The organism is Embleya sp. L77, assembly GCF_055557415.1.
In genome coordinates this window covers 2,798,269-3,635,383 of sequence record NZ_CM145710.1, presented here as the reverse complement: position 1 = coordinate 3,635,383, position 837,115 = coordinate 2,798,269, and the positions used below count along the sequence as shown (strand labels likewise).

691 protein-coding genes, 4 tRNA genes and 67 pseudogenes (1 of these 762 cut by a window edge) are annotated in these 837,115 nt (G+C 70.5%); 380 read left to right on the top strand and 382 right to left on the bottom strand.

Annotated elements, in window-relative coordinates:
- The first annotated feature begins 137 nt into the window (after positions 1-137).
- Together ACZOOI_RS45575 and ACZOOI_RS45570 are read left to right on the top strand one after the other, a co-directional pair.
- A complete protein-coding gene (locus ACZOOI_RS45575; protein WP_465282695.1) occupies positions 138-503 on the top strand; it encodes a hypothetical protein in 366 nt (121 codons plus the stop codon).
- 301 nt (positions 504-804) lie between these two features.
- Positions 805-1,289 (top strand): annotated as a pseudogene (locus tag ACZOOI_RS45570) (ATP/GTP-binding protein); the annotation flags it as partial.
- Positions 1,290-2,062: 773 nt separating this feature from the next.
- Here ACZOOI_RS45570 and ACZOOI_RS45565 read toward each other — a convergent pair.
- Both ACZOOI_RS45565 and ACZOOI_RS45560 read right to left on the bottom strand, forming a co-directional pair.
- Positions 2,063-3,094: an ArsR/SmtB family transcription factor gene (locus ACZOOI_RS45565; RefSeq protein ID WP_465282694.1), complete on the bottom strand. Its 1,032-nt coding sequence runs from the start codon at positions 3,092-3,094 to the stop codon at positions 2,063-2,065.
- Positions 3,095-3,248: 154 nt separating this feature from the next.
- A pseudogene (locus ACZOOI_RS45560) lies at positions 3,249-3,437 on the bottom strand (hypothetical protein); the annotation flags it as partial.
- Between the two features lie 26 nt (positions 3,438-3,463).
- Between ACZOOI_RS45560 and lanKC the strand changes: the two are divergent.
- The 3 genes from lanKC to ACZOOI_RS45545 all read left to right on the top strand — a co-directional run bounded on the left by lanKC (position 3,464) and on the right by ACZOOI_RS45545 (position 8,514).
- Positions 3,464-6,307: a class III lanthionine synthetase LanKC gene (gene lanKC / locus ACZOOI_RS45555; RefSeq protein WP_465282693.1), complete on the top strand. Its 2,844-nt coding sequence runs from the start codon at positions 3,464-3,466 to the stop codon at positions 6,305-6,307.
- Positions 6,308-6,413: 106 nt separating this feature from the next.
- Complete coding sequence (locus ACZOOI_RS45550; protein ID WP_465282692.1) at positions 6,414-6,551, top strand: SapB/AmfS family lanthipeptide; 138 nt, start codon at positions 6,414-6,416, stop codon at positions 6,549-6,551.
- 148 nt (positions 6,552-6,699) lie between these two features.
- Positions 6,700-8,514, top strand: coding sequence for an ABC transporter ATP-binding protein (locus ACZOOI_RS45545; RefSeq protein WP_465282691.1), 1,815 nt, complete (start codon positions 6,700-6,702; stop codon positions 8,512-8,514).
- A 537-nt stretch (positions 8,515-9,051) separates the two neighbouring features.
- Here ACZOOI_RS45545 and ACZOOI_RS45540 read toward each other — a convergent pair.
- A complete protein-coding gene (locus ACZOOI_RS45540) occupies positions 9,052-9,429 on the bottom strand; it encodes a VOC family protein (RefSeq protein ID WP_465282690.1) in 378 nt (125 codons plus the stop codon).
- Positions 9,430-9,632: 203 nt separating this feature from the next.
- Here ACZOOI_RS45540 and ACZOOI_RS45535 point away from each other — a divergent pair, with 203 nt between their 5' ends.
- Together ACZOOI_RS45535 and ACZOOI_RS45530 are read left to right on the top strand one after the other, a co-directional pair.
- The gene (locus ACZOOI_RS45535) at positions 9,633-10,637 is read left to right on the top strand and encodes a methyltransferase domain-containing protein (RefSeq protein ID WP_465282689.1); all 1,005 of its coding nucleotides are present in this window, start codon (positions 9,633-9,635) and stop codon (positions 10,635-10,637) included.
- A 40-nt stretch (positions 10,638-10,677) separates the two neighbouring features.
- On the top strand, positions 10,678-10,872 hold the full coding sequence (locus ACZOOI_RS45530; protein ID WP_465282688.1) for a hypothetical protein: 195 nt from the start codon (positions 10,678-10,680) through the stop codon (positions 10,870-10,872).
- Positions 10,873-10,968: 96 nt separating this feature from the next.
- On the opposite strand, the gene ACZOOI_RS45525 is transcribed toward ACZOOI_RS45530, so the two are convergent.
- On the bottom strand, positions 10,969-11,418 hold the full coding sequence (locus tag ACZOOI_RS45525) for a hypothetical protein (RefSeq protein ID WP_465282687.1): 450 nt from the start codon (positions 11,416-11,418) through the stop codon (positions 10,969-10,971).
- A 460-nt stretch (positions 11,419-11,878) separates the two neighbouring features.
- On the opposite strand from ACZOOI_RS45525, the pseudogene ACZOOI_RS45520 reads away from it, so the two are divergent.
- Positions 11,879-12,106 (top strand): annotated as a pseudogene (locus ACZOOI_RS45520) (16S rRNA (adenine(1518)-N(6)/adenine(1519)-N(6))-dimethyltransferase RsmA); the annotation flags it as partial.
- 43 nt (positions 12,107-12,149) lie between these two features.
- On the opposite strand, the gene ACZOOI_RS45515 reads toward ACZOOI_RS45520, so the two are convergent.
- From ACZOOI_RS45515 to ACZOOI_RS45500, 4 genes are all read right to left on the bottom strand, one after another.
- Complete coding sequence (locus ACZOOI_RS45515; protein ID WP_465282686.1) at positions 12,150-13,094, bottom strand: hypothetical protein; 945 nt, start codon at positions 13,092-13,094, stop codon at positions 12,150-12,152.
- A 44-nt stretch (positions 13,095-13,138) separates the two neighbouring features.
- Positions 13,139-13,693 (bottom strand): hypothetical protein, encoded by a 555-nt coding sequence (locus tag ACZOOI_RS45510; protein WP_465282685.1) that lies wholly within the window; start codon positions 13,691-13,693, stop codon positions 13,139-13,141.
- 122 nt (positions 13,694-13,815) lie between these two features.
- Positions 13,816-14,874: a helix-turn-helix transcriptional regulator gene (locus tag ACZOOI_RS45505; protein WP_465282684.1), complete on the bottom strand. Its 1,059-nt coding sequence runs from the start codon at positions 14,872-14,874 to the stop codon at positions 13,816-13,818.
- Complete coding sequence (locus tag ACZOOI_RS45500) at positions 14,861-15,742, bottom strand: NAD(P)-dependent oxidoreductase (protein ID WP_465284177.1); 882 nt, start codon at positions 15,740-15,742, stop codon at positions 14,861-14,863. The genes ACZOOI_RS45505 and ACZOOI_RS45500 overlap by 14 nt, the downstream gene beginning before the upstream one ends.
- A 111-nt stretch (positions 15,743-15,853) precedes the next feature.
- Here ACZOOI_RS45500 and ACZOOI_RS45495 point away from each other — a divergent pair, with 111 nt between their 5' ends.
- Complete coding sequence (locus ACZOOI_RS45495; protein ID WP_452132195.1) at positions 15,854-16,456, top strand: TetR/AcrR family transcriptional regulator; 603 nt, start codon at positions 15,854-15,856, stop codon at positions 16,454-16,456.
- A gap of 138 nt (positions 16,457-16,594) precedes the next feature.
- Here the strand turns inward: ACZOOI_RS45495 and ACZOOI_RS45490 are convergent.
- A pseudogene (locus ACZOOI_RS45490) lies at positions 16,595-16,738 on the bottom strand (IS5/IS1182 family transposase); the annotation flags it as partial.
- A gap of 92 nt (positions 16,739-16,830) precedes the next feature.
- Between ACZOOI_RS45490 and ACZOOI_RS45485 the strand changes: the two are divergent.
- On the top strand, positions 16,831-16,974 hold the full coding sequence (locus ACZOOI_RS45485) for a hypothetical protein (RefSeq protein ID WP_465282683.1): 144 nt from the start codon (positions 16,831-16,833) through the stop codon (positions 16,972-16,974).
- The gene (locus tag ACZOOI_RS45480) at positions 16,975-17,148 is read left to right on the top strand and encodes a hypothetical protein (protein ID WP_465282682.1); all 174 of its coding nucleotides are present in this window, start codon (positions 16,975-16,977) and stop codon (positions 17,146-17,148) included.
- Positions 17,149-18,535: 1,387 nt separating this feature from the next.
- On the opposite strand, the gene ACZOOI_RS45475 is transcribed toward ACZOOI_RS45480, so the two are convergent.
- Positions 18,536-19,177 (bottom strand): hypothetical protein, encoded by a 642-nt coding sequence (locus ACZOOI_RS45475; protein WP_465282681.1) that lies wholly within the window; start codon positions 19,175-19,177, stop codon positions 18,536-18,538.
- Positions 19,178-19,499: 322 nt separating this feature from the next.
- Here ACZOOI_RS45475 and ACZOOI_RS45470 point away from each other — a divergent pair.
- Positions 19,500-21,034: pseudogene (locus ACZOOI_RS45470) on the top strand (ISL3 family transposase).
- A gap of 167 nt (positions 21,035-21,201) precedes the next feature.
- On the opposite strand, the gene ACZOOI_RS45465 reads toward ACZOOI_RS45470, so the two are convergent.
- Positions 21,202-22,647, bottom strand: a complete 1,446-nt coding sequence (locus ACZOOI_RS45465) for a hypothetical protein (RefSeq protein WP_465282680.1) — start codon at positions 22,645-22,647, stop codon at positions 21,202-21,204.
- A gap of 120 nt (positions 22,648-22,767) precedes the next feature.
- Between ACZOOI_RS45465 and ACZOOI_RS45460 the strand changes: the two genes are divergently transcribed.
- The 3 genes from ACZOOI_RS45460 to ACZOOI_RS45450 all read left to right on the top strand — a co-directional run bounded on the left by ACZOOI_RS45460 (position 22,768) and on the right by ACZOOI_RS45450 (position 24,843).
- Positions 22,768-22,932 carry a hypothetical protein gene (locus ACZOOI_RS45460; RefSeq protein WP_465282679.1) on the top strand — a complete coding sequence of 55 codons (165 nt, stop codon included), beginning with the start codon at positions 22,768-22,770 and terminating at the stop codon, positions 22,930-22,932.
- A gap of 256 nt (positions 22,933-23,188) precedes the next feature.
- Positions 23,189-23,431: a hypothetical protein gene (locus ACZOOI_RS45455; RefSeq protein ID WP_465282678.1), complete on the top strand. Its 243-nt coding sequence runs from the start codon at positions 23,189-23,191 to the stop codon at positions 23,429-23,431.
- A 206-nt stretch (positions 23,432-23,637) separates the two neighbouring features.
- Positions 23,638-24,843, top strand: coding sequence for a tetratricopeptide repeat protein (locus tag ACZOOI_RS45450; protein WP_465282677.1), 1,206 nt, complete (start codon positions 23,638-23,640; stop codon positions 24,841-24,843).
- A gap of 665 nt (positions 24,844-25,508) precedes the next feature.
- Here ACZOOI_RS45450 and ACZOOI_RS45445 read toward each other — a convergent pair.
- Together ACZOOI_RS45445 and ACZOOI_RS45440 are read right to left on the bottom strand one after the other, a co-directional pair.
- Positions 25,509-26,633, bottom strand: a complete 1,125-nt coding sequence (locus ACZOOI_RS45445; RefSeq protein WP_465282676.1) for a methyltransferase domain-containing protein — start codon at positions 26,631-26,633, stop codon at positions 25,509-25,511.
- 1,077 nt (positions 26,634-27,710) lie between these two features.
- The gene (locus ACZOOI_RS45440) at positions 27,711-29,903 is read right to left on the bottom strand and encodes an outer membrane protein assembly factor BamB family protein (RefSeq protein ID WP_465282675.1); all 2,193 of its coding nucleotides are present in this window, start codon (positions 29,901-29,903) and stop codon (positions 27,711-27,713) included.
- 268 nt (positions 29,904-30,171) lie between these two features.
- Between ACZOOI_RS45440 and ACZOOI_RS45435 the strand changes: the two genes are divergently transcribed.
- Positions 30,172-30,357 carry a hypothetical protein gene (locus tag ACZOOI_RS45435; protein WP_465282674.1) on the top strand — a complete coding sequence of 62 codons (186 nt, stop codon included), beginning with the start codon at positions 30,172-30,174 and terminating at the stop codon, positions 30,355-30,357.
- A gap of 75 nt (positions 30,358-30,432) precedes the next feature.
- On the opposite strand, the gene ACZOOI_RS45430 is transcribed toward ACZOOI_RS45435, so the two are convergent.
- The 3 genes from ACZOOI_RS45430 to ACZOOI_RS45420 all read right to left on the bottom strand — a co-directional run bounded on the left by ACZOOI_RS45430 (position 30,433) and on the right by ACZOOI_RS45420 (position 33,243).
- On the bottom strand, positions 30,433-30,678 hold the full coding sequence (locus tag ACZOOI_RS45430) for a hypothetical protein (protein WP_465282673.1): 246 nt from the start codon (positions 30,676-30,678) through the stop codon (positions 30,433-30,435).
- Between the two features lie 657 nt (positions 30,679-31,335).
- The gene (locus ACZOOI_RS45425; protein ID WP_465282672.1) at positions 31,336-32,076 is read right to left on the bottom strand and encodes a TIGR02391 family protein; all 741 of its coding nucleotides are present in this window, start codon (positions 32,074-32,076) and stop codon (positions 31,336-31,338) included.
- A 387-nt stretch (positions 32,077-32,463) separates the two neighbouring features.
- Positions 32,464-33,243 carry a hypothetical protein gene (locus ACZOOI_RS45420; RefSeq protein WP_465282671.1) on the bottom strand — a complete coding sequence of 260 codons (780 nt, stop codon included), beginning with the start codon at positions 33,241-33,243 and terminating at the stop codon, positions 32,464-32,466.
- Positions 33,244-33,927: 684 nt separating this feature from the next.
- Here ACZOOI_RS45420 and ACZOOI_RS45415 point away from each other — a divergent pair.
- The 3 genes from ACZOOI_RS45415 to istB (ACZOOI_RS45405) all read left to right on the top strand — a co-directional run bounded on the left by ACZOOI_RS45415 (position 33,928) and on the right by istB (ACZOOI_RS45405) (position 37,291).
- Entirely contained in the window at positions 33,928-34,722 is a 795-nt protein-coding gene (locus ACZOOI_RS45415; RefSeq protein WP_465282670.1) for a hypothetical protein, read from the top strand.
- A 143-nt stretch (positions 34,723-34,865) separates the two neighbouring features.
- Positions 34,866-36,503, top strand: a complete 1,638-nt coding sequence (gene istA / locus ACZOOI_RS45410; protein WP_465282669.1) for an IS21 family transposase — start codon at positions 34,866-34,868, stop codon at positions 36,501-36,503.
- Positions 36,500-37,291: an IS21-like element helper ATPase IstB gene (istB, locus tag ACZOOI_RS45405; protein ID WP_465278674.1), complete on the top strand. Its 792-nt coding sequence runs from the start codon at positions 36,500-36,502 to the stop codon at positions 37,289-37,291. The genes istA and istB (ACZOOI_RS45405) overlap by 4 nt, the downstream gene beginning before the upstream one ends.
- On the opposite strand, the gene ACZOOI_RS45400 is transcribed toward istB (ACZOOI_RS45405), so the two are convergent.
- Positions 37,292-37,687, bottom strand: coding sequence for a hypothetical protein (locus ACZOOI_RS45400; protein ID WP_465278675.1), 396 nt, complete (start codon positions 37,685-37,687; stop codon positions 37,292-37,294).
- A 181-nt stretch (positions 37,688-37,868) separates the two neighbouring features.
- Here ACZOOI_RS45400 and ACZOOI_RS45395 point away from each other — a divergent pair, with 181 nt between their 5' ends.
- Both ACZOOI_RS45395 and ACZOOI_RS45390 read left to right on the top strand, forming a co-directional pair.
- The gene (locus ACZOOI_RS45395; RefSeq protein WP_465282668.1) at positions 37,869-39,176 is read left to right on the top strand and encodes a hypothetical protein; all 1,308 of its coding nucleotides are present in this window, start codon (positions 37,869-37,871) and stop codon (positions 39,174-39,176) included.
- A gap of 8 nt (positions 39,177-39,184) precedes the next feature.
- On the top strand, positions 39,185-39,643 hold the full coding sequence (locus ACZOOI_RS45390; RefSeq protein ID WP_465282667.1) for a hypothetical protein: 459 nt from the start codon (positions 39,185-39,187) through the stop codon (positions 39,641-39,643).
- A 917-nt stretch (positions 39,644-40,560) separates the two neighbouring features.
- Here the strand turns inward: ACZOOI_RS45390 and ACZOOI_RS45385 are convergent.
- The gene (locus ACZOOI_RS45385) at positions 40,561-40,956 is read right to left on the bottom strand and encodes a TY-Chap domain-containing protein (RefSeq protein WP_465282666.1); all 396 of its coding nucleotides are present in this window, start codon (positions 40,954-40,956) and stop codon (positions 40,561-40,563) included.
- A 467-nt stretch (positions 40,957-41,423) separates the two neighbouring features.
- Here ACZOOI_RS45385 and ACZOOI_RS45380 point away from each other — a divergent pair, with 467 nt between their 5' ends.
- Positions 41,424-41,741, top strand: coding sequence for a hypothetical protein (locus ACZOOI_RS45380; protein ID WP_465282665.1), 318 nt, complete (start codon positions 41,424-41,426; stop codon positions 41,739-41,741).
- Between the two features lie 787 nt (positions 41,742-42,528).
- Here ACZOOI_RS45380 and ACZOOI_RS45375 read toward each other — a convergent pair.
- The 6 genes from ACZOOI_RS45375 to ACZOOI_RS45350 form a co-directional block, all read right to left on the bottom strand.
- Positions 42,529-44,490, bottom strand: a complete 1,962-nt coding sequence (locus ACZOOI_RS45375; protein ID WP_465282664.1) for a DUF3732 domain-containing protein — start codon at positions 44,488-44,490, stop codon at positions 42,529-42,531.
- Positions 44,491-44,494: 4 nt separating this feature from the next.
- Positions 44,495-44,980, bottom strand: a complete 486-nt coding sequence (locus tag ACZOOI_RS45370; RefSeq protein WP_465282663.1) for a three component ABC system middle component — start codon at positions 44,978-44,980, stop codon at positions 44,495-44,497.
- 27 nt (positions 44,981-45,007) lie between these two features.
- The gene (locus ACZOOI_RS45365) at positions 45,008-46,195 is read right to left on the bottom strand and encodes an ABC-three component system protein (protein WP_465282662.1); all 1,188 of its coding nucleotides are present in this window, start codon (positions 46,193-46,195) and stop codon (positions 45,008-45,010) included.
- Between the two features lie 271 nt (positions 46,196-46,466).
- Positions 46,467-47,096 (bottom strand): hypothetical protein, encoded by a 630-nt coding sequence (locus ACZOOI_RS45360; RefSeq protein ID WP_465282661.1) that lies wholly within the window; start codon positions 47,094-47,096, stop codon positions 46,467-46,469.
- A complete protein-coding gene (locus ACZOOI_RS45355) occupies positions 47,072-47,419 on the bottom strand; it encodes a hypothetical protein (protein WP_465282660.1) in 348 nt (115 codons plus the stop codon). Before ACZOOI_RS45355 ends, ACZOOI_RS45360 begins: the two co-directional genes overlap by 25 nt.
- 3 nt (positions 47,420-47,422) lie before the next feature.
- Positions 47,423-48,001 carry a hypothetical protein gene (locus tag ACZOOI_RS45350; RefSeq protein ID WP_465282659.1) on the bottom strand — a complete coding sequence of 193 codons (579 nt, stop codon included), beginning with the start codon at positions 47,999-48,001 and terminating at the stop codon, positions 47,423-47,425.
- A gap of 169 nt (positions 48,002-48,170) precedes the next feature.
- Here ACZOOI_RS45350 and ACZOOI_RS45345 point away from each other — a divergent pair, with 169 nt between their 5' ends.
- From ACZOOI_RS45345 to ACZOOI_RS45335, 3 genes are all read left to right on the top strand, one after another.
- Positions 48,171-48,779: a DUF6461 domain-containing protein gene (locus ACZOOI_RS45345; RefSeq protein ID WP_465282658.1), complete on the top strand. Its 609-nt coding sequence runs from the start codon at positions 48,171-48,173 to the stop codon at positions 48,777-48,779.
- A 226-nt stretch (positions 48,780-49,005) separates the two neighbouring features.
- Positions 49,006-49,794 carry a hypothetical protein gene (locus tag ACZOOI_RS45340; protein ID WP_465282657.1) on the top strand — a complete coding sequence of 263 codons (789 nt, stop codon included), beginning with the start codon at positions 49,006-49,008 and terminating at the stop codon, positions 49,792-49,794.
- Between the two features lie 527 nt (positions 49,795-50,321).
- The gene (locus tag ACZOOI_RS45335) at positions 50,322-50,630 is read left to right on the top strand and encodes a hypothetical protein (RefSeq protein WP_465282656.1); all 309 of its coding nucleotides are present in this window, start codon (positions 50,322-50,324) and stop codon (positions 50,628-50,630) included.
- Positions 50,631-50,796: 166 nt separating this feature from the next.
- Here the strand turns inward: ACZOOI_RS45335 and ACZOOI_RS45330 are convergent, their stop codons facing one another.
- A complete protein-coding gene (locus ACZOOI_RS45330) occupies positions 50,797-51,828 on the bottom strand; it encodes an LbetaH domain-containing protein (RefSeq protein ID WP_465282655.1) in 1,032 nt (343 codons plus the stop codon).
- A gap of 221 nt (positions 51,829-52,049) precedes the next feature.
- Here ACZOOI_RS45330 and ACZOOI_RS45325 point away from each other — a divergent pair, with 221 nt between their 5' ends.
- A complete protein-coding gene (locus ACZOOI_RS45325) occupies positions 52,050-53,399 on the top strand; it encodes a helix-turn-helix domain-containing protein (RefSeq protein WP_465282654.1) in 1,350 nt (449 codons plus the stop codon).
- Between the two features lie 701 nt (positions 53,400-54,100).
- On the opposite strand, the pseudogene ACZOOI_RS45320 reads toward ACZOOI_RS45325, so the two are convergent.
- A pseudogene (locus tag ACZOOI_RS45320) lies at positions 54,101-54,604 on the bottom strand (DUF6461 domain-containing protein); the annotation flags it as partial.
- A gap of 30 nt (positions 54,605-54,634) precedes the next feature.
- Here ACZOOI_RS45320 and ACZOOI_RS45315 point away from each other — a divergent pair.
- A tRNA-Met gene (locus ACZOOI_RS45315) sits at positions 54,635-54,712 on the top strand.
- A 401-nt stretch (positions 54,713-55,113) separates the two neighbouring features.
- On the top strand, positions 55,114-55,833 hold the full coding sequence (locus ACZOOI_RS45310; RefSeq protein WP_465282653.1) for a hypothetical protein: 720 nt from the start codon (positions 55,114-55,116) through the stop codon (positions 55,831-55,833).
- 192 nt (positions 55,834-56,025) lie between these two features.
- Here the strand turns inward: ACZOOI_RS45310 and ACZOOI_RS45305 are convergent, their stop codons facing one another.
- The 6 genes and pseudogenes from ACZOOI_RS45305 to ACZOOI_RS45280 all read right to left on the bottom strand — a co-directional run bounded on the left by ACZOOI_RS45305 (position 56,026) and on the right by ACZOOI_RS45280 (position 64,636).
- A complete protein-coding gene (locus ACZOOI_RS45305) occupies positions 56,026-56,487 on the bottom strand; it encodes a hypothetical protein (protein ID WP_465282652.1) in 462 nt (153 codons plus the stop codon).
- A 415-nt stretch (positions 56,488-56,902) separates the two neighbouring features.
- Positions 56,903-57,685, bottom strand: a complete 783-nt coding sequence (locus ACZOOI_RS45300) for a DUF6461 domain-containing protein (RefSeq protein WP_465282651.1) — start codon at positions 57,683-57,685, stop codon at positions 56,903-56,905.
- Positions 57,686-58,561: 876 nt separating this feature from the next.
- Positions 58,562-62,000, bottom strand: a pseudogene (locus tag ACZOOI_RS45295) (DNA polymerase III subunit alpha).
- Between the two features lie 213 nt (positions 62,001-62,213).
- A complete protein-coding gene (locus ACZOOI_RS45290; RefSeq protein ID WP_465282650.1) occupies positions 62,214-63,248 on the bottom strand; it encodes a zinc finger domain-containing protein in 1,035 nt (344 codons plus the stop codon).
- Positions 63,245-63,856, bottom strand: coding sequence for a helix-turn-helix domain-containing protein (locus ACZOOI_RS45285; RefSeq protein WP_465282649.1), 612 nt, complete (start codon positions 63,854-63,856; stop codon positions 63,245-63,247). The genes ACZOOI_RS45290 and ACZOOI_RS45285 overlap by 4 nt, the downstream gene beginning before the upstream one ends.
- A 390-nt stretch (positions 63,857-64,246) precedes the next feature.
- Positions 64,247-64,636 carry a hypothetical protein gene (locus tag ACZOOI_RS45280; protein WP_465282648.1) on the bottom strand — a complete coding sequence of 130 codons (390 nt, stop codon included), beginning with the start codon at positions 64,634-64,636 and terminating at the stop codon, positions 64,247-64,249.
- Between the two features lie 589 nt (positions 64,637-65,225).
- On the opposite strand from ACZOOI_RS45280, the gene ACZOOI_RS45275 reads away from it, so the two are divergent.
- Positions 65,226-66,800, top strand: a complete 1,575-nt coding sequence (locus ACZOOI_RS45275) for a serine/threonine-protein kinase (RefSeq protein ID WP_465282647.1) — start codon at positions 65,226-65,228, stop codon at positions 66,798-66,800.
- A 307-nt stretch (positions 66,801-67,107) separates the two neighbouring features.
- On the opposite strand, the gene ACZOOI_RS45270 is transcribed toward ACZOOI_RS45275, so the two are convergent.
- The 4 genes and pseudogenes from ACZOOI_RS45270 to ACZOOI_RS45255 form a co-directional block, all read right to left on the bottom strand.
- Positions 67,108-67,596: a DUF4265 domain-containing protein gene (locus ACZOOI_RS45270; protein WP_465282646.1), complete on the bottom strand. Its 489-nt coding sequence runs from the start codon at positions 67,594-67,596 to the stop codon at positions 67,108-67,110.
- A gap of 1,376 nt (positions 67,597-68,972) precedes the next feature.
- Positions 68,973-69,539 (bottom strand): IS630 family transposase, encoded by a 567-nt coding sequence (locus tag ACZOOI_RS45265; protein WP_465282645.1) that lies wholly within the window; start codon positions 69,537-69,539, stop codon positions 68,973-68,975.
- Complete coding sequence (locus ACZOOI_RS45260; protein ID WP_465282644.1) at positions 69,497-69,754, bottom strand: helix-turn-helix domain-containing protein; 258 nt, start codon at positions 69,752-69,754, stop codon at positions 69,497-69,499. Before ACZOOI_RS45260 ends, ACZOOI_RS45265 begins: the two co-directional genes overlap by 43 nt.
- Positions 69,682-69,918 (bottom strand): annotated as a pseudogene (locus tag ACZOOI_RS45255) (helix-turn-helix domain-containing protein); the annotation flags it as partial. The pseudogene ACZOOI_RS45255 and the gene ACZOOI_RS45260, both read right to left, overlap by 73 nt.
- 94 nt (positions 69,919-70,012) lie before the next feature.
- Here ACZOOI_RS45255 and ACZOOI_RS45250 point away from each other — a divergent pair.
- Together ACZOOI_RS45250 and ACZOOI_RS45245 are read left to right on the top strand one after the other, a co-directional pair.
- Positions 70,013-70,465: pseudogene (locus ACZOOI_RS45250) on the top strand (helicase associated domain-containing protein); the annotation flags it as partial.
- A gap of 103 nt (positions 70,466-70,568) precedes the next feature.
- A complete protein-coding gene (locus ACZOOI_RS45245; RefSeq protein WP_465284176.1) occupies positions 70,569-71,078 on the top strand; it encodes a helicase associated domain-containing protein in 510 nt (169 codons plus the stop codon).
- 382 nt (positions 71,079-71,460) lie between these two features.
- Here ACZOOI_RS45245 and ACZOOI_RS45240 read toward each other — a convergent pair whose 3' ends face one another.
- Positions 71,461-71,775 (bottom strand): hypothetical protein, encoded by a 315-nt coding sequence (locus ACZOOI_RS45240; RefSeq protein WP_465282643.1) that lies wholly within the window; start codon positions 71,773-71,775, stop codon positions 71,461-71,463.
- 980 nt (positions 71,776-72,755) lie between these two features.
- On the bottom strand, positions 72,756-73,868 hold the full coding sequence (locus ACZOOI_RS45235; RefSeq protein ID WP_465282642.1) for a protein kinase domain-containing protein: 1,113 nt from the start codon (positions 73,866-73,868) through the stop codon (positions 72,756-72,758).
- Positions 73,869-74,220: 352 nt separating this feature from the next.
- Here ACZOOI_RS45235 and ACZOOI_RS45230 point away from each other — a divergent pair, with 352 nt between their 5' ends.
- From ACZOOI_RS45230 to ACZOOI_RS45180, 11 genes and pseudogenes are all read left to right on the top strand, one after another.
- Positions 74,221-75,621, top strand: a complete 1,401-nt coding sequence (locus ACZOOI_RS45230; RefSeq protein ID WP_465282641.1) for a serine/threonine-protein kinase — start codon at positions 74,221-74,223, stop codon at positions 75,619-75,621.
- 795 nt (positions 75,622-76,416) lie between these two features.
- Positions 76,417-77,994 carry a serine/threonine-protein kinase gene (locus ACZOOI_RS45225; RefSeq protein WP_465282640.1) on the top strand — a complete coding sequence of 526 codons (1,578 nt, stop codon included), beginning with the start codon at positions 76,417-76,419 and terminating at the stop codon, positions 77,992-77,994.
- Positions 77,995-78,067: 73 nt separating this feature from the next.
- The gene (locus tag ACZOOI_RS45220) at positions 78,068-78,508 is read left to right on the top strand and encodes a hypothetical protein (protein WP_465282639.1); all 441 of its coding nucleotides are present in this window, start codon (positions 78,068-78,070) and stop codon (positions 78,506-78,508) included.
- A 260-nt stretch (positions 78,509-78,768) separates the two neighbouring features.
- Positions 78,769-79,032, top strand: a pseudogene (locus tag ACZOOI_RS45215) (transposase); the annotation flags it as partial.
- A 373-nt stretch (positions 79,033-79,405) separates the two neighbouring features.
- Positions 79,406-79,972: a hypothetical protein gene (locus ACZOOI_RS45210; RefSeq protein ID WP_465282638.1), complete on the top strand. Its 567-nt coding sequence runs from the start codon at positions 79,406-79,408 to the stop codon at positions 79,970-79,972.
- A gap of 603 nt (positions 79,973-80,575) precedes the next feature.
- Positions 80,576-81,904 (top strand): HEAT repeat domain-containing protein, encoded by a 1,329-nt coding sequence (locus ACZOOI_RS45205; RefSeq protein WP_465282637.1) that lies wholly within the window; start codon positions 80,576-80,578, stop codon positions 81,902-81,904.
- 111 nt (positions 81,905-82,015) lie between these two features.
- Entirely contained in the window at positions 82,016-82,294 is a 279-nt protein-coding gene (locus tag ACZOOI_RS45200) for a hypothetical protein (protein WP_465282636.1), read from the top strand.
- A 1-nt stretch (position 82,295) separates the two neighbouring features.
- Complete coding sequence (locus ACZOOI_RS45195; protein WP_396012422.1) at positions 82,296-82,547, top strand: hypothetical protein; 252 nt, start codon at positions 82,296-82,298, stop codon at positions 82,545-82,547.
- A 798-nt stretch (positions 82,548-83,345) separates the two neighbouring features.
- Positions 83,346-84,092: a hypothetical protein gene (locus tag ACZOOI_RS45190; protein ID WP_465282635.1), complete on the top strand. Its 747-nt coding sequence runs from the start codon at positions 83,346-83,348 to the stop codon at positions 84,090-84,092.
- 328 nt (positions 84,093-84,420) lie between these two features.
- A complete protein-coding gene (locus tag ACZOOI_RS45185) occupies positions 84,421-85,113 on the top strand; it encodes an ATP-binding protein (RefSeq protein WP_465282634.1) in 693 nt (230 codons plus the stop codon).
- A gap of 857 nt (positions 85,114-85,970) precedes the next feature.
- Entirely contained in the window at positions 85,971-86,453 is a 483-nt protein-coding gene (locus ACZOOI_RS45180; protein ID WP_465282633.1) for a hypothetical protein, read from the top strand.
- 150 nt (positions 86,454-86,603) lie between these two features.
- Here ACZOOI_RS45180 and ACZOOI_RS45175 read toward each other — a convergent pair whose 3' ends face one another.
- Complete coding sequence (locus tag ACZOOI_RS45175; RefSeq protein WP_465282632.1) at positions 86,604-86,777, bottom strand: hypothetical protein; 174 nt, start codon at positions 86,775-86,777, stop codon at positions 86,604-86,606.
- A gap of 74 nt (positions 86,778-86,851) precedes the next feature.
- Here ACZOOI_RS45175 and ACZOOI_RS45170 point away from each other — a divergent pair, with 74 nt between their 5' ends.
- A complete protein-coding gene (locus ACZOOI_RS45170; RefSeq protein WP_465282631.1) occupies positions 86,852-87,103 on the top strand; it encodes a hypothetical protein in 252 nt (83 codons plus the stop codon).
- 543 nt (positions 87,104-87,646) lie between these two features.
- Here ACZOOI_RS45170 and ACZOOI_RS45165 read toward each other — a convergent pair.
- A complete protein-coding gene (locus ACZOOI_RS45165; RefSeq protein ID WP_465282630.1) occupies positions 87,647-88,342 on the bottom strand; it encodes a hypothetical protein in 696 nt (231 codons plus the stop codon).
- 88 nt (positions 88,343-88,430) lie between these two features.
- Entirely contained in the window at positions 88,431-88,976 is a 546-nt protein-coding gene (locus ACZOOI_RS45160) for a recombinase family protein (protein WP_465282629.1), read from the bottom strand.
- A gap of 330 nt (positions 88,977-89,306) precedes the next feature.
- Between ACZOOI_RS45160 and ACZOOI_RS45155 the strand changes: the two genes are divergently transcribed.
- The 5 genes from ACZOOI_RS45155 to ACZOOI_RS45135 all read left to right on the top strand — a co-directional run bounded on the left by ACZOOI_RS45155 (position 89,307) and on the right by ACZOOI_RS45135 (position 95,439).
- Positions 89,307-89,729 (top strand): hypothetical protein, encoded by a 423-nt coding sequence (locus ACZOOI_RS45155; RefSeq protein ID WP_465282628.1) that lies wholly within the window; start codon positions 89,307-89,309, stop codon positions 89,727-89,729.
- Positions 89,730-89,909: 180 nt separating this feature from the next.
- Positions 89,910-90,407: a hypothetical protein gene (locus tag ACZOOI_RS45150; protein WP_465282627.1), complete on the top strand. Its 498-nt coding sequence runs from the start codon at positions 89,910-89,912 to the stop codon at positions 90,405-90,407.
- Between the two features lie 1,767 nt (positions 90,408-92,174).
- A complete protein-coding gene (locus ACZOOI_RS45145; protein ID WP_465282626.1) occupies positions 92,175-92,882 on the top strand; it encodes a GIY-YIG nuclease family protein in 708 nt (235 codons plus the stop codon).
- 429 nt (positions 92,883-93,311) lie between these two features.
- Positions 93,312-94,010: a hypothetical protein gene (locus tag ACZOOI_RS45140; RefSeq protein ID WP_465282625.1), complete on the top strand. Its 699-nt coding sequence runs from the start codon at positions 93,312-93,314 to the stop codon at positions 94,008-94,010.
- 130 nt (positions 94,011-94,140) lie between these two features.
- Positions 94,141-95,439: a hypothetical protein gene (locus ACZOOI_RS45135; protein WP_465282624.1), complete on the top strand. Its 1,299-nt coding sequence runs from the start codon at positions 94,141-94,143 to the stop codon at positions 95,437-95,439.
- A 1,317-nt stretch (positions 95,440-96,756) separates the two neighbouring features.
- On the opposite strand, the gene ACZOOI_RS45130 is transcribed toward ACZOOI_RS45135, so the two are convergent.
- The 3 genes from ACZOOI_RS45130 to ACZOOI_RS45120 all read right to left on the bottom strand — a co-directional run bounded on the left by ACZOOI_RS45130 (position 96,757) and on the right by ACZOOI_RS45120 (position 99,374).
- The gene (locus tag ACZOOI_RS45130; protein WP_465282623.1) at positions 96,757-97,839 is read right to left on the bottom strand and encodes a hypothetical protein; all 1,083 of its coding nucleotides are present in this window, start codon (positions 97,837-97,839) and stop codon (positions 96,757-96,759) included.
- Between the two features lie 256 nt (positions 97,840-98,095).
- Positions 98,096-98,602 carry a hypothetical protein gene (locus ACZOOI_RS45125; RefSeq protein WP_465282622.1) on the bottom strand — a complete coding sequence of 169 codons (507 nt, stop codon included), beginning with the start codon at positions 98,600-98,602 and terminating at the stop codon, positions 98,096-98,098.
- A 259-nt stretch (positions 98,603-98,861) separates the two neighbouring features.
- A complete protein-coding gene (locus tag ACZOOI_RS45120; RefSeq protein ID WP_465282621.1) occupies positions 98,862-99,374 on the bottom strand; it encodes a hypothetical protein in 513 nt (170 codons plus the stop codon).
- Positions 99,375-100,206: 832 nt separating this feature from the next.
- Here ACZOOI_RS45120 and ACZOOI_RS45115 point away from each other — a divergent pair.
- The gene (locus ACZOOI_RS45115) at positions 100,207-100,731 is read left to right on the top strand and encodes a hypothetical protein (protein WP_465282620.1); all 525 of its coding nucleotides are present in this window, start codon (positions 100,207-100,209) and stop codon (positions 100,729-100,731) included.
- Between the two features lie 1,775 nt (positions 100,732-102,506).
- On the opposite strand, the gene ACZOOI_RS45110 is transcribed toward ACZOOI_RS45115, so the two are convergent.
- Positions 102,507-103,325, bottom strand: a complete 819-nt coding sequence (locus ACZOOI_RS45110) for a DUF3825 domain-containing protein (RefSeq protein WP_465282619.1) — start codon at positions 103,323-103,325, stop codon at positions 102,507-102,509.
- 629 nt (positions 103,326-103,954) lie between these two features.
- Here ACZOOI_RS45110 and ACZOOI_RS45105 point away from each other — a divergent pair.
- Positions 103,955-104,551: a hypothetical protein gene (locus tag ACZOOI_RS45105; protein WP_465282618.1), complete on the top strand. Its 597-nt coding sequence runs from the start codon at positions 103,955-103,957 to the stop codon at positions 104,549-104,551.
- A gap of 293 nt (positions 104,552-104,844) precedes the next feature.
- Here ACZOOI_RS45105 and ACZOOI_RS45100 read toward each other — a convergent pair whose 3' ends face one another.
- On the bottom strand, positions 104,845-105,015 hold the full coding sequence (locus tag ACZOOI_RS45100; protein WP_465282617.1) for a hypothetical protein: 171 nt from the start codon (positions 105,013-105,015) through the stop codon (positions 104,845-104,847).
- 383 nt (positions 105,016-105,398) lie between these two features.
- Here ACZOOI_RS45100 and ACZOOI_RS45095 point away from each other — a divergent pair, with 383 nt between their 5' ends.
- The 7 genes and pseudogenes from ACZOOI_RS45095 to ACZOOI_RS45065 all read left to right on the top strand — a co-directional run bounded on the left by ACZOOI_RS45095 (position 105,399) and on the right by ACZOOI_RS45065 (position 110,147).
- Positions 105,399-105,587, top strand: a complete 189-nt coding sequence (locus tag ACZOOI_RS45095) for a hypothetical protein (RefSeq protein WP_465282616.1) — start codon at positions 105,399-105,401, stop codon at positions 105,585-105,587.
- Between the two features lie 956 nt (positions 105,588-106,543).
- Positions 106,544-107,506, top strand: a complete 963-nt coding sequence (locus ACZOOI_RS45090) for a PIN domain-containing protein (protein WP_465282615.1) — start codon at positions 106,544-106,546, stop codon at positions 107,504-107,506.
- Positions 107,507-107,604: 98 nt separating this feature from the next.
- Positions 107,605-107,727: a hypothetical protein gene (locus ACZOOI_RS45085; RefSeq protein WP_465282614.1), complete on the top strand. Its 123-nt coding sequence runs from the start codon at positions 107,605-107,607 to the stop codon at positions 107,725-107,727.
- 297 nt (positions 107,728-108,024) lie between these two features.
- A pseudogene (locus ACZOOI_RS45080) lies at positions 108,025-108,312 on the top strand (protein-L-isoaspartate O-methyltransferase family protein); the annotation flags it as partial.
- A gap of 112 nt (positions 108,313-108,424) precedes the next feature.
- Positions 108,425-108,883: a hypothetical protein gene (locus tag ACZOOI_RS45075; RefSeq protein ID WP_465284217.1), complete on the top strand. Its 459-nt coding sequence runs from the start codon at positions 108,425-108,427 to the stop codon at positions 108,881-108,883.
- A gap of 551 nt (positions 108,884-109,434) precedes the next feature.
- A pseudogene (locus ACZOOI_RS45070) lies at positions 109,435-109,701 on the top strand (IS5/IS1182 family transposase); the annotation flags it as partial.
- Positions 109,698-110,147, top strand: coding sequence for a hypothetical protein (locus ACZOOI_RS45065; protein WP_465282613.1), 450 nt, complete (start codon positions 109,698-109,700; stop codon positions 110,145-110,147). The pseudogene ACZOOI_RS45070 and the gene ACZOOI_RS45065, both read left to right, overlap by 4 nt.
- 441 nt (positions 110,148-110,588) lie before the next feature.
- Here ACZOOI_RS45065 and ACZOOI_RS45060 read toward each other — a convergent pair whose 3' ends face one another.
- A complete protein-coding gene (locus ACZOOI_RS45060) occupies positions 110,589-111,587 on the bottom strand; it encodes a hypothetical protein (protein ID WP_465282612.1) in 999 nt (332 codons plus the stop codon).
- Between the two features lie 98 nt (positions 111,588-111,685).
- On the opposite strand from ACZOOI_RS45060, the gene ACZOOI_RS45055 reads away from it, so the two are divergent.
- Positions 111,686-112,057, top strand: coding sequence for a hypothetical protein (locus ACZOOI_RS45055; protein ID WP_465282611.1), 372 nt, complete (start codon positions 111,686-111,688; stop codon positions 112,055-112,057).
- A gap of 222 nt (positions 112,058-112,279) precedes the next feature.
- On the opposite strand, the gene ACZOOI_RS45050 is transcribed toward ACZOOI_RS45055, so the two are convergent.
- A complete protein-coding gene (locus tag ACZOOI_RS45050; RefSeq protein ID WP_465282610.1) occupies positions 112,280-113,158 on the bottom strand; it encodes an NAD(P)-dependent oxidoreductase in 879 nt (292 codons plus the stop codon).
- Between the two features lie 139 nt (positions 113,159-113,297).
- Here ACZOOI_RS45050 and ACZOOI_RS45045 point away from each other — a divergent pair, with 139 nt between their 5' ends.
- Positions 113,298-113,660, top strand: coding sequence for a winged helix-turn-helix transcriptional regulator (locus tag ACZOOI_RS45045; RefSeq protein ID WP_465282609.1), 363 nt, complete (start codon positions 113,298-113,300; stop codon positions 113,658-113,660).
- Between the two features lie 234 nt (positions 113,661-113,894).
- On the opposite strand, the gene ACZOOI_RS45040 is transcribed toward ACZOOI_RS45045, so the two are convergent.
- On the bottom strand, positions 113,895-114,065 hold the full coding sequence (locus ACZOOI_RS45040; RefSeq protein WP_465282608.1) for a hypothetical protein: 171 nt from the start codon (positions 114,063-114,065) through the stop codon (positions 113,895-113,897).
- Between the two features lie 44 nt (positions 114,066-114,109).
- On the opposite strand from ACZOOI_RS45040, the gene ku reads away from it, so the two are divergent.
- The 3 genes from ku to ACZOOI_RS45025 all read left to right on the top strand — a co-directional run bounded on the left by ku (position 114,110) and on the right by ACZOOI_RS45025 (position 115,969).
- Complete coding sequence (gene ku / locus ACZOOI_RS45035) at positions 114,110-114,622, top strand: non-homologous end joining protein Ku (RefSeq protein WP_465282607.1); 513 nt, start codon at positions 114,110-114,112, stop codon at positions 114,620-114,622.
- A 2-nt stretch (positions 114,623-114,624) separates the two neighbouring features.
- On the top strand, positions 114,625-114,933 hold the full coding sequence (locus ACZOOI_RS45030; protein WP_465282606.1) for a hypothetical protein: 309 nt from the start codon (positions 114,625-114,627) through the stop codon (positions 114,931-114,933).
- A gap of 532 nt (positions 114,934-115,465) precedes the next feature.
- A complete protein-coding gene (locus ACZOOI_RS45025) occupies positions 115,466-115,969 on the top strand; it encodes a hypothetical protein (protein WP_465282605.1) in 504 nt (167 codons plus the stop codon).
- A 21-nt stretch (positions 115,970-115,990) separates the two neighbouring features.
- On the opposite strand, the gene ACZOOI_RS45020 is transcribed toward ACZOOI_RS45025, so the two are convergent.
- The 6 genes from ACZOOI_RS45020 to ACZOOI_RS44995 form a co-directional block, all read right to left on the bottom strand.
- Positions 115,991-116,983 (bottom strand): ankyrin repeat domain-containing protein, encoded by a 993-nt coding sequence (locus ACZOOI_RS45020; protein WP_465282604.1) that lies wholly within the window; start codon positions 116,981-116,983, stop codon positions 115,991-115,993.
- A 212-nt stretch (positions 116,984-117,195) separates the two neighbouring features.
- Positions 117,196-117,432: a hypothetical protein gene (locus tag ACZOOI_RS45015; RefSeq protein ID WP_465282603.1), complete on the bottom strand. Its 237-nt coding sequence runs from the start codon at positions 117,430-117,432 to the stop codon at positions 117,196-117,198.
- Entirely contained in the window at positions 117,411-117,989 is a 579-nt protein-coding gene (locus ACZOOI_RS45010) for a hypothetical protein (RefSeq protein WP_465282602.1), read from the bottom strand. The genes ACZOOI_RS45015 and ACZOOI_RS45010 overlap by 22 nt, the downstream gene beginning before the upstream one ends.
- A 514-nt stretch (positions 117,990-118,503) precedes the next feature.
- Entirely contained in the window at positions 118,504-120,606 is a 2,103-nt protein-coding gene (locus ACZOOI_RS45005; protein WP_465282601.1) for an NACHT domain-containing protein, read from the bottom strand.
- 838 nt (positions 120,607-121,444) lie between these two features.
- Positions 121,445-121,816: a fic family toxin-antitoxin system, toxin component gene (locus ACZOOI_RS45000; protein ID WP_465282600.1), complete on the bottom strand. Its 372-nt coding sequence runs from the start codon at positions 121,814-121,816 to the stop codon at positions 121,445-121,447.
- A 2-nt stretch (positions 121,817-121,818) separates the two neighbouring features.
- A complete protein-coding gene (locus ACZOOI_RS44995; protein WP_465282599.1) occupies positions 121,819-122,031 on the bottom strand; it encodes a hypothetical protein in 213 nt (70 codons plus the stop codon).
- Positions 122,032-122,742: 711 nt separating this feature from the next.
- Here ACZOOI_RS44995 and ACZOOI_RS44990 point away from each other — a divergent pair.
- The 8 genes from ACZOOI_RS44990 to ACZOOI_RS44955 all read left to right on the top strand — a co-directional run bounded on the left by ACZOOI_RS44990 (position 122,743) and on the right by ACZOOI_RS44955 (position 129,512).
- A complete protein-coding gene (locus ACZOOI_RS44990; RefSeq protein WP_465282598.1) occupies positions 122,743-122,976 on the top strand; it encodes a hypothetical protein in 234 nt (77 codons plus the stop codon).
- A 68-nt stretch (positions 122,977-123,044) separates the two neighbouring features.
- Positions 123,045-123,458: an actin-binding ADF family protein gene (locus ACZOOI_RS44985; protein WP_465282597.1), complete on the top strand. Its 414-nt coding sequence runs from the start codon at positions 123,045-123,047 to the stop codon at positions 123,456-123,458.
- Between the two features lie 370 nt (positions 123,459-123,828).
- A complete protein-coding gene (locus ACZOOI_RS44980) occupies positions 123,829-124,092 on the top strand; it encodes a hypothetical protein (protein WP_465282596.1) in 264 nt (87 codons plus the stop codon).
- 337 nt (positions 124,093-124,429) lie between these two features.
- Complete coding sequence (locus tag ACZOOI_RS44975; RefSeq protein WP_465282595.1) at positions 124,430-126,427, top strand: hypothetical protein; 1,998 nt, start codon at positions 124,430-124,432, stop codon at positions 126,425-126,427.
- Positions 126,428-126,917: 490 nt separating this feature from the next.
- Positions 126,918-127,160 (top strand): hypothetical protein, encoded by a 243-nt coding sequence (locus tag ACZOOI_RS44970; RefSeq protein WP_465282594.1) that lies wholly within the window; start codon positions 126,918-126,920, stop codon positions 127,158-127,160.
- 354 nt (positions 127,161-127,514) lie between these two features.
- Complete coding sequence (locus tag ACZOOI_RS44965) at positions 127,515-127,688, top strand: cold-shock protein (RefSeq protein WP_465282593.1); 174 nt, start codon at positions 127,515-127,517, stop codon at positions 127,686-127,688.
- A gap of 540 nt (positions 127,689-128,228) precedes the next feature.
- The gene (locus ACZOOI_RS44960) at positions 128,229-128,465 is read left to right on the top strand and encodes a hypothetical protein (protein ID WP_465282592.1); all 237 of its coding nucleotides are present in this window, start codon (positions 128,229-128,231) and stop codon (positions 128,463-128,465) included.
- Positions 128,466-129,092: 627 nt separating this feature from the next.
- Complete coding sequence (locus ACZOOI_RS44955) at positions 129,093-129,512, top strand: hypothetical protein (RefSeq protein WP_465282591.1); 420 nt, start codon at positions 129,093-129,095, stop codon at positions 129,510-129,512.
- Between the two features lie 176 nt (positions 129,513-129,688).
- On the opposite strand, the gene ACZOOI_RS44950 is transcribed toward ACZOOI_RS44955, so the two are convergent.
- Positions 129,689-130,120, bottom strand: a complete 432-nt coding sequence (locus tag ACZOOI_RS44950; protein WP_465282590.1) for an Hsp20/alpha crystallin family protein — start codon at positions 130,118-130,120, stop codon at positions 129,689-129,691.
- Between the two features lie 144 nt (positions 130,121-130,264).
- Between ACZOOI_RS44950 and ACZOOI_RS44945 the strand changes: the two genes are divergently transcribed.
- On the top strand, positions 130,265-130,906 hold the full coding sequence (locus ACZOOI_RS44945; RefSeq protein ID WP_465282589.1) for a type III effector protein: 642 nt from the start codon (positions 130,265-130,267) through the stop codon (positions 130,904-130,906).
- A gap of 188 nt (positions 130,907-131,094) precedes the next feature.
- On the opposite strand, the gene ACZOOI_RS44940 is transcribed toward ACZOOI_RS44945, so the two are convergent.
- Positions 131,095-131,751 carry a MarC family protein gene (locus ACZOOI_RS44940; protein WP_465282588.1) on the bottom strand — a complete coding sequence of 219 codons (657 nt, stop codon included), beginning with the start codon at positions 131,749-131,751 and terminating at the stop codon, positions 131,095-131,097.
- A gap of 13 nt (positions 131,752-131,764) precedes the next feature.
- The gene (locus tag ACZOOI_RS44935; RefSeq protein WP_465282587.1) at positions 131,765-133,012 is read right to left on the bottom strand and encodes an arginine deiminase; all 1,248 of its coding nucleotides are present in this window, start codon (positions 133,010-133,012) and stop codon (positions 131,765-131,767) included.
- 914 nt (positions 133,013-133,926) lie between these two features.
- Between ACZOOI_RS44935 and ACZOOI_RS44930 the strand changes: the two genes are divergently transcribed.
- The 5 genes and pseudogenes from ACZOOI_RS44930 to ACZOOI_RS44910 all read left to right on the top strand — a co-directional run bounded on the left by ACZOOI_RS44930 (position 133,927) and on the right by ACZOOI_RS44910 (position 137,467).
- A complete protein-coding gene (locus ACZOOI_RS44930; RefSeq protein WP_465282586.1) occupies positions 133,927-134,199 on the top strand; it encodes a hypothetical protein in 273 nt (90 codons plus the stop codon).
- A gap of 309 nt (positions 134,200-134,508) precedes the next feature.
- The gene (locus tag ACZOOI_RS44925; protein WP_465282585.1) at positions 134,509-134,721 is read left to right on the top strand and encodes a hypothetical protein; all 213 of its coding nucleotides are present in this window, start codon (positions 134,509-134,511) and stop codon (positions 134,719-134,721) included.
- Positions 134,721-135,991: pseudogene (locus ACZOOI_RS44920) on the top strand (FAD-dependent monooxygenase). The gene ACZOOI_RS44925 and the pseudogene ACZOOI_RS44920 overlap by 1 nt, the downstream one beginning before the upstream one ends.
- Positions 135,894-136,109, top strand: a complete 216-nt coding sequence (locus ACZOOI_RS44915) for an aromatic-ring hydroxylase C-terminal domain-containing protein (RefSeq protein WP_465284175.1) — start codon at positions 135,894-135,896, stop codon at positions 136,107-136,109. Before ACZOOI_RS44920 ends, ACZOOI_RS44915 begins: the two are co-directional and overlap by 98 nt.
- 446 nt (positions 136,110-136,555) lie before the next feature.
- Positions 136,556-137,467, top strand: a complete 912-nt coding sequence (locus ACZOOI_RS44910; RefSeq protein ID WP_465282584.1) for a phosphotransferase family protein — start codon at positions 136,556-136,558, stop codon at positions 137,465-137,467.
- Positions 137,468-137,692: 225 nt separating this feature from the next.
- Here the strand turns inward: ACZOOI_RS44910 and ACZOOI_RS44905 are convergent, their stop codons facing one another.
- Positions 137,693-139,135 carry a hypothetical protein gene (locus ACZOOI_RS44905; RefSeq protein ID WP_465282583.1) on the bottom strand — a complete coding sequence of 481 codons (1,443 nt, stop codon included), beginning with the start codon at positions 139,133-139,135 and terminating at the stop codon, positions 137,693-137,695.
- Between the two features lie 373 nt (positions 139,136-139,508).
- Here ACZOOI_RS44905 and ACZOOI_RS44900 point away from each other — a divergent pair, with 373 nt between their 5' ends.
- A complete protein-coding gene (locus ACZOOI_RS44900; RefSeq protein ID WP_465282582.1) occupies positions 139,509-140,957 on the top strand; it encodes a cellulase family glycosylhydrolase in 1,449 nt (482 codons plus the stop codon).
- 438 nt (positions 140,958-141,395) lie between these two features.
- Here ACZOOI_RS44900 and ACZOOI_RS44895 read toward each other — a convergent pair.
- The 5 genes and pseudogenes from ACZOOI_RS44895 to ACZOOI_RS44875 all read right to left on the bottom strand — a co-directional run bounded on the left by ACZOOI_RS44895 (position 141,396) and on the right by ACZOOI_RS44875 (position 145,414).
- Positions 141,396-142,270 (bottom strand): IS5 family transposase gene (locus ACZOOI_RS44895; protein WP_465282581.1). Its coding sequence is split into 2 segments (ribosomal slippage): positions 141,396-141,913 and positions 141,913-142,270, totalling 876 coding nucleotides; the frame shifts between segments, so codons are not numbered across the junction.
- Positions 142,271-142,398: 128 nt separating this feature from the next.
- A pseudogene (locus ACZOOI_RS44890) lies at positions 142,399-143,063 on the bottom strand (transposase); the annotation flags it as partial.
- 602 nt (positions 143,064-143,665) lie between these two features.
- On the bottom strand, positions 143,666-144,163 hold the full coding sequence (locus ACZOOI_RS44885) for a nucleoside deaminase (RefSeq protein WP_465282580.1): 498 nt from the start codon (positions 144,161-144,163) through the stop codon (positions 143,666-143,668).
- A 78-nt stretch (positions 144,164-144,241) separates the two neighbouring features.
- Entirely contained in the window at positions 144,242-144,712 is a 471-nt protein-coding gene (gene cynS, locus ACZOOI_RS44880; protein WP_465282579.1) for a cyanase, read from the bottom strand.
- A 90-nt stretch (positions 144,713-144,802) separates the two neighbouring features.
- Positions 144,803-145,414, bottom strand: a complete 612-nt coding sequence (locus ACZOOI_RS44875; protein ID WP_465282578.1) for a carbonic anhydrase — start codon at positions 145,412-145,414, stop codon at positions 144,803-144,805.
- A 128-nt stretch (positions 145,415-145,542) separates the two neighbouring features.
- Between ACZOOI_RS44875 and cynR the strand changes: the two genes are divergently transcribed.
- Entirely contained in the window at positions 145,543-146,451 is a 909-nt protein-coding gene (cynR, locus tag ACZOOI_RS44870; protein WP_465282577.1) for a transcriptional regulator CynR, read from the top strand.
- A gap of 198 nt (positions 146,452-146,649) precedes the next feature.
- Positions 146,650-146,784, top strand: a complete 135-nt coding sequence (locus ACZOOI_RS44865; RefSeq protein ID WP_465282576.1) for a hypothetical protein — start codon at positions 146,650-146,652, stop codon at positions 146,782-146,784.
- Between the two features lie 15 nt (positions 146,785-146,799).
- On the opposite strand, the gene ACZOOI_RS44860 is transcribed toward ACZOOI_RS44865, so the two are convergent.
- A complete protein-coding gene (locus tag ACZOOI_RS44860) occupies positions 146,800-146,997 on the bottom strand; it encodes a DUF3703 domain-containing protein (RefSeq protein WP_465282575.1) in 198 nt (65 codons plus the stop codon).
- Between the two features lie 226 nt (positions 146,998-147,223).
- On the opposite strand from ACZOOI_RS44860, the gene ACZOOI_RS44855 reads away from it, so the two are divergent.
- On the top strand, positions 147,224-147,562 hold the full coding sequence (locus ACZOOI_RS44855; protein WP_465282574.1) for an ArsR/SmtB family transcription factor: 339 nt from the start codon (positions 147,224-147,226) through the stop codon (positions 147,560-147,562).
- Positions 147,559-148,272, top strand: coding sequence for a cation efflux transmembrane domain-containing protein (locus ACZOOI_RS44850; protein WP_465282573.1), 714 nt, complete (start codon positions 147,559-147,561; stop codon positions 148,270-148,272). Before ACZOOI_RS44855 ends, ACZOOI_RS44850 begins: the two co-directional genes overlap by 4 nt.
- 162 nt (positions 148,273-148,434) lie before the next feature.
- On the opposite strand, the gene ACZOOI_RS44845 is transcribed toward ACZOOI_RS44850, so the two are convergent.
- From ACZOOI_RS44845 to ACZOOI_RS44830, 4 genes are all read right to left on the bottom strand, one after another.
- On the bottom strand, positions 148,435-148,908 hold the full coding sequence (locus ACZOOI_RS44845) for a GNAT family N-acetyltransferase (protein WP_465282572.1): 474 nt from the start codon (positions 148,906-148,908) through the stop codon (positions 148,435-148,437).
- A gap of 327 nt (positions 148,909-149,235) precedes the next feature.
- Positions 149,236-149,619 (bottom strand): hypothetical protein, encoded by a 384-nt coding sequence (locus ACZOOI_RS44840; protein ID WP_465282571.1) that lies wholly within the window; start codon positions 149,617-149,619, stop codon positions 149,236-149,238.
- Positions 149,620-149,747: 128 nt separating this feature from the next.
- Positions 149,748-150,017, bottom strand: coding sequence for a hypothetical protein (locus ACZOOI_RS44835; RefSeq protein ID WP_465282570.1), 270 nt, complete (start codon positions 150,015-150,017; stop codon positions 149,748-149,750).
- Positions 150,018-150,101: 84 nt separating this feature from the next.
- Positions 150,102-150,731: a hypothetical protein gene (locus ACZOOI_RS44830; RefSeq protein ID WP_465282569.1), complete on the bottom strand. Its 630-nt coding sequence runs from the start codon at positions 150,729-150,731 to the stop codon at positions 150,102-150,104.
- 500 nt (positions 150,732-151,231) lie between these two features.
- On the opposite strand from ACZOOI_RS44830, the gene ACZOOI_RS44825 reads away from it, so the two are divergent.
- Positions 151,232-151,636, top strand: coding sequence for a transposase (locus tag ACZOOI_RS44825; RefSeq protein WP_465282568.1), 405 nt, complete (start codon positions 151,232-151,234; stop codon positions 151,634-151,636).
- A gap of 59 nt (positions 151,637-151,695) precedes the next feature.
- Positions 151,696-152,643, top strand: a pseudogene (locus ACZOOI_RS44820) (IS481 family transposase); the annotation flags it as partial.
- 16 nt (positions 152,644-152,659) lie between these two features.
- Here the strand turns inward: ACZOOI_RS44820 and ACZOOI_RS44815 are convergent.
- The gene (locus tag ACZOOI_RS44815; RefSeq protein WP_465282567.1) at positions 152,660-153,004 is read right to left on the bottom strand and encodes a hypothetical protein; all 345 of its coding nucleotides are present in this window, start codon (positions 153,002-153,004) and stop codon (positions 152,660-152,662) included.
- Between the two features lie 9 nt (positions 153,005-153,013).
- Between ACZOOI_RS44815 and ACZOOI_RS44810 the strand changes: the two genes are divergently transcribed.
- The 5 genes and pseudogenes from ACZOOI_RS44810 to ACZOOI_RS44790 form a co-directional block, all read left to right on the top strand.
- Positions 153,014-153,424, top strand: a complete 411-nt coding sequence (locus ACZOOI_RS44810) for a hypothetical protein (protein WP_465282566.1) — start codon at positions 153,014-153,016, stop codon at positions 153,422-153,424.
- A 9-nt stretch (positions 153,425-153,433) separates the two neighbouring features.
- Entirely contained in the window at positions 153,434-154,852 is a 1,419-nt protein-coding gene (locus ACZOOI_RS44805; protein WP_465282565.1) for an NACHT domain-containing protein, read from the top strand.
- A gap of 168 nt (positions 154,853-155,020) precedes the next feature.
- A complete protein-coding gene (locus ACZOOI_RS44800) occupies positions 155,021-155,557 on the top strand; it encodes a GNAT family N-acetyltransferase (protein WP_465282564.1) in 537 nt (178 codons plus the stop codon).
- A 443-nt stretch (positions 155,558-156,000) separates the two neighbouring features.
- The gene (locus tag ACZOOI_RS44795) at positions 156,001-156,423 is read left to right on the top strand and encodes a hypothetical protein (protein ID WP_465282563.1); all 423 of its coding nucleotides are present in this window, start codon (positions 156,001-156,003) and stop codon (positions 156,421-156,423) included.
- 101 nt (positions 156,424-156,524) lie between these two features.
- Positions 156,525-156,662, top strand: a pseudogene (locus ACZOOI_RS44790) (IS5 family transposase); the annotation flags it as partial.
- Here ACZOOI_RS44790 and ACZOOI_RS44785 read toward each other — a convergent pair.
- The 4 genes and pseudogenes from ACZOOI_RS44785 to ACZOOI_RS44770 all read right to left on the bottom strand — a co-directional run bounded on the left by ACZOOI_RS44785 (position 156,643) and on the right by ACZOOI_RS44770 (position 161,324).
- Entirely contained in the window at positions 156,643-156,906 is a 264-nt protein-coding gene (locus ACZOOI_RS44785; protein WP_465284216.1) for a hypothetical protein, read from the bottom strand. The pseudogene ACZOOI_RS44790 and the gene ACZOOI_RS44785 sit on opposite strands and share 20 nt — an antisense overlap.
- 401 nt (positions 156,907-157,307) lie before the next feature.
- Positions 157,308-157,598: pseudogene (locus ACZOOI_RS44780) on the bottom strand (DNA-processing protein DprA); the annotation flags it as partial.
- Between the two features lie 312 nt (positions 157,599-157,910).
- A complete protein-coding gene (locus ACZOOI_RS44775; RefSeq protein WP_465284174.1) occupies positions 157,911-160,049 on the bottom strand; it encodes an AAA family ATPase in 2,139 nt (712 codons plus the stop codon).
- Between the two features lie 831 nt (positions 160,050-160,880).
- On the bottom strand, positions 160,881-161,324 hold the full coding sequence (locus ACZOOI_RS44770) for a DUF3732 domain-containing protein (RefSeq protein ID WP_465282562.1): 444 nt from the start codon (positions 161,322-161,324) through the stop codon (positions 160,881-160,883).
- A gap of 157 nt (positions 161,325-161,481) precedes the next feature.
- Between ACZOOI_RS44770 and ACZOOI_RS44765 the strand changes: the two genes are divergently transcribed.
- From ACZOOI_RS44765 to ACZOOI_RS44750, 4 genes and pseudogenes are all read left to right on the top strand, one after another.
- Complete coding sequence (locus ACZOOI_RS44765; RefSeq protein ID WP_465282561.1) at positions 161,482-162,240, top strand: hypothetical protein; 759 nt, start codon at positions 161,482-161,484, stop codon at positions 162,238-162,240.
- Positions 162,241-162,350: 110 nt separating this feature from the next.
- Positions 162,351-163,776, top strand: a pseudogene (ligA, locus tag ACZOOI_RS44760) (NAD-dependent DNA ligase LigA); the annotation flags it as partial.
- A 231-nt stretch (positions 163,777-164,007) separates the two neighbouring features.
- Positions 164,008-164,580: a hypothetical protein gene (locus ACZOOI_RS44755; protein WP_465282560.1), complete on the top strand. Its 573-nt coding sequence runs from the start codon at positions 164,008-164,010 to the stop codon at positions 164,578-164,580.
- Between the two features lie 206 nt (positions 164,581-164,786).
- Positions 164,787-165,146 (top strand): hypothetical protein, encoded by a 360-nt coding sequence (locus ACZOOI_RS44750; RefSeq protein WP_465282559.1) that lies wholly within the window; start codon positions 164,787-164,789, stop codon positions 165,144-165,146.
- A gap of 303 nt (positions 165,147-165,449) precedes the next feature.
- Here ACZOOI_RS44750 and ACZOOI_RS44745 read toward each other — a convergent pair whose 3' ends face one another.
- Entirely contained in the window at positions 165,450-166,007 is a 558-nt protein-coding gene (locus ACZOOI_RS44745; protein ID WP_465282558.1) for a DUF2716 domain-containing protein, read from the bottom strand.
- 254 nt (positions 166,008-166,261) lie between these two features.
- Positions 166,262-167,377 (bottom strand): hypothetical protein, encoded by a 1,116-nt coding sequence (locus ACZOOI_RS44740; RefSeq protein ID WP_465282557.1) that lies wholly within the window; start codon positions 167,375-167,377, stop codon positions 166,262-166,264.
- 693 nt (positions 167,378-168,070) lie between these two features.
- On the opposite strand from ACZOOI_RS44740, the pseudogene ACZOOI_RS44735 reads away from it, so the two are divergent.
- A pseudogene (locus ACZOOI_RS44735) lies at positions 168,071-168,319 on the top strand (MFS transporter); the annotation flags it as partial.
- Between the two features lie 656 nt (positions 168,320-168,975).
- Here the strand turns inward: ACZOOI_RS44735 and ACZOOI_RS44730 are convergent.
- The 5 genes and pseudogenes from ACZOOI_RS44730 to ACZOOI_RS44710 form a co-directional block, all read right to left on the bottom strand.
- A pseudogene (locus tag ACZOOI_RS44730) lies at positions 168,976-169,074 on the bottom strand (gfo/Idh/MocA family oxidoreductase); the annotation flags it as partial.
- A 61-nt stretch (positions 169,075-169,135) separates the two neighbouring features.
- A complete protein-coding gene (locus ACZOOI_RS44725) occupies positions 169,136-169,720 on the bottom strand; it encodes a dTDP-4-dehydrorhamnose 3,5-epimerase family protein (RefSeq protein ID WP_465282556.1) in 585 nt (194 codons plus the stop codon).
- A 15-nt stretch (positions 169,721-169,735) separates the two neighbouring features.
- Positions 169,736-170,383, bottom strand: coding sequence for an NDP-hexose 2,3-dehydratase family protein (locus ACZOOI_RS44720; RefSeq protein ID WP_465282555.1), 648 nt, complete (start codon positions 170,381-170,383; stop codon positions 169,736-169,738).
- A gap of 112 nt (positions 170,384-170,495) precedes the next feature.
- Positions 170,496-170,744 (bottom strand): annotated as a pseudogene (locus tag ACZOOI_RS44715) (hypothetical protein); the annotation flags it as partial.
- 378 nt (positions 170,745-171,122) lie between these two features.
- A complete protein-coding gene (locus ACZOOI_RS44710) occupies positions 171,123-172,511 on the bottom strand; it encodes a DHA2 family efflux MFS transporter permease subunit (RefSeq protein WP_465282554.1) in 1,389 nt (462 codons plus the stop codon).
- Positions 172,512-172,650: 139 nt separating this feature from the next.
- Here ACZOOI_RS44710 and ACZOOI_RS44705 point away from each other — a divergent pair, with 139 nt between their 5' ends.
- The gene (locus tag ACZOOI_RS44705; RefSeq protein WP_465282553.1) at positions 172,651-173,607 is read left to right on the top strand and encodes an Lrp/AsnC family transcriptional regulator; all 957 of its coding nucleotides are present in this window, start codon (positions 172,651-172,653) and stop codon (positions 173,605-173,607) included.
- A gap of 82 nt (positions 173,608-173,689) precedes the next feature.
- Here ACZOOI_RS44705 and ACZOOI_RS44700 read toward each other — a convergent pair whose 3' ends face one another.
- The 4 genes from ACZOOI_RS44700 to ACZOOI_RS44685 form a co-directional block, all read right to left on the bottom strand.
- Positions 173,690-174,292, bottom strand: a complete 603-nt coding sequence (locus tag ACZOOI_RS44700) for a thioesterase II family protein (protein ID WP_465282552.1) — start codon at positions 174,290-174,292, stop codon at positions 173,690-173,692.
- Between the two features lie 128 nt (positions 174,293-174,420).
- Positions 174,421-175,770 carry an acetyl-CoA carboxylase biotin carboxylase subunit gene (locus ACZOOI_RS44695; RefSeq protein WP_465282551.1) on the bottom strand — a complete coding sequence of 450 codons (1,350 nt, stop codon included), beginning with the start codon at positions 175,768-175,770 and terminating at the stop codon, positions 174,421-174,423.
- 9 nt (positions 175,771-175,779) lie between these two features.
- Positions 175,780-176,190 carry an acetyl-CoA carboxylase biotin carboxyl carrier protein gene (locus tag ACZOOI_RS44690; protein WP_465282550.1) on the bottom strand — a complete coding sequence of 137 codons (411 nt, stop codon included), beginning with the start codon at positions 176,188-176,190 and terminating at the stop codon, positions 175,780-175,782.
- A 20-nt stretch (positions 176,191-176,210) separates the two neighbouring features.
- Positions 176,211-177,311, bottom strand: coding sequence for a carboxyl transferase domain-containing protein (locus tag ACZOOI_RS44685; protein ID WP_465282549.1), 1,101 nt, complete (start codon positions 177,309-177,311; stop codon positions 176,211-176,213).
- A gap of 653 nt (positions 177,312-177,964) precedes the next feature.
- On the opposite strand from ACZOOI_RS44685, the gene ACZOOI_RS44680 reads away from it, so the two are divergent.
- On the top strand, positions 177,965-180,256 hold the full coding sequence (locus ACZOOI_RS44680) for a serine/threonine-protein kinase (protein WP_465282548.1): 2,292 nt from the start codon (positions 177,965-177,967) through the stop codon (positions 180,254-180,256).
- Between the two features lie 97 nt (positions 180,257-180,353).
- Here ACZOOI_RS44680 and ACZOOI_RS44675 read toward each other — a convergent pair whose 3' ends face one another.
- The gene (locus tag ACZOOI_RS44675) at positions 180,354-180,644 is read right to left on the bottom strand and encodes a hypothetical protein (RefSeq protein WP_465282547.1); all 291 of its coding nucleotides are present in this window, start codon (positions 180,642-180,644) and stop codon (positions 180,354-180,356) included.
- Positions 180,645-180,701: 57 nt separating this feature from the next.
- A complete protein-coding gene (locus ACZOOI_RS44670; RefSeq protein ID WP_465282546.1) occupies positions 180,702-181,172 on the bottom strand; it encodes a hypothetical protein in 471 nt (156 codons plus the stop codon).
- A 237-nt stretch (positions 181,173-181,409) separates the two neighbouring features.
- Here ACZOOI_RS44670 and ACZOOI_RS44665 point away from each other — a divergent pair, with 237 nt between their 5' ends.
- From ACZOOI_RS44665 to ACZOOI_RS44655, 3 genes are all read left to right on the top strand, one after another.
- Positions 181,410-181,547 carry a hypothetical protein gene (locus tag ACZOOI_RS44665; protein WP_465282545.1) on the top strand — a complete coding sequence of 46 codons (138 nt, stop codon included), beginning with the start codon at positions 181,410-181,412 and terminating at the stop codon, positions 181,545-181,547.
- A gap of 3 nt (positions 181,548-181,550) precedes the next feature.
- A complete protein-coding gene (locus ACZOOI_RS44660) occupies positions 181,551-181,739 on the top strand; it encodes a DUF397 domain-containing protein (RefSeq protein ID WP_465282544.1) in 189 nt (62 codons plus the stop codon).
- Positions 181,740-183,143: 1,404 nt separating this feature from the next.
- A complete protein-coding gene (locus ACZOOI_RS44655; protein WP_465282543.1) occupies positions 183,144-183,383 on the top strand; it encodes a hypothetical protein in 240 nt (79 codons plus the stop codon).
- A gap of 51 nt (positions 183,384-183,434) precedes the next feature.
- Here the strand turns inward: ACZOOI_RS44655 and ACZOOI_RS44650 are convergent, their stop codons facing one another.
- Complete coding sequence (locus tag ACZOOI_RS44650; protein ID WP_465282542.1) at positions 183,435-184,007, bottom strand: transposase; 573 nt, start codon at positions 184,005-184,007, stop codon at positions 183,435-183,437.
- A 489-nt stretch (positions 184,008-184,496) separates the two neighbouring features.
- Here ACZOOI_RS44650 and ACZOOI_RS44645 point away from each other — a divergent pair, with 489 nt between their 5' ends.
- The gene (locus tag ACZOOI_RS44645) at positions 184,497-184,865 is read left to right on the top strand and encodes a hypothetical protein (protein ID WP_465282541.1); all 369 of its coding nucleotides are present in this window, start codon (positions 184,497-184,499) and stop codon (positions 184,863-184,865) included.
- A 225-nt stretch (positions 184,866-185,090) separates the two neighbouring features.
- Complete coding sequence (locus ACZOOI_RS44640; protein WP_465282540.1) at positions 185,091-185,708, top strand: hypothetical protein; 618 nt, start codon at positions 185,091-185,093, stop codon at positions 185,706-185,708.
- A gap of 971 nt (positions 185,709-186,679) precedes the next feature.
- On the opposite strand, the gene ACZOOI_RS44635 is transcribed toward ACZOOI_RS44640, so the two are convergent.
- A complete protein-coding gene (locus tag ACZOOI_RS44635; protein ID WP_465282539.1) occupies positions 186,680-187,201 on the bottom strand; it encodes a YbaK/EbsC family protein in 522 nt (173 codons plus the stop codon).
- Positions 187,171-188,106 carry a DMT family transporter gene (locus ACZOOI_RS44630; protein WP_465282538.1) on the bottom strand — a complete coding sequence of 312 codons (936 nt, stop codon included), beginning with the start codon at positions 188,104-188,106 and terminating at the stop codon, positions 187,171-187,173. Before ACZOOI_RS44630 ends, ACZOOI_RS44635 begins: the two co-directional genes overlap by 31 nt.
- Positions 188,107-188,186: 80 nt before the next feature.
- Between ACZOOI_RS44630 and ACZOOI_RS44625 the strand changes: the two genes are divergently transcribed.
- Positions 188,187-189,092 (top strand): LysR family transcriptional regulator, encoded by a 906-nt coding sequence (locus tag ACZOOI_RS44625; protein WP_465282537.1) that lies wholly within the window; start codon positions 188,187-188,189, stop codon positions 189,090-189,092.
- A 387-nt stretch (positions 189,093-189,479) separates the two neighbouring features.
- On the opposite strand, the gene ACZOOI_RS44620 is transcribed toward ACZOOI_RS44625, so the two are convergent.
- Complete coding sequence (locus ACZOOI_RS44620) at positions 189,480-189,779, bottom strand: hypothetical protein (RefSeq protein WP_465282536.1); 300 nt, start codon at positions 189,777-189,779, stop codon at positions 189,480-189,482.
- A gap of 16 nt (positions 189,780-189,795) precedes the next feature.
- A complete protein-coding gene (locus ACZOOI_RS44615) occupies positions 189,796-190,218 on the bottom strand; it encodes a DUF3592 domain-containing protein (protein ID WP_465282535.1) in 423 nt (140 codons plus the stop codon).
- 229 nt (positions 190,219-190,447) lie between these two features.
- Here ACZOOI_RS44615 and ACZOOI_RS44610 point away from each other — a divergent pair.
- The 3 genes and pseudogenes from ACZOOI_RS44610 to ACZOOI_RS44600 form a co-directional block, all read left to right on the top strand.
- A pseudogene (locus ACZOOI_RS44610) lies at positions 190,448-190,609 on the top strand (DUF6251 family protein); the annotation flags it as partial.
- 595 nt (positions 190,610-191,204) lie between these two features.
- Positions 191,205-191,699 (top strand): hypothetical protein, encoded by a 495-nt coding sequence (locus ACZOOI_RS44605; protein WP_465282534.1) that lies wholly within the window; start codon positions 191,205-191,207, stop codon positions 191,697-191,699.
- Between the two features lie 1,455 nt (positions 191,700-193,154).
- Positions 193,155-194,772: pseudogene (locus tag ACZOOI_RS44600) on the top strand (ISAzo13 family transposase); the annotation flags it as partial.
- Here ACZOOI_RS44600 and ACZOOI_RS44595 read toward each other — a convergent pair.
- The 9 genes and pseudogenes from ACZOOI_RS44595 to ACZOOI_RS44555 form a co-directional block, all read right to left on the bottom strand.
- A pseudogene (locus ACZOOI_RS44595) lies at positions 194,759-194,991 on the bottom strand (IS701 family transposase); the annotation flags it as partial. The pseudogenes ACZOOI_RS44600 and ACZOOI_RS44595 overlap by 14 nt on opposite strands.
- A gap of 41 nt (positions 194,992-195,032) precedes the next feature.
- Positions 195,033-195,809 (bottom strand): annotated as a pseudogene (locus tag ACZOOI_RS44590) (IS5 family transposase).
- 74 nt (positions 195,810-195,883) lie between these two features.
- A complete protein-coding gene (locus ACZOOI_RS44585) occupies positions 195,884-196,624 on the bottom strand; it encodes a maleylpyruvate isomerase family mycothiol-dependent enzyme (protein ID WP_465282533.1) in 741 nt (246 codons plus the stop codon).
- Positions 196,614-197,453, bottom strand: a complete 840-nt coding sequence (locus ACZOOI_RS44580) for a fumarylacetoacetate hydrolase family protein (RefSeq protein ID WP_465282532.1) — start codon at positions 197,451-197,453, stop codon at positions 196,614-196,616. Before ACZOOI_RS44580 ends, ACZOOI_RS44585 begins: the two co-directional genes overlap by 11 nt.
- Complete coding sequence (locus tag ACZOOI_RS44575) at positions 197,450-198,526, bottom strand: cupin domain-containing protein (RefSeq protein ID WP_465282531.1); 1,077 nt, start codon at positions 198,524-198,526, stop codon at positions 197,450-197,452. The genes ACZOOI_RS44580 and ACZOOI_RS44575 overlap by 4 nt, the downstream gene beginning before the upstream one ends.
- Positions 198,523-199,218, bottom strand: a complete 696-nt coding sequence (locus ACZOOI_RS44570) for a class II aldolase/adducin family protein (RefSeq protein WP_465282530.1) — start codon at positions 199,216-199,218, stop codon at positions 198,523-198,525. Before ACZOOI_RS44570 ends, ACZOOI_RS44575 begins: the two co-directional genes overlap by 4 nt.
- Positions 199,215-200,414, bottom strand: coding sequence for an FAD-dependent monooxygenase (locus tag ACZOOI_RS44565; RefSeq protein WP_465282529.1), 1,200 nt, complete (start codon positions 200,412-200,414; stop codon positions 199,215-199,217). The genes ACZOOI_RS44570 and ACZOOI_RS44565 overlap by 4 nt, the downstream gene beginning before the upstream one ends.
- Before the next feature lie 3 nt (positions 200,415-200,417).
- Positions 200,418-200,756, bottom strand: a complete 339-nt coding sequence (locus ACZOOI_RS44560) for an indolepyruvate ferredoxin oxidoreductase subunit alpha (protein ID WP_465282528.1) — start codon at positions 200,754-200,756, stop codon at positions 200,418-200,420.
- Positions 200,757-200,785: 29 nt separating this feature from the next.
- The gene (locus ACZOOI_RS44555; RefSeq protein WP_465282527.1) at positions 200,786-201,835 is read right to left on the bottom strand and encodes an NAD(P)/FAD-dependent oxidoreductase; all 1,050 of its coding nucleotides are present in this window, start codon (positions 201,833-201,835) and stop codon (positions 200,786-200,788) included.
- Positions 201,836-202,033: 198 nt separating this feature from the next.
- On the opposite strand from ACZOOI_RS44555, the gene ACZOOI_RS44550 reads away from it, so the two are divergent.
- The 3 genes from ACZOOI_RS44550 (at position 202,034) to ACZOOI_RS44540 (ending at position 205,184) form a co-directional block, all read left to right on the top strand.
- Positions 202,034-202,810, top strand: a complete 777-nt coding sequence (locus ACZOOI_RS44550; RefSeq protein WP_465282526.1) for an IclR family transcriptional regulator — start codon at positions 202,034-202,036, stop codon at positions 202,808-202,810.
- Between the two features lie 226 nt (positions 202,811-203,036).
- Positions 203,037-203,612: a pyridoxamine 5'-phosphate oxidase family protein gene (locus tag ACZOOI_RS44545; protein ID WP_465282525.1), complete on the top strand. Its 576-nt coding sequence runs from the start codon at positions 203,037-203,039 to the stop codon at positions 203,610-203,612.
- 123 nt (positions 203,613-203,735) lie between these two features.
- Complete coding sequence (locus tag ACZOOI_RS44540; RefSeq protein ID WP_465282524.1) at positions 203,736-205,184, top strand: MFS transporter; 1,449 nt, start codon at positions 203,736-203,738, stop codon at positions 205,182-205,184.
- Positions 205,185-205,262: 78 nt separating this feature from the next.
- Here the strand turns inward: ACZOOI_RS44540 and ACZOOI_RS44535 are convergent, their stop codons facing one another.
- Positions 205,263-206,021: a FadR/GntR family transcriptional regulator gene (locus ACZOOI_RS44535; protein WP_465282523.1), complete on the bottom strand. Its 759-nt coding sequence runs from the start codon at positions 206,019-206,021 to the stop codon at positions 205,263-205,265.
- 106 nt (positions 206,022-206,127) lie between these two features.
- On the opposite strand from ACZOOI_RS44535, the gene ACZOOI_RS44530 reads away from it, so the two are divergent.
- From ACZOOI_RS44530 to ACZOOI_RS44505, 6 genes and pseudogenes are all read left to right on the top strand, one after another.
- Positions 206,128-206,652, top strand: a complete 525-nt coding sequence (locus tag ACZOOI_RS44530; RefSeq protein ID WP_465282522.1) for a flavin reductase family protein — start codon at positions 206,128-206,130, stop codon at positions 206,650-206,652.
- Positions 206,653-206,711: 59 nt separating this feature from the next.
- Positions 206,712-207,884 carry an acyl-CoA dehydrogenase family protein gene (locus ACZOOI_RS44525; RefSeq protein WP_465282521.1) on the top strand — a complete coding sequence of 391 codons (1,173 nt, stop codon included), beginning with the start codon at positions 206,712-206,714 and terminating at the stop codon, positions 207,882-207,884.
- Positions 207,885-207,924: 40 nt separating this feature from the next.
- Positions 207,925-208,767 (top strand): fumarylacetoacetate hydrolase family protein, encoded by an 843-nt coding sequence (locus tag ACZOOI_RS44520; RefSeq protein ID WP_465282520.1) that lies wholly within the window; start codon positions 207,925-207,927, stop codon positions 208,765-208,767.
- A gap of 26 nt (positions 208,768-208,793) precedes the next feature.
- A complete protein-coding gene (locus tag ACZOOI_RS44515) occupies positions 208,794-209,726 on the top strand; it encodes a VOC family protein (RefSeq protein WP_465282519.1) in 933 nt (310 codons plus the stop codon).
- 14 nt (positions 209,727-209,740) lie between these two features.
- Complete coding sequence (locus ACZOOI_RS44510; protein WP_465282518.1) at positions 209,741-210,565, top strand: antibiotic biosynthesis monooxygenase; 825 nt, start codon at positions 209,741-209,743, stop codon at positions 210,563-210,565.
- A gap of 185 nt (positions 210,566-210,750) precedes the next feature.
- Positions 210,751-210,972 (top strand): annotated as a pseudogene (locus ACZOOI_RS44505) (CoA-transferase); the annotation flags it as partial.
- A 165-nt stretch (positions 210,973-211,137) separates the two neighbouring features.
- On the opposite strand, the gene ACZOOI_RS44500 reads toward ACZOOI_RS44505, so the two are convergent.
- From ACZOOI_RS44500 to ACZOOI_RS44490, 3 genes are all read right to left on the bottom strand, one after another.
- The gene (locus ACZOOI_RS44500) at positions 211,138-211,509 is read right to left on the bottom strand and encodes an antibiotic biosynthesis monooxygenase family protein (protein WP_465282517.1); all 372 of its coding nucleotides are present in this window, start codon (positions 211,507-211,509) and stop codon (positions 211,138-211,140) included.
- Positions 211,510-211,577: 68 nt separating this feature from the next.
- A complete protein-coding gene (locus ACZOOI_RS44495; RefSeq protein ID WP_465282516.1) occupies positions 211,578-212,543 on the bottom strand; it encodes a TAXI family TRAP transporter solute-binding subunit in 966 nt (321 codons plus the stop codon).
- Positions 212,540-212,827 (bottom strand): nickel-binding protein, encoded by a 288-nt coding sequence (locus ACZOOI_RS44490; RefSeq protein ID WP_465282515.1) that lies wholly within the window; start codon positions 212,825-212,827, stop codon positions 212,540-212,542. The genes ACZOOI_RS44495 and ACZOOI_RS44490 overlap by 4 nt, the downstream gene beginning before the upstream one ends.
- A gap of 193 nt (positions 212,828-213,020) precedes the next feature.
- On the opposite strand from ACZOOI_RS44490, the gene ACZOOI_RS44485 reads away from it, so the two are divergent.
- Genes ACZOOI_RS44485 through ACZOOI_RS44475 form a run of 3 tightly spaced genes read left to right on the top strand, consistent with a single transcriptional unit; the run spans position 213,021 to position 214,854 of the window.
- Positions 213,021-213,779, top strand: coding sequence for a hypothetical protein (locus ACZOOI_RS44485; RefSeq protein WP_465282514.1), 759 nt, complete (start codon positions 213,021-213,023; stop codon positions 213,777-213,779).
- A complete protein-coding gene (locus tag ACZOOI_RS44480; RefSeq protein ID WP_465282513.1) occupies positions 213,776-214,315 on the top strand; it encodes a cupin domain-containing protein in 540 nt (179 codons plus the stop codon). Before ACZOOI_RS44485 ends, ACZOOI_RS44480 begins: the two co-directional genes overlap by 4 nt.
- 44 nt (positions 214,316-214,359) lie before the next feature.
- The gene (locus ACZOOI_RS44475) at positions 214,360-214,854 is read left to right on the top strand and encodes a VOC family protein (protein ID WP_465282512.1); all 495 of its coding nucleotides are present in this window, start codon (positions 214,360-214,362) and stop codon (positions 214,852-214,854) included.
- A gap of 188 nt (positions 214,855-215,042) precedes the next feature.
- Here ACZOOI_RS44475 and ACZOOI_RS44470 read toward each other — a convergent pair whose 3' ends face one another.
- The 3 genes from ACZOOI_RS44470 to ACZOOI_RS44460 form a co-directional block, all read right to left on the bottom strand.
- Positions 215,043-216,491, bottom strand: coding sequence for an aldehyde dehydrogenase family protein (locus tag ACZOOI_RS44470; protein ID WP_465282511.1), 1,449 nt, complete (start codon positions 216,489-216,491; stop codon positions 215,043-215,045).
- Positions 216,488-217,645, bottom strand: coding sequence for an NAD(P)-dependent alcohol dehydrogenase (locus ACZOOI_RS44465; protein ID WP_465282510.1), 1,158 nt, complete (start codon positions 217,643-217,645; stop codon positions 216,488-216,490). Before ACZOOI_RS44465 ends, ACZOOI_RS44470 begins: the two co-directional genes overlap by 4 nt.
- A gap of 128 nt (positions 217,646-217,773) precedes the next feature.
- A complete protein-coding gene (locus ACZOOI_RS44460; protein ID WP_465282509.1) occupies positions 217,774-218,493 on the bottom strand; it encodes a dienelactone hydrolase family protein in 720 nt (239 codons plus the stop codon).
- Between the two features lie 266 nt (positions 218,494-218,759).
- Here ACZOOI_RS44460 and ACZOOI_RS44455 point away from each other — a divergent pair.
- Positions 218,760-218,926, top strand: a pseudogene (locus ACZOOI_RS44455) (YnfA family protein); the annotation flags it as partial.
- 110 nt (positions 218,927-219,036) lie between these two features.
- Here the strand turns inward: ACZOOI_RS44455 and ACZOOI_RS44450 are convergent.
- A complete protein-coding gene (locus ACZOOI_RS44450) occupies positions 219,037-219,531 on the bottom strand; it encodes a hypothetical protein (protein WP_465282508.1) in 495 nt (164 codons plus the stop codon).
- 497 nt (positions 219,532-220,028) lie between these two features.
- Between ACZOOI_RS44450 and ACZOOI_RS44445 the strand changes: the two genes are divergently transcribed.
- Both ACZOOI_RS44445 and ACZOOI_RS44440 read left to right on the top strand, forming a co-directional pair.
- A complete protein-coding gene (locus ACZOOI_RS44445; protein ID WP_465282507.1) occupies positions 220,029-220,592 on the top strand; it encodes a TnsA-like heteromeric transposase endonuclease subunit in 564 nt (187 codons plus the stop codon).
- Entirely contained in the window at positions 220,589-221,419 is an 831-nt protein-coding gene (locus ACZOOI_RS44440) for an IS3 family transposase (RefSeq protein WP_465282506.1), read from the top strand. The genes ACZOOI_RS44445 and ACZOOI_RS44440 overlap by 4 nt, the downstream gene beginning before the upstream one ends.
- 194 nt (positions 221,420-221,613) lie before the next feature.
- Here ACZOOI_RS44440 and ACZOOI_RS44435 read toward each other — a convergent pair whose 3' ends face one another.
- Complete coding sequence (locus ACZOOI_RS44435; RefSeq protein WP_465282505.1) at positions 221,614-222,387, bottom strand: hypothetical protein; 774 nt, start codon at positions 222,385-222,387, stop codon at positions 221,614-221,616.
- 1,607 nt (positions 222,388-223,994) lie between these two features.
- Between ACZOOI_RS44435 and ACZOOI_RS44430 the strand changes: the two genes are divergently transcribed.
- Positions 223,995-224,618 (top strand): hypothetical protein, encoded by a 624-nt coding sequence (locus ACZOOI_RS44430; protein ID WP_465282504.1) that lies wholly within the window; start codon positions 223,995-223,997, stop codon positions 224,616-224,618.
- A gap of 169 nt (positions 224,619-224,787) precedes the next feature.
- Here ACZOOI_RS44430 and ACZOOI_RS44425 read toward each other — a convergent pair whose 3' ends face one another.
- Together ACZOOI_RS44425 and ACZOOI_RS44420 are read right to left on the bottom strand one after the other, a co-directional pair.
- Positions 224,788-225,072, bottom strand: a complete 285-nt coding sequence (locus tag ACZOOI_RS44425; RefSeq protein WP_380015655.1) for a DUF6221 family protein — start codon at positions 225,070-225,072, stop codon at positions 224,788-224,790.
- A gap of 46 nt (positions 225,073-225,118) precedes the next feature.
- Entirely contained in the window at positions 225,119-226,633 is a 1,515-nt protein-coding gene (locus ACZOOI_RS44420; protein WP_465284173.1) for an ISL3 family transposase, read from the bottom strand.
- 200 nt (positions 226,634-226,833) lie between these two features.
- Between ACZOOI_RS44420 and ACZOOI_RS44415 the strand changes: the two genes are divergently transcribed.
- Complete coding sequence (locus ACZOOI_RS44415; RefSeq protein ID WP_465282503.1) at positions 226,834-227,250, top strand: hypothetical protein; 417 nt, start codon at positions 226,834-226,836, stop codon at positions 227,248-227,250.
- Between the two features lie 22 nt (positions 227,251-227,272).
- Here the strand turns inward: ACZOOI_RS44415 and istB (ACZOOI_RS44410) are convergent.
- Both istB (ACZOOI_RS44410) and ACZOOI_RS44405 read right to left on the bottom strand, forming a co-directional pair.
- Positions 227,273-228,040 (bottom strand): annotated as a pseudogene (gene istB, locus ACZOOI_RS44410) (IS21-like element helper ATPase IstB).
- Positions 228,041-228,217: 177 nt separating this feature from the next.
- A complete protein-coding gene (locus tag ACZOOI_RS44405) occupies positions 228,218-228,583 on the bottom strand; it encodes a Mu transposase domain-containing protein (protein ID WP_465282502.1) in 366 nt (121 codons plus the stop codon).
- Positions 228,584-229,644: 1,061 nt separating this feature from the next.
- Between ACZOOI_RS44405 and ACZOOI_RS44400 the strand changes: the two genes are divergently transcribed.
- Positions 229,645-230,217 carry a hypothetical protein gene (locus ACZOOI_RS44400; protein WP_465282501.1) on the top strand — a complete coding sequence of 191 codons (573 nt, stop codon included), beginning with the start codon at positions 229,645-229,647 and terminating at the stop codon, positions 230,215-230,217.
- 285 nt (positions 230,218-230,502) lie between these two features.
- Here the strand turns inward: ACZOOI_RS44400 and ACZOOI_RS44395 are convergent, their stop codons facing one another.
- A complete protein-coding gene (locus ACZOOI_RS44395) occupies positions 230,503-230,682 on the bottom strand; it encodes a hypothetical protein (RefSeq protein WP_465282500.1) in 180 nt (59 codons plus the stop codon).
- A gap of 337 nt (positions 230,683-231,019) precedes the next feature.
- Here ACZOOI_RS44395 and ACZOOI_RS44390 point away from each other — a divergent pair, with 337 nt between their 5' ends.
- From ACZOOI_RS44390 to ACZOOI_RS44380, 3 genes are all read left to right on the top strand, one after another.
- Positions 231,020-231,955: a TY-Chap domain-containing protein gene (locus ACZOOI_RS44390; RefSeq protein WP_465282499.1), complete on the top strand. Its 936-nt coding sequence runs from the start codon at positions 231,020-231,022 to the stop codon at positions 231,953-231,955.
- Positions 231,956-232,566: 611 nt separating this feature from the next.
- The gene (locus tag ACZOOI_RS44385; protein ID WP_465282498.1) at positions 232,567-233,199 is read left to right on the top strand and encodes a DUF6461 domain-containing protein; all 633 of its coding nucleotides are present in this window, start codon (positions 232,567-232,569) and stop codon (positions 233,197-233,199) included.
- Positions 233,200-233,380: 181 nt separating this feature from the next.
- Positions 233,381-233,818 carry a hypothetical protein gene (locus tag ACZOOI_RS44380; protein WP_465282497.1) on the top strand — a complete coding sequence of 146 codons (438 nt, stop codon included), beginning with the start codon at positions 233,381-233,383 and terminating at the stop codon, positions 233,816-233,818.
- A gap of 322 nt (positions 233,819-234,140) precedes the next feature.
- Here the strand turns inward: ACZOOI_RS44380 and ACZOOI_RS44375 are convergent, their stop codons facing one another.
- On the bottom strand, positions 234,141-234,734 hold the full coding sequence (locus ACZOOI_RS44375) for a hypothetical protein (RefSeq protein WP_465282496.1): 594 nt from the start codon (positions 234,732-234,734) through the stop codon (positions 234,141-234,143).
- A gap of 639 nt (positions 234,735-235,373) precedes the next feature.
- The gene (locus tag ACZOOI_RS44370; protein ID WP_465282495.1) at positions 235,374-236,033 is read right to left on the bottom strand and encodes an SDR family NAD(P)-dependent oxidoreductase; all 660 of its coding nucleotides are present in this window, start codon (positions 236,031-236,033) and stop codon (positions 235,374-235,376) included.
- A gap of 77 nt (positions 236,034-236,110) precedes the next feature.
- Here ACZOOI_RS44370 and ACZOOI_RS44365 point away from each other — a divergent pair, with 77 nt between their 5' ends.
- From ACZOOI_RS44365 to ACZOOI_RS44355, 3 genes are all read left to right on the top strand, one after another.
- Entirely contained in the window at positions 236,111-236,503 is a 393-nt protein-coding gene (locus ACZOOI_RS44365) for a MerR family transcriptional regulator (protein ID WP_465282494.1), read from the top strand.
- Positions 236,504-237,215: 712 nt separating this feature from the next.
- Positions 237,216-237,560, top strand: coding sequence for a hypothetical protein (locus tag ACZOOI_RS44360; RefSeq protein ID WP_465282493.1), 345 nt, complete (start codon positions 237,216-237,218; stop codon positions 237,558-237,560).
- 196 nt (positions 237,561-237,756) lie between these two features.
- Positions 237,757-239,430 (top strand): tyrosine-type recombinase/integrase, encoded by a 1,674-nt coding sequence (locus ACZOOI_RS44355; RefSeq protein ID WP_465282492.1) that lies wholly within the window; start codon positions 237,757-237,759, stop codon positions 239,428-239,430.
- On the opposite strand, the gene ACZOOI_RS44350 is transcribed toward ACZOOI_RS44355, so the two are convergent.
- A complete protein-coding gene (locus ACZOOI_RS44350; RefSeq protein ID WP_465282491.1) occupies positions 239,421-240,074 on the bottom strand; it encodes a class I SAM-dependent methyltransferase in 654 nt (217 codons plus the stop codon). The two genes, ACZOOI_RS44355 and ACZOOI_RS44350, sit on opposite strands and share 10 nt — an antisense overlap.
- A gap of 816 nt (positions 240,075-240,890) precedes the next feature.
- Between ACZOOI_RS44350 and ACZOOI_RS44345 the strand changes: the two genes are divergently transcribed.
- Positions 240,891-241,955 carry a hypothetical protein gene (locus ACZOOI_RS44345; RefSeq protein WP_465282490.1) on the top strand — a complete coding sequence of 355 codons (1,065 nt, stop codon included), beginning with the start codon at positions 240,891-240,893 and terminating at the stop codon, positions 241,953-241,955.
- Positions 241,956-242,293: 338 nt separating this feature from the next.
- Positions 242,294-242,542: an AAA family ATPase gene (locus tag ACZOOI_RS44340; protein ID WP_465282489.1), complete on the top strand. Its 249-nt coding sequence runs from the start codon at positions 242,294-242,296 to the stop codon at positions 242,540-242,542.
- A 237-nt stretch (positions 242,543-242,779) separates the two neighbouring features.
- Here ACZOOI_RS44340 and ACZOOI_RS44335 read toward each other — a convergent pair whose 3' ends face one another.
- Complete coding sequence (locus tag ACZOOI_RS44335) at positions 242,780-243,049, bottom strand: SRPBCC family protein (protein ID WP_465282488.1); 270 nt, start codon at positions 243,047-243,049, stop codon at positions 242,780-242,782.
- A gap of 266 nt (positions 243,050-243,315) precedes the next feature.
- Positions 243,316-244,057 (bottom strand): annotated as a pseudogene (locus tag ACZOOI_RS44330) (SDR family NAD(P)-dependent oxidoreductase).
- Positions 244,058-244,148: 91 nt separating this feature from the next.
- On the opposite strand from ACZOOI_RS44330, the gene ACZOOI_RS44325 reads away from it, so the two are divergent.
- Positions 244,149-244,541 carry a MerR family transcriptional regulator gene (locus ACZOOI_RS44325; protein WP_465282487.1) on the top strand — a complete coding sequence of 131 codons (393 nt, stop codon included), beginning with the start codon at positions 244,149-244,151 and terminating at the stop codon, positions 244,539-244,541.
- 466 nt (positions 244,542-245,007) lie between these two features.
- Here the strand turns inward: ACZOOI_RS44325 and ACZOOI_RS44320 are convergent, their stop codons facing one another.
- Positions 245,008-245,601 carry a TetR/AcrR family transcriptional regulator gene (locus ACZOOI_RS44320; RefSeq protein WP_465282486.1) on the bottom strand — a complete coding sequence of 198 codons (594 nt, stop codon included), beginning with the start codon at positions 245,599-245,601 and terminating at the stop codon, positions 245,008-245,010.
- Positions 245,602-245,694: 93 nt separating this feature from the next.
- On the opposite strand from ACZOOI_RS44320, the gene ACZOOI_RS44315 reads away from it, so the two are divergent.
- From ACZOOI_RS44315 to ACZOOI_RS44300, 4 genes and pseudogenes are all read left to right on the top strand, one after another.
- Complete coding sequence (locus tag ACZOOI_RS44315; RefSeq protein WP_465282485.1) at positions 245,695-246,540, top strand: alpha/beta hydrolase family protein; 846 nt, start codon at positions 245,695-245,697, stop codon at positions 246,538-246,540.
- Positions 246,537-247,766: a YbfB/YjiJ family MFS transporter gene (locus ACZOOI_RS44310; protein ID WP_465282484.1), complete on the top strand. Its 1,230-nt coding sequence runs from the start codon at positions 246,537-246,539 to the stop codon at positions 247,764-247,766. Before ACZOOI_RS44315 ends, ACZOOI_RS44310 begins: the two co-directional genes overlap by 4 nt.
- Before the next feature lie 719 nt (positions 247,767-248,485).
- Positions 248,486-248,896, top strand: a pseudogene (locus tag ACZOOI_RS44305) (ATP-binding cassette domain-containing protein); the annotation flags it as partial.
- A 216-nt stretch (positions 248,897-249,112) separates the two neighbouring features.
- Positions 249,113-250,000 carry an ATP-binding cassette domain-containing protein gene (locus ACZOOI_RS44300; protein ID WP_465284172.1) on the top strand — a complete coding sequence of 296 codons (888 nt, stop codon included), beginning with the start codon at positions 249,113-249,115 and terminating at the stop codon, positions 249,998-250,000.
- Between the two features lie 30 nt (positions 250,001-250,030).
- Here the strand turns inward: ACZOOI_RS44300 and ACZOOI_RS44295 are convergent, their stop codons facing one another.
- Complete coding sequence (locus ACZOOI_RS44295) at positions 250,031-250,366, bottom strand: hypothetical protein (RefSeq protein WP_465282483.1); 336 nt, start codon at positions 250,364-250,366, stop codon at positions 250,031-250,033.
- Between ACZOOI_RS44295 and ACZOOI_RS44290 the strand changes: the two genes are divergently transcribed.
- The 11 genes from ACZOOI_RS44290 to ACZOOI_RS44240 all read left to right on the top strand — a co-directional run bounded on the left by ACZOOI_RS44290 (position 250,353) and on the right by ACZOOI_RS44240 (position 261,605).
- Positions 250,353-251,189 carry an AraC family transcriptional regulator gene (locus tag ACZOOI_RS44290; protein ID WP_465282482.1) on the top strand — a complete coding sequence of 279 codons (837 nt, stop codon included), beginning with the start codon at positions 250,353-250,355 and terminating at the stop codon, positions 251,187-251,189. The genes ACZOOI_RS44295 and ACZOOI_RS44290 overlap by 14 nt on opposite strands.
- Positions 251,190-251,272: 83 nt before the next feature.
- Entirely contained in the window at positions 251,273-251,740 is a 468-nt protein-coding gene (locus ACZOOI_RS44285; protein ID WP_465282481.1) for a cupin domain-containing protein, read from the top strand.
- Positions 251,737-252,480 carry an SGNH/GDSL hydrolase family protein gene (locus ACZOOI_RS44280; protein WP_465282480.1) on the top strand — a complete coding sequence of 248 codons (744 nt, stop codon included), beginning with the start codon at positions 251,737-251,739 and terminating at the stop codon, positions 252,478-252,480. The genes ACZOOI_RS44285 and ACZOOI_RS44280 overlap by 4 nt, the downstream gene beginning before the upstream one ends.
- A gap of 585 nt (positions 252,481-253,065) precedes the next feature.
- The gene (locus tag ACZOOI_RS44275) at positions 253,066-253,836 is read left to right on the top strand and encodes an alpha/beta fold hydrolase (protein ID WP_465282479.1); all 771 of its coding nucleotides are present in this window, start codon (positions 253,066-253,068) and stop codon (positions 253,834-253,836) included.
- Between the two features lie 166 nt (positions 253,837-254,002).
- On the top strand, positions 254,003-254,800 hold the full coding sequence (locus tag ACZOOI_RS44270) for an FAD-dependent monooxygenase (protein WP_465282478.1): 798 nt from the start codon (positions 254,003-254,005) through the stop codon (positions 254,798-254,800).
- A gap of 44 nt (positions 254,801-254,844) precedes the next feature.
- Complete coding sequence (locus tag ACZOOI_RS44265; RefSeq protein WP_465282477.1) at positions 254,845-255,396, top strand: VOC family protein; 552 nt, start codon at positions 254,845-254,847, stop codon at positions 255,394-255,396.
- 1,234 nt (positions 255,397-256,630) lie between these two features.
- The gene (locus ACZOOI_RS44260) at positions 256,631-257,260 is read left to right on the top strand and encodes a histidine phosphatase family protein (protein ID WP_465284171.1); all 630 of its coding nucleotides are present in this window, start codon (positions 256,631-256,633) and stop codon (positions 257,258-257,260) included.
- Between the two features lie 65 nt (positions 257,261-257,325).
- Positions 257,326-257,802 (top strand): hypothetical protein, encoded by a 477-nt coding sequence (locus ACZOOI_RS44255; protein ID WP_465282476.1) that lies wholly within the window; start codon positions 257,326-257,328, stop codon positions 257,800-257,802.
- Between the two features lie 157 nt (positions 257,803-257,959).
- The gene (locus tag ACZOOI_RS44250) at positions 257,960-258,232 is read left to right on the top strand and encodes a hypothetical protein (protein ID WP_465282475.1); all 273 of its coding nucleotides are present in this window, start codon (positions 257,960-257,962) and stop codon (positions 258,230-258,232) included.
- A 141-nt stretch (positions 258,233-258,373) separates the two neighbouring features.
- Positions 258,374-258,631 (top strand): hypothetical protein, encoded by a 258-nt coding sequence (locus ACZOOI_RS44245; RefSeq protein ID WP_465282474.1) that lies wholly within the window; start codon positions 258,374-258,376, stop codon positions 258,629-258,631.
- An 829-nt stretch (positions 258,632-259,460) separates the two neighbouring features.
- Positions 259,461-261,605, top strand: a complete 2,145-nt coding sequence (locus ACZOOI_RS44240) for a hypothetical protein (protein WP_465282473.1) — start codon at positions 259,461-259,463, stop codon at positions 261,603-261,605.
- 508 nt (positions 261,606-262,113) lie between these two features.
- On the opposite strand, the gene ACZOOI_RS44235 is transcribed toward ACZOOI_RS44240, so the two are convergent.
- Together ACZOOI_RS44235 and ACZOOI_RS44230 are read right to left on the bottom strand one after the other, a co-directional pair.
- Entirely contained in the window at positions 262,114-262,269 is a 156-nt protein-coding gene (locus ACZOOI_RS44235; RefSeq protein WP_465282472.1) for a hypothetical protein, read from the bottom strand.
- A 339-nt stretch (positions 262,270-262,608) separates the two neighbouring features.
- Positions 262,609-262,878, bottom strand: a complete 270-nt coding sequence (locus ACZOOI_RS44230; RefSeq protein WP_465282471.1) for a hypothetical protein — start codon at positions 262,876-262,878, stop codon at positions 262,609-262,611.
- Positions 262,879-262,948: 70 nt separating this feature from the next.
- Between ACZOOI_RS44230 and ACZOOI_RS44225 the strand changes: the two genes are divergently transcribed.
- Positions 262,949-263,149 (top strand): hypothetical protein, encoded by a 201-nt coding sequence (locus ACZOOI_RS44225; protein WP_465282470.1) that lies wholly within the window; start codon positions 262,949-262,951, stop codon positions 263,147-263,149.
- Positions 263,150-264,131: 982 nt separating this feature from the next.
- A complete protein-coding gene (locus ACZOOI_RS44220; RefSeq protein ID WP_465282469.1) occupies positions 264,132-265,961 on the top strand; it encodes a hypothetical protein in 1,830 nt (609 codons plus the stop codon).
- Positions 265,962-266,517: 556 nt separating this feature from the next.
- Here the strand turns inward: ACZOOI_RS44220 and ACZOOI_RS44215 are convergent.
- Entirely contained in the window at positions 266,518-267,087 is a 570-nt protein-coding gene (locus ACZOOI_RS44215; protein ID WP_465282468.1) for an SMI1/KNR4 family protein, read from the bottom strand.
- 52 nt (positions 267,088-267,139) lie between these two features.
- Positions 267,140-267,718 carry a TetR/AcrR family transcriptional regulator gene (locus ACZOOI_RS44210; RefSeq protein ID WP_465282467.1) on the bottom strand — a complete coding sequence of 193 codons (579 nt, stop codon included), beginning with the start codon at positions 267,716-267,718 and terminating at the stop codon, positions 267,140-267,142.
- Between the two features lie 140 nt (positions 267,719-267,858).
- Here ACZOOI_RS44210 and ACZOOI_RS44205 point away from each other — a divergent pair, with 140 nt between their 5' ends.
- From ACZOOI_RS44205 to ACZOOI_RS44185, 5 genes are all read left to right on the top strand, one after another.
- Entirely contained in the window at positions 267,859-268,701 is an 843-nt protein-coding gene (locus ACZOOI_RS44205) for an SDR family NAD(P)-dependent oxidoreductase (protein WP_465282466.1), read from the top strand.
- Positions 268,698-269,684 (top strand): DMT family transporter, encoded by a 987-nt coding sequence (locus tag ACZOOI_RS44200; RefSeq protein WP_465282465.1) that lies wholly within the window; start codon positions 268,698-268,700, stop codon positions 269,682-269,684. The genes ACZOOI_RS44205 and ACZOOI_RS44200 overlap by 4 nt, the downstream gene beginning before the upstream one ends.
- A 595-nt stretch (positions 269,685-270,279) precedes the next feature.
- Positions 270,280-270,864 (top strand): hypothetical protein, encoded by a 585-nt coding sequence (locus ACZOOI_RS44195; RefSeq protein ID WP_465284170.1) that lies wholly within the window; start codon positions 270,280-270,282, stop codon positions 270,862-270,864.
- Positions 270,861-271,514 (top strand): OmpA family protein, encoded by a 654-nt coding sequence (locus ACZOOI_RS44190; RefSeq protein ID WP_465282464.1) that lies wholly within the window; start codon positions 270,861-270,863, stop codon positions 271,512-271,514. The genes ACZOOI_RS44195 and ACZOOI_RS44190 overlap by 4 nt, the downstream gene beginning before the upstream one ends.
- A 448-nt stretch (positions 271,515-271,962) precedes the next feature.
- Entirely contained in the window at positions 271,963-272,157 is a 195-nt protein-coding gene (locus ACZOOI_RS44185) for a hypothetical protein (protein ID WP_465282463.1), read from the top strand.
- Positions 272,158-272,713: 556 nt separating this feature from the next.
- Here the strand turns inward: ACZOOI_RS44185 and ACZOOI_RS44180 are convergent.
- The 16 genes from ACZOOI_RS44180 to ACZOOI_RS44105 form a co-directional block, all read right to left on the bottom strand.
- Positions 272,714-273,865, bottom strand: coding sequence for a methyltransferase domain-containing protein (locus tag ACZOOI_RS44180; RefSeq protein ID WP_465282462.1), 1,152 nt, complete (start codon positions 273,863-273,865; stop codon positions 272,714-272,716).
- Between the two features lie 133 nt (positions 273,866-273,998).
- Complete coding sequence (locus ACZOOI_RS44175) at positions 273,999-274,514, bottom strand: hypothetical protein (protein ID WP_465282461.1); 516 nt, start codon at positions 274,512-274,514, stop codon at positions 273,999-274,001.
- 322 nt (positions 274,515-274,836) lie between these two features.
- Positions 274,837-275,898 carry an alpha/beta fold hydrolase gene (locus ACZOOI_RS44170; protein WP_465282460.1) on the bottom strand — a complete coding sequence of 354 codons (1,062 nt, stop codon included), beginning with the start codon at positions 275,896-275,898 and terminating at the stop codon, positions 274,837-274,839.
- 10 nt (positions 275,899-275,908) lie between these two features.
- Positions 275,909-277,171 carry an esterase/lipase family protein gene (locus ACZOOI_RS44165; RefSeq protein ID WP_465282459.1) on the bottom strand — a complete coding sequence of 421 codons (1,263 nt, stop codon included), beginning with the start codon at positions 277,169-277,171 and terminating at the stop codon, positions 275,909-275,911.
- 1,093 nt (positions 277,172-278,264) lie between these two features.
- Entirely contained in the window at positions 278,265-280,217 is a 1,953-nt protein-coding gene (locus tag ACZOOI_RS44160) for a helix-turn-helix domain-containing protein (protein WP_465282458.1), read from the bottom strand.
- Positions 280,218-280,564: 347 nt separating this feature from the next.
- Positions 280,565-281,359, bottom strand: a complete 795-nt coding sequence (locus ACZOOI_RS44155) for a 3-hydroxybutyrate dehydrogenase (protein WP_465282457.1) — start codon at positions 281,357-281,359, stop codon at positions 280,565-280,567.
- A 187-nt stretch (positions 281,360-281,546) separates the two neighbouring features.
- Positions 281,547-282,866, bottom strand: coding sequence for a tannase/feruloyl esterase family alpha/beta hydrolase (locus tag ACZOOI_RS44150; RefSeq protein ID WP_465282456.1), 1,320 nt, complete (start codon positions 282,864-282,866; stop codon positions 281,547-281,549).
- A gap of 590 nt (positions 282,867-283,456) precedes the next feature.
- Complete coding sequence (locus tag ACZOOI_RS44145) at positions 283,457-283,921, bottom strand: hypothetical protein (protein WP_465282455.1); 465 nt, start codon at positions 283,919-283,921, stop codon at positions 283,457-283,459.
- Between the two features lie 241 nt (positions 283,922-284,162).
- The gene (locus tag ACZOOI_RS44140) at positions 284,163-284,681 is read right to left on the bottom strand and encodes a hypothetical protein (protein WP_465282454.1); all 519 of its coding nucleotides are present in this window, start codon (positions 284,679-284,681) and stop codon (positions 284,163-284,165) included.
- A gap of 353 nt (positions 284,682-285,034) precedes the next feature.
- A complete protein-coding gene (locus ACZOOI_RS44135; protein ID WP_465282453.1) occupies positions 285,035-285,607 on the bottom strand; it encodes a S26 family signal peptidase in 573 nt (190 codons plus the stop codon).
- Positions 285,604-287,451, bottom strand: coding sequence for an ABC transporter ATP-binding protein (locus ACZOOI_RS44130; RefSeq protein ID WP_465282452.1), 1,848 nt, complete (start codon positions 287,449-287,451; stop codon positions 285,604-285,606). Before ACZOOI_RS44130 ends, ACZOOI_RS44135 begins: the two co-directional genes overlap by 4 nt.
- Positions 287,448-288,014, bottom strand: coding sequence for a TlpA family protein disulfide reductase (locus ACZOOI_RS44125; RefSeq protein WP_465282451.1), 567 nt, complete (start codon positions 288,012-288,014; stop codon positions 287,448-287,450). The genes ACZOOI_RS44130 and ACZOOI_RS44125 overlap by 4 nt, the downstream gene beginning before the upstream one ends.
- 14 nt (positions 288,015-288,028) lie before the next feature.
- The gene (locus ACZOOI_RS44120; RefSeq protein WP_465282450.1) at positions 288,029-288,562 is read right to left on the bottom strand and encodes a MauE/DoxX family redox-associated membrane protein; all 534 of its coding nucleotides are present in this window, start codon (positions 288,560-288,562) and stop codon (positions 288,029-288,031) included.
- Positions 288,563-288,627: 65 nt separating this feature from the next.
- Positions 288,628-288,807, bottom strand: coding sequence for a hypothetical protein (locus tag ACZOOI_RS44115; protein ID WP_465282449.1), 180 nt, complete (start codon positions 288,805-288,807; stop codon positions 288,628-288,630).
- A gap of 67 nt (positions 288,808-288,874) precedes the next feature.
- The gene (locus ACZOOI_RS44110; RefSeq protein WP_465282448.1) at positions 288,875-289,408 is read right to left on the bottom strand and encodes a redoxin domain-containing protein; all 534 of its coding nucleotides are present in this window, start codon (positions 289,406-289,408) and stop codon (positions 288,875-288,877) included.
- Positions 289,409-289,567: 159 nt separating this feature from the next.
- A complete protein-coding gene (locus ACZOOI_RS44105; RefSeq protein WP_465282447.1) occupies positions 289,568-290,953 on the bottom strand; it encodes an amidohydrolase in 1,386 nt (461 codons plus the stop codon).
- 758 nt (positions 290,954-291,711) lie between these two features.
- Between ACZOOI_RS44105 and ACZOOI_RS44100 the strand changes: the two genes are divergently transcribed.
- On the top strand, positions 291,712-292,473 hold the full coding sequence (locus tag ACZOOI_RS44100; RefSeq protein ID WP_465282446.1) for a hypothetical protein: 762 nt from the start codon (positions 291,712-291,714) through the stop codon (positions 292,471-292,473).
- Between the two features lie 245 nt (positions 292,474-292,718).
- Here the strand turns inward: ACZOOI_RS44100 and ACZOOI_RS44095 are convergent, their stop codons facing one another.
- From ACZOOI_RS44095 to ACZOOI_RS44085, 3 genes are all read right to left on the bottom strand, one after another.
- Positions 292,719-293,027, bottom strand: a complete 309-nt coding sequence (locus ACZOOI_RS44095; RefSeq protein WP_465282445.1) for a DUF4190 domain-containing protein — start codon at positions 293,025-293,027, stop codon at positions 292,719-292,721.
- A gap of 806 nt (positions 293,028-293,833) precedes the next feature.
- Positions 293,834-295,732, bottom strand: coding sequence for a sensor histidine kinase (locus tag ACZOOI_RS44090; protein WP_465282444.1), 1,899 nt, complete (start codon positions 295,730-295,732; stop codon positions 293,834-293,836).
- Complete coding sequence (locus tag ACZOOI_RS44085) at positions 295,729-296,406, bottom strand: response regulator (RefSeq protein WP_465282443.1); 678 nt, start codon at positions 296,404-296,406, stop codon at positions 295,729-295,731. The genes ACZOOI_RS44090 and ACZOOI_RS44085 overlap by 4 nt, the downstream gene beginning before the upstream one ends.
- Before the next feature lie 190 nt (positions 296,407-296,596).
- Between ACZOOI_RS44085 and ACZOOI_RS44080 the strand changes: the two genes are divergently transcribed.
- The 4 genes from ACZOOI_RS44080 (at position 296,597) to ACZOOI_RS44065 (ending at position 299,355) form a co-directional block, all read left to right on the top strand.
- Positions 296,597-297,016, top strand: coding sequence for a hypothetical protein (locus ACZOOI_RS44080; RefSeq protein WP_465282442.1), 420 nt, complete (start codon positions 296,597-296,599; stop codon positions 297,014-297,016).
- Between the two features lie 34 nt (positions 297,017-297,050).
- Positions 297,051-297,278 carry a hypothetical protein gene (locus tag ACZOOI_RS44075; RefSeq protein WP_465282441.1) on the top strand — a complete coding sequence of 76 codons (228 nt, stop codon included), beginning with the start codon at positions 297,051-297,053 and terminating at the stop codon, positions 297,276-297,278.
- 319 nt (positions 297,279-297,597) lie between these two features.
- Positions 297,598-298,992 carry a DUF6777 domain-containing protein gene (locus tag ACZOOI_RS44070; RefSeq protein WP_465282440.1) on the top strand — a complete coding sequence of 465 codons (1,395 nt, stop codon included), beginning with the start codon at positions 297,598-297,600 and terminating at the stop codon, positions 298,990-298,992.
- Positions 298,993-299,157: 165 nt separating this feature from the next.
- Positions 299,158-299,355 (top strand): hypothetical protein, encoded by a 198-nt coding sequence (locus ACZOOI_RS44065; RefSeq protein ID WP_465282439.1) that lies wholly within the window; start codon positions 299,158-299,160, stop codon positions 299,353-299,355.
- On the opposite strand, the gene ACZOOI_RS44060 is transcribed toward ACZOOI_RS44065, so the two are convergent.
- Positions 299,298-300,887 carry an MFS transporter gene (locus tag ACZOOI_RS44060; RefSeq protein ID WP_465282438.1) on the bottom strand — a complete coding sequence of 530 codons (1,590 nt, stop codon included), beginning with the start codon at positions 300,885-300,887 and terminating at the stop codon, positions 299,298-299,300. The genes ACZOOI_RS44065 and ACZOOI_RS44060 overlap by 58 nt on opposite strands.
- Positions 300,888-301,035: 148 nt before the next feature.
- On the opposite strand from ACZOOI_RS44060, the gene ACZOOI_RS44055 reads away from it, so the two are divergent.
- The gene (locus tag ACZOOI_RS44055; RefSeq protein WP_465282437.1) at positions 301,036-301,908 is read left to right on the top strand and encodes a helix-turn-helix domain-containing protein; all 873 of its coding nucleotides are present in this window, start codon (positions 301,036-301,038) and stop codon (positions 301,906-301,908) included.
- 528 nt (positions 301,909-302,436) lie between these two features.
- Here the strand turns inward: ACZOOI_RS44055 and ACZOOI_RS44050 are convergent.
- Positions 302,437-303,591 (bottom strand): ROK family protein, encoded by a 1,155-nt coding sequence (locus ACZOOI_RS44050; protein WP_465282436.1) that lies wholly within the window; start codon positions 303,589-303,591, stop codon positions 302,437-302,439.
- Between the two features lie 161 nt (positions 303,592-303,752).
- Here ACZOOI_RS44050 and ACZOOI_RS44045 point away from each other — a divergent pair, with 161 nt between their 5' ends.
- From ACZOOI_RS44045 to ACZOOI_RS44030, 4 genes are read left to right on the top strand one after another with little or no spacing between them, the layout of a single operon-like run.
- Positions 303,753-305,057, top strand: a complete 1,305-nt coding sequence (locus ACZOOI_RS44045; protein ID WP_465282435.1) for an ABC transporter substrate-binding protein — start codon at positions 303,753-303,755, stop codon at positions 305,055-305,057.
- Positions 305,050-305,994 carry a carbohydrate ABC transporter permease gene (locus ACZOOI_RS44040; protein WP_465282434.1) on the top strand — a complete coding sequence of 315 codons (945 nt, stop codon included), beginning with the start codon at positions 305,050-305,052 and terminating at the stop codon, positions 305,992-305,994. The genes ACZOOI_RS44045 and ACZOOI_RS44040 overlap by 8 nt, the downstream gene beginning before the upstream one ends.
- 3 nt (positions 305,995-305,997) lie before the next feature.
- Positions 305,998-306,804 (top strand): carbohydrate ABC transporter permease, encoded by an 807-nt coding sequence (locus ACZOOI_RS44035; protein ID WP_465282433.1) that lies wholly within the window; start codon positions 305,998-306,000, stop codon positions 306,802-306,804.
- A gap of 12 nt (positions 306,805-306,816) precedes the next feature.
- Positions 306,817-308,091, top strand: coding sequence for a Gfo/Idh/MocA family protein (locus ACZOOI_RS44030; protein ID WP_465282432.1), 1,275 nt, complete (start codon positions 306,817-306,819; stop codon positions 308,089-308,091).
- Positions 308,092-308,357: 266 nt separating this feature from the next.
- On the opposite strand, the gene ACZOOI_RS44025 is transcribed toward ACZOOI_RS44030, so the two are convergent.
- Both ACZOOI_RS44025 and ACZOOI_RS44020 read right to left on the bottom strand, forming a co-directional pair.
- Positions 308,358-308,873, bottom strand: a complete 516-nt coding sequence (locus ACZOOI_RS44025; protein WP_465282431.1) for an RICIN domain-containing protein — start codon at positions 308,871-308,873, stop codon at positions 308,358-308,360.
- A gap of 190 nt (positions 308,874-309,063) precedes the next feature.
- Complete coding sequence (locus tag ACZOOI_RS44020; RefSeq protein WP_465282430.1) at positions 309,064-310,617, bottom strand: MFS transporter; 1,554 nt, start codon at positions 310,615-310,617, stop codon at positions 309,064-309,066.
- A gap of 123 nt (positions 310,618-310,740) precedes the next feature.
- Here ACZOOI_RS44020 and ACZOOI_RS44015 point away from each other — a divergent pair, with 123 nt between their 5' ends.
- Positions 310,741-311,355 (top strand): TetR/AcrR family transcriptional regulator, encoded by a 615-nt coding sequence (locus ACZOOI_RS44015; RefSeq protein ID WP_465282429.1) that lies wholly within the window; start codon positions 310,741-310,743, stop codon positions 311,353-311,355.
- A gap of 189 nt (positions 311,356-311,544) precedes the next feature.
- On the opposite strand, the gene ACZOOI_RS44010 is transcribed toward ACZOOI_RS44015, so the two are convergent.
- Positions 311,545-311,811 (bottom strand): hypothetical protein, encoded by a 267-nt coding sequence (locus tag ACZOOI_RS44010; RefSeq protein ID WP_391587869.1) that lies wholly within the window; start codon positions 311,809-311,811, stop codon positions 311,545-311,547.
- Positions 311,804-312,163, bottom strand: coding sequence for a hypothetical protein (locus ACZOOI_RS44005; protein ID WP_465282428.1), 360 nt, complete (start codon positions 312,161-312,163; stop codon positions 311,804-311,806). The genes ACZOOI_RS44010 and ACZOOI_RS44005 overlap by 8 nt, the downstream gene beginning before the upstream one ends.
- Positions 312,164-312,447: 284 nt before the next feature.
- Between ACZOOI_RS44005 and ACZOOI_RS44000 the strand changes: the two genes are divergently transcribed.
- Both ACZOOI_RS44000 and ACZOOI_RS43995 read left to right on the top strand, forming a co-directional pair.
- Positions 312,448-312,909, top strand: coding sequence for a hypothetical protein (locus ACZOOI_RS44000; RefSeq protein WP_465282427.1), 462 nt, complete (start codon positions 312,448-312,450; stop codon positions 312,907-312,909).
- Positions 312,910-313,061: 152 nt separating this feature from the next.
- Positions 313,062-315,854: a helicase associated domain-containing protein gene (locus ACZOOI_RS43995; protein WP_465282426.1), complete on the top strand. Its 2,793-nt coding sequence runs from the start codon at positions 313,062-313,064 to the stop codon at positions 315,852-315,854.
- 658 nt (positions 315,855-316,512) lie between these two features.
- Here ACZOOI_RS43995 and ACZOOI_RS43990 read toward each other — a convergent pair.
- From ACZOOI_RS43990 to ACZOOI_RS43975, 4 genes are all read right to left on the bottom strand, one after another.
- Complete coding sequence (locus ACZOOI_RS43990) at positions 316,513-317,709, bottom strand: 4-hydroxybenzoate 3-monooxygenase (protein ID WP_465282425.1); 1,197 nt, start codon at positions 317,707-317,709, stop codon at positions 316,513-316,515.
- Positions 317,710-317,896: 187 nt separating this feature from the next.
- Positions 317,897-318,637, bottom strand: coding sequence for a helix-turn-helix domain-containing protein (locus ACZOOI_RS43985; RefSeq protein ID WP_465282424.1), 741 nt, complete (start codon positions 318,635-318,637; stop codon positions 317,897-317,899).
- A gap of 422 nt (positions 318,638-319,059) precedes the next feature.
- A complete protein-coding gene (locus ACZOOI_RS43980) occupies positions 319,060-319,461 on the bottom strand; it encodes a DUF3291 domain-containing protein (protein WP_465282423.1) in 402 nt (133 codons plus the stop codon).
- 52 nt (positions 319,462-319,513) lie between these two features.
- Positions 319,514-320,386 carry a VOC family protein gene (locus ACZOOI_RS43975; RefSeq protein WP_465282422.1) on the bottom strand — a complete coding sequence of 291 codons (873 nt, stop codon included), beginning with the start codon at positions 320,384-320,386 and terminating at the stop codon, positions 319,514-319,516.
- 84 nt (positions 320,387-320,470) lie between these two features.
- Between ACZOOI_RS43975 and ACZOOI_RS43970 the strand changes: the two genes are divergently transcribed.
- The 4 genes and pseudogenes from ACZOOI_RS43970 to ACZOOI_RS43955 all read left to right on the top strand — a co-directional run bounded on the left by ACZOOI_RS43970 (position 320,471) and on the right by ACZOOI_RS43955 (position 325,924).
- Positions 320,471-321,481, top strand: a complete 1,011-nt coding sequence (locus tag ACZOOI_RS43970) for an Lrp/AsnC family transcriptional regulator (RefSeq protein ID WP_465282421.1) — start codon at positions 320,471-320,473, stop codon at positions 321,479-321,481.
- 460 nt (positions 321,482-321,941) lie between these two features.
- Positions 321,942-322,190 (top strand): hypothetical protein, encoded by a 249-nt coding sequence (locus tag ACZOOI_RS43965; RefSeq protein WP_465282420.1) that lies wholly within the window; start codon positions 321,942-321,944, stop codon positions 322,188-322,190.
- A 240-nt stretch (positions 322,191-322,430) separates the two neighbouring features.
- A pseudogene (locus ACZOOI_RS43960) lies at positions 322,431-324,033 on the top strand (ABC-F family ATP-binding cassette domain-containing protein).
- Between the two features lie 1,456 nt (positions 324,034-325,489).
- Positions 325,490-325,924: an ATP-binding protein gene (locus tag ACZOOI_RS43955; protein ID WP_465282419.1), complete on the top strand. Its 435-nt coding sequence runs from the start codon at positions 325,490-325,492 to the stop codon at positions 325,922-325,924.
- A gap of 349 nt (positions 325,925-326,273) precedes the next feature.
- On the opposite strand, the gene ACZOOI_RS43950 is transcribed toward ACZOOI_RS43955, so the two are convergent.
- Complete coding sequence (locus tag ACZOOI_RS43950) at positions 326,274-327,842, bottom strand: MFS transporter (RefSeq protein WP_465282418.1); 1,569 nt, start codon at positions 327,840-327,842, stop codon at positions 326,274-326,276.
- Positions 327,839-328,789 (bottom strand): zinc-binding dehydrogenase, encoded by a 951-nt coding sequence (locus tag ACZOOI_RS43945; RefSeq protein ID WP_465282417.1) that lies wholly within the window; start codon positions 328,787-328,789, stop codon positions 327,839-327,841. The genes ACZOOI_RS43950 and ACZOOI_RS43945 overlap by 4 nt, the downstream gene beginning before the upstream one ends.
- 171 nt (positions 328,790-328,960) lie before the next feature.
- On the opposite strand from ACZOOI_RS43945, the gene ACZOOI_RS43940 reads away from it, so the two are divergent.
- From ACZOOI_RS43940 to ACZOOI_RS43900, 9 genes and pseudogenes are all read left to right on the top strand, one after another.
- Positions 328,961-329,611, top strand: coding sequence for a TetR/AcrR family transcriptional regulator (locus tag ACZOOI_RS43940; RefSeq protein ID WP_465282416.1), 651 nt, complete (start codon positions 328,961-328,963; stop codon positions 329,609-329,611).
- Between the two features lie 1,004 nt (positions 329,612-330,615).
- Positions 330,616-331,332: a DUF3152 domain-containing protein gene (locus ACZOOI_RS43935; protein ID WP_465282415.1), complete on the top strand. Its 717-nt coding sequence runs from the start codon at positions 330,616-330,618 to the stop codon at positions 331,330-331,332.
- A gap of 267 nt (positions 331,333-331,599) precedes the next feature.
- Positions 331,600-332,547 (top strand): hypothetical protein, encoded by a 948-nt coding sequence (locus tag ACZOOI_RS43930; RefSeq protein ID WP_465282414.1) that lies wholly within the window; start codon positions 331,600-331,602, stop codon positions 332,545-332,547.
- Between the two features lie 111 nt (positions 332,548-332,658).
- A pseudogene (locus ACZOOI_RS43925) lies at positions 332,659-333,023 on the top strand (sugar phosphate isomerase/epimerase); the annotation flags it as partial.
- A 461-nt stretch (positions 333,024-333,484) separates the two neighbouring features.
- On the top strand, positions 333,485-335,716 hold the full coding sequence (locus ACZOOI_RS43920) for an RICIN domain-containing protein (RefSeq protein WP_465282413.1): 2,232 nt from the start codon (positions 333,485-333,487) through the stop codon (positions 335,714-335,716).
- A gap of 158 nt (positions 335,717-335,874) precedes the next feature.
- Complete coding sequence (locus ACZOOI_RS43915) at positions 335,875-336,906, top strand: LacI family DNA-binding transcriptional regulator (RefSeq protein ID WP_465282412.1); 1,032 nt, start codon at positions 335,875-335,877, stop codon at positions 336,904-336,906.
- A 287-nt stretch (positions 336,907-337,193) separates the two neighbouring features.
- Complete coding sequence (locus tag ACZOOI_RS43910) at positions 337,194-338,186, top strand: NADPH:quinone oxidoreductase family protein (protein WP_465282411.1); 993 nt, start codon at positions 337,194-337,196, stop codon at positions 338,184-338,186.
- A gap of 246 nt (positions 338,187-338,432) precedes the next feature.
- Positions 338,433-338,795, top strand: coding sequence for a sigma-70 family RNA polymerase sigma factor (locus tag ACZOOI_RS43905; RefSeq protein ID WP_465282410.1), 363 nt, complete (start codon positions 338,433-338,435; stop codon positions 338,793-338,795).
- Between the two features lie 195 nt (positions 338,796-338,990).
- Entirely contained in the window at positions 338,991-339,596 is a 606-nt protein-coding gene (locus ACZOOI_RS43900; protein ID WP_465282409.1) for a sigma factor-like helix-turn-helix DNA-binding protein, read from the top strand.
- A gap of 27 nt (positions 339,597-339,623) precedes the next feature.
- Here the strand turns inward: ACZOOI_RS43900 and ACZOOI_RS43895 are convergent.
- The 6 genes and pseudogenes from ACZOOI_RS43895 to ACZOOI_RS43870 all read right to left on the bottom strand — a co-directional run.
- Positions 339,624-339,778 (bottom strand): annotated as a pseudogene (locus ACZOOI_RS43895) (glutathione-dependent formaldehyde dehydrogenase); the annotation flags it as partial.
- 7 nt (positions 339,779-339,785) lie between these two features.
- Positions 339,786-341,087: an aspartyl protease family protein gene (locus ACZOOI_RS43890; RefSeq protein ID WP_465282408.1), complete on the bottom strand. Its 1,302-nt coding sequence runs from the start codon at positions 341,085-341,087 to the stop codon at positions 339,786-339,788.
- Between the two features lie 271 nt (positions 341,088-341,358).
- A complete protein-coding gene (locus ACZOOI_RS43885; RefSeq protein WP_465282407.1) occupies positions 341,359-342,564 on the bottom strand; it encodes an ABC transporter permease in 1,206 nt (401 codons plus the stop codon).
- Positions 342,564-343,256 carry an ABC transporter ATP-binding protein gene (locus tag ACZOOI_RS43880; protein ID WP_465282406.1) on the bottom strand — a complete coding sequence of 231 codons (693 nt, stop codon included), beginning with the start codon at positions 343,254-343,256 and terminating at the stop codon, positions 342,564-342,566. Before ACZOOI_RS43880 ends, ACZOOI_RS43885 begins: the two co-directional genes overlap by 1 nt.
- Positions 343,253-344,284 carry a peptidoglycan-binding protein gene (locus ACZOOI_RS43875; protein WP_465282405.1) on the bottom strand — a complete coding sequence of 344 codons (1,032 nt, stop codon included), beginning with the start codon at positions 344,282-344,284 and terminating at the stop codon, positions 343,253-343,255. The genes ACZOOI_RS43880 and ACZOOI_RS43875 overlap by 4 nt, the downstream gene beginning before the upstream one ends.
- A 113-nt stretch (positions 344,285-344,397) precedes the next feature.
- Positions 344,398-344,946, bottom strand: coding sequence for a hypothetical protein (locus ACZOOI_RS43870; protein WP_465282404.1), 549 nt, complete (start codon positions 344,944-344,946; stop codon positions 344,398-344,400).
- Positions 344,947-345,131: 185 nt separating this feature from the next.
- Here ACZOOI_RS43870 and ACZOOI_RS43865 point away from each other — a divergent pair, with 185 nt between their 5' ends.
- The 6 genes and pseudogenes from ACZOOI_RS43865 to ACZOOI_RS43840 all read left to right on the top strand — a co-directional run bounded on the left by ACZOOI_RS43865 (position 345,132) and on the right by ACZOOI_RS43840 (position 350,090).
- Positions 345,132-345,788 carry a response regulator transcription factor gene (locus ACZOOI_RS43865; protein ID WP_465282403.1) on the top strand — a complete coding sequence of 219 codons (657 nt, stop codon included), beginning with the start codon at positions 345,132-345,134 and terminating at the stop codon, positions 345,786-345,788.
- 128 nt (positions 345,789-345,916) lie between these two features.
- Entirely contained in the window at positions 345,917-347,143 is a 1,227-nt protein-coding gene (locus ACZOOI_RS43860; RefSeq protein WP_465282402.1) for a sensor histidine kinase, read from the top strand.
- A gap of 211 nt (positions 347,144-347,354) precedes the next feature.
- Complete coding sequence (locus ACZOOI_RS43855) at positions 347,355-347,789, top strand: DUF6892 domain-containing protein (protein WP_465282401.1); 435 nt, start codon at positions 347,355-347,357, stop codon at positions 347,787-347,789.
- A 124-nt stretch (positions 347,790-347,913) separates the two neighbouring features.
- Positions 347,914-348,102, top strand: a pseudogene (locus tag ACZOOI_RS43850) (methyltransferase domain-containing protein); the annotation flags it as partial.
- A 43-nt stretch (positions 348,103-348,145) separates the two neighbouring features.
- Entirely contained in the window at positions 348,146-348,604 is a 459-nt protein-coding gene (locus ACZOOI_RS43845) for a protein-L-isoaspartate O-methyltransferase family protein (RefSeq protein WP_465284169.1), read from the top strand.
- Positions 348,605-349,928: 1,324 nt separating this feature from the next.
- Positions 349,929-350,090 (top strand): hypothetical protein, encoded by a 162-nt coding sequence (locus ACZOOI_RS43840; protein WP_465282400.1) that lies wholly within the window; start codon positions 349,929-349,931, stop codon positions 350,088-350,090.
- On the opposite strand, the gene ACZOOI_RS43835 is transcribed toward ACZOOI_RS43840, so the two are convergent.
- On the bottom strand, positions 350,087-350,512 hold the full coding sequence (locus tag ACZOOI_RS43835; protein WP_465284168.1) for a DUF8189 domain-containing protein: 426 nt from the start codon (positions 350,510-350,512) through the stop codon (positions 350,087-350,089). The two genes, ACZOOI_RS43840 and ACZOOI_RS43835, sit on opposite strands and share 4 nt — an antisense overlap.
- A 227-nt stretch (positions 350,513-350,739) precedes the next feature.
- On the bottom strand, positions 350,740-351,105 hold the full coding sequence (locus tag ACZOOI_RS43830) for a hypothetical protein (protein ID WP_465282399.1): 366 nt from the start codon (positions 351,103-351,105) through the stop codon (positions 350,740-350,742).
- Between the two features lie 120 nt (positions 351,106-351,225).
- On the opposite strand from ACZOOI_RS43830, the gene ACZOOI_RS43825 reads away from it, so the two are divergent.
- Both ACZOOI_RS43825 and ACZOOI_RS43820 read left to right on the top strand, forming a co-directional pair.
- Positions 351,226-351,471: a hypothetical protein gene (locus ACZOOI_RS43825; RefSeq protein WP_465282398.1), complete on the top strand. Its 246-nt coding sequence runs from the start codon at positions 351,226-351,228 to the stop codon at positions 351,469-351,471.
- Between the two features lie 163 nt (positions 351,472-351,634).
- On the top strand, positions 351,635-351,928 hold the full coding sequence (locus ACZOOI_RS43820; RefSeq protein WP_465282397.1) for a hypothetical protein: 294 nt from the start codon (positions 351,635-351,637) through the stop codon (positions 351,926-351,928).
- A gap of 282 nt (positions 351,929-352,210) precedes the next feature.
- On the opposite strand, the gene ACZOOI_RS43815 is transcribed toward ACZOOI_RS43820, so the two are convergent.
- Together ACZOOI_RS43815 and ACZOOI_RS43810 are read right to left on the bottom strand one after the other, a co-directional pair.
- Positions 352,211-352,561 (bottom strand): hypothetical protein, encoded by a 351-nt coding sequence (locus tag ACZOOI_RS43815; RefSeq protein WP_465282396.1) that lies wholly within the window; start codon positions 352,559-352,561, stop codon positions 352,211-352,213.
- Positions 352,562-352,744: 183 nt separating this feature from the next.
- Positions 352,745-353,299 (bottom strand): hypothetical protein, encoded by a 555-nt coding sequence (locus tag ACZOOI_RS43810; protein ID WP_465282395.1) that lies wholly within the window; start codon positions 353,297-353,299, stop codon positions 352,745-352,747.
- Positions 353,300-353,451: 152 nt separating this feature from the next.
- Between ACZOOI_RS43810 and ACZOOI_RS43805 the strand changes: the two genes are divergently transcribed.
- Positions 353,452-354,051 carry an AbiTii domain-containing protein gene (locus ACZOOI_RS43805; RefSeq protein ID WP_465282394.1) on the top strand — a complete coding sequence of 200 codons (600 nt, stop codon included), beginning with the start codon at positions 353,452-353,454 and terminating at the stop codon, positions 354,049-354,051.
- Positions 354,052-355,260: 1,209 nt separating this feature from the next.
- Here ACZOOI_RS43805 and ACZOOI_RS43800 read toward each other — a convergent pair.
- The 7 genes from ACZOOI_RS43800 to ACZOOI_RS43770 form a co-directional block, all read right to left on the bottom strand.
- Entirely contained in the window at positions 355,261-355,554 is a 294-nt protein-coding gene (locus ACZOOI_RS43800) for a hypothetical protein (protein ID WP_465282393.1), read from the bottom strand.
- Between the two features lie 148 nt (positions 355,555-355,702).
- Entirely contained in the window at positions 355,703-356,335 is a 633-nt protein-coding gene (locus ACZOOI_RS43795; RefSeq protein WP_465282392.1) for a LysE family transporter, read from the bottom strand.
- 454 nt (positions 356,336-356,789) lie between these two features.
- Entirely contained in the window at positions 356,790-357,335 is a 546-nt protein-coding gene (locus ACZOOI_RS43790; protein ID WP_465282391.1) for an MOSC domain-containing protein, read from the bottom strand.
- Positions 357,336-358,525: 1,190 nt separating this feature from the next.
- On the bottom strand, positions 358,526-360,061 hold the full coding sequence (locus ACZOOI_RS43785; protein ID WP_465282390.1) for a serine hydrolase domain-containing protein: 1,536 nt from the start codon (positions 360,059-360,061) through the stop codon (positions 358,526-358,528).
- 1,434 nt (positions 360,062-361,495) lie between these two features.
- Positions 361,496-362,227, bottom strand: a complete 732-nt coding sequence (locus tag ACZOOI_RS43780; RefSeq protein WP_465282389.1) for an SH3 domain-containing protein — start codon at positions 362,225-362,227, stop codon at positions 361,496-361,498.
- Positions 362,228-362,336: 109 nt separating this feature from the next.
- On the bottom strand, positions 362,337-362,528 hold the full coding sequence (locus tag ACZOOI_RS43775; RefSeq protein ID WP_465282388.1) for a hypothetical protein: 192 nt from the start codon (positions 362,526-362,528) through the stop codon (positions 362,337-362,339).
- A 252-nt stretch (positions 362,529-362,780) separates the two neighbouring features.
- On the bottom strand, positions 362,781-363,560 hold the full coding sequence (locus ACZOOI_RS43770) for a ferritin-like domain-containing protein (RefSeq protein WP_465282387.1): 780 nt from the start codon (positions 363,558-363,560) through the stop codon (positions 362,781-362,783).
- A gap of 102 nt (positions 363,561-363,662) precedes the next feature.
- Between ACZOOI_RS43770 and ACZOOI_RS43765 the strand changes: the two genes are divergently transcribed.
- Positions 363,663-364,082, top strand: coding sequence for a hypothetical protein (locus ACZOOI_RS43765; protein WP_465282386.1), 420 nt, complete (start codon positions 363,663-363,665; stop codon positions 364,080-364,082).
- A gap of 647 nt (positions 364,083-364,729) precedes the next feature.
- Here the strand turns inward: ACZOOI_RS43765 and ACZOOI_RS43760 are convergent.
- Entirely contained in the window at positions 364,730-365,542 is an 813-nt protein-coding gene (locus ACZOOI_RS43760; protein ID WP_465282385.1) for an alpha/beta fold hydrolase, read from the bottom strand.
- Positions 365,543-365,698: 156 nt separating this feature from the next.
- Between ACZOOI_RS43760 and ACZOOI_RS43755 the strand changes: the two genes are divergently transcribed.
- Both ACZOOI_RS43755 and ACZOOI_RS43750 read left to right on the top strand, forming a co-directional pair.
- Positions 365,699-366,403 (top strand): TetR/AcrR family transcriptional regulator, encoded by a 705-nt coding sequence (locus ACZOOI_RS43755; protein WP_465282384.1) that lies wholly within the window; start codon positions 365,699-365,701, stop codon positions 366,401-366,403.
- 1,398 nt (positions 366,404-367,801) lie between these two features.
- Positions 367,802-368,719: a DUF6891 domain-containing protein gene (locus ACZOOI_RS43750; RefSeq protein WP_465282383.1), complete on the top strand. Its 918-nt coding sequence runs from the start codon at positions 367,802-367,804 to the stop codon at positions 368,717-368,719.
- Between the two features lie 329 nt (positions 368,720-369,048).
- On the opposite strand, the gene ACZOOI_RS43745 is transcribed toward ACZOOI_RS43750, so the two are convergent.
- Entirely contained in the window at positions 369,049-369,510 is a 462-nt protein-coding gene (locus ACZOOI_RS43745; RefSeq protein ID WP_465282382.1) for a replication-relaxation family protein, read from the bottom strand.
- On the opposite strand from ACZOOI_RS43745, the gene ACZOOI_RS43740 reads away from it, so the two are divergent.
- Both ACZOOI_RS43740 and ACZOOI_RS43735 read left to right on the top strand, forming a co-directional pair.
- Positions 369,417-369,713, top strand: coding sequence for a YciI family protein (locus tag ACZOOI_RS43740; RefSeq protein WP_465282381.1), 297 nt, complete (start codon positions 369,417-369,419; stop codon positions 369,711-369,713). The two genes, ACZOOI_RS43745 and ACZOOI_RS43740, sit on opposite strands and share 94 nt — an antisense overlap.
- 165 nt (positions 369,714-369,878) lie before the next feature.
- The gene (locus tag ACZOOI_RS43735) at positions 369,879-370,463 is read left to right on the top strand and encodes a DUF3558 family protein (protein WP_465282380.1); all 585 of its coding nucleotides are present in this window, start codon (positions 369,879-369,881) and stop codon (positions 370,461-370,463) included.
- 49 nt (positions 370,464-370,512) lie between these two features.
- Here ACZOOI_RS43735 and ACZOOI_RS43730 read toward each other — a convergent pair.
- From ACZOOI_RS43730 to ACZOOI_RS43715, 4 genes and pseudogenes are all read right to left on the bottom strand, one after another.
- Positions 370,513-370,727 (bottom strand): annotated as a pseudogene (locus tag ACZOOI_RS43730) (ISNCY family transposase); the annotation flags it as partial.
- Positions 370,728-370,904: 177 nt separating this feature from the next.
- Positions 370,905-372,392, bottom strand: a complete 1,488-nt coding sequence (locus tag ACZOOI_RS43725; RefSeq protein WP_465282379.1) for an MFS transporter — start codon at positions 372,390-372,392, stop codon at positions 370,905-370,907.
- Between the two features lie 113 nt (positions 372,393-372,505).
- Positions 372,506-373,714 carry an acyl-CoA dehydrogenase family protein gene (locus ACZOOI_RS43720; RefSeq protein ID WP_465282378.1) on the bottom strand — a complete coding sequence of 403 codons (1,209 nt, stop codon included), beginning with the start codon at positions 373,712-373,714 and terminating at the stop codon, positions 372,506-372,508.
- Between the two features lie 66 nt (positions 373,715-373,780).
- On the bottom strand, positions 373,781-375,337 hold the full coding sequence (locus ACZOOI_RS43715) for an acyl-CoA synthetase (RefSeq protein WP_465282377.1): 1,557 nt from the start codon (positions 375,335-375,337) through the stop codon (positions 373,781-373,783).
- Positions 375,338-375,511: 174 nt separating this feature from the next.
- Here ACZOOI_RS43715 and ACZOOI_RS43710 point away from each other — a divergent pair, with 174 nt between their 5' ends.
- The 3 genes from ACZOOI_RS43710 (at position 375,512) to ACZOOI_RS43700 (ending at position 378,419) form a co-directional block, all read left to right on the top strand.
- A complete protein-coding gene (locus ACZOOI_RS43710; RefSeq protein ID WP_465282376.1) occupies positions 375,512-376,177 on the top strand; it encodes a TetR/AcrR family transcriptional regulator in 666 nt (221 codons plus the stop codon).
- A gap of 429 nt (positions 376,178-376,606) precedes the next feature.
- Positions 376,607-377,176 (top strand): hypothetical protein, encoded by a 570-nt coding sequence (locus ACZOOI_RS43705; protein ID WP_465282375.1) that lies wholly within the window; start codon positions 376,607-376,609, stop codon positions 377,174-377,176.
- 166 nt (positions 377,177-377,342) lie between these two features.
- Positions 377,343-378,419 carry a protein kinase family protein gene (locus ACZOOI_RS43700; RefSeq protein ID WP_465282374.1) on the top strand — a complete coding sequence of 359 codons (1,077 nt, stop codon included), beginning with the start codon at positions 377,343-377,345 and terminating at the stop codon, positions 378,417-378,419.
- A gap of 381 nt (positions 378,420-378,800) precedes the next feature.
- Here ACZOOI_RS43700 and ACZOOI_RS43695 read toward each other — a convergent pair whose 3' ends face one another.
- The gene (locus ACZOOI_RS43695) at positions 378,801-379,388 is read right to left on the bottom strand and encodes a TetR/AcrR family transcriptional regulator (protein WP_465282373.1); all 588 of its coding nucleotides are present in this window, start codon (positions 379,386-379,388) and stop codon (positions 378,801-378,803) included.
- Between the two features lie 85 nt (positions 379,389-379,473).
- Between ACZOOI_RS43695 and ACZOOI_RS43690 the strand changes: the two genes are divergently transcribed.
- Positions 379,474-380,487, top strand: a complete 1,014-nt coding sequence (locus ACZOOI_RS43690) for a saccharopine dehydrogenase (RefSeq protein ID WP_465282372.1) — start codon at positions 379,474-379,476, stop codon at positions 380,485-380,487.
- 165 nt (positions 380,488-380,652) lie between these two features.
- On the opposite strand, the gene ACZOOI_RS43685 is transcribed toward ACZOOI_RS43690, so the two are convergent.
- The 6 genes from ACZOOI_RS43685 to ACZOOI_RS43660 all read right to left on the bottom strand — a co-directional run bounded on the left by ACZOOI_RS43685 (position 380,653) and on the right by ACZOOI_RS43660 (position 384,964).
- Positions 380,653-381,381 (bottom strand): hypothetical protein, encoded by a 729-nt coding sequence (locus ACZOOI_RS43685; protein ID WP_465282371.1) that lies wholly within the window; start codon positions 381,379-381,381, stop codon positions 380,653-380,655.
- The gene (locus ACZOOI_RS43680) at positions 381,326-382,132 is read right to left on the bottom strand and encodes a hypothetical protein (RefSeq protein WP_465282370.1); all 807 of its coding nucleotides are present in this window, start codon (positions 382,130-382,132) and stop codon (positions 381,326-381,328) included. Before ACZOOI_RS43680 ends, ACZOOI_RS43685 begins: the two co-directional genes overlap by 56 nt.
- Positions 382,133-382,229: 97 nt before the next feature.
- Entirely contained in the window at positions 382,230-382,415 is a 186-nt protein-coding gene (locus ACZOOI_RS43675; protein WP_465282369.1) for a DUF4240 domain-containing protein, read from the bottom strand.
- A gap of 114 nt (positions 382,416-382,529) precedes the next feature.
- Complete coding sequence (locus ACZOOI_RS43670) at positions 382,530-383,534, bottom strand: YdcF family protein (RefSeq protein ID WP_465282368.1); 1,005 nt, start codon at positions 383,532-383,534, stop codon at positions 382,530-382,532.
- A 650-nt stretch (positions 383,535-384,184) separates the two neighbouring features.
- Positions 384,185-384,499 (bottom strand): integration host factor, actinobacterial type, encoded by a 315-nt coding sequence (mihF, locus tag ACZOOI_RS43665; RefSeq protein ID WP_465282367.1) that lies wholly within the window; start codon positions 384,497-384,499, stop codon positions 384,185-384,187.
- Between the two features lie 333 nt (positions 384,500-384,832).
- On the bottom strand, positions 384,833-384,964 hold the full coding sequence (locus ACZOOI_RS43660) for a hypothetical protein (RefSeq protein ID WP_465282366.1): 132 nt from the start codon (positions 384,962-384,964) through the stop codon (positions 384,833-384,835).
- Between the two features lie 276 nt (positions 384,965-385,240).
- On the opposite strand from ACZOOI_RS43660, the gene ACZOOI_RS43655 reads away from it, so the two are divergent.
- Complete coding sequence (locus ACZOOI_RS43655) at positions 385,241-385,417, top strand: hypothetical protein (RefSeq protein WP_465282365.1); 177 nt, start codon at positions 385,241-385,243, stop codon at positions 385,415-385,417.
- Here the strand turns inward: ACZOOI_RS43655 and ACZOOI_RS43650 are convergent.
- The 5 genes from ACZOOI_RS43650 to ACZOOI_RS43630 all read right to left on the bottom strand — a co-directional run bounded on the left by ACZOOI_RS43650 (position 385,392) and on the right by ACZOOI_RS43630 (position 388,685).
- Entirely contained in the window at positions 385,392-385,853 is a 462-nt protein-coding gene (locus ACZOOI_RS43650; protein WP_465284167.1) for a DUF5954 family protein, read from the bottom strand. The genes ACZOOI_RS43655 and ACZOOI_RS43650 overlap by 26 nt on opposite strands.
- A gap of 31 nt (positions 385,854-385,884) precedes the next feature.
- The gene (locus ACZOOI_RS43645; RefSeq protein ID WP_465282364.1) at positions 385,885-386,421 is read right to left on the bottom strand and encodes a DUF2716 domain-containing protein; all 537 of its coding nucleotides are present in this window, start codon (positions 386,419-386,421) and stop codon (positions 385,885-385,887) included.
- A 340-nt stretch (positions 386,422-386,761) separates the two neighbouring features.
- Entirely contained in the window at positions 386,762-387,397 is a 636-nt protein-coding gene (thpR, locus tag ACZOOI_RS43640) for an RNA 2',3'-cyclic phosphodiesterase (RefSeq protein ID WP_465282363.1), read from the bottom strand.
- An 89-nt stretch (positions 387,398-387,486) separates the two neighbouring features.
- On the bottom strand, positions 387,487-387,753 hold the full coding sequence (locus ACZOOI_RS43635) for a hypothetical protein (protein ID WP_465282362.1): 267 nt from the start codon (positions 387,751-387,753) through the stop codon (positions 387,487-387,489).
- A 41-nt stretch (positions 387,754-387,794) separates the two neighbouring features.
- Positions 387,795-388,685, bottom strand: a complete 891-nt coding sequence (locus ACZOOI_RS43630) for an aminoglycoside phosphotransferase family protein (protein ID WP_465282361.1) — start codon at positions 388,683-388,685, stop codon at positions 387,795-387,797.
- 238 nt (positions 388,686-388,923) lie between these two features.
- Between ACZOOI_RS43630 and ACZOOI_RS43625 the strand changes: the two genes are divergently transcribed.
- The 3 genes from ACZOOI_RS43625 (at position 388,924) to ACZOOI_RS43615 (ending at position 390,332) form a co-directional block, all read left to right on the top strand.
- Positions 388,924-389,220 (top strand): hypothetical protein, encoded by a 297-nt coding sequence (locus tag ACZOOI_RS43625; RefSeq protein WP_465282360.1) that lies wholly within the window; start codon positions 388,924-388,926, stop codon positions 389,218-389,220.
- A gap of 229 nt (positions 389,221-389,449) precedes the next feature.
- Entirely contained in the window at positions 389,450-389,716 is a 267-nt protein-coding gene (locus ACZOOI_RS43620) for a hypothetical protein (RefSeq protein ID WP_465282359.1), read from the top strand.
- A gap of 448 nt (positions 389,717-390,164) precedes the next feature.
- Positions 390,165-390,332 carry a hypothetical protein gene (locus tag ACZOOI_RS43615; RefSeq protein WP_465282358.1) on the top strand — a complete coding sequence of 56 codons (168 nt, stop codon included), beginning with the start codon at positions 390,165-390,167 and terminating at the stop codon, positions 390,330-390,332.
- A gap of 324 nt (positions 390,333-390,656) precedes the next feature.
- On the opposite strand, the gene ACZOOI_RS43610 is transcribed toward ACZOOI_RS43615, so the two are convergent.
- The 3 genes and pseudogenes from ACZOOI_RS43610 to ACZOOI_RS43600 all read right to left on the bottom strand — a co-directional run bounded on the left by ACZOOI_RS43610 (position 390,657) and on the right by ACZOOI_RS43600 (position 393,527).
- Entirely contained in the window at positions 390,657-391,691 is a 1,035-nt protein-coding gene (locus tag ACZOOI_RS43610) for a GlxA family transcriptional regulator (protein ID WP_465282357.1), read from the bottom strand.
- Positions 391,692-392,590: 899 nt separating this feature from the next.
- Positions 392,591-392,800, bottom strand: a pseudogene (locus ACZOOI_RS43605) (zinc-binding dehydrogenase); the annotation flags it as partial.
- Positions 392,801-392,885: 85 nt separating this feature from the next.
- The gene (locus tag ACZOOI_RS43600; protein ID WP_465282356.1) at positions 392,886-393,527 is read right to left on the bottom strand and encodes an iron-sulfur cluster assembly scaffold protein; all 642 of its coding nucleotides are present in this window, start codon (positions 393,525-393,527) and stop codon (positions 392,886-392,888) included.
- Between the two features lie 769 nt (positions 393,528-394,296).
- On the opposite strand from ACZOOI_RS43600, the pseudogene ACZOOI_RS43595 reads away from it, so the two are divergent.
- A pseudogene (locus ACZOOI_RS43595) lies at positions 394,297-394,377 on the top strand (oxidoreductase); the annotation flags it as partial.
- A gap of 169 nt (positions 394,378-394,546) precedes the next feature.
- Here the strand turns inward: ACZOOI_RS43595 and ACZOOI_RS43590 are convergent.
- Positions 394,547-396,265: a choice-of-anchor P family protein gene (locus tag ACZOOI_RS43590; protein WP_465282355.1), complete on the bottom strand. Its 1,719-nt coding sequence runs from the start codon at positions 396,263-396,265 to the stop codon at positions 394,547-394,549.
- A 524-nt stretch (positions 396,266-396,789) separates the two neighbouring features.
- On the opposite strand from ACZOOI_RS43590, the gene aspT reads away from it, so the two are divergent.
- The gene (gene aspT, locus ACZOOI_RS43585) at positions 396,790-398,472 is read left to right on the top strand and encodes an aspartate-alanine antiporter (protein ID WP_465282354.1); all 1,683 of its coding nucleotides are present in this window, start codon (positions 396,790-396,792) and stop codon (positions 398,470-398,472) included.
- A 77-nt stretch (positions 398,473-398,549) separates the two neighbouring features.
- Here the strand turns inward: aspT and ACZOOI_RS43580 are convergent, their stop codons facing one another.
- Complete coding sequence (locus ACZOOI_RS43580; protein ID WP_465282353.1) at positions 398,550-400,238, bottom strand: bifunctional aspartate transaminase/aspartate 4-decarboxylase; 1,689 nt, start codon at positions 400,236-400,238, stop codon at positions 398,550-398,552.
- A gap of 309 nt (positions 400,239-400,547) precedes the next feature.
- Positions 400,548-400,891: pseudogene (locus tag ACZOOI_RS43575) on the bottom strand (aspartate-alanine antiporter-like transporter); the annotation flags it as partial.
- Between the two features lie 307 nt (positions 400,892-401,198).
- On the opposite strand from ACZOOI_RS43575, the pseudogene ACZOOI_RS43570 reads away from it, so the two are divergent.
- The 3 genes and pseudogenes from ACZOOI_RS43570 to ACZOOI_RS43560 form a co-directional block, all read left to right on the top strand.
- Positions 401,199-401,451: pseudogene (locus ACZOOI_RS43570) on the top strand (3-oxoacyl-[acyl-carrier-protein] synthase III C-terminal domain-containing protein); the annotation flags it as partial.
- Between the two features lie 44 nt (positions 401,452-401,495).
- Positions 401,496-402,036 (top strand): annotated as a pseudogene (locus ACZOOI_RS43565) (cupin domain-containing protein); the annotation flags it as partial.
- Between the two features lie 22 nt (positions 402,037-402,058).
- A complete protein-coding gene (locus tag ACZOOI_RS43560) occupies positions 402,059-403,267 on the top strand; it encodes a cytochrome P450 (RefSeq protein WP_465282352.1) in 1,209 nt (402 codons plus the stop codon).
- An 821-nt stretch (positions 403,268-404,088) separates the two neighbouring features.
- Here ACZOOI_RS43560 and ACZOOI_RS43555 read toward each other — a convergent pair.
- The 3 genes and pseudogenes from ACZOOI_RS43555 to ACZOOI_RS43545 all read right to left on the bottom strand — a co-directional run.
- Entirely contained in the window at positions 404,089-404,271 is a 183-nt protein-coding gene (locus ACZOOI_RS43555; RefSeq protein WP_465282351.1) for a YegP family protein, read from the bottom strand.
- Between the two features lie 182 nt (positions 404,272-404,453).
- Positions 404,454-404,843: a PRC-barrel domain-containing protein gene (locus ACZOOI_RS43550; RefSeq protein WP_465282350.1), complete on the bottom strand. Its 390-nt coding sequence runs from the start codon at positions 404,841-404,843 to the stop codon at positions 404,454-404,456.
- Positions 404,844-405,491: 648 nt separating this feature from the next.
- A pseudogene (locus ACZOOI_RS43545) lies at positions 405,492-405,748 on the bottom strand (oxidoreductase); the annotation flags it as partial.
- Positions 405,749-405,915: 167 nt separating this feature from the next.
- Between ACZOOI_RS43545 and ACZOOI_RS43540 the strand changes: the two are divergent.
- Entirely contained in the window at positions 405,916-406,353 is a 438-nt protein-coding gene (locus ACZOOI_RS43540) for a MerR family transcriptional regulator (RefSeq protein WP_465282349.1), read from the top strand.
- A 173-nt stretch (positions 406,354-406,526) separates the two neighbouring features.
- On the opposite strand, the gene ACZOOI_RS43535 is transcribed toward ACZOOI_RS43540, so the two are convergent.
- A complete protein-coding gene (locus ACZOOI_RS43535) occupies positions 406,527-407,426 on the bottom strand; it encodes a helix-turn-helix transcriptional regulator (RefSeq protein ID WP_465282348.1) in 900 nt (299 codons plus the stop codon).
- Between the two features lie 216 nt (positions 407,427-407,642).
- On the opposite strand from ACZOOI_RS43535, the gene ACZOOI_RS43530 reads away from it, so the two are divergent.
- The 3 genes from ACZOOI_RS43530 (at position 407,643) to ACZOOI_RS43520 (ending at position 410,392) form a co-directional block, all read left to right on the top strand.
- Positions 407,643-408,659, top strand: a complete 1,017-nt coding sequence (locus ACZOOI_RS43530; RefSeq protein WP_465282347.1) for a zinc-dependent alcohol dehydrogenase family protein — start codon at positions 407,643-407,645, stop codon at positions 408,657-408,659.
- Between the two features lie 54 nt (positions 408,660-408,713).
- Positions 408,714-409,124: a (R)-mandelonitrile lyase gene (locus ACZOOI_RS43525; RefSeq protein WP_465282346.1), complete on the top strand. Its 411-nt coding sequence runs from the start codon at positions 408,714-408,716 to the stop codon at positions 409,122-409,124.
- A gap of 500 nt (positions 409,125-409,624) precedes the next feature.
- Positions 409,625-410,392 carry a hypothetical protein gene (locus tag ACZOOI_RS43520; RefSeq protein WP_465282345.1) on the top strand — a complete coding sequence of 256 codons (768 nt, stop codon included), beginning with the start codon at positions 409,625-409,627 and terminating at the stop codon, positions 410,390-410,392.
- Positions 410,393-410,682: 290 nt separating this feature from the next.
- Here ACZOOI_RS43520 and ACZOOI_RS43515 read toward each other — a convergent pair whose 3' ends face one another.
- A complete protein-coding gene (locus ACZOOI_RS43515; RefSeq protein ID WP_465282344.1) occupies positions 410,683-411,156 on the bottom strand; it encodes an SRPBCC family protein in 474 nt (157 codons plus the stop codon).
- Positions 411,157-412,299: 1,143 nt separating this feature from the next.
- On the opposite strand from ACZOOI_RS43515, the gene ACZOOI_RS43510 reads away from it, so the two are divergent.
- The 3 genes from ACZOOI_RS43510 to ACZOOI_RS43500 all read left to right on the top strand — a co-directional run bounded on the left by ACZOOI_RS43510 (position 412,300) and on the right by ACZOOI_RS43500 (position 415,664).
- Positions 412,300-413,403, top strand: coding sequence for a hypothetical protein (locus tag ACZOOI_RS43510; RefSeq protein ID WP_465282343.1), 1,104 nt, complete (start codon positions 412,300-412,302; stop codon positions 413,401-413,403).
- Between the two features lie 399 nt (positions 413,404-413,802).
- On the top strand, positions 413,803-414,372 hold the full coding sequence (locus ACZOOI_RS43505) for an ArsR/SmtB family transcription factor (protein ID WP_465282342.1): 570 nt from the start codon (positions 413,803-413,805) through the stop codon (positions 414,370-414,372).
- Positions 414,369-415,664 carry an MFS transporter gene (locus ACZOOI_RS43500; protein WP_465282341.1) on the top strand — a complete coding sequence of 432 codons (1,296 nt, stop codon included), beginning with the start codon at positions 414,369-414,371 and terminating at the stop codon, positions 415,662-415,664. Before ACZOOI_RS43505 ends, ACZOOI_RS43500 begins: the two co-directional genes overlap by 4 nt.
- Positions 415,665-415,748: 84 nt before the next feature.
- On the opposite strand, the gene ACZOOI_RS43495 is transcribed toward ACZOOI_RS43500, so the two are convergent.
- The gene (locus tag ACZOOI_RS43495; protein WP_465282340.1) at positions 415,749-416,837 is read right to left on the bottom strand and encodes a DUF8189 domain-containing protein; all 1,089 of its coding nucleotides are present in this window, start codon (positions 416,835-416,837) and stop codon (positions 415,749-415,751) included.
- 333 nt (positions 416,838-417,170) lie between these two features.
- On the opposite strand from ACZOOI_RS43495, the gene ACZOOI_RS43490 reads away from it, so the two are divergent.
- From ACZOOI_RS43490 to ACZOOI_RS43480, 3 genes are all read left to right on the top strand, one after another.
- The gene (locus ACZOOI_RS43490) at positions 417,171-419,768 is read left to right on the top strand and encodes an ATP-binding protein (RefSeq protein ID WP_465282339.1); all 2,598 of its coding nucleotides are present in this window, start codon (positions 417,171-417,173) and stop codon (positions 419,766-419,768) included.
- A gap of 158 nt (positions 419,769-419,926) precedes the next feature.
- Positions 419,927-420,970 (top strand): hypothetical protein, encoded by a 1,044-nt coding sequence (locus ACZOOI_RS43485; protein ID WP_465282338.1) that lies wholly within the window; start codon positions 419,927-419,929, stop codon positions 420,968-420,970.
- Between the two features lie 41 nt (positions 420,971-421,011).
- Positions 421,012-422,022, top strand: a complete 1,011-nt coding sequence (locus ACZOOI_RS43480; RefSeq protein WP_465282337.1) for a TauD/TfdA family dioxygenase — start codon at positions 421,012-421,014, stop codon at positions 422,020-422,022.
- A 160-nt stretch (positions 422,023-422,182) separates the two neighbouring features.
- On the opposite strand, the gene ACZOOI_RS43475 is transcribed toward ACZOOI_RS43480, so the two are convergent.
- Positions 422,183-422,788: a dihydrofolate reductase family protein gene (locus ACZOOI_RS43475; RefSeq protein WP_465282336.1), complete on the bottom strand. Its 606-nt coding sequence runs from the start codon at positions 422,786-422,788 to the stop codon at positions 422,183-422,185.
- Positions 422,758-423,198 (bottom strand): hypothetical protein, encoded by a 441-nt coding sequence (locus tag ACZOOI_RS43470; protein WP_465282335.1) that lies wholly within the window; start codon positions 423,196-423,198, stop codon positions 422,758-422,760. The genes ACZOOI_RS43475 and ACZOOI_RS43470 overlap by 31 nt, the downstream gene beginning before the upstream one ends.
- Before the next feature lie 39 nt (positions 423,199-423,237).
- Between ACZOOI_RS43470 and ACZOOI_RS43465 the strand changes: the two genes are divergently transcribed.
- Positions 423,238-423,450, top strand: coding sequence for a MerR family DNA-binding protein (locus ACZOOI_RS43465; RefSeq protein WP_465282334.1), 213 nt, complete (start codon positions 423,238-423,240; stop codon positions 423,448-423,450).
- Between the two features lie 137 nt (positions 423,451-423,587).
- On the opposite strand, the gene ACZOOI_RS43460 is transcribed toward ACZOOI_RS43465, so the two are convergent.
- The gene (locus ACZOOI_RS43460; RefSeq protein ID WP_465282333.1) at positions 423,588-424,655 is read right to left on the bottom strand and encodes a phosphotransferase enzyme family protein; all 1,068 of its coding nucleotides are present in this window, start codon (positions 424,653-424,655) and stop codon (positions 423,588-423,590) included.
- Positions 424,656-424,728: 73 nt separating this feature from the next.
- Here ACZOOI_RS43460 and ACZOOI_RS43455 point away from each other — a divergent pair.
- The 4 genes and pseudogenes from ACZOOI_RS43455 to ACZOOI_RS43440 all read left to right on the top strand — a co-directional run.
- Positions 424,729-425,236: pseudogene (locus ACZOOI_RS43455) on the top strand (NF041680 family putative transposase); the annotation flags it as partial.
- 52 nt (positions 425,237-425,288) lie between these two features.
- Positions 425,289-425,444: pseudogene (locus ACZOOI_RS43450) on the top strand (aldo/keto reductase); the annotation flags it as partial.
- A gap of 267 nt (positions 425,445-425,711) precedes the next feature.
- Positions 425,712-429,152 carry a DNA polymerase III subunit alpha gene (locus ACZOOI_RS43445; protein ID WP_465282332.1) on the top strand — a complete coding sequence of 1,147 codons (3,441 nt, stop codon included), beginning with the start codon at positions 425,712-425,714 and terminating at the stop codon, positions 429,150-429,152.
- 66 nt (positions 429,153-429,218) lie between these two features.
- Complete coding sequence (locus tag ACZOOI_RS43440) at positions 429,219-429,794, top strand: Imm21 family immunity protein (RefSeq protein ID WP_465282331.1); 576 nt, start codon at positions 429,219-429,221, stop codon at positions 429,792-429,794.
- Positions 429,795-429,833: 39 nt separating this feature from the next.
- Here ACZOOI_RS43440 and ACZOOI_RS43435 read toward each other — a convergent pair whose 3' ends face one another.
- From ACZOOI_RS43435 to ACZOOI_RS43420, 4 genes are all read right to left on the bottom strand, one after another.
- Positions 429,834-430,730, bottom strand: coding sequence for a hypothetical protein (locus ACZOOI_RS43435; RefSeq protein WP_465282330.1), 897 nt, complete (start codon positions 430,728-430,730; stop codon positions 429,834-429,836).
- 10 nt (positions 430,731-430,740) lie between these two features.
- Complete coding sequence (locus tag ACZOOI_RS43430; protein WP_465282329.1) at positions 430,741-431,397, bottom strand: hypothetical protein; 657 nt, start codon at positions 431,395-431,397, stop codon at positions 430,741-430,743.
- A 524-nt stretch (positions 431,398-431,921) separates the two neighbouring features.
- Positions 431,922-432,467, bottom strand: coding sequence for a hypothetical protein (locus tag ACZOOI_RS43425; protein WP_465282328.1), 546 nt, complete (start codon positions 432,465-432,467; stop codon positions 431,922-431,924).
- Positions 432,468-433,264: 797 nt separating this feature from the next.
- A complete protein-coding gene (locus ACZOOI_RS43420; RefSeq protein ID WP_465282327.1) occupies positions 433,265-433,852 on the bottom strand; it encodes a GNAT family N-acetyltransferase in 588 nt (195 codons plus the stop codon).
- Positions 433,853-434,039: 187 nt separating this feature from the next.
- Between ACZOOI_RS43420 and ACZOOI_RS43415 the strand changes: the two genes are divergently transcribed.
- The 6 genes and pseudogenes from ACZOOI_RS43415 to ACZOOI_RS43390 form a co-directional block, all read left to right on the top strand.
- Entirely contained in the window at positions 434,040-436,223 is a 2,184-nt protein-coding gene (locus ACZOOI_RS43415) for a HEAT repeat domain-containing protein (protein ID WP_465282326.1), read from the top strand.
- 1,201 nt (positions 436,224-437,424) lie between these two features.
- Positions 437,425-438,522: a ribosome small subunit-dependent GTPase A gene (rsgA, locus tag ACZOOI_RS43410; RefSeq protein ID WP_465282325.1), complete on the top strand. Its 1,098-nt coding sequence runs from the start codon at positions 437,425-437,427 to the stop codon at positions 438,520-438,522.
- Positions 438,519-438,920 (top strand): annotated as a pseudogene (locus tag ACZOOI_RS43405) (class I SAM-dependent methyltransferase); the annotation flags it as partial. The gene rsgA and the pseudogene ACZOOI_RS43405, both read left to right, overlap by 4 nt.
- A gap of 59 nt (positions 438,921-438,979) precedes the next feature.
- On the top strand, positions 438,980-439,825 hold the full coding sequence (locus tag ACZOOI_RS43400) for a GNAT family N-acetyltransferase (RefSeq protein ID WP_465282324.1): 846 nt from the start codon (positions 438,980-438,982) through the stop codon (positions 439,823-439,825).
- 1,146 nt (positions 439,826-440,971) lie between these two features.
- Positions 440,972-441,406: a DUF6892 domain-containing protein gene (locus ACZOOI_RS43395; protein ID WP_465282323.1), complete on the top strand. Its 435-nt coding sequence runs from the start codon at positions 440,972-440,974 to the stop codon at positions 441,404-441,406.
- A gap of 135 nt (positions 441,407-441,541) precedes the next feature.
- Positions 441,542-442,129, top strand: a pseudogene (locus ACZOOI_RS43390) (transposase); the annotation flags it as partial.
- Positions 442,130-442,179: 50 nt separating this feature from the next.
- On the opposite strand, the gene ACZOOI_RS43385 reads toward ACZOOI_RS43390, so the two are convergent.
- Positions 442,180-442,704 (bottom strand): hypothetical protein, encoded by a 525-nt coding sequence (locus ACZOOI_RS43385; protein WP_465282322.1) that lies wholly within the window; start codon positions 442,702-442,704, stop codon positions 442,180-442,182.
- 660 nt (positions 442,705-443,364) lie between these two features.
- Between ACZOOI_RS43385 and ACZOOI_RS43380 the strand changes: the two genes are divergently transcribed.
- The 4 genes and pseudogenes from ACZOOI_RS43380 to ACZOOI_RS43365 form a co-directional block, all read left to right on the top strand.
- On the top strand, positions 443,365-444,018 hold the full coding sequence (locus ACZOOI_RS43380) for a DUF6461 domain-containing protein (protein WP_465282321.1): 654 nt from the start codon (positions 443,365-443,367) through the stop codon (positions 444,016-444,018).
- Positions 444,019-444,484: 466 nt separating this feature from the next.
- Positions 444,485-445,195, top strand: a complete 711-nt coding sequence (locus ACZOOI_RS43375; protein WP_465282320.1) for a substrate-binding domain-containing protein — start codon at positions 444,485-444,487, stop codon at positions 445,193-445,195.
- A 678-nt stretch (positions 445,196-445,873) separates the two neighbouring features.
- Positions 445,874-446,797, top strand: a complete 924-nt coding sequence (locus tag ACZOOI_RS43370) for a GNAT family N-acetyltransferase (RefSeq protein ID WP_465282319.1) — start codon at positions 445,874-445,876, stop codon at positions 446,795-446,797.
- Between the two features lie 294 nt (positions 446,798-447,091).
- Positions 447,092-447,538 (top strand): annotated as a pseudogene (locus tag ACZOOI_RS43365) (helix-turn-helix domain-containing protein); the annotation flags it as partial.
- Positions 447,539-448,102: 564 nt separating this feature from the next.
- Here the strand turns inward: ACZOOI_RS43365 and ACZOOI_RS43360 are convergent.
- Positions 448,103-449,746, bottom strand: a complete 1,644-nt coding sequence (locus tag ACZOOI_RS43360) for a PLP-dependent aminotransferase family protein (RefSeq protein WP_465282318.1) — start codon at positions 449,744-449,746, stop codon at positions 448,103-448,105.
- A 1,183-nt stretch (positions 449,747-450,929) separates the two neighbouring features.
- Here ACZOOI_RS43360 and ACZOOI_RS43355 point away from each other — a divergent pair.
- The 3 genes and pseudogenes from ACZOOI_RS43355 (at position 450,930) to ACZOOI_RS43345 (ending at position 452,394) form a co-directional block, all read left to right on the top strand.
- On the top strand, positions 450,930-451,199 hold the full coding sequence (locus ACZOOI_RS43355) for a hypothetical protein (protein WP_465282317.1): 270 nt from the start codon (positions 450,930-450,932) through the stop codon (positions 451,197-451,199).
- A 114-nt stretch (positions 451,200-451,313) separates the two neighbouring features.
- Positions 451,314-451,906, top strand: a pseudogene (locus tag ACZOOI_RS43350) (transposase); the annotation flags it as partial.
- A gap of 167 nt (positions 451,907-452,073) precedes the next feature.
- Complete coding sequence (locus ACZOOI_RS43345) at positions 452,074-452,394, top strand: hypothetical protein (RefSeq protein WP_465282316.1); 321 nt, start codon at positions 452,074-452,076, stop codon at positions 452,392-452,394.
- 1,077 nt (positions 452,395-453,471) lie between these two features.
- Here the strand turns inward: ACZOOI_RS43345 and ACZOOI_RS43340 are convergent.
- The 5 genes from ACZOOI_RS43340 to ACZOOI_RS43320 all read right to left on the bottom strand — a co-directional run bounded on the left by ACZOOI_RS43340 (position 453,472) and on the right by ACZOOI_RS43320 (position 459,396).
- A complete protein-coding gene (locus tag ACZOOI_RS43340) occupies positions 453,472-454,461 on the bottom strand; it encodes a LacI family DNA-binding transcriptional regulator (RefSeq protein WP_465282315.1) in 990 nt (329 codons plus the stop codon).
- Between the two features lie 33 nt (positions 454,462-454,494).
- Entirely contained in the window at positions 454,495-456,249 is a 1,755-nt protein-coding gene (locus ACZOOI_RS43335) for a glycoside hydrolase family 36 protein (RefSeq protein WP_465282314.1), read from the bottom strand.
- Positions 456,250-456,251: 2 nt separating this feature from the next.
- The gene (locus ACZOOI_RS43330; RefSeq protein WP_465282313.1) at positions 456,252-457,112 is read right to left on the bottom strand and encodes a carbohydrate ABC transporter permease; all 861 of its coding nucleotides are present in this window, start codon (positions 457,110-457,112) and stop codon (positions 456,252-456,254) included.
- Positions 457,109-457,921, bottom strand: a complete 813-nt coding sequence (locus tag ACZOOI_RS43325; RefSeq protein ID WP_465284166.1) for a carbohydrate ABC transporter permease — start codon at positions 457,919-457,921, stop codon at positions 457,109-457,111. The genes ACZOOI_RS43330 and ACZOOI_RS43325 overlap by 4 nt, the downstream gene beginning before the upstream one ends.
- A 128-nt stretch (positions 457,922-458,049) precedes the next feature.
- Entirely contained in the window at positions 458,050-459,396 is a 1,347-nt protein-coding gene (locus tag ACZOOI_RS43320) for an ABC transporter substrate-binding protein (protein WP_465282312.1), read from the bottom strand.
- A gap of 316 nt (positions 459,397-459,712) precedes the next feature.
- Here ACZOOI_RS43320 and ACZOOI_RS43315 point away from each other — a divergent pair, with 316 nt between their 5' ends.
- Positions 459,713-461,554 carry a carbohydrate-binding protein gene (locus tag ACZOOI_RS43315; RefSeq protein WP_465282311.1) on the top strand — a complete coding sequence of 614 codons (1,842 nt, stop codon included), beginning with the start codon at positions 459,713-459,715 and terminating at the stop codon, positions 461,552-461,554.
- Between the two features lie 169 nt (positions 461,555-461,723).
- Here the strand turns inward: ACZOOI_RS43315 and ACZOOI_RS43310 are convergent, their stop codons facing one another.
- The 8 genes from ACZOOI_RS43310 to ACZOOI_RS43275 form a co-directional block, all read right to left on the bottom strand.
- On the bottom strand, positions 461,724-462,098 hold the full coding sequence (locus tag ACZOOI_RS43310; RefSeq protein WP_465282310.1) for an alcohol dehydrogenase catalytic domain-containing protein: 375 nt from the start codon (positions 462,096-462,098) through the stop codon (positions 461,724-461,726).
- Positions 462,099-462,201: 103 nt separating this feature from the next.
- On the bottom strand, positions 462,202-462,549 hold the full coding sequence (locus ACZOOI_RS43305; protein ID WP_465282309.1) for a hypothetical protein: 348 nt from the start codon (positions 462,547-462,549) through the stop codon (positions 462,202-462,204).
- Positions 462,550-463,640: 1,091 nt separating this feature from the next.
- Entirely contained in the window at positions 463,641-464,507 is an 867-nt protein-coding gene (locus ACZOOI_RS43300; RefSeq protein WP_465282308.1) for an ABC transporter ATP-binding protein, read from the bottom strand.
- Between the two features lie 117 nt (positions 464,508-464,624).
- The gene (locus ACZOOI_RS43295; protein ID WP_465282307.1) at positions 464,625-465,842 is read right to left on the bottom strand and encodes a FecCD family ABC transporter permease; all 1,218 of its coding nucleotides are present in this window, start codon (positions 465,840-465,842) and stop codon (positions 464,625-464,627) included.
- On the bottom strand, positions 465,839-466,843 hold the full coding sequence (locus ACZOOI_RS43290; RefSeq protein ID WP_465282306.1) for a Fe(3+)-siderophore ABC transporter permease: 1,005 nt from the start codon (positions 466,841-466,843) through the stop codon (positions 465,839-465,841). The genes ACZOOI_RS43295 and ACZOOI_RS43290 overlap by 4 nt, the downstream gene beginning before the upstream one ends.
- Positions 466,844-467,058: 215 nt before the next feature.
- A complete protein-coding gene (locus ACZOOI_RS43285; RefSeq protein ID WP_465282305.1) occupies positions 467,059-467,979 on the bottom strand; it encodes a siderophore-interacting protein in 921 nt (306 codons plus the stop codon).
- A 7-nt stretch (positions 467,980-467,986) separates the two neighbouring features.
- A complete protein-coding gene (locus ACZOOI_RS43280) occupies positions 467,987-469,015 on the bottom strand; it encodes an ABC transporter substrate-binding protein (RefSeq protein WP_465282304.1) in 1,029 nt (342 codons plus the stop codon).
- Positions 469,012-469,542, bottom strand: coding sequence for a hypothetical protein (locus ACZOOI_RS43275; RefSeq protein WP_465282303.1), 531 nt, complete (start codon positions 469,540-469,542; stop codon positions 469,012-469,014). Before ACZOOI_RS43275 ends, ACZOOI_RS43280 begins: the two co-directional genes overlap by 4 nt.
- Positions 469,543-469,821: 279 nt before the next feature.
- On the opposite strand from ACZOOI_RS43275, the gene ACZOOI_RS43270 reads away from it, so the two are divergent.
- The gene (locus ACZOOI_RS43270; protein WP_465282302.1) at positions 469,822-471,522 is read left to right on the top strand and encodes an ABC transporter transmembrane domain-containing protein; all 1,701 of its coding nucleotides are present in this window, start codon (positions 469,822-469,824) and stop codon (positions 471,520-471,522) included.
- Positions 471,519-473,429 carry an ABC transporter ATP-binding protein gene (locus ACZOOI_RS43265; protein ID WP_465282301.1) on the top strand — a complete coding sequence of 637 codons (1,911 nt, stop codon included), beginning with the start codon at positions 471,519-471,521 and terminating at the stop codon, positions 473,427-473,429. Before ACZOOI_RS43270 ends, ACZOOI_RS43265 begins: the two co-directional genes overlap by 4 nt.
- Here ACZOOI_RS43265 and ACZOOI_RS43260 read toward each other — a convergent pair.
- A complete protein-coding gene (locus tag ACZOOI_RS43260; RefSeq protein ID WP_465282300.1) occupies positions 473,354-474,202 on the bottom strand; it encodes a helix-turn-helix domain-containing protein in 849 nt (282 codons plus the stop codon). The genes ACZOOI_RS43265 and ACZOOI_RS43260 overlap by 76 nt on opposite strands.
- Before the next feature lie 258 nt (positions 474,203-474,460).
- Here ACZOOI_RS43260 and ACZOOI_RS43255 point away from each other — a divergent pair, with 258 nt between their 5' ends.
- The gene (locus ACZOOI_RS43255; RefSeq protein ID WP_465282299.1) at positions 474,461-474,808 is read left to right on the top strand and encodes a hypothetical protein; all 348 of its coding nucleotides are present in this window, start codon (positions 474,461-474,463) and stop codon (positions 474,806-474,808) included.
- A gap of 320 nt (positions 474,809-475,128) precedes the next feature.
- Here the strand turns inward: ACZOOI_RS43255 and ACZOOI_RS43250 are convergent, their stop codons facing one another.
- The 7 genes and pseudogenes from ACZOOI_RS43250 to ACZOOI_RS43220 all read right to left on the bottom strand — a co-directional run bounded on the left by ACZOOI_RS43250 (position 475,129) and on the right by ACZOOI_RS43220 (position 481,244).
- Positions 475,129-475,290, bottom strand: a complete 162-nt coding sequence (locus ACZOOI_RS43250) for a hypothetical protein (RefSeq protein WP_465282298.1) — start codon at positions 475,288-475,290, stop codon at positions 475,129-475,131.
- 1,015 nt (positions 475,291-476,305) lie between these two features.
- Entirely contained in the window at positions 476,306-476,524 is a 219-nt protein-coding gene (locus tag ACZOOI_RS43245; RefSeq protein WP_465282297.1) for a hypothetical protein, read from the bottom strand.
- 420 nt (positions 476,525-476,944) lie between these two features.
- Positions 476,945-477,256: a hypothetical protein gene (locus ACZOOI_RS43240; protein ID WP_465284215.1), complete on the bottom strand. Its 312-nt coding sequence runs from the start codon at positions 477,254-477,256 to the stop codon at positions 476,945-476,947.
- A 251-nt stretch (positions 477,257-477,507) separates the two neighbouring features.
- Positions 477,508-478,287 (bottom strand): annotated as a pseudogene (locus ACZOOI_RS43235) (DUF8094 domain-containing protein); the annotation flags it as partial.
- A 296-nt stretch (positions 478,288-478,583) separates the two neighbouring features.
- A complete protein-coding gene (locus tag ACZOOI_RS43230) occupies positions 478,584-480,089 on the bottom strand; it encodes a TerD family protein (RefSeq protein WP_465282296.1) in 1,506 nt (501 codons plus the stop codon).
- 137 nt (positions 480,090-480,226) lie between these two features.
- A pseudogene (locus ACZOOI_RS43225) lies at positions 480,227-480,376 on the bottom strand (IS5/IS1182 family transposase); the annotation flags it as partial.
- A gap of 211 nt (positions 480,377-480,587) precedes the next feature.
- Positions 480,588-481,244 (bottom strand): TetR/AcrR family transcriptional regulator, encoded by a 657-nt coding sequence (locus ACZOOI_RS43220; RefSeq protein WP_465282295.1) that lies wholly within the window; start codon positions 481,242-481,244, stop codon positions 480,588-480,590.
- A gap of 363 nt (positions 481,245-481,607) precedes the next feature.
- Here ACZOOI_RS43220 and ACZOOI_RS43215 point away from each other — a divergent pair, with 363 nt between their 5' ends.
- The 9 genes and pseudogenes from ACZOOI_RS43215 (at position 481,608) to ACZOOI_RS43175 (ending at position 488,593) form a co-directional block, all read left to right on the top strand.
- On the top strand, positions 481,608-481,799 hold the full coding sequence (locus ACZOOI_RS43215) for a hypothetical protein (RefSeq protein WP_465282294.1): 192 nt from the start codon (positions 481,608-481,610) through the stop codon (positions 481,797-481,799).
- A gap of 20 nt (positions 481,800-481,819) precedes the next feature.
- On the top strand, positions 481,820-482,245 hold the full coding sequence (locus ACZOOI_RS43210; RefSeq protein ID WP_465282293.1) for a hypothetical protein: 426 nt from the start codon (positions 481,820-481,822) through the stop codon (positions 482,243-482,245).
- A complete protein-coding gene (locus tag ACZOOI_RS43205) occupies positions 482,242-483,744 on the top strand; it encodes a glycoside hydrolase family 6 protein (RefSeq protein ID WP_465282292.1) in 1,503 nt (500 codons plus the stop codon). The genes ACZOOI_RS43210 and ACZOOI_RS43205 overlap by 4 nt, the downstream gene beginning before the upstream one ends.
- A 118-nt stretch (positions 483,745-483,862) precedes the next feature.
- A complete protein-coding gene (locus ACZOOI_RS43200; RefSeq protein ID WP_465282291.1) occupies positions 483,863-484,000 on the top strand; it encodes a hypothetical protein in 138 nt (45 codons plus the stop codon).
- Positions 484,001-484,180: 180 nt separating this feature from the next.
- Positions 484,181-484,600 carry a hypothetical protein gene (locus ACZOOI_RS43195; RefSeq protein WP_465282290.1) on the top strand — a complete coding sequence of 140 codons (420 nt, stop codon included), beginning with the start codon at positions 484,181-484,183 and terminating at the stop codon, positions 484,598-484,600.
- Between the two features lie 189 nt (positions 484,601-484,789).
- A complete protein-coding gene (locus ACZOOI_RS43190) occupies positions 484,790-485,287 on the top strand; it encodes a helicase associated domain-containing protein (RefSeq protein WP_465282289.1) in 498 nt (165 codons plus the stop codon).
- An 848-nt stretch (positions 485,288-486,135) separates the two neighbouring features.
- Complete coding sequence (locus ACZOOI_RS43185; RefSeq protein ID WP_465282288.1) at positions 486,136-486,900, top strand: hypothetical protein; 765 nt, start codon at positions 486,136-486,138, stop codon at positions 486,898-486,900.
- Between the two features lie 324 nt (positions 486,901-487,224).
- A pseudogene (locus ACZOOI_RS43180) lies at positions 487,225-487,722 on the top strand (IS5/IS1182 family transposase); the annotation flags it as partial.
- Between the two features lie 265 nt (positions 487,723-487,987).
- Complete coding sequence (locus tag ACZOOI_RS43175) at positions 487,988-488,593, top strand: dihydrofolate reductase family protein (RefSeq protein WP_465282287.1); 606 nt, start codon at positions 487,988-487,990, stop codon at positions 488,591-488,593.
- Between the two features lie 926 nt (positions 488,594-489,519).
- Here ACZOOI_RS43175 and ACZOOI_RS43170 read toward each other — a convergent pair.
- The 3 genes from ACZOOI_RS43170 to ACZOOI_RS43160 are packed head-to-tail and all read right to left on the bottom strand — an operon-like array spanning position 489,520 to position 491,268.
- Positions 489,520-490,206 carry a DUF3618 domain-containing protein gene (locus ACZOOI_RS43170; protein ID WP_465282286.1) on the bottom strand — a complete coding sequence of 229 codons (687 nt, stop codon included), beginning with the start codon at positions 490,204-490,206 and terminating at the stop codon, positions 489,520-489,522.
- The gene (locus ACZOOI_RS43165) at positions 490,170-490,622 is read right to left on the bottom strand and encodes a phage holin family protein (RefSeq protein ID WP_465282285.1); all 453 of its coding nucleotides are present in this window, start codon (positions 490,620-490,622) and stop codon (positions 490,170-490,172) included. Before ACZOOI_RS43165 ends, ACZOOI_RS43170 begins: the two co-directional genes overlap by 37 nt.
- Position 490,623: 1 nt before the next feature.
- Positions 490,624-491,268 carry an ATP synthase subunit B family protein gene (locus tag ACZOOI_RS43160; RefSeq protein WP_465282284.1) on the bottom strand — a complete coding sequence of 215 codons (645 nt, stop codon included), beginning with the start codon at positions 491,266-491,268 and terminating at the stop codon, positions 490,624-490,626.
- A gap of 756 nt (positions 491,269-492,024) precedes the next feature.
- Here ACZOOI_RS43160 and ACZOOI_RS43155 point away from each other — a divergent pair.
- Positions 492,025-492,655, top strand: a pseudogene (locus ACZOOI_RS43155) (transposase family protein); the annotation flags it as partial.
- 111 nt (positions 492,656-492,766) lie between these two features.
- Complete coding sequence (locus ACZOOI_RS43150; protein ID WP_465284214.1) at positions 492,767-493,168, top strand: hypothetical protein; 402 nt, start codon at positions 492,767-492,769, stop codon at positions 493,166-493,168.
- Positions 493,169-493,629: 461 nt separating this feature from the next.
- On the opposite strand, the gene ACZOOI_RS43145 is transcribed toward ACZOOI_RS43150, so the two are convergent.
- Positions 493,630-494,598, bottom strand: coding sequence for an ArsR/SmtB family transcription factor (locus ACZOOI_RS43145; RefSeq protein ID WP_465282283.1), 969 nt, complete (start codon positions 494,596-494,598; stop codon positions 493,630-493,632).
- Positions 494,599-494,808: 210 nt separating this feature from the next.
- On the opposite strand from ACZOOI_RS43145, the gene ACZOOI_RS43140 reads away from it, so the two are divergent.
- The 3 genes and pseudogenes from ACZOOI_RS43140 to ACZOOI_RS43130 all read left to right on the top strand — a co-directional run bounded on the left by ACZOOI_RS43140 (position 494,809) and on the right by ACZOOI_RS43130 (position 497,100).
- Positions 494,809-495,087 (top strand): hypothetical protein, encoded by a 279-nt coding sequence (locus ACZOOI_RS43140; protein WP_465282282.1) that lies wholly within the window; start codon positions 494,809-494,811, stop codon positions 495,085-495,087.
- A 312-nt stretch (positions 495,088-495,399) separates the two neighbouring features.
- A pseudogene (locus tag ACZOOI_RS43135) lies at positions 495,400-495,933 on the top strand (IS701 family transposase); the annotation flags it as partial.
- Positions 495,934-496,947: 1,014 nt separating this feature from the next.
- Positions 496,948-497,100 (top strand): hypothetical protein, encoded by a 153-nt coding sequence (locus ACZOOI_RS43130; protein WP_465282281.1) that lies wholly within the window; start codon positions 496,948-496,950, stop codon positions 497,098-497,100.
- Positions 497,101-497,215: 115 nt separating this feature from the next.
- Here the strand turns inward: ACZOOI_RS43130 and ACZOOI_RS43125 are convergent, their stop codons facing one another.
- The 4 genes from ACZOOI_RS43125 to ACZOOI_RS43110 form a co-directional block, all read right to left on the bottom strand.
- Positions 497,216-497,563: a hypothetical protein gene (locus ACZOOI_RS43125; RefSeq protein WP_465284213.1), complete on the bottom strand. Its 348-nt coding sequence runs from the start codon at positions 497,561-497,563 to the stop codon at positions 497,216-497,218.
- Positions 497,461-497,814, bottom strand: a complete 354-nt coding sequence (locus ACZOOI_RS43120; protein ID WP_465284165.1) for a DUF6192 family protein — start codon at positions 497,812-497,814, stop codon at positions 497,461-497,463. Before ACZOOI_RS43120 ends, ACZOOI_RS43125 begins: the two co-directional genes overlap by 103 nt.
- A 45-nt stretch (positions 497,815-497,859) precedes the next feature.
- Complete coding sequence (locus ACZOOI_RS43115) at positions 497,860-498,042, bottom strand: DUF6192 family protein (RefSeq protein ID WP_465282280.1); 183 nt, start codon at positions 498,040-498,042, stop codon at positions 497,860-497,862.
- Between the two features lie 256 nt (positions 498,043-498,298).
- Entirely contained in the window at positions 498,299-499,027 is a 729-nt protein-coding gene (locus ACZOOI_RS43110) for a hypothetical protein (RefSeq protein WP_465282279.1), read from the bottom strand.
- 669 nt (positions 499,028-499,696) lie between these two features.
- Between ACZOOI_RS43110 and ACZOOI_RS43105 the strand changes: the two are divergent.
- Positions 499,697-500,511, top strand: a pseudogene (locus ACZOOI_RS43105) (hypothetical protein); the annotation flags it as partial.
- A gap of 175 nt (positions 500,512-500,686) precedes the next feature.
- Positions 500,687-500,821, top strand: coding sequence for a MarR family transcriptional regulator (locus ACZOOI_RS43100; RefSeq protein WP_465282278.1), 135 nt, complete (start codon positions 500,687-500,689; stop codon positions 500,819-500,821).
- Positions 500,822-500,880: 59 nt separating this feature from the next.
- On the opposite strand, the gene ACZOOI_RS43095 is transcribed toward ACZOOI_RS43100, so the two are convergent.
- The gene (locus ACZOOI_RS43095; protein ID WP_465282277.1) at positions 500,881-501,441 is read right to left on the bottom strand and encodes a histidine phosphatase family protein; all 561 of its coding nucleotides are present in this window, start codon (positions 501,439-501,441) and stop codon (positions 500,881-500,883) included.
- 742 nt (positions 501,442-502,183) lie between these two features.
- Here ACZOOI_RS43095 and ACZOOI_RS43090 point away from each other — a divergent pair.
- Complete coding sequence (locus tag ACZOOI_RS43090) at positions 502,184-502,522, top strand: hypothetical protein (RefSeq protein ID WP_465282276.1); 339 nt, start codon at positions 502,184-502,186, stop codon at positions 502,520-502,522.
- 1,530 nt (positions 502,523-504,052) lie between these two features.
- On the opposite strand, the gene ACZOOI_RS43085 is transcribed toward ACZOOI_RS43090, so the two are convergent.
- The 3 genes and pseudogenes from ACZOOI_RS43085 to ACZOOI_RS43075 form a co-directional block, all read right to left on the bottom strand.
- Positions 504,053-504,568 (bottom strand): DDE-type integrase/transposase/recombinase, encoded by a 516-nt coding sequence (locus tag ACZOOI_RS43085; RefSeq protein ID WP_465282275.1) that lies wholly within the window; start codon positions 504,566-504,568, stop codon positions 504,053-504,055.
- Between the two features lie 48 nt (positions 504,569-504,616).
- Positions 504,617-504,721 (bottom strand): annotated as a pseudogene (locus ACZOOI_RS43080) (IS3 family transposase); the annotation flags it as partial.
- A 93-nt stretch (positions 504,722-504,814) separates the two neighbouring features.
- The gene (locus tag ACZOOI_RS43075; protein WP_465282274.1) at positions 504,815-505,411 is read right to left on the bottom strand and encodes a hypothetical protein; all 597 of its coding nucleotides are present in this window, start codon (positions 505,409-505,411) and stop codon (positions 504,815-504,817) included.
- 190 nt (positions 505,412-505,601) lie between these two features.
- Here ACZOOI_RS43075 and ACZOOI_RS43070 point away from each other — a divergent pair, with 190 nt between their 5' ends.
- The 6 genes from ACZOOI_RS43070 (at position 505,602) to ACZOOI_RS43045 (ending at position 513,803) form a co-directional block, all read left to right on the top strand.
- Positions 505,602-506,315 carry a GntR family transcriptional regulator gene (locus ACZOOI_RS43070; RefSeq protein WP_465282273.1) on the top strand — a complete coding sequence of 238 codons (714 nt, stop codon included), beginning with the start codon at positions 505,602-505,604 and terminating at the stop codon, positions 506,313-506,315.
- A gap of 316 nt (positions 506,316-506,631) precedes the next feature.
- Positions 506,632-507,768 (top strand): pyridoxal phosphate-dependent aminotransferase, encoded by a 1,137-nt coding sequence (locus tag ACZOOI_RS43065; protein ID WP_465282272.1) that lies wholly within the window; start codon positions 506,632-506,634, stop codon positions 507,766-507,768.
- Between the two features lie 179 nt (positions 507,769-507,947).
- Positions 507,948-510,059 (top strand): hydantoinase/oxoprolinase family protein, encoded by a 2,112-nt coding sequence (locus tag ACZOOI_RS43060; RefSeq protein ID WP_465282271.1) that lies wholly within the window; start codon positions 507,948-507,950, stop codon positions 510,057-510,059.
- Positions 510,056-511,789, top strand: coding sequence for a hydantoinase B/oxoprolinase family protein (locus ACZOOI_RS43055; RefSeq protein WP_465282270.1), 1,734 nt, complete (start codon positions 510,056-510,058; stop codon positions 511,787-511,789). The genes ACZOOI_RS43060 and ACZOOI_RS43055 overlap by 4 nt, the downstream gene beginning before the upstream one ends.
- Before the next feature lie 71 nt (positions 511,790-511,860).
- Positions 511,861-513,225, top strand: a complete 1,365-nt coding sequence (locus ACZOOI_RS43050) for an MFS transporter (RefSeq protein ID WP_465282269.1) — start codon at positions 511,861-511,863, stop codon at positions 513,223-513,225.
- Complete coding sequence (locus ACZOOI_RS43045) at positions 513,222-513,803, top strand: cysteine hydrolase family protein (RefSeq protein ID WP_465282268.1); 582 nt, start codon at positions 513,222-513,224, stop codon at positions 513,801-513,803. Before ACZOOI_RS43050 ends, ACZOOI_RS43045 begins: the two co-directional genes overlap by 4 nt.
- A gap of 378 nt (positions 513,804-514,181) precedes the next feature.
- Here the strand turns inward: ACZOOI_RS43045 and ACZOOI_RS43040 are convergent, their stop codons facing one another.
- On the bottom strand, positions 514,182-514,451 hold the full coding sequence (locus tag ACZOOI_RS43040) for an HGxxPAAW family protein (protein ID WP_465282267.1): 270 nt from the start codon (positions 514,449-514,451) through the stop codon (positions 514,182-514,184).
- Between the two features lie 689 nt (positions 514,452-515,140).
- Between ACZOOI_RS43040 and ACZOOI_RS43035 the strand changes: the two genes are divergently transcribed.
- The gene (locus ACZOOI_RS43035; protein ID WP_465282266.1) at positions 515,141-515,635 is read left to right on the top strand and encodes a hemerythrin domain-containing protein; all 495 of its coding nucleotides are present in this window, start codon (positions 515,141-515,143) and stop codon (positions 515,633-515,635) included.
- 1,595 nt (positions 515,636-517,230) lie between these two features.
- Positions 517,231-517,605: a hypothetical protein gene (locus ACZOOI_RS43030; RefSeq protein WP_465282265.1), complete on the top strand. Its 375-nt coding sequence runs from the start codon at positions 517,231-517,233 to the stop codon at positions 517,603-517,605.
- 925 nt (positions 517,606-518,530) lie between these two features.
- On the opposite strand, the gene ACZOOI_RS43025 is transcribed toward ACZOOI_RS43030, so the two are convergent.
- Positions 518,531-519,802 (bottom strand): helix-turn-helix domain-containing protein, encoded by a 1,272-nt coding sequence (locus ACZOOI_RS43025; protein ID WP_465282264.1) that lies wholly within the window; start codon positions 519,800-519,802, stop codon positions 518,531-518,533.
- A 190-nt stretch (positions 519,803-519,992) separates the two neighbouring features.
- Between ACZOOI_RS43025 and ACZOOI_RS43020 the strand changes: the two genes are divergently transcribed.
- Positions 519,993-520,211, top strand: coding sequence for a type II toxin-antitoxin system HicA family toxin (locus ACZOOI_RS43020; protein WP_465282263.1), 219 nt, complete (start codon positions 519,993-519,995; stop codon positions 520,209-520,211).
- Positions 520,212-520,301: 90 nt separating this feature from the next.
- Here ACZOOI_RS43020 and ACZOOI_RS43015 read toward each other — a convergent pair whose 3' ends face one another.
- From ACZOOI_RS43015 to ACZOOI_RS42985, 7 genes are all read right to left on the bottom strand, one after another.
- The gene (locus ACZOOI_RS43015) at positions 520,302-520,637 is read right to left on the bottom strand and encodes a hypothetical protein (protein ID WP_465282262.1); all 336 of its coding nucleotides are present in this window, start codon (positions 520,635-520,637) and stop codon (positions 520,302-520,304) included.
- A 51-nt stretch (positions 520,638-520,688) separates the two neighbouring features.
- Positions 520,689-523,736, bottom strand: a complete 3,048-nt coding sequence (locus tag ACZOOI_RS43010; RefSeq protein ID WP_465282261.1) for an alpha-mannosidase — start codon at positions 523,734-523,736, stop codon at positions 520,689-520,691.
- Between the two features lie 80 nt (positions 523,737-523,816).
- The gene (locus ACZOOI_RS43005) at positions 523,817-525,139 is read right to left on the bottom strand and encodes a glycoside hydrolase 5 family protein (RefSeq protein WP_465282260.1); all 1,323 of its coding nucleotides are present in this window, start codon (positions 525,137-525,139) and stop codon (positions 523,817-523,819) included.
- Positions 525,140-525,214: 75 nt separating this feature from the next.
- A complete protein-coding gene (locus ACZOOI_RS43000) occupies positions 525,215-526,018 on the bottom strand; it encodes a carbohydrate ABC transporter permease (RefSeq protein WP_465282259.1) in 804 nt (267 codons plus the stop codon).
- A 170-nt stretch (positions 526,019-526,188) separates the two neighbouring features.
- A complete protein-coding gene (locus tag ACZOOI_RS42995; protein WP_465282258.1) occupies positions 526,189-527,064 on the bottom strand; it encodes a carbohydrate ABC transporter permease in 876 nt (291 codons plus the stop codon).
- 72 nt (positions 527,065-527,136) lie between these two features.
- Positions 527,137-528,435 (bottom strand): ABC transporter substrate-binding protein, encoded by a 1,299-nt coding sequence (locus tag ACZOOI_RS42990; RefSeq protein WP_465282257.1) that lies wholly within the window; start codon positions 528,433-528,435, stop codon positions 527,137-527,139.
- Positions 528,436-528,870: 435 nt separating this feature from the next.
- Positions 528,871-529,965 carry a LacI family DNA-binding transcriptional regulator gene (locus tag ACZOOI_RS42985; protein ID WP_465282256.1) on the bottom strand — a complete coding sequence of 365 codons (1,095 nt, stop codon included), beginning with the start codon at positions 529,963-529,965 and terminating at the stop codon, positions 528,871-528,873.
- 419 nt (positions 529,966-530,384) lie between these two features.
- Between ACZOOI_RS42985 and ACZOOI_RS42980 the strand changes: the two genes are divergently transcribed.
- Positions 530,385-531,308 (top strand): endo-beta-N-acetylglucosaminidase H, encoded by a 924-nt coding sequence (locus ACZOOI_RS42980; protein ID WP_465282255.1) that lies wholly within the window; start codon positions 530,385-530,387, stop codon positions 531,306-531,308.
- On the opposite strand, the gene ACZOOI_RS42975 is transcribed toward ACZOOI_RS42980, so the two are convergent.
- The 3 genes from ACZOOI_RS42975 to ACZOOI_RS42965 all read right to left on the bottom strand — a co-directional run bounded on the left by ACZOOI_RS42975 (position 531,265) and on the right by ACZOOI_RS42965 (position 533,577).
- The gene (locus tag ACZOOI_RS42975) at positions 531,265-531,654 is read right to left on the bottom strand and encodes a MoaF-related domain-containing protein (RefSeq protein ID WP_465282254.1); all 390 of its coding nucleotides are present in this window, start codon (positions 531,652-531,654) and stop codon (positions 531,265-531,267) included. The two genes, ACZOOI_RS42980 and ACZOOI_RS42975, sit on opposite strands and share 44 nt — an antisense overlap.
- 16 nt (positions 531,655-531,670) lie before the next feature.
- Positions 531,671-532,429, bottom strand: a complete 759-nt coding sequence (locus ACZOOI_RS42970; protein ID WP_465282253.1) for a nuclear transport factor 2 family protein — start codon at positions 532,427-532,429, stop codon at positions 531,671-531,673.
- Positions 532,430-532,749: 320 nt separating this feature from the next.
- Positions 532,750-533,577 (bottom strand): TetR/AcrR family transcriptional regulator, encoded by an 828-nt coding sequence (locus tag ACZOOI_RS42965; protein ID WP_465282252.1) that lies wholly within the window; start codon positions 533,575-533,577, stop codon positions 532,750-532,752.
- A 185-nt stretch (positions 533,578-533,762) separates the two neighbouring features.
- Here ACZOOI_RS42965 and ACZOOI_RS42960 point away from each other — a divergent pair, with 185 nt between their 5' ends.
- The gene (locus ACZOOI_RS42960; protein WP_465284164.1) at positions 533,763-535,340 is read left to right on the top strand and encodes an MFS transporter; all 1,578 of its coding nucleotides are present in this window, start codon (positions 533,763-533,765) and stop codon (positions 535,338-535,340) included.
- Between the two features lie 222 nt (positions 535,341-535,562).
- Here the strand turns inward: ACZOOI_RS42960 and ACZOOI_RS42955 are convergent, their stop codons facing one another.
- Both ACZOOI_RS42955 and ACZOOI_RS42950 read right to left on the bottom strand, forming a co-directional pair.
- Complete coding sequence (locus ACZOOI_RS42955; protein WP_465282251.1) at positions 535,563-538,349, bottom strand: SpoIIE family protein phosphatase; 2,787 nt, start codon at positions 538,347-538,349, stop codon at positions 535,563-535,565.
- A 439-nt stretch (positions 538,350-538,788) separates the two neighbouring features.
- On the bottom strand, positions 538,789-540,465 hold the full coding sequence (locus tag ACZOOI_RS42950) for a hypothetical protein (RefSeq protein ID WP_465282250.1): 1,677 nt from the start codon (positions 540,463-540,465) through the stop codon (positions 538,789-538,791).
- A 1,104-nt stretch (positions 540,466-541,569) separates the two neighbouring features.
- Here ACZOOI_RS42950 and ACZOOI_RS42945 point away from each other — a divergent pair.
- Entirely contained in the window at positions 541,570-542,700 is a 1,131-nt protein-coding gene (locus tag ACZOOI_RS42945; protein ID WP_465282249.1) for an acyl-CoA dehydrogenase family protein, read from the top strand.
- Positions 542,701-543,026: 326 nt separating this feature from the next.
- Entirely contained in the window at positions 543,027-543,932 is a 906-nt protein-coding gene (locus ACZOOI_RS42940) for a class I SAM-dependent methyltransferase (protein ID WP_465282248.1), read from the top strand.
- Between the two features lie 49 nt (positions 543,933-543,981).
- On the opposite strand, the gene ACZOOI_RS42935 is transcribed toward ACZOOI_RS42940, so the two are convergent.
- The 6 genes and pseudogenes from ACZOOI_RS42935 to ACZOOI_RS42910 all read right to left on the bottom strand — a co-directional run bounded on the left by ACZOOI_RS42935 (position 543,982) and on the right by ACZOOI_RS42910 (position 552,209).
- The gene (locus tag ACZOOI_RS42935) at positions 543,982-545,070 is read right to left on the bottom strand and encodes an NAD(P)-dependent alcohol dehydrogenase (protein ID WP_465282247.1); all 1,089 of its coding nucleotides are present in this window, start codon (positions 545,068-545,070) and stop codon (positions 543,982-543,984) included.
- Positions 545,067-546,554, bottom strand: coding sequence for an aldehyde dehydrogenase family protein (locus ACZOOI_RS42930; protein WP_465282246.1), 1,488 nt, complete (start codon positions 546,552-546,554; stop codon positions 545,067-545,069). The genes ACZOOI_RS42935 and ACZOOI_RS42930 overlap by 4 nt, the downstream gene beginning before the upstream one ends.
- Positions 546,555-546,562: 8 nt before the next feature.
- Positions 546,563-547,312: a (5-formylfuran-3-yl)methyl phosphate synthase gene (locus ACZOOI_RS42925; RefSeq protein ID WP_465282245.1), complete on the bottom strand. Its 750-nt coding sequence runs from the start codon at positions 547,310-547,312 to the stop codon at positions 546,563-546,565.
- Positions 547,313-547,749: 437 nt separating this feature from the next.
- Positions 547,750-550,305: a DUF7617 domain-containing protein gene (locus ACZOOI_RS42920; RefSeq protein WP_465282244.1), complete on the bottom strand. Its 2,556-nt coding sequence runs from the start codon at positions 550,303-550,305 to the stop codon at positions 547,750-547,752.
- 506 nt (positions 550,306-550,811) lie between these two features.
- A pseudogene (locus ACZOOI_RS42915) lies at positions 550,812-551,412 on the bottom strand (STAS domain-containing protein); the annotation flags it as partial.
- A gap of 308 nt (positions 551,413-551,720) precedes the next feature.
- A complete protein-coding gene (locus ACZOOI_RS42910) occupies positions 551,721-552,209 on the bottom strand; it encodes a MarR family transcriptional regulator (protein WP_465282243.1) in 489 nt (162 codons plus the stop codon).
- Positions 552,210-552,381: 172 nt separating this feature from the next.
- Here ACZOOI_RS42910 and ACZOOI_RS42905 point away from each other — a divergent pair, with 172 nt between their 5' ends.
- Entirely contained in the window at positions 552,382-553,626 is a 1,245-nt protein-coding gene (locus tag ACZOOI_RS42905; RefSeq protein WP_465282242.1) for a PP2C family protein-serine/threonine phosphatase, read from the top strand.
- 318 nt (positions 553,627-553,944) lie between these two features.
- Here ACZOOI_RS42905 and ACZOOI_RS42900 read toward each other — a convergent pair whose 3' ends face one another.
- Positions 553,945-554,412 carry a MarR family winged helix-turn-helix transcriptional regulator gene (locus ACZOOI_RS42900; protein ID WP_465282241.1) on the bottom strand — a complete coding sequence of 156 codons (468 nt, stop codon included), beginning with the start codon at positions 554,410-554,412 and terminating at the stop codon, positions 553,945-553,947.
- Between the two features lie 343 nt (positions 554,413-554,755).
- Positions 554,756-556,342 carry a PP2C family protein-serine/threonine phosphatase gene (locus ACZOOI_RS42895; RefSeq protein ID WP_465282240.1) on the bottom strand — a complete coding sequence of 529 codons (1,587 nt, stop codon included), beginning with the start codon at positions 556,340-556,342 and terminating at the stop codon, positions 554,756-554,758.
- Positions 556,343-556,735: 393 nt separating this feature from the next.
- Here ACZOOI_RS42895 and ACZOOI_RS42890 point away from each other — a divergent pair, with 393 nt between their 5' ends.
- Complete coding sequence (locus ACZOOI_RS42890) at positions 556,736-557,644, top strand: hypothetical protein (RefSeq protein WP_465282239.1); 909 nt, start codon at positions 556,736-556,738, stop codon at positions 557,642-557,644.
- 494 nt (positions 557,645-558,138) lie between these two features.
- Here the strand turns inward: ACZOOI_RS42890 and ACZOOI_RS42885 are convergent, their stop codons facing one another.
- The 4 genes and pseudogenes from ACZOOI_RS42885 to ACZOOI_RS42870 form a co-directional block, all read right to left on the bottom strand.
- Positions 558,139-558,444, bottom strand: a complete 306-nt coding sequence (locus tag ACZOOI_RS42885) for an ATP-binding protein (RefSeq protein ID WP_465282238.1) — start codon at positions 558,442-558,444, stop codon at positions 558,139-558,141.
- A gap of 704 nt (positions 558,445-559,148) precedes the next feature.
- Complete coding sequence (locus ACZOOI_RS42880) at positions 559,149-559,571, bottom strand: Hsp20/alpha crystallin family protein (protein ID WP_465282237.1); 423 nt, start codon at positions 559,569-559,571, stop codon at positions 559,149-559,151.
- 267 nt (positions 559,572-559,838) lie between these two features.
- Positions 559,839-560,273, bottom strand: a complete 435-nt coding sequence (locus tag ACZOOI_RS42875) for an Hsp20/alpha crystallin family protein (RefSeq protein WP_465282236.1) — start codon at positions 560,271-560,273, stop codon at positions 559,839-559,841.
- A 418-nt stretch (positions 560,274-560,691) separates the two neighbouring features.
- A pseudogene (locus ACZOOI_RS42870) lies at positions 560,692-560,953 on the bottom strand (serine hydrolase); the annotation flags it as partial.
- 588 nt (positions 560,954-561,541) lie between these two features.
- Here ACZOOI_RS42870 and ACZOOI_RS42865 point away from each other — a divergent pair.
- Complete coding sequence (locus tag ACZOOI_RS42865; protein ID WP_465282235.1) at positions 561,542-563,014, top strand: hypothetical protein; 1,473 nt, start codon at positions 561,542-561,544, stop codon at positions 563,012-563,014.
- 288 nt (positions 563,015-563,302) lie between these two features.
- Here the strand turns inward: ACZOOI_RS42865 and ACZOOI_RS42860 are convergent, their stop codons facing one another.
- The gene (locus tag ACZOOI_RS42860; protein WP_465282234.1) at positions 563,303-565,357 is read right to left on the bottom strand and encodes an APC family permease; all 2,055 of its coding nucleotides are present in this window, start codon (positions 565,355-565,357) and stop codon (positions 563,303-563,305) included.
- A gap of 398 nt (positions 565,358-565,755) precedes the next feature.
- Between ACZOOI_RS42860 and ACZOOI_RS42855 the strand changes: the two genes are divergently transcribed.
- Positions 565,756-565,965 (top strand): hypothetical protein, encoded by a 210-nt coding sequence (locus ACZOOI_RS42855; protein WP_465282233.1) that lies wholly within the window; start codon positions 565,756-565,758, stop codon positions 565,963-565,965.
- 444 nt (positions 565,966-566,409) lie between these two features.
- On the opposite strand, the gene ACZOOI_RS42850 is transcribed toward ACZOOI_RS42855, so the two are convergent.
- From ACZOOI_RS42850 to ACZOOI_RS42815, 8 genes are all read right to left on the bottom strand, one after another.
- On the bottom strand, positions 566,410-568,794 hold the full coding sequence (locus tag ACZOOI_RS42850) for a hypothetical protein (protein ID WP_465282232.1): 2,385 nt from the start codon (positions 568,792-568,794) through the stop codon (positions 566,410-566,412).
- Between the two features lies 1 nt (position 568,795).
- Positions 568,796-568,868: transfer RNA gene (locus ACZOOI_RS42845), tRNA-Glu, on the bottom strand.
- Positions 568,869-568,975: 107 nt separating this feature from the next.
- Positions 568,976-569,049, bottom strand: a tRNA-Pro gene (locus tag ACZOOI_RS42840).
- A gap of 12 nt (positions 569,050-569,061) precedes the next feature.
- Positions 569,062-569,134: transfer RNA gene (locus ACZOOI_RS42835), tRNA-Arg, on the bottom strand.
- Between the two features lie 429 nt (positions 569,135-569,563).
- Positions 569,564-576,898: a LamG-like jellyroll fold domain-containing protein gene (locus ACZOOI_RS42830; RefSeq protein ID WP_465282231.1), complete on the bottom strand. Its 7,335-nt coding sequence runs from the start codon at positions 576,896-576,898 to the stop codon at positions 569,564-569,566.
- Positions 576,899-577,467: 569 nt separating this feature from the next.
- Positions 577,468-577,827 carry a hypothetical protein gene (locus ACZOOI_RS42825; protein ID WP_465282230.1) on the bottom strand — a complete coding sequence of 120 codons (360 nt, stop codon included), beginning with the start codon at positions 577,825-577,827 and terminating at the stop codon, positions 577,468-577,470.
- 83 nt (positions 577,828-577,910) lie between these two features.
- The gene (locus tag ACZOOI_RS42820; protein WP_465282229.1) at positions 577,911-578,771 is read right to left on the bottom strand and encodes a hypothetical protein; all 861 of its coding nucleotides are present in this window, start codon (positions 578,769-578,771) and stop codon (positions 577,911-577,913) included.
- Positions 578,772-579,129: 358 nt separating this feature from the next.
- A complete protein-coding gene (locus ACZOOI_RS42815; RefSeq protein WP_465282228.1) occupies positions 579,130-579,438 on the bottom strand; it encodes a hypothetical protein in 309 nt (102 codons plus the stop codon).
- A gap of 146 nt (positions 579,439-579,584) precedes the next feature.
- On the opposite strand from ACZOOI_RS42815, the gene ACZOOI_RS42810 reads away from it, so the two are divergent.
- Positions 579,585-580,022, top strand: coding sequence for a hypothetical protein (locus ACZOOI_RS42810; RefSeq protein WP_465282227.1), 438 nt, complete (start codon positions 579,585-579,587; stop codon positions 580,020-580,022).
- A 1,779-nt stretch (positions 580,023-581,801) separates the two neighbouring features.
- Positions 581,802-582,371 (top strand): hypothetical protein, encoded by a 570-nt coding sequence (locus ACZOOI_RS42805; RefSeq protein ID WP_465282226.1) that lies wholly within the window; start codon positions 581,802-581,804, stop codon positions 582,369-582,371.
- Between the two features lie 453 nt (positions 582,372-582,824).
- On the opposite strand, the gene ACZOOI_RS42800 is transcribed toward ACZOOI_RS42805, so the two are convergent.
- Complete coding sequence (locus ACZOOI_RS42800) at positions 582,825-583,514, bottom strand: class I SAM-dependent methyltransferase (RefSeq protein WP_465282225.1); 690 nt, start codon at positions 583,512-583,514, stop codon at positions 582,825-582,827.
- Positions 583,515-584,386: 872 nt separating this feature from the next.
- Here ACZOOI_RS42800 and ACZOOI_RS42795 point away from each other — a divergent pair.
- Positions 584,387-585,133 (top strand): carbon-nitrogen hydrolase family protein, encoded by a 747-nt coding sequence (locus tag ACZOOI_RS42795; RefSeq protein WP_465282224.1) that lies wholly within the window; start codon positions 584,387-584,389, stop codon positions 585,131-585,133.
- A gap of 175 nt (positions 585,134-585,308) precedes the next feature.
- Positions 585,309-585,929: a hypothetical protein gene (locus tag ACZOOI_RS42790; RefSeq protein ID WP_465282223.1), complete on the top strand. Its 621-nt coding sequence runs from the start codon at positions 585,309-585,311 to the stop codon at positions 585,927-585,929.
- A 642-nt stretch (positions 585,930-586,571) separates the two neighbouring features.
- On the opposite strand, the gene ACZOOI_RS42785 is transcribed toward ACZOOI_RS42790, so the two are convergent.
- From ACZOOI_RS42785 to ACZOOI_RS42750, 8 genes and pseudogenes are all read right to left on the bottom strand, one after another.
- Positions 586,572-587,108 (bottom strand): hypothetical protein, encoded by a 537-nt coding sequence (locus ACZOOI_RS42785; protein ID WP_465282222.1) that lies wholly within the window; start codon positions 587,106-587,108, stop codon positions 586,572-586,574.
- 630 nt (positions 587,109-587,738) lie between these two features.
- The gene (locus ACZOOI_RS42780) at positions 587,739-587,888 is read right to left on the bottom strand and encodes a hypothetical protein (RefSeq protein WP_465282221.1); all 150 of its coding nucleotides are present in this window, start codon (positions 587,886-587,888) and stop codon (positions 587,739-587,741) included.
- Positions 587,889-588,866: 978 nt separating this feature from the next.
- A complete protein-coding gene (locus ACZOOI_RS42775) occupies positions 588,867-589,652 on the bottom strand; it encodes an ABC transporter permease (protein WP_465284163.1) in 786 nt (261 codons plus the stop codon).
- Positions 589,653-589,735: 83 nt separating this feature from the next.
- Positions 589,736-590,383: pseudogene (locus tag ACZOOI_RS42770) on the bottom strand (ABC transporter ATP-binding protein); the annotation flags it as partial.
- 75 nt (positions 590,384-590,458) lie between these two features.
- Positions 590,459-591,031, bottom strand: coding sequence for a class I SAM-dependent methyltransferase (locus ACZOOI_RS42765; RefSeq protein ID WP_465282220.1), 573 nt, complete (start codon positions 591,029-591,031; stop codon positions 590,459-590,461).
- Positions 590,991-592,007: an aminotransferase class I/II-fold pyridoxal phosphate-dependent enzyme gene (locus tag ACZOOI_RS42760; protein ID WP_465282219.1), complete on the bottom strand. Its 1,017-nt coding sequence runs from the start codon at positions 592,005-592,007 to the stop codon at positions 590,991-590,993. Before ACZOOI_RS42760 ends, ACZOOI_RS42765 begins: the two co-directional genes overlap by 41 nt.
- Positions 592,004-593,335: a radical SAM protein gene (locus tag ACZOOI_RS42755; protein ID WP_465282218.1), complete on the bottom strand. Its 1,332-nt coding sequence runs from the start codon at positions 593,333-593,335 to the stop codon at positions 592,004-592,006. The genes ACZOOI_RS42760 and ACZOOI_RS42755 overlap by 4 nt, the downstream gene beginning before the upstream one ends.
- 152 nt (positions 593,336-593,487) lie before the next feature.
- Positions 593,488-593,637: pseudogene (locus tag ACZOOI_RS42750) on the bottom strand (winged helix-turn-helix transcriptional regulator); the annotation flags it as partial.
- Here ACZOOI_RS42750 and ACZOOI_RS42745 point away from each other — a divergent pair.
- Positions 593,637-593,966 (top strand): annotated as a pseudogene (locus tag ACZOOI_RS42745) (RidA family protein); the annotation flags it as partial. The pseudogenes ACZOOI_RS42750 and ACZOOI_RS42745 overlap by 1 nt on opposite strands.
- 367 nt (positions 593,967-594,333) lie before the next feature.
- Here ACZOOI_RS42745 and ACZOOI_RS42740 read toward each other — a convergent pair.
- From ACZOOI_RS42740 to ACZOOI_RS42730, 3 genes are all read right to left on the bottom strand, one after another.
- On the bottom strand, positions 594,334-594,705 hold the full coding sequence (locus ACZOOI_RS42740) for a peptidase inhibitor family I36 protein (RefSeq protein WP_465282217.1): 372 nt from the start codon (positions 594,703-594,705) through the stop codon (positions 594,334-594,336).
- Positions 594,706-595,321: 616 nt separating this feature from the next.
- The gene (locus ACZOOI_RS42735; RefSeq protein WP_465282216.1) at positions 595,322-596,656 is read right to left on the bottom strand and encodes a VWA domain-containing protein; all 1,335 of its coding nucleotides are present in this window, start codon (positions 596,654-596,656) and stop codon (positions 595,322-595,324) included.
- Positions 596,657-596,839: 183 nt separating this feature from the next.
- On the bottom strand, positions 596,840-597,535 hold the full coding sequence (locus ACZOOI_RS42730) for a GntR family transcriptional regulator (RefSeq protein WP_465282215.1): 696 nt from the start codon (positions 597,533-597,535) through the stop codon (positions 596,840-596,842).
- Between the two features lie 219 nt (positions 597,536-597,754).
- Here ACZOOI_RS42730 and ACZOOI_RS42725 point away from each other — a divergent pair, with 219 nt between their 5' ends.
- Both ACZOOI_RS42725 and ACZOOI_RS42720 read left to right on the top strand, forming a co-directional pair.
- Positions 597,755-598,978 carry an amidohydrolase family protein gene (locus ACZOOI_RS42725; protein WP_465282214.1) on the top strand — a complete coding sequence of 408 codons (1,224 nt, stop codon included), beginning with the start codon at positions 597,755-597,757 and terminating at the stop codon, positions 598,976-598,978.
- A 74-nt stretch (positions 598,979-599,052) separates the two neighbouring features.
- Complete coding sequence (locus ACZOOI_RS42720; RefSeq protein WP_465282213.1) at positions 599,053-600,531, top strand: APC family permease; 1,479 nt, start codon at positions 599,053-599,055, stop codon at positions 600,529-600,531.
- A 513-nt stretch (positions 600,532-601,044) separates the two neighbouring features.
- Here ACZOOI_RS42720 and ACZOOI_RS42715 read toward each other — a convergent pair.
- Both ACZOOI_RS42715 and ACZOOI_RS42710 read right to left on the bottom strand, forming a co-directional pair.
- Entirely contained in the window at positions 601,045-601,707 is a 663-nt protein-coding gene (locus ACZOOI_RS42715; protein WP_465282212.1) for a hypothetical protein, read from the bottom strand.
- Between the two features lie 91 nt (positions 601,708-601,798).
- Positions 601,799-602,338 (bottom strand): hypothetical protein, encoded by a 540-nt coding sequence (locus ACZOOI_RS42710; RefSeq protein WP_465282211.1) that lies wholly within the window; start codon positions 602,336-602,338, stop codon positions 601,799-601,801.
- A gap of 357 nt (positions 602,339-602,695) precedes the next feature.
- Between ACZOOI_RS42710 and ACZOOI_RS42705 the strand changes: the two genes are divergently transcribed.
- The 3 genes and pseudogenes from ACZOOI_RS42705 (at position 602,696) to ACZOOI_RS42695 (ending at position 606,783) form a co-directional block, all read left to right on the top strand.
- Complete coding sequence (locus ACZOOI_RS42705; RefSeq protein WP_465282210.1) at positions 602,696-605,401, top strand: AAA family ATPase; 2,706 nt, start codon at positions 602,696-602,698, stop codon at positions 605,399-605,401.
- Positions 605,402-605,664: 263 nt separating this feature from the next.
- Positions 605,665-605,905 (top strand): annotated as a pseudogene (locus ACZOOI_RS42700) (IS5/IS1182 family transposase); the annotation flags it as partial.
- Positions 605,906-605,991: 86 nt separating this feature from the next.
- Positions 605,992-606,783: a hypothetical protein gene (locus ACZOOI_RS42695; RefSeq protein WP_465282209.1), complete on the top strand. Its 792-nt coding sequence runs from the start codon at positions 605,992-605,994 to the stop codon at positions 606,781-606,783.
- Positions 606,784-607,246: 463 nt separating this feature from the next.
- Here the strand turns inward: ACZOOI_RS42695 and ACZOOI_RS42690 are convergent, their stop codons facing one another.
- On the bottom strand, positions 607,247-607,624 hold the full coding sequence (locus ACZOOI_RS42690; protein WP_465282208.1) for a fic family toxin-antitoxin system, toxin component: 378 nt from the start codon (positions 607,622-607,624) through the stop codon (positions 607,247-607,249).
- Positions 607,625-607,955: 331 nt separating this feature from the next.
- Here ACZOOI_RS42690 and ACZOOI_RS42685 point away from each other — a divergent pair, with 331 nt between their 5' ends.
- Positions 607,956-608,267 (top strand): chaplin, encoded by a 312-nt coding sequence (locus ACZOOI_RS42685; protein WP_465282207.1) that lies wholly within the window; start codon positions 607,956-607,958, stop codon positions 608,265-608,267.
- Between the two features lie 514 nt (positions 608,268-608,781).
- On the opposite strand, the gene ACZOOI_RS42680 is transcribed toward ACZOOI_RS42685, so the two are convergent.
- Entirely contained in the window at positions 608,782-609,696 is a 915-nt protein-coding gene (locus ACZOOI_RS42680; protein WP_465282206.1) for a LysR family transcriptional regulator, read from the bottom strand.
- A gap of 101 nt (positions 609,697-609,797) precedes the next feature.
- Here ACZOOI_RS42680 and ACZOOI_RS42675 point away from each other — a divergent pair, with 101 nt between their 5' ends.
- Both ACZOOI_RS42675 and ACZOOI_RS42670 read left to right on the top strand, forming a co-directional pair.
- Complete coding sequence (locus ACZOOI_RS42675; RefSeq protein WP_465282205.1) at positions 609,798-610,802, top strand: NADP-dependent oxidoreductase; 1,005 nt, start codon at positions 609,798-609,800, stop codon at positions 610,800-610,802.
- Positions 610,803-611,426: 624 nt separating this feature from the next.
- The gene (locus ACZOOI_RS42670; RefSeq protein WP_465282204.1) at positions 611,427-612,287 is read left to right on the top strand and encodes a S1 family peptidase; all 861 of its coding nucleotides are present in this window, start codon (positions 611,427-611,429) and stop codon (positions 612,285-612,287) included.
- 470 nt (positions 612,288-612,757) lie between these two features.
- Here ACZOOI_RS42670 and ACZOOI_RS42665 read toward each other — a convergent pair whose 3' ends face one another.
- Both ACZOOI_RS42665 and ACZOOI_RS42660 read right to left on the bottom strand, forming a co-directional pair.
- Entirely contained in the window at positions 612,758-613,336 is a 579-nt protein-coding gene (locus ACZOOI_RS42665; protein ID WP_465282203.1) for an extracellular solute-binding protein, read from the bottom strand.
- A gap of 10 nt (positions 613,337-613,346) precedes the next feature.
- A complete protein-coding gene (locus ACZOOI_RS42660) occupies positions 613,347-613,910 on the bottom strand; it encodes an ATP-binding protein (RefSeq protein WP_465282202.1) in 564 nt (187 codons plus the stop codon).
- A gap of 168 nt (positions 613,911-614,078) precedes the next feature.
- Here ACZOOI_RS42660 and ACZOOI_RS42655 point away from each other — a divergent pair, with 168 nt between their 5' ends.
- Complete coding sequence (locus tag ACZOOI_RS42655; RefSeq protein WP_465282201.1) at positions 614,079-615,326, top strand: ROK family protein; 1,248 nt, start codon at positions 614,079-614,081, stop codon at positions 615,324-615,326.
- A gap of 222 nt (positions 615,327-615,548) precedes the next feature.
- Here ACZOOI_RS42655 and ACZOOI_RS42650 read toward each other — a convergent pair whose 3' ends face one another.
- Both ACZOOI_RS42650 and ACZOOI_RS42645 read right to left on the bottom strand, forming a co-directional pair.
- Complete coding sequence (locus tag ACZOOI_RS42650; RefSeq protein ID WP_465282200.1) at positions 615,549-615,947, bottom strand: STAS domain-containing protein; 399 nt, start codon at positions 615,945-615,947, stop codon at positions 615,549-615,551.
- A gap of 309 nt (positions 615,948-616,256) precedes the next feature.
- Entirely contained in the window at positions 616,257-616,655 is a 399-nt protein-coding gene (locus ACZOOI_RS42645; protein ID WP_465282199.1) for a PRC-barrel domain-containing protein, read from the bottom strand.
- A gap of 167 nt (positions 616,656-616,822) precedes the next feature.
- Between ACZOOI_RS42645 and ACZOOI_RS42640 the strand changes: the two genes are divergently transcribed.
- Positions 616,823-616,978 carry a hypothetical protein gene (locus ACZOOI_RS42640; protein WP_465282198.1) on the top strand — a complete coding sequence of 52 codons (156 nt, stop codon included), beginning with the start codon at positions 616,823-616,825 and terminating at the stop codon, positions 616,976-616,978.
- Positions 616,979-617,559: 581 nt separating this feature from the next.
- The gene (locus tag ACZOOI_RS42635; protein ID WP_465282197.1) at positions 617,560-618,408 is read left to right on the top strand and encodes a CAP domain-containing protein; all 849 of its coding nucleotides are present in this window, start codon (positions 617,560-617,562) and stop codon (positions 618,406-618,408) included.
- A 392-nt stretch (positions 618,409-618,800) separates the two neighbouring features.
- Here ACZOOI_RS42635 and ACZOOI_RS42630 read toward each other — a convergent pair whose 3' ends face one another.
- From ACZOOI_RS42630 to ACZOOI_RS42615, 4 genes are all read right to left on the bottom strand, one after another.
- A complete protein-coding gene (locus ACZOOI_RS42630; RefSeq protein ID WP_465282196.1) occupies positions 618,801-619,652 on the bottom strand; it encodes an SDR family NAD(P)-dependent oxidoreductase in 852 nt (283 codons plus the stop codon).
- 269 nt (positions 619,653-619,921) lie between these two features.
- Positions 619,922-620,737 (bottom strand): hypothetical protein, encoded by an 816-nt coding sequence (locus tag ACZOOI_RS42625; protein WP_465282195.1) that lies wholly within the window; start codon positions 620,735-620,737, stop codon positions 619,922-619,924.
- A 262-nt stretch (positions 620,738-620,999) separates the two neighbouring features.
- Positions 621,000-623,042 (bottom strand): DUF6596 domain-containing protein, encoded by a 2,043-nt coding sequence (locus tag ACZOOI_RS42620; protein WP_465282194.1) that lies wholly within the window; start codon positions 623,040-623,042, stop codon positions 621,000-621,002.
- Positions 623,039-623,368, bottom strand: a complete 330-nt coding sequence (locus ACZOOI_RS42615; RefSeq protein WP_465282193.1) for a YciI family protein — start codon at positions 623,366-623,368, stop codon at positions 623,039-623,041. The genes ACZOOI_RS42620 and ACZOOI_RS42615 overlap by 4 nt, the downstream gene beginning before the upstream one ends.
- A gap of 220 nt (positions 623,369-623,588) precedes the next feature.
- Between ACZOOI_RS42615 and ACZOOI_RS42610 the strand changes: the two genes are divergently transcribed.
- The 3 genes from ACZOOI_RS42610 to ACZOOI_RS42600 all read left to right on the top strand — a co-directional run bounded on the left by ACZOOI_RS42610 (position 623,589) and on the right by ACZOOI_RS42600 (position 626,556).
- On the top strand, positions 623,589-624,185 hold the full coding sequence (locus ACZOOI_RS42610) for a dihydrofolate reductase family protein (RefSeq protein WP_465282192.1): 597 nt from the start codon (positions 623,589-623,591) through the stop codon (positions 624,183-624,185).
- Between the two features lie 521 nt (positions 624,186-624,706).
- A complete protein-coding gene (locus ACZOOI_RS42605; protein ID WP_465282191.1) occupies positions 624,707-625,315 on the top strand; it encodes an RNA polymerase sigma factor in 609 nt (202 codons plus the stop codon).
- On the top strand, positions 625,312-626,556 hold the full coding sequence (locus ACZOOI_RS42600) for a hypothetical protein (protein WP_465282190.1): 1,245 nt from the start codon (positions 625,312-625,314) through the stop codon (positions 626,554-626,556). Before ACZOOI_RS42605 ends, ACZOOI_RS42600 begins: the two co-directional genes overlap by 4 nt.
- Positions 626,557-626,902: 346 nt before the next feature.
- On the opposite strand, the gene ACZOOI_RS42595 is transcribed toward ACZOOI_RS42600, so the two are convergent.
- The 6 genes from ACZOOI_RS42595 to ACZOOI_RS42570 all read right to left on the bottom strand — a co-directional run bounded on the left by ACZOOI_RS42595 (position 626,903) and on the right by ACZOOI_RS42570 (position 639,222).
- Positions 626,903-628,399, bottom strand: coding sequence for a hypothetical protein (locus ACZOOI_RS42595; RefSeq protein WP_465282189.1), 1,497 nt, complete (start codon positions 628,397-628,399; stop codon positions 626,903-626,905).
- A 385-nt stretch (positions 628,400-628,784) separates the two neighbouring features.
- A complete protein-coding gene (locus ACZOOI_RS42590; protein ID WP_465282188.1) occupies positions 628,785-630,647 on the bottom strand; it encodes an acyl-CoA dehydrogenase family protein in 1,863 nt (620 codons plus the stop codon).
- A 299-nt stretch (positions 630,648-630,946) separates the two neighbouring features.
- Positions 630,947-631,528, bottom strand: coding sequence for a transcriptional regulator (locus tag ACZOOI_RS42585; RefSeq protein ID WP_465282187.1), 582 nt, complete (start codon positions 631,526-631,528; stop codon positions 630,947-630,949).
- Positions 631,529-631,590: 62 nt separating this feature from the next.
- Positions 631,591-634,092: a DnaB-like helicase C-terminal domain-containing protein gene (locus tag ACZOOI_RS42580; RefSeq protein WP_465282186.1), complete on the bottom strand. Its 2,502-nt coding sequence runs from the start codon at positions 634,090-634,092 to the stop codon at positions 631,591-631,593.
- A 584-nt stretch (positions 634,093-634,676) separates the two neighbouring features.
- Entirely contained in the window at positions 634,677-635,228 is a 552-nt protein-coding gene (locus tag ACZOOI_RS42575) for an aldehyde dehydrogenase family protein (protein WP_465282185.1), read from the bottom strand.
- 214 nt (positions 635,229-635,442) lie between these two features.
- Positions 635,443-639,222: an AAA family ATPase gene (locus ACZOOI_RS42570; RefSeq protein WP_465282184.1), complete on the bottom strand. Its 3,780-nt coding sequence runs from the start codon at positions 639,220-639,222 to the stop codon at positions 635,443-635,445.
- A gap of 753 nt (positions 639,223-639,975) precedes the next feature.
- Here ACZOOI_RS42570 and ACZOOI_RS42565 point away from each other — a divergent pair.
- Both ACZOOI_RS42565 and ACZOOI_RS42560 read left to right on the top strand, forming a co-directional pair.
- Positions 639,976-640,440 (top strand): protein kinase domain-containing protein, encoded by a 465-nt coding sequence (locus ACZOOI_RS42565; protein WP_465282183.1) that lies wholly within the window; start codon positions 639,976-639,978, stop codon positions 640,438-640,440.
- Positions 640,332-641,477, top strand: coding sequence for a protein kinase domain-containing protein (locus ACZOOI_RS42560; RefSeq protein ID WP_465282182.1), 1,146 nt, complete (start codon positions 640,332-640,334; stop codon positions 641,475-641,477). The genes ACZOOI_RS42565 and ACZOOI_RS42560 overlap by 109 nt, the downstream gene beginning before the upstream one ends.
- Positions 641,478-641,724: 247 nt before the next feature.
- Here the strand turns inward: ACZOOI_RS42560 and ACZOOI_RS42555 are convergent, their stop codons facing one another.
- Together ACZOOI_RS42555 and ACZOOI_RS42550 are read right to left on the bottom strand one after the other, a co-directional pair.
- Positions 641,725-643,068, bottom strand: coding sequence for a glycoside hydrolase family 18 protein (locus ACZOOI_RS42555; RefSeq protein ID WP_465282181.1), 1,344 nt, complete (start codon positions 643,066-643,068; stop codon positions 641,725-641,727).
- Positions 643,069-643,417: 349 nt separating this feature from the next.
- The gene (locus ACZOOI_RS42550) at positions 643,418-645,553 is read right to left on the bottom strand and encodes a PQQ-dependent sugar dehydrogenase (protein ID WP_465282180.1); all 2,136 of its coding nucleotides are present in this window, start codon (positions 645,551-645,553) and stop codon (positions 643,418-643,420) included.
- A 343-nt stretch (positions 645,554-645,896) separates the two neighbouring features.
- Here ACZOOI_RS42550 and ACZOOI_RS42545 point away from each other — a divergent pair, with 343 nt between their 5' ends.
- On the top strand, positions 645,897-647,117 hold the full coding sequence (locus tag ACZOOI_RS42545) for a hypothetical protein (protein ID WP_465282179.1): 1,221 nt from the start codon (positions 645,897-645,899) through the stop codon (positions 647,115-647,117).
- A gap of 551 nt (positions 647,118-647,668) precedes the next feature.
- Positions 647,669-649,216 (top strand): ABC transporter substrate-binding protein, encoded by a 1,548-nt coding sequence (locus ACZOOI_RS42540; RefSeq protein ID WP_465282178.1) that lies wholly within the window; start codon positions 647,669-647,671, stop codon positions 649,214-649,216.
- Between the two features lie 358 nt (positions 649,217-649,574).
- On the opposite strand, the pseudogene ACZOOI_RS42535 reads toward ACZOOI_RS42540, so the two are convergent.
- Positions 649,575-651,110: pseudogene (locus ACZOOI_RS42535) on the bottom strand (M4 family metallopeptidase); the annotation flags it as partial.
- A 763-nt stretch (positions 651,111-651,873) separates the two neighbouring features.
- Between ACZOOI_RS42535 and ACZOOI_RS42530 the strand changes: the two are divergent.
- The gene (locus tag ACZOOI_RS42530) at positions 651,874-652,590 is read left to right on the top strand and encodes a neocarzinostatin apoprotein domain-containing protein (RefSeq protein WP_465282177.1); all 717 of its coding nucleotides are present in this window, start codon (positions 651,874-651,876) and stop codon (positions 652,588-652,590) included.
- Between the two features lie 118 nt (positions 652,591-652,708).
- Here ACZOOI_RS42530 and ACZOOI_RS42525 read toward each other — a convergent pair whose 3' ends face one another.
- Complete coding sequence (locus ACZOOI_RS42525) at positions 652,709-653,593, bottom strand: HEAT repeat domain-containing protein (RefSeq protein WP_465282176.1); 885 nt, start codon at positions 653,591-653,593, stop codon at positions 652,709-652,711.
- 436 nt (positions 653,594-654,029) lie between these two features.
- Positions 654,030-654,398 (bottom strand): hypothetical protein, encoded by a 369-nt coding sequence (locus ACZOOI_RS42520; RefSeq protein ID WP_391589577.1) that lies wholly within the window; start codon positions 654,396-654,398, stop codon positions 654,030-654,032.
- 407 nt (positions 654,399-654,805) lie between these two features.
- Here ACZOOI_RS42520 and ACZOOI_RS42515 point away from each other — a divergent pair.
- The 3 genes and pseudogenes from ACZOOI_RS42515 to ACZOOI_RS42505 form a co-directional block, all read left to right on the top strand.
- Positions 654,806-655,003: pseudogene (locus ACZOOI_RS42515) on the top strand (response regulator); the annotation flags it as partial.
- A 139-nt stretch (positions 655,004-655,142) separates the two neighbouring features.
- Positions 655,143-656,261, top strand: a complete 1,119-nt coding sequence (locus tag ACZOOI_RS42510; protein WP_465284162.1) for a sensor histidine kinase — start codon at positions 655,143-655,145, stop codon at positions 656,259-656,261.
- A 130-nt stretch (positions 656,262-656,391) separates the two neighbouring features.
- Positions 656,392-657,378 (top strand): endonuclease/exonuclease/phosphatase family protein, encoded by a 987-nt coding sequence (locus tag ACZOOI_RS42505; protein ID WP_465284161.1) that lies wholly within the window; start codon positions 656,392-656,394, stop codon positions 657,376-657,378.
- Positions 657,379-657,662: 284 nt separating this feature from the next.
- Here the strand turns inward: ACZOOI_RS42505 and ACZOOI_RS42500 are convergent, their stop codons facing one another.
- Positions 657,663-657,929: a YciI family protein gene (locus ACZOOI_RS42500; RefSeq protein WP_465282175.1), complete on the bottom strand. Its 267-nt coding sequence runs from the start codon at positions 657,927-657,929 to the stop codon at positions 657,663-657,665.
- A gap of 23 nt (positions 657,930-657,952) precedes the next feature.
- On the opposite strand from ACZOOI_RS42500, the gene ACZOOI_RS42495 reads away from it, so the two are divergent.
- The 3 genes from ACZOOI_RS42495 (at position 657,953) to ACZOOI_RS42485 (ending at position 659,527) form a co-directional block, all read left to right on the top strand.
- A complete protein-coding gene (locus ACZOOI_RS42495) occupies positions 657,953-658,702 on the top strand; it encodes a Crp/Fnr family transcriptional regulator (protein ID WP_465282174.1) in 750 nt (249 codons plus the stop codon).
- A 253-nt stretch (positions 658,703-658,955) separates the two neighbouring features.
- Positions 658,956-659,219: a hypothetical protein gene (locus tag ACZOOI_RS42490; RefSeq protein ID WP_465282173.1), complete on the top strand. Its 264-nt coding sequence runs from the start codon at positions 658,956-658,958 to the stop codon at positions 659,217-659,219.
- Between the two features lie 47 nt (positions 659,220-659,266).
- The gene (locus tag ACZOOI_RS42485) at positions 659,267-659,527 is read left to right on the top strand and encodes a hypothetical protein (RefSeq protein ID WP_465282172.1); all 261 of its coding nucleotides are present in this window, start codon (positions 659,267-659,269) and stop codon (positions 659,525-659,527) included.
- A gap of 203 nt (positions 659,528-659,730) precedes the next feature.
- Here ACZOOI_RS42485 and ACZOOI_RS42480 read toward each other — a convergent pair whose 3' ends face one another.
- Entirely contained in the window at positions 659,731-660,582 is an 852-nt protein-coding gene (locus tag ACZOOI_RS42480) for an alpha/beta fold hydrolase (protein ID WP_465282171.1), read from the bottom strand.
- Between the two features lie 104 nt (positions 660,583-660,686).
- Between ACZOOI_RS42480 and ACZOOI_RS42475 the strand changes: the two genes are divergently transcribed.
- Positions 660,687-661,553 (top strand): helix-turn-helix transcriptional regulator, encoded by an 867-nt coding sequence (locus ACZOOI_RS42475; RefSeq protein WP_465282170.1) that lies wholly within the window; start codon positions 660,687-660,689, stop codon positions 661,551-661,553.
- Between the two features lie 193 nt (positions 661,554-661,746).
- Entirely contained in the window at positions 661,747-662,289 is a 543-nt protein-coding gene (locus ACZOOI_RS42470; protein WP_465282169.1) for an anthrone oxygenase family protein, read from the top strand.
- A gap of 102 nt (positions 662,290-662,391) precedes the next feature.
- Here ACZOOI_RS42470 and menC (ACZOOI_RS42465) read toward each other — a convergent pair whose 3' ends face one another.
- A complete protein-coding gene (gene menC, locus ACZOOI_RS42465; RefSeq protein ID WP_465282168.1) occupies positions 662,392-663,501 on the bottom strand; it encodes an o-succinylbenzoate synthase in 1,110 nt (369 codons plus the stop codon).
- The gene (locus ACZOOI_RS42460) at positions 663,498-663,764 is read right to left on the bottom strand and encodes a hypothetical protein (RefSeq protein ID WP_465284212.1); all 267 of its coding nucleotides are present in this window, start codon (positions 663,762-663,764) and stop codon (positions 663,498-663,500) included. The genes menC (ACZOOI_RS42465) and ACZOOI_RS42460 overlap by 4 nt, the downstream gene beginning before the upstream one ends.
- Between ACZOOI_RS42460 and ACZOOI_RS42455 the strand changes: the two genes are divergently transcribed.
- Entirely contained in the window at positions 663,652-667,116 is a 3,465-nt protein-coding gene (locus ACZOOI_RS42455; protein ID WP_465282167.1) for an MFS transporter, read from the top strand. The genes ACZOOI_RS42460 and ACZOOI_RS42455 overlap by 113 nt on opposite strands.
- Positions 667,117-667,130: 14 nt before the next feature.
- Positions 667,131-667,856, top strand: coding sequence for a pyridoxal-phosphate dependent enzyme (locus ACZOOI_RS42450; RefSeq protein WP_465282166.1), 726 nt, complete (start codon positions 667,131-667,133; stop codon positions 667,854-667,856).
- A gap of 345 nt (positions 667,857-668,201) precedes the next feature.
- Here the strand turns inward: ACZOOI_RS42450 and ACZOOI_RS42445 are convergent, their stop codons facing one another.
- The 4 genes from ACZOOI_RS42445 to ACZOOI_RS42430 form a co-directional block, all read right to left on the bottom strand.
- Complete coding sequence (locus ACZOOI_RS42445) at positions 668,202-668,852, bottom strand: carbonic anhydrase (RefSeq protein ID WP_465282165.1); 651 nt, start codon at positions 668,850-668,852, stop codon at positions 668,202-668,204.
- Between the two features lie 217 nt (positions 668,853-669,069).
- Positions 669,070-669,717: an L-threonylcarbamoyladenylate synthase gene (locus ACZOOI_RS42440; RefSeq protein WP_465282164.1), complete on the bottom strand. Its 648-nt coding sequence runs from the start codon at positions 669,715-669,717 to the stop codon at positions 669,070-669,072.
- Between the two features lie 252 nt (positions 669,718-669,969).
- Positions 669,970-671,034 carry a methyltransferase gene (locus tag ACZOOI_RS42435; RefSeq protein WP_465282163.1) on the bottom strand — a complete coding sequence of 355 codons (1,065 nt, stop codon included), beginning with the start codon at positions 671,032-671,034 and terminating at the stop codon, positions 669,970-669,972.
- Between the two features lie 129 nt (positions 671,035-671,163).
- Positions 671,164-671,721: a hypothetical protein gene (locus ACZOOI_RS42430; RefSeq protein ID WP_465282162.1), complete on the bottom strand. Its 558-nt coding sequence runs from the start codon at positions 671,719-671,721 to the stop codon at positions 671,164-671,166.
- Between the two features lie 513 nt (positions 671,722-672,234).
- Between ACZOOI_RS42430 and ACZOOI_RS42425 the strand changes: the two genes are divergently transcribed.
- Complete coding sequence (locus tag ACZOOI_RS42425; protein WP_465282161.1) at positions 672,235-674,166, top strand: flavin-containing monooxygenase; 1,932 nt, start codon at positions 672,235-672,237, stop codon at positions 674,164-674,166.
- Between the two features lie 18 nt (positions 674,167-674,184).
- On the opposite strand, the gene ACZOOI_RS42420 is transcribed toward ACZOOI_RS42425, so the two are convergent.
- Positions 674,185-675,123: a hypothetical protein gene (locus tag ACZOOI_RS42420; RefSeq protein WP_465282160.1), complete on the bottom strand. Its 939-nt coding sequence runs from the start codon at positions 675,121-675,123 to the stop codon at positions 674,185-674,187.
- 40 nt (positions 675,124-675,163) lie between these two features.
- Between ACZOOI_RS42420 and ACZOOI_RS42415 the strand changes: the two genes are divergently transcribed.
- The 6 genes from ACZOOI_RS42415 to rox all read left to right on the top strand — a co-directional run bounded on the left by ACZOOI_RS42415 (position 675,164) and on the right by rox (position 684,117).
- Complete coding sequence (locus tag ACZOOI_RS42415; protein ID WP_465282159.1) at positions 675,164-676,651, top strand: pyridoxal-dependent decarboxylase; 1,488 nt, start codon at positions 675,164-675,166, stop codon at positions 676,649-676,651.
- Between the two features lie 231 nt (positions 676,652-676,882).
- Complete coding sequence (locus tag ACZOOI_RS42410; protein ID WP_465282158.1) at positions 676,883-678,202, top strand: WS/DGAT domain-containing protein; 1,320 nt, start codon at positions 676,883-676,885, stop codon at positions 678,200-678,202.
- 396 nt (positions 678,203-678,598) lie between these two features.
- Positions 678,599-679,093: a hypothetical protein gene (locus tag ACZOOI_RS42405; RefSeq protein WP_465282157.1), complete on the top strand. Its 495-nt coding sequence runs from the start codon at positions 678,599-678,601 to the stop codon at positions 679,091-679,093.
- Between the two features lie 53 nt (positions 679,094-679,146).
- Positions 679,147-681,486 carry a protein translocase subunit SecD gene (gene secD / locus ACZOOI_RS42400; RefSeq protein ID WP_465282156.1) on the top strand — a complete coding sequence of 780 codons (2,340 nt, stop codon included), beginning with the start codon at positions 679,147-679,149 and terminating at the stop codon, positions 681,484-681,486.
- 199 nt (positions 681,487-681,685) lie between these two features.
- Positions 681,686-682,474 carry an aminotransferase class IV family protein gene (locus ACZOOI_RS42395; protein WP_465282155.1) on the top strand — a complete coding sequence of 263 codons (789 nt, stop codon included), beginning with the start codon at positions 681,686-681,688 and terminating at the stop codon, positions 682,472-682,474.
- 200 nt (positions 682,475-682,674) lie between these two features.
- The gene (gene rox, locus ACZOOI_RS42390; RefSeq protein ID WP_465284160.1) at positions 682,675-684,117 is read left to right on the top strand and encodes a rifampin monooxygenase; all 1,443 of its coding nucleotides are present in this window, start codon (positions 682,675-682,677) and stop codon (positions 684,115-684,117) included.
- 62 nt (positions 684,118-684,179) lie between these two features.
- Here rox and ACZOOI_RS42385 read toward each other — a convergent pair whose 3' ends face one another.
- Positions 684,180-684,914, bottom strand: a complete 735-nt coding sequence (locus tag ACZOOI_RS42385; protein WP_465282154.1) for a dienelactone hydrolase family protein — start codon at positions 684,912-684,914, stop codon at positions 684,180-684,182.
- A 546-nt stretch (positions 684,915-685,460) separates the two neighbouring features.
- Here ACZOOI_RS42385 and ACZOOI_RS42380 point away from each other — a divergent pair.
- A complete protein-coding gene (locus tag ACZOOI_RS42380) occupies positions 685,461-686,219 on the top strand; it encodes a hypothetical protein (RefSeq protein ID WP_465282153.1) in 759 nt (252 codons plus the stop codon).
- 64 nt (positions 686,220-686,283) lie between these two features.
- Here ACZOOI_RS42380 and ACZOOI_RS42375 read toward each other — a convergent pair whose 3' ends face one another.
- Positions 686,284-687,792 (bottom strand): DUF4246 domain-containing protein, encoded by a 1,509-nt coding sequence (locus ACZOOI_RS42375; protein ID WP_465282152.1) that lies wholly within the window; start codon positions 687,790-687,792, stop codon positions 686,284-686,286.
- A 329-nt stretch (positions 687,793-688,121) separates the two neighbouring features.
- On the opposite strand from ACZOOI_RS42375, the gene ACZOOI_RS42370 reads away from it, so the two are divergent.
- The 4 genes from ACZOOI_RS42370 to ACZOOI_RS42355 all read left to right on the top strand — a co-directional run bounded on the left by ACZOOI_RS42370 (position 688,122) and on the right by ACZOOI_RS42355 (position 690,633).
- Positions 688,122-688,562 (top strand): peptidoglycan-binding protein, encoded by a 441-nt coding sequence (locus ACZOOI_RS42370; RefSeq protein ID WP_465282151.1) that lies wholly within the window; start codon positions 688,122-688,124, stop codon positions 688,560-688,562.
- A 249-nt stretch (positions 688,563-688,811) separates the two neighbouring features.
- Positions 688,812-689,354, top strand: a complete 543-nt coding sequence (locus ACZOOI_RS42365; RefSeq protein ID WP_465282150.1) for a hypothetical protein — start codon at positions 688,812-688,814, stop codon at positions 689,352-689,354.
- Between the two features lie 407 nt (positions 689,355-689,761).
- Positions 689,762-689,941 (top strand): hypothetical protein, encoded by a 180-nt coding sequence (locus ACZOOI_RS42360; RefSeq protein WP_465282149.1) that lies wholly within the window; start codon positions 689,762-689,764, stop codon positions 689,939-689,941.
- On the top strand, positions 689,938-690,633 hold the full coding sequence (locus ACZOOI_RS42355; RefSeq protein ID WP_465282148.1) for a hypothetical protein: 696 nt from the start codon (positions 689,938-689,940) through the stop codon (positions 690,631-690,633). The genes ACZOOI_RS42360 and ACZOOI_RS42355 overlap by 4 nt, the downstream gene beginning before the upstream one ends.
- Before the next feature lie 128 nt (positions 690,634-690,761).
- Here ACZOOI_RS42355 and ACZOOI_RS42350 read toward each other — a convergent pair whose 3' ends face one another.
- Entirely contained in the window at positions 690,762-691,244 is a 483-nt protein-coding gene (locus ACZOOI_RS42350; RefSeq protein ID WP_465282147.1) for a hypothetical protein, read from the bottom strand.
- 445 nt (positions 691,245-691,689) lie between these two features.
- Here ACZOOI_RS42350 and ACZOOI_RS42345 point away from each other — a divergent pair, with 445 nt between their 5' ends.
- From ACZOOI_RS42345 to ACZOOI_RS42320, 6 genes are all read left to right on the top strand, one after another.
- A complete protein-coding gene (locus ACZOOI_RS42345) occupies positions 691,690-692,544 on the top strand; it encodes an ABC transporter ATP-binding protein (protein WP_465284159.1) in 855 nt (284 codons plus the stop codon).
- Entirely contained in the window at positions 692,541-693,413 is an 873-nt protein-coding gene (locus tag ACZOOI_RS42340) for an ABC transporter permease (RefSeq protein ID WP_465282146.1), read from the top strand. Before ACZOOI_RS42345 ends, ACZOOI_RS42340 begins: the two co-directional genes overlap by 4 nt.
- 84 nt (positions 693,414-693,497) lie before the next feature.
- Positions 693,498-694,643, top strand: a complete 1,146-nt coding sequence (locus ACZOOI_RS42335) for an ABC transporter substrate-binding protein (protein ID WP_465282145.1) — start codon at positions 693,498-693,500, stop codon at positions 694,641-694,643.
- A 460-nt stretch (positions 694,644-695,103) separates the two neighbouring features.
- Positions 695,104-696,690, top strand: a complete 1,587-nt coding sequence (locus tag ACZOOI_RS42330; protein ID WP_465282144.1) for a PP2C family protein-serine/threonine phosphatase — start codon at positions 695,104-695,106, stop codon at positions 696,688-696,690.
- Positions 696,690-697,775, top strand: a complete 1,086-nt coding sequence (locus tag ACZOOI_RS42325; RefSeq protein WP_465282143.1) for a cobalamin B12-binding domain-containing protein — start codon at positions 696,690-696,692, stop codon at positions 697,773-697,775. The genes ACZOOI_RS42330 and ACZOOI_RS42325 overlap by 1 nt, the downstream gene beginning before the upstream one ends.
- A complete protein-coding gene (locus ACZOOI_RS42320) occupies positions 697,772-698,188 on the top strand; it encodes an STAS domain-containing protein (RefSeq protein WP_465282142.1) in 417 nt (138 codons plus the stop codon). Before ACZOOI_RS42325 ends, ACZOOI_RS42320 begins: the two co-directional genes overlap by 4 nt.
- Positions 698,189-698,663: 475 nt before the next feature.
- Here ACZOOI_RS42320 and ACZOOI_RS42315 read toward each other — a convergent pair whose 3' ends face one another.
- Positions 698,664-699,107, bottom strand: coding sequence for a MarR family winged helix-turn-helix transcriptional regulator (locus ACZOOI_RS42315; protein WP_465284158.1), 444 nt, complete (start codon positions 699,105-699,107; stop codon positions 698,664-698,666).
- Positions 699,108-699,319: 212 nt separating this feature from the next.
- Here ACZOOI_RS42315 and ACZOOI_RS42310 point away from each other — a divergent pair, with 212 nt between their 5' ends.
- From ACZOOI_RS42310 to ACZOOI_RS42300, 3 genes are all read left to right on the top strand, one after another.
- A complete protein-coding gene (locus ACZOOI_RS42310) occupies positions 699,320-700,552 on the top strand; it encodes a PP2C family protein-serine/threonine phosphatase (protein WP_465282141.1) in 1,233 nt (410 codons plus the stop codon).
- Positions 700,553-701,018: 466 nt separating this feature from the next.
- Positions 701,019-701,699 carry a hypothetical protein gene (locus tag ACZOOI_RS42305; RefSeq protein WP_465282140.1) on the top strand — a complete coding sequence of 227 codons (681 nt, stop codon included), beginning with the start codon at positions 701,019-701,021 and terminating at the stop codon, positions 701,697-701,699.
- A 102-nt stretch (positions 701,700-701,801) separates the two neighbouring features.
- Positions 701,802-704,600, top strand: a complete 2,799-nt coding sequence (locus tag ACZOOI_RS42300; protein ID WP_465282139.1) for a hypothetical protein — start codon at positions 701,802-701,804, stop codon at positions 704,598-704,600.
- Here ACZOOI_RS42300 and ACZOOI_RS42295 read toward each other — a convergent pair.
- Positions 704,484-704,930 (bottom strand): helix-turn-helix domain-containing protein, encoded by a 447-nt coding sequence (locus tag ACZOOI_RS42295; RefSeq protein ID WP_465284157.1) that lies wholly within the window; start codon positions 704,928-704,930, stop codon positions 704,484-704,486. The two genes, ACZOOI_RS42300 and ACZOOI_RS42295, sit on opposite strands and share 117 nt — an antisense overlap.
- A 28-nt stretch (positions 704,931-704,958) precedes the next feature.
- Between ACZOOI_RS42295 and ACZOOI_RS42290 the strand changes: the two genes are divergently transcribed.
- Positions 704,959-705,732 (top strand): methyltransferase domain-containing protein, encoded by a 774-nt coding sequence (locus ACZOOI_RS42290; protein WP_465282138.1) that lies wholly within the window; start codon positions 704,959-704,961, stop codon positions 705,730-705,732.
- Between the two features lie 88 nt (positions 705,733-705,820).
- On the opposite strand, the pseudogene ACZOOI_RS42285 reads toward ACZOOI_RS42290, so the two are convergent.
- Positions 705,821-706,416: pseudogene (locus ACZOOI_RS42285) on the bottom strand (VOC family protein); the annotation flags it as partial.
- An 89-nt stretch (positions 706,417-706,505) separates the two neighbouring features.
- Positions 706,506-706,718 (bottom strand): annotated as a pseudogene (locus ACZOOI_RS42280) (fumarylacetoacetate hydrolase family protein); the annotation flags it as partial.
- 504 nt (positions 706,719-707,222) lie between these two features.
- Here ACZOOI_RS42280 and ACZOOI_RS42275 point away from each other — a divergent pair.
- Entirely contained in the window at positions 707,223-707,993 is a 771-nt protein-coding gene (locus ACZOOI_RS42275; protein WP_465282137.1) for a FadR/GntR family transcriptional regulator, read from the top strand.
- Between the two features lie 159 nt (positions 707,994-708,152).
- On the opposite strand, the gene ACZOOI_RS42270 is transcribed toward ACZOOI_RS42275, so the two are convergent.
- Together ACZOOI_RS42270 and ACZOOI_RS42265 are read right to left on the bottom strand one after the other, a co-directional pair.
- Positions 708,153-708,575 (bottom strand): nuclear transport factor 2 family protein, encoded by a 423-nt coding sequence (locus tag ACZOOI_RS42270; protein WP_465282136.1) that lies wholly within the window; start codon positions 708,573-708,575, stop codon positions 708,153-708,155.
- Positions 708,576-709,198: 623 nt separating this feature from the next.
- Positions 709,199-709,672, bottom strand: coding sequence for a MarR family winged helix-turn-helix transcriptional regulator (locus ACZOOI_RS42265; RefSeq protein ID WP_465282135.1), 474 nt, complete (start codon positions 709,670-709,672; stop codon positions 709,199-709,201).
- A gap of 123 nt (positions 709,673-709,795) precedes the next feature.
- Here ACZOOI_RS42265 and ACZOOI_RS42260 point away from each other — a divergent pair, with 123 nt between their 5' ends.
- A complete protein-coding gene (locus tag ACZOOI_RS42260; protein WP_465282134.1) occupies positions 709,796-710,710 on the top strand; it encodes a DODA-type extradiol aromatic ring-opening family dioxygenase in 915 nt (304 codons plus the stop codon).
- Positions 710,711-710,791: 81 nt separating this feature from the next.
- A complete protein-coding gene (locus tag ACZOOI_RS42255) occupies positions 710,792-711,727 on the top strand; it encodes an NADP-dependent oxidoreductase (protein WP_465282133.1) in 936 nt (311 codons plus the stop codon).
- A gap of 193 nt (positions 711,728-711,920) precedes the next feature.
- Here ACZOOI_RS42255 and ACZOOI_RS42250 read toward each other — a convergent pair whose 3' ends face one another.
- Positions 711,921-712,772: an SAM-dependent methyltransferase gene (locus ACZOOI_RS42250; protein ID WP_465282132.1), complete on the bottom strand. Its 852-nt coding sequence runs from the start codon at positions 712,770-712,772 to the stop codon at positions 711,921-711,923.
- A 162-nt stretch (positions 712,773-712,934) separates the two neighbouring features.
- Entirely contained in the window at positions 712,935-713,222 is a 288-nt protein-coding gene (locus ACZOOI_RS42245; protein WP_465282131.1) for a hypothetical protein, read from the bottom strand.
- Between the two features lie 343 nt (positions 713,223-713,565).
- Between ACZOOI_RS42245 and ACZOOI_RS42240 the strand changes: the two genes are divergently transcribed.
- From ACZOOI_RS42240 to ACZOOI_RS42225, 4 genes are all read left to right on the top strand, one after another.
- Complete coding sequence (locus ACZOOI_RS42240; RefSeq protein ID WP_465282130.1) at positions 713,566-714,285, top strand: D-alanyl-D-alanine carboxypeptidase family protein; 720 nt, start codon at positions 713,566-713,568, stop codon at positions 714,283-714,285.
- Between the two features lie 505 nt (positions 714,286-714,790).
- Positions 714,791-715,303: a hypothetical protein gene (locus ACZOOI_RS42235; protein ID WP_465282129.1), complete on the top strand. Its 513-nt coding sequence runs from the start codon at positions 714,791-714,793 to the stop codon at positions 715,301-715,303.
- A complete protein-coding gene (locus ACZOOI_RS42230; RefSeq protein ID WP_465282128.1) occupies positions 715,195-715,851 on the top strand; it encodes a tetratricopeptide repeat protein in 657 nt (218 codons plus the stop codon). Before ACZOOI_RS42235 ends, ACZOOI_RS42230 begins: the two co-directional genes overlap by 109 nt.
- 885 nt (positions 715,852-716,736) lie before the next feature.
- The gene (locus ACZOOI_RS42225; protein ID WP_465282127.1) at positions 716,737-718,503 is read left to right on the top strand and encodes a transthyretin-like family protein; all 1,767 of its coding nucleotides are present in this window, start codon (positions 716,737-716,739) and stop codon (positions 718,501-718,503) included.
- A gap of 177 nt (positions 718,504-718,680) precedes the next feature.
- Here the strand turns inward: ACZOOI_RS42225 and ACZOOI_RS42220 are convergent, their stop codons facing one another.
- Together ACZOOI_RS42220 and ACZOOI_RS42215 are read right to left on the bottom strand one after the other, a co-directional pair.
- Entirely contained in the window at positions 718,681-720,240 is a 1,560-nt protein-coding gene (locus tag ACZOOI_RS42220; protein WP_465282126.1) for an ABC transporter substrate-binding protein, read from the bottom strand.
- Between the two features lie 527 nt (positions 720,241-720,767).
- A complete protein-coding gene (locus ACZOOI_RS42215; RefSeq protein ID WP_465282125.1) occupies positions 720,768-721,259 on the bottom strand; it encodes a MarR family winged helix-turn-helix transcriptional regulator in 492 nt (163 codons plus the stop codon).
- Between the two features lie 85 nt (positions 721,260-721,344).
- Here ACZOOI_RS42215 and ACZOOI_RS42210 point away from each other — a divergent pair, with 85 nt between their 5' ends.
- Entirely contained in the window at positions 721,345-722,232 is an 888-nt protein-coding gene (locus tag ACZOOI_RS42210) for an NAD(P)H-binding protein (protein ID WP_465282124.1), read from the top strand.
- Positions 722,229-722,765 carry an anthrone oxygenase family protein gene (locus ACZOOI_RS42205; protein WP_465282123.1) on the top strand — a complete coding sequence of 179 codons (537 nt, stop codon included), beginning with the start codon at positions 722,229-722,231 and terminating at the stop codon, positions 722,763-722,765. The genes ACZOOI_RS42210 and ACZOOI_RS42205 overlap by 4 nt, the downstream gene beginning before the upstream one ends.
- Positions 722,766-722,810: 45 nt before the next feature.
- Here the strand turns inward: ACZOOI_RS42205 and ACZOOI_RS42200 are convergent, their stop codons facing one another.
- The 3 genes from ACZOOI_RS42200 to ACZOOI_RS42190 form a co-directional block, all read right to left on the bottom strand.
- A complete protein-coding gene (locus tag ACZOOI_RS42200) occupies positions 722,811-723,794 on the bottom strand; it encodes a BtrH N-terminal domain-containing protein (protein ID WP_465284156.1) in 984 nt (327 codons plus the stop codon).
- 408 nt (positions 723,795-724,202) lie between these two features.
- A complete protein-coding gene (gene menC / locus ACZOOI_RS42195; RefSeq protein WP_465282122.1) occupies positions 724,203-725,312 on the bottom strand; it encodes an o-succinylbenzoate synthase in 1,110 nt (369 codons plus the stop codon).
- 24 nt (positions 725,313-725,336) lie between these two features.
- Positions 725,337-726,287: a GNAT family N-acetyltransferase gene (locus ACZOOI_RS42190; protein WP_465282121.1), complete on the bottom strand. Its 951-nt coding sequence runs from the start codon at positions 726,285-726,287 to the stop codon at positions 725,337-725,339.
- A gap of 967 nt (positions 726,288-727,254) precedes the next feature.
- Between ACZOOI_RS42190 and ACZOOI_RS42185 the strand changes: the two genes are divergently transcribed.
- The 5 genes and pseudogenes from ACZOOI_RS42185 to ACZOOI_RS42165 form a co-directional block, all read left to right on the top strand.
- Complete coding sequence (locus ACZOOI_RS42185; RefSeq protein WP_465282120.1) at positions 727,255-728,262, top strand: ABC transporter permease; 1,008 nt, start codon at positions 727,255-727,257, stop codon at positions 728,260-728,262.
- A gap of 70 nt (positions 728,263-728,332) precedes the next feature.
- Positions 728,333-730,102 (top strand): ABC transporter substrate-binding protein, encoded by a 1,770-nt coding sequence (locus ACZOOI_RS42180; protein ID WP_465282119.1) that lies wholly within the window; start codon positions 728,333-728,335, stop codon positions 730,100-730,102.
- A gap of 109 nt (positions 730,103-730,211) precedes the next feature.
- On the top strand, positions 730,212-731,210 hold the full coding sequence (locus ACZOOI_RS42175; protein WP_465282118.1) for an ABC transporter permease: 999 nt from the start codon (positions 730,212-730,214) through the stop codon (positions 731,208-731,210).
- Positions 731,207-732,304, top strand: coding sequence for an ABC transporter ATP-binding protein (locus ACZOOI_RS42170; protein ID WP_465282117.1), 1,098 nt, complete (start codon positions 731,207-731,209; stop codon positions 732,302-732,304). The genes ACZOOI_RS42175 and ACZOOI_RS42170 overlap by 4 nt, the downstream gene beginning before the upstream one ends.
- Positions 732,305-732,327: 23 nt before the next feature.
- Positions 732,328-733,458 (top strand): annotated as a pseudogene (locus ACZOOI_RS42165) (ABC transporter ATP-binding protein); the annotation flags it as partial.
- Between the two features lie 141 nt (positions 733,459-733,599).
- Here the strand turns inward: ACZOOI_RS42165 and ACZOOI_RS42160 are convergent.
- Positions 733,600-734,715 (bottom strand): serine hydrolase domain-containing protein, encoded by a 1,116-nt coding sequence (locus ACZOOI_RS42160; RefSeq protein WP_465282116.1) that lies wholly within the window; start codon positions 734,713-734,715, stop codon positions 733,600-733,602.
- A gap of 283 nt (positions 734,716-734,998) precedes the next feature.
- Here ACZOOI_RS42160 and ACZOOI_RS42155 point away from each other — a divergent pair, with 283 nt between their 5' ends.
- A complete protein-coding gene (locus ACZOOI_RS42155) occupies positions 734,999-736,612 on the top strand; it encodes a PucR family transcriptional regulator (protein ID WP_465282115.1) in 1,614 nt (537 codons plus the stop codon).
- 175 nt (positions 736,613-736,787) lie between these two features.
- Here ACZOOI_RS42155 and ACZOOI_RS42150 read toward each other — a convergent pair whose 3' ends face one another.
- The 4 genes from ACZOOI_RS42150 to ACZOOI_RS42135 all read right to left on the bottom strand — a co-directional run bounded on the left by ACZOOI_RS42150 (position 736,788) and on the right by ACZOOI_RS42135 (position 739,248).
- Positions 736,788-737,723, bottom strand: coding sequence for an anti-sigma factor RsbA family regulatory protein (locus tag ACZOOI_RS42150; protein WP_465282114.1), 936 nt, complete (start codon positions 737,721-737,723; stop codon positions 736,788-736,790).
- The gene (locus ACZOOI_RS42145) at positions 737,720-738,061 is read right to left on the bottom strand and encodes an STAS domain-containing protein (RefSeq protein WP_465282113.1); all 342 of its coding nucleotides are present in this window, start codon (positions 738,059-738,061) and stop codon (positions 737,720-737,722) included. Before ACZOOI_RS42145 ends, ACZOOI_RS42150 begins: the two co-directional genes overlap by 4 nt.
- A gap of 187 nt (positions 738,062-738,248) precedes the next feature.
- Entirely contained in the window at positions 738,249-738,974 is a 726-nt protein-coding gene (locus ACZOOI_RS42140; RefSeq protein WP_465282112.1) for a DUF2637 domain-containing protein, read from the bottom strand.
- A gap of 76 nt (positions 738,975-739,050) precedes the next feature.
- The gene (locus tag ACZOOI_RS42135) at positions 739,051-739,248 is read right to left on the bottom strand and encodes a hypothetical protein (protein WP_465282111.1); all 198 of its coding nucleotides are present in this window, start codon (positions 739,246-739,248) and stop codon (positions 739,051-739,053) included.
- A gap of 1,024 nt (positions 739,249-740,272) precedes the next feature.
- Between ACZOOI_RS42135 and ACZOOI_RS42130 the strand changes: the two genes are divergently transcribed.
- Both ACZOOI_RS42130 and ACZOOI_RS42125 read left to right on the top strand, forming a co-directional pair.
- On the top strand, positions 740,273-741,019 hold the full coding sequence (locus tag ACZOOI_RS42130; protein WP_465282110.1) for an IPT/TIG domain-containing protein: 747 nt from the start codon (positions 740,273-740,275) through the stop codon (positions 741,017-741,019).
- A gap of 179 nt (positions 741,020-741,198) precedes the next feature.
- A complete protein-coding gene (locus ACZOOI_RS42125) occupies positions 741,199-742,500 on the top strand; it encodes an IPT/TIG domain-containing protein (RefSeq protein WP_465282109.1) in 1,302 nt (433 codons plus the stop codon).
- Positions 742,501-742,576: 76 nt separating this feature from the next.
- Here the strand turns inward: ACZOOI_RS42125 and ACZOOI_RS42120 are convergent, their stop codons facing one another.
- From ACZOOI_RS42120 to ACZOOI_RS42110, 3 genes are all read right to left on the bottom strand, one after another.
- Complete coding sequence (locus tag ACZOOI_RS42120) at positions 742,577-744,214, bottom strand: FAD-binding oxidoreductase (RefSeq protein WP_465282108.1); 1,638 nt, start codon at positions 744,212-744,214, stop codon at positions 742,577-742,579.
- Between the two features lie 320 nt (positions 744,215-744,534).
- Positions 744,535-744,858 (bottom strand): SH3 domain-containing protein, encoded by a 324-nt coding sequence (locus ACZOOI_RS42115; protein WP_465282107.1) that lies wholly within the window; start codon positions 744,856-744,858, stop codon positions 744,535-744,537.
- Positions 744,859-745,089: 231 nt separating this feature from the next.
- Positions 745,090-745,497, bottom strand: a complete 408-nt coding sequence (locus ACZOOI_RS42110; RefSeq protein ID WP_465282106.1) for a multicopper oxidase domain-containing protein — start codon at positions 745,495-745,497, stop codon at positions 745,090-745,092.
- Positions 745,498-745,952: 455 nt separating this feature from the next.
- Between ACZOOI_RS42110 and ACZOOI_RS42105 the strand changes: the two genes are divergently transcribed.
- The 3 genes from ACZOOI_RS42105 (at position 745,953) to ACZOOI_RS42095 (ending at position 748,853) form a co-directional block, all read left to right on the top strand.
- Entirely contained in the window at positions 745,953-746,693 is a 741-nt protein-coding gene (locus ACZOOI_RS42105) for an ANTAR domain-containing protein (RefSeq protein WP_465282105.1), read from the top strand.
- A 42-nt stretch (positions 746,694-746,735) separates the two neighbouring features.
- Positions 746,736-747,467, top strand: a complete 732-nt coding sequence (locus ACZOOI_RS42100; RefSeq protein ID WP_465282104.1) for an ANTAR domain-containing protein — start codon at positions 746,736-746,738, stop codon at positions 747,465-747,467.
- Positions 747,468-747,539: 72 nt separating this feature from the next.
- Positions 747,540-748,853, top strand: a complete 1,314-nt coding sequence (locus ACZOOI_RS42095; RefSeq protein ID WP_465282103.1) for a PP2C family protein-serine/threonine phosphatase — start codon at positions 747,540-747,542, stop codon at positions 748,851-748,853.
- Positions 748,854-749,831: 978 nt separating this feature from the next.
- Here the strand turns inward: ACZOOI_RS42095 and ACZOOI_RS42090 are convergent.
- Positions 749,832-750,242 (bottom strand): tautomerase family protein, encoded by a 411-nt coding sequence (locus ACZOOI_RS42090; protein ID WP_465282102.1) that lies wholly within the window; start codon positions 750,240-750,242, stop codon positions 749,832-749,834.
- Between the two features lie 428 nt (positions 750,243-750,670).
- Between ACZOOI_RS42090 and ACZOOI_RS42085 the strand changes: the two genes are divergently transcribed.
- A complete protein-coding gene (locus tag ACZOOI_RS42085; RefSeq protein WP_465282101.1) occupies positions 750,671-751,984 on the top strand; it encodes a ricin-type beta-trefoil lectin domain protein in 1,314 nt (437 codons plus the stop codon).
- Positions 751,985-752,244: 260 nt separating this feature from the next.
- On the opposite strand, the gene ACZOOI_RS42080 is transcribed toward ACZOOI_RS42085, so the two are convergent.
- The 3 genes from ACZOOI_RS42080 to ACZOOI_RS42070 form a co-directional block, all read right to left on the bottom strand.
- On the bottom strand, positions 752,245-753,921 hold the full coding sequence (locus tag ACZOOI_RS42080; RefSeq protein WP_465282100.1) for a hypothetical protein: 1,677 nt from the start codon (positions 753,919-753,921) through the stop codon (positions 752,245-752,247).
- Positions 753,922-754,266: 345 nt separating this feature from the next.
- Positions 754,267-754,785 (bottom strand): pyridoxamine 5'-phosphate oxidase family protein, encoded by a 519-nt coding sequence (locus tag ACZOOI_RS42075; protein ID WP_465282099.1) that lies wholly within the window; start codon positions 754,783-754,785, stop codon positions 754,267-754,269.
- 170 nt (positions 754,786-754,955) lie between these two features.
- Complete coding sequence (locus ACZOOI_RS42070; protein ID WP_465282098.1) at positions 754,956-755,747, bottom strand: DeoR/GlpR family DNA-binding transcription regulator; 792 nt, start codon at positions 755,745-755,747, stop codon at positions 754,956-754,958.
- A gap of 436 nt (positions 755,748-756,183) precedes the next feature.
- Between ACZOOI_RS42070 and ACZOOI_RS42065 the strand changes: the two genes are divergently transcribed.
- The 8 genes from ACZOOI_RS42065 (at position 756,184) to ACZOOI_RS42030 (ending at position 765,978) form a co-directional block, all read left to right on the top strand.
- Positions 756,184-757,242, top strand: a complete 1,059-nt coding sequence (locus ACZOOI_RS42065; RefSeq protein ID WP_465282097.1) for a substrate-binding domain-containing protein — start codon at positions 756,184-756,186, stop codon at positions 757,240-757,242.
- A gap of 130 nt (positions 757,243-757,372) precedes the next feature.
- Positions 757,373-758,920, top strand: coding sequence for a sugar ABC transporter ATP-binding protein (locus ACZOOI_RS42060; protein WP_465282096.1), 1,548 nt, complete (start codon positions 757,373-757,375; stop codon positions 758,918-758,920).
- On the top strand, positions 758,917-759,957 hold the full coding sequence (locus ACZOOI_RS42055) for an ABC transporter permease (RefSeq protein ID WP_465282095.1): 1,041 nt from the start codon (positions 758,917-758,919) through the stop codon (positions 759,955-759,957). The genes ACZOOI_RS42060 and ACZOOI_RS42055 overlap by 4 nt, the downstream gene beginning before the upstream one ends.
- 65 nt (positions 759,958-760,022) lie before the next feature.
- Positions 760,023-761,711 (top strand): NPCBM/NEW2 domain-containing protein, encoded by a 1,689-nt coding sequence (locus ACZOOI_RS42050; RefSeq protein ID WP_465282094.1) that lies wholly within the window; start codon positions 760,023-760,025, stop codon positions 761,709-761,711.
- A 378-nt stretch (positions 761,712-762,089) separates the two neighbouring features.
- Positions 762,090-763,544, top strand: a complete 1,455-nt coding sequence (locus ACZOOI_RS42045) for an alkaline phosphatase PhoX (RefSeq protein ID WP_465282093.1) — start codon at positions 762,090-762,092, stop codon at positions 763,542-763,544.
- Positions 763,545-763,705: 161 nt separating this feature from the next.
- Positions 763,706-764,164: a cupin domain-containing protein gene (locus tag ACZOOI_RS42040; RefSeq protein WP_465282092.1), complete on the top strand. Its 459-nt coding sequence runs from the start codon at positions 763,706-763,708 to the stop codon at positions 764,162-764,164.
- Between the two features lie 364 nt (positions 764,165-764,528).
- Positions 764,529-765,092 (top strand): papain-like cysteine protease family protein, encoded by a 564-nt coding sequence (locus ACZOOI_RS42035; protein WP_465282091.1) that lies wholly within the window; start codon positions 764,529-764,531, stop codon positions 765,090-765,092.
- Positions 765,093-765,102: 10 nt separating this feature from the next.
- Positions 765,103-765,978, top strand: coding sequence for a hypothetical protein (locus ACZOOI_RS42030; protein WP_465282090.1), 876 nt, complete (start codon positions 765,103-765,105; stop codon positions 765,976-765,978).
- 159 nt (positions 765,979-766,137) lie between these two features.
- Here ACZOOI_RS42030 and ACZOOI_RS42025 read toward each other — a convergent pair whose 3' ends face one another.
- A complete protein-coding gene (locus ACZOOI_RS42025) occupies positions 766,138-766,917 on the bottom strand; it encodes an NAD(P)H-dependent oxidoreductase (protein ID WP_465282089.1) in 780 nt (259 codons plus the stop codon).
- Positions 766,918-767,061: 144 nt separating this feature from the next.
- On the opposite strand from ACZOOI_RS42025, the gene ACZOOI_RS42020 reads away from it, so the two are divergent.
- Complete coding sequence (locus tag ACZOOI_RS42020; protein WP_465282088.1) at positions 767,062-767,934, top strand: helix-turn-helix transcriptional regulator; 873 nt, start codon at positions 767,062-767,064, stop codon at positions 767,932-767,934.
- Between the two features lie 94 nt (positions 767,935-768,028).
- Here ACZOOI_RS42020 and ACZOOI_RS42015 read toward each other — a convergent pair whose 3' ends face one another.
- The 3 genes and pseudogenes from ACZOOI_RS42015 to ACZOOI_RS42005 form a co-directional block, all read right to left on the bottom strand.
- On the bottom strand, positions 768,029-769,204 hold the full coding sequence (locus ACZOOI_RS42015; RefSeq protein WP_465282087.1) for a PP2C family protein-serine/threonine phosphatase: 1,176 nt from the start codon (positions 769,202-769,204) through the stop codon (positions 768,029-768,031).
- Between the two features lie 147 nt (positions 769,205-769,351).
- A complete protein-coding gene (locus ACZOOI_RS42010; protein ID WP_465282086.1) occupies positions 769,352-770,602 on the bottom strand; it encodes an NAD(P)/FAD-dependent oxidoreductase in 1,251 nt (416 codons plus the stop codon).
- Positions 770,603-770,957: 355 nt separating this feature from the next.
- A pseudogene (locus ACZOOI_RS42005) lies at positions 770,958-771,563 on the bottom strand (SDR family oxidoreductase); the annotation flags it as partial.
- A gap of 167 nt (positions 771,564-771,730) precedes the next feature.
- Between ACZOOI_RS42005 and ACZOOI_RS42000 the strand changes: the two are divergent.
- The 7 genes from ACZOOI_RS42000 to ACZOOI_RS41970 all read left to right on the top strand — a co-directional run bounded on the left by ACZOOI_RS42000 (position 771,731) and on the right by ACZOOI_RS41970 (position 781,265).
- On the top strand, positions 771,731-772,297 hold the full coding sequence (locus ACZOOI_RS42000) for an FKBP-type peptidyl-prolyl cis-trans isomerase (protein ID WP_465282085.1): 567 nt from the start codon (positions 771,731-771,733) through the stop codon (positions 772,295-772,297).
- Between the two features lie 200 nt (positions 772,298-772,497).
- On the top strand, positions 772,498-773,853 hold the full coding sequence (locus ACZOOI_RS41995) for a serine/threonine-protein kinase (RefSeq protein WP_465282084.1): 1,356 nt from the start codon (positions 772,498-772,500) through the stop codon (positions 773,851-773,853).
- A 394-nt stretch (positions 773,854-774,247) separates the two neighbouring features.
- Positions 774,248-776,989, top strand: coding sequence for a helix-turn-helix transcriptional regulator (locus tag ACZOOI_RS41990; protein ID WP_465282083.1), 2,742 nt, complete (start codon positions 774,248-774,250; stop codon positions 776,987-776,989).
- 217 nt (positions 776,990-777,206) lie between these two features.
- Positions 777,207-778,217, top strand: coding sequence for an alpha/beta hydrolase (locus ACZOOI_RS41985; RefSeq protein WP_465282082.1), 1,011 nt, complete (start codon positions 777,207-777,209; stop codon positions 778,215-778,217).
- 158 nt (positions 778,218-778,375) lie between these two features.
- Complete coding sequence (locus ACZOOI_RS41980) at positions 778,376-779,089, top strand: AraC-like ligand-binding domain-containing protein (RefSeq protein WP_465282081.1); 714 nt, start codon at positions 778,376-778,378, stop codon at positions 779,087-779,089.
- Positions 779,090-779,172: 83 nt separating this feature from the next.
- Positions 779,173-780,057: a helix-turn-helix transcriptional regulator gene (locus ACZOOI_RS41975; RefSeq protein WP_465282080.1), complete on the top strand. Its 885-nt coding sequence runs from the start codon at positions 779,173-779,175 to the stop codon at positions 780,055-780,057.
- Positions 780,058-780,395: 338 nt separating this feature from the next.
- On the top strand, positions 780,396-781,265 hold the full coding sequence (locus ACZOOI_RS41970) for a helix-turn-helix domain-containing protein (protein WP_465282079.1): 870 nt from the start codon (positions 780,396-780,398) through the stop codon (positions 781,263-781,265).
- A gap of 40 nt (positions 781,266-781,305) precedes the next feature.
- Here ACZOOI_RS41970 and ACZOOI_RS41965 read toward each other — a convergent pair whose 3' ends face one another.
- The 5 genes from ACZOOI_RS41965 to ACZOOI_RS41945 all read right to left on the bottom strand — a co-directional run bounded on the left by ACZOOI_RS41965 (position 781,306) and on the right by ACZOOI_RS41945 (position 788,431).
- The gene (locus ACZOOI_RS41965; protein WP_465282078.1) at positions 781,306-782,292 is read right to left on the bottom strand and encodes an alpha/beta hydrolase; all 987 of its coding nucleotides are present in this window, start codon (positions 782,290-782,292) and stop codon (positions 781,306-781,308) included.
- A 150-nt stretch (positions 782,293-782,442) separates the two neighbouring features.
- On the bottom strand, positions 782,443-785,337 hold the full coding sequence (locus ACZOOI_RS41960) for a helix-turn-helix transcriptional regulator (protein ID WP_465282077.1): 2,895 nt from the start codon (positions 785,335-785,337) through the stop codon (positions 782,443-782,445).
- 373 nt (positions 785,338-785,710) lie between these two features.
- Positions 785,711-786,685 (bottom strand): alpha/beta hydrolase, encoded by a 975-nt coding sequence (locus ACZOOI_RS41955; RefSeq protein WP_465282076.1) that lies wholly within the window; start codon positions 786,683-786,685, stop codon positions 785,711-785,713.
- 109 nt (positions 786,686-786,794) lie between these two features.
- On the bottom strand, positions 786,795-787,649 hold the full coding sequence (locus ACZOOI_RS41950; protein ID WP_465282075.1) for an alpha/beta fold hydrolase: 855 nt from the start codon (positions 787,647-787,649) through the stop codon (positions 786,795-786,797).
- A gap of 65 nt (positions 787,650-787,714) precedes the next feature.
- A complete protein-coding gene (locus ACZOOI_RS41945; RefSeq protein ID WP_465282074.1) occupies positions 787,715-788,431 on the bottom strand; it encodes an alpha/beta fold hydrolase in 717 nt (238 codons plus the stop codon).
- Between the two features lie 268 nt (positions 788,432-788,699).
- Here ACZOOI_RS41945 and ACZOOI_RS41940 point away from each other — a divergent pair, with 268 nt between their 5' ends.
- Entirely contained in the window at positions 788,700-789,629 is a 930-nt protein-coding gene (locus tag ACZOOI_RS41940) for a hypothetical protein (RefSeq protein WP_465282073.1), read from the top strand.
- Positions 789,630-789,685: 56 nt separating this feature from the next.
- Here the strand turns inward: ACZOOI_RS41940 and ACZOOI_RS41935 are convergent, their stop codons facing one another.
- From ACZOOI_RS41935 to ACZOOI_RS41900, 8 genes are all read right to left on the bottom strand, one after another.
- Entirely contained in the window at positions 789,686-790,462 is a 777-nt protein-coding gene (locus ACZOOI_RS41935; RefSeq protein WP_465282072.1) for an SDR family oxidoreductase, read from the bottom strand.
- A 67-nt stretch (positions 790,463-790,529) separates the two neighbouring features.
- Positions 790,530-791,450 (bottom strand): RNA polymerase sigma-70 factor, encoded by a 921-nt coding sequence (locus tag ACZOOI_RS41930; RefSeq protein WP_465282071.1) that lies wholly within the window; start codon positions 791,448-791,450, stop codon positions 790,530-790,532.
- A 122-nt stretch (positions 791,451-791,572) separates the two neighbouring features.
- Positions 791,573-792,628 carry a zinc-binding dehydrogenase gene (locus tag ACZOOI_RS41925; protein ID WP_465282070.1) on the bottom strand — a complete coding sequence of 352 codons (1,056 nt, stop codon included), beginning with the start codon at positions 792,626-792,628 and terminating at the stop codon, positions 791,573-791,575.
- Positions 792,618-794,309: a phytoene desaturase family protein gene (locus ACZOOI_RS41920; RefSeq protein WP_465282069.1), complete on the bottom strand. Its 1,692-nt coding sequence runs from the start codon at positions 794,307-794,309 to the stop codon at positions 792,618-792,620. The genes ACZOOI_RS41925 and ACZOOI_RS41920 overlap by 11 nt, the downstream gene beginning before the upstream one ends.
- A 14-nt stretch (positions 794,310-794,323) precedes the next feature.
- Positions 794,324-795,976 carry a phytoene desaturase family protein gene (locus tag ACZOOI_RS41915; RefSeq protein ID WP_465282068.1) on the bottom strand — a complete coding sequence of 551 codons (1,653 nt, stop codon included), beginning with the start codon at positions 795,974-795,976 and terminating at the stop codon, positions 794,324-794,326.
- A 58-nt stretch (positions 795,977-796,034) separates the two neighbouring features.
- Complete coding sequence (locus ACZOOI_RS41910; protein WP_465282067.1) at positions 796,035-805,460, bottom strand: non-ribosomal peptide synthetase/type I polyketide synthase; 9,426 nt, start codon at positions 805,458-805,460, stop codon at positions 796,035-796,037.
- Between the two features lie 100 nt (positions 805,461-805,560).
- Entirely contained in the window at positions 805,561-806,100 is a 540-nt protein-coding gene (locus tag ACZOOI_RS41905) for an EF-hand domain-containing protein (RefSeq protein ID WP_465282066.1), read from the bottom strand.
- 179 nt (positions 806,101-806,279) lie between these two features.
- Positions 806,280-807,422 (bottom strand): Rieske 2Fe-2S domain-containing protein, encoded by a 1,143-nt coding sequence (locus tag ACZOOI_RS41900; protein ID WP_465282065.1) that lies wholly within the window; start codon positions 807,420-807,422, stop codon positions 806,280-806,282.
- 596 nt (positions 807,423-808,018) lie between these two features.
- On the opposite strand from ACZOOI_RS41900, the gene ACZOOI_RS41895 reads away from it, so the two are divergent.
- Both ACZOOI_RS41895 and ACZOOI_RS41890 read left to right on the top strand, forming a co-directional pair.
- Complete coding sequence (locus tag ACZOOI_RS41895) at positions 808,019-808,225, top strand: cold-shock protein (RefSeq protein ID WP_355548848.1); 207 nt, start codon at positions 808,019-808,021, stop codon at positions 808,223-808,225.
- 371 nt (positions 808,226-808,596) lie between these two features.
- Positions 808,597-810,162, top strand: a complete 1,566-nt coding sequence (locus tag ACZOOI_RS41890) for a DEAD/DEAH box helicase (protein ID WP_465282064.1) — start codon at positions 808,597-808,599, stop codon at positions 810,160-810,162.
- 110 nt (positions 810,163-810,272) lie between these two features.
- Here ACZOOI_RS41890 and ACZOOI_RS41885 read toward each other — a convergent pair whose 3' ends face one another.
- Together ACZOOI_RS41885 and ACZOOI_RS41880 are read right to left on the bottom strand one after the other, a co-directional pair.
- Positions 810,273-810,503 (bottom strand): hypothetical protein, encoded by a 231-nt coding sequence (locus tag ACZOOI_RS41885; protein ID WP_391589744.1) that lies wholly within the window; start codon positions 810,501-810,503, stop codon positions 810,273-810,275.
- A gap of 764 nt (positions 810,504-811,267) precedes the next feature.
- Positions 811,268-812,116, bottom strand: coding sequence for a LysR family transcriptional regulator (locus ACZOOI_RS41880; protein WP_465282063.1), 849 nt, complete (start codon positions 812,114-812,116; stop codon positions 811,268-811,270).
- A gap of 96 nt (positions 812,117-812,212) precedes the next feature.
- Between ACZOOI_RS41880 and ACZOOI_RS41875 the strand changes: the two genes are divergently transcribed.
- Both ACZOOI_RS41875 and ACZOOI_RS41870 read left to right on the top strand, forming a co-directional pair.
- On the top strand, positions 812,213-812,944 hold the full coding sequence (locus ACZOOI_RS41875) for an SDR family NAD(P)-dependent oxidoreductase (RefSeq protein ID WP_465282062.1): 732 nt from the start codon (positions 812,213-812,215) through the stop codon (positions 812,942-812,944).
- A 212-nt stretch (positions 812,945-813,156) separates the two neighbouring features.
- On the top strand, positions 813,157-814,209 hold the full coding sequence (locus ACZOOI_RS41870; RefSeq protein ID WP_465282061.1) for a YihY/virulence factor BrkB family protein: 1,053 nt from the start codon (positions 813,157-813,159) through the stop codon (positions 814,207-814,209).
- A gap of 333 nt (positions 814,210-814,542) precedes the next feature.
- Here the strand turns inward: ACZOOI_RS41870 and ACZOOI_RS41865 are convergent, their stop codons facing one another.
- Positions 814,543-814,713 carry a DUF5670 family protein gene (locus ACZOOI_RS41865; RefSeq protein WP_380002274.1) on the bottom strand — a complete coding sequence of 57 codons (171 nt, stop codon included), beginning with the start codon at positions 814,711-814,713 and terminating at the stop codon, positions 814,543-814,545.
- A gap of 440 nt (positions 814,714-815,153) precedes the next feature.
- Here ACZOOI_RS41865 and ACZOOI_RS41860 point away from each other — a divergent pair, with 440 nt between their 5' ends.
- On the top strand, positions 815,154-815,936 hold the full coding sequence (locus ACZOOI_RS41860) for a restriction endonuclease (RefSeq protein WP_465282060.1): 783 nt from the start codon (positions 815,154-815,156) through the stop codon (positions 815,934-815,936).
- A 263-nt stretch (positions 815,937-816,199) separates the two neighbouring features.
- The gene (locus ACZOOI_RS41855) at positions 816,200-818,233 is read left to right on the top strand and encodes a M4 family metallopeptidase (protein WP_465282059.1); all 2,034 of its coding nucleotides are present in this window, start codon (positions 816,200-816,202) and stop codon (positions 818,231-818,233) included.
- A 276-nt stretch (positions 818,234-818,509) separates the two neighbouring features.
- Here ACZOOI_RS41855 and ACZOOI_RS41850 read toward each other — a convergent pair whose 3' ends face one another.
- Positions 818,510-819,484: an alpha/beta fold hydrolase gene (locus ACZOOI_RS41850; protein WP_465282058.1), complete on the bottom strand. Its 975-nt coding sequence runs from the start codon at positions 819,482-819,484 to the stop codon at positions 818,510-818,512.
- A 94-nt stretch (positions 819,485-819,578) separates the two neighbouring features.
- On the opposite strand from ACZOOI_RS41850, the gene ACZOOI_RS41845 reads away from it, so the two are divergent.
- Positions 819,579-820,277 carry a TetR/AcrR family transcriptional regulator gene (locus tag ACZOOI_RS41845; protein ID WP_465282057.1) on the top strand — a complete coding sequence of 233 codons (699 nt, stop codon included), beginning with the start codon at positions 819,579-819,581 and terminating at the stop codon, positions 820,275-820,277.
- Between the two features lie 1,040 nt (positions 820,278-821,317).
- On the opposite strand, the gene ACZOOI_RS41840 is transcribed toward ACZOOI_RS41845, so the two are convergent.
- Positions 821,318-821,665 carry a MerR family transcriptional regulator gene (locus tag ACZOOI_RS41840; RefSeq protein ID WP_465282056.1) on the bottom strand — a complete coding sequence of 116 codons (348 nt, stop codon included), beginning with the start codon at positions 821,663-821,665 and terminating at the stop codon, positions 821,318-821,320.
- Between the two features lie 871 nt (positions 821,666-822,536).
- On the opposite strand from ACZOOI_RS41840, the gene ACZOOI_RS41835 reads away from it, so the two are divergent.
- Both ACZOOI_RS41835 and ACZOOI_RS41830 read left to right on the top strand, forming a co-directional pair.
- Positions 822,537-822,959 carry a hypothetical protein gene (locus tag ACZOOI_RS41835; protein ID WP_465282055.1) on the top strand — a complete coding sequence of 141 codons (423 nt, stop codon included), beginning with the start codon at positions 822,537-822,539 and terminating at the stop codon, positions 822,957-822,959.
- A gap of 513 nt (positions 822,960-823,472) precedes the next feature.
- Positions 823,473-823,796 carry a cupin domain-containing protein gene (locus ACZOOI_RS41830; RefSeq protein WP_391584735.1) on the top strand — a complete coding sequence of 108 codons (324 nt, stop codon included), beginning with the start codon at positions 823,473-823,475 and terminating at the stop codon, positions 823,794-823,796.
- 124 nt (positions 823,797-823,920) lie between these two features.
- Here the strand turns inward: ACZOOI_RS41830 and ACZOOI_RS41825 are convergent, their stop codons facing one another.
- Positions 823,921-824,142, bottom strand: coding sequence for a hypothetical protein (locus tag ACZOOI_RS41825; RefSeq protein ID WP_391584734.1), 222 nt, complete (start codon positions 824,140-824,142; stop codon positions 823,921-823,923).
- Positions 824,143-824,519: 377 nt separating this feature from the next.
- On the opposite strand from ACZOOI_RS41825, the pseudogene ACZOOI_RS41820 reads away from it, so the two are divergent.
- Positions 824,520-825,252 (top strand): annotated as a pseudogene (locus ACZOOI_RS41820) (dienelactone hydrolase family protein).
- A 156-nt stretch (positions 825,253-825,408) separates the two neighbouring features.
- Here the strand turns inward: ACZOOI_RS41820 and bla are convergent.
- The gene (gene bla / locus ACZOOI_RS41815; RefSeq protein ID WP_465282054.1) at positions 825,409-826,401 is read right to left on the bottom strand and encodes a class A beta-lactamase; all 993 of its coding nucleotides are present in this window, start codon (positions 826,399-826,401) and stop codon (positions 825,409-825,411) included.
- Between the two features lie 765 nt (positions 826,402-827,166).
- Here bla and ACZOOI_RS41810 point away from each other — a divergent pair.
- The 3 genes from ACZOOI_RS41810 (at position 827,167) to ACZOOI_RS41800 (ending at position 829,242) form a co-directional block, all read left to right on the top strand.
- Entirely contained in the window at positions 827,167-827,760 is a 594-nt protein-coding gene (locus ACZOOI_RS41810) for a YbhB/YbcL family Raf kinase inhibitor-like protein (protein WP_465282053.1), read from the top strand.
- Positions 827,761-827,854: 94 nt separating this feature from the next.
- Entirely contained in the window at positions 827,855-828,376 is a 522-nt protein-coding gene (locus tag ACZOOI_RS41805; RefSeq protein ID WP_465282052.1) for an FAD-dependent oxidoreductase, read from the top strand.
- On the top strand, positions 828,373-829,242 hold the full coding sequence (locus tag ACZOOI_RS41800) for a hypothetical protein (protein WP_465282051.1): 870 nt from the start codon (positions 828,373-828,375) through the stop codon (positions 829,240-829,242). Before ACZOOI_RS41805 ends, ACZOOI_RS41800 begins: the two co-directional genes overlap by 4 nt.
- Positions 829,243-829,445: 203 nt before the next feature.
- Here ACZOOI_RS41800 and ACZOOI_RS41795 read toward each other — a convergent pair whose 3' ends face one another.
- Positions 829,446-831,674 (bottom strand): MMPL family transporter, encoded by a 2,229-nt coding sequence (locus tag ACZOOI_RS41795; protein WP_465282050.1) that lies wholly within the window; start codon positions 831,672-831,674, stop codon positions 829,446-829,448.
- 511 nt (positions 831,675-832,185) lie between these two features.
- Positions 832,186-833,361, bottom strand: a complete 1,176-nt coding sequence (locus ACZOOI_RS41790; protein ID WP_465282049.1) for a cytochrome P450 — start codon at positions 833,359-833,361, stop codon at positions 832,186-832,188.
- Positions 833,362-833,714: 353 nt separating this feature from the next.
- Between ACZOOI_RS41790 and ACZOOI_RS41785 the strand changes: the two genes are divergently transcribed.
- Positions 833,715-834,089 (top strand): nitroreductase family deazaflavin-dependent oxidoreductase, encoded by a 375-nt coding sequence (locus tag ACZOOI_RS41785; RefSeq protein ID WP_465282048.1) that lies wholly within the window; start codon positions 833,715-833,717, stop codon positions 834,087-834,089.
- Between the two features lie 95 nt (positions 834,090-834,184).
- Here ACZOOI_RS41785 and ACZOOI_RS41780 read toward each other — a convergent pair whose 3' ends face one another.
- The 3 genes from ACZOOI_RS41780 to ACZOOI_RS41770 all read right to left on the bottom strand — a co-directional run.
- Positions 834,185-835,138: a 2-dehydropantoate 2-reductase gene (locus ACZOOI_RS41780; RefSeq protein WP_465282047.1), complete on the bottom strand. Its 954-nt coding sequence runs from the start codon at positions 835,136-835,138 to the stop codon at positions 834,185-834,187.
- Between the two features lie 191 nt (positions 835,139-835,329).
- Complete coding sequence (locus tag ACZOOI_RS41775) at positions 835,330-836,442, bottom strand: ABC transporter ATP-binding protein (RefSeq protein WP_465284155.1); 1,113 nt, start codon at positions 836,440-836,442, stop codon at positions 835,330-835,332.
- Between the two features lie 2 nt (positions 836,443-836,444).
- On the bottom strand, positions 836,445-837,115 hold the 3' portion of the coding sequence (locus ACZOOI_RS41770; protein ID WP_465282046.1) for an ABC transporter permease. Its footprint extends 190 nt past the window's final position; the window shows 671 of its 861 coding nt (coding positions 191-861); its start codon lies off the right edge, out of view; it ends in the stop codon at positions 836,445-836,447.

The following is an 837,115-nucleotide window of genomic DNA, read 5'->3' as shown; positions in this document are numbered from 1 at the left end:
GATATACGCGAGAGAGTCAGAGGGAGGACGACTCCGATCAGTACATGTGGGCCCTGTTAATTGCCGTACCCGGCTTCTTCGCATTTCGGGCAGGTGGATCCCGAATACTGGCCGCGAGGGAGCAGCGGACGCTGCTCATGTCGCATCCGTGGCAGGTGTGGCCGTGTCGGGTCGCGGCCATTCCCGGCACGCAGAAGACGGATCTGTACACCGCCATCGAACGACGCATCCTGCTGCTGACGCCCGACGACGAGGTGGCTCGCGCCTTCCGGGGCAGAATTCCCCCCCTGACGTGGGCGGCCATGCCCGACGGACTGGGGCTGCTCTGGGTGTGCGGCGATCTGCGTGAGACCGTCGTCGTGGCCGAACCGGGCGGATCCCCCATATGGTCCGCGAAGCCGGACGACAATCTCGCGGGCGGCGGAGGCGGCAGAGGCTCGGAATTCGTGGCCGATCTCGCCCGCGAGGCCGCCCGCGACACGGTGTGGCCCTGGCTGAACTGACGAGGATTTCCGGAGCCCATTCCTGTCGGGTCGCGCGCGTCCCGGAGGGACGCTGCCGGGCGGGTGCGATCGCGGGGCTTGGTGGTCGGTCTTTATGCGTGCCAAGGTCGGAGGGGCCCGAACCGGGGTGTCGTGTCGTCCTGCGGCCACGAACGCCGGAGCCCCAAACGCCAAAGGCGTCCGGGGCTCCGGCGAGACTTCCCCGATAATCGACAGCGACGGCCCCAACTTCCCGTCGCGGATATGTAGTCTATGAATCGTCGCAGTTCAGAGCCGTTTCACGAGTTCCTGCGGTCGGTAAATCGACGAGGTCCACCGCCTCAACCCGCGGACCACCACCGGCGCGGAGACCGCCGACCTGTCGAAGAGACCTCACCGAACGGGGGTTCGTGTACGCAGGCATCGATGTCACGGCGACCGCGTTGTTCAGCGGTGTGCGCGGGGCCGGGCTCGCCGGACGCGCCTCCCTCGTCGAGTGCGACGCGTTCCCGGCACGGCTCGGGAAACACGAACCCTTCACCGAGTTGATCACCGGCGTTGGAAGCCGCCCTCGACCTGAACGCACACCGGGCCGGGACACTCCCCTGCCTCGCCGCCTACCTCCACCAACGCACCGCCGGACGCATCGGCAGCCTCACCCGCCTCATCCGACAGGCCGCGATCACCGCGATCGTCGACGGCACCGAACACATCACCAAAACCAGCCTCGACCGGATCCGCCTCGACCACCTCGCCGAAACCCGGCACCACCCGCGGACCACCCGGCCACACACATCCGGACGGTAGGGCCGCCACCCCACCCCTGCGACCAGGGCAAAAGCCCGTGACCAGCACAAACAAGGTTCGGGCCTTTAGACGCACCCGGCTATGTGCAACACACCCGGGTGTTCTCAACGAAACCGCGATTATCCCAGGTCAGGCCCCCACGGCCCTCGCCCGGACGGCCACGAAACGTTCTCAACCAACCTGCAACACCCCAGCCCACACCACCACCCACACACCAACCACCACCCCCGGAATCACATCGGGATGAATGTCTCCCGGATGGACGAAGTCGGCAGGCAGCCAGGTCATGGGCCGGAGGCCAGCAGCCGGCGGGCCGCCGCCCCGCACACCTCCGGGCGACCCGCCCGGTCCCACCACCGGTAGGCCTCCTCGACCTCGCTCCACAACGAACGCGCCCCCACCTGAAGGACGTTCGCCCGACGACCATCGGCAAAGCCTGCCGCGGCCACCGAGGCATCCCGCCGCCGGCCGTCAACCACAGCGTGCCGTCACCGGCCGGCTCGCCGGGAACCAGCACCGGCACACACCCCGGAACCCGCAGACCGACGACGACCACCGACCACATCCGCCAATGACAGCTCGGTGCCGCCGGCACGGGCGGTGTCCGGCCACCCTTCGGGAAGGTCGATCGCGGGCGGCACGGCACATTGCGCCGTCAGCGGTCAAACGGCGCTCCGGGTCCGGGTGCCCCCGGGTCATGCGTTCGGCCTCCCCTCGATCATGCGCATCCTCGTGGGGACGCCGGGCTGTGTGGTGTGGCGTCCGTTGGGTGGTTAGGGAGGTGGCTTCTGAAAGTGGTGGCCGTTGAGCAGTGCGTTTCCAAGGGGGGTGAGCTCGTGCAGTACGGCGCTGCCGTGTCGGGTGGTGGTGATGAGACCGGCCTGGCGAAGTACGGTGGCCTGCTCGCTGGCGGTGGGCAGGGATGCGGAGATTCGCTCGGCGAGTTGTCCGGTGGTGCATGGGCCGTTGCCGATGGCGTCGAGGGTGTGGGCGCGCGTGCGGCCCAGGAGAGCGGACAGGGCTTTGTCCAGTCCGTTTTCCCATGTCGTCAGCAGGGTGGCGGCGTCGGTGACGTTGCGAATGACGGGTATGAACAGCAGGTCGGGTGCCTGGTCGTCGGCGCGATGGGTGTACGTACCGAGCCTGGCCCGGCAGAAGGCGGAGGGGACCAGCAGCAGACCTCGGCCGGCCGGTTCGGCGGTAACGAAGAGTGCTCCCCGGCCGATCTCCAGCATTGGGGGCCGCCAGCGGAATCCGGGTGGCAGCCCGGCGAGCATCGCCTCCACTCCGTGCTCGGCGAGTGTGCAGGCATGACGGGCCTGCTCGGCCCGTAATCGTGACAGGATGCGCGGCCAGTGGGGGGCCACGGCGGCGCGGTGGGCGTCCTGGAGGTAGGTCACCAGTTCCTTGCGGTCCGCGCGGTCGTGCGCGATGTCTCCCCAGGCGGTGCCCGCCCACGGTCCCGTGGAGCGCGTGTAGTGGATGCGGGCCTTGAGCGCTCCGGCGAGTTCGGTGTGCAGGTGGTCCGCTCGGGCCGCACGAAGCGCGTCGAGGCCTTCCTCTATCGAGGTCGAGGCTCCCGTCACGGTGAACAGATCCAGGAGACCCTCGTGGAAGAGAGCGGAAGCCGGATGCGTTCGAGCGGCCGACTCGGCGTGCACTCCCCGGCGCCATTCCCCGAACAGAGCTTCCTCCTGGGGCTGTTGCAGGGTCGCCAGGGAGAAGAACGTCTCGCCGAGTGGGCCCCACGTGGGGGCGATCCGAGTCCTGGCCAGGTCTTCCGACGTGAGCTTGATGCGTATCACGCGATGTCCCTCCGGTGTGACTTGAAGGTCATCCTTTCCGGCTGTCTCGGACCGCGCCAAGGCGCTTTTTCGACAGGTATTTCGGCGAGGACCGAAAGGGTTTCGGCTCCGGAGGGATCGGCTGCCAGGATCTGTTCCGAGGCGCAAGAGACACCTACGACACACTCCGCACGGTGAACCACTGTGCGCCGCAACCGCATCCCGCTGCGGCTCGAACAGTGGACGCGGCCGCGGAGATGACAGTGCCGTGGAAGGCGTAGCCGCGTTTGTCGTATCGGGTCGCCACGCCGTGGAACTGTTTCTAGCAGCCGATAGCACGCTCCGCAGCATTGCGTTTCTTGTAGGTCTCAAGGATCCGTTCGAGGATGAATGGAAAGGAAAAGCGTGCATGTTCGAGACGCGTCCGGACGACGCCGAACATCCGAATTCCGGCGTTTCGGGCGCGCACGGTCAACACGGGAGGCGGACGGTCGACGACTCGCGGCCGCCCGCTCGGTCATGGCGGTCGCACAGGCACCGCCCACGCCGACCGAGAACACTCGACGAGCTATCCGACACGAACGCAGGACCGGAGGAGTCGTGGATCCCCGTTACCAGGAATTCTGTTTGAGCGACGGCGAGTTCTACGACCGGCCCGATCTCGCACTCCGCGCCTCGGACATGCTGGCCGCGCACGGAGCGACCCTGCCCGACGGTTGGGAACGTCGGACGATGGACGCCTGGATCACGTACCTGCCACCCCGGGCCGCGATGCCGGCGCAGGGCTGGAAGGTGCACGTGTCCGCGGTCGTCCACAACGCCGACTCGGTCGCCACCCGGATCCACACCTACTGTGTCGCCCGGAACATTCCCTTCAAGGTGGTGCCGAACCTGCGGGAGTACGCGTTCAAGAACTCCAAGTACGCGGAGCGACCCGGCAGCGGGAAGCTCGCCACCATCTATCCCCATGACGAGGCGGAGCTACTCGGCATCCTGGAAGGCCTCGGCCCGATCCTGGCCGGCGAACCGGGTCCCTACATCCTCAGTGATCTGCGGTGGGCGACGGGCCCCCTGTACGTGCGCTACGGGTCCTTCCTCGAACGCCGATTCATCGACGCGAACGGCGATGTTCGGTCGGGGATCGAAAACCCGTCGGGAGAGTTGGAACCGGACACGCGCGGGCCGGTGTTTCGTCCACCGTCCTGGGTGACACTGCCGACGTTTCTCGAATCGGCGTTGGAGCGGCGCAACCAGGTCACGGTCGACGACTTCCCCTACGAGATCGTTCGTGCGATGCACTTCTCCAACGGTGGCGGGGTCTACGAGGGCAAGGACCGCACATCGGGCCGCCGACTGGTCGTCAAGGAGGCCCGTCCGCACGCCGGGCTGGACGCGAGCGGGGAAGACGCGGTCACGCGGCTGCGGAACGAGCGCGACATCCTGAACCGCCTGCGCGGTATCCGCCACGTCCCGGCATCCGTGGATTACCGCGTGATGGGCGAGAACGAGTACCTCGTCGAAGAATTTGTCGAGGGAGTTCCGCTCAACGAGTGTTACGCCCGGCGCAACCCGCTCTTCGGATCGCTGCGCACGCGCGACGGCCACGCCGACTACGGCCGATGGGCCGAACGCGTATGGAAGGCCGTCGCGGACGCGGTGCGCGCCGTGCACGAGCGCGACGTCGTCTTCGGTGACCTGCACCCGTTCAACATCCTCATCCGTGAGGAGGCCGACGAGATTTCCGCCGTGCTCGTCGACTTCGAAGTGAGCCGGCACGCCGGGCAACCACGGCGACCCAGCCTCGAGCATCCCGGCTTCGGCGCGCCGGCCGATCGAGCAGGATTCGAGGTCGACGAATATGCCTTGGCCGCCCTCAAACTGGCCCTGTTCGTACCGTTGACCACGTTGATTCGCCTCGACCGCAGGAAGGCCGAACACCTCGCCGACCTCATCGCCGACACCTTCGCCGTCGATCGGGCCCTGTTCGCCGACGCGGTGGGCGTACTCGGAGAGCAGGAGCACGAACCTCCGGCGGCGAGCGCACGACCCGACGTCAACCGAAGGCGCGCCGACTCCTGGTCGCTTCGATCCAGTCCTCGCATCGAAGCCGACCCGATGCGATGGCCCGCACTCCGGGAATCGCTGACCGCCGCGATCTTCGACAGCGCGTCCCCGCTGCGCACCGACCGCCTGTTTCCCGGCGACATCGAGCAATTCACCGGAGCGGGAGGCCTCTCCTTCGCGTACGGCGCCGCAGGTGTGCTGTGGGCGCTCCACGTCGCGGGCGCTCCACGCCATCCCACCGGAGAGGCGTGGCTGCTCCGTCAGGCCCGCGACACCACGCGTTCGACACCGCCCGGCTTCTACAACGGCAGATCCGGTCTGGCCTACGTCCTGTGGGAACTCGGGCATCACCAAGAGGCCATCGAACTCCTCGCCGCATTGGGCGACATCGACACCGATCGGCTGAACGACAGCCTGTTCTCCGGACTGTCCGGCATCGGCCTGACCTTCCTCGCGTTCGCCGAACACAGCGGTGACCCGCGCTACCTCGAACGTGCCGACGAACTCGCCCATCTCGTGCGCTCCCGGGTCCTGGACGCAGCCGCCCCCAACCGCAAGGACGACCCGAGTCCGCGCCGGGCCCGCCGGATCGGGCTCATGCACGGAGCGTGCGGTCCGGCCCTGTTCCTGACCGCCATGTACGAGGCAACGCGAGAGGACGGACACCGCGAGAGCGCGGCCCTCGCCCTCGAACAGGACCTACACGGTTGCATCCTTGACGATGCCGGGGCATTGCACGTCGACGAGGGTTGGCGCACGATTCCCTACCTGGCGACCGGAAGCGTCGGCGTGGGATTCGCGTTGCGACGCTACCTGCGCGGCACGGCCACACCACCGTGGCAGACGACCCTGAGCGCGATCGACGCTGCGGCCCGCTCCGATCTCTACATCTTCTCCGGGCTCTTCAACGGCCGTGCGGGTCCACTGCTGTTCAACGCCACCCGCGACGGCGCACCACATCCGCGCATGAGCGAGGACACGGCCCACCAGATCCGGGGCCTGAACTGGCACGCACTGCGCCGCCGCAACGATGTGGTCTTCCCGGGCGATCAATTGATGCGCCTGTCGATGGACCTGGCGACCGGAAGCGCCGGTGTCCTGGTGGCCCTGGCCGCCGCGTACGGCGTCCGGCACGCGAGCGCCCGGGTGAATCTGCCATTCCTGGAGTGAGGCGCACGCAGGTCCGAGCATCGGACCCATCTGCTTCCGGGACCGACCGGTCCCGGGAAGAGCCCTCGTCATCCCGGCGAGGGCGACAAGAAAGAAGGAGCAAGCAATGAGTATGTACGACCTGCAGGGCCTTGACTCCCCGAAGGAGTCCCTCGCGGAGAGCGAGGCGATGGCCAGCGACATCAGCCTCTGGTCGTGTGGCAACCACCGTCCCTCCAACGCGTCCTGGTTCGCCTGCGGCTGAACCTCCGTGTCGGCCCGTTGAACCGGCGGTCGACCGAACGGTCGAGTGATCCGTCGAGGAGGGCACAACACCCGGGCGGTCGGGCTTCGGTCCGACCGCCCGTCCGCACATCCGTCGGTACATCCACCTCGAGAAACGGTGGCCGTTGATGGCTCACGAGCCCTACGCGAGACTGCGCACCTTCATGGCCATGTTTCGCCTGCGCATCGTCCTCGCCGTCCTCCTGATCACGGGCAACGCCATACTGGCGGTACTGCCGGCGTTCGTGACCCAGCGGCTGATCGACGACGGGGCCATACCGGGCGACACCACACGCATCTACGTCCTGGGCGGAGTACTTCTGGGCATCGGCGTGCTCACGGCCGGCGCCGCGTTGACCGAGCGCTGGTTGGTCGCGAGCCTGGGCGAGGAGGTGTCCGCCCGCATGCGTACCGACCTCTACGAGCACATGCAGGGTCAGACCGCCGCGTTCTTCGCCGGCGCCCGGGTCGGCGCGATCGTCTCGCGCCTTCACGGAGACGTCCAGGGTGTACGTGATGTCATCACCAGGACACTTGCCACCGTCGTGTCCGCCATGGTCACCCTCGTCGTCGCCGGCGCGGCGATCCTCCTGCTGGACTGGCGGATCGCCCTGGCCGTCTTCTTCCTCGCCCCCCTGATCCACGTCCTGACCACCAGGTTCGGCACCACCTTGCGCACGCTGACCCGCGAGCAGTTGGCCGCGACCGCCGACCTGGACTCCACCGCGGCGGAACGACTCGGCCCGCAGGGCGCGGAAGCAATCCGGCTCTACGGCGACGAGCGCACCGAAGCGGAACGGTTTCGGCGACACGTGCACCGACTGCGCGACGTATCCGTACGCGGCGCCGTCCTGGACGGCCGACTGGGAGCGGTCCTGACGCTGCTCGTGGCCGTGGCGACGACCGGTGTCTACACGGCCTCGGGTGTTCTGGTCGCGCGCGGCGCGCTGTCGGTGGGCACCATGGTCGCCCTGGTCGCTCTATTGGCGAGGATCTACGGGCCGCTGACCGCACTGCCGGGCTGCCGACTCGAATTGGTGGCGGGTACCGTCAGCTTCGAGCGGGTGCGCGAGATCATGTTGTTCCGGCCGACCATTCGCGAAGCCGCGAACGCGGCCGAGCCGTGCGGGACATCGGTGGCATTCGTCGACGTCGCATTCGCCTATCCCCCGGAAGACACCGGCGTCCCCGCGTCTTTGCGTGCCGACGCCGACGCCGACCCCGGCACCGCACGATCGACCGGTCGACCGCGTGCCGTCCTCGACGGCATCACATTCGAACTCGCGGCGGGACACACACTGGGCATCGTCGGCCCCTCGGGCGCCGGCAAATCCACGCTCGGACGCCTCCTGACCCGATGCCGGGACGTCGACTCGGGGCACGTGGAGGTCGGCGGCCGAGACGTGCGCGACCTGCGGTTGCGCTCACTGCGCTCCACGGTGGGAGTGGTCACCCAGCAGGCATTCCTCTTCCACGCCACGGTGCGGGAAAACCTACTCTTCGGCGATCCGCTCGCGGACGAACAGGCCTTGATCCGGGCGTGCCGCCTCGCGCAGGTGTGGGCAACGGTCCAACGTCTGCCCCATGGCCTGGACACCGTCCTGGGCGACCGCGGAGTCAACCTCTCGGGCGGCGAACGCCAACGGCTCGCCATCGCGCGCCTGGTGCTCAAGGCACCGGGCATCGTCGTCCTGGACGAGGCCACATCCCAGCTCGACAACGCGACCGAACGGGCACTGATGGACGCCCTTCAGCCATTCCTGAGCACGCGGACATGCCTGATCATCGCGCACCGGCTCTCCACGGTTCGCTACGCCGACCGGGTCCTGGTGATCCAGGACGGCCGCGTGGCCCAGGAGGGAACCCACGCGGAACTGCTCGCCGTCGAGGGCGTCTACCGCCACCTGACCCACGCATGGGAACACGTCCCGACGCGGGCCTGAGCACGGATGCGACCGGTCGGGTGTGCGGCCTTGGTGGCGGTTCAGGCGGTCGAAGTGATCGCTTGGGTGACGGTCGTGCTCGCCGGGGTGGGTGGCCGCAGAGGCGTGCCACAAGCACCCGGCGCAGCTCGGGGGTGCGCCGTCGACGCGCTGCACGCTCACCCTGGCCAGCGGCCTCGATGAGAGCCCGGAAGGCCGCGCCGGGAACGACCGCGGCAAGGTCGGATCGGGCCGTGCCGTAGCCCTGCCGGGCCGCCGCGAGCGCGGCCCCCACGTGCTGCAGGGCCATCCGCACCAGGAGCACCGGGTGTTTGCGCAGGACCTCGTGGCTGCGGTAGCCGGGTGGGCACAGGTCCCACAACCACGCCACCGCCGTGCGCTCCCGGCCGGGCACACCCGGCGAACGCACCTGCTGCGGCCACCCCGGCGGCGCGACACCCGCCCGTCCCCGCAACCTCGGCGACGCCACAGCGAACCCAGTCGTTTGGGCCTTTGCGCCGGCGATCCTAGGCGTTCGTGGTCGGACGCCGACGGTTCTCAGTGGCGGACCAGGCAGAAGGGGTGCCCGGCCGGGTCAGCGTAGATACGCCAGCTTCGCCCGTCCGGGCCGCTGTCGAGCACCGTTGCGCCTGCGGCGAGCACCTCTTGCTGCGCCCGATCGAGATCCGCAACACCCAGGTCCAGATGGAATTGCTGGGGCAGGGCGGGGTTCGGCCACTGTGGGCGTCGGTAGTCCGCGACGCGCTGGAAGGCGAGCACGAGACCGGACGGAGAGTGGAGCGTCGCCCAGGCGTCATCGGTTGCCCAGCGCCGATCCGGCCGATTGACGGCGCCGCCGAGAAGGGACCGGTAGAACTCGGACAACTGCCTCGGATCGGCACAGTCCAACACCACGCACTGCAGGTCGGCAATCACGATCAAACCTTAGGCGCGGCGCTCGGTCGGTTGGTTGGTGGGCGTCGAACCGGGCAACGTCGGAGGCGTCGAATGGGTGGACGTCGTCAACTTCGGCCCCGGCGTGGGTCAGTTGACCGGGCCCGGGCTGCGCTGACATCCCTCGCCGGATGGGTGGGGCGTTCCGGGCGAGCGCCGCGCGGCAGGAGGAGTTGATGCGGCGAATGCAGCAGGGGACCCGCGGGGTGGTCGATGTCGTGGTCGACCGCCACGCGGACCCCGACGCGTGGAACGAGGCGGTACTGCGCCCCGACCCCGTCGTCACCCAGGTCGACGACGGCACCTCCGACACGGTGGGGGATGTGGCGAGCAGCTCGCTCAGCGACTACCGCGCCGTCGCCTCCTTCCTCACCGAACTCGACGTCCGCCCCGGCCAACGCGTCCTGGAGATCGGCACCGGACCCGGCTGGACCGCCGCCCTCCTCGCCTGGCACCTCGGCGACGAGAACATCGTCTCGGTCGAGATCGACCCCGCACTCGCGGCAGACGCCCGCGCCGCCCACGCCCGACTCGGCCTCGCACCTTCGGTGCTCACCGGCGACGGAACCCTCGGCGCCCCCGACCACGGGACGTTCGAGCGCGTACACGCCACCGCCGCGTTCACCCACAAAGTCCCCTACGCGTGGATCGAACAGGCTCGCCCGGGCGCGGTGATCGTCGCCCCGTGGTCGCCCGGCTTCGGCGCCGGCGCCCTCCTGCGCCTGGTCGCGGGCGACGACGGCACGGCGTCGGGGAAACTCGTACGCAGCGTGGCGTTCATGGAGCTGCGCGGCCAACGCGACGACGGCAGCGAAGGATTCGACGCGGCGCGCGAGGCCGAGCCGGCCACGGGCGAGGCGGAGGTGGAGTGGGTCCTGGGGTCGCTGTACCGGGACGGGAACTTCACCCACGCCGTCGCGCTGCACCTCCCCGACGTGCGACTGCAGACACTCGGCGGCGGGACGGTGTGGCGCCTGTGGGACCGGGAGCGTTCCTGGGCGCTGGTCGACGACCGCCCCGGGATCGGCAAGGCCGTCCAAGGCGGGCCCAGGCGGTTGTGGGACGAAGTCGACGCCGCCCTGCAATGGCAGGACGAACACCGTATCCGCGGCTACGACTTCGGCATCACCGTCGAAGCCGACCGACAATGGGCCTGGGCACAACACCCCGAACGACGCTGGGAGATGTAGCCCTCCCTCAGGCATTGCGTCGTCGCGTTCAGATCCGGGGATGCCCTTTGACAACCCGGTGGACCCGGCGATCGGCGGCCCCGAGGAGGACCACCCCGAACGCGGGCTGTGTCGGGCCGCGTTCGTCACCCACCGGTCGTGGGTACGCCGGCTCCTCGACGACTCCACCCTCCCGGCGCACGCCCCGCCCCACGACGACGAACGCGCCGGCCCGCACACCGCCGCCCGACCGTGACACCACCGACCGGCCCGCCACCGCCCCGGCGGCCAGGATCGGGAACCGACCGTCGTCCGGCTCGGCCGGGATCGTCCGTGTCGGCCGTGCAGGCGCTCACGCGGGCGGCTCGACCCGCCCCCGCCAGACGACCGTGTCGAGGGAATCCATCGACGCGTCGTCCAGGAACGGGCTCGGATCGTTCCACCCGATGTCCCACCACGCCCACGACACGCTCCCGCACAGGACCCAGTGCCCGACGGCGCCGCCGTGCAGGGCGCTGGTCCCCGTGACGGAGAAATACCTCGCCCGACGGTGCTCCGGCACCGGCACCTCACCCGGCGGCGGCACATCCAGCGGACGCACGACGGCACCGGGCACGTACGGCTCGATCATCGCCTTCCGCACATCCCGGAAACACACGTCCAGGACCCGGTCGTCCTCGTAACGGATCCCGTACTGCGTCTGACGACGGAACACCATCCTCGAATGACCCGCGTGGTAGGCCCACAACTGCAACGGCGACTGCGGCACCACCAACGGAAACCCACCCGACTCGAAGCTCACCCCGAACCCTCCCCCACACCACGGCCGATGCCCGTGAACCCCACGACCGCACCATCATCCCCACCACAACCACCCGACGACGAACGAACCCCGAGCCCCGAGCGCGGACCGCGCGGCACTTCGACGGCGGCACACCGTGGCCGGACCCCGAGGATCCCCAACCCACGGTCGTGCAACACCACGCCCACACCGGACACCGCGACGGGCCCGCGCCGTCGGAGCGGTCGTACAGGCGTGCCCTGCCCGACCACGGCGACCGCGACAACCCGCAGGTCTTCCCAACGGAACCGACCATCCGTCCCGGATCCCGCAAAACCACAGGCCACACGCCAGACAAGGCCGAACAGGACAGCAAAACCCAGGCCACGCCGTCAAGATCCAAAGTCCCAGATACTGCAAATCCCCTGGTCACCACAAGATCGATCGACAAGATCCTTCAAAGCAGCCGGGACGGAGCAGCCGCGACCCGCCGACCACGTCGGCGACGCGCGCGGAGGTGTTCGCCGTGATCGACGCCGCGTTCGCCCAACGCCGCAAGACGCTGCGCGCCGCCCTGGCGGGCTCGGCGGCGGCGGCGGCCGAGGAGGCCGCCCTGCGCGCCGCGGACATCGACCCACGTACGCGCGGCGAGGCGCTCGGCGTCGCGGAGTTCGCCCGCATCGCCGAGGGGCGACCGGGGCGCGGCTGACCGCGCCCCGGTCGCCCCGGTGCCCGCTACTCGTCGGTCGAGGTCACTTCACACAGACGGCCCGAGCGGTGCCGTGTCGGGTTTGCGGACTGTAGCTGTTCTCGAACCCGACCACCCAGGTCGAACCGCTCATGGGGTAGGAATCGGCGATCGTCGACTCGCCGGAGTCGAAGAGCCCGCCGCTCTCGAAGCCTCCACCGCTCAGCACCGACATGTCCGGAGGGCACGAGACGGCGATCGACCGGTACACACCCGGCTCTATGTCCACGGACAGGGCCTGCACGACCTCGAACCTCTCGAAGCCGCTGCCGCAGACGCCGGACGCCTGGGCGTTGAAGGAGTTCGACGGGGAGAGATTGGTGACGTCGGCCATCCATTCGTCCCACCGATCGACATGGCTGTCGGGGTCCCGGCTGTTGTGCGGCTCCGAAGCCCTGATCGCGATGGGACCCACGGTGGAGTACGACACGCCCCCGCCGAGGATGACCATCCCTGCCGGGCACTGCGGGGAGAACGCGTACTGACTGGACCCCGTGTCGACCCGGACCGGGGCGCCGGTGACTTGATGCCGGTTCAGGCCGTTCGCGCAGACGGCGTAGACGGTGAAGCCCCCGTCGCTGCCGCCGGGTTCGGTGTCGAAGCGAACCCACACGTTCCAGCCGGAGCCGTCCGGCGCGGGCGTCGAGTCGGTGAGCAGCATGCGGTTGAGGAACCCGTAGGCGCCGCCACCGAAGGCGTACGTGCCCGCCGGACACGTGGCCGACGCGGGATTGCTGGTGCCGCGCGGCACCGTGCCCGTGCCGGTGACGATCTGGTACCCGCCGATGGCGTTGCTCCCCGCCGTGCTCGTCGCGGGTGCGGGCGGCGGCTTCCCGGTCTTGTGCGCCGGCGTCGGCGCGGTGCCGGCCGAGGCGACGCCGCCGGCGGCGACGGTGACGGCCAGGGCCACCGCGGCCATCACGGTGCGGGTCGATCGGATGAACGACACGATGAATTTCCCCGTTTCGGTCTTTCCGTGCGATGTCCGGTCGGCTACCAGGTGCAGGTCAGGGTGAAGTCGTCGAGGCGCACCCATTCGCCGTCGTATCCTCGGCCGCTGTCGCTCACGGTGAACCGGACGAAAACCGACTGATAACCGTAGAGCCGGAACGGGTTGGACTGGACGCGCTGATACCCCGTGAAGCTCAGATCCCGGGTGATGTTGTCGATCAGATTGCCGGACGAGTCCCACACCCCGACGGTGATCTCCCGACTGCGGTCGTTGAGCGGATTCGCGAACACCTGGGCCGCGCAGTCGCTCGCCCCGGCGTCCCCCGTGGACACCCAGATGCCCTCGGCGGCGAACCCCTGGGTTCCCGCGTTGAGCCATCCGTTGTTGCTGCCGGAACGCGCGTTGTTCAGACCGAAGTCGAAGCCGGTCGCCGCGTTTCCGACGGTCTCCCTGATCCACTTGCCGGACGGGTTCGACTCGAACCCGTCCTGGTACTGCCGTAACCCGGCCTGGGCCGTTCCGGTGCCGGTGATCAGGAGCGCGGCCAGCGCGACGCCGACGGTCGACCGGCGCAGCGTCTTCGTGGATTTCGTCATGTGGTTTTCCTCGTTTCCCCGTGTCCGCTTCTCAGCGGTCGAATGACGCGACCGTCGACTCGATGCTCGATCGACTCGCCCAGGGCTCGACATCCCCAAATCTGGGGAGGGCGTGGGCGCGGTCAGTATCCGAGAATGGCGCGCAACTCGTCGCGACCGTTGACGCCGATTTTGCGGAATACCGCCTTCAGATGGGTGTTGACGGTGTGCACCGATACGTCGAGCGCGCGGGCGATCTGCTTGGGGGCCGCGCCGGAGTGCAGCTGGCGGACGACCTGGCCCTCGCGGGCGGTGAGACCGTGCCAGGCCGCGAACTCGGGCAGGACGCGGGTGCCGCAGGCGTCCTGGAGGAGCACGGCGACGTCGCCCGTGCCGTCCGGGTTCAGGGGCTGGGCGTGCACGGCGACGCGGCGTCCGAGGAACGCGGCGGGACTGTACGCCACCGGGCGTGGCGCGCCCGGGTCGATCGCGTGGCGCCGCGCGGCCAGGGCGATCTCGCGCATCGACACGTCGGGCATCCACTCCGGGGCCAGGCCGCGTGCGGGGGAGATCTCCCGGAGCCACGCCCGCCCCTCGGCCGTGACCGAACGCACGCGGTCGTCGGGGCCGACGACGACGATCCCCGCGGGCAGGTACGCGTCGCCCGCAGGCGGCAGTTCGGCGCTCGCGTACCCGCGCAACAGGGCGATCAGCGACGGGGCGATCAGGGTCAGTCGCCGCGCGTCGTCGTGGTCGAACGCCGTGCCGCCCGCGCTGCGCAGCAGGGCCAACAGGCCCCACATGCCTCGGCCGTCCCGCAGCAGCAGGCGCACCTCGCTGCCGGCTCCGTGCGCCGTCAGGGTCTCCAGCGCGCGTCGATGCCCCGGCGTGGAACGGTCGTTGCCGCCGAGCAGCCCCACCGGTTCCGGCAGCCTGGCGATGTCGACCGGACTGAACGGGTCCGCCCCCAGGTAGGAGTCGAACAGTTGCGCCCGTGCCAGATCGGGACCCAGGCCGTGCAGGAATCCGAACGAGACGGCCCCGGTGACGGGGTTCATCCCGGACAGCCGCAACCCGTCGTGGGCCACCCACGCATGGAGCGCCTGGGAGACCCGCGCGGCCAACTCGTCCCGGACGAAGCGCTCGCCCGCCGCCGCGCGCAGGGTCCGAGCGAGTCGGTCCGGGGCCTCACGCCTCGACACCGTCGGTTCGAGCCTCGATGGCGCGGAGCACGGCGACCATGTCGCTCGCCCCGTGTCCCAGGGCGACGGTCTCGGCGAACAGCGCGTGACAGACGTCGAGCAGGGGCGAGGCGATGTCGGACTTCGCGGCGGCCTCGGCGATCAGTCGGTTGTTCATGAGCACGTCCAGGGCCGCGGCCTGCGCGGCGAAGTCGCGGGCGAGCAGCTTGGGCGCCTTCATCCGGGACACGGCGCTGGCCATCGGACCGGCGTCGAGCACGTCCAGGAACTGCCGCCGGTCGAGCCCGTGCCGGTCGGCGAAGTGAAACGCCTCGGTGAGGCCGGTGACCATGGTGATCAGGAAGAGGTTGACCGAGAGCTTCATGACCAGCGCGTTCGGGACGGGCCCGCACGTGAAGACCTCCCGACACACCGGCGCCAGCAGCGGGCGCAGCGCCTCGACGGCGTGGGGATCTCCGGCCGTCATGGCCACGAGTTGCCCGGCCTCGGCGGGCACGCGCGAACCGGAGACCGGCGCCTCGACATAACCACCGCCGGCCGCGCGGATGTCGGCTTCGAGGCCGCGCGAGTAGTCGGGTGAGGTCGTCCCCATGTGGACGATCGTGTGTGCGCTCACCCGCTTGTGGAAGGCGGGGGTGTCGCGGCCCAGGACGGCGTCGATGGCGGCCTCGTCGGCCAGCATGAGGATCACAAGCCGCGCCCGTTCGAAGACTTCGTCGGGACGCGCCGCCACCTCGGCGCCGGCCGCGCGCAGCGGCTCGGTCTTGGCGACGGTGCGGTTCCAGACCACGAGCGGTGTTCCGGCTCGGGCCAGGTTGAGTGCCATGGGTTGTCCCATGAAGCCGAGACCGACGAAACCGACGTCCACCATGTTCAACCACCATCGTCCCTGGCCGCTGACCTCGTCTTCTATGACGAGTGTCATAGTATCGTGAGAATGCGATGATCGTCTGCGGTACGCGGGCGAGGGGAGGTTGGCATGGCGGAGCGGGGACCGCGTGAGCGGATCGTGTTCAGCGCGGCCCAACTCATCCGGCGCGACGGTGTGACCGGAACGGGCGTCCGGGACGTGGTCGAGCATGCGCACGCGCCGCGCGGGTCGCTCCGGCACTACTTCCCGGGCGGCAAGGAGCAGTTGGTCAACGAGGCCGTGGCCTGGGCCGGGCGCTACGCCGAGAGGCGGATCGCCCGCTTCCTGGCGGAGATCCCCGAGCCGCTGCCGAGTCTGCTCTTCGCCGCCATGGTCGGGCAGTGGGTCGACGAGTTCGAGACGGCGGGCTTCACGGGCGGCTGCCCGTTGGTCGCCGCGACGGTGGACTGCTCGCAGACGGCCGACTCCACCCGGACGGCGGTGGCCGCGGCGTTCGCCCGATGGAACCGACCGGTGGCCGCGGCGCTCGCCGACATGGGCGTGCCCGGCGCTCGCACGGAGGCTCTGGCGACGCTGACGATCAGCGCGCTGGAGGGCGCCATCCTGATCGCGAGGGCGGAGCGGGATGTGCGGGCACTCACGACGGTGGCCCGGGAACTGGGGCCGCTTTTGGATGCGTGTGTGGTGGGGGTGGATGAGGGCGGGGGGTGAGGCGGGCTGGTTGGTGGGGTGGATCTCCGGGGAGCGCTCTGCGTTTGTTCGGCGTTGGCTTTTTCTATGCTGCGGCCGGATCACCACTTTTTCTCCCCCGTTTCGCCGAGCGAGAACAACTGGGTTCTATTTCTCGGATCATGTGCGGAGCCAGATGAAGAGCGCGGCGAGGGTGACGGTCCCGAGGTAGACGTAGGCGCGTTTGTCGTAACGAGTCGCGACGGCCCGGTGGATTTTGAGACGGTTGATCGCCCGTTCGACGACGTTGCGTTTGCGGTACAACTCCGCACCGAACCCGACCGGACGACCACCCGCGGAACTGAACCGCTCCGGGTTAGATCGAGACTCTCATTCTTGAGAGGATCGGACGAATCATGCCGAAGCACTATCCAAAGGACCTCAAGGAACGGGCCGTGCGCTTGGTGCTGGAGTCCCGCGACCAGTACGAATCCGAACGCGCAGCGATCCGATCGGTCGCCGCCAAGCTCGATGTGGGATCCGAGTCGCTGCGCCATTGAGTGCGTCAGGCCGAGGTCGACGCGGGCGGCCGGCCCGGGACCACGACGGAGGAATCCGCGCACCTCAAGGCGTTGAAACGGAAGAACGGCGAGCTCGAGCGCGCGAACGAAATCCTCAAGGCGGCGGCGTCTTTCTTCGCGGCCGAGCTCGACCGGCCACACACACGCTCGTAGCCTTCATCGACGAGCATCGGGACCGCTTCGGCGGAGTCAAGCCGATCTGCACTGTGCTCACCGCACACGACTGCAGCATCCACCCGAGCACCTACTACGCGTACAAGAAGCGCACACCCTCGGCACGGTCCGTTCGCGACGCGAAACCGACCGCAGGCGATCACCGCATCACATCAAGATCAGCATCCTCGAGGCGACCTCATCCTCCGTCCAAGGGTTTTCCCAACGGAACCGACCATCCGTCCCAGATTCTGCAAAGCCACAGACCACAGGCCAGACAAAGCCGAGCAACACAGCAAAACCCAGGCCACACAGCCAAGATCCAAAATCCCGGATCCTGCAAACCCAATGGTCAACACATGATCGACCGACAAGGCCTTTCAAAACAGCCGGGACGGAGCACCCCGGACGCCCTCCTGCGGCCCTCGTATCCCAGATCCGCCACCAGGCCACCCAACCGGCCGACACAACGCCACACAGCGCCATCGACAGGCTCAGGCGTCAGACCGACAACCCCACCCAAAAGTCGTAAGGAAAACCAGACAGGAAAACTCGACAGGAAACCGAAAGACGCCCCACAGGAACCGCCACGCCAGCGACACCGGTCCGCCTCAACCGCGGCCAGGACCCACCGACCGGACGTCCCAGGCCTCACCCGCCGAAACAGCCCACCCCCGTCCACGGGTTTTCCCGACGGAACCGACCATCCGTCCCAAATCCTGCAAAACCACAGGCCACAAGCCAGACCAAAGCCGCGCAAGACAGCAAAACCCAGGCCACGCACCCAAGATCCAAAATCCCAGACCCTGCAAACGCACTGGTCAACACATGATCAACCGACAAGAACTTTCAAAACAGCCGAGACGGAGCAAGCGAAGTGCCTCTCGGTCGACGCGGGTGCGCCCGGTGCGTTCGAGGGGGGCGGTGTCTGTGGTGTCGATGGCGCAGGTGTCGGAGGGCGGCCGGGCCCACTACGTCCCGGCCGAGCCGTGCGACGGCCGGCCCCGGCGCTCGGCGCCTTGCTGGCCACGCCCGGAAACCGGTGGTGAGCGTGTCCCGACGAGCCGACCTCGACGAGTTGATCCCCGCCGGCACCGCGCACCGCCCCCAACAGCCCGCGGCGCCGGCGTCCACCGCGACACGGCGGGCCCCCGATCGGGGGCCGGCCGTGTCGTCGGGCGGGGTGTCGCGTCAGGCGTGGGTGGGGCCGGGCAAAAGGGGTTGGCGGACGTCGCGGTGGGTGACGCGGGTGTCGCCGTCGGCGAGCGCGTACCCCGGGGCGACGGCCGCCGCGACCGCCACCGCCGGAACGGATCGACCGACCCATTCGCTGGCTCCCTCAACGCGAGCTCCACCGGTCCCGGGCGGTCCGGACTCCTCGGAAGTCTCAGGTGTGGGGTATCTCGATGTGACGAGGTTTGGAACGGTCGGGGGCGTCGTACCGAAACTGGAAGACGTGGATCCGCTTCGGGTCGACCGACGCTGGCACCGGCTCCCGGAGGTAGCAACGGAGCTTGTATGTCGCTCCGGCCGGCATAGGCTCCCCGGAGTCGTCGAGTTCCTCGGGGTCCCCCTCGAAGGTCCGGTCCCGGTGCTCGCAGACCGGCCACGCGTAAATGCATCCGGGGCCGGGCGGTTGTTCGCAGACCGCACCGCCGGCTCCCGAGCCCGGATCCGCGGCGAAAACGAGTTCCTCGACGAGTTTGCTCGGTTCGGCGGTCCGATCCCTCTGGAGATTCTCCAGGGTGAGGTCGACATGGAGGAACACCTTCCCCGGGGGTGCCGCCTCCTTCCGCGCCTGGGGCCCACTGCCGAGGATCGGCAGAGGCGTGCGATACCGGAAACCCTCCCAGTCGGTCAACTCGATCGTCTCGTCCGCGGGTCGCGGATCGGGTCGGCGCTCTGCGCCCTCGGCCGGGGCCGTCGAGGCCGACGAGGCGCGAGGGGGCGGATCGTCACCGTTCCCACCACAGGCCGACGCCAGTAAGAGCCCCGCGGCGACACCCGCGGACACCAGTCCGTTGCGCATGATCGATCTCCCACCTGTGGGACGGGACGAACACGACGGCCCCAGCCTGCCAGCCCCACCCCCCATCCGAAGGGCAACTCCCGGACTTCGACCGCCCACCCCCCGGGGAGACACCCCGGTGGACCCGGACCGACGCCCGGCCACCGCCACCACCGACCGGCCTCGGCCTCCATCCACGCAGAAGGAACCGCCACACCTTCGAACCCGATTCGGCTCACCGCGACACCGCACGACCTCAGTACCTGACGCTGTGGGTCTGTAAATCGAACGGCTCTGGATCACATCCGGTGGTAGCGGAGCGTCAGTCCCCGATCATGTTCGGGTGCTGAGTGCGAATGAGCTTGCGGGTGTGGTGTTTTCGGGGCTTTCGCCGCTGGTTGTCATTGACGTGGCGGACAGTGAGGGGGTGATCCGGGTCCGGGCGCGGACTGCCGATTCACCGGTGTCGTGTCCGGCATGCGGGTGTCTGAGTGGCCGGGTGCACGCCTTCCACGAACGCAGAGTGACGGATGTACCGGAGGATGGTCGTCCGGTCGTGCTGTCGGTACGGATGCGGCGTCTGGCCTGTCCTCGGTTGGGCTGTCCGCGTCGCACGTTCCGTGAGCAAGTACCCGGCCTGCTCGAGCGCTACTGCCGTCGGACGACGCGGTTGACGAGACAACTCGGCTGCGTGGTCCGCGAGTTGGCGGGGAGGGCGGGTGCCCGCTTGTCCCGGGCTTTGGGAACGGCGATATCGCGGTCGACCGCGCTGCGGATGCTGCTGCGGCTTCCGCTGCCGCCGCTGCACGTTCCACAGGTCTTGGGTGTCGACGACTTCGCGCTCAGGCGCCGAGCCGGTACGCAACCATCCTGACGGACGCGGAGACCGGCGCGCGGATCGACGTCCTGCCCGGCCGCGGCGTGGACGCGCTCGAAGCCTGGCTCCGCCGGCACCCCGGCGTCGAGGTCGTCTGCCGGGACGGCTCCGGCGCCTACGCCGAGGCGATTCGCCGCGCGCTTCCCGACGCGGTGCAGGTCAGCGATCGGTGGCACCTGTGGAGCAACCTATGCGGCAAGACACTCGCCGAGGTGCGATCGCACAGCGCCTGCTGGGCCACCGTCAACCCACCCCGCCCTGGCGGAGCACACGAGCAGACCACTCGCGAACGATGGCATCGGATCCACGACTTGATCGGCAAAGGCGTCGGCCTGCTCGAGTGCGCCCGCCGACTGAACCCGACACTGAACACCGTCAAACGCTATGCGCGCATCCGCGAACCGGAAGCCCTGCGGCGGGCACAGCGCTACCGGCCCACCCTCGTCGACCCGTTCCGCGACCACCTGCGCACCCGCCGGGCCGACGACCCCGCAGCCCCCGTCCTCCAGCTCTACCGCGAGATCCAGGAACAGGGCTACACCGGCAGTCTCAATCTCCTCTACCGCTACCTCACCCAAGGTCGGGCCGAAGGCGACCGGCCCGTCATCACCCCCAGGCGCTTGGCCCGCCTCCTCCTCACCCGCCCCGATAACCTTCGGGACAAGGACGCCGAGCTCTTACGGGAGCTCACCGCATCCTGCTCGGAGATGACCGAACTCTCCTGCCTTATCGGTCAGTTCGGTGAACTCCTCGCACCATCCGCCGGCAACGACACCAAGCTCACCGCCTGGATCACCGCCGTCCGCGCGTCCGACCTGCCCCATCTGCACGCCTTCGCCAACGGCCTCGAGCTCGACCGCCCCGCAGTCGACGCCGGGCTCACCCTGCCCCACCACAACGGCCGCACCGAGGGCGTCAACACACGGACCAAACGCATCATGCGGCAGATGCACGCACGCGCCGGCTTCAGCCTCCTCCGCCACCGGATCCTGCTCGACTGACGTCGCACACCGCTACCACCGGATGTGATCCAGAGCCGTTAGTTTTACAGTCCCCGGAATACGGGAGCCGGGCGCGAGGCCGGCGCCCGGGTATCGAGCTGTGACCGCGAACTCCGGTACATGGAAAGGCAGTGTCGGGTTCGTCGGGCAGTGAGCCGTGCCGTGGATCAGGCACACGCGTCGGATTCCACGTGTCCCGGGTCGGCGGCTTCGACGAGGCGCGAGTCGGACAACTCCCAGGCGCGCCGGTACGCGGCCGGGCCGCGGGTCACCTCGATGGGAACGGGTGGCAGAGCCGGGTTCCTTGCCTCGGTGGCGGCTGCGGGAGTCGGCTTCGCCTTCGCCCCACGGAGGCAGTTCATGGGTGTGACGGCGAAGAGGCGGCCGTTGTTGGTCACCAGGAGATGTCCCGGCTTGTTCCGGATGCGGTAGTCGATGCGAATGTCGAACGACACGGCGTGCGTCGTGGTGATGGATCTGATCATCAGGACGTCTTCCCGATCGTTGAGTGTCAGGGTCTTGCCCTGGAAGAAGAGACCCCCCGGACGGGGCTGCAGGTCGTCGCCCTCGACCGCCACGCGTGCGCGCGGTTCGATCTCGTCGAGATCGAACATCATCTTCAGGGTCGTCCCGGAATCCTGAGGCGGTACGTTCACCAAGGTCCCGGCGTAGGGCGCGGTGCGTCGGATGTCGACCGGGCGGATCTCGTCCACCTCGATCGGCTCTCCCCGTGCGGACGTCAGCGGGACACGCAAGGTGAGTCGCCCCAACTCGGCTCCTCCGGCCACTCGCAGTTCGGCGGCCAGCCGGTCGAAGGTGTAGGAGTCGTCGTACGGGGGTCCCAGTGTCCAGCGACGCATGTACGCCTGCTGTTCCGGAGTCGGCTCGACGCCGACGGGCAAGGCGAGAAGCCAACCGTGGTCCTGGAATTGCACCGTGTAGCGGATGTCGGGTTCGACCTGGGCGGAACGTCGAGTCGCCTGTTTCCGCTCCCACGGAAACACGGGGTGGTCCTGGAACACCGCGAGGCCGGTCACGGTGCCCACCAGGACGGCGGCGATCCCCACCCTGCCCCGCGTGATCCACGGGAAGGACCGCGGCGCATCCTTCGGGAAGGACGCGGGCGATCCGGCGCTCTCGCCGGCCGGGGACGCGGAACTCGACACCGGGGGCGCGACCGGTCTGCTGGGGAGAGCGGGCGCGTCGTCGACGAACCCACCATGTACACCACGCCCTCGCCCGGGCCGGCGTTGCGCCTCCGCGGCGGCCCGAAGCTCGAAGAGGTCCGGCAAGGGCCTGCGATTCGGATTCTTGGCCGCGAGCTCTTGGAGTCGTTCCACCAGGAACCGAAACACCGGAGAGTCGCCCGGGACCACCGGTCGGTCCGCCTGGAACCACTCGCTCAGCGACGCCTTCCTCAGCGACACCCGTGGTTCACGGCGCGCTCCGGCATCGATGAGGCTCTGATAGGACGGATTTCCGGCGTCCTCGCGCAGGACACGCAGAGCGGTCTTGAACGCCTCCACGGCGGCGCCGCTACGCGTCACGGGCAGCTCGCGACCGTTCGGCGCGTGCGACCCGAACCCGGCCCCGGACACTTTCTCATCCGACATCCCGCCAGCGTAGATGTGCCGTTCGCCGCGCGCAGCCACTCGCCGAACCCCTCCCTGAACTCCCCGGATTGGTCCCACCACCCGGCCCGCATCGGCCGGACCGACCCGCAAGGAGACACGATGAACCACCGGCGCCCCCACCACTCGACCCAAGAGACCGACCCCGCCGCGTCGACGCCTCGAACCGCCTCAGGACTGCGAGGGCCGATCCTCTCCGGCACCGCCTCGGGCATCGCGCGGGCCGTCCTCGACTGGATCATCGGCCGGATCACCGACACCTGGTGAGACACCCGACCGGACGACCCGTGCCGAACCTTCGGCCCGGCCTTCCCGAACGGGGCGACGAAGAAGGGCGGTTCGGCGCGGAGGCACCGAGTGCTTCACTCCCCCGGATCAGCTGTCCCGGCGCTACCCGCAGGTACGAAAGCCCGTTGTCGCCGCCGTGCGAGCCCGCGGGGCGCAGCGGGCGAACGTGCGCCGTCGTAGCGTCCTCAACCACGCAGGCGAGGGCGCAGCAGGAGCTGTGGCCAGAGTCGGTGTCGTGGTGGTCGAAGTGCCGGCGCTGCGGACGGCCCCGGAGCTGTGGATACCGGCCCTGGCCGCGGCGGCGGCGTACCGGGAGAAGGAGGGGCGTCCGGTCGTGCCGCGCGAACACGTCGAGACCGTCGGGATCGACGGCGCGGCGCACCACATCGGACTCGGCGTCGACGTGGTCCGCCGAGTGGGTCCGGGTGCTCACCGTGCCGGGGATGCGGTGGGCATGCGATCGGTCTCGTTCGCATGAACCGCCCGCCGTCCGGTCCAGATCGGCACCCTCGAGGCGACCCCGTCCTCCTCACTCCACCGGTTTTCCCAACGGAACCGAGCATCCGTCCCAGGTTCTACAAACCCACAGGCCACAGGCCAGGCCACGTCGAGCAAGACAGCGAAACCCCAGGCCACACGGTCAGGATCCAAAATCCCGGATTCTGCAAACCCAATGGTCAACACATGATCGATCGACAAGATCTTTCAAAACAGCCGGGACGGAGCAGCCAGCGCGTCGAAGGACTGGACGCAATCCAGGAGGCGGTCGCCATCCGACGGCGCCTGGCGGCCGCAGACCCCGCCGCACACGAGGCAGACCTCGCCAACTCGTTGAACAACCTGTCGATCCGGTACGGGGAGGTCGGCCAGCGCGATGAGAGCCTGGCCGCCATCGAGGAAGCCGTCAAGATCCGCCGCCGCCTCGCAACCGCGAACCCCGCCGCACACGAAGCCGACCTCGCCACGGCGTTGAGCAACCTGTCGGTGCGGTACGAGGAAGTGGACCGGCCGGACGAGGGCTTTGCCGCAATCACGGAAGCCGTCGAGGTCTACCGCCGCCTCGCAACCGCGAACCCCGTCGCGCATCACGCCGACCTCGCCACGGCGTTGGACAGCCTGGCGATCCGGTACGGGGAGGTCGGCCGGCGCGATGAGAGCCTGGCCGCGATCGACGAAGCCGTCGAGATCTACCGCCGCCTCGCAACGGCGAACCCCGCCGCACACCCGGAGCTCGCCACGACATCGAACAACGTGTCGGTCGATTACGGCGCGCGGGGCCGGCGCAGCGAGGGTCCGGCCGCGATCGATGAAGTCGTTGGGGTCTACCGCCGCCTCGCGCAGGCGAACCCCGCCGCGCATCTGGCCGATCTCGCCATGGCGTTGAACAACCTGGCGGCCTGGTACGGCGGGTTGGGCCGGCGCAGCGAGAGCCTGGCCGCGATCGAGGAAGCCGTCAAGATCCACCGCCGCCTGGCGCAGGCGAACCCCGCCGCACATCTGGCCGATCTCGCCATGGCGTTGAACAGCCTGTCGATCCGGCTCGGGGAGATGGGCCGGCGCATCGAGGGACTGGCCGCGATCGAGGAAGCCGTCAAGATCCGCCGCCGTCTCGCAATCGCGAACCCCGCCGCACACGAAGCCGACCTCGCCACGGCGTTGAGCAACGTGGCGGTCGAATACGGCACGCTGGGCCGGCCGGACGAGGGCTTGGCCGCGATCGAGGAAGCCGTCGACGTCTATCGCCGCCTGGCCCTGGAACTGCCGGAGGCATTCGCCGCACGCCTACGATCCGCACGGGAGACACACGCAGATCTGCTCGATGCCCTCGGGCGCTTCGACGAAGCCCGCAGGATCCGCCGCCAGCTCACCGACGAGGACCCCGAGGACTGACGACTCCCGCGCCCCCGGCCCCGCGCTCCGACGTCGGGCCATCGGCCGGACACGGCATCTCCGGGTGTCCCAGCGCCTGGACGGGGCCGTTGCCGAGTCGGTGCCGCCTTGGACGGGCCGGGGGCCACTGCGAGCTCGTCGCGGTCGGCCGTCGTCTCCATCGAGGTGTCGGCGCAGCGCCGCATCGCCGAGTTCCTCGACGAGTGTGCCTGCGTGTAGGCGGTGTTCCACCGGTTGCACGTCTCGTCCTGTGGATCGACCCAGGCAACCGAATGCTTTCCCTGAACGTGAGGCCGAGCAGGGCCGGGTTCCTCCTGTTCAAGTGATGCACCAGCTGTGTTGCTCGAGGCAGCGGTCACGAGACCCCTCCGAGCAGGGATGGTTTCTCCCTGCAGCAGGCACCAACCGGCGGCCCGCTGGGACTCGTAGGGATGAAGGACCTACAGCAACCCCGCGGAGACGACACATCCAACCGGAAACCGAGCCAAAAGGCGTAAGGAAACCCGACAGGAAAACCGAGCAGGAACCAAAGGCCAACTACTCACCGCCACCGGCACAACCCCGCTCCTCGCGGTAGCGAACGCCGGCAACCACGCCCCGCGTTCGGCGCACCGGCCGCCGGACCCACCCCGCGGCACGACTGGCGCGACGGGACGAGGGCCCGGTCAGGAGCGTTCGGGGATCTCGTGATCGGGCCTGTCGTACCACGGGACCTGGTGCACCTCGCCCGCGCCGACGGTCACCGTCAGGCCGAAGTCGAACACCTCCGGACGACCCACCCCGTCCCACCACCGGTAGGCATCCTCGACCTCGCTCCACAACGAACGCGGCCCCGCCTGAAGGACGTTCGCCCGACGGCCCCGGGCAAAGCCCGCCGCGGCCACCGACGCAGCCGCGCCACCGGCCGTCAACCACAGCGTGCCCTCACCGGCGCCCTCGCCGGGAACGAGTACGGGCACGCACCCGGGAACCCGCAGACCGATCACGAAGGCGACCGGATCGTAAGGACCACCGACCACATCCGCCAACGACAGCTCGGTGCCACCGGCACGCGCGGTGTCCGGCCACCCCTCGGGAACATCGATCCTCGGCGGCACCGCACGTTGCGCCCGCAGCTTCATGAACGACAACGCCATCGTGAACGGACCACACGCCCGCGCCGGCCCCTCCACGACCAGGCGCAGTGCCGCGTCGTGGGGGCTGTAGTCGGTCCCCCAGGGGAGCAGGAGGATCGCGCCGGGGGCGGCCTGTTCGAGCCAGCCGGCGGGGATGTGTCGGACTCCGGCGGTCACGTGGATCCGGTCGTAGGGGGCGCCTGCGGGGTGGCCGTGGGCACCGTCGCCGGTGATCACGGTGACGTGCGGGTAGCCGGCGCGGACGAGGTTTTTCCGGGCCCGGTCGGCGAGGTGCTCGTCGACCTCAACGGTCGTCACCGCGCAGCCGCGGGCCGCCAGCAGGGCGGACGTGTAGCCGGTTCCGGTGCCGATGTCGAGGACGCGTTCGCCGCCGTGGATGTCCAGGTCCATGAGCATGTCGGCGACGGCGGAGGGCATCGACGCCGACGACGACGCCACCAGGCCCGGGGCGGGCCCGGTGTGGCGGCCGTCGTCCCACTGGGTCACCAACGCGGTGTTCCCCCGCACCGCCTCCTCCCACGCGACGGGGTCCAGCGCGCGGTCCACGGCGCCGTGTTGGCCGTCGTAGGTGAACGGCCACACCCGATCCGGGACGAACAGCGCGCGGTCCACGTCGCGAAACGCCCGCTCCCACCCCGCCGGCATACGGTCCATCGACACCAACAGGTCCGCAATCGACGCCGGTTCCACCGCTCAGTCGTCCTTACGGCGACGACCCGGCCCCGGCGGGCGATCCCCATCCGGACTCGGCGTCGGGGACGGACTCGGACGCGGATTCGTCGGCGGCTCCAGAATCGGCGCAGGATCACCACCGTGATCTCCAGGCATTGCGCCACCTCCAGTGACCGAGACGCTACACGTCGGAGCGTAGGAGGAACGAACCACGCACGTCAACGAAACCGCGACGTTCCCCATCCAGCCGTCACAGACCCACCACGGCCGTCCCGAGAGTCGCTCCGCACCCCACCGAAGGCCACGAAACACGGCCCGGCTGCCGCCCTTCCCGCCCCCGAACACCTGGGCGCAGCGGGGAACATGACCATCCCAGAGCGCGAACGATTGTGCCGGGCCCGGCGCAGCGCAAGGACACAGGACTCGTCTCTCAGTTCTCGGTCGTATCGAGAAGGTCCGCCTGTGTGGCAATGATCGAGATTGCGCCTCCTGCGGTGTCCGGTCCCACAGCGCTGCCAGTTGGGCGACCACCTCCGGGAGATCGGAGGGGCGACTGGGTCGAGAGGTGTGGCGTGCGAATGGCCCGTCCGTTTTCAGAAGGACTCGAGCCGGTGGCAGCGCTTGCATGAGCGTTCGGCCTTTGACCTGGAGGTCATGGCTGTGTTCACGGAGAAGTACATGCCAGCGTCGAGGGCGTCGTCGAGGTGTCGTGGGCCGGTGTACCAGTGCAGGATCGCCGGGATCCGCCGTCGGCCAATTTGCGGATGGTGTCCGCTTCGGCCCCTCGGCTGTGCACCGTTACCGGCCGTGTTCGCAGGTGGATTCACGCGTAGCCGACAAGATCGACCGCCGTGCGCTGCTGCCCGGCCTGATCCACGCGGACCCGACCGAGGGCAGCGTCCTCATCGATACTCGCGGCGTGGACGTGTTCGACGTCGCGGTCGTGAGTTGGCACCCCAGGACCCGGGAACTCGCGGTCGTCGCCGCGAACCTCCCCACGGATATCCTGAACCGCTCCCCGCGCACTGTGAGCATTCACGTGACGTCACCGCCGGGAGATCAGGCGTCGAACGCGTACAGGTGCCGCCCGATCACCGTATACGCCGTTCCGTCGGCGACCGCCGTCATTTTCGCCGCGGCGCCCCGAATGCCCGCGTGCCATCGCCGCGCACCGGTCCAGAGGTCGAACGCCCGCACCCAGGGACCCTGGCCGACGTACACCGTCTTTCCGGACACGATCGGCGGCCCCGCTTCGCCGACGTACACCCTCTTCCCGGGCACGATCTCCACTGCGCCGACGTACACCGTCTTCCCGGACGGGATCGGCGGCCCCGCTTCGTCGACACGAGGACCCGACGATGCGGTTGCGGATGATGGGTGTACCAGGTACAGCCACCCTTCGTGGTCGATCCCGCACACCACGCCCTCGACCACGGTAGGGGACACTCCCGCCAGGCGGTTGCGCGACTTTCCGGCGGGTCCCAAGACAATCGACGTTCCCGGGGGCCCGGGCGGATCCAGGGGTGTCCTCCACAGGCCCCCACCCTTCGCGAGGAAGTAGAGGAAGCCGCCGGCCGCCACGGGGACAGATTCGGGGTCGAGGGCGTGAGCGAACCCGTTCGACAGTTGCCGACCGGTATGGGCGTCGAAGACGTAGATGCGGTTGTCTGCGCAGGCGGCGATCACGTGGTCCGCTGTCACGAAGGGGGTGCCGAAGCCGGGTTGAACGTCGTTCACGGCCGTCCAGCGCTCGCGGCCGGTGTCCGCTTCGAGGCAGGTCAGGGTGCGGAGGTCGACGACACACACCATCCTATGGCCGACAGCGAGGTGGACGGTCGGGTAGCGCGCGGGCGAGGACCATCGTTCCGTACCTCGCGCGGCGTCGAAGGCGCGGACGGCCCAATCCGAACCGAAGCCCCCGTAAACGACTCCGTCGTGGACCGTCATGCCCATCAGTCCCCCGGGCTTTGACCATCGCTCGGCGCCGGTCCGGGTGTCGAACGCGACCAGCGCCCCCCGTGTCTCGATGTACAGGGTCTCGTCGTCGGCTGCCACCACCGTGTGCGCGCCGGGCACGGGCCGCCACCATCGCGGTTCACCGCCGATGGTGAATGAACGCGCGCCCTCGTCGTCGACCACATGCACCGCTCCGCTCCCTGCCGTCACTCCCACGACGCGGGCGCCCACCGGCTGGCGCCATCGGAAACGAGTCCCGGTCACCGTGAGACCCGCCCCCGCGAAATCGGCCGCCGCCGCAGCACCCGGCAGGGCGACGGTCGCCGCGACCCGCACGCCCAGGCGCAGCAGGCTGCGGCGGGTCTGCGGCCTCGGGGCGGGTTTGGCGGGGTCGGTGGGAGGTGGGATGGGGTGTTCGGGGCGGGGAGTGAGGCGACGGTCGGCGGTGTCGACGAGGGTGAGGCACTCATCGAGGAGCGCGTGGACCCGGCCCAGGACAATCGCCGCGTCTGCGTGGGTATCGACGTGGGGCGAGACGGGCGTGGGGGTGACGTGGTGAGGGTGTTCGGTGTGGGCGCGCAGTTGGGCGAGCTCGTGTTCGCGTAGGGCCAGCGCCCGGGCGGCGCGCTCGGCGACATCTCGGGCCCGGTTGCGGGCGTTTCGGGCTCGGGTGAGGTGGTCCAGGGCGGTGTCGCCGTCGGTGCGGGTGCGGTCGATGGCGTGGTCGAGTCCGGCCAGGCGGTCTGGGTCGACCGGGGGATCCGTGACCGCGAGGACGCGTTCACGGGTCAGGTCGGCGAGTCGGCGACGCAGGTGCTCGACGAGGAAGTACAGCACGAGGGCGACCTTCTCGGCGTGGGCCTGGGCCTGGTGGCTCTCGTCGAGTGCCCTGCGGAGTTCGTTGACCTGCTCCAGCGCGGTGATCAGGCGTTCGCGATCGTCGTCCGTCCGCGTCATCTGCGCTGCGGCGGATGCCGGCGCGGGCGGTGGGACCGGGGTTGGGTAGGCCGTGTGGACGGGGGTGGGGCGGGTGTGGGCGGCGGTCCACAGGGTTCGGGCGTGGTCCAGCCTCGACCGGTGGGTGGAGACGTCGCCGGAGCAGGAGTCGACGACGGCGACGACGAGGTCCCAGGTGAGGCCCTCGCCGTTGAGGCGAGTGCGCAGCACCTTCAGGGAAGGTACCTCGACGGGTTCGGCGTCGGGGTGTTCGCGGGGGAAGTGTTCCGGGGTCAGCGCGGCGTGCAGACGCCCCACGGTGAGCCCCGCCTGCTCGATCCACGTGCGCAGCGTCCGCACCAGGTCGTTGATCTCCCTACTCGAACCCCTGGGTTCGCCCCAAGACCGCCCCGGCCGCCTGCCCGTCCCTCTCCCGCCCACGTCCCCCACCCGCCCACGTCCCCCCACCCGCTCGTCGCCCCCAGGGAGCAGGCCCGGGTTGTTCCCGGAACGACCCGGTGACGTTCCCCGGACATCATCGAACCGTCTTCGGGCCCGGTCCGGGGCCGGGATCGTGGGATTCGCCGGTCACGACGACCATCACCCCTCTTCGCTCCGGGAGACGACCATGCCCCGCTCACACCCGCACGCCCGCGACACCGACGCATCCACGACCACGCCGTCCCGCCGGCGCCGCCGGGTCCGCACCGCCGTCGCCACCCTCGCGCTCGCGATCCTGGTGGGCGTCGGCCAGGAGACCGGCCGCCACCTGACGACCGAGACCGTCGACGTCGTACGCGCTGTCGTCGAGTAGAACCCGCGACCTTGTGTGTCCCGCGTCGCTCCCGCGCCAGGGGCGGGACACACGTCCGGGCGAACGGCGCGAGCGTCACGAGCGGCCCGCGAGCCGTTCGGCACGGCGACCGAGCCCCACGCGCCCGTCGGCGTCCCACGGCCGGGACGGGCTGGGCACGATCGCGGTCCTGCCGGATGCTTCGGGGGCGTCGGCCACCACCGATGGCCCCGGGGCGTCGACCTCGCTTCTCGGCGCGACGGGTGCCGTGGCCGCCGCCGGGATCGCGATGTCGGCACCGGCCGACGCGAAGGCCCCGACCGTCAGGATCGTCACCACCACGGAGGCGAGCGTCCCGCCGAGGCCACGGTCCGATGCCCCTCCGGCCACCACCTCACCGGCGGCGGGACCGGCGACATGGACGTGTACCTGTGGAAGTCCCGCCCCACCGACCACGGCAACGGATGGATCGCGGCCTCCTGCGGGGTCCTGAGCAACGAGAAGGCTCCGCCGAGGGCTGCGGCATCAACCTCGCGTGGAAGGCGACCGTGTACGCGGCGTGCGAATCCGACTCCTGACCCCCACACGCGGACGACGACACGACCGCCGACCCGGGACACCCGGGCCGGCCGGTCGGGACGCGTCCCCGGGCCACACTCGCCGGGTACGCGAGCGTCGCAACCGGGCGGATCCCACGCGACACGACGACGACGGACACCCGGCCACTCCGGGGCCGTCGGGCCGGGCTGACGGTTCCGAGACGAGCACTCGCCCCGGCGGCGGATCGGGCGTCACCCCGAGGGCGGGCCGGCATCGGGGCCCGGCGTGGCGGTGGCGAATTCTGAGACGTTCACGCGAAAAGGTGCCCCGGCCGGAGCGTTTCCTCCTCGTGTCGCCGCCGACTTGGCCTGGGGAGCTGACGACCCCGGCCCGGCGATGGGTCGTCGTAGCCGCCGCTTCCGGTCGGGGCCTCCTGCGACCTGTCGGATGGACGGTCCTCTACGGCCGGGATCGGCGCTGCGCGGCGCGGTCGACCTGACGGAGCAGCAGGTTCGCGAACTGGATGATCTCGGCGGCTTCGATCGGGTCGTCGAAGTCGACAGTGCGGTGGCTGGCGGGGTTCTTGTAGGCGCCCATGGCGCCGGCGAACAGCGCCGAGGCGGCCTCCTGTTCTCCGACTTCCGCGTCGGCGTCGGCGAGCGGGCCGCCGGGCTTGCCGTTCTGGTGCGGTTGGAACGCGGCGCGCATCAGCCGCACTCCGACCAGGGAGTGGTCCAGGCCGGATGCTTCCCGGACTGCGACCTCCACCGCCTTCGTCGCGGCGAAGCACGCCGTCTCGTAGTCGCCCAGGTCGAAGTTGGTGCGTACGGTCCCTTCGAGACGCGGATGCAGCGGGCCGGAGAGGCGTTCGCGTGCCTGGAATCGCGCCAGGCCGTCCGGGGCCTTGGCCAGGGCTCTGCCCTCCGTCGATATCCGTCGAAAAGCCTCGGACTGTGTGGGGTCGCGCGCGAGCAGGGCACGCGATTCCAACCACGTCCAGGCGTCGGCCAGTCCGTCCACCAGCGCGCCCACGTCCGGTTCGCCCTCGAACGCCTGACGGGCCGAGCCGATCAGTCCGGCGAACTGCACGTGGCGGCTGGTGCCTTCGGCGAGGTGTCGCAGGAGCGACAGCGCGACGTCTCTTGTGGGTAGTTGACGAATCTGCTCTGCCGGGACCGGTGGGATATAGCTGAAGTTCATGCGTTCACGGTACGGCTTCGTACCGGAGCAAGGACGGGCCGACGGTCAGGCCGGGGCCCGGGCCGGGACGTGGCTGTGCGGCCTCGGCCGCCCCGGCAGCTCCGCCTGGGCTCTCGCCGGCGCCGTCGAACACGCGCTGAACCGCGCCGGGACCGCGTCCCGCATCCGACGCGATCGACCACGCCCGACGCCACGACCACACCCTGGAGCAGTTCGTGGGTTCACCGATGGGGGCACCGACACCGACGGCGGGACGTAGCGGGAGCGGCGTTCGTTGGGTCTGTCTACCGGCCGGGCGTCGGGGGCGAAGGCGTCACCATCGGACGAATTCCAGGGTCTTCCCGGGCGTGACCGAGGTGCTCTTCCAGTCCGGAAGTCGCTTCGTCGTCAGGTGGCGCGCACGGTGTAGCGCGTGCGGCTGTGGTTCAGCAGGGTCAGGACGGGGTTTGTCAGGTTGGCGAGGTGTTCCTCGTCGAGGACCAGGGCGACCATGTGGCCGTTGTTGTTGGCGATCGCGCCGACGGGGGCTCCGACGCGTACGAGGGGCCAGTGGCGGCCGTGGGCGAATCCGGAGCCAACGCGCCAGGCCGCGCGCACCGCTGCGGGGTCGAGGCCGGTCTCGGAGGCGGCGGATTCGATGATCTTCCTGACCTCGGGGCGCGGCAACGGTGCAAGGCCCAATGTCGTGGCGAGGGCGTGGATTTCGTCGCGTCGCTGTGTACCCATCCTGGCGTCGGGGCCGGTGGGGGTGTGGCCGGTGTCGTCCTCGTACTGGCCGCGGTTGTGCATGTCCTGGGCCCAGGATGCCAGGGCGCGGGCGCGGCGTTCGTCGCGTCCGGTGCCGGCGAGGAGCCAGGTCGAGGTGGCGAAGTTCTCCAACGCGCCGCGCAGGAGCGTCCACGGGCTGTGGGGGTCGATCACGCGGGCCACGGTGATCTGCCGGGCGAGGGCGTCCACGTGGGACAGGCCCGCGGCGAAGGAGTTGCGGATCAAGGTGCTCGCCGTCCAGCCGCCCAGGGGCCGGTCGTCGGCCGCGAGGCTGGAGCGTGGGGCCGGCTCGGGGAGTGGGATGTAGGCGTCGGGGCCGTGGTGCGCCGAGACCGCGTCGAACAGTGGTTTCAGGAAAGCGAACTTGCCCTCGGTATCGGGCTTCGTTGTCGTCGTCATCGCGAATGCCACGCTAGGCCACGGCGGCGGGCGCACGCATCCGAATACCGGTGCTGTGCGTACTCGGCCCGAATCGGTCACGGGGTTGTCGTCGTCCGGGGCTCACGATGCCTTGTCAGATCGATGTGGCGCGCCTGCGGCGAACCATGACGCGCATCAGGCGTCCGAGGGCCGTCGGGCGGGAGGTGTCGCATTGAAGAAGTTCCGCAGGGGGGTCTCGACGAAGGTTGTGCGGTCCGGGCCCGGGGTCATCGTCGTGGGTAGGCGCGGCACGATGTCGCTGCCGAGAGCGTGGGAGGTCACGAGCCAGCGCAGGATGGTGTCCCGTAGAAGGGTTCGTGCTTCCAGGACGGCAGTTCCCCAATTCCCGGGACCGTCACCGAATGTAAGTGCTAGCTTCCGGTCGGCGATAGTTCGCTGGGAACGTCGTACGCGCCCGTCGTGAAAGCCAATCACGTTCCGGCGAGACCAGCACAGCACCGCTGCGGCTGCCGAACGGCAGCCCCCGCACCGCTGTGGCTGCCGAACGCTCGACCGCACCGCGCGCTCCGTCCGTCAGGTCCGGAACCACCGAATCATCCGGCCGGAAACGCCGAGGTCCACACGTCCGTCACGGATGTCCCTCGCGTTGATCGCACGCCAGCGGCGTGCCGCTTCGGCACGCCCGAAACGCCGAGGGCGTCCATGACCGACCAAGCGCAGCTTTGCTTCCCCGAACAGACTGGGCCTTTACCTCCGTCGGCCGCCGTTGACCAGGATGAGGACCTGGGCCCGGGCGTCACAGACCGCGCGTGCGAACTCGAAGTACGAGCCCGACAGGTCCGCCCGCTGACGTGGCTGCAATTCAAGACCATCCGCACGCTGTGCGGGGAACTCGGCCTGTCCGAACATGTCGCCGCCACCACCGCATGGCTCGCCGCCGACCCCCAGGTCATGATCCAACAACTCAAACAGCGGCGCCACGAGGTCGTCGCCCCCGGTGTTGCGGGCGTGGTCCTCAAACTCGACGTTCTCACCGCGTCGATCATCCGCGCACCGGAGAACCTACGGATGCGTGGCCTCCGCTACACCGGCGAGTTCACGATGCCCCTGTACGTCGCGGCGGCACGCAACGCCGCCCTGAGCCTGGACTTGTCGACGCAAGCCGGTCCTTCCGGCGCAACCTCGCTCGAAGACGCCGCCGCGTACCTGTTCACCCAACTCGAGCTCGTCGACGCATGCGTCGACGAGGACAACAAGTACGGCGACGACATCGCCGCGAACGGTATCCGCGTCGGCGGAATCCTCTTCCCGCTGGAGATCGCCCTCCCGGAGCGTCCCCGCATCGGAGGATGGGAGACCGCAGACTGCTACGGACGCCTGTATTTCGTACAGAAGGCCGAACGCATCGACGCGCGACAAGTCCTGGACTGGTTGACGCAGGTACCGACCAAACCCGGTGAGCTCAAGGAACACCCGCTTCTGGCTATGACGTCTTGAGTTGGCCCCGGCGGGACGCCTTGAATCGGCCCCACCCGGGGGGCGCGTTGGAGTGTTCGGGGGTGGTGTCGGCTTGAAGTGGCCCCGGGAGGGGTCTTGCGGTGGGACGCTGACTGTGTTTCACCGGCTTGGGGGACGCCGCCATGTCCTTGTCGAAGGAAGAGCTCTTCTCGCGCATACGTCACGACTCGTGGCGGGACGGTTTGTCGGTGCGGGCGTTGGCCCGCAGGCATGGCGTCCATCGCCGTCTCGTCCGTGAGGCGTTGTCGTCGCCGGTGCCCAAGCCACGCAAGCGTCCGGTCCGCAGATCTCCCCGGTTGGACCCGTTCAAGAAGACCATCGACGACTGGTTGCGCGCGGATCTGGACGCGCCGCGCAAGCAACGCCACACGACCAGGCGGATCGTGGCCCGACTCGAGCAGGAGCTCGACGCCCGGATCTCGTATCCGACGGTCCGTGACTACGTGACGGCCCGGCGCCCGGAGATCGCGGCGGAAGCGGGGGCGCCGGCCGAGGGATTCGTCGTCCGACACAACCGCCCGGGTGCGGACGCGGAAGTCGATTTCGGCGAGCTGTGGGTCGATCTCGACGGGACGCTCACCAAGTGTTTTCTCTTCGCGTTCCGCATGGCCTACTCGGGCAAAGCGGTTCACAGAATCACCGTCTCGTGCGGCCAGGAGGCATTCCTCGAAGGACACGTCCACGCCTTGTCGGTTCTCGGCGGGGTGCCCGGTGGTCAGATTCGCTACGACAATCTCACCCCGGCGGTGAAGAGAGTGGTCTTCCACAGCCGTTCCCGGGACGAGAACCCCCGATGGTCGGCGTTCCACCGGCATTACGGATTCACTCCTTTCTATTGCGAGCCGGGTCTGCGCGGCGCCCACGAAAAGGGCGGAGTGGAGGGACAGGTCGGCTACTTTCGCCGCAACTACCTCACTCCCGTTCCGAAAGTCACCTCGCTGGAGGAACTCAACGTCCGCATCCGCGAGTTCGAGGCGATCGAGGAGAACCGGCGGATCGGGTTGCGCATCCGCACGATCGGCCAAGACTTCCTCCACGAGTCCGGCCTGCTGATGAGCCTTCCCGACGACGCCTTCGAGACCGGCCTCGTCCTCACACCCCGGGTCGACCGCTACGCGCTGATCACCGTGCGGATGTGCCGGTACTCGGTCCCGGCCCGTTTCATCGGCCGCAAGGTCCGGGTGGTGCTGCGCTCCACCGACCTGGTCGCCTACGACGGGCGCGTCGAGATCGCACGACACTCCCGATTGACCGGTCGCGGCGGGGAACGCCTCGTCCTGGACCACTACCTGGAGGTGCTGCTGCGCAAGCCCGGCGCGCTGGCCGGTTCCGAAGCCTTGGACCAGGCCCGCAAGGAAGGTTCCTTCACCACCGCCCACGAGGCTTTGTGGGCGGCCGCCAAATCCGCGCACGGCGACGGGGAAGGCACAAAAGCCCTGGTCAACGTTCTCCTGCTGCACCGACACATGCACCATCAGGACGTCGTCGACGGCATCCGGGCGGCCTTGGCGGTGGGTTCCCACACCCCGGACGTCGTCGCGCTGGAGGCCCGCAAGGCGGCCGAGAGCCGCAACAGGTCGCCGACGGTCGCCGCCGAATCCCCTCGCGCGGCCCCGCCGCCGGTCGCCCCGGACCCGCAGAAACGGGTGACCAGCCTGACGATGCGGCGGGTCGCGCAGCTTCCCGGCGACGTCCGCCCGCCGCCCGCTCTGAACGACTGGGACCAGTTACTGCGGCTCAACCGGAAGGACTCGTCATGACGATCCCGCACCACAGCCTGACCGAACCGGCCTCGAACGCCGCGATCGACACCGCCTGCCGCGTCCTGCGTCTGCCCACGATCCGCAGCCAGTTCGAGGCCACCGTCTCGCGCGCGGAACGCGAGCATCTGTCCTACCGGGGGTTCCTCGCCGAGCTGTTGATGGCCGAGTGCGAGGACCGCGACCGCCGCCGGTCCGAGCGGCGGATCCGCGCGGCGGGTTTCCCCAGGCAGAAGTGGCTGACCGATTTCGAATACTCCGCCAACCCCAACATCCCACCGGCGTTGGTGAACAACCTCGCCACCTGCGAGTGGATCCGCAAAGGCGAACCGCTGTGTCTGATCGGCGACTCCGGCACGGGAAAGTCGCACCTGTTGATTGCACTGGGAACGGCCGCGGCGATGGCCGGATACCGGGTTCGTTACGCGCTCGCCGCCAAACTCGTGAACGAACTCGTGGAAGCGGCAGACGAGAAGCAGTTGACCAAGACAATCGCCCGTTACGGACGCGTCGATCTTTTGTGCATCGACGAACTCGGCTATCTCGAACTGGACCGCAGGGGTGCCGAGATGCTCTTCCAGGTATTGACCGAGCGGGAGGAGAAGAACAGCGTCGCCATCGCATCCAATGAATCGTTTGGAGGCTGGACGAAAACGTTCACGGACCCGCGTTTGTGCGCGGCGATCGTGGACCGGCTCACGTTCAACGGCACGATCATCGAGACGGGCACCGAATCCTATCGACTCGCCCACACCAAAGCCCGGATGCAGGCGAACGCTTCGGCGTAGTCACCCGTTCGGCGGTCGGTTCCGCTTCCCCATCCACTCGCGCACCGACGACGCGCGGTCCATCCGGGCCGCGATCTCGGTCTTGGCCGGCGCGTCCAGCGTCTCGGGGAGTTCCTCGAAGGCGGCCGGTCGAACATCGAGCAGACTCAAGATCTGTTCGCCGGTCCGCACCGACAACAGCAGTTGGCACCGCCACTGCGGGGAGACCGCGGGCCGATGTTCCAGGCGGTGTTCGAACATCGGATACAGGTGGTGCACGGCGTCTTCGGGGACGTGCCGCCGCAGCCAGTCGACCGACAACCTCTGGCTGAACCCGTAATCGGCGGCCTCGCCTTCCAAGCGGAGCAGTTCAGGGGTCCCGATCGCCCGGATCGTTCGCGGGAGGACAGCTGTCACGGGCCGATCATCCCACCGAACCGAGCGACCCCGGAGCCACGTCAAGCCAACACCCGGGGCCACTTCAAGACGTCACCAACCCCGGAATCATCCCCGGGTGGGGCCGATTCAAGGCGTCCCGCCGGGGCCAACTCAAGACGTCATAGCCACGCTTCAAGAGCGGCGCAACGCCCTGTTGTCCGTGTGCGGCAAAATCATCGCGGAGAACTCCCGCACCACGCCCCGCGAAGAACGTCTCCTCCTGCGGGCGGTCATGCCCAACACCACGCTCGTGCTGACCGTCGGCCAGCGGGTGCCCATGCCGGAGGTCCGCCGTCGTCTGGTATCCCTGCAACACCTCGATCGCCCCACGCCCTTCAGCCCGGACGCGGAAGGCGAGACACGCGCCGAAGCCGTCCTGGACGCCCTCCAGGCCAAGAACCTCCTCGCCAAACTTCCGGGCAGCTCACCCGAACAGGTTCGGGAGCTCCTCGACCAACCGGCAACGGCTATCTCGGCGGGAACCGCCCACATGGACGACATCGCGGTGCTTGCACTCGCGACCCTCTTGCACAATCCCGGAACACGTACCGACAACGTCATAGGCGCCGCCTTGAAAACCCGAGGGGTGATCGGCGCGCGCCGTACGCACGCGCGCTCCGAAGTCGCCGCACAGGTCGTCGCGCGCATCCTGCCCGACGACGGGACCCGCGACGCCCGCAGATCGGCCTTCGAACGCATCTGCCGCTGGGCCGAGATTCGCGACCTCACCGTCGACCCCCGCCCGTTCGACGAGATCCTGACTGACGCCCGCACCGAACTCAAGGCGCGAGAGGACGCCCGCGCACGGGGTACCACCCCACCGATCGGGCACGCCGTCGCACAAGTCGCAGTCCGAGGTGCCGCCCACCTGATCTGGAGCCCCACCCTCAACGCACCGCTGCTGCGACGCAGCAGCCACGGCGCCGGCAAGGGCAACGCCGGCGAACCGGGCGAGCTCCTACGTCAATTGGCGACCAGGGACCACGGACTGGAGCAACTCGGCCAAGCCGTATACGACGGCCGCGCCCAGCGCCCGGTGCACCTGCTCGAACCCGGCCGAAACGCGCACGAACGCCCGCCCCGGACAGACTCCCCGGACGAGCCCGACCACGTCGAGACCGCCAAGGCCGTGTCCGACACCGACCTCTTGGACATCGCGTCCGTCCCACGAAAGGCGATTCCCGACCCGACCGCGGCGACGAGAGTCGCCACGGACACGGACGTCCTGCGCGAACACGTCGCGGCCGTCAAGGCCGTGGTGGAGAGAATCTGGGCGCACCGCGACGACAAGGCGACCCGGCCGCACGTTCTGGCACGAGGATGGGCCGATCCGCACAACATCGTGGAAGACCTTGAGAAGCTCCACAGGGATCTCCTATCCGGCGTGATCCGCCACGAGACGATGAACCAGTCCCGTCACCTCGACGACGACGGAATCGACAACCTCGGCACGGACACCGACGAGTGAGACCTCCGGTGAAGTTCGGCGAACACCTGGCCGAGCACGTCCAAATCCTCGTGCGCATCGAAGTCCCCACCCTCGACGCTCCCACCGACGTCAATCCACTGGGCGTGGTCATGGGATGGTCTCGACCCGTCATGGCCCCGATGAGCGAAGTCACCGCCCGCCGCCGGTGGACGGACGTACGCAGCGGCGTGTACATCGTGTGCGAACCCGACGGCACGGTGCGCTACGTGGGCAGCATCCGCCGCCGAACCCCCGCGCTCGGCGAGCGCCTGCTCGCACACCTGAAGGAGAAACCGCTCCGGCGGGCCACATGGGCCCGTGTGGCCCTGATCCGGACACCGGACGTGCTTGCCACAGAAGCGGTCCGGCGTACCGAGGGCAGAGTCGGTCGGGCACTGGACCCGCAGGACAACGAACGTTTGCCGGCCGTGCCCAGTCGTGACCCGTGGATCCCACGGACCCGCTGACGAACAAACAGGGGAGGGGCATCAGTTGGCGTCGCCCCGCGTGATGCCCCTCCCCACACCGAGCATGAGATCCACCCGGTTTCCTGCGCCGCCGGTGCCCAAGCATGACGCTGCCTTCGCGTCGGTGATAGCAGTCGACCATGGTACCGACCAACCGATTTCGACGCGGTCCTCCGCGGTTTCGGCCCGGGTGACCGCCCGGGGCCGGGGGTGGCGGTGGCGCGACCGATCGGCCGGTGCATCGGTACGCGATCCCACCGCACGCGTGGCGGGCCCGGCAGCCACTCCGAGGGCGTGTTCGCGCAACGTCAGCCGCTTACGGCCCGGTCATCCGGGGTGTGGTCGGGGCTGGCATCCGAGCCGCGGTCGTCGGCAATAGTGCCGGCACTTCGGTTCGAGTTCGGCCATGCTGTCGGCATCGGATTCTCTCGTGGAACGGGCGCGGGGTATGAGCTTCGACGTTGCGGTGTCGTCCCTCGACCAACGACGGTTTGTTGGAGCTGGTCCTGGCGGTTCGTGACGGCGAGTTGGAGGAGTCCACCTGGCTGGAGACCAAATCGACCCTGACGCTGGGCAGCAAGGAGGGGATCTGCCACATCGCGCGGGCGATCCTGTCGTTCGCGAACCGGATGCCGGACGACGCCTCGCCCTATGTCGAAGGACACGCGTATCTTCTGGTGGGCGTCGAACCGGGCAACGTCGGGGGCGTCGAATGGGTGGACGTCGTCAAGTTCGGCCCCGGCGTGAGTCAGCTGATCGGGCCCGGTCTGCGATGGCATCGGAAACCGAGAAGCGCCGCGGGAACCGCCGCGCCCGCCGCGCCGGTTCGGCTCCATTGCGAGCTGGGGCCGACGTCAGGACCGCTCAGAGCGTCTCAAGGCCCAGCCCGTACAGGATCAACATGCAGTCGCTCCTGTTCAGCCACGCCGTGTGGCGCAGATCGTCCAACTGCACGTTTTGCGCGCGCAGGGTGGCCACCAGCATCCGAGCCGCGGGCACCGCGTCCCGGGGCCGGGGGTGCGGGAGATCGAGGATGTGGAATTCGGCCTCGGGCCGGGCCGCCAGCCCAGTCTGGCGAGTGTGGACGGGCTCAGCACCGCGGTGCTCGCCTCCAGGTGCAGCAGCCGACCGCTGCAGATCAACTGCACCACGTTCGGGTTGTCCTGGTCCGTTCTCGGCCGCATCACCAGGACCAGTTCGTCGTCCAGTCGGCCCATGTCCCCCACCATCGCCGACAGCGTCTCCTCCAGCCCCCGGCCGAACTCCTCCCAACTCTGGGCCCGGTGGTCGCCCGGCAGGAACACGTCCTCCATCCCGCGCGGCCGAGTTCAAGAGCCTGCCACACGCCGAGTTCGGCGACCGCGTCGTCGCGTTCGCTCCACCTGGAGACCTGGTACTCGTGGTTCTCGACCACCACCGCCGCCAACAGCGCCAACCGCACCGCTCCCCTGCCCCACTCGAGCTCCAGAAGGGTCTCCTCACGGCGCCAACGCAACACCGGCCCGGGCCCGCGCCGGATCGGCGCAGGCCCGACGCGCCTCGACCGCCCTCCTGCCCGCCTCGAACACCGCTCCAAGGACGGCCTCGTCCTCGCTACGCGCCAACTCGCACTCCAACAGGGTGAAGCAGCCCTCACGCGGCGAACCGTGGACATGACCTCGGTGGGCGAAGGTCCATCCGCCCGACAACGGCCCCTCGAGCCGAACCGCAGCGGTACGCCCGGCTGCTCGCGGCGCTGACCCGGCCGACTGCCCTGGCGCTCCTGCCCGCCGCGAGCCGGATGTGGGACCACCACAAGGGCTCGGGATGGACGCTCGTGCTTCCGGCGCTCGCCCAGTGCCTGCGTGCGGGCACGCTCACGCCGGACGACCTGCTGACGCATGCCGCGGCGGCCCCGTTCCTGCTGTCGGCCTTCGGCGACGAGCAGCGGAGCCGGGGGAAACTGCGGCCGCTCGCCGGGCCGTTGCGTACGCTCGTCGACGCACACCTCGGCGAGGATCCGGACGCGTGGACGATCGCAATGCGGCTGCTGCCGGACTTCGCGGACTCGGTCTACGAACTCCTCGCCACCGCCGGTCGCGCCGCCGGTCGTCCGTGATACCGCACCGGTGATCGGCGACGCGCGCCGCGTCGAATCGGTGGTGGCCCGGCGCGAATCGCTCGACCGGGGGCGCCCCCCGACCGAGCGATTCGCCGGACTCCCGCGTCAGGCGTACCAACCCCACTGCTTGACACGCTTGTAGCCGCCTCCGGGGCAGTACATGCTGATCCCGCGTCGGTCGCCGAGCCAGGGTCCATTGTTGTAGTTCAGTTGCTTGACCATGGACCCCTTCTTGCACTGGATGCTGGCGCCGTAGCGGGCCGGACCGTGGCCGTCGCACCAGAGGTTGGCGGATGTGGACGTCTGCCAATTCGTGTGACACTTCGGCCCGCTCAACGCCGCCGCCGGCGGTGCGTCGGCCGTGGGTGCGGCCATGACCGGCGTCGACGGCATCGCGATCGCGACGGCTGCCGCCGCTGTGACGAGTAACGTGCGTGCGCGCATGGGAATCTCCCTCTCGGGTGTCGACGAGGCCGCGGTACCCGGGTTGCCGGGTGTCGGCCTCGGAGAAGACGACACTACGGTCCGTCGCCCGCGCGGTCGTCCCGCGCTCGTTCGACTTTGCGGCTGCACCCTGCGCGGCAGGTCCGTCCGCGACTCGACCCCCGGCGGTATACCCGCACCCGCCCGCTACGCCTTCGGCCGGCCGGGGAGGGAACCTTTCTCGGAGGTTCGGTCGCTGTCGACTCCACCGAACCCGACGCAGCACTCCCTACACCCGCTCCACTTCCGGTGCTCCCACCAAGGATTCGGGCCCGAATTTGTCACATCGACCGGACGGGTCCTAGCCGTTGCGGGCGGCTTCGTCGATCCATTCCTGGGGGATCAGCTTCTCGCCATGGCGCCAGTTGTGGACGACGGATTCTTGGAACCAGTCTTCGGCCAGGTTGGCGTGGTCGCAGACGATGATCTGCATGTCGGGGGCGAGTTCACGGGCGACATCGTGGATGAGGCGGAAGAGTCTGCTGACTGCTTCGCGGTCGGTGTCGTCGCTGGGGGCGCCGGAGCGCTGGTCGACTTCGGAGCGGTACCAGACCTGGGTGGGCTGGTCGAGCATCAGGATCCGTGGGACCGGGCGGTGTTGGCGGACGAAGTAGCGGTGCAAGGCGAGGTGGGCAACCAGGTGGTAGCCGACCCAGTTTTCCCCGCTGCCGATGCGGAAGAGGGGCGCCGGCCCTTGTTCGGTGTCGGCGACCACCGTGAGGCGGCTGAGGTCCAGGCGCACGCTGCTGTCGCCGTGCTCGAGTTCCAGCCGGTTGGACCACGCGGTCATGTCCTGACTGATGGCGACCAGGCGTGAGGTCACCTGTTCGCGCTCTTCTGCGGGGTCGAGTTCGGCCTCCAGTGTGCGGACGTGGCCGAGCGCGAACTCGAACAGTTGCCCCAGGCGATGCAGTTCCGCCTTCGCTGTCGAGGGAAGCGTGGCGAGGGTGGCGTGGATGCGGCCGCGGGTGAAGTCGTGGCGCGAGTCCTGCGGAAGCTGGTCGCCTGCGGTGGTCGCCGCTGTGATGGCGCGCAGCGCTGCCTCGACGTCGCGGAGTTCGGTGCGCAGGGTGGTGCTGCGTTCGTCCAGGGCGGTGAGGGCGGAGCGGCGCGCCGGGCGCGCGGCGTCGATGGCCTGTAGTTGATCGCTCAGGTGGCGCAGGCTCTGGTCGAGTTCGGTGACTGAGGGGTCGGGGTGGGTGAGTTGGTTGCCGCAGAGCGCGCATGTGGTGGTGGCGTCGTTGCCGTCGGGGGTGAGTGCGAGCAGGTTCAGGCTGGTCAGGCGCGCGGCCTGGGTACGGACTGCGCCTTCGTAGCCGACTTCGCTGGATTCCTGTTGGAGGAGGATCTCGCGTTCGGCTGCGGTGGCCCTGAGTTGATTGCGCAGGGAGTCGCGCCGCTGCTCCAGCTCGTGGTTGCGGGTGGCGGTTTCGCGGTCGGAGCCGACGTCGGAGGTGGGCGTGGTGGGGACGATGGCAGCCTGTAAGGCTGCGACGGCGGTGGGCCTGTCCGGCTCCTCCAACCTGTCGACGAGGCCGAGCGCGTAGGCCTCGCGCCAGAGCACCGACAGGGTTACGCCCGACTGTTTGTCTGCGTCCATCGCGCGCCGGTAGGCGGTCTCGGCGTTCTTCAGTTCTCGTTTGGCGGCGCTCAGTTGGGCGCGTCGCAGGGCCTGGTCGCGGGGAACGGCGCCGAGGAAGTAGGGGATGGTGTCCTTGAGGGTTTGCGCCATGCCCTGCTCACCCTGTCGGTGGAACAAGAGGTTTCGGTCGGCGATCTCGCTCTGCCGCTGAAGGCACAGCATCGTGGCGTGACCGAGGTGGGCCTCGACGTTGTGGCGCGCCGACCCGGCCGGGGGCTCGTGCAGGTTCTCCTCGATACCGATTCTGCGGCCGAGTTGCTCTCGGACCGCGTCGGAGTCCAGGTTGGCCTCGAGTTCGGTGTAAGGGAGGGGCGCCAGGTTCGAGCCGAAGCGGAGCATTGCCCGCTGGGTCGAGCTCTTGCCGGGAAGAGGCGCGGGGCGTGCGACGAAGGCCTGCCCGCCGTTGAGGTCGAGCACGGCCGCGTACCAGGCGACGGTCCGGGTGATCGGGCCGATGGGCATCTGAAGGCTGTCGCGGCCCAGGCAGTACTCCAGGATGTCCAGGAGGGCGCTCTTGCCGGTCTTGGACTCGCCGGTGACCACGTTGAGCGAACCCGGCTTGAACTCCAGGACCCGCTGGGCGCCCGTGGTGCTGTAGAGGATGATCGCGAGCAGCTGCACCGGATCAGGGTGCCACGCCCAGCAGCGCGAGGACAGTTGCGGGGCTGTCGGTCTTCGAGAGCCAGCGGCCGACCAGGTTGGCCTTGCGCAGGATCAGATCCAGCTCTCGGGGGCTGCGAAAGCCCTTGGGTCGTCGGCGGGGAACGGCGGCGAGCCGGTCCTCCTGCAGGCTGAGGATTTCGTGGGCGAGGCCGAAGCGCAGGCCGGCGCGCACGGGTTCGACCAAACCGACCGCGCGTTGGGGCAGGCCTGCACGCAGTACCGGGTTCCGCGACACCCAGGTGGCCAGGTGGGTCGCGGTGGACGCCGGCAGTGCTTCGCGGGTGCCGCGGTGCAGCACCATCGGCGCGGCGACGAACGACAGTACCCACGGCACGCCCGTGCCGGCCTCTTTCGCGTGTCCGTCGGCTGTGGTGGCAAGCACTGCGGCGATGAGCGCGGGGTTGAGCATCGTCGCGACGACGGACGGCCGCTCGTTCCACGTCGTCACGATGTCTCCTCGTGGTCCGGGCGGCGTTCAGGCATGGACGTGCAGCAGTTGTGCGATCCGGTCCTTGAAGTCGGCATGCCAGCCGATCCTGCCGGAGTCCGCCAGCGCGTGCCGGTGGCCGCGGGCGAAGAACGGGTCGTTGTAGCGGGATCGCACAGTGATCCCCGTCTGCGCGAGCAGAGTACGCAGGAGCGCCTTGCCGGCGTCCTGCTTGGCCTTCTCGTCGGTGTCGGAGTCCAGGCCGTCGAGCATCCACTCGAACTCGCGCTCCCACTCGTCGATCAACTCGGCTTCGAAGCGGCCCAGTTCGGAGACCCCGATGAGGTCCTCGTCGACCCATTGCACGGCCTGGGTGTATGCGCGGTAGTAGTCGACGATCGCCTTCTGCAGGTTCCGTGGGGGGTAGGCCACCCACTCCATCTGCTGGACGAACGGTCGGCCGCGGTACCGGGCGCCGATCGAGTCCTCGTCGACGTCGGCGAGGTGGACGAGGGTGGGCACGTTCTCGCGGGTGAACCGGTCACGGATCTCGGCGATGGCCGCCTGTGCGGCACCCACGTCCAGGCCGCCCAGGCGGCCTTGCAGCAGCGCCAGGGACTGCTCGTCCCACCACTTCCACACCATCGCGAGGAACATCTCCTCGTGGCCGGTGGGCAGAGTCCACTGCAGCGCCGCACGCACCGCCTGGTGCACGTCCTCGGCGTGCGGCGATCCGTCGGCCACCCGGATGCGATGCAGCAGGGTCCGGCGCTCCGACGGGGCCAGAGCGAGGAATTGGCGGCGGGTGTCCCGCGTGTCCTTGGCCCCCTCCTCGTCGGCCGTCTCCTCCAGAATCCTCAGGGCCTGCACCTCGTCGCGGCCCACCGAACGCAAGAGCGACATCGCGCTTCCGGTGGCGGCGACTTGCGTGGTGACCAGGATTAGATCGGGGCCGTTCGGGTCGCCGGGATTGGCCGTGTCCAGCCACACCTGGATCGTCTTCCACACGTCCATGGCCCGGTCGGTGAGCCGGCGAGTGCTCATCTGGTGGTGCTTGACCTGCAGCAGTTCGGTCGGGGTTCCCGCCCGGTCCCAGGCGATGTCGTCGTACAACTCCAGGGTGAGAGCCGAGTCGGGTCGCTGCGGACCGGCCCGCAGCAATTCGACCAGCGCCCACCAGGTCTGATGCTGGTAGCCGACGGCATTGGGGGCGGCATCGTGGGAACCCTTGGCCATGGCTCGAGTCTCCACCGCAGCAAACGATCACGTCCAGACGACAAACCGGACGCCGCCCGACCGGTCGTCACCGATTGCAGGACAGGCTCCGTTACGCCGGGCAGGCTGCGGCCGGCTTGGTCGTCGCGCGATTCGAGGACGACGCAGGGAGGACTCCCCGATCAGCAGCCATGGCGAACGTCGCGCGACCATGTGGTGAGAGCCTGCGGCGCTGGCGAAGCGGTGAGGTGGACGGCGCACGTCGCAGCCCGCTTTCTGTGGCCGGGCCGGTTCAGCCCGGGGTGGGGAGTTCGGCGGTGAAGGTGGTGGCCGTGGCGCGGATGCGCGCGGCGGGCATGGAGCCGGCGAGTGCGGCGACGGCCATGTCCACTCCGGGGCTGCGGGGGGCCGCGAACAGGGTGCGCAGGTGGGCCAGTCCGGTGCGGGCGGCATCGGCGCTGTCGGGGTGGTCCAGGATGCGCTTGCAGCGGGCGGCCGCGTCGTCGGGGTCGGTGGCGACCATGAGTTGGAGGATGTCGCCGGCGTCCTTGTCGCGGAGCCGGTCGGGGGTGGCGAGGCGTTCGGCGATCTTGGTGGCCTTGGAGCAGAGCACGGCGGCGGGGCCGGCGACCTTGACCGGGATGCGGCGGGGGTCGGTGTCGGGGGTGTGGCTGGTGACGGTCATCGGGTCGTTGTCGACGAGGACCGGTTCCAGGCCGGAGACTTGGTGGGCCGCCCAGCGGCCGTGGCCGGCGACGTTGGCGCCGTTGCCTTTGCGGCCGGCGAGGCCGGCCGGGACGAGAAGGTCCACGCAGACCGGTGCCGGGACGCCGGCGACGAGTTCGGTGCGTTCCCAGATCCCGGGCCGGCGGCGGGTCCCGTGGAGGCCTTTGGTCTTCAGCTCGAAGCCGGCCTTGCACATGGCTTCTTCGAGTTTCGGGTCGTCGGCGAGGCCGCGCGGGTCCAGACCGAGATCGCCGTCGGAGGTGTGGTCGCGCCCGGTAGCGGGTCCGCCTGGGCGCGCAGGTGGACGGCCTGGGCGCCGACGATGATCAGCGCGTGACGGTGCTCCTCGAGAGCGTCGAGGGCGTCCAGGAGGACGCGGCGGGCGGTGACGGAAAGCGCGTCGAGATCGACACCGGGCGGAACGCGGGACATGCGGGGCGACCAGCCCCGCTTGTCCTGCGCGAGCAAGGTCGCCCGCAGCGGGGGCTCGGACGCCACCTGCGAGGACGTCTTGTCCAAAATTCAAACCTGGACTGGCGTGCACCACAGCACCGGCAGATCAGGGGTGTCGTACCAGGGCGTGTGGTGGATGGTGCCGTCCTGGGCAACGGTGACGATCAGTCCGAAGTCGTAGACCTCCGGCTTGCCCAGGGCCGCCCACCACGTGTGCGCGGCTTCGACTTCGCCCCACAGCGCGCGCGGACCGGCCTGCCAGACCGCCGAGGCCTGTCGGGCGTCGTGGTGGAAGGTCGCGGCCGCGACCGACAGCCCGGTGGCTTCGGCGGCCGCGCCACGGGCGGGCAGGCTGTAGAGCCACACCATGGTCGCGTCAGTGCTCGGGGCGATGGACTTGGCGCAGTCGGGGACGGCCAGGCCGACGGCGAACTCGCGTGCGTCGTACGCCCCGCCGGTGACCTCCCCCAGCGTCAGCGCCGGTGCAGAGATGCGTGCGTGGTCGGTCCAGCCGGGCGGGGTATAGGCGGCGTGGCCGGGCCGGTTGGGGCACTGGTCGCGCAACTGCACCCGGTAGGGGCCGACACCACCGCCCGCGAAATCACCGACCTCAACCGCGACGTCGACGGAACACTGCGCGGATGGCACCGGGTCACCACACACCGACTCGCCGCCTCCGCCACGGGCGCATGACGCGGACCCGCCGACCCGCCGACCATCGTGCACCTTGGCCGTCGGGAGGGAGAAGGGTCGTGTCGGCTCGCTCGGGTAGCGTCCCGAGTCCCGCGACGGTCGAACCATGCCAAGGAGCCGAGCCGTGAGTAGCGACACCGTCGAGTGGCTGCAGGACTCCTACTTCACCGAGTTCGGCTACTGCGTGACCTTCGCACGCAGGCTGTCGGCGACGGAGCTGCTGCGGCGCATGGGCTGCGACGTGACGCGCACGGCCCGCAAGAGCGTGATCGACGCGAACCACTGGATCGAGGACGTCGCCGAGGAGTTCGGCCACCGGGCGGTCGCGGACAAGGAGAGGGTGATCCGGGCCGGCGAGGCCGACGGGTGGGCCTTCGCCGTCGAGGACGCCGGCACCCGCGGCACCCACCACGACGTCCTCGCCGCCGTGTCGGCCGGCACGGTGGCCCTGAGCACCTTCGAGAACATCAACGCGCTCACGATGTTCCACTACGCGCAATCCGGGGACGTGGTGTGCGGATTCGACCGGCCCCGCGACCGCCGGGGCTCCGACCCCAATCGGCTGGTACCGCACCTGACCCGCGCGGGCCTGCTGCTCCCCGACGGAACCCAATCCGACCACGGCATCGACGAACGACAACGCCTCACCCACCGCATGATGCACACCGAGTTCGGCACGACCCTGCCCCGCGAGGACGTCGAGCACGGCGAACTCCTCGCCGCGATGCATTGAACCCCGGCCCACGCCCATCCCGGGAGCGTCTCCTCGGCTTCGCCCATGAGTTGCATCCCGGTGCGCTCAAACCGATTGAACAGCACGTTGGCCGAGAGATCTCGGCCGAGACGGGAGCGATCCTGGGCGTGAGCGACCAACGGGCCCGGGACCTGCTCAAGCAGGCCCGAAAACTCCTGCGCCGGCAACTCGCCGCCCAGGCCGGACCGGACGACGGGAGGACCTCGTGACCATCGACACCCACGGGCTCGACGACGACACCCTCGACACCCTGCTGGCGCGTGCGGACGCCGAACTCCTGACATACGCACGTTCACGCGTCGATCCCACCACCGTCCTGCTCGCCCTCCTGGACGAGACACCGAACATCGCGAAAGCCGGTCGCGAGGACGCCGCCCGACGCATGCCCACGTGGGCCGAGGCGCTCGAGAACCGCCGCATCGCCTGCCGGATGGAGAAGCTGGTCGACGCGTATCTCACGCGACTGGAGGACCTGGAGAGGCGATTCGACGCCGAGACGGACGTCGAGCGGGCCGTAGGGGAATGCGCCAGCGAACTCGACGCCCTGTGGACCCTCGCCCTGCGGATGGACGTTCCCCACGGCGAGGCGGACCTTCACGACATCCTCGCGTGGTCGCGGGACCTGTTCGACGATCTGACGAAACCGGCGCCCCGACCGGAAACGCCCATGGTCCGCCCCGTCGGGGACGACACCGCCCCGGCCGTGTCGAGGGCGGACTTCGACCGGCTGCACAGCGCCGCCTACATGGCGATGAGCACGACCGAACGACGGATGTACCTCATGCTGCGGGAGACCGTGGACGTCTCCGACGCGGACCTGTCCGCAATGGTGTTCCCGGACCTGGAGGTCTTGGAGAACGTCGTGTGGACCGACGCCACACGATGGCACCCCACAGCCCGCGACGCCGTCCGCGAGTGCTCCCACGTCATCGGCGAAGGCGTGTACCGGATCCACACCCAGGGCCTTCGAGACCGCGACCACGCATGCGTGTGACGACCCGTACCCGCCCGACACGAACGGCCCGCACCCCGATCGGCCGATGACACCGTGGCCCGGCCGCCGCACACACGGCGGCCGGGCCACGCCCTCGGAGACGATCCCGGGACATCGCAGGAGCGCCGAGCGGGGCCTGTGAACCCGGCTTCGGCGAGGCCGTGTTCGTCGGCCCGGAACAGGCCACGCAACCCCGACTCTCCACGGGTGTTCGGCGCCAGCGCCGGACACCGCCGATGTCGGCCAACGGCCGTACGGTCCGGGCTGTGACGAGTGATCAGTGGCAGCCTCTGTCCCGCCGTGAAGCGGCCCTTCCCGCCGACGAGACCGTGTACGACGGTGTCCCCCCGCACTTGGAGATGGCCCTTCGGGACTGGGTGGAGCGTGTCGTGCCCACGGATGCCTTCCGCTCGGCGGCGGCAATCGCAGCGGACCGACAGGCTCGCGATTCGGGTGGCGGGCGCAACTCCTGCACCTTCCCCGACGGTTGGACACGCGCCGGATGCGCAGGTCGTACGATCCGTGGCATGGCAGGACTTGCGACGGTACGCGCGTGCGACCAAGACCATGTCGTCCAGTACCCGGAGACCCTGGACGCCACGGCCATCGAATCGATGCGGGAGTTGGCGTTCTGCTCGACGTGTGAGTGCGGCACGGTGCACTTCGTCGTGGTGTGGGCCGGGGACCGTACCCGAGTCATGGCATCCGGCGGCCCCGAGGTCCTCGAGAAGTTCGAAGCCCAGACCTGGCCGAAGGCGACGCACACGGACGAGCACGGTGCCTTCTTCTACCGGGTCGTCGACAATCCCCTCGCGGTCACCCTCTTCACGAGCTGATCACCGGCTCTGCACACTCCATCAGGCGCTGGACGTCACAGCACACCCGCGACGAAGGCCGCACGGCCACGGACAAGTTCGCGCGACGCCACCACGGCTCCCGCTCGTCGGCCGTCGCACCGCCCGGGTCACCGATTTCCCCGCCGGTGACCGTGCGGCAGCCGTTTCATCCGTCCGCCCGGTCACCGGTCGGAGGTACACCCGGTGCGCCGCACCCGACGGGAACCCCGGGCGGCCCCGGTGCAGTTCGTGGTCGACGACGGCCAGGCCCGCCCTCGGACGGCCGCTGCCTCCGAAGGTGCGACTCGACGCCCGTGGAAGGCGAGTCGGCCGAGCCGAGCGCGGCTCGCCGGCGGGAGCCGCGCTCGACGGGGGCGATGTTCTTGCCGCCCTGGATAGTGGCGGTGCCGGTGAGCGGGGTGCCGCCGGTGATCCGCAGGACGTCCGTGGTTTGGGTCGCCGTGGTGATGGGGCGTGTTGTGATCATAAGGTCACCTGATTCGGGTGCCCGCGGCAGGACGCCGCCGACGTGGTTACGGGGGAAGATCACCGTGCCGGGGCCGATGAGAGTGGCGGGGCTGAGAACGGTTGCGGCGGGGAGGGCGACGTCGTCGCCGATCACCGCGCCCAACTTCGTCTGGCCGGTGCCGATGCGCTCGTCGTCGAGGACGAGGGTGATCTCGTCGGTGGCGGGTTCGGTCACCGGGCCGGTGACGCGCATGCCGGTGGTGGTGCAGAACGCGCCGACGTTGACGCCGTGGCCCAGGATCGAGTCCCCGACGAACGCCTGGTGCACCATCAGCACTCGGCCGGCCAGGAGGCTGCGGGTGATCTCCGCGCCGCCCGCGATCCGGCAAGCCGGGCCGATCACGGTGTGGTCGCGGATCACCGCGCCGGAGCCGATCACGGCGCCGGCGCAGATCAGCACGGGACCCGTGATCGTGGCGCCGGCCTCGATCCTTGCCCCGTCCTCGACGCGGATAGCTCCGGTCAGGCGCGCGTCGGGGTGGACGTCGGCAGTGTCGGCGATCGTGGCGGTGAGGTGGGCCAGGTCGGCGGCAATAGCCGGCTTGACGTCGAACACGGTGGCGCAGCGAGGCAGCAGGTCGGCGATGTAGCGGTGTGTGGTCCGGCGGGGGTCGATGTAGTACGCGGGGGTGAGGCGTTCGTCGGGGTGGTGCGGGTTCGGGGTGCGCACGGTTGCTCCTCGTGCGGTGGGGCCGGACGGCATGGTGGCCGCCTCGGACGCGGACCGGGAGTGGGTACCGCGTGGTGCCATCACGCCCCGGATGGGGTCGTCGCGTCCCGGCCGGGAACGCATGGCGCAAACCCTTTGCGTGTTGTGCAAAGCGGTTCATCGTGGGGGTGTGCGGGTGCTATCACTGGGAGTTCCTGCACCGGCAGGCGAGGAGGTCGTTCGTGGCCACCGTCAGGCAACAGCGGCAGCGCCCGGGTTCGGGCACGCGGGTACGGCAGGCTCGGCTGGCCCGGGCGTGGACGCTGGCCGAACTCGGTCGGCGTGCCGGATACTCCGCCGCGCAGGTCTCCCGGTACGAACGCGGCCTCGCGCCGTTGACGGACGTCACGGTCATCCGGCGGTTCGCCCACGCGCTGGAGTTGCCGGTCGAGGACTTCGGGCTCGCGCCCGCGCCGGCGTTACCGCGATCGCGTCCGGCCGCGAGTGGATCGTTTCCTGGGTTGCCGGGTCCTACTGTGGTGCGCGAGGAACCACGAGAGGGCGAGAACGTGCGCAGACGACGCCTGTTGGCGAACCTGGCGGCCACCGCCTCCCTCCCTCTCGTCGGGGCCGGAGGCGCGCGGACGCCGGCGTCGGGCGATGTCCTGGTCGCGCGGGTGCGCGATGCGATGCTCGGCCTGGACACAGCGCCGCCGACGACCACTACGGCGCGGGTGCGCGGCGCGTTGGCGGTGGCCATGGGCGACTATCACGCCGGTCGTTACGGCGCGCTCGCGGAACGTCTGCCGTGCCTGGTCGCGGCCGGCCACGCCCTGGCCGACGCCACCGCGAGCGCCGAGCACCAGGCGCTGCTCGGGGAGGTCTACGTGCTGACCACGCGCATGCTGATCAAGCTCGACGACGTCCAGTTGGGGTGGATGGCCGCCGACCGCGCCCGCACCACCGCCCACGCAGGCAACAGCCCTCTCGTCGCGGCGGAGGCCGCCCGCAACCTGGCCGTCCTCGCCCGCAAGGCCGGATGGCACGAACAGGCCATGCGCATCGCGCTCGACGCCGCCGACCACCCCACCCTGCACGGCCCGTCCCCGCGCTTCGCCGCCGAACGCGGACTGCTCCTCCAGTCCGCCGCGTACACCGCCGCTCGGGCCGGGGACCGCGAGGGGATGCGTGAACTCACCGACGAGGCGGCCGCCGTCGCCGTCCGCCTGGGCGGGGTCATGCTCCGCGACCACGGCGGCGGTTTCGGGACCTCGACCGTCGCTCTCCACCGGATCTCCGCCGAGAACGCCGCAGGTGACCCCGGCGCGGCCGTCGCCGCCGCCCGCACCATCACGCCCGCGGCCCTGCCCACGGTGGAGCGCCGCTGCCGCTACTTCACCGACGTCGCCACCGCCTACGCCCGCTGGGGACGCCGCGACCAAAGCCTGCACGCACTCCTGAACGCCGAACGCTGCTCCCCCGAGGAAACCCACACCCGACCCGCCGTCCGCGCCCTCGTCACCGGACTCCTCGTCGGCGGGCGCACCACACCCGAACTCCGCGCACTCGCCACACGCTGCGCCATCACCTGACCATCGGCGAGGCGCGGCTGGCGCAGGCGGATCGGTGGGCGCTCAGGTTCGTTCGGGCCGATGCCGAAGGGCCGGTGCGGAGCACGCCCCTGCCGGTGCCGGGCGCGTCGAACCGATCGCGACTTCTCGGCTCGGTGGGCGGGATCGACGCTGGTTCGTCCGAGTGAACACGCCCTTCGACTCGGGCCGGGCACAGGGGCACGCGTTCGCGTGCCGGTCCGCTCCTCGTCGCGACCGGCCGCACCGCCACCGAGCACCGCCACGGCGCGGACGGCATCGAGGACACCCCCGACACCGCCCTGGTGGGCGAAGCTCTCGCCCCGGGCCCCGAATACGAGTATGCCTTCGACCTCGACGACAACCGCGGGCAAGTGCGTCGTCGCCACCGAGCCCGTCGATCCGGAGAAAGCGGTGGGATCGTCCCAGACCGGCCGCTGCCCTACCCTCGAGCCGATCCTCGATCCCGAGTCGTGGCCCGAGGGTCCACAGCGGGGACGAGCGTTTGCGGCTCCTCGGTACGTTGCCGGCCGAGAGGGGCCCAGCACCTGGTTGGGTTCCCGGGTCGGGGTTCGGTACTTCGCTGCGAGGAGTTCGCCGAACTCGGCGTCTGCGCGGGGCAGTGTCGTGCCGAACTCGGTGTGCATCATGCGGTGGACGAGGCGTTGTCGTTCGTCGATGCCCAGGTCGGGTTGCGTCCCGTCGGACAGCAGCAGGCCCGCGCGGGTCAGGTGGGGAACCAGCCGATCCGGGTCGCTGCCCCAGCGGTCTCGGGGCCGGTCGAACCCGCACACCACGTCCCCGGACTCCGCGTAGTGGAACATCGTGAGCGCGTTGATGTTCTCGAAGGTGCTCAGGACCACCGTGCCGGCCGACACGGCGGCGAGGACGTCGCGGTGTGTACCGCGGCTGCCGGCGTCCTCGACGGCGAACGCCCACCCGTCGGCCTCGCCGCCCCGGATCACCCCCTCCCTGCCCGCGACCGCGGCGTGGCCGAACTCCTCGAGTCGTCGATCGCCTGCGCCAACCGGTGGAGCGTGTGTGTGGGACGCGCCGCGAACACGCGTCCTGGTCGCCGTTGTGCAACGAGGCGCATCCGCCGTCCGATGGCCATCCCGGGCCGGCGATCTGCAAATTCGGGGATTGGGCACCAGTAGTGGGCCGCCCGGGGCGACGGCCCGGCACGGAGAAAATGGGGACGCGCTCATCGCCGGGAATCCGTAGACTGGTCGTACCGACGCGGGGTGGAGCAGCTCGGTAGCTCGCTGGGCTCATAACCCAGAGGTCGCATGGTTCGAATCCTGCCCCCGCTACCAGTGTTGAGGAGTCCGGCCGGTGGCCGGGCTCCTGCTTTTTGTGTGCTCGGGTCGTCAGTGGGCGATGCCTTTGTCGAGGACGCCGGTGGAATACGGACCGGAACCGGGCAGCGTTGTCGAACCGGTGACTTCGACCCGAACGGCGGACACCGGAGTGCCGGCCGGCTCGATACCGAGAGTGCCGGGGGCGGAGGATCATCGGCTCTGTACCAACGCCGTCGGCCTGTAATGGAGTTGTCGTCGGTAACGGCCTCGACCGTGGCCGCCGGGCCCGGCCGTGCGTCACGCGCCGGGACGGGGGCTTGCCGCGTCGTGGCACACCAAGCGGATGTGCGCGGCGGATGGGTTGCGAGTGCGCAACGACCACCGATGCGGGCGCGGTTGCGGGCCACGATGGGTGCATGTCTTCGCGTCCCGATACGCGGCCGATGGGTGGTTGCCTGTTGTGGCTCGGCCGGTTCGTCCTGGCCGTGATCACCCTGGCGGTCGTGACCTTCCTCGGCGGGCTCTACGCCTGTCAGCGGCAGTTCGCGGCGGACGAAAGGGAGAGGGAGGCGCACGAGAGGCATCGCGCGGAGGAACGGCGTGCCCGGATCGAGGTGGAGGAGCCTTTCCGGGTCTTCGGCCGGCCGACGAGTGCGGAGTTCGAGCGCTTCGTCTTCGACCGGTGTTGGCGCGACACTACACCACGGATCAAGCCGCAGGCGGGCATGGTGGGCGTGGTCTGCACCTCCACGCTCGTGTACTTCTACGGTGCGGACGATCCCACGATGTCGACGGCCGAGTTCGGGCGCGAGGCGCGAAGGCTCGGGTCGACGCCCGACACGGCGACCTGGGCGCGGCCACAACCGGTTCCGGACCTGCGCCCCCCGGACCCGACGCCCCCGCCGGGGGCGGACGAGCAATACGGCCCGCTCGAAGGGAGCGGGAGCAGCCCGGACGCCAAGCCCGTGCGTTGGCAACATGCCTACACCGAGCACCCGTTCGTCGTCCGCGCATCCGTGACGATCCACTACCGGACCGAACGCACCAAGCCGAAACCCACCCCGCCGCACACCCCGATGTTCCCCCAACCACCCGCGACCTGCGCAGGCGGCAACCGCCCGTGGAGCTGCCTGTGACCCGCGACGGCTTCTCCTCGCACATGCCCGCCCGGGCGGGCATGTGCGCGCCCGAACTTCGTGACCATTCCGGCGAGGCGCCTCCATGGGCCGCCGCAGATCACCCGGGCCGCGAAGCCGCCGCCGACGGCGCGGGATGCGCTGAACCCATGGGCCGTCGCCGAGGGCGAGAACCTCCGACGGCACCATGCCTCAGCCCGGCAGCGGCCACACAGTGACGTGGACCAGGATGCCCTTGCCGGTGGGGAAACGAACGGTGTCGATACGGGCGACACGATTGTTGTCGGTGCGCACGCACAACACGCTGTCGCGCCCGACCCGATTGGCCGCGGCCGTGCCCTGGGGGCCCAGGAGGTCGCGACAACCGCGCTCGTCCGGCATCCGCCCCGGCGCCACCACGGCGAGGTTCGTGCTGTTCGACGCGACGAAGACCTCGACGTAAGTCCCGTAGGACGCGCCGATTCTCACGTCGCTCGCCGGCGCGTTCCGGTCGAGCAGGTCGACCTGGACAACGGGAACGGCGTCGAGATCGACCGCGCCCAACAGGACGTCCCCGCTCCACTGGGCGCCCCCCTGACCCGACGGCACCGCACTCGTCGCGGGTGCCCCGCCGGCCGCCGGCGGCAGGGCGCCCGCCGTGACTGTCGCCGTCACCGTCACGGTACTCGTGACCGCCGGGGCCGCCGAGCCGTCGGAGGCGTTTTGCACCTGACACCCCCGAAGAACCCGGCACCCACCAACGCGGCCACCAACGTGACCACGGCCGGGGCGTTGTCCCAGAACCGCTGACCACCCCTGCCCGACCGATCGTCGACCGGTATGCGTCTCCCACCGTCGTCCCACCGCTGCGTCACCCGAACCCCCCGCATCCACACAACCCCACGGCACCGACGAGGAACATCCTGCCGTGCGTTCGCCGAACGGCGAGCGCACTACGGTCGCGCGCACCCGTCCTCGCGGGGAGGGCGGACCGTGCGATGCCCCGGCCCGCCACGGGCCGCTGCCCGGTCGTGTGGCGGACCCATCACACGCGTCGCGGGCTTCTCGCGCGACGCGTCCGGCCTGCTTCCTATGTTTCGTCCGGGCGGAGGGGCTCGTCGCGCTGAGCCCGGCAGTGCTCCATCGCGTGCTCGACCTGCTCGCGGGTCACTTCCTCATGCAAGCCCTCACCGTTCGCGTCGGTGAGGTCGATCACGACGCCGGTCCAATCCTCGGCGGGTTCCTCCGGGACATGCCCCAGCCGGTACGCGGAGGTGTCCAGCAGGTCCTCGGTCAGCCGCACACCGGTCAGCCGTTCGGCCAATGCCAGGACCGCGGCTTTGCGGTCGTACGTGTCGGCGTCGGACTCCTCCCCCCTGTCGAACCCGGCCTCGCGCATGAGCGGCACCAGGTCGTCGGGGGCGCTGCCATGGCGGACCGTGGGCCACTCGAACCCGGCCCGCAGTTCACCGTCTTCGTACCATTCGAACGTGTGGATGGGCTTTCCCCCGTTGCCGGCGTGCGTGACCGCGCGCGACCCCGCCGACAGGGCCTCCAGGAACCGCGGCTGCATGCCGATGCCTCCGTCGAAGTGCAGGACGAGGGTCCAGTCCCCGCCCTCGCCCGGCACCGCGCATACGCCGGCGAGGAAGGACTCGTCCCACTCGTCGGATCCGGCGAAAAGCTCCTCCTGGCGCTCGAAGAGTTCCTCCGCGCCCCGACACCCCCCGCGCGGCTCGGCACCCATCACCCGCAGCACCTCCTCGGGTGGGACACCCCGCACCAGCGTCAGGCAGTACCCGACGTCGATCCCCAGGGGGAACACGAACGAGGAACGTATCCAGCCGTAGTCGGCCGCAGTCGCCGCACTCATGCGCACACCCTCCCAACAACCACCGACACCAGGAACCCCCTCCCGAGAACGGCCCGCCCCCGCCCCACGACAGGCACGTCCGGCCGGGCGACGTCGGGCGCGACTTCCGGGCCCCTGCGGTCGCGAATCGACGTCGAACACGGCATCACCCACGCCGGCGGGTACGGCACCGGGGGGCGGACGGGGCGAAGTCGCCGATCACACCGCGCCGTCGGACTCGTGGACGAGCATCCCTCGGATCCCGTCCCGCTTCGGCCGCGCGTCGCCCGCACGGCCACACATCGACCGCCCGGGGGTGTTGCCGCCCGGGCGCGGTGATGCCGCGGTCGAACGGACGAGCAAGCGGACGCCGCCGTGGGTGGAGGGTTCACGTTCCGTCGGCGCCGGTTGTGTCGGGACGGGGGTGACACGACGTCGTGGGAGTTCGCCGTCTCCGGCAACTTCGACCGGACGTGTGCGCCGGAGGCGGGGCTGTCGCCGGGACCGCGTCACGGGTCGCGGTGTGACGGGGGGCCGCTCGCCGTCGTAATGAAGCGCTGGCGTTGCGGTGTCCTCGTGACCGCCGGGGCAGTGCTCGTCGTCACACCGAACAGACGCACCCCGGGCAACGGAGTCGCCCACCTCGATGTCCGATCCTGCCCTCGGATGTCGCTCGCACGTTCAGGCTCGCGTTATCACGAGGGTGGCTTCCTCGGGTTCCCGGCCCCGCTTTCATGCTCGACCTGTTTCGGTCCCTTCGAGCGCCTTCCTCAAGCGATGCCTCCACCATTGGGACATCTCGGGCGACGCGGACAGGCGTCGGATCAGGTCGTGCACGAGTGCCTCGTCGAAGCCTGACGTGGCCCCCATCTCGACGGCCCCGAACGCGTGTCGGGCTCAGCCGGCGCTCCCCCGGCTTCGGTGCCCGTAGCGGCTCAGGTCCGCGGAACGCTGCCCCGGGGGTTGGAGGTCGGCGTAGGGGTGCCGGCGGGCGCCGGTGCCGTGGACCAGGACGCGCCGCGGTTGGGCCGGGGTGGGGTGCGGGGCGGGCGCGCCGAGCAGGTCGAGCGCGGCCCGGGGGCCGTGGTCGCGTCGGGTGGCGGCGATCTCGTCGAGGTCCCAGGCCATGGCGGCGACGATCGTGCGTCGGCGGCCGCGGACCTGGACCTTGCCGCGGATCAGCAGCAGGCCGGAGTGGAACACGGTGTGCGCGCAGGAGTGGGAGTCCTCGAAGAAGGCGACGTCGACGAGTCCGGAGCCGTCGTCGAGGGTGACGAAGATGATGCGCCGGCCGGAGGCGATGGGCGGGGTCTGGGTGGAGGCGCGGACGCCGGCGACCAGGACGGTGCGGCCGGGGGGTGTGTCGGCGAGGTGGCGGGCGTCGACGGCGCCGATCTCGCGCAGGAGTCGGTGGTGGTGGTCCATGAGGTGGCGGGGGCGGGTGACGTCGATGCCCAGGATGCGCAGTTCCGCGCCGACGGCCTCGCGGGTGGTCATCTCCGGTAGGCCGCTGGGGGCGGTGGCGTCGAGTCGGCTGTCGGCGAGGGGGAGTTGGCCGTCGCCGGCCGTGCGGGTGCGGCGGTGGAGTTCGGGGAGTTGCAGGAGCAGGTCGCGGCGGGTGAGGCGTCCGTTGTGGAGGCCGTCGAGGGCGCCGATGCGGGCGAGGTGTTCGGCGGTGGGCAGGCTGGGGCGGGCGCGTTGCCACAGGTCCGTCAGGGAGGTGTAGGGGCGGCCGGCGGCGATGCGGGCGCATTCCTCGTCGGTGATGCCGCGCACCGCCGACAGGGCCAAACGCACACCCCACGTTCCGTTGGCGGCCTGTTCGAGAGTGTGGTGGGGGTGGGAGCGGTTGACGTCGACGGGCAGGATCGGCACGCCGTGGCGGCGGGCGTCGGCGACGATCACCCGGCGCGGCCACATCCCCGGATCGTGCTCGAGCAGGCCCGCGTACAACGCGGCGGGATGATGCGCCTTGAGCCAGGCGGACTGCAGCGCGGGGACGGCGAACGCCACCGCGTGCGCCCGGCAGAATCCATAGGCGCCGAAGCTCTCGACCACCCGCCACACCTCGTCGCGCACGTCGGGCGCGTAGCCGCGGGCGGTGGCGTGTTCGTGGAACCAGGCGCGGACCTGCGGCGTGCGTTCGCGGTCGGCCAGGGCGCGGCGGGCGACGTCGGCCAGGGCCAGGTCGCAGCCGGTCATGGTCACCAGGAGGCCCGATCTGTTCGTGCCAGATCGTGACGCCGTAGGTGTCGGCGAGGACGGGTTCCAGGTCGGGGTGGGGGTAGGTGAGGGCGGCGCCGTGGCGGGCGGCGATGTAGCGCTCGGGCATGCCGCCGGCGACCGGCCCGGGGCGGAACAGCGAGATGTCCGCGATGACGTCCTGCACGCCGCGCGGCTGAAGGCGGCCGAGCAGGTCCTGTTGGCCGGGGGATTCCAGTTGGAACATGCCGATGGTGTCGGATACCTGGATGAGCTTGAACGCGAAGAAGTCGTCGAGCGGCACCTGGCCGGGGTCGTCGAGGTCGATGTGTTGGCCGGTGGCGTGTTCGACCTCGGCCACCGCGTGTGCCATCGCCGACTGCATCCGCACCCCCAGCACGTCCAGCTTGATGAGGCCCAGGGCTTCGACTTCCTCCTTCGCGGCCTGGACCATCGGATAGCTCCCGCCCGGGGTGGGCTGCACCGGGAGGCGGTCGAGGAGGGTGGCGTCGGTGATGATCACCCCGCACGGGTGCATCGCCATCCCGCGCGGCAACGCGTCCAGGCGCTCGGCGAGGGCGAACAGAGGCCCGTACCGGGCCGCTTCCGCCGCCAGGGGCCGTAGTTCGGGCAGTTCCGCCAGCGCCGCGGTAATGCCCCGGGCGCGGATGTGCGGGAAGGACTTGGCGATGCGGTCGATGTCGCCCGGGGCCAGGCCCAGCGCGAGCCCGGTGTCGCGCAGCGCGTGCCGGGCCCGGTAGGTCTCCGGCATCGCGGTGACCGCGACCCGCTCCGGACCGAAGCGCTCGAAGATCCGGTCGTACACCTCCAACCTGCGCGCGGACTCCACGTCGAGGTCCACATCCGGCAGCGCCGAGCGCCGCTCGGACAGGAAACGCTCGAACAACAGGCCGTGCTCCAGGGGGTTGGCGGTGGCGATGTCCAGCGCGTGGCACACCATCGACCCCGCCCCCGAGCCGCGCGCCGCCACCCTGATCCCCAACGCCCGCACGTCCGCCACCACCTGCCCGACGGTCAGGAAGTACGTGGCGCAGCCCAGCCGCCCGATCACCTCGAGTTCCCGATCCAGCCGCTCGATCGCCGCCCGATCACGATCCAGGCCCCGGCGCGCCATTCCGGCCTCGCACCGCTCGCGCAGGACGTGTCCGACCGAGGTCGGCGTCGCGCCGACCACGGCCGGCTCCGGCAGATGCACACTCCCCACGCCCAGATCCCGCACCGGGCCGACCCGACACGCGTCCGCGGTGTCCGCGGTCTCGGCCAACAACCCTGCGGCCCGCCCGGGGCCGGAGCCCGCGGCGTGCACGATCCGGGTCGCGGCCTCGGCCATCGCGGATGGGTCCTTCAGCCACCGCTCGCCGCAGTCCAGCCAGTCCCGATGCCACCGGATCGGCCGCAGCAGTCGGGCGGCGTCCAGCACGTCGGCGACCTTGTGCAGGTCCGGGTCGGCGTAGCGCACGGCGTTGGTCACCACGGCCGCTACGTTGTTCGTGTCGGCGAGGTGCAGGGTGCGGGCGGCCAGGCGCAGCGAACCCGGTCCGGTGCCCGAGAGCCCGTAATACACGCACTCCAGGCGCAGGGCGTCACCGAACAGTTCACGCCACGGCGTCAACAGGCGCTCCGCGATGTCCGGGCGGCCGTCGGACAGGGCGCGCACCGGCTCCGATGTCGGCCCGAGAAGCACCGTCAATCCGGGCCCGGCGTGCTCGCGCAGCGCCGACCACTCCAGCGGGGGCGTCCCACCGGTGGCGTGTGCCGCCGAGGCCAGACGACACAGCCGCGACCAGCCCGCCTTGGCTTGGGCGAGGAGAGTCACGCGCAGCGGTGGTTCGGCCACGTGTGCGCCTCCGCGGGCAGGGGTGCGGCGGCGCCCGGCCCGGGGCGTTGGGGGCGCGGTGGGGGCGACGGCCACGTCGACGCCGAAAATCGGGCGCACCCCGTGGGTCGCGCACGCCTTCGCGAACCGGACGGCCCCGGCGACCGTGTCCCGGTCCGTCAACGCGAGAGCCGTCATGCCCCGCTCGGCGGCCCGCGCCGCCAAATCCTCCGGGTGCGAGGCGCCGTACCGGGCGGAGTAGCCCGAGGCGGTGTGCAGATGCGTGAAGTCGGCCATCGCACACCTCCGCCCTCAGCCACCTCCCTGTCCGAAAACCGCCTCTTGTACTCGGACATTAGTTCGAATGGTTCGAGGTTGCCAACCCGGCTCGTGTGACCGACAGCGGTGGTTGGCCAACTCCCTTGTCGGCCGTCGGGGCTTCGGACTACTCCCCTTCGGCGTACCCCCCCGGTGGCGAGGACGGCACCGGCTCGCGAACGGCTCTCGGCGTCAGATCGCCGCAGTCAGGCGCGGGGTGTGTGTCGCGCGGGCCGGCACCCCTCGGGGCGTCACGCATCCGGTCTCCGGCGCGGCGCGGCACTTCGGGCAGGGTGTGGCCCATGCGGGGTCGGGGCCGGGGGCGACGCGTTCTCCGGGCGGTACGAGGAGGTCCTGGAGGGCGGTGCGCAGTTCGCGCAGGGTCGCGGTGGCGCCGAGCAGGGGCAGGAATTCCGAGACGTGCCATCCCAGGGCGGCGCCCTGGCGGGACAGGTACAGGCTCAGGAAGCGGATGTGGTGGTGGTCGTCGAAGTCGAGCAGGAGGTATCCGGCGAGTTGGTACAGCTCGCGTGCGCCGAGCCGGGAGGGTTGTGTCGTCGCCTTGCAGTCGATCAGTTCGCCCGCGCACAGCAGGTCCGCGTCGGCCCCGCCGATGTGCGCGCTGCCGGCGAACACCGGCCCGCACTCCACGGGTTGCCCGATCAGCCATCCCAACGCCTCGCGGGGTTCGGCCAGGCGCAGTTGCGCGGTGATGTCGTCGACCGCCTGGGGTGTGACCTCGGCCAGGAGGGTGTCCAGGGTCGTGTCGGGGCCGGCCCGGTCGAGGGGGTCGCCGCGGTCGCACCCGCCCGAGCGGTACACGTGCTCGAAGTAGGAGGCGATCACGCACAACCGGATCAGCCGGTCCCCGTCCGCGCCGTCCAGGAGCAGCGGTGCGCCGGTGAACTGGTCGAGTTCGGCCAGGAGTCGGCTCCCGGCTCGTTGGATCGCCTCGCGTGTGGCGGGGGTGTCGGGGTGGTGGCGTTTGATGCCGTAGCGGACGGGGTCGCCGTAGGGGGTGCCGAGGGTGACGCGGATGCGGTGGTCGATCGTGTGTCCGAGCGTCCAGGCGGGTGTGGTGCATCCGGCCGCCGGTCGGATCGGTGGGGGCAGGTGCGTGGCCCAGCGGCGCAGTGCGGCGGCGGCGCGGGCCGCGTCGGGCAGGTGTGCGGTGAAGAATCGTGCCACGTCGGAATCGGTGTGCCGCAGTTCGCCGGTCAGACTCACGCTCGTATTGTGCGGTCGCTGCCGCCGTCGCGAGGGGCGTTTGGCGCAACGGGGTTCGCAGCTGACGTGTGACAAGGGGGGCGAGGCGTACGCCGACCGGTTCCGCGCCGTCCTCGGCCGGTTTCGTCGTTCCCCACCGCACTCCGGCACCGGCTGCGCCGGCGGCGCACCGGCGCCGTTTCGGGTCGGCCGAAATTGCCCGGCGGGTGTGGGTGCGTGAGACGCGCTCGACCACGCGCGCCGTGGAGACGAACGTCCTCGGGAAGCCCGCGCCGGTGTGGTCGCCGTTGACGTTGAGCCGCACGGTGATGGAGAACGCTCTCCTCCAGCACTATCTGCTGGATTCCTCGATAGCCGGCGGGCTGCGACTGGCGAGGCTCGCGGGGCTGTGGCGGGTGTATCTGCTGCGCGCGGGGCCGCCGCGTATCCTGGGCGGCGGCCAACCGCGGGAGCACCCCGGGTCGGGGGACGCGGGTGCCGGCCAGGTACAGGTTCACCGCGCGCTCGGTCACCCCGGCGGCCCGCGCGATCCGGGCGACCGAGGCGCCGGCGGCGGTTCGGGCCGCGCGCAATCGCGCCGCGTCGAATCCGTATCGGGCCTCGCTCACACCTGTCCCCCACCCACGTCCGGGGTGGTTCGTTCAGGGGTGAACACACCACGACCGACCACCGGGTGTCGGGGTTCGTTCAGGGGTGAACACACCGTTGCCCGGGCCCCGGTGCGAGGGTTCGTTCAGAGGCGGGCTTCCCACCGCTCCGCGCCGAGGGCTTCCTCGACCAGGCGCACCGCGCGTTCGGTCGCCGCGGCGCGCGATCCTTCGCACTCGTGGACGCGCAGCATTCGCGTCGACGTCGGCGGCCGGGAGCGTCGGGCCGATCTCGGCCCGCGCGGTGGTACCCGTGCCGCGCCGCGGCGAGCGCGGCCGACACATGCCGGCGCGCCATCCGGGCCTGCCGGGCCGGCTCCCGGGACGCTCGTCTCGCCGACCAACGTCGGGCTACCGCGGATGGTAGGAGTTCGCGATCTCCCCCACCGCGACCACCATCACGACCAGGCCGACGGCCCACGCGAGGACCGCGCCGTGGCGCAGGGCCCGCACCCGGGAGAGGATCGCCGCCGTCCCGGCGACGGCCAGGACCGGCCCGCCGAACCACGGGATCCGCCAACACAACGCCTGCCCCCTCGCCGTGCAGATCAGACCGTCCGCCGCCGAACCACACGGATCACTCGCCATCGCCCCCAGCGGCAGGAACAACATCAACACCCCGGTCGCCGCCCACAACAACACCAGCGACGACGCCACCAGCACGCCACGGCCCCCGGCGCTCGCCTCCGGTGCCCGCGTCCCGCCCATCGAATCGCGCCGCCCCAATGTCTTCGTCGTCATGCACCCACCCTCCCGGGCGAGGAAACACACCCACAGGGGTGACGTACTCGGCCAGGCGCGTCCACGTACTCAACCGACCGCGCTCACCCCGGCCGTCGCCACGCACGCGGGGCGCGACACAGGGCGGATACCGGGCCGCCTGCGGTGCGCGTGGACGCTGAGGGTCGCATCGGGCGAACGGCGCTCCGTGGTGGGTGGTCCACGTACTGTCGGCACGGCGTTGCGTCGGGACGGGCTCGACACGATGCCGTGGAAGTTCGCCGAGCCGGGCAACTTCGCGCGATCGTGCCCGTGGTGGATGACGCCCGCTCGAGCGTCCGGGAGTTCATGGCCCGGCTCGACCACGACCCGGACCGCCGGACTGAAGAGCACAGGTCAGCCACCTCTCTGTGCACTCCTGGGCGCAAAAGGCTGATGCGATCATGGCTCCTCTCGCAGGCATGGTGATCCCACGTCACCGTCGGGGCGTCGTGCCGATTCGGTCGCTCCAAACCGAAGCCGTTCCGGAATGAGCCCCGAGGTCTCCTCGGAGCCGCGCGGTGAGCCATACCCTGTTGGCCGGTATAGCCGTTGTCATCGGGGGTGGCGGGTGGAACGCGGGGAACTGGTCGCGGGACGTTACGAGTTGCTGAAACGGCTCGGCCGTGGCGGGATGGGCGAGGTGTGGGCGGGGCGGGACCGGGTGCTGCGCCGGGACGTCGCGGTCAAGATGCTGATCCTGGACGAGGCGGTACACGCGGACCTCCCGCGCCGGTTCGAACGCGAGGCGGTGGCCGCCGCCCAGATCAACCATCCGAACGTGGTCGCCCTGCACGACCGGGGAATCCACGAGGACTTGTGGTTCCTGGTGATGGAACGGGTCGAGGGCGCCGACCTCGCCGAGCACATCCGCGACGGGGAACCCATGGATCCGGCCCGCGCGCTCGACATCGCGCGGGAGATCTGCGCGGCGCTGGTCGCCGCGCACCGGGCCGGGGTCGTCCACTACGACATCAAGCCGCACAACGTGATGATCACCCCCGACGGTGGGGTCAAGGTCGTCGACTTCGGCATCGCCGGGTTCCTCCAGACCGCCCTCACCCTCGCCGCCTCCTCCCAACTCGCCCCCGCCGGCACCCCGCCGTACGGCGCGCCCGAACAGTTCCTGACCGAACGCGGCGACGCCCGCTCCGACCTGTACGCCCTGGGCAGCGTCCTGTTCGCCCTCCTCACGGGCCGACCACCGTTCACCGGCCACACCAGCTTCGCGATCATGCAACGCAAACTCACCGAGAACGCCCCACGCCTGGACACCCTCCGCCCCGACCTGCCGGCCGCCCTGACGGATCTGGTCGCCGAACTCCTGGAACGCGAACCCGACCGGCGACCCCAGACCGCCGAGGAGGTCCACGAACACCTGAGCCGACTCCGCACCTCTCTCGCCGCCGCCGGCGCGTCCACCGTCACCGCCAAGCCTCCGCGGGACACGACCCCACCCCGCACCGAACGCGAACCCGCTCGCGACGGTGCCTTCGAGATCTCCTGGACCGGCCAAGAACCGATCACCGACTACGCCCGTGGGAGACTCAAAAGCACCATCGTTCTCGCGCTCGGGAGCGTGATTCTCTTGGCGGTCACGGCGGCCGGCATCTACGGCGAGATCCCGGACGGCTTCGCCGGCGAAAACAGGGAGAGCAGCCCCTGGGACCTGCTGTTCGCCGTAGGGATCTTCACCCTGGTGGCGGGGCTCTATTGCCTCTACATTCTGGTGAACACCGCCTTCTTGCACGGGCGACACCGGCGTGCGTTCCGGACGAGGGCCCCCTGGTCCCTGCACATCGGCCCAGGCGGCATCACGACCATCGACAACTTCCGCCGTACGGTCCCCTGGGACCAGGTCAAGAAGGTCACCACGGAAATCATCGACGCCCCTGAGCTGTACACCTATACCGGACTGCACGTCCGCTTCGTCAAGGCCGCCAATGTCACCCCCCTACGCCCCGCGGGCTGGTTCTACCCCGGCGACGCTCCTCCCGGCACGGGAGACCGCATCCCCCTGTGCGTCCTCGGCCCACTGACCGAACACCAGCACTTCGAACTCACCCAGGCCCTCACCCGCCACGCCGGCACCCGGTGGCGTCCGAAACTCGGACACACAGGCGGAAACCCCACGGTGACTCGATGAGCCATGAGGTCGCAGCCCAAGCACGCCAACCACACGGAACGCGAGGAAGAACCAGATTGCTGGGATTGCGAGGTGTTACGCCCGAAGGGCGCCCCCCTGGGGGGCGCCCTTCGGGCGTAACACCTCGCAATCCCAAGAAGGCCGTGGACTCGGTCTGGCCGGAGCCGCGGAAGAAGCCGCCGCCGCGGCGGACCGGTCTGGACCCGTACAAGCCAGCGATGCTGCGGACGGACCTCGACGCGCCGGCGATCGCCCTTCGAGGGCGAGTAGCGGTGATACGTCACCACCAATCGACCTCGATCGGCCATCAGATCGTGGCTGCCTCCCACGCGTCGCCCACACAGCTCTCCTCGAAGTCCCACCACTCTTCGATCGCGCCCCGCGCCAACAACTCCCGGACCGGCCCGAAGTCCGCGTTCGCCGGCACGCCAAGTGCCACGAGCCCGAAACGCTCGACCCCCTCACCGGAGACCCCCAACGGCCCGAACAGGTCGAGCACGGCCTGCATATCACCCCGCAGGGCCCCGTCCCGGAACGGAATCACACGCACAGTGCAGTTTCCCGACCAGCGCAGCCGTTCCCGAAAGTGCAGGCGCCCGTCCTCGGAGTCGACCCGGGTGCGCACGATGTCACCGAGCGCGAGGTCGCGCACGAAGAACGGCACGTTGTCGATCCGAACCAGTCCCTCGCCGACGTCGACCGCCCAAAGGCTCTCGACACCGACCGGCGGCCAACCGTCCTCGTCCGGGTCAAGGGCGAACCACACCTTCACCGGAACACCTGCACGATCACTCATCGCACCAGCATGTCGAACCCGAGTTTCTGTTCACCGATCAGGGCGGTCCGCTTTGGGCCGCAGCCGCTGACCGCCCACACAACGGGACCTCGGTGACGTCATTTCACGTGAACATCGACGCCACCGACCCTCATCCACCGCAGCCCAAAACAATGAACAAACGCTGCTCTCGGAAGTGAACGAAGCCAGGGCCATGAGGAGCGAGTCGTCACAGAAGCAAGTCGTCCTTCAATACCGCGGCTGGTCAGGGCTGATCTGCTACACGGGGGTGGCGGAATCGGGTTCACACAACACGGCAGCGTGGCTGGAGGAAGTGCTTACACACCCGCTAGGCGAGCGCAGCACGAAACAGGTGATCGATCGGGTGGTCGAGGGAGGAAACGCGTGGCTGCGCGAGGTCCCTGCCGAGTCTCGGCGCCATACGTTCACGATGATCGCGTATGTGGGTGCCACGCCCTATGTCTACGTGATTTCCAACTTCGAGCGCCCGGGTGGGCAGTGGTTGCCGGAGCCGGCCAACGCGCTCTTCTGTACTCGCATACGACCGCGTGGGCCCCGATGCGTGGTCACAGGGTGGGGTCCTGCTGTATCCGAACGGCAGCGGGTCGATCTGACGGACTTGTTGGGCACGAACCCTGCACCTGAACGGCTACGTGAAAAGGTGGCTCTCACCAGCCGGGCCTCGTCGGCTCATGCCAACGGAACAGTCAGCGAAGCATGCGTCGTCTCCCATCTCTGTCCAGACAGGTCCGGTGAGGCGCAGGTATTTGGGCACCTGAGCGCGGAGTTCATCCCTGCGCTGATCACCAGGGGCGCCTGCACTGTTCCCGATGTCAGAGCAGCGCTGCACGACGAGGGAAGGCCGGTCCCCACCGGCTCGTCGGCGTGACGTGGAACAGGAACGGGGACGCAACCGTGATGAACACGGCCTTCCGTGCACTCTCAGATCAGACCGGGAGCGGCTGGCCGGATGACTGAAATCTCCCGAGCGGACGCCATCCGCGTCCTGCGAGCCTGCTCAAGCTTCGATGGCACACGATCAAGATTCAATGACACGGGACACTCGGCGGCCGAGGGCGGCGCCCGGCGGGCACCGAGGTGGCAGGTGGCACGGCCGGGCGGTAGGGCGCCGGAAACAGGCACCCGGGTGCCCGGCCGGGCCACCGGGGCGGGCGGTTGCGTCGATCGGTCCGCGCGAGAGGGGCCGTAGGGAAGTAGTCAGCATGGGGAGCGGGGCCCGGCGTGGCTATGACCAGGGAATTCGGGGGCGGGGCGGGGCGTAGGCAATAGGAAACGCAATACGAAATGCAACAGGTATGGCAACAGGTAGAGCCGGGCCTTTACTGAGCTTTGCGGATTGGCTTGTTGTTTGTTTGTCATGTCAGGCCGGTTGCTGCGAGGAAGCCGTTGAGGAGTGCGGGGTGGTGTTGGATGTGTCGCAGGCCTTGGCGGGCCAAGGTGACGAGTTCGTCGAGGGTGCGGGCGCCGAGGTTGGCCAGGGCCCCGCTCTTCAGATGCGCCCAACTGCCCTCGACCGGGTTGAGATCGGGTGCGTAGGGCGGCAGGAAGACCAGGGTCAGCCAGTCGACGCGGTCGGCGAACGCACGCATCCGGCGGCTGCGATGACTGCCCAGGTTGTCCCACACCAGGACGATCGGGCGATCGAAAGTCCTGTGTATGTCGGGCAGTTGGCGAATCAGCTCCCGGTCGGTGACCGAGCCCGGCACCATGCGGTAGAGGAACTTCGGCAGTCCGCCCGGTGGGTAACAGCACCAGCCGACCAACGAGGTCTTCGGCCGTTTCCCCATCCGCACCCGCAGTGTCGGGGTGCAACCCCGCGGGGCCCACGTGGCGCGGACCGGCGGCAACAGGGACAGCGCCGTCTCGTCCGCGAACACGATCACCGCACCCGTTCGCCTCGCGGTGGTTTTACCCGGGGCCACACCGTGCTCCTCCAGGTCGTCACCGCCTCCTCGTCCCGTTCCAACGCGCGCCGGGCGGGCCGCTGCCGCGACCAGCCGTGGGCCTTCAAAAGCCGCCACACGCTCGACGGCGACGCGTAGACCACCCCGGTGACCTGCGTGATCACTCGCCCGACCCGCGCGAGCGTCCAGATCTGCCCGGTGAATCCGGCCGCCTCCGGCCCTGCCTCCAGCACCGCCGCCACCTCGGCGAACCCTCGTCCGACACCCGCCGCCGGGCACCCGGCGGGCCGGCGGAGCGCAACGCGTCCGCCCCGCCGTCCACCCACGCGCGATGCCACGTCGACACCGCCTGCGGCGACACACCCGACCGACGCGCCACCTCCGCCTGCGACACACCCTCCGCGAACCAACCAGCCGCCCCCCCGCAAACGCATCTTCTCCCGGCGGTCCCGCTCCACCGGGGTCATCCCCGAGATCCCCATACAACGGGTATGCCCTCATTTGACGCACCGTCAATCGGACTCGGAAACCTCAGTAGACGGACGGGGTATGTGCAACACACCCGCGTGTTCTCAACGAAACCGCGATATTCCCAGGTCAAACCCCTCACGGCCCCACCCGGACAGCCACGAAACGTTCCCATCCAACCTGCAACACCCCAGCCCACACCACCACCCACACACCAAACACGACCCCCGGAATCACAGCTCCTGCGCGACTTCATCAACTTGCGCGTGATCAACCCGGAACGGCGTGACTGGCGGCGCGGCTACCATGCCGCCAAACGCTGGCACACGGCCCACGGCCACCTGCGCGTGCCGTTGGAGAGCATCGACTACGACACCGAGACCGGGACGTCCTACCCGCTCGGGCAGTGGGTCGGCGACCAGCGACGGGCCCGGGCGGCCAGCTCGATCACCCCGCACCGGATCGAGCTGCTCGAGCGGCTGGGGATGGTGTGGAACACCGACGACACCGCCTTCGAAACCGGACTCGCCATAAGCCGCGCCTACTTCGCCGTCCACGGCCACCTCGCGGCGCCCAAACATAGACCCCGACTGGAACCCCACCGGACGCGACGACCCCGCCGAGCGGTGGTCGCTGGACTGGCAGCGCATGCTCGCCGCCGTACGCCTCCACACCGAAGCCGGCGGCCGTATCGACGACCTGGTGCCCGGGCACACCGTCGGCGGCGAAGACGTCGGGGCCTGGCTCCGGCGGCAACGACGCGGCGGGGCGGACCTGACACCGGCGCAGCGGGAGGCGCTGGCGGGTGTGGGTGTCGACGTCACCGAGCGGGAAGAGCAGTCGGCGGTGTCGGTGACAGGGGTGGTGCGGGCGGATCGGTGGGCGCTCACCCTCGCAGCGGCTGCGGCGTTTCGGGAGCGCGAGGGGCACTTCACCGTCCCGCGCAAGCACGTCGAATCCGTTGAACACGACGGCGAGGCGCACCAGGTCAAGCTCGGGGTCGCCCTCGCCAACGCGCGGCAACGGCGGGCTGCCTTCCCGCCTGAGCGGCTCGACGCGCTCTCCGCGCTCGGCATGAGGTGGACGTGAGTTCAGGCATCGGGTCCGGGCCGGCCCCGATGCCACGTTCGGCCAAGCGCGTGGTGATCCCGATCGGAGGGATCCCGCGCGCCCCGGTCGGATGTGCGGCTCGGTCTCGGGTTCGGGGTCGGCCGGCGGCTTCGCTCTTTCGGGCGGGCGTGTTCGTCTCGTTGGGGTGAACTGCCCGTGCCGGGGGCCGGGTTGGTGTCACTGTGGGTGAGTGCCCTTCGTGGGGTCCACACTTTTCGCCCTGTGGCGTGTTGTGCGGGCTGTGCCCCGCGACGGAGACGAGGGAATGGCTCCGGTCGCGGCAACGCGCGGCCGGAGCCATTCCTGTTCGTCGCGCGGGCACTTCGGTGGAGGGGACGACCGGTCGGTGACCGTGGACGGGTCAGGGTGTCTCGCCGCGTCTGATCCGGTCCGCGATGGTCTCGATGTGTTGGTCGAAAATGCGGTTCATGGTCTCCACCAGCTGCGGGTCCATGTCCGGGCGGAGCAAGCCCGGGACCAGGTCGTCGAGGCCGATGTGCCGGCCGGGAGTGTGCATGCCTTCGAGGCGCTCCGGGACGAAGGCGTCGAGGTTGCTGTTGAGCACCGCGTTGAGGGGTTCGAGCGCGGGGTCGGGGGGCTGTCGGGCGAGGAGTTCGAGCCGGCGGTGCATCGCGCGGAGTTCCTCGTCGGAGCGGGCGGCGGCCTCTTCGCTCATGACGGCTTTGCAGGTGTGGTCTTCGTCGTCGGTCCCTTCACGGATGACCCACACGTGACCTCCCGGGATCGGGACCGGGAACGGTACTCCGCGGATCCGACAAGCAGAGAGGGGTCGCATCGCGGGGCGCCGGGGCCGTCGGTGCTCGCGGTCCGGGCCGGTGGGGGCGGCACTGGGGAAGAGCGGCTGTCGGCCCGAATAAACGAGACGCACGAGGTCGATCCGGTCGCGGCGTCTTCGCCTCGCACAGCGCCGAACGAGTTCAGGTCGTCATCGCGTGGCGACCCGTGTCCCCAGTGGCCAGGACGGACCGGACGGTCGTGTCGTCCGAGACGCGGACCCAGCGCGAAATCCCCACGGGAGACCAATGTAGAGACCGATGCACGCGTGTACAGGCCATTGCGCAAAGACATGGGGCACCAGGCCCTCCCACGCGAATCGGCCGAACGTCATATGGGCGCGGGCGACCACCACGTCGAAGAAGTAGGACGCCGTGTCCGCGCCGCAGGGCACAACCCACACGAGGCGCCTGGAAGGCTTCCATCCTCCGGCCGGCAGGTCGGCCTCGACGACCCGGTTCCCGGCCTGTTGCGCTTGACCTGGTTCAGCGTCCGACGGCGAGGCCAGGATCACTGATGAGGATCTGCGAAAACGGCCAGGCCTGCTCTTCGTTCCCCACGTGCTTGAACGCTCAGCAAGTGTCGGGAGCCGCCCGACAGTTGAGGGTCGGGGCCGTGCCGGCCGGTCAAGGGCGCCTGCGGCGTCGCTGACGCGATGGCTTCGCCACCCTGGACAGTCCGACGCGACCCCTGCAAGCGCGGGTTATCGGGCGGCTCCCACGGGCCTGGCGTCCGACCCCAGGTCAGGGGCCTGCGGGTGGGGAATCAAGGTGAGCAACTCCGTCCCAACCCCGAGCAGGGGGTGGGGAGATTCAAGAAGCCTCATCATCACCGGTTGCCGGCACCGCGGTAGCCCGGGCCTCAGGGCGCGAAGCGTGTCAGGGTGGAGGCCTGGTGTGTCTCGACCATCGTGCGTACGGGTGGGGGAAGCCAGCCGTCGGCGGATATGGGGTGCGAGGTCAGCCGGTGGAGTATTTCGGAGGGATTCGGACGTTTGGTCGGATCGTGGCCCAGGCATCGGCCGACGAGGTCGGCGAGCGTGGCGGGCAACAGGCCGAGAGCCACGGTCGCGGGTTCGTTGTCCCGGAAGGGTGCGGCTCCCGTGGCGTGGCACAGCACCATGCCGAACGCGTAGAGATCGGCGGCCGGCGTGACGGCTTGGCCGGTGAGTTGCTCCGGCGCGAGGAAGCCGGGGGTTCCGACGACGTGATCGGTGCGGGTGAGCGCCGTTGCGTCGAAGGCCCGGGCGATGCCGAAGTCGATGACGCGGGGACCGGAACCGGTGACGATGATGTTGCCGGGCTTGAGATCGCGGTGGATGACGCCGCCGGCATGGATCGCCTCGAGTGCCTCGGCGATGCCGACGGCCAGCGTGTGGACGGTGCGCAGCGGCAACGCGCCCTGCAGTCGCAGGATCTCCTGCAAGGACACGCCGGGTATGTACTCGGTGGCCATCCAGGGCGGGTCGCCGTGGGCGTCCGCGTCGACCACAGCGGCGGTGTAGAAGCCGCCGACGCGACGGGAGGTCTGTATCTCGCGGTCGAATCGGGCGCGGAAGTGCGGATCGAGGGCGAACTCGCGCCGGACGACCTTGACCGCGACCATCCGCTGCGCGGGTGAGCGGCCGAGGTAGACGGTGCCCATACCTCCTTCGCCCAGGCGGGCCGACAGGCGATAGCGGCCGATGGTTCGGGGATCGCTGTCGCGCAGCGCCTGGTGCCCGGGCTCGGGGCCCACGAGACGGACCGGGGGCAGGGAGTCGTGCGGCTCCGAGAAGTCGCGTGTCTCGGAGTGCTGTCGGCGTTCGTGGTTCTGCGCGAGTCGGGCGCGGAGGTCTGCGACTTCCTTCTCCCGCCGCTCGATCTCTTTCTCGACCTCGTCGAGGAAGGCGTCGACCTGGTCTTCGTCGTAGCCCTCACGGAAGCGGACGGTCGTGAACTGCTTGTTGCGAACGTCCTCGGCAGTCAACGGCAACGTGTTCACCTCGGCGCGTCCGGCGGCATGTCAGCACACCGTACTGCCATATGAATCCCACGAGTTCACCCGGGCCCGGCCGGTTCCCGGCCTGGTTCGCGGCGCACGGGTGAGGTGCCCGGGCCGAAACGGAGTTCTCCGACATCCGACCGCCGCGGAACTGTCTCCACCTTGGGCCTTGCTCACGTGACCCGATCGGCTGCAGGGCGTATGGTCCGCGGCTGCTTGAAGCTCGTGTTTCCGGTGCGTCGATGGAGACGATTCGGTCCAACGCCCGGGCTGATTGGGCTGTTTCGTGATCGTGCCGCTCGTACCCTGGTCCCGACATGTCGGTGCCGGCGCGGGGAGGGTCATGGAACGCGGCGAGATGATCGCTGGTCGGTACGAGCTGGTCAAGCGGCTTGGCCGCGGCGGCATGGGCGAGGTGTGGGCTGCGCGGGACAGGGACCTGCGTCGGGACGTTGCGCTCAAGTTGCTCGTCCTCGACGATGCCGAAGGCCCGGACCTGCCCCTACGTTTTGACCGGGAAGCGGTGGCCGCCGCGCAGATCAACCACCCGAACGTGGTCGCCCTTTACGACCGTGGCGTTCACGAGGACGTGCTCTTCATCGTCCTGGAGAAGGTCGAGGGCGCCACGCTCACCGAACTCATCCGTCGCGAGGGCCGGATGGTGCCCGGTCGTGCGCTCGCGATCGCCGGTGGGATCTGTGCGGCGCTGGTCGCCGCGCACCGGGCCGGCGTCATTCACTACGACATCAAGCCGCACAACGTGATGCTCACCCCCGAGGGGCTGGTGAAGGTCGTCGACTTCGGAATCGCAGGGTTCATCCTTACTTCGCTCTCCGTGGCGCGATCCTCCCAGCTGACTCCGGCCGGCACCCCGGAATATGGAGCGCCGGAACAATTCCTCACCGAACGCGGCGACGAACGCTCGGACCTGTACGCGCTCGGCGGAGTGCTGTTCGCAATGCTCGCCGGCCGGCCTCCGTTTACCGGACACAACGGCATTGCCGTCATGCGACGCAAGCTGGACGAGGACGCAGCACGGCTGGACTCGATCTGTCCGGCCCTGCCGCCTGCTTTGACGGCACTCGTCGCCGAACTCCTGGACCGGGATCCGAAACGGCGCCCCCAGTCCGCGCGGCAGGTGCACGAGCGCATCAGCGCCCAACTCGCCGGCCTGGGCACCGGCGCCGGAGTCGCCGGCCCCGCCACGCTGGTCCTGCCCACGTCCGTGATGGACGACCGCGTTCCGGTGCTTCTTCCCGCTCTCGGCAAGAGCGTCACCGAGGGAACGGTCACCCGGTGGCTCAAGCGTGTCGGTGACAGAGTCCGCGAAGGCGAGCCACTCGTGGAAATCACCACGGACAAGGTGGACACCGAGATCCCCTCCCCTGCCACCGGAACCCTCACCTCCATCACCGTGCCAGAAGACGAGACCACCCACGTGGGAGCAACCCTCGCAACCATCACCGCCAACCCCCCAGCGGCCCGCGCCACATCCGTGATGGACGACCGCGTTCCGGTGCTTCTTCCCGCTCTCGGCAAGAGCGTCACCGAGGGAACGGTCACCCGGTGGCTCAAGCGTGTCGGTGACAGAGTCCGCGAAGGCGAGCCACTCGTGGAAATCACCACGGACAAGGTGGACACCGAGATCCCCTCCCCTGCCACCGGAACCCTCACCTCCATCACCGTGCCAGAAGACGAGACCACCCACGTGGGAGCAACCCTCGCAACCATCACGGCCAACTGATCGAAAGCGATGAGGCGATCGGTTTCGTCACCGGAGGGGATGAAAAGGCGGCCGACGACGGGGCTCATTCCCCGTGCTCACGGTGGGTGTGCGCGGGTCGGGTACCGCATCGCTGCTGACGGTCGGCGAGTGGATCGCCGACAACGCCTGCCGTACGCGTACCGGCGGCAGCGGCTACGCCGGCGACGTGCCGATTCACCGATACCGGGCCGCCCCGAAGCGACGACGTCGATCCGCTTTGAACGTGCCTGCCGGGCGACTCCGGCGCCGACGAGGCAGCCTGGAGGGGTCGCCGGTGGGAAGACGCTGCGGCGTGGGACAGTGCGGAACGCCTCTTCCGGACGGTGCGCGGAGCAACCGCCGGTATTGCTCGGCGGTGTGCGGAACCAGGGCGGGGCGGACCGGGTGCGCCCGGAAGGTCGCACAGGTCTCCGCCGAAGCCATCCGGAGACGACCGGGCCGGGTGCGGGGCTGGGGCTATCCGGTGACTTCGCGGAGAACGATAACGGCGTCGCTCTGGCGACGCGCGACGGCGTGACCCACCCGTTCCGGGCCGTCCTCGTGCTGTATCGCGGCGCGGACGGCGTCCTCGGCCAGAGACCGGGCGAAGAGCAGGGCCCCCACTCCCGCCGGGTGAACCAGGCCAGGTCGCCCAGTCGATCGGTGGTTGGCCAAGCCCGGGCCGGCCCGCCGGTTCTGGGACGCCGATCAAGGGACGTGCTCGGAACCTCCTTGCGGCTGACCACCGTGGTCATACGCTGATGGCCGGCCTGGCTTTGTCATCGGGGGTGGCGAGTGGAGCGCGGCGAGCTGATCGCGGGGCGGTACGAGCTGATCAAGCGGCTCGGACGGGGCGGCATGGGCGAGGTGTGGGCCGGCCGGGACCGGATGCTGCGCCGGGATGTGGCGATCAAGATGCTGGTCCTGGAGGAGGGGGTACACGCGGATCTGCCGCGCCGCTTCGAGCGGGAGGCGGTGGCCGCCGCGCAGATCGCCCACCCGAACGTCGTTGCCCTGTACGACCGTGGTGTCCACGAGGATCTGTGGTTTCTGGTCATGGAGCGGGTCGAGGGTGCCAACCTCGCCGAGCACATCAGCGACGAGAGCCCGATGGGCGTGGCTCGCGCGCTGGAGATCGCGCAGGGAATATGCGGGGCGCTCATCGCGGCGCACGGAGCGCAGGTCATCCACTACGACATCAAGCCGCACAACGTGATGATCACCCCGGACGGTCGGGTCAAGGTGGTCGACTTCGGCATCGCCGGGTTCATCCAGAGCGCCTTCACCCTCGCCCCCTCCTCCCAGCTCACCCCCGCCGGCACCCCGCAGTACGGGGCGCCCGAGCAGTTCCTCGCCGAACGCGGCGACGCCCGCTCCGACCTCTACTCCCTCGGCAGCGTCCTCTTCGCCCTGCTCGCGGGCCGCCCGCCGTTCACCGGCCACCACAGCCTCGCGATCATGCGCCACAAGCTCGACGAGGACGCCCCATCACTGGGCACGCTCCGCCCGGACCTGCCGCCCGCGGTGATCCGGCTGGTCGCCGAACTGCTGGAACGCGATCCGGACCGGCGCCCCCAGACGGCAGTCGCGGTCCACGAACAGCTGGGCCGTCTCCGGACGTTGCTCGACAACCCCGACCATTCCCGTGAGAACACCGTCACCGTCACGGCGCCCCGCACCAAAGTCCCACCGCCCACCGAGCGGGAGCCCGCTCACGACGGCACCTTCGAGGTCTCCTGGACCGGCCGCGAGCCGGTCACCGACTACGCCTCCCGCACCCTTCCGGGTCGTTCCCGGTATGTGTGGTGGGCCGGCATCTCCGCGGCGATCGGGGCAGTCACCACCCCCACTCTGCTGGCGACAGACGCCTTCCGGTCGGAGGAACCCACTGACCTCCTGATATTCGTGTGCGTGGTGTGGATCTGCGCCGCGATTTCCACGTTTATGGGCCTTCTCAGCGTGGTGATCATCGTCGTCAAGGAGGGACGGCACCGTCGCTCGTTCCGGGAGGGATCCCCTTGGTCCCTCGGCGTCGGCCCGGACGGCGTCGTCACCACCGGCGCCTTCCGCCGTACGGTCACCTGGGACCGGATCACGATGGTCACCCTGGAGGACATCAGAACCGAGACGCCGCTCCAGGCATCACCACCTCTGTACCGCTATCGCGGACTGCACGTCCGCTTCACCGAAGATGCCAACGTCGCCGACCTCCGTCCCGCGGGCTGGTTCCGTCTCGGCAACCTCCCCTATCCCAAGGAGGACCGTGTTCCGTTGTGCGTCCTCGGCCCACTGTCCGAGAAGCAACACTTCGAGCTCACCGAGGCCCTCTCCCGCCACGCCGGCCGCCTCTGGCATCCGAAAGTCGGCCCATGACGCCGCCCGGGCGCTGAGCTTGTGCTTTAAGGTCTGGCGCCTGATGCTCTGTCAGCGCTGGGCCCTATCCTCCGTGAACGTCACAGAGGGAATGGGAGTCGTTGCTGTGCAGATCGCAGGTGTCGACCTGTACGTGAATCACCCGGTGATGGCTCTCGGTTCGAACGAGTGGATACCCACAACACTGGCTCTCGACAACGAGCCCGCGGCAGCCTGCGACACCCACGTCATTGTTCGGGTGCAGGCCCAGGTGGGGCTGGTCAAGGTCCGAATCTTCACGGATCGCAGTGAGGCGGGTGGCGCGGGACGGGATCCAGAGGCAATGACCACAGTGTTCGACGGACAACTTCTGCTGAGCGATGGGCGGCTCGACGTGGGGGATGTCATCGGGGAGAGCCGGTTCACCACGTCCCTGCTCGGGAATCCGGGCAGAAGGCGGGTGCGGGTCTCGGTAGACGCCGCGCAGGGATGGGCCCGCGCCGTTGACATCGTCGTTGGCGCCGAGACGGTGTGACAGGCAGCCCATCGACTCGAAGGTGGCGCAATTGCGGATTCTCCGTACGGCAAGCCGGACTTCGTCTGATCATGTGCTCCGACCAGGGTGAGCTGATCAAGACGAAAGCTGTGAGGATGAGTCTGCGACCTGCTGCTGACCTCGAACAATGCCTCGAACGGGATCACTCGTCCGGGAGTTCGCCGGACGTGGACACGGCCTTCGTCTGATCATGTGCTCCGACCAAGGACACACGTGATCGACACGAAGGCCGTGGGGGAATGAGTCTGCTGCACCACGATGTTCAGCGGGAGCCGTTCGCGGAAGCGTCACACTTCCGTGAGGACTTCTTCGCGTGTCTGACCGCGCGGCGTGACGAACTGTTCGAACTCATGGACGCGTTGCTGTGTGCGGACGGGCCGGTGACGGCGCCGGTGGACCTGACGCTGCCGGCCGAGCACCGCCGCGGGCACGGCGCGCTGTACGACGCTCTCAACCGTGGCCGCCTCGACGTCGGGCGACTACGGAGGACGCTCGCCCCATTGTCGAAAGACTCGACGACTTCCTGTCCCCGCAAGTGGCGGCCATGGCCCGCAAAGTGGCAGAAGCCCTCGAGGAATCGCGTCCCGCCGTCGTGGGAAACCGCAACAAGGCAACGCGCAGGGTCCGCGTGTTCGGGAGGTGGCCGCCGGTCAACGGCGGTCCCGGCGGCGGATCCGACCAGCGCGCTCCCACGCGCCCAACGACGTTCATCCCAGGAAACGCGTCGACACGCGCGGTCCGGTCGTCGGGGTCGGGTGTGCGCGTCGTGGGGCGGCTCCCAGTGCCGCAGGCCGTGTCCTGAGGGGCGTCGAATCGTTGGGGAGTTCGGCAGCACGATCGACGCCTCGGTCCCAGCTCGCCCGGTCCCGTGGCCGGGTGGGTGCCGAGTCGGACCCGGCTTCCGCTCTCGACCGGACGATCGATGCCGCCCTGCGCGACTACGACCACGTCGTGCGCATCGGCGACGACGCCCGCTGTGTCCCGACGACGACCCACGACACGGTGATCATGACAATCCCCCGCGCGGAAATCGCCACCCACGGGTGGCGTCTGGACATCCCCATCGACGAACTCGGCCGTCTGGACCCCACATCGCGCCGACACCGCCTGGACCTGACCCCCGCCCAGAGCTCCGTGCTGTTCCGGCAGATGTTCGCGAACCGAATCGTCATGCAGCCCTGCGTCGGGCTGGTGACGACCGTCGAGGACGACGCCGACCCCGACACGAACCGCGACTTCCACGACGCCGTCTACCGTGACATCGCCGCCAGCGGACTCCCGGTCCTGGCGGAACTCCCCCACACCTGGCGCGCACGCCCGAAGCAACGCGTCGACGACCGTGTCCTGGACCTGCCCGACGGCCCGTTCGCGAACGCGTACCGCCACGCCGCACGCGAAGTACGCGCCGCGGCGCAACTCCGCCGCGCCGATCGCCTCGGGTGAGCACAATGTCGGTCGGCGGGTCTTCGGCGTGCTCGGTCCCGAACGCAGCGGCGGGTGCGGCCGAGCACCGACCGTCGCGGTCTCGCCGTCGCTCGTCGTATCGCGTCATGCTCGAAGCGTCATCTCGCTTCCGAGGACGTGGAGGCCCCGTCGTGGGTGACCACAGCTGATCGGCCGGACAACTCCTAGTCGGGCGGGTCGGGCGTGCGCGGCCGGGCGTGCCAGCGTTCGCCGGCCAGCGCCCGCGCCACCAGGTCGACGGCGCGCTCGGCGGCGGCGCGGGATCCCTCGTACTCGTACATCCTCAACACCCCGTCGATCGCGTGCACCGGGACGGCGTCGCGCAGTTCCAGGCTGGCTCCGTACCCGTCCCGCGCCGCGGCGAGGGTGGCAACGACGTGTTGGCGGCCATCCGGGCCAGGATCACCGGGAACGTCCGCAGCACGTCGTGATCGCGGTAGCCGGGCGGCACCTGGTCGAACAGCCACACCACGGCGGTCTCCTCCCAGCCCGCCTCACCGGGCGGACTACCCCTCGGGGCCACCCGGGCGAGGCGACTCGTTCGCGGGATCGGCGTCAGCGGTAGCTGCGAGCATGCGGATCATGAAGCGATCCGACGATCTCCTGGCCGGGCTGGATGACATCGACTGGGCGGCCCTGGGGCACGCCTACGGCAGCGCCGAGGACGTGCCCGACCAGCTCCGGGCGGTGTGCGGGCCGGACGAGGAAGCCCGGGAGGACGCCTTCCGGAGCCTGTTCGGCAACATCTTCCACCAGGGAACCCGATACTCCGCCTCCCCGTACGCCGTGCCGTTCCTCGCCCGGATCGCCGCGACCGGCCCGCCCGGCGCACGGGGCGACGCGCTGCTGCTGCTGACCCGGTTGGCCGTCGACTGGCACGACGAGTACGACCTCCCGCTCGGCATCGATACCGCCGCCTGGCGCGCCGCGGCCGTCAGCCCCGAGGAGACCCTGCGCTGGTACGACGAGGAGATCGCCGCCGAGACCGACGAGATGCGGCTGCGGGGCCTGCGCGAGGGGCGGGCGTACTGCGCGGCGGGGCACCCGATCGACGCCCGCGAGGGCGCACTGCGCTCCTACGACGCGGTCCGCGCCCGACTCCCCGCGCTGTTCGACCTGCTCGGTGACCCGGACCCCGAGATCCGCACCCGGACCGCGTACCTCCTCGGCTGGTTCCCCGAAGAGGCCGACACAGCCCTGCCCCCGCTGCTGGCCCGCCTCGACCGCGAGCCGGACCCGATTACGGCCGCCACGGTCCTCGTCGCCGTCGGGCTGCTCGCCGACCACGACCCGGACGGCCGGCTCCGGCGCCACCTCGACCACGGACACCCCCTGCCGCGCTGGGCCGCCGCCACCGCCCTGGCCCGCCTGCGGATCGCACACCCGACCACCGCGCCCGGCCTGCCGCCGACGCAGCGCATCGCCGCCGAACTGGCCGCCTTCGGCGCCCGTCCCGTCCCCGAACCCGCCACCGCCCACCACGAGGGCGACCTGCACAGCTACACCGTCCGCAGCCTGCTGAGCCTGATGCGCGCCGCCGAGGACCCGGACGCAATCCTCCGGAGGATCGCCGCCGTCCTGCCCCACATCAAGGAGACCCGGGTCGTCCCCCGCCCACTCGCGGCCCGCACCCAGAACCTGCTGGCAGCACTGTTCGACCCCGCCGACACCGCACCGGTGTTCGCCGATCTCTCCCCCGGACGCCGGGAACTGCTACACGTCCTCGCCGACCTGCTGACCGCCGCGGACTTCCAGTCCTGGCCGTTCGGCTCGGACCTCCACGAGCGGTTCACCGAGCGCGGCCTCCCCGGCACCCGCCCCGCCCTGCGCGCCTGGGTCGGCCTACCCACCGAGGGCGAGGACCCGACGGCACCCCTCCCCGACCCCTGGGAAGCGTTCCGCACCCGCTGAGGCCGCAGCCCTTCACCGCACATCGGCAGCCGGGCGGGGCGGGTACCGATCAACGCCGGCGGGATGTCACGCTGGAGTCGTCGGATCGTGGCGGGAAACGAGAGGGTATCGATGGCCGAGGGGTACACCACCGTGGTCCGCGGTGAACGCGTCGAACTGCCGAACACACTCGGCAAGATCCGCGCCGCGCTGCCGGAGGAACGGCGCGCCGCGTTCGACGAGGAGATGTACTCCACACCGCTGGATCAGATCCAGGCGCGCGCCCTGTTGGGGTGGGCGTTGCCGCCGGAGGCGGACGTCGAGGACGACGAGGCGGCGGCGCGGGCCCGGGCGGGTGAGAGGTTCGGATTCTTCGACCACGAGGGAAAGCCACGCGAACTGGGGGACTGAAATGGCGTATCTCGTGCAGTACGCGAGCACGGCCGAGGCGGAGTTGACCAAACTGAGCGCCTCGCGACAGCGCGAGGTCCGCTCCGGGATCGACGGTTCCATCGGCCGCGACCCCTACGGCTGCGGCTCCGCCCCGGTCCGCGGCGACAGGGATCGCCGCGAGGTGTCCGTCGCCGGCGTCGTCCTGCGCTACGAGGTCAGTCCCGGCGTTCTGATCGTCACCGTCCTGCGCCTGGTCGCGCCCTTCGGCTGACCACGAACTCGTGACGGCAGGGGGTCAGGTGCCGGCGGCGCCCGCCGTGACGAGGGCGCGGGGCAGGTCTTCGTCGGGTTGGGGAATCTCGCCGTAGTCCTCGTCGTCGCCCTCGACACGCAGCCGGTTCACGACGGCCTCGAGGGCGTGGGGCAGGCGGGGCAGGTTGCCGCAGCGACATTGTTCGAGGATCGCGGCGCGGGCGTGGTCGGGTAACAGGAGTCGGTCGCGATTGTCCTGGTGGTCGGCCGGGGGCGGTGTGCGGGCGAGTTGGTGGGCCTGGTCGAGCCGGAAGTGGGCGTCGCCGATCTCGCCGCGGGTGCGGTGGTCGAGGTGGAGGCAGTAGGCGGCGGTGCGGCTGCCGGCCCCGGCGGCGAAACGCCACCAGAAGCCGGCCGCCTCGTCCGCGTCCGGTGATGTGCAGCAGGCAGGCGAACACCAGGGCTCCCCGCGGTTCGATGTGGCGGTCGTTGACCAGCCGTGACAGGCGGTGCGCCGCGTAGGGGGAGTTGAGGATCATCACGTCGGTGGAGCCGAGTTCGCGGGCGGCGCGCTCGTGCCGCGACAGGTCCAGACCCCGGCCGAGCATCCCGAGCCTGGACACGTCCACGCCGTGGGAGGCCATCCCCGACGCACAGGGAAGCCGGGCTTCCGGGCTTCCGTGTGTTGTGTCGGGCGCGGACGGAACGCTCTGGCGGCACGGGACTGTCGCCGTGCGTCCACCAGACATTACGATCCGCACGCGTGGGTCGCGTGTGCGCGGCTGCGCGCCATGGATCGACGTTCGGGGGAGAAATCGTGTTGTCGTATTCGAGGGTCCGTCGTGCCCACGCGGCCGCCGCAACCGCCGCGCTGCTGTTCGGGATGACCGCCTGCGGATCCGACGGCGGCTCCCTCCCGCGCCCGCACCGCACCCAGGCCCCGCCGCTACCCCAGTTCGCCCCGACGGCGGGCCCTTTGACCCAGGATCAGGCGCGGCGCAGCGTCCTGACCCCCGAGGACGTCGGTCCGGGTTGGAGCGCGGGAGCCCTCAAGGACGGCGTGCCCGATCCCGGCGACGAACCGTTTCCGAAGTCCGCCGGGAGCCGGGCGTGCGACAAGGCGCTCGACGATATGCCGACCGGCGCCACCCGCGTGACCGTCGGTGCGGAGCGCGAGTTCGAGCAGGACGGGACCGGGGTCAAGGTGATCGTCTCCACGCATGTCCATTCGGGGGACGGCGCGGTGGTCCAGCTCCGCTGGACCCGCGCGATGGTGGAGAGCTGCGGGGATGTCGATTTCCCTGTGGCCGACGGTGCCGCCACCATCCGATATCGTGCCATCGCCGCCCCTGTCGTCGGGGACGAGGCTGTGGGCATGCGGATGGTGATGCGCCCGGGCGTCAACCCGGGTACGGCTGCCACGACCGGGGACATCATCACCGTGCGGGTGGGCCCCAACACCGTCACCGTCCTCGTCGTCGGCGACGCCGGCCTCGACCCCGTCGTCCTGGAACGGCTCGCCCGCCGCGCCGGCGAACGTCTGGTGACCGCCACCCGGGAGTGAGCGACCACACCCTGACCCGGACGCGGCGCCCCCGACGAAATCCGTTGCGCCCGGGACGGCCGTCCAGTGGGTCACATCACCGCTCGCCCTGAGTGCTGCGCCTGGCGGCCGGAACATCAGGAGCCGCGCCGACCGGGCGCCGGTTCGTGCGAGTCCACCCCGTACGGGGATCGGGGTGCTCAGGCGAAGAGGCGTGCGGTCGTGGTGGATCACGACGGCGCCGCGGGTGCGGTGGTCGGTGGTCTTCGTCGGTTTCGGTGTCGTGGTGGGTGAGGCGCGGCCAGACTGGGTCGCGCCGGAGGGTGTGCCGATCGGGAGGAATCGTCGCGTGTTCGTGGAGTCCGAGGTCGTGTCCGGATGGGGTACGGCGGTGACCGCCGGGCTGCTGGAGGTCCACGAGGCGGTGCGGGAGGTTGCCGCGGTGCCCGCGGTGGCGTGTGTCACCGGGGTGCCCGGGGTCGGGAAGAGCGCCGCCGTCGCCGACGCGTTGCGCGCCGAGCGTGGTGAACGCGGGCGGGACGCGGTGTGGTTGACGTTCCGCTCGCGTCCCACGATGGCAATGCTGCGTGACGCCCTGTGGCAGCGACTGTGGCCGGGGACTCTGACCCCGCGCTCGCGCACCGATTTCGAGCACGGCGTCACCCGGGCGTTCGAACGCACCCGCCGCACCGTCGTCCTCGATCGCGCCGACGTGCTGCCGCGCGAGGCGTTGGAGTACTTCGCCGCCCTCGCGGAGGATCCGCGCGTCGACATCGCTCTGATCGCGATCGGCTCCCCCGCCTGGGGTGCGGCGCTGCCGCAACGGGCCCCGAACCTGCACTCGTTCAGCTACCGCCGCATCCGCCTCCAGCCGTTGACCGACACCGAGGCCCGCACGGTCGTCCCCTGCCTGCACCCCATCTGGGCCGGCGCCGCCGCCCCCGCGATCACCGACCTCAACCACGACGTCGCGGGGGCCTTGCGGGGGTGGCGGCGGGTCACCGCGCACCGCCTCGCCACGCCGGGCGCCGATCGCACGTAACGCCCGAGGACGAGCCCGGCTCGTACCGGCCGTGTCGGTGAGGGCGTGTACGTTCGCGCGTGGCCGCCGGAGACCTTGCCTCCCCACCCGGGTCCGACGGCCACGATCGGCCCGCCGGCCACACGTGCGCACCCCCCTGGCCGGCGGGCCGACCGGCGTCCCGGACACGGGCCCGCGCGGGGGTCGGGCCCTTCCGGGACGCCGCAACGGACACCATGATCATCACCTCGGCCCGCCGTTCGACGTAGTGGCGACGGTCGCAGAACCTGTGCGGTCACCGGGAGGCCGCCGACACCGGCGACTCCGACCCGCTGCGGCACTGCATCGCGATGCGGTGGATGGTGTCGCAGCGTGTGCGGGCGCGAGTGTCGTTGGCCGTGAAGCTGTCAGGGGCTTCGGCTGTCGGTTGTCGGTGGGCTGGCCGTGAAAGTTGTCTGAGCGAGCCCCGCACAACCGAGGGAGCCGCGATTGTGACTTTCGGAGCTGTCCGGCGTGCTACTCGCGGTATTTGGCGTGGTGTCGGCCTCGCCGCCCTCGCCATCCGCGGCTGCGTCAAACGCTGAACCACGCGGTGGGTGGCAAGAACGCAGCCAACCTCGTTACCTACACCTGCGTGCGCGCGTTCCCGCCCCGCTCGCGTTGCGCCGCAACGCGCTCGCAAAGTGCGCGGTCCTGACCGGCGCCGGCGGCGCCGCAGCCGCACGCAAGGCTCGCCGCGCGTATGCGGACCGCATCGGCGCCGCGTCGCCTTCGTAGACACTCAGACGAGGTCGAGGCGACCGAGTTCGTGAGCGGTGGGCAGGAATTCGGCTGGGGCCCGAGGCCGCACAGGTTGATCGACTGAAGGGCGGGCTGTTATGAGCACGGCGTTGCTGGCTGCTGTGGCGGGCCTCCTCGGTCTCGTCGTGGGGAGGTTGTGGGATGTGCGGTCAGAGACATCACGCTGGCGCCGAGACCAGAAGGTGGTGAGCTATCAGCGCCGGGCCGAGGCTTTCATCGTGCTCTACGAGGATGTGCGATCGATTGCGCTGGCGGCGCCTGGTACCCCCGCCGCGACCGAAGCAGTTGACCGCGCACGACGAGACAAGACATGGGACAACGCCCTCGTCGCGGTCTGGCTGCATGGGTCGGCTCCGGTTGCCTCGGGGGCCGCCGTGATGGACCGCGTGGTCACCGAACTCTTCTACGGAGTACAAGAGCGGCTGTTCTCCCTGGCGGACTGGGACCAGGCCCGACGGCCTGCCGAGGAAGCATTCAAGGGCTTTATCACAGCCGTGCGAGACGAATTCGACCTGTCGTCGATATCGATCAACTTGTTTCCGCACACGCCGCCGCACTGAGTCTGCTCGATCAGCCGCTCCGCAAGGTCCTCGGTGCCGGCTGGGTGATCCGCCGCGTCCGCGCCGAATGCCCGCTGCCGGGCCGGCCCTCACCTCCCGCGCGAGGCGCGCCGTGCCGGGCGATCGCTGACGGGTCTGAAGACGATGCGGCTATCGCGGTGGGGCGCACTCGGTGAGGAACGCGGGCATGGCGTGGCGTTCCACGAACAGCTCGCGCAGGTGCGCCGGGGCGTCGTCCGAGGGCAGGAACACCCCGTCGCACCGGCGGCAGCAGAACAAGCGGGCCCACACCGCTCGGCGCTCGCGCCACAGTGGATGGGCCACGTGGTACCGCTTGCGGTAGGAACCAGGCGGCGAACCCAAGTCCCGCCCACGAGGCCGCCGACCCCAGCGTCGCGTTGATCAGCAGCGCCGTCACGGACATCACCACGAACGCCGCCAGGATCGCCTGCCGCCACCCGCGCGCCGCCCACGGACGCACCGGCGGCGCCAACGAACGCGACAACGAGGTCTGCGCCCTCCCCGAACCACGCACCGAACCGGACGCACTCTGCAGGCCGCGCGGGCCTTGGAGACGTACGGACGCCGTTGCGCGCGTCCTGGTCACCGTCACCCCGCTCTCGTACAACGCCCGGACCTTGACGACCTGATCGACCTGACGGCAACGCGGGCAAGGAATCACTCTGGTCTCCTCCCATGGGGACGATTCGACATCGGCCGCCCGGCGATCGCAGGGCAGCGTGGGGCGCACCGCGCGGTGGAGGGTCGAACGCGACCGAGCAGTGGCTCGTCGAAGACGGCCGCGGCCGCGTAGACGCGCATCGATCGACGCGGCGGCAATGACGCGACACACGCGCGGCGCCCGAGGCAGGCCGGCGGAACCTCGTGCCCGGCCTTTCTCGTGTCCGCGCCGTCACGACCGTTCCACGTCAGTCAACCACCCAAGCACCCACGCTCGCACGGGAGTTCGCAAGGCGATCCGAGCACACGGCGACTTCGTTGGCCGAGATCGACTTCTATGGGACCTGCGGAGACGGCCCGACGGACGACCCGTATCGCTCGTCGTGCCGTGCGGGCTCGGGCGACCGCAGCCACCGATGAGCGTGACCGGCGGAGCATGTTGGTTCCTGCCCGAGAGGTCGAAGGGCCGGGCGACATAGTCGACTTCGGTGGCGGTCTCCGCCTGAAGTGGGTCAGCATGCATCGATCCATACCAAGATCGATCCCAGTGGGTTTATCGGTTGTATGCGTCGATAGGGTTCCGAAATGATCATCGATCGGAACGCCGCCGTCACTCCCCGGCGGTATGTCAGCAAGGACCTCCGCCAGGAAGTGGGAATGAACATCGGCAAGGCCGGTCCCGATGATCTCTCCCCGGCCCGACCCGTCGACGCCGCCAGCACGTACGCGGCCGCTTCGCGCACGTCGGGGTCGGGGTCGTCCAGGAGCGCGATCGGGATATGCGCATCGGCGGCGATCGCGTCGCGTGCCGCCTCGACGGTCCAGTTCCGGAAGTAGCCGCTCATGTCGAAGTGCCAGTCGTCGTCGCCATCGGCGACCTGCAACAGATCGGTACGGGACCCGTCGTCCCAGCAGTTGCGGCGCGCCACGACGGCAACCAGTTCGAGCGTGTCCGGGCGGTGGTGGGTGGAGCGATCCGCGGCGATCCGCAACAGGAACGGCACCGCCAGCGGCGCCACCGAACACCGCGAGCCCTGATGGGAGATCGAGTTCCACAACGACCGGAGACCCCGCTCCGCCGTCACGGCGTCGGCACAACGCATCTCCTCCAGGTCCTCGGGGACGTTCTCGCCCGAGCCGTAGGCGTGGGAGAACCGGCCCCACGGCACCCGTTCGTAGACGAAGCCGTCCCGCACCTCGACCGGCATCCGGGCCACCACCACACGCACGTCCCGCTCGGTCCCCCGCCACTCGGGGGGCGGTAAGAATCGTGTCACCACCCGCAAACGGCGGTGATCAGTCCTCGGACCTGGCAGGTCGAGGCAGTCCTGGCGGATTGGTCGCCTGGGCGAGTGCGAGGCGACCGCCCTTCAGTTCGGGAACGTGGTTGTAGATCGTGTTTCTGGAGACGCCGAGGAGCTTCGCGATTGAGGTGACGGTGTTCTCCGGGCGGGCGAGCAGGTCGCGGGCGTGACGTACCTGCTCGTCGGTCATGGCCGGTGGGCGGCCGAGTCGGGTGCCGCGGGCGCGAGCGGCGTCCAGGCCCTCGTTGGTGCCTTGGACGATGAGTTCGCGGATGAATTCGGCGAGGGCGGCGAAGACGTGGAAGACCAGGCGCCCGCCGGGTGTGGTGGTGTCGAGTGCCTCGTGGAGCGAGGTGAAGCCGATGCCGCGCCTGCGCAGGCCGGACACGATGGCGATGAGGTCCTGGATGGAGCGGCCGAGCCGGTCGAGCGACGGGACGACGAGGGTGTCGCCGGGCCGCAGGTAGTCGAGGGCCTTCCACAGTTCCTCGCGTTCGGCGGTCTTCCCCGACTTCTTGTCGGCGAAGATCCGCAGCAACCGGCCTCGGAAAGAGCGTGGATCTGCCGATCGAGCAACTGCCCCTTGGTCGAGACGCGGGCGTATCCGATCAACGCGCCCGACAGGACGGCGGGTTCGGGCGCGAGCGGGTCGTCGGAGCGCGATTCCATACGTCGGATCGTATGGAAAACGGTGGTGTGGGGGTTGTTGAACAGTCGGACTTCTTGACACCGATTCCTGGACACCCCGAACGTCGGATTCGACGCGCACCGCCTCCCGCGCGATCTTGCTCATCTATCGGTCGATTCATGAGCACCTTACGAAAGGCGTTCTCTGGCCATGGGGGCGCCCCGAGGAGCGTCACTGAGCTTGTTCTTCAACCGCAGACCCGTCCGGCGCGTGCCTGTACGGTTCTTCGTCATGACGGCGGCTCGGTATTGGAGGTTGGTGGACGTCTTCCCGGAGCTCGCCGCCGAGATTGTCGAGCTCTTGCGTGCCGACGACGATGACGCCTTGGCCGACGTGTTCGGCGACCTCCGGTATTTCGGACCGTACACGTGCTCGCCGACGTGTTCCAACCTGCTGACCGCACCGGCGGGTTCATCCGGCTTCACCATGGCTCATCTGGGACGTGATGGGGAGGACGTGATCTGGCTGAGTCTGGATCCCACCATGACGACCATTACCGACATCGAGGTCCTCGACGGCCGCGACCTGGGCCCCGCTGCCCGTCGGTCGGATCAGCCCGCTCGCGGGCAACTCGGTCGAGCTCCACGGCGCGGCGCCTGGTGATGGGAGGCGGCGTTGATCATGCCGTCCCGTCGGGTTGCGTCAATGCCCCATCCCATACGTTGCCTCCGTTTGCCCAGGTCCACAACCACTGGCGCAGGGAAGGCGCCGCGTACCGCAGCCCGTTGTGCGGATCCTGGCCCCGGTGCGGTTCCGGGGTCCCGCCGGTAATGCTCCAGGAATGTGACCCGCGTCGACGCGGCGACCCGTGCCCTGCCCGAGGAAACGCGCCATGCCCTGGCCATGGGCTCCAGCCGCATCGGCGCAGCCATGCTGACCGCTCCGCGCAAAACGAGCGTCCTCGCGGCGACCGACGGGCTCTCTCCTCTGACGGGTCTGCTCGTCGCCCACCATGTCCACCCGGGACGTTCCCCTGCGTTCATCGCCACACCGGCGGAGATGGCACGGTACGGCGCCGCGACCTGGCCACTCAGAGAGATGGGACAATTAGTTACACAGTGGAACCAGGATGATTTCATGACGGCGCTGCATTCGCGTGTATCGCACGAGCACGACCCCCTCCCGCTGACGCAGGAGCGCGTGGACGCCCTCGCCAAGGTGGTGACGACCAGACCCTTCGACCTTCCCTTGGGATGGGTTCTCGCCGCCGTGGCCGCACTCTCGCTCACCTCAGAAAGCGCACTCGGCGAAGTCGCCGACACCGAGGGCTGGTTCGGATAGCGGTCCTCGTGTACACCGGGAGCCTGTCCTGTCGGGAAGGCGCTGTAATCCGCGTGCTCATGGCCGCCCTGGCATCCGGCATGGTAGTCGGTGGCACCCGTCGTGATGGCGGGATGCGGTGGGCCACCGGTTTCGGTCAGGCATGTTCGAGGGTGCCGGCGTGCGGTGTCGCGGTCGTCGTGCCGTGAGTGGTTGCCGGCTGCGGCTGGTGGTGGCTCGGGGGCCCGGTCGCCCGTTGGTGTTCCTCGTGTGTGGGGTCCGGTGCGGACGCCTATTGCCGAGATCCGAGCGGAACGTCGTCGGTCGGGGCGTCGACCCGCGTTCGGGTGCCGCGCCAGATCCGGGCAGCCACCGAACGTCCACACCTGTGGCGCGTGCCGGGCGCGAGCCATGTCGTCGGTGCCGGTGGAACCCCGGTCCGACGCTCGTCCGCTGCGTGATCGCGCGGTGGACTTGTCACACGGCTGTCGGCGGCGTGCGTCATCCGGCGCGACCGAGGCGTGGTGAGGATCAGGGCGTGTCGCCACGGTCGTCCTGGCGTGCCGCTGTCCGGAAGGCGTGGTCCGGATCGTCCTTGGCGGCGGCCTTCTCCTTGAACCGGGTGTTGCAGGCGTCCAGTCGGCCGTGTCCGGCCCGGCATGCCTCGGTGTGAGGTCGTGCCGGCGTGGTTCATCGCGGCGAGTGCGTCGTACAGCGTGTCGGCCGCGTCGGCGACCGCGCGGGGGCCGGCCACGGTCACGGCGGCGGACGCGGCGCCGAACCGCGTCCAGGCGTCGTGTGCCTCGTCGAGCGCCGCCTGCCACTGCGTGGGTGTGCTGGCGTCCCGGCGAAGTTGATCCGTCAGCCTCCACAGCGCCGTGGACAGGTGTTGCCAGGCGTCTTTGCACGCGTGGTAGGCGTCGCCCCGAAGGTCGTCCCGCCGGCGCTCCCGATCGGCGCATTGTTGTTCACGCAGGTGGCGTCCTTGACCGAGTACGGTCGGCCATCCACCTCCCAGGCCCGTGATCGCGCCGATGGCGGCGCCGAGTATCGCGGCCTCTCTCCCGTCCATACGAAGCGATCGCATCCGACGACGCGTTCCGGCACCAGAGAGTGCGGCCGGATCGCGGCCGGGGAAGGTGGTCCGTGCCCGGCGCGCCGCCTGTGGCGAACGGGTTCGTCTCGTTCGGTGAACGGCGCGCGGCGGGGCGGGTGTCGGTGGCAGGGTGGGTGGGCGGTCTTCGTGGGGTCCTCATATCCGCCTCGTGGCGTGTGTGCGGGCTGTGCCCCGCGGCGGCGGTGAACCGGTATGGCCTCGACGGCGCGTGCGCGCGCCGTCGAGGCCATACCCATCGCGACACCGCGGGTCGCCGAGGACACCGCTGCCCCGGTCCACGTGAAGGCCTCGCCGAGATGGCGGTTCGTGCCGGGACCCGGCTCTGCCTGTGCGGCGGCGCAGCGGGGTGGCCCGTTTCGGGTATTGCGGTCCGATGGGTGAAGTCGCGATGCCACGATGGCGGCATGGGGCGACGATTACGACAAGTGGTGCGTGGTGGAACTATCTCCGCCGATCCGGCGGCCTGTCCTGTCGTGAACGATGCCGGGCGGGGCGCCGAGCCGGGTCCTGGCCCGGGCGGGGCGGCGTCGGGTGGTGGTGGCGGTCGATTCCTGCGCCGGCTCCGGTGGGTGTTCCGTCGGGCCGGGACGACGCCTCCGCCCGCGGGCGGCCCCGTCATCGGCTGTGTCGAGGCGGGGCGGGACGCGTCAAAACGGGTTTCGGTGGGGCCGATGGATTGCGACGAGTTCGAGCGGCATCGTGCTCGCCGGGCGGCGCTCGAGGGCCGGCGCACCGCGTTGTACCGGCTGTTCGATGTCGAGGGTGTCCTGTTGTACGTGGGTATCTCCGTGGATCCGAGGAAGAGGTTCCACGGGCACCGGTACGGCAACGGGCGGTCGAAGCCGAAGGAATGGTGGCCGCAGGTCGCGTCGACGCGCATCGAGTGGTTCGACTCCCGCCCGCGGGCCGAGTTCGCGGAGTCGTTCGCTGTGGTCACCGAACATCCGCGCCACAACAAGGCCAAGACCGGGGAGGCTGCCGCCCGTTGGTTCCGCCATCGTTGGCTGGAGGAACGCCTCGCCGGTGGACCCCGTCCGGGGCTCGGCGCGGGCGCGCAGGCGTGGAAGGCGTGGGACGAGGCCACCGCCGAGATCTGCGGCCACGAGGTGCCGTTCGAGTCGTGGTGGAGCCCGCACCCGCCGTGCGGCCGGCTGATGGCGGAACGCGCCGAGGTCGCGCGCGGGCACGGTCGGACGATCCCGGAGCACACCGCGTGGCCGTTGCGGGCCGAGGCACTGACACGTCTGACGCTTCATCATCACGGTCACTGTGAGCGTTGCCGGGCGCCGTACCCGTGTGCGGTGGTCCGGTCGGCCGCGGCGCGCTTCGCGCACGACCCGCAGTACGCGCTGCTGTGGGACCCGCCGGCACTGCCGTGAACGCCATGGCGGTTCGAGCCGCCGCGCCGCGACGGGCCGAGTGTCGTGCGGCGACCGACCGGGATCGGTGGTCGGGTGTTCAGGCGGGGGCAGGGGCCGGGGTGGGCAGGTGGTGGCGGCCGGTGTCGGGATCGCCTTCCCAGACGTCCCGCTTCTTTCCACGCTCGACCTCGCAGCCGTGCGCATCGGCAGATCACCGGACCAGGCCTCGATCGGCCTCCAGGGTTGCCCTGTCCGCTCCCTGTGGCGGGACTTTCGCGTCGACCGAGGGATCGTGTCGCCGCTTCGGTGAAGCGCCTCCCGCTGGTGGGCGCCGACTATCGGGGACCGTCACGTCGACGGCATGCGTTTTCGGCCGGTTCGGCAACCACCGTCCGAGACCACGGAATGGGCGGACACGCGGGTGGACGGGGTTCTACCGTCGACGGTATGTGGGGTGGACGACGTGGCGAGGCGCCGGAGTTCGGTTTCGGGCGGCGTGGGCGGCCGTTGTGGACCGAGCGCGACCGTGACGCCGAGGACGTGCGCCGGGTGTTGCGGCGGGCGCGGTGTCGGGAGTTCTCCGATCGTCGTGGGGGCTTCGTCGTCGAGGGCGGCGCGGACGGCGGGCCGTTCGCTCTGGCGTGCGCGTCCGAGTCCCTGCCCGGCCGCGGGGAGGTCGCGCGGTACGCGGCTGCGTTGCGCGCGGCCGGGTATCACGTCGAGCCCGACGCGGACGACGACGCCTCGCTGTCGGTGTGGCGGCCGGGAACGGCGCCCGCTCCGCACCGGGCCGACCGCACGCCGGCGCGCGAATTGGTGGCACGCGTGATCCGGACCGTCACGATCCTCGGCGACCCGAATACGCCGCCGACGCAACGCTGGGACCTGGTCCGCAGCGTCAACGCCGTGAAACCGGCCCCGGTCCGCCTCACCCGGCTGTCGGCCCGCGACCTGGCGACCCTGGAAACCGCGCTGCACGACCTGGCCGTCGCGCACGACAGGGACCTGTCGGCCCACACGCTGGTCATCGTCGAACTCCTCGACCGCCTCGCCCAGGCCACCGACAGGCCCCGCGACGAAGTGCTCCAGGACGTGGCGCTCGCCTTGGAACAGGCCCTGCCGCCCGAACCGGACCACGGCACATGACCTTCCGATCGCCCGCGACGCCGGCGGCGCGCGAACGCGGGACCGACGGCGGCGCCGAACTCGATCGGCGACCGCGCTCGCCAGGGCCGGCACGGTCCCGGCCGATCCGATCCTTCGAAGGGGGGTCCGTGTGGGTGCGCCCGTCCCGCCCGAGCGGGCGGAGGCCGCGATGCGGGCCGTCGGCTGGGCACCGCTGGAACCGTATCCCGGAGCGCTGCGCCCGTGGCGGTGCGTGTGCACGAAGTGCGGCACCGAGGGCTCGCCCCGGTACGCGCACCTGAAATCGCGCGGCCGCGCCTGCCGGGTCTGCTCCAAGGCGCGTGTCGCGGCGCGGCTGCTCGATGCGGAACACCCGCGCGCGGAGGCGGACGTGCGCGCGGCCGGGTTCGAGCCGCTGGAGCCCTACCCCGGCGCACACCGGGCCTGGCGCAGCAGGCACGCCCCGTGTGGGCGGGTGGTGGCGGTACGGCTCGTCCAGGTGCGAATCGCGGGTCGGGGGTGCCCGGTGTGTTCCGGCGGCGTGGCGATCGATTCCGAGCGGGCGGCGGCGTTCATGCGCGGCCGGGGTCTGGAGCCGTTGGAGTCCTATCCGGGGGCGGGCGCACCGTGGCGGTGCCTGTGCCTGGCCTGTGGTCTGGTGGGCGCGCCCGCGTACGGCTCGGTGCGTGCGGGAGGCACGGGGTGTGTCCGGTGCGGGAAGTCCCGGGCGGTGGAGGCCCGGCGGGCGGGGTTCGCCGAGCGGGCGATCGCGGACATGCGCGCGATGGGTCTCGAACCGCTGGAGCCCTACCGATCCTCGACGTCTCGATGGAAGTGCCGGCACCGGCCGTGCCGCCGCATCGTGTTCCCGACCCATCACATGGCCCGGATCGGCCTGCGGGTCTGCCGGCAGTGCTCGGGCAACGCCCATGTGGAGCCCGCCGAAGCCCACGCACGCATGGTGGCGCGCGGGCAGCTGCCGTTGGAGCCCTATCCGGGACGCGTCCGGGCACCGTGGCGGGTGCGGTGCGTCGGGTGCGGCGCGGAATACCGCAAGGCGCTGCGCGGGAGCGGGGGTTGCCGCCGATGTCGCCCGTTCGGCTTCGACCACGGGCTGCCCGCGCTGGTGTACGTGCTCCATCATCCCGGCCTGAACGCCGTCAAGGTCGGCATCACCAACCCGGGCACCACCCGCCTGGCGACCTTTCGTCGCGCGGGGTGGAGCGTGGTGTCCACCGTGGAGTTCGCGTACGGAGCCGACGCCTTCGACGTCGAACAACAAGTGTTGTACCGGCTGCGCAACGAGCTGCGGGTCCCCGCGTTCGTGACGGCCGACCGGATGCCGTACGGCGGCGCCACCGAAACCGCCTGCGCCGACCTGGTCGACCCCGCGACGCTGTGGGCCCTGGTCCGCGAGGAACATGCCCTCATCCACGCGGAACCCGGCTGAGGACCCGTCGGCACCGGTGCGGGCAGCACCGGCACGTGGTTCCAACGGCCTCCGCACGGAAGGACAGGCACGGAGCTGCCCTGCAGGCCCGTTCACGCAATCGGCGCTCCCCGATGCCGGGTTCTCGGGCTTTTCGCCGCTCGGTGACGGGGGTGGCGCCTATCGTGTGGCTCTCGATGACGGCTCGGGGCGTCGTACGGGCCACGCCCCCGCCGCGCGTTTCGTCGTCTCCCCGATGCCAGGGCCGCCGTTCGCGCGTCGACGGCGGCCCGCACGGCCCGCCGATGTCCCGATCGGACGAACGGTGCGCAGCGTTCGACGCGTGAGTCGCTTCGGTCGCTCCCGCGTCCACGAACCCGGCTCCGTCGTCGCCCCCATGCCCTCGACGCGCGGTCGAACGAGCACTCGACGACGGGGGTGGGGCAATCCGCGGCCGGACGCGGCCGGCAGGCGCTCGGGGCCGAACACGCCGACAGGCGAAGGGCTCGGCGCGGTGCGGCGGGTTCCGGGCCGCGGCGCGGCGCCCGGGCGCTACGGTCGATGCGCCGCCGTGGAGCGGCTGTTCGTCGTGTTCACCGGTGGACAGCGGGACGCTCTCGACCGGCTATCGGCACCGGCGCGGCGTCGCGCCCGGCGCCGGGTCGCACCCTGATTCCTCTCCCGGGCAGTGGATTCGGTACTCGCGCCGCCGCCGGACACCCGTGGGGGCCGATGCCGCGCTCGCCCCACGCGGTGCTGGTTCCGTGTCCGCATCGCCTGGGCCACCGGCATCGGCCGCCCCGTCGCGCCGGTGTCGCCAGGCGTGCTCGGTCGTCGAGATCGAGTTCGCCGGTGGGACGACCGCGTCGTCCGGGCGTGCGCACCGTCGTCTCGTTCGGCCCCGTCGGGTGTAGGTCTGCCTGTTGTTCCTCCCCTACTGCCATCCCCATAGGGGTGTCCCCGCGAACGGGCAGGTCACGGAGGATGTCGGCGCTTCACGTCCGGTCCGATTAAGGGGGGTTGGGCGGGTGCCGGGTGATGTGTCGGGAGGGTGTGGCGATTCGAGGAGGGGTGAGGCGGGCGGGAGACGAGACGGCGGGTGGAGGAGCGGGCAGGTAGGCCGGCCGGTGATGGGCGGAGGGGCTTGGTGGGGGTGGGTGGAGGTGAGGGTGTTCGGGGGGTGTGACGGGTCCGTCGGTGGTCCGTGCGTGGCGTGGTGCCGCGGGGCCCTTCCCGGGGCGGGTCGGCGGGGCCTGTCGGGCGGGTGCCGGGTTCGGTCGTGCCGCCGTCGGAAGGTCGTCGCGCTCCCGACGGCGGCGTGTGGGTGGCGGCCCGGGTCTATGTCAGGGGCCGGTATCGGCGGCGGGTGGTCTGGCCCTGACGGTTCGTGGTGCGGGTGTCGACCACGCCGGCGCCGTCGATGACGAGCAGTTCGGTGGCCGCGTCCGCTGTGCGGGCGACGTCTCGGCCTTTCATGCTCGATGTCCGCGCGGTCGGGTCCTCGGTGCCGTGCGCGTCCACCGTGTGCTCCGCGTAGTGTCCGTCCGGTCGGAAAGCGGGGTGGTCGGCGAGTCCTGAGTCGGTGTCGTCCCGGAGGACGTCGACGGGGACGTATCGGGCCGCCAGGGTTCCGCGCCCCCACGTTATGTACACGGTCCCGTCTTTCACGGTCGCGCCGCCGTGGGGCCGGCGTCTCATCACGTCGTCGATGAGGCCGGCGACTTCGCGGCCGGTGAGGATGTCGGGTTCGCTGTGTCGTGTGCGTTTCCAGGTCCCTTCGCCGGCGGGGTCGATGCGGTAGTGGGGTTGTTCGCGGATCGCGGTCAGGCCGTGGTCGAGGGTGATCGCGACGCCGGGCATGTAGTCGCCGGTGTCGCCGCCGACCACGGTCGTCCGGTCGGAGGGGCGCAGCAGCACCTGTGTCCCGTCGTGTTCGAGTGCCACGGTTCCGCCGGGCAGGGCCCACACGCGGTGTCCTTGTTCGAGGACGCGAGCGAGTTCGGCGTGGACCCGGGCGCGCGTCGAGCGTGTGGCGCTCTCGGGACCGTCGGTGAACGCGCCGGCGGGTACGTCGTATACGAGGCAGGCGCGGACCGTGTCGACGTCGTGGATGGGCAGGCGTGTGCCGTCGCCGCCGTTGGTCCAGCCTCCGGGGCCGCAGGTGACGGTGACGTGGGCGGTGTCGGGGTCGGTGCCGACTCCGGCGCCGGCCTTGGCCGTCCAGCCGTGGGGGCTGCGGTCCAGGTGTCGGGCGATGGCCTGGGCCCGGCGCAGGGGGTGGGGCAGGTGTTCGCCGCGCACGATCGTGCTGACGAAGTGGTCGCCGGTGAGGCGGTGTCGGGTGCCGTGGGGGTAGGGGGATCCGAGTTGGTCCAGGTGGATCGCGAGGAGATCGGCGACGCTTCGGGCGCTTTCGGGCATGGCAGGGGGTTCTCCTGGTGTTCGCGGGGGATTTCCCGGTCGCGGATTTGTTTCGGGGTCGCGGTTCGGGTCGTGGACGGCTCGGTGGGTGAAGGGGTCCGACCAGCGTAGGAACGTCCCGGGGCGCGCCCCGACCGCCGACACCCCACCCCCGGACCGGCCGGAACCGGGAAGGGGGCCGAAACGCACCGGGCACGACTCTCGGCCGCCGTCGGGACTCGGCGCGGCCGGCGCGCCGAGTCCCGATCGGTTCACGTCACGGCGTGATGAGCTGATCCGGGCATTGCGGGTCCGGCTCGCCCACCGCACCGGCGATCATCCGTTCCATGGCGTCCGCAGGGGTCAAGGACGACTGGGTGAGGAGCACTCGTGCGCCGAAGGGCACGGGCAGCGGCCCGGATCCTTCGAGTTCCGGTCGGAGGTGGGTCATCGTCCGGTCCGGGCGGAGCACGAACAGCCCGCATCCGGGCGTGGCTGCGGCGACGACCGAGCACTCGCCGCCTTCGGGGCGGCCGAAGACGGCCACGATGGCGGACTCCGCCCTTCCCATGGGGGAGTGCTCTGCGTGGGGGTCCGTCAACCTGCCCAGGACGCCGCCGACGCCGTGGGCGGCCACGAATCGCACCGTACGGACGGCGGCGTCGTGGCCGAGCCATCCGTTCCCGGGTTCCGGCGCGGTCAGCGACACGACGACCCGGCCCCACCCGGTGGAGTGGTGCCCGAACCTGATGTCCGCGTGACGGTAGCGGGACTGGTCGCTCATGAAGTGCCTTTCGCGTGGGGGCTGTTCGGGCCGCGAACCGGCCTGCCCCATCAGTTTCGGGCCGCCCCGGGCCCCGACCCGCCGGCCGGCGCCCACCCCCGGACCGGCCGCACCGGGGAGGGGTCGCGGAGACGACCCGGCCCGGTCTCGCCGAGTCACGCGTGCGGTCCGATCCGCCGCAACGGACCGGACGCGCGGGGACCGACGGGGGCCGGGACGCGCACCGCGCGTACCCGACCCCCGTCGCCGCCCACGCCGCTCACGGCGGCGGTGCCTCAACCGGGGGCGTCGGTGGGGGGTAGGGATGGCGGAATCGCTCCGGGATCAGGTTCGCGGGCGTGTCGGGCGCGGGGGCGTCGGGGTCGCCGCTCCCGGACTGGTGCCACAGGTACAGGGCGAGTTCGTCGGTGGCCGCGTCCCGGGCCGCCCGCCCCTGGTACGCGTCCACGCGGACGTCGCCCTCGGTGTACACGGCAAGCCCGAAGTACTTGTTCCCGATGTCGTCGTCGTGGTGCGCGACGATGACGTACGGCCAGTCCCCCAGGTCCCATCCCTGCGATCCCCAGAGCGCGACGGCATGCCACAGGGGCTTGATCGTGCCCGTCCACGCCCAGCCGTCGCTCTCGTGGTCGTCCTCCGGGACCCAGGGCAGGCGATCGACCGGCACTCGGCCGTCCGGGCCGGCGGGAGCCGGATCATCGCTCTCCGACTCCGACACGGGCCCCGGCTCGGGCATGGACTCGGGCATGGGATCGGGCATGGGATCGGGCATCAAGGATGTCTCCTCACGGGTGGGGAACGGATCATGCGGCGCCCACCAACGTAGGAGCGTTGCGGGACCCGCCGAACCTCGCCGACACCCACCCCCGAACCGGCGGCAACCGGGAAGAGGCACCCACCGGGCCGGTGACGCTCACCACGACGGACGGCGCAGGATCCGGTGCCGGAAGGACCACGTCGATCGTGTGCCCACCGACCGAGCTCCACGTCCCGCTCGCGACGAACCACCCGCTCACCATCCGACATCGCAGGTGACGAGGCGAGGATCCGGGCCACGCGAGACCACGGCCGCGCCCGGAATTCCCCACCCCCCCCGCTCAGGGTTGGGACAGAGTCGCTCACCTTGAATCCCCACCCGCGGGCCGCCGACCCGGGGTCGGGCGCCATGCCTGTGGGAGCCGCCCGACAACCCGCGCTTCCGGCGGGCCGGGTCGAACTGCCCCGGGGTGGCGTGGCCATCGCGCCGGCGACGCCGAAGGCACTCGTGACCGGCCGGCGCGGCCCCGGCCCTCGACTGTCGGTTGGCTCCCGATCCTTGCCGAGCGTTCCGGCATGTGGCGAACGAAGAGCATGCCCGGCCGTTTCGGGGTTGTGCCCTCTATGTCGTGACGGCAACGCACAGTTCCGCCTGGCGGTGCGCTCCGGTCGGTGCGCCAGGACCGGCCGGGGTCGAGGAACACGTCGTCAGGGGGCGCGCTTGAATAGGCGCAGCAGTGAGTGCGATCGAGGCGGATCGATCCGGGGTGAAGCGCGCTGCCGGGCCGGGGTGCCCCAGGCTGTGACGAACGCGTTCTGCGGGAGCGCCCGAGGTTGTCGAGGTGCAGGTGCCGGATTTTGAAGCGCAGGTGCGGCGCCTGCTCGGTCTCGGGGTGGCCGGCCCCGAGGATCCCGCCTGGGGGCGCCTGGAGGCGCCGCTGGGCACCGCTTTCCCTGACGACTACAAACGTTTCGTCGACTCGGTGCCACCGTGCCTGGTGAACGGCAAGCTCTACATCCTGAGGCCGGGTGTGCGGCGTTGGGGGCTCGACGCCTGGGTCGTCGAAACCACCGAGGCCTTCAGGGACGCCGAATGGGCCGACCTGCCCGAACCGATCTTCGCCGGGCCCACGGGTCTGATTCCCTGCCTGTCGAGCGACGAGGGGCACGTGGTGTTCGTCCGTCGGGACTCGTCCGAGGTCGTGGTGCACGTCGGAGACGGCGACTGCCCCGGCTACGCCATGGGCTTCTCCGAATGGATGTACCGGTTCCTCACGGGCGAGGACATGCTGGGCGAGGACACCGCCTACGACTACTCCCACGGGGTGGCCGCCGGTTTGCCCGGGACGCCGTTCATCGAGCGGCTCCCGTAGTCGCCGTTCGGAGGTCGAGGTAATTCTCGACGGGCCATCGCACGGCGGTGGTGGTGCGGGTGAGGTGGGGGCCGGGCTGTCGACAGCGAACAGGGTGCGGTCGCGGCCCGGTATCGGGCCGCGACCGCAAGCAGGCGGGCCGGGTGGTCCCCCTGGCGGGCGCGGTCGAGAGGAGGGCCTCGGTCGTCGGGGCGCAGGGCGTGGACGGTCTCTGCGAGTCGGCCGCCGCTCGTATCCGGCGGTCCGCGGGACGGCTTCCCGCGTCAGCGCAGCAGGCGACGCCGATGGGTGTCGCGAGGTCGACCGGTTGTGCGGCGGTGAAGGCCGGGAGCAGCGGTTGGTCGATCGCGGTTCCGACGGTGCCGGCTTCCGTTCCCCCGCCGGGTGGGCCTCGCGGTCGGGGACGGGCGTGCTGTTCGTGGGAGAGCTTTCGCGCAACGGTTCCGCTCCGGCCGGGAGTTCGCGGTCGAGGAAGCGGCGCAGCGGGGTGCGGGGGCGGTCCGGTGCGGGGGCGGGCTCGTGTCGGCCGCCCGCAGGGGTGCGTGTGGGGATGTGTTCACCGGGTCGGAGGTGTCTCGTGGTGGGGCTCGGAGGTGTCTCGTGGTGGGGCGATGCGTGCGGTCCGTCGCGGCCGGGCGGACGATGCGACGCGTCGGTCGTTCGCCGGCTCGCCGGGTCGTTGTCGGTGGGGGTCGGTAGCGTCACGACACGGTCGTCGGGGCTTGCCCTCCCAATCGGGTCCGACGGCCGGGATCGGCCCGCCGGCTTCTCCCCCCTGCCGGCGGGCCGGATCGGCGTATCGGGCGCGGCCCGCACGGGGGTTCGGCCGCGTTCGGTACGCCCTGCGGGGCACACGAGCCGGGTCCGCCTCGCCCGTGGCGCTCGTGCGGGAACCGCGGGTGGCACCGTTCGGGCGGAGCCGCCCGCCTGGCCGATTTCCCCTTGGAGAAGCCGACGGGCCGGCCTCGCGGGAGGGTGCCGCATCGGCGAAGCCGCCCTCGGCGGGCCCTGCTTCCCGGGAAAGCGCACCGGGCCCCGTTTGTGCGACGCGGTTCGCGACACCACGTACTCCACCGACCGCCATCGGCTTCGGGTGTGCCGTGTTCGATTGCCGCCTCGCCGCCGTCGGCCGCCGCGCGGTGACGTCGACGTCGTGCACGGGACCGACGCGGGCTTCCCGGGGGGGGGGAGGAACGGGGCCGTCGATCGCCATGGGATACGGGAGCCGTACCCACCCGCGCCGCGGTTCTGACGTTTGTTCGACCGACGGCGTCAGTCGAACGGCTCGGCGCGACCTGGAGGGGGGTCGATCCTCCGGGATCCGTGAACGGCGTCTCGTCTCGCCCGGACGACCGTCTGTCGAGCCGAACGCGCGGACGCATCCACGGTGTGCTTTCGGTCGTGGCGGCGCGTTGCTTCGCGAACTTCGCAGGCGCGGTCGGCAGGCGGCTGTGCGGACCGGCCGGAAGCGTCGTTCGAACGCCCCCGCAGGTCGCCCGCGCCGCGGCCCGCACATGCGGATCGTCGCGGGACGAAGGCGCGTCGGCGACCACCGACTCACGGCCGCAGTCGGCGACCTGCCGCGTGGCGAGCCGCGGCGGATCCGGGAATCGCATCGCCGTGGACGCGGCGTCGACTCGCGTCCTGGAACGGCCACCGCGCACGTCGACGGGGGCCGAGGCGGGGTGGGGCGGGTCCGAGGTTGTTGTGGCGTGTGGACACCGCGATCCGCGGCCGGGTGACGCGAGAGCGTCCCTTTCGCGGTCGCACCGAGGTCATGCCGCCGGATGCTCGCCGGTATCCGGTGTGTCCGAGGAGTCCGCCACGGGCTGGAGCCAGTCCCCGTCCGGGCGGGCCAGGAGCCGGGCGTGGCTGTAGGCCATGCCCATGGTGAGAACGGTGTTCCCGCGATAGTGCTCGCCGTGGCGGGAGACGACCAGTGCGAGATCCACGATTCGGGGGTGGGTGAGCGAGAGCGGCAGCAGCAGCTGGACTTCGTCGGCCTTGGGGTACCACATCGGAACGGCGGCCTTGTAGTTGCGCCGTACCAGCTTCGTGGCCCGCTCCACGGCGCCGTTCAGGCACAGTTCCAGCCGGTAGGGGTCCGATTGCAGGGATGGGGGGAACCTGTCGAGGTTGTCCTCCACGATGTGGCGTGCGTTCACTTTCAGTTCCCGGTTCCAGTCGTAGTAGTAGACGGCGGGAGTGTCGGTGTACGTGGCGGGCTCCGGTGGGGTGGGGAAGTTCCGCAGGAAGTCGCGGTCGCTGCCCACGCGCCAGCCCCGATGGAACCAGGGCTGACGGCCTTCGTTGCGGTTGGGTTCGAAGAGCCCGTAGATGTCCTCCTGTTCCTTGGTGGCCAGGCCGGTGTTGAACGTGCTGTGGCGTTCGTCGGGGGCGGTGAGGACCTTGCCCTGGAGGTGGGCGCGCTCGAAGGTCCACTCGACGTAGTTGCGCAGGATCCGCTGTTCGCCGGAGAAGTTCGGGTCGCGGCCGTCCCAGTCCTCGTCCTCGGCGAGTTCCGCGAGCTTGTCGAAGGCGTCCGGATCGCCCTCGTGGGCGCGGCGCTGGGCGGCGGAGCGGATCCGCCCCATGTGGGCATGGGTATAGAGGGCGCGGTCCTGTGTCTTGGGCCGGCCACCGACCGTGGGGTGGGGCGTGCCGTGGGATGCGAGGCCCTGTTTGAAAGCCGCGAGGTCGGCGGGTGTGGCGGAGGGGCGTCCGTCGGACATCGGGAGGTCTCGCTCTCGGGGTGTCGGGGTGTCGTGTCCGGTATTCGGGTGGCGGGGGCGGGAGTTGGTCCCGTGACCGACCTCGCGGATGCGTGCGTGTCGGCTGTTCGTCACCCGAGGAGGTGACCGTGCCGAACGCGCCACGGCGGTCGGAGGTCCCTGGCGGCCCTCGACGGTCGATCACCCTCACATCATGGATTGCTCTCGCCGAATAGCGGGCGGGAACGGGAAATCGGACCTGCTCCGGTGCTCCGGTGTCCGGTGCTCCGATGTCGCGCTCCCGCATGCTGTCGGGCTCCCGCGTGCCCGCGCCGGCGCGTCGTGCGGGCCCGGGTTCCGAACGACCCGGTGAGGGCCGGGCGCGATGGTGGGCCCGGCCTCGTCGAAATCGGCCGTTCCCCCACGAGGCACCGCCGTGAACGGCGATCATGTGCGCATTCCGGGCGAATCCCGCCCCGGTCTTACGGAACGTCGAGCGAAGGAGTCGTCGGATGCCGTCGTCGGTTCGGGAAGTGCGTGTGGCGTTGGAGTTCGAGGTCGAGAAACTGGCCGAGCGTCGCGAGTGCCTGGAGAGGGAACTCGCCGAGGTCGAACGGCAACTGGAGGCCCGACGCAACGCGGTCGCCGCGCTGGCCTTGATCCGCCCCCTCGCGCTCCCGCCCCGTTCCCGCGCGCGGACGGTGCGGCCACGGATCGTCGACGACGCCCCTGCGGGGGATCCGGGCAAGGCCCCCGGCGAGCATGCGTCCACCGACAACCCCCGGCCCGACGGCTCCCGGCCCGAGACCACCCGGCGGCGTACGCCCGCGCGAGCCGCGGTCCCCTCGGCGACGGTTTCCTCGACGCGCGTCCCGGGGCCGACCGCGCCGTCGGGCGCGCGCCGGGTTCGCGGCGGGCTGCGCGAGGAGATCGCCACGCTCCTGGCCCGGACCGCGGAGCCGGTGAACGTACGCCGACTCTCCGAGGCCCTGGGCGAGAGGGCCACCAAGAGCCGCATGGAGAGCGTGCGGATCTCCGCCGAGGGCCTGGTCAAGGCCGGACGGGCCGCCAAGGCCGGACGTGGCCTGTTCACCGGTGTCTCCCCCTGAACCAGCCGGTCGTCCCGGGCGCCCACGTGGCAACGATCGACGCCTCGACCCCACGCATACGACGACGCGGTAGGAAACCCCCCGGCACGGCCGCGGGTTCGGGCCGGGCGGAACCCTGCTCCCCCGGCCTCCGCACGCAGGCGGCCGTGGCCCGTCGGCTGCGGCAGCCGCTCGCCGCCGGCCGCGACCGCCGCATGCCACGACGACACGAACCCGGGTGTCCCTTCGGCGTGCGATCTCCCTCCCGGCGTGTTCACGGGTGGTGGCGGGTCGCCGGAAGGCGCGCGTCGGTTCTAGGTGTCCCTTCGGCGTGCGATCTCCCTGCCTGCGTGCTCACGGGCGGTGGCGTGGCGTCGGAAGGCGCGCGCGTCGGCGGTGGTGGCCGCGCGCTCGACCAGGTCTCGGCCCAGGAGTCGGACGAGTTCACCGGGCAGGTCGCAGGTGCCCACCAACGGCGGCGACACATCCCTGGCCCACCCGGAACGAGCCTCCCGTGAACACCGGGTCACCGCTGGCGGGCCGCTGCCCGGCAGCCCCATTCCGCCGGCACCGCACAATCGAGGGCCTTGGCCGGGACGACTTCCACATCGACTTCGACCGCCGGCAGGTCAGCTATCCCCCGGGGCGCGGTGGGCAAAGGCCGGCACGGCCCGTACCCGATCTCCTTCACCCACCGCCACACCGCTGATCGTGGCACGGCTCGTCAAGAGCCGGTGCCGTCCCCGCCCGGTCCGCACCCCGCCGCACGACCACCGCCGACAGCGCACGAACCGTGGGCCTTCCACCGCGAGAACTCCGCGACCTGCGTCATGAGGTCGAATGAGGACATGCCGAGGAGTGATTCGAAATGACAGAATTCTATACAATCTACTATCTGGCCCTGCTCGTGATCTACATGTTGCTTCCGGTGCTGTTCCGGTTTTCTTCTCTTCTTGCGAAGAAGACCGACGACAGCCTCGAAGGGCGCATCCTCCACCACAAGAAGGAGCAGCGCGGACACGCCCTCGTGTCAATCATCCTCTCGGGGTCGTGCTGAGTTTCATTCCGCCCGCGATTACGGGCATGGAGGACTCCAAAGGGGTCGATGTCTGGCTGAACGGAATCTTCGCCCTTGCGTGTGTTGGGTTCGCTGGCTTCTTCCTGTGGGGCGGAATTCAGGGGATTGAGATGAATCGACGGTCCCTGCGAAAGGCTCAGGTTGAGTTGGGGAAGGCACGGGACGAGAAATAGAAGCCCGTCTTTGTGTTCTCCGTGTTGGCCTCGATCGTTCATGAGTGATCGCCGTCGGCGCTTTTGTGGACAAGGCTCTGTCCTCCCCGACGCAGAAGCAGAAATACGAGACGAGAACCACAGCGCCGAGGACGATGCGAGCGCATACCTGCACATGCACACGGATCCGGACGTGGGGATCGGGGATGCCAGGCAGCAGAAGGTGCGAATCCGGATCGATCACATCGATGCCTGGTGGCCGTGTGCCTAGAACGGGGCGGGCCGCCAATTCCATTCAGTGCCCGACCTCGCGCAACTGAAGCCCCGCCGGGACACGACCCGGACCGCTCTGCGGCCTCGTCATCGCTCCTGCCAGCCGAAACCGGCACCGACCGATACGTGGAGAAGCCGTGCGCGCCTGCACCGTCCGCAACGGCGACAGCAGCCGCTCGGTGCCGCTCAAGCAGACGAACGGCAGGCGCCACCAAGCCGATGTGGTCATGAGGGCGCGTCGGACGCGACAGGGGAAACGAGGCTCTCGAGCACGGCGCTCGGTGTTCGACTACGCCGATCGGCGCGTTCACGGACTCGCCTGTCGGCTCCGCCGGGAACCGACTCGCACGGTGGAACGTCCCCCGGGGCCCCTGGCGTCGTCATCGGTCGTGGGTGGGCGACCCTCGGAATGCTTGCACCGAACGAGCTGCGGTGGGGTGACGCAGAGGCCGATTCGTCCCGATCACGAAAGACGGCCCGCCCGCCCCGGCTTGCCGGCACGATCGGCGCATGCTCATCACGCCCCGGCCGGGAGCCGACCGCAGAAACATCCGTGAAGCACTCCGTCATGCCCTCCACGCGGCCGGCAACCTTCGCGGCGCCTCCGCGGACACCGCCTACGACCGGCTTCTGCGCTACCTCGAATGGGCGACCGAAACAGCCGGCAGCCTGCGCCACCAGATCAGTGACGCGGACATCGACCATCTCGTCCTGACGTCCCGCCACCAGGCCCTCCTGGGCAGTTGCGGCACCCTCGCCGGAAGCTCCCAACAGCGTCTCGTCAACGCCTTGGTGGATCTCGAACTCTCCGAACGCGTTCGCGCTTTCGAGACCGCCGGGCAGGCGTTGGAAGCGCGGATAGGCCTGTGGAACGGGCCGGAGGCGTTCGTGGTCGCCGACTCCAGCTTCTACTGCCACAACCCCGAAAAGCTCGCCGACGCCGACCTGCACAAGATCCTGGATCTGCCCGATCACGCGAGTATTCATCTGCTGTTCCCGATCGCGGTCGTCGACGAGCTCGACGGTCTCAAGGAGTCCGGCAAGCAACCGGGCCGCTGGCGCGCGTCACACACCCTCGGCCTGCTGGACGAACGCCTACGCGGGTCCACGTGCGGCACCTTGCCCCGGGACCGCGCCGTTTCGGGCATTCCGATCCGCAGCGACGTGAGCGTCGAAATCGTCCTGGACCCGCCCGGCCACAGACGCCTGCCCATCGTCGACGACGAAATCATCGACCGGACGGTCGCCATCCAGTCCCTGGCCGCCCGCGAGGTCCGACTACTGACCTGCGACACCGGACAGCACACGCGCGGACGCGCGGCCGGCCTGGCCGTGACGAAGATCCCCGCCAAGGACCCAGGCCCGGAACCCGACCCGGCCGCACAAACCGGCAACGGAACAAGGGCCAGACGAAACGAGCGCAAGGCCGCCCAGGCAACAGACACACCGACGCAGACCGATACCGCCGGCTGAGCTATGGCCTTCGGTCGTCGTCAACCGTTCCCCTCCCGCCCTGGGTTCCGTCATCATGAGGTTTCGGACCGTGACGACCCAAAGAGGTGACCACCACCATGGGCGAGCACAACAAACCGGCTCCCGACCCGTCCAAGGGCAACCCCCCGCCGGGCAACAAGGACGGCCAGCCCACTCCGGAGCCGACCCTGGACGGCCGCCACAAGAAGGACCCCAAGTAGATGACCGGCGCCCTCGAGGAACGCCGCCGCGCGCTGGACGAGGCGATGCGCGCACGCGGGGCGTGGCCCGAGGACGCCCCGTGGGTGCGCGCCACGTTCGACGCGCTGCCCCGCCACGCGTTCGCGCCCGAGCGCCTGTGGGACTGGGACGGGAGCACGTACGTACCCGTCGACCGCGGCGCGAGCCCGGACCGGTGGGCCGAACTCGTCTACGCCGGGCCCGACGACGCGGCCGTCACCGAGGTCACCGACGGCATCCCGTCGTCGTCCCTGTCCGCCCCCACGGTCGTGGCGACCATGCTCGACTCCCTCGACGTCGAACCCGGACACCGCGTCCTGGAGCTGGGCACCGGGACCGGCTGGAACGCGGCACTGATCGCCCACCGCGTCGGCACCTCCGAGCGAGTCACCAGCGTGGAGGCCTCACCGGAACTCGCCGAAGCGGCGGCCGGGAGGCTGGGGCGTGCCGAGATGCGCGTCAACGTCGCGGTCGGCGACGGCAACCTCGGCCGGCCCGCAACGGCCCCGTACGATCGGGTGATCGCCACCTACGCCGTCGACCACGTCCCCTGGGCCTGGGTCGAGCAGACCGTCCCCGGCGGCGACCTGGTCTTCCCTCTCGGGCGCATGGGGCACTTCGCCGTCACCGTCGCCGACGACCACCGCAGACGGCTGGATGCACGGCCTGGCCCAATTCATGAACGCACGCGATACACCGGCGCCCGCCGCCACCGTCCGCTCCTACACGCAGGTCCGCGCCGGCCGCGCGCCCGACGACAAGCGGGGCGTCGACCGCGACATCACTCCCCTGCACACCGACGTGAACCTGCTCTGGGCGCTGCGCATGGCCCTGCCCGACATCGTCTACACCACCGACACCGACCAGGACGGCGTCAACGCCTGGATCCACGACGGCACCTCCTCCTGGGCCGTCGTCACCACCGAGCCCGACGGCAGCGCCCGTAGCGAACAAGGCGGACCCCGCCGCCTGTTCGACGCGGTCGAAACCGCCTGGGACGCGTGGACCGCACACGGACAGGTCAGCCGCTGGGACCACGGCATCACCATCGGCCGGGACGAGCAGTACGTGTGGGAAGGCGACCCCGACACCGGCCGCCGCTTCGTCCTCCCCACACCGGTATCAGCCCTCGGCTGATCCCCACACCATCGACCACGACCAAGGCCCCGCCCGCACGCCCCGACCCGCCTCTGTGGTGCTGCGCAGTCCGACGCGCGTCACAGGACAGGTCGTACGTCGACGCGGGCCCGGATCGGGCCCGGACAAGAGGCAGCAGCCGGCAAATACGGAGTCTGCCGCGTGGTGCTGCGACTCGGGGCCGTGATCGACGGCGGCGTGGCGAGGTCCGTCCTCTTGGTCGGTGCCGCGGCCCCGAGCCGTCTCCGCCCGCTCTTGTGAGGGCTGTTGGTCGAGCACAGGGTTCAGTGGGCGCCGAGATCGAGTACGGCAAGGCGGAGCGGGCCTTCGTGGTGGGAAAACGGGTTGTGCACGACGGTGTCCGGGGACGCGGATGCCAAGATCCTGGCAGCATCCGCTGCCTCCAACTGCGACAGTGAGCCTGTTTGACGCAGTACAACAGCAAACAGGTATGTACGTTGCAGATACTCGACCTCTGGGTGTGCATCGACAATCGGGTCCCAAGGTCCCCCCAGGATGGAGCTGGTCTCCCGCGTGGCCATGGGGCTTCCGTCGCGCACGGCGCCGGCCCGGGCATCGACGTCGAGATCGTCGAACGCAACCCGCAGCAGAAGGGGTTCGTCCCGCTGCCCAAGCGCTGGAGGGTCGAGCAGACCTACGCGATCCTGATGCTGCACCGGCGCCTGGTCCGCGACTACGAGCACCGCCCCGCCTCCTCCGCCTCCCGCGTCCACTGGGCGATGACCCACGTCATGGCCCGCCGCCTCACCGGCACGAACACCCCCACCTGGCGCGAACCGAAGGCGGTGGCAGCGTGAACATCGAGCCCCTGCTCGACGCACTCGGCCTCCAGGAGGACGCCGCCCGCGCACTCGCCGACGAACTACGCACCCGGATCACACACTTGCAGAGCCGGCTGAGGGACGCCGAGACCCACCTCGAACACCTCGCGATCACCCGCAGGACCGTCACCGCCCTCGCCGACCGGATCCCCACACAGAGCGCCTCACCCGACCTGCCCGACCACCCGGACTACCCCCGCATCCTCAACGTCTGCAACGACGCCGACAGCCCACTGCGAGCCCGAGACGTCTGCGAAGCACTCGACCACGAACCCCTCCCGAAGAACATCGAAGGCACCCGCGCCAAGCTGAAACGCCTGGTCAAGCTCGGCCTCCTCACCGAAGTCGACACCGGCAGCTTCGCCACGAAGCAGCAGCCGACAGACCCCGGAACCACCAGCCCCGCTCCAGCCTCACCCTGAAACGGACATCAATTCACGAACCGTCCTCTGAGACGAAGCACTCCGTGCCAACACGAGCCACGACAGCCAGAGCGGCGGCTTCGTGGTCGAGACCGTGGAGCCCACCCTCAACCAGCCGCCGCCCGGCCGGCTCGCGCCCCGCGGCCTGTGGCCTGTGGTGCGCGGCCTCCCGAGACAAGGCCCCGTGCCAGCCCGGTTCACGCGTTCGTAGCGCCGTCACCGTGACGGCGCTACGAACGGCGGTGTGACGGCAGCGGAGACGATGATCTCCCGGCGAGCTCGCGGCGCTCGCGCTCGTCCGGGCCGACCAGCACCGCGCCCGGCGGCGCGGGCCGGGGAACCCCGGCCGGCCCGCGTCGGGGCCCGGGGCTTGTCGTCGGCCGGGGCGAACGGTCGTGCGGCTGTACCGGCGGCGTTGTTCGGGCGGGTCCATGCGGGGTGTCAAGCGCGGCGGCCCGGGCGAGGGTCCCGATCGTGGTCTCTCCGTCCGGGCCGGGGTGTCAGTAGCTGAACAGGGCGCACCGCGCGTCGTCGGTGGGCCTGGCGCTGCTTCGCGCCCCTCGAAGCGTCCAGCCCGGCGCCGTGTCGCCATCGAATGCGGATCAGGGCGCAGCAGGCCCGGGAACCGGGCAGAAAACGACGAAACGCCCACCGGGTACGGCGACTCGGCGCAGACATGCGCCGCCCCCGGCCGGCACAGGACCGGGGCAGTCCGAGTGGGCTGCGGAGGTGCTCGGTGGATCCCAGCCCACGGTTTCGTGGATCCTTCAAGGCCTCCTCGGCGGCCACGGTCGCCGGGTCGATCAGGTGCACGCCGTCCTCGAAGGCTTCGAAGCCGACCCTGGCCCACGCGGCGGTGATCCGCGCCGTGACGCGGTCCCTCTCCTCCTGCCCGGGCTCCCAGCCCGGTTCACGGTCGGAGATTCCGGGCATGCAGGCGACCGCTCTCGTGCCCGGGGACAGTCGTTCGATCGCCTCCGCGGCCAGGATCGGCCCCAGGCCGAAGCCCCGCCACCGCTCGTCCCGGACGACCCGGTCCATGACCAGCAGATCCACGCCCATGTACTCCAGGTACTCGTCGGCCCGCTCGCCGAAGTCCCCGCTGTCCTGGTCGAGCAGCACGCAGCCGATGCGGTGCAGGTCCGCGGACTCCTCCTCCATCGCCCACCACGCGTTCATCCCCCGGTCGATCCGGACACGGAAGAACATCATTCGACCCACCGCGACGCCTTCCGGCTCGAACGCCGGGCAGAAGGTGTCGCCCCGGCCCGGCGCCTCGTCCTCGCAGGAGATCTCGCCGTCCGAGCCGAGGAGGGTCGGGCAGCGGGTGTCGTCGTGTACCTCGTTGATCGGCCAACGGTTCGACGCACTGACGTTCGCCTCGCGCAACATCGCCCCCATCGGGTACGCCGCCTTCGCGTTCCTCCTCGGCACAGTCATCGGGCTGCTCGTACGCCGCACGCTGTCGGCCATGGCGCTCACCCTCGCCCTGTTCGCCGTGATCCAGGTCCTCGTGCCCACCCCCCCGGCAGCACCTCATGACCCCGGTCACCAGCACCGTGAAGCTCGACGCCGAGGCGATCTCACGAGCGGACTTCATGGGTTTCAACGAACGCGGCGCGGAGATCGACGGCTACACGATGCCCGGCGCGTGGTCGCTGACGTCCGACAGCCAGGTATTCAATGCCGACGGCACTCCGTATACCACCGAACAGGCGGAACCGTGCCGGCAGAGGGACCCGCAGGCGGCAATGGCCTGCACCGCCCGGCAGAACCTGCACTTCGACTACACATATCAGCCCGCCGACCGCTATTGGCGTTTCCAGTGGACCGAGCTGTCGGTGTTCCTCGGGCTTACTTTGCTGCTGACCGGATTCGGTCTCTGGCGGATTCGCACCTACTCCACCTGAACCACGCCGAGCCCTGTGGGATCTTGGCTGCCAATTCGCAATTCGACGCGTAGGGTGCTGGGTTCGCCGGGTGATATGTCGGCCGGTCCGACCACCGCTCGGCAAGCGGTGACCGGACCGGGCTGTCGGGACGCCGCCCCACGACGTACTCCTGCCCGTGGTCGCGCGCCGCGAATTCGCCGACCACGGTGCGGAGATCAGCACCCGGGCCGGTCGCGCCGGTCACGCGGCAGGGTGCTTGATGCTCTCGATGATCCGGGCGAAGCCGTCACTCCCGTGGCCGGCCTCCACCTGCTGCTGGATGAGCCGCTGGACCATGGCGACCGGTTCGGGGCTGACTCCCTCTTCGGCGATCGCCTCGATGAACAGGCCGAGGTTGGAGAACGTCAGGCTCTGCTGCCCCGGGACCGTGTAGTCGCCGCCGTCGATGACCGCCGCGTACCCGGCGAGTTCGCCGGTCATCGCGGTCAGCCACGGCGCGGCCATCTCCGCGAACCGGCCTGCGGACACCCCCGCGGGGGCGAGCAGGGCCGCACCCTGCATGAATCCCGCGAACATCACGTACATCGCCGAGAGCAACGCGAAGTCGTAGAGCGACGCCAGCCCCGCGTCCTCGCCGAAGTAGGTGCTGCTCGCCCACTGGTCGAGCAGTGCCGCGTGCTCACGGAACGCCTTCTCCGAACCGCTGTACAGGATCGAGGCGCCGGGCTGCCCGATCATGGACGGCACCGCCATGATGCCGCCGTCCAGATAGGCGATCTGCGCCTCGGCCGCCCAGACGGCCGACTGCCTGGCCTGCTCGGGCTTGGTCGTGGTCAGGTTGACCAACGTCCGCCCGGACAGGTCGTCGACCAGCGGGTCGAGCACCTCGTGCACCGAGTCGTGGTCGAAGAGGCACACGATCACCAGCCGGCTCGCCCGGACCGCTTCGGCGGGAGAGGCGGCCTCGGTCGCCCCCCGCGCAACGAGCGTGTCCGCCTTCCCCGCCGAGCGGTTCCACACCGTGGTCCGCAGCCCGGCCTTCACCAAGGCCTCGGCCAGCGCGCTGCCCATCGCGCCCAGTCCGAGAACGCTCACCTCGGTCTCGTGGATCTGCGGCATGTCACTGCTCCCTCACGTCGTACGGCAGGTTCCTTTGCGACTCCAATCCTTCTCAGACCCAATAGAGTTGACCAGTACGGACTAATTAGTGCGGTACTCACCTGAAAGTAAGTACCGCCCGAGCGATGCGGAGGCGCGCATGGCGACGTCAGCGCGACGGGGCCCCTACTTCTGCGGGATCGACGCGGCGATGGACGTCGTCGCCGGCAAGTGGAAGTCCCTGATCCTCTGGGAACTGCACGAGCACGGCACGTGCCGTTTCGCCGAGTTGCGGCGCGGACTCCCGGGCGTCAGCGAGAAGATGCTCGTGCAACACCTGCGGGAGATGGAGGAGGACGGCCTCGTACGCCGCGAGGTGTTCCCGGTAGTGCCGCCGAAGGTCGAGTACACCCTCACCGAGCACGGCACGACCCTCAACACCGCCCTGGAGTCCCTGGCCGCGTGGGGGCAGGAACGGATCCAACGGATCGGCGCGGAAAGGGTCGCGCTCGAAACCGTGTGAGAGACCCGCCGGCCCACGGTTCCAGCCCTGCCGCCTCCGGACAGGCCACCAACCGCCGTGCGCCGTCACCGTATGCGCGGCCGTTCGGGTGGCCACAGCGGCCGGACACCCCGCGGTGCACGAAGGAGGCGGCGCGGCCGGGCACCCTCGAAAACCGAGCCCGTCACCGCATCGGTCTACCGAACGGCGTGCATCTGCCCGCGCGTGCCCTTGGACGCTGCGACGTGCACGGGCCTACCGGAGTTCGGGAAACCACTCGGTGAGGTCGATGACTTCGATACGGGCGGCCGCGGTGAACTCGGCAACGGTCGTGCCAGCGGTGAGGCCTGGTGTGGCCCGGACCCTGAGTGCGCCTTTGACCAGCGTCTGGGCCGCCTTGCGGGTGCTGTGCTTGAGGAAGTGCACCGGCCGGTGGCCGACGACGTAGACCTGACGTCGGCCCGGTCGAGTTGTATCCCGCAACTGTTTCGGAGAGTCGCTCCGCCGCGCATCAGGTCCACGAGAGCGACAGCGGCCGAATCCGATACCGCAGGGTCTGCGAGCTGGACGGCCAAGAGGTCCCCTACGCCGAGATCGCCAAGGCGTACGAGTCCTCGGACGGGCGCCAGGTGGTGCTCACCGACGAGGACATGGCCGAGCTGCCGTTGCCCAGCAAGAAGGTCGTCGACGTGCTCGCGTTCGTCGACGAGGCCGACATCGACCCCCTGGTCCTGTCCACGCCCTACTACCTCGGGCCCGCCGGGCCGACCGGAACCAAGCCGTACGTCCTCATTCGCGAGGCCCTTGCCGGACAGGGCCGGGCGGCGGTCACCAAGATCACCCTGTCCACCCGCGAGAGCCTGGCCCTGGTCCGCGCGCAAGGAGACGTCCTCACCCTCCAGACGATGTTGTGGCCGGACGAACTCCGTGCCCCCGAGGGCATCGCCCTGCAGGGCGAGGTGACATCCGGCCCCAGGAATTGAAGATGGCCGCCTCGCTCATGGACACACTCAGCGAGGATTTCGAACTCTCCGATGTTCACGACGACTATCAACGCGCGCTTGACGCCCTGGTCGAGGCCAAGGCCGCCGGCGCGCACCCCGACGAGGCCACCGAGCGCACCGCGACCGCGAACAACGTCGTCGACCTGATGTCCGCACTCACCGCCGGCGTCGAGGCCGCCGCCAAGGACCGCCCCAAGACCACGAAACCCGCGAAGGGAACGGCGGCCAAGACCGCGGGCGACGCGAGGAAGAGCAGCCCTGCGGCCCGAACGCGCAAGAAGACGGGCTGAACCCGATCCCAGCCGCATGGGGCCGGCCGGGCCCCGTTCGCACCGCGAGTCGGCGCCTGCCGAGAGTCGGTCCTGCCGGCTCTGGAAGAGGCTGATGGTCGTGTGGTGCGTGAGGTTCGCGAGGAGGCCTCGCGCAGCCACGGGAAGCGAACGGCCGGCAGCCAGGGAGTGCTGGAACCTTCCCGGTCGGTCCGGAAGGGGCCGTTGGGGAGTGGGGGTGGGTCGTCGCGGAGGACGTCCCGGGGCAGGACGCCCGACACGGGAACCGCCAGGCGCGGCCGGGGGCGGCAACAGCCACACAGGACGCGAGGGCATGCCGAGCGTCCTCGACCATATCCCCACACCCGAGAACGGCCTCGCGGACGGCCGCCGGGATGCGCCGGCCCGACCGTGATCGGTTCAGGGGCTCGATGTGTCCGACGAACGCGGGATCATCGTGCAGACGGTCGCGGCACGCGTGCGGCGCAGCCGGCCGGGCGAGCCGGCCGAACACGCCCTCGGAGCGGGGGCCTTCACTTCGAGGAGACGTCCGATGGCGCCCGATCCCGGCCCCACGAGCGGCCCGGCCGAGTCCAACGGGCCCGGCACCAGTCGACTCTTTCGATACGAGGACAGCGTTTCGATGCCTGCGGCGCTGCTCTTCCGGGTCGGCAGGGCCGGCCGAATAGTCCCGGGCGACATTCTGCAAGCGTTCCTGGCGGCCGAGTTGCGGAGCGTGTCGCCGTTGCCCGGGGCCCGGTGGGAGTGGTTGGGCGTGCTCGTGCGCACCACTCGGATCGACCGGTCCTGGTCCGAACGGCCCGGTAGCCTGCTCGCCGACGCGGTCCGCCGAGCCTCACCCAATCGGGGCGCGGAGTTCACCGAACTCGCCGAGGCGTGTGCGGCTTGGACCAGGGTTCAGGCGCTGGCCGTGATCGACGCCTGCCAACGCGACGACATCGCGGCCCTGCCGACACGCGACCGGGTCCAACGGACCGCGGACGCCCGACGCTTCGGCGTCGGCCCCACCGGTGACGCCGATCCGCGCAGGCGGTGAGGCTGTTCGGCCTCGGCGGTGTCAGTGTTTCCAGTAGTTGCGTTCCGGCAATCGAACCCACAGGTCGGGGGGTCCGACGACCGCCCGCGGCCCTGTCGGGCGCAGTCCCGCGAAGGCGCAGGTGAAGGCCACCGCCTGGTGTTGGTAGAGGTAGGCGGTCAAGACCTCCTCGGGGGTGTCGTCCTCGTACGGTCCGCCGCCCGGATGCAGGTCCCAGCTCTCGATGGCTCCGTCGCGTGCGATGGCGCCCTGGTTGCCGCTCTTGGGGTTGGCGTAGAGGCCGTAGCAGAGGGTTCCCACCGACAACCGGGTCAGTACGCCCGGCATCTTCGGCGCGTATCCCCACGGTTGGGTCACTGCGCAGCCGCCCGGCACGGACGTCACACCGACGATCCGCAGGATCTCGTCCCGTTCGGCGGTGTGCGAATTCTCCAGCGCCGCGTCGACGATGTCGGCCGGTGCGGGTGCCCCCCCGAGGCGGCGGATCGCCTCGGTGGCGTCGATCCCGGCCACGCAGGCCAATCCGGTGCCATCCCAGTGGAAGCTGCCCAGCGCCGCGATGAGCCGGCCGGCGTCCTGTGCCGCCGCGCGCTCCGTGTCGGTCAGGTGTTCGCCGGGCGGCACGGTGAACAGGTCCGGGGTGGGCCCGGCCAGGCTCAGGCGGCCCGGCGACCAGCCGCCGAGCGATCGCCGCCACGGATCGGCCCCGGCGGCGGCAAGGGCCCGTGCGTTGTCCGGTTTCCTGGACACGACGGCCTCCCACAACGCCGTCACCCCGTTCTCGAGCGCGTCCACGTCCGCAACCCGTCGGGCCAACTCGGCAACCACCTCCGGAGAGCCGAACACGGCCGCACGGTGCAGGGGCCGCCGCCCGCGCCACGCTTCCGGGTCGGCGCCCCGGTCGAGGCGACGGCGGATGTCGTCATGGTCCTTCCAGTCCCAGCCGATACCGGCCCAACCATCCCCCTGCACCGACACCGATGACCCCTCCAGCCGCGACCCGACAAGCCCCATGCGGGGCTCCCCCGGGACATTCGCACACGGCTCGGACACCGCCGACACCCCGGATCGGGCGGTCGCAGCCGCGTCCCACACCGGGCACCGATACGGCCGATGCGCCGCGCGCGGTTCACGACGCGACTCCCTCGACGGATGAACTCGGCGTGCCCGCAGGGGAGATCATGCCGGGTGCGAGCACAGGAAACGACAGCGAATCCGCCCCCTGTTCAGCCGACGTCGTGAGGCTCCTCCTCGCCGTCGCCGTCGCCGTCGGTGTCGGTGTCGGGGTTGACGCCCTTGTTCGGGACACCCGCCAGGCCGTATACCGCGGCGGGCTCGGCAGCCGCAGGGCGGCCCGAGGATCCTGCGACGAGGACGAACCGAACCCCGTCCATCGAGGTGGCTGCGCCGGCGGGGCGGTGCTGGGGGCCGCAGGCCGGGATCAGCGACGCGACGCCGCCCAACGGGCGATCTCGCGTTGCGTCGTGTCGTCCACGCGCGCGATCGCGTGGACCAGGTGCACATCGAGCATGCGCATCCCGTGCATGTTCCCGCCCACCCGCCGCAGCCGCTCCGTCGGCAACCGGCCCGCCCACTCGCACAGTTCGTACTCCCGGACACGCTCCGCCCGCGCGCGGGCCTCTTCCTCGCGGGCCGCGCGCGCTGCCGCGGCCCGCTCGCTGGGCGTCGGCGGCGGCTGTTGCCGGGCGAACTTGTGCCAGTACGCCGCCTTGTCGCTCGTCTGCCGCACCACGCGGTCCGGTTCCACGGGCGCGGGCCAGAACTGCAGCAGGTAGCGGTCCACCGGCTGCTCGCCGTCGAACACCACGCCGTGGGCGCCGGCCTCGTCCATCCCCGCCGCGCAGTACCGCACCCGATGGTCGACCGGGTCGAGTTCGAACCCGCACGCGTCGGCGTCCCCCCACTGCGCGAGCCGCACGGCGCGGGTCAGCGGGGTGAACGGGGCCTCGACCACGTCCTCCCACCGCCCGTCCACTGCCGGCCGGAACGGAGACGACACCGGTGATCAATTCCCGGTTGGCGCAGCACGTACCCGTAGGGGTTTTCCACGTGGCGGGTGCCGAAGGAAAGCGAACGGCTCTCAAGCGCAGGCCGGGTACCCTGTGCGGTGTCGCCGCGGGGTCGACCCATGGCAAAGGGCCCGACCCGGATGCCACCGGGTCAGGCCCTCGCGATGCAGTCCGTGAGCCCGGCCGTCCAGACATCGGCCGGGCTCACGATGTGAGCGGCCGAAACGCCCGGGCTCGTGCGGCTACTGCATGAACGTCCCTACACAGGCGACGATCGCCACCAGTAACCCGCTCAATCCGAGCGCGACCTGCCATCTTTCAAATCGGGACCAACGCTCCCGGCGAGGTCCCACACCATGATCCGTCACTCATTCACCTCCGTCCGGGCATGGCGACGCCGGGCAGCCCCCGGGGGTGGCTGCCCGGCGTCGAGTCATCGCTCCGACGGGGGATGCGGAGCCACCAACATTCTGACAGAGGCCAAGCGGGCCGACGCCTCGAAAATCATTCACCGGGCATCTCTCGCTGCCGTCGGTGCGGACGCCGCCGGCGGCGGCTACGCCTCGACACCGGCTGGGAACCCTCCCCCGGACCCCGGTCGAGCCGGTCGAGCCCGGGCCAGGCAACACCGGGCCGGCCGACGACTGCCGCAGCGAGCCCGAGCGCTGGGCGACACTCGCCGAACACCTCGCCGACGTCGAGGCCGAAGTCCGCGTCATCGCCGACGAGATCCTTGCAGTCGCCGTCCCCGACGACCTCGTCGACGCGGCCGGCCGACTCCACGACATCGGCAAGGACCACGCGGTGGTCCGCCACGCCAACACCGCGGCGGTCATGCCTGACCCGGTGGGTGCCCGCAGCAGCGACGGCAGGCCCCCTTCCGCGAGTCGTTCCTGGTAGGGAGACGGTGTCCGCCCCTCGCGCCACCCCGCCCGTAGCGGCAAGGACGAAAGCCCGGAAGGAACACGCAAAGCACCGCGAACGACACCCGCAACCGCCTGCCCCTCCCCGCCGTGACGACCGCACGGCCACGGCCCGGACGCGGCAGCCGGCCACGGCAGCGAACAGCGTGGCGACTTCGGCCGCTGCCATGCGTGTTCCGCGCGCGTGTGAGGCGCGTTGGCGCATCTGGGGGTGCTTTTCGACGAGTAGTTCGACGAGGCGGGCGTAGATCTTGAAGCGTTGGCGTGGGAGCGGCTCGCCTTGCCAGGTCGCGGCCAGCAGGGTCAGGAACAAGGGTGACCTGGACAGTTGCGCAGTTTCCGGGGCGGCCTCGACTTGGTCGAGGAACGGCTCGACTCCGGCGACCCATGGGGAACGGGTCGGTGTCGCGCTCTCGTGCCGTGTGGTCGGTCGCAGCACCTGTTCTGCGATGCTTCGGCGCTGATGGTCGGTGAGTGGTGCGATCTCGGCGTGGGCCCAGGGCCGACTCCAGTTGAGTCGGTCGACCGCGTAGGGGCGGGTGGACAGGATCGCGGACGCGTCGGTGCGCCCCAGGAACGCCTCGAGGGTCCCGAGGGCGCGTTCGGCCGCGCCGACGTCGCTCCACTCGTCCACGCCGTCGACGAGCAGGAGCAGCCGGTCGTCGTACAGGGCACGCCGGACCAGGGGCCAAAGGTGGTGGGCGCTTTGGGATTTCAGCCAGGCTTCGGCGGCCGAGACCAGGGAGTTTTCCGTCGATCCTTCGAGGTGGCGGCACAGGAATCCGAACGGCAGCCAGATCGGGAGGTCGGTGGCGTGTTCGCGCTGCAGCGCGGTCGACTGGGGTTGTGCGGCCAGCAGGTCGATCGCCGTGTATCGCAGGAGGCTGGACTTTCCCGCGCCCGGTCGGCCGATGAGCAGCTGGTATTTGCCGCCGGCCAGCCATTCGTCGGCCGGTACTCGGGTTGTTGCCGCCGGGGTTGCCTGGCTCTTGCGCTGAAGGACGTGGCGGGCGGGTCGGAACGATTGCCGGCGGGCTCCCCACTGCGAGGCGATCGAGGTGTGCTCGTCGAGCGAACCCGCCGTGAAGGGTTGATCGTCGGCGATCGTCTCGGGTGTCTCGGCCTCGATGAACGTGTCGTGTGCACGGTGGGGGTCGACGTCCAGGACGACGAACTCGACGTCTGCGGCGTGGGCTCCGCCCTGGGCGGTGAAGACGGCGTGATAGAGAGCGCGCAGTCCCGCCCGCAGGTCACGGCTGTCCTGGTAGGGAAGATTGTGCGCGAGGGCCTCGGCGGCGTCGGCGCCGCAGAAGCGTTCCACCCACGGCCGGCCGAAGAAGTCGTCGACGAGGCGTGGCTCCTCCTTCAGCAAAACGGATACTTCCTGCACACCCCACGGCACGAAAGTGATGTCGCGCTTGGCCAGGCGCTCGGTCTGCCTACGGATCTCGGCATCCAGCTTGGTGTTCTGCAGATCGAACGAGGTCGCGAAGTGGAACGCCGAGCATCGGTCGGCCCATTCGCCCTTGAGCAGCTCGTCGACCGCATTTTTGATATCGGTCGCGGTCAGCGACTCGACGCGTCGCGATTGCAGGGTGATGTAGTCCCGGCCGCCGGATCCGTGCTCAAGGTCGAGCGGGAGTCGGGCATAGGTCGATCCCTTGCTGGGCCTGACCCGGGACACCGAAGAGCTTGGCGTACTGGACCGGGCGAACAGTGTGCAGGAGCCGAAGGAACAACTTCTCGGCATTCGGCCACGCCAGTTTGCCGATCGGCAGCACCTGGTCCCTCGTGTCGACCGGCGGTTCCGGCAACGGCCCCGTGGGGGCGGACCACAAGAGCGCCTCGGCGTCGTCTCGGCTGCCCGCCGTACTCGTGAACCCGCTCATCGGTGGTCCCCTCGCTGCCTGCCCCGGTTTCGACGCCAGGTTAGGCACAGGAACGCCATCGTGAAGGCCGAAACCCCCGAGCGGACACGATCTCCGCGACCGTCGGGGTCGTTGCCGCCGCTGATCGGTCCGAGCGACAGCTCACGGGTCGGCTCTTCCAGGATCGTCAGGTGGCGCGGCCTGCGCGGCCGATGCCGGTGATCGCGACGTCGGACGCGGTGGCAGTGTCGGGGAAGGAGCATCGCCATCCACGTCGACGAAAACCCGCGCGCCCAGGCACAGGGACCGGACGGGAGGTACACCATCGCCGATGCCCCCGGCATCCTGGGGAACTCCCCGGAGTCGATTTCCTCGACCGGGCCATTGGCTGACCGCCATCGCGACGTTGAACGCCGAAGTGTCCCTGGAGGATGCAGCCCGGGGCGGGTCGTCCAGCGCGACGGGCTCCCCGTCCGGCACCGCTTTCACCGCGCCGAATGCCTCGCCCGGGGACTTGGCGTCAGGAACGGCGCGGAACACGGATTCGTCGGCGACTCCAGGAGCTGAGCAGGATCACCGCCACCGTGATCGCCGGGCGCCACGCCACCTTCCCGCGCAGGCAGTTCCCGACACACGCAAGGTCCCCGCCATGACTCAGTCGGCGGTGTCCCAGGACTTGAGGACCGCCGCAACGCTCGCCGCGGTGGACGACGCGCGGGTCAACTCAACGGCGAGCGCGGTGACTCCGGCCTGGGTGAGCTTGACCGACACGCCGCACGCCGAGAGGTAGCCGTGGGCCACCGCGACGGCCACCCGCAGGTTCGAGCGCTCCAGCCAGCGCATCCGGCCCAGGCTGTGCGCAAGCGCGGCGGCCTTGGCGTAGGGGCCGTGGTAGACGTCCTGTCCGGCGATCACCGCCCGATGCCGCTCCACGGCCGCGACCGGCACGCCGTAGTCGTCCGGGGCCGGGTCGTCGTGCCCCGCGCGGCGGGCGACCTCGAGGATCCACGCCAGATCGACGCTCACGCTCACCCGCGGGCCTCGATCTCGTCCAGGAGGTCGCCGTAGCCGTCCAGAACCTCCTGCGCGCCCGCGAGGAACCTTTCGCGCAGACGTTCGTTGTCCGTGCGGATCAACTGTTCCACGTACTCGTTCACCGGGATGTGCCGCGTCTCCGCCGCCTGGCGCGCCATCTCCGCCGCGGCCTCCTCCAACCGGAGATTCACCTGAGTCTTCGCCATACCCCGCAAGCTACCACCTGATAGCACCATACGGAATCGGGGACGCGACCCCGGCACCGGGCGCAGGGTTCGGCGCGGCGCACGAGCGTGGCATGCCACCGGACGGCTCGCCCTCGATACGCTCGGGCGTTCCAGAGCACGGTGCGGCGGTGTGCCCACGTGCGGCAGCGGCGGGCCACGTACCCACCCGAACGGCTCGAGGCGCTCTCCGCGCTCGACATGCAATGGCCATGAGTTCGGGGATTGGGTCAGGGTGGGGTTCGAGGTCCCGTTCAGCCGACCGCGACGTGATCCCGGTCGAAGGAAGACCACACGCCCCGAACAGGATTTCGGTCACCGAATGCTTGACCGCCGCCAGCGTGCTCACGGGCGAGCACCGATCGCGCTGGGGTGCCTGGATGCGCGCTCCGTGGAGGCGCCGCCGACCTACTCGGCGATCGGTCGCGTGGGAGCGTCGAGCCACGCGTGCTCGCCGTGTGGATCGATCGTGAGGCCGAATCGATCGGAGGTCGGGCTTCCCGCGTGTGTCCACCAGCGATGAGGTTTCTCGAGCTCGTCCCACAGGCGTCTGGGGCCGCTCTGGTACACCGTGCTCTGCGGCTTCGCGTCGTCCAGGACCGCCGCGGCCCAGGAGCGGTCGGCGAGTCCAAGCGGGTGGTCGAACCTGTCGGCGTTGCTCCGGACAGGCGGGGTCGGGGGCTTGTCCGGCGGGTGGTGAATGGCAGCCTGGAGCACGCCCGGGTGGTGGGGCCCGGGTTCGCGATCCTGTTCTGCCGCCCGGACGTGGCCGGCCTCCGCAGGCGGCTCGGCCGGCGCGAGGTGGCTGATGTGGAGGTGAAGCAGGCCGCCGGCCCGGCGGTGGTGCCGCTGCGGACGATGTGGTTCCCGCTGCGGGAGGGGCCCGGTGGCCCGGGGCGGGTTCGGCTGCGCTCCCGCCCGATGTGACCACCCGGGACGCGACGATGCGTTAGGTGCCCGAGCGGAGTGCAACGACTCACGGGTGGAGGGACGCTATGGCATCGGGTGTCGCGGTCAACGACATGTGCCTGCAGGAATTCCAGGCATTGAAGGTCGACAAGAAGCACAAGTACATCGTCTTCAACCTGAACAAGGACAACACGGAGGTCTTCGTCGAGAAGGTCTCCAGCTCCGCCGAGTACGCCGACTTCGTCGCGGATCTGCCGGAGGCGGAGTGTCGATTGGCCGTCTACGACTTCGAGTTCGAGAAGGACGGGGCGGGCAGGAACAAGCTCGTTTTCCTCTCGTGGGCGCCGGACGAAGCCAGGATCAAGCAGAAGATGGCCTTCGTTCCCGCCAAGGACGCGCTCCGGCGCTCGCTCGTGGGCATCACCGTGGAAGTCCTGGGGACCGGGTACTCCGAGGTCTCCTACGAGTCGGTCCTCGACAAGGCGCAGCGCGGGAACTGACCCGCCGGCCCGCTCACACGCTCGGCGAGGGTGTGCTGCAGGGGTGATGGGGCGGCGGCGCCACGAGGCAGCCATCGGCGCCGCCGGGCGCATCGACAAGCGAGAGGCCGTGACCGGAGGCTCCGCCGCAAGGCGAGGAACGCGTTCCGCCCGCCGGGAGCGCCACGCCGGTGCGAGGGCGTCGACCACGGGGACCGCACCTCGTGCTCCGGCACCGCACGCCAGTCCCCGATGACGGCGTAGCGGCCGCGGCACCGCCGCGAAGCACCGCCGACGGCGTCCGCTCCGCGGTTCACCACCCACGACGTTGATCCCGCTGCCCTTCGCCCAGGGCGTGTGGTCGATCCGGTGACGGACCCGTTCCTGTCGGATGCGCAGACCGGTCCCGGATGTCGCCGTCGAGACCTCGATCCCCGGGCCGCAACCCCCAACCGGCGCAGCGCCGGCGACCCGCGCGCCGTGGACCGGACACGAGCAACTCCCGGACCACGCCGCAGGAACCGGGCCGCGGCACGTCCGCACCTACGCGCGGATCATCAACGAGCTCTCCCTGTGCACCAAGGCATTGCGCGAGACCACCCGTGCGCACATCGTCGTGACCTCGCTCGCAACGCACCGTCGGGACGAACGGTGACCGGCAGGTTCGCCACGGCACGCCCGACGGACGTGACCGGACGGCAGCGGATCGCCGTCGTCACCGGTACGGCTCGTCCCCGGCGGGGTCGCCCGCTCCCGGCCCGCACGCTGGTCGTCCGTCACATGCATGTGTCCAAGGTGCGCTTGGGATCAAGCGTCCCCACGCGGACGGTCTGCCGGGTCGACCGTGTGGTGTTCGTCGGCGATGGCCGATACGGCCCCACGATGATCGGGACACTGTCCGTAAACGATCTATTGCCCTTGGTGGTCGGGTGGTGAGGATGTAAGGGCGCCCGTCGGGCGTGGACGTGTCCTTGCGGTCATTGGAGGCGCCGGTGTCTTCCGACGTTGTCGAGGTTTCCCAGAGCGAGCGGTTGGAGCGTCTGCGCGCGCAGTTGCAGGGCCGGGCGGTGGGCGGGCGTACCGCGTCGCGGGCCGAGGCCTCTCCGGCGACGGGCCTGTTGTACGGGGTGATGCTGCGCGGCGCGGCCAGGTTGGACGCGGGGCTGGAGTTGACCGACCTCGAACAGTCGATGGTGGAGTTCCTGTACACCTGGATGACCGAGGAGGAGGTCCGCGAGTTCGGGCGGGTCTTCCGGGAGGAGGGATCGGCGCGGAGCGCGGCCCGGTTGTTCCCCGACGCGCTGTCCGCGCGCGCGCTCGAGGAGGGGTACGCGTACGCGGACCTGATCAAGGACCTGCCGGACCTGCGCGCGGAGGTGGCCGCGCAGACGAACGTGGCCCTGGTCGACCTCGACCGGCTCGGCGAGGGCGAGTCGATCACCGGCGCGGGGTTTCTGCGGGGGGTGGCCGAGTACGGGTACGGGATCACGTTGGTGACCGCCTCCGAGCACGTGCCCGACGCGCGGGCGACGGCCAAGCCGGAGAACGTGGCGGTGGAGTTGAAGTCCTTCGTCGGCCGGAACAACGGCGGTGAGGTCGGTGAGGAGGAGATCTACTGGTCCTACTCCGCAGCCTCGGACACGGGCGTCAAGCAGAGCGGGCGGACCCCCGTCCATCAGATGTCGGAGGGCTGGCGCGCGGACTTCGCCCCGGGCACCTTCTTGTTCAACGGCCCGGTCGACAAGTTCCTCACCGCCAGGATCATCTGTTGGGAGGAGGACCACAGTTCCGACGAGTGGCGCCGGGAGGTGGACGCCACGATGCGCAAGATCGCGGATCTGCTGTTCCTGCTGGCGGACAAACTCGCGGAGTACGGCGGCCACTTCCCGGTGCCGGAATACCACTCGCTGATCGACTACGTGGAGATCGCCGGGATGATGGCCCTGTTCATCGCGGGGTTGATCGAGATGTTCACCAACCACGACGATCTGGTGAAGGAACAGACGTACGTCTTCGACCGCGCCGCGCTGGGCGCGTGGGTCAACGACATCAATGCGCTTGCGGTCCTGGAGTTCGACGGCGGCTACGAGGGCCACTACTCGCTCGTGACCAAGGCCACCGGCGCCGTCAACAGCCGCGTGCGGGTGACGTCGACGGCCGTCGGCCAAACCGCCGCCTGGACCCCGGACGAGGCGATTCCCCACGGATGGGTCTCCGGCGCGCCGGCCGCGGCCGAGGTGGGCAACAACCTCTTCGTCGTGACCAACGGATTCGCCGACCCGGACCGCCGCCTGTACTTCAACAGGTACCCCCTCGGGGGCTCGTGGGCCGGGTTCCAACAGATCCCGGACATCAAATCCGCCCACGCGGTGGGCCTGACCGGCCTGCAAGGATGGTTGAACCTCGTCCACAACGACGGGAACAACCTGTACTTGAGCCAGTACCTCTCTCCGAGGTGGCACAGAACCAACTTCCTGATCGCCCGCAACGTCGTCCTGGGCGCACCCGCCCTGAGCTACTACGACACCAAACTCGTGTGCGTCATCCGCGGCGGGGACGACCGCCTGCGCTGGAGCAGCGCCCGCAAGGACGCGTCGGCCTGGCCCACGTTCGCGCTCTTTCCCGACGGCCTCACCCGCGACACGCCCGCGCTGAGTAGGACCGGCGACGGCTCGCTGTACTGCGTGGTCCGCGCCGCGAGCGGCACCGGGCTGTACTGGAGCAAGTTCACCGGATACTCCTGGACCGGCTTCCGCCAGTTCTCGGCCACCATCTCGGCCACCCCCGCGCTGGGCACCTTCGGCGACAAACTCGTCTGCATGGTCCGCGCCGCGGACAAGTCCGAGGAACTGCACTGGGCCACCTTCGACGGGACCACCTGGAGTTCCTTCACCAAACACCCCACGGCCACCAGCGCCGACGTCCCCGCCCTGGTCCAGTTCCCCGCCTCCGGACCCGACCCGCGCCTGTACTGCATCCACCGCGGCTGACCAACGGGCTCACGTCCAATCCTCCCCACGGACCGTCACGACCACCCTTCGGAAGCGGTCGGAGCGCGCGGGCAGGGCAGACGCGCGACGCGCCAAAGGGTCGACAGGCGCGCGAGGATGGTTGCCTCCCCAGGTCCCCGATACCGGGGGGAGGCCCCGCCTCCACGCCCTGACCGTGCCCCGGGACGTCATCGCCGCGACCGGCGACGGCGGCGAGATTCCGATCGCCCACACGGCGCCGCCGACCGCACCGCCCCGAGCCCTACGCCCCCAGGGGGCGTTCCCTCCGTGGTCGGCTATCGGCCGTTCCGCCGACGGTGGTTGATCAACGACACGCGGACCCGACACGCTCCGACCGGCGGCGGACGAGGATTCGCCACCGGACACGCGCGCGTGCCTCGCCCATCTCCCGGGTCCGCACCGCGCGGCCCGTGATCGATTCGAAGTGCCGGCCCGGCCGGGCCGGCACCCCTTCGGAGAGGACCTCCCCGTGGCCGACGACGCCCGATGCGAGCACCACCAGGCGGTCATCCAGCATCTCGAGGACTCCATCACCTCCGACACCACGCAGAAGGGCGCCGAACGGACCCTCGTCTCCGTGGCCGAGCAGGACGGCCCCTCCGCGGAACACCGCACGTTCTTCCACGACGACATCGACGCGATCCGGGAGTTCCTCCACAGCGAGCCGGACCCCAGGCAGTTCTGCGCCGCGTTGGGCGTCTGCCCGCAATAGCGGTATCCGGTGCCCGACCCCGGCAACGACGCAAGCCCCCGGACGTCGACAGCGAACGGGCCCTTTTCGAGGGAACGTTCGCCCCGGAGCGCGGCCGCGGGGGTTCGGGGCACCCTCGTGCGCCGACACGCCCCCGCGCCGGGCAGCCCCGAGGCGGCGAACGGCGGGACGCGCCGGGGCCCGGCAGGGTGCAGTCCTGCGGGACACGGATGGACACGAGCGGGTGAGGTTCCCCGACACGGGGCCGCGACGAGTCCTGACATCGGGTCGGGACGGGCAAGGTGGGAATGCCGCCGCCACGCGGGGCCGCGGCGGGCGCGGCGCGCCATGGCACGCGAGAAGGGATCGACACCGATGGCAACGGGCATCGTGAAGTGGTTCAACACCGAGAAGGGCTACGGCTTCATCGAACAGGACGGCGGCGGCCCGGACGTGTTCGTCCACTTCTCCGCGATCCGGAGCACCGGCTTCAAGGAACTCGCCGAGGGAACCAAGGTCGAATACGACATCACCCAGGGACGCAAGTGACCCCAGGCGGACCAGGTCGTCCCCATCTGACACAAGGCTCCCCGACCGTTCGTCGGGCGGGGGCCGCGGGGCCCCGACGAACGAAGGCGCCGAGGCCGAACCGCCCCCGTCGGACGCGGATCCACGCTCGGGTCGGGCCCCCGACACGTTCCCGAAGCGGCCCTGCCCGGTGTCGGGGACGGTCGTGGGGGCGTCGAAACGGCGGCGGGTGCCGGCCTGCCGGGTGTGGCAGCCGGCCATCCGGGCGATGATGACCTGGATGTAGGCGTCCACCGCCGCGCGTTGCCCTGCGGGCACGCCACCGGGCGCCGGTGATCCACGCCGCCCGTGGACCACGACGCGTCGAGGGGGTCCGGTACGGGGATTCGGTGGCTGTTCGGCGAGGAGTCGGGTCGGCCGTTCGGACGGCTTCGCGCGCAAGGACGAGTGATCCGGCGCCACGGGCGCGGCGCGGCTTCAGTGTCGCGGCGCGGGGTAGAAGCAGCACACCCCGCGGTCCGTTATGGCCCCGGGTCGTACACCGATCCGGAAAGGGCGTCGATGCCCACCACCCGCCACGAGGACCTGCGCGCGGCCATCACCGCCGCCCGCCGCACCCTCGCCGCGCACCCCGACAGCGCGACCTCACCGGCCCTGGCCGACCTGATCGCCGCCGCCGAACCCTTCGCCAACTTCGCCCCCGCCGTCCCACCCCCCACACCACGCGTGGGAGCGAACGACCGCGACAGGACCGCCCACCTCGTCCTCGCCGCCGAGACGGCCGAACCACTCGGATAGCCCGACACACCACCCGCGTCCCGCGCACCCGGCAACGCGCCGCACCCTTCACGTCGACCACGACCTCGGACCTGCCGGCGCCCCTTGCGCGGGGCGGGCGCCGGTGCTCGTCCTCGCGCCCCGCCCAGAGGAACAGCCCCACCGAGTCACCGACCGGATCAGTGGGTCCGCGTCCGCGACGACTTCGACATCTGGGGCGAGGAGGACCACATGCCCGGGGCCATCCACGCCCCGCCCGTCCCGGTCAACGGCCCCGACCACCGCATCGCCACCCTCGTCCGGGGCGACGACCACACCGTCCCGATCAACCAACAGACCAAGCCCGGGACAACGGCCGGGGACCCGTGCACGCGCATCGGCGACCACATGGACGGCCCCGCCACCGCCCTACGCGACCACACCGGCCGCGTCCACCTCGCCCAACGACGACAGCGGACACCTGCACGTCACCAGCCACATCAACACCGACGGCGCCGGGGCGGGCGGGCACGCTGGGCGCATGTGCCACGACGACGACCACCGGTGGTCCGACCCCGACGACGGCCGGGTGAGCGAGCTCGCGAGCGCGTCCCGCCGGGCGTGGCCGCGACCGAAGGAGCCCGCCGGGAAATCGCGGAGGAGCGGTGGGTGCCCGACCCGGCGGAGCGTGATCTCGCGCGCCAGGTGGGGTGCTTGTTGACGGGGCCGCCGGTGCCGGGCGCGTGCGAGGACCCGGCCGAGGACGATCCGGTCATCTCGTGGGGCCTGACCCACGCCGGAACCGTGGCCGCCGCGCTGCCCGTCCTGGTCGAACACGCCGCCGTGGCCGCTTCGTCGCCGTTGTTGCCGGTCCTGGCCGCTGCCCGCGCAGCGCACGCCCTGGTCGAACCGCTGTGCCGGGCCCTCGACGCACACATGAGCCGGCGCCCACCCGGACGCCCGGCCTCCGCCTGGGAACTGGAGCACCTGGGCGCGGTCGGCCCCACCCACGAGAACCTCCTGCTGCTGGGCGAGGCCCGAGGCGCGCTCACCGCGCTGTGCACGGCCTTGACCCACCCGACCGGGTGACCAGGCCGTCGGCACGACCGGGCCCCGGCGGCCGAACGAGGAGCCCCGCCTCCCGGAGCCCGATCCCGGGCCCGACACGTTCGCGGCGACCGACCCCTATTCGGGCCGGCGGCGGGCGTGCCGTGTCCCGGCGCACCCGCCGCCGACCCCCGCACCGCGGATGTCGCGGCTTTGCGTCAGGCGGTGATGACCTTGCGGTCGGCGCCGCCGCCGATCGGGATCCTGCGGGGCTTGGCGCGCTCGGCGATGGGGATCCGCAGGGTGAGCACGCCGGCTTCGTAGTCGGCGTCGATGCGTTCGGTGTCGAGGGTGTCGGCGAGGACGATCTGGCGGGAGAAGACGCCCACGGGTCGCTCGGACAACTCCACCTGTACCTCGTCGGCCTTGGCGACGGGTTCGCGACGGGCCTTGACGGTGAGCATGTTGCGCTCGACGTCGATGTCGATCGCCTCGGGCGTCACGCCCGGCAGGTCGAACGCGACCACGTACACCTCGCCGTCGCGCCAGGCGTCCATCGGCATCGCGGTCGGCCGCGAGGGGTTGCCGGGTACGAGGAGTTGCTGCGCGAGCCGGTCGAGCTCACGGAAGGGGTCGGTACGCATCAACATAACGAGAACACCTCCGAAAGTATCGGTCGGTAGCGCCCTGACGGGCTTCCTGGAACCGTCGGAGCATGTCATCGAAAGGATGACAAACACGTGGGTCGTCCAAATGATGACGGCGCAGGAGACGACGTTGTGAGAGGGGCTCCGGTGAACGCGAACGACCGACCCGACAACCCCGCCGCAGGGCCCGCGTCCTTCCTGGCCGCAGCCGCAGCCCTGGAAGCCATCGACCGAGCCGTTCGCACGGCCCAGGACGGCGAGGCCGGGCCGCCGCACCCGGACGAGGGCCCCGAACAGGCTTTGGCCTCGCTGCTGTTGCTCCGCGAGATCCGCGAGCGGCTCGCCCGATGGGAGAGCGGACTGATCGAGAACGCCCGCGACGCCGGCGCCAGTTGGGCGGACCTCGCCCACCCCCTGGGCGTCGCCAGCCGACAGGCGGCCGAACGCCGCTACCTGCGGCTGCGCCCCGGGCCCGCCGGAACCACCGGCGACCAACGCGTCACCGCCACCCGCGAACGCCGCGCCGCCGACCGCGCCGCCGGCGCCCGGGCCCGCGACAACGCCGCCGACCTGCGACGCCTCGCAGGCCGCATCACCGCACTCACCGACCTCCCCGCCGCATCCCGCGCAAGCGTGGCAAGACTGGACCAGGCCCTGGGCCAGGACGACCCCGCCGCCCTGATCGACCCCCTCAACGCCGCCCGACCGCACCTGGCCACCGCCCACCCGGAGTTGGCCGCCCGCATCGACGCCCTCGTGGATCCGCCCGGAGCCGACACCACGACGTGACGGCCCGCCCGCTCCAGGGCGGGGCCGCCCGCAACACTCTCCTTCGGCGTCCGCGGCGCCCTGTCCGGCGGCCAAGAGCAGGTCACCGAGCCGTAACGTCAGGTCCAGGATGGCATCCGCGGACGGCGCCGGTCCTGCGGACTGCGCCGATGTGTCATGGTGGTCGCCGGCCGGTCGCGGAGTCGGGTTCATGGCGAGTGCAGGACCTCAAGGACCAAGCGGGTTCCGCCGCTTGCGAGGAGGATCACCGCGATGGCGGTGAGCAGGATCCCGGCGATCTTCTCCAGGACCGCGCTGATGTTCGGTGAGATGCGGCGGCCGAGGTGCCCGGCCGCGTAGAGGGTGATCCCGGTTACGGCCGCGTAGGCGAGGGCTGCGACCGAGAGTCCGATCGCACCGGTCCAACTGTTGGACTCGGCGCGGTAGGCGACGAAGAAGCCGAAGGTGGTGCCGCCGAAGGTGAGGGGAAAGGTCAGCGGGGTGAACACGATGGAACGCCAGGGCGGGCGGTCCTCGGGAGATACCGTCGCCAACGGTTCCGCCGCTTGGGAGGCGCCCGTCATCATCGGCACGGCGGCGAGCAGCAGTGCGATGCCTCCGGTGGCGGACAGGGCCGCGGTGCTGATGCCCAACAGCTCCAACAGGGGCTCGCCGACCCACAGGGCCGTCATGGACATGAGCAGCACGTTGAGGAACAGGCCGAAGGCGAGTCTGCGCTGTTCGGCGTTGCTGTAGCCCTCGACGTAGGGGAGGTAGGAGGAAAGCGCGGCGACGGGACTGTAGAGCGCGAACAACGCGAGGAACAGCAGCCAGGCGTTGGCGAATTCGAGGTGTTCAGTGATCATGTTCGCGTCCCGGTCAGAAGTCGACGGCGTCGCGGATGATCGGGCAGGTCATGCAGTGTCCGCCGCCGCGTCCGCGGCCGAGTTCGGCGCCGACGATGGTGATGACCTCGACGCCGGCCTTGCGCAGGAGGGCGTTGGTGACGGTGTTGCGGTCGTACGTGAACACGACGCCGGGTTCGAGGGCGACGGCGTTGTTGCCGCTGTCCCATTGTTGGCGTTCGGACGCGTAGACGTCGCCGCCGGTCTCCACGACGCGCAGTTTCGGCAGCCCCAGACCCTTGGCGACGACGTCGACGAACGGGGTGCTGCCCTCGTCGGTCACGTCCAGGCCGGTGGGGTTGTCGGCGGGGCGCAGGGAGAAGGTGTGGACGGCGTCCATGATGGTCGGGTACAGGGTGACCAGGTCGCGGTCGGCGAAGGTGAACACGGTGTCCAGGTGCATCGCGGCGCGGAGCTTGGGCATGCCGGCGACGATGACGTGTTCGGCCGCGCCTTGGGCGAACAGGGCGGCGGCGACCTGGGTGATCGCCTGGCGGGATGTGCGTTCGCTCATGCCCATCAGGACGACGCCGTTGCCGACCGGCATGATGTCGCCGCCCTCGAAGGTGGCCTGGCCCCAGTCCTGTTCGGGGTCGCCCCACCACACCGTCGAGTCGACGAAGTCGGGGTGGAAGGCGTAGATCGCCTTCATCAGGAGTGTCTCGTCGTGGCGGGCGGGCCAGTACAGCGGGTTGAGGGTGAGGCCGCCGTAGAGCCAGCAGGTGGTGTCGCGGGTGTACAGGGTGTTGGGCAGCGGCGGCATGAGGTATTCGCGCACGCCGGTGGTCTCGCGGGCGAGGGCGAGGTAGCCGTTGCGGAAGTCGTCGGGCAGGTCGGTGGTGGCGAGTCCGCCGATGAGGAACTCGGCGAGTTTCCGGGGTTCGAGGGATTCCAGGAACGCGCGGGTGGTGTCGACCAGGCCCAGGCCGACCTCGTTGGTGACGACCTTGCGTTCCAGGAGCCAGGACCGTGCTTCGGGGATCGCCATCGTCTGGGCGAGGAGGTCGTGCAACTCGACGACGTCGACGTCGCGTTCGCGGAGCTTGTCGACGAAGTCGGCATGGTCGCGTTGGGCGTTGTCGACCCACATGACATCGTCGAAGAGGAGGTCGTCGGCATTGGTCGGCGTGAGTCTGCGGTGCGCGAGACCGGGCGCACACACCAGGACCTTGCGGAGCTTTCCGACCTCGGAGTGCACGCCGTATGGGGTGGGAGTGGTCATGTCGTGTCCTGCCTTCTGGGGGATCGGGGGTGCATGGTCTGCGAGTCCGGTCGGATGTGGACCGGATCGAGCGGGAGAACGGACGTCGTGCGATCACGCGTCTCCCGTGCAAAGCGGCGTGGCGGTCCCTCGATGCGGTCCCTCTCGTGGACGCTCACACCGGACACGTCGTACGGGGATCGCGAACGTTTACCGTGAGCGTGGCCATGCGGGGTGGCACTCTCGGTCGCAGGCGCGGGCTCGACGCGTGTCACCGACACGACGACCCCGTCGGGCAATGCCACCCATCCCCCACCGGCGCGGTGTTCTCCGGTCCTGTGTCGTGACCGGACCCGGACCCGGGCCCGCAGGCCCGTAGCCATTCGTTCTGTGGCAGGCCCCGGGGATCACAGCTCACCGAGGGGGACGCCGGCGCGGCACCCGGATCACTCTCGTCGCCCCCGTCGCCGCAACCCGTCGGCGCGAGGTAAGCCACGACCACAATGCAGACGGACAGGATCCGACGTGACATGACTCCCCTTGGGACCGGCGAATAAGGGGGAATGTGGCCGAACGGACACTTCGTCAAACGGCCCAAGTGGCTCTTGTGGTCGGTTCGATTGGTTGGTTGTGCGACGCGGAGAGCATGTCCGCGGTCCAAACGGCGATGGGGTTTCGTCGATGCAGGCCCTGCCGCCCCTGTGCGCCGCGTTCGCCGTTCTCGTTCCTGTCGCGGATGTCGAAGTGGGGAACAACGGGCAGTGCCGTGCAATGGGTTCGCATCACGCCCATCCCGGATCCCGTGCTCACCGTGGACGTCGACTTCAGGGACGGGCCGGGTCTCGCCGAGTGCTGTCCACGCCCGCCCCCAACTCACCCCCGCCACCTACAAGTTCGGCTTCGGAGCGTCCACCGGGCTATTTACCGACGTACACGTGATCCGCAACGTCGCCGTGTCCCCGATCGACCCGCTGCCCGCGCTCAACCTGGTCAAGCAGGTCCGCCAGTCGCCACCGCTGCCCGAGGTCCTGCCCGCGGGAGTCCCGGTACCGTACGAATGTCGTCGTCCCGCCTCACGTGCGCCACGCGCAATGGCGACCGCGTTCACCGCCGATCGCCGACCCGGTCGCGCGGACCGGCTCGCCACACCCGCCGTCCCCACGTGGCGGGTCGCTCGGCGACCCGGTGCCCGCGAACACGGCCGGTGATGAGGACGACGGGGCCGTGGCCGGAACGCCGGCGGCGCGGCGAGCCGATGTGACGCCGACGCAGCCGGAGGCGTCGGCCGAGGCGGGTGTCGAGGCGGTGACGGGGCCGCCGACGCGCCTCTGCGGCCCGGCGTTTATCACGCGTTCGGCACGACCCGGGTTCGGTAGCGTTGCTCCGCGAATCGGGCTCCGAGTCGGGTTCGTGCATTGGTTGTCGAGGCCTCGGATCCCGGACGGCGGATCCCGCCCACCTGGGTTGCGTGCGAGGAACGGGGGTTCGCGGTGTGCGATGTGGATCACGAGGCGGCAGTGGCCGCGATCGCAAAGCTGGTGGCGGCGTATCCGCATCTGGCGCAGGGACCCTGTTCACACCCGGCGTCGGCGGGGTGTGACGAGGTGGCGTGGTCGGCGATCCCCGGCTGCCCGGCCGAGGTCCCGGTCGTGCTGCGCGGCCTGCTGGACCCCGTCGCGGCCGAGGAGGCCGAACGGGCGTCGTTGCCGGCGGTGGACCGACCGGGTTGATGCTGGCCGCCGAACTGCGGCTGCACGGCGTGCACGTGGTCGTGCTGGAGAAGTTGACCGAGCCGGGCAGTCCCGCGGGCAGGGCCTGCACGCACGCAGCGTCGAGGGGATGGACCAGCGCGGCCTGCTGGACCGCTTCCTCGCGGTCAGTGAGAAGTTCCAAGTCGGCGGTCTCTTCGGCGGCATCGCCAAGCCGTGGCCGGAGCGGTTGGACACGGCGCACCCGTACGGCCTCGCCACGCCACAGCCGCTGACCGAGCGCGTGCTCGACGAGCGGGCCCGCGAACTCGGTGCCGAGATTCGGCGCGGCTGCGAAGTGGTGGGGCTGAGCCAGGACGAGGACGGGGTGAGCGTCGAGTTGGCGGACGGTACGCACCTGCGCTCGCGCTACCTCGTCGGGTGCGACGGCGCCCGCAGTGCGGTGCGCAAGGGGATCGGCGTCGGCTTCCCCGGCGAGCCCGCCAAGGTCGAGACGCTGCTGGGTGACATGGAGGTGACCGAGGACCCGGCGACGGTTGCCGCCATCGTCGAGGAGGTCCGCAAGACCCAACTGCGGTTCGGCGTCACCCCCGCCGGGGACGGGAACGACGGGCTGTACCGCATCGTCGTGCCCGCAGACGGCGTGGCAGAGGACCGTGCGACCGCGCCGACCCTCGAGGATTTCAAGCAGCAGCTGCGGGCGTTCGCGGGCACCGACTTCGGCGCGCACTCGCCGCGCTGGCTGTCCCGGTTCGGCGACGCCACCCGGCAGGCCGAGCGCTACCGGGTCGGCCAGGTGCTGCTGGCCGGCGACGCGGCGCACATCCACCCGCCGACCGGCGGGCAGGGGCTCAACCTGGGTGTCCAGGACGCGTTCAACCTCGGTTGGAAACTGGCCGCTGCGGTCGACGGCTGGGCGCCGGAGGGACTGCTGGACAGCTACCACACCGAACGGCACCCGGTGGGCGCCCGCGTGTTGGAGAACACCCGCGCGCAGATCACGCTGCTGGGAACCGATCCGGGTGACCGCGCTGCGGGAACTGTTCTCGAAGCTGATGGACTTCGAGGAGGTGAACCGGTATGTCACCGAGATCATCACCGCTGTCGGGGTCCGCTACGACCTCGGCGATGGCCACGAAGTGCTCGGCCGGCGGCTGCGGGACGTGAGGCTGAAGCGGAGGCGCCTCTACGAGCTGATGCACGGCGGCCGCGGGCTGCTGCTCGACCAGACCGGGCGGCTGTCGGTGGCGGGCTGGGCGGATCGGGTCGACCACGTCGTCGACGTCAGTGAGGAACTGGACGTGCCCGCGGTACTGCTGCGGCCGGACGGCCACGTGGCGTGGGTCGGTGAGGACCAGCAGGATCTCCTCAGCCGGCTGCCCAAGTGGTTCGGCGCTGCCGTCGGCTGAGCACACAGTCGCAGCCCGAAAGGGCGCGGCCGTGACCGAGACGCCGAACCGGCCGATGGAGAGCCGCGAGCGCACAGCCGAGGCCCCGGACTCGCTGCCGGATGACCGCCTCGCCGAACCGGAGCCGGCGGTGCCCGCACCGCGGCGCCGGTGGTGGCGGTTGCGCCGTGCCCAACCGGGCTGCAGCGCGGGCTTCCACCGGCGCGCCGGTGGGTGCCTTCGCGCGCTGCCGCCGCGTGCGCGGCCGGGTGCCGCATGAGGGCAGCGGCACCATCGTCAACTCCTCCTCCGTCGACCTCGTCGGGCTCGTCGGCCTCCTTCTCCCCGCACCGACGCGCGAGCACCCCGCGCCGTGCCGGAGAATTGAGACGACTCTCGACGGGCTCGGCCCGGCCCGGCGGGCACACCCACCCGGCCGACATCTCGCGCGAAGGTTCCCCTCAGCCATGCCGCACCGCATTCAATGGTTCGACCTGCCCACCCCGGTCCGAACCCACATCGAGCACGCCCTCGGCGGCGGCGTCATCGACGTGTCCGGACCCGCCGGCGGGTTCGGCCACCAACTCGCCGCCGTGCTCACCCTCGCGGGCGGGCGTCGCGTGTTCGTCAAGGCCGCCCCCGACGACGACCCCCTCACCGCCGCCAACGCCGCGGAGGCTGCCGTCCTGGGCGCCCTGCCGCACCGCGCGCCGGCGCCGGAACTGATCACGCTGGAGCGGGCCCACGGCTGGACGCTGGTCGTCATCGAACACCTCGACGGCGCCCATCCCGACCTCGGGCCCGGCTCACCCGACATGGCCGCAGTGCTGGCGCGCCTCGACGAACTCGCCGCCGACCCCGCCGACGACCGCTACCGCACCGCGGTGGGCACCACCGCCGCCCAGAGCATCCGCCTCCACGGCTGGAGCGATCCCCACCTCACCGACCTCGACCCGTGGGCCCGCACCCGGCTCGACCGACTGCGCGAACTCGAACAGGCATGGCCCGCACACGCGTTCGGCGACCGCGTCGTCCACGGGGACCTGCGCGCGGACAACATGGTCCGCGACCGTATCCACGGACCCGTATTCGTCGACTGGGCCCACGCCACCCTGGGCCCCGGCTGGGTCGACCTCGCGTCCCTGGCCCCGCAACTCGTCCTCGCCGGACACCGACCCGTCGACGTCGCCGACCTCCTCGCCGGCCACCCCCTCACCGCCAACGCCCCCGACGGCGTCGACGCGTTCCTCGCCGCCCTCACCGGCCACTGGGAACGCGGCAGCCGCCAAGACGACCCCGCCCGCGCCCCGGGCTTGCGCGCCTACCAACGCCGCGCCGCCGCGGCCGGACGCGCCGTCCTCGCCGCGCGCCTGAGCTGACACCCGGCCGAAAACCAAGACGTCCGAACGTTTGGCCGTCGAGAGTCGAATGACGCGCTACGAGTACGGGCCATATCGCACGAGCTCAAGGAAGGGGCAGAGGGCCTGCTCCCGTACCCCGCGATCTCCCGGTGACCGTCCTTGTCGGTGCCGTGGGTGCCGTGCCGTGGCGAGATGTCTCGGTGCCGTGGTGCGGCGTCTCGGCGGTGTGGTGGTGCCGTGGTGTCATCGGGGTTTCTTGGGTGGGGTTTCGGGTGTGGCGGTGGTGGGGTGGGGGTGTAGCGGGGTCCAGGGAGGCAGGTGCAGGGTCCAAGCGGTGTCGGTTCGGGTCCCGACCACGGGTAGGCGTCGCCAATCCGCGGCCCATGTGGGTGGGGCGGACCCGCGGGTGGTCAGGAGCGCGGCGGGGACGCGGTGTGTCTCGGCGATCAGGCTCTCGCGCGTGTGGGTCGCGTTGTTGCCGGAGACGGCGGCGGAGGCGCATCCGGCGTGGTAGGCGATCGGGATGGCCTCGACGCCGGTGAGCAGGCAGGGTGGGCGCACGCCCGCCACGCGTGCGGTGCGTGCGATCAGTTCCCAGTCCCGGCGCGCGGTGCGGTGGCTGTCCGCCCAGTGCGCGGTGATCGCGATCTGGATGGCCAGGTGCCCGACGAGCGCCGCGCCCAGCAGGCCGCCGAGCACGAGTCGGGTCCCACGCGCGGGTCGTGCTCGGACCGCGTCGACCAGCGTCAGTGATCCCCAGGCCGCAGGCAGCGCGAGAAGGGCATAGCCGGGCTGGAGGAAACGCGGCGCGGAGTAGTCGACGAACAGCAGGTACGTGAGCGCCACGGAGGCGGCCACCGCGCACGGCAACCAGGCGAGTGCCGGCATCCGGGCGCGTCGCGCCGCCCACACACCGACGGCCACCAGCAGCGGCAGGGCGAACCACCAGAAGAGCGCGGGCGCGGCGACCGTGTCGCCCGTGCAGGGCCTGCACAGCAGCGGGCCGTCCAACGTCGAGGCGGTCTCCGGCAGCGAATTGGTGGGCCCGGTACCACCCTGGATCTCGCTCGCGCGCCGCAGCCGTTCGACGATCCCGCCGAACCGCTCGTGTGCCTCGATCAGCCACGCCCCGGCCCCGGCGGCCGATCCACCCAGGGCCGCCGCCAGGACGTCCATCCGCCGCCACGCGGGCACCGCGATCGTCGCGACGATCAGGGGCAACACCAGCCAGAAGGCGTCGCCGGGCCGCATCAGACCGGCAACGGCTAGCGCCAGGGCCAACGCGATCCGCCCGCTCCCGCCCCGCACCACGCGCAGGTACCAGCCGACGGCGGCGACCGAGGCCATGGCCGAGTAGTGGTTGGGCATCGCGGCGCCCACGTAGAACATCGTGATCCACAAGGTGGCGTAGCCGGCCGCCGCGCACGTCACCACGGCCGGTCGGGGCAGCAAACGCAGCCACGGCAGGTACCCCAGGAACAGCGCCACCGCGGCCGCACCCGCCAACCAGTACCGAAGAGCGACCATCGAACCGGTGAGCATCACCACCGGTGCGGCCAACCACGCCACGCCACGGGATCGGGGCGCGCTGAAGAACGCCGCCGGTTTGCTCGGGTCGTACTGGCTCACATAGACGATCTCGTCCCAGCCCAGCCCCAACTCCGGGGAGACCAGGGCCAGTCCCACGGCGGCGCAGACGAAACACACGAGTGCCAGAGCGAGAGGCGATCGAACGCTGACCTGTGACATTCAGACCCTTTACCCCCTCTATTCGGATGCCTCGACCCATTGGGCCGTACGGCGCCGCCCTGTCACCCCACCCGCGGACGCCCGGCACCGCGCCACCCACACCTGTGATTCCGGGGGCGGTGGTTGGTGTGTTGGCAGTGGCCGCGCGTCTCGACACCGAGTGCTTCGAATGTGTGGCCGAAACCGCGACGGCATCTGGGAAGTTGCCGCACCCGCCAGTAACATCCGACTCGCTCGCGCACCACCACCGCGCCGACTCTCGCCTGTCCCACGGGCCGTCCGCACATCCGCGTCCCCGAAAGGTCTGCGCATGCGCTTTCGCCTTCGCCTTCGCCTTCGCCTCCGAGCGTCGCCGGCTCTCGTCGTCGCCGCACTCCTGTTCACCCTCAGCGCGATCCCCGCCCAGGCCCATCCGGGCGGCGGGGGAGGTGGCCCGACGCCGGACCGGGTGACCGTGGGAGACCGCACGTATATCGCCGACGACCGCGGCCGGGCCACCCAGTGGCGTGGCTTCAACCTCTCCGACAAGAACCACCGGGGCGCCGAGGCGTTCGCCGACATCCACGAGTCGGATCTGCGCGAGATGGCCGCGCGCGGCTTCAACCTCGCGCGCCTCGCCTTCTTCTGGGACGACCTCGAACCCGCCCAGGGTCGGTACGACCGCATCTATCTCGCCAAGATGCGCCGCATTCTCGACTGGGCCGACCGCTACGGTGTCAAGGTCGTCCTCGACGCCCACCAGGACATCTACGGCCCGCACTTCGGCGCCCGCGGCATCCCCGACTGGGCCACACGCGACGAGGGTCTACCGTTCGAGCCGATACCCGGCGACTGGTTCTCGGGATACTTCGAGCCGTCCGTACAAGCGGCGTTCGACCACCTGTACAACGACAGCGACCTGCGCGCCGCCCACGCCCGTATGTGGACGACGGTCGCCGCGACACTCGGACGGCACCCGGCGCTGCTCGGCTACGACCTGATGAACGAGCCGTTTGGAAGGTTCCTCGAAGGCGAGGACCTGCCGACCGCCGCGAGCCGCTTCGAGGCCACCCAGCTGACCGACCTGTGGAACCGCCTCGCCGACGCCGTACGCCTCGTCGACCGCAGGTCCTGGGTCTTCGTCGAACCCACGGTCATCGTCGGCCTGGGCGTCCCGACCGCCCTCGGTCACATCGACGACCCGCATGCCGCCTACATGCCGCACTTCTACGAGACCGCGATGGAATCCGGCGCCGACTACGACCCGAACGGCACCTTCATCGCCGCCTACGAGGCGGCTATCAGCGACTACCCGACCCGCAATCGCATGCCGGTCATCGTCGGCGAGTGGGGTACGAGCCCGGCCATCCCGCACAGTGCGCAGTTCATCAACGACATGACCGCTGCCATGTCCCGCTTCGCCGGCGGCTGGACGTGGTGGCAGTGGTGCCTGGGCAACCACGGCTACTGCAACCTCGACCCGAGCGGGAACTGGCGTCCGAACGCCGAACTCCTCAGTCAGCCCTACGCGTCCGCCATTGCCGGCAACCCGCTGACAGCCACCTACGACCCGGCGACCCGCACCTACCGCCTGACCTTCACCACGCGCCGAAACGCCGACGGACCCACCGAGATCGCCGTCCCGAAGGGCGTCTATCCGCACGGCTACCACGTCAAGATCGACGGCCGCAGGGCAAGTTGGGACGACCGAGGCCGGACGGTCGAGGTCACCACGCGCGGCCGCCCAGGCACCGCGTACACGGTCACCCTCACGCCGTAGGGCGCCCAGTCGTCGGCGCCCGAGACCGGCACCGACGACTACCCACGCTCTTGCCCGCGGACGTGCCGCGCCGCCGCAGGCGATCCGGGAACGCCCTCCCCTCGGCGACCTCGTCCACCGAGCAGCCCCAGGACGGCAACGGTATATTCGCCGCCCTGCCGGCACTCGCCGGCCGCACGTGCCGGGCACCCGGGGTCGGTTCACCGTGTGCCGTCGGTGACCGCCGAGCCGCGCGAGCGCCGGATCGTGGGCAACTGTCGGGGAAGACCGCACGCGCGGTCGGGCCGTGCGCACTCGTTGGTTGAAGTGTCCCTGTTTCGACGCCGGGGCGGTCGGATTGTGTGGAAGTTCGGTGCCGTACCGGTCAGTTCCGAAGATTCATATTGTCAGATAAATAGTAGGACTCCGCTGGGGCCTGTTTCAGAAGTTGATCTTGCTTCATAGCCATTCGCCGATGGCGGCGATCGTGATGGTGGCTTCGAATCGGACGGCGAGTTTGTCGTACCTGGTCGCGACGGCCCGGTTCCTCTTCAGACGGTTGATGCCGCATTCGACCGCGTGGCGGGCCTTGTAGTCCTCGCGGTCGAACGCGGGCGGCCGGCCGCCCTTGTGGCCGCGTTTGCGGCGGTTGCGGGCCTGGTCGACCTTCTCCGGGATGGTGCAGGCGATGCGGCGCCTTCGCAGGAGCGCGCGGTTGGCGCGGGAGCTGTAGGCCTTGTCGCCGCGCACCCGGTCGGGTCGGGTGCGCGGCCGGCCCGGCCCGATCCGGGGCACCCGGATTCGGTCCAGGACCGCCGCGAACTGCGGCGAGTCGCCCCGCTGTCCGGCCGTGACCGGCACCGACAAGGGTTTCTGGCCCTGTTCGCAAGCCAGATGGATCTTCGTCGTCAGCCCGCCGCGCGAGCGCCCGAGCGCGTGGTCGTCCGGCTCGACGGCGACACCGCCGGGCGGCTCTATTTGGAGTGCCCCCTTTTGCGGGCTCCGGCGGCGTGTCGGTGGGCACGGCAGACCGTCGAGTCGATGTTGACGTCCCAGGTGATCAGCCCCTGTGCGTCGGCCTCGGCCTGGAGTCGCTCCAGAATACGTTTCCAGGTGCCGTCACGCTGCCACCGGCGAAACAGCCCGTAGACCGTCTGCCACGGCCCGTACCGCTCGGGAACGTCACGCCACGGAACCCCGGCCCGGGTTCGCCACCGGATCCCGTCGATCAGCTGCCGTTTCGTCCATATCGGTGGTCGTCCGGACTTGACGCCGACCGGCAACAGCGGTTCCAGGCGCGCCCATTGGCCATCGGTCAGATCTCCCCGTCCCACACGATGATCATGGCAGAGCAAGATCAACTTCTGAAACAGGCCCTAGGTCGGATCGGTGGGTCTGAGGTGTCGTGGGGTGTTGGTTGGAAGTGGTCTGTGGCAGGTGTTGCAGGTGCCCGTCCAACACTTCAGGAGACATTGGCAGGCGTCGACGACCTGGTAGAGCGTGAGACCAACGTGGGTACTTTTGGGGAGAGCCGTTGTTCCGTGAGGAAGGCGTGGGCGGCGGTGACCAGGGTGACGTGGTGATGCCACCCCACCCAGGAACGACCCTCGAAATGGTCCAGTCCCAGAGCGTGTTTCATCTCCCGGTAGTCATGCTCGATCCGCCAACGGATCTTCGCCAACCGCACAACCTCCGCCGTCGGCGTCGCCTCGGGAAGGTCGAACAGCCGTTACTCCGTGGGTTGTTCGGCCTACTCTGGCCACACGACCAACAACCCCACCTCGGGCAGGACACCGTCCCACGACCCACCCGCGGCCTCGGCCGCCTCGCGGGCCGGGCGCCGTACCGCCACGCCGGCCGGTCGCACCCGCAACCGCAGGAACCGCGAACGCATCGACCCGCGCGAGCCCCGACGCCACATGACCTCTTCGAAGGCGCCCCGTCCGATCCCCGCCACCAGCGCGGCCACGCTCACCGCCCGTTCCCGATACCGAGGGGCCGGGCGGTGCCCGGTCCCCGACCATGGCGGTGCGACGGGCGGCGCCCGGCCGGGTGGACGGTGGTGTCGGCGCGGATCGCGACCACGTAGTCGAGTTCACGCTCGGTCAGTCCGGCCCGGGCCGACGCGCGGGCATCGGGCTGCCATCCCCCGATACCGAGGCCGGGAAACGGGTGTCCTGCCGCCGAGCCGGTTCGTCAGGACGACCGTCAACTCATCGGCTGTTGCCATGACTCCGTGAAGGCGAAACGGCCATGATCGGATCTCCTCGGAAGCAGGCGCTCAGGGTGTCGTGAAGGCGTGGTCGATGGTGTCGAGCAGGACAGGCAGGTCCCGCAGCCGCGGCGGTGGGTGCTGTGCCCGGGTGGGACCCGGGCCGTGGACGCGGCGCTTTGACTGCGGAGACGGCCGTCCCCCACCCGGTCCGGCCCACCTGATCCGACCCGCTTCGCCCACAGGTGGGTACTCCCCCACGCCCGGCTCGGCCGCTCTTCCCATCGGCCCTGGACAACTTCACTCCCCCCAACTCCGCCGCCAACGTCGCCACCGACAACCTGTCCTGCGGCCCGTTCGACGCTGAAGCAGTACGGCAAATCCCCCGCACGCACCGAGTATCGCCGCTTCGACGATCGCGGCCGGCGGACTCTCGCTGATCGTCGACCACGGCCGGCCCGAACTCGCGGAGACCACGTTCACCTGGTTCGACGAGGGCTGCCCGGCTGATCCGCGACTACGCCGTGGGCGTGCCGGCCACGCGGCGTTCGCCGCCGTTGCGCAGTTGCCAGGCGCGGTAGACGTCGGTGGCGGCGGTGCGCGGCTCGTACCGCATCGGCAACCGGCGCTGCTCCCAGGTCTTGGTGAACTCGGCGTAGAAGGTGGCGAGTTCGAAGTACTTGCGGTCGTCTACGTAGTGCGGCTCGTAGGCGTCGCGGGTGGTCAGGAAAACGACCTCGTCGGGCGAGCAGTAGTACAGCGAGCCCAGGCACATCGGGCAGGGGTGGGCGAGTACGTAGATGGTGCTGCCGGTCAGGTGTTCGGTGCCCAGCTTCGTGCATGCCTCGCGAATGGCGAGGATCTCGGCGTGGGCGGTCGGATCGGCGGTCTGGGCCACCTTGTTCGCGCTCTCGGCGAGGATCTCGCCGTTGCGGACGATCACCGTCGCGAATGGTCGGCCGCCCTCCTCGACGTTGTGGCGGGCGAGGTCGATGGTGCGCTGGGCGAAGTCCATGGGGGTTCCTCGGGGGAGTCGGAATACGTGGAGGGGAAGGGGCCGGCCCAAGTCGGGGCCCGCCCCGGGGCGTTGGGATCAGAACGGTTTGGTGGGCAGGTACTTGCCGTCCAGAGTGATCACCGCGCGTTCGCCGCCGTCGGGGTCGGCGACCTTGCGCACGTCCAGCTTGAAGTTGATCGCGCTGATGATGCCGTCGCCGAACTGCTCGTGGACCAGCGCCTTGAGGGTGGTGCCGTAGACCAGGAGCATCTCGTGGAAGCGGTAGATGGTCGGGTCGGTCGGGACGCCGCCCGGGATCGAGCCGCGCGTCGGAATGGTCTGCAGCAGCGTCGCCGCGTCCGGGTCCAGGCCCAGGAGTTCGGCGACCGCGTGCGCGGCGTCGGCGGGCAGCGGGTGCTGACCGAGCACTGCGGCGGTGACGAAGGCGACCGACAGGCCGGTCGGGTCGGCGATCTGCTGCCAGGTCAGGTCCTTGCGGGTCTTGGCCTCGACTGCGGCGATGGCCAGGTTCTGCCGGGCGGTGGGGTCGAACTGGGCTTGCACCATGGCGGGTTGTCCTTATCCGAGGGGTGGGTTGACGCGGTTGCGTGGGTGGGGCGGTGCCGGTGGCCCGGCGGATGGAGGCGAGTGGGAGCGTCAGGCCGGGAGGGCGATCGGCCGGCCGGTCGCGGCGTCGAGCGCGGTGATCGTGCCCGAGGCGATGTCGTAGACCCAGCCGTGCAGCGTGACCGTGTCCCGCGCGAGGGCGTGGGCCACGCTGGGGTGGGTGGTCAGGTTCGCGAGCTGGGCGGCGACGTTGTCCCGGACCAGCGCGCCCACCGCGTCCGGGCCCGTACCGGCGCCGGCACGGCTGCGGGCCCGAGCGGCCTCCGCGTGCCGCAGCCAATCGGCGATCTTCGGAGTCGCGGTCAGGTCGTGGCCCTCGACCAGGGCGGTCATCGCGCCACAGGCCGAGTGGCCGCAGACGATGATGTCGGTGACCGCCAGGACCGCGACGGCGTATTCGATGCTCGCGGCCACACCGTCGGCGCCCGACGCATGGGCGGGGACGAGATTGCCGGCCGTACGGATCACGAACAGCTCGCCCGGGTCGCTCTGGGTGATCAGTTCGGGGACGACCCGGGCGTCGGAACAGCCGATGAGCAGCGTCTTCGGCCGGTGGGTGTCCGCGAGTCGCCCGAACAGCGGCGCCTTGGCCGGGAACACGTCCCGCTGGAAACGGCTGATGCCCTCCGTGAGGTGATGCATGGTCACTACTCCTTCTCGGTGGTCGTCCGCCCTGCGGGGCCGACGAGTTCCACCATGCATGACCTGTATCTATAGTGTCCAAGACGCATTGACCATCACCTCAATAGATCTCATCTATACTCGGGCTCATGGTCGTGGAACTGCGTCACCTGCGCTACCTGCTCGCCGTCGCCGAGCACGGCAACTTCACCCGCGCCGCCGAGGACCTGCGGATTTCCCAGCCGACCCTGTCCCAGCAGATCAAGCAGCTCGAACGCGCACTGGGCGTGCAACTTCTCGACCGCACCGGCCGCACCGTGCGCCCCACCGACGTGGGCGAGACCTACCTGGGCTACGCGCGGCGGTCCCTGCGCGACCTGGCCAGTGCCGAACGCGCCGTGCACGACGTGGCCGACCTGTCCCGCGGCAGCCTGCGCCTGGCGGTGACCCCGACCTTCACCGCGTATCTGGTAGGTCCGCTGACCGAGGAGCTGTACACCCGGCATCCGGGGATCACCCTGGAGATCGAGGAGGCCACCCAGGACCGGATCGAATCGGGGCTGCTCGCCGACGAGTTCGACCTGGGCATCGGGTTTCGCGGCGCACACCCGCCCGGTGTCTCCGCGACCGCGCTGTGTACCGAGAAGCTCAGCCTGGTCGTGGCGGGCTCCCGCGTCGGCCGCGCCCGGCCGGCGCTGCCCGTCGGTGAGCTCGCCGACCGCCGACTGGCGCTGCTCAGCGCCGACTTCGCCACCCGCGGCCACATCGACGCCTACTTCACGCAGCACGGCGTGCGGCCGCGGATCGCGGTCCAGGCGAACTCGATCCAGGCGCTGATCGAAATCGTCCGCCGCACCCCGCTGGCCACCGTGCTGCCGGACGCGATCACCCACGACCACCCGCACCTGCATCCGGTCCCGCTGGACCCACCGCTGCCGGTGCGCACCGTCGTCGTGCTGCGCCGGGAGAGCGGCTACCAAAGCGCCGCCGGCCGAGCCTTCGTCGAACTCACCCGGGACGTGGTCCGCAGCCGCGGCTACCCGCCGCCCGACGCCTGAGGAGCCCGGGCGAGGCCGTCGCACGTTCTGCGGGGATGCCTTGATCGCCCGCAGCCCGGCTCGCGCTTCGGCCTCGTCGACCTTCTTCAGCCGTGTCGGCGTCATCAGGGCGATGGCGTGCCCGGCGGCCAAGGCGTCCACGGCAAGCCGCTCGAGCGGCGACGCGTCGGTCAGCACCCAGGCCGACGCCGTCGGCAGTTGGATGTCCGGCGGCGCCGCAACGAGGAGCGCCGGACATTTCAGCCGCACGCCGCCGCACTGCCGGGCGCCTGGGACGCGGTCGAGGCGGAGGCCGGGTGGGGCACCTGGGCGGCACTGCGCCGCACCCGCTGACCTCGGCGGCGAGGTTCAGAGGGCGACGCCCGCGTCGCGCAGCAGCGCGGCGAGGTCGTCGGGCACCGGCATCGGGGTGGTGAGGCCGTCGCGGGTGCGGCCGGTGTTGCCGTCGGGGTACTTGCCGGCGGCCGATGCGGGCGCGGCGACCAGGAGCCGCGCCACCTGGCCGGCCACTTCGATGTCGCGGTCGCGGACGGCGAGGTGGAGCATGACCGCGTGGGTGCGGGTGTGGGGTCGGCCAGGGCTGGGACAGGATGTGCGCGCGTTCCGCCGCCCGCCAAGCGCCGCCGGTGGGGCCCGCGGTGCGGGCGGCGGACATCTCGGCGTCGTGGACGGCACGGAGCGCTTCGGGCATGGCGCGGCTCGGCACAGCGGTCCTCCCCAAGTCGTGAGTTCACTGTTTCGTGGATTCAGGCACACGTGTACTGTCGTGGGCATGCTGCATCTCGCCGCCGACATCGACGTCCTGGCCCGGTTCGGGCGGGCCCTCGCCGACCCGATCCGCTGCCGCATCCTGCTCGCCCTGCGCGAGGCGCCGGCGCATCCGGCCGACCTGGCCGACGCGCTCGGAATCTCCCGCACCCGGCTGTCGAACCACCTCGCGTGCCTGCGCGACTGCGGCCTGGTCGTCGCCGTGCCGGTCGGCCGGCGCAGCCGCTACGAACTCGCCGACGCCCGCCTGGGCACCGCACTCGACACCCTGCGTGCCACCGTCCTCGCGGTCGAGGCGGACCCGTCCTGCCCCGACACCGCGGACCAGGGCTGCTGCCGATGACCGCTCCCATGTCCCTGTCGCCGGGCCCGAGTCCGTCCCGCCGCGAGGCCCTGGCGCGCCGGATACGATTGCTGGTCGCCGCGACGATCGCCTACAACGTCGTCGAGGCCGTCGTCGCACTCACCGCCGGGACCATCGCCTCCTCCACCGCGCTGGTCGGCTTCGGGCTTGACTCGGTCATCGAGGTCTCCTCCGCCGCCGCGGTGGCCTGGCAGTTCTCCGCCCGCGACCACGCGGTGCGCGAGGCCCGCGAGCAGCGCACCCTGCGCATCATCGCGGTCTCGTTCTTCGTCCTCGCCGCGTACGTCGCCATCGACGCCGCCCGTACCCTCGCCGGGGACGGCGAAGCCGACCGGTCGATCACCGGCATCGTGCTGGCCGCGCTCTCCCTCGCGGTGATGCCGTTCCTGTCCGCCGCCCAACGCAAAGCCGGACGCGAGATCGGCTCCGCTAGCGCGGTCGCCGACTCCAAGCAGACGCTGCTGTGCACCTACCTGTCCGCGGTCCTGCTCGTCGGACTGCTCCTCAACGCCGCCCTCGGCTGGACCTGGGCCGACCCGATCGCCGCCCTGGTCATCGCCGCCATCGCCGTCAAGGAAGGCACAGGCGCCTGGCGCGGGGAAGGCTGCTGCGCGCCCGCGACCACCGGCGCCACCGGGAAGACCGGCACCGATGCATGCGGATGCCCGGCGGGATGCTCCTGCTGCTGACCCGCGGACGCGGGTCGCTCGGGCGGTGCCGGCCTGTTCGGCGCAGGCGCCGGGTCTGCGCGAAGCGGTACGAGTCGGTGCCGGTCTCGATGGTGTCGCCGCCGAACGTCCCGGCGCGTTCTGGAACCGCCGTCGAGACGTTGCTACTTCCCCTGAACAAAGTCAAACGGTCGGACTGCGGCGCTCGACGAGGACCACGTCGCGCCATATCCCGTGATGGCGACCGATGCACTCACGGGTACCGATCACGCGGAACCCGGCCGCGGCGTGCAGGGCCAGGCTGGCGGTGTTCTCGGGGAAAATTCCCGATTGGATCGTCCAGATCCCGGTGTTCTCGGTCGAGGCGATCAGGGCGTCGAGCAACGCCCGTCCCACGCCGCGCCCCTGGGCGGCGGGGTCGACGTAGACGGAGTGTTCGACGACTCCGGCGTACGCGCACCGGTCCGACACCGCGGACGCCGCCGCCCAGCCCAGGACGCCGCCGGTGGTGATGTCGAGGGCGACGTGGCAGTGTGCGTGGGCCTTCTTCGCGAAGAACGCCTCCCACGTGGCGGGTTCGGTCTCGAAGGTGGCGTTGGCTCCGGCGATCCCCGCGGCGTAGACGGCCAGCACGCCATTCGCGTGTGCGGAGGTCATGCGGGTGATCGTGAACGTGGGTGAAGTCGGTCTTGTCACGGGCGGCTTCCAGCAGCATGTCCGCGATCGCGCGGCGGCTGGGCAGGTCGTCGTGGTCGGGTATCGCGAGAAGGGCGCGCACGTGGTCGAGGTCCTTCTGGGCCTCGGTGGCGCTGGTGTAGCCGTTGCGGCGGAGCTTGCGGCGGCCCCCGTCCTCCGCTTCGAGCAGCTCCTGACGCAGCGACCAGGTGCCGTGTCGTTGCGAGGTGTGGGTGGGGGCAGGCGGCGCCGTAGGCGTCCGGTGGCCAGATTGCGGCGGGCGGCAGCGTCGGAAGACGCCTCCGCCCTTCACGCGTTCTCCTCGTCGTCGGCCTCGTCCACGAAGCGCAGGTCCTCCGGCAACGCGGGTGGGACGAGACCGCGTTCGCGCAGGTCCGCGCGCAGTGCCCGGAGGGCTTGCGCGTCCTGGAGGAGCATGGCGCCGTACTGCTCGGCCGAGCGCAGGTGATCGGTGCGACGGCCCGGTTGCAGTGTGGTGGCGGCCTTGCCTTGGTGCTCGCCCAGCAGGCGCTGTGAGGTGCGGGCGGTGGTGACGGCGTCGGCGTGGATGCGGAAGCTGTCGATGATCGCCCGGGGGGAGCCGTCGGGCGCGGCCTTGGCGAGCGGGGTCTCGTCGGTGAACCACGCGACGGCCTCCCACACCGGCATTTGGCGCCCGGGCAGGATCTCCACCGTCTCCTGCAGGCCAGCGGGAACAGCAGGTTCACCGGCGCCACGCCCAGCGCCGGCGGACACGACGAGCAGCTCGGCTAAGCCCAGCGAGGCCCGTGAGGTGATGGGCGGGTGTGGGGCGTTGCTGTTCAGCTGCCGACCGCGGTGACGCCGAACATCAGGGTGCGGCGGTCGATGTCGTAGTGAACTGTGGGCGTACTGCTGAGGAGGTCTTGGAGGACGTCGGCGTCATCGGTGTCGACGGTCAGGACTTCTTCCCAGGCGCCTTCGTCGAGCACCAACTGCAGGGTGAGGGTGCCGCGGTCACCAGGCTGCCCGGCGACCCACGTGAACTGGTAGTGGCTCAGCTGGCGCACTTTGATGCTGTCGTCGGTGATGGGCTGTGTGACCTTGGCCATGGCTTCTCCTGTTTGAGCGTGAAGGGTAAGCCCGCACGGAGGTCGCGGGCTCGGTCGAGCATTTCGGGTGAGGTGTGCCGCGTCTCAGCAGTGTCTTGTCATGGCACCGTGCCGGCCGGCGCGGCGTACGGCGGCCAGACCGGTTCCTCCGGCCATGGCCAGGGGCGAGCCTGCGCGGCGCAGCATTCCCTGCTTCTGCTGCTCGGGGCGCTGCTGCTCTCCGTGGAGGGCGTTGAGTACCAGCACGCCGGCGGTGAGTGCCGGCAGGGCCCACTGCAGGACCGTGAGGTGGCGCTGTGCCTGCTGCAGTTCCACGGGGTGGTCTGCGGCCGCCTCTTGGTCCTCGGAGTCCGGGGATGAGGCGAGTTCGACCTTCTTGCCCAGGACTCGGCTGTAGGCGGTGGCGGCGAGGGCGGCTCCTGTGAGGACCGTCTTGGCGATGGTGGAGGCGCCGACGCCGCTCTGGTAGGCCACCCGTGCGCTGTTGGCACCCAGCAGGGCGGCGCCGCCCACCAGGTGGGCGCCGATCGCGGCCGCGTTCACGGGCGTCCAGGCAGCCCAGCCGGCGCCGGCGATCCGCGAGGCGAGAAACGGCTCCTTCACGGCGTTACGCGCCGCTCCGTTCAATCCGACGGCTCCCATGAGAGAGCCGCCGAACCAGGCGGCCAGGCCGATGTCGTGCAGACTGCGCATGACCGTGTTGCGTTGAGACATCCGAGTCCTTCCAGACACACGCGTCCCTGCGGTCGCAGGGCCTCGCAATCAGTCTCAGGGTGATCGACGCCACCGGCCAGACGAGGCGCGCACATGGACGAATCCCACCCGTAAACCCGGTGAGGATGGCCACTACGCAGTAGTAGCCGGGCGGGCCGGGCCGACGCCGGCCGGCTGCGCTCACCGCCTGCTGCGCAACTGTGGCGCCCAGGCGCCGCGGAGACGACCAAGGAGCGTCTACCGCGTCTACTTCTCCCTGATCCCGTCGCTGCGTAAGCCGGCTGAACACGAACGGGCGGGCCCCGCGGATTTCCCCGCTGGGCCCGCCCCTCACGTTTCACGTTCTGCGGCGCCGTCTATGCTTGACTCTGTCGGGGATCTTGGAGTTTTCCCGCGCGCTGGATTGATCAGCAGGCATGCTCGGGGCTGTTTCGAAGACCGATGCAGTCGTGAGGTGTCCGTTGTCGCTCCGTCCTCGTTCCGGTGAGCAAGTCCCCTCGTTGACCGCGCAGATCGCACGGGCGAGCAACCGGGGCGGTACCACCGCGATGTGGGTGAGAGACCGCCTGGACGGGCTGTGGTGCGACGAGGATTTCGCGGGCTGGTACACGCGCGATGGACGCCCCTGCATTTCGTCCGCCCAATTGGCCACTGTCTGCGTGCTGCAGTTCCTGCTCGATCTGTCGGATCGTCAGGCGGCGGAAGCGGTTCGCTGCCGCATTGATTTCAAGTATGCCCTGGCCATGGAGCTGGACGATCCCGGCTTCCACCACAGCGTGCCGGCCGACTTCCGCGAGCGCCTCACCCGGGAAGACCGCGCCGACCGTCTTCTCGATCTGGCGCTAGCTGTACTGCCCACGGAGGTTGGTGACGGATCCCACGGTGGGTTGATCTTGAACGAGTGAGGACCTTCCGGGTTCGGTGTGGATTGCGACGTCTACACCGAACTGATCAGAAGGCCCTCATGCCCCACCGTAATGCACCTCTGACCGAGACCGGGCGCCTGCGCCTGGCCCGCTGCGTCGTGAAGGACGCGTGGCCGCTGCGACGGGCCGCGGAACGCTTCCAGGTGTCCGTGACCACCGCCGCGAGGTGGGCCGCCCGCTACCGCGAAGCGGGCGAGGCCGGCATGACCGACCGCTCCTCGCGGCCGCATCGGAGCCCGCGCAGGACACCGACGCGGACCGAGCGTCGGATCGTCAAGGTCCGCGTCCTGCGCCGCTGGGGACCGGCCCGCATCGCCTACCTCCTCGGCCTGAACCCGGCCACGGTGCACCGCGTCCTCACCCGCTACCGCCCCGCCCGCCTCACCCACCTCGACCGGGCCACCGGCCGGGCGATCCGCCGCTACGAACACCCCGCACCCGGCGACCTCGTCCACGTCGACATCAAGAGACTCGGCAACATCCCCGACGGCGGCGGCCACAAGACCCTGGGCCGCGCCGCCGGACGCAAAACCCGCTCCGGTGCCGGATACGCCTACCTGCACAACGCCGTCGACGACCACTCCCGCCTCGCATACGGCGAGATCCTCGCCGACGAGAAGAAGGAAACCGCCATCGCGTTCTGGAACCGCGCGAACGCCTACTTCGCGTCCTGCGGCATCACGGTGCGACGCGTCCTGACCGACAACGGCTCCTGCTACAAGTCCCACGACTGGCGCAACACCCTCGCGGGGCAAGGGATATCGCACAAGCGCACGCGCCCGTATCGGCCACAGACCAACGGCAAGGTCGAGCGGTTCAACCGCACCCTCCTCGACGAATGGGCCTACGCGAAGCCCTACCGCACCGAGACGGAGCGACGCGAGGCATTCCCGGCCTGGCTCCACTCCTACAATCACCACCGCGGACACACCGCACTCAAAGGCCACCCACCCGCCAGCCGCGTCACCAACCTCACGGGTGAATACAAGCGAACCCAGCGCGTCACTGATTCACTGCGTCGAAGGGCTCGTCGTGCCACCGCCAGCTGGCGGTGCCGTCGTCGTGGATGCGCAGCATGAACTCAGCGACCGGGCCGCCGCCGGGAAACGTCATGGTGAGCGCACTGCGAATCTGGGTGTAGCAGACGTCGGCCCGTTCCCAGTCCTCCTCGTCGACAGCCTGTTCCTGCTCGTTGAAGAGGGGACGGAACGCTTCAAAGCCAGGAAGTGTCTCGACTTCGGCATGAGTCCAGGGCATATCGGCACCGGTCACGGTCAGCCGGGCAATCCCTTGGTCGCCGTGGTCGAGCCGCCAGATACTGCCGGTGGTCAGGTTCGGATTGGTCATATCCCCAGGATGGCGATCACCGCTGACGGACAGGGAACGAGATCACCGCAATTTCTCGATCATGGGCACGACCGTCTCACGCAGCGGAAGCTGGTGGGTTGCGACGTTCAGTCGCTGTGCTGCTTCGGTGGGCAGTTGGCGGTGGTCTCGCCAGTATGCCGAGGCGAACAGGCCGGTGAGGACGACGGCTTCGGGGTAGGTGACCAGATCGATCCGGGCCTCGGAAGGACGGTTGGGTTGGAGGAATGGATGCCCCGGCGCACGACCGGGGCCGGCACGGAGCCGGGCCGGGTGCGCCGCGCGGCCTCGTCGGCGTTGGTTGGGGCTTCGGCCTGCGCCGCTGCGCCTCACGATTTCGAGGTCATCCTCAGGGGTCGTGATCCGGCGAAGTCCGGCGGGCGCCGGTTCGGGTCGACATGATGGCTGGTCATGGGGCGACGTGGGGGACGTGCGGCCGGCTGGGCCTGGGCATTGTTGTGTGTGGTGGGGGTGGTCTGGCTCGTCGTGTGGGGATCGCACGACGCCGAACGCGGGGATGTCGACTGGGCGAGTGCGTCGATCGCGTTGCCGGGGCTGGGTGTCGCGGTGTGGTCGGCGTGGATGTCACGGACCGCGTTGCGGTCGCAGGACACGAACGTCGTCGTGGGGGCGGCCCGGCTGGCCGTCCTCGTCACCCGTGCCGAATCCCCGGAGCGGGCCCGTCTGTTGGGTGACGACCACACGCCGATCGACCTGCGTTTCGTCATGCGTCCCGCTCCGGCGCACAACGCTGAGGGGGCGGATCCGGAGGGGCGCCTGCGTACGGTCGTCGACTACTACCGCAGGTTGCGGCCGGGCCGTCTGGTGATCACCGGCGCCCCGGGATCCGGAAAGACCGTCCTGGCCCTCGAACTCCTCCTCGCGATCCTGGAGAGCCGCGCTCCGGGCGACCCGGTGCCGTTGCGGATGTCCCTGGCCTCGTGGACCACCCCGCTCGCCACCGGGAACGGCGCGGACGCGGGCGGGGCCTTCGAGGAATGGGTGCGTGATCATTTGGAACGCGTGTACCGGCTCTCCCCCACCGCCGCGCGGGCGTTGGTCGAGGCGGGAATGATCCTGCCCGTCCTGGACGGGCTGGACGAGATGGACGCCACCGACTCCACGACGGGCGGCCCGTACCCGCGCGGCGGTCCGCGGGCGCACCGGGCGCTCGAAGCCCTGAACGCCTACACACATGGGCGGACCCGCGCCGCGTTGGTGCTGACCTGCCGCAGCGGCCCCTACGAAGCACTCGACACCTGGGCCAAGAGCGCCGCCCGCGTCGAGATCACCGGCGTAACCCCTGCCCAGGCCAAAGACTTCATCCTCGCCCGCGTCGACGACCCCCACCGGTGGCGCGAGGTGATCCACGCCCTGGACACCGACCCCTCGGGGCCCCTCGCCCGGAACCTGTCCACACCCTGGCGACTGACCACCGCCGTCATGGTCCACGAACAACGCCACCCCGAAACGGGCGCATACCCGCATGCGCCCCGCAACCTCCTGTCCCCCGCTCTGGCGAACGACACATCCTGCCGGGAACTCGAAGCCACCGTCGGACATGTCCGCGACTTCGCCAGCCTCATGCACGACCACCGGGGTGAGGACCTCGATGCTTGGATCAACCAGGTCAGACACAATGACCTACCTCACCTTCGACAGTTCGCCGAGGGACTTCTCCACGATCGGGACGCAGTCGTCGCAGGGTTGTCCAGCTCCTGGAGTTCCGGCCGAAGGGCAGGTCACCAGAGTCAAGCTCCTCAAGCGAGCCGGATACGGCCGAGCCAAGCTCGCGACCTCCTCCGCACCCGCATCCTGCTCAGGAGCTGACTCGGCAGCGTCACAAGATCAGCGACAGACCCGCCAAACGGGCACAGCTCCAAGACGACGCTCAGGGATTGATCGCAATTATCCCGCATATCGAGCGTCCACGATCGGCAGGACCGACCACGCGCCCCGTGGCACGACAGTGCGTTCGCCCGTGAGACGGTTGCTGTCATGACAGTCGACGCGACCCCGGGCGGCGAGGTTGTACTCGAGACGAGTCGCCTGCTGCTCAGACCTTGGCGGGTAGCCGAGGCTGACGTCCAGCGTGGGCTGTGGACCGAACGCGATCCACGAGTGCCGCCGCACCGCCGAATCGACGCGGACGGACACCCCACGGTCGCCGAGCTCGAGGATTCGATCCGCACCAACCAACTGTGGTCGATCGGGTTGCTGGCGGTCGAGCGGAAGGCCTCTCGTGACGTCATCGGCTACTGCGGGCTGGTCGACAGCGGCCGAGGGTCGGTAGCGGAACCGGAACTGGCATTCGAGCTGCTACGCCGAGTTCGGCGTCAGGGATACGCGACCGAGGCCTCGTTGGCGGTTCTGGAATGGGCTAGATCGTCCGGGCACGAACGTCTGGCGGCCACGGTCTGGGACTGGAACACCGCTTCTCGCCGTGTTCTGGCCAAGGTCGGGTTCACCGAGACCGAACGCAAGGAAGTGGACGCGGTGTACGGGACCACCCTGTTTGCCACGAGACGGCTCTGACACACCGGATGTTTGGCCTTGCGCACGGCCCCGCGCAGTACCGGCAGGCGGCAAGTGTGCCCATTCCGTCGGCAGAAGCCATTGCGGCACACGCTCGATGCCGGGGCGCTCGGCACGGAACATCACGGTGGCCGACAAACCCTTCATGGTGGGTCTCGCTGAGTCCGGTGGTCGGATCGAGGTCGGTTGGAGCGTCGAACCTACCTCCGCGCGTCTCATCATCGATGGGCGAGCGGCGCACTGCCGACATCCGGGGCATTCGTGGCCCTGCGGCGGAGCCAGTAGTTCCAAGGACGCTCGGCCCGTGCTGAGAGGCCGATGCGTCGACGCCGCGACCGCCGGTTCCTCGCGCAGCTGCGAAAGACCTTCGCGAGGAAAGCAGAGTCGACGAGAGGGGGCTGTTGCGACACGATCCTCGGCAAGGTCCGATGGCGAGGAGCTCAGTGATCACCCAGGGCGTGAAGATCGCAACGCGGTGCGAAGCCTGCGGCGGTGTGTTGATACGCGACACCGGCCAGTTCATCGACCGCGGACGGTTGTGGTGGGGAACCGAGGGGACCTGCCTGACTTGCCCCGTCGCCTGGTGCGATCAGGACTTCGGCGACGCGACGCCGGAGGAGATTCGCCAGGCCCTCTTGGCGGAACACGGACCCGCCCGGCTCCGGCTGTCAGAACCCGAGGCGAGTGCAGTGCCCGTCCTTCGCGCTCTTCGAGAGGTGCACGGCTTGTCACTGGCACAAGCACGGTCCATGACGGACGAGCTGAAGACGACCGGCCTCGTGGGCACGTTCGTCGAGATGGAACTCGTAGCCTCCCGACTCCGGCACCATTCCGTCGGAGTGACCGTCGAGACATCGTCCGGCTGACCGTCCAGAGCGAGCGACACGCCGGGCGACACAATCTCCGCAGCCGGAAAGGTCTCCAACTCTCCGCGTCGAGGACACCGTCCGCATTGTCCCTGGTCAGCCACGTCGGCGTCGACACCGTCGGTCTCCTGCTCGCCGTGTGGGTCACCGCGGCGAGCGTCTCCGACAACGTCGGCGGCATCCACCCGCTCTCGGCGATCGCCGCCACCCACCCCCGCGTCACCAAGGCCTGGGTCGACATCCTTTCCGCGTCGACGGCGGCCAAAGCGGCAGCGATCTCGGCGACGGCCCCGGGGCCAGGAGGGCGGGTGCTTCGGAAATGCCGTCGTAGACCTGGTCGTGATCGAGAAAGGCGACGTCCCCGTCGGGGTCGCCGTCCAGTGCGCGGTCAATCGCCACCACCGACCGGGAATCGAGGTCGGCCCGACGAAACAGCGCCGGCAGAGGCCAGGCGTCCCAGTTCATGTCGAGGCAATCGTCCATGGGCGGATCCCAGCCGGGATCACCGGTGGAAGACGCGGCCGCCCGCCGACGGCAGGCCTCGATTACGCCGGAGTCACCCTCGCGAACTGCTGCGTCAACGCCATCGGCACAGTCTTCCGTACGCTTCCGACCATGTCGCGGGAGATGATCCATACGGGAGCAACGGCCTCGATCCGTGCGACGGCCGCGTCGGCGTCGTCGCGGGCCTCTTCCGGGATCGCCCGCGACACCGCGCCGTGGGGCCTGGACGTCGCGCACCGATCATCCATTCCATTCGATGACGACGCTGCCCAACGTGGTGCCCGAGGTGACGACGTTGCGGCACGGGAAGGTGTGCTTCGCCGGGGGCTGGTGGGCCAGAATTGGCTGAGCAACGCCCCATCGGCGGCGAGGATCGCCTTGGCGAGCGGCCGGTTCTCGGCCGGGTAGACGGGCGCGGCGATGCCGGTGCCCATGACGGTGAAGGTCCGGCCCCCGGCGGTGAGGGTGGCCTGGTGGGCTGCGGCATCGATGCCCTTGGCGAGGCCGCTGGCGATCACGACGTCGTGTTCGACGAGCTCGCGGGCCATCCGGGCCGCCCGGCGCAGTCTTTCCTCGGATGCCTGGCGGGTACCGACGACGGCGATGGAGCGGGCGTCGCGCTGGTCGAGCTCGCCGCGGTAGAAGAGGAACGGCGGAAGGTTGCCGATCACGCGCAGATTCGCCGGGAAGTCCTCGTCGAGGACGGTGACCAGACGGGCGCCGGCCTTCCCGGCCGCGGCCAGTTCCTCGTCGACGCGCGCTTCCTCCTGCGGATCGCCAGGTACAGCGCGGCGTCGTGAGGGCTGTAGTGGTGTACCTCAGGCCAAAGGAGGACGGGCCGGGAGCGACCTGTTCGAGCCGGCGCCGGCCGTGCGTGAACCGCGCCGGGGCCAGGCGGGCCTGGATTGGCGTCATCCTCCGCCCGGCGCGCCGGTGACATTCGCGTCGACGACGCGAAGGTCATCGGAATCGGTACGGATGCTTCAAAGCCTCCACAATGCCTCGGAAGCCTGCTCGGCCTCCTTGGCATGTCTGTCCCGGGAATGCTCGAGACAGCGCGTGAGGTAGGTGGCCGCCAGCCGCCGATCGCGGGCGTCGCGCGCGACAGCGGCGAGAACCAGCAAAGTTTGTGCGTACACGCGGCCGTCTCCGATCGAGTCGGCGAGTGCCAGGGCTCGGTGAGCCGCCTGATTCGCCGAGTATCGCCGGTGTAGGGAGTTGCGCAGTTCAGCGAGGCGCAGAAGCGACATTGCACTGCTGCGTCGGTCCCCGATGCGTTCGAGCAGTGCTGCGGATTCGAGGAAATCCCTCTCTGCGCCCGCATGGTCGTTCTGTCGCATGCGTACGCTTCCGGAACTGCGCAGGGTCCAGCCGACCCCGCGTAGTTCACCTACTTCGGCGAAGAGCTCCCTCGCCCTGTGTACCGCAGCTGCGGCTATGTCGATGCGTCCGTCTTGCAGTGCAAGGTCGGCCAGCATCTGATGGGCCCATGCCTGGCATCGGCGAACTCCCGTAATCTCGAACAGTTCCAGCGATCGACGCAGACTCGCGTACGCCTGCGTCATGTGTCCCAACTCGCTGTAGACGTCGGACATGTGCCCCAGCGTGTCGGCCTGTTGCTCCAAGGCCCCATGGTTCTCGAAGAGCGCCAGGGCGACCCGGTGGTGTTCGAGGGCATGCTCCGGTCCCCGACGGGCGCGCTCGGCCACGCCGAGGTTGCGCCGGACGACGGCTTCGCCGAGGGAGGAAGGAGATCTGCGTGTCGCGTCGAGCGCCAATTGATGGGCCTCCCACCATTCGTCCCAAGCACCGAGGAGGTCCCACTCGGCGGCGAGGTTGTCTGCCAGTTCCCAGGTCGCCTCCCATTGGCGCGCGGTATGGGCGGCGCGGACGCAGGCCATGAGGAATACGCGCTCCGTCGCGGCCCAGGCGAACGCGTCGCGCTCCACCGGGCCCATCAGTGGATCGCCGGTCCTCGACCAGCGTGGTGCGCCACCGGCGGCGTGCGTGAAGCCGGCCGGCTCGATGATCTGTTCTGCCCTTTCGGTCAATGCGAGAGCTGCGCCGAGCACGCGCTCCAGCATCGCGGAACGTTCCATATCGGGCAGTGCATCGAGGTGCTCGGCGGCGAATGCCCGTACGAGGTCGTGCATGCGATACCGGAGCGCGTCGCCGTGGTCGACGCTCAGGGGAGCAACGAGTTGGGCGTCCTCCAGCCCATCGAGCAGTCGCTCGGCCTCAGCCCCCGTGACGTCGAGGGCGGCAGCCAGAGGCCAGACACCGAAATCCGCGCTTTCGACCAGCGCCAAGGCGAGCAGGGCACGCCGCACCTCGGGCGGGGCTGCGGCGAAGCTCACCATGACGCTTGCGCGCACGTCGAGGTCGCCGTGAACGAGTTCGTCCAAAAGTGCCGACTCACGCGCCCGGTTCAGGCGCGCGGCCATCTCGGCCAACGTCCAGGTCGGACGTCGATACAGGCGGGCGCCCGCGACTCGCACCGCCAGGGGAAGCAGCCCACACGCCTCGACGATCCACCCCGCAGCCTCGGCCTCGGCGACGACCCGCTCCGGTCCGATATGAGCCGCGAGCAATCCCAACGCCTCCTCACGCGAAAGAAGGCCCAGGTCGATGCGCTCCCCGCCGGGAAACACCAACCTGTTCCGGCTCGTGACAACGACCGCGCATGCCCGCTCCGAGGGCAGAAGCGGTCGGACCTGCGCTTCGTCGACGGCGTTGTCGAGCAGAAACAGCACTTTCCTCCCCGAGCAGCGGTCGCGCAACATCTGGAAGCGCTCCGCGTCGATCGCCGGAATGACGGCCGGATCGACCCCCAACGCCCTCAGGAATGCACCGGCGACCGCCGCGGGTGCCATCGCCACGCCACCGAAACCCTGAAGGTCGACGTGCACATGACCGTCCGGATATCGAGAGCCGGCACGATGACACGCCCGCACCGCGACGGTCGTCTTCCCGATGCCCCCGGGCCCCGACACGACCACGGGGCCGACACCCCCACCTCGTCGCCGCCGCAACAAAGCGTGGATCTTGTCGAGTTCCCCGCCTCTTCCGACGAGATCCGGGGTATCCGGGGGCAGGTGGCGCGGAACCGCAGGCGATGGCATCGCTCCCGACGGCGAAGCCGAAGACAGCGCGAGCACTCGGTCCGTCAGTACCGGAACCACAACACCCAATCCGCCCGCCGCGGCCAGGAGCCAAATGCCCTTTCCTCCGACTCCGGCGACGACCGCAGCCGCAGCCGCAGCAAGGAGCCATCCACCCGTAAGGAGCCAACGTCGCACGTGCGTCTCCCTCTCACCCCCGAACGTTTCTCACTATCACGCACACCGGACGCCCGCATCCGTGAAACAGCCGGCCCGCACCCAACCGCTCCGCGGAAAGGCCGAACTCGTAGCCCTCGGTGGTGGTGGAGCCGACCGTGACCGCGTACCGGGTCTCCCACGTCTGCGCCGCGGGGCCCTGTCAAGCGGTGGAGTGGTTCACCAACGCGCCTGCGCGACGAGGGTGCCGACGAAGCCGGCGGAAAGCACCGAAACCCAGGCGGCCCTGCGCTTCTTGCTGTAACCGCCCCAGTCGGTGTCCCACTTCCGGTGCGCCGGAGAGCGGCGGGGCGGCGGGTTGGGCGAGTCGGACCGGGGACACACTCGTCAGGCGACGGACGTCCTCGCGTCCGCGGGGCCGATGCGCCCGGGCCCGGCTCACCGGTGAATCGGAGTTCGTCGATCTCCATCACCCGCACGATCAACGCATCGTGCTCGCCGGGAAAGAGCGTGCGCGTGCAAACTCGGAAAGCCCACAGGCAGACCCGTCAGTTCCGCCCGCGGCGCTTCACTACAACGGGATCGCAATCGCGGCCATCACACACACGATCATGAACGCCATCACAATCCACTCGGCCCCGCCGATACTGCCGGCGGAGCACGTTCCCGGTTGGGTCATCGGTCGAAACGTCCACTGATCCCCCTGAGTCCGGTCGCCGAAAGTCCGGACCGGGAGCCTGTCCCGGAACGCGGGGCCCATGCGGTGCCGGGAACGACCCCCGCCTCGCAGAGACAGGCGTGGCGACGTATGGGCACACGCCCGTCCTCCGTGGTGTGTCTCCGGGGTTCGTCGTCGAGGTCGGCGTGCTCCATCACGATGGCCTGCAGGGCGCCGTTCAGGGAGTCGACCGTGTTCTGGATCGTCTTGTGGAGGTTCGGGAGGGCGGCTCGGTCGGATCCCGCGGGCAGGCTGCCCTCTCGCGCGTCCTCGGGGAAGCAGACCTGGGACGGCTGATCGAGGACGAGGAAGCGATCCGTGCCGCGCTCGGGTCGGAACACCGCACACCCTGACCCGCCATCAAGAAGACACAACCCTCGTGCGCGACCTCGCCCCCGCATTCACACCCCGCGACACCGTCCATGGTGTACCCGAACTCCCGGGGCCCACCGGGCAATCCGGGCATCGAATCCAAAGGCTGGATACACCGCAAGGGCAGCTGGATTGGGCCTGTTCTGCGGCAAGCGGAAGGCCCGTACCGTGAGCCACCATGGGGCAATGAATTCCGTGGCGAAGCGCGTGACCAAGTGGTTCCTGGGCTCGGTGGCGTCGGTCATTCTGGTGATACTCGGCCTCCTCGCGTGGGGCCTGTTCGTGCACCAGAAGCTTCCCAGTCCGCCCGACGTCGACAAGGTGGCCGGTGCTCCCGAGGTTCGTGCGGCCCAGCGGACGGCCGTGTGGGACGTCGAGGCCGTGTACACGACGCTGGAACAGACCATGGGTGGGCGGGCGGAGCAGCGTGCCGAGGCGGTGTCGGACGTGTGCGGCAGTGTGTTGCTCGACCGGGGGTTCTACCGCCGGGAGGTGTGGAGCGGCGTCCGCTGCGAACGCGAGGTGATGCGCGCGTATGTGCTCGACGGTCCCCGGGCGGAGAGCGCGACGGTCGTTGCCGTCGCGCTGGAAGCCGGCGGCTGGTTGCGGAACGGGCCGGGTGCCGTGGATCCGGGTACGCCCCCGTGTCCCGCGCCCGCGTCATCCGCTGTCGACGCCACTTCCACGCCGCTCGGCGACGAACCGACTTGCCGCATCGAGGCGATGCTGCCGTCGCGCGTGAGTGTGTGCGCGGAGTTCTGGGACGTGCTGGGCCGCTCGGCGTACTTCCCCTCTCGTTTGGGGAGCACGGGCGTGAGCTCGACGACCAGCACGACCGCGTACATCGATGCCCGAGCGCTCACGAACGTGCCCCGGCCACCCGGGAGCAGCGTCGTGGTCGTGTCCGTCCTCGCCCCCTACTTCACGCAACAAGGGCATTCCTGAGGCGACTTCGTTCCTGCGCCCGAGCCGCTCCGAACGGCGTGTCCGTCCACTGCCGCGGGTGAGCGGGAACACATGAACGAGTTCCACGATCGCGTGATCGACGACCGGACGACGAAAGCCCCACGGCCGTGGCCCTGCGCGGCGCGGCGCATTCCGAGGTGATGGCCACCGTCGCGAACCTGGGCGTCAACACGACCGGGAACACCGCGGCCGGGTTGCGGGTGTGCCCGACGTTGGTGGAGGTGCAGGAGGCGGTGGACGCGATCGCGGCCATGCGGGTCGAGTTGCCGTTCGGGATCGACGGCGTGGTGATCAAGGCCGATGCGGCCGCCGACCAGGCCGACGCGGGCAACGGTTCGCGTGCGCCGCGGTGGGCGATCGCGTACAACTTGGCTGCCGTACACAAGATCACGCGGCTGACCGGTGTCGACTGGGCCGTGGGCCGCACCGGGGTCATCGCGCCCCGGGCGATCCTGGATCCGATCGAGATCGACGGAAGCGTGGTGGGCTTTGCGACATTGCACAATCCGGCCGACATCGAGCGTCGCGGGTTGATGGTCGGCGATCAAGTCAGTGTGTACAAAGTGGGCGATATCATCCCGCGGGTGGAAGCGCCGTTGGTGCACGTGCGCACCGGCGACGAGACGCCGATCGAATTCCCCACCGTGTGCCCGCAGTGCGGTGGGGGCATCGATCGGTCGGAGCAGCGGTGGCGGTGTGTGCAGGGGCGGGCGTGCGGGTTGCGCGCGGGGATCCTGTACGCGGTCGGGCGTGACCAGCTCGGCGTCGAGGGCACCAGCGGCCGCCTCGTCACGCAACTCGTCGCCTCCGGCGCGGTGGCCGATGTGGCCGACCTGTTCACCCTCACCCGCGAGCAACTCCTCGCGCTGGAGCGCATGGGCGACACCAGCGTCGACAACATTCTCGGGCGGTCGAGGACGCACGTTCCCGACCGTTGAGCCGGGTGTTGTGCGCGTTGGGGATCCGGGGCACCGGGCGCTCGATGTCGCGGCGGATCGCCCGCCACTTCGGCACGATGGACGCGATCCGTGCGGCAGACGTCGTCGAGATGGGGCGGGTGGAGGGCATCGGTGACGGCAAGGCCCCGGTGATCGTCGCCGAACTCGCCGAACTCGCCGACGTGATCGACAAGTTGGTCGCCGCCGGCGTCAACACCACCGAACCCGGCGCCCACCCCGCAACGTCGGCCGCGACGTACGGCGCCGACGCGGAGGACAACACCCCCCGCCGGGCCACTGCCGTTGGCCGGGCAGGCCGTGGTCGTCACCGGCGCCATGGCCGGCCCCCTGGCCGCGCTGTCCCGCAACAATGAACGAACTCATCGAACGCGCCGGCGGACGCGCCGGCGGACGCGCCGGCGGACGCGCCGCCTCCAGCGTCTCCGCCAAGACCACACTCGTCGTCGCCGGCGACAAGGCCGGATCCAAACGCACCAAGGCCGAGACCCTGGGCATCCCCATCATGACCCCGGAGGAATTCGCGACGCTGGTGGCGCCGCTCCTGGAGGGTCGATGACGAGTCGGGCTCGGCCTGCCCGTGAGATCGATGTCCGGTCTTCCCCGTGATCGTTTCCCGGGTGTGGCCGTGACGTCGACGTCCCGCAATCCTCGGGCCGGCGTCGGGTTCGACACGGTTTTCGAGCGCCGGACGGCGGTTGCGTGTTCTCGGGGCGGGCGGGGGCCGTATGCCGGGTGTACACGGTGGTGTTCGCGGGTTCGAGGACGTCAGGGGGTTGGCGTGTGGTGGATGCAGCAGTGGGCCGTGATCGCCGAGGGTGAACGCGCGCAATGGGACTACGTGCCGTTCGAGCGGGTAGGGCCGCTGTGTTTCGGCATGAGCCGCGAGGCCGCGGGGGCCGCGATGCGGAAGGCGGACTTCGTCGCCGAATTCGAGTCGATCGGCAAGTTCGGCCCGTACCGGCAACAACGAGGCACCTTCCGCCGGAACAGGACGGACGGGAACGGGACGGACGTCTGGGCACCCGTCTACGACGTCCTCGCGTACTTCGTCGACACGATCGGTCTGACCTGCGTCGTCGTCGGCGCCCGTCGTGGTCCGCAGGTGGTGATGGACGGGATACGACTCATCGGCCGCCCACCCTCCGACGTGGCCGTCGAGCTCGTCGCGCATCTCGAAGAACGAGGCATGGACATCATGTTCATGCCGAACGGGGACCTCGGCTCGACGGACCTGGGATTCTTCCCGGACACGCAGCGGGCGGGCGACACCCTCGTCTCCTGTGCACTGTTCGGCAGAGCGAACACGTGGGCCAACACCGTGTGGGACAGCATTCCGGGCGACGCCTGGGAATGGATCTGACGCACCGTCGGACCGGACGAGCGTGTCGTCGGCCCGACCGTCGCCCAGCGGATGGGGGTGCACCACCTTCACCGCCACCGCCGCCCTCCCGAGGAACACCCGCCCCATCCCACCGGACCCCGACACCCCGACCAACCAGAGGCCGCATCCGTCGCCGTGCCGCCGACCCGCACGCCGCCCGACGTGGCCTGCCGGCGGGGGCGTCGATGCTCGCCGCGAGCGCCGCAATGGCCTTGGCCGTACTCGGCGCGGCCGACGACCGCGGCGCCCGGTACGCCGAACTCGACGCGGCCGCATGCCGGATGCTCGCCGTTCTGCTGCCCTACGCCGGGATCGTCGCGGTGTCGATGCTCTGCCACCTCGCGGGCCCGTTCCGCCTCGCCACGCTCGCCATCCTCGCCGGGCTCGGCCCGTTGACCTTGGTGCGACCGCTGCTGGTCGCGGGCGGCGTCGTCGCGGCGGGGTGGGGAACACCCGCGGGCGCGGCCGTCGCCGCCACCGCGGGGACCGGGATCCTCCACGTGGGACCGTACGTGCACCGGCGCTGGTGCCGCACGCCGGTATAGGCGCATCGCCGGCGCACCCGCCGTCGTGGCATCGACGCCGACGGCACCCGCGACGCTCGCCCCCGACACAAGGAAAAGCGGGGGCGGGAACGTCGAGTAGGAACCACTGGCCGACCGCCCACCACCGGTACAGCCCGGCTGCTCGTGATCGTCGACACAGGGCAACCACGGCCGTGATGGCGGGTCGAGATCCCGACCTGTCGCACGGGACGCCCGCAACGTATCGGCGCGGGGATGCCGGTGTCCGGAGTGCCGGGACGCCATGCGGCCCGGCGGGAGCTCCGGGGTGAGCACGAGCACGCGTCACCGCGGTGGCGCGGGTCGATCGACGGGTACACCGCCCCGGCGCAGGGGTCGTCCCAGAATGTGGCGCACGTCCTGTTCGATCTCGTCCAGGAGTTCCGCGCCGAACACGCAGAGGGTGTGTTCCCAGGGGTGCCCGAAGGTGCCGAATCGCAGGTCCTCCGCGAGGAAGACGTGGTAGTTGCGCTCGGGGTACGGGCCGAACGGCCAACCCTCGCGCGAGCGCCCCTCGAGCACGCGCGGCAGGAACATGTCGGTCTCCGGGACGTGCGGGCGGAGCCGGTAGCAGGTGTGCTGCCAGTCCGGGATCCACAGCCACTCCCCCGGCCCGCAGCGGTCGGCGAGCCCGTCCTGGACGACGCCGACCAGACGGTCGAGGTTTCGCTCCCCCGGGTCGTGGTGCAACGCGTCGAGACTCCACGTGACCGACGGCGAGGGCCTCGTGATCCCCGGGAACACGTGCACGCCGGGCCTGAATAAGGCGAATCGGGCATCGAAACGGTCCCGGACCTCGGCGTATTCGAGACCGGACAGACAATGCAGGCGTTCGCCGACCACCAGGCAAACCTAACGTCACCGGGCCCACCCACCGGTGGTACCGGCACCCCGACCGGTCACCCGACCCGCCCTCGAAGTCGTGAGGACGATCGCACGAGCACGCACCGACCCCTCCTCCTGCGAACACGGAACCTCGCACGAGACTCGAACAGCCAACGCCCCCGGCCCCGGGGGGCGCGGGTGAGGGTCGGGGTTCGAGACTCCATCGTCCGCGCCGTCACGACCGGTTCACGCCGGTCGGTGTACCCGGCGCGCTACCGCGGCTGGACGGCGAAGACGAACACCGCGAGGTGGGTGGCGACCACCGCGAAACGCTCGTCGATCGGCGTCGGCAGGTAGGTCGTGTCGAAGCCCTGCGCCAGAACCTGCTTGGTACGCACGTCGACGGCGATGGGGATCCGGGTGTTCATCGCGTCCTGGTCGGCCCGGATCCCGTAGAGCACACCGCCGACGACGCTGTCGGCACGAAGCGGGTGTTCGTCTGCGTCCTGCTGCCACAACGTACGGCCCGACGACGACTCCCAGACGGTGCTCCGGGAGTTCGTGCCGCCGCTGCCCAGCACCGCCACCGCGCCGGTCGCGTCGGTGAGGACGGTCGACGCTCCCTCGGGACTGGTGGGCCCGGTGGCCACCAGGCGACCGGTGGCCCGATCGTGGAGACTCACCACCGCGGCCTGGCCGAAGGGCTTCGTGTCCCACGCGATGGCGATCCTGCCGTCGACGGCGCCGAGGACGTTCGGCACCGAACCGGTGTCGTACGCCTTCGGATCGGCGCCGGTCGGCTTGTCCACCGTGTCCGTGGCCCACAGCCGCGCGCCGGAGGCCGCGTCATGGGCGACGATCCGGCGCGGGGCGAGCGTGCCGGTGCCCGTGCGCTCGATCGTGAACACCGTCCCGTTCACCAGGAGCGGCACCTCGCCATCGCCGACCACCGAGGCGCGACGCCCGCTCCCGACTGCGAAACTGCAATCGTTCGCGCAGGTGAACGACTGCCCCGGTCCCATGTCACCCGCGCGCAGCACGGTCACACTCCCGCCCGGGCGGCTGTCGGTGGTCCGGATCAGCCAACCGTCCTCGATGGCGGCGCCACCGGTGTTCTGCCGTCCCAGGAAAGGCAGTTCGGTTCGCCCGAGCGGCTCGCCGCGCTCGTCGTAGGCGTCGACCGACCACGAACGTTTTTCGGCACTCAGTCCGTCCGACGGCACAACGCGCTGTTCCCGCACGACGATCGCCGGTTTGCCCCACCACGTTTCACCGCTGACCCGGCCGTCGGTGGTGAAGCTTTTGCGCACGTGTCCGGTGGCGGCGTCCCGCAACTCCACCGTCGTCCGCGCGCCGTTCGCGGTGGCGACAACGACCGCCGTACCCACCGGGAAGACGTTCGGCTTCTCGCCGCCCGCCCCCTGCGGCGTCGCGAGCGACCACACCGGGCTCGGCTGGAGCCCCGGGAGCGCGGGGCCCGAATAGGACGGCCCCTTCCCGGCGTTCGGGCCACTCGCCGACCCGGGGGCTCCCTTCGAAGCGGAGGAACCCGAGCCATCCGACGAAGTACAGCCGGACAGCCACATCGGACCCCCGAGTCCGAGCACCCCCGCCGCGACGACACCGACAATCCTCTGACGCATGACGTTCCCCCCGAACTCGCCGACACTGATCGTCGCGAGGATAGAGCAACGCCCGGCGAGGTCGGCAGGTCGTCTGCGGGGAACCCGACTTGCGCGTCGACGAACCGATCGCCCGCATCTCGTCAGGCTCCAGCCCCACACGGCCCGAATGGCCGAGTTCGTGCGCGGCTCAGCTTCCGCCCAGTCGCTCGACAACTGTGCTCTTCCCTGGCTCCCGGCAGCCCGGTCATCGCGATCAGCATCGGCCCGGCTTGGCATGCCATTACGACCGCACTATTCGATACGGCCGCCGGCGGTCGGTGCCGGGTCAGCCCTTCCCTTGAGAGGAACCACATCCGCTGGCCGCGCCGCCGCCTCCGGTTCCTCGTGGGCGCCCTCGCGCTGCTCAAACGCTACAAGCCCGCCCCGGCCCACACCCGAGCGGTGGTCAAGGCCGCCATGGACGCCCGCCGCCTCGGACACGGACCCGTCTCCTACGGCAGGCGTTCCCTGGACGGCACGGTGGTCGACATCGCGCTGCCGACGCTTCAGCGGGATCTGGAGATCTCCGACGGTGATCGGCAGTGGATCATCACCGCGTACACCCTCGCGTTCGGCAGCCTGCTGCTGCTCGGTGGCCGGATCGCGGACTACATCGGTCGCAAGCGAGCCTTTCTGATCGGGTTGCTCGGCTTCGCCGTTCCGAGTGAAGTGCCGATCTGCTGGGTGGTGTTGACGCCGGCGGAAGCGATGCCCGCGTCACCGGCGTCGACGCCGTGGGTGGCGTAGTTGTAGGCCGTGGCCTCGCCAGGCAGGCGGCGATCGAAGGTTTCCAAATGGGCACCGACTCGTCCCTCGTGGTGTCGCGGGCGACGGTCGCAGATTCGGGCCGCGGAGTGTTCATCAGCACGCCGCCGTCCCCACGAAGCGATCCCCCGACGTCGGTGACTACCCATCACCAGCGGGAATCGCGGCCGGCTCCGAAACCACGGCAGTGGCGGGCCCACGCGCGTGGGGCTGGTGGAGCGTTCCGTTCAGCAGTGCCGCACCCAGGGGGGTCAGTACGTGGAGAACGCCGCTGCCGTGGCGGGTCGTGGTGATGAGGCCGCTCTTGCGCAGCACGGTCGCATGTTCGCTGGCGGTGGGGAGGGACATGGCCAGGCGTTGCGCAAGCTGTCCCGTCGCGGAGGCGCGCACGTGTCCGAACCACCGCTGCGCGTGACCCTCCTCGCCCGAGACAAGGCGGGCTGGTCGCGGCAGTGTCGTCTGATCTCGGCGGCCCACGCCACGGGCGGGACGCGGGGCACATACACCGCGTCGATGTCTTCGCGGTCCAGGAGGGCCTGGTATCCCACTACGGGGCGGCAGCCGAACCGTTTTACGAACCGACTCGCCTTCTCCCCCTGTCTGCTTGCCACCGCGATCAGCTCGACATCCTCGTCCGCCGTCAGGGCGGGCAGCATCCGCCGCCAGGCGATATCCGCGCAGCTGATCACACCGAACCGAATCCCTCGCCCGCCCACGTCAACTCCCCGCAATCGCCGCTGCGTAGGTCGACAGCAGGCCCCGCTCCACCGCTTGCGCCAACGTGGGAGCGCGGGCGTCCTTGTCGGACCTGATCGGCGGTCCGTCCAGGTCCCAGGGAATGCCCAACTCCGGGTCCAGCGCCTGGATGTCGATCATCGTTCCCGGTACGTACTCCGCGGCGCACAGGTAATTCATGCAGGTGTCGTCGGTGAGCGCCCGGAAGGCGTGGCCGAGGCCGTCCGCCAGGTGCACGCCGACCCCCGATCCGGGCTCCTGCACGGTGACGTCGAACACTCCGAACGTCGGGGATCCCACGCGCAGATCGACCACCACGTCGAGCGCGGCGCCCCTCACACAGGTGACCAGCTTCGCCTGACCCGGCGGCAGCATGGTGCCGTGAATCCCGCGAAGCGTGTTGCGGGCCGACGTCGAGTAGTTGACCTGTGCCACCACGAAGGGATGGCCGATCGCTTCGGTCAGTTCGCTGTGTCGCCACGCCTCGAAGAAACTCCCTCGTCGGTCGGGCAGGAACGTGGGGGTGATGCGGTAGGCATCGAGTACCGCGGTTTCGGCGATGTCCATGTGTCTCTCCATGAATCAGGGTCGGGGTCCGATGGCCGGCAGTGGCGCCGGTTCGCCGACGAGGCAGCTCAAGAGACAGCGAGCCGCTACGTTGACGTGGTTGCCATACCGGACGAACCGGGTGAGCTGACCCACGGTCATCCAGCAGAAGTCGGCCGGAATTTCCACGTCGAATTCTTCACCCACATCGGTGACGACGTACCGGCTCTCCGCTTGGAAGAAGCGCCCCCCTTCTTCGGACTGCACGACATCAACGAGATGCGCGGACGACGGTTCCCAGGCGACATCTCGTAGATACCGGGGAACGTGCTCGTCGGGCAGCCCCGAGTAGTTCGCCGGTATGCAGCTGATCGTGGGGGCCATCTCGACCACGTCGTGCGTGCCCGCCTCGGTTCGCGCGTGCACCAGAATATGGAAGACACCGTTGATGTGCCTGCCGAGAAAAGCGATCAGACCTCGACCGGCCGGTTGCAGCATCGGCTGCGACCGGCTGAGGACTTCCCGATTGCTGGCGCGTACATCGATCCCGACGATCGAGAAGTACCTGCTCTCGTCGTGCACGATCCGACCGGATTTCCGGCTCCAGTGCGGGATGTCGGCCAGAGGAACGAGGCGGCGATCCAAGCGATATCGGGATTTGACCTCGGTGAACCAGCTCAGCACGTACTCGAACGGATGCAGTGCGCCTCGGTCCGCTTCGGAAACGGCGAACAGGAACGGAACTCCGGACAGTATCGATGCTCCACTGACCGACCAACAGATCGTCGTCGAACTCGATGCCGAAGCGCCGAAGCGTCGGCTCCATCAGGTCGGCCATCAAGTCTCGGCGCCCGAAGGATCCGCCCGCGTTCAGCTTGTCGACGAACTTCGACCTGGTCCAGGCAAAGTAGTCCGGTCCCCAGAGCAGGCGTGCATGCGCGGCGCCGGATGTGCGCGCGGCGATCGGCGCCGGGAAGAACATCGGATCCCACAGCACCAGATCGGGCTTCCAGGACTCGGCGAACTCGACGAGTTCATCCACCATCCGTCGCCCCCCGGCATCGGGTTGACGGGCCGGATAGTGCATCCAGAACGAGGACATGAGGTAGAGCCGGATCAGCTTCCACAAGCCGTCGTCCGTCGAGTCCGCCGCCAGTGGATCGATGATCCGGTCCAGCCGCCCGTCCAGGGCGCACCCGCGCACCGCCGCCGTGAGATCGTTCGCCGACGCGGTGGCGGTCCCGATCGGTCACCACGACTGCCGCGCCGGCTCCCGTCAATGCCTCGGCCATGGCTTGTCCTATCGCTGAAGAGACCCCGGAGAGCAGGGCTGTCCGCCCGGTCAGATCGATGTTCACCCGTCCGTGCCTTCCAGAACCATTGAGCCACGTGACCCACCCGACCGGCTGCGCGCGCCGAACAGTCAACCGGCGGCGGCCGTCTCCGGCTCGGCCGCGGCGGGAGAGGGAGCGCCCGGCGATCCCCGCACGACCAGGAAGGCCAGCAGACATGCGGCCAACCCCAGGCCCGCAGTGGTGAGGTACACCTCGCCGAGCCCACGGGCCGCCGCAGCGCGAGTTCCTCGCCCGCTCTGCGGCCCGGACAGATACACCAGGCCCAGGACGGCAACGCCCAAGGCCTGACCGAGTTGCCGGAAGGTGGCCATCGCGCCCGACGCCATGCCGCCGCGGTTCGCGGGCACCGCCGCCAGTACCGCGGCGTTCGTGCCGGGACCGCCGATGCCGATACCCGCGCCGATGAGCACCAGCCCCGGGGCGGGCGTGTACCACGAGGAGCCGCCGTCGAGGACCAGGCCGATCAGTGCGCAGCCCAGTCCGGTCAACAGCAGGCCGACCCCAATGCTCACCTTCGGCGCGACGTCGTGCAGTTGTTTGCCGATGAACGTCGAGGCGAGGAAAGACGTCACAGCCATCGGAATCAGCGCCAGGCCGGCCCGGAAGGGACCGAGGCCGAGCACCGATTGGAGCCAGATCGAGGTGTAGACCAGACACGCGAAGGTCACGGCCGAGGCGACGACACAGAACATGATCACCGAGAACGAGGCGCTGCGGAACAGGGCCACGTCGAGCATCGGGTGCGGTTGGCGCTCCTCGACCACGACGAAGACGAGCAGCGCGATCGCCGAGCCGACGAACAGGATCAGCGTCGGAACCGACGACCAGCCGCTGTCGCCCGCTCGGATCAGCCCGAAGGTGAGCGCGCCGGAGAAGACGGCGAACGACAACATTCCGGCCACGTCGAGCCGGGCCTCCTCGCAGCGGGGCGAGTCGCCGATCGAAAGCGCCGCGAGCACGAGGGTCACCGCGCTCACCGGCAGGTTGATGAAGAAGATGGCCCGCCAGCTGAGGTATTGGGTGAGCAGGCCGCCGAGCATCGGGCCGGCCGCGGCGGCGACACCGAGCACGGCGCTCCACATGCCGATCGCGGTGCCCAGTTCCTTGCCGCTGTAGCTGCCGCCGAGCAGGGCCAACGTGGTACCGATCATCGCGGCTCCGCCGACACCCTGGACCCCGCGGGCCGCGATGAGTACATCCGCGTTCGGGGCCAACCCGCACGCCAGCGACGCCGACGCGAAGGTCGCCAATGAGCCGATGAACACCTTGCGCCGGCCGAAGAGATCCGCCAGCGATCCCGCGCTCAGGGTCATCACGGCGAGAGCGAGCGTGTAGATGTTCATCACCCATTGCAGGTGGGCCATCGAAGCGTCCAACCCGACCGCCATGTCCGGCAGCGCGACGGTTACCACGGTGGTGTCCACGATCAGCATGAACGATCCCGAGCAAACGGCCATGAGAGGCCACCATTTGCGCACGGCTGGTCCTTTCGTCGAGTACGTCGAAAAGCCTGTCGCCGACTCACACACGTCGCCAGTCAGATCGCCATCTGTGCAAGTTTCCGGCATGAGTTAGTCTGACGTGGTGAATTCCATCATGTTGGATCAGGTTGATCGGGGCTTGCTGCACGCGCTCCAAGTCGATGGACGGGCGCCGTTCAGTCGGATCGCCGAAGTGCTGGAGGTTTCCGAGCACACCATCGCTCGGCGCTATCGGAAGCTGCACTCGTCCGGGACCCTGCGGGTGATCGGTGCCGTCGTCGGCTCCAGACTGGGCCATGTCCCGTGGACCATTCGGTTGCGCTGCACGCCCGACGCGGCCGACGCAATCGCCACCGCGCTCGCCCGACGACCCGACACGTTTTGGGTGCACGTACTGTCCGGCGGGACCGAGATCTCCTGTGTCACGCATTCCCGCATGCACGATGAGCGAGACGCGTTGCTCCTTCGGAAGCTGTCCCGAACCAGTCGCGTGACCTCGGTGACCGCGCACTCGATGCTCCAGGGATTCGCACGCCCGAGCGGCTGGGCAGCCCTGACCTGTCTGTCCGACGAGCAGATCGGGCGTCTGCGGCCGGCGTTCCCGCTGCCGGGCGACGATCCCATCGAGTTGGCCGATGGTGATCACCTGTTGTTGGACGCCTTGTCGCTGGACGGCAGAACCGGCTACGCCGACCTGGCTGCCGCAACCGGTTGGTCCGAGTCCACTGTGAAACGACGGATGGATCACTTGCGGCGCAGCGGCGTCTTGTCGTACGAAGTCGACTTGCCACCGGAGACGTTGGGCTATCACGCCGAGGCCCGGCTGTGGATGTCCGTCCGCCCGTCGGCGCTGGTATCCGTGGCGGAGACGCTGGCGAGCCACCCGGAGGTCTCGTTCGCCGCGGTGACCACCGGTCCCACCAACCTGGTGGCCGCCGTCATCTGCAAGGACTCCCGCGACCTGTACAGATACCTGACCGAACGCGTCGGCGCGCTCGATGACGTCCACAACGTGGAGACCGCACCGGTCATCCGTACGGTCAAGCGCAATGGCGCGGTGATCCCCCGGTGACACGCCCGGCCCGTGCGCTCGCGCCGCTTCCGTCCCATCGGGCTCGGCCGGCCGGCGCCACGTGCAATGGGGTCGACCACGGTCACCGCGGGACGTCCGCGAGCGCGGGCGGCCCCTCGAGGTGGAACAGGTGCCCACCGGGCACCACATGGAGCCGGAACGTACCGGCCGAAAAGTGTGCCCAATGCGCCATGACGTCCGGGCCGGCGATGGGATCGTGGTCACCGGCGACGGCCACCACCGGCACGAGTCGTTCGGGTGGGTCGGTGACCCGATATCCGGCCAGCCAGGCCAGATCGGCTCGAAGCACCCTGAGGATGCGCCTGCGCGCTCGTTCGTGCTCGGCGACGACCGAGGGTACGCCACCGAGCCGGGCGATCTCGTCGAGCAGGTCGTCGTCGGACAGCCCGGTCCACCGGTTCACCGCTGTGTTCTCCAGGTGCGGAGGGTGGCTCGCGCCGACATACAGCCGATCCGGCAGCGGTGCCCGGGTCCTGTGCAGTCGACGAACCACTTCCAGCGCGAGTACGCCTCCCATGCTGTACCCGTAGAGCACGTAGGGGCGATCGATATGGCGTCGAAGTGCCTCGGTGAGTTCGGCCGGCTCCAGGTTGGGCGGCTCGGTGATGCGGTTGTCCCTGCCCGGCAGTTGTATCGGCTGCACGTACACGTTCGGGGACAGCACACTTGCCAGCCGCGGAAGGTCGCGGCGCTCCCTCCGGCGTGGGGCAGGCAGTAGAGGATCGTCTCCGCTTCCTTGGGCGGCGGTGTTGCCGGAAACCAGCGAGCGTACCTGTGCGCGATCACGACACTTCACATCCCGAAGTCGCGGGCCAGGAAATCCGTCCACACGTCGCCGAAGCGGAAATCCGGTCGGTCGAGCACGCGTTGGTGGAAAGGGATCGTGGTCTTGATCCCGGGGCCGTCGATGTGCAGTTCAGCCAATGCGCGCCGCATGCGTGCCAGCGCGATGGGGCGATCCGGCGCCCAGACGATCAGCTTGGCGATCATCGAGTCGTAGTGCGCGGAGATCACCGCTCCGGGCCTGCAGTGCGCGTCCACCCGGACCCCCGGTCCACCGGGTAGCCGACAGTCGACCAACGTGCCCAAGGCCGGAGCGAATTCGCGGTCCGGGTCCTCGACATTGATCCGCATCTCCAGGGCGTGCCCGGTCAACGTCACGTCCGCCTGGTCGATGGCGAGGTACTCGCCTGCGGCGATCCTGATCTGCTCACGGACGAGGTCGACGCCGGTGATCATCTCCGTGACCGGGTGCTCCACCTGGGTTCGGGCGTTGACCTCCATGAACCAGTAGCGGCCGTCCTCGTCGAGGAGGAACTCCATGGTGCCTGCCCCGGTGTAGCCGAGAGCCTTGGCGCCGCGCAGGGCGGCCTCCCCCATCTCCGCGCGCAGATCCTCGTCCAACGCAGGGGATGGTCCCTCCTCGATACGTTTCTGGTGCCGTCGCTGGATCGAGCAGTCGCGTTCGCCGAGATGGACCACGTTGCCGTGGTGGTCGGCCAATACCTGGAACTCGATGTGCCGGACACGAGGCAGGTTCCGCTCCAGATACACGCGGCTGTCACCGAACACGGCTCGCGCGCGTTCGCGGGTGTCCTGGTACTGGCGTTTGAGCTCGTGCGGTGCGCGGACCACGCCGATCCCACGTCCTCCGCCACCCGCCACCGCCTTCAACACGACGGGAAAACCGATGCGTTCGGCGAGGGACACCGCGCTGTCCACGGATGCGACCGGCTCGGACGTCCCGCTCAGCACGGGAAGGCCCGCATCGGCCATCAGCCGGCGTGCGGTGGCCTTGTCTCCCGCAGCCTCCATCACGTCCGGCAGCGGCCCGATGAAGGTGATGCCGTTGGTGCGGCAGATCTCGGCGAAGTACGGGTCCTCGGAAAGAAGGCCGTATCCCGGATGGATCGCGTCCGCCCTCGTCTTCAGCGCGGCGCCGATCACGTTGGGGACGTCGAGGTAGCTGCGCTTCACCGGGGCCGGACCGACGCACACCGCCTCGTCCGCGAGTACGACGTGCAGTGCGTCGGAGTCCTCGACCGACTGGACGGCCACGGTGGCGATGTCCAGTTCTCGGCAGGCCCTGATCACGCGGACCGCGATCTCTCCTCGATTGGCGATGAGTATCTTGCGGAACATCCCCCCTCCTCACTCGACCGGCGAGATGTCGATTAGGACCTGGCCGAACTCCACCGTGTCCCCGGCGCGGACCCGGACGGCGGTCACCCGGCCGCGGAGGTTCGACAGCACCGGGGTGAACAGCTTCATCGCCTCCAGGATCGCGATCTGATCGCCCGGAGCCACCAGGTCGCCGACGTCGACGAAGGCGGGTGCGTCCGGTGCCGGGCGCCCGTAGAACGTGCCGACCATCGGTGCGGTGACGAACTCGCCCTCGTCCTGCGGTTCGGCGGATGGGTCCGTCGCGGACGTGGTCGCGATGTCGGCCCCGGTGTCCCACGCGACGTCGATGCAGCAGTCGCCCGCGCGCACCGTGACGTGACTGACCCGACCCGAAATACTCTCGACGATCGACCGGAACGTCACTCCGAGGTCATCCATGGGGTCGGTTTCGCCTTCCCTCATGTCAACAACCCTCCATGGGCTCCGGGGCCCCGAATCGCGCGAAGCGTCGCCGTCGCTGCTCGGCGAATCCGGAGGCCGGAAGTTCGTCGAGGACCCGGAGCAACGCCGATCTGATCGCACCGCTCATGGCCGGGTGGTCGACATGTGCTCCGCCCGCCGGTTCGCGGATGACGCCGTCGATGACACCCAGCCTCAACAAGTGCGCGGCAGTTAGGCCGAGTTGCTCGGCGCTCCGGGCAGCGAAGTCCGCGCTGCCGAACAGGATTGTGGAGCAACCTTCCGGGAACCGCCTTCACCCGTGACCACGGATACGGTGGGAACGGAGAGTTGCGACATGCGTGTGATACAGCCCGCGCGATGGCGTGGGTCTGGCCACGCTGCTCGGCCTCGACGCCGGGATACGCTCCGGGAGTGTCGACGAAGGTGATGAGCGCGTACCCGAACCGCTCGGCGTAGTCCATCAACCGAAGCGCCTTCCGGTAGCCCCACGGTTGGGCATGCCGAAGGTGCGCCGCGCCAGTTCGGCAAGGTCGTGCCCCTTTTGCTGGCTCCCGACGAATCGTCTGCCTGATCACTTGCGGACCGGCAAAGCCGATCCGGGCGCCGGGTTCGGCGATGACGACGTCACCGAGCATCGCGAAGGAGGCGGTCGCGCCACCGTAGGTCGGGTCGGTGTCGATGTTGACGACCAACACACCCGCGTCGTTAAGCCTGCAGATTTCCTGACTGGTCTTGGCCAACTGCATGAGCGAGATCGCGCCTTCCTGCATGCGCGCGCCGCCGGAAGCGGAGACCACGAGCAAGGGGATGCGTTCGCGGAGTGCCCGTCGGGCCGCGCGCGCGATCGACTCGCCCACCGCGCCACCGACGCTGCCGCCGAGAAAGGCGAAGTCCAGTACGGCGACGACGATCGGCATGTCGTCGACGCGGGCCGTTCCGCATACGACGGCATCCGCCTTCCCGGTCTTGGCTCGGTTGGCCGCCAGTCTGCTCGGATGCGGTGTGGAGTCGACGAAGCCGAGCACGTCCACAGCGGAGACATCCGCGAACGGCTCGAAACTGCGCTCGTCCACCAGAAGGTGCAGTCGCTCATCCACCGTCAACGGAGCGTGGTGAGGCGACCGCGGCCCTGATCCGCTCGCGATACTCCTCGAGGTCCTTGCCTTTTCGGCTGCGGACCGGCGTCGTGGTGCGAACGGGAGCGGGCCCCGCGTCCGCCGGCCGGTGGGCGGCGCACCAACCGTTGTCCACCGGCACCAGTGCCCGGCACTGCTGCCCGCGGGTCGTGGTGCCCGGGCATCGCTGCACGGCTCCGGCATCGGTAAGTGATGTCACGGACACATCATGGAGCAATCGTTCGGATTTCGGCCCCCGCCGGGCGGGCCGTGCGTGTCCGCGAGATGCGTCGGCGCACGCGCAACGCCCCCTGTCGTCCCGGGGTTTGGGCTCTTTTCGACGGGCGGGCAGCGCATCGCTCGAGTTCCGCATCCACGCCGGGGAACGGCAGCCGGCTCCGTGACGGCCCCCGCCTCGTCCGCCCTTTGTGCATCGGCTGCGTCAGCCGGCGGCATCGGTTGCATTCCGGGCCGGCCTGCTCGACCGGTCATCCGAAAAACGCGCGTGGAGGCGACGACGGGCGGTGTGCCGAAATATCTTTCGGCGTGGCGCGACAGCGGCTGCCGCCAACGTCGGCATGCCTGTGACGCCGCCGAGATCTCAACCGGTCGGAAGCTTGGGGGACAGCGTGGCAATGGGCGGAGCGGTGTGGGGCACCGAACTCGGGGATGACGATCCGCGGCGTCTGGGGCCGTTCAGGCCTCTTCGGCTGCTCGGGCAGGGCGGGATGGGAAGGGTCTATCTCGCACAAGGACAAAGCACACGGCTGTACGCCGTGAAGACGATCCGCGCCCACCTCGCCGAAGACCCCGGGTTTCGGGCGCGCTTCGTCCGTGAGGCGCGGTCGGCGCAACGGGTGAGCGCAGCGTTCACCGCCCCCGTGGTCGCGGTGTCCGCCGAGGACGCGCCCATGCCATGGATCGCGACGGCTTTCGTCCCCGCCCCGGCGCTCGACGTCTTGGTCGCGCAGTGCGGCGTGCTGCCGCCGCTTGCCGTGTGGTGGCTGGCTGCGGGGATCGCCGAGGCCCTGGAGTCGGTACACCGCGCCGGGTTGGTGCACCGGGACCTGAAACCGGGGAACGTCCTGGTGACCCTCGACGGTCCGCGCGTCATCGATTTCGGTATCGCGAAGGCCGCGGAGGACAGCGCGACATCGCACACCGCGACGGGCCAACTGCTGGGCACCCCCGGCTACATGGCACCTGAGCACATCCGCGGCGGCGCCGCGACGCACAGTGACGTCTTCGCACTGGGAGCGGTGCTGACGTTCGCCGCGACGGGCCACCCTCCGTTCGTCGGCCGCAGTGCGTGGGAGACCTTCGAGCGGACGCTCTACGAAGACCCGGATCTCAGCGGCCTGCCCGACGAATTGATGAACCTGGTGGCGCGGTGCCTCGCCAAGGACCCACGGGAGCGCGTCACTTCCCAGGAGGTTCTCAAGAGGTTCGAGACCGTCAGGAGCGGCGTCGCGGACGCGCATCTGGCGGCAAGCTGGCTGCCGGGTACGGCGGTGGAGCGGATCGAGAGTTCGAAGCTGCATGCGGCACCGGGGTCGCCGGCGCACGCCCGTCAGACGCAAGCGACGCTCACGGCGACGGTCGTCGCCACCACGGTGAAGAAGGACACCTGGCAACGGACGCGCGACCTCACCGACTCCGGCGACACGGCCGATACCTTTGACACATATGTGGCCCAGGCCGCCGACCGCGAGCGTGAACTCGGCCCCGCCCATCCGGAAACCCTCAGGGCGCGCGCCAGGCTTGCCGGCGCCACTGGGGAGGCGGGGGACGCCGGCCGGGCCCGCGACCTCTACGCCGCGGGTGTCGCCGATTTCACGCGCGTGCTGGGACCCGACCACCCCGACACGCTGCACGTGCGCCGCGCGCACGCCGTCTGGACGAAGAAGGCCGGGAACAAGGCGCTTGCCTGCGCCCTGATGGAAACGCTGCTCGCAGACCGTGCCCGGGTATTCGTACCCGATCATCCCGACACGCTTTCCACCCGCGCCTGGCACGCCGAACTGCTGGGCGAACTCGGTGACGCGGCGAAGGCCCGGAGCCGTCTCGCCGATCTGGCGTCCGACTGCGCGCGAGCGCTTCCTCCGGACCATCCAACCACGTTGTCGGTCGCCCAGTCGCTCGGGTCGTGGACCGGCAGGGCCGGAGATCCCGCGAAGGCGCGGGAGCTGTACGCCGAGCTGATCCCCGGCATGGAACGGGCCTGCGGCCCCGATCATCCGCATTCGCTCGTGGCCCGCGACAATCTCGCGCACTGGACCGACGAGACCGGCGATGCGGCCGGGGCTCGGGATCTGTACGCCGCCTTGGTGTTGCATCGCGAGCGCCTGCTCGGCCCCGACCACGGCGATACGCTCGACAGCCGCTACAGGCACGCACTTTCGACGGAAAGGGCCGGCGACGCGGCGCGGGCCAGGGACCTGTGCGCCGCCGTGGCCCGCGACCGTGCCCGGGTACTCGGACCCGATCATCCGGACACCCTGCGGTCCCGACGCCACTACGCGCGACTGACCGGTCTGGCGGGCGACGCGGCCGCGGCTCGCGACCTCTACGCCGAACTGACGAGCCGCACCGACCTGGTGTTCGGCCGGGACGCCACCGAGGCGTTCACGGTCCGCCACGGCCTCGTCCACTGGACCGCCGAATGCGGCGATTGGAAGCGGGCCGGCGAACTCGCCGCCGAGCTGGCCCGCGATCGCGGGCGTGTGCTCGGCGCGGACCACCCCGACAGCATTCAAAGCCGTTTTTTCGTCGCCACCGCGGCAGGGAAGACCGGCGACGCGGCCCGTGCCCGGGATCTGTTCGCGCAGGTGGTGTCCGATCGGGAACGCGTACTCGGTCCCGATCACGCGGCGACGGTACGCGCCCGCAAGAACTACGCGATGTGGGCCGCACGAAGCGGCAGTTGAGGCAGAAAGGCAGCGCGTTGAACAGCGAGGATGCGACCGAACCGCTCCGCGTCCGTGGGCTGTGGTGTGACTTTTGAGATGGTCATGATGTTGTTCCTTACTGCTGGTGACGGCGACTGCTGCCGGTGAGGGCGACGGGCGAGGAGCGTGGCTGGCGTCGGGCCATCCGGCCCATGAACCGGACGGTCAGGCGGCGCGGCAGGAACTTGCCGGCGAGGGCGAGCGGGCGGCCGTTCGTGATCACCGACAGGGGCGCGGAGCGGCGGTCGAGCGTGTCGAGGGCCGTCCTGACGACGTCGGCGGGGGTGGCCCGCTTCTTCGTGCCGTAGTCGGCCGACTGGCTGCCGGCGGCGTCGTAGAACTCGGTCTTCGTGGCGCCGGGGCACACGGCGAGGACGCGTAGGCCGGTGTCGCGGGTCTCCTCCCACAGCGATTCCGAGGACCGCTACGCGGCACAGCCGCAATGGGCACGCTCCCGAACGCCCGCGAACTTCCGGTCGGCGTCCGCGACGTCGCGCCCGGTGATCGACGCGGCGGCATCGAGGGAAGGCGTCAACGGCCGCGGCGGTTCGGCAGGCCGGCACGGAAGGCCCATCACCGCGTACTCGTCGACCACGAACGCGTACGCGCCGGGATCGCGCACAAACGCGGACTGCGCGGGTGTCTGCTCCTCACAGTCGCGGACGTGGCGGGCCCACGTCTTCTCGGCCTCCTCGGCACTGGTGTGCAGCGCGCGGCCGATGCGTTCCCACGGGGTCCCACGAAGCCGCTCCGCGACGATGGCCGTACTGCGCAACGATTCCATAGATCGCAGCACGCCCTCGACCTGTTGGACGTAGTCCCCGGCCATGGCCATGTCCTGGCACAGCGACCTCACGACGCGGTCCAGTTCGGATGCACCTACTGCGATCGCCATTCCAAGTCGGATCCGGGCGTGGTCGGAGCGGGTGAATGCTTCGACGGGAAGCGCACGAGGATCGATACTCCCTGTCTCAGATTCATCACTCATAGTCAACAAGGATCACGAGTCCCCTGCGTGATCGGGAATCGCCCGTGTCGATCGGGTGGGATCGTGGGGTCCGTGAAGGGATCGCCCGTCTGTTCCCGAATTGGTGTCCTCGCCCCAAGGGACTCGCCGCAGTAGAGCCCCCCGGTGGCCGACGAACACCGCGACACCGCGAGCCGCTACCGCAGCACCGCGGACGACATCGCCGCCCACCCGGGCACCGAGATCTACGCCGGTCTCGACCAGGACCGGTCCACCACGGACACCGACCACAAGCAGGAGTAAGCAATGACCGATCGGGTGATGTGGCGCACGTCGAGCCACAGCGGCAATTGGGATGACAACTGCGTGGAGATCGCGCCCGTCCTGCCGGGCGTGGGGGTGCGTGACTCCAAGATCGTGGGACCGAATCTGCACTTCGGCGCCCGCCAGTGGGCCGACTTCCTCGCGAGTTCGGCGGCCACCCGACCGCAGTGAGTCGGACGGGGGTCGCAGGCCGCCCATGCGCCGTGAGGTGACGGCGCAGGCGCTGGGGGAACGTATGCATATCGGCGCGGCGACGGCCCGCACTCTGCGGGACGCGGTGCTGGTGAGAGCGGTTGGTCGGTGTGTCGGCGACCATCGATGAAACAGTGGCGGAGCTCGGCCGAGTGTCTGCGCGGGCCCGGGTTCGCCGCCGCGCGAGGATGTCCGGAAGTTACTCGGATGGACGTCGGCGACGGGAGTGGTCGGATGAGCACGGCGAACAGGTTCGGCGGTGCGTGCGCGAATCGCGAGTGCAGCATCTACGTGGCGCCGCGCAAGGGCGTCGTCACGCGCACGCCCGGTGGGTGGGTGACCTGGTGCGCGAAGTGTGGGCCCGAGTCTGATCGAGCGGCGGTGTCCGGCCGTACTGCCCCGGACGCCCAATCGGAGCCGACGGGCGAGAGGACTCGGGTGTGATCCGGCTGCCCGTGCATCGCACGAAGGGGCCGGGCGTGCTCGGCGCCGGGCCCGGCGGCACCGGGCCCTTCGGCCGGTGGCCCGACGCCGGGGACGACGAGGGCCCCGAAGTCGGGACCGACTTCGACGACGACCACCGGCGAGCGATGCTTGATGTGTGGCCTGCGGGTCGCCTTGTGCGTCGCGGCTGTGATGCTGATAGCCACCACGGCCGCGGCCCTCAGCTGCCGCGCGGCCGTAGCTGACGGGACGGAGACGGGGATGTCCGGCGCGGGGCCCGGTAATGAACTCAACCTGAGGGAGCCGGGCTGCGCACGGCGTTGGCCTCGGTGTTTCGTGACAGGGCGCGTGAGCAGCATCAGGTAACGATCTACGGCTGGAGTACTACCGGTGGTTTGTTGGCAGCGGGTCAGGGTCGGCGGTGCGCCGATGGGAGGGAACTTCGCCTGCGCCTCGGGGGGTTGCGATGGCCAAGTGTGCCCTGTCCGCCTGCATCGGGGCCGCTGGAGGCCTATGCCGCGCGGTTTGACGACCTCTTCTCGACGTTGGCACAGCGCCGCGGGTTCCGCGAGTACCTGGCCGGGCTGTTGCTGCCGACTCCGAGCAGAACCGGCAGCGGATAGCCCGCGCCGGCGAGCGGCGCGGTATCACCCACTCCACACGTAGAGCATCTGTTCCGCGGCTCGAAAACACAACGGAACAGACGATCGGAAAGGCACGGCCGCCCCGGGCGCGGTGGCCGGCTCGTACCGTGCCTGGGCCCCACCCCCCGCGCAGAGGACACGGGGAATCAGGCTCGGTCGGCGACCGGAGTCCCGCGTCACGCCGACACGGACGGTCCGGCTCGGTCGCAGGTATCGATTCGATTCACGGCGCCTTGGGTCGATCCGTTGTTTCCGGAGGGTTCGCCCGAAGGCGGGGTTCGCGGAGAGTGATGCCGTGGGCGAGCGCCCGTTTGTGGACGGTGGCGGTGCAGACCCCGAGGTCGGCGGCGATGGCGGCGAGGGTGCGGCGGAGGGTGGTGTACTGCTCGCGGAGCCAGTCCGGGTCGATGGTGGCGCGCCGGGTACCCGGGTTGGCGTGGATGCCGGCGGCTTTCGCCTGTTCGGCGACGAGGTTGCGGTGGATCCCGGTCTCGGCCGCGATCGTACTCAGAGGCCGTTGTCTTATCGAACGTGATCGCTGGGTTTCCGCTGGTCAGGCGTGAACTCGGTTGCTGTGCGGGAGAGATCACCGCGTCGGGATGTCTCGCTCGTGGGGGTTGTTGTGGCGTCGGTGATGGGGTTGCTGGAGGCACGGGAGACGGCCGCGCGGGTTCGGGTCGAGGAACTGCGCGTGGAGGCAGAGCGGGTGTCGACCGCGTTGCGGGAGACCGAGGCTGTGTTGGAACGGCGGGTGATCGCGGTCGCGGAACTCGCGGAGGCTCTCGATGGGCCGGCGTGCACGGAGGACGCCGAGAGCGCGGTTCCGGGGCCGGCGGCGGTGAAGGCCGCGGTGCAGGGGTCGGTGGTGCCGTATCGGCGCGAGGGGGTGGCGACCGAGGTTCTCGCGGCGGATTACCGGCGGATCGTGGATCTCGTGGATCAGGCCGTGGTCGCGCCGGCGGCGGAAGAAGGCGTAGGCACAGGTCCAGGCGGGAAAGTCGGCGGGCAGCGCCCGCCACTTCACGCCGTTGTCGGCCAGATAACGCATCGCGTCGATCATCTGCCGGTGGCAGTACGCCTCCAGCTGCCCACCCCGGCCCTCCAGCCGGGCCGGCACCGGCAACGCGGCTCGGACGACTTGCCACTCGACGTCCGTCATATCCGACGGATACGTGCGCACCCGGTCAGGTTGACCGGCCGCGTTCCCGTACACGTGCGCGAGACAATCACACTCCCTGCGCGACGAATTGGACTCGACGGCCGCGACCGCGTACAACCTTGACAACAGGGCCTCCTGGACCTCGTCGGCGTAGACAACCACCGAGATTCCAAGGGGCCCTGTCTTCATGCACAGCCAACGCCAAGATCACCCCAGCGAGAAGCCAAGTCCTATAAATCGACGCCACGTTCGATACAGCAACGGCTTCTTGGACGGACGGGGCTATGTGCGACACACCCGCGTGTTCTCAACGAAACCGCGACAATCCCAGGCCAGACCACGCACCACCCCCACCCGGACGGCCACGAAACGTTCTCACCCAACCCGCGACACCCCAGCCCACACCACCACCCACACACCAAACACCACCCCCCAGGCTCATCCGTCGACGACAGTCACGGAGTTCTCTTGGCGTCGAAACGGTGACGCGTGGGATCCTTCCTCCATGCCTTCGGTTTCCTCTCCCGTCCGTGCTCCGTGGTGAACGGGCGCTGGTTCGCCGACACCCCGCGAGATCAGGTGAACCCGCTGCGGGCCGCGCTGTGGCGGGCGGGGACGCGGGGCGACCCCTACCCGGTCTCCGACCCCGATCTCGTCCGGGCGCGCACCGTGGCCGAGGTGGAGGAGATCCTGGCCAAAGGGCTGATGGACGCACAGGGGCACGTCCGAGATGTCAGAGTCGATTTCGGGCGGGACGCAGATCTCGAAACAGTGCGATCCTTCGCCGACGGCGTGCGGGTGCGTCGCACTTTCCCGACACCCCGACCCGCAGAGTCCGCGCCGGCAAACTGCCGCTGAACTGTACGGCGAGGGCGTGCACCTCGATTACCACGGACTCCGAGCACAGGTTCGAGAAGGCGTCCGCGGAGCTCGTGGTCAATCACACCTGGGTGAGCCGCAAACGCACCAGGCGCGAACGCGCCGCCGTCCTCCAGCGCCAGGGGGCCGACCGAGGATGGCACAAGGGCGCGGGCATGGGCTCCCCCCAAGGCCATCGGCCTGCACGAGTTCATCCATCCGGTGATGGACGCCCTCGCGCATCCGGAGTGGCAGGAGCCCAACGTCGTGCCGGATCATCCACTGGCCATCATCGGCGACGTGATGACCACCCTGGGCAAGCGTCTGGGCATCTCGCCCTACAAGGTCTTCGCGAAGGACGTCGCCGCGGAGGTCGGAATCTATCCGACGACCAACTCGGCCGAACTCACCGCCGACCTGTGTACTCAGGCAATCATCAACGGCTCGCAGGCCCACGAAGTCAGCCAAAGACTGCTCGCCCGCCTCAAGGCCGCCGTCGCACCTCTTCACGCCCGGCCCCGGGGCAACGCTCAAGGCGTCGCACGACCGTACGAAGACGCCCCAGCCGTACCCCCAAAACGCGAACCCTCGCTACACCTTCGTCGATCTCGACATGTCCGGGACACCGCGTCCGGACCTATCGCACCTGGTCACCACCAAGGGAAAGGCGCAACTGGCGGCCGCCGGACTACCCCCGTGCGGGACGTGGTCAAGACCTACGCGCGGACCCGCATCGATCGCACCAACGGCGCCCAGGCGGCGGACGTGCTGTACGCGCCAGGCGTGACGAGCGGCATCGACAAGGATCGGGGCGGCACGTTCCGGGCCGGCCTCGGTCGCTGAAACCGGCAGGAAGACCCGGTCAGTGCAGCCCATCCACTCGGGCGGATCGGCTTCCCGGGTGATCATGGCGTTCACGTCACACAAGCATCTCGGTGGGTGGGGAACACGCCCTGGGGTGCGCAGCGACACCCCGGCCGTGGCCGCGGCGATCCGCACGCGCACCGTCTCCACCGTCCCCGCCTTGTCCAGCACGAGAAGACGGCCCACCGCCAACCGGCGTGCCAGGGACCGGATTTGTAATGGCGAAGCGACGGAGAAAGCCTGTGCAACCGCGAGCGAGGAGATGCCGGGCTCACCCGGGACCGAAGGCTCGGACGGCGAAGACGACTTGGCGCTCATGCCCGCCAGCACATCCTCCGTCCGCACCGAGCGACACAGGAATGCGCGCCCTTGGGCAGGCCACGACAGCAGATCGGTCACCCCGTGACAGCCGACAAAACCCCAGCTCAACGCTGAATCACCGAAACCGGCCCCGCTGACACCCACCTCCCTGACACCACACCACACCACACACTCGCACAGGGCATTCTCGCCGTGTGGCCGGCCGATTCCGGGGTGTCGTCTCACTCACCCGGCCGGGACGAGATCACCAACTCCCCTACGGATAAAGACGGGTCCCGGTTTCGCGCCCACGCCCCCACGGACAGTCCGATGAGAAACCGCCGAACGACAACGCAGACTCACCACCCGACCCCGGCGCCCGGACCCGGCCCGCTCCACGGGCTCCGCCATCGGCGCTCTCCGGCCCTCCCGGAGGCGAGTCGGCAGACAGTCCCACCGAACCGAACGAGCCTCCAAGGCGGCCATGAGCTCGTCCCGGTACTACCAGGAAGCCCACAACAAGCCACCCTGGACGCTCCGTACGGCCCCCGCGCCATCGCACCCGGGGACGATTCGCCGTGTCGATGGACGCACGGGCGGCTTCTCGTCATTCGATCGTTTACCGACGTTCGGGTCAGACGGCCTTGCGCTCATGACGGTGTGGCTTCTCGGGCTTTGCCAGGCTCTGGGCAGGCGATCGGCTCGATGCGTGGCTGGGCGAGTAGGGCATAGTCGGCGCCTGAGATGGCTGCTGACCGGTCGAGGCGAGCGGCGTTGAAATAGAGCTGCGGTTGGGCGATGACCGCGGGGTCGGCGACGAGTTCGAGGTCGGGATCGAAGGCGAAGGGAAGGACGGTGCCAGGTACGGCGTGGGACAGCCGTTCGGCGGTGGCGGCGTCGCTGAATCCGACGTAGCGGGCGTTGAACAGCATGCGGACGGCATCCAGGTCGACGCGCCGATCGCCTGGGACGACCGCCAACACGTGGCGGGTGGTCTTCTTGTCGGTTTTGACTCTGAGGATGATGCACTTCGCTGCCTGGGAGGCGGGGTGTCCTCGCAGGGCGCTGACCGAGTTCGTGGTGCCGTCCGGTTCGTGATCGATGAGCTGATAGGGGGTCTGGGTGGTGTCGAGCAGGGTGATCAGGCGGTGGTAGGTGTCATTGTCGGGCACGTGTCATCCTCTTTTTCGGTTCTTGCAGTGGTGGTGCGGTGGGTGCGTTCGATGGCCTGTCCCCAGTAGGTTCCGGCGATCATGAGCATGGCGCCGAGAGTGGCCCAGAGGGTGAGCCGTTCGCCGCCGACGCTGATCCCGATGGCGACAGCCCAGATCGGTTCAGTGCCCAGCAGCAGGCTGGCCCGGCTGGCTGAAGTGCCTTGCACGGCCCAGGTCTGGGCGAGGAAGGCGAACACGCTGCAGAACAGGGCGAGATGGATCAGCTGGGTCCAGGTGGTGGCATTGCTGTGGACCAGAGCGGGCAGGTGGGTGACGGCGAGCGGCAGGAACAATGCCGTGCCGACGACGGTCTGAGCAGTCGTCAGGTGCAGCGGGTCCATGGAACGGCCCGCAGTGAGCCGTCCGACGAGAGCGACGTGCCCGGCCCGGACGACTGCGGCGGCGAGCATCAGGACGTCTCCGAGCCGTGGTGCGTGCACCCCGGTGCTGGAAGTGAGCAGACTGACGGCCACAACGCAGAGTCCGGCGGCCAGGAAGAACGTCCACGGCAGCCGGCGGCTGCCGGTGCGGTCCAACAGCGGTGTCAGCACGATGGTCAGGCTGATGATCAGCCCGGCATTCGCGGCGCTGGTGTACGCCACCCCGTACGTCTCCAGCACGAGCACGGCCGCCTGGGTGACTCCCAGCAGCGACCCGACGTGAACCTCCGCGCGGGACCAGCGGCGCCTCCGGCGGCGAGAGGCGACCAGAACTCCACACGCGAGCGCGGAGATCGCATACCGGGCGAACAGGACCGCCAGGACCGGGAGTGCGACGGTGGCCGTCTTGGCCGCGAGATAGCTGGAACCCCAGACCAGCGCGACCAGGAGAAGTACCGCATCGGTGCGGCGGGCAACATGCATGCCCCCACGCTGCCCCACCGGAAGTTTGAAGGCTACGATCAACTTCTAAACCTAAGGTGTAGCAGCCCTACACTGTCAAAGTGGATGAACGGCAGCTGCGCATCCTGCGCGAACTGGGAGACCTGGGCAGCGTCAGCGCGGTCGCCGAGGCACTGCACGTGACACCTTCCGCGATCTCGCAGCAGCTGCGACTGCTGCAGCGCTCGATCCCCGTCCCGCTCACCGAACGCGCCGGACGTCGCGTGGTATTGACCAACGCCGGGCTGGCCTTGGCCGCGGCGGCCATCAAGGTCGAGACCGCCTTGGCGCAGGCCCGGCACACGATCACCGACTTCGCCGAGCAACCCGACGGCGACGTGTCGGTGGCCGCGTTCCACAGCGCAGCGTCCGCGTTCTTCCCGCCCCTGCTGCGCAACCTCGCCGGCCCCGGCCGACCCCGCTTGGCGCTCTCGGACGAGGACGTCGTCCAGGACCGCTTCCCCGCTCTCACCCGTCACTACGATCTCGTGCTCGCCCACCGCCTCGACCACGGCGCGCCGTGGCCACACAGCGTGACGTCCACGACGCTGCTGCGCGAGCCCCTCGATGTCGCCCTGCCGACCGGCCATCCGTTGGCGTCCAAGCCTCTGCTCACGCCCCGGGACGTGGCGGACCAGCCGTGGATCACGGTGCACGACGGCTTCCCGCTGATGTCCACCATCGAGGCCATCGCCTGCGTCGCCAACCGCCGACTCGACATCGTCCACCGCATCAACGAATTCGCGGTGGTCACCGAGGTCGTCGCCGCCGGCGGCGGCCTCGCGCTGATGCCCCGGTGGACCGCCCGGCCGCACCCGGATGTCGTCCTCAGACCGCTCAGCGGAGTACATGCTCGACGCGCCATCGACGTCCTCCACCGGCCCGAGCGAACCGCCCGAATGGCCGTCCGAACGGTCCTTGCCGAATTGCAACGCGCCGCCGCGCAAATCCAGGGCCGAGACTGCTGAGCCACCCCAGCCGGGGGTCCCAGGCAGCGGGTCTCGACCGCCGCGAAGCGCCCGACCGGCGAGGGCACGCACGCTGATCACCGTCTTGGTCGGCCACTGACCCCTCGGTCCTGCGCACCCCGTCGTCGTCCTCGTCCAGCTCCGGCGCGTCCAAGTCGCGCAACGGGCGCAGTGCACCGGCTGCTGGGGTGGAGGGGGAGAAGCGTCCAGGCACCTGCCGGCGAACGTCCAGATGCGGAACGGGCCCAGGGGGCAAGGTCGAGGTTTCGACCCGTGGACTGAGCCTGCCGGATCCAACCCACGACGCCTGGTCGAGCTCCCGCCGGCACCCCTTTCGCGAACCCGGCCCGCGGCCCGACGCACCTGCGAGAGCCGTCCCGAACATGCCTACCGCACAGGTACGGGCCGCCGGCGTCGGTCGGCGAGGTGTGTCATCGCGTTCTCGATGAGGCCCTCGAGTTCGGGGGCCGGCCAGGGTCGTGCCTGGGCCAGGGGAACGCGGTGTCGGCCGGTGGCGATGTCCTCCATGATGTCGCGGGCGTCGACGCCGGTTTCCATCCCGCGTGTGGTGGCGGGGTTGCGGCCGGTCCAGGCCCAGCGGAACGCGGCGCCCAGGCTGTAGATCTCGGCGGCGGCGTCCAGGTCGACGCTCGCCTGCGGGTGCCGGCGCTGAGCCGGGCCTAGCATGTACAGGACGTGCGGGTCAGTGGAAGAGCCACCACAGGCCGGCGCCGAACCAGGGTCCGCAGAAGGCCAGTGCGACAACACCGCCGACAATCCCAGTACCGGGGCTCTCGTTGAACGTTTCGGGATGACGGGGGTCGTACACCACGCTGATCGTGTCCGGGGCCACGTACTCGTTGATACGGGCGTACGACTCGCCCCGGACCGTTTCACCGCTCGGAAGCATGAAACGAAGGATCGGGTAGAAGTGCACGTCGCCGTCACCGTCTTCGCACTCCCGCACCCCAACGACCTCGGCGTCCACGCGTATGCCTCGGCACTTCAGTCCGATGTCGGACCGGATCGCCACCATCCCGGCTACGCAACCGGCGACGCTGACGATGATGACCAGCCAAATCCCTATCAGGTCCCCCACAGGCCATTGTAGAGGCGGGACCTTCACGCCGAAGGGCTGAGCCGGGTGCGCACGCGCACCTCTAGTCCACTACGAACGCCACGACTCGACCACCCGGTACTTCGCCCGGTGCCAGTTGCCGCAGAAGCGCTTCGGTGCCCACCAGCGGCACTTTTCGAGCGGCCGCTTACACCACTTGCACGGCAGTGGATCCACCTCGATCTCAATGACCCCCACGGCCGCGACTGTAGCCGCCGCCTCTGACCTGGGAGAACCCATGTCGCACCTGCCTGAGCCGGTCCGGGTCGTGCAACTCCCGGACGGCACCTACACCTACGCCGACCACCTCCCCACCCCCATCCAGCCGGCCGCCGCGCCGCAGGTGGTGCACCAGCACATCCACCAGGCCCCGCCGGACCGCACCGTCCAGCGCATCGCGCGACGACGAAGTCCAGGGCGGCGTAGACGAGTCCGAGGTCGCGTACGTGCTCGACGCAGGCGGCCTCGACGCCGGCGGGCGCGGTGACGGGCGCGTAGCGGCAGGCGGTGCCGGCGGTGCGCCAGTCGAGGTGGCCGTCGGTGGTGATCGCCGCGGTGAACACGCGGTCGTCGACGACGGTGACCCGGGCGTCGAAGCGGCGTTCGCCGACGCTACTCCGCGTCGACGGTTTCCCGGCTGGAGTCGGGCGCGCGTTCGGGTCTGGACGTGGCCGTGTTGCGCCGGTTGACCGATGCGGTGGAGATGCCCGCCGGGGTGCTGGGCGCGGCACTGGGCGTGAGCGCGCCGCTACCGGCCCGGGTGGCCCGGACCGCCGTGCGGCGGGACGAGGAGGACGACTCGATGCGCCGACGCCGCCTGCTGACCGCATCCCTCGCGGCCGTTCCCGTCGCGATGCTCGGCGGGGGTCGACCAGGCGCTCGCCTCGATCCCCAACCGCTCCTCCCCCACCACCACCGGCGCCCGGCTTACCGCCCTGCTGGGGCGCGCCCGCCGCCTGTACGACGGGGGCGATCAGGCGGCCCTGATCCCGGCGTTGCCGGAGTTGCTCGCGGCCGGGCACACCCATGCCGACACCGCCGCCGGCGATCAGGGCGCGTTCGCGCGCCTGGCCGCGTGCTACGACCTCGCGACCGAGACGCTCTCGAAGATCGGCCAGTACCAGCGGGCGCGGACCGCCGCCGACCGGGCGACGGTGTACGCACACCAGTCCGGATCGCCGCTGGCCGCCGCATCGTCGGCGCGGATGCTCGGCATCGTGTTGCGTCACCAGGGGCAGGAGGCCACGGCGCAGCGCGTGACGCTGGAGGCGGCCGCGCGCCTGGAGGCCACCGGACTGGCCACACCGCAACAGGCCGCCGCCTACGCGCAGATGGCTGTGCACCGCCGCATACACCTGCGCCGGGGCGGGCGACCGGGCGAACGCGCTGGAGTTGATGGCCGACGCCGAACGCGCCGTGCAGCGGGTCCCGGCCGGGCCCGAGGCTCGGACGGTGTTCACGGTGACCCCGGCGTCGGTGGGACTGTATGAGGTGGGGGTGCTGTATTCGCTGGGCGACGCCGGCGCGGCCCTGCACGCCGGACGCCGGCTGCACCCGGGTCAGTTCCCCACCCCGAGCGACGCGGGCGCCTGCACACCGACCTCGCCCGCGCCTGGTGGCAACTCGGCAAACCCGAACAAGCCGCTACGGCTCTTGCCGCCGCCCACCGCGAAGCACCCGGCGAAGTCCGCGACCGACCCGCCATCCGCCGCATCGTCACCGACTTGCCGAGCGACACCCCAACGCCATCGGAGTGCGAGGCCTCCTGACCGACACCGGAGCCCGTTGAAGGCCCTTCGCGGCCGGCTTCAGCGTGGTTACGGCGCAGCGGGAGCGGAGCGGGCCACCGTGCCGCGCTCATGGGTGCACGCGTAGGGATGGAAGCGGGGGTTGAGGCAGGTGTCGCGTTCGTAGGCGTCCGCCCCTGGGAAAGCGGGTGGATCGGCGATCACCGCGTGGGGACGCCCGACGCGGGCGGCTTCGCCGTCGGCCGACGGCGTCCGGACCCCTTCCGGCTGGCACCAGGGGGGTACCGACGCGGCCGGGGCTGTGTCGTGGGCGTGAACGAGGCTGTGTGGTGTCCCTGCGGGGCAATGGGGAGTTGGTGGTGTCGGCGTCCGGGTCTGCCCGCTCCGGGACGTACACACCGGCGACGAACCCCGCGAAGGGATCACGGCGTTACCCCAGCCGTCGACACGCACGGACGACCCTCGACGCCGTGAGAATCGACCATCGGCTGCCGCATCCGCAGGGGTACGGACCGCCCCGGACCAAACGTCGCGCATCGGCGGCCGGGCGCCGCAGCTTCTGGGAGGTTCCTCGCCGGTGGCCAATGGACGGGCGGGGGCACAGGGGTGAGGATCAGCAGGATCACGGCACAGGGCTTCTTGTGCTTCGCCGACGTGAGCGTGGACCTGGGGCTGGGTCTGACCGTGGTCACCGGCCCGAACGCCGCGGGCAAGTCGAACCCGTGCCGGATCCTCGACGTCGTATCCGCGTTCCTGGGCCGCCACCGCGACCCGGAGAAGCACGATCTGCTTTCCTTGTACGAGCGGGCCGGCCACAACGAGGCCTCCGCCTTCACGTTGACGGTCTCCTTCGAGTTGGACCAGGCGTGGGAACAGGACCTGGTCACCACGTTCGTGAGGGCCTCCAGCATCAGCCACGGCGTCCGGGTAGCTGACGCAGGGGGTTGGGATCCCCTATTCGTCGAGAATTTCGAGCGGAGCGCCGAGGCCCATATCACCGCCGAGTCGGTGGCCGCGCTGTTTCGCGGCACGCTCCGGTTGGACTTCGACTCCCACCGGCCCGGCGGCTGGTCCTGCGCCTGGCAGTTCGACGACGGCGAGGACACCTTTCACAGCCAGTTGGCAACAGTCGCTCGTCCCCGGGGCCTGTCCTTCAATAAGTGCACGGTAGAAGGGGAGTTGGTGGGAGCCTGGACGATGGCTCCGCTTCTGACTGACCGCGTCGATGTCCGCGTGCTGCGGGCCAAGTTCGATCAGATATTGTGAGCGCCGGCGTCGGTTGTACCTGGCCAGCGAGGCCACCGCCCTCGGTCACGGCGGGATCGCCTTTGTCGCCGCGGTTTCCGGCACCAGTACTGCCACCGTCGCGCGTGGTATCGCCGAGTTGGCTGATGGCTCCGTCCCAACCCTCCGGATCCGGGCCCCAGGTGCCGGCCGCAAGCGTCTGACGGACACCGATCCCGGCCTGGTGCCCGCACTTGAGTCGTTGATCGAGCCACACACCCGGGGCGACCCCGTTTCTCCACTGCGGTGGACCACGCTGTCGCTGCGGGTCGTGGCCTCGGCCCTCACGGCACGAGGCCATCCCGTCAGCGCGTCCACTGTCGGGCACCTGCTGCACACCTTGGGATACAGCCTGCAGGGCACCGCGAAGACGACGGAGGGCATCAGCCATCCGAACCGCGATGCCCCGTTCACCCACCTGAACACCACCGCCTCCGCCTTCCTCAACGACGCTCAGCCGGTGATCAGCGTCGATACCAAGGCCAAGGAATGGCTCGGCAACCGCGACCGGCCCGGCCGCACCTGGCGGGTGGGCAAGGACGCGATCAAGGTGGACTGCCACACATTCACCACCACCGATCAGCCGATGGCGATTCCCTACGGGATCTAGGACATCGCCCACAACACCGGATGGGTCAACGTCGGCACCGACCACGACACCGCCCAGTTCGCGATGGAGTCCATCCGCCGCTGGTGGCAGCACCGCGGACAGGCCGACCATCCGCATGCCAGTCGGCTCCTGATCACCGCTGACTCCGGCGGTTCCAACGACCCTCGCCGCTGGACCTGGAAGAGCAACCTGGCCGCTTTCGCCCGGGAAAGCGGGCTGGAGATCTCGGTCTGCCACCTGCCTCCCGGAACGTCGAAGTGGAACAAGATCGAGCACCGGATGTTCTGCCACATCACCGCGAACTGGCGAGGGCGACCGCTGACCAGCTACCAGGTCGTTCTCGAGACCATCGCCGCCACCACCAAGACCGGGCTGACCATCGGGGCCGAACTGGACACCGGCAAGTACGACCTGGGCGTCAGCGTCCCGCCCGCCAAGTTCCACGCCCTGCCGATCACGCCGAATGCCTTTCCACGGCGACTGGAACTACAAGCTGGCTCCCCTCCCACCCCGAACACCAGAGGCACCAGCAGGCACTCGCAGGATCGACCCGGCCCTGACCACGATGCTCACCGATCCGGCCCTGACCGGCATGTCACGGACCGCGTTCGCGCATTTGGTGGTGGTCTCGGAACCCTGCTGGGACGCCATGGCCGAGGCGGCATTCCAGCGACGCTTCCATCGCCCGCGCGGCTACCGCCACCCGCAGATCAGCAGCGTGGATCACCTCCACCGGCTCTTGGCCGCCATCTTGCGCCGCCGCAGAGCAATCACCATGACGCTCCTGGCTCAGCTCATGGGCGTCAAACGCACCAATCTGTCCATCCAGTACCAAGACGCAAAGCGACTCCTGGACTTGCACCAGATCCTCGTCACGCCTCTCCCCGAACCGGCCGCCCGCACCCGCGTCGGCGTCCCAGTCGATCCGGTTCAGCAACCGATGGATCCCGTCCGGACCGCCGTGCCCGGCCTCCTCCGCGAGCGTCCACCCGTTCTTGCGCTCCAACGGCGCGATCAACCCGCGCATGTACGCAAGCGCGCTCTCCCGCGGCTCCGCCCGCCCGAACCGATGCAGAGACGCCCGTGCACCCGCTCCAACTCCCCGGCCCACACACGCACATCATCAACGACTGAACACACGAACCGTCACGGGAAACACCGTTGCAGTATTAGAAGCCATCTCATTTGGTGAGTCTGCGGTAGCGCATGAGGGTGCAGGCGAGGAAGTGTTCGGCCTTGCGTTCGTAGCGGCGGTGCAGGCGTCGGCATCCGGCCGGCCATGACATGGTGCGTTCGATGGTCCAGCGGTGGCGGCCGAGTCGAGCGGAGGACTCGACGCCCTTGCGGGCGATGCGGTGCCGGATGCCGCGCTTGCTCAGCCAACGACGAAGGTGACGGTAGTCGTAGCCCTTGTCGGCGTGGAGTTTGGCGGGGCGCCTGCGGCGTGGGCCGCGGCGGGAGCGGATCGGCGGGATGCCGAGGACCGGCGGTTCGAGAGCCGTCGTGGAGGTTCGCGCCGGAGATGCCGATCGACAGGGGCGGACCTGTCCGTTCGGTGATCAGGTGGATCTTCGAGCCCTTCTTGCCCCGATCCACAGGATTCGGACCTGTCAGCTCCCCCCTTTCATCGCCCGCATGTTCACCGAGTCGATCGCGCAGCGCGACCGGTCCAACTCCCCCCGCGCACCGAGTTCGTCGAGGACGAGGCGGTAGAGCTTCGCCCACACCCGCGCCTTGGTCCACTCGGTGAACCTGCGGTGCGCGGTCGGTCCGGACGGGCCGAACACAGGCGGCAACTGCTGCCAGGTGCAGCCCGTCGTCGCCACGAACACGATCGCGGCCGGCACCTCGCGGTCGCCGTGTCGCCGCCGGCCACCGCCCTGCGGACGGACCGGAGCGGGAGGGACCACCCGCTCGAAGAGCTCGTACAACTCATCCGGCACCAAACGCTCAACCATCGACACCAGCCCAGGCTATCGAGCCAAATGAGAATAGGGCATAAGGGGTAACTCGCCCACGCTAAACGCCCATCTCAGAGCCAAGCGGCCAGTGTGGGGAGGGAGGTGTCGGTGTGGTGGAGCTTGTGGCCGTCGTCGCGCCCGGTGAGCCAGGCGAGGAGGTCGGCTCTTGTTCCGGTGATCTCGTGCTGGACTTCCCCCGGCCCCGGCGGCCGGGTGGACCGCACACATCCGTCTGTGACGGTGCGTACGGTCATGGCCGGGGCGTTCGTTCCCTTGGTGGCGTAGGTGGCGACGATGTCGTCGAGGAGGGCGTCGGCGAGATCGTCCGGCGCATCGGCGAAGCTGACGCCGCTGCCCAGGTCGACGACGTGGATCCAGACTTCGCGCACCCGCAACCATGGGATGGAGGTCGCGGGGAGCCGGCGCCCTTGAGCGGTGCGGACGGTCCGACCCCATGCATCGTCGGTCATGCCGGTCAGGCGGGTACGCAGCCGGGTACTGCTGATGAAGAGGTCGTGGCGGATCGCCACCACGGTGCGGCGTGCGCCGGCGTCGATGTCGTCGAGGCGCTGCTGGGGCCCGCCCGGGTACATCGGGGTCTCGATACCGGTGACTGCCCAGTCGACCAGGTTGGCCAGGGCGTCGGCGTTGCGGGCGATGTGGGTGAGCAGGTGTGCGTTCGTCCAGCCGGGAAGCGCAGAGGCCTGGGCGACCTGGCGGTCGCCCAGGCCGGCTGCTGCCACGTGCAGCAGCCGGGTTCCCTCGTCGAGCCAGTCCAGGACCGTCGAACGGGTGGGAGGCTCAGGCGTCATCGCGCTTCTGCCGGATGCAGGTGTTGCGGCATTCCCCGAGGCCTTCGATACGGGTGACGAGGCTGTTGCCGTCGGCCAGGTAGCGTCCGGGTGTCCGGGCGTGGCCGACGCCGCCGGGGGTGCCGGTGGCGATCACGTCGCCGGGTTCGAGGGTGATGATGGTCGACAGGTACGCGACGAGGTGTGCGCCGTCGAAGACGAGGTCCTCGGTGCCGGCGTCCTGCATGGTCTCGCCGTCCACCCGGGTGGTCAGGCGCCGTGCCACGCCGTGGCCGGCTTCGTCGGCGGTGACCAGGTGGGGGCCGAACGGCGTGGTGGCTTCGAAGACTTTGCCCTGGAGCCATTCCTTGGTGCGGTATTGCCAATCGCGGGCGGTGAGGTCGTTGAGGACCGAGTAGCCGGCGATGTGCGCCTCCGCCTCGTCCGCCGACACGTTGCGGGCCCGCTTGCCGATGACGACGGCCATTTCTCCCTCCCAGTCCATGGCCTCGGAGGCGTCGGGGAGCACGATGTCGTCGTACGCGCCGATGAGCACCGCGGGGAACTTGGCGAACAAGGTCGGGTACTGGGGGATTTCGCGGCCCATCTCGGTGATGTGGGAGCGGTAGTTGAGTCCGACGCAGAAGATCTTCTGCGGGGTGGGGACGACGGGCGCGTAGTCGAGGGTGTCCACGTCGTGGCGGGGGCCGCCTGCTGCTGCGGCGCGGGCCTGCCAGTCGGGGCGGGCCAGCAGCGCGCCCACGTCCTGGTAGCCGATCTCCACGGCTTCGGTGTCGTCGACGCGGACGGCGGCGGTGGTGCCGCGGGTGCGGATGGTTGCCAGCCTCATGAGTACTCCTTGCGGGCGAGGTTGAGCTTTTCGAAGACGGGGGCGTCGGAGAAGCGGAAGAGGTCGAGGTCGCGGTGTGCTTCGAAGACGACCTCGCACCACGAGGGCACGGCGATGACGTCACCGCGCACCAGGTCGGTGCGGACGCCGTCGAGGTGGACGGCGCCGGCGCCGTCGAACACCTGCCACACGCTGGAGCCGGTCTCCCGGACGCCCATGGTGCGGTGGCCCGCCGCCAGGCGGTGCATCTCGGTGCGGATCGTGGCGAGCGCGTCCGAGCCGGTGGTCGGGTTGGCGAACCGGACCGCCGCGTGTCCGGGTTCGAGAGCGCCGGGGTGTCCTTCCGCGGCGACCTCGAGTTGGGCGGTCAGCGCGGCATCGGTGTGCTCCCACCGGTAGGCGGCCAGCGGTGAGTTGGGGGTGGGCTCCGGGGCCGAGAGTGGCCGCAGTCCGGGGTGGCCCCACAGGCGCTCGGAGCGGGACCGGTCCGGTGTCGAGCGGTCCTGGACGCCGTTCTCTCCGAACTCGAAGAAGCCGGTGTCGGTGTAGGCGACGAGGGGGATGTCGAGGCCGTCGAGCCACGCCATCGGCTGCGGGTTCGGGTTGTGGTGGCCGTGGAAGTGCCAACCGGGTGTGAGCAGCAGGTCGCCGCGGCGCATGGCGACGGGGTCGCCGTCGACGACGGTCCAGACGCCTTCGCCTTCGAGGACGAAGCGGAACGCGTTCTGGCTGTGCCGGTGGGCGGGGGCGACTTCGTTCGGGCCGAGGTACTGGATCGCCGCCCACAGGGTCGGCGTCGCGTAGGGCAGCCCCGGCAGCCCGGGGTTGGACACCGCGATGGCGCGCCTTTCCCCGCCGCGGCCGACCGGGATCAGGTCGCCGGCGCGGGCCGCGAGCGGGTAGAGGTCGTCCCAGTGCCAGATGTGCGGCACCGCGCGCGGTGTCGGCGTCTTGGGCATGAGGTCCGCGCGTTGTGTCCACAGCGGGATGAGCCCGTGCTTGGCGAAGTCGCGGTACAGCTCCTGCTCGGCGGCGATCGTCTCCGGCTCGGTGGGCGTGGCGTTCGGTGTCATGGCGTGCTCCCGTCGGCGAGCCGGTTCAGGTAGGCGTAGCCCGCGTCGCGTTGTGCGGGGTTCCAGACCTGGTCGCGCTTGAACGCTGCTTCCGCGTCGTCGGACCAGACCTTGGGGCCGCCTGCGGCCATCGCCATGAGCTGGGTGCGGCAGGCGCGTTCGAGGAGGACGGCGTACATGACGGCGGTGGCCGCGTCGGGGCCGGCGGTGACGGCGCCGTGCTGCGGCATCAGGCAGGCGATGCCGTCGCCCAGTGTCTCGGCCAGTGCGCTGCCGAGGTCGGCGTCGGCGATCAGGGCGCCGGTGTGGGTGAAGCGCGGGATCTGCGGGTCGTTGAACAGCACGCCGTCGTGGGAGATCGGCAGCAGGGGCGTGTCCAGTGACGCGAAGGCGCTCATCGCGGGCGCGTGGGTGTGGACGACGCAGCCGACGTCGGGCCGGGCCGCCATGATCTCGGTGTGGATGGGGTATTCGATGTGGCGCTTGCCCTGGCCGTGCAGGACGCCGCCGTCGCGGTCCACGAGGAGGACGCGTTCGGCGTCGATCTCCTCGAAGCCCCAGCCGGACGCCTTCATCCACACGCCGCGGCCCTCGGAGTCGCGTACGGCGGCGTGGCCCCAGACCATGTCGGTCAGTCCGGCTGCGGCGAGCGCTCCGCTCGCGCGGACGACCTCGTCGATTTCGATGCTCATGAGCGTGGGTTTCCTCGTCGGATCGCGGCGGGCCGGTACAGCCAGTCCAGGTCGCTGTAGTCGTCGGCGGCCCGGCCCCGGAAGACACGGTCGCGCAGCGCGGCGATGACGTCGTCGTCGTGCCAGACCTGGCCCCAGCCGCGGGCCACGCGCTGGACCAGGGCGGTACGCGGGATGCGTTCGGCCTGGTACGCGGCGAACGCCTTCTCCGGGTCGCCGCCGTACGCGGCCATCTGCCGGGCCAGGCATTCGGCGTCCTCGATCGCCTGGCAGGCGCCCTGCGCGAGGTACTGCACCATCGGGTGGGCGGCGTCCCCGAGGAGGGTGATGCGGCCGCGGGTCCAGGTGGCGAGCGGTTCGCGGTCGTACATGACCCAGCGCCGGTCGCGGTTGAACAGGCCGATGGACGCGCGGACATGCTCGTGGCTGCCGGCGAAGGCCGCGTCGAGCTCGGCCGGGGTACCCCACTCGGTGGTGTGCTCCAGCTCGGGCGTGTAACCGGAGCTGCGGAAGACCGCGACCTGGTTGTACAGCTCGCCGCGGCGGATCGGGTACTGCACGAGGTGCTTGTCGGGGCCGATCCAGATGATCTCGTCGTCCGGTTCGAGGGGGACGGTGATCCCGCTCATCGGCAGCGCGCCGCGGTAGGCGACGTAGGTGTCGGCGATCGGCCGGTCGTCCGACAGGAGCGCGCGGGCCCGCGACCACAGGCCGTCGGCGCCGATCAGGGCGTCGGTGCGGTAGGTCTCGCCGTCGGCGAAACGGACTTCGGCGGCGTCGCCCGCGTCGCGGATGTCGACCGCCTGGCGGTTGTTCTCCAGCGTGACGAGCGGGTGGGCGCGGCAGGCTTCCAGCAGGACGTCGAGCAGGTCGCCGCGGTGCATGACGCTGTACGCCTGGCCGTAGCGCTCGACGAACCTCTCGCCGAAGTCGATGGTGGTCAGGTGTTCGCCGGTGTCGGCGTGCATGAAGACGAGGTTGCGCGGCCGAACGGCGAGCTTGTGGATCGCGGGGAGCACCCCGAGGCCGTCCAGGACCCGCATCGCATTGGGGGCGAGCTGGATTCCGGCGCCGATCTCCCCGAATTCGGGGGCCTGTTCGACGATGTGGGCGTCGAATCCGGCGCGGGCCAGGGACAGGCCCGCAGCCATGCCGCCGATGCCGCCGCCGATGATCAGAAGAGGGATGCGCTGCATGGCTTAGTGGGACTCCTTGTTCCAGTCGGCGACGAGCGGGGTGTCCACCCCGATCGGTCCGGTTCCGTACGCCCCGCCGGGACTGTCCAGCGGGGTCTCGCGCCCGGGGAGGGGCAGGGCGAAGAAGGCGGCGTTGTCGCGGGCCCACTCGGGGTCGGGATCGCCGGTGGGCGCGACGATCGCGTCGACCGGGCATTCCGGCAGGCAGGCGCCGCAGTCGATGCATTCGCTGGGGTTGATGTAGCGCTTGGTCAGGCCTTCGTAGATGCAGTCGACGGGACACACGTCGACGCACGCGCCGTCGAGTTCGCCGATGCACTTTTCGTTGATCACGTACGCCATGGCGTCCTCCTGGGGGACCGATGCGTGCGTCAGTGGGCGGTGGCGGGGACGCCGGCCGGGGCGAGGTCGCTGGAGTGGCCGGGGAAGAGGTCCTCGCCGGGGCGGATGCGGACCGCGATGTTGTTGACCGCGGTGGCGGCCTCGCCGAACCCGACGGCCATCAGCCGCACCTTGCCGCCGTAGGCGGTGATGTCGCCTGCGGCGTAGACGCGGTCCACGCCGGTGGACATGTCGGTGTCGACCTGGATCTGCTGACGGTCGATGCGCAGGCCCCAGCCGGTCAGCGGCCCGAGCGAGGCGATGTGGCCGAGTGCCGGGATGAGCACGTCGGCGGGGAACCGCTCGAAGTTCCCGGTGCCGCAGTCGCGGACGGTCACCGCATGGACGGACCGCTCCCCGTGCACCTCGGCGATCTCGCTGTTGGTGAGGACGCGGACGGGTGAGTCCATAAGTTGCGAGACGGCGTGCTCGTGGGCGCGGAACCTGCTCCGGCGGTGCACGAGCGTGACCCTGCGGGCATGCGGTGCCAGGGAGTTGGCCCAGTCGACGGCGCTGTCTCCGCCGCCGACCACGACCACGTCGCGGCCCTCGTAGGTGTGCGGTGCTGCCACGACGTGCTCGACGCCGAGGCCGGTGTAGCCGTCGAGTGCCGGCAGTGGCCGCGGGGTGAAGCGGCCGATGCCCGCGGTGATCAGGACCGCGCGGGTGCGTATGACGCGCCCCGCCGAGGTGGTCACGGTCACCGCGTCCGGTCCTTCGGACAGTGTTCCCGCTGCCTCCTCGAGCAGGATCCGGGGCCGCGCGGTCAGCGCCTGCTCGGTCAACCGGGCGATCAGTTCGCGGCCGCGCACGGCGGGGAATCCGGCGAGGTCGAAGATCTCCTTGTCCGGGTACAGCGCCGCGACCTGCCCGCCGAGATGCGGCAGCGAGTCGAGCAGGACCACGTCGAGACCGCGCAGTCCCGCGTAGTAGCAGGCGAACAGTCCGGCGGGGCCGGCGCCGACGATCAGCAGTTCGGTGTCCAGCCCGGGCGGCAGGGCGGGCCGCCCGGCGGCAGCCGGATCTAGGGGTTGGTCCATGGTCAGCTCCCCAGGGGGCGCAACGACTTTCGCCGTCGCGGGAGACGGTGCGGCACGGATGCGCCGGTGCGAGGCACCCGCTTCACTATGACGCATCATACGGAACACTGTCCCGTAGAATGGCTCATGTTAGAGAGAGGAGCAAGGGGTTGAATTCACTGGGGTATTGTGCTCCGTGTGGATGACAACGGTGGTTCCGTGAAGGACAACGCCCAGGTGGAACGGCCGAACGGCCTCATCGGCGCAGTGGACAACGTGCTGCGCCTGCTGCGCCTGTTCGAGGATCACCAGATGATCCGGGTCAACCAGGTGGCCCGCGATATGGGACTGTCGCGCTCTACGGTGCACCGGATGCTTGCGACGCTCAGCCATCACCACTTCGTCGAGCAGGACAGCATGTCCCGCGCCTACAAGCCCGGCCCGGTCCTGATCGACATCGGCCTGTCCGTGGTGCAGAACATGGACCTGCGCGCACTGTCGAACAGTGCTCTCACGCGGCTGCGCGACGAGACCGGGGAGACGGCCCACATGGCCGCGCTGCGCGGGGCCGAGGTGGTCTTCGTCGACAGTGTGGAGAGCACGCAGACCGTCCGCACCGGCAGCCGGATGGGCTGGACGCTGCCCGCGCACGCCACCGCGGCGGGCAAGGCCCTGCTCGCGGAGCTCTCGGAGGCGGAGCTGAACGCCCTGTATCCGGGCGGAGTCCTGCCCACCCCGACGCCGCGCGCGGTCAGCACGCTGGGGCAGCTGATGGTCCAGCTCGAGGAGACGCGCCGGCGCGGCTACGCGACCAACAACGGCGAGAGCGAGGACGACGTCTACGCCGTCGGCGCCGTCGTGCGCGACAAGCGCGGGCGCGCCCGCGCGTCCATCTCGGCGACGGCGCCCCGCTCGCGGGCCGACGACGCCTGGGTCGCCGCCACCGGCGAGGCGGTCAAGCGCGTCGCGAAGGAGCTCGGCGACCGCGTGGGCTGAGCATTCGAGAACAGGCCGCAGCGGCCGGTCCCCGTCATCGGGGGCCGGCCGCTGTTTTGCGTCCCGGGCGGATGGGTCTTGCCAAGTCTCGGATTTTGGTGTCACCCTGACGGCCGATGTTCCGCATCGTGCAACAGTACCGAAATCTGGACGTGCTGGAGACCGCGGTTCCTGGAGCCGGAGCGCGCAGGTGGCCGTTCGCACGTCCACGAACCCGAGGAGCGCCATGGCAGCCAAGGAACCGACCCTGGGCGACATCGAGAAGTCGGTCTGCGAGCTTCTGCAGGACGAGCCGGTCGCCACGCTGGCGACGCTGTCCGCCGACGGATTCCCGTCCGCCTCGCACATGCACTTCGCCGCGGACGGGCTGATCGTCTACATGCACACGTTCGTCTACACCCGCAAGTACGGCGACGTGCTGCGCGACCCCCGGGTGAGCTACGCCGTCAGCTACGACCCGCCCGGCGGCTACGACGAACGGACCTCGACCCGCTCCCTCCAGGTCAAGGGCCGCGCTTCGGTCGTCAGCGACCCCGCGGAGATCGCGCACGCCGTGGAGATCTCGATGTGCAAGGCCCAGCACGAGGCCCAGGAGACGCTGCTGGGCAACGTGAAGCCGCCCGAGGCCGCCGGCCAGCAGGTCCTGCTGCGCATCGAACCGGTCGAGGCGATGTGGGCCGACTTCCGGGTGCGCCTGATGTGGCGCCAGTTCCTCGACTTCAGCGACGACGGACGGCAGATCACCCGCATGCGTCCGTACGACTCGGTCATCGGGCGGCGAGGCCAGAACGCCACCGCCTGAGCCACCACGCACCACAGCCACCCCCGGTACCACCGCACACCCGCGCCGCGCTGCACCGTGCCCGGTCTCCGTCCGGCCCGGCCGCGACGCGGTCCCCGTCCGCACCTCCCGGGAGTCAAAGCCGTGCCCACCAGCACCCCTGCCCTGGCCGCCGAAGCGGCCGCCCCCCGAGGCATCGTCCGAAGACCACTGCTGATCGCCCTGGCCCTGATCTGGCCGGCCCAACTCCTGGCCGTGGTCGGCGCCTTGAGCGGCAACGCGCAGCCGCAGATCGCCCAGCACTTCCACACGACCCAGATCGCCTGGTTCTCCCAGGCGTTCGTCCTCGTCTCGATCGTGACCGTGCCGTTCGCGATGCGCTGCGGCGAGATCTTCGGCAAGCGCCGCGTCATGCTGATCCTCGCGGCCGCCGGCATCGTCGGCGACATCGTCACCGTGCTCGCCCCGAACTACCCGATCATGCTGGTCGGCCGCGCCATCGGCGGCCTCTACGGGCCGATCGCGGCACTGATCATGGCCTCGGTGCGCGACCTGTTCCCGCCGCGCCGCGTCGCCGCGGTCTACGGCGTCATCGCCGGATCGGTCGGCCTCGCCCAGGTCCTGAGCCCTTTGCTGGCAGGCCAGTTGCTCGACCGCTACGGCTGGCAGTCCGCCCTGTGGGCACTGACCATCTCCACCGCGGTGGCCGCAGCGTGTATCGCGCTGACCCCGGAGACCCCGCACACCGCCAGCATGGCCGGCTTCGACTGGCTCGGCGGCCTGCTCCTGGGCGGCGGCATGGGCCTGATCGTCTGGGGCATCGGCAAGGGCGACGCCTGGGGATGGAGCAGCGGCCGCTTCGTGATCTGTGTCGGCGGCGGGCTGCTCGCGCTGGTGCTGTTCGTGCTCGTCGAACTCCGGGCCGCACACCCGGTCGTGGACGTGCGCATGTTCAAGCGGCGCTCGGTCGCCGCGGTACTGGCCGGACCGTCGCTCGCCCAAGGCGTGTTCTTCGTGTCCCCGGTCGTGCTCACCTTCCTCGCCCTCTACCCCGCCATCCCGCACACCTCGGACGGGCTCGGCTGGACGATGACGCACACCGCGGTCGTCGGCATCCCGGCCGGCATCATCACCACGGCCGCGGGCGTGGCCGCCGGCCTGCTGCTGCGCCGCGCCGGACTGCGGACCCTGTGGTTCGCCGGCACCGCGATCCTGGCGACCGGCTTCGTCCTCGCCGGCCTGCACCACGCCGACGAGGCACAGATCATCGCCACGGGAGCGGTGATCGGCCTGGGCGGTGGCATCATGGTCGCCGCGGTCGGATCGATGATCGTCTCGGTGGTGAACCCCGAGGAACAGGCCGCGGCGAGTGGGGTGGGCGCACTGCTCTACCAGGCGACCGGGGTGATCGCGTACCAGATCCTGTTCGTCGTCCTCGACCGTCATTCCGCGGTCATGCAGGGGACGGCGTTCTATCTCGACGACGGGTACCGCAACGCGTACTTCGCCCTCGCCGCCCTGGTGGTCCTCGCGATGCTCATGGCACTGGCGCTGCCCAGGATCGAGCGTCCGGACCGTGCGCTCTCACGCTGACGTGTACGGGCCGTGCCGGCGCCGCTCCCGGGCGCCGGCACGGCCATCTTGCCGTGATCGGAAGCGGCAGCACGTACGTCAAGACGCGGCGTCGCCGTCGCGGGCGGTGGTGTTGTGCGCCTGGACCAGCCGCATCACGGCGTCGCGGTCCCGGCGGTCCAGGGCCTCGACGAGGTCCACATGGAGCTGCAGCCGACGCGCGATGTGCTCGGACAGCGAGGTGTCGCCGTCCGGCCGGACGGCTTGGGTGCGTGCCTCGACCAACTCGACCAGGCTCAGGTACAGCGACCGCAGCAGCGTGTGCGGGCTGACATGCGCGATCCGTGCGTGCAGCCGCCAGTTGGCACGGATGAACGCATGGGCGTCGTCGGCCTCGGAGGCCGCGCGCATCTCGTCCAAGACCTTGCGCATGTCGGCGAGGTCCGCAGGCGAGGCGTGCCACAGGGCATCCTCCAGCAGCAGCGGCTCGAGCGCGTTGCGGATCCGCACGGCCTCCGCAACGTCGGAACCGTCGGCATCGAGCGCCAGGACCGAGTGGCCGAGCCGCACCATGGGCGACTGCTCGGCCGCGAACAGACCGCCGCCTGGGCCCGAACGCACCGTGACCAACCCCCGCGCCTGCAGCAGGCGGAGCGTCTCGTTGAACGTCCCGACCGACACCCCGCACAAGGAGCGCAGCTCCTCCTTGGTGCCGAGCCGCGCCCCGGGATCGGCCTCGGCGACCAGCGCGGCGATCCGGGCGGCGGCCATCTCGGGCCGGCTGGGCGCCGTACCGCCGCGCTCCCAGTCGCCGCGCCGCAGCGCCGGGGGCTCCATGCCGCCGTTGTCCACCGACACCCGGACCTCCTCGTGAATTGAATATGGCGAATATGTTGCCACAGTCTTGACCGCCCCACACACTGCGGGCACTATCGTCATATTCAACATGCTGAATGGAGCGGCGATGGTTCACGAGCAGGACTTCCGCGACCTGATGGCCGGTGTCTGCGCCCCCGTCACCGTGGTCACCACCGCGAACTCGGGTACGCCGTACGGCGCGACGGTCAGTGCGTTCGCTTCGCTGTCGCTGCGGCCGCCGATGGTCACCGTCGCCCTGGACCGCGGATCGCGCGTGCTGGCCGAGATCCTGGCCGCCGGGCGGTTCGCGGTGAACGTGCTGGCCGCCGAGCAGGCCGACCTGGCGCTCGGCTTCGCCCGCCGGGACCCGGACCGCTTCGCCGGGGTGGCGTGGGAGTGGGACGCGGGACTGCCGCGGCTCGGCGGTGCCCCGAACTGGCTGGCGTGCACGGTCGAGCAGGCCGTCGAAGGCGGCGACCACCTGCTGGTGCTGGGTGCGGTCGACGCGGTACGGACGCGCGACGCCGCGCCCCTGGTCTACGGCTACCGCACGTTCGGCACCCATTCGGCGTACGCCGGATCGGTCGACCAGGCCATCCACCGGCACATTCGCGCACTGGCCCGCGTATGAGAGCGCCCGCCCCGACCGCCCGGCGGTCACGTCCTACGAAGCCTTGGAGGAGAACAGAAATGGCCCCCCGGGAAGAACTGGTCCAGCGCGCCGTCGCGCTCCAACCCCTGCTGCGCGAGCACGCCGCCAAGACCGAAGCCGACCGGCGCGTCCCCGACGAGGTCATCGACGCGATCGCCGCGGCGGGCCTGTTCAAGCTCGGCACCCCGAAGCGCTACGGCGGCCACGAGGCCGGCGCGCGGGCGATGCTCGACACCTCCGCGGCCCTCGCGGAAGGCGACGGGTCGACCGCCTGGGTCGTCACCCTGGTCAACGTCTGCAACTGGCTCACCGGCCTCTTCCCGACCCAGGCCCAGGACGACGTCTTCGGCGCCGACCCGGACGCGCGCGTCACCGGGGTGCTCAGCCCCACCGCGACCGCCGTCAAGACCGACGGCGGATGGCGGGTGACCGGCCGCTGGTACTACAACTCCGGCTCCTGGCACTCCTCGTGGGCGGTGCTCGGCGTCCCGATCACCGACGACGCCGGCGAGATCGTCGACCAGGGACTCGTGCTGGTCCCGCGCGCGGACCTCAGTCTGGAAGACACCTGGTTCGTCGCCGGCATGAAGGGCACGGCCAGCAACTGCCTCATCGCCGAAAACGTGTTCGTGCCCGCGCACCGGGTGCTCTCCGTCCCGGCCGCCATCGAGGGCGACTTCGGCACCGAGCACAAGGACGAACCCTTCTACCGGTCCGGATTCGTCGCCGTCCTCGCGTTCGTCCTGGCCGGCCCGCAACTCGGCCTCGGCAAGGCCGCGCTGGACTACGTGTGCGCCAAGGCGGTCAGCAAGCCCATCTCGTACACCTTCTACGAGCGGCAGGCCGATTCGGTCGGCGTACAACTGAAGATCGCCGAGGCCGCGCTGCGCCTGGACACCGCGCGGCTGCACGCCGAGCGCGCCGCCGCCGACATCGACGAGGCCGCGGCCGCGGGCGTCTACCCGGACGCACTGGTCCGGGCGCGCGTGCGCGCCGACACCGGTTGGGCCGTGCAGAACGTCCTCGACGCCATCAACCTGCTCGTCGACGTCCACGGCGCCGGCAGCTTCGCCGAGGTCAACCCGCTCCAGCGGATATGGCGCGATGCCAACGTCGCCGGTCGCCACGCGGTCGCCGCACCCGCCATCGGCATCGAAGTCCTCGGCAAGGCCCTCCTCGGCGTCGACGAGAAGATCACCCCCCTCGTGTGACGCCCGCACCACCACCGACCCGAACCACGGAGCCACCACCATGCGCATCGCCAACCTTGCCGGCCGCCTCGTCCTGCTCGCCGACGGCACCGCCGTCGACGTTGAGACCGCGAGCGCGGGCCGGTTCGGCCCCGACCCCCAGGGCGTCTACGAGAACTGGGCCGAGTTCCGCGACTGGACCCGGACCGCGGACCTGCCCGCCGGCACCCCCTACCAGCCCGAATACCTCGGATCCCCGGCGCCCGCGCCGCGACAGCTGCTCGCGATCGGGCTCAACTACCGCGCGCACGCCGACGAAGCCGGCTTCGACGTCCCCGACCTGCTGCCGCCGGTGTTCACCAAGTTCACCACCGCCATCACCGGCCCGGTCACCCGGGTACGCCTGCCCGAGGGTGGCCACACCGACTGGGAGGTCGAACTCGTCGTCGTCATCGGCAAGCCCGCCTACCAGGTCGCGCCCGAAACCGCGTGGGACCACGTGGCAGGCCTGACCGCCGGGCAGGACCTGTCCGAGCGGATCACCCAGATGACGGGACCCGCACCGCAGTTCGGGCTCGGCAAGTCCTTCCCGGGATTCGCCCCGATGGGCCCGTGCCTGGTCACACCCGACGAGTTCACCGACCGCGACGACCTGGACCTGTGGTGCACCGTCAACGGCGAACAGGTCCAGAAGGGCCGGACCGCCGACCTGATCTTCCCGGTCCCCGAACTGATCGCCCGCCTGTCGATGATCCTGCCGCTCCTCCCGGGCGACGTGATCTTCACCGGCACCCCGGCCGGCGTCGGCATCGGCCGCAGCCCCCAGCGCTTCCTGGCCCCCGGTGACGAGCTGGTCAGCCACATCGAAGGCATCGGCGAGCTGCGCCAGACCTTCCACGCCTGACCGGAACCGACACCGAGGAGCTCACCGTGGCACTGCACCGCTTGGCCTCCGCGACCATCGGAGTCCCCAACCCGAAGGAAACCTCCGACTACTACGCCGACTTCGGTCTCGGCCATGCCGGAGACGGCTGGCACACCACCCGGGACGGCGGACGCCAGCTGCGCATCGTCCGCGCCCCGACCCGCCGCCTCGTCGAGGCGCGGATCGGCGCCGACAGCCCCGACGATCTCGGCCGCGCCGCAGCCGCCCTGCAACGTCTCGGCATCACCGCCACCACTGCGGCCGGAGCGGCCGAGGAACTGGTGGTCGTCGAACCGGTCACCGGCGTACGGGCGGTCCTGCAGGTGGAGCCGCGTGTCTCCCAGGAGGCCGCGCCGGCCACCCCGTACAACGGCCCGGGGCGTACCGAACGTGCCGACACCCGCGCGCCCGGCATCCTGCGCTCCGCACCGGTGCGACCGCGCAAGCTCGGCCACATCGTCCTGGGCACCCCCGATTTCGCCGCCACCACCGCGTTCTTCCGGGACGGCCTGGGCTTCAAAGTGAGCGACCTGATGGGCGACGTGGGCGCCTTCCTGCGCTGTTCCACCGACCACCACAACCTGCTGGTGCTGCGCGCCCCCGTCGTGTTCCTGCACCACACGTCCTGGCAGGTCGACGACGTCGACGACGTCGGTCGCGGCGCGATGGCCATGCTCCAGGAGCACCCCGAGCGGCATGTCTGGGGCCTTGGGCGGCATCACGTGGGGTCGAACTTCTTCTGGTACCTCAAGGATCCGGCGGGCAATTTCAGCGAGTACTACTCCGACCTGGACACGGTGCTCGACGACGCGGCGTGGACCCCGGAGGTCTTCGAGGGCGCCCGCGGTTTGTTCAACTGGGGCCCGCCCCCGCCGCCGTCCTTCATCGAACCGGACGACCTCGCTGCCCTGATGACCGGCGCGCACAGCGCAAGATGACGGAGGTGCACCGCATGATCGAGCTGAAGGCCCTGGACCCGTCCACTCCCTTCCCCGCACAACTGCAAGACAGCACCGATGACGACCCCGCCGTTGTGATCAACACCTTCGTGGCCCCGGACGGTCGCATACCCGAAGTCCGGGAGGCGTGGCGCGCCGGTGCGCTCATCATGAAGGCCCAACCCGGTGCCGTCTCGGCACAGCTTTACACCGGCACCGGCGACAGCCATGTGATGACGAACGTAGCCGTGTGGGAATCCCTCGGTGCGCTGCGCGACGCCTTCCACCAGCAGGCATTCCAGGCCAGTCTGGCCGCCTATCCGGAAGGCACTGTGGCGTATCCGCACCTGGTGCGCAGGATCGCCGTGCCAAGTGTGTGCCTCGGCGCCCGTCGTCGGCCCGATCAGGCCTCCGAGCGGACATCGGGCGCGGCAGCCGACCTCGATACGGGCATGTCCGGAACGGACGACGGGCTCGGCTTCGCCGAGTTCGACGAAAGCCGCCCCTTTCACGGCCAGTTCGGCGTGGACGCCGGGCCATGCGTGCTCCTCGACGTGCTTGTTGCACCGGAAGGCGCGGGTGACGCGGTGCTGGCGGGCTGGACGGCGCATGCGATCTACATGAAGACCCGTCCGGGACTCATCTCCGCACAAATGCACCAGGGCACCTCAGGCAGCCGGGTGTTCGTGAACCTGGCGGTGTGGGAGTCGGCGCAAGCGCTGAGCGACGCCGTTGCGGCACCGGAATTCGCGGCACTCGCCGTCGACTACCCCAAGGGCACGACCTGCCTGCGCCGGCTCCTCCGGCCGACAGCGGTGCCCGGAGTGTGTGTCGCCTGAGAAGGCGCCATCCTCCGGAATCCCGGGCCGGCGCATGACGGCGTCGCGTTCGTCTTGACGATCTCCGAAGCGGTGCAGGGCGGTAGGGCCTGGTGATCCTCGGCGTCGGTGGAAACGGTGCGCAGGCATCCGAGGCCCTGCCGCACATGCGCGGGCCGCAGACTCACACCAGAAGTCCCTTCACCATGGACAAGACATTCGCCACCGCGCAGAGCGCCGTGGCAGACATCGCCGACGGCTCTTCGATCGCCGTCGGTGGATTCGGGCTGTGCGGCATACCGGACACCCTGATCCGCGCACTCCACGACCAGGGCGCCACCGCGCTGCGCCTGGTCTCGAACAACTGCGGCGTGGACGGCCAAGGCCTGGGAGTGCTCCTGGACGCCGGCCGGGTGCCGCACGTGACGGCCTATCCTCTTGCCGGCGGACGGGGAGCGGGGACTGGGGGTGGTCACGGTTGGCTTGTGCTCTCTGGAGTGAGGGGCCGACGTATGCCGGTACGTGCGGGAGGACCGGTCCGGCAACCGCGGAGGATGTCGGACCGGCCCTCGGCCTGATGGAAGAGTCGATGCTCAGGCGACGCAGATGCCTTCGACGGCGACCTTCTCGTAGACGTGGGGGGACGCGACCGTGCCGTCCGGGTAGCGCCTCATGTGCTCCTGGAACTCGGGAGCGGCGAAGGCCGCCGCGAGCTGCTGCGTGGACTCCCACACGGCGATGTTCACCAGGGCGTTGCTGCCTGCGGTGCCGCGGTGCAGCTGGGCCGAGATGAAGCCGGGCTTGCTCTTGAAGTACTCGGAGTCGAGCTTCCAGGCCGCCAGGACTTCGTCCATCTTGCCTTCCGGTGCGATGAAGGTGTTGACGAGGACGATCGGCCCGGTGGGGGCGGCGAGTTGCGTGCGGTACGGGGTTGCTTCGTCGACGTGCGCGAGCTGGACGGCCACGGTCTCTCCTGTCACCTGACTGGTTACTGGTGTGGTTGCCTGAGCGGTCGATCCGACACCGTCCGGGGTCAGCCCCAGATCGGCGGGCCGACCACGGCGTCGCCTTCCGAACCGAGGTCCAGATAGGCGCGGGCTGCCCCGGGGTGCAGCGGGATCGGGGCTCGTGCCATGTCGGCAGGGACCACCGGATAGGTCACCGGCGTGTGGTCGGCCGGGAGGTGCGCGTACTGGGCCTCCAGCGCATGGCGTGTCTTGACCATGCACCACGTCGCCAGGTAGGCGACGTCCTCGGCGAGGTCTTCGCGGCACAGGATGACGAAGTCGGAGAAGTCCAGCGTCTCCAAGTCGTGTTCCAGCCCGGGCAAGTACCCGGCCTCGACGACGGCCGTCGGCCAGCCCTCTGCGGCGAAGGCCTGCACGGCCTCGTCGCCCCACGGCAGGTACTTCACGGGCCGTACGCGGTCGATCCGCTGCCAGTGTGGCGTCATGATCGCCTCGTGGACCAGGACGTCCGTCTGGGCGTCGGCGAACCGGGCGATCGCGGGGAACGGCCGCTCGTCGTAGGCGAACCGCGGTTTGGCCAGGTCCAGCCCGGCGAGCCGCAGCGCCTTGTGCGCGGCGAGCCCGATGAGGTTGACGCCGTCGTCGGGGGACGTCGCGATGGTCAGCCGGTCCGCGTGCTGCGCCAGCTCCGGGACGCTCGCGACCTGCAGGCCGGCGTCCACGGCCACCACGAGGCGGTCCCGCTGGCCGATCACACCCAGCGCGCGCAGGCCGTCCAGATGTCCGGACCGGTCGAGCATCTGCACGGCCGCGGAGGGCGTGACGACGGTGATGTCGGCCTCGCCGCGGCGCAGCGCCGCGACGGAGTCGAGGCCGCCGCGTCCGGACCAGATGGCGAACCGCGAGCCCTCGGGGACGCGGTCGCCGACCTCCTGGGCGATCCATCCGCAGATGCGGTGCATGTTCGCCTGGCCCCAGTCGCCGCGCAGGTGCAGGGTGATCGGGCGGTCCAGGAACGGCTCGTCGGTCACGAGGAGGACCCGTCGAGCCGCGCGACCAGGGCAGCGAGGGCGTCCGCGTCCTGGACGAAGTCGATCTCGTGGATCGCGTCGAACGGGAAGCCGACCCGCTCGAATTCCTGCTCCACCGCGCCGACGTTCTCGGCCTCGTACACCGAGGCGATGAAGCCGGAGTCGGTGTTGACGTAGAGCCGGACGAACTTCGCGTGGACCTGCCGCGCCACCTCGGGCGCATTGCCGGCGATCTCCTCGGGCGACAGGCCGGGGGCCTGGTGGAGGCTCAGGTACAGAGGCATGGCCACTCCTCGATGTGTCACTGTGCGGAACGCTGACCCGTACTGTGACCCATTGAATTGGCCAATGCAAGGTCTGGACAAACGGCGGATCGCCTGCTCTCGCGGGCGCGTTCTTGCCAATCGACGAATTGTGGTACCACAATGGCGGTCAGTGTTCCGCACGATGCAACATTCTTGCCAGGAAGGACACGACGTGACGCAGACGTCCACCCAGCGCGTCGCGCTGGAGGAGACCCGGCACATCCCGCCGCCCGCCGCCGACTTCGAACCGCTGAAAGCGAGCGTGTACGAGCGGATGGCCAAGGCTGCCGCCCAGCTGACCCCGCTGTTCCCATACGACCACGCCGGCGCGATCGTGCCGTGCGGCAACGTCCTGATCGGCGGCCCCGACCAGGAGTACGGCCACTTCTTCCACTGGAACACGGTGAACGAGGTGGTGGTCGTCTACGGCGCCAACAAGTCGCTGCTGGCCTCCGGCCAGATCATGGCGACCCAGAACCTGCACGGAGTGAACTCGTTCCTCCGCGACGAGAAGGACCCCGAGGCCTTCGCCGTCATCGTGGTGACCCAGCACCAGTCCGAGGCCGGCGACCAGTCCGAGGCCCTCATCGGCCGCTGCAAGGCGTGCAAGGCCGAGTTGGTGCACCACACGTACGACGCGACGCCGCACGGTCTGCCCGGCTACGACAGCGCCCGCTACGGCGAGGACCACGACCCGGTACGGCAGTTCGCCACCGCACTCGGCTCGGCCGAGTTCGCGGACATGCGCAACACCGAACAGGGCCGCACCTGCTCCGCATGCGGACACGTCAACGAGGGCTTCCCGAGCGCCCAGTGGGGCTGGGCCCGCGAGGTCGCCCAGACACGGGCCGTCAACGCCGCCCACCACGCCCTGGCCGAGGCGGCCGCAGCGGTCGCGGCCGCCGCCGACACGAAGGAGGCCGACCGGTGACCCGCCGCCGCATGCTCCACGCCATCAAGGTCGCCCCCGAGCTCGGCGACTACGCCGACATCCCGGTCCTGCCGGCCGACACCGACCCGCAGATCTACCTCGCGCACAACACCCACGCGCAGCCGTTCCACCTGATCTGCGAACGCGACACCGTGATCAGCCAGCTGTCCGGCGTCGTCGACGTCCACCTGCGCGACAGCACGGTCAACCGGTTCAAGGCGGTCCCCGGCGACCACGTCTACGTACCCGCCGGAACCCCGCACCGCCTCGTGCCCCGCGAACCCGGCATCACCATCCGCTACCTCGCCGCCGACGCCGGGCGGCTCGGCGCCGCCTGGTACTGCCCGGGATGCGAGCAGGAACTGCACCGCTACGAGTGGCAGCACGACAACGACGTCCCTCCAGGCGAGGTCTACGCGGCAGCGTGCGCACGCTTCAACGCCGACAAGGACGCCCGCACATGCACCGGCTGCTCTGCCGTCCACCCCGAAATCGACCTGGCCGCGTACGGCCGGCCCGCGCCCGTGCCGGCCTGACACCGACGGCCGACACCACCCCTGGAACCTGGAGGCAAACCACCATGCCGATCTCGGAGCTCGGACACACCGGGCTGTGGGTCAACGACCTGGCCGCCATGCGCGACTTCTACACGCGCGTCATGGGCCTGACGGTCACCGACGAGGACGAGGACTTCGGCATCGTCTTCCTCAGCGCCCGGCCGGACGTCGAGCACCACGAGTTCGTCCTGCAGATCGGGCGCACGGCCGAGATCGGCGCCAAGCAGCAGCACCAGATCTCCTGGCGGGTCGAGTCCCTGGACGACATCGTCGCCTTCCACCGGCGGTTCCGGGCCGAAGGCGTCATCGTCCAGCAGGAAGTGACGCACGGGAACGCGTTCGGGATCTACTTCTTCGACCCCGAGGGCAACCGCAACGAGGTGTACCTGCGCATCGACCGCGACGTACGCCAGCCGTTCCGCAAGACGCTCAACCTCGACCAGGACGCCGCGGCGATCTACGCAGAGGCCGAACGCCTCCTGACCGAGGGCGGCGCGGACTACCGGCCCGTCCAGTAGCCGCAGCAGACCCGCCCGGGGCCGCACGTGTCGCGCCCCGGCCCCGGGCGGACCGAGGGCCCGCAGCGCATGCCGTGCTGCGGGCCCTCGGCACGTCCGACGCCCAGCGGCTCCGGACGGAAACGCCGAGGCCCGGCCGGATGATCTCCGACCGGGCCTCGGCTGCATGCCGGCTCGTGCGGGGACGCTCAGATGTTGTGTGCGAAGTGCTTGATCTCCTGGAACTCGGCCAGCGCGCGCGGCCCGTTGAGACGCCCGACGCCGCTTTGCTTGAAGCCGCCCTCCTCCGTCTGGTCGTGGACGACGGCCCAGCCGTTCGTCCACACCGTCCCGGCGTCGATCTCGCGCGCGACGCGCAAGGGACGGTCGACGTCCCGGGTCCAGACCGATGCCGCAAGCCCGTACTCGGTGGCGTTGGCCCGCAGGACGGCGTCGGCCTCGTCGTCGAAGACCTCGAAGGTCGCGACCGGACCGAATGCCTCCTGCTGCACCAGCGGCGCCGCGGTGTCGGCGACCTCGACCAGCGCGGGCCGGAACAGTGCGTCCTTGGCGTCCGCGCCGCGATGGACAAGGCCCCCGCGCACCAGGACCCTGCCGTACGCCGCGGCGTCCTCGACCAGCCGGTCCAAGCGCAGCGCCTGCGCGCGGTCGATGACCGGTCCCATCCCGGTGGTCGGATCGGCCGACGGACCGACGACCACGTCCTCGAGGGCGGCGCTGAGCCGGGCGCGCAGTTCGTCGGCGATGCCGCGCTGCGCCAGGACTCGGCTGCCCGCCATGCAGAACTGCCCGGCGAACGTGGTGACCGCGGCGGTCAGCACCGGCACCGCGGCGTCCAAGTCGGCGTCGTCGAACACGATCATCGGGCTCTTGCCGCCCAGTTCGAGAGAGACCGGCTTGAGCCGCGTCGCCGCCTGCCCCATGATCGCCCGGCCCACTGCGGTGCTCCCCGTGTAGCTCACCACATCGGTGCCCGGGTCGGAGACCAGCAGCGGCGCGCCTTCGTTGCCGGACTCGGTGAACGCGTTGACCACGCCCGGCGGCAGCGACCGCGTGGCAGCGAAGATCTCGTACAGCAGGCCGTTGGTCAGCGCGGTCTGCGCAGGCATCTTCATGGCCACCGTGCACCCGGCGGCGAGCGCCGGAGCGAGGGAGCGTATCGCCAGGATCACCGGCGAGTTCCACGGCACGATCACCGCCGCCACCCCCAACGGCTGATGCAGCGTCATCGAGTACATCCCGGGCCGCGCCTCCAGCGCGCGGCCGGCGTCGGTGAGCGCGAGCGCGGCGTTGTAGCGCAGCTTCGGGATCGCCCCGTCGACCTCCATCGCCGCCTCGGGGAGCCGCTTGCCGTTCTCCCGGGCCAACGATGCGACCAGCTCGTCGCGCCGCTCCGCCATCCGATCGGCCAGTTCGAGCAGCGCACGCGCCCGCAGATCGCGATCCCGCGCCCAGGAACCGGAAACGAACGCGCGACGGGCGGCGTCGATGGCCGCGCGGGCGGTGGCCGCACCGCCGTCGGCGAACGTGCCGAGCACCGCGCCGGTCGCCGGGTCGTACGAGTGGCCGACGGCGTCCTCGTCGCGCCAGTGGCCGTCGACGAGGTTGCGGGCATGCGGCTGGAGCTGCGCGGTCACGGGGTTTCCTCACGGGTGTCGTCGGCGTCCAGGCCGCGGTCGTCGAACCGGATGACGGGCTTGACGGTCGCTCCGGTCCGGGCGTCCTCGACCGCGTCGGCCAGGCGCTCGGGCGGGTAGAAGCGGATCAGCCGGTCGTAGGGCAGACGCCCCTGCCGGAACAGGTCGATCAGTGCGGGAATGAACGTGACACGGTCGCTCGCGCCTTCCGTGACGCCGCGGATCGCCCGGCCTTCGATGAGGCTGTTGACCTCGAAGGAAGCACGGCTACCGGCCGCCGGAGCGCCGATCACCGCCACCGTCCCGTACGGGGCGAGGACCTCAGCGCCCAGCTCCAGCAGGGCGGGCACGCCGGTGGTCTCCACGACGAAAGCGAGCCCCGCGCCGTCGGTGAGATCGGCGAGCGTCTTCTTCAAGACGGCAGGCTCCGCCGCGAGGACGGTGTCGGTGGCGCCCAGTTCGGCGGCCAGGGCAAGGCGTGCAGGAACCCGGTCCAACGCGAGGATCCGGCTCGCTCCGGTGAGCGCGGCCGCCATCACGGCGGACAGGCCGACCGCACCGGCACCGAACACCGCAACGGTGTCGCCCGGTGCGGGACGGAGCACGTTGAGAACCGCCCCCGCGCCGGTCTGGATCCCGCATCCGATGGGCGCGAGGAGCGCCAGTTCATCGTCGTCGGCGACGTCGACCCTGACGACACTGTGGCCGGACACGACGGCATGGCGGGCCATGGACGACTGCCCGAAGAACAGGCCGCCGACGGCCGAGCCGTCCGCGGCCGCCACGGGAGTGGTGCCGTCCGCCCGCGCTGCGCCGAAGTTCTGGACGAAGAAGCTGGTGCACTGCGTCGGCCGCCCGGTCCGGCAACCTCGGCAGTCGCCGCACGAGGTGAACGACAACACGACCCGGTCACCGGCTCGCACATGCGTGACCGCGGCGCCGACGGCCTCGACGACCCCGGCGCCTTCATGCCCGAGCACGGCCGGCAGCGGCACCGGCAGCCGACCGGCCAATGCCGACAGGTCCGTGTGGCATATGCCGAACGCGACCATGCGGACGAGGACTTCGTCCGGTCGAGGGTCGCTCAGCGTCACGTCCTCCCAAACGAAATCGCGGTGGCCCGGATGGGCCACCGCGGCGGTGGTGACGGTCATAGGGCGGTGCTCCTCACTGTGGCAGGTGGGAGCGGAACGGCCGGGGTCGGGCGGACGCGCCCCTGCGAAAGCCCCAGTGGCACCCGGCCGTTCCGCACTGGTGGGGTTATCCGGCGCCGACGCCTCGGTCAGCCGGAGGACCGGGGCAGGCGCTCCTCCAGGAAGCTGTAGGTGCGCTCCCAAGCCGTGTCGGACGCGTCCTGCCGGTACATGTGCGGCCGGGCGTCACAGGCGAACGCATGCCCCGCGCCGTCGTACACGTGCTGGGCGAAATCGACTTCCGCAGAACGCAGCTCCGCATCGATCGCGGCAACCTGCTCAGCCGGAATGGTCGGGTCCGCGGAGCCCACGTGCAGCAGCATCGGCGCGTCGACGGCCTTCGCTCGATCGAGCACCGCGTGCGGCCCCGCCGCGATCCCAGGCCCGTAGAAGACCACGCTCGCCGCCAAGCCCGGGATCGTCGCGGCCGCGGTGAACGCGGCCCGACCGCCGAAGCAGAATCCCACGACCGCGGTCCTGTCGGCGGCCATGCCTTCCTCGACCCGCAGGTGGGCGAGCACCGCCGCCACGTCCTCGGTGATCGCGTCCGGCCCGATCGCCCCGATCAGCGGCATCGCCTCGGCATGCTGCTCGTACGCGAGCGTCCCCACCCCATTGCGGTGGAACAGGTCCGGCGCGACCGCCAGGTAACCGCGCTGCGCGAACCGCTCCGCGACGTCCTGGATGTGCTCGTTGACCCCGAAGGCCTCCTGCAGCACCACCACAGCCCGGTCCGCCACGCCCTCCGGACGGGCCACGTACACACGCATGGGCCCGCTCGCCGTCGGAATCGTCGTCCACCCGCTCATGTGCTGCTTCCTCCGCTCATCGAACCGCAACAGCGCGGCGTACCGCTGGCAACCAGAGGCCACAACGTATCATTCAGCGACACATATGTTGCACGATGCGGAACACATTAAGCGCGCATGCCGGCCGGCGCAAGGTCGCCGCAGCCGGCTGCAGTGGCGTGGGCGCAGGCATGAGCCAGATCCGCTGCCACACCTCCGCTGAGTTGCCGGATGCCCGTGCAATGGTGATCACCGGTCCGAGCTGCTCCGACGGAGTACCAAGGGCAGCCGAGTTCGGGCGCATCCTCGCCGCTTACGGCGGGGTGTTCGTCGCCGGATCGCTCGCCTGGGCATGGCCCTGGACGGCTACCATCCCGACCGATACGACGTCATCGGCGCGTTGATCTGCCTGGCCGGGGTCGGCGTCATCATGTACGCCCCACGGGGCAACTGACCGAACTTGCGGTGCGAGCCCCGAACCCACGGACACGGGCTACGGATTACGCTGCTCAGCCCCCGGGTTCCGCTCGATGCGCGTTTCAGAAATCGCGAACCCACGGGGGATCAGCTTTGCGCGGTGCCGGCGAATTCGGCCAGGGAGCAGCCGCGCACTGCCTGGTCCCAGCCGGGGCGAATCACCGTCGGCGGCCGGGTGGGTGTCGTGTGCTCGAACAGGGCTGAGCTGCGCGCTGGTTCGGCCCAGCCGTCGTGCTGCCACACCAGTTGCTCAGCGCTCGGCCGCGGCAGGAACGGAGCGAGGCACTCGTCTGGGGTGTCGTGTCGGAACTGGTCGTCCTGGTTGAGGCAGTAGGCGAGGATGTCGCGTAGATCCTCCTCGGTCGCCGGACTGCGGTGCTCGTTGCCGAGGCACGCCGACACGCGAGCGACGTCCGCGAGCGCCCACGGCCGGTAGGGGACGCGCCGGTTGCCCAGCCAAGAGTTCGGGTAGGCGTACGCGGCGCCGGCGGCGGCCACCAACGGGAGCAGGGAGGAGGGTGAGTACCGGCGCACGCGCTGCACGTACGCGTCGGGCCGCCCAACATGGGGAACACGAGCCACCACTGAATCGTCCCACTCCTCCCCCGGCCTCCCACCCGATTTCGCGGGTGCCCACGCCGACTACTGCATGCGTCAGCTGCGGCCGCGCGTCCGCTCCGTGATCCGAGCACCGGAATGGGCCGCCTCCGACGAGAGTTGGCGAACCCGTCGCGCAAAGTGTTCCCGCGGGGAAGGATCTTCTTCGTGCCACAGTCCGGCCTGGCATGCCGAGGGGGTGGTTGTGTGGTGGGGCGTACGTGGCCGCGGTTGGCTCACACGTTGCGGATCGGGGACTACCTGCGCATCGGGGGCCGGCGGTCCGGTGCTCGGCGGTTGTCCACCGGCGTTCGAGGACCTGGATCCGGTGTCGGCGTTCCCGGTGGTGCCGGGACGGCGGTGGGGGCCGGGGCTGTGGTGGTCGTCGACCACGGGGCGGCACGTGTCCGCGGGGTCGAACGCGATGCGCGACCGGTTGATGGTGTTGGACCGTGATCCGCGGGTGGTGGGTTTGGCGGGGCGTGCCCGTGCGGCTGTGGTGGCGCGACGCGGTGGACGGGCGTGCACGCTCGTGGGTGCCGCCGCTCTTCGTCCGGTACGCGGGTGGCACCGCGCTGCCGGCCGACTGCCCCAGTCGCGCCGACGCGGGCGGTGAACGGGCCCTGCAGGCTGAGGCGGTGATGGCCGGGGCGTGTGCGCAGGTCGGCTGGTCGTATCGGCGGCTCGAGCCACCGGATCTGGTGTCGGCGGCGAACGTGCGCCGGCCGGCCGGGTATCGACACCCCTGCAACCGGGACCGCCCGGGGCTGATGGCCTCGGTGTTCGAGGCGTTCACACGAGAGCGGCCACTGATCGAAGGCATCGAGGTGGTCGGCGACTCGCTCGAAGTTCTCCCTTGTGTCCTTCATGCCTTGTGGCACGGGCGATTGACGGCGCCGTTGGACGAGCCGCTGCACGAACGCGTCCTGGTCGGTCCGGGTGATCCTTCCGGCGGCGGAAACGACATTCGTGGCGGTGGGTCGGACGAGGAGGTCGTCGGTGACGAGGACACACCGTGTGCCGATCGGCGGGGAGACGCGGGATGAACGAGGTGGAGCGGAGTGGGCGGCCGGTCGTGGCGGTCGGCGCGCAGGTGTGCTTTCGCGACGGGTGGTGGCAGGTCGTCGGCTTGGCCGGAGCGCGAGTCCATCTGGCCCGAGAGGACGGGGAGGACGAGGTGCTGCTCGCCGGGCACCCGGACGGTAGACACGCTCCGGCCCTGCGACCAGGGCAAAAGCCCGTGACCAGCACAACGCGCGAACTCGGCCTGGTGGCCTGCCAACCGCGCCCGTGGCGGCCGGTGACCACACTCGGCGACGGATCCCATCCGCGGATCCCCGATCTGGTCGCACGCGACTTCGACGCCGACCGGATCGGCGCCAAACTCGTCGGCGAAATCACCTACATCCCCACGTGGGAAGGATTCCTCTACCTGGCCACGGTCATCGACTGCCACAGCAGGGCAGTCGTCGGTCGGGCCATGGCCGACCACTTCAAGACCTCCCTGATATCGTCGGCCCTGGACATGGCCGCGCAACGGATATGCATCGAACCGGACGCCGTCTTCCATTCCGATCGAGGCAGCAACCACACCTCCGAAGAGTTCGCGAGGGCACTCGCCGGTCACGGGATGAGGCAATCCGTCGGCCACACCGGCGTCTGCTGGGACAACGCCATGGCCGAGTCGTTCTTTGGAGCCCTGAAGAACGAATGGCTCCACCGTTACATCTTCACCACACGCGCAAAAGCACGCGGCGAAGTCGTCCGATACATCGAGGGCTTCTACATCCGCCGACGCCTCCACTCGGGAATCGGCTATCGCACGCCCCACGAAGTCCTGCATCCAGACCGGGATTTGGAACTCGCGGCATAGAACAGAAAACAGCCAAGCTGTCCGGAAAACGTAGGGCCCCTCAACCCGACCCGAAAGTTGTGAGGAACCGGACGGGAAAACACGACAGGAAATCGGGAGACGCCGCGGGAACCGCCGCGCCCGCGACACCGGTTCGGCACAACCGCGCCAGGGCCCCGACAACACAGATCATCATGCTCCACCACAGGATCTGCTCAATCGAGCGGGGGCTTCAGGTCGATGGGCTTGTCCAGTTCGGTGATGTCGACCGTGATGCGCGAGCTCGCGGTCCGGTTCGTCCAGCGCCGCAGGTATCCCGCGTCACCCGGCGTGAAATAGGCAACCATCGACCCACCCTGCACACCGAAACAGCGCACGCCGTCGATCTCGATCGCATCCACGACCGTCAGTGTCTCCGGGCGGGCGGCCAGTTCGTAGATCGGCTGCGCCAGTTTCGGCATCTCGTTGGCCTGGTTGGCCCCCGCCGACCGCTTGGCGGGGTCGACCCGACCGTGTTCCCACGACGCACCACCGTTGCGGGTGAAGACGTCCTCGCCGATCACGATCTGCTCCATCGAGAAGCCGTCCTGCCGTGACCTGGTGTGGCTGCCCTTGCCGGTGACGATGCGCGAGTCGATCACGGACGGCGAACCGCCTTCGGTCTCGGCTGTGTTGACCATGCGCAACGACGAGGCCGCACGCACGCGCTCGATCCCGATACGCATGATCCGAGCAACCTCGTCCGGCGCCGTGCCCCCAGGCGGGGCTGCAGCCCCATTCGCCGCGCTGGTCGCACCGACGGCCGAACTCGCGGACGCAGTCCCTCGATCCGCCGCATCGTGTCCGCCGGATGAACACCCGGCCACCAACAGCGCAACGGCGCCCAGAACAAAGACCGCGAACGAGCGCAAGGATTCCTCCGACAGGGAAACGCACACCGAATACACGCAGCGCACCCGCCGCAGCCGCTCATTCTGCTGCAGGGGCAACCAGCGGCTCCCTCCAGGGCGAACGTCACCGCCCGCCGACCCTCCCGCGCGGGCCCACGCCGCACCCACCCCCAAGCAGCCCCTTGTGTGTCCATGCCCCTCAACAAGCACGGCGGCGACGTCTCCAACCCATGGGCGAGGCTGGCGGGGTCGTCCAGCGGTGAGTTGCACGGACCGTCGTCACGCCTGTCTCTATGCCGTCTCCGGGATCTCGACCCTTGGCCGCCGACGCAATGGCACCCACCTCCCCGCCATACGGACGGGCCGGGCCGTCCACCATCCACCCCCTGGCCGCCGGCGTGGGCAGAAGCACAGCCAGCCCCACCGCCAGACTTCCCAGTCCAAAGACTCAGCATCAATGCGCATGCCGCATGCTCGGTATGGACGCAGACGGTCCATACGATCTCGACGTAGACCTTCGGCTCCGACGCTCCCGAAGACCAAACATCCAGTTTGATTGTCTCCGAGCCAGCGCTCATCCCGTGCCTCAAACAAGGATGAGGACGACGACTTCACCGCCAGAGCGCCGGGAACTCTGACCTCCACGTTGTGCACAACGGCAGTCCCAACCGCGCGCGCCTCGAACGTCGCCTTGGCTCTCCGGTGGACCCTCGTGCCCTCTTCGGTCTCCTCGTCCACCTCCGGGTCTTTCGTCCTGTGAATGCTCCACCCGTGCTGGGGGCGATCAATCCAGCCCCAACGGGCCGCCGCAAGGCAGCAACCGCTGCGATAACAGCGAAAACCAGATTCCACACGTCCATCCACGAACCGTAGGTCCGGCAGGCCGCTGCCCTGGTCATCGACACTGCGCTCTGCTTCGTCCGGCCTGGACCACCGGGCGCCTGCCCACGCTTCATGGGTGGCTGGTCAACGATGCCGCCAAGGCGCTACGAGCTGCGGATCGTCGGCCTCGGCGCTGCGGCGGGGCCGGCGACGGTTCGCACCACGCGGGCCCGGTCCCCAGGAGTGGGAACCGGCCTTCGTGATCGCGGCCAGCCGATCCCGATTCACGCTCCCGTGCTTTTCGCCAGGGTCGGGCGCGAATGAAAACCGATTTGTTGGCCAGGTCGATGGCCTGTCGTGGTCGCGCTCGAAAAGTACGTCCGGGGACGCTCGGGGACCGGCAGGTGGCGTCGCCCGTGATGGCGCTGGCATCATCGATTTCACCAGCGCAGACCGGGCCCGCGAACCCGGGAACGCTTCCGGGCGCGGTATCTCGCGCCACCGACGCTTCGGGCACACGCGCCCCTCACCACCGAAGTTCCGCAGTGCCCTGGCACCGCCATATCCCGACGGCCTGTTCGCCGACTCCCTGTCCCCTCGGGGCTGTCCTTCCCGGATGCCCTGGTTGTCATCGTCATCATCGTCGCGGCTGCCGTCCTCACCGCCTCGGGCCTGACACCGAAAATCGCGCTCGGTCTCGTCGCCGGCGTCGCCTTCGTCGGCACTGCGGTGGTCTGCCCCCGGCCCGTCCTCGCCGCCCGTTTCCCCATCCCGGTAAGGGGGTGACGGTCATGAGGCGCCGTCAGAAGGAAATCCCCAAAGGGGCGGGTCCGGCGTCGAAGGCGTTGGTCCGGTGGTTGCACGAGCAACAGGCGGATCCCGGGATGACTTTCAGGCAGTTGACCGCACGGTCGCGAACGTGCGGCCGCGCCTACGGCGAGACCACCTTCGTGCGTGCAGCCTCGGGGAATCGGGTTCCCAGCCGGAATGTCGTCGAGGCCTTCGCGCGGGCCTGCGATCGTAACCTCGCCGACCCCGAAGAAGCAACGCGCCTATGGGAGACCGCCGATCGGGAGCAAACCCCGGACGTCTCGCGGCAGGTGGCCGCCGACCTGAAGAATCCACAAGTCCCGCCGACACTCCCTGCGGACTCTGGAGAACCCAGTGGGGGTCTGCCCCGCAACACCCTGCGGCTCATCCTCGACGGGACCCGCTCACCCAGCGCGCGGCACCTGGACATCTTCCTCGACGGCTGCGGGGTCCCGGAACCCTCAAAAACCCGACTGCGGGCCATGCGCGCGGAGTTGGTCGCCAGCGACCCCAGACTCACCGCCCGCGAGGGGTCTCGGCGCAAGCCCCCACCGGCCTACATCTGTGGGTGCACGGAAGAGGCACACGAAAGAAGCGAGTCAGCGCGCGAGATCAAGGCAAAGACCGGGTCCCCTGACGACTTCGACGAGGAGGAACGAGCGAACCGATACGCCAATGACAAAGCCGCCCGCTGGTAGCCCGACCATCCGGGCGGGCGCTCGTATCCACGGCGTTAGGGCACGGGCGTATGCGGTAGCCACGCCCAGGGAGGCACCGCGACCGCGCGACTCCGGATCCTGTCGGCGTACTGGTCTATCTGCTCAACGACGTACGAATGAACGGGCTCTGTCGCTGATTTTGTGACGCTCAGGGTCCTGCTGTTGGCTCAGGTGTCCTGGGTCGCCACTCCTCGCGGTAGTCGGGGTGTTCGGCGTACGACTGTGTGAGCACGCGGAGGGCGTACCCGAGTCCGGCGAAGCGGGTATCGGAGGGATCCATGCCCTCGTAGTCGCGCGCCAGCATGTCGACCAAGTCGAGCATCGGCAGGTGACTGTCGAGGAGGGCGTCACCTCCGAAGCAGTGGGCCACGTAGGCATAGGCATGGTTGTCCGCCTCGTTACGGGCGTGAAGGAACTTCAGAAGGTCGTCCACGAGATGATTTTCCTCGCTTGGGGATGCCGGTGGGCTCCTACCTGTCTCAAGACTGAAGGAGGATACGGGTGCGGAGGAGGTCCAGCTTGGGCCGGCCATAGCCGGCGCGTTTGAGGAGCTTGACCCTGGTCACCTGGCCTTCGACCTGGCCGGAGCTCCACGTGCTCGACAGGCCCGCCACGACGGCCTCCCAGTCATGGAGAAGGCCGTCGGCGAACTGTCGCAAGGCCGGCAAGTCGTTCTTTCTGACCTGCTCGATCCATTCGTCGAGATCATCGCCACGGTGTTCGTGCATGAGCGAGCCGAAGGCTCGGACGTGGTCAACGGCGGCGTCGAGTTCGGGGCAGACTGCCCGGATCTCCTTGAGACCGACTGCTTCCTCGGGGCGAAGGTGCTCGGGGCGGGTCATGATCCACCGCAGAGCCCGCCTGGGCTTCGGCAGCGCTGGAGGCGGCGGTGCCGTGACGGTGCCCTGCTTCAGCAGGCGGACGTAGGAGTTGACCACGCTCCGATCACCCCGGAAGCCCTGGTCGCGCACTTCGCGGAAGAGCTGGCTGGCATTGCGGCAGCCCTGTACGAACCGTTCGTAGATATAGGGCTTGTAGTCGTCCAGCAGGGTTCGGCGCTGGGTGACCTTCACCAGCAGCTCGTCGACATCCGCAGCTCGGGCGTATCGCCGGACGGCGTAGTAGTCCAGGTCCAGGTCTCGGCTGATGCCGCGCAGAGATCGGCCCTGGGAAAGGAGTTCCTGGACGGCACGGTGGCGTTCACGGATGGTGGCGACGATTCGGCGGGGCCGGCCGCGGACGTCGAGCATGCCGTCCGGTTCCGCCGGTGGCTGTCGTTCTCCGGACTGGTGCGTCGCCTGGTGGGCTGTGCGGATGCAGCCGTAGTGGCTGGTGATGGTCTTCTCCACGGCCTTGGCGAGGTTGCTCCACAGGTGCCAGACGTCGGCGACCTGGACGGCCTGTGGGGCAGCCTGCCGGGCGGCTTCGACGTAAGCGGAGGCACGGTCCCGGCATATGATCTGCACCTCTGGGTGGTCGGCCAGCCAGCGGGCCACCGGGGCGGCTTCGCGGCCGGGCAGCACGTCGATCGGGCGGCGGGCATCCAGATCGACCAGCAGGGTGGCGTACGTGTGGCCCTTGAGCAGGGCGAAGTCGTCGATGCCCAGGACCCGGACGGGCCCTGGTTCGGTCAACGCCGTGGCTCGCAACAACCTCAGCAGGGTGTCCTTCGCCGCGGCCATGCCCAGCCTTCGGGCAAGCCTCGCACCGGGCCGTCCTGCCAGCACCCGCGCGATACGGCCGAGCTGATCCCGCAGTACCGGCGTGTGCCGGGCGTGCGACCGGGTCAGTCCCGGAATCTGCTCCGCGAAGGTGACTGCCGGGCACTCGGCTGTCAGGCATTTGAACCGTCGTATCAGCATGACGATCACTACCGGCAAGCCTCCCAACGGCGCATCCGCGAGCCGTCGTTCGTACCTGCCGTGTATCCGACTCGACCGTACTCCGCATCGCGGACAACGCGCCGAGTGTCCACGAGAGCGAGCATGCAGCACGACCGTGCTCACGTCTCGATGCACCGACTCGATCACGACGTCCGTCAAATGAGGCAGAATCCGCTGCCATCCCCCAGAACAGCACACCCATCCGAAACGATCGAACGGCTCCAACGTCACAAGATCAGCGACAGAGCCAATGAACGTGCTCAGTCGGTCCGGCTCGATCGACGTCGTCGGGAGTCGAGTTCACTCCGAATGTGACCTCGAATCGGTGCAATGATGCGTTTGTGCGAAATCCCGATGTCTCTTTCTTGTGGCGCCTGTTGATCGAGTCGTTGACCACGCTCGCCGCGGATCCTGCCGACCAGCTTGCCTGGCTGGACGAGTATTGCGTGGGAACGGACGAGTTGGCGTTGGACTTCGATCATGCCCATCGTCTCGTCCCGAGTCTCGTGGAGGCAGGGCGCCTCGATGGGGAAGTCGTGGCCGAACTCCGCAGGATCGGTGTGCTGTTCGAGGGCATGAGCAGCCGGGAGAACGTTGAGCGTTGGGCTCGCGAGGCCCTGCTCGCCGACTCGGGATGGATCGAGGTCCGCACGTCGTCCCGCCGGCTGCTCATCGACCTCGTGGGAGACTGGCGCCTACCGATGCCGGTGATCTGTGTGGTTCGTTGACTGGTGGGCGCGGTTCGACGAGTCAGGCGACGCCGGCTTGGCCCTCGATGGCGGTGAGTCGGTTCTTGAGGCGGTAGCTGGGGCCGTTGATGGCCACGACATCGCAGTGGTGCAAGAGGCGGTCCAGGATGGCGATGGCGAGGACTTCGTCGCCGAAGACCTGTCCCCACTCACCGAAGCTCGTGTTCGAGGTCAGCAAAATGGAGCCCTTCTCGTACCGCTTCGAGACCGGTTGGAAGACGAGGTTGGCCTCGTCGCGGTCCAGGGCAGCTAGCCGACCTCGTCCACCACGAGGACGTTCGGTCGCAGGTAGGTCCGCAGTTCACGGCCAGGCGGCCGATCTCGTCGGCGGCCTTGAGTTGACGAACCATGTCGTCGAGCGTGGTGAAGTAGACGCTGCAGCCGGCTCGGCAGGCCGCGACCGCGAGCGAGACCGCGATGTGTGTTTTGCCGACCCCGGGCGGCCCCAGCAGGGCGACGTTCGCCTTGGACTCGACGAAGGACAACGCGGCGAGGTTGCGGATCTCGCGCGGGTTCAGATCGGGCTGGAACGAGAAGTCGTACTGGTCGAGCGTCTTGTGGTACGGCAGTTTCGACAACCGCAGGGCACCGCGGAAGCGGCCATCCTCACGAACGGCGAGTTCCTCCTCGAGGACCAGGTCCAGAGGTCGAGGTAGCCCATCTTCGCGGCGTCCGCGCGGGAGAGGTATCCGTCCAGTCCTTGCGCCAGGTGGCGCAGTCCCAGCCTGATCGCGGTGGCACGGATCCGGGCGGTGACCAACTCGCTCACGCGGTGTCCTTGTCGTCGGTGGGTGCGGGGTTGAACGGGCGGGTGCCCGCTGCCCGGTCGTAGACCGACAACGGTCGGCGGCCGACGACGACTTGGGCCGCGGCGGCCCGGTTCAACAGGGCGGCGAGCGTGCCCGGTGCGGCCTCGGCCGTCTTGTCGGCGGGTCGCGGGGCGGGCTCACCGGTGGTGACGGCGCGGGTGTCCGTCGGGCAGGCCGTCCCAGTGGCGGGGGTGCACGACGCGCGAGCCACGTCGAGGGGCCCGCAGGTGGGAGGCGAGGAGGGTGATTCCGTCGGTGCCGGCGACGGGCAGGTGCAACTCGACGGTGTCCCTCGTCGCGCGGACCTCGACCAGCCGACGGGCCCGGACCCGGCGGGCGGGCACCGAGTAGAGGCAGGCGTCGAACGCGACCAGACGGTCCTTGCCGACGTGTCGCAGGTGCCGGTCCGAGACCTGGTAGAGCCGTTTCGGCAGCGGTCGCGGAGCCGCGTGGTCGCGTTCGGCCCATGAACGCGTGGGCGTCCGCCGGATCTTCCCGATCACGACCGGTCGTCCGTCTTCCGATCTCGGATCTCGTACGTGGGGGCGGAGGGACACGGACGGGTGTTGTGATTCCGGCGGCGCGCGACGTTCGTACGCGGCCGCACCGAGGGTGCGGGCTCGCCCGCAGACATCGTCGCCCGTGTCACCAGGTACGGGGAGCGCGAAGGAGTCGAGGCGTATGCCGGCTCGGTACAGGTCCTGCGTGACCGGGAGGAAGCGGCCGGACGCGTCGACGTAGGGGGATGTGGCGGCCCGCGTGCGGGCCAACCTCACCACGGCCTTCGTCGGAACGCCCGGTTCCGCTGCGGCCCGCGGCGCTGCGGTTCCACCGGCTCGGCATCGACATCCTCCGGGTCTCGACCCCCCTGGAGACGGACGAGGACCGGGCACTGCACGGCGAGTTGATCGCGTTCGATCGTGCCGCGCATCGGGATGTCGGACCACGATGCAATCGATCGTGTTACCCGAACTCCTACCCTTGGCAAACCGGTTCGTACCCGGCCCAGGCCCTGACCGCGACCCCCGCGAGACCCTCCCGGCCGAGCTGGTCGCCGAGCCGCAACCGCGGCCATGGCACCGGTCGCTCGTCCGGGTCGGCGAGATCGAAGCCGACTCCCGGAGGACGCGCCGATGCCCACGTCGCGCCCCGGTGCATCCCGGTCGAGCGCGTCGACTTGGACAATGGGAACGGCGTCGAGAGAGAGATCGACCGCGCCCAGCAGGACGTCCCCGCTCCACTGAGCGGCCCCTTGACCCGACCGCACGGCACTCGTCGAGAGTCCCCCATCGGCCGCCGGCTGCGAGACGCCCACCGTGACGGTCGCCGTCACCGTCGTACCCACGCGAACCGAGCGGGCATCGACGCTGTTCGCCCATGTGGCCATGTAAGTGGGTGGATTCATGATCGGGTGGCGTTGCCAGGTTGGAGCGGGCCTGAACGGCTCCGTATCCCACCCTCGCCCCGAGCAGAGGACAACTCGGCGCTCCGACCAGTGGGGTGGTAGCTTCGCGGCGAGGTGGTCGGGGCGGTGGATGGGGGAAGTGGCATGCCTGGATCGGCCGTGTACTTTTTCGGGCTCGGTGGCTTGGCGCTCCTGCTGGGCGTGGTCGATCTCCCTTGGTTGTACCGGAAGTTCGCGGGCCCGGGTGACGGCTCGGAGGCCGCGCCGCGTTGGGGGGAGTCGTTCGGGAAGGGCCAGGTCTGTGGGATCCTGACCGCGCTGTGCGGCTTCGGGTTGGGCGTACTGACGGTGAACCAGCACGATCGGTCGACGTGGGACCGGGACTCCGTCCGGTCGGCAGCGGACGGGCTCGCGGCGGAGTTGTCGAGTGGGTCGGTGCTGGAAGGGTTCGCCGGGTCCATCGACTACACCACACTCGTGGGGACCACGCTCGATTCGCCGAACGGTTCTCGGTCGGCCTTGCGGATCGAAGGCGCCTCGGGGACGACAGCGGGCGCGCGGTTCACGATCGCGACGGACGGCGGGCGCTATCCGGTGTGTCTGACCGTGGAGAACGCGGGGCGCGATCCGGCGGATGTCCCGATGCAGATACCCAACGCACCGGCAGGTTGGACCTCGCACCGCGATCTCATACACGCGTGGGTCGACAACGGGGCGTGCCGGGCGACCTGACCGCCGCCGCCCCGCTCCCCCGCGGCTTGAGCGATCCGGGTGCTGGACCGCGCCGCGGTGATGGGTCGGGGTCGGCGCGGGTTTCGGGTTCGGTCGCCGGCGGTCCAGGGGCGCGCTACCCGGGTCGAGGGCTTTGCCGGGCGGCAGTTGCGTGAGGTTTGCCGCGCCGCGGGGCAGTGGCTGCTGAGGATTGCTCGCCGTCGCGGGGTACGAGGTGATGCCGTGGGTACCGGACTCGGCGTTGTCGCGCGACCGGGGGTTGTACACCCTGGGAGGGAGGCCCTCTTACACGCCGGTCTGCGCGTCCTCGTCGTGGCCGACGTCGGCGGGCAGGATGCCGCCGGTGCCGGTGATAGGGACCTGGAACCGAAAGGCGAACGGCACCGGGCCTTGTCGATCCGACAGGTCCGGCAGCCGCTCCGCCCCCGACGGGTCCACCGGCAACCGCAGCTCCGGTGCGTCCAACGCGAAGCCCGCGGTGCGTTGTCACGTGCCCCCGCATCGGCCACGATCGTCCCCTCCCGCACGGTGATGACATTCCGAGCATGCACATCCACTTACCGCAACCACGAGGACAAGAGACAGGCACGGATCTTGATGGTCTGGCCGGCAGGGGAGGACCGTCTTCGTGCAGACGCCCTCGTTGATGCTGTACACGGTTCGAACCCGATCACGGGGTCTGCGGGGAGAAGGGCAGAGACTTCTCCGAGCACGGATGCGGCACCTCCGCGAACACGCGAATCGCCGTTGGTCGCCACGACGACCGGTGCGGTCTGTCGGCCTGCTTTGGCACACTGCCGCCATGGAACACGCCCTCTGGGACGCGCTGTCGCGTCCGGACCATGCCGCAATCCCGTATATCGCCCACCTCGTAGGCGACGAAGGCGAGCCCGACTACACACGGGTCCGCATCGGTGCCCCCGAGGCGGGTCCGTCCGTCACCCTCACGCGGCTCAACGACTTCGTCGTCGCCGAGATCCGGGCCGGCGACGGCATCCCGCTCACCGCGGAACAGGAAAGGCTGCTCACCGCAGCGGAGTGGCGACACGTATCGAGCTCGGTCATGCCGGTCCAGGAACGCGTCTGGTCGCTCTCTTGGCGGTGGTACAGCGACGCCTCGGAGCGCGGAGCGCGCGGACGCGCGGTCGTCGAAGCCCTCCGCGACGTTCTCCGCCTGCCCCCGGACGACGTGGTGGTCCGCGGCGCGGACGACGACGGCCCGACCGAGCTCTATTCCGTGCGGGAGTTCGGCGACCGTCCGAGCGCTCTCGGCAGCGCGCCGGAGTGCACCGAGTGGGACGATCTACAGCGCCGCCTCGACTGGGTGCTGACCACGCTCGCCGCCGACTCGGCGGTCGTCATGGCCGGTCCGGACGGCCAGGTCGTGCAGTTCATGACCAGCCCGCACGGGGGTTCCCTCTACACCAGCGTCATGGACCCCGAGCTCGACGCCGCCAAGTTGCCCGACGCGTCGAACCCCGGCTCCGAACGAGCCCGGCGCATGTTCGCGATCGGCTGGCAACCGCAAGAGTGCGCGCCCGGAATCGCGGAATGGACCCTCGGCGTACCGATCGTGTACTGGGGCGCCGGCGCCGTCCCCGCCCAAGCCGTCGCCGCCGCACGCGCCCTGGGCATCCCCTCCCCGACCGACCTGACCGTCCGCGCGTTCCGCAACGGCCCGCACACCCAACCGGCCTACGTGCCCACCGAACTCGGCCTCCGCGAAGACGCGTCGTAACTGGACGCCCGCAGTACCACGTCGTGCTCGGCAACGCGGATACCGGTCACTGCCACCGGCCCCGGCTGCCTTCCAGAGCGAAAGGTCCGCAAGAACCTGCGGGCTCCCGGCCGCGCGGACCACGTCTCGGGCGCTCGCCCGCCGGCCTCGTGGGCACTGCCCGTCCGGCATCGGCCGCAGACCGGGAGATGAACGCGGCCGGCGAGTGGGACTGCTCCAAGGCTGCGGGATCGGGTACGGCGCAGCGGTGGGCGTGTCCGGTCCTGCGGTGTGCCACGAACGCCGCGTTGTCGCTCCTTGGGCCTCGGTATGAGGATCGGTGGAGGCTCGATGCGCGGACCCACATCCGGCTCTATGACGGACGCCCGGGGTCTCCCACCTTCCAGGGCGCGACACCGGCCGAGGCGCGCGACGCCATCGCCGCGGACACCGGCCATCGACGGGGATGCTTCCCGGACGGAGGACGGACCGCCGAGATGTGGGTGGTCGAGGACGGCGTCCTCACCGGCTACGGCAGAGTCGGCGCGGACCGGTCGTTCACGACCGGGGCACGCGACACATTCCCCGCCCGCAGGGGTTCCGACGTCGCACGCCGGTCCTGGGGTGGGGGCATGAGCGTTGGGGACGGCATCGCGTGGCTGCGTGAGGCCCGCGAGTTCGAGTCCGACCGCTGCGTCACGTTCGCCCGGGGCCTGGAGCCGTTGGAGTTGCTGACCCGTCTGGGGTGCGATCCGGCGACGGCCTCGCCGATGGGGCTCGCCGACGCCACCGAGACCTTCTTCGACACCGGGGTCGAGACCATCCGGGCCGGCGCCTCGCGCGGATGGGCCTACGCCGTGGAGACCGCGGGAGGCCGGGGATTCGAGGACGGTGTCCTGGCCGCGGTCTCGACCGGCACCGAGGCGGTACTGGTGTACCGCGACTGCAATCCCGTCGCGTACCCGATCCACGCCCGGGACGGCGAGATCGTGTGCGGCTTCGAGGCATACGCCCCCGGGCACCGCTTCGGAACGGACCCCGACCGGCTCCTCCCGCACATGATCGCCGCCGGGCTCCTCCGCCCCGACGGCCACCCACCCGACGACGGCACCCAGGCGCGGGGATGCGAACTGCGCACGGCCGAGAGCGCGTTCGGCCTCGACCTGCCCCACCACGACGTCGTCCAAGGTCTGCTCCTCGCGGCCGGACTCCGCGAAGGACTCTCCGAACCCCTACCCCTCGTCACCCAGCCAAGGCGTGTCTGACAAATATGCAGGGATCGGGTGGAAAGACAGGTGCACCGACCGAGCCCGTCCGCGACCGCAGACGGCGACCCCGTCGGGACGGGGCGATGCGACGGAGGTCGGGAATGGCCGCGACGTACAATCGCGATGGGGGCGAAGCGCCAGGCCGAGATTCCGGCACCGGTGTGAGGGAGGGGTCGGGATGTTCGGTTCGAAGAAGAAGCTCGACGATCTGATGGCGCAGCTCAGGCCCGACCTGAGTCGGGAATCGCTCGGCGTCGGGCCCGACTTCCCGGGCGTCGCCCCGAACCCGCTCCTGAGCGTTGATGCGCGGAAGCGCAATGCGGAACTGCGTACGGGGGCGCTTGCGCTCGGCGTTCTCGTCGACTGGCGGGAGGTCAACAGCAGTCCACGCGTGGTCCTGATGTTCGACGTGGAGACCGCCGACGGCATCTCGTTCCGCGGTATCGCGGACGAAGACCTCACGATCACCGAGCTCACCCGACTCGCCTCGGGACAGACGTTGCCCGTGCGCTACCGGCCGGCCGTCATGGACCACTACGTCTCCCTCGCCCGGGACGCGGACCCCGCCCACGTGCAGCGGCTCTCCGACGAGATCGCGAGCCGCAAGCGGACCTGACCCGAAGCCGTTGGCCGGATCCCCGGGGCGTGTCCGGCAAAGGTTGAGCGTTCCGGCCGGAACTTCGGTCCCGTGTCGCGGTTTCGGTTGCTCTCGGATGCCCGGTGGTCGTTGATCGAGGGGATGCTCCCGAAGCCGACGGGACGGCCGGGCAGGAAGTTCTCGGATGCGCGGTCGATGGTCGAGGGGATCATCCACCGCCATCGGTGCGGGATCGCAGCCCGGATCGCGCCGTGCGCATCGAAATCAACCGAACCCCGGGGGCGGGCGTGCGCGAAACGTCGGCCGCCCGTGGTCCTCTCGTCTCGGCGGCGACCGTCGGCTACCGCGGATGGTAGGAGTTCGCGATCTCCCCGACCCAGACCACCATCACGACCAGACCGACGGCCCACGCGAGGACCGCGCCGTAGCGCACAGCCCGCACACGGGCGAGGATCGCCGCCGTCCCGGTGACGGCCAGGACCGGCCCGCCGAACCACGGGATCTGCCAACACAACGCCTGCCCCCTCGCCGTGCAGATCAGACCGTCCGCCGCCGAACCACACGGATCACTCGCCATCGCCCCCAACGGCAGAACCAACATCAACACCCCGGTCGCCGCCCACAACAACAGGCCCGGGGAATCGATGCCGGCCGCGCGCATCCCGTCGGGCGATGTCCCGGGCGGGATCGTCGCACCGGGCGCGTACCCGTCCCGGGGGATGCCGTGCCCTCCGCGATCGGGTCGATCGTTGCGCCCGTCATGGCGAACCGGCGTCCCCCGGCGCCGCCGTGCCACCTCCGACGGCCCCTCCCCCGAAGCCGTCGGCTCCGGTGGGATCGGCGCGGTGTCGTAGTGCTCCAGGGCCTGCCGGGCCTCGGCCTCGGAGATCACCGGCGGGTCGGGAGCCGGCGACACCGCCGACGCGCTCGGCACGGGTCTCGTGTCCCCGCCGCCCGACGGACAACCCGCCACCGCGCATCCCGCCGATACCAACACGGCCACCGTTGTATCGAGACGTTCACAATCCCCGCACTGCTCCGACGCGTCCCCACCGCCGCCGTCACGCGATCGTGGGCCCCGTTCACGGCGTGGCAGCTCCCCGACCTGACCAACGACCGGACGACCGAGGGCTTTCGTGCGCGTGCCCTGCTGAACGCCTCGCCTGCATCGCGGCGCCGGCCGCACCGCCTGTCGGAGCGAGCAGTCCTCGTTCCGGCTCGCCGCACGAAGGCCGGTCGCCGCGCGGCCATGTCCGGGCCATCGGCCCTGTCGAAGCGGCGGCAACTCCCGCCCACCTTCGCCGGGATGCGACCACCGATGCCGTTTCGCCGACGCCGAGTTCCTCGAAGCCCATGGCGGCTCCGCATCGATGCCGGTCGCGGAGCAGGGAGCGCAGAACCACGGCGGCGACGCCACGAGATGGCTGCGACGGCGACGGCGGCCAGGAACGCGGTGAGGACGACTCGGCCGACGAGGACGGCCACGACGGTCTTCTGATCGTTGACGCCCGGTCAACGGCTGCTGCCAGTCGCGCGGCGGGCCGGCAAGGACGCCCGATGCCGTGTCGCCCGGTCATCGGGATCGGCCGGCGTGCAGGACTTCGTGATCCCACTGGTGTGGTGGTTGGGTGTGCAGCCGCCAGTAGTGTTCGGCGATGTCGTCCGGGTCGAAGTCGGTGCCGGGAGCGACCGGGCCGTCGACGGTGATACTCGCGACGTGCACTCCGGATCCGCCGTACTGCTGGTGAAGCAGGGCGACCAGGGTTCGCACACCCGCCTTGCCCAAGGACAAGCTCACGTACTGCGGCTTCGGTTCGGGCATGCCGCCGGTGATCAAGAACGTTCCGCTGCGGCGTGCCGCCATGGCCGGCGCGAGGTGAGCCGCCGCATTGAGCGCGCCGACCACATTGACCGCCCACGCCTCCAAGTGACCCTGTACGGACAACTCGCCGAGCGAATCCCCCCGGACGAGTGCGGCGTTGTACACCGCGACGTCGGGTACACCGTGCTTGCCGACGACCGTGTCGAGAGCGGCGTCCAACCCGGCCCGGTCGGTGCTGTCGGCCTGTACCGTCACTACCGGAACGCCACCGGCCCCGACGGCGTCGGCCGCAGCCCTCAGCGTCGGCCCGCTCCGGGCGATCAACGCGACCGGCAGCCCGGCCGCCGCGAACCGACGTGCCACCGCCTGGCCGATTCCCGGACCCGCACCGATGATCACTGCACCTGACATGGACGTTTCTCCCTTTCACGATCAGCGATACTGGCGACGGTAGGGCGTCACATCAGTGTGAAGGTCAAGGGAGACCGATGCGCATCGGCGATCTGGAACACGAAACCGGTGTCAGCAAGCGGCTGTTGCGCTACTACGAGGAACAGGGGCTGCTCACACCGACCCGACGGGACAACGGCTACCGCGAGTACACCGAAGCGGACGTCACAAGAGTGCGCCACATTCGAGCCCTGCTCGCCGCCGGACTTCCCACCGCGGTCATCGCCAAGGTGATCCACTGCGTGCACGACAAGGACGGACTCGGGACGCCTTCCGCCGCCTGCCCGACCTTCGTCGAGGAATTGCGGCGCGAAAGCGCCCGCATCACGGAGACGATCACGCACCTCGAAGGTTCCCGGCACGTACTGGACACCATTTTGGCCGTGGCACTCCGCGAGACGGAAGGTATGGCGCACGAACGCGTCTCGTGAAGCGAATCGGTCCCGGCCGATTCACCGCGAAGGGTCGCGCTGTCGGCTGCCGCAGGGCTTTTGTACAGGGCTCATCGAATGCGACGCGACGGCCGCGACCCGAGTACCGTGATCCACCCGTCCCGCGGGGGTGAGCAGGCGTTTGCGTCGTGGTCGGCGCCGTGCGCTGCGGACGGTCCCGGCCGGTTGCGCGTGCCCCGGAGCGGACGATCCGCCCCCGGCGTTGCTCGTTCGGACGCCGCGGGAGCGTTGTGGTCGAACACGGTCCGGTTCCCAACGGTCTCGTCCCGGTGCTCCTGTAGACCACCTTCCCGGGCGTCGAGCACCTGCGGGGCGCCACGGCCGGCGAATTCGGCGCCGGGCTGCGCGTGGTCGGCACCGCTCAAAGCCCCGCTCCCTCCCCCACCGTGTCGCGGCACGCGAATCGAGCCCGGGACATCGGCGAACCGGCGCTACGGAACCTCCACGAAGCCGAAGTTCGCTCTCCGCCCGACGAGGCGGACGACGCCGCCCAGGTCTTCTTCGGCGCGAGGTGTCAGGAGCAACTACCTTCAGTGCTGGAACAGTTGCTCCACCCGGAGTAGCCGCCTTCCTGGAACGCATCGACGTCGTCCACGACGTTGTCACCGAACCCTGCCTGCCCCGCCGGAAGCGTCACTTGGCGAAGTCCAGACCCTGCGGGCTACGGGCCTCGCACGACGATTCGGTGCCCATGAAGCCCGCACGCTGCGCTCCGGGCGTTTGTGAAGTGCGCCGGTGGTCCGGGCTTCGACGCCCCCGCGAGCTGGTTGACCGCGGCGGCGCAGGCCAGGACGGCACCCTGACGGGTCGCGAGCAGGACGCGCAGGGCCTCGCGTTCCCCTCGCCGACGGGGATGGATCGGGTGTTCGGAGGTCAGGGCCTCGCGGGCCGCGCGCACGGCGTCGAGTATGTCGGTCTTGCGGCCGCCGCGAACCGCGGGCCGCTTGGGCCGGCAGACCTCGACGACGGGTTCGCCGGCGGCGGCCGGGAACGCGGCAAGTCCCGCTCAGTAGCTGCCTGTTCTGCGCGCTGCTGACCGCCCAGGGCATCGCCCTGAGCGACGTGACGGCACCGACCGTCCTGCACTTCGCCCAGGAGAACCGCCGAGCGAGGAACACGCTGCAACCAGGGAACAAGGTCGCGAACCGCCTGTTCGGGCGGGGGGATGGAACGTCCTGCACACCATGGGCCACTTCCCGCCCGCCACCCCCACCACCATGCGGGCGGCCCTGATGCGCGGTCAACGAAGCATCGAGGAACTGGTCGACAGCTGCGACATCCGCAACCGGGCGGTGCGCGGCCTGCTCATCGACTACTTCGCACGACGTCGCGTCGACAGCGACTACGCGACCGTGAAGAACCTCGTCCTGCTCGTAGCCCATCACTTCTGGGCCACGATCGAACGGATCAACCCCGACCAGGCCGACCTGCGGATCGCGCCGGACGTCTACGCCGCCTGGCGGCAGGCCATCACCGTGAAGGAGGACGACAGCCACCGAGGCGGACAGGACAGCATCGTCATCTCGGTGCGAAGCTTCTACTTCGACTTGCACACCTGGGCCGCCGAGGAACTTGAGCGGTGGGGACTCTGGGTCGCTCCCTGCCCGGTCCCCCCGTCCGAGCTGCGGGGGCTGGGGACGCGCCGGCGTCGGATCAACGAGCGGAGCGCGGACCGGACCCGGCAACGTCAGCCCCTCCTGCCCGTCCTGGTGGAACACGTCGAGGCGCGCTACGACCGGGCCCGCGAGTTGTTGGAGCGCGCCGAACAGGCCCGCGAGGATGCGGTGTTCAACCTCGCCGGACGGGCCTATCGACGCGTCGTCACGGAGGCGGACCGCAGAACCTTGCGTCACACGAACGCGACCCCGGCCCGGCTGATCGACGAGGAGACCGGGGACGTGATCCACGTCGCGGCCGATGAGGAGAGTGCCTTCTGGGAGTGGGCCTGCGTGGAGACATTGAGGCACTCCGGGGTCCGCATCGAGGAGTTGTGCGAGTTGACGCACCTCAGCGTTCGCCAGTACCAGAGGGCGAACGGCGAAGTCATCGCGCTTCTGGTCATCGCGCCGTCCAAGACCGACCGCGAACGCGTCATCCCGATGTCCGCCGAACTCTTCCACGTCATCGCGTCGATCATTCGCCGGCACGCCCGCACCGGACGGCCGATCCCGTTGACCAGCCGATACGACCCGCACGACAAGCTGTGGAGCGCGCCCATGCCGTTCCTGTTCCAACGCCAGAACGGATCGGCACCGGCCGTCTTCAGCACCGCCGCCATCGCACAGATGATCCGTCGGCGGTGTGACGCCCTCGCCGGGGAACACCCCGGCTTCAAGGGCCTCAAGTTCACGCCCCACGACTTCCGGAGAATCTTCGCCACCGAACTCGTGAACAGTGGACTGCCCATCCACATCGGCGCGGCTCTGATGGGCCACCTCAACATCGAAACCACCCGCGGCTACGTCGCCGCCTTCGACGAGGACGTCATCCGGCACTACCAGGCCCACCTGCACCAACGGCGCCAAGTCCGCCCGGAAGAGGAATATCGCGACGCCACGGCGGAGGAGTGGTCCGAGTTCGAGGAACACTTCGACCGCCGCAAGGTCGAACTCGGCTCCTGCGGAAGGCCCTACGGCACCCCCTGCCAGCACGAACACGCCTGCATCCGCTGCCCGATGCTCCACGTCAACCTGAAGATGTTGCCCCGCCTCGCAGAGCTGGAAGCCGACCTGCTCGATCGTCGGACAAGGGCCGAAGCCGAGGGCTGGGTCGGTGAGGGCGAAGGCATCGACCTCACTCTCACCTTCCTTCGCGCGAAGCGAGACGAGGCCCGGCGCCGGTCACAACGCCCGGCTGTTGACTTGGGCATGCCGGGACCCAGACCCGCACCAGATCGTCAAACCTGAGCGATCAGCGCGTATCGGATGTCGTCGACCGGGCGACCCCACAGGTCTGTGATGCCGCTGAGTTCTTCCACTCGCACGGTGGAGACCAGCGGTTCGACCGCCGAAGCTAGGTCGTCGGGAAGCACTCCGCCGTTCCAGGGGAGCGTTTCGGCCCCCATGACATATGGCTCCCCAGATTGCCCCGACTCCCGCCAACGCCCTTCGACGAGGAGCAGAGTGCCTCCCGGGCGAAGACGGGTCACCCACTCTCGCAACGCGCCCTCAGGATCCGGGAGGGTCCACAGAAGGTGCCGGGCGAGGATCAAGTCGAACTGCTCACTGCCCGTGGGGGGTGCGGCGGCATCCCCCACGACAAAGCGCCCCGGGAGACCGGCGGTTGACAGCTTTGCCCGGGCTTGCTCAACCATTTTTGCGGAGAGGTCAACCCCGGTCAGTCGGTGGCCGGCGGCGGCGAGTAGCGCGGAAAGCGAGCCCGTACCGCAGCCGATGTCGAGGACATCAGCCGGCCCAGGCGGCGCCCACCGGCGCAGGAACTCGTCCCAGGCACGGTGCGTGCGCTCCGCTTGCAGGCCATGATCCGGCTCCTCGTCGAACGACGGAGCTGCGGCATCCCAGTAATCCGCGATCTCAGAGGCGTTGATCATGCCTCGCATCCTCGCAGCAGTCACTGACACCTCCGCATGCCAGTCAGGTCTCTCAACCACACCGAATGGAGCCAAACCGCGATGAGACAGGAGAAAGTCATCTACGCACCCGCAGTCACCCATCCGGGTGAAGTGCAGAGAAGCACCCCAGGTCACAACACCGCACCCCTGACCCGCCATTGAGGCAACGCAACCGTGACAACAAACATCCCAGGACCCTGGCCGACTGCTACGTCCGCGAGTTGAGGGTGGACGGTCGGCGGCAGTCGACCGTGGGTCGTGGACGGGAGGGCGTCGGTCGGAGTCGCCCGGCAGTACGCGGCGCGACGACGAAATCACCCACGTCGGCGACGCGACCCCGGCAGGCGCGGACGCGCCGACTGGCCCGTGCTGGAGAGCCGGACCCCCGGGAAGCCGTGCTCTCGATCCCTGCCAATCGATCGCGCACTCCCCCCGGCCACAACTCGCCGATGGATCGTCGTGTGATTGGTCGGCGGGATCATGAATGCCCACCAGGACGTACGGGACTGCGCGCGACTGCCGCAACACAACCACCGGGAACATTATCCCGGCACCCGGCCAGGCTTTTTGGGCCACCTTGGCGCCCTGGTTTGTCCCGGTGGCAGGACAGCACGCATGATCGTATTGCGGCACGCTGCCCACCGGTGCGGAGATCATATTCCCGCCCCGCGCTCTTGCAGTGCTTTTCGTAGCCGCCCGAGGCTTGCTCCGAGGTTGCGTTGACACGCTCGTTGGGGAGCGTGGCATGGTGCTATTGCACCGCCGAAGAAGATCTTGAGGAGAATCATGAAACGAATGAATACCGTTACCCGCCTCCTATTTTCGACGGGACTGACGGCGGCGATGATCGGTGTCGCGGCACCCACCGCCACCGCCACCGCTGCCACCGCCGCCACCACCACGAACGCCTGTAAGTGGACACCGTCCCTCCTGCCGATTCCCGCCGGTGCGCTTTCCGGTGAGGTGGACGCGGCCGACGGTAGTGGTGGTTACGCGGGCACGATTTCGTACGCCACGGACCGCAAAATGGCAAACCGTGCCGTGGTGTGGAAGAACGGCAATCTCACCGACTACGGCTACCTTGACGACCCCGCCTTCAAAAAGGTGATCGAGGTCGCCGGGGTGAACAAGTCCGGGACGGTCGTCGGAATCGCCCGACGGACGGACGGCGGATTCAACGCCGTCCGCTCGCGCAACGGAAAGATCGAGCGGCTGCCCGAATTGCCGGGCACCTATTACTCGTCCGTCAAAAACATCAACGACAAGGGGGATATTCTCGGAAATATCACAGTCATCGTCGACAAGTACCCGGTCCACCATCCGGTGGTCTGGCCCGCCGACCGACCCGGAACAGTGGTGGACCTGCCCCTGCCGGGCCCCTCGCCCATAGCCGAAGGCATCGATCAGGACGGCACCGTGCTGTTCACGGTGGAGTCCGTCACCGGAGCGGTCCCCTACCTGTGGAAGGACGGCGCGGCGCGCCGGCTCGCGCTCCCCGATGGGATCGATCGTGCCACCATGCGCGGGATATCGAACGGCCGTGTCGTCGCCGATGTCGCCAAGGGCCCGTTCAGCAACCCGGTCGGCGTGCTGTGGGACCGCGACGGCCGGCCGCAGTACATACCGCAGGCCCGCAATATCCGAAGCATCAACCGCGACGGCCTGATCGTCGGCCGTACCGATGGCTCCGACGGATACCAGTTCGGCGTTTGGCAGTTGACGACGCTCGGTGCCACGTTGGACCAGGCATCCGACCGCCGATTCGACATCGTCGTCGCCGGTGACGACGGCACGATCGCCGGGCGCAGCGCGAGCTATCCCGTCGGTTGGGACCAGCCGACCGTCTGGGCCTGCCGCTGAACGACTTCGGGGGCCGCGTCCGCACTCTTAATCGGGCGCAGCCCCCGAGGCGGGGCGCGCGCACCGCTGCGGGGTCGAGGCCGGTCTCGGAGGCGCCGGATTCGATGATCTTCCCGACCTCGAGGCGCGCCAACGGTGAAAGGCCCAGTGTGGCAACGCGTTGCCCCCCGGCCGTCGACACCCACGGGTGGCCCTCGCCACCGTAAGGGTCGACCGCCAAGTGCCGCACCCGCATCGGTACGTTCCGCCCCGGACCAAGGTTCGCGCATCGGCGGCCGGATGCCGCGGTTTCTGGGAGGTTCCTCGCCGGTGGCCAATGGACGGGCGGGGGCACAGGGGTGAGGATCAGCAGGATCACGGCACAGGGCTTCTTGTGCTTCGCCGACGTGAGCGTGGACCTGGGGCTGGGTCTGACCGTGGTCACCGGCCCGAACGCCGCAGGCAAGTCGAACCTGGGCCGGATCCTCGACGTCGTATCCGCGTTCCTGGGCCACCATCGCGCTGGAACAACCCGATGTCGTTGGAGGAAGCGCGGCCCGGACGCTCGACGAACGGGCAGCGGAGGGCGCCCGCGTGACCGTCGATGAAGCTCCCGCTCGGACCACCACCCTGGCCGGGGCGGCCGGAGAACGCCGCCTGCGGCCGGGGCGGGTTCGGACGCGAAGGGGGCGGGGTCTGCTCGCCCAAGGGCTCACCCGCGTCACGGGTTCGGGCTCCGGTTCCAGCGCGGCGAAGTGCAACCTCCCGCGTCGTCGAATGTGACGTGCGCGTTGACTGGCAGTCGGGAGGCGACAATGAAGCTGCGCCGGCCTCGTGTCGCACCGTCAGGTCGGTTTCAGGGCTGCCGCCAGGCCGTTCAGCCGCAGACGGGTGGCGCCGCGTAGGTGAGGGAGGTCGTGCTCCGGCTCTGCGGATGGCGCGAGGAATGCCGCCTGTTCGGTCCACAGCAGGCGTGTGCCGCTGTTGTCGGGGTGAAGCTCGACGGTCACCAGCGAGGCCCAGCGCCGGATGCCGTCCACCTGGGAGGTGTAGGTGTAGCTGGTCGGCGATCGCGCGGAACCGCGAGGCGTTCGACGCGTCTTGACAAAGCCCACCGACATCCACAGGTAGCGCCGAATGGCCGGCGGGAGTTGGCCCCCTTCGGACTGCGTCGTCCCCGGGACTGGTTGTTGATGGTGCGGCCGGATGTGACCGACGGGTGCGCAGGGTTGCCGGTGTCGCCGGCGGATCGGCACGCCAGATCACTCGTACACTCGCGTTCCTGCTCTGCGGTTGTTGTGTTCTACGTCGTATGCCGGCCGACCGGGCCTCGCCGGCGCTCCTGTTCGAGTGGGGAGCGGGCGAGGCCCGGCCGGTGCCGTCAGGTGGTGTAACCGCCGTCGACGGCGAGCGAGGTACCGGTGATGAAGCGGCCCCCAGGGCCGGCCAGATAGGCCACGGCGGCAGCGATGTCCTCGGCGTGGCCGTAGTGGCCCAGTGCGGTGAGGGAGCGTTGGAAGCCGGACGTCTCGCCGTCGGCCGGGTTCATGTCGGTGTCGATGGGCCCGGGGTCCACGACAGTTGCGGTGATGCCTCGCGGGCCCAGCTCCCGGGCAAGCCCGTTGGTCAACCCGACGAGTGCGGACTTGGCGGTCGCCTGGAGCACGAAGTGCTCGCCGGGGACCCGCCCGTTGAAACACGACCCTATGCTGATGATGCGGCCGCCGTGGCCCATGTGCCGGGCCGCGACCTGCGCGGCCAGGAAGACCGACCGGATGTCCACGGCGAGCACCCGGTCCAGCTCATCGGCGGACACGTCGGCGAGAGGACCATGCGGGAGGAAACCCGCATTGTTCACCAGGACGTCGATGCGCCCCAGTTCCCGCACCGTCCGTTCGACCGCCTCGGCCGCCGCGTCCGGAGCGGCCAGGTCGGCCTGGATGACGGCGGCCCTGCCGCCCCCCGCCTCGATCCGTTCGGCGACCTCGTGCGCCCGGTCTGCCGCGTTGACGTACGTCAACGCCACCCCCGGCTCCCGCGCCGGCCAGCCGCTTCACGATCGCCGCGCCGATCCCGCGGCTGCCGCCGGTCACGAGCGCCACCTTGCCGCTCAGCTCAGGCATGAGTACCTCCTCCATGGACAATGTGCCCGGTGTCCCGGCAAGGTAGAACCTGACACCAGTGTCAGGTTCAAGTCGTCAGGCGAGGTCGAGGATGCGAATTGGCGAGTTGTCCAAGCGCAGCGGTGTGAGCGGGCGTTCGCTGCGCTACTACGAGGCACAGAAGTTGCTGCACGCCGAACGCACGCCCGGCGGTCAACGGGAGTACGGCGGTTGGGCCGTCGACCGCGTCATACGCATCCAGACCCTCTACGCTGCCGGACTCCGCAGCAAGACGATCGCCAAACTCCTGCCCTGCATCCACGACGCGGACGGCCGTCCGAACGACGCCGCCACTTCTGAGCTCCTCGATGAACTCACCGCCCAGCGCCACCGCATCGACCGCGTGATCACCGACCTCGTCCGCTCCCGGGACGTCCTTGACGAAGTGATCGCCGCGGCCGCCGACGGCACCGCCGACCGGTCCTCAAGCGCACATCGGCGCTGAGCGATCAGCAGCCGCTGCCCATTGGATGCCCGGACAACGTCTCCGGTGCCATCAACCCCGCGAAGCGGCAGGTCGCGGCGGCCACACCGCCGACCGCCTGCGACGCGGCAGCCATCGCCGGTTCCGGAAGCGCGGCCGAATCGGCCCAGGTCCGGCGACCGGTGCCGGGTCGACGCGACGTAGCGATCCCCGGCGCCACCGCTGCTGCCTCCATCCCATCGGAGTGTCATCGGCGACGCGGGGGCGCCCTCCCCGATCGCTCCGACCCGCGCGTGTCGTCGACGGGTGATGGCAGTGGCGACGATCCGGATGAGCACGTCCCCGGGCGGGAGACAGCCTCGACATGGGCTCCGTCGGGCCGGCCGCCGACGAGACGGACGGGTTGGCGGACGCACTCATCACCTCGGACACGACTGCCTGTGCCAGTCGGCAACGGCCGTCTGGGCACCTACCCGACGCCGAGGCGTCAGGCACGTGGCAATGCCGCGGCGTCGAGGAGGGTGAGCGATGCGGACAGGGCCGCGTCGGATGCGTCCGGGGTACCGAGGTGGTCGGCTACAACGGTTGCGCCTTCCAAGATGATCAGGAGTTGCAGGCCGAGGGTGTCGGGGTCGGAAGCACCGGAGGCGCGGGCAATGCCGTTGAGCAGGTCGCGGTAGCCGGTCAGGTGTCGTGCGGCGATCCGGTCCGCGGGGGCGGTGTGACGCTGCGTCGCGGCGTTGACAATGGCGCAACCGCGGAAGCCGGGGGTTGCGTACCAGGTGCCCAGGGCGTCGAAGACGGCAGTGATCCGGGCCTTCGGGTCGGTTCCGGCTGCCGCGGCGGCGTCGGTGATCCAGGCGAGGACGCCTCTCGATCGCTTTTCCAGGACCGCCTCGACAAGGCCGTCCTTGGAGCGGAAATGGCGGTAGAGGGTTTCCTTGGAGATTCCTGCCGACGCGCACAGCTCGGCTACGCCGACGCCGTCCAAACCACGCTCGTAGAGCAGTTGGGCCGTGGACTCGATGATCATCTCGCGGGTGCGTACCGGGTCGAGTGAGGCGCCTTTGGGGACGGGCATGACAGTCATGGTACCGATCGGTTCGATTGCGTGCTAGCGTCCGTCCGCGTGAGATCGAACCGATCGGTTCGATCAGTCGTCGAGGAGGCGCCCATGCCGTCGGATCCGCTCGTGAACGACCCGTCTTTGTCACTCGTGCCGCACGCCGTCAACGTCCCCGTCGCGTTCGACAGTTCAGGGCAGCTGCTCCTGGGAGTCCTCCACACCCCTGCCGGCCCGGGACCGCATCCGATCGTCGTCCTCCTGCATGGATTCCCGGGCAACGAACGCAACTTCGACCTGGCACAGGTGCTGAGTCGCGCCGGATACGCGACAGTGGTCTTCCATTACCGGGGTTCCTGGGGAATCGGGGGCACATGGACGTGGCGCCACGTCCTGGAGGATGCGAAACGGGTCGTGGACGCGGTCCGAGCCGCCGACTTCGTCGCCCGCCACCGGCTTGCCCCGGACCGTGTGGCCGTCGTGGGGCACAGCCTCGGCGGATTCGCCGCGCTGCGGATCGCGGCCGCCGACCGGGACATCGCGGCAGTCGGGTCGATCGCCGGATTCGACTTGGGCGCCGCGGCCGGCGCCGCGGCAGTCGACCCCGAGGCGCGTGCCGGGTATGTGGCGGCGTTCGCGGACTCACTGCTGCCGCTGACCGGGACCAGCGGCGAGGCGCTGGTCGCCGAGATGGAAGCGGCCGGGGACGAATGGGCGTTGGCCCGGCTGGCGGGGCCGTTGGCCGACCGCCCCGTCCTGCTGGTCGCAGGCTCGCGCGACGATGTCGCTCCGACGGCGCTGCATCACGAGCCCCTGGTCGCCGCCTTTCTGATGCACTCGGTGGCTGCCCTGGAGCACGTCACCCATCCGACCGACCATGCATTCTCCGACCACCGGGTGGCGCTGGCCCGCACAGTCCTGGCTTTCCTGAACCGGCACATGCGGGCAGCGAGGTGATCGCCGCATCACTGCGCCTGGCCCTGGGCACGACAGTGGCTCTCGGGTTCGCGCGGTTCGGCTACGGCCTCGTGCTGCCGGCCATGCGCGTCGAGCTGGGCTGGAGCCTGGCCGGAGCCGGGCTGCTCACCACGGCGAACGGCCTCGGATACCTGCTCGGCGCCGCGACCGCCGCGACCGCCGGGCGCCGCTGGGGCAGTACCGGCACGTTCCGCTCCGGCATGGCCGTGTGTTCGCTGTCCCTCGCCGCGACCGCGATCGGCGGCGGATTCGCCGTAGTGGCGGCTGCACGGGTGGTTGCCGGGTTCGGCGGCGCGCTGGTGTTCATCACCGGCGGGGTGATCGCCGCCCGGGATGCGGAGCGCACGGGATCGACGCTGCCGATAGCGGTGTACTTCGCCGGGACCGGCGTCGGCATCGCCGTCAGCGGCGCCCTCATCCCTGCGTTGCTCGCCGGAGCGCCCGGGCGGTGGCCGCTCGCGTGGCTCGCACTGGCTGCGGCATCGGCACTGGCCACCGCGGCGAGTTGGGGCGCGGCGCGGACAACCGATCCATTGCCGGCCCCGCGAGGGGAAAAGAGTCGGCGGTCACTCGCGCCGCTGTGGCGGCCGGCCGTGGCATACCTGCTCTTTGCGGCCGGATACATCGCCTACATCACCTTCCTGTCCACCACGCTCGTCGCGCGGGGCGCGGGGAGTGTCGAAGTCGCCTTCACTTGGGCGCTGTTGGGTGCGGCGGTCGTCGCAGCCCCCTGGATGTGGCGGGGAGTCTCGGCAGCGTCGCCGCCGGGACGGGTGCTGGCCATGTTGTTGGCCGTGATCACGGCAGCGAGCTGCCTCGCGCTGGTGAAGTCGGGCGGTCCTGCCGTCGTCCTGGCATCTGCGACGGCGTACGGTGCGGCCTTCATGGCGGTACCCGCATCCGTGACAGCCCTGGTCCGCTCGGCTACCCCGCCCGAGGACTGGTCGCGGGCACTCGGGAGTTTCACAGTCCTCTTCGCGGTCGGGCAGACCGCGGGTCCGTGGGTGGCCGGAGCCATCGCCGACCGGACCGGGCCGAACGCGCCGCTGGTTTGGACGGCGGCGTTGTGCGCGCTCGGCGCTCTCGTCGCGGCCGGCGGCAGCGCGGATCGGCCGGCCATCGCCGAGCGCGCCCGGGGGTCCGCGGCCCCGACGGATGGCACCGCCCGAAACCGGGGAGGTAGCCCCCGCCAGGGCAACGACTGATCCAACCGAAACGCGGTATCGGCCACCCGCCTAACCGCCGCACGGGGCCCCGCGCGCCGAACCGCGAGCCCGGCGAGCCGGCACCCACACGCCTACAAGACGTCGAAGAACTTCTCCATGGCGTGTGGGACGCGGGACCGTACGCCGGGAAAGAGCGTCGTGGCAACCCGTCCCGAGCACGTTCGGCTTCCCCGCCTACGTCGGCGGACACGGCTGGATCGGCCGGCCGCCGTGGGCCGCGACGAACCGGCCGAACTCGTCGCCGAGGCCCGGCGGTCGACCGCACCGAAGCGGCTCGTGGAGGCGTACGACGCGGAAAATGCGTTGCCGGACGCCTGAGGCTCGCCTAGGTTCGCACTGGCCCGAGTCGCTCGGGCCGCACATGATCCGGCGGGACCCGAAGGAGAAGGCCGTTGCTCGTCTGAGGCAGGAGACCCGCACCGCACCCGGGCAACCGTGGTGCGCAGGCGCGCGATCTCGACCTCGGCACGGAGCCGCCTTCCCGATCCTCGGGACCGCCTGATCCCAGGCGTTGCCGCCCTCCCCTCCACCGGTCGATGCACCGCGCGCCCGCGGATCTTCCAGACGCCACCCTGTCCGCGAGCGCCCCGGAGGCATCAACCATGTCAACCTTCACCGTGTCCATCGTCTGCACCGACCTCGGTTTCGCGTGGCCGGACGGCGGCACCCTCTTCGACGACTTCCAGATGGCCGTGGGCCCGGGCCGTACCGGCCTCGTGGGCCTGAACGGCGCCGGGAAGTCCACGCTGCTGCGCCTGATGGCGGGCGAACTCGCGCCCACCCGCGGCTCGGTGCGGGTCACCGGTGAACTCGGCTACCTGCCGCAGAACCTCACGCTCGACACGACCGCCCGGGTGGACTCGGTGCTCGGCATCGCGGCGCAACGGGCGGCCCTGCACGCGGTGGAGGCGGGAGAGGTCGACGCGGCGCACTTCGCGGCGCTCGGCGACGACTGGGACGTCGAGGAGCGCGCGATCGCGATGCTCGACCGTCTGGGCCTCGCGCATCTCGACCTGGATCGCACCACGGGCGAACTCTCCGGCGGGGAGTCCGTCATGCTGGCTCTCGCGGGCCGGTTGCTGCGCCGCCCGGACGTGCTGCTGCTCGACGAGCCGACCAACAACCTCGACCTCGTGGCGCGCGAACGCCTGTACGAGGCGGTCGAGGCGTGGCCCGGCGTCCTGGTCGTGGTCAGCCACGACCGCGGGCTGCTGGAGCTGGTGGACCGGGTGGCCGATCTCCGGGACGGCGAAGTGCGCTGGTACGGCGGCACGTTCAGTGCGTACCAGAACTCGCTGGAGGTGGAGCAGGAGGCCGCCGAGCGCATGGTGCGGGTGGCGGAGTCCGACGTACGCCGCCAAAAGCGCGAGCTGACCGAAGCACACCACAAGCTGGCCCGCCGCAAGCGCTACGGCCAGAAGATGTGGGACAACAAGCGCGAGCCGAAGGTCATCATGGCCCAGCGCAAGCGTTCGGCGCAGGTCGCGGCGGGCAAGCACCGCACGATGCACGGCGAGCGCCTGGCCGACGCGCGCGAGCGTTTGACCGAGGCGGAGCGGGCGGTACGCGACGACGACGTGATCCGCGTCGACCTGCCGCTGACCGAGGTGCCGGAGGGCCGCCAGGTCGTGGCGCTGCCGGGCGTCGGGCTTCGGTTCGGGCCGCGGGTGAAGCTCGACGTACGCGGTCCCGAGCGCATCGCGCTGCTCGGCCGCAACGGTGCGGGCAAGACGACGCTGCTGCGGACCATCGCGGGGCTGACCGAGCCGCGCACCGGCGAGGTGCGGCGGGAGGTGCCGATGCGCTGCCTGCCGCAGCGCCTGGACCTGTTGTTCGACGACCTGACCGTGGTGGAGAACGTCGGCCGTTTCGCGCCGGGTGCGAGCGACAACGAGATCCGCGCGCGGCTGGCCCGGTTCCTGTTCCGGGGACGCCGGGCCGACCAGCGGGCGGACTCGTTGTCGGGCGGCGAGCGGTTCCGGGCCACGCTGGCGGCGCTGCTGCTGGCCGAGCCCGCGCCGCAGTTGCTGATGCTCGACGAGCCGACGAACAACCTCGACATGGCGAGCGTGCGGCAGTTGACGACCGCGCTGGAGTCGTACCGGGGTGCGCTGATCGTGGCGAGCCACGACGTGTCGTTCCTGCGCGGGCTCGGCATCACGCGGTGGCTGAACCTCGACGAGCGGGGGCTGACGGCGGTGGATCCGCGGTAGTGCGGGCGTGACGCGCGCCGCGTCGGCGGGTCAGCATCCCGGGACCGGCAGGACCAGGGCGCAGGTGCACTGTGCGTTCGCCGGATCGAGCGCGTTGAGCACCTCGCCCAGCGCGACGCGGTCGAAGATGACCGCGAGGTGGTCGGCGAAGTCGATGGCGCAGCGGTCGTGGACGACGATGTTGGCCGCCGGGGCCGGCAGGAAGCCGCCCTCCGACACCGGCGGCGACGACTTCGCCGACGCCCCGACGGGCCGGTCCGCGCCCTCCCGGCCCACGACGACCGGTCGAACCGCCGGGTTCGCGGTCCGGGTGACGATCTTGCCGGCTCGCCCGCTCCGTACACTGAGGAGCGTGGAGGAGCGCATAGCCACCGGTATCGGTGCACGTCCGGCGCCCGCTTTGCGGCGGTATGTCGACTCGTACGTCGGCTTCGACCTGCGCGCGCTCCCGGCCGGTGTGCACTGCGGCCCGCCGAGCCGCGCGCTCACGGCAGTGATCAGCCTGTCCGCCCCGTTGGAGGTCGCGGCGGGCGTTGACGACGGCTCTCCGGTCACCCGGTTCGGCAGCGTGGCCGGTGGTCTGATGAGCCGGTCCGTCGCGATCCACCACGACGGACGCCAGCAGGGTGTGCAGGTGGCGCTGACACCGCTCGGGGCTCGGGCCGTCTACGGCCTACCCGCCGCCGCGCTCGCCGACCGACTGGTCCCGCTCGACGAGCTTCTCGGAGCGCTCGGCGCGGAGCTGGTTGACCGGCTCCGCACGGCCGAGACATGGGCAGCGCGCTTCACCGTGCTGGACGCATTGCTCCTCCGCGCTGTCGGTCGCGGCACCGGCGGCGACCGTGTGCACCGGGTGCGCCCCGAGGTTGCCGAGGCCTGGCGCCGACTCGTCGCCGCGCGGGGATGTGTCCACGTCGGCGCGGTCGCCGCGGAACTCGGCTGGAGCCGCCGGTACCTCACCGAACGGTTCCGCGGAGAACTGGGCCAGTCGCCGAAGACCGTCGCCCGGATTCTGCGTTTCGAGCACGCGCACGAACTGGCAACGGCACAGGCCCCGCTCCCGTGGGCCGAGGTGGCGACCATCTCCGGCTACGCCGACCAAGCCCATCTCGTACGGGAGTGGAGCGAGTTCACGGGACGGTCGCCGACGGCCTGGCGGCGCGGCGAAGTTCTCCTCGGGCCCGGGTAGTCGCCACCCGACCGACCGTCGCGTCAACTTCTGTTCCCATTCCTTCAAGACCGCCCGACCGCTGTCGAGTGATGATCGTCGGCATGAGACTCGTCAACAACGAACGCAATGCCGTCGACTTGCGGACCACCCCCGTGCACCTCGGACTGGGATCGCGAGCGAAACCCGTCGAGGGCTTCGCCTGGGACCCGGAGGTGCTTCAGGCGTACAGCGCCGCGGTCGCGGCGGACGGCGCCGAGGGCCGAATGGTGATGATCTTCGACGGCGACGGGGACGGCGACCATTGGGAGAGCCACCCTGCCGGCGACGAACTGGTCGTATGCCTCAGCGGGTCGGTGACGGTCACCCGCGACGTGGACGGGGTGCCCGAACGCGTCCTGCTCGGGCCGGGCGAAGCCACCATCAACCCGGCCGGGGTATGGCACGCGGTCGACATGTCGGGGCCGACGTCCATCCTGGCCATCACCGCCGGCCTCGGCACCGACCATCGTCCTCGGACCGACTCCCGTACGACCGAACCCCTCGCTACGCCCGGCCGGGAAACGCCGTGACGATACGCATCGCGTGCCTCGGCGACAGCCTCACGCGCGCACAGTTCAGCGTCGACTACCTGGACCTCCTCGGACGACGCCACCCTCTCGGTGATGGTGATGGTGGTGGTGACAGTGACGTGCAGTCGGCCCGCTTCTGTGCCAACGGTGACTTCGCCTACAACCTGTTGCAGCGCGTGGATGCCGTCGTCGCGAACCCGCCCGATGTGATCACCGTGTTGATTGGGACCAACGACGCCCGAGCGAGCCTTCCGGGCTACCCCGTCGAGCAGGCCATGAAGCGCAAACGTCTCCCCGAACGCCCGTCCGCCGGCTGGTTCCAGGAGTGCCTCGCAACCATCGTCGAACGGCTGCGAACCGAGACCGATGCGACGATCGGTCTGCTGTCGCTGCCGGTTCTCGGCCAACAACTCGACGGACCCGCGGCGCGGGCGTCGCAGGAGTACAGCCGGATGATCGCCGAGGTCGCCGCCACCAACGAGGTGGCCTACCTTCCGCTCCACGAACGCCAGATCGAGGAACTGCGCCGAGCGGACCCGCCGCCGATTCCCTACCGGGAGGTGACACCCGCGGCGGTCGTCGGAGTCCTCCTCCAGCACACCGTGCTGCGCCGCAGCCTCGACACGATTTCGCGGCGCCGGGGTCTGGTGCTCACGACCGACCAGATCCACCAGAACAGCCGCGGCGCCGCCCTCATCGCCGAGGTCATCGACGCCGGCCTGTTGGCGAAGAGCGCGTAGCGGGAGTGCAGATACGCGCACCCTCCACGGCCGGTCTTCTTGTTCCGACCGACTGCCCGGGAGTGCTCGCTGATGCGGCAACGTGGGCGATCGGACGTGACGTGCATCTCTGACTGAGCATTTCAATATCCCCACCAGGCGTCTCCGGCGCCGGGCGCTGGAGGTAGCGGCGCCGGAGACGCGCGACATCCGAGGCCATCCGGGAGTCCTCGCAGCAGGCCTTGCTCAGGGTGCCTGGTTCGGAGATGCGGACGTCGCGGGCCGCCCCGCCGGCCGAACCGGCCCTGCGGCCCGCCGGGTTCGTCGAACTCATGCCTGACGGGGTGCCTCTGCGGACAGCGCCCGCGCAACCGGTATTCGGCCTGCCCGGCCCCGTCGGACTCAGGCCGGCGTCGGGAGGATGTCGACTTCGGCAACCAGCGGCAACAGCGCACGCTCGTCTGCCACCCGGCCGTATTTCGGGGTACCCGGGTCGTGCCGGTCTTCCCGGGCCGGACGAGATCGCGCGTGACCACTACCGTCACACCCCGGCTGGAGCGGGCGCCGCGCCCGGCCGGCGAATTGCCGCCTGGCAGGATGCTCCCCATGCCTACCGTTAACCTCGACAACCTCGTGACCTGGTACGACACCCACGGCGACCCGGCGGGGCAGCCCGTCGTGCTGTTGCACGGCGGCTTCGTGGACTCGCGCATGTTCGCCCCTGCCCTGCCCCTACTGACGGAACGTTTGCATGTCTTCACGGTGGATCGGCGCGGGCAGGGCCACTCACCCCACACACCCGGTCCGCTCTCCTACGACCAGATGGCGCGGGACACAGCCGCCTTCCTGGAGGAAGTGGTGGGCGGGCCGGCGCATTTGGTGGGCTACAGCGACGGCGCCACCGTGGCGATGCTCGTGGCCCTCCAAAGGCCCGACCTGGCCCGGAAACTGGTATTGATCAGCGGCAACCACCACCACGACGGCCTGGTGCCCGGCGTTCTGGACGGATTCGCCCACGAGGACACGTTGCGGTTCCTGGGATCGAGGTACGGCGAGGTCTCGCCCCACGGCGCGGAGCACTTCCCCGTGCTCGTGGACGAGTTGCTGCGGATGGCGGCTGCGGAACCCACCTTGACCACCGACGACCTCGGACGGATCAGCTGCCGCACCCTCGTGATGGCCGCGGACGACGATGCGATGACTCTGGAACACACGATCGCGCAGTATCGGGCCATCCCCGAGTCGGAACTGGCGGTCGTCCCCGGCAGTTCGCATCTCCTCGTGATGGAAAAGCCCGAACACGTCTACGGTCTCGTCGCCGAATTCCTGCTGACCGACGCGGCCCCCACCCGACAACCCATCCGACGTGCCCACTGACTCGGAGCCCCTGCCCCGGAGCCCTGACCACGAGTCATTCGTCGGCGACCGGGAGCGGCAGCACGAAGGGTCGGCGGTCGGCGGCCAACGACTGGTTGCGGCGGGTGCCGTTCCCTGTACAGACCGCTCGAACGATCGCCTGCCGGCAGCGAATGGCCGTCGCCCGATGCGGATAAGGCCGAGCGCCGACGCGTCCTGGGGTTCCGAGGAAATCGGCGCTCTGGAGGCGTATATGAACGGCTATCGCGGTGCACGGACGGCCGTGATCGTGGGTGCGGGAGTGGCCGGTCTGACCGCGGCCACCGCCCTGGCACGCGACGGTTGGCAGGTCGAGATCGTCGAGATCGGCCCGCCGGAGGCGACGTCCGGATGGGGGTTGTGCCTGACCGGTCCTTCGCTGCGCGCGCTGGACGAGTTGGGTCTGGCGGACGCGTGTCTGGCCGAGGGCTTCGGCATGAACACGATCACGCACGTGGACGTGAACGGCGAGCGGGCGGACGAGATCCGGTTGCCGCGCCTTATCGGTGCGCGGCGGCCGGCGATGGTCGGCATCGCGCGCCCCGTACTGCACCGGATCCTGCGCGCGGAAGCCGAGCGGCGCGGCGTGGAGATACGCCACGGAGTGACCGTTGCCGCGGTGGAGCAGGAGGGCGAGCCGGTCCGGGCGCGGTTGTCGGACGGGACGGTCCGCGAGGTCGCGCTGCTGGTGGGCGCGGACGGGATCCGCTCGACGACGCGGGACCTGCTGGGGCTCCGGACCTCACTCGACTTTCACGGGCAGATGGTCTGGCGGGCTCTGGTGCCCCGCCCGCCGTTGGCCACCGGGATCCATCAGTTCGCCGGGAGGACCGACACGGCCGGCCTCGTGCCCCTCTCGGACACGGGAGCGCCAAGACGGCCCGGATGTTCCCCGGCGGCCACATGGGCGAAGGGCCCGTGCTGCCCACCGTCCTGGACTGGCTGACCGAACGACTGAGCTGACCGGCACGGCTCGAAGAGGAGAGCACCATGAACAACAGCAGTCTGATCACCCACCTGCGGCACATCGACATCGCCATGCCGAACCTCGCCGAACAGCGCCGGTTCTACACCGAGTTGTGGGGCCTGACCGAGACCGCCGCTGACACCGGCGTCTCGTTTCTGGCGGCCGAAGGCTCACCGGAGCAGTACGTGGTGCGGCTGCGCAAGGACGCCCACAAGCGTACCGACCTGATCGCCTTCGGCGCCGCCGGCGCCGACGATGTCGACGCCCTGGCCGTACGACTGACCGCTCAGGGCGTGCGGTTGGTGCACGAGCCGCAGTCGCTGGACACTCCCGGCGGCGGCTACGCGGTCCGCTTCTTCGACAACGAGGGCCGCGTGGTCGAGGTCTCCGCCGACGTCGCCGCCCGTCGGCACCGCAGGATCGAGCGCCGCGAGTCGGTTCCCGTGCGCCTGTCCCATGTGCTGATGAACTCTCCCACCCCCGAGGTCACGGTGACCTGGTACATCAAGCACCTGGGGTTCCGTCTCTCGGACACGATGTGCGTGGGCGACTGCGGCGAGATCATGAGGAGATGAACGAGTTCATCGCCGCCAAGTCCCACAACGACGTCGATCCGGGCCTGTTCACGGCCCCGCCGATGTGAGCGGAATGGAGAACCACGTGGAACCCGCGCACTTTCGGCTCACCGGCGAGTTGCACGACGGTCCGCAACCCGGCTACCCGCGCTCCTTGCGGGAAGCCCTCGCGTTCATCGAGGCGAACCTCGCCGAGCAATCCTCGCCTCCACCGACCCCGTCGGCACGATCGCCTACCGGTGGGGCGTCTCGCATCTCGGCCGCTTCGCCGGCGAGTATCGCGAACGTTTCGCCGAACTGCCCTCCCACACCGCGATGCGCCGGTAGCCCGACGTCGTCCCTCGCCTACCTGCCGAACACCGCCTCGGCCCGGTCCGCTCCGGGCCGTCATCGGGATGTATGTCCAAGCCACGCGCATGTCTGTCCACTCGTCCGAGCAAGTCCGCCAGGGCGCTGCGGCCGGCGGCGGGGCCACGGCCCGGATCCCACTGCGTGGCACGCTGCGCTGCGCGATCTGCTCTTGGCGGCCGTCCGTCGAGGCGAACCCTGGGCGAAGGTGTGGCCGGCCGGGGCCGCGCGGCTCGCTGTGGAACGCGGAACCGAGACGGCGGATACAGCCCGGGCGGTCGGCGGCGACCCGGTCCTTGCGGTCGCCGCGACGCACGGCGTGTCCTTGCCCGGCAGCGCAGTGGCTGGTCGGCCTGGTCGGCCCGGACTGGGACATGCCGTGACCGCGAATCGCCGCCTGGCGAACACCCCCGCGTGGTCGGCCGGTACGACTCCAGGAGACGGGACCGCCCCACAGGCAACCGCACGCGGCGATCCCTTGAACAGGCAGTCCGCCGGGCGGCGCGTCCACGAGTTCACGACGGTCTTGATGACGATCGGGATGTCGCCGCGCCAGGCTACGGCGCGCAGGACCACCAGATCGTCGTCGGTGTACTCGCCGCCGGCGTCGCGGACCGCCCCCAGATGGGACATCCACGTGTCGGACCCGGGGACGTGCAGTTGGTCGCGTCGATATCCGTCGATCCGGGTGATGGCAGCGCGACCCTTCGGCTGTGATGACCAGCACGTGCCGGTCGTCCCACCAGCGCTGCGCACAGCGCTGGTTCGTATTGTGGATACCGTGCCTTGTGCATCCGCGCTGCCCGCGTAGGTTACGGATTTCCGACCACAGCCGGGAGGCGCACAGGTGACCACAAAGGACAATGACATCACTGTCGTCCACTTGATGCGCCACGGTGAGGTGTTCAACCCGGAGGGCGTGTTGTACGGCCGTCTGCCCGGCTACCACCTGTCCGAGTTGGGCGTGAAGATGGCCGAGCGCGTCGCGGACCACCTCGCCGACCGCGACATCACCTACGTCGCCGCCTCGCCGCTGGAGCGGGCGCAGGAGACGGCCACGCCGATCGCCGTCCGCCACGACCTCGAGGTCGCGACCGATCCGCGCCTGACCGAGGCGAAGAACAGCTTCGAAGGTAAGACGTTCGGTGTCGGCGCGGGCGCGCTGCGCAATCCGCGGTACTGGAAGTACCTGCGCAACCCCTTCCAGCCGTCGTGGGGCGAGCCGTACATCGACCAGGTCGTGCGCATGACCTCGGCCCTCGATGCCGCGCGGGACAAGGCGCGCGGGCACGAGGCGGTACTCGTCAGCCACCAGGTGGTGGTGTGGATCGTGCGTTCGTACATCGAGGGGCGGCGCCTGCTGCACGACCCGCGCAAGCGGCAGTGCTCCCTGGCGTCGCTGACGACGTTCACGTACGCGGGCGACCGCATCGTGTCCGTCGGCTACAGCGAGCCCGCGAAAGACCTGCTGCCGTCGAAAGCCGAGGCGTCGTCGAGGACCCAGTTCGGCGCCTGACGCGACGAGCGCCAACCTCACGCCCGGGGTTAGGTCCCAGTGGCGCGGCGGCAGGCGGAGCACCCATGTCGGCCCGGGTCCGCGGAGCACCCCGGGTGGCCCTGGTCCCGCCCGGCACCCGGCCGTTCTTCACGAACGACCTGCTGCGGCAGTGGCTCGCGGCGTGTGTCAGCCGTATCGGGGCACAGTGCGACGACGTCACCATCACCACCCGCGAGCTGCCACAGGTCGGCGAAGTCGCGGCGTGGGCCGAGTCGTTCGCGCCCCGCATCGACAACGCCGACGTGGTGCTGCTCATGTCTCCGTGGCGGTTCCCGCCGGTACCCGAAACACGGAAGTCGTCCTGCGACACGATACGAACGCGCCAGGCCGCGAAGCCCTTCGCCGAGGTCGGGTACGGTGGACCGTACTTCGACGTGCCCGGCGTACCTCACCCGCACGACACCATCTTCTACTTCGACATCGACAAACGGCGCCCCACGTACCCGCAGTGGTCGAGCACGCACTCTCCCCGCGGGTCTCCTCTCCTCGACTGCGCATAGCCACCCCGCGGGACGCGGAGCTCGGTGCCGGGAAGCAACAGGCCGCCGATGTCCAGTTCGCGCAGGCCGAGTCCGGCGGCGCGCACCGGGTGGTTTCATTGGCTGCGCGCGGGCGCTCCCGCACGCAGTACAGGGCGAACGGCAAACGGGGGGACACGTGTACGGCGTCGAGGGCATGATCAGCGCGCATGCGCGGGCGGCGGTCGAGGCGACCGGCGCAGCGGACGCGGCGACGCGCGAAGAGCGCTTGTCGGAACTCGCCGCACAGTGGGCCGCGGACGCGGGCGGTCACACGGTCGACACCCTGGCCGTACGGCTGATCCACGCGCAGACCGTCGCGGAAGCCGGTGACGTGTGCTGCGCTGCTGGGAGTTGCTCGGGAAGGTTGTCCGAGACGCCTCCCGTGTCCTGGGCCGTGACCACGAGCTGACCCTGCGCGTGCGCGCCGCAAGTGCGACGCACGTGGCCGCGGCCATGGCCGACGCGGAGCGACAGGCCCGCGCCGACGTGGCCAGGAGCATCGCCGACGCGGAGCTGAAGTCGCGCGCTCTCAGCCGGAGGAGAAGACATTGTGACGCGAGCAGTGGTGACGGACTCGTTCGCCTTTTCGAACGGCGACTCCGCGGTCTTCATGACCGTCGAGCGCGGAGAGTTCACCCGGGGGCAACGGGTCAGGGTGAGTCGCGACGCAAGCCTCCTGGGCGAGGCGGTGATCCAGTTCGGTTTCGCCGAGGTGGGAGCGAACACGGAGGGCAGCCGGTCACCTCACGCCATGATCAAGGGCATCATCTGTATGCGCGGCGACGTGATCGAGGGCATGGAAGGGTGACGTGCCCCCGGAGGCGGCGGCACGCTCGTCGTGTCCGCCACCTGCGGTTGCGTCTCGAACCAACGGCGTGCCGCTGATGGTCGCGGGGAACCCGCTTCCTCGACTGCCTCCGCATCGAGTCCGCCACCCGTGTCCGGTTTCGACGAGCCGGTCCATCGCCTGCGGCCCCGACCTCGCGAACCGGACCGAGGGACGAGTGGCGGCGCGCCCGAAGCCAGGCGCCGCCGTGGCCGGAAGAAGTCGGGATCCGCCTCCACCACCGCACCTACGACTGCGACCCGTTGGGCCGCGACCGGGGCCACGCCTCCCCGATCACTCCCGGGGCGGGAAGTAGGAGGCCCACATCAACCCCCACGACGCCCGCCGGATCTGGATCCGCCTCCCCGAACTCGGGCTGACGATGGTGGACGCGGAGATGCTGAGCCTCGGACAGGGGATGCCTCGTAAACGCCCCTCCACCGTCCGACCGGAGCCCGGATCATGCCCGCGCTGCGGCAACGGGCAGGACTACTGCGAACGGTTCGACGCAGCGCTGTGCGTGGCGTGCGATGAATGGCGTGAAGGCGTCTGCAACTCTGCGGTACCGCACGTCAACCGAGCCTTCGCCAAGGAGCACCCGACACCACACAGCGAAGTCCCAGGTCACAAAGCACAGACCAACATTCTCAATCGGCGCCGCGCCCCACGTCGGAACACCGCACCCCGAACCCGCCATTGGGAAGAAGCACCGCAAAGGGCTCGCCATCTCCTGCCTCTCCGGCGGAGGTTCGACGGCCCGTAGGCGCCGCTCCACGGCAGCCGCGTCGGAGGGCGCCGGCATGATCGCGCCATGACCATCGAACGTGTGCTCGCCGACGTCGACGCCCACCCCTGGGACGCCACGAGTCACGCCTACGGCCCCGCGAGCGACACCCCCGGGCTGATCCGCCAAGTCGCCGACGACGACGAGGAGATCGCGGACGCGGCGGTGGGCGAGTTGTACGGCTCGTTGCTGCACCAGGGAACCGTGTACGCGGCCTCGGCCGAGGCCGTTCCGTTCCTGGCCCGACTGGCCGCCGCCGGATGCCGGCCGGCGCGGTTGACGGCCCTCGTCGGTGGCATCGCCGCGAGCGAGGACGAACACGAGGTGGCACCGGGGGCGTGCCGGTCCGCCGTCGCCGCGCAGGTTCCACTCCTGCTGCCACTGGTTGCCGACGCCGATGCGGTTGTGCGGCAATACGCGACGTGGGCGCTGGGCCACACCGGACGGGTCGATCCGCTCCTCACCGCCCTGCGCGAGCGGTGGGCGTACGAACGCGAAGCGGTGGTCCGGGCCGAGTTGTTGACGGCGATCGTCCGGTTGGATCAGGCGGGCGCGGAGAAGTTCGCGTTCGAGGGCCTGGCCGGGTGCCAACCACCCCAGGTGCGTGTGGCGGCGGTGTTGGCCGTCGTCGACGCGGGCCTTCCGTGGACGCGGGCCGCGCACGAGGCGACGCTCGCCGTGGTCCCGGCCGACGAGTACCTGGCCGAACGTCCGTACCTGGAGCAGGACGAGCCGCTGACCCACGTCGTGACTGCCCTTCTGGAGCGCGATCGCGCCGGTGATCGCGAGGCCGCGTGCGCGCTCTTGGACGCCGGGCTGCACGATGTGTGCGCGGACGTGCGAGAGGCGGCCCTATACGCGGCGCACACCGCGTGCGCGACCTCCCGCGGGGCGACGGCCGCGCTGTTGCCGGCGCTGGTGGAGCTGCTCGACGATCCGGAGTCGGCGTCCGGCGCGTTGCAGATCCTGAGCGAGATCGCCCCGCACGTCGCCCTGCCCGCAGCCGCCCCGGACGCACTCGCCGCGCTCATCGAGCGTGCCGAGCACACCGACAATGCCTTGGCCGGCGAGACGCATCGCGCCTTGGCGGTGCTCGCCGCCGTCGCGCCCGAACGGGCCGCCGGGATGCTCGCGCACGATCTCGAACACCGGCATCACGCGCTCGGTCTGCTCGCCGACACTCGGGTGCCGGACGGGGTGCCGTTCCCGTTCGACCCGGCGCTCCTGGACGCGATACGCGCGCGTTTGGGCCGCACCGACCTGGGCGAGGCCGAGGCTCGCCACCTGCTGTGGGTCGTCACGTACTGGGGTGGCGAGGCCGCCTCGATCACGTCGCAACTGTGCGCCGTCCTGGAGCGGTTCCCGGCCGGCGCCGCGCGAGCGTTGGGCGCCGTGTGCCCGCCCGACCTGTGCGACGAGGTGGGCGAGCGAGTGCGCGCGGCCTACGCCACCGGCCCCGAGTCCGGTCGCCCCGAGGCGGCACGCGCGCTGCACACACTGACCGGTTCGACCGCTCCGCTGTTGGCGACCCTCGGGGCCGAACTCGCCGCCCGTGACCACCGGGTGACCACCGCCGTGACGGAGGCCGCCGCACTCGGCCCGGCCGCCGTCGAGCTCGAGGCGCTGCTGCGCGCCGCGTGCCCCTCGTCCGAACGCCGGCGCACGATCCCCGGCCTGCACCTCGAGATCACCATCGCCGATGCCCTGTGGCGGATCACCGGCGACGCCGACGCCGCGGTGCGCACGCTGGACGCGGCCCTGGCCGACGCCGAGGGCGCGGCGTGGTTCGACTCGGTGCGCGCGCACGCCGCACGCACGGCGGCCGACCTGGGCCGGGCCGCACTGCCGCTGCGGCCACGCCTGACCGCGCTCCTGGACAAGCCGCCCTCGGCACCCTCGGCCGTACTGGCACTGCTCGCCCTCGATCCCGCGGCCGACCGTGCGGCGCTCGCGGACGCGGCGTTGACCGCTCTCGAAGCGGCCGCCGATACCGACACCGCGTTCCGGGCCTTGGCGGCGGTCGGCACTCAGGACTTGACCTCCGACCGGGTCGCCAGGCTCACCGCGCTGGCCGAACGCGACCTGCGCGTCGTGCGGTGGGGCGTGAGAACCCGGATCGTCGCCGCCGACGAGCACCTGCGCACACGGGCGCGGCAGGCGGCCCGCGGCTGACGCCGACGCGGAACGCGGGGACCGTTCGCGAACGACGTCGACCCGACTCGCGGGACGGGCGCGCGGCGCGGTGGTTGGGGCGGCATCGGCCTGCCGTCACCGACGGTGGCGCCAAGATCACCGTTCGACCTGTTCGACCGGCCCGACCACCGACGGTGCCTTGCGGGCACGAGGGCCGCGACGGGCTTCCCCGGCGCCTGCCCGCGCGCCGGCGCTTCTCCCTGCAGGAGCCGGCCGGCCCTCTCGACCTGAGCGACGGCAGCAACGTCGTGGCTCAGGCGTACAGGTTGAAGTTTGTCATGGGTGCCGGGCGCGACGGCCACGCTCGCATCGGTGGTCGAGCACCCCGTGCTCCGCCGTAGGCGCCACGAAGCCGTGTGGAGCCCCGCCCACAACGATGGAGCGGACGTCCGGGGGCGCCGCATCGGGTCGGGAGAACGTTGCCCATGGCGATGCCGCTCGGCGGCCGGGAGCGTCCGTTCGCCGTTGTGTGCCGCGGCCCCTCGGGTCAGCGTCTGCGGTTTTTGAGAACGCGCGGAATCACGACGATCGCGACGATCACCCACAGGGCGACGAACGCGTACGGGAACCAACTCGGCCCGTCCGGACGATGGTTGGCCAACAACGCCCCATGCTCCGTGATCGCTGCCACCTCAAGGCCCATGATCGTCCCCTTTCGTGACGGCCGTCGTCGGCCGACCGCCCGAGTCGGCACCGACAGGGTTGTTCCCGTCGACGCGGACGGCGTCTACCCCGGCCCCACGCCCCCAGTCGTCGCGGCCGGCGAGTCGGGCGGCGAGACGGCGGTTGCCCCGACAAGCAGACCCGGCACTCTCGGGCGACCCCGACCCTGCGAACTGGTCGATCGACCCCTGTCAACACGGTCGCGCCGTCCGGCACGGACGGTGTCGCCGGCGACCACCCGGGCCGGGGCGTCGGCGAGTTCGTCGAGCCTGGACAGCCCGTTGTGGGGCAGAATCACCGGCTCGGTGAACATGATCAGCTAGTGGCCGGAGCGCGGGCCTTTGAACCGGCCGGTGTCGGGATCGATGCTCGCGGTGTGGACGTACATCTTGCCTTCGGGGCCGTAGAGCAGGAATACGTCGTCTCTTGGGGCGCCGATGGCCATCGCCGCGGTGGAACGCACCTCTTGGCGGGCGGTGTCGCGAACGGTCACGGGCGGGGACCGGTGTTCGCCGTTGTAGGTGGTCACCTCGACGATGTCCGCCTCGTCCCGATAGGCCGCGCACAGCTTGTTTCCGTGCGCGAACATGCTCGGGCGTGTGGCGGACGAGGCCGGTTGCGGTCCGAGGCCCCGGGCCGGGGGGTTCGGTCGCGGTGGTGTGGCCACGGGCGCCGTCCTGTCCTACCTCTTCGCCGTGACCTGTATGCAGGCCACGTTCGGCGGGGAGCACATCGACGCGTGGTCGGAGGAGACCGTGGGTGGCGGCGTCGGCGAGTCCGCGGCTGGTGGCCGCTCGGTGGAGGAGCTCTCGTCGAGCGCACGTGTCGCCGTCCAGGCGGCCGCGACGACGACAACGTAAACCAGGATGTGTTTCCGGTACCGACGCATGACTCCCCCGTGGACTCGGACCGGCAACAGCGTAACCGCCGCTCCCGACAACCGCGTTCGCCACCGCGCATCTCGTCCGCGCGCTTGTGGGCGACGGCTTCGTCGTTGGCTGGGTGCCCGCGAGACCACGGTAAAAGCGTTCGAGAACCACCTTGAACGGTTCGAGCGGCCCACCCACGAGGCGGGATGGTTGTACCCGGCGAGGCTTCCCGCAGGGTGGCCGGCGATCGGCTGCGCCGAACAACCGCGACGGCGAACACATCGTCCGGACGGGCCGGCGCAACCCCGTCAGGAAAGCGGTCGGCCTGCCGGAACTCCGGTTCTCCGCCCATCAGTACGAGACCGAGCTCCGGCGCGCCGGAGCCGACCTCGATGGGGAGTGGCCGGCGGAAACGGTCGCACGCCTGCTCGAGGCGGCACTGAGGGAACACGAGGACCGGCCGGCACGGTGGGACTGCGACCTGGACGCCATCCGGTCCGCGGGCACGGAACCCGATCGCGTCGACGTGACGTTTCCCCGCGGCGCGGCCGACACCGACCGCCGCCGGCTTCAGGGTTGGCCGGCATGTGGCCCTCCAAGGGTCAAGGGCCCGCCGTTTCGGCGGGCCGTACGCGGCGCGTACGCGTTCACGGCCAACCGGACCCACGCATGCTGCTCGTTCTTCTCCTTCTCCGTCACGATCGCCCACGACCGCGAGCCGGTGGCCCCTGAGGCGAAACACGAGGCGGGCACCACGTCCCACCCGGTCCTCGCGCTCACACTCGCTGCCTCGCCGTGTCCTACGCCGTCCTACCACAGGGCCGCCGGTCTCCCCTCGATCGAGCCCGATCCGCCCCCGAGCACCACACGGCGCTCCTGGCCAACTAGTCTTCGTGCGTCATCCTGATGCCTGAGCAGGCTCCGCATCCGTCGAGCGGTTCCGGAGCCCAGTTGTCCCTGTGAGGAACCTGTCATGAGCGAGCCGCGCGGGGGCGTCGGCCGGGATCATTTCGCTCGACTGCGCCGCCTGCGGTGGGGTCCACGCCCGCGTCGTTCGGTGTTCGGACGCGAGGGCGGCCGCATCGTGACGGCGGTCGTCGGCGCCGCCTCCGGCGAACGGCGCGGTGGTCGCCTGGGCCAGGCGTCCGGCGCGCGTCACGGCGGGGATCCCGAGCCCGCGAAGCCGTCCGGCGTCTCCCCGCCCCGGTGGCGGATATGTCATGTGGCGGTTGCGCTCGCACTACCCCTGTATGTGGGATGGGGCCTCCTGCTGGCCACCGGTGGCGGTGATCTCGCGGCTCAGTACTCCTGGGCGGAGTTCGCCGTGCGGCATCCGGGTACCCCGTACGGCCTGTTCTGGTTTGGCGGGATCGACGTCGGCAGCTACAGCGTCCTCTCGCCGCCGCTGATGGCGTTGGTCGGGGTCCGCACTCTCGCCGCCCTCAGTGGGTTGATCTCGACCTGGCTGTTGGCCGCGCTGTTGGTGCGCACCACCCGGAGAGTGCCGACGTGGCCGGCGCTGATAGGGGCGCTGGCGGTGTGGGCCAACGTCGTCTCGGGCCGCGCCACATTCGCTCTCGGTGTCGCAAGCGCGCTGGGCACCTTGCTGGTCCTCGTGGGGCGGCACACACCTGTGTGGCGGCTCGTCGCGGGGGTCGTGGGGACGGGGCTGACCGTGCTGTTCAGCCCCGTGGCCGGCCTGTTCCTTCTCGTGGCGGGCGCGGGGTTCCTGCTCGACCGGCAGTGGGCGAGAGGCCTGGCCCTGACCGTACCGACGGGTGTGGTCGGTGGGTTGGTGAGCGCGCTGTTCCCCTCCCATGGCCAACAGCCCATGGGAGCCGAGCGGATCATCCTGCCGGTCCTGGCCGGCGTCGTGGTGGCGTTGACGGCACCGCGCGACTGGCGCGAGCTGCGGGCCGGTGGCGCGGTCTACGCCGTCGGAGTGGTGCTGACCTGGCTGATTCCTTCGCCGGTGGGCACCAACGTCGAGCGCCTGGGCACGCTTCTCGGCGCGCCCGTGCTGCTGGCAATCTGGTTCGAGCGGAGACGGCGAGACCCGCAGCCCGGGAGGTTCTTGCTCCGAGTCGGTGGTGACGTGTCCTTCCGCACGCGCTTCTGTGCAGCGGGGCTGGCGATGTGCGTGATCTGGACGGCGGTGGTGACGGTCCGAGATGTGCAGGCGCACACGGAGGTGCCCGGCTGGTCGCGGCACACCGCCGGGGTCATCGCCGAGTTGGACCGGCTGGGCGCCTATCGCGGCCGTGTCGAAGTGGTCCCCACCGGCTCGCACCGCGAGGCCCGGGTGTTCGCCCGGTATTTCCAGACGGTGCGCGGCTGGAACCGCCAACTCGACATGGAGCGCGGCCGGTTGTTCTACTCCGAGGAGCTCGACGAGGCGAGCTATCGGGCGTGGCTGAACGATTGGGCGGTCGGCTACGTCATCCTGCCGCACGCCCCACCGGACGGCTACGCCAGGACCGAGGCCGCGTTGATCCGGTCCGGCCGTCTGGGCTCCTGGCTGGAGCCGGTCTGGAACGACGCCTATTGGACCATCTTCCGCGTCCGGGACGCAGTGCCATTGGCCACCGCCCCCGCCGAAGTGCTCCGTGCCGGCGACGCCGACATCGTGCTCAGGATGCCCCGCCCGGGAACGGTCACCGTGCGTGCCGCCTACTCGCATTGGCTCTACTCCGACGGCGCCTGCCTGCGCGCGAGCGGCCCCTGGATACAACTGACCGCTTCGCGCCCCGGGATCTACCGGATCACCTCCAGCTACTTCCCCCCGGATGGCTGCCGAACATGAGGCTCGCGGCCGGGAGGCACCGACGCCGTCCCACATCCCCGAGACCGCTCAGCCTTTGCCGGCATACGCGCACTCGACCTGCGCCACGCCGCACATCCACCCGTCGACGTCCTGGAGCGCGGCGACCCGGCCGACTCCGCCGTGGACCGCTACACCCGCACCTGCATACGGACGTTCGCCGACCACGACGTACCGGCGACGCTGATCGTGCGGCAGACGGCCGCGCAGTGGAAACGGCGCAGCGATGGGGGACGCGGGGTACGGAGTGGCGCGGGGACCGCCGAGGGCGTGGGTGGGGTCGTGGAGGGCGCGGTCGGGCCGGAAGACTCGGATGTGCCGGGCGGGGGCGGGGAGGTGTACGGGCTCGGCCTCACCGCTGGAATCACCTCACCCACGCCTGCACAGTCGCGGAAGTGAGCCAGAGCCTGCACGCCAACCGTGACGACGGGGAATGGATCCGCAGGTGGGGGTCGGACCCGAACGTCTTCGGCCGGGAACCGATCTTGAAATCGCTCCTTGTCGAGGTCTTCAAACCGGAATCTCGACCGACGAAGGGCTACAACCGCGCGGACGCCTCGGGCCACAGGGCCCTGTCGAAGCCTCCGCCCGCAACGTCCTCCTCATACCATCCCCGGCCCGCGAGCCAGGTCTCGAGCCACTCTGCGAGGCTTCCCGCATCCACGAACCACGCCCGGGACAGGTCCTGCCCGCTGATCGCGTTCGGCTCGAACAGGAGGACCGTTCCGTCCTCGCTCCGGCAGTCGACGCACGCGAACATGGCACAACCCCAGTCCAGGATGGGCAGGACGCCCTTGGGCCACGACCACCAGGTGTCCGCATCCGCAGTCGGAACCCGTCCCAGGTAGCCCTCGACCGCGGCCTCCTCACCATCCGGATCCGGGTCACCGGACAGCGGCAGCAGCGCGTCCATGGGGCCGAATCCGCCGTTGCCCACCTTCGAGTACAGCGCGGCAAGGAGGGGATGCAGGCGGAAGCCGAGCCTCTGCTCGGCCTCGTTCAGAGCCTCCGCAGAGACCGGGGGCCGCAGCCACTCGCTCTCGGCAGCCTTGGCTGCGACTCGTTCAACCAACTGCTCGAAGTTGTCCACGGCGACATACTCGCTCACTCGGGGCGGAATTCGGCGGGCTCGGCGAAGTCCTCGCCATCATCGGCTCGGCTCAGGTACGTGGGCCGGCGCCGCGGAGCAGGGTGTCGATGATGCGGGCGGCGAGAGCGTCGGGGTCGGCGCCGCCGTCCGCGTTGCCGTGCAAGGACTCCCCCAGGAGTGCGTAGTAGACCCGGCGCACCCAGTCGAGGTCGGCCGCCTCGTCGATGAGCCTCTCGTCTTGCGCCCTTTTCAGTACGGCGGTGCAGCGGCGGGCGATGTCCTGGTGGAGGACGGCGGCCTCGCTGTCCGGGTCGGCGGGCAGTTCCAGGGCGAATGCCCAGGCGCTCTTGACCTGGAGCACGTTGGCGGTGATCCGGTGCATCGCCACCAGGGGCGGCGCGGTGTCCGGTCGGCCGTCGTCCACCGCTTGGGCGAGTTGGTGCGCCGCGGATGAGGCCAGCGCCTCGATCAGCGCCTGCCGATTGGCGAACCGCCTGTGGATCGTCGTGCGGGCCACCCCGGCGGCCGCGGCGATCTGCTCCATGGAGGCGCCGGGTTCTTCGGCGAGGACCCGCTCGGCCGCTTCCAAAATCGCGCGCACGCTGCGCTCCGCGTCCGAGCGCAACGATCGCGCCGCAGTCCCACCCATCGCGCCTCCCAGTCAGAACAATTATCGAACACAACAATACAACACTGATGCAAGGGCATCCATATCTGCATCAACTCTGTTGCACTTTGGCGAGTTACTGCTACCTTCTCATCTCAGTTGCCAGCCTGAAGGAGAATCTCATGCACAGCACCGCCCTCATCACCGGAGCGTCGTCCGGCCTCGGCGCGGAATTCGCCGCGCAGCTCGCCGCCCGCGGAAACGACGTGATCCTGGTCGCGCGTTCCGAAGACCGTCTCGCCGCGCTCGCCGAGCGCCTGAACGCCGAGCACGGCGTGCGCACGCACGTGCTCGTCCAGGATCTCGCCGAGCCGGACGCGGCCCGCCGCATCGCGGTCGAGCTGGCCGCCCGCGGTCTCGGCGTCGACCTGTTGGTCAACAACGCCGGCTTCGGCACCTGCGGCCGCTTCGAGGAGATACCCGCATCCCGCGACCACGACCAGCTGATGGTCAATGTCGTCGCACTCGTCGACCTCACCCACGAGTTGCTGCCCGGGATGCTGCAACGCGGCCGCGGCGCGGTCGTCAACGTGGCCTCCAACGCCGGGTTCCAGCCGGCGCCGTACTTCGCCGTCTACGGCGCGGCCAAGGCGTTCGTCCTCAACTTCGGCCTCGCCCTGCGACAGGAGTACCGTCGGCGCGGCATCCGCGTGCTCACCCTGTGCCCGGGCCCGGTCGAGACCGCCTTCTTCGACACCATCGGCACCCGCCGGGCGGCCGTCACCGGCTCGATGACCACCCCGGAGCCCGTCGTACGCGCCGCCCTGCGCGCGCTGGAGCGCGACCGCGGCTATGTCGCCCCCGGACTCGGCAACGCCCTCACCGCGCACCTGACACCCCGCCGCCCCCGAACCCTGGTCGCCGCCATCGCCGAACGCATCACCCGCAAGGTCCTGGCCTCCCCGGACCACGCCCCGGCAGCCGCCTCCACGTCGCCGGAACACGCCGCGGAGCACGCCGCATGAGAACCACCGCCGCCTCCGTCGGCGCGGCCTCGGCGATGCTGCTCGTCGGTACGTCGACCGCGGTCTCCGCCACCATCGCCGACTACCCGGTCTTCGCCGGACAGGCACTGCGCTACGCGCTTGCCGCAGCGATCCTGCTCGCCGTCGCACAACACCGGCGCCTGCCCCCTGTCCGCCTGACCCCGCGTGACATCCTGCTCCTCATCGCGTTGGCCGCCACCGGTCTGGCCGGGTTCAACCTCTTCCTGGTCGAAGCCACCCGGCACGCCGGCCCCGCCATGATCGGCAGCGTGATCGGAACCGTCCCCCTCGTCCTGGCACTCGTCGGACCCTTGGCACAACGCCGACGCCCCGCCCCCCGCATCGTCGGCGCCGCGCTCGTCGTGGCACTGGGCGCAGCAGTCGCCGCCGGCCTCGGCTCGGGCAGCCCGACGGGTCTGCTCCTGGCGCTGGGCGCGCTCGCCGGCGAGGTGGCCTTCTCCCTGCTCGCCATCCCGCTCCTGCCCAAACTCGGCCCCCTGAGGGTCGCCGCCTATCCCGCCGCTCTGTCGGTGCCCATGCTCCTGGCCGCGAGTCTCGCGGTGGACGGTACCGACTCCCTACGGCTCCCCACCCCCAGCGAAGCAGCCGCCTTCGGCTACCTCGGCGCGATCGTCACCGCGCTCGCCTTCTTCCTCTGGTACGACGCGCTGCGCCGCCTCGGCGCCGACCACGCGGGCCTCTTCGCCGGCCTGGTGCCGGTGGGCGCACTGCTCACCACCCTCGCCCTCGGCCTCGGCCGGCCGGGCCCCGCCGACACCGCCGGCGCCCTGATCGTCGCGGCAGGCGTCGCCCTCGGCCTGCGACGACCCGCCACGAAAACACCCCAACACACCATCTCCAAAGGGGCGTTCCCGAGCCCATCCGGACGCCCCACCCAAGTCCGCTCGTCGGGTGCGGCACCCGGGCGACTCAGGCGGACGTGGTGCGCCAACAGTAGGTGACGCCTACGACGATGCGCCGAGATCCCTGGCTGGGCAGCGCCACCGGATCGGAGCGCCCGTTCGGGAGCGCCCTCCAGCCCGCCCGTGCCCGGCGCACCACGCCTGCGGGACCGCTGCGACGAACTGGCCCGGCGCCGCTGACGCGAGCTGCTTCCGCCCGCTACTTGTCACATCGGCGGCGCGGGTAGTCCTCCGGCGACCACGGAGCCGTTTTTGACGCCGAAACGGCGTCGCACGAGAGGTGCCGAGCCGACTACCGGGTACTTGGGTACGTCACCGCGCGCCCCGGTCGTCATGCGTGCGACGTTCGTGTCAAGGCGGGACGGCCGGGCCGGCGCATCCTGTAGGACCGGTGCCGGCGCGTCCGACTCCACCTGGGGGTCCCTCGATGCCGACGATGAGGGTCCCTCACTCCGTTCACCGTCTCGAAGTCGATCTACTGTCTTGCCCGGCACCGCTTCGCGGAAATCGATCATGCGACGGATGACTGCCCTGCGGACCGACGATCGCGTCATGCGTCGGGCGATCGGCGAGACGGGGCACTCGACGAGTAAGGATGAAATCCATGAAGGCAGGACCCTCCCGTCCTCGAAGAATGACGGTGGCGGTTGTGGTGACGGCCGTCGCGTCGGCTCTCGTCGTCACGGGGTGCAGCGGCGACAGCGATTCGGGCGCGAGCAAGGGCGCGGATTCACCGCTCAGCCGGTCGGCTGCAGCGGGCAGCGCTCCGGCGGACAACGCTCCGGCGGGTACCGCCGCAGGGAAGCCGGTCGACCCGAACGCCGAGCTCGCCGAACTGAGGGGCGCCGGAGGGGCTGTGTTGGTCGTCAAACAGGTGCTGCGGGACTCCGGCGGGTTCGTCACGGTCCAGGGCATGCTCACCAACAACGGCCCCATTGCCCTGAACCCCGCCGCGTGGTCCGGCACCGAGACCGTCATCCAGAACCGAAATCTCAACTCGGTGGGCGGAGCGACCCTGGTCGACAAAGCCGGCAGGAAGCGCTACTACATCCTGCGTGATACCGACGGACAGTGCTTGTGCACCAACAAGCTCACCGCACTGACGCCGGGGGAATCGATCCCCGTCTTCATGCAGTTCCCGGCACCTCCGGCCGGAACGACCGAGGTCGACTTCACGCTGCCGAACTTCGCCACCGCCTCGCTGAGGATCTCCGGATGAGGATGTCGATGACTCGCCTGCGGATTCCGCGTGGTACCTCGTTCATTGCGGGCCGTACTACCGCCGGCGTTGCGCTCGTGGCCGGCACGTCACTCCTCGGCGCCGGCATCGCCGTCGCCGTCGATGTCCCGGCCCCGCCGCCGGGTACGACGATATCGACCGTGCCGCCCGTCCGGATCGACGCGGCCGACCCCGATCTGAAACTGAGCGCAGGAGCCACCCTTGCACCCGGCCGAGTCCTTGACATCGGTCGGATCGTCGAGGACGAAGGCGGTGAAGAGCGTCGCCAGGAGACCAACACCGATGTCCGGGTCGCGCTTCAAGCCGAGGTACTGTTCGGCAAGGACAGTGCCGTGCTGGGCGACACGGCCAAGACGCGAATCGCTGCCCTGGCCGAAGAGATCAGGAAGTCGAATCCCGCCAAGGTGACCGTACTCGGCTACACCGACAACCTCGGCTCGTCCGCGCACGGAGACGTGCTGTCGCGACAGCGCGCCGACGCGGTGCACACGGTCTTGGTCGGGATCCTGGGCTCAGCCGTGTCCTTCGATGTCCGCGGATTGGGTGAAAAGGATCCGGTTGCCGACAACGGCACCGAGGAAGGCCGGAAGAAGAATCGCCGCGTGGAAATCGTCCACCCGCGCGCATGACAACCCAGCCTGTCGGCCCGCCCGCCGAGCAGCGCCACGCAGACCTGGTTCGGCCCCTCGTACGCGCGCGGGGCAGAACCCGCACGGCGTCGACGACCGTGCGCTCGACCCGGTCGCGTGCGCCCTGCCTCCACTGCGTCGACCTCCTGCGCCGCCTGCACACCGCCCTCGACGCACACCGACACCGGCCACCGACGTCGAAAACGTCCGCACCGCCCTCGAACGGGCAATTCCCGCGTAGAAGAAGGTTGTTGGCCGGTGCGTACGCTGCGTCGACACCCGGCGACGATCACCGTGGTCTCGAAGATCGCACGAGGTGAAGCAACGGTGACCATCGTGCGTCGCTGACGCGCTTCGGATTCCCGGTGCCCCTCCCGAGTTCGCTGCGCGACTCTGGGCACACCACTCCCCCACGCCCCTACCGAAGTCCGACGATGGAGACGACACCGTGAACCGCCGCCGACTCTTGCGCGGTGCGCTCGCCACCGGCCTCACCGCAACCGCGCTCGGCGCCCTGACCGAGCCGGAACTGGCCCTCGCCGCCGATGCCGCGCCAGCCGAATTGTCCGATCCGGACGTGGCCACCGAGACGTACGGCTACGGCTACCGCGGCCAGGCCCTGCGCCGGCATCGTGCCCCGTGACGGCTGCGGACCACCCTCGACGACCGTGTGCCGGTCGTCCGCATGAGTGAGGAGGAGAACGGCGCCGGCGGCGGAGCCATGCACCCGATGTAGGCGCGCGGCATCCGGGCGGGGGCGAGTGCGCCCGGGCGGGGGCGAGTGCGCCGTGCGGAGGCGGTCGCGCGGTGCCGACCGTGCCGCACCGGTCGGCGTCCAGCGCGGCGGGAGCATTCGTGGGTGCGGCCGGGGTCGGCCCGTCATCGGTCGACGCGGGGGGTCGGCCGGTGGGGGCGTGGACTCGCCGCCGCGGCCGTGGCGCGGCACCGTGAGGGAGAGTTGTTCGTGCCGCGTACGCGTCGGAATCGTCGAACACGGCGGCGTGGCACATCGGATGGTGGCCGTCACCGCGTAGTGCAGCCGGGCCTGCGGGGGGGGCGGGGCGTCGGTGAGCAGCGTCGCGTGGTGGGGGTGGACGGTTGCGTTTCGGCGATCGACGGCCGTGGCAGCGCCGAAGGGGACGGTACGGCGCGGCCCGGGCCGCTCGTCACGGCCGTGTGGGCCGTGGCTCGTTGCGGGATCAACTCCCGATCGGTGCCGGGTCCCGGATCGGCCATCGGCGTCCGGTGTCGGGATCGCCGGCCCACACGTACTGCTCGGTGGGCGTGACGGTCATGCCGTAGTCGTACAGCCGGATCCGCCCGTCGTCGGTCCATCGGTCCCAGGCTGCGAGGAGTTCGTCGGCGAGGCGTCGGGGTCCGCCTTCGCGGACGAGGACGTGGTCGTCGTCGCGCGTGGTGGTCAGGGTCGCCCAGGACGCGGCGCCGTCGTGCACACGCACCGTTGTGCCGTCCGGCCCGGGCGGGGTGACGGTGTAGCGGACGTCGGGCAGGGCCACGCGCAGCGCCCACAGCACGTTGTTCGTGCGCAGCGGGGCCGGGTCGCGGATGATCTCGTGTTCATGGTCGGCGGTGGGGTGGTGGGTGTGGATGTCGTCGAAGGTGGGTGTGGGGGTGATGTCGCGGGAGCTCATGAATTGGGCGAGGCCCTGGCACCAGCCGGTGGCGGTGGTGCCGGTGGCGTCGAGGGTGAGGGCGAAGTGGCCGAGTCGGCCCCAGGGGAAGACGAGGTCGCCGCCGGGTTCGAGTTGTTCGATCCACGCGTTCGGGACGGGGTCGACGGCGTAGGTGGCGATGATCCGCTGGTAGGGGGCGTTGTCGGGCCATCCCTTGGCGCCGTCGCCGACGCGCACGTCCACCTCGACTCCCGCGGCGGCCAGGGTGGTTGCGGCGCGGTCGGCGAGCGCGGGGTCGACCTCGACGCTGGTGACCGAGCCGGTGGGGCCGACGTGGTGGGCGATCAGGGCGGCGTTCCAGCCGGTGCCGGTGCCCAGTTCCAGGACGCGGTGTCCCGGGCCGAGGTCGAGGGAGTCGATCATGTCGGCCACCACCGACGTGCAGGACAGGCTCGAGGCGGGGCGGCCGTCGGTGACCTCGGTGATCGCCGCGTCGTAGGGCCCGGCGTACACCAGACGCGCCCACCGTTCCGGGTCGGTGGTGCGGTCCACGGGGACGTACGCGTGGCCGTCCCAGTCCCACAGGCGGTCCGGGGCGAAGACGTGCCGGGGCAGGGCCTCGAACGCCTCGGCCAGCCACGGGGCGTCCGCGGGCCACGCACCGTGGGCGTCCATCGCCTCCGCCGACGCCCGCCGATGTGCGGCAAGTTCGGTCACGGCTTCGGTTTCTTGTACTTGCCGTCCGGGTCCGGCTCCGGCGGCAACTGACCATCGGAATTGTCCGGCGGGGCCTTGCCCTTCGACGGATCCGGACTCGGCCTACCGTGATCACCCATACCAACCTCCGACGTCACGCCCGGTCACTCTCGGGGGTCCATGATGACCCGCCCCGACCGAACCCGGGAACTCCCGACGCCGGCACGAAACCGCCGTCCGGGCAGGACGGTGGGACGATCGTGAAATGCGTGCCCGACCACCGCCGTGTCCAGGCCCTGGAGGCGCCCGTGATCGCCGCACCGGCCCACGCGGTGACCGACGCCCGCCCGCCCGAACGCGTCTGCGCCCAGGCGCCGTCGGTCCCGGACAACTGCTCGCGCAACCGCGCGGCACGCTCGTCCGCGGCGAAGTCGCGGGCGAGAATGTGGTTCACGCGCAGCGACTCGGCTCGGGGCGGGAGCATGCCCTCCGCGGACAGGCGCTCGGCGACGTCGTACCCCACCCACCCGATCACCAACGTCACCACCAGGGCCGCGATCGCCACCAGGTGCCGATGACGGACGACGAACATCGCGGATGGCGCGGTCCCCGAGGCGGGTTCGGGCGCCGACGCGGACTCGTCGGGCATCGAGGTCGTCTGCTGCGTCACGCGGGACGCCTCCACTCGTCGGGCGGGGCCACGCACGGCGCATGCCTTCAAAACCGTTCCTCGGTCGTATGCGAGCGCCCCTGCAGGGCCTCCGGCCCGAACCACCCGTTCGGCGCCCTCGAAGCGGCGGTGAGCCCGCACACCGAGCGGGCGCGCCCACCGCCGGGCCGCCGGTGCGCCGGTGCGCCGCCGCGGCCGGTCGGCTGTTCCTGCTCACTGCCCGGTCCGGCTCGCGGACGGCCTTTGAACTCTGCCCTGTTCGATTCCCGATCCGGGTACACACCACCCGGAGGCGTGAAACAGGCTCTTCAAGCCCGCGCAGTCACCCGGTCGGGGCTCCGGCGCCGGCCTCGCGCAGCACGCCGAGCAGTTCCGCCAGGAACTCCTTCGGGCGCTCGATGTGCACGCTGTGCCCAGCGCCCTCGATCACCGCCTCGCGGACCGGGCCGCCGGCTGCCGCGTAGCGGGCCAGGACGGCGCGGGTCTGGGCGAGCATGGGCTGGGCCGGGCAGCGGTCCTCGCCGGGCCAGCCGGGGACGGCGCCCAGCGCGCCCAGGTGGGCGAGGTCGAAGAGCGAGGTGTCGGAGACGATCACGTCGGCCGCGCCGCGCAGCCACAGCACCGGGGGTCGGGCCCCGGCGAGCTCCAGGTCGTCGATCCGAAAGTGCGTCGGTGCCAGGCAGTTGAGCACACCGCGGTCGCCCGGAGCGATACCCGGCCAGGTCTCGCTGGTGCGGGAGTCGCCGGGGTAGTGGTCGTCGCCGACCCGGGTGGAGAGCATCGAGGCGACATAGGCGTCGGCCGGCTCCACGGGCGCGTCGACGTAGCAGGCGGCGAAAACGGCGCGGGGTGAGAGCGGCGACTCTCCGCCGGTCTCGCCGGCCGCCAGCAGCCGGACGAACTCCGGGTTCGCCGAACCGCCGCCGGAGCCCGCGCCGTCCGGGCTGTTCAGCCGGCCGTCGACGCCGTGCGTGCCGCCGAAACCGTAGGGCGAGACCGGGTTGACCAGTGTCACCGAGCGCAACCGCTCGGCGTGGTCCCGCAGTTGCTGCAGGACCACGCCCCCGCCCAGGCTCCAGCCCACCAGGTGCACCCGGCCCAGGTCGAGCGCCTCGATCAGCGCGCTCAGATCGTCGCTGTAGTCGCGCAGGCCGCGGGTCGCGTCCACCGGCAGCGGGTCGGTGTCGCCGAAGCCGCGCAGGTCGAGCGCGATCGGCCGGTACCGCGCGGGCAGGTCGAGCATCGCCTGTTGCCAAAAGAGCGAGGAGGAGACGTTGCCGTGCACGAAGACCACCGGCTCGCCGAGGCGTCCTTCGATCTCGAGGCGGTTGACGGTGAGCCGGGAGGTCGCGATCCGGCCCGCGGTGATGGTGGGCAGCAGCATGTTTGATCCTTCAGTCCAGCCAGCCGGCGACCTGCGCCGCGACCGTGGTGTTCCAGCCGAGTTCGAGGTGGTTGGCACCGGCGACCAATGCGGTCCCGCCGACGGTACCGACTCCGGTGGTGTCCAAGGCACTGGAGACGAAGACCACGCCGTCGCTGGGTCCGCGGTTCTCGTTGAAGATGCCGAGGACGCTCGGTGTACCGCCGGCCAGCAGGAAGGTGCGGACCTGGGCGGGGATGCCGGCCTGGTGCAGCGGTGTGATCAACGAGCCCGCGGCGATGGCCGGTTGGATGCCGGTACCGTCGGTGTAGAAGCCCTGGCCGCCGTAGTAGGTGGTGTACCAGTCCTGTTGGCTCTGGTCGACTCCGTACGTACCGTCCCAGCGGGCCAGCATCTGTCGCTGCCCCGGGTAGTCGTCGTAGCCGCCGGTCGGGGTGAAAGCGTACTCGGGGTGGGCCTGGTAGGTGCCGTAGCAGGTCATGTGCAGGTGTGGAGAGGGCGCGTTGACCTTGCCGCCGCACTCCGGCCAGATGCTGAAATCGTGCGCCCAGCCGTGCGCGTAGGGGTAGTCGTAGCCGCCGTTGGGGCCGCCCAGGGTGACCAGTCGCCGGACGTCGCCGGCGTACGGCCGCCCCCAGGAGGGCTTGACCGAGGAGACGTACGCCCGCGAGGACATCTCACCCTTGCTCCACCCGACCACATCCACCTGGCCGACGCCCAGCCTCGCGCGGATCAACGCGACCGCGTCGCCCACCTCCTGCGCCTGCATCAGGTTGTCGCCCTGCTTGTGCGCGAAGCCGATGGCGAAGACCCGGTATCCCCGCGTGGAGAGGTACTGCATCAGCCCGGTGTTCGGGCAGGAGGCCCGCCCGCAGCCGTAGCCGCCCGACTCGCCCGGGTTGGCCCAGGCCCGGTCCGGGTTGTCGTTGGCGCCGTGCACCAGCAGCACCGGCACCTGGTGCGCGCCACTGTTCCAGCCGGGCGCGGAGTAGAGCAGGAAGCGTCCGGAATACGGCTGCTTCACCCCGCCGAAGAAGGTCAAGCGCTGACCGTCCTGGTCACCGCGACCGTCCGGCGGGTACTGCTCCTGGTGAAAGCCGGCGGTGGTGTCGAGATAACGCTCGACGTGGTCCCAGCCGTTGGCCGGCGTGTCGTACCTCGCCTCCATCGTGAGGTGGGCCGGTGCCGCGGCCGAGGCGGGCCGCGCTGCGGCAAGCCCGGTCATCAGCGCGAGCAACACCGCGAGGATCCAGCCGCCAGACTTCCGCACCATCGTCGACTCCTCCGCCCGGCGGGCCCGGAGCGGCCCGCCCCGACACGGTAGGCGGGACCGCCGGACCGGGCCCATGAGGACGGCCCACACGACGAGCGGCCAGAGGTGTGGGTCACACCCCTGGTGGCTCGTCGATCAAACGACGAACTGTCGGTGGCCGACCATGTCGACGACCTCGGGGCCGGTGATCGCACGTTCCCGCCCGCGCGCGGGTGGACGCCGGGTCGCGGAGGAACTGGCCGCCTCCGAGGGGAACTTCCCGCCCACGGGGATGGACGCCGGACGGGCGCCGCATGAAGTCCGCGGTGTAGCGGCGGTCGTGGGCGAAAGCCGACAGGTCGCCGCGTCAGTGCCGCCTTCCGCGGCAGGCTCACATCGAGACCGTGACCGACCCCGAGCACGCGGCCGTTCCGGTGGATCCCCACGGATCCGCCGGAACGGCCGCGTTCGTGGTCGACTCCTTCGTCACCCGCCGCCTTCACCGGGCCCTGCCCTGATATCAGGGACAGCCCCCATCGGCGAGCACGTAGTATCCGCCGCTCTGGTGCGCACGGCCGGCCGCGACGTGGGCATGGTTGCTCGCCGTGGTGTCGGTGACGCCGGACACCACCAGCCCGCCGGGGCGGGCAGTGCGGGTGCCCCGTCGCCGGTGCGGTCCAGATCCCGGAACTTCGCGGTCTGGAAGCTGGAGCAGACGGAGTCGAGGAAGAACGCGCCGGTGCCGCCGCATTGTTCCGCGGCGCCGCCGGGGTCGACGGCGAGGCCGTGCCCCATGCCGGGGATGGTGTAGAGCGCCACCGCGTTCCGGCCGCGACTCAGGGTGACCGGGATGCCGCAGACGCCGAAGCCCCGACGGCCGGCGTCGCGCCGTCGGGTATGTCCGCGACGGGGGCGGCGGCCTCCATCACCTTGTCCACCTCTCGCCCGTGATCCGTGGCATGACGACGGCACCACGCCGATGTGGTGCCGGTCGATACCACTTCGGTGGCGGCGCGGGGGGACGGGTCGAGGTGAGCCGACCGCATGTCTCGGGGTCCGGCTCGGTGCCCGGCTCCGAGGGCGTGGACGTCCGGTCGTCGGTTCCTGCCGAGGGTCAGGTGCTCGGTTTCGCCGGTGCGCGTTCGGTGAGTTGGTGCAGGCGCAGGGCGAGTTGCAGTTCGAGGGCTTGCTGCGGCTGGTTCCACTCCGGGCCCAGGAGGGCCTCGATGCGGTCCAGGCGTTGCACGACGGTGTTGACGTGGATGTGCAGCTCGTCCTTGGCCCGGGTCAGGCTGCCGCCGCACGCGAAGTAGGCCCGGAGCGTGCGCACGAGTTCGGTGCCGCGTCGCGTGTCGTACGCCAGCAATGGGCCCAACGCGTCACCGACGAACGCGTCGACGTCCTGCCGGTTGCCGAGCACGACGCCCAGGAAACCCAGCTCCGCGGCGCACGCGCCGTCGCCGGCGCGACCCAGTACCACCAGGGCACGCAGGCACCGGGCCGCCTCGGAGTGGGCCGCTGCGATGCCGCGCGCACCCGCGGCGGGACCGGCCGCGGCGACCGTGACCGGGGCTCCGGTCCGTACGCCGAGCCGGCTCGCGGCGCGCCGGGCCGCCTCACCCGGCGGTGTGCCGTCGTCCGGCAGGAGCAGCACCGTGGACCCGGCGTGCTGCGCGGTCACCCCGCTGCCCGCGAACAGGTACTGCCGGGCGCGGGCCGCGAGCCGTTCCTGACACGAGTTCGTGGTGTCGGCGACCAGGATCAGGTGGGGGCGGTCGAGATCGATTCCGGAACGCCGCGCCCGTGCCGACAAGGACGCGGGGTCGCGGTCGGGATCGGTCAGCAGGTCGGCCAGCAACTCGCCGCGGACCCGGTTCTCGGTCTCGGTGACCGAGCGGCGCAGCAGCAGCAGGAGCGCGGCCACGACGCCGGCCCGCTCGAAGACGTGCCGGTCGGCGTCGTCGAGATCGGCGCGGTGCAGCACCAGGCTGCCCAGGGCCTCGGGTCCGGCCAGGATGGCGCAGACCCACACGCCGTGCCGCGGCACCGCGCGGCCGAGCGCGTGGGACTTCTCCGCGGCCCGGACCAGGCCGGCGCGGTCGAGCGGCGCGGAGTCGGCGTCCGTCGCGGTGCCGGTCAGGTCCAGGCCGCCGGTGTCGTGGATGGCGACCGGCCCGCCGAGGAGTTCGGCGACGGCGGCGGCCACGTCCGGCAGGTCGCCGCCGCGCAACACCAGGTCGGTGAGTTTGTCGTGCGCCTCCTCGGCCCGCTGCACCGCGTTGGCGTGGGCCCGGATGACGGTGTTCGCCTCGGCCAATTCGGCGAGTGCCGCACGGGTGTCGGCCATGGCGCGCGCGGTGTCGATGGCGATGGCGGCATGGGTGGCCAGCGAGCTCATCAGCGCCACCTCGTCGCCGCCGAACGCACGCGGCGCCCGGTCGGCGGCCATCAGGACACCGACGACCTTGCCGCCGTCCCCGCGTGTGGAACCCAGGAGCAGGGGCACGCCGAGGATGGCGACCAGTCCCTCGTCGAACACCCCCGCGTCGACCTGGTCGACATGCCGAAAGCGCGTGTCCGTGCGGTAGTCCGGGGTCGCGTACGGCCGTGCGGTCTGCGCGACGAGGCCGCCGAGCCCGTCCCCGAGTCCCAGGCGCAGGCCCTGGAAGATCGGGGAGACCGATCCGTCGGTCACCCGCATGTACGTGTCGCCGGCCTCCTCGTCGGGCAGCGTCAGGTACGCGGTGTCGGTGCCCAGCAGCATCCGCGCCCGCCGGACGATCGACCGCAGCACCGAATCCAGGTCCCGCAGCGCCGCGAGGTCGCTCGCGGTGTCGAACAACGCGGTCAACTCCCGCTCCCGGCGCCGGTGTTCGCGCAGTGTGGCGCGGATACGCAGGGCCTTCGCCGTGGCCTCGTCGAGGTCCGCGAGGTCGTCGGGAGCGGCACCGGCCGCCCGGGCCTGCGCGGTCAGGGCTCGGAAGTCCTCGGCGGGCGCATCCGCGGAGAGGAGGTCGAGAAGGTCCCGGGTGAATCGTGTCGTCGGCCCGGGATGGTGCTCTGCCATGGTCGTCCGTCCATCCGCCGAGGTGGTGGCAGGGAAGGGATGCGTGCGCCACCGTAGACGCCCCCTGCGGAAGCAGGAAATGGTGCCACAGGACACAACCGGGCGTCGATACATGTGTGGGCACACCATGATTGCGTCCGGGCGAAGCGGCCCTCCCCGCCCGTGCGGTGGGTATCGCACGTGGTCGAAGGGGTCCACGCCGCCCGCACGCGGGGCGGCACGTCGCGCACGACGTGATACCGACAGCCGCGGCGCGTCCACCGGGCTGGGTTCGCGGCGTCTCCCGGCGTCGTGCCGCTCTCCGCACGGTCTCGAGATGTGCCGGCGGGGCGTGACCCCGGCGCGGGTCAGTGCGCGGTCCAGCCGCCGTCCAGCGCGAAGGAGGTCCCGGTGATGTGGCGGGCGTGCGGTCGGCACAGGAAGAGGGCCGCCTCGGCGACCTCCTCGGGTTCGATCAGTCGCTTGATCGCCGTGCGGTCCAGCAGGATGTCGCGGATCACTTCGTCGGCGTCGATCCCGTGCGCGGTGGCCTGGGCGGCGATCTGGCCCTCGATCAGCGGCGTGCGGACGTAGCCGGGGCAGACGCAGTTGCTGGTCACCCCGTGCGGAGCGCCTTCCAGGGCGGCGACCTTGCTGAGTCCCTCCAGGGCGTGCTTGGCGCTCACGTACGCCGACTTGAACGGGCTCGCCCGCAGGCCGTGCACCGAGGAGATGTTGACGATGCGCCCCCAGTCGTGCGCGTACATGTGCGGCAGGGTGCGGCGCATGATGCGAAAGGGCGCCTCCACCATCACCCTGTGGATGAGGGTGAACCGTTCGAGGGGGAATTCCTGGATCGGCGCCACGTGTTGCAGGCCGGCGTTGTTCACCACGATGTCGACCCGGGCCGGCAGGTCGTCCACGGCGTCCGGGTCGGCCAGGTCGGTTCCGTGTGCGGTGCCGCCGATCTCCTCGGCGACCGCCTTGGCGGCGTCGGCCGCGATGTCCACGACGTGTACGTGCGCGCCCGCGGCGGCGAACGCGAGGGCGCAGGCGCGGCCGATCCCGCTCGCCGCCCCGGTCACCAACGCGACGCGTCCGGCCAGGAATGGGGCGTCGAGGGGGGTGGGCGAGTGGTCGCCGCTGATCGCGCTGGTTTCCATGGCGATACCGTAGGAACCGCGTGCCCGCGGGCACATGGAGTCCATCACCATAGTTGCGGGGATCGCCGTGGGCCGCGGCCCCATGTCGGTCCGCGGACGCGGAGTCGTCGCCCGACGTCGACCGGCCGGGGTGCGGCAAGGAGCGGTCGACTCCCGGAGCCGAGGAGACGAACCTCGGCCGCAGGGGTCACCAGGTGCCGATGTCGCCGTCGTCCACGTCGTCGTTCCAGGCCACGGTGCGGTTCGCCGGCGGGTTCGCGCCGTGCTCGACCCAGTCTTCCAGGGCCTTGAACACGGTGCGGTACGCGGGCAGGAGAGGACGCAGCCGTTCGGGGAAGAGGTCGCAGAATCCGTCGACGTGATTACCACCCTCGATCCTGTACTGGCGGTGCAGCCGGCCGCGACCGGCGGAGGCGACGAGGTCGGCGTAGCGGTCGGAATGCAGGGCGACGGGCAGGAACGCGTCGAGGGTCCCGTGCAAGGAAAGCAGGGGCTTGCCGATCGCCCCGGTGAGCGCGACCCGGGCGACAGCCTCGTGGACGGCGGAGGGGCGGTTCGGGTAGTCGTAGTCGGCGTCGCTTCCGGGTTCGCCGGGACCCCCGAAGGGAACACCGGTGGGCGGTAGTCCCGGTCCGGGATAGTGCGGGTCGAAGACCGCCCGGTAGGTGCGTTGCGTGACATCCCAGTACGTCCGGTGGTGGATCCCCCACAGGAACTCCGAGCCGGCCGGAAGTCCCGCCTCGATCAGCCGTGCCCGGGCGTCCGGATCGCCGCTGTCCCGGTAGCGCGGATAGTGGGCGAGGACGGTCGGTAGATGGGTGAACAGGTTGGGTCCCTCGGCCGACCACAGTGGGCCCTCCCAGTCCACGCCGCCGTCGTAGAGGTCCGGGTGCCGCTCGAGTTGCACGCGGGTCAGGTAGCCGCCGTTGGAGATCCCGGTGACATAGGTGCGCAGCGGTTCCGTGCCGTAGTGCCGTCGCACCGCCAGGCGCGCGGCGACGGCGAGTTCGTACAGGCGGCGGGACCAGTCGACGAGCGCGTCGCCGGGGCGGTGACCCGCGGTGTGGAAGTCGGGGCCGGAGTTGCCCTTGTCGGTGGCCGCGTAGGCGTAGCCTGCGGCGAGCGCCCCGTCGGCGATGATGCGATCGGTGGCGTATTGCCGTCGGATTCCCGGAGCGGCGGTGACGACCAACTTGCCGTTCCAGTCGTCGGGGAGCCGCAGCACGAACTGCGCGTCGTGGTTCCAGCCGTGATGCGGGTTCAGCCGCGTCTCGGCGGGGAAGCAGCCGTCGATCTGCAGCCCCGGCACCGGCTCGGGCCGGGGAGTGCTGCGCGCGTGCAGGTGCTGCCAGTCCGCGAGGACGGTGTGTCCGGTGACGGCGGTTCCGAGTGTGGTCAAGTCCTCGAGCCGCACGGCCTGTTGGTGTTCGGCTCCCGGTACGCGCACCGTCCCGCCGGCTTCGATGCCCACGGCGCGCAATGCGCCGCGTGGTGTGGTGTCCGCCATCGCGGGGCTCCTCCGAGAGACTGGTGGTACGCCCGCACCGTGCCGGGGCGCCGTGTATCCGCACGACGGTACGGCGGCGCCCGGACCTCGTCCATGGTGCCGAGCCTCATGCGAGGCTGTCCGGACATGGTCTCGGAGCACACCGGCTGCGACATCGACCGCAGGACGGCGCGGGCCCATCGGCGACGGGCCGGCTCTCGCGTTCGCCGGTACGGTCTGCCGCACCTGATGTCCGAAGCCACGTGCGAGTTCGGCGCCGTAGGCACCGGCTCGCCGAACGGTGCCTCCCCCATCATCGCTGTCAGTGCGTCGGCGAAGGTTTTGTCAGGCTTACGGGCGGGTGTCCCGGATCGGTCGCGGGCCGCCGTCCTCCACCGAGATCGCGCTGTCGAGGGCGCCGTCCCAGTCACGTACGAGGACGCCGGAGTCCACCGGTTGCAGTCGCTGCGTCGGTACCCAAGTTCGCCGGGGATCCGTTCGGGCTGCGTCCGGTGGCTCGGGAGGACGGCGGCGGTCGCCACGAAGGCGGTGGGGTTCTCGTCGCCGACCATTCGCCGTGTGTGCGGTACGCCTCGAAATACTCCCGGGACTCAGGCTCCGTCTGCCTGCCGACTCGGGCGAACGTTGCCGGGGTCATCCGACTCGGGGATGATCTGCGCAAGGGCTTCCTGGAGCCGGCGGACGGCATCCTCCGCCTCGGTGTATTGCTCGGGACTCGCGAGGACGGTGCCGAAGGTGCCGCCGCGGTCGGCGGGCAGGGCGCGCCAGCGCAGGACGGGTTCGAGTGCCTCGATGGCACCGGAGAGGAACCAGGCCATGCGGCCGTGAGTGCGAGCCAGGGTGACCGCCAGGACGGCGAGCGTTTCCCGTAGGTGTTCGAGCCGGTCGATCCGCGGCAACGCCTCCTGGACTTCCGGCGGGCCGACAGCGTCACGCAGGCCGGTCACGGCCTTGAGAGCGAGGTCGCGGTCGCGCGGCGCCAGTTCCCACGTCCGGTCTCGGGTCTGTTGTTCGGCTTCCTCGGCCAGTACCGCGACGATCCTTCGCATGTCCATGCGGCTCACCCTAATGAACGACTCCCACCGACCACGTTGTCTCTTCCTTCGATGTCGAAGGCGAAGGTCAACGACACTGTGCACGCGAGGGTGGCCGCGTCGTTGTGCCGGTATGAGCCCGCCTCCAGCATCCTTCCGCCTCGTCGGCGGGGCGAGCCGCCGCGGGCACGACGATGCGCCGCGCCGCGAGCAACACCCCACTGTCGCAGCCCGTGGTTCCATCGCGGGTCGGCGAGTCGGTTCAGATCAGGTCGATCGTCAGTCGGTCGTCGTCCCTGGTCGGGTGTTCGATCGTGATCGTGCCGGCGGCGGCGATGTAGGCGCCGGTGCCGCCGGTGACCGCGAAGGTGTGTGACCACGGCGTGTAGGTCGCCGCGATTTCGGTGACCGATGGCAGCGGACGCGGGAATCCGGAAGCGGCGGTGATCAGGTCGCCGTTCAGGCTCAGGACGAGGTTCGAGATGACGAAGGCGCCGCCCGTCCCGACGGTCACCGGGACGGTGAACGCGCTTTCCGTGCCCGCCGCCTTCCCGTCCGCGTCGGTCAGGTCGTAGTGCACGAAGTATCCGGCGCCCGGTGTCAGGATGTTCGGGATGTTCGCGCCGGACCGCTTGCCGGTCAGGGTGAACTTCCGGGCCCGGGCCGGCGCGGCGCCCGCAGTGCCCCCGGCACCGACGGCCAGGCCTGTGCCGACCGCGGCGGCCGAGGTCAGGCGCAGTGCGCTCCGGCGGTCGATACTCGTACGGTCGGCACTCGTCATGTGTACCCCTCGTTCGTCGTGGGATCGGCGCGCGTATCCGCGCACCGTGGCGAGGGCTTCCTCCCCCATCGGCGCGACAACCCCTCCACCGCCCACCCGGATTCACCACAATGGGCGAACGTCCCCCGTCCCCGCACAGCGCCCGACCGTCGCAGCGGTCTCACGCGGTCGTGTCCCGCGTTTCAGGCAGTCGTGGGCGCGGGCCGGGTCGAGCAGCCGGTTGGAGGTCTGCGGGGTCGGCGTGGCCTGGGACGACGACGGTTCGTCCGCCCGGGTCGATGCACGCGCGTCGACGTGTCGGTCGGTGAGGTCCATCAGGGCCGGCTGCACACACCGCGCGAGGATGTGCTCGCTCACCCACCCGTGCCGGCCGACGTCGGGTCCGCAACTTCGCCGGCCGCCACGCGGCGCAGCGTGTGAGCAGGGGTCGCCGGCGGCGACGAGTCCCGCGCGGGGCGGCGCGAGGAGGGCGCGCCGGCTGCGGTCCCCAGCCGGAGCAGGACGGTGCCGATCAGCTTGTCCTCGGGGCAGTAGCCCCATTGTTTGGAGTCCACCGAGCCCGGCCTCTCGCCCAGGAGGACGAGCATGCCCGGCGGCACGTGAATGCCGGGGCATCGGCCTGCCCAGTCCGGTACGGGCTCTCCGGCGACAGCGGCGATGCGTTTGATGTACCACGAGACGGGTGTGGCGCCCGCGGGAGGACTCCAGCCGGACTCGGGGTGGGGCGCGACGACGACGGCCAGCCGACCGGTGGCGACCCGGCGTCCGCCGCGAAGCATCAGGACCCGGTCGCCCGGCATGAGGGTCGGCGACATGCTGTAGCCGCGAACGGTCACCGCGACCAACCGCCCACGCGCCGACCACAGGGCTGCGGCGGACAGGAGCACGCCGGCGAGGGCGAGGAGCCTTGGGGTCGCGGCGGTCACCGGACGATCTCCTCGTAGCCTTCGGCCTGCGTGGTGAAGAGCTCGGCATAGACGCCGTCGATGGCCATGAGCTGTTCGTGGGTGCCGCTCTCGTGCACGGTGCCGTCGGCGATGACGACGATGGCGTCCGCGGCGCGGACGGTGTTGAGACGGTGGGAGACCAGGACGCTCGTCGCACCTTGGCGCAGTGCGGTGAGCCGGTCGTGGACGTGGCGTTCGGCGACCGCGTCGAGGCCGGTGCTGGGTTCGTCGAGAATCATCAGGTCGCGTTCGGAACGCATCAGGGCCCGGGCGAGGGCCAGGCGCTGCCACTGGCCGCCGGACAGCTGGACGCCGGTGCCGGAGTCTTCGGTGTCGTCGGGAAAGAACACCCGGCTGAGCATGGTGTCGTAGCCCTGCGGGAGGCGGGCGAGGGCGGTGTGGATGTCCGCGTCGGCGGCGGCGGCGTGGATGCGCTCGTCGTCGTCGAGGGAGCCGAGATCGCCGAGACCGATGTTCTCCTTGGCGGTGAGGTCGTACTCCATCGGGTCCTGGAAGACCACGCTGACCCGCCGGCGCAACCGGTCCGCGGGGATGTCCTTGAGGTCGATGCCGTCCCAGTGGATGGTGCCTCGCTGCGGGTCGTAGAGGCGGCACAGCAGTTTGACGAGGGTGCTCTTGCCGGCCCCGTTGAGACCGACGACGGCCAGGCTGGTGCCGTGCGGGATGGTCAGGGTGACGCCGCGGAGGATCCACGGTCCGTCGTCGGTGTAGCGGAACCAGACATCCCGGATTTCGAGGCCGCGGCTCAGCGGCGGTGGTGTGATCGGGTTCGCGGGTGGGGGGAGGTCGTCGCGGACCCGGGTGACATGCCGGTAGTGGCTGAACAACAGGGCCGTCTGGTGGCTTTGGGCAATGCACCCCACCAGGCCGACCAGCGCCGTCTGCATGCCGGCCAAGGCCGCGACGAGAAGGGACACGTCACCGGCGGTGAGGGCATGGGCGGCGGCTTGGTGCACACCCCAGACGAGTGCGCCGGTGGAGATGCCGGCGCCGAGGACGGCGAGGGCCGTCTCGTAGCCGGCGAGGCGGCGGTCGAGGCGTTCCTCCTGCCGGTTGATGTTGTCGAGGTCGGTACGCATGCGCCGTGCGAAGTAGTCGCCGAGGTCGTAGAGGCGGATCTCTTTCGCCGCTTGCGTGTCGGTGAGGAGTCCCCGGTAGAAGATCTGGCGGCGGGCGAGGTTGCTGGTGCGCCAGAACATGTCCGCGCGATGGCGGCTGTTGGCCAGGTGGGCGAACAGGGCCGGGATAGCCGCGGCGACGAGGATGGCGGCCAACGTGGGACTGACGAGCAGGAGACTGCCCAGGAAGCCCGCCATGGTGAGCACGCCCTGCGCGCCTTGGAGTGCCGCGGCGACGAGCCGGTCGGCTCCTTGCGCGCTTTGGATGGCGAGTTGGACGCGGTTTTGGAAGGTCGGCGTCTCGAGCTTGGACAGGCCGCTGAGTCGGTTGACGGCGGCGAGCAGGTCGCTCTGGGCCTGGGTGGAGGTGGCGCGGCGAATGCGGCCGTCGGCGTAGGAGGAGATGGCCGAGCCGGCGGCGAGGAGGACGGTGAGCAGGCCGATGCCACCTGCGGCCCGGTAGAGGTCCCAGGTGCGGAAGTCGTTCGCGGCGAGGCCGTCGACCACGTACTTGAGCAGCCAGGAGGCGGCCACCGGGGCGGCGCCCGCGACGACCACGGTGGCGATGCGGACGGCGAGCGCCCCGGGGCAGGCTCGGATCGTCAGGGCGAGCACTGCGGCGAGGCCCCGCAGGTACTCGGCCGTGCGGGCGGCGAACGCACGGTACGTGGACGTCCCGGTCATGCGGAGAGGTAGTCGAGGGCGGGCAGCGAGCCCTGGCCGATACCTGTCTCCGTGACGGTTCCGTCGGCGTCGAGGAGGACGAAGCTGGGGTGGTGACGTACACCGAAGGCGCGAGCGACGGGACCGTTCGGGGGTTCGGTGGCGACGAGTTCGGTGAGCGGGCCGACCGCTTCGATCAGCGGATCGGCCTCGGGGGCCTCTCCGCTGATGACGGCGACGAGGCGCGCACCCGACGGAGTGTTCGCCCGCGCCCACCGCTCGATCACGGGGAGGCTGTTCCTGGTCGGCCCGCAGTCGGGACGCAGGAAGCAGATGAGGGCGGGGTGCCCGGCCAGGGCGGACTCGGTGACGTCGCCTCGGGGAGTGTGCAAGGTGAACGCGGGGGTGTGGTCGCCCTCTTGTACGGCGAGGACCGGCGGGGCCGGGGCGTGGGCCGGGGCGTGGGCGGCCGGGGTCGAGGCGGCTATCGTCGCGCGCCAGCCTCTGACGACTGCGAGGGTGAAGAGGGCGTTGACGAGGGCGGCCGCGGCGAGAAGGGCGAGGCCGGCAACGGCGTAGTTCACGTGTGGTCGTCCTTTCAGCGTCGGCCGCTACGGGCGGAGAAGAAGAAGGCGATGTCGTCGGTGAAGACGGCGAGCGTGGTGAGATATGCGGCGCTCCCGACGGCGAGCGCGAGCGCGGGGGCGTCGAGGGGCGTGGTCGTGCCGTGCGCGACGGCGACGGCGCCCCCGAGGACGGCCAACACGGTGAGTGTGGCATTGCGGGCGACATGCCAGGGGCCCATGGGCACGGTCGTCCTGCTGCCGAAGCAGGGGCAGGCTGCGGGGCTGCCGCGGCGCATGGTGGTGACGGCCACGGCGCTGAACGCCGCGCACAGGACCGCGGCGAGGGCCAGGCCCGCGGTCAGCGTCGCGGGCAGCGCCAGGAGCACGGCGGCGGCGAGCTCGGCCGCGGGGACCAGGACGGTGAGAGCGGGCCTGGCTGCGGCCGGCAGAAAGGCGAAGTCGCCCAGCGCCGTGGCGAATCGGGCGCGGTCGCGCAGCTTGGCGAGGCCGGCCACGGCCAGCACGCAGATCAGGGTCAGGCGGCAGATGAGCAGCAGGTCCGACAAGTGTGGCTCCGGGAGAGTGGGCGCGAGGATGCGGGGCGGGCCGCACGCGGCCCGCCCCGCAACTGTCAGCAGTAGTCGAAGCTGCCGCAGCTGACCCCGCACCTGGGCGTGATACAGCAGCGACGGCACCGCTGGCCGTTGGCGGTCCACTCGGTCCAGCAGTCCGTCGGGCAGCCGGCCTCGGCATCCGCCTTGGGCAGAATCCGCTCGATCAGGCGGCCGGCACCGGCCTTGAATGTGCGCATGGTTCTCCTCATGGTGTGTGGATGAACGTGCGTAATCCACGGTGTGACCTCGCGGCCGCACCGGGGTTCAGGACGCCGCGGGCACCGGTTGACGGCCGTCGGCGGAAGGGGCGGCGAGTACGCCGCCTCGGTAGCTGAGGATCGTGGGGAAGCCGGGAACGCGCAGGGCCCGGAACAGCGGTGACGCCTCGGGCTCCGGGACGACCTCGTCCGCCGGCCCGACGAGTTCGGCGATCAGGCCGCTCTCACCGGCTTCGGCACCCATCACCAGCGCCACGACCCGGCCGCCCGCTTCCCGGACCCGGTCGGCCTGTTCGGCGAAGTCGGGGACCTTGTCGATGCAGGACGGACAGTCATGGGAGAAGACCCCCAGCAGCAGCTCCCCCGCACCGACGTCCTCCCGGGTCAGGGTCCGGCCGCTGATCCCGGTGGCGGTGAAGTCCGGCAGCCTGTCGCCCGGTTGCGGACCCTGGGCGGTGAAGTCGGCGCGCCTGCGCACGACTTCGAGCTCCTGCCAACGGCGCAGAATGACGACGAGCAGTGCGAGGTTGAGCAGGACGACGATGCCGACGAGCACTAAACCGGCAATGACATAAGGCAAGTTCGACCCCCTGGCGCAGTTGCACAGGGGCCCAGTGTGCAGTCGGTAGCTGTCGGTGTCTATCCACAATGCGAGACTCTTTTGACATTTCCCACGACCGCACTTATCCGGCAGGCGCGGGCGCGGAGGCACTACGCCGGCCCGCCCCGACGCACCTGCTCAACCATGTCCCCGGGAACACCCCGCATCGGCGGCACCGCCCGCATCGCCCGAACCGCACCGGGTCGCGCCGGTCGTGCTCGTCCACGAGCGCACCACGTCGTCACCGGCGACGCCGGTCGAGCGCCGGCGTCCGGGATCGTCGGGCGATCCGGCGCCCATGCGAGCCAGGTAGGCCGCTCCGACGCCGATGGCCTCTTCCGCGACGTCGAAGCCTCCCTGGTGCAGGTGGGGGAACGAGTCGGTGTCCGTGCCGCGTGGCCGCACCCCCAGCCGGGCGAGGTTACCCGGTACGCCGGGGGTGTCGGGAACCTCCGGCACACCCCGGGTGCCGGACAGATACCACGCGAAGTCCTCGCCGCCGAGGCTCTGTTGCGTCTCGGCGACCGCCTCCGTGCCGAACAAATCGAGGACGGCCGCCCGTGATCTGTCCACCAGGGTGTTGACGACCGGAGGGCGCCGGCTGAGGTCGAAGGTCCACCTCACGCCGTCGCCCGCCCGGGCCGCGCCTTCGAACTGGTCGGCCAAGGCCGCCGGGATCCGCTCCCACGCGGTGGGGTTCATCGTGCGCAGGGAACCGCCCAGGGTCCCCCGGGTCGGGATCACGTTGAGGGCATCTCCGGCCCGCACAAGCGTCCAGGTGAAGACGAGACCGTCCTGCGGGGCGAACCGGCGCACCACGTGCGGGAGGGTGGACATCATTCCCGACATCGCGTGTACCAGGTCCTCGGTCAGGTGCGGACGGGAGCTGTGTCCCCCGCGGCCCTCGGCGGTGAGGAGGAACTCGTCCTGCCCCGAGGTGATCGGCCCGTCCAGCAAGGCGATCCGCCCCACCTCGATGGCCGGGTCGCAGTGCTGGGCGAACATCGCCTCCACGTCGGCGAGTACCCCCGCCGCAATGGCCCGAAGGGCTCCGCCGGGGAGGACCTCCTCACCGGGCTGGAACAGCAGCCGTACCGGTGTCGCCAACTCGCCCGCATCGGCGAGTTCGGCCAGGACCAGACCCGCGCCGAGCAACGCCGCGGTGTGCACGTCGTGCCCGCACGCGTGGCTGACGCCCGGCACGTTCGAGCGGTACGCGACCGACTTCGTGTCCTGCACCGGCAACGCGTCGATATCGCTTCGCAGCGCGACGAATCCTCGATCGCCCGCCGCGCCCCGGCCTCTCGGCACCCGGGGGACGATGTCGCAGACCACCCCGGTGCCTTCGGGGAGAACGCGCGGAGCCAGGCCCGCTTGTCGCAGCCGAGCAACCAGGAGCGAGGTGGTGCGCACCTCCCGGAAGGCCGGTTCCGGATGACGATGCAGCTCGCGCCGGAAGGCGACCAACTCGTCGTCGAGCGCGGCGAGTCGCCCGATGATGCGTCTGCCCAGGAGGGAGGTCATGTTGGATGCACCTCACGTATGGTGGCCGGTTTCCCGGAGGGCCGAAACAGTGGGAGATCGTGGCCCGTGGTCGATGGATCGGTGGATTGCGCCGGGGACGTCGCATCGGCGGAGACGTCCTCGGCGGTGCGGCACGCATCGTCGGGCGTGGACGACCGCCCGACCACGGCACCTGTGGCCGCCGGCGAGGCACCCCCGCACCCCGAACCACCGACCGGGGCCGACGTCGAACCGCTCGTCGGGGCCGTGGCCGCGCTTGGCGTCCGGGCACCAGGAGCAGACCTGCTCCGTGCCCCGGTCGTGCGCAATCGCCCGACGACCCTCGGACGCGATGTCCTCGACGGTGAGGTGGCCGCTGCCGTGGTCGTACGTGGCCCCGGTACTCCCGGTGGGGTCGGAAACCGAGGTCGTCGCCGCACACGCCGGCACGGCGACGACTGCGGTGACCCCGCGACTCGCGAGACCGGCTGCGAGGCGATGGCGAGCCTGCGGAAGACGGCATGCATGTGGAAACCCTTTCCCGGGGTGGTGTTTCGAACCGGTCTTGTGCACCGGCGACATGCGGATGATCTTGGAGGCGCCACGGCCCCCGGACAACACCATCAGGGACCGACGAGGGAATCCCGAGGGGAGCGCACCTCACCGACACGCGCCGACCGACGGGCAGCGTCGCAGACCTGCTTCGGCAGCACACCCGACCCGCGCGCCCTCGGCCGCCCCCGATCCGTGGCGCGGGGGCGGGGCGGCAGACTTGGCGGATGGACGATGACGCGGAGTGCGCGCGGAAGTGGCTTGCGGCCGCAGGAGTCACGGCCGTCGGGGACGGCATGTGGCTGGACGCGGAGACGCCCGGTACGCCGATGACCGGGAACGAGTTGGCCCACCAGTGGACGAGCGTGGCGTTGACGGATCCGGACTTGGACGGGGCGGGTCGGCTACGGGTCGCGTTCGGTTTTCTGGATCTGTTGGACGATTACTGGGTGACCTGCGAGATGGGGTTCGCCCTCGAGGACGGGACCGACCCGGCCCCCGCCGAGGTCTTCTGGGCCGGATACCGCACCCGCCTGGAGGCGGAACGGGAGTACGAGGCGGTCGCCTATTCCCTGTGGGTGGACTGGTTCGAGGACAGGAGCACCGTGGAACACGCCTTCGCCGAGGTCCTGGGCAGCGACCTTCCGCGACTGCACCCCTCGGGCGAACAAGGCGGCGAAAAGCCGTTGTTGCGTCGCGCCCGCCGCGTCCTCGAGTGCTCCGGTCCGGTGCCCTGGCCGGTCAAGTACCCGGCCTACCAAGCCGCCACGGAACGCCCCGAGTTGCACCCGGCGCTGTTCAAGGCCCTTCGAGACAGCTACCTCGACCTCTACGGCAGCCTCGACGTCGACGCCGCCCTCGCTCTCCTGCGGGAACTACGCCTGCCGCCCGACACTCCCGACCTCGCAACTCTGCGTACCGTCATGGAAGGTGGCCACAACAACCACTACCGCTCCCCCAAGGCCTGGTCCGCGGCCACGGCATCCTGACCGCCGCGGTTGTGGTGTCGCCGGAGGCACCTTGCACCTGTCCGCGCTACGGGTCGAGTGCGTCACCCCGAGGGCCCTGGGCTGCGGCCGGCGCTTGCCGTCTACGGGGACAGCCTTGCGGATCAGCGAACCGGCCGGCGACGCGTCGCCGTTTCCCTTCACGCGTGAAATCCACGGCAGGGTCACCCCCATCACAGGTGAGGGGTGTGACCCTGCCGTGGATTTCACGCGGACCGCAGGGCGGATCAGCCGTAGTTGAAGTAGAAGCTGCCGCCGTTGTTCGCCGCCGCAATCAGGAGGATCACGAACAGCAGTACGTCCACGACACCGAGCACGATCGCGGCGATCGACATGCCCCGCCCACCCGCACCGGCATGGCTGCGCCGCAGCCCGACCGCACCGAAGATCACGGCGAGCGGACCCAGGATGATGTTGAACAGGAATACGCCCACGACACCGCACACCAGACCCGCCACCGCGAGACCGTTGGTGCCGGCGCGAGCTCCCGATGTCGCCCGACCAGTGCGCTCGTAGGAACTGCCATAGCCCGCCATGTCGACGCCCTTCCCGTGCTGATCGATTGTCGCGCTTGCCTGACCGGCGCCTGCCCCGACCTGAGCGCTTCACGCCGGGGCGAAGTGAATTTCCGAGCACGCGAACAGCAGCGACCGCGAAGCGAACCCCCGTGCGGGCAAGGCCGCGTCGAGCCGTCCGCTACGCGCCGGGGATGCACGTCCGCTACGCGCCCGTCACCCCACACCACACGACCAACCCGCCCCGTAGGGGCCGAGCAACCCGGCTCGGAGAGACCGGCCCGACCCCGAACCCGTAGGGGAAGCGCAACCGGCCCCGTAGGGGCCGAGCAACCCGGTCGAGCGCACCGGGGTGCATGCCCGCTCCGCGGTCACGGTCGAGCCGTCCGCTACGCGCCCGCGATGCACGTCCGCTACGCGCCCGGGATGCACGTCCGCTACGCGCCCGCGATGCACGTCCGCTACGCGCCCGGGGTGCACGTACCACCGAAGAAGTGTGCCGACGAGCGCCTTGGATGCCTGGAAATGTTGGGCTGTCGAGCCTGCCGAAGGCACGGAACACAGACCATCCGAACCAATAGCTCGATGCCTTCGGGAGCGTCCGCACCCATGCGCGCCGACTGCGAAAGCCTACGCGGCACCGGCAACATCGGCCTGTTCGGCGAATTCCGTCTTGTTTGAGTGCAGTCGGGTTCGCCCGCCGGGATCACCCACGATCTGCTGCCCGACCTGACCGGCAACCCGGCCGACCGGGGGCTCGGTCCGCGGGGTGAGGGGCGTGGGGACGACCCTGCCCAGCTCGAGGCTCACGAGCGTCGACAGGGGGGTTACGGCGGGTACGTGCGCGGTAGAGCGGGGACGGTTACGGGGAACACGGCTGTCACCGTGGTGCCCGCCTGCGTCGTGTGGATGGTGAGAGTGCCGCCGATGCGTTCGGCGCGTTCGTGCATCGACTGGATGCCCACGCCATGCGTCCACGGCTCGGTTGCGCGGCCGCTGTCGGCGATCGTCACGCGCAGCGAGTCGCTGTCGGGGAGGTCGAGGGTGAGGGTCGCGGTGGTGACGGCGGCGTGCCTCGCGATGTTGGTGACGGCTTCCACCGCGACCCGGTAGGCGGCGACTTCGACGGCGGCGGGCAGTGGCGGAAGTTCCGGTGGGGCGTCGATGGTCACCATGAGGGCACGCCCGTCGGCGGCGTGCAGCGGTGCGATGCGCTGCCGGATGGCGTCGACGAGGCCGAGTTCGTCGAGGGCGCGGGGGCGCAGCCCGTACACGATGCGGCGGATCTCGGCGATCGCGTCGCCGACGTCGGTGCGCAGTCCGCGCAGCGTCTCGACGGCGCGCTGCGGGTCTGTGGTCATCAGGTTGACCGCGGCGTCGGCGGTGTACGCGATACCGGTGAGCGTGGGACCGAGGCCGTCGTGCAGATCCCGGCGCATGCGGCGGCGCTCCTCTTCCAGCGCGGTAACCACCAGGCCGCGGGAGACCCGCAGTTGCTCGCTGAGCCGGGCGGCGTGCAGTGCCTGCGCGAGCGGCGTGGCGACCAGGTCGACAACGGCCGCGGCGCCGCGCGGCAGCCTGAGGTGCCCGGGCGGCAGCCCGACCACGAGATCGCCGACCTCGTCGCCGCCCGCGCGCAGCCGGGTGACCGTGGCGTGCCGGGTGTCGACGGTGCCGGCTGTGGCGATCGTCTCGCCGTCCTGGCGCAGCGCGATGCCCGGCACTCCGAGCGTGGTGCGCAGCGTGTGCAGCCACAGGGGCGGCGGCGCGCCCGCGGTGAGGTCTGTGCCGAGGCGGGTGAGCGTTTCCACGGCGTCGGCGGACCGGCCGAACAACATCTCGTCCATGCTCGCCTCGACCCTGAGCCGCACCGGCTGGTAACCGGCGGCTATGGCGGCTGCGAGCAGTGCGGGGACGCCCTTGGTTGGACGGGAGCCGGCCGCCATCTCCCATACCGCCGCGATGCCTTCGTACACGGCGGCGCTCAGCGAGAGCATGACGAGCAGCACGGCCGCGCTGCGGATCACCGCGCGCACGTCGACGGCCTGCGGAGCGACCAGCGCGATGGTGAGCGTGAACGGGAGGAGCAGGGCCAGCAGGCCCGAGCTCGCCATGTCCGTCCGGTGCCCGATGGTCACCGAGTTCTGTGCGGCGAAGTACAGCATGCCGCCGAGCGTCGACGCGGCCGCGCCGAGGACGGGCCACAGCACACGGCGCCGATCGTCCTGCGAGCCGACCTCGAACAGCACCCACAGGCCGGCGCTCACCGCGACCGTGGACGCGAGCCCGGCCGTGACGCGCTCGGACTGCCCGCCCCATACCGCGGCCGCCGTGCATCCGGCGCCGGCGACGACGGCGCAGGTGTCCGCCACGCGCGGCAGCAGTGTGGCCGGCCGTGCCTCGACGACCCGCAGGAGCGCCAGCGGCAGCGGCACGGTCGGCCCCAGGACACCGAGCGCCACAGCGGCCCGGGGGCTTCCCGCGGCGACGGCGAGCGGAGCCGCCAGCAGCGCGGCGGAGGCGGCGGCAAGGCACCACGCCGCCGGTGCGCTGCCGCGATACGCGACCGTGCCGGCCGACAGCGCGAGACCCGTGCCGACGACGAGAGCCCAGATCACCCATTCGTCGGCTACGGCCGGCGTCGCGAAGCCCAGTGACGCGGCCGCCGCACCGGCCAGCAGCGCGAGGCCCGCGCACAACACCGCCGCGCCGGGGCCTCGGATCACGGGCGGGAGCCGGACGTGCCCAGGCCGTGTTCCCGGGCGAGGATCATCGCTTCGGCCCGACTGCTCACCCCCAGCTTGGTGAAGACGGCGGACAGATGGTTGGCGACGGTCTTGGCGGCGAGCGCGAGGTCGGCTGCCACCCGGGTGTTGCTGTCACCACGCGCCACCCGGTCGAGGACTTCGCGCTCGCGAGCCGTCAACTCCGGGAAGGGGACGGCCGGTCGCGGCGCGGGATCGAGATGCCCCAGCAGCCGCGCGGCGACACCCGGCCCCATGACGACCTGACCGGCCGCCACCGCCCGGATGGTGGCCAGGATCTCCTCCTGCTCGGCGCCCTTGAGGACGTAGCCGCGTGCGCCGGCCCGCATCGCCGACAGCACCGTCTCGTCGTCCTCGAACATCGTCACGACCAGCACCGCCGCATCGGGCACGAGGGCGGCGAGCCGCCGGGTGGCCGAGATGCCGTCCATCGTCGGCATCTGAATGTCCATCACCACTACGTCCGGGTGGGTCAATTGGGCCTCGCGCAACGCTTCGTCGCCGCTCGCCGCCTCGGCCACGACGACGACGCCGTCGAGCGAGGCGAGCAGGGCGCACATGCCGCGTCGTACCACGGGGTGGTCGTCGGCGATGAGAACCCGAATGGGGCGGGCGGCGGACGTCGCGAAAGCCATGCCCCGATGATGGCCGACGCAGGCCGCCGCCGCGAGGGCCCGGGATTCCCGCGCGCCCGGGAAAGTCTCCCGGGATTCCGGGAACGTTCGCCGATGCGTCCCGAAGGGTGCGACCCCGATGCTGAGTCCACGAGGTCGCCGCACGGGTCGACCGCCGGGCATCGGACAACCATCGGACGGGGTGCGGGACATGACGAAGACACAGGCACCGGCGCGGGAGCCGTTCACCGGAAGAAACAAGGTGGGGCTCGTGCTCGCCGCGGTCCTGGGCGCTTTCGACACCACGAGCTTCTTCGGCAGCCCGGGCGGCGACTCGGACAGCCCCGGCCCGCCCCTGGGCGTGGTGATCGCCGGCGGAGTGCTCGGCGTGATCACCCTGGTCGCGGTCGTCTACGCGTGGCGCACCGCGAACCGGACCGGCTCTCGGATCGTCGCCGGGTCCCGGCTCCTGTCGGCGATCACGGCGCTGCCGGCGTTCTTCGTCAACGGCGTGCCGGCCGGGGCCGTGGTCGTGGTCGCGGTGATCGTCATCCTCACCGCCGTGGCGACCGCCCTCGTCCTGTCCCGGCCCGCGCCGGACGCGGCCGTGCCGGAATCCGCAGCTCCGTGACGCCCGGCGTACCGGGCCGTCAAGGAGAGCGGCAATGAGCGGGGGCGGGTACTTCACGTGGGACGGCTACTACCGCGGCCCCGACGCGCGCATCAGCTTTCCGATCACGATCGGCCCGATCATCCACGGAGCGACGTACCCGGGCATGGTGCGGGAGGTCGTGCACCGGATCCACACGAACCTTCCGGACCGGTCGCCCGCGATGCCGGAGGGACCCGGCCACCAGCCGTGGCCCACCGACTCCCCCGGGCCGCCACGGTAACGAGGGCACCGACACGGGGATGGGGGACGGGGCGCCCGACCGGGATCCGGTCGTCCCGGCGTGGCGGAGACTCTGGGGTCTCCGCCACGCGGCATGGCCACCGCAGCCGAACAGGTACGCGCAACCACTCTGGGGGAGTTGTGTGATGTCCGTCTTCATGTCTTCCGGCATATCCACGCACGCAGGCTCACAGAACAGGAACCGGTACCGGTGGCTTCGGGCCGCCTCACGGCAAGGTGAACGGGCCCACGCCAAAAGCGCGTTCGCGGCATGGATCGCGGCGGTTCTGGCATTGGTCCTGGCCGTCTCCGGCTGCGCCGTGGCCGCCAGGGAAGGCGCGAAGAGGCTCGTTCCGGTCGTCGCCGAAGCCCTGTTGACAGCCGGCGTCGACGCGTTCATGCACAAGGGCTTCGGTCAGGACCGTACCGATGTCACCCCGATCGGCTCGGGTGGCTCCCATAAGGGGAGCGAAGTCGGCCTCTACGGCGGCTCGTTGAAGAAGGACGTGTGTGACGGGAAGCAGCTGACCGCATTCCTGACCGACCCGGCGAACGCGGCGCAGGCCGCCGAATGGGCACGTGTCCTGGACATCTCGGTCAAAGACATCCCGAGATTCGTCCGGTCCCTGACCCCGGTCACGTTGCGGTTCGACACCCTCGTCAAGAATCATCGCTTCACCAAGGGCAAGGCGGTGCCGTACGAGGCGCTGCTGCCGGCCGGGATGGCCGTGCTCGCCGGGGAGTCCGGCGTACCGGCCGTCAAGTGCAACTGCGGCAACCCGCTGGGCACCACGAAGACGAAGGTCGACGAGATCGACGTCGACATCAAGGACCCGAAGTGGAAGGGCCGTTACCGCCCGGACAAGGTCCGCAAGATCACACCGGACGAGGACAAGGTCTCCAGCTTCAAGCTGACCAACCTGGATGGCGTCGACAACTCCGGCATCGAACGGCCCACGGGCAGCACCGGCGAGAAGGACCAGACGGGCACGAAGATCTCGCCCGAGCCCGACCTGACGCTCTCGGTGATCGAGATCGCGCCGGGCGGCACCTACAGGGCGACGGCGTCGAACTTCCGGCCGGGCGAGACCGTGAGCTTCGGCTCCAAGGACAAGGACGCCGACCCGGACGCCGTCGCCACCGCTGACAAGAGCGGCACCGCCACCGCCACGATCACGACCGACGCCGACACCAAGACCGGCGAGAAGACCGTTCACGCACGCGGCATGAAGAGCGGCTTGACGGCCACGGCGGCACTGGACGTGGTCAAGCCGGAGGGCGGCGAGCCGTCCGCGACCGCGACCGCGACCGCGACCGCGACCGCGACCGCGACCGATGGCACCCCGCGACTCGGCCTGACTCCGACGTCGATTGGCCGGGGCGGCACCAGTACCGCAAAGGCAACCGGATTCGAGCCCGGGGAGACGGTGCGGTTCAGCCGCACCGGTGACGCGCCCGCCCGGCTGGGCGAGGCCGAAGCCGACGGCTCGGGCACCGCGACCCTCAGGATCACGATCGACCGGGGGCCCGGCACATACCCCCTCCAGGCCGAGGGTCTCACCAGCGGGACCACAGCCAAGGCCACGCTCACCGTCAGAACGGGCTCGTCGGCGAGCGCCCCGCCGACCTCCTCCGCCAAGGTCACCCTGCGCCCATCGACGGTATCCCTCGGCAGGCGACTTCGAGATCGTCCTGTCCGGGTTCAAGGCGGATGAGGGCATCGAACCCACCCGCACCGGAGCATCGGAGCGATCGCGACGACCACAGCCGAGCCGGGTGCGCGCCGCGCACGGGACGGGCGAGCCGCGGAAGAGGGACACTGGAGACATAGCGGAACCGCACCCGGCGGGGCCGGGTGCGGTGGGCCGCGGGAGGTTTTCATGCCTGACACCGAGGTGCGTGGCGAGCACCGGCTTCACGACGATCACCACGGAATGCACTCGCCCCAGCGCGTGGTGGTGCGGGGAAGCGACATGCGCCTGTCCGACGAAGACGCCACATCGGAGCAGACCGCCCACGCCTACGAGACGTCGCAGGCCGAGGGTGATCGCGCAGAGGACGAGGACGAAGACGACTGACCGATCGGAACGACAGGCCCGGCGGCCGGATCGGCAGGAGGTCGCACGGCCTTCGGGAGAGCCAACGCGGCCGGGAGACCGATGAGGGCGCCCACCGCGACCACCGCCACGGCCGTCCGGATCCCGCCCACCGAGACCAGCACCGCCAGGCCGGCCCCGGAGCCGAACTGGAGTGCGGTGGACGCCAGTCCGGAGGCGGCGCCCTGCTCGGCGTCCGTGACGCCCGACGCCGCGGCGACCCATATCGTGGTGAACACGATGCCGGTGCCCAGCCCGAACGCGACGATGCCGGGCAGCAGGCCGGCGTACGACGAGTCGTCCGTCATCCCGGCCGCCAGCACCGCGGCCCCCAGTGCGGCGACCGCGAACCCCACCATCAGAGTCCGACGCACGCCCAGGCGCCCCGCGAGGCGCTCACCCGCGAGATTGCCCACCGTGATCGACAACGTGGGACCCAGGAACGCGACCCCCGTGCGCAGCGCCGAAAAGCCCATCTCGTCCTGGAACCACAACGTCAGGAAAAACGGCACGGCCTGCAGAGTCAGTCCGAACACCAGGATCACCCCGGTCGCCGCCGTGAGGCTGCGGTGCGTGAGCAGACGCAGCGGCAGCAGCGGATCGGCCGTCCGCGACTCCACCGCGACGAATCCCGCGAGCAGCAACAGTGCCACTCCCGCCGCGCCCGCCACCTTGGGATCCGTCCAGCCCCACTCCGGGCCCTGCGCAATCGCGAATACCAGCAGAGTGAGCCCGATCGTGCCGGTCAGCGCGCCCGGGAAGTCGAAGCCGGGCCGGACCGCACCCACGCCGACGCGCCCGTCGGGCTCCTTGCGTCCGTCCTGTCCCTCATACCCCTCGTACTCCTCGCACCCGTCGCACCCGTCGTGCTCGCTGTGTCCGTTCTGTCCCTCACACCCCTTGCGCCCGCCGCGCCACGCCGCGTCGGCGGGCAGCAACGCGAACGCGGCCGACGCGGCGACCACGACCAGCGGCACATTGACGTAGAACACCGCCTGCCAGCCGAACGCACTTGTCAGTACGCCGCCGAGCAGTGCCCCCAGGCTCAGCCCGGCCGCTCCCGAGACAGCCCACACGGTCAGCGCCCGGGTCCGGGAACGCCCTTCCGCGAACAGCGTGTTCACCAGCGACAGCGTCGCGGGGAACAGGACCGCGCCGCCCACGCCCTGCACGGCCCGCGCGCCGATCAGCGCGCCCGGCACGGTGGCGACGCCGCCCAGGAGGGAGCCGGCACCGTACAGCGCCATGCCGAGCACGAACATGCGGCGTCTGCCGAGCAGGTCCGAGAGGCGGCCGCCGAGCAGCAGGAGTCCGCCGTACACGACGGCGTACGAGCTGACGACCCATTGCAGCCCGCGGTCCGAGAAGCCGACGTCGGCGGCGATCTCGGGCAGCGCGATGTACACGATCGTGAAGTCGAGCGCGGTGATCAGGCCCGCGAGGGCGAGGAGGGCGAGTGTCCAGGCGGGGCGTGCGACGTTGGCGGGGCGTACCAGGTGGGCAGGCGACGGCATGAGGCCGACCTCCGGAAAGGGCCTCGGGAGTGAGGCGGGCGGCTGGGTCGCTTCCCAGCCTGGGCGGGCCGCCGCACGCTACCCAGGTCCCGGCTGTGCCTACGCACCGCGTGATCACCCTCGCGCCGTCCCCGGTTATGGTCGCGGTGTGGACGCACGTATCGAACTGAGCGAGTTTCTCAAGTCCCGCCGCGCCCGCCTGAGTCCGGAGGACGTCGGACTGCGGGCGTACGGCGGCCGCCGCCGCGTCGCGGGCCTGCGCCGCGAGGAACTGGCGGGTCTCGCCGGCGTCAGCGTCGCGCACTACACGCGGCTCGAACAGGGCCGGGCCGACAGCGTCTCGGCGGAGATTCTGGCCGCGATCGGGAGGGCGTTGCGTCTGGACGAGGACGAGCGGACGTACCTGAACCAACTCGCCAGGCCCGACGCGCGCACGTGTCCCGAGACCGCCGTCCCGCCGCGTCCTGGCCTGCGGCACCTGGTGGCGTCCTTCGACACGATCCCGGCGATCCTGGTCGGGCGGCACACCGAGGTCGTGGCGTGGAACCCCGTCGCGACTGCGCTCTTCGGCGACTTCGCGACGATGCCCGAGGGCGAACGCAGCATCTCCGACCTGATCTTCCGCCGGCCGGACATGCGCGACCTGCACGGCGACGGCTGGGAACGCACGGCGGTCGAACACGTCGCGCACCTGCGGGTGTTGTCCGCCTGCTACCGGGGCGACCGGCGCCTCGCCGCACACATCGAGCGGCTGCGCGTGGCCAGTCCCGAATTCGCACGGATGTGGTCGTCCCATCCCGTCGCGCGCACGGGCCACCGCTTCTACCGGCTGCACCACCCCGTCGTCGGCGACCTCGAGCTGTACGGCGAACTCGTGACTTTGCCCGGCGACCTCGAATACAGCGGTCTCGACCTGTTCGCCGCCGAGCCGGGCTCCCCGTCCGAGCACGCACTACGCCGCCTGGCCGACCTGGGCCGCAACCGGGACACGGCCTCGCCCTCGGCCGCGGGATCACGCTAGCGATACTCCCAGCGGCCTCGGCCGCCACCGTCTACCGGGCCTGCGTTCTCACGGTCGGGCGTCCAGAGCGGCAGGTAGTACGGCAGCCACTTGCGCAGGTCGAGTGTCGTTCCGTCGAACTCCTCCTGAAGGCCGGCGTGTAGCCGGTCTTCGGGGTGGGTTCGCGGGGAAGTCCGCGACGACGGCGGACGGCGCGCCGGAGGTGGTGCCGAACACGGTCAAGCCGACGACGAGCAGGGCTGCGGCGGGCAGGTGGAAGCGGCGCTGTCTCAATCCGGCTCCTCAGGGGCGCGGGCGGAAACGGAGCGCACATACTTACGAAAGAAAGTTACCTACGCAAGGGTTGCGCCTGCGGGGAAGGCATACCTGCTGCCGTCCGACCCGGGCGGACCGCCCTCCCGCGACGCATCGGGGCCGTATCCGCCCGGGAGGCGCGCGGGAGTCGGGCCGGGAACCGAGTGCCCCCGCAGGACCGGTCGTACCCGCCTGTGCCGGGACGGTCGTGCAGCCGACCCGGCCGCCCTCTCGTCAGCGATCGGCCGCGGCGACCCCCTCCGCGGGAGCAGGCAGCCCGTCGCGCAGAAGATCGCGTGCCGCCTCCACGCCGCCGACCACGACGGCCTCCTCGGTCAGGGCGCTCAAAACCACCGGCGGTACGTCGTAGCAGATGTCCGCGAGGTGCTCGCGCACGTCGTCGACAACCGCCGCTCCGGCGCCCGGCAAGGTCCCGCCGAGCACGATGAGGCGGGGATCCATCGCGAGCACCATCGCACCGACACCTGCGGCCAACGCCCGGGCGTACGCGGCGACCGCGGCTCGCGCGGCGGGATCGCCGTGTCGGGCGCGGGTCAGGACCAGGGCGGTCTGCTGCGCCCCGCCGTCGTCGCGCTCCCCCGCCGCGGCCAGCAGCCGAGCGGGGGCGTCGTTCCAGCCCAGGCCCGGGTGCCGGCCGATCTCGCCGGCCGCGCCGGTGCGGCCGGTGAACGGCCTACCGTCCACGAGTACGCCCACGCCCAGGCGGCGCCCGATCTGCACGTAGAGCACGTCCGCGGTGCCCTGCGCCGCGCCGACGCGGTGCTCGGCCAGCGCTGCGAGGTTGGTGTCCTTCATCGCCGTGACCCGGCAGCCGAGCCGCGCGCCGAGGTTTTCGGCCAGGCGCACCCCGCTCCACCGCGGGATGGCGACGCTCAGTCGCACCGCTCCCGCGGCGTCGATGATGCCGGGGGTCCCGGCGCCGACCGCCCACAGGGGCGCCGGGTCGTCGGCGAGCAGCTCGCGCACCAACTCCGCGGCCGCCGCGATGCGCGCCTGGGGTGCGGAGTCGGCGGGCAGCGGAAGGGTCTCCGACGCGAGATGGCGGCCACCGAGGTCGGTCAGGCGTGCGGACACCGTGGCCGCGTCGATGTGGACGCCGGCCAGGCGGCCCGCGTCCAGGTCGAAGGCATAGCGCTGGGCGGGACGGCCGCCGGTGGGCACGGACTCCCAACCGTCGGAGCGCACGGTGCCCGACTCCAGCAGCGCGGCCACGATGCCCCGCGCCGTCGGCCGGGAGAGCCCGGTCACCCGGGCGATCGCGTTGATCGCGAGCGGGCCGCCCTCGTAGAGCAGTCGCAGTACGCGACTTGTGTTGAGCCGGCGCAGCGCGCTCTGGTCGCCGCCGGGCAGGGCATCGGTGTCCTTCATGAATTTCTCGTGCGTCCCCTCTTGACGTGGTGTGGCCAGGGTCCCATTCTCTAGCGAAAGAAAGTTTCTTTTCAAACCCGTAGCTTAGAGTCGTGCGTCTTTCCGGTCGGACGTGACCACGCCCACACCCATTCTCTCGTTTCTCGTTGGAGACCCCCGCCATGAAAATCGGCAAGATTCTGGCCTGCGCGGCCGCCGTCGCGGTGGCCGCGACGGCATGTGCGCCCGGCTCCTCGAACACCGCGAGTGCCCCCCAGCCGTCCGGGCCCGTGCAAACCGGCGTACCGGAGGGCCAGGCGAGGCTGAAGCTGGTCTCGACCCCCGAGTCGGGGGCCGCGATCAAGGCCGTCATCCAGGCTTTCCAGGCCAAGCACCCCAACATCAGGATCGACTACCAGGACACCAACTACGACGACTACAACAAGAGCCTGAACCTGTCCCTCGCCTCCGATCAGGCGCCCGACATAGCGCTGCTCAACACCGTCGGCGCGACCGTCAAGGACAAGCTGGTCCGCGACCTGAGCCCGTACGCGGCGAGTTACGGCTGGGACAAGACCTACCCCAGCACGCAACTCGACCAGTGGCGGGTCGACGTCGACGGAAGCACACTCGGCCGAGGCGGGCTGTACGCCGCGCCCGCCGGCTTCTCCCTGGTCGGCGTCTACTACAACAAGGCGGTCGCCGCGAAGCTCGGCATCACCGCCCCGCCCACCTCCCTGGCCGAGTTCGAGGCCGATCTCGGCAAGGCCAAGCAGGCCGGCGAAGTGCCGCTGCAACTGGGCAACGCCGAAGGCCACGCGTCCTTCGCCATCCAGCTCATGGGGCAGTCGGCGGACGGTGCCGAGGCGGCGGCGAAGTGGGTCTTCGGACAGAAGGGCGCGACCTTCGACACGCCGGGCAACCGCGCCGCGGTCGACAAGGTCGCCGACTGGAGCAGGAACGGCTACCTGCCCAAGGGCGCCAATGGCACCGATCTGCAGGGCGCCGTCGACAAGTTCACCAAGGGCGAGGGCCTGTTCTTCATCGACGGCAACTGGGACGCCAAGAAGATCGCGGACAAGCTCGGCAAGGACGCCGGCTTCTTCGCCTTCCCCGCCCCCAAGGCCACCACGATCGGCACGTCGGTCGCCTACGCCGTCTCGGCCAAAACCAAGCACCCCGACGCCGCCGCGGCGTTCCTGGACTTCCTGCGCTCCCCGGCGGCCTCGGCCGAGGAGTTCAAGGCCGGATTCATGCCGGCCGACCTGTCCGCGGCCAAGCCCGAGCCCGGCACCCTGATGGCCGACATCGTCGCCGCCTGGACCAGGGTCGACGCCGACAACGGCCTGGTCGGGTTCAACAACAACGCGACCGCCACGATGAACGACAAGCTCACCTCCGCCGGCCAGGAGCTGATCGCGGGCAAGAGCGACACCGCCGGCTTCATCTCGGCCGTCCAGGGCGAGTGGGCCAAGACGCATGGCTGACACGCTCGTCCGCGCCGACCGGGCGACGGCGCCCGCCGTCGCCGGCACGTGGGGTGGCGGGGTCCGCACCGGTGCCGGAAGGCGCCGCCGCGCCGTCCCCCTGTTGTACGTGCTCCCTGCCCTGCTTTTCTACGGGGCCTTCGTCATCGCGCCGTGGCTGCACAGCATCTGGATCTCGTTCTGGACGTGGGACGGCGTCGGCACCGCCACCTGGGCCGGGCTCGCCAACTACCGCGAGGTCCTGGAAGAGCCCGAACTGCGCAGCGCGCTGGTCCACGCGTTCGGATTCATCCTGTTCTACACGGTGATCCCCGTGGCGCTCGGACTGGTGCTCGCCGCGCTCGTCGCCGCCACCCCGTGGCGCGCGATGCCGGTGATCCGCACGATCATCTTCCTGCCGCAGATCCTCCCCCTGGTCGCCGTCGGCGTCGTGTGGAAGTGGATCTACAGCGAGGACGGACCGCTGAACGAACTGCTGCGCGCGGTCGGCCTCGGCGGCGTCGCCCGAGTCTGGCTCGGCGACTTCACCTGGGCCTTCCCCGCCGTCGGGTTCATCGGCAGCTGGGTCTCCACCGGCCTGTGCTTCCTCCTGCTGCTGTCCGGCATCGGCCGGATCGACCCCGCGCTGTACGAGGCCGCCCGCCTCGACGGCGCGAGCCGGCTCCGCGAGTTCCGCCACATCACCGTGCCGGGGCTGCGCAGCGAGATCGGCGTCGCGTGCACGGTCACCGTCATCGCGGCGCTCGCCGGATTCGACGTGGTCTACGTGATGACCGGGGGCGGACCCGGCACCTCCACCACGGTCCCCGGCGTCGAGGTCTACAAGCTGGTGTTCACCGCGGGCCGCGTAGGCACCGCGTGCGCACTGGCGACTGTCCTGTCCCTGCTCACCTGTGCGGTCATGTTCACGGTGAACCGGCTCACGCGGGAGCGATAGCGCATGTCCAAACACCTTCCGCGGCTCGTCCTGCTGCTCGCCGCCGCTACCGTCCTGTTTCCCTTCCTCGCGCTGATGTCCGCCGCGCTACAGCCGCAGAGCAACCTCGCCCCCGGGCTGGACTTCCCCACCGACCCCCACTGGGAGAACTTCAAGACCGCGTGGACCACGGCCGGCTTCGGGTCGCTGCTCAAGTCCAGCGCGCTGATCGCGCTGGGCGTGGTCCCGATCGCCCTCGTGCTCGCGACGCTGGCCGGCTACGGCCTCGCCACGATGCGAATCAAGGCGAAGGGCCCGCTGTTCGCCCTGTTCATGGTGGGCATGGCGCTGCCGTACGAAGCCATCGTCATCCCGCTCTACTACGACCTGCGCTCGCTGGGCCTGCTCAACAGTTATTGGGCGGTGATCCTCCCGCTCATCGGCCTGTTCATGCCGTTCGGCGTCTTTTGGATGCGTGCCCACTTCGAGTCGCTGCCCCGCGAACTGACCGAGGCCGCCGCCGTGGACGGGGCGGGGAGTTGGCGCACGCTCACCCGCGTGCTGCTGCCCACCGCGCGTCCCGCGCTCACCACCCTCGGGTTGTTGTACTTCATGTGGGCGTGGAATCAGTTCCTCCTCGCCTTGGTGCTCATCCAGGACCCGGACAAGCGCACCGCGCCCGCGGGACTGGGCAAATTCGTCCAGCAGTTCGGCAAGAACATCCCGCTGCTGTCCGCCGGGACGCTCATCGTGATCACCCCGATCGTCCTGCTCTATCTGTTCTTCCAGCGTCACTTCATCAAGGGCATCCTCCAGGGTGCCGTGAAATAGGGGGACTTCGACGTGACCGTCACACTGGCGATCGTCGGCGCCGGCGCCCGGGGCGCGGGCTATGCCCGGATCGCCGCCGCGGAGGGACTCGCCGCCCTCGTCGCCGTCGCCGATCCCGATCCCGCCCGACGCGGGGCCCTGGCCGCCGAGTTCGGCATCCCCGACGACCGGGTGTTCGCCGACTGGCGCGACCTGGCCGCCCTGCCCCGGCTCGCCGACGCCGTGATCGTCGCCACGCCCGACCGCCTGCACGCCGATCCGGCCGTCGCGTTCGCCGATCTCGGCTACGCGCTGCTGCTGGAGAAGCCGATGGCGCCCACCGAGCACGAAGCCCGGCGGATCGTCGACGCGGCCGTGCGCAACGATGTCCTGTTCGCGGTGTGCCACGTCCTGCGCTACACGCCCTACTCGGTCACGCTGAAGCGGCTGATCGACACCGGTCGGATCGGCGACGTGGTCAGCGTCGAGCATCTCGAACCGGTGGGCTGGTGGCACCAGGCCCACTCGTACGTGCGCGGCCAGTGGGCCGTCGAGGCCGAGTCGTCCTCGATGTTGCTCGCCAAGTCCTGCCATGACATCGACTGGCTCGGCCACCTCGTCGGGCGGCCTGTCGCACGCGTGTCGTCGTTCGGCGGACTGCATCACTTCCGCGCCGAGAACAAACCGGCGGGAGCCGGCGATCGCTGCGTGACGTGCCCGGTCGAACGCACCTGCGCCTACTCCGCGCCGCGCATCTACGAGCGCTTCCTCGGCGACCCGGTCCACGAGCAGTGGCCGCTCGGCGTGTTGACCGACGACGTCAGCACCGCGGGGCTGCGCAAGGCGCTCGCCGAAGGGCCGTACGGTGCCTGCGTCTACACCGGACGCAACGACGTCGTCGACCACCAGGTGGTGAACCTCGAGTACGCCGGCGGCGCCACCGCCTCGTTCACCATGACCGCGTTCACCGCGCTCGACTTCCGCAAGACCCGCGTCTTCGGCACCCGCGGCTCACTCGACGGCGACGGCCGCACCCTCACCCTCCACGACTTCCTGACCGACGAGGTCGAGAGGTTCGCCGTCGAACCCGACGGCGGCGCCTCGGCCGCGGACGGGCACGGGGGCGCGGACACGGAGCTGATCCGCGCCTTCCTCGGCGCGGTGGCGACCGGCGACCGGACACTGATCAGCTCGGGGCCGTACGAGACGTTGATGTCCCACCTCGTCGTGTGGGCCGCCGAACAAGCCCGCCGAGAAGGCACCGTGGTGAGCATGGAGCGTGCCTCGACACCGGCTGTGGGCATCTGAGGGCACGGGGGCCGGCACGCGTCGGCACCGGGGCGAAGGGGGCGAACATGCCGTAGGCGTTCGCGCCCCGGGAATCGCGACATCGCGTCGTCCCTCGGAACTCCCCCCGGACGCCGCGCCGTTCATGGCGCGGCGGCGGGTATCGGACCGCAGGTGACGCCGGGCGCGCCAATCACCGGCACCGGGCGGCCGAGCAGCGCGCCGCCGCCGGATGCCTCGTCCATGGCGATGGTGAGTGCCGAACGAGATCGCGCGTCGGCCCGCCATCAAGTAGGCATCGCCCGCCGAGGCCGCGAACTCGTCGACCACGGCGCCACCATCGACACCCCCGGCCAGGCGCCGCGCCGCCTCGGCGAGTCTCGGCATCGGGGTGGACGGGCTGTCCGGGACAGTCCCGAACGGGGTGAAGTGCAGCCGTCGTAGCGGACGACGAACGGCTCCCATGCCTGGCTGGAGCTGTTGTGACACGGGGTCTGCCGGACGCGCGCGCCGGAGGCGCGGCTGCCGCCCTCGACGTCCATGCACATGCGGCTGTGCGAGGCCATGATCTGCCACGTATAGCCGTTCGAGGGGCGTGGGAGGAACTGCCAGCGCTGGTTCTGCCCGCCGTGGAAGGGCCAGAGCCGCACCCCGGCGCCGGATGCCACCGACGAGTTCTCCACTTCCGCGACCGCGCTGGAGCCGGGGCTCCCGAGATAGCCGGCAGTGGGCCAGAGCGGTTGGTCGGCCGCGGAGGCGCGGGGTGCGCCCGCCGTCGTCATCAGGGCGAGGAGCGTGGCCATCAGTGCCGCCCACAGGCAAGCGGAGCGCGATGCGCGATGCCTCCGCCGTGGTTGTTCGTTCATCGGCCGTCCCTTCGGCCAGGGGCCGCCGAAAGCGGCCCGTTCGGAGGAGACGTGGCCCGGCGAAGCAGAATCTCTCAAAGTCCGCCTCGGAACTTTTTTCTCGGGGTCAGAACGGATGGCTCCGCCGCTATGTCGTCCGCTCGGTGGAGAGTGGGGCGCGCGTCGTCTCATCCGGTTGCGCCGGGCGCGCGGGGCGGAACAGTGTGAGCGCCGTGGCGGCGGCGAGTCCGGCGCTGATCGCGGCGGCGCCGAACGCGGTCGCGACACCGTGCGTGAGGACGTGTTCGGCGCTCTGCGTCGGGGGCGCCCCACGCGTCGCGGCGCCGAACACGGTGACCCACACCGCCAGCCCCAGGGTGCCCCCCATCCACTGCGTGGTCTGCAACAGCCCGGACGCCGCGCCCGATTCGTGCGCCGCGACGCCCGACAGGCCGTAGATGTTCAGCGGCGTCATGGCGATTCCGGCGCCCGCTCCGATGAGTATCACCGGTCCGAGAACGCCCGTCGGGTACCCGGTGGCGTCCCCGAGGCGGGCCAGCCACACGAACCCGGTGGTGCAGGCGAGCGCGCCGACCACCACCGGCCACGCGGTGCCCACGCGCCGGGCGAGCGCGGGCGCGACCCTGGCCATCGTGAACTGGGCGGCCATCAGGGGCAGGAAGGCCAGGCCGCTCTCGACCGGGCCGAGGCCCCGCCCTTCCTGGAAGTACCGGCCGAGCATGAAGAGCACGCTGAACATCGCGGCCGAATAGAACGCGAGGACGGGCAGTACCCGGGCAAGGGTGCCGGACGCGGCCAGGCGCAGCGGTAGGACGGGTTCGGTGGCGCGCCGCTCGACCAGCCCGAACGCGGGCAGGAGGACGGCTGCGGCGGCGAGGCCGGCGATGGTGCGGTCGTCGCGCCAGCCGTCGGACGCCGCGCGGATGAAGGCGTACACCAGGGCGGTGATTCCGGCGGTGCCGAACAGCGCGCCGGCGAGGTCGAAGCGTGGGCGGACGGCCGGGGCGGGCCGCTCCGGCTCGCGCACGACACGTACGGCGAGCCCGAGGAGCAGCGCACCGAGCGGCACGTTGACGAGGAAGACCCATCGCCACGAGGCGAGTTGGGTAAGCACCCCGCCGAGGATGAGGCCGACGGAGGCGCCGCCGCCGAGGACGGCCGAGTACCACGACAGGGCGCGCGCCCGTGCGGGTCCCTCGAACGTGCTGATGATGAGGGCCATCGTGCTGGGCCCGACGAGCGCGCCGCCGACGCCTTGCAGGACACGGGCGCCGACCAGCCACCAGGCCCACGGTGCGAGGCCCGCGAGTAGCGACGCCGCGGTGAACAGGAGGACGCCGGCGAGGAACATCCGGCGGCGCCCGAATGCGTCCCCCAGCCGCCCGCCGAGCAGGAGCAGGCCGCCGAAGGCGAGCGTGTACGCGTTGAGTACCCACGATGACGCGGTCGGCGAGAGGTCGAGGGCGGAGCCCATGTCGGGCAGTGCGAGGTTGACCACGGTGACGTCGATGCCGATGAGCAGCATCGAGCCGCTGATGACGGCGAGGACGAGGCCGGCCGCCCGGGCTGCGGGCCCGGGTGGGCCGCCGGACGACCCGGGTGAAGAACCGGCCGGCGCGTCGGATGACGCCTCGGACGCGTTGGACGGGGTGGACCCGCTGGATGCGGTGGTAGAGGGCATGGCTGACCTCCGAAGGTCGGGACAGGGGAATTTAAGAGACCTACGGGTCTCCTATGAGGACTATAGGAGACTTGACAGTCTCTTACAAGGAATTGGGGATACTGGAGTCCGCAGACGAGAAAGGTGACCGCGTTGGAACCCCCCACCGGAGAATCCCGCCACGCCGCGGCGTCACCCACCCGACGGCGCGGCCGCGAGCTCCAACAGGCCATCTACCAAGCGACCTTCGAGCAACTGCGCGAGGTCGGCTACGCGGGCCTGACGATGGACGGCGTCGCCGCCGCCGCGCGGACCGGCAAGGCCCCGCTGTACCGGCGCTGGCCCGACAAGGACGCCCTGCTCGTCGACGCGCTGCGGGACCGACTGCCCTCGGCCGACGACATCCCGCTCGTCGGCGATCTGCGATCCGACCTGATCGCGATCCTGCGGTTCCTGCACAGCGCGTGCACGATCACCGCCGACATGGCCCTGCAAACGGTCAAGCAGCAGTCCCAGGCCACATACGCAATGATGCGCGAACGCATCTCCGAGCCGACCCGGCGCCTGATCCTGCAGACCATGCGCGCGGCGGAAGAGCGCGGCGAGACCCGCCCCGGTTCCGCGACCCCCCTCACCGCCCGCGTCGGCCCGGCCATGATCGCCTACCAAAACCTGAGCGCACCTGTGGAACTCACCGACGAATTCGTGGTGTCGGTCGTCGACGAGGTCCTGCTCCCCATGCTGCGCGGCCGAGCCTGAGCCCGGCGGTCACCGCGTCGCCCCGCTCGGCACCCGCGTCGGGCACGCACGTCGACCAACCGCCGGGCGGCCACGACGGGGAACAAACGGCGGCGTTGGTGCTCGAGGGCCGAACGCGACAACCGGGCCAAGACCCGCGCCCACCACGCCCGAAGCCGCCCGACCACCGTCCCCCGACAGGAGACGGTGTCAGGGTCCGAGCCAGGTGACCTGGGTGATGTAGATGCATTCCTGGCGCGGGACGGTGAGGTATTCGAAGAGGAGGTTTCGGGCCGGGTCACTGTGGGTGCGAATGCCCGGGCCGGTGCCCTGGAAGTCGACACCGTCGAGATAGACCATGGAGTTGACCGTGGCCAGGTCCGCGGCCGCCTTCTCGACGGCGGACAGGACCTCGGACGGCAGACCCGCGGCGACCTCTTCCAGGCTGGGCAGCCATTCCCAGGACCAGTCACTCACCGGCGATCTCGCGGTGCGCCTCGGCGCGCAGGCGGGCGATCTCGGTACCCGCGTCGCGGATCTCCTCGGGATCGTTCGACCGCGCCACGACACGCTCCAACTCGCGCAGACGCCGCGCAAGGGCGGGGCGGCGCTCGATCGCCACGAATACGGCCCATTTCCGTAGGAACAGACGCACCGCGTTCGGCTGGAGGTTCTCGGCGACCCAGTCCAGCGCCTCGTCCTCCTCCTGCTGGAACTCCGGCAGATAGGTCGGACTCAACACGGCCACCGCCTCCCGCAGCGCCCGGATCTTCAAGGACGGCATCGGAATCAGCGGCTCGTCGCCCCACTCGGCATGCTCAGCGGTCATGATCTCCTCCTCCACCACCCAGTCAACCAGAACCATCCGACCCACACCCCGACGACCACAAGTCCCACGACCGCCGGGAGTGCACCAGGCCTCGAATGACTCACGTCCGGGAGCAGCCCCGGTCGATCCCCTCCCCCGACGCCTGCCGTCGACGAAGTCGCGACCTCCTGACCGGGCGGGCACCGAGCCCGTCCGCGGCCTCTGACGAGCACACGGGACGCGCTCACCTGGGATCAGGCCGGTCGAATACCGTCCGGACTGAGTCCAGTCCATATGCTTGCGGTATGGCCACCACGGACCTGCGGGCGATCCGCGACGACTTCCTCGGCGAGAGGCAACAGTTGATCGACGCGATCACCCGGGCATCGCGCGAGGGCATCGCGGCCAAGGAGGTCGCCCGACTGGTGGCCCCCGCGTTCGGCCGCGACCAGGTGCTCCAATTCCTCGCCGCCGTCACCTTGCGGGACTCGGCCCGCAAGGCACTGGCCGAGGCCGATCTCGACGCTGTCGTGGACGCGTCGGTCACCGGCATCGACCCGCCCCGCGAGGCCCGGCTGCTCCTGTCGGCAGACCCCGACGAGACCCCCGACCACGCGCTGCTTCCCGACCGGATCCGCGCCGCGCTCCGCGACTTCCACATCACCCTGGCACCGGCCCGCGACGGCGGCGACCCCCACGCCAACCCCGACGACCTCCTGCGCGACGGACTACCGGTACGACTCGTCCGGATCGAACCCCGCGCCTGAACAACAAGCGGGCACACCCGAGATCGGGCGGATCGCACGACACCGACCGACACCCCCCGACGAACCGCGCGGACCCGCCGTCGCCGCCACCAGTCCCGACAACCCCCGCCACCCCCGACATGCACACCCGACTCGCACACGCGGAGACAGCGATGCGGAACCCCGCCCCCTCGACGCGTCGCTCCGCCCGCCACACTGCGCCCGCGCTGCGCCCCCACCAACGCGACGCCCTCGCCGCGATCGTCCGCGAGCTGGAGAACCCGGACCCCGAAACGGTGGGCAGCGCCCGGTACGGCGGACGCCGCGCCACCGCGGTCATGGCCTGCGGCACCGGCAAGACGTGGGTGGCCGCCGGGGCGGCGGCGACCCTCGCCGCGCGCGATCGTGTCCTGGTCCTGGTACCCACCCTCGACCTCCTCGTCCAGACCGTCCGGGCGTGGCAGCGGGCCGGGCGGGTGGGTGGGACGCAGGTGGCGGTGTGTTCCCTCGGCGGCGACGCGGCGTTGGGCGGCGCCGGGGTGCGGGCGACCACCAGCGCGCCGCAACTGGCCCTGTGGGCCGCCGGCGACGGGCCGCTGACGGTGTACGGCACCTACCAGTCTCTGGGCACGATCCTGGACGCGCACACGGGCGTCTACGGGCTGCGGTTGAAGCCGTGGCGGCTCGTGTGCATCGACGAGGGACACCGCACCAGCGGATCGCTCGCGAAGGACTGGGGCGCCGTCCACGACGACCGACGCCTCCCCGCGCAGGGCCGGTTGTACCTCACCGCGACCCCACGCGTGTGGGAGCCGCCCGCCAACAGCACCTACAGCGAAGGAACCGGCGAGGGCGAAGCCGAACTGCCCCCGGTCCTCGCCGAGGACGAGGCGTGGGACGACCCGGACGCGGCGGGCCCGGGTGGGCTCGACCACCTCGCCGAAGACGAAGTCGACTGGGGCGACGAGGGCGGCGCCGGGCCGATCCGGGTGCGCGGGGGACGTCCGGTCCACTCGTCGCTGCCGGTCCAGGCGGTCGCGTCCATGGAGAACGAGGAGATCTTCGGCCCCACCGTCCACCGGCTGGAACTCGCGGCCGGCGTGCGCCTGGGCCTGCTCGCCAAGCCCCGGATCGTGGTGGTCGACGTCGCCGACCCCACCCTCCAGGACCTGGCCGCCGCGGGCGGCCTCGACCTCAACCGCGGCCCGGGCCGGCGCACCCTGGAAGAGGTCGAGGAATACCGGGCCGCGCGCCTGGCCGCCCTGCAGACCGCCGTGCTGCGAGTCGCCGCCGACCAGGGCCTGAACACGGTGATCGCCTACCACGCGCGGACGGCCGAGGCCCAGGCGTGCGCGGAGACCCTGCCCGACGTCGCGAAGCGGCTGCACGAGACGGACCCGCAGCGGTATCCGGCCGGGGTGTGGGCGGACTGGCTGTGCGGCGAACACGAGGCCGAGCACCGGCGGCGCGTGTTGGGCGAGTTCGCCGCGCACACCGACCAAGGACCCGCCGCACTCTTCGAGGTTCCCGACCGGGGCGCGGTGGTGATGCGGCGGGCGGTCCTGTCGAACGTGCGCGTCCTCGCCGAAGGCGTCGACCTGCGCGCCGACGCGGTCGCCTTCATGGACCCCAAACTGAGCGTGATCGAAATCGTCCAGGCCATCGGGAGAGTCCTGCGCCAGGAACCCCACGAAGGCCGCACCGCGACGATCATCGTGCCCGTCTTCCTCGCCGCCGGCGAACAACCCGACGACATGCTCGTCTCCGACTCCTACCACTTCCTCGTCCGCGTCCTGCACGCCCTCGCCGCGCACGACAGCCGCGTCCTGGACATGCTCGCCACCCCCGCACCCAGCGGCAGCCACCTCCGGCTCACGGCCCCGACGGACACCGGCGCCGAGGGCGGCGAAGGCGGCGAGAGCGCGCCGGCCGAGGAGGACTTCGAAGGGGGCGGGGACGAGGAGCCCGAGGACGACGAGGAACGGTTCCTCGTGCGGTTCATGACCGAGCGCGATCCCGCCCTCCTCGCCGACTTCGTCAAACTCAGGGTCATCGACCCCGAACGGCGAGACTGGCGCCGCGGCTACCTCGCCGCCCGGCGATGGCACGCCGCGCACGGCGACCTGCGCGTGCCGCTGGAGGCCATCGACTACGACGCCGAAACCGGCACCAGCCATCCCGTGGGGGCGTGGATCAGCGAGCAGCGCAGGGCGTGGTCGGCGGGGACGATCAGTGCCCGGCGGATCGAGCTGCTCGAGGCACTGGGGATGGTGTGGAGCCCGGACGACGCCGCGTTCGAGGACGGACTCGCCATGTGCCGCGCGTACTTCGCCGTCCACGGACACTTGGCCGCACCCAAGAACGCCGCCGTCAACAACTACCCCGTCGGGCAATTCCTCGCCAACTGCCGCCGCCCGTTGGAGTCCCGCAAGAACCCCGCACGCTGGGCGCAGCGGTGGGAACGCCTGGCCGAGATCGACCCCGACTGGAACCCCACCGGACGCCAGGACCCCGCCCTGCGGTGGTCCCTGGACTGGCAACGCATACTCGCGACGGTCCGACTGCACACCGAGGCGGGCGGAAGCCTCGACGAGCTCGTGCCCGGACACACCATCGGCGGCGAGGACGTCGGAGCCTGGCTGGAACGACAACGACGCAGCGGGGCGGACCTGACACCGGCGCAGCGGGAGGCGTTGGCCGGCGTCGGCGTCGAGGTGGCCGACGTCCCGGCGCAGCGCGCGGCGCCGGTGGACCGGTGGGCGTTGACCCTGGCCGCGGCGGCGGCATTCCGCGAGCGGGAAGGGCATTTGACCGTGCCCCGCAAACACGTCGAGACCGTCGAGGCGGACGGTGAGACACACCGGGTGAAACTGGGTGTGGCACTCGCCAACGCACGCCAACGACACGCTTCTTGGGCGCAGGAGCGCGTCGCGGCCCTCACCGCGCTCGGGATGCGGTGGACGTAGGAGGATCCCGGCGGGTTTGGGAGTTCTCGCGGGTGTGCCGGCGACGGAATGCAGTTCGCCCTGGTCGGCCCCGACCCCCGTATTCGTCGAGGCCGGTGACTGAGAGCCCTCGGCGACATCCTCGACTGAACCGGCCACACCACCGCGCAACCGCCGAACTGATCGACGCGAAGGATCGCGGCGGGAGCCTCCGTCCGCCGACGGCGATCGTCTCGTTCCGGACAACCACCCCCGTCGGGGGCCGGGCTGCTGTAAGGCTGGACGGGTACCCTTCGCGGGGTCCACACATCCCCGCGCCTCGTGGCGTGCCGTGCGGGCTGAGCCTCGCGCGGGTCGACGGGGAAAGGCTCCGGTCGCCACAACGCGCGGCCGGAGCCTTTCTCGTTCGTCGCGCATACGATCCGATGGAGGGGAGGTCCGGTCGCCCGTAAACGGGTTCAGGCCGACTCGCCCCGCCGGATCCGGTCCGCGATGGTCTCGATCCGTCGGTCGGACAACTGGTTCATGGTTGCCGGGAGTTGCGGGTCGATGTCCGGGCGCAGCGGGAGATGCCGTCTCCTCTCCCTGGCCCTGACGCCCGGCCAAAGCGGCGACCAACACCGCAATTCACCACACCCCAGTCGTCAAAATGCGCCCGGCTATCCCCGGGTGGGCAGGATCAGCCTTCGCCGGATTCCGTGGCAAGGCGATTCGATGCGGGTGGCTCCAGAATGGTTTCCAGGTTTTTTCGGGCGATCTGCTTGCGGAACTCCCCTTCATAGGAGGCGTCACCGGCATCGTGCATTACCTCGGTCATCCAAACCGCGGATGCCTGCCGCTCCCAAGTGTGATTCAGACAGGTTTCGGAGTAACTGTCGAGCAGACTGGAATCGTGCTTCTCGACCCGGTGGACGACCGCGCGGGTGAACACCTCCGCGTCGTGGAGGGCCAGACTCATGCCTTGCGCGCTCATCGGGGAGATGAGGTGGGCCGCGTCCCCGAGAAGGTAGAGCCTGCCGTAGCTCATGGGGCTGAACACCACACCGCGAAGGGGCACGACCTGCTTGCTCGTCACCGGGCCCCTGGACGCCACAGGCCCACCGAAGCGAGTTTCCAGTTCGCTCCAGATGCGCTCGTCCGGCCATTGTCCGACGGTGTCGGTGAGCGGGCACTGCAGGTAGAGGCGACTCGCATTCGGGCCGCGAGTGATTTGTGCGGCGAAGCCGCGCGAGTGCACCGCCAGCACGGCCGGCGGATCCGCCGGTACTTCCGTCATGACGGTCAGCCAGGCGTAACCGAACTCGTGGGTGGAACAGGTGAGGACGTCCGCGGGGACGGCCGTCCTGCTGACGCCGCGGTAGCCGTCGCTGCCGGCGACGAAGTCACAGCTGAGGACCTTCGTCGAGCCGGCGGCGTCGCGGTAGCGAATCCGGGGACGCTCGGTGTCGATGTCGTGCAGCGAAACGTCTCCGGCCTCGAAGCGAAGATCGCCGCCGTCTCGGAGAAAGACCCTGATGAGGTTTCGGACGATCACCTGCTGGGGGCAGAACGCACCGTCGACATCGTCCCCGTCGTCCCCGTCGTCCCCGCCCATCTTCCACTGCCGCATTTCTCCGTCGATCAGCACCGGCATGCCCGAATCCGAGGAACCGTGGCTGTGGCCTTCCACAACCTCTCCCAGCCCCCACTCGTGCAACAGTCGCACCCCGTCGGCATCGAGAGCCCCGGCCCTTTGCCGCTGCTCGACGTATTCACGGCTGTGCTTTTCCAGGACGATACAACCGATGCCCTTGCGCAACAGGAAATTGCCGAGAGCCAGTCCGGCGACCCCGCCCCCGACGATGACGACGGATGTGTCCTTGCCACTTTCAACCATGTGTTTGCGAGCTCCTTGCAAAAGGCGAACAATTGCGCCGGCCGGGTGGGTGCGGCGGGCCGACCACCACACTGGACCCGAAGGTGGAGCACGCCAACCAACGAATGTGCGCCGGATGCCGAAAAGTCGCCAACCTGGGGTCGGTAAACCCTGTGCGACCCGAACCCGGCGGGCGAACGGGGCGCGGTTATTTGGCGTCGTCGCGCAGATTTGCCTGGAAGCTACCCGGGGTCTGGCCCACGATCTCCGTGAACGCCTCGATGAGGCTGGAGGGGTTGGACCACCCGCACTCCATCGCGGTCTCGGTGACGGAGCGGCCGTCGGTGAGATGAACCAAGGCGTGATGGATGCGCAGGATCGTTCGCCAGCGGTGGAAGCTCATGCCCAGTTCGGTGTGGAACAGGCGGCTCAGGGTGCGTGTCCCCGCTCCTGCGGTGCGCCCCAACTCGGCCAGGGTCGCGGTCCGGCCGGGATCGGCGTGCAGCAGATCGGTGACGGCGCGCAGACGGTCGTCGCGCGGTTCGGGCAGGTGCAGGGACTGCTCCGGAGCCTCGGCAAGCTCGTCGATCGCCACCGCACGCAGCCGATCGTAGGCGTCGGGGCGCATCTCCCGCCGATCGGTCAGTACCAGAATGGCCTCTCGCAGCAGGGGACTTACTGCGGACACGCAGGGGTGCGCCACGAGCGAACCGCACAGGCCTGCCGGGATGGTGACGAGGCGGACGTCGGTCCTGCCGTAGAAACGATGGGAATGCTCGAATCCGGGCGGCGTCCACGTCACCCTGTGGGCGGGGGCCACCCAGGTCCCGCGCTCGGTCGTGGTGGCCAGAGCACCTGCCGCCGCGTACACCAGTTGGCCATGGACGTGGGAGTGAGTGCCGACGTGGTACCCGTGCGGGAGCCACCCCCTACCACGAACCGACGCCATCCGTGGCGTCGAAGGCGACGGCGAAGTTGGGCGGGGTTCCATCATGCAGCCTGAATTTACCGGTGGCATGTCCTGCAACGGGCCGGAGATCACTCCGTGCGCACTGAGTACGTACCCGCGCTCCGCGAGTAGACCGCGCGTAGCCACGCAAGGCACGAGTCTGCCGGGCGGTCGGGCGGCCGGGACCAGGCCCGGCACCGCCCGGTCCGGGGTGGTCTTGCCCGAGCCGGATACGCCGACCAAGCCCACGGTTTCGGGTGGGTGCATCGTCAGGTCGACGCCGTGCGGGACCCGCTCGGCGTTCCGGGCCGGACCTGCTCGAGGGGTTCCGGCAGGTTCGGCTCCGGTTCACATCCGAGATGCTGTCGGTGATCCGTTCGCCTTGGTTCACCACGTGACGGCCCCTGCTAGTGCTTGTCCGCTCACATCGGGGCGTCGGGTCTTTCGGCGAGTCGCCCCTCGGCCTCGCTCCAGGTGATCGGCAGGTCGGAGGCGTCGGCTTCCCAGAAGACGTGGGTGAAGGTTCGCGTCCTGGGGCGCATCGCCTTCACGGCGTCGCCGTGCGGATTCGAGCCGGCATACCGGCGCAGGCTGTCCCGATCCTTCCATGCCGAAAGCGTGAGGAACACGCCTTGGGCGGGTCGGGCCACCACCGAGGCGCCGTAGGCGCCCGGGGCCGTCTTGATCTGTCTCCACACGGACAGCGACCTGACGAGGAACGAGGGGACGGCGGTCAGGGATTGCAGCTCGAAGCGGGACGCCATGACGAGTACCCGCGCGTGCGCGGGGACGGGGTTCGGCGTGATCCAGCGGAGCGTCGGCACGGTGAGGGCCCTTCATGTGGGTGATCCGGTCGGGTTGTCGGAACGATCGCGTTCAGCGGCCGGCGAAGAACAATCCGGTGTGCGCCTGTCGGGCGGACACGAAGAACCCGTCCGCTGTGGACCGGGTGTCGAAGCCGCCACGTTCGACCACGTCCCGAGCGCCGGCGACGTCATCGACCAGGACGGTCACGGCCGCCAAGTAGGAGGCCGCCGGCACCGGTTCGCCGGGGAGCACTTCGGCGACCTCGCCGGCCCGGACCACTTCGAGGCGCGCGGGCGAAGCGTCCAGCGTCGCCACCGGCCCGTCGAACCCGACGCCGGTCTGCAGGATGCGGCTGTAGCGGTCGACGATCGCGTCGAACTGGTCGTCGTCGGCCACGATCAGCACGGAGGCCAGACCCCGGGCGGTGTTGGGGTGGCCGAGGTATCGAGGCTGATGGACATACTCCCGCGTGAGGTGTTGGGCGATCCCCACGTACGCCTCGGGTGTGGTGCGGGGATCCAGATGCACGGCGCGGGCGCGCACGGTGCGCGGCCCCTCCCGCGTGTCGACCTCGCGCTCCAGCCCCAGCACCCCGGAGGTGCGCAGCCCTGCGGCCGTGAGCCTGGCATCGACGAGCTCGGCGTCGTCGGTGTCCAGGTTGAGCAGCCGAAAGCCCTCGTACTCGTCGGCCATCGCCCTGGTGTGCCAGGGATCCGGCGCGGACTCGTCCACGATGCCGAGGAGCTCGATGTACGAGCCGCCGAACAGCGCGCACATGTTCGCGGTGCAGCCCGGGGTCGGCACGTCGCCCGGCGCGCCGGCGAGCATGTGTCGCGATCGCGGACTAAGCGTGAAGCCGAGAGCGGTGTAGTCGTGTTCGAGCCCGTCCAGGTCGCGTGTGAGGATGCCGATGTGGTGGATGCCGTGGATGTCTCGTCGCATGCACCGATCGTGCGAGAGCGACAGGCGGACGAACGTCAACGGACGGGCACACGCCGGAATCCGACATCCGTCTACCATGACCGCATGGAATCGGTCACGCTCGACGACCTGGACGTGAGGCTGTTGCACGCGCTTCAGGTCGACGGCCGTGCGCCGTTCGCCAGGATCGCCAGCGTGCTGGGGGTCTCGGACCGAACGGTGGCCCGCCGCTACGGGAAGCTGAGCCTTTCCGGGCACGTTCGTGTGGTAGGCGTCACGACCGGTCATCGCATCGGGTACGCGGAATGGTTGGTGCGGCTCCGGGTCCTGCCCCCGGACGCTGCCCCCGTCGCACGCGCACTGGCCGGGCGCCCCGACACCGCCTGGGTGACGATCGGCGCCGGCGGTACGGAAATCGTCTGCGTCCTGCGCACCCAGCAGGAAAAGGCAACCCCGCTCGACGGTTTGGGGAGGGCGTTGCCAATGACCGGAGTGGAGGCGTATCGGCTGCTGAACCCGGTGATGCGACACCACAGATGGCACGGCCGGACCTCGGCGCTGAACGCCGACGAGGTCGCCGCACTGCTCCCGGCGCCGCACCCCGCGACGACCGGGCAACCCGCACCGGTGCCGTTGACGGCGTTGGACCGGCGGCTGCTCCCCGCACTGGCGACGGACGGGCGGGCCGCCTACCCCGACCTCGCACGCCGCATCGGGTGGTCGGAATCCGCCGTCCGCCGCCGCCTCGACGACCTCCGCCGTTCCCATGTACTCCAGTTCGACGTCGAAGTGGACCCGGCACTGTTCGGCTTCGCCGTGCAATGCCTGTTGTGGTTGACCATCGCCCCCGCCCTGATCGGCGACATCTCCCGGACCCTGAGCGCGGACCCGGAGACGGCGTTCGTCGGCACCACCACCGGTCCCCACAACGTGGTCGCGATCGTGATCTGCCGCGACGCCGTCGCCCTGGACACCTACCTCACCGACCGAATCGGCTCCCTCGACGGCGTCCAACGCCTGGAAACCACACCCGTCAACCGCTACACCAAACGCGCCGCCCCCTCCCCCGCCGCCGTCGGGCGGCCGCGGGGAGCTGCGCCGGAACCAACCGGCTGACCGACCATGGCGCCACCCAGCGCCGGGCCGACGCAGCCGAACGCCTCGCCCTCGACGACCTCTTGACGTTCACCATCAGCGCCGACGGCGTTCGCTCCACGAGGCCGAGGTAGGCGAGTGCGGCCCCGGAGACAGCGAACGTGGCCGCATCGACCCAGCAGCGCGTGCACCGGCGTCGGAGGCGGCCGCAGGTCCGAGGAGTCAGGCCATGCGGCCGGTGGCCGGCCTCACCCAACGCGACGAAGGCGCTCGGCTCCCAGCCGCGGTGGGGTCGGGGCGCGATTCCGACCGAGTCGGCGGCCGCCGAGGCAATCGCCATCACCGGCGAGGCGCTGAGGCGCGCCTTGCGGACCAGGCACGCCGACACGTCGTAATCCCACCCACCTCGATCGCAATGGTGGTCGAGCGCCATTGCCGTTTGACTCCCAACCCCCACAAGGCATCACGAACGTCACACGGCATGGAATTGCAGGGCAAAACCGCACTGGTCGCCGGCGGCACTTCCGGCATCGGTCCGGCAGCCACTCGCTTGCCGGCCCGCACGGGTGCCGAGTCCTCGGCAACGGCCGCGACGGCCGGCGCATTGCGCGAGCATGTCCCGGGCGACCTTGTCGGGGTTGATGGTGGCCTTGCAGTCGGTGCGCGTTACGCCCGTCGCGCGACCACTGCGGTGTTCGTCCAACCTACGACCGCGTCCACATCGACCTGACCCGCAACGGCTCGCGCCGCTTCTGCTCCGCCGCCCGCTCCTCGCGCGCCAAGACGGCCGCCTACCGGGCCCGTCGCGCCGCGCCCTTGCGGACCCGCCAACGGCGCCGAAGGGAAAGGGGATGCGCCGCCCGCGGGGCGTCGGTTACGGTGTGTCCATGTCTACGCCCCGAGTTTCCTAGCCAAAGGACCCGCTTCCACGCCAGAAGTGTCTCCTTTTGCTTTCTCGGAGCGTTACCTCATGATTACCGTTCGCGGTGTCGAGCAGCAGGCGGGCGCCCGCCTGCTGCTCTCCGACATCTCCTTCACCGTCTCCCCCGGCGACCGCATCGGCCTGGTCGGCCGCAACGGTGCGGGCAAGACCACCCTCATGACCGCCCTCGCCGGGCAGACCAGGCCCGCCGCCGGCACCATCACCCACACCGGCCCGGTCGAGTTCCTGGCACAGGACTCCCGCGCCGCCGACCCCGCCGTCACCGTCACTGACCGGGTGCTCGCCGCCCGCGGCCTGGACCGGGCACTGCACCGGCTGCGTACGGCCGAGGCGGCAATGGCCGACGCCGACGGACCCGCCGCGCTGGAGCGGGCCATGAACGCCTACACCCGCGCCGAGGCCGCCTTCCAGGCCGGTGGCGGCTACGCGGCCGAGGCCGAGGCGGCCCGAGTGGCTGCCGGACTCGGGTTGCCCGAGCGGGTGTTGGGCAAGCCGGTCGGCACGCTGTCCGGCGGCCAGAAGCGCCGGGTCGAACTGGCTCGCATTCTGTTCGCCGGACACGACGGCACGCTGCTGCTCGACGAGCCGACCAACCACCTCGACGCCGACTCGGTCGCCTGGCTGCGCACCTTCCTCCGAGGCCACACCGGCGGCCTGGTGGTCATCAGTCACGACATCTCGCTGCTGGCCGACGTGGTCAACCGGGTCTTCCACTTGGACGCCACCCGCGCCACGATCGACATCCACAACACCGGCTGGAGCACCTACCTCGCCCAGCGGGCAGCCGATGAGCGCCGCCGCGCCCGCGAGCGGGCCGCCGCCGAGCGCAAGGCCACAGCCCTGCACGCACAGGCCGACAAGATGAAGGCCCGCTCGGCGACCGCCGTGATGGCCAAAAGCATGGCCCGGCGCGCCGACCGGATGCTGGCCGAGCTGGAACCGGCCCGGCGCACCGAGAAGATCGCCAGGATCCGGCTGCCCGAGCCCGCCCCATGCGGGCGGATGCCGCTCGGCGCGGTCAGCCTGGCCAAGTCCTACGGCGACCACCAGGTCCTGGGCGGCGTGGACCTGGCGGTGGACCGGGGCAGCCGCCTGGTCGTCCTCGGCCTCAACGGCGCCGGCAAGACCACCTTGCTGCGCATCCTCGCCGGCCGGGAACGACCGGACTCCGGCCGCGTGGTGCACGGCCACGGGCTGCGCCTGGGCTACTTCGCCCAGGAACACGAAACCCTCGACCCGGCGCGTACGGTGCACCAGAACCTGGCCGACGCGGCCCCGCACCTGAGCGACGGTGAAGTCCGCCGCGTACTGGGCGCGTTCCTCTTCTCCGGGGACGACGCCGACAAGCGGGCCGAAGTACTCTCCGGCGGGGAGAAGACCCGCCTGGCCCTGGCCGGCCTGGTCCACTGCGGCGCGAACGTCCTGCTGCTGGACGAGCCGACCAACAACCTCGATCCCGCCTCCCGCGACGAGGTCCTGGCCGCCATCGGCTCCTACCCGGGCGCGATCATGATGGTCACCCACGACGAGGACGCCATCGACGCCCTGCGCCCCGACCGGGTCCTGCTGCTGCGACGCGGACGAGGACCTGTGGAGCGAGGACTACCGCGACCTGGTCGCCCTGGCCTGACCCACCACCCGGCCCGGCCGGACAGCGTGGCTTCCCCCGCGCCGGCCGGGCCTCGACGCGGCCCGTGGCCACCTGCCGCGCACCGCGCCACGTGCTTCGCCGAACCCACCCCGTATGCACCGAAGGGCGCCACGTCGTCCACCACCGGTACCGCTTCCGCCGCATCCCACCCCACCGGGCGCCTGCACATCCAGCGATGCCGTCTCCTCGGCAAAACGATGAGTCCACGGCTGAGCCACCGAACACGAGGACTACATGTGAACTCAAATCACGCACCGATGAGTTCCCGCGCCGCGCCGGTCTGTACGCGTGAGATTGACTCACGGAAGGCCGGCACCATGCGGAAACTCAGCTACGGCATGAACCTGAGCCTGGACGGCTACATCGCCGCGCCCGGCGACGACATCGGCTGGGGCGTCCCGAGGAGTTCGGCTGCACGGCCGGTGGTGTAGGCGGCGTGGTGGTCGTCGTCGAGACGGCCGGGGTCGTCTGCTGTCGTCGCACCTCTTTGTTGTCGGTGGAACGCGTGGAGGGGCCCTGGTGCCAATGGCACCAGGGCCCCGAAGGAACTGCTACACCATCTGCCGGCCCTGATACTGCGCCGGCCCGTTTCCGCGGACCCGACCGAACTGCCGTCGGGGGTGCGGGGATCGCGGATGCGTGACCGGAGACCACCTCGCTATCGATGTCCTCTGCGGTACCCGGGCCGAGACTTCCGCCCGGGCGATCCCGATGGCGCTTCCACTCCCTCGTTGTTTCCTCTATGACATCTATCTACTGCGTACTGCGGGTACTGCCACTACGGGTACTGCGTACTGCCGGTACTGCTCTATCGGTTACTGCGTACTGCCGGTGATATGTACTGCTCGGTGGCCTGCGACAGCGCCACTCTTCGACAGCCGGCCCCGTTGCCCGTCCTGCGCCCTGCCTTGGCTTGGAACCCCACTGCCGAACCTCCCGGTGCGCGCGTCCGCAGCCGACGCCTTCACCGAGGTACCGCTCACCTACTCCGCTGCTCTACTGCCTACTGCGAACTGCACTTGCCGGTACTGCCACTGCGTGAACTGCGGTACTGCTCACCGCTGCCCCTGATCACTGCGGGACCACCCGGTGCGGCCGTCAGCCCCGTCGCCGTCCTACGACAACCCTGGCTTCGGGACTCCACAAGCGCACCGTCCTGCAAACTTGCGACTACGGGTACTGCGGCCGGCAGTTCGTCTCTGCCAGGCCCTTCGGTCTCTCTGGGCTACGAGAGAAACCATAACCACACCACCACCTGATGTCTACTCCGGCCGGCATAGATTTTTGCGTGGTCGACGGTGAGGTAATCGACTTCGAGCGGCGATGAAACGGCGCAGGCGAGGCCGTCACCACCAGGATTGGCGAGCCAAGGGCCGCGCAGGCACCGGAAGTTGGGCAGCCGAGCACGGACGGTCCCGAAACCCCGGGGGATCCGATGGACACAATGAGCGTCACCGTCGCACCCACCCATTCCGCCACACCCGTCGCCGGCGCACGCGAAAGCACCCGGCGGTTCCTCCGAGAACGACTCGAACCGGCGATCACGGACGAGGCCGCCGACACGGTGCTCCCGGTCGTCTCGGAACCGGTCACCAACGCCCTGCGCCACGGCCGCGGCACTGCCACCCTGGATTTGACCGCGCACCGGGACGGCATCGAGGCGGCCGTGCACGACCACAGCCCCCAGGCCCCGCGCATGCGCGCCCCCGACCCTCATGGCGGCTTCGGTCGGCCCATGGTCAACCGCCTCGCCCGCACCACCGCGGTCGCCCGAAAGGCGGCCGGCGGCAAGACCGTCAGCGCCCGGCGCCCCGCCGGGGCCGCGAACCGTGACACGCACGCTCGCGGCGTTGCAACCCCTTGCGAGTAGAACCGGCTACGAACTGCGGGGTTGCGCCTTGCGAGCGCACACACACCACGGCCCGGGTGCTTTCCGACGGGGATTGGTCCATTTGGAGACTCGGTGATGCCGAGCGCGTGGATGTGGTCGGCACGGGCGCGGGTCCGGGCGGCGGCGGGCTGGTGGCTGCGGATGACGTCGGCGGCGGTCCGGCCGGGGTGCGGCTGCCGTCCGGAGCGAGTTCCGGGCCGCGCCGGACGATGGTGATGTCGTCGCGCCCGACGAGGTCGCGGGCGCGGGGGCGGCGGCGCCTTTCGATGTGGCCAGGCTTTCCGATGTGGCCAGGGGCAGAGCACGTCGAAGTACACGTCCGGACGCGTCATGCGACTTCCTTCGGGAGGGATGCGGCCGCGGCATCGGTGTCGAGGGCGCCGGCGTCGGGGGCGGTCCGGCGGCGGGCCACGGGCGTGACCGCCGCAAGGAGGATCAGGAGCGGCAACAGCACGAGCGCGTGCACGTGAAGGCTGTGGGTGAAGGCGCTCCGCGCGCTTTCCGCGAGGGCGTTGCCGAGCGGGTCGGGAGTGTCGGCGGCGCGGCGCAGGGTCTCGGCGAGGGTGCTGTCCCGGTCCGCAACGTCGGGGGGCAGGCCGGCGGGGAGGCGGTCGGCGAGGCGTTGGCTGTAGACGCCCCCGGCGATGCTGCCGAGCACGGCGATGCCGAGGGCGCCGCCGAGTTCGCCGCCCGTCTCGGAGATGGCGGAGGCGGCACCGGCGCGTTCGGGCGGCGCGGCGGCGAGGACCAGGCCGGTGCCCAGGGCCATGAACGGCGTGAGCCCGGCGAACAGCAGGACGGATCCGGCGACGACGAATCCCGGTGCCCGGTCGGCTTGCAGGAGCATCAGCGGTCCCGCGAGGGCCAGTACGGCTCCGGAGCTCATCAGCACGGCGGGGTGCACCCGCGTGGCGAGGCCGGAGATCCACAGGGCGACGACGGTGCCGGACACCGCGGTCGGAAGCTGCCACAGTCCGGCGGTGAACGGCGGGTATCCGACGACCATTTGGAGGTACTGCGAGGTGAGGAGGCTGGTGCCGTAGAGCACGGCGCCGACCACGATCATGCCGCCCACCGAGACGGCGAACGCCGGTACCCGGAACAGCGACAAGTCGAAGAGCGGCGCGGCAAGACGATTCTGGCGGCGCACGAAACCGATCCCCAGGGCCACTCCGGCTGCCAGGGACCCGAGTGCGGGCGCCGTGACGCCTTCCAGGGCGAGTTGCTTGATCCCGTAGACCACGGCGAGTGGGACGAGGAACGACAGGACCACACTGGGCGGATCGATTCTGCCCTCGGCGGTCGCCGCCCGATGCTCGGGGAGGAGGAATGGCGCGGTCACGACCAGCAGCACCATGGCGGGCGGCGTGACCAGGAAGACCGAGCCCCACCAGAAGAAGTGCAGGAGGGTCCCGCCGATCAGCGGGCCGAGGGCACCGCCGGCCATGAAGCCGAGCATCCACAAGGTGATCGCGAGCCGACGCTGGTCGGGATCGGTGAACAGGTGGCGGATCACCGCCAGCGACGCGGGGGCCAGCGCCGCCGCCCCGACGCCCTGGCAGGCGCGCGCGGCGATCAGCATGCCGGTGTCCCCGGCGTAGGCCGCCGCGACCGAGCCGACCGTGAAGACCGCTGCTCCGCAGATCAGTACGCGGCGGTGGCCGAATCGGTCCCCGAGGGAGCCCATGGTGATGAGGAACCCGGCGACGGTGAAGCCGTACATGTCGGTGATCCATAGCTGCCCCGTGGCGCTCGGCGCCAACTCCGCGGTGACGCTCGGAAGTGCCAGGTACAGCACGGACATGTTCATCATGACCAGGACGGCCGGGACGCCGAGCACGGCCAAGGCGGACCACTCGCGGGCACCCGCCCTCGGCGGGGGTGTGCGGGACGTCATGCGTCACCGGTCAGCAAGGTCTTGCCCAGGGTGTCGCGGGACTCGATCGCCGCATGCGCGGCCGCCGCCCGGGCGAGCGGGTGGGTCTGCCCGACGACGGGGCGCCACCGGCCCGTGTCCGCCAGGTCGAGCGCTTGTCGGATCAGCGCGCGGTTCTCGGCCGCGTCCGGCGCACCGGTCAGGCCGAAGACCTGCAAAGATCGGGCCGCGACGGTCTCGTCGGCCAGTTCGGTCCCGGTGCCCGAGGCCATGCCGTAGATGCTGATCCGCCCCCCGACCCGCAGGGTGTCGGCCGCCGCACTGCCGATCTCGCCGCCCACTCCGTCGAAAACCAGGTCCACCGGGGGGAGCCCGGCGGCCCAGGTGGGCTGGTTGTAGTCGGCGAAATCGGCGCCGAGCCGGGTCACCAGTTCGCCCTTGCGGGCGCCGCCGGCCGCGCCGATCACGCGTGCGCCTGCGGCGAGGGCGTACTGGACGAGCAGAGTTCCGACGCCGCCGGCTGCCGCCGTCACCAGGACGGTGTCGCCCTTCCGCGGCTGCGCGTCGCGGGCCAGCATCAACGCGGTCCGCCCGTCGGCCATGAGGGCCACCGCGTCCCGCAGTTCCACGCCCGGCGGGACGGGCACCACGTCTTCGGCGCGGACCTTGGCCTGCTGCGCGTACCCCCCGGTTCCGCCCGTGGTGGTGACCACGGTCGTCCCGAGCAGAGCCGGGTCGACGCCGTCGCCGACGGCCGTGATCCGTCCGCCGACACCGTTGCCGGGAATCCGCGGCAGCGCCGGCTTTCCGAAGGGCCCGTTGCCGGCCCGGACTTGCGTCTCGACGAACGTCACACTCGCGTACGCCACGGTCACCACCACCTCGCCGCCGCACGGGGAGAGGTCGGCTACGTGTTCGGCCCGCAAAACCTCGGGACCGCCGAACTCGCGCATGACAACGGCCAGCATGAAAACCCCCAACAAGGGACGAAGAGGCGCGGCCGGGCCCGCGACGCGCACCCGCCGCTGCGGGTGTGACCTTGCGGAGGCACGGGGACGGGGGGCGCCTCTTAAAACGGATAGCACCTGTCCGTTAAGCTATAACGGATAGGATCCATCCGCAAGGAATGGGGTGGGGAAATGGCTCGCAAGGCGCCTCGGCACGCCGAGGCCGAACGCAACGACGCGGAACTGCTGGCAGCGGCGAAGGCGGTCCTCAGGGCCGATGGCGCACGCGCCTCGGTGTCCGCCATCGCTGCGCACGCCGGAGTCGGAATGGCGACCGTGTACCGCCGCTATCGCACCAAGGAGGAGTTCTTCCAGCGCCTGTGCGTGCTGGCGCTGCGGCAGTGGATCGACGCCGCCGAGGAGGGTTTGCGGATGGCGGACCCCTGGGCCGGCCTGGTCCATTACGTGAATGCGGCACTGGAATTCGGCGGCGGCTCCCTCGGCTCGCTCGCCGGGACGGTGCCCGTCTCCGATGACATGGCCGAGGCGTTCACCCGGTCCGACGCCCTATGGCGCGCGCTGGTCGCCCGGGCGCACGACTTTGGCGTGCTCCGCGAGGACGTGACCAGCGTTGACCTCGACCTGCTGATCGAGCAGCTCGGCAAGCCCTCGCTGGTCGAGGACCTCGAACGCCGAGGGCACCCCGACCTGGCCGCGGCCCGGGACGCCCGGCGCCGCACGGTGGCGATCGCCCTCGACGGCCTGCGCCCCGGCCACCCGCGGCTGGAAGGCCCGCAGCCGCCGACGGGCCTGCTGACCCAGCGCTGGGAGAACGACGGTTGACACACGGCGTCGTGGAGGGCGCTGCGCGGGTGGCGACGGGTCTTCGGTGGGGAGAGGCCCGCGCTCGTGGACATCTACCGCTGCCGGGCGACGGGGGCGGATACACGGCAGCAGCAGCCGGGCCGGCCGGTGTGGTGTGGTGTGGTGTGGGAGATCAGTGCCGGTGTCGGGGGTCCGGGGCCGCGCCGTCCACCCCTCGACGGTCACCGTGTGCATCTCGCGCCCGCGCCGTCCTCGAGGACGTCGACCAACGCGACGCCGCCACGATCGTGCACACCGCCGCCTCAAAGGGCGGCACCTGGTCGGAACCGGCCGTGCTCGCGCGGACCGCGGGCACGGGTCGGCCGGTCCTGGCGGTGCACGACGACCGGCTAAGTGCGGCGGAATACACCGGGATGCGGTCCGGGCCCGACAGTCGAAAGCGTCAGCATCCACCGCGGCGCAGCCCGGGCCTGTCTGCGACAACACCCGGGCACCGGAGCGTCCGCTGAACGCGCACCGACAGCGAGGACTTCGAACTCGCCGACGCCCTCTGCGGGAAGTTGACCTGCTCGCTTAAAGGTGACGCTCGTCCATAGCCGGCTCTATCGGTTGCTGCTGCGCGGTTGGCTGGGATCGACCTTCAGCCGCAGCCGGACATAGTCGCTGTCCATCGGCCCCGGACGGCACGCACCGTCCGGCCCCCAGCCGTGCCGGGCGTAGAAGCGCTGCGCACGAGTGTTGGACGTTCCGATCCGGAGGAGAAGACACCCGCGGCCCCAGGCGCTCCTGATCGCCCGCGAACCCGCCGGGCCGGCCGAGTAGCCGGGCAGCGGGTGGGCGTTTCGCCTCCGTGTCCGGCGAGTCCGTGACGATCGCGACCCGTTCCCCGGTGACGCATTCGCTCACACGAGCGGAAACTGCTTGTCTTGGCCCCGAGCACCCGCTCGCCGTCCGACGACGCGACGCACCCCACGCGGCGCGACGGGCGGGACAGACCACACAGACGGGAAGCCCGACCCATCGTGAACTCGGCTCTCAAGTCGCTCCTCGCCGCCCTGTTGGCATCCGGCCTGCTCCTGGCCACGGCCGCCTGCCGACCCGCGGACGAGAAGGACGAGAAGTACTTCTCCGGCGTCGCGGATACCCGCCCGTACGAGGAGTGGCTTGCGGCACGTTCGGACATATCGGCCGACCTCGCGCTCTCGGGCCGGTTCCGTACCGTTCCCGGCCACGACGCGGCCAGGGGCGGGACGCGCGTACTGCGCTATCGAATACAGGTCGAGGAGGGCCTGTCGATCGACGCCAAGTATCTCGCGCGCGCCGTGCACGAGACGCTCAACGACACGCACAGTTGGGGAGGCGACGGAACCATCGCCCTGGAACGGGTGAGTTCGGGCGAATCCTCCTTCGTCGTGACCCTCGCCAGTACCGGCACGGTCAACAGCTGGTGCGCCAAGGACGGCTTGGACACCGGCGAACAACGCGTCTCGTGCAACGTCGCCTCCACCCGGCGGGTGATGCTCAACGCGTGGCGGTGGGCGACGGGATCCACCACATACGGCAACGACCTGGCGAACTACCGACGCATGCTGATAAACCACGAAGTCGGCCATCGGCTCGGCCACATGCACGAGACGTGCGACCGCGCGGGCGCCCCCGCGCCGGTGATGATGCAGCAGACGCTGACCCTGGTCACCGGCGGCGCCAAGTGTACGCCCAACCCGTGGCCGCACCCGTAGTCGAACGATCCGTCCGACCGGAGGAACCGATCCGTAGGGACCAGGCCCCGGAATTGTCGGCCCCACCCCCGCAGCCTCGCGACCTCAACCCCTGGGCAAACGCGGAACACTCGCGCAGGATGGTCGGCGGGGTTGGTCAGCCCCACCGGCGAACCGCACCGGCGGTGAACCGGCTTCGGGGCCTGTCCTTCGACAGCGTCGTCGAAGCGTGGACAGGCTCCGAGCAATCGGCCGGGCAGCGACCCGCGCCTCACTCTCGGAGGAACAGTGACCGTCACTCATCACGGTGACAGGCTCAACGGCGAGCCTGTCACGATCACGGCATCCACGACACGGATCGCGTCGTGGCTGGAGGACATCGCGACGGTGGACCGGATCCACCACTACCTGGACGCCCGACTCCGCAACCGGACCACGGATCCCGGTGCGAGACCGCTGCGTGCGATGCGCCTGCACAACGACGAGGCGCAGGCCGCCATCCTCTCGGCCGTACGCGCCGGCGCCACGGAGACGACGGATGGCCCGCTCGCGAAGGAGCTGAGCGACCACGCGGCGCGTTGGGCGCACGCGTTGGCCCGCCTGGTCGAGAACGCGGGGTGGTTCGACCACCTGTGCGACGCCCTGATCGCGACCCACCAGGTCGTGCGAGTCGGCCCCGCCAAACCCTGCGGTCGCTGCGGGAAAGACGGCGAGCGGGTGGTGTACACCAGCCTCTACCCGGGCGTCATGGACCGGGTCACCGTGTCCTGCCGGCCGTGCGGCAGAACCGCCCACCACCCCTACGGCGAGCCCGGTCCCGAGATCGACGCCCGCCTGGGCGCCCGCGCCGGCTCCGCCGTCCTCGAGATCACGACGGTCGCCGATCCGCGAGCCGTCGCCCCGACGGCGCTGTACTTCCGGCTCGCTCCCGGCGATGAGGACGGCGGCCCCGGAAAGCCGTTGCCCGGGGAGCACTTCCGCCTGGAACCGGGTGGGCGTTCGGCCACGACGATGGAGCTTCCCGCCACTCTGGGAGAGGGTGCCCGACTCCAGGTCCTGTGCGTCGGCGGTTTCCAGGTCTTCACGCGCGGCATCGCGCTCTCCGGCCTGGCGTCGATCCCACGCCCCCGCGCCACGATGTCCCGCCGCCCGGACGCCCGCATGGTCACCTCGAAGCGCGGTGCGGTGATCACCGAGCGGGCGGCCGGCGCCGAGCCCGCCCGATCGAAGGCGTAGCACCCGTCCCCACACGTCGCCGCCCGGAACGACGACCCGTTCCGGGCGGTCGGCACGGGGAGATCGCCGCACCGCCTCGGACTCCCGATACGCCCGGCGCGTACGCTCGTCGGCGACGACTTCGAGGTCGACAAGGCCATCGCCGACTCCGCGTCCGTGTCCTCCGGGCGTGCGGTGCTCGCCAGTTACGACCTTCAGTGCCGGGCGATCTCGAACCACCTGGTCGGCCGGGCCGTATGCGACGCCCTCATCGACGGGCGGCACCGGTCGAGCCTGCCCACGCGCATCCGGGGCGACGGCCGGCCCGAGGGCGTGCGGCGGCGTACCGCGGCCGAGATCGTGGACACCGCGCGGGCGCCGGCTGCCTTCGGCGTTGACACCGTCGTCGGCTTCACCGGTTCGGCCATCCGGCACCTGGTCGCCATCTTCCCGCCCGCCACCGAGCCATGGTCGAGGACGGCTTCCAGGACTGGGCTCCATCGGCTGCGCGGGCCCGTCTGCGTCGCGTGGGAGGACGCGGGCGCGGACCGCCTGCGGCGTGCGCCGGAGGCACTTGCCTGCCCATCTCAGGAGCTTCGATCTCGAACGGCCCTCGCCTCCTTCGACGCGGCCTTCCAGCGAACCGACTGAGGCGGCATCCCGACAACCGGGCCGCTCCGGTGACGGGAGCGGCCCGGTGACTTCCGGCCGGGACGTTCCCGCAGGCGTCAGTAGTCTCCTCGCGGCCATTGGCATCGATAACATCCTCTGCCATAGTGCCTGGCATCGGCGCTCCGGCGTCGGCACGACGTACTCGCGATTCACTCGGAGTTCCGGCCTTCCCGGGCCGCCACGACCGAGCAGCCCGACCTGATATCGATATCAGAACGCCCTGCGACAGGTATCACGGCAGGTCGTCGGAGAACGGAGAGAGATGTCACCTCCCGGAAGAATCATCGTGGCGGTCCTCGGCACGGCCCTGGCACTCGTGGGCATCGGCGCGCCCACGACGACGGCTTCGCCGGCGGACAGGACTTCGCCGACGGCGGCCGCCCAGTCTTCGCCTACGGCGGTCCCGTCCTCCGCCACTTACTCCGTCACCGTCGGCGCCAAGGGCTCGTGGACGCACCCGGACGACACCCCGGCCAACCCCTACATCGACAAGGACGGCACCTTCTACTTCCAGCAGGCCCATTCCCTCTACGGCGCCACCCAGGACCGCGCGTGGAGCTTCTTCACCGGGACCGACTTCGACTCGGCCACCTTCTCCGATGCGATCGGCAACGCGGGCACGAATCCGGATACCACCGCCCTGTGCAACAACAGCCCCACCGGCGTGGAGTCCACCTACGCGCCCGGCGCTTCGGGCTACTCGCAGCGGAACTTCTGCGACCTGACCGGGATGTGGGTGGATCCGGACACCGGCGACTGGTACGGGCTGGTCCACAACGAGTTCAGTCCGCAACCCTTCGGCGACGGCGTCCACTACGACTCCATCGACTACGCGATCTCCCGGGACCAGGGCCGGACGTGGACGATCAAGGACCACGCCATCACGTCCCCCTACAGCACCAAGCGGGGCGACACCGCCGCCTTCCCGAACCAGACCTACTACTACGGCGACGGCGACCAACGGCTGTACGTGGACACCGCCTCGGGCTACTTCTACGCTTTCTACGGCTCGCGCGCCGTGGACAAGAACGGCGGCTGGAAGGCGTTCTACGCCCACGTGGCCCGGGCACCCATCTCGGGGAAGATGGCGGCCGGTTCCTGGCAGAAGTGGTACGACGGCTCCTGGTCGCAACCCGGTGTGGGCGGCAAGGAGAGCAACATGGTGCCGGTGAACTCCGCCGACACCACGGGCTATACGCCCGCGTCGAAGGAGTACGACCCGGCCAACACCGGCACGGTGGCCCAGCAGGTCGCGGCCGGCACCGCCCCGCCGACCTCGCCGCTGTTCGTCATGGACATCACGTACAACGCCTACCTGGGGCTGTACATCGGGCAGCCGCAGGCGGTCGACCAAAGCGGAAACGCGCCCCAGCAGTTCTACGCCACCGACAACCTCGCCACCCAGAAGTGGACGCTGATCGGCGACACCGGCGGCTACCACACGGCCTCGTGGTATCGCTGGTTCCTCGACGGCACGAGCAAGACCGGTTCCGCCATCGTCGGCAAGGACTTCCGCTCCTACTGCTCCTTCGGCTGCTCCGCCGGCTCCTCCGGCGAGTACGTCAACCTCGCCATCGCCGGTTCGGCGCCCGCCGTCCCGCCGTTCGACCCCGCGAAGACCTACCGCATCAGCAGCGGGGGCAACCGGGTCCTGGCCCAGGTATCCGGCGGATCCGCCACCACCTCACTCGCCGCCTCCGACGGATCGAACCTGGACGCGTGGAGCTTCGCGGCCAACGGTGACGGCTCCTACCGCATCACCAACGCCGCCACCGGCCGACTCCTCGGCGTACCCGGCACCCCGGCTGCGGGCCGTGCCTGGGGAACCACACCCACCGTCACCCCGGCCGGCGCCGGCGGGCCGACCGTCGGCCAACAGTGGTTCGTCATCCCCGCGACCTCCGCCGGCAACGGCGGGACCACGGGCACCTACAAGCTGGTGAACCGCTACAGCGGCCTGGTCATCGGCCTCTCCGCCACGACCGGCCGACTCGCCGAGACGACCCCGGTCCGGGCCTGGACCGACACCACCGGCAACCGCGTCGGCGCGGGCCGCACCGCCGCGGAACAGACCCTGACCATCACCGCGATCGGCACCGGGCCCGGTTCCCTGGACGGCATCCACACCCTTACCACCGGCGGCAAGGCGCTCGACGACCCGAACCACAGCACCACCGCGGGCACCCCACTCATCACCTGGGCCGCCGGCGCCGGCCTCAACCAGCGTTGGCGGTTCACCCGGCAGAGCGACGGCTCCTACGAACTGGCCAACGCCGAATCCGGGTTGTGCGCCGACGTCGAAGGCGCCTCCACCACGGCCGGCGCCAGGATCATCCAATGGACCTGCAACGGCCACGACAATCAGCACTGGACCGTCACCAGGCAGCCCACCGGCACCTACATCGTCGCTTCCGTGCGCAGCGGACTGACGCTCACCACCGCCTCAGCCGCAAACGGCGCCGCGGTGACGCAGCAACCGGACGCCCAATCGCCGCTCCAGCGGTGGACGATCACCTGACCGGATCCGGCCCACGGAACACCCAGGCGAGGTCCGTCCTCGCCGCCCGCGCATGTCATCGATCCCAATCCGGGGGTCGGTCGGGCCGCCTTGTATCGATATCGCGTTTGTGATCGACTGGCATCGATATCAAGGCGGCCCGACGGGGAAGGAGTCCCATGGCGAACGACGGCGCATCCCACACCGCCCGGCCTCCCGGGATGGCCGATGTCGCCAGGGTCGCGGGCGTCTCCGCGCAGACCGTCTCCCGGGCGCTGGCCGGCCATCCGAACGTCCAGGCCGCGACCCTCGCGCGAGTGCTCGTCGCCGTGGATCAACTCGGCTACCGCAAGAACAACGCGGCCAGGGTGCTCTCCTCCGGCCGCAGCCGCTCCATCGGCGTGGTCACGCTACAGACCGGCTTCCACTCGCGGACCGCCCTCACCGTCGGCGTCGAACGCGCGGCGGACCGGGCCGGCTACACCGTGAGTACCGCCACCACCGCCTCGCTGGACACCTCCGCGATCGAAGCCGCGCTCGTTCGGCTGTCCGAACAACACGTCGAGGGCGTCATCCTCGCCGTGCCGCTGATCCACGTCAGCCGACGCATCGAACAGCTCACCTCCGCGGTGCCCACCATCACCGTCGACGGTTCGCGTACTGCGGCGACCGAAGTGGTGGCCGTCGACCAGCAGTTGGTGGCCAGGCTGGCCACCCGGCACCTGCTCGATCTCGGACACGAGACGGTCTGGCACGTCTCCGGGCCGCAGGAGTGGCTCGACGCGGCCAGCCGCTCGCGGGGCTGGCTCGCGACCCTGGAGGAGGAGGGCCGGTCGGCACCGCCGGTGTTGGAGGGCGACTGGTCACCCGCCTCCGGTTATCGCAACGGCCTGATCCTGGGCAAGATCCCCGACGTCACCGCGGTCTTCGTGGCCAGCGACGAGATGGCCTTCGGGGTGCTCCGTGCCCTGCACGAACTCGGCCGCCGCGTGCCCGCGGACATCTCGGTGGTGGGTGTGGACGACATCCCGCTGGCCGAGTACTGCTCGCCGTCCCTGACCACGGTGGCCCAGCCGTTCGAGGAGATGGGAGCCCTCGCGGTCGGCCACCTCCTGCGCCACATCGCCGACCCGTCGGCCCCGGAGCAACCGGCCACGGTGGAACCGGCGCTCGTGGTCCGAGCCAGCACGGGACCGGTACCCGGAGCGTAGTCGCGGCCTCGCCCGTCGAGCGTCGCGCCGGCGTGGCCCGGTCGATCGACTCCTTCCGCGCCCACCGGCCGAGCACGGACGCGCGGCGGGCCGGACGGGTCACCGAGGTGCGGCGGGCGCGCGGCGGATGGCGGGGCACCGGGTCGGGGCCGATGGGCGGATGTCGGTCCCGCCTGCTTCGAGAGTGGCCGATTCCTTTCGGCGGTGGCCGAGGTCTACATGGTGGAGGCGCGGCCCGGGACGGGTCCGCCCCGATCGTGTACGCCCGGAACGAAAGGCTGATCGACATGAGCATTCCCGGGACCATGCGCGCGCTGCGGCAGACCTCCCTCGACGGTCCGCAGGACATGCACCTGATCACCGACGCGCCCGTGCCCGTCCCCGGCCGGGGCGAGGTGCTGATCCGGGTCGCCGCCGCCGGGGTCAACTTCGCCGACGTCTCGAAGGCCCACGGTACGTTCCGGGGCGGCCCGCAGGCGCCGTACTCGGCGGGCTTCGAGGCCGCCGGCGAGGTCGTCGCCGTGGGCGAGGGGGTGACCGGCCCGCAGCCGGGGACGCTGGTCGTCGGCGTCGGGGACGGCGCCTTCGCCGAGTACATGCTGTTGCCCGCGGCGGCGGCTGTGCCGGTGCCCGACGGCTGGACGGCGCAGCAGGCGCTCGGTCTGGTCGTGAACTGGCCCACGGCGCTGGCCGTGCTCCGCCCGCTGGGCGGCATCACCGCGGGGCAGACCGTGCTGATCCATGCGGCGGCTGGCGCGACCGGTCAAGCCGCCGTGAGAATCGCCGAACACTATGGCGCGACGGTCATCGCCACCGCCTCTCCGGGCAAGCACGAGACCGTACTGGCGCTGGGCGCCCACCACGTCCTGGACTCGCTCGGCGGCGATGTGGTCGCCGAGGTGCTGCGGCTGACCGACGGCGCCGGTGTCGACCTGGTGCTGGATTCGGCGGGCGGCGACACGTTCGAGGGCAGCCTCGCCGCGGCCAAGAGGGTCACCGGCCGAGTCGTCGTCTACGGCGTGGCGGGCGGCGAGGCGTCGATCACCAACCGGGACCTGCTGTACAGGCACCAGGTTCATGTCATCGGCTTCAACATCGGCGTGCTGATACAGACCGCTCCGCGGATCTTCGGCGAGGTCATGGGCGAGCTGTCCGGGCTCATCGCCGCAGGCGTGTTGGAACCGACCCGGCCCACCGCGTACGACCTGGCCGACGGCCCGAAGGCGCTCGCGGATCTGGAATCCAGGGCCACCATCGGAAAACTGGCCCTGCTGCCCTGAACCCCCCTCGTACGCCGGGACGACACGGCCGCTCGAACGCCGCGCTGGGGTCCGAGATCGGCAGCCGCACCGCCGAGGACGCGGCGACGAACCTGGGCCCCCGGCGACCTGCCGCGGCATGCTCCTGCGGCTCGACGACGTCTGAGCACGGACGGACCACCCACGCCGGGGCGCCGCGTCCTCGGCGGTGACGAAAGCGGCGCCCGGTGCGGCGGGTTCGCTCGCGATGTGCACTAGGCTCGCGGCGTGACCTCACGTTCGGCCGCGGGATCGCATCAGGACCGGTTCACCGTCGAGACCGAACGGTTTCGCCGCGAGCTGTTGGCGCACTGCTACCGCATGGTCGGATCGGCGCACGACGCCGAGGACTTGGTGCAGGAGACCTACCTGCGGGCGTGGCGGTCCTACGGCGACTTCGAGGGCCGGGCGTCGATCCGAACCTGGCTGTACAAGATCGCCACCAACGTCTGCCTGACGGCGTTGAAACCGCGCCCGATCCGGGTGCTGCCCTCCGGGCTGGCAGGCCCGTACGACGGACCCGACCGCGTCCCGAGTCCCGTCGCGCCGGGCGGTGGGATCTCGTGGCTGGAACCGCTGCCGGACGCCTAGGCCGTTTCCGGCGGATCTTGGCGGGGCCGCGCCGCCTGGTACCGCGTCTCGCCGCACCGGAGAAACAGCCGAATAGAACCACTATGCGGCTGCTTCTCCGGCACGCCGAGCCACGGCACCAGACGACGCGACCTCATCCACCAAGATCCACCGGACACGGCCTAGATCTCCCCGCCCGCCGACGACCCGGCCGCGGTGGTGGTCGCGCGCGAGTCGCTGAGGTTGGCGCTCATCGCCGGCCTGCAGCACCTGACCGCCCGTCAGCGGGCGATCCTCATCCTGCGCGAAGTCCTGGCCCTCTCCGCGGCCGAGACCGCGGAGATCCTGGACACCACCACCGCGGCGGTCAAGAGCGGGCTGCAGCGCGCCCGCGGCCGGTTGGACGAACTGGAGCCGCGGCCCGAGGAATTGCTCGAACCGACGGACAAGCGGGCACGGGCGCTGCTCGACGGGTACATCGCGGCCTTCGAACGCTCCGACGCCGGTCTGTTGGAGCAGGTGTTGCGCACCGACGCCACGCTGGAGGCCACGCCGTTCCGCGACTGGCAGTCGGGCCGGGCGATGTGCGTGCACGTGCTCGACGCGTACGTGCTGGGCGAGCCCGGCGACTGGCGGATGATCCCGACGACCGCGAACGGCCAGCCCGCCGCGGTCGTGTACCACCGTGACACCGACGGCGTGCTCCGAGCCGACGGCGCGGTGGTGCTGGCACCCACCGCCGCCGGTGTCTCCCGCGTGATCAAGTTCCACGATCCCGCGCTGGTCGCGATGTTCGGCTTCCCGAACACGCTCGCGCCCTGACCCGTCGGTCTTCGGCCCCGCGACCGGTCACGGGCGCAGGAGGACCTTCACGGCGCCGTCCTGCTTCTTCTGGAATCGCTCACATGCGGCCGGCGCGTCGACCAGCGGGATCCGGTGGGTCGCGAAGTCCTCGGTGCCCAGCGGGTCGTCGCCCCCCACAGGGGCAGGATGGCGTCGACCCAGCCGGTCTCACCCCCGGGTGATGGAAAGTTTCATGCCGACGTAGTCGAAGCTGACCGCGTACGGCTTGAAGAACTCGTGGGTGAAGTTGGCGATCAGGTCGAAACCGAACTGCGCCGACTGCCCGGGGCCGGGAAACCCGGGAAAGACTCTCTCCGCGCCCACGCCCCGGACGTTGCGTCGCACCGCGCCACCGAGACTGATCCGGTCGGCGGTGATCGGGTAGGACCTGTTCCCGAACCGCTCCGTGGGGTGGGCGTAGTCCACGGTGAGCCCGTACTGCTCGGCGATGGCCACCGTGGTGTCCACGGCGCTGGCGATGCCGCCGGTGTCCACGGTCACCATCCTGGGCTCGCGCTGCCCGAGGCTGCCCAGTGTGCACGGGAAGTGATCATCGGCCAACCACAGCGGCAACCGGGCGAGTTCGTCGGGCGACGGACGTGCGACCGTGCGTCGTCGCAGGAGCAGCGCCCGGTGCGCGTAGTCCATCGTGGTCAGGAAGTGGTAGAAGATCGTCGTGCCGAACGCGCCCGCCGCCTGCGATCCGTCGGGCAGTGGTGGGCGTAGTGTGTCGTTCCACTGCACCGGGATGTTGCGGATCTCGATGTCCCCGATTCGGAACAAATCCAGGACGCCCACGTGAATCACGACGGGATGGCCGTCCACGACCCCGCCTTCCCAGGAGGCCAGTGCCCGCAGTCCGGCCTCTTGCGCCGCCTCCGTCGACAGGTCGAGCGTGCTGTAGGTGTCGAGATAGAACTTCTGCGGCTTTCCGCCGTTGACACTCGCCTCGACCGAGGGCACCGGGTCCAGGGTGTGGAAGGGCACGCGGGTGTCGCGGGCGCCGGAGATCTGCCACGGCGTGCCGTCGATCCGGGAGTAGGCCTCGGCGAACGCCCCATCACGCGGCCGGCCGGTACGGCGCATCAGCGGGACCGCGCGCGAGAGTTGGTCCTGTCGTACGAAGCACTCCGCGAGGCGCTGGGTGGAGGGGACGTCGTCGGGAGCCAGGGTGAGGGCCTCGGACAGGTGCCCCTCGGCGGTGCGGAACCGGTTGGACAGCAGTGCGATGTAGCCGATCCGGGCGTGCGCGTGCGCGTTGCCCGGGTCGTCGCGCAGAAGGCATCGGTAGCCCCGCTCGGCGTCGGCGAACCGGCCTTGCCAAAAGAGCTGATCGGGATCGTCCGCGGCGGCGAGCGCCGAGGGCGCGGAACCGATCAGGGGAAGGGCCGCGCCCACCGCCGCCGCCGCACCCGCTCGCTGCAGGAACGCTCGGCGGTCGAGACCTTGGCCGACCTTTCGAAAGGACATGTCGTGCTCCTCGGATGACACGGGATGTGTGGGATGTACGGGATGTCTGGGATGTACGGGGTGTGTGCGATGCGCGGGGTGTCGGATATCGCCGCCGGTGCCGCTGCCGTCGCCGTGACGGTGCGGCTCTTCCGCCGTGCCGCGGCTGTCACCACGACCGATGCGGCTGCGGACAATCAACACCAGGAGGCGTTTCGTCGGCGTTTCCGCCGCGGAGGGGACGGTGTCGGGGGCCGCCTTTCGAAAGAGACGGCCCCCGACGAGCGACGGGTCAGGCGGTGGCAAGGGCCTCCGTGGGCGCCAGTCGCGATGCCCGCACCGCCGGATACAGCCCGGCGAGCGCGCCGATCACCAACGTGGCCCCCAACCCGCCGGCGAGCGCCCAGAGCGGCACGACCACGGGCCAGGTCTGGTATCGGGCGTAGCCGGCGGTGACCGCGGCGCCCGACAGCGCGCCGCCTGCCCCGCCCAGCGCGGACAACAACAACGATTCGGCCAGGAACTGGGTGCGGATCTGCCCCCGAGTGGCGCCCAACGCGCGGCGCAGCCCGATCTCGGCGCGCCGCTCCAGCACCGAGATGACCATGGTGTTGGCCACCCCCACGCCGCCGACGAGCAGGGCCACCGCGCCCAGCCCGAGCAGCAGTCCGGTCAGCGCCTCGCCTGCCGCCTGCTTGGCGGCCAACGCGTCCGAGGGTCGCGAGACCTCGACTTCGTTGGGCGCCTTCGGATTGGCGGTGGCACCGAGCACCGTACGCACCTGCTCGATCGCCGATTCCCGTACGCGGGCGTAGATCTCGGTGGGATGGCCGTCGTAGGCCAACCGTGCCTCGGCCACCGACGAACCCACCAGCGCGGCGGAGTCCAGTTCGGGGGCGAGGGCGATCGGCTCGAGGATGCCGACCACGGTGAACCATTGGCCACCGAGCAACACCCGGGTGTCCGGGCTCGCGTGGCCCACGCCCAGACGTTCGGCCGCGGCCGCGCCCAGGACCGTCGCCGGGTGCTGCCCGGTGGCGGCGTTGAGCCAGGTGCCGCTGCGCACCTCGGCTCCGATCGCCGCGAGCAGGTCGGGCCGCGCGGCGTACGCCCCGATGCCGTTGGTCTCGGCGGCCGGGATGCGATCGGTGCGGTACACCTTGGCGTCGGCGATCCGGCCGACCGAGGACACCGTTTCCACCGGCGCGATTCTCGCCACCATCGCCTCGGCCTCGACCGGCATCCGGGCCCGGTCGCCGGTCATCGTGGTGCCGGGCCCGACGGTGAGCAGGTTGGTGCCCAGGGCGGCGAGCGTACGGTCCAGGTCGGCCCGCGAGGACGAGGAGATCCCCACGACGGCGACCATCGCCGCGATGCCGATCGCGATGCCCAGTGCGGACAGGAAGGCGCGCATCGGTCGGGTCCGCAGCCCCACCGCGCCGACCCCGAGCACGTCGCGCGGACCCAACCGCGCGGGCCGCAGGCTCGTGGTCGCCATCAGCCCGCCTCCGCCGCGACGGGTCCACGCCGGGCGGAGTCCGCCTCCACCCGGCCGTCGCGCATGCGCACCCGGCGGGGCAGGCCGGCCGCGATGTCGCGGTCGTGCGTGATGACCACCACCGTCGTACCGCTCGCGTGCAGTTCGCGCAGCAGGCTCATCACCCCCGTGCCCGCGACCGTGTCCAGGGCTCCGGTGGGCTCGTCCGCGAGCAACAGCGGCGGATCGCCCGCCACCGCGCGCGCGATGGCCACCCGTTGGCGCTCGCCGCCGGACAACTCGTGCGGCTCGTGGTCCATTCGATGGCCCAGACCGACCCGCTCCAGCGCCGCGGCGGCCCGCCGGCGGCGTTCCGTGGCGCGGTGTCCGCTGTACAGCAGTCCGTCCGCGACGTTGCGCAACGCCGAGGTGCCCGCCGCGAGGTGGAAGTGTTGGAAGACGAAGCCGATTCGGTTCGCCCGCAGCGCGGACAGTCGTGCGTCCGACAGGCGCCCCACGTCGTACCCGGCCAGGCGCACGGTACCCGAGGTCGGCCGATCGAGGGTGCCCAGCACGTTGAGCACGGTCGACTTGCCCGAACCGGACGGTCCGACGATGGCCAACAGTTCGCCCGCGTCGATCTCCAGGTCCACCCCGTCGAGCGCCACCACGCCGCCCGCGTACACGCGAGACACGTTCGTCAACGAGATCACTTCGGCATCCCGACGGTGGTACCCGCCGCGATCCCGTCGCCGGTCACCTCGACGCGGCCCGCCGCGAACAGCCCGGTGTGCACCGGGACGTATCGCGACGTCGTGCCCTGGACCACCTCGACACCGAAGCCGCCCTCGGCCAGTGCCACCAGCGCGGCGACGGGCACGGTGAGCACGTCGGCGCGGGTGGCCGCGGTCAGGGTCACCGACACCGCTGCCGAGGTGTACGCCTCGACCGCCGCGGGGACCTCGTGGTCCGCGAAACCGACCACGACCTCGATCACGGTCCGCGGCTCGGCGCCCTGCCCCTCACCGGGTCGAATCACCGTGGTGACCTCGCGGATCGTGCCCGCCACCGAGGTGTCGTCCGGCAGGGTGATCGTCACGGGGGCATCCCGCACGGCCAACCGGCGGTCCACCGCGCCGAGTTCGACCGTGACCGCTCGAGTCGTGCCGGTGTGCGTGGCCACCTTGCCGCCGGGCTGAGCCGGCGTGCCGACCTCGGCCTGCACGGCGTCCACTCGAATCGCCGTCGGTGTCAACACCACTCGGCCCAACTCGACCCGGCCGGTCTCCGTCAACCCCAGATCCTCCTGCCACTCGCGGACGGCGTCCGCCGTCGCCTCGGTGTACTCGTCGTCCACCGTGAAGCCGCGATAGCCCAGCGCCTTCAGGTTCTCCTCGAACTCGCGCACATCCACTCCCTCGACATCCGGCCGCAACTCGCGGTAGGCGGGAGTCGAGCCGTACATCAGCGTCACCGGCTTCGCGTCCACGTCGTACAGCGCCTCTCCGCGTTCGACCTCGGCGCCCGCCTCGGGCAACCGGGTGAACGTCCCGGACAACCGATTGACCAGCGTCCGGGTCGGGCCGTAGCCCAGCTCGCCGTTCTCCTCCCGGGTGTCGTGCAGGGTCTGCCGGCTCACCGTCGCCGTGTTCGGCGGCAGCGTGCCGGTCGTCTCGCCCCCGCCGGTGCCGCCCCCGCCGAGCGCGAGCACGGCCGCCCCGGCCGCACCCACCCCGGTCACCAGGACGACAGCGGCGGCAATGCGTCGCCCCCGTCGCCCGCGCCGCCGGCCGGGTGTGCGCGGCGCCCGGTCCGTCACCGGTTGTCCGACGGTCTCCTCCGGGGCTTCGGCCGTCACTTCGCCCCGCCGCCCATCAGCGGCCGGCACTTCTCGATCGCGGCCTCGAACTCCGGATCCTCCTGCGTGCCGCGTTCCATCCGCACACCGCGTTGGCCGGGTTCCGGGTCGGGGAAGTCCTGGACGCCGTTCTCGCGCATGCACGCGGCGAACTTGCGGCCGTTCTCCTCCGACTTGGCGTCCCCGCCAGGGCCCGCCTGGCCCTGCGGTGCGAGGGTGCGGCAGGTCTCCTCGGCCTTGGTCACCGTCTCCTTCGGCACGCTGCCGTCCAGCTTCATGATCACGCCCTGGCCGGGCAACGGGTCCTCCATCGAGACTCCGTTCTTGCGCATGCACTCGGCGTACTTCACGCCCATCTCGTCGCGGCTCAGGCTCGGCGCGGCGGATGCGGCGGCCTGCGGGGCGTCCTTGTCCGCGGCCGAGGCCACGCCGCGGTCCTCGTCCCCGTCGTCGGATCCGCAGCCCGTCACGGCGAAGGCGAGCGCGAGAGCCGCGGCAGGCCACAACGAGCGGGTCCTACCGCCGGTGAGCAGCTGTGTTCGCATCGGATCCCTCCCATCGGCGGACCGGATCCCTTCCGGTCCGACGGAGGACGATGCAACGCGACAACGCGTTTCCGTACCGTTTCCGCGCCCGGGCGCCGACGGGCGGCGGCGCTCCTTACGCTGCGGAAACAGCCCGTCCACGAGCATGAACCCCGCGGCGGGCCGGTTCGGGAAGGACGACACACATGCGGGTACTGGTGGTCGAGGACGAGCCGATGCTCGCCGACGCGATCACGGAGTGGTTACGCGAGGAGGCACACGCGGTGGACGTGGCCTACGACGGCGGGCGGGCACTGGAATGCCTGGGCGTCAACGACTACGACGTGGTGGTCCTGGACCGGGACCTGCCCGCCGTACAGGGCGACGACGTGTGCCGCACCGTGGTGGCCTCCGACTCGCCGGTGCGCGTGCTGATGCTCACGGCCGCCGCCGGGATCGCCGACCGCGTCGCCGGGCTGGGCCTGGGCGCCGACGACTACCTGACCAAGCCCTTCGCGTTCGCCGAACTTGCCGCGCGGGTCCTGGCGCTGGGACGACGCTCCCGAGCGGCGATGCCACCGGTGCTGCGCCGCGCCGACATCACGTTGGACGCGGCCCGACGCGAGGTGTACCGCAATGGACGCTATGTGCCGCTCTCCCGCAAGGAGTTCGCCGTCCTGGTCGAACTCCTGCGTGCCGACGGCGCGCCGGTCTCCGCGGAGGAACTGCTGGAGAAGGCGTGGGACGAGCACACCGACCCGTTCACCGGGGCGGTGCGGCTGGTGGTGCTCAAGCTGCGTCGCAAACTGGGCGATCCGCCGGTGATCGAGACCGTCACCGGCGTGGGGTATCTGATCCGATGAGACCCCGACTCGCTCACCGGCGCCGGACATCGCGGCCGACCGATGGCGGGGCCCGCACCGCCCGCCGCGGCAGGCTGCGCCCAGAACGGCGCAGGGAGCCGGGGCGCTTCGCGGTCCTTCCGCGCCGGATGGGGCTGCGCACCCGGCTCACGGTGATCTACGGCGTGATGTTCCTGGTGGCCGGCGTACTGCTGCTGACCGTCACGTACACCCTGTTCACCCAGCAGCTCGACCGGCGGGGCACGAAGGTGATCGCCAAGGTCGGGCCGGAGGGTTCGCAGGTGCTGCTCTCCGTGCCGGGCAAGGGCGAGACGGTCCTCCCGCCGGACTCGGCCCGCACCCTTTCGGCAGCGGGGCCCATGACGCCGGCTGCCGACGCCGAGCGGTGGTTCGAGGACCAGCGCCGCGAGTTGCGCAAGGCCGCCTCCCATTCGCTGATCACTCAGGGCGGCATCGCGCTGCTCGCGGTCGGCGGCACGGCGACCGGCCTGGGCGCGGTGATCGCCGGACGGGTCCTGGCTCCGCTGCGTCGGGTCACCGACACCGCGCGCCGCATCGCGGGCGCCCCGTCCGCCGTTCCCCTCCTGCACGAACGCATCGCGCTCCGCGGTCCGGACGACGAGGTCAAGGATCTCGCCGACACCTTCGACACGATGGTCGAACGATTGGACCGCTCGTTCGACGGCCAACGCCGCTTCGTGGCGAACGCCTCACACGAGTTGCGTACACCGCTGACCCTGGGCCGCGCGCTGGTGGAGGTGGCGATGCATCGCCGCACCGCCTCGCCCGACCTGCGCACGCTCGGCACCAGGCTGTTGGAGATCAACGCGCGCCACGAGCGGTTGATCGCGGGCCTGCTGGCATTGGCCGGGTCGGACAACGCGATCACCGAGCGGGCGTTGGTCGATCTCGCGGACATCGCCACACACGTGAGCGCGCAAAGCGAACCGGAGGCGCGGCGGGCCGGCGTCGAGATGATCGAGGAGTACCACGAGGCGCCGACCAGCGGTGACGCGCTGCTCCTGGAGCAACTGGTGCGCAATCTCGTGGAGAACGCCATTCGCCACAACACGGTGCACGCCGGCCGGCTCCACGTGCGCACCGGTACCGGCGCGGACGGTGTCGCGCTTCTCGAAGTGGGCAACACCGGACCGGAGTTGAGTGCCGACGTGATCCCTACGCTGTTCGAACCCTTTCGCCGCGCGGGCCCCGCTCGCCTGGTCACCGCGAAGGGAGCCGGCCTGGGCCTGTCCATCGTCCGCTCCATCTGCGTCGCGCACGGTGGTTCGGTCGATGCCGAACCCCGCCCGGGCGGCGGCCTGATCGTGCGGGTCGAGCTGCCGCCCGTGCCGTGACGCCCCGGCAGCCGAGGCCGGGAAACTGGGCATCGTGGTGGGTCGAAGTCGGGTCCGCAGGTTCCTGCTCGCCGAGGGTGTGCAATGGCGCCGCACACGCTCGGGTGGGCCGCCGGGTGCGGGGCCGGGGACGGCCCGGTCCGCCGCCTGCTTCCGATCGGCCGGAGACCGGGCGAAGGCCCGTGTCGTACCTCCGTGGTACTCAAGTCCTATGAGCCAGTTCCGCGATTTCAACTTCAAGCTGCTCGTCATCGATGAGCTCATGTACAGCCGTAAGCCGCTCCTCCCGGTCTACGACCTGCCCGGGCGGCTGGCCGAGCGCGGGATCCGCGACGCCGCGTCCTACGTTCTGAGGAACGGCCTTCACGAGGAGGTACTGCCGGAGTCCCGGGCTCATTTCGAGGCCCTGGAGATCCCGGCCGAGTTGCTCGCCCGCGTCGAGGAGCTGTGCTTCGACGCCGGGGCGGAGGTCTTCCGGCACTGTGCCCCCGCCTGGGACGGCGAGGACGACCTGTTCGACGTCCGCTCGCTCGACGACCTCGTCCTGCTGCCCAACCTGCGGGCGGTCACCTTCGTGGAGGACGGCGTCCTGGCGGTGCCGGACGCGGCGAACGTCTTCGCCGCGCGCGGCATCGACACCGACTGAGCCCCGACACCCATGGACGCCCCGGGCCCACCACCCACCTCGCGCGACCCGTAGGCGCGACCGTGATCGTCTGCGGTACCGCGCGCTGGAGCGGTCCACGGAGCCGAAACGGTGGGCCGAGGCGGTGTACGCGCCGCATGCCCCGCTGGTCGTCCAGGTCGACGACGGCCGCCCCGCTCTCCCGGGCAGCGGCCGCGAGGCGTCGAGTTCGATCAGCGCGCCCTCCGCGGTGTTGTTCATGCTCCGCGCGCTGGACGTGCAACCGGGCGACCGGGTCCTGGAGATCGGCGCCGGGACCGGCTGGAACGCCGCGCTGCTGTGCGAACGCGCCGGGCCCGACCGGGTGCACGGTCGAGATCGACCCCGGGCTCGCCGCCCGGGCCCGCGAGGAGCTGAAGGCGGCCGGCCGGCGGGTGGACGTGGTGAGCGGGGACGGCGAACTCGGCCACCGCGAACACGCGCCGTTCGAGCGGGTGATGGCCACCGCCGCCGTGGGTCGCGTGCCGCACGCGTGGGTCGAACAGAGCGCGCCCGGAGGCGTGATCGTCGCTCCCCGCATCGTCCCCTTCCATCAGGGCGGCCTGCTCCGACTCGTCGTCGCCGACGACGGGGCCGCGTCGGGGTCCTTCGACGGCGGGGTGATGTTCATGCCCACCTGCGGCCAACGCCACCCCCGTTTCGACCCCGCGACGCTGATCGACGACGACGCGTGGGAGCCGGTCCCCCTCTTCACCCCGCCCGGCACCGGCGCGGAACCGGACACACAGGTCGGCACGCGGGAGAGCTTCGGCATCGTCATGAACCAGAGCGCCTGACACCCGCGAACGATCGATCCGGCCGCCGCCGGCTTTGCCGCGCACGAGCTGGAAGGCGAACCACGTCGCGACCGGCCGGCCCCCGAAGCGGTCGCGACGCGGCTGGTGCGGCCTCCTGGCGACGCCGCGTACCTCGATGTTGTCCAACGCCCAAGATCGGGAAGCGCCGGAAACGGCCGGCTGTTGCGGCATTCGCCCGATGGTCCGCCCCGCTCGTGGGCTCGCCCACCGGATGGCCGAGCCGGTCGGTGGTGACAGCGGGCCTTGTCGCCTTTGTGGCCCTGGACACTCCCCCGCCTCGCGCCCTATCTCCACCAACGCACCGCCGGCCGGATCGGCAGCCCCCTCCCGCCTCATCCGCCAAGCAGCCATCACCGCCATCGACGACGGCACCGAACGCATCACCAAAACCAGCCTCGACCGGATCCGTCTCGACCACACCGCCGAAACCCGACACCACCCCACCGCCACCGGGCCCCGCGCACCCGGGCGATAGACACATCCACCTATCCGCGACCACGCGAAACCCTGTGACCAGCACAAACACGATCCGGGCCTTTAGACGGAGAAGGTATGTGCAACACACCCGCGTGTTCTCACCACAACTACGACACCCCCAGGCCAAACCCCTCACGGCCCTCACCCGGACGGCCACAAAACATTCTCATCCAACCTGCAACACCCCAACCCACACCACCACCCACACACCAACCAACCACCCCCCAGGCTCACCCGACCACGCGTGCGTGGTCGGGGCCGCGACCGTTCCCCGCGTGGCGGCCGCCGCTGCGGCGGCGGCCGTCCGGCACGTCGGTGATGGACGAGCCACCGCACGAACCCGGTGCCGGTGACGACGACGGGTGCGCGAGGCCGGTTCGGGGAAGCCGTCGCCCGCTTCGACATGGGCACGGCGGGTGTCGCGGGGCGGTCGGTGTCACGGGCGGGTCACCGTCGGCCCGAGTGCGCTCCGCGGCGGGAGCCGCGGTCGGACGATGGGGGAATGACGGCGAAGACACAGGCGTGAATCGGCGGTGTGGTGGCGGGTACGGCGCTGGTCGGGCTGGCGGCGTATCTCGCCGTGGTCGGGCTGGTATGAGGCGGACAAGTGGGCCAGCGTGCTCGGGCTGTTCGTGGCGTTGGTCGGACTGGCGGTGTCGGTGGTCGGTGTGCGTCGCGAACGCTCCGGGTCGGTTGGGCAGTCGGTCGCGGGGAGCACGATCGGCGGTGGTGCAGCGCAGGTCTCCGACACCGGCGGGAACGTGCGGATCACCCGCCGCAGCACCGTGCCGGTCGTTCCGCTCCCGGTCCCGCCCGGGGTGCCGCAGTGGCCACGCACGCCGCCCGGGTCCTCGATCACCCTTCCGACATCGCCCTGATCAACGGGGACGACTCAACCGTCACCCTCATCGTGCTGTGCGACGTCTCCATCGCAGTGGAGACGTCGCAGTCACCCAGGCCGCCGGGCCGCCTGATGGACGAGTCCTAACAGGCGCCCCAAGCGGTCCAGCCGGAGCTGGTGAGGTACGTGCACCAGTACTGGTTGTCTCCACCGACTACCTGAATGGCCCCGTTCAGCAGACCCCAGACCCCGTTCTTGACGTCATGGCTCGAGCCAAGCGTCCCCCAGACGGACCAGGAACCGCCCGCGCTGAACTGGTACGCGTGCCACACCCTCCCGTCTGTTCCGACCACGAATCGCTCGAGACGATGATCGTTGTCCCATTCGATTTCGAGCTTATTGGTCCCACATACATATGTGGCGTCCGTAGGTCCACCCGCGCCGCCGGACCAGATACAGGCGCTCAGGGTTGACGGAGTGGCTGCGGAGTTGGTGGTCGTGGTGGAGGCGACGGTGAAGCGAGCCGAGGACTCGGATGCCTGTGCGGGAGAAGCCGGGGCCAGAAACATCGTGAGCGCAAGCGCCAACGATGCGAGCCCACCGAATATCTTCATGCGGTCTTCCTCTCGATGTGAAGATTTCCGTCTTGCCAACCAATGATGTCGTTGGAGGCTCCTGGGGTACACCATGGATTCTCGGGAATTTCCGGGAGGAAGGACACGTTTGACCAGACCGTCAGCCCATTAAACATGCATTTCAGAGAGTTTTTCTCATTCGTATCAGGCAAATATTTCTTTCATATCCCGATATAGATCCTGAAATCTCCAATGATTCGAATTCCCCGCACCGGGCTGGACACCCGAACCCCCTCGCGATCTGCGGCCGGGACTGGGCCGCGTACGTCGACGAGGTCGAACACGCCGACGTGCGCGCTCCCGGCGAACACCACTTCGCACTCCATCTCTCGGCCGACCAGCCATCCCAGCGCCTCGCGCGGTTCGGCCAGGCGCAGTTGCGTGGTGATGTCCTCGACGGTTTCGTGCGGGACGTCGGCCGGAAGGGAGGAGAGAGTCGTGTGGGCGCCGGCCCGGTCCGGGAGGTCGCCGCAGTCGCACTCTCCGAAGTGGTAGACGTGTTCGAAGTCGGAAGCGACCGCGCACAATCGGATCAACCGTCGAGCAACAGGGGTGCGCTGGCGAAGCGGTCGAGTTCGGTGAGGAGTTCGGCCCCGGCTCGCCCGATCGCGTCGCGTACGCCCGGGTCGTCGGGTCGGAATCGTTTGATGCCGAACCGGATGTGGGCCGCGCTGGTCGTGGTGGCCGGATACGTGTCGGTACCGCCGGCCGGCAACGACTACCTCGAACTGCTGCCGGTGCGATGGCCGGCCGCCGGCGAACGCGGGATCCGTATCGACCACCGCACCTACGACTGCAACCTGTTGGGGAAGTGGGAGATCCACCACAATCCCCACGACGGCCGCCAGGTATGGGTGCGCCTGCCCGAGCGTGGGCTCACCGAGGTGCCGTAGATCCACCGCGACCACGCCCGCCGCATGGGAGCCGCCGAGCCGGTTCGCGCGCGTGCTGGCCGAGGCGGCCGGGCCCAAGCCCCGGGGTCGGGACGGAATCGCGCCGCCGGGGTGGCCCCGGGGTGTCCGCCCGCCCGGCGTGCCGGGGTGGGAGGAGACGGCCGTGGCGTGGCTGTTCGACCTGTGCCCGCCCGGCTACCGCACCCACGACGTGTTGCGGAAGCACCCGTTGATCCTGGCCCGGATGGCACGACAGCACGTGTCGGCCGCGCTCGCCGCGGCGCGGCACGGGTACGGCACCGCGCGGGCCGAGATCGGCCCGACGCTCCCGGCCGCCGAGGTCGACGCGATGCTGCGCGTCTACGAGCACGAGGGATCGCGCGCCGCCGCGACCGAGCACGCGGTCCGCTTGGTGGAGGAAGCCCTCGGCGGGGAGCGGTGGGAACCGCGCCTGTGATGGCGTGGGTTGCCTACCGTGTTGCCTTTCGTATTGCCTACCGTGTTGCGATTCCTGTTGCCCACCGTGTTGCGTTTCGTGTTGCCTACGCATCCGGCAGGACGGGACCGTTTCCCCTGGTCGAAGCCACCGGCCGCCTGGGATCGGACGCGGACTTCTTCCCTGGGGCACCCCTCGGCCGTGGGTCGTCCCGCTCGAACACCGCCCGCGGCCGGTGGCGCCCCGCCCGGTCGGTCGGGCACCGATGGCCGGTACGACCCGTACCGCACCGGACGCGGCGGATCAGCGGGCGGTTTCCCCGCTCGCCGCGCGTACCGCTCTCGCCAGCTCGTTCGGGCCGGCCGGCTTCGGTACCCCGTCCTCCGGGTCGGTGCCCACGATCCACCGGCCCTCGGCAACCTCGGCCGCGACCCCCTCGGCCGCCCGCGCCACGGTGGCCGTGTCGTCGCTGCTGCCGTGCGATCCGATGCCGTGCCATTCCCCCGGATCCCACACCACCAGCACCTCCCCCAGGTGCACCGCGCACCCGAGTGCGGAGTCCTCGGCCCCGCCGCACGCGGCCACCCACCCCAGCAGCAGTTCGCCCGTGTCGTCGGTCGGCCCGTCGCAGGGGTGCGCCGACCGCACACCCAACGGGCACCGCTCCCCACCGCCGCCGTGCGGTTCGTCGTGCTCCTGGTCCTCGAGCGAGAAACCGCAGGGCGGCGCGGTCGTTGGCCCGAGACGGGGGGTCTACCGCGAGTCGAGTCGAAAGAACACCAACCACTCGATGACCGGCGCCTACCAGTCTCGACCGCCCACTAACGACGGCGCCGCTCAGGCGTATCGGCCGTCGCCGCTCGACGCGCCCTCGGCCGCGTTGACGATGCCCAGGGCGAACGCCCGGCGCATGTCGTCGAGGGCACTGCCTCCGACGGCCGCGACGCTCTTCCACGCCCGCACGCGGGCGGCGATGCCGAACGCGACGCGGGCGAGTTCGTGGTCCGCGGTCGCGTCTCCGGTACGCAGGGCCCGGCGCCACGGTCCTTTGGCGGTCCGTGCCAGGGCCTCCAACCGGTGGAGCAGCTCGCGTCGTTCGGGCGAGGTGACGAAGTTCGGCGGTGTCTGCACGAGGGTGGTATTCGATGCCGTCGCGCTCGCGAGCCAGGTGCCGCCCGGCGGCGGCTGGAGGGTCGGTAGGACGAGTCGCTCCAACAGGGGGGCGATGTCCAGGAAGTCCAGGAGCAGCATCGCGCACCGGACGGCGTCCTTCGATTGTCGCGGCGCCAGCAGGTTCACCACCGGGTGGATCGGGTCGTGGTCTGGGAGGGTCTGATCGGCTCGGCGAACGACGAGTCCGACGACGGTGACCAGGAAGGCGGCGGGTGTCACCTGGCAGGTGATGATCGCGACAGTGCCGACCCGGGTGATGCGATGGGTCCTCGATCCGCCCCGCCGCCACGGCGACCGCCGCCACCTCCCGCCGATGCCGGCGCCACCCCGGCGCCCGCGAGTGTCACCATGAGGACGGAGAATGTCTCCACATGAAGATGAACCGGCAAGACCCGACCGTACCGACACACAAAGTCCCGGGCGAGTCTCCTTCGCTCGCGTCCCTGCTTCGTCGGTACGTCACCCTGGGGAACGACGCGGACTTCGCGCCGTTGCGGACGTGGGCCCGGCGCGAGTTGCGGGGATACGAGGACGCGGCCCTGGACGAACTGCCCGCCTACCGCCTCGTCGAGACGCCACCCAAAGGGCTCGAGGTCGACGCCGAGGGGAGCGGCTGGAAGACCAGGGGGGAGCGCGTCGACGACTACGGGTTGCCCGAAGCGTCTCGCGCCTGGGTGCCGGAACGGGTCCCGTTGCGACACGGGGTCGATGAGATCGAGCGTCTGATCGCCGCCCGTACGCGCTTCGACCACTTCATCGCCGTGTCTCACCCACGCGCGGAGGAGATCGCCCTGCTGCTCACCAAGAAGGTGCGGCCATTGAGGCCACCGGGTAGCGGTTTCACCGTCACCGCCGTGTACTGGTCGGTTCCGTACTCGGCCCTGAGTGGCCTGCTGGACCGGATCCGCGACCAACTGTCACAACTTGTCGCGGAGACGGGAGCCGTCATGCCCGACGGGCAACAGGTGTGAGGTGCGGGAAATCCGTCACCGACCGATACGGCTTCATGTCACCGCACGTTCGGGAAAACGTCACCGCGATCAACCCCTCCGCCTGGCGGAGAACACCCCACCACCCACCGACACGCGAAACCGGATGTGCCGAAGCACGGTGGTTGTCACCCGACGCAGAACGCCACGGACCCGTCGAGCCGCACAGGAACTCCACCCAAGCGGCACACACCCACGTACCCACGATCCTGGTGCAACAAGCCTGACTTGGTGACGACGCCGACGGCGGCAGGCGCGGCGACGACGTCGGGCGCGGCCGGTGCAGTGGCGGTCGCGGCGGTGGGCGCGGCCGGCGTCCCCGCGGTGGGTGGGGTCGCGGGTGCGGCCGGGCCGGGCACCACCGAGGTTTCCGAGGCCGGGATCGTGACCGCCGGCGGAACGAAACAGCGGCGGAGGCGACTTCGGCCGTAGGCGCCAGCGGCGGCGCGGCGCCGGTGGCCGACGCCTGCGGCGGTTGCGGCTGCTGTGGGGGGCGTGGTGGTGGGAGCGACCGCAGCAGCGGCGGGAGGAGGAACGGCGACGGGCTCGACCGGGACTTCGACTGGGACGAAAGGCCGCCCGGTCGACGGCACGGCGGCGTAGCCGGCCGGAACGGCGGGCGATGGCCCGGTCGGAGGCACCGGTGGGGCGGTGGAGGGGCCGTTCGGGGTGAAGCCGGCGGCCGGGACCGGCGCGCCGGTCGCGGTCGCGGGGACCAGTGCGGCGACGTGGGCGCTGTGTCGGCGCAGGCTCTGGGCCGGCCTCGGACGGCGAGGCGAGATGAGGTCGCCGAGCTTCTTGCGGCCGTCGGCGATCCCGTGGGCATCCGCACCGGCCCTGTCCCAACCCAGCGCGGCGGCATGGGCGGGGGTCGTCAGAAGGGCGCGGTCGGCGTCACGGGTCCGCGCCGTCGACGGCGCGGAGGGGCGGGCGTCGGTACATCACGTACAGGTTGCCGTCGTGGGAGACGGCGGTGGATTCGTCCAGTGGCCGGGCCGCAACCTGCGCGGTGATCTGGATGTCGTCCCAGGCGTCGCCGTCGAGGATGCCGGCGCACAGGGTGCCGTCGGTGTTGCGGCGGAAAAGCCACAGGCGGCCCCGGTGTTCGACCAGGGTCGGGCCGTGGGTGGTCTCCCAGGTGGGGTGGGTACCCAGATTCGTCCGCTGGAGGGCGTCGGTCGAATTGCTGAGCTACACCTTGCCCAATCCCACAGGCCGCCACAGTCGGCCGCCGTGGAAGGCCATGATCGCGGGGCGGCCCACCACCCACCCGATGTTGCCCTGGGCCCATGAACGCCGGCCGGCGGCTTCGCGGAACGAGTGATACACGCACCCGTTTTGACCGATGCACACCACCCATCGGCCGTCGGGAAGGGACATCACGACGGGGGCCAGGCGGGTATCGCTGCCCGTGTCGATCGTGGACGGCAGCCACGTCGCCCCGTCGAGGGCGCACGTGCGCACGTGGTCGCTCTTGTTGGTCAAGGTGCAAACCAGGTTGCCGAAGTCCACGCACCGGGCGGGGGGGTGATGCCTGTTGAGGACGCGCGGGCCCTTCGGTTCGGGCGCGCGCCACACACCGTCCTCCGCCCGGTGATCGATTTCCTCGGCCTTGACACACAACGAGACCCGGTCAGGGCGCCGAGATGAGCAGGTGCGCAGCGAGTGCGGCGATCAGGACGCTGGAAGCCATGGCGGTGACGAGTCGGCCCCGACTGCCGGTCAACGTTCGGCCGAGCAGTGCTCCCCCGCCGGCGAGAAGTAGCTGCCAGCTGGCGGAAGCCGCGAAGGCCGCGAGCACGAACACAGCCTGTTCCAAGCCGTCCGGAGCCGCCGTGCCCTGGCTGCCGAGCACGAGTGCCGCGAAGTAGATCACGGTCATGGGGTTCATCACTGTGATCCCCAGCAGCCCCAGATAGGCGCGTACGGGGCTGAGGACAACCTCGCCGGTCCGGGGTGTCGCCCCTCGAGTGAGGTATTGGTTGATCGCCGTGACGCCACTCCAGGCCGCCAGTGCGATGAGCACCGAGGCCGAGACCCACCGCAGGGGAACCATGACCGGTTCGATCACGGGGACGAGCGCGGAGCCTCCGAGCGCGGCGATCAGCGCATAGAGACCGTCGGCGGTTGCCACGCCCAGCGCGGCACAAATGCCGACCTTCAAAGACGTCCGGGCCGTCAGAGCCACCAGATATGTCGCCACAGCTCCCACGGGCACGGCGATGCCGTAGCCGGCGAGGAGCCCCGCGACCAGGGCGGCGATCACGAGTGCGGAAGCGTCGGCCTTCGCAGTCGGCCGGGCTGCTGCTGGACTCGCACCGATCGAACGGTGGAGGGCAGCGGCAGAAGGGCGACAGTCGTAGTCATGGGCTGATCTTGGGGGCGCTGCGGCTGCCGGGACAACTCATTATCGAGAGTGACATCGTCGAGAGTGGTCCGCATCGCCGTCGCGGCCGCTGCCACTGCCGCTGCCGCCCGAGATCACCCGCACGACATGTCCACGACGCCTTCGCCATCGGGATCGTGACGTGGTACCGGGCAATGGCGGTGTAGTCGGGACGGTTGTCGACGTCGTCGAAGTCGCGGAAACCGTGCGGGTCCAGTGTCCCGAACGCACGGCACCGGGACGAGGTTCGAGCGCGTCCAGCGGTTGCCTCGTCACCGCACGCGAGTGTCCATGCCCTCGGTGGCACGGACGCGTCGAAACAGGCACCCGGTGGTCAGACCCGTTCCAGCGGGTGGTGGGGAAGGGGCGGGAGTTCGATCCGGATGGGGTCGTCGGGGTGGACGGCCCCTCCACGGCGGACCACGGCCATGACGCCGCACTTGAAGGTGAACTCGCCGGACACCGGGTCGATGGTGAAGACCTCACCGAGCAGGCCCTTGCGGAAGTCGTTGATCTTCGCGCACGGGTTGCGCAGTCCCGTGACCTCGAGCACCGCGTGCTCTCCGAGGTGCAGCAGAGCGCCGGTGGGCAGGCCCAGCAGGTCCACCCCGCGCGTGGTGATGTTCTCGCCGAGTTGACCCGCGCAGACCTCGAAGTCCTTGAGCGCGAGTTCCTCGAAGAGTTCCTCGTGGATCAGGTGGACCTGGCGCAGGTTCGGCAAGTCGGGCTCGTAGGTCATGCGGAACTGGTGGCGGATCGTCTCACCCGCGTGGACGTCTCCCTCCACTCCGAGCCCCGTCAGCAGCGTGATGGAATCACGGTTGGGCTTGCCGAACGAGTAGACCTCGTTGCGACTCACCGCGGCGACCCGACCAGTCATCACACCTTCCACCCCTCGTTGTTCCGCCTCCCGTCGATCCTAAGGGGCGGTACGGTCGGCCCGCCGAACCCCCGGCAGACGAACGGGGCTCACCGGCGATCGGCGTTGGTCGCAACGGCGAGCCCCCGCGATGGAGCGGTTGTCGATACGCGTACGCGCCCTCTTCCCACGGCCGAGACGCGCGGCACGGGCGCGCTACGGCCCTGGTTCCCACACGCAGGGAGAACGCACACCGTGACCTTCGCATCCGAACCTCGCCCGCCCACGCCACCACCGACGACGAGGTCGGCACGTCTCGAACCCGCCCGACGCACCGGGCAATTCGAGGCCCGGGCGCCCCCACCCGGGCCGCCCGTGACGACGCCTTGCTTGTGTCGGTCGGATGGAGACAGCCGTCCTTATCGAGTCGGCCTGGGTCTCGATCTCGATCTCCGGTGTGCACCCGGCCGCCCGCATACCGGCAGCGGTTTGTTCCGGGCGCCGCCGGTACGCGCCGGCGGCGGCGTCCGAACTGATCCACATCTCCCCGACGGCGTCGGACTTGCCGTGGCGGCGGCGCGCGGCCTTTTCCGGCTGGTTGACCTCGATCACCTCGACGCCTTCGGCGCGCAGATGGCGGGGCCAGGGCGGCTCCGTAGGAGCCGGTGCACTCCACTCCGGATCTGCGAAGCGCTGGGAACGACCTTGCCCAGGAAAGGAGTTGGCGGTGCCCCTCGGCCGTCGCCGGGATGCTGCGGCCGTCCGGGTCGGCACCCGGCACCGTGACCACTCACTGCGGCAGCGTGGACATCTTTGTGGGTGTCCACTCCAAGCAGGATGTCCTCCTCGGTGTCGGTCGGGAGGTGGGACGGGGCTGCGGTCCCCGTAATGCCGGGCACGGTCGTCTGTCTCCTGATCGCCTCGGGAGCCGGTGGCCGTCGCCGGACTGGGGCCGGGGCTGGGGCCGTCGCCGGGCCGGGGCCGGGGCCGGTCAAGACTGTGACGGTGCCTGTCGCGAAGGCCCTTACCGGGACGCCTCCCCTCCCCGCCGGCACCAAGTACCGCTCCGAGCAGGTGGCCGACAGATCAAACCTCGGCCGCCCTGTGCGCCACCGGCTCCTCGGCGGGCTCCGGATACCGCCGCCGGCGTCCCCGCGACCACCACCGGTGTCGTGCCCCGAACGGTCGTCCGGAATCCGGAACGCGCGGCGTCAGGAGGTCTGTGGCAGCACCCGGTCGCTCTGGCACACGTAACGCGTGCCGTCCAGGGTGAAGCACTTGAGCGGCTCCCAGTCGCGAACGCCGGGCAAGCGGTGGACGTAGAGGTCCCGACCGGCGGGGTGGAGCTCGAACTCGCTGGGAGTGCCTCCCGTGAAGGTCCGGCGCAGGAACAGCGCACCGCCGCGTTCGAGGATCTCTTCGAGCACCCCCACGCGTTGGTAACGGCCCAGATAGCCTCCCGCGTCGTGCGGTGGCCTGGTGCCGTCGGGGGTGTGCGGCGGGCGGGGCGCGACGCCGGCGAGGTCGGTGAAGATCTCCCGGTACAGGTCGTGGTAGAGCGCCTGGGCGTCGCCTCCGTTGGTGAGCAGAACGACCGCGAGACGGGCGTCGGGCAGTACACGAAGGTAGGACGACTGACCCTGGGTTCTGCCGTCGTGGCCGTACACCGCCCGACCGTCCCAGTCCCAACGGGCCCACCCCAGGCCGCGGGTTTCGCCGTTGTCCGGGGTGTTGGGCGTGGCCGTCTGGAACGAGCGCATCTCCTCGGCGGCGCGCGCCGACAGCAGCCGGGTGCCGTCGGGCCCGAGGCCGTCGCTCAGGTGCAGGCGGACGAAGGTGAGCACGTCGCCGACGCTGGAGCACACGATGCCGGCCGGGCCCGAGGAGCGGGGCATCCACGTGGGGTCCACGCGCGGCCGCCCGTCCGGTCCCGAGGTGTGACCGGCGGCGGCGCGATGCGCGAGCACGTCCTCCGGCAGCGTGTGGCTGCGGGTCAGGCCCAGCGGCCTGATCACGCGTTCGCGCAGCGCGGTGTCCCAGGTCGTGCCGATGCGGCGTTCGATCAGCCGGCCGGTGAGGATCAGGCCGAGGTTGCAGTACGAGTACGCGCGGCCCAGCGGGTGGACCGCCGGAACGTCCTTGAGCAGGGCGGTGAACCGCTCCAGGCAGTCGTCGCCGCGTCCGGTGTCGGGGAGCACGTCACCATCGATCCCGCTGGTGTGCGCGAGCAGGTGACGCAGCGTCAGGCGCCTGGTCCGGTCGGGGTCGGGCAGTCGCAGCTCGGGCAGGTAGCGTACGACCGGGGTGTCGAGGTCGATGGCGCCCTCGTCCACCAGGCGCATGGCGAGTGTGGCGGTCCAAACCTTGGTGATGGAGCCGATCTGCCAGAGCGTGTCGGGCGTGGCCTCGATACGGTCGTCGGCGTTGGCCAGACCGGTGGCGACCTTGACGACCCGGTCGCCGGCCAGAATGCCCAACGAGGCGCCGGGGACCTCGTGTCGGGCGGCCAGCGTGGCAAGCCTGGAGCGCCAGTGCCGGGCCGTGGACGTGTCGCCCGCAGGGTCCGCCTCGGCCGATGGTGCCTCGCTCGCGTGCGCGGCCGGCGCGATGCCGACGACCGCCGTTCCGGCCGTGCCCGCCACCGCGGCGGCGGCCAGCGAACCGCGCAGCACGGTACGCCGGGTGGGTGTGCTTCGGGTGCTGTCGGCGGCTTCCGCCGAGGAAGGGATCCGGGGAGGGTGGGTCACGACTCTGCCTCTCGATCGATGTCGGTCGTGCAGGCGGGGAAGCGACCGGACCGTGCGCGCCCGAAGACGCCGACGACCGTCCTGCCGTCGCCCCGGGAACACGGCGTCCACACGCGACGCGTCCCGGCGACGTCGCGCCCCGGGTGCGGGCGCGTCACTCCCCCCGTTCGACGAGAGTAGGAAGCGGGGTCTCGAGCGGCATCGTTCTCACGTGGGAGGACTCGGATACCTCTCCGGTTCCCCTTACGCCCACCGCCGGTCGCGCGAACCCAGGACGAAGATCAGCCGTCCGGGGGGTTCGGACGTCTGCGTCGGTGTGGTGCGTGACCTCGCGCTCGGCGCCGAGCCCACGACGACCACCGGGTGAACCGACGACGTGGTGCTTCGACACAGGGCGCCGAGCGGCCACGGTGACGTCCGGGACCGCCCGGGACCGCCCGGAACCGTCCGGGACCGGCCGGATCCGCACCGGACGACCCGACCGACCGTGGGCGGATCCCGCTGATCGACGCGGGGGCGACGGCACGGATCGAGGGCCCCGACCATCGGCACTGCCTCAACGTGGCCCGCGCGCACCTGACGACCGAGGGGCGGCTCTTGTGCTGCCGGGGCGCACGCACACACATGCACGCTTCCGGCATGCTGCTCCGGTTTTCGAACTGCCGGGCGGCGTCCGTATCGGAGCGAAGCCCACGGCGAACGACCCTGAGCGGCACGCGTGTTCGGTAGTGAGCCGGCCGACACCCCCGCGCGTCCGCCGCATCCGCTACCGCATCTCCCGCCCCGCGAAGGCGCGGAAGTCGCGCGGCGGACGGCCGGTGGTCCTGGATGCCCCAGCCACACCCGGGAGATGATCACCAAGGGAAGACCTCAGGCGCCGAACGCCAGGCTGCCGTTCGGCGCGGTGGTGCGGTGGTGCGGTGGTGAACCTTTCCCGATCCGGGACGGCCACGGGTCGCGGCGGCCGCCGCACTCGTGGAAGGGTCGGCGCCCAGTGCGCGAGGAAAGTGGCAGGTGCAGCGGCCGTGCCCTCGGCGTCGGTCTCGGAAAGGCGGGTCGTCGGCGAAACCCTCGGAGCCGCCCGGGGATTGGGGCACGTGGGGACGGGGTGGAACAGCCGCCGACGATCCCTCCGAGCAGGCACAGCAACTCGCAGCAAGGCTGACCGCAGGCGACCCCCGCGCCATCGCCCGACTCCGGGGCGATACGCGGGACGCCGCCGAACAATACGGCTACCCCCTGGCCACCGGACCACCTGTAGTCCCACGAACCGCAGACCGCCGCGACATCGGCCCCCTGGCACCCACCGCCCACGTGGCGACAGCCACGCGAACAGGCCCGCTACCGACCTCACCGAGAAGACCTCGCGAGCCGCCCTCGCGCCGGACCGACGAGGAGGACGTCACGGGCACCGACGACGCGAACACCTCTTCGTCACAGCGCAGTTGCGACGCCGGGTCCGTCCGGATCGGATGGCCGTGCGCTCTCCGACATCAACAACACCATCTGCCCGACTCGCAGAACGCAGCAGGCCATGATCGCCGCCATGCGGCGGTCCCGAGCCGTGTCCGCTGCGCGCAGGACGGCGGCGGACTCGCTGCGGGTGGCGGCCGGCCTCGCGGACGCGTGGCTGGGGCGGCCGTCGACGCGGATCCGCGGCAGGAAAACGACGCCCGGCCGCCGGACGGGGAGGGCACCGTGGTGAACAGGGTGACGTCCTGGTCGACCAGTCCCAGGTCGCGCGGGTTCGAGTGACGTGCGGGTTGAAGTGCCGTGCGGGTTCAAGTGCCGGCCTCCGGAAGGCGTTCGGCGTGTGGTCACGGCCTGAACCAAGCCGCGTTCGCGACCGCCGATCAGCGAACATACTTGGTCAGCACCCCCCTTGACGCCCGATGCCTGGTGCTTGACGTAGTACCACTCGCCGGCCTCGGCGTTGCCGTCCCGGTACACCACGCCCTGGCAGTAGACGGTGACCTTCGCGCCCTTCCGCAGCACCCGCAGGCTCGGGTTCCAGGTGCCCTTTGCCTTGCGCAGGCTGACGTTGTTGCTCGTGATCTTGGCGGTGCGATCCCGGTAATCCCGGTAGCACGCCGGGTGGCTCGCGGCGGAGGCGGACGGCGCGAGCGCGACGCCCACGCCCGCGAAGAGCGACACCGACACCAGCACTGCGGCGGCGTTCCGGCCTGGCTCGCTCACTGACAGCGGCGAACGACAAAGCCTTACTGCGACAGGGAGTTCGTGCGCGCACCCGAGAACGATCCATCCGGGTCGGCGATCAAGTGCGACCTTCGTGGTACTCGACTCGGCGCAGGATCGCCGAGGCGGGCATCCGGTCGGCTCGAACCGCGTGGAACCCCGCGGCCTCGTAGGCGTCGCGGTCCTGGGCATCGTCGTCGACGACCATGGCCACGCCCCGGCCCCGCGCGAGTTTGCGCAGCAGTTTCGGGTTTCGCGACGCGGGCCGCACGACGGCCCCGATCGGCGCGCATCGACAGCCGACCGGAGGGCGGGCCGTGCCGTCCCAGCCGAGCCACGGTGTCGCGGCGGCAGCGCTCCGGGCGGCCGGTGACGGACACCACCTCGTGTGCTTCGGTCTCGCGGACCGATTGTTCGGCTGTGGGCCGCGCTGTTCGAGCACGTGCGGGTTCGGGACGACGCGGTCGGCCGAATCGGCTGGTCGGCGTCGGTGGACTCGACGATCGTCCGCAGGGTGGGGGTGCTATGCGGTCCGGGGTTCGGTGGGTCTCGGGCCCATGGCGTTGACGCGCTTCGGGGGGCGCAGGTCGACCATGCGGCGTGTGCCCCACAGTCGGTCGTAGGCGTACGTCGCGTGGATGCCGATCCTCAGGGCCAGTCGTCGAGCGCGCGACCAGCCGAGCAGGTGACCCATGCGGGCCGTCACTGCGAGGCTCACGTCGCGGTTCACCTTGATTTCGGCGCGGGCGGTCCTGCGCAGGGCGCGCCGGATGTCCGTCGCACCGGCGCGCGCGGACAGGCGCAGCAGTTCCTCGTGGCAGTACGCGAGGTGGTTCTCCTCGTCGTCGCAGATCATCCGAATGCCTGTGCCGATGTCGGGCTCGTCGCCGAGGTATCGGCGCAACATCCGCATGTCCTCGGCGGCGCGCTGTTCGGTGACACGGCTGTGCACCAGGTATTCGACGATGTCGGCCTCGGTCAGCGGCTCGCCGCGGCGCAGCCGGTCGTGGGCGAGGCCGAAGCCTTGGCGTTCGAGCAGCATGCAGTAGTCCGTCTCGGGCGGGACCTCGACCGGCTCGAGCCCGCGGCGGTGCAGCATGGCGTTGAAGATGCGTCCGTGCTTGTCCTCGTCGGCGCCGTGCCGCGCGATCTTGGGCGCGAGTTCCGGGTCGGGGACCAGGGCGGCGATGCGCCCGTTCTCCCACCCGCCCTGGCTCTCGCCTTTTGCCGCGATGCTGCAGAACAGGCGGAATGCCTCGTCGTCTCGGTGGATCTCCCGAAGGATGCCGCGGGGGCTGAGCATGACCGGGCCCTCCATCTCCGCAGGCACTGCGCGTGCCGCCGAACTCGGTCATCGGACCAGGTACGGGAACAATCGTCGGATGAGCGTGCATACCACCTCGCGGTGAAGCGAAACCGGATGATCGATCCACAGCCGTTCGCCACGATCACCGCCGACACCGGTTCCGCCATCATTCCCCTCACGCCGGTTCGGCCCGGTAGCTTCACCGAGGGCGGCCACTCCAAGGATGAACGGTGGTGCCGGGCCGACCCACCCTGCCAGGGCCGCCCCGGCCAGAGCCCTCCGGACGCGGCCGCAACCCTCGCCCGCACGTGGCACACCCGCCTGGCCACCGGCCTGCGCCTCGCCGGAGCCACGGAACCGGCACCGCCCGTGCCCGTGCCCGTGCACGTGGCGTACTACGCCGACCTGCTGCGCAAAAGAGCCCCTGTGGTTGCACGCGCCACTCGCAAGCTGTTCCCGAACGGCGAAACGCGCACGACCGCAGATGAGTCTCGGAACGTGAAGCCAGTGGTCGACTGAGGGCCGGGCGGTATCCGACCGCCGGCCTCGACGAAAGCAGGCCGCGCATGGGGGAGAACGAGCCGGCCGGTCGGGTCGGTGTCGTCCGTCTGGCCTGTGTACCGGGCCCGAACGCATTGCAAGGAACTCGACCACGCAACCACAGCCCCCGGGGTCGAAGACGTGACCGAGGAGGAGGTCACCCGCCGCCTCACCGACCCGAAGTTCACCGAGGGAGGCGATGGAGTACGTCGAAGGCGAGCGGCTCTTCGCGGCATGACAACCGGCGAGCACACAACCATGGGCGTGCTTGCGAGATCGCACCAAGGTCGGACCGAGCGGCTCGACACCGGGTCATGCCCGGCGCCGTGCCCTCGTAGCCGACCACCGTTCCTTGCGCGGCTCCCCCGGTTCCCCCGTTCATCGCCGACATCGACGATGGCCACCGAGTCCGTCGCGCCCCGGCCGGGATCCGGATGCTCCGGACGGTGGGCGCGGAGACCGAACAGATTCGAAACAGAGCGTCCGTCCGGGGCCTCCTCACCAAGGTGAGGAGAGCCCCGGACGAGTTCGGCCCGCACTACAGCACCGGGTGGGCGCACTCGGCGACCCTCGTCCACCCGGCTGACGCGGCCGTGCTCGAGCGCGTGGGTCCGTCCGGTGGGTGCTCAGGCGAAGAAGTCGGTGAGGACGGGAGCGAGGACGGCCGGGGCTACTTCGTGGGTCTGGTCGGGCAGGGTGGCGTACCGGGCGGTGGGGGCCGCGGCGGCGACGCCGCGGGTGGGGGCACGAAGGGTTTCGGGGCTCGCGCCGCCGTCGACGGCCAGGACGGGCACGGTGATGCCCGCGAGGAGCCCGACGGGGACGGCCGCCCCGGTGTCGGCGCCGAGTGCCGCGGCGTCGTACGCGAGGGTGGGCGCGACGGCTTCGAAGGCCGGCCACATCGGGGTGGCGCGCATCTGCTCCACCACCGGGGCCGGGGCGCCCGCGTAGAGCATGAGTTCGGCGACGGCGTCGCCGTACCGGTCTTCCGCGAGCGCGGTGCGAAGGTTGCGAACGTAGCCGGCGAAGCGCGCGGCGCCGTCGTCGTCGGTGGTGAACGGGGGCTCGTAGACCGCGACCTTGCGCACGCCGATGTCGGCGGTGGCGGCGCGCAGGGCGAGCGCGGACCCCGAGGACATCCCGACGACGTACGCGGTCCCGCCGGCCGCGGCGATGACCGCGGCGAGGTCCTCGATCTCGCGCTCGACGTCGAACGGCGTGGTGTCGCCGCTGTCGCCGCGCCCGCGCCGGTCGTAGGTGAGGACCGTGTGGTGCGCGGCCAGTTCCGCGGCGAGGGCGGGGCCGGGACCGAAGACGCGGTGGCACAGGGCGCCGTCGACGAACACGACCGCGGGGCCGCTGCCGGTGGCGGTGTAGGCGATCGGCGTGCCGTCCGCGGAGACGACGGTGGCGGGGGCGGTGTCGAGCGTGACGGTCATGACGAGCCTTTCGGGGTGTGTGCGGGGCCGCTGCTCGCGCGGCGGACCGCTATTGTGGACGACGTCCACATGGTGCGTGCGGCCGGGATCCGGTCGCCGTGGCGGACGACCGGATCCTGCCACACACATGTGGACGACGTCCACAATGGAGGAAGCGTGCCCGCCGACACCCCCGAGCCCCCGTCCCGCTCGCGAAGCACCTACCGACACGGCAACCTGCGCCACGCCCTGGTCGAAGCCGCTCTGGAACTGGCCCGCACCGGAGGGCCGGACGCGGTCGTACTGCGGGAGGCCACACGCCGCGTCGGCGTTGCCCCGAACGCCGCCTACCGGCACTTCGCCGACCGCCACGCCCTCCTCGCCGCCGTCGCCCAGGCCGCCATGGCCCGACTCGCGGCCGCCATGGAGACCGAGATCGGCGCCGTCACCGCACATTCGGCCGACGACGCCGACCGACTCACCACCGCCCGCGCCCGTTTCCGCGCCGTCGGCCGGGGCTACGTCGCCTTCGCCCAGGCCGAACCCGGCCTGTTCCGGATCGCGTTCACCTTCCACGCCGACATGGCCCGGGCCGAGGACAGCACCGCCGCCGGCCCCGCGGGCCGTACTCCGTTCCAAATCCTCGGCGACGCCCTCGACGGCTTGGTCGACGCGGGAGCACTCGACGAAAGCCACCGCCCCGGCGCCGAGTTCCTCGCCTGGTCCGCCGTCCACGGCCTCGCCGCGCTCCTCGTCGACGGCCCCCTGCGCGGCCTCACCCCCGCCCAGGCCCGCGCGTCCACCGACGACCTCGTCGACATGATCGAACACGGCCTCCACACACCGCCGACAACCAACGATCACCCGCGCACGGACGGTTGAACGTTCCACCACCGACCCGGTGCGTCGGAGCCCGACCGGCACCCGAACGTGAAGGCGACGACGTCGCGTTCACGGACAGCGCGCCCGGTCGCACGCACACCGTCGCGTCCACACCGCAAGGTCCCCGCCCCGGCCGGCCCACGCCGGATCCGCCGGCGCCCCTCCGGTGACGTCCACGCTCGGCCGATGGCGCTTCCGCGCTGTGCGACGCCCACTTCGTCGCGCACTGACGATTCGGCGCCGACGCCCGGTTCGGTGGCGCAACGTTCATCACGGGTGCCGACTTTCCCCCTGGCCGTCGTCTCGGCTGCCGTGGACATCGACCCGGTGCGGGTTCGGACCGTGATCGGGGTCGAGGCCGCGTACCCGGTCCTCACCGACACCGACCTCACCCAGTGCCGGGTTCCTCGGCGCCTTCCACCTCGACCAACTCCGCCTGGAGGGCAACACCCGCTTCGCCCGCACACCACCCGGGACCGACCTGCTCCGCGGCCTGCCCTGGGCTGGACCGACCGCCCGGCGCCGGCCGAGGAACACCACTGGCGCGCCCTGCCCCTACCCGGACGTCGCCCGCGACTGCGCGCCGGCTGGACACCCGCCCCCACCGCCCTCCGGCTCGCCACCCAGCACGTGATCCCGCCCGACGCGGTGTCGCGGTGTCGGATGGTCCTTACCGGCCATCGGCACACGAGAGCCGCGGGTAAGTCGTCGGGCTGGTCGGCGGCCGGGACCGTGTGCGGCTCCAGGCGGAGTTCGCGGTGGCAGGCCGCGACCAGCGCGGTCGGGGCCTCCGGCTTCCAGGCCGGGAGCGTGTCCTTCTCGACCAGAGCTGTGTACCACCAAAGCACGTTCATGCCCAGGATCAGGATCCCGGCGAGTTCGGCCCATGCGGGTGCATGGTTCGGCGAGGAACGACCCTCGGCGCACAGGTCCTTGGCCTCGAGTTCGAGGGGGTCGATCTCCCAGCAGGTCCGGGGTACGACGGCGGCCGTGTGGATACGGTGCTTGTTGCCCCGGTGGCGTGCCTGCACGGAGTTCACCAGGCTGTGGGCACTCGGGTTGGGGTTCGTCAGTGAGTGGCCAAGTCCCATCGCACCGGCGTCGGTCTCCCAACGCAGGACGACGAAGTCCCCGACCACGTCGGCCCCCGAGAACGAACCCGGCTTTCCGGGAGGTGCTCGTTTGAGAACCGGTCGTGAGTCGTCGCGGGTTTCGGTGGCTCGCTTGAGCACGGACATGGCTTCGCCCGTCCGGGCGTCGCCCCTATGGCGCCCCCGCCCACAACCACGTTCTCGCGCAGGGCGACTCCTCGACTGCGTTCGCGAACAATCGTTCATGTTGTCGTTTGACCTCCGAGGCCGCTGCTTCACTGTCAGAGGGCTGTGGCAGAGTCTGCGGATGCTCGAGATCGTGGTGCAGACGGAGAATGGGGAGCGGCACGTCCGTGTGTCCGCCGAGGACTTGGCCGAGTTGGTGCGGCGAATCGGCCGTGACGGTGATCGGTTCCTGGTGGTCCAGCGGGTACCCGACCTGCCGGATGTCTTCGCCCAGGTCTGGCACGAGGCCGGCGGGGACTACACGCTGGAGCACCGCGACGGCGCCGCGGATCGACACTTCCAGGTGATGGTCGACAATCCCGAGGCCGTGGTCGCGGCGATGACCGGCTGGGCCCGCCGGGAGTTCGGCTGGGGCGCCGGTCTGGCCTGGTCGGTGCTGGACATGGGGCCATCACGTGAGGTGCCGCCGCTCGACCTGGACGCAAGCGAGTGCGAGTTGCTGGAGAAGCGGGTTCGCGAAGTGCTGGTCGGCGGGTACGCCTCCCGCGCCGAACTGGCGGAGCTTGCCGAGGAGTACTTGGTCACGGAAGATCGTCGGCCCGTTTCGCGTGAGCAGGGAGCGGCGCTGGCCGACCGGATGTGGCTGGAACGCGTGGCGGAGCAGGCCGAGTGGCAGGGCGAGACCGACCCGGAACGGCTGACCCGCGCGTTTGCCTTCCTGCAGGAGGTCGGTATCACCGCCCGTGAGCACTTCACCTGCTGCCGCACCTGCGGCGACTCCGAGATCGGCGGCGAAAGCAGGCCCGGCGCTCGCGGATTCGTCTACTTCCACGCCCAGTGCACGGACTCGGCGGCGGCAGGCCGCGGATTGACGCTGTTCTACGGCGGCTTCGACGGTTCACCCGAGACCACCGCAGCCGTCGGCCACGAGGTCGTGGCCGCGCTCGAAGCGGTGGGCCTGGCCGTCGAGTGGGACCGCGACCCCGGTCGGGCGATCATCGTCAGCCCTATGGACTGGCGTCGCCGCCTGGTCGGATAGAACACCTCGGTAGCGGCCTGCCGCTCGGATGTCCGGGCTTTCGGCCGTCACGCACCGGCTCCTCGGTGCGGCAGCGGTCGGTGGCCCGGGCGCAGCGGGGCGCGAACGTGGCGTGGGCGGCCTTCACCTGATCCTCTGCTTCGATGCGCGGCCGGGCGGGCAGCGAGTTTGGCCGCCGCCGCGGCAAGCAGACTCACGACAGCCTCCAGCACGACCCCGATGAGCACCAGGGCGAGAATTATCACGAACTCCCGTCAATAGGGCGGATGTTGATGTCGCCAACCATCGGCGAAACGACGAACGCCGGTGTCCGCGCCGGACGATGACGGTCACCGTCCGCCACCACCGGGGGGCCCATGGGGGCCCGGTTCATGGACGAGGACGACACCCGCGCGGCCGCCGCGGCGGAGCTGCGTCCGCCGGCTGGACGACGCGCCGGCGCGACCGCCGGCGCGGCGGATCGCCGGCTTCGTCTCCCGTTCCGCGTCCAAGGCCACCACCGCCGCGCCGGCCGGAGCCAAGGCGAAGTGTGAGGGGTACGAGCCGCGGTCCGCCCTGGGGCGGAACCGGATCACGGCCTGTGCGGCCTCCAGGTCGCGGGCCGGGATCCGGGGCGTTCGGGAGTGCGGCGCAGGCGTGAGGCGTGCTACCCACGTGCGGTTCGGTAGAGTCCGAGCGTGTTCGGTAGAGTCCGAGCGTGGCTGTGTTCCTCGTCTTCCTCCGCCGCTCCGGTCCTCACTGGGATTCGTCACGCCCCACGGAGGAGCAGTCCGACTGGCCCGCCCACGCATCCTTCATGGACGAGCTGGTGAAGTCCGGTGTCGTCGTGTTGGGCGGACCACTCGCCGACGAGCATCGCGTGGTGCTCGTCGTCGAGGCCGAATCGCAGGACACCGTCCGTGCCCTGCTCGCGCGTGATCCGTGGAGCGAGACGCACCTTCGCGTGGACGGCGTCGAGCCGTGGACGATCCGCCTCGATGGTCGGCGCGCCTAGAGTCCGCCCGAGGCTCAGGGGGGTGGCGTCGGACTGCCACGGCGTGCATTCCTCCGCCTCGTCACCACTCCCCCACCCGACCGGGTGGCGGCAGACCGGGACGCGCGGCAGAGCGGCCGCCGAGGTTCGTGGCCCGGCGGTGCCGCCGTGTGCCAGTCTGCCCCCATGCAGAAACGACAGATGGCCGCAACGGCAGCGATACTGACCGTCCTGGTCGGCGGTGTCGGATGCAGCGGGGACGACTCGGATTCCTCGGCGAGCGAATCATCGACGGGAGCCACCTCACCCGCGAAGACGCCGAGCGCTTCGAGCGGCGGCAAGACCACGAAGTCGGACTCCTCGAAGTCCGCCGCGACGCTGGCCGGCCTGGACTACTGCGCCCTGCTGAGCGCGGCTTCGCTCGGCCCACTCGGATACCAGCCGGGTGATGGCAAGCCGGACACCATGAACAACCTCTACGACGGGGGCTGCAAGTACGACAACCGGAGCACCAGGGTGGCCATGGTCGTCGACATCGACACGATCACGCTCGACACATCCCAGGGCCGGACGTTCGACGTGTCGGGCTTCCCCAACGTGGCGTCGTTCGACACCGCCACCTCATGCCAGCTGGACGTCCAGGTCGGCAAGGACCTGCTGCACATGGGGGTGGAGAACTTCTACGGCGACACCCCCGCGGTCAACGGCAAACTGTGCGACGTGGCCGCGGACTTCGCCAAGCAGGTGGTCGCCGCCGCCACCCGAACATGACTCGCCGCAGGACACGACGGCGGGACCCGGCGAAGTTCAGTCGCCGTCAGAACCGCCGCCAACTCGAGGAGTCCGCGACCTCACGCCACTGCGTCTCGTAGCCGAACCGGTGGCGGCGTCGCTCGGCGAGCACCACCCGAACCGCGCGATGAGCCGCTCGTCGTCCAAGGAGGCGTCGATCCGGGCGAGTTCGTCGGGCAGCCGCCGGGCTTGCTCCGGCAGCCTCTCCCGCCACGGGTCTTGCACCACAGCCACATCCAGCACCGCCACCACCCCCGACGTCTCACCTCCACTGTGACGGCCCACGGAAAGGCACGGCACTTCCTCGGGTCACCGCAGCCCTGACCCGGACTTCCTCGGGTCACCGCAGCACCGACCCGCACTTCCTCAGGTCACCGCAGCACTGACCCGCACTTCTCCAAGAGCAAGCAGCCGGCGGCATCATCGGTGTGGGGCGGGCGTTGGAGTGGCGATGCCCGGCCGGGTTCGGGTGGTCGTGGTGAGGACCGCCGCGGTGGCGGCGATCAGCAGGGAGAAGCCTGCGGAGATCCACCAGACCACCTCGAAGGCGGTTTCGGTGGGGAATCGGCCGCCTTTGAAGGTCATGCCGGTGAGGACGGCGGCGAACACGGCTCCGGAGATGCTGCCGCCGAGGGTCTTGGCGGTGCTGTAGATGCCGGTGTCGACGCCGGTGCGCTCGGCGGCGCCGGCGTCGAGGACGAGGACGGGCAGCATGCTGAGTCCCAGACCCAGTCCGAGGCCGAGTGCGACGTCGGCGACGATGAACTGCCAGGGTTCGCTGTGTGCGAGGGCGAGGAAGGCGAATCCCGACGCCATGGACGCGCTGCTGAGTACGAGGACCGCGCGCGAGCCGATGGCACGGGCGATGCGTGGCGCGAGTGCCGATCCAAGGAAGGCGCACAGCGCGGCGGGCAGGAGCATCCAGCCGATGGTGAGGGTGTCGTAGCCGAAGCCGTAGCCGAGCTTGTTGGGCGGTGTGGCGAGGAAGAGCGCGGCGGCGGTCTTGGAGGCGTACAGGGTGACGCCGAGCATGAGGGCGGCGGCGTAGACCGGCCAGAGGCTGCGGCGTGTGGCGGTGCGGATGTCGACGACCGGGTATTCGACGCGTAGTTCGACCAGTACCCACGCGGCGAGCAAAAGGGCGGACGCGGTGAACACGACCAGGGTGCCGGGCCGGCCCCAGCCGTGCTCGGCTCCGCGGGAGAAGCCGAGCATCAGGCCCGCGAGCCCGCCGCTCAGCAGCGCGGCGCCGGTCCAGTCGACGCCGCCGGGCGCCCGGGTTGCGGTGTCGGGGACCAGGACGAACGTCAGGACCGCGCAGACGATGGTCGCGATCGCCGGCACCCAGAGAATGGCGTGGACGTTCGACAGTGCCTCGCCCAGCAGACCCGAGGCGACGAACCCGATGCCGGTTCCGCACGTGAGCGCGCCGACGAGCATCCCGACCGACTTCCGGGCGCCGTCGGCGGTAAGACGCCCGCGCACCAGGCCGATTTCCAGGGGCAGCAGCGCGGTGAGCGGCCCCTGCAGAACCCGGCCGAGCAGCAGAACCTCGAAGGACGGCGCCCAGGCGACCAACACCGATCCGGCGGCGACGAAGACCATGGCGATGCGCAGCAACAGGCGGTGGCCGTACAGGTCGCCGAGGCGGCCGAACAGCGGGACGCACACGGTCGCGGCGACCAGTTGCACCGCGCCGATCCAGTTGAGGTCGCCGGTGCCGATGTGCAGGTCGGTGCCGAATCTGGGCAGCAGCGGCGGGATCATGCTCTGCACGATTCCGCTGAGCAACTCGATGAAGACCAGGAATCCGACCACGGCCGCGACGCGGCCGGTGCCCGGCGGCATGTCCGGGGCCGGGTCGGCCGCGGGTCTGCCGGCGGCGGGGTGGTTGAGGGCACGCGACATCAAGGACTCCAGGCGGGGTGGCCGGGCGGGGCCCGGGAGGAAGGACCGGCACGTACGGGAGGCGATGCGGAGCGGGTGGTGCGGGTGGTGCGGGACAGCCGCGGCAACGCGGGTCAGGGCCGGCGGTCGCCGAGCAGGAGGCGTCCGGCGATGGCGTTCTTCTGGATCTCCGAGGAGCCGGTGAGGATCCGGAACATGCGCAGGCGGCGGAACAGCGATTCGGGTTCGGAGCCCTGGACGAGCCCGGCCTTGCCGTGGATCTGCACGGCCTCGTCGGCGATCCGGAAGGCATTCTCGGCGACGAACAGCTTGCACATGAACGCCTCCGTGCTCGGCCGTCCCCCGGCGTCCAGGACGGCGAGCGCGTCGTACGTCATGGCGCGTGCCGCGTAGTACGCGGTGGCCATGTCGGCGAGCTTGTGCTGGATCGACTGCAGCATGCCCAGCGGGGCGCCGCCGACCTGGCGGGTGCGGGCGAAGTCGACGCTCAGTTCGAGTGCGCGGCGGGTCATGCCAAGCACCGTCGGGCAGTGCAGCAACCGGTTGACGGTGATGCGGCCCAGCCCGATGCGCAGGCCGTCGCCGACCGCACCGAGGAGGTGCTCGGGGCCGACGCGGCAGCCCTCGAGCACGATGTCGGCTTCGATGTGCTCGCCGGACATCGGGGTCCGGCCGTCCAGGACGGTGACCCCGGCGGCGTCGAGGTCGACGAGGAACGCCGAGAACACCGGCTTCGTGTCGGCCTGCGGGGGTTGGGAGTCGGCCATCCTCGCGATCACGACGGCGAAGTCGGCGAACGGTCCCGCCGAGGAGAACACCTTGTGGCCGGTGATCCGCCAGCCGTCGCCGTCGGGCGTGGCGGTGGTGCGTATCGCCCGCACATCGGACCCGGCGTCCGTCTCGGTGAGCGAGAAGCAGCACGCGCGTTCGCCGCGGATCACCGGCAGCAGGTACCGGTGCAGTTGCTCCTCGGTGGCGTGGTCGAGGATCGAGCCGGCGCGCAGCGGGCCCCCCATGTCGCCGAGCACGCTGTGCTGCAGGACGCGGCCGGACGCGCCGACTTCCTCCTTCAGCGCGGCGAGTTCGGTGTACGTGAGCCCTTGACCGCCGTGCTCGACCGGCAAGTGAACGCCGTAGAAACCGAGTTCGCGGCTGCGTCGCCACACGGGCTCCAACTCGGCCCGGGTATAGCGGGATTCCTGGGTGAGCCCCAAGTTGTTCTCGTAGTCGGCGAGTTCACCGCGCAGGTAGTCGCGCAGCCGGGCGACGAGTTCACGCAGACGCGGGTTGTGGTCGTATGAGGGTTCGAGGGTGAAGGACATGGTGGTACTCCTGGCCGGTGGCGTGGGCTGCGGGACGCGGGGAGGTGCTCGGATGCGGGAGGGCTTTCAGTGGACGCGGCGGTCCGTACCGGCCCAGTAGGGTTCGCGGATCGCCCGGCGGTCGATCTTGCCGTTGGGGTTGTGTGGGAGCGCGTGGGTGAAGGCGACCGATTGCGGCTTCTTCACGCGGGCCAGCCGGGACGCGCAGAACTCGATCAGTTCCGCCTCGGTCGGCGCGGCCCCTTCGCGCGGGACCACGACCGCTTTGACCGCTTCGCCCCACTGGGGGTCGGGGATGCCGATCACGGCCGCCTCGAACACGTCGGGGTGCTGATGGAGTACGGATTCGACCTCGACGGCGTAGATGTTGAAGCCGCCGGAGATGATCATGTCCTTCTTGCGGTCGACGATGAAGACGTACCCGTCGGCGCGGCGCCTGGCCAGGTCCCCGGTGTGGAACCAGCCGTCGCGGAAGGACTCGGCGGTCAGCCCGGGCTCGTTGTAGTAGCCGGCGACGACGTCGGGGCCGCGGACGGTGATCTCGCCGATCTCGCCGTCGGGCACCTCGTTGCCGCTTTCGTCGACGATCCTGACGTCGGCCTCGCTCAGCGCCCGTCCGCAGGAGAGCAGCAGTTCCTCGTCGTCGCCGTCGATGGCGCGCCGGTGGTCGTCGGTCGACAGGAAGAGGACGCCCGAGGTGGTCTCGCCGCAGCCGTAGCCCTGGGACAGGACGGGGCCGAAGAGGTCCCAGGCGGCGCGGATGCGGGCGGCGGACATGGGGGCTGCGCCGTAGATGAGCTGCCGCAGGCTGGACAGGTCGTACTTCCGGTTGTCCGGCAGCGCCAGCACGGTGTTGACCATGGTGGGGACGACGAAGGCGTGGGTGGCCCGCTCGCGTTCCACGGTCGCGAGGAACTCCTCGGCATCCCAGCGCGGCATGATCACCGCGCAGCCGCCGGCGAAGAGGGTGCCCAGCAAGGGCATGCCGGAGGCGTGTGTGACGGGTCCGGCGAGGATCTGCCGGGATCCGGGGCCGACGCGGGTCTCCGGGTTCATGACCGTCTTGCGCATCAGCGCCAGCCGGTTGCCGTACGTCTGCACCGCGGCCTTGAGCTTGCCGGTGGAGCCGGAGGTGAAGTGCAGGACGGCGATGCCGTCCTCGGCGCAGTCCACGTCGACGGGCTCGCGGGCGGCCGCCGCGAGCGCTTCCGCGTAGCCCTCGCCGAGGTCGCTCGGACCGTCGTAGCCGAGCACGGTCGCAACCGAGGTGCCGGGTAGGGCCTCGCGGGCGACGCCCAGGTGCGCGGCGTCGGTGAGCAGTGCCTTCGCGCCGGACTCGCGCAGCAGGTGTCCGACCTCGGCCACACCGAGGCGGGCGTTGACCGGTACGCGGGCCAGCCCGGCCTTGTACAGCGCGACTTCGGTGACGACGAGTTCGGCGCGGTTGGCGGCGAGCGTCGCCACCCGGTCGCCGGGCCGCAGACCCTCGGTGCGCAGGACGTCGGCCAGCCGGTCGCTGCCCTCGTCGAGATCCGCGTAGCCCAGGCGCACGTCGCCGCAGACGACGGCTTCCGCGTCGGGCTGGTGGCTGCTGGTCCGGCGCACATACCGACCAAGGTTCATCGGGACTCCATTGCCGCGGGACGGCGGCGCACGCCGACGTCCCGCTGTCGATCGGCGCTCCCAGTCGAGTCACGTTATTGAACAGTGAGTCTGGAAACGTCTTTGGTGTCCGGCAACGTAATATGGCGGGGCCGCCAGGTCAACGGTTCGCGTACGAGAGAGATGAGTCCGGCCATGAAGCCCGCCCAGGACCGCCGCGTCCGCCGCTCCCGCCGCGCGCTGCGCCAAGCCCTCGTCGACCTGGTCCTGGAGAAGGGCTTCCAGGCGATCACCGTGGAGGAGATCACCGCGCGGGCGGACGTCGCCCGCGCGACGTTCTACGCGCACTACCGCGACAAGGACGACCTGCTCGTCGGCATCGTGCGCGACCTGGCCGAGGACCGCGAGCGACTGCTGCCGGCGGTGACCCAGGCCCAGGCCCGCGGGTTCACCGGGCTGCCGGTGCGCTACATCTTCGAACACGCGGAACAGGAGCGGGACGTCTACCGCGTCATCCTCCGCGGCGAGGGCGACGGACGGGCGCTGCGGGAGTTCACCGCGATCATCTGCGACCGGGTCGAACGGGTCTTCCGGGAGCGGGCCGAGCAGCACGGCGCCACGCCCCGAGTGCCGCTCGACGTCGTCGCCCGGGCCTGGACCGGCGAACTGGTCGGCGTCCTCACCTGGTGGGTGGAGACCGACACCGGCTACACCGCGACGGAGATCACCACGCACCTGCGCGACCTGTCGGTGTACGGCCGCGTCTGGGCCTCCGGGCTGGCCCCCGCGGACGTGCCCGGCGCGTTCGACGTCCCGCCCACCGCACCTCCGGCCGGCGAAGCCGCGCCCGGGGAGGCGTGAGCCCACATCCGCGCCGCTTCCTGTCGGGCAGCGTTTCCCGGACGCCATGTCCGGTAACGGCTCTCCACTGAGCACCGGGGAACGCCACCGATGCTCCAGCCGACCTGGTTCGCCACCGATCCGGTGGTGTCGTGGTGCGGGCGAAGCGTGTGCGACGAGGTGAGGCAAACGGCTGTCAGCTGCCGCGAAGATGTCCTGGGTACCCGGTTCGGCGGCGACTTCTCGGCGACGGCTCGCGATCCGCCGGCCGTCGGGGCTGCGTACCGCCTCGGCGTGGTACAGCCGAAGCTTCGCAGGTGAATGCGGCGCGTTCGCCGGCTCCCCGGTGGTGGACGCGCATCTCGACGGTCGCGCCGGCCTTGTGGCCCGCGCGGGCGGGGTTTCATCGACAACGACCCCGATCGACTGCTGACCCGCGCGGTCACAGCCGTGCTGACCCCGGCGCGGGCCGGGCGCGCCGTGTTGACCGTGGACGACGTCGGCACCGGCTGGACCGCCGGCGCGCCGACCGACACCGGGCCCAAGCCGGCCGCCGCGCCGTACTCGGGCGTCAGCGGCGACGCCGGGTGCGACCGCGCCCTGGCGGGCGCCCCGACCGGCCCGATCGTCGTCCTCCTAGGCGTACAACGAACCTTCGAGAACACGGCCGGAATCCGACTGGTCGCCACCGTCCAGGCATACGAAGGCAACGGCGCCGCGCCTCAGTTGGCCAAGACCCGCGCCATGCCGGCCGGCTGTGCCGACCTGCCCGTGCCGTGGGCGGGTGCCACCTCACGCTTTCGTGCCGTCGCCTCCCCCACGGTCGGGGACGAAACACTCGGCATGCGCATCGTCACGAACCAGAGCGGCGGCACCGGAACCGTCGACTCGATCCTCGTACGCATCGGGCCCAACCTCGCCACCATCACGCTCCCCGCCGACGCCGGCCTCGACCCCACCACCTCGGACCGACTCGCCCGCCGCGCAGCGGAACACCTCCGACATGCCGGCCGCGACTGACCGACCCACACATGTCGCGCATGATTCTCTCGTACACACCCACAAAGTCACCGGGCAGGTGCGGCCGGTGGTGCGGTGGTCGCAGCTCGGCTCGGATTCGCCGCCATCGCGGGATGCGCGACGCGAGGCCGGCATCCGGATGGAGGCAACAGTGAAAGTCCCTGACATGTCGCACGGTGCGCGTCTCACCGCCCATGGCGCCGTCTCCACATCCCTGGCCATGTGCAGTGATCGCGCACTGCGCGAACTCGTGGACACGGCAGTGCCGATCGGGTCCGGCATCGGCGGGAAGTCGTCCCTGCTGGAGGTCGCCGGAACCCCGATCTTCGTGAAGCGGGTGCCTCTCACCGACCTGGAAAGGCAGCCCGAGCATGTCCGGTCCACGGCGAACCTGTTCGAGCTGCCCGACTTCTGCCACTACGGCGTCGGCGCCATCGGCGGGCCGGGCTTCGGGGCCTGGAGAGAGCTCGCCGTGCACACCATGACGACCAACTGGGTACTCGCGGGCGAATACGAGGGCTTCCCCCTGATGTACCACTGGAGAGTGCTGCCCGACACGACGCCCCTGCCCGAGGAACTGGCAGACGTCGAACGGGCCGTGGCCTACTGGGGCGGCGGATCGCAGGTGCGCCGCCGGATTCGGGCTCTCCAACAATCCTCGGCGAGCGTCGCGCTGTTCCTGGAGTACATCCCGCAGAACCTGCACCAGTGGCTGGGCACCCGGATCGAAGCAGGAGACCGGACCACCAACCGGGCCTGCACCATGGTGGAGAGGGAACTGGCAGCCGGCACCTCGTTCATGAACAGCCGCGGGCTCCTGCACTTCGACGCGCACTTCGAGAACATCCTGACCGACGGTCGGCGCCTCTATTTCGCGGACTACGGCCTCGCCTTGTCCTCCCGGTTCGAACTGTCGAAGGACGAGGCCGACTTCTTCGACCGGCACCAGACCTACGACCGCGATTACACCGCCACGTATCTGGTGAACTGGCTGGTCACCGCTCTGTTCGGATATCGGAGAGAGGACGGGGACGGCCGCTACGAGCTGGTGCGCGCCTTCGCGGAGGGCAAGCGCCCCATCGGAATCCCCGAGGAGGCCGCAGCGATCCTCGCCCGGCATGCGCCGACCGCCGCCGTGATATCGGACTTCAACCGCACGTTCCAGCGCCGGAGCAGGCGGACCCCATATCCGCTGGAGGAGACCCGCCGAATCGGCCGCATGTACAGCCCATCCGTCGACTGACGAGCCTGCAAGACGGATACCACCCGGCGCAGGGAAGCCCTGCCCTGGCACCAAGCGACGGCCTGCGGGGGACACGGTCTCCCCCGACACAACCCGTGCGGGCGAGCCGCGTCGTCCCCGTGCGGGGACTCAGGGTCGCCAGGCACGCGCTGACGGCCTGTTCCCACGGGTCGCCGGGCACCGGGCAGGGCCATGGCGCAGAGTTCGAGTGCGCCGCGAGTGTGGCCGGCGCATCCCGCTCGACGCGGCGGCGCCCGACCCGGGCACCGCACGGGACCGGCATCGCATGCACGCGCGGGGGTCCGTGGCTGCCGCGCGAGGCGCGGTGGGCGTCGATGATCCGCTCCGTCGGAGTTACGGGTGAAATCCAACCAAGCGACATCACAACGGAGACCTCAGTAGTCCGCCCACGATCAGGCCGGTCAGCGCGTTGACCACATCATCCACCGAGGCCCGTCCGCGATTCAGTTCGGCGGCGAGCGCCTCGGCCGCACCCAGTACGCCGGCACAGCACAGCCGAAGGGCGTCGGGCTCGAGATGTGTGTACGGCCGCAGCGCGGCGGCCATCAGGTCCGCGTAGTTGTCGGTCATCTCCTGTCCGCCCGTCTCCATGTCCGGATTGCCCTTCAGCGCCGCGGAAACGGCGTTGAGTTCCGGCATGTCGGTGGCGCAGGCGAAGTACGCGGCGCTGATGACGCCGGCGACCTCCTCGGCGGCGGGAGCTGCCTCTTGCAGTGCCCGGGTGACCGAGGCCCGGTGGCGTTCGTCCAGGCGCCGGTAGAGCGCGAGCAGCAGGCCGGGGCGGGTGCCGAAGTGGTCGTACACGATCGGCCTGCTGACGCCCGCGGCCTCGGCGAGGGTGACCAGCGTGAGTCCGTCGGCGCCGCGGGTGCGCACGATCGCCGCGGCGGTGTCGAGCAACTGCTCCCGCCTGGCCGGCTTGGACAGGCGGGTCGGTGTGGTCGCCATGGTCCTCCCTTGCTGTCACCTCCCAGGCTATGCTACAAAACGTAGGTTACAAAATGTAGGTTAGTGACTGCGAAGGAGACTCACCATGGGACGGCCCAACTCGGTTCTGATCCTGGGCGGTTCGGGACAGGCGGGTGCGGGCGCCGCCGCCGTGCTGCGCCGATGGCACCCGGAATTGCCCCTGACGATCGCGGGCCGCGACCTCGGCCGCGCGCAGCGGGTCGCCGACGAACTCGGCGCGGCCACGGCCGCGACCGTCGACCTGCGGCGCGGGGATCTGGGCCTGCCGACCGACGGAGAATATCTGGCGGTCGTCGCCGCGCTGTGGGACAACCGATTGCAGGGGCTGCGGTACGCGCAGGAGCGCGGACTGCCCTACCTGAGCATCTCCAGTGGCCTGGTGGACATCGCACCGGAGATCGTCGCGAGCGCCCAACGGCCGGGAAGTCCACCGGTCTTGGTGGCGAGTCACTTCTGCGCGGGGATCGGTGTTCTGGCGACGCTGTACGCCACCAGGGAATTCGAACGGATCGACACGATCCGGATCGGCGCCGTCCTGGACGAGTCGGATGCCGGCGGCCCCGCGGGGCTGGCGGATCTGGAGCGATGGGCCACCGCCACCTCGGCCGGACTGGTACGCCGTGACGGCGTGTTCACGTGGGTCGCCGAACCCGATGCACGAACGGATGTACCAGCTACCGACGGGATCCTCGTGCCCGGCCAGAGCATCGCCATCCTCGACGTGCCGAGTCTCGCCCTGGCGACGGGAGCGCCGAACGTCCGCTTCGACCTCGCCGTCGGCGAGTCCGCGCGTCGGCGACGCGGCGGCCCCGCCTCCGTCGAGGTCCGGATCGACGTCGAAGGAACCGGCCCGGGAGGGCAACCGCGCAGCCTGCACCGCTACCTCGTCCATCCGGAAGGGCAGCGACCGCTGACCGCGCTGGGCATCGCCCTCGGTGTCGAGCGACTGCTCGGGCTGCGCGGCGAAGCCGTACCGCCGGGCGTCCACACCCCCGAGGCGCTGCTCGACGCGTCCTACGCGGCCGAGCGTCTGGAGGAAATCGGCGCCGAGTTCGTCGACGCGCCCGGCGACAACTGAACACCTGCCACCGAAGGGTCGAGCCAGGTCACGCATCGGCACCGAAAAGGCCGATGCGTCGCGCGGTTCATGAAGTGGCTCGTTGATGGACGAACTCGGCGTATTCGCCCGGACGATCGTGGCGGGCACCAGCGCAGGAAGCGACGGGGAATCCACACCCCCTGTTCATCCGGCGTCCGAAGGCTCCTGCTCGCCGTCGCCGTCGGAATCGACGTCCTTGATCGGGAAACGCGCCGCGCCGTCCGCTGCGACGGCCTCGGTGGCCGCCGGCCGGTCCGGGGACGTCGCGGTGATGACGATCCGAGCTCGTGCGATCGGGGCTGCTTCGCCGGCGGGGCGCGGCCGGGGGCCAGTGGCCGGAATCGGCGGTGCGAGGCCCATGCCAGGGGGCCGCCGTGCGGTGGGGGGAGCGACGGGAGGCATGGTCGGTGGGCGGGTCCGGGGTGGGGCGGCCGGGGCCTTCGGGTCGGGCGCCGAAGCGGTGGGCTGTGCTTCGGCTGCCGGGGTCGGCTCGCCCGACGCGGTGTCGTCGGGCGCGTCCCGGGTGAACAGGTGGAAGGGAAAGGGCGGCGGGGGCGGCTCGGCCGGCGCTGGTGGTACGACACCGAGCCCGGGCCAGGTGTCGCGGACCTCGTCCAGGAAGGCCCGGTAGTCGGTGCCGTGTGCGTACGCGGCTGCGTGCAGGGCGTCGAGGGCGGCCTGCAGGGAGTCCGGCTGGGCGGCGCCGAGCAACGCCGGCAGGGCGAACGCCTGTTGGAGCGCGTTGGGGGTGGTGCCGTTCGGGAGGGTGATCGTGGTGCGCGGGACATCGGGGTCCTCGAACAGGCGCTGCCACAGCTCACCGGAATCGTCGAACGGCGCGGGCAGCGGCAGGCCCGCGTCGAGCGCCGCCAACGCGGGAGCGATCCAGTCGACATCGGCGAGCCCCGCAAGGGTGGACGTTCCCGCCCACCCGCCGCAGCCGCTCCATCGGCAACCGGCCCGCCCACTCGCGCAGTTCGTACTCCCGGACACACTCCGCCCGCGCGCGGGCCTCTTCCTCGCGGGCCGCGCGCGCTGCCGCGGCCCGCTCGCTGGGCGTCGGCGGCGGTGGTCGATCCCGGGCGACCTTGTGCCAGTACGCCGCCTTGTCGCTCGTCTGCCGCACCACGCGGTCCGGTTCCACGGGCGCGGGCCAGAACTGCAGCAGGTATCGGTCGACCGGCGGCTCGTCGTCGAACACCACGCCGTGGGCGCCCGCCTCGTCCATCCCCACCGCGCAGTAACGCACCCGATGGTCCACCGGATCGAGTTCGAACTCGCACGCGTCCGCGTCCCCCCACTGCGCGAGCCGCACGGTGCGGGTCAGCGGGGTGAACGGGGCCTCGACCACCTCCTCCCACCGCCCGTCCACGGTGGGCGGGCCGTCGTGGACCTCGATGGTCAGCCCCACACTGCCGGTGTGCATACCGGTGACCAGGAACAGGAACCCCTCCACCGCGGCGCCGCACAGGCCGTTCGCCTGACCCGCCCGGTGATCCCCTTCGGACGCCGCCCACTCCGCGCGGCTGCCGAGTTCGAGGCACGGGGCGTGCGACACACCAGCGTGTCCGGCGCGGGTGAAGGCGTGGCGGGCCGCGTAGTTGACCTCTTCGTAGAACAGCACTTCCTCGGCCTCCGTGTCCCCCGGGGATGCAGCACCGGCTAATCGGCGAGGCTGTCAGGGTTGGCCAAGGCATTCCCGTACCAGTCCCGTCCTTGAGCTATGAGGCCGCGGCGCGGAAGTCGATGAAGCTGTCGTCCGAGCAGCCGCCGGCGATGAGGTAGGCGGCGGACCACCGGTCCCAGCGGTATGCGGCGTCGTGCAGTTCGGTGAAGCGCTGCTCGTAGGCGAACACGTCGTTGCGGGTCCGCACAGCCAGGACGTCGACCAGCCTCTCGGCTTCCATGACCAACAACCCGCATCGACTGTTGGTGGCCGATTGGGATTCCCCACTGGCGGCCATTTGGCGGGGAGTCATCCGGCCGCGATTGTCACAAGGAGGCCCACCGATGCCCCGCGCTCACAGCCGCAGCCAGGCGGCCATGCCGGATACGGCAATGAGCAGGCACACACCGAGGTTGACGACCTTGTAGGTGAGGAACACCGCGACGAACTCGCGGATCGTTGCGCTGGGGCGGAAGTACGAGGCCGTCGGAGCGCCGATCACGTGGCCGCGGACTCCGGTGCGTCGGGCGGTGAGGGCGGCGCGGAAGGCGTGGAAGTTGTTGGTGACGATCAGGCACCGGTAGTCGGGGTCGGCGGCCGTCATGATCGCCTTGCTGAAGAGCAGGTTCTCCTCGGTGGTGCGTGAGCGGTCCTCGCGCACGATCCGTTCCGCGGGAAACCCGCCGGCGATCAGGTAGTCGGCCATCGCGTGCGACTCCGGCAGGTTCTCGTCGGGGCCCTGGCCGCCCGACGTGATGAGTACGGGCTGGTTGCCGCGCGCTGCTTGGGCGTCGAAGAGGGCTCGCGCGCGGTCGAGTCGACCGGCCAGCAGGGGTGGCACCGTATCTCCGCCGACGAGTCCCGAGCCGAGTACGACCACGAAGTCGACCGAGCGGCGCACCCGCAACCGCTCGTAGAGGAAGGCGTAGCAGACGAAGCACAGAAAGAGGAAGGACACATAGCCGACCACCAGGACGACGGTGCCGGTGACCACGATCAGTGTGCGCGATCGGGTGATCAGGGCCGTCACCAGGAGCGCGACCACGGCGACGATGCTCAGCCCCGCCAGCAGCGAGAGCAGGTTGGCGGGGCGGATTCCCTCCCGGCGCACCATCGTCGCGCCGTTGGACACCAGCGCCCCGGCCAGCACGAGCACGCCAACGGCCGGCGCGAGCAGCAGGACCACGGTCACCGCCGTGACGAGCGGCCCCGGCAGCCGAGCGAGTTCACCGAGCAGCCCGACGACGAGGGCGACGAAGGCCAACCCCAGGTACACGGCGTTGCCGAACCGGCGGCGGTCGCGCAGGACTCCGACGAGGAAGAACACAAAGAACAATGCGGAAAGGAGATAGGCGAACACCGCCGAATCCTACGCAGCGCAGACGGCGGCACTCACGAGGGTGTCACGCAGGATCACGGCCGCGATCACGGTCGGATCGCGGCGCTCGACGTCGGGAGCGTCGGGGACGTCGGGGACGTGCCGGCGGCTGGGGGCCGTCGCTGTGCAGGGTCGGCATCGACTCTCTGTTCCACGGCCGGTGTTGGGGTGCCGGTGGGCTCATCGGGCTGCCGGTGGGCTCCCTGGGCGATGCGTCGGGCCGGACCACCGGGTGCGGAGCCGCGCTCGGTGGTGGGCGGGGACGCGGTAATAGGGTCGGCAGGGACTGTCGTCGGCATCGGGGTGGGGGTCCATAGGGTGTACCGCGTGTCGGGGAACGGCTTCCCGGCAGGACGACACGACCGGCGAGCGCGACGGACCGCCGCCCTCAGCACGCGAGCGCACGGAGAAACCACTCGGGCACCCTCCACCTGCGCCCTCGGGATCGTGTGGGGCGACGTCGGGGCGACCGCCCGTGAGGCAAGGAACCCACGGCCCGGGGCAGGACCGGGAACGACTTCCGCAGATGAACCGGGAGATACACCACGCCATGGGCGGTTTCGGGCGCGGCGCGATACGACTGCACATCCTCCCCACAACCCGTGCCCGGCGCAGGGACCAAGCCTTGTCGGTCAGCCCTGCGGGTCGAACCGCTCCAGAAGCCGGTTGCGTTGTTGGACGCCGAGGCCGCGTACGCGGCGGCGCTCGGAGATCTCCAACTCGCCCAAGAGCCTGGCGGCCCGCGCCTTGCCGACGCCGGGAAGGGATTCGAGCAGGGCACGGACCGGCATCCTGCGCACGGCGTCGGAGTCGGCCGCCAACACCTCGCCCAACGACAACCGGCCGCGCTTGAGCGCCTCCCTCACCTCCGCCCGCTCCCTCCGCACGGCGGCGGCCTTCGCGAGCGCCGCCCGGCGCTCCTCGGTGGTCAATGACGGCACGGCCATCGGGGTGCTCTCCTCGCATCGCTCGGAACGGGACGGAACAGAACGGAACAGGACGAGACGGGACGGAATGAAACGGGAGGGGGCGGGACGGGCCCATCATGCCCCTCCGCCCGGAGCCTCGACCAGCGACTTCGACGACCCGGGGTCCCGATCGAGGGCGCGAGCACACGACATCATGCGGCCGACCGGCCATGTCTCGGGGCTCGGGGCCATGCGGGGAATCACCGAAACGCGGGTGCCCGCCGCGGACTTCCCGTTCCCTGGAAGCCGGGACACTCCGCGGGTCGACGACCGGTCGGCCGCGAGGGCGCAGGCCCAGGCACGGGTGCGGGATCAATCGATACCGGAGCGGCGGCCGACCTGGTGCAGCCAGGGCACCTCGGCCATCAGGCGGCCGAGTTCGTGCGCGACCGTCTCGTCCAGAACGGCACGCAGGTCCTCGGGCACCGGTCGTCGCCCAGGCACGGCCATCCCAGCGCGGCGGCAACACCGATCTCGGGCGGGCGCGCGGGGTCCGACCAACACGCGCGCGTGAACACGGCGGCAGCCTCGTGGCGGTGTCCCCTCGCCAGTTGCGCGATCGCCAGGACCAAGCCGGCCCGCAGGCGGGGAACCTCCTCGACGAGCCCGGCCGGTCCGAGGGGGAGGCCGATCGGCCGCCCCGGGGGTGGCGTGCGGAGGAGCGCGGGCCATCTGCCGAGCGGCTTCGGCGAGGAGCTCCCAGAAGTCCGCGGACACGGGATGGACATCCCCGATCTCTTCGAGAACGCCGAGCACCAACCCCCACTCCTGGCGCCCGACGTCCTCGCGAACGTCCCCGACCGTCTGGCCGTTGTCTGCCGCGGCGTCCTCGGGCAGCAGATCGACGGCCTGGCGAAGGAGTGTGAACGCGTCATCCATGCCCGGCATTGTCCGTGACCCCGGACGCCCTGTTCAATGACCGATTACGGCGGCCCCACTTGGTCGTCAGTGGTTCGAGGTCCGGATCGGGGTCCTTCGCGCCCTGCCCCGGTCCGGTGTGGCGGGGCCGGGGTCGGTGTGGCGGGGCCGGGGTCGGTCTGGCGGGGCCGGGGTCGGTGGGTCGGGGTGGTTCCGGGGTGTCGCCGTCGGTGTGGATGTACTCCTCGCCGCGCACGATCCGGTAGCGGGTTCCCAGGACGCGGAGTTCGTCGACGGTCTCGGTCTCCAGGCGGGCCACCGCCGCCAGGAGTTCGCGGCGTACGGCCGGTCGTCGGTGTCGTCCCGGGCCTTGAACCACACGCACCGGCGCCCGGACGGCGCGGGCGACAAGGAGCCGGTGACGGTCCTGCAGGAGGGGATCGAATTCCTCGGCTGGGGCCGGGCGGACGAGCATCACGAACACGCGTCGCCGCCGCGCGGTCCGGTCAGCCGGCGGGTGCCCCGTCCCGGCGGAGGGGTCGCCCGAGGATGCGTCGCACGTCCTGTTCGACCTCGTCCAGGAGTTCCGCGCCGAACACGCACAAGGTGTGTTCCCAAGGGTGCCCGAAAGCGCCGAAGCGAAGGTCCTCCGCGAGGAAGACGTGGTAGTCCCCCTCCGGGTACGGACCGAACGGCCAACCCTCGCGCGAACGCCCCTCGAGCACGCGCGGCAGGAACATGTCGGTCTCCGGGACATCCGGGCGGAGCCGGTAACAGGTGTGCTGCCAATCCAGGATCCACAGCCACTCCCCCGGCCCGCAGCGCTCGGCGAGCCCGTCCTGGACGACGCCGACCAGACGGTCGAGGTTTCGCTCCCCCGGGTCGTGGTGCAACGCGTCGAGACTCCACGTGACCGACGGCGAGGGCTCCGTGATCCCCGGGAACACGCACACGCCGGGCCTGAAGGCGAACCGGGCATCGAAACGGTCCCAGATATCGGAGTATTCGGGACCGGACAGACAACGCAGGCGTTCGGCGACCACCAGGCAAACCTATCGTCGCGTTGCCCGATCCGGCTTGGCGAGGTCCGTCAAGGCGCACCCTCCCCCGACGCAGCGCTCCCCCCGCTCCTGGTCGCGGACGAACCCGCCCTGGAAACGATCTCATCTCCCGCACGGGAAACCGGACGAACGTTCGCGCTGTGCCGCCGGGTACACGGCTCTCGTGAACAGCCCGTCGGAAGCGTCGAGGCCGGATGTGTCCGAGAGTTGGCTCTCACGGGAACGTTCGCCGGGTCGCCCGTCGACTCCCCGAAGCGTGCGAATGGTGACGTTCGATCCGGCGGGAGCACGTCGCGTGAACGTCGGCCGGCCCGGGCGGCGCTCACGTCGAACGGGACTCCTCGGCACCATCACCATCCCGGGTTCCCGCGCGGACGTGCGCTGAGAACCTGCCCACCAACGGCCACGTCGCCACGTCCTGGTATCGGGCCGGGCCGTCGCCGACGAGGCTCCGCACCAGGTGCAGCCGGGTCGCGATCCATTCCACCCCGTCGAATCCGGCGAGGTCGGCCGCCGGGGCGGCGAGCACACTGCCCCGAGGGCGCCGCCCGCCCGCCCCGCGTGGTTGGGCGGCGCGGGCCACAGTCACGTGACCGTGCCACGGCCGTTCCTCGATCGGGATGTGGCATTTGTCGGCCGCGCGCCGTACGCCCACGGCCAGGGCAGCCATCGCCCGCCGATCACCCCGGATCCCGATCCACAGGGCGCGATCACCGAAACGGCCGCTGCCGGTGAGCGCGAGGTTCTGCGGCGGATGGCGTGCGGCGACGCGGGCGAGCCGGGTCTCCAACCCGATCCGGGTCTTCGGCTCCACCGTGCCGAGAAAGGCGAGAGTGAGGTGCCAACCTCGGGGCCCGGTCCAGCGCAGTCCCTCGTACCGGGAGCGGATCGGGTCGACGGCACGACGCAATTCCGCCACCGCCTCGGGGGGCGGCACGAGCGCCACGAACAAGCGCATGGAGCCGTTTTCGCTCACCCATCCATCAGAACACGGCTGCGGCACGACCGCGAACACCCCATCCCGCCCGGTACACCTGTCCTTGTCAGTCAGTAGCGGAAGAACACGACCGTGCGGCCGTTGGGGGATTCGGTGGGGCACGGCTTGCCGAGATCCGCGACAACTTGGTAGCCCGAATCGCCGAAGCTGAGAGGGAAGGTTGGCTCGGCGAGGTTGAGGGTCTCCAGGTCGGCCTGGCCGGCGCCGAGGAGAAGCTCAGCCGGCTCGATCAGGTCCCCGGGCGGCATGCGCCCGTGGACCTTGGCATTCCCACCACGCGTGGTGATCGATGAACCCCCGAAGGTGGGCTGCCGCATGGCCCTCGATCAAGATCGAGAACAGGTTGAAGAAGCGTGCGTCAAACGCCCTTCAGAACACGATCAAGTGCCGCCCGGCCTGCAGGTCCCCAGTGCGGCTTGCCGCCGGGAAGGCCCCGTTCTCCGTTCTGCCCCATGAGCATCAGGAAGAGGCTCTTCATCGCGGCCAGCCCGCGGGCGCGCCGGATCGCCGCCTCGTCTGCATGCGCGTACACGTCGAAGAACCGTGAGGCCGTGCCGGCGGGCAGCAGCACCCATGCGGCGGCGAGGTCCCACGCTGGGTCGCCGGCGAACATGTCGCCGAAGTCGACGATGCCGGAGAGCGTTCCGTCCGAGACGACGACGTTCGCGGGATGGAGGTCGCCGTGCACCCACATCCGCGGGCCCTCCCACGCGTGGGCCGCAACGGCGTCGTCCCAGACGGCCCGGACGTCGGCAGCGATGTCGTCGGGGACAACGGCCTGGAAGAAGTTCTCGAAGCCCTCCGTGCAGTCCTTGGGATGGCCACCGCGGTCCGTAGCGATCGGTGCCTCGGCGGGCGCCTCCACATGGAGCGCCCGGAGGAAGCCCGCCAGCGCGTCGGCCGCGTGGGCGCCGCGGCTGATCGAGCCGTGGTCCAGCGGCTCGCCGGGAACCCACGTCATCACGGTCCAGTGCTTGGGGAAGCGCTCGGACGGTTCGCCGAACCGCACCGGCGTCGGCACCGGGAGCGGCAGGCGCGGGGCCAGTGCGGGGAGCCACCGCCGTTCCTTGAGCTGGTGCTCCGAGGTGGGGTCCATGCGCTGCATGCGCACGGCCAACTCGTCCCCGAGGCGCCACATTTGGTTGCCCCAGCCGCCCGCCACCTCGCGGATGTCCAGCCCTGCAAGGTCTGGATGTTGCTCCTGCAGCAGGTCGCGGACCAAGTCCGCAGTGATCTCGGTGTCGGTCATGCGAAGTCACAGTACCAACGCGACAGATGGAGCGAGCTCTCGCTCTCCGGAACATCTCGCTGTGATCCCTCGGACATCACCAATTCGGTTTCAGAGAGCTACGAATCAGAGGCATGGGACAGACCGGCCCCAAGTTCAGAGAAGCAGGCGTGCTCATGCACACATTGGTGCCGAAGGCGCGGGCGCATGTACCGACGGAGAGCTTGCGCTTCTCGAAGTGGGCCAGGAAGGCGTCCCCGTGCACGCGTCAGACCTGCGCGACCTCGGTGGTTTGGTGGCGTGGTGCGATCGACTTGTGGCCGAGGGCGGGCCGCTGGACGTTCTGGTCAACGACGCGGCGCAGACGATCCGGCGGCCGTCGGCGGCGTACGGGCTGTTGCCGGCGGCCGAGCGGGCCGCGCGCGGGGCCGGCGCGTTCGAGTTCGCGCCCGAGGTCGGCGCGTTCGCGCTGGGTCGGTTGCCCTCCGACGAGTGGGACCCGGCCGCGCCGCTCGTTGCGCAGCCACCCGGGTCGAGCCGGACGCGGTGGGGCTGATTCCGGACCGGGCTTCGGCCAACTCGTGGTCCAAGCGGGTGAGCGAGGTGGATCCGGTGGAGTTGCTCAAGGCGCAACTCGTCAATGTCACAAGGCCGTTCGTGCTGGTGAGCCGGTTGCTGCCGCTGCTGCGCGCGGCCGGGCGCGAGCGGCGCTACATCGTCAACGTGTCGGCGGTGGAGGGCCGGTTCGGGCGCGCGTCCAGGTCGCCCGGGCATCCGCACACCAAATGGCCAAGGCCGTGCTCAACATGCCGGCCCGAACCAGCGCCGAGGAACTGGCCACCAATGGTGTGTACATGACCAGCGTGGACACGGGCCGGATCACCGACGAGAAGCCGCTCCCGGCCAGGGCCCGGGTCGCGGCGGCCGGGTTCCGCACGCCGTTGGACATCGTCGACGGTGCGGCCCGGGTGTACGACGCCATCGTGCGTGGGGAGCGCGGCAAGCCGGTGTTCGGGTGTCTCCTCAAGGACTATCGGGTCGCGCCCTGGTGATCGAGGGGCATCCCGGACAGGGTCGGGTTCGGCCGGCCGGAGGGTGCCCCGGCAGTCGGTTTCGACCACCGGGACACCCCGCACGGAACCCCCGGTGTGGCGGCACGGGTCCAGTGAACCGGTGGGCTCGTCCGCGAACAGCACGTCGGGCCGGATGACCAGCGCGGGCGATCGCCACGCACTGCCGCCGGCCGCCGGACAGTTGGGCGGGCCGCCGGCTCGCGTGCCGGTCCATGGCGGTGCCGGCGTCGGTAACGGCGCCGATCCGAACCAGGGTGTCGCCGCCTGACCGGTCGCGCCTCGGCGCAAAGGCCGCCGTGGAGGCCCGTGATTTTCCGCTCCTGGTCAACAACTCGCGGCCTTCGTCACGGCGGTGCGCGTCCGTCGTCGGGTTCCGACGCGCCGGCGTCCGCGTGCCGGGTAGCGTCGGAGGGTGACACTTTCACGTATGGCCGCTCTCACCGCGGTGGTCGCCGTGTTCCTCCTGACGGGATGCTCCGACGACGACGGGTCCCCTACCCCCGACCCCGATGCTCCGCGCATCCAACCCAACGTCTACTACTACGACGGCCCCTCCCCCGGATTCGCGACATGGGGCTCCCCGACGCGGGGATGACCACCGCGATCCGGCGAACCGCCGGGCACGGCGCCCGCCGCAGCCGGTGACCGGGTACGGGTAAGGGCGCGAGCGCATCGCCCATCCGACCAACCTTGATGGGTGCGCGAGGGCGACGCGGTCCTGACCGGCACCACCCAGGCGGCGGCCAGCCTCGAAGGGATGACGTCCAACCGCCGAGCCGCCCCTGGCACGGCGCCGGGCCGGTTGGCTGGCCAGCTGGCTGTCTGGCTGTCTGGCTGTCTGGCGGAGACGGTGAACACCTCCCAGGGTTCTACCGGGTCGATTTCCTCGAAGTGTTCGGACGCGAGAGTCAGTAGGTGGTCACCGGTACTCCGGGCTCGGTTGGGCGGCGGTGTTGCCGCCGCTCGGGGAGTCGGTGGCCCGACGGTCGCAGGAGCGGTCGGTTCGGTCGGTGGTGCGGAACCGGTCCCGGTAGTCGGAGGGTGGGACGCCGAGGTGTCGGTGGAAGGTGCGGCGCAGCGTCTCGGCGCTGCCGAAGCCGCAGCGCCGGGCCACGGTGTCGATCGGTTCGTCGCTCTCGGCGAGGGCGCGCCGGGCGGCTTCGACGCGTACGCGTTCGACGTAGCCGGCGGGCGGCACACCGAGGTCGGCGGTGAAGCGGCGTTGGAAGTGGCGCGGGCTGAGGCCGCAGCGGCGTGCCAGCTCGTCGATGGTGTGCCGGGCACCGGGATCGGCGTGCACCGCGTCGACCGCCGCGCGCAGCGGGCGCGAGGCGGGGCGGGCACTCCACAGCGGCACGCTGAACTGGGACTGGCTCCCCGGGCGACGCAGGAACAGAACCAGGTCGCGGGCCACGCGGTGCGCGATCTCGTGGCCGTGGTCGTGTTCGACCAGGGCGAGCGCGAGATCCATGCCGGCGGCGACGCCGGCGGAGGTCCACAGCCGGCCGTGTCGGACGAAGATGGGGTCGGCGTCGACGATCGCGTCGGGGTGGGCGCGGGCGAGTTCCTCGGCCCGCCGCCAGTGGGTGGTGACCCGGTGGCCGTCGATGAGCCCGGCGGCGGCGAGCAGGAACACGCCCGTGCACACGGACGCGATCCGCGGCGCGTGTCGCGCGGTGTCGGCGATCCAGTCGACCAGGGTGGGGTCGGCGCACGCGTCGCGTACTCCGGGACCGCCCACCACCATCAGGGTGTCGACGTCGTGCGGTTCGAGGTCGGCGAGCGAGGTGTCGGCGTGGACCGGAAGGCCGCCGGCGCCCCTGACCGGTCCGGCATGCGGGGCGACGATGCGGCTGGTGTAGTCCGGGACATGGGAGAAGACACTGTGTGGGCCGACGAGGTCGAGCGGTTCGAAGTCGTCGAAGATCAGGAAGGCCACGCGGTGTCCGGTCATGGGTCCACCTTGAGTGCTCGATGCTCTGGCGTCCAGGTCATGTGTCCCACGGATCGTGCCATTGGCGGGACCGGCCGTCCGGCGTCATATCGGCGGGCCCCAGTACAACAGCGCGATCACTGCGGGCGGCAGCGGAGCGGTGTGCGGGGAGTCGGCGGAGCCGGCCTCGCGGCGGTGGCGGCGGCGGGCGGCGAACCGGGCACGGGCGGTCGGGGGCGCTTCCGATTCGGGGGCCGGCTCGGAGCTGGGCGCGGGCGACGCGCGTGGTTCCGGCGCCGCGCGGGTTCGGGTGGGGAGAACGGTCGCGGTAGGCGAAAGCCGGTCCGGTTCGGTTGCCGCTTCGCGAGGGTCGCGGGAGTCACCGGAGTCACGAGAGTCGGTGAAGGCCGTGGGCTCGGGTTGGACCTGTCGTGTGGTCATGCCCCCAGCCTGGGGCCGCCTGGTTCATGGCGTCTACGACAGGCATCCCACAGATCGTGCCACCCGAGCGGGGGTCGAGTTCATCGGGTCATCGCCGGCTCCCCGTCGGGTGACTCGATGCACCTCCTTGTCGATGCGCCTCCGTGCCGATGGCCTCTGATCTTCCGTTCTGTCGCAAGTTTGCTGAAACCCGAGATGTGGCTCTTGTTCAGCCCTGATCGTTCCGCCGTGATCGTTTCGGGTGTCCGTCGCTGAACTGGTCAACGTGCTCTTCCCCCGTGTCGCCCTGCCGCAGGTCGAGCTGATTCGCCCGATCGGCGGCGACTCACGCCTCCAGCGCGAGGCAGAGCACCTGCTGCGTCGCGCCCGGACTGCGCCGGAAAGTCGCGTCCTACGTACACAGGCCGTTCGACGTGCGGTCGGTCTTCCCGACGCACGGGTCTCGCCGGGGCCTCGCGCGCGAGGCCCCGGCGACGAGGTCAGACAGTGAGGACGAGTTTGCCCTGGAGGTGGCCGGCGTCGAGCAGTCGGTGTGCGTCGGCGACGCGTTCGAAGGGGAACGTCTCCTGGACGTGGACCCGGAGCCTGCCCTGTTCGACGAGTTCGACGAGACCTCGCAGGGCGACCGGGTCGGGGTCGACCGCGATGCCGCTGAAGCGCATCCCGGCCGCCTCGTACGCGGCGATCAGCCCCGCGTGTGCGGTGCACGAGGTCGAGCGCGCGGTCCACGGCGGAAAGGGTCGCCCACGACCGTCCGCACCACCCGCACCGGCGTCACGGGCAGGAGATGCGCACCTCGTCCCCCTTCGCGTCCGCCGCAGCGCTCGGCGCGCCCTCCAACGTGGCGCTCGCGACTTCGTAGCTGCCGTCCTGCCATTCGCTGGAGGCCTTGCTCATCGCCTCGGCGTTGGCTTGGTACAGGTCCCGCCATTCCCGCAGCGGGCGCGCCTCGTTCGGGTCGGTCGGCAAGGCGACGCCCTTGATCCGCGTCGTCAACGCGGCAAGTTCCGTACTCGCCTGGGACAGGCTCAGACCGACGGCGTTCAGGTCCTGATCGGCGACGGCCTGGTTGAGTTCGGTGACCCGTCGCGTGATGTCGTCGATCTTGTCGCCACAGATCCTGTTCACCGTCTCGACGTACGCCGCGCCGGTCTGCGCCGGCTTGCCGTCGTCCCTGGGACCCGAATCCCCGCCGGCACGCGGGTTGTTGGCCCCTTCCCCGCTCCCGCCGTCGCCCGTCACGTCGAACGGGCCGATGCCCATCGCGACCAGCACGCTGAGCACGGTCGCGAGCGTACCCACCAGTGTGAGGACCAGCATGAGCCTGCCGTGTCCCTCCTCGCGTCTGCGCTCGCCACCGGGCGGCGGCATCTGCTGCGGATACGACTGATAGGGCTGTTCCTGTCGATAACGCATTCTGTCTCCGGATCCCCGCGTTTCCCAAAGCTTCGATGCCCCGCGCACGCGCGCCGAGCAGACTTCAGGCCGTGCCGGATCCCGCCCAGTCGTCCGCAGGACCCCCCTCGCGGAAACCACCGACTGGACCGGGCCCCCCGCTCCGACCCCTGTGTGACTTGTGTGGGGTATTCGCGTCGACCCGGGCCGAAGCCGCATCGACGTCGATGTCCGGATGGACGGCACCGCACCGGCGGCGGTTCCCTAAGCGGGCCTTCGGAGATCACGACGAGGGATGACCATCGGCGAAAGCCCTGCCGCAGACGCCCGAACCAAGACATGGCGCCCATATCCGCTGCTCACTCGACGGAACCACGCCGTTCGTCCGTCCGTCCGCGGTAAGGACGGCCATCGACCGTCCACGAGACGGATTCGAATCGGGTGGGCGTGGTGGGCGTGGTGGGCGGCGTGTCGTGGATGACCGTTGCGGATGTTGGCCGCCCGCATGTCGCCGCGACGGGGGAGAGGTCCCGCAACGCGCCGATCGCGCTCATGAGCCTCCGCGCTCCCAGGCGTCCCCACCACGCGCGAGGCCCCGGACCGAACTCGACCTGCTCGCCGTCAAACCCGGGAAGTCCCCATCCCCCGCGACGAATTGCGCGCCCTCGCCGGGCTGAGCGCCGACTCTTCGGCCGATACCTGCGCGCGTACAGAGCGGTATCGGCCTGTCGGGTGCGGGGATCGGCGTAGTGCTGGATCATCGAGCACACTCTCCGCGGCGCCCCGCCGCCGGGCCCCCGAGCGCGACGGCACCTACGAGGACCTCGTCGCACAGCGTTCCCGGGCCCCGGCCATGCTCCCCGGCCGCGAAGCCGAAGCTGACGCCCTCGGCCCGCCGGCGGCCTCCTCGTGCCGAAACGAACACCGACGCGCATCGAATCGAATGCCGGGTCGAGTGCCGACACCGCCGACGCCAACGCCGAGATGCCCGGACACGGCGACCGCGAACGACCGCCGTGTCCAGGCCCGTCCCCCTCACCTCACGCGGTCGGGCACGTAGCTCCCGGCAGCGTGAGCGCCACCCGCGCGTGCGACACCACGACGCTCACGCCGGACAACAGCGTGATTCGCAGTGCGTTGACCGTGATCCCCCGGCCGCCGGGGTCGACCACCTGCTCGTTCACGCGTACCGTCGCCACCAGCGGGATCGTGATGTCCACGTTGACGTTCGGGTTCACCACCGGCACCCCGGCCACCCGCAGGTTCGCCAAGGTGACCGAACCGCTCGGCGTCGCCCCGCCGTTCGCGTCACCCTGCACCGTGGCGACCGCTTCGACGACGTCCGCCGTGACCAGTCCGCCGAGCAGGTTCACCCCGGCCGTCTCGGCGCGCGCGTTCGCCCGCTGCAGGCCGTTGGCGTCGATCGTGCCCTCCGCGCGGGTGGTGACCACGCCCGCGTTGCCGACGACGCCCAGCGACACCGTCGCGACGTTGCCGGTGTCGACCGCCGCGACGTTCGAGCACGTCACGTCGGACGCGGCGATCGGGCCGATGTTCGCGAGCGGGGACTTCAGTGCGGCCCCGTACGCGTGCGCGTCGAAGCGCATCGTGTCGAACACGACGCTCGCGCACCCGGGCAGGCTCACCCCGACCACGTTCGTGAAGCCGGCCGCGCAGTTCGTGTACGTCCCGCGCGCCGCCGAGGTCACCTGGACCTGCGCCGTGCAGGATTCCTGACCCGCCGTCAGGTTGCCGGATACGTCCACCGAGCCCGCACCCGCCGGCGCGACGACCGAACCGCCATCGCACGTCGTCGTGGCCACCCCGGTCGCCCGGAGCCCGGCCGGCAGCGCGTCCGAGAACGACCAACCGGGCTTGGCGCCCAGCTCGTTCGTATTCGTGATCGTGAAGGTCAGGGTCGAGGTGCCACCGGTGAGCACCGGCGTCGGCGCGAAGCCGATGTCGACCTGCGGGCTCGCGTCGACGAGCTTGACGTTGTCGAAGGCCACGTCGTTGCCGGTGCCGCTCGGCTGCTCGTTCACCAGCCGGATGCCGGCCTGGCTGCCGGCGAACAGCACGGCGCCGTTGCTGGTGAAGGTGCCGACCTTGGCCCCGCCGATCGTCGTCGTGGCATCCACGCACGCCTCGATCGGGCGGGTGAACGCGGGCGTGGCCTGGTCGCCGTCGAGCAGGTAGAAGCTGAACTTGGAGTGGTTGGCGAAGCAGTTGACTTCGGCGATGTCGACCGAGAACGCGATGAAGCGCCGCCCCGCGGGCAACGGGATCGGGGTTGCCGTCTCCAATTGCACCTTGCCGGCGCCCGGGTTGCCCGCGGTGTACGCCGTCACGGCGTGGTTCGTGGTCGAGGAACCGCCCGACCACTGACCGAGTACGCTCGCGAGGTGCTTGACCTGGGCCCAGTCGCCCGGGACGCACCCGCTGCCGGCGGGCGGTGTGGTCGACGCGGCCGGCGACGTGACCCAGCCGTTGCACGCGGTCAACCAGGCCGGGTCGGCGGTGTAGGTCTCCCCCACCGGCGGACCGCCGGTGTAGTTCGTGAGCAGGGTCGGCGTCGCACCCTGGCCGTTCTCGAAGCCCTCGGCGAAGATCGCCGCGGGCGCCTGCGGCACACCCGGTGTGCCGGGCGCGGCCTGCGCGCTGCCGGCGGCGAACGGTGCGGTCAGACCCGCAACGGCCACCGCGATCGATATACCGACGCTCCCGAAGCGTCCGGTGAGCCGTCTTCTCATCGTGGACATGACGAAACCCCTTACGTCGCAAGGTGTCCGACCCCACGACCCGCCCCGCGAGGCCGGCCGAGGACGGCGAGCCCGAACCGATCGCGGGCACCACGACCGGTCCGGCACATCGCCCCGAGCAGCACAGCACCCCCAACGCCGAACGACCGCCTCTCGGCAGCCAAACCACACCTACAGGTGACACCGTTGCGCGCCGGTGCGCCCACCGAACCACCACGCACCACCCGAGCGCCCCGAGCATCTCGGCCAACTGCCGGGGTCCGGTGCCGATCCTCCGCGTCGCAGCGGCCGATCTCGGTCGGGAACCGTTCGTAGCGGGCGTTCACGTTCGCCTGGTGGCGAGCCAAGGAGGTGGGGCACGCGTCCCGTCGGGCGGATGCCCCGTCGGGTCCCCGTCTGCGATACCCGGCGTCGGCCCCGCCCCCGCGCCACCCCATCACTCGTTCGGCGTTGGTGGCCTACCGGACTCGGGGACGGCAAATGTGATGCTTTATGCAATACCTGTTGTTTTGCGGAGGAGTGTCGTGCTCAATCTCATGCGGGAGAACGCCGTGCTGGCGTTGTTCGCGTGCCTCGCGTTGGGCTACCTGGTCGGGAAATTACGCGTGGGGCCGATCACGTTGGGCGGCATCTGCGGCACGCTGATCGTGTCGATGCTGATCGGCGCGCAGCACGTGTCGGTCGGCGCCGACGTGAAGAACGTGGCGTTCGCGCTGTTCATCTTCTCCCTCGGATACATCGCCGGTCCCGGGTTCGTGGCCAACCTGAACGCCAAGGGCCTGCGCTTCGGCGTGCTGTCCGTCATGGAAGCCGTCGTGGTCGTGATCATCGCCATCGTGATCACCAAGGCCGGCGGCCTGGATGTCGGCACCGGCGCGGGCATCCTGGCCGGCGCCGCCACCGAGTCCGCGGTCGTCGGCACCGCGCAGGAGGCGATCAGCAACCTGTCCGGCATCACCGCGGACCAGTCCAAGGAGATGCAGGCGCACGTCGCCACCGCGTATTCGGTGTGCTATCTGTTCGGTCTGATCACCATCGTGATGCTGACCAGCCAGCTCTTCCCGCGGCTGATGAAGATCGATCTGGCGGACGCCAGCCGCGAGTTGTGGCAGCGGATGCGCGGCGCGGACCCGACGCTGGAGGAGGGTCAGGAGGCGTCGATGCCGGCCCTGGTCGGCCGGACGTACCACGTGATCGACGGCAGCGGGGTCACGATCGCGGCGCTCGAGGAAGCGGTCGGGCTGCACGCCTCCGTCGAGGGCGTCAAACGCGGCACCAAGGTGCTGACCGTCGCCCCGGACCTGACACTGGCCCGCGACGACCGGGTGCTGGTGGTCGGACGGCGCGAAGGCGTCATGGCGGCCGGCGAACGGCTCGGGCCGGAGACCGCGGGCGTCCCCGGTCTCGAAACCCCGCTGACGGTGCGGGAACTGGTACTCACCGAGAAGAAGTTGGCCGGCAAGACGGTCACCGAGCTCAACCGGGCGTACCCGGTCGAGACCGAGGGCGTGTACCTCACCGGCCTGCAGCGGGTCGGCCAGGACCTCCCCGCGACCGGGGAGACGGAGCTGCGCCACGGCGACACGCTGACCATCGTCGGCAGCGGTTCCAAGGTCGACCGATTCCAGCGGAAGTTCGGCGCGAAGGTTCGCACCGAGAGCGCCGACTGGGTCTACATCGGCCTGGGCATCTGCCTCGGCGTACTGCTCGGCCAAATCGTGGTGCACGCCGGCGGCGCGGACCTCACGCTGGGCACCGGCGGCGGCTGCCTGATCTCCGGACTGCTGTTCGGCTGGTTCCGCTCCACGCAGCCCACCTTCGGGGCGTACCCGCCGGTCGCCGCACAGACCATGAAGGATCTCGGTCTGGCCATGTTCATCGCCGTCACCGGCCTGGCCGCCGGACCGGACGCCGGGCCGCTGCTGAAGCAGTACCCGCTGCTGCTGCCGCTCTCCGGCATCGCGATGGTGGTGATCCCGGCGTTCCTGGGACTGTGGATCGGCCGGAGGTTCCTGAAAATCGACAAGCCCATCCTCGTCGGTGCCATTGCCGGACAGCAGTGCTCGACCCCGGCGATCACTGCGGTCACCAACACCGCGAACAGCTCCGTACCGATGCTCGGCTACACGATCACCTACACACTCTCCAACTTCCTGCTCCCGCTCACCGGCCCGATCTTCGTCGGCATCATCGGCCTCAAGACCTGATCCACCGGGCCGACCGGAACGGCGGCGTGGGGCGCTACGGCTGCCGCAGTGCCCCACCCCGTTCCCGGGCCGGTTGCTCAGCGGCCGCTGCCGCCGTCGGCGCCCGGGCTGCCCGCGTCGACCCACTCGTGGTGGTAGTCGTCGAAGATCCCGCGCACGGCGTGGCCGATCCTCAGGTAGTCGAGATCGTCGAGGTTCGCCAGCGACGCGCGGATCGACCATTGCGGCCCGTCGAAACCGCCGCCGTTGAGAAGTACGACCGAGGTCTGTTCGGCGAGCCGGAACAGCGGGTCGATCGGCTCGTAGTTGGCTTCCAGGAACTGCGCGAAGCCGTCCCCGTGCACGCGTTCGGCCTCCGCCACCAGATCCAGTTCGATGTAGTAGCAGGCACGCTTCGGATCGTCCGCGATCCGCATCCCCGACCCCTCCAGGAGCAGATCGAGCCGGCGGCGCACAGTCTCCCGCAGGAGTCGCTTGTACGCCTGGCCCTCCTCCAGCAGCCCGAACAGCGAGAACAGCGCCATCTGCACCTGCTGTGGCAGACCCAGGCCCGCGGTGTGGTTGAGCGCGACCTGCCGCGAGTCCGCGACGAGCCGGTCGATGAACTTCAGGGCACCGGGCTCGAGCGCGATGGAGCCGTACCGCTCGGCGAGCCGCTGCTTCTCGGGGTCCGGCAGGGTGGCGATCCGCGCGTCGATCACGTTGTCGTCGTGGACGCCGATGACACCCAGCCGCCAGCCGGTCGCGCCGAAGTGCTTGGAGTACGAGTAGACCAGGAGCGTGTTGCGCGGCAGTTCGGCGGCGATGGTGCGGAAGCCGTCGACGAACGTGCCGTACACGTCGTCGGTCACCACGATCAGGTGCGGGTTCTTGTCACGGACGATTTCCGCCATCTGGTGCGCGACCCGCTCCGACAACGCGAGCGAGGGCGGGTTGCTGGGGTTGACCAGGCACACCAGTTTGATCGAGGGGTCCTCCAGCTTGGCGATCTCCGATTCGGGATAGCGCCACTCGCGCACTCCGTTCGCGGCGAACAGGTCGGCTTTGATGTCGACCACGTCGAAGCCGTAGGTGTCCAGTTCGGGGATCTCGATGTAGGGCGTGAAGATCGGCACCATCAAGGCGATTCGGTCGCCCTGGTGCAGGATGCCGTTCTTCATCAGCGAGTCGAAGATGTAGCACATCGCCGCGGTGCCACCCTCGGTGGCGAACAGGCTCAGGTTGTTGCCGGCGGCCGCCTTGCCGTCGAAGATCTCGTGGTGCAGGTAGGTTCGCACGACCTGCTCGGTGCACGGCAGAATGCGGTCCGGCATCGGGTAGTTGTCCCCGATGTAGCCGTCCACCAGCTCGTGGATCCACACGTCCGGATCGAAGCCGAGTTCGTCGATGCCGTGCCGCACGCACTTGTTCAGCACCTGCACACCGACGAGGCCCGGATTCGCGGCGCGGAACGCCTCGAATCGGTCCGCGACTCCGGGCTGTGTGGGCATGCCGCCCAGGTCGTCGGCGGTCCACACCCGACGGCTCTCGCCGAGCGCGAAATGCCCCAGCGCGAGGTACGCCTCGCGCGGCCCGGTCGCGATCCAGTTCGGATTGCCGCGCCCCGCGTTGAGCATCTGCCGTGCCGCCCGGTGCTTCTGCGCGTCCTCGGGACTCGCGTCCGCCGCGTGGGCCTCGGCGAGCCTGATGAACTCGGCCTTCAGCTCGAACGGGCTCAGCGCGGCGAGGGTGCGCATCTTCTCGCGACTGTAGGTGGCCTTGGGCACGGCACTACTCCTCGGGAGGGAACCGGGACGGGAATCGGAACGAGAATCCGGACCGGAATCGGGACGGAAATCGGGACGAAGATCGGGACGAGCCTGCGGAGTGGAAGGCGAGGGACGGGTCGGTCAGTGGGTGAGGAGCACGACGACCGAGCCCCGGATGGTCAGCAGCACGTTCCCCTCCGCGCAGGGGACCGACCATGTAGCCGAGGTGGGCACCTGGCTGCGCGCGTTCTCGTCGATCGCGCTGATCGCGGCGTTGATGCCGACCACGACGACGAACAGGCACAACGCGCCGGGCGGGACGCCGAGGATCACGTTCGCGAGCAGCGGCGCGCACAGGATCGTGCCGAGCGGAGGGGTGACGGCGCAACCGATCGCGACAAGGTTGGCCTCGCTCCGGCCCTTCGCCCCGCTGTAGCCGGGCAGTTGGCCGATGGCGACCTGCGCGACGCCGATGACCGCGGACCGGGTCGGCGCGCCGCCCAGCAGACCGGCGCTCGGCCCCGGCCCGCAGCCGAGCGTCGTGGCGAACCCCCAGCACGCCGGCAGTCCGGTCACGCACACCACCAGCGCGTTGACGACCTGCGGCAGGCTGTCCTTCTCTTCAGGCCCCGGAAGAACCGCGGGCCGACCTGGTATCCCGGCGCGAACAGGACGAAATCCGACGGGAGCTGGCCTGCCTCGCCCCCGTCCGACGGGCGGAGCCGCCTCGGGCCCGTACACGTGGACGGCACCCGTCGGCGACAGCGCGGTTCCATGCTCTCCTCCCGGGGCCGCCGCGGTCAGGGGTCGAGCGTCGCGGCGCCCGCCGGAAAGAGTGAACGGATCATCCGCGCGCCACACCGCTGCTGCGCCGTACGGGTCCGCGGTGCACCCGTCGGGCCCAACCCCCGCCGCCCCGCGATACCGGCGGGGCGCGCGGGATACGCGGCCCGATGTGGCGCGAACGAGCCGCCGCCCATCGTGCATGCCGGCGGGCCGCGGATCCTCGACGACCTGAGCATGTTCCCTCGAGGTCAAGCCGGAGGCGTTCGACCACAGCCGGGCCACGCTCACCGAATACGGGAACATCGCGAGCGCCGTCGTACTGGACGCGCTGCGCCGACTGTTCGACGCCGGGGGCGCCGCCGACCGGGCACGCGGCCTGCTGGCCGGGTTCGGCCCCGGCATCACCGCCGAGATGGCACTGGGCCGATGGAACCGCACGCCCTGAGCCGAGGGAACCGCACGCCCTGACCCCGCACGGAAGGAACCCCGATGACCGGACACCCGCACACCGCCGCCCCCGCGGCGACCGGCGGCCTGATCGCCCCCGGGCGAGGGCCGCACCCTACGCGCCGCGGCCCAGCACGTGACCTTCAAGGTGACCGGCGCGCGGTCGCGCCTGGCATCGAGCTTCGAGGTGCTCGTGCCACCGGGCTTCGACGTCGGCGCGCACGTGCACGCGCGCAGCGAGGAACTGTTCTACGTCCTCGAAGGCGAAGTCGACATCTTCGCGTTCGAGCCACGCGTGCGCACCCCGCACGGCTGGCGCGGATGGCAATCGCCCGAGGGTGAGCGGGTGACCCGCGCCACGCCCGGCACGGTCATCGCGGTCCCGCCCGGCTGCCCCCACGCCTTCGCCAACCCCACCGACGTCCCGGCCCGAATGTTCTTCCAGTCGTCCCCGCCCCCGGACCACGAGCGCTACTTCGAGGAACTCCTGGAAATCCTGTCCCTCGACGGGCCCGTGGATCACGACGCCATCGCCGCACTGCGCGGCCGCCACGACATCGAACAACTCACACCGCTGCGCCACGACCAGCCGGCGAGGACCACACATGACGCCCGACGCAAACGCCCCCCTGTACGAAGCGGCGGACCTTGCCGCGCTCGCCTTCGACCCCTTCCTCCACCAAGCGCTGCAGGGCGAACCGATCATGCGGATCCGGCTGCCGCACGGAGCCCCCGGCGAGTGCTGGCTGGTGACGGGACACGACGCGGTCCGGTTCGTCACCTCCGATCCCCGGTTCAGTCGCGACATCGTCGGCCGGCCGCTGCCCACCATGAACCGATACCTGGTTCCGCTCGACCGCGCGGTCAGCTTCGTCGACCCGCCCGACCACACACGCGTGCGCTCCGTGGTCTCCCCGGCGTTCAACCGCCTCGGCATGGCAGCCCTGCGTCCCCGCGTCCAGGCCGTACTCGACGAACTCCTCGACGCCATGGTCGCGATCGGACCGCCCGCCGACCTGGTCCGACACGTGACCTCCCCCTTCCCCATGCACGTCATCGGCGGCCTGCTGGGGGTGCCGCGGGCCGACCGGCCGCGCCTGTGCTCGTGGGCAAACGACATCCTGACCCGGGCGAAGGACGAGACGGGAGTCGAGCGTGCCCGACAGGCCAAGGAGGAGGCCCGCGCCTTCTTCCGCGAACTGGCCCGCGAACGCGGACTCCGACCGCAAGACGACCTCGTCAGCGACCTGGCGGCCGCCGTCGCGAGCGGCAGGATCGAGGAGGAGGAACTCCTCGCCCTGGCAGTGCTGATGGGCATCAACGGCTGGCACGCCGTCCGCAACCACACCTCCAACATGGTCCACGTCCTGCTCACCCACGACACCCTGCACAACCGGCTGCGGTCCGACCCCCACGCCGTACCTGCCGCCGTGGAGGAACTGCTGCGCTGGATCCCCCACAAACACGGTGTGGGACAGGCCCGCATCGCCACCGAGGACGTCGAGGTGGCAGGCGTCCTGATCCGCCGCGGCGAGGCCGCCTACGTCTCCTACGTGGCAGCGAACCGGGACGAACGGCACTACCCCGAGCCGTCCAGGATCGACATCGACCGCCAGGGACCGCCCCATCTGGCCTTCGGCCACGGCCCCCACCACTGCCTGGCGCCACTGCTGGCCCGCATGGAAGCCGAACTGCTGCTGAGCACCCTCCTCACCCGCTTCCCCCACCTGCGGTCGGCCGTCGGTCCCGACGACGTGGCCTGGCAGAAGGACGTACTCATCCGAGGCCCCGTGGCGCTACCGGTCACCTGGTAGAGCAACCGGCGGACCACCGACACGGCAAACCCGCGGACGGCCGATGTCGACCAGGAGTGCGCACGGCACGACGATGACACCGGGGCCTGCGGGGTGGTTCGCCGGCGCGGTCGCGGCGGTGGACGCCGGCTCCGATTCGTCGGTATGGATCAGGCGAACGATCCCGACATCGGTGCGCCAGTCGGTCGGCGGGCCTGCGGAGTGCCGGACCCGGCGACCCGGCGCGTGGGCCCTGCGAAGTACCGGGCGCCGGCCCGGCGCCCGGGGGCGGGGTGTGGGAGGCCGTGCGCAGCGGGTTGCGCCGCGGTGGGCAAAGTGGCGGTCGTTGGGCCCACCGGTACACCTCGGTCGCGTTCCACACGGGGTACCACTCGAATGCCCCGGCCCGCCCGGTGGTTCGCGAAGCCGCGCAATCACGGCGCGGCGGAACACGTTGGCCCCGTCACGACGTCCGACCGACGCCGGCGTCGGCGCCCGGCGGCGGTTCGCCTCGTTCCGGTGAACCGCCCACGCCGGGGCCGAGTCGCCGCGCGGTTCCGGGACCGGCTCCAGGTACCGAGCATGTCGCGGACCGCAGCCCGGACGCATCCCAGGACACCGGGGCCGCGTGTCGGGATCGAACTCGAGGCCGGTGTAGACGAATTGCGTGGCGAAATGGTCGCATCCGGGCCCCGAACCCCCTGACGGTCTCGGAGCAGCGCCGCCGATCCGAATGATCGGCGGGGCGGCCCGTGGAGAACGCGGAGACGGTCCACGCCGGGGCCCTCTTGTGGCCGGACCCGGGCCCGCCGCGCTCGCGAGGGCGGCGGGCCCGGTCGGGGTCACGAGTCCAGAGTCTCGACCTTGGCGTCGGCCGCGTTGCTCCTCACCGATTCGACACCCTTGAGACAGGCGGCCTTGGTCTCGTAGGCCTCACCGGTGGCGATTATCTCGCCGTTGCCCGCCTTGAGTCGGAACCTGAACTTGCCGTTCTTGTCGCTGTACACCTCGAACTTGCCTGCCATGGGGTTCACCCGGCCTCTCGATTCGTGCGGGCGTGGGACACGATGGGTCTCGGTACCCGCGGATGTGGGTCTTGGGTGCGGTACGGCCGCGCCGAACCGCGAATGTGGGGCGGAATACCGGCCCACGCCACCGGCGGGGACAGCCTCGCGGAGTCGGCGTCGAGGCCGGTACCGCCCGCCGGTTACGGCGTGCCGGCGGGGCCGGTGCCCGGGGTGCCCGGCGCCGTGTTGCCGTAATAGTCGCCGGTGCGGGTGCGGTGGTCGTGGTTGCCGAGGTGCTTGTCCTTGTCGAACTCGGGCGAGTTCTTGATCTCTTCCTTGGTGCGCGAGACGTGCAAGACCTTGTTCTCGGTGTCGATGCTCGCGATCGTGCCCGCCGGGAGCAGGACGTGCTTGCCGAAGATCCATACACCGGTGTCGACCACCAGGTAGGACGCGTCGACCTCGTCGTTGTGCTTGTCGACCTTGCCGATGTGACCGTCGGTGGCATGGACCTTGTAGCCGACCAGGCTCGTACCCACGATGTAGCCGGACTCGGGACGGTGACCCCACACGTTGTCGCCGGTGCTCACAGGAACCCTCCTCGGATATCGACGACTATCGACGACCCCCGCGGCGGGCGGCGAACCGCCGCCGTGCGCCCGGGATTCGTCGTTGCAATGGCTCTGCGCACGCCTGCCCCACCGCTCCCCCTCCACACCCATGGTCTGAGGAAAGGACGGTATTCGGCGGCTTGGTCGCCTTAACCGGAACGGGAGTGCACAGGAGGAGCCCCGTTCCGGCACGAGCCCAGTCCGTCGTGCCCCAGGCACGGGACGCCCGTGGCGACAGCGGACGGACGACACGCTCGGGCGAACTCGATCCGACTCGAACGCACGCACACAGTCGCCATCCGCGGTGTTCTCGCATCGCGCCGGTAGAGACCCGAGTGCTTGAGGTCCGCGCACTCCCCGAGGCGCCGCCTCCATCGCGCCTCCGCGTTCGTGCAGCCGGACGAGGGTCGCCGTACCGGCCGCGCGGCCGAGTGCGGACAGGGCCGGCCGCGCAACGCCACATCGGCCGCGGCGACACCTTCACCGAGGTGTTCGTCCGCGCGATGCCCGACCCGCGGGCTCACCCGAACGAGCGACCCATGACGGGACGGGAGCGGGGCAGAAACGAACCGGGCGGCGCGGCACAGGGTCCTCGGGGAAGGACCACCCTGTGCCGCGCGACCCACACCGCCACCGCCGAACCCCCGACCCGACTGGGCGCTGCGCGGTGGCAGCGTTCCGGGACGAGGACTGCCCGCCGCGGCTGGGCCGGACGCCCTCCGTGACGATCAGGCCGGCCGTGGCGCGCTGCGCGTAGTAGGTGGCCATGGAGGGCGTGGCCAGACCGCCGCCGGCGGCTGCCCGGACGCGGCTCATGGGGCCATCACGGTCCGGTTGGCCAGCGTGAGTGCGCCGAGGCGGCAACTGCCGAACAAGGACGGTATGAAGGACGGTATGTCGGTTCTCCTCGTGCACACGTGTGCTCCGATTGCCGAAGCACATGGGTACGCTAAGACCTGACACCCATGTCAGAGGCAACCGGAGAACACCGCGGATCCGTGTGGGGCGCACCCACACGTCCTGCGGTGCTTGGACCACGCGGGAGGCAGTCATGCGGATCGGGGATCTCGCGGCACGCGCCGGAGTAAGCGTGCGGTCCTTGCGCTACTACGAGCAGCAGGGACTGCTCACCAGCACCCGCACGCCGAGCGGACAACGGCAGTTCACGGAACACGACGTGGATCGCGTCCACTTCATCCAGGGGCTGTACGCGGCCAATCTCTCCAGCCGCACCATCGCCGAACTCATGCCGTGCCGCGACACCCCGAGCACGCACAACTCCGACGCCACGCTGGAGCGGATGGCCCGCGAACGCGAGCGAATCACGGCGCAGATCGACGATCTCCTGCGGGCCCGGGACACCCTCGACAGGATGGTGGCCTCGGCCCGGTCCTACCGCGAGTCGCTGCTGCACCCGGTCGCCGTCGCGGACGAAGCGGCGGTGCCCGAGAACTGCACACCGCTTTCGTCCCCGACCACCTCCGGGTGAGCCGACGCGGCGGCGGAGCCTTTGTCCCCGGCCTCCTCGCCTTGACCCGACCATCGATCGGTCGGAACCGGTGAGAACGCTTCGGGATTCCTGAAGCGCGGGCTGCCTGTCGTCACACGATCGTTCGACGACAGGATCGGCGTGATGATCCCGGCCCCTTCGGTCGGGGATCCTCAATCACTGGCGTGTGGTGCGGGCGCGGGCGCGGGCGCCGGGGTCTGGGGCGTGGCTGCCCAGGAGGCGAGCAGGCGCAGGCTCTGTTCGGAGGGGGAGGCGGGTTCGGCGGTGTAGATGGTGAGGGTGAGGCCGGGTTCGGCGGTCATCTCCAGGCCTTCGTAGGCGAGGGTGAGTTCGCCGACGGCCGCGTGGTGGTAGTGCTTGAAGCCGGTGCCGTGGTGGCGGACGTCGTGGGCGCCCCAGCGGGTGCGGAACGCGTCGCTGCGGGTGGAGAGTTCGCCGACGAGGTCGTGCAGGTCCTTGTCGTGGGGGTCGCGGCCGGCCTCGGTGCGCAGGATGGCGACGGTGATGTCGGCGGCCTGGTCCCAGTCGGGGTAGAAGCGGCGGGCGGCGGGGCTGAGGAAGGTGAAGCGGGCGAGGTTCTCCTGGTTGTGGGGGTCGGCGTAGACGTCGGCGTAGAAGGCGCGGGCGAGCCGGTTGGTGGCCAGGAGGTCCATGCGGCCGTTGCGGACGAACGCGGGGCCCTCGGTGACCGCGTCCAGGGTCCACTGCAGGCTCGGGTGCGGCTTCCACCGCCGGGTGGCGCGGCGGCGGGGCCGGGTGAGGACGTCGGAGCCGTCGGCTGTCCGGGCCAGGTGGAGCAGGTGGGCGCGTTCCGCGTCGTCGAGCCGGAGGGCGCGGGCGACGGCTTCGAGGACGGCCGGGGAGACGCCGGCGAGGTTGCCGCGCTCCAGTTTGGCGTAGTACTCGACGCTCACGTCGGCCAGCGCCGCGACCTCGCTGCGGCGCAGACCGGGGACGCGTCGCCGGGGGCCTGCGGGCAGCCCGGCCCGCTCGGGGGTGATCTTCGCTCGCCGCGAGGTCAGGAACTCGCGGACCTCTTCACGGTTGTCCACCCCTCGACAGTATGCCGCCGGGACCGCCGGAAGGGTGTACTGCCGGTACGCCCTTCGCCAGTGACTCGCTGCGCGTGCGGACTGGGGGTTAGCTGGATGACGTGGTGCTCTCCGCCGCGCCCGGCACGCCGGGCCGGGAGGAGGCGCTCGGCCCTGCACTCGGCGGCGGTGCCGGATTTCCGGTGCCGGACGCCTCGGCGACGTAAGGAACCCCCCATGCGCGGAGCAGTGATCCACGCCCCCGGTGACGTCCGGTTCGAGACCCTGGACGACCCGAAGATCCTTCACCCGACCGACGCGGTCATCCGCACGGCCGTGACCTGCGTGTGCGGCTCGGACCTGTGGCCGTACCGCGGCGCCGAGCCGGTCGGCGACCCGCACCCGATGGGCCACGAGTACGTCGGCTTCGTGGAGGAGGTCGGCAGCGAGGTCACCTCGGTCCGGCCCGGACAGTTCGTCGTCGGCTCCTTCGCCACCTCGGACAACACCTGCGTGAATTGCCGGAACGGCTTCCCGTCGAACTGCCTGCACCGCGAGTTCATGTCGACCTGCCAGGCGGAGTACGTGCGCATCCCGAACGCCCAGGGCACTCTGGTCGCCACCGACGAGGTGCCGGACGAGGAGTTCCGGCCCGGTCTGCTGGCCGTCTCCGACGTCATGGGCACCGGCTGGTGGGCCGCGGATGCCGCCGAGGTGAGGCCCGGCTCCACCGTCGTGGTCGTCGGCGACGGCGCGGTCGGATTGTGCGGCGTGATCGCTGCGAAGGAGCTGGGCGCGGAGCGCATCATCGCCATGTCGCGGCACGAGCCCCGGCAGAAGCTGGCGCGTGAGTTCGGCGCCACCGACATCGTCACCGAACGCGGTGAGGAGGGCATCGCCCGCATCAAGGAGATGACGAACGGGATCGGCGCGGACTCCGTCCTGGAGTGCGTCGGCACCGCCGAGGCCATGCAGCAGGCCCTGCACACGGCCCGGCCCGGCGGAAACGTCGGCTTCGTCGGGGTCCCGCACGAGGTCGCGATCGACGGGCAGGAGCTGTTCTTCTCCCACGTCGGCCTGCGCGGCGGCCCCGCCCCCGTCCGCCGCTACCTGCCCGACCTGATCGACCGCGTCCTCACCCGCCGGATCGACCCGGGCAAGGTCTTCGACCTCACCCTCCCCCTCGCCCGGGTCGCCGAGGGCTATCAGGCCATGGACGAGCGCCGCGCCATCAAGACGCTCCTCACGCCCTGACCCCCTCCAACGGACTCCTCACACCGTGCCCCCTCCACCGGACAAGGAGCAACCGTGCAGATCACCCGCAGCTCGATCGACACCGCCAAGGGGCCGACCGACTGGTTCACCGGCGACGTCTTCATCGACGCCGTCGCCGCCGCGCCCGCCCCGTCCCGGGTCACCGCCAACCTGGTGCACTTCACGCCCGGCGCCCGCACCCACTGGCACCGCCACCCGCTGGGCCAGACCGTCTTCGTCACCGAAGGCGTCGGCCTGTGTCAGCGTCGCGGCGGACCGGTGGAGGTCATCCGGCCCGGCGACCGTGTCCTGTTCGAGGCCGACGAGGAGCATTGGCACGGCGCCGCCCCGAACCGGCTGATGGTCCACCTGGCCATCAACGAGGGCGACGCCGAGCACGACGTCGTGCACTGGCTGACACCCGTCACCGATGCCGAGTACGCCGCTGCTCCGGTATCCGTCTGACCTCACGCCCGGCCTCGCCGCCATGCCTGCATGGCGGCCCTGGAGGTCCTCTCCACGCACTCCCGCCCCCACTTGGCGATCCCGGCTCGCCGATCACGACGCGTCCGGCCGGGACCGGTTCAGGCATGCAACGACCGGACCAATAGGGCTTGGTGACGCACGATCAGGAACCGGGGCGGTAGCCGTTCGGTACCCCGTCCACGAACACGACGCTCCGGTCGATGTGGTTGGTGCGGTACGGAAGGGTCGCCTGATAGGCATCCGATCCGTACCAGGCGTGCGCGTCGTCCGGCGTCGGGCTGCCTCGATCGCCCTGTCCGGATCGGCCGCCGCCGCGTCGGGTCCCTTCGCGGCGGCCTCGATGGCGTTCGACCCCCACCGCCGCCCGGGGCGGTGTGCACCGAACCGTGGACGAGCATCTCCCCGCCCGAAGGGGGTCGCGGAAGCCCTGTGCGAGGATGCGCGCGGCCCCACCATCGAACGATTGGCCGATCCGGTTCATGCGCCCCACCCGCGGACGTTTCACCATCCCCCTCATCCCTCTGCTCCTGGCGGCCGGCGCGTGTGGGCCCGACTCCGACAATGCCCGCAATGCGAGACACGGGTCGAACGGCCCGGTCGCCGCGGCGAGTTCGGCTGCAAGCCCGTCGAACGTTGCGTCCGACGCGCCGAAGGGCCGGGAGTTCACCGCCGAGCAATTGCGGGCGGCCTGGGTCGTGGAGCGGGACCTGCCGAGAGGGTGGACGCCGACGGGGGAGGTCACCCGGCCCGCGTTGCATCCGAAGGCGGCCAAGCCGCAGTGCCAGCCGATCGCCGATCTGGAGGATCTGTCCGGGGCCGCCGCGCCGAGGGCTGTGACCCACCTCGGACTGGAGTCGGAGGAGGCGCCGGGCACCTCCCACTCGGTGAGCATCGCTCTCCTTTCCGGGGACGACGCGATTGGGGCCCTGGAGGCGGCGAGGAAGGCATTGCCGTCGTGCGGCGACTTCGCGGAGACGACCGACAACCCCGCCCCCGAGGAGAGTTCCACCGTCGAGTACGCGTTGACCGGCGGCGCCGGCTACGACCTCGGTGACGACAGCCTGTCGCTTCGATTCGGCACGGACGACGGGCAGTACTCGATCGTCGTCACCGTGGTCCGGGTAGGGCCGGTACTGCTCAGAAGCATGTCCGCGGCCATGTTCGGCCCACCACCGGTGGCGATACCCGAGGCGGTCATGAAGGCGCAGGTCGACAAGGTCGCGGCGATCACGCGCCCCGCACAATGAGATTCAGCGACGACACCCGCCTACGACCGAGTGGTCGTCGGCGGGTGTCGTCTGTCGCCGGCGGTACACAAGGCGCGGATCACCGGAGGCCGAACGCGAACGACTCCGACCGTACTCGGCCGCCACCGCAGCTGCAGCGGCTTGTGCTCGGCGTCTGCCGGCCGAGCCGGAGGCGGCAGCCAACGACCGGGCAGCGCGGCCAAGGCCCGCCGAAGCCCGGACGGGCCTCGCGCTCCGCGACCCGCCGCGCCGGAAGGTAGGGATTACTGACCGGGTGCGGGCTGTGCCGATCAGACTGGATGATGGTCGGAGACGGCGTTGAGTTCGATGCCGTGTTCCAGCAGGGCCTTCATGGCGCACAGGGCTGAGGCGAATCCGCCGACGGTGTCGTTCACCCAGCGCACGACATCATCCCCCGAGCCCTCGAAACCGGTCTCGGTGACCTCGACGAACGTGGCTCCTGCCGCGTGTGGCGTGAACCGCAACTCAACGGTCGTCGGCTGCCCGTAGTTGCCCCACTCGAACCGGATCAGCCGGGCCTCCTGGACCTCCTTGACCCGGACTTCGGCCGATGCACCATACGTCTCCCACTCCCAGCGCAACTCGGCTCCCGCAACCATCGGACCGCTGCTCTTGCTGTACCAGAATCGGGAGGTCACAGCCGGGTCGGCGAAGGCACGGAACGCCTCCTCGGCGGGCTTGCGAACGATCAAGCAGGCGTACGCGGCATGGGCGCGCGAGAGCGCGGAGTCAGGGGTCTCCATACGGATAATCATGCCCTACGGGCGCCCCTGTCCCCCAGGATTCGGCCCCACTCGTCCGTGAACACCACGGCGTTCGCGCTCAGTTCGAGGAGGTTCGCAGCGCACCGCCGGACAAATCGCCGGCCCGACCCGCCTGATCCGCCGAGCCGCGCTCACGCCATCGTCGACGACACCGAACGCACCACCGGAACCGGCCTCGACACCGTGCGCCTGAACCACCTCTCCGGCGCTTCATCCAACTCCCCCACACCCGGCGGCAACGTCGTGTCGTCGACGCGGAGTACGACGCGGTGGACTAGTGCCCGCACCGGGTGGGCCTCGGGCCTCCCCCGAACGCCCGCCCGGTCCGGGGCGGTTCGGCTGGTTCGGGTGATCGGTCCGCAACCGAAGGTTCACGCAGGGTCGTCTCCGGTGGCATGACGTCGTCCCCCACGTTTTCGCCCACACCCCCGCCGTGGCCGTACTGCGCGGAAGGCGCGACCACAAGCGACCCCGTCGGATGCCGGGGCATACACGTCACCGGACATGCCCGGTGCCTGGCCCACCTCAACCCCACCGACCGGGCCGCGTACCTGGCCACCCTGACGCCGGGCGCCGACGTCGACCACCGCGGCACCACCTTCGACGCGCCCCTCCTGGCCGCACTCCTCGACGCACTCCGCGACCCCACCACCCACCCACGTCTCGGCACGGCCGCGTTCGACGGCGCGACGTTCTCCGCCCATGCCGGATTCGACCGCGCCACGTTCTGCGCCGACACCGTGTTCCGCGGCGCGACTTTTTCCGCCGACGCCGCGTTCGGCGGCACGACATTCTCTGCCCAAGCCGTGTTCGACCGCGCCACGTTCTCCGCCGACGCCGTGTTCGACCGCGCGACATTCTCCGCCGACGCCGTCTTCCGCGGCGCGAGCTTCTTCGCCCACGCCAGATTCGACCGCGCCACGTTCTCCGCCGACACCGTGTTCCGCGGCGCGACGTTCTCCGCCCACGCCGTGTTCGACCGTGCCACGTTCTCGGCCCACGCCGTGTTCGACCGCGCGACGTTCTCCGCCGACACCGTGTTCGACGGCGCGACGTTCTCCGCCCACGCCGCCTTCCGCGGCGCGACGTTCCAGTCCGCGGCGATGCTGGGGCCTCTGGCGTGTGCGGGGACTCTCGACCTGTCCGGGGGCGGTCTTCGCCGCGCCGGTGGTGATCGAGGTCGCCGCGACAACGGTGCGGTGCACCCGAACCCGCTGGGACGCCACCGCGACCTTGCGCCTTCGACATTCCGCCCTGGACCTGTCCGAAGCGATCGTCACCCAACCGATCGCCGTCGCCGCCCACCCCACCCGCTTCAACACCCGGACCGGTGCGGTCCTCGCCGAAGGATCACCAGCCGGACCGGTTCGGGTCGTCTCACTGCGCGGGGTCGACGCCGCTCACCTGGTCCTGACCGACGCGGACCTGTCCGGCTGCGTGTTCACCGGGGCGTTCCACCTCGACCAACTCCGCCTCACCGGCCGCACCGTCTTCGCTGCACCGCCTGCCGCCACGCACTGGCGGTACGGCGTCCCCTGGCGGTGGACCCGTCGCCGCGTCCTCGCCGAGGAGCACCACTGGCGCGCCACCCGCACTCCACCCGCCAACCCGGCCACACCCACCACCCGCGACTGGACCCCGGGCCCCCACCATCCCGACCCCGACCAAACCCCCGGACCCGACGACCTCGCCCCCGTCTACCGCGACCTACGCAAAGCGTTCGAGGACGGCAGAAACGAACCCGGCGCCGCCGACTTCTACTACGGCGAGATGGAGATGCGCCGCCACGACCACCACGACACCCCCCAAGCGGAACGCGCCCTGATCACCGCCTACTGGGCCCTGTCCGGCTACGGACTACGCGCCACCCGCGCACTCACCTGGCTCGGCCTGGCCATGACCGCCACGGTGATCGCGATGATGCTCTGGGGCCTGCCCACCAGCGACCCCAAACCGTTGACCACCGGCATCCAGGCCGCACCCGGGCAACCCGTACGGCTCGTCACCGACAACCCCGACCCGGTCCTGACCGGCTCACCTCATCAGCGACTGACCGCCAAGCGAGCTGGGAAGGCGACGCGAGTCGTCCTGAACTCCGTGGTCTTCCGCTCCTCCGGCCAAAACCTCACCGCCACGGGCACCTACATCGAGATGACGTCCCGCTTCCTCGAACCCGTCCTTCTGGGCCTCGCAGCCCTAGCCATTCGAGGCCGCGTCAAACGCTGAACCCCGCAGACATTTGACCGTGGTGGGAGCTCCGGGCCTGATGGCCGACCGGTGTGACACGTGCACCGCCGGGCACTTCGGGTCGCGCGAACCGCGCGCCCGCCCCAAGCTCCAAGCCTGCCTGGCACGTCCGTTGTCGTGGCGCTTCCGCGTCCTGACCGCCGAGTCCGGCGCGGCCCTCACCACCACCGGAGCGCGCCCCACCCGAAGACCGGGAGCGTGGCCACGACCCGAACCCGCACACCGTCCCCGCACCCCGGAAACCCTGCCCCTGCCACCCTGTTCGAAGGCGGGGAGGCCACACGCCGCGCCGAGGCGTCCCGCGTCGAGGGGCAGCGAATTTCGGTACCGCACGAAACCCCCTTGCTCAATGGTCAAGAATCGTTGACCATTGACCGCATGCCTGCCGACGATCTTCCCGAGACGCTTCACGTCACCACCGCCGCGCAGCTGCGCGCCGTCTCCAATCTCACGCGCCATCGGATCATGGCCGTGCTCCGCTTCGAGCCCGCGACGATCACGCAGATCGCCGAGCGAGTGGGCCTTGCCAAAGGGAGTTCCAGCTACCACGTGCGGCTGCTGGAACGGGCCGGCCTGGTGAAGGTGGTACGGACGCGGAAGGTGCGGGGGGTCACCGAGCGGTACTACGCGATGGCCGCCCGGTCGATCGTGCTGCCTGATCCGGGTGAGGGAGGGCCGGATGTGCTGATGCGGCATGCGGTGGCGGACCTGGAGGCCGCGCCGGTCGACGGCGAGCGGCACGTACGGATGGCGCATCTGCGGCTCACCGACGAGCAGTTCGCGGAGCTGGGGGCACGGCTGCAGGCATTGGCGGACGAGTACCGGGAGCTGTCCGATCCGTCGCTGCCGGACGCGTCACTCGTCTTCGCCCTGTTCCACCCGGCACCGCGCGGGCAGGCCGAACCCGAGAAGGCCGAACCCGAGCAGACCGAGGGGGACGCCAAGTGACCTCGGACATCCGGAAGTTGCCGACCGGGTTCGGACGGCTGTGGACCGCGCAGACGGTGTCCTCGCTCGGTGACGGGGTGACGCATGCCGCACTGCCGCTGCTCGCGTTGGCGTTGACGCGGGATCCGATGGCGCTCGCCCTCGTCACGGCCGCCGGCACGCTGCCCTGGCTGCTCTTCGGGGTGCTCGGCGGAGCCCTCGTGGATCGCTGGGACCGCCGGCGCACGATGTGGGTCGCGGACGCGGCGCGTGCGGTGCTGCTCGCGATACCGGCGGCGGCGGCCGCGCTCGACGTCCTGAGCATTCCGCTGCTCGCGGCCGTCGCCTTCCTCCTCGGCCTCGGCGGACTCTTCTTCGACACGGCCGCCACGGCCTATCTGCCGGATCTGCTCGGCCGCGACCCCGTGCTCCTGGAGCGCGCCAACTCCCGCCTGCGCGGCACCCAGACCGCCGCGTCCGGCTTCGCGGGACCACCCGCGGGCAGTGCGCTGCTCGCGCTCGGGCGGGCGGTCCCGCTGCTCGCCGACGCGGTCTCGTTCGCGCTCTCCGCGCTGCTCGTACGGTCGCTGCCCGCCGCACCCAGGCCCGTACCGCAGGCTCGTGAGTCGCTGCTGCGGCAGGCGCGGGCCGGCGCCTCGCACGTCTTCCGGGACCGGCTGCTGCTCGGACTCGCGCTGCGCCCGGCCGTCGGGAACATCGCCTTCGTCGCCCTGGAGACCGTACTCGCCCTCTTCGCGCACGACCGGCTCGGCATCGACACCTTCGGCTTCGGCCTGCTCCTCACGGCGGAGGCCACCGGCGGCCTCCTCGGCGCGGCCATCGCCTCCCGCCTCGGCCGACTACTGGGCACCGGCACCGCGCTGACCTGCACGGCCGCCGTCGAGGGCCTCGCCGTCCTCGGCCTTGCCGCCGCCCCGAACCCGAACGTCGCCGGCCTCGCGCTCGCCGTCTGCGGAGCGGGCATGGGCGCCACGATGGTGCTCGGCCCCTCCCTCCGGCAGGCGATCGTTCCCGCCCACCTGATGGGCCGCGTCGCCTCCACCTCCCGCATGCTCGCCATGTGCGCCGCCCCGTTCGGCGCCTTCCTCGGCGGCTGGCTGGCCACCGCATACGACGTACGCACCCCGCTCTACGCCGCCGCCGGCCTCCTCCTCGCCATGACCGCCGTCACGGCGACCATGACCGGCAACCGCCGCGTCGAGGCGGCGCTGCGTGCCGCTGCCGCGACCGGCGGCCCGGGCCACCCGGAATCCGAGGATCCCGTTCGGGCGGCTGCACCCCAATCGTTGTGACGCTCTCACGCGGCGCTGCTCCGCGGGTGGTGTCCCGGTTTCACGGCACACCCACCCGCGGAACTCGGATGACGCGCGGTGCGGTTACTGCACCGGGTAGAAGTGGTTCGGGACGACCACGCCTCGCCACCCGTGCCAGGTTCCCTTCCAGCGGTTGGTCAGGAACTCCTTGGTGTGACCCGGGACGAACAGGTCCAGCGTCCCCACCTGGTGGCTCACCACGATCGGGGTCGCCTGGCGGTAGAGCCCGGCCGTGGAGTTGTTGGGCTTGGGAAGCTTCTCCCAGTTCCAGCCCTCCTGGTCGCGGTACCAGGCGTTCCACACGTGGCCGTCCACGCCCATCGCGAAGATCTCCTCGGCCCACCAGCCCCAGTTCACCGCGGTGGGTGCGCCGGCCAGCTGCACCGGCTGGTTGCCGACTCGCTGCCAGGTCTCCCAACTGGACGGTGTCGACTGGCGTCCCTGCGTGCGGTACAGATAGCCGTCCGCCCCGCGCGCGTACAGCCGCATCACGTTGATCTCGGGGGCGGCCCCCGCGCAGGCCGAGGTGAACTCGACCGGACCCGGGCGCGTGAACCCCCAGCCGGACGAGGAGAACGTCGACTCGTTCCAGGTCGCGGTCCAGAACTGCTTGTCGGTGCCGCGGACCGCGTAGTGCAGCAGATGGTCCGCGGACGACCACACGGCCGGCATCGAGGTGTTGTCCGGCGGGCTGTGCGGTCCGTTCCAGCCGGTCACGCCCTGCTGGTAGTCGCGCCAGTGGTGCCAGGTCGCCGAGTCGAGGCCGCGCGCGAAGACGTCTATGCGTTGGCGGTTCTTCCACAGCGTCGCTCCGGGAGCGGAGGTCAGCGCTCCGCCCAGGGCCTCTTCGTGGACCGTGGCGAAGCCGGGCGTCCAGTCCATCGCCACGAGCTGGTCCGCGCCGCCCTGGAACCAGCCGCCCACCTTGAAGATCCGGAACCAGCCGATGCTCGGGCCGCCCGGGCGCACCGCGACGCCCATGTAGGAACTGTCGAGCGCGAACGCGTTGTTGACCAGCGCCTCGTCGGACTCGACGGGCGGTTCGACGGCTTCGATGTCCAGCCGCGGCGCGGGCCGCTGAACCCGACGGTCCGGTTCGGACGGCGGTTCTCCGCTACGGCCGACGACCGCCGGGGACTCCACTTCGGTCATTTCTCCCCCACATTCATATTCCCGTTGTGTCCTGCCTTGCAGTGCCTGTCGCCGCCTCGCGTCGTGACCGGCCCGCGGGCCGCGGGCCGCCGTGGATCGAAGGCCGTCGCCGCCGCTCCCCTCGGCGAGGTGCCGACACGATCCGTTCTACGGGCGTTGACCGGTGGTCGGCATCGGTGGTCGCCACCTATGTTGGGGAGCGTGGCCACCTAGGCCGTGTCCGGTGGATTTTGGTGGATGAGGTCGCGTCGTCCGGTGCCGTGACCGCCGTGGACGGCACGCATCGAGGCGACAACGGATCGGCAGCGGGGCAGGCTGTCGGTTGGGGGCGCCATGCTGGAACGCGACCGGGAAATGGCCGAGTTACTCGCGGCGAGCGACGACGCCGGGCACGGGCGGGGCTCGGTAGTACTGGTGTTCGGCGAGGCCGGGATCGGCAAGACCAGCCTGATCCGAGCATTCACGCAAGCCGTCCGAGCGGACGTGCGCGTCCTCGTCGGCGCCTGCGACGACCTGATGGCGCCGCGCGCGCTCGGCGCGTTGCGCGATGCCGCCGCGGGCACCGGCGGCCCTTTGGAGCGGACTCTCACCCAAGGGGCGGCGGGCGAGGCCGTGTTCGCCGCGATCTCCGCGGAAATGTCGCAGGCGGGCCCGATCGTGCTGGTCGTCGAGGACGTGCACTGGGCCGACGACGCCACTCTGGACGCCCTCACCTATCTGGCCGGACGCGTCGACGACCTCGGCACGGTCCTGGTCCTCACCTTCCGCGACGACGAGTTGGGTACCCGGCATCCGCTGCAGAGGCTGCTCGGCGCCCTCACCCGCGCCCGGGTGCGCAGACTCCCCCTGCGACCGCTGTCCCCGAACGCCGTCGCCCGACTCGCCGCCGGATCCGGACGCGATCCGCGGACCCTGCACGCCGTCACCTGCGGCAACCCGTTCTACGTCACCGAGGTCCTCGCCGACACCCCCGGGGAGGTGCCGGAGACCGTCGCGGACGCCGTGCTGGCCCGGGTGCGTGTCCTCGACGAGGACTGCCGCACCGCGCTGGAGCAGTTGTCCGTGGTGCCCACCCACGTCGGCCTGCGCCTCGCCGAGGAACTGCTCGGCGACCGGCTCGACGCCCTGGCCGAGGCGGAACGGCGCGGCATCGTCGAAGTACGGCCCGAGGGGCTGGCGTTCCGGCACGAGCTCGCCCGTCGCGCGATCGAGGGCAGCCTGCCCGCCCTGCGCCGCCGTACCCTCGACCGTGCCGTGGTGCGCGCCCTGCTCGCCCGGCGGGAACCGGACCGGGACCGGCTCCTGCACCACGCGGTCCGCTCCGACGACGCCGAGACCATCGCGGCCCACGCCCCGGCCGCCGCCCGGGAGGCGGCGCGCGTCGGCTCGCACCGGCAGGCGCTGACGCACTTCGAGGCCGCGCTGCGCCACCCCGATCGCTTCACCGCCGCAGACCGCGCGGGCCTGATGGACGACTACGCCTGGGAGCTGTACAACGCCCACCGCTTCGCCTCGGCGGTACGCGCGGGCCAGGAGGCGGTGCGCCGGTACGAACCGCTGGAGGACCCGGCGGCATTCGGCCGGGCCCTGGTCCGGCTCTCGCGCCACCACTACATGGCCGGGGAGACCGACGCCGCCGAGGACGCCGTGTCCCGGGCGGTCCGCGTCCTGGCCCCGCTCGGCCGCACCCCGGCGCTGGCATCGGCACTCACCCACCAAGGCGCGCTGCTCGCGCTGACCGGCCACAGCCAACGCGCCGTCGGCGTCCTCGACCAGGCCCGGCGGCTCGCCGGTGAACACGGCTGCTCGGATCTGATCTCGTTGTGCCTGAACTACCTCGGGGTGGCCCGGGCGGACCTGGGCGAACCGGCCTCCGCGCTGCGCTGCGTCCGCGAGAGCCTCGCCACCGCCCTGCACGACGGGTCCCACGAGAGTGCCGCCCGCGCCTATACCAACCTCGCCGAACTGCTCTACCGCTTCGACGACTTGGCCGATCTGGACCGGTGCGTCGACGAGGGCTTGGCGTTCACGCGCGAATGCGGCTTCTGGTCGCACGCCTACAACCTGGACGTGCACCGTTGCCTGGCCCTGATGCGACGCGGCGAGACCGCGTCCGCCGAGCAGGCGCTGCGGGCGCTCGTGGAGGGCGTCGACGACCCGGGGATGCTCTACGTCTACAGCGTCCCGCCGTATGCGCGGCTCCTTGCCCGCCGTGGCGACGCCGGCGCCGAGAAACCGCTGCTTCAGGCGTGGCATCGCGCGTTGCGCCAGCGCTCCCTGCCCGGGCTCGCCTACGCCGGCATCGCCTACGCCGAATGGGCCTGGCTCGCCCGCCGGCCGGAAGCCGCCGGCGTCGTCCGCGACGTGCTGCTGCCGTGTCTGGACCGGCCCGGCAGGGAATCCTTCCGGGCCGAACTCCTGTGGCATCTGGCCCGATCCGGGCCCGCGGCCGAGCCGTTCGAGGGCTGCCCGGAGCCGTACGCGGCGAGCCTGCGCGGCGACTGGCGAACTGCCGCGCAGGGCTTCGCCGCCGCCGGGGCACCCTACGAACAGGCCATGGAGCTCGCCGAGTCCGGGGAACTCGACCCGACCCTGACAGCGCTGGGCATACTGGACGGACTCGGCGCCTCGGCCGCGGCCGACCTGGTCCGCGCCCGCCTGCGCGCCCTCGGACTGCGCCGCGTGCCCCGCGGCCCCGTACCCGCCACCCGCACCCATCCGGCGGGACTGACCACCCGCCAATCGCACGTCCTCGAGTTGCTCGCCGAAGGCCGCACGAACGCCGAGATCGCCCGGCACCTGGTGTTGTCGGTGCGGACCGTGGAACATCACGTCGCGGCGATCCTCGACAAACTGGGCGCGACGTCCCGCCGCGAGGCCACCGAAACCGCCCGCGCCGCCGGCCTGTTGGACCCGCGCCCACGAACATGACGCAGCCGATCGGGTTGCCGGGGCCTCAGGAACGGTCTTGCGGTTCAGGGTTTCGTGTGGGGTGTTCTTGGCGAACGTCAGCCATGGGCATATCGCCGGTTGCCGGTCATCCTGCTGTCGCTGTTTTCCGTGAGCCCCGAGGCGGGCGCTCCGTCCCGGTGCTGGGCACGCGGGTCGATGCCGAGGCGCAGCGCACCGCGCGCGTGCTGGCCGGTCTGGCGACCCATGCCAGACCTGTCGAGCGGACCGTCGCGCTGCGGCATGCCGCCGCGGCTGCCGGTGAGTTGGTGGCCGCGCTGTCGGTTCTGGCTCCGGCCGTGGCCGGCGAGGAACTGCCGGCGGAGTCGACGAGTCAGTCGTACTTCCGGGTCCGTGAAGGGGAGCTGTCGGATCAGCAAGCCGCCCTGCACGGTGTCCTGGTCGTCCAGCGCGGTCTGGAAGACCTGTGTGAGGCCCCGCTGTCGGGTGCCGACCTGGCGCTGGAGGCGGCCGGGATGCGGCAGTCGGTGCTCGACCTGACCGGCGCGGTGCCGAGCGCCGACCCCGACTCCGTACCGCCGCCGGCCGTCCCCGAGCCTGCCGCGGCGGCCTCGTTGGAGAGTGTGTGGAGTGCTCGGTGGCTCATCGGGCACCAGGTCCATGTCCTGTTCAACGTCTGCGCCGCGGTCGCCGTGGCCGACGCCACCCGCCACCTCCGGCACGGCGACGGCGATGCCGCCCTGCTGCGGCTGGCGGACGCGACGGTGTACGTGCGGGGCTTCCCGGCGGCCATGACCCACGCCAGTACGGTCCCGGCCGATTACTACATGGCGGCGATCCGGCACACCATGGCGCCGCCGTCGGTGGACGTCCCGTTGAGCGGGCGCCAACATCGCGGATACAAGCTGTTCCGGGCGGCGATGAAGGACCTGCTGTCCGCGGTTCCCGACTCCTACGAGCAGTTGGCGGCCCGCGCCCCGGAGTTGGCCGAGGTACGGGGCGCTCTCCTGGAGGCCGACATCGTGGACGGTGAACGGCACGTCACCCTCGCGTACTCGATGGTGCATCTGCATCGTTCCATCGCCCAGAAACCGGAAGGCCCCGACAACGCCGTCGCCGAACTACGGCACATGCGCCATCGCCGCGCAGCCCGGTACGCCTCCCTGATCCGTTTCGGGGACCACTACGTCGCCGACGCCGTGGCCGGCCTGCGCCACTCGTGAGTCCGCATGTCCGCCGCCCCCACCTTCGGCAGGAGACCCCGATGCCCGAGACCACGCCCGACACCACCCGAGGCTCTGCCGTCGCCGCCGACTGGGCACTCGACCCGGCCGATGCCGGCGCGTGCGAGCAGTTGGCCCGCACCCTGTGCGCCGGCGGGCACGAGCGCGTCGACGACCCCGAGTGGGTGGCCCGGGCCCGGGACGCCTGGGAGGACCTTCCGTCCCCGTTGCGCCGTGGGGTGCGCCGCTTCCGAAGGCACTCCGGCCCACACGGCACATTGGTGATCGGCGGCCTGCCCGTCGATCAGGCGGCCCTGCCCGCGACACCGTCCGTACCGGGCTCGGTCCAGCGCCGGGCCACCGTCTCGGCCGCGGTGCTCACCATGGTGGCCTGCGGGCTCGGCGAGCCTCTCGCCTACCGGGCCGAGAAATCCGGTGCCCTCGTGCAGGACGTCGTGCCCGTGCCCGGGCAGGAGAGCTTCCACGGCAACGCCGGATCGGTGCCGCTGTCCTTCCACACCGAGAACGGCTTCCACCCCCACCCACCCGACTATGTGATCTTCCTGTGCCTGCGCGCCGACCACGACCGGATCGCCGGCATGCGCGTCGCAGGCATCCGCCAAGCGCTGCCGCTTCTCACCCCGGCCGGCCGCCAGGCCCTGTTCGCACCGGAGTTCATCACCACACCACCACCTTCCTTCGGCGCCGACGCCGCCGCGGGTGAGCCCGCCGTCAAGCCCCGACCGGTGCTGTCGGGAGCGGCCGAGGATCCCGACATACGGATGGCCCAACTCGTCACCACCCCGCTCACCCCTCGGGCCACCGCGGCACTGATCGAATTCGGCCGCGCCTGCGAGGCGACCGCCCGCACCCTGCGCCTGGCACCCGGCGACCTGGTCGTCATCGACAACCGCGTCACCGTCCATGGCCGCACCGCCTTCCACTCCCGTTACGACGGAGCAGACCGCTGGCTGCAACGCACCTACGTCACCACCGACCTGCGCCGCTCCCGCGACCACCGCCCCCACGACGGCCACGTACTCGCCCGCTGACCGGCGTCCGGTCCACTCCGAACAGGGGCCGAACCTGCCTCGCGGCAGGAACGGCTCGACCAACTCCCGTTCCTCATCGCTCAGTTCACGTCATGCCACTCCAGTGCTCCATCAGTTCGCGGACAGCATCGATCACAACTCCTACAGGCCCTGGCTCTCGCTAGTAGCTGTCGTAGCGGGGCTTGCCGTTCGGCCGGTAGATGCCGAGGACGGTGCCGCCCTTCGTCGTCGAGACGCTGACCGGCTCCAGCGCGGTGGGGATGGCTCCGTCGGCGAACAGCCGCTTGCCGGTGCCGATGATCACCGGGTGAATGGTCAGCCGGTACTCGTCGACGAGGTCGTGCCGCATGAGGGTTTGGGCGAGGTCGCCGCTGCCGACGACGTTGATGTTGCCGCCCTCGGACCCCTTCAACGTGCGCACGGCATCGACGATGTCGCCCTCCAGCAGCGTGGAGTTCCGCCATTCGACGGACGTCAGGGTCCGGGACGCCACGTACTTGTGCATGCTGTTCATCCGCTCGGTGAACGGGTTGTCGGGATCGGCGGTCGGCCAGTACGACGCGAAGATCTCGTACGTCTTGCGGCCGAGCAGCATCGCGTCGGAGTGCTGGTACCAACCGGCGATAGCCGCGCCGACCTCGTCGTCGGACACCGATTTCTGCCAGCCGCCGTGCTCGAAGCCGCTCTCCGCGTCCTCGTCCGGACCGCCCGGCGCCTGCATGACGCCGTCCAGCGTCAGGAACGTGCAAACGATGATCTTGCGCATGGTGTGCTCCCTTTGTCGTTGATGGGTAGACCCCGCAACCGCCGAAAAATCATCGGTGAACCTACCTCCGTGGCCCAGCACCACGGCGTCTCACCGCGTGTCGGATCCGACATCCGTCCGACGTCAACCGCGAGATTGGTCCCCACGCGGCAGGAATCGCCGACGCCTGCGGCGGAGACCTCGTCAGGGCGCGATGGGATCGTCCACGCATGGACCACAGAGATGATGCGGCTGCCGGAGGTGATGCCGAGCATGCCGTCATCGCGCACTACCGCTTGGGCGGGGACGGCTTCGGTGAGCCGGATGAGCGGGCTGCGGTTCGGCGAGTCGAGCGCGCCCTCGGCACCCTGGTCGAACATGCCGGCGTCGGCGAACTCGACGGCAACGAGTTCGGCGGTGGCGAAACGCATCGGCATCCCGTTGTTCGACCTCCGAGAGCGTTCGCCGACGTGCCGCTCGACCGTCCGCCCAGTCACCAGGAGTGGCAGCGCGCCTCGCGTGGCTGGCGGCGTCGGCTGGAGGAGCGTCGGCAGACCATCGAACGACTCGAGGCCGAGCTCACCGGGTGTATCGGCTGCGGATGTCTCTCGATGAAGGCATGCGCTCTGCTGAACCCCGGCGACGCGCTCGCCGGGGATGGTGTCGGGCCCCGACGACTCTGAGTGACGAACTGTCGCAACAGCGGCGGCCGTTGCCACCCCGGACCGGGGCGACGCCGACACGCGGCACGCCTCGGTCGATCACCGACGACGGCGACCCACATCCCGTCCGAGGTGGATGTCGGGCCCGGCTGCACGAGCTACCTGGTGAATCGAGGTCGTCTCGTCGATGTCCCGAGGGCGTCCTCGATGTCGGGCAGAGCTTCGAGGAGGCGGCGGGTCATCTGCCACCTGCGATGCCAATAGCCGTCGAGGTCGGCCTGGTGGACCGGGTCGGGGCGTTCGTAGTGCTCGCGGACGCCGAAGAACGACTGCATGGCCTGGAGCAGGGCCATGCGCGCGCAGGCGACGACCTGCTCGGCGGGCAGTTCGGGGTTCTCGGAGCGGTATGCGGCGACCGTGGTCAGCGCCGTGGCGGGCCAATCGTCGCCGGTGGCCACGGTCAGGGGATCGAACGCGATCCGGCCGAGTTCCCAGGCCGGTGGGGCGATGCGGTCGTGGAAGTCGATGACGGCCGCGATCGTGTCGTCGGGCGCGACGAGTACGTTCGGGCGGGTGAAGTCGTAGTGCACCGGCTGCACCACCACCCGAGGCAGGCCCGCGGTCAGGCCCGGAGCGTGGGTCGCCAGGTCCGCGCGGCGGGTCGCGACCTGCTCGCGCCGCGCGGCGTCGGCCTGCGTTCGCGGCTCGCCGATCCGGCGCAGGACACCGTCCGCGATCTCCAGGGCACGCCCGGGGTCGCGGTCCCACCACAGCGGCCGGACAGGGACCAGCCGTCGCGCCGACGGGTGGTCCGCGAAGACGCGATGCAAATGCCCGAGCGTCAGGCCGAGGTTCTCGGCGAGGCGGCGGGTCCACGGGTGAGCGGAGGGAGTCGCGGTCACGAACTCCCAGACGGACAGGGCCGGTCCCGGCCCCGGCGAGATCACCCGGCCGACGTGGTCGGGGATCACGGCGGCGGTGGGAACGCCGTGGGCGTGGGCGTGACGCGTCGACTCCACACGCACGATCTGCCGCCCGAGGTCCTGACCCGATCGATACACCTTGACGAAGAAGCGGCAGTCATCCGCCGAGTGGGCCATGAAGTTGTCGGTCTCCACGCCGAACGGAATGCGCTCGACGGCGGTCACACGCAGACCGTATGCGTGAGCGAGCCTGCCCGCCACGGCGTCCTCGACTCGACCGGCGGCATCATCGCGCTCTGTCACCGCCGAAGAATAGCGGCCGACTATCCCTTGAACTCGTCACGAACGCGCGAATTTCGGACCGCTGCCCCGAGGCGCGATGGCCCGTGACCGCATCCGCCCCGGGCTCACCACCCGCTCCGCGTGGATCGACGACGACGGCGAACTCCCGTACATCGAGGGCACGTTGCTCCGCCCGGAGGTCGACCATCCGCCCCGGCGGCGGAGACCCGCCGCCGCTCCGGCTGTGGTCCTCGGCCACCGGCTTGACCGCCGACGCCGTCGACCGGCGGTGGCAGGCGTTCCTTCGACGCTTCGACCTGGAGCACACGTTCCGGATCACCAAGCGGAAACTCGGCTGGACCCGACCGAAGCTCCGCACCCCGGAAGCCGCCGACCGGTGGACTTGGCTGGTCATCACGGCGCACACCCGACTCCGACTCCGCCTCGCCCGCCCACTCGCCGAGGACGTCCGCCGACCGTGGGAACGACCGGCCGCACCGAAAAGGCTCACCCCGGCCCGAGTCCGCCGGCGGTTCAGGAACCTCCGTCCAACCTCGCCCCGCCCGTCCCGAGCACCGAAACCGGCCCCGACCCGCTCGGGCCCCGGCCGGCGCGGGCCGGAGCGAGGCCGGGCCAGGGCCCGCGGGGCATCGAGGTGCGGCTGAACACCGCGAAACCGTCGAGGCTCACGAGAAGCCGAGCGCCGACATCGGCGAGGACCCCGCCCACGTCGGACTGGCCTGGCTGCTCGCCCAGGAGGGCGTGACCGGGCCCATCATCGGCCCCCGGACCGCCGGGCACCTCGACGGCTCGCTGCGTGCGCTCCGGATCGGGCTCGACGACGCCACCCTGGCCGCGCTGGACGAACTGTTCCCGCCACCCGGCCCGCACGGAGCCAAGCCGCACCGCACCCGAGGCGTACACCTGGTGACCACCCGCCGCAGCCGCGCGATCGCACGCCGGTCCCATCGGCGATCACGCCCGGGGTGGCGGTTGGCGAAGTCGATCTCTTCGAACTATTGTCCGAATGAGAGGCAGTTTTCGGACAGGGGGGGTGGACGCGGGCGGAGGTGCGCGGTGGACGGTTTTGCGCACCTGCACGTCGCGTCGGGCTACTCGGCCCGGTACGGCGCCTCCCACCCCGAGGACCTGGTGGCGCGGGCCGCCGAGCGCGGCATGACCACGCTGGCGCTGACGGACCGCGACACCGTCGGCGGCGCGGTGCGCTTCGCGCATGCCTGCACGGCCCACCGCGTGCGCCCCATTTTCGGCGTAGACGTCGCCGTCGCCCCCGCCGCGCCCAGCACTCCCCGCGCACAGCGGCGCCGAACACCGGTCCGCGGCGGGGCCCACGTCGAACAGCCCCCGCTGCGGGTGACCCTCCTCGCCCGCAACGCGGCCGGTTGGGCGCGGCTGTGCCACCTGGTCTCGGCCGCACACGCCGTCCAAGGGCCGCCGGTGGTGCCGTGGTCGGCGCTGCGCGAGCACGCGGGACCCGGACTGACCGTGCTGCTCGGCCCGACCTCGGAACCGGTGAGGGCGCTGTCGGCCGGCCGCCTCGACACCGCCGAGCACCTGCTGGCGCCGTGGCGTGAATTGTTCGGTGACGCGCTGCGCCTGGAGTGTCTGTACTACGGGTCGTCGGGGACCGGGCCGGGTTCGCCGCGTCTGGCCGCCCGCACCGTGCACCTGGCCGACCGGGTCGGGGTGGCGGCGGTGTTGACCAACGCCGTGCGCTACGCCGACCCCGACCAGCACAAGATCGCCGACGTCCTGGACGCGGCCCGCCTGCTGCGCCCGATCCGTTTCCATCGCCCGGACGTTCTCGATCCGCGCGAGCGCTGGTTGAAGGACCCGGCGGCGATGGCCGCGACCGCGGCACGGATCGCGGACGCCGCCGGGGCCGGACCCGACCGGGCCCGAACACTGCTCGCGCGGACCGCGGCCACCGCCGACGAGTGCCGGGTGGATCCGGTGGCGGACCTGGGTCTGGGCGGCACGTTCTTCCCCGAGCCGGCCGTGGTCGGTGCCACGGCCGACTCGGCGGCGCGGGTGTTGCGCGAGCGTTGCCAGGCCGGGATGGTCCGCCGCGGCCTGGACCGCGACGAGGCCGCGATGGAGCGGTTGGCGCGGGAGCTGGAGGTGATCGGACGCCTGCGGGTGGACACGTACTTCCTCACCGTCGGCCAGGTGGTCGCGGACGTACGGGAGATGGGGGTGCGGGTGGCGGCGCGCGGGTCGGGGGCGGGTTCGATGGTGTGCCACGCGCTGGACATCGCCACCGCCAATCCGCTGGACCACGGCCTGCTGTTCGAACGGTTCCTGTCCGAGCGCCGGTCGTCGCTGCCGGACGTGGACATCGACGTGGAGTCCGCCCGGCGCCTGGACGTCTATCGCAGGATCTTCGAACGGTTCGGGAGCGAGCGCGTCGCGGTGACGTCGATGCCCGAGACCTACCGGGCCCGCCACGCGCTGCGCGACGTCGGCCTCGCCCTGGGCCTGGCCGCACCCGACATCGACCGCATCGCCAAATCCTTCCCCCACATCCGCGCCCGCGGAATCACCACCGCACTGGCCGAGTTGCCCGAATTGCGGTCGCTGGCGGCCGAGGCGGGGCGATTCGGGCCGCTGTTCGCACTGGCCGAGAAATTGGACGCGTTGCCGCGCGGGATGGCGATGCACCCGTGCGGGGTCATCATCACCGACGCCACATTGTTGGACCGGCTGCCGGTCCAGCCCACGCCCGGCGACGCCTTCCCCATGGTCCAGGCCGCGAAGGAGGAGGTCGAAGCCCTCGGCCTGATCAAGTTGGACGTGCTGGGGGTGCGGATGCAGTCCGCGATGACGCACGCCGTCGCCGAGGTCGAGCGCACCACCGGCGAACACATCGACCTCGACGACCCGCGCCAGGTGCCGCTCGACGACTTCTTCGCGTTCAAGCTGATCCAGGCATCCGACACCATCGGCATGTTCCAGCTCGAGAGCCCCGGACAACAGGACCTGCTCAGCCGCCTGCAACCGCGCGGCGTCCAGGACGTCATCGCCGACATCTCCCTGTTCCGGCCCGGACCGGTCGCGGGCGGCATGCCCGAGCGGTACATCGCCGCCCGCCACGGCGCCGCCCCCACCTACCCCCACCCCGACCTGGAGCCCGTCCTCGCCGACACCTACGGCGTCACCATCTGGCACGAACAGATCATGGGCCTGCTGTCCGTGATGACCGGTTGCGACCTGGCGCTGGCCGACGTCGCCCGCCGCGCACTCGGCGACCGCGACCGCCTGCCCTCGCTCCGGACCTGGTTCCACCAACGCGCCGCCACCCGCGGCTACACCCCCGAAGTGCGCGAGGAGGTGTGGCGCATCGTCGAGAGCTTCGGTGCGTACGGCTTCTGCCGCGCACACGCCGTGGCGTTCGCGGTGCCCGCGTTGCAGAGCGCGTGGCTCAAGGCCCACCACCCCGCCGCGCTGTACGCCGGGCTCCTCGAGCACGATCCGGGGATGTGGCCGCGCCGGGTGATCGTCGCCGACGCCCGCCGCCACCGGGTCCCGATCCTGCCCGTCGACGTCAACCGCTCCCGCCCCGGCCACACCATCGAGCAGACCGGCGACGGCACGTGGGGGGTGCGCCTGGCGCTGTCGGCGGTGCGCGGCATCACCGACGAGGAATGCGCCCGCATCGACGCCGGCCGCCCCTACACCTCCGTGTCCGACCTGTGGCAACGCGCCCGCCCCGCCCTGCCCACCGCCGAACACCTCGCCCGCATCGGCGCCCTCGACGGCCTCCACGACGGACGCCTCACCCGCCGGGACCTGCTCCTGCAACTGCCCGAACTCCACCGCCGCACCCGCAGGGTCGGCGACGGCCAACTCCCCCTCGCCGACAGCCGACTCGACGCCACCGCCCCCAGCGGCCTGCCGGAAATGACCACCCGTGAAGCCGTCGGCGCCGAACTCCACGTCCTGGGCATCGACCTCTCCCGGCACCTGATGGAACACCACCACCGACTCCTCCGCGAGATCGGCGCCGTCGACGCCGCCCACCTCGCCGAACAACCGGCAGGCCGGCAGGTCCTGGTCGCCGGCGTCCGCGCCTCCACCCAGACCCCACCCATCGCCTCCGGCAAACGCGTCATCTTCGTCACCCTCGAGGACGGCTCCGGCCTCGTCGACCTCGCCTTCTTCGAGGACTCCCACCCCGCCTGCGCCCACACCGTCTTCCACTCCGGGCTCCTCCTGGTCCGAGGCAAGATCCAAGTCCGCGGCCGCCGGCGCACCATCGTCGGCACCATGGCCTGGGACCTCGACGAGATCGCCACCCTCCGCCGCGACCACGGACCCCAAGCCGCCCTCGACCTCCTCGGCACCCCCACCGCGCACCCCACCCCCGCCCAACCACGGCGCATCCTCGTCCACGGCACCGGAGCACTCCAACACCCCTACGCCGACCTCCAACCCCCCGGCCAACGCTCCGCCGACCTCACCCGCTACGGCCACCGCAGCCCCGGTTCTCCAGGCTGAGTCGGGGCGTGAAGCTGTCGGACACCAGGTGGATGGGGGTTCGACGGGTCGGTGAACAATCACCGCATGCATGAAGTGTCGTCCGGTGCTTTCGGCGCGGTCCGCAACTCCTTGTCTTGGGTGGAGTCGACGGGCGGTCCGCTGATCGTGGTCCCACTCTCGGCGCGAGCGGACTGGACGGGCTCGTCGCAGTCGTGGGGTCGGACGGGAGCCCGCGAGGACTACGACCGTGCCTGTGACGTGGAGGGCTTGGCCGGGGTGCTCGCCGTCGGAACCGGCGGTGCCCGGGCGCTGGTGTTGGGCGATGAGCCGGCGAGCAGCTGCTTCGTGCCGGATCTGCGGGCGTTCGTGCGGTGGCTCGGGGCCGGCTCCGAGGCGGAACTCCTTGCCATGGCGGAAGCCGTCATCGCCGACCGGGAGACCGTGTGGGAGGACTGCGGCGTCTGGGAGACGGACGGGGCCGCAGTGCTGATGGACTCCGTGATTGCCGGGAACGAGTTGGACGTCGGGTATCGCGGCGGGGGCGGTCTCCCCGAGCAGGCGCCCGTCCCGGTCGAGGCCGGCCGATGGCGCGTGAGGGCCGCACACGTGCATGGGGACGACGCGTCGGTGGGCGTGATCCGGCTCCTCCCCGCAACCTGAAAGCGGGGCCTCCCCCTCGGCCGCCCCGCCTCGTTCGCGCTATAAGTCGGCCCGGGCCAGGAGTGCTTCCGCCTGTTCCCGGGTGAGTATCGGCGGGTCCGGTGACGGTGTGCCCCCGACGTTGGGATTGCGGCGGTACCTCAGGGCCCACTCGGCGACGGGGTTGTCGGTCTGCAGGGTGGCCACGATCCGCTCGCGCAAAGCCGGTGGGGTGTCCGGGCGGGCCGCGATCGCGTTGCGGACGAACATGTCCGGATCTTCCGCGAGTTGGTCGCGCAGGTCCGTGGGAAGGTCCGGATGGTCGGCGACGGCCACGCGTACGGCGGAATCGGGGTCGGCGGCCAACTCCGGCGACGGGGGCACGTATTCGACGGCGGCGGCGCGGGTCTCGGGGTCGGCGAGGACGGCGGGCAGCAGGTCCGCCGGAGGGACGTACTTCCGGACACTGTCCCTGCGGACCTGGGGGTTGGGATCGGTCATCAAGGCCCGACGCACACGGCCCGGGGCGTCACGCCAGTGGTGGACGATCTGCCGGCGCACACGCGGATCCGGATCCGCGGCCAGACGGGCCAACAGTTCTGGCGGCAGATGATCGTTCCCCGTGAGGAACATCCGCACGGAGGGATCCGGATCGTCCGCCAGCCGGGCGAGCAGTCCCGGCGGATCGTCGGCGACGCTGGTGGCGATCCCGCACCGGACGATCGATTCCGGGTGCTTCGCCAGGCGGGCCCTGATGTCGGCGGGGACGGAGGCGTTGACCGAGAGGGAGCGTATGGAGCCGAGCGCGATGATCTCCTGGATCATCGCCTCGGTCAGATCTTCGCGCAGCAGCGCCACCGTGCGGCGGGCCTGCGGGTGTCGGAGCAGACGCCACACCAGGTCGGCGGGAAGATTCTTTTGGGCCGCCAACGCGCGCAGTTCGGCATCCGGACTCATGGACCGCAGGCTAGCGGTCGGGAGGAATTTGTCGGTCGTCGTCCGCGGTCCGCCGCACGGCCTCGATGGTTGTGGGGCGTTGCCCGCCGGCCGACGCGGGCGCGGACATCGGGCGCGGTTCGGTCGTGGGGCGCCCGTGCGGGTGCCCGGGTGGGAGCAGGAGAGGTGGCAGGGGGTTGCGGGCGTGGGCGATCGCGGCGTCCAGGCCGCGCCGGGCGAAGGCGCTCAGCCGTACGACGCGGTCCGGGGCGTGGGCCGCGGGCCACAGTTGGACGAGGTAGCGCTCGCCCGCCGGGTCGCCGGCGCTGCCGTCGTATTCCAGGCCCCGTCCGTGGGCGTGGACCCGGACCCGGTACGCGGCCGCCCCGTCGGGGCCCAGGGGCAGGCGCACGGAGGGGACGTCGCAGATCTCCACGACGTGGAAGTCGTCGGTGTGCACGGTCAGCGAGGACTCCGCGACGTCCTCCCACCCGCCTGCGGGCGTGCCCGGGTCCGTGTCGTGGACCTCCACCGTCAACGGCATCCGCACACACGTCGCCGGCCCGCTCTTCAGGCGGACCTCGTCGTCCCGGGCCTGGACGAGACCGGTGGTGTTCCCGGAATACGGCCAGTCCCAGGAAAACCTCTCCCCCGCAACCAGGTGCAGCGAGTGATTGTCGACGAACACGAGACCACGCGCGGAATCGCGAACAGTCCTCCGCCGCGCAGGTGTCCGCGGGAGGCGACCGCGTTTCCCGGGTGGATGTCGGTGACGCCGGCGGACCTCCTCGAGCAGGCCGTCGGCACGGCGACGCAACTGCTCGGCGCCCGGCAGTACACCCTGCCGGTCGCGCGCATCGGCCGAGCGACGACGCCCGGGTGCGGATGGCGCACGGGAATGTGGGGCGGCACGGCGGAGTGCTGCGGGTCGCCGACGGGTGGCGGCGGCTGGGCTGCCGCTACCGGATCGACTTGCCGGCCGACGCGGCAGCCGCGGCGGCCGTCGGCCCGGACTCGGTCACCGTCCTCCGCTCGGCGCCCGGCACCCGCCGCTCCCGCGCCGCACGCGGTGCACCGGCAGCCGCCGACGTGGGCGGTGGCCGACACGACCGGGCTGCGGCGGTCGGACGAACCGGCGCTGCCGAGTCGGCGCCCGCCCGAGCCGGAGATCGCGCCCCGGCGGAACTACCGCGGGTAGGGCAGTGGGTCGCGTCAGGGCCGGCTCGGGCGCGGCCGGACGGGTCCGGGGCCGGGCTGTGTTCCTTCGCGCTGCTCGACGAGGAGGGTGTTGAGCGCGGCGCGCAGAATCGCCGTGTCGACGTCGAGCAGAATCGGCAACTTCACGGGCGGCAGCGGGCCGGCGGCGCCGACGCGTTCGACCAGCACGTAGCTTTGCGGTGCCCGCCCAGCGGCGATCCCGGTCCGGAACTCGGCCACGTCCTCCCACGCCACGACGCGCCGCCCGCGGACCGCGATGCCGTCCGCGTCGACCCGCAGCCGCACGCGCGGCACGACCAGCCGGACGATCCACACGACGACGGGCACCAGCAGCACCGTCATGACCGGGACGAGCACCTTCGGCGTGTCCGGATTCGGACTCGCGAACGACCCCGCCATCGCCGCGAGCAACGGCACCGTGCAGCCGGCAATGGCCGCGAGGGCCTTCGTGGAGGTCCGCGCTTCGAACGCGCCATCGCGCCGAACGCCGTCGACGACGCGACGCACTGCTTGCCATTCGTCCAGCGGGCTGCGCTCCATCCGGCCACGCTAGCGGGCACCCTCAGACCTCCCCTCGTCCGTCCCCGCTCACCCGCCCACGCCCCCTTGGTCGCCGGCGCCACCTGCGCCTTGAAGCGTTCGATCATCCGGTCCGCAACGCCGAGTTCGACGCACTCGAATCCCTCGCCGTCGACCTCGACAGGGTGCGGCGCCACGGCCGACAGCGGTTCTGCCCGACGCGGCCACCGGCCCCGGTCCGAGGGCACTCACGCCGGTGCCGCTGGACCTGCCCGGCTATCCGGACGTCGCGTAAGGCAGCGCCCCGGCGCCGGTCGGCACCGACACGGAGCACTAGGCTGCGGGTCGAGACGGCCCGGACGCCCGCGCGGGGCGGGAGGGTTCTGTGACGATCCTGGTTCTTGCGTTCGTCGGCGCGCTGGTCGGCGCAGTCGTGCGGCCGCTGGTCCTCTCTCGCGCCGTCGCGTATGGCGAGGCCCGCGCACCCGGAAATCAGACGAAAGGACTCCCGTGTTCCCGGTGCCGGCACCGGTGCTCGGTCACACTTTCGACAGTCCCGGTTCCTCGAAGGCGTAGTCGGGATCGGTCCGTGTGGAGTCGACCTGAATCGGGGCTCAGGGTTGCCCACGCCACCGCGTATCCCGCTGCGCGGCCCGATCACTGGGTCGATATGCCCGCAACCGTCTATCCCCGACGTCCGTATCGCTCGCCCGAGCCGAAAAGTCGGCCGGTTCCTCGTGCCGCGCCGACTGTACCGAAGGCCATGGCCCTGCGAGGCCGCCGAGAGTCGGCCGCCATGGACTGCGCGGACCCGCTCCTCAGCGCGGTGGGGCCGACAGGGGGCGGGCGCCGGCACCGGACGACAGCGGTTTGGCCACCACTCGGTCGGCCGCAGCGTCCCGGTGCCGGGAGTGGGGGTCACAGGGCGTGAATCCGGCGGCGGCGAGGGCGTCGGCGGTGTGGGTGTCGCTCCCCGCGACCAGGCGTCGTGCTCCGGCCTGGGCGGCGGTGTGTTCCAGCGTGGCGAGCAGGTGGCGGCCGTGGCCCCTGTCGCGATGTTCCGGGACGACGAACAGGTACGCGAGTTCCGCCGTCCTGCCCGGCAGGGTGCGCCACCCGCCGCAGGCGATCGGCGTCGGTCCGTCGTAGGTCAGGACGAACAAACCCTCGGGGGGTTCGAAGTCGCGGGGCTCGGTGGCGTCGGGGTGGTCGGCGAATCCGTGGAGGGCGACCTGTTCCGCGTACAGGGCGCGCAGCAGGGCCCGGGCGTCGGGATGGGTGCAGGACCGGGGAACCAGACGCAGGTTCGTCGAAGGGTGCGGGCCGTCGGTGCCGAACGGCCCGTGGCGGCCCCGGTGTCCGCCGAGGACTGCCCCGCCCTTGGCGCGATGCGCGAAACCGATCAACGACCTCCTCCTGTCCCACGTATCGGTGTCGCCGGCATTCTCCGGGACGTTCCCACCGGTGAACAGCCGCCGCGACGAACACACCGAGATCGAACTCCCCCGGATCACCGCAATCCATGCGATCCCTGCCCTGGGACCCGAAGTCTTCCGGTCCGTGAGCGAGGGTCCGACGCGGCACTGTGCCCGCATGTTCCACGGAATCGACGACATCGACTGGGCTTCGCTGGGGCACGCGTACGGCTCGGCAGAGGAGGTCCCGGCTCTGCTACGGGCCATGGGTTCGGCGGACGCCAAGGAGCGCACCACCGCGTTCGACGAGTTCCACGCCTCGGTCTGCCATCAGAACAGCGTCTACGACGCCACGGCTGCGAGCATTGCGTTCCTGGTCGAACTCGCCTGTGATGCCGCCACCCCCGATCGTGCCGCCGTGGTGGAGACGATCGTCGGCATCGGGCACGACGCCATGGCATCCCTCGACCACTCCTTCGGATACGAACCCTCCCGGGCATGCCTGGACGCCGTCACCGGACTGCGCCGGCGCGCCGACACACTGGTCGCGTTCACCGCCGATCCCGACCCGAGCGTGCGCCGGGCCGCGATCCCCGCCCTGGCGCTGTTCGTCGACGACGGCGGCGGAGCCCGCGCTGCCGCGCTGCTGCGCGATCGGCTGCCGGCCGAACACGGACTCGTCGAACAGTTGGCGGTCATCGAGGCCATGACGACGCCGGCCCTGCGGCTCCCGGCCGTGTCCGAGAACGCGCGGGCGTGGCTCGCCGCCGTGGCCGCCGACGCGGACGCACACGCGCAGACCCGGCTGGCGGCCGTGGCCCAGCGCGCCCGCTGCACCCCGGAGTCGATCGGGCCCGAAGTCGTTGCGACAGCGGTCGAGTTGCTCGACGAGATCGCGGCCGGCGCTCCGTCGGAACGCACGTGGCGGCATCCCACACCGGAAGCGGTGACGACACAGGACGTGCCACCGCGGGTCGCGGCCGCGTTCGACGACCTCGAGCGGTTCACGCGCGTGTACGCGCTCACCACCGGTACGCTTCGCACCCTGCACGAGGCACTCGCCGAACGTGTCGCGCTGCGCACGGAGTTGCTGACCGCGCAGCTGCGCAGCTCCGATCCGGGCACGCGCCTGGACGCGATACGCATGAGCGGCGACCTAGTGAAGAACTGGCGCGGCGACCACGGGGCGCTCCTCCTGCTGGTCGCGGACCAGCTCGGCTCACAAGACGGGGAAGTCGCCGCCGAGGCGGCCGCCGTCCTGGACACCTGCCACGCGATCGCCGGGCCGGCCCGCGAGGCGTTGGCGTTGCACGTCGCGGCGCGGCGTGCCGAGCGCGGCCCGAACGTGTGGGCCGATCCCGACCCGGAGTTGCGGCGGGCGCACCAGTCGGCCGTGTGTGTGCCGGCCCGGTTCGGTGACGTGCGGGCGCTGCCGTGTCTGCTGGTGGCGTTGGACGGTGGGGTCGACACCTGGCGGACGTTCCCGGTCGCGGGCCATCTGCCTCAGGCGTCGCAGGTCCTGGTACCGCGGTTGTGCGGGCACCTGCGCGACGCCGACCTCGCGCGGTCGTGGTTCGAGGGCACCGCGCATCCGCTGCTGTATGCCCTGTCCCGGCTCGGGGACGCAAGCGCGGTGCCCGCGATCGTCGACACGCTGGCGGCCGCAGTACGCGACGGGCATTGGGGCACCGCCGACGCGGCGCTGAAGGCCCTGGCACCGTTCAGGGTGGCAGCCGCGTCCGCCCTGCCGCTGGTCCGGCGGTTGACCGCGGCTCCCGAGACGCGCGTTCGAATCGCCGCCGTCAAGGCTCTGCACGCCCTCGGCGGCGAGCACGACGAGGTGCGGGCGGTGATCGTCGAACTGGCGGAATCCGAAGGCGCGTCCTGGATCCGCGAGGTGGGGGACCTGCTCGGCCCTATCGGCCCCCCCGGTCCCGGCCGCTCTGGTGGCACACCTGCGGGAGGCGCTGACGCACGACTACGAGTGGCAGCGGGTCCACGCCGCCACGGCACTGTGGGACCTGTTCGGCGAGCCCGAGGCACAGACGGTGCTGAACACGCTGCTGCGGGCGTGGGAGGTGAACTCCTCGACGGCCAACCACAGTGTGGCCTGCCTGGACCGGATGGGCGCGGCCGCGGAACCGGCGGTGCCGACGCTCAGGGCCGCGCTGGCGCTTGCGCGCCGCGACGGCTGGTCCAGAGCGCTCGAGAGCGACGAGGAACTGCAGCGGATCATCCGCCGGATCCTGTCGAGGTTCGACTAGAGACCCACGCCGGTCGGCGGCCGCGGACACCGCGTCTGGAGCGCACGAGGCCGGGGGCACGAGCGTGTATCTGCGCGGGTGGCGTCTGCGGGCATTGAAGGGGCGATTGAGTATGCGTACTCGGGCGCGGATCGGCCGGGGCACCTACGTTGAGGTGCGGCCGACCTCGATCCGACCACCAGTCTCAGCGAGACCCACTATGAAGGGTTTGACGGCCACCGTGATGTTCCGTCCCGAGCGCTCCGGCATCGAGCGTGTGCCGCATCCGCTTTTGCCGACACAGGGTGGTCCCGTACACCGCGTCCGCTTCCTTCCGTTCGGTCTCGGTTGGTTGGTGCGGATCGAATCCTCGAGCTCCGCGACCGTGGGGTGTCCGTCCGCGTCGATTCGGCGGTGCGGCGGCACTCGTGGATCACGTTCAATCCACAGCTCACGCTGGACGACAGCCTCGGCCACCCGCCAAGGTCTGAGCAGCAGGCGACTCGTCTCGAGTACAACCTCGCCGCCCGGGGTCGCGCCAACTGTCATGACAGCAACCGTCTCACGGGCGAACGCACGGAGCAGCCCGAACCCGGCGAACGCCCGGCGGCCGACGCCGTCGAGGCCCGCGCCATCACCGCAGTTCCGCGAAGTCCCGCTTACCGGTGTGCTGCATGCCCAGGACGTGCGCCGGCCCGAAGACGGGAAACTCCGACCTTGCGTGTCCGCGTGCACCCGACCGGGCTCGACCCGCGGGATGTTCGCCGGCGGGCGTCGACTCGTCTTCGAGGAGAACAATCGGCCGCCGGCCAACCCGCTCACCTCCCCCGAGTACATCAAGGACATCGAGGGCCCGGACGGCCGGTCCCTGTGCCAAGCTGCGCCAAAGCACCCGGACCTGGACCGAGTCCGCAGCCTCCGCCCCGATGCTGCCGGCCCGCTCCCGCCACGCCTGCGTCCGCCCCCAGGACCGGTACGCCCGCCCCGGCGTCGACACCGGGGCGCGACATGTCGCCGCACGCGACCCCGCCGCCCGAGCCGAACCGTGCGCCGACGCACCTCCGTTCCCGGCATTGTCCGAAGCCGGGAACGGAGGTGCTAGCATCACCGGCGCAGAGACAACCAGGTCACTGCGGGACCAGAATTGGGGGGTGAGTTGATGTCTGTCGCCAAGGCCGCTGCCGTGTGCAGTGCCCGCCGGACCATCCTCACGTCCCGGGCCCCGGTCTGACCTGACGGCGATGCCCCCGCAAGAGCCCTGACAGCTCGCGGAAGGCAATCCACTGTGCCGATCGGGGTCCCTTTTCAAGGGTCCCTACGTTGTCTCAATCCTTTTCGCATCATGCTCAACCGTATTCCCTGGCGGACTACGGCTGGGACGAGGCGTGTGAGCACGCCTTCGCACCCCATCGCGCCGCCGGACTGATCCCCGCCCGCATCGTGCGAGCCGAACGCGGCTCGTGCGAAGCAGTCACCGACGCCGGAATCGTCCGTGCGGAGATTCCCGGCACCGCCGATCACGGTGATCCGTTGTCGGCACCGTGCACGGGAGACTGGGCGGCACTGCGCCCCGCCACCACCGGCCGCGCGCCGGTGCTGCACGCGATGCTGGAACGTCGCACCGCCCTGGTGCGCTCGTCTTCTTCGCGTACCTCGCACGGCCAGGTCCTGGCCGCCAACGTCGACACCGTCGTGGTGACGGTGTCGCTCGCGGCACCGCTCAAACACGGTCGAACCGAACGCATGCTCGCCCTGGCATGGGAGAGCGGCGCCCAGCCGGTCGTGGTGCTCACCAAGGCCGACGCATGCGCGGACCCGCCCTCCGCCGAGGAGCAGGTGTCCGGGGTGGCCGCCGGTGTGGACGTACTGGTCACCAGCGCCGTGACCGGACAAGGCCTGGACACCCTGACCGCCGTCCTGAACGGCACCATCGTGCTGCTCGGCCCTTCCGGAGCGGGCAAGTCCACCCTGGGCAACCGGTTGCTGGCCGAGGACCGGCTGGCCACCGGCGCCGTCCGCGAGGTGGACGGCAAGGGCCGACACACCACTTCCTGGCGGGAACTGCTCCCGCTACCCGGCAGCGGGGTCCTACTGGACACCCCCGGCCTGCGCGCGATCGGTCTCCACGACGCCCAGAGCGGGCTGGAACAGACCTTCGCCGAGATCGAGCACCTCGCACAGGCCTGCCGGTTCACGGACTGCGCACACGTGAACGAACCCGGCTGCGCGGTGCTCGCCGCCGTCGAGACAGGCGAGATTCCCCAACGCCGCCTGGACAGCTACCACCGACTACTGCGCGAGAACGCCTACTCCGCCTCCCGCACCGACTCGCGGCTGCGCGCCGAGCGCGAGGCCACCAGGAAGGACATCACACGCCACCTGCGCGCCACCTACCAGTTCCGGGAGCACCGGAAGTGAACAACAACGACACCCCCACCCCCGGCGGCGACCCGGTGACGCAGGCGTTGTTCACCCTGCACCGCGACCTGCCCCGGCAGGGCCCGGGCTCGGACGCCACCACACGGCACGCGCTGCAGACGGCCGGACCGCTGCCCGAGCACCCGCAGGTCCTGGACGCGGGCTGCGGCCCCGGCCGCTCCACACTGCCGCCGGCCGAAGAAGCCGGCGCGCACGTGACCGCGGTCGACCTGCACCAGCCGTACCTGGACAGCCTCGCCGCCGAAGCGGCCCGCCGGGGCTTGGACGACCGGATCACGGTCGTCAACCGCTCGATGGACCGGCTGCCCGTCCCCGATCACAGCTTCGACGTGATCAGGGCCGAGGGGTCCGTCTACACCATCGGCTTCGACGTCGCCCTGCGCGCCCGGCGTCGCCTGCCCGCCCCGGGCGGCGTCCTCGTCGTCACCGAAATCGAATGGACCGTGCCCAGCCCCGCCGCCCGGTACGCGCCTACTGGGACGCGGCCTACCCGCTGCGCACCCACGCCGCAAGCACCGACGCCGCACAGGCCGCCGGCTACCGTCTCCCCGCGCACCGGCCACTGCCGGAAAGCGACTGGTGGGACGAGTACTACGCGCCGCTCACCCGGCGCATGGACCGAGCGGACCCCCAGCACCCCGGCACGCCGCAGGCCCTGGCCGCACACCGGACAGAGATCCACATGCGGCGCGAACACGGCAGCGACTACAACTACGCCGTCTACATCCTCCGCCCCCACGACCACACTCCCGACACCACCGAGGACGAAACCATGACCACCTGGACCACCTGTTCCGAGACCACCGAGGACATCCCCGCCATCCGCGACATCCTCCTCGCGGCCTTCCCCACCGCCCTGGAGGCCGACATCGTCGACGCCCTGCGCGCCGACCCGAAGGCGTGGATCGCCGGACTGTCCATGGTCGCCGCGGCCCCCGACGGCACCGCGACCGGGTACGCGCTGCTCACCCGCTGCCACGTCGACGGCGCACCCGCCCTCGCCCTGGCACCCTGCGCGGTGCTGCCCTCGGCCCAGCGCACCGGCGCCGGCTCCGCCGCCATCCGCGCCGCACTCGACGCCGCCCGGGCCATGGGTGAAAACCTCGTCCTCGTCCTGGGACACGCCGACTACTACCCGCGGTTCGGCTTCACACCGGCCTCCCGCCTCGGTATCCGCGCACCCTTCGAGGTACCGGACGAGGCCATGATGGCCATGGCCCTCGACAACACCCGCACGGTCCCCGCCGGAACCATCCAGTACCCCGCCGCGTTCGGCGTCTGACCCCTCCTGTGGTACCCCGGGGCTCGAACACCCGGGGTACCACAGCCCCTTCCGTCGAGGAGCGGACCGGCACGACGATCGGAGCTGTCCCGCCACGCGGGACGCCACACGAGGGGGGCCCGGTCGCCGCGCGGCCAAGAGTTCGCCGGCGTATGTCAGGCGTCTGGGGCGATTGCCGTGCAATCGCCCGAGTCGCACTATACGTGGCGACGTCGGGGCGGCGTTCGGCGTCGACATGCAGATGGCCGAGGCGCACGAGGTGGGCAACCGAATCGCAGCCATACACAAGGCGGGCGGGTGTGCCCACATGTCCGGCCGGCAATACACGCGGGGCCTGAGCGACCCCGACATCCTTCCGGGACAGACGAAATGCGCGTCCGGGTGTGGCCGCATATTCGAGTCCGATCAGGCTTGGTACGACGCCCAGAACGAGGCGCTGACGGAGTGAATCGGATGCCGGGTCGGCGTTACGCCCGCCGATCCGGCATCCGATTGGGTAAGCCGCCGGCTCGTCGCTTCGTCTCGGGTCCGACCATGTCGAACCGGCTCCTCGCAACCAGGCAACGACCCGACCGATTCGGACGGAGGATGGATAGTGAAGTTCCTGATCAAGAGCGAGGGCGCGGTGCCGGCCGAGGTGACCGGACCCGCGGATGAGATCACCGGCGTGGCATTCGAATGTGCCGACCGGCCGGCGGTGCAGTACATCGGTGTGGACCCTGCACGGCGACGGGTCGGTGTCTGTTGGGCACTGGCCGGACGGGGAGCACTGGCGCGCGGAGATACGCACGAACGGGACGTCCTACACCGATCAATGAGTGGCGGTGGAGTGTTGGCAGCGAGTCGAGGTCGCGGCGTGATTGCGCACGATCTTCAGGTGGTGCGCCGGGTGCGGGGCCGCGTCCTCGCCCCCGCCCGGGTGGGGCAAATGCGTGGCGGACCGGACGTCTGCGCCCTGCTCTCTCGGCGGCGCCCTCGCCGCCTCCCCGTCCGCCATGGCATGCGCTTGCGCAGGCCGACCGCCACGGCGGTCCGAGCGGGGGCCTGGCTCGGCCGGGGGAGGGCTCGGTCCGCCCGCCGCCCTTCTTCCGATCGGCCGGAGACCGGGCGAAGACCCCTGTCTTACCTCCGTGGTGCTCAAGTCCTATGAGCCGGTTCCGCGATTTCAACTTCAAGCTGCTCGTCATCGAGAAGCTCATGTACGGACGTGAGCGACTCCTCCCGGTCTACGACCTGCCCGGGCGGCTGGCCGAGCGTGGGATCCGCGACGCCGCGTCCTACGTTCTGAGGAACGGCCTTCACGAGGAGGTACTGCCGGAGTCCCGGGCTCATTTCGAGGCCCTGGAGATCCCGGCCGAGTTGCTCGCCCGCGTCGAGGAGCTGTGCTTCGACGCCGGGGCGGAGGTCTTCCGGCACTGTGCCCCCGCCTGGGACGGCGAGGACGATCTGTTCGACGTCCGCTCGCTCGACGACCTCGTCCTGCTGCCCAACCTGCGGGCGGTCACCTTCGTGGAGGACGGCGTCCTGGCGGTGCCGGACGCGGCGGAAGTCTTCGCCGCGCGCGGCATCGACACCGACTGAACCCCGGCACCCATTCGCCGCCCGCCGCCTCGGCCGGGGCCCTTGGGGCCCGGCCGAGGAAGGCCGCCCACCGCCGTCACACGGGCGCCTACGGCTGCTCCGGCGCCCCGACGGCCCCGGCTCGCCCACGACCCCATGCCCCACCTCGCGCCAGGTTTTCGCCAAGCGTTCGCAGAACTGGCCCATTTTGGGGGCGAGTTCCATGCCTGCCTGACCCGTCGCAGTGATGCGCTGTTCGAGCTGACGGACGCGATGCTGTGTGCGGACGGGCCGGTGAGGACTTTGATCGGGCTGTCGCCGGCGCCGGAGCATCGCCGTGGCCACGGAGCGCTCTATGACGCGGTCAACCACGGCCGGATCGACGCCGACCGGCTGCGGAACGCGCTGGTTCGGCTGACCCTGCCCAGAGCCGTGGACGGGCGGATCGTGCTCGCGGTCGACGTCTCGCCGTGGCTGCGACCGGACGCGGACGCCAGTCCGGACCGCTCGTTCTGCCCCCACTTCGGCCGGGCCGAGGGCAAACACCGGATAGTGCCCGGCCGGCCGTGCTCGATCGTCGCGGCGCTGGAGCCGGGCCGCAGCTCGTGGACCGTGGTACTGGACGCGGTCCGGCTCGGGCCGGGTGAGGACGTCGCGGCCTCCACCGCCGTCCAGGTCCGCGAGGTCGTCGAACGCTTGGTCATCGCCGGGCAGTACGAACCACGGGACCCGGACATGCTGGTCGGTACTCGTCGCAACTGTCCTTGTAGATATCCGCATCATGAGTGAATGAATTATCGCAGATGATGTCCCGATTGGCCTTCTCCCCCGATTTGCCCGGAATGCTTGACTCTTCGGGGCCACGAGTCAAGGGAATTCCCCGACCGCTGGTCAATTTTTGACCCCATTTTGATATCGCTTTGTTCTTGGAAGAGGCGGATCATGGCTGCGGAGGAACCGTACTTCGGATCAGCGATGTCGATGGTCGGGATGAAACCCGGAATGACACAGCCTGTCGTCGACCCCACCCATTTGTCATCACATCGAACATTCTGCAGAGCACCACCTCCCCATTTTGCTTTTTGAGGTAGGGGCGTCGTGTCGGGGATATGACCGGTGAGTTCCCATCCGGGGACAATACTCGATTGGCCCACACCACTGCCGGCCCCCGTCCACTCCATGGTCCCGTTCTCGAACTTTAACTGTGCACCCTTCGAGATCTTCCGGGCCGGCCAATTTTCTTTCACGGTACAGAACGGTGAACAACTCGATTTAATGGTCACTTCGAGATCTTTGGCGAGCCCCTTGACCTCGTCCATCTGGACTATAAGCTCGTTACTGAAGACCGGACTGTTCGATTTGACGTTGAGCACCTGCGCGATTCGGCGCTGCCCACCTTGTCGTGGGTGTTCCCGTCGAAAATTGCGTAGTCTTTCGCCGCGGCGTAACACCAGGTGAATCGATCGAAGTCCTCTTTTTCATAGCCGGGCTTGCATGTCCAAGCCGCCGCAGGACCGATGCTGTCGGTGTTCTCGAATGTGAAACCAGGCCGGCCTGTTTTCCTTCCGTCGCTCACGCACGAGAAATATCGGCCAGGCGGTGTAATCGGAGCTGCGGGTAACCCTGGGCACGCAGCCGCCAAAGATCCGCCTTCCGATCGGGAACGGCTCGCGGCCTGGCCGAGTGCGACATCCTCCTCCGGCACGTATGGCGCGGCCTCGACCTCGTCGTAACGGGCGCCACCCTGAGCGGCCGGTAATCGGGGCAGGTCGGCGACTTGCGCAGACGAAGCAGGCGGCGGCGCGGCAGCCAGAGGCAGGCTGCCGAGGAGGGCCGTCACGACACAGGTGCCAAACCCGCGAGGCACGTTCTTCTTGATTTCCTGACAAGAGGAACCGTCCATTCCACTCAGATTCCGAATGAGATCGAGTGAGAGTACTGGCGCATCGGGACCCGCGACGCGACATCAATGTGTGGATATGGAAGAAATGACACTATCTGCGCGCTTTCGGGCTTCGGGATACGATGACCTGCCGGACTTGGCGGTCAAGCCCAATGCACCGACCGGCGGAGAGAAACGCGGAGAGAACATGAGCGGATCGCAATGGGAAATGATTCGACGTTCATTCATCCATGGAGGCTTTTTTGCCTATGCAAAAGGCGTCACCGTGACAGAATTGATCTCAGCGGCAGCAGGGGACGATGCGCACATCTTTTCCACTACACGAGACGAAGGACTGGATCCTGAACTCTTCAATCGAGGCCTGACGCTGCTCCGTGCCGGCGTCTCGAATGACTGGACATTCTGCACGAACGCCTTCTCCAGCGCGATGATGAACGATCGGTTCCTGCGCAGTGTCTCCCGTCGCGGGCAGGTGTTCGCCTTCACGTGGGATATCAACTCGTTCGCATGGTTCGGTTTTGCGCGAAACGGAACGATCGAGGCGTCTTTCGATCCGAGTACCGGCCCGGGAGGCCAGTTGGCGAGTGCGACGTTCATGGACATGCTGGGTGTTTCGCTCACCAGATGTGATTTGGGCGAGGTGTTTGCCCTGTGCGAGAACGCAACGTCGTTCTCGATTTTCGAGAGGGACATCGAGGGCCCACTGCCGTCTGTGTACCTCGAGGTCTGAGACCTCGATTGCGTCACAGCATGGGATTCGCCCTCGCTACCCGGCTCGCGTGATCGGGTCCGGGGCCTGCCGTCACGGCGACCTCAATCGGCGGGCCGGGACTTCCCCGCCGCCGACCCGGCGGCGATCGACGGGAGGATCCTCTTCTCCTTGTCGGCGCTGCGGAGTGCCGTTCGGACCGGCCGGCGCATGGACGGGCCTTTGCCCGGGCGCACCGGGTCGGCCCGTCCGGGTCGCGGCGGTGTCTTCGCGTAGCCGCCCCACGACACGCGAGCGGGTGCCCCCGCCGCGACTCGAATGATCGTCGTACGACAAACGATCGTTCGGTTCGGCAGCAGGAGGGCCAGGACGCCCCGGTGGGGCCGGGGGCCGAGAGAGGGGTCACCCGGGGAGGAGGACGGGAACCTCGACTACGTGATGGAGAAGATGAAGGAGGTCCTCGCCGGGATCGCCGGACAGACCCCCGGTGTGGATTCCGGCTCGGCATGCTGGTCGGCGCCGCCTGGGACGCCGCCTTCAACAAGAAGGAAATCGAGTCGGAGAGGTGACGGTGCCCGGCAACCGGATCGTCCGCAGCGGCTTCGACACACGCTCCGGTCGCGACGCCGGAGACACGCTGCTGACGCACGAGGATTCCCCGACAGCGCGCTTCGCGGTCAACGACTTCGCCGCCATCGCCGCCATGGGCGGGGCCCGCGACCGTGCTCTGCGGGTGGGACGGGACATCGCGATCATGGGCTACAACGACACGGCGCTCGCCGCCGAACTTCCCGTCCCGCTCACCAGCATCGACTCGTCACCGAGCGACGGTGAAGGCGGGCCCGTTCCCGACGAGGCGGTGCACCCGTGCCCCCGGTCGGTAAAACCAACCGAGACGACGTTAACCGAACCCCACCCACGCGCGAGCCCGGACCACGACAAGACCGGCAGGACCGGCAGGGCCACTGCTCCTGGAACCCGGGCACCGGGTCCGGGAGTCGGGCACGGGGACGGGGCGGAGCGCGGCGCCAGCCGCCCGACGCGCCGGGCCCGCGCGAGTGAGACAACCCCCGCCCCGGCCTCCCGCGGGCGCGCTGGTCGTGCGTTCCCGGTGGCCCGGGGCGCCGGCCAGTGTCGCGGCCGGCGCCCCGGGCCTGTCGGGGCACGATCACGCGCCCTCGTCCGCCCGGCTCGTTAGCACTTCCGGCCGGGCGCGGTTTTCACCTGAGCGTCCCGGGGTGAGGCGCCTCGCCGGCCGGGACCCGAACGAAGACGAACAGCCGCGTGGTCGAAGGAATCGGGGTCGGGCTCGGGCTGCGCCGTGCGGCTCAGCGCGGGGGCCCGCTGTCCAGGCGCCGAGGAGGAGCCCGCTGTGGTCGGCGAGAAGGCCGCCGGCGCGTTCCCCCTGCGGGAAGGCCCCAGGGAGCATCGGCCACGTCCCGCCTACGCACGAACGGACGGCGGCCCGCGCCGGCGCGAGCGACTCAGGACCGACCGATGGGCGGATGCTCGGCGGTGATCGCCCCGCCGGACAACGGCCTGGCCGGGGCGCAGTTCGACGTAGGCCCAGGGGCGGCGCCGGCGATCGAGGGCATGGTGCGCCGGATGGGCCGGCAGTGCGCGTTCGGTGGCGTGGTCAGCCCGCCCGGATACCTCTCGAGAAACCTTTTCAGCTCATCGGTGTTCATGGTCCCCCAAGTCCGGAAGCAGGGTGAAGCCGTGGTTCGCGCTCCGACGGGTGTGAACGCGCGTACCGACACTTGCCCGAGCCGGGGCCGGGGCCGGCAAGCCGCCCGACCGCGTGAGGTATCGTCGGCGACATACCGCATCGCATGGCGGCCTCCTTTCTCGCAGTAGAGCCGTTCGGAGGTCCTTCATGCCTGCTCTCACCGTGCGCCCCTTTCACCGTGACGATCGCGACCAGTTGACCGAGCTCGTCAACGCGCATGTCGCCGCCGTGGTGCCCGGCGTGTCCGTGTCCGTCAATACCGTTCTCGGGCAACTCACCCGGCGCCCCGACGAGTTCGTCACCGATCCGTGGGTGGCGGAGCGGGCCACCCTGGTCGCCGAACAGCACGGGGCCGTGGTCGCCGCCGCGCATCTGCTGCGCTACCGCGACGACGCCGAGGTCGGCCCGGACCTTCGCGGCGCGGGCGAGATCGCTTGGTTCCTCCACCGCCCGCCGGCGTCGTTCCGGCCCGGCTCCGAGACGGCGGCGGATCAACTCATGGCCGCGTGCCTGGCCCGGTTGGCGCGTTGGCACGTGCGGGTCCGCTACGCCGACGGAACCCTGCCCGCGCCCGGGGTCTACGGCCTGCCCGACGCGTGGCCTCACGTGCGGGCGGCCTACGAGCGGGCCGGCTTCCGGCACACCGGCCACACCGAGGTGGTGCTGCTCGCCGAGGTCGCCGACCTGCCGGCGCCGCCTACCGAGCCGTCGATGCCCCGACCGGCCGTGCGGCGCACGCTCGGCGAGTGCGGAACCCGACTGACGGCCCATCTCGACGGCCGCGTCCTCGGCTTCATCGAGGTGGACACCACCCTCGACCGGCCCGAACGGCTCGCCCGCAACGGAGGATTGGCCGACATCGGCAACCTCGTCGTCGAACCGGACCACCGCGTCGACGGGTTGGCGGACTGGCTCCTGGCCCAGGCGGCCCGGTGGCTCCGCCTGGCCGGGGTCGACCGCGTGCTCGCCTACGAGTCGGCCGACGACGCGGACGCGATCGGGCGACTGACCGCCGCCGGCTTCCGCGAACTGACCCGTACCGACCGAGGGTGGGAGCACCGACAGGGCTGACGCGGCGAGAATCCGGGCGGGGGCGTCCCCGTCCGGATCCGCCGACCGGTAACGCGAAACCGCGCACCCGCCGGGAGTACGCGCTTGCTCCCGACCTCCCGTCGCCACGGCCCGGCACCGCGTCACCACGGCGGCCGTCGAGCGAGTTCGGGGCAACTCACCGGACCGACTTCATCATCGGCGACTCGACCGGCACGCCCCGGCCCACGACCATGCGCTCCCGAAAGCCGAACGGCTATGCGGTATCGGCAACGTTCGTTGCCTTCTTCGCTGTGGTCGGATTGACTCCAACGCATGGACGAGTCACCCGCTGTCGCCGTCACACCGGCACAGGTCGGCCCACGACTTCGCCGTATCCGTACGCAGCGGGGCCTGACCCTGTCCGCACTGGCCGAGGTAACGGGAATCTCCATCAGCACCCTGTCCAGGCTGGAATCCGGCCGACGCCGCGCAAGCCTCGAAGTGCTGTTGCCGATCGCGCAGGCCTACCGGTTGCCGTTGGACGAGCTCGTCGGAGCCCCCGGGGTGGGCAGGCCCCGGATTCGTGCCAGGCCACGTGTGCACAACGGCAGAACCCGCTTTCCGCCGACCGTCCGAGCCCCCTCCAGGCGTCGAAGTCGGTCATCCCGACCCGAGCCGTGCACGCACGAGGGGTACGAGTGTCTGTACGTCCTGTCCGGACGGGTACGACTCGTCCTGGGCGACCGCGATCTGGTCCCGGAGCCGGGCGAGGCCATTGAACGCCGGTTCCGGCGGACGAGCACAACTGCGCTGTCCCAGTGCGTGTCGAAGGCGCCCGGCTGCGCAGCCTCCACGCGACCATCTCCTCGCCCGGATGCGCCGTGACCTACAACCCCTCCAGGTGCGCGCTCAGGCTCGCCCTGGTGAAGGACCCGGCGACGGCCCGCGTGGGCGACCGCCTCCGGCGCGCATCCCCGGCTGAGGAAGACACGCCGCCCGGTGGCGCCGTCACGTTGGTCATCTTCCGTGTCGACGCTTCCGTTCGTGTGGATGACGAGCGCGGTGGTCATGCCGGCCCTCTCGGTCGGCTGTCGACAACCCTCGACAGTTGGCGCGACCGTACCTGACGCCGGCAGTTCCCCGGCCGGCGTGGATGTCCCCTTGGGCCGGTGGCACGGCAGCCAGGAGCGGCAACCAGGGCCGTTCACCTGTCCGGGGATGCCCGTTGCCTGGATCACCCGCTCCGGTGCGGCCCGTCCGCTCGCGACCGTGGGCGGACCCGACGGCCGCCCGCACGGGGCGTGCGGGCGGCCGTCGGGTAGATGAGGGACCTGGAATCCGTCGTCAGCGCTGCTTTGGCAGCCGCGGCCGTTCGGCGTCCGGGTCGTCGGAGCGGTCGAAGGCTCCGGGACGGGAGAGGTCGTCGAGGAGCTCGTCGATGAGTTCCCGGGTGACGTGCGGCATGACGTAGATGTGGCTGTAGTCGTGGCGGCGGCCGCCGAGGTTGAGGGGGACGCAGGCCAGGGAGTACTTCTGCGTGATCTCGGCCCGGGGCTGCTGGAACCAGACGCTGAGCGCGTGGTCGCCGTGGCCGACCTCGATGCCGTCCTCGGCCCAGGGCTCACCGCGCTCCTGCAACTGCGAGCTCAGCAGCCTGAGGCGATCGGCCGTGTACTCGGCGATCCGCAGGACCTCCGCGGCCTGCCGTACCTGCTGCTCCTCGCTGAACTGGGCGAGGTGGTTCCACATGGCCAGGGAGGCGAATCCGCTGCGGGAGCCGGCGAAGGTGCTGTCCGGGGAGGAGACGACCGCCGGGTCGGATGGCGGGCGCAGCTTGGATCCCGCGCGGGACATGTAGATCCCGGTGGGGACGGGCGCGCCGGGGTACTTGTGGCCGCTGGTGACGATCGAGGACACCTCGGGGACCCGGAAGTCGAAGACCGGGGGTGCGCTGTCGACGAGACCCGTGTCACGGGCCTTCTCCAGGTAGGGGGCGTAGGCGCCGCCCAGTGCTCCGTCGACGTGGATCCAGTAGCCGTTGCGGATACTGACCCGATCGGGGTCGTCGGGGTCGAAGCGCACGGTGCGGTCGACCAGGTGGTGCTTCTCGAAGACGGGGCGCAGCCGCTCGCAGGCCGCCCGGACGTCGTCGTAGGCGCCCTTGAAGACGCTGCCGATGTTGAAGTTGACCAGGACGGGGTGTCCCTTGGCGGCGAAGAAGTCCACGAGGGCGACCAGGGCGTCGACGTCGACGGTGCCGGGGCCCTCGTCGCCGCCGGTGGTCGGGACGCCGCCGAGCGGCCAGCCGTTGTATGTCTGCGTGCCGGTGCCGGCCATGTCGATGGGGCACTCGCCCGGGTAGAGACTTCCGCCCAGATCGTAAAAGGTCGGGATGTCCAGCACCCGCATCGCCTTGATGTGGGAGTAGTGGGTCTCCTGTGAGAAGAACGCCACGGGGGAGTAGGCGTTGGGGTTGTCGTCCGGGTGTGTCGCTCGCAGGTAGGTGGTGCGGCAACTGGCGTCGCCGGAGACCTCGTCGCGTACCAGGGCGTTGCCGTCGAGGTAGTCACGGGCGTTCCACATGGCGTAGAGGTTGCCCTCGGTACTGCCCATGGACAGGACGTAGCCCCACCCGTCCTGATCCCGCGGGTTGGCCGGGTCCTGGGGCAACGGGGCATGCCACAGGCGGGCGTAGTGCTCCAGGACCGCGCGCTCGAGCCACCGGGAGTGGAGGCTGTAGTTGCTGTCGACGAACGGGTCCCCGATGTTGTTGATGTGGTAGCCCAGGAAACGGCCGAGGGCGGCGTGACCGTCGAGTGACAGGTTGACCTGGTAGCCCAGCAGACGCCCGCTCCGCTCGCCGAGGTACCCCTCCAGCTTGGCGAGGACCGCATTCCGCTGCTCGTCGGTGTAGGCGTCGGTGCCCAGTCGGTAGTCCTCGTTGTTCGGCAGTGCGGTCAGCCGCGCATCGGAGTGTTCGATGGTCATTTCAATATCCGATTCTGAGTGATTCCGCGAAACGGCAGCCGGGCGTCGACCAGGACAGCGACAAACGTCTCGGAAAGTACTCGGGTCAATGAGGCGAAGCGAGTTCGTTATGTACCGGGGCCCGGCCGCCCGGCATTCGCGTGGGTCGCCGGTGCGCCGACCCTGGTCTTGGGGACAGTGGCCATCGGGCGGTTCGACCACTTGTCGCCGGGCGTCTCACAGGCCACAGAATATGGATGATTCGGTGCCTCGACTACCGGATCGTCGATGTTTATCGTCCGCTAATCATTTCGGGTGAATCGACGGCTTATCCGGCGTGTCCGCGTCGGGTCGACCGATATGGCCGGCCTCGAATCGGCAGCCTATTTCGGGGGCCGCCCTCATGACGGCGCGCGGCCGACCGCAAAGCCGCAGTCGGCCCGAAGGTGAACGGAAAATCGATTCGAGCTGGAGTTTTCCGACTGCTTTACCACTCCCCGAATCACTCGTTCGAGCGGTCTCCGACGCTGTCACGTTTTGGGGAGAACGAGTTCTACAGCGAATACGTGGGCATCAAAGGGACCCATTCGATACCGGACGTCGACCGAATGACCGAAGCCGGCGACGAACACGACTTCGGCACGGTGCGGCCCCTAACCGCATCAGTGATCCGGGACGGGTTCGGCTCGAATCAACCCAGCCGCGCGGACTTCGACGCCATGGATTTCCGGACCCTGGAAGCCTTGGACTACGCCCCCAGGTGGAGTGGCCACCGCATGGCTCCTACCGCGACGGCGCCCCGCACGAGATTCCCGGACCACGCCGCAGGAACGTGCCCGCGGCACGGAGTGCCGGGATTGGCCGGACAGGGAGCCGGTCGTCGGGTTCCCCTTCCCGTAACCGCCGCCATCGCCCCAGGACGCCCTGCGAGGTCAGCCGCAGGGGGCGGCGACCTGGACGATCGAACCTTTGTCGTACGGCAAACAAAAGCGGAGCACAGACGTCGCTCCCGCGCCGACACAGCATGGACGACACCTTCACCGACACCCTGACGTCTTCTTCGCCTTCGACATCGAAAGATGAGACGGCGTGGTCGGTGGGAGTCGTTCATTAGGGTGAGCCGCATGGCCCGATCCGGGACACCCGCCCGCAAGCCTGGGCTTGTGATTTATCCACTCGTCCTCGTCAGTGGAACAGGTGATCCGTGGTGATCATCATGCGGAAGACTGTGTGCGTGACGCTTCCTACTCCGCTTGCCGCTGCTGAAGAGATCCACGATCACCTCGTTGATCAGCTCAACCTCGCCTTGCGCCGGCCCGGGATGCACGGGGGCGAGGTGGCTTTCCGGATGCATGCGCAACCCTTGCTCCTCGCAGTGCGTTTCGGCGGCGGCTTGTTCCGCGGATCGTTGACCTTCACCCCCGAGGGCGAGCGGAGAAAGCCGACTGTCGAGGATCCTTGCCTGACTCAGTAGCAGGTCCGACGGCGAGCGCAGGTCACCCACATGGGGATTTCCAGGACAGCGGACCCGCCCCCGGATGCTTCTGGACCTCCAAGAGGTACAGGACTCGACGTGAAGGCCGTGCTGGTGAGCGTGGTGGAACAGGGCGTGCTGGGCGATCCGCTTGCGGAACTGCCACGCTTCCGAGGGGTCTTCTACAACTGCCTGACTGGTAGGCGTGACGCGCTGTTCGAGCTCACCGACGCGGTGCTGTGCACCGATGGACCGGTGAAGACCCTGGTCGGCCTGGCGCTGGCTCCCGAGCACCGGCGCGGGCACGGCGCCCTCTACAGCGCGCTGAACCGAGGCCGCCTGGACGTCGACCGGCTGCGGGCCGAGTTGGTCGGCCTGCCGCTGCCCCGTGCCGCAGGCGGCCGGCTGGTGCCGGCGGTGGACGTCTCGCCGTGGCTGCGGCCCGATGCCGACACGAGCGATGCCCGCTCGTTCTGCCACACCTACGCCGGGGCGACGCCAGGCACCAGATGATCCCGGGCCGGCCGTACTCGTGGGTCGTCGCCCTGGAATCGGGCCGGACCTCGTGGGTCGCCCCGCTGGACGCGGTGCGGCTGCGGCCCGGCGACGACCTCGCCGCGGTGACCGCCGCACAGCTGCGGGACCTGGTCGAGCGCTTGGTCGCCGCCGGCCAGTGGCGCCTGGGCGATTATGCATTTTTCATTATTTCGGGTGAATGGCCTGTTGATCGGGTTCGGGGTGCTGGGACGCTCGTGGTGCAGGCCGGATGTGTCGGCCGGGGGAACCGGGGGGTCGGTGGCGGCTGCCGGGTCACCGGCCGCGCGCGGCGGCGGTGTTCCCCGTCTTCGGTGACGAAGCACGGACAGGAGTCCTGATGGGAATCGTTCTCGGTCGTCTCGCCCGGCTGGTGTGTGCCGGGGTCGTGGCGCTCGCCGCGCCCGCGGTGTTCGCCGCGCCCGCCCACGCCGCGACCACCACGCCCTTGTACTGCAACCTGGTCGGCACCGCCGCCAACACCCCGGGTCTCGACCTCATCGAGGCCCTGCTCAACATCCACATCGCGCCGAGCGCGGAGGTAGGTCTGACCTGCTCCGCGCCGGCCGCGGGCGGGCAGGTCAACTTCTGCGGCCAAACCGTCTTCGGCGGCGGCCTGTTGGCTGTCGGGCAAAGGCCGGTCGGCGGGGTCTGCCCCTGACCGGGGAACCACCGGAGCATCGGACACGCACTCCGCCCGCGCCGCGAGTCCTGGCCCCGGGCGGGGTGCGTCCGGGACCCGAGGCGGTCTGCCGAGCAGCGGTCACACGGTCCTTGGCGTCCTGCCTGCGGCCGGACGTCGGGCCACGTGGGCGGGCCCCCGAGCCACCGCCCGGTCCGGCGACCCGGTCCACCACCTCGGACACCGTCCGCCGGCGCAAGTCGGCGTTCCCGCACCCGCCTTGGCGGTGCACCTGGATCCCCTTGGCCGGTACTCACGCCCCGGCCGTCGAGGCCGGCACCGTCCCCGCGCCCCGATCGACGGACGCGGGAGGCGTGCACCCGCTCGTCCATTCCTCGCGGTCCGGTGGCAGGCGGGGCCGCGGCATCACCCCGCAGGCACGGTGGGCGTGTCTCCGGGTGTGCCGCGCCGCAGCCGCCGGTGCCGCTCGTTCCCGACGGGAGCCGACATGACGTCGCCACGAAGATTGCCTCACGTCCTTGCGATCGTGCTCGGCGGTGTTCTGGCCGCGGTCACCTGTGTGCAGGCCCCGGCGACCGGGGCACCGATCAACGTGGCCGTCGAAGCGCACTACGGTCACACCATCATCGGCTCCGAGGCAACACGGCCAGCGGCTACCTCCCCCTCAAACCGGGCGAGTACGGCTGGCTGGAGAGGGGCCTGGTCACCAAGAAGGTCGTCGGCAACTGGTCGTTCCAGGGCGCGAACCCCTGGAGCACGCCCGGACAGTCCACCGTCCAAGCCGTCGAGCACACCGACGGACAGACCAGCACGCCGGTGATCCTCCGCATCTCGAAGGCACCGCCCCTCACCTGCTAGCAGACCCCTCACACAGGCGCACATCCATCCCACCGCCCGGCCACCCGGTGCTTCCCCGACACCCCGCGCACCGCACGGGGAAGCACCCGAGGCCGCCACCGGACCCGAGAACCCGGCCGTACGCATTGCGGGAACGTTCCCACTCGGCGTACCTCGGCGCGCACCCTCGCCGGGCCCCTCCGTCCGGCCACCGGCTTCCGCGGGCCGGCTCGCGCGGAACGGCACCACCACCGAACCTCACACGGGCCCCGTCGTCGCGCGGATCACCAGCTCAGGGTCGAAGAGAAGCTCCCCCGTCGGGACGTCCCGGTTGCTGACCAGAGCCAGAACGCTGCGGCCCACTTCCAGTGCCAGTCGGTCTCCCGGCTGGCGCACCGTCGTCAGCGGCGGATCCACGAATTCCGTGATCATCGATCCGTCGTAGCCGACGACCGAGATGTCATCGGGCACCGAGCCGCCCTGCCGGCGGATCCCACGGATCGCGCCGAGCGCCATGTAGTCGCTGGCGGCGACGATGGCCGTAACCCCCAGTTGGAGCAAGACATTCGCAGCCGCCTGACCGCCCTCCAGGGTGTAGGACTGGCGGCTGACCCAACGCTCCGGCTCCTCGACTCCCCGTTTGGCCATGGCTTCGATGAAGCCACGCACGCGCCGGTCTGCCGGACGGTTTCCCTTCGGCCCTGAAGCCATGCCGATGGTCCGATGACCCAGCTGGTACAGATGGTCGACGGCCAGCTCCGCGGCCAGCGCGTCGTCGGTGGAGAAGACGGGCACAGGCACGCCGTCGGCGAACTCTCCGTTGATCCCGACATACGGGATGTGCCGGGCCCTGAGTATTTCGTAGGTTTCCGGGTCCGCTCCCTCCACGGTGTTCGATGCGGAGAGGAAGACGACGGCCGCGATGCCCTTGTCGACGATCGAGGTGATGAACTCGCGCTCCTGGACACCACCGGGGAAGGACGGGCAGATCACGGTCTTCAGGCCATGCGGGGCGAGCGCGGACTCGATGCGTTCGGCGACGTCGGCGAAGAAGGGGTTGGACACGTGCTCGGTGATCACGGCCACGAGCTGGCCCTGCACCGGGCGCTCGTAGCCCAGCTCGGCCATGACGCGCTCAACCGCTTCCCTCGTCTTACGCGCGACACCCTGCCGGCGGTTGATGACCCGGCTGACGGTTGCCTCGCTTACGCCCGCGCGCGCTGCGATCTCGACGATGCCGACTTTCATGTCTTCCCTTTTCCAGGTGGTTGATCGTGCCGTTCAGGTGCTGCTCCGAAAACGGACCAGACCCATTCTCGGAACCGGCAGCCTGTGCAGACCGGGCAGGAGAGAGATCCGGGACTGTCTGGTCATACGACCGGTGGGAGCGTGCACCTCGATATCCACTGTCGCTCCGCCGTCCCGCACGTCCAGAACGACATTGTCTGTGGAAGTCGCATTGACCAGTACGGTCTCCGAGAAAACGGTGGGTCGGAGGGGAACGGTCCGCTCGCTGTACACGCTGAGCACGCACCGGCCGTCTGCCACGGCTTCGACCAGCGAGTACAGGTCGTCGGGACGGCCGGGCTCGACGATCCCGTCGAGCAGCTGCGGCCGCAGACGCTGCCACTCGGCCAGCCAGAAGCGCGTGGTCTCGAGCTGTTCCTGGGTCAGCGTGTCGAGTCTGACGGAGATCTGCGGCACCGAGTGCAGCGTACCGATGAGCTGCCGCGCCGCCGCCTCGGCCGACGCCGAGGTGTCCCACAGCAGCATGTCGGAGTGGACCGCGCCTCCCACCGCCAGCAGCGAGGTGTCGATGGTGCGCACCCGGTTGGCTGTCGCGTCGGCGGGGCAGTCGATGGATCTCAGCATGTTCCCGAAGGCCGCCATGCCGGGGCCGACATAGGGCTGACGGAGTTCGAGCAGCACGTCGGGGCGTACGGCTTCCAGCGCGGATCGCAGCTCGGTGAGCAGCTCGGTGAGCGCGTGCCCGATGTCACCGCGGCCGTCACCGGCATAAACCATGGCTTCGTTCAGGAAGTCGACCTTGAGGCCGTCCAGGCCGTAGTCGTTCACCAGGGACACGCACATGCGAACGACGTGGGCGCGTACTTCCGGTCGGCGCGGGTCGAGCACCTTGGCCCCGGGCACCCTGGCAGCGGCCGGCGCGAAACCCGCCCACTCCTTGTAGCACATCGCGAGTGGGCCGAGGAGAAACGGGGCAATCCATGCCATGTATCGAATTCCCCCCTTGCGGACGCGCGCCACGTGCCCGGCGAAGTCGGGAAACTTGTCGGGGTCGGGAACCCAGTCGCCGCACCCCGCATACCCCCGGCCGCTTCCCAGGCTCTGCCAGCCGTCGTCGAGGATGAGGACGCCGCAGCCCAGGCCCGCAGCCAGATCTGCCTGTGTTTCGACCGCGGCCGCGTTCACCTGCTGGTTGAAGGCGTACCAGGTGGAGTAGACGGGGACGCGTGCGGACTCCGGGACGGGCATGGCCGGCACTTCGGCCGCAAACCAGTTACGCAGCTTCCGCATTGCGGCGGCGACCGACTCGGCACGGGGTACGAAGAGCAGTTGACGGGCAGTGGGAGCCGCCGGCAGGTCCAGATGCACGACGTAGGTGTCCTGCTCCTCGGACACCCCGAAGCGCAGGGTCACTTCGGACACCGGGTCGGCCGCGGCGAATGTGAGCATGGTCGCGCCGGCGTAGTCGTAGAGGCACCCCGCGGCGAGCCCGTCGACGAGGCTGACACTGGCCCGGCCTTCCCAGTCCGCCACCAGCGTCCTGTGCCAATCGGCCTGGGGGTGCCAGTAGCCGGCCGCGTCGCCCAGCGGGACGGACAGCCGGATCGTGACCGGCCTCCCCGGCGCGTCGACGCTCAGCATCTTCAGCCCGCCGGGAAGTTCGGACAGGGTCCATGCCGCCTCGGTGCCGGAGGCCAGGACGGCGACGTGCACGGTGTCGAGAAGTGGGTGATACGACGTCTGGACCAGCTCGGCGGTGGTGACGGCTTCGTGGGACAGGATGCTCACATTCACTCCTTGACGGCCCCGGCGAGCAGGCCGGAGACAAAGTGGCGCTGGAGGGCCAGGAAGACGATGACCATGGGGATCGAGGCGACGGCCGTCCCGGTGAAAAGTGCTCCGTAGTCGGTGTCATCCACGCCCTGCAGCGAGGCGAGCGCCACGGGGATGGTGAAGGAGGCGTTGTCTCGCAGCACGATCAGCGGCCATACGAAGTCGTTCCACTGGTACAGGAACAGGAAGATCCCCAGTGCCGCGAGCGCCGGTTTCATGGGAGGCAGGACCACCTTGCAGAAGAGCCGGAACTCTCCGCAGCCGTCCATCCGGCCCGCATCCAGCAACTCGTCGGGGAGGGCCGCCATCGACTGGCGCATGAGGAAGATCCCGAAGGGCAGTGCAAGGTTGGGCATGATGACGGCCTGGTAGGTGTCGAGCCACTGCAGCTCGGCCATCATCTTGAACAACGGCACCAGTGTGACCTGGGTGGGGATGACAAGTCCCAGCATGAGCACACCGAACAGCGCATCACGTCCCTTGAAGCGGTACTTGGCGAATGCGTAGCCGGCCAGCGTGCAGACCGCTCCGGCGCAGATGGTGTAGATAGCGGCGATCAGAGCCGAGTTGAACACGACCCTGCCGAAGGATGCCGTCTCCTGGAGGCTCGCGAGGTTGTCTCCCAGGTGCCCGCCGGGCAGCAGCGGCGGCGGCGAGCCGAAGATGTCGTCGGAGTTGTGCGTGGCGGCGATAGCGAGCCAGTAGAACGGGATGGCGACGGCCGCGAGAGCGATGGCGAGGCCGGACGTCAGCAGGATGCTGTTGCGGCGCCGGCGTGCAGGAGCGAGGCGGCTGAACCCTGTCGAACGGCTCTTCATGCTCTGTCTCCCAGGACACGGAATTGGATCAGCCCGAGGACTCCGATCAGAACCGTCAGGGCGTAGGCGATGGCCGAGGCATAGCCGAAGTCGAAGTACATGAAGGCGTTTTGGTACAGGTACACACCGATGGTGAGCGTCGCGTTGTCCGGACCGCCCTGTGTCAGGATGTAGGGCTCGTCGAAGATCTGCAGGGTGCCGATGGTGGAAAGCACCGTGGTCAGCAGGATCGCCGGCCGCAGGCCGGGCAGTGTCACGTGGCGAAACGTCCCCCAGGCTCCCGCACCGTCGACTGCGGCGGCGTCGTAGAGCTCCGAGGGAATCGTCTGGAGTCTCGCCAGCAGGATGACGGCGTTGTATCCGGTGTAGTGCCAGGTGAGCACCAGACCGAGCGAGATCTTCGCCCAGAGCGGGTCGGTCAGCCAGGGCACCTCGCCGATCCCGACGAGCCCGAGAAGCCAGTTGACCAGACCGTACTTCTCATTGAGGAGCACCGAGAAGATGACTCCGTAGGCCACCAGGCCGGTGACCATCGGGAGGAAGAAGCCGAGGCGGAAGACCGAACGTGCGCGCAGAGTCGCAGAGTTGAAGGCGAGGGCGAGTCCCGTGGCCAGGGCCAGCATGAGAGGGACCTGGATCACCAGGATGACGCAGGTGTTTTCCAGCGCGGTCCAAAAGAGCGAATCACGCAGGAGCCGCCGGTAGTTGTCGGCTCCGACGAAGGTGTCGACGCCCCCGACGCTCTTGTGCAGGCTGAGGACGAAGGACCAGCCGATGGGATAGAGCTTGAAGGCGGCGAAGAGGAGCACTGCAGGCATGACGAACGCGTACGGCGCGACGCGACGTGCGGTCAGCCGTGGTGACGGCGGGCTCTGCGTACGCCGCCGGGTCTGAGCCGGTTCCTGCGGGGGGCGCGGCTGTGCGCCGACGGTGGTCGTCACAGGACCTTGCGTCCCGTCTGCTCCGCCAGTTGCTCGGCGGCCTTCTGCAGTGCCGAGGCGGGATCGGCTCCCTTGAGGAGGACCTTCGTCTGGGCGTCGGAGACGACCTTGAGCGCACGGGCGTAGTCGGCGGTGTAGTTGAAAGCGGGCGAGGGAGCCTTGAGAGCCTCCAGGAAGACCTCTCCCTTCTTCTGGCCGCGGAAGAACTCCGACGGTGTATGGAAGACGAGGTCGTCATAGGCCGTCATCAGGGCGGGGGCGATGCCCTTCCCCTTGTAGATCTGGACCTGCGACTCCGGCCGGGTGAGAACGAATTCGACGAACTTCCAGGCCGCGGCCTGTTGCTTGCTGCTTCCTGCGATGGCGAGGTGTGTGGAGTTCACCGTCGTGGCCTGCGTGCCTCCGCGGGTGACGGCAGGCGGTAGACGTACGCCCCATTTCCCGGCCTCCGCAGGAACCGTCTCCTCGATGATGCCGCCGAACCAGGTCGGCCACGGCAGGACCGCCGCTGTGCCCTTCTTGATCGAGCTGATCAGGGCGTTCCACCCGCCGGCGAGGTCGCTCACCAGTCCCGCGTCATTGAGCTCCTTGATGATCGTCATGGCCTTCACGGCCGCGGGCGAGGCGAGAGTGATGTCGCCGTCGAGGTTGAAGTAGAAGGCCCCCTGCAGCTGGAGCAGCATCTGGAAGAAGTTCGCGGCGTCCGCCTGAGAGGCGGGCTTGTCGATGCCGAGCAGGTACTTGCCGGTCTTCTGTTTGATCTTCTTTCCCGCTTCGAGCGCGTCGTCCCAGGTTTCGAGGGCGGCGGCGTCCACCCCCGACTCCTCGAAGATGTCGGCACGGTAGTAGAACCCGGCCGAGTTGGCCTCCCAGGGCAGGGCGCTGACCCGGTCGCCCTTGGCGGCCACCGTCTGCCACATGCCCTGCGCGAAGGAGTCCTTGTAGTTGGCGGCGCCGAGCTTGCCGAGGTCCGCGAGGCCGTCCGGGAACTTATCGACGTACCCGGGAAGGTAGTCGACGCCGATGTGGAGCACATCGGCGAGACCCGCGCCGCCGGCCGCCATGGCCGTGGTGATCTTGTTCCAGATGGCCGGGTTGCCGATGTCCTGGACGTTTACCTTGATGTCCGGGTACCGCTTGTTGAAGTCGGGGACGAGGGCTTTCAGTTCTGCGGCCGGGCCCTGCCAGCTCCAGACCGTTATGTCACCCTTCTTACCATCCCCGGCGGACCCGGAACCGGCCCCGGCTGTGCCTGTGCCGGAGCAGGCGGTGAGGCCGGCCAGGCCGGCACCTGCGGCGAGAGCCCCACCGATTCCGAGGACCTTGCGACGACTGACGTTCATGACCAGGCCACCTTTGTTCGCGAAATCACGCCCACGTCTGACAGACCGGGAAGCTAGCAACCAGCCATCGTGCTTGCAAGATTCCATTGAAAATTTTCTGTCGTAACCGACAATCAAAGTGCGCAAGAGTCTTGCGAGCGGCTGGAAACCGTGGCTAGTTTCGAGCTGCCCTCACCCATCGATCCAGCCTGGAGCCGCCATGAGACCCTCCCGACCTGCGCGCCTTGCATTGACTGCCGCACTCGCGACGCTCGCGCCCCTCGCTCCCCTGCCCGTCGGCGACTCGGCCGCCGCTGCGGCACCGCGACTCCTCACCGTGACGAATCCCGGCTTCGAACAGGACGCCACTGGCTGGAACTTCACGTCCGGCACCGGTGTCGCCACCAACCGCCCGCACGGCGGCGCAAAGCTGATCTACCTCGACGCGGGGGCGGGCAGGAAGGTCTCCCAGACGAAGACGGTGTCCGCCACGGGTTCCTATGACTTCTCGGCCTGGATCGCCGCGGGCGGAACGGGCGGGACGTTCGTCGTACGCGTCAACGGGAACCCGGTCGGGGCGGTGGCCCTGCCCAGCCGCTCCGGCTACGCGCGGTACACAGTTAGCCGGGTGGCGCTCAGATCCGGTGACACACTGGAGATCGCCTTCGAATCCGGCGACGGGTGGATCAACGCCGACGACGTCATGGTCTCGCCGGCAGCCCCCGCCGACCCGGTCGTCACCTCGTCCGACCCGAAGATCGTCGAGATCTTCGACTGGTCGAAGCACAAGGCGAACAGCTGGGTCCAGCTGAGCGGCACCGAGGGCAGGCTCAACGTCGACGAGGGCAACCCCTCCGGCACCGCGTCGGGCGTCTATGCCCCCTCGTACTGGGCCGGATACTCGCACCGCAGCGGCTACTACTCACGCGACATGGTCCACCAGGTGGCCGGCGCCGCCGTCCTCGGACTGAACCGCGAGAACAAGACGATGCTGCGTTCCTTCGCCGCCTCCGCGACGGCCGAGCACAAGTACTTCCCCGTATGGGCGTTCAACTTCGACGCCAAGACCTACCTCTCGATCGACTACAAGAGCCCGACCAACTACGTCCGGGAAGTCCCCGCGGCGTTCGAACTGGTGGAGAAGGCCAACGAGGCATACCGCTGGAGCGGTGACCGCGCGTACATCGACGACGCGGCGTTCTGGAACTTCTACCGGCACGCCACCGATGAATTCATCAACCTGCACGACGGCGCGAAGCCGAACAGCGTCGCCGAGGGCACGGGGAACGGCATCTTCGCCGGCTCGGCCAGCTACAACGAAGCCGACGACGAGCACCTCGCGGAGGCGGGCGACGCGATCAGCTCCCAGTACCAGGCCTACCTCGCCATGTCGGCACTCGCCACCGACAAGGGAGACAAGGAACTCGCCACCCGGTTCAGCCAGAAGGCCGCCGACCTGAAGTCGTACTTCAACTCGACCTGGAGCGGCAACGGTTCAGGCAGCCGGATGGTTCGGGGATACACCGTCGACGGCCAGGCGCTCACCGGCTGGGGCAAGGAGAACAGCTGGTTCATGCCCATGAAGCAGATCATCGCTCCGGGCGCACGCAACAGCGCCTATCTCGACTTCATCGACCAGCAGGCCGGCGGCAGCGGCGCGCCGGACAACATCGAGGCCATCACCTATCTGCCCGACACGTTCTTCGCCCATGAGCGGAACGACACCGCCTGGAAGTGGATGCAGCAGGTCTACGACCGGCGGAACGAACAGCACCCCGTCGGCAAGCAGGGCACCAACGGCGACTACCCCGAGGTGTCGTACACCTTGGTGAGCCAGACAGTGGAGGGCCTCATGGGCGTCGCCCCCAATGCTCCCAGCCGTGCTCTGACCACACAGTCGCGCCTGCCGACCGGCACCGATTGGCTTCAGATCAAGGACATGCGCATCGGCCGGAACACCTTCGCCCTACGCCATGACGGCGCCACGAAGTCGACGCTCACAAACAGCGCAGGCCCCGACAAGTACACCTGGGAAGCGCGGTTCCGAGGCGACCACGACACCATCGAGGTGAACGGCAAGTCGCACAAGGCCGACACGAAAGTGGTGAACGGTGTGACCTATGCCTACGTCACCGTGACCATCGCTCCCGGAGCGACTGCGACTGCCAAGGTCCGCTGACCCCCTGCCAATCACGGTGACGACCGCCCTGGGGCTCGCCGGGTCCACCGCGAACCGGTCCGGCAGCGCCTCCCGACACACGGCGCAGTCGTCGAGGACCGCGTCCCCAGGCCCAGCGCGAGCAGCTGCTCGCGCTGGGCTCGCCCCGCCCGCGATGGCCGACGCCGCCTCAGCGGCAGGTCGTGCCGAAGCCGGCCTCGTCGGGCAGCGGCACGGCCTGTTCGGCGGGCACGACGGTGAACTCGGCGGCGGCGCCGGTGGGCCGCCCGGCGGCGGCCATGAACAGCCAGACCCGCTGACCGATCCGGCTCCGGTCGACACCCTCACCGACGGCGTCGATGGTGCCGGCGCCGTCGAGGTGCGGGGTGACCTCGGGGAAGCGCTTGGGGTGGCCGGCGCCGGAACGCGCCTGCCAGTCGGTCGGGTTGACCCCGGACACGGCCACCCGGACGCGAACCTCGCCGGGGCCGGGCGCGGGCAGGTCACGGTCGGCGAACCGGAGAACGTCGGGGGCGCCGTTGTCGCGGTAGATGATGGCCTTCATGATCCGTCCTTGGAGCCTGGTGAAGCGGGTTTCCCGGCGTGGCCTGGCGGTTCGTCGGGGCATCCGGCGTGAGAGGTGTGATCGCGACCCGCGGCGATTCCGGTCAGCCGATGGGCACTTCGTTGGAGCGGGACTCGATGGCGTCGAGGGTGGCGAGGGTCGCGGCGTCGAGGGTGATCTCGCCGGCCGCGATGTTGGCCTCCAGATGGGCGGCGTCGGCGGTGCCGGGGGGAGCAGCACTCGGCCGAAGGGGGCGTCGTCGCCGCTGATGTCGGCCCCGGGCGGTGTCGACGGTGAAGGAACAGACGCAGTCGCCGATCCAGAGCAGGCGGGCGCGGGCCAGGGCCTTCGGGTCGAAGCGGGGATCGGCGCCGCGGATCGCACCGCTCCAGGCACCGTCGGGTCGGCGGGCCGGCCGGGCACGGACCTCCAAGCGCCCGGCTTCGGTCATCACCCACGCCCTCGTACTCGGCGTGCGCCGTCGGTCCCACCACCTTCGGCCGGACGCCCCGGCCATCGTCGAGCGACTGAGGTGCTCATTTTCTTCCGGACAGCGATCACCGTTTCGTGCGGCGACAACGCGACCGGACCGACCGGAGTTCACCACAACGGGCGACCCATGAACCCCTCGGCGTCGGGCAGAAACCCCTCGGGCGCGGTGCCGGGTCCTCGGGGAAGAAAGACCCGGCCCGCGTTCCCTCACCAACCGGCACCACGCGCCGCCCGGCCCAACGCGAACCGGCCCCTCGGGACACGGCCGTTGCGACGTCGTGATGCCCCGGCCGAGTTCCGCGCGGCCGGCGAGAGGTCCCGTCCCGGCGCACCGCGCGATGCCGGCCCCACGCAAGGGTCGGCGCCTCGTCGTATCACGTGGCGGCGATCGGGGCCTGCCCGAGGTCACGTCCGCAACCTTCCCTGGACGGCAAGCAGCGGCTCCCCAAGACGCGGCTTTGAACACACCCCATCCAGGACGGGAGGGTCTCAGTCCCGGATGCCGCTCATCCTGGCCTGGTCCAAGGCCTTCCGTCGACGGAGCACCCACCAACACCGCCATCGCGCTGCGCCCGTCCTGCACCGCGTCGACGAGGTCGCCCAGCTTCGCGTCGTGCTCACGGGGTTATCGCTGCGTCGTCGGCAACGATCCATGCCCGGCGATCTTCCGCAGCGCGTGCACCGGGACCCCCGCCCGGCCGCAAGCCCCGCCCCGTCGTCGATCCACCCATACACGGCACGATCCACCGCGCCGTAGGTGATGGCGGTGTGCACCGGCAGACGCCCCAGCCACGGCTTGACCCGCATCCGCCACCCCGCCATATACGGGTCGGTGGGGTCACCGCCGGTCGCACGGATGGGACCCGGGGGTTCACGCCGGAGGAGTGCCGGGAGGCGGTGACGGGCCAGGGCGCTGCAATCCGCGCCGCGTGTGCGCGGATTCACCGTGACAACGCGGGAGAGAGGTATCCACACCGCCGATCCCGAGATCCTGCGCGGAAACGGAAGCGTCCGCCGGCGGGTCGTTCCGGACCGGAAGGGTCGTTGTGCCTACGGACGTTCCGGGTGTGGTGGCCGTGCCGGTGGCCGGCGGCGGCCCAGGGGGATGATCAAAGGGGTGCCCGAGACCGGGTCGTCGATGATTTGGCACGGTAGACCGAAGACGTCCTCGACCAGCTCCGGCGTGACGATGTCGCGGGGTGGCCCGACGGCGAGCACCGTGCCGTCGCGCATGGCGATGATGTGGTCGGCGTAGCGGCAGGCGTGGTTGAGGTCGTGCAGGACCGCGACGAGGGTGTGGCCATCGCGTTCGTTGAGGTCGCGCAGGAGTTCCAGGAGTTCGATCTGGTGGGCGATGTCGAGGAACGTGGTGGGCTCGTCCAGGAGCAGCAGTGGGGTCTGCTGGGCGAGCACCATGGCCACCCATACGCGTTGGCGCTGGCCCCCCGACAGGGCGTCCACCAGGCGCGGCGACAGGTCGGTGGTCCCGGTCGCGGCCAGGGCGTTCAGCACGGCCGTCTCGTCCTCGTCGGACCACTGGCGCAGTAGCTTCTGGTGGGGATAGCGGCCTCGGGCGACGAGGTCGGCCACCGTGATGCCGTCGGGGGCGACCGAGGTCTGCGGGAGCAGGCCCATCCGCCGGGCCACCTCCTTGGCCGGGTAGGACGAGATGGCCTTGCCGTCCAGGTGCACCGTGCCGGCGGCCGGGGTGAGCAGACGGGACAGTGCGCGCAGGAGCGTGGACTTGCCGCACGCGTTGGGGCCGATGATCGCGGTGATCGCTCCGTCGGGGATGTGCACGGTGAGGTCGCGGGCCACGACGCGATCGTCGTACCCGAGGGTCAGTCCCTGTGCCCACAGCCGGGGCGCGGAAGTCGGCGTGGCGGGGTGCGCGCGGGGGTCGACGGCGATGTTCATCGTGGCCAAGTCCGTTCTGCGAAGGAGGGGTTGGGGCTCCGTGGGCGCGGGCGCGGGTGCCGGCGCCGCGAACCGAGGCGGACGCCGGGCGGCCGACCGCTCGCGTCGCCCGGGTCGTCACTGCCGCCGTGCCTCGCCGACCAGCAGCCGAATCAGGTACGCGCCGCCGATGCTGACCGTGACCACCCCCACCGGCAATTGGGTCGGTGCGAACAGGCTTTGGGCGAACCAGTCGCTCGTGATCAGCAGCGCCGCCCCCATCGCGGCCGACGGCAGTATCGTCACCCCCGCGCTGCGGGCGACGCGGCGGGCCAGTTGCGGCGCGGCGAGCGCGACGAACGAGATCGGTCCGGCCGCGGCGGTGACCATGGCGGTCAGCGCGACCCCGGTGACCACGAGGGCGATGCGGGTCGGCTCGGTGCGCACCCCCAGGGCGCGGGCGGCATCGTCGCCCATCTCCAACACCCGCATGCGTCGGCCGAGGATCAGGGCGATCGGCAGCAGGATCGCGAACACGACGGTCACCGGGCGCACTTGCTGCCAGCCCAGGCCGTTGAGCGAGCCGGCTCCCCACACCGCCGCCGCCATCGCGGTCTCCAGGTCGGCCCTGACGATGACCCAGGTGTTGACCGACGCGAGCAGCGCGCTGATGCCGATGCCCACGATGATCAGCCGAAAGCCCTGGATTCCTTGCCGGTAGGCCAGCAGGTAGACCAGCGCGGCGGTTGCGATGCCGCCCACGAGGGCTCCACAGGCGACCTGGTAGTAGCCGCCGTGGGCGAGCATGATCACCATGAGCGCACCGGTGTTGGCGCCGGTATTGAAGCCGATGATGTCCGGGCTGCCGAGCGGATTGCGGGTCAACGACTGGAAGATGGCACCACTGACACCGAGCGCGGCACCGGCGAGCAGGGCCAGCAGGACGCGAGGCAGTCGCCATTCGATCACGACCATGTGCACCTTGGCGGGTACGTCCGTGAACAGTGCCTCGGTCACCTGGACGGGCGAGAGCGAGTACTCCCCCGTGCCCAATGCCAGGACGGCGACGGCGGCCGTGACGACGAGCAGCACCACACACGCGACGCCGGCCCGGACGTCCAGGCGCAACGACACACGTCCGTCGAGGAGCCGGATCACCCGGACCGCGCGCCCGAAGTCGATCGCCGCGCGCGTTCCGGGGCGTACGCCCGCCCGATCCGCCTCCTTGTCACCGGCGTCCGGGCCGGCCGAGCCGCGGCCCGGCGCGGTGGGCGGCGACGCGGGAGTGGACGTGGACGACGCGGCGCCCGGCAACGGCGTGATGGGCGAAGTCGGCAACGGGTCCGGCGACTTCACAGTCCGCTCACCTTCTGTCGACGCACCAGGGCGATGAGCACGGGGACGCCGACGAACGCCGTCACGATGCCGACCTGGAGTTCGCCCGGGCGCACCACCAGGCGGCCCAGGACGTCGGCAACGAGCAACAGGATCGGCGACAGGACCAGGGTGTAGGCCAGGATCCAGCGCTGATCGGGGCCGGTGATCCAGCGCGCCACGTGCGGCACCATCAGGCCCACGAAGCCGATGGGTCCGGCGACCGCGGTCGCGCCGCCACACAGCAGGGTGATCGCGATCACCGACGACACGCGGGTACGGGTGATGTTCACCCCGAGCGCGCGGGCGGCGTCGCCGCCGAGGGCGACCGCGTTGAGCGCACGGGCCACGCTCGCCGCCACCACGAGTCCGATCAGCAGGAAGGGGGCGACCTGCGCGATGGTGTCCCACTGTCGTCCGGCGATGGAGCCCGCCGACCAGAAGCGCATGCGGTCGAACGTGGTCGGATCCAGCAGTGTGATCCCGGAGCTGATCCCGCCCAGCACCGCGCCCAGCGCCACGCCCGCCAGGGTCAGCCGCACCGGGGTGGCGCCGCCGCGACCGCGCGAGCCGATCGTGTACACCGCGACGGTGGTCACGATCGCGCCCAGGAACGCGAACCAGATGTAGCCGCGCAGGTCGGTGATGTCGAACACGGCGATCGCCAGGACCGCCGCGAACCCGGCACCGGCGTTGACCCCGAGGATGCCGGGGTCGGCGAGCGGATTGCGGCCGACCGCCTGGATCACCGCTCCGGCGACGCCCAGCGCCGTGCCGACGAGCACCCCCAGCAGGGTGCGGGGCAGCCGCAGGTCACGGACGATCACGTGGTCGTTGGAGCCGTCGTAGTGGAACAGCGCGTCCCACACGGTCGGGAGCGGGATGTTCTTCGACCCGATCGCGACGCTCAGCAGGATCACGAGTACGAGTGCGGCGGTGGCCACGATCAGCCACAGGCCGCGACGCACGGGCGAGTCCGCCACCGGCCCGCGCTCCGCTTTCGCGTGCGTGGGAGCGGCCGGAGCCGCCGAGGCCGCGGCGGTGTCCGTGCCCGCCGAAACCGCCTCGCCCGGGGCGGTGTCCCGGACGGGTCCGACCGGTCCGACGCGTCCAGCACGTCCGGCAGGCTCGGCAGCGTCGACCCTCTCGACCGGCGAGCCGGACCCCGCGGGCGCGATCCGCGCGCCCCGTGGTGCGTTCACAGCCCGACACCCTCCAACGTGGCCTCGACCTCGTCGAGAATGTTCTCGATCTCCTCCTCGGGCTGCTCCTCGTGCACGGCGTCGAAGGCCGTCTCCAAGCGCCGCTTCACCTCGGGGTCGAGGCCGGCGTACCGCTCGCCCCACTCCTCCGCGTTGTGCGTCCAGTAGCCGACGACCTTGTACATCCGGGCGGGCAGCCTCAGTTCGTGCCGCACGTGGCGGCGGATCTCGCGCATTGCACGGGTCTCGCCCGCGGCCCACACGTAGCCGGGGCCCTCGGGCAGCGTCAGCGAGAGCAGCGCCTGGGGCAGCCGACTGGGCGCGTCGCCGTTGCCGCTGCCGTGCAGCCAGACGTACTCGACGTCGGCGGCGCTGTCGAAGACCTGCTCGTGGCCGGTGTCCGCGACCTCGACGATCACCCGGGCCCGTGTTCGGGCCGGGAGTTGTTCGACGAGTCGGCCCAGCGCGGGCAGGCCGGTGGCGTCGCAGGCGAGGATCTGCCAGACGGTCTCGGCCGGTGGAGCGTACAGGCCGCGCGGTGTACCGATGCCCACCCGGTCACCCGGCCGGGCGGCGAGTGCCCACGCACTTGCCAGGCCCCCGTCGTGGACGACGAAGTCGATGGTGACCTCGCCGCGTTCCGCGTCGAAGCGCCGCACCGTGTAGCGCCGGGTCTGCGCGTAGCGGTCGGCCTCGTCGGCGCCGTTCCCGGCCTCTCGGGGACTCGCGCCCGTGTTCTCGTCGGACGGTATCGGTTCGGTGGTGTCGGGGAACGGGAAGTGCAAGCGCAGGTATTCGTCGCCGACGCCGGTGCTCTCGAAGGCGCGCAGTCCCTCGCCGCCGAACACGATCCGGATCATGCCGGTCGTCAGGCGGGAATGTTCCAGCACCGTTCCCCGGTGCAGCGGGTCGTTCATCACGTGGTCACCCCAACACCTTCGCGGCGGATACGAGTTCGTCGAGCAGGGCCGTCGCGGTCAGGACGAGGCCGGCGGTGGTGTCGTAGTTCAGCGGTACGACCCGCCCGGCCCGCACGGCGGGCAGCCGCTGCCACGTCTTGGCCTGCGTCGCCGGCGCGTCGGGGTCCTTCCAGATGATCAGGTCCGCCGGTGCGAAGACGTCGATCTGTTCGGGACTGTAGAAGTCGTTGAACGGCTTGTTCGGGTCACGGTCGGGCTGATGGAACATCACGTCCATGCCCAACTCCAGTGCGACACTCAGGTAGAAGCTGCGCCTTTGCACCCAGAAGTCGGTGTCGTCGGACCCGCCGATGAGCACCTTGCGGCCCGCCAACAGGGGACCGACCTCGGCTCGGGCCCGGGCCAGGCGCGCGTCGTAGTCGGCGAGCAGTCGGCGGGCGAGGTCGCCGCGCCCGAGCAGGGTCAACTGCTCCTGGCTGTAGCGGCGCCAGAACGGGCTGAAGCCGCCGCTGACCACGAGCACGGGGGCGATGTCCTGGGTCAACAACTTCTTGTCCTGGTAGAACTTCCACCAGTCGGCGCCGACCACCAGCAGATCCGGTCGCTGGGCCAGGATCGCCTCGGCGTTGGGCTCGCGGACATTGCCCTGCAACACCTGGAAGTTCGCGGGCAGCCGGTCGGAGAGGTGGTTGCGGCCGTCGATGCGGTAGCCGCCGATCATCGGATATCCGGCCATGGCGGCGAACTCGACGCCGGTGCGCGGATCCAGCACGATCACGCGCCGGGGATCGACCGGGATTCGCGTGCTGCGGCCCTCGTAGGAGAAGTCGAGGGTGGTCGCGGACGGTGGCGCGTCCTTCGTCTTCTCGGTGCCGCCGCACGCGGCGAGCAGTGTGCTCAGCGACAACATCCCCGCGCCCAGCGCGAATCGACGTCGGGTCAACTCGCCGCCGACGCGGGTCCCTCGCGTGTCGCCCGCCCCGGGGCGGGCGGGCGTCGGTTGGGTGTGGGTCGAGGTGACGGTCGCGCTCATGCGTACAGCTCCGCGGCGCGGGCGAGCACGTCGAACACGATCCCGCGGCCGCCGAGCCGGTCGGTCGGCCGTGGCCGTGGTCGGGCCGGTTTCGCGTCGTAGGCGGCGATGTGGGTGCGCGCCTGTTCCCCGTCGGGCATCGTGATGCTCTCGAATCGGGAGCCCGCGCGGGCGCCGGGCATCCACGCTTTGCGCGAACCGATCACCGGGTGGCCCGCGAGCAGGGCGAGTTCGAGGTCCCTGCGGCCCACGGTGGTGACCGCCCGTCGGGGTGTGCGGGGAAGGACGCGGTCGGCGCCGCCGTAGGTGTGGTGGATCGTGTCGCCGGCCGTTCCGGCCGGCTCGGCGGCGCCGTCGGAGGTGCCGGCGCACGCGGCGCGCAGCCCCGCCGGCACCGGCACGCCCGCCCCCGAGCCGAACCGAAGCCGGGTCGGTCCATGGCCGACGCGTGCCTGTTGTGGGTCGCCGAAGAGGGCGTCGGGCGGTCGCGGCGGGGTGCGGCGCAGCGGGGGTGCGGTCGTCGGCATCGGCGTCTCCGGGGACAGGAACCACGAGGGGAAGATTAGGTAAGCCTTGCCTATGAATACGCGAGGTGATCTCATCCCGCAACACCCGATGTCGGGCACACGCCAGACCTTGTCGCGAATCGGACACCGAACGCCGCGCCGGCCGATTCGAGCCATGGTCCGTCCGTTTCGCGCGCGACCGGCACGGCCGCGTCACTACCGTCGGCTCCCATGCCCGCACCCACCGTCCCGCCGAAACTCCCTGTTCACTCAGTCCCGTCCGGCCTTCCCGGTACGTCCGTGACCTCGCGCGCCGTGTTGCGGTACGCGCTCACCGGCGATCGACGGGGTCGATATCTGGTCGGCGCCTCCGTGGGCCTGACCGGTCATCAGGTGGCCGAGGCGGCCGTCCCGGTCGTCGTCGGTGTGGTGATCGACCAGGCGGTGGCCACCGGCGACGCGGCCGCGCTCGGGCGCTGGCTGACCGTGCTGGCCGTAGTGTTCGTCGGCCTGTTGTGCTCGTGGCGCTTCGCCGCCCGCGCCGCCGCCCGCGTCACCGAGTACGGCGCCCACGACGTGCGGATGGCCGTCGCCCGCCGGGCCCTGGACCCGCACGGCACGACGCCACGACGGATGCCCGGCGAACTCGTGGCGCTCGCCACCTCCGACGCGCAGACGGTGGCCCGGTTCACTCACACCCTCAGCAGCAAACTCGCGGCAGCCGCAGCCATCGTCACGGCCGCAGTCGCGCTCCTGGTGATCTCCGTCCCGCTGGGCCTGCTGGTCCTGCTGGGCACGCCACCGGTGCTGATCGCGATGCAGTACCTGAGCCGCCCGCTGGAACGGCGCAGCGAACACGACCACGAACTCGCCGCCCGCGCCGGTGCCGTCGCCACCGACCTGCTCACCGGACTGCGCGTCCTGGACGGCATCGGCGCCCGCTCCGAGGCCGCCCGCCGCTACCGCCGCGACAGTCGCGCCGCACTCGCCGCGACGCTGCGCACCGAACGCGCCCAGGCGTGGTACACCGCCGCGAACACTTTGCTCACCGGCGGCCTGTTGGCGCTGATCGCCCTGGTGGGCGCGCACCTGGCGGCGCGGGGCCGGATCACCGTGGGCGAGTTGGTGACCGTCGTGGGTCTTGCCCAGTTCCTCCAAGGCCCCCTGGTGGACGTCGCCTATTTCGCCTCCGGCCTGGGCCGCGCCCGCGCCTCGGCACGCCGTGTCGTGGCCCTGCTCACCACGGACCCGGCGGTGGGCCCGGGCACCCGCACACCCGCGAGCGCGGACCCGGGGCGGCCGGTCGGGCATGTCCGCGCGGACGGGCTCGGCGTCGGCGGCCTGATCGACGTCGGCTTCGTGGTCGAGCCCGGCGAGTTCGTCGGCATCGTCACCGACGACGCCGGGCACGCCGAAGCGCTGGTCGACGTCCTCGCCCGGCGCCGCGACCCCGACGCCGGCGCCCTGTACCTGGACGGCATACCCGTGGCCGAACTCGATCCCGACGACCTACGCCGAACGGTGATCGCCCCACCCCACGACGCCGCCCTGTTCGCGGGCACCATCGCCGACAACGTCGGGGTATCGGGGCGGGCCGGGCCGCAGGCGGTCCGAGCCGCGCTCGCCGCGGCCTGCGTGGACGAGGACATCGCGGCCCTGCCCGCCGGCCTCGACACCACCGTCACCGAACAGGGCCTGTCCCTGTCCGGTGGGCAGCGCCAACGCCTGGCCCTGGCCCGCGCGTTGGCCACCCGCGCCGCGGTCCTGGTCCTGCACGACCCCACCACCTCGGTCGACACCGTCACCGAGGCCCGGATCGCCGCCGGCCTGCGCGCAAACCGGGTCGGCCGCACCACGATCGTGTTCACCACGAGCCCGACCCTGCTCGCCGTATGCGACCGGGTGGTGGTGCTCGCGGCCGACGTCACCCGCGGCACCACCGGTACCCACGCCCAACTGGCCGCCGTCTCGCCCGGCTACCGTGAACTGGTGCTCGCATGACCCGTCACGCCGACCCGACACCCGAACCACCCCTGCTTCCCGTCGCCGACACCGCGCAGACCCGACACGCCGCCCGACACCTGCTGCGCCCGCACGGCCGCCGGGCCCTGGCCGCGGTCGCCCTGCTCATCACCTCCACCGCGATCGGCCTGGCCGGCCCGCTCGTCCTGGGCCGCATGATCGACGCCGTCGACCGGCACGGGTCCGACGCCGGATCGCGCGTCACGGTCTCGGCCGGCCTGCTCGCGGCCATCGCCCTCGCCCAGGCCGTATTGGGCGCGATCAGCCACTATCTGGTGGTCAGGGTCGGCGAGAGCATGGTGGCCGACCTGCGCGAGGACGTCCTGGGCCGGGCACTCGACCTACCCCTGGACGACATCGAGCGCACCGGCCGCGGCGACCTGGTCGCCCGCGCCGGCGGCGACGTACGCGTGGTCGCGGACGCCGCCGCCGAAACCGTCCCGGTGTTCACCACGGCGCTGGCCACCATCGTGCTGACCCTGATCGGCATGGGCACCCTCGACTGGCGCTTCGCCCTCGCCGCCCTGGTGGCCGCGCCGATCCAGATCGGCGCGCTGCGCTGGTACCTGCGCCGATCCGCACCGGTGTACCGAGCCGAGCGGATCGCCGAGGGACAACGCGCCCAGCGCCTCCTGGACGCCCTCGGCGCGGTGGACACCGTCACCGCGATGCGACTCGGCCCGGCCCACCTGGACGCCGTCGCCGACCGCTCCCGCGCCTCGATCGACCTGAGCCTGACCGCGACCCGGCTGCGCACCCGCTTCTTCGGCCGACTCAACGCCGCCGAACTCGTCGGGCTCGCCTCGGTACTCGCCGTCGGATTCCAGTTGGTCCGCTCGGGCACGGTCTCGATCGGCGAGGCGACCGCCGCCGCGCTGTTCTTCCACCGCCTGTTCAACCCCGTCGGCTCCCTGCTCGCCGTCTTCGACCAACTCCAGGAAGCCGCCGCCGGCCTGGCCCGACTCGTCGGGGTCACCCTGCTCCCGCGCACCGAAGAGCCCACCCACCCGCCGACGCCGCACGACGCGTCCCTCCACGTGCAGCACGTCTCGTTCGCCTACCCCGACGGTCCCGACGTGCTCGCCGGGCTCGACCTGTGGATCGCGCCGGGCGAGCGGGTCGCCCTGGTGGGCACGACCGGCGCGGGCAAGTCGACCGCCGCCGGGCTGATCGCCGGCGTCCGCGCACCACGCGCCGGCACGATCCGCCTCGGCACGGTGGGGCTCGCCGATCTGGGCCGCACGGCCACCCGTCGGCAGATCGCGGTCGTCACCCAGGAGGTACACGTCTTCGCCGGCACCCTCGCCGACGACCTGCGGCTGGCCCGACCGGACGCGGACGACGCGACGATCGCACGCGTCCTCGCGACGGTCGGCGCCGACGGGTGGGTCGGCGCACTGCCCGAGGGCACCGACACCCGCGTCGGCGCCGGGGGCCACATCCCGACCGCCACTCAGGCGCAACAACTCGCGCTCGCCCGGGTCCTGCTCCTGGATCCGCCGATCGTGGTCCTGGACGAGGCGACCGCGGACGCGGGCAGTACCGGCGCCCGCACCCTGGAGGCTGCCGCGTCGGCGGTGCTCGACGGGCGCACCGCGATCGTGGTCGCGCATCGTCTCCGGCAGGCCGCGACCGCGGACCGGGTGATCGTCCTGGATCACGGACGGATCGTCGAACAGGGACGGCACGACGATCTGGTGGCGGCGGGCGGGCGCTACGCGAGACTATGGCGGGCCTGGTCGGCGCCCGCAGAGGGCCGGGTGCCCGCCACAGGTGGGGTGCCCGCCGCAGGTGGGGGGTCGCAGACGCTTCAGGCGCCTGCGGCGGATCGTACGCCGACGGGACGGGGCTCGATGTCGTCGTCGTCGCAGACGAGCCCGGAGTAGTGACCGGGTGTGCGACCGGTGACCCGGCGAAAGACCGCCACGAACGCACTGGGACTGTCGTATCCGACCCGACGGGCGACGACCGAAACCGGCAGACCGGCGGCCAGATACGTCAACGCCGCGCGCACCCGCGCCTGGATGCGCCACTGCACGAAGCCCATCCCGGTGTCCGCGGTGAACACCCGGGTCAACGTACGCCCACTGCACCCCGACCACCGCGCGAACTCGTCCAGCCCACGCGGATCCGCCGGCCGGGCCACCAATGCTCGAGCCACGGCCAACGCGCGCGGATCGCGGGGCATCGGCACGTCCACCGCGGCCTCCTCCAACGGCTGGAGCATGTCGAAAACCACCCGCTCCGCTCGCGAGCGCGCGGCGAACGGCATGTCGTAGCGCCGCATGTGCAACAACACCTCGCGCAGCGCCCCGTACATCGGCACCAGACCGGGCAGGTCGCACGCCCACTCGGGGGCGAAGACCTCGGTCCTGAAGTACGTCGCGTAGAAGTCGGTGCCGGGCCCGGTCGTCACCTCGTGCTCCGCGCCGGCGGGCACCCACAGCCCCACGGTGGGCGGCACCACCCATGTCACCCCGTCGACCACCGCGGTGACCGACCCCACGACGCCCCACAACAACTCGTGGTCGAGGTGGCGATGCGACTCCCACGTATGACCGCCCGGCCGCACCTCGCGCCCCAACCGCGACGTGCTGACGGCATACGGCGGCTCCACCTCGCGCGTCGGGCCGCCGCCCGACCTCGTGACCTGCTGCACGGACCGCACTATACCGGCGGCAATTTAGGGTCCCCTAACCTCTCCCGGCCGGGCTTCGGCGCGGATGCCGGTTCCATCCGGGACCGCCGGCCACCCGCCGATACGGCCGACACCGAGGGCGGTGCGTATCGGGGCCAGGTGGGGCCGGGCGGGATCGGCGGCGGTGCGCGTGTCGGTCGGTTCAGGTCTTCGGGGCCCCGCCTGGACGAACAGCAACACACCGCACTGAGAACGACGCAGGGCTGGGAGGACCCCGCTGTGCCGGTCGGCACTCTCGTACGATCGGCCTGGCAGCTCAGCCTGAGCGAGGCGGAACTGCCCATGACGCGGCTGATCCGCGAGATCGAAGGACTCGGCGCGGCGGGCCGACTGCCCGTGCCGGTACCGGACTTCCTACGGGACAGAGCGCAGTTCGTCGCCACGTGTCCGACACCGCGCGGCGTGCCGCAGCAGACGGCGCTGGTCACGGCGACGATGCTCAACGCCGCGTTCGCCGGTCTCCAGGCGGACTACCTCACCACCGGCGACGGCGAGCGAACCCGGCGCGCGCTGAACGAACTGTGCGACTGGCTGGACACGACGGTACGGGCGGCAGCGGACCGATAGGCGAAGCCGCATCCCACGGACGAGACATGGGTGTCGATCCGGGCACCGCTGTGGTCTCTGCACACCGCAGCCACAGCCCGGCGAATCGTCGGCGACTCGGGCCGCCTATCACTGAAGTCGTCGTCGTGGACGGTTGAAGTTACCTGCCGTGCCGCGGGTTTGGGGTATGCGCAGGGTAATGGGTTGACTCCCCAGGAACGGGTCTCGCGGGAGCCGGTGTCCAGGGACCGGCCGGCGTCTTTCGCAATACGGGCGCCGGGCCCACACGTTCCTCGACAACCGGCCCCACGACAGGCGCACGCACGGACGCGGACCACACGTCATCCAGGGTCCGCGGCCGGCGGTTGCTCGTCCGCGTCGATGTCGTCGTCGCGGTCCCGGTCGTCCTCGGGATCGGGCCACCGGCCGAAAGGCCCGATGCCGCCCGGGCCCGTGCCGAGCACGCCCGGCCCCTTCGTGCGGTGCGGATACAGCGGGATCACGCCGGGCTCCCTTCGTCGAGTACCTGCCGCCGGAGCCGCTCCGTCAGCTCGTCGTCGGCGCCCCTGCCGTACCTCGGGCTCGGCGACCGCCCGGTGCGGCGAGGCGACCGAGTACCGCGAGCATCGGCCCGCGCGTCTGCCCAACGACAGCCCCGGTTCAGGGGTTTCCTTGGTTGGGCCACCCGGGCGACCGTCTCGGCACGTGCCACTCTCCGGCGGCCACCGGTACGCGGACGCCTCCCGCCACCCGGCAACCCACCGCGCGAGGACCACGGCCCGGCCGGGCTCGCGGTCGCGGCTCTGTGGAGCACCCGCAGCGTGGTGACGTCGCCGCAACCGGCGCTGAAACGGACCGCGGCCGCCGCAGGGTGGACGCCGTAGCCGCAAGGTGCCGGGGCATCGGACCGACGCGGCCGAGGACGAAAGCGGGCTCGAAGTCCTCGAACGACACTGGACAGGGCGCGAGACGCAGTGCGCGTCCAGGGGTAGCACAACGCCAGAGTATGTAGGCGGAGTTCGCGCTTGGGCACAGGCGACTCCGCCCTCCTCGCCTGGGCCGGCTCCCGCGAGACCTCGACCACCGCCTGCGCACGAATCCGACCACCGGGCGGCCCGCGCGTCGACCGTATCCCGTACGCGATGCGCCCCGACACGGCGCAAGCGGTCACACCGGGCGGGTGGTATGCCCCCGACGACGTCGGCACGCGCCCGATCGACGGCAACGCACACGGCATCCGACAAGCGCGAACCGCCCACCCGGCAAATCCACACCGTCGAAGCCCCGCGCGCTCCTCGGGGTGCCAACGGCGGCAGTCGGCAGTCGGGCAAAGCGCCGGAAACGGCCGTCCGTCGCCGCCCCCCGGTATCGAGTCCTCGCCTGGAGCGGACCCGTTTCTCTCCCACCCGGACCGAAGCTGGTGGTGAGTTCGGTGGTCGTGGGGCGAGGCAGCGCGATGCCTCCGGCAGTTGCCGCAGCCGGTCGTCGGTCCTCGCCCCACGATGTCGGTACAGGTCGTCAGTCCCGGTTCTCCTCGAGCCGGAGAGCGATACCGATCGCAAAGAAGGTGGGCGCCCACTCGCCCACGAACAAGCCCCATCGGTCGGCGCGATCAACGCCGTGGGGCTCGATCTTCATCGATCCCAGCCAGGAAAGCACCGACAACCCGATCGAGGCGAAACCCGCCATGTAGGCGTGCTCGGAACGCAGACCCTTGTCGTGCAGCGACTTCATCATCGGCAGCTCCTCCTTCGACGAAACGGTTGTCACACAGCCTCACGCCGGTACCCGCCACACCACCGGCCACACCACCGGCCACACCCCGGCGGCTCCACCCTCGGCCCAGGTGGTGTCGTGCGCGCTGCGGGGCGTCTCCTACCCGGCCGGCCCGGACGAATTGGCGACGCAGGCCGCGCGCAACCGGGCCGAGCGCACGGATCGTCGACGCCGTCCGGGCCCTGCCTTCGCGCGCGTACGAGGGGCCGAACCAGGTCTGCATGGCGCTGTTCGGCTGCTTCGCGCAGGGCGAGATCATCCCGTGAATGCCTGTCCCCGTGTCGCCGGTTCCCATGCGTCGTGGGCGCCGCCGCGACGGCCCCATTCCGACGCTCGCGGCGCGGGAGCCGAACCATGCGAGATCCCGGCCCGGGTACGCGTCTACGTTCCGGTGGCGTCCAGGGCCTTCGAACGGCCCAGCCCGCCGGTGACGACGGTTGCGGGTGCATCCGGCGCGGACGGGACCCGGACGAGGACGCACGCGAGGAACGTGGTCCGTATCTCGGTGAACGGCCCGTCCCTGCCCAGGAGTGCGATGGTCTCGGGGACGGTCGCTCTCAGGTTCGCTTCGGGCACCAATGTCTTGGTGTCGATCGCCTTGTCCAGGACGCAGGGGACGAGCCGGGCGCCGGAGGCGGTTTCGAAGACCTGCCGGGTGGCGGGGCGGGCGGTGACGGTGGTGGTCTGCGACATGCGTTCGTCCCGGTGGGCGTCGTCGAGGACCCTCTTGCGCAGGTCGGTGGTCCAACTCCCGGGCTCCAGGCCCGGATCGGTGGTGTGGGGCTGTCACCGCTCACCGACAGCAACGCCGCGTACCGTTCGCACACCCCGCCCGCCGCCCCGGCGGGGGCCGTGCGCGCGGCACCGGAGGCGTCCCGGGCGACGTCCTCGAGCTTGGGAACGGCCTGACGCTCGGGGCTCGGGCTCGCGCTTGCGGGCGGGTCGCCGACCCGGGCGTGGGCGGTGAACACCGCCTTCCACGGCGCGCCGGGCGCGTCCTGCACGAAGTGGACCACCGCCTGGTTCTCGTCGTCGGCGTGGGTGGCGGCGACGGCGACGAACGTGCGGGGATGACCGCTCCCGCGCGGGATCCGGAATCGCGGTTCCGGGTGGGTGAACGGCTCGTAGGGTTTGCGGTCCTTCGTCAGTCGGTCGGCACGGTACGCGGCCGGCGACCCTTCCAACAGTTCGCCGCCCTCGACGCCGGCGAGGCGGTCGCCGTCCAGCGCGGCGTTGGCGGCGTTGTTCTCGGCGTCGTAGTGCTCCGGGACCTTCCGGGCCTCCGCCTCGGAGATCACCGACGGGTCGGGCGCCGGCACCACCGTCGACGCGCTCGGCGCGGGCGCGCTGTCCCGGCCGCCACCACCCGACGAACACCCCACCACCACGGAGCCCGCCCACACCAGCACCGCCGTCGCACCCAGACGCCTCGCCCATCCGCGCACACGGTTCCCCCGAACCCCGACCCAATCACCGACCACGCCACACCCCCACTCCTCCGACGACGTGAGGCCCGCCCGGGTACGGACGACGCGCACACCACCGAACGCACGTCGAACCCCCCCACGGACAGCGCGATCGGGTGCCGGCGTCACGCCGGCCGGCGCCGATCGCACCGGAGCCGACGGCCTCGCGGGACGGGCCGTCGGATGTGGCACGGCGGCGACGGGGATGCGTTCGCCAGGACGGGCAACAACGATCGACCCGATCGCGGGTGCCTGCATCCTCCGGGACGGGCGGAGCCCGATGCGCCAATGGCGACGACCGCGACATCCGGTCGCGCTCCCCTCCGTCAGCCCGCTTCTCCCGCATGGCCTGCACGGGTTGCCGTAGCGGGCGGCAAGGCTCGGTCGGCCTTGCGCATCCGTTCCCACCGCCGGTCACGCCGGACCGTCCCGTACGTAGGTGATGCCGCTACGCAGTGGCCGGCCGAAGCTACGGATCCAGGCACCGGTGAGCCGTGGGCGTCCGCTTCGTGCGGGGGCCGGCGTCACCGACGCGATAGGGCCGGGCGCACCGGTCAGTGGCGAACCTTCAGGCTCCACTTCTCGGAGGTGCGGACCCCGATCAGGCCCGGCGGGACGAGGTAGGTTCCCGACTTCCGGCACAGCTGCCGCTCGGGGCGCAGGTACGCGTCCAGGGTGGCCAGCACTATCGAGTCGGACTCGGCCCCGCGGTCGACCCGGACCTTCACCTTCGCGGCGGGGCCGGTCATCTCGAGCAGTTCCCAGCCGTGGCCGGACAGTTTCCCTCGCAGCTCGCGGACGTCGTCCAGGGGCAGCACCTCCAGCTTCCACGACGCCGCGTGGTCCAGTTTCACGACCACGTGGCACCAGCCGTCGGGCCCGACGGCGAGCGGACCGGTCATCGGCAGCATGGTGCCGATCTGTCCGACCCTGTGGCTGGTGCCGTCGGGCTGGATGGTGTGCACGTAGCCGGTGGTGTTCTCGGGGCCGTCGCACGTGGCCCGGATCAGGGCGGGCGGGCCGGCGTAGCGCAGCACGGCCTGTCCCCGCCCCTCGACGAGCTTGCCCAGGGTCTCCACCGTGTCGATCGGGCGGACGCGGAGCTGCCAGTCGCCGGAGCCCTCGACCCTGATCCGCACTTCGGGCTCGCCCTTGGCGAACGCCGGCAGCTGTCCCCGCGCGTCCCTGGTGGAGGAGAAGATGCTCAGCTCCTCCACTTCGCCCTGCTGGTCGAGCCGCCAGATGTAGAACCAGCTGTGCGGCCTGGGTACGCGGGTCCGCTCGAACTCCACGACCGCCGACCGGCCGGGCTCCGGGTTGACCAGGGTCAGCTCCAGCTTGCCGTGGCCTTCATGGACCTCGGTGACCGGGCCCGGTGCCTTTGCCAGGGACATCACCCGGGCCCCGCTCACGGGCACGCCCGGGGTCACGGCCGGAGTTTCGTTCATGGTCGGGCCCGGGATCACGGCCGGGGCCGGGACGGCCTCCTTGTGGGCCTCGGCCATCGCGGGGCCCGGCAGCAGCGCGGTCGGCAGCGCCTGCGCGGGTATGCCGTAGTCGGCGGCGAGTGCGGCCGGTCCGGCGCTGTAGCCCTGGCCCACGGCGCGGAAGCGCCAGGCCCCGTTGCGGCGGTAGCACTCTCCGAGCACCAGGGCGGTATCCCCGCCGGCGTCCGTGACCTCGTACCTCGCCGCCGCCGCGCCCTCGGCGCCGGCCACCTCCACGAACAGCCCGGTGACCGCGTCGAAGGTCCCGTCTGCGGCGAGGACGGCGATCAGCACCCGCTGTACGGCGGCCTCCACCGCTTCCTCGTTCACCTCCAGCCGTTGGACGAGGAGCCCGCCCTCCGCCGCCCCGCCCAGGTGCCGTACCGCGCCCGAGGGGTACGAGGGCCGATCGCCCCGGACCACGTCGGCTTCACCGCGGGCCCGGCCCGCCGCGTCCAGCAGCACCGCGGTGGCGGCCAGCAGGGGGGTGCCCGGCCGGGCATCGTGGGCCACGGTGATGCGGAACGGGCCTCCGGGCAGCTGAGTGTTGGCCCCCTTGATGATGATCGTCATACCGGCATCCTGGCACCGGCCGCCATCCGAGGTCGATGGATTGCGTCGGAGTCCGAGGGCGGGTGACCCCGCATGCCGAACGCGCCTGACGAACCCGCAGACAACCGTGAGGTACGTACGGAGACGAGCCTGGGAGTGGTGTTGCCGACGGCGGTTTTGGCATCGGATTCCGCCCAGGCCCGGCAGTCGTTGCGGTTACCCGGCAGCGGTCGGCCGACCACCACGACCAGGCGGGTGTCGGTGTCTATGGCTACCTGGTGGTTGGTGGAGTAGCGGTAGTTCTTCGACCCCTGCGGATTCGGGGAACCTGATCGAAACGCCGCCTCGTTCGGTGGGCGGGTTTCACGGCGGAAGGCGCACCGTCGCTCCGGCCGGACCGGTATTCCACGGAGACGATGGGTGGCCGGGGGGCACACCCTCACCGCCCTCACCGACCTCATCGACAACCGGCGACCCCGGCGGATCGCCGCGGCGGCTGTCGTCGAAGGGTCGGCGGCCTCACTCGGTGCAGAGGTGGGCAGTGAGGGCCGCGCAGGCCCATTCCTCCCAGGCGTCGGGGGACCAGCCCCGGTCGCGGACGAAGATCAGGTACAGCTCCGGGCTCAGCAGCCCGTACAGCAGGTCGGCGGCCCGCGCCGCGTCGATGTCGGGGCGGGCGTCGGGCTTGGAGGTCAGGGTCTTCGCCGCGGCGTGCTGAACGGTGTGGCGCGGGTCGGGGCCGGCGGGCCACAGCGCGGCGATCTCCGGGTCCGTGGCGGCGGCAGCCGCGATCAACGGCACGATCGGGGCGACACGGCCGAGGATCTCGCGTACACCCCGCACGTGGGCGCGCAGTTGCCCGGCCGCGGTGGGCTCGGCGCACGCGGCGCGGAACCAGTCGCGATCCATCGTGGCGACCGGTTCGACGTCGCCCGCGATGGACGTGTCGACGACGTCCTTGAACAGCGCGCGCTTGTTGCGGAACACGAAGTACACGGTCTGGACGGCCACGCCCGCGCGATCCGCGACCTCCTGAAGGCTTGTCGCTCCGTACCCCTGCGCGACGAACAGGTCCCGCGCCGCCGCGACGATCTTCTCGCGGGTGCGCCGCGAGCGCTCGGCCCGCTTGTCGGGGCGCTTGACGTCCTGCCTGTCGGATCCCTTGACCGCGTCCATACCGGGAGGACGCCGTCCTGCTGATCCCGCTGTACCTGCTGGTGGCTGCCGCCGCCTTCGTCGTCTGCGGGCGGCTCCTTCGAGGAAGACCCGGGCCGGTGTCCACCGCGACGGCGACCCCCGAGAGCGTCGGGCGGTGAACCCGCTTCCTCCTGACGGGCGGGGCAAGCGCACGACGCTCACACCCCGACCGGTCCGGCCTGGAGCGGGCCCACACTGCCGGCCTCACGGAGAAGCCGCTGTGGTCGCTTGCCGCCACCCGCCTCGACACCCGGCGCATTCACCGACACCTGCCAGGTCACATACGTCCTGGGAAACTCCGTGGTGATTGCCCGCCGTTCGTACGACGGGTCGGGATACCAGGTGACCGACAAGAACCAGGGAACCTGGAACACCGAGTTCCGACAGGCGTCCACCGGCAAGGTCCTGACCGCGGCCGCACTGACCGGAAGCCTCCACATCGAGACGTGGAAGGGCAAACCCGCACTGATCGTCCGAGGAGCCAGGACCGCCTCCACCGACGGCCTGTCCGATTGGGGAGCGACGTCCTGCTGAAGTGCACAGGTTTGAGCGGGTTGACCCCGCATCCCCTCGGCATCGTCGATCTGCGCCCCGAACCGGACCGTCTCACGGTGCGCCTGGTGAACGAACCGTTCGTGATCGCCCATTGGGCCACGTGTCTCCTGCCCCACTTCGATCCGACCGCCGACGACCCGGGTGACGCGGTCGGTGGCGTGCCCGGATTCGGCGTATTCCACGTCTGCCGCGTGTTCGACGTGTTCCGTGTTCGGTCACAACGCGCGTTCGCCTTGGGCTTGTTGCGAGGCGACCGGCTGTCGGCTCCCGCTTCCGCGACTCCGCGCGGGTTCGTCGATTCGCGTTCGGTGGATAGCGGTGCCGTGGACCCGGCCCTAACATGCCGGCAAGCCAAGCGTTCGCACGGGCTCTCGGAGGACACATGCATGGTCGGCGCGCAGCACTGGCAACGATGGTGGCGGTGACCTGCGTTGTGGGCCTGCCGGGCGTCGGGCAGGCCACGCCCGCGGCCGGCGGCAAGGACCTCGTCACCAACGGGGCCTTCGAGCCGGATCCCGCCTATTGGTGGACCACCGGTGCGACCACGGCCGAGACCGTGGACGGGCGGGCGCGGGTCACGGTTCCCGATCACACCCGCGCGCCCTGGGATTCGATGCTCGGGCAAGGTGGTCTGCATCTGACGAATCTCGCCGTGTACACGCTTTCCTTCGACGCCTCGGCGACCACGTCCGCCAAGGTTCGGGTCACCGTCCAGTCGTATCTCCCGCCCTACAAGACCGTCTTGGACCGAACCGTCACGTTCGCCGAGAAGACCGGCAGGCACACGCTGCGCTTCCTGGCCATGCCCGGCATCGACGCGACCCAGGTCACCTTCCAACTCGGGGGCCGCGCCAAGGGATTCCAGGCGACCTTGGACAACGTGTCGCTGCTGCCCACCGGTTCGCAGGTCCCCGGTGTGCCCTCCAAACCCTCGGCCTCCTCCCACCCTGGCATGAAGCCGACCGGCACCCCCGTCGCCCGACCGTCCTCCGCTTCCCCTCCGGCCGGCACGACGACGTCCTCGCCCACCGCCAAGGTCCCTGCGGCGAGTTCGGCCGAGAAGTTCTACACCGACCCGACGAACAACGCCGCGGCGTGGGTACGAGAACACGGGTCCGACCCGCGTGCGGCGAAGATTCGCACCGCGATCGCCACGCAGGCCGGCGCCCACTGGTTCGGCGCCTGGAGCGGGGACATCGGCAAGGCGGTGCGTACATACGTCGATGCCGCCACCGCCGCCCGGAGCACGCCGATCCTGGTGCCTTACAACATCCCGGATCGGGACTGCGGCGGCGCGTCCGGCGGCGGCGCCGCCGGTCCGGATGCCTACCGCCGTTGGATCTCCGACTTCGCGGGCGCGATCGGCGACCGCTCGGCGATCGTGGTGATCGAGCCCGACGCCGTTGCGAACGTCGACTGCATGTCGGCCCAGGGACGGGATGCTCGCTTCGCCCTGTTGCGCTACGCCACCGAGCAGTTCACGGCCAAGGCGCCCAACGCCAAGGTCTACCTCGACGGCGGCAACGCGGGTTGGATCGCACCCACCACCATGGCCTCGCGGCTGGCCCGGGCCGGAGTGGCCAATGTGCGCGGATTCGCGGTCAACGTCTCGAACTACAAGACCACGGCGGACTCGGCCGGTTACGCCGAGAAGGTCCGCGCCGCGCTGCCGAACGGCGGGGCACGTACCGCCAAGTACCTGATCGACACCAGTCGCAACGGCAACGGCGGCACCGACGGCGCGTGGTGCAACCCGGCCGGCAGCAAGCTCGGCAAACCGTCCCGAGCGGGGACCGGCGGTGCCGAGTACGAGCTGTGGATCAAGGTGCCGGGTGACTCCGACGGCCCGTGCGGTATCGCCCCGGGCGTCGCGGCCGGAACCTTCGACCCGAACCTCGCCACCCGCCTGATCGACGGCAACTGATCACGCCGGCCACGCCCGCGCCGGGTCGGGACGGATCGGCCCCGGACGACGCCTGCCTTCCTCGCGGCCGCCGGGGCGAGGCGACCGGGGGACCTTTCCCGCCGGACCCACCGCGGTCGTGGCGAACCTCGAACACATCGCGCCGCGCGAACCCTGCCGCCACACGACCTCGGCGCCGGACCCGGTCGACCGCGAACCCCGTGACTTCTCCGACTACGCCCGCGACGCCGCCGCACGCGGGGTCTGGAACGTGTAGTCGGCGCCGATCCCCCAAGACCCTCGCCAACGGCGCCACGGTGACGTCTTCCTCGCCGCCGCGCGGTCGTGCCCCGCCGCCATTCGCGCGAACTGCCAGGCGCAGAACGGCTATTGCGAATGCTCACCCCGGCCCATACTCCACAGGTAAACCGCGCCGTATCGAGCAAAGGACGAGGCCTTGCGCAAAATCATCAAGCGAGCCGCGACGATCACCGCCTCCACCGCGGTCGCGTTGAGCGCTCTCGCCATCGCGGCCACACCCGCCGGCGCCGCCGGCACTGCCCGGGCCACCTCGCGAACACATGTCTACGGCGGGGGCTCCGTCACGGGCGACGCCACGTTCTACAGCCAAGGGGACAAGTTGCGCATTCGCAACCTGCTCCCCCGTCACCCCACCGTGGTCGTCGTGCACTTCCAGTACTACTACAAAGGCCAATGGCGCAACCAGGGTGGGTACCTGACCTCCGTCGAGGGAACCACGTGGTTCGACTTCGACTTCGCCGAAGGGCGGGCCCTGCGGTTCAGCGTCGCTCGCCAGGAACCAGAGGCCGGCGGCAATCGTGTAGGCGGCGAAGGCTGGGTCTACGCGACCGCCTGATGCCTCCAAAGGTCCGGCCATCCCCCGCGGAACGGCCGGCACTCCCGATCGGCGCCGTGGCCGACCGCTACCCCATCGGGACGTGGCTCGCGAACCGACGCGCCCAGGACCGGCAGGGCAAGCTGTCCGCCGGGCGCTGCGCGGCGCTGGACGCGTTGGCGGAGGGTGAGCCGCCCGCCGCATTGGCCGGTGGCGTGGCAGCGGCACCTGACCCACGCGGCCGAGTACCCGACCGAACTCGGCGACGGGGCCCGGTGGGACGACGTCGGCCTGGACGTGGTGCACTGCGGTACCGGGATCGGCCGGTGGGTCGCCCGGCAGCGGTCCGGATGGGACCGGCTCAACGCGGCGCAGCGCGAGCAGCTGCTCGCGCTCGGGCTGACGCCGCCCGCGATGGTCGACGCGGCGGCCGAGGCCGGGGCGGCGGTGCCCGTGCCGGAAGGGCCTCCGGCCGAGGCGCACGCGGGAGCAGGCATTCGAGATCGCGTCGAGCGCGGCGGCGGCGTACCGCGCCCGCGTGGGACATCTCGAAGTCCCGCGCGACCACGTCGAATCGGTCGTGGCGTTCGACGGGTGGCCGGAGGATGTGCGCTTGAGGGTGTGGCTGACCACCACCAGGAGCAGGCGGCCGAAACTCCCGCCGAGCGGATCGCGGCGTTGGACGCGCCCGGCATGCGGTGGACGTAGCCGCGTCGAACGCGGAAGGGCCGGCCCGGCGAACCGGGCCGGCCCTTCCGCGTGTGGGGGTCGGTGGAACGTCCGTCACTCGGGGGCAGGCGGGCCAGGGTCTCCGTCAGCTCATCGGCCGCAGCCATGAGCCGCTCCGCGTATGCCGGGTCGTCGGCCACCGACTGTCCGGCGGCGAACGCCGGCAACGGGCGCACTCCCGTGAGAACGGCCCGCAGGTCGACGATGTGCTGATCACGAATAAGGAATCGCTGCGGCCATGGAACGCGAAACCTTCCGGAAGGAGTTCACGGTCGCCACGGGCCTGCGGGACCGCAACGGAGGCCCGTACGACGAATTCGGGAACCGGCCGGGAGGCTCGCCTCGATCCTGGCCGCGTTGCGTTCCGCGATCGTGCGCACCCACCCCTACGGGTGCGTGGGGTGGTGTCAGCGGGGTTGGTGACAGCGGTACCGGTTCTGGCTTCCTCCTTGTTGAGCTGGGGACTTGTTGGTCCGGCAGGGGGTTTCGCCGGCTGTTGCCGGGGTGACCGAACTGCTGTCGTGGTCCGCTCAAGGGCATCAGCACATGCGGGGCCTGGCTGTCGTGGGGATGCACAGTCACCCGGTGCGGCCGCGGAATGGCTTGCGGGTACGAGCGCGAAGTCGTCGGTCGTGCCTCGTCGCGATCCTCGGCCGGCTCGAAGGCCGACTGCCGCCGCCGGGGCCGGGGCCGGTCGCGGCCGAACTCCGGGTGGCCGGCAAGCTGTTCCTCGACGTCGAAGAGCCGGCGTCCGTACCCCCACCACCGCGAAGGATCCGGCTTTGCACACCGCACGCAAGCGAGCACGCGTTGGAGTCGCCTTCTCCATGGCCCTTCTTCTGCTCGGTGCCGCGGCGTGCGGCTCCGACGAGAAGAGCACGGCCGAAGACGCGGTCGCCGACACCGCCTCGCCGACCGGCACGACGTCGGCCCCGTCACCGAACGACTCGGGAGCGGCGGCCACGCCTGCCGGATCGAAGCCGGTGGCCGCTCCGCTCACCCAGGCCCAGGTGCAGGCCGCGCTGGTCCAGCCCGCCGACATGCCGGCGGGCTGGACCGTACGCAAGGACCCGGACCCGCTCGCCCGCGCCACCACCTCCCCCACCGAGCCCTCGAAAAGCAACAAACCGCAGTGCGACGGCATCGCCGACCTGCTCGACCCGGCCCGAGGCTCGACACCCGCGAAGGCGAGCGCCGGTATCTTCGCCTCCACGGGGACCCCGAGCGGCAAAGACACCACCGCGATCCTCGGCGTCACCGTGACCTCGTTCGCCCCCGGCGACGCCGAACGATTGATCTCCAGGGCCATGGCCCTGGTCCCCGGCTGCGCGAACTTCGAAGACGTCGACGAGGGACGCACCTTCCACGTGAACGTGGCGGAGGCCAAGGCACCGAACCTCGGTGACCAGGCCGTCGCGATCACCCAGACCACCCGAACCAACGGACAGGAATACGTCCACGCCGTCGTGGTCGTCCGGTACGGCACCACCCTGATCCAATCCACCCACGTCAACCTGACCGGTACCACACCGGTGATGCCCGACACCGCACTGCTCACAAAGCAAGTCGACCGCATCCGCGCCGCCCGTTAGCGCCTGCGCGAAGGGAGGCTCCTTCGACCGCACGGGGATCGCGGTTCGAAGGACCGCGCCTCGCCGGTGGGGCCCCTCGCGAGGAAGCCATCGAGGACTTGTCCCATCGGGGTCCCGCGCCACGCCGAACGCCTCGACGACCCCGTGCCCGGCTCCGACCCCGACCGGCCGCGCCCCCACCGCCGCGGCGACGGCGGTCTTCCCGGTACCGGTGGCCGCGACGGTCCGGGCGCGCAGGCCGGGTGCATTTCGCGGGGTCCACACATTCGCTGTCGGCGTGTCGTGCGGGCTGTGCCCCGCGGAGGATGACGGGGAACGGCTCCGGTCGCGGCCCGGCATCGAGGACTGGCCACCGCCGCCGGTCGAGCGCGCACGGATTCCACGCACGTGCTCTCCGCGATGCGTGAGCTGAACCAGCTGGAACCGGTGGCGGAAAGCCTTCGGGCAGCCCCGAACGCGGTGGCCTGCGCCGAGCCGGACCGGCTGCGTGAACGCGCCGTGCCGAACCGGTTCGGGCACTATGCCACCCGCGCCGACGAATCCCGCTTCCCCAAGGACCGGTCCAAGCGCACGCGGCTCTACGAGCGGATCGGCACCGACGGCATGCACCCGTTGCGGATGACCCGCGCGAACGACGCCCCGCCGGCGCTACGGACACTGCCCGAGGTGGAGATCCTGCGGCAGGTTAGGGTCCGACACTTCCACCTGCTCGACGGCGAAGTGGGCCGCCGCGCCCCGAAGGACCGCCCTCCGGGCACCACCCGCCTGGTCGCCCCCTACGACCCCGAGGCCCGCAACGGCGGGAAAGGGGACGTGCTCTGGCGCGCGGTCGACCGCGTCCAGCGCGACGAGCAGGGCTGCGAGGGAGTGCCGGTACACGGCGTCCTTCGCGGGCGGGACGGTGGTCGTCTCCAGACCGCGCAGAAGCCCTCCGCTCGGGTCCGCGCGACCAGCCCCAAAAGTGGGTAGTTCCGGTTACTGACTGTGATGACTTCGAACCCGTCGTCGAAACAATCGACCGGACCGATGAGTTCGTGGCCCGCGGCCGGTCCAAGCTCATGACACCCTCGAAAGGTAGGACACCGCCATGTCAGAGCTTCTCGTCGACTTCATCACCTCCCTCGACGGCTACGCATCAGGAGAGGGCTGGCCCGGGTTCTGGGGACTCGAGGGCCCGGAGTATCTCGCCTGGCTCGGCGAGCAGCCCGAGGTCACCTACCTCATGGGAGCCAACACCTACCGCCTGATGTCAGGCTTCGCCGCCGGCGAGGTCCCGCACGGCCAAGACGAGTTCAGGGACGAAGAAGAGGCGTCCGTCGACGAGCTCACGCAAGCGTCCAAGGTGGTGTTCTCCTCCTCGCTCGAGGAGCCACTGACGTGGGCCAACTCCACGCTCGTCCGCGACGACGCCGTCGAGGCGGTCCGCGCCATGAAGTCGAGTGGCTCGGGGCTCCTCAGCACGATCGGCAGCCTCAGCCTGTGCCGGTCCCTGCTACGGGCCGGACTCGTCGACCGCTTCCGGGTGGGGATCTTCCCGGTGATCACCGGGGCCACGGGCGCGGAACGCATCTACGACGGCTACCCGGACGTCGCCCTCGAGATGATCGAGCACCGCACCTTCGACGGCCGCATCCAGCTGGTCGAGTACAAGCCACGCGTGCTCGAGCACCCGCCGCTCGGCGCCCCCGCGTGACGTCGCCCCGTCCGCAGGTGTCGAACGCCACCGGCCGCCGCCTCTTCCAAGTGGTCGAACCGGCGAGACCGGCCCCTGCATGGGCACGCTTGGTCGGCCGCGCCTCGGCCTGGAACGGCCGTGGCGCGCCCTGACCCACCACCTCGGTGGCACCTTCACCCCGGCCCACGAACCCGTCGCCCTGGACCTCGTCGGCGACGACGACTTCCGGGTGCAGGTGTACGCGACGCACTCCGGGATCTCCCCCGAGGACATCGACGCCAAGGCGGCCGTCGCCCGGGGCCACGCGCCGGGCCTGTTCGCCCGTGCCCTGCGGGAGATCAACGGCCCGCACGAAGCGCCCGCGTGGCGACGGAAGCCTCCCGTGACGACGTTCACGCTCGACTCCCGACACGATCTGCCCAGTGCGAACATCTACGTTCCGCTGATCCCGGTACACGACAACGACGCGGCGGCCCGCGATCGGGTGGCGGCCTTCCTGCGCGCCGAGAACGCGGCCGCCGCCGAACCCTACGTCCTTCTTCTCGACGCCCTCACGGATCGGCCCCTGTCGCGATCACTGACCCAGAACTTCATGTCCTATCGGGGCGGCAACCCCCGCGCTTCTCCATCTACCTCACCCCGGGCACGTACCACGCGGCCGACGTGCTCACCTGACCCGCCGGCCCGTCGGCCGGCCGGGGAGGCAACCGCTCCGACGAAAACGAGATGCGCTTGCCGAGCACGGCCGGGCCGGCGGGGGCGTCCCGCAGGTTCCACCAGTGGACGGCCACGATCTCCTCGTTGGCCTGGAACTCGCGAACGTCCGCGGTAGCGCACGGGACAATCCGCCCACACGAGCCGTCTCCGTGAGCAACACCCCGCCGGCCTGCGAGACGATCCCGGAACCACCGGACTCGATCGACACGCTCCAGGAAAGCGCGAGGCTAGGGTCGGTCGGTGCTCGGGGATCGGTCGCGCGCGGCATCGGCCACGTTCTGCGCGGAGGTACCGGCTTGATCCTTCACCTGCGCCGCCTGTTCGCGGGCCCGATCACCGGTCGTGCTCGCGGCCTCGGTGGTGGCCTCCTTGACCTCGTGGACCGCCTGCTGGGACGACTGGGCCGCGCTCTCCTTCAAGTGCCGGGCCGACTCCGTCGCTGCCTCCTTGACGGACTCGATGGGGCCTTCGGCACGCTCCGCGAGTTCGGCGACGGCCTGCTCCTCGGTCTGCGAACTCGGCAGCATCGCGGCCGCCAGGAGGCCGGCTCCGAACGCGATGAGCCCGGCCGCCAACGGATTGCCCTGGGTCTGTTCGACGGCTCTGTGCGGCGCCTCCTGCAAAACCGAGCCCGCCTGGCGGGCCGCGCGGCCGGTGACTTGTGCGGCCTGCTCGGCGCCCTCCCCGGTGGACTGGCCGGCCTGCCGGACCCGGTGCCGGGTCTGTGCAACACCATCGGACGCGGTGCCCATGACTCGGTTGCGCAGCCCGGTAACGGCGCCGCGTGCGCGTTGCCGGCGTCGCCGCACGATACGTCCGGGGCTGGTGCGATCCGCCAACCTGTCGACGTCGTAGGCCAAGTCGGCTTGGGTCGCTTCTATGTCGGCCCTGATTTGGTCGGGTGACGTGCCCATTGCGCATCCTCCTTCAACGTGTCCAGCGTTCGTTCCGGTTTCGGCGAGACGTCGCGCATGCGAGTGCGACCCAGCACGAACAGGACCGCGCCGATCACCGCCCAGATCGCGGTGACGATGAGCGCGGCCCATCCGAGGTCCATCGCGTTGCCCAAGCCGAACATCGCGGCCAGGGTGAGGAACAGGGCGACCATGTAGCCGGCGAAGCCCGCGCCGCCGAACATCCCGGCGGCCTTGCCCGCCTTGCCGGCCTCCTCGCGGACCTCTGCCTTGGCCAGTTCCACTTCCTGTCGGAGCAGTTTTTGCATGTCCGCAACCACGTCGGACAGCACTGCACCCACCGAACCGTCGTGCCGGGGCGTCGACGGCGGCTGCGGGGGCGCGGTGGGGCGGTGCGGCGCCAGGGGTGAGGACATGTCACACCTCCGGACCCGGCAATGGCCGCCGTTCCTCGCCGACGGCGGAAAGTGAACCTTGTCCGCGAACGGCGGGAGCGTTGCGATCGGCGTAGGCCGACGATCCGGCACCCCGGTTGCCCGAGTTGCCGTCACCGTCGCCGGAGCCGCCATGAGCGCTGCCGCTCGCCTTGGTCAGGCGGCCGACGGCGAGCCCGGCGACGGTCGCTCCGACGAGAAAGGTGGTCGGGCGTCGACGGGCGAACCCCTGGATGTCTCCCACCAGGGTGCCGACGTCACGCTTGTCGAGAAAGTCTGCCGCGCGATGCCCGCTGTCTGCCGCCTGGGCGGCGAGGCTGCGAGCCGGCGAGTCCCCGGGGGCGTTCTTCGCCATCCCGGCCAGGTCGTCCGCCCATTGCCGCAGAACGGCCGACGATCGTTGCACCTGCGTTTGCGCTTCTTCTCGGGCTCGCTCGCGTAGATCGTGGATCACACTGCGAGCTTGTTCACGGGCCTCGTCCGTTGCGGCCCGCGCCTGCTGACGAGCGGTGTCCACGACCTCTCCGGCCGCTTCCTTCGCCCGCTCGGTGGTGGCAGCACCCTCCTCCTGGGCACTCTGGCCGACCTGCGCCGCGGAGTCGGTGGACATCTTCGAGGATTCCTTCACGGGAGATCCCTCTCTCCGGAAATGACCGCAGCCTCGCTTCCGCGGAGTGGCCTGCGGCGCCCGGGCCTCACAGCAGAGTGCCCCAAGACCAAGGCTGACTGATTACCCCATTTGCATGCTTAGCCCCATTTGTCCGCATCAAACGCCCCCAGATCCATCACCACCGGGCGTGAGGGTTCGGTGGGATGGCCATCCGAAGGTGAAGGTCTCCGGTCTCCGCCGGATGGGCGCCACTATTCCCGCCCCCCACCGCGTGACCAGCCATGGCCGGCCTGCTGGACTGCTGCATCGACCCCGCCGATCCGTCGCCGGAGTAGGCCCTGGTGGATGCTGCTCGTCAAGGCACTGGCCGACGTGAAAGGGCCGGTGGACCGACGCGGCTTCCTCATCGCCACGACGAGCACTCTGTCCGCGAGCATCCCGCCGGGCGAACGCCAACGGCGCGACCATCGACCGGCGGTGCCTGGGCGCACATGCCGCCGACCTGTTCGACAACCGGCCTGGACGCCCTGCGACACCTGGACGACAGGTCGGATCTTCCCGGGTTACCGTGACCTCCGCAGGCGGGCCCCGGGCCATGGAGCCCGAGAACGATTCCGACGCCCGAGCCCCCCGCGAATTCGCGAGGTCGGGCGTGTCATCCGGCGGGCTCGGGCGTCGGCGGTGTCACGGTCGGCGCCCTGTGGCCGCCCGGCCGTGATCACGCGCCCTCGCCCGCGCGGCGGCTGCCTTCGTCGGGGGGGGCGATCCCTGGTCGGCCGGCAAGTCCACGCGGAACTCGACACCGCCACCTACGAGACGGGCCTCCGAATCGGTGACGGGCAGATGGCATCCCTACCCCTGAGTCGCCACGACTGGCACGGCGACTGGAACTACCCGCTGAAGCCCGAGAAATACGCCCGGTCAGCGACGCCCCGGACCCGTTCGACCAGCCGAGCCCCGACCTCGCCTGACTCTGCCACCCGGCCCTGCCCGGGCTGCCGATCCCCCAGTGGGAGGCCCTGATCGCCACACTGCCCCCACTCCACGAGGCCCAGCAAGAAACACACCCGGACAAGCGGCGCGGCCATCCTCCCCGCATGGTCGCCTCCGGGACGGACCGACGCCCCCGCCCTCACCCTCGCCGATCGGCTCCTCGCCGCTCTTCTCCACTATCGGTTCGGACTCCCGCAGGTCGCCGTCGCCCGGCTCTTCACGATCACACCCGAAACCGTCAACCGGCGCATCCGCGACATCCGCCAACTCCTCGGCACAGCCGGACACCTCATCCAGCCCTGCGGCATCCAACCCGCCACCCCTCGACGACCTCGACGACTGCGATGACTTCGACGACTTCGCGAGCACAGCAGGCGTCCCGCTCCCACTCAAGATCAGACAAGCGAGTTGATTCTCTGCAGACCCTTACACCGGTCGCACCCTTGACCGGCCGGCACGGCCCCGACCCTCAACTGTCGGGCGGCTCCGGACCTTGCTGAGCATGCAAGAGAGCTTCGAGGAGGTGGAGCCGCCGCCCTGGTGGTATGCGGAGGACGCGGAACCCAACGCGGACATGTGGGCCACCGCAGACGAGTCGCGCGAAGACGTGTGGCCGGCCGGGGCCCGGCTCTCCTACCGCTTTGATCCGCTTCACACGCCGAGCCAACAGGGAATAGCCACGCCGAGGCGGCTTTGGGGACCCCATGAGGAGCACCCGCCCACGATGCCGGCCGGCCGGGGCGCCCGCGTGGGTGATCGTCCGAACGATGACGAAACGGCCGGTCTCGGGTGGATCCCGGGGGCCGGCCGTGCCGGCATCGCCTCCGACCTCGGCCGCACGCTCGCCAAAGACCTCGTGGCCGAGATGCGGATGGTCGAACACTTCCGCCACGCACGCGACGACACCGCGGCCACCGAGCCCTGACACGGCCGATGGGAACGGCCCCGGCGTCGTCCGGGCGGTGGGCCGCGCACCATACGTTCTCCGCGAGGACCAGTGCCCGGCATCGAGGTCCTTGCAGCGCGGTGCCCGAGGATTGCCGAACGGGGCCGGCCGCGGCAGATGACGTCGCGATCACATCACGGGGCACGACGCCGGGACAGTCCCGGCACTACGGGCTCGCGAACGCATGGCTGCGGCGTTCCATGGTGGAGCCGCGATCGACCCCGACGACGAGCATGGCCGAGTCGCGTCGCGGACCGCGTCGCGGAAGCCCGGGCCGGTCCGCCGCCTCCGCACGGCCCTTCCGGCCGGGTGCAGGATGATCACGTCGGTCATAAGCGCGGGCTGCTCCGGGACAACGGGCGCCGGATGGCGACCCGGTGGTGTGAGCGGGACTGGAGGTGATCGGGCGCCGTGCCGGGGTGCCCGGCCGGTTGGTGAGTTCACCGGGCGCCGCGCGGTCGGGTGTGTGGTCGGCCGAGCGTCGGGCGCCCTCGGGATTCGGGGAGGCAGGAAAGGAGTTCGAGCCCGAGGGGGGTGCAGGAGTGCCAGATCGCCTTGCCGTCGCGTTGGGCGGTGATCAGGCGGGCGGCGCGCAGGGCCTTGGTGTGTTCGGACACCGAGGACTTGGCCAGGCCGAGGTCGCGCACGAGATCGCTGCCTGTGCGAGGTCGGAGAAGTTGTTCCAGGATCGTGGCGCGGGTGCGGCCCAGCAGCATGGCCAGTGCGTCCGTGCCCGTGGAGTCCTCGATCAGGGGCAGCGGGGTGACGGCCGGGTAGACCAGGAACCATCCCTGGGCATAGCGGCCCACCAGGGGGCGGCCGGTCCAGTAGACGGATGGCAGCACAGTGATACCCGTCCCGTCGAGGGTGACCTCGACGTCGTCGGTGCTGTCGAACTCCAGGGCCGTGTCGTGCCAGCGTGCCGTCGGCGTCAGTCCGGTCAGCATCGCGCGGATGCCCTGGCCGGCCAAGAGGTGGGTTCGCCATGCACGTTCGGCGTCGAAGCCGACGCAAATGCGTTCCCATGGCTCGGCGACGATGTGCGTGTGTGCTGTTCGTAGGGCGTGTTCGAGGTTCTGCCAGGCGTCCCTGTCGCGGTCGGCCAGCAGGCGCGCCCAGGGGCTCGGGGGGCGATCCCGGGCGTGGACACGGTGCAGTTCGGAACGGACGAGCGCGGTGGGGGTCGACAGGACGTGTTCCAGCCCGTCGTCGAATCCCGGAATCGGTGGATCGAGGAACAACGGCCCCTTGCCGGTGGCCGGCACCAGTTCCAGCAACGGTCTCGCGGAGCGCGTCAGGGCCCTGCCCATGCGTCGCCGCCACAGGCCGAAGACCGCCTCGGAACGCTGCAGCGTCGCGACGGCGAGCATCAACTCCACCATCGGTGCCGGTTCGTCGGCGAACCGCACGCGCAACAGATCCTCGGCCGTAAAGCACACCCGCAGCACGACGCTCCCCTCGCCACGAAAGCGGTCCTGCCGCCCGCTCGGTTCGGCCCATGCCGAACCGAGTGCGCCGAACCGCCGGACGTCCGATGGTGGAACTGCAAATCCAAGTCTGAGTCGTTTCCCGGAAGCCGAGGAAGCGGCGATCCGGCCATTGTCGAAGGGACCACACGAATGCGAACTCGAGTCTGGATCACGGGCGTTGCCCTGGGGGCCGCGCTGTTGACCGGCGGCACTGTCGCCACCGCCCAAGCGGCACCCGCACGCGCGACCTCCGGCGCGAGCGCGACCACCTCCGGCGTGGTGGCGCCCTACACCTATACCGACATCGGCACCTATCCCAGCAAGCGGACCTGCGAGGCGGACGGGCGGAACTCGGTCTACTCCGACTGGTTCTGCCGCAAGAGCACCACGACCTCCAACTGGCACCTCTGGGCGGACCTGAACTCGTAGGGTGTGACGACCGGCAACAGCCGCACTCGAACGCGCTCCGACCCCGGCCCCGACGCCGGGGTCGGAGCGCGTTCGGCGTGGATGACCATGCGGTCACCCGGATGGGGCTTCGGTGCTGCACTCGTGTAGTACTCCGAGCAGTTCTGCCAGGAATTCCTTTGGGCGTGCGATGTGCACGCTGTGCCCCGCGTCCTCGACCACCGCCTCCCGGAAGGGGCCGCCGGCCGCCGCTTACCGGTGGTTTGTTGACAGCGGGTCGGGGTCGCGGTATGCCGATAGGAGGGAACGTCGCCTGTGCCTCGGGGGGTTGCGATGACCAAGCGTGTGCCCTGTCCGCCCGCACCGGGGCCGTTGGAGGCCTATGCCGCGCGGTTCGACGACCTCTTCTCGACGTTGGCACAGCGGCGTGGGTTCCGCGAGTACCTGGCCGGGCTGTTGCTTCCGAGGGACCGCAACAAAACGCTGACCTGCCTGGCAGGTACGGAACCCGTGGTCGATGCACAGCATCCGGCGGTACAGCGGCTCCAGTTCTTCCTGTCCGAGTCGACCTGGGACCAAGAGCGGATCAACGCCCGCCGCGTGGAGCTGTTACTGGCGGATCCGGCGACCGCACCGCACGCGGGCGGGGTCTTGGTGATCGACGACTCCGGCGACCGCAAGGACGGCACGGCGACCGCGCACGTCGGCAAGCAGTACCTGGGCTCGGTGGGCAAGAGCGACCGCGGCGTCGTCACCGTGACCACGTGTTGGGCGGACGAGCGCCTCTACCACCCCCTGCACGCCGTTCCCTACACCCCGGCCCAGCACTTCCCACAAGGCAGGAACGACCCCGACTTCCGCACGAAACCGAACCGCACCGCCCAGAGAGGGGGAACTCCCACGTCCCACCAGCCCCGAACGGCCTCCTGGCCCCAAGCGATCCGGGCCGTCCGTGGCTGGTTGACGCCCTGGACCACGCTGCAACGCTACTGGCGGGCATGGTCGACCAAGCCCCCGCCCACCGATCTCCAGACCCTGATCAACGCCCTCGGCACAGGAAGACCCATCGACATCTACATCCCGGTCCAACAAACCACCGGTAGCCTGAGTCGTGGAGTGCACGGCCCGATCGCACGGCAGGCGAACGCGCGCCTGATCGAACGCCGTTGCCGTGCAACGCCTTTCGGCCGGTCCTGTCGCCGCATCGCTGCGTACATGGCGGTTGTGCCTCGCCGAAGTGCCCACGACACCGACGCAAGTGTGCGCCCCGCTCCCGTCGCGTCCGACGGGAGGGCTTTCTTCGTCTGGTCCGTGCGTGGCCTGCGGGGATTCGCCGTCTCGGAACCGGATTTCGGTTCGGCGCCTGGTCGGTAGTGGAGAAGAGGGGGCCGATGGGGGGCGAAGAGACGTTCGACAGGGTCATGAAGTGGATCTTCGGCCATTGTCGTCGTCCTGGGTGCAGCCAAAGTGTCCTGGCACTGGTTGAATACCCAAGCCGGGTGCTGGATTCGCGGTGACCGGGGTGCAACCCAGACGGAGGGCGACGATGGTGTTCGCTCCGGCGTGGTTGTCGAACCCGTACACAAGGCCGGATGCAGTGCCAGTCCGCAGCCTTCCGCGACCCGTACCGAGCGGACGGTGTTCGTGTCGATCGTCGGGGTGGCCCCGGCCCGACACGGGCAGCGGAACGGTGACGATTCGCTGTGGCTTCCCGGAACGACCAGCGGGTAGGCACGCCGCGCGGGCCGCGTGAAGCGGAACCCACACGTAAATGCCCGGTTCCTCGCGGACCGCGTGCGGGCTCGTTCGGGACCGCAGGGGAACGAACGCAGAGGCCGGCTCCGGTCCGGGGTCCCGGACCGGGGAATCAGTCACGGTGGCGTGACCACGGGAGCCGTCCTGTCCTACCTCTTCGCCGTGACCTGTATGCACGCCACGTTCGGCTGGGAGCACATCGACGCGGCGTCGGAGGACACCATGGGTGGCGACGTCGGCGAGTCCACGGCCGGCGGCCGCTCGGTGGCGGACGGATAGCGCCGCCGGCGCATCCGGGCCGGCTCGGCGGGGCTGGGTCTGTTGCGCATGACAGTTCGAGGGCGCGGCCCGCGAAGCGGGCCGGCCCTCCTTCCCCCTTTCCTCGCGGGGAGGTTCAGGCGGTTCTGCGGACGGTTTCCAACTGCATGATCAGGAACTCGAATCCCGACTCGATGCCACTGAGTTGCCCGAGCATCAGTTGGACGGCCTTGTCGTCGGGACGGTGCATCGAGTGCGGGATCACGCAGCCGCTGATCAGCCACTTGACCGCGGACGTCTCCCTGCGGAAGGCCCGCAGCTCATAGGCCATCCAGTCCTCGGAATTCGAGGTGAACCGGTAGCCGTGCATGCGATCCCAGATCAGCGGGGTCGGGGCGAGCTCGGCGGCGGTGTCGCGCAGATAGGCGATCCCGCGTCGCACCTGGTGGTGGGACAACTCGGTGGCCAGGACCAACTGGGGCATGTGCAGACCCGCCGGCCGGGCCTCGAGAGCACGTCGCGCTCGTCCGCGGTGAACTCGTGCCCCCGCAGGCCCGGGACGGCCCGCCCGGCGCCGGTGACGAACGCGACGCAGGCGCTCAACAGGTCGATGAACTGTGCGGTCCGCTCGACCCGGTCCAATGCCGGGAACCGCTCGCGCAGGCCCTGGTCGAACCGGCGGGAGTTGTCGAACTGGGCGGTGTTGACCGCGTCACGGGCACCCGGGTCGGTCATCGCCCGCCGCGCGACGGCCGGCCTGCGCAACACGTCCGCAGCGACCTACGCTGCGGCCCCCGGGTCCTCGAACTGGACCTTGTTGACGACCTTCCGGGCACCGGTGTCGCCCATCGCCCCGGCCGCGACCTCCGGCCTGCGCAACAGGTCCGCGGCGACCTCGGCGGCCGCCGCGCTGTCCTGGAACTGGACGGTGTTGACCACGCGCTTCGCGGCGCTGTCGCCCATCGCGGCCCGGTTCGCCGGGCCGGCCCATCGTCGTGTGGGAGTCGGTGGAGGGCCCGTCACCCAAAGCCGGGTCGGGTCGTGGTGGTTCCCCTGGCCGCTGTGGGCGAAGAGGGACCCCACCTTGGCTTTCATTTGGGCCCCTGGGCCTTTGATGATGCCGATCACGCTGTTGTTTCACAGCCGTGGTCGAACGGAACAGGGGCTCACCCTCACGTGGGACGCGCCGCTGCGCCGGGTGGGGTTGGGGGCGGTTGTTTCAGCAGGTGCCGCTGCCGATGCCGGGGGCGCCGTGGGTACCGTTGCCGGCGCCGCCGAGTCCGCCGTTGCCGCCGGGACCGCAGTGTCCGATCAGGCCGCTCCCGGTGGCCGCCCCGCCGTTCCCGCCGCCTCCGCCGGCACCGCCTGTGCCGGTGGTGCCGCTGTTGCCGCCGTCGCCACCCCTGCCGCCGGCGCCGCCGTTGTAGTTGCCGCCGGTCGCCGCACCGCCGGCACCGCCGCGACCGCCCGTCCCGCCAGTGCCGACGGTGGAATTGCCGCCGAGTCCGCCGGCGCCACCCATGGCGCCTGCGCTGCCCGAGGAACTCCCGGCTCCGCCGGCTCCGCCGATTCCCCCGACCCCGCCGGCTCCGCCGTCCGGGCCGGAGTTGCCACCGTTGCCACCGGCTCCGCCGAAGCCTGTCGTGCCCGCACCGCCGACGCCACCATTGCCGCCGGCACCCCCCGCTCCGCCGCCCCATCCGGCTCCGCCGTTGCCGCCTTTCCCGCCGGCACAGCCGGGAGCACCGTTGCCGCCGTCGGTACCGGGCCAGCCGGCCGGGTGGGTGGGCGTTCCGTCCGCGCCGTTGAGGCCGTTCGTGCCGGAACAGGCGGCGACCGCCGGGGCTGCGCCCACAGCCAGGGCCGCGGTGGGCACCGCGATGAGCAACACCGCGATGAAGAGGGCGCGCACTCCTGGAAGGGCGGCAGGTCGTCGTTTCTCGGTCATGACGCAATCTCCTTGAGGGAGGGAGTCGGGCTCGCCGATACCCGTGACGGCGTAGTTCGTTGGCGTTTCCCACTCCCCGACGGCCGGTGGATCAGGCTCCATTTGCCCGATCAGGCTCGCCCGCCGGGACAGCAGGGAGAAGTGAGCCCATGGTCCCGACCGGGGACCGTCGGGTACTCACGTCGTTTCGAATCATCTCACGCCAATGCGAATGCGATGGATAATCCAGGTGTCGGAAATTTTGGGGGGCGCAAGTATTCTTATCTTCTTTTGGATGGTCCGCTTCGAGCATGGGCCGGCTGGGCGGTGGCGGTGGTATTGGCCTGGAGGCTTAGTTGTAAGCCCTGATGAAAGTCATGGCGGCGTAGCCGCCTTTAGTCCAATACACGCCGGCGATGTGCTTCCCGTCCCAGGATGGGGCGATCGTGCCGTCGACCGGCAGCGTCCCGGCGCCGGCGATATCCGGCGGGCGGGCGCGGGACGAGGGACACCGCGGCCCGCCGGATGGTCGGCCTCGGCGCAGGTCCCAGCGGCGGCTCGCCGCGGACCGGACGACGCCGAAGACCGCAGCCGTGACTTTTTCTGTGTGCGGTTCCTGCGCATCGAGCAGACCGCCGGCATCACCGACCCGGTACAGCCCGATCGCTGCCGGACGTCCGCCCCGGCCTCATGACCTCGCCGAGCAGCTCCGCAGACCGCCGTACGGCAGAACCCTTGGTTGCGCCTTCGACGTTGCAGGATGCTGACTTGATCAGGGACTTCCTCGGGTCCACGATCACGCCGGAGGACCTTGCTTGCGGTTTGCTCGACCTCGCGCAGGAGACCGTCTATCTGTGTGGCGATATATCCGGGATCAGCGGCCGCCGACTGCAGGCGGCTGCCCGGGTATTCGTCATCCGGGAGCTGTCACACGTGTATTATCGTCGCTTCTTCGGACTCGGCGACGATTACTTCGGACGGATCCGTGCGGAGCGTGCCTTCCCGTCCCTGACGGAGTCCACCAAGCCCGGAACGGCCCATCGCAGCGGAATCTATCTGACGCCCGTCACACGAAATGGTGACGAACTGCATTTCCGCCTGCTTCGGTGTTCCACGAATCTCTCGAGGCCGACGAAAGCTTTCGCCCGACCGACACGCGCATCGTCGAGGCCCTGAACCGCGAGGCCGCCGCCGTCTTCCGGAATCGGGCATCGCTGAATCACCTCCTCGCTTAGATCCACCACAACACCCTTGCCACGGCCGAGCGCAAGCAGTTCAAGGCCAAGATCTCGGCCCATGCCGACAAGACCAAGGACATGCCTGTCAACGGGATCATGGCCTTCTTTAGCTTCTATGACCGGCTCGAAAATTTACGGCCTTTACCCGAAGACCCCTTCGACTATGGCGCGAAGGGCGCCAGTGGGCTGACCAGACTCCACTTTCGCCTCAAGGAGCCGACCGAAAGGCGTGACGGGAGTGCGCTCCCCCCGCAATTCACCGTGAGCCCATGGAGACTCGGACACCCTGGCTAGATGACGACCAGCAGGACCTGTGGCAGGCGCTGCTCACCGCGGTCATCGCCCTGCCGGCGGCCCTCGACCGACAATTGCAGCGAGACGCGGGCATCTCCAACTTCGAGTACGGGGTCTGGCCCGGCTGTCCATTGCGGACGAGGCCACGATGCGGCTCAGCGACCTGGCCCGGGTCTGCGACAGCACCCAACCCCGCCTGTCGAAGGCGATGGACCGCTTCGAAGCCCGCGACTGGGTCGCCCGCCGACCCGACCCCGAGCCGGCACGGACCGCCTCGGCGTAGGGGGACCCTTCGGCGAGCTCTACGAACTCCAGCAGGGCTGGTGCTGTGGCCGGGAAGGTTCACCGGTTCTTGGCGGTCCAGCCGCTGGGAAGCGTGTAGTGCCAGCCTGGGCGCCAGGCGGGTGGGGCTTCGAGGAGGCCTTCGATCGAGGCGCCGGTGAGCAGGCAGTCCAGGGCCCATCGGTTGGCCGAGTGGGCGATCACGAGGATCCGGCTGCCGTTCCGGCGGGTGGCCAGGTCGTGGAGGAACGCGTCGGTGGCTTCGAGGACCTGGCGGTAGCTCTGACCACCGGGGAAGGGTTCGTCGATGCGGCAAGCTCTCTGGGCGGCAACGCCGGAGACCGGAGTTCCGTTGAGGTCGCCGTAGTTGCACTCGCGCAGCCGAAGGTCCTGGTGGATCGGGGGCCTGCCGTCGGGGAACGCGATCCGGGCCGTCTCCACAGCTCGGTGGAGGTCGGAGGTGAACACCGCGGCGAAGCCGCCGGCACGTCGGCGTTCGCCGAGTTCCGCGGCCTGGCGGCGACCGAGTTCCGAGAGCCGACCGGGGAACCAGCCGGTGGCGAAGCCGGCCTCGTTGTCGGTGGTGGTGGCGTGCGTCTCGTAGACGATCTCTACGGCCATCTCTGGGCTCCTGGGTGCGGGGCGGGGCGGGCCGCCCACGTCTTGGTGCGCTGGAAGGTGACTCCGCATCCAGCTTCGGTGACATGGTCCTCGAGTAGGGCGTGTTCTGCGGATCATCTGATCGTTGGTTGATGTGTTTCGTTGACTGATGTCCAGCGGGTACGCGTCGAGCCGTTGCTGCCGGATCGGATTCCTCGGCGGGGTGGGCGGTGGCGGGATCACCGGGAGGTGATGGCGCTGCCTGGAAATCGGCTGTGGCGCGTATTTCGTGACAGAGGCAGGCCCAGTGGTGGGTGGATGTGCTTCTAATCCGGTGGAATCAGCGTGTAGTTGGGCACCAAGTGGCGGTCATACTGCTCTTCCTTCCCGGTCCGGACCCTTCCTGTTGTGGGCCTGACGGCGTTGCCCAGGTGGATCCCTCGGAGGCAGGCAGCGCACCAGAGGGCCGCCATGACGGCGGTAGAGGGCTCCGCATGTGCCGTGAAGACCAGGTTGAGTTCGGCTTGCCCGCAGTTCGGACACCGTTGCTCCGCCAATGTCGAGCCGTCCGCCCACGCCGCTTCGTAGATGTCGAGCCATTGCGAGAAACTCATTGCGCACCCTTCAGTGCTGTGACCGGACAGGAACAGCCCGTCCCGCTTTTATTTAGCGCACGCCATGAACTTGCGTCTCCTCTGCCTCTGTACTGGTCGCTTTCGGTCATCCTTCCGCGTCGGGGCCGCGGCTGTGCAGCGTGCTGTTCGTGGGGGACGAGCCGGAGTTCCGGAACTTGGTGTGGCCCGACGTCGAATGCCTGGTCGTCGACGCCGTCGACGCCGTCGGGGTCGCCGAAGACGTGTTGCAGATCGATGTCCACAGCCAGATGCCCGTCGTGACCTGCCCGGACTGTGGATCCGGCGCATCGCGCGTGCACAGCACCTACCTGCGGTGGCGCGCCCACGCCGTGGCGACCAACCGGCACGGCCGGGCGTGGTTGCGCGAGACGCTCACCGGCGACTGCGGCACCCCGCTGATGGCCACCTCGGCGGCCCTACCGGGCTCCTTAATCCCTGGACGTGGCTGGTGGCCATGGAAGGCCTGATCACGGTCGCCTCGCTCACCCAGCACGTGGGGCGCCCGGTTCGTCGGCCGTGCGCGCGTCGACGACCCCGGTGGGGGTTTCCGTGCCCAAGCACTGCACCCACGACCTGTGGCTGCCCCTGTGGTCGCACCCCGCGCCGTGGACCGCCCTCGAGCACGCGATCGCCGGGCCCGACTACCCGCCGAACCTCCGGCCGGTACCGGCGCCCGGCCCTGCACACCGTCGCCACCGCGCTCGCCGCGAGCACCGTCTGGATGTGGCTGATCGTCGCCGCCCACATCCGACGCCGGCTCGTCCACGCGGTCGCCGCCGACCTGGCGGCGCCGCTGGAAGAAGCCGGCCGAGCCTGGCCGGCTCACCCCCATCCGGGTTTGCCGTGGGGTCCGGCACCTCCGCCTGCATCTCGCCTGCCCGGCTCGTGCACCCAGCGAAACGAAACGGTGCCTCTCCGGTCGACCGGAGAGGCACCACCGCCCTGCTATAAAGCCGCCAGGGCTGGCCAGGAGCCGTCAAACCGGCTTCTGGCAAGAGGCCCTGCCTTCATGCGCGTACAGCGGGAAGATCATCCGGCCAGGAACCCAGTTCGACCTGCACCCCCGTGACCGATTGAGATCCAGCTACTTACGGAATCAGAGGCAGATGTCCGGGGCCGGATCGGTCAGTTGTAGACCCACAGCTCGTAGTCGTCCCCAGGAATCCAGCTGCCGTTCTTGCACTCATAGCGCGTCCACCAGCCGTTGCTCTTCCCAACCTGGCCCGCCCAATTGCAGTCGCTCTTCCAGGCGTAATAGTCGTAGAGGGATCAACCCGCAGCCGACTTGGCACCAAGCGTGCGGCCCTGCGCCGGTTCGGACGCGGCCTGGGCGGGGGCGGCGAGGCCTCCTACGAGGAGTGCGGATCCCAGCGTTGCGCTGGCAAGGATCTTGCGAATACGCATCGGTCTTCCTTTCCGTGAGGCGCTCCCGGAAACCGGTGGCGCGGCGGTCCTGACATGTGCGCTGTTGTCATCGACTGCTTCTGCTCGTCACCTGACGAACCGAAAGTGAACGAAGCCACCTGTACGAAGGCCGGTCCGCAGTCGGGAGGATCGGTGCTTGCCCCCGGAACCAGCGTGCCGAGAAAAGGTCAGGAGGTCCTTGTCGTGGCCTGCACGGTTCTTGTCCGTTCTCGCACAGCTCCAGGAGGGTGAAGGTTTCGGTACTCCCCGGGAGGCATGCCGTATGCAGCTCGAAAGGCCGGCTGAAGTTGGCGCCGTCCGTGAAGCCCCATCTGGCCGCAACGGCCAGGACCGGGCGGGAACGCAGGGCGGGATCGGCCAGATCGTCTCTGCAGCCTCCAGCCGACTTCTGCGGATCCAGTCGACCACGGCAAGACCCTGCTCCTGGAAGAGCTTGTAGAGGTGGCGAGTGGAGATTCGGTGGGCTGCGGCGATGGTGTCGGGTGAGAGGGTGGGGTCGCCGAGGCGCCGCCGAATGAACTCGTGGATCTGTGCCCTGCATCGCCCTGCGATGTGTCTCCGTCGGCAGCGCGTCAATGGATTCCGGTTCGTGCGCGCACAGAGCGGCGGAAAGGTCCACGGTGACGGCCGCCAAGCGGACGGCGTCGGCCGGGGTACAGCTCGAGGCGTGCTTGACCAGCTGATCGATATGGCCGACGAGAAGGCGCCGAACCGGCGCGCAGGTCGAAGTGCACGACGTACACCGACTCTGCGATCGGTGCCATCCGGGGCAGGCTCGGGTCGGTCGTGGAAGCGTGCACGGTGCCGCCGTATCGGGCCACGACGCCCAGGACGGTGTGGAGTTCGTCGAGGTCGCCGGCCTCGACATCCTGCACGCAGTCGCTGGGCCACGCCTGCGGCGGCCCCGCCCCTATCAGCGGGGTTCGGTAGTGGTCGTCCATCGCGTAGCCGACGACTTCCTTAGTGCAGCAGTCGATGACGGTTGCCAGATGAAGCCATCCCTCGGCCGTCGGAATGTAGGTGATGTCCCCGACGAGCTTTTCGCCGGGAGCCGGGGCGCTGAAGTCGCGGCCGACCAGGTCCGGCACGGGCGCGGACTCCGGCTGGGTCAGCGACCGTCGCCTCGGGCGAGGCTGACAAGGCACCAGGTCCAGGGCGCGCATGATCCAGCGGACCAGCTCCGGGCCGGCCGGGGCGCCCCAGCGCAGCAGCTGGGCGTGGATGCGGCGATGTCCGTAGGTGCCGTCCCCTCGATTCCTTACAGGACAACCCTATTGGGTCCCTGTCCGGAACCTTCGTGGCACCTCGATCATCCACCGCCCACAACGAAGACCTCAGCGAGTATGCGTGGCGAATTCGGATTCACGCAGATCCGATCGCGTCAGAAGGATGCCGAGTTCTCGACACGCCAGATTGAAGAGTTCCGCGAAGGATTCGTCCTCCTCGTGGTGTGTGCGAAGCAGCTCGACGAGAGGAGTATTCGTTTCTGCGAAGAAACCTCCGGAAACCCCGGGTTCGAAGGACGCCTCGATACTTCCGGACTGTGCGTACTCGATCCACGTGAGTGCGTTCACATTCCACATGAAGGACACGGCCTCGCCGTTCCGGGAAGCCCACGCGGTGACGGATGCGGCGTCGACGCCCAGCATATGGAAGCAATACGACCAGTTCCCGGCGCGGCCGGCCCTGAGGATCATCCCACCGGGAAAGCAACGGGGATCAAGCACGTCGTCGGGCGAGGGCGGCCGAAGTACCGTTCCCGGGCCCCCCACTGCTCGCAACAGGTCCGACGGGTCAACGTTGGTGGCAAAGACGATGCTCCCCTCTTCCTGATATTCGGTGCGCAGCCACGCCGGATCGGCGGAATCCATCATTCCTCCTTGGCGGTTGTCTGTGAAGATCCCGAACGACATAACCAACCAGTCGGGCATGTCGGTTTTCTGGCCTTCAATGAATGGTGGTCAGCGCATAGTTTCCTGTGGACGGAAGACGGGCGGCGATGGGTTCCCGGTCGTGGGCTCTCCGCGAACCGCGCGGACGGGTCCCCGTTCTACCCTCCCCGGCGAGACCCTCTGAGATCTGAGAGATACCAACTGGGATCATCAGCGCTAGGATGGCCAGGTGAAGTATCTGCCGGCCATCCTCAGCACCGATCACGCCGGCTCGAATGCCACGGAGCGCGCTTACCTGGCGATCAAGCGGCAGATCATCGAACTCGAGCTGCGACCCGGTGCACACGTCACCAAGACCGACCTTTCGCGCCTGACGAGTGCGGGCACCATGCCCGTCCGGGAAGCCCTGACCCGTCTCCAGCGCGACGGCTTGGTCCAGGCGCTGCCCCGATCGGGGTACCGCATCCTGCCGGTGACTGTGAAGGGCACCCGGGACCTGTGTGCGTTCCGGCAACTCCTGGAGACCGAGGCCGCGGGCCTGGCCGCGGAGCACGGCTGTCCGGAGCCGAGCTTGGCCCGCATGGAGAAACTGCTGGGCGCATCCTACGAGTTGGGCGACACGGCCGGCGTCGACGACTTCTTGCGGGCCAACCTCGAGTTCGACGCCATCATCGCCAACTGCTGCGGCAACGACATGCTGGCCCAGTCGATCGTCCGTGCCTTCGACGAGTTGGAACGCGTCCTGCGGATCACCTTGAAGTCGCTACCGTTCTCGGCAACGGCCGCACACCAGCGGCGCGCCATTCTGGAGGCCATCCGCGAGCGCGACCCCGCGGCCGCCCGCGCGGCCATGAGCGCCCGTACGCGGACCTCGCAGGAGCACATCATCGGCGCGCTCCTGTCCAGCGATTCGATCACCGGGGCCAGTATCCAGGTGTCCTGACGCGTGACGACGAGTTCCCCAGACGTTCCGGAACCGTTGACAGAAGGTTTTCCCAGTGATGAACTGAGATCTCAGTTAGTTAACTAGAGATCTCAGCGTTCGATTCGCTGAGATGTCCGCTCACTACGTGCAGCGAGACCGCCATGAACACCAGCACGCTCCACCCCCCAGTCCGCACCTTCGAGCTACCGCCTTCGCGCTCAGCGGGTTCGGAGAGAACCCCGGCCAGGCGGCGCCGTATCCGAGGCACCGGTGAGCCGGCCCCCGACAGAACGGCGCCCGTTGCGGCCGTTCAATGCCTCCGAAGGGAATCACCATGCCTCTGCAACGCCTGCCGGCCCTCGAACTCGCCGAACGCGTGCTCGACGCGTCGGGGCCGTGCGCCGACCTGATCCCCATGGGCGGCGTCCCGGTGCTGCCGATGCCCGCACACGTCGTCGAGGCCGCCCGGATCGCGGCGGGCCAGGTCTTCCCCCGCCGGAGCCGGGGCTCGGCCGAACTGCGCCGAACGATCTCCGATCACCTGCGGATCACCCTCGGGGTCGACGTGGATCCGGAGGCCGAACTGCTCATCACCCACGGAGCGCAACATGGCATGAGCATGGTCCTCCGTGCCCTCCTGGACCCGGGCGACGAGGTCCTCGTGCCCGCCCCCACCTACTTCTTCGACGGCATGATCCGGCTGGCGGGAGTCCGCCCGGTCTATGTGCCGTCGGAGGAGAAGCGCGGATGGGACCACGACCCTGCGGCCGTCGAGGCCGCCGTCACCCCCGCCACCAGGGCGCTGCTGATCTGCAATCCCAACAACCCCACCGGCTACCTTCCCAGTCGGGAGCGGCTTGAGCAGCTTCTGGACGTGGCGGCGCGGCACGGCCTGATCGTCCTGGCCGACGAATCCTACGAGCGTTACGTATGGGACGGCCCGGGCTACCAGCCCCAGATGCTGCTGCGCGACCGCCATCCCGACCTGGTCACGGTGACCAGCCTCAGCAAGAACTACGCCTTCACGAGCTGGCGGGTGGGATACGTGAACGCTCCCGCCCACCTGCTGGAACCGATCCACCGTGCACTCGAATGGGACGTGATCAACGTGGGCGACGTCGCGCAGGCCGCCGCGGTCGCCGTCCTCACCGGGCCGCAGGACTGGATCGAACCCTCCTTCGCGACCCTGCGCTCGCGGCGCGATCTGCTGGTGGCCGGCCTGGCCCAGGCGGGCCTGAGAACCTCACCGCCCGACGCGGGAGTCTTCGCCTTCGTCGACTTCGGCCCGCTCGGCGTGGCCGGCCGCGCACTGGAGGATCTGCTGCTGTCCCATGGTGTCACCGCTCTGGCAGGCGATGCCTTTCAGGGCCCGGCCACCCATGCCCGCGTGCTGTACGGCGGGAGCGCGGCCAGCCTCACCGAAGTCACAGACCGGCTGGCTTCCCTGACCGCCGGTGCCCGCCGCACCTGAGCCCCCGCCGGACCCGCAATCCCGGCTGCTTCGCGTCCCTCCCCCACTGTGGGCACGCGCTCTGTATCTCGCTTTCTTAAAAGATCTCAGAGGAGTCCTATGAGATCTCAATTCTCCAGCCCACGCATCCGCCTGCGAGACGTCCGCGTCACCCAGGCCCACCCCCGAAGGAGCCGAACGTGTCAGGAGCACCCACGACCGGTCGCGACGAAGGCTGGCGCGTCAGTGCCGACATCGGCGGCACTTTCACCGACGTCATCGCCCTCGGGCCCGACGGCCGCGTCCTGCCCGTCAAGGTTCTCTCCACTCCGCCCGACTTCGGCACCGCGGTCCTGGAGGGGACGGCCACCGCGCTCGGTGACGCGGGCGTCGAGACGCATGAGGTCCACGCGATGCTGCACGCCACCACCGTGGCCACCAACGCGATCCTTGAAATGCGCGGCGCGCGCACCGCGCTGGTCACCACCAAAGGCTTCCGGGACGTCCTGGAACTCGGCCGCCTGCGCCGCCCCCTGCTGTACGACCTGTCCTGGCAAAAGCCCGTGCCCCTCGCACCGCGCCGCCACCGCTACGAGCTGAACCAGCGCATCACCGCGAGCGGTGCGCTCAGGCCCGCCGCGGACAACGCCGAGGTGGCCGACCTGGCCGATCGGATCCGTGCGGCGGGCATCGAGGCCGTCGCCGTCTGTTTGATCAACTCCCATGTCCGCCCGGATGAGGAACAACGTGTCGCAGCCGAGCTGCGCGAACTGCTGCCCGGCGTCTACGTCACCGCCTCCGTGGACATCTCACCGCAGATCAGGGAGTTCGAGCGCACCAGCACCGCAGTCGTGAACAGCTACGTCGGGCCGCAGGTGCACGACTACGTCAGCGCGCTCAGCGACGGGCTGCGCGCGGCGGGCATCACCGAACCCCTCATGATCATGCAGTCCAGCGGCGGCCTCCTCGACGCGGCGTCCGTGGTGCAGCGGCCTGTCCAGATCATCGAATCAGGCCCCGCCGCAGGCGTCATCGCCGTCCAGAAGCTCGCCCAACTGATGGGCCTCGACTCCGTCGTAGCGTTCGACATGGGCGGCACCACCGCCAAGGCCTCGCTCATCGAAAACGGGGAGCCTTTCGTCGCCGCCGACTACGAGGTCGGCGGAGGAATGAACCTCACGAGAAGCATGGGCCGGGGCGCCGGCTACACCGTGCGGGTGCCGTCCATCGATATCGCCGAGGTGGGCGCCGGCGGCGGCAGCATCGTCTCCGTGGACGCGGCAGGCTCCCTGAGGGTCGGTCCCGAAAGCGCGGGATCCCGGCCCGGCCCCGCGTGCTACGGCAACGGCGGCGACCATCCCACCCTCACCGACGCCAATGTCGTCCTGGGCTACCTCAGTCCCCGGTCCCTCGCCGGCGGTCGGGTGGCGATCCGTCCGGACCTCGCCGAGAAGTCCCTCGACACCATCGCCCAACAGTTGGACGTCGACATCCCCGCTGCCGCGCGCGGCGCCTACGAGGTCGCCGTCTCCAACATGACGAAGGCCGTCAAGGCCGTCACGAGTGAACGAGGCCGCGACCCGCGGGACGCGGTCATGGTGGCCTTCGGAGGAGCGGGCCCCCTCTACGGTGCCGCTCTGGCGAAGGAACTGGGCATCGACACCGTCATCGTTCCCGTGCACACCGGCCTGTTCAGCAGCCTCGGCCTGCTCGTGGCCGACACCTCCCGCGAGTCGGTCACACCCCACCGCCCCCAACTCGACGAACCCGGCGTGCTCACCGCCGAGTTCGACCGTATGGCCGAGGACATCACCCGGGCGCTGCGGGAAGCCGCGCCGGGCGCAGAAGCCGATGTGCAGCGGGTCCTCGACATGCGCTACCACGGCCAGAGGTTCGAGCTCCCGATCGTGGTACCCAACGGCACCGTCACACCCGCCCTCATGGCCGGAGCCCGCACGCGGTTCCACGCCGAGCACCGCCGGACCTACGGTCGCGCGGGCGGTGACGAGCTGATCGAGATCGTCAACATCCGCGTGCGGGGCACGGTACGCAACCCCATCACCATCGACCGCGCGCTGCGTCTGCTCCCGCAGCACTCCCGCCCCGCCCATTCCCGGGCCTGCCGGTTCGACCGCACGGAAGACACCCCGGTCATCGCCCGCGCCGAACTGCCCTCCCACCGCGTGCCCGGACCGCTGGTCGTCGAGGACATGGACTCGACGACCCTGGTGCCGCCGGGGGCCACCGCGCACCGCGACAGCCTCGACAACATCGTCATCCGCTGGACCACTGCCACCAAGGAATCGTCATGAGCCCGCACCCCATCCGCAACGCCGCCACATTCGAGGTGTTCCGCAACGCGGTAACAGGAGTGTCCGACGAGATGGCGATCACCATCCTGCGTACGGCCCACTCGCAGATCGTCGCCTCCAGCATGGACTTCTCGGCCGCGCTGTGCGACGCCTCCGGGCGTGTCATCGCCCAGGCCAACACATGCCCGGTGCACCTCGGTTCCATACCCGAGGCCATGAGCGCCGTCCTGGACGCGTTCGGGGACACCGTCCGCCCCGGCGACGTCTACCTCCTCAACGATCCGGACCTGGGCGGTATGCATCTGCCCGACATCTTCGCTGTCGGGCCGGTCTTCACCGATGAGCAGGAACTGATCGGCTACTCGGTCACGGTCGTCAACCACGCCGACGTGGGTGGCTGGGCCGCCGGATCGATGGCCGTGCAGTCCACCAGCATCTTCGCCGAAGGCGTCCAGATCCCGCCGTCCCGCCTGGTGGAAGCGGGCGTACTGAACGAAACGTTCCTGGCCCTGATCCTGCGCAACGTACGCGAGCCCGGTCTGCTGCGCGGTGACCTCGAGGCGCAACTCGCCGCCTGCCACGCCGGCGGCGAAGGACTGAAGGAACTTGCCAGGCGCCACGGAACCGACGAATTGGCTGTGCTGATCGACGAACTCCTCGACTACTCCGAGACCCTCCTGCGTGCCGCAGTCGCCGAAGCCGCCGACGGCAGCTACACATTCGAGGATTACATCGACGACGACGGGCTCGGCTCGCCCCCCATCCCCTTCCGCGTCACCGTCGACATCGTCGGCGACGCCCTGCACCTGGACTTCACCGGATCGTCCCCGCAGGTCGCCTCGGCGCTCAACGCCACCGCCTCGTTCACCAAGTCCGCCTCCTACGCCGCCATCCAGGGAGCCCTCGGATCCGACATCCCGGCCAACAGCGGCTTCTACCGCCCCTTCACGTTCGTCATCCCCGAAGGCAGCATCCTCAACGGCAGACGGCCGTCTGCCCGCGGGGCACGCGGCCTGGTCGCCTACCGCATCATCGACACCGTCCTGGGCGCTCTGGCACCGGTCTTCCCGCACCGAGTCCCTGCCGCCGGCGACGGCGGCCCCGACTCCATCGCGATCGGCGTCACCGAGCAGGACGGATCCAGCACCGTCCTGTGGGACGTCCTGTGCGGCGCCTGGGGGGCCAGACCCGACCGCGACGGGGTGGACGGCATCAGCCCGCTCGGTGCGAACCTGGCCAACACGCCGATCGAGGAGCTCGAGCAGTCCGGGCACCTTCGCATCGACGGTTACGGCTATCTCCCCGACACCGGCGGACCGGGCAGGTGGCGCGGTGGCCTGTCGACCTTCCGCGACATAACGATCCTCCACCCCGAGGCCTCGGTACAGATCCGTTCGGACCGGCGCCGGCACCTCCCCTACGGCCTTGCGGGAGGAGGACCGGGAACTCCCTCGTCCAACATCCTCAACACCGGAACGCCGCAGGAGCAGATCCTGCCGACCAAGGTCATCCGGACCCTGGTCGCCGGCGACCGCCACCGCCACGTCACCGCCGGCGGAGGAGGTCACGGCAGCGCCCTGACCCGGGAAGCCGACCGGGTCCTGCAGGACGTACTCGACCAGAAAGTGACCGTCGCCGGCGCGGCCCGCGACTACGGCGTGGTCATCACGCCCACCGGCACCGTCGACACCGCCGCCACGCAGGAACTCCGCTCCGCTCACCACCGCTGAGCGACCGCTCTCCCCTGCCCGGCCGCGCCCCGGAGCATCCCCTGCACCACGCCTGAGAAGAGGTCACCGTCATGGCCGAGGTCACCGTCCCCGCCCCCACCGACCCATCCATGCGCCGGCTGTGGCGCAAGGTGGGCATACGCATCATCCCGTTCATCGGAATCGCCTACGTCATGAGCTACATCGACCGCGCCAATCTCGGCTACATGGCTGCGCCCCTCAGCAAGGACCTGGGCATCTCCAGCTCGCAGATGGGACTGGCCTCCGGATTGTTCTTCATCGGCTACGTCCTCGTCGAGGTGCCGAGCAACATGATGCTGCGCCGGTTCGGGGCACGACGGTGGATCACTCGCATCCTCGTCACCTGGGGCGCGGTCACGATGGCGACGGCAGCGGTGCAAAACGTCGGCCAGCTCTACGCCATGCGGATCCTTCTCGGCTTCGCCGAAGCAGGACTGGCCGCGGGCATCCTCCTGTACCTGACCGGCTGGTTTCCTCGCAGGTACCGGGCCTGGGCCCTGTCGGCGTTCTTCATGATGATTCCGCTCTCGGGCATCATCGGCTCGCCCCTGGCCGCCGCCCTCCTGTCCTGGGGGCAGAGCCTCACCGGACTGGCCGGATGGAGATCGCTGTTCCTGGTCGAGGGGGCCATCACCCTCCTCGCCGGAATCCTCGTCTTCACGATGCTGCCCGACCAGCCCCGCGACGCCAAGTGGCTGACGACGGCCGAGAAGGAAGCCATCGAACGCCGGCTCGCGCAGGAAACATCCGAGCAGGAAGCGCGTGGCGCGCTGTCCAGCGTGCGCCAGACCCTCACCAGCGCGCGGGTGTGGACCCTGGCGCTGGCCTTCTTCACCATCGTCTTCGGCCTGTACCCGATCGCGTTCTTCCTCCCCACGATGATCTCCACATTGACCGGCAGCATCTCCGGCATGTCGAACGTCAGCAGTGTGCTGCTGGCCGGCATCCCGTCGGCGTTCGCGATCATCGCCATGGCGGTCTGGCCCAAGGTCGCCTCAGGCATGTCGGCGGTGTCCTCCACCGTGATTCCCATGGGCGTCGGAATCGTCGGCCTGGTGACGGCCACGTTCACGCACAACAACGTCGTCTTCATCGCGTCGTTCTGCCTCAGCGTCTCCGGTATCTACACGGCCATGCCCCAGTTCTGGCGGCTGCCGCCGCTGTCTCTGACCGGTGCGGCCGCCGCTTCGGGCATCGCTGTGATCAACTCGGTGAGCAACATCAGCGGCTTCGTCGGCCCCTACTTCACCGGCTTCATCGCCGACACGACCGGCAGCTACACCTACGCTCTGCTGACCATCGCGCTCATCATGGTCGCAGGCGCGGCAATCCTCCTCACCGCCGGGCGCAAAGCGGAGCACGATGGAACGAGTCGTCAGGTGCTCCCGCTGTCCGAGAAGGAGAAGATCGCATGATCGTGCCGGCGAATCCGGCCTTGATCGTCGGTGACATGCAAAAGGGCATCCTCGTCAGCTATCCCTTCGCCCGGCAACCCGTTCCCGCTCTGTTGTCGCTGCTGCCCGCAGCGCGGGCCAACGGCTTGCTCGTGATCTTCGTGCGCACCCATCTGCGGCCCACAGGCGCCGACGTCTCGGCGAACAACCCGCTGTTCCAGCAGTTCCACCAGGCCGGGAACCTTTTCCACGAAGGGGCGGAGGCCACCGAAATCGCCGCGGAGCTAAAGGCACGGGCGGACGAAGCCGTCGTGGGCAAGCGGCGGACCAGCGCCTTCGCCGGCACTGACCTCGACCTGCTGCTGCGGGCCGGGCACGTCGACTCTCTCGTCCTGACCGGTGTCGCGACCAGCGCGATGGTGGCGGCAACCCTCATCGACGCACTCGACCTCGACTACCGCGTCACCGTCGTGAGCGACGCCTGCGCCGACGCCGAGCCGGACGTCCACGACTTCTTCATGGAGCGTGTCTTCCCTGCTCGGGGCGCCCGGGTAACGACCTCCCAGGCCTGGATCGAGGACCACCGCCTGGAAGCCTGAGCATCTCGACGGTCCGGCGTGCGTGTGCGGTGCGGGTGGTGAAACCGGGTGCCGCACGGGCCAACGCGCACCAACGACATGCCACATGGCCGACGGAACGTGTCGCGGCCTCGACCGGGCTGGGAAGCATACCGCCGGCCCGGGCCGGGGCGCACGGATCGACCGTGGGGCACCGGAGGCGGTTCGTTCGGTGGGAAGCCACCGAACCCCGGCGCGCCCACCATGAAGTGGGCGACATGGCCGTCGGCACCGACATCGCGGCCGCCGACACGGAGCAGGCCCCGAGGAGGCTACGGGCCGAGAGCTGCCGTCACGCGGCGGCGCGGCCCGAACACCCCTGCGGAACCGTGCGTGCCGCGGGTCGGCGGAAGGGATCCCTCAGACGTCCGTGTCCGGGGGCACGGGTCGCTGCGCGGCCCATGTGTCCCGTGTCGCCTCGTCGACGGGCCGGTGGTAGCCGGGGGCCGCCCCGTACCCGAGCACGGACATCACCTTGCCCACGACCACACCGAGCACGGCGATGCCCACCGCGACGGCGAACAACCACGGCCGTGCGATGACGACGGCGAAACCCCCGAGGAAGGCACCCACCAGGATCACCGAGATCCCCGTCCACGACGCCGCCGATGTACCGTGCTGCGCGTTCATCCGCTTCCCCCTTTCGATCCCCCGGTCCGGCTCCCGAAAGAACCATCGGTACTCCGATGTCCCCGCCCGGGACCGCCCCGCAGATTCGTGTGGTGGTGCCCTCTACCCGACCCTGCGCGAACCATGTCGGCCGGGCACGGGCCATGCCGGCGAGGCGAAGTCCCCTTCGGTGCAGGCCAATGTCTTCCGCGGGCGTTGCCGGTTCGGAGCGCCGGGATGCGGTGGCGTGGCGCACCGATGTGTCGCCCGGTCTGGGCGCCCCGCATCCCCCCACTTCTGCCGCAGGTCTTGGCGCTGCTCTTTCCCGACCCGGCTTACGGCATCGCGTTCGAGGTGGGTGTGGCACGCGCCTCGGCGGTACTGACACCGGGTGGGCGACGATTCGAATTTCAGCGCAGACACGGCGGGCCGGAAGTTTCACCCGTCGGTCGATCTCGGAGCAGGTATCGCAATTCTTCTGTCGCCGTTGAAGGCCGGACGTATCGGACAGCGAAACGCACGCACCCCTGGTTCCACCCATACTTCGCGTGCATGTGCGCTTCACGCACGATCGGCCCCTGGACGCGACACATCGACGGGTGATCGACGCTGTCGCCCCCCGGCCCGCATGCGCCCCGTCCCGGCGGGTAGCCGTGCGACGTCTCCGCAGGCGAATCGGTCATGCGGACGTGCAACGGAAGGAACCAGTCGTGGCCGCACAGAGCGACGTCGTCGAACTCATCCTCAAGGACCACCGGCGGATGGAGGAACTTCTTCGGCGCATGCGCAGCGTCGAGGCCGACCGGGCCGCCGCGCTGGCCGAGTTCGCCGGTCTGCTCATCGCGCACGGCCTCGCGGAGGAAGCCCGGGTCTACCCGGCGCTCAAGCGCTACAAGCACATCGACGACGAAGAGGTCGATCACGGCGAAGAGGAACACGCGGAAGGCAACAAGGCGCTCCTCGCCCTCCTCGAGGTCGACCGGGTCGGCTCGGACGAGTGGGACGAAAAGTTGGAGAAACTCGTGGAGAAGGTCAACCACCACGCCGACGAGGAGGAACGCACCATCCTCAATGGCGCCCGCGACAACGTCGCCATGGACCGCCGCGAAGAACTCGGCACCGCGTTCACCCAGGCGCGCGCCGAACACCTCGAGGCAGGCTGCGGAAACATCGACAACGTCCGGGCGATCGTGAACGGCCGGTGAGCCCAGCGCCCCCGCGCAGACATCTGCCACGGCCCCTCCCGTCGGGGTCGCCTCACGGCGAGCAGCCCTGCGCGTGACCAGCCACCGGCCGCGCGGGCGCTACGGTCAGGCCCGCGCGGCACCGTGCGAGCGGGTGGCACGGCTCCCGACCCGGATCCCGCGGGTACGCAGGGGTCGTGCCTGCCCGCCGGCCTCGGGGCGTCGGCCGGTGTCGCGGTCGGCGCCCCGTGGCCGTTCGGTGTGATCCCGCAGCCTCGTCCGCCCGGCCCCCGGGCCCGGTGGTCGCGTGGTGACCAGGACGTGCCGGGCGACCCGGATCCGCCCGCTACCCGCGCCACGGGTCCGACGCGTGGAGCGCCGACGGGATCCGCGTGACTTTCGGTCTCCGGTGCCCGTTGATCCCGGTATGACAACAACCCGCCGCATCACCGCCGTCACCGTCCTCACCGCCCTGGCCGTCGGCTCCGCCGGCACCTTAGCCTCCGGCGCCTGTGCCGCCGGCGAGGCGAACCACTCGATCAGCGTGGTCGCGCACGTCCCCACCAACGGGTTCTACGTCGTCCCCACGGAACCTGGTCGCCGGCTACAAGGGCCCCAAACGGATCCACCTCGTGCAAGCCATCACACGCACTCCCGCCGGCAAGGTCGACCTGCGCGCGGCCAAGGAACTGGCCGAGACACTCTCCTGAGCGTCGCCCCGACCGACGGGCGGCCGCGCGGACGCCGATGTCGAGGGCGGTCGGACGCGGCCACGGCGGGGTGCTTGCGCCGGGTGGCCCCACGGCGGGCTCGATCGAGCGGGAACCAGCGGATGAAGGGGTGGACGAGTGTGGCGTGGTGGGGCGGGCGGTCGGTGTTCGACCCACCACACGCTCGCCCACGCAACGCCGTGGCCGGCCCCACCTCTATGCCTCCGAGGACCTGGCTTCGTGCACTTTCGGCAGCAGCGTATGTCCACCGGTTCGGGAGGCAGTAGGCGATCCGAGACTCCGAAGATGTTCACCGGAAATGACGGTACGCAGGGTGTTCAGGTGGCGGCGCCGGCGTCATCCGCCGTCAGGTGTCTAGACGTCACAAGGTCCACGTGTACACGCGCCCGTTTGGGGCTGCGAGGTGGACGTGTCGGCCGGTGGGGCCCGCGTCGAGGGTGAACCATTCGCAGCGGGGCCGGCTCGGGTCCCGCCACAGTCGGTGCGCCTGTTCGTCACAGCGCGCTCGGTCGACGGGCCGTCGAAAGCGTCCAGGTCGGTGTCGAGGGTGCGATGTACCGGTGCCCTCGCGGGGCGGTGGCGCGGTCCGCGGTCCACCGCGCGGCGTTGCCCATCCGGTCGTGCCGCAACCTCCACGGTCGTCACGACCCCGACGAGCAGCCTGTGCGGCAAGCGCTGCCCTCCTGGTCGGTCGATGTGCGGACTTTGGCCGGCTCTGCACCGCGCACCGGATCGGATGAGTCCCCACATCCAACGGGCCCACAGCCCCCACCGCCACGAGCGATCCGGTGAATATCCCGGTCTGGGAGACTTCGCTGCCCTGGGCGTGGATATTCTGCGTCCCACCGGTGCGCCTGGGCGGGGTACCGAATAGAATCGCCTTCCATGTCGAACCCTGACGAGCTGCTCGTGGGCATCTCCGCCATGGTGGAGTCCGGGCAAAGCAATCAGATGTCGTTGACCGTGGTGGTCGGCGGAGCCGTCATCACCGGCCGTTTGGCCCCGGAAGCGGTGTGGCGGGAGCGTGTGTCCGAGGTCCTGAAGAACTCGGACCGCCTCGGTCCGTTCTCCGATGTCTTCGCGGTGGACCGGACGCCGGGCCAACCCGGCCGCGTCACCGCGCCCACGCACCTCCACTTCCATCTTGCCCGGGTCCTGCAGGGCAGCCTCGGGATCCCCGAGACGGGCGGAATGTATCGCGTCGCGATCGAGGACATCAGCGCCTGGAGCGTCGGTGATGTCAGCTATTCCAACCAGTGAGGTGCGCCGGACCTTACCCCCTTCCCTCGTGGTCGGCAGGGCCAGGTCTGAAGGGCGAGGGTCCCGGCCGCGGTATGGGCGGACCGCGTGCGGGCGTCGTGGATGTCAGCCTCGGAGTGGTCGACAAAGAAGGGCCTGGCGTTTGAGTTCATCGACGAGATGATCCAGGACGTCAACGGTGTGGCAAATCTGCACGCGCCGTGCACACGCCTGGGCGGCGAGCCGGGAGTCATCAAGAACAAGCTCACGTCGGAACTGGCGAACATCGGAACAAGGCCGCGCAAGGCCGCGCGGAGGGAAGATCCCCACCTCGGAGCAAGTACTCGCCGCCGGTAAGCATGCCGTAACCATCGTTCACGTGTTGGCCGGTGGGACCCACGTTGTAGTCGCTGCCGGTGCCGATCTCCAGCGTACGGGCACCCGGGACGGGGTCGAGGGCGTCGAGCATGTCGGCCATCAGGTCCGGCGCGGCCGACGAGGACGTCGGCACCCCGGACACACCTTCGGGCGGGGCGTGTTCGGCGTGGACGCCGTCGACCTCGGTGATCAGCGACTCCGCCCGACCCGGAGGCGGCAACCACCGGCACGGCAACGCGGCCAGGATCCCGCCGAAGCCCAGGCGGACAGGCGGACCTCACGCTCCGCAACCCGCCGCGCCGGCGCCGACGTGTCGGCCGGGAACCGCGGTCGGGTCGAACGGCGGTAGTAGACCGAGCGCACGGCGACGAGGTCCAGCTCGCGCCGGTCGTTGCGCAACGTCCCGGACCAGGCCGTGCCGTCGAACGACGCGGCCAGGCACAGCTTGAGCGGAAACGCGGAAGCGGCCCACGCCGGTACCGGTCGGGCGGCAAACGGGCGGGGGGCTCCTGTCGGTTCGGGCGGTGCGCGGCGCGGGCCCGGGCGCCCGGTTCGGCCGTGCGACCGCTCAGGAATGGCAGGCCCGGGAGGTCGGCATGGTGCCGGTTCCGACTTCGCGCAGGGAGTAGTCGCTCGCCAACGCGTAGATCCTTCGGTACGAGACCTCGCCCGCGCCGGCCCGATTGAGCGCGGTGACACGAAAGGGACGGCCGGCGTCGTCGACGACGACCTCCTTGCGGACCCTGCCCAGCATGTAGGTGACGCGCAGGCGGAAGGCGACCTGATTGCGCGTGGTGAACGCCCGTGCGACGACGATCTGTTGCTCGTGTTTCTTCAGCGTGATGGTCTTCTCGTTGAAGAACGGTCCTTTCGGTCTTCCGGGGCTGGGCATCAGCGTCTCGGTCAGCCGGGCGATCGGCTGCGGACTGTCCAGGTCGAAGACCATCTGCAGGGTCGGATTCCCCGCCTGGGGCGGAATGCAGAAGAAGGTGCCCGACCAGGGTGCGGAGCGTTCGACGATGTCGGGTCGTATGTCGACGATGTTGACGTCGTGGCCGCCGTCACCGGTCAGGGTGAGGCCGACCGTGACGGAGTCCAGGGTGATCGCCCCCGCCTCGTCCATCACCCGCGCGACCTCCGGGCGGCCCACGGAGTAGGGCGTGGTGATGACCTCCCGCTGCGCGGCACTCGGATGGAAGTCGTCCCGGGACACGGCGCTCAGGCCCTTGTCGTCCTGCGGCATCAACTGTGTGGAGACTGCGAAGTCCGGGTGGGCCGGCGGCGACGCGACATCGCCGGGACCGGGCGTGTGGGCCCGCGTTCCCGTCGGGGAACGATCCTCGAGTCGGGCGTGGACCGCGACACCGACGAGCACCAGGACCAGCACCGCGGCTGCGATCGGAACGAGGCCGCGACGCAGGCCCGTTCCGCCCGGCCGCGCGGGATCGGGACCCGGCGGTGGGGGCGGTGTCGACCCGGGTTCGGACTCGGCCGTGGCACCGTCCTCGGGCATCGCGGTCCGAGTGCCCACCGGGGCGGGGTCCGCGGCGGCGGGGGTGTCGCCGGCTCTGCGGGCCCGTTCGGCGATCCAGCGTTCGCGGCATTCGCGAACCAGCGCCGGGTCCCCGTTCATCGCCTGCACGATCGCGATGGCGTTGTCGTACGTGGGCAGGTTCGTGCCATTCAGCGAGGCCGAGATCGTCGACCGCGGAACTCGGAAACCGGCCGCGGCCGTGGCCTGTTCGAGGGCACGCATCGACATGCCCCTGCCGTGCTCTCGGTGGATCTTGCGCAGCCAAGCGGCGAATTCCGCCGTCGACCGGTCGGCGTCGTCATTCACGATCGCGTCCCCCCAGGGTGTCCGGATCCGTCCGGAGCCTAGCCCCCACGCGTCCGGAACCGTCCCGTGTTTACCGAAACCGTCCGGCCGGCTCGATCCGGACGCACCCGGACCGGCTCACTGGAGACACCGGCGCCCCACCTCTCCCGGTCGCGCCGTCTGCCGCCACCGGTCCGACAAAAGGACGCCCATGACCCGACGAGCCCGAACGGGACAACCTCCCGGACACCCGTGTTCCGCGGCCGAGCTGATCCGATACCTCGCGGACCACGGCTTCCGTCTGGTCCACGTCGCCGCCCACTGCAAGCTCCGCGACGACCTCGGCCGCACGATCGTCGTCCCCAACCACAAGCGCCTCGCCAAGGGCACCTACCACCGCATACTCCGCCAGGCATCACGACCGTCCTGACCGCCGACACACCGCCAACGGTCCGGACGACAAGCCGGAGCCGGAGAACGCGCTCGACGAACCGGGCCTCGACCACATCATGGACACGAGCTACTCACCACCGGAACGACCCCTGGTGGTCGACGATTTCGGTACGACAACGGCCGAGCAGTCCAGGGGCGAGCCGAACGGCGCTCGAGTCGGGAACAGCCGGATGTCGGGCCGGACTCCGGTGACGACATCGGTGACCCGACGCAGCCACCGGCGAGGTTCTCGACGCCCGTCGACGAACACCGCCTCTGAATGTCCCCGTCCGCGGGAATGGCCGGTCGCGAGGGGGAATTCAGCACGATCCGACATCCCTTGGTCCTCGAACCAGATGTTGTCCACCGAGGTCCAGTCCTTGGTGTCGGTCGTCCGCGAGGGGGAGACGAGTTCGCCGAACACGGGGCCGCCGTCGAGCCGGACGTTCAGGGAGCTGTCCGGCTCGACGGCGGTTCAGGCACCGGTCGAGCGGCGGGTGAATCGCAGGGTGACCAGCTCGAAGGGGCGCAGCTTCAGGCGGACGGCGCCGTCCGCCACGAGTTCGGGTCCCTCGCTGTCGGCGACCCGGCGCTCCAACAGGTCACAGATGGCGACGCCGGCATGGGGGAATCCCGCCGTCAGGCGCGTTTCGGCCCGGCCGCCTCGGGCCTCGTAGACCCGTACGACGACGTCGCCGCTCTTGTCGTCGGCGAGCTTGACGGCGCTGACGATCACGGCGTCGTTGTCCATACCCACCAGCGGCGCGACCTCCGTGTCGCCCGGTATGCGGCGCTCGGGCAGGTTGATCGCCCAACCCTCGCGGACCGCGTCGCCGATGCCGGCGCCGGGCACCAGCGCGTGCCGGAAGCGGTGCGTTCCCTGGTCGGTCTCCGGGTCGGGAAAACGTGGCGCGCGCAGGAGTGAGGCCCGCACCGTGGTGGTGGTGCCGTGGTCCTCACGCACGGTCCGGGTGACGTCGTGGCCGTAGGTCGAGTCGTTGACCAGTGCCACGCCCCAACCCGGTTCGTCGAAATGCAGGAAGCGGTGGTTGCATGCCTCGAATTTGGCGTGCTCCCAGCTCGTGTTGGTGTGTGTCGGTCGGTAGAGGTGTCCGAACTGCGTCTCGGAGGCGTAGCGTTCGGTGTGGATGTCGAGGGGGAATGCCAGCTTGAGGAACTTCTCGGTCTCGTGCCAGTCGACCTCGGTCTCGATGTCCAGGCGCTTGGCCCCGGCGGTGAGCGTGAGCGTCTGGACGGCCTTCGAGGATCCGAACGAACGGTCCACACGGACCGTGACGGCCTCGTCCGTGTCCAGGGTGACCGTCACCTCGTCGGCGTCGGTCAGGTCGGTCACGGTGTTCCGGTAGAACTTGTCGACGTCCCACGCGTCCCACATGTTCGGGAAGTCCGGGTGCAGTTGGAGCAGGTTGCCGGGCTGTCGGGGAGCCAGCGACTCGCGCCCGGCGGCGATGTCGTAGACCGACGTGACCAGTCCGCGCTCGTCCACGGTCACTCGGATCAGTCCGTTGTCCAGCACGAATCGGCCGTCGTCCCGCGTGGAGAGACTGCACCCGGACGACCTGTCCGCGGCCCGGCTGCCGGCTCCGGGGGCGACACCGCCGCGCGTGTGCGGTGCGGCGTTGAACGCGATGACGCCGCCGGAGGCCGGATCGCCGGCCAACGCACACTGCGCCGCATCGATGATGGCGTCGAGTTCGGCGGCGACCACCGCGTATGTCGCCTCCGCCTCGCGGTGCACCCACGCGATCGACGAGCCCGGCAGAATGTCATGGAACTGATGCAGCAGCACCGTTTTCCAGATGCGGTCCAGAGCCTCGTACGGGTAGGCGTGACCGGTTCGTACCGCGGCGGTCGCGGCCCACAGTTCGGCCTCGTGCAGCAGGTGTTCGCTGCGCCGGTTGCCCTGCTTGGTCTTGGCCTGGCTGGTCAGTGTCGCGCGGTGCAGTTCCAGGTACAGTTCGCCGACCCACACCGGCGGGTTCGCATACTCGGCCTCCGCTTTGGCGAAGAAGTCCGCGGGTTTTTCCCAGACGACTTTCGCGGACCCCTCCAGGTCACGCATCCGGGCGGCTTTCGCGATCATCTCCCGGGTGGTGCCGCCCCCGCCGTCGCCCCAGCCGGTCGGGGCCATCGAGTGCCTGGCGACACCCTTGTCCTTGAAGTTGCGTGCCGCGTGCGCTATTTCGCGGCCGTGCATCGAGCAGTTGTAGGTGTCGATCGGCGGGAAGTGCGTGAAGATTCGTGTTCCGTCGATCCCCTCCCACAGGAACGTGTGGTGGGGGAACTTGTTGATCTGGCTCCATGAGATCTTTTGTGTCAGCAGCCATTTGCTGCCTGCGGCCTTGATGATCTGCGGCAATCCGCCCGCGAACCCGAACGTGTCCGGCAGCCATACCTCGTCGTTCTCGATGCCGAACTCGTCCAGGAAGAATCGTTTGCCGTGGACGAACTGCCGCGCCATGGCCTCGGAGCCGGGCATGTTCGTGTCCGACTCGACCCACATGCCACCGGTCGGCACGAAACGGCCGGCGGCGACCGCCTTCTTCACCCGGTCGTACACCTCCGGCCGGTGCACCTTGACGAACTCGTACTGGGCGGCCTGCGACATCGTGTAGACGAAGTCCGGTTCGTCATCCAGCAGTGCGGTCATGTTCGCTGTCGTCCGGGCGACCTTGCGGACCGTCTCCCGCAGCGGCCACAACCAGGCCGAGTCGATGTGCGCGTGCCCCACTGCGCTCAGTCGGTGCGCCGACGCGCCGGCCGGCACGGACAGGACCCCGGCGAGCTGCGACCGCGCCGCGGCGGCCGTGCCGTTCACATCCTGCAGATCGATCGCGTCCAACGACCGCTCGATCGCCCGCAGGATCTCGTATCGGCGCCCGGCGTCCTTGGGCAGTTCCAGCATGAGTTCACCGAGCACCTCGAGATCCTGCACCAGGTTCCACACGTCCTCGTCGAACACCGCGAGGTCGATCCGCTGCAGCCGATACTGAGGCTCGTCCCCGGAGGTCTCCTTCTCGCCGAGCTGGGTCGGCAGGAAGGGGTGGTAGTCGAGCACGACCGGGTTGGAGGCGGCCTCGACATGCAGCAACACCTCTTCCCCACCGACCGCAGGCGCAGCGATCCGTACCCACTGATTGCGCGGATTGAGGCCCTTGACCGGGGTACCGTCCGGCCGGTACACGAGGCCCTCGCACTGGAATCCGGGCATGTTCTTGTCGAAGCCCAGATCGATCAGCGCCTCGACGGTCTTCCCGGCCCATGCGGTGGGCACGGTCCCGGAAACCGTCAGCCAGCTCGTCCCCCACGGTGCGCCCCACTTCGCCCCGGTTTCGATGGGGGTTCGCGGTGCGGCCAGCCCCTCGGCCACCGGCACCGGCTCGCCGGGCGCGACCCAGATTCCGATCCGGAGAGGCACCGACTCCGGGTAGATCGCGGGTATGACGCGCTCCTCCAGGACGCGCTTGAGGCGGCTTTCGACCAAAGACCGGTCATCATGCATCGCTGCGGCTCCAAAATCGGTGGCGGCTGTGTGGCCGGGAACTGGGCGGGCAGGAAGGTTCGGCGGCGGGTGGGCAACGGTCAACGTGCCGTGACATCCCCCACCCTCACGATCTCGGTGACCCCTCGGGCGTCCAGATAGGTCTGGTCCCGGACACGCTCGGCCAGCACGGTGGTGGGTCGCACGCCGTCTCCGGCCAGGCGCATGAACGCTTCGAAGTACGCGCCGCCGGGGCCGCAGGTCGAGCGCGCGGTCACAGTGTCGGGGAGGTCGAGGACGAGGGCGGTGGTACGCGGCTGCGGCTCGTGACCGCGCCGGCGCACCTCGTCGACGATCTTGGCGATCTCCAGACCGGCCGGCTTCGGCTCCCGGTGGTGCGTCAGCAGTCCGAGGCTGTATTCCACCTCGGGAAAGTCCGCCAACGCGCGGTCGATGTCGTGCGAGCACCACCACGTGACACCCCACAGGTCTTCGCAGTCCAGAGCGTTCTCGATGGTCCTGCGGGTGAAGTCGGCGGCATCTGCGGCCGCTATGTGAGGCGCCGGAGCGCCGACCTCCTGCAGCCACACCGGCCGGTGCGCATCGGCCGACCATGCCTTCGACAATTCGATCAGGTACGCGGCGTGCTGGTCGGACGCCGTCGACTTCGCGCCGTAGCGCTGCGCGGTGCCGTTGAAGACCCAGGAATGGACCGCCGTGGCGGTTCCGATGCGGGCCGAGTGGGCCGGGGTGAAGGGATGGTCGTCCAGGTACCAGGCCGCGTCATAGGAGCAGTGCAGGTGGAACCGGCCCGGTGCTCCGGTCTCGCATGCCTCGAGCATGCGCTCCAACCATGCCGCGGCCTGCTCGGAGCTGATCCGGTCCGGGTCCGGGTGCGGGTCGCCGGAGAACTGGTTGGTCTCGTTGCCCAGCGTCATGCCGAGGAAGTTGGGACGATCCGCCAGGGCCGCTGCCAGGGTCCGCAGATACTCCTCCTCGCCGGAGAGCGCCTGCGGGTCGGTGAACATGTTGCGCCGGTGCCATGTCTGGAGCCACGAGGGTTGGAAGTCGAAGCTGGACAGATGCCCCTGGAGTCCGTCCACGCTCACGTCGAGCCCACGCTCGCCGGCCGCGTCCGCCAGCGCCACCAAGTGCTCGACGGCACGCGGCCGGATCAGCGTCCGGTTCGGCTGGAACAGCGGCCACAGGGGGAAGACCCGGATGTGGTCCATCCCCAGCGCTGTGATCGAGTCCAGATCCGCGCGCACGACGTCCGGATCGAAGTCCAACCAGTGGTGGAACCAGCCGACGCTGGGGGTGTAGTTGACACCGAAGCGCGGTGTCGTCGAAGCGGCCGCGGGAGTCGGCGCGGTGGGGGCTGCGGGCCTTGCGGACCCTGGAAAGACGTGCCGGGACTCGGGCATGGGCGCGAAGCTTCCTCCGTGCAAGGGGCGGTGTGGCCGCCGGGGTGATGGGCGAAAACCCGCGCGGTACCTGGCTCAGCCCTTCACGGCGCCCTCCCCGACGCCCTTGAAGAAGAGCCGTTGCAGGCAGACGAACAGGACGAGGATGGGCACCAGCGCGATCATCGCGCCGGCCGCGATGGTCCGCGGATCGGCGGAGAAGGTGCTCTTCAGGTAGGACAGGCCGACGGTGAGCGTCAGGTTGGACGGTGTCTGCAGGACCAGCAACGGCCACAGGAAGTCGTCCCATGCGCCGATGAACGTCAGGATCGCGATCACGGCCAGCGTGCCCTTGACGTTCGGCAGACCGACGAAACGGATCCGCTGCAGGACGGTCGCGCCGTCGATGACCGCGGCCTCGTCGATGTCCTGCGGGATCGACAGGAAGGCGTTCCGCATCAGCAGTACGTTCAGCACGCCGATCATGCCGGGCAGGGCCACCCCCAGCAGCGAGTCCCCCAGGCCCAGACGGGTGATGGTCTGGAACTGGGAGATGATCGTGACCTCGGCCGGAAGCAGCAGGGCGGACAGGAACAACCCGAACACCAGTCCCCGGCCCCGGAACCGCAGCCGGGCCAGGGCGAATCCCGCGAAGGTGGCTCCGATCAGATTCCCGGCCACGCAAAGGACGGCGACCACCAGGGAGTTGGCGGCGAAGTGCCAGACCGGGATCGTACGGGCGACCTCGCCGTAGTTGTCGAACGTCGGGTGCTGCGGCAGGAACTGCGGCGTGGCCGCGTAGACGTCCTCGCTCTTGCTCTTGAGCGAGGTCGACAGCTCCCACAACAGCGGTCCGATCGTGATTGCCGTGGCGAACAGCAGTGTCGTGTAGCGGACCACCAGGCCGGCGGGGGTGGTCCGGCCGAAGGCGCGTGAGCGCCGGCTGCGGTGGCGGCGGCCCGCGGGGCCGGCGAACCTCGGGCGGCTCCCGGACTCGGTGGCGCGGGCAACGAATGCGCCGCCGACGTGATCGGCGTGGTCGGCCCGATCCGCGTGTTCGTGGATGGTGCTCAGCGCTCTGCCCTCCGGTTGAGCAGGACCAGAAGTGCCATCGGCCCGATGGTGATCACGAACAACAGGACGCTGAGCGCGGAGGCGTATCCCACTCGGCCGTCGCTGCCGGACACGGACTGCTGGATCAACATGACGACGGAGACGTCCCGGCCGCCGACGCCCCCGGTCCTGCCGCCGAGGATGTACAGCTCGGTGAAGACCCGCATGGCCGACACCGTCACGAGCATCGACGCCAGCAGCATGGTGCCCCGGACCCCGGGGACGGTGACCGACCAAAACCGCCGCACCGGGCCCGCCCCGTCGACCGCCGCCGCCTCGTGCAGCTCGCGGCGCACGTGTCCCAGCGCCGACAGGTAGAGGATCATGTAGTAGCCGAGGCCCTTCCAGACCGTCAGGGCGATGGCGCTGAACAGCAGCAGCCACCTGCCGGTCAGGAACGGAATCGCGGAGTGGATCAAATCCGCCTGCTGCGCCAGTCCGTTGGCGATTCCGCGGTCGTCCAGGAGCCACTGCCAGATGAGCGCGACGACCACGGCCGAGGCGATGACGGGGAAGTACAGGACGGTTCTGAAGAACGCCATGAACGGCAGGTTCCGCTCCACCAGCAACGCGAGAAGCAGCGGCAGCAGGGTGAGCAGCGGAACGCAGACCGCGACGTAGACGAGACAGTTGACCAGGGCGTCCCGTAGCTGCGGGTCGTCCAGTATTCGGTGGTAGTTGCGCAATCCGACGAAGTGCCCGCCGGTCAGGGTGTGGACGTTGGTGAAGGACAGCACCCCGGTGTTGACCGCCGGCCACAGGCTGAACAGGGCCAGGAACGCGAACGCGGGGAGAACCAGCAGCCATGGCGTGTACCAGCGGTGGGGCCTCATGATCTCCTCATGGGTCCGGGACCGCCGGCGGGCAAGGGGGAAGGCACCCGCCGACGGCGCACGGGGCGGGTGTCAGTCGCTGAGCAGTTGGTTCGCCTTGGTGACGGCGTTGTCGAGCGCCTGCTTGGACGATTGCTTCCCGGTCATCGCGAGTGCGATCTGTTGGTTGAGGTAGGTGTTCATCGCGTCCGTCCACCCGGGGGGCGTGAAGTTCACGGCGTGCTGCATGCCCTGGTACGCGAGGGCCGTGGCGTCGCCTTGGGGTGTGCCGTCGCTCCTGCTGTACACCGGGTCGGCGGCCGCGGCGGCGGTGCCGGGGAGGTAACCCTGGGCCAGCTTGACGAAGGCCGTCTGGTTGGCGTTGTCCGTCACGAACCTGGCGAATGCCAGCGCCAGCGGCAGGTTCTTGCTCTTCGCGGCGACGGAGATGCCCTGCACGTACAGCGGTGGGGTGTCCAGGGACGGCGAGGGGACGACCTGGGCGGCGAGTGTGGGGTTGGTCTGCGCGAGGCTGTTGATGTAGTTGCCGGCGCCCGTCGTCCACGCCACCTGCTGCTTGGAGAACAGCGTCGAGTTGCCCTCGTAGGTGTCGTTGAGCACGTTGGACGGCAGGTAGCCCGCTTCGAACGCCTTGGTGTACTGGTCCAGCATCGCCTGGGCGGCGGGGGTGCTGAAGTCGAACCTCTTCCCGTCGGCGGTCATCAGTTTCGTACCGGAGTTGACGATGTCGGAGAGGCCGGGCGCGCGGCTCATCAGGAAGTCCTTGCCGCCCGACCTGTCGTGCATGATCTTGGCCTGGGCGACCAGGTCCGCGAAGGTCCTCGGCGGCTTCGTGGGGTCGAGCCCGTTGCGGGTGAGCATGGCCTTGTTCCAGTAGCTGACATCCGTGCCGAGGTACCAGGGCAGTCCGTAGGTGGCGTTCGCGAAGTCGGCGAACGTGTAGGCGTCCAGGCCGCTCTTGACGTAGTCGGCGGAGAGTGTGGGCACGTTCTTGGTCAGGTCGAGCAGTGCGCCCACCTTGGCCATCGAATGGGCGATGTCGGGCGGCAGGTTGACGACGTCCGGAAGGCTGCCGCTGGTCACCTGGCTGCTGACCTTGGTCGAGTATCCGTCCCCCGGCTGGTCGATCCAGTTGATGGTGGTACCGGGGTGCTTCGTCTGGAAGTCCGCGATGAGCGCGGTGAAGTAGGGCGTGAACTTGTCGTTCTTCAGCGACCAGGTCTGGAACGTCACCGAGCCCTTGAGCGGGGCGTCCGTGGCGACGGTCTTGTGGTCGGCCTGCTTGTCACCGCCGCCGACACCGCAACCGGCCAGGGGCAGCAGAACCGCGACCGCGGCGAGCGTCCCCGCGAACTTGAGTCTGAAGTGCATGAGCGCCAACTTTCTCGTCGGACCGAAAGGGCGGTGCATGGGGATGCCGGGCTGTGCCCGAAAAACACTGCAGAAAGCGTCGACCACAACGGGACGCAGGATTTACAAGGTGGACCCGGAGAGAAACTAAAGCGCTATAGCCGGTGAACGAAACTATGGAACGACCCCGGAATGCGTGTCAAGACGCGGCCATGGAGGATCCCGTCTCGCCGACCCGTCTTGCCTGCACGTCGGGACCACGCCGTGACGCGCGCGGGCAGCCCTGCCGCGGGTCCCGTCCCGGAAGATGCGAAGCCCCTACGGCGACGAGCCGGGAGACCGCGCCGATCCGGGGCGAGCCGATCCCCGGGCCGCCGGACGCACCGGGGGCGGGCGCCGCGGGAGCGCCGATCGGGCCCCGGCAGGCGCGGGACCCGCGGCGGGCTCGGCCCCGCCTCAACCGCGCGGTCGAACCCGCCGAACTCCGGGGGGCGCCGCCGTGCTGCCGCGAGCCACCAGGGTGGGCAGGGGGTCCGGGACCACGCTCGCCGGGCCGCCGTCCAGCAGGCGCAGGAGCTGCTCCGCCGCATGGCGGCCGTAGGCCGCGGTGTCGCGGACCAGGGAGGTCAGCGGCGGATGCGCGGTACGGCACAAGACGGAGTCGTCCCAGGCGACGATGGACAGGTCCCGCGGCACCACCAGCCCGCTCTCGACCGCGACCGCGAGGCCCGCCATGGCCAATATGTCGTTGTCGTAGACGATCGCCGTCGGGGGCAGCGGTGCTTCCAGGGCCCTGCGGGTGGCCTCGGCGCCCTCGGCCTCGGAGTAGTCCGTGGGCACCGAGGTGACGTCGACCAGGCCGAGCCGGGCCGCCTCCGCCCGAAGCGACTCCACCCGGCGCCGGGTGTGCACCAGTGCGGGCAGGCCCGCGATGTGCAGGATTCGGTGATGGCCGAGCCCGTGCAGGTGTCCGACGATCGATGCCATCGCGGCCGCGTCGTCCGCCCATACCGTGGAGATGGCCGGGTAGGCGGGCGTGTGCGTGGCGAGCGTTCCGATGACGACGGCGGGCAGGCCGAGTTCGTCGAGCAGCCGCGGGCGCGGGTCGTCCAGTCTCGGATCGACGACGAGCAGACCATCCACCCGGCGCTCCGCCCACCACCGGCGGTAGACCGCGCACTCCTCGGCCACGTCCTCCACCACCTGGAAGAGCAGTCCCAGGTGGCGGACGGCAAGCGACTCCTGGATACCGGAGACGAGTTGCAGAAAGAAGGACTCCACTTCGAGCGTCCGCGCGGGCCGGGCCAAGACCAGGCCCACGGTGGCCGCGCCCTCGCCGGACAGGGCCCGGGCCGCGGTGCTGGCCCGCCAGCCGAGCTCCTCGGCCACTCGTCGAACCCGCTCACGGGTCGTGGGTGAGACCCCGGGACGGTCGTTGAGCGCGAAGGAGACCGCGCTCTCCGACACACCCGCCCGCCGGGCGATGTCCTTCATCGTGGGACGGCGGGCCGGCCTCCGCCGACCGGGCTCCGGCGGGTCCGTGGCATCCATGGCGGGAAGCCTACCCCCAGCCGCATCACCCGGGTAATGCGCTTGACCTGGCGGGAACTAAAGCGAATTAGTTGAGTGGCCTCCCCGCTCCCACCTCGCCTGTTGTCGGCATCGGCGAATTGGTGCGGAAGAAACCGTTGACAGCCCCGATGGCAGCCGCCAATCTGACGTTCGGCTCATCCGCACCAGCCCGGCGGCCCCGCCGGGTCCCCCGGAATCGGCGACATCCTCGGCTCCGTCGACCGCGACCGAGGTGGCGGCCCACCGCCCCTGAGCACCCTTCGACCAGGGGGTCGGACCACGCCTTCCCCCTTCGGTGCGGCGTGACGCAACCCGACCGGGCGACGCGACACCACCGGCTCACTCGGCGCTTCCGAACAGGTCGGGCGCCGACTCCTACGACGGGAGATCGATCGACCATGTCGAAACTGCTACGACACAGGGTGCGGACAGCCGCGCTCGCGCTCTCGACCATCGCGGCCCTCGCCTTCGGCGCGACCGCCCCGACCGGCGCGGCAGCGGCCCCCGCCCCCGCCCCCATGAAGCAGGGACCGACCTCGGTGGCGTACGTCGAGGTGAACGACCAGAGCATGCTGAACGTGGGCAAGTACACCCTCGCCAACAGCGGCGGCAACGTCTTCGACGTAGCCGTGATCTTCGCAGCGAACATCAACTACAACACGGACACGAAGACGGCGTATCTGCACTTCAACGAGAACGTGCAGCACGTTCTCGACAACGTTGCCACCGAGGTCCGGCCGTTGCAGCGGAAGGGCATCAAGGTCGTCCTCTCGGTGCTCGGCAACCACCAGGGCGCGGGTTTCGCCAACTTCCCCTCGCAGCAGGCGGCTTCGGCGTTCGCGACCCAGCTGTCGGACACCGTGACCCGGTACGGCCTGGACGGCATCGACTTCGACGACGAGTACGCCGAGTACGGCAACAACGGCACCGGCCGGCCCAACAGCAGCTCGTTCGTGCACTTGGTGACGGCACTGCGGGCGAACATGCCGAACAAGATCATCAGCCTCTACAACATCGGCCCGTCAGCATCGCGCCTCTCCTACGGCGGCGTCGACATCTCCGCCAAGTTCGACTACGCCTGGAACCCGTACTACGGCACCTGGCGGGTCCCCGGCATCGCCCTGCCCAAGTCGAAGCTTTCACCGGCGGCCGTCGAGATCGGCGGAACCTCGCAGAGCACGGCCGCCGGCCTCGCCCGCCGCACCGTCCGCGAGGGGTACGGCGTGTATCTCACGTACAACCTCGACGGCACCGATCGCAGCGCCGATGTCTCCGCGTTCACCAGGGAGTTGTACGGCAGTGACGCCGTCTACACGCCGTAGGGCGGCCGCGCGCCTCGGCGCATGGTGCCCTCTCGGGGCTCGTCGCATCCGGTAGGAGGACGACCCGCGCAAGCCGCGCCCTCGACAACGACGTCAGGGCGCGGCCCGGGGTGTCTCCCCACCTCTGTTGATCATGCATGCCCGACTGCTCGGTCCAGCCCACGAGGAAGATGCCGGGGCTGATCTCGGCCGCGTGCAGGGCGACGTCCTCGACCGTGCCCGTGCCGGGGCCGGCGACGGTCTCGTAGTGCAGCCCGCTGCCGTCGGCCGCGTAGCTGTTGTGGAACACCGTGCCGTTGTCGACGGTGAACCGGAAGGTCTTCCCGGCGTAGGTCGAAGTGCTCACGACGTTCTCCGGCGGGTCAGAACAGGCCGTTCGCGTGCGGCAACTCGGCGGGCACCGGGGCGACGACGTCCCAGTGCTCGACGATCCTGCCGTCGGCGACCCGGAAGAGATCCCAGTAGGCGACCGGAACCCCGAACTCGCCTTCGGACTGCAGGAGGACGAAGTCGCCCTCGGCGACCGCCTTGTGGACGGTGTGGTACACCAGGTTCTTGCCCTGCTCGGCCCACCGCGCGGCGGCGGCGCCGAAGCCGTCCAGGCCGTCGGCTGCCTCCGGGTTGTGCTGGTCGTAGGTCTCCGTGGAGATGTAGTCGGCGAGGACGGAGTAGTCGGCGCCCTTGAGGACCTTTTCTGCGAACTCCAGGACGAGCGCCCGGTTGGCCTCGGTCTTGTCGAGGTCCGAGGGCCGGGTGGGGCCGTCGGTCTGCGTACGACCGGAGGCGGTGTCCGCCACACGGGGAGTCAGCGCATCCCAGTGCTCGGCGAGCTTGCCGTCCGCGTCCACACGAAACAGGTCGAAGGCCACCAGAGGATCGGGCCCGAAGCCGTGGTAGGTGCCGTGCAGCGCGACCAGGTCACCGTCGGCGATCCCCCGGGCGGCCTCGTAGCGGAAGCCCTCCGGCAGACCCGCCACCAGCCGACGCAGCGCCTCCGGCCCGTCCGCAGCCAGACTGCTGTGCTGGCGGTAGTCGGCGGCGACCCAACGGTCGACCGCGCCGGGGTCCTTCCGGCCGAACAGTTCCTCCGCGGCCTGGGTGACGATGTCCTTGCTGCTCATGGGATGACTCCGATCTGCGGGTTCCGCTGTCAAGCGGCTCACCGGTCTGCCACCCAGTGTCCCCGCATTCGACCGCCGACGAGCGGTGCATTCAGGTGTAAATATGGTGAAACAGGACAGGCGGTCGGGGTAAAGGCGCCCCGGGGCCCGCGTCCCGGAAGGGGCCCCGCCGCACTCGGATGGCCCTGCTCGCGCGTCGGACCTTCAGCGCCGGCGGCCGGCGCCGGGTGCCGGAAGACCGGTCGGCTCCGCGATCGCCGGGGCGAGGTGACGTATCCGCGGACGTTCTCCGGCTCCCGTGTCGGGACTTTGCCGAGGGGTCAACCGTGCTCGCCTCGCCGGGCCAGGGACGCGGCGATGCCGTCCAGGACGCCGGTGAGGCCGGAACGGAACAGGGCGTCCAGGTCCCATGAGTCGCCGGCGGCGCGCATCGCGCGGGTCAGGCGCGGATACGCACCGGACTCGAACAGCGAATCCCACGAGGGAGTGGCGGCCTTGCGCCACTGCGCCGCGGTGAGCCCCGATCGCCGTTCGGCCTCGATCTCGTCGACCAGGGTCATGGCCACGCCCTGGGTGTACGCGGCGATCATGAAGACGTACCGGAACGCCTCACGCGGGTCGAGGTCGAGACCGTCGAAGGACGTGAAGGTGCGTTCGCTGTCCGCCGCGATGCCGGGGCTGGTCCTCAGCCGGGTGCTCACCATGACGTTCCGCAGGATCCACGGGTGCCGGCGGTACAGCTGCCAGTCGCGGTGGGCGGCGGATTCGAGCCCCTCTCGCCACCCTCGTGGGGCGGGATCGGGTGGCGGCGCCTCGGTCATCGCCGCCTCCACCATCAGGGCGACCAACTCGTCCTTGGACGGCACGTAGCGATACAGGGACATGGTGCCCGCGTCGAGATCGGACGCCACGCGACGCATCGAGAGCGCGTCGAGCCCCTCGGCGTCGGCGATCGCGATGCCGGTGCGCACGATGGCCTCGACCGTGAGGTGCGTTGCGTGGGCGTCGGGGTTCGCCGCGGTGTCGTCGGGCTCCTGTGCCAGGCGTGCCCGGTAGGCCTTCGCCCGGCACGCCCGGGAACAGTAGCGCCGTGGCCTCCCCCGCTCGGCCGACTCCAGCGCGTTGCCGCAGCGGGCGCACGTCGCCATTGCGTGCCTCCTTTTCGTCACGGGTCAAGGTGTGTGTCGAAATTCTAGCGGCGCGGGCGGGGTCGGCGCCAATTTCCCATCCTATAAAGAGCTTGGCGGGCCGCTGTGCCCTGCGTATCTTGTACGCGATCGACACGTACGCAGTACGCATCGATGTACAGGTACCGATGCACACGCCTCAGGGAATGGTGGAGATGACGGAAACCCGGAACAAAGCCGGAACGAAGGAGTGGATCGGGCTCGCGGTCCTGGTGCTCTCCTGCGTACTGGTCTCGATGGACATGTCCGTGCTCTTCGTCGCGCTCCCGTTCCTGACGACCGACCTCGAACCGAGCAGTTCCGAATTGCTCTGGATCACGGACGCCTACGGCTTCCTCCTGGCCGGAATGCTCATCACCATGGGGACGCTGGGCGACCGGATCGGCCGACGACGGTTGCTGCTCGCGGGCGCCCTCGGCTTCGGCGTCGCCTCGGTCCTGGCGGCCCTCTCCACCGGTCCGGGCACACTGATCGCGGCCCGCGCGCTGCTGGGCGTCGCCGGGGCGACACTCGCGCCGTCCACGCTCTCGCTGATCCGGAACATGTTCCACGACGACCAGGAGCGGGCCACCGCCGTCGGCGTGTGGACCGCCGGTTTCGCGGGCGGTGCCGCGCTCGGCCCGGTCATCGGCGGCGCGCTGCTCGAGCACTTCTGGTGGGGCTCGGTCTTCCTCGTCAACGTGCCGGTGATGCTGCTGCTGCTCGTTCTCGGCCCCTTGTTGCTCCCGGAGTATCGCGATCCCGAGCCCGGCCGGTTCGACATCCTCGGCGCCGTCCTGTCACTCGTCGCCGTCCTCGGCATCGTGTACGGCATCAAGCAGGCCGCGGAACACGGTCTCGGCTGGGCCCCCGCGGCCTACGCCGCCGCCGGGGCCCTGGTCGGCGGCGGATTCCTGTACCGGCAACGGGTGATCGACAACCCGATGATCGACTTGGCGCTGTTCCGCTCCCGCAGGTTCAGCGTGTCGTTGGCCACCGAAACCCTGGCGATATTCGCCCTCGTCGGCTACAGCCTGTTCACCTCGCAATACATGCAACTCGTGCTGGGCATGGGGCCGTTGGAAGCGGCGCTGTGGTCGCTGCCGACCTTCCTGGTGATGCCCGCGGGCATCGCGGCGGCCACGGTGCTCGCGCCGCGGATCGGCAACGCGAACGTGATGGTCGTGGGGTTGCTGGTGTCCGTCGCCGGCTACGTCGCACTGGCGCTGATCCGTACCGACTCCGGAAGCGGTCATCTGATCGGCGCGTTGACCGTCGTCGCACTCGGCATCGGCGGGGTCGTCGCGGTGGTCACCGACATGATCCTGTCCTCCGCGCCGCCCGAGCGGGCCGGATCCGCGTCGGCGATATCCGAGACCGCCGCCGAATTCGGCGGCGCCCTCGGCATCGCGGTACTGGGCAGCATCGGCACCGCGATCTACCGAACGACGGTGACCGACAATGCCCCCGACGGCCTGTCGTCCCAGGGGCTCGACGCGGCCCGGGACACGCTCGGCGCCGCCGTCGACACCGCCGCGACCCTGCCCGGGAGCAGCGGCGAGGCATTGCGACAGGTGGCGTTCGACGCCTTCACCCGGGAGATGCGGATCACTGCCGTGGTCAGCGCGATCCTGCTGACCGGCGCGGCGCTCGTGATCGGGATGCTGCTGCGGAGCACAACCCCCGAAGCCGCCGCGCAAGGCGGGACGACGGCGACCGAGGCGACGAGCGAACCGATGGGATGAGGTCCTTCAGGCCCGGCGGCCCGGCGGGTTCGAGGGGTCGGCGGGCACGAGGGGTCGAGGGGTTCGAAGGGTTCGACCCTTCGGGTCGAGGCATGCGGACGGCAGGCGTACTCGTCGCCGATCCCGAGCCGGTGGCGCCGCCCCGCGCACGCCACGACGGCCTGACGCCGCCTCGGCCCATGCGGGCTCGCCGGAGTGTCGGCTCCCGGAGGCATTGACCCCTCATCCGCCGAGTGCTTGTTCGGTCCAGATGCATTTGCCGGCGAGGGTGTAGCGAGTGCCCCACCGCTGGGCCATGGCGGCGACGAGTTGGAGGCCGCGACCACCTTCGTCCGTCGCGCGGGCATGTCGGATGTGGGGCGTGGTCAGGCTGCCGTCGCTGACCTCGCAGATGAGGGTGCGACTGCGCAGCAGGCGCAGCTGGATCGGACCTGTTGCGTGGCGGATGACATTGCCGACGAGCTCGCTGACGATGAGTTCGGTGGCCATTTCCAGTTCCGCGTCCAAGCACCAGATCCGGAACTGCTCGTGGACATGGCGCCGGGCTTGGCCCGCGGCCGTGGGGTCTTCGGGGAGGGTCCAGGCGGCGATGTCATTCGGCGGGAGGGAACGGGCGCGGGCGATGAGGAGGGCGGTGTCGTCGGTGGTGCGACGGTGGGCCGGCAGCAGGGCCGCGGTGACGGCATTGCACAGCGGGTCGGGTTCCCCGGCCGGCCCACCGCGGTCGGCGAGAGCGGCGGAGATGGCCTCGGTGAGGTGCCGCAGGCCCTCGTCGATGTTGTGCCCCGGCGTCTCCACGAGACCGTCGGTGTACAGAACGAGGTGACTGCCGTCGGGCAGGGGGACCTCGTGGACGCCGAAGGGCGGGGCGGCGATCCCCAGTGGGGGGTCGGGGTCGAATGTCAGCAGGGACACGCTGCCGTCGGGGCGGGCGACCACGGGCGGGAGATGGCCGGCGTTGGCGTAGGTGAGGACCTCGGTGGTCGGGTCGTAGACGCCGTACAGGCAGGTGACGAAGGTTTCCTCCCTGAGTTCCCCGACGATGTCGTTGAGCCGGGCGAGGACGTCGTCCGGAGGCAGTTCGAGGTCGGAGAGGGTGCGCACGGCGGTGCGCAGGCGGCCCATGGTGGCGGCCTCGGGCATGCCGTGGCCCATGACGTCGCCGATGACCAGGGCCACACGGTCGGCGGACAGCCCGATGATGTCGTACCAGTCGCCACCGACGTCCGCACCGTGTCCGGCAGGCAGATAGCGGGCGGCGGCGGTGACCGCGGGAAGCGCGGGCAGGGCACGGGGCAGGAGGGCATGCTGCAGGTCACGGGCGCGAGTCGTGGCCACGTCGTACTGGTGGGCCCGCTCCAACGCGTGGGCGAGCTGGCCGCCGAACACGGTCAGCAGGGTCCGTTCGTCCTCGGTGAGATGTCGCGGGCGGTCGAAGGAGACGACGACGACACCGATCTCGCGGCCCGAGACGACCAACGGAAGGAAGGCCCACGCCTTCTTCCCTCCGGCAATCGGGAAGTCCGCCGCCTCGGGATGACGATCGGTGAGGTCGTCGGGTGATTCGACGAACATCGGTGCGTGGGTGTGCAGAACCTCTTCCAGGACCGTGTCGACCGGCATGCCGTGGATGCGGTCGAGGTCCGCCGACGCGTAGCCGACGGAGCCGACGAGGTCCAGCCGGTCGTTTTCCAGGGCGAGGATGACCAGTCCGGTGGCTTGGAGAGGAGGAAGGACGCTCTCGGCCACGGCGGTGGTCACGTCCCGGGTGGTCGCCGCCTCGGCGAGGGCGCGGGTCAGCCGGGCTATGAAGGCGGCGCGCTCTGCGGCGGCGCGCTCGGCGGCGGCGCTCTCCGCCTCGCGCAGGCGCCTTTCGGTGACATCCGTGATGTAGAGGGTGAGTCCATCGGTGATGGGGACCAGTCGTAGGTGGTACCAGCGATCGGTGCCCGGCCACGGCACCTCGAACCCGTCGGGCACTCCCGCGCCGGCGGCTCGGCGGGAGCGCTCCTCCAGCCAGGGCACCTTCCGGACGATGGGAACCTCCCACAGCGACCGTCCCACCAGGTCGCGCGGTCGGCCGAACAGGCGCTCGGCGGCCACGTTGACGAATCCGATCCGCCCGTCGCGGTCCACGGACAGGAAGCCGTCACTCATGTGTGCCAGGGCATGCCCCACCGATTCCAACGCGGCATGGGTGTCCGTGGTGTACGACATGGTTCCGACCAGACGGGTCGGCTTGCTGCCTCGGCGCGAGACCGCCCGGCCGCGGAAGCGCACCCACGCGTACGTCCCGTCCGAACGGCGGACTCGGTACTCGCTATCCGCTCGGCCGCGGGTCCGGAGTGCTTGTTCGACGTCTCCCATCACCCAGGGAAGGTCGTCGGGATGGACGTAGTCGTCAAAGGTCGCGAGCCGCCCGTCGAATGTCTCTCGGTCGATGCCGATGGCGTCGAGCAACCGCTCGTCGAGGACGACCTCGTTCGCGTGTACATCGAATTCGAACTTGAATTCGGTGGAGGTCTCGCCGGGTCCCCGTCCAGGGGCGCGGTCCGGTGCTGTCCCCAACAAGGCGCGGGACACGCCGTCCGGCGTGGGCGGGGCCAGGCGCAGCCGTTCCGCCGCCCACCGGGCCACCTCCTCGAGAAACGTTTGTTGCTCGGCGGAGGGCACCTCGGCCACGGGGAGCAGCACCGACAGGACGCCGAGCGGTCCGTCCGGTCCGGACAGCGGTACGGCCGCCATGGCGGAGCGTGCCGAGACGTCCGCGGCAGGCGACAGGTGCGGCGGATCCGATGGGTTGCGGGCCGGGCTGTTCGCCGTGGACGCGTAGGCGAATTCGCCGGTCCGGAAGGCTCGCGCCGGAGCCACCGAATCGGTGACGCGGATGTCCTCCCAGTTGCGGGTGACGGCCCGGGGCAGTCCACCGCTCGCGACCAAGTGCAGGCCCTGGGAGGCGCTTGCGCTCAGGTGTCCCATGGCGCCGAAGCCACCGAGCGCTGCGGTCACGTGCTGCACCGCGGCAGTCAATACGTCGGTGTCCGTCGCTTGGTCGTCCAAAGCCGCAAGCAGGCACAGCCTGTCGGTCCGCGCCTTCTCCGCACTGCTTCCCCGGCTCGTGGGGGTGCCAAGCTCCACCGTCGGTCCCGCCCTTCCGTCGGATCCGGCTACGGCTCGATTCTCTACGCACCTATATGATCTCTACGTATTGTAAAATATCACATTCACGTTTATACATTGATTTGCCGGAATTTATTTGCGCTACTGCTTGGTCGAAACCTCCGAAGGAAAAGGCCACCGGGGGCTGGATACGGGAAGCCCGATCGACTCCTCGCCTCCTCCCCGCACGCTTCTCGGCCACGGATGTCGGCATGCCGGCACTCCCCGCATCCGACCGCGCCGGGAACTCGGCCGATGCGCTTGCGGCCACGCGTCCGAGCCTGGTCGATCACGGCGCCGGATCCACGGCATGCAGGACCGCTCGGTCCCCGTCGCCGGTGAGCAGGATCGCGCGGCCGGCGCTGACGCTCCAGGGGATGGCGGCCCGGTCCGGCACCGCGACGACGCCGGACGTCGTCAACGCGACGGTGTGGTGGTCGCGCGTGCCGTACACCCGGCCACCGGCGACGGAGCGGGCCACGAAGCCCGGGGTGACCGACGAGCGCCCCCCGGCGAGATCGACGACGACGGGTCCCAAAGCCGCGAGGGTCTCGCCGGCCGGGCGGATCCAGGCGCTCGCCAGGGACCCGGCGGGGGCGTCGGCGCCGGCGACCACCCGGCCGGAGGACGAGTCGTGCACGGCGAGTGTTTCACTGCCGTCTCCAGGGCCGGACCACACGACGGCGACCGTCCCGTGCCCTCCGCCGGCCATACGCAGTATGCGCGCGCCGGGGCGTGGCGGCAGCGGAGTCACCACGCGTGTCCTCCCGTCGAAGCCGAGCAGTTCCCAGGGTCCGACGGTGCGCCCCGCGAGGACGTGTGCCGCGTCGGCGGCCATCGCAACGGTTCCGGGAGACAACCGAACCGGAACGAGGGCATCGCCGCGCAGCGCGGCGGCCGATCCGTCGGCCCCGGTCACCAGCGGGAGGGCGCCCGCGTAGCTGACGCGGGCGCCGGGTGCGAGTTCGACGGTGGTGGGCAGGCGCGCGGGTCGCGGAGCGCGCTGTGGGGCCCACACCACGAGTCGGCCCTCGGTCTCGGCGACGAGCACCGGTGCGGCCGGGTCGCCGGTCGCGTGCAGCGCGGCGTTGCCCGCCGGCAGCGGCTCACCCATCCAATCGATCCGCCCGTCGTGCGGATCGAGGAGGGCGACCCGACGGTCCGGTGTGAGGGCGGCCAGCAGGCCCCCGAGTGCTGCCACGCTCGGCCGACCGGCCCCCGGCGGCGCGATCGACCGCGACCAGGCGGACGTCTGTCGCCAGCCGGCCGGAGCGGTGACCGCGGCCGACTCGGCACGCGAGGTCGCGCTCGGCGGGGACCCTGCGGACTCGTCGTCCGGCCACACCAGGACCGCGACGACCGTGATCGCCGTGGCGACCACGAGAGCGATCGCGGCCGGCGCGACGCGGATGCGGGAGCGGGTGGCACGCCGCCGCGCGCGCCCGGGTCGCGCGGGCGCGGTCGAAGGCGGCTGCTCGGCCGGCGGCGGGTCGGCTTCGGACGGATTCGGCGGCTCGGGCGGGTCGTGCGGCTCGGGCGGGTCGTGCTCGTCGGTGGCCCGCCGGTGCGGGTCGTTACCGTCGGTGTCGACCCACCACTCGCCGAAGTCGCCGTCGTGGTCGTCGTGGTCGTCGGTCGATGCCGCACCCTGCTCGTTCGACGGGGCGTGCGCCTCGTCGTCGGGGGTGTCCGGGTCGGGATCGGGATGGGGCTCGGCCAGGAAAGTGAGCGTCCCGTCCGGGTCGATGAGTAGGGGATAACGCGTACCGTCCGGGTCGACGTCGATCGCGCGCACGGGCCGGTCGAGGAGGGACGCGGTGAAGCGGACCTCGTCGATGGCGGCGTGCCGGGCTTCCGCTCCCTCGGGAACGTAGACGGGCGTACCGTCCACCGTCGCGGTGCCGTCTTCGGGGTACTCGATGACGAACAGGGGCGTGGCCGGAACGGCGGAGGCGTGGGTGGTCAACGGTTCTCCCGAGTTCTCGGACGGTTCGGCTGGGCGCGGACACCGTCGGCGGGAGGCCGCCGGCGCGCGGGCGGCCGGACCGGCGTGTGGCCACGGGCGAAGTGCGGCGCTCGTTGCGCCGGCCCGACTCGGCGAAAAGGTGATCCTCTCGGCCATGGTCGGCTCCTCGCCGTCGTCGATCGGGTGATTCGGGCACCCCGGCTTCCGTACCGTCACGTGGGCACGCGCCGGCCGCGATACCGGTTCAACGAGCAACCCCCGGCCCGGCAACGGATCAGTCGCCGGATCGCGGCGTCGGCGGCACCGGAAGATCCGCCCGGGTCGGTCGGGGAAGCCGACGTGACCTGCGCCGAAAGACGTCCGAACGCGATGGGTCCGAATCCGTGCACCGCCCGGCGTGCTTCGTGCCCCGCGCCGCGAGGCCGGCACGGCACCGGAGTAACTCCCCGGGCCTGCACGCGTTACCCCCTGTGGGACAAATCCCGTGCTCACGGAGGAACGCGTGCATATCACTCGACCGGCCGCCGCGGCGGCTCTCCTGCTCCTGCTCGTGGCCGCCTGCGATACCGCGCCGACAACCACCCCTACCCGGGCTCTCGATCCCGCCCTGGCCGCGGACAGCGTCCCTCTTCCCGACGCCGGCACGCCCGGCATCTCGCCGTCCACGACGAATTCCCTCGGTTCGACCGGCGCCGTGACACCCGCGACTCCGGCGGGAACCGCACCTCCCGACCCGCAGGAAGGGGGCCCGCGCGCCGACAGTCGATCGTCCGTATCCTCCCCGTCGTCGCGTGGATCCGGTGCGTCGGACCGCGCCGACCATTCCCCCGCGTCCGAGACCTCGCCACGAGGCGGCCGACCCGGCCGCGCCACGCCCAAGGTGGGCGCCGTCGATCCCTGGGCCGCCTGTGACTTCGGCGTTCGGTTCAGCGGCCGGCGAGACGATGCCCCCGAGGCCCGCTTCTGCCGTTCCGCCCACGGCTGACCGCACCGCACGGTATCCGGGGTCGTGGGATGGTGTCGGACGTTCCGCAGACCTCGGCGGGCGACCGCGACCAGCCGGAACCGACCCCGACATCCGTAGGGAACTTCTAGGCTGGGTCGGTGACTTCACCGTTTGCGGTTCCCAGGGAAGAACAGCGGTTCGTCGACGCGGCGCGGGATCTGGCCTCGCAGTTCGCGGCGGCGGCGGATGAACATGATCACGAGGCCACCCTGCCCATTGCCAATCTGACCGCGTTGCACAAGGCCGGTCTGGACATGGCCGCGATGCCCCGAGACCGGGGCGGCTCCGGGCTGTCCTACCAGGCGCTCGGAGAGATCCTTCGCATCGTCGGCAAGGCATGCCCGTCGACGGCGTGCGTCTGGACGATGCATCTGGGCGCGGCGCAGGCGCTGGTCGGCTACGGCCCGCCGGTCTATGCGGAGGAGTTGGCGGCGGGCAAACGGTTCGCGAACGCGCTGTCGGAGCCGACCGGCGGGAACCTGTTCCTGATGCCGCTCCAGCGGGCCGAACCGGTGGACGGCGGCTTCGAGTTGGACGGCGCGAAGCGGTTCGTGTCCGGTTGTGAGATCGCGGACCACTTCCTGGTCAACGCGCTGCTCGACGACGGGCCGGCGTTCTTCGGGGTGAGCCGGGACGACAGCATCGAGATGGTGTCGATCTGGGACTCGATGGGCCTGCGCGGCACCCGCAGCCAGTTGGTGAACTTCCGCAACACCCTGCTGCGCCACGAGAATCGATGCCACATCGTCGACCCGACGGCGCCGAACATCATCGCGCTCGGCCTGCCGTGGCTGTCGATCGGTGTGGCCGAGGCCGCGCTCGACGCGGCGACCGACCATGCCCGCGAACGTGTCGTACCGAGTACCGGCAAACCGGTCGGTGACATGCAATGGGTCCATTTCGACGCCGCCGACGCGCACGTGAAGCTCCTGGCCGCACGCGTTCTCGCGGAACGATCCATGTGGCTCGCCGACCGGAACGAGCCCGGCGCCCTCGTCGCCGCCGTGGAGGCGAAGCTCTACGCCAACCAAGTAGCGAAGGAGATCGCGGAGTTCGGGCTCCGGGTCGGCGGTGGCTCGGGCTTCCTGCGGTCCTCCCCGATCCAGCGACACTTCCGCGACGCCCAGGCCGGCGCACTGATGGCCTTCTCGGTCGAGGTCTGCCGGGACATGATCGGCAAACGCCTGACCGGTGGCGAACAGCCCGAGTACGGCGACAACGCCGTGTGAGCCGTACAGGCCGGACGTCCGCCGTGTTGCCGAACACACCACGACACCCGCCGCATCCCTCCACCGGCAACCACGTCCGTCCGGTCCCGAGCGGCGAGACCGTCCCCACCGTCCTTCACCACTGATTCACTCCAACGGGGGAATCGGGGCGATTCCCGCGCGTGTGGAGGAGTCCTGACGCGATGGTGGATGAGAAGACGATGTCCGCGTCCGAGTTCCGGCACGGTTTCGGATCCGGGTTCGCTCGCCTCCGGGTTCCGGTTCGGCAGGCGGCCCGGGTTCGTCGTCCTCGCCATTCATGGTCACGGCTCGTCTCAGGGGGACTCATGGTCGGCATCGTGCGTCGGGACATCCACGCGGAGGGTGTGGGAGGGGGCGTCGGTCTGACCGCACTGATGGTCGCCGCGGCGCGGGCGATCGAGACCCACCGCCGCGACAGCCTGGCGCGGGACGTCTACGCGGAGCACTTCGTGCTCGCGGCCCCGGCGTCCGCCGGATGGCCGGTGCGCATGGAGCAGGTCCCGGACGGGGACGAGAACCCTTTGTGGGGGCGCTTCGCGCGCTACTTCGGTCTGCGGACGCGGGTTCTGGACGACTTCCTCCTTCGGTCGGTGCGTGCCGGCGTACGCCAAGTGGTCCTGCTCGGGGCGGGGTTGGATGCTCGTGCGTTTCGACTCGAGTGGCCGTCCGACTGTGTGATCTTCGAGATCGACCGGGAGGGCGTACTGGCGTTCAAGCACGATGTGCTCGGCGGTCTGTCCGCCGTACCGAAGTCGGCCCGTGTGCCGATTCCGATCGATCTGCGCGGCGACTGGGTCGGTGCGTTGACCGATGCCGGGTTCGAGCCGGGTGCTCCCAGTGTCTGGTTGGCCGAGGGGCTGTTGTTCTACCTGCCCCGCGTCGTCGAGACGTATCTCATCGACACGGTGGATCGGTTGAGTACCGGGGGCAGCGCTCTCGCGTTCGAGGTCAAGCTGGAGAAGGATCTGTGGGAGTACCGGGACAGTCCGATCTACACCTCGACGAAGCACCAGATCGGCATCGACCTGCTCGCCTTGTTCGCCCGCGACTCGCGACCCGATTCCGCGGGCGAGTTGGCCGGCAAGGGCTGGTCCACCTCGATCCACACCCCGTTCGACTTCACCCGTCGGCACGGGCGCGGCCCGCTGCCCGAACACAACGACGCGCTGGCGGGCAACCGCTGGGTTTTCGCGAACAAGCCCGGGCGGTGATCGGCTTGTCCCGTCGTCGTCCGACCGGCCCGGCTCACCTGCTCGCGGCCTACGGGATCAGGACGGGTTTCACCACCAGGCCCGCGTCGCAGTCCCGTTCGGCGTGGTTGATGTCGGCCAGCGGGTAGGTGCGGATCAACCGGTCGAAGGGGAACAGCCCGGCCCGCCACAGTGCCGTCAGTCGAGGAATCAGCAGCGCGGGGACCGCGTCGCCCTCGCAGATGTGGGAGATCCCTCGGCCTCGGTCGAGGGATCCCGGTTCGAGCGACAACGCGGTGTGCAGGCGAGCCACCAGGCCGAGCCTGCCGGTGGGGCGCAGGGCCCCCAGCGCGTCGTTGATCAGGCGCCCGGAGCCCGTGGTGTCCAGCGCGTAGCGTGCGCCTCCGTCGGTCAGTCGGCGGATGCGCTCGGGCAGGCCGGTTGTCGAGGCCGGCAACGGGATCGCGCCGAATCGTTCGGCGAGTTCCAGCCGTTCGGGATGACGATCGACCGCCACGACGAAGGCTCCGGCGGCGTGGGCCGCCATCGTCGCGGCCAGGCCCACCGCTCCCGCACCGAAGACCACGAGGGTGTCGCCGGGGCCGATCCCGAAGGAGTTCAGCACCGCGCCGGCACCGGTGAGGAATCCGCAGCCGAGCGGTCCGAGCAGTTCGACGGGCAGGGCCGGGTCGACCCTGACCGCGTTTCGGGCCGAGACCATCGCGTATTCGGCGAACGCGGACTGGCCGAACCACTGCGGCGCCAGTCGGCCCCCGGCCGTGTCGGTGAAGCGTGCCGGGTTCCGTGGTCGTCCGCCGTAGAGGTTGAGCGGGGCGAAGGAGTCGCAGTAGGCCGGGGATGCGCCCAGGCAACTCCGGCAGTGCCCGCAGGAGTCGAAGCTCAGCACGACATGGTCGCCGACGTTCAACCCGGTGTCCGGTCCCCCCGTCTCCACGACGACCCCCGCCCCTTCGTGACCGAGCACCGCCGGGAGCGGTGAGCGGCCCGCGGAGTGCCGCACCGCGAGATCGGTCCGGCACATCCCACAGCCCGCGATCTCGACCAGCACCTCGGCGGGTCCCGGGCCGCCGTCCAGGTTCACCGTCTCGACGGCGAACCGGCCCTCGTAGGAGCGCAGTACCGCGGCGTCGAATCTCACGGCCGCTCCCTCCACGGTGGATTCCCGTCCTGCCGGCGCCCGTCCGGGTCCCGGCCCTGTCGTTCCTCGGCCGCTGGTTCCCTCCCCGGCTCGGGCCGGTGCAGCACGAACGGTCTGAGGTTCCCGTACAGCCCCCAGGGTCCGCCCGCGACGCCGACGCCGCTGTCCTTCGTCCCCGCGAAGGGTTGCGCGAGGGACAACTCGGCGTGGTGATTGATCCACGCCGTCCCGCACTCCAGCTGCTCCGCCACAGCCTCCGCCCGGTCGAGGTCGGTGCTCCACACCGAGCCGCCGAGCCCGAAGCCGGTGCCGTTGGCCGCCGCCACGGCCTCGTCGAGGTGGTCGTACGGCAACACCGGCAGGATCGGTCCGAACTGTTCCTCCACTACCACCGGGCTGTCGGGCGGGACATCGGCCAGGATGGTCGGGGCGAAGAAGTAGCCCGGCCGGTCCAGTCGCCGACCGCCCGCCGCCGCTCTCGCGCCGTCGCCCAGCGCCCGCGCCGTGTACCGCTCCACCCGTGCCAATTGGGGAAGGTTGTTGAGCGGCCCCAGCTGCGTACCCGGATCGAGCCCGGCGCCGACCACCACCGCCCTCGCGCGATCCGCGAGGGCCTCGACCACCCGCGCGTACAGTCGGGCCGGAGCGTACACCCGCTTGATCGCCATGCAGACCTGTCCGCAATTGCGAAACGCGGCCCAGAACAGGCGATCCGCGATGCCGTCCACGTCCACGTCGTCGAGCAGCACGGCGGCGTCGTTGCCGCCCAACTCCAGGGTCACGCGCGCCAGCGAGGCGCCCGCGCCGCGCGCGACGGCCCGTCCGCCGGCAACCGAACCGGTGAACGTGACGTGCCGGATTCCCCGATGGGCCGCGAGGCACGCGCCGAGCGGTTCTCGACCCGTGACGACCGTCAGGACGTGCTCGGGCAGCGCGGTGGAGACGACGGATCCCAGCAGTTGCGTCGCCAGGGGGGTGAACGGGGAGGGTTTGAGCACCACCGTGTTGCCCGCGGCGAGCGCGGGCGCGAACTTCGCCGACGCGAGTTGGAGGGGAAAGTTCCACGGGACGATCGCGGCCACCGGCCCCAGCGAGCGCCAGCGGATCTCGCCGCGCACCGGCCGGCCGTCGACGATCGGCTGCCTGCCGGGATCCAGCGCGGCGAAATAGCGCAGACGTGCCGCCGTGCGGGCGACCTCCGCGTGCGACTCGGCCAGCGGCTTGCCCTGTTCCCGCGTCAGCAGCGGAGCGAGGTCGCCCGCGGCCGCCGCCACCGCGTCGGCCGCGGCGAGCAGCGCGACGCCCCGTGCGGCCGAGTCGGCCCGCCATCCGGGCCAGGCATGGTGGGCCCGGTCGACGACGGCGTCCAGTTCCCGCGACCGCCGGTCGCGGGCCTCGTCGAAGGGTTCACCCGTCGCCGGGTCCACGACGGGGAAGCAGCCGTTGCCGCGCTCGGACACCTCGCGTGGAACCTCGATCGGCACGACGGCCCTCAAGCCGCGCCGGCGGCGGCATGCGCGCGGGCCTGCCGGTCCATCTCCGCCCGGAAGTCGGCCACCAACCGTGCGTCGATCCGCCCCCTGGTACGGTCGCCGCCCGCACACACCGCGCCGCGCACACCCACGATGTCCGTGCCCATGGCGGTCAGTTCGCCGAGGTCGCCGACCTTGATGCTGCCCGCGAGGGCGGCGAGCAGATCGGCCTCGTGGGCCAACCGTACGAACTCCGCACAGACATCGGGCGGAACGTGGTCGAACAGCCGTGTCCCGTCCTTGATCGCGGTGTCGAGCATGGCGGCGTCGGAGCCGGAGCGACGGGCGATGTCGGGGAGCGCGAGCGGATTCACGCACCCGACCCGGTGAGCGTCGGCATAGCCGGAGGCGACGACGAACGCGTCCGGCCGGTGGTCCTTCACGGCCCGAACGACCCCTCGCATGACCTCGACGGCCTGTTCGGGCGTCGTACATCCGTGCAGACCGACCTTGATGTAGGTCGCTCCGGAGACGACCGCGCCCAGCGCTGCCTGGGCCACCGTACCCGGCTTGTACGGGACGTCGCCGACCGTGGCGGATACCGGCTTGTCCGCCGGAACCACTTCACGGATCTCCCGAATCACCCAGGGGAAGTTCGCGCCGAGCGAGCCCTCGTCGGGCTTCTTGACGTCGACGATGTCGAGATGTGCCGCCGCCCTCGCACAATCCAGGGCTTCCTCGACACTGTCGGGGGAGATGAGAAGCAACAACGCGGACTCCTTCCACCCCGCGCGCCCGCCATGAGCCGGTGCGCGAAGTCGCCTGGGTCACTTACGGTTCGCTCATCATCACCACGCCCCGACGGCTCCGGTAGGGCGCACGAAGCGCGAATGGATCACCACACCGGTGCGCGCCCCCACACGCGCCGCCCGCGCGGGCGCGAACAAACCCCGGACGAACGCCCGGCGTTCGGGCCATGCGGTCGGCGGACGCGAACGCGAACCCGACCCTCCCACCGGACCTCTCCCGGCTCGGCCCGCCCGCCCCACCGACCCCGCCGACCGGGGTGCCCGGGGAAGGCCCAACACCTCGGTGCCAAAGGGATTTTGACGATCCCCGCCCCCCAACGGCCCATCGGAACCCGACGACCCCTCTCCGCCCGACAGGCAGCCGCGGCGGGGAGGGGTCGAGGGCAGGCGGAGGCGGATCAGTCCTTGCCGGGCACCGCCAGGATGCACAGCAGCGAGCAGGCCACCGCCGAGGACGGTGCGGTGGTGGTGCGAGGGGTGCCGGCGGGCGAGTTCGCGGCGACGAAGCTCGCGGACGCGGTGTTCTTCAGCGGCAGCGCCAGCAGCAGGGAGTCGCAGTGGACCCGGCGGCTGCTCCCGGCGGCGAGGGTGAAGGTGCCGGCGGCTTGCCGGCACGCGGGTGTGGTGGCGTCGTTGACGGTGACGGAGGCGGCGTCCACGGGACCGGCGTTGCTGACGGTGATCCGCCAGTGCGCGGTGCCGAGGAGACCGAGCAGGCCGACGGGACTGGTCTTCGCCCAGGGCCCGGGTCCGCCGGGTGCGCAGTCGTGCGCGTTGAGGGAGCCGCAGATCTCCTTCTCCACGCTGACCTTGGGTTGGCAGCCCGCGCCGGGCGCGACGGCGGTGGTGACGGTGTTGGAGGTGAACGCGCCGGTCGGGTCGGTGCCGGTCGCGGTGTTGGCGATCGAGGTGGTCGCGCAGTCGGCGGTGACGGTGGTGCGGAAGCAGATCTGCGGCGGGTCGCCCCGGTACTCGACGACCAGCGCGGGATGGTTGTCGGAGCCGAAGTCGCCCGCCGTGGTGAGGACGAGTTGGGCGGTGACGGTGATCGCGGGGTGCGCGGCGGGGTCGATGCCGGTCAGGTCGACGGTGCCGTCGGCGGCCAGTCCGGGGGTGGCGATCGCGGTGCCGTCGGGGTCGGTGACGGTCGCGCGGGACGCGGCCGGGTCGACGTGCGTGAGGTCGAGGCCGGTCAGCCGGGCCCGGGTGTAGCCCTGGATGTTGCCGCTGCCGCCGTCGCAGTAGAAGTCGGCGGGCTTCAGCGTGACGCTCGCACCGCTGTGCACGCAGGGGCTGGCGCCGGTCGTCGGGTCGAGGGAGAACAGGTAGCCGGCGTCGCCGAGGCCGATCAGGCAGCGGGAGGTGGCGTCGTAGGTGTAGCCGTAGTCGCGGGTGGCGCCGCCGTTGACGCCGGGGTGGGTGGCGGGCAGCGGGAAGCCGGCGCAGGGTGCGGCGGCCGTCCAGTCGTGGCAGATCGTTCCGCCGGCCAGGCCGCCGCCCCAGGCGGGGAAGTAGCTGCGGGTCCCGGCAGGCGTGGTGACGGTCTCGGGGCTGAAGGTCAGGGTGCTGCCGTTGAACGAGGACAGGGTGGCGGGCGCGGTGTGCGCGGAGCCGTCGAGCCCGTAACAGGTCGTCAGGACGTTGGGTCCGCCGGAGGCGCTGGTGCACACGCCGTCGGCGTGCCCGGCGGTGTCGTAGGAGGCGAAGACGTCGTAGGTGTAGTAGGCGCTGCTCGGGCCGGCGGTGTGCGGGGTGGTCCAGCCCGCACAGGTGGCGGCGGTGGCGGTGTCGAAGCAGCCGAGGACGGGCGGACCGGAGACGGTGGAACCACCGCCCTGCGGCGAGGAGGAGGCGAACACCCGGCTGCCGACCGTGGTCAGGCCGCCGAGGTAGAGGGCGGCGGGAGTGCCGGGCAGATCGTGGTTGGCGGCGACGATCGGCGCGTACGGCTGGCCCGCGCACGGGGTGCGGGTGGCCAGGGTCAGGCACAGCACCTGCCCGGTGTTGGCGACGCCGTACAGGCTGTCGCCGACCCGGACCAGGCCGGCCAGGTTGTTGGCGCTGCTGGGCGAGCCGCCCATGGTGGCCAACGGGACGAAGCCGCAGTTGGCGTGCGCGGCGAGGTCGAGGCAGCCGACGCCGACTTCGGACGCGGTGACCGCAGGGTAGAGCAACTGGTCGGGGTGGAGCGGGTCGAGGACGTACTGCGGAGTCAGCGGACTGCCGATGTCGCCGGTGGCGCCGCTGCCGAGCGGGCCGGGCGTGGTGTTCAGCGGGCGCGGCCAGGGGCCGCCGGCGCAGGGCTGACCCAGCGTCAGGTTGAGGCAGACGGCCTGCGGGGCGGTCGGGGCCGCGTGGTGGTAGATGTTCCAGGACTCGATCTCGCCGCTCGCCGTGCGGTGCAGCACGGGCGTGAACCCGTCGCCGCCGGTGGGTTGCGGGGTCGGCTTCACCGGGCCGAGGGCCAGGGTGGCGAGCGAGGTGCCGCCGGCCAGGGCGAGCGGGTTCTCGGCGCGGACCGCGGTGGTGGCCGCCCCCGGGTCGGTGCCGGTGAAGGTGCTGCCGTCGGTGGACCAACTCGCGGCCCAGCCGGGCGGTACGCGTAGCGAGCCGGGCACGTAGGTCTGGGCACCGCCCGCGCCGGCCAGGTGATCGGTGACGGAGGCCGGGGCGGGGGTGTCGCCGGTGGTTGCGTTTCGGTAGCGGACGGTCCAGTCGAGGGTGTCCCCGTGCTCGGCGGCCGCGGCCCCCGGGTGGGTGGCATTCCGAACGCTCTTCACCAGCGTGGACGGGGTGTCGACGGCGCCGGCCGGAGCGGGGGCGCCCACGCCGAACATCAGCAGGACGGTGGTGAGCAGGACGGCCGTGGCGGCGCGCAGCGGGCGGATCGCGACGGACGGGCGGGTCGGAGTGGGTTGACGGGTGGAAGCGGGCGCACGCGGGCTCTTGGGCACTGGTTCTCCACTTCGGATCGACGAACGGCCTGACAGGCCGTCAGGCCGGGCCGTGGATCAGGGTAGGGCGGCGAACGGTGCGGACTGGACCCGGTTTTTCCTATTGGTTACATCATGACCAAATACGACTTGTTATCGACCGACTGCCGAACACTCCCGCCGGCCGGTCGAACGGCCGTACGAGGCGGGACGTGCCGGTGGCGACAGGTGCCCGTGCCACCGTCGAGACAATGATCACCAGCCGCTACGAGGACGCGTTGGCCGCACTCGAGAACGGTGACGATGCATGCGACGTTGCCCGGCGTGTCCGTGGCGGACGTGCGGGTACGGGAGTTGGCGGCGCCAAACGGGCGCGCGCTGCCCCTGCTGCGGCGATGGGTGGACGAGCAGCCGCGGCTCGGGGTCGCGCGGGTACTCCCGGTCCTGGCGCGGCGCGAGGTCGTGCCGCACCGCCTGTGCGTACCGGCCGAGGCGCTACCGCTACCGGCCGTTCGGGTCGCGCGGGAGCCCGTGATGTCGAGGATCGCGGTGGCCGCGCGGTGCGCGACGATCGCGTCGAGCAGGTTTTCCATCACCACCTGGCTTCGCGCGCTGTCCAGGGTGCCGATCAGCGGCACCGCCACCACGCGATCCCACAGCTTGATCACCGGCGTGGCCAACTCCGACAGTTGCAGGCGTTGGCGGGCGATCAGGTCGTGCCCCTCGATCAGCGCCGTCTCCATCACCACCAGGCGCAGTGTGCCGAGAAGGTCGAGCAGGCAGATCACGGCCGTGTGTCGCAGTTCGACGTCCTCGTCGCGCAGTTCGGCGTTCAGCATCTCCAGGGCGGAGCGCTTCAAGGCGGCCACCTCGCCGGCCACCTGACCCGGGCGTTCGTCCCGCGCGCCCTCGCAGTGCCGCCATCCTGCCCAGTTGTTCGCGGACGGCGTCGAACCCGGGTGCCTCCACGTCCTCGGTGCGCCCGGTCACCGCGACCGCGGCCAGGGCGTCGACCACGGCTCGGCACGCCTCGACCGCCTCTTCCCGGGTGGCCGTGAAGACGGTCCGAAACAGCGGCAGATCGGCCCAGCGTTGCGCCAACTGTTCACGGCGTTGTTCCAGGAACACCGTGACGAGTTTGGTCGCCGCCCCGTTGGCCTGCCGCGTGCGTCATGTCCGACTCCTCGTCCCGTCCGTCGATCGCGGGTCGGAGAGCGCGCACCGATCCCATGACGCATGTCTATCGGCAACAGTTGCCATGGGTCAATAATTCGATACGCTTCGCGCCGGGGCGTCGGCGCGGTCACGGCACCCCGGTGCCGCGGGCGCGACACCGACCCCGACCCCGACCACCCGATCCGCGCGCTCATGGCCCGGTGAGACCACCGGACGAAAGGAGGCGGCATGGGACAGCGGCCGACAGCGAGTCGAATGCCTCAGGCGGTTCGGGCATGGGGACCGGGCGGGACTTCCGCGGCCTCGTCCGCGACAAGGAGCGCGGCGTCCCACAGGGATTCGAGGCCCTTCAGCAGCATCGCCCGGGATTCGACCGGCATGCGCGCGATGACGACCGCCAGTTCCCGTTCGCGGCGGGCCCGCAGGTCGGCCAGGAAGGCGTGGCCCCGTCGGCTCAGCCGCAACTGCAGTTCACGGCGACTGCTGGCACTGGGCAGGCGCTCGACGAATCCCACCGCGTGCAGGCGGTCGCACAGGCGGCTCGTCGAGGAGGGCGTGGACCGCAGGCCGTCGGCCAACGTGCGCAGGTTGATTCCGTCGTGCTGCTCGAGCAGGAACAACGCGCGCAGCTGCGAGGCGGAGACGGGGGCCGTGGACGCACGCCCCAACAGCACCTCGAGCAGTTCGGCCGCCGCGGTCGTCACGCGCGCGGTCCCGTCCGAATGTTCGTGCCGAGGGGAGGTAGCCACGCTCACCGCCTTACTCTGACGTCCCACCACGAGTGCCGCCGGCCCCAGGGCCGCGCCCCAACCACAATAGACGCTATAAAAGCGGTTGATCCGACAGACGGTGTGGGCCGTTCCGCGGACACGCATGAGGGCGTCATCCCGCGTCCCCCGCAGAGAACGGCTGAAGAAGACTGTGAATGGCTACGAAGAGGCCGAACGCGCGTTGCGCGCCGCGCCCCCGCACGACCTGCTCGACGCGCTCCGCCGCGTGCTGACCAGGCACTACCGGGCACAATCCGTCGACCTGCTGATGGCCGACTACGGCCTGACCGTCCTGCAACCGGTGTCCGTGCTGCCTTACACCACCGAACCCCTCTCCGTGCACAACAGCCCTCAGGGACGCGCCTTCGGCGCGCAGGAGCCCGTCCACGAGGAACAGGACCAGGCCACCGTCGTGCACTTCCCGGTGACCGTACGCGGCGACCGCCTCGGCGTGCTCACCGTCGCCCTGCCCACCGACGCCTGCTCGTCCGCGATCCGAGCCGAACTCGCCGACATCGCCGAGATGCTCGCCCACGCGGTCACCGTCGCCGAACGCGACACCGACCTCTACCTCCAGGCCCGACGCAAGGACCGCCTGACCCTGGCGGCCGAAATGCAGTGGCAACTCCTGCCCGGACGAGCCTGCAGCCGCGAGGAATACGCCATCGGCGCCCAACTCGAGCCCGCCTACGCCGTGCACGGCGACAACTTCGACTGGTCCGCCACCGCCGACCACCTCTCCCTGACCGTCACCAACGGCATGGGCGAAGGCATCGACGCCGCCCTCCTCACCAACCTCACCATCAACGCCCTACGCAACGCCCGGCGCGCCGGCATCCCCATCGCCGACCAGGCCGCCCTCGCCGACCAGGCCGTCTTCGCCCAGCACCAGGGCAACGCCTACCTGTCCGTCCTGCTGCTGGACTTCGAACTGGCCACCGGACGCGTCACCGTGGTCGACGCCGGCTCCCCGCGCCTGCTGCTCCTGCGCGACGGGGCCGTGGCACCGGTCGACTTCGACGCGCAACTGCCCCTGGGCATGTTCGAGGAGACCGACTACACGGCGCAGGAGTTCCACGTCAGGCCCGGCGATCGTCTCGTGTTCGTCAGCGACGGCGTCCACGCCGTCGCCTCACCGGCCGGCGAAGCCTACGGCGACCGCGCACTCGCCCGCGCGATCAACGCCACCCGGCTGCTGCCGCCCGCCGAGATGCCCCGCGCGGTCCTGCGCGAACTCACCGGCCACCGCGGACGACCCGTCCCCGACGACGACGCCCTGATCGTCTGCCTGGACTGGTACGGCAGGCCCGGCGCTGATCATTCCGCACCCTCGGATCCCGACCCGCACCAGGGCCGACCCACCCCCCTCGACGCACCGCCTCGCGATCCGCAGTGAGCGCACGCCTCGGCACTCGGACCGGTCGAGGACGCCCGATCGCGTCGAGGACATCCGATCGGCCGGCGGGCTCCGCCGTCGGACCGGGAACCGGCTGTCGCGTCTTCGGCGCACGCGATGCACACACCGGCTCCGGCAGCGCCACCGCCACGGCAGGGGCGCTGCGCCCGGGGCCGTGACGCCGTGCAGCGCCCGCGCGGTCGTCGGGGCGTGGTCGAACTCCTCGGCGACAGCACGGCCCCGGATCCGGCGCGGGCGTCTCGTCCCGCCCGACGGGTCCGGTCCGGGGCTCCGCCGGGAGGGCGGCCCGCACTCTGCTCAGATGGGGCCGGGCGGGTGGACGGCGGACGCGGCCGCCTCGAACGCGCGGAGCCCGCGGACCAGTTCGACGCGGCTCTCGACGGGCATCGTCTCCAACACCTCGAGCAGGTCCTCGCGGCGGCGTTCGGCGACCTCGTCCAACAGGCGCAGCCCCGCCCCGGTCACCGCCAGCATCACCTCGCGCCGGCTCGCCGGCGCGGGGATTCGTTCCAACAGCCCGGCGGCCGCGAGCCGGTCGCACAACCGACTCGCGGCGGGCAGGGCCGCGCCCACCTCCACCGCCAGGCGGGTGAGGTTGATCCCGGGCAGCTTGTCGACCGCCTGCAGAGCCCGCAACTGGGAGGGCGACAGCCGGGGCGAGACCGTCTCCGGAGAGCGCGACCACACCCGCACCAGGGCCCGCGCCGCATCGGCCACCGTCGCGGCGGCCGCACGCGCCTCGCCGTCCGATCCGAGAATGTCCATGCCTGGGCTCAACCCGCGCCGCCCGGCATGAAAGCGCATCCGACCCGCCACCGATCACGCTCCCAGGCCTCCTGCCGGATTCTCCGCCCGGCCCTTCCTTCCTCGGCCGGCCCTCCCGCCGCACTGCTCGAAGGCTCGCCGGGCGGGGCCGGAACATCGGTGCGGTGGTCCACAGAGGTATCTCTTCCGATCGGACACTGCGTCGGTCGTACTGCGGGTACCCAGCCCGGCCCGGCACGAACGGGGGACGTCGGGACCGTGTCGATTGTCCCGAGAGGACGACCCTCCTCGTGCGATGTCCCGACGACGTCGTTCATCGCCGCCGGTTCACGGGCCGTCCACCTCAGCGAACGACGGGCACTGCCGTCCCGGGGGCCTTGGTTCGCCGAACGCCCGAGGCCGGACACACGAACCCGGGCTCGGAACCGGCGACCTCGAACCGCACGGCCATCAGGGCCCGATCGTCCGGCCACGACCCGTCCCGGCCGTCGACCAGAAGACGACACAACATGTCCGGCGCCATGTCGTGGGCATCCGCGACCAGAGCGGACAGGAACGCGAACCCCTCGTCCAACGACTGCCCGCGTCGCTCGATAAGGCCGTCGGTGTAGAGCAACAGCGTGGACCCCCGCTCGATCTCCACCTCTCCGCAGGGCCCGGGCGCGACACCAGGCAGGCCCAGCAGAGGGACCCGCCCCGGCAGCAGACGCGGAGCGTTGCCCGGGGAGAGCAGCAGGGGCGGCATGTGGCCGGCGTTGGTGTAGCGCAGCAGCCCGCGTGCCGGGTCGTAGACCAGGTAGCAGGCGGTGGCGGTGCGCTCGGGCAGGTACGCGCAGATGAAGGCGTTCACCTCTGCCATCACGTCCTGCGGTCTGTCCCCCACCCGCAGCGCGGCGGCCCGCAGGACGCTGCGCAGTTGCGCCATCTCGGTGGCCTCGGTCAGCCCGTGGCCGGCGACGTCGCCGATCGCCATGCCGATCCGCCCCTGCGGCAGGCGGAACAGGTCGTACCAGTCGCCGCCGACCGCCACCTGGTCCGCGCCGGCGGCGTAGCGCGCGGCGACCGTCAACTCGGGCAGTCGGGGCAGATCCGGCAGCAGACTGAGCTGCAGGCGCTGCGCCAGTCGGTGTTCGTGCTCGTACAGACCGGCCCGGGAGAGAGCCTGGGCGATCTGACGGGCCATCACCTCCACGTGCGCCGCCTCGTCCGGCGGCGGTACGGCCTCGAGTTCCAGCCGCAGGATCCCCAAGGGTTCGGGACGATGGCCGGTGAGCGTCAACAGCATCACGTGCGGGGCGTCCGCCGCGGGCGGGCCGTCGGTTCGGGCATCGGGGTGGGGTGCGTTCAGGACCTCCAGGTTGCCCGGCTCGTCGAGATCGAGCCACGGCTCGTCCGTCGCCGAGGCGGCCTCGCCGCTCTCGCGAAGGGGCAACAGGCGGTGCAGGTGCAGGCCCAGGGTCGCCGAGCGGACCCCGATCAGGCTCGGCGCGTCCTCGCGCACCACCTGCGCGACCTCCCGCAGGGAGACCGCGGCGGCGAGCACCGCGGACAGCGCGTACAACCGGCGCAACCGCTCGTCCGCGCGCCCCTCCAAGGGAGCGAACTCCGAGGCGGCGACCCGCACGACGACGTCTCCCCCGGCGGACGTGCGATGTCCCAGACAGGTCTTGGGTCCGGCGAGCGCGCCATCGGACCGGAAGGTCAACGTGGCCGGCACCGGCTCCGCGGTCGAGCGCCAGTGCCGCAGACACCGCCCCACGTCGGCGTCCGGGTCGAGAACCAGGGACGCGAGCGTCCGGCCGGCGGCGCCGGCCCCCAGTAGTGTCGTGGTGGCGGCATTGACCGCGCGCACACGCCCCGTGCCGTCGACGAGCAGCAGGGGCTCCCCCACCCACCGCGCGGCCCCCGCGAACGCCCCAAGTGCCTCCATCACCCAGTCCCTTCGCTCGACAAACTATTGCACCCCGGCAACAGTAGCCGGTCGCGTCAGACACCGGGGTATGGGCCGGATCACAGGGCACGTAACCGGAACGGAACCCTGGCACTCGAACGGGGCACGCTTGGGTCGTGCATCGGGAGGCAGCAATGTGATCACGACGGCATCAGCCTCGGGGAAGAACCACCGATGCCGCATTCACCGCGGAGCCGGATGTTGCGCCCTTTCCCTGAGGGAGTTCCCGGTGGCGCGGGCCGGTTCGGCGGAGGTCAATGAAGAGGCGCCACATGGGGGTGGGTACGGGGAGAGGAACGGCTCATGGCGGCAACTCCGCGCGGTGGATGGGGATCTCGGCGGAGCACCACCGGCGAGAGCACGCCGGTGGTCGTGGGTGTGCGTATCGCGGTGGTCATGGCGCTGATCGGCCTGCTCGCGTTGGCTCGATGTGGCGGTCCGGGCGGATGGCACCAACCGCTCGGTGAGCATGAGCCGGCGCCGGTCCGCGAGTTGGTCGACGCGCTCGCTCCCGGCACGCGGGTGGAATTCGAACGCGAGAAATGCGAGATCACGGTGGAGGACGGCGGCACGGCGGAGAGTGCGTGGTCGAGTACACCGATAGCCGCCGACGCCGCCGGGGCCGGCCGCCGTCTGCGCGAACTCGGGTTGGCCTGCGGCCTGGTGCCGCACGAGGTACACGGACCTGTCACCGCGTTCGTCCAGGGCGACCGGTTCAGCGTCGCCGTGGTGGGCACCGCCCGGGGAACGGTGGTGCGTTCGAGCGTGCGAGGCGAGTGCGATGCCGAGGCAGCCGGGGCGCCGTCGTTCGATCCGGGCTCGGTTCTCGATCCCGAGATCACCGAACGACAGCGGCTGGCCCTGGCGCCGTTCGTGGAGGCCGCCATCCCCGTGCTCGACGAGATCGACGCAGCCCTGCCGGCCCGTGCCGGCCCCGAGATCCGGTGGGTGACCAAGGTTGGACAGGGGCTCTATCAGTTCGTATCGCCCTGCGGGCGAGGCGGTCCCGGCGTCGGCGTGACCGAGCGGATCGAAGTGCCCCCCGGACACGTGCAGTCGCCGCCCGCCGACGGCCGAACACTCACCGAACTCATCGCGACCGGCGCCGAAGCACGCGGTTGGGCACGGACCCCGAACACCGGCCCCGACAACCCACACTGGACGAAACAGTCGGGCGACCACGCGCTCACCCTCCAGGCACAATTCCGACCGTTCTCCCAATTCGGCACCACGTACGTGATGGTGTCGATGACCACCTCGCTCTGCGCCCCCTACCTCTGAGCCCACCGGCCGAACCCCCGGGCCCGACGCCGGCGTTGCCCAGGGTCGAATCGAAAGCCGAAATGGTCGCCCTCGCGCAACCAACGGTGGCGATCGACGACATGTCGCTCACACGGGGCAGCTCCAAGCTCAACGGACCGGGAGAGAACCCCTCGGGCCCAGGTGGTCGACGGTCGTCGAGGGGCGTGCTCGCACGTGGGTTCTCGGCCCTGTTGCCGCGGCTGGGTCACATCGCCCGGTGCCGCGATCATCGGATCAGGGCCTCCATCAACGCCGTCGTGACCGCGTCGAGTACGCGGGCCGGGCGCTGTTCGGCGATCCCGCCCATCACGCCGCGTTGCCGCCCCGGCGGCACGCTGGAGCACAACGCCACCAGCCTCGACCCGTCGAACCCGACCGTCGCCTCAGGGACCGCTTCTTCGACACCAATGCCGGTAGGACCCCGACCCGTTCGACGGCGGCGGCCGTGCGTGCGTGCGCGGTGCCGCGGGCCCTCAGGGCCGGCGGCCGGCGACGTGCCCGCCCGGATCGTCGGCCAGCACGACGGACGCGCAGATCCGCTTGCCCACAGGGTCGCGGTGCACCGCGAAGCTTCGACACACCGCCATCACGATCTCCAGACCGTGTCGCCCGATCCGGCCCGGATCGGGCGCGAGAACCGCCGGCGGCGTCGGATCGCCATCCCACACGCTCACCTCGACCGCGCCGTCCCGCACCTCCAACGTCAACAGACACGGACCGGGCGCGTACCTGCGGGCGTTGGTCACCAACTCGCTCACCACCAGCCGCACCGTGTCCATCACGCGCTCCGACACCGGCAGCCCGTGCACCGCCTGCACATCACGAAGAAAAGCCCCGGCCAGCTCCCGTGCGCGGCAGACGCTCTCACCGTCCCCGAACACTGCCGACGCCGAAACGACGACCCTCGCCGGCGACCGCCGATCCGCACCGTCCGCAATCCGCCCCATGCCGCCCGCCTCTCAGAACACCCCAAACCCCGTGGCCCGTCTACCCCGAAAAACCCACCACAGACCTACGCGAATCGAGAGCCCGGGCCGGTGCTCGATCACGTATCGGTCGATCCCGCCGATCCGGAGAGAAGGCCGCCGACACCGAGGGCGACACGTGGTCATCGGTCGGCTTTCGAGTACCTCGGCACCTGACACCCGCCGGCCCACCGATGCCCGACCCGGTCACGGATCGGGCATCAGTGGCCGCCCGTGGGTCGCTCCCGGATGCACCGTCGGCCGGTCTGTTCGCCCGTTCGATCGGCTCGTTCGGTCTCGATCGGGTTGAACCGCCCACGCCGGAGGCCGGATTGCTGTAACCGCAGGCGGGTGCCCTCCGCGGGGTCCCACAATTCGCCGGCAGCGTGTCGTGCGGGCTGTGCCCCGCGAGGGATGACGAAAACAAGCTCCGATCGCGGCAACGCGCGGTCGGAGCCGTTCTTGTTCGTCGCGCGGATCACCGGTGGCGGGGATCATCGATGACCCGCGCGTTCGGATCAGTTCTCGATCTGCCCGCGGCCGCCATTGCCGCCGATCGCGATCCTGCGGGGCTTGGCACGCTCGGCGAGCGGAATCCGCAGGCGCAGGACACCGGCGTCGTAGGCGGCCTCGATGTGTTCGGTGTCCAGGTGCTCGCCCAGGAACAGTTGTCGGCCGAACGAGCCGGCGGGGCGTTCGGCGATCAGGACCTCCGCGTCCTCGCCCGCGCTCGAACGGCGCTCGGCTCGGACCGAAAGCGCGTCATGCTCCACGTGGAGATCGATGCTCTCGGGGTCCACGCCCGGCAGATCCAGTTCCACGACGAAGGCTTCCCCCTCGCGGAAAGCATCCATCGGCATCGTCGCCGGCCCGGAGGCCGCTGCGAAGACCTGCTGCGTCAATCGATCCAGTTCACGGAAGGGATCGGTACGCACCGGCACCGTCGGTCACTCCTTCCTCGTACTCGGTACATTCCAACGACACTTTCCTGCCCAGCCGGCACCGCCGGGCGTCGACACACCTCGATGGACTCCACCCGACCTCCGACCCCCGACCACTCCGGCATGCCGCCCGACTCGGGAAGCGTCCACCTTCCGGCTGGGGGTCCCGTGTGCTCGGGACGGCCGAAATGGATCAGGCGGAGGGCGGGACCCGAGGGGCGATGGATGCCCGTCCTCCGCCGTTCGCGCGGTCGGGGAGCCGGCTCCTCAGCCGCTGATCTGCTTGTGCTCGGATTCCCCGACGATCGCGATCTTGCGGGGCTTGGCGCGCTCGGCGATCGGGATGCGCAGCGTCAGCACCCCGGCGTCGTAGTCGGCCGTGATGCGCTCGGTGTCCAGGGTGTCGGCCAGCACCAGTTGGCGGGAGAAGACGCCCAGGGGCCGCTCGGACAGCTCCAACTGCGCGTCGTCGGCCTTCGCCACCGGCCGGCGCTCGGCCCTGACGGTGAGCATGTTCCGCTCCACGTCGATATCGATCGCGTCCTTCGCGACACCCGGCAGATCGAGGGCGATCACGTACTCCTCGCCCTCGCGGTAGGCGTCCATCGGCATCGCCGAGGGCCTGGACCAGGTACCGGACACCCCCGTCAGCTGCTGGGCGAGCCGGTCGAGTTCACGGAAGGGGTCGGTACGCATCAACATCTCGGAAACACCTCCACTGGTCCGGCGGGAACCGCCGATGCGTTTTGTACGACACCTTTCTAACATGTCATCCAAACGATGACAAGTGAAATGTCATCAGAACGATGACAAGGATGATGGTGGGTCGCCCATGGGTGTGAACCGAGCCTCCGCCCACCGCGACCCGTCGAGCAGGCCGCCGCCGGTACCGCCACCCGATACCGGTGTGTCGACGATGTAGCCGACGAACGACGGGTCGTTGTGCTCCGTGGGCGATGCGTCGGGGACGGAAACCACCCACCCAGAATCGGACGCGGGAGCCCAAATCCTGACCAGGCCCCTTCCCAGGGCCAACCGCGGTTCGAGTGAGGTCCGGGAGGCGGCGAAGGTCGGACTGGTCGGGATCTTCTGCCGGGCCGACCCCGACCAGGTTGGCAGGTCAGTCGTCGATCGCCTGGTAGAGCGTGGTCCAGAAAAGAATCCGGCATGGCCCGCGCCGAGTCCGGGGTGAACATCCCGGTCTGGGTGAGCAGGATGCCGCCAAGCTGGTTGTGCGGGTCGGCGTAGATCGTGGTGCCGGCTCCGCCGTCCCAACCGAACTGGCCGACGGGCGCGTAGTCACCTCGGTAGGTGCGCACCGTCATGCCGAAACCCCAGCCGCCGGTCTGCCCCTGACCGTGTGACAGATGGACGACGCTGCGCGGCCTGCCTGGTCACCGGGCCGGCCGGCTGTGGTTCTCGTGCGGCCCACCGGGATTCACCGGAACGGGCGACCCATGAACCGCTCACCCCCGGGCAGGAGACCCCTCGGGCGCGGGCCGGGTCCTCGGGGAAGAAAGACCCGGCCCGCGCCCCTACGAACTGCCACCACCCGCCGTCCGAGTCAACGCGAAGCAGCCGCGCCGGACACGGGTTTCGGGGCGTTCGGACCGCCCCCCGACCGAGTTTCGCGCGACGGGCGCGGGGCGTCCCGCGCGGTGGACGTCGGCCGCAGCTCCCTCCCGCCCCGCCTGGTCGTACCCCGTCGCGGCCATCGTCCCTACCTTCGAAGAAGCACGATTGCCGGACGGACGCTCCTCGTGCGTCAGGAATGTGTTCGGATTCGGGGCCTGCGCGTACGGACCGTGTATCGGCCGGTCGGCAGCACCGGCGACGTCCCTAGCGTCGTAGCCATGCGGGGGATGGCGGGCGCGGCGGGCGGCGGATCGGGCTTCAGTGGATCGGGCTCCAACGGGAGCGGGGTGCCGCGTTGGCGGCCGGGCGGCGGGTCGAGGGCGTCGAATTCCGGCTTGGCGCCGTTCTCGTCCGGACGTCGAAGATGGCGCGTTTCGCGGCGGCTTTCGACGCCGATGCTGCTGCGACTGCTCGTCGTGGCCGTGGGGGTGCCGCTCTTTGCCTGCGTGGGTGTCCTGGTGGCGGCCTTCTCGTCGGCCGGGGACGGCTTGCGGGTGGTGGGACGTGACGCGGGCCCGCGGGTGGTGTCGGCGAACGCTCTGCACGGTGCGTTGGCCGGGATGGACACCGAGTTGGCGAACGTGGTGTTGATCGGCGACGAGAAGGGTCTCGGGTTCGATCGCGATCAGGCGTTGGCCAACTACGCGGCAGATCGCAAGGCTGTGGGCGACGCCGTCGAGGAGAGCGCGGTGGGGGCCCGCAGGGCGGATGCCCAGGCCGCGCTGCGCCACCTGCTCCGGTATATGGGGGCGTACGACAACCTCGCCGGTCAGGTGATGCTGCTCGATCGCCAGTCGGACGTGCGTGTGTTGACCGACGCCTCACCGGCGTTGCCGCTGCTGCGCCAGGCCGCCGACTTGATGCGCGGGATGCTGCTGCCCGAGGCCGATCGACTGGTGGAGGCGAACGCCCGCACGGTCGATCGAGCCTACGTGGATCGCCGAGGACAGGCGCGCGGGCTGGGAATGTGGGCGCTGGTCCCTGGGGTCGCCGCCCTGCTCGTGTTGGTCGGCGGCCAGGTCTGGCTGTTCGCGCGGACCCATCGCGTGTTCAATCCCGCGATCATGGCGGCCACGGTGCTTGTGGTGGTGCTGGTCTCGGTGGGCACGAGTACGGCGTTGTCGTCGGCCGAGCGATTGCGGGTCGCGAAGGAGGACTCGTTCGACTCGGTGCTCGCTCTCACCCGTGCGGGCGCGATCGCGAAGAATGCCAACGGTGACGAGAGCCGGTTCCTCGTCGATCGCGCCCACGAGGACGAGGCCGAGCAGGCGTTCGCGGACAAGTCGCAGCAACTGGCCGGATTCGACATTCGTTTCGACCTCTACGACCGGGCACTTGCCGAGGCTGCGGCCGACGTCGGCAAGTACGCGACCGGCGTCGAACCGCCGTTCGTGGGGGAGTTCGGCCGCGAGTTCCGCAACATCACCTTCGCAGGCGAGCGCATGGCTGCCGAAGACGCGTTGCTTTGGTACACCACCTACGAGAGGTTCGACCGGCACATGCGCTCGATGGTCGCCCGAGGGGACGTGCGGGCGGCCATCGACTTCAACACCAGCTACCGGGAGAACAACTCCAACTGGGCGTTCGACCGGCTCATTCGGGCTTTGGAGACGGTGACCGCGATCAACCGGGCGCACATGGATTCGGCCACGAACGGCGGTCTCGACGGTCTGCACGGCCGGGGCGTCCTGGTAGCCGGGTTGGCGTTGGGTGCGGCCGTGCTGACCTGGGCGGGGCTGCGCCCACGTCTGGCGGAGTACCGCGTGGCGCCCGGATCGCGACCCCGGCGTGCGCGCGTTTGTCGCTGACAACGCTCTCGGCGAGTCGACACGGTCGGCATCGGCGACGGCCACCTCGACATTGGCCGGCGTGCTCGGTCGGAGCCGCCCGTCACACCTCCAGAACGGCGGCGGACCAGTTGCCGTCGATGCCGAGGGAGGCCAGGAGTACGCGGGTTCCGGGTTCGCACTCCAGGACGTCCTTGAGGCCGATCATCGCCGGTGTCGTTTTTTTCGGCCCGCGCCCGGGCAAGCCACCGCGGCGGGCGGGTTGGGGTGCGGGTCCGGATCGGGTGGCACGAACGGTTTTGGGTGCGCTCAGTGCCGGTTCGACTCGGGGTGGTCGGTGGACTTCGAGGATGCCCAGGGGGCGGGTGCGGGTTCACCGCGTCGGGCGGCGCCGGGGGCGCGGGCGATGGGACGCCGGGCGTTCTCGGACGACTTGAGTTGCCACGGGACGCTGATCACCATCACGCCCGGGGTGAACAGGAGTCGGCTCTTGAGCCACAGCGCGGACTGGTTGTGCAGGAGGTTCTCCCACCAGTGCCCCACCACGTACTCGGGGATGAACACGCCGACCAGGTCGCGGGGGTGGGCCTGGTGCATGGCGCGCACGTGCCCCACGACCGGACGGGTGAGTTCGCGGTAGGGGGAGTCCAGCATCGTCAGGGGAACCTCGATGCCGAAGTCGTCCCATTGCGCCCGCAGGTCGTCGGCCTCCTCGCGGTCGACGACCACGGTGAGTGCCTCCAGTTCGTCCGGGTGGAACGCCTTGGCGTAGGCCAGGGCCCGCAGGGTCGGTTTGTGGACCTTGGAGACCAGGACGACCGCGCGCACGCGCGGCGGCAGAACACTCTCCGCCACCGGATCGGTGACGGCCATCTCCTGCGCCGCGCTGTCGTAGTGCCGGCGGATCCCGCGCATCATCACCCACAGGACCACCGCCGCGATCACCGCGAGGTAGGCGCCCTCGGTGAACTTGGTGAGCAGCACGATGACCAGGACCAGGCCCGTGACCACCGCCCCCAGCCCGTTGATGGCGCGCGCGGTGTGGTGGCGGCGGCGTACGAGGGGGTCGTTCTCGTCGCGCAGGGCGCGGTTCCAGTGCCGGACCATGCCGGTCTGGGAGAGGGTGAAGGAGGTGAAGACGCCCAGGATGTAGAGGTGGATCAGGCTGGTGACCGATGCCTGGTAGGCCCACAACAGGCCGGCCGCGACCAGCGCGAGGGCGATGATGCCGTTGGAGAACGCGAGGCGGTCGCCGCGGGTGTGCAACTGGCGGGGCAGGTAGCGGTGTTGGGCCAGGATCGAGGCGAGCAGCGGGAAGCCGTTGAACGCGGTGTTCGCGGCCAGGACCAGCACCAGGGCGGTGGCGGCCTGGATGTAGAAGAAGCCGATGCTGTGCTCCCCGCCGAAGATCGCGGCGGCGAGTTGGGCGATGACGGTGCGCTGGGGTGTGGTGTGGCAGTCGCCGCTCGTCCCGGTCAGCCGGCAGGTGTCCTCGGTGATGTGGACATCGGAGATCAGAGCGAGCGCGGTGATGCCGGAGAACATCACCACCGCGATCAGTCCCATCACGGTCATGGTGGTGGCGGCGTTGCGGGACTTGGGCTTGCGGAAGGCCGGCACTCCGTTGGAGATGGCTTCCACACCGGTGAGCGCGGTGCAACCGCTGGAGAACGCCCGCAGCGCGAGCATCAGCAGGGCAAAGCCCGCGAGATGTTCCTCGCCCGCTTCCGGTTCGACACCGTAGGCGGCGGACTCCGCCACCGGGGCGTCCCCGACGGCCCACCGGAACAGCCCCGTGGCGCACATGATCAGCACGCCGGCGACGAACAGGTAGGTGGGGGCGGCGAACGCGCGCCCCGACTCACGGACCCCGCGCAGGTTCACCGCCGCCAACAACACGACGAAACCCACCGCCATCCCGGTGCGGTACTCGTTCACGGCCGGCACCGCGGAGATGATGTTGTCCACCCCGGAGGCCACCGAGACGGCAACCGTCATCACGTAGTCGACCATCAGCGACGCCGCCACCACCAGACCGGCGGAGGGGCCCAGGTTGGTGGCGACCACCTCGTAGGAGCCGCCGCCGGAGGGGTAGGCGTGCACGACCTGGCGATACGACAGCACCACCACCGCCATCAGCGTCACCACCGCCACCGCGATCCACGTCGTCAGGTACAGGTACGCGACCCCGCCCAGGGTCAGCACCAGCAGGATTTCCTGCGTCGCGTACGCCACCGACGACAACGGGTCGGAAGCGAAGATCGGCAACGCCAACCGCTTGGACAGCAGGGTCTCCTGCAATCCCTCGCTCGGCAGGGCCCGACCGATCACCGCTCGCTTCAACGCGTCCACAGTTCTTCCCACGGCGGTGAGCGTAAGGGCATATCGGACGCGCCAAGCGCCACGACTCGGCGAAGGCAGACGTCCCCGACCAGCCAAAGCGGCAGTTCGTCACGACACGCCGACGAACCGCCCCGACGCCACATCACGATCTCGACGGACATCCCGACCACCGACCGGCCGAAGCCTCGCGCCGGCAACACCCGCCCCTTCGCTTCCGCCGCACCGCCGCATCGGGCTCGCCGTGGCTTTCCGGCGTGGCCCACTCGGCCCACTCGCAGCCCAATCCGCCGGCCGGCTCGGAGGCCCTGCGTCTTTCGCCTTTGTTTGCCGAATGTTCAGATGGCGCGGCGTTCGCGGGATGCCGTGTGGCGGAACATGGACTGTGGGGGCGATGTGCCCTCTGTGAAGGGGGAGTTGACGTGGACGCAGTGATGTTGGTCGTCGTCGGGGTAGTGCTGCTGGGCGCGATCGCGTTGTTGGTGGTTCTCTCGTTCGGCCGCCGGGACGCCGGTGAGGGTCCTCGGGACCTGTTGCGTGTCTCGGGGGGTGGCGAGCGGGACCGGGCCGAGGCCGGTGACCGGGCTCTCGGCAGCACCGCCTGGATGCGCGGTGGCGGCGGCGGGTGTTGAGCGGTTGACGGGTGCGACGGCGTCGGGGTGGGAGTCGGGTGGTTGCGGGCGGATGCGTCGGCCCGCCGGCTCACCGCCCACACCGCGACGACGACCACCCCACGGGTGTGCCGGGTCGACGAGACCGCCGGTGATGCGGGGTATCGACCCGGCGGGGGTCGGCGGCTCCTCCTGATGGATCGCCGGGGTTACGGCGACAGCCCGGACACCGCGCGCAGCGACGCCGAGGACATCGTGGAGATTCCCGGCGACGGGGCCTGTGCCGGCGGGGCCCGGCGGCGCCCACCTGGTGTGGCACGTGGTCGATGTGAGACTCCACCCCTCGACCGGATCGAGGCAGCCCGAGGTCGCGGTGACGCCTGGACGAGCGGCACCGCCTGCCCCGGCCCGACTGCGTCTGCGTCTGCGCCCGACCATGGGCGCCGCGGCTGCGGCGCCCGCGCGTCACACGTCGCGGATCCAGTGCCCGTCCGTGGCCCAGCCGAGGAACCGCCGGACGTTCGGCACCGCCGGATCGTCCAGGCTGCCGCCCGTGAACACATGCCGCAGCCCGGCCAGAACCGGCGCGAGGCGGCGCACGGTGTGCTCCGGCCGCCGCGCCGTCTCCTGCGCCATCCACGCGATCACCGCGAACTGGTCCTCCAGCCCGCACAGGGACAGGAAGAACAGCGTCTGCCGCCACGCGTAAGCGGCGTCCTTGACGGTGCCGAGCGATCGCGGGTTTCCGGCGATCTGCTGCACCAGACGGCACACCGTGCGGTACGCGCCCCGTGCCGGCTCCGCCCAGCCCTCCGCCGGCTCCACCCCGATGGGGTACACGAGCGCGGCGAGGTTGTGCGTGGTGAGGATCTGCGCCTGCTCGATGACCTTCCCGTTCGCCGCGACCCACCAGCGGCCCCGCGGATCGACGTCGGCCCGCTCCCGGCACAGCTCGGCGAAGGCGTCCGAGGTGTTCGCCGCGAACCCACGCTCGCGCTTGACGTCGTCGATCGTCCGGATCGCGGCGTAGTCGATGCCGTAGTACCGCGCGTACAGCGACCCTTCGAGCAGTACCGCGGCGTCCTGCGCGGCGCGCAGGAACTTCGCGGAGAACGTGCCCATGAAGATGTCCGCCGCGAGTTCCTCGGTGAACACCGCCTTGACCCCGGCCTGCCGCGCGAGCGAACCGAGCTCCTGGAGCAGCGGGTTCGGGACGATCGTGCCCGGGAAGGCGCGCACCGTCAGCGTGCCCAGCTCGGTCAACGCCTCCCAGGCGTTTCCCGCGGTGTCGGTCGACACCCGCCGGTACGCGGACACCGCCCGCACCCACGGCAACTCCTCCAGCCGCACCTGGTGCTCCAGGTTGAGGAGCAGCAGCGACCGACGCTCGGCGAACGCCCCGTACCCCGCGGTCATCAGCGTGCGCAGCGCCGGGTCGTGGTAGGCCAACGCGGTTGTCGCGGCGACCAGTTGCGGGACCAGCTCGGCCAGCACCTCGGCCGACGGCACGATGCCGCGCTCGACGAGCGTCGCGACGGGCGCGCTCAGCGCGCGCTCGACCGAGTGACGCAGGCTGTCCGGGATCGGGCTGCCCGCGCGCACGCCGGTTCGCTCGGCTTCCTCGTCGGTCACCGGTACGAGCAGCCACGCCGTGTCGGGCAGACCCGCGTCGTCGCGCAGGTTCGCCAACCGGGTGATGAGGACGCGTGCCAGCTCGTGGAGCGTCGCGGTCGAGGCGTCCTCGGCCTGACGGGCCCGCAGTGCGGCGTGCGGCGGCGAGCCGGGCGCGCCGCGCTTGGCGACCATCGCGTCGACGGCGTGCCGGAGCAGGCCGGGGCGGGCCGCCCCACGCGCACCGACGTTCGCGCGGATGCCGGCGCGGGGTCCGGCAGTGTGGGGCCCGGCAGTGTGGGCGGCGCGGCCGTCCGCGATGTGGGTTCCGGCGCTGCGCACATCACCGGCCCGTGTGTCACCGAGCGCCTCGGCCAGGGCGGCCAGCAGGATCGCCAAGTTTTCCCTGGGGTTGCGGTGCTTGGTGCACAGCGTGTGCTGCGCCGCCAAACGCCGGTAGCGCTGCAGGAGTTCACGGCCGCGTTCGATCCAGCCCGCCGGTCGGACCGCGTCGAGCCAGCCGTCCTCGACGGTCTCCAGCCAGTGCGCGAGCAACTGGTCGGCGAACGGGTTCCACACGGTCAGCGCCTCGTTCATCGCCTCGACCGCGGGCTTGGGACGCCGCGCACCGAGCGTGGCCCGCAACGAGCCCACGGACTCGCGGTGCACGGCGGAGCCGTCGGGCACCGGCGTGTCGCTGGGGCCCGGCAGGAAGCGGAGGCGGTCCGCGTACGGCGCGATCTCGTCGAGCAGGGTGAGCGCCGCGAAGCGGTCCCCGGCGCGCAGCAGCCACGCGATGGTAAGGAGCGCGGCCTCCTCGGGCACCGCGACGTGATACCGGCCGGTGTCGAGCATCGTGTGAAGCTCGGCCAGGCCCGCGTCGGTGAGGAAGTACCGGAACACCGCGAGTCGATCGCCGGTACGCAGCCCCGCGCGGGCGGCGACCTCGGCCTCGTGTGCGGTCCACGGCCCGCCGGCCGCGGCGTCGCCGGTGGCGAACCCGCCGCGCACGACCTCCGGAGTGACCCACGCGGGAAGCCCGCGCACGGGCGTGCGCGAGCCGATGGCCAACGAGCCGTCGGCCATGCCGCGGGCGACCTGCGTCCAGCGGCGCACGCGCTCCTCGGCGCGAAGCCGGGTCGCCTGGCTCTCGTGGGAGGCGGCGGTGTGGAATGCCTTGGCCAACTGCCAATCCGCATAGCCGGGGTTGGCGACGGGCTGCACGTGAATCTCGTTCATGCCGACGTGGCGGGCCCTGCCCCCGCGCCCTCCGGGATGAGAGCCCGGTGCTCTACTGACTGAGCTACACGTCGTGGTCGGTGTGGTCGGCACGGCGGGCACCGCGCGCCCCGCCGCGTTGTGCGGGTTACGGGCCCGGAGTTCTCCGGGCCGCTCCCCATGCCGCCGCGTTCCGATGTCGCCGACGTGGCGGGTCCCGCCCCCGCGCCCTCCGGGTCCCAAGCCCGGTGCTCTCCCTGACTGAGCTACACGCCGTTGTCGTGTTCGCCAACGTGGCGGGTCCCGCCCCCGCGCCCTCCGGGTCCGAAGCCCGGTGCTCTACTGACTGAGCTACACGTTGTGGTGCGCCGGCGAAGTATCCGCCGACGAGGACGACATTAGGGCCGAGCCGCGGGCGGGGCAACGGGGTTATCCGCACGGCGCGTACGGCGGCCATGGTTCGCCGTGTGTCCCCGGCGCCCCGTGATCGGCCTCGACTGGGGCCCGGCTCAACTCCGGCAGCATCTCTACGCCTTGCAGGTTTCCACCCTGGCCTCCCCACCGAAACAGGCACCCGACTTCGGAATCGAACGGCTGCCTGACGACCCTGCTACCACAGACCTTCGTTATCGAGACCGGGGGCGTGACCCAGCGCTGCACTCGCGAGGAAATCGCCGCCGCCGATCGCACGATCCCCGACGTCATCGGCCCCGGGGTGCAGGTGCTGTTGTGCACTGGACGAGAGTTCGGGTTGCCCCGGCTCTCCGCGGATGCGGAGAGCCGGGGGTGGTCAGAGTTCCACGCCGTAGTACTGGCCGAGGTAGTCGATGATTTCGGGGGCGTGGGGCAGGAGTTCGGGCAGGTGGGCGGCCAGCGCGCTGCGGGTCGCGGCGGCGAGGTCGGCGGCATTCTTGGTGGCGGTGCGGACATACGGTTCGAGGCGCTTGATCAATTCGTAGTTGCTGTCGATGTTCTCGGCGCGCATCGCCTTGTCCAACGGCGGCGCACCGGGCGGCGGAATCGGCGGGAGCACTCGGCTCACGTAGGTGACCCGGTGCAGGATCCGCCAGCACGGCGGCTTGGCGGCGCTCTGCTGGGTTTGGCGTAGGGCGGCGGCGTCGGGGGCGCCGCTGTTGGCCAGCCAGAGCGGGTCGACGACCTTCTGGTAGAAGTCGTCGAAGTTGGTGCTGTCCTCGCCGAGATAGAACGTGAGGAACCGGTAGGCGTCCACCTTCCCGGGCACCAGGACCGGCTTGTTCGCGGCGTCGTACGCCGGCTTGCCGTCCTTGTCGCGTTGCTGCAGGTCGCCCGAGGGCGTGCAGTTGACGGCGAGGCCGAACGTGCGGGTCGTGTCCTTGCCGCGGGCGCGGGTGACGCTGAAGCCGCCGCCCAACGAGGCGTCGAACTTGGTCGAGATGCCCACGCCGCTGACCGATCCGATGAACTCGACGCCGAGGCTCCCCTTCATGTTGAACGTGTAGGAACCGGACGTGGTCTCGGTGACGGCGTCCGTGGCCTCTGTGGTCTCGGCGAAGAATCCACCGCGTGCGGTCCACACGTAGGTGTTGACCAAATCCCGACGGGAGAAGCCCGTGGCCGCCCTGCCGCCGGTCGGTCCGCGGTTGGACCCGGCGTCGGTGCCGCCGTCGACGCCCATGCTGCGCAGCACGGCCTTGGCCTGGTCGTGGGTCGGGTCGTGGTCGCGGGTCTCGGTCGAGACGGACTGGTAGTACGCGTGCAGGCGCTGCTGGTCGCGGACGACGCGGCGCTTGAGCGCGTAGGCGTCGCGGGGCTTGAAGTAGCTGTACTCGCCGTAGCCGGTGGCGGTCGGGTAGTCCGGGTCGGTGACCTTGCCGCGGCTGTCGGATCCGACGGCGCCGTCCAGGGTTCCCTGTTTGACGTATCGGGGATTGATCGGGAAGTGGATGATGTTCCAGTCCCGGGGGATGTCGGGGTTGGGCTGCATGCGGTAGGCGACCAGGGTTCCGGTGTGCGCCAGGCGCAACGCGAAAACGTCGGCGGTCTGCGACTGGACCAGCGCCATGCCGGTGTTCGCGGGTACGTACCGTCGGCCGATGGCGGCGTTGAGCAGGCGTGCGGGGTCTTCGGCGTGCCCGGTCAGCGCCATCCGGGCCTTGGTCGTGGTGTTCAGCCCCCGAGTGACCTTGGTGTCGCTGCTCCAGGTGTTCGAGAACTCCAGGCCGAAGCTCATGACGGTCTTCACGGTGGACTCCATGGGCGTCGCGATGCCCATTCCGAGCGGAGCTGTGATCGACAGGATCACCCCGCCGCCCTCCAGACCCAGCGAGGCGTTGAACGCGGCGTCGACGCTGCGGCTCCTGCTGGAGGACAGGCTCTGGACGACTTGGTCGGCCTCGGTGAACTCCACCGACGAGGCGTCGGCGTAGCCGTCGTCCTTGCCGGTGAGGTTCTCCGACGGCACCGGCGGGGCGCCCTCGATGAAGCCGATCAGCTGCGGGTCGAACTGCACCTGGCCGACCCATTCGGTGGTCAGGTCACCGACCTTGTACCCGGTGACCAGGTGCCAGCGGCCGTCACGGATGTAGGCATAGCAGCGTTTGAGCACGCCGTTCGCCTCGCCATTGGGGCCGTACTGCAGGTCGGAGTACTCGGCGGCCGCGGGTGCTGCGGCGATGCTGTCGTGGAAGGGGGTGCGGATCGCGGCGAGCGCCGAACGCACCTCGGCGGTGTCGGTGGAGATGGGTGCGGTGGACAGCTGGATCCGTGGTGGTTTCGCCGGGAGGGCCAGGTTGTTGCCGCGCAGGCCCTCGTCGCGCACGACCGTCGCGCCCGGGGCCGTGGAGTCCCGGTCGAAGGGCCAGTAGCCGAGGAGGTCCTGCTTGCCGCCGCGCACGCGGGTGAACATGGTGTCGAGGATCTGTTCGCGGGTGCGCACGGTGCGCCAGATCCGGACCTCCTCCAGGGTTCCGGCCAGCGGATACAGCGTCCGACCGGAGTACATCCATGCGCCGAGGGTGAGTTGCTTGTCCCCGAACGGGAGCGTGTCCTGCGGGAAGCGCCCCGAGTTGGTGGTCAACGCCTCGCCGTTGCGGTACAGGCGCAGGACGCTGGACTTCGGGTCCGGGTCGCGGACCCAGCGCGCGCCGCCGCGCAGCTTTGCCGGGTGGCTGCCGGCGGTGTCGGCGGCGATGTTCCCGGCGTTCTCGTCGAACGACCAGCGTGCCACCAGTCCTCTGTCGCGGCCGGTGACCGCGAGGCCGAGCTGTTCGGGTTTGCGGGCCACGCTCCACAGCCGCACCTCGCCCAGGACGCCGCGCAGCCGGTGGCCGATTTCCACCCCGTTGCGGTTGGATTGCGCGCCGGCACCGGTGTAGCGGTGGCTCCCGTCCGCCCTGCCGTCGAGGTAGAGGCGGATCTCCTGTGCGGGAAACGGGGAGGTGGCCGCCTGGCCGGCGGTGGGGGCCTCGGCCTGGAGCGTCTGCCGCACCACGGTGACGCGGTGGAACGCGCCGGCTTGGAGCGCCGTGTTCGAGGTGTACCGGACGGCATTGCCCTCCGCCTCCGCGAAGGCGAACTCGACCCGCCCGTCGGCGGTGAGCCCCAACTGGTACGGGACACCGCCCGAACCGCCGTCGACGGCGCGCCCCTTGGTGACCAGGTCCACGGGTGCGCCCAGCTTGTCGACCTGGAGGAACACCTCGATCGTGAGGTCGCCGGTCACGTCGAGCGCGCTGTGCGGGGCCACCTCCAGGCCGGGGTTGCCGGCCTGCCGGATCGCCCAGGACTGGGTGAAGGCCGCTGCCAGATGCGCCCATTCGTTGCAGGGGAAACGCTCGGCCGAGCGCAGCACGTGGCCGCCGACCCGCGCGACCACCTGGTAGCCCTTGATCGGCGAGGCCGTCGGGCCGTTTCCGCGGAAGGTCCAGTGGCCCAGCAGACCGGGGGCGCTGTCGGGCACCCGCTGGTGGCGTTCGGCGGAGATCTCCTCAGGGGTGCGGACCCGTCCGAACACGCGGACTTCGTCGATCTGGCCCTTGAAGTACTCGTTGGAGAAGGGTTGACAGCCCAGGACCAGCGGCCCGTTCCCGGTGTAGGGGCCCGCCGTGGTGCGGCGGGCGATCTCGGCGCCGTCACGGTAGAGGATCTGCTCGCGCTTGGCGTGCACGTACACCGCGGCCCAGTGGTGCCAGTCCAGGTCCGGATAGGTCTGCGTGGTCACCAGGTCGTCGCTGTACAGCCCGAACTTGACCGTGTTCTGCGGGGTCATGTTCAGGTGCAGGCTCTGTCCCGCCGCACCGCCCATGTTCCCGTGCGAGAGGAACGGCTCGGTGCCGCCGCGCGCGTCGCTCCGCTTGGCCCACAGCTCGACGGTGAAGTCCCGGTTGGACAGGTCGAGCGCGCCGGTCAGCTCGAGTCGGGTGGCCCCGTCGAAGTGCTGCACGGGGAGATCCACGGGTTCGAGCGTCAAGGAATACGTCGAGTCACCCGTGTTGGCGTGCACGATCCTGCCTTGCCCCTCTTCGGGGTTGACCCAGGCCTCCATGGTCAGGTCGCCGGTGGTGGTGAACCCGTCCAGCTTCTCGGCAGGCAGGGACAGATAGTGCTCCTTGTTGAACAGGTAGGCGCGACCGGGCATTTCGGCTCGCCAGCGGCAGCCGCTCCCGGTGATCGTGGACCGTGCCGTGCCGTTGGGGACGGATTCGACCCCACCGGGGGCCAGCCCGACGAGGCGGGACCCGGAGGAGAGCAGGACGCCCGTCCGGCTGGATGCGGCCCGGCCGTAGTCGTAGCCCACCAGGCTGATCTTGTCGCCCGGTTTGATCGCGGCGCCCGGCGCCTTGAGGGTGATCGTCTTGCCGCCGAGCGCCACGTCGGCGGCTGCGACGTACCCGGAGCCGCCGATGTCGAGATGGGCGAACGCCGGCACCCTGACCGTCGCAGCCTCGGCGAGTTGCACCGTGTCCCCGGTCACCTGGGCGACCATGCCCACCGTCACCTGCTGCCCCGGCTCGCCTGCCAGCACCGCGGCCATCAGGCTCGCCTTGCGCGGCAGCGAGCGCCACGTCTCGCTGTCGCCCTTGGCGGTGATGGTGACGTCGCAGCGGCCGGGTGCGTCGCCGTCGCTCACGCTGATGACATAGCCCTCCAGGGCGATTCCGGCGTCGACGGCGACGAAGCCGAGGCTGCCGTCCGACGCCGCCAGCTCCTGCAGGCCACGCGTGACGGCGGTGTCGTAGTAGGCCGCGAAGAACTGGTCGTCGGCGCCGCGGAAGTACAGCACGACATTGCCGGTGCCGCTGTCCAACAAGGCGGGTCGGTCGCTGCCGCGTGCGAAGTCCAGCAGCGCTCCGGAGAAGCCCAAGCCGGTGCGGTCCGTGCCGAGCGGCGGCATGGGCACGGTCAGGTCGTCCTCGCCCTGGAGCCCGCCGGACAGTCGGGCCAGCTCTGCCTGGGCGGCCTTCAGCTGGGCTTCTTTGGCGGCCAGCGAACGCCGCAGTTCGTCGACGAGCTGTTTGGCGCTGCGCGCTTCCTGCAGTGCGGCCTCGGCGGTCGCCCGCTTGTTCCTGGTGGACTGGAGGAGGACGTCCACGCCGGACTTCAGGGAGACGCGCTTCATCCGCAGGAGGCCCGTGTCGTTCTTCAGACCGCCGCTCGTCTGAACCACCCAGTTGGAGGCCAGCGAGTCGAGGGATGTGACCGCGAGCTTGCTCTTGCGGTTGACGATACGTACGTACTCGCCGTCGGGAAGCAACTGGAACTGCGCGCTGTGGTTGTCGGGCCGGCGCGGCCTCACCGTCAAGGTCGCGTTCTCGGCGGTCGAGTCACCGCTGACACACATGTCCATGTTCCACGAGCTGAACACCAGCCGATAGCAAGGCCTGCCGTCCTGGGTCTCACCAACGGCATCGACGGTCCAGATCCGGACGTCTTGCGCGTCGGCTTCCACAGCCAGCAACGTTCCTGGCGTGCTAGGCGCTCCTTGGACCAGGACTTTCTGCTGCCAGGTCTTCCCCTCCCGGACGCGCGGCAGCTTGAAGAACAGCTCATGATTCCAGGCCGTCACCAGGTCCTTCTCGGCGTCGTACTGCCCCTGGTACAGGGCCACTTCGCGGTCCAGCCGGTCGTAGGCGGCCTGGGCCTCGGGCAGCATGGCGGACAGCGGGGTCAGCCGGGTGATCTCCGGAGGCAGGAGGGCGATGTCCTTCTCCAACTGCTTGACCGACTGCTGGAGGACGGCGATGCGATCGGAGTCGTCCGCCTTCGCCGGCCGCTTGAGCAGCGCCGGATCCAGCACGTCGGGTACCTGGCTCAGCCGGCCGTCGCGGCCGACGCCGAAGTCCAGGGTCGCCATGCACGCGTCCTGGCCGTCCTTGGCGGCGAACGCCAGCATCACCCTGGCCTGCCGCTTGGTCGGCTTGGCCGTGGTGCCGTAACCGGCGAGGGCCTTCTCCTGCTGGTGGTACAGAAGGGCCGACATGCCGGAGACCACCGTGCGTCCCTTCAGGCCGAAGCTGTCGCGCCGCACGCCCGGGTGATCGCGCAGCGGGGCGTCCGAGCCGGTCCAACGCGCGTCGCCGCGCAGTGTGCCGTGCAGCGCGCGGTCCGTCTGGTCGTACGCGATGGTGCCGGTACCTTCGTCGAACCGGTAATAGGCCACCAGCCCCGGCTCGTTGCCGATCAATCGGTGGTTCATTTCCGCCGCGATCTCGGCCGCGGGGCGCGCCCGGTTCCAGATCCGGACCTCGTCGATGTCGCCCTTGAAGTGGCTGACAGCCCTGCCCTGATACACCTTTTTGCCGATCAGCGCGATTGCCCCGCTGTCGTCCCTGAACGGCATGTCCCCGCTGCCGGAGAGTTTGCCGTTGACGTACACCTTCGCGGTCTTGCCGTCGAAGGTGCCGGCGATGTGGGTGTACGTGTCCTTCGGGATGGCCTCCGCGGAGGCGATCAGCCACGGCGCCGCGTCGTGCGAGAGGTACACCGTGCCGTTCGCGTTCAGGCCGAGCTGGTACGCCGACCCCTTGGCCAGCACGGGGCTGTCCGCGAACTCGGCGGGCTCCCACGCCTCGATCGAGTACGGCTTCCCGCCGAAGCGCAACACCTCCGGATCACCCAGCTCGACGCCGGCGTCCGTGCCGTTCAGACGCAGCGCCGTCTCGGCGTGATTCCCGGCGCCCACCACCGGCACCAACTCGCGCTTGGTGAACGGGCACGTCCCCGGGCTCCGTTCGAACACCGCGTCCCGGTAGACCGGATCCGGGCTCGTGTAGAACCTGGTTCCCTGCGTGTTGAACAGCCCCTGGGCGCCCTGTTCGACGTTGAAGCAGTCCACGCGGCCGGTGGCGTCGTTGTGGGCGAAGAACTGCCACCGCTGGATACCACTGACCGCCGTGGGCACGAGCACCGCGGCGAAGCGGCCCTGACTCAGGTTGCGGACGAACGACAGCTCCTGAGTCGGCTCATGGAACGGACGGCCTTCCATGTCCTCGGTACCGAGGGTGTCCTTGTTCGATTCGGGGCGGGTGGCGTGCCTGCTGCGCCGGTACCGTACTTCGAGTACCGGCTTCAGCTTGCCCTCCACCAGCACGAACCGGTCGCACAGCAGGGTGTCGCGCACCAGCGGCACTTTCTTGGTGCCGTCGAGCACATAGTCGGTCCGGGACACGCTGCCGGAGCAGCCGCCGCCGGTCAGCTTGTACACCGCGTCCGGGTGCGCGTTCCCGATCGACTGGCGCAGCACGATCACGTAGGTGCCGTCGGACAGTACGTGGAACGGGGCGGACGCCGTCAGCCGCGCCGTCGTGGACAGATAGGTGTCGATATCGCCGGGCGCGGGTTGATCGTCGGCGGCCGCTTCGATGCCGCCCCGCTTGACCGTCGGCATCGCTGTGGCGCCGACGACGGCGAAACCCACTTCGGCCAGTTCCCGGGGAAACGCCGGCTCGATCGGATTTCCGCTCCAGTAGGCCGCATCCAGCTCGCCCTTGGCCGCCTGCTGCCCGGACAGGTCCAGCACGGAATAGACGATCCGCCGGGCCGCGTCCATGGCGAACGCCACCGTCGTGCCCTGGTGGCGCACCATCGTCACATGCGCGTACGACCGGTCGCCGTAGACCTTGAGCACGGAGTCCTGTAGTGCCATGCGAGTCCCCCTTCACACGCACGCCAACCGCTTCGGGCCCCGTCCCCCGGCCCGAAGCGGCGCGTCACGGCCTTGGTGCCCCCAGCGGGGCGCCCGTCAGTCTGGCATCGGGAAGCTGTTCGGGGAAGGCGGTCGGGCTATCCGATCGATGGGCGAACTGGTCTGTGCACCAGGGAAGTTGATGAATGAATTGCTGTACGCGGCGGGACCTGCGGGTCTCGGTGGTGCGGTTGCCCCGGTCGCCCCGGTCACTCCGGTCGCCCCGGTCGCATGACTCCCCCGTGCCTCGGACCGGCGACGGCGTAACCACCGCTGCCGACAACCGCGTTCGCCACCGCGCATAGCCGGCTCCCGGAACTGCGGGCAGTCGATCGCGTGCCATTCACGCACCACGACTCCGGCCCTGGAGCGGACGATTGCCGCGTGTCTCGGTGGGCGCACGATGTCGAACACGTTCTTCTGCAGGGATGTCGGTGTCGTCGACGACGAGTGGACATCGCCGGCGGTGTGAGCTTCGCGGAGTGGATACTCGGAGCGGGCAGGCCGGCGCGCGTCGGCATGCGTCTCGGTCAGGGCGGGACGGCCATGAGGACGACAGCGCCGGTGAGGACGAGGCCGGCCACGAGCAGGGGAACCGATCCTTTTCCACGACGCGCCACGACACAGCCCACGGCGGTGGTCGCCACTCCCGCAAGCCAGAGTCCGTATGCCACGAGCGACCGCAGCGCGTAGTCCCCTTCGCAGGTCTCCTGCCCGCTCTCGTCCCCGATCCTGCCGCACGCCGACGACGCTTCCTGGGCGAAGTGACCCATCAACGCCAGGACCGCCATGGCCACCACCCCGAGGACGAACAGCAGGAAGAAGACCTCGATGATCTTCCCCACCGCTGCGCCCACCCGACCGTGACGCCCGTTCTCCCCCGAGACCATGCCGCACACCCTAAGACCGCGCGAGCGCAGCGGACACCCTCGCATTCGAGAGTCGGGGAAACCCGAACGGCCGCCGCAACGGATCACCCCCGCAGGGTGATGCGTCTGGTGAGACGCCGTGCGGCGGAGTGTTCGTCGCCCGCGTCGATCAGCAGTTCGGATCCGATGAGCCGGACGACGTCCTCATAGGCGTCGCCGTGGTCGGTCAGGGTCCAGCCCTCCCACGCCTTGGGCAGCCGGTCGGGATCGAGGGGTGTGTCCAGCGACCACCAGTCGAGGCGACGGTTGGGCGCATCGAGGTGCAGGCCGGACCACGGGACCGCCTCGAGCACCGTGAAGTCCACGACGTCGTGCTGGGATCGAAGGTGTGCGTCCGGCCCGGCACACAGGTGGTCGGCCATGTCGCGGGCCCAGGAGCCCGCGAAGGACAACGCTCCGTCCCGACCGCGTACCGCGGCCAGGACCCGTGCCACCCGGCCGGGATCGTCGTCCTCGGTCGGGGCGAGCGCCCACTGCCGAGCCAGGCCGCGCGGCGGGTCGTCCAAGTAGGCGACGGTGGAGTACGGCAGACCCAGGCGGTCCATGACCTCGTACAGACCGCGCGCGATCCACGCCACCTCCCACCCCGACCACGCCTGACGCAGCATGCCGAGCCAGGCGCGGATCTCCAGCAGATCGCACGGCGCCCCACAGTTCGGCGCGATCTCGGCCGTGCTGTGGACGAGCAGACGGCGCCGGGGCAGGTCCACGAGCACAACGCCCCGCCACCACACGGAGTTCATCCAGAAGTCGGGCGTCCCACCGGGCAGAGTCCGGACGAATCGGGGGAACTCCAGCGGACCGCGCAGAAGATCGGTGTACAAGCACGACGCGCCGCGCTCCTGGGACCAGACCCGATGGCCGCCCCGATCGACGATCACATGGTGTGCGTGCCCTCCGCCCATCCCTCGACCCTACGGGCTGTCCGTCACTCGGGCGAGCGGCGGGCAAGTACGCCCGTCCCATGCGTCCGCATGAGCGGATCACGGATCCCACGTCGTCGCGTCCCATCCGGTCGCAACGCTCGTCATGCCAGGCGGTGTCCTCGCGCCCGCCATCGTCGGGCGAGATACAACCGGTGGTCGTACCAGCCCACCGGTCACCACGTCGCGAGACGCCGCCGGCAGTCGTGGCGCATCGAACAACACCGAAATGTGGTCCGCCCTCGGTGACAACTCCGAGTCGGACGCAGCAGGTTCGGTGGCCCTTGGACGCGGCCTATCCGAGTCGGACGCAGCAGGTTCGGCGGCCCTTGGACGCGGCCTATCCGAGTCTCGAAACCGGCGGCGCGGAAGGAACGGCAGCCTTGTTTGCCTTGCAGACCCTGGTTTCCGCCATACGGAATTGGTCTTCGGTGAGGTTCTTTCCCTCGTAGCGGACGGAGCCGGCGTGGGTCAGGTCGGCTGGGGTCAGTTCGATCGAGCCGCCGCCGTCATGGCCTGGCATTCCGGCCGAGATGTGGTAATCGCGGCCGGGTTCCAGAGGGCGGTACGGGATGGCTTCCCGGGCCCCGTCCGGGAGCCGGCCCAAGACCACGGTTCTGATCGGTGGGCCACCCGTCGGGAGTTCCATCGACCAATTCCTGGGGCCTATCCAGATACCGCCCCTCCACACGCGATCACGAGCAGTGCGACAGCCACATCGCGCAGTCGTGGTGGCCCAAGAAGCTGCGGGTTCTACGCTCGGCCCTATTGGCCGAACACTCCGAGAGGACAAGCATGTCTCGCAGCAGCGGAACCCCCACCCCCAAGCGCTCCCGACGCGCTCGTCGCGTCGTCGGCGCTCTGTTCGGGGCAGCGGCCCTGGCGACGCTGAACGCCGTCGCCGCGCCGTCCGCTTCAGCCGCCGACGTTCCGGACGGCATCGTGTGGGACCACGTGTACCGCGCCCCCGGCGTCACGGTCTACGTCGAGGAATACGGGGACATCGTCTCCGTCTGCGATTCGGCCGCCAACGGCTACCCGGCTGAGGTGACGGTCGCGGACGTCACCAAGCACTACACCATCAAGGTCACCAACGGCTACGGTTCGTGCGTCACGCGGGGGGCCGGCGACGGCAGCTGGTTCAACCTGGTGGAGGGCAAAGGGGTCAGCCTCTACTTCATAGGCGCAGGGCCCGGCACTGACGGCTACGCGAGCTACATCAACGACCACTGACGGCCGTCCCGGCCCAATGACGGCCGGGTGACGGCACCGTTGCACGCAGATGCAGCGACGTGTCGATCACCTGGTTCCTGACGCCGGCCCGAAGTCCTGCCGGAGTATTGGCGCTCCGAACCGCCTATGCGCGGTTCGGAGCCGCCCTTGCGGGGCGGCCCGAACGCAGCCGTTGCGATCGTCACCACGTTGCCGGGTCTGCCACGGCAGGAGGGGATCGCCCTGGGGCCTTGACGGTCGCGGGACTTGTTCGACGACCTGATCACACCGGCGCACGATCCGGAAACACCCCTGGTCCCACCGAGCACGAACGACACCGTCCCGGCCGTGTCGAGTTCGGATTTCGACCGGCCCCGCCGCTCCGATGCAGGCCCGTGCAACTCCCCACGAGGTTCGCCTTGCTCGAACCGGGTGCGGCGAGGAATGCTGCGGCGCTTTGTAGGTGACGGCCGGTCGCGACGGCGAACATGTCGTCTGGACGGGCCGGCGCAACCCCGTCAGGAAGGGCGTCGGCCTACCGGAACTCCCGTCTGGGCGGCTCAATACGAGGCCGAGGTCCGGCGTGCCGGAGCCGACCACGCTGGGAAGTGGCCGGCGGAAACGGTCGCGCGCCTGCTCGAGGCGGCGCTGAGGTAACACGAGGACCGGCCGGCCCGCTGGGACTGCGACCCGGACGCCATCCGGACCGCGCGCACGGAACCCGATCGCATTCGACGTGGTCCCGACGTATCCCCGCGGCGCGGCCGACACCGACCGCGCCTGGCTCCGGTTCGGGCCGACCATCGAGATCGCCGCCGGCGATCCCTCCGAGCAGGCAGAGCGACTCGCGGCACGGCTGACCGCAAGCGACCCCCGTGCCGTTGCCCGGCTCCGGGGCGGTACGCGGGAAGCCGCCGAACAATACGGCCACCCCTGGCCACCGAACCACCCGTAGCCCCACGAAACGCAGACCTCCGCGACATCGGCTCCCCTGGCACCCACCGCCCACGGGGCAACGGCCATGCGAACAGGCCCGCCACCGATCCTCACCGAGAAGACCTCGGGAGCCGCCCTCGATTACCCGGGCCGGCGAGAAGGTCGTCACGGGCATCGACGACGAACACCCCTTCGCCACGGCGCAATTGCGACGCCGGGTCCGTCCGGATCGGTTGGGCGTGCGCTCCCCTGCCGGCTTCCGATGCACCGGCGACGACCGTGTCGAAACGCGACGCGCCCGCATATGGTCGCCCCCGCCGGCGGCCGCCGCGTTCGTGACGACGTGGGCGACGGCCCGGTCGGGGATCCCGGGCCGCTGGGGCGCGACCGTGGCGGAGGGGACACCTCGTCTCGGACAACCCTCGCCCCGGGAAACTTTCGGGAGTGTTGCGCCCATCTTTCTTGACCACGGCATCATCGCGCGTCGCGCACCCTCCTGCGAGAGGCATTTCGCGACCCCATGCCGCGCCCGGGGCGGGGATCCCGCTCCGCACGCCTCCCGGAATTCGACGATTTCCATGTACCCACCGTTCGGAACGCCGCTGGTCAGAGGCAGCCCCTGCCGAGACGAACCGCCCGGAAGGCCCGTGCGCGCCTGATGGCCGGAAACGGGGGGTTGTCGTATTCCGGCCCTCGCGGGTGGCCTTTCTCTTTTTCTTCGCGGATTTCTTCCATCGTGACCATCAAGGTGCGTCTGTCCTATTGTCGGGTGGCACTTGATTACTCAGAGATATCAAGCGAACACGGCGAGAGGACTGGTGTGAATTGAACAGCGAATTCCGTCGACTGTGGAGTCGCACGACGATGGCGGCCATCCGGAACAGGGCCGCCGCGATCGTGGGAGCGGTCGCTCTGTTGGCGGCCGTGGTGCTCACCGGCGCGGCCACGGGTACAGCCGCCGCCGCGACCGAGGCGGCGCCCGCCGCGCGCGTGGGCGGGTGGACCTGCCCGGGTGAGCCGGTGCCTGCCGGGTATGTCATCACCGCCTTCGACCGCAACGGCTGTGGCGGCCGGGGAGCTTGGTTACAGCAGCCCGTTCGTGACGGTATCTGGACGTGTTCGGGCTCACCCATCGTGTCGGGGTATGTCATCGCCGGGTACGACCGCAACGGCTGTAGCGGCGTCGGCGCCTGGTACCACCGACTCGCACGGGACGGGATCTGGACCTGTTCGGGCTCACCCATCGTGTCCGGCTACGTCGTGACCGGGTACGACCGCAACGGCTGCAGCGGCATCGGCGCCTGGTACCACCAACTCGTCCGCAACGGCATCTGGACCTGCCCCGGCTCGCCCATCCCGGCCGGCTACCGCAGCACCACCTACAGCGCGAGCGGATGCAACGGACTCGGCGCCTGGTTGACCGTTCGCGCCTGACGGTCGCCGCGCAACACCGGGGTGCCACGCGGCTCCGTCGGCCGGCGGCCGCCTGTGGATCCCCACGGCGCGACCGCCGCCGGCCGACCACCCGGACCCACGGTCGGCCACCGGGAGGCGCGCGGTATCCCGCCGTGGTTCCCGCCTCGCCTACGCCGGGTGGGAACTCCGGCGTCGTGAGGCCGGTGGCAGCGGAGGGCGCCCGGCTCGGAGGCGGTGAACCGCCGTGTGCCGACGCGGAATTGGATGGATGGAGGACCGGCGATCAAGGGTGCGGACGACCCGCTCCCCTCCCGCCCGATCCGCAGCCCGGTTGCGGAGCGGATCCGCCAACGCCGCCGTGGGAAGCCGGGGGCGGGTGGCCGACAACCGGCGGCCACCTCACCCACCGGCTACGCGTCGACGGCGGGGTATTCGCCGAGCGGTTGGTGACCGGGCTCGGCGGGAGCGTGCTCAGACGAAGGGCAACACGCGTGCCCACGTGCGGAGTTCGTCCAGGTAGCCGTCCACCGCCAGGTTCGATTCCGCCAATATCGCCTCGAACTCCTCGTCTGTCAGCGGGCGGCAGCGGAACTCGTGCACCCAGTTGGCGTCCGCGAATTCGTATTCGATGCGCACCGCGCGCACTCCGTCTCCGATCGGCTCGGAGCTGAGGATCTTCACGGCACCGTCGGGATGTTGGCTGATGCGGGGCAACTGGTCGTGCCAGCCGACGCCTTCGCGCTGGATCAGCACCACCCCGTCGTCGGCGACGTGTGCCCGACAGGCGTCGAGCATCGCCCGGCGGAACGCGGGCTCGACCGTGTGCACCAGATAGGACGCCAACAACACCACGTCGAAGCGCTCCCCGAGCCGCAGGTCCTCGATCGTGGACAGGACGGTCTTTGCCCCGCGTACCCGATCGAGCATCTCCGGCGACTCGTCCACCGCCGTGACCTCCCACCCGCGCTCGACCAACGCGTGGGTCACCCGCCCGGCCCCACAACCGAGTTCGAGCAGGGTGCGGGCCCCTTCGCGAGCGCCGAGCGCGATCATCTCCGGCTCCTCGCGCGCCGGCAGGCGGTCGTACATGTCCACGGCGCACCCGTCCGGCGTGAACGCCCCGGGTCCCTCGCCGCGATACCCCTCACGAATACGCGCCATGACCGATCCCATCCCCCGAACGACCCACGGTCGCTCACGAAACGGACAGCAACGCGCCCACCCAAACCGCAACGGCCCGGAGCTGTCAACGGTTTCGACACGATGCCGACCGATTGCCGGGATGTCGACCAAGGCGCGTCCGTGCCGGACCACGTGCCCGACTCGGCCGGTGGTGATCGGCTCCGACCCCGCGCAGCGCCGTATCGGGCAGGACCCGGGAACTCACTCGACGTTCCCGCGCCGAACCCGCGCAGCCCTGAACGGCTACCCGGCGCGTCACCCCGGACGGCGAAGGAGCGGTTGACCCTGGCCTCGCAGTACCGGAAGCCCGTCCGCCGGGCGGGCTGCCGGATCACGCCCTCCGGCTCATCGGCCCCGGTTCCGAAATGCGTCCGCAGAGCAGGTTTCCGGACTCGGCGGGGGCCGTCGCTCATCCGGAACCGGGACCACCGGAGGGCGAATTCCGGCCGGCTCAGGTAGCCGTCGCCGTCGCCGTCGCCGTCGAGGTCGAGGTCGAGGTCGAGCAGGTCGACGACCGCGTCCGTGTCGATGCTGTGGCCGTGCCAGGTCTCGACGAGTCGGCGGTGTTCGGTGCGGGGGATTCGGCCGTGGCGAGTGGATTGCCTGTCCAGCGGGAATCCCTCCGACGCTGCGACGCCCCTGGAGCAAGATCACTCCTACGAGTGAATCGTGTACGAGTGGCTCGTCATTGCCCGGGAGACCATGACACGCCCCGCCATCACACGCCGCGCCGTCCACGCGCTGCCATCCACGCGCCGATCTTCCTGCCGCGTGCGCTCGCCGAGTCGTGGCACTGGGGCTCCCGGACGCCGAACTCACCGTCGCGGCATCGGCCTGGCATGCTCGGCGGTATGAAGATCGCTGCCGCGCAGCTCACGTGTGTTCCCGCGGACATCCCGGCCAACGTTCGCCGGCTCGCCGCTCTCGCCGAGCAGGCGCGCGTCCAGGGCGCCGAACTCGTCGTGTTCCCCGAACTCGCGCTGACCGGGTACGAACTCGGATCCCTGGTCGAGAATCCCGGCCTGTGGGTGAGCGCGGACGATGCGCGACTGGACCCGATCCGGGCGGTGGGGATCGCCACCGTCGTCAACTGCGCCGTGGCCACGGACGGATCGCTGCCCGCCATCGGGACACTGGTCTACGACGCCGACGGTGAACCGGTGACCACGTACCGGAAGCAGTACCTCTACGAGGAGGAGCGAGGCGTCTTCGCGGCCGGCGATCGGGACGGGCGCTTCGAACTGGGTGGCCTGCGTTTCGCGTTGGCCACGTGTTACGACAACCACTTCCCCGAGCTGACCGCCCGCGGCGCCGCCGACGGCTGCCAAGTGCACCTGGCGAGCTCGCTGTACGGCACGGGCAAGGGGATCGGGGAGCGGGCGGCCGTCTACCCGGGAATCGCCGAGGACACCGGCCTGTACGTCGTGATGGCCAACCACGTGGGCCCGTCGGGACCGTGGACCGGTTGTGGCGGCGCAGCCCTGTGGGCCCCGGGCGGGGCGCTGCTCGCGGAGGCCGACGACCGCACGGTCATGGTGGTCGCCGCCGAGGTCGGCGGGCTTCGATCACCGGCCGACACCGACGGGATCTCCGGCTGACCCGGAAAGCCGACTGAAGGCAAGCGCACGCATCGCGCGACCTTCGACAGGTGGGACGAAGTCCCGGCGGGTGTCACGTAGGCACGGCATGATCGGGTCGGGTTTCCGGCACGCCCACGCCGGTCCGCTGAATGCCCGAGTCCGAGGAGCACTCTTGTCCGCGTACGACCGAGAAATGGCACAGACCCGTGCGGTGTTGCTGCGCCTGTTCGACGAGTTCGACACCGAATTGGCCGCGGTCGAAGCGCAAGTCACCGATTGCGGTTCGCCTGCCCAGGCTGTGGCCCGTACCGCGGACGCCGCGCGCATACGGGACGGGTGGCGTGCCGCGCCCGACCCGACCCAGCTCTTCTTCCTGGACGCGTCGCCCGTCGGCTGGTTCACCGCTCGGCTCGCCCAGGCCCGCGCGTGCCTGCCCGCAGGACCGGGAGGAGGCTTCGGCCCCGACGCCTCGGGCCTGTACACGGCGCCGTGCCTGTTCGACCCACACCACGGGCCGGCGAAGGTCGGCGCGTTGTGGCAACCGTCGCCGGAACTGCTGCCCCGACCGGTTCTGTGCTGCGCCGAGGACGCCGCGCGCCTGGCCGACGGCAAGGCTCCGCGTGCACGGCTGTTCGCGACGGTGAAGGGCCCTCGCCCGCTCTGGGAGTGCGACGACCGCATCCAGGTGTGGTGGCTGCTCGGTCACTTCACGCTTGCGGGCTGGGACCGGCTCGCGGCGGTACTCGCCCACACCACTTTGGCCTCGTCGCTGAACTACGTGATGACGCACTCGGGCGCCACCGGTACGAAATGAGCCCCCCACCGCCCGCCCGGCGCGGATCGACCGCACGCGGAACCGCCCCGCACCTCACCGGAGTTCGGGCGGTGCGGGGCGCCGGTGTGTCCGGGTCGGAGGGGCCGTTCACCGGCAATGCGTCCTTGCTGATCAGTCGGGATCCCGAGAAGCAGAGCCGATGGACATCCACCTGTTCCAGGTGGTTGCCGTTGGATCGGTAGAACTCGCAGAGGGCGCCGGGGGGTTGCGGCAGCGCCCGCATCGTCCGCATCGTCCGGCACGAAGGGGAACTGTCGAGGCATCCGCCGCGCCGTCCTGCCAATCGACCGCGACGATCGGCCCGGGCCGCACCCGCCGCTCGGAACCGAGTTCGCGAACTCGGCGCGCCCCACGCCCACACGCGGCGCCGCGCAGTCCGTGGGCGTAAGGACACATCCGGACAGGACAGTCGAAGCGCCGAATACGCAGCCGACGCAGACGTCCGCTTCCATGCCCACCGCCGGCCGGGAGCGGGAGGAACTTGCCGCGTCCGTCGCGGAGTACCCCAGGCCGGCCGGCTGCTGCTGCATACGAGCGGGCCGGTACGGCTTCGAGACCACGCGGGTCCCGCTGTGGCGGACGGACGGTGTTCCGCCGCCGCGCCGTCGCCGTCGCCGTGCGTTAGGGGGTCGACCCGGACGGGGAGCGTGTGGGCGTGGTACCGGCGCTCTGCGGCAGCGGCAGGGTGCCGGTGAACGTGGCGTCCGGCAGCGCCGAGGGGAGCGGGGTCATGGCGACGATGATGCGGAAACCGGGACGGAGGGCGTCGGGAACGTCGAAGAGTTGCTGGGCGAAGACCGACTGTCCCGGTGCAACCGTGCCGGTGAAGTCCTGTTGCGGCAGACTTCCGTGCGTGATGCGTTCGGCGCGCTCTCCGCCGACGCGACCCATCTCGCTGACGTGCACTCCGGAGACGTCGTAACGGGTTTGCGACCGGTTGGTTACGGTGATCGTGACCAACGCCGGGAAGGAACCCGGCGCGGCGCTCGCGGCCGCGGGCGCGGGTTCCACGCGCGCCACCGAAACCACGACGCCGTTGGGCATCGCCACCCAGCCCCCCACGGGCGCGGTGTTCGCCGGCCCGGTGTCGCGACCGGATCCGGGCCCGCACAACCGCAACCACTCGTCCTGCGGCAGGCCGGGAGGATCACAGCTCACCGACGGGGATGCCGACGCGGCACCCGAACCACTCTTCCCGTCGTCGTCACCGCAACCGGCCGACGAAAGAAGAGCGGTGACCACGATGCAGACAGACACGACCCGACGCGACATGACAACCCCTTGAGACCAGAGCGGTACGGGGAGAGTCGGCCGTTGGTCAATCCCTCAAACAGGACCGGTCGTTCGTTTGGGCCATTCGATTCATCCATGTCACACCGAAAAGCCATGGTGCGGATCCCGTTCCCGCGGGGAGCATGTTGGCGGGGCGCACAGGGCACCGGGCCGTCTACGCGCCATCAGCCAATCGGTGTGCGGCCACGTCCGTCACCCTCTCGGCCCCATCCCACGCAGCCGGAGATTGACGGGACAGCGCTCAGGAATCCCGGCCGGAGTTCGTTGACTTCCCAGGATCTGGAGTCCCTCTGACGCCGCCCACTGCACGGGTTCCTACCCGTGGCCGGGGGCCGATCCCGCCACGGCCTCGGCCGATGTGGTTCGAGGCCATTGCCGAGGGCACGATCCAAGTCTTCACGGGCCCGGATTCGCCCAGGGTGCGGCGCCTGCGCCGCGACCCCCCGCGCCTCGATCGTGGTCGCCGCCCCGGTGGGCGAAAGCGAGCGCTGGGCATCAGTCGCGGGCCGCGTCACGGCGGAACCCGACGGAGCACACGACCTGTGCACCCGCCTGGCCGCTCGCTATCGGGACGTCGACGCCCCGGCCCGCGCCGACCAACTCGCCGAGATGCCGGCCGCAGACCACGTTCGTCTCGTCACCCACCCGGAGACCGTAAGCCGCTACGCGAACTGACCCCCGCAGCAAACGCGTTCGAACGAGCCGCTGTCGCGGCGGTCGGGGTGGAGCAAGGGCACACCCGCATCGACCCGAACGGCCCACCGTCGTGACAACTCCGGCCGCCACTCGCCCTCCTGCGGAGAATCCCCTTGAACCGTAGGAGTGTTCCGCCCGCCTCAACGGCCGCCACGCACTACGGGAGCGCCGACGTCACGGCGTCTCCGCGCAGGCGAGGTCGCTGATTCCGGATGGCTGGTTCCGGACAGTCATAGGCAGCCGTCGATCCGGTATCCGCCCCGCCGTTTCGTGCGGATCATCGTGTGGCCCAGCGCAGGCCGTCCGCCGGGTACTCGCACCCCTGATCGACCTCGCTCGACTGCGCATCCGCGCCGGAGACGGCCCCGGCGTCCACCACCGCCGCCACCCGCGACGAACACCGCGATATACGAGGCTCGTTGTGGGCCGTGCCCCCTCAGCTCCACCGGCCGCGCACTGCTGATGGTGATCCTTGAAAGTGGCTGTGAAGCGTACTTCGGGACGGTCACGGTGACCGGCCGGGATCAGAGCGCGACACCTTGCGCGAGTCTCGCCCATGTGGGCATCGCGATCGGTGCGGCGCGGCGGGGTTCTGCCGGTGTTCGATCCGCTCGGCCGAGAACGCGACGTCCGGCGAACGAACCGGAGTCTGCGACAGCCCTTGGCGGACTGGACGCTTCCCCTCCCCCGCAGGTGCGCCGGCCTACCCTCAAGGTCACCGGCCAGTTCGGCACGCGAGGCCCTCAGCGCGGCAAGTAGCAACTCGCGGGTGCCGCGTGGGCGGCCGGGCTCCCCGGCCGCCGCACCGTCTCATCGCCATCCGGACACGCGCACTGGAGTGCTCGAAAGTGACCCCGGGCAATTGGCGCGTGGTGGTGAGGACTGGGCCGGCTGCCCCGGCCCGCCCGATCGCCCCGACCGTGGCCGCTACGCGTCGCGCCTGCGGATTGCGGCCAGCGCGGCGACGGTCGCCGCCATCGCCCACAGGGCCATGACACCGATGCCGAGCCAGGGGTCGACCTCGTGCGCGTTGAAGTCGCGCAGTCGCATGATGCGTTGGCCCGCCTTGTCCGGCAGGAACCGGGCCACCTCGCGCACCCCGGGTATGGCCGTGAGCGCGGCCGTGCCCAGAAACAACAGGGGCATCAGCAGACCCATCGAGGCCATCGGGGTGCGCAGCAGGAATGCGGCTCCCGCACACAGCACGGCCAACAGGGTCAGATACGCGGCGTGTCCGAACGCCGTGCGCCAAGTCTCCGTCGCGGTCAGAGAGATGTCACCGGCGGGCATGACCAGGCGGGCGAGCAGCGTGCAACTCAGGCTCGATGCGACGGCGGTGACCAGGGCGATCGCGGTGATCACCGTCAACTTCGCGGTGGCGAACACCCGACGATCGGGCACCGCCGCCAACGACGAGCGAATCGTGCCGCTGCCGTACTCTCCGGCCACGGCGAGGACGGCAAAGGCCACAAGTGCCATCTGCCCGAAGTTGACGCCGTAGTGCACCAGGGAGAAGGGGTCGTATTCGGCGCCGTCCTCCCGGCGCTGCCCCTCGGCGACGAACGCGCTGACGAGGGTGCTCACTCCGGCGATCAGAACCACGGTCACCAGGGGCAGCCATCCGGTCGAGGGCACCGAACGGATCTTTGTCCATTCGGCGCGCACGGCGGCCGGGAACATCGAACCGGTCTCGACCATCCGCGCCGTTGTCATCGCGCTCACGCTCGGCCACCTCCCACAAATTGCTCACGCCCGGCTGTCAGCCGGAGATAGACGTCTTCCAATGCCTCGCCCGTAGCGACGAATTCGTTCAGTGCGGTGTCGGCGAGCAGTCGCCCGCCGGCTATCACCACGATGTGATCGGCGGTGAGCGCCATCTCGCTCATCAGGTGGCTCGACACGAAGACCGTGCGCCCCTCGGCGGCGAGCGATCGCATCAGGTCGCGGATCCAGCGGATGCCCTCGGGATCAAGGCCGTTGACCGGCTCGTCGAAGATCAACACCTCGGGGTCGCCGAGTAGCGCGGCGGCTATGCCCAGGCGCTGGCGCATGCCCAGCGAGTAGCCGCCGGCGCGACGCCGGGCCGCATCGGTCATGCCGACCTCGGCCAGCACTTCGTCGACGCGCGAGACCGGTATGCGGTTGGACTGCGCGAGGTAAAGCAGGTGGTCGTACCCCCGGCGACGCTTGTGCACAGCACCGGCGTCGAGGAGGGCCCCCACGTGTCGCAGCGGCTCGCGCAGCTCGGTGTACTCCCGGCCGCCGATCGTGATGCCGCCGGACGTGGGCCGGTCCAGACCCAATGCCATCCGCATCGTGGTCGACTTGCCCGAGCCGTTGGGGCCGAGGAAGCCGGTCACGGTGCCGGAGGCGACCTCGAAGGAGAGGTCGTCGACGGCGAGCACATCGCCGTAACGCTTGGTCAGGTTCCGGATCCGGATCATGTGCTTCGCTCCCTGAGGTGCGGTCGGGTCGTGGGGTCGGCCCACGAGGTCGGGCCGTCCGCTTGCTGCGGTGCCTCAAGGTTGCGCTGTCGAAGTACTTCGCCGGATCCCCCGACCGTGGGGACGGTCTCCCCCGCACGGGGGAGGTTCGAGGCGGCGCGACCCGGCACGATGATGGGGTGTTCCAATACGCATCGCCACCGGATACGACAAGACCCCCCGAGCTACCTCGCCGGCCCCCACCTTCGCGCCGCGACGATCGGGATCAACGCACTCGGCCGGAACACCTGTTGATCTCAGTTGGGTTCCGAGAACACCAGGGCGAAGCGCCTCGGCAGTCCTGTTCCTGCCACGCGACGGGCAGTCGGCACGCTGACGGGCACGCGCAAGTGTCGAGGGCATGATGTCAAGCCCTGTGGCCTCGACACCCGCCCGCGCGATCGGCAGGGTGATACGCCCGGTTCCGCAGGCTACCTCCAGGACCGGACCGCCCGCCCGACCGCCCGGACGGCTTGGCCGAGGAGGAACGGGATGTCGTGGGTCCGTGCGGTGAACTCCTGATCCTAGAAGTCCGCATCGTCGTATACGGCCAGGTCCTCCGGTGGTTTCACCGTCCCACCGCCGGCGTCGGGCCGAAAGCGCCGGCAAGGCTGGTCAGGACGGAGCCGGCCCAACTGCTCTCCCCGAACACGCCGACCGGCATGGCGAGTACGCCGCACTCGCGCCGGAGCGTCTCCGCTGGGATGTCAACCGGGAAGAAGTAGTTGCCGGGAGAAGTCCGGCTCGCCGGGGGAATCGCCGCGAGCACTTCGTCCGGCAACCGTTCGAACAACCGCTCGGCCCGCGCGGCCAGTTCGTCGACGACCTGCCGGGGCACGTCACCATGCTCGGTCAGCAGACGGTCGGCGAGCCTCAGCTGTGCCGACGTCGGCGGATCCGCCCGGAACGCTTCGGCCAATTCGGCTTGCGCAGGACCCAGCAGGACCACGCCGAACGTGCGTGGCCACAGCCATCCCTTGGTGACCGAATGCAGCAGGACCGCACAACCGGTGTCCAGCAATCGCCGTGTGCCGGCAGCGAACGGGGCCCCCAGGTCGTAGACGCTGTCGATCAGCAGGCGGCGGCGTGGTGATACCCGCAACCACGAAATCACCGCGGCGCACTCGGCATCGGACAGGTATCGGCCGAGCGGCTTGCTGGGGTTGGCGAGCAGCAGGTATTCGGGCCGGTGGTCCGCCGGCGACCTCGGCAGGGCCGGCGCCGGCAGCGTCGGGTAGGACGCGGGTGCCAGGCCCGCAGCGCGGGCCAGCTCGAGGTAGACCGGGTACACGTCGCTGGGCAGCCACAACCGCGCTTGCTCGGCGCGCAGCCAGTGGAACACCACGCCGAGCCCGTGACGGACCCCTCGACAGACCATGGCATGGCCGGACCACTCATCCGGCAACTCGAACCGCCGCAGCCAGGCACGGGCGAGATCGCACCGGTGCACCGTACGCGTGTCGGTCGGCGGTTCCGGTCGCATCGGAGCAAGCGCCCGGTACACGTTGGTCTCTGCGGCGTCCAGAAGCGACGAGGAAGCACGGAGTTGCTGCTGCCGGAATTCCTGGAACTCGTCGAACCTCACGCCGTGGCACCTTCCGGCACTATCTCGCTGGCCCGGTCTTCCAGCGAGGCGTAGCAGCGTCCGTCGGCCATGACGTTCCAACTGCGTGCGATCCCGTTGGTGCGTTCCCAGAGCAGGCTGGGTTCGGTGTAGGCGGCGATGCGCATCGGCCGTCCGTCCCAGGTGCCGTGGTAGACGGGAGCGCCCCAGGGCAGGCGGCTCGCCGGTTCGAGGCCGTGCTGCTCGGCGAACCGGGTGACGACGGACAGCGAAACCTGGTGCTCTCGGCTCCAGACGTTGGCGGCGCGGTCGAAGTAGAGCGACTCGGTGCTGGTGGATACGTAGAGCTCTTTGAAGCAGACTTCGTCGACACCGAGGGCCGCGGCCCACGAAAGGTAGTCGGCGACGTCGGCCGCGTCGGCGACGCCGCCGTGCTGGAGCACGCAGATCAGCCTCAGCCGCAGCCCCGGCCAGCGGTCACGTCCCACACGCCAGGTGTCGATCACAGAACTCACCGGCGTGCGCAGCATCATCAGCCGCTCGCTGACGGCGTCGTCCTGATGGTGCCGGGAGACCGCCAGCACGCTCAGGCCCGCGGCGCTCAGGGCTGCGAGGCGGTCGGCGTGCCGGCCCTTCGCCAGGGTGTGCGCGTTGGTGATCAGGACGACCTTCGGGAAGGCCGCCGAGCAGGCGGACACCAGTCGCAGCTGCTGTTCGAACGGTATGAGCGTGGGCTCCCCGCCGCCGGTGATCACGGCACGCTCGGCACCCGCCGCACGGGCGCGTTCCAGCCAGTGGGCGACCGCGTCCCACGGGACCCGTGCCGGCGCCTGGTCGCTGGAGATCGAAGCCGAGGAGAAGCAGAACGAACACCGGGCTTGGCACGCGGAGGCAACCGGCAGAAGCGAAACCGAGCGCGGTCGCGTGTCGGCGTAGCGACGCAGTGCGGATCCGTGCAGGTGCAGGGAGGCCGCCATCGCGTCCTCGACGGTTGTCGGGCGCAGAGTGAACTCGTCGCCCAGTTGGTCGAGTTCGTGGACTGCAGACAACCGGATGCGAGCCTCGTGCAGTTCCGTGCCGAGGCCGGTCGACACGTTGGGCACCAGCTTGTCGGGGTCCACCGTGGTTTCCAGCACCAGCAGCCGATCGCCCGGAATGGCCAGACGGTCCAGCAGGCGTCGCGCCTTGCCGATGCCGATTCCCAACTCCGCACGGGTCAGCAGGTGGAACCGGTCGGGATAGGTACTCTCCGGAATTCCCGCCTTGCCGTAAGCGAACGCGTACTTGTCGAAGCCCTTCGCGAAGTTCGACAGCACGATGACGTGGAAGCGCTGGTCGCTCTGATTCATCCCGTCATCATGCATGAGCGGGCCCCAGGCCGCATGGGCCGAACTGCGGGCGGAACGCGGTGTCCCGGTCCGATCCGTCGTCAACGCCACGCCCCCTCGGCCGGCTCACCCGCCACCCCGACAACCAACGAGAGTGTGGCGCTGAGTGCCCGTCAGGCGTCGAAGTGACGGCGCGCGCCCTCGATGTGACCGAGGTACTGGTGGGTCCAGCCGCATATGGCGTCGACCGTGGCGCGCAGGGCCCGGCCCGGTTCGGTCAGGGTGTACTCGACCCGCGGCGGCACGGTGGGATACACCTCCCGCTGGCGAGCTGATCCACGTCTCCGGACAGCTCGCGCTCGACGAGGCGGGCGAGTTCCTCCACGCGGACGACTTCGCCGCCCAGCTCGAGCAGACCTACGCCAACGTCGACAAAGTCCTGGCCCACTACGGAGCCACCCGGAACCAGGTCGTCTCGCAGGTTCTGTACGTGGTGGACTTGCGGCAGAACGCCGCGGCGACGGCGGAGGGCAACCTGGCGTACTTCGGCGACCACCGCCCGGCCGGCACGGTTTTCGGCGTCACCGAACTGACCTTCCCCGGCCAGGTCATCGAGATCAGCTTCATCGTCGACACGAAACTGCCCGCCTGAACTCGCCCACAGCGCGCGGCGCATCCAGGCCCGGCCGGAGGATCCCTCGATCACCGGTGCCGGCGGCCAAACGGGAACCGTCCGCGATCTTTGTCCCGGTGTCCCGGGGTGGGCCGGCCGGCGGCGTGGGGGTCGAAGGCGAGTGCGGAGAAGGCGCGTTCCGGGGGCTCGCCCGTCTTCTACCGCACCTGGTCCGCAAATGGGGGAAGTCGTTTGCCGCCGTGGAGGGCGGCCGTGGAGGCGGCCGGGCAGCGGCGGTGTTGCCGCTGCCCGGATGTGGTCGGACGGTGGCGCGTCGCCCCGGTCGACCCGGTAGATCCGGTCGACCCGGTCGAGGGGCCCTCCGGCGTGTTGCTTCCGGTCGGGGTCAGCAGCGTCGGACGGAGCTCACCTCGTTCTTCTGCGGCGATGGCAGGTTGGTGCTCTGGCCGTCGAGGATGTTGAGAATCTTGTTCTTGTATCCGGCGTCGCGGAACAGGCACCAGTCGTCCTTGGTGTTGTTCCGGGCCGACCACACGTGGTCGTTGAGCCTGCCCGACAGCACGCTCAGGTCGGAGGCGCCGTCCTCGAGTTCGTAGTGCGCTCCGGTGCCGTTGGCGCCGTAATAGATGCAGAATTTATTCGAGTTGCACGGCCACGCCGACGAGCCCGTGCGTGCCGCCGCAGGTGGGGTGGCGATCGCAACGGCTCCGACCAGCAATGCGGCGGCTACTGCGGCGCTGCGCGTTCTGAAGGCCATGGGGCCACTTCCTTTCACATCCTCCGAAGACGCCGACGAGACACTTCGGCGCTGTCGCCCACCCTCGGTCGATGGTCCGAGACGAGTCGACGTGAGGGTTCTACGCATCCGCGTCCGCCTCCAAGCAGGTCCGAGCCCGTGATCACCCGAAAGGATGGCTGCGACGTGGCAGGCCCGACACGCCGCGTCGAGGGCTTGGGGGTGAGGCCCTCCTGGTGGTTCGGGACGATCCCGTCGCTCAGGGCGGGCAGACCGACGAGCGCGAACTCCCGCCCTTCGGCGCCGTGGAGGTAGTGCAGCGTTACGGCGACCGCGTCCGGGTCGTCGCGGGGCGCGCAGCCGTGTCGTGGGGATGAGAGCGTGGTGTGGTTTGGGTCGGGGTCTTGAGCACGGCCTTGTCGTGGTGGGCGTCCACGAATGGGCGGCAGCGGGGCGGGTGGTCGCAGGTGAGCACGGTGTCGGGCACGTGCAGGCCGGCACGGCCGGCGGAGGCCGGTTGCGTGGGCTTGTGCTCGGCGGCGTCAACCGCGGTCGGGTCGTTGACCCACAGGACCGGGTGGCGCGAAGCAGCCCGGAGGGCGTAGGTGTTCTCGTGGGCGCACCATCGCGCGTCGGATCAAAGTACGTTCTTGCGCCGCGCCGCCTCGATCCACGTCGGGAACTCGGAAAGCAGCCGGTCGTACAACTCCTGGTCGGGAACGTCGCCGATGTCGTCCATCGCGAAGAAGCCGACGTTGTCCACATGGCGGCCGCGCATCGTGTCGAGGCGCCTCAGGACGCCGTAGTTCGCGTCGCCGAGTCCCACGAACTGCCAGAACGCCGGTTCCCGGGACGCCTCCCGGAGTTCGCGCTCGATCTCGTCGTCGCAGTAGATGCCGCCGTCGGAGAAGAACAGCACCAACGTGGGGGCCGCGGACGGATTCTCCCGGACGTACGAGCGCACCTCGGCGATCACCTTGTGCTCCTCGTTGCCGAAGCCGAGCGCCGCCATGTCGACTTGCCCCGGCAGCAACCCGTGCGCGGGATCGTCGCTCCCCGGACGCACGTGCAGGCGCAACCACGTGGGGAGTTCGCCCACGCGCAGGTCGGGCAGGCGAACCGGGTCGGTGGCGAACGTCCAGGCCTGCATCACCCCGTCGTCCTCCAACTCGGCCGCCACGGCCGCCATACGTTCCACCACGTCGGCGACGACGCCTTGCTCATAGAGCCAATGCATGGAGCCCGACGCGTCCAGGACCAGGATCACCCGCGCGGCGATCCCCTCCGCGCCCCGCTTCCGAAGGCTCACCACCACCTGCTCCTTGCGCAGCGACAGGCGCTCACGCATGCCTGCGGGCAGCGCTTCCTCGGCGTTTCCGGCCGGTACGGCGGCCGGCCGCGTCGCAACCGGCTGCGCGACGACGGGGTCCGCCGCCGGTTCGTCGTGCACCGTGACGCCGAAGTCCGTGGCAAGTCCGGCGAGTCCGGAGGCGTACCCCTGTCCGACGGCGCGGAACTTCCACTGCCCCTGACGGCGGTACAACTCGCCGCCGACGAAGGCCGTCTCGATCCCGGCGGTCATGTCGAAGCGCGCGATCTCGACCGCCGTCACCGCGTCCAGCACCCGTAGGCGCAGGTCCGGGACCTGGCCGAACGTACCGCCGTCGGCCGACGCGCACAGCAGGACCCGGTGGATCGCCTCCTCCACCAGCGCGAGATCCACGGCGAAGGTATCGACGATGCCGTCGCCGGTCTCGTCTCGGCCCAGGTGTGTCACCGCGCCGGACGGGTGGCGCGCCTGGTTGTAGAAGACGAAGTCGGCGTCCCCGCGCACGCGTCCGGTATCGGTGAGCAGCAGCGCGGACGCGTCGACGTCGGGCACACCGGCGCGGGCGGACCACGACAGCTCCACCCGAAGCCGCGTGGAGTCGACCCGCAGGTTGGCGCCTTGACGCAGAGATGGCAATGTCATGGCACCATCTTGCCGAAGCCCGAGCCCCCAGGCCTGAGCCCCGAGCCCGAGCCCCCAAGCCCGAGCCCCGAACCCCGAGCGGCTGCACGGCAAGCAGCAACCGTCGGACAGTGCATGCACCGTCCACCCCGTCCACCCCGTCCACCCCGGCCGGCCCGGCCGACACAGCGCCGGCCGACGGGTTCAGGCCCCCGGCTCGTCCGTGGGCAGCGTCGTCAGTGTCGCGGCGCGGTTGGCGACCACGTGCTCGTGGGCGAGTCGGCGGGCCTCGGCGGCGTCGCCGGCCCGGATCGCGGCGTACATCGCCTCGTGCTCGCGGCACATCACGGGGTGGTCGTCGGGGTTGGCGGTGAGCCGGAACAGCCAGCGCAGCCGACCGTTGAGCGGCTCCATGATCCCGACCAGCATGGGGTTGCCGGACAGCGCGACGATCTCGGCGTGGAAGGCCGCGTTGAGCGCGGCGATGTCACGCGCGTCGTTCGCGGCCGTGGCCCGGTGCGCGGCGGACAACAACTCGCCCAGGCGCGCCAGCCCGGCGGCGTCGGCGCGCTCGGCGGCCAATCCCGCGGCGAGCGCCTCCAGACTTTCCCGGACGTCGAAGAAGTGCGCGAGGTCGGGCGCGAGCAGCCGCGTGACCACCGCACCGCGGCGCGCGTGCACGGTCAGGAAACCCTCGACCTCCAAGCGCTGGACCGCCTCGCGGACCGGGACCCGGGAGACCTCCAGTTCGGCGGCGATCTCCCGCTCGACGAGGCGGCGACCGGGTTCGAGGTCGCCCTCGATGATCCGCTCGCGCAGTTCCTCGTACACCTGATCGCGCAGCGAGCGGTCGGCGGCGCCGATACTGGGCCGCCGTCGAGCCGCCGCGATGTCCTCCACGCTGTCCGCGCCTTCCTGCTCGTGTCCCCGCCTGTACGACCGGTCGGGCAGTGTCGTTCCTCCCCGCCGGTCGGACCGGTCGGGCCGGTCGTCCTCGATCGGCCTTCGCAGATCATCGCAGCGTTCCCGCGCGACGGAATCGAGGCGCCCGAAACCCTTGTTTGGTATTCGGTATACCAGATACCGTGAGCCACCGCCGCACCCTTGAAGGAGGCCGTCTTGACCGTACCGTCGCCGACTTTGTCCCATCCCGACCTGCTTCTCGACGCAACCCTGCCGGACGGCACCCGCGCCGACATCACGATCCGTGCAGGCCGGATCGCCGCGCTGGATCCGGTCGGCGACCGCGAGGCCCGCGACGAGCCGCCGGTCGGCACCACGATCGACGTGGCCGGCGCCCTCGTCCTGCCCGCGTTCGTCGACGGTCACGTCCACCTCGACAAGACCTTCCTCGGCAGCGACTGGCAGCCGCACGTCACCGGCGACACGATTCGCGAACGGGTCGCGGCGGAGCGCGCCCTGCGCGAGCGGGTCCGGGTGCCGACCGCGGAGCGGGCCGCACACCTGGTCCGGCAAATCGTGGCGCTCGGTACCGGCCACGTGCGCTCGCACGTCGACGTGGATCCGTGGCTCGGGCTGTCCGGACTGCACGCCCTCGTGGAGGTTCGCGAGCGCTTTCGCGACGTGCTCTCGGTGCAGCTCGTGGCGTTTCCACAGAGCGGGATCGTGACCGCGCCGGGCACGGCCGACCTGTTGGACGCCGCGCTGCGCGAGGGCGCCGACCTGATCGGCGGCCTGGATCCGATCGGCTTCGACAACGACGTCGAGGGCCACCTGGACGTCGTGTTCGGCCTCGCCGAACGGCACGGCGCGGGCATCGACCTGCACCTGCACGACGGCGGCGAGTCCGGCGCGGGACAACTGCGCGAGATCGCCGCCCGCACCGCCGCGGTCGGCCTGGCCGGGAAGGTCACCATCAGCCACGCCTACTGCCTGGGTGACCTCGACCCCGCCGCGTTCGCCCGCACCGCCGACGCACTCGCCGACGCGGGTGTGTCGATCCTGACCAACGGCCCGAGCGGCTCGATGCCGCCCGTGCTCGCACTGCGCGACCGCGGCGTGCGCGTGTTCGCCGGATCCGACAACATCCGCGACGCGTGGTGGCCCTACGGCACCGGCGACATGCTGGAGCGCGCGACCATCGTCGGCCTGCGCCAGGACCTGATGACCGACGACGAACTCGCCGTGGCCGCAGACCTGGTCACCGACGCCGCCGCGGCCGCGCTCGGTCTGCCCGACTACGGCCTCGCCGTCGGCGCCCGCGCCGACCTGGTGGTCGTCGAGGCCGCGTCCCTGCCCGAGGCCGCCGCCGCGCACCCCGCCCGCCGCCTGGTCCTGCACGCCGGCCGCACCGTCGCGGCCGAGGGTCGCCTGCTCGGCTGAACACCCCGTACCAGAGCACCGGTTCGACCCGCACCGTCGATCCGGTCACTTCCCCTGCCCCGGAGACACCACCCATGACGATCCGTCAGCAATCCCATGCCGCGCCCCCGGTCGCGGACCCCACCGGCCCCGGCGACGCGCTCGCCAAGTCTGCGATCGGCACCGCCGACCTCGTGTTCTTCGTGGTCGCGGCGGCCGCCCCGCTCACCGCCATGGCCGGTGTCGCGCCCGCCGCGATCGGCATGGGCGGTATGGCCGCACCGCTGGGCTACGTGCTCTCCGGTGTGCTGCTCGCCCTCTTCGCGACCGGCTTCACCGCGATGAGCCGCTACGTGCGCAACGCCAGCGCGTTCTACGCCTATATAGCCCGCGGCCTGGGCAAGGCCGTCGGCGTGGGCGCGGCGTACGTCGCGGTGGTGTCGTACAACCTGATCGAGATCGGTCTGGTGTCGTGCTTCGGGTACTTCGCCTCGACGGGCGTCGCCGACCTGACCGGGCTCGATCTGCCGTGGTGGCTCTGGGCCCTGGGCTGCGTCGCGGGGGTGGCCGGGCTCGGGTGGCTGCGGGTGACGCTCAGCGCCAAGGTGCTCGGCATCGCGCTCGCCCTGGAGGTCCTGGTCCTGCTCGTGCTGGAGATCGGCGTGCTCGGCGATCGGGGCGGATCCACCTTCGACATGGGCGTCTTCGACCCCTCGTCGCTGTCCGGTGAAGGCGTCGCGGGCATGTTCGTGCTCGCCATCGGCGCGTTCACCGGCTTCGAGGCCACCGCGATCTACGCCGAGGAGGCGCGCGACCCGGACCGCACCGTGCCGCGGGCGACCTACATCGCGGTCGGCTTCCTGGCCTTGTTCTACGCCTTCACCGTCTGGGTGATCATGGGCGCGTTCGGCGGCGGGAAGTCCGTGGAGATCGCGAACGGCGCCGGCGGCGCCGACATGGTCTTCACCGCCGGCTCCGATTTCGTCGGGCCGTGGCTGGCCGACTCGATGCACGTCCTGATCATCACGAGCGCGTTCGCCGCCACTCTCGCGTTCCACAACGCCGCAACGCGGTACATGTACGCGCTCGGTCGCGAGGGTCTGCTGCCACGCGGACTCGGCCGGGTCGACCGGCGGACCGGCTCGCCGAGCCTGGCCGTGATCGTGCAGAGCGCGTTCGGCCTGGCCGTCGTCGTGATCGGCGCGCTCGCCGACGTGGACCCGTACACGGTGACTTTCCTGTGGCCCAACGGCGCGGGCGTGCTGGGCGTGATGGCCATGCAGGCGCTGGCGGCGCTGGCCGTGTACGGGTTCTTCCGCCGAAACCGCCGCGGCTTCTCGCTCTTTCGGGTCGTGCTCGCGCCCCTTGCCGCGTGCGCCGGACTGGTCCTGCTGACAGTGCTCGCGGTAATCCACTTCGACCTGCTCACCGGCGCGTCGGACGCAGTCAACGCGGCGTTGCTCGTGCCGCTGCCGATGGTGTTCTGCGCCGGGCTGCTGATGGCCCGACACATCCGCCTTACCGACCCCGAGCGCTACGCGCTCCTGACCACGACCGACGTCGAGCGCGACTGATCGGAGTCCACGCACCCGATGGACGGTCCGACGAGAACCCCACCGGACGACAACGCCGACCCACCACCCGACCCGGACGCCCGGCCCCGACCCCCTCCGCCGAACCAGAGGGAGAAGCCCACCCCCTCATGCTCGCCCCTGCCGTAGCGCCCCGCCACTGTCGCGGTACGGGCCGGTGCACCCCAGCCGCCGTCCACGCGCCAGGAGAGCGGCTTCCCGCCGAGGCGGTCCCGGGAACAGCCGCCGCCCGGGCGGCGGCGTCGGCGAGGTGGTGCGAGCGCGCGGGTCAGGGCGGTGGGGACCGTGGGGCGGTGGCACACCCCCTGGGGGCGGCTCCCGGTGTGCGCGCGGGGTCGGCAGGTGTTGCCGGCACGATGGGGGCAGTGGGCAGGGGTTTTCGTCGTCTCCGTCCGCGTGGCGCCTGCTGCGTCCGCAAGTGGCCCGTGGCCCGAACACCGAGGCGACCCGAACACCGGGGTGGCGAACCGGTGATCGGGTCGTCCGATCACTCGGTCAGACGTTGTGGACTCGGAAGCGGGAGACCGTGAAGTCGGTGGGGTCGCCCTCGTCGTGCACCCAGTTGAAAGAGACCTGGAAGCCGTCGTCGGTCTCGCCGAACTCGAAGTTGATATGCCCCTGTTCGTTACCGTTCTTCGCCGCGACGTCGAAGCCCGCGGTGGCCCCCGCGCCCACCGGAGCGGCTTGCGGGATCGCCGCTTTGCCGTCGAGGTCGTTGGTCGTGGTGCTGGTGCCTTCGTAGAGCAGTTGGGTGCCCCGGTAGTCCAGCGTGCCGTCGGCGTTCGGCCTGACCTCGATCCTGGTTTCCAGGCGCACTTCACCGCCGCAGAAACTGTCCCGTCGACTGGCGGTCCACTGGCCGACCGGCGCCTGCAGGTCGTACCAGAAGTAGTCGCCGCCGCTGCCCTCGCAGCGCGTGTAGGTGTTGCCGCCCTCGTGGTCGTACAGGTTCACCCAGCCCTCCAGGCCGACGTGCCGGTAGACCACCGGCGTGGTCGTGCCGCCTCCCGTACCGCCGCCGCCCCCGCCGCCGCCCGGCTCGCAGTCCTGGCAGCGCTCCGCCGACGCGGAGCCGACCGTCAGCGCGCCCATCGCCAGGGTGGTGCTTGCCGTGAGCACGGCCACCTTGCGCATCCGCCGCCAAAGTTTGTCTCGCATGGATCCGTCCCCCTCGTTCGGTGTGACCAGCTCAGCCGTTCTCTCGTTCAGTGGGTCCCGCTCAGCCGTTCTCTCGTTCGGTGAGTCCCACTCAGAAGTTCTCGATGGTGATGTCCGACCTGCCGTCGTCGGCGGCGCCCTCGCCGCTGTGCACATAGACGTTCGCCCCGCCGGACCCGCCCACCGCGATGGTCGGCAGGATCTTGCTCGCCTCGCCGTCCAGGTCCTGGGTCTGATAGTTCGTCCCCTCGAACAGCTTGAGGCGTACTACCGCCTGCATCGTTCCGTCGGCCGCCGGAAAGACATCCACATACGTCTCCAACCGCACTTCGCCGCCGCAGAAGCTGTCCCGTCGGCTCACCGTCCACTGGCCGATCGGCGCGGCCAGTTCGTACGCGAAGGCGTCGGTGCAGTGCTTGTCGTCGCCGAACATGCCCTCCGCGTCGGTCGTCGCGACGGAGCCGGTCAGCCGGACGTGGCGGGTGGGTCCGGTCGATCCGGTACCACCGCCGCCCCCGCCGGTGCCGCCGCCGGTCCCACCGCCGCCGCCCGGCTCGCAGTCCTGGCAGCGCTCCGCGGCGGCGGTGCCGACCGTGAGGGTGCCGGCCGCGATCACGGTGATCAACGCCAAAGGCGCCAACCGACGGGTAAGTCGTCTCGCGTTCACATCGGTGTCCTGTTCGATGACGTCGCGCCGAACGGATCGGCCCGACGAGCGATATGGAATGCCGTGACCTCGGAAGGCACTTGGTCGACCGGTCCTCGGCACGGCTACTGTCAACCGAGCCGCCCCGCCGCACACAGAGTGGTCCGCTACTCCATTTCGCCGCGACGCATACTCCATCGAGGCGCCGACCGGTCGAACGAACGCCGGCCCCGTGGGCGCGAATTCGTGCGGCGGCGAGCCGGGGCCGGCATGCTGCCGAGAACGTGTCCGTCTCGCGGGCCGTGGCCGGGGGGCCTATACGACGGGGGTACGGGGGTCACGATGGACATCGCTCCGGGAGACACGCGCTTGCCGTTCGTGGGCCGCGACGCGGAACTGGGCAAGTTGGACCGCGCGTTACGCGCGTCCACCTGCACCGGCGTCGTGATCACCGGGGCGGGTGGGATCGGCAAGAGCCGTCTCGTCGAGGAGTTCCTCGGTCGGGCCGCGCGTGGCGGTGATTCGGCAGACGTCCGCCCGCCGAGGGCGGGGGCGGGGGCCGCCTCTCGGCGTCGGCACATCGTACGGGTGCGGGCCACCCGGGCTTCGGCGTCGGTGGCGTTGTCGGCGCTGACCCCGTTGCTGCCCCACGGCGCGCGCCCGGAGGAGCCCGCGACGTTCTTCGGGCAGGTGCGGGACGAACTGGCCGCGCGCCGGGCGGCCGGAGGGGGCCGGCCGGTGGTCGCGATCGACGATGTCCACCTGCTCGACGCGTCCTCGTCCGCACTGCTCGCGCTGTTGCTGGCCGAAGACGCGATCTTCCTACTGGCCACGCTGCCCGACGGCGCCGATTGGCCCGACCCGTTGCGCTCGCTGTGGCGTCGCGGCGCGTTGCGGCACGTGGCACTGCCCGCGTTGGACATCGGGCAGGCCGGCGACCTGCTCCGCGCCGCCCTGGGCGCGCCGATCACCACGGTCGCCGTCCGCGCGCTGTGGACGTCGGGCCAGGGCAACCCACTCCACCTCCGCGAGGCGCTGCGCGCCGCGATCGCGGACGATCGGCTGGGCCCGGCGCACGGCATCTGGTGCCTGAAGCGGCCCTTGGCCGACTCGCTGGAGGGTGTCTCGTTCGACGAGCGGATCGACCTGCTGTCCCCCGACCGGCGGGCCGTGCTCGAACTCCTCGCGCTGTGCGGCCCGATCGCGCTGTGCGACCTGCCGCCGGAGACCCCGGCCGACGCGCTGGCCGACCTGGAGGCGGCGCGCCTGGTGGGTCTGCGCCGCGACGACCGTCGGGAACACCTCGCGCTCGCCCAACCGGCCCACGCGCCCGTCCTGCGGGCCGGCGTGGGCCGACTGCGCGCCCGCGCCATCCTGCTGGAGCAGGCCGCGCGGGTACGGGCGCACGGGGCGCATCGCACCGGCGACGCCCTGGCCCTGGCCCGTTGGGAGTTGGCCGCCACCGGCACCGCCGACAGCGAACTTCTGGTCCGCGGCGCCGCCGAGGCTTTGGGCGTCGGCGACGTGGAGACCATGTGCCGATTGGCCCGAGCCGCCCTGCGGCATGGACCCGACGTGCGGGCCGGGGTGATGCTGGGCGAAGCACTGGGACAGCGGGGCGAGTTCGCGGAGGGCATCGCGGTCCTGGAGCAGACCTTCGCCGCGGCCCGGGGCGCCGACGCCCATCCGGCCGGACTGGCCCTGGCCGTGCACCACTTCTACGGACCCGGCAACCTGCCCCGCGCGCTGGCCGTACTGCGCGAGGCCGCTCGTCGGGCCGGCCCCTCCCCCGCGCTGTCCGCGTGGACCGCAACCATCCTCGTCGCGACGGGGCGAGTCGCGCGGGCCGGCGACGAACTCGACGCCGGCCCCGGCCTCGGCGCCGACGATCGGCCGGGGCCGGACCTGGTCCTGCATCTCCAGGCCCGCCTGCGCGTCGAACTCGCCCGCGCGCGGCCGGAGGACGCGATCCGCACGGCCCGCGCCGCGTACGCCGCACACCGCGAACTCACCGACCGTACCGAGGTCTTCTATCCCGCCCGCAGCTCGTACCTGGTTGCCTGGGCGCTTTTGGAGGCCGGGTGCCTGGACGAGGCCGAACGGGTACTCGTCGAGGGCCTGGACGAATTGTTGCGCGCACCGGTCCCGGCGCTGGTCGTGTGGTTCGGCTGGGTACACGGCCGGATCGCGCTGGATCGCGGGCGCCTACGGCTGGCCGCCACACTCTTCGCCGAGGCCCGCGCCCAGGCCCATGTGCAGGGCCACCGATTCGCCGAGCAGCGCGCGCTCGCCGGCCTGGTCCTGGCCCGGGCCCAAGCCGGCCACACCGGAGCGGAGGCGGACGAGCTCGCGCTGGCCGTCGCCGACGGCCAAAGCGCGCTGTGCGGGTGGGACACCACGCGCGCGTACGCCTGGGCGCTGCGCTGCCGCGGGCACGCGGACGAGGCTCACGCGGTCCTGCGCACCGGCGCCGCCTCGGCGCGCGACCGTGGCGATCCGAGCGCGGCCCTCACCCTCGAACACGACCTGGTCCGCTGGGGCGACCGGGCAGCGGCGATCCGCGTGATCGCGTCGACCGACGTGGTCCAAGGCGCGCACGCGGCAGCTCGCGCCGCCCATGCGCGCGCGGTCGCCACGGCCGACCCGCACGCGCTGAGCGCCGTGGCGGACCAGTGGGCCGCCCATGGCGCGGTATTGCTCGCGGCCGAGTGCCTGGCCCGGTCCGCCCGACTCCGCCGACACGCGCACGACGCACGCGCGGAAGCGGCGGCTCGACGCGCCGAATCGCGGGCACTGCTCCTGGTCGCAGAGTGCGAGGAGGCTGCGACGCCGGCATTGGCGACCCTGTCCACCGCCGCGAGCCTCAGCGTCCGCGAGCATCAGATCGCCCTCCTGGCCGCACAGGGTCACACCAGCAGGGAGATCGCCGTGACGTGCGGGTTGTCGATTCGCACCGTCGACAACACGCTGGGCCGCGCCTACCGAAAGGTCGGCGTCCGCGACCGCCACGGCCTGCGCTCGATCCTGCCCGCCGCAAGGACTACTTGAAGCCTGCCGGGGACGTCCATCAGGGGGACGATCCAGCAGGGGCACGTCCATCAGAAAGACGAAGAACTCGGCGATCTCGAAGGCGATCCTCACCGGCATCTGGGTGGGGTCGGTGATGATCCCGACCGGGCTGCCATGACCCTGTCGATCACCGCGATCGCCGGGTTCAGGGCGCGTTGCAGGGCGCGGGTCCGGCTACAAGCGCATCGCGGGTCCCGGCTGTTCGGACCGCACGATCAGACGCCGCGTCAAGTACCGGGCTGCCAGGGGAGTTGGGCCTTACCGGCGAGATCGCCCGTACGGGCGTATCCGCCCCGATCCAGGCCGGCAAGAGGTGGGTGGTGGAGCGGAGGCACGCGTGGATAACAGCTTCGGCAAGCTACGGCGCTGCACCGAGAAACGCAGTCGGCTCGTGGACTTCTACTTCTACCTGTCGGCCGCGATAGTCACACTGCGTATGCTCATCCGTCATGCGACCCGCGCTACCGCTGGGACGGCCGCCCCCACCGGCAAGCGTCTGAAGTGACGCCTGCCGCAGGGTGCTCTGAACTCGAAACTCCGTGCGGCGGCTGTGCGGCTACCCTGCGGGAATGCCGTACGAACTCAACGCCGTCATTGGAATGTTCGACCTGCTCAGGAGCCGAACTGCCGGGACTTGGGCAGCGGCTGTCGCCCCGCTCCGACAACGCATGGGGCTGGTGCCTGTCACCAAACAACTCCTCGCGGAGCCGGCCGGTTGGCCTGCCGGTCAGGATGGCATCGGGCCCGGTCAACCATTCACCGTGATGTCCCCGGCCTTCGAGCAGATCTTGAGCGACTGGTCCCGGGACGGGCCGATCGCCTACGTGGAGGCCGACTTCCACGGCGGAGACGGATACCAGACCGCTGCCGTGTGGCGAACCGGCGCGAAGGCGTGGGGTCCGGCCCATACCCGGGTCTTCACCGGTCCGCAGGAAGACTGGCCGATCAATGCCGCGCTCGCCCTACTCGATGTCGTTCCGAGCAGTTCCGAAGAAGGGAGCCATCACGACCTGTTCGTGGAGGCGGGGCTTGGTTGGGAACAGGACATGGACGGCTGGCAGTTGGCCGGCCGGGCTGCTCGTTGGGCGGCAACCTACGACGAGTGGCATGCGGAGCACGAGAGAACAGCGCGTGCTGCTGCGGAGTTCGAGAAATACAGGAGGCTCCCAAACGTTCCGGTGGCTCTGGACGGTAAGGCGATCATGGAGCTGCTCGGCCTACCTCCGGGCCCACTGATCGGTGCGGCCACTCGCCATCTACAAGATCTGCACCTCGAACGCGGCCCGCTGTCCCGGGAAGAGGCCGTAACCCGGCTGCGGACCTGGGCCGTGGAGCAAGACACGGGGCGCCGAGGCCGGTGATCGGTCAAGTAATCGTTTCATGCGGACGTCAATCATGCTGCCACCGAGGCGTGAGATGGCGCGCTCCGAACAGAGATGACGCAACACGGGTCAGAGGTCCCTCGCAGTCACAGAACGTCAACACCCCCGTGATCATGTGAGCTCCAGCTCGCGTCGTCGCGACCCACTCGGTTTCCCAACAGTGCCCGGCCTCCTGCCGGTCGCTCTTGGTCTCGGGACTTGAACGCCGCGGTGCGCCCTCCGGAGGATGTGGCCCGGAGAGCGGGGTCGTCCAGCGCCACGAGTTCTCCGTCCGGCACCGCGTTCACCGCGCCGAAGGCCTCGCCGGGGACTCGGCGCCGGGGACGGCGCGGGACGTGGATTCGGCGGCGGCTCCGGGATCGGAGCGGGCGCTACCCACCGTCTCTCGCAGGCGGCCGCGAAATACGCGCCGACATCGCCGAAGGCATGCCCGCGCAGGGACTCAGTCAGTGGTGTCCCAGGAGTTGAGGACCGCCGCGACGCTCGCCGCGGTGGAGGACGCGCGGGTCAACTCGTCGGCCAGCGCGGTGACACCGGCCTGGGTGAGCTTGATCGACACGCCGCACGCCGAGAGGTAGCCGTGGGCCACCGCGACGGCCACTCGCAGGTTCGAGTGCTCCAGCCAGCGCATGCGGCCCAGACTGCGCGCGAGCGCCGCGGCCTTGGCGTAGGGGCCGTGGTAGACGTCCTGTCCGGCGATCACCGCCCGATGCCGCTCCACGGCTGCGACCGGCACCCCGTAGTCGTCTGGGGCCGGATCGTCGCGCCCCGCGCGACGTGCCACCTCGAGGATCCACGCCAGGTCGACGCGCACGCTCACCCGCGCGCCTCGATCTCGTCCAGGAGGTCGCCGTAGCCGTCCAGGACCTCCTGCGCGCCCGCGAGGAACACCTCGCGCAGACGTTCGTTGTCCGTGCGGATCAATTGTGTGCGGCGGCTTGACCATCCGCTGCAGGCATCGCCGACGGGCACGGGACGACGCCGTGCCGCACGGCAACGGCGACTGGCCCACGGCGCCGGATGGGGTGTGCTGTGCGGTGTGTGGCATTCGGGTGAACAACGGGCGGGGCCGAAGTCCTCCGGGCGTGTGCGTCGTTGATCGACAGGAGGGCGTCGGGACGGACCGACGCCACGGCGACGAGGGAGTGTTCGTGGGTTCGTTCAAGAAGGTCACCATGGTGATGGCCGGCACCGCCGCCGTCCTGATGGCGGGCGCGGGCGCCGCCCACGCCGAAGCCGACGCGGACGGCGCCGCGGTCGGCTCCCCCGGCGTGGCCTCCGGCAACCAGATCCAGATCCCGGTCCACATCCCGATCAACCTGTGCGGGAACACCGTCAACATCGTCGGCATCCTCAACCCCGCCGTCGGTAACACCTGCCTCAACATCGACGGCGACGACGACGAGCACAAGGGCCACGGCAGCGAGCACCAGGCGCCGCAGCACGGCGGCCACCGAGGCTGACCCCGGACAGCCACACCGGACGTTCCTCCACGTCCGACACACCGAGACCCCCGCGCCTGCATCCCGCGGGGGTCTCGGCACACCCGGAAGCACCTCACACGACGGAACCCACCGGACGTGGCTCGTGATCGCTGCCTACGCACAGTTCTTCCTCGCCCGGCCACGTGCACAAGGCCGTCGGCCGCCCTGGGAGAAGCCCGCCGAACCGAACAAGGCTCACCCCGGCCCGAGTCCGCCGCGGGTTCGGGAACCCGCACGCCAACACCGCACGTCCCGCAGGAGCACCGAAACCCTCACGGTCAGGACCAGGACGACCCCGCGGCTCCCGACCGCAGCCCCGCCCCCCGCCACGACGTCGGACGCATCGTGAAAGCCGGCGAGCGCGCCGGCAGACCCAGCCACCACGACACTGGGACAAAACCCCGTCGTCCAGGTTGAACGACAAGTTCAACCAGGCGTCAACTCACGTGACACCGAACCGCACTCTCTGCTCCGCTCATACTCGACCCCGCCTTCACCGGCAGGCCGCTCTGAGTTCGCGGATCAGGGCGCGGACGGAGAGGCTGGAGGCCAGCTCCGGGGTGGTGACGTAGCCCACGGACCGGGTCGGGCGCTCGGGTCCGAGATCGGTGATCTCGATGCCGTCCGGGGCTTCGTTCAGCGAGAGCGCGGGCATGATCGCCATGCCGAGACCTCTGCTCACCATGGAGAGCACCGCTCCGTCGTCCTCGGTCAGGACGGTCGCCTTCGGAATCCAGTCCTGCCCGGCCCACCACTGGCGGGTGTAGGAGCCGCAGTTCTCGTGCCAGTCCACCAGCGGCAGGGAGCGCGGGGCGGGGTGGCCGGCCGGGTGCACCAGCGAGTAGTGCTCCTCGATGAGTACGTCGCCGACGAGCCCGGCGGGCACGGGCGAGGTGGCGCCGATCGTTGCGATGCCCACGTCCGCGCGCCCCCCGGCGACCTCGCCGGCGGTGCCCGCGCCCAGTTCGCGGACGACACGCACCTCCGGTTCGATGCCGGGGTGTCGGGCGGTGAGGCGCTCCAGGACGGGCGGCAGCAGGTAGAGGGCGGCGCTACGAAAGGCGGCGATCCGCAGCGGGCCGGCGACCGTGCCCCGCTCGGCGCCGCGGGCCTCTGCGGCCAGGGTGTCCAGGAGCCGCAGGACCCGGCGGGCGTGAGCGGCAGCCGCGATACCGGCCGCGGTGGGCGTCGCGCCCTTCCGGCCCCGCTCGAAGAGGACCGCGCCGACCTTGCGTTCCGTCCCGCGTATGGAGTGCGAGACTGCGGACTGGGTCAGTCCGAGAACCTTGGCGGCCGCCGAGAACCCGCGCTCGCGGTCGACGGCCACGAGGATGCGGAGTTCGTGCGGGGCAAGGTCGGTGGCGGCAGCCGCAGTGGGCGCGGGGGTTCTGGGGGCTGAGGCTGTCATAGGGGGTCCCACCTGCTGCTATGAGGGCCCTTCATGGACCGGGCCGTTCCATGAGCGCAACCCTCTCCCCGGCTTCCGCATTCCTCCGTACGGTCACCGTCATGACCGAGACCGCGCTCACCGTGCACCAGACCGCACGCCCTCATGGCTTCCCCACCCCCGACCACTTCGCCTTCGTCGAGTCCGCGATGCCGGAGCCCGGCCCGGGAACGGCGCTGGTGGAGAACTTGTACTGGTCGGTGGATCCCTACCACCGCGAAATGATGGACGGGGACTTCGCGCTGAACGCTCCCCTGGAGGGCCGCACGATCGGCCGGGTCGTGGACTCCCGCGATCCGGCGCTCCGCGAGGGCGAGATCGTCTTCCACCGGCAGGGCTGGCGCACTCACACCGTCGTCACCTCCGAAGAGGCGCGTGCGGTCCCCCGTTTCGACGGCGTACCGCTCTCCGCGCACCTGAGCATCCTCGGCGGCACCGGCCTGACCGCCTACGTCGGTCTCACCCGCATTGCCGAACTCCGCGAAGGGCAGGACGTGTTCGTCTCGGCGGCGGCCGGCGGTGTGGGCACGGCCACCGGGCGGCTCGCCCGGCTGATGGGCGCGGGACGGCTGGTCGGCAGCGCGAGCAGGGCGGCGAAGGCCGCCTACCTGACCGAAAACGTCGGCTACGACGAGGTCTTCGACTACCGCTCGGGCCCGGCGGCCGAACTGCTCGCCAAGGCGGCGCCCGAAGGAATCGACCTCTACATGGACAATGTCGGCGGCGAACTCCTCGAAGCGGCGATCTCCTCGCTGCGGGAGCACGGACGGATCGTGCGGATCGGCACGATCGCCCAGTACAACAGCACCGGCACGCCCTACGCCCTACGCAACCTTCCCGACATTGTCGAGAAGAGCCTGCGCATGGAGGGCTTCTTGGTCCGCAACTACCGTGATGTTCAAGAGGAGTTGTACGAGTTCGTCGTGCCGCACCTGCAGAGTGGACGGGTCACGCTCGATGAGACCGTGGTCGACGGCTTCGGCGGCATCGTGGACGGGTTCCTGGGAATGCTGCGGGGCGAGAACCAGGGCAAGATCATCGTGCGGGCGGCCGGGGCGGACCTCTGACGGACCTGGGCGTGCCCGGCGCCGCAGAGGAGCGGGGATCCACCTCCGGCAGGGCGAGCGCACCCACCGAGCCCCGGCAGGAATCCCTGGTAAGCGTGGTCCACGGCCTTCAGCGCGACGAGGTCGGCCCTGAAGCGGAGAAGACCGCGTCGGTCGTGCCGGCCGCCCGGGTGCTCGGCAGAACGCACCCGAGACTCGCCGCCACCCATCGTGTCAATCGCCGACCGGCGGATTGCCGGACGTCGAGGCCGGCTCTGCCTATCGGAGGGGCATTTGTGTCCGAAAACCATTGCTCCAGGTCCGCTTGTTTGGTGGGATGCGGTGGCTGCGACGGCCGACCGACCCGACCGGACCCATCCTCATGTCGCGCGCGGAGGGGCCGGAAGGCCCGCTGATCCGCGCCCGCCGAGGGTAGTGAACCGGTGTCCGACGGCCCGTCGAGCGCGGGTACCGCGATCACTGGCATGTCCGGAATCTGACCGAGGATGACATCGAGGCGACTGTTTCCGGCGGCGCGCCGAGCAGAGGATGGATTGCACGGGCCCGGACGCGCGAAACGTTCGGCCCGGGTACGGCCGCCGCACCCCTCGCGCGGCCGATCCTTCCTCCACGAAAGGTCACTACATGCGCGCATTCACCTCGCGTCCCACCGCCGACACCGGCGGCCCCACCCCGCGCCGCCGGCGCGGTCTGGTCGCCAAGGCGATCGCGGCCACGGGGGCGGCAATCGTGCTCGGCTCCACGGCGTTCGCAGGCAGTGCCGGGGCGATCGTCAACGGGCAGGACTCGACCCAGAGTTACCCGTTCATGGCCTACGTCCCGATGAAGGCCGGGGGCGTGGACGCCGGCTGCGGAGCGACCCTGATCGATCGACAGTGGGTGCTCACCGCGGCGCACTGTGTCGACCGTGATCTGCCGATCGAACTGGCCGGGACGGTGCGGATCGGCAGCGAGAACCGCACGCAGGGCGGCACCGTTCGCGGCATCGACAAGATCGTGATGCACCCCGGCTACTCGCAGCCGGCCGAGGATGGTGGCTACAACGTGAACGACCTCGCGTTGATCCGCCTGGACCGGCCGGTCAAGGAGAAGCCGATCAAGCTCGCCAAGCAGGCCGGGCCGGTGGGCACGCCGACTCGGCTCCTGGGCTTCGGCACCATCGTCGACCCGGACAGCCTGGAGAACGCGGTCTTCCCGAACCGGCTCCAGGAGCTGGACACCCGCCTGGGCACCAGCGCCGAGTGCAACGGCCGCACCGACGCCACCCGCCTGTGCACGATCAGCCAGAAGCCCAAGGCCATGGCCTGCTTCGGCGACTCCGGCGGCCCGCAGATCCAAAAGAACCGCGGCGGCCGGTGGGAACTGATCGGCACCACCTCGGGCGACGGCGACGGCAAACCCGGCTGCGCGACGGGCCCGGGCCTGTACACGAACGACACCGCGTACAGGACCTGGATCCACAAGACGATCCACGGCCGCAATTAGTCCGAGTCGCCGCACCCCCGGCGCGTGGCGATCGTCGCCGGGCGCCGGTGTGGTGCCGGTTCGGGACCATGCCCGCCGTCCGGGGTCGCCGTCCCGGGGCGCTGTCCCGTCCGAGTCGACGACTGACGGCCGTTTCCCAGGCGCGGGCGTGGTTTGCGACCGGGTCCGTGCGGACCTCGGTCGCCTGCCCCTCACATGGCAGCCGAAGACCGGAAGCAGCGGCTGCGCGTCGGGGTAGTCGCGGGAGCAGGCCGGGCACAGGTACACCTCGTGTGACCGTGCCCGGCCGTTCACGTTCGTCGGACACAAGGGACCATCACCGCGGGGTGTTGGCGCCGCCGACCACCCCGACCGACACCGGCGTCCGGTTCGTCATCGGACGCACCCCGCCGACCGACGAGTTCGTCGGCCTGTCCAAGGCCTACGGCTCGAAGATCACGAGCGACGGCATCGTGAGCAGCTGTGGTGCGTCAGCTCTTCTGCTGCGCGACCGCCGCTTCGGCTTCCTTCTGGAGCTGGTCCAGCACGTCCTTGGGCGACTTGCCGGAGACCGCGCTGCCGAGCTGCTCCTTGATCTTGGGCGAGAGCACGTCCCACGCGACGTCGTTCAGCGGGTAGAACTTCGCCTTGGGCAGCAGGTCGATGTATGGCTTGAGACCGGCGTTGGCCGGGTTGGCCGTCATCTTGGCCATCACCGACTTGGTCACCGGCGGGAAGCTGTACTGCTCCTGGAACTTGATCTGCTGGTCGGTGCTGAACGCGTGGTCCAGGAACGCCCTGATCTGGTCCTTCTTACCGTTCTTCTTGAACGCCATCATCCAGTCGCAGACCCCCAGGGTCTCGTTCAGCGGACCCGCCTTGCCCGGGATCGGCGCGGTCGCGTACTTGAGGTTCGGGTAGTCCTTCTTCAGCGTGGCGATCATGGTGGGGTTGCTGTTCACCATGCCCACGCTGCCGCCGTAGAAGTCCGTGTAGACGTCCTTGCGGTTCTTCGTGCCGGGGTTCGACTGGGGCTCGGTCACGCGCGGTGCGCCAGGCGAGGAGCGCACGGCGGCAGTGTCAGCCCGCCATCGCCGGAACATTGTTGGGCGAGTATCGAGAGGCGGGGACGGCGATCGGCAGCATCGCCTGGACGGTGCGGCCGGCGCCGCAGTCTTCGACGTCCACCCTGCCGGCGAGGCTTGCGACGATGTCCAGGCCGCGGCCGTGCTCGTCGGGGTCGCAGAGGCGCGGCCGACGCCGGGTGCAGTGGTCCCCGTGGTCGTCCACCACGATGTTCAGCACGCCGGCGTCGTTCAGCACGCCGGCGTCCAGGACCAGGCGGACCGTCATGACGCTCCGGCCGTACTGCGCCGCGTTCGCGGCCAGCTCGCCGACGATCAGAACCGCGGAGTCCCGATCGTCGCCGACCAGACCCCAGCGGGCGAGCATGGCGCCCGTGAAGCGGCGGGCATCGGCGACCCGGACGTCCCGGGCCGGCAGGGCGATCACGGCGTGCCGTCGGTCGACCGTCGGTGCGGGGCGGCGAACCCGGCCCCGGACACCCGCCTGCGATCCGCCGGGCGCGACCTCGACGCGACGCTGCGGGGCGTCGAGGACGCCGGCGGTTCGGTATGGGCACATCTCGAGTGCCTCCAGATCGTGCAGCTCGGCCGGTGGCCGAGCGGTCGTGCCGTGCCGGGGGGTTCGGGCTCTACTCGTGATCCAAGCTACCCCTTGGTCCAATAGGTGTAAATAGTATCTTCCGGGACTTAGAATAAGGGGAGACCGACCAGACGGCCGAGGAGTTTCATGCTCAAGCGCACGGCACGGGACATCCGCCGGCAGAACCGGTTCGAGGTGCTGCAGAGCACGTACGCGGCCGGCGAACACGTGAGCCGGCAGCAGATCGCAACCGCGACCGGGCTGTCCACCGCCACGGTCGCGAACCTGACCGGCGAGCTCCTCGACGTCGGCGTGCTCGTCGAGGTCGGACGGGAGGACTCCGGCGGCGGACGCCCCCGGGCACGCCTCGCGGTCAACGCCGAGCGAGGACTGCTGGTCGGCGTCGACGTCTCCGAGGACTTCGTCCACCTCGAGCTGTACGACCTCGCGATGAACGCGCTGCGCACCGTCGAGCGCCGGATGGACCCGCAGGGCAGCTCCCCGAGCGACGTGGTGGAACACATCACCCTGGGCGTCGACGACCTCCTCGCCACCCCGGACGTGGATCCCGACCGGGTACTGGGCATCGGAGTCAGCCTGCCCGGACTGGTCGAACGCGAGGGCGGCGTCTCCGTCCTCGCCGTCTACGGACACTGGCGCGACGTACCCATGAAGGCCCTCTTGGCCGAACGGCTCGACTTCCCGCTCCACGTGGACAACCCGCTCAAGGCCAGCACCGTGGCCGAGCTGTGGTTCGGCGCCGGACGCGACGTGGACGACCTGGCCGTCGTCACCCTGCGCACCGGCGTCGGCGTCGGCCTGGCCATCGACGGATCCCTCTACCGCGGCACCACCAACAGCGCCGGCGAATGGGGTCACATCATCCTCGTGATGGACGGACGCGCCTGCCGATGCGGCAACCGCGGATGCGTCGAGGCATACGTCGGCGCCACCGGCATCCTGCAGACCCTGCGCGAAACGGACCCGCACCACCCGATCCTCACCATCGACGACCAGATCGCCGCGATCGAGGCCATCGCCGACGCAGCCCGCCGAAACGACCCCATCGCCGAACGGGTGATCGAGGAAACCGGCCGCTACCTCGGCGCGGCCGTCGCCACCCTGATCAACATGCTCAACCCGACCGGAATCGTGCTCGGCGACTGGGTCGCCGACCGCCTCGGCGAACCGCTGCTGACCGCCACGCGCGACGCCGCGGCACACTACGCACTCGACCAGCCGTTCGGAGCGGTGACCCTGAGCCTGTCCGAACTGCCGGACAACCCGGTGTGCCTGGGAACGGCCACCTTCGCCCTCGAAGGCTTCCTCAACGACCTCACCGCGCACTCCGGCCGGTTGCCGGCCCGGCCCACCGTACGAGCGCTCACCCGCTGACGACGACCCCGGCGGCAGACGGCGAACCGCCGCCCGCCGCCCGGGACTCACGCGTCCTGCCGTTGCTCGCGGACATGCACGTGGTGGTTCCCGCGCTGCCGGGCTTCCCGTTCGCGGCCCGCTCACCTGCCCGGCATGTCGGCCAATCGAATCGCCGGGATCGTTGCGGACGCTCCACCACCGCAACGACGCCGGGAAGACGCCAAAGCATGGACGCCTGTTCTAGCCGTTGTGGCGCGCCCCGGGGCTGACGGTCCCGTCGGTTTCGATCGCGGCCAGGGCGTGGTCGACGTCCTGGTATTCGGCGACGACGAGGGACAGGCCGGTCACGCGCAGCATCTTGCGCAGTCGCTCGGGTGGGGCCGCGACGACGACCGTGCCTTGGTGAATGCGGGTGCGGTGGAGGAGGGCGACCAGGACGGCCAGGCCGGTGGAGTCGGAGAACCGCAGGTGGGCCAGGTTCAGGACCACCCGGTGGAGTCCTTGGTCGATCAACTCGAAACCGCGCCCGCGCAGTCGGGGCGCGGTGTGGTGGTCGAGGTGGCCGCGAACGTCGACAACCGCGACACCCGGACGTGGGGTGTGCACGGTCAGAACGAGGTCGGGTTCAGGCACGCCCATCGGATCGCCGCCTTGCCGGTCGGGAATGTCCACAGCGGTGTACTCGGTTGCCTGGCTGTATCGCACGCTTCAGCGTCGATCGACTGCGGCCACGGACGTGTCGGCCCGCCGCGTGCTGTTCGACGGCCCACCGTGTGGTGAGCATGTCGAGCAGACGCGGCCCGTAGCCGCCGTGGCCGTTCGCGGGCGCTGGAGGACGAGGAGATCGGGGGCGCGATCGCCCACCGAGGTCTCGACTCCGTCGGGGATGGACGCCGTCTGCGACGGACGCACTCGCGGGTCGGCGTCGAAACCGGATCCGTTCGCCGCTTACGGCGTGCCGGCGGGGCCGGTGCCCGGGCTGCCCGGGGTGCCCGGTGCCGTGTTGCCGTAGTAGTCGGCGGTACGGGTGCGGTGGTCGTGGTCGTCGAGGTGCTTGTCCTTGTCGAACTCGGGCGAGTTCTTGATCTCTTCCTTGGTGCGCGAGACGTGCACGACCTTGTTCTCGGTGTCGATGCGCGAGATCGTCCCCGCGGGCAGCAGGACGTGCTTGCCGAAGATCCACACGCCCGTGTCCACCACCAGGTAGGACGCGTCGACCTCGTCGTTGTGCTTGTCCACCTTGCCGATGTGACCGTCGGAGGCATCGACCTTGTAGCCGGCCAGGCTCGTGCCGGCCGTGTAGCCGGACTCGGGACGGTGACCCCACACATTGTCGGCGGTACTCACAGAAAAACCCTCCTCGGGTGTCGACGACCCCTGCGGCAGACGGCGAACCGCCACCCGCCGCCCGGGACTCGTCCGTGCAATGGTTCTGCGCACGCCTGCCCCACCGTTCCTGCCCCACACCCACGATCCGAGGAGACGACGGTCGCGGCCGGCGAACGGTGCCCCCGGTGAGCGTCGTGTTGCCGCCGCCGCTGCCGCCGGGAGCAGAGTTGTTGCCGGCGTTACCGCCGTTGCTGCTGTTGCTGCCGTTGCTGCCGTTGCTGCCGGAGACACCCGTGGCGTCGAAGCCCACCTGGGTCACCCCCGCGGGGACGGCGGTGTAGACGAACGTGCAGGTCACCAGGCTGCCGGCCCGTATGCAGGTGCCGGTCGGAGACGGACACCGCGCCACACGACCACCCGAAAAGTCGAGCCGTTCCGGAAGGGTCACGACCCCTCCGGAATGCGGCGCACGATGCCCACGACACATTCCGACCGCCGCTCAAACAGTGACATGCGTCACGAGCGCGCGAGTAGCCGTGACAGCGTCACGCCCGCCGAACCGCGCCTACTTATCGCGCTTTGTCCGACTGGGGTAATCCATCCGCTTCCAAGCCGAATTGAGCATCCCGACGAATGGGATCCCATGCGTCGTTTTCGATGGCCATTGGCGTTTCCGATTGCCGATCACCAATTTCGCATCACGTGGTGACCACACCGCCGGCACGACTGTCCGTCCCGAGTCAAGTCTGCCCTCCGGTTCCGCCCCGCAGGCGGCCACCGACACTTGCGAGCCCGTTCCCGGACTTCCAACAATGGCGGCCCGCCGGCGTCCGACGGCTCCGGCAACAGGACGCTACGCCGAAACCAAGTGAGGTCACGCATGCGGAAGCACCGTCACCGCAGGACGCAATACAAAAAGAAGATGGCCATAGCCGCCGCCACCCTGGGCATCATCGGCATACCCACCGCCGCCATGGCCTGCCTGGCTCCCCAGGGCCCGGGCGGGACGAAGAACGTCGCGGGCGCGACGAGGAACGTCGGCAACCAGAGCACGCACCCCTCCTCCAGCCTGCCCCTCCCCGGCACACCGGTCCCCAGCCGGACGGACAGTGCGGCCGATCCGACCGGGGGAACCCACCCGACCGCGAAGACCACTCGCACTCCGCACAAGCGGAAACCCACCGGGACGACCAAGCTCCCCACCGCAACGACACCGATACCGACCCAATCTGCCGCGACCCGACCGACAAACCCCGTCGGCGAGCCGACCACCGAAGCAAGCAAGCCCCCCGCCCCGGCGAAACCCACCACCGAAGCAAGCAAGCCCGCCACTCCGACGAAACCAACCACCCCCGCCGACACGCAACCGGCGACCAGCCCGGCCGTTCCGCCCTCGAGCTCCGCCGCCGAGGTGGTGACCCTCGTCAATCAGGAGCGCGCCAAGGCAGGATGCCCGGCACTCACCGTCAACACGAAACTGACGGCCGCCGCCCTGCAACACAGCCAGGACATGGCCGCCCACGCCAACATGTCGCACACCGGCTCCGACGGCTCCGACCCGGGCGAGCGCATCACCCGCGCCGGCTACACCTGGACGACCTACGGCGAAAACATCGCCCACGGCTACAGCACGTCCCAGCAGGTCATGACCGGCTGGATGAACAGCCCCGGACACAGGCAGAACATCCTCAACTGCTCCTTCAAGGAGATCGGCGTCGGCCTCGCGGGCCCGAACTCCTACTGGACGCAGAACTTCGGCACGGCCCGCTGACACCACCGGCCCGCCAACACCGCCGGCCGGTCCCCAACACCCACAGCACCGGCCGGCGGACGCGGATCGCCCACGCCGCGCCACACCTCCCCGGCGCCGATCCCCCACCCGGCACGCCGCTCCCCGCGAGGCCAACGGAAAGACCCGACACCGTCGAATCGGCACCGCCCAGCCGGCACTCCGCCCCCGGCCACCGATCGTCGCCGACGGCCGGCGACGCCGACCAGGGTCCCGACGTGCCGCTCCCGCCGCGCGCGAGCACTGTCGAGCGCGTCCGAGGCCGGCCGTGGTGATCAGCCATGCGCCCAGGTCGCGGATCGCCGCCGGGTCCGCGATACCGCGCGGAACCCAGACCACCTGGACGCAGTCCGAGCACGCGCCGAGGCCGGGGCTCACCCGTCGGCCGGCATCGTTCCGAACGCGCCGATCAGCTCGTCGAACTCCGCATGCAGCAAGGGCACGTGGGCGTCGGCGCCCGGCAGCACCCAGAACCTGTCCTCGCGGATCGCCGCGGCGACCTGTTCGCCGGCCTCCCGGGCGCTCATCGCCCCCGCCTGTGACCTGCGCATCGCGTCGATCACGTCCCGCGCCGCCGGAGCCGGCCCGCCGTCTCCGGGAGTCTCGTCGCGGGCGTGCGCGGCGGGGCGGGCGTTGACCCGGTCGAGCATCTCTGACCGCACCTTGCCGGGACACAGCAGCGACACCCCGACCGCGGTTCCCGCCAGTTCCGCGCGAAGTCCCTTGGTCAGGCCGACGATGGCGTGCTTCGTGGCACTGTAGGGTCCGGTCATCGCGCCGCCGATCAGGCCGCCCATCGACGCGGTGTTCACGATGTGCCCGCCTTCCGGTTGCGCGAGCATCAGCGGAACGAACGTCCGTACGCCGTGCACGACTCCCCACAGGTTGACGTCCACGACCCACTGCCAGTCGACGAGTTCGGTCTCCCACTGCCTGTTCAGCGTCCACACCCCGGCGTTGTTGCAGACGACGTCGACCCGTCCGAACCCGGCGAGCGCGGCATCCGCGAGGGCTTGGACGGCCGCCGCGTCCCGCACGTCGGTGGGCACCGCCAACACCTCGGCGCCGTCCGCTGCCAGTGTCGCGGCTGCCTCCTCGAGCCGTACCGCATCCCGGTCCGCGAGGACCACCCGCATCCCCTCGCCCGCGAGCGCCTGCGCGATGCCGTAGCCGATCCCACCGGCCGCCCCGGTGACCACACCGACACGTCCCACACGTTCCCGCATTCCGCTCTTCCCGTCCGGGCAACCCGCACCGACCGCCCTCGCCCGCGCGTCCGCCGCCGCCCGGGAACCCGAGACCTCGACGTGCGAGGCCCCCGATGATCGAGGCTCGGGTGTCCGACCCGATTCGACCTGCGGATTGCCCTCTCTTCCAGTCTTCCGGCCCCGTCAAATCCGGCGCCCTGTGGCATAGGAACCACGAGGTTCCCGCAGCCCTCGGCGGCCACCACGAACCCGCGGAGATTTGACGGCGAGGCGCGCCCAAGGGGACGTCACACCGCGACGGGGCCGCTCCGAAGGCGCGCACCGGCCCGGCGCGCGTACCCGATTTCGACTGCCGAGAGCACCAACGTGAGGACCCACAGGCCCAGTTGCAACTTGTCCTGGAGCGGGTCCGGCACGTTGGCGAGGTCGTCGGGTACCCCACCCGAGATCCACTCGACCAACACATTGCCGTACGAAGAGGTGCCGTACACGAAAGCGGGTGCGGCCAGTGGCGCCAGATAGGGGTGCGCGACCCGAGCGCCGAACAGGTCGCCCACCGCGGCGGTGAAAATCATCGCGAGGACGGACAGCGCGGCCACGACACCCGCCACCAGAACCAACGAAGAAATCAGGTGGAACAAGACAAAGGATCCCCCGGTGCGATGTGCCGATTCGATGCTGTACCGGACGAATCCGAACGTCGCCGCCGAGACGATCAGGGTGACCAGGGTGTACGAAACCGGCCCCGCGGCGCGGTCGTCGCCCATCACGAACCGCCGCAGCGCGGGTCCTCGCGGCGGGCCGGACACCAGGGCCAGGACGAACCCGACTCCGAGCACCACCACACCGGCCACGACCGCGCCGGCCATGGCCTTCGCGACCAGGAGGTCGAAAGCCGCGTCGACACCGTCCGGCGCCCATCCATAGCGGATCACCAAATAGAGCAGGAGCGCCGTGGACAGCGCCCCGCGGACCCGTCCGATGATGTCGAAGGCGTCCGTCTCGCGCATCGGATCGGTGCGGTAGCGCGACAGAAACGCTCTTCCAGCCGCGAGGACCCCGGCGGTGAGGGCCGCGGCAAGCAGATACAACACGACGTGCACCAACGAACTCTCCCCCGTACGCCAGTCGATGCGAGTGGCGTCCCGAAGGCTTCCACATCACGCGACGCGGCGGCAAAAGCGTTTCGACGCAGCTCGGGGCGACGCATCTCGCAGCAGGACCTCCTCCGCGCGACGAACCTCGCGAGTACCGGGGGCGCCGAGAAGGGCCGCCGCCGGCCGAGCCGCTGCCCTCGATGCACCATGCCGGGGCTTGCGGCCGGGTGCGAAGCGGCCACGGGTGGGCCGAGGTTGCCCTCCCCGCTCAGGACTCGTCCGCGTCCTTGCCCCAGTCCCGCAGTCGGCGCAGCGAGTGTCCGGTCGCCGACTTGCACAGGAACTCGGCGCGCTCGTAGGACAGTCGTCCCCGGCCGGTCTGCGGGCAGACGTCTTCCGCGCCCAGAATGCCCGCCCGCGCCGGACCCGGGCGTCGATCGGCGAGGAACACCGGGCCGCGGGTGCGGCCGTCCAGGAGTTCGGGCAGGAGCGCGGCCGTCCCCGACCGCCAGGTGATCCACGCGCGATGCCGATCCGACCGCCGATCCGACCGCCGGTCCACACGGCGGGCTCGCCGCTCCGGCAGGTCGAGGTCTTGCACGTTCAGGGCCAGCACGTCCGCGACGGTGGCGCCGGACTCGCGCAGCAACGTCCACAACGTGCGCTCCCGCAACGGGGCTTCCGCGTCTCCCGGCCACGCCGTTCCGGGCGGGACCGGCATGGGCGCGGGGCGGTGTTCGCGCGTCCGCTGGGGAACGGCCGCGTCGAGGCCCGGGGTATCCGTCCACGCTCCGAACGCCCGTACGGCGGAACGGTGTCGGTTCCAGGTGGCCGCCGCCACGCCGCCCCACGACACGCGGAAGGCACCGGCGATCTGATCGGCCGTCAGTGACGCGAGCGGCAACCCCACGCCCAGAGACAGCCGCAGTCGCCACAACGTCTGTCGGTAGGAGCGGGCCGTCGCCGGCGCGAGTCGGTCCTGGGCCAGAAACGCGTCGATGGCCTCGCCGAACGTCCGCGTGGACGCGTCCCCGATCGGGATCGCCTCGGCGCGACGCGTCAGAAAGGCGCGTTCGACGGCGTTCTTTGTCAGCAGCGCCGCACGCTCGAACTCGCGGCGTGCCTCCTCGCCGCGCCCCAGGCGCAGCAGCAGGTCGCCGCGCACTCCGGGGAGCAGGTGGTAGTCGCGGAGCGCGGGATCCGAGGTGAGCGTGTCGACGAGGGCGAGGCCGGCCGCGGGACCGTCCGCCATCCCCACCGCGACCGCCTGGTTGAGCCGCACCACGGCGGTGGGCAGGAGTCGGGCGAGGGCGGCGTACAGTCCGGCGATCCGCACCCAGTCGGTCTCCTCGGCGGTGCGCGCCTGGGCATGGCAGACGGCGATCGCGGCCTGCAACACGTAGGGCCCTGGCCGACCTGGCGTACCGACCGTGCGGGCCCGCAACATCGCCGCGAAGCCGCGGCGGATGAGCAACCCGTCCCAGCGTCCCCGGTTTTGCGTGTGCAACGGAACCGGTTCGCCCGCGGGGCCGGTGCGCGCCGCCGTACGGGACGCCTGGATCTCCATCAGCGCCACCAGGCCGTGCACTTCCGCCTCGTCCGGCGCCGACTCGGCGAGCAGGCGCCCCAACCGCAGCGCCTCCAGGCACAGGCCGGGCCGCATCAGGTCCTCGCCCACGGTCGCCGAATAGCCCTCGTTGAAGATCAGGTAGACGACCTCCAGGACCGAGGACAGGCGTTCGGCCAGCTCGGCGCCGTCCGGGAGTTCGAACGGCACCCGCTCCTCGGCGAGCGTGCGCTTGGCCGTCGCGATGCGGCGGGCGATGAGCGGCTCGACGGTGAGGAACGCGCGGGCGATCTCGGACGCGGTGAGCCCGCCGAGCAGCCGCAGGGTCAGGGCGACGCGTGCCTCGGTCGGCAGGACGGGATGGCAGGAGACGAACATCAGCCGCAGCACGTCGTCCCGCTCGGACGCCGGCTCGGCGGCCCCGAGATCGTACTCGGGGCCGCCGACACCGTCGTCGAGCCGGCGCTGTTCGGCCAGTTCGTACGCGAGCGTCTCGCCGTGTTCCGCCAACCGCCGGTCGCGGCGGATGTGGTCGACGGCGCGGCGCTTGGCGACGGTGGTGAGCCAGGCACCGGGATTGTCCGGGACCCCCGACCGCGGCCACTGCTCCAGCGCCGCGACCAGCGCGTCCTGCGCCAGTTCCTCGGCCACCCCGACGTCGCGCACCATGCGGGTGAGCGCGGCGACGATCCGGGCCGACTCCATCTTCCAGATCGCGTCGACCGTGCGGTGGACGTCCGTCACGGACCGAAGACCTGCTGGATCACGCTCTCGCCGTCACCGACGATCCTGCGGAACCGGCGGCCCAGTTCGATTGCCTCCTCCTTGGACCGGACCTCGACCAGGGCGAAGCCGACGACCGCCTCCTTGGACTCGGCGAACGGGCCGTCGGTGACGGTGATGTCGCCGCCCTCGGACACCAGCCGGACGCCGCTCGGCTCGAGCCCGCCGGTGGCCAGCAGCACGCCCGCGGCGCTGAGTTCGTCGATGAAGGCACCCATCTCGGCGAACAGCTTCTCGTCGGGGGCCTTCGCGTTCTCCGAGGCCTTGGACGTCATCAGGTAGCGCATGGTGTTCCTCCGGTTTCGTCTCGCCCGGCCGGATCGCCGGGGCGCACCGACACGTCGCGCCGGCCATGTGACAGGGAATTGCATTATTCCCTGTCACATCGACGGATCGACGACGGTGCGAGCCCCGGGGAAGAAATCCGAGGCTCGCCCGCCTCTCGAGAGTCGTGGACGGCCCGACGATCTCCACGACCAACGAACAACGAGGAAACGAGACGGTTCGATGCGCATTGTGATTGGTCAATTCGTCAGCTTGGACGGCGTCATGCAGGCCCCGGGCCATCCGGACGAGGACACCGAGGGCGGGTTCGCCCACGGTGGCTGGACACACCCGTTCTTCGACCCGCAGGTGATGGGCGGCGCCCTCGCCGAGTGGGCCGCCGACACCGACGCGCTGCTGTTCGGACGCCGCACGTGGCAGGGCATGGCCGCGGCGTGGCCCGAGCGGGCCGGCGACCCCTTCGCCGACCACATGAACTCGGTCGCCAAGTACGTCGTCTCCGGCACCCTGGACGACGACGACCTGACCTGGAACAACACCACCCGCATACCCGGCGACCAGGCACTCGACCGGATCAGGAAGCTGCGCGACACCGCGGGTCGGGACCTGGTGGTGATGGGCAGCCTCTCGCTCGCCCGCACCCTCCTGGCCGAGGGGCTGGTCGACGAACTGCGGCTCATGATCATGCCGGTGCTGGTCGGTGGCGGAAAGACGATGTACCCGCTCGACGGCACACTGCGCACGCTCGAACTGGTCTCGACCACGGTCAGCGACACAGGCGTACACGTGTGCACCTATCGACCGGTGACCGCGGCGTAGTTCGCACCCGGGACCGAGTCCCCACGGCGCGGGCGACGGTGTGTCGGCGAGGGAGGGTGGGCGCCGCGATCTTCGCGGCGCCCACCGCGTTTCCGAGGATCTCGGCCGGTTGCCCCTGGGCGCGGGACAGGTGCGGCCCGAGGGTCTCCGGGGCGATGGCCGCCGCGAATCCGAGCCGGTCGAGGTCGGCGTGCGTGCGCGCGTTCAGTCTGGTCCGAACGAGTATTCGGCCCGCCCTGTCCGAACTCGGCCCCGCCGCAGGCGTCATCGGAGCAACACGCCAAAAGGGGGGCTACGGCGAACCCCGCGTACTCCACTCACGTCGCTGCCCGGTGTTACGCACATCGTTGGGCCGGGTGATCACGGGTCGGGGGCAGCGCGGCGACCGGGCAGGATCGGCGGGAAGACCGCGGCCGGTCCCCCGAAGCCCGAAGTCGGCGACGAACCCGTACTGCGACGGGTGCGCGCAGGTCCGGGAATCGAATCCGAACCGACTTCGCCGAGCCGGACAGAAGCAGGATGTGACAACCATTCGGCACCACACAACCGACGCCGAGCTGTGGCTTCGCATACAGGCGGACGAGCACGACGCCTTCGGCGAAGTGTTCGACCGGCACGCCGACGCCGTGTACCGGCATCTACTGCGGCGCACGGCAGACTGGTCCGAGGCCGAGGATCTGACCTCTGCGGTGTTCCTGCACGTGTGGCGCCGCCGCAACGAGACCTCGCCCCACGGGGAAAGCCTGCTGCCCTGGCTGCTCGGTATGGCCAACGGGGTGCTCGGCAACAGCCGAAGAGCCCGGCGCCGCTACAGCGCCCTGCTCGCGCGCGTGCCGCTGCCGCCGGCCGCGCCCGACCACGCCGACGACGTCGCCGGACGCCTGGACGACCAACGCGCGGCCGCCATCCTGCGCCGCTCCGTCACGCGCCTGCCCCGCCGGGAACGCGACGTGGTCGAACTGTGCTGGTGGGACGGGCTCAGCCAGGAGGACACAGCCGCCGCCCTGGGCATCCCCGTCGGCACCGTGAAATCGCGGTTACACCGGGCCAGGCACCGACTTGGCGAAGACGCAAGAACGGCATTCGGCAGGGCGCCGTCCACATCGAACGAGATGGAGCACCCCGCATGACGCACGACACTCCCCGCGACCACACCGACATCGATACGGCCCGCCTTGCCCACCGCGACCGCCGCCGAGCCGAACTGCTCGCGGTGGTACGGCATTTGGAGGCGGATGGGCGAGCCGAGCGTCCCACCCGGACCCGTCGGGTCCTGATCCCCGCGCTGGCGACCGTCGCCGTGTTCGCGGCGGGTTCGACCGGGTGGGTCCTCAGGGACGGCGCCACCTCGAGCCCGACGGGACCGGCCGCACACGGCCGCCCCGGTGGGCAGACTCCCCAGCAGGGCGTACCCCAGGCATCCGCTCGGCCAGGGGACCCCGTTCCGTGGACCGTCGCCACCGCGCAGATGAAGAAGTGCATCGCCGACGGAATCGCCCGGTCGCCCACAGGGGTGACCACTTCCGTGGAGCCTCCGATCCCGGTTCCGATCGTGGATCTCGACGAGTCCATGAGGACTTACGGCACCTGGAAGCAACCCGAGGAAACCGCCGCCTATCGCCCGTACTTCACCGCGTGGGTACCCGAGATGAGGAGCGGGACGCTCCAACCTTTGGTGGTCGCGAAAGGAGAGGGACCGGGGATCATGGTGTGCGAGGGGCCCGCCGAGCGTCCCGATGCGAAGAATTCGGGCGTAAGCGCTCCCGACGGTCTCCTGTACGAAGCCATCGATTCCTCGCACCGGCATTACGACGCGATCCTTGAGCAACCGGGCCCACCGACCACGACGCACGCGCCGAGCGCGCCGAAGCCACCGGCGGCATCGGAGGTGGCCAAGTCCGTGGAGGACGCGCGGAAGGGGTTCGAAGGTTCGCTTGCGACGTCCCGCCCGACCGCGTCCGTGCCCGGCCGCATCGCGGAGAAGATGCCGCCCTTCGACGTGCTCTGGGGCCGTGCGGCACCCAACGTGGCCCTGGTGACCGTGGAGTACCCGAACGGCCACGTATCGAATGCCGTGATCCGCAACGGTGCGTGGATCGTCGTCACCGATGCGAGCCTGGTCGGGCCCGTCGATCCCCGTTTCGGCCTCACCCCGACACACGTGCGAGCCTTCGACCGATCGGGAGTCCTGCTGGTCGACAACCCCCAGGAAGACCCCACCGGGGATCGCAGGTGGACTTTCTCCAAGGCCGAACCGGGCCTCTGCTACCGCATACCGGGCGGCCGCGTCGTCGCGCGCAACGCCGGCCTGGCCGCGCCCGACCCCGGGACCTGCCGTGTGGCCGGAAGCTGGAACGGCGCCCGGGGCTGAGTTCGTGCCGGGCCGGAGACGGGTCCACGCCATGGCCGGCGTCGGTCCCCGCAGGTCTTGGACACGTCGCCCCGCGAACGGCCGCAGGGGAGGCCATCGGATGCCGCCCCGGCGGTGCGGCCCCGGCCGGTTTGGTGACCACCGTCAGGCCGGGCACATCGGCGAAATGTCCGGCCGGCGTCCACAGCGACGGGCTGCCGCGGCGGCACACCCGGCAGACGCGCCGCGTGATCGGCGTGGCCCGCCGGGACGCGAGCACCGGCCAGGGCCTCCGGGGCGGGAACCATCGGTCGAAGGCCGGTGCGCATCAGCGTGTGGCGTGTTCGCACCGGCCTTCGGGGACCGGTCAGTTCGGCTGCTTCACCCACGGGGATTGCGCATACCCGCTGTCGACGTGGAACACCTGGGGCTTCCCGTACAGGTTGCGGACGCGGATGGTCCAGACGGCCACTCCGTGCTCCGGCTGTACCACCACCTTGAAATCCGCGGGGCGGCCCGCGTGGCGCCACTGCGCGCAGGCCTCGACGCAGGCGGTCACCAGTTCGGCGAAGTACCTCGTGAGCTTGACCCCCGAGGGCGCCTTCCCGGTCTCCTCCTTCATGTGTTTCAGGCAGGCCAGGTCGGTCTCCATGCTCGCCGTGCAAAAGGCCCGCGGAACCCACGACTCGTGGATGGGGATCCAGGTCAGCGCGGTGACTCCGCCGGGACACTGGATCTCCACGTAGCCGAGCTTGTGGATCGTGGCGCACACGACATCCCATTCGACGCCGCGCCACGCGAGCACGTTGACCGCCTTGGACAGTTCGAGCGTGGTCGACTTCGCCGGCATTCGCTTCTTGAGCGCGGCGAGGATCGTAGCGTTCTGGCAGTGCACGAGGACCTGCGCGATCTCCTCCGGCTCCAAACCTGCCATGCACACCAGCCACGGCTTGCCGTAGAACGCGACCATCGACGTGCATGTCTTCAGCGCGGGCGTGCCCATCCCGGACAGGCACGTGAACCGGTCGACGACCTCGGGGCGTACCAGGCTCACGCTGCCGCACAGATTCAGGTTCGCCGTGACGACCGCGCCGATCGGCGCGGAGCACACGTTGGTGATCTGCTGCTTCTGCTGGTCCTCGGAAAGCGTGTGGGACGTGCCGAGTTGCACGTCGATCTGCTCTCCGAGTCGGACCGGGGTGACCTGAAGCAGGGGCATGGCGACGTTGCGGTGCTTGACCAGCGGAACGGTGAGCGGTTCGAGAATCGCGGTGAGCTGGAACGAACCGATGCGGTGCACGGCGGCGTCCGCATCGGCAACGGTCGCGGCGAGTTCGTCGAACGCCGCGGTATACGAGGCCAGTGCGGTCGTACGGTGCAGTTCGACGGTGGTCGAGCGCTGGGCGAACGCCGTCAACTTGGCATCCGCGCTCGGCAGCGCGGCCAGAAGCTCGTTCATCAACTTGGTGGACCAGGTGAACGCTCCGAGCCGATCCTTGATGGCGGTCCTGAGCCGTGCGCCGGTGACGTCGGCGCACATGATGTCCTCGTGCCGGACCGACAACAGTTCCGCGAGGGCGTCCTTTACGGAATCGTCGAAGTGGACCTTCAAGTCGTCGAACATCCCCTTCGCCAAGTGGTCGATGAGCGCGACCATCTGGGCCTTCCACAGTGCCCGGCGCGTCGGGTCGGCGATGTGCGCGAGCTGTGCGTCGACCTGCTGGTTGGCGTTGTCCTTCCACTTCTGCATCGCGCCGTTCGCCTGGGCCCGCAGCACCGAATGCAGTGCGGGCTTCAGTTCGTCCTCGTTCGCGGGCCGCTCGGGCGGAGCATCGCCTGCCCCACCGATCGTGTGCTCTGTCATTGCCGCACCCCCCAATCCCCCGCCGCGCTCGACGCCACGACGAGACAAGGTCGCGGCGGGCGACGGCACCCGACAATTCTGACAGCGAATCAACTCCCCACGGGACAAAAAGCGTTGATTCGGTACGTCGGCACCCAAGCGGGCAGGTGAGCCGCCACGGCACCGGCACGGGCACCGGCGGGATCCGTACCAGCGGAGCCGGATTCGAGACCCCGCAACAACCTTGTAGGGTCTCCCGGCTCGTGTCGGATGTCGGTCCCGTGACCCGCGAGTCCGTCCGCTGTCTCCCGTCGTATCGGACGTTCGGAATCTCGGTTCCGTGTCGGTGAACCGAGGATGGGGTCCGGCCCCGTGGACGTCGGAGAGGCCGGCGGCGAGGCCCTTGTCAGGCGTGGCCGGTGAGGTTCCAGTGGGCGGCGGGGTCGTTGAAGGTGTCCTGGTAGTCGGGGTTGGCGATGGGGCGGGCGGCGAAGAACCGCTTCGGCAGGTCGAAGGCGTCGATCAGCGTGGTGGCGTGGTCGGCGAGTCGACCGATGCTCTCCTCGATCAGGTCGGGCAGTTCGCTGATGTGGCGGGCTGTCAGGTGCTGCTCGCTGTGCAGCGGGCCACTGTGGGAGTCGATGCGCCGCAGGGTGAAGAGCTGGTGCAGGTCGAGCAGTACGGCGCGGGCTCGCGGGTCGGCGGCGGCCTCGGCCATGGCCAGTAGGGCGGTGGCGGCGCGGTGCTCGGCGTGGGCGGTGACGGCGGCCAGGGCGGCGGGGGCGGCCGCGTTCCACCGGCGCAGGCTGTCACCGGCCGGTGCCTGGCGTAGGCGGACGCGAGCCCGGGAGAGGAGCAGCCGTTCCGCCGCGAGCAGCAGTGCCTGCCGAACTGCGGGGTCGGTCGACTCGCCGCCGGGCGCGGCGGTCGGCAAGGTGTCCTGGGCGAGCAGCAGTTCGGCAGCCGTTTTGGCCCACAGGGCGAGGTTGTCGCCCTCGGCCGTGATCGTGCCCTCGACGTCGATGGTGGCTGAGACGATCCCGTTGGCGGGGAGGAGTCCCTGGGCGCCGCAGCGTTCACGGCACTCGGTCAGCAGTTCGCGTGCCTGCCAGGTGATCCAGCCCTTGGCGATGGCCACCTCGCGTTCGGCGATGGTGGTGGCCGTCGGGTCGGCGCGGTCGTGCTCGGCCCACGTCGTCACCGTGGCCCGGTGCAGTGCCGTCATGGCGTAGGCGGTGGCGAGGCATTCCAGCAGCGGGCCGTGGTGGGTGCGGTGGGCCCAGATCGGTACCTTGCGGTCCGGGCGGGCGCCGGTCACCTGGCGGTGGTGTGCGTAGCGGATGGCGATCGCCAGAGCGGCCCGGGTGGTGCCGATGGCACTGGCACCCATGCAGAGCTTGCCGAGGGTGACCCGGCCGATGCTGGTGAGGAACCGCTTCCGCTTGCTGCCGAGCGCACTGGTGAAGGTGCCGTCGTCGTCGAGCCGGCCGTGCTCGCCGGTCAGCAGCGCCTCGCGGGGCAGCAGGACCTGGTCGAAGGAGGTCAGGCAGTGGTCCACCGGGCTGCCGGGGCGTAGCGGGAGCGGGCGCACGGTGACGCCGGGCAGGGGGCCGGTGTGGTCGGTGAGGGGGGTGAGGAAGAGGAAGATCCCGTGATCGCGGCCCTCGGTCAGCAGTCGGGCCGCGACGACGGCCGACTTCGGGCCGCCGGTCGTGCTGGTGTTGGGCATGAACTTCTGCGCGCCGGCGTGGGGGGTGTGGAGCGTGAAGGTGCGGTCGGTCCGGTCGTAGGTGGCGGTGGTCTCCAAAGCGGTGGCGTCGTTGCCGTGGCCCAGTTCGGTGCACAGGAACGTACCGATGCGCTCCATGGCGGTGTACTCGGTCAACGGCCGCTTGTCCTGGGGATCGTGGTCGAGGAGGCTGCCGAGGAAGAGGTTGTAGTGGATGCCCGCCAGGACGGTGAGCGCGCCGTCCAGCGGGCTGGTCCATTCGTGCAGTGCGGTCAGGCGGTAGGGGTCGGTGGCCAGTTCGGCGGCGTCGGTCAGCTGGTTCACCCGCCGTAGCCGCTGGTAGGACGCGAGGAGTTGGTCGGTCGTCCGTGTGTCGTGCCGGCGGTGCATGCACGGATCGGCGGCCAACTCCCTCCAAGTCCCGTGGACCCTTTCTCGATCGGCGCCGAAGAGTAGGGCGCGCAGCTCGGTGGCTGCCGGGTCGGTGGCCGCGCCTGGGGCGTCGGCGGAGGCGCTTCGGGTACCGGGGATCGCGATCATGCTCTGACTAATGGTGAATCGTCCATGGAGGACACGCCGTTGTGGTGGTTGTCACCATTCGCAACATCGTTCCCAGGGGAATCATCGCGTCCGAAGTGGCCTCGCGTACGGGATCGTTCTTGTGGCCGGCAGAACAGGGGGCCTGAACAGCTGGGACATCGAGCGGATCGAGCCGGATCGTCTGGGATGGGGACCAGATCAGATGAGACGGGACAGGTGTCTCACGGCGATGTCGGATCCGACAGCGATCCGACATCCAGCGCGAGATTCCGACACGCGGCGCGAGACCCGACCAACCTCTAGGCTGCGAATCCGACTCCGGACGCGAACTCGAAACCACCCCAGTCCGAGCCGAGATCGGCCAGGACCTCGTCGGTCCACAGGTCGTCCAGCGTTCGTTCGTCGCCGGCCGCCCAGGCGCGCACGATCGCGTCCCAGCGGCGGACGTTGACGCTGCGGTGCCCGGCCACACCCGCGCGGCGGTGCGGCTCGCGTACGCCGGACTGGTCGTGCGGGTGCAGTTCGACGCGGGTGCCGCGGCCGTTGTTGTTCAGGCGGCGGGTCAGCGACCGGGCCACGTTGCGCCGGCGCAGGTCGCGGTAGGCGGTCTCGATCCGGCGCAGGTTGGCGCGGTTGGGGATTTGCTCCTCGGCGAGCCAGGCGGCGAGGGTGCGCGGGGTGACGGTGATGCCGGCGGTGTCCATGGCGGTGTAGCCGGCGGTGGAGGCGGTGAGGTAGCGCAGGCGGGCGGCGAGGCCGCGTTCGGTGTCGACGGGTGAGGTGATGCCGTCGGCGAGTTCGTCCAGGCGCTGCGCGGCCAGGGCGGAGGCGCGGGTGCCGCGCATTCCGTATTTGCCGGGCTCCAGGGAGCGGTACGGCATGCGGTGTCAGGTCCTCTCGGGCGACGCGGTGGTGGGGTCGGCGGGGTCGGTGCTGGGGGGCATCAGCTCTTGTCCTTGGTCTGGAGGGTGTACGTGTCCTTGATCTTGACGTCGCCGACGCCGCGTCCCTCGGTGAAGATCGTGCGCCAGTCGCCTCCGGTGAGGTGGAGTTCGTCGGTGCCCATCACGCGCACCACGGCAAGGCCGCCCTGGTGGGCCTTGAACGCCTTGACCCACAGGTTGGAGAACGCCTGGGAGCGGATGATGTGCATCCAGTCGGGGCGGTTGATCTCCCGGTTGTAGTTCGAACCACCCATCGTGGAGACGAGTTTGGCGTACATCTGTTTCACATAGTCCAATGTCACGTCGTCGCCCTCGGCGATCGCCGCGTCGCGGGCGTCGCGCAATGCCGTGCGCAGCCGCTCCAGGAGGTTCTCCGTCGCCACCGCCGTCCACGACTCCAGGATCTGTGGTTCCTCGCACAGGGTGCCGTAGGCGGGCGAGGCGCAGCGCAGCAGGAGGCGCAGGGTGGGGTCGGTGATCCACAGCGGGCCGGGCTCGTCGCGGTCGCCGAGCGGGTTCGGGAGGTCGTCGTGGTCCCAGGCCGGGGGTTCGACGAGGTAGATGCCGGCGCGGCGGCGTTTGCGGCCGCGCGGTCCGTCGAAGTCGTCCAGGTCGGGGTCGGCGCGGTGTTCGAGGGGGCCGATCGGCAGGTGGGCCTTGAGCGCGGACAGGTACGCGGCGTTCATGTCCAGCGCGGTGACCTCGTGCTCGCCCGGGGGCAGGTGCCTGTTGCGCCATTTGGGGCGGGCCTCCCAGACCGCGTCCGACTCCTCCTTGCTGCGCTTGCGCAGCAACTCCGGCAACGGCGGATACCACGTGTGCTCGTACCGGGACCCGGCCCGCGACAGCCGCAGGAGCTCCATCACGTCCGGGATCGCCCGCCGGGCCAGGGCCTCGCTCGCGGCCTGCATGTCGCCCTCGGCCGCGGCCAGTTCCTCCGCGACCGCGTCGGCGATCGCCCCGGGCAGCGGATCCTCGTCGGTGTCCACCACGACCCTGCGCGCCGTCTTCGTCGCGGCCGGGGCTTTCGACGCGGTCGACGCGGAGCGGGCGGCCCCGCGCCCGGGCGCGGTCGGCGTGCGGGGTGCGGTCGCCGGTGCGCCGGCCGCGGGCCCGTCCTGTCGGCCCTCGGCTCGTTCGCGAGGAGCGGGGGCCGGGGCTCCGGCGGCGTCGGCGGTGTCGGCCGGGGCCGCGCCGGCCGGGCCGGTCTCGGCTGAGGCGGTCTCGGCAGAGGCGGTCGAGGCCGGCAGGGGGTCGGTGAAGCGGACGTGGGCCAGGTCGGCATGCAGGGCCGCCTGCGCGACCGGGCCCAGGTCGCGTTCGGCGACGATCGCGAACGCCTGCTCGCCTTCGCGGGTCAGATGGATCACGGTGTCCGCCTCGGCCAACGCCGTGCCGATCTCGGGAAGTTCACCCGCACCCGTCTCCCACACGGCCACCACGGGAACATCCAGATCCACCGCCAACCGGCGCAACGCCGCCACACCCTGTCGGACATCGAGGCCGGCAAGGCCGGCCGCGCCGATGAGGTGGTTCAGCGGATCCACCGCAACCAGGCGCAGGCCCGCGATGTCCGTCGCGGTCTCCCGCAGCAGGTCCAGGGTCAGGTCCGCGCCGTCGTCCAGGAGCAGTCCCCCGGCGGCCAGGCGGGCCGAGGCCGCGTCGGCGGCGAGGCGTTCGGTCTCGGTGAGGGTGCCCGCGCGCAACCGCCGGTGGTCCACCCCGGCGGCGGCGGCCGTCAACCGCGCGGCGATGTCCGCGCGGGGGCGGCCGGGCGTGCACGAGAGCACCGCATTCGGCGCGTCGGGGTCGTCGGCCGGGGCCAGGGTCGCGGACAACACCGCGCCCGCCGCCAACAACCCGGCGCCGGCGCCGGGCGCGCCGACCACCACCACCAGGCGGCCGGGCAACGCGCCGCCGCCCAAAGCCTCGTCCAGGGCGGTGGGGCCGAACGAGACCGCGCGTCGGCGCGCGGTGGTCGCCTCCCCCAACGCCGTTGCGAACCCCGCCACACGGCGACCCGCCCCGGAAGACACGGTGGGAGTAACCGGCGCGGTGGGCGACAGGGGCGCGGCGTCGTGGGCGTCCGGTCCGGGCATCGCCCGTTTCGCCGGCGCGGCGGGGCCGCCGCCGGTGGGGGTGGGTGGTGTGGTGGCGGTGTGGGTGATCTGGGCATAGACGCGGCGGTAGCGCAGCACCAGTTGCGGGGTACCCGCCGCGGCCGCGCGCACCAGATTGCCCAGGCCCTGCCGGGCCGCGGTCATCGTGAACGCGGGCAACTCCCCCTGGGCGGCCAACACCTCCGGCGTCGGCGGGCCCAACACCGCACGCACGCCGTGCGGAGCGTGGATCACCACCGGGGCGCCGTCCGCGGCGTCGGCCACCACCCGAGCCCACTGCCTGCGGACCTCCTCCACCCCGAACCCCACACCCGGACCGACCGCACCGCGCGCACTCCGGCCCGAGGCGTCCTCGTCCGGCGCCTGCGCCGTCTCGCTCATCCGCCCGACCCTTCGCACACTGACATCGACACTTGTAATCCTACCGCGATTCGACACATAAATCTGCCGACTCGCAAGGAAGTCAAGTCGGAATAAGGGATGTTCTCCTTGTACCGAGGTCAGCCTCGGTGTGATCACGACCGGCAGATGGCAGAGGGCAGAGGGCGGTATCGAATCCTTGTAGACGACCCAGCGACCAGACTCGCCGCCTTCCCCGCCCACCCAGCGAGCCCACACCTCGATTCGGCAACCACTTTCTCGCGGCTCGTACGGCCCAGCGACCAGACTCTTTTCGCGACGTGCCAGTCCCTGGGGTTCCGACCCCGGACCGTGCTCAGGACCGACGATTACGGTGTGGTCCACCGCTTTCGTCGCAGCCGGCGCCGCCGTCGCGCTCGTACTCGAACTCGCTTTGGAGGCGGGGTACGACGTCGTCGCCCGCCCTGCCGTGCAGCTCCTGGGCTCTCGCAGCGTCCGGTTTCTCGCCCCTCAAGGCACCCGGCCTGCACTGGTGGGTCGGTTGCGAGAGGAACTGCACCGCGCGGCGGCGACCCGGAAGATGCCGATGCCCTGACGGAACCGCATCACCCGGGTGGGCGTCGCGCATCAGCCGGGCAGGCGTCGCGCAGCTTCCAGACCGACAGGTCCTTTCCGTACCCGGAGTGCTTGAAGCCACCATGTGGCATCTCGGTCGCATACACGCCGTGGCAGTTGATCCACACGGTGCCCGCGTCGATGCGCCGGGCCAGGCGCTCGCCTGTCGCCGCGCCGCGGTTCCACACGGATGCCGCCAGAGCGAAAGGCACGTCGTTGGCCGGCCGGATCGCGTCGTCTTCGTCGGTGAAGGGCTGGACGGTGAAAACCGGGCCGAACACCTCGTCCTGCACGATGGCGTCGTCCTGGCGTACGCCGGTCACCACGGTCGGTTCGAAGAAGAATCCGGGCCCGGGGGCGGGTGTGCCGCCGGTGGCTGCCAGGGCTATCGGGATGTCCCAGCCGTCCGCCGGTCGGTGCTCGCGGGTGTCGACCACGCGCCGGAGCTTCCCGACGGAGCGCCGCAGGGGCCGACGCTCGCCGGACGCCGAGCGGCGGACCTCGCCGACGGCGTACCGGGCCGCCCGGATCGCGCGTGACATTGCGCGACGAACTCCCAGAACCCGCAGCGCACTTCGGGGACGCTCACGACGCCGGAGACCATCTGCGCGAGTGGACCTGCCGGCTCGGTGGTGCGCTCACCGGTGGAGCGTCCGGCGTCACCGACGGGCGCGGCGTAGCCGAGACCGCCAGGCATCGTCGGCGTGCGCAGATGACGTCGGTCCGCTCGATCAGAAGTCGCTCGCCGGGCTACCGCTATCCGCCTCCTCCACCCACAAACGGCCTGCCTGGTTTCGCCGCCGCCTTCTTCGCGGCTGCCTTGGGAGCCGCGACGGCTCCCTTGCCGATGACTGTGGTGGCCAGCTCACGCCACGCCGGCACGTTCACACCGCCCTGGTCGCTCGTCCACATCAACGTGCCCGCCGCTCCCCCGCCCTGGGTGTGCGGCAGGATGCCCTGCGCCGCGTACCACTGCTTCTTGCGTTCCCAACCGGCGGCGTAGGACGGATCGTCCAGCATGCCCAGGTGTTCCCAGTAGACGCTGCGCCCGTCCGGACCGTGGATGGTGAAGTCCGGGAGCCTGCGCATGCCGTCGTTTCCGACCAGCGGCTGCTCGTATGCCCACTGACCGGGCAGGAGGTCGTCGAGAATGCTCGCCACGATGACCTCGTTCTTGCTCCGTACCATCACTCCGTTGCCGGTGATGTGCACCAGGCGTCCGTCCAGCGGGCCGACGTGTACTCCTGCCGCCGCGACGACGGTTTTGGGTTGGGGTTCCGCGCAGAGGTCCGTCATGCGCCGGGCGCTGTCCGATCCGGTGGCGCGGGTCAGCTCCTGCAGATCCTCGAGGGGTCCCTCGTGGCAGATCACCACCCTGCGGCTCTGGCGGGTGAGCGCGGTGTACAGGAGCTCCCGGGACAGGCTCTTCACCGTGGCCGGGATCATCAGGACGACCACGCCGAACTCGCTGCCCTGGCTCTTGTGTACGGTCATCGCCCAGGCCAGTTCCAGTGGGGCTTCGTCATCACCGCCACCGCCTCGGTAGGTGTAACGCTTACCGAGCTGCGACGAGAACTCGATCTGGGTGTCCCTGGGCGCCGTCTTCATCTTCGCGGACTTGATCTGCCCGATGACCACGCCCAGCTCGCCGTTGGCGACGTATCCCCGCGTCTCGGTGGTCTGTCGGCTCCAGGATTTGCGCCTGCCGTTCCGAGTGTTCACCACCTTGTCGCCGACCACGATCTGCTCCGGTCCCAGTGGGCCCGGGACCTTGCGCCCTCCATGCGGTGCCGTGGCCTGTTCCAGTGCCGCCCGCCGGTGTCGCTGCTTCAGGTGCCGGTTCAGCTCCACGGTGCCGTGCGTGCGTCCGCGCACCGGCGAGAGGGCCTGCCACTCCTCGCACTTGCCGGCGGCGTCGAAGAACTTGGGATAGGTCTTCCCGTTCGCCGCGGGTTCGATGGTGGCGCCGTAGCTGCGTGCGAAGCTCAGGCCGCCGTCGTCCTCGACGCCGAATTCCTCGCGCAACACGTCGTCGAGAACCCGCGTCGCCGAACGTCCCTGCCAGGCCACCGCGCGGAGCGTTTCCATCGGCTCGCCGCGCCGCAGACGCTCCCAGACCTCGTCGGCGCCTTCCGCGATCTCGTCGCCGCTGAACCAGCGCGCGAGCAACAGATCGTCGCGCACGCGGCCGACTTCGCGCTGCCGTCGCAGCACGGTCAACTCGGCCCACCCCGGTGCGATACGCGGCCAACTCCCGGCATGGCCCGACCGTGCGTCGTTTTCGAGGTCGACGAACGGCCGGCCCGCCCCGATCGGCGGTAGTTGACGGGGATCGCCGACGAGGATCAGCCGCTGGGGCGGCACCAGCCCGTCCAGGAGCGCGGCCAGCATGTCCTCGGTGAGCATGGACGCTTCGTCGACGACGACCGTCCCGTACCTCTGTCGGCTCGCCGCATCGTGGGTGCTCAGGTAGCGCCCGTATTCGCCGTCGTAGCGCCCGGACTTGCTGAGGAACTGGGCCAACGTCATCGCCGGCGCGCCGACCTTGCTCTCCAACTGCACCCGTGCCTTGCCGGTGGGCGCAAGGAGCAGCAGCCCCGACGAGATGATTTCCTGTCTGACGGCAAGGGCCCTGACGAGCGTGGTCTTGCCGGTTCCCGCAGGGCCGTTGAGGATGGTCAGCCGTCCTTCGTACAGCTCCGTCAGCGCGGCGGCCTTCTCGGTGCGTGCACGCTTCTCCGCCGGGTCGCTCGCGAGGTCGCTCTGGCCGCCCAGGACGTCCTCGAGCGTTTGGGCGAGGCCGGCGGGGGCGCTGTGCCTGGGCTGTGCGCGGAGTCTCTCGATGTGGCCGCGGATCTCGTCGCGGCGGAAGAAGGCCGAGGCGAGCTTGTAGGCGCAGGATCCGTCGGCAAGCCGCGTCGACGTCGCAATCGTCCACTGCTGCGTGGGATCCGGGAGCATCTCCGGGGCCAACCCCAGTCCGCCGAGCACGGTGGCGCTCACCGAAAGCGGTTGGGCGACGGCCGGTAGAGCGAGCCGTTCCAGCGTCTGGTCGACCGTCAGCAGGGTGTGTCCCTCGGCCTGTGCCCGGTACAGCGCCGTGACGATCGCCGCCTCGACGCGCCGCACGTCCTGCGGGTCGTCGAAGGCGTACTCCCTCGGCACCGGAAGCGGATGCCGCTCGGCGAGCTGGTGATCGGGGAAGCAGCCGCGGTCCACCGTCTCGAATTCGACGGGGACTGCGTCGTCCACGGTGCAGGTGACCAAGTAGTACGGATTCTGCCGGAGTTCGTCGGGCGTGATCGCGGTGCTGGTTGCACTGTCGAGGACCCGGTCCACGGCGGCGGCGGTCAGGTCGAAGCGGCTCAGCAGGCGCAGTGCGTCCTTGGTGTCCTGGGACTGCCCGGCCCAGATCGTGCGGCGGGTCCCGGTTACCAGGTCGAGCACCGGCTGCGGAGCGTTCCCGCCCTCCAGTGCGGCGACCAGCAACGGCCACGGGTCCTCGCCCTCGGCGACGGTGGATCCCAAAGTCCTCGCGGCGAAGGTCGGGTGCGGAAAACCGAGGCGGGAGAGCACGGCCGGCAGACCGGGGGTCGGACCACGGCGCTTCCAGGCTCGGGCCAGTTGCTCGTCGAGCCATCGCAGCGACGCCTCCGGGACCGAGCCGCCGAAGTCGACGGCAGTTCGGGCTGCGCGTTCGAGTTCGAGCAGTGCGGCCACCGCGACGTCGGGGGGAACATGTTCGGCACCGTACGAGAATTCCCGGTCCGTCTCGGGTGCCTTCGCCAGGGCCTGCGAAACGTCGACGCCGGCGGCGGCCCGGGCGGCGAGGTGCCGGACCGGCAGCAGTATGCCGCCGGTGCCGTCGGGCCGAAGGGTGTGCCTGACCACCGTCTCCCACATGTGGTTGGGGAACGCGGTGGGCCCGTCGGTGTGCCAACGCCCGGGAAGGGTGACCGTTTCCACAGTGGCCGCGCCGACGAGCATGCGTCGCGGCTGATCATCGAACGGGGAATGCTTGACGTAGATGAAGACCAGCGACTCGTGCGGCGTGACGTCCTGGAAGAAGGCCTCGATGACCGCCTTCTGGTTGTCGCCGTGCATCACCCACGCCGGCTGATAGTTCAGTTGTTCGCGGACCCACTGCTCCCGGTGCGGAAGGAAGTCGTCCACCGGCTGCTGAGGCAGGACCTCGGTGACGAGGTTGTCATGGTTGAGCCAGAAGAACGGCACCGCGTGCACCGACCAGGGTGGTACGGGCGCGGGAGTGTCGAGGACGTTCTTCAACGCCTTGGTGTGCGCGTAGGGGTGGGACCGAACCAGGGTGTGCGGTCGCGGACTCAGGAACCCGCCGTTCTCGCCGACGCACGGCGGCAGGCCGCCGGGCAGTTGCTGGAACTGTGCGCCGCGATGGTCCATTTCCAGGTCGTCCCGGCGTTTCTCGCCGATGTTCTTGAGCAGGACGCACGAGCTGTTGGCCGCCGGGTCGGAGCAGATGCTCCCCGACCACCCCGAGTCGTGCCAGGGAACGCGCACAGAAAGATGACGCACAAAAGCCACGAAGAATCCCCCACCCGACGTCAACCGGCTCGTCGCCCCACAGTACCCAGTGACGTGTCCGACCGAAGGTCATTCGCAATCGCGCTTCCACACATCCACGTGCGCCTCGTCCGAACCCGGCGAGGCCACATGCCAACTCGCGATGTGGTCGGCCATTGACTCCTTGACCACACCGCACGCCGGATCATGGACCCACTTGAGGACGGGTGGCGCCGGAAGCGTCCAGGGACCATCGCGGCGCGTGTGTGCGGCCGATGCCGCCCGCGACGTCTGCACCAGGGAACACGACGGCGAGCGCTCGGCCGGCGAACGACGTCTTCTGTTCCCCAGCGCGACGGCCTTCACCTGTCCGAGGTCGCCGACCCCCCTGCGACGCCCCTGTACGTGGCCTTCTCCCCGCCCGAGTGAATCACCCCGGGATGCCTGCCACCGTTGTTCGAAGTCCGCACGTTCGCGCAGGGCCTCCGCGGCACGAACCGGCCCCGTGGTCGCCTTTCGGTACTGCTTGGGCTGAGTTCGCTACCAAGCAACCACCCACCTACGGCGCCCACCGGATCGGCCGGGGATGGCAAACTGATCCGGATTCGGGTGGCCGTCCCGGTGAACGTCCCTGTCGCTCGGGGGATTTCGTGGTATTCGGTATGTCGCCTGCGCGGTCGCGTCGCGATCCCTGTCGTGCCGGTTCGCCGGCGGGAGGGACCCGCGTGTCGGAAAGAGAGGGGATGCCTGGTGGCGCGAGACCAACTGCTCGGGGGCCGTTACCGGTTGGTGCGGGAGCTCGGCGAGGGCGGTATGGGGCAGGTGTGGGAGGCGCGGGACGAGACGCTGGGCCGGCCCGTCGCCGTCAAGGTGATCTCCCTGCTCGCCGGTGGCGGAAGTCGCGGTGACGAGGCGCGCGCCAGGTTTCGGCGCGAGGCACAAATCACCGCCCGGTTGCAGCATCCCAACATCGTGACCGTCCACGACCTCGGCGAGACCGGTCCCCAGCACGACCGAGCCCCGTTCCTGGTGATGGAGCTGGTCCGCGGCGAGGGCCTGGACGCGGTCCTGCGCGCGGGCGCTGTCGGCCTGGCGGACGCGGCCGGTTGGGGGCCGCGCAGATATGTGACGCACTCGCCGATGCCCACGGCGCCGGAATCCTGCACCGTGACATCAAGCCCTCCAACGTCCTCATCACCTCCTCCGGCGTCGTGAAGGTCCTCGACTTCGGCATCGCGAGGGCGGCCGACCCCTACGCGACCGCGGACCGCCTCACCCGGACCGGCTTCATCGTGGGCACACCCCCCTACATGTCGCCCGAACAAGCACGCGGCCTCCCGGAACCGCGCAGCGACCTGTACGCCCTGGGCTGTCTCCTCTTCGAGCTGATCACGGGCCGGCTGCCGTTCGAGGCCCCCGACACCATGGGATACCTTTCGGCCCACCTCATCCAGGAACCGCCCAGACCCAGTTCGGTCTCCGCCGGCATCCCGTCCGTCTGGGACGACCTCCTGCTGACCCTGCTGCGCAAAGACCCCGACGAGCGGTACCCGAACGCCGTCGACCTCGCCCGGGCGCTGAGGCAACTCGACCATGCCACGCCCGAGTCCGCACCGCCGGCAGGCGACGCCACCGCACCCGTCACGGTGCCCGGCACGACTCCCCGCACCAAAGTCGTCACCCGAGGCGGCGCCCGGACCCCGGAACCCGAACCCCTCCGGCATCGACCGGCCCCCGACCGTCCGGGTACGAATCCCGGTTTCGCTCCGCGACGTTCCGCGGCCACGACGGCTATCGTCGTGACGGCGTTGGTATGCCTTCTCACGTCCCCGGTCATCCTCCTCGCGACGAACCAGGCATTCGACGCCGGTGGGCTGGCGAGCAACTCACGGACGTTGCGGACGACGCTCTTCGGCACCCTGGCGGCCGTGCTCGCCATCGGCGTCGTGCTGCTGCTTGCGCGGAGCACCGCCGGACGTTGGCTGGTCGCCACAGGCGGCATCGGCCTGGCGCTCCAAGCGGCGAACGCCATGATCTTCTTCGATACCATCGCCCCCATCGCACGGGGTGTCCTGCCCGTGGTCGGCGCAACGGCCGCCCTCTCCGCGCTTCTCGCCGGCTTCTCGGCCGCAGAACCAGGGCCTCTCGCATCCGGACCCCGCCGCAGGCCCGCCTGGCTGATCACCGGCACGGCTATCGTCGCCGCATCGGTGGTCTGGGCCATCGGCTACGTGTGGAGCACAACGTGGTGATTCCGTCCCCGGCCAATTCTCTCGCCGGGCACCGCGGACATCCCCGCGGTGGCCGGCGGCCCCGGCGTCCGACAGCGTGGCCGCGCCGGCCGGGCCTGGAGCGTCGACCGACGCGGAGACCGTGAGCGGCACGAAGCCGAACTCGCGGGCGAACCCGCTGAAGGCGCGCCCGATCGGGCGCGCCTTCGATCGCGTTCACCACAGCCGACGTCGGACCGCGAGCCCGGCGACCGGCAGTGCCGGCTCGCTAGCGGCGCAGGCCGCGGTCCAGGGCGGCGATGCCGCTGCCTCGGATGTCGTCGCCGTCCAGGGCCCAGATCATGACGCCGGCCAGGTCGTGCCGGCGGACGTAGCGGGCCTTGGTGGCGAGGATTTCGGCGTTGTCGTAGGTGTAGAAGGTGTTGCCGTCGTATTTCCACGAGGCGCCGTGGTTTCGGTCGACGTGGGTGGTGCCGGGGTGCGCGCCGAGTTCCTTGTAGGTGAGGTCCGGTGCGGTGGCGGTGGCCTTTTGGTAGAGGCCGTTGCGGTCGCCGGCCGGGACGCCGGTCCAGCCGTGGCCGTAGAACGGGACGCCCAGGACGGTCTTTCGGGCGGGCAGGCCGAGCCGGGCGTAGTGGTCGACGGCCTTGTCGGCGCTGCGTTGGCGGGCGTCGGGGTCGGTGGGGTCGGAGTACAGGTTGGCGTGGTGGTTGGTGGGGCCTTTGGTCTCCCACGCGCCGTGGAGGTCGTAGGTCATGAGGTTGATGAAGTCGACCGAGGCGGAGACCTCGGGGATCTCCAGGCGGTCGGCAACCACGGAACTGGCCGGGAGGGCGGCGGTCAGCAAGTAGTGCCGGGGCTTGGGGCGTTCGCTCCGGCTTTGCGCCTTCTGCGCGGCGTACTCGTCGAGTTGCCTGCGGAACTCGGCCATCAGCAGGGTGAAGTTGCGGCCGTCCTCGGGGCGTTCGACGTTGCCTTCCGCGCCGCCGCCGCCCGGGTACTCCCAGTCGATGTCGATCCCGTCGAAGACGCCTTCGGCGGCGCCGGGACCGCCCTCCGGAGCGCCGTCGAGCCGCGGCACGTTGCCCTTGATGTAGAGGTCGACGCAGGAGGAGACGAACTTCTTGCGCGACTGTTCGGTGGCGGCCGCGTCGGAGAAGTACTTGGACCAGGTCCAGCCGCCGAGCGAGATGACCACCTTGAGCTGCGGGTTCCCGGCCTTCAGTTTGCGCAGTTGGTTGAAGTGGCCCTTGAGCTTCTGGCGGGGGGTGTCGGCGACGCCGTCCACCGACTCGGCGGCGGTGAACGGCCGCTGGTAGTCGTCGTACGCGTAGCCCTGACCTTCGATGTTGGCCTCGAAGCAGGTGCCTTCCGCGGAGACGTTGCCGAAGGCGTAGTTGATCGTGGTCAGTTTGGCGGCCTGGCCGGTCTGCTGGACGCGTTTGGCGGAGCTGTCGGGGCCCCACTGGGTGAAGTACCCGATCCGCTGGCCTTTCGGCTTCGGACCGTGCGGCCCGTTGCCGGGGGTGGCAGTCGCGGTGGTGGCGGAGGTGGCGGCGAGCAGCACGGCGGCGGTGACGGCCGCGAGCAGACCGGCTGGACGAACGGTCACGAGGGCCCACTTTCCGACTGAGCGTCACGGCGCCCGGGGCCGGGCGTAGCAAAGGTCTAGTCCATTGCGTCCCGCGTGTACAAGGGGTGCGTTCGGATCGGTGCAATATGCAAAACGGTGGTTCGGCGAGCGCCGGTTCGATGTCGGTGCCCCGCAAGGGCGTCGGCCCCGCGGGCGGCGTCGCCACCTCGCGCACGGCCACCGCGCGCCGGCAGCACGGCCACCCCGCGCCGCATCCCCCCGGCAGCACGGCCGCCCCGCCCCGCGCCGCCCCGGCAGCACAGCCGCCCGCACTGCACGCCCGGAGCGGTGCGGCGTCCCGGCCCGCCACACCGCCCCCGGCGCAGGGCTATTCGTCGAAGACGGTGGCGTTGTCGGCGAAGGCGGTGCCGGTCGGCTCGAACTCGCCGCGTTCTGGGCGGGCTCCGCCCGAGTAGACGATGTCGATCAGCAGGATTCGGTCGTTGCCCGCCGTGCCGTCCTTGTCCGTGGACGTGGTGAGCCAGATGTCCCCGTCGGGATCGACCTCCACGGTGCGCAGCCGGTCGTACGTCCCCTCGAAGAACGACTTCTGCTCGACCAGGTTGGAGCCGGAGTCGATGCGCAGCCGGTAGACGCGCTGACCCCGAGTCGTGGCCACGAACACGTGGTCGTTGATGATGGTCAGGCCGCTCGGCGAGGCGGACGACACCGGCCAGGTCTTCTTCGGCGCGATGTATCCGGAGCAACTACCTTCGGTGCCCTGACAGTTGGGCCAGCCGTAGTTGCCGCCCTTCTGGATCAGGTTGACCTCGTCCATGATGTTGTCGCCGAACTCCGCCTGCCAGAGGCGTCCCTTGGAGTCGAAGTCCAGGCCCTGCGGGTTGCGGTGCCCGATGGACCAGACGGCATTGCCGAACGGGTTGTCCGACGGGATCGTGCCGTCCGGATTGATGCGCAGGATCTTGCCGTTGAGGGAGTTCTTGTCCTGCGCCCGGGAGTCGTTCTGGGCATCGCCCATGCCGGCGTACAGCTTGCCGTCAGGCCCGAAGCGAAGCCGCCCGCCGTTGTGGTAGCGGCTCTTGGCCATGCCACCGAGCAGCACCTTGTAGCCGCTGAGCGCGTTGTTCTCCAGCTTCATCCGGGCGATGCGGTTGCCGTCGGACGAGGTGTGCAGGAAGTACACGTAGTGGTCGGTGGCGAAGTTCGGGGAAACCTCCACACCCATCAGGCCGCCCTCGCCGCCGGTGGTCTGGGAGTTGGGCACCTTGCCGAGCTGTGTCTTCTGGCCGGACTTGGTCAACCGGTAGACGTTGAAGGTGTTCCGCTCGGTGTAGATCCCGGAGCCGTCCGGCAGGAACGCCACGCCCCAGGCGACATCCACACCGGTGGCCAGGGTTTTCACGGTGCCCGGATCGGGGGTGCCGCCCACCTGGGAACCGGCGGTGGTGACGCTGATCTCCGGGCCGAACGCCGACCGGTTGCCCTTGGCGTCGAAGGCCCGCACCTTGAACCGGTACGCCGTGTCGGCCTTCAGGCCGGCGACGGTCGTGGACGCGGTTCCCGAGGTACCCGCGGCGGCGCCGTCACGGTAGATGTCGTACCCCGTGACCTTCACGTTGTCCGTGGACGGCGTCCATGCCAGGTCGACGCTGGTCGCGGTCTTGCCGGTGGCGTGCAGCGCCTGCGGGACACTCGGCGCCTCGCCGTCGGGCGGCGCGGGCAGCGTGGCGATGGTGACCATGTTGCTGGCGTCGGAGACGTTCGGGACCGCATCGCGTGCGAACACGGTCCAGTCGTAGCTGGTCTCGGGCGTCAGGCCGGTCACCGTGGTGGCCAGGGTGGAGCCGTCGACCTGCTTCATGAGCTGGCCGTGCTGGTAGACGTCGTAGCCGGTGACCTTCACGTTGTCACTGGCCGCGTCCCAGGCGAGGGACACGGAGGTGGTGGTCGGCTCCTTGTCCTTGCGCAGGTTCTTCGGAGCCGTCGGCTTCTCGGTGTCGGCCGGGCCCTGGGGGGTGACGGTCAGGCTGTCGAGGTTGGGGCCGTCCACACCCGAGGTGGTGGCGCGGATCTTGTTGGTGCCCGCGGCCAGTGCCGTCGTGACGGAGACCGTCTTCCACGTCGTCCAGGCGCCGGTGCCGGGGAAGGAGAGATCGTCGGCGGCCTGGGTGCCGTTGACCGTGATGTCCAACGGCCGGTTGTCGGCGGTGCCGTTGGCGTAACGGAAGTCGAGCTTCGTGGCTCCCGGTTGCTCCGCCTGGACGGTGAACTCGACGTACGCGTCGGACACCGCGTCGAAGTTCACGAAGCCGGTGCCGGTGTGGCCGGCGTGGTTGGACTCCACCTTGCCCTTGACAATTCGGGCGGCCTCGGCCTCGTACGAGGCGGCGCGAGAGAGGGGAGCAGAGTGGGCAGCGGGCAGGGCCACGCAGAGCGAAGCGGTGGTGGCAGCAGCCACCAGGGCGCCGAACGCCCTGGACGGCCGGGATTTGATGCATCTCACGGTGTCCTCCAGCGAAGAGGGACTGAGCGCAAGGCGGCTCAGCAGCTCGTGGTGCTGCCCGGGCGGGTCCGCTGCAAGGGTTTTACGGCAAGCGACATCCGGCAACGGGCGGTCACCCGGGGGAAGTTGGCGCTGGACCTCGATAGTTAGGAAACTTTCCTATCTGGTGATGGAGCACGCTAGGCGTCGGTGGTGTACCTGTCAACGGGTCACGCCCACTCGATGTGCGGGCCCACTCCCGACCGCGGTGCCGGCTCGTGGCGGATGACTGTTCGTCTCCCAGCGTGCGATGAAACGATGACAACCCCTCTCAGGAGGGATTTCACGGGCTCTACTGGACGACATGAACAGCCAGACCAACCCCTCCACCCGCCGTCGGCGCACTGTCCGGCTCACCGTGGGAATCGCCCTCGCCACTGCGACGGGGGTCTTCGGGCTCACCGCCTGCGACGACTCGGACAAGAAGGGCGCGGCCGGCGACGGCCGATCCGACGCGGCCGCGACCTCGGCCGGCGCGCCCTCCGCCACAGCTCACGACGGCCGGGAACCGTCCGGCGCCGGGACCGGGAACGCGAAGCTCGCCAAGCTGCTGTGGATGGGTGACTCCATCGGCGAAGTCGAGGCCCCGGCACTCGGAGCGGCCATGAAGGCCAACGGCACGGAGTTCAAGTCGATGGCGGCCGCCGGTGGCGGCGGTGTCATCGGCGAGGTGGCCGAACCCACCTGGGAACAGCTGCCGAAGGAACTCGGCTCCTTCAAGCCGAACGTCGTCGTCTACCAGATCACGACCTACGACTGGGGCAAGCCCGAGGAACAACACGCGAGTTACGAACGACTGGTCAAGACGGTGACCGACACGGGCGCCGAACTCGCCATCGTGTCCGCGCCGCCGTTCAAGATCGACGACTTCTACAAGCCGCACGAGGCCGAGATCAAGTCCGCCCCGAAGTCGGCCCGGGACGTGGCGGACAAGCACCCGGGCAAGGTGCGCTACCTCGACGCCGCAGCCCTGTGGGGCACCGACGGCACCGCCGCCAAGGCGCAGCGGAGCAGCGACGGCATCCATTCCTGCCAACAGGGGGCGGCAGTGATCGAGGGGCGGCACGGGCCCAGGCTCGTTCCGCCCCTCCCCGTCCCCGACCGGGCCCGCCTGTTCTTCGTGTCCCTCGACGGTGTCCAAGCGGTGTCCCGACCCACCGATGCATCCCTCGACCCCGGCCAGGCGGTCGCATTGCTGCTGGAGGGACCGACCCAGGCCGAACGGCGCCAGGGCTTCTCGACCGCCCTGACGGAGGTGGCCGGCCGGGTCGGCGTCGACACCGGGGACGGCAGGGTCACCTTCACGCTGCCCTTCGACGCCGGCCGAGTGCCGGTGGAGGCGATCCACCAACTCACCTGCACCGCGGCCAATGCCCGGGTTCCGGGCGGTCGACCCGTCGCCGACGTCGACATCGACTTTCGCGAACTCGGCAAGCCGGGCGTGTGGGGCCCGTTGCACTGCAACGTCGCCGGCTACTACGCGCAGCCGGAAGGGGCCCGCTCCCCGGGAGGCTTTTCCGGCTGAAGACTCTCGGGCCGAGGGTCCGAGATCCCCATCGGTGGTGTGCAGACCTGCACGGCAGGAGTCCCGGCGCGCTGCGCCCCGGGCGGACGCCGCCGTCGTCCGTTCGACCACGTCCTCCTCACGACGGGCACACCGGGCGGCACGACGCAGATACGGACGCCGCCTGCGGTGCGCTCGGGGTCGAATTCGCGTCCGATCCGAGAATCCCGGAGACGGCCGGGATCGGCGTCGGCGATTCGCACAGGATCGTGGAGCGTTCTTCGTGCGCGGCGACGATCCCCCGGTTTCCGGCCACTGCCTACCGTGATCGTCCGCAGCGGCGCAAGCCGCACTCCGAGGAGGTTTCCCGTGACGGGACGATCCGCATTGCCGGCCATGCCGCCGACAGACCGCCGATGGGCACCGGGTGCCGAGTCGGGTGCGGTGCGCGGCACCGGGCACGCCGTGGCCGGGCGTTTCCCGGTCGCCGAGTGCTTCGCGGTTGCCGAGTGCTTCGCGGTCGCCGGGCGTTTCCCGGGAGGCGCACGATGAGACGCGTCTCGCGTGGGGTCGTGGGGACCCTCGTCCTGGGTCTGCTCGCCGCCGGATGCGGTGGGAGCGGTGGGGGTGGCGCCGCCGGCGACGGCGATACGCTGACCGTCGGGGTCGCCGCCGATCCCGGTGGCCTGAATCCGCTCACCGCGCTGAACGCGAGCGCGTTCATGCTGAACCGCTTCTCCTACGACGGGCTCCTCAACATCCAGCCCGACGGGCGCATCGTCTCCGGTGTCGCCGAGAAGTGGACGTCCGATGCGACCACCGCGAGCTTCACCCTCAAGCGCGGCGTGACGTGCGACGACGGCACGCCGTTGACCGCCTCCGCGATCGCGGCGCAGTACGCGTACATCGCCGAGCCGGCCAACGCGTCGCCCATGCTCGGCATGATCGTGCCCACCGGCCTCACCGTCTCCGCCGACGACGCCGCCGGCACCTTGACGTTCAAGACGCCGGAGCCCACTCCCTTCCTGCTGCGCAATGCCGCGACGCTGCAACTGGTGTGCCCCTCCGGCATGCGCGCGCAGGGCAGGCTGGACCATGCCTCGGACGGCACCGGGCCCTACCGGCTGACCGAGGCGGTACCGGGCGACCACTTCACCTTCACCAAGCGGCAGGGCTACACCTGGGGTCCCGACGGCGTGGACAACGCCCGCACCCCGGACCGGGTGGTCTTCAAGGTGATCGGCAACGAGTCCACCCGGACCAATCTGCTCCTGGGCGGCCAGTTGGACGTCACGACGGTGGTCGGCCCCGACCGGTCCCGGCTGGCCGCGGCCGGGATCAAGTCCACGGCCATGCAGGACCCGCTCGGCCAGTTGTTGTTCAACGAGGACCCGAACCGGGTCACCGCCGATCCGCAGGTGCGTCGGGCACTGGTCACGGCGATCGACCTCCGGCAGCTCGGCGCGGTCGCCACCGGCGGCAAGGGTAGGCTGCCGACCCGGCTGGGCACCGCGATGTCCCCGCCGTGTCCGACCGACTCGGTCACCGCCAACCTGCCGACGCACGACGTGGACGGCGCCGCCGAGTTGCTGCGCACCGCCGGGTGGAAGAAGTCCGGTGGGTACTGGACCAAGGACGGGCGGCAACTGTCCATCACCGTGCCCTACCCGGGCCTGTCCGGCACCCAGGTCGTCGCGGCGGCCGAGCTGGCCGTCAAGCAGTGGAATTCGTTCGGCGTGAAGGTGACCCTCCAGCCGACCACGCCGGCGACGAAGGTGTCCACGTTGATGACCGGCCAGTGGGACGTGGCGTGGGCGCCGCTGTCGTTGAGCACGCCCGACCAGATGCTCCCGTTCTACTCCGGGACCAAGCCGCCCGCGGGCCTCAACTTCGGTTCCGTACAGAACCCGGAGTACGAGCGCCTGACCGCGCTCGCCATGGCCAAGTCGGACACCGCGGGCTGCGCCGAATGGACCGCGGCGGAGGAGGAGTTGATGAAGCGGATCGATGTGATCACCTTCATGGACAGCAACGTCCCCTACTTCACCCGAGGCTACGCGTTCGAGGTCGACGGCGGCGGTTTCCTGCCCACATCCCTGCGCCGCGCCGACGCGCGCTGACCGCTCGCGCGGAAGCGAACTCGCCACCAAGTCGGGGCCGGTCCGGGTGAGTCCGGGCCGGTCCGGCTGATCCGCCGGAGTCGGGCCCGATGGCTCGGTCGATCGCCGCTCCGGCGCCGGCCGGGCCACGGAGCGCGCGGCACCGATTCGGACTCGTGCGGGTCTTCGGGCCCGCATCGAGCACCTCTACGCGATCGCCGACCGCGAGGTCGTACCCGAGCCGGGCGAGCCGAAGTGGGCTGATGCTTCGACGAGTTCGGTCCGCCTCCCGACGCCGCGAACGAGGCCGCGGCGGGTGGCCGCGGCCTCGTCGCAGGACGAGCGTCGGACGTCTATCGCGGTGCGTTCGGCATCACGGGCAGGTCGGGTCACCGACCTGGGCCGGCACGCTCACCGCGTCCCAGGCGGCCTTGGTCTTGTTGAACAGGCCGCAGGTGGAGTCGAGCGCCTTGGCGGACTTCAGGGTCGCGGTGCGGTACTTCTTGTAGGTCATGCCGCTCGTCTTGAGCAGCATGCCGCCGTAGAAGATCTTGCCCGCGGTCTGGATTCCGGCGCCGGTGAGTCGCGTGTTGTTGCAGGTCGGGCTGCTGGGCTTGCCGCCACCGGGGTTCGTGCCCTCGGCGAGCAGGTAGAACCAGTGGTTCAGGGGTCCGGCCGCCGCGTGGGTCTCGGTGCCCGGGATCGAGGAGCTGTAGCAGTTCGGGTTGTTGCCGACCTGCGAGGGGTTGTACATGTTGCGGATCGGGCCGTTGCCGACCAGGTTGACCGTCTCGCCGACCAGGTAGTCCGGGCGGTCGTAGGGCGAGGGCTCGTTGGTGTAGGCCTCGGTGAGCGCGCCGAAGATGTCGCCGGTGCCTTCGCCCAGGCCGGCCTCGGCGCCGGCGCCGCCGGGGGTGAACTGGTCTATGCCGTGCCCGAATTCGTGGCCCACGACGTCCATGGACGCGATCCACTGGTTGCTCTGGTTGTGGCCGATCTGGATCTGCGAACCGGTCCAGTAGGCGTTGATCGCCGGGAGCCCGACCCGTACCGGCCAGCTTCCGCCGTTGCCGTTGTGCCCGTTGCGACCGAGCCAGTCGCGGAGCATGTTCCATTCCTTCTGCGCCGCCCACATGGCGTCGACGCAGCCGGTCTCCTTGTTGGTGGCGTTGCCGTTGCCCCAGGTGTCGGTGGCCTTGGTGAAGACGCCGCCGCTGTAGTCGGCGCAGGACAGGCCGGGCCGGGTGGTGTCGATCATCTTGTAGTTGCCGGCGCTGCCGCTGGTGTTGATCGTCAGCGGGTTGGGACCGTTCCACTGGCTGGTGCCGGTGCCGCCCTTGACGTCGTCGTAGGAGTCGAGCACCTGCCCCGAACGGGCGTCGACGAAGACGTGCAGCCGACTGGGCGCGGTCTCGGTGCTGCCGATCAGCACGGTCTCCCAGGCCAGGTTCGCGGAACTCTCCCGGACTCGTACGACCAGGCGTCGCGACTCGACCTTGTCGACGACCTTGAGTCGCGACCGCGAGACGTTCTCGGCCGCGCCCTTGCCGACGGTCGGCTTGACGGGGACGTCGATCCGCAGATCGGTGGCCGACTCGGCGGCCCGGACGGTGCCGTTGCCGTCGGCCAGCACCGCGGCGCTCGCGCCGACCACGGGCAGCCCGCGGTAGGTGCGCTCGTAGGCCACGGAGTACAGGTTGTCGACCCACGGGGTCACCTGCTGCCGCACGTAGCTCTCGTCGGGGCCCTTGGCCAGGACGTCCTGGCCGCTCGCGGCGGCCTTGTCGGCGGCGGACACCGCCGCCGCCAAACCGGGCGCGGGCGGCGGAGTCGCCGCGTTCGACTGGGAGGTACCGACCACGAGGCCGGCGAGTAAGGCCAGGACCGACCCGACCGTCACCGTGCTGCGTTTCATCGAGGCTCCTTGGATAGGGGAAAGACCTCGACCACGAGTCCGGTTCTCGTCGGCTCCGCGGGCTGAGCGGGACCGACCATCGCGTGCGCCGGGTTCGTGCCCGAGCGTACGAAACGCTCACACGCTCCCAAGTCGACGGTCAACGAATGTGTTCGACGCGGCACATTCTGTCAACAACCCCCCGCGCGCCCGCGCCGAGCCCGCGCGCCGCCCGCTCCTCTTCCCGACAACCGGGCGCCCACGAAGGCGAGTTGACGCAAGTGGCGAACCGAATGCGGATCGTCGGACGGGGGCCGCTGCCCGGTGGGCGGCGTGCACTGGCGCAAGACGCCGACCTGCCTGGCGGAAGCCGAGCCGGTGGTCGGCGCGCAACACCAGGCGGTGCTGCGGCTCCGTCGCGGCCGTGCTCGAGGACTCCCCGTTCGGGATCCGGACGGACGACACCGCGCCGGCCCTTCCGCAGCATGTGCGCCTCGGCGAGACCCGAATCGGTTCCGCCCGCGATGGCTTGGGATGTTGTCGTTCGGGCGTACGCGATCGCGCGCGCGTCGAGGAGCGTCCCGCACGCCGTTGCTGCGTCCGAGGTGGTCACCCGCGAGTCGTGGATGACCGCGACCCGACCGGGTAAGGGCAAGCACCGAAGCGATCAACGCTTCCCGCGCCCCGCGAATCCGGGGCGACTCGGCGGGCACCACACCGCACGCCACCACCGCAGGCCCAAGGGCGGGCCGACATACGGAAGCGATTGGGAACGATCATGGTCATGCCCCCCACCGGCCGCCCCTGTCGAGCGGCCCTCGTCCTCGCCGCGCCCGCCCTGGCATGGACGCTCGCCGGCCTACCGGGACCGGCGCACGCCTCCCCCGCACCGACGAACGAGGGAGGACCGACCCTGACGGCCGACCGCACCGGCGACCTGGATCCCGCCGGCGACCGCATCACCGTGATCGGCCGCGGCTTCCGGCCCGGCAGCCAGGTGCGCCTCAAAACGTGCGACCCCGCCCAGGGGCCCGACAAGGCTTGCGACTCCGATCTCGGCGTAGATCCCGTCCGAGTCGACACCGACGGCTCCTTCGGCCGAGCGCTGCGCGTACGCGCCGCGTTCGGCTCCGTCGACTGCCTGCGCACCCGCTGCGCCGTGGCCACCACCAAGGTCGGCGGCGGCGGGGACCGCAGCCAGGAGACCTACCTCTCGATCGGCTTCCGCGGCGAAGTCCCCGGCCTGCCCCCCACCTGGACACCGAGCCCGGCACCCGCCCCCGGCAGCGACGGCGCCTCGGCCGCACAGCCCCCACCGGCGAGCCCCTCGGCCCCCACCGAATCGGCAATCCCCGACGCACAGGACACGGACACCGACAAGAACCCATGGGTCCTCCCCGCCGTCATGGCAGGCGTGATCGCGGTCATCGCCGTGATCGTGGTGCTCGTGGTCCGCAACCGGCGCCAGGCCGGAACCGGACGAGGCAGCGGAGACGAGTAGTCGGCGACGGCCGAACCTCGCACCCCCGACCCCCGACACGGTCCGGAAAAGCAGGACGGCGACCGGGCGTCCGCACCTCGTGCCCGGGTTTCTCGGGGCTGGAAAGTGCCGGTGGTCACTACCCGATGCGGCGCCGGGCCTGGAGAACGACGGCCACGACCTCGTCGGACACTTCGTCGCCCACCGAGATCCGAACGTCCGTGACCGTGCCGGGCCCCGGAGCTGTGAGTTCGGTCGAGACGTAGTCGTTCTCCAGGACCGCCAGCAGCTCGCCGTCGCGGACCGTCCGCCCGCGCTCCACCAGGCCCTCCATCACGCGCCACGATCCGCCGAATGGAGGCGCACCCCCTGTGGTCAGTTCCTGCGGCCCCAGTTCGAGCCAGACCGGCGGTGCCAGTGGTCCGCCGATGCGTCGCTCGATGCGGTCCAGCGCCTGCGCGGCGCGTCTTGCCGTGTGACCATCGTCGGCGCTCAGCCTGCGCAGCAGGGGTTCGATTGCGCGGATATCCCCCAGTCGCCCGAGTACGTCGAACGCTTCGGACCGCGTCAGTTCGCTCGCGTCGTCCAGGCAGTCGACAACGGCCTCCGTGTGATCGGCGGTGCCGTGCACGGCCAGACCGCACAGGGCCGACCAGCGGACTCCGCTACCGGGATGCAGCCCGCGTTCGAGAATGGGCACCGCGCGCGGATCCTCGACGTACTTGAGCATCCGCATGACCGCCGATTCGAGTGTGCGATCGTGCGCCACCTCATCGAACAGGGTTTCGGGAAACGCACGGGCCAGAAGCCCCTGCAACCGGTCGAGGTGCTCGAACTCCTCCCGGCCGCAGCGTTCCCCCTTTGCCCCCGGGGCGTCCCAGCCCGGGTCGACCCGGCCCGCCAGTGCGCCGATCAGACGGCGCAGACTCACCGGTCCCGCGGCCACCAGCCTGTCGCCGGCCCTGTTGTCGCCACCCAGGAATGACACGATGAGTTCGTCGATCCCGTCGGGTACCACGTGCATCGGAAATCAACCGCGCTTTCGGCCGGCAAGGGGTCGGGGCAGACAGGGGGTCGGTGCCGGCAAGGGCACCGTGCGGGGTGCACGAACCGGCCCCGCTCAGTGTCCCGTCAAGCGGTGGCCGGCGGAAGTCGGGTCAGCCGCAGACCGCCTTGTCCAGGAGGGCTTCGACGGACGCGTGGTTCGGTCGGTGTGCGGCTGCGTGTGGCTGAGCGCTGTTCGTGGGTGGTGTGCGTCATGTCGCGGACGCCGGGCGCGGGGTCGGACGGTTCGTCGGACATTCCGCGCGGTGGGCATCACCCCGGGCGGGGGTTGTTCACCGGATCGGAGCAGCGGTGGTGAGACCGGCGTCGCACAACGGGCCGCGTCCGGCCGGACCCGGTCGCCCGGCCGGTGATCCTCTTGGCGGATCACCGGCCGAACGAACGGTCGCTGTGGATCAGATCAGACGCAGGTACAGGGCGACGCTGCTACCCGGCGCGTTCCAAGCGAACGTCTTCTTGGTGTTCTTGGGGCAGGCGTTGGCGCTGTTGACCGCCACCGAGCCGACGCTGCCGTAGACCTCGGCGCACTTTCCGTCGGCCTTGGTGTCCTTCACGTAGCCGTCGACGTAGACCCGGCCACCCGAGCACCAAACGGTCCAGTGGGCTTCGGCGCCGTTGATGGACACGTTCCTCGTCTCCGGGCAATTGCCCAGCACGCTGACCTGCCCGGACGGCGCGGCGGGCGCCGCCGAGGCGACGGCCGTCCCGGAGCATGCCGCGAAGGCTGCCACCGCGACGAGCCCCGTGGCTATGCGTCGTTTCATGGTTTTATCTCCCGTGTGTCGTCGGTTGTGCAATGGCAGGACGACGCTATCCACGGGGCCGGCAGAGCACGTCAAACGTGCGGTGTATCCGTCCCCACCACGGTCGTTCTACACGCGCCCTCGACGTACCACCGTCGTGCCGGCCGACGAGGATTCGGATGCCGCATCGACGGCGGCCCGACCGGCGCCCGGAGTCGCTCCCAACGCCGGGCCCTGGCCCTGACCAAGCGCTCCATCTCGCGGGATTCGCCACGACACCGCCCCTCGCGCCGCCGAGCACCCACAACACACGGCGGCGGCCCCGGGCGGTCGTCCCCGTGCGGCTCGGCTCACGGCCGGGGCATGTGGCCGTCCCGTGCGCGGTTTTCGATACGGCGACGATATGCCCGGGCTCGTAGCCTCGGAGTATGCGTGTGTTGATCGTCGAGGACGAGCCCCGTATGGCCGAGACCATCTGCGATGGCCTGCGCCCGGAAGCCATCGCGGCGGACAGCGCAGTCGACGGCGGCGCCGCGCCGGAGCTGCCGAGCATCGGTGCGTACGACGTCGCCGTGCTCGACCGGGATATTCCCGGGGCCGGCGGTGACGAGGTCGCCAACGCCGTACGAATCACCGTCCCGGCCCTGCGCCAGCATCTCGGCGAGCCCTGGATCAGCGCCGCCGTGCCGGGCGTCGGCCACCACATCGACACGGCACCCGGCACGGGACGCGAGGAACGAGGCCGTGGATAGGCGGCAGCCCGGTGTGAGCGTGCGCGTCAAACTCACCCTCAGCTACGCCGGATTCCTCATGCTGGCCGGCGCCCTGCTGATGGCGGCGGTGTGGGTGTTCCTCCTGAGTTACGTCCCCGATCGCGCGATGCTCATCAACCCCGACGACAGACCGCAGGGTGGTGTCTTCCCCATCCGGTCCGCCCTTCTGGACGTTTTCGCTCCGAGGGCGGCAGCGGTACTGGCGTTCCTGCTGGTGTTCGGTCTTGTGGGCGGATGGATCCTCGCCGGCCGCATGCTCGCTCCGCTGACCCGCATCACGGACGCCACCCGGATGGCCACCAACGGATCGCTCTCGCACCGCATCCGGCTGCCGGGCCGCGGGGACGAGTTCCGCGAACTCGCCGATGCCTTCGACACCATGCTGGAGCGGCTCGAAGCACACGTCGCCGAGCAGCAGCGGTTCGCCGCCAACGCCTCGCACGAACTGCGCACGCCGCTGGCGACCACGCAGGCCCTTCTCGACGTGGCCCGCAACGATCCGCATCGCGACATCGACGCGTTCGTCGAGCGCCTCCGCGTCGTCAACGCCCGGGCGATCGACCTCACCGAGGCGCTGCTCGTGCTCAGCCGCGCCGACAAGCAGGCCTTCACCCAGGAGCCCGTCGACCTGTCCCTGCTCACGGAAGAGGCCGTCGAGACACTGCTCCCGCTCGCCGAGAAGCACGGGGTCGCCATCGACGCCTCCGGCGACGTTGCCACGGCTTCCGGGTCGCCGGCGCTGCTGCTGCAGATGACGACGAACCTCGTGCACAACGCCATCGTGCACAACCTGCCCGAACGGGGCGCCGTGTGGGTCCGCACCGGCGTCCGGTCCGGGAGCGCGGTACTCACCGTCGAGAACAGCGGCGAGGAGCTCTCCCCGCAGTCCATCCCGACCCTCACCGAACCGTTCCAGCGCGGCACCGAGCGCATCCACAACGACCACGCCGGGGTCGGCCTCGGCCTGGCCATCGTCCAGCGCATCGTCCACGTACACGACGGAACCCTCACCCTCGTCCCGCGCGCCGACGGCGGCCTGCGTATCACCGTTCGACTGCCCGCCTCGGCACCGCGTTCGGCCAAACAGTTCAGGAACTCGATCAGTGAGTGAAGCAAGAGAAGACGTCGCGGGCGCGCGATCGGCCGCGCCGGCGCAGACCGAAGCGGAGGGGCGCGCCGAGACGGCCGCAACCACCCGACCCGCCGAAACCACCGACACGCGCTCGGTCATCCACCGGGCGATCGGCGGCCTGTCCCGGCCGGGACCGTGGAAACGCGGCCGGGTGCTCACGGCGACGGCGTTGCTCCTCGGCCTGCTCCTGCTCCTGCACGCGCGGATACCGAACCGGATCTGGAACATCGGCAGCCTGGTGGAGGCCTTCCTGCCATGGTTCGGCGTGTTCATCCCGGTGCTGCTCGCCGGGGCCCTGTGGCGCCGATCCGCCGTCGCGGTGGTCGCTCTGCTGCTGCCGGTCGTGACGTGGGTGAGCCTCTTCGGCGGGCTGCTCACCGACAAGTCGCACCCGGGCGGCGACCTCACCGTGATCAGCCACAACGTCGATGCCGACAACCCCGACCCCACCGGCACCGCCCGCGATCTGGCCGGCTCCGGTGCGAACCTGCTGGCCCTCGAGGAGATCGGCACGCAGGCGAAGCCGGTGTACGAGAAGGAGCTGGCGAAGGCCTACCCGTACCACTCGGTGCAGGGCACCGTCGGACTGTGGAGCAAGTTGCCGCTGTCGGACATCCGTCCGGTCGACATCGCGCAGGACGTCGGGCCGCTGGGCGACTCCAAGCCGGCCGCCGGCAAGGCGGCCGACAACCGGGCGCTGCGTGCCACGGTGGCCACCGAGCACGGGCCGCTGGCCGTGTACGTCGCCCATCTGGGATCCGTACGGGTGAATCCCAGGGGAGGCTTCGGGACGGGGACCCGGAACAGGAACGCCAAGGCGCTCGCCAAGGCTGTCGCCGCCGAGCAGAACGAACGGATGGTGCTGCTCGGCGACATGAACGGCACCACGGACGACCGTGCGCTCGACGGCATCACCTCGCAACTGCACTCGGCCCAGGAGGCGGCCGGCAACGGCTTCGGCTTCAGCTGGCCGGCGAAGTTCCCGATGGTACGGATCGACCAGATCCTCACCCGGGGCGTGCAGCCGCAGAGCGCATGGGTGCTGCCGGCCACCGGAAGCGACCACCGACCGGTGGCAGCCCGCCTCAGCTGGTGACCGCACCCCGGCAAGAACCGTGCCGGACCCGATCAGCTGGATCGCCATTGGCCGCCGCGTCGTCGGCGCCGCTGCTTGGCATCGTGTGGCGGGGAGAGTGCAGGTCGATGTCGGTGCGTTCCCCTCGGCGGCGGCCGCGCGCCGCCGGGGGTCAGGTGCCGAACACCCCGTCCGAGAAGGGGTGATGGGCGAGGTAGGCGTCGGCGAGCGGTGCGGTGGACGCTCGTGCCCACGGTGTGCTGCCGTCGTGGGTGCGGAGGTAGGTGTCGCTGTCGGAGCGCCCGTCAGCGCGTCGGGCCGACCACCGGTGCCCATTCCCGGATGCCGGTGATCGTCACGCCCGGCGTGCGGTAGTACGGATCGGCGTCCAGGATGCCCTCCAGTTCCGGGCGCTCCAGATCGAATATCAGCAGCGCGCCCGAGTCGTCCGCCCAGGGACCCGCCGCGAGCAGGCGTCCCTGCTCGTGCAGCCGGGCGAGGAACGACCGGTGCGCGGCACGTGCGGCGAACCGTTCGGGGCAAGCGGTGAAGGCCAGTTCGAGGATCATCATGCGGGCGACGGTACGGTCTGCCGATGGGAAGTTCAGTATCGGCCGATACATCGGCGCCATGGCGGGCCATGGCCACCGTGCCCCTGTTCGCCACACTGCCCGAGGATCGGCTGCGCGCGCTGTGGTTCGGCTCGCTCCCGCGGCGCCACCGCGCGGGAGAGGTGATCCGCAATGCCGGCGATCCGGCCGAGCATCTCCTTGTGCTGCTGCGCGGCCGGGTGTCCGCCGCCGCCACCACGGCCGGCGGTCGGGCCGTGCGCTTCGGCGACTGGACGGGGCCGTGCGCGCTGGACAAGGTCGCCGTGATCGACGGTGGCGGGCACACGGCGACCCTCACCGCGGTCACCCACTGCTCCGTACGCAGCCTGCCTCGAACCCGATTCGAGGAATTGGTCGACGACGTGCCGGCGGTGCGTCGGCACGTCTTGCGCCTGCTCGCCGAGCACGCCCGACATCAACAGGAGCGGTTCGCCGACGCCGCCACCCTGCCCGTCGAAGCGAGGCTGGCGACCTGGCTGTTGACGCAAGCGGCGGCATCCGCCCAAGCCCGGGTCGAACTGCCGGGCACCCAACAGGACTTGGCCGACCTGCTCGGGACGACCCGGGTGACGGTCAACCGCGTGCTCGCCCGGTTGAGCCACGACGGTTTGATCGAGGTCACGCGCCGCAGTATCGCCGTCCTCGCACCGGAACTCCTCGCCCTGCGCGCGACCGCCCCCGACCCCGGCCCACTCGCGCAATCGCGGGGCCCAGGCAACATCTCGACGACCTGACGCCTGAAGAGCGGACACGGGCCTTCCCGGTGCGGCCGTTTCGCTGGTCCAGGGGCGGTGGAGCAGTCCCCGCCGCGATAACGGAAGGGACAGACCGGGTCAACTGAGGCAACACCGTGTTACTCGCAGACCGGATCAATCGAGACGGGACAGCCGGCGACCGAGGTGGCCCGAGTGCTCCGTCCGGGCGAATTCGGCCGCCTTGCCGGGGCGTCGCGACGACCGACCACATGTCGTCCGTAGGGTCGAACGCATGGCCGAAGCATTGCCCGAGCGCCTGCGCCCCCTGCTCGACCACCAACTCGCGTTCGAGCTGGCCCACCTGGAATGTCTGCGGATCGCGGACACCGGCGACGCCCAGGCGCTGGAGCGGGCCAGGGCCGCGCGAATGAACGCCATGCGGGCGCTGATCGCCGCCCGCGAGGACGCCGGCGCCGCGAGCGCCGAGGACCGTGACGCCCTCAAGAAGGCCGCCCTGGCCGCCCTCGCCGGCCAACCGACCGACCCGCCCGGGTAGTCGTTCCGCCGCCGGCGGGACCGGGCCGGCCGACGCACACTCGAATGATGGAGATCACCTCGGCGCACGGCCACGTCACCGTTCCCGGCCGCGGGGACATCGAGATCACGGCCGACCTGTACGACTGGCCCATCGACGGCGACACCCTCCCCCGCACCTGGACCGGGATCATCGACGGCGGGCCCGTCCTGGCAACCGGCACCGAGGGCGTCCTGCACCTCGACGCCGAACCCACCGCGCTCGGCCACCGATTCGTCGTCGTCGCGAGCGCAGGCCACGTCTCCCGGATCAGCGGACACCTGACCTGACCGGGACCGCCGGGCCGCCCGGGACCGCTACGACGAACCTGCGATCGCCGCCGCCGACCACACACGGGCATCCCCATCGAAGCCCACCTGCGCCTGGAACCGCCGGGACCTGGAACGGGCGGGCCTGGACCGACGACCCCACCATCGACATGAACCGCTCACCGAAGCTGCGGTCCACCTCCTGCGCCGGGCCGCGTCGTGGGTCAGGAGTCGAGCACCGTGCGGATTCGTTCCGCGGTTCCGCGCGGGCGGAAGACGTATCCGTTGTGGCCGCCGGGAAATGTCTCCAGGCGTGTGCCCAGTTCGCCGGCGAGCATCGCGGCGCACGTGTGCGGCCAGACGTGGCCCGAGTTCTCACCGGCGGCGGGCACGACACGGGCGGGTGAGCCCTTGAGCGCGGTCACGTCGAGGACGTGCGCCCTGATGGCCGGCATGTCGTGCGTGAGGAGGACCTCCGCGTTCCGCACGTGGTCGGGCCCCGGAGCGCGCGTCGGGACGTCCGGCTCACAGTCGCTCGGGTCGATGTCGATGTCGGCCGCGAACCTGCGCATCGCCGGGGCCGCTCCCTCCGCCCTGAAGGTCTCCTCGACGGCGAGCAGTTGCCCGAGGGCGAGGGTGCGTCCGGGTTCCGGCAGCAGGTGCGTGACGGGCGGTTCGTGCGCGACGACCGCCGCGACCTGCCCGGGATGCCTGACGGTCAGCTCCAGCGAGATCAGGGCGCCGATGCTGGTGCCGTAGACGAGTGCGGGGTCGGGGGTGAAGGCGGAGAGCAGGTGGGAGACGTCGTCGGCATGCGTGGCGAGCGTCGTCGCGGGGGCGTCGGTGGTGCTCCCGGACAGGCCGCGCCGGTCGTAGGTGAGGACGGTGTACCGGTCGGCGAGGTGGCGGGCGAGCGGTTCGTTCGCGTCGACACCGTGGTGGCCCCCGGCGACGAGCAGGAGCAAGGGGCCCTCGCCGCGGACGGCGTAGCGCAGTCGTGCGCCCGGAACTTCCAGTACGGATTCCCTCATGGTGCGACCACCGATCTTCTCGTCGGACAGGCCTCGGAGGACCATGTACCGATCGTGCCGCCACCGCCGGCACCGCAAAAGCGGAGCGCCTCCCCTAGGATCGGCGGTCCCAGGATGCGCTTTCACGACACCGATATCCTGAGCAGGACATGACACTCAACCGTCCCGACCTCGCCGATTTCCTGCGCCGATCCCGGGAGCGGCTGACGCCGCGCGACGTCGGGCTCGTCGAAGGGCCGCGGCGGCGGACCCCGGGTCTGCGTCGCGAGGAGGTCGCGATGCTCGCCGGGATGTCGCCCGACTACTGCATGCGGCTCGAACAGGCTCGCGGCCCCCAGCCCTCGGTCCAGGTGCTTGCCGCGCTGGCGGGCGCGCTGCGGCTGACCGAGGACGAGCGGGACCACCTCTACCTGCTCGCCGGACATCGCCCGCCGGAGGGCGCGCGGGCCGGGGAATACCTGCGGCCGGCCTTGCGGTACCTCCTCGACCGCCTGGACGGCGTGCCCGTGCAGGTGGTGAGCGATCTGGGCGACCTGTTGGCGCAGAACGACCTGGCGCTCGCGCTGTTCGGGTGCGTGTGCACGGTCGCCGAGGAGGACCGCAACATCGTGCTGAGCTGGTTCACCGACCCCGCCGTCCGCGCTCACTTCGCGGTCGAGGATCGCGAGGAGCAGGCCCGGCAGTTGGTCGCCGACCTGCGGGCCGCGACGACCCGTCGCGGCGACGACGCGGCGTCCCGCTCGCTTGTGGCGCGGCTCCGGGCGGCGAGCCCGGAATTCACGGCGCTGTGGGACCGGCACGAGGTTGCCGTGCGCAGGTCGCACCCGTACCGGCTCGTGCATCCCGACCTGGGCAGAATCGACCTGGACTGCGAGGTGTTGGCGACGCCCGCGGCGGACCAACGCCTGCGGATCTTCACCCCTCCGCCCGGTGGCACCGCGGTGCTGGACGAGTTGCGCGTGCTCGGCCCACAGCACCGGCACGACCCCCACGCGCCGGGCGTGGCCGCACCGTAGGCGCCGAGAACGCTGTGCACTCGTCGGGCCGCGCTCATCGGTAACTCCGGGGTTAACCATGGTTGCCCGAACCGCCGTTGTTCGAAGTCGGCGCGGACGACAGTCTTGAGACATCGAAGAACGGGACGGCAGAACAACGCGGAGACCGCGAGCCGATCCCGATCAACAACCTTCATTCTCAAGGGAGTTCATCATGGCCGCCGTCGACCACACGCTCGCCGCCCCCGCCCGTTCGCTCGCCGCCACCCGGGACACCGTCGGCCGCTGGCTCACCGCCGGCGCAGCGGCCAACACCCTGATGGCCGGCACCTACGTCGCCTTCTCCACCGTCGTGATGCCACTGCTGGGCACCAAGGACGACGCCGACTTCGTGCACACCATGCAACGGATCAACACCGGCATCGAGAACCCCCTGTTCTTCACCGTCTTCACCGCCGCCCTGGCCGCACCCGCCATCGCCGCCTGGAAACTGCGCAGGCACGCGAACACCGCCACCGTCATGCGCTGGACCCTGACCGCCCTCGCCCTCTACACCACCACCGTGCTGACCACCTCCGGCATCAACGTCCCCCTCAACCAGGCACTCGCCCACGCCGGCACCATCGACCCCGGCAAGACCCGCGCCGACTTCGAGACCACCTGGAACATCTGGAACGGCATCCGCGCCGCCCTCTCCACCGCCGCCGCCGTCGCCATGCTCAAGGCCCTCCGCCTCCACCGCCGCAACCGCATCTGACCCCACCACCCCACCCGGACCACTCGCCGCCCACTGCCACCGCCCCACCCCGATCACCACCCCCGGAATTCACCGCCTCCGCGGGTGGCGTCCCCCCGCCGGTCAGCCTCGGCGTAGTTCGCTCACCGTCGTGGTGACCTCGTCCAGCACCGCCGGGATCGGCTCGACACCGAGACCGGGACCCGCCGGTACCGCCAGGTGCCCGTCCCGCAGGACGAAAGGCTGGGTGATGTCGGTGGCGAAGTATCGGTCCGAGGCCGAAATGTCCCCCGGCAGCGTGAAGTTCGGCAGCGCGGCCAGCGCCGCGTTCCCGGCCCGGCCCAGCCCGGTTTCGAGCATTCCACCGCACCACACCGGAATGCCGGAGGCAGCGCAGACGTCGTGGATCCGACGGGCCTCGAGGTAGCCGCCGACGCGCCCGGGTTTGACATTGACGATGTGGCAGGCGCCCAGCGCGATGGCGGCGGCGGCGGAGCGGGCCGAAACCACGGATTCGTCGAGACAGATCGGAGTGCGCAGGCTCCGCGCGAGTGCGGCGTGTCCGAGCAGGTCCTCTTCGTCGAGCGGTTGCTCGATCAGGAGCAGGTCGAAGGCGTCGAGTCGGGCGAGGTGCCGAGTGTCGGCACGCGTGTAGGCGCCGTTCGCGTCGACCTGCAGGAGTGTGTCGTCACCGAAGCGCTCACGGACCGCGTGTACCGGCACGATGTCCCAGCCGGGTTCGATCTTGAGCTTGATCCGTCGGTAGCCCTGCGCCAGGTAGCCCGCCACGGCGTCGATCAGCTCCGGCACCGAGTCCATGATTCCGACCGATACCCCGCTGGGGACGCGGTCGGCGACTGCGCCCAGAGCGGTCGCGAACGACATGCCACAGGACCGCAGTTCGGCGTCCAGGACCGCCATTTCGAGTGCGGCCTTCGCCATGCGATGGCCTTTGACCCCGGCAACCAGCGGCGTGAGGGTATGGGCGGTCACGGACTCGGCGGACAGCAGTAGGGGCACCAGATGCCGCAGGAGGACGTCTTCGGCCCCCTCGACGTATTCCGAGGAATAGTCGGGGTCGGCCCCGGCGACGCACTCGCCCCATCCCTCGGCGTCCGCTGTGGACACCTGCACCACCAGCGCCGAGCGCTCGTATTCGATTCCCAGGGACGTGCGGAAGGGAGTGACCAGCGGCAGCGAGATGCGCCGAAGGCGGACGCGCTCGACCCTCATCGTCCCTCGCCTCGAGTCAGAACGTAACCGCACGCCGCCCGGTCGAAGTCGACCAGCCGGGCGCCGTCCGCCAACAGGGTGCCCAGGGTGTCCCGAAGGGCCAGGCGCCAGTCACGGGCGACGGTCGGCTGCCGGACCCGGAGCAGGTCGATGTCGGGCGGTACGGCGACCAGGACCGTCTCGCCGCCCGCCCGCCCAGTTACCGGCCGATCCCTGTCGTTGGCCGGCAGTCCCCGCCGGCTCGGCCCGGCGAGCGCGGGCACGGGCGCGGGCCCGGGGGCGGGGGCAGGCGCGGGCCCCGGCACGGGCCCCGGCGAGACACTGCTCGACCCCGCCGATCTCCACGCACTGATGAAGACCGAGAACGTCTCCTGCACCGAACTCGTGCCCGCGGTGCTGCGCGCGCTCCTCGACCACACCGAGAGCAGCGGGGCGGACCTGTCGTTCGTCCGCCTGCTGATCGGCGGCGGCGAGAAGTGGCACGTCAGGGAATACAAGCTGGCGCAACGCCTGGTCGGCCCGGACAACCGCGTCGTCAATTCGTACGGTGTCACCGAGGTCACCGTCGACAACGTGCTTTTCGAAGGTTCGGTCGAACGCCTCGCCGACGACGCGCCGTTGCCGATCGGACGGCCCTTCCCGAACAACCGGGTCTATATCCTCGACGCGCACCGCCGGCCGGTTCCCGCGGGCGTGGTCGGCGAGCTGTATCTGGGCGGGCTCGGCGTCGCACCCGGCTATCACGACCGGCCCGAGCCGACCGCCGAGCGCTTCGTGTGCGATCCGTTCGTCACCGCACCCGGCGCCCGGATGTACCGCACCGGCGACTCGGCCCGGTTCCACCTCGACGGCACCGTCGACTTCCTCGGCAGGCTCGACGACCAGGTCAAGATCAACGGGTACCGGATCGAACTCGGCGAGATCGAGGCCCGTCTCGGCACCCTGGAGCAGGTGGCGGCGTGCGCCGTGGCCGCGCACGGGTCGCCCGGCGGCATCAGCCGGCTCATCGGCTACGTGGTGACCCGCGACGGGGCGGATGCCGACGAGGCCGCCTACCGCGAGATACTCGCCGCGGGTCTGCCCGCGCACATGGTTCCCACCCGTATCCTCACGCTGCCCGCGCTCCCGTTGACGCCGAACGGAAAACTGGACCGGCGCGCACTGCCCGCCCCGGCCGGGCCCGGGCCCGCATCCGCCACGACACCCGCCCGGACCGACGCCGAGAAGCGGATCGCGGCGATCTGGGCGGAGGTTCTCCAGATCCCCGAACCCGGCATCGACGACAACTTCTTCGCCCTCGGCGGCGACTCGTTCTCGGCTCTGCGGGTCGTCCGTCGCATCGAACCGGCTCCCAGGCTGGTCGAGTTCTACCAGTACGCCACCATCCGGCGACTGGCCGCCCATCTCGACGCGCGGTCGGAGGCCGGGCCCGTCGATCAGCGGCTGCTGCAACGACTCACCGCCGACGCCGACCCGGCGACCGGCGGGCACACCGTCGTCGCGGTGCCCTACTCCGGTGGCAGCGCCGTCGCCTATCAGCCGCTCGCCGACGCGCTTCCGGCGAACTGGGCGCTGCGGGCGGTGGAGTTGCCGGGCCACGACCGGTCCAGGCCGGACGAGGAACCGGAGCCGATCGGCGTCGTCTCCGACCGCATCGTCGAGGAAATGCGAACGATCGACGGCCCGGTCCTCCTCTACGGGCACTGTCTCGGCGTCGCGCTCACCGTGGAAGTGGCACGGCGCGCCGAGGCGGCGGGCGTGCCGTTGGCCGGGGTCGCGCTCGGGGCGGGATTCCCGACCGCCCGGCTGCCCGGACGATTCTTCGACTGGATCTACCGGCACGTGCCGGTGGACCGCTTCACCTCCGACCGTGAATACCTGGCCTACCTCCGCGCGCGCGGCGGTTTCACCGATCTGGACGACGACGAGCAGGAGGCGTTCGTACTCCGCAACGTCAGGCACGACGCCCGCGACGCCGAGGAATACTTCACCGCCGCCTACCGGCAGCCGTACGCCCCGCTGAAGGTTCCGGTGCTCACGGTCGTCGGCGCCCGCGACCGGGTCACCGAGCACTATCAGGAACGCCACCGGGAATGGCGGCACTTCACCGAAGGCGACCTGGGCCTCGTCGTGCTGCCGCGCGCGGGGCACTTCTTCCTCAAGAGCCACGCCGAGCCGCTTGCGGAGGCGTTGGTGGCCGACGTCGCCTCCCGCGCCGCGCAGTCGCCGACTTCGCCGACCGCGGCGACCGCTCCACCGCCCGCACAGCCGCCCGCCGAGGTACGCAGCCCGGCGCCGGGGGCGGCGCCCGATCTGCGCAGGTTCGCGGTGGTCGCGTTGGGCCAACTCCTGTCGATGATGGGCAGCGGGCTGAGCACACTGGTACTGAGCATCTGGGTGCTCGACCGCACCGGCTCGCTCACCTCCTTCGCGGTGGTGAGCGCGATCGGGCTGCTCCCCGGCATCCTGGTGGGGCCGGTCGCCGGGGCCGTCGCCGACCGGTGGGACCGCCGCAAGGTGATGCTGGCGAGCGACACCACGGCCGGACTCTCGATGGCGGCCCTGGTCGTCCTCATGCAGAGCGACGGCCTGCATCTGTGGCACGTCTATCTGGTCGTGTCGGTGACGTCGGTGGCCGGAGCGTTGCAGCGGCCGGCCTACCTCGCGGCGGTCGCGCAGCTCGTACCCAAGCGCTATCTCGGCCACGCCGCCGGAATCGGGCAACTCGGCGTCGGCGTCGGACTGGTGTTCTCCCCCATGCTCGGTGCCGCGCTGATCGACCCGATCGGCATCGACGGCGTGCTCCTCGTCGACACCGGCACCTTCGCGATCGGGGCACTCACGCTGCTTCTCGTCCGCTTCCCGAACATGCTGTTCCGCGTGCGTGAGGAAACCTTCGGCGCGGAGATCCGCAACGGCTGGCGCTACATCACCCGCCGGCCGGGCCTGCGCGCCGCACTCCGGTTCTTTGTCGTCGACCACGTCTTCTACACCCTGGGCTTCGCCGTCATCACACCGATGTTGCTGGCGGAGCAGTCGGCCTCGGTGCTGGGTCTGGCGCTGGGTGCCGCCGGCGTCGGCGGGATCTTCGGCAGCGTCCTGATGGGCCTGTGGGGCGGTACCGCCCGGCGCAGTCACGGAATGCTCATCTCGATGGGCATCGGCAGTTTCGCGATGATCCTGGTCGGGATCTCCACCGTCCCGGTCCTGATCATCGTCGGAATGTTCCTCGTGGGGTTCGGCGAATCCCTCGCCGAAGGCCATTGGATCGCGATCGTGCAGAGCAAGGTCGGGTTCGAACTGCAAGGCCGCGTCCTGTCCCTGTTCATCACCCTGATGATGCTGACGATGCCGCTGAGCTACCTCGTGGTCGGGCCCCTGGCCGAACGTTTCGTCCAGCCACTGCTCGAATCCGAAGGCCCCGGACGCGGCCTCGCCCTGCTGATCGTCCTCAGCGGACTGCTGCAACTGGCCTGGTCCGTCCGCGGCTGGTTCAACGCCCGGCTGAGGCTGATCGAGGACGAACTGCCCGACGCCATCCCGCCCGCCGAGATCGGCACGCGCGACGATTTGCAGCGCGAGGCCGACGAACTGCTCTCCGCTCGCACCCGGTGAAGGAAGACACCTCCGTGTTGCCTCCGATTTCAGTCGCGCCCAGCGATCCGTACCCGACCCCCTTGGTCGTCGCGGACGGCCTCGTGCCGGGCGTCCGCGTCTTCCTCAAGGACGAGATCCGTCACGCGTCCGGCAGTCACAAGGAACCCGCCGCCCGCGCGGTCGTGGCCCGCGCCCTCGCCGAAGGACACGACCGGATCGTCGTGGGATCGTGCGGCAGCTACGGGCGGGCGATGGCGACCGCGTGCGCGGCGGCGGGCCTGCGGTGCACCGTGGTGCTGCCCGCCGAATGGAGCGACGGCGGCGCCGCCGCCGCGACCGCCGGGGCCGACATCCGTCTCGTGCCCGGCGGTTACGAGGACGCCGTCGACGAATCCCACCGCCTGGCCCACACGTTGGGGGCCCTGGACGGCGATGTCGACGGCCCCTGCACGGACGCCGTCATGGAGGGCCACGGACATGTCGTCCAGGCTCTGCACCGAGAACTGGGCGGCGCCCCGGCCGCTCTCTGGATCCCGGTCGGCAACGGCACGACGATCGTCGCCGCCCACCGCCGAGCCCGCCTCCTGGCCTGGCCGGTGACCATCCAGGCCGTCGGCTCCCCCGGCAACAACCCGATCGGACGAGCTGGCCGGGGCCCTACCGCACGCTGCCGAGCCAGGACGTCGTCCCGACGGAGCACAACGAATTCCTGGTCAACTGGCACGCCCTGCACGGCCCCGAGGCCCTGGCCGCGATAGCCGACTCGGGCGGCGCGGCGCACACCGCGGACGACGACGAACTGCTCGCCGCCCAGGCCCTGCTGGGACACCACGGAGTCCACCCCACCGCGGCGGGCTCGGCCGCGCTCGCCGGCCTGCTGGCGCACGCCGAGACCACTGCGGTCGGCGGGAACCAGATCGTCCTGCTGACCGGCCGCTGAGCACCCTGCGGAACTCCGGAAGCCGTCGCTCACGCCGGGCAGGCGTGAGCACACGGCCTCTTCGCCGGTAGAGGGTCGCCGGGGGCGCGTGGGGTCACCGGGCCACGTGGCAGGTGCCGGCGTTGCTCCCGGCCCCGGCCCCGTCGCCGAAGCCGGTCGCGGTTCAGGCGCCGGAGTCCGGGGGCGACGCCTCGGCCGGTAGGCCGCGGGCCGTGACGAGTCGGGCGCTGCCGTCGGCAAGCCGGTAGGACAGGCCGAGCACGGCCGTTCGTCCGGCGGCGACCTGGTCGGCGAGCACCCGAGAGCGGTCCAGCAGGAGGTCGACGCTGTGCCGTATGTGCTCGGCGAGGATGTCGTCGTCCTGGGTGAGCCCGGCTGCGCGGGCGGCCAGGAGGCTGGGAGTGACGCGTTCGATGACGTCGCGCACGTAACCGGTGGCCGCGACGCCGTCGGTCAGTGCGGCACGGGCGGCCGCGATGGCGCCGCACGAGTCGTGGCCCAGGACCACGACCAGCGGGCAGTCCAACACGCTCACGCCGTACTCGATGCTGCCGAGCACCTCCGGCCCCGCCACATGGCCCGCGGTGCGGACGACGAACAGGTCGCCCAGCCCCCGGTCGAAGATGATCTCGGCGGCCAGGCGTGAGTCGGAGCAGCCGAAGAGCACGGCGAAGGGGCGCTGGCCGGGCGCGGTCTGCGCACGGCGCGCGGCGTCTTGGTTCGGGTGTTGTGGGGTGCCGGCGACGAAGCGTCGGTTGCCGGCCATCAACAGTTCGGCGGCTTCGGACGGAGTCGGTGGCGCGATGTCGGGCATGACCGCAGATTAGCCAAGCCTCGTTCAGCACGGCATCGGGGCCCGCCGAAGACGGGCGACGGCGGCAGGATTCCTCCGGCCCCGGTCGGGCACCGGGACCCGACCGGTGGGGATGGAGTTGCTTGCACCCGGTCGGCCACCGGCACCCGCCCTCGACGAGCGAACCCGTCGCCGGGCGGGCTGCGCCGATGGTGCGCTCGGTCGGCGCGGGATCCGGTCACCCGTCCTCCCGCAGGTCGGGCACCACCTCGCGCAGGCGCAGGACGTCGATCGCCCCCGCGCGCTTCAGCACGGGAGTCGCGGCGGTCAGGTCCACGATCGCGGAGGCGACGCCGGCTTCGGTGGGCCCTGCGTCCAGGTAGACGGCGATCGAGTCGCCGAGCATGCCTTGGGCGGCAGCACAGTCCTGTGGGGACGGCCAGCCCGTCAGGTTGGCGCTGGAGACCGCCATCGGGCCGGTTCGGGCCAGCAGGTCCAGGGCCACCGGATGGGCCGGCATCCGGACCGCCACCGTGCCGTGCGTCTCCCCCAGATCCCAGTCCAGCGACGGCCGGTGCCGCAGGATCAGGGTCAGCCCACCCGGCCAGAACGCCTCCACCAGCGCCCGGCCCGGCGCGGGAAAGTCGGTGACCAGGTCCCGCAGGGCGTCCGCGGATGCGACCAGCACCGGCGAGGGCATGGCCCGCCCCCGGCCCTTGGCCTCCAGCAGACTGCTCACCGCCTTTCGGTCGAAGGCATCGGCCCCGACGCCGTACACGGTGTCCGTGGGCAGTACCACCAGTTCGCCCCGGCCCACCGCCGCAGCGGCCTCGTCGAGCCCGGCGGAACGCCCGGACGCCGTGGAGCAGTCATAACGACGGGACATCGCCGTCCTCCATTCCACCGGGCTTTCGGCCCGCACCTGCTTGCTCACTCCGGCAGGCTACCGGCCCCCGACGAGAGCGTTCCCGCCGTACGGTTCGGCCCGCTCGCGCACGAACACGCGGGCGGGCCGGTCATGGGCGCGCGGGCGTGGCGCTGCGCGTGTTGCCGGCGCGGGGCTCGGCTCCCACCGCGGCAAAAACCCGGCAGGTCGGAGGGCGGGCTCGCCCCGGAAGCCGTCCCGGCACGCCGCTGCTCAGTCGGTGGCCACGGCCTCCACGACGGACAGCACCGTCGGAGTGTCGAGGATGCGGTTCAGCCGCAGGCCGGCCTCGGCGAACAGGGCCGCGAAATCCGCGGCGGTGCGCTCCCGTCCGGCCAGGGAGGCCATCATCATCAGGTCCAGTGCCTTGGCCTGGTGCCGGGCGTCGCCGGGCGGGACGACGGCGTCGACGACCAGGATCCGGCCGCCGGGGACCATCGCGCGGCGGCAGTTGCGCAGCAGGGCCACGCAGTGCTCGTCGTCCCAGTCGTGGGTGATCCGCTTCATCATGTAGACGTCGCCTCCGTCGGGCACGGAGGCGAAGAAGTCACCCTCGGCAAGCCGCCAACGCCCCGCGAGGTCCGGGGAGTCCAGGCGGTGGCCGGCCAGCACGTGTGCCCGGTCGTAGAGCACGCCGTGCAGCACGGGCCGGCCGCGCAGGACAGCGCGGAGCAGACCGCCGTGGCCGCCGCCGACGTCGACCACCACGCCGTGCTCGGGGAAGTCGTACTCGTCGGCGATGGGCTGGTCCTCCGGCTCGGACATGGCCGCCATGCCGTCGTGGAAGACGGCGGCCGCGGCGGCGTCTCGGGCGAAGTGGTCGAAGAACGGCATCCCGAAGATCGCGTCGAAGGCCGACCCGCCCTCGCGCAGGCAGCGGTCCATTTCGCCGGCCGGCAGCCACATGGTGCGGTCGGTGATCATCAGGACGGCGGACCGCACGGACAGCGGGGCGTCGCTGCGCAGCGCGCTGCCGGCGGCGGTGAGCCGGAAGGCCCCGGTGCCGTCCTCGGCGAACAGGCCGCGAGTGGCCAGCAGGCGCAGGACCCGGTGGAGGTACGCCGGGTCGGTGCCGGTGGGGCCGGCCAACTCGGCCGGGGTGCGCGGGCCGTCCGCCAGGTGGTCGGCCACCCCGACGACGGCGGCCGCTCGAAGCGCGGCCGGGTACAGGTAGGCCGGCGCCTCGTCGATCAGATACGCCGCCGAGGCGCGGCCGTCCGGATCGGCGGCGTCGCCCGGTCCGTTGCCGTCGGCCGGTCGGGGCTGGACATCACTCACCGGATGACCTCCTCGTCGTGGGGGCAGCCGTGCTGTCGCCTCATCGTGGCAGCCGGCGCGCGACCCGGATACGCGTTCCTCGCTTTCCGTCGGGAGGTCGAGCACGAACGTCCGAAACCCACCGCGCACTCAGGACACGTGCGCGATCTCCACCGTCAACGGACCCCCGGCCTCGGTGAGACCCGCCTCGGTCGCGCACTGTGGCTTGGGCAGTGGCGACAGGGTTCGGGTGGTGACCGTCGTGGCGCCGGCGAAGCGTCCGGAGAGGATCCTCCCCTTGAAGACCGCCGCCCGCCCCCCGCCGACCGGGCTTTCGACACCGCCGGACTCCTCGAGGGTGCTGCTGCCGCCGTCGTCCCAGGTGATGGTCGTCTTCCGGGTGCGAGTGCCGCCGTTGCAGGTCATCACCCCCGACATCGTCGAGGTCAGGCGACCCGAAGCGGGCAGCGAGTCGCCGAAGGGCAGACAGGAGGTCAGCTCGCCGGTGCCTTCACCGGCGACCTGACGCGGCGTCGCGTTCAACCCCGGCGTGAAGGTTTCGCTCTGGAACCCGGTGCAGACCTGCACCACGGGCACCGGCAGCGCGTGCGCGGCGGGTCCGGCCGAACTCGCCGTACCCGCCGCGACGAGCACCAGCCCGGCGGCGAGGCCGGCCGGTCCCGTACCGAGGAGTCGGGTGGGGTTCATGGGGCGACCTCGCAGACGGATGTGGCCGTCGGGCGGCGACGAAGGAGCCGCGGGGGCGCTCGCCGCACCCGCCGCGGCGGCGGGAACGAGAATGACAGGCACTGCGATCGCACAACGACGCAGGTCCGGGAGGCGTTGCGGGTGTTCCCTCGAACGGGCGAGGCGCCCTCCCGGCGGCCGGGCCTCGGGCGACTCCGCCCGCCAGCCTCTTGACCCAGTCAATGAGTTCGTGCCACTCTGCGACCAAGGAAATCCCTTCAGTGGCGGTTTGTTCGCGCTTGCCCGGGTTCACCCATGCGGCGAGACATGCCGCGGCGCCGCGCGCTCGCCCGGTCGGTTCCGAGCGTCCCCACCCGTCCGCGCTCACCGAACCGGCCCGCGCGTTCGGCCCGATGGGCCCGAGCGGATGTGCCGCTTCGTCGACGAGCACCTCACCCGGGGCCTCGTCCCGTAAGCCACGCAGCCGGCGGACGGTTGCCGCCGGTCGCCTCACCGACTTGGAGAGCCGTCCGGATGAACGCCCGCAACCCGCACGCAGGACTGCCGATCACCGATGACGACGCGGCGATCGCCGCGGCGCTGGAGGACGTCAGCGTCCCGGCGCTGATGTTGTCGCTGGTCCACCTGACCGGCGACCCGTCGTACATCCGGGGCGCGATCAAGCCGCGCATGCTGGTGCTCAACGAGATCCAGGGCTTCATGCCCGAGGAGGAGCAGGCCGAGGTGCGCAGGCTCGCGCTGGAGGCCATCCGCGCGTATCGGGACGCGGGCAGCGTGTTGCCCGAGCAGCCCGGCCCCGAGCTGCTGCACGAGATGATGAGCTGGGTGGCCTGCGACGAAGTCCCGCGAGAGTACCTGCCGATGCTCCTGGAGGACATGGAGCTCGACGGCGTGGACGCCCGCCGGGCGAGCGAGTCGGGGGATCCGGCCGCCCGTGCGGGGTTCCCGGTCGTGGTCATCGGCTGCGGTCAATCCGGTCTTCTGGCCGGGATCCGGCTCAAGGAGGCCGGCATACCGTTCACGATCGTCGAGAAGAACGCCGGCGTGGGGGGCACGTGGTACGAGAACACCTACCCGGGCTGCCGCGTCGACGTGGGCAACCACTTCTACTGCTACAGCTTCGAACCCAGCGACCACTGGAGCGAGTTCTTCACCCGCCAACCCGAACTCCAGGCCTACTTCGAGTCCGTGATGGACCGTCGCGGCATCACCGAGCACGTGCGCTGGGGCACCGAGGTCGTCTCCGCGGTGTGGGACGAGGGCTCCGCGACGTGGCAGGTGACCGTCGAGACCGACGGTGCCCACTCGGTGCTGACCGCGCGAGCGGTGATCTCGGCGGTCGGCCTGCTCAATCGGCCCAAGCTGCCCGACATCGAGGGCAGGGACAGCTTCGCCGGTCCGTCCTTCCACTCCGCGCGGTGGGACCACGGCGTCGATTACCGGGGCCGCAGGGTCGTGCAGATCGGAGCCGGGGCCAGCGGGTTCCAGATCGCCCCCACGATCGCACCGGAGGTCGCGCACCTGACCGTCTTTCAGCGCACCGCGCAGTGGATGTTCCCCAACGCGAACTACCACGAGAAGGTCGGCCCCGGCGTGCGGTGGGCACTGCGGCATCTGCCGTTCTACGGCCGCTGGTACCGCTTCATGATCTTCTGGCCGGGCAGCGACGGCGCCCTGGCCGGCGCCCGCATCGATCCCGAGTGGCCGCACCAGGACCGCGCGGTCAGCGAGCGCAACGACCTCACCCGCCGGTGGTTCACCGACTGGATCACCGCCCAGGTCGGCGACGACCCGGAACTGCTCGCCAAGGTTCTCCCGGACTACCCCGCGACCGGCAAGCGCACCCTGCAGGACAACGGGAGTTGGTTGCGCACCCTCAAGCGCGACAACGTGGACCTGATCCGCGAGGGCGTGGCACGCATCGAGAAGGACGCCGTGATCAGCACGTCCGGCGAGCGGTACGAGGCGGACGTCATCGTGTACGCGACGGGCTTCCACGCCAACAGGTTCCTGTGGCCGATGCACATCGTCGGACGCGGCGGCGCGGTGCTCGGCGAGCAGTGGGGCGACACGCCCACCGCATACCTGGGCATCACCGTCCCGAACTTCCCGAACTTCTTCTGCCTGTACGGGCCGGGCACCGGCCTCGCGCACGGCGGCAGCCTGATCTTCCAGTCCGAGTGCCAGATGCGGTATGTCTCCGCGTGTCTGGACACGCTGATCTCCGGAGGGCACCGCTCCATGGAGCCCACCCGCGAGGCGCACGACGAGTACACCGCGCGGCACCAGGCGGAGATCAAGCAGATGGTGTGGTCCTCCCCGGCCGTCGAGCACTCGTGGTTCAAGAACCGCAACGGCGACATCTACACCGCGAGCCCGTGGCGTTTGGTCGACTACCGGGACTGGACCAAGAGCCCGGACCCGGACGCCTACACGATCGACTGACGATGGTGGGCGCGGTCGTCACGGGACGGTCCGGGAATTTCGTGCGGCGGTGAAGATCCCGTCCCGGGCGTCGGGCAGTCGGGCCGGCGCGCCGGCAGGCTCGACGTCCAGCCCGGCGCGGCGCCGCTGACACAGGCGTTCGAGCGCCTGCACTCCCGGTTCCGCGCCGCGGAGCAGGGAGGGTCCGGAGCCGACGAAGCGCGAGCAGACGCCCACATGGGCGTGGTGCACTTCGGTCAGGACCTCGACCAGGCGTCGGTGGGCGGGCCGCAGCGTGGCGGACTTCGTCGGTGCGGCCAGACCCCACTCGCGCAGGCACCGCACCAGGACCCGGTGATCGGCCGACCACAGGCCGGAGAACCCCGTTCGGCGGACATGCGGCGGGGCCATCGAGGGCCGGACGATGTCGTGGTAGTCCTCGACGCCGAAGGACGCGGTGATCCGCAGGGCGGACGCACAGGCGCGCAGGAAGTGCGCGGCGCTGTCCAGGCCGTGGGCCGTCTCGGCGGGCGAGGGGGCGTGCAGGGCGTGTCGCAGGGCGATGACGGTGGCCTGGGTGAGGGCGAAGAACAGTCGGTGTCCCTGGATCCAGCGTTCGCGCACCGTGGCCTGCGTCGCGCCTTCGGGGGAGTCCGTGCGAGGAGCCAACCCCGCCGCGTGCGCGGCGAGTTCGAGGTCGGGCTCGGTCGGGGTTCCGTCCGGATTCCGGGAGAAGGCCCGCACCGTGCCGAGGATGTCGTCCAGGGCGTCGATCAGCAGCGGCTCGGGGGCGCAGGCGCAACGCGCGACCGCGAAGTATTCGTCGAACGCGGCTTCGCGGGGGTCGCGTTCGGGGACGCGGCGGTGGCCGGGGGGCGTGTGGTGACGATCGGGTCGGTTCGCGGCCGCACGCAGGCCTGCCAAGTCGTGGGGCAGGTGGTGGGGAGGAGCGAGCCACAGCACGGATTCGCTTGTCATATGGGCCGTTTCGATAGGTTTGTGCGGTACGTTACCCGGCATGTCACGAATTCCCATGGATGATTCGTTTCGCGGCGCGATCGGCGTGGTCGCGGAGATCCTCGAAAACTATTGGGAGGACCTGCGCGAGGAACGCCTGCCGGTCACGCCGGACCTGCGGCCGGGAGACGTGCGCGCGATGCTGCCGGATGCGGTGCCCGTGCACGGCGAGCCGATCCGGGACGTGCTGGCCGATGTGCGGCGTGTGGTGATGCCCGGGCTCGTGCACTGGCAACACCCGTCGTTCCTGGGCTACTACCCCACCCAGACCAGCCCCGCGTCGGTGGTCGGCGAACTCCTGGCGTCCGGTCTGGCGGTCCAGCACATGATGTGGTCGACGGGTCCGGCCGCCACCGAACTCGAAGAGGCGGTCCTGGACCATCTCGCCCTCGCGCTGGGCCTGCCGAAGCGGTTCCTCAGCGGCGGGGACGGCGGCGGGGTCCTGCAGGATTCCGCGTCCTCGGCGGTCCTGGTGGCCGTGGTCGCCGCCCTGTACCGGGCCTCGGGCGGGCGGTGGCGCGAGCACGGCACCGAGGGGCGGTATCGCCTGTACTGCACCGACCAGGCCAACTCCTGCGTCCCGAAGGCCGCACGCATCGCGGGCCTGGGGGAACCGGCCCTGGTCCCCACCACGACGGGCACCTGCGAGATGAACCCGCACGCCCTGCGCGAGCAACTGACGGCCGACCGCGCCGCCGGCGTCGTTCCCGCGATCGTGGTCGCCTCCGTCGGCACCACGGGCACCTGCGCCGTCGACCCGGTCGCCGCCGTGGCCGCGGTGTGCCGGGAATTCGGGGCGTGGCTGCACGTGGACGCCGCCTACGCCGGATCGGCCGCCATCTGCCCGGAGAACCGCTGGATCAACGACGGCGTCGAACACGCCGACTCCTACGCCGTGAACTGCCACAAGTGGTTGCTGACCGGACCGCCCTGCGACGCCATGTGGGTGGCCGACCGACGCAGCCTCACCGCGGCCATGGACATCCGCCCGGACTTCCTGCGCAATCGGGCCAGCGACTCGGGCCACGTCACCGACTTCCGGGACTGGCAGGTGCCGCTCATGCACCCCTTCCGGGCCCTGAAACTGTGGTTCGTCCTGCGCACCCACGGCATCGAGGGCCTGCGCGCGCACATCCGCGAACAGCTCTCCCTCGCCGCCTTGTTCGCCGACCTGGTCCGCGACAGCCCCGGCTTCGAACTCGTCTCGCACACACTCGGACTGGTGTGCTTCCGCCTCGAAGGCGACAACGCGCGCACCGAACGCCTGCGCACGGACCTGGACGCCACCCGGCGAATCCTGGTCACTCCCACCACCGTCGACGGCCGCTACGTCCTGCGCGCGGCCCTGGGCTCACGCCTGGCCTCGCAGACCTCGGTACGCGACGCCTGGGCCCTGGTGCGCGAGGTCGCCGCCGCGATCCCCGACGACCGCCTCGGCACGCCAGAAGCGCAGGCTTCGATGACGACGACCTCGGCGGGCACCCGGTGACCACGAACGCGTCGGCACGCCGCCACCATGGGAAGGCCGCGCCGCCTGCCCGGGGCGCCGCGAGACCGGTCGCCCTCCCGGAGGACGACACAGACCACGGGCGTGACCGGAGCGGGATCCGGCCGTACCGGCACGTTGTCGACGCGGAATCCGAAGGCATCACGCGCTCCGGGCACACACGCCCACGAACCCCCACCATCACCACACGGACGACATCCCACGGAGAACATCGTGCCCGGGCATGACAAGGGTGCCGCGGCAGGCGAACGCTGGTTCGACTACGCGGCGGCGCACCCTCATTCCAGCATGGAGATCGGCGGGGTGGCCGTGGTCGCCGGCCCCACGCCCTCGACCCTCGAACTGCACGCGCTGATCGACCTGGCCCGCGCCGCCCACCCGCCGCTGTGCGACCGGGCCCGCCCGCCCGGCGCGCACGCGCGCGGCCCGGCCGAGCCCGCCGACCACTTCGACGAGGTGGTGCTGCCCACCCACGGCGGCGACGTCGCGCTGCACGCGGCGATCGAGCGCGTGTGCGCCCGGCCACTCACGGACGTCACCTGGGGCGTGACCCTGCTCCACGGCCACCGCGACGACGAGTTCGCCCTGCTCCTCCGCGCTCACCACGGCCTCCTGGACGGCATGTCCCTGATCGGGATCATGCTCGCCGCGCTGGGGGAAGCCGGCCTCCCGCGCCGTCGCACACGTTCCCAGTCGTCGCCCTCCTGGACCCCCGCCCGGGTGCGCGCCCTGCTGGGCGCGGCCGCCGACATCGCGCTGCCGGCGCGCTCGATCACCCTCGGCCCCGCGCGGGTCCAGGCACCGACCGGCCCACCGCTTCGCCGCTGGGCCCACACCCCGCTGCCTCGGCTGAAGGCCATCGCGCGCGCGGGTCGCACCAGCCTCAACGACGTCTACCTGGCCGCCCTGGCCGGCGCCCTGCGACCCTGGCTGCCCGACGACGCGGGCGGCACCGTACGGGCGATGGTGCCCCTCGACGCCCGGCGCCGCGACACGAGCGACGCGGTGGGCAACTTCCACCGCGGCGTCCCCGTCGTGCTGCCCTGCCTGCTTCCCACCGCCGTCGAGCGACTGGCCGCCACCCACCTGGCCACCGCGAACATCCGAACCGGCCGCCTGGACCCGGACGCGGACGCGCTGTTCGAGACCCTGCCCACCCGTTGGCACGGTCGGCTCCTGGCACGGGCCCTGCACCCGCGGCGCACCACCCTGGTGGCCACCCATGTCCCCGGCCCCGCGCGACCCCTCGAACTGCACGGCCACCACATCCACACCCTGTTGCCGCTGATGTTCCTGCCCCCGGGCCACCACCTGTCCGTCTGCCTGGCCGAATACGCCGGAACCGCGCACCTGGCCGTGATCGCCGACCCGAGCCTGCCCGACGTCGACGAACTCCCCGTCCGCTGGCTCGCCGAACTCGACGCGCTCGAAGCCGCCCTCACCCCCCAGCGCCCCGACGCCGCTCCCGCGATCACGCCCGAAGCGACCGCCGACCCGAAGCCGGCCCGCCCGACGCCGACCACGACAGCGTGACACCGCCCCGGTCCGGCCGAGGGTGTTGTCGTCGTGGTCGAAGCGACGCCCGCATCGTCCGATTCCCGGTGTCACTCGGGCCAGGACGGCGTTGACGTCGGTGGTGACGACGCGGGCCCACCGGGCACCGTGGATGCGTTCGAAGCGACGGCGGCCGAGGAGTTCGCCGGCGTGGCGGACGGCGTCGAGGTGTTCGGGGACGCGGTTCGCGTAGCCGTGCGTGCCGCGGCACCCAGGGAGTCCGGGCAGAGGACGTGGGCCGAGAAAGGCGCCCCGTCGCCCGCGCCTCGATGCGGAACACGGGGGCGGGAACTCGGGACGGCCGGCCGGGCGTTGAGTGGGGAACCGGATCGTGTCCACATCGGCGTGGAAACGACGCGGACCGAGGAGGGCGCGATGATCCGGCGACACGTCGCCGTTCGTCGTCCCCTCGGCGGCTCCGCCCTCGGGCGCGGCCGCGGCGCACCCGCCCCCGCCCGCCGGGGCTTCCGGCGCGGCGGGTGGCTCGGGGTGCTGCTTGCGATCGCCCTCGCGCTGCTCGGCGTGGTGGCTTCCCCCGCGCACGCGGACGCCGTACCCGATCCCGACCGCACCTCGATCTCCGCGCACACCGCCGCCGACCCGGGGCACGTGCGCGACGTCGCCGACGAGGCGACCCGCGACGCGCGCCGCGGCCCACCGGGACCGTCGGCCGTTCGCGAGACGCCCGACGAGCGGCACCACCTCCCCCACTCCCCCGACGCGGCGCTCGCGGGGCGGGACTCGGCGCTCCCGCCACCCGCGGCACACCGAGCCTCCGCGCTCGCCGCCGACGTCGATCCCTCGCTGCGTCGTTTCGCGCTTCCGCCGGGTCGCGCGCCACCGTCTCCCCGGGCTCCAGAGCGTCCCTGAGTCCGATCGCCGCGCGCCGGCCACCGGTCGCGGTGCATCCGTGGAGACCATCCTTGTCACGTACCTCCAAGGTGCGGGCGTTGTTCGCCCTCGCCGTCCTCGTCATGTCCACCTACATCGCCGCGACCGTGCCGCCGCGTCTCGGCCTCGACCTGCGCGGCGGCACCCAGATCGTCCTGGAGACCCGGGACTCCCCCACCGCGAAAGCCGACCGCGACGCCACCGATCGAGCCCTGGAGGTGCTGCGCCGTCGAGTCGACGCGCTCGGCGTCTCCGAACCCTCCCTGGTCCGCTCGGGCGACCGGCGGATCATCGTCGAACTACCCGGCGTGCAGGAGCCGCGCCGGGCCGCCGAGGTACTCGGCCGTACCGCACAGCTCACCTTCCATCCCGTTCTCGCCGTCGCCGACCCGGGCGGTGCCGCCACCCCACCCGACACCGAGGGACGACAGGTACTGCCGGACGAGTCCGGCCGGATGCTGAGGCTGGACGCCACGCGGATGACCGGAGCCGACGTCGACAAGGCCGAGGCGCTCCTGGATCCGGCCGGCGGCGGCTGGCACGTCACGCTCGACCTGCGCGGGCGGGGCGAAAGGGCCTGGGCCGAACTCACCGGGAAGGCCGCGTGCGCGCCGGCGGGAACACCCGCGCGCCGCGTGGCGATCGCCCTGGACGGCAAGGTCGTCTCCTCGCCCCAGGTCGACTCGTCGGTAGGCTGCGACACCGGAATCCTCGGCGGGTCCACCCGCATCACCGGCGACTTCGACAAGCGCGAGGCCCGCGAGTTGGCGCTGTTGATCAACGGCGGCGCACTGCCGGTACCGGTCGAGACGGTCGAACACCGCACCGTGGGACCCACACTGGGCAAAGCGGCCATCGACGCCGGCACCTGGGCCGCGATCGTCGGCGCCGCGGCGACCGCGCTGTTCATCGCGTGTGTGTACCGGCTGCTCGGCGTGCTCGCCGCCGTGGCCCTGGCCGGTTACGGAGTGATCGCGTACGCCGCCCTGGTCGGGGTGGGCGCCACTCTCACCCTGCCCGGCCTCGCCGGATTCGTGCTGGCCGTCGGCATGGCGGTCGACGCCAACGTGCTGGTGTTCGAACGAGCCCGCGAGGAATACCTCGCGCGGACCGCACCGGCCCTGCGTCCGTCGCTGACCCGAGGCTTTCGCAACGCGTTCGGTGCCGTCGCCGACTCCAACGTCACCACCCTGATCGCCGCCGGCCTGCTGTTCTTCCTGGCCACCGGGCCGGTACGCGGCTTCGGGGTGACACTGGGCATCGGCGTGCTCGCGTCGATGATCAGCGCGCTGGTGGTCACCCGGGTCCTGGCCGAGTTCGCCGTGAGCCGGGCGGTGGTGCGGCGCCGGCCCCGGATCAGCGGCATCGCGCACCCGGGCCCGGTGCGCGCGTGGCTGGCCCGACGCGATCCGAACCTGATGCGGCACCGCGGGCGCATGCTCGCCGTCTCCGGCGTGCTCGCGCTGGGCCTGGCGGTGTCCGGTGTGGCGGTACGCGGCCTCGACTTCGGCGTGGAGTTCACCGGTGGACGGCTCGTGGAGTACTCGACCACCCGGTCGGTCGATCCGGACCGGGCCCGGTCGGCACTCGGCGACGCCGGATTCCCCAAGGCCGTCGTGCAGACTTCGGGCGATCGCGAACTCACCGTACGCACGGAAAAGCCGACCGAGGCCGAGGAGTCGCGGATCACCGCGACGATCGCCGAACTCGGCGGCGGAGCGGAGAAGGTGCGCGACGAGTTCATCGGACCGAGCCTGGGGGAGGAATTGCGATTCAAGGCCATGGTCGCCCTCGGGGTCGCACTCGCCGCCCAGATGGCGTACCTCGCGGTGCGGTTCCGATGGACCTTCGGGGTGGCCGCGGTCGTTTCGATGGCGCACGACGTGCTGATCCTGGTGGGCGCCTTCGCGTGGTTGGGGCGCACCGTGGACGCGGTGTTCCTGGCCGCGCTGCTCACCGTGATCGGCTACTCGGTCAACGACTCCGTCGTCGTCTTCGACCGGATCCGCGAACTGCGCCGGGCGCCGCGGCCCGCGCACGGCAAGCGCTCGCTCGCCCGGATCACCGACACGGCGGTGTTCCAGACCCTGCCGCGTACCGTCAACACCGGCTCCGGCGCGTTGTTCGTGCTGATCGCGCTGGCGGTGTCGGGCGGGGACGCACTGGCCGACTTCGCCCTGGCATTGCTGATCGGCATCGTGGCCGGCACCGCCTCCACGGTGAGCGTCGCCGCCCCGCTGGCGGTCGCGCTGGAATCACGCGCGACACCCGCGCCACCACGCGCGGCCCCAGCCCGAAACCCGGCCGACCACAACGGCCACCGCGCCCGGCGCCCCGGTCACACGCCCCGCGACAACGGCGCACGCGTCTGACCCCAACCACCCACCGCTCCCACCCCAGGCCCGAAAGCTGTCGACGGCGTGCTCGGCACGGGCGGATGTCGCCGGCAATCGTTGTCGGGTCGCGGTGTCGTCTGCGCCGGGCTCGTTCGCACCGGCGTGAACGGCGGGACGCGGGCCGGTCGCGCCGTGGAGGGCGAGGCCCCCGTACCGGGCGGTTATTGTCGGCGGCATGAGTGCTTCGGCAATGTCACGGGTCGAGATCGACGGCCGGTCCACCACGGTGGACCGGCTGCACGCCGTCGCCGTGGGCGGCTACGGCCATTTCACCGCGATGCAGGTGCGCGGCGGCCGGGTGCGCGGCCTCGCCGACCACCTCCGTCGGCTCGACGCGGCCAACCGGGAGTTGTTCGGCAGCCCCCTGGACGGGGAGCTGATCCGGCGGTACATCCGGCACGCGCTGGCCGACGACGTTCTCGACGCGTCGGTGCGGGTCCATGTGTTCGCCGCGGACGAGGCCGGGGCGGTCGCGGTCCTGGTCACCGTGCGCCCGCCCGGCGACATGCCGCCCGCACCACAGGCGTTGCGGTCCGTCCCGTATCTGCGTTCCGTCGCGCACATCAAGCGCGTCGGGGACTTCGGACAGGCGCACTACCGCCGACTGGTCGCCCGCGAGGGCTTCGACGAGGCGCTTCTGACCGGCCCGGACGGACTCGTCACGGAGGGCGCGATCACCAACATCGTCTTCTTCGACGGCACTTCGCTGCTCTGGCCGAACGCGCCCGTCCTGGAAGGCATCACCATGGGTCTGCTCGAACGAGCGCTCTCCGCAGGGTCGTTGCCCTCCCGACGCGGCCCGGTCCACCTGTCCGACGTGGGCTCGTTCCGGGCCGCGTTCGTGACGAACTCGCGCGGGATCGCGCCGGTCCGGTCGATCGACGACGTGCCGATCCCGATCGACACCGCGTTGACGGCGACCCTCGGCCGAGTCTACGAGTCGATCGCGTGGGACCCGATCTGACCCGCATCGTGTGCGGCGGCCGTCGCCGCGGTCCGGGCGTGGTCGGCCACCCGGTGCGCCCGGGCAAAACGAAAGGCAAGGAGCGTATCCACTCCTTGCCACTCTCAACTTATAGCGCACCGGGGGGCTTGCGGCAAGACCCCCGGCGAGCCGCAGAATGATCGACCTCAGCTCGACAACCTGCGGAAATGAGCGTTTTGATGATCGACGTGATCGTGGTGGGCGGCGGACCGACCGGCTTGATGCTGGCCGGCGAGTTGCGGCTGGCCGGAGTCCGGGTGGTCGTGCTGGAGAAGTTGACCGAGCCGACCGGCGAATCCCGCGGGCAGGGCCTGCACACGCGCAGCGTCGAGATGATGGACCAGCGCGGTCTGCTGGACCGGTTCCTTGCGGTGAGTGAGAAGTTCCAGGCCGGTGGTCTCTTCGGCGGCATCATGAAGCCGTGGCCGGAGCGGTTGGACACGGCGCACCCGTACGGCCTCGCCACACCGCAGCCGCTGACCGAGCGCCTGCTCGACGAGCGGGCCCGCGAACTCGGTGCCGAGATCCGGCGCGGCTGCGAAGTGGTGGGGCTGAGCCAGGACGAGGACGGGGTGAGCGTCGAGTTGGCGGACGGTACGCACCTGGGCTCGCGCTACCTCGTCGGCTGCGACGGCGCCCGCAGTGCGGTGCGCAAGGGGATCGGCGTCGGCTTCCCCGGCGAGCCCGCCAAGGTCGAGACGATGCTGGGCGTCATGGAGGTGACCGAGGATCCGGCGACGATCACCGCCGTCGTCGCCGAAGTCCACAAGACCCAACTGCGGTTCGGCCTCCTGCCTCTCCAGGACGAGAACGAGGGGCTGTACCGCATCGTCGTGCCCGCCGACGGTGTGGCCGAGGACCGTGCGATACCGCCGACCCTCGAGGAGTTCAAGCAGCGGTTGCGGGCCGTGGCGGGCACCGACTTCGGCGCGCACTCGCCGCGCTGGTTGTCCCGGTTCGGCGACGCCACCCGGCAGGCCGAGCGCTACCGGGTCGGCCGGGTGCTGCTGGCGGGCGACGCGGCGCACATCCACCCGCCGACCGGTGGGCAGGGGCTCAATCTCGGCGTGCAGGACGCGTTCAACCTCGGCTGGAAGTTGGGCGCCGCGGTCAACGGTTGGGCACCGGAAGGGCTGCTGGACAGCTATCACGCCGAACGGCACCCGGTGGGCGCGGCCGTGTTGGAGAACACCCGGGCGCAGATCACCCTGCTGGGGACGGATCCGGGAGCGACCGCGCTGCGGGGACTGTTCTCGAAGCTGATGGACTTCGAGGAGGTGAACCGGTACGTCACCGAGATCATCTCCGCGGTCGGGATCCGCTACGACTTCGGCGAGGACCAGGGCCATGAACTGCTCGGTCGGCGGATGCGGGACGTGCCGCTGAAGGAGGGACGTCTGTACGAGCGGATGCACGGCGGCCGCGCACTGCTGCTCGACCGGACCGGCGAGCTTTCGGTGACGGGTTGGGCGGACCGCGTCGACCACGTGGCCGATCTCGGCGAGGAACCGGACGCACCCGCGGTGCTGTTGCGGCCGGACGGCCACGTGGTGTGGGTGGGCGAGGATCAGTCGGAACTGGAAAGCCGGCTGTCCGCGTGGTTCGGCGCCGCGACCGGCTGAACCGCGATCATTTCCCCGACCCCGGAGCGGGGTACGCCAGGGTCGGTACTCGGGCCGAAGCCTCAGGCGTCGGCCAGAGTGCGGTCGAGGAGGGGGAGCAGGCGGTCCCAATGACGTTGCAGCGCGGACGGGTTGAAGGCATCGGTGTCGGACATGGTGAAGCCGTGGACGGTGCCGGGGTAGATCTCGGACGTGTAGCCGACCCCCGCGGCGTCCAGGGCCTGGTTGAGCTCGCCGAGGGCCTCGGGCGTCATGTCGCCTTCGGCGTGGCCGAGATGGACCCGGGCACTGAGCTTGGAGAAGAGGTCGGGCCCGTCGACGCCCACGGGGCCGTGGAATGCGGCGACGGCGGCCACCTGGCCGGGGTGGGCCGCAGCGGTGCGCAGCGCCAGGAGACCGCCTATGCAGTAGCCGGTCACCGCAACCGGTCCGGTGCCGACCTCGGGCCGGGTGGTGAGGAACCCGAGGTAGGCGTCGGCGTCGCTCAGGACACGTTCGGCGGTGTGCGCCTCGATCAAGGGCATCAGCCGGCCGAAGACCGCGGGCCGGACCTCTTCTCCGATGTACTCGGGCAGTTCGATCACCGGTGCCGGGCCGTTCCGGTAGAAGAGGTTGGGAACGAGCACGTAGTACCCGTGCTCGGCCAGTTCGTGTGCCAGCTCCCGCAGCACGGGCCGGATGCCGAAGCCGTCCGCGTACATCAGCACCCCTGGGTACCGCTTGCCACCGTCGGGGAAAGCGACGAACGCGTCGGCCTGGCCGTCCGCGGTGGGAATGTGCAGCGTCTTGGTGGGCATGAGTTCTCCTGTCGTGGTTGACGTGTCGAGCTGTGATCGGCACGACAGGAGGCGGAGCCCGCGCGGCAGCGCCGGATCCTCGATCCGGCAGCGGGCCGGCACCGGCCCGTACGGCGCTCAAAGGAGCGCCGGTTCACCAATCCGTGTGTGGCGCAATGCCGTCCCGGTAGTCATCGCCGCCTAACGTAGCCCATCGAACCGGATCGATGCCGGCCCTCCCCGGTCCACTGCGCTGTTGACGCTCGGAAGGCGCGTGGACGCGCGGTGCGTTCCCACCGGATCCTCCTGTCCCGATTGCGCGAGGGTGCGCGCGTACGCATGCACGCGTAGGACAATCTCCTCGCCCGGAGCACACCGACACCCGTCGAGCGAAAAGGCATCCGCACACCCGCATATCCGCATCAGTGCTCCACCGCAGGTCGAATCACCACCCCCCGACACGTCACTGCGACACACGTATCGTCGGGCATGCCCGGTCCCGGTACGCCGCTCATGGAGAGACGGAAACTCATGCGCTCCACACGTACACGATTGACCATGGTGGCGGTGGCCCCGCTGCTGCTGTTCGCCGTCGCTTGTTCCGACGACTCCGGCAGCTCCGGCAACAGCGCGGACGGCAAGAGTGGTTCGCCGACGAACGGTGCCACGACCGGATCCTCCACCAGTGCGCCGGGATCCCCGCAGACATCCGGGTCGGGCGTCCCCGCGCCGTCCGGCAGCGGCACGTCACGACCGTCGGGTGGCAAGGGCTCGGCAGCCAAGACGCTCAGCGCGGCGCAGCTCAAGGCCGCATTCGTGGTCGCCGCCGATCTCCCGGCGACCGGCTGGCGGGTTACCAAGCCGGAAACCGAGGAGCCGGACGCGTCGACGGTCGACAAGCCTGTCTGCCAACCCATCATGGACCTGATGGGCGGAGGCGGCGTGACCGGTCCCTCCGTCGCGCACATCAGCGGCGAGTTGACCCCGCCGGGCGCGGCGGAGTCGCAGTACGCGTTCTCCCTCGCCTCGTATCAACCGGGCGTGGCCGAGAAGCTGTTGAAGGACGCGAAGGCGGCTCTCCCCTCGTGCGGCACTTTCCGCTATCGCACGCTGACCTACCACGTGACGTCGCTGCCGACCCCGAACGTCGGCGACGAAAGCCTCGCCTTCAAGGTCTCTTCCGACATCGGCCTGAGCGCCGCCATGACCACGACGCGCGCCGGCTACGTCATCGTGCAGGGGGCCTCGCAAAACGCGGAAAAGGAGGTCCCACCGGCTGTCTTCAAGGCACAAACCGACAAGGTCACGGCGGCACAGCGCGGTTGAGGCCACTCCTGACGAGGACGGCTTCGTCGTGGCGACGGCCACCACCCGCCCGTCGAGTCCCGGTTCAGTGCTCGCAGAGGGAGAATTCTCGTTCGTACACCTGCTCGTTGTGTTCGTCGACGAAGAACTTGCGTTCCCGCATGAGTTGTTCGCGGTAGTTCCTGGCCTGGTCGAGCGTCATGGTCGAGGTGTCGGACCATGGTTGTTGCGGTGGCACATCGGATGTCGAGACGATCGTTTCCGACGGGTCGACCAGGAAGAACGCGAGAATTTTGCGATGCCCCGGGCGGGTGGGGTCCATGAGGCGGAACGAGCCGACGCGGTGTTGCAGGATGTTCGGGAACGCCAGGCAGCGGCCCGCCGGGGTCGATGTCGATCCCAGCATCTGGTTCAGTGCGTCTTCGTCCTCCAGCCCGTAGACCTCACGCAGGCCGTTGTCGTCGTTCTGTTCGTAGTGCGGGTCGTCGAGTGCCGCCCGGAAACTCAGGCTGCTCTCGGTGATGTTCTCGCTGTCCCAGTAGTAGATGCCGGTCGAGACGATCCGCTCGTTCATCATCCCCTCGACATGCCAGGAACCGCCCGGGTACTCGGGCTTGTCCGGGGTGAGATGAATGGTGGCGAGCTTGACGATGACCTGGAGACGGCGGCCGCGCAGGTCGACTCGGGCGGATTCATCGGGCAACTCGGGCGGGGTGAAGGCCGGGGCGTCCGGGACGACCGGACGGCGGTTTTCCCACCAGTCGTCCTGGGCCGCTTCCCATGCCCGGTGGGCTTCTGCGTAGGCCTCATCGTCGCTGTAGGAGGCTTTGTCCGGATACTCCGGCTCCGAGTCGTACCACCCATAGGGATCGGCCTCGATCCGCAGGGGCCGCGGGTGGCGCAGATCGGTGAGCACGTTCTCCAGCAGCGGGCGCACGCGCGCGAACACGTCCGGCAGGACGGAGGCCAGTTCGCGATGAGCCTCGGGGTGGACGTTGTTCACGTACGAGCGGAAGACGACATCGCCGTCGTCACTGACGTCGACGTCCGTGGGTAGCCACTGGAATTTCTCCGAGACTTCGTACTTCGACCAGCGGTCCGTCGGGTTCTGCCAAGCCCGCTCGGGTCCGCCGCTCACCTCTCGCACCAGGCAGAACAGTGAGGGATGGACCAGATCCAGTACCTGGTTGTCGGATCCGGGATGCCAGTCCTGTTCTGCCTCGGGAACCTGTTCGAGAACCCGAACCGCCTCGCGTAGCCGGGATCGGAGCTTGTCGTCGATCAGTGTGTCCGACTGCCACACCCCGTCGACGGCGGACACCTCGACGCCGGTTCGTTCGTCCCGCAGCGCGGCGTAGTGCGCGAGTTCGGCAAGCACGTAACGAACCTGCGCTTCGGTGAGGCCCTGGGCGACCGCTTCTTGCGTCCACCTGCCGACGATGTCGGCATCGTTCATCTTGTCGAACCACCCCGGCTTCGCCCGAATGTGTGCGCTGCACTGGATCATCTGAAGTTCCCGCAGCGTTCGGGGTGTCGCGAACGATATGGAACGGGAAGCTCGAAAGGGCAGCGGGAAAGCAGACAGGCCGGTCAACTCGCTTGGTCCTCCCAGTCGGTGTGCGGTGGCCGGAAGACTACTTCAACAGACCGACGCCGCAGCCGCGTTCCCTGTCGTCGCCGGTGGTCCGGGAGTCGGGGCCTCAGGGAACACACGCTCGCCGCGACCGACGCCAGCGGCGACACCGCAACCATCGCCGCGACCGTCGAGACGACCCGGCACCGTGAAACGCCCGCTCCGACGGGGCCGTGGCCCATGGGCGCCACGGCCCCGTCGCACGGACCCGCCCTCACAGGGCCGACGGCCTCCCGAACCGGACAAAACGTCACCGTGCATGATGAATCCGCCTGATCTAGCGTGGAAATATGAAGACACACGCCACGCATTACACAGTTGTCAAGGGCGACACACTCTCCGCGATTGCCGCAAGGTTCGGAACCACCGTCGAACGACTCGTCGAGTGGAACCACATCGCCGATCGAGATCGGATCCCGATCGGGCTGGATCTGCTGGTCGCCGAACCACAGCCGAGCGAGAGCTACGTACCGTTCCCGGGCGCCGGCTTCTTCACGAGTACGCAGGACCACCGGATCATCATGTCGATGGGGATCCGCCTGGTCCAGGAGGACTGCTCGGCCTGGCTCCCTCCGGAGGGACCCACGTCGCTGTGGACGAAGACCGCCCGGGAGTCCTACGCGATGTGGCAGCGCAAGCTCGGCTACCGGGGTTCGGACGCGGACGGCATTCCGGGCCCGACGTCCTGGACGAAACTCAAGGTGCCCTACTTCAACAACGAAGGCGACTGAAGACGCCCGGTGGCCGCCATGCCCGCCCTGCCCGGCGCAGCCTTCCACGGCTGTGTGCGATCCTCGGGCCGTCGCCGCTCAACGGACGGGAAGGACTTCCCCGCAAGCTCGCATAGGAATACCGACGTTACCCGAGACCGGTTCGCCGGCCCGGGGTCGTTGGTAGTCTCGCCCCCGACCTGAACGATGTACCTGCGGGGGAGCGTTGTGAGCGATCAGCCGAAATGGGCCTGGTGGGTCGTGGGGATCGTGATCCCTGTCGTAGGGATCGTGGTCTCGATCCAACTCGCCACGAACTCGGATTCCGACGACGATTCGCCGTCGAAGAACACCGCTGTCTCGGCGCCCGCCTCCACCGGCGGCCAGAACCCGGCACCCGCGTCCGGTCCCACGGCCTCGTCGGCTGCGAGCGGACCCGCGAAGGTGCTGGCCGGGCCGGTGCGCATCACGCTGACTGACAACGCCGACTACATCGACCTGGACAGCCCTTCGCCGACTCCCCAACCGTCGGGAAAGGGCACCGACGCGACGGTGGGGTTCAACCTCCCGGACCTGTCGCTCGGCCCGCCCCGTTCGGGCAACGTCGTGGCGATCGCCCCGCCTCAAGGCCCCGAGCCGACCCGGGACGATTGCAACCAGGCCATCACCAAGCGCGGCACCTACACGAGCGGCCCCCTGGCCCAGGGCATGCGCATGTGCCTCCAGACCGACGAGGGCCACACCGCCTACCTGCGCGTCACCAGCGTGCCCACCCGCAAGGCGATCACGTTCGAAGCCACCATCTGGGAGTGACCGCAAGCGCGGCGCGACCACCCCGACAGGGCCGACTCGTCGCACTCGGGGATCAAGTGCCGTGAGCGCGGCATGCGCACGCGCGTGGGGCAGTCTCTCGTATCACCCTCGACGGACAACCCCTCCGGGGCCGGCCGGCAGGCCGCCCGCTGTACGTCCTCGGCAAGGACAACGGCCGCCGGCCGATCGCGGCTGCGCAGAACACCCAGGCCCTCTCCGACCGACCCGCCGCGTGCCTGCCCGTCGCGGTCTGGAGTCCCCTCCTGTCTCCCAACCGCACCACGCCCACCACCGGCACCCGCATCCGCCGCACCACCCGGCTCACCCGGCGTAACGTCGCGAAGACCTACGCCGACCACCCGGTGCTCACCAACGTCTCCCTGACCGTGAAAAAATCCGGGGAGAGGGTGGGCATCGACCGCAACGCGGGCCGGGTTACCCGCGACATCCACGAACTCCCGGTCGCCGAACCCGACTCCGGCCCACACCCGATCGTCTGGGGCCCGAACGGCCGTGGTTCACCCCCGTGCGCGCCGATCCCCGCCGACGTCAACCACCGCACCTCGACGCAGGAGGACAGCAGATGACCGGGCACAATCCCCCTGCGGACGGCGAAGTCCGGGATCCCTTCGGGACGTTGCACCGGGCATTGTGGATCGGCGGCGGCCAGTGGGCCGGGAAATCGACCGTGGCCCGACTCCTGGCCGTCCGGCACTGCGTCACCGTCTATCACTACGACTACCACGACGCGCGTGCTCACAACGATCGCCGGATCGCCCGTCGCGTCGGCCGCGGCGAGCCGCCCGCCGAGACCGACCCGGACAAGGTGTGGGTCCATCGCACCCCGGAGGAGATGGCCACCGAGACCCTGGCCGGCTTCCCGGACCGGTTCGAATGGGCCCTGGACGACCTGCGCGCCCTCGTCTCGGGCCACCCGATCATCGCCGAGGGGTGGGGGCTCCGTCCCGAACTCGTCGCGCCGCTCATCGACTCACCGCGCCGGATGGTCGTGATGGTGCCCACGCCGGAGTTCCGCCGACACCAGCTCCGCGAACTTCCCCGAGCCGCCTCGCTCGGGCACCGCGTCAGCGATCCGGTCCGAGCCCAGGCCAACCGCCTCGCCCGGGATCGCCTCGTCGCCGAGGACGCCGTCCGCACCGCCCGTCGGCTCGGCATCCGCGTGATCGAAGTCGACGGATCCCGCGATGCCGCCGCGATCGCAGAGATCGTCGCCGACCACTTCGGCCCCTACCTCCCGCGTCACCAGCACGAGGTTTGATCACCCACCTCGACGTGGCCGAACTCGCGGAGCGGATCGGATGCCAGGGTGCGGCGTTGCGGCCAGGGTCGGCCAGGCGTCCGGCGAATCGTTCGTAGCCGATCATGCCGCGCAACCCGGTTCGAGCGCTATGACCTGGATATGGTGCCGTCGGGGATCTCGGCGGTCTTCGCCTTGTCGCCGGGGACCAGCAGGTGCTCGTAGCCGGCGCTGCGCCAGACCAGCCTCTTGAACTGTTCCGGCGTCAGGGTGCCCCGCCACGGTGTGTCGCCGGGGCAGAACACCGCTTCGCACGCGGGACAGTAGTGCGCCGGCTTCCAGATCGGATCGGCCCGCGCCTCGCCGGCCGACTCGGAGTGTTTGTCGCGCCGGTCGCTGCGGACCACCGCGATGGTTCCGACGAACAGCAGCACCGCCACCACCGCGCCGCCGATCGTGTACAGGGGCTTGTCGTTGGCCACGCCCGTGTACGCGAAGCCGATCGCCATGGCGACCATGACCATGCCCTCGGCGAAGTGCAGGCAGCCGTCGCCGGAGGTGTTCGGCCCCTTCGCCAGACGATCGTGCAGATTCTTCCGCGAGGCCCCCTTGGCCGACAGCGCGCTCTCCACCGAACGAGCCTCGGAGCCACCGCAGTTCGGGCAACGGACGCCGGCCGGCTGTGCTGTTTCATGGTTCGCCATACCTGTCACGTTAGTCCGGCCCGGATGCCCGGTGCGTCGGCACCCGGGTCACCTGCCGCGTCGCTCGCGTCGTCGGCACGCGACCGCGCCTTCGGGCGCCGGCTCACCCGCGACACGGCCGGGACGTGCGCCCGCACGTGGTGGGCACGTTCATGATCGAAGTCGTCTTGTCGATGCGATCGATTGTGAAATCTGACGCATCGTCATATCGTCACGCCGGTCGAACGGAATGATCGACTCCGGTGGGGACACCGGGTGTGCTCGAACGCGCACGCATACGTGCACTGGACGCACGGATCGACGGATCGCACGGAGTTCAGGGGTGAGACACGTGAGCCAGGAGCTGCCCGAACCGGCCGCGCAGGCCGGCAGGATCCGAGCCGTGGGGATCGAACGCCGGTTCGGTCGCGGCGCGAGCCGGGTGCACGCACTCGGCCCACTCGATCTGGACGTCGGCGCCGGAGAGTTCTGCTGCGTCGTCGGCCCGTCCGGGTGTGGCAAGTCCACGTTCCTGCGGATCGTGGCCGGCCTGGTCAAGCCGACTGCCGGCCGGGTCGAGGTGACGGCGACGACCGCGCACCCGGCCGCGATGGTGTTCCAGAACTACGGCATCAGCCCGTGGAAGACGGTACTGGCCAACGTCCGGTTCGGTCTGGACCTGCGCCGGGTGCCGCGCAAGGAGGCGGACGCGCGAGCGCGCGACTGGCTGGGTCGACTCGGCCTCGCCGACTTCGCCGACCGCTATCCCGCGGCCCTGTCCGGCGGGATGCAGCAGCGCGTATCGATCGCCCGCGCGCTCGCGGTCGAGCCGGAGATCCTGCTCATGGACGAACCGTTCGCGGCCCTGGACGCGCAGTTGCGGACGATCCTGCAGGACGAACTCCTGGAGATCTGCCAGGCGGACCGGCGCACCGTCCTGTTCGTGACGCACAGCCTGGAGGAAGCGCTGGTCCTGGGCGATCGCGTGCTGGTGATGTCCGCGCGCCCGGGACGACTGATCGCCGAGCGGGTACCGCCGTTCGCCCGTCCGCGCACCGGAGAGGTGCGCAGGTCACCGGAGTTCGCCGCGATGCAGGCCGAACTGTGGGAACTGCTGCGCGGCGAGGTCGAGCAAGCGTCCACCCAGGAGCAGGAAACGGACCGGGCGCAGGAGACGGGCCCGGAGCAGGACCCGGACCCGGAGCAGGGCGGCAGGCGGAACAAGGACAAGGAGGAGGTCGCGTCGTGACGGTCACCGTGAAGGACAACGCGCCGATCCGGGTGCTCGTCCGCGAGCCGGGCGCCGCCGAGCGCGACCCCGGCCGGGCGCGGACGCGACGCCGACTCGTGGAGATCGGCCTGGCCGTGGCCGTTCCCGTGCTGCTCCTGCTGTGGTGGCAACTCGCGGCGACCCAGGGGTGGGTCGACGACCGCCTCTACCCCGCACCCTCGACCATCGTCGCGGACGGCTGGACCGATGCCGCCGACGGCAAGTTGTGGCCGGACGTGTGGGCCACCCTGGCCCGGGTCCTGCCCGGCTACGCGATCGGCGCGTTCGGCGGATTCGTCGTCGGCCTCCTGATGGGCACCAACGCGCTGATCCGGGCCGCGCTCGAACCCACCCTGGACGCCCTGTACGTGGTGCCCAAGCTCGCGCTCCTGCCGATCTTCATGACCATGTTCGGCCTCGGCGAGGCGCCGCACATCGCGCTCGTCGCGGTGACGGTGTTCTTCTTCGTCTGGATCGCGACGATGGCCGCGGTCATCGCCGTGCCCGACGGCTACCGCGAGGCCGGGGCGGTCTTCGGCGCCGGTCCCTGGCAGATGTTCCGACATGTGCTGCTGCCCGCGTCGCTGCCGCAGGTCATGGTGGGCCTGCGGATCTCGGCGGGCGTCGCGGTCCTGGTCATCATCGCCTCCGAGGGGATCGCCTCGCCCGACAACAAGGGCCTGGGCTACGTGATCTTCAACTCGCGCCAACTCTTCGACAACCGCGCGATGTTCGTCGGGATCATCGTGGTCGCGATCGTCGGGGTGCTCTTCTCCGAGCTGATCCGCTACGTGGGTCGAGTGTGCACCCCGTGGGCACCGCGCGACCGCGGTCCCGGGCAGTCCTGACCCGACGTCACCACCTCGGCCGGGCCGCCTCGTGCGCGGCCGGGCCCGATCACACCTGGGCGCACCGACTCCGAAAGGTACATCATGGCGAGACGCGGATTCCTGACGGCCACCGCACTGTTGGCGTGCACCACGCTGCTCGCCGGGTGCGGCGGCTCCGCCGACTCCGGCTCGGGCCGGGACAAGACCCCGCAGCCCAAGCGTGCGATCGAGGCGGTCGCGGGATGTGAGCACGCGTGGACCGATCCGGCCGACCTGGCCCCGACCCGCAAGCCCGCGCGCTGCGCGGCGGGTTCGCCCGCTGCGAAGCCGCTCGCGCAGAGAGTGAAGATCACCGTGACGGCGGGATCGTTGTCGGCCGAATATCTCGGGCCGCTGCGCACCGCGATCGCCAAGGGCGAGTTCGCGAAGGAGGGCCTGGACGTCGAACTCAAGCAGATGCCCGCCACCGATGCGATCACCCTGCTCGCCAAGGGCCAGGTGGACGTGCTGTATTCGGCGCCCGAGGCCGGCATGGTCAACGCGGTCAAGCAGGGCTTCGACATCAAGTGGGTCGCGGGCAACTACTCGGTGGCCCCCGAGTCCAAGACCGGGGTCTGGGCCCGGGTCAAAAACGGCCGGACCGGAGACGCGGTGGACCTCAAGAACGCGCGTTTCGGCACGCTGGTGGGCAAGACATCGGTGATCATGTACCCGATCGAGAGCGTGCTCGCCCAGCACAAGACCAAGCCCACCGAGGTCTCCTTCCAACAACTGGACGGCGCGGGCGTGCCCGAGGCGTTCAAGAACGGTGGCATCGACGCCGCCTGGCTGCTCGACCCGATCTGGAAGGACTTCGAGGGCAAGCCCGAGTACACCTTCCTGGGCGGTCAGCCGGTCGGCGAACCGCTCGGCGGAATGCTCTACGGGGAAAACCTCCTGGCCAAGAACCGGGATGCCGGCGTCGCGTTCCTGCGCGCGCTGATCCGCACCGTGAACACGTACTTCGCGGGCGACTACAAGCAGGACCCGGCCTTCGTCCAGGAGTTGGCGACGACGCTGGGCAGCAAGCCCGAACTGCTGAAGTCCGTGCCCGCGCAGGTGGTGGACTGGGAGATCCGCGGCGGCACGACCGACCGGGTGCAGAAGATGTACATCGAGGGCAAGGTGGTCGAGGCCCCCGCGCTGCCGGAGGACAAACTCGTCGATCGGTCCTTCTACGCGGAGGCCGTGGGCCACACCGGCCCCTGAGCGCGGCGCCCCTCATTCGGGCGGGGCGACACCGGGCCGAACGCGTTCGAGGCATCGTGGTCGCCGGGGTCGCAGGACCCGTCCCCCGCCGACCTGGACACCGCGCTTGGCGCTGCCCCGGCGAGAACGCCGTCAACCGTCCGGGTACGGCGCCATCCCGCCCCGGGTATGTCCGGCCGTGGCCGAGAAGCGGCGGTCGAGGGGAGCCGATCACGCGTAACGGAATAGTAGTCATGTGACGGAATGGTGGAATTGTCAGGTTATGCGCCGGGTGTTGCATACGGTCGGCGCATGCGACACGGTTGCAGGAAGACAACTGTTGTCGAACGGCAGAGAGGTGGTGGGGTGCGCGCGATGCGTTCCCCGGCTTGTGATCCGTTCCTCGGGTACCCCCGACATTCCGCGCGATGGTGGCGTTCGCGTCGGCACAGCGTGGAGTAACGCTCCCTATCCCGTCCTCGTGGCCGACCGCGCCGGGGACATCGTCGAAACGAATGAAGTCGCGCACTGTCTGTTCGCGCACGCCGCAGAGGCCGGTGAGAGTCTGGCGGCAGGCGGCCTTCCGCACTGGCTCGCCGAGGCACATCATCGCCTGCCGTCGGTCGGGGCGCCCCGGGAGGCTGTCTCGGGCGCGGTCGCCGGCCGTACGTTCGAGGCGCATCCTTCGCCGGGCGCGGGCGGGGATGTGGTGTGGTGGCTGGTGGAGGATACCGATCTGCGTCTGGCCGAGCGGGCGTTGCGCGGTGAGCGTGAGCGTGCCGCGTTGCTGGCGGAGATCTCCGGTGCGTTGTTGTCGTCGCTGAACGTGGAGCGCTGCGCGGAGGTGACGGCGCGGATGGCGGCGGATCACCTCGCCGATGCGGCGGTCATCATCGCCCCGGCCCAGGGTCGCCGTCATGCGCTGACGTATGCGCAGGTCGGCGGTGAGGTCACGAAGGCACTGCTGTCCATCGACACGGGAACGCTTCCCGGGCTGGCGGAGGCGTTGCAAGGTTTTCCGCCGGTACCGACGCGGTGGATCGACCCGGGCGACGTCCCCGACTGGGTCGTGCCACCGGACTTCGCCGGTGTGATCGGGTCGGTGATCGTCACCCCGTTGCCCGGGCACGGGGTTCCCGCCGGGGTGCTGATCCTGCTGCGTCCCAGCACACAACGGGCGTTCACGGACGGCGAGGAAGTCTTCGCACGGCTCTTCGCCGCACGCGCGGGTACCGCTCTGTCGGCGGCGCGGCTGTACGCGGAGCAGGCGTCGATCACGGCCACACTGCTACGGGAATTGTTGCCGCCGCGGCTGGAGCGGGTGCACGGTGTGGAGTACGCCGGTGCCTACCGGGCCGCACACGACCACGAGCGCGTCGGCGGCGACTTCTACGACGTCCATCCAGGGGTGGATCCCTCCCGGGAGACGTTCGTCGTCCTGGGGGACGTGGCGGGCAAGGGCCTGGAGGCCGCCGTGCTGACGGGCAAGATCCGCAGCGTGCTGCACGCGCTGTTGCCGCTGTCCGGTGACCACCAGCAGGTCCTTGCCCTCCTCAACGACGCCCTGATCAACTCCCATCACACCCGCTTCGCAACCCTGGTGCTGGCCTCCGTTCGACGCAGTGCGGGGCAGGTGCGGCTGCGGTTGACGAGCGCCGGACATCTCCCGCCGCTGATCGTCCGGGCAAGCGGGCGGGTGGAGGAAGCCGCCACCGGCGGCACCCTCATCGGGGCTCTGCCCGAGGTCCGGGCGCGGAGCGTGGATGTGGTTCTGGCGCCGGGGGAGACGTGCCTGTTGTACACGGACGGGATCACCGAGGCCCGCGGCGGGCCTCTGGGCAACCAGCTCTACGGTGAGACGAGACTGCAGGAGGCCCTGCGCGAGTGCGCGCGGATGCCGGCGGAGGCGGTGGTGGAGCGGGTACAGATGCTGGCGGCGCAGTGGCTGGGAGGCGGCCGTCACGACGACATGGCCACCCTGGCGATCACCAGCCCGACGGACGGCCACGACGCGCTCGACGTGGTGGGCGGGCACGGGGACCCCCACCTGCAACGCGAGGAGCCGTGATGACCGACGCCACGAACCACGACACGGCCCCGGAGCTTTCGGAGCGACTGTGGACGGCGGTGATCGGCAGGGACGAGCCGGCCGCGATGCGGCTGGTCGCCGCGGCGGCCGATGCCGGAGCCGATCGCGAGTCGTTGCTGCTGGACGTCGTGGCCGGCGTGCAGCACCGCATCGGGGTCGAATGGGCCGCCGACCGGATCAGTGTGGCCGAGGAACACGCGGCCACCGCGATCACCGACCGGATCATCGCCGCCCTCGCCCACCACCGTCCCGCACCGCCCCTCCCGCGGAGTCGGGGGCGGATCACGGTGGCCTGCGTCGACGGCGAATGGCACTCGCTGCCCGCCCGGCTGCTGGCCGAGGTGCTCACTCGGCGCGGCTGGCGGGTGGACTTCCTCGGCGCCCATACCCCTACTCCGCACCTGATCGCACACGTGCACCAGGCCAACCCGGCTGCCGTGCTGCTGTCGGCCTCGCTGCCCACCCACCTGCCCGCGGCGCACCAGGCGGTGACCGCCGTGCAGTCACTCGGTATCCCGGTCATGGTCGGCGGCGCCGCCTTCGGGGTCGACGGCCGCTACGCCCGTCTGCTTCGGGCCGACGCCTGGGCCCCCGACGCGCGACGCGCCGCCGACCTCTTGGCCCGGGGTCTCACCAGCCATCGGGCGGTTCAGCGGCATCAGATCGACGACCTGCCCCACCTCGGCGACCAGGAATACACCCTCGTCAAGACCAGCCGCACCACCCTGGTGCGGGAATGTCTGGCCGGCCTGGACAAGCGCCTGCCCGCCATGCCCTCGTACAGCGCCGCCCAGCGCGAACGAACCGCCGAAGACCTCGCCCACATCGTGGACTTCCTCGCCACGGCCCTCTACGTCGACGACGCCGCGCTGTTCACCTCGTTCATCACGTGGACCGCGGACATCCTCGCCGCCCGCCGCGTGCCCGTCGCCGGCTTGCGCCTGGGGTTGGAGGTCCTGGCCGGGCAGCTGCACGACTTCCCCCGCGCCCGCGGCTTCCTCGACATCGCAGCGGACACCCTGCCCATGGCCCCCGCCCACTCCGGCCCGGAACGCACCGCATGACCTCGTACGTACCGGTCGAGCTCTCCGTCCACGTCCGGGCCGACGACGCACACTCGCTGCACCTGGCCATCCGGGGAGACCTCGACTACGACTCCATCGACGCGTTCACCCACACGGTGAATGCGGCGCTGGACGCACACGTGGAGCAGCACGGGCCGGTCCTGCGTCAGGTGCACCTGGATTGGGAAGGCCTGACCGCCATCGACTCCGGCGGACTGTCCGCTCTGATCGGCGTGGGCCGCCGCACACATTCCGCCGGAGTCACCGTGCACCTGCACCGGCAACCCGTCCACCTGACCCGCTTGCTCGAAATCACCGGCGTCGACGGGTACCTCACCGGGCACACCCACGCCGGCGGTCACGCTTGCGCAGCGGACGCGGGCGGCGACGCCGAGTCCGCCCCCATCCCCTGAGGGCCGGCGCCCGACGGCGGCAAGCCGGCGCCTCGGCGTGCACGCGGCGGGGCCGAGTGCCGAACCCTGCCCGCCCGCGCGGCGCCCGCCCGTCGCACGTGCCCGCGCGTTGTCCGGGTCGCGTTCACGAGGTCGTCCCCGAGGAACGCGCCCAGGCTCACGCGGACCGAAACCGTGACACATGTCCACCCGCAACATTTGTCATCAGTCAATCATTCGATACGCTTCGCTTCGGACGGCGGGCAGGGCAACCGACGTCGAAGACAACGACATTGGTCCCGTCGCTCGGTCCGCTCGCCCGCGGTCGGGTGTGCCCGCTCGTCCGACGAAAGGAGTCGCCATGGGACATCGGCATCGGCCGGCGTCCGGTCGCGACGCATCGGATCGACGTGCCGGATGTGCCGGACGTGCTCGGCGCTCCCGGCACGCGATGAAGCGGGCGCACCGTGCAGCCCGCACGTGGCGTGCGGTCGCCTCAAGCGGTCTGCGCGTGCGGGGCGAGCGATGCGTCCGGCATCTCGTCCAGGACCGGAATGGCGGCGTTGTGCAGGGATTCGAGCCCCTTCAGCAGCATCGCCCGGGATTCGCCCGACATGCGCGCGGTGACGACCGCCAGTTCCCGCTCCCGGCGGGCCCGCAGATCCGCCAGGAAGGCGCAGCCCCGCCCGCTCAGCCGCAACTGCAGTTCGCGACGACTGCTGGCACTGGGCAGGCGCTCGACGAAACCCACCGCCTGCAGGCGGTCGCACAGGCGACTCGTCGAGGAGGGCGTGGACCGCAGGCCGTCGGCCAACGTGCGCAGGTTGATCCCCTCGTGCTGCTCGAGCAGAAACAGCGCGCGCAGCTGTGAGGTGGACACGGGTGCGGTGGACGCCCGCCCCAGCAGCATTTCGAGCAGTTCGGCCGCCGCGGTCGCCACGCGCGCCGTCTCGTCCGAATGGTCGTGTCGAGAGGAGCTAACCCCGCTCACCGCCTTACTCTGACGCCCGAAACGGCCCCGGCCCCACGGCCGCGCCGTCACCACAATAGACGCTGAAAAAGCGGTTGATCCGACAGGCGGTCCGGGCCGTTCCACGGACGCGCACGAGGGTGCCACCGCCGCACCCCGCAGAGAACGGCTGAAAACATACCGTGAACGCATCCGAGGAAGCCGAGCGCGCGCTGCGCGCCGCACCTCCGCATGGGCTGCCGGACGCCGTCCGAAGCGTGCTGACGAGGCACTATCGGGCAGAATCCGTCGACCTGCTGATGGCCGACTACGGCCTGACCGTTCTGCAATCGGTGTCCGCGCTCCCGCACGCCACCGAACCCCTCTCCGTCGACAACAGCCCCCAGGGCCGAGCGTTCGGCGCGCAGGAGCCCGTACGCGAGGAACGGGAAGAGACCACTGTCCTCCACCTTCCGGTGACCGTACGCGGCGACCGCCTCGGTGTACTCACCGTCACCTTCCCCGCCGACGCCTGCCCGCCGGCGATCGTGGCCGAACTCGCCGACATCGCCGAGATGCTGGCCCACGCGGTGATCGTCGCCGAACGCGACACCGACGTCTATCTCCAGGCCCGGCGCAAGGACCGCCTGACCCTGGCGGCCGAAATGCAGTGGCAACTCCTGCCCGGACGAGCCTGCAGCCGCGACGAATACGCCATCGGCGCCCAACTCGAGCCCGCCTACGCCGTGCACGGCGACAACTTCGACTGGTCCGCCACCGCCGACCACCTCTTCCTGACGGTCACCAACGGCATGGGCGAGGGTATCGACGCCGCCCTGCTCAGCAACCTCACGATCAATGCCCTGCGCAACGCCCGACGCGCCGGCATCCCCATCGCCGACCAGGCCGCCCTCGCCGACCAGGCCGTCTTCGCCCAGCACCAGGGCAACGCCTACCTGTCCGTCCTGCTGCTGGACTTCGAACTGGCCACCGGACGAGTCCACGTGGTCGACGCCGGCTCCCCGCGCCTGCTGCTCCTGCGCGAGGGCACGGTGACTCCGATCGACTTCGACGCGCAACTGCCCCTGGGCATGTTCGAGGAGACCGACTACACGGCGCAGGAGTTTTACGCCAGGCCCGGCGACCGTCTCGTGTTCGTCAGCGACGGTGTCCACGCGGTCGCCTCACCGTCCGGCGAAGCCTACGGCGACCGCGCGTTGGCTCGGGCGATCAACGCCACCCGGCTGCTGCCGCCCGCCGAGATGCCTCGCGCGGTCCTGCGCGAACTCACCCGCCACCGCGGACGACCCGTCCCCGACGACGACGCCCTGGTCGTCTGCCTGGACTGGTACGGCATGCCCGCCACCGACCGCCCGACAGCCGAGGACCCCGATCGGCCCCCCACCTTCCCCGCGCCACCTCACGATCCGCGGTGACGACACAACGCGGCACGGCGCTCGCTCGGCGATGACCGGGAGGCTCGTCGGGGCGGCGCCGACGGAGTAGGTCCTGCCACCGTCGCGCCGCCGACACTCCCGGCCCATGGCCCCCGACGCGACGCCGGACGCGGGTACCGGGATCACGCCGCCGTCCTGAGGCCGTGCCGGCGGTGGAGGACCCGGACCCGCACATCACCCCCGCGCGAAGCGCGCTTGCTCACGCGATGTAATCGGCTACGAACCCGGACCCCGTCGCCGCTCCCGGGCCGTGGCGGTGCCACACGACCAGCGACACCGACCACCTGAGCCCAAGTCGTAGAGCACAGGCCGACATTCGACCTCGGCCCGGCCCCCTCACCCTCGCCGCCGCATTGCAACCGGCGCTGCACAGCCACCACGCGGGACACGGTCTTAGACTCGGAGTTGCGGCGTTGCACGGGGCTCGCCGGGCAAGGGGACAAGCGTGCGGAATCGAACGGACTCCCAGCCGGCCGACGGGTGGACACAGTACGACGAATACCTCTGGCACACCTGCGACATCGTGGCCGATGTCGTCACCGGCCAGGCGGACCGCCGCCCGCTCGTCGCGAGCACGGCCCGGATCGAGCCGGGTGAGCGCGTACTCGCGACCGGAGCGGGAGAGCATTACCGACTGCGCGCAGTGGGCAACGGCAGTTACCGCAGCACCGGGGTGGCCGCGATCGGGAAGCCCGGGTTCGTGGTGGGCGCGCTTGCCCTGAACGCCTTGGGCAACGCGGCGCGGCGCAAGCGTGCGCAGCAGGACACCGTCCCGCGCTGGGTGCACGACGGCGGCGGCGAACTGACCATCACGCAGATGTCCGCGTACCTCGCGCATCCCCGCAATCCGCTGAGCCTCGGTTTCACCGGTCTCGACCAGATCGACCTGCCCGAGCCCGGCGTCTTCGAGGCCCGCTACCACGACATGTACGGCAAGGGGTACATGTGCGTGCGTGTCAACACCCCGTGGGCATCCCTGGTGTTCGCGCTGGCGGCCCTCGCGGCGTTTCCGGCCCACCCCCGGCTGCTGGGCGGCGCGTGGCTCCCTCCGGGTTTCGAGGAGCGCTGCGCCCACTTCGGCCGACCGGTACGCCCCGCCCAGCGACTGGTGTTGGGCCAGGGCTAGGCCGGCGAACCCGTCGGCCAGGGCGTCGGTCCCGCCGGGCGCCCTCGGCCGTCGTGTCCACGTCGACGGTCACGGGATGGGGCGTGGTGGACGATGGTGCGCGTGAACATATCCGATGCGAGTGCCGGGGCGGCCGTCGCCTTGACGCTGTGTGAGCCGGCTTGGGTGCCGGACCTCGCGGCGCGGTTGCGCGAACCGCTCCTGGACGCCCTCGCCCGGGCGCCGCATCTGCCGCCGGAGCTCGTCCGGCGCCTGCTGGCGAGCGTCGGCCCCGAGGCCCACGCGGCGCTCGCCCGCAAGGCGCTCGCGCGCGAGACCGCGCTGACGGCGGATGTCGCGATCGCGCTTGCCGCGCTGGGTTGGCCGGAGTTGGCGGTGCGGCTGTATCTGGCCGACTTCCCGTCGGGCTTCGACTCCCCCGATCGATACGGTTCCGACACCGAGCCGGGGCCGGCCGACGTCCGCGCCCGCGCGCAGGTCCAGCGGACGAGGGTTCGGAACCGGACGCAGGCGGCGCTCCGCGTCAGATCCGCGGTGCTGGCCGCGGCGGATCCGGCCGATCCGCGTTGGCGCAAGCCCGGCGGCCTGGTCGAACGGCTCTCGGAGGCGTGGGCGGACGCTCGCCTCGTCCCGGCACTGCGGGGCCCGTTCCCCGAGTTGCTCGCCCACGCGCTCCAGGTGTTCGGCAACGATCCGACCCCGGCCGTACGGCTCGACGCGAGGCACCGGCTGTCGAAGCCCGGTGGCGACGAGCCGTTCGCGCGATGCGAGGAGCCGGCCGAGACGCGCACCGTCGTCGGCGTCCCCTCCGCCGGCGGAGGGTGCGCAGCGGCTCCGGCCGCGCCACCGCTCGACGATGCCACCTTCGCCGCGCATCTTCTCCTGCTCGGGTTGCGTCACCTGGACCGGCAACCGCCGAAGGAGGACCGGTACGCGAACGACGACGACGAAGCCTGGAACGGCGATTTCGCGGTCTACGCGTGGACCGAGTTCGCCGCGATCGCCGACGAACTGCTGCCGTGGGACCTGATCCTGGCCGAACACGCGCGCCGCCCGTTCACGGGCGCGGGTCTGGCGGTACTGACCACGCGTCCGGGATGCCCGGCGGACCTGGCGGCCGAGGCGTATCGCAAAGAGCCGTACCGGGTCCTGGCCTTCGCGCCGGACGTCGTCCCGCTGGAATGGATCACCGCGTTCGAGTCCGCCATGTCGAGCGGCGTCGTGTGGGAGCCGTTGCTGTCGCGCGGCCTGACGGAAGGTCGATACGACCCGGACGAGGTACTGGACTCGGTCACTCCGGCGACCGGTGTGTTCGCCGCGCTTCCCCTGGCGGTGCCCGGCGTACGCAGCGCCGTGACCCGCCTTGCCGCGTGCCTGGGCACGGACCCGGCGGCCTGGACCGCGATCCTCACCGGAAAGTCCTGGTTTTCGGGTACCGCACGGCAGTTCGTCGAGTCTGCGGTCACCGGACGGGTCCCCGAAGGGCACATCACCACGTTCGTGGGCGCGCCCCACACCGCGAACCCGGTCGAGGCGGCCTTCCAGGTCTTGTTCGCGTGCGCCGGGCCGGACGTACGGACGGCGCTGATCCCGAGGTTGCCGCCGCGCGCCCTGGAACTGCTGTGCATGCCCGGCGGCGGGAGCGCGACGCTGCGGGCCGCGATCCTCGCCGCGCACGGCCGGCTCGCGGCCCTGGCATCGGCGACCTACGCGGTGGACCTGTCGCCCGAGGAGACCGCGGAGTTGCTGGACCGCGACGACCCCGAGATCAACGCCCGGTTGTACGCCCGCGCCCGGCTCACCCGCGCCCAACGCGTGCGCATAGCCTCCGGCACCGACCGGCACGGGCGCCCGCGCGCCGTACCCGTCTCCGAGAGCGTCGCCACCTGGGACACGAAGCCGCCACCGGACCAACTCCTCGACCGGATCGCGGCCACCCGGCAGTCGGGGCATCCGCTGGTGCTGCGGCACCTTCCCGCGCACGCGGCCGGGCGGACCACGGCAACACGGCTGGCGATGCTGGTACGGCTGTGGGAGTTCGGCGGGCCGCACGACGTCCGGGAACTGCTGGACGCGACGCGCCCGCCGCCGCGACGCGCTCGGATCGGAACCGAGACGTGGCCGGCCCCGGTGCGCGCGGCGGCTCGGCAGGCACTGGCCGCCGGCCCCGACGCGGGACTCGACCTGCTGCGCGCGGCGGCCGACGACGCGGCACGTCCCGAGGCCGTGATCGCGGAACTACGCGAGTCCGGCGGCACGACGCACCCGTTCCGGGACGAGGAGCTGCCCTGGCCGCAGCTCCTGCGCGCACAGGCCGAGCAGCCGTTCGACGCCGACCCGGCCCGAAGCCTCCTGGATCACCCCGAATGCCCGACCGAGTTCCGGAACGCGGTGCTGCACAGCCCCGCCGCGCTCGGGACGTCGGGTTCGTGGATGGAGCAACGCCTGGCCGCCGGCGCGCTCTCCGTACTGGACGTGGCGGCGGCTCCGTGCACGCCGGCGCCGGCGGCGGTCCGCATCATCACGGAACACGCGGCACGGACACCCGGTTTCCTCCGCGCCCCCGCAGCCCGCGAGCTGATCCGCCGCGTCCGCACCCGGCTCGACCACACCGACGCGTGGGTGGTCGCGGTGCGCCTGCTGCCCGAGTTCACCGGCACCCTCCTCGAACTCGTGGACACCGCGGCTGCCGCGACCGGCCGCCCCGTCGGTGTGGACCCGCGAACGCGGCCCGGACCCGGGGCGAGCGATTCGCATCGACCGCACCCGGCCGCGCGCAAGGACTCAGATGGGGACGACCGCCTCCGGGCCGACGCGATCCACCACCACCTGCCGGAAATGGGCGCACCGGGTGAAGTCCTCCTGATCGCAGTCGAGGGCGCATTCGATGAGTTCGAGTGATGCCTGCGCAGCCGCGATACGGGAGCGAAGCGCCTCGGCCTCTTCGCACAGGATGTTCCGTCGCTGCCCGGCATCGGCGGTAGCGACCAGTACGCGGATGGTGTCGAGGGAGAGCCCTGCCTCCTTGGCTCGCAGGATGACGGCGACCCGGGTGAGGTCGGCAGTGCGGTAGCGGCGGCGGCCGGCGGCATCGCGGGCGGGGGCGAGGAGCCCCATCGCCTCCCAGTGACGCAGGACGTGTGTGGCCAGGCCGAAGCGTTCGGCGAGGGCGCCGATGCCGATCGGGCCACACTCACCGCCGACGGGCTTCTTGGACTCGCTTGACTTCATGCCGACATTAAGTCCCAACCTGATGCTCATGACCAGGGAAACGGAACAGACGCGCCCATCGACGGACCACCTCATCGCGCGGCTCGACGCGGCCGATCGCCTGCCGGGCGCAAAGGAACTGCGGTACCTCTCCTACGACTTGCTCGGCACCGCCGAACCCGGAACGTCCGTCGTGGACGTGGGCTGCGGGGCCGGACGAGCCGTGGCGGAACTGGCCGAGCGGAACGTGCGGGCCATCGGCGTGGACCCGAACGAGCGCATGATCGCGGTCGCCCGCGGCCGGTGGCCCGAAGCGGACTTCCGGATCGCGGGAGCGTACGAACTCCCGCTGCCGGACGCCTCGATGGACGGCTACCGCGCCGACAAGGTGTTCCATGAACTGGCCGAGCCGGAGCGGGTGTTGGCCGAGGCTCGCAGGGTTCTCACGCCCGGCGGGCGCATCGTGCTGTGCGGCCAGGACTGGGACACCCTCGTGATCGACTCCGACGATCCGGCCCTCACCCGCACCATCGTGCACGCCCGCGCCGAGATGACCACCAGCCCTCGTGCTGCTCGCCGGTACCGCAACCTGCTGCTGGACGCCTGCTTCGGCAACGTGACGGTCGAGGTGCACACGGGCGTGTTCACCGGGCCGGCCATCCTGCCCCTGCTCACCGGACTGGCCGAGGGGGCCTGCTCCACCGGCGCCGTCACGCGCGAGCGGACGGACGGCTGGATCGCCGAGCAGCGTGCGCGGGCCGAGGCCGACCGCCTCTTCCTGGCAATGCCGATGTTCCTGGCGACGGCGACCGCACCACGGTGAGGTGGGGGCCACCCGATCGGGCCCGAGCCGCAGCCCCGCGTCCATACCTGCCGCCCCGCCGATCGCCCGCTGTCCACCGCGCCGTGTTCTACCTCGACTCGGTGTGGGCGCCGGTCATCAGCGCGGCGAGATCCTCGGGGGCGAGGAAGGACGGCGGGGGCGGCGGGCCCCAGTGGAACAGGCCCTTGGCTCCTTCGAGGACCTCGGGCGTCCACAGGCTGTCCTCCGGGATGCAGTCGAGGTCGGAGTAGTACTCGCTGAAGTTGCCCGCGGGGTCCTTGAGGTACCAGAAGAAGTTCGAGCCGGCGTGATGGCGGCCCAGACCCCACACGTGGCGTTCCGGGTGGTCCTCGAGCATCGCGGCGGCGCCTCGGCCGACCTCGTCGATGTCGTCGACCTGCCACGAGGTGTGGTGCAGGTAGGGGCGGGGGCCGCGAGCACGAGCAGGTTGTGGTGGTCGGTCGAACAGCGCAGGAACGCGCCGGCGCCCTTGATGATGTCGCTGGTCTTGAATCCGAGGCCGTCGGTGAAGAAGGCGGTGGAGACGTCGAGGTCGGGGCTGCCGAGGACCGCGTGACCGAGCTTGCGCGGCCGTACCGGGCCGGTGCGCAGGACGCCGGGTGCCCGGCCCGCACGCTCCACGCGCCCGGGCCCGTTGTACGGGGTGGGCGGCGCCGGGTCCTGACCGAGCAGCCCAGGCTGAACTGTGGTGCCGGTCCGGCCAGTTGCACGATGCGCTCGGAGATGTCCTGGCCCACCGTCAGGCCCGCGACGTGTCCCCACGCGTCGGCCTCGGACACCCGGTGGGCGCGACGGCCGATCACCGCGACGAGTTCCACCTCCCAGTCGGTGTGGCCGTTCGCCGGCAGGCACACGTCGGTGACGGAACCGGTGATGCTGGTGACGTACTTGGTGAACACCGGCGGCAGGTTCTCCGGGACGGCGAAGCCGGACTCGGCCGCGTGATCGCGGTAGTTCAGGCCCACCGCCAGAATCTGGCGCGGAGCCGGCACGGGCGAGCCGAGGTCGCGCGGTTCGAACGCGACGCCGCCGGTCGGGTTCGCCCGCGCGGCCCAGGCGGTGAACTCGTCCCACCGCTCGTACACCGCCTGCGGGTCGGCGCCGAACCTGCCTCCGCCGGCCCGCTCGACGTCGACGGCCTTTCCCTCGTGCAGCAACACCAGACGGCCGGCGAGATTGGCGATACGCACGGACGCACTCCTTCGGGAAGAACGGGTCACACGCTCGCGACAGGCGAGACGTGCCGTCGGACGATGCGCGCACACGAGCGGCGAGCCTCGGCGGCAAACGCCGCCCGTCGCCCGGCCGAACGCAAACCATCATGATGATTACGACGACAGTTTGCCCGGGTCAGCACGGTCGTCAACCTCGTGTGCTGATATCGTCATGATGAATTCATGACGGATCCATGATGAATCCTTGATGGAAATGATGGATCCATGGTGAAACCGAGGCGACCGGAGGACGCAGTGGCCACAGCACACAACGGCGGTTCCGGCCGGCGCGTCGCCCCGCGCCCCGGACCGCAGCCGCAGCGGCACTCGGCGGACACCGAGCGCCACACCCCCCCGAACCGGGCCGAGACCGCCGCCGACGCGATAGCCACCCTTGTCGCCCGTACCGAACCCGGCGCCCGCCTCGGCACCAAGGACGAACTGCGCACACGGTGCGGAGTCTCGGTCGGCACCTTCAACGAGGCGCTGCGCCTGTTGCAGTCCCGCGGCCTGGTCACGGTCCGGCCGGGCCCCGGCGGCGGCCTGTTCGCCGCCGAACAGTCGCCGATGGTCCGACTCGGCAACTCCGTCCTGGCGCTCGATGCCGACCAGACGGACGTGGCCGACGCCATACGCATCCGCGACTCGCTGGATCCGCTGCTGATCGAGGACGCCCTGTGGCACGGCTCTCCCGCCGACATCGCGGACCTGCGCGCGGAACTCGCGGTCATGAAAGAGGCCGTCGAGGCCAGGGACCCCCGCGCCTTCGCCTTCGCCAACTGGCACCTGCACGCCCGGATCGCCGCGATCAGCCCCAACACGCTGCTGCGCTCGCTGTACAGCAGCCTCCTGGAGATCATCGAGTCGCACACCCTGACCGTGCTGCCCGCCCGCGAACAGCCCTTGCAGGAATACATCCACGAACGCCACGCCCTGCACGTGGCGATCGTCGACGCCCTCGAACGGCGCGACCGCGACGCGGCGATCCGACTGGCCCACGAGCACAACACCACCATCGACCGCTGACGCTCGCGCACTCGGCCGGCGAACGCCGCATCCCCCATCGTCGCCGCGGGCCCCGGCGCACGCCTGCCGCACCGGCGGCCGACCCGGGACAGGCGGACTACGCGGGTGCGGCGCCGACACGGTCGTAGGGACCTGGTGTACGGCGGCGCATCTGCGGCATCACGTACCGGACTTGATCTCCGTGCCCTGTGCGGAGATCAAGCGCCAGCCGTCGGTGGGGTCTGCGGGGTCTGCGGCGAACACATGGGTGTAGCGGCTTTCGGCGGTGAAGGTCGAACCGTCGGCGTTGGTGAAGTTCATGCTCGTACGGCCGACGATGACGCCCACGTCGCCGATGCGCCGGACGACGGCTTCGTCGGGAAAGGACTGCACCGCGGGGAACCGAACGGCTCCGGAAGTGACGGCCTCGAGCAACTCGGCCTTGCTGACGGTCGCTCCGTCGTGGATGCCCACCAGAATGAAGTCGTCGGCCAGCAGTGCGGCCAGGCGCGCGTGGTCGGCGACGACCAGCGCGCCCAGGAAGTCCTGATCGCACGCGATCAGAGCGGCGCGGTCGCCAGGGTTCGCGGTGGAGATCGTCAAGGTCGTTTCCGTCCTGTTCGGTCGAAGGTTGCCGTTGCTCGGGCAGCGTATGCCTTCACGTCGGCGTCAACGCCGGCGCTGCGCATGCGATGTCAGGCACCTCTTCGAACGCCGTCGAGCATGCGGCCGCGCTCTCGGTCGTTCAGGGCCGGGTGAGCGTACGCGCGGCGGTTGCCGGGCCCGTGCGATCCCGCGATCCCGCGATCCCGCCCGCCGACGCGCGGGATCGCGGGATCGCCGCCGCGGGTGTGGTGGGGTGCGCGTCCGCTTCGCGGCCGGGTTGGGCGCGGTGCTCCGCATCCGTGTTGCTCGTCCGCTACGCGGCCGGTGGTGCTTGGGGCGGGCGCGACGGGGCGACGGCGGAGCCGTGTTGGTGCGACCGAGGTGACGCCGTCTGGGATGCCGGCGGTGGGCAGGAATGCTGCGGCGATTGCGGTGCCCTTCCGCCGGGGGGGACCGCTCGGGCCGGGTCGGGTTGTGCGTGGTGGTGTGGTGGGTTGCGGGTTTGGTTCGGTGCTCCGCATCCGTGTTGCTCGTCCGCTACGCGGCCGGTGGTGCTTGGGGCGGGCGCGACGCGTCGGCGGCATCGCAGAGCCGACGGGAACTCCTGTCCGGGACGGGGCTCAGCCTCCTTCGAGTTCGCGGCGCACGGTGGCGGCGATGCGGGTGAGGGCGATCCCGAGGTGACGGCGCTGCGCGGCGGTGAGCGGATCGAACACGAGCCGCTTCACCTGTGCGACGTGTTCCGGTGCGCTCTGCACGAGCTTCTGCCGGCCGGCGTCGGTCAGGGTGGCGAGGGTGTATCGACCGTCGCCGGGGTCGGGTCGGCGGGCGACCCAGTCGCGGGCTTCGAAGCGGTCCATCGCCTTCGACAGGCGGGGTTGGGTGCTGTCGCAGACCCGGGCCAGGTCGCTGAGGCGCATCGTGGCCTCGTCCGCAATGGACAGCCGGGCCAGAACCCCGTACTCGAAGTTGGAGATGCCTGCGTCTCGCTGCAGTTGTCGGTCGAGGGCCGCCGGGAGGGCGATGACGACCGTGAGCAGCGCCTGCCACAGGTTCTGCTGGTCGTCGTCGAGCCAGGGTGACTGGGTGTCCATGAGCCCCATCATACTTGCCCGGGAAACCGACATCACTTGCCTGGGCAAGTCTTTGGGGGCTAAGTTTTCACTTGCCTGGGCAAGCGAATGTACTTGCCCAGGCAAGTGAAGGAGCTGATTTCGATGCCCACCACGAGCAGCCTGGCCTCCCCGAACGGCCCGGCTTCCCCGAACGGCCTGACTTCCCACGTCCCGTCGCGCACACCGGCCGCGGCATACGACGACCTCCTTGCCCGGGTGCTGCCACTGGCGCGCGAGCAGCGGGTGTGGAGCCCCTCCGACGGGCCCCTGCCCAGCCTCTTCGTCAGCCACGGCGCCCCGTTCACCCTCGACGATCCGCAGTGGCTCGGCGACCTCTTCGACTGGGCCCGGTCGATGCCCAAGCCCCGGGCCATCGTCGTCGTCTCGGCCCACTGGGAACGGGCACCGGTCGCGATCTCCGGAACCGCGGCCGGCACCCCGCTCCACTACGACTTCAGCGGCTTCCACCCCCGCTACCAGACCCTTCCCTACCCGACCCCGGACGCCGGCGACCTGGCTCGACGACTCACGGGCCTGCTGGGCCGCACGCCGCTGCACGAGTTCGCCGACCGCGGCCTCGACCACGGCGCCTTCATCCCGCTCATGGCCATGTATCCCGCGGCCGACGTCCCGGTCGTGCAGCTGTCCATGCCCAGCCTCGATCCCGGCGCCCTGCTCGGGCTCGGGGCCCGCCTGCGGCCGCTGCGCGAGGAAGGCATCCTCGTGCTCGGCTCGGGCTTCATGACGCACAGCTTCGCCGTCTTCCGCCGGCCGGAACTCGCCGCCGACACCACGGCCTTCGACGAATGGGCCGTCGACGCCCTCGCCCGGGGCGACGCCGACGCCCTCGCCGACTACCGCGCCAAGGCACCCGGCGCTGCGGTCGCCCATCCGACGGCCGAACACTTCGTCCCGCTGCTGCTCACCGTCGGCGCCGCCGACGACCCCGGCAGCGCCGTGAGTGCCATCGACCGCATGGTGATGGGCAACTCCACCCGGTCGGTACAGCTGACCTGAGCGCGTCGACGTGCTTCACCTTCCGACCCCGATCGCCTCGTCCGTTGGCGACGACATCGACACACCCTGGAGGAAAATCCCATGAAGGCAATACGTTTCCACGAGTTCGGCGGCACCGAGGTCCTGCGCTACGAGGACGTCGACCGTCCGGTCCCCGGCGCCGGCCAGGTGCTGGTGCGGGTGGCGGCCACCTCGTTCAACCCGGTCGACGACCACATCCGCGCCGGTGTCCTGGCCCAGATGATTCCGATCACTCTCCCGTACGTGCCGGGGATCGACCTGGCGGGCACCGTCGCCGAACTCGGTGCGGACGTGACGGGCCTGGCGGTGGGCGACCGGGTCGTGGCGATGCTGCCCCTCGACACCGCCGGCGCCGCCGCCGAGTACGTGCTCGCCTCGGCCGAGTCTCTGGCTCCGGCGCCCCGGACGACCGACCTGGTCGACGCCGCGGCGTTGCCGCTGACCGGCCTGGCGGCTTGGCAGACGGTGTTCGAACTCGCCGAGCTGAAGCCCGGTCGGACCGTCCTGATCAACGGGGCCGGGGGCGCGGTGGGCAGCCTCGTGGTGCAGCTCGCCGTCGACGCGGGAGCGCACGTGACCGCGGTGGACGCGCCGCAGCACGCCGACCGCCTTCGGGGCTACGGCGCCGACCGGGTCGTCGGTCCCCTCGCCCTCGCCGCGGGCCCGGCCGCCGTGGGCGGTCCGTTCCAGGTCGTGGTGAACCATGTGCGCGTCTCCCCGGAGGAGCTCGCGCAGCTGACCCACTACGTCGCCGACGGCGGGGTCGCCGCCAGCACGGCCGGCCCGATTCCCGAGGACCTCGTGCGCGGGGTGCGCAGCGCGAGCCTGTGGGTCCGCAGCGACGGAGCCCAGCTGACCGAGCTGGTCGCCAAGGTCGATGCCGGCAAGCTCCGGATCCACGTCGCCGCCCGCCGCCCGGTGGCCGAGCTGTCCGCCGTGCACGAGGATGCCGGCGCCGGCCGGCTGCCCGGCAAGACGGTCGTGCTCGTTCCCTGATCACACCCTGCCCGGGCCGCCCGCCGTACGCCTTCGTCGCCGGCGGGCGGCCCGGGAGTTCGCCGGCGTCCGCACCCGCGACCGAGCCCCGGCTCGGGTCGGCCGCGGCCGCTGTCGATCTCTCGGAGGCAAGGGCCCGGCGGGGCCGGTCGGCCCGGTATGCGGCGGCCGACCGGTGTCGGTACCGGCGCGGTCAGAGCTTGCGGGCGACGCCGCCGAATTCGATCCATTCCGCGGTCTCCTGGGTCGGCCCGGGCGTTGCGTCCGGGCGCCAGGTGGAGATCTCGACGAGGCCGGGGGCGAGCAGTTCCAGGCCGGTGAAGTAGGTCTCGACATCCGCCGCCTCGCGGACGCGGCCCCAGTTGCCCTGGGTGGCGGTGAGCATGAAGTCGCTGAGCCGCTCGCGTACTTCGGAGTCCGCCGAGACCAGGTGCGAGATGACGACGAAGCTGCCCGGGGCGAGCCGATCCATGACGCGTTCGACCAGAGCCGCCGGTTCGTCGCTGTCCGGCAGGCAGTGCAGGACCGAGACGAACAGCGCCGCCGTCGGCTCGGTGAAGTCGATCAGCTTGGTCACGTCGGCGTTGTTCATGATCGCGTCGGTGTCCCGAAAGTCCGCGGTGATCACGGTCGTTCGGTCGTTGTCCGCGAGAATCGCGCGCCCCTGCGCCAACACGATCGGGTCGTGGTCGATGTAGACGACGCGCGACGCCGGATCGATGCCCTGCGCTATCTGGTGCACGTTGTCCTGGGTGGGCAGGCCCGATCCGTGGTCGAGGAACTGCCGCACCCCGTACTCGCTCGCCAGCACCCGGACCGCGCGCTGGAGGAAACGCCGGTTGTTGATCGCGAGCGCGCGGGTGCCCGGCGCCGCCTTGGACAACTCCTCGGAGGCCTCGCGGTCGGCTCGGTAATTGTCCTTGCCGCCGAGAAAGTAGTCGTACATTCGTGCCACGCTGGGAACGCCGATATCGAACCCGCCGGGCGGGTTGTCCTTCGCCCGATCCCGGGCCTCGTCCTGCGCGTCGATCGAGCGCTCTGCCATGCGAATCCCCCACGGATACCCGGCAATTGACTGCGCGTCACATGATATGAACACGCAGCCACAGCCTAGCCGATGCTTGATCGAGTCCATATCCTCGACGCGGCGTGGTCCCGCGGCCCGAGGCCGAGGGCGTGTCCGTCCGCCTTTCGAGTCGAACCAAGCTCAGCCGAGACCCCGATGAGCGGCCCACATCTCCCCGGCACGGCCGGCGGCGGCGGCGACCAGGGCCGCCAGCTCGGGCTTGTCGGGGACAGGGAAGGAGACATACGCGCCCCGACCACCGCCGACCGGCCGGCCGTAGGCCTTCACGGCGAGGTGACCGTCCGGGAGAAGCCGGACGTTGAGTGTGGTCAGCGTGAACGCTTCACCGCGTCGAGTGTCCGTCCAGCGGAGCGCCTCCGGGATCGTGACATTGATCGCCAGAGCACTCACTTCCAGGTCGCTGCTCATGGACGAATGATCTCAACACATGGAGGGCGTACTCAACGTACCGACCACCGCGGCGACCCTGATCCGACAGAGCCCACCGATCCGCGCGTCGCCCGAGCCCGCACGCCGAATCGGACCGGCCCCGCGAGGATGGATCCGGCCAATGCCGCCGGCGCGAGCGCGGGCACCCCGATCGGCACGAACCTGCGGTCCGCGTCCTGTGCCGTGGTGGGTGAGGTGACCATCGGCGGTACCGTCGCACTGTCGGCCTGTGCCGGTTCGTGGATGCCGGGGATCACCCGTATCGCGGCCGTATCGAAAACGGCGTACGCCCCCGCAACGGTCCTTCGTCTTCAGTGAAGGCATGGACCACACCACATCACCCCTCGGGCAGGGATCGCCGCAGCCGGAGCCGTACGTCGTGCCGCCCGATGCCCACACGATCGCCATACCGGCGCTGCCCACCGCGCCTCCCGCGGTGCCGGCCCGCGAGCCGGCCGGCCGCCGGCGCGGGGTGATGGTCGCGTGGGTGCTGGGCGGTCTGGTGGCGCTCGGCGCGACGGGCGCCACCGGGGTCGAACTGCTCGGCGACGACGGCGGGAAGGCCGACAGCGCCGCCCCGATCGCCGAATCCGCTTCGGCCTCTGCCTCTACCCCTGCCTCGGCCTCTGCGTCCGGACCGCCCAAGAACGACGTGGACGCGCCGACCGACCCGAGCGCACTGACGCGACCCGCGTACACCGCGTACAACCGCATCAAGGCGGACATGGCGAAGGAGGGCATCACCCTTTCCCTCACGTCGGGCAAGCGATCGTGGACGCACCAACAAGAGTTGTGGGAGGAGGAGTTGAAGGCGAAGGGTTCGCGCCAGGCGGCGATGCGGCGGGTGTTGCCGCCGGAGATGTCGCTGCACGTACACGGCCTGGCAATCGACATCGCGCCGCGCGCCGCGCAGATCTGGCTCGACCGCAAGGGCTCCGCGTACGGCTGGTGCCGCCCATACGACAACGAGGCGTGGCACTACGAATACAAGGCGTCGTACACAAAGGGCTGCCCAACACGCAAGGCGGGTCCGTGGGAGTGACAGCCGCGACAAGTACCAGCGCCGGCACACGCACACATACGCACCTCGCACGCAGCGGCCGCCGGGCAGCCGAGTCCGGGAACAGGTCAGCCGGACCCGCCTGCCGCGCCTGCCACGAATGGGCCTTGCCGGCCCGGAGGTTGCGGCATCCCGGCCCCGCCACCGTGCGCGACGCGCCACAAGGGCTCGGCATTTGCTGTCGAGAAAGGCCGCACCTCTGCCCCTCGCGCCCGGAGCGGTCGCGGTATGGGCGGCGGCGGAGGTACGGACGCCCTGGGCGTCACCTTCGCCCCCGGCGGGACCCTGTACCACCAGGGGACGAGGGCGCGGTCGGCGTCGGGAGCACCGGTCGTCCGCACGTCGAACCGGGCCGCCTCGGCTCGGACACGGAGCGCTTCCGGACACCCGGCTGGTCGGCGAGCGCAAGCGCGGCGACCGCTCCCCACGGCCGCACCTGGTCATCGCGCATCAGCTCGTCCCAGTCCAACGGTGCGCGGGGGACGTCATGAAGGAGCAGGACGGGTCGATCCGCGGCGTCGAACTCACCGACCTGACCGGCGACAGCGATCTCGACCTCACCGTCTTCGAGGGCGTCTCCTCGGGCCTGCTCGGCAAGGACGAGATCGACCAGGTGAGCGGGGTCCTCGAACCCGGCAGCTCTGCGGGTGTCCTGGTCTACGAGAACGCGTGGGCAGGCCCGTTCGCCGCCGCCCTGCGGCGCGGCGGGGGCCGGCTCGTCGCCGACGGGCGCATCCCGGTCGAGCGTTCGCATCGGCCGGTGCCGGGCGGGTGGGCGAGTATTCGAGACTCGGGCCGTGCCCCGTGGGTATGGTGGCGGTCATATCTCCGTTCGACGCACGTCTCGGGTCGAGTCGACGACCCGACAGGGGAGACGACGAGGAGCGAGCCATGGCCGCGGATGGTCGGATCGAACGGGCCAAGGCGTGCTACGAACGCAGCGTACTTGCCGGTGAACACGCCGGGCTGGATACGGCCGATCGCGAACTGGACGCGGTAGAGGCCGAGTTGGCGCTGTCTCGCGGACGGGTCCGGCACGCCCGGTTCCTGGCGAGGCGGGACCTGGACGCGACTGAGGATCCGGCCGAACTGCCCGCATTCGAACGCGCGTTGGCGTTGTTTCGGGCCCTGGGGCAGGTGCGAGGCGAGGGTGAGTCGCTGTTCTGGATCGGCGTCGTCCATCAGGTCGTCCGACGCGACCACGCCACGGCCGTACCGTTTCTCGAACGCTCCCGCGACATTGCGATGCAGGTCGACGACAGGGAGATCCTGGCCGAGGCACTGCGCCATCTCGGCATCGCCGACCATGCTGCCGGTCGCCTTGAGGCCGCTCGGGAGCACTTGACCAGGTCGTCCGAGCTCCGCCGGGCGGCCGGGCTGCCGGCGGGTGTCGCGGCGAACATGGTAGGCCTTGGCTACATCGCCGCCGCCGAGGGGCGTCACGACGACGCGTTCCGGATACTCGCCGAGGCGGATGCCCTCGCGCGCGCTCATGGGGCGCACGCCATCGTGCTTCAGGTCGAGGAGGCGCTGGCGCAGCTTCGCTAGGTCGTGCCAACAATTCTTGTCGCCACAGCTCAGCGGTGCGAAGCCGAGAGCCTTGCCGTACGGCGCAAGGCGCCGAGCTGCGCCACCCATGACCGACCGGACGTGCTCCCGGCACGGCGGGTTGTCCGCCCGGCCACAGTCGAGGGCGTTCCCGGAGTTCGTCGTCGCCGGCGACCGCACCGGCGAGCGGGATACGGCCGGCAGCTTCGGTCCGAGCTGATGATGCTCTCCGTGCTTCCCCGATGAACAACGCAGCTCAGCACCGCGCACAGGTAATGGTGCACATCGCACAGCACATCACCACGTGCAGATCCGAGGCGGCGAGGGTGGGTTCGGGGTTTTCCATATCGCAGCACCATCGAGGAAGTGCCCGTACGACATCCCGCGGACCATTTCGCGCTCTACGTCCGGTAGCGATGTCGGCAGTTGCGCGATCATGGCCAAGGCAGGGGTCTACGAGGTGATCGAGAGGCCAACGGATGCCGGCCCTCGACCACTTGGCAGTGCCGGTCGCATGCGAGAGGCTGCCGGAGAGGCGACGACAGCGATGCGCCACCTCGGGAAGACGCCCGGCCGGACGGTCGAAGGGGCGTCCGGCGTCTCAGGGTCCCGCCTCGGCGGGGTGCGCCGGACCCCGTTCGAGGTCCACCGCCGGGCCGAGGCCGGGCACCTCGGACAGGGATGACAGGCGGCGTGGACAGCACGCCCGAATTCTCCGCCCGGGCGCCCGGTTTCCGATTCCGCGCGAGGTAGCACACCGACCGACCGGCCGCCCGGCGCGTGCTCGCCGGAGGGCGTCGTCGCTACCGTGCGCGGGAGACGCCCCGGCGCGGTTCGCGTGAATCGGATAGTGGCCGTCGGTGCGAGTGGCTACGTTCGAGCGCCATGATCAATCGAATATCGGTACGGCGCAGGCGACGCGTGGTCATCGTCGTTGCCGGAGCCGTCGCGATCCAGGTCGGATTGGGGGCCGGCGCGTTCGCGGCATGGGATACCGCCGGCTCGGGGAAGGACTCCGCCGGCCCCCGGACATGTACGAGCCGCCCGAATCCGGACGCACCCGAAGCCGGCGAGGAGCGCAGCTGCTTTTCGGTGGACGCCGGCGTCGACCATCCGCTCGCGGTCGGCGAGATCGCCACCGTGCGATTCGAGGTACGGTCCCGATTCGCGGCCGGGAAGGTACGTGTGGAGGCGGACCTGCCGGCCAACCTCGCCTGGCTCGAGGCCCCCGTCGGACTGACCCGTTCCACCCATCCCTCCCCCAACCCGGTCCACCTGGGCAGCATCGAACGCGCCGCGACCGTACGCACGTTCAAGGCGGGGCAGAGCACCACGTACACCGGACGAATCGTCGCGAAGGCGGCCGGTCCGGCGGAGATCAAGGTGCGCGCCGCCGCCGACCTGCGCGGCGGAGTGGACGCCGCGGAGGACCTGATCCCGCTCACCGTGGGCGCGGCGCCGGGCGGGTCGAGCCTGGGCGCGGAGCGGTCGACCGATTCCGACTCGGTCGAGGTCGCAGCGGACGTGGCGGCGCAGGAGTCGACTCCCCATCTCGCGGCGGAGTCCTTGTCCACGGCCGGCCTGCCCGCACCCGCCGGGGACGATCCGGTGGTACCCCGGGCCCGGACCGCCGCGGCGGCGGCGACCGCGTGCGCGACGGGCAAGTGGCTGTACGTCGACGAGAAGGGCGTGACCAAGCCGGTCGTCAACATGACCGTCGAGGCCTGGGACGCCGACACGAGCAACGCGCACGACCTGCTCGCCAGTGGACTCACCGGCACCAAGGGCGAGTACAAGCTGTGCTTCGACAACGCCGAGAGCAACAACAGCGGCCAGGACGTCTACGTCAAGCTCACCACCAGCAACAAGAACTGGCGCGTCCAGGCGACCGGCACCACGAACGCCTTCTCGTTCACCACACCCACGGTCGCCAACGTCGCCAACGGAAGCACCACCGCCTTCGGCAACCGCAAGCCCACCCAGGCCAACCGGATGCGCGCCCTGCACGCCTTCGACGCGCTCAACGACGCCTGGAAATGGGTGCCCGGCAACACGTGTTGGGACGCCCTGGACACCACGTGCCGTCAGGTCGTCGTCAACTGGGCGCCGGACTCCACGATCGGCAACTACTTCGGGAACAAGCAGATCCACCTCAAGGCGGACGCTCCCGACTCGCACATGACCGTCGTGCACGAACTGACGCACGCCCTGATGGCCGACGTCTACGAGGACTACGCGCCGCCCATCCCCAATTGCAGCCCGCACGGCGTCTCGGCGAAGTCCTCGACGGGCTGCGCCTGGGTGGAGGGTTTCGCCGAGTGGGTACCGGCGAGCGTGTACAAGGATCCCTACTACCGGTGGCCCAGCGGTTCGTCCCTCAACCTGGAGACGCCCACCTGGAGTACGTCGGGCTGGGACGACGGGGACGCGGTCGAAGGCCGCGTGGCCGGTGCGCTGATCGACCTCACCGACACCACGAACGAGGGTTCCGACGTCTACGGGGAGGCCGCGCCCGGGAACGTCTGGAACACCTTCCTGCGGCACCGCTCCGCGACGTTCGCCGAATTCTGGCAACACCGCAAAGCGGACGGATATGACACCTCCGCCAACGGTCCGCTGAAGAGCCTGTACCAGAGCACGATCGATTATTGACGAACGCGCCTCCCCCGTTCCGCACGCACGCGGAACGAGGGAGGCGCACGTCACGCCGGCCGGACAGGCGCGGCGAGCGCACCGGCCGGCGAGCGGCCGGCGCCGCCCGGCCATGTGACCGGACGGCGGTACCGCGGTACGTGTGACACCGATCCTGCGGCCCCCGGGGTGGGCCGGTCAGTCGGCGGTGCTTCGGGTGATTCGGTCGAAGTGCACGAGTCCGTCGTTGAACGGCTCGACGCCGGTGATGTGCCGGCTGTGCACGGCTGCCGCCGAGGCTTCCAGGTACACCCAGAAGGGCATGTCCCGGTTCAGCGCCGTCTGCACGCGCGTGTAGGCGTCCCGGCGGACCTTGGGATCGGGAGACAGTCGGCCCTCGCCCAGCGCCTTGTCGACGGCGGAGTTGCTGTAGCCGGTGATGTTGTTGATGCCCCCGGTGATCAGGAACTGATGCATGCTCGGTTCCACGTCGTCGGCCCACAGTTGGAAGACGGTTGCCTCGAAGTCGTGCTTGGCCGAGGTACGCGTGACCAGCGACGCGATGTCGACGACGTCCACGATCATGGTCACCCCCGGGTATCCGGCCAGCGTCCGCCGGATGTACTCGGCGATCTCCCGGGACTTGGGGCTGTCGGGTACCAAGTAGTGGAAAATGAAGGGCTTTTGGCCATTCGAGGTGAGCTTGGCGAAGAGTTCGCCCGCCTGTGGGGGTTTGTTCTCCACGGCCGCCAGGTTGACGTTCGCCAACGGGGAACTCGCGTTGAAGATGCCCCTGGCCTGGACGCCGAGACCCTTGTAGAAGCGGCGGTTGAGCTCCTCGCCGCTCAGCGCCAACGCGATCGCCCGACGTGCGTCCGCGTTGTCGAAGGGGGGCTTGCGCAGGTTGAAGGCGATCATCAGGCCGCCGTTCAGCAATGTCTCGTCGACCGTCAGGTTCTTGTCCCGGGCGTCGCCCAGGACGGTCGGGTCGGTGGTGACGGTGATGTCCGCTCGGCTCTTTGCGATCGACTCCGGCGCGGCCGCGATGTTGCGGTCCACCCGGAACACGAGTTCGTCGAGGTGCGGAAGTCCCTTCTGCCAGTAGTTCTCGTTGCGCACCATGCGCAGGTCTTTCCCGGGCTCCCAGGCAGCGAGTTTGAACGGGCCCGCGCCGATCGGGGTGCGCTTGAGTGCGGCTCGGCCCTCGGGCGTGGAGACGAACTTCGTGGGGGCGACGAACGCGAGGTTGCGGGCGACCATGTGGTCGAAGTTGGCGTTGGGGGACGGAAGTTCGATCCGCAACTGGAGGTCCGACACCAGGATCAGCTTGACGTCCCGCAGCACGCCGCCGACCAACGAATTGACCGTCGGATCCCGATGGGCGTCCCACGTCGCCTTCACGGCGGCGGCGTCCAGGGCCGAGCCGTCGGAGAAGCGCAGTCCCGCCCGCAGGGTCAGCGTCCAGTTCGTGAGCTGGGCGTCGCTGGTCAACGACTCGGCCAGCTTGGGGTGCACGGTGCCGGTCGCCGGCTCCGTCCAGACCAGGACGTCGTACAGCGCCGACATCCGGTTTCCGTCGGCCACATTCGGATAGCTCGCGCTGAACGGGTCGAGGCCGCGCGGCTCGCCCGGGAGGAGGAAGACGGCCGAGCCACCCGCCTGTGGTGTACCGGATGCGTCGGATTCGTCGTCGCCGACGAGCCCGCATCCGGCCGTGGCGCTCAGGCAGATCATCGCCAGGGCCAAGCCCGGCGCCAAGGGGCGCAGTACGTTTCGAAAGGGTCCGACGTTGCGAAGGAGGCCACCGAGTCCGGTGGTTCTTCGCGTGGTTCGCAGCGCGAACGGCACGAGGTGTGCACCTGCCCTGTATCGACGAGATATGGATACCGTGCGTCGCCGGTCAACCGGTCGAATCGTCGCGAGCAGGGCAGCGGATCGCCTGAGTGCGTGCGCCACTCGCGTCGCGTTCCGCGCGCCGCATGTCCGCGCGGCGCACGCCTCGCGTGTCGATCCGTCCGGCGCTACCGGGACGTGGCGAGAACGCCGCGGGACACGGACGGATCACGCCCCGAGCCTCGCGGCGCAACAGAAGCTATAGGCGCATTCGCGAGGCGGCTATCCATCCGGCGCGAGATTCCTCCTCCCGCGGACTCCGGCGTCGCGACCACGGCGTGCGATCGGGGGCGTGCATCGGCGCCCGGGCTGCGCCCCGACCCCGTGCGGTGGTTCGGTCGGGCGTCGCTCCCGTCAGGGGGCGCCGGACCGACCGATGTGCCCGGGTGCGGTCAGCCGGCCAGGTCCTCGGTCGCGTTTCGTCCCGCCGTGGCGGCACGGCGGAGGAATTCCGCGAAACGTTCGAGTTCCGCGCCCTCGTAGTCGGCGCAGATCTGCTCCACCGAGGTGTTCATGCCGGCGAAGAGCGCCAGGAGTTCGGCGTTGCGATCACGCAGGGCCCGGATCCGGGTGCCCCGGCGGTCCGAGGGGTCCGGCTCGCGGGACACCCAGCCGGCACGTTCGAGTCGGTCGAGGACGCCGGTCATCGTGGCGGCATGGAGACCGGCGCGGCGCGCCAGTGCGCTCGGGCTCAGCGGGCCGTGGGCATTGACGAGGTCGAGGCAGTCCAAGTCGACGTCTCGGAGCGTCAGATGGACGCTGACCTGCCGGTTGAGCAGGGACAGTTGGAGGCTCAGCGCACGCAGTCCCTCTTTGACGTCGACGGTTGCCCGTCGGCGCCGCCGGTCCGCGGCGCCCGCATCCTCATGTGCTACGGATTCCATAATTTACGCCTCCCAAATCAACATGCTATGGTTCTCGTATATTACGCCATGCGAACAATTATGGCCCGAGCAAGGAGACGTACGCATGTTCCTGGTGATCGGAGCAACCGGAACCGTAGGACGCGAAGCGGTGAACCTGGTGCTGGAGTCCGGCCGCAAAGTCGCGGCGGTCACCCGCAATCCCGCCGCCGCCGCACTGCCGGACGCCGCGCACGTCGTCGCCGGCGACCCGTCCAGGCCCGACACGCTGACGTCGATACCCGACGGTGTCGAGGCGGTCCTGCTCAGCCCGCGCGCCGCCGGCAGCGCGAGCCCCGAGCTGCTGTCACTGGCCGCGGCGCGGGGCGCGCGGCGGGTGGTGGTGCTGTCGGCCGCGACCGTGGAGCACCCGGTCGGCCACCCGCGCTTCATCGAGGAGTTCAAGCGGGCCGAGGCCGCCGCACAGGAGTCCGGTCTGTCCTGGACGTTCCTGCGGTGTGCCGACTTCGCCGCCAACGCTCTGGCCTGGGCGCCGCAGATCCGGGCAACCGGTGTCGTGCGCGGCGCCTACGGTGGAGCGGCGACCTCGCCGATCCACCACCGCGACATCGCGGAGGTGGCGGTCGCGGCGCTGATCGACCCCGCGCACGCCGGACGCTCCCACCTGCTCACCGGCCCGCAGTCGATCACGCAGTACGAAAAGGTCCGCCTCATCGGAGAAGCCATCGGCCGCGAACTGGCCTTCCAGGAGCTGGCCCCCGAGCAGGTCCGCCAGGCGATGCTCGCCCAGGGCCTGCCCGAGGACGTCCCCGACCGGCTGCTCGGTTCGCTGGCCGATTACGCCGACAAGCCCGGCCCGGCCACGGACACCGTGGAACGACTCCTGGGCCGACCCGCGCTGACCTTCGCCGCCTGGATCGCCGACAACACCGCAGCCTTCGCGGCCGGGACCGGCTCCTCGGCTCCCTCCTTTGGCGGGGAGGAACGAGCATGACCGACACTCCGGTCGTCACGGTTGCGCGATGGGTGAGCCTGCTGTTCTCGGGCCTCTTCGCAGGCTTCCTCCTCGGAGTGCTCGTGCTCGAGGTCTCGCTTCGCGATGAAGACCGTCACGTATACACCGCAGTCCGGCACGTGGAACTCGATGCGCTGGACAAGCTCGCGACCGTGACGCTGCTGCCGGCACTGATCGCGACCGCGTTTCTGGTCGTCGTCACGTTCAAAGCCCGGGACCGCACCTTCCGACTGCGCGCGACCGGACTCGCCCTGCTCCTGCTGATCGTCGCCGTGACGCTCGTGTTCAACATGCCCATCAACGCGGACCAACTCGACTGGGATGTGCAGGCACCCCCTTCGGACTGGGCGAGCGCCCGTGACCGTTGGCAGATCGCCCACGCCGTACGGACGGTCGCAGCGATCATCGCGTTCGCGACGCTCATCGCTGCCACAACGCGGCCGGCACGCGGCCCCCACGAGCCGACACGGCCACGGCACCCGGGCACGGTCCCGACGACGGCCGATCGGTAGGCGCAACGGACGGCGCGGCCACCGGCCGGGGGCGCGCTCGACGCCTCATGCCCCCAGGCGGCTCAGCGCTTGCATGGCCTCGCGCTCGATGCGCGAAAGATCGCCGAGGATCGTGCCGGCCTGTACGAGAAGTCGCGGCTCGCCCGATTCACCGGCCTTCTCGATCAGTGCTGCCACTTCCGTCCACAGGGTGGCTGCTTCGGTGTACAGCGTGTGGCCGGTGCGCAGATGGCTACTGTCGAGCACTTCGGTGCACTCGGCGAGGAAGTCGCGGTAGAGGTTCCGGAACAGGGCGCCGCCGGTGCCGGCCTTCTCCATCAGGAGGGCGGCCTGTGGCAGGTCCCGCCGCGGGGCGTCGGTGCGCTGGAACCATGTGCGAACCAGCTTGCCGGCCTTCTCGATGCCGCGGTGGCCGAGGTTGGCGATGGGCGGGTTGAGGAACGCTTCGGCGCAGCCGGTGATGGCGGGGATGATCTGCCCCGATGGGGAGGGCGGGTTCCTCGGAGCGGTGAGGGTGAAGGAGCGGTGCTTGGCGGTCATCGGGCCGCGCGCGGCCCTGGCCCGGGCAAGGCTGGTCAGGCTCGTGGCTACCGCTCCGCCCTGCTGGTCGGTGTCCACCAGGTAGGCGGAGCGGTCGTCGTAGCCGTACATGGCGACGACGTGGCCGCCGAAGTGGACCTTCGACCCGAAGTAGTCCAGATGGTAGCTGTCGAGTTGCAGCCCGACCGGTCGACCGGCGTCGATGACGGCTGTCACGTTCTCCCACGCCCTGCGGGGGGAGGTGGTTTCCCGGACCAGGAGCTCGTACCCGAGTCTGGTCGCCAGGTTTCCGGTGAGGTCGAACGGCTTGACCCGTCCCCCGAGGAAGGGGAAGCCCATGCTCTTGCTGTCCCAGTAGATGAAGGAGAGGCCGGAGCCGAGGCCGAAGAGCATGGGCTCGGACAGATCGAGTCCTTGGTGGCGCAGCAACACCCCCAGAGTCGTCGTCTCGCAGTGCTGCGCACCTCGGGCATCGATGTCCATCACCATGGTCACGCCGTGTTCTCCTCGACAGGAATCATCAGCCGGGTCATCGGTTCTCCTTGCGCTGCCGGTTTCGCCCGACGTGTCTGCGGCTCATGGCTTGGGCCCCTCGCGGATGAACTCGGCACGTACACCGGGGAGATCATGCCGCGCGCAGCCCGGGGAAGCGAGACGGCCTCGGCCACCGGCCCTCGAAGACTTCGAAGGCGGACACGGCCCAGGGGTCGCCGGGGCGGACCTTACGGACACGGCCCAGGGGTCGTCGGGGCGGACCTTACGGACACGGCCCAAGGGTCGTCGGGGCGGGACCCTGCGGTCCCGGCCCGGCGGCCCCTTCGCGACCTACGTCCTGCGGATCTCCCGTTTCACTCGGCTACGGGCCGACCCGCGGTCTTCGGGTTCGAAGGCGGGCGGTCACATCGCTATCCATTCGCTCGACGTGGTCACCTCGTCGAGGACGTCGGCAAGGGGCTCGACGCCCAGGCCGGGGCCGGTGGGGACGTCGAGGTGCCCGTCGGCGAGGACGAAGGGCTTCGTCAGGTCGGTGGCGAAGTATCGGCTGGAGCCGGAGGTGTCGCCCGGGAGGGTGAAGCCGGGCAGGGCGGCCAGTGCCACGTTGGCGGCGCGACCGATGCCTGTCTCCAGCATCCCCCCGCACCAGACGGGGACGCCGTGGGCGCGCGCGAGGTCGTGGATGCGGCGGGCTTCGAGATAGCCGCCGACGCGGCCCGGTTTGATGTTGATCACGGAGCAGGCGCCGAGGGAGATGGCCGCCGCGGCGTCGGCGGCGGACCTGATGGATTCGTCCAGGCAGATCGGGGTGCGCAGCAGCTTGGCCAGTGCGGCATGCTGGACCATGTCGTCGTTGGCCAAGGGCTGTTCGATCAGTTGGAGCCCGAAGTCGTCGAGTCCGGCGAGGTGTTGGGCGTCCGACAGCGTATAGGCGGCGTTGGCGTCGACCTGCAGGAGCAGATCGTCACCGAAGCGCTCGCGCACGGCACGTACCGGGCCGAGATCCCAGCCGGGCTCGATCTTCAGCTTGATCCGGACGTAGCCCTCGGCGATGTACCCCTCGACGGCGTCGAGGAGTTCGGGCACGGAGTCCATGATCCCGACCGAGACGCCGCACGGGATCCGGTCCCGAACGGCACCCAGGTAGGAGCCGAAGGATTCACCGGCACTGCGGAGTCGGGCGTCCAACACCGCCGTCTCCAGCGCGGACTTCGCCATCCGGTGGCCGGTGAAGGGCCGCAGGACACGGGCCACCGCGTGCACGTCCAGACCGTCCCTCGGCAAGGTGGGAACGAGGAACCTGCGCAGGACGTGTCGGGCACTGTCTACGTACTCGGAGGAATAGCGCGGCTCGGACATGGCCCCGCACTCGGCCCAGCCCTCGTGGTCGGCGGTGACGACGCGGACCAGCAGCACATCGCGGCTGGTCTCCACGCCGAAGGAGGTACGGAACGGGGCGACGAGCGGCATCGCGATCCGACGCAGTTCGACGCCGGAAATCTTGGTCTTCACGACGGGTGGCTCCTCTGCGGGCGGTCAGGCATGGGTTGTGGTGCGTTGGACCACGTAGCGGCGGCGTTCGTGGAAGCCGATGACACGGGCACCTTCGGCGAGCAGGCCGCCCAGGGTTTCTCGTACGGCCAGCCGCCAGGCGCGGGCGGCGCCGGGATCCGTGCGGCGCAGGGTCTCGATGTCGTCGGGGAGATCGACGAGTACGGTCTCGGCGTCGGTCGCGGCGGTCGCCGGGCGGCCGCCGTGATTGCGGAGGCCGTGCACGGCGCCGGCGGGCAGTTCGACCACCTCGGGCAAGGAGGGGGCGGTGAGGTCCCAGGCGGCCAGGACCCGGTCGGAGTCGTCGCCGCCGTTGATGGCGTCGTCCATCACGCCGTAGAAGCACGCCAGGTACTCTTCCGGCCGAGCGCCCAGCTTGGTCAGATTGAAGTAGGCGTTGCGGCGGATGAGCGGGTCGTAGGTCCAGGTGATGCGGCTGAGTCGATGGGCGAGCGCCCACTGCCGCTGGTGCATCTTGAGGGCGAGGCCCACGCCGCGCCCCACCACGGCGCCGGTGATGTGGGAGTGCAGGCTGATGCCTACGGGTTCGCCGAAGAAGGCGACCGACGCCCCCACCAGGCGGCCGTCCTCGTATGCTCCGGCCACGTAGTTGCCGGAGTGGGAGAGCGCCCGCATGACCTCGGCGGAGATGGGAGACCTGCCGGATCGGGACCCCCAGATGTCGGCATAGAGGAGGCTGACGGCATCGAAGTCCTCCATCACGCGCAGTTCTCGGATCACGGACACTTCCTTGCGGTTCGTCTTCAAAGCTTCTCCGGATGCCGAGGGCTCCGAGGCGAAGGTGGCGGAGCACCGGCGCGCGTCGTCCTCGATGAGCGGGCGGAAGCACGTGGGCCGGAAGTAGACCCGCGTGCACAAGGATTCGGGTGTACTCGTGCCGGCGCGCACGTCCTCGGCGAGGCGTCGGTGGCGCATGACGACGACGGCGTCGCACGCCTCTTCCGCGACGCGAGGTTGTGCGACGTGAACAACATGGTCAGGAGCTCGGTGCGCGGGTGACGGCGATGCGCCGACGCCGGACGCCGGGGGCATCCGGAAGCGGCGTGCTCGCGTAAGCCGGGGTGAACAGGTCCCCGGACGGCACCACTGCGAGTGTGTGTGTCCCCGCCTTCGTGCGGCTTTGTTTCACGGTACGAGGATGTGCGCGCCCCTTTGGACGGCGGAACAAGCAGGCGTGCTCCCCGACTGCGGGAACCGCTCCGATCGCGATTCGGCGAGGACGAGGTAGGCCGGGACGACGGCGGCCCCGTGCCGCCGCATCCCATGATCCCGACAACTTCGAGGACCGGTCCCAGATCGGGCCCCGGTGCCGCGCAACCTCACCTCTATAGCCAGTCTCACAAAGCATCCGGGGAATCTCTGGACTGGTATCGCATGTACCCGGCCGGCCCGGAAGCGACGCTGTCCGCATGCACAATCCAGCAAACGTGCGGCAGGCACCGCCGGCAACCGCACCCGACACGACCCGGGCCGGCGCGACCGGAACCAGCACGCGCACCACCGCCCCCGCCGGCATCCATCCCGCGTTGCCCGGCCCGAGCCCCGCGACTCGGACAAGGTGGTCTCCCTCGCCGTCGCGAGGCATGACGAAGTCCTCAGCGGCCGTCGTCTGATCACGGTTTCGGTGCCGGGCCATCGCTCCGATCGCGCCTTCGGTGCGGGCCATCGCACGAAGGTGGCGGTACGTGTCCGCCTCGGGCGGACCATCACCCCGGCGCCCGCTTGATCGGAACTTCTCCGACTCCTCGGCCCGGCAGCGTGGCGCCGAAGCGTTGGGGAGTTCCACACCAGGGGCGTCTGCCCTTGTGGCCGACCACGTGATGACGCCGCCACGGCGGCAAGTACCTTCCGGCCGGCGCCGGTTGAGAGGAGTCCCGGTCAGATGACGGCACCATTGCACGAGCCGATCGCGGAAACGGCCCCGAGTGCGGCCGAGGAAGCGGCGGCGCTCCGGGGCAACGCCGGTCCCGTACAGGGTCGTTCGTTGGGACGGATCGCCTGGGAACGGCTCAAGCGCGACAGGCCGGCGCTGACGGGTGGCGCCGTCATCCTCGCGCTCGTCGTGATCGCGCTGCTCGCGCCCGTGATCTCGAACCTCGTCGGACAGGATCCGGACGCCTACCACGAGGACACGATCGACCCGCTGTTCGGCACCCCCAAGGGGTCGTTGGGCGGCATCAGCGGCGACCACCTGCTGGGTGTCGAGCCGGTCAACGGCCGGGACGTCTTCGCCCGGATCCTCTACGGCGCCCGGATCTCGCTGCTCGTCGGTTTCCTGTCCGCCCTGGTGGCGGTCGTCCTGGGTACGATCCTCGGCATTCTGGCGGGCTTCTTCGGCGGCTGGGTGGACGCCGCGATCAGCCGCGTCATGGACGGCCTGCTCGCCTTTCCGCAACTGCTGTTCATCATCGCGCTGGTCTCGGTCATGCCGAGCGAGATGCTGGGCATGACCGGGTCGAGCGTCCGCGTCTTCGTGATGATCCTGGTCATCGGCTTCTTCGGCTGGCCCTACATCGGGCGCGTGGTTCGCGGCCAGACACTGTCGCTGCGTGAACGTGAATACGTCGAGGCCGCCCGCTCGTTGGGCGCCGGGCGCTTCTACATCCTGTACAAGGAACTGCTGCCCAACCTGGTCGCCCCGATCGTCGTGTACACGACGATGATGATTCCCACGAACATCCTGACCGAGGCCGCGCTCAGCTTCCTGGGCGTGGGGGTCAAGCCGCCCACGGCCTCGTGGGGACAGATGCTCTCGAACGCGATCGATTACTACGACTCGGATCCGCTCTACATGATCGTTCCGGGCGTGGCCATCTTCATCACCGTCCTTGCCTTCAACCTCTTCGGCGACGGGGTGCGCGACGCGCTCGATCCCAAGGGCTCCCGCTGAACTGCCGTACCCCGGGCGACCCGCGGCATTTCACACGGGGTCTCTCATCACATCCGGAGGATCCGAGATCATGACTACCCAACGCACTTCAGGGCGGCACAAGCAGGCACTGGCCGCTGCGGCCGTGGTCGCAGGGCTGCTGACCACGACGGCGTGTGGCGGCGGCGACAAGACGAGCGGGGCCGGCTACGACGCCGCCAGCACCAAGGTCGTGAACGCCGGCACCGCGAAGGGCGGCACGCTGAAGTTCGCCGGCACCCAGGACGGCGACTCGTGGGACACCACGCGCAGCTACTACGGCTTCGCCTGGAACTTCATGCGGTACTACAGCCGCCAGTTGGTCACCTACAAGACCGAGCCGGGCAAGTCGGGGGCCGCGCTCCAGCCCGACCTCGCCGCCGACCTGGGCAAGGTCTCGGACGGCGGCAAGACCTACACGTTCACCCTGCGCGACGGCATCACCTGGGAGGACGGCAGGCCGATCACTTCCAAGGACGTCAAGTACGGCATCGAGCGCCAGTGGGCGCAGGACGTGCTGTCGGGTGGTCCGGTCTATCTCAAGGACATCCTCGACCCCGACGGCGAGTACCAGGGCCCCTACCAGGACGAGTCCGCCGACAAGCTGGGCCTGAAGGCGATCGAGACACCCGACGACAAGACGATCGTCTTCCGACTGCCGCAGGCCAACAGCGACTTCCTGCAGATGCTCGCGATGCCTGCGGCCTCCCCGGTACGGCAGGACAAGGACACCAAGTCCAAGTACGGCCTGCGTCCGTTCTCCAGCGGGCCGTACAAATTCGCGTCGTACGAGCCGGGCAAGAGCCTGGAACTGGTCCGCAACACGCAGTGGAAGGATGCCTCGGACCCGGTCCGCAAGGCCTACCCGGACACCGTCAGCGTCAAATTCTTCTCCAACGCCAATGACTTGGACCAGCGACTGATCGCCGGCGACTACGACCTGGACCTCAACCAGTCCGGCCTGTCGCCGCAGGGCCGCCAGACCGCGCTGAAGCAGCACAAGGGCAACCTGGACAACCCGTTCTCCGGCTACGTCCGTTACGCGGCCTTCCCGCAGAACGTGAAGCCGTTCGACAACGAACACTGCCGCAAGGCGGTCATCCTCGGGGCCGATCACCTGTCCCTGCAGACCGCACGCGGCGGCCCCGTCGCCGGCGGTGACATCGGGACCAACATGCTGCCGCCGACGGTCCCGGGGACCGAGGGCCGGGCGTACGACCCGTACGCCATGGCCGGCGCCGACAAGAACGGAAACATCGCCAAGGCCAAGGAGGAGCTGATCGCCTGCGGCAAACCGGACGGCTTCGGCACCACCATCGCCGTCCGCAACAACAAGCCGGTCGAGGTGGCCACCGCCCAGTCCCTGCAGGCGTCGTTGAAGAGGATCGGCATCGACGCGCAGATCGACCAGTACGACGGCTCGCAGACCTCCGGCATCGTCGGCAGTCCGAGCAACGTGGAGAAGAAGGGCTACGGCATCATCATCGACGGCTGGGCCGCGGACTTCCCATCCGTCCAGGGCTTCGGTCGGCCGCTGTGGGACAGCAAGTACATCCTGGAGAGCGGCAACGTCAACTACGCCCTGATCAAGGACAAGGCGATCGACGAACTCTTCGACGCCTACGCCCAAGAGCCCGACGAGGGCACCAAGGCCCGGATCGCCACGCAGATCGACCACAAGGTCATGGAGGGCGCGTACTACCTGCCCTTCACCTACGAGAAGTACCTGAACTGGCGCTCCGGCCGACTCACGAACGTCTACATGACCGACGCGTACAACGGTTACGACTTCGTCAGCCTCGGTCTCGAGTCCTCGAAGTGAACTCCGGCGCACCCGCCGAACGGCACGAAAGGCAGGTGAAGGCCGGCGCGGCGTGATCGCGGGCCGCCGGAAGCCCCGGCGGCACGTGATCCGCGGCAGGCCATAGGCTGTGCTCGCTTACCTTATCAGGCGGCTGTTCGCCGCCGCAGTGATGCTGGTGGTCATCATCCTGGTGGTCTTCGGCATCTTCTTCCTCGTCCCCCAATGGGCGGGCGTCGACATCGCCGCGAGCTTCGTGGGCAAGCAGGCCGACCCCGCCGCCGTCGAGGCCGTGCGGGAGAAGCTCGGCCTGAGCGACCCCATCCACCTCCAGGCATGGGAGTTCTTCAAGGGCATCTTCGCCGGCCGCACCTACTCGACCGGCGGCGACGTCGTCCACTGCTCCGCACCGTGCTTCGGCTACTCGTTCAAGAGCGAACAGGCCGTCTGGCCGGTGCTGACCGACCGCTTCCCGGTGACCCTGGGGCTCGCGCTCGGAGCCGCCGTGTTGTGGCTGGTCTTCGGTGTCGCGGCGGGTGTGCTCTCCGCGCTCAAGCGCGGCAGCCTCTGGGACCGCAGCGCGATGGTCGTCGCCCTCGCGGGTGTCTCCCTCCCCATCTACTTCACCGGCATGCTCTCCCTGGCGACCTTCGCGTTCGGGCTGAAATGGTTCGACGCGCAGTACGTGCCGCTCGGCCGGAGTCCGGGCGGTTGGTTCGGCGGCATGATCCTGCCGTGGATCACCCTCGCCTTCCTCTATGCGGCGATGTACGCGCGCATCACCCGCGCCACGATGATGGAGGTCCTGGGCGAGGACTACATCCGCACCGCGCGTGCCAAGGGCCTGCGGGAGCGGACCGTGGTCGGAAAGCACGCCATGCGCTCCACGATGACGCCGATCCTCACGATGCTGGGCATGGACCTCGGCGCCCTCATCGGCGGCGCGATCCTCACCGAGTCGACGTTCAACCTGCCCGGCCTCGGCCAGGCGGTGCTGAACGCCATCAGGAACCAGGACCTGCCGGTCATTCTCGGCGTCGTCCTGATCACCTCCCTCTCGGTGCTGCTGGCCAACCTCGTGGTGGACGTCCTGTACGCCGTGATCGACCCCCGAGTGAGGCTCGCATGACCGAACCCGGCACGAGCGCAACCGCGGTGGGCGGGCCCGCCGCCGCTTCCCCCGCTCCGCGTGCCTTCCTCGAAGTACGCGACCTGAGGGTGCACTTCCCGACCGACGACGGCCTGGTCAAGGCCGTCGACGGGCTCGGCTTCCAACTGGAGAGAGGCAGGACCCTCGGCATCGTCGGCGAGTCGGGCTCCGGCAAGTCGGTGACCTCGCTCGGCATCATGGGCCTGCACACCGCCGGCCAGTACGGCAGGCGCAAGGCGCGGATCTCCGGCGAGATCTGGCTGGACGGCACCGAGTTGTTGTCGGCCGGACCCGAGCACGTGCGCAAGCTGCGGGGCCGTGAGATGGCGATGATCTTCCAGGATCCGCTGTCCGCGCTGCACCCGTACTACACGATCGGCCAACAGATCGTCGAGGCGTACCGGATCCACCACGACGTCGACAAGAAGGCCGCCCGCAAGCGTGCGGTCGAGATGCTCGACCGGGTGGGCATCCCGCAGCCGGACAAGCGGGTGGACAACCACCCGCACGAGTTCTCCGGCGGCATGCGTCAGCGGGCGATGATCGCGATGTCGCTGGTGAACAATCCCGAATTGCTCATCGCGGACGAGCCCACCACCGCCCTCGACGTCACCGTCCAGGCACAGATCCTCGACCTCATCCGGGACCTGCAGAAGGAGTTCGGCTCCGCGGTCATCGTCATCACGCACGACCTGGGCGTCGTCGCCGAACTCGCCGACGACATCCTGGTGATGTACGGCGGCCGCTGCGTCGAGCGAGGCCCGGCGGAGCAGGTGTTCCACGAGCCCCGGCACCCCTACACCTGGGGGCTGCTCGGTTCGATGCCGCGCCTGGACCGCGAGCAGCAGGACCGGCTCGTTCCGGTCAAGGGCTCCCCGCCCTCGCTGATCGACCTCCCGTCCGGCTGCGCCTTCAACCCGCGTTGCCCGTACGCGGACGTGCCCGCGGACGACGTCACCCGCACGGTCCGCCCCGAGCTGACCGAGGTCGGCGCTGGGCACTGGGCCGCGTGCCACATGACGCGGGAGCAGCGGGAGCGGATCCGGACCGAAGAGATTGCGCCGAAGTTGTGAGTGAGAACGCGAAGGACGACGCAGTGGGCATCCCCGCACATGGCGACGGCGGCCGGGCCGGTGATTTCGGCTCGACCGAGGCCGGCGGTAGGGCCACCCTCACCGCGGACGCAGCGCCCGGCGAGGTCCTGCTGAGGGTGACCGGGCTACAGAAGCACTTCCCGATCCGAAAGGGCCTCTTCCAGCGCCGGGTCGGCGCGGTGCGCGCCGTCGACGGCATCGACTTCGAGGTGCGCTCGGGCGAGACCCTCGGTGTCGTGGGCGAATCGGGCTGCGGCAAGTCGACGATGGGCCGGCTGATCGCCCGACTGCTCGAACCGACCTCGGGGACCATCGAGTTCGAGGGCAAGGACATCACCCACCTCGGCGTGGGCGGCATGCGCCCGATCCGCCGCGACGTGCAGATGATCTTCCAGGACCCGTACTCGTCGCTGAACCCGCGCCACACCACCGGCACCATCGTCGGCGCCCCCTTCAAGCTCCAGGGCGTCGAACCCGAGGGCGGCATCAAGAAGGAGGTGCAGCGACTGCTGTCGGTGGTCGGCCTCAACCCCGAGCACTACAACCGCTACCCGAACGAGTTCTCCGGCGGCCAGCGGCAGCGCATCGGCATCGCCCGCGCGCTCGCTCTGCGGCCCAAGCTGATGGTGGCGGACGAGCCGGTGTCCGCGCTGGACGTGTCGATCCAGGCCCAGGTCGTCAACCTCATGGACGACCTGCAGCAGGAACTGGGCCTGACCTACCTGATCATCGCGCACGACCTGTCCGTCGTCCGGCACGTCTCGGACCGGATCGCGGTGATGTACCTCGGCAGGATCGTCGAACTCGCCGACCGGGACTTGCTCTACAGGGCGCCGATGCACCCGTACACCAGGGCGCTCTTGTCGGCCGTCCCGATCCCGGACCCGCGGCGCAGGAACGCCGGGCGCGAGCGCCTCCTGCTCGACGGCGACGTGCCCTCGCCGATCGCCCCGCCCAGCGGCTGCCGCTTTCACACCCGATGCTGGAAGGCGACGCGGATCTGTACGACGACCGAGCCGCCTTTGAAGGAACTGAGGCCCGGTCAGCGGGTGGCCTGCCACCACCCGGAGAACTTCGCCGACCAGGCCCCGCAGGACACCGTCCTGCCGTCGGTCGCGAAGCAGAGCGCGGAGCCGGGCGCACCCGGGTAGGCGCCGTGACGCACGTACGGCCGGCCGGTACCGATGACACGGGTACCGGCCGGCCGCCGGTCCGGGCGTACTCGCGACGCTCCGATACCGCCTTGCCGGGCCGAGGAGTTCGGCCGGTTGCCGTCAGCGCAGGTCGCGCATGAGTTTGCTCATGATGGAGTCCACCTTGTCCGAGTCGAACGATTCCGAGCCGATCAGCAGGGTGACCGCTCGTCGGCCGTCGTCGGTGACGGCGTTCCTGAACTTGTGGCCGCTGGACATGCTGCCGCTGTGCCCCCAGAGGACAAGGCCGGGGAAGGGCTCATGGCGCTCGACTCCCAGGCCGTAGCGCTCATTCGCGACGTCTTCCGAAACGGTCTTCTTCATGTCGGCGAGTTGCGCCGGAGCCAGCAGTTTCCCGGTCAACAGGGCGGTCCAGAAAGCGGTGGTGTCCGCACCGTCGGAGATCAGCGCGCCCGACGCGTCGGCCTCGGAGGTGTTCCATTCCGTCCTGTCCACCAGCGTGCCCCGCCGCACCGCGTAGCCGCGCAGGTCCGGCTTGGGGATCGTGGTGCGATCGCCGGGCCACTGGGTCTCGCACAGTCCGAGGCGGTCGATGATCCGCTCCTCGATCTCGGTGCCGATGCTGCGGCCCGTGACCTTGGTGACGATCAGGCCGACCAGGTTGTAGTTGGTGTTGGAGTAGGCGAAGCCGGACGCCGTCCGGTCCGGCTCGGGCAGGGTGAGCGCCTGCCGGACCGTCTGCAAGGGCTCGATGTGATCCCAGCGGTGCGCGTCCTCGTCCTCCCAGAACGGGGCGTCCAGGTAATCGGGCAGGCCGCTGGTGTGCTGCAGCAGCTGCCGGATCGTGATGCTGCGCCCGTCGTACGACCTGGTGCGGACGAGACCGGGCAGGTAGTCGTCCACGGTGTCGTCGAGATCGATCCTGCCCTCGCCGACGAGCTGAAGCACGACCGTGGCCGTCCAGGTCTTGGTGTCGCTGCCGATGCGGCTGTGCTCGTTGCCGACGGCCTTGCGGCCCGTTCTGCGATCGGCGAGACCGACACCGCTGTTTCGGACACCGCAGTTCGGACTCTTGACCGTCACGCTGATCCCCGAGACGCCGATACCTTCCAGTGACTTCAGGGCCGTCCGGATGGGCGCGGTGTCACACTGCGCTGTCGTGGTTGCCTGCGCGGGCAACGTCACCAGAGAGGCTGCGCACGCCAAGGCCAGGACAGCGCTCGTTCGGTATCGCATGTGGTCCCCTTCTCATTTGTGCACTACTGATGCGTGTGGCGTCATCGACACGGGCTCGACGGCCCGACTCGGCTCGATCTCGAGCACCCGCACGAGGGACGGTGACGGTGACCGCGATTGCTTGCGCTCCACGGGGCCGTGGAAGGTACGGTCACTGGACATGCCCGCCGCACGCTTGCCGGATTGAGCATGCGGACAGCGTGGCGTCTGGACTGGCCGGATACATGCGGTGCCCGTCCAGAGATTCCCCGAATGCTTTGTGTGTCTGGCTAAAGAGGTGAGGATGCTCGATACCGGGGTTCCCGATCTCGGACAAGTCCTGGAAGTGTTGGGCACGTCGCTGCTGCGGCCGTTGACCGTATCGCCGGAAAAACCGGTGCCGGTCTCGGGCGTACTCATCTTCGAGCGGCGGGCCGCACTGCCGCTTCCCCCCGTCCGAGACGCGATCCTGCTCGCCGTGGGCGTGGGGATGGTCGAAGCGCAGGCGATGGAACTGGTCGATGCGGCGGCCGAGGCCGGGTACGCCTGTGTGGTGGTGAAGAGTTTCGGCGAGCCGGTCACCCGGCTGGTGGAAGCCGCCCAGCGGTCCGGCGTCGTGCTGCTCGCCGCCGACGAGGCGGTGGCCTGGCACCATTTGGATGCCATGATCTCCTCTGCCCTGACCCCGACGGAGCGTTTCGGGCAGGCCGCGGGTGCCCCGGCCGTCGGCGATCTGTTCGCGCTGGCCAACGCGATCGCGGGGATGGTGGGAGGAGCCACCGTGATCGAGGATCCGCAGCGGCACATCCTCGCCTACTCGACGCTGCCCGGCCAGGCCGTCGACGAGGGCCGCCGCCAGGGCATCCTCGGCCTCCAGGTGCCGGACGGTCCGGAATACGACGAGCAATACCGTGTGCTCACCCGGGCCGGCCGCACGTGCCGGTTCCCCGCCGTTCCCGGGGGGTTTCCGCGTCTCGGGATCGCGGTCCGGGTGGGGAGCGAGGTGTTGGGTTCGATCTGGGTCGTCAACGCCGGGGAACACCTGGACTTGGTCGCCGAACAGGCCCTGGCCGATGTGGCGAACAACGTCGCGCTGCACCTGCTCGCAGCCCGCACCACGGAGTCCGCCGTCCGGCGCAGGTACGCCGACCTGTTGCGCCGGCTGCTCGCCGATCCGAGCAGCGTCTCCGCGGTGGCCCCACAGCTCGGCCTGGACCCGAACTCGCCCGTCGCGGTGGCCGCGTTCGCCGTCGCCTCGGTCGGTGCCGAGGATGTTCTCACGGCCCAAGCCGCCACCCGGCTCGCCGACCTGGTGAGCCTGCACTGCGAGGCGCGCTACGGCAGGCACGGCTGCGCGTTGATCGACGGAGCGGTCTATGCGCTGCTGCCGAGCGGGCCTTCGCCCAACGCGCATCGTGAACTCGTCGGCTATATCGCGCGGCGGGCCCACAGCGCGCTCCGCGTGCCCGTCCGGGCCGGACTCGGCTCGCTCGTCCCGGGACTGCGCTCGATCGAGAGCTCACGCGCCGACGCGGACCTCGTCCTGCGTGCGCTCTCCGAGCGGCCGGGTGATCCGGAGCCGTGCCAGGTGGCCGCGATCGACGAGGTGTGGGCCGGCGCGACGCTGTCCGCGCTGGCCCGGATGCTGGCCACACACGAGGGGCTCCCCCGCGGACTCGGGCCGGCGGTGCGTGCCCACGATGTCGAGCACGGCACCACCTACGCGTCCACCATCCTCGCCTACCTGGACGCCAACGGCGATGTCGCTGCCGCCTCCCATCGGCTGTCCGTGCACCCGAACACGATCCGGTACCGGCTTTCCCGCGCCACGGAGATCTTCGGCTTCGATCTCGCCGACCCGGACGAGCGCCTGGTGTTGTGGCTGCGGTTGCGACTCGGCGACCAACTCGGCTGGTAGGCCCGTCGGCGCGCCGTCCCACCTACCGCGCGCTCATGCGGCGCCGGGAACCGGCGATGGAGGCAAGCTCGGCCCGCAGGGGGCGCCGGTCGTCTCGACAACCGCCGCCCGGCGGGCCGGGCGTCCGGTTCGCCGCAGGCCGCCGCGGGCCGGGTGCCGCGGCGGCGTGCTCCCACTATCCGGACGTCGCGCTGTGCACGTTCACGCGCATCCGTGTGGTTGTTCCGGTCTCGGTCGAGCGGATTTGGAGCAGGTCACAGATCTGGTTGGCGATCCACAGTCCGCGTCCGCCGTCCTGATCGGCGGTGGGGCGGTGTCGCCCGGCGAGTGGGTCGACGACACGGCCCGTGTCCCGGATCTCGCAGATCAGGTGGGTGTCCTGGCGCCACAGGATGATCGTGCCGCTGCCGCCGCCGTGCACGACACTGTTGCCGGCGATCTCGCTGATCGCCAACAGGGCGTGGTTGACCTGGGGACGGGGCACGTCCGACAGCACCCGGCGGACCAGGGCCCGGACGCCGGCGAGTTCACCGGAGGCGAACGCGAGTCGCTGTGCGTGCGCGGGTGCGGGGGGCAGGGCGGGGCCCAGCAGGGTGGCCGCGTAGTCGTCGGGGCGCGGATGTGGGTGGTCGATGCGGGCCTCGCCGTCCAGGACCTGCGGGTGGGAGTGGCGCACCGCCTCGATGGTGTCGGGTCCGAGGGTGGTGGTGTCGTACGGGCACAGGAGTTGCCACGGCACGCCGTCGAAGGCGAGGTTGAGGAGGGTCTCGTGGTGGCGGCACTCGACCAGTTCGGCTTCGTCGCGGCCGGCCCAGATCGGCTCGCCGATTCCGCGGAAGGTCCGGGTGCCCTGTTCCCGGGTCCATTGTTGCCATGTCGGGATGATGCGGGCGGGGTTGCGGCCGACGCGTTCCATGTCGATCCAGGTGACCCCGTCGGCGTCGGCGGCCAATTCCTCCCGCAGGGCACCCGCCCGGGGTTGGATCACCGCGACCGCGACCGCCTCGTCCGCGGCCAACCCCTCGCGCACGAACCGCGCCGTGCGCGCGACGAAGTCGTCCAACCCCGCGTAGAGCAGGGCGTCATGACGGAACTCCGAGACCGCGTTCATCCGGTCGTCACCCTCTCCAATGCCAGGCCGGGCACCTGCCCCCACCCCGCCAGCTCGACCAGATCGCACAACTCTTCCGAGGCTTGGCGCAGGACCAGCCGCCGCCCCTCCTCCAAGGCGCGAGCGGTCTCCACGAGGGTTCGGACGCCGGCGACGTCGATGAACCCCAACGACGACACGTCGACCAGGACATCCCCCGGCTCGGCGCCCCGCTGCGCTTCCAGCGCGGACCGCACGTGCGCGCAGTTGTCCAGGTCGACCTCCCCCAGGAGCCGGACGCCGGGCTGCGGCGAGTTTCGCTCGACACGAAGCACGCCGTCGTCGTAGTCAGCACTCACGTCTGTGTCCCTCGTTCGCCGGACGCTTGTGCAGAAGATACTCGATACCGAACCCGTGTCGCCGCCTCGGGCGAAGTGTGCGGAAATCGCGCACGCACGCCACCGAACGCCGGGTCCGGCCGGCCGAGGAAGTATTCGGGGCGAACGGTACGCGCCGCCCCGCCGGCGTGCTCGTCACGATTCGGGTTCAGGGCGAAGGGTCGCGAACTCGGCCGGGGGTGGATCGTCGGGGTGGTCGGGTGAGGGTGATCTGGCGTACGAGCTGGTGCAGGCAGACCGTGGTCGCCACCGCGGGCAGGACGGCGACGACGACGCCCTGGACGGTCATGGGGGCGTGGGTGAGGGAGAGCGCCATGGACAGGCCGGCGAAGGCGGCGACCACGATCCACGAGTGCAGTGCCCGACGGCGGTGCAGGCTGGAGCGCAGGATCGACAGCGACGCCACCACCCACGGCCCCTGGACCAGGACGGGCCACCACCGGGCCGGGCCGGTGGTGGCGCCGGCGGTATGCCGCAGCGGCGCGAGGGTGATCAACGCGCCGAGCACGCTGATCGTGGCGACCAACACGACGCTGGCCACCACCATGAAGCGGCTGAGCCGGTCCAATCGCCGCGCACCGGTGGTCGGCCGGGCGATGGTGGTCGGGGGTCGCCGGCGATGGCTGCCGGATCCCCGGTTCGGCGCCGGTAGTTCGACGGTGGCGAGAACGTCGTCGACCGGTTTTCCCAGGAGCCGGGTGAGGTCGGTCTCGAATCGCGGATCCCCCACCACCGCGAACGACGAGGAGAGTCCGTCGAATGACGCGGCGGCGTTCGGTGTCGGCCACTGCCCCACGTCGGGGGAGGATGCGGCGCCCGCAGGGAATTGCATACCGGGCGGGGGGTAGGGGTCGTATCCATAACCTTCGTACATGGGCCTGATTCATTAAGGGCTCGGGCGTTGCCGGGTGCCGAATACGGACTCCCGCTCCGGCGGATGGTTCCAAAATTCACGAACGTCGATCGTCCAGGACGTCGTCGAGGCGGCGCGAGTACTCCGCGGCGATCAACACCATCGTCAGGGCGAACTGCTCCATGTCGGCGGAACAATGACGAAGCAGGACGCGATACCCCGCGCGTTCGATGTACGCGTGCGGAGATCGTTTGAGGAACGTCGCCGCGCGAGGGGTGAGTACCCAATCCCCCATGGGGAAGGTGCGTTGGGCAAGCGCGGCTGAAGCCGCAGCGGAGTCGGATGCTCTGGGAGTCACGCCGGGGGTAACGACTCGCTCTCGTCGTGGGCTCTGCTCCGAACCGGTGAACGACAACCCCGATTCGTGTCCTTTTCGAGCCCCCGTTGTACATTTCCGAACACCGTAACCGCGGAGCCTTTGCCGCCGAGAGCGCAAATTCCTTGCCGGCGCAGGGAAGCGTGACCGTTCACCCGAGGCTTTCTTTACCTTCGCAATGGGCAGCACACGAGTCGGCAAAAACTCGGGGCGCCCACCGAGCGGCGGGACTGCCTTCCGCCGCGTGCGTATTCGGGCCCCGCGTCGGGGTCGCAACGACCGCGCGAGCGCCCGGGATTCCCTCGGTCCCGAGGCGGGCACGATCCGGTGCGGTGCGGTGCGGTGCGGTGCAGCCGCGGCGTGCGCGGCGAACCCCCGGGTGTCCCAGGGGTGTCGGCGACAACGAGCGGCCGGCCGCCCGGCAGGGGGCGCTCGGGCGGCGCGGGTGGGTGGCGCGGGTCGTATCGCCATGTGGCGACGCACCCTCCTGCGCTCCGCCATCGGAGTGGCTTGAATTCGCCGCTCTTGTCACCGGATTCACGCGTATGGGTTACTGAGGACATCCAACGGTAGGTGCCCATCCTTTCGGGGGACGCGACAGCCGACGCGTCCGTGAGCGCCCCTTGACCGGGGAGCAACCGGCATCCGCGTCGGATGTGGCGATGGGCTCCCCCGCAGGGGCCTTGGATGGGTCGGCCGGTGCCGAACCCGGCACCGGTCGATCCGGTGGCTCGATCCACTCCAGGCTCCCCTTCGGATGTCGTTCTTGTCTCCAGCCCTTGCCCGGGGCCTTCACCCAGGGCCGCCGGACGTCGGCGCCGTGGTCACGATCCGCTTGTGACCGGACGGCGGTCCGCAAGGCAATCACCGGGACCGACGCGATCGCCGGGAGCGGCGGATATCCCGTTCCACGAATCCGCAGGACGACCACAAGGGGACAATCATGCCCATCTCACCCAATCAGGGCTCGACCGGGGGCGGAACCCTCGTCACCATCACCGGCACGAACCTCTCCGGCACCACCGCGGTGAAGTTCGGAACCAAGCCGGCCACCGGCGTCACCAACGTCTCGCCCACCCAGGTCACCGCCGTGTCGCCGTCCGGTACCGGTACGGTCGGCGTGACCGTGACCACCCCCGGCGGCACGAGCAACCCGACGCCGTTCTTCTACGTCGGGGCACCGTTCAAGTCCTCGCTGAGCGACACTTCCGGAGCAACCGCAGGCGGCGAGACCATCTCGATCAACGGCACCGGCCTGTCGACCGCCACCAGCGTGGCCTTCGGCGCCAACACCGCGGTCCCCACCGTCGTGTCCGACAGCCTGATCAACGTCGTGGTCCCGGCGGGGGCGGCGGCCGGTCCGGTCGGTGTCACCGTCACCACGGCGGGCGGCACCAACAACGGCCTGTCGTACACCTACATCGACAGCCCCGCCGTCACCACCATCGCCCCCAACGAGGGTCCGACCTCCGGCGGCACGGCGGTGACCATCACCGGGACCAGCCTCGGCAGCACCGAACAGGTCACCTTCGACGGCTCCCCGGCACCGTTCTCGGTCATCTCGCCCACCTCGGTCTCCGCGGTGACGCCCCCCGGCGCCGCCGGACCCGCCGACGTGGCCGTGACCAACCCCGCCGGCACGGCCACGGTCGTCGGCGGCTTCACCTACGTCGCCGGCCCCGGCATCTGACCCGATCCCCGGCGGCCGCCCACCGCCGGGCACACCGGGACATCGGCCCGGACGACGCGACGTCCGCATCCGAAGACGAAACCCGACGAACACCGAACACCGAACACCCGCACCGAGCCACGGCACGCCGCACACTCTCCGGGCCGTGGCTCCTCCCTGCCGGACAAAGGACCGAAGCCGTGAATCATCCCGAGTACCAACCAATCACCGGCTCGGAAGCCCTCCTTGCCGCTCCCGTCGTCTCGGTGCTCTCCCCGGCCCAGGGACCGGCCCCCGGCGGCAATACCGTCACGCTCGGCGGCAGCGGGTTCACCGGGGCCACGGCGGTCAAGTTCGGTACCACACCGGCGACTTCCTTCACCGTGGTCTCGGCCACCCAGATCACCGCGGTCGTCCCCGCCGGGCTCCCCGGACCGGTCGCCGTCACCGTCACCACCCCCGGCGGCACCAGCAACGGCATCACGTACACCTACGTCCCGTTCGTCTCGGTGCTCTCCCCGGCCCAGGGGCCGACCCCGGGAGGCAACACCGTCACCCTCAGCGGCAACGGATTCACCGGGGCCACGGCGGTCAAGTTCGGTACCACACCGGCGACTTCCTTCACCGTGGTCTCCGATGTGCAAATCACCGCCGTCGTCCCCGCCGGGCCTGCCGGGCCGGTCGCCGTCACCGTCACCACCTCCAGCGGCACCAGCAACGGCATCACCTACACCTACATCGGCCAACCCGTCGTCACGGTGCTCTCCCCGGCGCAGGGACCGACATCGGGCGGCAACACGGTCACGCTCACCGGGACCGGATTCACCGGCGCGACCGCCGTGAAGTTCGGGAACACGGCGGCGACTTCCTTCACCGTGCTCTCCGCCACCCAGATCACCGCCGTCGTCCCCGCCGGACCCGCCGGACCGGTCGCCGTCACCGTCACCACCGCCAGTGGCACCAGCGCCTCGAACATCTTCTACTTCTACGTCGCCGCGCCGGTCCTCACCGGGGTCGACCCGACCCGGGGGCCGACTTCGGGCGGCAACACCGTCACGCTCACCGGGACCGGATTCACCGGCGCGACCGCCGTGAAGTTCGGGAACACGGCGGCGACTTCCTTCACCGTGCTCTCCGCCACCCAACTCACCGCCGTCGTCCCCCCGGGGACGGGCACCGTTTCGATCACGGTCACCACCGCGGGCGGCACGAGCAACGGCCTTCTGTACGCGTACGTTCCCGCACCCACCCTCACCACCCTCGTCCCGGCCCAGGGACCGACGGACGCCGGGTCCGGCATCACCCTCACCGGCAGCGCCCTGACCACCACGACCGCCGTCACCTTCGGCGGCACACCCGCTGCCTTCACCGTGGTGTCCGACACCACCGTCACCGCAACCGCGCCCGCGGGACCGGCGGGACCCGTCTCCGTCACCGTCACCACATCCGGCGGCACCAGCAACTCCCTCACATACACCCGAGTGCCCTCCCCCACGATCTAGCGTCGACCGTGCTGCACGCCATTGCCCCGACACCCCCGGCGGTGGGCGGGGCAAACGGCCGGGCAGGGGCCGCGAGTCACTCGGTCGGCGGCACGATCGACTGTCGGTGGTGGAAGTGGTTCTCCGGGTCCCAGGTCTTCTTGGTCAGTTGCAGGCGGGCGTAGTTGTCCTTGTAGTAGAGCCTGGGGTATTGCGGCGCCGGGTCCGTCGCGATCCCGAGGTCGACGTCGGGATAGTTGACGTAGGCGCCGTCCGTGGTGAGGTCGTGCGTGGCGTCGCTGATCTCGGGGACCCCGCCGGTCTCCGCGTAGACCGCCTCGTAGAGGCCGCGCAGGAAGTCCAGGTGCGCCGAATCCTGGGCGGGATCGGTCCAGTACGTCTGATATTGCAGCTTGAGGACGGAATCCCGCTGTGGGACTGCCGTCTCGTGCGGCCGGACCGCGTTGATGCGGCATCCGTACGAGTCGATCTGGACCAGGGTCTGGGTGAGATCGACGTCGGGGACGTCCCGCGTCAGCCAGGTCCACATGCCCGCGATCTGCGTCGCGGTGAACGACTTGCGGTGGTAGGCCGACTTGTACTTGCCGCGCTGGTTGGGGCCCGATCCGTTCAGCGTCTGGGTCGCCTGCAACCAGGGCATCCTGCGGTGCTTGTCCGGGTAGGGCAGGAAGTGGTCCCCCACGGTGTACATCTGGGTCGTCGACCCGGTCCGCAGTCCCGCCTCGACCGCGGCGAGGAAGTCTTCGACGGGTCCGATGTCCTCCCCGGCCCACTGGCTCGAGAGCACGACGTTGCCGTTGCTCTTGTGGGTGAGTTTCAGCAGGCTGAACAGATTCTGGTAGAGCGGCTCCTCGGCGCCGCTGTGGGTTTCGAAGAACCTGCTGTAGTTCTCCACGAGTTTGGTGAAGTCGTCCGGGTTCTTCATCAACTCGGCCCACGGCCACGCGACGCTGCTGAGCCAGACGTTCGGCGGCGGCGCCGGGATGGACTCGGCGAAGTAGTAGCGCAGGAGGACGCCGAAGTTCCCGCCGCCACCACCGGTGTGCGCCCAGAAGAGGTCGGACGTGGGGGAGCCGGGCGGATCCGAGCGGTGTGCCCGGGTCACCACGGCGCGGCCGTCCTCGACGGTGACGACGTCCACCTGGACGAGGTGGTCCACGGTCAGGCCGTCGCGGCGCGAGAGCACCCCGTATCCCCCGCCGCAGACGTGGCCGCCCGCGCCGACCGAGTAGCACGAACCGCCCGGAATGGTCACGCCGTACCGACGAAACAGGGTCGTGTAGATGTCCCAGATGGTGGCGCCGGACTCCACGCCGTAGGCGGCCTTGCCGTACTTGTCCTTGGTCTTCCGGACGTCCTTCATCGCGCTCATGTCGAGGATCACGCCGCCCGTGTTCTCCACGAAGTCCTCGTAGCAGTGGCCCCCACTGCGTACGGTCGGCCGCAATCCCTGTCGCAGCGCCTCGTCCACGCCCGCGACCACGTCGTCGTCGCAGGTGATCACCTGGATGTAGCGGGGGCTGCTGGTCCAGCGTTGGTTGAAGCCCTGACTCAGGGTCTGGTACCGGGGGTCGTCGGGGAGCACACGCGAGGCGCCCGATGCCGCCGCATCCCCCTCGGCGGGACGGGGGTTCGCGGACGCGCCCGGGGTCTCCGCCGCCTGGGCCCGGCCGTCCCCCAGCCCCAGACCGGCGATGGAGGCCCCTGCGGCCACGGCTCCGACGGAACCCAGCAGATTTCGTCGCGATACCTCGTGCGGCATGTCTCAACTCTCTTTCGCCGAATGGCCGGGAGAGCACCCACACTCCCCCGCACTCGGCCAAAGCCCGGCGTGACACGCGCTGCGAGCAGCCGGATCCCCTCTTCCGGGCCGGCGCATCCTGCGGCCGCCGGGGCAGGCGCGCATCCCGCGACGCGCGCCTGCCGCGCCCTGAGCGACGTTGCCGACGCCGCCCGGGCGCGTACTCGGCTACGCGAGTGCGACGTGCGGCCGACCCGCGCGGGCCTCAACGCCGCACGAAGTAAAGGCCGTTCCTAGACGTAGGCCCACCACACCCAGCCCTTGACCCCACTGGCGTTGTGCTTCACGTAGTACCACCAGTTGGCCTCACCGGCGTCCTTCTGGCAGTACACGGTGACGTCGGCACCCTTCTGCAGCAACCGAAGCACCGTGGAACTGGTGCTCGGCTTGGATCGCAGCCGGACGTTGCTGCCGGAGATCTCCGCGACGTGGTCCCTGAGGTCCTGGTCGCACGAGGGGTGCGACGCGGCCGACGCGCCGGGGGCCACCACGACCGCGCCACCGGTGAGGAGCAACGCGGACGCGGTCGCCATGCCGAGTCGACGTCGAAGCGTCATGGATTTCCCCCGGGACTCGCGGTTTGTCGTACTGGATTTCATCGAATGCCCGTTCCTGCCCGCAGACCCGCGGACGACCTGGGTCGGCGGCACATCGGCCGCCGCGTGATCACAGTCGGTGGCTCACGCTAGTTCCGCGTGTCATGGCCGGCTATCCGTATCGCGCACCCCCGAGTGCACAAGGGAAGACGACAGGCACCCGAAACGACTGCACCCGTGCGCGCGGCGCCCTCAGTGGTGGGCGTGCTGGGTGCCGGGGGCGGCCGATTCCGGGGCGGGCTGTTGTCCGGGGCGGACTACGAGGAACTGGCCCATCATTCCGGAATCCTCGTGGTACATCAGGTGACAGTGGTACATGTACGGCCATCGGGCGTCGGCGTAGTCGGTGAAGCGCAAGGCCAGGCGGACGGTGCTGAACGGGCGTACGTTGACGGTGTCCTTCCAGCCGCCGAGTTCCGGCGGTGGAGCCTGGCCGTCGATGTCGAGTACCTGGAACCGGACATCGTGGACGTGGAAGTTGTGCACCCAGTTCACGGTGTTGGTCACGGCCCGGATCTCCGTGGTGTCGACGGTCGTGGTGAAGTCGATCCGGGCCGTGTCCATCGCCGTGCCGTTGATCGTGATGCCCCCGAGTGCCATCGGGCGGGTGACGGCCGACGTGGTGTCGAGCGGATCGATGCGGGCGAGCGTCGCGGGCGGCGCGGCCGTGCCGCCAGGGAGGTCGCCGCGCGCAGCGAGAGCACGTCGAACGCGTCGGCGAGGCCGAAGTTCGGTGCGGGTTGCATGGGCCGCAGGCCGTTGTCGTCGTCGAACGGATGGGCGCGCAGCGTGCGCAGTTGCCCGGGGCGCATGGACGCGCGATCCCCGGCCCCCGGCCCGCACACCGCGACCACCGCCGGCGCCACCCGGGGTCGGCCGGGGCCGCCGTCCCGTGGTCGCGCGGCATCGACACGCGACCACGTGCGGGCACGACGCGCACTCGACGCAACGGCGCCGATGGACTACGGAGGGCATCCGGACGATACTGACCGGTGAATCCATGCCCGGCCGGTTCTCGTCTGGTCGCCCACCGGCCGTGGGGAATCGAGGCTGTGGTGTCCGTCCGACCGCGTGAGGAACTGCTGGCGGCGGCGTTCGTGGATCTCGCGAACACGCTGGTACGCGATTTCGACGTCATCAACTTCCTGCACACCCTCGCCGAGCACTGTGTCGAACTGCTCGACGTCGCGGCGGCCGGCGTCATGCTGGCCACCCCCGAGGGCCGGGTCGTCGAGGCCGCGGCCTCGGACGAGCGCACCCGCGCCCTGGAGTTGGCGAGCATCGAGTGGGACGAGGGGCCGTGCCGCGACTGCTGCCACACCGGCGCCCCGGTCTCCGACGTCGCGCTGGACACCGAGACGGCACGCGAACGGTGGCCGCGCTTCACCCCCCACGCGCTGGACATGGGCTTCACCTCGGTGGTCGCGGCCCCACTGCGCCTGCACGAGACCACCATCGGCGCCCTCAATCTCTTCCGGAACCGCTCCGGCCCGCTCGACCAGGCCCAACTGCGCCTGGGGCAGGCACTGGCGGACACCGCCACCATCGGCGTGCTGCAACACCGCGCCGTGCACGAGCAGATGACCGTGGCCACCCAACTCCAGGCCGCGCTGGACAGTCGGATCGTCGTGGAGCAGGCCAACGGGTTCCTCGCGCACCATCGCGACATCGGTGTGGATCAGGCGTTCCGGCTCCTGCGCGCGCACGCCCGCGCCCGCAGTCTGCGCCTGACCGACGTCGCCCGGGGGATCCTGGACGGCACCGTGGATCCGGCCCTGATCGGCCCCGGTGCCTGACACTCCGGGCGGTGTGACCGCCTCCAGGCGAGGGCGTCCACGATGACCACGGTGCCGCAGCGCGCGATGGCCCGGTACCTGCTCGCCCAACAGGCCCGAGCCGGCCCCGGCCTGGGCCCGCTCCCGCTGCCCGAGTGTGCCGAGTCCCTGGGCCTGGACGGACTGGCCTTCCTCCTGGCACCCGGCGGCCCGCCCCCCGAACTCCTCCAGTCCTGCGGTGACTTGACCGCCCCGTTGGAGGACCTGCAGCTCACCCAGGGCCAAGGACCCAGCACCGACGCCGCCCGCGGCACGCTCTTCCTCGCCGGCGACCTCCCGTCGATCCCGCCGACCCGCTGGCCCGGACTTCTCCCCGCCGTCACGGACCTGGGCGTGCACGCGATCTTCGCGTTCCCGCTCCGGGTCGGCGTCATCGTCCTGGGCGTACTCACCGGCCACCGCACCACGCCGAACCCGATGACCCCGGGCCAACTCACCGAGGCGTTCATCCTGGCCGGATCCCTGGGCTCACTCCTCATCGGCGCCGCCGCACACCCCGACACCCCCACCGCATTGCTCGCCGAAGGGCAGGGGCTGCACTTCGCCGAGGTCCACCAGGCCACCGGCATGGTCAGCGCCCAACTGGGCGTCACCCCCGCCCAGGCCCTGGTCCGCCTGCGCGCCCACGCCTTCGGCCACGACACGCCCCTGCTGGAGACCGCCCGCGCCGTCCTCGACCGCCGCCTGCGTTTCCACACCGAGGACGACGACGACACGAGGACAGGCCGGCCCTGACCGGCGTCCAGCCCACGAGGACTGTGACCGGAAACCTCCGGCCCGACTCGAATTTCACCGGAAGAGGACGACATGACGCCCATCGAAACGACCCGGGACCCCACCACCTCGCACACCGCCGCCGTCTCCGACGCGGTGTGCGATCCGCAGCGGATCGCCGCGGTCACCGCCAGCGGCCTGCTCGACAGTCTCCCGGACGAATTCTTCGACGACCTGGCCCGCCTGGCCCTGACCATCACCGGCACCCGCGCGGCGTTCCTCACGGTCGCCGACACCGAGCGCGCGTTCTGGAAGAGCGCCATCGGCATCGACCCCGACGCCGCCGCCCGTGAGAACCCCCTCGCCGACAGCCCCTGCCACCTGTTGATCACCACCCGCGCGCCCCTGATCGCCGAGGACGCCCACTACGCACCCCGCGTCCACGGCTTCGAAGTCCTGTCCGCCGCCCGCATCGGAGCCTGGGCGGGCTATCCGGTCTTCTCCACCGAAGGACACGTCCTGGGCGGCTTCTACGTCGTCGACACGCACGCGCGCCCCTTCACCACGGCCCACCTACAGGCACTGCAGACCGTGGCCCGCGCGGCCTCCTCCGAGATCGCGCTGCGCCAGGCCCTGGCACTGGCCCGCGACGCCGGCAACGCCTCCGCCGCGCTGGCCCGCACCCTCCAGGACAATCTCCTGCCACCACGCCTGCCCACCGTCACGGGCCTGGACGCCGCCGCGATATACCTGGCCGCCGACGTCACCGGCACCGACATCGTCGGCGACTTCTACGACCTCTTCCACACCCGCGGGAAGAACTGGTGTGCGGTCATGGGCGACGTCTGCGGCAAAGGCATCGAAGCCGCCAAGATCACCGCCCTGGCCCACTACACGATCCGCACCGAGGCGACCCAACACCCCGCACCCGCCAAGATCCTGCACCGCCTGCACGAAGCCCTCGTCGAACAACGCACCGACGACCGCTTCCTCAGCGCCGCCCTCGCCATCCTGCGCCCGGGCCCGGACGGCATCACCGGCCGCCTCTCCAGCGCCGGCCACCCGCCCCCGCTGATCCGCCGCGCCGGCGGAGGCGTCGAGGAACTGCACTGCCCCGGCACCCTCGTCGGCTCCTTCATCGACGACGTCCGGCTGACCGAGACCCGCTTCCGCCTCGACCCCGGCGACGCCCTGCTCCTCTACACCGACGGCATCACCGAAGCCCGCGCCGGACGCGGCCACCCCATGTTCGGTGAAGAACGCCTCGCCGAAACCCTCGACGAAACCCGCGGTTTGGACGCCGCCGGAACCGTGGACCACCTCTCCCGCGCGGTCGCCGACCACGCCCGAGGCCAGGCCTGCGACGACACCGCCCTCATGCTCCTGCGCGCCCCACCCACACACTGAACCGCCCCACCGCCCACCGCCCACCGCCCACCGCCCCGCGCCACGTGCCGCCGCGTCCAAGGCACGTGGCAAGCCCACAGCCGACCCGGCCGCGGCGATGGCCTGTTCCCCGTTTGCCCCTGTGCCGACGGCTCTTCCCGGAATCCGCGGCCTGCGACGCGGGTCGGGTGTCGTCGTGCCTGTCCCCCGGCCGGGTATCGGCACAGCCGCGGCACGCGAACGGGGCCCCGGTCGGAAGATGTTGACCGAGGCCCCGCACGACGTCGGGCACAACCCGCACAGTTCACCCCGAGTGACCGTGTGGACCCGACGAAGCACGTCTACCCGGCTGGGGCGCCGACCACTCGACGACACGCAGGTCGTCACCCGAAAGAGTCGCGGGCGTAGGAGAGTTCCACCCGCGCCGGACCCACCCGAGCGCGCCGGCCGCGGCCCGACGGAGCGAGCCCCGATCCTTGGCCACAGACGGGCAGAGGGCCGAGAACCAGGGTCCAAGGTTCGAAAGACGACGATCCGTGATCGGAAATATCCGCCCTGTTACCCAGGTGCGACATGTCCGTGATCGTTCGTAGGCCGTACCCCGCGTCCGCGCGGGCAGCCGCATCGGCATGACGCACAACGATCCGCTCCCGAAGTCCGCCGCCGACGCCGACGCGTTGGCGGCCCTGGTCGCCCAGGCACGGCAGTGGAGCGACCCGCGGCCTGTTCCGGACCGGGGATGGACGTTCCCGGAAGCCATCGCGGACGCGATCGGCGACCGCCTGCGACGCCCCTCGCCCCGCCTTCGGGCGATCCGGGCAAGATGGCGCCGAACCCGCGACGGAGAAGGCCGGTCGAACCGCCCGTAAGCGGCCTCCGCGCGCGACCCGACACGACGTCCCCGAGCCGAGTGAGTGCGTCGAACCCACGGCCGACCGGCGTGCCCCTCCCCCGTGGCCGAGGGAGGCGGCGCCCTACGCGTCCGCGCGCTGCGCGTCGTCAGGCGGGCGGCGGAGGATCGACCAGGCCGCCGACTCCGGAGCGCCCGGCCGGGACGCCGACGAGCCGAACACCGACGTGCTCCCGGACGGATTCGCCGACCGCGCCGGCGACCGCGTCGGTGATCGCCCGGATCAACTGCCCCTGGGCGTCCTCGATTCCCGGCAGATGCAGCGCGCCCTCGCGCACGTGGAGCGCCACGACCGGGGCGTGCACACCACCGGGGGCGTCACCCGGCACTCCGCCGACGCCCCAGCGATGCCTCGGGATGCCGAAGATCTCCACGACGGCCATCGAACGCACCCCCTTGCCGTACACCCGCACCAACGCCTCGGTGAGCGACCGGACCAACCGGCCCTCGACCTCCCCGTCCAGTTCCTCCTCGTGAACACATACCTGGAAATGCGGCATCGGATTCTCCCCTCGCCGGCTTCTTCGCCCACGCCGAGTACAACATTGCTTTGCAAGCAAAGCATCTTTGCTCACAAAGGTAAACCGCATCCGCCGCGTCGATCAACAGTGAGCGGGTGCGGCGGCGGCCGGGCCCTGGGCCGGGCCGGCCTCGGAACGACCACCAGGTGCGTACCGGGCCGAGCGGACGCCGGGCGGCAACGAGCGGATCGCCCGGCCCCGCCCACCGCGCGCCCTTCCCGTCCGGGTCACACCGCGGCAGGCCGTGGCGTCGGATCCGGCTCCGATATCCCGTTCGCGCGACCGCTTCGGCCGGATGACGCGAGGCCCCACGGGCCCGAGTTCGTGCCGAGTACCTCCCTGTACCGTTGCTTTTCGGCCAGCGCCGCAAGGCATGTACACGGGCTTGAACGAAGGGTTACGGGGATTTGAAGGTCACGGGGAAACGCCGAATATCGTTGGTCGCCGCGATCGCGGCGAGCGCCGCGATCGTGGGCGGGTTGCAGCTCTCGGGCTCGGCGTTCGGCGACCAGAGCGATCAGGATGCCAAGCCGGCGCCGACCGCCGAGGCTCCGGTGCCGACCCAGCAGGCGCTGGAAGAGGTCGAGCCACCCGACTCCGCTTGGTCGGATGTGGACGGCACCGCGTTCGTCAACGGCCGAATGACGATTCCCGCAGTCGGCCCCGGCCGGCAACGCACTGCCGTGTCCGCCGCCGCGGCGGCACCGTCCGGGCCCGGGTGGAAGTCGGGCGGCGCGACGAAACTCCTGTCGACCGGCTACACGATCAAGTTCTACGACCAGAAGTCCGTCGACTGGCTGGGGCCGTACGTCAAGCGCTCCGCAGCCGAGATCCGGCGGGACACCGCGCTGCCGATCAAGGTGGACACCAACCCGGTCGGCCACGACTACGTCCGCCCCAAGGGCGAGATCGTGATCGGCGCGTTCCTCAACCCGTGCGTGACCACCACCGACGGCAGTCCGTGGAAGATCGTCATGGACGGATCCGGTACGCCGGGCTGGAGTTGCGGGTTCCACTCGCGCAGCACTCCGGACACGGTGACCAGCGGGCACGCGTACGTCAACACGTCCTTCTTCACCGCCGACGGCAAGCCCATCGCGCGCTTCGGCGAGGTCGGCATGCGGAACCACATCAGCCACGAACTGGGCCACACCCTGGGCCTGGCACACGCCGACGACGCGCCGAAGACGTGCGTCAAGGGCACGGACTCGGGCGAGACCCCGGTCATGTGCTCGGTCGTGAACGCCTACCCGGACTCCCGCGCGGGCCAGTACGTGCAGCAGTTCGACGTGCAGGGCCTGCGCTCGCTGGCCGCCGCGGCCGGCGCTCCGGTGTCCCCGCAGGGCAAGGTCACCGGCATCGCCGGCAAGTGCCTGGACGTCAAGGGCGGGAAGCCGGCCAACGGCACCCAGATCCAGATCTACACCTGCAACACCGGCCCGGGCCAGTCCTGGATCCTGCATCCGGACGGCACGCTGCGCTCGATGGGCAAGTGCCTGGACAATGCCCGCAACGCGAGCACCGAGGGCAACAAGATCTCGTTGTGGGACTGCAACGCCTCGGCCGCCCAGAAGTGGAAGCTCGACGCCAAGGGTCGGATCGTTCACGTCGCGAGCGGCAAGGTCCTCGACGTCAAGGGCGGAAGCACCGCCAACAGCACCGTGGTGCAACTCCACTCCGCCAACGCGGGCAAGGGCCAACTCTGGACCGTCCCCAAGTAGGACGAAAGCGCAACCGAGGCAGGACCGAGGAAGCAGGACCGAACCAGGACGGCGGACACTCCCGTCGATCGGTGACGCGAGTCCCGGCGAGCGCACCCTTCGGCAAGGCGGCCCGGGTCGGCTCCACCGACCCGGGCCGCCACGCGTTCGGCGCTCGGCCCCACCCCGCAACTTGCCGCGCTCGGGCGGGCTGTGCCCTTTCCCGCGCCCTTTCCCGTGCTTCCCGCGCCCTTTCCCGGCCGCCGCCCGCCCACCGGCGATCAAAGCCGGCCGGGCGGTGGTCCGTCGGTGGCGGCCTCTTCCGTGGTGAGCAGGCAGAGCGCTGTTCTCAGCATGGCCGTGCTCCAGTTGAGCGGCGTGTGGGGCGAGGGGACGATCAGTTCGTTGCCCTGGTCGTCGCGGTAGGTGACATGGCATTCCGGGACGCGGTAGGGCGGCACTTTCCTGATGTGGTAGCCGTCGTCCTCGCGGAGCACCGCATGCCACTGGTCCTCGCCGGTGACGGCGGCCAGCATGGCGTTCAGCTGCCGCACCGCGAATTCGCGGTACTCCCGGGCCTGTTCGGGGTCGCTCCGCCGCGTGTGCAGACTTCGGCGGGCGCCCCATGCGGCCAGTTGTCCGAGTGGATGCGTCCAGGCGGCTTCGCGCCCCTGCGGCGTCAGACGGCCGCGCATCTCCTGCTTGCGGTCCAGGTCCACGTCACCGCCGCGGGCCTCCGCGTCCGCCCGCACCTCGTCCTTGATGGCGCGGACGATCGCCTGCACCTCGTGCGTATGGAAGTTGACGCGCTGGTAGGAATCGCCCGCATAGCGGATGAAGCCGCCGGTGGCCGGATCCACCAGGGAGAGCAACGCTTCGAGGACCATGGTCTCCACCTCGCGCGCGGTCATCCGCCGAGCCGGCTCACCGATGGGGACGCGGGCTTCGGCGAGCAGTTCCGGCAGACCGTACATCAGCAGGTAGACCAAGGACGCGTCCGCCCGGCGGTGTCGAATCGAGTCGAGCTCGTAGTCCGGTGACTCGAACGGGATCCTGCGGCCGATTTCGCGCAGACCGGCGTCCACCATCGTGCCGACTCTCGTGGTGAAGTCCTCGCCGTCCGCCAGGAAAGCCAGTTTCCCGTTCTCGGTCAGCACCCTGATCCTGTCGAGCAGGGCAGTTTCGACGGCCATCACCGAGGTGCGCCGCGCGGCGATCTCCTCCCACGATCCGGAGCTTTCGTACCGGGGAAATCCGACCGCCCGCAGGAACGGCACCACGAAGCGCAGGAACTCCCGGTGCGACGGCAACAGTTCGTCGGTTCCGAGGAACCCCCGAGCCACGGCGTCCAGGACGAGGAACGCCAGCATCTGGAACGAATCCTGCTTGTTCCGCCACGAGTTCGGCTTCTCGGCATCGAGATCGTCGAACCACAGGGATATCTGCGGCCATTCCTCCTGCCCGGTGTCCCCCCGCTCCACGACGGCGGCGAACCGGGCGAGTTGCGCGGGTGTGGAGATCAGGTGCAGCGCGCTGTGGATCAGTTCGCGCCCGATCTCCCCTTCCGCCGCGTATCGGGACGGGTCGCTCAGGAAGAGCTCCATCATGGCGCTCGCGGACTGCACGTGATCGCGCAGGTAGAACATGGTCGACATCTCGCCGTGCCGCACGGTGGGATCGGCGCCGATATCCGTCGCCGCGACGATGCACACCCGGCGCGCCGCACCGTCGATCCGAACGCTCCCCGCCTCGATCACCGGCAGGTCGAGCGCGCCCCGCTCCTTCAGCAGCGCCTCCACGGCGCGCAGGTGCGTCGGCGAGTCCCCCGCCTCCACCAGGCGCGCCAAAGCCCGATTGGCAAACCGGATCCCGGCGCCTTCGGTCGTCCGGTGCGGGTGACTTTTCGCCATCAGCTCGCGCAACAGGGCCCGGTCGTACTGCTGGTGAGATGCGGACACACTTGCTCCGTCGTACGTGGCCGGCACCGGGACGGCACGGCCTGTGGATCCTGGGGAAACAACGTCGCACCGGGCATCGCATCGACGTCGACGATCCTCCGCACGATCGGTCCGGCGATGATCCTCCCACGGCCCGCAATCCGTCCGCCGCGGAGGCGGGCACGTCCTTGGCCACGGGCAAGCCTTCCGACCCGGGCCCGCCGCGCCGCGAACGCGCGGGACCGCGGGTTCGGCACCCCGAAGCCGGTGCTGCCAGGACAAGGAAGGCGCAGCTTGCCACCGGCTGGTGTGGTTCGGCACCCGGATCCGAGCCGTGGTACGGCCGCGCGCCGGCGCGGTCTCGGGTCAGGCGGCGTCGAAGCGCCACCGGGTCTGGGTGTAGGTGCCCTTGCCGAAGCCGAAGACGGTCGTCGGCGCGACGCGGTAGACCGCGGCCCGGTTGCCGTCCCTGCCCTGGAAGGCTCCGTCACGCACGTCGAAGTGCCACTCCGGGCCGTATTTGCCCTGGTACGCGTCGGCCAGCCGACTCAGCCGCGTGTGGTCGGTCAGCAGCGCCGCCTCGCCCTCCACGACCAGGTCCAGGCCCTGGTGCAGAGCGTTGTCGCCGGTGGTCAGCACACAGTTCGCGTTGGCGGCGAGGTTGCGCGCCTTGCGCTCCTCGGCGCCCGTACAGAAGTGCAACGCGTCGTCGAGCCAGACACCCAACAGCGGGGTGACGTGCGGCCGTCCCTCGGGTCGCACCGTGGTCAGCCAGTACACCGGCGCGGTCGCGAGCCGGGTGACGGCTTCCGACCACGGGGTGGCGACGGCCGCGGGGTCGCTGTAGCGCGCGTCGAGATCGGTACGGGGTTCGTGCTTCGACATCAAGGCGTCCTTCGGGGAGGCGGTCGGTGGGGGTCTGCACATGATGAGACCGCGCTTCGCCGTGAAACTCATCGGTGGGCGCGCGTTGTTCACCCGATGGAAGGAGCCGCTGCACACCGTGCCGGTCGGGCAACACGCTCTGCGAGCGGAGTCCGAGCGGTGATACACCGTCAGAAGACGGCCGGATCGAGGGGATCGACCACGACGAGTTCTTCGATGTGCTCGCCCAGTTGCTCACGCGCTTCCCGGGGCAGGCCCGTGTCCATGATCAGCGCGTCCGCGTCGCCGAGTTGGGCGATCGTGCTGATCCCGATCAGGCCCCACTTGGTGTGGTCGGCGACCACGACCAAGCGGCGGGCGGCTCGCACGAGGGCGTGATTGGTCTCCGCCTCCAGCAGGTTGGGAGTGGTGAATCCGACGCGTGGGCTGATGCCGTGGACGCCCAGCATGAGCATGTCGACGTTGAGACTCCGTAACGCCGCGACCGCGACGGGACCCACCAGCGCGTCCGACGGTGTGCGCACGCCGCCGACGATCACCACGGTCTGGTCGGAACGGCCGGATTGGTGGAACACGTCCGCGACCGGAATCGAGTTGGTGACCACCGTGAGCCCGGGGACGTCGACGAGTTGCCGGGCCAATGTCCATGTCGTCGTCCCGGCGGACAACGCGATGGCGCTGTTCGGCGCGACCATCGCCGCCGCGCGCCGGGCGATCGCCTCCTTCTCCGCGGCCTGGAGCCCGGACTTGGTCACGAACCCCGGCTCCTCGGTCGAACCGCCGTCCCGCGACGTGGCTCCACCGTGCACCTTGGCGATCAGACCCTGCGCGGCCAGCACTTCGAGGTCGCGTCGAATGGTCATGTCCGAGACCCCGAATTTCCGCACCAGCGTCGCGACCCGGACGGACCCCTGAGCGGCGATCATTTCCAAGATCGTGTTTTGTCGCTGACGTGCCAGCATTCCCGATCCTCTCGCCCGTAGGTAATCAACATATTCCAACACGGCAGTGTTCGTTTCCCGCGCCGGCTTCTCGCCGTCGGCGAAAGATCCTTATACCGCACGGCCCTTCCTACCCGGGAGAAGGCGCTGCGGCAGGAGTTTTACCAAAGCGAGTCTTGTTGGTTAATGTTGAAACTGCTAGATATGTGAGTCGCATTACGAGTGAATACCGCGCATCCATGTTCGATTTCAAGATCGACCTTTTCCCGTGCGCAAGGAGATCCCGATGCGCAAATCCCGGTCCTTCCGCAGGTCGGAGCGCTTTCGCAGGTCGGAGCACTTCCGCCGCCGGGCCCCTTCCGTCGACGGGAGCGATCACGACGACCGGGCACGTCGACGCATCGACCATCGAGCACACGCGGCCCTCCCGGACCGCCGACTATCACAGGGGCTGACCATGACGCACCGCAGACGCACCCGGCGCAGGGCCGCGATGGTGGCGGCGTTCGCATTCGCCGTGGCGCTCACGTCCTGTTCGTCCGGCAAGGACGAAGGCGGGTCCAAAGTGCCCTCGGGCGCACCCGCTTCCTTATCCGGCACCATCAAGATCGCATATCTGCAGAAGCAGGGAGACCAGCAGTACTTCGTGGACGAGGCGGACGGCGCCCGCGCGAAGGCCAAGGAACTCGGCGTCGACCTCAAGGTCGTGAATCTCGGCAACGACACCAACAAGGCCGTCAGCGAGGTCCAGGCGGCAGTGGCACAGAAGTACAACGGTGTCGTGATCGTCGTACCCGATCCCGCGGTGGGGCCGCAGGTCGTCGACATCGCCACCGGTGGCGGCGCACCGCTTCTCGCGTCCGACGATCAGATCTGTGTCGGCGGGGCCGATCCGACCAGGTGCGCCAAGGACAAGCTGGTCCCGCGCGTGGGCTTCAGCGGCCCCCAGATGGGCACTCAGGTGGGCCGACGTGCGGCCGAGGAATTCAAGAAGGCGGGCTGGACTGCCGCCGACACCGCGATCATCGCCGCGTGGAAGCAGGACGTGACGGTCTGCACCGACCGGGTCGACGCCGCCCACGAGGCGTTCGAACAGGCGACCGGCACGGACGTCAAGGTCCTCAAGGTCGGCACCGACAACACGCCGCCCGATGCCCAGAACAAGACGGCCGCCACGATGAGCGGCAACCGATCCGTGAAGCACTGGATCGTGTGGGGCTGCAACGACGAGAACGTGAGCGGCGCGGTCACCGCGCTGCAGAACGGCGGCTACGGGGCGGCCGACGTGATCGGCGTGGGACTGGGCGGCTATCTGGCGTGCAAGGACTGGGGTTCCGGCAAGCCGAGCGGGATGAAGGCCGCGTTGTTCATCAACGGCCACGAGGTCGGCGGTCTCGCCGTACAGACCATGGTCGATCGGCTCAGGAACGGCAAGCCCTTCCCCGCCGAGGCGTTCGCGACCACGAAGATGGTCGACCCCTCGAACTGGCAACAATCCGGCCTCAAGTGCACGTGACCCGGCCCGGCCCGCGGCCGCGCGTCGAACCGCCTGCCGTCGGCCCTGACGGCACCGCCCGGCACGAGTCGCGGCGACCCGGGCCCGGATGGGCCGCCGCGACCTCCCGAACCGCCCTCGAGGTCCAGCCATGACGAAAAGCCCACCTCTCGATCTCCCCGGCCCCGCGCTCGCCGTCGAGAACATCCACAAGGACTTCGCCGGAGTCCACGCCCTGCGCGGCATCACCCTGGACTTCCCCCGCGGCACCGTCACCGCGCTCATGGGGGAGAACGGCGCCGGCAAGTCGACCCTCATCAAGATCATCAATGGCGACCATCGACCCGCCCGCGGCCGGGTCCTCGTCGCCGGCACACCCCGCGAACTGCACAGCCCCGCCGACGCGCGCAGGCACGGGATCCGCGTGATCGCGCAGGAGCCCGAGATCGTCCCGCACGTCAGCGTGGCCGAGAACGTCTACATCGGCGCACTGCCGCACAAGGCGGGCCGCATGCTCGATCGAGGCACGCTGTATCGCCGCATGCGCTCCGACCTCGAACGCCTGGGATTCGCACACGCCATCGCCCCCGAGACCCTCGGCTCGCGCCTCTCGCCCGCGCAGCGCCAGCTCGTGGAGATCCTGCGCGCCCTCACCACCGAGGCCGCCGTCCTGGCCTTCGACGAACCGACCTCGTCGCTGTCCGAACACGAGGTGGAGGCGCTCTTCGACCTCATCCGGCGACTTCGCGACCAGGGCCTCGCCATCATCTACGTCTCGCACCGCATGCAGGAGATCTTCCGCCTCGCCGACCGCATCGCGGTGTTGCGCGACGGCGAGCTTGCCGGCGTACGCGACGCCGCGCAGGCCGACGAAGGCGAGGTCGTGCGACTCATGGTCGGACGCGACCTGTCGGCGCTGTTCGCGCGCAGGCGCAGCGCCGGCGATCGGGTCGTCCTCGACGTACACGATCTCACCACCGACCACGTGTCGAACGTGCACCTGGACGTACACGCGGGCGAGGTCGTCGCCCTGGCCGGCCTGGTCGGCGCCGGACGATCCGAACTGGCCGCCGCCCTGGTGGGAGATCTGCCGATCCGCTCCGGCGAGGTGCGCGTCGAGGGCCGGCCGCTGCGGCTGCGCATCCCCCGGGACGCCGTTCGGGCGGGCATCGGCTACGCGCCCGAGGAACGCAAGGCCCAGGCGTTGTTCATGACCGGCTCGGTTCGTCACAACATCAGCGTCGCCGTCCTGGACCGTCTGCGTCGCTTTCGATTCGTCGGCTCGCATCGCGAACGACGCCTGGCGCAGCAGTTCGTCGACCGCCTCGAAGTGCGCACCCCGTCGATCGACCACGAAGTGCGCAAGCTGTCGGGCGGCAACCAGCAAAAGGTCGTGCTCGCCCGCTGGCTCGCTCGTCGGCCCAAGATCCTGATCCTGGACGAACCCACCCGCGGCATCGACATCGGCGCCAAGGCGGAAATCTACCGCCTCATCGACGAGTTGGCCGGAACCGGCGTCGCCATCCTGGTCATCTCCTCCGAACTGCCCGAGGTGCTCGGTCTCGCGGATCGGATCGTGGTGATGCAAAACGGCAGGATCACCGGCGAACTCGACCGCGCGGACGCCGACGAGGAGGGCATCCTCGCCCTCGCCATGGCATCCGACCTCGCCGAACCGACCCGGGGGAACCCGTCATGACCACCACGACCAACGCGCCGCCACCGCTGCCCACCACCACCCCCGGCGCCCATGCCCGGGCCTTGCCCCGCCGCGTCGTCACGGCCGTCGGCGCGCAGAACACCAGCCTCATCGGTGCGCTCATCGTCGTCGTCGGCACCTTCGCCTGGCTCGACGACGGCTATCTCACCACCGCGAACATGACCGTGATCGGCGACACGGTCGCGGTGACCGGCCTGCTCGCGGTCGTCCAGACCGTCGTGATCATCTGCGGAGCGCTCGACATCTCCGTCGGCTCGCAGGCGGGCATCGCGTCCGTCGTCAGCGCCATGGCGTTCACCTCGACCGACGGCAACGCGGCCCTCGGCGTTCTCGCCGCCATCGGCGTCGGCATCGCGGCGGGTGTGGTCAACGGCATCGTCATCGTGTACGGGCGGGTCAACCCCGTCATCGCCACCCTGGCCACCCTCGCCGCCTACAAGGGCGTTGCCCAACTGCTGGCCGGCGGCCGCGCACAGGGCTACGTCCTCGGCGACGACTTCTTCATCTTCGTGGCACGCGGCAAGATCCTCGGACTGTCCGTCCAGATCTGGACGTTGTTCGTGGTCGCCGTCGCCGTGCACGTCCTGCTCAAGTACACCGACATCGGCCGCAACATCTACGCCATCGGCGGCAACGACACCGCCGCGCGCCTCGCCGGCATCAACATCAACAAGTACCTCGTGGCCGTGTACGCCCTCGCCGGCGTCGTCGCGGCAATCGCCGGCGTCATCCTGACCGCCCGCACCGGCTCCGGCCAGCCCACCTCCGGCAGCGAGGGCCTGGAACTCAAGGCCATCACCGCCGCCGCGCTCGGCGGCTGCGCCCTCAAGGGCGGCAAGGGCGGCATCGGCGGCACCCTCCTCGCCGTCTTCCTGCTCGGCGCCCTCGAAAACGGCCTCAACGTCGTCGGCGTCAACTCCTTCTGGCAAAACGTCGCCCAGGGGGCACTGCTCGTGGTCGCCGTCGTCATCCAACAACGGCGCAACGGGGAACGCGCCGTCGGATTGCCCACATAGGAAGCGGCGTTCACCCGCCGGACATCAACCATCGACATCACCACATCCCGAGTCTGGAGCCGTCCGTGCATACGGTACGAACCATCCTCGCCCGCCGCCTCGCGGCCACTCTCACCGCGCTGCCACTCCTGCTCCCGACGGTGGGCACGGTCGCCCTGGCCGGTGCGTCCGTCGTCGCCGCCCCGCCGGCCGCCGCAGCGCCCGACGGTCAGGCGGTGCTCCCCCCGATGGGGTTCAACAACTGGAACTCGACCCACTGCCGGGCCGATTTCAACGAGACGATGATCAAGGGCATCGCCGACCTCTTCGTGTCGAAGGGGCTCAAGGCCGCCGGCTACCGGTACGTCAACCTCGACGACTGCTGGGCCCTACCGAACCGGGACGCATCAGGCAATCTGGTCGCCGACCCGGTCCGCTTCCCGCACGGCATCAAGGCCGTCGCGGACTACGTGCACGGCAAGGGTCTCAAGTTCGGCATCTACACCAGCGCCGGCACCAAGACCTGCAACCCCGCCGGGTTCCCCGGCGGGCTCGGCCACGAGCGCCAGGACGCGAACCTGTTCGCCTCCTTCGGCGTCGACTACCTCAAGTACGACAACTGCAACAACCAGGGCGTGGACGCCAGGAAACGCTACACCGACATGGCGAACGCCCTGCGCGACACCGGCCGCCCCATCGTCTTCTCCCTCTGCGATTGGGGCGAGAGCAAGCCCTGGGAGTGGGCGGCCCCGATCGGTCACCTGTGGCGCACCACGGGCGACATCTCGGACAACTGGTACTCGATGCTCGACATCGCACACCGGAACCAACCGCTCGCCCCGTACGCCGGCCCCGGTCACTGGAACGACCCGGACATGCTGGAGGTCGGCAACGGCGGCATGACCGCCGCCGAGTACCGCACCCACTTCACGCTCTGGTCGATGATGTCCGCGCCGCTGTTGATCGGGACCGATCTGCGCACGGCGAGCCCCGAGACCTTCGGGATCCTCGCCAACACCGATGTGATCGCCGTCGACCAGGACCCCCTGGGCAAGCAGGGCACGGTGGTCGCGAACAGCGGAGGTCTGATGGTCATGGTCAAGGAGTTGGCGAACGGGGACCGGGCCGTCTCACTGACCAACGAGACCTGGACCACCGCCACCGTCTCCACCACCACGGACGCCCTGGGCATCGGCAACCGCGGCCCTTATCGGCTGAAGGACCTGTGGACCAAGGCCGTCTCCACGAACACGTCCGGCACGATCAGTGCCTCCGTGCCCTCCCACGCCACCGTCGCGTACCGGATCACGCCCGGTCCGCTCCCACTTCCTCCCTCGGGCACGTCCCACCTGTCCGACGTCCCCTGGACGGGCATGGTCAACGGCTGGGGTCCGGTGGAGAAGGACCGCAGCAACGGTGAGCGGGCGGCCGCCGACGGCCGGGCCCTGACGATCAACGGCACCGTGCACGCCAAGGGCCTCGGCGCGCACGCCCCCGGCAGGATCACCTACCACCTCGATGCCCGCTGTACCCGTCTGACGGTGGACGTGGGCGTGGACGACGAGAGCGCCTCGACCGGGGCGGTCGCCTTCCAGATCTACCGGGACACCACGAAGGTGGCGGACAGCGGCGTGATGACCACGGCGGACCCGGCCAGGAGACTCGACGCCGACCTGACCGGAGGCCGCACGCTGACCCTCGTCGTCACCGACGGCGGCAACGGCATCGACCACGATCACGCCGATTGGGCGACCCCCAGGCTCACCTGCAACTGACCCGCCGACGGCCCGATCGGCCGGCTTCGCGCGCGACCCCGACAACCGGACGCGACGAGCCCGCGCGCTGAATCACCCGCGCGGGCTCGCCCGTTCGGGGTCGTGACGCGGCGAGGCGCGGTACGGGCGGCGCGGCCCGCGTGTTCGACGACCGCGTCGCGGGTGCCGGGGGCACGGTCGTGGTGGAGGCGGTCTCCGCCGCGGTCATGGGTGGGCCTCCCCGGTGACGACCTCGTGCACGGTCGGCACGAAGTCGCGCGCGGGCGTCGACGGAAACGTCTCCGAGGGGCTGGCGGCACCTGCTCTACGCGAGTAGCGTTTCGGCGTTCGGTCGCGCATCCGGCCCGCCTGACGGGCCGTCAAGGAGGTTGTACGCCTGTGGACCGTCGTCGTTTCCTGTCCCGTGGCGCGGTGGTCGCGGCCGGCGCCGCCGTCGGCGGGCCCTTCCAAGGCCTCGTCGCAGGCGCCGCGCACGCCGCCCCGAGAGCCGCTGCCCGGAGCGCCGAACGGGGACGTCCCGGAACCGGCGGATACGGCCCACTGGCACCCGTCCCCGACGAACGCGACGGCGTGGTACGGCTACACCTGCCCGAGGGCTTCCACTACCGCTCCTTCACCCCGGCCGGCTCCCCGCTCACCGACGGCGGCCCGACCCCCGGCAAGCACGACGGCATGGCCGCCTTCCGTGGCCGTCGCGGCACGACCGTTCTCGTCCGCAACCATGAAGTCAACGGCCCGGTGGGCGCGTTCGGCGACGCGGCGCGAGCCTACGACCCGGCGACGGGCGGCGGCACCACCACCGTCGTCGTGGACCGGTACGGCACGGTGGAGGCGTCGTACGTCAGCCTCAACGGCACCCAGATGAACTGCTCGGGCGGTCCCATGCCATGGGGATCGTGGCTCTCCTGCGAGGAGACCGTCAACGGTCCCGACGTCGGCAACGACTTCACCGGCGCCGACAACGGGAAGCTCACGCAAAAGCACGGCTATCTGTTCGAGGTGCCGACCGACGGCGTCTCGACGCGGGTGCCGATCCGCAGCGCCGGCCGATTCGCCCACGAGTCGGCGGCGTTCGACCCGATCAGCGGCGCGGTGTACCTCACCGAGGACAACTTCGGCTTCGCGTCCGGCTTCTACCGCTACCTGCCGCCCGTCAGCCCCTGGGTCGGCGGCCGGTTGCGCGACGGCGGCCGACTCCAGATGCTCGCGGTGCGGGGGCGTCCCGGGCTGGACCTGTCCGCGGCGCAGCGTCCCGGTGCGGCGTACGACGTGACCTGGGTCGACATCGACGACCCCGACCCCACGTTCGCCCCGGGCACCACCAACGACCAGGCCATCCAGGCCGTCGGGAACCAGGGCCGGGCCCGGGGCGCGGCGCTCTTCTCGCGGCTCGAAGGCGCGTACCACCAGCGCGGCGTCGTCTATTTCGTCTCCACCCAGGGCGGCGCGACCGCGCCCGGCGAAGCGGCGCCCGACGGATTCGGCGACGGGCGTGGCCAGGTGTGGGCGTACCACACCGTCACGCGGTGCCTTCGGCTCGTGTACGAATCGCCGACCGCGACCAGGCTCGACCTCCCGGACAACATCACGGTCAGCCCGCGCGGCACGCTCGTCCTGTGCGAGGACGGCGACGGGGACAACTTCCTGCGCGGCCTGACCGCGGACGGCCGGATCTTCGACCTGTCGAGGATGGAACCGGTCGCCGGCGACCCGGGCGCCGAGTTCGCGGGCGCGACCTTCGGTCCGGACGGGCACACCCTGTACGTCAACATCCAGTCCAAGCTGGGCATGAGCATCGCCATCTGGGGCCCCTGGCACCGGGCGGGCTTCTGACGGGCCCCACGGCACACACCCGGACCCACACCCCAGCCGACCCGGGACCGGCCGACCGGCCCTTTGCCGATACAGCAAAGATAGTTGCCATATTCGTGGCGGCGGGCGCAGCCTGAGGCATGGCCGTATCAAGGCCGTTGCCGACCATCAGGAGGGCCGAAATGAGCAACCCGGTACACGACGTCGAGAGCGGGCGTGGAGACGACCGCGCAGCGCCCGAAGGCAACCGCCTCCGCCACATCCGAGCCGGCGGGGCCGCCGGGCCGGACGGGCCCGCCGCCGTCATCAGCGGTGGCACGGTCGGCTCGAAAAAGCTCTGGATGGGCCTGGTGGTGAACCCGCCGTCGAGCGCGACGGACAACCACCACCACGGCGACTCCGAGGCGGGGGTCTACGTGGTCAGCGGACACCCGTTGTACTTCTACCACGACGGCACCAGGGAGGTACGCATCGAAGCGGGCCCGGGCGACTTCCTCCATGTCCCCCCGTTCGTCCCCCACCGCGAGGAGAACCCCGACCCGCACGAGCCGGTGGTCGTCGTGATCGCCCGAACCACTCAGGAACCGATCAAGATCTCCGTCCCGGAGTTGTACCGACTCGAAGACACACCCGCGCGCTGACGCGAAACGGGCCGGCGAGCGCGGGGTTCGCCGGCCCCCATCGGTTTCCCCGGCCCATCCTCTCGGCAGTCACCCGCCCAAGATGGGACACACGCCGCGAAGCGATTCGGACACGGGTGCGCAACCGGCGCCCACCACACGGCAGTTCCGGCTCGCCTCCGATCAGAGCAACTCGCCGGAGGAGCACGGGTATTCGAGCGCACCGCCGCAGCCGAGACCGGCACCGGCGGGCACATTCTTTCGAATATCCGACAACTAGGCAATAGGGGCGAATTTCCGCAATTCCCCTATGCGGCTTCGCCGTGATGCGCTGTCATATCCGTGCCGGATCGCCCCGCTCGTCTCGTTATGGGAAGGCAGGAATATGGGCAGATACAGGTACGGAACCGCGTCGTCGGCCATCGCGCTGGCCGCCGCGGGATTGCTCGCGGCCGCGGGAGGTACGGCTCACGCGGAAGCGGGTCAGGACAGCATCGGCATGTACAAGCAGGAGAAGTCCCAGTGGTGCTGGGTCGCCTCCGGCCTGACCATCGCCAAGTTCCACGGCTTGGGCTCCACACAGACGGACTTCTGCGACCGCGCCCAGCCCTACTACGGCTGCAACAACCAGCCCGCCACGCTCGACGACATGGCCAAGGGCTGGAAAAGCCTCGGGCTGACCCATCTCGGCTCGGGTCTGAACAGCGCGGCCACATTCAACCAGGTGTACACCGAGGTCAAGGCGGCCCGGCCGGTCGGTGCCCGCATCGGGTGGACGTCCGGTGGTGGCCACATGAACGTGGTCTACGGCTTCGACACGTCGCGCAACACGATCGCCGTGGCCGACCCCTGGCCGGACACCGCCACCTACACATGGTGGAACTACGCCGACTACGTGAGCAACAGCTCGTCGAAGTGGACCCACTCCCGCATCGGCATCTCCCGCTAAGGCAGGCGACATGCGCGACACCAGCGACACCACACCGGCCGGCACGCACGCGGGCTCTCGCTTTTCCCGCCTGTCCGTCGTCCTCGCACTGACCGCATCCGCACTGCTGTCCGTCGCCGGGCCGGCCCACGCGGCCCTGGCCAAAGACCCGCTCCCCGCCGACATCCCCGACTATCAGGCCGCCCTCGACGCGGTGAAGTCCACCGCCGTCCGCGACGCCGTCTGCCGATTCCTGAGCACTCCGGTGCCCGCCGACGCCGCCGGATCGATGCAGACGCTCCCCGATACGCCCGAGCCGTGCCAGGGGCTCCCGGTCTTCACGATCAAGGACCCGGTGGCACTGAACGAGATCACCCCCGGATTCGTCGCGGGCACCGTCCCGCCACTGCCCACCGAGGCGGTCAAGCTCGTATCCCTGGTCTCTTCGCTGAACACCACCGTCAACGGTCGCAACGCCACCATCATGCTCAACCCCACGCAGGGCGGCGGCTGGCATCTGGCAGCCGTGCGCGACGGCGACGCCGACGCCGCATACGCCGGCAAGGCCACGGTGGGCACCCTGGTGTTCACCGAGCCGCAAATCCGCGGCTGGTACCAGCTCAAGCTCACCACCGTCGAACCGCTCAACGATCAGGCCCGGGCGGGGCTGGGCGGCCAGGCATCGGTGTCGCTCGGCGACTACCAGAAGCTGGTCAAGGCCCGCTACGCCGACAAGTTGCTCGGCTCGGAGTACGACACGAAGGGGTACTCCAGCGGCTACGGCCACCGGGAAAGGACGGAGGAGGCGTCGTCCTCCGCCCCGCTGCTCGCCGGTTCCGGCGCGGCACTCGCCCTCGCGGGCGGGGCCCTCGCCCTCCACCGGCGTCGCCGCGCAAACACCGCCTGAACCCGACCCCGTGCACCCCTCGCCCCGCCCCCGTCAGCCGGCCGGGGGCGGGGCGAAGCCCTCCTCGCCCCGGCGAGATGCGGCCCATCCGCGACCGGCCGGACTGCCGCCGGGCCCGGCCGGGTCGTCGGCGAAGGGGCCGTCCCGTCCGCGCCGAACCTAATCGCGCACGTGCAGGCCGAAACCCTTGCGGCCCGGCACTTCCAGGCCCTCCCTCAACCGCAGGGACGGGATCTCGTAGTCACCGAAGTTCTGCCGCCGGAACGCGATCGGCTCGGTCGTCTCCAGCGACAGCAGCCGCTCCTTCCACGCCTTCGCGACGTCCTCGAAGTCGCCGCCGGTGATCCTGTCGGCGCCGTACAGCACGAACGGCGGCAGCACCTCCATGCCCGGGTAGTACAGGATCCCGTGGTGGATCGGGAACAGCAGGTCCTCGATCGGGCCGTTGATCCCGCGATCGGTGTAGTGCGACTCCGGACCCCCGACGGTCACCGACAGGATCGCCCGCCGCCCCCGCAGCGTGCCCTCGCCGAAACGCTCGCCGTACCGGGTCTCGTCGTGCACTCCGACGCCGTACGCGAAGCGGAAGGAGAACACCCGGTCCACCCAACCCTTGAGGATCGCCGGCATCGTGTACCACCACATCGGGAACTGGAAGATCACCGTGTCGGCCCACAGCAGCTTCTCCTGCTCGGCCGCCACGTCCGGCGTGAGCACACCGGCGTCGTAGGCCCGGCCCGAACTCGGCACCACCTGCAGCGGGTTCGTGGCGTGCTCGCCGAAGTCCGCGGCGTCCACCACCGCCTTCCAGTTCATCGCGTACAGGTCGCTCACCCGCACCTCGTGCCCGGCGGCTTCGAGAGTGGACACCGCGAGGTCCTTCAGCGAGCCGTTCAGCGAACGCGGCTCGGGGTGGGCGTGGACGACGAGCGTCTTCATGGCTGTTCCCTTCGACGAGGTGTGTCGCCATGGATGCTCCGCCACCGAGGCCGCGTCGTTCAGGGGCGCTTCGTCCATCGGACGGGACTTCCTGGTAACGACAGGACCACCCTCGAGAAGCACCCCCGGGGCCATACTCAGGACATGGACGATCTTGCGGGCTTCCTGCGGACCCGGCGTTCCCGGGTCGATCCGGCGACCGTCGGCATCCCCACCGACAGCCGCCGCCGCGTCGAAGGGCTGCGCCGCGAAGAGGTCGCGCACCTGTCCGGAGTCAGCGTCGACTACTACGTACGCCTGGAGCAGGGCCGCGCGACCCAGCCCTCCGAGCAGGTCCTCGACGCGCTCGCCCGCGTCCTCGGCCTCGACGAGACCGAACGCGGGCACCTGGAGCGGCTCGCCCGGCAGCGCCGCCGCCGCGCGAACGCACCGGGCGGGCGGGTCCGGCCGGAGCTGCTGCGCGTCCTCGACCTGGTCGCCGACGCACCCGCGCTGATCATGGACCACCGGCTGGACGTGCTCGCCGGGAACCACCTCGCCGGGCTCCTCTACGGCCGGCCGCTGCCGGGCCTGAACACCGCCCGGCACATCTTCCTCGAGGAGGCCGAGCGCGGCCTGTACGCGGACTGGGAGGCATGCACCCTCGACGTGGTCGGGCACCTGCGCCTGGCCGCCGGCAAATACCCCGAGGACCCCCGACTGGCCTCGCTCATCGGCGAGTTGGCAATGGGCAGCGAACGCTTCCGCCGCCTCTGGGCCCGCGCGGACGTGCGCGCCCGCACCCACGGACGCAAGGCGTACCGGCACCCGCTGGTCGGACTGCTGGAACTGCATCAGGAGAACTTCGCGCTCCCCGACGAATCAGGCATGGAGCTGCTCGTGCTGTCCGCGGCCCCCGGCAGCCCCACCGAGGACGGGCTGCGCCTGCTCGCGGGCCTGGGGCCTGTCTTCGATCCCGCGTCGGGCTCCGCGGCGCCCGGTGCCGTGCCTCGGCGTGCCGGGGAAGCGCTCGCATAGCGGTTCCATGCGGGTGGTTCACCCGGGGCGGCGAGGTGAGCGGGCGGGCGCCCCGCGTCGCCTCGGAAGCCGCGGCACGTGATCGATGTCCACGTCATCGCGCAACGCTGCGCGTCGCCGACGTGGCGCCGGTCTCCCCGCCGAGCCGCTCGGCGAGGAGCATCGCCACATCGTCCGCCAGTCGGCCCTGGGTATGGCGGATCAATCCCTGGTGCAGGTGTTCCAGGAACTCCGGCGGGGTGCAGGCGGGCGCCGCTTGCATCGCTTCGGGCAGGGCGAAGAAGTCGTTGTCGCGGTTGCGTGCCTCGAGCACGCCGTCGGTGTGCAGCAGCAGCCGGTCGCCGGGGACGAACACATAGGTCTCCGTCTCGCCGGGAGGACCGGTGATCAAGTCCTCCAGGCCGAGGGGCGGAAGTGGTGAGGCGGGCGTCAGGGCGCGAACCGTGCCCCGGCGCAGCACCAGCGGCGGCGGGTGGCCGCGGTTGACCAACTCGACCACGAGCCTGTCGGGTACCTGAGCCACGAGCACGGTGACGAACGACTCCGCCCGCTCCTCCTCGTCGTCCCGACCGATCCCCCGCGGCATGGCGCTTTCCCGGCGCAGCGCGGCCGCACAGTGGGCCACGACCTCCACCAGGTCGTCCTCGTAGTGCACGGCTTCCCGGAAGGCGCCCAGCACCGCCGCGGCCGAGCGCACGGCGGGCAGCCCCTTGCCGCGGACGTCCCCGATGATCATCCGGACCCCGTACCGCGTCTGCACGGCCTCGTACAGGTCACCCCCGATCTGCGCGCCGCTCTCCGCCGCGAGGTACATGCTCGCGGTCCGCACCGGACCCAATCGGGCGGGCACCGGCCGGAGCAGGACCCGCTGTGCCGCCACGGCGATCCGGCGGACCTGGTCGAGTTCGGTCCGCCTGCGCGCGTGCATGAACGCACTGGTCGTGACGCTGGCCGCGGACACCAGGAGAATGGCCAGGAAGTTCGTGTAGACCTGCCGGCTGCCCCACGCCTCGTTGTACGTCGCGGTGCTCACACTGACGGCCAGCGCGACCGCCGCCGCCGAGATCGTCCCCTTGGGGCCCATCGTGACCGCGGCCAGTGCCGGCGTCGCGGTCAGCAGCGGGCCGGTGTACAGAATGTGCGCGGGCGAGAACTCGATCGCAACCACCAGGAGGGCGATCGCGAACGGCACACACTGGGCGAGCATGACCAGGAGCCGGCTGTGACCGCCGGCTCCCGATCCGGGAGCCGAGCGCAGGAGTGACCGCATACATACAGCTTGACCCCCCGAAGCGGGGCGTTCCACTCATCCCCGGCCGGGTCCGTCGGGTCGCGACCGTGCACGGCCCACCCGGCCCGGGCACCCCGGCACGCCGCGCCGCCCCGTCGAGCCCGATCGGGACCGGCCCTCGCCGAGTCAGCCGGTCGCGTCGGAGCGCCCCGAAAGGTCGGCGAGGGGAACGTCCACATCGGCGAGTTCGCCTGCGTCGACCACTCGGCCGGAGGTGACGAGGGCGCGGATCGGGTCGGTGACGTCCCAGACGTTGACGTTCATGCCCGCCAGTACGCGGCCCTCGGCGAGCCAGAAGGCGATGAACTCGCGAGTGTCCCGCCGGCCGCGGAAGACGACTCGGTCGTAGTCGCCGGGTTCGACGTAGCCGGTGTACTCCATGCCCAGGTCGTACTGGTCGGTGAAGAAGTACGGAACGCGGTCGTAGGTCACGTCCTGACCGAGCATCGCCTTGGCCGCGACCTGCGGCTGGTTGACGGCGTTGGCCCAGTGCTCGACCCGGATGTGCTTGCCGAGCAGTGGGTGGAAGGCGTTGGCGACGTCCCCGGCGGCGTGGACGTCCGGGTGCGAGGTGCGCAGGTGCGCGTCGACGCGGATGCCGTTGTCGACCTCCAGGCCGGCAGCCTCGGCAAGCCGGGTGTCGGGGGTGATGCCGACCCCGACGATGACCGCGTCGGCGTCGATGCGGCTGCCGTCGGTCGTCAGCACACCGTTCACCCGGCCGCCGGTACCGGTGATCTCCGCGACCTGGACACCGAAGCGCAGATCGACCCCGTGATCGGCGTGCAGGTCGGCGAAGGTCCGGGCGACCTCGCGGCCCAGCACCCGCAGCAGCGGCAGCTCCGCCACCTCCAGCAGGGTCACCTCCACGCCGGCCGCGCGGGCGGCGGCCGCGGTCTCCAGACCGATCCAGCCGGCGCCGATCACCACGACGCGGGATGCGGACCCGAAGGCTTCCTTGATCCGGTCGCTGTCGGCGAGTCGGCGCAGGTAGTGGACGCCGACGAGGTCGCCCCCGGGCACGGTCAGGCGGCGCGGTGTGGAGCCGGTGGTCAGGAGCAGCTTCGCGTAGCCGATGCGGCTCCCGTCGACGAGCGTCACCTCGTGTCCGGCCGGGTCGACCGCGGTCGCGGTGACGCCCCTTCGCAGGTCGACGTCGTGCTCGGCGTACCACTCGGGGGGATGAACGTAGACGCTGTCACGCTCGTCCCTGCCCAGCAGATAGCCCTTCGAGAGCGGTGGCCTTTCGTAGGGGCGCTCCTGCTCGTCTCCGAGCAACACGATCGGGCCGTCGAAGGCCTCTTCGCGGAGCGTCTGTGCTGCCTTGGCACCGGCCAGGCCGGCTCCGATGATCACGAATGCCGGGTTCGCGGCCATGTTCTCTCCTCTGCGGCGTCGAAGCGGCCCGCGGGCGGATGGCGTTTCGCTCTCCGCCGGCGGCGCGCCTGGCCAGGCCATCGTCCTCGACAGCCCCCGTTTCGTCGGCGGTTGCTCCGTTCCCCGGTGTGTCGGCCGACCGCACGTCGGCGCAGCTGTGACTGTTCGTCGGGGCTGTGACGTCGGTTCGTCGGAGTGACGCTCGGTTCGTCGGGGCTGGGACCCTTGGTTCGTCGGGGTTGTGACCCCCGCTTCGTCGCAGCCGGATCGGCCGTTGCCGTGCGGCTGCCCGGCGGACCCCTCCTCGACGGGCAGCCGTCTCGATCGCCTTCCGTGCCGCCGGTGTGCCTGCGACTCAGCGCAGGAAGGCGGCGGCGACTCCGGCGTCCACCGGGATGTGCAGCCCCGTGGTGTGCGAGAGGTCGCCTCCGGTCAGGGCGAAGACCGCGTTGGCGACGTGTTCGGGAAGCACTTCGCGCTTGAGCAGGGTGCGTCGGGCGTAGAACTCGCCGAGCTTGTCCTCCTCGACGCCGTAGACGGCGGCGCGCTGTGCACCCCAACCGGCGGCGAAGATGCCGGATCCGCGCACGACGCCGTCCGGGTTGACGCCGTTGACGCGGATGCCGTGCTCGCCGAGTTCGGCGGCCAACAGGCGTACCTGGTGGGCCTGGTCGGCCTTGGTGGCGCTGTAGGCGATGTTGTTCGGCCCCGCGAACACGGCGTTCTTGGAGGCGATGTAGACGATGTCGCCGCCGAGTCGCTGGTCGATCATCAGTCGGGCGGCCTCGCGCGAGACCAGGAACGAGCCGCGGGCCATGATGTCGTGCTGGAGGTCCCAGTCACGGGCGGTGGTCTCCAGCAGCGGCTTGGAGATCGAGATGCCGGCGTTGTTGACGACCAGGTCCACACCGCCGTAGGCGAGGGCGGCCTCGGCGAACGCGGCCTTGATCTGCGGGCGGGACCGACGCGGCACAGCCGCCACACGCGTTGCCCACGGTCGGCGGCCCGCCGCGATACGACCAGCCCCTGCCGCCGATCCCCCCGCCACCCGCGACGCCGCCCGCGAAACCGTTCGCACCACCGCCGCCGACGTCGGGGACGCGGCGGCGCCCACGTCGGGTCTTCGCGGTGGCGGTCGCAGCGGTCGTGGTGACGGCCGCGGTCGTCGCGGCCCTGCTCGCCACGCACGACGACACCGGCGGCCACCGGACCGCGACCGGCGCGGGTGCGGTGTCGCCGAAGCCCGAGATCACGAGCGGTGCCGGCAGCGCTCCCGCGTCCGGCGGAACGCCATCACCGGGACCTGCCGCCACCTGGGCCGACACGTCGCGCGGCGCGCCCGACATGCGCCGGCTCACCCTCGGCCCCGCCGACAAGATGGAGGTTCGGGTCCTCGCGCCCGGATCGGGCCCGGTGGTCACGGCCGGGCAGAACATCGAAGTCCACTACACCGGGTTCTACTACTCGGACGGCGCGGTCTTCGATTCCTCCTGGACGCGCGGCACCACGTTCACCGTGACCATCGGCGTCGGACAGGTGATCCCGGGCTGGGACGAGGGCCTGGTCGGCCAACGGGTGGGCAGCCGCGTGCAATTGGTGCTCCCGCCCGCCAAGGCGTACGGCGGCACGCCCCCGCAGGGCATCCGACCCGACGCGACCCTGGTCTTCGTCGTCGACCTGCCGGCCGCGACCTGATCGAGGCCGATTCTTCGGCCGGTCTTCGGCCGATTCCTCGGCCGATTCGTCGCCCTCGCCCGGCGGTACGGCTTTTGTTCCCGATGCCTTTTCTCCCGCGGCGCACGCGGAGTTCTCGGCATTCGGGTCGCGTTTCGGCATGTGGGCGCGAAGGGTGGGTAGGGAGCCGGGCATTGTCGGGACCGAGTCGGGGAGATTGCATGACGGCATTGCCGCGCCGAATACGGCGTCCCCTTCCGCGTAGTGGTGGCATCCTCGACGGTCGCTATCGCCTGGGGCAGTTGCTCGGCACGGGTGGTACCGCCGACGTCTTCCGGGCCGTCGATCTGCGACTTCGGCGGGAGGTCGCGGTCAAGGTCTTCCGGCCCGGCGCGTGCGCCGTGACGACGGAACGGTTCTGTCAGGAAGCCGTGTTGCTGGGACGGTTGACGCATCCTGCCCTCGTCACGGTGCACGATGTCGGTTGGCACGAGAGTTGCACGTACGTGGTGATGCGTCTGGTCAGGGGCGTCACGCTGCGCGAGCACATCCTCGACGGCCCCCTGACGGGCGACCGCGTGGCGAGGCTCGGTGCCCGACTGGCCGCGGCGTTGGCATACGTACACGCGGCCGGCATCGTGCATCGGGACGTGAAGCCGTCGAACGTCCTGATCGGCCCCGGCGACGTCCCGTATCTGGCCGATTTCGGGATCTCGCGTCTGGTCGACGAACCCACCCGCTCCACCCCCGGCATGATCGTCGGCACCATTCCCTACCTCGCGCCCGAACAGATCCTCGGTCAGGGCTCCGGGCCCGCGTGCGACGTCCACGCCCTCGGCCTGGTCCTGCTGGAGGCGTTGAAGGGCGAACGCGAATATCCGGGAGCCTCCCTCGAAGCCGCCCTGGCCCGCTCGCTGCGCGCGCCGCACATCCCGTCCCACGTGCCCGGCGAACTCGCCTCCGTGATCGAGGCGATGACCCGCACCGATCCCGCCGCCAGGCCCGACGCCGCCGAGTGCGTCCGCCTGCTCGAAGCCGCCGCGTCATCGCCCACACCGACGTCCGGCCCGCCGGGCGAACCGGAAGCCACGACCGTGCGCTCCACCGCCGCCGGAGCCCCTCCGTCGGCCCCGGCCTCGACCCCGGCCGCATCCGGTACGAAGGCGGTGCGGCGGAAACGACATCGCCTGCTGGCCACGGGCGTGGTCGCGAGCATCATCCTGGGCGCGACCGGGGCCACCATGGCGGTCCTCGACGACCACTCCGCCCCGGACGCGGACAACAGCCGCCCCGCCCGAACCACCGAGCCGCTCCCGCCTTCCACCCAGCCCACGACCCCGCCCACCGCGTCCCCGCTCACGGCGACCCCGACGACCTCGGCGCCACCCCCGCGCACGACCGCTCCCACTGCGCCCCGGGAAACAACCCCCGCCGTCGACAACCGGGTCTCCGCACCCGCCGCCGCCGACGACGACGAGTCCCCGACCCTCGGTTCGAACAAGGAGCCGCGAAACGACCCGAAGCCCAAGGAGAAAAAGGATAAATCCGGCGAATCTCGCGGCAAGCCGGAAAAATAGCCCGGGCCCGCCACCGCTCCGGCCGGGCGGGCGCCTCCTCGTGGGCGCCGATCACTGCGCCGTTGCGAGCACGATGTACACACCGTTGGCGTCGGCCCCGGCTTCGCGCCGACTCGCCCCCATCGTGGCCAGGACCCGACCGCGGCCGACGATCCGGGATACGTACCCGGGTCCCCGCCTGGACCCGCCTCCCCGCCACCCGGCCTGACCGGGCCGCCCGCAGAGGCCACTATCCTGGCTGGGCGCCGCAAGCACGTAGGCGCGCGGGCCTCGCGTCGAAGCGATGCGGGTTCCCTCCCGAGCAGGTGCCGAATGTCGGCGCCGCTGGGGAGCACGAGGCAAGCGTGAGGGCAGGACGGCAGTGGACGGCGGGAAGCGAAGCGCTCACGATCTGATGGGTCGGGAGCGCGAGAAAGCGCTGCTCGCACAGGGCCTGCACGATGTCCGGGTGGACCGGCGAGGCACCGCGGTGCTGCTGCGCGGGGAGGCCGGCATCGGCAAGACCGCGTTGCTCGACTGGACCGAGGCCCAGGCCCGGGAGAGCGGCTTCACCGTGCTGCGCGCCGTCGGTTCCGAGGCGGAACAGGGACTGGCCTTCGGCGCACTGCACCAGGTCCTGTGGCCGCTCCTGGAGGCCGACGACACACCGTCGCCGGCGCACCGGGACGCCCTGCATCGCGCGCTGGGACTCCAGGAAGGCATGCCACCCGGCGGCTTCGCGGTCGGCGCGGCGGCTCTGCGGCTGCTCGCCGACGCCGCCCGTACCGCGCCGCTCGCCCTCCTGCTCGACGATCTGCACTGTATGGACGCGTCCAGTGCGACGGTGTTCGCGTTCCTGAATCGGCGGATCGCCGAACTGCCGGTGCTCATCGTGGGCACCATCCGTCCCGACGGCGGAGCAGACGTGGACGCGCACGACGGCTGGCCCGCCGTTCCCGTCGAGGTCGGCGCGTTGACCCCGGCGGACGCCGGAGAGCTGCTGCGGCGACGGTATCCGGCCATCGTCGCGACGGCGGCGAACCGCGTACTGGAAGCGGCCGACGGAAATCCGCTGGCCGTGGTGGAACTGCCCGTGCAACTCGAAGAAGGGCATGTCAACGGCCACCTGCCGATGCCCGAGATGTTGCCGCTGGGCCGCCGTCTGGAACGCCTGTTCGCCGGTCGGATCAACTCGCTGCCGCCGGATTCCCTCCGGGTCCTGCTGCTCAGCGCGCTCAGCGGCAACACCGCGGCGGGCAACGTCGGCGCCTGGCTGCGCGCCGTCTCGGGCGACGAGGCGGAACGGACGCTTGTGCACATCGAGGCGAGCGGCCTGGCCCGACTCGACGAGTCGAAGGCGCTGGTCTTCCGTCACCCCCTGGTGCGCAGCGCGGTGATCGCCGCGGCCCCCGGCCACGACCGGCGCGCGGCGCACCGGACACTCGCCGAAACGCTGCTGCCCGACGATCCGCGGCGACTCGTGCACGAGGCCGCCGCGGCACTCGTCCCCGACGAGGACCTGGCCGCGCGCCTCGAACACGCGGGTCGTCGGGTCGCGGGCCGGGGCGGCGACGCCGAAGGCGCGCTGCTGCTGGACCGCGCCGCCGCGCTGAGCCCGGCGCCCGAGCCGCGCGCCCGGCGGCTGACCTGGGCCGCCGTCATGGCCGCCCGGGGAGGCCGGCTGAGTTACACCGCGCAGCTCGTCGACGAGCTGAAGCAAGGACCGGTGCCCCCCGACGTCGCCCCGTTGTTCGGCTACGCCGTGGTGTACCTCGACCAGAGCCACCACATCGACTTCGAGTCGTCGTTCACGCTGCTGCCGGAGGTGTTGCGGGCGCTGGCCCAACCGGGCGCGGACTCGTTCGGGGGCTTGGCCGAGCAGGCATATTTCAAGCTGCTCTTGGCCACGTCCCTCACGGACGACCCGCGTGGCTGGGACGCGCTGGAACGCCATCTCGCCACGGCATCTCCCCTCGGCAGACTTTCCTACCGCGCGTGGGCGGACCCGGCCCGGACCGCGCACGGCGTGGCCGACGAGCTGCGGGCGCTGCTCGCGGACATGAGCGACGAGCAGGAAGCGGGCAGCGGCTGGCTCGCCCTGTGGACGGCGTCGGCGGTCGACGCCGCCGACGCCGAACTGCGGCGGCGATTCACCGGCCGGCACGGCTACGCCACTCAGGGCTCGCTGGCCAAGGCCGAGCGCTACCAGGATTTCCTGCGCGGGAACTGGGACGCGGCCGAGATCTGCCTGCGGGAGGCGGAGGCCGCGGCCGACCTCGGCTATCGCAGCAATGCGCTGCTGTTCCGCTTCTACCACGCGCACTTCCTCGCCGGCCGTGGCGCCGAGGAGGAACTGCGCGCGGTCGACCGGTCGATCCGGCCCCTCGCGGCGGCCGCGCGGATGCGCCTCGTTCTGGACAACCTCACCCGTCTGCGCGGCCTGGCCGCGTTGGGTCACGGCCGGCACGAGGAGGCGTACGCGCACCTGGCCGAGCTCACCGAGCCCGGCGTGCTGCCGCGCGGTCTGCCCTGGTTCCATCTCGTGTTCTTCGACTTCGTCGCGGCCGCGGTGCACACCGGCCGACTCGCGGAGGCGCGCGCACACGTGGCGGCCGGCGAAGCCGCCCGGATGGAGGAGATCTCCGACCACCACGCCTTCCTGCTCGCCGCGGCCACCGCGCTGACCGCGCCGGACGACACCGCCGACGCGCGCTTTCGGGACGCGTACGCGGTGCCCGGGGCCGCGCAGTGGGCCTTCGAGATGGCGCGGTTGCGCCTCGCGCACGGCTCGTGGCTGCGCCGCAGGCACCGGGCCGAGGCGCGCGCCGTGCTGCGCGAGGCCCACCACACGTTCCGCCGACTCGACGCCGGCCCGTGGCGGGAGCTGGCCGAACAGGAACTGCGTGCCGCCGGCGACCAGGTGGGCGCGGTCGGTGCGAGCGGCGCCGCCGCCGCACTCGGGAGCACGAACGTGCTGCTGACCGCGCAGGAGCTGCGCATCGCGCGGCTCGCCGCCCGGGGACTGTCCAACAAGGACATCGGAGCGCAGTTGCAACTGTCGCCCCGTACGGTCTCCGCACACCTGTACCGGATCTTCCCCAAGCTCGGGATCACCTCCCGAGCGGCCATCGGCCAGGCCCTGGGCGGCGGCTCCTGAAGCCGTGGCACGGCGGTGTCACCACGCCGCCGCGCGGGATGCGGAAAAGCCGGATGCGGGGAGAGCGGAAAACCGGATACGCGAAAAACTGTGCAGTCAGGGGCACACACTCGGGCAAGCCGAGCACTCCCGCCGCGCGGCGGGTCCCTAGGGTGGGAACGGAGCCCATGGACCGCGGCCTCCGAAGGGCCGCGGTCATGCCAGTGCAGGAGTTTCTGTGGAACCCGAACCCCGGCCCGTACGGCAACCGGTCGTGCTCGAACCCTTGGCCCGCGTGTTCGTGGACGCGCATCGGCACCAGGCGGTGGGCACTCCCGCTCCCGGACGAACGGCCGGCAGCTCCGCGTCGACGGAACGGGATCGGCTCTTCGCGGCGGTGCCCGGGGACGCGTTCGGGTCGCCTCCCGACGTGGCCGAGGACCGCCTCGCGCTTCCCGGCGCCCGGGGCGAGCGCAACCTCGTGCGCATCGTCCGCCCGACCGACGCGGACGAGCCGCTTCCGGTGATCCTGTACATCCCGGGCCCGATCTGGACGCCCGGAGCGGTGCCGCCGCAGCGCGACTTCGAACGCGACCTGGTCCTGGGCACCGACGCGGCCGTCGTCGTGCTCGACACGCCCCAGCAGCAGGACGAGTGCTATCCGGAGACGATCGAACGCCTGCACGCCGTGCTCGACTGGATCGCCGCACAGGGCGCCGACGACGGTCTCGATCCGCGGCGCATCGCGGTGGTGGGGGTGTCGACGGGGGCCAACCTCGCGGCCGGCCTCACCCTGCTGGCCAAGCAACGCGGCGGCCCCGAGCTGGTGCAGCAGGTCTTGATCTGCCCGGCCACCGACGCCGCCGCCGACACCCCGTCGTACCGCGAGTTCGCGGAGGGCTACTTTCTCGACGCCGCGGCGATGACGGCGTTCTGGGACCGGTACGTGCCCGACGCCGCGCTGCGCACGCAGAGCACCGCCTCCCCCTCGCGCGCCGCCGGCGCCGAACTGGAGGGCCTGCCGCCGACCCTGATCCTCACCGCCGAGGCCGACGTCCTGCGCGACGAGGGGGAAGCGTACGCCGCCCGGCTGCGGGCCGCCGGGGTCGCCGTGGTCTCGCTGTGCTACCACGGCACCGTCCACGGCTTCGTCGCCTTCGACGCGCTGCGGGCCAGTCACGCGTCCACGGCGGCTCGCATTCAGGTCGTCGACACGCTCCACGTCGCGCTGCACGCCCGGCGCGGCTGAGCCCCGCGCCGCCGGATCGCCGCGCCCGCGCGCGTGCGGTCGGGCCTTCGCGGGCGCGGTCGCCGGCGCGTGAGATGCTGCGGACGCGCCCGGCACGCCGACGGCACGGGCACCGCGGTCCGTGGGTGTGGGCCGCCCGACGGGCCGAGGGAGGCCATGTGGACGTCGTACTGGACACCGCGTCGCCGCCCGTGGCCGATCCGGCCGCGACCGTCCAGGACGCCTTCGCCCGCCGGCTGGCCCGGATCCGGGTCACGGTCCGCCCCGGGCCGTTCAGCGCCGTGCTGAGCGAGGCCCGGTTCGGCTACATCCGCGTTCTCGAGGTGCAAGCCGACGCGCTGCGCCTGGCCCGGACGTCCCGGCTCGTCGCCGAACACCCCGGCACCGGCATCGCCGTTGCCCTCCAGCGGCACGGCACGGGGGAGTTGACCCAGGACGGACGCGGAACCTTCCTGCGCGACGGCGATCTCTGCCTGCTCGACCTCCGGCGGCCCTTCGCACTGCGCTGGCACGGGCGTTTCACGTTGCGCCTCGTACGGCTGCCGGACCGGGCACTCGCGGTGCCGGAGGCGGTGCTCGCGGCCACCACCGGCCGGGCGATCTCGGCATCCGACGGCCAGGCCGGATTCCTGCTGCCCCTCCTGGACCGGCCTGCCGACGTCCTGGCACCGCTCGCCCCCGCCGTGGCCGACCGGCTCGCCGGGCACACGGCGGAGATTCTCGCCGCCGTGCTGACCGAGGCGGCCTCGGGCACGGACCGCATCCCCCGGGCGGGTCGGCCCGCGATCGCCCCGATCGGGGCCTCGATGCCGCCTGCGGTACCCGGGGGTCGATCGGGCAGCCCCGGCCGGGCAGGAATGGCAGTCAATTGACCTAACACCGTCGCGACGCCGCGCAGGACGATCATCGGGGCGGTGGATCGACGCCGCCCGACCCGGACGATTGCGGAGCGGTGATGCGGCCCCTGACGAACCCGGCACCCCAGGGACCGGACACCTCGGACCGGCCGCCGCCCGCCCCCGGGCACCCCCGTCCGCACGACACGGTCATCCGGATCCCGGAGGGACCGCAGGGACCGCAGGGCCCCCTCCACACCACCGACCCCGGGCCGGACGAGAGCGAGATCGCCGTAGTGGTGCCGCTGGACGGCGCGGTCGTACTCGCCGCCGACGGTGTCGAGCAGATGCTCCCCGAGGGCACGTTCGCCCTCCTCGACGGGCGGTGCCCCCGCACCGTCACCTCGCCGTACGGCTGCGACCCGGTCGTCCTCCGCCTGCCGCGGACCCTGCTGACCGAGCCCGACGAGCTGCTGCGGCGCGCCGCGGGGCGGGTACTTCCGGCGGACCGCGGCACCGCAGCGTTGGTGGTACCCGCCGCGGTATCCCTCTGCCGGATCCCGGCCCCCGCTCCCCCGCTGCTCGACCGGATGACGCACCACCTCGCGGACCTGGTCTCGACGCTGCTCGCCGAACTCGACGAACCGCCGCAGGCCGGCCCGGAGTCCGCACTCATGAGCGACATCCGGTGGTACGTCAACTGCCGGCTCGGCGACCCCGGGCTCAGTCCCGAGACCATCGCCGCCGCGCACTACGTGTCCGTCCGGTATCTGCACAAGCTGTTCGAAGGCCGGGACATGACGCTCGGACGCTGGATTCAGCTGCGCCGACTCCAGGAATGCCGACGCGAACTCGGGCGCCCGGGGTCGTCACCCCCGAAGGTGGGGGCCGTGGCCCAGCGCTGGGGGTTCGTGAATTCGGGGCACTTCAGCCGCACGTTCCGCGCGGCGTTCGGAATGTCGCCCCGGGACTGGCGGGAAGCACGCACCGCCGCGTCCCGGTGACGAACAGGACCGATCACGGCACCCGACCGGCCGGGGCCCGCCGGGACATCGCACGGCAGGCGCGGCCCCCGTTCGGCCGAGACCGTGCCGGGGACGAGTCGGCAACACATGGTCCGGACCGCAAGGCGATGTGATCCGCAGCCCACCCGGATGTGCCCGCCCCGACCCGCCCGGAGCGATCGCCCGTGACGCCTTGGTAGTCCCCACCGCGCTTCGGCACGACCGGGACGAATACCGGGCAGTCACGTGACTGATGCGGACACGTGCGGTGGCCCGCCATCATGGACGAGGGCGGCCCAGCGGTCGTCCCGTTCGCAGCACGCCGTCGGGGAGAACTCGTGACCATCGCAGACATCACACCGTGCCCGCGTCCGGTCCACACCAGCCGCCTCGGCTTCCTGCAGGTGGCCACGCTCGAAGCGGACACCGGGCTGCCGGGTGGCACGCCGATGCAGCCGGCCGACGGCGCCGGCGCGCACGTGACGGTCACGATCCAGATCGACGGCACGGCACACGTGGCGCAGGACGGACGCGAAACGCTCGTACGACCGGGCGAGATGTTCCTGGTGGAAACCCACCGGCCGTTCCGCGTGGAGCACGAAGGGCACGTGCGCCTGCACGCGTTCCACGTTCCGCGCCGAAGCCTGGGGGGCGCCGAGCGCAACGTGCCCGCCATCACCGCCATCGCCTTCCCGCCGGACCGCGGCGTGGCGGCGATGTTCGCGCCCGTGCTGACCGCGCTCGCCCGATCCGCGCCGGACATCGCGCCCGCGGTCGGCGAGCGGCTGGCCGGCAACGTCGCCGACCTGCTGGCGACCCTGATCGCCGAGCACGCCCCCGCGGCGAGCCCGGACCTCGACTCGGCGTTCGGCGAACTCCCGCGCCGCGTACGCGAGTACATCGACCGGAACCTGGGCGATCCGGAACTGTCCCCGGAGCAGATCGCGCAGGCCCAGCGGATCTCGGTGCGGTACCTGCACCGGGTGTTCGAATCCGAGGGGATCTCGGTCGGTCGGCTCATCCAGCGCCGCCGTTTGGAACGCTGCGCGGCGGAACTGGCCAGGCGCGGACGAGTCAGCCCCACCGTGTCGGCCGTCGCGCAGCGATGGGGTTTCGTCAGCCCCGCGCACTTCAGCAGGGCCTTCAGGGCGACCTACGGGGTTTCCCCCCGCGACTGGCGGGGCCTCGGCGACACCGCGAACGGGTGACGGCCCCGGGCGCCTTCCCGGTGCCGCCGGGTGCGCGGGCTCAGGCCAGTCGCGCCTTGAGGAAGGCGCAGCCCTGCGCCACCGCGGCCCGCGTGGGGGGACTGTCGCGCAGCGCGTTCAGCGAGACGAAGTCGTGCACGGTACCCAGGAAACGCACCGCGGAGGCGGCCACTCCCGCCTCCCGCAGGCGTTCCGCGTAGCGCTCGCCCTCGTCCCGGCAGACGTCGGCCTCGGCGGTGACCACCAGCGTCGGCGGCATCCCGGCCAGCTCGGTCGAACTCGCGGAGAGCGGGGACGCGGTGGGCGGCGCGGCGGACGCGGGCGTGCCCAGATAGTCCTGCCAGTAGCGGAGCAGCGCCTTGCGGGTCAGCAGGTAGCCCTCGGCGAATCGGCGCTGGGAGTCGCTCTCGCAGGCGGCGTCCGTAAGGGGGTAGTAGAGCAGTTGCGCGTCGATCGCCGGGCCGCCGCCCGCCTGCGCCGTCATCGCGACGGCGGTCGCGAGCGTGGCCCCGGCACAGTCGCCGGCCACGGCCACGCGATCCGGGCGCAGGCCGAGCGAGTCGGCGTTGTCCACCGCCCAGGCGAGCAGGTCGTGGCACTCGCGCAGGGCCACCGGGTAGCGGGCTTCCGGCGAGCGGCTGTACTCGGGGACGATCGCCGCGACGCCGGCACCGGTGACCAGGGCGCTGATCAGCCGGGCGTGGGTGTGCGCATCGCCCAGCATCCACCGACCGCCGTGCACGTAGAAGAGCGTGGGCAGCGGTCCGGACACGCCGACGGGACGGATCGTCCAATAGCCCACGAGCCCCGACGGGCCGACCGGGGCGGCCCCGAACACGGCGTCGACCTCGAAGTCCTCGATGCGGTCGGCTTGGGCCTCGGCCAGCGCCTGCCGGCCGGTGACCGGATCGAGGTCGTCCAACGAGGGCGGCGTGGCCGAGGCCGCGATGAGCCGCCGCACGGCCGGATCGAGGACGACCCGCGCCGGCGGGTATCCGCCCGCGCTGCCCTCGCGATCCCGGTCCATGGCGTGTCCACCTTTCGCATTGCCCCGCCCGAGGGCGCCGTGCCGCTCGGTCGGCGGCACCGTCCCGGCTCGTCCTCGGCTTGTCGTTCCGTCTGCCTCGGCTCGTTCCGTCCGCCTCGGCGCCGACATCCGAGGATCCCACGCTCGCCCTCAGCCGCTCGTGAGCAGGTCCCGCAACTGGTGGCGGCTGCTGACGCCGAGCTTCGGGTAGGCATGGTACAGATGGGCCCCGATCGTGCGCGGGGACAACATCAGCCGTTCGCCGATCTCCCGGTTCGACAGGCCGCTCGCCGCCATCGTGACGATCTGCCGCTGCTGCGCCGTGAGCTCGGCCAGCGCGTCCACGCCCTCGCGGGCCGTCGCGACCCCGCTCGCGCGCAACTCGGTGCGGGCCGCGTCGGCCAGCGGTGCGGCGCCGAGTACCTCGGCGGTGTCCAGGACGGCGCACAACTGTTCGCGCGCTTCCGAGGGACGGCGGGCGCGGCGCAGCCACGCGGCGTAGCTCAACCGGGTCCGGGCGCGTTCCACCGGCCAGCGCTCGCCTTCCGGGTTGACCAGGGCCAGGCGGAAATGGTGCTCGGCGTCGGCTTCCGGATCGACCAGCGCGCTCGCGTGGTGCAGCAGTTGCGTCATCCGGCCCGTCGGCCGCTCCCCCTGGGCGGCCCGGACCTGCGACAGGACCGGCAGCACGTCCGCTGCGCACCCGGTCCGGTGGGCGGCCACGGCGAGGTCGGCGATGCCGCGGACGGAGAGGAACGGGTGTACCGGCGTACCGTCCGGTTCGAACAGCGCGCGAAGGCGACGGAACGCCTCGTTCCAGTCCCCGCGTGCGCGCGCGTCCGCGGCTCGCGCCCCCAGGAGGCGGACCGACGTGGCGCGGTTCTCGTCGAGGTCGAAGGCCACGTCGGGCTGGGAGAAGGCCGCGACGGCACGGTCGGCGGCGCCGCGCAGGGCGCCCAGGGTCGCGGCGAACGCGCGCAGATCCGCCTGGACTCGGGAGAGCCGCAGTACGGCCGCGTCGTCGTCCGCCTCGGCGATCAGTGCCGCGGCCTCCGCCCACCGCCCGGTCGCCAGCAGGGTGTCGAGCAGCGGAGCCAGCGACCACGCGCGCAGACCGAACGCGCCCCGGGCCCGGAAATCGGCGTGCACGCCGCGGTACTGCTCCACACACACGTCCGGCTCGTCCGCGTGGTAGGCGACGGAAGCGATCGCGCTCCGCCGCACGGCCTCGGGCAGGTCGTACGCGGCCGGCCCCAGCCGCGGGCGCGGCAGCCGCCGCAACATCCGAACGGCCTCCGCCGGGTCCGCCGCCGCCGCGACCGCCGCGTCCAGTGCGGCGCGCACTCCGGGGTCGATCGGGCCGGCGCCTTCCCGGGCCGACGCGGGCGACCCGGCCGGCCCGTCCTCACCCGGCGACGCGGCACGGGCGCGGGCCAGCAGGGCGGGCAGTTCGTCCCGATGCCGCGGCAGTCCGGACTGTGCGGCGATGCCCGAGGCGATGACCGCGACCGTGATCGACCCGGCCGCGTCGGCGACGGTTTCGGCGACGCCGACCAGCAGGTCGAACGCCTCCTTCTGCCGGGACGTCAGCGACAACGCGGCGCCCATCGCGCAGGCGGCGAGGCAGATTGCCTCCGGATCCGCATCCGGGCGGGCGAACGGCCGGAACTGCCGCCAAAGATCGCGCACCCAGCCGAAATCGCCCACCGCGGCGGCGCCACTGAGTGCCGCGGCCAAGTGGCCGGCGCGGTCGCGGTCGCCGGGGGTCAGTGCGGCGGCCTGCTCGAAGGCGCGAGCGGCGAGGAAGGCGCCGTGCTCCCGACCGGCGGCCTGTGCCAGTGCCTGCGCCACCGCCTCGTCCGGGCCGGGCCCGCCCGCCGCGCGGTGCCTGGCCCACGACATCGGGCCGGTGCCGGGCGCCGCGGCGAGATCGCGGTGGGCGCGTCGGCGCACTCCCACGGGCTGCCCGGTCTCCGCGGCCACCCGGCCCAGCGGATGCCGGAACTCGACGCGGCCGCCGACCACCGCGATCAGGCCAGCGTTCTCGGCCGGCGCCCAGATGCCCGGATCCGGGGTGCCTTCGGCGGTCCGGCCGCCGAGCGCGGCGGCGATCGCGGCCAGGTCCTGGTCCGGCAGGCTCAGGGCGGCGTACAACAGCGCGTGCCGGGTCTTCGGCGGCAGGCGGCGCAGGCGTTCCTCGAACGCGTGCCCCACCTGCGGGCGGAACGCCCGCCGCCCGGCAAGCCACGGCTCGGTGCGGGTGGCCGCCAGGCGGCAGAGTTCCAGCACGGCGGCCGGGTTGCCCTGCGCACGCTCCAGCAGTTCCAGCCGCGCCCGTCCGGAGGGTGCGCTCGGCTGGGCGTCGAGCAGTTCGGCGGCAGAGCGCGCGGACAGTGGCGCCAGGTGCACGGTCTCGACGTCGCACGCCAACCGCATCGGGGCGCGGTCCGCGTGCGCGGTCAGCACGAACGTCGGATGGCCGCCGAAGTGCCGGCCGACCAGCGCGTCGATCAGGTCGAGGGAGAGGCGATCGCAGTCCTGCACGTCGTCGACGGCGACGACGACGTGCCGGTCCGCGTCGGCGAGACGGTCGAACAGCGCGGCGACGGCGGCGTGCACCGCCGGCGGGGCCGGCACGTCGTCCGCGGGCTCGGCATGCCCCGCAACCTCCGGGCGGAGAAGTCGCGTCAGCACCTGCCGGTGCGCGGCGGGCAGGCCCAGGATCTCGTCGCCGACCGGGTCGAGGAGGTGGCGCAGGCAGTCGAGGGGCTTCGCCTCCGCCGCCGGGCGGCCCCGCGCGAGCAGCACCAGGGCCCCGTCGCGACGGGCACCCGCACACACCGCGCGCAGCAGGCTGGTACGCCCGATTCCCTCCTCGCCGAGCACCCGGAACACCCGGGGAGCACCCGGCTCCCGGCCCAGCGATGCGAGGATCCGCGCGAGTTCGCGGTCACGGCCCAGCAGCCGCGCTTCGGACGCCCGGCACTCCGCGTCCGCGTCCTCGAACGCGCCGCCCGCCGTGCCGCCCGACACGTGGCTCGTCATCCCGCACCCCAGACCTTGCCGCACTGTTGCCGATACCGGGCGATGTCGCTCCGGTCCGGACGATCATGACGCACTCTACGAGAAGGCGCTTAAGTCATATGACCGTGGTTTTCCTGCTTTCGGGAGGGATCGGCGTTGCGCCGACCTTCGGAAGGCGGTTCGTGCTGCGCGGGTCCGGCCGGAGGGCGCGCGATCGCCGCCCGAGGCGGTTTGCCATCGGGCGGCGATCTCGGCGGGGCCGACGGGTCAACCGGTGACCGACCGGACGGCCTCGCCGACGGGGTCGGCGACCCGTCTGCGCTCGGGGATCACCCGGGCGAAGCGCAAGGTCTCGCCGCGGCGAAAGCGCCGTGCACGGGCACGACGGTGGGCGTCAGGCCGACTCGAAGGCGCAGCGCAGGAAGCCGGTCGCCTGGGTGATCGCGGCTTCGGCGGCGTGCGTGCCGCGCAGCGCGTCGAGCATCACGAAGTCGTGGATGATGCCGTGGTAGCGAACCGCGGTGACCTCGACGCCGGCCGCACGCAGCTTGTTGGCGTAGGCCTCCCCCTCGTCGCGCAGCACGTCGGCTTCGCCGGTGATGACCAGGGCCTGGGGAAGACCGGCCAACTGCTCCTCGCCGGCCCGCAGCGGGCTCGCAGTGATCTCGGCGCGCTGCGCCGGGTCGGTCGTGTACTGGTCCCAGAACCACTGCATGCCGTCGCGGCGCAGGAAGTAGCCCTCGGCGAACCGGTGGTAGGACGGGGTGTCGAAGTTCGCGTCGGTGACCGGGTAGAACAGCACCTGGGCGAGCAGCGGGACGCCGCCGCGCTCCTTGGCCATCAGGGTCAGCGCCGCGGTCATGTTGCCGCCGACGCTGTCGCCGGCCACCGCCATGCGTGCGGCGTCCAGGTTCTTGGCCGCCCCCTCGGTGACGACCCACCGTGCGACCGCGAAGTTCTGCTCGATGGCGACCGGGTAGCGCGCCTCCGGCGCGAGGCTGTAGTCGGGGAAGACGACGGCGGCCCCGGTGCCGACCGCGAGTTCGCGGACCAGGCGGTCGTGCGTGTGCGCGTTGCCGAACACCCACCCGGCGCCGTGGATGTACAGGATCACCGGAAGCGGGCCGACGGCCCCGGCCGGACGGACGATGCGCACGCCGACGCTGCCGGTCGGGCCGCCCGGAACCTCCACCCACTCCTCGTCGATCGCGAGCTTCGGGGTGTCACCCGACTGGACCTCGTCCACCGCCTTGCGCCCGGCCTCGGGTCCCAGGTCGAACAGGTACGGCGGGTTGGCGGTGGCCTCGACGAATGCCTGTGCCGCGGGTTCCAGGACCGGCTTGGGGCCGGCCGCGCTGTCGTCGTACATGCGGGTTCTCCTTCGCATTTCGGAAATTTCGGATGCCGCCTTCACATTAGGCAGTGAAGGACTTTCGGCTTGCCCATCGACGCACCGCATCGGGACGGTCCGTGCACGGTCAGTGGCCGGGGCCGACCGAACGTGCGGCGCGCAGGATCAGGTCGGTGACCGGCTCGGGATCGCTCACGGACACGGCATGCGGTGCGCGGACGGTGACGGTGTGCGCGTCGGCACGCTCGGCCATCCAGCGCTCGGCGGCCGGTGGGATGTTGCGGTCCTCGGTGGCCACGAGGTACCAGCTGGGGATCTTCTTCCACGCGGCGGCGGTGGCCGGCTCCTGAAGTGCGGCCAAGGTGATCGGTCGCTGTCCCGCCGCCATGACCTGGGCGGTCCGCAGCGGAACACCGGCTGCGAACTGCTCGCGGAACAGGTCCTGCCTGATCACCAGCTCCTCCCCCTGCCCACCGCCGGGCAGGGGGTACTGCCGGGTGTCGGTCGCCTGCCCCAGCGTGCTGCCGGGGAACTTGTCGCTGAGTTGCAGTGCGCTCTCCCCGACCTCGGGGACGAACGCGGCGATGTAGACCAGGGCCTTGACCTGCGGGGCGTCGGCGGCGGCCTGGCTGATGACCGCTCCGCCGTAGGAGTGCCCCACCAGCACGATCGGTCCGGTGACGCTGTCCAGAACGCTGCGGATGTAGGCGGCGTCGCTCGCCAGCCCGCGCAGCGGCAGGGCCGGCGCGAGCACGCGGTGGCCGTGCCGCTGCAGACGCTCGATCACCGTGCTCCAACTGGAGGCGTCGGCGAACGCGCCGTGGATCAGGACGACGGTGGGTGTGCCCGGACGCCCGTGCGGCTTGCCCGAACGGTCGGCAGCCGCCGCGGGTGCCGAGGACGCGGCGCCTGCGGTGCCCAGGGCGGCGGCGCCGGCCACGAGGGACGCCGTCAGGGTACGACGTGAGATCGGTGAGTTCATCGTTCGCTTCTTCGCAAAGAGGTGGGGAGGGTGTGCGCCGGCCCGGACGGGCGGCCGCTTGCCGGTCAGTCCGAGGTGGCGCGGACGGCTTCCTCGATCAGATCGACGACCCGGCCGGGGTGGGAGAGCATCACCAGGTGGGACGAGTCGACCTCGACGGTGGTCATGCCGGCCCGCTCGTAGCCGTAGCGCTCCACGTCGGGGTTGATGGTGTGGTCGGAGGAGGCGACCAGGCCCCAGGAGGGCTTGGTCTTCCAGGCGGCGGCCGGGGCCGCTTCGGCGAAGGCCTGCGCGGCGAGCGGGCGCTGGGAGACCGCGAGGACGCCGGCGAGGCGGGAGTCGACGTCGGCGGCGAAGATGGCCGGGAACCTGTCCGGCCGAACCGACACGTCGGTGCCGGTCGAGCCCTCGACCGGGAAGGGCGTGTACACCAGGGCCTCGGCCAGGTCGGAGTCCGGGAAGCGGCCCTGCAGTTCGCCGAGGCTCTCGCCCTCCTCCAAGGCGTAACCGGCCAGGTAGACCAGTGCCTTGACGTTGTCCTCGGTGCCGGCGACCGTGATGACGGCACCGCCGTAGGAGTGGCCCACCAGGACGACCGGGCCGGGTATCTGCCGCACGACCGAGGCGACATAGGCGGCGTCACCGATCAGGCTGCGGTTGGGGACGGCGGGGGCGACCACATCCAGACCTCGGGCGATCAGACGGGGAATGACCTCTGCGTAGCTGGATGCGTCTGCGAAGGCACCGTGTACGAGGACAACGGTCGGCTTGTCGGAAGACATGGGAAAACTCCTCATTGGCGTCATGGGGGTATGCGCGGCCGGCCGTGGGCGACGGTGGTCGTCCCGGGCGGGCGATTCCGTCGCCGGACGCGCGTCGCGTCGAACGGGCACCGCCGGCACATGGGGAACTCTAGGAACCACGAGCGGGGGCGGTTTATCCGTCCGTGCCCCGACCTTGGTCTGTCCGTGCCCACGTAGGGCATGCGGCTCGACCCGGACCCCCCGGGAAAACGCACATGCTCAAGCCCGTTGCCCGTAACCTCTGTGCGTGACGCTCATGAGGCAAATATGTGGGCGCCTGGCGCTCCTGTGCGCGGTGGTGGCCGTGGTCGTCGGCAATCTGCCGCTCTTCCTCCTCCCGCCCAAGGGCGCAATGCTGTATCCGGCCCTCGCGGCGCTGCTGTTCGCCGTCGCCTGGGCCGCGCTGTCCGCGTCCGACCAGCGCGGCATCGCGCGCGTGGACCTCGACAAGCCGGACGCTCCCCGCGGGGCGCTGGCCGACTCGGCCTGGCCGGTACGCATCGGCCTCGCGATCGTCGTCGGCCTCGGCAGCGGTGCCGCGCTGATCCAGGTGATCGGACCCGACGGCGAGTACGGGCGCCGCGTGGCCGAGGTCCGCGAGGCCGGCGGCGGACGCCACACGCTGCCCATCGACAGCGTCGTCGACACGGCGCGCCGAACCGGCACGAGCATCAACGAGCAGGAGCAGTACGCCGCCACGGTCACCGTCACCGTCCCGTTCACCGCCGGCCCGCGCAGCGTCACCGTGCCGGGCGTGCGCACGCTCGACCCACCCGCCCGGGGCCGCGCCGCACATCTGGTCTACGCCGCCGACCACCCGGAACTCGGCGTCCACGACGACCCGTTCGGGTTCTTCGACACCACCTTCCCGATGATCTTCATATGGGCGTTCAGCGGCATCCTCACCCTCGTCCTCGCCGGCGGCCTCACCACCGCGAACATCGGCCGCCTGCGGGTCTTCCATCCGCGTGTGCACCTGCCGGCCATGCTGATCCTGGGCGCCGGCGGCGCGCTGCTGCTGCCTCTCGTACTCGGCCACCCGGACGGCAGCACGGACATCCTCCTCGCCATCCCGGCCGCCGCGGCGCCCTGGGCCGCCGCGGCGTGGGTGATCGTGAAACTCGCGCGCCTGCACGGCCCGGGCGCGGTATTCGGGCCCATCCACTTCGATGCCTGAGCCGCGACACCGCCCGGGCACCGGAGTTCCGCGAACGGGCTCGAACCGCGCCGCGCTCAGCGGGACGGCTTCGCGGCGAGGTAGTCCTCCCAGGTCCGGACGCCCACCGCGTTCTCCCGCGTGACCAGTCCCCCGGCGCGGAACCCGGCGCCCGCCTTGCCCGGGACGCGCACGGGCAGGATCCAGCGCCGCCTGCCGACCGCCTTCAGCCAGGAGCGTGCCAGGTCCGTCGCCTGATAGACGCGCGGCCCGCCCATGTCCGCGACCCGCCCGGCCGGCGCGCCCTGGGCCAACTCGACCAGTCGGTCCGCCACTTCGCCCGGGTCGACGGGCTGGCACACGGTCTTGGACGGCACCGGGACGACGGGCGCCTTCGACAACACGCCGAACGCCGTGTCGAGCAACGCGGGGAACTGCGTCGCGCGCAGATTGCTCCACGGGATGCCGGACTCCGCGAGCAGCCGCTCACCCTCGACCTTGATCTTGTAGTACGAGTACGGGATGCGGTCGACGCCGACGATCGAGATGTTCACGATGTGCCCGACCCCGGCCCGCTTCGCGGCGTCCAGCAGGAACCGCCAGCCCGGGATGTCGTGCTTCGGCTTCCGGGTGTCCGACGCGCAGTGGATGATCGTCGCGACACCGTCGAACGCCGCGTCCAGGCCCTCGCCGGTCTCCAGGTCGGCGGTCACCCAGGTCACCCCCGGGTCGTCCGGGAGCGTCGTCCTGCGGGTCATCGCACGCACGGGCAGGCCGGTCCGCCGCGCCCGGTCCAGCACCTCGCGCCCGAGTACACCGGTCGCACCCGTCACCAGGATCACGTTCTCGCCCATCGTTCCTCCTCGCTACGGGGGCGCCGCGCCACCGCGACGCCGCCCTCGTCAGCAAGGAACCGGACGGCTACGCGTTATGTGACAACTCTCGGCATTGTTCTCCGAGGAATTTCAGCTTCTCCGGATTCCGGATGATCCGCACGCCTGCGATGCCCTCCGCGCCGACTTCCACCACGGCTGCGGTGGTGAGCACCCCGCTCTCCCAGCCCAGCAGCGCGGCATCGCCGTTGACCTCGGCGAAGCCGAACTCCGTCCCGGAGGAGAAGCGCTCCAGCAGACCCATGAGGAACCGGGCCACCTTGTCGCGCCCGGAGACCGGGCGCGTCGCCGCGGAGACCTTGCCGCCCCCGTCGGACCACGCCACGACGTCGTCCGCGAGGAGCGACTCCAGGTGTTCGAGCGCCCCCTCGGCCGCCGCGGTGAGGAAGCGCGCGAGCAGGTCGGACCGCAGCGCCGCGGGAGCCTCGAAACGCGGGCGCCCGGACGCCAGGTGTTGCCTGGCCCGCCGGTACGTCTGCCGGGAATTGGCCTCCGGCCAGTCCAGCACCTCGGCGATCTCCCGATGGCTGTACTCGAACGCGTCGCGCAACACCACGACCGCCCGCTCCGGCGGCGACAGCCGCTCCAGCATCACGAGCATCGCCATCGACACCGCGTCCCGCTGCTCGGCGGTCTCCAACGGCCCGAGCGCCCCCGCGTCGGTGCGCACCGGCTCGGGCAACCACGGGCCGACGTACTCCTCGCGTCGCGCCCGCGCGGACGTCAGCCGGTTCAGGCACAGGTTCGTCAGCACTTTGGCCAACCAGGCCCCCGGCGCGTCGATGTGCCCCCGATCGGTCGCATGCCAGCGCAGGTAGGCGTCCTGCACCGCGTCCTCGGCCTCCGCCGCCGACCCCAGCATCCGGTACGCGATCCCGAACAGCCGCCCCCGTTCCGCCTCGAACTCCGCGGTGGGGTCGGGATACGCGTCAGCCGTCACGAAAGCCACCGTACAAGCCCCGCACGGCCCCGCCGGGCACCACCCCGGCGGGGTCCGCGGACGTCGGATCCGGTGGTCGGCGGGGCCTCACTCGGCAGGCCGATTCGCGTCCGAGCCGAGAAGCCGATCGCCTACACCTCGACGAGCAGCTTCCCTCGGTTGTCCGCTCTGTTCACGTACAGGCCCGCGTATGCCCGCGGGATGTTGTCGAAACCGTGGTGGACGGTCTGGTCGTAGGTGATCTCACCCCGTCGGATCGAGCCGCCCAGGTCGTGATGGAGGGCGACGAAGTCCTCGTCGGTGTACCAGTCCAGGGCGTAGATGCCGCGGATCGTGGTCCGCGGGCGCATGATGTGCTCCAACAGACGCGGGCCGACCCGGTCGCCCCCGACGGTGGCATCCCACTGCCACGACACCGCCACCTGGCTGTACCGGTTGAGCATGGTGAACACCGCGTCGGTGAAGGCGCCGCCCATGTTGTCGAAGTACTTGTCGACGCCGCCCGGCGCGGCCTCGCGCAGGGCCGCGTGGATGTGTGCGGCATCGTGCTCCCGGGTGTAGTGGATCACGTGGTCGAAGCCCAACGCCTGGAGGTACGCCGCCTTCTCCGCGGTGCCGGTGGTGCCGATCACGCGGGCACCGGCACGCTTGGCCAGTTGACCGACGAGGGATCCGATGGTGCCCGTCGCGCCGCTGACCACGACCGTGTCGCCGGGCTCGACGGTGAAGAACTTGGTCATCGTCCCCCAGGCGGTCAGGCCGGGAACTCCCATGACACCCAGGGCCGTCGTGATCGGCAGCGCGTCGTCGTAGCGCTCCGGGTGGAGCTTGCGGAAGGACGCGACATCGAAGGGGAACAAGCCGGTGTCCCATACGTAGGCCCTGCCGTCGCTGACGACATGGCTGCGCCAGCCGCCGAATCCCTCCACCAGGTCACCGGGCCGGAAGGAGGCGTCCGGCCCGGCGTCGAGCACCTCCATGATCGACAGCCCGGGGGCGTGTCGGCCCAGCGGAGTCACCCGGGTAAGGCCGTTCAGGAAGGGGTCGACGGAGACGTAGCGCGTCTTGAGGAGCATCTGGTCGTCCTCGAGTCGGACGTCGGCGTCCTCGATCACCTTCTCGTACATGCGGTCGACGTCGGGCACGCCCTCGGCGTGCTCGCGTACCACCCATTTCTCAATCTTCATGTCTGACCGGTCCGTCCGTGATGGGAATGATGACGTGGGTCGGTGGTGGTGCGCTGTCGTCGATGTCGGCGGTGAATTCCCTGCCGTCGTCACGACAGATGAACTGCACGACGTGGCGTCCCGCCGCGGCGGCCCGGATCAGCCCGCCGGTGGTGGCCCACACGCCGGAGAGGTAGAAGTTCGCCAGGCCCGGAAGAGTCGGTCCGTTCTTTTTGATCTCTTCTTCCATGGTCTCGCCGCCCTCCACGAACGGTTGCCAGCCGAGCACCGTCCCGTCGTAGTTGCCGGTGTAGCGGACCTGGGTGAGCGGGGTGGAGAGGTCGCGCACCGCGATCGCGTCCCGCAGTCCGGGGTAGCGTTCGTCCAGGAACGTCACCAGGGTGTCGCGCACCTGATGCTTGGCGGCGTAGTAATCCCGCCCGTGGCGCAGCGGAAGGGTGTGCACCTTCCGTCCCCGGTGCCGGCGGGTGTTCTGCTCCGGCCGTCCTTCGTTCAGGGCGCGCCAGGGGGCGGTGTCGGAGAAGTAGGTGGCGTAGACGACCGTGGTCGCCTCCGGTGACAGTTCCGGGTAATGCCTGCTGCGGAACTGCACGTTGACGCTCGCGTGGCGCAGGCCGGTCAGCTTCGCCGCCAGGGCCTCGTCCAACAGGTGGGTGGTGCACGGCTCGCTCTGCGGGAAGGCGCGTCGCAGACCGAGGAACAACATCACGTATCCGGGGAAGATCATGCCCGGCTCGTCGATGGTGCTGGTGTACAGGCGCCGGTAGGTGTCGTTGAGGTAGCGGCCGCCCAGGAAGCGCATCGTCGTGGTGTGGCCGTCGCAGGCCGACACGACGATGTCCGAGCGGAACTCGCGTCCGTCGCTGAGTCGTACCCCCACCGCCCGGTCGTTCTCGACCAGTACCTCTTCGACCTTGGCGTTGTAGGTCACTGCACCGCCCAGCCGCCGGTAGCGCTGCTCGATCGACTTCGCCAGCCCGAGGGAGCCGCCCTCGGGCACGCCGGCGGACAGGTTGGCGTGCGAGGCGAGTTGGAAGTAGAACGGCAGCACCGGGAACGCGGCGTGCTTCTCGTAGAGGATGAAGTTGAACGCCTCCCGGAGCAGCGGATCCTTGAACCTGGCCGAGTAGTCCGTCATCAGTGTCGTGATCGACTTGCGGATGACGTTGACGTAGGGAAGGAACGAGGCCAGCATGCGCCAGCGTTCGAACCGGCCCATCAGGCCGACCGGCTTGAGAAAGGGGTAGACGGCCAGGCACTTGCGGAACGCCCGCAGACCGGCGCAGAAATCCCGGATCAGCCTGGCGTCGGCGGGCGAGAGCTGCAGTAGGTGGCGCTCCAGGCGGTCCGGGTCCGAGTAGAAGTAGACCGCTCTGCCGTCTCGGCCGCGCACGATGTTGAAGACGTCGAAGTGGCGCATCTGCTTGCCCTGCAGGGCGCCGAGTTCGAGCCAGATCCGGTGCATCTCGTTGCCCGGACCGTTGCCCAGGAGCCAGCTGATGCAGCAGTCGAACGTGAAATCACCGCGGTCCCAGGCGGTGCAGCAGCCACCGGGGAGTTCGTGCATTTCGAGGATGTGGGTCCGGTAGCCGTTCATCTGCGCGTAGCAACCGGTGGACAGGCCGCCGAGACCGGCCCCGATGATGATCATCGACTCTCTGCTGTATCGCGATCGCGACATGGTCCAGGGACTCCTCAGACGTCCAGTCGGGGCAGCCGACCCAGCTTGCCGCGGTGCCAGGGTTCCGCCGCGGGGCTGTCCCAAGCCTTGAAGTCGAGCCCCAGTTCCTCGCACAGGAACTGTGCGGCGAAGCGGCCCGCCGACGCGGCGCGGATCAGGCCGCCGCCGCCGATCCACTGGCCGGTCATGGAGAAGCCGCGCAGACCCGGCAGCCGCATACGATCCCGCTTGACCAGCTTGTTCGCCAGGTCCTCGGCTTCGGTGAAGGATTTCCAGGCGAGGATGCTGCCGTTGAAGTTGCCGGTATAGCGAAGGGTCGTGGCGGGTGTGGCCACGTCCATCACCTCGACACGTGCGCCGATACCCGGATGATGCCGCTCCAGGAAGTTGCGGACGAAGTCGGCGACCTTGGCCTTGCGTGCGCGGTACTCCCTGCGATCGGTGGTGCGCAGGGTCTTCCAGTAGGCGAAGTCGCTGAAGTAGGTGCAGTGGATCACCGACCTGCCGGGTGGCGCGAAGGAGTCGCAATAGCGGGAACGCATTTGCACCACGATGCTCTTCTGCTGCGCGGCGGGCAGTTCGGCGCTGTCTCGGGGGGACAGCAGATACGTGGTGCTGTGCGGCGCGTCGGGGACGTCGCCGACCAGGCCGACGAACGTGGACACCACGCCCGGGTACACGAGTTCGGGCTTGTGCAGGGTCTCGGTGTAGAGGGTGTCGATTGTCGGGTTGGTGTACCGCCCGCCCAGCAGACCGTGGATCGTGGTGTAGCCGTCGCAGGCCGAGACGACGTGATCGGCGTACTGTCGGGTGCCGTCCTTGAGTTCCACGCCGATCGCGCGGCCCTGTTCGACGAGGATTTCGGCGACGCGGGCGCGGTAGGTGATCCGACCGCCCAGCGAGGTGTAGCGCTCCTCGATGGAACGCGACAGGCCCAGCGATCCGCCCTGCGGGAAGCCGGCGTTGCCGTGGTAGGCGCCGGCCATGTTGAACAGGTAGGGCAGCAGGGGGAAGACCTCGTGGTCCTGGAAGAAGATGTAGGGGAAGGCACGGCGCAGGAGCGGGTCCCGGAACCTGCCGCAGAAGGACTCCATGGTGGTGGCGGAGGTGCGCCAGAGCAGGCCGAAGCGCGGCAGGACGGTGCGCAGGGTGCCGAGCTTCTCGCGCATCGTCCGCAATGGAGGCGCGGTCAGGAACGGGTGGTGGTTGATGTCGATGAACCGCCGCAGGTCGCGGCAGAAGGCACGGATGGGCCGGGCGTCGGCCGGCGAGATCTCCAGAAGGTGCCGCTCCAGCCGGTCGGGGTGGTTGTAGAACGTCACCGACCGCCCGTCCTCGTCGACGATCCGGTTGAACATCTCGAAGTTGGTGACCGACTTGCCGTCGAGGGCGCCGAGTTCGCGCCAGATCCGGGCCGCGTCGTTGCCGGAACCCGTGCCGATCAGCCACTCGATGCAGTAGTCGAAGAGGTAGCCGTCACGCGCCCAGGCGGTGCAGCAGCCGCCGGGCAGGACGTGCTTTTCGAGGATGCGTGTCTGCATCCCGCTCATCTGCGCGTAGCAGCCGGTGGCCATGCCGCTGACGCCCGCGCCGATGATGAGCACCCGGGGCTTGGCGCCCGGGGCGCGGCCCCGGGCGGTCCAGTCCGGCTCGCTGTCACCCGTCATCGGGGATCGATCCCGTCGATACGTGCTCGAAGGGGGTACGGAAGCGGCTCCTGGTGCGTCAGCACGGCGGTGTCGGCCCCCCGGCTCCGGTCAAAATGGCGCGCACCAGGTCGGTGTTGGCAGGAAGGTGCTCCGGGTCGAGCATGTCGGCGTGCACGCCGGACCCCTGCAGAACGGCCGTGCGCGTGGTCGAACTCTCGTGCCATGTGCCCTCTCGGCCGGCCGCGTAGAACTCCGCCTTGTGCTCGTCGGAGATCACGCTGACCGGAGCAGCCACCGTCCCGACGTTGGGGGTGCGTCCGCAGAAGTCGATGTACTCCCGCGCCTGTTCGAGCGTCTCCTTGGTGACGGTCTCCGAGCCGGTGTGCTTGCGCAGGTGCTCCCCGAGTTCGCGCTCGAAGGCTTCGAGGTGTTCGTCGGTCGGCGAGAAGGATGCGTGGATGCGATAGGAGTCGATGATGATCACGTGCGCGACCTCGCGTTTACGCCGCTCCAGTTCCTTGGCCACCTCGAAGGCGAGGTTGCCGCCGAGCGAGTAGCCCAGGAGGAGACAGGGACCCTCCGGTTGGAGCGACTCGACCAGGTCGGTGTAGCGCTCGGTCTTGTCGTCACCGTGCAGGTGGTTGAACGCGGTCAGGCGGTACTCCGGCAGGTGCACGGCGAACTGTCGGTAGATCAGCCCGTGTCCGCCGGCCGGCGGCAGACAGAAGAGTTGCGGCCCGTCGCAGTCGTTGAAGCGAAGGTAGGGCTGCTCGTCGGTGCTCAGGCCGGTGTCGATCCGCTCCACGGCCGTGGCCATGCCGTGCAGGGTGGTGATCCGGAAGAGCCGGCCGACGGGCACGGTGATGCCGAACTCCTCCTGGAGACGGTGGATCAGCTCGATCAGCTTGATCGAGCTGCCGCCGAGTTCGAAGAAGTCGTCCTGGAGACCCACCCGTTCCCGGCCGAGCAGAGTCGTCCAGTGCTCCGCCATCCGCAGCTCGTAGTGCGTCGACGGCGGGTCCGGCACCTCGTGCCGGTCGTCGAACCGCGGCGGCGGCAGCGCGGCCGGATCGACCTTGCCGTTCGAGGACAGGGGCAGCGCGGGCAGTTCGACCAGGTGCGTCGGGATCATGAACGTGGGCAGGTACTCGGCGAGATGCCGGCGAAGCGCGCGCTGGTCCAGCCGCACACCGGCCACCGGAACGCAGTAGGCACACAGGACGGCCTCACCCCGGGGGTCGTGGCGTACGGTCACCACCACCTGGTCCAGGCCGGGCCACGTGGCCAGCCGTGCTTCGATCTCGCCGAGTTCGACCCGATGGCCGCGCACCTTGATCTGCGCGTCGGTGCGGCCGAGCAGGTGCACGCAGCCGTCGGTGGACCAGCAGGCGAGGTCGCCGGTGCGGTACAGCCGTACCGGGCGCGCATCGCACTCGGTGCTCAGGGTCAGGGTGACGAAGCGCTGCGCGGTCTGCTCCGGGTCGCCCACGTAGCCGGTGGCCACGCCGTCGCCGCCGATCCACAGTTCGCCCGGTACACCCGGCGGTACCGGTTCGCCGTGCCCGTCCAGGATGTAGAGGGCACTGTTCGGGAACGGCCGCCCGATCGGCACGATCCGACTCGGCTCCAGCGCGTCGGTCGGGCCTTCGAAGCAGGTGCTGTCGATGGTCGCCTCGGTGAGCCCGTAGGAGTTGACCAGGCGCGTCCGCGGGCCGCACAGACCGCGAAGGCGCCGGTACTCCTCGACCTTCCACGTGTCCGAGCCGACGATGAGCAGTCGCATGAAGTCCAGCCGCCGGTCCCGGCTTTCGCAATGGCGCATCAGGGCGCGCACGACCGCCGGCACGAACTCGCCGCAGTCGACGCGCTCGGCGAGCATCGTCTCGTACAGGCGAGCCGTGTTGAACAGCAGGTCACGGCCGACCAGCACCAGCGTGCCACCCGAGCACAGCGCACGGACCAGATCGCCGGTGAAGACGTCGAACGAGGGGTTCGCAAGCTGGAGATGAACGCGGACGTCGGTGTCGAGCCGGTATTCCTCGCGCCATCCGCCGTACACCGAGGCGAGGTTGCGATGGCTGACCCGGACGGCCTTGGGCCGCCCGGTCGAGCCGGAGGTGTGGATGACGTACGCGGGAGCGTCCGGGTCGAACGGGGCGGCCGGCTCGGAGCCGGCGACGGGGACGCGGTGGAGTTCGTCCAGGGTCAGCACCTCGGCGCCTGCCGAAGTCGACGGCTCCCATCCGCCCTCGTTCTCGACGACGACCAGCGCGGCCCCGGCGTTGTGCACCATGTAGGCGAGCCGATCGGCGGGATACCCGGGATCCAGCGGCAGGTAGGCACCTCCCGCTCGAAGCACCGCGAGCAGCGTGACGATCAATGCCGGTGTCTTGTCCAGACAGAGCGCCACCACCGTGCCCTCGCGCACACCCAGCCCGCACAATCGCTGTGCCAGAGCGGCGGATTCCTCCTCGACTTCGGCGTACGTCATCCTCCGCCCGGCACCCGACTCCTGCGGGACCGACACGGCGATCGCCTCGGGCCGGGCGGCCGCCGCGCGGCAGAACAGCTCGTGCACGGGCACGTCGGGGGCGGTTCGGCGCCCGGCCCCGCTCCACTCACCGATGATGCGCTCGCGCTCGCGGGCGTCGAGCATGGGCAGCCGGGTCGCCGGCTGGGTCGACGGTTCCTGCGTCAGGGCGTTCAGCAGATTGACGTAGTGCGCGGCCATCCGCCGCATCGTCTCGGGCCGGAAGAGGTCGGTGTTGTACTTGAACACGCAGTGGAAGCGGTGTTCGGCCTCGTCCTCGTAGGCCGACAGGGTCAGGTCGAACTGACCTTCCTCCTCCGGGAGTTCGATGTACTCCAGGCGGTAGCCGTACTGCTCGGTGGCGACCTTGTGGGTGAGCAGGATGAACATCGCCTGGAACACCGCGGAGCGGCTCGGATCGTGCCGCAGACCGAGTTCTTCGACCAGCAGGACGAACGGGTACTCCTGGTTGTCCAGGGCGCCCAGAACGGTGTCGCGTACCTGTGCCAGGAGTTCGGCGATGGACGCCTCGCCGGCGAGATCGACGTGCAGCGGAAGGGGGTTGACGAAGTACCCGTAGACGGAGCCGAAGTCCTCATGGGTACGGCCCGTCACGGGGCTGCCGACGATGACGTCGTCCTGTCCGCTGTAGCGGTGCAGCAGCAGGTAGTAGGCGCTCAGCAGCACCATGAACACGGTCACGTTGTGCTCGCGCGCCAGCGCGTGCACGCGTGCGCTCAGGTCCTCGTCGAGTACGAAGAACTCGGAGGCGCCGTTGTGGGTCTGCACGGCGGGGCGGGGCCCGTCGGTGGGCAGGTTGAGGACGGGCACTTCCGCCGGCAGCCGGCTTCGCCAGTAGTCGAGCATCCGCTGCGCGTCGGGGCGGGCCAGGAACCGGTTCTGCCGATTGAGGAAGTCGAGGTAGCGGGCCGGAACCGGCGGCAGTTCGGCGGGGCGGCCGTGCCGCAGACCTTCGTAGACCGCGAGCAGTTCCTCGATGAAGGTGAAGGTGGAGATCGCGTCGGAGACGACGTGATGGACCGCCTTCATGATCACCCAGCGCTCCCGCTCGCGCTTGAACAGCCGGAAGCGCACCAGCGGGTCGCGTTCGAGGTCGTACGGCTTGCGGTACTCGCGGATGATCATCCGCCGGATGTCGTCCCACTCCCGGTCCCGCACGTCGAACACGCCGAAGTCGGGCGTGATCCGCTCGGAGATCCGCTGCACCGGCTGCCCGTCGTGCATGACGAGGTTGGCGCGCAGGAGCGGATGGCGTTCGATCATGGCGGTGAAGGCGGCGAGCATCAGTTCGGGGTCGAGTTCGACACGCACCTCGACCGCACCGCCGATGTTGTACGCGAAACCGTCCGGATTGAGCTGCTTGAGGAACCACAGCGCCTTCTGGTTGTGCGTCAACGGGAACTGTCGCTCGTCGTCGTACAGTTCGACCTCCACGTCGCCGGCTTCCGCCGGGTTCGTGGCGGGCAGGTCGACCAGCGCGGCGTGTACCTGCGCGACCAGTTCGGCCACCGACGCGTTGCCGAGCAGGGCCACCACCGGCAGCGCGACCCCCAACTCGGCGTTGATCCGGGCGCGCAGCTCCATCGCGAGCAGCGAGTCGAGTCCGAGCGCGCCCAGCGTGTCGGCCGGCCCGACGCCCTGCGCGTTCATCCGCAGCACCCCCGCCACCAGCGCGGTGAAGCGTTCGGTCAACATCCGCCCGCGTTCCTCGGTGCCGGCGGCGCGGAAGGTGTCGAGGAAGGTGTCGTCCTCGGCGGCGGTGTGCCGATCGCTCGCCTCGGCCAGTTCGCTGACCAGCCGCGGCGGCGACGGGTACCAGGCCAGGAAGGTCGGCCAGTCGACGACGGTGGCGACCAGCAACTGGGCGCGGTCCTGGCCGATGACCCGTTCCAGCACCGCCATGCCGGTGTCCGGGGACAGCGAATTCATCCCGCGGCTGGTGCGGTAGTGCTCCACCAGTCCGAGTTCCTCGATCATGCCGGTCGCCCACGGACCCCAGTTGACGCTCAGCGCCGGGAGGCCGTGGCTGCGGCGGTGGTGCGCGAGCGCGTCCAGGAAGGCGTTGCCGGCCGCGTAGTTGGTCTGGCCGGCGGTGGTGAGCAGCGAGGCGATCGACGAGAACAGCACGAAGTGTTCGAGCGGTTCGTCGCGCAGCAGGTGGTGCAGCAGCAGCCCACCCACCGCCTTGGGGTCGTATGCGCTGTGGAAGACGTTCCGGTCCATGCCCGGCAGCAGTGCGTCGCGTACCTGTCCGGCAAGGTGGAACACACCGCGAATCGGCGGTGAGTCGGTGTGCCGGTGATGGGCCAGCCACGCGGTCAGGGCGTCCTCGTCGGTGATGTCCAGCGTCACCGGCACGGGATGGGCCCCGAGCGCTTCGAGTTCCTTGACGAAGCGTACGTTCCGTCCGGCCGCGGTGTCGGGGTCGCTCTCGTGCCACCGCTCGCGTTCGGGCAGGGCCGTGCGGCTCATCAGGATCAATCGGCGTGCCCCGCGCTTGACGAGCGTGCGGCACAGCAGCCGGCCGAGCGCGCCGAAGGCGCCGGTCACCAGGTACGTGCCGTCCGCGCGCAGGCGCAGCGGCAGCGGACGGGTGAGACCGGTGGCGGGCGCCAGTCGGCTGGTGTACCGGCGGTCGGCGCGCAGGGCGATCTCGTCCTCGTCGTGGACCGACACTTCGCGCAACAGCGCCGCGGCCTCGGCTCGGCGCGCCTCGGCATCGTCCGCCAGGGCCGGATCGAGGTCGATGAGCTTGCCCGGGCGGGCGGTCAGCTCCTGTTGCCGCAGCACTCGGCCGATGCCCCAGGCCGGCGCGGCCGGCGGCTCGACCGCGTCACCCGGTACCACCGCCTGCGTTCCGCGGGTGACGATGTGCAGCCCGGCGTCCGGCAGTTCGCGGGACATGGCTTGAGCAAGCGTGATCAGCGAGTAGGTGCCGGTGTCGGTGTCGGTGTGCCGCTCGAACGCGTGCGGGCCGGACCCGTGCGGGCCGACGGTCTGTCGGTCGAAGGTCTGCCGGTCGGTCACGGCGAACCGCGGCAGGTCGAGGTTCCACAGGTGCACGACGTTGCCGGGCAACGCGCCCGCGTCCTCGCGCAGATCCTCGAAGAGGCGCGTCAGATCCTCGGCGGAGCCCGGCGTGACCGTCCACGCGTGTCCCTGGTCCGCCCTGCGGTAGCCACTGCCCGGGCGGACCAGCCGGCAGCGCCCGCCGGCCGCGGCCACCGCGGCCGCGAATGCGTCGGCGACACCCTGCGCGTCGGCGAACACCAGCCAGTCGTCGGCCACTTCGCCGCCGGCCGTGCCCTCGCTCGGGTCGAGCGGCCGGTCCACCCAGGTCACGTCGGCGAGCCAGCCGTCGATGGTGTTCAAGCCGACCGTGGTCGCCGCCCGCTCGACGTCGCCCGCACGGAAGCCGCTGATCAGGCCGAGCGGCACACCGCTGTCGGAGTACAGGGCGATGTCCCCGACGAGTTCGCCGGCGCCGCGTTTCCTGACCGTCGCGTGTGCCCACAGCGGCTGGTCGCCGACCGGGTCGATGCGTACCTCGTCGATCGACAGCGGCAGCAGGACGGCGTCGTCCCGTTCGTCCGCGCCGCCGGGACCCGGCCGCAGCGTCAGGAGGGTCTGGAAGCAGGCGTCGAGCAACACCGGATGCACATGGTGGCGGGCGGCGTCGTCGCCGAGCGGCGCGGTCGGACGGATCCGGGCCAGCGCCTCGTCGGGGCCGGTCCACACCTGCTCGATGCCCTGGAACGCGGGTCCGTAGTGATAGCCCCGGGCGGCCAGCGCCGCGTAACACTCGCCGTTGTCGAGCCGAATGGTGCTGCGTGCCCGGATCGCGTCGGCATCGAGTGTGCCGCCGAGTCGGCGGCGCTGCCCGGCTCGTACGATCCCGCTCGCGTGCAGGGCCGGCTCCCGGCCGTCGCCCGTGATGCCGGCGACGGTGAACGCGGCGCCCTCGCGCGCGAAGGACAGTTGCACGGTCGCGGACTCGCCGTCGGGCAGGAACAGGGCCTTGCGCAGTTCGATATCGGCCAGGGTGGCGTCGGTACCGCCGGTCATGGCGCGCACCGCCTGTGCGGCCATCTCCAGGTATCCCGCCGCGGGGAACACCACGTTGCCCTGGATGCGGTGATCGCTCAGGTAGGGCGCCGTCTCGACGTCGAGCCTGGCCTCCCATGTGGGTTGGGCATGAGACGTGCGACGGCCCAACAGCGGGTGGTCGAGCCGGCCGAGCCGGATCTGTTCCACCGGGCGGGGCTCGGTCCAGTAGCGGTCCCGCCTGAAGGGATAGGGCGGCAGCGCCACCGGCCGGCCGGTGGGCTGTAGCACGTCCCAGGCGATCTCGAATCCCAGGTTGTGCAGCGCGGCCAGCGACCCGGTGAAGCACTCGGTTTCGTCCTGCCGGCGGCGGATCGAGGGCAGCGTCCGCCCCTCGACGTCACGCGCGGCGAGGCACTCGCGGATCGCGTGGCCGAGTACGGGGTGCGGGCCGATCTCCAGGAAGACGCCGTAGCCGTCCTCGGCCAGGCGGTCGACCGCGGCGCGGAAGTGCACGCTGCCCCGGACGTTCTCCCACCAGTAGCCGGCGTCCAGTTCGGTGCCGTGTGCGGTGCCCTCGCGGCCGGTCAGGTACACCGGGATCTGCGCGGCCCGCGGCTTCAGATCCGCGAGCGAGGACAGCAGTTCGTCCTTGATCGGGGCCATCCGCGCGCTGTGGTAGGGCACTTGCACGGTGAGGAACCTGGCGAAGATCTGTTCGGCGCGCAGTTCGTCGGCGAGCTGCTCCAGTGCGTCTCGGTCCCCCGCGAGGGTGACCGAGGTCGGGCTGTTGAACGCGGCCGGCGACACCCGGTCGCGGTAGGGCCGCAGCCGGCGCATCGCCTCGGCGGCGGGCAGGCTCACCGCGAGCATGGTGCCGGTTCCCACCAGTCGTTGCTGGAGACGGCTGCGGTGCACGGCGATCGCGACCGCGTCCCGGAGGCTGTAGACGCCGGCTTCGTAGAAGGCCGCGATCTCGCCGGTACTGTGCCCGACGACGGCGTCGGGCCGCACTCCGTGGTGGCGCCACAGGGCGGCGAGACCGACCTGCAGGGCGAAGTTGGCCGGTTGGGCCAGCCAGGGCTGGGCGATCCGGGAATCGGCTTCGTCGACGGCGAGTTCCTCGACCAGCGACCAGCCGGTGAGTTCGGCGATCTCGCGGTCGCACTGCTCGACCGCCTCGCGGTAGACCGGTCGGCTCTCGAACAGCTGACGCCCCATCGCCCACCACTGCGGCCCCATCCCGGTGAACACCCAGACCAGGCGCCGCCCCAGCCCGTCCCGACTCCGGTCCGCGAGCACCCGGGGGTGCTCCTCGTGCCGCAGGTAGGCGTCCAAAGCCTCCTCCAGCGACGCGCGCGACGAGTACACGACGGACAGCCGCGACTCCAGGTGTTGGCGACGGTGCGCCAACGTGTGGCCGAGGTCGGCCGGCGACACGCGCGAGCCGTCGGTGCCGACGCCCGCGAGTTCCCGCCGGATCGCCGCGGCCAGTTCCGGCAGCGCGGCCGGGTCCCGCGCGGTCAACGGCAGGATCGTGCAGGTCCCGGGCGCGTCGCCCGCGTCGCCTGCCTGCCGCGCCGGCGCCTTCGGCGCTTCCTCCAGCACCACGTGCGCGTTGGTTCCGCCGAAGCCGAAGGCGTTCACCCCGGCCCGGGCCGGCCCCTCGTGTTCCGGCCACTCGGTCGGCTCGGCCGGGATCTCGAACGGCAGCGACGCGAGGTCGATGGCGGGGTTGATCCGCTCCAGGTTGATGTGCGGCGGGATCACCCGGTGCTCGAGGCACAGAACGGTCTTGATCAGTCCGGCGATCCCGGCGGCCGATTCGGTGTGCCCGATGTTCGGCTTGACCGAGCCGACGTAGCACCTGTTCCCCGGCCTGCGCCCGATCGACAGGGCCCGGCCCAGCGCCGCCGCCTCGATCGGGTCGCCGACCGGCGTCGAGGTGCCGTGCGCCTCGACGTATTGCAGGTCGCCGGGGGTGATGCCGGCCTCGGCGCAGACCCGCTCGATGAGCGCCACCTGGGCATCCGGGCTGGGCACGGTGATACCGCTCGTGCGGCCGTCCTGGTTGACCCCGCTGCCGACGATCACCGCATGGACCGGGTCGCCGTCGCGCAGGGCATCCTCCAGGCGCTTGAGCGCGACCAGGCCGACACCCTCGGCGCGCACGTAGCCGTTCGCCGAGGCGTCGAAGGTGCACGACCGGCCGTCTGGGGACAGGAAGCCGCCCTTGGTCTCGGCGATGGTGTACTGCGGGGCCATGTGCAACAGCGTGCCGCCGGCGAGCGCGAGGCTGCTCTCGCCGCGCAGCAGGCTCCGACATGCCAGGTCGACGGCGACCAGGGAGGAACTGCACGCGGTGTCGACGGAGAGGCTGGGGCCGCGGAAGTCGAAGCAGTGCGAGATGCGGTTCGACACCATGGTCATCATGGTGCCGGTGGCGGTGTGTGCGGCCAGCGTCTCGAAGCCGAGGTCGGCGAACTGCAGGATCTTGTAGTCGAGGGTGAACGCGCCGACGAACACGCCGACGTCAGTGCCCGCCAGTTCGGCGGGACGTTGTCCGCCGTCCTCGAGTGCCTCCCAGGCAACCTCCAGCAGTTTGCGCTGCTGGGGATCCATGTGCTCCGCTTCGCGCGGGCTGATGCCGAAGAACGCCGGATCGAACGTGTCGAACCCGTCGATGTAGCCGCCACGACCGCCCACCAACCGCCCGGACTTGGCGGTGTCCCGGCTGAGCAGCGTCCCGAGGTCGTACCGGTCGGCCGGGGTGGGCGTGATGCAGTCCCTGCCCTCGATCACGTTCCGCCAGTACGTCCGGTGATCGCACGCACCGCCCGGCAGCCGGCAACCGATACCGATGACCGCGATCTTCTCGCGGCAGCCGGCGTTCGTCGTAACTGTCATGGTCACAAACATCCGTGGGTCGTGGTCCGGTGCGCGGCGTCGCGGACACAGGCGACCGCCCGTCGTCACTGCGACGGGCGGTCGCGTGCCGTCAGGCGGGTCAGACGTCGCTGAGGCGTCCGAAGAGGTCCACCCCGGGAGCCGACGGTTCGGTGCCGACGTACACGTCGCGCAGCATGGCGGCGTATTCGTCACCGGAGATGCGCCCGTCGCCGTCCTTGTCCAGGACGGACATGACGGTGTCGACCCGGCTTGCCTGAACGCCGTAGCCCTTCAGGAGGGGGGCGAGCTCCCGCCCGTCGAGGTGGCCGTCGCCGTTCGTGTCCGCGAGCGTGAACTCGGCCATGTGGCGCCCGATCGTGGCGGCCGCCGCCTGGGGGCTCGCCGATTCCAGCACTGCGGCGAACTCGCTCTCGGTGACCTTGCCGTCCCCGTCCGCGTCGGCCGCCTCGGCCAGTTCCTTCCACAGGTCGGCGTACTGCCGCCGCACCGCCTGGACCTTCTGCGGGTCCGCGTCGGGAAACTGCTCGACGATGCGGTCCGCGCGCTGCCGGAAGTCGTCCGCCGTGACGACGCCGTTCCCGTCGATGTCGAAAAGCGCGAACATGTGCCGGGGCTTCTCCTGAATGAACGCTGACAACACGGTGTTCCTCTCTGTCGTCGCGGACCCTTGAAGTCCGCGCGCACATACGGTTGGTTGCACTGCGTGATGAAACATATACGGCAAGTCGCAGAACTCACGGAATGCGCGGGCGGATACGCACGGACGCGCCGCCGAGGTTGCCCACCCCCGCCCGGACCGATCCGCCCGTGGGGCGTTCACGCCCCGGACGAATTCACTCGCTCGGGTGCGGCCTGTTCGAGGGAGAGTTCGCGGGACGCTTCGCGGGCGGCCGGGACGCCGTCCACGCCGCTCGTCTGCTCGACGGGGCCCGGCGCATGGAACCGGCGGGCCCAGCGGCGGAAAGCGCCGATGGGCCCGTCACCGGGGCCGAGCCGCGGGGGCTGCTGGTATCGCTTGTGGTCCCAGATCGGGAAATCAGCAGCCGTGAAGGCGCAACTCGATCGGAACAGCGGACGCTCCAGCACGCGCGTGACGGCTCGGGTCACCGTGCGGGCGAGGCACGGCGCCGCCGGCCAGGACGGCTCGGTCAGTGCGATGCGGTTCGACTGCCGGAGCTGCATCCGGTTCGGCGCGATCGCGGTCGGCATCACCAGCGTGTACATCCGCAGGCCGAACCGCGGCGAGTGGATCTCGGCGTGCAGGCACCCGAGTCCGTACCCGTCGACCTCCACCTCGACGTCGAACTCACCGATCAGCGGAGCGCTCTCCCGCACCCGCATCGACACGTGGAAAGACGTTTCGTCGTACGCCACCGGGGTGCCCAAATCGGCCTTGACCCAGCCGTGCAGCGTCGCGAAATGGCCGATGTCCACGGAATTCTCGACGACCTCCTGGACATTGCCCGCCATTTCCCACGTCACCTGGCGAGCGGAAAGGCCGGCGATCGCCCGCCACTCAGGGATCTCCCAATCCGGCTCCCGGCCGTCGTGATGCCGCCATACGAAGACGGCACCGTTGACCTCGCACACCGGGATCCGATCCAGTGACACCTTCGGCGGCGGCGTTCCGTATCCCGTGCGCACGCACGAACCGTCGGGAGCGAAGGCGAAGAAATGGAAGGGACAGACGAGGTCGTTGTCCTCCACGCCGGCCAGACCGAGATGGGCCCCGAGATGCGGACAGTAGGGACGGACGGCTCTGACGCCTCCCGAACGCAAGCGGTAGAGCACCACATCCTCGCCCATGAGCGGCCGGGTGAGCACCGTGCCGGATTTCAACTCGTCGGAGAAGGCCACCGCGGACCACCCGCTCGGATAGGGCAGACCGGGAGCCCGTGCCGCATCGGCGGGGGTCGGCCCCTGGCTGATCGCCTTCCCGTACGCGCGTGACAAGCCCAAGCGATCCTCCTGGATTCAATTCCGGCGGGTCAGGTATATCACTCCGGCCCGAGAATTCTGGAAATGCATAAAATCACCTTTCGAATCCATCCACTTTCAGAATTCACGATAATAATCCGAGATCCTCACCCGGACGGCGCACCGTCGGCATTCGGTCGGCGCTCGCCCGATGCCTGCCGGGTGGAGATCGGTACCTGCTCGGCCTACCGGCGGGTCCCGGCTGCCGCGTTTCGGACCCACTTGCGGAACTCGACCGCCAGGTGTTCGTGGGAAGGCAACAGCCGCCGCCGACGCCGACCCGATCCGGCCGCGCCGTCCCCGGGCGGGCCGCGGGGACGGCGTGGCAGCCCTCGCCGTCCCCCGAAATCCCCGATCATCGGAGCCGGTTGATCCGCGACGTCCACGAAGCCGGCGGTATCCGTGCTATGTTGATCTCAGTTGCAGTTGTGGTACCCATGAACTTTGTGTGCACCTGACGGGCGTGATCCTCGGGTGCATTTTTTGTTTGGCCGGTCATCTCCGGGTGGGCTCCTTGCGGCGACGCGGAATCGCACTGTGTGGATTCCGGTACTGCTTCCCAGACTAAGGAGAACGACATGTCGACCACAGGCACCGTGAAGTGGTTCAACGCGGAAAAGGGCTTCGGTTTCATCGAGCAGGACGGCGGCGGCCCCGACGTCTTCGCCCACTACTCGAACATCGCCGCCCAGGGCTTCCGTGAGCTCCAGGAGGGCCAGAAGGTCTCCTTCGACGTCACCCAGGGCCAGAAGGGCCCGCAGGCGGAGAACATCGTTCCCGCCTGACGCTTTTCGGCGTCCGTACCAGGGCCCGTCGCACCGTGAGGTCGCGGGCCCTGGTACGGCGTTCGTATTTTTCCCGCAGGCCGCTCGTCCCTCTGTCCGAGGTCGTGGCGACGGCACGCGACGCAGTACCCCCGCCCGGTAGGCGGCAGCCGACGGCTTACGACCGCGCACCGCCCACCGCCCCCGGACTTCGCAGTCCGTTCCAGCCGGCCGCCTTTTTCCACGGCGCCGCGTCTTTCGAAGTGTGTTCGCGCGAATTTCCTTCGCCCCACTTCGTTTCTGCTTTTCATTTCGGCTCGTTCTCGTGATACCTTGCGCGGCTTTCGGCTGCCGGGTCTCCGCGGTACGTGCCGTGTCGAGGAAGGTTCCCCGTGAACCCGAACGCCCGCTCCACCAATTCTTCGTACAGCTCCTCCTCCCGCGGCCGTAGCGGCGGCACCGGCGGCTACACCCGTTCGGCCGCCGGCGGCAGCGGCGGCGGCTACGGCCGTTCCGGCGCTTCGGGTCGCTCCGGCGGCTACGGCCGTTCGGGCGGTTCCGGCGGTTCCGGCGGCTACGGCCGTCGCTCCTCCGGCGCCCGGGGGGAGTTCGCGCTTCCGGTGACCATCACCCCGGCGCTGCCCGCCGTGGCCTCCTTCGCCGAGTTGGACATGCCGTCCGAGTTGCTGGCGACACTGACCGGTCTGGGCATGGCCGAGCCGTTCCCGATCCAGGCTGCGACGCTGCCGAACTCGCTGGTCGGCCGCAACGTGCTGGGCCGGGGTCGGACCGGGTCGGGCAAGACGTTGGCCTTCGGCCTGGCCTTGCTCGCCCGCACCGCCGGCCGGCGCGCCGAGCCCAGGCACCCGCTCGCGCTGGTCCTGGTGCCCACCCGTGAGCTGGCCCAGCAGGTCACCGACGCGCTTACCCCGTACGCCCGTTCGCTGCGACTGCGGATGGCCACGGTGACCGGCGGCATGCCGATCGGCCGCCAGATCACCGCGCTGCGGGCCGGCGCCGAGGTGGTCGTGGCCACGCCCGGCCGGCTCAAGGACCTCCTCGACCGCGGCGCCTGCGTGCTGGCCGACGTCGGTGTCACCGTCCTGGACGAGGCCGACCAGATGGCCGACATGGGCTTCATGCCCCAGGTCACCGAACTCCTGGACCAGGTACGCCCCGACGGCCAGCGGATGCTCTTCTCCGCCACCCTGGACCGCAACGTCGACCTGCTGGTGCGCAAGTACCTGCACGACCCGGTCGTGCACTCGGTCGACCCGTCGGCCGGTGCGGTCACCACGATGGAGCACCACGTGCTGCACGTGCAGGGATCGGACAAGAACGCCGCCACCACGCACATCGCCGCCCGCGAGGGCCGGGTGATCATGTTCCTCGACACCAAGCACGCGGTCGACCGGCTCACCGCGCACCTGCTCAACAGCGGCGTCCGCGCCGCCGCGCTGCACGGCGGCAAGTCCCAGCCCGAGCGCACCCGCACCCTGACCCAGTTCAAGTCCGGCCACGTCACCGTCCTGGTCGCCACCAACGTCGCCGCGCGCGGCATCCACGTGGACAACCTCGACCTGGTCGTCAACGTCGACCCGCCCAGCGACCACAAGGACTACCTGCACCGCGGCGGTCGTACCGCCCGCGCCGGCGAGTCCGGCAGTGTGGTCACCCTGGTCCTGCCCGGCGAGCGCCGCCAGATGGTCCGCCTGATGTCCGACGCCGGGATCACGCCGCAGACCACCCAGGTCCGCTCCGGAGAGGCCGAACTGACCCGGATCACCGGCGCCCAGGCGCCCTCCGGAATCCCGGTCGTCATCACCGCGCCGGTGGTGGACCGCCCCCGCCGTACCGGCAGCGGTTCCTCTTCACGCGGACGCCGCAGCGGCTCCGCCCAGGCCCGCCGCTCCGGCCCGGCCGGCCGCCCCGCGCCCCGCGCGGCCACCGCCGCCTGACCCGCGCCCCGCGACATCCGGCCCTGAAGTATCCGGCCACACCCGCCCGTCGGGTGAGCACGGCCGGATACTTCAGGGCCTTTCGCCGTCTTCAGGACGTGTCGCCTCCGTCAAGGCGCCTGCCCGGCCGCGTCGTTCGCGGGGTCGCGCCCGTGATGGAGAGCGGCGATCCGGGTGGCGCTGCTCGTGAGACAGTTCGCGACGTCGCGCAGGTGGGACCTGCTGTACGAGTCGGTCGACCAACCGAGGTCGTCCATGCCCTTGACGGCCAGGAGCAACTGCTCCGCCGCAGCGGCCAACCGCCGCGCCAGGGCGGCCATGTCCCCCGGGTCTCGCTCCATCGCCTGCCTCCGATCGTCGAGTGGGCCCACGGCCCGAGCGGTTTCCTCGTCGCGGGCTCCGCCGCGTTGCGGGTAGGGGCTCCCGCTCATGACGAGGACCCCGATGCCGTGGCACCGGGGTCCGAGTTGGGGTTGTCTCACCATCCACCGGCTACGAAGCCCGGTGTCGTTTCCGCGCGGCTGCCGCACGCGGCAGGCGGGTGTGCGGGGATCGTGCGGATGTGACCGAAGACCACCTTCCGTTCGGATGGACCGCGGTGCCCGCTCTACCGAAGTAACCGACTGCGGGCGATCCGATGGCGTCCGGACCCATCCCTTCTTCCTCTGACCTGCGACTGCTTGTCGAACGTGCTGCGCTTGTGCTTCTACTCCCGCCGTCGGCCGACGGCCCTGGCTTCCTGTTTCGCCGCCGTCGGAGCCCTTCACCCACACCGGCCCCAACGACGTTCCGACCTGTTCCACTTCACGGGCAGTTCGTCATCTGCCACGTCTGTTCGACGTTTCCTTCGGTTTCGACATCGGGAAGATTAGCCACGTCGGGCGCGAATGTCTATCTCCGACATGACAGATTTTCGCGAGGGTGGCGCCCGTCGATATCGGCGCCGCCGCGTGCCTCGCCGCTGCCCTCCCCGGCACCCCTTCGAACGAGACACGCTTGGCTACGACAGAAGACATGTTCACCGACTCCCCGATGTCTGATTCCGCCGAGATAGATTTTCGGCACCCCGGCGCGTTCGCGGGTGCGTACGGTCGGCGCCGCGCTACTACAGGCGGGTCGCGGTCCGGATGAGGTCGGCGACGGCTCTGGACCGGCTGTGCGGCGGCCAGGCGATCACGGTCGTGACCGGCGGCGCGTCCAGCACGGGTACGGCGGCGACGTCCCCGTGCAGTTGGGCTCGGCAGGACTGCGGTGAGACCGCGCAGGCGCGGCCGAGCGCGACCAGCTGCAACAGCTGGGCGTGGTCGCGGACCTCCGGTCCCGGCCCGGGAGGGTAGGTGCCGTCGAGGTCGGGCCAGCGGGGCAGGGGCAGGTCCGGCAGCGCGGTGATGTCGGCCATGTGCACGTGGGTCCGGACGGTGAGCGGATGCCCGGCCGGCAGGACCACGACCTGGCTCTCCGTACCGAGCTCTTCGGTGTCGAACCCGACCGTCGAGTCGAACGGCCGGTGCAGCAGGGCCACATCGGCCCGCCCCTCGCGCAGGAGGCGTTCCTGCTCGGCCGGGCCGCACAGGACGACGTCGACCGGGACCGCGCCCGGTTCCGCGGCGTAGGCGTCCAGCAGTTTCGCCAGCAGTTCGCTGGAGGCGCCGGCCTTCGCGGCCAGGACCAGGCCGGGACGGCCGGTCGCGGCAAGGGCCGCGCGGCGGGTCCGGCGTTCGGCGGCATCGACCGCCGCCAGGGCCTCCCGGCCCTCGGCCAGCAGCACCGAGCCGGCCTCGGTCAGCGTGACGGTGCGGCTCGTACGGTCCAGCAGCGCTCCCCCGAGCCGCCGTTCGAGCTGCTGGATCGCCCGCGACAGGGGCGGTTGCGCGATCCCGAGCCGCTGCGCGGCGCGACCGAAGTGCAACTCTTCGGCGACGGCGACGAAGTAGCGCAGTTCCCGGGTCTCCACGCGGCCATGCTAACCCCGGATCGATACCCGGGCGGTATCGTCGCCCACCCAATCGGTGTTGGACCCCTCGGCCGGGTCCGGGTCAGCATCGTTCCCATGAGTGAACGAACGATCGCGCTGGTCACCGGCGCGAACAAGGGAATCGGGTACGAGATCGCGACCGGCCTGGGTGCGCTCGGCTGGAGTGTCGGCGTCGGCGCCCGCGACGATCGGCGCCGGGAGGTCGCGGTGGAGAAACTGCGCGCGGCCGGCATCGAGGCGTTCGGCGTACCGCTGGACGTGACCGACGACGCGAGCGCGACGGCCGCCGCCCGGCTGATCGAACAGCGGGCCGGGCGCCTCGACGTGCTCGTCAACAACGCCGCCATCACCGGTGGCATGCCGCAGGAGCCCACCCGGGTCGATCCCGCCGTCATCCGGACGGTCGTGGAGACCAACGTGATCGGCGTCATCCGCGTCACCAACGCGATGATGCCGCTGCTGCGCCGCTCTTCCGCACCGCGCATCGTGAACATGTCCAGCAGCGTCGGTTCCCTCACCCGGCAGTCGGGGACCGCCGGCGAGCAGACGACGGGCCCGGTGGCCGTGGCCTACGCGTCGTCGAAGACGTTCCTGAACGCCGTCACCCTTCAGTACGCCCGGGAGTTGAGCGGTACGAACGTGCTGATCAACGCCGGCTGTCCCGGCTTCGTCGCGACCGACCTGAACGGCTTCCGCGGCGTGCGCACCCCCGAACAGGGCGCGGCGATCGCCGTCAAGCTCGCGACCCTGCCCGACCACGGTCCGACCGGCGGGTTCTTCGAGGACGCCGGCACGGTGCCCTGGTGATGCGCGCGGGGTCGCCGTCCCCCGCCACCGAGCAGGCCGCGCCGTTGTTCTTCGCGACCTACACGGCCTTGCACACGATGCGCTTCGACATCGCCGTCACGCGCTGACGCCGGTCGACGTCGGGCGGTACGACGGGGCCACACCCACCGTCCGCGCCGGACCGGATTGTCTGAAATCGGCATGAAAGGGGCCGTGCCGGAAACCCGTCGGACATGACACGCGCACCGCGGCCGGAGAACGAGAATGCCGACAACCGTGACGACGCCGATCGTGATGTCGGCGTCGGTCCCCCCGAGCAGGTCGAGGAGCGGGAACCCGACCATCCCACCGAGCTGCCCAAACGGGCCTGGTGGGCAGTGCTGCGTGGCACGGTGAAGGAGTTCAAGGACGACGAACTCGCAGATCGCGCCGCGGCGCTGACCTACTACGGTGTACTGGCACTGTTCCCCGCCCTGCTGGTGCTGGTGTCCCTGCTGGGAATCGCCGGCGAGTCGACCACCGATCGGGTGCTGGACAACCTGCAAAAGTTGGCTCCGGGCTCGGCACGCGACGTGATCAGCAACGCGGTACGCCAGTTGCAGAACAACAGTGGCCTGGGCTCGCTCCTGGCGATCGTGGGCCTGGTGGTCGCCGTGTGGTCCGCCTCCGGCTATGTCGCCGCGTTCATCCGGGCCTCCAACGCCGTCTACGACATGCCCGAGGGTCGGCCGGTATGGAAGGTTCTCCCGCTGCGCCTCGGTCTGACCATCGCGCTGATGGTTCTGGCCTGTGCCAGTGCGCTGATCGTGGTCTTCACCGGTGGTCTGGCCCGACAGGTGGGCACGGCTCTGGGGATCGGCGACAGCGCGCTGACGGTGTGGTCGATCGCGAAGTGGCCGGTCCTGGTCCTGCTCGTGACGATCATGATTGCGCTCCTGTACTGGGCCGCGCCCAACGCCGAAGGCCGCGGCTTCAAGTGGGTGACTCCCGGCAGCTTCCTCGCCCTGGCGATCTGGATGGTCGCCTCGGCCGGCTTCGCCGTCTACGTCGCGAACTTCGCCTCGTACAACAAGACGTACGGAACGCTCGCGGGAGTGATCGTCTTCCTGGTGTGGTTGTGGATCACCAACCTCGCCGTTCTGCTCGGACTCGAATTCGACGCCGAACTGGCCCGCCGGCGCGCGATCGCCGGCGGCCTGCCCGAAGACGAGGAACCCTACGTGCGACCGAGGGACACCCGCGCGTGGAGCGCCGACGAGCGCCGCCGCATGGAAGGCGAGCCCTGACCACGCCCGCCCGGCGGGCCCCGACCCCCACTCTTCACACCCGCTTCCCGACCGAGTCGGGAAGCCACGGCAAATCGGAAATCGTAAAGCGTAAATCGGGAAACGCTGCACAGCAGAAGAAAAACGCACGGGTTGCGGTGGCTAGACGAGCGTTACCGACCACAACAGGACGACGGCACTCCGGACCTGCATCACCGAGGTGGGACGAACGCACCGAGGTGGAAGACGAACGAGGCGCCGGGAGAACGGAAAAGGCGGGGTGTGGCCCGGTTCGGATTGACGAACCGGGCCACACCCCGCCTTATCGATGCAGTGCGCGAGGGGCAGATCTCCCTACCAGCGGTACCAGCGGCCACGACGGCCACCCGCACCCGCAGAACGGAAGACGAAGCCCAAAGCCCACACGACCAGAACGATCACGGCGATCCACCACAGGGCCTTGAGCGCGAAGCCGGCACCGAAGAGGATCAGGGCGAGAAGCAGGACCACCAGAAGGGGAATCATTTGTTTACCTCCGCCCCAACGTGTGCCCCACCCCTTCGAACGCATTCCAGGTAAATCACGAGTTTCTGCAAGGCTTTCCGGGAAAGAAGGGATCTTCACCTTCGCCCCGCCGGGCACCGGACGCCGGACGCCGTGCCCGGGCGCCGGACCGGGCACCGACGAGCTCAGGGGCCGCGGTCGCGGTCGGGGTCTACCGGGTTTGGTCGGGCGATCCGCACGTCCGCGCTTCTGCGAACATGCTCGAACCCCTGGTTGGAATCGGCGATCGAGGGCAGCGACAAGAAGGCTTGAACGTCGTTGGCACATCGGCGAGTTGCGCCGCGGGCACGAGTCGGCCGGGCACGGCGCCGGGTGGGAACACGGGACGCCGGATGGTCCGCCGTGGCGAATCCGCGGCTCGGGTACGGAACAGGGAGCGGACTGTGAGCACGATACGTCCCATGATCGACGACTCGGGGGCCGCGCCCGGTCGAGGACCGCTCGGGCGCGGCCTCGGTCGGGCGGCACGACCCGGTGGACTCGTCCCATACGACCGGGTGTTCTGGTGGTTGGCGCCGACCGTGTGTCTCGTCGCGGCGTATTGCGGTGTGCAGCAGGAGTGGGACCTGCTGGCGGCGATCGTGGTCGTCGCGGTGTTGGTGATAGGCGCGTTGTACGCGTGCGGCGGGCTCCGACCGGCGGTGCGATCCGAGCGGCGGCGATGGGCGCCGCGTACGCGGGCCGGTTCGCGAGCGCGTGCGGTCTCGTTCGCCGCCGTCGATGCCATGACCGGAGACCGATTCGAGGAACACGTCGCGGAGTTGTGCCGTCGTGACGCGTGCCTCGACGTGGAGGTCAGCGGCGGCGCGGGCGACCTGGGGGCGGACGTCGTCGCCCGGCTTCCCGACGGACGCAGCCTTGTCATCCAATGCAAGCGGCTCGGCAGGACCCGCGCCGTGGGCAGCCCCGACATGCAGCGCTTCGTGGGAACGGCGCGGCCCGTGCACGATGCCGACGTCGCGGTGCTCGTCACCAACTCCCGGTTCACCGCGCCCGCGCGTCGGCTTGCCCGAGCCCAGGACATCGTGACCATCGACCGGCGGGCCCTGGGCCGATGGATGGCGGGTACCGATCTTTCGACGATGCTGCTCGGCGGAGCGGACGTTGCGACAGACTCCGCCGCAGCGGTCGTCCCGAGCGCCGAGGTGTGGCCCGAGTCGGCTGCGGCGGCGCATTGCGACTGACACGCCGCCCGCACCCCGCCCTGCACCCCGCCCCGCGCGACGCCCACGCGTCGAACTCCCGTGCCTCCCACCGGCACCGCATCGCGGGCATTTGCCAGAACTAGCCGATTCCCGTCGATCGCTTCACCACCTCCCCATCCCCGTGTGAGTGTTTCGCTCGCTCGGGCACGAACCCGGCCTGCACGGTCACCCGCGTCGCTCACAAGGCGTCGCGGCGCAAGCCGGCGACGTGGTCGAGGCATGCCCCCACCCAAGGAGCCTCGATGAACCGCAGAACGACCACGGCCGGGACCGTCCTGGCCATGCTCGCCGGACTCGCGATCGGCGCGGCCGGCTCTTCCTCGGCCGGTGCCGACCCGTCCCCTCCCCCCGCCAACCCCCAGGCACTCGCGGTATCCGCCGCCGACCGGGCGGCCGCAAGCGGCCTGGACAGTCTCGCCAAAGGCCCGGACGAGCAGTACGAACGCCAACTCGTCACCCCATGGGTCAACGACCTGTTCTCGGTCGCGTACCAGCGCACCTACCGCGGCCTCCCCGTCGTCGGTGGGGACGCGGTCGTGTTGGCCGACGGTCAGGGCCGGGTCCGCGCGACCCAGGCCGCCACCGGCGCGCAGATAGCCGTCACCACCCAGCCGACCGTGGCGGCCGGCGCCGCCGAGGCCACGTCCAAGGCCCAACTCCCGGTCGTGGACAAGGTCGAATCGCATCGCCTCGTCGTCCGGGTCAAGGACGGCAGTAGCGCACTGGCGTGGGAAACCGTGCTGGCGGGTCGTACCGATACCGCGCCCAGCCGGTTGCACGTGTTCGTCGACGCGAGCACCGGGGCGGTGCTCGACAGTTACGACGACGTCCGGGCCGGCAGCGGCAACAGCCAGTGGAACGGCCCGAATCCGCTCACCATCGACACCACCGGCTCGGGCAGCTCCTTCTCCCTGCGCGACCCGAACCGCCCCGGCCTGACCTGCGCGGACTACTCCACCGGCCAGGTCTTCACGAAGTCCACCGACTCGTGGGGCAACGGCCAGGCGTCCAGCAAGGAGACCGGCTGCGTCGACGTCATGTGGGCGGCGCAGAAGGAATGGAACATGCTCCGCGACTGGCTCGGTCGCAACGGGCACAACGGCAACGGCGGGAGCTGGCCGGTCAAGGTCGGCCTCAACGACGTCAACGCCTACTGGGACGGCTCGTCGGTGTCCATCGGGCACAACCAGTCGAACCAGTGGATCGCCTCGATGGACGTGGTGGGCCACGAATTCGGGCACGGCATCGACCAGTTCACCCCCGGCGGCGCCGGCAGCGAGGCCGGACTCGGCGAGGGCACCGGCGACATCTTCGGCGCACTGACCGAGGCGTACACCAACGAGCCCTCCCCGTACGACACCCCCGACTACACCGTCGGCGAGACCGTGAACCTGGTCGGCCAGGGCCCGATCCGCTACATGTACAAGCCCTCCACCAACGGCGACCCGGACTGCTACAGCTCCTCCATCCCCAGCACCGAGGTCCACAAGGCCGCCGGCCCGCTCAACCACTGGTTCTACCTCCTCGCCGAGGGCACCAGCCCCGGCGGCGGCAAACCCAACAGCCCCACCTGCAACAACACCACCCTCACCGGCGTCGGCATCCAACAGGCCGGGAAGATCTTCTACGGCGGCATGCTCCTCAAGACCAGCGGCATGACCTACAAGAAGTACCGCACCACCACGCTGACTTCGGCCAAGACCCTCGACCCCACCTGCGCCCTGTTCAACAAGACCAAGGCCGCCTGGGACGCCGTCAGCCTGCCCGCACAGCCCAACGACCCCACCTGTAACGGTGGGCCGGGCAACCCCGACTTCTCGATCAGTCTCACCCCGAGCTCGGGCAACGTGGCGGTCGGCGGGGACGTCACCACCACCGTGGGCACCACGACCACCAGCGGTGCGGCGCAATCCGTCACCCTGACCGCGTCGAACCTGCCCAACGGGGTGACCGCGCAATTCACGCCGGCCACCGTCCAGTCGGGCAACAGCTCGTCGCTGAAGTTGTCGGCGAGTTCGACGGCGACCGCAGGTACGTACACGGTGACCGTGACCGGCAGCGGTGCCACCACCCATACGGCGCAATACACGTTGACCGTCGGCGGCACCGGACCGGGCACGTGCACCGCGCCCGCCTGGAACGCCGACTCGGTCTACACCAACGGCAGCGTGGTCTCCTATCAAGGCCACACCTACCGCGCCAAGTGGTGGACCCAGGGCGAAGTCCCCGGAACCACCGGCCAATGGGGCGTCTGGGTCGACCTCGGCGCCTGCTGAGCCGACCCGCACTCGGCAGGTAGCGCACGCACACCGCGAGCGTTCCCGATCGTGCTGCCCGGCAGGCCCGCAGGTGGGCCTGCCGGGCAGCCGGCACCGGCGACACGCGTCGCGGTTGCGGACCTTTCCTATGAGTGCGCGGGCGGCCGGCGTCGACGCGTACCCGCCGTGATGCTCCAAGACTGCGGCACCGGCCCCCACCACAAATCCCCCGGTCGTGGGGGCGCCCTCCCCCGGCCGGGGGAGACAGGAGCAGACGTCGGCAGGTGCACCCGGTCAGCCGAGCGTCCCGGGAGCCGGGGCCTTCCGGGGTCGCCTCTCGCCCAGTTCCGCCAACCGGGCCACCTCGCCCGCGATATCGGGCCACAGCGCCGCGGGCAGGTCGTGGCCGACACCCGGATAGGTGACCAGGCGGGCGCCGGGGATCGCCCGGGCGGTGGCGCGGCCGGCGCGTACCCGCAGGATCGGGTCCTGTTCACCGTGCAGGACGAGCGTGGGGCGCCTCAGCTCCGCCAACTTCGGCCCGTGCCACTGTGCACCGATCTGACGGCTCTGGGCCTTCTTGTCGCGCGGCCCGCTGTCGACCTCCGCCTCGACCCACGCGCGGGCCGCCTCCTCGTCGAACGGGTAGCCGGGCGAGGCGATCCCTCGCCACACCGTGAGAGACGCCTCGATGTCCCCCTCACGGCCTTCGGGGAACTTGGCGCGCGCGAGCTTCGCCAGGAGCCCGAAGCGCAGGTAGCGCAGGACGCCCAGGCCGGACACGTCGCTCGGAAGCGCGGCCGACGAGGTGAGGCTGAGCACCCGTTCCGGATACCGCAGCGCGAGCCGCTGGGCGATCAGCCCGCCCATCGAATGACCGAAGACGTGCACCCGCTCCCAGCCGAGTTCGTCCATCACCGCAACGGCGTCGTCCGTCATGTCCTCAGCCGTGTACGCCTCGCCCCGCTTGCCGAACAGCGCCTTGAACGGGTTGCCCGTCGCCGTATCCGGCATCCGCGTCGACTCGCCCGCGTCCCGCTGGTCGTAGCGGGCGACCTCGAATCCGGCGTCCGCGAACGCTCCGGAAAGGCCGTCGGGCCACCAGAACCGCGCCGTCGCCAGGCCCATCACCAGGAGCAGCGGCTCGCCCCGCGAGCCCTCGAGCCGGTCGTACGCGATCTCGACACTGCCGTTGCGGGCGTACCGGGTCGGCGTCCACGAGCGCGCCGCGGGAGCGTCTTCCGGTGCGGAATCCCTGGCCGTAGCCATCGTGTCCCTCCTCCACATCAACTGCGATCGATGTTCGCAGTTCTGCGACGCTACGATACTGCATACATCGTTCGCAGTAGAAAGAGGCATCGTCGTGAGCCCGACCGACAACATCTGGCTCCGTCCCGAACGCGCCGCGCGCGGCCCGGCCCCCGGCTACGACCGCGACACTCTCGCCGCCGCAGGAGTGGCCCTCGCCGACGCCCACGGCCTCACCGCCGTCACCATGCGCGCCGTGGCCGACGCCCTCGGCGCGGGCCCGGCCTCGCTGTACCGCTACGTCACCACGCGCGAGGAACTCGTCGAACTCATGGTCGACCGCGCGCACTCCGGGATCCGATACCCCCACCCCGGCGGCGACTGGCTTGAGGACCTCCTGGAGCTCGCCCGCGAGAGCCGTCGCGTCATCCTCGCCCACCCCTGGCTTCTCGACGCGACCGCCACCCGAACCCCGCTCGGACCGAACACCATCGCGTATCTCGAATGCGCACTGGGTGCGCTGTCCGGCCTCCAGGTTCCGTCCCGCACCAAGCTGGAGGCGATCGCCGTCCTCAGCGCCGTGGTCGCCGGACTCGCCCGCACGGAGATCACCCAGGCCCGGGCCGGCCGGACCCTCCCGCAATGGCAGCAGGCCCAGGCCGCCTACTTGACCCACGTCGCGACATCAGGCCGACACCCCCACCTGGCCGCCGCGTTCGCCGCTCAGGACACCGACGACGAGCCGGTGGAACACCTCTTCGACCGCATCGTCACGGGTGTCCTCACCGGCCTTCTCCGCCCCGATGCGGTCTGACCCGAAAGCCCTGGGAGCTCTCTCCTCCGCAAACTCCGGAGGAAAGGACGATGTCGCCCGCGGCGGGCGGCGTCCCGAAGGATTCGGCCGTTCATACCGCTCATGACGAGGACCCCGGTGCCGTGGCACCGGGGTCCGGGGTTTCGGGTTGTCTCACCATCCACCGGTCGAAGACCGGTGTCGTATCCGCACTGCCGCGCGGGGCGGCAGAATGTGCGGGGATCGCATATGCGTGACCGAAGACCACCTTTCGTTCGGATGGACCGCGGTGCCCGCTCGACCATGTCACCGATCGCGGGCTATCCGATGGCGCTCTGGAACCCTTCCCTTCTCCTCTGACTTGCAATTGCTCCGTGCGAGTTTTGCGTTTGCGATTGCTTGCTTTTGCGTTTGCTTGCGTTGCGGTTGTTTGCGTTTGCCTCGCCGTCAGTCGAAACCCTCTGCGATTGCCGGTCTCGATCTGCCCGACGATCCTTCCTACGTCCGCCGCCGGAGCCCCTTACCCACACCGGCCCCGACGATCACTCGACATGTTCCACTTCACGGGCAGTTCGTCATCTGCCACGTCCGTTTGACGTTTCCTTCGGTTCCGACATAGAGAACGCTAGCCACGCTCGACATGAATGTCTACCTCCGGCGTGACAGATTTTCGCCCGTGTCGACGTCCGGCTCCGCCGAGGCGGATGCGCGCGGCAGAGCGGCCGACCGCGGGCCCGATCGGCGCGCCGGAGCGGTTCAGGCAATTCCGATGGCGGGGGCGCGGGTCGTGTGTCGTGGGAGGAGGCGGAACGGGCGGGGCCGCTCGACGTGGGCAATCCTCGGGCACCTGGGCACCTGGGCGCCCCGACGCCTGGCGTCGCGAGAGCCTCCAAGGCCCAGTGGGCAAGCATCGGCCGGAGCGCCGTCGCATGGGGCCGGCGGGCGAACACCTGCGGGCCGTCGGGGACGACCGAACCCGGCGGTCCCGGCGAGCGGCCGGGTCGATCCGCTCGCCGGCGCGTGCCCCCGTGGGGGCCCCGCGCCCGAGCGTCATCGCCAGGTCAGCTCTCGTCCGATTCGGTCTGGGCCGCATCGCGCAATTCGGCGTTCAGGCGCAGGGCCTCTTCCAATTGGTCCTCGAGAATCACGATGCGGCAAGCAGCGTCGACGGCGGTGCCCTGGTCGACGAGCTCACGGGCACGCTGGGCAATACGCAACTGATAACGGGAGTAGCGGCGGTGGCCGCCCTCCGAGCGCAGCGGGGTGATCAGGCCGTACTCCCCGATCGCGCGCAGGAAACCCTGGGACGCGCCGATCAACTCGGCCGCGCGGCCCATCGTGTAGGCGGGGTAGTCGTCGTCATCGAGCTTGTCGGCCTTGGCCGGAGTCGAGCGGGATTTGGAAGCCATCGGCGCCTCTCTTGAGTTCGCATCCATCCATCGAGTTCACATCCGCCACAGCCGATCGGAAACGCGTCGAGGGGCCCTGGCGCCGTACGGCACCAGGGCCCCGAAAGAAATCCACACCATCCACCGACACCGACGTGTCGGCCTATCCCTTCCGCATCCGCCCGGAGGGGCAGGTGCGGGGATCGCAATTGCGTGACCGCGGACACCTCTCGTACCGGCGTCTCCACGGATCCCACTCGGCCGAACATCTTCACCGCGCCGAGCGGGCGATCCGGATGGCGTTCGCTCCTTTCTCTCCTGTCCTTCGTCCTGCAACGGGTACTGCCACTGCGGTAAAACCGAACCACAAATACTGCCGGATACTGCTCGTCCTACCGGTACTGCTCGTAATGCACGGCGACCCGTGGGTCGCCCTCGATTCTCCTCGGCCCGACAACCAGCCTCCGGAACCCTCGCTGAAAAACCAACGGCCCCGGGACTCTGCTGTCGAACCCTCAACAACGCGCGCCAGTTCGTCTCTGTCGCGCCTCACTGATTCGCTTGGCTACGGAAGAAAACATACCTACCGATCCTCCCAATGTCTACTCCGGGCACGACAGATTTTCCGCCATGTCGGGTACGCAAAACAGCTCCTGCCTCGCCGTACCCGTCACCACCCTCGCCGGGCGTGCATGTCGAGGACGCGAGGGACCGCGTTCTCGCCTCCCGGACGTCGCACGCTGCCCGGGAAACGAGGCCGACAACGCAGCCGCCGCGCACGCCGTACACGCCTGTCGATCGGCCGGAACTCCCTGTGTGGGTGTGCCATTTCCCGCTCCGGGCAGAAGTTCGGCCGACCCGCACGACAGGAATCGGCGACGGAGGTAGGGACGTGAACGAGTACGCCCGAGGGATACCGGAATCGCCCACGGAGTGGGGGCTCCTGGTGGCGGTCCTCGCCGTATTCGGTGCCGCCTTCCTCGTCCGGGCCCTGTGGCGCAAGAAGAACGGGCAGCCGGTGAGCACCCGGGACGACGAGAACACCGACCGCCCGACCGAAGGTCCCAGCAGGAGTGCGTGGAAGTGGTGGCTCGGCGCCGGGGCCCTCGCCTATGTGGGGACCGTGATCGTCCGGATGGCCATGGGCGCGAGCGGCGCCGAAGTCTGGCTGTTCCCGGCACTCGTGTTCCCGGCCTGTAGCGTTCTCCTGCCGGCCAGAACGGCACTCATGGCATGGAGCGCCCGAAAGGGCCACGACGTCCGGGCACGCCGGCGACACGCCCGGGACGAAGACACCGCACCCGCCGACCATTGAACCGCCACCCACGCCCCGCTTGCCCATGCTCGACCACGGCGTCGATTCCACGCACCGTCGTGCCACCGCCGCCACGCGCGTGATCCACCGGGGCGAACCGGGACGGAACGTCCGCGGTCACCAACACACATGCGGTCCACCGCTGCCCGATCAAGTCTCAGGCCGCGCGGTCGTCCCCGACCCGGAATCGGGAGCGAGCGTTGCCGAGGGCGGGGAAGGCACCGACGCGCGCCGCCGCGGCGTGCGCGTGGGGGGACATGCCCGGGTGAACGGCGCGGGCGCGTCATGCCGCAGGCGACGAACCGGCGGAGGCCGTGTTCGGTCCGTCGCCAAGTGCGGACGTCGGTTCGCGAGCGTGCGCATCATCCGGCCACCCCGCGTGCGCCGGAACGTTCGGCCGTACCGTCGCGCCCGCAACTCCCCGGCATCGGACTCCCTGGCATCCGAACTCCCCGGCTCCGGGCATCGGAACTCCCCGGCGTCGGGCCGCAATCGCCGTGGCATGATCGCCGTATGGAGGTCATTGACGCCGGCCGGTTCACACCCGCCGCAGACGGTTCCGCCGATTACGTCGAGCACCTGCGGGTGCCCGCACTCAGCTTCGGGACCTACTCGATCCCTGCCGGTCAGCCCGACGACCAGGCTCCGCACCGGGAGGACGAGATCTACGCCGTGCTCAGCGGCCGCGGGACGTTCACCGCCGGCGGCCGCACGGTCGATGTCGGCCCCGGCTCCACGCTGTTCGTCCCGGCGGGCGAGGAGCACCGCTTCCACGACGTCACCGAGGACCTCACGGTGCTGGTCTTCTTCGCGCCCGCCTACTCCGGGCGGCCCTGACCCGCACCCTGCCACCGGGGCCGCCGCCCACCCATCCGTGCCCGGCCGCTGCCCCGTCGGGAGGTGGCCGTTGTCCCGCTCCCCGGCGACCGCCAGGGAGCGGGAGGAACTCGGTGCGGGTGGATCAGTGGGTGTAGAGGTAGAACCAGCCCTGGGAACTCGGCGTGCAATAGAAGTTCGGGCCCCAGAGTTGGATGCCCGCCTGACCCGCCGCGTTGCACTCGGCATACGTCGTGTAGACGCCGCTCACATGGAACTCGCCCGCGGCGCTCGCCGAGGTCGCGGCGCCGATGGGGAACAAAACCGCCGCAGCGACGGCGACAAGCAGCCCGATGCGTTGTCTCACGTGCCAACTCCCTTTGCTTGGACGCGATCTGCCTGATCGTCAGCTCGGGTCGGAGATGGTGCGATGCCAGTCGCATGCTACGGGCGCAACACCACAAAGGTCTAGACCAACCATCCAGGCAACGACCCGGTCCGCGACGCGCGACGGCGCGGCCGCCTGACGGGCGGACCACCCCGCCCCTTCCGGGTACCGACCGAGGCCCCGCCGACACATCCGGCGCAGACTCCGACGCGCACCCTTCGTGATACGTTCTGCGTCGCCGTACGCCGCTGCGAACCGAGGAGGTGAGACCGATCAACGCTGTGACAGGTCGGGACTCCCTCCCGCGCAGGGTCCGGGGAGTGCCCGCAGGAGGCACCCGAAAGGCTTGACACGCCATGCGCTTCACCCTTGAGACGTCGTCAGACGACGTCACCGAACAGCTCTTCACCCTCGGCGAGATCCCCGGCGTGCTCTGGACGCCGGACGGCGCCGCCGGTACTCGCCCCCTGATCCTGATGGGACACGGCGGCGGGCAGCACAAGAAGGCCCCCGATGTCGTGGCCCGTGCCCCGCCGATTCGTGACCGAGTGTGGTTTCGCGGTTGCTGCCATCGATGTACCCGGCCATGGTGACCGGCCGAAGGACCGGGAGTACGACCGGATCGCGACCGAGAACCAGGCTCGCGTGGATGCCGGTGCGGAACCGGCTCCGCTGATCGCCGACTTCCAGGCACTCGTCGCTCGCCAAACCGTCCCGGAATGGCGGGCGGTCCTGGACGCGCTACGTCGGCTCGACCACGTCGGCCCAGGTCCTGTGGGTTATTGGGGCGTCTCGTTGGGTTGCGGACTCGGCGTTCCCTTCGTGGCCGCCGAACCGCGGGTCCGCGCGGCGGTGTTGGGTCTCGGTGGGGCGCAGGCGTCGGCCGAGGCCGCCGCGCGGATCACCGTCCCGGTGGAGTTCCTGGTGCAGTGGGACGACGAGCGGGTGCCCCGGGCCCAGAGCCTGGCGCTGTTCGACGCCTTGGCCTCGGCCGAGAAGACGCTGCACGCCAACCCCGGAGGACACGGGGAAGTCCCGGCCTTCGAACTGGACAGCACGCTACGGTTCTTCGCCCGGCATCTCGGCTGACACCGCCGCCGGTGGTCCGCGACGCGTCGATCGGGCTCCGTTCCCGATCGGCGCGTCCGGGAGGCCCGGTACGAACACCTCGGGCATCGCCCCGACGCTCGTTCACGAGCGGGCAAGTGGGCCGCACGCACGTCGCAGCGCTGTTGCTCGCCGCGGTCAGGAGAGGTGTGCCGCGACGAGGGTGGCGGCCTCGGCGAGGAGGGGCTCGTCGGCGGGTGCGTGGGCGTCGGGTTTGGTGCTGAACACGGCCAGGACGAGCGGGTCGCGGCCGGGTGGGCGGACGACCGCCACGTCGTTGGTGGTGCCGTAGCCGCCGGTGCCGGTCTTGTCGGCGACGCTCCACTGGGGCGGCAGGCCGGCGCGGATACGGTTGCCGCCGGTGGTGTTGGCGAGCAGCCATCCGCCGAGACGGGTGCGATCCGCCGGCTCCAGGGCGGTGCCCAGGGTGAGTCGGGCGTAGGTGCGGGCGATCGCCCGAGGGCTGGTGATGTCGGTGTCACGGCCGGGTTCGGCCGAGTTCAGGTCCGGTTCCGGGCGGTCCAGGCGGGTCACGAAGTCGCCGATGGAGCGGCAGAAGCGGGTGACCGCATACGGGCCGGCGGCCTCGCCCGCCCGGCCTCCCAGGGCGCGGAGCAGCAGATTGGCCGCGGCGTTGTCGCTGTGCGTGATGGCCGCCCCGCACAGGTCCGCCACTGTCATGCCCTGGGCGAGATTCTCGGGCCGGCCGGTGATCGGCGCGTAGCCCGAACGGGCGACGTCCCGGTCGGTGTAGCGGATGCGCTCGGCGAGGAATGTGCCGTCCCGATCCAGGTCCCGCAGGACGGCCGCGACGAGCACGGTCTTGAACACCGAGCAGATCGGGAAGCGCTCCTGGTCCCGGTAGCCCACGTGCCGCCCGGTGGCCGAGTCGAAGGCGAACACCCCCAGCCGGGCGGCGTGTTGCTGCTCCAGTCGGCGCAGCCGGTGGAGGATCTCCGCATCCCTTCCCACCACCGACGCCGCGCTCGCGTGGGTGCTCGCGGTCGCGTTCCCGCTCACATTCGTACTCGCGCTCGCGCTCGCGGTCGCCGGGACCACCAGGCCCAGCGTCGTCGCGGCGCCGACGGAAAGTATGTTGCGACGGGTGGGGCGGATGCGCAGCGAAACCAATGGGGCCTCCTTCGGCCGATCCGAACACGTGCACCCATCCAACCGCACGTGACAGGCCGGGCAGGAACGCATTCGGGCGTGTCGGCGGTGCGTTTCCCGTCCGGGGGGAGCGCAGCCCCGCGGCCGCATCGGGGGCGTGCCACGGACGACCCGGTCGCCCGCCGGGGGCCTCGGCGGCGCGGGGTCCACGGGCTCGGTCGGCGAGCCGGCGACCGGGCCCGGGCGGCGGGTCCCGATGGCCTCGTCCTCGACGGCCGAGTCGGCGGGCGCAGGTCGGTCACCGGCGCCAGGCCGGCGACCGCAGTGGAGGCGCGGGGGGATCCACGCGGGCGGCGTAGGCGCCGAGCAGCCGGGTGAGGCCGGGCGCGGGCCGCCGGCCGGGCCGTCCGGTTGGCGTCGGTCGCTTCGGGTCGAAGGTGGGACCGGTCGGGGACAGCGGGCTCAGGCGCCCGTACTCGCGCTCGTCGCCGCATCCCTCGCCGGCCTCCTGTCCGCCGATCCCGCGCACCCCCGCAACCGGCACCCGGACACCACCCCCGCGGCACCGAAGGCCGACGAACGCGCGTGAACAAGATGCGTCCGGGACGCCGACGACCCCGGCGACACGACTCGGACGATCACCGCGGCGTCACATACCTCGTTTGCATGGAAAAGTGCTATTGGCCGCCGGAGTTCGCCCATCCATACGCTGGTTCCACCGCACGCCCACGGATGGACCAAGGGACCAAGGGACCAAGGGACCAAAAGTATCCTCGGGAGCCTCCAGTGAAAAGCACAAGGATCGTGCTGTCCGCCCTGCTCGTCACGTGGGCGGTCAGCCTCCCAGCCGCCGCCGCCTCGTCGCTCGCCCCGACGTCGCCGGCGGGCCGCAGCGCGTTCGCCCTCTCCAGCACCGCCTTCGCCGACGGCGGCCTCATCCCCAAGATCCACGAGTGCACCAGCGGCGGCGGCAACGACCCCGCCAAGAAGAACGAATCCCCGCCCCTGACCTGGTCGGGCGCCCCGGCCGCGGCCAAGAGCTACGCGATCGTCATGCGCGACCTCGACAACGCCGACCTCATTCACTGGGTCGTCTACGACATCCCCGTGGGCACGACCTCACTCCCCCAAAACGTCGACCACGCCTACCGGCCCTCGGTCCCCGCCGGAGCCCGGCAGGTCTACTACCGCGGAAGTGCCGGCCTCTACGGCTACCAGGGACCCTGCTCGCCCTCGACGGTGAACACCTACGAGTTCGTCGTCCACGCGCTCGACCGGACGTCGCTGACCGACCTGAACTCCGCCTCCTCGACCCGCACCGCCGCCAGGGTGATCGCCGCCGCCTCGATCGCCTCCGCCAGGATCAGCGGCGAATCGTAGGCCCGCCGCCTGCCGTGCGGAGAGGGAAAACGGGTCGCGACGACGGCCGCCAGCGTGTCACCGTGTCGGATCGACGGAGGCGGGAGGAGGCCCGATGGCATCGGTCGTCGTCTGCGGCGCCGGCGTGGTCGGTCTGGCCACGGCCCTGATGCCGGCGCGCGACGGACACGAAGTGACCGTGTACGAAGACGACCCCTCCGTTCCACCGGATGATCCCGCGCAGGCGTGGACGACGTGGCGGCGTCGGGGCGTGGCCCAGTTTCGCCAGCCGCACAACCTGCTGCCCCGGTTTCGCGGAGTGCTCGCCGAGGAACTGCCCGAGGTGATCGACCTGCTCGTGGCGGCCGGTTGCTTCGAGGGCAACGCGCTGCACCCGCTGCCCCCGAGCGTCGCCGGCTACGTCCCCCGGCCCGACGACGACCGCTTCCGCTTCCTCACCGGCCGACGTCCCGTCGTCGAGGCGGTGTTCGCGTCGGCCGCCGTCGCCGCCGGGATTCGCGTGCATCGGGGCAGCACGATCGCCGGCCTGCTCACCGGCGCGCCGATCCTCCCGGACATCGCGCACGTGACCGGCATAGCACCTCCGAAGGCACCGAGTTCCACGCCGACCTGGTGATCGACGCGACCGGCCGCCGGTCCGCCTCGACGCGCCGGCTGACCGAGATCGAGGCGCCGGCTCCGCTCGTCGAGTCCGAGGACGGCGGATTCGCCTACTACACGCGCTACTTCACGTGTCCGCGACAGCCCGTCCGGCGGGGCGCACCGTACACGCCCTACGACACCTTCTCGCTGCTGACCATTCCCGGCGACAACGACACGTGGTCGGTCACCGTCGTGGCCACGGCCGGCGACGCGCCGCTCAAGGCGCTGCGCGAGCCCGAATGCTTCACCCGGGTGGTCCGGGCCTGTCCGGCCCAGGCCCACTGGCTGGACGGCACACCGGTCACCGACATCGTGGTGATGGCGGGCATCCTGGACCGTCGACGTCGGTTCGTGGTGGAGGGCCGCCCGGTGGCCACCGGCTTCGCGGCGGTCGGCGACGCGTGGGCGTGTACCAATCCCACTGCCGTCCGAGGGCTGAGCGTCGGCCTGGTACATGCCCAACTGCTGCGTGACGTGATGCGCCGATGCGCCGACGACCCGGCCGGTTTCCCGCTCGCCTGGGACGAGGTCACCGAACGGGTCGTCGCGCCGTTCCATCACGACCAGATCCGGGCCGACCGTGCCCGCGCCGCGGCGATGTCCCCCGACCGGACCGCCGCCCCCGCCTCCACGCCGAGCCCGTTCGGCGCGGCGGCGTTTCGCGACGCCGAGGTCTTCCGCGCCCTCCTGGAGACGGCGACCTGCCTGGCGCTCCCCCAAGAGGTGCTCGCACGACCGGAGATCCGGGAGAGGATCGAGATCGCGCCGCCCGAATCCACGGACCCGCCGGGGTTGCCGGGACCCGACCGGGAGAGCCTGCTGCGGCTCCTCGCCTCCTGACGAGGCCGTCCGGCCGCGGCAGGGGCGGGAATCGATCGGCGGCACGGTCACGTGATCGCGCTGCATCGGGCGATCGGGCGCCATGACCGCCTCGGCGGGGCCGGTTTCGTCGGTCCCAAATCGCCGGCCGGATTCCGCGCACGCGCGGCCGTGCCCGCCCCCGGGGTGGTGGAGGCGGGCACGGCGTGGGGTTGCTCGGGTGGTCAGGCTCCCGTCGAGTTGTGCGCGTACGGCGCCTCGGCTGCGGGAGTCGCGGGCTTGGGGCCGCCCTCGCTGAGGCCGAATCGGTCGTGGAACCTGCGCAGCGGGCGGGGCGCGTACCAGGCCGAGCGGCCGAGCAGGCGCATCGCGGCGGGGACCAGGATGCCGCGTACGGCGATGGCGTCGATGAGGATGGCCAGGCCGCTGCCCAGGCCGAACATCTGCATGAAGCTGAGTTCGGCCGTGCCGAAGGCGAAGAAGCTCACCGCGAGCAGGCAGGCCGCCGCGCTGACGATGCGTCCCGTGTGGCCGAGGCCGTTGACCACGGCCGACTCGGTGTCCTCGCCCTGGTCGTGGAGTTCCTTGATCCGGCTGGTGACGAACACCTCGTAGTCCATCGACAGACCGAAGGCGATGCAGAACATCAGCATGGTCATCGAGGTGTCCATCGGCTGTGGGGTGAAGCCGAGCACGGAGTCGAGGTGGCCCTCCTGGAAGATCCAGGTCATCACGCCGAGGGTCGCCCCCAGGCTGACCATGTTCAGGACCAGCGCGCGCAGCGGCTGCACGACGCTGCCGGTGAACAGGAAGAGCAGGAGGAAGGTGGTGAGGGCGATCAGCGCCGCGGCGAGCGGGATCCGGCCGATGATGGAGTCCTTGGAGTCGACCAGTTCGGCGCCGGTGCCACCCACGCGGGGGTGCGTCCCGGGCGGCGGGGTGACCGCTCGTACCTCCTTCACCAGGCTCTGGCCCTTGTCCGACTTCGGCGCCAGGCCGCTGACCACGTTGATCCGCTGTGCGTCGGGGCGGCCGAGGGCGGCGTTGGCGGGCCCGGGCGGGGTGGAGCGTCCGTCGACGTAGGTTCCGGTACTGGCCTCGACCCGGACGATGTCCTCGCGCTTGGACAGTTCCGCCGCGTAGGCGCCCAACGGCGCCTCGCCCACGGCCTTGTCGATGACGATGTGCAGGGCCGCCGCGTCGTTGCCGTCGAAGTTCTTCCGCAGTTCCGTGGCGACCTGTCGGCTCTTCGCGTCCTCGGGCAGCACGCGCTCGTCCGGCGTGCCGAGGGTGATACCCAGCAGCGGGCTCGCCGCCAGCAGCAGTACCGCGAGCACGGGCAGTGCGGTGAGCGCGGGCCGCCGCATGACGGTACGAGCCAGCCGTCCCCACAGGGGCGCCCGGGAGGCGGAGCGCTCCTGCTTCGCCCACGGCAGCCGCCCGCTGTTGACCCGGTGCCCCAGGACCACGAACAGGGCGGGCATCACGAACAGGGTGCCGACGGCCGCGATGGCGACGACGCCGACCCCGGCGTAGCCGAACGAGCGGAGGAAGTATTGCGGGAAGACCAGGAGTGCGCTGAGTGCGGCCGCCACCGTCGCGGCGGAGAAGGCGACCGTACGGCCTGCGGTGTGCACCGTCTGCCGCACGGCGTCGTCCACGGTCGCCCCCGCGGCGAGCTGCTCTCGGAACCGGCTGACCATCAGCAGGGCGTAGTCGATGCCCAGGCCCAGGCCCAGGGCCGTGGTCAGGTTGGTCGCGAAGATGGAGACGTCGGTGACGCTGCCGAGGAAGTAGAGCTCCGCGAACGTGCCCGCGATGGCGATGAGTCCGATGGCCAGTGGCAACAGGGCCGCGACCACGCTGCCGAAGACGACCAGGAGCAGCACGAGGGTCAGCGGCACGGCGATGGCCTCGGCCAGGAGGAGATCCTTGCCCGACTGGGTGCTCAGGTCGCTGTTGACGGCGGCGCCGCCGCCGGCTTGCACGGTGAGCCCGTCGCGGTTCTTTCCGGTGTAGGTGTCGATGAGGCTCTTGGCGTTCTTGTCCCGCTCGGTGTCGTCGCCCTTCACGTGGGTGAGCACCATGGCCTCGCGGCCGTCCTTGGAGCGCAGGGCGGGGTTGTCCGTGTCCCAGTACGAGATCACGTTGTCGAGGTGCCGCTCCTTCTTGAGGTCGGCCACCAGGGACCGGCCGCTCTGCTTGGCGGCCGGGTCGTCGACGCCGCCCTGCGGGGCGCGGACCAGCAGGATCAGGTTCGTCTCGCCGCCGAACTTCTTCTCGATGACATCCCCGGCCCGGCTGGACTGGGAGGCCGGGTCGTCGTAGCCGCCGCCCATCAACTTGCCGAACGCGCCGGCGCCCGCGGCGCCCATCAGGGCCAGAGCGACGACGGCGACGATCAATACGAGCCGGGACCGGCGAATCACCAGTTCGGCTATGCGTTCAAACACGCGCTGTCTCCTTATGGCATTCCTGCGGTGAAAACGACGTGAAGCAGCCGGGGTTGGCATCGGGGAGCCGGCGCGGGGCCCGCGAAGATTCCTCGCTCCGGCAGGTGGTTCTGCGGTGCCGCACCACCCAGGGCGCTTAGTTGCCCTGCCGTTCGTTATAAGTTGTAACGCCCGTAAACAGCTAACGTCAAGTGCTTACGTGATAACTTCTAACCAGAGCTTGACTGCATAGCTCTTCGGCGAGCGGGCTCGACGGGATCGAGGTGGCGCGGTGAGGGGCGAGGGCCTGTCGAGGCGGCGCGGTGAGGGCGCGACGGCCTGTCGAGGCGGCGCGGTGAGGGCACGAGGGCCCGTCGAAGCGGCACGATTACCCGCCGGGACACCCGCGCGGCGTGATCAGGCGCGTGGGTCGAGGAGGAGGTCACCGCTTGCGTCGATGACGCGGCCGGTGATCCGGCGGGCGGCGGGCGAGGCGAGGAACGCGACGACGTAGGCCCCGCGGGTCATGGGTTCACGCCGCGACCAGGGGCAGGGTGTGCCAGCCACGCAGGATGTTGTGCGGGCGCCGGGTGGGGGCTCGATCGGGGCTCCGGGCAAGGGTGCGGAAGCGCGTGGCCAGGGCGCCGAGGACGGCGTCGAATTCCAGGGTCGCGAGGTGGTTTCCGGCGCACTGGTGGATTCCCGACCCGAGCGCGAGGTGGTCGCGGCTGTCGCGGGTGATGTCGAACGTATCGGCATTCGACCCCCACTTGGCGCGGTCGCGGCCCGCGGAGCCATAGAGCAGCAGGACCTGATCGCCGGCGGGCACGAGGGTGTCGCCGACCCGGACGTCGCGGGTGGTGCGGCGACCGAAGAACTGTATGGGGGCCTCCATCCTCAACGCCTCGGCCAGGACCGCTTCGGTGGGGACGACGCGGTCGCGGACGAGTGCCCACTGATCGGTGTGGGCCAACAGGTGCAGGGCCGCGGTGATGGCGTGGATGGTGGTGTCCATGCCGGCGACGGTGTAGGAGAGCATGAGTGGCACCGCCTGGGATTCGTCGATGTCGCCGCGGTCGACCGCGATGTGGATCGCGCCGAGCCAACTGTCGGCCGCGATCCTTCCGCGGGTGGCGACCCGGTCGAGATAGCGGAACATCTCCTCGGCGTGGGGGAACGCGGCTCGGGTACGCGCGGTGTCGGGGCCGAACGTGTCGAACGTCGCGTCGGCGAGATCCAGGAGCAGGGCCCGGTCCTGCTCGGGCAGGCCCATCAGGCGCATCACGACGCCGGCGACGAAGGGGGCCGCCAGGTCGGTGACCGCGTCGAAGCCGCCGTCCCGAGGGAGGGCCTCGACCAGGACGCGGGCGCGTTCGTGCATGTCGCGAACGAGGGATTTCAGTGCCCGGGGCGCCAGTTGCCGCGAGAGCACGCGGCGCAACCGCGCGTGGGCGGCGCCGTCCGTGCCCACCACGGTGCCCACCAGGAGCCGGTCGTTGACCAAGTCGGTCAGGGCGAGCGCGCGTTCGCTGGAGTAGGTCGCCGGGTCCCGCAGCGCGGCGGCGACGCTCGCGTGCCGCGGCAGTGCCCAGACGTCGTGCGTTTCGAGGCGGACGGCCGCGCCGAGTTCGCGCAGCCGGGCGTAGGCCGGATAGGGGTCCGCGAGGGTGGCGTCGTCGAAGAGGTCGATCCCGGAGGAGGCGTGCACGCTGAGCCTTTCGTGGCAAGGCCCCGCCCGGATGTCGTGCGCATGCCGACGACGGTGCTCGGGGGCGTGGGCGGCCATGGTCCGGCGCCGGCCGACGAGGGGGCAAGAGCGCATCGAAGCACGAGGCGCGAACGCGCGCCCGGCCACGGACTCGCGGGGCGCACCGACCGGCAGCCGACCGGCCATCGGTGGTTCCCATCGGCCGCGTGACCCGGCAAGGTGGCCGGTCCACGGCGCGACGCAGGACGACACGGCTGCCGCCAGGCGGCGATTCGGGTCGGAAGCGGCCCGGGAGGTAGACGATCGTGTCGGACCGGGACGCGCCCTGTCGGGGGCGGGAGAAGGAGACGCCGATGCCGATGCCGAGGTGGTGGGGGCATGTGAAACTGCGGATGTTCAACCCTCGTGCGATCGCGAGCGGGAAGTGGCCGGTGCTGACCCACGTCGGGCGCACCTCCGGCCGGACGTACCGCACACCGCTCGACGCGCATCCCGTGGACGGCGGCTACCTGTTCGTCCTGGTGTACGGCTCGGGCTCGGACTGGGTGCGCAACGTCCTGGCGGCCGACGGTGCACGGCTCCGGGCCGGCGGAAAGGAAATGGAACTCACCGCCCCACGTCTGGTCGGGGCAGCCGAGGCGTTCCAGGTGCTCCCCGACGAGCCGGCCCGGCCACCGAAGCTGTTCCGGATCACCGAGTTCCTGCGGATGGACCTGGTCGCCGACTGACCTCCGACCGCCGAATCGACAGCCGCCCAACCGCCCCTGCCCGGCCCGGAGCGGTACGGCGCGGCGACCCGTCCGCGAAGCCGGACGAGTCCCGGTCAACCGGTGGTCTCGGGCGGGACCTCGGATCGAGCCGCGCGCACGCTTGCCACCTCGTACAGAAGGTTGTTGACCGGCGTCGCGGTACCTGTGCGTGCGCCCAGGCGTACCACCGCGCCCGTCCAGGCCTCGAGTTCGGATCGGTGGCCGGAGGCGATGTCGCGCTGCAACGAGGATGTGCCGGTGGCGGGTTGTCCGTCCACGAACGCCATCGTCGTGTCCAGGATGTCGTCGGGCAGTGCGATGCCCATCGCCTGCGCTACCTGCCGGATCTCGCGCATGGCGTCGACGAGCAGCCGACGTGTGCCTTCGCGGGAGCGCAGCACTCCGATGGGCGCGTCGGTGGCGACGCCGAGACCGCCGAACGGCACGACGAACAGGAACTTCGCCCACAACTCGGCCCAGATGTCAGCGGATATCACCGCGGTCGTGCCGGCGGCGTCCAGCGCGGCGCGCAACCGTTCCGCTCGTTCCGTCGGCCGGTTGTCCCACTCCGCGAAGGTCAGTGCGGCCGGACCGCCGACATGGCGCACCCGCCCGGGCCCGTCCAGGTTCGCGAAGATCTTCACGGTGCCGGGCAGGACGGCGTGTCGGCCGATCACCTGGGCGACCTGCTCGGGAGCCTCGACACCGTTCTGCACGGTGACGACCGCCGTTTCCGGACCGACCAGCGGCTCCAATGCCGCGATGGCGGGGGGCAGTTGCCAGGTCTTGACGCACAACATCACCACGTCGACCTCGCCGATGTCGCGGGTGTCGTCGGTCGCCTGCGCCGGTGCGACGGTGAAGCTGCCGGCCACACTGTCCACGGACAAGCCTTCGCGCCGCAGGGCCTCCAGATGTGCACCTCGTGCGACGAAGGTGACGTCGTGCCCCGCGGCGGCCAGTCGGCCGCCGAAGTAGCCGCCGATCCCGCCGGCACCGATCATCGCCACTCGCAACGTCTCTCCCATGGAGAACCCCTTTCCCGGGTACCGCTTGAACCACGGCCGCTCACCGACCGCGGGTCCACGCCTGAAAGCTACCTGTGGGACATCCGCGTGATCACGCGGACCCGGTGCCGGAAGGGTCGCCGGCCACGCCTTGCGCGCGGCCTCGGCCCGCCGGCGGCCGACTCTGATCCCGCGCGAACGCTCCGACGGCCCTACGCGCGTGTCGGCTCCTTGCGGGGTGCGACCAGGACCGGCCGTTCCGGCAGCGCGAGTTCGACGTGCGAGCCCAGGGGCAGCGCCGCAGCGGTGTGCGAGGGTATGTCGACCTTGACAGTCGCGCCGCCGGCCGAGCGCACGCTCAGGCGGGTGACCGCCCCCAGGAAGGCCGCGCCCAGCACCTGCGCCGAGCCGTCCGCCGCGGCCACCACCTCGATCGCCTCCGGGCGCAGGAGCACGTCCACGTCGCCGTGTGCCGGGTCGCCGTCGATCGGCAGGGTGCGGCCGAGGACGCGCACCACCGCACCGTCGGCGTGCGCGGGAATGCGGCTCATCACCCCGACGAACTCGGCGACGAACGCGGTTGCGGGACGGGCGTACAGCTCCGCCGGCGGCGCGCACTGTTCCAGTCGACCCGCGTTCATCACCGCGACCCGGTCGGCGAGCGAGAGCGCCTCCTCCTGGTCGTGGGTCACGAACAGTGTGGTGATGCCGAGTTCCTGTTGGAGCCGGCGGATCTCGTCGCGCAGGGTCAGCCGTACGCGCGCGTCCAGCGCCGACAGCGGTTCGTCCAGCAGCAGGACACGTGGGCGCAGCGCGAGGGCCCGGGCCAGCGCGATCCGCTGTTGCTGGCCGCCGGAGAGCTGGTGCGGATACCGGTCGGCCCGGTCCGGCAGGCCGACCAGCTCCAGGAGTTCGCCGGCGCGAGCGCGCCGCTCGGCGCGACCCACGCCCCGCATCCGCAGGCCGAATGCCACGTTGTCCAGCGCGCTCAGATGCGGGAAGAGGCTGTACGACTGGAAGACCATGCCCGCGTCGCGGCGATGCGCGGGTACTCGGGTGATGTCCTCGCCGTCGATCAGCACTTCGCCGGCATCGGGATGCTCGAAGCCCGCGACCACCCGCAGTGCGGTGGTCTTGCCGCATCCGGACGGGCCCAGGAGGGCGACGAGTTCGCCCCGGCCGACCGTCAGGTCGAGACCGGCCAGTGCCCGCACGTTCCCGAACGAGCGTTGCAGGCACCGGAATTCGATCGTGGCCCCGGCGGCATCGGCGGCATCGGTCTGCGCTCCGGCCTCGGCGAGGGTCTTCGGCCGGCCGAACGTCATGGTCACGAGGTCTCCGGGGTGGTGTTCGTCCGGGCGCTGCGCGGCCGGCCGGCGGTGGCGAGTGCGAGCAGCAGCACCCAGGTGACGAGCAGGCCGATCACCGACACCGCGACCGACATCTCGGCCTGCGAACCGCCGATACCGACGATCCACACCGCGAAGGGGCGGTAGCCCAGGATCGCGGCCACGGTGTACTCGCCGAGCACGAGCGCAAGGGTCAGGAACGCGGTGTTGAGCAGCGCACCGCGCAGGTTCGGCAGGACCACCCGGAGCACCGCGCGCGGCCAGCTCGCGCCGCACGCGCGCGCCGCCTCGACCAGCACCTTCAGGTCGATCGCGGCGAGCCCGCCGTCGAGCGTGCGGTACGCCAGCGGCAGCGCCATCAGCGTGTACGCCAGCACGAGCACGACGGGGAAGTCCGGGTCCTGGATGGCGATGAACGTGTCGTACAACGGGGTGTCGGCCAGGTGGTCCGGCCCCCAGCGCAGCACCGTGCCGATGCCGGCGACCAGCGCGATGGCGGGCACCACGAGCGGTAGTGAGCACACCACTTCGATCACCCAGCGCAGTCGCGGCGCGGTCAGCCGCACGGTGATCAGTGCGGGCACCAGCAGCAGCAACACCAACACCACGGTGGCGGCGGCGAGTTCGAGGGTGACGATGAGGCTGTCCA

Coding starts and splice junctions, on each gene's coding strand:
- ACZOOI_RS44530 (WP_465282522.1), top strand. CDS start 206,128: ATGGTTCACGAGCAGGACTTCCGCGACCTGATGGCCGGTGTCTGCGCC.
- ACZOOI_RS44170 (WP_465282460.1), bottom strand. CDS start 275,898: ATGCTGCTGCCCACCATCACCGCGGGCCGGATCGCGACCTCCCGGCTC.
- ACZOOI_RS44325 (WP_465282487.1), top strand. CDS start 244,149: ATGCGAATTGGCGAGTTGTCCAAGCGCAGCGGTGTGAGCGGGCGTTCG.
- ACZOOI_RS44260 (WP_465284171.1), top strand. CDS start 256,631: ATGCGCCACGGTGAGGTGTTCAACCCGGAGGGCGTGTTGTACGGCCGT.
- ACZOOI_RS41935 (WP_465282072.1), bottom strand. CDS start 790,462: ATGGGCGAGAACGTGATCCTGGTGACGGGTGCGACCGGTGTACTCGGG.
- ACZOOI_RS43110 (WP_465282279.1), bottom strand. CDS start 499,027: ATGACCGAGAAACGACGACCTGCCGCCCTTCCAGGAGTGCGCGCCCTC.
- ACZOOI_RS42475 (WP_465282170.1), top strand. CDS start 660,687: ATGACACTCAACCGTCCCGACCTCGCCGATTTCCTGCGCCGATCCCGG.
- ACZOOI_RS42200 (WP_465284156.1), bottom strand. CDS start 723,794: ATGGTGATGGACATCGATGCCCGAGGTGCGCAGCACTGCGAGACGACG.
- ACZOOI_RS41995 (WP_465282084.1), top strand. CDS start 772,498: ATGACGGCATTGCCGCGCCGAATACGGCGTCCCCTTCCGCGTAGTGGT.
- ACZOOI_RS45120 (WP_465282621.1), bottom strand. CDS start 99,374: ATGCCCGATCCCATGCCCGATCCCATGCCCGAGTCCATGCCCGAGCCG.
- ACZOOI_RS43955 (WP_465282419.1), top strand. CDS start 325,490: ATGGACACAATGAGCGTCACCGTCGCACCCACCCATTCCGCCACACCC.
- ACZOOI_RS45075 (WP_465284217.1), top strand. CDS start 108,425: ATGAACGCACGCGATACACCGGCGCCCGCCGCCACCGTCCGCTCCTAC.
- ACZOOI_RS44130 (WP_465282452.1), bottom strand. CDS start 287,451: ATGACCGGGACGTCCACGTACCGTGCGTTCGCCGCCCGCACGGCCGAG.
- ACZOOI_RS42825 (WP_465282230.1), bottom strand. CDS start 577,827: ATGGTCTCGGGGGAGAACGGGCGTCACGGTCGGGTGGGCGCAGCGGTG.
- ACZOOI_RS43530 (WP_465282347.1), top strand. CDS start 407,643: ATGCGCGGAGCAGTGATCCACGCCCCCGGTGACGTCCGGTTCGAGACC.
- ACZOOI_RS45445 (WP_465282676.1), bottom strand. CDS start 26,633: ATGGACCGTATGCCGGCGGGGTGGGAGCGGGCGTTTCGCGACGTGGAC.
- ACZOOI_RS43495 (WP_465282340.1), bottom strand. CDS start 416,837: ATGACCGAAGTGGAGTCCCCGGCGGTCGTCGGCCGTAGCGGAGAACCG.
- ACZOOI_RS42425 (WP_465282161.1), top strand. CDS start 672,235: ATGAACGCCCGCAACCCGCACGCAGGACTGCCGATCACCGATGACGAC.
- ACZOOI_RS44545 (WP_465282525.1), top strand. CDS start 203,037: ATGGCAGCCAAGGAACCGACCCTGGGCGACATCGAGAAGTCGGTCTGC.
- ACZOOI_RS43480 (WP_465282337.1), top strand. CDS start 421,012: ATGCCCGAGACCACGCCCGACACCACCCGAGGCTCTGCCGTCGCCGCC.
- ACZOOI_RS42370 (WP_465282151.1), top strand. CDS start 688,122: ATGAAGACACACGCCACGCATTACACAGTTGTCAAGGGCGACACACTC.
- ACZOOI_RS42225 (WP_465282127.1), top strand. CDS start 716,737: ATGATCAATCGAATATCGGTACGGCGCAGGCGACGCGTGGTCATCGTC.
- ACZOOI_RS42595 (WP_465282189.1), bottom strand. CDS start 628,399: ATGACAGAGCACACGATCGGTGGGGCAGGCGATGCTCCGCCCGAGCGG.
- ACZOOI_RS44935 (WP_465282587.1), bottom strand. CDS start 133,012: ATGACCACTCCCACCCCATACGGCGTGCACTCCGAGGTCGGAAAGCTC.
- ACZOOI_RS42440 (WP_465282164.1), bottom strand. CDS start 669,717: ATGTCCCGTCGTTATGACTGCTCCACGGCGTCCGGGCGTTCCGCCGGG.
- ACZOOI_RS41840 (WP_465282056.1), bottom strand. CDS start 821,665: ATGGCTTCCAAATCCCGCTCGACTCCGGCCAAGGCCGACAAGCTCGAT.
- ACZOOI_RS43245 (WP_465282297.1), bottom strand. CDS start 476,524: ATGATGAAGTCGCTGCACGACAAGGGTCTGCGTTCCGAGCACGCCTAC.
- ACZOOI_RS43675 (WP_465282369.1), bottom strand. CDS start 382,415: ATGGAAGCCGAGAGGCTGGTCGACGTCCTGGCTGTGCGGACCCGCAAC.
- ACZOOI_RS44320 (WP_465282486.1), bottom strand. CDS start 245,601: ATGCCCGTCCCCAAAGGCGCCTCACTCGACCCGGTACGCACCCGCGAG.
- ACZOOI_RS42805 (WP_465282226.1), top strand. CDS start 581,802: ATGGCGGCCATCCGGAACAGGGCCGCCGCGATCGTGGGAGCGGTCGCT.
- ACZOOI_RS44725 (WP_465282556.1), bottom strand. CDS start 169,720: ATGGACATCGCCGAAACCGCGGTACTCGATGCCTACCGCATCACCCCC.
- ACZOOI_RS43490 (WP_465282339.1), top strand. CDS start 417,171: ATGCTGGAACGCGACCGGGAAATGGCCGAGTTACTCGCGGCGAGCGAC.
- ACZOOI_RS45200 (WP_465282636.1), top strand. CDS start 82,016: ATGGCCGAGGGGTACACCACCGTGGTCCGCGGTGAACGCGTCGAACTG.
- ACZOOI_RS45485 (WP_465282683.1), top strand. CDS start 16,831: ATGCCGAAGCACTATCCAAAGGACCTCAAGGAACGGGCCGTGCGCTTG.
- ACZOOI_RS44270 (WP_465282478.1), top strand. CDS start 254,003: ATGCGGATAAGGCCGAGCGCCGACGCGTCCTGGGGTTCCGAGGAAATC.
- ACZOOI_RS44275 (WP_465282479.1), top strand. CDS start 253,066: ATGCCTACCGTTAACCTCGACAACCTCGTGACCTGGTACGACACCCAC.
- ACZOOI_RS43045 (WP_465282268.1), top strand. CDS start 513,222: ATGATCGTGCCGGCGAATCCGGCCTTGATCGTCGGTGACATGCAAAAG.
- ACZOOI_RS42265 (WP_465282135.1), bottom strand. CDS start 709,672: ATGGACACCCAGTCACCCTGGCTCGACGACGACCAGCAGAACCTGTGG.
- ACZOOI_RS45085 (WP_465282614.1), top strand. CDS start 107,605: ATGGGCGAGCACAACAAACCGGCTCCCGACCCGTCCAAGGGCAACCCC.
- ACZOOI_RS45420 (WP_465282671.1), bottom strand. CDS start 33,243: ATGACGACGACAACGAAGCCCGATACCGAGGGCAAGTTCGCTTTCCTG.
- ACZOOI_RS45030 (WP_465282606.1), top strand. CDS start 114,625: ATGGCCGCCTCGCTCATGGACACACTCAGCGAGGATTTCGAACTCTCC.
- ACZOOI_RS42755 (WP_465282218.1), bottom strand. CDS start 593,335: ATGAATCAGAGCGACCAGCGCTTCCACGTCATCGTGCTGTCGAACTTC.
- ACZOOI_RS44025 (WP_465282431.1), bottom strand. CDS start 308,873: ATGGCCACGCTCCTCGCCCTGATGACGACGGCGGGCGCACCCCGCGCC.
- ACZOOI_RS44845 (WP_465282572.1), bottom strand. CDS start 148,908: ATGACCTCCGCACACGCGAATGGCGTGCTGGCCGTCTACGCCGCGGGG.
- ACZOOI_RS44985 (WP_465282597.1), top strand. CDS start 123,045: ATGGCATCGGGTGTCGCGGTCAACGACATGTGCCTGCAGGAATTCCAG.
- ACZOOI_RS42580 (WP_465282186.1), bottom strand. CDS start 634,092: ATGAGCGAGACGGCGCAGGCGCCGGACGAGGACGCCTCGGGCCGGAGT.
- ACZOOI_RS43175 (WP_465282287.1), top strand. CDS start 487,988: ATGTCAGAGCTTCTCGTCGACTTCATCACCTCCCTCGACGGCTACGCA.
- ACZOOI_RS43380 (WP_465282321.1), top strand. CDS start 443,365: ATGGAAGAAATGACACTATCTGCGCGCTTTCGGGCTTCGGGATACGAT.
- ACZOOI_RS44160 (WP_465282458.1), bottom strand. CDS start 280,217: ATGGCAGAGCACCATCCCGGGCCGACGACACGATTCACCCGGGACCTT.
- ACZOOI_RS44560 (WP_465282528.1), bottom strand. CDS start 200,756: ATGGCGTACGTGATCAACGAAAAGTGCATCGGCGAACTCGACGGCGCG.
- ACZOOI_RS43700 (WP_465282374.1), top strand. CDS start 377,343: ATGTCGCACGGTGCGCGTCTCACCGCCCATGGCGCCGTCTCCACATCC.
- ACZOOI_RS44390 (WP_465282499.1), top strand. CDS start 231,020: ATGGAACACGCCCTCTGGGACGCGCTGTCGCGTCCGGACCATGCCGCA.
- ACZOOI_RS45465 (WP_465282680.1), bottom strand. CDS start 22,647: ATGTCGGATGAGAAAGTGTCCGGGGCCGGGTTCGGGTCGCACGCGCCG.
- ACZOOI_RS44020 (WP_465282430.1), bottom strand. CDS start 310,617: ATGCCCTCTACCACCGCATCCAGCGGGTCCACCCCGTCCAACGCGTCC.
- ACZOOI_RS42670 (WP_465282204.1), top strand. CDS start 611,427: ATGCGCGCATTCACCTCGCGTCCCACCGCCGACACCGGCGGCCCCACC.
- ACZOOI_RS44145 (WP_465282455.1), bottom strand. CDS start 283,921: ATGGACATGCGAAGGATCGTCGCGGTACTGGCCGAGGAAGCCGAACAA.
- ACZOOI_RS42800 (WP_465282225.1), bottom strand. CDS start 583,514: ATGGCGCGTATTCGTGAGGGGTATCGCGGCGAGGGACCCGGGGCGTTC.
- ACZOOI_RS44370 (WP_465282495.1), bottom strand. CDS start 236,033: ATGTCAGGTGCAGTGATCATCGGTGCGGGTCCGGGAATCGGCCAGGCG.
- ACZOOI_RS41925 (WP_465282070.1), bottom strand. CDS start 792,628: ATGAAGATTGAGAAATGGGTGGTACGCGAGCACGCCGAGGGCGTGCCC.
- ACZOOI_RS43515 (WP_465282344.1), bottom strand. CDS start 411,156: ATGGAGACCCCTGACTCCGCGCTCTCGCGCGCCCATGCCGCGTACGCC.
- ACZOOI_RS44950 (WP_465282590.1), bottom strand. CDS start 130,120: ATGTTGATGCGTACCGACCCCTTCCGTGAGCTCGACCGGCTCGCGCAG.
- ACZOOI_RS44940 (WP_465282588.1), bottom strand. CDS start 131,751: ATGATCACTGAACACCTCGAATTCGCCAACGCCTGGCTGCTGTTCCTC.
- ACZOOI_RS41805 (WP_465282052.1), top strand. CDS start 827,855: ATGGCATCGGTCGTCGTCTGCGGCGCCGGCGTGGTCGGTCTGGCCACG.
- cynS (WP_465282579.1), bottom strand. CDS start 144,712: ATGGTGCAAGCCCAGTTCGACCCCACCGCCCGGCAGAACCTGGCCATC.
- ACZOOI_RS42395 (WP_465282155.1), top strand. CDS start 681,686: ATGAGTGCTTCGGCAATGTCACGGGTCGAGATCGACGGCCGGTCCACC.
- ACZOOI_RS43185 (WP_465282288.1), top strand. CDS start 486,136: ATGGCCCTTCTTCTGCTCGGTGCCGCGGCGTGCGGCTCCGACGAGAAG.
- ACZOOI_RS43805 (WP_465282394.1), top strand. CDS start 353,452: ATGAAGATGAACCGGCAAGACCCGACCGTACCGACACACAAAGTCCCG.
- ACZOOI_RS42190 (WP_465282121.1), bottom strand. CDS start 726,287: ATGCGCCACCGACGCCTCGCCGAGGACGTGCGCGCCGGCACGAGTACA.
- ACZOOI_RS44005 (WP_465282428.1), bottom strand. CDS start 312,163: ATGACCGCTGAGCATGCCGAGTGGGGCGACGAGCCGCTGATTCCGATG.
- ACZOOI_RS44565 (WP_465282529.1), bottom strand. CDS start 200,414: ATGCAGCGCATCCCTCTTCTGATCATCGGCGGCGGCATCGGCGGCATG.
- ACZOOI_RS42015 (WP_465282087.1), bottom strand. CDS start 769,204: ATGCGGTCACTCCTGCGCTCGGCTCCCGGATCGGGAGCCGGCGGTCAC.
- ACZOOI_RS42040 (WP_465282092.1), top strand. CDS start 763,706: ATGAGCAACCCGGTACACGACGTCGAGAGCGGGCGTGGAGACGACCGC.
- ACZOOI_RS42610 (WP_465282192.1), top strand. CDS start 623,589: ATGCGCATTGTGATTGGTCAATTCGTCAGCTTGGACGGCGTCATGCAG.
- ACZOOI_RS44200 (WP_465282465.1), top strand. CDS start 268,698: ATGAGAACCACCGCCGCCTCCGTCGGCGCGGCCTCGGCGATGCTGCTC.
- ACZOOI_RS45165 (WP_465282630.1), bottom strand. CDS start 88,342: ATGCCGGTCGAGGTGCGGGACGGCTTCGTCTACGAACGGGTGCCGTGG.
- ACZOOI_RS43965 (WP_465282420.1), top strand. CDS start 321,942: ATGGAATTGCAGGGCAAAACCGCACTGGTCGCCGGCGGCACTTCCGGC.
- ACZOOI_RS44355 (WP_465282492.1), top strand. CDS start 237,757: ATGCGCGGTCAACGAAGCATCGAGGAACTGGTCGACAGCTGCGACATC.
- ACZOOI_RS44900 (WP_465282582.1), top strand. CDS start 139,509: ATGCGCTTTCGCCTTCGCCTTCGCCTTCGCCTCCGAGCGTCGCCGGCT.
- ACZOOI_RS41860 (WP_465282060.1), top strand. CDS start 815,154: ATGATCGACGACTCGGGGGCCGCGCCCGGTCGAGGACCGCTCGGGCGC.
- ACZOOI_RS42990 (WP_465282257.1), bottom strand. CDS start 528,435: ATGCACTTCAGACTCAAGTTCGCGGGGACGCTCGCCGCGGTCGCGGTT.
- ACZOOI_RS41870 (WP_465282061.1), top strand. CDS start 813,157: ATGACACGCGCACCGCGGCCGGAGAACGAGAATGCCGACAACCGTGAC.
- ACZOOI_RS45460 (WP_465282679.1), top strand. CDS start 22,768: ATGAACCACCGGCGCCCCCACCACTCGACCCAAGAGACCGACCCCGCC.
- ACZOOI_RS43435 (WP_465282330.1), bottom strand. CDS start 430,730: ATGAGTCCGGATGCCGAACTGCGCGCGTTGGCGGCCCAAAAGAATCTT.
- ACZOOI_RS42155 (WP_465282115.1), top strand. CDS start 734,999: ATGCTCGATACCGGGGTTCCCGATCTCGGACAAGTCCTGGAAGTGTTG.
- ACZOOI_RS42255 (WP_465282133.1), top strand. CDS start 710,792: ATGAAGGCAATACGTTTCCACGAGTTCGGCGGCACCGAGGTCCTGCGC.
- ACZOOI_RS43835 (WP_465284168.1), bottom strand. CDS start 350,512: ATGTTTCTGGCCCCGGCTTCTCCCGCACAGGCATCCGAGTCCTCGGCT.
- ACZOOI_RS43475 (WP_465282336.1), bottom strand. CDS start 422,788: ATGCGCAAGATCATCGTTTGCACGTTCCTGACGCTGGACGGCGTCATG.
- ACZOOI_RS42790 (WP_465282223.1), top strand. CDS start 585,309: ATGGCACAGACCCGTGCGGTGTTGCTGCGCCTGTTCGACGAGTTCGAC.
- ACZOOI_RS43220 (WP_465282295.1), bottom strand. CDS start 481,244: ATGGACGCGGTCAAGGGATCCGACAGGCAGGACGTCAAGCGCCCCGAC.
- ACZOOI_RS44490 (WP_465282515.1), bottom strand. CDS start 212,827: ATGCCTCTGTACCTGAGCCTCCACCAGGCCCCCGGCCTGTCGCCCGAG.
- ACZOOI_RS42010 (WP_465282086.1), bottom strand. CDS start 770,602: ATGGCCGCGAACCCGGCATTCGTGATCATCGGAGCCGGCCTGGCCGGT.
- ACZOOI_RS44885 (WP_465282580.1), bottom strand. CDS start 144,163: ATGGACTTCGCCCAGCGCACCATCGACCTCGCCCGCCACAACGTCGAG.
- ACZOOI_RS44705 (WP_465282553.1), top strand. CDS start 172,651: ATGTTGGATCAGGTTGATCGGGGCTTGCTGCACGCGCTCCAAGTCGAT.
- ACZOOI_RS44620 (WP_465282536.1), bottom strand. CDS start 189,779: ATGCTAGGCCCGGCTCAGCGCCGGCACCCGCAGGCGAGCGTCGACCTG.
- ACZOOI_RS43425 (WP_465282328.1), bottom strand. CDS start 432,467: ATGGAGCGCAGCCCGCTGGACGAATGGCAAGCAGTGCGTCGCGTCGTC.
- ACZOOI_RS43650 (WP_465284167.1), bottom strand. CDS start 385,853: ATGCTCGTCCGCCCGGCCCCAGCCGAGGAATTCGATCCCCTCCTGCAG.
- ACZOOI_RS42740 (WP_465282217.1), bottom strand. CDS start 594,705: ATGGCCTTCAGAACGCGCAGCGCCGCAGTAGCCGCCGCATTGCTGGTC.
- ACZOOI_RS41775 (WP_465284155.1), bottom strand. CDS start 836,442: ATGACGTTCGGCCGGCCGAAGACCCTCGCCGAGGCCGGAGCGCAGACC.
- ACZOOI_RS43240 (WP_465284215.1), bottom strand. CDS start 477,256: ATGTCGCAGACCACCACCGTCACCGCCCGCCCCGCCACCCGGCAGGTC.
- ACZOOI_RS41965 (WP_465282078.1), bottom strand. CDS start 782,292: ATGGACCGGGATCGCGAGGGCAGCGCGGGCGGATACCCGCCGGCGCGG.
- ACZOOI_RS43910 (WP_465282411.1), top strand. CDS start 337,194: ATGAGCATTCCCGGGACCATGCGCGCGCTGCGGCAGACCTCCCTCGAC.
- ACZOOI_RS44785 (WP_465284216.1), bottom strand. CDS start 156,906: ATGGACGATTGCCTCGACATGAACTGGGACGCCTGGCCTCTGCCGGCG.
- ACZOOI_RS43540 (WP_465282349.1), top strand. CDS start 405,916: ATGCGGATCGGGGATCTCGCGGCACGCGCCGGAGTAAGCGTGCGGTCC.
- istA (WP_465282669.1), top strand. CDS start 34,866: ATGTCCTTGTCGAAGGAAGAGCTCTTCTCGCGCATACGTCACGACTCG.
- ACZOOI_RS44640 (WP_465282540.1), top strand. CDS start 185,091: ATGGACGCCCTCGCGCATCCGGAGTGGCAGGAGCCCAACGTCGTGCCG.
- ACZOOI_RS43615 (WP_465282358.1), top strand. CDS start 390,165: ATGGCCGCTCTCACCGCGGTGGTCGCCGTGTTCCTCCTGACGGGATGC.
- ACZOOI_RS44835 (WP_465282570.1), bottom strand. CDS start 150,017: ATGGCCAAGGTCACACAGCCCATCACCGACGACAGCATCAAAGTGCGC.
- ACZOOI_RS42075 (WP_465282099.1), bottom strand. CDS start 754,785: ATGTCGAAGCACGAACCCCGTACCGATCTCGACGCGCGCTACAGCGAC.
- ACZOOI_RS43970 (WP_465282421.1), top strand. CDS start 320,471: ATGGAATCGGTCACGCTCGACGACCTGGACGTGAGGCTGTTGCACGCG.
- ACZOOI_RS45365 (WP_465282662.1), bottom strand. CDS start 46,195: ATGGCCAAGGGTTCCCACGATGCCGCCCCCAATGCCGTCGGCTACCAG.
- ACZOOI_RS42095 (WP_465282103.1), top strand. CDS start 747,540: ATGACGCCCATCGAAACGACCCGGGACCCCACCACCTCGCACACCGCC.
- mihF (WP_465282367.1), bottom strand. CDS start 384,499: ATGGCCGTGCCGTCATTGACCACCGAGGAGCGCCGGGCGGCGCTCGCG.
- ACZOOI_RS43055 (WP_465282270.1), top strand. CDS start 510,056: ATGAGCCCGCACCCCATCCGCAACGCCGCCACATTCGAGGTGTTCCGC.
- ACZOOI_RS44060 (WP_465282438.1), bottom strand. CDS start 300,887: ATGCCGTCGCCTGCCCACCTGGTACGCCCCGCCAACGTCGCACGCCCC.
- ACZOOI_RS41955 (WP_465282076.1), bottom strand. CDS start 786,685: ATGTACGACGACAGCGCGGCCGGCCCCAAGCCGGTCCTGGAACCCGCG.
- ACZOOI_RS42995 (WP_465282258.1), bottom strand. CDS start 527,064: ATGAGGCCCCACCGCTGGTACACGCCATGGCTGCTGGTTCTCCCCGCG.
- ACZOOI_RS42715 (WP_465282212.1), bottom strand. CDS start 601,707: ATGCGAGACAAACTTTGGCGGCGGATGCGCAAGGTGGCCGTGCTCACG.
- ACZOOI_RS44380 (WP_465282497.1), top strand. CDS start 233,381: ATGTTCGGTTCGAAGAAGAAGCTCGACGATCTGATGGCGCAGCTCAGG.
- ACZOOI_RS42100 (WP_465282104.1), top strand. CDS start 746,736: ATGACCACGGTGCCGCAGCGCGCGATGGCCCGGTACCTGCTCGCCCAA.
- ACZOOI_RS44235 (WP_465282472.1), bottom strand. CDS start 262,269: ATGGGCCTTGAGGTGGCAGCGATCACGGAGCATGGGGCGTTGTTGGCC.
- ACZOOI_RS43100 (WP_465282278.1), top strand. CDS start 500,687: ATGCGGCTCAGCGACCTGGCCCGGGTCTGCGACAGCACCCAACCCCGC.
- ACZOOI_RS43760 (WP_465282385.1), bottom strand. CDS start 365,542: ATGACCGTCACGCTCGACACCGCCCCCGCCACCGTCGTCTCCGCGGAC.
- ACZOOI_RS41850 (WP_465282058.1), bottom strand. CDS start 819,484: ATGGCTACGGCCAGGGATTCCGCACCGGAAGACGCTCCCGCGGCGCGC.
- ACZOOI_RS43985 (WP_465282424.1), bottom strand. CDS start 318,637: ATGGCGTCGGTTCGTGGTAGGGGGTGGCTCCCGCACGGGTACCACGTC.
- ACZOOI_RS43560 (WP_465282352.1), top strand. CDS start 402,059: ATGACGCCCGACGCAAACGCCCCCCTGTACGAAGCGGCGGACCTTGCC.
- ACZOOI_RS43300 (WP_465282308.1), bottom strand. CDS start 464,507: ATGAACATCGCCGTCGACCCCCGCGCGCACCCCGCCACGCCGACTTCC.
- ACZOOI_RS43870 (WP_465282404.1), bottom strand. CDS start 344,946: ATGCGAACACAGCTGCTCACCGGCGGTAGGACCCGCTCGTTGTGGCCT.
- ACZOOI_RS41780 (WP_465282047.1), bottom strand. CDS start 835,138: ATGGGAGAGACGTTGCGAGTGGCGATGATCGGTGCCGGCGGGATCGGC.
- ACZOOI_RS42655 (WP_465282201.1), top strand. CDS start 614,079: ATGCTCAAGCGCACGGCACGGGACATCCGCCGGCAGAACCGGTTCGAG.
- ACZOOI_RS42115 (WP_465282107.1), bottom strand. CDS start 744,858: ATGACGCTTCGACGTCGACTCGGCATGGCGACCGCGTCCGCGTTGCTC.
- ACZOOI_RS42090 (WP_465282102.1), bottom strand. CDS start 750,242: ATGCCGCATTTCCAGGTATGTGTTCACGAGGAGGAACTGGACGGGGAG.
- ACZOOI_RS43945 (WP_465282417.1), bottom strand. CDS start 328,789: ATGCTGGCCGTTGTCATGCGCGAGTTCGGCGGTCCCGAGGTTTTGCGG.
- ACZOOI_RS45545 (WP_465282691.1), top strand. CDS start 6,700: ATGGCTCACGAGCCCTACGCGAGACTGCGCACCTTCATGGCCATGTTT.
- ACZOOI_RS44220 (WP_465282469.1), top strand. CDS start 264,132: ATGAGCGAGCCGCGCGGGGGCGTCGGCCGGGATCATTTCGCTCGACTG.
- ACZOOI_RS45425 (WP_465282672.1), bottom strand. CDS start 32,076: ATGAACTTCAGCTATATCCCACCGGTCCCGGCAGAGCAGATTCGTCAA.
- ACZOOI_RS42795 (WP_465282224.1), top strand. CDS start 584,387: ATGAAGATCGCTGCCGCGCAGCTCACGTGTGTTCCCGCGGACATCCCG.
- ACZOOI_RS45270 (WP_465282646.1), bottom strand. CDS start 67,596: ATGAGTGATCGTGCAGGTGTTCCGGTGAAGGTGTGGTTCGCCCTTGAC.
- ACZOOI_RS43860 (WP_465282402.1), top strand. CDS start 345,917: ATGGGGCTGCGCACCCGGCTCACGGTGATCTACGGCGTGATGTTCCTG.
- ACZOOI_RS42575 (WP_465282185.1), bottom strand. CDS start 635,228: ATGTCACGCGCGATCCGGGCGGCCCGGTACGCCGTCGGCGAGGTCCGC.
- ACZOOI_RS44075 (WP_465282441.1), top strand. CDS start 297,051: ATGAGCGGGGGCGGGTACTTCACGTGGGACGGCTACTACCGCGGCCCC.
- ACZOOI_RS42150 (WP_465282114.1), bottom strand. CDS start 737,723: ATGAACGCGGTCTCGGAGTTCCGTCATGACGCCCTGCTCTACGCGGGG.
- ACZOOI_RS41960 (WP_465282077.1), bottom strand. CDS start 785,337: ATGACGAGCCACGTGTCGGGCGGCACGGCGGGCGGCGCGTTCGAGGAC.
- ACZOOI_RS42490 (WP_465282173.1), top strand. CDS start 658,956: ATGGCCGAAGCATTGCCCGAGCGCCTGCGCCCCCTGCTCGACCACCAA.
- ACZOOI_RS43610 (WP_465282357.1), bottom strand. CDS start 391,691: ATGACCGGACACCGCGTGGCCTTCCTGATCTTCGACGACTTCGAACCG.
- ACZOOI_RS43710 (WP_465282376.1), top strand. CDS start 375,512: ATGAAGCCCGCCCAGGACCGCCGCGTCCGCCGCTCCCGCCGCGCGCTG.
- ACZOOI_RS43415 (WP_465282326.1), top strand. CDS start 434,040: ATGTTCCACGGAATCGACGACATCGACTGGGCTTCGCTGGGGCACGCG.
- ACZOOI_RS44980 (WP_465282596.1), top strand. CDS start 123,829: ATGCGCAGACCGGTCCCGGATGTCGCCGTCGAGACCTCGATCCCCGGG.
- ACZOOI_RS42035 (WP_465282091.1), top strand. CDS start 764,529: ATGGGCAGATACAGGTACGGAACCGCGTCGTCGGCCATCGCGCTGGCC.
- ACZOOI_RS42335 (WP_465282145.1), top strand. CDS start 693,498: ATGGCGAGACGCGGATTCCTGACGGCCACCGCACTGTTGGCGTGCACC.
- ACZOOI_RS43005 (WP_465282260.1), bottom strand. CDS start 525,139: ATGCCCGAGTCCCGGCACGTCTTTCCAGGGTCCGCAAGGCCCGCAGCC.
- ACZOOI_RS43020 (WP_465282263.1), top strand. CDS start 519,993: ATGACCCGACGAGCCCGAACGGGACAACCTCCCGGACACCCGTGTTCC.
- ACZOOI_RS43505 (WP_465282342.1), top strand. CDS start 413,803: ATGCCTGCCGACGATCTTCCCGAGACGCTTCACGTCACCACCGCCGCG.
- ACZOOI_RS42455 (WP_465282167.1), top strand. CDS start 663,652: ATGTCGGGCGGTACGGCGACCAGGACCGTCTCGCCGCCCGCCCGCCCA.
- ACZOOI_RS44570 (WP_465282530.1), bottom strand. CDS start 199,218: ATGAGCATCGAAATCGACGAGGTCGTCCGCGCGAGCGGAGCGCTCGCC.
- ACZOOI_RS43125 (WP_465284213.1), bottom strand. CDS start 497,563: ATGCCCCAGTTGGTCCTGGCCACCGAGTTGTCCCACCACCAGGTGCGA.
- ACZOOI_RS42325 (WP_465282143.1), top strand. CDS start 696,690: ATGACCGACGCCACGAACCACGACACGGCCCCGGAGCTTTCGGAGCGA.
- ACZOOI_RS43265 (WP_465282301.1), top strand. CDS start 471,519: ATGACCCGTCACGCCGACCCGACACCCGAACCACCCCTGCTTCCCGTC.
- ACZOOI_RS45025 (WP_465282605.1), top strand. CDS start 115,466: ATGGCGCCCGATCCCGGCCCCACGAGCGGCCCGGCCGAGTCCAACGGG.
- ACZOOI_RS44000 (WP_465282427.1), top strand. CDS start 312,448: ATGGCCACCACGGACCTGCGGGCGATCCGCGACGACTTCCTCGGCGAG.
- ACZOOI_RS45385 (WP_465282666.1), bottom strand. CDS start 40,956: ATGGAGGACGTGTTCCTGCCGGGCGACCACCGGGCCCAGAGTTGGGAG.
- ACZOOI_RS43750 (WP_465282383.1), top strand. CDS start 367,802: ATGCTCGAGATCGTGGTGCAGACGGAGAATGGGGAGCGGCACGTCCGT.
- ACZOOI_RS43995 (WP_465282426.1), top strand. CDS start 313,062: ATGCGGAACCCCGCCCCCTCGACGCGTCGCTCCGCCCGCCACACTGCG.
- ACZOOI_RS44580 (WP_465282532.1), bottom strand. CDS start 197,453: ATGAGGCTGGCAACCATCCGCACCCGCGGCACCACCGCCGCCGTCCGC.
- ACZOOI_RS43885 (WP_465282407.1), bottom strand. CDS start 342,564: ATGGCGACCACGAGCCTGCGGCCCGCGCGGTTGGGTCCGCGCGACGTG.
- ACZOOI_RS45360 (WP_465282661.1), bottom strand. CDS start 47,096: ATGTGCAAGGCCGGCTTCGAGCTGAAGACCAAAGGCCTCCACGGGACC.
- ACZOOI_RS42055 (WP_465282095.1), top strand. CDS start 758,917: ATGACCACCACGACCAACGCGCCGCCACCGCTGCCCACCACCACCCCC.
- ACZOOI_RS43590 (WP_465282355.1), bottom strand. CDS start 396,265: ATGTCCACGATGAGAAGACGGCTCACCGGACGCTTCGGGAGCGTCGGT.
- ACZOOI_RS44440 (WP_465282506.1), top strand. CDS start 220,589: ATGAACGAGGTGGAGCGGAGTGGGCGGCCGGTCGTGGCGGTCGGCGCG.
- ACZOOI_RS42385 (WP_465282154.1), bottom strand. CDS start 684,914: ATGCCCACCAAGACGCTGCACATTCCCACCGCGGACGGCCAGGCCGAC.
- ACZOOI_RS42185 (WP_465282120.1), top strand. CDS start 727,255: ATGACGGCACCATTGCACGAGCCGATCGCGGAAACGGCCCCGAGTGCG.
- ACZOOI_RS42900 (WP_465282241.1), bottom strand. CDS start 554,412: ATGGACATTCTCGGATCGGACGGCGAGGCGCGTGCGGCCGCCGCGACG.
- ACZOOI_RS45180 (WP_465282633.1), top strand. CDS start 85,971: ATGAGCACGGCGTTGCTGGCTGCTGTGGCGGGCCTCCTCGGTCTCGTC.
- ACZOOI_RS43140 (WP_465282282.1), top strand. CDS start 494,809: ATGCGAACTCGAGTCTGGATCACGGGCGTTGCCCTGGGGGCCGCGCTG.
- ACZOOI_RS45495 (WP_452132195.1), top strand. CDS start 15,854: ATGGCGGAGCGGGGACCGCGTGAGCGGATCGTGTTCAGCGCGGCCCAA.
- ACZOOI_RS45240 (WP_465282643.1), bottom strand. CDS start 71,775: ATGAGCGAAGAGGCCGCCGCCCGCTCCGACGAGGAACTCCGCGCGATG.
- ACZOOI_RS44650 (WP_465282542.1), bottom strand. CDS start 184,007: ATGACGGACGTCGAGTGGCAAGTCGTCCGAGCCGCGTTGCCGGTGCCG.
- ACZOOI_RS43600 (WP_465282356.1), bottom strand. CDS start 393,527: ATGCGTTATCGACAGGAACAGCCCTATCAGTCGTATCCGCAGCAGATG.
- ACZOOI_RS43280 (WP_465282304.1), bottom strand. CDS start 469,015: ATGAGCGCGACCGTCACCTCGACCCACACCCAACCGACGCCCGCCCGC.
- ACZOOI_RS43165 (WP_465282285.1), bottom strand. CDS start 490,622: ATGTCCTCACCCCTGGCGCCGCACCGCCCCACCGCGCCCCCGCAGCCG.
- ACZOOI_RS44155 (WP_465282457.1), bottom strand. CDS start 281,359: ATGGAAACCAGCGCGATCAGCGGCGACCACTCGCCCACCCCCCTCGAC.
- ACZOOI_RS43050 (WP_465282269.1), top strand. CDS start 511,861: ATGGCCGAGGTCACCGTCCCCGCCCCCACCGACCCATCCATGCGCCGG.
- ACZOOI_RS44350 (WP_465282491.1), bottom strand. CDS start 240,074: ATGATCAACGCCTCTGAGATCGCGGATTACTGGGATGCCGCAGCTCCG.
- ACZOOI_RS42210 (WP_465282124.1), top strand. CDS start 721,345: ATGTTCCTGGTGATCGGAGCAACCGGAACCGTAGGACGCGAAGCGGTG.
- ACZOOI_RS42630 (WP_465282196.1), bottom strand. CDS start 619,652: ATGCGGGAACGTGTGGGACGTGTCGGTGTGGTCACCGGGGCGGCCGGT.
- ACZOOI_RS44875 (WP_465282578.1), bottom strand. CDS start 145,414: ATGCATCACCTCACGGAGGGCATCAGCCGTTTCCAGCGGGACGTGTTC.
- ACZOOI_RS42485 (WP_465282172.1), top strand. CDS start 659,267: ATGGAGATCACCTCGGCGCACGGCCACGTCACCGTTCCCGGCCGCGGG.
- ACZOOI_RS42635 (WP_465282197.1), top strand. CDS start 617,560: ATGGCCATAGCCGCCGCCACCCTGGGCATCATCGGCATACCCACCGCC.
- ACZOOI_RS41990 (WP_465282083.1), top strand. CDS start 774,248: ATGGGTCGGGAGCGCGAGAAAGCGCTGCTCGCACAGGGCCTGCACGAT.
- ACZOOI_RS45045 (WP_465282609.1), top strand. CDS start 113,298: ATGGCGACGTCAGCGCGACGGGGCCCCTACTTCTGCGGGATCGACGCG.
- ACZOOI_RS43170 (WP_465282286.1), bottom strand. CDS start 490,206: ATGGGCACGTCACCCGACCAAATCAGGGCCGACATAGAAGCGACCCAA.
- ACZOOI_RS42140 (WP_465282112.1), bottom strand. CDS start 738,974: ATGTACGAAGGTTATGGATACGACCCCTACCCCCCGCCCGGTATGCAA.
- ACZOOI_RS43370 (WP_465282319.1), top strand. CDS start 445,874: ATGCCTGCTCTCACCGTGCGCCCCTTTCACCGTGACGATCGCGACCAG.
- ACZOOI_RS44575 (WP_465282531.1), bottom strand. CDS start 198,526: ATGACACCGAACGCCACGCCCACCGAGCCGGAGACGATCGCCGCCGAG.
- ACZOOI_RS45280 (WP_465282648.1), bottom strand. CDS start 64,636: ATGACGACGAAGACATTGGGGCGGCGCGATTCGATGGGCGGGACGCGG.
- ACZOOI_RS42500 (WP_465282175.1), bottom strand. CDS start 657,929: ATGATGATCCTCGAACTGGCCTTCACCGCTTGCCCCGAACGGTTCGCC.
- ACZOOI_RS45105 (WP_465282618.1), top strand. CDS start 103,955: ATGCCGTCGTCGGTTCGGGAAGTGCGTGTGGCGTTGGAGTTCGAGGTC.
- ACZOOI_RS44095 (WP_465282445.1), bottom strand. CDS start 293,027: ATGGCGGGCTATGGCAGTTCCTACGAGCGCACTGGTCGGGCGACATCG.
- ACZOOI_RS42940 (WP_465282248.1), top strand. CDS start 543,027: ATGGTCGGCATCGTGCGTCGGGACATCCACGCGGAGGGTGTGGGAGGG.
- ACZOOI_RS44815 (WP_465282567.1), bottom strand. CDS start 153,004: ATGACCAATCCGAACCTGACCACCGGCAGTATCTGGCGGCTCGACCAC.
- ACZOOI_RS42420 (WP_465282160.1), bottom strand. CDS start 675,123: ATGACAAGCGAATCCGTGCTGTGGCTCGCTCCTCCCCACCACCTGCCC.
- ACZOOI_RS44630 (WP_465282538.1), bottom strand. CDS start 188,106: ATGCATGTTGCCCGCCGCACCGATGCGGTACTTCTCCTGGTCGCGCTG.
- ACZOOI_RS45095 (WP_465282616.1), top strand. CDS start 105,399: ATGACAGAATTCTATACAATCTACTATCTGGCCCTGCTCGTGATCTAC.
- menC (WP_465282168.1), bottom strand. CDS start 663,501: ATGAGGGTCGAGCGCGTCCGCCTTCGGCGCATCTCGCTGCCGCTGGTC.
- ACZOOI_RS42885 (WP_465282238.1), bottom strand. CDS start 558,444: ATGGACACGGTGCGGCTGGTGGTGAGCGAGTTGGTGACCAACGCCCGC.
- ACZOOI_RS41975 (WP_465282080.1), top strand. CDS start 779,173: ATGCGGCCCCTGACGAACCCGGCACCCCAGGGACCGGACACCTCGGAC.
- ACZOOI_RS44115 (WP_465282449.1), bottom strand. CDS start 288,807: ATGCGCACATTCAAGGCCGGTGCCGGCCGCCTGATCGAGCGGATTCTG.
- ACZOOI_RS43400 (WP_465282324.1), top strand. CDS start 438,980: ATGGACCGTGCCCAGCCCCGCCGCCCGGTACGCGCCTACTGGGACGCG.
- ACZOOI_RS42020 (WP_465282088.1), top strand. CDS start 767,062: ATGGACGATCTTGCGGGCTTCCTGCGGACCCGGCGTTCCCGGGTCGAT.
- ACZOOI_RS43310 (WP_465282310.1), bottom strand. CDS start 462,098: ATGAAGGCCATCATCTACCGCGACAACGGCGCCCCCGACGTTCTCCGG.
- ACZOOI_RS44810 (WP_465282566.1), top strand. CDS start 153,014: ATGGCGATCACCGCTGACGGACAGGGAACGAGATCACCGCAATTTCTC.
- ACZOOI_RS41950 (WP_465282075.1), bottom strand. CDS start 787,649: ATGAACTCACCGATCTCACGTCGTACCCTGACGGCGTCCCTCGTGGCC.
- ACZOOI_RS44750 (WP_465282559.1), top strand. CDS start 164,787: ATGCTCGCCGCGAGCGCCGCAATGGCCTTGGCCGTACTCGGCGCGGCC.
- ACZOOI_RS44045 (WP_465282435.1), top strand. CDS start 303,753: ATGAAAATCGGCAAGATTCTGGCCTGCGCGGCCGCCGTCGCGGTGGCC.
- ACZOOI_RS45550 (WP_465282692.1), top strand. CDS start 6,414: ATGAGTATGTACGACCTGCAGGGCCTTGACTCCCCGAAGGAGTCCCTC.
- ACZOOI_RS45110 (WP_465282619.1), bottom strand. CDS start 103,325: ATGGGGCGGATCCGCTCCGCCGCCCAGCGCCGCGCCCACGAGGGCGAT.
- ACZOOI_RS42295 (WP_465284157.1), bottom strand. CDS start 704,930: ATGAAGTCAAGCGAGTCCAAGAAGCCCGTCGGCGGTGAGTGTGGCCCG.
- ACZOOI_RS42070 (WP_465282098.1), bottom strand. CDS start 755,747: ATGCTGGCACGTCAGCGACAAAACACGATCTTGGAAATGATCGCCGCT.
- ACZOOI_RS42680 (WP_465282206.1), bottom strand. CDS start 609,696: ATGACAGCCTCAGCCCCCAGAACCCCCGCGCCCACTGCGGCTGCCGCC.
- ACZOOI_RS43735 (WP_465282380.1), top strand. CDS start 369,879: ATGCAGAAACGACAGATGGCCGCAACGGCAGCGATACTGACCGTCCTG.
- ACZOOI_RS41945 (WP_465282074.1), bottom strand. CDS start 788,431: ATGTCTTCCGACAAGCCGACCGTTGTCCTCGTACACGGTGCCTTCGCA.
- ACZOOI_RS42445 (WP_465282165.1), bottom strand. CDS start 668,852: ATGCCCGACATCGCGCCACCGACTCCGTCCGAAGCCGCCGAACTGTTG.
- ACZOOI_RS41915 (WP_465282068.1), bottom strand. CDS start 795,976: ATGACGGGTGACAGCGAGCCGGACTGGACCGCCCGGGGCCGCGCCCCG.
- ACZOOI_RS45310 (WP_465282653.1), top strand. CDS start 55,114: ATGTCTTCGCGTCCCGATACGCGGCCGATGGGTGGTTGCCTGTTGTGG.
- ACZOOI_RS44475 (WP_465282512.1), top strand. CDS start 214,360: ATGCCGATCTCGGAGCTCGGACACACCGGGCTGTGGGTCAACGACCTG.
- ACZOOI_RS44585 (WP_465282533.1), bottom strand. CDS start 196,624: ATGACGCCTGAGCCTCCCACCCGTTCGACGGTCCTGGACTGGCTCGAC.
- ACZOOI_RS42600 (WP_465282190.1), top strand. CDS start 625,312: ATGACGCACGACACTCCCCGCGACCACACCGACATCGATACGGCCCGC.
- ACZOOI_RS45415 (WP_465282670.1), top strand. CDS start 33,928: ATGACCGACCAAGCGCAGCTTTGCTTCCCCGAACAGACTGGGCCTTTA.
- ACZOOI_RS44295 (WP_465282483.1), bottom strand. CDS start 250,366: ATGCGCTCCTCCACGCTCCTCAGTGTACGGAGCGGGCGAGCCGGCAAG.
- ACZOOI_RS44995 (WP_465282599.1), bottom strand. CDS start 122,031: ATGGCGAAGACTCAGGTGAATCTCCGGTTGGAGGAGGCCGCGGCGGAG.
- ACZOOI_RS42215 (WP_465282125.1), bottom strand. CDS start 721,259: ATGGAATCCGTAGCACATGAGGATGCGGGCGCCGCGGACCGGCGGCGC.
- ACZOOI_RS43520 (WP_465282345.1), top strand. CDS start 409,625: ATGCGCCCCACCCGCGGACGTTTCACCATCCCCCTCATCCCTCTGCTC.
- ACZOOI_RS42250 (WP_465282132.1), bottom strand. CDS start 712,772: ATGGCAGAGCGCTCGATCGACGCGCAGGACGAGGCCCGGGATCGGGCG.
- ACZOOI_RS45230 (WP_465282641.1), top strand. CDS start 74,221: ATGGAACGCGGCGAGATGATCGCTGGTCGGTACGAGCTGGTCAAGCGG.
- ACZOOI_RS42875 (WP_465282236.1), bottom strand. CDS start 560,273: ATGTTGATGCGTACCGACCCCTTCCGTGAACTCGACCGGCTCGCCCAG.
- ACZOOI_RS41865 (WP_380002274.1), bottom strand. CDS start 814,713: ATGATTCCCCTTCTGGTGGTCCTGCTTCTCGCCCTGATCCTCTTCGGT.
- ACZOOI_RS42650 (WP_465282200.1), bottom strand. CDS start 615,947: ATGGGCGTGCCTGAACCCGACCTCGTTCTGACCGTGCACACCCCACGT.
- ACZOOI_RS44465 (WP_465282510.1), bottom strand. CDS start 217,645: ATGACCGTCACCACCGCCGCGGTGGCCCATCCGGGCCACCGCGATTTC.
- ACZOOI_RS42025 (WP_465282089.1), bottom strand. CDS start 766,917: ATGAAGACGCTCGTCGTCCACGCCCACCCCGAGCCGCGTTCGCTGAAC.
- ACZOOI_RS43470 (WP_465282335.1), bottom strand. CDS start 423,198: ATGCGTTTCGCCACCGCCGAACTCGTTGCCGTCGAGTTCGCCGACGCC.
- ACZOOI_RS44910 (WP_465282584.1), top strand. CDS start 136,556: ATGCCGCACCGCATTCAATGGTTCGACCTGCCCACCCCGGTCCGAACC.
- ACZOOI_RS44965 (WP_465282593.1), top strand. CDS start 127,515: ATGGCAACGGGCATCGTGAAGTGGTTCAACACCGAGAAGGGCTACGGC.
- ACZOOI_RS42240 (WP_465282130.1), top strand. CDS start 713,566: ATGGACCACACCACATCACCCCTCGGGCAGGGATCGCCGCAGCCGGAG.
- ACZOOI_RS45140 (WP_465282625.1), top strand. CDS start 93,312: ATGTGGGGTGGACGACGTGGCGAGGCGCCGGAGTTCGGTTTCGGGCGG.
- ACZOOI_RS41920 (WP_465282069.1), bottom strand. CDS start 794,309: ATGTCGCGATCGCGATACAGCAGAGAGTCGATGATCATCATCGGGGCC.
- ACZOOI_RS42720 (WP_465282213.1), top strand. CDS start 599,053: ATGACGATCCGTCAGCAATCCCATGCCGCGCCCCCGGTCGCGGACCCC.
- ACZOOI_RS42260 (WP_465282134.1), top strand. CDS start 709,796: ATGCCCACCACGAGCAGCCTGGCCTCCCCGAACGGCCCGGCTTCCCCG.
- ACZOOI_RS43630 (WP_465282361.1), bottom strand. CDS start 388,685: ATGACCGACACCGAGATCACTGCGGACTTGGTCCGCGACCTGCTGCAG.
- ACZOOI_RS43655 (WP_465282365.1), top strand. CDS start 385,241: ATGGACATCCCCGATCTCTTCGAGAACGCCGAGCACCAACCCCCACTC.
- ACZOOI_RS45090 (WP_465282615.1), top strand. CDS start 106,544: ATGCTCATCACGCCCCGGCCGGGAGCCGACCGCAGAAACATCCGTGAA.
- ACZOOI_RS45060 (WP_465282612.1), bottom strand. CDS start 111,587: ATGACTGTGCCGAGGAGGAACGCGAAGGCGGCGTACCCGATGGGGGCG.
- cynR (WP_465282577.1), top strand. CDS start 145,543: ATGGTCGTGGAACTGCGTCACCTGCGCTACCTGCTCGCCGTCGCCGAG.
- ACZOOI_RS44360 (WP_465282493.1), top strand. CDS start 237,216: ATGAAGCCCGCACGCTGCGCTCCGGGCGTTTGTGAAGTGCGCCGGTGG.
- ACZOOI_RS41885 (WP_391589744.1), bottom strand. CDS start 810,503: ATGGAGCGAGACCCGGGGGACATGGCCGCCCTGGCGCGGCGGTTGGCC.
- ACZOOI_RS42415 (WP_465282159.1), top strand. CDS start 675,164: ATGTCACGAATTCCCATGGATGATTCGTTTCGCGGCGCGATCGGCGTG.
- rox (WP_465284160.1), top strand. CDS start 682,675: ATGATCGACGTGATCGTGGTGGGCGGCGGACCGACCGGCTTGATGCTG.
- ACZOOI_RS44860 (WP_465282575.1), bottom strand. CDS start 146,997: ATGCTCCACCTCGCCGTCCGCGACCGCGACATCGAAGTGGCCGGCCAG.
- ACZOOI_RS43865 (WP_465282403.1), top strand. CDS start 345,132: ATGCGGGTACTGGTGGTCGAGGACGAGCCGATGCTCGCCGACGCGATC.
- ACZOOI_RS44050 (WP_465282436.1), bottom strand. CDS start 303,591: ATGAAGGACACCGATGCCCTGCCCGGCGGCGACCAGAGCGCGCTGCGC.
- ACZOOI_RS43095 (WP_465282277.1), bottom strand. CDS start 501,441: ATGGCCGTAGAGATCGTCTACGAGACGCACGCCACCACCACCGACAAC.
- ACZOOI_RS43620 (WP_465282359.1), top strand. CDS start 389,450: ATGGCCAAGGCCGTGCTCAACATGCCGGCCCGAACCAGCGCCGAGGAA.
- ACZOOI_RS43720 (WP_465282378.1), bottom strand. CDS start 373,714: ATGTCCTTCACCCTCGAACCCTCATACGACCACAACCCGCGTCTGCGT.
- ACZOOI_RS42970 (WP_465282253.1), bottom strand. CDS start 532,429: ATGAGCAGCAAGGACATCGTCACCCAGGCCGCGGAGGAACTGTTCGGC.
- ACZOOI_RS43890 (WP_465282408.1), bottom strand. CDS start 341,087: ATGTCCTTTCGAAAGGTCGGCCAAGGTCTCGACCGCCGAGCGTTCCTG.
- ACZOOI_RS44695 (WP_465282551.1), bottom strand. CDS start 175,770: ATGTTCCGCAAGATACTCATCGCCAATCGAGGAGAGATCGCGGTCCGC.
- ACZOOI_RS42110 (WP_465282106.1), bottom strand. CDS start 745,497: ATGGCACTCGGGGGCATCACGATCAACGGCACGGCGATGGACACGGCC.
- ACZOOI_RS43690 (WP_465282372.1), top strand. CDS start 379,474: ATGGGACGGCCCAACTCGGTTCTGATCCTGGGCGGTTCGGGACAGGCG.
- ACZOOI_RS42850 (WP_465282232.1), bottom strand. CDS start 568,794: ATGAACGAGATTCACGTGCAGCCCGTCGCCAACCCCGGCTATGCGGAT.
- ACZOOI_RS42590 (WP_465282188.1), bottom strand. CDS start 630,647: ATGATCGCGATCCCCGGTACCCGAAGCGCCTCCGCCGACGCCCCAGGC.
- ACZOOI_RS44210 (WP_465282467.1), bottom strand. CDS start 267,718: ATGGGTGGGACTGCGGCGCGATCGTTGCGCTCGGACGCGGAGCGCAGC.
- ACZOOI_RS42180 (WP_465282119.1), top strand. CDS start 728,333: ATGACTACCCAACGCACTTCAGGGCGGCACAAGCAGGCACTGGCCGCT.
- ACZOOI_RS45575 (WP_465282695.1), top strand. CDS start 138: ATGTCGCATCCGTGGCAGGTGTGGCCGTGTCGGGTCGCGGCCATTCCC.
- ACZOOI_RS44105 (WP_465282447.1), bottom strand. CDS start 290,953: ATGACCTCCCTCCTGGGCAGACGCATCATCGGGCGACTCGCCGCGCTC.
- ACZOOI_RS45130 (WP_465282623.1), bottom strand. CDS start 97,839: ATGCCCGAAAGCGCCCGAAGCGTCGCCGATCTCCTCGCGATCCACCTG.
- ACZOOI_RS43825 (WP_465282398.1), top strand. CDS start 351,226: ATGCCGAACCGGATGTGGGCCGCGCTGGTCGTGGTGGCCGGATACGTG.
- ACZOOI_RS43915 (WP_465282412.1), top strand. CDS start 335,875: ATGGCGAACGACGGCGCATCCCACACCGCCCGGCCTCCCGGGATGGCC.
- ACZOOI_RS44520 (WP_465282520.1), top strand. CDS start 207,925: ATGCGCATCGCCAACCTTGCCGGCCGCCTCGTCCTGCTCGCCGACGGC.
- ACZOOI_RS44150 (WP_465282456.1), bottom strand. CDS start 282,866: ATGGCGGACACCACACCACGCGGCGCATTGCGCGCCGTGGGCATCGAA.
- ACZOOI_RS43010 (WP_465282261.1), bottom strand. CDS start 523,736: ATGCATGATGACCGGTCTTTGGTCGAAAGCCGCCTCAAGCGCGTCCTG.
- ACZOOI_RS44255 (WP_465282476.1), top strand. CDS start 257,326: ATGTCGGCCCGGGTCCGCGGAGCACCCCGGGTGGCCCTGGTCCCGCCC.
- ACZOOI_RS45435 (WP_465282674.1), top strand. CDS start 30,172: ATGCCCCGCTCACACCCGCACGCCCGCGACACCGACGCATCCACGACC.
- ACZOOI_RS42830 (WP_465282231.1), bottom strand. CDS start 576,898: ATGGCACTACAGGACTCCGTGCTCAAGGTCTACGGCGACCGGTCGTAC.
- ACZOOI_RS43715 (WP_465282377.1), bottom strand. CDS start 375,337: ATGAACCTTGGTCGGTATGTGCGCCGGACCAGCAGCCACCAGCCCGAC.
- ACZOOI_RS45380 (WP_465282665.1), top strand. CDS start 41,424: ATGTGGGACCACCACAAGGGCTCGGGATGGACGCTCGTGCTTCCGGCG.
- ACZOOI_RS42980 (WP_465282255.1), top strand. CDS start 530,385: ATGTCGAAACTGCTACGACACAGGGTGCGGACAGCCGCGCTCGCGCTC.
- ACZOOI_RS42430 (WP_465282162.1), bottom strand. CDS start 671,721: ATGAACCCCACCCGACTCCTCGGTACGGGACCGGCCGGCCTCGCCGCC.
- ACZOOI_RS42205 (WP_465282123.1), top strand. CDS start 722,229: ATGACCGACACTCCGGTCGTCACGGTTGCGCGATGGGTGAGCCTGCTG.
- ACZOOI_RS42675 (WP_465282205.1), top strand. CDS start 609,798: ATGACCGAGACCGCGCTCACCGTGCACCAGACCGCACGCCCTCATGGC.
- ACZOOI_RS42130 (WP_465282110.1), top strand. CDS start 740,273: ATGCCCATCTCACCCAATCAGGGCTCGACCGGGGGCGGAACCCTCGTC.
- ACZOOI_RS41895 (WP_355548848.1), top strand. CDS start 808,019: ATGTCGACCACAGGCACCGTGAAGTGGTTCAACGCGGAAAAGGGCTTC.
- lanKC (WP_465282693.1), top strand. CDS start 3,464: ATGGAAAGGAAAAGCGTGCATGTTCGAGACGCGTCCGGACGACGCCGA.
- ACZOOI_RS42525 (WP_465282176.1), bottom strand. CDS start 653,593: ATGCACGTGGTACCCGACGGGATCGACGAACTCATCGTGTCATTCCTG.
- ACZOOI_RS43120 (WP_465284165.1), bottom strand. CDS start 497,814: ATGACCGACCCGGGTGCCCGTGACGCGGTCAACACCGCCCAGTTCGAC.
- ACZOOI_RS45450 (WP_465282677.1), top strand. CDS start 23,638: ATGATCGATCGACAAGATCTTTCAAAACAGCCGGGACGGAGCAGCCAG.
- ACZOOI_RS44205 (WP_465282466.1), top strand. CDS start 267,859: ATGCACAGCACCGCCCTCATCACCGGAGCGTCGTCCGGCCTCGGCGCG.
- ACZOOI_RS45050 (WP_465282610.1), bottom strand. CDS start 113,158: ATGCCGCAGATCCACGAGACCGAGGTGAGCGTTCTCGGACTGGGCGCG.
- ACZOOI_RS43285 (WP_465282305.1), bottom strand. CDS start 467,979: ATGAACGACCCGCTGCACCGGGGAACGGTGCTGGAACATTCCCGCCTG.
- ACZOOI_RS44755 (WP_465282560.1), top strand. CDS start 164,008: ATGCAGCAGTGGGCCGTGATCGCCGAGGGTGAACGCGCGCAATGGGAC.
- ACZOOI_RS44190 (WP_465282464.1), top strand. CDS start 270,861: ATGAGGATGTCGATGACTCGCCTGCGGATTCCGCGTGGTACCTCGTTC.
- ACZOOI_RS44085 (WP_465282443.1), bottom strand. CDS start 296,406: ATGGCTTTCGCGACGTCCGCCGCCCGCCCCATTCGGGTTCTCATCGCC.
- ACZOOI_RS44035 (WP_465282433.1), top strand. CDS start 305,998: ATGTCCAAACACCTTCCGCGGCTCGTCCTGCTGCTCGCCGCCGCTACC.
- ACZOOI_RS42545 (WP_465282179.1), top strand. CDS start 645,897: ATGAACAGCCAGACCAACCCCTCCACCCGCCGTCGGCGCACTGTCCGG.
- ACZOOI_RS44040 (WP_465282434.1), top strand. CDS start 305,050: ATGGCTGACACGCTCGTCCGCGCCGACCGGGCGACGGCGCCCGCCGTC.
- ACZOOI_RS43330 (WP_465282313.1), bottom strand. CDS start 457,112: ATGAAGAGCCGTTCGACAGGGTTCAGCCGCCTCGCTCCTGCACGCCGG.
- ACZOOI_RS44690 (WP_465282550.1), bottom strand. CDS start 176,190: ATGGATGACCTCGGAGTGACGTTCCGGTCGATCGTCGAGAGTATTTCG.
- ACZOOI_RS45145 (WP_465282626.1), top strand. CDS start 92,175: ATGGATTGCGACGAGTTCGAGCGGCATCGTGCTCGCCGGGCGGCGCTC.
- ACZOOI_RS42355 (WP_465282148.1), top strand. CDS start 689,938: ATGACCGGGCACAATCCCCCTGCGGACGGCGAAGTCCGGGATCCCTTC.
- ACZOOI_RS44300 (WP_465284172.1), top strand. CDS start 249,113: ATGGTGCGGGTGGCGGAGTCCGACGTACGCCGCCAAAAGCGCGAGCTG.
- ACZOOI_RS41875 (WP_465282062.1), top strand. CDS start 812,213: ATGAGTGAACGAACGATCGCGCTGGTCACCGGCGCGAACAAGGGAATC.
- ACZOOI_RS43975 (WP_465282422.1), bottom strand. CDS start 320,386: ATGCGACGAGACATCCACGGCATCCACCACATCGGCATCCTCACACGC.
- ACZOOI_RS44770 (WP_465282562.1), bottom strand. CDS start 161,324: ATGCGGGGGCGAGGTCGCGCACGAGGGTTGTGTCTTCTTGATGGCGGG.
- ACZOOI_RS43990 (WP_465282425.1), bottom strand. CDS start 317,709: ATGGTTGAAAGTGGCAAGGACACATCCGTCGTCATCGTCGGGGGCGGG.
- ACZOOI_RS42815 (WP_465282228.1), bottom strand. CDS start 579,438: ATGGAACTCCCGACGGGTGGCCCACCGATCAGAACCGTGGTCTTGGGC.
- ACZOOI_RS41910 (WP_465282067.1), bottom strand. CDS start 805,460: ATGACAGTTACGACGAACGCCGGCTGCCGCGAGAAGATCGCGGTCATC.
- ACZOOI_RS44285 (WP_465282481.1), top strand. CDS start 251,273: ATGAGACTCGTCAACAACGAACGCAATGCCGTCGACTTGCGGACCACC.
- ACZOOI_RS44385 (WP_465282498.1), top strand. CDS start 232,567: ATGAGCGTTGGGGACGGCATCGCGTGGCTGCGTGAGGCCCGCGAGTTC.
- ACZOOI_RS42170 (WP_465282117.1), top strand. CDS start 731,207: ATGACCGAACCCGGCACGAGCGCAACCGCGGTGGGCGGGCCCGCCGCC.
- thpR (WP_465282363.1), bottom strand. CDS start 387,397: ATGCGCTTGTTCGTGGCGCTCGTGCCGCCCCCCGAGGCGGTGGCGGAA.
- ACZOOI_RS44830 (WP_465282569.1), bottom strand. CDS start 150,731: ATGTCTCAACGCAACACGGTCATGCGCAGTCTGCACGACATCGGCCTG.
- ACZOOI_RS44680 (WP_465282548.1), top strand. CDS start 177,965: ATGGGCGGAGCGGTGTGGGGCACCGAACTCGGGGATGACGATCCGCGG.
- ACZOOI_RS42530 (WP_465282177.1), top strand. CDS start 651,874: ATGCCCCCCACCGGCCGCCCCTGTCGAGCGGCCCTCGTCCTCGCCGCG.
- ACZOOI_RS44080 (WP_465282442.1), top strand. CDS start 296,597: ATGACGAAGACACAGGCACCGGCGCGGGAGCCGTTCACCGGAAGAAAC.
- ACZOOI_RS41785 (WP_465282048.1), top strand. CDS start 833,715: ATGCCGATGCCGAGGTGGTGGGGGCATGTGAAACTGCGGATGTTCAAC.
- ACZOOI_RS42245 (WP_465282131.1), bottom strand. CDS start 713,222: ATGAGCAGCGACCTGGAAGTGAGTGCTCTGGCGATCAATGTCACGATC.
- ACZOOI_RS43075 (WP_465282274.1), bottom strand. CDS start 505,411: ATGCCCGACTGGTTGGTTATGTCGTTCGGGATCTTCACAGACAACCGC.
- ACZOOI_RS43065 (WP_465282272.1), top strand. CDS start 506,632: ATGCCTCTGCAACGCCTGCCGGCCCTCGAACTCGCCGAACGCGTGCTC.
- ACZOOI_RS43385 (WP_465282322.1), bottom strand. CDS start 442,704: ATGGACGAGGTCAAGGGGCTCGCCAAAGATCTCGAAGTGACCATTAAA.
- ACZOOI_RS44165 (WP_465282459.1), bottom strand. CDS start 277,171: ATGGTGCGGAAGTCTGGCGGCTGGATCCTCGCGGTGTTGCTCGCGCTG.
- ACZOOI_RS45300 (WP_465282651.1), bottom strand. CDS start 57,685: ATGAGTGCGGCGACTGCGGCCGACTACGGCTGGATACGTTCCTCGTTC.
- ACZOOI_RS43040 (WP_465282267.1), bottom strand. CDS start 514,451: ATGAACGCGCAGCACGGTACATCGGCGGCGTCGTGGACGGGGATCTCG.
- ACZOOI_RS42230 (WP_465282128.1), top strand. CDS start 715,195: ATGGCCGCGGATGGTCGGATCGAACGGGCCAAGGCGTGCTACGAACGC.
- ACZOOI_RS42405 (WP_465282157.1), top strand. CDS start 678,599: ATGATCCGGCGACACGTCGCCGTTCGTCGTCCCCTCGGCGGCTCCGCC.
- ACZOOI_RS43635 (WP_465282362.1), bottom strand. CDS start 387,753: ATGCGGCAGCCCACCTTCGGGGGTTCATCGATCACCACGCGTGGTGGG.
- ACZOOI_RS42895 (WP_465282240.1), bottom strand. CDS start 556,342: ATGGAGGCACTTGGGGCGTTCGCGGGGGCCGCGCGGTGGGTGGGGGAG.
- ACZOOI_RS42960 (WP_465284164.1), top strand. CDS start 533,763: ATGGTGGAGATGACGGAAACCCGGAACAAAGCCGGAACGAAGGAGTGG.
- istB (WP_465278674.1), top strand. CDS start 36,500: ATGACGATCCCGCACCACAGCCTGACCGAACCGGCCTCGAACGCCGCG.
- ACZOOI_RS44670 (WP_465282546.1), bottom strand. CDS start 181,172: ATGGCGATCGCAGTAGGTGCATCCGAACTGGACCGCGTCGTGAGGTCG.
- ACZOOI_RS44775 (WP_465284174.1), bottom strand. CDS start 160,049: ATGCCATCGCCTGCGGTTCCGCGCCACCTGCCCCCGGATACCCCGGAT.
- ACZOOI_RS45195 (WP_396012422.1), top strand. CDS start 82,296: ATGGCGTATCTCGTGCAGTACGCGAGCACGGCCGAGGCGGAGTTGACC.
- ACZOOI_RS43950 (WP_465282418.1), bottom strand. CDS start 327,842: ATGACGTCCCGCACACCCCCGCCGAGGGCGGGTGCCCGCGAGTGGTCC.
- ACZOOI_RS44765 (WP_465282561.1), top strand. CDS start 161,482: ATGAATTCCGTGGCGAAGCGCGTGACCAAGTGGTTCCTGGGCTCGGTG.
- ACZOOI_RS44100 (WP_465282446.1), top strand. CDS start 291,712: ATGGACGATGACGCGGAGTGCGCGCGGAAGTGGCTTGCGGCCGCAGGA.
- ACZOOI_RS42030 (WP_465282090.1), top strand. CDS start 765,103: ATGCGCGACACCAGCGACACCACACCGGCCGGCACGCACGCGGGCTCT.
- ACZOOI_RS44365 (WP_465282494.1), top strand. CDS start 236,111: ATGCGCATCGGCGATCTGGAACACGAAACCGGTGTCAGCAAGCGGCTG.
- ACZOOI_RS42290 (WP_465282138.1), top strand. CDS start 704,959: ATGACCAGGGAAACGGAACAGACGCGCCCATCGACGGACCACCTCATC.
- ACZOOI_RS43115 (WP_465282280.1), bottom strand. CDS start 498,042: ATGGGCGACAGCGCCGCGAAGCGCGTGGTCAACACCGTCCAGTTCCAG.
- ACZOOI_RS45055 (WP_465282611.1), top strand. CDS start 111,686: ATGACCCCGGTCACCAGCACCGTGAAGCTCGACGCCGAGGCGATCTCA.
- ACZOOI_RS44430 (WP_465282504.1), top strand. CDS start 223,995: ATGACTTTCAGGCAGTTGACCGCACGGTCGCGAACGTGCGGCCGCGCC.
- ACZOOI_RS44345 (WP_465282490.1), top strand. CDS start 240,891: ATGAATACCGTTACCCGCCTCCTATTTTCGACGGGACTGACGGCGGCG.
- ACZOOI_RS44800 (WP_465282564.1), top strand. CDS start 155,021: ATGACAGTCGACGCGACCCCGGGCGGCGAGGTTGTACTCGAGACGAGT.
- ACZOOI_RS42775 (WP_465284163.1), bottom strand. CDS start 589,652: ATGACAACGGCGCGGATGGTCGAGACCGGTTCGATGTTCCCGGCCGCC.
- ACZOOI_RS44805 (WP_465282565.1), top strand. CDS start 153,434: ATGGGGCGACGTGGGGGACGTGCGGCCGGCTGGGCCTGGGCATTGTTG.
- ACZOOI_RS43855 (WP_465282401.1), top strand. CDS start 347,355: ATGAGCCAGTTCCGCGATTTCAACTTCAAGCTGCTCGTCATCGATGAG.
- ACZOOI_RS43230 (WP_465282296.1), bottom strand. CDS start 480,089: ATGACGATCATCATCAAGGGGGCCAACACTCAGCTGCCCGGAGGCCCG.
- ACZOOI_RS42660 (WP_465282202.1), bottom strand. CDS start 613,910: ATGTGCCCATACCGAACCGCCGGCGTCCTCGACGCCCCGCAGCGTCGC.
- ACZOOI_RS42160 (WP_465282116.1), bottom strand. CDS start 734,715: ATGCGATACCGAACGAGCGCTGTCCTGGCCTTGGCGTGCGCAGCCTCT.
- ACZOOI_RS42810 (WP_465282227.1), top strand. CDS start 579,585: ATGTCTCGCAGCAGCGGAACCCCCACCCCCAAGCGCTCCCGACGCGCT.
- ACZOOI_RS43770 (WP_465282387.1), bottom strand. CDS start 363,560: ATGCTCAGCCCCCGCGGCATCCTTCGGGAGATCCACCGAGACGACGAG.
- ACZOOI_RS43030 (WP_465282265.1), top strand. CDS start 517,231: ATGTCGAACCCTGACGAGCTGCTCGTGGGCATCTCCGCCATGGTGGAG.
- ACZOOI_RS43360 (WP_465282318.1), bottom strand. CDS start 449,746: ATGACCATCGAACACTCCGATGCGCGGCTGACCGCACTGCCGAACAAC.
- ACZOOI_RS44555 (WP_465282527.1), bottom strand. CDS start 201,835: ATGGACCAACCCCTAGATCCGGCTGCCGCCGGGCGGCCCGCCCTGCCG.
- ACZOOI_RS44240 (WP_465282473.1), top strand. CDS start 259,461: ATGACCATCGAACGTGTGCTCGCCGACGTCGACGCCCACCCCTGGGAC.
- ACZOOI_RS42965 (WP_465282252.1), bottom strand. CDS start 533,577: ATGGCGACGTGCGCCCGCTGCGGCAACGCGCTGGAGTCGGCCGAGCGG.
- ACZOOI_RS43345 (WP_465282316.1), top strand. CDS start 452,074: ATGGGAATCGTTCTCGGTCGTCTCGCCCGGCTGGTGTGTGCCGGGGTC.
- ACZOOI_RS41855 (WP_465282059.1), top strand. CDS start 816,200: ATGAACCGCAGAACGACCACGGCCGGGACCGTCCTGGCCATGCTCGCC.
- ACZOOI_RS45535 (WP_465282689.1), top strand. CDS start 9,633: ATGCAGCAGGGGACCCGCGGGGTGGTCGATGTCGTGGTCGACCGCCAC.
- ACZOOI_RS45335 (WP_465282656.1), top strand. CDS start 50,322: ATGGCAGGACTTGCGACGGTACGCGCGTGCGACCAAGACCATGTCGTC.
- ACZOOI_RS44315 (WP_465282485.1), top strand. CDS start 245,695: ATGCCGTCGGATCCGCTCGTGAACGACCCGTCTTTGTCACTCGTGCCG.
- ACZOOI_RS43790 (WP_465282391.1), bottom strand. CDS start 357,335: ATGACTGGTCGGGTCGCCGCGGTGAGTCGCAACGAGGTCTACTCGTTC.
- ACZOOI_RS42705 (WP_465282210.1), top strand. CDS start 602,696: ATGGACATCGCTCCGGGAGACACGCGCTTGCCGTTCGTGGGCCGCGAC.
- ACZOOI_RS43940 (WP_465282416.1), top strand. CDS start 328,961: ATGGCTCGCAAGGCGCCTCGGCACGCCGAGGCCGAACGCAACGACGCG.
- ACZOOI_RS42585 (WP_465282187.1), bottom strand. CDS start 631,528: ATGCCGTACCGCTCCCTGGAGCCCGGCAAATACGGAATGCGCGGCACC.
- ACZOOI_RS44855 (WP_465282574.1), top strand. CDS start 147,224: ATGCTGCATCTCGCCGCCGACATCGACGTCCTGGCCCGGTTCGGGCGG.
- ACZOOI_RS43745 (WP_465282382.1), bottom strand. CDS start 369,510: ATGCGTGGGCGGGCCAGTCGGACTGCTCCTCCGTGGGGCGTGACGAAT.
- ACZOOI_RS42470 (WP_465282169.1), top strand. CDS start 661,747: ATGGCCGCCGTCGACCACACGCTCGCCGCCCCCGCCCGTTCGCTCGCC.
- ACZOOI_RS42480 (WP_465282171.1), bottom strand. CDS start 660,582: ATGGTCCTCCGAGGCCTGTCCGACGAGAAGATCGGTGGTCGCACCATG.
- ACZOOI_RS44065 (WP_465282439.1), top strand. CDS start 299,158: ATGCCTGACACCGAGGTGCGTGGCGAGCACCGGCTTCACGACGATCAC.
- ACZOOI_RS42615 (WP_465282193.1), bottom strand. CDS start 623,368: ATGCGCTACCTGATGACGTCCAAGGCCTCGGAGAACGCGAAGGCCCCC.
- ACZOOI_RS44140 (WP_465282454.1), bottom strand. CDS start 284,681: ATGACGAGTGCCGACCGTACGAGTATCGACCGCCGGAGCGCACTGCGC.
- ACZOOI_RS43440 (WP_465282331.1), top strand. CDS start 429,219: ATGCATGAAGTGTCGTCCGGTGCTTTCGGCGCGGTCCGCAACTCCTTG.
- ACZOOI_RS45475 (WP_465282681.1), bottom strand. CDS start 19,177: ATGCGCAACGGACTGGTGTCCGCGGGTGTCGCCGCGGGGCTCTTACTG.
- ACZOOI_RS42695 (WP_465282209.1), top strand. CDS start 605,992: ATGCCGTACGAACTCAACGCCGTCATTGGAATGTTCGACCTGCTCAGG.
- ACZOOI_RS42985 (WP_465282256.1), bottom strand. CDS start 529,965: ATGGATGCCACGGACCCGCCGGAGCCCGGTCGGCGGAGGCCGGCCCGC.
- ACZOOI_RS45510 (WP_465282685.1), bottom strand. CDS start 13,693: ATGACGAAATCCACGAAGACGCTGCGCCGGTCGACCGTCGGCGTCGCG.
- ACZOOI_RS43725 (WP_465282379.1), bottom strand. CDS start 372,392: ATGTCGCGTGCCCTCAACCACCCCGCCGCCGGCAGACCCGCGGCCGAC.
- ACZOOI_RS42060 (WP_465282096.1), top strand. CDS start 757,373: ATGACGAAAAGCCCACCTCTCGATCTCCCCGGCCCCGCGCTCGCCGTC.
- ACZOOI_RS44850 (WP_465282573.1), top strand. CDS start 147,559: ATGACCGCTCCCATGTCCCTGTCGCCGGGCCCGAGTCCGTCCCGCCGC.
- ACZOOI_RS44265 (WP_465282477.1), top strand. CDS start 254,845: ATGAACAACAGCAGTCTGATCACCCACCTGCGGCACATCGACATCGCC.
- ACZOOI_RS42520 (WP_391589577.1), bottom strand. CDS start 654,398: ATGAAACGACGCATAGCCACGGGGCTCGTCGCGGTGGCAGCCTTCGCG.
- ACZOOI_RS44525 (WP_465282521.1), top strand. CDS start 206,712: ATGGCCCCCCGGGAAGAACTGGTCCAGCGCGCCGTCGCGCTCCAACCC.
- ACZOOI_RS43395 (WP_465282323.1), top strand. CDS start 440,972: ATGAGCCGGTTCCGCGATTTCAACTTCAAGCTGCTCGTCATCGAGAAG.
- ACZOOI_RS45020 (WP_465282604.1), bottom strand. CDS start 116,983: ATGGGGCTTGTCGGGTCGCGGCTGGAGGGGTCATCGGTGTCGGTGCAG.
- ACZOOI_RS43340 (WP_465282315.1), bottom strand. CDS start 454,461: ATGAAAGTCGGCATCGTCGAGATCGCAGCGCGCGCGGGCGTAAGCGAG.
- ACZOOI_RS44510 (WP_465282518.1), top strand. CDS start 209,741: ATGATCGAGCTGAAGGCCCTGGACCCGTCCACTCCCTTCCCCGCACAA.
- ACZOOI_RS44195 (WP_465284170.1), top strand. CDS start 270,280: ATGACGGTGGCGGTTGTGGTGACGGCCGTCGCGTCGGCTCTCGTCGTC.
- ACZOOI_RS45125 (WP_465282622.1), bottom strand. CDS start 98,602: ATGAGCGACCAGTCCCGCTACCGTCACGCGGACATCAGGTTCGGGCAC.
- ACZOOI_RS43555 (WP_465282351.1), bottom strand. CDS start 404,271: ATGGCAGGCAAGTTCGAGGTGTACAGCGACAAGAACGGCAAGTTCAGG.
- ACZOOI_RS43305 (WP_465282309.1), bottom strand. CDS start 462,549: ATGACCGAAGCCGGGCGCTTGGAGGTCCGTGCCCGGCCGGCCCGCCGA.
- ACZOOI_RS43695 (WP_465282373.1), bottom strand. CDS start 379,388: ATGGCGACCACACCGACCCGCCTGTCCAAGCCGGCCAGGCGGGAGCAG.
- ACZOOI_RS42065 (WP_465282097.1), top strand. CDS start 756,184: ATGACGCACCGCAGACGCACCCGGCGCAGGGCCGCGATGGTGGCGGCG.
- ACZOOI_RS45205 (WP_465282637.1), top strand. CDS start 80,576: ATGAAGCGATCCGACGATCTCCTGGCCGGGCTGGATGACATCGACTGG.
- ACZOOI_RS42235 (WP_465282129.1), top strand. CDS start 714,791: ATGAAGGAGCAGGACGGGTCGATCCGCGGCGTCGAACTCACCGACCTG.
- ACZOOI_RS42495 (WP_465282174.1), top strand. CDS start 657,953: ATGGGAAGTTCAGTATCGGCCGATACATCGGCGCCATGGCGGGCCATG.
- ACZOOI_RS44960 (WP_465282592.1), top strand. CDS start 128,229: ATGCCCACCACCCGCCACGAGGACCTGCGCGCGGCCATCACCGCCGCC.
- ACZOOI_RS44460 (WP_465282509.1), bottom strand. CDS start 218,493: ATGAGCGGGTGGACGACGATTCCGACGGCGAGCGGGCCCATGCGTGTG.
- ACZOOI_RS43320 (WP_465282312.1), bottom strand. CDS start 459,396: ATGAACGTCAGTCGTCGCAAGGTCCTCGGAATCGGTGGGGCTCTCGCC.
- ACZOOI_RS42135 (WP_465282111.1), bottom strand. CDS start 739,248: ATGGGGGATTGGGTACTCACCCCTCGCGCGGCGACGTTCCTCAAACGA.
- ACZOOI_RS41830 (WP_391584735.1), top strand. CDS start 823,473: ATGGAGGTCATTGACGCCGGCCGGTTCACACCCGCCGCAGACGGTTCC.
- ACZOOI_RS44230 (WP_465282471.1), bottom strand. CDS start 262,878: ATGTTCGCGCACGGAAACAAGCTGTGCGCGGCCTATCGGGACGAGGCG.
- ACZOOI_RS44710 (WP_465282554.1), bottom strand. CDS start 172,511: ATGGCCGTTTGCTCGGGATCGTTCATGCTGATCGTGGACACCACCGTG.
- ACZOOI_RS42320 (WP_465282142.1), top strand. CDS start 697,772: ATGACCTCGTACGTACCGGTCGAGCTCTCCGTCCACGTCCGGGCCGAC.
- ACZOOI_RS44660 (WP_465282544.1), top strand. CDS start 181,551: ATGACCGATCGGGTGATGTGGCGCACGTCGAGCCACAGCGGCAATTGG.
- ACZOOI_RS45530 (WP_465282688.1), top strand. CDS start 10,678: ATGCCCTTTGACAACCCGGTGGACCCGGCGATCGGCGGCCCCGAGGAG.
- ACZOOI_RS43275 (WP_465282303.1), bottom strand. CDS start 469,542: ATGCCGACGACCGCACCCCCGCTGCGCCGCACCCCGCCGCGACCGCCC.
- ACZOOI_RS42820 (WP_465282229.1), bottom strand. CDS start 578,771: ATGGGCGGAGGGCACGCACACCATGTGATCGTCGATCGGGGCGGCCAT.
- ACZOOI_RS42735 (WP_465282216.1), bottom strand. CDS start 596,656: ATGACATTGCCATCTCTGCGTCAAGGCGCCAACCTGCGGGTCGACTCC.